At 64.7% G+C, this 766,262-nt stretch carries 644 protein-coding genes, 3 tRNA genes, 6 pseudogenes and 1 riboswitch; of the genes and pseudogenes, 300 read left to right on the forward strand and 353 right to left on the reverse strand.

All coding sequences use genetic code 11. From position 1 onward, the window contains the following. Window positions 1-170: 170 nt before the first annotated feature. Window positions 171-1,568 (reverse strand): IS1380 family transposase, encoded by a 1,398-nt coding sequence (locus FHG09_RS00005; RefSeq protein WP_152345664.1) that lies wholly within the window; start codon window positions 1,566-1,568, stop codon window positions 171-173. A 669-nt stretch (window positions 1,569-2,237) separates the two neighbouring features. On the opposite strand from FHG09_RS00005, the gene FHG09_RS00010 reads away from it, so the two are divergent. From FHG09_RS00010 to FHG09_RS00025, 4 genes are all read left to right on the forward strand, one after another. After that, on the forward strand, window positions 2,238-3,500 hold the full coding sequence (locus FHG09_RS00010; protein ID WP_152345665.1) for a nucleotide sugar dehydrogenase: 1,263 nt from the start codon (window positions 2,238-2,240) through the stop codon (window positions 3,498-3,500). A gap of 76 nt (window positions 3,501-3,576) precedes the next feature. Further along, on the forward strand, window positions 3,577-5,082 hold the full coding sequence (locus FHG09_RS00015; protein ID WP_152345666.1) for a glycosyltransferase: 1,506 nt from the start codon (window positions 3,577-3,579) through the stop codon (window positions 5,080-5,082). Window positions 5,083-5,166: 84 nt separating this feature from the next. Next, complete coding sequence (locus tag FHG09_RS00020; RefSeq protein WP_152345667.1) at window positions 5,167-7,620, forward strand: hypothetical protein; 2,454 nt, start codon at window positions 5,167-5,169, stop codon at window positions 7,618-7,620. Between the two features lie 420 nt (window positions 7,621-8,040). Continuing rightward, on the forward strand, window positions 8,041-8,559 hold the full coding sequence (locus FHG09_RS00025) for a hypothetical protein (RefSeq protein WP_152345668.1): 519 nt from the start codon (window positions 8,041-8,043) through the stop codon (window positions 8,557-8,559). 1,183 nt (window positions 8,560-9,742) lie between these two features. Here FHG09_RS00025 and FHG09_RS00030 read toward each other — a convergent pair. Further along, entirely contained in the window at window positions 9,743-11,065 is a 1,323-nt protein-coding gene (locus FHG09_RS00030; protein ID WP_152345669.1) for a class I SAM-dependent methyltransferase, read from the reverse strand. Beyond that, a complete protein-coding gene (locus FHG09_RS00035) occupies window positions 11,058-13,595 on the reverse strand; it encodes a glycosyltransferase family 2 protein (protein ID WP_152345670.1) in 2,538 nt (845 codons plus the stop codon). Before FHG09_RS00035 ends, FHG09_RS00030 begins: the two co-directional genes overlap by 8 nt. A 1,320-nt stretch (window positions 13,596-14,915) precedes the next feature. Between FHG09_RS00035 and FHG09_RS00040 the strand changes: the two genes are divergently transcribed. Then, window positions 14,916-16,622 carry a DUF6270 domain-containing protein gene (locus tag FHG09_RS00040; protein WP_152345671.1) on the forward strand — a complete coding sequence of 569 codons (1,707 nt, stop codon included), beginning with the start codon at window positions 14,916-14,918 and terminating at the stop codon, window positions 16,620-16,622. A gap of 535 nt (window positions 16,623-17,157) precedes the next feature. Here FHG09_RS00040 and FHG09_RS00045 read toward each other — a convergent pair. Genes FHG09_RS00045 through FHG09_RS00055 form a run of 3 tightly spaced genes read right to left on the reverse strand, consistent with a single transcriptional unit; the run spans window position 17,158 to window position 20,484 of the window. Beyond that, on the reverse strand, window positions 17,158-18,192 hold the full coding sequence (locus tag FHG09_RS00045) for a GSCFA domain-containing protein (RefSeq protein WP_227492514.1): 1,035 nt from the start codon (window positions 18,190-18,192) through the stop codon (window positions 17,158-17,160). A gap of 5 nt (window positions 18,193-18,197) precedes the next feature. After that, window positions 18,198-19,184, reverse strand: coding sequence for a hypothetical protein (locus FHG09_RS00050; RefSeq protein ID WP_152345673.1), 987 nt, complete (start codon window positions 19,182-19,184; stop codon window positions 18,198-18,200). Next, window positions 19,177-20,484, reverse strand: coding sequence for a glycosyltransferase family 4 protein (locus tag FHG09_RS00055; RefSeq protein WP_193627222.1), 1,308 nt, complete (start codon window positions 20,482-20,484; stop codon window positions 19,177-19,179). Before FHG09_RS00055 ends, FHG09_RS00050 begins: the two co-directional genes overlap by 8 nt. A gap of 589 nt (window positions 20,485-21,073) precedes the next feature. On the opposite strand from FHG09_RS00055, the gene FHG09_RS00060 reads away from it, so the two are divergent. Beyond that, on the forward strand, window positions 21,074-21,538 hold the full coding sequence (locus FHG09_RS00060; RefSeq protein ID WP_152345675.1) for a hypothetical protein: 465 nt from the start codon (window positions 21,074-21,076) through the stop codon (window positions 21,536-21,538). A gap of 67 nt (window positions 21,539-21,605) precedes the next feature. On the opposite strand, the gene FHG09_RS00065 is transcribed toward FHG09_RS00060, so the two are convergent. After that, the gene (locus tag FHG09_RS00065) at window positions 21,606-23,030 is read right to left on the reverse strand and encodes a hypothetical protein (RefSeq protein ID WP_152345676.1); all 1,425 of its coding nucleotides are present in this window, start codon (window positions 23,028-23,030) and stop codon (window positions 21,606-21,608) included. A gap of 621 nt (window positions 23,031-23,651) precedes the next feature. Between FHG09_RS00065 and FHG09_RS00070 the strand changes: the two genes are divergently transcribed. Further along, window positions 23,652-25,295, forward strand: a complete 1,644-nt coding sequence (locus FHG09_RS00070) for a glycosyltransferase (RefSeq protein WP_227492457.1) — start codon at window positions 23,652-23,654, stop codon at window positions 25,293-25,295. Here FHG09_RS00070 and wecB read toward each other — a convergent pair. After that, window positions 25,283-26,398: a non-hydrolyzing UDP-N-acetylglucosamine 2-epimerase gene (gene wecB / locus FHG09_RS00075; protein WP_152346221.1), complete on the reverse strand. Its 1,116-nt coding sequence runs from the start codon at window positions 26,396-26,398 to the stop codon at window positions 25,283-25,285. The genes FHG09_RS00070 and wecB overlap by 13 nt on opposite strands. 185 nt (window positions 26,399-26,583) lie before the next feature. Here wecB and wecC point away from each other — a divergent pair, with 185 nt between their 5' ends. After that, window positions 26,584-27,843 carry a UDP-N-acetyl-D-mannosamine dehydrogenase gene (wecC, locus tag FHG09_RS00080; protein WP_152345677.1) on the forward strand — a complete coding sequence of 420 codons (1,260 nt, stop codon included), beginning with the start codon at window positions 26,584-26,586 and terminating at the stop codon, window positions 27,841-27,843. Between the two features lie 193 nt (window positions 27,844-28,036). After that, window positions 28,037-30,025, forward strand: a complete 1,989-nt coding sequence (locus FHG09_RS00085; RefSeq protein ID WP_152345678.1) for an acetoacetate--CoA ligase — start codon at window positions 28,037-28,039, stop codon at window positions 30,023-30,025. Between the two features lie 99 nt (window positions 30,026-30,124). Here the strand turns inward: FHG09_RS00085 and FHG09_RS00090 are convergent, their stop codons facing one another. The 3 genes from FHG09_RS00090 to FHG09_RS00100 all read right to left on the reverse strand — a co-directional run bounded on the left by FHG09_RS00090 (window position 30,125) and on the right by FHG09_RS00100 (window position 33,673). After that, on the reverse strand, window positions 30,125-30,877 hold the full coding sequence (locus FHG09_RS00090) for an OBAP family protein (protein ID WP_152345679.1): 753 nt from the start codon (window positions 30,875-30,877) through the stop codon (window positions 30,125-30,127). Window positions 30,878-31,559: 682 nt separating this feature from the next. After that, window positions 31,560-32,180, reverse strand: a complete 621-nt coding sequence (locus FHG09_RS00095; protein WP_152345680.1) for a helix-turn-helix domain-containing protein — start codon at window positions 32,178-32,180, stop codon at window positions 31,560-31,562. Window positions 32,181-32,308: 128 nt separating this feature from the next. After that, window positions 32,309-33,673, reverse strand: coding sequence for an NAD-dependent succinate-semialdehyde dehydrogenase (locus tag FHG09_RS00100; RefSeq protein WP_152345681.1), 1,365 nt, complete (start codon window positions 33,671-33,673; stop codon window positions 32,309-32,311). 296 nt (window positions 33,674-33,969) lie between these two features. Between FHG09_RS00100 and FHG09_RS00105 the strand changes: the two genes are divergently transcribed. The 7 genes from FHG09_RS00105 to FHG09_RS00135 all read left to right on the forward strand — a co-directional run bounded on the left by FHG09_RS00105 (window position 33,970) and on the right by FHG09_RS00135 (window position 42,262). Further along, window positions 33,970-35,451, forward strand: coding sequence for an APC family permease (locus FHG09_RS00105; protein WP_152345682.1), 1,482 nt, complete (start codon window positions 33,970-33,972; stop codon window positions 35,449-35,451). Window positions 35,452-35,535: 84 nt separating this feature from the next. Beyond that, window positions 35,536-36,999 (forward strand): aspartate aminotransferase family protein, encoded by a 1,464-nt coding sequence (locus FHG09_RS00110; protein WP_227492458.1) that lies wholly within the window; start codon window positions 35,536-35,538, stop codon window positions 36,997-36,999. A gap of 713 nt (window positions 37,000-37,712) precedes the next feature. Next, window positions 37,713-38,537 carry an enoyl-CoA hydratase/isomerase family protein gene (locus FHG09_RS00115; RefSeq protein WP_152345683.1) on the forward strand — a complete coding sequence of 275 codons (825 nt, stop codon included), beginning with the start codon at window positions 37,713-37,715 and terminating at the stop codon, window positions 38,535-38,537. Between the two features lie 190 nt (window positions 38,538-38,727). Then, entirely contained in the window at window positions 38,728-39,276 is a 549-nt protein-coding gene (locus tag FHG09_RS00120) for a hypothetical protein (RefSeq protein WP_152345684.1), read from the forward strand. Window positions 39,277-39,334: 58 nt separating this feature from the next. Then, window positions 39,335-40,327, forward strand: coding sequence for an acryloyl-CoA reductase (locus FHG09_RS00125; protein WP_152345685.1), 993 nt, complete (start codon window positions 39,335-39,337; stop codon window positions 40,325-40,327). Between the two features lie 24 nt (window positions 40,328-40,351). Next, on the forward strand, window positions 40,352-41,224 hold the full coding sequence (locus FHG09_RS00130; RefSeq protein ID WP_152345686.1) for a LysR family transcriptional regulator: 873 nt from the start codon (window positions 40,352-40,354) through the stop codon (window positions 41,222-41,224). Between the two features lie 123 nt (window positions 41,225-41,347). Then, window positions 41,348-42,262: a helix-turn-helix transcriptional regulator gene (locus FHG09_RS00135; protein ID WP_152345687.1), complete on the forward strand. Its 915-nt coding sequence runs from the start codon at window positions 41,348-41,350 to the stop codon at window positions 42,260-42,262. A gap of 115 nt (window positions 42,263-42,377) precedes the next feature. On the opposite strand, the gene FHG09_RS00140 is transcribed toward FHG09_RS00135, so the two are convergent. The 4 genes and pseudogenes from FHG09_RS00140 to FHG09_RS20300 form a co-directional block, all read right to left on the reverse strand. After that, complete coding sequence (locus FHG09_RS00140) at window positions 42,378-42,794, reverse strand: zinc-binding dehydrogenase (protein WP_152345688.1); 417 nt, start codon at window positions 42,792-42,794, stop codon at window positions 42,378-42,380. After that, entirely contained in the window at window positions 42,772-43,365 is a 594-nt protein-coding gene (locus FHG09_RS00145) for an alcohol dehydrogenase catalytic domain-containing protein (protein ID WP_152345689.1), read from the reverse strand. The genes FHG09_RS00140 and FHG09_RS00145 overlap by 23 nt, the downstream gene beginning before the upstream one ends. Window positions 43,366-43,874: 509 nt before the next feature. Further along, complete coding sequence (locus FHG09_RS20295; RefSeq protein WP_413773134.1) at window positions 43,875-44,387, reverse strand: enoyl-CoA hydratase/isomerase family protein; 513 nt, start codon at window positions 44,385-44,387, stop codon at window positions 43,875-43,877. Next, window positions 44,353-44,580, reverse strand: a pseudogene (locus FHG09_RS20300) (enoyl-CoA hydratase/isomerase family protein); the annotation flags it as partial. The pseudogene FHG09_RS20300 and the gene FHG09_RS20295, both read right to left, overlap by 35 nt. Window positions 44,581-44,879: 299 nt before the next feature. Here FHG09_RS20300 and FHG09_RS00160 point away from each other — a divergent pair. Then, window positions 44,880-46,126: pseudogene (locus tag FHG09_RS00160) on the forward strand (IS110 family transposase). A gap of 17 nt (window positions 46,127-46,143) precedes the next feature. Here FHG09_RS00160 and FHG09_RS00165 read toward each other — a convergent pair. Beyond that, window positions 46,144-46,608, reverse strand: coding sequence for an enoyl-CoA hydratase/isomerase family protein (locus tag FHG09_RS00165; RefSeq protein ID WP_152345692.1), 465 nt, complete (start codon window positions 46,606-46,608; stop codon window positions 46,144-46,146). Between the two features lie 396 nt (window positions 46,609-47,004). On the opposite strand from FHG09_RS00165, the gene FHG09_RS00170 reads away from it, so the two are divergent. From FHG09_RS00170 to FHG09_RS00195, 6 genes are all read left to right on the forward strand, one after another. Further along, window positions 47,005-48,363 (forward strand): MFS transporter, encoded by a 1,359-nt coding sequence (locus FHG09_RS00170; protein WP_152345693.1) that lies wholly within the window; start codon window positions 47,005-47,007, stop codon window positions 48,361-48,363. Between the two features lie 122 nt (window positions 48,364-48,485). Further along, the gene (locus tag FHG09_RS00175; RefSeq protein ID WP_152346224.1) at window positions 48,486-50,075 is read left to right on the forward strand and encodes an AMP-binding protein; all 1,590 of its coding nucleotides are present in this window, start codon (window positions 48,486-48,488) and stop codon (window positions 50,073-50,075) included. Beyond that, complete coding sequence (locus tag FHG09_RS00180; protein ID WP_152345694.1) at window positions 50,068-50,886, forward strand: enoyl-CoA hydratase/isomerase family protein; 819 nt, start codon at window positions 50,068-50,070, stop codon at window positions 50,884-50,886. Before FHG09_RS00175 ends, FHG09_RS00180 begins: the two co-directional genes overlap by 8 nt. A gap of 27 nt (window positions 50,887-50,913) precedes the next feature. Next, a complete protein-coding gene (locus tag FHG09_RS00185) occupies window positions 50,914-51,687 on the forward strand; it encodes an enoyl-CoA hydratase-related protein (RefSeq protein WP_152345695.1) in 774 nt (257 codons plus the stop codon). A gap of 272 nt (window positions 51,688-51,959) precedes the next feature. Next, the gene (locus tag FHG09_RS00190) at window positions 51,960-52,754 is read left to right on the forward strand and encodes an acryloyl-CoA reductase (RefSeq protein WP_227492515.1); all 795 of its coding nucleotides are present in this window, start codon (window positions 51,960-51,962) and stop codon (window positions 52,752-52,754) included. 80 nt (window positions 52,755-52,834) lie between these two features. Continuing rightward, on the forward strand, window positions 52,835-53,392 hold the full coding sequence (locus FHG09_RS00195) for an OsmC family protein (protein ID WP_152345696.1): 558 nt from the start codon (window positions 52,835-52,837) through the stop codon (window positions 53,390-53,392). A 130-nt stretch (window positions 53,393-53,522) separates the two neighbouring features. On the opposite strand, the pseudogene FHG09_RS20305 reads toward FHG09_RS00195, so the two are convergent. The 12 genes and pseudogenes from FHG09_RS20305 to FHG09_RS19895 all read right to left on the reverse strand — a co-directional run. Further along, window positions 53,523-54,356 (reverse strand): annotated as a pseudogene (locus tag FHG09_RS20305) (amidase family protein); the annotation flags it as partial. Between the two features lie 70 nt (window positions 54,357-54,426). Continuing rightward, on the reverse strand, window positions 54,427-54,738 hold the full coding sequence (locus FHG09_RS20310) for an amidase family protein (protein ID WP_152345698.1): 312 nt from the start codon (window positions 54,736-54,738) through the stop codon (window positions 54,427-54,429). Between the two features lie 1,012 nt (window positions 54,739-55,750). Beyond that, window positions 55,751-57,379, reverse strand: coding sequence for an APC family permease (locus FHG09_RS00210; RefSeq protein WP_152345699.1), 1,629 nt, complete (start codon window positions 57,377-57,379; stop codon window positions 55,751-55,753). A 225-nt stretch (window positions 57,380-57,604) separates the two neighbouring features. Then, window positions 57,605-59,014, reverse strand: a complete 1,410-nt coding sequence (locus tag FHG09_RS00215; protein ID WP_193627225.1) for an FAD-dependent oxidoreductase — start codon at window positions 59,012-59,014, stop codon at window positions 57,605-57,607. A 12-nt stretch (window positions 59,015-59,026) separates the two neighbouring features. Beyond that, the gene (fdxA, locus tag FHG09_RS00220; RefSeq protein ID WP_152345700.1) at window positions 59,027-59,353 is read right to left on the reverse strand and encodes a ferredoxin; all 327 of its coding nucleotides are present in this window, start codon (window positions 59,351-59,353) and stop codon (window positions 59,027-59,029) included. Further along, window positions 59,350-60,162 carry a uroporphyrinogen-III C-methyltransferase gene (gene cobA / locus FHG09_RS00225; RefSeq protein ID WP_152345701.1) on the reverse strand — a complete coding sequence of 271 codons (813 nt, stop codon included), beginning with the start codon at window positions 60,160-60,162 and terminating at the stop codon, window positions 59,350-59,352. Before cobA ends, fdxA begins: the two co-directional genes overlap by 4 nt. Beyond that, complete coding sequence (locus FHG09_RS00230; protein WP_152345702.1) at window positions 60,159-61,562, reverse strand: sulfate adenylyltransferase subunit 1; 1,404 nt, start codon at window positions 61,560-61,562, stop codon at window positions 60,159-60,161. The genes cobA and FHG09_RS00230 overlap by 4 nt, the downstream gene beginning before the upstream one ends. After that, entirely contained in the window at window positions 61,562-62,506 is a 945-nt protein-coding gene (gene cysD / locus FHG09_RS00235) for a sulfate adenylyltransferase subunit CysD (protein ID WP_152345703.1), read from the reverse strand. The genes FHG09_RS00230 and cysD overlap by 1 nt, the downstream gene beginning before the upstream one ends. Beyond that, on the reverse strand, window positions 62,503-63,291 hold the full coding sequence (locus FHG09_RS00240; protein WP_152345704.1) for a phosphoadenylyl-sulfate reductase: 789 nt from the start codon (window positions 63,289-63,291) through the stop codon (window positions 62,503-62,505). Before FHG09_RS00240 ends, cysD begins: the two co-directional genes overlap by 4 nt. Continuing rightward, window positions 63,288-65,012 (reverse strand): nitrite/sulfite reductase, encoded by a 1,725-nt coding sequence (locus FHG09_RS00245; RefSeq protein ID WP_152345705.1) that lies wholly within the window; start codon window positions 65,010-65,012, stop codon window positions 63,288-63,290. Before FHG09_RS00245 ends, FHG09_RS00240 begins: the two co-directional genes overlap by 4 nt. A gap of 128 nt (window positions 65,013-65,140) precedes the next feature. After that, a complete protein-coding gene (locus FHG09_RS00250; protein ID WP_152345706.1) occupies window positions 65,141-66,088 on the reverse strand; it encodes a sirohydrochlorin chelatase in 948 nt (315 codons plus the stop codon). Beyond that, window positions 66,085-66,399, reverse strand: coding sequence for a hypothetical protein (locus FHG09_RS19895; RefSeq protein WP_227492459.1), 315 nt, complete (start codon window positions 66,397-66,399; stop codon window positions 66,085-66,087). Before FHG09_RS19895 ends, FHG09_RS00250 begins: the two co-directional genes overlap by 4 nt. A gap of 253 nt (window positions 66,400-66,652) precedes the next feature. Between FHG09_RS19895 and FHG09_RS00260 the strand changes: the two genes are divergently transcribed. Beyond that, window positions 66,653-67,573 (forward strand): sulfite exporter TauE/SafE family protein, encoded by a 921-nt coding sequence (locus FHG09_RS00260; protein WP_152346226.1) that lies wholly within the window; start codon window positions 66,653-66,655, stop codon window positions 67,571-67,573. A gap of 523 nt (window positions 67,574-68,096) precedes the next feature. Here the strand turns inward: FHG09_RS00260 and FHG09_RS00265 are convergent. The 4 genes from FHG09_RS00265 to FHG09_RS00280 all read right to left on the reverse strand — a co-directional run bounded on the left by FHG09_RS00265 (window position 68,097) and on the right by FHG09_RS00280 (window position 74,128). Next, window positions 68,097-69,368, reverse strand: a complete 1,272-nt coding sequence (locus tag FHG09_RS00265; protein WP_152345708.1) for an MFS transporter — start codon at window positions 69,366-69,368, stop codon at window positions 68,097-68,099. Window positions 69,369-69,720: 352 nt separating this feature from the next. Next, on the reverse strand, window positions 69,721-70,563 hold the full coding sequence (locus FHG09_RS00270) for a hypothetical protein (RefSeq protein ID WP_152345709.1): 843 nt from the start codon (window positions 70,561-70,563) through the stop codon (window positions 69,721-69,723). A 565-nt stretch (window positions 70,564-71,128) separates the two neighbouring features. Continuing rightward, on the reverse strand, window positions 71,129-73,270 hold the full coding sequence (locus FHG09_RS00275) for a DEAD/DEAH box helicase (protein WP_152345710.1): 2,142 nt from the start codon (window positions 73,268-73,270) through the stop codon (window positions 71,129-71,131). 9 nt (window positions 73,271-73,279) lie between these two features. Next, complete coding sequence (locus tag FHG09_RS00280; protein WP_193627226.1) at window positions 73,280-74,128, reverse strand: DUF1837 domain-containing protein; 849 nt, start codon at window positions 74,126-74,128, stop codon at window positions 73,280-73,282. A 311-nt stretch (window positions 74,129-74,439) separates the two neighbouring features. Between FHG09_RS00280 and FHG09_RS00285 the strand changes: the two genes are divergently transcribed. Next, on the forward strand, window positions 74,440-76,968 hold the full coding sequence (locus FHG09_RS00285) for an excinuclease ABC subunit UvrA (RefSeq protein WP_152345712.1): 2,529 nt from the start codon (window positions 74,440-74,442) through the stop codon (window positions 76,966-76,968). Window positions 76,969-77,048: 80 nt separating this feature from the next. On the opposite strand, the gene FHG09_RS00290 is transcribed toward FHG09_RS00285, so the two are convergent. The 5 genes from FHG09_RS00290 to FHG09_RS00310 all read right to left on the reverse strand — a co-directional run bounded on the left by FHG09_RS00290 (window position 77,049) and on the right by FHG09_RS00310 (window position 81,941). Then, window positions 77,049-77,393: a hypothetical protein gene (locus FHG09_RS00290; RefSeq protein ID WP_152345713.1), complete on the reverse strand. Its 345-nt coding sequence runs from the start codon at window positions 77,391-77,393 to the stop codon at window positions 77,049-77,051. 594 nt (window positions 77,394-77,987) lie between these two features. Next, a complete protein-coding gene (locus FHG09_RS20315) occupies window positions 77,988-78,734 on the reverse strand; it encodes a nucleotide-binding protein (protein WP_152345714.1) in 747 nt (248 codons plus the stop codon). A 129-nt stretch (window positions 78,735-78,863) separates the two neighbouring features. Next, on the reverse strand, window positions 78,864-79,694 hold the full coding sequence (locus tag FHG09_RS00300) for an ABC transporter ATP-binding protein (protein WP_152345715.1): 831 nt from the start codon (window positions 79,692-79,694) through the stop codon (window positions 78,864-78,866). Further along, window positions 79,687-80,544: an ABC transporter permease gene (locus tag FHG09_RS00305; RefSeq protein WP_152345716.1), complete on the reverse strand. Its 858-nt coding sequence runs from the start codon at window positions 80,542-80,544 to the stop codon at window positions 79,687-79,689. Before FHG09_RS00305 ends, FHG09_RS00300 begins: the two co-directional genes overlap by 8 nt. A gap of 71 nt (window positions 80,545-80,615) precedes the next feature. Continuing rightward, window positions 80,616-81,941: an FAD-dependent oxidoreductase gene (locus FHG09_RS00310; protein WP_152345717.1), complete on the reverse strand. Its 1,326-nt coding sequence runs from the start codon at window positions 81,939-81,941 to the stop codon at window positions 80,616-80,618. 124 nt (window positions 81,942-82,065) lie between these two features. On the opposite strand from FHG09_RS00310, the gene FHG09_RS00315 reads away from it, so the two are divergent. Continuing rightward, window positions 82,066-83,217 (forward strand): ImmA/IrrE family metallo-endopeptidase, encoded by a 1,152-nt coding sequence (locus FHG09_RS00315; protein WP_193627227.1) that lies wholly within the window; start codon window positions 82,066-82,068, stop codon window positions 83,215-83,217. A 2-nt stretch (window positions 83,218-83,219) separates the two neighbouring features. Then, window positions 83,220-83,720 (forward strand): DUF4411 family protein, encoded by a 501-nt coding sequence (locus tag FHG09_RS00320; RefSeq protein ID WP_152345719.1) that lies wholly within the window; start codon window positions 83,220-83,222, stop codon window positions 83,718-83,720. A 259-nt stretch (window positions 83,721-83,979) separates the two neighbouring features. Here FHG09_RS00320 and FHG09_RS19900 read toward each other — a convergent pair whose 3' ends face one another. Continuing rightward, window positions 83,980-85,092, reverse strand: coding sequence for a pyridoxamine 5'-phosphate oxidase family protein (locus tag FHG09_RS19900; protein WP_227492461.1), 1,113 nt, complete (start codon window positions 85,090-85,092; stop codon window positions 83,980-83,982). Between the two features lie 288 nt (window positions 85,093-85,380). Here FHG09_RS19900 and FHG09_RS00330 point away from each other — a divergent pair, with 288 nt between their 5' ends. Then, window positions 85,381-85,710, forward strand: a complete 330-nt coding sequence (locus FHG09_RS00330; protein WP_152345720.1) for a rhodanese-like domain-containing protein — start codon at window positions 85,381-85,383, stop codon at window positions 85,708-85,710. Window positions 85,711-85,865: 155 nt separating this feature from the next. Here FHG09_RS00330 and FHG09_RS00335 read toward each other — a convergent pair whose 3' ends face one another. The 3 genes from FHG09_RS00335 to glsA all read right to left on the reverse strand — a co-directional run bounded on the left by FHG09_RS00335 (window position 85,866) and on the right by glsA (window position 89,087). After that, window positions 85,866-86,114, reverse strand: coding sequence for a hypothetical protein (locus tag FHG09_RS00335; protein WP_152345721.1), 249 nt, complete (start codon window positions 86,112-86,114; stop codon window positions 85,866-85,868). A 310-nt stretch (window positions 86,115-86,424) separates the two neighbouring features. Further along, a complete protein-coding gene (locus FHG09_RS00340; RefSeq protein ID WP_227492462.1) occupies window positions 86,425-88,071 on the reverse strand; it encodes an MFS transporter in 1,647 nt (548 codons plus the stop codon). Further along, on the reverse strand, window positions 88,071-89,087 hold the full coding sequence (gene glsA, locus FHG09_RS00345) for a glutaminase A (protein ID WP_152345722.1): 1,017 nt from the start codon (window positions 89,085-89,087) through the stop codon (window positions 88,071-88,073). Before glsA ends, FHG09_RS00340 begins: the two co-directional genes overlap by 1 nt. Window positions 89,088-89,405: 318 nt before the next feature. Here glsA and FHG09_RS00350 point away from each other — a divergent pair, with 318 nt between their 5' ends. From FHG09_RS00350 to FHG09_RS00360, 3 genes are all read left to right on the forward strand, one after another. Beyond that, a complete protein-coding gene (locus tag FHG09_RS00350) occupies window positions 89,406-89,702 on the forward strand; it encodes a hypothetical protein (protein ID WP_152345723.1) in 297 nt (98 codons plus the stop codon). A 119-nt stretch (window positions 89,703-89,821) separates the two neighbouring features. Next, window positions 89,822-91,462 carry a phosphoglucomutase (alpha-D-glucose-1,6-bisphosphate-dependent) gene (gene pgm, locus FHG09_RS00355; protein ID WP_152345724.1) on the forward strand — a complete coding sequence of 547 codons (1,641 nt, stop codon included), beginning with the start codon at window positions 89,822-89,824 and terminating at the stop codon, window positions 91,460-91,462. 429 nt (window positions 91,463-91,891) lie between these two features. After that, complete coding sequence (locus FHG09_RS00360) at window positions 91,892-92,362, forward strand: hypothetical protein (RefSeq protein ID WP_152345725.1); 471 nt, start codon at window positions 91,892-91,894, stop codon at window positions 92,360-92,362. Window positions 92,363-92,600: 238 nt separating this feature from the next. On the opposite strand, the gene FHG09_RS00365 is transcribed toward FHG09_RS00360, so the two are convergent. Beyond that, window positions 92,601-93,644, reverse strand: coding sequence for an LCP family protein (locus tag FHG09_RS00365; RefSeq protein ID WP_152345726.1), 1,044 nt, complete (start codon window positions 93,642-93,644; stop codon window positions 92,601-92,603). A 191-nt stretch (window positions 93,645-93,835) separates the two neighbouring features. Between FHG09_RS00365 and FHG09_RS00370 the strand changes: the two genes are divergently transcribed. The 3 genes from FHG09_RS00370 (at window position 93,836) to FHG09_RS00380 (ending at window position 96,212) form a co-directional block, all read left to right on the forward strand. Then, the gene (locus FHG09_RS00370; RefSeq protein WP_152345727.1) at window positions 93,836-95,077 is read left to right on the forward strand and encodes an MFS transporter; all 1,242 of its coding nucleotides are present in this window, start codon (window positions 93,836-93,838) and stop codon (window positions 95,075-95,077) included. Window positions 95,078-95,427: 350 nt separating this feature from the next. After that, window positions 95,428-95,640, forward strand: coding sequence for a helix-turn-helix transcriptional regulator (locus FHG09_RS00375; RefSeq protein ID WP_025776737.1), 213 nt, complete (start codon window positions 95,428-95,430; stop codon window positions 95,638-95,640). After that, window positions 95,637-96,212, forward strand: coding sequence for a hypothetical protein (locus FHG09_RS00380; RefSeq protein ID WP_152345728.1), 576 nt, complete (start codon window positions 95,637-95,639; stop codon window positions 96,210-96,212). The genes FHG09_RS00375 and FHG09_RS00380 overlap by 4 nt, the downstream gene beginning before the upstream one ends. Window positions 96,213-96,453: 241 nt before the next feature. On the opposite strand, the gene dld is transcribed toward FHG09_RS00380, so the two are convergent. The 7 genes from dld to FHG09_RS00415 all read right to left on the reverse strand — a co-directional run bounded on the left by dld (window position 96,454) and on the right by FHG09_RS00415 (window position 106,299). Next, entirely contained in the window at window positions 96,454-98,160 is a 1,707-nt protein-coding gene (gene dld / locus FHG09_RS00385) for a D-lactate dehydrogenase (protein WP_152345729.1), read from the reverse strand. A gap of 95 nt (window positions 98,161-98,255) precedes the next feature. Further along, window positions 98,256-99,581, reverse strand: coding sequence for a replication-associated recombination protein A (locus FHG09_RS00390; protein WP_227492463.1), 1,326 nt, complete (start codon window positions 99,579-99,581; stop codon window positions 98,256-98,258). A 223-nt stretch (window positions 99,582-99,804) separates the two neighbouring features. Next, window positions 99,805-101,064 carry an MFS transporter gene (locus FHG09_RS00395; RefSeq protein ID WP_227492464.1) on the reverse strand — a complete coding sequence of 420 codons (1,260 nt, stop codon included), beginning with the start codon at window positions 101,062-101,064 and terminating at the stop codon, window positions 99,805-99,807. 8 nt (window positions 101,065-101,072) lie between these two features. Next, the gene (locus FHG09_RS00400) at window positions 101,073-101,744 is read right to left on the reverse strand and encodes a GntR family transcriptional regulator (RefSeq protein WP_227492465.1); all 672 of its coding nucleotides are present in this window, start codon (window positions 101,742-101,744) and stop codon (window positions 101,073-101,075) included. Between the two features lie 125 nt (window positions 101,745-101,869). Beyond that, entirely contained in the window at window positions 101,870-102,895 is a 1,026-nt protein-coding gene (locus FHG09_RS00405) for a CNNM domain-containing protein (RefSeq protein WP_152345730.1), read from the reverse strand. Continuing rightward, window positions 102,892-104,304, reverse strand: a complete 1,413-nt coding sequence (locus tag FHG09_RS00410) for a hemolysin family protein (RefSeq protein WP_152345731.1) — start codon at window positions 104,302-104,304, stop codon at window positions 102,892-102,894. Before FHG09_RS00410 ends, FHG09_RS00405 begins: the two co-directional genes overlap by 4 nt. Window positions 104,305-104,541: 237 nt before the next feature. Further along, window positions 104,542-106,299: an L-aspartate oxidase gene (locus tag FHG09_RS00415; protein WP_152345732.1), complete on the reverse strand. Its 1,758-nt coding sequence runs from the start codon at window positions 106,297-106,299 to the stop codon at window positions 104,542-104,544. 94 nt (window positions 106,300-106,393) lie between these two features. On the opposite strand from FHG09_RS00415, the gene FHG09_RS00420 reads away from it, so the two are divergent. Continuing rightward, a complete protein-coding gene (locus FHG09_RS00420; protein WP_152345733.1) occupies window positions 106,394-107,347 on the forward strand; it encodes a LysR family transcriptional regulator in 954 nt (317 codons plus the stop codon). Between the two features lie 81 nt (window positions 107,348-107,428). Here the strand turns inward: FHG09_RS00420 and FHG09_RS00425 are convergent, their stop codons facing one another. Next, window positions 107,429-108,415, reverse strand: coding sequence for an LLM class flavin-dependent oxidoreductase (locus FHG09_RS00425; RefSeq protein ID WP_152345734.1), 987 nt, complete (start codon window positions 108,413-108,415; stop codon window positions 107,429-107,431). Between the two features lie 153 nt (window positions 108,416-108,568). On the opposite strand from FHG09_RS00425, the gene FHG09_RS00430 reads away from it, so the two are divergent. Beyond that, the gene (locus FHG09_RS00430) at window positions 108,569-109,789 is read left to right on the forward strand and encodes a PQQ-dependent sugar dehydrogenase (protein ID WP_152345735.1); all 1,221 of its coding nucleotides are present in this window, start codon (window positions 108,569-108,571) and stop codon (window positions 109,787-109,789) included. A 292-nt stretch (window positions 109,790-110,081) separates the two neighbouring features. Here FHG09_RS00430 and FHG09_RS00435 read toward each other — a convergent pair whose 3' ends face one another. After that, complete coding sequence (locus FHG09_RS00435; RefSeq protein WP_227492466.1) at window positions 110,082-110,729, reverse strand: copper resistance protein CopC; 648 nt, start codon at window positions 110,727-110,729, stop codon at window positions 110,082-110,084. A 65-nt stretch (window positions 110,730-110,794) separates the two neighbouring features. Beyond that, window positions 110,795-111,373 carry a low molecular weight protein-tyrosine-phosphatase gene (locus FHG09_RS00440; RefSeq protein ID WP_152345736.1) on the reverse strand — a complete coding sequence of 193 codons (579 nt, stop codon included), beginning with the start codon at window positions 111,371-111,373 and terminating at the stop codon, window positions 110,795-110,797. Between the two features lie 85 nt (window positions 111,374-111,458). On the opposite strand from FHG09_RS00440, the gene FHG09_RS00445 reads away from it, so the two are divergent. Next, window positions 111,459-113,429 (forward strand): M13 family metallopeptidase, encoded by a 1,971-nt coding sequence (locus FHG09_RS00445; RefSeq protein ID WP_152345737.1) that lies wholly within the window; start codon window positions 111,459-111,461, stop codon window positions 113,427-113,429. Window positions 113,430-113,513: 84 nt separating this feature from the next. On the opposite strand, the gene FHG09_RS00450 is transcribed toward FHG09_RS00445, so the two are convergent. Next, complete coding sequence (locus tag FHG09_RS00450; protein WP_227492467.1) at window positions 113,514-115,160, reverse strand: DUF1684 domain-containing protein; 1,647 nt, start codon at window positions 115,158-115,160, stop codon at window positions 113,514-113,516. 134 nt (window positions 115,161-115,294) lie between these two features. Here FHG09_RS00450 and FHG09_RS00460 point away from each other — a divergent pair, with 134 nt between their 5' ends. The 3 genes from FHG09_RS00460 (at window position 115,295) to FHG09_RS00470 (ending at window position 119,346) form a co-directional block, all read left to right on the forward strand. Next, window positions 115,295-116,599: a M18 family aminopeptidase gene (locus FHG09_RS00460; protein ID WP_152345738.1), complete on the forward strand. Its 1,305-nt coding sequence runs from the start codon at window positions 115,295-115,297 to the stop codon at window positions 116,597-116,599. A 210-nt stretch (window positions 116,600-116,809) separates the two neighbouring features. Next, a complete protein-coding gene (locus FHG09_RS00465) occupies window positions 116,810-117,592 on the forward strand; it encodes an amidohydrolase family protein (protein ID WP_152345739.1) in 783 nt (260 codons plus the stop codon). Between the two features lie 35 nt (window positions 117,593-117,627). Then, the gene (locus tag FHG09_RS00470) at window positions 117,628-119,346 is read left to right on the forward strand and encodes an ABC-ATPase domain-containing protein (RefSeq protein WP_152345740.1); all 1,719 of its coding nucleotides are present in this window, start codon (window positions 117,628-117,630) and stop codon (window positions 119,344-119,346) included. A gap of 126 nt (window positions 119,347-119,472) precedes the next feature. Here the strand turns inward: FHG09_RS00470 and FHG09_RS00475 are convergent, their stop codons facing one another. The 4 genes from FHG09_RS00475 to FHG09_RS00490 are packed head-to-tail and all read right to left on the reverse strand — an operon-like array spanning window position 119,473 to window position 124,893. After that, complete coding sequence (locus FHG09_RS00475) at window positions 119,473-120,393, reverse strand: energy-coupling factor transporter transmembrane component T family protein (RefSeq protein WP_152345741.1); 921 nt, start codon at window positions 120,391-120,393, stop codon at window positions 119,473-119,475. Further along, window positions 120,390-122,150: an ABC transporter ATP-binding protein gene (locus FHG09_RS00480; RefSeq protein ID WP_152345742.1), complete on the reverse strand. Its 1,761-nt coding sequence runs from the start codon at window positions 122,148-122,150 to the stop codon at window positions 120,390-120,392. Before FHG09_RS00480 ends, FHG09_RS00475 begins: the two co-directional genes overlap by 4 nt. Beyond that, window positions 122,147-123,148 carry a cell division protein FtsQ gene (locus FHG09_RS00485; protein ID WP_152345743.1) on the reverse strand — a complete coding sequence of 334 codons (1,002 nt, stop codon included), beginning with the start codon at window positions 123,146-123,148 and terminating at the stop codon, window positions 122,147-122,149. Before FHG09_RS00485 ends, FHG09_RS00480 begins: the two co-directional genes overlap by 4 nt. Further along, window positions 123,145-124,893 (reverse strand): HAD family hydrolase, encoded by a 1,749-nt coding sequence (locus tag FHG09_RS00490; RefSeq protein ID WP_152345744.1) that lies wholly within the window; start codon window positions 124,891-124,893, stop codon window positions 123,145-123,147. The genes FHG09_RS00485 and FHG09_RS00490 overlap by 4 nt, the downstream gene beginning before the upstream one ends. A 137-nt stretch (window positions 124,894-125,030) precedes the next feature. On the opposite strand from FHG09_RS00490, the gene FHG09_RS00495 reads away from it, so the two are divergent. Beyond that, window positions 125,031-126,047 carry a LacI family DNA-binding transcriptional regulator gene (locus FHG09_RS00495; protein WP_152345745.1) on the forward strand — a complete coding sequence of 339 codons (1,017 nt, stop codon included), beginning with the start codon at window positions 125,031-125,033 and terminating at the stop codon, window positions 126,045-126,047. A gap of 19 nt (window positions 126,048-126,066) precedes the next feature. Here FHG09_RS00495 and FHG09_RS00500 read toward each other — a convergent pair whose 3' ends face one another. Beyond that, a complete protein-coding gene (locus tag FHG09_RS00500; protein ID WP_152345746.1) occupies window positions 126,067-128,526 on the reverse strand; it encodes a thioredoxin domain-containing protein in 2,460 nt (819 codons plus the stop codon). Window positions 128,527-128,616: 90 nt separating this feature from the next. On the opposite strand from FHG09_RS00500, the gene FHG09_RS00505 reads away from it, so the two are divergent. Both FHG09_RS00505 and FHG09_RS00510 read left to right on the forward strand, forming a co-directional pair. Further along, the gene (locus FHG09_RS00505; RefSeq protein ID WP_152345747.1) at window positions 128,617-129,615 is read left to right on the forward strand and encodes a hypothetical protein; all 999 of its coding nucleotides are present in this window, start codon (window positions 128,617-128,619) and stop codon (window positions 129,613-129,615) included. 190 nt (window positions 129,616-129,805) lie between these two features. Beyond that, window positions 129,806-130,258: a pyridoxamine 5'-phosphate oxidase family protein gene (locus FHG09_RS00510; protein WP_152345748.1), complete on the forward strand. Its 453-nt coding sequence runs from the start codon at window positions 129,806-129,808 to the stop codon at window positions 130,256-130,258. 46 nt (window positions 130,259-130,304) lie between these two features. On the opposite strand, the gene FHG09_RS00515 is transcribed toward FHG09_RS00510, so the two are convergent. Next, complete coding sequence (locus FHG09_RS00515) at window positions 130,305-131,159, reverse strand: glycerophosphodiester phosphodiesterase (protein WP_152345749.1); 855 nt, start codon at window positions 131,157-131,159, stop codon at window positions 130,305-130,307. Between the two features lie 320 nt (window positions 131,160-131,479). Here FHG09_RS00515 and FHG09_RS00520 point away from each other — a divergent pair, with 320 nt between their 5' ends. From FHG09_RS00520 to FHG09_RS00550, 7 genes are all read left to right on the forward strand, one after another. Further along, window positions 131,480-132,496: an Lrp/AsnC family transcriptional regulator gene (locus FHG09_RS00520; RefSeq protein WP_152345750.1), complete on the forward strand. Its 1,017-nt coding sequence runs from the start codon at window positions 131,480-131,482 to the stop codon at window positions 132,494-132,496. 143 nt (window positions 132,497-132,639) lie between these two features. Beyond that, the gene (locus tag FHG09_RS00525) at window positions 132,640-133,575 is read left to right on the forward strand and encodes a polysaccharide deacetylase family protein (RefSeq protein WP_227492516.1); all 936 of its coding nucleotides are present in this window, start codon (window positions 132,640-132,642) and stop codon (window positions 133,573-133,575) included. 60 nt (window positions 133,576-133,635) lie between these two features. Then, entirely contained in the window at window positions 133,636-134,943 is a 1,308-nt protein-coding gene (locus FHG09_RS00530; RefSeq protein ID WP_152345751.1) for an MFS transporter, read from the forward strand. Then, window positions 134,940-135,812 (forward strand): SDR family NAD(P)-dependent oxidoreductase, encoded by an 873-nt coding sequence (locus FHG09_RS00535; protein ID WP_152345752.1) that lies wholly within the window; start codon window positions 134,940-134,942, stop codon window positions 135,810-135,812. The genes FHG09_RS00530 and FHG09_RS00535 overlap by 4 nt, the downstream gene beginning before the upstream one ends. Continuing rightward, a complete protein-coding gene (locus FHG09_RS00540) occupies window positions 135,812-136,900 on the forward strand; it encodes a ketopantoate reductase family protein (RefSeq protein WP_152345753.1) in 1,089 nt (362 codons plus the stop codon). Before FHG09_RS00535 ends, FHG09_RS00540 begins: the two co-directional genes overlap by 1 nt. 284 nt (window positions 136,901-137,184) lie before the next feature. Further along, window positions 137,185-138,678 carry an alanine/glycine:cation symporter family protein gene (locus FHG09_RS00545; protein ID WP_152345754.1) on the forward strand — a complete coding sequence of 498 codons (1,494 nt, stop codon included), beginning with the start codon at window positions 137,185-137,187 and terminating at the stop codon, window positions 138,676-138,678. 97 nt (window positions 138,679-138,775) lie between these two features. After that, window positions 138,776-139,075 carry a hypothetical protein gene (locus FHG09_RS00550; RefSeq protein WP_152345755.1) on the forward strand — a complete coding sequence of 100 codons (300 nt, stop codon included), beginning with the start codon at window positions 138,776-138,778 and terminating at the stop codon, window positions 139,073-139,075. A 147-nt stretch (window positions 139,076-139,222) separates the two neighbouring features. Here FHG09_RS00550 and thpD read toward each other — a convergent pair whose 3' ends face one another. From thpD to FHG09_RS00620, 14 genes are all read right to left on the reverse strand, one after another. Next, on the reverse strand, window positions 139,223-140,131 hold the full coding sequence (thpD, locus tag FHG09_RS00555) for an ectoine hydroxylase (RefSeq protein WP_152345756.1): 909 nt from the start codon (window positions 140,129-140,131) through the stop codon (window positions 139,223-139,225). A 203-nt stretch (window positions 140,132-140,334) separates the two neighbouring features. Beyond that, on the reverse strand, window positions 140,335-140,922 hold the full coding sequence (locus tag FHG09_RS00560) for a hypothetical protein (RefSeq protein WP_152345757.1): 588 nt from the start codon (window positions 140,920-140,922) through the stop codon (window positions 140,335-140,337). 377 nt (window positions 140,923-141,299) lie between these two features. Beyond that, window positions 141,300-141,707 carry an ectoine synthase gene (locus FHG09_RS00565; protein ID WP_152345758.1) on the reverse strand — a complete coding sequence of 136 codons (408 nt, stop codon included), beginning with the start codon at window positions 141,705-141,707 and terminating at the stop codon, window positions 141,300-141,302. Between the two features lie 168 nt (window positions 141,708-141,875). Next, the gene (gene ectB, locus FHG09_RS00570) at window positions 141,876-143,180 is read right to left on the reverse strand and encodes a diaminobutyrate--2-oxoglutarate transaminase (protein ID WP_152345759.1); all 1,305 of its coding nucleotides are present in this window, start codon (window positions 143,178-143,180) and stop codon (window positions 141,876-141,878) included. A 162-nt stretch (window positions 143,181-143,342) separates the two neighbouring features. After that, the gene (ectA, locus tag FHG09_RS00575) at window positions 143,343-143,837 is read right to left on the reverse strand and encodes a diaminobutyrate acetyltransferase (RefSeq protein ID WP_152345760.1); all 495 of its coding nucleotides are present in this window, start codon (window positions 143,835-143,837) and stop codon (window positions 143,343-143,345) included. 397 nt (window positions 143,838-144,234) lie between these two features. After that, a complete protein-coding gene (locus FHG09_RS00580) occupies window positions 144,235-145,710 on the reverse strand; it encodes an L-serine ammonia-lyase (protein WP_152345761.1) in 1,476 nt (491 codons plus the stop codon). Window positions 145,711-145,801: 91 nt separating this feature from the next. Further along, on the reverse strand, window positions 145,802-146,200 hold the full coding sequence (gcvH, locus tag FHG09_RS00585) for a glycine cleavage system protein GcvH (RefSeq protein WP_193627228.1): 399 nt from the start codon (window positions 146,198-146,200) through the stop codon (window positions 145,802-145,804). 109 nt (window positions 146,201-146,309) lie between these two features. Beyond that, the gene (locus tag FHG09_RS00590; RefSeq protein ID WP_152345762.1) at window positions 146,310-147,572 is read right to left on the reverse strand and encodes a glycine cleavage system aminomethyltransferase GcvT; all 1,263 of its coding nucleotides are present in this window, start codon (window positions 147,570-147,572) and stop codon (window positions 146,310-146,312) included. Beyond that, on the reverse strand, window positions 147,572-150,505 hold the full coding sequence (gcvP, locus tag FHG09_RS00595; RefSeq protein WP_152345763.1) for an aminomethyl-transferring glycine dehydrogenase: 2,934 nt from the start codon (window positions 150,503-150,505) through the stop codon (window positions 147,572-147,574). The genes FHG09_RS00590 and gcvP overlap by 1 nt, the downstream gene beginning before the upstream one ends. A 557-nt stretch (window positions 150,506-151,062) precedes the next feature. After that, window positions 151,063-152,352 (reverse strand): MFS transporter, encoded by a 1,290-nt coding sequence (locus FHG09_RS00600; protein WP_152345764.1) that lies wholly within the window; start codon window positions 152,350-152,352, stop codon window positions 151,063-151,065. 153 nt (window positions 152,353-152,505) lie between these two features. Next, entirely contained in the window at window positions 152,506-153,588 is a 1,083-nt protein-coding gene (locus FHG09_RS00605) for a phosphotransferase family protein (RefSeq protein ID WP_152345765.1), read from the reverse strand. Continuing rightward, window positions 153,585-154,844, reverse strand: coding sequence for an acyl-CoA dehydrogenase family protein (locus FHG09_RS00610; RefSeq protein ID WP_152345766.1), 1,260 nt, complete (start codon window positions 154,842-154,844; stop codon window positions 153,585-153,587). Before FHG09_RS00610 ends, FHG09_RS00605 begins: the two co-directional genes overlap by 4 nt. Beyond that, on the reverse strand, window positions 154,841-155,620 hold the full coding sequence (locus FHG09_RS00615) for an SDR family oxidoreductase (RefSeq protein WP_152345767.1): 780 nt from the start codon (window positions 155,618-155,620) through the stop codon (window positions 154,841-154,843). Before FHG09_RS00615 ends, FHG09_RS00610 begins: the two co-directional genes overlap by 4 nt. Window positions 155,621-155,711: 91 nt before the next feature. Beyond that, window positions 155,712-157,505, reverse strand: coding sequence for a class I adenylate-forming enzyme family protein (locus FHG09_RS00620; RefSeq protein WP_152345768.1), 1,794 nt, complete (start codon window positions 157,503-157,505; stop codon window positions 155,712-155,714). 208 nt (window positions 157,506-157,713) lie between these two features. Here FHG09_RS00620 and FHG09_RS00625 point away from each other — a divergent pair, with 208 nt between their 5' ends. Next, window positions 157,714-158,328 carry a TetR/AcrR family transcriptional regulator gene (locus FHG09_RS00625; RefSeq protein WP_152345769.1) on the forward strand — a complete coding sequence of 205 codons (615 nt, stop codon included), beginning with the start codon at window positions 157,714-157,716 and terminating at the stop codon, window positions 158,326-158,328. Between the two features lie 222 nt (window positions 158,329-158,550). Here FHG09_RS00625 and FHG09_RS00630 read toward each other — a convergent pair whose 3' ends face one another. Next, window positions 158,551-159,369, reverse strand: a complete 819-nt coding sequence (locus FHG09_RS00630) for an SDR family oxidoreductase (RefSeq protein WP_152345770.1) — start codon at window positions 159,367-159,369, stop codon at window positions 158,551-158,553. A gap of 158 nt (window positions 159,370-159,527) precedes the next feature. Between FHG09_RS00630 and FHG09_RS00635 the strand changes: the two genes are divergently transcribed. Further along, window positions 159,528-160,826 carry a DUF1990 family protein gene (locus FHG09_RS00635; RefSeq protein WP_152345771.1) on the forward strand — a complete coding sequence of 433 codons (1,299 nt, stop codon included), beginning with the start codon at window positions 159,528-159,530 and terminating at the stop codon, window positions 160,824-160,826. A 141-nt stretch (window positions 160,827-160,967) separates the two neighbouring features. Here FHG09_RS00635 and FHG09_RS00640 read toward each other — a convergent pair whose 3' ends face one another. After that, window positions 160,968-161,864, reverse strand: a complete 897-nt coding sequence (locus tag FHG09_RS00640; protein WP_152345772.1) for a LysR substrate-binding domain-containing protein — start codon at window positions 161,862-161,864, stop codon at window positions 160,968-160,970. A gap of 184 nt (window positions 161,865-162,048) precedes the next feature. On the opposite strand from FHG09_RS00640, the gene FHG09_RS00645 reads away from it, so the two are divergent. The 3 genes from FHG09_RS00645 (at window position 162,049) to fabG (ending at window position 165,359) form a co-directional block, all read left to right on the forward strand. After that, complete coding sequence (locus FHG09_RS00645) at window positions 162,049-163,263, forward strand: CaiB/BaiF CoA transferase family protein (RefSeq protein WP_152345773.1); 1,215 nt, start codon at window positions 162,049-162,051, stop codon at window positions 163,261-163,263. A gap of 92 nt (window positions 163,264-163,355) precedes the next feature. After that, window positions 163,356-164,519 carry an acyl-CoA dehydrogenase family protein gene (locus FHG09_RS00650; protein ID WP_152345774.1) on the forward strand — a complete coding sequence of 388 codons (1,164 nt, stop codon included), beginning with the start codon at window positions 163,356-163,358 and terminating at the stop codon, window positions 164,517-164,519. Between the two features lie 30 nt (window positions 164,520-164,549). Next, window positions 164,550-165,359 carry a 3-oxoacyl-ACP reductase FabG gene (gene fabG, locus FHG09_RS00655; protein ID WP_152345775.1) on the forward strand — a complete coding sequence of 270 codons (810 nt, stop codon included), beginning with the start codon at window positions 164,550-164,552 and terminating at the stop codon, window positions 165,357-165,359. A 110-nt stretch (window positions 165,360-165,469) separates the two neighbouring features. Here the strand turns inward: fabG and FHG09_RS00660 are convergent, their stop codons facing one another. Both FHG09_RS00660 and FHG09_RS00665 read right to left on the reverse strand, forming a co-directional pair. After that, the gene (locus FHG09_RS00660) at window positions 165,470-166,783 is read right to left on the reverse strand and encodes an acyltransferase family protein (protein WP_152345776.1); all 1,314 of its coding nucleotides are present in this window, start codon (window positions 166,781-166,783) and stop codon (window positions 165,470-165,472) included. Window positions 166,784-166,876: 93 nt separating this feature from the next. After that, window positions 166,877-168,715, reverse strand: coding sequence for an amidohydrolase (locus FHG09_RS00665; protein WP_152345777.1), 1,839 nt, complete (start codon window positions 168,713-168,715; stop codon window positions 166,877-166,879). A 92-nt stretch (window positions 168,716-168,807) separates the two neighbouring features. On the opposite strand from FHG09_RS00665, the gene FHG09_RS00670 reads away from it, so the two are divergent. Next, window positions 168,808-169,305, forward strand: a complete 498-nt coding sequence (locus FHG09_RS00670) for a hypothetical protein (protein WP_152345778.1) — start codon at window positions 168,808-168,810, stop codon at window positions 169,303-169,305. Window positions 169,306-169,317: 12 nt separating this feature from the next. On the opposite strand, the gene FHG09_RS00675 is transcribed toward FHG09_RS00670, so the two are convergent. The 16 genes and pseudogenes from FHG09_RS00675 to FHG09_RS00750 form a co-directional block, all read right to left on the reverse strand. After that, complete coding sequence (locus tag FHG09_RS00675; protein ID WP_152345779.1) at window positions 169,318-169,935, reverse strand: ATP-binding cassette domain-containing protein; 618 nt, start codon at window positions 169,933-169,935, stop codon at window positions 169,318-169,320. After that, window positions 169,932-170,849 (reverse strand): ATP-binding cassette domain-containing protein, encoded by a 918-nt coding sequence (locus FHG09_RS00680; protein ID WP_152345780.1) that lies wholly within the window; start codon window positions 170,847-170,849, stop codon window positions 169,932-169,934. Before FHG09_RS00680 ends, FHG09_RS00675 begins: the two co-directional genes overlap by 4 nt. Next, window positions 170,846-171,628: an ABC transporter permease gene (locus tag FHG09_RS00685; RefSeq protein ID WP_152345781.1), complete on the reverse strand. Its 783-nt coding sequence runs from the start codon at window positions 171,626-171,628 to the stop codon at window positions 170,846-170,848. Before FHG09_RS00685 ends, FHG09_RS00680 begins: the two co-directional genes overlap by 4 nt. After that, complete coding sequence (locus FHG09_RS00690; protein ID WP_152345782.1) at window positions 171,625-172,575, reverse strand: ABC transporter permease subunit; 951 nt, start codon at window positions 172,573-172,575, stop codon at window positions 171,625-171,627. Before FHG09_RS00690 ends, FHG09_RS00685 begins: the two co-directional genes overlap by 4 nt. Before the next feature lie 44 nt (window positions 172,576-172,619). Then, window positions 172,620-174,212: an ABC transporter substrate-binding protein gene (locus FHG09_RS00695; RefSeq protein WP_152345783.1), complete on the reverse strand. Its 1,593-nt coding sequence runs from the start codon at window positions 174,210-174,212 to the stop codon at window positions 172,620-172,622. Between the two features lie 94 nt (window positions 174,213-174,306). Continuing rightward, window positions 174,307-175,059: pseudogene (gene ureG / locus FHG09_RS00700) on the reverse strand (urease accessory protein UreG); the annotation flags it as partial. 45 nt (window positions 175,060-175,104) lie between these two features. Beyond that, complete coding sequence (locus FHG09_RS00705) at window positions 175,105-175,986, reverse strand: urease accessory protein UreD (RefSeq protein WP_152345785.1); 882 nt, start codon at window positions 175,984-175,986, stop codon at window positions 175,105-175,107. Continuing rightward, a complete protein-coding gene (locus FHG09_RS00710) occupies window positions 175,964-176,701 on the reverse strand; it encodes an urease accessory protein UreF (protein ID WP_152345786.1) in 738 nt (245 codons plus the stop codon). The genes FHG09_RS00705 and FHG09_RS00710 overlap by 23 nt, the downstream gene beginning before the upstream one ends. Window positions 176,702-176,709: 8 nt before the next feature. Next, window positions 176,710-178,422, reverse strand: coding sequence for an urease subunit alpha (locus FHG09_RS00715; protein ID WP_152345787.1), 1,713 nt, complete (start codon window positions 178,420-178,422; stop codon window positions 176,710-176,712). Beyond that, window positions 178,415-178,723 carry an urease subunit beta gene (locus FHG09_RS20320; RefSeq protein ID WP_413773137.1) on the reverse strand — a complete coding sequence of 103 codons (309 nt, stop codon included), beginning with the start codon at window positions 178,721-178,723 and terminating at the stop codon, window positions 178,415-178,417. Before FHG09_RS20320 ends, FHG09_RS00715 begins: the two co-directional genes overlap by 8 nt. A 308-nt stretch (window positions 178,724-179,031) precedes the next feature. Next, window positions 179,032-179,334 carry an urease subunit gamma gene (locus FHG09_RS00725; RefSeq protein ID WP_152345789.1) on the reverse strand — a complete coding sequence of 101 codons (303 nt, stop codon included), beginning with the start codon at window positions 179,332-179,334 and terminating at the stop codon, window positions 179,032-179,034. Between the two features lie 289 nt (window positions 179,335-179,623). Further along, window positions 179,624-180,424: a gamma-glutamyl-gamma-aminobutyrate hydrolase family protein gene (locus FHG09_RS00730; RefSeq protein WP_227492468.1), complete on the reverse strand. Its 801-nt coding sequence runs from the start codon at window positions 180,422-180,424 to the stop codon at window positions 179,624-179,626. Between the two features lie 64 nt (window positions 180,425-180,488). Then, a complete protein-coding gene (locus FHG09_RS00735; RefSeq protein WP_152345790.1) occupies window positions 180,489-181,208 on the reverse strand; it encodes a gamma-glutamyl-gamma-aminobutyrate hydrolase family protein in 720 nt (239 codons plus the stop codon). Beyond that, window positions 181,205-181,984, reverse strand: a complete 780-nt coding sequence (locus FHG09_RS00740) for a substrate-binding periplasmic protein (protein ID WP_152345791.1) — start codon at window positions 181,982-181,984, stop codon at window positions 181,205-181,207. The genes FHG09_RS00735 and FHG09_RS00740 overlap by 4 nt, the downstream gene beginning before the upstream one ends. Before the next feature lie 38 nt (window positions 181,985-182,022). Then, window positions 182,023-183,501, reverse strand: coding sequence for a glutamine synthetase family protein (locus FHG09_RS00745; protein ID WP_152345792.1), 1,479 nt, complete (start codon window positions 183,499-183,501; stop codon window positions 182,023-182,025). 117 nt (window positions 183,502-183,618) lie between these two features. Beyond that, a complete protein-coding gene (locus tag FHG09_RS00750; protein ID WP_152345793.1) occupies window positions 183,619-184,827 on the reverse strand; it encodes a cytochrome P450 in 1,209 nt (402 codons plus the stop codon). A 398-nt stretch (window positions 184,828-185,225) separates the two neighbouring features. Here FHG09_RS00750 and FHG09_RS00755 point away from each other — a divergent pair, with 398 nt between their 5' ends. The 4 genes from FHG09_RS00755 (at window position 185,226) to FHG09_RS00770 (ending at window position 188,617) form a co-directional block, all read left to right on the forward strand. Then, complete coding sequence (locus FHG09_RS00755; protein ID WP_193627229.1) at window positions 185,226-186,566, forward strand: FAD-dependent oxidoreductase; 1,341 nt, start codon at window positions 185,226-185,228, stop codon at window positions 186,564-186,566. A gap of 2 nt (window positions 186,567-186,568) precedes the next feature. Continuing rightward, entirely contained in the window at window positions 186,569-187,021 is a 453-nt protein-coding gene (locus FHG09_RS00760) for a flavodoxin domain-containing protein (RefSeq protein ID WP_152345795.1), read from the forward strand. 103 nt (window positions 187,022-187,124) lie between these two features. Then, the gene (locus FHG09_RS00765; RefSeq protein WP_193627230.1) at window positions 187,125-187,889 is read left to right on the forward strand and encodes a FadR/GntR family transcriptional regulator; all 765 of its coding nucleotides are present in this window, start codon (window positions 187,125-187,127) and stop codon (window positions 187,887-187,889) included. A gap of 11 nt (window positions 187,890-187,900) precedes the next feature. Next, window positions 187,901-188,617, forward strand: a complete 717-nt coding sequence (locus FHG09_RS00770) for a cache domain-containing protein (protein ID WP_152345797.1) — start codon at window positions 187,901-187,903, stop codon at window positions 188,615-188,617. 154 nt (window positions 188,618-188,771) lie between these two features. On the opposite strand, the gene FHG09_RS00775 is transcribed toward FHG09_RS00770, so the two are convergent. The 7 genes from FHG09_RS00775 to FHG09_RS19670 all read right to left on the reverse strand — a co-directional run bounded on the left by FHG09_RS00775 (window position 188,772) and on the right by FHG09_RS19670 (window position 196,647). After that, complete coding sequence (locus FHG09_RS00775) at window positions 188,772-190,268, reverse strand: APC family permease (RefSeq protein ID WP_152345798.1); 1,497 nt, start codon at window positions 190,266-190,268, stop codon at window positions 188,772-188,774. 401 nt (window positions 190,269-190,669) lie between these two features. Beyond that, entirely contained in the window at window positions 190,670-191,425 is a 756-nt protein-coding gene (locus tag FHG09_RS00780; protein ID WP_152345799.1) for an ABC transporter ATP-binding protein, read from the reverse strand. After that, the gene (locus FHG09_RS00785) at window positions 191,422-192,441 is read right to left on the reverse strand and encodes an iron chelate uptake ABC transporter family permease subunit (RefSeq protein ID WP_227492469.1); all 1,020 of its coding nucleotides are present in this window, start codon (window positions 192,439-192,441) and stop codon (window positions 191,422-191,424) included. Before FHG09_RS00785 ends, FHG09_RS00780 begins: the two co-directional genes overlap by 4 nt. A 158-nt stretch (window positions 192,442-192,599) precedes the next feature. Next, complete coding sequence (locus FHG09_RS00790; protein ID WP_264674054.1) at window positions 192,600-193,757, reverse strand: ABC transporter permease; 1,158 nt, start codon at window positions 193,755-193,757, stop codon at window positions 192,600-192,602. Window positions 193,758-193,772: 15 nt separating this feature from the next. Next, complete coding sequence (locus tag FHG09_RS00795) at window positions 193,773-194,765, reverse strand: siderophore ABC transporter substrate-binding protein (RefSeq protein WP_152345800.1); 993 nt, start codon at window positions 194,763-194,765, stop codon at window positions 193,773-193,775. Between the two features lie 132 nt (window positions 194,766-194,897). Continuing rightward, on the reverse strand, window positions 194,898-195,920 hold the full coding sequence (locus FHG09_RS00800) for an inositol monophosphatase family protein (RefSeq protein ID WP_152345801.1): 1,023 nt from the start codon (window positions 195,918-195,920) through the stop codon (window positions 194,898-194,900). Between the two features lie 574 nt (window positions 195,921-196,494). Next, entirely contained in the window at window positions 196,495-196,647 is a 153-nt protein-coding gene (locus tag FHG09_RS19670) for a hypothetical protein (protein WP_166828092.1), read from the reverse strand. Between the two features lie 349 nt (window positions 196,648-196,996). On the opposite strand from FHG09_RS19670, the gene FHG09_RS00805 reads away from it, so the two are divergent. Continuing rightward, window positions 196,997-199,993 (forward strand): FAD-binding and (Fe-S)-binding domain-containing protein, encoded by a 2,997-nt coding sequence (locus FHG09_RS00805; protein ID WP_227492470.1) that lies wholly within the window; start codon window positions 196,997-196,999, stop codon window positions 199,991-199,993. Between the two features lie 30 nt (window positions 199,994-200,023). Here FHG09_RS00805 and FHG09_RS00810 read toward each other — a convergent pair whose 3' ends face one another. Next, entirely contained in the window at window positions 200,024-200,413 is a 390-nt protein-coding gene (locus tag FHG09_RS00810; RefSeq protein WP_152345802.1) for a universal stress protein, read from the reverse strand. Window positions 200,414-200,559: 146 nt separating this feature from the next. Then, entirely contained in the window at window positions 200,560-201,525 is a 966-nt protein-coding gene (locus FHG09_RS00815) for a helix-turn-helix transcriptional regulator (protein ID WP_152345803.1), read from the reverse strand. A 140-nt stretch (window positions 201,526-201,665) separates the two neighbouring features. Here FHG09_RS00815 and FHG09_RS00820 point away from each other — a divergent pair, with 140 nt between their 5' ends. Next, window positions 201,666-202,268, forward strand: a complete 603-nt coding sequence (locus FHG09_RS00820; protein WP_152345804.1) for a DUF664 domain-containing protein — start codon at window positions 201,666-201,668, stop codon at window positions 202,266-202,268. 85 nt (window positions 202,269-202,353) lie between these two features. On the opposite strand, the gene aceB is transcribed toward FHG09_RS00820, so the two are convergent. Continuing rightward, the gene (gene aceB / locus FHG09_RS00825; RefSeq protein WP_152345805.1) at window positions 202,354-203,961 is read right to left on the reverse strand and encodes a malate synthase A; all 1,608 of its coding nucleotides are present in this window, start codon (window positions 203,959-203,961) and stop codon (window positions 202,354-202,356) included. A 242-nt stretch (window positions 203,962-204,203) separates the two neighbouring features. After that, the gene (aceA, locus tag FHG09_RS00830) at window positions 204,204-205,514 is read right to left on the reverse strand and encodes an isocitrate lyase (protein WP_152345806.1); all 1,311 of its coding nucleotides are present in this window, start codon (window positions 205,512-205,514) and stop codon (window positions 204,204-204,206) included. Between the two features lie 277 nt (window positions 205,515-205,791). Between aceA and FHG09_RS00835 the strand changes: the two genes are divergently transcribed. Continuing rightward, window positions 205,792-207,147 (forward strand): ImmA/IrrE family metallo-endopeptidase, encoded by a 1,356-nt coding sequence (locus FHG09_RS00835; RefSeq protein ID WP_413773135.1) that lies wholly within the window; start codon window positions 205,792-205,794, stop codon window positions 207,145-207,147. Between the two features lie 92 nt (window positions 207,148-207,239). Here the strand turns inward: FHG09_RS00835 and FHG09_RS00840 are convergent, their stop codons facing one another. Together FHG09_RS00840 and FHG09_RS00845 are read right to left on the reverse strand one after the other, a co-directional pair. Then, window positions 207,240-208,496 (reverse strand): alpha/beta hydrolase, encoded by a 1,257-nt coding sequence (locus FHG09_RS00840; protein WP_193627231.1) that lies wholly within the window; start codon window positions 208,494-208,496, stop codon window positions 207,240-207,242. A gap of 120 nt (window positions 208,497-208,616) precedes the next feature. Continuing rightward, window positions 208,617-210,212, reverse strand: a complete 1,596-nt coding sequence (locus tag FHG09_RS00845) for an FAD-dependent oxidoreductase (RefSeq protein WP_227492472.1) — start codon at window positions 210,210-210,212, stop codon at window positions 208,617-208,619. Window positions 210,213-210,249: 37 nt separating this feature from the next. Here FHG09_RS00845 and FHG09_RS00850 point away from each other — a divergent pair, with 37 nt between their 5' ends. Beyond that, window positions 210,250-211,665 (forward strand): site-specific DNA-methyltransferase, encoded by a 1,416-nt coding sequence (locus tag FHG09_RS00850; RefSeq protein ID WP_152345808.1) that lies wholly within the window; start codon window positions 210,250-210,252, stop codon window positions 211,663-211,665. Between the two features lie 220 nt (window positions 211,666-211,885). Here the strand turns inward: FHG09_RS00850 and FHG09_RS00855 are convergent, their stop codons facing one another. Beyond that, entirely contained in the window at window positions 211,886-212,503 is a 618-nt protein-coding gene (locus FHG09_RS00855) for a TetR/AcrR family transcriptional regulator (RefSeq protein WP_152345809.1), read from the reverse strand. A gap of 43 nt (window positions 212,504-212,546) precedes the next feature. On the opposite strand from FHG09_RS00855, the gene FHG09_RS00860 reads away from it, so the two are divergent. The 4 genes from FHG09_RS00860 (at window position 212,547) to FHG09_RS00875 (ending at window position 216,693) form a co-directional block, all read left to right on the forward strand. Then, window positions 212,547-213,509 carry an ABC transporter ATP-binding protein gene (locus FHG09_RS00860; RefSeq protein ID WP_152345810.1) on the forward strand — a complete coding sequence of 321 codons (963 nt, stop codon included), beginning with the start codon at window positions 212,547-212,549 and terminating at the stop codon, window positions 213,507-213,509. Continuing rightward, the gene (locus FHG09_RS00865) at window positions 213,506-214,354 is read left to right on the forward strand and encodes a hypothetical protein (protein ID WP_152345811.1); all 849 of its coding nucleotides are present in this window, start codon (window positions 213,506-213,508) and stop codon (window positions 214,352-214,354) included. The genes FHG09_RS00860 and FHG09_RS00865 overlap by 4 nt, the downstream gene beginning before the upstream one ends. Window positions 214,355-214,462: 108 nt before the next feature. Beyond that, complete coding sequence (locus tag FHG09_RS00870; RefSeq protein ID WP_152345812.1) at window positions 214,463-214,759, forward strand: antibiotic biosynthesis monooxygenase family protein; 297 nt, start codon at window positions 214,463-214,465, stop codon at window positions 214,757-214,759. A 473-nt stretch (window positions 214,760-215,232) separates the two neighbouring features. Continuing rightward, window positions 215,233-216,693: an APC family permease gene (locus FHG09_RS00875; RefSeq protein ID WP_152345813.1), complete on the forward strand. Its 1,461-nt coding sequence runs from the start codon at window positions 215,233-215,235 to the stop codon at window positions 216,691-216,693. Between the two features lie 431 nt (window positions 216,694-217,124). On the opposite strand, the gene FHG09_RS00880 is transcribed toward FHG09_RS00875, so the two are convergent. Next, window positions 217,125-218,345, reverse strand: coding sequence for a glycine cleavage T C-terminal barrel domain-containing protein (locus tag FHG09_RS00880; RefSeq protein WP_208094710.1), 1,221 nt, complete (start codon window positions 218,343-218,345; stop codon window positions 217,125-217,127). 226 nt (window positions 218,346-218,571) lie between these two features. Between FHG09_RS00880 and FHG09_RS00885 the strand changes: the two genes are divergently transcribed. Beyond that, window positions 218,572-219,432, forward strand: coding sequence for a methylenetetrahydrofolate reductase (locus FHG09_RS00885; RefSeq protein ID WP_152345815.1), 861 nt, complete (start codon window positions 218,572-218,574; stop codon window positions 219,430-219,432). 84 nt (window positions 219,433-219,516) lie between these two features. On the opposite strand, the gene FHG09_RS00890 is transcribed toward FHG09_RS00885, so the two are convergent. Next, window positions 219,517-220,266: an IclR family transcriptional regulator gene (locus FHG09_RS00890; protein ID WP_152345816.1), complete on the reverse strand. Its 750-nt coding sequence runs from the start codon at window positions 220,264-220,266 to the stop codon at window positions 219,517-219,519. Window positions 220,267-220,384: 118 nt separating this feature from the next. On the opposite strand from FHG09_RS00890, the gene FHG09_RS00895 reads away from it, so the two are divergent. The 6 genes from FHG09_RS00895 to FHG09_RS00920 all read left to right on the forward strand — a co-directional run bounded on the left by FHG09_RS00895 (window position 220,385) and on the right by FHG09_RS00920 (window position 226,833). Next, window positions 220,385-221,161, forward strand: coding sequence for an IclR family transcriptional regulator (locus FHG09_RS00895; RefSeq protein ID WP_152345817.1), 777 nt, complete (start codon window positions 220,385-220,387; stop codon window positions 221,159-221,161). 198 nt (window positions 221,162-221,359) lie between these two features. Beyond that, window positions 221,360-223,873, forward strand: coding sequence for a GcvT family protein (locus FHG09_RS00900; protein WP_152345818.1), 2,514 nt, complete (start codon window positions 221,360-221,362; stop codon window positions 223,871-223,873). A gap of 1 nt (window position 223,874) precedes the next feature. After that, window positions 223,875-224,705: an electron transfer flavoprotein subunit beta/FixA family protein gene (locus FHG09_RS00905; protein ID WP_152345819.1), complete on the forward strand. Its 831-nt coding sequence runs from the start codon at window positions 223,875-223,877 to the stop codon at window positions 224,703-224,705. Beyond that, complete coding sequence (locus tag FHG09_RS00910; protein ID WP_152345820.1) at window positions 224,702-225,697, forward strand: electron transfer flavoprotein subunit alpha/FixB family protein; 996 nt, start codon at window positions 224,702-224,704, stop codon at window positions 225,695-225,697. The genes FHG09_RS00905 and FHG09_RS00910 overlap by 4 nt, the downstream gene beginning before the upstream one ends. 79 nt (window positions 225,698-225,776) lie before the next feature. Further along, window positions 225,777-226,172, forward strand: a complete 396-nt coding sequence (locus tag FHG09_RS00915; protein ID WP_152345821.1) for an acyl-CoA thioesterase — start codon at window positions 225,777-225,779, stop codon at window positions 226,170-226,172. A gap of 253 nt (window positions 226,173-226,425) precedes the next feature. Then, window positions 226,426-226,833 (forward strand): VOC family protein, encoded by a 408-nt coding sequence (locus FHG09_RS00920; RefSeq protein ID WP_152345822.1) that lies wholly within the window; start codon window positions 226,426-226,428, stop codon window positions 226,831-226,833. A 103-nt stretch (window positions 226,834-226,936) separates the two neighbouring features. Here FHG09_RS00920 and FHG09_RS00925 read toward each other — a convergent pair whose 3' ends face one another. After that, complete coding sequence (locus FHG09_RS00925; RefSeq protein ID WP_152345823.1) at window positions 226,937-227,638, reverse strand: helix-turn-helix domain-containing protein; 702 nt, start codon at window positions 227,636-227,638, stop codon at window positions 226,937-226,939. Between the two features lie 131 nt (window positions 227,639-227,769). Between FHG09_RS00925 and FHG09_RS00930 the strand changes: the two genes are divergently transcribed. The 7 genes and pseudogenes from FHG09_RS00930 to FHG09_RS00960 all read left to right on the forward strand — a co-directional run bounded on the left by FHG09_RS00930 (window position 227,770) and on the right by FHG09_RS00960 (window position 235,410). Continuing rightward, window positions 227,770-228,387, forward strand: coding sequence for an HAD domain-containing protein (locus FHG09_RS00930; RefSeq protein WP_152345824.1), 618 nt, complete (start codon window positions 227,770-227,772; stop codon window positions 228,385-228,387). Next, window positions 228,384-229,166, forward strand: a complete 783-nt coding sequence (locus FHG09_RS00935; RefSeq protein WP_152345825.1) for a glutamate racemase — start codon at window positions 228,384-228,386, stop codon at window positions 229,164-229,166. Before FHG09_RS00930 ends, FHG09_RS00935 begins: the two co-directional genes overlap by 4 nt. A 177-nt stretch (window positions 229,167-229,343) precedes the next feature. Continuing rightward, window positions 229,344-230,366, forward strand: a complete 1,023-nt coding sequence (locus FHG09_RS00940) for a slipin family protein (RefSeq protein ID WP_193627232.1) — start codon at window positions 229,344-229,346, stop codon at window positions 230,364-230,366. A gap of 80 nt (window positions 230,367-230,446) precedes the next feature. Next, entirely contained in the window at window positions 230,447-231,043 is a 597-nt protein-coding gene (locus FHG09_RS00945) for an HdeD family acid-resistance protein (RefSeq protein WP_152345826.1), read from the forward strand. 351 nt (window positions 231,044-231,394) lie between these two features. After that, complete coding sequence (locus FHG09_RS00950; RefSeq protein WP_152345827.1) at window positions 231,395-232,897, forward strand: inorganic phosphate transporter; 1,503 nt, start codon at window positions 231,395-231,397, stop codon at window positions 232,895-232,897. A gap of 529 nt (window positions 232,898-233,426) precedes the next feature. Then, window positions 233,427-234,158: pseudogene (gene erm / locus FHG09_RS00955) on the forward strand (23S ribosomal RNA methyltransferase Erm); the annotation flags it as partial. Window positions 234,159-234,733: 575 nt separating this feature from the next. Next, a riboswitch (SAM riboswitch) is annotated at window positions 234,734-234,844 on the forward strand. A gap of 32 nt (window positions 234,845-234,876) precedes the next feature. After that, on the forward strand, window positions 234,877-235,410 hold the full coding sequence (locus FHG09_RS00960) for a hypothetical protein (RefSeq protein ID WP_152345829.1): 534 nt from the start codon (window positions 234,877-234,879) through the stop codon (window positions 235,408-235,410). Between the two features lie 64 nt (window positions 235,411-235,474). On the opposite strand, the gene FHG09_RS00965 is transcribed toward FHG09_RS00960, so the two are convergent. Next, complete coding sequence (locus tag FHG09_RS00965) at window positions 235,475-236,146, reverse strand: metal-dependent transcriptional regulator (RefSeq protein WP_152345830.1); 672 nt, start codon at window positions 236,144-236,146, stop codon at window positions 235,475-235,477. 96 nt (window positions 236,147-236,242) lie between these two features. On the opposite strand from FHG09_RS00965, the gene FHG09_RS00970 reads away from it, so the two are divergent. From FHG09_RS00970 to FHG09_RS01000, 7 genes are all read left to right on the forward strand, one after another. Beyond that, window positions 236,243-236,770, forward strand: a complete 528-nt coding sequence (locus tag FHG09_RS00970; protein WP_152345831.1) for a hypothetical protein — start codon at window positions 236,243-236,245, stop codon at window positions 236,768-236,770. A gap of 154 nt (window positions 236,771-236,924) precedes the next feature. Continuing rightward, a complete protein-coding gene (betT, locus tag FHG09_RS00975) occupies window positions 236,925-239,183 on the forward strand; it encodes a choline BCCT transporter BetT (protein WP_152345832.1) in 2,259 nt (752 codons plus the stop codon). A gap of 68 nt (window positions 239,184-239,251) precedes the next feature. Next, complete coding sequence (locus FHG09_RS00980) at window positions 239,252-240,358, forward strand: hypothetical protein (protein ID WP_152345833.1); 1,107 nt, start codon at window positions 239,252-239,254, stop codon at window positions 240,356-240,358. A gap of 3 nt (window positions 240,359-240,361) precedes the next feature. Beyond that, window positions 240,362-241,987 (forward strand): lipase maturation factor family protein, encoded by a 1,626-nt coding sequence (locus FHG09_RS00985; RefSeq protein ID WP_152345834.1) that lies wholly within the window; start codon window positions 240,362-240,364, stop codon window positions 241,985-241,987. Window positions 241,988-242,269: 282 nt separating this feature from the next. Continuing rightward, the gene (locus tag FHG09_RS00990) at window positions 242,270-243,160 is read left to right on the forward strand and encodes a metal ABC transporter substrate-binding protein (RefSeq protein ID WP_152346243.1); all 891 of its coding nucleotides are present in this window, start codon (window positions 242,270-242,272) and stop codon (window positions 243,158-243,160) included. Next, window positions 243,157-244,014 (forward strand): metal ABC transporter ATP-binding protein, encoded by an 858-nt coding sequence (locus tag FHG09_RS00995; RefSeq protein ID WP_152345835.1) that lies wholly within the window; start codon window positions 243,157-243,159, stop codon window positions 244,012-244,014. The genes FHG09_RS00990 and FHG09_RS00995 overlap by 4 nt, the downstream gene beginning before the upstream one ends. Next, entirely contained in the window at window positions 244,011-244,955 is a 945-nt protein-coding gene (locus FHG09_RS01000; RefSeq protein WP_152345836.1) for a metal ABC transporter permease, read from the forward strand. The genes FHG09_RS00995 and FHG09_RS01000 overlap by 4 nt, the downstream gene beginning before the upstream one ends. Here FHG09_RS01000 and FHG09_RS01005 read toward each other — a convergent pair. Next, window positions 244,924-246,210: an Nramp family divalent metal transporter gene (locus FHG09_RS01005; protein WP_152345837.1), complete on the reverse strand. Its 1,287-nt coding sequence runs from the start codon at window positions 246,208-246,210 to the stop codon at window positions 244,924-244,926. The two genes, FHG09_RS01000 and FHG09_RS01005, sit on opposite strands and share 32 nt — an antisense overlap. Window positions 246,211-246,411: 201 nt before the next feature. Here FHG09_RS01005 and FHG09_RS01010 point away from each other — a divergent pair, with 201 nt between their 5' ends. The 5 genes from FHG09_RS01010 to FHG09_RS01030 all read left to right on the forward strand — a co-directional run bounded on the left by FHG09_RS01010 (window position 246,412) and on the right by FHG09_RS01030 (window position 250,951). Continuing rightward, entirely contained in the window at window positions 246,412-247,113 is a 702-nt protein-coding gene (locus FHG09_RS01010) for a TetR/AcrR family transcriptional regulator (protein WP_152345838.1), read from the forward strand. After that, the gene (locus tag FHG09_RS01015; protein WP_152345839.1) at window positions 247,110-247,469 is read left to right on the forward strand and encodes a DoxX family protein; all 360 of its coding nucleotides are present in this window, start codon (window positions 247,110-247,112) and stop codon (window positions 247,467-247,469) included. Before FHG09_RS01010 ends, FHG09_RS01015 begins: the two co-directional genes overlap by 4 nt. 212 nt (window positions 247,470-247,681) lie before the next feature. After that, on the forward strand, window positions 247,682-248,497 hold the full coding sequence (locus tag FHG09_RS01020) for a class I SAM-dependent methyltransferase (RefSeq protein ID WP_152345840.1): 816 nt from the start codon (window positions 247,682-247,684) through the stop codon (window positions 248,495-248,497). A 164-nt stretch (window positions 248,498-248,661) separates the two neighbouring features. Continuing rightward, window positions 248,662-249,177 carry a hypothetical protein gene (locus tag FHG09_RS01025; RefSeq protein WP_152345841.1) on the forward strand — a complete coding sequence of 172 codons (516 nt, stop codon included), beginning with the start codon at window positions 248,662-248,664 and terminating at the stop codon, window positions 249,175-249,177. A gap of 301 nt (window positions 249,178-249,478) precedes the next feature. Next, window positions 249,479-250,951, forward strand: coding sequence for a uracil-xanthine permease family protein (locus FHG09_RS01030; protein ID WP_152345842.1), 1,473 nt, complete (start codon window positions 249,479-249,481; stop codon window positions 250,949-250,951). Window positions 250,952-250,991: 40 nt separating this feature from the next. On the opposite strand, the gene FHG09_RS01035 is transcribed toward FHG09_RS01030, so the two are convergent. Genes FHG09_RS01035 through FHG09_RS01045 form a run of 3 tightly spaced genes read right to left on the reverse strand, consistent with a single transcriptional unit; the run spans window position 250,992 to window position 254,434 of the window. Beyond that, window positions 250,992-252,182, reverse strand: coding sequence for a LacI family DNA-binding transcriptional regulator (locus FHG09_RS01035; RefSeq protein ID WP_152345843.1), 1,191 nt, complete (start codon window positions 252,180-252,182; stop codon window positions 250,992-250,994). A gap of 33 nt (window positions 252,183-252,215) precedes the next feature. Then, window positions 252,216-252,926: a sulfite exporter TauE/SafE family protein gene (locus tag FHG09_RS01040; RefSeq protein WP_152345844.1), complete on the reverse strand. Its 711-nt coding sequence runs from the start codon at window positions 252,924-252,926 to the stop codon at window positions 252,216-252,218. Next, window positions 252,926-254,434 carry an amidohydrolase family protein gene (locus tag FHG09_RS01045; RefSeq protein WP_152345845.1) on the reverse strand — a complete coding sequence of 503 codons (1,509 nt, stop codon included), beginning with the start codon at window positions 254,432-254,434 and terminating at the stop codon, window positions 252,926-252,928. Before FHG09_RS01045 ends, FHG09_RS01040 begins: the two co-directional genes overlap by 1 nt. 115 nt (window positions 254,435-254,549) lie before the next feature. Between FHG09_RS01045 and FHG09_RS01050 the strand changes: the two genes are divergently transcribed. After that, a complete protein-coding gene (locus FHG09_RS01050; protein WP_193627233.1) occupies window positions 254,550-255,749 on the forward strand; it encodes a methyltransferase domain-containing protein in 1,200 nt (399 codons plus the stop codon). A gap of 194 nt (window positions 255,750-255,943) precedes the next feature. Then, window positions 255,944-257,680: a BCCT family transporter gene (locus FHG09_RS01055; RefSeq protein WP_227492473.1), complete on the forward strand. Its 1,737-nt coding sequence runs from the start codon at window positions 255,944-255,946 to the stop codon at window positions 257,678-257,680. A 67-nt stretch (window positions 257,681-257,747) separates the two neighbouring features. On the opposite strand, the gene FHG09_RS01060 is transcribed toward FHG09_RS01055, so the two are convergent. From FHG09_RS01060 to hutI, 5 genes are all read right to left on the reverse strand, one after another. Further along, window positions 257,748-258,491 carry an IclR family transcriptional regulator gene (locus FHG09_RS01060; RefSeq protein WP_152345846.1) on the reverse strand — a complete coding sequence of 248 codons (744 nt, stop codon included), beginning with the start codon at window positions 258,489-258,491 and terminating at the stop codon, window positions 257,748-257,750. 61 nt (window positions 258,492-258,552) lie between these two features. Further along, on the reverse strand, window positions 258,553-260,001 hold the full coding sequence (locus FHG09_RS01065; RefSeq protein WP_152345847.1) for an amidohydrolase family protein: 1,449 nt from the start codon (window positions 259,999-260,001) through the stop codon (window positions 258,553-258,555). Then, window positions 259,998-261,266: an allantoate amidohydrolase gene (locus FHG09_RS01070; RefSeq protein WP_152345848.1), complete on the reverse strand. Its 1,269-nt coding sequence runs from the start codon at window positions 261,264-261,266 to the stop codon at window positions 259,998-260,000. Before FHG09_RS01070 ends, FHG09_RS01065 begins: the two co-directional genes overlap by 4 nt. 173 nt (window positions 261,267-261,439) lie before the next feature. Beyond that, entirely contained in the window at window positions 261,440-263,116 is a 1,677-nt protein-coding gene (gene hutH, locus FHG09_RS01075; RefSeq protein ID WP_152345849.1) for a histidine ammonia-lyase, read from the reverse strand. A gap of 109 nt (window positions 263,117-263,225) precedes the next feature. Then, window positions 263,226-264,527, reverse strand: a complete 1,302-nt coding sequence (gene hutI / locus FHG09_RS01080) for an imidazolonepropionase (protein ID WP_193627234.1) — start codon at window positions 264,525-264,527, stop codon at window positions 263,226-263,228. 318 nt (window positions 264,528-264,845) lie between these two features. Between hutI and FHG09_RS01085 the strand changes: the two genes are divergently transcribed. Further along, the gene (locus tag FHG09_RS01085; protein WP_152345850.1) at window positions 264,846-265,739 is read left to right on the forward strand and encodes an SDR family oxidoreductase; all 894 of its coding nucleotides are present in this window, start codon (window positions 264,846-264,848) and stop codon (window positions 265,737-265,739) included. A 220-nt stretch (window positions 265,740-265,959) separates the two neighbouring features. Here the strand turns inward: FHG09_RS01085 and hutU are convergent, their stop codons facing one another. Continuing rightward, on the reverse strand, window positions 265,960-267,681 hold the full coding sequence (gene hutU, locus FHG09_RS01090) for a urocanate hydratase (protein WP_152345851.1): 1,722 nt from the start codon (window positions 267,679-267,681) through the stop codon (window positions 265,960-265,962). Window positions 267,682-268,113: 432 nt separating this feature from the next. Between hutU and FHG09_RS01095 the strand changes: the two genes are divergently transcribed. From FHG09_RS01095 to catA, 5 genes are all read left to right on the forward strand, one after another. After that, window positions 268,114-269,715, forward strand: a complete 1,602-nt coding sequence (locus tag FHG09_RS01095) for an AAA family ATPase (RefSeq protein ID WP_152345852.1) — start codon at window positions 268,114-268,116, stop codon at window positions 269,713-269,715. Further along, window positions 269,712-270,638 carry a LysR family transcriptional regulator gene (locus tag FHG09_RS01100; protein WP_152345853.1) on the forward strand — a complete coding sequence of 309 codons (927 nt, stop codon included), beginning with the start codon at window positions 269,712-269,714 and terminating at the stop codon, window positions 270,636-270,638. The genes FHG09_RS01095 and FHG09_RS01100 overlap by 4 nt, the downstream gene beginning before the upstream one ends. Continuing rightward, entirely contained in the window at window positions 270,635-271,738 is a 1,104-nt protein-coding gene (locus tag FHG09_RS01105) for a mandelate racemase/muconate lactonizing enzyme family protein (RefSeq protein ID WP_152345854.1), read from the forward strand. Before FHG09_RS01100 ends, FHG09_RS01105 begins: the two co-directional genes overlap by 4 nt. Window positions 271,739-271,797: 59 nt before the next feature. Beyond that, on the forward strand, window positions 271,798-272,073 hold the full coding sequence (catC, locus tag FHG09_RS01110; protein WP_152345855.1) for a muconolactone Delta-isomerase: 276 nt from the start codon (window positions 271,798-271,800) through the stop codon (window positions 272,071-272,073). 105 nt (window positions 272,074-272,178) lie between these two features. Further along, window positions 272,179-273,051 carry a catechol 1,2-dioxygenase gene (catA, locus tag FHG09_RS01115; protein WP_152345856.1) on the forward strand — a complete coding sequence of 291 codons (873 nt, stop codon included), beginning with the start codon at window positions 272,179-272,181 and terminating at the stop codon, window positions 273,049-273,051. 135 nt (window positions 273,052-273,186) lie between these two features. On the opposite strand, the gene FHG09_RS01120 is transcribed toward catA, so the two are convergent. From FHG09_RS01120 to FHG09_RS01130, 3 genes are read right to left on the reverse strand one after another with little or no spacing between them, the layout of a single operon-like run. Beyond that, window positions 273,187-273,540, reverse strand: a complete 354-nt coding sequence (locus FHG09_RS01120) for a helix-turn-helix domain-containing protein (protein WP_152345857.1) — start codon at window positions 273,538-273,540, stop codon at window positions 273,187-273,189. A gap of 41 nt (window positions 273,541-273,581) precedes the next feature. Further along, window positions 273,582-274,808 carry a CaiB/BaiF CoA transferase family protein gene (locus FHG09_RS01125; protein WP_152345858.1) on the reverse strand — a complete coding sequence of 409 codons (1,227 nt, stop codon included), beginning with the start codon at window positions 274,806-274,808 and terminating at the stop codon, window positions 273,582-273,584. Then, window positions 274,805-276,628: an acyl-CoA dehydrogenase family protein gene (locus FHG09_RS01130; protein WP_227492474.1), complete on the reverse strand. Its 1,824-nt coding sequence runs from the start codon at window positions 276,626-276,628 to the stop codon at window positions 274,805-274,807. Before FHG09_RS01130 ends, FHG09_RS01125 begins: the two co-directional genes overlap by 4 nt. An 89-nt stretch (window positions 276,629-276,717) precedes the next feature. On the opposite strand from FHG09_RS01130, the gene FHG09_RS01135 reads away from it, so the two are divergent. Together FHG09_RS01135 and FHG09_RS01140 are read left to right on the forward strand one after the other, a co-directional pair. Next, the gene (locus tag FHG09_RS01135) at window positions 276,718-277,620 is read left to right on the forward strand and encodes a LysR family transcriptional regulator (RefSeq protein WP_152345859.1); all 903 of its coding nucleotides are present in this window, start codon (window positions 276,718-276,720) and stop codon (window positions 277,618-277,620) included. A 458-nt stretch (window positions 277,621-278,078) separates the two neighbouring features. Continuing rightward, entirely contained in the window at window positions 278,079-279,485 is a 1,407-nt protein-coding gene (locus tag FHG09_RS01140) for an MFS transporter (RefSeq protein ID WP_152345860.1), read from the forward strand. A gap of 180 nt (window positions 279,486-279,665) precedes the next feature. Here the strand turns inward: FHG09_RS01140 and FHG09_RS01145 are convergent, their stop codons facing one another. Next, on the reverse strand, window positions 279,666-280,448 hold the full coding sequence (locus tag FHG09_RS01145; protein WP_152345861.1) for a CoA-transferase subunit beta: 783 nt from the start codon (window positions 280,446-280,448) through the stop codon (window positions 279,666-279,668). Then, window positions 280,445-281,389: a CoA transferase subunit A gene (locus tag FHG09_RS01150; RefSeq protein WP_152345862.1), complete on the reverse strand. Its 945-nt coding sequence runs from the start codon at window positions 281,387-281,389 to the stop codon at window positions 280,445-280,447. Before FHG09_RS01150 ends, FHG09_RS01145 begins: the two co-directional genes overlap by 4 nt. Window positions 281,390-281,501: 112 nt before the next feature. Here FHG09_RS01150 and FHG09_RS01155 point away from each other — a divergent pair, with 112 nt between their 5' ends. The 5 genes from FHG09_RS01155 (at window position 281,502) to FHG09_RS01175 (ending at window position 288,170) form a co-directional block, all read left to right on the forward strand. Next, window positions 281,502-282,395, forward strand: coding sequence for a LysR family transcriptional regulator (locus FHG09_RS01155; protein WP_152345863.1), 894 nt, complete (start codon window positions 281,502-281,504; stop codon window positions 282,393-282,395). A gap of 200 nt (window positions 282,396-282,595) precedes the next feature. Further along, a complete protein-coding gene (locus FHG09_RS01160; RefSeq protein WP_152345864.1) occupies window positions 282,596-283,819 on the forward strand; it encodes an acetyl-CoA C-acetyltransferase in 1,224 nt (407 codons plus the stop codon). A 235-nt stretch (window positions 283,820-284,054) separates the two neighbouring features. Next, entirely contained in the window at window positions 284,055-285,197 is a 1,143-nt protein-coding gene (locus tag FHG09_RS01165; RefSeq protein WP_152345865.1) for a CaiB/BaiF CoA transferase family protein, read from the forward strand. 116 nt (window positions 285,198-285,313) lie between these two features. Continuing rightward, window positions 285,314-286,453, forward strand: coding sequence for an acyl-CoA dehydrogenase family protein (locus tag FHG09_RS01170; RefSeq protein WP_152345866.1), 1,140 nt, complete (start codon window positions 285,314-285,316; stop codon window positions 286,451-286,453). 286 nt (window positions 286,454-286,739) lie between these two features. Further along, window positions 286,740-288,170 (forward strand): purine-cytosine permease family protein, encoded by a 1,431-nt coding sequence (locus FHG09_RS01175; protein ID WP_152345867.1) that lies wholly within the window; start codon window positions 286,740-286,742, stop codon window positions 288,168-288,170. Here FHG09_RS01175 and FHG09_RS19675 read toward each other — a convergent pair. After that, complete coding sequence (locus FHG09_RS19675; RefSeq protein ID WP_193627235.1) at window positions 288,137-288,307, reverse strand: hypothetical protein; 171 nt, start codon at window positions 288,305-288,307, stop codon at window positions 288,137-288,139. The genes FHG09_RS01175 and FHG09_RS19675 overlap by 34 nt on opposite strands. A gap of 227 nt (window positions 288,308-288,534) precedes the next feature. Between FHG09_RS19675 and FHG09_RS01180 the strand changes: the two genes are divergently transcribed. After that, window positions 288,535-290,001, forward strand: a complete 1,467-nt coding sequence (locus tag FHG09_RS01180; protein ID WP_152345868.1) for a lipase family protein — start codon at window positions 288,535-288,537, stop codon at window positions 289,999-290,001. A gap of 183 nt (window positions 290,002-290,184) precedes the next feature. On the opposite strand, the gene FHG09_RS01185 is transcribed toward FHG09_RS01180, so the two are convergent. The 5 genes from FHG09_RS01185 to FHG09_RS01205 all read right to left on the reverse strand — a co-directional run bounded on the left by FHG09_RS01185 (window position 290,185) and on the right by FHG09_RS01205 (window position 297,108). After that, window positions 290,185-291,513, reverse strand: coding sequence for an amidase (locus tag FHG09_RS01185; RefSeq protein ID WP_152345869.1), 1,329 nt, complete (start codon window positions 291,511-291,513; stop codon window positions 290,185-290,187). 70 nt (window positions 291,514-291,583) lie between these two features. After that, window positions 291,584-293,128 carry an amidase gene (locus FHG09_RS01190; protein ID WP_227492475.1) on the reverse strand — a complete coding sequence of 515 codons (1,545 nt, stop codon included), beginning with the start codon at window positions 293,126-293,128 and terminating at the stop codon, window positions 291,584-291,586. Continuing rightward, window positions 293,125-294,450 carry a M20 family metallo-hydrolase gene (locus tag FHG09_RS01195; protein WP_152345870.1) on the reverse strand — a complete coding sequence of 442 codons (1,326 nt, stop codon included), beginning with the start codon at window positions 294,448-294,450 and terminating at the stop codon, window positions 293,125-293,127. Before FHG09_RS01195 ends, FHG09_RS01190 begins: the two co-directional genes overlap by 4 nt. Before the next feature lie 69 nt (window positions 294,451-294,519). Beyond that, entirely contained in the window at window positions 294,520-295,845 is a 1,326-nt protein-coding gene (locus tag FHG09_RS01200) for an MFS transporter (RefSeq protein ID WP_227492476.1), read from the reverse strand. 342 nt (window positions 295,846-296,187) lie between these two features. Continuing rightward, a complete protein-coding gene (locus FHG09_RS01205; RefSeq protein ID WP_152345871.1) occupies window positions 296,188-297,108 on the reverse strand; it encodes a LysR family transcriptional regulator in 921 nt (306 codons plus the stop codon). A gap of 325 nt (window positions 297,109-297,433) precedes the next feature. Between FHG09_RS01205 and FHG09_RS01210 the strand changes: the two genes are divergently transcribed. After that, window positions 297,434-299,659, forward strand: coding sequence for an HNH endonuclease signature motif containing protein (locus FHG09_RS01210; RefSeq protein WP_152345872.1), 2,226 nt, complete (start codon window positions 297,434-297,436; stop codon window positions 299,657-299,659). Window positions 299,660-299,906: 247 nt separating this feature from the next. On the opposite strand, the gene FHG09_RS01215 is transcribed toward FHG09_RS01210, so the two are convergent. Next, window positions 299,907-300,314: a MarR family winged helix-turn-helix transcriptional regulator gene (locus FHG09_RS01215; protein WP_227492477.1), complete on the reverse strand. Its 408-nt coding sequence runs from the start codon at window positions 300,312-300,314 to the stop codon at window positions 299,907-299,909. Window positions 300,315-300,731: 417 nt separating this feature from the next. Between FHG09_RS01215 and FHG09_RS01220 the strand changes: the two genes are divergently transcribed. From FHG09_RS01220 to FHG09_RS01235, 5 genes are all read left to right on the forward strand, one after another. After that, complete coding sequence (locus FHG09_RS01220) at window positions 300,732-301,163, forward strand: maleylpyruvate isomerase family mycothiol-dependent enzyme (protein WP_227492478.1); 432 nt, start codon at window positions 300,732-300,734, stop codon at window positions 301,161-301,163. 3 nt (window positions 301,164-301,166) lie between these two features. After that, complete coding sequence (locus FHG09_RS19905; protein WP_227492479.1) at window positions 301,167-301,385, forward strand: hypothetical protein; 219 nt, start codon at window positions 301,167-301,169, stop codon at window positions 301,383-301,385. Next, on the forward strand, window positions 301,382-301,708 hold the full coding sequence (locus tag FHG09_RS01225) for a hypothetical protein (RefSeq protein WP_152345874.1): 327 nt from the start codon (window positions 301,382-301,384) through the stop codon (window positions 301,706-301,708). Before FHG09_RS19905 ends, FHG09_RS01225 begins: the two co-directional genes overlap by 4 nt. Before the next feature lie 34 nt (window positions 301,709-301,742). Continuing rightward, entirely contained in the window at window positions 301,743-302,669 is a 927-nt protein-coding gene (lgt, locus tag FHG09_RS01230; RefSeq protein ID WP_152345875.1) for a prolipoprotein diacylglyceryl transferase, read from the forward strand. A gap of 159 nt (window positions 302,670-302,828) precedes the next feature. Further along, window positions 302,829-303,371 (forward strand): acyl-CoA thioesterase, encoded by a 543-nt coding sequence (locus tag FHG09_RS01235; RefSeq protein ID WP_152345876.1) that lies wholly within the window; start codon window positions 302,829-302,831, stop codon window positions 303,369-303,371. Between the two features lie 111 nt (window positions 303,372-303,482). Here the strand turns inward: FHG09_RS01235 and FHG09_RS01240 are convergent, their stop codons facing one another. From FHG09_RS01240 to FHG09_RS01250, 3 genes are all read right to left on the reverse strand, one after another. Next, the gene (locus FHG09_RS01240; RefSeq protein ID WP_152345877.1) at window positions 303,483-304,682 is read right to left on the reverse strand and encodes a pyridoxal phosphate-dependent aminotransferase; all 1,200 of its coding nucleotides are present in this window, start codon (window positions 304,680-304,682) and stop codon (window positions 303,483-303,485) included. A gap of 212 nt (window positions 304,683-304,894) precedes the next feature. Next, window positions 304,895-305,452 (reverse strand): hypothetical protein, encoded by a 558-nt coding sequence (locus FHG09_RS01245; protein ID WP_152345878.1) that lies wholly within the window; start codon window positions 305,450-305,452, stop codon window positions 304,895-304,897. 80 nt (window positions 305,453-305,532) lie between these two features. Further along, entirely contained in the window at window positions 305,533-306,324 is a 792-nt protein-coding gene (locus tag FHG09_RS01250) for an SDR family oxidoreductase (protein ID WP_152345879.1), read from the reverse strand. Between the two features lie 297 nt (window positions 306,325-306,621). Here FHG09_RS01250 and FHG09_RS01255 point away from each other — a divergent pair, with 297 nt between their 5' ends. Then, entirely contained in the window at window positions 306,622-308,076 is a 1,455-nt protein-coding gene (locus FHG09_RS01255) for an NAD(P)/FAD-dependent oxidoreductase (protein ID WP_152345880.1), read from the forward strand. A gap of 243 nt (window positions 308,077-308,319) precedes the next feature. Beyond that, window positions 308,320-309,489, forward strand: coding sequence for a pyridoxal phosphate-dependent aminotransferase (locus FHG09_RS01260; RefSeq protein WP_152345881.1), 1,170 nt, complete (start codon window positions 308,320-308,322; stop codon window positions 309,487-309,489). A gap of 55 nt (window positions 309,490-309,544) precedes the next feature. Here the strand turns inward: FHG09_RS01260 and FHG09_RS01265 are convergent, their stop codons facing one another. The 5 genes from FHG09_RS01265 to FHG09_RS01285 form a co-directional block, all read right to left on the reverse strand. Further along, a complete protein-coding gene (locus FHG09_RS01265) occupies window positions 309,545-310,330 on the reverse strand; it encodes an alpha/beta fold hydrolase (protein ID WP_152345882.1) in 786 nt (261 codons plus the stop codon). Between the two features lie 81 nt (window positions 310,331-310,411). Beyond that, window positions 310,412-311,062 carry a homing endonuclease associated repeat-containing protein gene (locus tag FHG09_RS01270; RefSeq protein ID WP_227492480.1) on the reverse strand — a complete coding sequence of 217 codons (651 nt, stop codon included), beginning with the start codon at window positions 311,060-311,062 and terminating at the stop codon, window positions 310,412-310,414. A gap of 10 nt (window positions 311,063-311,072) precedes the next feature. After that, complete coding sequence (locus tag FHG09_RS01275) at window positions 311,073-311,519, reverse strand: hypothetical protein (RefSeq protein WP_152345884.1); 447 nt, start codon at window positions 311,517-311,519, stop codon at window positions 311,073-311,075. An 89-nt stretch (window positions 311,520-311,608) separates the two neighbouring features. Then, on the reverse strand, window positions 311,609-312,274 hold the full coding sequence (locus tag FHG09_RS01280) for a small multidrug efflux protein (protein ID WP_152345885.1): 666 nt from the start codon (window positions 312,272-312,274) through the stop codon (window positions 311,609-311,611). Window positions 312,275-312,412: 138 nt separating this feature from the next. Next, on the reverse strand, window positions 312,413-313,198 hold the full coding sequence (locus FHG09_RS01285) for a MerR family transcriptional regulator (protein ID WP_193627236.1): 786 nt from the start codon (window positions 313,196-313,198) through the stop codon (window positions 312,413-312,415). 126 nt (window positions 313,199-313,324) lie between these two features. Between FHG09_RS01285 and FHG09_RS01290 the strand changes: the two genes are divergently transcribed. Then, window positions 313,325-314,047 carry a haloacid dehalogenase type II gene (locus tag FHG09_RS01290; RefSeq protein WP_152345887.1) on the forward strand — a complete coding sequence of 241 codons (723 nt, stop codon included), beginning with the start codon at window positions 313,325-313,327 and terminating at the stop codon, window positions 314,045-314,047. A gap of 31 nt (window positions 314,048-314,078) precedes the next feature. On the opposite strand, the gene FHG09_RS01295 is transcribed toward FHG09_RS01290, so the two are convergent. Together FHG09_RS01295 and FHG09_RS01300 are read right to left on the reverse strand one after the other, a co-directional pair. Next, complete coding sequence (locus FHG09_RS01295; protein ID WP_152345888.1) at window positions 314,079-315,392, reverse strand: MFS transporter; 1,314 nt, start codon at window positions 315,390-315,392, stop codon at window positions 314,079-314,081. A 172-nt stretch (window positions 315,393-315,564) separates the two neighbouring features. Beyond that, a complete protein-coding gene (locus FHG09_RS01300) occupies window positions 315,565-316,845 on the reverse strand; it encodes an ArgE/DapE family deacylase (RefSeq protein WP_152345889.1) in 1,281 nt (426 codons plus the stop codon). 251 nt (window positions 316,846-317,096) lie between these two features. Between FHG09_RS01300 and FHG09_RS01305 the strand changes: the two genes are divergently transcribed. Further along, entirely contained in the window at window positions 317,097-317,561 is a 465-nt protein-coding gene (locus FHG09_RS01305; RefSeq protein ID WP_152345890.1) for an SRPBCC family protein, read from the forward strand. A gap of 61 nt (window positions 317,562-317,622) precedes the next feature. On the opposite strand, the gene FHG09_RS01310 is transcribed toward FHG09_RS01305, so the two are convergent. The 3 genes from FHG09_RS01310 to FHG09_RS01320 are packed head-to-tail and all read right to left on the reverse strand — an operon-like array spanning window position 317,623 to window position 318,745. Continuing rightward, a complete protein-coding gene (locus FHG09_RS01310) occupies window positions 317,623-317,922 on the reverse strand; it encodes a biopolymer transporter Tol (RefSeq protein WP_152345891.1) in 300 nt (99 codons plus the stop codon). Beyond that, window positions 317,919-318,380, reverse strand: coding sequence for a VOC family protein (locus FHG09_RS01315; RefSeq protein WP_227492481.1), 462 nt, complete (start codon window positions 318,378-318,380; stop codon window positions 317,919-317,921). Before FHG09_RS01315 ends, FHG09_RS01310 begins: the two co-directional genes overlap by 4 nt. Continuing rightward, complete coding sequence (locus FHG09_RS01320) at window positions 318,377-318,745, reverse strand: nuclear transport factor 2 family protein (RefSeq protein ID WP_152345892.1); 369 nt, start codon at window positions 318,743-318,745, stop codon at window positions 318,377-318,379. The genes FHG09_RS01315 and FHG09_RS01320 overlap by 4 nt, the downstream gene beginning before the upstream one ends. A gap of 72 nt (window positions 318,746-318,817) precedes the next feature. Here FHG09_RS01320 and FHG09_RS01325 point away from each other — a divergent pair, with 72 nt between their 5' ends. Further along, the gene (locus FHG09_RS01325; RefSeq protein WP_227492482.1) at window positions 318,818-321,823 is read left to right on the forward strand and encodes a DEAD/DEAH box helicase; all 3,006 of its coding nucleotides are present in this window, start codon (window positions 318,818-318,820) and stop codon (window positions 321,821-321,823) included. Window positions 321,824-321,832: 9 nt separating this feature from the next. Here FHG09_RS01325 and FHG09_RS01330 read toward each other — a convergent pair whose 3' ends face one another. Both FHG09_RS01330 and FHG09_RS01335 read right to left on the reverse strand, forming a co-directional pair. Further along, complete coding sequence (locus FHG09_RS01330) at window positions 321,833-323,002, reverse strand: DUF4041 domain-containing protein (protein ID WP_227492483.1); 1,170 nt, start codon at window positions 323,000-323,002, stop codon at window positions 321,833-321,835. Between the two features lie 233 nt (window positions 323,003-323,235). Continuing rightward, a complete protein-coding gene (locus FHG09_RS01335) occupies window positions 323,236-324,519 on the reverse strand; it encodes a hypothetical protein (RefSeq protein WP_227492484.1) in 1,284 nt (427 codons plus the stop codon). Window positions 324,520-324,898: 379 nt separating this feature from the next. Between FHG09_RS01335 and FHG09_RS01340 the strand changes: the two genes are divergently transcribed. Next, a complete protein-coding gene (locus tag FHG09_RS01340; protein ID WP_152345895.1) occupies window positions 324,899-327,451 on the forward strand; it encodes a DEAD/DEAH box helicase in 2,553 nt (850 codons plus the stop codon). 193 nt (window positions 327,452-327,644) lie between these two features. Next, a complete protein-coding gene (locus FHG09_RS01345; protein ID WP_152345896.1) occupies window positions 327,645-328,847 on the forward strand; it encodes a Fic family protein in 1,203 nt (400 codons plus the stop codon). Between the two features lie 85 nt (window positions 328,848-328,932). On the opposite strand, the gene FHG09_RS19910 is transcribed toward FHG09_RS01345, so the two are convergent. From FHG09_RS19910 to FHG09_RS01360, 3 genes are all read right to left on the reverse strand, one after another. Further along, window positions 328,933-329,328, reverse strand: a complete 396-nt coding sequence (locus FHG09_RS19910) for a HepT-like ribonuclease domain-containing protein (RefSeq protein ID WP_227492485.1) — start codon at window positions 329,326-329,328, stop codon at window positions 328,933-328,935. Further along, complete coding sequence (locus FHG09_RS01355; protein WP_152345897.1) at window positions 329,328-329,798, reverse strand: helix-turn-helix domain-containing protein; 471 nt, start codon at window positions 329,796-329,798, stop codon at window positions 329,328-329,330. The genes FHG09_RS19910 and FHG09_RS01355 overlap by 1 nt, the downstream gene beginning before the upstream one ends. 184 nt (window positions 329,799-329,982) lie before the next feature. Further along, complete coding sequence (locus tag FHG09_RS01360; protein ID WP_152346253.1) at window positions 329,983-330,240, reverse strand: metal-sensitive transcriptional regulator; 258 nt, start codon at window positions 330,238-330,240, stop codon at window positions 329,983-329,985. A gap of 189 nt (window positions 330,241-330,429) precedes the next feature. Between FHG09_RS01360 and FHG09_RS01365 the strand changes: the two genes are divergently transcribed. Beyond that, complete coding sequence (locus tag FHG09_RS01365; RefSeq protein WP_152345898.1) at window positions 330,430-330,615, forward strand: hypothetical protein; 186 nt, start codon at window positions 330,430-330,432, stop codon at window positions 330,613-330,615. 17 nt (window positions 330,616-330,632) lie between these two features. Here FHG09_RS01365 and FHG09_RS01370 read toward each other — a convergent pair whose 3' ends face one another. Further along, window positions 330,633-332,084: an SLC13 family permease gene (locus FHG09_RS01370; protein ID WP_152345899.1), complete on the reverse strand. Its 1,452-nt coding sequence runs from the start codon at window positions 332,082-332,084 to the stop codon at window positions 330,633-330,635. 408 nt (window positions 332,085-332,492) lie between these two features. Between FHG09_RS01370 and FHG09_RS01375 the strand changes: the two genes are divergently transcribed. From FHG09_RS01375 to FHG09_RS01390, 4 genes are read left to right on the forward strand one after another with little or no spacing between them, the layout of a single operon-like run. Continuing rightward, entirely contained in the window at window positions 332,493-333,656 is a 1,164-nt protein-coding gene (locus tag FHG09_RS01375) for a pyridoxal-phosphate-dependent aminotransferase family protein (RefSeq protein WP_152345900.1), read from the forward strand. A gap of 7 nt (window positions 333,657-333,663) precedes the next feature. Continuing rightward, entirely contained in the window at window positions 333,664-336,582 is a 2,919-nt protein-coding gene (locus tag FHG09_RS01380) for an FAD-binding and (Fe-S)-binding domain-containing protein (RefSeq protein WP_152345901.1), read from the forward strand. 54 nt (window positions 336,583-336,636) lie between these two features. After that, on the forward strand, window positions 336,637-337,848 hold the full coding sequence (locus FHG09_RS01385; RefSeq protein WP_152345902.1) for a CaiB/BaiF CoA transferase family protein: 1,212 nt from the start codon (window positions 336,637-336,639) through the stop codon (window positions 337,846-337,848). Continuing rightward, window positions 337,845-338,609, forward strand: coding sequence for an enoyl-CoA hydratase (locus tag FHG09_RS01390; RefSeq protein ID WP_152345903.1), 765 nt, complete (start codon window positions 337,845-337,847; stop codon window positions 338,607-338,609). Before FHG09_RS01385 ends, FHG09_RS01390 begins: the two co-directional genes overlap by 4 nt. A 45-nt stretch (window positions 338,610-338,654) precedes the next feature. Here the strand turns inward: FHG09_RS01390 and FHG09_RS01395 are convergent, their stop codons facing one another. Further along, window positions 338,655-340,034 (reverse strand): SLC13 family permease, encoded by a 1,380-nt coding sequence (locus tag FHG09_RS01395; protein ID WP_152345904.1) that lies wholly within the window; start codon window positions 340,032-340,034, stop codon window positions 338,655-338,657. 116 nt (window positions 340,035-340,150) lie between these two features. On the opposite strand from FHG09_RS01395, the gene FHG09_RS01400 reads away from it, so the two are divergent. After that, window positions 340,151-340,897: an IclR family transcriptional regulator gene (locus FHG09_RS01400; protein WP_152345905.1), complete on the forward strand. Its 747-nt coding sequence runs from the start codon at window positions 340,151-340,153 to the stop codon at window positions 340,895-340,897. A 246-nt stretch (window positions 340,898-341,143) separates the two neighbouring features. Here the strand turns inward: FHG09_RS01400 and FHG09_RS01405 are convergent, their stop codons facing one another. The 13 genes from FHG09_RS01405 to FHG09_RS01465 form a co-directional block, all read right to left on the reverse strand. Then, window positions 341,144-342,595, reverse strand: coding sequence for an aspartate ammonia-lyase (locus FHG09_RS01405; RefSeq protein WP_413773138.1), 1,452 nt, complete (start codon window positions 342,593-342,595; stop codon window positions 341,144-341,146). A 146-nt stretch (window positions 342,596-342,741) separates the two neighbouring features. Next, complete coding sequence (locus FHG09_RS01410) at window positions 342,742-343,929, reverse strand: NADP-dependent malic enzyme (RefSeq protein ID WP_152346254.1); 1,188 nt, start codon at window positions 343,927-343,929, stop codon at window positions 342,742-342,744. A gap of 207 nt (window positions 343,930-344,136) precedes the next feature. Then, window positions 344,137-344,586, reverse strand: coding sequence for a hypothetical protein (locus FHG09_RS01415; RefSeq protein WP_152345907.1), 450 nt, complete (start codon window positions 344,584-344,586; stop codon window positions 344,137-344,139). After that, a complete protein-coding gene (locus FHG09_RS01420) occupies window positions 344,583-346,022 on the reverse strand; it encodes a dihydroorotase (RefSeq protein WP_152345908.1) in 1,440 nt (479 codons plus the stop codon). Before FHG09_RS01420 ends, FHG09_RS01415 begins: the two co-directional genes overlap by 4 nt. Continuing rightward, on the reverse strand, window positions 346,019-346,924 hold the full coding sequence (locus tag FHG09_RS01425) for a dihydroorotate oxidase electron transfer subunit (RefSeq protein ID WP_227492486.1): 906 nt from the start codon (window positions 346,922-346,924) through the stop codon (window positions 346,019-346,021). Before FHG09_RS01425 ends, FHG09_RS01420 begins: the two co-directional genes overlap by 4 nt. Before the next feature lie 9 nt (window positions 346,925-346,933). Continuing rightward, window positions 346,934-348,208: a Zn-dependent hydrolase gene (locus FHG09_RS01430; RefSeq protein WP_152345909.1), complete on the reverse strand. Its 1,275-nt coding sequence runs from the start codon at window positions 348,206-348,208 to the stop codon at window positions 346,934-346,936. Continuing rightward, window positions 348,208-348,708, reverse strand: a complete 501-nt coding sequence (locus tag FHG09_RS01435; RefSeq protein WP_152345910.1) for a hypothetical protein — start codon at window positions 348,706-348,708, stop codon at window positions 348,208-348,210. Before FHG09_RS01435 ends, FHG09_RS01430 begins: the two co-directional genes overlap by 1 nt. Window positions 348,709-348,742: 34 nt before the next feature. Continuing rightward, on the reverse strand, window positions 348,743-350,044 hold the full coding sequence (locus FHG09_RS01440; protein ID WP_152345911.1) for an MFS transporter: 1,302 nt from the start codon (window positions 350,042-350,044) through the stop codon (window positions 348,743-348,745). Window positions 350,045-350,070: 26 nt separating this feature from the next. Further along, window positions 350,071-351,018, reverse strand: coding sequence for a dihydroorotate dehydrogenase (locus FHG09_RS01445; protein WP_152345912.1), 948 nt, complete (start codon window positions 351,016-351,018; stop codon window positions 350,071-350,073). Between the two features lie 187 nt (window positions 351,019-351,205). Beyond that, a complete protein-coding gene (locus FHG09_RS01450; RefSeq protein WP_152345913.1) occupies window positions 351,206-351,967 on the reverse strand; it encodes an IclR family transcriptional regulator in 762 nt (253 codons plus the stop codon). A gap of 122 nt (window positions 351,968-352,089) precedes the next feature. Continuing rightward, window positions 352,090-353,577, reverse strand: coding sequence for an aspartate ammonia-lyase (locus tag FHG09_RS01455; protein WP_152345914.1), 1,488 nt, complete (start codon window positions 353,575-353,577; stop codon window positions 352,090-352,092). After that, window positions 353,574-354,866, reverse strand: coding sequence for a flavin-containing monooxygenase (locus FHG09_RS01460; RefSeq protein ID WP_152345915.1), 1,293 nt, complete (start codon window positions 354,864-354,866; stop codon window positions 353,574-353,576). Before FHG09_RS01460 ends, FHG09_RS01455 begins: the two co-directional genes overlap by 4 nt. A gap of 199 nt (window positions 354,867-355,065) precedes the next feature. After that, entirely contained in the window at window positions 355,066-355,992 is a 927-nt protein-coding gene (locus FHG09_RS01465; protein WP_152345916.1) for a LysR substrate-binding domain-containing protein, read from the reverse strand. Between the two features lie 131 nt (window positions 355,993-356,123). Here FHG09_RS01465 and FHG09_RS01470 point away from each other — a divergent pair, with 131 nt between their 5' ends. From FHG09_RS01470 to FHG09_RS01500, 7 genes are all read left to right on the forward strand, one after another. Further along, window positions 356,124-356,576: a RidA family protein gene (locus FHG09_RS01470; RefSeq protein ID WP_152345917.1), complete on the forward strand. Its 453-nt coding sequence runs from the start codon at window positions 356,124-356,126 to the stop codon at window positions 356,574-356,576. Then, window positions 356,573-357,256, forward strand: a complete 684-nt coding sequence (locus tag FHG09_RS01475) for a DUF1028 domain-containing protein (protein WP_152345918.1) — start codon at window positions 356,573-356,575, stop codon at window positions 357,254-357,256. Before FHG09_RS01470 ends, FHG09_RS01475 begins: the two co-directional genes overlap by 4 nt. Next, complete coding sequence (locus FHG09_RS01480; RefSeq protein ID WP_152345919.1) at window positions 357,253-358,395, forward strand: M20 family metallopeptidase; 1,143 nt, start codon at window positions 357,253-357,255, stop codon at window positions 358,393-358,395. The genes FHG09_RS01475 and FHG09_RS01480 overlap by 4 nt, the downstream gene beginning before the upstream one ends. A gap of 44 nt (window positions 358,396-358,439) precedes the next feature. Continuing rightward, complete coding sequence (locus tag FHG09_RS01485; protein WP_152345920.1) at window positions 358,440-359,843, forward strand: MFS transporter; 1,404 nt, start codon at window positions 358,440-358,442, stop codon at window positions 359,841-359,843. 51 nt (window positions 359,844-359,894) lie between these two features. Continuing rightward, on the forward strand, window positions 359,895-361,415 hold the full coding sequence (locus FHG09_RS01490) for an aldehyde dehydrogenase family protein (RefSeq protein WP_152345921.1): 1,521 nt from the start codon (window positions 359,895-359,897) through the stop codon (window positions 361,413-361,415). A 111-nt stretch (window positions 361,416-361,526) separates the two neighbouring features. Then, window positions 361,527-363,005, forward strand: coding sequence for a purine-cytosine permease family protein (locus tag FHG09_RS01495; protein ID WP_152345922.1), 1,479 nt, complete (start codon window positions 361,527-361,529; stop codon window positions 363,003-363,005). A 28-nt stretch (window positions 363,006-363,033) separates the two neighbouring features. Further along, window positions 363,034-363,807 carry an SDR family NAD(P)-dependent oxidoreductase gene (locus FHG09_RS01500; protein ID WP_193627237.1) on the forward strand — a complete coding sequence of 258 codons (774 nt, stop codon included), beginning with the start codon at window positions 363,034-363,036 and terminating at the stop codon, window positions 363,805-363,807. A gap of 121 nt (window positions 363,808-363,928) precedes the next feature. Here FHG09_RS01500 and FHG09_RS01505 read toward each other — a convergent pair whose 3' ends face one another. Further along, window positions 363,929-364,543 (reverse strand): TetR/AcrR family transcriptional regulator, encoded by a 615-nt coding sequence (locus FHG09_RS01505; RefSeq protein WP_152345924.1) that lies wholly within the window; start codon window positions 364,541-364,543, stop codon window positions 363,929-363,931. Between the two features lie 137 nt (window positions 364,544-364,680). Between FHG09_RS01505 and FHG09_RS01510 the strand changes: the two genes are divergently transcribed. The 3 genes from FHG09_RS01510 to FHG09_RS01520 are packed head-to-tail and all read left to right on the forward strand — an operon-like array spanning window position 364,681 to window position 368,865. Beyond that, entirely contained in the window at window positions 364,681-366,237 is a 1,557-nt protein-coding gene (locus FHG09_RS01510) for an APC family permease (protein WP_152345925.1), read from the forward strand. A gap of 6 nt (window positions 366,238-366,243) precedes the next feature. After that, entirely contained in the window at window positions 366,244-368,205 is a 1,962-nt protein-coding gene (locus FHG09_RS01515; RefSeq protein ID WP_152345926.1) for a primary-amine oxidase, read from the forward strand. A 12-nt stretch (window positions 368,206-368,217) separates the two neighbouring features. Continuing rightward, window positions 368,218-368,865 carry a hypothetical protein gene (locus tag FHG09_RS01520; RefSeq protein WP_152345927.1) on the forward strand — a complete coding sequence of 216 codons (648 nt, stop codon included), beginning with the start codon at window positions 368,218-368,220 and terminating at the stop codon, window positions 368,863-368,865. 26 nt (window positions 368,866-368,891) lie between these two features. Here the strand turns inward: FHG09_RS01520 and FHG09_RS01525 are convergent, their stop codons facing one another. The 3 genes from FHG09_RS01525 to FHG09_RS01535 form a co-directional block, all read right to left on the reverse strand. Then, a complete protein-coding gene (locus FHG09_RS01525; RefSeq protein ID WP_152345928.1) occupies window positions 368,892-369,218 on the reverse strand; it encodes a CHY zinc finger protein in 327 nt (108 codons plus the stop codon). Between the two features lie 93 nt (window positions 369,219-369,311). Further along, complete coding sequence (locus FHG09_RS01530) at window positions 369,312-370,100, reverse strand: IclR family transcriptional regulator (RefSeq protein WP_152345929.1); 789 nt, start codon at window positions 370,098-370,100, stop codon at window positions 369,312-369,314. Further along, window positions 370,093-370,434, reverse strand: coding sequence for a universal stress protein (locus FHG09_RS01535; RefSeq protein ID WP_152345930.1), 342 nt, complete (start codon window positions 370,432-370,434; stop codon window positions 370,093-370,095). The genes FHG09_RS01530 and FHG09_RS01535 overlap by 8 nt, the downstream gene beginning before the upstream one ends. 144 nt (window positions 370,435-370,578) lie before the next feature. On the opposite strand from FHG09_RS01535, the gene FHG09_RS01540 reads away from it, so the two are divergent. From FHG09_RS01540 to FHG09_RS01560, 5 genes are read left to right on the forward strand one after another with little or no spacing between them, the layout of a single operon-like run. After that, entirely contained in the window at window positions 370,579-371,559 is a 981-nt protein-coding gene (locus FHG09_RS01540; RefSeq protein ID WP_152345931.1) for a Bug family tripartite tricarboxylate transporter substrate binding protein, read from the forward strand. Beyond that, window positions 371,556-372,116, forward strand: coding sequence for a tripartite tricarboxylate transporter TctB family protein (locus FHG09_RS01545; protein ID WP_193627238.1), 561 nt, complete (start codon window positions 371,556-371,558; stop codon window positions 372,114-372,116). The genes FHG09_RS01540 and FHG09_RS01545 overlap by 4 nt, the downstream gene beginning before the upstream one ends. A 1-nt stretch (window position 372,117) precedes the next feature. After that, the gene (locus FHG09_RS01550) at window positions 372,118-373,623 is read left to right on the forward strand and encodes a tripartite tricarboxylate transporter permease (protein WP_152345933.1); all 1,506 of its coding nucleotides are present in this window, start codon (window positions 372,118-372,120) and stop codon (window positions 373,621-373,623) included. Then, the gene (locus FHG09_RS01555) at window positions 373,623-374,834 is read left to right on the forward strand and encodes a CaiB/BaiF CoA transferase family protein (protein WP_152345934.1); all 1,212 of its coding nucleotides are present in this window, start codon (window positions 373,623-373,625) and stop codon (window positions 374,832-374,834) included. The genes FHG09_RS01550 and FHG09_RS01555 overlap by 1 nt, the downstream gene beginning before the upstream one ends. Beyond that, window positions 374,831-375,664 carry a citryl-CoA lyase gene (locus FHG09_RS01560; protein WP_152345935.1) on the forward strand — a complete coding sequence of 278 codons (834 nt, stop codon included), beginning with the start codon at window positions 374,831-374,833 and terminating at the stop codon, window positions 375,662-375,664. Before FHG09_RS01555 ends, FHG09_RS01560 begins: the two co-directional genes overlap by 4 nt. 148 nt (window positions 375,665-375,812) lie before the next feature. Here FHG09_RS01560 and FHG09_RS01565 read toward each other — a convergent pair whose 3' ends face one another. Both FHG09_RS01565 and FHG09_RS01570 read right to left on the reverse strand, forming a co-directional pair. Further along, the gene (locus FHG09_RS01565; protein WP_264674056.1) at window positions 375,813-377,369 is read right to left on the reverse strand and encodes an amidohydrolase; all 1,557 of its coding nucleotides are present in this window, start codon (window positions 377,367-377,369) and stop codon (window positions 375,813-375,815) included. Window positions 377,370-377,599: 230 nt separating this feature from the next. Next, entirely contained in the window at window positions 377,600-379,099 is a 1,500-nt protein-coding gene (locus FHG09_RS01570) for a peptide MFS transporter (RefSeq protein WP_152345937.1), read from the reverse strand. Between the two features lie 234 nt (window positions 379,100-379,333). Between FHG09_RS01570 and FHG09_RS01575 the strand changes: the two genes are divergently transcribed. The 3 genes from FHG09_RS01575 to FHG09_RS01585 all read left to right on the forward strand — a co-directional run bounded on the left by FHG09_RS01575 (window position 379,334) and on the right by FHG09_RS01585 (window position 381,819). Then, complete coding sequence (locus tag FHG09_RS01575; protein ID WP_152345938.1) at window positions 379,334-380,368, forward strand: DUF2891 family protein; 1,035 nt, start codon at window positions 379,334-379,336, stop codon at window positions 380,366-380,368. An 88-nt stretch (window positions 380,369-380,456) separates the two neighbouring features. After that, a complete protein-coding gene (locus tag FHG09_RS01580) occupies window positions 380,457-380,897 on the forward strand; it encodes a (deoxy)nucleoside triphosphate pyrophosphohydrolase (RefSeq protein ID WP_152345939.1) in 441 nt (146 codons plus the stop codon). Beyond that, complete coding sequence (locus FHG09_RS01585; RefSeq protein ID WP_152345940.1) at window positions 380,884-381,819, forward strand: HNH endonuclease; 936 nt, start codon at window positions 380,884-380,886, stop codon at window positions 381,817-381,819. The genes FHG09_RS01580 and FHG09_RS01585 overlap by 14 nt, the downstream gene beginning before the upstream one ends. Before the next feature lie 250 nt (window positions 381,820-382,069). Here the strand turns inward: FHG09_RS01585 and FHG09_RS01590 are convergent, their stop codons facing one another. Continuing rightward, window positions 382,070-382,897, reverse strand: coding sequence for a helix-turn-helix transcriptional regulator (locus FHG09_RS01590; RefSeq protein ID WP_152345941.1), 828 nt, complete (start codon window positions 382,895-382,897; stop codon window positions 382,070-382,072). 120 nt (window positions 382,898-383,017) lie between these two features. Here FHG09_RS01590 and FHG09_RS01595 point away from each other — a divergent pair, with 120 nt between their 5' ends. Together FHG09_RS01595 and FHG09_RS01600 are read left to right on the forward strand one after the other, a co-directional pair. After that, a complete protein-coding gene (locus tag FHG09_RS01595; RefSeq protein WP_152345942.1) occupies window positions 383,018-384,067 on the forward strand; it encodes an ABC transporter substrate-binding protein in 1,050 nt (349 codons plus the stop codon). Window positions 384,068-384,105: 38 nt separating this feature from the next. After that, entirely contained in the window at window positions 384,106-385,203 is a 1,098-nt protein-coding gene (locus FHG09_RS01600) for an alpha/beta hydrolase-fold protein (RefSeq protein WP_152345943.1), read from the forward strand. Window positions 385,204-385,385: 182 nt separating this feature from the next. Here the strand turns inward: FHG09_RS01600 and FHG09_RS01605 are convergent, their stop codons facing one another. The 6 genes from FHG09_RS01605 to FHG09_RS01630 all read right to left on the reverse strand — a co-directional run bounded on the left by FHG09_RS01605 (window position 385,386) and on the right by FHG09_RS01630 (window position 392,159). Beyond that, window positions 385,386-386,588 carry a CoA transferase gene (locus FHG09_RS01605; RefSeq protein WP_152345944.1) on the reverse strand — a complete coding sequence of 401 codons (1,203 nt, stop codon included), beginning with the start codon at window positions 386,586-386,588 and terminating at the stop codon, window positions 385,386-385,388. A 9-nt stretch (window positions 386,589-386,597) separates the two neighbouring features. Beyond that, complete coding sequence (locus tag FHG09_RS01610) at window positions 386,598-387,455, reverse strand: MaoC family dehydratase N-terminal domain-containing protein (RefSeq protein ID WP_152345945.1); 858 nt, start codon at window positions 387,453-387,455, stop codon at window positions 386,598-386,600. Window positions 387,456-387,560: 105 nt separating this feature from the next. Then, window positions 387,561-388,736 (reverse strand): acyl-CoA dehydrogenase family protein, encoded by a 1,176-nt coding sequence (locus tag FHG09_RS01615; protein ID WP_152345946.1) that lies wholly within the window; start codon window positions 388,734-388,736, stop codon window positions 387,561-387,563. Between the two features lie 42 nt (window positions 388,737-388,778). Continuing rightward, window positions 388,779-390,524 (reverse strand): AMP-binding protein, encoded by a 1,746-nt coding sequence (locus tag FHG09_RS01620; protein WP_152345947.1) that lies wholly within the window; start codon window positions 390,522-390,524, stop codon window positions 388,779-388,781. Next, entirely contained in the window at window positions 390,521-391,399 is an 879-nt protein-coding gene (locus FHG09_RS01625; RefSeq protein ID WP_152345948.1) for an alpha/beta fold hydrolase, read from the reverse strand. The genes FHG09_RS01620 and FHG09_RS01625 overlap by 4 nt, the downstream gene beginning before the upstream one ends. Before the next feature lies 1 nt (window position 391,400). Then, window positions 391,401-392,159 carry a hypothetical protein gene (locus tag FHG09_RS01630; protein ID WP_152345949.1) on the reverse strand — a complete coding sequence of 253 codons (759 nt, stop codon included), beginning with the start codon at window positions 392,157-392,159 and terminating at the stop codon, window positions 391,401-391,403. Window positions 392,160-392,200: 41 nt separating this feature from the next. Between FHG09_RS01630 and FHG09_RS01635 the strand changes: the two genes are divergently transcribed. Continuing rightward, a complete protein-coding gene (locus tag FHG09_RS01635) occupies window positions 392,201-392,839 on the forward strand; it encodes a TetR/AcrR family transcriptional regulator (RefSeq protein WP_152345950.1) in 639 nt (212 codons plus the stop codon). A gap of 2 nt (window positions 392,840-392,841) precedes the next feature. Here the strand turns inward: FHG09_RS01635 and FHG09_RS01640 are convergent, their stop codons facing one another. Continuing rightward, the gene (locus tag FHG09_RS01640) at window positions 392,842-393,351 is read right to left on the reverse strand and encodes a nuclear transport factor 2 family protein (protein ID WP_152345951.1); all 510 of its coding nucleotides are present in this window, start codon (window positions 393,349-393,351) and stop codon (window positions 392,842-392,844) included. Next, complete coding sequence (locus FHG09_RS01645; protein ID WP_152345952.1) at window positions 393,344-394,792, reverse strand: MFS transporter; 1,449 nt, start codon at window positions 394,790-394,792, stop codon at window positions 393,344-393,346. Before FHG09_RS01645 ends, FHG09_RS01640 begins: the two co-directional genes overlap by 8 nt. Before the next feature lie 114 nt (window positions 394,793-394,906). On the opposite strand from FHG09_RS01645, the gene FHG09_RS01650 reads away from it, so the two are divergent. After that, window positions 394,907-395,440, forward strand: a complete 534-nt coding sequence (locus FHG09_RS01650; RefSeq protein ID WP_152345953.1) for a MaoC/PaaZ C-terminal domain-containing protein — start codon at window positions 394,907-394,909, stop codon at window positions 395,438-395,440. Window positions 395,441-395,488: 48 nt separating this feature from the next. Here FHG09_RS01650 and FHG09_RS01655 read toward each other — a convergent pair whose 3' ends face one another. From FHG09_RS01655 to FHG09_RS01665, 3 genes are all read right to left on the reverse strand, one after another. Then, window positions 395,489-396,637, reverse strand: coding sequence for an acyl-CoA dehydrogenase family protein (locus tag FHG09_RS01655; protein ID WP_152345954.1), 1,149 nt, complete (start codon window positions 396,635-396,637; stop codon window positions 395,489-395,491). Between the two features lie 102 nt (window positions 396,638-396,739). Then, entirely contained in the window at window positions 396,740-398,458 is a 1,719-nt protein-coding gene (locus tag FHG09_RS01660; protein ID WP_152346256.1) for a FumA C-terminus/TtdB family hydratase beta subunit, read from the reverse strand. Window positions 398,459-398,496: 38 nt separating this feature from the next. Continuing rightward, a complete protein-coding gene (locus tag FHG09_RS01665; RefSeq protein WP_152345955.1) occupies window positions 398,497-399,738 on the reverse strand; it encodes a CaiB/BaiF CoA transferase family protein in 1,242 nt (413 codons plus the stop codon). A gap of 164 nt (window positions 399,739-399,902) precedes the next feature. On the opposite strand from FHG09_RS01665, the gene FHG09_RS01670 reads away from it, so the two are divergent. The 4 genes from FHG09_RS01670 to FHG09_RS01685 all read left to right on the forward strand — a co-directional run bounded on the left by FHG09_RS01670 (window position 399,903) and on the right by FHG09_RS01685 (window position 403,866). Next, a complete protein-coding gene (locus FHG09_RS01670; RefSeq protein WP_152345956.1) occupies window positions 399,903-400,583 on the forward strand; it encodes a GntR family transcriptional regulator in 681 nt (226 codons plus the stop codon). Between the two features lie 312 nt (window positions 400,584-400,895). After that, a complete protein-coding gene (locus FHG09_RS01675) occupies window positions 400,896-401,930 on the forward strand; it encodes a TRAP transporter substrate-binding protein (protein ID WP_193627239.1) in 1,035 nt (344 codons plus the stop codon). Between the two features lie 2 nt (window positions 401,931-401,932). Continuing rightward, complete coding sequence (locus tag FHG09_RS01680) at window positions 401,933-402,583, forward strand: TRAP transporter small permease (RefSeq protein ID WP_152345958.1); 651 nt, start codon at window positions 401,933-401,935, stop codon at window positions 402,581-402,583. Next, window positions 402,583-403,866 (forward strand): TRAP transporter large permease, encoded by a 1,284-nt coding sequence (locus FHG09_RS01685; RefSeq protein WP_152345959.1) that lies wholly within the window; start codon window positions 402,583-402,585, stop codon window positions 403,864-403,866. The genes FHG09_RS01680 and FHG09_RS01685 overlap by 1 nt, the downstream gene beginning before the upstream one ends. 138 nt (window positions 403,867-404,004) lie before the next feature. Here FHG09_RS01685 and FHG09_RS01690 read toward each other — a convergent pair whose 3' ends face one another. After that, window positions 404,005-404,568, reverse strand: a complete 564-nt coding sequence (locus tag FHG09_RS01690) for a dihydrofolate reductase family protein (RefSeq protein ID WP_152345960.1) — start codon at window positions 404,566-404,568, stop codon at window positions 404,005-404,007. Between the two features lie 84 nt (window positions 404,569-404,652). Here FHG09_RS01690 and FHG09_RS01695 point away from each other — a divergent pair, with 84 nt between their 5' ends. Further along, complete coding sequence (locus FHG09_RS01695; protein ID WP_152345961.1) at window positions 404,653-405,150, forward strand: GNAT family N-acetyltransferase; 498 nt, start codon at window positions 404,653-404,655, stop codon at window positions 405,148-405,150. Here FHG09_RS01695 and FHG09_RS01700 read toward each other — a convergent pair. Continuing rightward, entirely contained in the window at window positions 405,140-406,447 is a 1,308-nt protein-coding gene (locus tag FHG09_RS01700) for an Nramp family divalent metal transporter (RefSeq protein WP_152345962.1), read from the reverse strand. The genes FHG09_RS01695 and FHG09_RS01700 overlap by 11 nt on opposite strands. 227 nt (window positions 406,448-406,674) lie before the next feature. Between FHG09_RS01700 and arr the strand changes: the two genes are divergently transcribed. Next, a complete protein-coding gene (gene arr, locus FHG09_RS01705; protein ID WP_152345963.1) occupies window positions 406,675-407,088 on the forward strand; it encodes an NAD(+)--rifampin ADP-ribosyltransferase in 414 nt (137 codons plus the stop codon). A 21-nt stretch (window positions 407,089-407,109) separates the two neighbouring features. Here the strand turns inward: arr and FHG09_RS01710 are convergent, their stop codons facing one another. The 5 genes from FHG09_RS01710 to FHG09_RS01730 all read right to left on the reverse strand — a co-directional run bounded on the left by FHG09_RS01710 (window position 407,110) and on the right by FHG09_RS01730 (window position 410,545). Beyond that, the gene (locus FHG09_RS01710) at window positions 407,110-407,580 is read right to left on the reverse strand and encodes a carboxymuconolactone decarboxylase family protein (protein WP_152345964.1); all 471 of its coding nucleotides are present in this window, start codon (window positions 407,578-407,580) and stop codon (window positions 407,110-407,112) included. A gap of 8 nt (window positions 407,581-407,588) precedes the next feature. Next, window positions 407,589-407,963: a GNAT family N-acetyltransferase gene (locus FHG09_RS01715; protein WP_152345965.1), complete on the reverse strand. Its 375-nt coding sequence runs from the start codon at window positions 407,961-407,963 to the stop codon at window positions 407,589-407,591. Between the two features lie 80 nt (window positions 407,964-408,043). Next, a complete protein-coding gene (locus FHG09_RS01720) occupies window positions 408,044-409,099 on the reverse strand; it encodes a pirin family protein (RefSeq protein WP_152345966.1) in 1,056 nt (351 codons plus the stop codon). Beyond that, on the reverse strand, window positions 409,096-409,626 hold the full coding sequence (locus FHG09_RS01725) for a MarR family winged helix-turn-helix transcriptional regulator (protein WP_152345967.1): 531 nt from the start codon (window positions 409,624-409,626) through the stop codon (window positions 409,096-409,098). Before FHG09_RS01725 ends, FHG09_RS01720 begins: the two co-directional genes overlap by 4 nt. Window positions 409,627-409,903: 277 nt before the next feature. After that, window positions 409,904-410,545 (reverse strand): isochorismatase family protein, encoded by a 642-nt coding sequence (locus FHG09_RS01730; protein ID WP_152345968.1) that lies wholly within the window; start codon window positions 410,543-410,545, stop codon window positions 409,904-409,906. Between the two features lie 142 nt (window positions 410,546-410,687). Here FHG09_RS01730 and FHG09_RS01735 point away from each other — a divergent pair, with 142 nt between their 5' ends. Next, window positions 410,688-411,947 carry a glutaminase gene (locus FHG09_RS01735; protein WP_152345969.1) on the forward strand — a complete coding sequence of 420 codons (1,260 nt, stop codon included), beginning with the start codon at window positions 410,688-410,690 and terminating at the stop codon, window positions 411,945-411,947. 133 nt (window positions 411,948-412,080) lie between these two features. Here FHG09_RS01735 and FHG09_RS01740 read toward each other — a convergent pair whose 3' ends face one another. Next, the gene (locus tag FHG09_RS01740; RefSeq protein WP_152345970.1) at window positions 412,081-414,354 is read right to left on the reverse strand and encodes an MMPL family transporter; all 2,274 of its coding nucleotides are present in this window, start codon (window positions 414,352-414,354) and stop codon (window positions 412,081-412,083) included. 147 nt (window positions 414,355-414,501) lie between these two features. Between FHG09_RS01740 and FHG09_RS01745 the strand changes: the two genes are divergently transcribed. Next, entirely contained in the window at window positions 414,502-415,422 is a 921-nt protein-coding gene (locus FHG09_RS01745; protein ID WP_152345971.1) for a carbon-nitrogen hydrolase family protein, read from the forward strand. An 86-nt stretch (window positions 415,423-415,508) separates the two neighbouring features. On the opposite strand, the gene FHG09_RS01750 is transcribed toward FHG09_RS01745, so the two are convergent. Next, a complete protein-coding gene (locus FHG09_RS01750; RefSeq protein WP_152345972.1) occupies window positions 415,509-416,717 on the reverse strand; it encodes a PucR family transcriptional regulator in 1,209 nt (402 codons plus the stop codon). A 214-nt stretch (window positions 416,718-416,931) separates the two neighbouring features. Here FHG09_RS01750 and FHG09_RS01755 point away from each other — a divergent pair, with 214 nt between their 5' ends. Genes FHG09_RS01755 through FHG09_RS01765 form a run of 4 tightly spaced genes read left to right on the forward strand, consistent with a single transcriptional unit; the run spans window position 416,932 to window position 422,131 of the window. Next, window positions 416,932-418,551 (forward strand): hydantoinase/oxoprolinase family protein, encoded by a 1,620-nt coding sequence (locus FHG09_RS01755; RefSeq protein WP_319803238.1) that lies wholly within the window; start codon window positions 416,932-416,934, stop codon window positions 418,549-418,551. Window positions 418,552-418,566: 15 nt separating this feature from the next. After that, window positions 418,567-419,013, forward strand: a complete 447-nt coding sequence (locus FHG09_RS20230) for a hypothetical protein (RefSeq protein ID WP_319803239.1) — start codon at window positions 418,567-418,569, stop codon at window positions 419,011-419,013. A gap of 10 nt (window positions 419,014-419,023) precedes the next feature. After that, on the forward strand, window positions 419,024-421,000 hold the full coding sequence (locus tag FHG09_RS01760; RefSeq protein WP_152345973.1) for a hydantoinase B/oxoprolinase family protein: 1,977 nt from the start codon (window positions 419,024-419,026) through the stop codon (window positions 420,998-421,000). A 54-nt stretch (window positions 421,001-421,054) separates the two neighbouring features. Beyond that, entirely contained in the window at window positions 421,055-422,131 is a 1,077-nt protein-coding gene (locus FHG09_RS01765; protein ID WP_152345974.1) for a VanZ family protein, read from the forward strand. Window positions 422,132-422,211: 80 nt separating this feature from the next. Here FHG09_RS01765 and FHG09_RS01770 read toward each other — a convergent pair whose 3' ends face one another. From FHG09_RS01770 to FHG09_RS01780, 3 genes are read right to left on the reverse strand one after another with little or no spacing between them, the layout of a single operon-like run. After that, entirely contained in the window at window positions 422,212-423,252 is a 1,041-nt protein-coding gene (locus tag FHG09_RS01770) for a phosphotransferase (protein WP_152345975.1), read from the reverse strand. Further along, window positions 423,239-424,528, reverse strand: coding sequence for an aspartate aminotransferase family protein (locus FHG09_RS01775; RefSeq protein WP_152345976.1), 1,290 nt, complete (start codon window positions 424,526-424,528; stop codon window positions 423,239-423,241). Before FHG09_RS01775 ends, FHG09_RS01770 begins: the two co-directional genes overlap by 14 nt. 32 nt (window positions 424,529-424,560) lie before the next feature. Continuing rightward, window positions 424,561-425,028, reverse strand: a complete 468-nt coding sequence (locus tag FHG09_RS01780) for an Lrp/AsnC family transcriptional regulator (RefSeq protein WP_152345977.1) — start codon at window positions 425,026-425,028, stop codon at window positions 424,561-424,563. 119 nt (window positions 425,029-425,147) lie between these two features. Here FHG09_RS01780 and FHG09_RS01785 point away from each other — a divergent pair, with 119 nt between their 5' ends. From FHG09_RS01785 to FHG09_RS01795, 3 genes are all read left to right on the forward strand, one after another. Further along, window positions 425,148-426,317 (forward strand): amidohydrolase, encoded by a 1,170-nt coding sequence (locus FHG09_RS01785; RefSeq protein ID WP_152345978.1) that lies wholly within the window; start codon window positions 425,148-425,150, stop codon window positions 426,315-426,317. Further along, entirely contained in the window at window positions 426,314-427,441 is a 1,128-nt protein-coding gene (locus tag FHG09_RS01790; RefSeq protein ID WP_152345979.1) for a pyridoxal-phosphate dependent enzyme, read from the forward strand. The genes FHG09_RS01785 and FHG09_RS01790 overlap by 4 nt, the downstream gene beginning before the upstream one ends. A gap of 294 nt (window positions 427,442-427,735) precedes the next feature. Then, on the forward strand, window positions 427,736-429,133 hold the full coding sequence (locus FHG09_RS01795; RefSeq protein WP_152345980.1) for an alanine/glycine:cation symporter family protein: 1,398 nt from the start codon (window positions 427,736-427,738) through the stop codon (window positions 429,131-429,133). 80 nt (window positions 429,134-429,213) lie between these two features. Here FHG09_RS01795 and FHG09_RS01800 read toward each other — a convergent pair whose 3' ends face one another. Together FHG09_RS01800 and FHG09_RS01805 are read right to left on the reverse strand one after the other, a co-directional pair. Continuing rightward, the gene (locus FHG09_RS01800) at window positions 429,214-430,671 is read right to left on the reverse strand and encodes a PepSY-associated TM helix domain-containing protein (protein WP_152345981.1); all 1,458 of its coding nucleotides are present in this window, start codon (window positions 430,669-430,671) and stop codon (window positions 429,214-429,216) included. Window positions 430,672-430,761: 90 nt separating this feature from the next. Beyond that, window positions 430,762-431,448: a hypothetical protein gene (locus FHG09_RS01805; protein WP_152345982.1), complete on the reverse strand. Its 687-nt coding sequence runs from the start codon at window positions 431,446-431,448 to the stop codon at window positions 430,762-430,764. An 80-nt stretch (window positions 431,449-431,528) separates the two neighbouring features. Between FHG09_RS01805 and FHG09_RS19680 the strand changes: the two genes are divergently transcribed. Together FHG09_RS19680 and FHG09_RS19685 are read left to right on the forward strand one after the other, a co-directional pair. Beyond that, window positions 431,529-431,981, forward strand: a complete 453-nt coding sequence (locus FHG09_RS19680) for a hypothetical protein (RefSeq protein WP_193627240.1) — start codon at window positions 431,529-431,531, stop codon at window positions 431,979-431,981. A gap of 2 nt (window positions 431,982-431,983) precedes the next feature. Next, complete coding sequence (locus tag FHG09_RS19685; RefSeq protein ID WP_193627241.1) at window positions 431,984-432,337, forward strand: PadR family transcriptional regulator; 354 nt, start codon at window positions 431,984-431,986, stop codon at window positions 432,335-432,337. 100 nt (window positions 432,338-432,437) lie between these two features. Here FHG09_RS19685 and FHG09_RS01815 read toward each other — a convergent pair whose 3' ends face one another. Continuing rightward, window positions 432,438-433,388 carry a ketopantoate reductase family protein gene (locus tag FHG09_RS01815; protein ID WP_152345984.1) on the reverse strand — a complete coding sequence of 317 codons (951 nt, stop codon included), beginning with the start codon at window positions 433,386-433,388 and terminating at the stop codon, window positions 432,438-432,440. Between the two features lie 133 nt (window positions 433,389-433,521). On the opposite strand from FHG09_RS01815, the gene FHG09_RS01820 reads away from it, so the two are divergent. After that, entirely contained in the window at window positions 433,522-434,244 is a 723-nt protein-coding gene (locus FHG09_RS01820; RefSeq protein ID WP_152345985.1) for a TetR/AcrR family transcriptional regulator, read from the forward strand. Here FHG09_RS01820 and FHG09_RS01825 read toward each other — a convergent pair. The 3 genes from FHG09_RS01825 to FHG09_RS01835 form a co-directional block, all read right to left on the reverse strand. After that, on the reverse strand, window positions 434,222-437,695 hold the full coding sequence (locus FHG09_RS01825) for a DEAD/DEAH box helicase (RefSeq protein ID WP_152345986.1): 3,474 nt from the start codon (window positions 437,693-437,695) through the stop codon (window positions 434,222-434,224). The two genes, FHG09_RS01820 and FHG09_RS01825, sit on opposite strands and share 23 nt — an antisense overlap. A 245-nt stretch (window positions 437,696-437,940) precedes the next feature. Further along, window positions 437,941-439,344 carry an APC family permease gene (locus tag FHG09_RS01830; protein ID WP_152345987.1) on the reverse strand — a complete coding sequence of 468 codons (1,404 nt, stop codon included), beginning with the start codon at window positions 439,342-439,344 and terminating at the stop codon, window positions 437,941-437,943. 65 nt (window positions 439,345-439,409) lie between these two features. Next, window positions 439,410-440,642 carry a P1 family peptidase gene (locus FHG09_RS01835; RefSeq protein WP_152345988.1) on the reverse strand — a complete coding sequence of 411 codons (1,233 nt, stop codon included), beginning with the start codon at window positions 440,640-440,642 and terminating at the stop codon, window positions 439,410-439,412. Here FHG09_RS01835 and FHG09_RS01840 point away from each other — a divergent pair. After that, window positions 440,642-441,244, forward strand: coding sequence for a TetR/AcrR family transcriptional regulator (locus tag FHG09_RS01840; protein WP_152345989.1), 603 nt, complete (start codon window positions 440,642-440,644; stop codon window positions 441,242-441,244). The genes FHG09_RS01835 and FHG09_RS01840 overlap by 1 nt on opposite strands. A gap of 108 nt (window positions 441,245-441,352) precedes the next feature. On the opposite strand, the gene FHG09_RS01845 is transcribed toward FHG09_RS01840, so the two are convergent. Beyond that, window positions 441,353-442,213, reverse strand: coding sequence for an aldo/keto reductase (locus FHG09_RS01845; RefSeq protein ID WP_152345990.1), 861 nt, complete (start codon window positions 442,211-442,213; stop codon window positions 441,353-441,355). A 123-nt stretch (window positions 442,214-442,336) separates the two neighbouring features. Then, entirely contained in the window at window positions 442,337-442,732 is a 396-nt protein-coding gene (locus FHG09_RS01850) for an MmcQ/YjbR family DNA-binding protein (RefSeq protein ID WP_152345991.1), read from the reverse strand. A gap of 87 nt (window positions 442,733-442,819) precedes the next feature. Here FHG09_RS01850 and FHG09_RS01855 point away from each other — a divergent pair, with 87 nt between their 5' ends. Next, complete coding sequence (locus FHG09_RS01855) at window positions 442,820-444,013, forward strand: SLC13 family permease (RefSeq protein WP_227492487.1); 1,194 nt, start codon at window positions 442,820-442,822, stop codon at window positions 444,011-444,013. A 48-nt stretch (window positions 444,014-444,061) separates the two neighbouring features. Here the strand turns inward: FHG09_RS01855 and FHG09_RS01860 are convergent, their stop codons facing one another. Together FHG09_RS01860 and FHG09_RS01865 are read right to left on the reverse strand one after the other, a co-directional pair. Next, window positions 444,062-445,489, reverse strand: coding sequence for a dihydrolipoyl dehydrogenase family protein (locus FHG09_RS01860; RefSeq protein WP_152345992.1), 1,428 nt, complete (start codon window positions 445,487-445,489; stop codon window positions 444,062-444,064). Between the two features lie 214 nt (window positions 445,490-445,703). Further along, window positions 445,704-446,468, reverse strand: coding sequence for a GntR family transcriptional regulator (locus FHG09_RS01865; RefSeq protein ID WP_152345993.1), 765 nt, complete (start codon window positions 446,466-446,468; stop codon window positions 445,704-445,706). Between the two features lie 203 nt (window positions 446,469-446,671). Between FHG09_RS01865 and FHG09_RS01870 the strand changes: the two genes are divergently transcribed. The 9 genes from FHG09_RS01870 to FHG09_RS01910 all read left to right on the forward strand — a co-directional run bounded on the left by FHG09_RS01870 (window position 446,672) and on the right by FHG09_RS01910 (window position 457,738). Further along, a complete protein-coding gene (locus FHG09_RS01870; RefSeq protein ID WP_152345994.1) occupies window positions 446,672-447,787 on the forward strand; it encodes a TIGR03364 family FAD-dependent oxidoreductase in 1,116 nt (371 codons plus the stop codon). Between the two features lie 159 nt (window positions 447,788-447,946). Beyond that, complete coding sequence (locus tag FHG09_RS01875; protein WP_152345995.1) at window positions 447,947-448,891, forward strand: phosphate/phosphite/phosphonate ABC transporter substrate-binding protein; 945 nt, start codon at window positions 447,947-447,949, stop codon at window positions 448,889-448,891. Window positions 448,892-448,902: 11 nt separating this feature from the next. After that, window positions 448,903-449,808 carry a phosphonate ABC transporter ATP-binding protein gene (phnC, locus tag FHG09_RS01880; protein ID WP_152345996.1) on the forward strand — a complete coding sequence of 302 codons (906 nt, stop codon included), beginning with the start codon at window positions 448,903-448,905 and terminating at the stop codon, window positions 449,806-449,808. Next, on the forward strand, window positions 449,805-451,484 hold the full coding sequence (gene phnE, locus FHG09_RS01885) for a phosphonate ABC transporter, permease protein PhnE (RefSeq protein WP_152345997.1): 1,680 nt from the start codon (window positions 449,805-449,807) through the stop codon (window positions 451,482-451,484). The genes phnC and phnE overlap by 4 nt, the downstream gene beginning before the upstream one ends. Window positions 451,485-451,634: 150 nt before the next feature. Further along, a complete protein-coding gene (locus tag FHG09_RS01890; RefSeq protein WP_152345998.1) occupies window positions 451,635-452,327 on the forward strand; it encodes a phosphonatase-like hydrolase in 693 nt (230 codons plus the stop codon). Continuing rightward, complete coding sequence (locus FHG09_RS01895; protein ID WP_227492488.1) at window positions 452,324-453,394, forward strand: zinc-binding dehydrogenase; 1,071 nt, start codon at window positions 452,324-452,326, stop codon at window positions 453,392-453,394. The genes FHG09_RS01890 and FHG09_RS01895 overlap by 4 nt, the downstream gene beginning before the upstream one ends. 154 nt (window positions 453,395-453,548) lie before the next feature. Then, window positions 453,549-454,427, forward strand: a complete 879-nt coding sequence (locus FHG09_RS01900; protein ID WP_152345999.1) for a LysR family transcriptional regulator — start codon at window positions 453,549-453,551, stop codon at window positions 454,425-454,427. 106 nt (window positions 454,428-454,533) lie between these two features. Further along, window positions 454,534-455,481: a 5-dehydro-4-deoxyglucarate dehydratase gene (gene kdgD, locus FHG09_RS01905; RefSeq protein WP_152346000.1), complete on the forward strand. Its 948-nt coding sequence runs from the start codon at window positions 454,534-454,536 to the stop codon at window positions 455,479-455,481. Between the two features lie 109 nt (window positions 455,482-455,590). Continuing rightward, window positions 455,591-457,738 (forward strand): aldehyde dehydrogenase family protein, encoded by a 2,148-nt coding sequence (locus FHG09_RS01910; RefSeq protein ID WP_193627242.1) that lies wholly within the window; start codon window positions 455,591-455,593, stop codon window positions 457,736-457,738. Window positions 457,739-457,972: 234 nt separating this feature from the next. Here FHG09_RS01910 and FHG09_RS01915 read toward each other — a convergent pair whose 3' ends face one another. The 8 genes from FHG09_RS01915 to FHG09_RS01950 form a co-directional block, all read right to left on the reverse strand. After that, entirely contained in the window at window positions 457,973-459,622 is a 1,650-nt protein-coding gene (locus FHG09_RS01915; RefSeq protein ID WP_152346001.1) for a M24 family metallopeptidase, read from the reverse strand. A 119-nt stretch (window positions 459,623-459,741) separates the two neighbouring features. Beyond that, window positions 459,742-460,521: an ABC transporter ATP-binding protein gene (locus FHG09_RS01920; protein ID WP_152346002.1), complete on the reverse strand. Its 780-nt coding sequence runs from the start codon at window positions 460,519-460,521 to the stop codon at window positions 459,742-459,744. After that, window positions 460,511-461,563 carry an ABC transporter substrate-binding protein gene (locus FHG09_RS01925; protein ID WP_152346003.1) on the reverse strand — a complete coding sequence of 351 codons (1,053 nt, stop codon included), beginning with the start codon at window positions 461,561-461,563 and terminating at the stop codon, window positions 460,511-460,513. Before FHG09_RS01925 ends, FHG09_RS01920 begins: the two co-directional genes overlap by 11 nt. An 11-nt stretch (window positions 461,564-461,574) precedes the next feature. Next, window positions 461,575-462,423 carry an ABC transporter permease gene (locus FHG09_RS01930; RefSeq protein WP_152346004.1) on the reverse strand — a complete coding sequence of 283 codons (849 nt, stop codon included), beginning with the start codon at window positions 462,421-462,423 and terminating at the stop codon, window positions 461,575-461,577. Between the two features lie 350 nt (window positions 462,424-462,773). After that, window positions 462,774-463,532, reverse strand: coding sequence for an HpcH/HpaI aldolase family protein (locus FHG09_RS01935; RefSeq protein ID WP_193627243.1), 759 nt, complete (start codon window positions 463,530-463,532; stop codon window positions 462,774-462,776). A 163-nt stretch (window positions 463,533-463,695) separates the two neighbouring features. Then, window positions 463,696-464,256 carry a dihydrofolate reductase family protein gene (locus tag FHG09_RS01940; RefSeq protein ID WP_152346005.1) on the reverse strand — a complete coding sequence of 187 codons (561 nt, stop codon included), beginning with the start codon at window positions 464,254-464,256 and terminating at the stop codon, window positions 463,696-463,698. Window positions 464,257-464,435: 179 nt separating this feature from the next. Then, complete coding sequence (locus FHG09_RS01945) at window positions 464,436-466,037, reverse strand: GMC family oxidoreductase (RefSeq protein WP_152346260.1); 1,602 nt, start codon at window positions 466,035-466,037, stop codon at window positions 464,436-464,438. Continuing rightward, window positions 466,037-466,612 carry a hypothetical protein gene (locus FHG09_RS01950; protein WP_152346006.1) on the reverse strand — a complete coding sequence of 192 codons (576 nt, stop codon included), beginning with the start codon at window positions 466,610-466,612 and terminating at the stop codon, window positions 466,037-466,039. Before FHG09_RS01950 ends, FHG09_RS01945 begins: the two co-directional genes overlap by 1 nt. Before the next feature lie 267 nt (window positions 466,613-466,879). On the opposite strand from FHG09_RS01950, the gene FHG09_RS01955 reads away from it, so the two are divergent. From FHG09_RS01955 to FHG09_RS01965, 3 genes are all read left to right on the forward strand, one after another. Then, window positions 466,880-467,662: an IclR family transcriptional regulator gene (locus FHG09_RS01955; protein ID WP_193627244.1), complete on the forward strand. Its 783-nt coding sequence runs from the start codon at window positions 466,880-466,882 to the stop codon at window positions 467,660-467,662. Window positions 467,663-467,830: 168 nt separating this feature from the next. Beyond that, window positions 467,831-468,616, forward strand: a complete 786-nt coding sequence (locus FHG09_RS01960; protein ID WP_152346008.1) for an SDR family NAD(P)-dependent oxidoreductase — start codon at window positions 467,831-467,833, stop codon at window positions 468,614-468,616. Between the two features lie 79 nt (window positions 468,617-468,695). After that, entirely contained in the window at window positions 468,696-469,025 is a 330-nt protein-coding gene (locus FHG09_RS01965; RefSeq protein ID WP_152346009.1) for a putative quinol monooxygenase, read from the forward strand. Between the two features lie 185 nt (window positions 469,026-469,210). On the opposite strand, the gene FHG09_RS01970 is transcribed toward FHG09_RS01965, so the two are convergent. The 10 genes from FHG09_RS01970 to FHG09_RS02020 form a co-directional block, all read right to left on the reverse strand. After that, on the reverse strand, window positions 469,211-469,714 hold the full coding sequence (locus tag FHG09_RS01970) for an NADPH-dependent FMN reductase (RefSeq protein WP_152346010.1): 504 nt from the start codon (window positions 469,712-469,714) through the stop codon (window positions 469,211-469,213). Window positions 469,715-469,952: 238 nt separating this feature from the next. Next, entirely contained in the window at window positions 469,953-470,894 is a 942-nt protein-coding gene (locus tag FHG09_RS19690; protein WP_193627245.1) for a hypothetical protein, read from the reverse strand. 329 nt (window positions 470,895-471,223) lie between these two features. Then, window positions 471,224-471,937 (reverse strand): helix-turn-helix domain-containing protein, encoded by a 714-nt coding sequence (locus FHG09_RS01985; protein WP_227492489.1) that lies wholly within the window; start codon window positions 471,935-471,937, stop codon window positions 471,224-471,226. Next, on the reverse strand, window positions 471,934-473,448 hold the full coding sequence (locus FHG09_RS01990; protein WP_152346012.1) for a tripartite tricarboxylate transporter permease: 1,515 nt from the start codon (window positions 473,446-473,448) through the stop codon (window positions 471,934-471,936). Before FHG09_RS01990 ends, FHG09_RS01985 begins: the two co-directional genes overlap by 4 nt. 9 nt (window positions 473,449-473,457) lie before the next feature. Then, a complete protein-coding gene (locus FHG09_RS01995) occupies window positions 473,458-474,060 on the reverse strand; it encodes a tripartite tricarboxylate transporter TctB family protein (protein WP_152346013.1) in 603 nt (200 codons plus the stop codon). Continuing rightward, complete coding sequence (locus FHG09_RS02000) at window positions 474,057-475,121, reverse strand: Bug family tripartite tricarboxylate transporter substrate binding protein (protein ID WP_152346014.1); 1,065 nt, start codon at window positions 475,119-475,121, stop codon at window positions 474,057-474,059. Before FHG09_RS02000 ends, FHG09_RS01995 begins: the two co-directional genes overlap by 4 nt. A 119-nt stretch (window positions 475,122-475,240) precedes the next feature. After that, complete coding sequence (locus FHG09_RS02005) at window positions 475,241-476,482, reverse strand: CaiB/BaiF CoA transferase family protein (protein ID WP_152346015.1); 1,242 nt, start codon at window positions 476,480-476,482, stop codon at window positions 475,241-475,243. A 1-nt stretch (window position 476,483) separates the two neighbouring features. Then, a complete protein-coding gene (locus FHG09_RS02010; RefSeq protein ID WP_152346016.1) occupies window positions 476,484-477,431 on the reverse strand; it encodes a hydroxymethylglutaryl-CoA lyase in 948 nt (315 codons plus the stop codon). Between the two features lie 156 nt (window positions 477,432-477,587). Then, entirely contained in the window at window positions 477,588-478,148 is a 561-nt protein-coding gene (locus FHG09_RS02015) for a dihydrofolate reductase family protein (protein WP_152346017.1), read from the reverse strand. A 48-nt stretch (window positions 478,149-478,196) separates the two neighbouring features. Then, a complete protein-coding gene (locus FHG09_RS02020) occupies window positions 478,197-479,441 on the reverse strand; it encodes a CaiB/BaiF CoA transferase family protein (RefSeq protein WP_152346018.1) in 1,245 nt (414 codons plus the stop codon). Between the two features lie 206 nt (window positions 479,442-479,647). On the opposite strand from FHG09_RS02020, the gene FHG09_RS02025 reads away from it, so the two are divergent. Then, on the forward strand, window positions 479,648-481,432 hold the full coding sequence (locus tag FHG09_RS02025; RefSeq protein WP_152346019.1) for a hypothetical protein: 1,785 nt from the start codon (window positions 479,648-479,650) through the stop codon (window positions 481,430-481,432). A gap of 3 nt (window positions 481,433-481,435) precedes the next feature. Here FHG09_RS02025 and FHG09_RS02030 read toward each other — a convergent pair whose 3' ends face one another. The 3 genes from FHG09_RS02030 to FHG09_RS02040 all read right to left on the reverse strand — a co-directional run bounded on the left by FHG09_RS02030 (window position 481,436) and on the right by FHG09_RS02040 (window position 484,932). Further along, complete coding sequence (locus FHG09_RS02030; protein ID WP_152346020.1) at window positions 481,436-482,287, reverse strand: fumarylacetoacetate hydrolase family protein; 852 nt, start codon at window positions 482,285-482,287, stop codon at window positions 481,436-481,438. 270 nt (window positions 482,288-482,557) lie between these two features. Continuing rightward, the gene (locus FHG09_RS02035; protein WP_152346021.1) at window positions 482,558-483,475 is read right to left on the reverse strand and encodes a universal stress protein; all 918 of its coding nucleotides are present in this window, start codon (window positions 483,473-483,475) and stop codon (window positions 482,558-482,560) included. After that, window positions 483,472-484,932 carry an APC family permease gene (locus tag FHG09_RS02040; RefSeq protein ID WP_152346022.1) on the reverse strand — a complete coding sequence of 487 codons (1,461 nt, stop codon included), beginning with the start codon at window positions 484,930-484,932 and terminating at the stop codon, window positions 483,472-483,474. The genes FHG09_RS02035 and FHG09_RS02040 overlap by 4 nt, the downstream gene beginning before the upstream one ends. 333 nt (window positions 484,933-485,265) lie before the next feature. Between FHG09_RS02040 and FHG09_RS02045 the strand changes: the two genes are divergently transcribed. Continuing rightward, a complete protein-coding gene (locus FHG09_RS02045) occupies window positions 485,266-485,676 on the forward strand; it encodes an ArsR/SmtB family transcription factor (protein WP_152346023.1) in 411 nt (136 codons plus the stop codon). Window position 485,677: 1 nt separating this feature from the next. Then, window positions 485,678-486,175, forward strand: coding sequence for an SRPBCC family protein (locus FHG09_RS02050; protein ID WP_152346024.1), 498 nt, complete (start codon window positions 485,678-485,680; stop codon window positions 486,173-486,175). 51 nt (window positions 486,176-486,226) lie between these two features. Here the strand turns inward: FHG09_RS02050 and FHG09_RS02055 are convergent, their stop codons facing one another. The 6 genes from FHG09_RS02055 to FHG09_RS02080 are packed head-to-tail and all read right to left on the reverse strand — an operon-like array spanning window position 486,227 to window position 493,698. Further along, window positions 486,227-486,943, reverse strand: a complete 717-nt coding sequence (locus tag FHG09_RS02055) for a GntR family transcriptional regulator (RefSeq protein ID WP_152346025.1) — start codon at window positions 486,941-486,943, stop codon at window positions 486,227-486,229. Further along, complete coding sequence (locus FHG09_RS02060) at window positions 486,936-488,558, reverse strand: dipeptide ABC transporter ATP-binding protein (protein WP_152346026.1); 1,623 nt, start codon at window positions 488,556-488,558, stop codon at window positions 486,936-486,938. Before FHG09_RS02060 ends, FHG09_RS02055 begins: the two co-directional genes overlap by 8 nt. Before the next feature lie 5 nt (window positions 488,559-488,563). Further along, window positions 488,564-490,369, reverse strand: coding sequence for a gamma-glutamyltransferase family protein (locus FHG09_RS02065; protein ID WP_152346027.1), 1,806 nt, complete (start codon window positions 490,367-490,369; stop codon window positions 488,564-488,566). A 1-nt stretch (window position 490,370) separates the two neighbouring features. Continuing rightward, on the reverse strand, window positions 490,371-491,285 hold the full coding sequence (locus tag FHG09_RS02070; protein WP_152346028.1) for an ABC transporter permease: 915 nt from the start codon (window positions 491,283-491,285) through the stop codon (window positions 490,371-490,373). Next, the gene (locus FHG09_RS02075; RefSeq protein ID WP_152346029.1) at window positions 491,282-492,238 is read right to left on the reverse strand and encodes an ABC transporter permease; all 957 of its coding nucleotides are present in this window, start codon (window positions 492,236-492,238) and stop codon (window positions 491,282-491,284) included. Before FHG09_RS02075 ends, FHG09_RS02070 begins: the two co-directional genes overlap by 4 nt. Next, entirely contained in the window at window positions 492,238-493,698 is a 1,461-nt protein-coding gene (locus tag FHG09_RS02080; protein WP_227492490.1) for an ABC transporter substrate-binding protein, read from the reverse strand. Before FHG09_RS02080 ends, FHG09_RS02075 begins: the two co-directional genes overlap by 1 nt. Before the next feature lie 262 nt (window positions 493,699-493,960). On the opposite strand from FHG09_RS02080, the gene FHG09_RS02085 reads away from it, so the two are divergent. Then, entirely contained in the window at window positions 493,961-494,659 is a 699-nt protein-coding gene (locus FHG09_RS02085; RefSeq protein WP_152346031.1) for a YoaK family protein, read from the forward strand. Window positions 494,660-494,661: 2 nt separating this feature from the next. Here the strand turns inward: FHG09_RS02085 and FHG09_RS02090 are convergent, their stop codons facing one another. After that, complete coding sequence (locus FHG09_RS02090) at window positions 494,662-495,957, reverse strand: MFS transporter (RefSeq protein WP_152346032.1); 1,296 nt, start codon at window positions 495,955-495,957, stop codon at window positions 494,662-494,664. Between the two features lie 79 nt (window positions 495,958-496,036). After that, window positions 496,037-497,500, reverse strand: coding sequence for a M20/M25/M40 family metallo-hydrolase (locus FHG09_RS02095; protein ID WP_193627246.1), 1,464 nt, complete (start codon window positions 497,498-497,500; stop codon window positions 496,037-496,039). Between the two features lie 138 nt (window positions 497,501-497,638). Here FHG09_RS02095 and FHG09_RS02100 point away from each other — a divergent pair, with 138 nt between their 5' ends. Together FHG09_RS02100 and FHG09_RS02105 are read left to right on the forward strand one after the other, a co-directional pair. Then, window positions 497,639-498,538, forward strand: a complete 900-nt coding sequence (locus FHG09_RS02100; protein WP_166828615.1) for a LysR family transcriptional regulator — start codon at window positions 497,639-497,641, stop codon at window positions 498,536-498,538. Between the two features lie 82 nt (window positions 498,539-498,620). Beyond that, window positions 498,621-499,595, forward strand: a complete 975-nt coding sequence (locus tag FHG09_RS02105; protein ID WP_152346035.1) for a PCC domain-containing protein — start codon at window positions 498,621-498,623, stop codon at window positions 499,593-499,595. Window positions 499,596-499,668: 73 nt separating this feature from the next. Here FHG09_RS02105 and FHG09_RS02110 read toward each other — a convergent pair whose 3' ends face one another. Continuing rightward, window positions 499,669-501,111 (reverse strand): APC family permease, encoded by a 1,443-nt coding sequence (locus FHG09_RS02110; RefSeq protein ID WP_152346036.1) that lies wholly within the window; start codon window positions 501,109-501,111, stop codon window positions 499,669-499,671. A 129-nt stretch (window positions 501,112-501,240) separates the two neighbouring features. Between FHG09_RS02110 and FHG09_RS02115 the strand changes: the two genes are divergently transcribed. Then, window positions 501,241-502,203 carry a LysR family transcriptional regulator gene (locus FHG09_RS02115; RefSeq protein ID WP_152346037.1) on the forward strand — a complete coding sequence of 321 codons (963 nt, stop codon included), beginning with the start codon at window positions 501,241-501,243 and terminating at the stop codon, window positions 502,201-502,203. Here the strand turns inward: FHG09_RS02115 and hisD are convergent. The 12 genes from hisD to FHG09_RS02175 form a co-directional block, all read right to left on the reverse strand. Next, entirely contained in the window at window positions 502,185-503,504 is a 1,320-nt protein-coding gene (hisD, locus tag FHG09_RS02120) for a histidinol dehydrogenase (RefSeq protein ID WP_152346038.1), read from the reverse strand. The two genes, FHG09_RS02115 and hisD, sit on opposite strands and share 19 nt — an antisense overlap. 129 nt (window positions 503,505-503,633) lie before the next feature. Next, window positions 503,634-504,401 (reverse strand): SDR family NAD(P)-dependent oxidoreductase, encoded by a 768-nt coding sequence (locus tag FHG09_RS02125; protein ID WP_152346039.1) that lies wholly within the window; start codon window positions 504,399-504,401, stop codon window positions 503,634-503,636. Between the two features lie 98 nt (window positions 504,402-504,499). Then, on the reverse strand, window positions 504,500-506,038 hold the full coding sequence (locus FHG09_RS02130) for a TRAP transporter large permease (RefSeq protein WP_152346040.1): 1,539 nt from the start codon (window positions 506,036-506,038) through the stop codon (window positions 504,500-504,502). Then, complete coding sequence (locus FHG09_RS02135) at window positions 506,035-506,589, reverse strand: TRAP transporter small permease (protein ID WP_152346041.1); 555 nt, start codon at window positions 506,587-506,589, stop codon at window positions 506,035-506,037. The genes FHG09_RS02130 and FHG09_RS02135 overlap by 4 nt, the downstream gene beginning before the upstream one ends. A gap of 1 nt (window position 506,590) precedes the next feature. After that, the gene (locus FHG09_RS02140; protein ID WP_227492491.1) at window positions 506,591-507,631 is read right to left on the reverse strand and encodes a DctP family TRAP transporter solute-binding subunit; all 1,041 of its coding nucleotides are present in this window, start codon (window positions 507,629-507,631) and stop codon (window positions 506,591-506,593) included. A 48-nt stretch (window positions 507,632-507,679) separates the two neighbouring features. Then, window positions 507,680-507,832 (reverse strand): hypothetical protein, encoded by a 153-nt coding sequence (locus tag FHG09_RS19695; RefSeq protein WP_193627247.1) that lies wholly within the window; start codon window positions 507,830-507,832, stop codon window positions 507,680-507,682. Next, complete coding sequence (locus FHG09_RS02150; RefSeq protein WP_227492492.1) at window positions 507,829-508,734, reverse strand: SDR family NAD(P)-dependent oxidoreductase; 906 nt, start codon at window positions 508,732-508,734, stop codon at window positions 507,829-507,831. The genes FHG09_RS19695 and FHG09_RS02150 overlap by 4 nt, the downstream gene beginning before the upstream one ends. After that, complete coding sequence (locus tag FHG09_RS02155; RefSeq protein ID WP_152346042.1) at window positions 508,731-510,446, reverse strand: AMP-binding protein; 1,716 nt, start codon at window positions 510,444-510,446, stop codon at window positions 508,731-508,733. Before FHG09_RS02155 ends, FHG09_RS02150 begins: the two co-directional genes overlap by 4 nt. Beyond that, entirely contained in the window at window positions 510,446-511,609 is a 1,164-nt protein-coding gene (locus FHG09_RS02160) for a thiolase domain-containing protein (RefSeq protein WP_152346043.1), read from the reverse strand. Before FHG09_RS02160 ends, FHG09_RS02155 begins: the two co-directional genes overlap by 1 nt. 390 nt (window positions 511,610-511,999) lie before the next feature. After that, the gene (locus FHG09_RS02165; RefSeq protein ID WP_152346044.1) at window positions 512,000-514,558 is read right to left on the reverse strand and encodes a GcvT family protein; all 2,559 of its coding nucleotides are present in this window, start codon (window positions 514,556-514,558) and stop codon (window positions 512,000-512,002) included. A 69-nt stretch (window positions 514,559-514,627) separates the two neighbouring features. Further along, window positions 514,628-516,142 (reverse strand): flavin reductase family protein, encoded by a 1,515-nt coding sequence (locus FHG09_RS02170; RefSeq protein ID WP_152346045.1) that lies wholly within the window; start codon window positions 516,140-516,142, stop codon window positions 514,628-514,630. Continuing rightward, the gene (locus FHG09_RS02175) at window positions 516,139-517,359 is read right to left on the reverse strand and encodes an aromatic ring-hydroxylating oxygenase subunit alpha (RefSeq protein ID WP_227492521.1); all 1,221 of its coding nucleotides are present in this window, start codon (window positions 517,357-517,359) and stop codon (window positions 516,139-516,141) included. Before FHG09_RS02175 ends, FHG09_RS02170 begins: the two co-directional genes overlap by 4 nt. A 255-nt stretch (window positions 517,360-517,614) precedes the next feature. On the opposite strand from FHG09_RS02175, the gene FHG09_RS02180 reads away from it, so the two are divergent. Then, window positions 517,615-518,547: a LysR family transcriptional regulator gene (locus tag FHG09_RS02180; protein WP_152346047.1), complete on the forward strand. Its 933-nt coding sequence runs from the start codon at window positions 517,615-517,617 to the stop codon at window positions 518,545-518,547. A gap of 199 nt (window positions 518,548-518,746) precedes the next feature. Further along, window positions 518,747-519,961, forward strand: coding sequence for a formaldehyde dehydrogenase, glutathione-independent (gene fdhA, locus FHG09_RS02185; RefSeq protein ID WP_152346048.1), 1,215 nt, complete (start codon window positions 518,747-518,749; stop codon window positions 519,959-519,961). 212 nt (window positions 519,962-520,173) lie between these two features. Here the strand turns inward: fdhA and FHG09_RS02190 are convergent, their stop codons facing one another. Continuing rightward, on the reverse strand, window positions 520,174-521,370 hold the full coding sequence (locus tag FHG09_RS02190) for a M20 metallopeptidase family protein (RefSeq protein WP_152346049.1): 1,197 nt from the start codon (window positions 521,368-521,370) through the stop codon (window positions 520,174-520,176). 169 nt (window positions 521,371-521,539) lie between these two features. Between FHG09_RS02190 and FHG09_RS02195 the strand changes: the two genes are divergently transcribed. After that, window positions 521,540-522,097, forward strand: coding sequence for a dihydrofolate reductase family protein (locus tag FHG09_RS02195; protein ID WP_227492493.1), 558 nt, complete (start codon window positions 521,540-521,542; stop codon window positions 522,095-522,097). Between the two features lie 36 nt (window positions 522,098-522,133). On the opposite strand, the gene FHG09_RS02200 is transcribed toward FHG09_RS02195, so the two are convergent. Further along, a complete protein-coding gene (locus tag FHG09_RS02200) occupies window positions 522,134-522,490 on the reverse strand; it encodes a VOC family protein (protein WP_152346051.1) in 357 nt (118 codons plus the stop codon). A gap of 248 nt (window positions 522,491-522,738) precedes the next feature. On the opposite strand from FHG09_RS02200, the gene FHG09_RS02205 reads away from it, so the two are divergent. The 5 genes from FHG09_RS02205 (at window position 522,739) to FHG09_RS02220 (ending at window position 527,651) form a co-directional block, all read left to right on the forward strand. Next, window positions 522,739-523,524: a SurA N-terminal domain-containing protein gene (locus tag FHG09_RS02205; protein ID WP_227492494.1), complete on the forward strand. Its 786-nt coding sequence runs from the start codon at window positions 522,739-522,741 to the stop codon at window positions 523,522-523,524. A 243-nt stretch (window positions 523,525-523,767) separates the two neighbouring features. Further along, the gene (locus FHG09_RS02210; protein WP_152346052.1) at window positions 523,768-525,138 is read left to right on the forward strand and encodes an OFA family MFS transporter; all 1,371 of its coding nucleotides are present in this window, start codon (window positions 523,768-523,770) and stop codon (window positions 525,136-525,138) included. Window positions 525,139-525,153: 15 nt separating this feature from the next. Continuing rightward, window positions 525,154-525,324 (forward strand): hypothetical protein, encoded by a 171-nt coding sequence (locus FHG09_RS19700; protein WP_193627248.1) that lies wholly within the window; start codon window positions 525,154-525,156, stop codon window positions 525,322-525,324. Between the two features lie 215 nt (window positions 525,325-525,539). After that, window positions 525,540-526,838: a S1C family serine protease gene (locus tag FHG09_RS02215; protein WP_152346053.1), complete on the forward strand. Its 1,299-nt coding sequence runs from the start codon at window positions 525,540-525,542 to the stop codon at window positions 526,836-526,838. Window positions 526,839-526,883: 45 nt separating this feature from the next. Continuing rightward, a complete protein-coding gene (locus FHG09_RS02220; RefSeq protein WP_152346054.1) occupies window positions 526,884-527,651 on the forward strand; it encodes a TVP38/TMEM64 family protein in 768 nt (255 codons plus the stop codon). 2 nt (window positions 527,652-527,653) lie between these two features. Here the strand turns inward: FHG09_RS02220 and FHG09_RS02225 are convergent, their stop codons facing one another. The 9 genes from FHG09_RS02225 to paaA all read right to left on the reverse strand — a co-directional run bounded on the left by FHG09_RS02225 (window position 527,654) and on the right by paaA (window position 535,541). Continuing rightward, window positions 527,654-528,430, reverse strand: a complete 777-nt coding sequence (locus tag FHG09_RS02225; protein ID WP_152346055.1) for an enoyl-CoA hydratase/isomerase family protein — start codon at window positions 528,428-528,430, stop codon at window positions 527,654-527,656. 82 nt (window positions 528,431-528,512) lie between these two features. Then, on the reverse strand, window positions 528,513-529,382 hold the full coding sequence (locus FHG09_RS02230; protein ID WP_152346056.1) for a 3-hydroxyacyl-CoA dehydrogenase family protein: 870 nt from the start codon (window positions 529,380-529,382) through the stop codon (window positions 528,513-528,515). Beyond that, on the reverse strand, window positions 529,379-530,254 hold the full coding sequence (locus FHG09_RS02235; protein WP_152346057.1) for an enoyl-CoA hydratase/isomerase family protein: 876 nt from the start codon (window positions 530,252-530,254) through the stop codon (window positions 529,379-529,381). The genes FHG09_RS02230 and FHG09_RS02235 overlap by 4 nt, the downstream gene beginning before the upstream one ends. Beyond that, window positions 530,251-531,414, reverse strand: coding sequence for a thiolase family protein (locus FHG09_RS02240; protein ID WP_152346058.1), 1,164 nt, complete (start codon window positions 531,412-531,414; stop codon window positions 530,251-530,253). Before FHG09_RS02240 ends, FHG09_RS02235 begins: the two co-directional genes overlap by 4 nt. Window positions 531,415-531,505: 91 nt before the next feature. Further along, the gene (gene paaE, locus FHG09_RS02245; RefSeq protein WP_152346059.1) at window positions 531,506-532,624 is read right to left on the reverse strand and encodes a 1,2-phenylacetyl-CoA epoxidase subunit PaaE; all 1,119 of its coding nucleotides are present in this window, start codon (window positions 532,622-532,624) and stop codon (window positions 531,506-531,508) included. Next, window positions 532,624-533,175 (reverse strand): 1,2-phenylacetyl-CoA epoxidase subunit PaaD, encoded by a 552-nt coding sequence (paaD, locus tag FHG09_RS02250; RefSeq protein ID WP_152346265.1) that lies wholly within the window; start codon window positions 533,173-533,175, stop codon window positions 532,624-532,626. The genes paaE and paaD overlap by 1 nt, the downstream gene beginning before the upstream one ends. Window positions 533,176-533,180: 5 nt before the next feature. Continuing rightward, window positions 533,181-534,161 carry a 1,2-phenylacetyl-CoA epoxidase subunit PaaC gene (paaC, locus tag FHG09_RS02255; protein WP_152346060.1) on the reverse strand — a complete coding sequence of 327 codons (981 nt, stop codon included), beginning with the start codon at window positions 534,159-534,161 and terminating at the stop codon, window positions 533,181-533,183. 13 nt (window positions 534,162-534,174) lie between these two features. Then, the gene (paaB, locus tag FHG09_RS02260; protein WP_152346061.1) at window positions 534,175-534,519 is read right to left on the reverse strand and encodes a 1,2-phenylacetyl-CoA epoxidase subunit PaaB; all 345 of its coding nucleotides are present in this window, start codon (window positions 534,517-534,519) and stop codon (window positions 534,175-534,177) included. Beyond that, the gene (paaA, locus tag FHG09_RS02265) at window positions 534,516-535,541 is read right to left on the reverse strand and encodes a 1,2-phenylacetyl-CoA epoxidase subunit PaaA (protein WP_152346062.1); all 1,026 of its coding nucleotides are present in this window, start codon (window positions 535,539-535,541) and stop codon (window positions 534,516-534,518) included. Before paaA ends, paaB begins: the two co-directional genes overlap by 4 nt. Window positions 535,542-536,038: 497 nt before the next feature. Between paaA and paaI the strand changes: the two genes are divergently transcribed. From paaI to FHG09_RS02280, 3 genes are all read left to right on the forward strand, one after another. After that, on the forward strand, window positions 536,039-536,635 hold the full coding sequence (gene paaI / locus FHG09_RS02270) for a hydroxyphenylacetyl-CoA thioesterase PaaI (protein WP_152346063.1): 597 nt from the start codon (window positions 536,039-536,041) through the stop codon (window positions 536,633-536,635). Between the two features lie 147 nt (window positions 536,636-536,782). Then, the gene (locus FHG09_RS02275) at window positions 536,783-538,078 is read left to right on the forward strand and encodes an AMP-binding protein (protein ID WP_152346064.1); all 1,296 of its coding nucleotides are present in this window, start codon (window positions 536,783-536,785) and stop codon (window positions 538,076-538,078) included. 131 nt (window positions 538,079-538,209) lie between these two features. Beyond that, window positions 538,210-538,950, forward strand: a complete 741-nt coding sequence (locus FHG09_RS02280; protein WP_152346065.1) for a TetR/AcrR family transcriptional regulator — start codon at window positions 538,210-538,212, stop codon at window positions 538,948-538,950. Between the two features lie 15 nt (window positions 538,951-538,965). Here the strand turns inward: FHG09_RS02280 and FHG09_RS02285 are convergent, their stop codons facing one another. Beyond that, entirely contained in the window at window positions 538,966-539,607 is a 642-nt protein-coding gene (locus FHG09_RS02285) for a TetR/AcrR family transcriptional regulator (RefSeq protein WP_193627249.1), read from the reverse strand. A gap of 67 nt (window positions 539,608-539,674) precedes the next feature. On the opposite strand from FHG09_RS02285, the gene FHG09_RS02290 reads away from it, so the two are divergent. Genes FHG09_RS02290 through FHG09_RS02300 form a run of 3 tightly spaced genes read left to right on the forward strand, consistent with a single transcriptional unit; the run spans window position 539,675 to window position 543,839 of the window. Further along, a complete protein-coding gene (locus FHG09_RS02290) occupies window positions 539,675-541,231 on the forward strand; it encodes a glycerol-3-phosphate dehydrogenase/oxidase (RefSeq protein ID WP_152346067.1) in 1,557 nt (518 codons plus the stop codon). A gap of 5 nt (window positions 541,232-541,236) precedes the next feature. After that, window positions 541,237-542,889: an FAD-binding oxidoreductase gene (locus tag FHG09_RS02295; protein ID WP_152346068.1), complete on the forward strand. Its 1,653-nt coding sequence runs from the start codon at window positions 541,237-541,239 to the stop codon at window positions 542,887-542,889. Next, window positions 542,886-543,839, forward strand: coding sequence for a diacylglycerol/lipid kinase family protein (locus FHG09_RS02300; protein WP_193627250.1), 954 nt, complete (start codon window positions 542,886-542,888; stop codon window positions 543,837-543,839). The genes FHG09_RS02295 and FHG09_RS02300 overlap by 4 nt, the downstream gene beginning before the upstream one ends. Before the next feature lie 98 nt (window positions 543,840-543,937). On the opposite strand, the gene paaZ is transcribed toward FHG09_RS02300, so the two are convergent. The 3 genes from paaZ to FHG09_RS02310 all read right to left on the reverse strand — a co-directional run bounded on the left by paaZ (window position 543,938) and on the right by FHG09_RS02310 (window position 546,633). Then, window positions 543,938-545,974, reverse strand: a complete 2,037-nt coding sequence (gene paaZ / locus FHG09_RS02305; RefSeq protein WP_152346070.1) for a phenylacetic acid degradation bifunctional protein PaaZ — start codon at window positions 545,972-545,974, stop codon at window positions 543,938-543,940. A 187-nt stretch (window positions 545,975-546,161) separates the two neighbouring features. Next, a complete protein-coding gene (locus FHG09_RS19705) occupies window positions 546,162-546,335 on the reverse strand; it encodes a hypothetical protein (protein WP_166828723.1) in 174 nt (57 codons plus the stop codon). After that, on the reverse strand, window positions 546,328-546,633 hold the full coding sequence (locus tag FHG09_RS02310; RefSeq protein WP_152346071.1) for a YtxH domain-containing protein: 306 nt from the start codon (window positions 546,631-546,633) through the stop codon (window positions 546,328-546,330). Before FHG09_RS02310 ends, FHG09_RS19705 begins: the two co-directional genes overlap by 8 nt. 311 nt (window positions 546,634-546,944) lie before the next feature. Here FHG09_RS02310 and FHG09_RS02315 point away from each other — a divergent pair, with 311 nt between their 5' ends. Both FHG09_RS02315 and FHG09_RS02320 read left to right on the forward strand, forming a co-directional pair. Further along, window positions 546,945-548,309 carry an MFS transporter gene (locus FHG09_RS02315; protein ID WP_152346072.1) on the forward strand — a complete coding sequence of 455 codons (1,365 nt, stop codon included), beginning with the start codon at window positions 546,945-546,947 and terminating at the stop codon, window positions 548,307-548,309. Between the two features lie 146 nt (window positions 548,310-548,455). Next, window positions 548,456-549,475, forward strand: a complete 1,020-nt coding sequence (locus FHG09_RS02320) for a serine/threonine dehydratase (protein WP_152346073.1) — start codon at window positions 548,456-548,458, stop codon at window positions 549,473-549,475. A gap of 18 nt (window positions 549,476-549,493) precedes the next feature. Here FHG09_RS02320 and FHG09_RS02325 read toward each other — a convergent pair whose 3' ends face one another. The 3 genes from FHG09_RS02325 to FHG09_RS02335 all read right to left on the reverse strand — a co-directional run bounded on the left by FHG09_RS02325 (window position 549,494) and on the right by FHG09_RS02335 (window position 552,236). After that, a complete protein-coding gene (locus tag FHG09_RS02325; RefSeq protein WP_062860502.1) occupies window positions 549,494-549,685 on the reverse strand; it encodes a hypothetical protein in 192 nt (63 codons plus the stop codon). 63 nt (window positions 549,686-549,748) lie between these two features. Further along, window positions 549,749-550,564, reverse strand: a complete 816-nt coding sequence (locus FHG09_RS02330; RefSeq protein ID WP_152346074.1) for an ABC transporter ATP-binding protein — start codon at window positions 550,562-550,564, stop codon at window positions 549,749-549,751. A gap of 175 nt (window positions 550,565-550,739) precedes the next feature. Then, window positions 550,740-552,236, reverse strand: a complete 1,497-nt coding sequence (locus FHG09_RS02335; RefSeq protein WP_152346075.1) for a long-chain-fatty-acid--CoA ligase — start codon at window positions 552,234-552,236, stop codon at window positions 550,740-550,742. 241 nt (window positions 552,237-552,477) lie between these two features. Between FHG09_RS02335 and FHG09_RS02340 the strand changes: the two genes are divergently transcribed. Next, window positions 552,478-553,716: a PucR family transcriptional regulator gene (locus FHG09_RS02340; protein ID WP_152346076.1), complete on the forward strand. Its 1,239-nt coding sequence runs from the start codon at window positions 552,478-552,480 to the stop codon at window positions 553,714-553,716. 110 nt (window positions 553,717-553,826) lie between these two features. Here the strand turns inward: FHG09_RS02340 and FHG09_RS02345 are convergent, their stop codons facing one another. Both FHG09_RS02345 and FHG09_RS02350 read right to left on the reverse strand, forming a co-directional pair. Beyond that, window positions 553,827-555,353 carry an aldehyde dehydrogenase family protein gene (locus FHG09_RS02345; protein ID WP_152346077.1) on the reverse strand — a complete coding sequence of 509 codons (1,527 nt, stop codon included), beginning with the start codon at window positions 555,351-555,353 and terminating at the stop codon, window positions 553,827-553,829. Then, a complete protein-coding gene (locus tag FHG09_RS02350; protein WP_152346078.1) occupies window positions 555,350-556,978 on the reverse strand; it encodes a GMC family oxidoreductase in 1,629 nt (542 codons plus the stop codon). Before FHG09_RS02350 ends, FHG09_RS02345 begins: the two co-directional genes overlap by 4 nt. A 253-nt stretch (window positions 556,979-557,231) precedes the next feature. Between FHG09_RS02350 and FHG09_RS02355 the strand changes: the two genes are divergently transcribed. From FHG09_RS02355 to FHG09_RS02375, 5 genes are all read left to right on the forward strand, one after another. After that, on the forward strand, window positions 557,232-558,155 hold the full coding sequence (locus FHG09_RS02355) for an IclR family transcriptional regulator (protein WP_152346079.1): 924 nt from the start codon (window positions 557,232-557,234) through the stop codon (window positions 558,153-558,155). A 110-nt stretch (window positions 558,156-558,265) separates the two neighbouring features. Continuing rightward, on the forward strand, window positions 558,266-558,838 hold the full coding sequence (locus FHG09_RS02360) for a TetR/AcrR family transcriptional regulator (RefSeq protein WP_227492495.1): 573 nt from the start codon (window positions 558,266-558,268) through the stop codon (window positions 558,836-558,838). Further along, window positions 558,835-560,220: an MFS transporter gene (locus tag FHG09_RS02365; RefSeq protein ID WP_152346080.1), complete on the forward strand. Its 1,386-nt coding sequence runs from the start codon at window positions 558,835-558,837 to the stop codon at window positions 560,218-560,220. The genes FHG09_RS02360 and FHG09_RS02365 overlap by 4 nt, the downstream gene beginning before the upstream one ends. A 184-nt stretch (window positions 560,221-560,404) precedes the next feature. Next, complete coding sequence (locus tag FHG09_RS02370) at window positions 560,405-560,605, forward strand: hypothetical protein (RefSeq protein WP_152346081.1); 201 nt, start codon at window positions 560,405-560,407, stop codon at window positions 560,603-560,605. A gap of 72 nt (window positions 560,606-560,677) precedes the next feature. Continuing rightward, on the forward strand, window positions 560,678-561,658 hold the full coding sequence (locus tag FHG09_RS02375; protein WP_193627251.1) for an Ldh family oxidoreductase: 981 nt from the start codon (window positions 560,678-560,680) through the stop codon (window positions 561,656-561,658). Here the strand turns inward: FHG09_RS02375 and dapA are convergent. From dapA to FHG09_RS02400, 5 genes are all read right to left on the reverse strand, one after another. After that, complete coding sequence (dapA, locus tag FHG09_RS02380; protein WP_152346083.1) at window positions 561,612-562,532, reverse strand: 4-hydroxy-tetrahydrodipicolinate synthase; 921 nt, start codon at window positions 562,530-562,532, stop codon at window positions 561,612-561,614. The genes FHG09_RS02375 and dapA overlap by 47 nt on opposite strands. Next, window positions 562,529-563,998, reverse strand: coding sequence for a protoporphyrinogen/coproporphyrinogen oxidase (locus tag FHG09_RS02385; RefSeq protein ID WP_152346084.1), 1,470 nt, complete (start codon window positions 563,996-563,998; stop codon window positions 562,529-562,531). The genes dapA and FHG09_RS02385 overlap by 4 nt, the downstream gene beginning before the upstream one ends. Window positions 563,999-564,365: 367 nt before the next feature. Further along, window positions 564,366-565,034 carry a GntR family transcriptional regulator gene (locus FHG09_RS02390; RefSeq protein WP_193627252.1) on the reverse strand — a complete coding sequence of 223 codons (669 nt, stop codon included), beginning with the start codon at window positions 565,032-565,034 and terminating at the stop codon, window positions 564,366-564,368. A 45-nt stretch (window positions 565,035-565,079) separates the two neighbouring features. Further along, a complete protein-coding gene (locus FHG09_RS02395; RefSeq protein ID WP_152346085.1) occupies window positions 565,080-565,976 on the reverse strand; it encodes a universal stress protein in 897 nt (298 codons plus the stop codon). After that, entirely contained in the window at window positions 565,973-567,490 is a 1,518-nt protein-coding gene (locus FHG09_RS02400) for an alanine/glycine:cation symporter family protein (protein ID WP_152346086.1), read from the reverse strand. Before FHG09_RS02400 ends, FHG09_RS02395 begins: the two co-directional genes overlap by 4 nt. Before the next feature lie 179 nt (window positions 567,491-567,669). Between FHG09_RS02400 and FHG09_RS02405 the strand changes: the two genes are divergently transcribed. After that, the gene (locus FHG09_RS02405) at window positions 567,670-569,175 is read left to right on the forward strand and encodes an aldehyde dehydrogenase family protein (RefSeq protein ID WP_193627253.1); all 1,506 of its coding nucleotides are present in this window, start codon (window positions 567,670-567,672) and stop codon (window positions 569,173-569,175) included. 48 nt (window positions 569,176-569,223) lie between these two features. On the opposite strand, the gene purU is transcribed toward FHG09_RS02405, so the two are convergent. From purU to glyA, 7 genes are all read right to left on the reverse strand, one after another. Continuing rightward, a complete protein-coding gene (gene purU, locus FHG09_RS02410; protein WP_152346087.1) occupies window positions 569,224-570,078 on the reverse strand; it encodes a formyltetrahydrofolate deformylase in 855 nt (284 codons plus the stop codon). Window positions 570,079-570,227: 149 nt separating this feature from the next. Continuing rightward, window positions 570,228-571,682 (reverse strand): L-serine ammonia-lyase, encoded by a 1,455-nt coding sequence (locus FHG09_RS02415; RefSeq protein WP_152346088.1) that lies wholly within the window; start codon window positions 571,680-571,682, stop codon window positions 570,228-570,230. After that, window positions 571,682-572,389 (reverse strand): sarcosine oxidase subunit gamma, encoded by a 708-nt coding sequence (locus tag FHG09_RS02420; protein WP_152346089.1) that lies wholly within the window; start codon window positions 572,387-572,389, stop codon window positions 571,682-571,684. The genes FHG09_RS02415 and FHG09_RS02420 overlap by 1 nt, the downstream gene beginning before the upstream one ends. After that, on the reverse strand, window positions 572,382-575,291 hold the full coding sequence (locus tag FHG09_RS02425; RefSeq protein WP_152346090.1) for a 2Fe-2S iron-sulfur cluster-binding protein: 2,910 nt from the start codon (window positions 575,289-575,291) through the stop codon (window positions 572,382-572,384). Before FHG09_RS02425 ends, FHG09_RS02420 begins: the two co-directional genes overlap by 8 nt. Further along, window positions 575,288-575,578, reverse strand: a complete 291-nt coding sequence (locus tag FHG09_RS02430) for a sarcosine oxidase subunit delta (RefSeq protein ID WP_152346091.1) — start codon at window positions 575,576-575,578, stop codon at window positions 575,288-575,290. Before FHG09_RS02430 ends, FHG09_RS02425 begins: the two co-directional genes overlap by 4 nt. Window positions 575,579-575,610: 32 nt before the next feature. Next, a complete protein-coding gene (locus FHG09_RS02435; protein ID WP_152346092.1) occupies window positions 575,611-576,828 on the reverse strand; it encodes a sarcosine oxidase subunit beta family protein in 1,218 nt (405 codons plus the stop codon). Then, window positions 576,828-578,195 (reverse strand): serine hydroxymethyltransferase, encoded by a 1,368-nt coding sequence (glyA, locus tag FHG09_RS02440; protein WP_152346093.1) that lies wholly within the window; start codon window positions 578,193-578,195, stop codon window positions 576,828-576,830. Before glyA ends, FHG09_RS02435 begins: the two co-directional genes overlap by 1 nt. A 136-nt stretch (window positions 578,196-578,331) precedes the next feature. Between glyA and FHG09_RS02445 the strand changes: the two genes are divergently transcribed. Next, window positions 578,332-578,994, forward strand: a complete 663-nt coding sequence (locus FHG09_RS02445; protein ID WP_152346094.1) for a GntR family transcriptional regulator — start codon at window positions 578,332-578,334, stop codon at window positions 578,992-578,994. Window positions 578,995-579,155: 161 nt separating this feature from the next. After that, window positions 579,156-580,277, forward strand: coding sequence for a hypothetical protein (locus tag FHG09_RS02450; RefSeq protein WP_152346095.1), 1,122 nt, complete (start codon window positions 579,156-579,158; stop codon window positions 580,275-580,277). Window positions 580,278-580,382: 105 nt separating this feature from the next. On the opposite strand, the gene FHG09_RS02455 is transcribed toward FHG09_RS02450, so the two are convergent. From FHG09_RS02455 to FHG09_RS02465, 3 genes are read right to left on the reverse strand one after another with little or no spacing between them, the layout of a single operon-like run. Then, window positions 580,383-582,899: a cytochrome b/b6 domain-containing protein gene (locus FHG09_RS02455; protein WP_152346096.1), complete on the reverse strand. Its 2,517-nt coding sequence runs from the start codon at window positions 582,897-582,899 to the stop codon at window positions 580,383-580,385. A gap of 1 nt (window position 582,900) precedes the next feature. After that, a complete protein-coding gene (locus FHG09_RS02460) occupies window positions 582,901-583,878 on the reverse strand; it encodes an electron transfer flavoprotein subunit alpha/FixB family protein (protein ID WP_152346097.1) in 978 nt (325 codons plus the stop codon). 11 nt (window positions 583,879-583,889) lie between these two features. Further along, window positions 583,890-584,666: an electron transfer flavoprotein subunit beta/FixA family protein gene (locus FHG09_RS02465; protein WP_152346098.1), complete on the reverse strand. Its 777-nt coding sequence runs from the start codon at window positions 584,664-584,666 to the stop codon at window positions 583,890-583,892. A gap of 441 nt (window positions 584,667-585,107) precedes the next feature. Here FHG09_RS02465 and FHG09_RS02470 point away from each other — a divergent pair, with 441 nt between their 5' ends. After that, window positions 585,108-585,563, forward strand: coding sequence for an Lrp/AsnC family transcriptional regulator (locus FHG09_RS02470; protein WP_152346099.1), 456 nt, complete (start codon window positions 585,108-585,110; stop codon window positions 585,561-585,563). Between the two features lie 29 nt (window positions 585,564-585,592). Here the strand turns inward: FHG09_RS02470 and FHG09_RS02475 are convergent, their stop codons facing one another. The 4 genes from FHG09_RS02475 to FHG09_RS02490 form a co-directional block, all read right to left on the reverse strand. Beyond that, window positions 585,593-586,606: an ABC transporter substrate-binding protein gene (locus tag FHG09_RS02475; protein ID WP_152346100.1), complete on the reverse strand. Its 1,014-nt coding sequence runs from the start codon at window positions 586,604-586,606 to the stop codon at window positions 585,593-585,595. A gap of 80 nt (window positions 586,607-586,686) precedes the next feature. Next, window positions 586,687-588,600, reverse strand: a complete 1,914-nt coding sequence (locus tag FHG09_RS02480; protein ID WP_152346101.1) for a siderophore-interacting protein — start codon at window positions 588,598-588,600, stop codon at window positions 586,687-586,689. 222 nt (window positions 588,601-588,822) lie between these two features. Beyond that, entirely contained in the window at window positions 588,823-590,769 is a 1,947-nt protein-coding gene (locus FHG09_RS02485) for a hypothetical protein (RefSeq protein WP_152346102.1), read from the reverse strand. 172 nt (window positions 590,770-590,941) lie between these two features. After that, the gene (locus tag FHG09_RS02490) at window positions 590,942-591,586 is read right to left on the reverse strand and encodes a TetR/AcrR family transcriptional regulator (RefSeq protein WP_227492496.1); all 645 of its coding nucleotides are present in this window, start codon (window positions 591,584-591,586) and stop codon (window positions 590,942-590,944) included. A 109-nt stretch (window positions 591,587-591,695) separates the two neighbouring features. On the opposite strand from FHG09_RS02490, the gene FHG09_RS02495 reads away from it, so the two are divergent. After that, window positions 591,696-592,211 carry a hypothetical protein gene (locus tag FHG09_RS02495; RefSeq protein WP_152346270.1) on the forward strand — a complete coding sequence of 172 codons (516 nt, stop codon included), beginning with the start codon at window positions 591,696-591,698 and terminating at the stop codon, window positions 592,209-592,211. A 505-nt stretch (window positions 592,212-592,716) separates the two neighbouring features. Here the strand turns inward: FHG09_RS02495 and FHG09_RS02500 are convergent. Further along, the gene (locus FHG09_RS02500; RefSeq protein WP_062860487.1) at window positions 592,717-593,277 is read right to left on the reverse strand and encodes a hypothetical protein; all 561 of its coding nucleotides are present in this window, start codon (window positions 593,275-593,277) and stop codon (window positions 592,717-592,719) included. Window positions 593,278-594,650: 1,373 nt separating this feature from the next. Between FHG09_RS02500 and pdhA the strand changes: the two genes are divergently transcribed. From pdhA to FHG09_RS02525, 5 genes are all read left to right on the forward strand, one after another. Continuing rightward, complete coding sequence (pdhA, locus tag FHG09_RS02505) at window positions 594,651-595,757, forward strand: pyruvate dehydrogenase (acetyl-transferring) E1 component subunit alpha (protein ID WP_152346103.1); 1,107 nt, start codon at window positions 594,651-594,653, stop codon at window positions 595,755-595,757. Beyond that, window positions 595,754-596,836, forward strand: coding sequence for an alpha-ketoacid dehydrogenase subunit beta (locus tag FHG09_RS02510; protein ID WP_152346104.1), 1,083 nt, complete (start codon window positions 595,754-595,756; stop codon window positions 596,834-596,836). Before pdhA ends, FHG09_RS02510 begins: the two co-directional genes overlap by 4 nt. After that, window positions 596,836-598,449: a dihydrolipoamide acetyltransferase family protein gene (locus tag FHG09_RS02515; RefSeq protein WP_227492497.1), complete on the forward strand. Its 1,614-nt coding sequence runs from the start codon at window positions 596,836-596,838 to the stop codon at window positions 598,447-598,449. Before FHG09_RS02510 ends, FHG09_RS02515 begins: the two co-directional genes overlap by 1 nt. A 223-nt stretch (window positions 598,450-598,672) precedes the next feature. Next, a complete protein-coding gene (locus FHG09_RS02520) occupies window positions 598,673-599,035 on the forward strand; it encodes a DUF3311 domain-containing protein (protein WP_152346105.1) in 363 nt (120 codons plus the stop codon). Further along, window positions 599,032-600,534, forward strand: a complete 1,503-nt coding sequence (locus tag FHG09_RS02525) for a sodium:solute symporter family protein (RefSeq protein ID WP_152346106.1) — start codon at window positions 599,032-599,034, stop codon at window positions 600,532-600,534. Before FHG09_RS02520 ends, FHG09_RS02525 begins: the two co-directional genes overlap by 4 nt. A 69-nt stretch (window positions 600,535-600,603) precedes the next feature. On the opposite strand, the gene FHG09_RS02530 is transcribed toward FHG09_RS02525, so the two are convergent. From FHG09_RS02530 to FHG09_RS02540, 3 genes are read right to left on the reverse strand one after another with little or no spacing between them, the layout of a single operon-like run. Beyond that, entirely contained in the window at window positions 600,604-602,127 is a 1,524-nt protein-coding gene (locus FHG09_RS02530; protein WP_152346107.1) for a tripartite tricarboxylate transporter permease, read from the reverse strand. Further along, window positions 602,127-602,759 carry a tripartite tricarboxylate transporter TctB family protein gene (locus tag FHG09_RS02535; protein WP_193627254.1) on the reverse strand — a complete coding sequence of 211 codons (633 nt, stop codon included), beginning with the start codon at window positions 602,757-602,759 and terminating at the stop codon, window positions 602,127-602,129. Before FHG09_RS02535 ends, FHG09_RS02530 begins: the two co-directional genes overlap by 1 nt. Next, the gene (locus FHG09_RS02540; RefSeq protein ID WP_152346109.1) at window positions 602,759-603,742 is read right to left on the reverse strand and encodes a Bug family tripartite tricarboxylate transporter substrate binding protein; all 984 of its coding nucleotides are present in this window, start codon (window positions 603,740-603,742) and stop codon (window positions 602,759-602,761) included. Before FHG09_RS02540 ends, FHG09_RS02535 begins: the two co-directional genes overlap by 1 nt. A gap of 170 nt (window positions 603,743-603,912) precedes the next feature. On the opposite strand from FHG09_RS02540, the gene tcuA reads away from it, so the two are divergent. Together tcuA and FHG09_RS02550 are read left to right on the forward strand one after the other, a co-directional pair. After that, window positions 603,913-605,391 (forward strand): FAD-dependent tricarballylate dehydrogenase TcuA, encoded by a 1,479-nt coding sequence (tcuA, locus tag FHG09_RS02545; RefSeq protein WP_227492498.1) that lies wholly within the window; start codon window positions 603,913-603,915, stop codon window positions 605,389-605,391. A 211-nt stretch (window positions 605,392-605,602) separates the two neighbouring features. Next, the gene (locus FHG09_RS02550) at window positions 605,603-606,286 is read left to right on the forward strand and encodes a GntR family transcriptional regulator (protein ID WP_152346110.1); all 684 of its coding nucleotides are present in this window, start codon (window positions 605,603-605,605) and stop codon (window positions 606,284-606,286) included. On the opposite strand, the gene FHG09_RS02555 is transcribed toward FHG09_RS02550, so the two are convergent. The 4 genes from FHG09_RS02555 to FHG09_RS02570 all read right to left on the reverse strand — a co-directional run bounded on the left by FHG09_RS02555 (window position 606,283) and on the right by FHG09_RS02570 (window position 612,347). Further along, the gene (locus FHG09_RS02555; protein WP_193627255.1) at window positions 606,283-607,944 is read right to left on the reverse strand and encodes an amidohydrolase; all 1,662 of its coding nucleotides are present in this window, start codon (window positions 607,942-607,944) and stop codon (window positions 606,283-606,285) included. The two genes, FHG09_RS02550 and FHG09_RS02555, sit on opposite strands and share 4 nt — an antisense overlap. Window positions 607,945-608,152: 208 nt before the next feature. Further along, window positions 608,153-609,358 carry an acyl-CoA dehydrogenase family protein gene (locus FHG09_RS02560; protein WP_152346112.1) on the reverse strand — a complete coding sequence of 402 codons (1,206 nt, stop codon included), beginning with the start codon at window positions 609,356-609,358 and terminating at the stop codon, window positions 608,153-608,155. Next, window positions 609,355-610,767: a beta-ketoacyl-[acyl-carrier-protein] synthase family protein gene (locus FHG09_RS02565; protein ID WP_152346113.1), complete on the reverse strand. Its 1,413-nt coding sequence runs from the start codon at window positions 610,765-610,767 to the stop codon at window positions 609,355-609,357. The genes FHG09_RS02560 and FHG09_RS02565 overlap by 4 nt, the downstream gene beginning before the upstream one ends. Continuing rightward, window positions 610,764-612,347, reverse strand: coding sequence for a class I adenylate-forming enzyme family protein (locus FHG09_RS02570; protein WP_152346114.1), 1,584 nt, complete (start codon window positions 612,345-612,347; stop codon window positions 610,764-610,766). Before FHG09_RS02570 ends, FHG09_RS02565 begins: the two co-directional genes overlap by 4 nt. A gap of 191 nt (window positions 612,348-612,538) precedes the next feature. On the opposite strand from FHG09_RS02570, the gene FHG09_RS02575 reads away from it, so the two are divergent. The 4 genes from FHG09_RS02575 to FHG09_RS02590 all read left to right on the forward strand — a co-directional run bounded on the left by FHG09_RS02575 (window position 612,539) and on the right by FHG09_RS02590 (window position 614,731). After that, a complete protein-coding gene (locus tag FHG09_RS02575) occupies window positions 612,539-613,156 on the forward strand; it encodes a TetR/AcrR family transcriptional regulator (RefSeq protein ID WP_193627256.1) in 618 nt (205 codons plus the stop codon). After that, window positions 613,153-613,494 carry a DUF6204 family protein gene (locus FHG09_RS02580; protein ID WP_152346116.1) on the forward strand — a complete coding sequence of 114 codons (342 nt, stop codon included), beginning with the start codon at window positions 613,153-613,155 and terminating at the stop codon, window positions 613,492-613,494. The genes FHG09_RS02575 and FHG09_RS02580 overlap by 4 nt, the downstream gene beginning before the upstream one ends. After that, window positions 613,491-613,925, forward strand: a complete 435-nt coding sequence (locus tag FHG09_RS02585; protein WP_152346117.1) for a hypothetical protein — start codon at window positions 613,491-613,493, stop codon at window positions 613,923-613,925. The genes FHG09_RS02580 and FHG09_RS02585 overlap by 4 nt, the downstream gene beginning before the upstream one ends. 83 nt (window positions 613,926-614,008) lie before the next feature. Then, window positions 614,009-614,731: a DUF402 domain-containing protein gene (locus FHG09_RS02590; protein WP_152346118.1), complete on the forward strand. Its 723-nt coding sequence runs from the start codon at window positions 614,009-614,011 to the stop codon at window positions 614,729-614,731. 134 nt (window positions 614,732-614,865) lie between these two features. On the opposite strand, the gene FHG09_RS02595 is transcribed toward FHG09_RS02590, so the two are convergent. The 4 genes from FHG09_RS02595 to FHG09_RS02610 form a co-directional block, all read right to left on the reverse strand. Beyond that, window positions 614,866-616,260: an NAD-dependent succinate-semialdehyde dehydrogenase gene (locus FHG09_RS02595; protein ID WP_152346119.1), complete on the reverse strand. Its 1,395-nt coding sequence runs from the start codon at window positions 616,258-616,260 to the stop codon at window positions 614,866-614,868. 372 nt (window positions 616,261-616,632) lie between these two features. Next, on the reverse strand, window positions 616,633-618,111 hold the full coding sequence (locus FHG09_RS02600) for an alanine/glycine:cation symporter family protein (RefSeq protein WP_152346120.1): 1,479 nt from the start codon (window positions 618,109-618,111) through the stop codon (window positions 616,633-616,635). A 187-nt stretch (window positions 618,112-618,298) separates the two neighbouring features. Next, a complete protein-coding gene (locus tag FHG09_RS02605; protein ID WP_152346121.1) occupies window positions 618,299-620,722 on the reverse strand; it encodes a transketolase-like TK C-terminal-containing protein in 2,424 nt (807 codons plus the stop codon). A 2-nt stretch (window positions 620,723-620,724) separates the two neighbouring features. Continuing rightward, on the reverse strand, window positions 620,725-621,741 hold the full coding sequence (locus FHG09_RS02610; protein WP_152346122.1) for a 1-aminocyclopropane-1-carboxylate deaminase: 1,017 nt from the start codon (window positions 621,739-621,741) through the stop codon (window positions 620,725-620,727). Window positions 621,742-621,962: 221 nt separating this feature from the next. Between FHG09_RS02610 and FHG09_RS02615 the strand changes: the two genes are divergently transcribed. The 5 genes from FHG09_RS02615 to FHG09_RS02635 all read left to right on the forward strand — a co-directional run bounded on the left by FHG09_RS02615 (window position 621,963) and on the right by FHG09_RS02635 (window position 627,212). After that, window positions 621,963-622,622, forward strand: coding sequence for a GntR family transcriptional regulator (locus FHG09_RS02615; protein ID WP_152346123.1), 660 nt, complete (start codon window positions 621,963-621,965; stop codon window positions 622,620-622,622). A gap of 143 nt (window positions 622,623-622,765) precedes the next feature. After that, a complete protein-coding gene (locus FHG09_RS02620; protein ID WP_152346124.1) occupies window positions 622,766-623,821 on the forward strand; it encodes an alpha/beta hydrolase family esterase in 1,056 nt (351 codons plus the stop codon). 84 nt (window positions 623,822-623,905) lie between these two features. After that, window positions 623,906-624,655: a FadR/GntR family transcriptional regulator gene (locus tag FHG09_RS02625; protein ID WP_152346125.1), complete on the forward strand. Its 750-nt coding sequence runs from the start codon at window positions 623,906-623,908 to the stop codon at window positions 624,653-624,655. After that, window positions 624,652-625,482 (forward strand): creatininase family protein, encoded by an 831-nt coding sequence (locus FHG09_RS02630; protein ID WP_152346126.1) that lies wholly within the window; start codon window positions 624,652-624,654, stop codon window positions 625,480-625,482. The genes FHG09_RS02625 and FHG09_RS02630 overlap by 4 nt, the downstream gene beginning before the upstream one ends. Before the next feature lie 185 nt (window positions 625,483-625,667). Then, window positions 625,668-627,212, forward strand: a complete 1,545-nt coding sequence (locus tag FHG09_RS02635) for an AbgT family transporter (RefSeq protein ID WP_152346127.1) — start codon at window positions 625,668-625,670, stop codon at window positions 627,210-627,212. 51 nt (window positions 627,213-627,263) lie between these two features. On the opposite strand, the gene FHG09_RS02640 is transcribed toward FHG09_RS02635, so the two are convergent. Next, window positions 627,264-628,553 (reverse strand): M20 family metallo-hydrolase, encoded by a 1,290-nt coding sequence (locus tag FHG09_RS02640; protein WP_152346128.1) that lies wholly within the window; start codon window positions 628,551-628,553, stop codon window positions 627,264-627,266. A 134-nt stretch (window positions 628,554-628,687) separates the two neighbouring features. Here FHG09_RS02640 and FHG09_RS02645 point away from each other — a divergent pair, with 134 nt between their 5' ends. From FHG09_RS02645 to FHG09_RS02660, 4 genes are all read left to right on the forward strand, one after another. After that, entirely contained in the window at window positions 628,688-629,602 is a 915-nt protein-coding gene (locus tag FHG09_RS02645) for a LysR family transcriptional regulator (RefSeq protein WP_152346129.1), read from the forward strand. A 339-nt stretch (window positions 629,603-629,941) separates the two neighbouring features. Further along, a complete protein-coding gene (locus FHG09_RS02650; RefSeq protein WP_152346130.1) occupies window positions 629,942-630,556 on the forward strand; it encodes a DUF6230 family protein in 615 nt (204 codons plus the stop codon). Further along, window positions 630,556-631,170: a DUF6114 domain-containing protein gene (locus FHG09_RS19710; RefSeq protein ID WP_193627257.1), complete on the forward strand. Its 615-nt coding sequence runs from the start codon at window positions 630,556-630,558 to the stop codon at window positions 631,168-631,170. Before FHG09_RS02650 ends, FHG09_RS19710 begins: the two co-directional genes overlap by 1 nt. Further along, window positions 631,167-632,012, forward strand: a complete 846-nt coding sequence (locus FHG09_RS02660) for a hypothetical protein (RefSeq protein WP_152346131.1) — start codon at window positions 631,167-631,169, stop codon at window positions 632,010-632,012. The genes FHG09_RS19710 and FHG09_RS02660 overlap by 4 nt, the downstream gene beginning before the upstream one ends. A 104-nt stretch (window positions 632,013-632,116) precedes the next feature. Here FHG09_RS02660 and FHG09_RS02665 read toward each other — a convergent pair whose 3' ends face one another. Both FHG09_RS02665 and FHG09_RS02670 read right to left on the reverse strand, forming a co-directional pair. Beyond that, on the reverse strand, window positions 632,117-632,902 hold the full coding sequence (locus FHG09_RS02665; protein ID WP_152346132.1) for a type 1 glutamine amidotransferase: 786 nt from the start codon (window positions 632,900-632,902) through the stop codon (window positions 632,117-632,119). Window positions 632,903-633,003: 101 nt separating this feature from the next. Beyond that, the gene (locus FHG09_RS02670; RefSeq protein ID WP_152346133.1) at window positions 633,004-633,432 is read right to left on the reverse strand and encodes a DUF2871 domain-containing protein; all 429 of its coding nucleotides are present in this window, start codon (window positions 633,430-633,432) and stop codon (window positions 633,004-633,006) included. 145 nt (window positions 633,433-633,577) lie between these two features. Between FHG09_RS02670 and FHG09_RS02675 the strand changes: the two genes are divergently transcribed. Further along, window positions 633,578-634,063: a hypothetical protein gene (locus tag FHG09_RS02675; RefSeq protein WP_152346134.1), complete on the forward strand. Its 486-nt coding sequence runs from the start codon at window positions 633,578-633,580 to the stop codon at window positions 634,061-634,063. 112 nt (window positions 634,064-634,175) lie between these two features. Here the strand turns inward: FHG09_RS02675 and FHG09_RS02680 are convergent, their stop codons facing one another. After that, a complete protein-coding gene (locus tag FHG09_RS02680) occupies window positions 634,176-635,669 on the reverse strand; it encodes an 8-oxoguanine deaminase (protein WP_152346135.1) in 1,494 nt (497 codons plus the stop codon). 452 nt (window positions 635,670-636,121) lie between these two features. Between FHG09_RS02680 and FHG09_RS02685 the strand changes: the two genes are divergently transcribed. Further along, complete coding sequence (locus FHG09_RS02685; protein ID WP_152346136.1) at window positions 636,122-637,732, forward strand: nucleobase:cation symporter-2 family protein; 1,611 nt, start codon at window positions 636,122-636,124, stop codon at window positions 637,730-637,732. A gap of 72 nt (window positions 637,733-637,804) precedes the next feature. Here the strand turns inward: FHG09_RS02685 and FHG09_RS02690 are convergent, their stop codons facing one another. The 4 genes from FHG09_RS02690 to FHG09_RS02705 all read right to left on the reverse strand — a co-directional run bounded on the left by FHG09_RS02690 (window position 637,805) and on the right by FHG09_RS02705 (window position 643,178). Next, on the reverse strand, window positions 637,805-640,000 hold the full coding sequence (locus tag FHG09_RS02690; protein ID WP_193627258.1) for an HNH endonuclease signature motif containing protein: 2,196 nt from the start codon (window positions 639,998-640,000) through the stop codon (window positions 637,805-637,807). Window positions 640,001-640,412: 412 nt separating this feature from the next. Continuing rightward, window positions 640,413-641,090 carry an HAD family hydrolase gene (locus FHG09_RS02695; RefSeq protein WP_152346138.1) on the reverse strand — a complete coding sequence of 226 codons (678 nt, stop codon included), beginning with the start codon at window positions 641,088-641,090 and terminating at the stop codon, window positions 640,413-640,415. 158 nt (window positions 641,091-641,248) lie between these two features. Continuing rightward, window positions 641,249-641,998 carry a M50 family metallopeptidase gene (locus tag FHG09_RS02700; protein ID WP_152346139.1) on the reverse strand — a complete coding sequence of 250 codons (750 nt, stop codon included), beginning with the start codon at window positions 641,996-641,998 and terminating at the stop codon, window positions 641,249-641,251. A gap of 208 nt (window positions 641,999-642,206) precedes the next feature. Beyond that, window positions 642,207-643,178, reverse strand: coding sequence for a Gfo/Idh/MocA family oxidoreductase (locus tag FHG09_RS02705; protein WP_319803240.1), 972 nt, complete (start codon window positions 643,176-643,178; stop codon window positions 642,207-642,209). A gap of 260 nt (window positions 643,179-643,438) precedes the next feature. Between FHG09_RS02705 and FHG09_RS02710 the strand changes: the two genes are divergently transcribed. The 3 genes from FHG09_RS02710 to FHG09_RS02720 are packed head-to-tail and all read left to right on the forward strand — an operon-like array spanning window position 643,439 to window position 645,795. Beyond that, the gene (locus tag FHG09_RS02710) at window positions 643,439-644,350 is read left to right on the forward strand and encodes a PhzF family phenazine biosynthesis protein (protein WP_193627259.1); all 912 of its coding nucleotides are present in this window, start codon (window positions 643,439-643,441) and stop codon (window positions 644,348-644,350) included. Then, the gene (locus tag FHG09_RS02715; protein WP_152346141.1) at window positions 644,347-645,318 is read left to right on the forward strand and encodes a methyltransferase family protein; all 972 of its coding nucleotides are present in this window, start codon (window positions 644,347-644,349) and stop codon (window positions 645,316-645,318) included. Before FHG09_RS02710 ends, FHG09_RS02715 begins: the two co-directional genes overlap by 4 nt. 45 nt (window positions 645,319-645,363) lie before the next feature. Continuing rightward, complete coding sequence (locus tag FHG09_RS02720) at window positions 645,364-645,795, forward strand: YdeI/OmpD-associated family protein (RefSeq protein ID WP_152346142.1); 432 nt, start codon at window positions 645,364-645,366, stop codon at window positions 645,793-645,795. An 81-nt stretch (window positions 645,796-645,876) separates the two neighbouring features. On the opposite strand, the gene FHG09_RS02725 is transcribed toward FHG09_RS02720, so the two are convergent. From FHG09_RS02725 to FHG09_RS02740, 4 genes are all read right to left on the reverse strand, one after another. After that, entirely contained in the window at window positions 645,877-646,350 is a 474-nt protein-coding gene (locus FHG09_RS02725) for a VanZ family protein (protein WP_152346143.1), read from the reverse strand. 75 nt (window positions 646,351-646,425) lie between these two features. Further along, on the reverse strand, window positions 646,426-646,893 hold the full coding sequence (locus tag FHG09_RS02730; RefSeq protein ID WP_227492499.1) for a VanZ family protein: 468 nt from the start codon (window positions 646,891-646,893) through the stop codon (window positions 646,426-646,428). A gap of 198 nt (window positions 646,894-647,091) precedes the next feature. Next, window positions 647,092-648,168 (reverse strand): NAD(P)-dependent alcohol dehydrogenase, encoded by a 1,077-nt coding sequence (locus FHG09_RS02735; protein ID WP_152346144.1) that lies wholly within the window; start codon window positions 648,166-648,168, stop codon window positions 647,092-647,094. Between the two features lie 136 nt (window positions 648,169-648,304). Further along, window positions 648,305-650,161 carry a bifunctional 3'-5' exonuclease/DNA polymerase gene (locus tag FHG09_RS02740; protein ID WP_152346145.1) on the reverse strand — a complete coding sequence of 619 codons (1,857 nt, stop codon included), beginning with the start codon at window positions 650,159-650,161 and terminating at the stop codon, window positions 648,305-648,307. A gap of 174 nt (window positions 650,162-650,335) precedes the next feature. Between FHG09_RS02740 and FHG09_RS02745 the strand changes: the two genes are divergently transcribed. From FHG09_RS02745 to FHG09_RS19920, 9 genes are all read left to right on the forward strand, one after another. Further along, window positions 650,336-651,709, forward strand: coding sequence for an FAD-binding oxidoreductase (locus FHG09_RS02745; RefSeq protein ID WP_152346146.1), 1,374 nt, complete (start codon window positions 650,336-650,338; stop codon window positions 651,707-651,709). A gap of 202 nt (window positions 651,710-651,911) precedes the next feature. Further along, window positions 651,912-652,346: a YciI family protein gene (locus FHG09_RS02750; protein WP_152346147.1), complete on the forward strand. Its 435-nt coding sequence runs from the start codon at window positions 651,912-651,914 to the stop codon at window positions 652,344-652,346. A 10-nt stretch (window positions 652,347-652,356) separates the two neighbouring features. After that, entirely contained in the window at window positions 652,357-653,673 is a 1,317-nt protein-coding gene (locus tag FHG09_RS02755; protein WP_152346148.1) for an RNA polymerase sigma factor, read from the forward strand. Window positions 653,674-653,757: 84 nt separating this feature from the next. Next, window positions 653,758-654,729 carry a mevalonate kinase gene (gene mvk, locus FHG09_RS02760; RefSeq protein ID WP_193627260.1) on the forward strand — a complete coding sequence of 324 codons (972 nt, stop codon included), beginning with the start codon at window positions 653,758-653,760 and terminating at the stop codon, window positions 654,727-654,729. Further along, window positions 654,726-655,742 (forward strand): diphosphomevalonate decarboxylase, encoded by a 1,017-nt coding sequence (gene mvaD / locus FHG09_RS02765; protein WP_152346150.1) that lies wholly within the window; start codon window positions 654,726-654,728, stop codon window positions 655,740-655,742. The genes mvk and mvaD overlap by 4 nt, the downstream gene beginning before the upstream one ends. Then, window positions 655,739-656,830 carry a phosphomevalonate kinase gene (locus FHG09_RS02770; protein WP_152346151.1) on the forward strand — a complete coding sequence of 364 codons (1,092 nt, stop codon included), beginning with the start codon at window positions 655,739-655,741 and terminating at the stop codon, window positions 656,828-656,830. The genes mvaD and FHG09_RS02770 overlap by 4 nt, the downstream gene beginning before the upstream one ends. Continuing rightward, window positions 656,820-657,962 (forward strand): type 2 isopentenyl-diphosphate Delta-isomerase, encoded by a 1,143-nt coding sequence (fni, locus tag FHG09_RS02775; RefSeq protein WP_152346152.1) that lies wholly within the window; start codon window positions 656,820-656,822, stop codon window positions 657,960-657,962. Before FHG09_RS02770 ends, fni begins: the two co-directional genes overlap by 11 nt. Continuing rightward, window positions 657,959-659,062, forward strand: coding sequence for a hydroxymethylglutaryl-CoA reductase (locus FHG09_RS02780; protein WP_152346153.1), 1,104 nt, complete (start codon window positions 657,959-657,961; stop codon window positions 659,060-659,062). The genes fni and FHG09_RS02780 overlap by 4 nt, the downstream gene beginning before the upstream one ends. After that, window positions 659,059-660,450: a hydroxymethylglutaryl-CoA synthase gene (locus tag FHG09_RS19920; protein ID WP_227492500.1), complete on the forward strand. Its 1,392-nt coding sequence runs from the start codon at window positions 659,059-659,061 to the stop codon at window positions 660,448-660,450. Before FHG09_RS02780 ends, FHG09_RS19920 begins: the two co-directional genes overlap by 4 nt. Window positions 660,451-660,994: 544 nt before the next feature. Here FHG09_RS19920 and FHG09_RS02795 read toward each other — a convergent pair. After that, window positions 660,995-661,078: transfer RNA gene (locus FHG09_RS02795), tRNA-Leu, on the reverse strand. Window positions 661,079-661,602: 524 nt separating this feature from the next. Here FHG09_RS02795 and FHG09_RS02800 point away from each other — a divergent pair. The 7 genes from FHG09_RS02800 to pknB all read left to right on the forward strand — a co-directional run bounded on the left by FHG09_RS02800 (window position 661,603) and on the right by pknB (window position 671,378). Beyond that, a complete protein-coding gene (locus tag FHG09_RS02800) occupies window positions 661,603-662,469 on the forward strand; it encodes a DUF3662 and FHA domain-containing protein (RefSeq protein ID WP_152346154.1) in 867 nt (288 codons plus the stop codon). Then, window positions 662,466-662,975, forward strand: coding sequence for an FHA domain-containing protein (locus FHG09_RS02805; RefSeq protein ID WP_152346155.1), 510 nt, complete (start codon window positions 662,466-662,468; stop codon window positions 662,973-662,975). The genes FHG09_RS02800 and FHG09_RS02805 overlap by 4 nt, the downstream gene beginning before the upstream one ends. Beyond that, window positions 662,972-664,396 (forward strand): PP2C family protein-serine/threonine phosphatase, encoded by a 1,425-nt coding sequence (locus tag FHG09_RS02810; RefSeq protein WP_152346156.1) that lies wholly within the window; start codon window positions 662,972-662,974, stop codon window positions 664,394-664,396. Before FHG09_RS02805 ends, FHG09_RS02810 begins: the two co-directional genes overlap by 4 nt. Then, window positions 664,396-666,087, forward strand: coding sequence for an FtsW/RodA/SpoVE family cell cycle protein (locus FHG09_RS02815; protein WP_152346157.1), 1,692 nt, complete (start codon window positions 664,396-664,398; stop codon window positions 666,085-666,087). Before FHG09_RS02810 ends, FHG09_RS02815 begins: the two co-directional genes overlap by 1 nt. Then, complete coding sequence (locus FHG09_RS02820) at window positions 666,084-667,553, forward strand: peptidoglycan D,D-transpeptidase FtsI family protein (protein WP_152346158.1); 1,470 nt, start codon at window positions 666,084-666,086, stop codon at window positions 667,551-667,553. The genes FHG09_RS02815 and FHG09_RS02820 overlap by 4 nt, the downstream gene beginning before the upstream one ends. Next, window positions 667,550-669,376 carry a protein kinase domain-containing protein gene (locus tag FHG09_RS02825; protein ID WP_152346159.1) on the forward strand — a complete coding sequence of 609 codons (1,827 nt, stop codon included), beginning with the start codon at window positions 667,550-667,552 and terminating at the stop codon, window positions 669,374-669,376. The genes FHG09_RS02820 and FHG09_RS02825 overlap by 4 nt, the downstream gene beginning before the upstream one ends. Window positions 669,377-669,494: 118 nt before the next feature. Next, window positions 669,495-671,378, forward strand: a complete 1,884-nt coding sequence (pknB, locus tag FHG09_RS02830; protein WP_152346160.1) for a Stk1 family PASTA domain-containing Ser/Thr kinase — start codon at window positions 669,495-669,497, stop codon at window positions 671,376-671,378. A gap of 74 nt (window positions 671,379-671,452) precedes the next feature. Here pknB and FHG09_RS02835 read toward each other — a convergent pair whose 3' ends face one another. The 4 genes from FHG09_RS02835 to FHG09_RS02845 form a co-directional block, all read right to left on the reverse strand. Then, window positions 671,453-671,965 (reverse strand): GyrI-like domain-containing protein, encoded by a 513-nt coding sequence (locus FHG09_RS02835; RefSeq protein ID WP_152346161.1) that lies wholly within the window; start codon window positions 671,963-671,965, stop codon window positions 671,453-671,455. A gap of 158 nt (window positions 671,966-672,123) precedes the next feature. Beyond that, window positions 672,124-672,768 carry an anthranilate synthase component II gene (locus FHG09_RS02840; RefSeq protein ID WP_152346162.1) on the reverse strand — a complete coding sequence of 215 codons (645 nt, stop codon included), beginning with the start codon at window positions 672,766-672,768 and terminating at the stop codon, window positions 672,124-672,126. After that, entirely contained in the window at window positions 672,765-672,932 is a 168-nt protein-coding gene (locus FHG09_RS19715; RefSeq protein ID WP_193627261.1) for a hypothetical protein, read from the reverse strand. Before FHG09_RS19715 ends, FHG09_RS02840 begins: the two co-directional genes overlap by 4 nt. A 1-nt stretch (window position 672,933) precedes the next feature. Then, window positions 672,934-674,145 carry a class E sortase gene (locus tag FHG09_RS02845; protein ID WP_227492501.1) on the reverse strand — a complete coding sequence of 404 codons (1,212 nt, stop codon included), beginning with the start codon at window positions 674,143-674,145 and terminating at the stop codon, window positions 672,934-672,936. Between the two features lie 262 nt (window positions 674,146-674,407). Here FHG09_RS02845 and FHG09_RS02850 point away from each other — a divergent pair, with 262 nt between their 5' ends. After that, window positions 674,408-675,148, forward strand: coding sequence for a cell division protein CrgA (locus FHG09_RS02850; protein ID WP_152346163.1), 741 nt, complete (start codon window positions 674,408-674,410; stop codon window positions 675,146-675,148). Window positions 675,149-675,532: 384 nt separating this feature from the next. On the opposite strand, the gene FHG09_RS02855 is transcribed toward FHG09_RS02850, so the two are convergent. Together FHG09_RS02855 and FHG09_RS02860 are read right to left on the reverse strand one after the other, a co-directional pair. After that, complete coding sequence (locus FHG09_RS02855; protein ID WP_152346164.1) at window positions 675,533-676,228, reverse strand: rhomboid family intramembrane serine protease; 696 nt, start codon at window positions 676,226-676,228, stop codon at window positions 675,533-675,535. A gap of 59 nt (window positions 676,229-676,287) precedes the next feature. Beyond that, a complete protein-coding gene (locus FHG09_RS02860; RefSeq protein ID WP_152346165.1) occupies window positions 676,288-676,830 on the reverse strand; it encodes a peptidylprolyl isomerase in 543 nt (180 codons plus the stop codon). A gap of 176 nt (window positions 676,831-677,006) precedes the next feature. Here FHG09_RS02860 and FHG09_RS02865 point away from each other — a divergent pair, with 176 nt between their 5' ends. After that, entirely contained in the window at window positions 677,007-677,747 is a 741-nt protein-coding gene (locus tag FHG09_RS02865; RefSeq protein WP_227492502.1) for a hypothetical protein, read from the forward strand. A gap of 205 nt (window positions 677,748-677,952) precedes the next feature. On the opposite strand, the gene FHG09_RS02870 is transcribed toward FHG09_RS02865, so the two are convergent. Both FHG09_RS02870 and argS read right to left on the reverse strand, forming a co-directional pair. Beyond that, entirely contained in the window at window positions 677,953-679,212 is a 1,260-nt protein-coding gene (locus tag FHG09_RS02870) for a CynX/NimT family MFS transporter (protein WP_152346167.1), read from the reverse strand. A 29-nt stretch (window positions 679,213-679,241) separates the two neighbouring features. Beyond that, entirely contained in the window at window positions 679,242-680,981 is a 1,740-nt protein-coding gene (argS, locus tag FHG09_RS02875) for an arginine--tRNA ligase (RefSeq protein WP_152346168.1), read from the reverse strand. Between the two features lie 87 nt (window positions 680,982-681,068). Here argS and FHG09_RS02880 point away from each other — a divergent pair, with 87 nt between their 5' ends. Beyond that, window positions 681,069-684,404, forward strand: coding sequence for a S41 family peptidase (locus FHG09_RS02880; RefSeq protein ID WP_227492503.1), 3,336 nt, complete (start codon window positions 681,069-681,071; stop codon window positions 684,402-684,404). A gap of 153 nt (window positions 684,405-684,557) precedes the next feature. On the opposite strand, the gene FHG09_RS02885 is transcribed toward FHG09_RS02880, so the two are convergent. Beyond that, complete coding sequence (locus FHG09_RS02885; RefSeq protein ID WP_227492504.1) at window positions 684,558-685,223, reverse strand: hypothetical protein; 666 nt, start codon at window positions 685,221-685,223, stop codon at window positions 684,558-684,560. Between the two features lie 299 nt (window positions 685,224-685,522). Between FHG09_RS02885 and FHG09_RS02890 the strand changes: the two genes are divergently transcribed. The 5 genes from FHG09_RS02890 (at window position 685,523) to FHG09_RS02910 (ending at window position 690,851) form a co-directional block, all read left to right on the forward strand. Further along, the gene (locus tag FHG09_RS02890; protein ID WP_152346170.1) at window positions 685,523-686,356 is read left to right on the forward strand and encodes an enoyl-CoA hydratase-related protein; all 834 of its coding nucleotides are present in this window, start codon (window positions 685,523-685,525) and stop codon (window positions 686,354-686,356) included. A 44-nt stretch (window positions 686,357-686,400) separates the two neighbouring features. After that, entirely contained in the window at window positions 686,401-687,546 is a 1,146-nt protein-coding gene (locus FHG09_RS02895) for an acyl-CoA dehydrogenase family protein (protein ID WP_152346171.1), read from the forward strand. 95 nt (window positions 687,547-687,641) lie between these two features. Continuing rightward, the gene (locus tag FHG09_RS02900; RefSeq protein ID WP_152346172.1) at window positions 687,642-688,406 is read left to right on the forward strand and encodes an SDR family NAD(P)-dependent oxidoreductase; all 765 of its coding nucleotides are present in this window, start codon (window positions 687,642-687,644) and stop codon (window positions 688,404-688,406) included. Between the two features lie 122 nt (window positions 688,407-688,528). Continuing rightward, entirely contained in the window at window positions 688,529-690,223 is a 1,695-nt protein-coding gene (locus FHG09_RS02905) for an AMP-binding protein (protein ID WP_152346173.1), read from the forward strand. After that, window positions 690,213-690,851: a TetR/AcrR family transcriptional regulator gene (locus FHG09_RS02910; protein ID WP_152346174.1), complete on the forward strand. Its 639-nt coding sequence runs from the start codon at window positions 690,213-690,215 to the stop codon at window positions 690,849-690,851. The genes FHG09_RS02905 and FHG09_RS02910 overlap by 11 nt, the downstream gene beginning before the upstream one ends. 195 nt (window positions 690,852-691,046) lie before the next feature. On the opposite strand, the gene FHG09_RS02915 is transcribed toward FHG09_RS02910, so the two are convergent. Together FHG09_RS02915 and FHG09_RS19720 are read right to left on the reverse strand one after the other, a co-directional pair. Next, the gene (locus FHG09_RS02915) at window positions 691,047-691,982 is read right to left on the reverse strand and encodes a hypothetical protein (RefSeq protein ID WP_227492505.1); all 936 of its coding nucleotides are present in this window, start codon (window positions 691,980-691,982) and stop codon (window positions 691,047-691,049) included. A gap of 330 nt (window positions 691,983-692,312) precedes the next feature. Then, complete coding sequence (locus FHG09_RS19720; RefSeq protein ID WP_193627262.1) at window positions 692,313-692,450, reverse strand: hypothetical protein; 138 nt, start codon at window positions 692,448-692,450, stop codon at window positions 692,313-692,315. Window positions 692,451-692,564: 114 nt separating this feature from the next. Between FHG09_RS19720 and FHG09_RS02920 the strand changes: the two genes are divergently transcribed. The 6 genes from FHG09_RS02920 (at window position 692,565) to FHG09_RS02945 (ending at window position 697,385) form a co-directional block, all read left to right on the forward strand. Then, window positions 692,565-692,981: a DUF488 domain-containing protein gene (locus FHG09_RS02920; RefSeq protein WP_152346175.1), complete on the forward strand. Its 417-nt coding sequence runs from the start codon at window positions 692,565-692,567 to the stop codon at window positions 692,979-692,981. Continuing rightward, a complete protein-coding gene (locus FHG09_RS02925; RefSeq protein ID WP_152346176.1) occupies window positions 692,978-693,496 on the forward strand; it encodes a DinB family protein in 519 nt (172 codons plus the stop codon). The genes FHG09_RS02920 and FHG09_RS02925 overlap by 4 nt, the downstream gene beginning before the upstream one ends. A gap of 26 nt (window positions 693,497-693,522) precedes the next feature. Beyond that, window positions 693,523-693,867: a VOC family protein gene (locus tag FHG09_RS02930; RefSeq protein WP_152346177.1), complete on the forward strand. Its 345-nt coding sequence runs from the start codon at window positions 693,523-693,525 to the stop codon at window positions 693,865-693,867. A gap of 128 nt (window positions 693,868-693,995) precedes the next feature. Further along, a complete protein-coding gene (locus FHG09_RS02935; protein ID WP_152346178.1) occupies window positions 693,996-694,655 on the forward strand; it encodes a TetR/AcrR family transcriptional regulator in 660 nt (219 codons plus the stop codon). Then, window positions 694,652-695,923, forward strand: coding sequence for an MFS transporter (locus FHG09_RS02940; RefSeq protein WP_152346179.1), 1,272 nt, complete (start codon window positions 694,652-694,654; stop codon window positions 695,921-695,923). Before FHG09_RS02935 ends, FHG09_RS02940 begins: the two co-directional genes overlap by 4 nt. Window positions 695,924-696,011: 88 nt before the next feature. Continuing rightward, entirely contained in the window at window positions 696,012-697,385 is a 1,374-nt protein-coding gene (locus tag FHG09_RS02945) for an NAD-dependent succinate-semialdehyde dehydrogenase (RefSeq protein WP_152346180.1), read from the forward strand. A gap of 156 nt (window positions 697,386-697,541) precedes the next feature. Here FHG09_RS02945 and FHG09_RS02950 read toward each other — a convergent pair whose 3' ends face one another. The 4 genes from FHG09_RS02950 to FHG09_RS02965 all read right to left on the reverse strand — a co-directional run bounded on the left by FHG09_RS02950 (window position 697,542) and on the right by FHG09_RS02965 (window position 703,973). Further along, entirely contained in the window at window positions 697,542-698,216 is a 675-nt protein-coding gene (locus tag FHG09_RS02950; RefSeq protein ID WP_152346181.1) for a metal-dependent transcriptional regulator, read from the reverse strand. Window positions 698,217-698,226: 10 nt separating this feature from the next. Then, the gene (locus FHG09_RS02955; RefSeq protein WP_152346182.1) at window positions 698,227-699,624 is read right to left on the reverse strand and encodes a sodium:proton exchanger; all 1,398 of its coding nucleotides are present in this window, start codon (window positions 699,622-699,624) and stop codon (window positions 698,227-698,229) included. Window positions 699,625-699,780: 156 nt separating this feature from the next. Further along, a complete protein-coding gene (locus tag FHG09_RS02960) occupies window positions 699,781-702,393 on the reverse strand; it encodes an excinuclease ABC subunit UvrA (RefSeq protein WP_152346183.1) in 2,613 nt (870 codons plus the stop codon). A gap of 77 nt (window positions 702,394-702,470) precedes the next feature. Continuing rightward, entirely contained in the window at window positions 702,471-703,973 is a 1,503-nt protein-coding gene (locus tag FHG09_RS02965; protein WP_413773136.1) for an MDR family MFS transporter, read from the reverse strand. 373 nt (window positions 703,974-704,346) lie between these two features. On the opposite strand from FHG09_RS02965, the gene FHG09_RS02970 reads away from it, so the two are divergent. Then, entirely contained in the window at window positions 704,347-704,943 is a 597-nt protein-coding gene (locus FHG09_RS02970; RefSeq protein ID WP_152346184.1) for a CHAP domain-containing protein, read from the forward strand. Window positions 704,944-705,052: 109 nt separating this feature from the next. Here the strand turns inward: FHG09_RS02970 and FHG09_RS02975 are convergent. From FHG09_RS02975 to dnaA, 9 genes are all read right to left on the reverse strand, one after another. Beyond that, window positions 705,053-705,125 (reverse strand) — tRNA-Ala (locus FHG09_RS02975). 170 nt (window positions 705,126-705,295) lie between these two features. Continuing rightward, window positions 705,296-705,369, reverse strand: a tRNA-Ile gene (locus tag FHG09_RS02980). Window positions 705,370-705,527: 158 nt separating this feature from the next. Further along, window positions 705,528-706,385 (reverse strand): DUF3566 domain-containing protein, encoded by an 858-nt coding sequence (locus tag FHG09_RS19925; protein WP_227492506.1) that lies wholly within the window; start codon window positions 706,383-706,385, stop codon window positions 705,528-705,530. Continuing rightward, window positions 706,382-708,937, reverse strand: a complete 2,556-nt coding sequence (gene gyrA, locus FHG09_RS02990) for a DNA gyrase subunit A (RefSeq protein WP_152346185.1) — start codon at window positions 708,935-708,937, stop codon at window positions 706,382-706,384. The genes FHG09_RS19925 and gyrA overlap by 4 nt, the downstream gene beginning before the upstream one ends. 136 nt (window positions 708,938-709,073) lie before the next feature. Beyond that, on the reverse strand, window positions 709,074-711,071 hold the full coding sequence (gyrB, locus tag FHG09_RS02995; protein WP_152346186.1) for a DNA topoisomerase (ATP-hydrolyzing) subunit B: 1,998 nt from the start codon (window positions 711,069-711,071) through the stop codon (window positions 709,074-709,076). Between the two features lie 218 nt (window positions 711,072-711,289). Next, window positions 711,290-711,802, reverse strand: a complete 513-nt coding sequence (locus FHG09_RS03000) for a DUF721 domain-containing protein (protein ID WP_152346187.1) — start codon at window positions 711,800-711,802, stop codon at window positions 711,290-711,292. Beyond that, entirely contained in the window at window positions 711,799-712,935 is a 1,137-nt protein-coding gene (gene recF / locus FHG09_RS03005; protein ID WP_152346188.1) for a DNA replication/repair protein RecF, read from the reverse strand. Before recF ends, FHG09_RS03000 begins: the two co-directional genes overlap by 4 nt. Then, window positions 712,936-714,075: a DNA polymerase III subunit beta gene (gene dnaN / locus FHG09_RS03010; protein ID WP_193627263.1), complete on the reverse strand. Its 1,140-nt coding sequence runs from the start codon at window positions 714,073-714,075 to the stop codon at window positions 712,936-712,938. It lies immediately after the preceding gene. 546 nt (window positions 714,076-714,621) lie between these two features. Next, window positions 714,622-716,319: a chromosomal replication initiator protein DnaA gene (gene dnaA / locus FHG09_RS03015; RefSeq protein WP_152346189.1), complete on the reverse strand. Its 1,698-nt coding sequence runs from the start codon at window positions 716,317-716,319 to the stop codon at window positions 714,622-714,624. Window positions 716,320-716,735: 416 nt separating this feature from the next. Here dnaA and rpmH point away from each other — a divergent pair, with 416 nt between their 5' ends. The 7 genes from rpmH to FHG09_RS03050 all read left to right on the forward strand — a co-directional run bounded on the left by rpmH (window position 716,736) and on the right by FHG09_RS03050 (window position 720,858). Next, window positions 716,736-716,873 carry a 50S ribosomal protein L34 gene (rpmH, locus tag FHG09_RS03020; protein WP_039211706.1) on the forward strand — a complete coding sequence of 46 codons (138 nt, stop codon included), beginning with the start codon at window positions 716,736-716,738 and terminating at the stop codon, window positions 716,871-716,873. 2 nt (window positions 716,874-716,875) lie between these two features. After that, the gene (rnpA, locus tag FHG09_RS03025; RefSeq protein ID WP_152346190.1) at window positions 716,876-717,241 is read left to right on the forward strand and encodes a ribonuclease P protein component; all 366 of its coding nucleotides are present in this window, start codon (window positions 716,876-716,878) and stop codon (window positions 717,239-717,241) included. An 82-nt stretch (window positions 717,242-717,323) separates the two neighbouring features. Further along, window positions 717,324-717,581 (forward strand): membrane protein insertion efficiency factor YidD, encoded by a 258-nt coding sequence (yidD, locus tag FHG09_RS03030; protein ID WP_035320820.1) that lies wholly within the window; start codon window positions 717,324-717,326, stop codon window positions 717,579-717,581. Between the two features lie 132 nt (window positions 717,582-717,713). After that, window positions 717,714-718,667 carry a membrane protein insertase YidC gene (gene yidC, locus FHG09_RS03035; RefSeq protein WP_152346192.1) on the forward strand — a complete coding sequence of 318 codons (954 nt, stop codon included), beginning with the start codon at window positions 717,714-717,716 and terminating at the stop codon, window positions 718,665-718,667. An 8-nt stretch (window positions 718,668-718,675) separates the two neighbouring features. Continuing rightward, complete coding sequence (locus FHG09_RS03040; RefSeq protein WP_152346193.1) at window positions 718,676-719,221, forward strand: protein jag; 546 nt, start codon at window positions 718,676-718,678, stop codon at window positions 719,219-719,221. After that, entirely contained in the window at window positions 719,214-719,894 is a 681-nt protein-coding gene (rsmG, locus tag FHG09_RS03045; RefSeq protein WP_152346194.1) for a 16S rRNA (guanine(527)-N(7))-methyltransferase RsmG, read from the forward strand. Before FHG09_RS03040 ends, rsmG begins: the two co-directional genes overlap by 8 nt. Window positions 719,895-719,961: 67 nt before the next feature. After that, complete coding sequence (locus FHG09_RS03050; protein WP_152346195.1) at window positions 719,962-720,858, forward strand: ParA family protein; 897 nt, start codon at window positions 719,962-719,964, stop codon at window positions 720,856-720,858. Here the strand turns inward: FHG09_RS03050 and FHG09_RS19930 are convergent. Next, window positions 720,790-721,563 carry a hypothetical protein gene (locus tag FHG09_RS19930; RefSeq protein ID WP_227492507.1) on the reverse strand — a complete coding sequence of 258 codons (774 nt, stop codon included), beginning with the start codon at window positions 721,561-721,563 and terminating at the stop codon, window positions 720,790-720,792. The genes FHG09_RS03050 and FHG09_RS19930 overlap by 69 nt on opposite strands. A 136-nt stretch (window positions 721,564-721,699) precedes the next feature. On the opposite strand from FHG09_RS19930, the gene FHG09_RS19935 reads away from it, so the two are divergent. Then, window positions 721,700-722,794: a ParB/RepB/Spo0J family partition protein gene (locus FHG09_RS19935; RefSeq protein ID WP_227492508.1), complete on the forward strand. Its 1,095-nt coding sequence runs from the start codon at window positions 721,700-721,702 to the stop codon at window positions 722,792-722,794. Between the two features lie 2,804 nt (window positions 722,795-725,598). On the opposite strand, the gene FHG09_RS03060 is transcribed toward FHG09_RS19935, so the two are convergent. From FHG09_RS03060 to FHG09_RS03090, 7 genes are all read right to left on the reverse strand, one after another. Next, entirely contained in the window at window positions 725,599-726,687 is a 1,089-nt protein-coding gene (locus FHG09_RS03060; protein ID WP_227492509.1) for an N-acetylmuramoyl-L-alanine amidase, read from the reverse strand. A 152-nt stretch (window positions 726,688-726,839) separates the two neighbouring features. Then, window positions 726,840-727,157, reverse strand: coding sequence for a thioredoxin (trxA, locus tag FHG09_RS03065; RefSeq protein WP_039211718.1), 318 nt, complete (start codon window positions 727,155-727,157; stop codon window positions 726,840-726,842). Window positions 727,158-727,280: 123 nt separating this feature from the next. Next, the gene (trxB, locus tag FHG09_RS03070; RefSeq protein ID WP_152346196.1) at window positions 727,281-728,267 is read right to left on the reverse strand and encodes a thioredoxin-disulfide reductase; all 987 of its coding nucleotides are present in this window, start codon (window positions 728,265-728,267) and stop codon (window positions 727,281-727,283) included. Window positions 728,268-728,457: 190 nt separating this feature from the next. Further along, a complete protein-coding gene (locus tag FHG09_RS03075; RefSeq protein WP_152346197.1) occupies window positions 728,458-731,067 on the reverse strand; it encodes a virulence factor MviN in 2,610 nt (869 codons plus the stop codon). 22 nt (window positions 731,068-731,089) lie between these two features. Continuing rightward, window positions 731,090-732,709, reverse strand: a complete 1,620-nt coding sequence (gene murJ / locus FHG09_RS03080; RefSeq protein ID WP_152346198.1) for a murein biosynthesis integral membrane protein MurJ — start codon at window positions 732,707-732,709, stop codon at window positions 731,090-731,092. 3 nt (window positions 732,710-732,712) lie between these two features. Further along, the gene (locus FHG09_RS03085) at window positions 732,713-735,001 is read right to left on the reverse strand and encodes a DUF6049 family protein (RefSeq protein WP_227492510.1); all 2,289 of its coding nucleotides are present in this window, start codon (window positions 734,999-735,001) and stop codon (window positions 732,713-732,715) included. Continuing rightward, the gene (locus FHG09_RS03090; RefSeq protein ID WP_135808011.1) at window positions 734,998-735,486 is read right to left on the reverse strand and encodes an NUDIX domain-containing protein; all 489 of its coding nucleotides are present in this window, start codon (window positions 735,484-735,486) and stop codon (window positions 734,998-735,000) included. Before FHG09_RS03090 ends, FHG09_RS03085 begins: the two co-directional genes overlap by 4 nt. A gap of 139 nt (window positions 735,487-735,625) precedes the next feature. On the opposite strand from FHG09_RS03090, the gene FHG09_RS03095 reads away from it, so the two are divergent. The 8 genes from FHG09_RS03095 (at window position 735,626) to rplI (ending at window position 744,964) form a co-directional block, all read left to right on the forward strand. Next, on the forward strand, window positions 735,626-737,101 hold the full coding sequence (locus FHG09_RS03095; protein ID WP_152346199.1) for a CCA tRNA nucleotidyltransferase: 1,476 nt from the start codon (window positions 735,626-735,628) through the stop codon (window positions 737,099-737,101). A gap of 107 nt (window positions 737,102-737,208) precedes the next feature. Then, window positions 737,209-738,915 carry an AMP-binding protein gene (locus tag FHG09_RS03100; protein WP_152346200.1) on the forward strand — a complete coding sequence of 569 codons (1,707 nt, stop codon included), beginning with the start codon at window positions 737,209-737,211 and terminating at the stop codon, window positions 738,913-738,915. Window positions 738,916-739,321: 406 nt separating this feature from the next. Continuing rightward, a complete protein-coding gene (locus FHG09_RS03105) occupies window positions 739,322-741,736 on the forward strand; it encodes a transglycosylase domain-containing protein (RefSeq protein WP_227492511.1) in 2,415 nt (804 codons plus the stop codon). 12 nt (window positions 741,737-741,748) lie between these two features. Then, window positions 741,749-743,143 carry a hypothetical protein gene (locus FHG09_RS03110; RefSeq protein WP_193627265.1) on the forward strand — a complete coding sequence of 465 codons (1,395 nt, stop codon included), beginning with the start codon at window positions 741,749-741,751 and terminating at the stop codon, window positions 743,141-743,143. A gap of 109 nt (window positions 743,144-743,252) precedes the next feature. Next, a complete protein-coding gene (gene rpsF, locus FHG09_RS03115) occupies window positions 743,253-743,543 on the forward strand; it encodes a 30S ribosomal protein S6 (RefSeq protein ID WP_025779601.1) in 291 nt (96 codons plus the stop codon). A gap of 33 nt (window positions 743,544-743,576) precedes the next feature. Then, window positions 743,577-744,203: a single-stranded DNA-binding protein gene (locus FHG09_RS03120; protein ID WP_152346201.1), complete on the forward strand. Its 627-nt coding sequence runs from the start codon at window positions 743,577-743,579 to the stop codon at window positions 744,201-744,203. A gap of 46 nt (window positions 744,204-744,249) precedes the next feature. After that, a complete protein-coding gene (rpsR, locus tag FHG09_RS03125) occupies window positions 744,250-744,489 on the forward strand; it encodes a 30S ribosomal protein S18 (RefSeq protein WP_025779604.1) in 240 nt (79 codons plus the stop codon). Between the two features lie 16 nt (window positions 744,490-744,505). Next, complete coding sequence (gene rplI, locus FHG09_RS03130) at window positions 744,506-744,964, forward strand: 50S ribosomal protein L9 (protein WP_152346202.1); 459 nt, start codon at window positions 744,506-744,508, stop codon at window positions 744,962-744,964. 372 nt (window positions 744,965-745,336) lie between these two features. On the opposite strand, the gene FHG09_RS03135 is transcribed toward rplI, so the two are convergent. The 4 genes from FHG09_RS03135 to FHG09_RS03150 form a co-directional block, all read right to left on the reverse strand. Continuing rightward, entirely contained in the window at window positions 745,337-745,987 is a 651-nt protein-coding gene (locus tag FHG09_RS03135; protein ID WP_152346203.1) for a DUF488 family protein, read from the reverse strand. Continuing rightward, the gene (locus FHG09_RS03140; RefSeq protein WP_152346204.1) at window positions 745,984-746,202 is read right to left on the reverse strand and encodes a DUF2945 domain-containing protein; all 219 of its coding nucleotides are present in this window, start codon (window positions 746,200-746,202) and stop codon (window positions 745,984-745,986) included. Before FHG09_RS03140 ends, FHG09_RS03135 begins: the two co-directional genes overlap by 4 nt. Before the next feature lie 141 nt (window positions 746,203-746,343). Further along, complete coding sequence (gene argE, locus FHG09_RS03145; RefSeq protein WP_227492512.1) at window positions 746,344-747,522, reverse strand: acetylornithine deacetylase; 1,179 nt, start codon at window positions 747,520-747,522, stop codon at window positions 746,344-746,346. Between the two features lie 406 nt (window positions 747,523-747,928). After that, window positions 747,929-748,717, reverse strand: coding sequence for a class I SAM-dependent methyltransferase (locus tag FHG09_RS03150; RefSeq protein ID WP_152346206.1), 789 nt, complete (start codon window positions 748,715-748,717; stop codon window positions 747,929-747,931). 370 nt (window positions 748,718-749,087) lie between these two features. Between FHG09_RS03150 and FHG09_RS03155 the strand changes: the two genes are divergently transcribed. Continuing rightward, a complete protein-coding gene (locus tag FHG09_RS03155; RefSeq protein WP_152346207.1) occupies window positions 749,088-750,404 on the forward strand; it encodes a DUF445 domain-containing protein in 1,317 nt (438 codons plus the stop codon). 62 nt (window positions 750,405-750,466) lie between these two features. On the opposite strand, the gene FHG09_RS03160 is transcribed toward FHG09_RS03155, so the two are convergent. Next, window positions 750,467-752,350, reverse strand: coding sequence for an FAD-dependent monooxygenase (locus FHG09_RS03160; RefSeq protein ID WP_152346208.1), 1,884 nt, complete (start codon window positions 752,348-752,350; stop codon window positions 750,467-750,469). Window positions 752,351-752,578: 228 nt separating this feature from the next. Then, window positions 752,579-752,974, reverse strand: a pseudogene (locus FHG09_RS03165) (VOC family protein). Between the two features lie 172 nt (window positions 752,975-753,146). Between FHG09_RS03165 and FHG09_RS03170 the strand changes: the two are divergent. From FHG09_RS03170 to FHG09_RS03205, 8 genes are all read left to right on the forward strand, one after another. Then, the gene (locus tag FHG09_RS03170) at window positions 753,147-753,908 is read left to right on the forward strand and encodes an ABC transporter ATP-binding protein (protein ID WP_152346209.1); all 762 of its coding nucleotides are present in this window, start codon (window positions 753,147-753,149) and stop codon (window positions 753,906-753,908) included. Further along, complete coding sequence (locus FHG09_RS03175; RefSeq protein WP_152346210.1) at window positions 753,908-755,326, forward strand: FtsX-like permease family protein; 1,419 nt, start codon at window positions 753,908-753,910, stop codon at window positions 755,324-755,326. The genes FHG09_RS03170 and FHG09_RS03175 overlap by 1 nt, the downstream gene beginning before the upstream one ends. An 11-nt stretch (window positions 755,327-755,337) precedes the next feature. Continuing rightward, window positions 755,338-756,720, forward strand: coding sequence for an FtsX-like permease family protein (locus FHG09_RS03180; protein ID WP_152346211.1), 1,383 nt, complete (start codon window positions 755,338-755,340; stop codon window positions 756,718-756,720). 213 nt (window positions 756,721-756,933) lie between these two features. Next, window positions 756,934-758,271 (forward strand): replicative DNA helicase, encoded by a 1,338-nt coding sequence (gene dnaB, locus FHG09_RS03185; protein ID WP_152346212.1) that lies wholly within the window; start codon window positions 756,934-756,936, stop codon window positions 758,269-758,271. A 14-nt stretch (window positions 758,272-758,285) separates the two neighbouring features. Continuing rightward, window positions 758,286-758,957 carry a hypothetical protein gene (locus FHG09_RS03190; protein WP_152346213.1) on the forward strand — a complete coding sequence of 224 codons (672 nt, stop codon included), beginning with the start codon at window positions 758,286-758,288 and terminating at the stop codon, window positions 758,955-758,957. Between the two features lie 82 nt (window positions 758,958-759,039). Next, window positions 759,040-760,209: an MFS transporter gene (locus tag FHG09_RS03195; protein ID WP_152346214.1), complete on the forward strand. Its 1,170-nt coding sequence runs from the start codon at window positions 759,040-759,042 to the stop codon at window positions 760,207-760,209. A 90-nt stretch (window positions 760,210-760,299) separates the two neighbouring features. Continuing rightward, window positions 760,300-761,214, forward strand: coding sequence for a LysR family transcriptional regulator (locus tag FHG09_RS03200; protein WP_152346215.1), 915 nt, complete (start codon window positions 760,300-760,302; stop codon window positions 761,212-761,214). 87 nt (window positions 761,215-761,301) lie between these two features. Beyond that, window positions 761,302-762,174: a uroporphyrinogen-III synthase gene (locus tag FHG09_RS03205; protein WP_227492513.1), complete on the forward strand. Its 873-nt coding sequence runs from the start codon at window positions 761,302-761,304 to the stop codon at window positions 762,172-762,174. Between the two features lie 108 nt (window positions 762,175-762,282). Here FHG09_RS03205 and FHG09_RS03210 read toward each other — a convergent pair whose 3' ends face one another. Next, window positions 762,283-762,816, reverse strand: a complete 534-nt coding sequence (locus FHG09_RS03210) for a GNAT family N-acetyltransferase (protein ID WP_152346216.1) — start codon at window positions 762,814-762,816, stop codon at window positions 762,283-762,285. Between the two features lie 54 nt (window positions 762,817-762,870). On the opposite strand from FHG09_RS03210, the gene FHG09_RS03215 reads away from it, so the two are divergent. Further along, the gene (locus FHG09_RS03215) at window positions 762,871-763,371 is read left to right on the forward strand and encodes an SRPBCC family protein (protein ID WP_152346217.1); all 501 of its coding nucleotides are present in this window, start codon (window positions 762,871-762,873) and stop codon (window positions 763,369-763,371) included. 76 nt (window positions 763,372-763,447) lie between these two features. Here FHG09_RS03215 and FHG09_RS03220 read toward each other — a convergent pair whose 3' ends face one another. Then, a complete protein-coding gene (locus tag FHG09_RS03220; RefSeq protein WP_152346218.1) occupies window positions 763,448-764,671 on the reverse strand; it encodes an amidohydrolase in 1,224 nt (407 codons plus the stop codon). A 125-nt stretch (window positions 764,672-764,796) separates the two neighbouring features. Beyond that, window positions 764,797-765,462 carry an HAD family hydrolase gene (locus FHG09_RS03225; RefSeq protein ID WP_152346219.1) on the reverse strand — a complete coding sequence of 222 codons (666 nt, stop codon included), beginning with the start codon at window positions 765,460-765,462 and terminating at the stop codon, window positions 764,797-764,799. Window positions 765,463-765,587: 125 nt separating this feature from the next. Here FHG09_RS03225 and FHG09_RS03230 point away from each other — a divergent pair, with 125 nt between their 5' ends. Then, complete coding sequence (locus FHG09_RS03230; RefSeq protein WP_152346220.1) at window positions 765,588-766,232, forward strand: GNAT family N-acetyltransferase; 645 nt, start codon at window positions 765,588-765,590, stop codon at window positions 766,230-766,232. Window positions 766,233-766,262: the final 30 nt, after the last annotated feature.

The raw sequence follows: 766,262 nt of genomic DNA on the forward strand, positions 1-766,262 counted from the left end.
CCTCGATTTTTCACGGTGTGGCTCACGCCCATGATTCTCCCGCTATGGAGCGCATTCGTTCCTGATTTTGCCATTCGGGTAGGACGCGGTGACCGTGTCTCGCCACGGTTCGGCGGAGTTTCCACCTCAGCTGTTTTCCTCTACTCGAACGAACACGGGCACCAGGACGATTATCCCGGCGCGGGTCCTGGCAAGGCACGCAGTCGGTTCAGGCCGGCGACGATGTCTTGAGCGAACCGGGCGGTGTTCTTCATATGCACCACAATCCGGCGGGCGGTCCTGGCGATCGTGGCCGGCGCGGTGTAGATGTGCATGCGCAGTCGCTTCGGCTCCCACCGGCGTATCTCGTCATCGGCGAACGCTAACAAACCACTCCAGGCCTGCAGATCACCCGCGAGGGCGACGATGGCCAACCAGATCCGGTTCTGGTCGAAGCCCTTGAGCGGGAAATTCTGCAGCCCAGTGTCTTTGGCGATCCGGATCCGATCCTCACCTCTGGCCCGAGATCGGTGTCGGACTTCGAGATCGGCGAGTCGGCTGCCTTTCGTGTTCGTCGCGACCGCGGTCAGCCGGTACCCGTCGACATCGTCAAACCGCAGCTGCGCGCCCGGGTGGGGGCGCTCCCGGCGGACGATGACTCGCATCCCGTCTGGCCAGTCGTCGAGGTCGACGACGCCGGTGAGTTCGGCGACGTCGGCTCCTTCACGAGGTTGACCGTCGGTGTCATAGGCCGACTCCCATGCGTCGAGTTTCGTCAGCTGGTGGTAGAGGTCAGGCATCGTCGCAGGCAACATCCACCCAACCGAGTACGACAGCCGTCTCCTGGTGAGGAAGTTCAGGAAAGCATGGGTGCCGCCGGCGGTATCGGTACGGATGAGCACCGACTTGCCCGGACGCGCTTTTGCGCCGGGCAGACCGGCGAGAACATCCTTGACCAGCCGGATGTGATCGGCGGCGGTATTCGACCCGGCATTGCCTGGCCGCAGCAGCCCGGCGACGGGTTCGCCGCAACCTGGCCGTCCGTGGTCGATGAACGCCAGCAAGGGGTGGAACCCGAACCCTTTCTTGTAGGTGGGCCGCGCGTCTTCTTTCTCACTATGGGCAGTGACCAGGGTGGCATCGATATCAACGATCAGCGGAGTCTGGGCATCACTGTCATGGTTCGGTGCCTGAGCCCCGGAGAGTCCCCACACGCGGGCACGGGCGGCTGCCCGAGCAGTGTTGATCGCAGCCACCGCGTCGTCGGCGTTAGCGGCGAGAGTGCGGATGAGGCGTGTGATCGTCGGGTTCGATGCCACCGGCCCGTAGAGGTCGGGTTCGTCGCGGAGGACGGAACTATCGGACAGGGCATCGCCGCCGAGAGCCAAGGTGATTGCGACGTCGGTGAGGATCTTGGCCGGGTCGTGGGTGGCGAAGGGCTTCTTCCATCCCGCCAGGGCTTGCTTCAGGTGGTGGCCGAGGCTGCTGGTGTGCACGGTTTCGGTCAGCAGCATTCCTCCGGCTTGCCCGACGGCGTTGCTGGGCGCGGTATCGATGTGCAGGCAAGGGTAGGGGCGGGTAGGCTTCACTCTGAGAGTGCTCCTTTTCAGTGGACTGATGTTGTCTTCGCAAACACCATCATCCCTGGTCAGGAGCACTTTTCTCTTATCGGTCCGGCATCTGGCCCACACTAATCATGAAATCCCGAGGCTAACCACTGTCGAGGTAGGGCAACACTACCATTGGTTATAAGCGTAACCACTCCCACGTGTCAGGTGGGTACAGCCGACCCCCCAAGCAGCCATCTCAGCCAACCCACCAGTCCGGGTAATATGGGCGTGAGTTGAACGGTAAGCCGCATGGAGGATGGGATTGGCAGTAAGGTCTGTGCAGACGCTCGTGTCGTTGCTACGCATCGAGCCGACCGTGCCCTCGACATCCCTGACGGCACAAAGTCACTACGCGGGTAGACTCGAACGTCGGCGATTCGATCTCAGAGGACTAACGAGTCTCAGCTACCCCGCGAATGAGCGTCCCCCGCACGCCACTCACTGGCACCTGAATCGAAATGACATCGCAAACAGAGGGTCTCATCAGTTCACCCCCTGTTTCGGCGCTTTCGAAAGCTTCGTATCCTAACCTAACGATCAAGTACGACCGCAGTCCAAATTTTTACCCAGCAATCACGAACACCGCATACTAAGACAACGTTCAAGCTTAAAAAATTGTCTTTCCTCAATCCGAATTGGAGTTGAAGCATGGCTCAACAGACAGTCACCATCGTCGGGCAAGGTTACGTCGGCCTTCCTCTCGCCCAAGCGGCGTCGCGAACTGGATGGAAAGTACACGGCCTTGACGTGACGGAGTCCCTGGTCAACAGTCTGAACAACGGTCACTCACACGTTGACGATCTTGTCGACGCAGAAATCCAGGAAATGCTCGCTTCTGGGTACTCAGCGACCACAGACCCCTCAGTGATCACCGGTTCCGAGGTGGTTGTGATCTGTGTTCCGACCCCGCTTGCTGACGGCGGAAGTCCCGACCTCGGTGCAGTCAAAGGTGCGAGCCGCACCATCGGGGATAACTTAGCAGCGGGAACGACGGTGATTTTGGAATCGACCACCTATCCCGGCACCACGGATGACTTGGTCAGACCTATTCTGGAGTTGAACTCCGGACTGGTCGCTGGTGAAGACTTCCAGCTTGCTTATTCACCGGAACGTGTCGACCCGGGCTCCAAGAAGTTTGGTATCAAGAACACACCAAAACTGATGGGCGGCATCAACGATGCTTCGACGCAAGCTGCCGTTGCTTTCTATCGCACTTTCGTCGACGAACCAATCGCGATGAAGGGTATGCGCGAGGCTGAAACAGCGAAACTCCTGGAGAATACTTTTCGCCATGTGAACATCGCATTGGTCAACGAAATGACCAAGTTCTGCAAAGAACTGAACATCGACATCTGGGAAGTGATCCGTGGTGCCTCGACCAAACCTTTCGGATTTATGAAGTTCACACCAGGTCCGGGCGTCGGGGGTCATTGCATTCCGATCGATCCGAACTACCTTTCCTATGAGGTGAGAAATCAACTCGGGTACCCGTTCCGCTTCGTGGAGTTGGCGCAAGAAATTAACAACTCGATGCCTAAGTACGTGGTGGATCGCGTCTCTGAAATGCTGAATGAGCACCGGAAGCCACTGAACGGCTCGTCAGTTCTACTGTTAGGAGTGACATATAAGGCCGACATCGCAGACCAGCGCGAGTCTCCGGCAATCCCGGTCGCCGAGATCTTGCAGGAGAAGGGCGTTCAGGTTCGTTTCCACGATCCGCTGGTCGACTCTTGGAAGCTCGCGACCGGTGACCTCATCCGCGAGGACGACCTCGACAGGGCCGTAGAGGAGGCTGACGCCATCGTGGTACTGCAGGCTCACGACGCCTATGACCTCGACAGAATCGCATCAACAGCGCGCCTGATGCTTGATACGCGTGGTGTGGCAGCAGCTCCAGCAATTCGCTTGTGACACACCAAGATTTCAGTCCCGTCGCGGGTGGAGCTTCTCGAAAGCCGAACCGTGACCCACAGTTCGGCGGTGGCCAATGAAGAAATATCGCAAGGGCATACTCGTTGTCTTACTGGGTATCATCCTGGTGGCATTGGGGGGTGTGCCATTTCTTTTCGTCCAGGCGGACTCGGTGCTTTCCGCCGTTGGCGCGCTCACCGCAGTCTTGGGCTGGTGTTTGGTGTCGATAAGCGCAGTTAAACTGTGGCCGCTGCAGACCGAACTCCAACGACTTCGAACTGCGTTGCGTACTCATGAAGATCGAGAGCTCGAGCGAACGCGCCGTTTGGAACAGGCGATTGAGAACGAGCGCGCCAAAGAGTCAAAGCACGAATATCATATGCAGCAGTCCCTTAAACGGATAGAGTCTCGTATCGCGGATTTGGCCACTCATACAAGAATCAGCGGTCTTTCTACCATGACCCCGAGCCTCGAGGTTCTATTTGTCACGAGCAACGGGGCGGGCCTGGGGCATCTGTCCCGGCTATTAGCGATTGCTAAGAATCTGGATGACGGTATGCGCGCAGAATTTCTTACGATGTCGAAGGCCTACCGTACAATTGGTAACAGCGGGTATGTTGTCCACTACTTTCCGTCAGCGGACGCCGCCGAGATTCCAACGCCCCAGTGGAATCGCAAGTTCACTCATTACTTCACCGATCTGGTTCGAGACCGCATGCCGAGCATCGTGGTGTTCGACGGAACTTGGGTATACCACGGGCTCACTGAAGCGTGCAGAGCCCTGGGAATTCCATTGGTTTGGGTGCAACGAGGGAATTGGCGAACCGAAGTCGATCGGCGATCTATTCAACGGCATGATGCTGGTTCTGTGGCCGACGAAGTATTCCTGCCTGGCGATTTTGCTGTGCAAGAACACGTGGAAGTCGGAGACAATGTCCCCGCTGTGCGCGTCGGTCCCATCACTCTTGTCCGACGCGAACAGTTGTTCAGTCGTGAAGAAGCTCTGGACAAACTGGGTCTGGAACACTCTGGCAAGTACATTCTGGCCAATTTGGGCGGCGGGATCTTAGGGGATTTCGTGGACGTTCTCACCCTGCTTCGCGAAACTGTTGAAGAGCTTGGCGCACCGTGGAAACTAGTGACAGTGAAGTCACCGCTGTCGGCCCCTGGCGGATCCGCGCCCAGTTCGTCGCCAGAAGTCTCTGTGTACCCAGTTGCACAGTATGCCCATGCATTTGAGTTCGTCGTGTCTGCCGCGGGTTACAACTCAGTCCAGGAATCCATCTCGCTCGGCATTCCGAGCGTGTTCGTTCCCAACGAGGCGGCTGTGACTGATGATCAGGCTGCCCGTGCTCTCGGCGCTAGTGCTAAAGGCTGGGCACTTTCAGCCAGAGATGACAGTGAGCTGAGAAACGCCGTCTTAGAGCTGGCCGGGCCGAATCGACTGAACCAGGTGCGAGAGCAACTCGCTGCAGTCCAAGAAGCTTCGGGCGCGGCAGAGGCGGCAGAAGCGCTTTCATCGACGATTTCGCGCTCGAGATGGACTCTCACCGCCGACCGCATTGGGCCTCACGATGTCTGAACTACTGGCCACCGAGCTGTCTACGCGTCCCGGCCCGGTGAATCAGCGATTTGACAGAACCGTGCAATCTTCGGAGACAAACGCATGACTTCTCCCCAATTCTTCGACGTCGTCGTCGTAACGGACTCCCGACTTGTGGGCGGAGGCAACAAGTCCCTTGCTCAGGAAATCACTGCGCAAGCAGCGGCCGGGTATACAACTGGCCTGCTGTCACTGAGTGGACCCGCCCGCGGCGGCGGACGTCCAATCGACAGCAGTCTCCAAGCACTGATCGAATCCGGACAGCTCACGATGATTCGCCCCGATCAGGATACTGAGGCCAATCTCGTCATTGCTCGGGGTCCTTCGATGTTTGAAGTGGCACAGCCCTTCAAACCCCGCCTCCGTGCTCGACATTGGCTGCTCGTGGCTAATGCCTTCAACACGAGCCGCGAAGTATCGGGGATGCTCTACGACCCAATCGAGGTTGAGAACCGTGCAGCAGAGTTATTTGGGCACCAATGGACTTGGATTCCACTTTCAACCGTCGTCCGCCAGAACATGCTTCGCTCCTATCCCAAGCTGAATCTGTCTGCTCACACCTGGTCAAACGTCATTAACACGAGTGACTGGTGGATAGACCGACCGCAAACTCTGAAGCGACCCATCCGCCTCGGACGACATTCAAGAGATGCGCCTGGAAAATGGCCATCCGACGAGGCCGAATTACTCAGCGCGTACCCGTCAGATCCGGGCTTTGAGGTTTCAATCATGGGCGGAGCGCGAACTCCAACCGGAATTCTCGGCGCACTGCCCGACAACTGGAACGTGCTGCCCTTCGGCGCAATGAGTCCGAAGGACTTCCTTCGCGAAGTGGACATCTATCCGTACTTTCACCATCCGCTCCTCAAAGAAGCTTTCGGTCGGGCCGTCTTAGAAGCTGTTGCCACCGGTGCAATTGCCATACTCCCCCACTATTTCGAAGCCATATTCTATGAGGCAGCGATATACGCGGAGCCACGCGAGGTCGCCGATATCGCCGGCCGTCTCGCGGAATCACCGTCTTATCTCAAAGAGAGACGCGACGAAGCAAGGAATCTGCTTGAGGAACGGTTTAGTCACCGGTCGCACATCGAACGCATCCGTAGTCTCATCGGACCACCACGCGGCACAGTCATCCCCGCAGCACCTTCGGTACCGGTGCTGCGGGACATCTCACTGACGGACTCCGGCAAGACCACTGTGCTCTTCTACACCGACAACGGCCATGGTCTGGGCCATGTGAGTCGGTTGATGGCATATGCAAAACGACTCTCGCCGGCTTTTCAACCCTATTTCTTGACTATGTCGGAGGCTTACCACCTCGTCTTTGAGCAGGGATTTCCGGTCGAGTACTTCCCTTCCGCGAAGAAGATGGGGTTTCCGGCAAAGCAAAAACCCGATTGGGAGGAGATCTTCTATCTTCGAATGACGATGATGCTTGATCGCCTGAATCCTGCGGTCGTAATCGTCGATCATGTGAATCCTCCGGAGATCCTTCGCCTCCTGAAACAAGAATATCCCGCCATTCGATTCGTCTGGTCCAGGCGAGGACTTTGGCGTCAGCATCGGAAGCCTGCCGGACTGCGCATGGCTGATTCGTTTCATTATGTGATCGAACCGATGGATCTAGCTGCCGCAATCGACATGGGCTTCACCACTCGCCAATCACAAGGCACGGTATATGTTCCTCCCGTCTCTTTGGTGCAGAGAGACGAACTCATACCTCAGGCGGAGGCGCGCGCCGCCTTGGGCCTACCCGAAACAGGCACTGTTGTGCTCTTGAACCTCTCCGCAGATTCCACCTCCGACCTGGTGTCGATGATCCTCCGTATCAAGACGCTTCTGCTGAAGTACGCTGGCGAAGACGAAAATCTCACCATTTTCGCACCAAGACATGCCCTTCATTCGGCCGAGCTCGGGCAGATAGATGGGGTCGTTATGAAGCCTGTCTACCCTGTTGCGCTATACGCGCGCGCATTCGACGCTGCAATATCTACCGCCGGATACAACTCCTACCATGAGCTCGTGCATCTTGGGATCCCATCTGTGTTCGTCGCGCGTGCTACGCATACGCTCGATGATCAGAACCGCCGCGCATCGTTTGCTCCGATTGCGGGTTTTGGCAGATCAGCGCAACAAATCGACAGCCTCGAATTCGAGGAGGCGTTGAAAGCCGTCTTGGATCCGCAGCAGAGCAGCAGAATGCGTGCTGCCGCACTGGAGGCGTCGCCAGTCAACGGAGCGAATACCGCGGCTGCTGCAATTGAAATCATTGCTGATAACTCGAACCCGGAGTCCCTTGAATCTCTGCTTCAGGCTGCAACATTTGCCACAGGGGAACTCCGCTCGATTAATAACGACGAAATGTTCCAAGGAGAAAGCAACCCCGAGACGATGCAGTCTTCAGTCTCTGCTAGCGGCCGCACTGAGCAGCGGAACGTGGACGAACCGCCCCCCGTTGCCGGGTCAATGTCAGATACGACGCACGTCTATACTGACGGGGCGGAGGCGCAGTAATGCCAGCAAACCACCGCGGGGGTCATACCACGGCAGTGGAAAGAATGCCCTCGGGGATTTACCTTCCTCCCAACGCAGTCAGAACAGCGCTTCGAATTGTCGTCGATGCGACGACGTTGGACGACCACCAGATCGGTGAGTTGGTCGATGTATTTGCACGGCTCCAGCTGCACCATCCGTACGTGAAACCAATCTTTCTCGTCTCTGCGATGAAGCCGTCCGAACTTAGTGCCGCGGGATTCATGTATGAAACAGTCATCCCTGAAAGCTCCTGGCGATCACTGAAAATGAGTGCCCCGTATCGCGATTACGTCGAGCGACGGGTATTCGAGTTGATCAAGGTATATTCTGCACACAGATTCGGAGCGTATACCGCAGGAATGGACATTCCTCGATGGTTCTACGAGAGATAGGTTGTCAATGAGAAACGTACGTGTGCTGCTGGGCGGCGTCGTGGTGTTCGTTGCTGCGATCACGATCGCAGTAATGCTGTTATGGGGTTCGGGATGGGCCGTAGTTGCGGGAACGATCGGGTTGCTCGTTGCTTTAGTGGTGGCAACCTATATCTTGTTGAAGTCAATCCAGACCGCCCTTCAGCGGCTGAGTGGAATCGCAAATCGTCAGGCGACGATGCAGCAGTCACAACTCGAGCTGCACTCAGTCGTCAAAAGTCAGAAGATTATTGACAGTTCTGAGGGTCAGGTCGCTCTTTCGTTAGACGCACGCAGAGCGATTGAAGATCTCCAGCTCGCCTCACGGTCGTTGACTGTGCCTCAGGCACATTTCGAGCAGCTACTCAGGACCATCTCGGCCAACACGGTCCGGAACGAGACTGCCCTGGACCAAGCAACAGAAGTGCTGCTCAATGAGCTCCGGAGATCGCGCTCTGGCGAGCATAACGGCACCGATAATCAGAAAGAGCAATCCCGGTGTCAGTGACAGCCGCTCACACCAAATTCGAGTTAATGAACAGTCAGATGCCAGTTCCTCCGAGGATGATCCAGCCACGCTCGGATCACTTGAGCAAGATCGCTGAGCCCTTAGTCGTAAGGGACCGCTCGAAAACTGTGCCTCCGGCTCAAGCCGGAGTTCCACAATTTTAGTGCCCAGTAGCTCAGCCACTATTTCCCTTGCCGCCCCAGTGACCTCGCGATGGAACGTGATGTCCTACCGGCCCACACGATCCGTGCACTACCGCAGTGGACGCAACGTCGTGATGATCTACTTTAACGATTAACGACACACCAGTCGCTTCATGCATGAACCGTGCGATGTTGGCGAGAACACTAGTGAATTGGCCCTAGTGGCAAGAAAGTTTCATTGCTTGTTTGTAGGAGGCTTCATCCTACTCCTTGTCTTCATTCTCTGTGACCTTGGCTTGGCGAACCGGGCCTTCTTCGCCAGCGTCGCGCCCTCGATAATGCTCAACTCGCAGTTGCGCTGCCGATTCAAGATCTGCTCACGACGCACCGCTCGATTGCGCCGATACTTCCACTACTTCCACACCATTCGCCACGCATGCGGGTGTTCTCTCGTTGAGCAAACGAATCGATACTCTTCTTCACCCTGACCGCACCGAATCCTTCGCACCGCTGATGTCAATGACCGTGTTGCTGTCGGAGCCTGTGCCCCAGCACTACCGGCGTAATCCACGTTCACAGTGCGTGAGTCAGATCCCAGCAAGAGAATGTTCGTCTGATCTCCTTGCTCAACAACCGGTTGCTCACCGGGAAAGACGCCTCGTCCTGCAGTTGAACTACACCAAGGTCGAACGACCGCCACGATGCTTTGGACCAACCCTCGACAGCCGCAACGGCGATGAGTACGAGAACAACTAAGATCGGCACGATCTATGGGCCCCGACTCATGTGCTTGATCTGACGCCTGTTCTACGGGCTCGCGAAGGCTTCAACCGAAGTGCTACCCGACATCATGTCGCGCCCGGGCAATTATAGGCATCTGGTGTGTGACACCGTTTCCACCGCTTGATTGACGATTCGCTTCAGAACAGCCAATGCTGTCTCGCCCGCTACTACGGCAGACAGAGCCCGACTGGGTGACGTTACGTGCGGCAACGTTTCGCTTGCCTGCATTCCGGCCGTTCCGCCATTGGATCAGTTGTTCACCCCCGATTAAACTGCCCACTTGTTCGCCGAAGCACTGCCAGCCGGCTAAGACCCGACTGCACCCGCATCAATGGATACTCGGCGGTCCATGCGTCCAACGCATCCGCTTCGTCCGGCCGTGTTGAATCATCAAGGACCACCACGACGTCACGGGCCAAAGCACTCCATAGCATCGGTACCGCCGGATATCGAGCCCATCGATTCGTCGATCCTACCGGGCCGTCAACGAGAACAAGGTCTACATCCTCCACATCGCTGAGCGCACCAGCGGCGTACCAGTTGTAGTCCACATCTCCCAGCCTCAGCGGCTCCAACGGAGCTCGTTTGACTGTAACGACGTCGTTAAGTCCGTGGAGTCCCAGCAACTCATCAGTTCGGTCCGCGAATTCTTCGTCATGCTCAACCGAGACTATCTGCGCACCAAGACTCTCCGCGAGATACCCTAACCACACACTCGAAGTGCCGCTGCCCAACTCAAGTACCCGGGACGGTCTCTTGTCCTCGAAGACCTGAGCGAGATGAAGCATCGAGCGTGCATCAAGTGCCCAACGCCCCAACGGCGGAAGCAGCCATCGCGGGGAGATTTTGGGCAGCAATTGCAGAAGCGCCTCCGTCTGCTGTGTCTCCACGTACATCGCTTTGGTCAGTTCCGACGCCATCGAATCGAGTAATTCCTGTATCCTCGCACCGTCGTTTCCTCGTACCAGAGGGGCGGGAGTCTCTGAACCCGCAGTCGAATCGTCGATGTTGAGACCGCCCCGCAGTTCTTCCATTCCGAAAGCAATCCGGTCCAGCACGGTCCTGTCGGCGTCACGCCAAGCGGCTGAACGTCGAACTCCCAGGGCGAGCGCTTCAAGTATCGCAACCTGTGCGCGGTCGATCTCCGGCTGACCGGCACGCTTTGCCTCCTCCACTGCTAGCAATCGCGTGCTCACCTCGCCAATCGAACCTGCCAAAAGCTCAATTTGTGACTGGAGCGCGCGAATATCACTAGACAAAGTCTGCTCAAGGCGCCGCTCGGACGAAAGCAAGTCTGCTATCCCATGGCCAGCGTCAATGTCACCCTGAACCGCCTCTAAATCCTCAGACAAATGATCTACTCGCTCCAAGAGCGAGGCGCGCAACTGAGCCTGGTTCCGACGCTGAGTCGCGCCTTCAGATCTGATCGCCGAAACAGACATAATGACGACGACCGCAATCACTGCGCAGATCGCTCCGGCCAGAGCCGCTGCGAGAATGCGCCATTCGAACACCGCTGCCACAGCGAACGCGCCGCACAGAACGACGGTGCCCGCAATCATCCAGGTACGCTTACTCATGCGTCCCCCTCGCTTCCGGAAGACTATCGAGCACAAACGCTCTCATGTGTTGCCCAAATCGTCTCACTGAGAATCTAGTTGCCACAGCGGCGCTTGCCTTTCGCCGTTGTGCTTCGTAGAGCGCACTATCCTGGTGGTATGTGAACACAACCGTCGACACTTCACCTGCGCGAGCGTATAGCACCGCATCGCCAAAGATCCGCTTGTATAATGGGGGCGCGATCACGACGACTCCCGACGCCATCGCTTCGAGCATCTCGCTCAAACTATCAATCGGTTCTCTAGGGTCGCCCGTATGCACGTAGAAATCGAGGCTCGACAGGAAGTCCGCCCCAGGTAGAGCTTCAGACGGATACACGATCCACGCAGGCGGCGCGCTCGGCAGGTCGAGAAGCTGCATAGCCTCCGTGATCTTTCCGCGGAAACGAACGTCCAAACTTCCGTCCAGCGGATATGTGGCGATAAGAGCCGATCTGGACTCTGGCCAAATTCTTCCTGACCGTGGAACTGTGCTACCAACGACCGGGATAACACTCCTGCGACGCCGCGAGTGGGCATTCACCCATTCCGATGCGTCAATGCTCGGCAAAAGGTCATGGGGATGTATCCGATGCCTCTCGACGGCCTTATAAAGGAAGTCTCGGACGAAAGGCCCACGAGAGACCCAGATAGGATGGACATTGAATTTAGACACAGAATTCATGTTGCAATCATTCACTGAGTATCGGATATGCCGTCCTTCATGATCCGCTGGCGGGGCATCGGCGACGACTAGAACACGGTCAGCTGACACGCTGCTCTCTGCGTCCGGCATGAACTGCAGGATCGTCGGATCACGGATCAGGAGCAACGAAGCTGAAACTTCGTCGTCGTACAGAACCTCAGAAACCGTTCCGGCGTTGATCAGAGACTGGACGTCGGCGTCGAGCGGGTGAACAGTCGTTGTCATCCACTGCGGAGATTCCATATGAAGGACCGCCACAGACAGCCCGACGTCGATCAGCTCTTTGATCTCAGCAACCTTATGCACAGCTGATCCGCTGAAACCACGCAAGTCGTCGACCACGATGACGTCGAACGAGCCGTCATCAGTCCCCAATCGACTGCGGTACCGCCGAGGTACACTGAACGCTGGCTCCTCGTCGGGGGACATTGGCAGTTCCACGTTTCTGCTGCTTGAATGCCAATGACGGTACGCCGACTTCACCTGTCTCCGAGCCGGATGACTCCAACCGACCCTGAACTCACCGCGGGATAGACTGTTGCCTGCGATCCGCACAATCGTGAGCGGATCCGGCAGATCAATGACCGGTGAGCCCGTCAACATCCCGAGTCGCTCCGCAAACTCTGTATCTGCTGCTTTGCGCATCTCAACAAAGCCCCCCGTCGCCAAAAAATCACTGGTACGCATAAGCAACGACGAAGCGTTCCTCACAATAGATGGGTACCCCAGTCGAAGGCGTGACAAGTCTGAATCACAGGCGATCCCTCTGACACGGCATCCAGACTCGTCCGGGTTCGCCTCCATATACTCGATCTGCGCTTGCAAACGTTCAGGATGTGACCAATCATCGTGATCCTGGCCGGTCACGTACTTCCCGCGTGCCGAGCGGAAGCCTAGGTTACGGGCTGCGTATGCTCCACGATTCGAGGGAGTCTGCAAGACCCTCACACATGGATCGAGCGAGTGTACATCCTCAAAAAGTCCCGACCAGCGCGATCCGGATCCGTCGTCCACCACGATCACTTCGAGCGACTGAACCGACTGATCCACTAGCGAGCGAATTGACGTCAGGAGCTCATCACGTCCGGGACGATACGCGGCAACCACTACTGACACTAGGGGCACCACGTCACCGGGGGCCGTCGCTTCGTCTTGCGTCGTTGAGTGTTCTTCGCGATCTGCTGTCAGACGATCGAATAAAGCACTGTTGCCGTCGATAAGCGACACCGGAGCCCGGTCATAGGCTCGCAAAGTCGCATTGAAGTGGTCGAGCCAGAGCTCGTGCTCGACTGGGTCGCCAGTGCGCACAGGGTGATACAGCTCCCCGGTCAGGTAACCAAACTCGAGCGTGCGAATATCCTTCCAGCGACGCATTGAGCGCTGCGCAGCGGCCCTTTGCCCATGGAGAATGTAATAATGCACCAGGAGCAGTCGAAATCGTTTCGAACCTCCACCCCTCGGAAGTCGTGCAACAGCATCCTCCAGCATGAAGACAGCGAGCTCTTCATCTAACTTGTCCGCGGAGTCGAGAAGAAGGACCCTGCCTATCTCTGCCTGCGCGAGCGCATCTCGCGGTGACGCCCACTCGTTTACACCGGACATTTGACGGACGAGGCTATCCCTCAAATCTGCCCACGCGATTCCGACACCCGCACATTGTGATGCGAGAACGTCGAGGTACTGGGTCGACGCATGACGCATCACACACGCTGCGACTACACCCCTCTGCTTTCGCGTTCTGTCGGCATAATCTGACAAGAGATCACCTCTCGTCAGCATGAAACGGTCGCGTTCGGTACGACCCATGACGCCTCCTTACCATTGACTCGACATTTCACGGGGCGACGCTGTTGCCCACCCTGGCTCGGAGGTCCATCAAGCTCAGATAGTTGGGTTTGCGAATCTCGGCAAACGGGATTGGCTCCCTCGGTTTGCAGTCCGCTTCCACTAGCGGAATCGCGCCCGTTCAGAACCTCGACACTTTCTTGCGCGACCGCATCGTCCAGAGCCGCTCCTGTCCGCCTGCCGTTTGCGGATTCAGTCAACATCAACTGTTCGAAATGCGCCTGCGGCGCAGTGATCGACCGAGCCGTCAAAGAGAGGTCCTTTAGGGTGCGCTGAACCTCTTCCGTCAAGCAGTCCCTCGCGCTGAGAACCCACACTTCCTCCGGCAGCCGCGATCCCAGCACCCGTGTCTCATCAAGCTGCTTATGCATTCGGTCTTGCTGCTTCATAGAACTAACCTACCGCTGCGTGACGGTCTGGAGGTCATGGCCACTAGGTAGATTGACGCGCCTAGAACAGAGAGAACAACGATTTTGCTGTCGATCGAAGCCTCCATCGGTCCCCGCAATCTCGCCGACCGCAAACATCGCAGACTACCGTCGCCACCAGCCTTCCGACGACGTAACGCGTGTAAAACGCTGAGGACCCATCTCTCGTAGAACCAGCGGGTACGCCCACGAGTCTGGCGGCAACCAGCCCACTCTTGAGTCCGAGTATACCGTGATCATCATGCTTACTCTGCGTACGCCATACTCCCCATAGTTCGCATACTTCTCAGGTGTCGATCACCCCGTACGAGTCATCTCATCTCTGTAACGAAGAGGAACCGCGATTCAGTTGGCGCCCGAATCCGAGGAACCGCAGGATGATCAACAGTTAACAACGAGTGCCCCGTGTGCAATCACCACGCCTGTGTCGACCGCTTCCCCGTCCGGGCAAACCTTCACGAGTGCGCCACACTCGAGCAGACGCATCACTGTCCCACTGTCGATCAGTGTCGCGCCGCCACGCGCCGGGCCAGTAGGCGAAACCAGTACCGTACAGCCGACCCGGCTGGGCCACGTTCTCCCGGGCCAATGATTTGTTCCCACCACGCACTAGTCGTGCATTGTTCACGACGATAACGCCGAAGTAGCGACAGGGTATCTCCATCATTTCAACGTCACGCATGCGGCGCTAACCGCGTCATCTGTTATTGGTATCGCACTGACAGCCAATAGCCCGCTAGCGCTCGACCGTACTCGACCCGTCGCGCTACAGAGGGACCCGATACACGCGATCACAGCCTTGCCCCCTACGATTGGCATCTGACTCGTATGCGTATTGATCGGAGAGTGACTTATGCGCCGCCTACTCGACAATCGTTGGGGCAACACCTACGAATGGTCCGGCATCGACGAGTTCTTGAAAGCGACACGCATTCCCGACGGCGTGCACCGGATCAAGGTGGGGATCCACGCCGGCCGGTGGCAGGCACTGCACGTCATGGTCCGGCTGCTCCCCGGCCGCGCACTCACGGTCCACTTTTACGGCGCACAGACGCGACGTGGCGGATCCGACGCTCCGATCTTCCGGTCATTGCGTACCTCGGCCTCATTGAACGCATCGTTCGTCCTCGTGCATGACCCCTCGCTGGATCTTGACGACGAACTCGGAATCGCATGGTACGAGGGATATAGCGGGTTCGCCGCAGCCACCGTCATCCGTGCAGCTCTCAGTCACCTCTCCACCATCGCCGCCGCGCCGAGAACGGTGCTCTGGGGAGGATCCGCTGGCGGGTACGCGGCGTTGCGGCACGTCGGATCCATCCCGGACGCGGTCGCTTTCGTCTGGAATCCGCAGACATCGATTCCCCGGTACCTGAAGGCCCCAGTGACGCGATACGCCATGACCGCTTTCGGCTCACCTGAGTTGCCGCCGCCAGATTCTATTTCGGGAGATTTCGTCTTTGACTTGACAGAGCAGGCACGACCGAACTGGACCGACGCGCCCGTCGTCTACCTGCAGGAGGCAGACGATCGCCACGTACGGGAACACCTAGCACACCTGCTCGCACATCTCGACCCTCAGATGGGCAAAGAAGTCACCCTTCGTGACACTATGTTTGGGCACATCACTTCAAACTTCTACCTGCATCTCTCCCATTGGATGCCCGGACACACGCCTCCGCCGAAAGCAGCGGTCAAAGAATTCCTGAATCTTTTGGTGGACACCCGGCTCACTCTTGAGGAAACACTCGCAAATCTCGAAACCGCATCAAGATCGATGATTCGAATGACGGCGCCACCAGATCGGAAGCCGTCGAGCTTCGAGCTTGTCGCTCCGGTCCGGCAACCACCGCAGAATCTGCGAGCAATCCAGTGGGGAAGCAGACTCGGTCGAGAATCGGTCAGTGAGATGCGCGCCCATGTTCCGGTGACTGTAAGTAGGAGCATTCTCGGCCAGAGCGTCATCGCCGCCTTCCGCATGCGGGCGAAGTCCGAGCCGAAGACATACCTACGGCTGAAGGATGTACGGAGCCCCCAACACCGTAGAAGCATATTGGACGATCGTCGCGGATCGGCACGTGCTGCACTTCTGGCCGATCCAACCGTGGATGTTGCCGTTATTGACTTCCTCGAAGAGGTTCGTGGAATCGCCTACGCCGGCGCCGGGCTCACGCTGACAGAGCATCGAAACCTCACCCGTGCCGATGGACATGAGGTCACGAATTTAGCCTTCGGGTCTGCAAAGCACATCACTTTATGGAGGAAGAGGCTCGCACGCATGCGCGAGGACCTGGCGGCGATCAGCACACGCATCGTCGTCCTCGATATGAACGTATCTGCACTGAACCCGTCCGACTGGCAGTGGCTGGGGCTGAACACGCCACCTCGAGAAGTGATCGATGCGTGGGTCACGGTCATGGAGGAGGCCAGGACCGCGCTGCCCCATGCGGTGTGGATTCCGCTGGAAGAGACAAACCAACCATTGCCAGATCGCACAAAAGGCATCGGCCGTCGGATCGCCACAGAACTACTTAAACTCAACATCATGCCGAGGAACTAGACCAATACTACATTCGTCGCCCAAGAAGAATGAGCGTCACCTTGAGTTAAGTCGTCGGTAGAAAGCGTGCAATTGCCGAAGAGGACGAGTGAGTCTCCAGGAGTAGCTCCGCCGCATCTTCTCCAACTGTGCGCGATCGCTGGACCGCACGACCTCGAGGGCAGCGCACTCGGCCTGGAGCTCAACTATCCGCAAGTCCGCTTCCGACGCTTCTGCCTTCGCAGCCTGCAGTGCACGAAACCTCTTTACTGCCTTCTGCTTCCACTCACTGACGTCCTGGCTCAGCACGATGCGCTGTTCTTCTAGAAGCCGTTCATGCGCGACGCGCTGCTGTTCGAGAAGTTGCGTCAATGCCGCCGTCTCTTTGTAGCGCAGTGCATGCACATCGAGAAATGCCGACTTGTAATACTCCCCAAGGCTCCCCAACGAATCCGGGTCAGGGGCACCCGACGCTTCCGACCCACTGGTACCCGGTGACGTCGCAGGGTCACTCAATCCAGCGCTCACAACCGCTTGGGCCCCGGTGCTCATTTGCTCATACCGCCTGGCTCGTGTCGAGCTTACCCTCATCGCAGATCAGTTCACCATCGTCCGCGACCGGGGTCGTGTCACCGAAGACTTCGCCAATCGGGCCCGAAAAGAAGTGATCCATCACGACGTCCACCCCAAACTGATTCACGTTCCTCAGGTCCGGATCGTAGAACACCCCGTGCGTCGCCGGAGCAGTGATGATCTCATACGACGGGAAGTAGTAGATATCCTCTTCCTCGGTCGTGAGGTCACCCGCCACCGCGCGAAGCACAGATTTCGAATAAGTCGTGGCCACAAGCACATGCTCGCCGCTCGCAGTCGCCGCAAGAGGGACCGGTGACACGGTCAGCAACATTCGGGCCCCGGGGTTCACTTCCTTGAGCATCCGCCAAAACTCTCGCAGATCCTGCATCACCTGGCTGTAGCGGAGGTTTCGGAATCGATACTTCCGACGGTCGTACTGGCCAGCCGCTGTTCCGGGAGCGACAGGGTACATCGTGCCGTCCGAAACTGCCTCCCATCCTTCAGTGAGTCCAAGCGTAAAGACGAATACATCCAACTCACGGAACATCTTCCTCACCGCTGCCAGATGAGCTCGCCTCAACTCGATAACATCATCGGCGCTTTCCTGACCGATCGGGTCCACGGACGGACGCAACGCGTCGTAGAACCGACCATCTTTCTCCCAAACCACTTCGTCCGGCCGCCGCTCACCGTGTGCCTCCATAAACAGCTGTAGGAGCTGTCGAGAGGTGTAGATGTTGCCGTAGCGCGCGGAGAATACACCAAATCCCCACCGCCGCGCCTCATCTGCATCAGAGAAGGCAACAGGAGCAGCTTCGACGTCCATGTAGCTCGCCCCTCGCGCTTGCAGGTTGCGCCCGATGTGCTGTGCGAAGCAACTACCAGCGGTGGCGACCTCATCCTCGAGGCCAATAGGCAGGGGATCCCATAGATTGACTATGTCTGCGAAGTGGCGGCTACCAACAGAGGCACGCCAGAACGCCCTCTCTTCCAGTCCACGGTACGGGTGATGCATATCTGTCACAGCCTCTCTGCGTCCGGCTCGAACCGATTGAGCAGTCCATTCTTCACCAACTCAGTAAGCGACGAGTCTACCGCCGAGATCGGGTCATGTGCGCTCGACGATTTACCACGCGTCTTTTGAGGAGCCGAATCTTGTCGAAAGGTAGCTGATGTCTCGAGAAGATCTTCGAGGCCGGTGGACGGCGCCGATATGGCCGCGCGCAACCATGTGCTATACCCCTCCATCGGAACCGCCCCTCCGTGACCCGGCTTTCCCCAGTAATCCGATTGGACAATTAGTTTCTCTTGCTCCGGCTCCCCGGTGTTGTAGCAAGCGGACATGAACGGTGTCAGTTGCAACGCGGAATGCTTAAAGTCTCCCTGACTCTGCACGTACACTACGGTATTGTCGAAGCCCTTCTCGTAGAGGCTCGTTACGTCAGTGCATGCCACTTCCCCGACTTCTTCAAGCGACCTGCCAGACCAGCATTTCTCAAGGTACAAAGACACAGCCCGCGGTGCGAAATGACGCTGAAGATTGGTCTGGGGCACCATCACCAGCGCGACACTTCCTGGATCAAAGTACGAACAGTAGAGTGCGGCGAATCCTCCCGCGGAGCTCCCCAGATACACTACGCGCTTGGGCGCGAGTGCGGTGCGCAGACTTCCAATGAACTGCACCAGCGCGCCCTGTACATCCAACTCCTCGTGGCCGGCGTACCAGGCGCAAGAAAAACCCTCGCGAGCCATCATCGTCGGGTCGGAAATGCTGATCTGATGTGCACTGCTGTTGAACGACTTCAGATTGCCCTGGAACGCGGGCAACGATCTGAGATCCCTCTTAACTGCGCCATGGAATCGAATAACTAGTGGGGCATTATCAAATGGGGCGCGAATGAATTTGAAGTGAATATCAGCCCCATTAAGGGGGACGCATTCCTGAACCTCAATTCCAGGCTTCACGTCCAACAATTTGGTAATTTGATCCGTCACTGTATCAACCATCCAGAACTTTCATGTAGGGGAACACGGGGAGCGTGTTGACGCCCGTGAAAGACTCCACAGCGCCACGCGCCAATTCTTCGATCTGCTCGACGTGAGCCTCCACCCGATAGTGCTTGTGACGCTCAAAAGCGCAGACCGATGCTCGGTGCAGCCGCTCAGGTGTCAGCGCGTCAATGAGCGCGACGACGTTGGAACCCGTGAACTCGTCTAGAAGCCATCCCGAACGACCGTCCTCGATAATCTCGGCCGGTCCCGGAGCATAACTAGCCGCAATCACCGGGACCCCGAACGACATAGACTCGACGACAACATTGCCAAACGACTCTTTCTTAGACGGAACTACGAGCAACGCCAGATCCTGGTAGATCACTGTCTTGTCAGTCTCGTTGAGGACTATCTCGAACTGGTCCTCCAGGCCCTGCTCCTCGATCATTAACCTGAACCGCGAATAATCTGGAGAATTTCGACCGTCCGTGGTGTACACCCGGATAGGACCCCAGGATCGCTCGCGGAGCGATTGAGCGACGTCCAGCAGCTTCGCACAGTCCTTCGCGTGGAAGTCGATGCGCCCGACGTACCCGATGCGCACGTTTTTCGACACGTCGTACATGTTAAGCGCACGCTGCTTGACTGGTGCGAAACCTCTCACCTGACCATGGATGCCCAACTGCCGCTGAAAGTTGATATCGCCCTCGGAGAAGGACATGATCCTCATCGCGCGGAAGTCGCGCACATACTCGCGATCTTTGAGGACTTTCGAGTCCTGAAGCATAAAAGCCAGTTGTCCCGCGGAAATGTAGATGATCGGGAACTGCTGAATGCGCTCTCGAACGGCAATCGGGAACGATCGGATAGCGTTGTTCGAGATGACCATAGCGGTATCGGTTGGCAACCACGCGTTCAGAGCTCGTTCAAATTCGACAGGGTCGGTCGCGTAGCAGTATTCGCCAGCTTGCCTCCCACCGTTGGCCGATCTTGCCGTGATCGCGCAGTACTCGACGGACCGCGATTGCCCATGTGACAAGGTGGTGCGTGTCCTGGACGCCATTCCGCCAATCGTAGAGATATCAGGTACGACGAATATCAGTCGTCTCAGCGCACGGACATCGGGGACAGGCTTCCGCCCCATCATCTTTCCGTATTTCTGATAATGCTCATGCGGTTCCATACCGAGCGCTCTCACGTCCGGATACGCGCTCTGATACCACAAGGGGTCGAAATCCCGCTCAACAACTTCACTCGTCACAAGTTCTTCACATATCCTCACGGTTGCGCAAGCGGTGCTCTGCCAAGTTGCCATCGGAGCCAGTCTAAGCATCACCGACGCGTAACAGGATGTCAAACGTGGTACCGACTCGAACCTGGCGGACCAGTGTCGGCATGAACCGCGTCTTTCAGGGGGTGCTCCTATATTTATTTGTGGGCCCCGCAGGGGGTCTGGTCTCGGGTCCTGGCATGGCTGATTTTCCCTGTCTTTGATGATCCGGGAGGGAGGAGTTCGAATACCGGTTGATGATGTCGGTCTCGGCGCCCAGCTATGCCCCAGCACTCGCGGCGTAGTCATGGCGAGAGTGCTGAGGCATAGCTGAACCCCGCTCCTATCGACCGGTCATACCTGAGTTCCACAACTTTAGTTTCCCGGAAACCGGTCGGGCAGTAGCTCAGCCGCTATTTCCTTCGCCTCCCCAGTGATCTCGGGATCGAAGGTGATGTCCTGGCCACCAACGCGCCCGGTGAACTCCCGCAACGGCCGCAAGCTCGTAATGATCTTCTTCAACGACGCCCCAGTCGCGTCCTGCATATAAACTGCACTCGACCTGACTTCAGCGGAAGACGAAGGACACTGACTGACGGTCATGCGAGACCGCAGAGCATCTGCAAGCACCATATTGAATGAAGATACCGAGCGTGACTTCGTGGTCGTTGATCTCCTCGAGGAGATCTGCGGCACGGTGAACGCGGGCAGAGGCTTCTTTGTCACCTATCACGACCGACTTCGACGGAAGGATGGTGTCCCGCTCATTGAGCGATTAATCGGTTCTGAAGAACATCGATCACCAAGGCTGAGCACGCCGAATCAGCTCAGTTCTGCCATCGAAGCGTCGAGTGCCACCTTATTAGTTCTGGATATAGATGCAGCAAGACGTAAATCTAACGATTGGGACTGGCTGCGCATCCCTCAACCGACTGAGACGTTTTTATCGCAATGGCACCATCGGGTCCATGAAGCCTGTGACGTCCTGAAAAGCGCAATCTGGTTTGAGGAAACGGATCGTTTCAAATCGCTCGCTTCCACTATCGAACTCGCAGCAGGGGACCTCGCATCGGTAGTTGCCCAAAGTCAGAGGTGGTAGCGCCGACCAGAGCCTCGAAGGCAGATTCGACAACCAAATCAGATGCCTGTTCTCAGTCGCCTCCGTCCTAGTGCGCCGAGGACTCCGGCCACACCTTTGGATTAATGGGAAGTTTCAACAGTTCGGGAGCTGTCATCTGAATCATCCTATAAAAGATAGTCCCAGCTTCCCTATCAGCCGCGTTGAGTCCAAGCATCAACTCGAAGATTCTGCGGGAGTTGAACGGTATAAATGCTTCTGCGTAGAAGTCTCGTTCGTTCATAGCAGGCCCGTGCCACGTGCCCATTCGATGCTCCCAGTAGAAAAGGTCGAATGGATCAATCAGACCCAATGTCTGTTCGTAATCCGTGTCGACTACATACCGTCTGAAAGCGTCCTTAGCCACATGTGTCCAACTCTCGTCCCCGAAAGCAGCGATTCTGCGATTGGCCGAGGCACGCATTTTGCGCCGGTGGAGGGCCGCCATCGACTCTGCGTCAATAGGAGCCGACGCGCCGAGCCTCTCCAATTTCGCGTAGAAGCGTCGCCCGATCTCCAGGAGATTGCCTGTGACAGCAAATGATTCGTGACCGGGAAACCACTCCATAAGTCCTTGAACGACGTTTACGTGATGCGGTAAGTAGTGCGCACGAGCGAGCCTATGTTGCAGACCAGGCCCATTGCCAGGGTTTGGAATCATAGCGTGCGGAACGTCTGCCTGCTTCGCAAGATCACGGGCGAACGCACGATCCACCGCAGTGTCGCTCTTTGTCCCATAGGTGTATGTCTCTACAGACACTCCGGTGTGAAGGACCATCGCCAGCAGCACACGGGAGTCCAGCCCCGCGGTCAGCGCTAATCGCAGATTGTGCCCTTGTGCTGCTACTCGGATCGACCGTGTCACCTGTTCAATGACCCGTGCAGCGGCATCGTCGACATCTGCCTCCGGCACTGATCGGGACGGCCAAAAGCGGACTACGCAGGATCGCGCGAGGTCCAGATAGGTATTGGGGGTCAAGACTTTCGTGCGGGAGAATGGAGTCCGGTTTCCCGGAAAACCATGTTGTACTGGGAGCTTCGATCTGACGATCTGCTCCCCCAGTGACTCTTCCACTAGTAATGCATGTGAAGCGACAATCCCTCGTTCCGGAGCGTAGAACACCGATCGCATCGAGGTCGCATCGTTGACTATCTTCAGATGACCGACACTTCCGAATATCACAGCATATCTGCCGGCGAAGTCTGACAGGGCCTCGAGGAGCGCATCATCTTTCTGTTGCAATCGCCCAAGCAAATATTTCGGGACGCCCTCTATTGGCGGCTCAAACGTCGGGACACAAACACCAATGACAACGACGAGCAGCTTGCCTTCCCGCGCAACGTCAATTGAGGTCCACGGGTGTATCCAAAAATTGGGTAAGACGGGGCCAGGTTCGAAAGTACCTGGTGGCGTCACTATCGAAGTGGCAAGCAGGAATCCCCTGGGATAGTCGGGCTCATCATCCAACCGCATGGCAACTATGATAACTGGCTAGCGACTCATAGTCCGAGCAGTCGACAGCGTCAGATAGGACGCCTCTAGTTGCGGCAGAAACACAACTCAAATCATTAAGTAGGATGCACCAAACTTCCTCAAGCCATCGCAAGAGCCTTGGCGAACGGAGCTGATGGGCGAATGTCGACGATATTCACTGAAGCAGCGTTGAGTGCTCGAAGAAATTTGCACGAACTCTTCGAGCACCTTCAATCTCAATGTGGGCACCTGGGGGTCCTTACCGCTGTATCATAGTTATCGGCCCTCTCAGGGCAGACCAAGGTTAACGCAATACAGGCCCCGGCGAGTCTCAATCGGGATTCAGCAGGGGAGGAGATAAGGGATCCGAGTTTGACATCTTCGCAACTTCGAACCCTCAGGACCGCGATCTGGCATCTGCGTCACGGCGGCCTCTCGCAAGTCAGAACGTGGTACAGGCGCAGTTTCATCTCACAGAGAGTTGCCGAGGCTCCTACGACGATTTCCACCTCTTCACTAGAAGGCGTCGACCTCGCACAGATTTTCCCGCAACTTCCTGCCGCCAAACGAGACCCAGTCTTTTCCAGCCTGCGCGTAGGCGCCATCCTAGATGAATTTTCAATGGAGTCCTTCGGCTACGAGTGGAATCTCATCCCGCTGAATCGCAGAGCATGGCAGCAACAGTTGTACGACGTCGACTTCGTATTTCTAGAGTCAGCGTGGAACGGCAACTCGGGAGAGTGGAAGTACCAGCTGACAGGCGACTCGGGTCCGAAGAATGAAATCATCGCCCTGCTCGCAGCCTGCCGGAAGCGCGGTATTCCGATCGTGTTCTGGAATAAGGAAGATCCGCCTCATTTTGACGATTTCCTTCCTTTGGCGAAGCTCTGTGATGTCGCATTCACGAGCGATTCCAGGCTTGTGACTCGCTATCAGGCTGAACTCGGCCATTCCAGAGTGGCTACACTGCCTTTTGCCGCACAACCAGCCATCCACTCCCCTGCACGCCCGGCTCAGAACTTCGCAGTTCGAGACATCGCATTCGCAGGAATGTACTTCGCACACAAATTCCCCGAACGGCGAGAACAGATGGATATGCTCCTGGGGGCCGCTGCCGATGCGTCGGGACGGATGGAGTATGGTCTCGAAATATTCTCACGTTTCCTCGGCGACGATGAGCGATACCAGTTTCCGGGCCAGCTCGCCGAACACGTCATCGGTTCCCTCCCCTACCGCAATCTGCTCACTGCCTACAAGTACTACAAGGTGTTCCTCAATGTGAACTCCGTCGTCGACTCGCCAAGCATGTGCGCGCGGAGAATCTTCGAGATCATTGCAGCGGGAACGCCTGTCGTAACCACTCCCAGTGCCGCGACAAGTGAATTCTTCCCGCGGGACGAGTTGCCTCAGCCCGAGAGCAGACACGATGCTGAACTCGTTCTGCGCGCATTCGTCCGGAGCCGGGAACTTCGTGAGCGGACTGTGCACAAAGCTCAGCGACGGATCTGGCGCGAACACACCTACAGCCAGCGGGCAATGACTGTAATGGACAGCCTCAACATCGCCTACGAAAATCCGTTTCCACAATCCATTTCCACCGTAGTTTCGACTAATCGTCCAGACCATCTCGATAATGTCATCGCAACTCATGCCAGGCAGCTTCACGACGATCGCCAATTAGTGCTCGTCACTCATGGGTTCGAGGTGCCAGCTGACTTCGCCGGCCGCGCGAAGGATGCCGGAATCGGCGATTTCGTGATTGTTCACGTCCCTGGAGACCGAACCCTCGGTGAGTGCCTGAACGCCGGCGTCGCTGCAAGCAGCGGAGATGTGATTGCGAAAATGGACGATGATGACATCTATGGCGAACACTACCTCTCAGACCAGCTGGCTGCACTGAGATACTCGACGGCCGATCTTGTCGGAAAACAAGCCCACTACCTTCATCTGCGCGGGCGCAATATCGTCATGTGCAGATTCCCGGAACGCGAGCACAGATTCACGGACTTGGTCATGGGACCGACGCTGATCGGCCGCCGCGACCTTTTCGAACAGTTCCCCTTTGCCCACCGCACACTCGGCGAGGACACGGATTTCCAGCGCCGCCTCGTCGAGGCTGGCGCCAGCATCTACTCAGCGGATCGGTTCAATTTCGTTCAGGTCCGCGGGGATCACGCTCACACGTGGTCAGTTGATGACGATCTGCTTCTCGCAAACAGCAACGTCCATTCATACGGGTTCGCAGCCGACCACTACTGCTTCTGAGTTACGGAGAGCAGGTCGTTCATAATGTCGACGCTTCTTCCAGCGGAATGCCCGTCTCCATAGGGGTTCACAGCGTTTGCCATATCCCGGTAAGCTTTTTTGTCGTCAAGCAGGCGGGAAACCTCCGTGATGATCCTCTCCATGTCCGTGCCGATGAGCTTCACAGTACCGGCAACGACGGCTTCGGGCCGTTCCGTATTCTCCCGAAGGACAAGAACGGGCTTCCCCAGGCTCGGCGCTTCTTCCTGAATGCCGCCCGAGTCCGTGAGCACGATGTCGGACTTCGCAATGAGATGTGAGAACTCACCGTATTCAACCGGCTCGATGGGCACGACGTTGTCAAGATCTTCGATCTGCGGAGCAATCGATGCCCGAACCTTCGGGTTCTTATGGGCCGGCCACACGATGAGGAGATCCGGGTGCTTAAGTGCCAGGTGGCGCATCGCTCTGCCGATGTTGACCATGTTCTCACCGAGGTTCTCACGGCGGTGGGTCGTGACCAACAGGACTCGGCGCTCGTCCTTCTCAAGATCGGCAAGCCCTGGGATGGAATTCTTCGCCTGTCGCTCGACGGCCCAATGAAGAGCATCGATGACAGTGTTGCCGATGACGTGGATGTTCTCTTCGGGAACGCCGTCTGCCAGCAGGTTCGATCGCGAGACCATCGTCGGGGCAAGGTGGACACGGGCGATCTGAGAGACGATTTTGCGGTTGGCCTCTTCGGGGAACGGTGAACTGATGTCACCGCTGCGCAGTCCGGCTTCGAGGTGGACGACCGGGATCTCTCTGTTGAACGCAGCGATCGCAGCGCCCATCACGGTCGTCGTGTCCCCCTGGACGAGGACGGCATCAGGCCGGTGCTCCTCGAGGACCATGTCGATCTTGGTGATGACGCTGCCGGCGATCGCGTTGAGCGTCTGGTCGTGAGCCATGAGGTTGAGATCGACATCGGGGACGATGTCGAAGACTTCGTTCACCTGATCAAGCATTTCCCGATGTTGTGCAGTGACAACGACGATCGGCCTGAGCGTCGTGTCGCTCTCGAGCGCCTTTATCACGGGGGCGACCTTGATAGCCTCAGGGCGGGTTCCGTAGATCACCATGACTGAGGGGTTCGAGATCTCACTGACGATGCTCAAGAAGGCTCCTACTCGAAAGCGGCATGACCAAGCAAATCTAACACTGGTGCGCCTTAAGTCCGCAGTTCCGATAGTCGGACTCATTTCCTCTATTCAAAGAAACTTATTACCATCTCACATGACGTCATAAAATGTTTGGAGTCTCAGAAATGTCCCCCAGCCTTGCTGGCCAGCGCCCGTCAGTTGCCGTCATCGGACTCGGATATATAGGGTTGCCGACCGCTGCGGTGCTGGCAAGCTCGGGGGCTAACGTTATCGGTGTCGACATCAACTCCACCGCGGTGGAGACAATCAACGCCGGTCAGGTTCCGTTCATCGAACCCGACATGGTGACCACTGTGGCCGGCGTCGTCTCACAGGGGTATCTGCGAGCCACGACCGAGACCCCGCACGCGGACAACTACATCGTCGCTGTGCCGACACCATTCAAGGACCGGCACGAACCGGACCTGTCCTATATCGAGAACGCAGGCAAACAGATTGCTCCTCTGCTCGAAGGCAATGAGCTCATCATCCTCGAATCGACCTCGCCTCCCGGAGCAACCGAGTTCCTCGCTGAAACGATTCTGTCGCAGCGCCCTGATCTGACGCTCGAGGAGAACACGGCGAAGACGATCTACTTTGCTCACTGCCCTGAGCGCGTCCTGCCCGGCCGCATCATGATCGAGCTGCGGACAAACGACCGGATTATCGGTAACCTCAACGGCAACGCGGGCGAACGCGCTCGCGACCTCTACCAGCTGTTCTGTGAGGGCGAGTTCCTCATGACCGATGCTCGGACGGCAGAGCTGTCCAAGCTGACCGAGAACGCCTACCGCGACGTCAACATCGCCTTCGCCAATGAACTGTCGATGATCGCCGATGGTCTCGATATCAACGTCTGGGAACTCATCGAGTTGGCCAATCACCATCCTCGCGTCAATATCCTGCAGCCAGGCCCAGGAGTAGGCGGCCACTGCATCGCTGTGGATCCCTGGTTTATTGTCGCTACTGCTCCGGAGCAGTCTTCTCTCATCAAGACTGCGCGCAATGTCAACGATTCCAAGCCCGGGTTCGTCCTCGACAAACTCATCCCGCAGGCAAAGCGCATCAATGAGGTGAAGATCGCCACGCTCGGGTTGGCGTTCAAGCCAAATATCGATGACTTGCGCGAGAGCCCGGCACGTCAGATTGTCAATCGCCTGGCCGAAGAACTTCCTGAAGCGACGATTCTCGCTGTCGAGCCGAACATCGACGAGCTCCCGGCAGAGCTGGAGTCACGCGAGAACGTGACCCTCACCGAGACCGAAGCCGCGATCGAACAGGCAGACATCGTTCTTCTTCTCGTTGACCACTACGAGTTCATCAATCTGGACAGTTCGCTGCTCACGCAGAAGATCGTTCACGATACCCGCGGGGTGTGGGGCTGAGCCTGCAACCCACCACCCCTATCGACTGCGCCGCTGAGAATTCTCAGCGGCGCAGTTGCGTTCTGGATAGCTGGCAAAGGCTGCGGGGGTGGCGGCGTAAAGTGGACTCAACGTCTCCACGGCAGAACGAGTACACCTCGTTTCATCTGGTGGAGACCAAGCTTGTCGCCCGCCGCTGTGCTGAGGAGAAGAATTGACTGCTGAACCGATCTGGCTTCCCGACCCTGATCAGACCCCGCGTCCACAGATCGCCGACTTCACCGACTTCGCCAACCAGCGCACGGGCCAAACTATGGCTGGCTTTGACGATCTGTGGCAATGGTCGGTGGACGACCTCGACGGGTTCTGGGGTGCGGTCTGGGACTTCTTCGATGTCATCGCCGATGAGCCCTACTCCGAAGTCCTCGCCGATCGGTCCATGCCCGGTGCTACCTGGTTCCCCGGCACCCGCCTCAACTACGCCGAACACGCCCTGCGGGCCGGCCTCGACGACAATCTCGCCGACGAGCCCGCCATCATCACCCTCACAGAATCCGGTGAACGCACCGAGACCACCTGGCGCGAACTGCGCCGCCAGGTCGGATCCGTCGCCGCCTGGCTGCGCGACCAAGGAGTCGGAGAAGGCGACCGCGTCGTCGGCTACCTGCCGAACACCCACCACACCCTCATCTCCTTCCTCGCCTCCGCCTCAGTCGGAGCCATCTGGTCCGCCTGCGCCCAGGACTACGCCGCCGAAGGGGCGGCGACGAAGCTCGGCCAGCTCGAACCGACCGTGCTCTTCGCCGCCGACGGCTACCTGTGGAACGGTCAGGCCCTCGACCGACGCGACCAGGTCGCGGACCTGGCCAACCGGATGCCGAGCCTGCGGGCCATAGTCGGGGTGGGCAACCTCGGCGAGGAATTCATCGATGAGCACGGTCAGATCACGAACCTCACGTCCTGGGACGATATCGCCTCCGGGGACGCTGAGCCCGAGTTCGCGCGCGTCGATTTCGATACCCCGCTGTGGGTGCTGTACTCCTCGGGCACGACGGGGATTCCCAAGGGGATCGTGCACAGCCATGGCGGGGTCGTCATCGATCACCTGCGGCTGCTGGGTCTCCACCTCGACATACGGCCGGGTGACCGGTTCTTCTGGTACACGAATACGAACTGGATGATGTGGAACCTCGTCGCCTCGGCGCTGGTGGGCGGTGCGACCACGGTGTGCTTCGACGGCAGTCCCCTCTATCCGGGGCCCGGCCGACTGTGGGAGATCGCTGCGGAGGCGAAGGCGAATGTGCTCGGGGTCAGTCCCGGGATCTTCCTGGCTGGGATGAAGGCCGGGATTGAGCCCGGCAAGGAGCTCGACCTGTCTGCACTGCGGACGATCGGTGCCACCGGTGCCCCGGTGCCCGCCCACTGCTTCCCGTGGGTGCGCGATGCCGTCGGCGAGCGCGTGCAGCTGGCCTCGACGAGCGGCGGCACCGACGTCGTCAGCGGCTTCGCCGGGTCCGCCCCGAACTGTCCGATCTGGGCCGGTGAACTCTCACGTCCCGTCCTCGGCGTGGCTTTGGAGTCGTGGGACGACTCTGGGTGGACTTTGGTTGGCGAGGTCGGGGAGATGGTCATCACCGAACCGATGCCGTCGATGCCGGTGAAGTTCTGGAACGATCCCGACGGTGAGCGCTACCGTGACACATACTTCTCGATGTTCCCCGGAGTCTGGCGCCACGGCGACTGGATCACCATCACCGAGCACGGCAGCGTCATCATCTCCGGCCGCTCGGACGCCACCCTCAACCGGCTGGGTGTGCGCCTGGGCAGTGCCGACATCTACGATGTCGTCGATGGCATCCCCGAGGTGGCCGAATCCCTTGTCATCGGCGCCGAGCAGGCCGACGGCGGGTACTGGATGCCGTTGTTCGTCGTGTTGGCTTCGGGGGCAGTTTTGGATTCCGGGCTGCGGGAGCGGATCGCGCGGGAACTGCGTGAGAAGGCGTCGCCGCGGCATGTGCCCGATGACATCATCGCCGTGCCCGCGATTCCGCACACTCGCACGGGCAAGAAGCTCGAGGTGCCGGTGAAGCGGCTTATTCAGGGGCAGGCGTTGGATCTTGTGGCGAATCCGGATGCTGTGGATTCGTTCGAGGCGCTGGCGTACTTTGCGCGGTTTGCTCAAGGCGGGCGCGCCGGTGATTAAGCGACTGTCGTCGAGGGCTGCGGGCACCGAGTGGACATGACGCGCTTTCGCCACGGCTCCGAGTAACCGACCGCTCTCCGCCTCTGGCGCGTCTCGGTTCTACCGTTTGACGGGTGTTTCCTGCAGAGTCGTCTGCATCGTGCTTCCGCTCTCCCACGAGTTCGCACCCAAGGCGACCTCCGGCATCGGGATGTCTTCGCGGCGTTCGCGGTTGCGCTGCGTCGAAACGCCGACTTCGCGGTCGCGCTCTCGGACCAGCTCTTCGCGGACTTGCCCATCCTCGGTGAAGCCCATCATCAGCTGCGGGGCACCGTAGGGGAAGTCGTGAACGTCGTACTGCCAGGTGTGGAACGTCTTGCCGTAGGTCTTCACCAAGTCCTCGAAGTAGGCGTGTTCGGCGATCTCCGGAACGCCAGGGGCAGTGAGGATTCCGGACTTGATCTCATAATGATGGCTGTGCCAGAGCTTCTTCTCCTCTTCGGGCAGGGAGCGGAACCGGTCTTCACTGATGATGTACTCGATGCCGATCAGACGGGCGTCATGGGCGTTGCGATCGAAGATGACGCACTGGTGCAGGTCATGCTCCAAGTGGATGCAGAAGTGGGCAGCGTGCACCTGGCGTCCGGTGTCGTCGGCATAGATGTGCAGGCCGTCGAGGTACGTGCTCATCGCGCTCAGCGGATACTTTCGCTGCAGGAATGCGGAGCCCAGGTCCAACACTCGGTGCTTCCAGGGATGGCCTCTGCTGGTCTTGAGATTGTTCACGGCCCTGCGACCGGCAAGAGCCGCCGCGATGCCGCCGATGCCGAGGGTCAGTCCGGTGGTGAAGCTCTTCATGTGTGTCACTTCCATAATTCATCGTAAGGCGGATGGTGACACGTTTGAACCCCCTGCAGAAGGCCTGAGGGCTGGTCACCGTTGCCTAGTCCGTTGCACGGCCTCGAATATTGGACATGAGTGCAGGAGCTTGCGTGCCGTCCTTTCAGGGCTTGCCCCCAAGCTCTCTAGACGGTATGAAGTGACACCGCCGTCTCGGTTCAGGGGTTGCGGACCGGGGCCCGCCTCACAAAGAATCGTGGGTTACCGGACACGAAGCCCCGGGCCCGACCTGTCCAACATTTGTGAGAGACCGCAGTGTTCACCGAGCGTACAACCATTGGACTCGACGTGCACGCCCGAAGCGTCGTCGCCGCACCATCGAAACTGGTGGTGCATGTGAAAAACACGGTCCGCTGGCCGAAGACCATTGCGGGCGGACTCACCCGATTGCGGGGCCCGCCGGGATCCGTGTCTGGATAATAGTTCTGGTGTCCGTATTCATGATGAGTTGAGGAAAGCGCCTGGGGGTGGATCCCCGCCCAACCGTGGCGACACACGGCCACCGCGTCGTACCTCAATGGCACAATCACAGCCGAGTGCGAACTCGAGCCCGAGAAGCCTGGTCACAAGCCCACCCGCAAAAAATCGCGGCTAGTAGTCGGATCAGGGTGTCTATAGAATGAAAACGTCCCTTGTGAAACGGAGACACAGTGGTTCAGCTGGCGTGATGGGCGTGGTCGAGCATCGCGATGTAAGCGATGCAGGGCTGCGGTCCGGGATTGCGATAGGCGTGTTCACAATCGGCGGCGAAATAAATCGCGTCACCGGCGTCCAGTATGTGCTCCTCGCCGTCGAGGTTGATCGCCAGGCAGCCATGTTCCACGGCCACGTACTCGGCCCACCCTCCCAGATGCGGCGGGTAGACACCGGCGTCGACGAAAGGGTTGATCTCGATGCGCCCCATTTCGAATTCGACGCCTTCGATCACCGGCGAGGTGACTCGGCGGTGAAATCCGGCGGCCGCGTCCTCGCGAGTGCGATCGTCGACGACTTTTTGTTCCTGCCGGCGCAGAACCGAGACTCGGCTGACCGTCGTCGGCGAAAGCAGACGGGACACGCTAATACCCAGGGCGCCGGCGATCTGGTCGAGCACTAGTACCGTCGGCGACCTGTCACCGCGCTCGATCGCCGAGAGCATGCTCCGGCTCGTCCCGCTGCGCTCGGCCAGCATCGCCAGCGTGAGTTCCTGCCTAGTGCGCTCGGCGCGCATGCGTTGTCCGAGTTCCTCAAGAGAGACCCGAGGGGCACGTGTGTCGCTGGACGGCCGACTGTTCATTGCTCAAGGCTACACAAACCAAGCTGAGGCCGTGTCTGACCGGGCCAAAGTCGTGGTCGGCGGGAGCCTCGCCGGGCGAGATCATGCTGAGGAAGTAGCGCATCTCCGTCGACAGCCGTCAAGCGACGTCAATTGGCGATGCGGATCGTCTTTTTGTTCATGAACTCTTCGATGCCAAGCGGCCCCAACTCGCGGCCGATACCTGAGCGTTTGACTCCGCCGAAGGGCAGATCGGCCTGCGAGCCGCCAGCGGAGTTGATGAAGACCATGCCCACCTCCAACCGCTTTGCCACTCGTACTGCCCGTTCCCGGTCGGAGCTGAAGACGCTGCCGCCGAGACCGAACTTCGTGTCATTGGCCAAGGCGACAGCTTCGTCCTCGCTGCGAACTTTGAAGACGACGACGGCGGGACCGAAGATCTCATCGTCATAAGCCTGCATGCCCGGTTTCACGTCGGTGAGCAAAGCAGGAGAGACGAAGGCGCCTGCGCCATTGACCGGCTCGCCGCCTGAGTGCAGGGTCGCACCCCTGTCGACGGCGTCGTAGACCTGCGTGACGAATTCGTCGGCCGCAGCTTGAGACGACAGCGGGGCGAGCATCGTCTCCGGATCGCTGGGGTTGCCGGGGCGATAGTCCTCGATTCGGCGGGTGAGGGAAGCGATGAAGTCCTCATAGAGGTCGGCCATGATGATCATCCGCTTGGGCGCATTGCACGCTTGGCCGCAGTTGCTCAGACGCGCCGCGGCAGCGATGTCGACGACCTCGTCGAGGTTCTCGGTGTCGAGGACGATGAATGGATCAGATCCGCCGAGCTCGAGGACCACCTTCTTGAGGTTTCTCCCGGCGAGTTCGGCCACTGCCAATCCGGCTTTCTCACTGCCGGTCAGCGAGACACCCTGTAACCGATCATCGGTGAGGATCGCTGGCACCAAGAACGAGGGAGCGAAGAGGTTGATGTAGATGTCTTGAGGAACTCCGCAGCTGTGGATGATCTGCTCGATGGCCGCTGCCGCTCGGGGGCAGTTGCTGGCGTGCTTTAGAAGGATCGTATTGCCCAAGAGCAGATTCGGCGCAGCCAGCCTTGCCACCTGATAGTAAGGGTAGTTCCACGGCATGATGCCGAGGATCGGGCCGATGGGCTCTTTGCGAATATAGGCCTCGGCTCCGGCGACATTGAGCACTTCATCTTGCAAGAGTTCGGGACCACGAGAGGCATAGTACTCGAAGATATCGACGACGAGACTGAGCTCGGCGCGACTCTCCTCGATGCGTTTTCCCATCTCCTCGGTGATGATCATCGCCAACTCTTCGGTTCTTTCGCGAAACGCTTCGGCGATCGCGTGCATCGACTGCGCACGCTTGTCCAGCGGCTGGCTCGACCAGCCTTGGTAGGCCCGATGGGACCGAGCCACAGCATCGGCCACGTCGTCGGCCGAGGCAACAGGGTAGTCTTCGAGAAGCTCATTCGTGGCAGGATTGATCGTTTGGTACATGGGGTCCTCGGTCTCTTTGACTGGCCGGCGTCTTCGCCGAGCGCACTTCGATGGGCGTGAGCCGAATTCTTCCCGCCACCGGACGGTCCTGCAACGAGCTTTCCGGCACGGGCCTGCGCAATATTGCACATACGCAGGCCACCGGCTGTTTGCCGTCTCGGGTGCGAAATCGACCTATTGACACCGGTCACAACGTTGTTCATGATGATTGCAATCCGGCTACTATAGTGGATTTGCTTTCAGATCTGAGCGTACTCTTTACCTGCACGGCGGCCCAACGAAGGGAAAGACGCCCCATGAAGAACAACCCGCTTTCGACCAAGACTTCGGTTGCAGCGCAGCAGACCGGACACTACAAACGCATTCTCACCGTCCCGGCCCTCATCCTCTTCGGCCTGGCCTACATGGTCCCGTTGACCGTGTTCACCACTCTCGGCTATGTCAGCGAGATCAGTGAGGGGCATGTGGCCGCTTCCTATGTGGTCACACTCTCGGCGATGCTGTTCACCGCGCTGAGCTATGCCACGATGGTCCGCGCACAGCCCAGCTCCGGTTCCGCCTACGCCTACGTCCGCGGCAGCTTCGGGGCGAAGACCGGCTTCCTCGCCGGCTGGACCCTCATGCTCGACTACATTCTGCTGCCGATGATCTGCTACCTCTTCTTCGGCATCTACATGCACGAATACGCACCGAGTGTGCCGACCGCAGTGTGGATCATCGGATCCGTCGCCGTCGTCACCGTCCTCAACCTCCTCGGGATCAAGCTCGTTTCCCGAATGAACCTCATCCTCGTTGGCGTCCAACTCGTGTTCATCATCGTCTTCATCTCCGCCTCAATGCGCACAATGAGCGGTCAGGACATCCCCTCCCCCATCAGCCCTTTCATCTCTGAAGGGATGCCGGTCGCTGGCGTCATGGCCGGAGCGGCGATGCTGTGCCTGTCCTTCCTCGGCTTCGATGCCGTGTCCACCTTATCGGAGGAGGCGAAGAACCCGCGGCGCAGCATTCCCAAGGCGATAGTGCTGTGCACCCTCATCGGCGGCGGAATGTTCATCATCATCTCCTACACCGCCCAGATGGTCTTCCCCAGCCACACCTTCGCCAACGTCGATGCCGCCACCCTGGAGGTGATGAATCATGCGGGCGGACAATCGCTGTCAGCCTTCTTCACCGCCTGCTACTGCGCCGGTCTCTTCGCCTGCGCCATGGCCTCGCAGGCGAGTGTGTCAAGGATCATCTACGCGATGGGCCGTGACGGAGCTCTGCCAAAGAACTTCTTCGGCCGCCTCAGCAGCCGCTTCGGAACCCCGGTGAACGCGACCCTCGTCTCCGGCGCCTTCGGCCTCACCGCGCTCTTCATCGATGGCGACGTCGCAACTTCGGTCATCAGCTTCGGCGCTCTCACGGCGTTCACTTTCGTCAACCTCACCGTCATCAAACACCACATCATCGACAGGAAGATGCGCGCTCCGGGTGACTGGCTGCGTTTCGGTCTCCTGCCCACTATCGGTGTGGGACTCACCCTCTGGCTGTGGACCCACCTGTCCGGTCAGACTTTCCTCGTCGGCTTCGCCTGGATCCTAGTCGGCGCCGTGTGGCTGGCCGTGCTGACAAAGATGTTCACCCGGCCGATGCCCACTATCAGTCTCGACGAAGCCCCGGCCTGTGCAGGCCCGCCCGACGCCGCACTTGCCGAGGAGGATCGCTGGCCGCCCACGGGACCGACGAATATCACTGTCGAAGACATCAACGTCAAACCCCCAGAGCGACTTTCTTGAGCCGTTCTTCCATCACCGGTTCGGGCTTAGACCGTTCGTCTCAACCTCAAAACGCACACACCGCAACACCAGCGAAGGAGCTGAATGACCATGTCGACCGACACGATCCGTGAAACTCATACCCCACCCATGCCGACCAGCGCCGCAGCAGGCGAGGAATCTCCGCACGCCCAGCGCAGCGAGTTGCAGGCGATGGCCCAAGAACATCTGCTCATGCATTTCACCGGAGCTGCAGCTTACACCGAAGCACCTCCGGTGATCATGACTCATGGAGAGGGCTGCTGGATCGAAGACGAGACCGGCCACCGGTACTTCGACGCGCTCGCCGGCCTCTTCTGCGTCCAAGTCGGCTACAGCCATGGCGAAGAGATCGGCGAGGCTGTGAAATCGCAGATGATGCAGCTGCCCTACTACACGAACTGGGGCGTCGCCCATCCATCGGCAGTCCGCCTCGCCAGCCGTGTGGCCGACCTCGCCCCCGAGGGGCTTGACCGAGTTTTCTTCACCTCCGGCGGCGGGGAGAGCAACGAATCCGCGATCAAGCTCATCCGTCAGTACCATCAGGCCCGCGGCGAGGGGACACGGACGAAGTTCATCGCCCGTCGTGTCTCCTACCACGGGACGTCCTATGCGGCGCTGTCGATCAACGGGATGACGAACTTCCGCAAGCCGTTCGAACCGCTCATGCACGGGGTCAGGCATGTGTCGAACACTAAACGGTACATGCGACCAGCCGGTGAGACCGACGAACAGCTTACGGCGATCCTCATCGAGGAGATCGAATCCCTCATCCTCCAGGAGGGCGCCGACACGGTCGCCGGGATCTTCGTCGAACCTCTGCAGAACGCCGGCGGCTCCCTCGTGCCTCCGGCCGGCTACTGCCAGGAGCTGCGGCGTCTCAGCGACGAATACGGAGTCCTCCTCGTCGCCGACGAGGTCATCAGCGGCTTCGGCCGCCTCGGCGAATGGTTCGCCTCAACCCGGTTCGGTCTGCGCCCCGACATCGTCACCTTCGCTAAGGGCATCGCGTCGGCACATGTGCCTTTGGGTGGGATGATCGCGAGCAGCAAGGTTGTCGATACCGTACTCAACGGCCCAGCGAAGATGTACATGCATGGGCTGACCTACGGTGGAAGCCCGAGCGCCTGCGCTGCGGCCCTGGCGAACATCGAGATCATGGAACGCGAAGACGTGCTCGCCAACGTCCGCCGCAACGAGGAGCATTTCCGAACGCGGCTGGAGAGCCTCCTGGACTTCGACTTCGTCGGCGATGTCCGCGGGGCGGGTTATCACTTCAGCATCGAGCTCGTCACCGACACGGATACCGGCAGATGGACCGGTCCGATCGCAGCCGAGGACTTCGTCCACGACCATCTCACCCCCGCACTGCACCAAGCGGGAGTGCTCTGTCGAGTGGCCGTCGATCACGGCGGAACTCCGCTCGTGCAATTCTCGCCACCGCTGATCATGACGGCCGAGGAGATCGACTGGCTCGTCGAGCGTGTCCAGGAGGTCTTCACCGAGGTGGCCCCCCTTCTCACAGCGTGAGCAAGCGGCCTCCTGGCTGATGGTGTCTGTCATCTGCGAGGAACGAGCAGCTGCAGGCATAAGACAGAAAGGATCTGCGCAACCAGACGGTTGCGCAGATCCTGCGCGTCATGATGCCAGACCCGACCAGTGCAAATTTGCACAGCACTCTGCTCATTCCTCTCTTGCCGAACACAGTAAATGCACCGAATAATTGATTCCATATCCGAGATCCATCCTTTCTTGAGATTTACGAATATTTCGCAAACGAATTTGCACAGCAGATTTCGTTTCACCTTGTTCGTCGACATCGGCGTCGATAAGAAGTGACGAGAGGAAATTGTGGCAACGATGCCGAACACCAGCGCACCCATAAGTGTCAGCCGCGTCATCATTCTCAAGCCCGGAGCCAGCCATCCTCCAATGAGGTTCGAGCTGGGTGGGCCCGGCCTCTCATCGCTGCAGTTCGACTGCGAAAACGACGACGGTCTACAGGGCTTCCTCGCTGCCGAGGACAGTCCACGGCCTGGAGTCCACCCATTCTGCATTTCGCTCGATCCAGTGCACCTGCTTCAAGGCCACCATCATTGGCATCTGGGGCCAGGAAGACAACGCAACCGTCGCATGACACACCGCAGTAGCCACAGTAGAACGGATCCGCGGGTGGCCGGTCAAACCGTAGATCCGCCCACGCCTGAGAACCCCTAAGAAGAACACTTGCAAAGGAGAGCCCCATGGCCGCTACCACCGCCCTCGTGACTATCGAACACCGTGACGCCGTCGCGTGGGTCACGATGAATCGTCCGAAGAAGCTCAATGCCCTCTCCGTCGAACTCATGGGCGAGCTCTCGGCGGCTCTCAACGCTGCGGAGAACGATGACACGATCAAGGTTGTCGTCCTCAGAGGCACAAACTCGGTCTTCAGCGTCGGGTACGACATCGCTCAGGAAGTGGAGATGGGCGTGTCTACTGCCGAACAGTGGCATGCGGGCCTCGAGCACAACATCGGCTTGTCCATGCAGGTGTGGCGACTGAAGAAACCGGTCATCGCAGCCGTATCCGGCTGGGCTCTAGCTGGCGGATGCGAACTCGCCATGGCCTGCGACATGATCATCTCCGGTGAGGACGCGAAGTTCGGCGAGCCCGAGATCCGGTTCGGCTCGGGACCAGTCACTCTGCTCATGCCCTTCCTGATCGGACAGAAGGCGACGAACGAACTGCTCTATACCGGCGATGTCATCGACGCAGCACGTGCCGAGGAGCTGGGGATGATTAACCGCGTCGTGCCCGCTGCCGATCTCGACAACGCCGTTGAGCAGCTCGCACGCAAAATCGCCCTGACCCCCCTGTCCATCCTGCGCTACACAAAACGCGCAATTACACGCGCCTACGATGCCATGGGTCTGACACAAACAGTGGAATCGAACCTCGACATTGCCGCTGTACTTAACTCCGCTGACACACCTGAGAGAACCGAATTCACCAAGCTCGTCGCTACCGAGGGTCTCCGAGCTGCGCTGGAATGGCGGGATGAGCGTTACGGGCAGATCGATGTCTGAAACAGCGACATCTGCCCACCCGAGCCTACGGCCACGTGAGGTCCGCATCGAGCTGGACCACGTCCTACCTTGGCCAGAGAGTCGTCATCAGCGTGCAATAAGCGGGACGATTGGAGAGATTGGTACAGGGATCAGCCCGTGGCTATCAGGGCAACGAATCATTGGAGAACCCATATCCGAGCCGATCGGGATGCAGACCGTGCTCGACGTCGACGAGTCCTGCATGTTGCCGAGAGGAGTCGACCCTCGAACCGCACTGTCCTTCACCGATACTGTGCTTGAGTCATGGCATGCCCTCGTGATTCACGCCAATGTGCGCAAGACTGACTCCGTCTTCATCGATGACCCCAATGATGCGTTGGGCGCAGCCATGCTTGAGACTGCGATGATCATCGGCGCGCATGTATTGGCTCAGTCAACCACCGGGGCCGGAACCGATGAAATCTGCCCCGACGTCATCGTTGCCTCCTCCCCCGAGTCGGCGGAATCGCTTGCAGCCACGTTATCGGCCCCGAGGACCAGGATGATCGTGCTTCATTCAGCCGACGCAGACTGGTCGAGGATTCTGAGCATTGCCGCCGAATCAGAAGTGGTGGTCCTGCCCGTCAGCCGCCATCCGAAGGCTGCGGTCGCGCATCGGCACCGAGTGCTGGCACGCGCCCAAATGATACACGCAATGACCCAACAGCGACTGCACTCGAGGACAGTTCGACGAATGGCCGTTTGCGAGGGCACGTGAACCGAAGCACTCCGCCCGAGACTAGATAACAACCATCACTAATGAACGGAGTTCAACGATGACTATCCCGCAGAGCTTTTCAGCTTTTCTGACCGCCGAGGCGGACACCGGCGCCGGTGTCCAAGAGGTCTCTTCTGAGACTCTCGAAGCGGATGAACTACAGCTGCGCGTGCATTTCTCTTCAGTGAATTTCAAGGACGCGCTGGCTTCGCGACCTGACGGAAAGGTGGCGCGCAAGACCCCGCTCATCCCGGGCATCGACCTCGTGGGTGAGGTGCTTGCCGACGCCGGGGGTTTCTCCAAGGGCGAACTGGTCATCTCCCACGGCTATGACCTTGGTGTAGCTCACCACGGAGGGTTCGCTGAATACGCTCGCATCGATCCTGCTTGGGCGCTACCCCTGCCGCAGGGGCTTTCCCCTCGGGAGTCAATGATCTTTGGTACCGCGGGCTTCACAGCCGCGTTAAGCATCATGCAGCTCGAAGAGCGAGGCCTGACCCCCAAAGACGGCCCTGTGCTCGTCACTGGCGCAACTGGAGGAGTCGGCAGCGCCGCAGTGGCGATGCTCGCCGCTCGGGGATACACCGTGACCGCATCGACAGGAAAGAAGGAGACGGCGAAGGGCTGGCTGATGGCTCTCGGTGCAGCCGAAGTGATCGATCGCGTTGAAGTGCCGGAGAAGCCAAAGCCACTGAATTCCCAGAATTGGGCTGCCGCCGTCGACAGCGTCGGCGGCGCACAACTGGCTCAGGTTCTTTCCGAGATCAGCTACGGAGGTGCGGCCGCGATCAGCGGCGTCACCGCTGGCCCGAAGTTCCCTGGCAGCGTTTTTCCACATATCCTCCGCGGAGTAGCCATCCTCGGCACTGACAGCGTTCAATGCGACATCGCCCGCCGTCGCGAGGTGTGGGAGCAAGTGGCCGGCCGTCTGCGACCGGCGAAGATTGACGACCTCTGTGCCGACGAGATCAGCCTTGACGGGGTTTCGGAAGCGCTGGAGCAGATCTTTGCCGGACAGATGACAGGCCGCACAGTCGTGCGGCTGGCCTGAAAGAAGCGACGAGGACGAAATACGATGATCTCGGCCGATGATCTCCAGGTTTTCCTCGAAGTCTCTCGTCGAGGTCGTTTGACTGAAGCCGCGAAGATTCTGCACGTTAACCATACGACGGTCAGTCGCCACATCTCCCGACTCGAGAAAGCGACTGACCGTCGTCTCTTCGACCGCAGATACGACGGATGGACTCTCACCGAGGCAGGCCTACGGCTTCTCGTGCATGCCGAAACCGTGGAAGCGGCGCTATTGCAGGCCGAGGACGAGTGCGCGAGTCGGGACTCGTCTCTGTCCGGCCAGGTGCGGGTCATTGTTCCTGACGGACTGGGCTCCTATGTGGTGATCCCGCAACTGGGCCAGCTGCGCAGGCGCCATCCGCAACTTTGCATCGAAATCATCACCGCCAACAGGCATAACTCACTGGCTCCCCGCGAATTCGATCTGGCCGTGACCATCGAACGACCGCACGAGCGGGCGGTGGTCGTGCGCAAGCTCGTCGACTATTCGCTGCGTTTCTACGCCAGTAGGGACTATCTTGCCGAGCATCGGCCGATCAGCGAGGTCACCGACCTCTACGACCATCAACTCATCTGGTACCTCGAAGACGCTCTCGACGATGCCACGTACTCGCAGCTGTTCAGGATCGCTCCGGAGGCCCGACCGCACATTCAGACGAACAGCATCACCGGGCAGATCCTCGCTGCCTGTCGCGGAGCCGGCCTCTGTCTCATTCCCAGCTACATCGGCGATGAGACGACCGACCTGCAACGTATCGACGTCGCAGGCGCAGCAGTGCACAAAAGCTACTGGGTGTCGGCACCGAAAGACCTTGTGAAGATGTCGCGAGTGCGCACGATGCTCGACTATCTTCTCGCTGTGGCCTCGGACCTGTGAAACGCGCACTCGCATCCCGAACACGTTGTGTCCTCCGACTTCGAATTTCCGGTCTCCACTCCCTGTCGTCAAAGGGAATACAAATTTCAGCAAACCTCGTGAGTAACGGTTGGAAGGAGCGAAATGCCCACCAGCGAAGAAGCTTTTGTCCCATGGAACTTAAGAACAAACCCGGAAGGTCACCGCGCACATGTCAGCTCAAGACGTTTGGACAACGAAGTCAACATCACGACATTTCTTTTTCAGCGACGGTCCCGGCTGAGCCGCCGAATGATGGGGTTTCCCACCAGTCGCGAGTCTGGGGAGCATGGTTTACGCACGGACGAGATGGCATTAGCTATGGGAATCACCGAATCTAAGTATGTTGAGCTGGAGAGCGGACACGCGTGCGACTACTCGATTGAGGATCTGGACAATATCGCCACAGTGCTTCAGCTAAGCGACGACGAATATTCTCAGCTCCGAAGCGTCGTTCGGAGACCGCCCTTTCCCAAGGAAATCGAGTCCAACCCAGCAATGATTCGACTCTGTTGGCTGCCCGACCATGTTGAGCAATCATCCGTGCTCATTCTCGACAGTAGCTTCAACATCGTGGGCTGCAACAGGTTCGGAGGACTGCTGTTCGAGCCCATATTTTCAAGCAAAGTTGCGGTCGCCGGTGATGAGATTAATCTAGCTCGGTTCTTATTCCTCGATGGTGCAGCTCGTGAATTTTATGAGGACTGGACCATCGAAGCCTCCGCTATAGCGACCTCGTTGCGACTGTCTGTTGCCAAACAGCCGTTGGGCAACTCGGTTCGGCAGCTCCTCAGCCAGTTGTCGTGCTTCAGCGAGGAATTTCGAGCACGATGGTCTGGACATGATCGAGATGTACCCTCAGCAAGAAAAGTTCGTCTCAATCACCCTCGACTCGGGCCCTTAAATTTGAATCATCGAACAACCTATTTGAACAGCGGAGATCCTGATGAGCACCGATGGGATGCGGTGTACTCCTACTTACCGGAGCTCGACTCGTCGAGCAGTGGCGTATTCGACTGACTCCAAGACCGAACCACAGCTGATCCCACTTTGCAGAATTGAGGCCACAAATGTGCGCGGCTGTGCCGGTATAGGACGGTGGGCTAGGTCCCACAACGCACGTAGCTCTGGCTCCTCAGTTCTCGATTGCCGGGTTGGTCTCAATCAATCCTCGCCAACGGATGTCCCGGGCGCTGAGCGGCTCATACGCTAGTGCAGTTTCCGCGATCTGGAATCGGACGGTGATGAGCTTGCCTAGCTCGAGCTTACCCTGAGCTGCCAAGTCGATGGCTGCCGGCATTGCTTGGGATGCTGAGGCTCCGAAGGCGCCGAGAATTCTGAGTTTACGATAAACCACTTGGGTGATGTCGACGTCCATGGTGTCTCCGGCGGGTGCGATTCCTGCGAGCACGGCACGACCCCAATCGTCCAGGAGGTCGACGGCCAGTTTGACCGTTGATACCGACCCCAAGGCCTCGAAGTCAACGTCGATGCCACGCCCGAGTTCGTTCTTGACTGCCGCTACAGGATCAGCCTGTGACGAGTTGATCACCTGTGCCGCTGAGCTCTTTAGCTAGTGCCAGCTTCTCGTCTTCGATATCGATGGCAAATATCCATTCAGTACCGAAAGCCCGTGCCAGGTGAATGACACTCAAACCGATTCCGCCAGTAGCGACGACTGCCACTACCTCTCCCGCGCGCAACTCGGCCACCGATTTGGCGGCACCGAAAGCAGTGAAGAAACTGCAACCGAGAATTGCGGCCTCGTGGAGGGGGACTTGGTCCGGCAAACTGAATACTGCGCGCGAAGGGACGGCGCAGGAGGTGGAATGGCCTCCCATGGAGTACATTGCAACGTCCTCGCCGTTTTGCCGGTCGAATCGCGTCGTGCCGTCATACAGCTGGCCGTTGAGTCTGTTGAAGTTAAAGAAGTGTTCACAGATGTCCTCGCGACCGGATGAACAATGACGGCAGTAACCACGCGGCATGATGAAGCTGCAAACGACTCGATCTCCCGGACGGACACGGGTGACCTTCGAACCAATCGCTCGAACGACTCCGGAGACTTCGTGTCCGAGAACAGCTGGGGTGGGAAACTTCACTTCGTCTTTGATGGCGTGCAGACCGGTGTGTCAGACACCACATGCAGCTACTTCGAGGAGGACCTCCTCCGCAAGCGTTGAGTCAACTAGCAGAGTCTCTTCGATGAGTGGCTCGTGGGTGTCTTCAAGCACGAACGAGTTCGCCGACCTGGTGTTTTTAGATTGAGTGTTCACCCGATTCCTGTTCCTGAGTTAAAGGCATGACACGAGTGGTTGCGCAAAATACTGCATGATCAGACGTGGTGCACGTTCACTGGCGCCGCGCTGAGTTACGTTGAGCTTCTGAGCGCTCATGAGCTGGTGGTGCTAGCGGTTCGAAGAGAAGACCATCCAGGCTCGGGTGTATTGGTGGGTCTTGGTCCGTCCTGGATTTTCGTTGCTGTCAGATGTAGATGTCTGGTAGCAACAGGCTTGGGGAGCCATCGCCGGCACAGTCTGTGTCCATGCTCTGCTTCCGCACTGAAGAGAGGGTGGCCATTGACAATCTAAGATGCCTTAGACTCCTTTATGATCCAAACTGATATCTGTGCCTAACTCGTCTGTCGGGATGTCTCTTCAGAGCCTTCCGTTATAAGTTCGATGCGACTTTGAGTCTCTGATGAGGATAGTCCCTGCCGTTCGGCCTGTTTGTCCTTATCGACAAGCACGCCGCGGACACCTTCGAGGGAGTCGTGTGACTTTGTCACTGCCTTGGCGGGTCGGAGCTCCGAATCAAGACAGGACCTGAGGGAGCGCTCGGTGCCTCTGCCGAGTATCTCAAACGTGATGCGCAGGCTTTGCGGCGAACGCTCAGCGAGTTCCGACAGTACCTGGTCAGCCCAGTTGGTGTGTTCGTCCGACAGCCGTTGAACGACCTCGTCATAAGTCGGAGCAGAGAAGCAACGGTCTATTTCTCGCCTGTGCAATTCCAGATTGGCTGGTGTGTATGCCTCTCCCCTGCTGTAGTCGGCCTGGAGGGACTCGTTTGGCGCTGCTGGGGAAGTAGCAAGGCGTTGGCAATGCCTCAACCTGCGACGAATCGACGAAGTGAGTGGCCAATCCACAGTAGAGGGCGTCGCGATAGTCAATTGTGGTGCCGGTCAGGCCCAGGTACATGCCGATAGCTCCGGGCACGGGCAACCGCGGGTGGAAATAGCTGGATCCGACGTCAGGGAAAAATCCGATGACGGTCTCCGGCATTGCAAGCCTCGCACGTTCTGATACCACGCGAAAGCGTCCGTGCATGGAGATGCCCATGCCCCCGTTACCTTTTAAGCGAATCAGCGCCGCTGCGCGCCGTGGTGTTCGAAAGTCCCATTCAGGTTGCCTATACCTGAGGTCGAGACAAGCCGATCGGGTGCATCATAGATGTGCCTGCCGCGTCGACACCGGTCCCTACTTGGTGCGGGCCAGCCCGATTTTAAGCGTGGTGCGGAGGGTTCCACGGGAACCGTGGATTGTTGTTACGAGCACGAGTACTAGAGTCCTGATTTGATTCCACCCTCTACGCGGCAGGCGCCCTAACCGAATAGATGAACTCCACAGGGAGGTGTGTCATGGACCTCGTTCATGAACGCGCGGCAGGAATTGATATTTCCAAACGTGATGCGACGGTCGCTATCCATGTTCCAGGCAAACGTGCCGGGTCGTTCACCACTTCCGTGACGACGTGGGCGGCGACGACGAACCAGATCCTGGCCCTGCGTCAGATGCTCATCGATGAACGTGTCACGACCGTTGTGATGGAAGCCACCAGCGACTACTGGAAACCTTTCTACTACCTCTTCGAAGATGTGCTGCCAGTGATGTTGGTCAATGCGAAGGCAGCCAAGAACATTCCCGGTCGCAAGACAGACGTCTCCGATGCTTCTTGGCTGGCACAGTTGGCTGCACACGGTCTGCTGAGAGCCTGCTTTGTCCCGCCGGAACCAATCCGGGAATTGGGTGATCTGACCCGAGCGCGCACAATCGCGGCTCAAGACCGGACCCGAGAGACTCAACGGTTGGAGAAGTTCCTGGAGTCGACCGGCATCAAGCTCTCAGCATCTGTTTCTGATCTGATGGGGGCCTCCTCACGGGCCATGCTCGATGCACTCATCACCGGAGATCGTGACCCCGACTGCCTGGCCGGACTGGCCAAAGGCGCCATGCGCAATCGTATTCCCGAACTCGTCGAGGCGCTGACCGGCCGATTCACCGAACATCACGCGTTCATCTGCCGGATGCGTCTGGACCGGATTGACTCGATCACCGAGCGGGTCGAGCAACTCACCAACCGAATCGAGGAGACGATGGAACCGTTTCGTGCTGTCCGGGACCACTTGATCACGATTCCCGGGGTGTCGGTGAAGGTCGCCGATGTGATCGTGGCCGAAACCGGGGCGGATATGCCGCGGTTTGAGTCACCAGGTCGATTGGCATCATGGGCTGGAGTGTGTCCGGGTTCGACTGAATCGGCTGGTCGAGTGAAGTCCACCCGCACGAGACCGGGAAACCGGTACCTCAAGGGAGCGCTCGGCGTCGCGGCGCTTTCGACCGCCCGTCACGCGTCGGGCACGTATTTGCGTGTCCGCCACAAGCGGATCCTTGCGCGTCCGGGCAAATTGAAGGCCGTAGTTGCTACTGAGCATTCGATACTGACCGCGGTGTGTGGCACATGCTCGCAAACGGGGTCAGCTATGACGATCCCGGGGCCGACTTCTTTGCTGCCCGCAGGAATCCTGACCGTGAAAAGACCAATGCTCGTAATCGTTTGCGTTCGTTGGGCTACGACGTGACGTTGACACCGGTGGAGGCTGCCTGACCAACTCTACTTTCGTACTAGTAGCCCCAGCATCCGTCAGGATAGAAGGAGTCGCTGGCCTGAGGATCCCGGCATGATTCATGCCCCCGGTCACCAACGATCCGGGGGGGTGCCCCGAGGCACACTCCGTCGATCAAGGAGATGATCGGTGTCTCATGATCTGCGATAGCCGAATTCATTTGGTACTCGTGTGCAAAGAACGACTCGACGGCGTCGGCTCGTCCCTCCAGTGACATATGTTTGATCGCTTTTACATCGCCGCCTGCGCAAAAAATACTCGACCGTGACGAGCTGATGAAAACAGCACGCAGAGAGTGCTGGCGCCATTGCTGAAGGGCTTCGCGGATCGTTTTAACCATCATCTCATCTAACGAATTCAACGCCTTCGGTCGATTGAGGAAGATTTGTCCTACATTCGTGTCAACACAGGCCACTGTTGAGTCATTAGTGGAGGACTGCGGTATTTGAATGGAACGATTCATGCAACAAGCTTTATTCGATGAGAAATTTACTGCAATAGGCAACGTGGCACATGATTGTGCGGTCGTGCACAGTGGTTATCTCTCAGCACGGAGGATTTTGATCGGTCCATGACGCTGGAGCCGGTGTACTGGATGCTTCCCTATGCAACAGTTCCAATTCCAGTTCTAGTGCTCGGTGTTCGCCTTGTGTGCACATCTGCACCGAGCAGTGCTCATTTGGCTATTGCCCCACGCCGACCAGCGCATAAGAATGGGAGCACGCAAATAGCTAAATACTTGCTATCGCAAACCACAATTCAGCGTTTTCCCTACCGTACAGATCTTTATAAATGCGTAAAAGGGATCATGCTTGGGCAAAGTCAGAGTGGACTATCAGCCAGAGAGGTTTGAACGTTTATGCAATCTTCCAATTCAGCCGCGACCGAACCTAAAGTAAATGCGACACGATCTGCAATAGGCAGCCTAGTCGGAACATCTATTGAATGGTACGACTATTTTCTCTATGGGACAGCTGCAGCGGTCGTGTTCAGCCCTCTCTTCTTTCCCGACATTGATCCCATCATCGGCCTCATGGCGTCCTTCGGCACCTTCGCTGTTGGCTTCCTTGCACGTCCCGTGGGTGGCTTCGTCGCAGGACATGTGGGTGACAGAGTAGGTCGTAAAGCGATGCTCGTTGCCTCGCTGCTCATAATGGGCATCGGCACCACACTCATTGGCGCACTGCCGACATTCGCTCAGATCGGATACTGGGCGCCTGTCCTCCTGCTCCTGCTGAGAATTCTCCAAGGGTTCGGCGCTGGGGCTGAATGGGGTGGGGCAGCCCTCATGTCGGTGGAGCATGCGACGAAGAATCGGCGCGGTTTCTATGGCAGTTTCACCCAGGTTGGAGTTCCCGTTGGAATGCTCATGGCGACGGGGGCCTTCACCCTCACTCGAGCACTTTGCGGTTCGGAATCATTCCTGGCATGGGGCTGGCGTCTGCCCTTCCTCGCAAGCGCAATCCTCATCGTCATCGGCTTCATCATTCGGATTGCGTTGGAAGACCCACCCAAGTTCAAGGAGATGAAGGAGCAGAACGCCGTCTCCGAGAAACCGATCGTCGATGTGTATCGCAACGAGCAACGCAATCTCTGGCTGGCAACGGGTATGCGTGTATCCCAAAATGCCGTGTACTACCTTTACACCGTCTTCGCGATTTCCTATGTTGGGCGGTCGTTGGGCGATGACAGCAACGTCACGTTGGTCGCCGTCATGATCTCATCTGCTGTCGGTATCTTCTCAACTCCGCTGTGGGCGATCCTGTCCGACAAGATCGGACGTCGGAAGCTTTACTTGTTTGGAGCAATAGGCAGCGGAGTCTTCATGACACCATTCTTCTTGTTTGCGGACACCGGCAATCCTTTCTTGATCGTGATCGCGATGCTTGTCGGAGTCAACTTCTTCCACGACGCCATGTACGGGCCGCAGGCAGCGTACTTCTCGGAGTTGTTCAGCACTGGAGTTCGCTATAGCGGAGCATCAATCAGCTACTCGCTGGGATCAGTTTTCGGCGGAGGCTTCTCGCCCCTGATTGCGACTGCCCTCCTGGCCGCCGGCGGGGGAAGCCCGTGGCTGATCATTGGCTATTTCTGCCTACTCAGTGCCATTACTGCGATCTGCGCGTACTTGGCTCCCGAGACCAATCGAAGAGACATCGACGACGATACGAGTCTGAATCGATCCCCAGTCGGTTCGAGGACGAACTCAAGAGTCTGAGCAGTTCCTTCTGTCCGCATATGACATTGACGCAGGACGCAGACCCCTAAGTCGACAGTGCGAGGGCTTCTGCTGTCGCCTGCCCGATCAACGACAGCTTCGAACGAATTGAACGAGGAATGATGACAGCACAACTGACCATCGATCATCTGCTCTGGAGAATGCAGCATGTTCACCCAGAATCACACGTTGTGACAGTTTCTGGCTCCGGTCGCGACTACACAGCGGACAGGCATAGTTTCGCTGACATCGCAGGGAGAGTCCATGCGTTGGCGCGGGGATTGCGCGACAAGATCAACTTGCGTGAAGGCGACGTTATCACTGTCTTCGGGTGGAACGATCGGGAACACCTCGAGATGCTACTGGCGGTGCCGATCGCCGGCGGAATAGTCAACAGCATCAACCTACGTCTTGGCGCCGCGAACATGACACAACTGGTCTCTCACCCGAAGCCGAAAGCCATCGTCCTCAGCGACGAAATTGCAGAACACCCCACAGTCGGTCAGGAAGTACTCGCCGCAGCTGACGCAGCCCATAGCGAGGGAGTCCACATCATCAGAATCGGCGAGTCTGAGACAGACCAAATCGGCGGTTCCATCCGGTACGAGGAACTACTCAGCTATGAGCAACTTCGACCGTGGACGCCCGTTGTCACAGACGAGACCGTGACAGCGTATCTCTTCCATACCAGCGGCACCACAGGTGCACCGAAGACCTACGAAGTCAGCCACCGAGCGGCACTTCTTCACTGCCTCAGCCAAGCCAGCGCGGACGCGACTGGTCTGTCCAGCCGGGATCGTGTGTTGCCTCTCGCCCCGTTCTTCCACGTCAATGGCTGGGGCTTGCCGTTGACATGCGCGCTCACCGGAGCTTCTCTTGTCCTGACAGGTGGCAATCTCAAGCCCGCCCGGCTCGCCAAAGTGATGAACACAGAACGGGTGACTGTAGCAGCTGCAGTGCCGACTGTCTGGTACAGCGTCTGCGCCGCGATCAACAACGGAGAAGCCAGCGCGCCACGAGATCTTCGAGAAGTTCTCACCGGCGGAGACGCTCTGCCCGAGGGAGTATGGAGGAGCCTCAAATCCACTCTCGGTGTGCAAGTCGCCATTGCCTGGGGGATGACAGAAACCATGGCGTGCAGCACCTACGAGCGTGACCGCCCGCACGAACGAGCCGGTAAGCCGATCCCTCTCGTCGAACTGAGACTCCAGGATGACCACAGCCCCACCGAAGACACGATTCCGGGACGTCTTCAGGTACGAGGACCTTTCATCGTCAGTGGTGAGGTAGGCCCCGACGACTGGTTCAGCACAGGTGACGTTGCGACGATCGACGCTGATGGTGCGCTCACTCTTCGCGATCGTGAAAAAGACCTCATCAAGTCCGGTGGAGAATGGATCGCCTCTGCAGAGCTCGAGCACCACCTCAGCGCCCACCCCATCGTCGCGGCTGCAGCCGTGGTGCCGGTCAGTGACCCGCGCTGGATTCAGCGTCCTCGAGCGTACGTCGTCCTAACCGGAAACTCAGACCCCGACGACAATCTCTTCGCAGTGCTGACGGATCACTTGGCGGCAAAGTTTCCTCGTTGGTGGTTGCCCGATCAGATCGACATAGTCGAAGCCCTACCTATGACCACAGTAGGAAAGGTCAACAAGCGAGCTCTGCGGCAAATGGCAGAGACTACCGAAGAGAAAGGCCCAACCCTTGTCTAGAACCTTTATCGAACGCACTGACAGCGATGGAATCGCCTGGCTAACGATCAATCGCCCAGAAAAACTCAACGCCCTGTCGACAACACTGATGAGCCAGCTCTCCAAGAAGCTCACCGAAGTCGACCGTGATGATTCTGTGAAGGTCGTTGTACTGCGCGGCATCGACAAGGCCTTCAGTGTCGGCTACGACATTGCTGAAGAAGTCGAGCTCGGTGTGTCAACCGCTGAACAATGGCACAGCGGTCTAACCAACAACGTTGGGCTGACAATGCAAGTCTGGGGACTATCAAAACCGGTCGTCGGCGCAGTCACCGGATTCTGCCTAGCGGGCGGTTGCGAATTGGCTATGGCCTGCGACATCCTGATCGCCTCCGACGACGCCAAATTCGGTGAACCCGAAATCCGTTTCGGCTCCGGGCCAGTCACTCTGCTCATGCCCTTCCTCATCGGGCAGAAGAAGACAAACGAACTCCTCTACACCGGTGACACTGTCGATGCACAGACCGCGCTGAGCCTCGGTTTGATTAACCGCGTAGTCACGAGCGAAGAACTCACCGAAACAGTGGAAGCCATGGCTCGCAAGATCGCATTAACGCCCCTGACGATCCTCCGGTTCACGAAACGAGCACTTAATCGTGCATATGAGGCCATGGGACTCAAAGATACGGTGAACTCGAACCTCGACATCGCAGCGGTCCTCAACTCTGCCTACAGCGTAGAGAGAGAAGAATTTACTCGCCTGGTGGCGTCGAAGGGCCTCGGCGCTGCACTCGCCCGCCGCGACGAACGCTACAACTCCGTCGACAACTGATCATGCTCAAATCGAAGGAAACTAAACGTGAAATACTCAACTATCACCACTGACGTCCGCGATTCGGCTGGGCACATCATCCTCAACCGCCCCAAGGCACTGAACGCCCTCAACTTGGAGATGATGGACGAAGTCTGTCGAGCAGCTCATGAAATGGACGTGGACGAGGACGTCTCCGTAATCCTCATCCGAGGCTCCGAAAAGGCGTTCGCCGCGGGCGCTGATATCAAGGAAATGGCAGAGCTTTCATTCGCCGACGCCAACCGGATCGATCTTTTCACTGGCTGGGACTCGTTGACGCGGGTGCGCACTCCAATTGTGGCAGCTGTCTCAGGCTACGCTCTCGGGGGCGGCTGTGAGCTTGCGATGATGTGTGATGTCATCATCGCCACCGACACAGCGAAGTTCGGTCAACCCGAGATCAATCTCGGAATCATCCCCGGCATCGGCGGCACCCAACGCCTGACTCGCGCCATCGGCAAGGCGCAAGCTATGGACATGATTTTGACTGGACGCATGCTCTCTGCAGAAGAAGCCAAAGAATACGGGCTGGTAGCTCGTGTTGTTTCAGCAGAAGACTTCGACTCTGAAATCGAAAGCTTCGCCAGTGCCATCGCCTCGAAGTCGCAGATCGCTTGCCGGTTGGCTAAAGAGGCCGTTAACGCAGCATTCGAATCCAACCTCAGGGAAGGCCTGCATCTGGAGCGACGTCTTGTGCACTCGACCTTCGCTACCGACGACCAGAAAGAAGGAATGGCGGCTTTCGTGAAGAAACGAGAGCCGAGTTTTGCCAACCAATGACATGAGAAGACGAAGCGTTTGCGCCTGCAGGCCGGTTGCACGAGAAGAGGGGAGGTTGACATGCTCGCCGTTCCAGACCAGTACAGAGCCGTAGTCGCCGATCCCGACACTCACAGTTCAGAGGGCCTGGCCCGAGTCCTAAATACAGAGCCATTACCTGATGGTGACGTGACAATCGAAGTCGACTACTCGTCGATCAACTACAAGGACATGCTTGCATTTCAACCAGCGAGTAAAGTGGTCAGTCAGTATCCAATCGTCCAGGAATCGACCTGGCGGGGACCGTGGTGACATCAACAGCCGAATTCCCGGTCGGAACACCACTGCTTGCCCACGGTTATCGAATCGGCACTGGCCAAGACGGCGGGTTCGCAGAGTACGCAAAAGTGCCCTCCGATTGGCTCGTTCCCCTGACCCACTTATCCACGCAACAGGCCATGGCGATAGGAACGGCCGGATTCACAGCCGCGATGAGCGTCCTCGCCATTGAGGAAGCTGGCATTCGGCCGGGCGTTGGCCCAATTGTTGTCACGGGTGCGAGCGGTGGAATGGGGACTCGTTCCATCGACATGCTGTCATCACTTGGTTACGAAGTCGTAGCGTCAACAGGCAAGGAGGACACACATGAGCTCCTGAAGAAAATAGGAGCTACGAAGACTATCGGAAGACTCCCAGCGCCCGGCAACGGAAAGTTTCGACCGCTGAGCCCGTCAGCATGGTCTGGCGCAGTCGACACAGTCGGCGGAAAGACATTGGCTCACGTCCTGTCATCTCTTTCCTATGGAGGTGTGGTGGCGGCGAGCGGGAACGCAGGAGGAATTGAACTGCCGACCACGGTGCTGCCGTTTATTCTGCGCGGGATCAGCCTCAAAGGAATTGATTCAGTGATGATGTCCATCATCGACCGCAGAGCACTGTGGAGAAGGATCGAATCCGATCTCCTCCCCTCACGGCTATCCCTCACAACTGCTGAGATTGATATCAGCAATGTCGCTGAGGCCCTGGAATCTGTTCAGTCAGGCACACACGTCGGTCGCGCAGTAGTACGAGTCAAAGGTGGATTCTGACAACGGTCAAAGAGACCGCACCTGTCAATCACTGACTCGACAGCAGAATGTACGCAATCAGAACAACAAAGGATAATGACATGACTGAAACAATGGCTAATGGCGTGGACCTCGACGCGCTCAAGAACACGATCGAGGCAGTAGAAGAAGATCGGTCTCTGGGCGAAGTGACTTTCGCTGTTAATGGCGAGTGGACCGGCGGATTTCGCGTCGATTCGAAGACTGGCGCTCTGACCCAGGCGGGAGAAAGCGACGCAAGTCGAGACGGCAAATACACGATGTCCAGTGATGAGCCGGCCGCGCTCCTCGGAACCGATACTGCCGTGTCTCCCGCAGAATATGTTCTCCAGGCACTCGCCGGCTGCTACACAGTGACGCTAGCCGCGAATGCGGCATCTCGAGGCATTGATCTCAAGTCATACACGCTTCACCTTGAAGGAGACTTTGATCTCGCATCCTTCCTCGGGATTGCGCCGGAGGACCCTCCTGGTGCGAGCCAGATTCGCGTCGATGTCACCCTCGATGCGCCGGAGGCAACTCGTGAGGAACTCGAAGAATTGGTTGATATCGTCACGCAGCGATCGCCGATCCGCGACACACTCGTCCGCCCGGTCGATGTCGTAACTACACTCACATAACTTCGAACCCCATTTGAGACTGTCGAGGGCCCGACGCAAGATACGGCCCTCGACAGTCGATGGTTGAGCAATTGGGAAGTTTAACGACTCATCGTGATCGATCGTCTAGACTCGGCAGATACTCGAGAGTCTAGTCGTCCAGGAGAAAGTTGTTCGGCAAACTCGAGTAGGTCCAGATCCGTTCCAAGCTTGGCGACGATTTGGACGGAAGAGCAGACGCCCGCACCAAACGCACAGTGACTGCTGGCCAGCCCAGCGTACTGCTCGGTTGAGTGAAACGGACGCTGTCTGCAGCTACGTTGGCCGAAGGCAGATCTGACCATTTGAGTTCGGGACCTGCGACGCTTGGGATGATGAGGAAATCGGGACCGTCCCATAGTGTAAGAGCGTCGTGTCTCAAGATTTCCAGATCGTGTCGAGCCTGCTTATAAGCCTCAACATCGACTTCTGACCCGGCTCTAAGTTTCGCGCGAACACCGGGCTGGTATCTCTCTGCGGAAGTGACGAGATTGTCGCTGTGGATCTCGGCAGCTTCATAGCCGCGAATAATGGGAAACAGTTCTCGAGCGCGAGCAAAGAGGCCCCTCAGCCGGGTAGTATTCGGGCCCGTGTCTGGTGCAAGTCGCAGGGCAGAGTCCACAGCCTGAGGCAGAGGCGCCTCTGCTTCGTCGAAAAGCTGAGCCTCTATTCGCAGTGGGCTCTCCGAGACGATGTGTCGTTCTCGCGCATCGGGGGTCTCCTGCCCGAACAGAGTTTGAAGCGCGTATCGCATGACTTCAAAGGAAGAGGAGAATAGCCCGACTGTGTCGAAACTCGGCGCTAGCGGGAAAGTACCGTCTGTCGCCGCGATGCACAGCGTCGGTTTGAGGCCGATGACCTCGCAGCATGCGGCGAGAACTCGTGTGGATCCTGCAGTATCGGTACCTACAGCCAGGTAAACAGCGCCGGCTGCCACGAGGGCGGCAGAACCGGATGATTAACCGCCGGTGATTCTTCGCCGATCGCGTGGATTGAGGGTGCGGCCGAGGGCCGATTCATCTCTGAGAATCCCGTAGGCGTTGACAGTTCGTATTCGCGACGGTCACAGCGCCTGCGGTTTCGAGGGCTTCGACGACGGAAGCTGTCTGCAAGGCCGGGTTCGGGTCGTGGACTTGCGTTCCCATTGTGGTGACACTGCCGGCGACGTCGATGACATCTTTGACCGCGAGACTCACACCCTCGAGCTTTCGAGTGTTCCGACGCGCAGGTGAGGTCGAGTGGCTGTCGGACCCGAGGCGGCAAGCTCGGGCCTCAGTCAGCGATGTCACTGCGTTCAAGTCTTCGCCCACCTCGCGGACGCTTTCCAATAGGTGTCAATCTCTGTCTGTTTCATTATCGACCGACCGTCGTCGTGGCTGGCGGGGCCACGGCCTCGATACCGTACCAGCAACGCGGTGGGCCAAGCCGGTGGAATGCTGCTGAGCGAAACTGTCGCGATCAGGGCAGGAGGGGTCTGTGCCTCTTCACTCGCTGACGAGCGGCGAAACCCCCGGTCAGGACAGGACGAGGGTCGGGAGGTGCATCCTCTCAGCTGCGAGGCCCCAGTGGAGCGGGGACGGCACCCGGGAGGTGGAAGGTCGACGTGGCCCGATAACGAGCGAGAAGGTCAGTGCGGTGGGAATGACTCGCGGGGCAAGCACGGTCTTGGGAATTTATCGGTCGTCATCTTCAGAGTTCAGCATCAGCAGAGATGAAGTTTGTTCGGGCCGCTCGCCGTCTCGGCGGCTTCGGTGACTAGTTCAAAACGAATTCCCTCGGAGGAGGCTGAGGGAATGCTTGGCCTCCGATGCGATCCGCACGCTCACAGCGCATCAGCCCCACGGACTATCCCGTGAGCCAATTCTTCAAACGGCCCCGTCTCGGAACACTCTTCGAACTGCTCGTCCTCCGTCGGGTCAGTGTCAGCTTCCCCGGCTTCCGTCTTTTCCTTGTCTTCCCCCGTGTTCCGATCGTCAGGATGCTCCACGGTGTCCGGAACTGCTTCTTTTTCTTCCTCATCATCAACCTCCTCGAATCATTCCCCGAAGTAGAACCCTTCCGGTCTCAACTGGTCACCGAGCGGCGACTTGATTTCATCTTGGGCTCCAGGCCGAACACCGTCAATCCCCCAACCCGACTCAGACAACTGCTCGCGCCACCACGCGCTTCACCTCACTTGGGCAGCGTAGAGAAACCACCAATGAGCCGCTGTTCGAAATCTCTGTTTCGACCCGGTTCGCAGGTACAGAACGGGTCGGAGCCGAGCCGGGGCAACCATAGGTCATGGGCCGCAGCGTCAGTGAGACCCGACGCTGCGGCCCGTCTGGCTCGGACGACGAATCATTCCCCGTCGATGTGTTCGGCGCTTGTCTCCTTGGTGTTCTCGACGTTGGCGACGACTTCCTCCGACTTCAGGCGGGTCTTGATGCCGACGTAGAAGACGATGGCGGTGAATACAGTGCAGATCAGCTCGCCCCATCCGAACGTGAGCACGCCCATCGCGCCTTCACCGTAGTTGCTCAGCAGGCTGAGCACGGCCAGACCGCCGAGCCACAGGATCATCCACCAGCCGGACTTGAACTGCAGCGGCGGAATCTTGCTGCGGTCGCTGAAGGCGTAGTGCAGACCGAGGACCACGTAGCCGAGCACCATCGCCAGGAACAGCTTCCAGTTCGTGTCCCAGCCGGTCCAGAACACGATGAGGTTCGCGGCGAGGAATCCGAGGAACGGCAGTGTGTCTCCGCCGGGCAGGCGGAACGGACGCTCCTGATCGGGCAGCTGACGGCGCAGCGCCGCCACCGTGACCGGGCCGGATCCGAAGGAGATGACGGTGCCGGAGGTGATGAACCCGACCATCTTCGCCCACGACGGGAACGGGAAGAACAGGAAGCAGGCGACGATGAACGTCACCACCAGACCGAACCACGGAATGCCCTTCTTGTTCAGCTTCGTCATCGCACTCGGGGCATTGCCCACGCGGGCCTGCGAGTACGACAGGCGCGGGGTGAGCGCGGTGAAGATCAGGCCGGTGTCGGCCGGGGAGACGACGGCGTCGATGTAGAGGATGATCGCCAGCCACATCGCACCGAGCATGATCGCGATCTCTGCCCACGGTCCTGCCGAGTTCGAGAACGACAGTCCGCCCCAGCCGTCCTTGAGCAGGTCGGTGGGGATGGCTCCGATGAACGCGACCTGCAGGAGGATGTAGATGATGCCGGTGAGCACGATCGAACCGATGACGGCGAAGGGCACGTTCTTCTGCGGGTTCTTCGTCTCGCCGGCGAACTCCACACCCTGGCGGAACCCGAGGTAGGAGAAGACGATGCCCGCCGCGGGCAGGGCCGCGAAGATCGGGGCGATGCCGTTGGGGGCGAAACCGCCGAACTCGGGCATGTGGAAGTGACCGGGGTTGAAGGCCAGCAGCGCGAGTCCCACGAACACGAGGACGATGACGAGCAGCTTCCACCATACGAGCACGTTGTTGAACTGGGCGAAGAACTTCACTCCGAACATGTTGATGACGCAGAAGGCCGCGACCATCGCGATGCTCACGAGGATGCCCGGCACCGTGAGGACGAGGACGCCTTCCTTCGACTCCATCAGCCACGGCATATAGCTCGAGGCGTACTGCACGGCCGCAAGGACCTCGATGCCGACGGTTCCCGCCGCCGACAGCCACGTGATCCACCCGCTGGTGTAGCTCGCGAACGAACCGAACGCATAGTGCGGGTAGCGCACGACACCGCCGGCGACGGGGAACATGACGCCGAGTTCGGAGTAGTTGAGTGCGACGAATATGATGAGGATGGCGCCGATGGCCCAGGACAGGATCGCGGCCGGGCCGGCCATGCTCGCGGCGTCGAAGGCACCGAAGAGCCAACCGGAGCCGATGATCGAACCGACTCCGGTGAAGAGCAGGCCGGTCTTGCCGATATCGCGTTTGAGTCCTTTGTCGTGGACGACTGTCACGCTCGTATGCGAGCCCGATGACAGGGGACTGTGTGAGGGCACCTTTGCCTCCGAGGGGTAGACGGCTGTGTTTCCGCGGCTAGTTTTCTCCTGTGGCTACGTGATGTCAATTACATAGCCGAGTTATTTGTCGAGGTCATGGACGCAGACGACCCCGAACACGGCTTTTGCGTGTTCGGGGTCGAATGGTGGAACGTTTCGGGTCACTATGTGAGGTTTACGTCCTCAGCCTCCGGCCCCCGCCTCGGCGGTCAGGTGGGCCCGCGCCTCGGCGAGCATGGCCTCGCGGGTCGCGAGCTTCACGCGCTCACGTCCCTCGGCCTCACCGAGGGTCTTCTCTGCGGTCTCGAGCCGGTGGTAGCCCTCCCAATCCGTGAAGTCGACGCCCTTGGATTCGAGCAGCTCGACGATCGACTCCTCCCCCGGGTACACGGGTTCGGTCAGCGCACCGGCGTCCTGATCGGTGAGGATGTGCCCGATCGTCTCCAGGGCGTCACCCTTCGTGTGCCCGATGAGCCCGACGGGTCCGCGCTTGATCCACCCGGTCGCGTACACGCCGGGGATGACGTCCGCCTCGGCGGCCTGTGACTGATCGTCCGTGTCGACGACGCGGCCCTCGTGGTTGGGGATGACGCGTTTGGCCTCGTCGAAGGGCAGCTGCGCCAGCTGCGTGCCCGCATATCCGACCGCCCGGTAGACGGCGTCGATGTCCCAGTCGTGGAACTCCCCCGTCCCTGTGACCCCACCAGTTCCGTCCAGTTCCTGACGTTCCGTGCGCAGCCCGGTCACCCGATCCTCGCCGAGGATGGCCACCGGCGCGTGGAGGAAGTGCAGGTGCAGTCTCCGCTTCGCCCCGGTCTCCTCCCGCAGCGCGAAGTCCGTGAGCGTCTTCGTCACCTGCTTGACCTGGTTGCTCGAATCGATGGCCTCGAGCGAACCCTGGTCGAACTCAAAGTCCTCCGCATAGACGATGATGTCGACATCGGCGACCTGCCCGAGCTCGCGCAGCTCCAGTGGCGTGAACTTCGCCTGCGCGGGACCACGCCTGCCGAACACGTGCACATCGGTGACCTGCGAGGACTTCAGCCCCTCATAGACATGATCGGGGATCTCCGTGGTGTGCAGGTCATCGGCCTGCTTCGCGAGCACCCGGGCCACGTCGAGGGCGACATTGCCGTTGCCGAGCACGGCGACCTTCTCCGCCTCCAGCGGCCAGGTCTGCGGCACATCCGGATGCGAGTCGTACCAGTTGACGAAGTCCGCGGCACCATAGGAGCCGGGCAGGTCGATGCCCGGCAGATCGAGAGGGGCATCGACGAAGCAGCCGGTGGAGAAGATCACCGCATCGTAGCGGTCGGTGAGTTCGCCGAGGTTGATGTCGGCCCCGTATTCGACGTTGCCGAACAGGCGGATGTCCCCGCGGTCGAGGACCTTGATGAGCGCGTTGATGATGCCCTTGATCCGGGGATGGTCGGGGGCGACTCCGTAGCGGACGAGTCCGAAGGGTGAGGGCAGGCGTTCGAACAGGTCGATGCTCAAGTCGAGGTCGTGTTCGGCCTTCGTCAGCAGGTCGGCGGCGTAGATGCCGGCGGGTCCGGCGCCGATGATGGCGACGCGAAACGGTGTGGTGGTCATGGGTGTCCTCGTTCAGTCGTCGGTGTTCTGCGGGGGCAGGCCCGCAACGTAAGCATGGTCTTTGTCGATGACCCCGTGGGCGGCGGCCCCGCCCGGGGAGCCGATGTCGTCGAAGAATTCGACGTTCGCCTTGTAATACTCTTCCCACTCATCGGGGACATCGTCTTCGTAGAAGATCGCCTCGACGGGGCAGACAGGTTCGCAGGCTCCGCAGTCGACGCATTCGTCGGGGTGGATGTAGAGGGAGCGGGTGCCTTCGTAGATGCAGTCGACCGGGCATTCTTCGATGCAGGCACGGTCCTTCACGTCCACGCAGGGCTGCGCGATGATGTAGGTCATGGGTTCCTCAGCAGTTCGGCCGTGTGCGCGGCGGCGGGGTCGAGCGCCGAGGTGAACGCACCGTCGGCGTAGGGGCTCAAGGTTACGACATCGCCTGCGACGATGATCGCCGGTGACCGGACGCCTCGGCGGGCGGCATGGAAGGCGATCGTGCCCAGCGTCCCGATCGTCACCCGCTGCCGATCACCGAATCCGTCCTCGACGATCGCGACAGGGCAGTCGGTTCCGCGCTCACCTGCGGCGAGCACCCCGGCCGAGTGGATGAGGGTGCCCACGCCCATGAGGATGACGACCGTGTGGTCGCGTCCCCCGCCGATCTCGGCGAGCTGATCGTGACCGGTCGCGACCGTGTACGAGGTGGCCACGCCTCGGTGGGTGAGCGGGATTCCGGCGAGCGCGGTCACGGAGTTCGCGCTGGTCACCCCGGGTACGACGCGCACGTCGATGCCTGCGGCCCGGCAGTGGGCGATCTCCTCTCCCCCACGTCCGAAGACGAAGGGATCCCCGCCCTTGAGGCGGACGACCCGCAGACCCCGCCGGGCCTGTTCGACGAGGATGTCGTTGATCCGCTCCTGCGGCACCGGGTGATGACCCGGCTGCTTGCCGACATCGATGATCTCAGCATTCAGGGCCTCGCCGCGTTCGGCCTCGAGTTGGTCGATGACAGAGCGCGCGCCGAGGCGGTCGGCCACGATGACCTCGGCACCTTCCAGTGCGCGCAGACCGGCGACGGTGAGCAGCCCGAGGTCTCCGGGACCGGCCCCGATGAGCAGCACGCTGCCCGGGGTCTGCGGTGGGAAATGCGTCATGAGGCCGGCTCCTGTGCGTGGTCCTGGTTGTCTGCGGCTTCGCGTGCCTGCGGGTCGCCTGACTCGGGGGTGTGGATTCCCGCGGCGAGCGTGTTCCCCGACTGCGCGTCGATGATGACGAACGCTCCGGCCGAACCGTGCGCGCGGAAGTCCGGGATCGGCAGGGCCGCCGAGAGCTTCACCTCGGCCAAGCCGATGTCGTTGCCGGCGAGCGCCTCGGCGGGTTCGATCCGCGAGGTCTCGAGGTTGCGGCGGGCGGTGACGGTGACGATGGCCTTCACCGTCGTCGTACCCGTCTTCACGAGCACCCGTTGACCGGTGCGCAGTCCGTCGGCGGTGAAGGGGAACACCTCGGCGCGCAGCTCCCGTCGCGGTTCGGGCAGGGTCCCGGCGGCGGCGATGGCGCTGCCGCGTGCCGTGTCGACGTCGTCGGCCAGGCGCAGCGCGACCGACAGGGGTGCGCTTGCGGTCTCGAGGGGGCCGTCGGCGGTGTCGATGCCGATGACCGTGGACGTCACCCCGGCCGGGTGGATCTCGATCTCATCGCCGAGGCGAACCTGACCCGAGGTGATCTGACCGGCCACCGCCCGGTAGTCGCGGTAGTAGTCGGGGTCGAGTCCCGGGGCCAGTCCCCCTTGCGGGCGCAGCACCGTCTGCACGTCGAGGCGGAAGGGTTCGAAGTCCGCGGTGTCCGCGTCCGTGCTCGGCAGGGTCTCGAGCAGGTCGAGCAGCGACGGCCCCTGATACCACGGGGTGTTGTCCGAGATAGTGGCGATGTTGTCGCCGGCCAGGGCGGAGATCGGGATGAGGTGCGGAGCGTCGAGGCCGATCTCTCCGGCGAGGTCCTTCAGATCGTTTTCGACGCTGTCGATCGCCTGCTGGTCGAAGTCGAGCAGGTCGATCTTGTTGATCGCGATGATGACGTGACGGATGTTCAGCCGGGAGACGACGGTCAGGTGCCGGCGGGTCTGTTCGGTCGCGCCGGTGCGGGCGTCGATGAGGACGACGACGGCATCGGCGGTCGAGGCTCCCGTGACCATGTTCCGGGTGTACTGCACGTGCCCGGGGCAGTCGGCGAGGATGAACGAGCGTTTGTCCGTGGCGAAGTAGCGGTAGGCGACGTCGATCGTGATGCCCTGTTCGCGTTCGGCCCGCAGACCGTCGGTGAGCAGGGCGAAGTCGAACTCGCCTCCTAAGAATCCGCGTTCCCGGCTGGTGGCGGTGACAGCGGCGAGCTGGTCGGCCAGGATCGCCTTCGCATCGTGGAGGAGTCGGCCGACGAGTGTGGACTTGCCGTCGTCGACGGATCCGGCAGTGGCGAAGCGCAGCAGCGTCTTCGTCGTCGTGTCCACCGAGGCGGCTGTGTCGCTGGTCGTTGTGGTGGTGGGTGTGGTCGTCATCAGAAGTACCCGTCCTTCTTCCGGTCTTCCATCGCCGCGGCCGAGATCCGGTCGTCGGCGCGTGTGGCACCGCGCTCGGTCACAGTGGTGGCGGCCACCTCGGCGAGGATGGATTCGAGGTCGCCGGCGGCCGATTCCACGGCCCCGGTGCAGCTCATGTCTCCGACGGTGCGGTAGCGGACCGTCCTGCGGGTGAGCCTCTCGTCGTCGCGCGGGACGGAGAATTCGCCGGTCGCCCACCACATGCCATCGCGGTTGAAGACCTCGCGTTCGTGGGCGAAGTAGAGCTCGGGCAGGGCTATGTCCTCCCGGGCGATGTAGCTCCACACGTCGAGTTCGGTGAAGTTCGAGATCGGGAACACGCGCACGTGTTCGCCGGGCAGGTGGCGTCCGTTGTAGAGGTTCCACAGCTCGGGGCGTTGGCTGCTGGGGTTCCAGCCGCCGAATTCGTCGCGCAGCGACAGGATCCGCTCCTTCGCCCGGGCCTTGTCCTCGTCCCGGCGGGCCCCACCGAACACGGCGTCGAATCCGCCGTCGGTGATGGCGTCGAGCAGCGGTTGGGTCTGGAGGGTGTTGCGGGTGCCGTCGGGGCGTTCGCTCAGCCGGCCGTCGTCGAGGTAGTCCTGGACCTTGGCGACTGTGAGGTCGAGGCCGAATCGCTGGGCGGTCTCGTCGCGGAAGCGGATGATCTCGGGGAAGTTGTGTCCGGTGTCGACGTGGAGGAGCCCGAAGGGGATCTTCGCCGGCCAGAACGCCTTCGCTGCGAGGTGGAGGACGGTCACGGAGTCCTTGCCGCCGGAGAACAGCAGCACGGGGTTGTCGAACTCGGCGGCGACCTCACGGATGATGTGGATCGCCTCGGATTCGAGGATGTCGAGGGTGGACAGGGTGTCCGTGGGTGTCCCGGTGGTGGTCGAGGTGGTCAGTAAGGTGTCGATGCTCATGTGTGGAGTCCGCATTCTGTCTTGTTCGTGCCTGACCAGCGGCCGGCTCGGGGGTCTTCGCCTTCGGCGACGGGGCGGGTGCAGGGTTGGCAGCCGATCGACGGGTAGCCCTGCGACAGCAGAGGGTTGACCGGCACGTCGAAGGCACGGGCGTAGTCGGTGAGGTCATCGAAGGACCACGCGGCCAGAGGGTTGACCTTGACCAGGCCGTTCTTCTCATCGAAGGTGATCAGCGGCGTGTTGATCCGGGTCGGAGCCTCGTCGCGGCGGACCCCGGTGAACCAGAGTTCGTAGCCGTTCAGGGACTTCTTCAGGGGCGCGACCTTGCGGCGGGCGCAGCACAGGCCGGGGTCGCGGGCGAAGAGGTCCTTGCCGAACTCGGCATCCTGCTCTCCCACGGTCTGCTCCGGGAGGACGTCGACGATGTGGACATCGACCTTCCGGGCCACCTCGTCGCGGGTGTCATAGGTCTCACGAAAGTGGTAGCCGGTGTCGAGGAAGAGGACGTCGACGCCGGGCTGGTACTGGGCGACGTAGTGCGGCAGGGCGGCGTCGGCCATCGAGCAGGCCACGGCGCACGCGGCGGTGTCGAAGTTCCGGGACACCCAGCGGATGACGTGGGCGGGGTTGGCCTCGGGGACCCCGTTCTCCGGGTCACCGCCGAGTTCACGGGCTCCCGCCTCGGCGAGGGCTTTCAGTTCCTCGATGGGCCGCGGTTCGGGGCGCCGGCTCTGACCCGGGGTGTCTGCCCGGGTCGCGGTCGTGGTCGTGTCGGTGCTGCTCATGTCAGTTCCTCCTCGTCGACGCGGTGGGCCCATTCGGAGAATGTCTCGGTCTCTGATCGTCCGGCGAGGAATCGGCGGACGAGCTTCTCGACGTAGTCAGTGAGGTTCTCGGCGGTGACCTTGAGCCCGCGGACGGTGCGGCCGAGTCCGGCTTCGTCCCGGTCCTTCGAGGCCAGGCCGCCGCCGACGTGGACCTGGAAGCCGGGGACCTGCTCCCCGTCGTCGGTGGTGACGATCTGGCCCTTGAGCCCGATGTCGGCGGTCTGGATGCGGGCGCAGGAGTTCGGGCAGCCGTTGAGGTGAAGGCTGATCGGGTGGGGCAGGTCGATGCCGGCGAGGTGCTCTTCGAGCTTCTCGACGGCGTCGGCGGCGGTCTGCTTGGTCTCGACGATGGCGAGTTTGCAGAATTCGATGCCGGTGCATGCGATCGTCGAGCGGCGGAAGAGGTCCTTGCGGCTGGACAGGCCCAGGGCGTCGAGGCCCGCGACGACGTCATCGACATCGGCTTCGTCGATGTCGAGCAGCAGGACCTTCTGGTGCGGGGTGGTGCGCAGCCGGGTGGATCCGAACTTCTCGGCGAGGTCGACGAGCTGGCCGAGCAGGGTGCCCGAGGCGCGGCCGGCGATGAGGGTGACGCCGATGAAGTAGCGGCCGTCGGCCTGTTTGTGCACGCCGACGTGGTCGCCTGCCGTCAGGGGTTTGGCCGGTGCGGGACCGTCGGCGAGTCTATAGCCGAGGTATTCGGTCTCAAGGATCTCGCGGAGCTTCTCCGGTCCCCAGTCGGCGAGCAGGAACTTCATGCGGGCCTTGTTGCGCAGTCGACGGTAGCCGTAGTCGCGGAAGATCTGGGTGACGCCGAGCCACGTCTCGACGACTTGGTCGGGGGCGACCCAGGTGCCGAGGCGTTCGGCGAAGCGGGGGACGACGGACAGGGCGCCGCCGACCCACAGGTCGTAGCCGATGCCGTGCTCGGGGTGTTCGACGGCGACGAAGGAGCAGTCGTTGATCTCGTGGACGACGTCCTGGCTGGGGTGGCCGGTGATCGCGGTCTTGTATTTGCGCGGCAGGTTCGACAGCGACTCGTCGCCGATGTAGCGCCGCGAGATCTCTTCGATCGCCGGGGTGGGGTCGATGAGCTCGTCGGCGGCGATGCCGGCCACGGGTGAGCCGAGGATGACGCGGGGGACGTCGCCGCAGGCTTCGGTGGTCTGCAGGCCGACGGCTTCGAGGCGGCGCCAGATCTCTGGCATGCTCTCGATCTCGACCCAGTGGAGTTGGATGTTCTGCCGGTCGGTGAGGTCGGCGGTGCCGCGGGCGAACTCGTTGGAGATGTTCGCGATGACCCGCAGCTGTTCGGTGGAGAGTTTGCCGCCGTCGATGCGGATGCGGAGCATGAAGTATTCGTCTTCGAGCTCATGCGGTTCGAGTTTCGCGGTGCGGCCGCCGTCGATGCCGGGTTTGCGCTGTGTGTACAGGCCCCACCAGCGGAAGCGGCCGTGCAGGTCGTCAGGATCGATCGAGGAGAATCCGTGCTTGGCATAGGTCTCCTCGATGCGGGCGCGAACGTTGAGGCCGTTGTCTTCGGCCTTGTCGATCTCGTTTTTGTTCAACGGTTCATGGCCATCGATCTTCCACTGCCCATTGGACTTCTTCGGGCGCGCGGGCCGCTTGGCGGCTCGTTTACCTGCTGTTTCCTTGTTCTCTTCCACCTGAGTGGACATTGCTGTCTCCAAACGCTGCGGGGAACCAGTGATGAGTCACGCTACATGAATGCCGGATTGCTCAACAACTCTTCGAGGAAATTGTGTCATGGAGTGACATATGACGACACAGACCGCTGAGAGTGCGGTCAGGCGTTGAGCACTTGCGGGACGGGGTCGTGGGCTTGGGTGCGATTGTGAGCCTGGGCGCGATCGTGCGCGTCGCCTTCGGCATGGGCGTCGCCGAGGCTGCCGTCTTGCCCGCGGCCGCGGACGCCTTCGCAGACTCGGTCGTGGACACTTTCGCGCACTTCGTCGCGGACGTGGACGTCTTCGCGGACTCGGTCGCGGACGAGATCGACGAGCCGGGGCGGCACGGCGGCAGCACTGCTGCCATCGGTGAGCAGGGGCGGAGCAAGGACGCCCACCGGGCCACTGCCTGCAGCCCCGCTCCTCACGCCGCCACTCACACCGCCGCCCTCGACGAGTTTGCGTGCGAGGTCGTCAAAGAAGCCCGGGGCCAGCAGATAGTTCGCGAGCACGGGTCGGGCGCCGCGACTCCGACTCTCCTCGACGAGGTCTTTCAACGGCACTCCCGCGCCGGCGAGGAATCCGACCTCGACGGGACGCTCGAGCTCTGTGGCCAGCAGCCTGCCCATCTCGCGGCAGGACTCGTTCGCCCGCTCGTCGCTCGAGCCTGCCGCGGCGAGGATCACCTCATCACTTACGCGCAGCGGCGGGAGGCGGTCGGCAAGAACTTCCGCGAGCCGGAGGTCGGGCCCGAGGGTGGCAGCGAGCCGAACGTCGCGGCCGGCAGCTTCGGCACGACCAACCGCCTCGGCGAGGTCGACGTGGACGTGATACCCCGGCGAGAGCAGCAGCGGCACGAGCACGACCGGACGATCGTCGGGCAGACGGGCGATCACCTCGTCGACATCGGGGCTCTGGACGTCCACATGGCCGAGCATCACCTCGCCGGCGAGCCCACGGATGCGCAGATCCGTGGCGACCTCGGCCGCGAGCACCTCAATGAGGACCTGACCGGTGGGCGATGAGGTTCCGTGGGAGATCAGACCCACCGACGGCAGCCCCGTCATCGCCGACGCCCCTGGAGAATTCCCAGCGCCCGCTCTCCCGCGGGCACCGGGGCTACCGGGGCCGCCGAGGTCGCCGGGGTCGCCGGGGCTACCGGGGGCACCGAGGTCACCGGGGTCGCCGGGGCCACCGAGGTCGCCGGGGTCGCCGGGGCTACCGGGGGCACCGAGGTCACCGGGGTCGCCGGGGCCACCGAGGTCGCCGGGGCCACCGAGGTCGCCGGGGTCGCCGGGGCCACCGGGGCCACCGAGCAGGTCGATTGCTCAACGACTGAGCAGCCAGGGCGAGCAGTGATCGTCACGAGTGAATGCATTCGCATAGCGTAACCCATCCGCCTCGACACCGCACACAGCCTATTCATCTGCGAATTTTCGCCATTCTCCGTCATTTTTCGACACATCGCGACCGAGTTCGTAGGATTGCGCCTGTCTTTCCATTCTGCTCAACAGTTTCGCTAGTGTGTGCTGTCAGCACGCTTCTGCGTTTCTCACACCGTCCGCACCGTCGACGTCGTCCACATCGTCTGCGCCTCTACATCCTTCGCGTCATCCACGAAAGGCAAGCACATGCGTCAGCTCATCATCCTCGGAATAGTCGGCCTCATCGCGCAGCTCATCGACGGCTCCCTGGGCATGGCCTATGGGGTCACCTCAACCACGCTGCTGCTCGCGGCGGGCACGGCACCGGCGGCCGCCTCGGCGGCGGTGCACTTCTCCGAGCTGGGCACGACTCTGGTCTCGGGGATCTCCCATCACCGGTTCGGCAATGTCGATTGGCGGACGGTCGGGATCCTCGCCGGGCCCGGGTTCGTCGGGGCGATCGCCGGTTCGACGTTCCTCGCCAGCCTCGACGGGGAGGCGGTGACCCCGTGGATTTCGGGAATCCTGCTCGCGCTCGGGGTCTATGTCATCTGGCGGTTCCTCGCTCTGGGCGGCAGGCGTCCGGAGTTCCGGTCACGGCCCAGCGCGGGGATGCTCGTGCCGGTCGGGTTCGTCGGCGGGGCGCTCGATGCCATCGGCGGTGGCGGCTGGGGCCCGGTCGGGACGACGACGCTGCTGTCATCGGGACGCCTGGAGCCGCGGAAGGTCATCGGGTCGATCGATACGAGCGAGTTCGTCGTCGCCGTCGGCGGTTCGCTCGGGTTCCTCATCGCGCTCGGCTCGCAGGGCATCGAATGGCAGATCGTGGCGGCGCTGCTCGTCGGCGGTGTCATCGCCGCACCCTTCGCCGCGTGGCTGGTGAAGCTGCTGCCGGCGAAGGTGCTGGCCGTCGCCGCGGGAGGCATCATCATCCTCACGAACGTCCGCACCATCCTGCTCACCTTCGGGCTCGAGAGCTCATCGGTGTGGCTGGTGCTCGGAGTCTTGGCTCTCGTGTGGTTCGCGCTGCTCGCCCACGTCGTGCGGGTCGAGCGGACTGCGGCGAAGGCGCGGCGGGACGAGGACTCCGCAGCGGCGGCCGGGTCCGAAGCGCCCGTCGGCCGGTGAGGTCTCCGGCGGTGCGGCCCTCGGCCGGTGAGGCCTCCGGCGGTGCGGCCTTCTGCCGGTGAGCGGCCCTCACTCCGCCGCCGCGGCGCAGGCTCACCGCCTCCTCACCGCAGGCTCACTGCCTCGAGTCAGTTTCGCCCGGATTCCCCGCCGCCAAGCCACCCAACCGCCTCAGGTAACGCGAAACTCGAAAAACACGCCACCAGCGACGCGAAAAACGAGCTTCGCGTTACCTGACGCCGCTCCGGAACTTGGCTCGAGCTCGATCTCTCGGTGCCGACCTCTACGCCTTGATCACCGCTTTGCTCGAAATTCCTACTGCGCCAACCGCCGCGGGTAACGCGAAACTCGAAAACAACGCCGCCGGCGACGCGAAAAACGAGCATCGCGTTACCTGAGGCTGATTTGGAGCCGCGAAAGCGGCAACGGACCCGACTCTGCGAGCGTGCAGGGTCGGGTCCGTTGCATGACGGGACGGGCCCGCGGGGAGGATGGACCGCCTCGGCGAGGGTGAGCCGAACGATCAGCGCTGCCTGTAGAGCTTCCGAGCCATGATCACGCCGATGAGGGAGAGCAGGGACAGGGCGGCGTAGTAGAAGCCGGGCACGGTCAGCAGGCCCGTCGCGCCGAGCAACGCGGTGAGGATGAGCGGGGCGAAGCCGCCGAAGATCGCGACACCGAAGCTGTAGGCGATGGTCATGCCGGAGCTGCGCACCTTGACGGGGAACAGTTCGGACAGCAGGGCCGGCATCGGGCCGAAGTAGAAGACCATGAACAGGCCGACGATCGCCTCGCACAGGGTGAGGACTGGGATCGTGGGATTCGCGGCCAGGAGAATGAACATCGGCCACGCGACGATGATGCCCACAATCGCTGTCGGGATCATCACGGTCGTCGGGCCCACGCGGTCGGCCAGACGACCGGCGAACGGTGCTCCGATGAGGGTGATGAGGCCGGCGACGACGGCGCCGGGGAACGCCGCCCAGGCGTCGAGGCCGAGGTTGGTGACGGCGAACTGCGGCAGGTACGTGATGAGGTAGACCGAGATCGTGGCCATCGCGATGATGAGGAACGCTGAGAACAGGCGCCCGAAGTGCTCGCTGAGGAGAACGCGCAGCGGGTTGTCGGTCTTCTCGGCGGCCTTGAATTCGGGGGTGTCGTCCATCTTCGAACGGATGTACCAGCCGACGGGTCCGATCAGCAGACCGATGGCGAAGGCCACTCGCCATCCCCAGGAGTGCAGGGCCTCTTCGCTCAGGGTCGAGCTGAGGACCCATGAGATTCCGGCGGCGAGGAACATCGAGATGCCCTGGGTCGCGGTCTGGAATGAGGCGTAGTAGGCCTTGCCGCGCTTGGCGTTCTCGGTGAGGAAGGCGGTGGCCGATCCGAATTCGCCGCCGGCGGAGATTCCCTGGATGATGCGGGCGATGATGAGTCCGATTGAGGCCCAGATGCCGATCGTCGCCTCGCCGGGCAGGACGACGATGATGAACACGCCGAGGGTCATCAGACCGATCGTCAGCGACAGGGCAGATTTGCGTCCGTGCTTGTCGGCGTAGCGGCCGATGAGGATGGCGCCCAGCGGGCGGACGACGAAGGTGATGGCGAAGGTCGCCCAGGTCATCAGCTGCGCGGACAGGCCCTCGCCCGGGTAGAAGACCGCAGTGATCGAGGTGGCCATGAACCCGAAGAGGATGATGTCATACCACTCGAGGGCATTGCCCAGTCCGGCCGCGAGTACGGCTTTGCGGGCGCGGGACTTCTCTTCGCGGGACTCGACGGGTGTCTCAGTCATCGTGTGCCTCTTCTTGGTGGTGGGGTTACTGTCGTCCAGTCGGTCGGCGGGCGTGCCGGTAGGCTAGTCAGCGATGCAGGTTTTGTCGCGCTTCTTCTCGGGATGGCGCGGTTCTGTGGTCTCGACGGCAAAGTCGGTGGCCGCGTACTTGCCAGCAGATGAGTCTAGCCCTGTAGCGTCAGAGCACAACAGCGCGTCTCAGTAGGTGGCTAGGCTTCGTTTCTAACTAGGGCACCGCGCTTAGTACAAAAAATCACAACTGGCCAGAGCTATTACACTAAGGAGTACGCCTTGTTCATAGCAGCGACAGGGCCGCTAATCTGGTCACTTTGCCGACCTGTAGTGGCGGTGGCTAACTAGTCCGCAGTATGTTGCGAATACGTACACCGAGTTCGAGCTTAAGCTGTTTCAAACCGATGTCTGACGTCTCGTACTTCAGAGTTCGAAGATGCTTCAAGTCAAACGGTATCTCGTCAGTCGCTTGTGTGAGCGGAATACATTGTCGGCCGAGAGTGTGCGCGATTCCAGTTTCATAGAAAACGTTGGCATTGTGACTTGTGTAATCAGTGATGACAATTCTTGCGCGCCATAATAGCCCCACAATGTCATCCATGATTGCGTCTTCGGCCCAAATTGAATCGGCCCGATCACAGTTCAAGCCGACGTCGAATACTGTGTGCTGGATTGTCTCCCAGACTGGCTCGAATTCTCGACTGAATGGCATCATCACTACGACCAAGTTCTCGTCGGTCGGACCGTCGGGAAAATTGAGGTACTTGCGGCTGGGACAAACCGTTTCAGAAGACTGCCTTCGTTCAAGCAGGGTGCGATAGAGGTCGATGTCTTTAACTATGAGTCTGGTCCTGTGGAAACCCCAAGGCTGCTCGATGTCGAAAGCGTCCTGGTTAGCGAGAAGCTCGTTAACGGGGATTGGGGCAATGTTCACGTTAGGGGTGAACTGCAACATGTAGCTATTGCCGCTCGGCGAAATACGGCTCAGTGTTCCCACTCTAGCCACGTCGGATGATCCCTCTGGGGCCACTTCTGGCATGGCAAGGGTCGGTAGCTTAAGTAGCTCGGTGAAATCGCCGCTACCCAGTTTCAGACGATCGATGACGCGAGTCTCTGTACCTTCCAGAAGACGATCTTTAGAGAGCGCGCCGCCTTCCGGCAGACCTATGAGCATGTTGAACAAGGAGTCACCTCTCTTATGGCTTTCGTCAAGTTTGGGTCTATCTATATTTTCAATTCTAAACAGTGGTCCAAGCCGGAAACTCTAGAAGTACCGGCCCTCTTGGATTTCGAATACCGCTCGCCAGGTGTTCTCCTACTTCCAGAGTTATATAGGTTCAGTTCCCCGGCGCCGAGACCCGTTTCCACGAAGTCTCCAGAACATAGTTCATCGCCGCGGCCGCGGCTGACGACTTGTGCGTGAACGAATTATGCATGATCGACCACACTTTGAGTACGGATTGTGGCACCACACGTAACTCCATCTGCACGTCTCTTTCCTTCTCGAGGATGTGCTAGACCATCCCAGTCAAAGCACCCACCCCTTCGCGAAGCGCAAGGCACTCCTAAATTACCCCGAATACGCAGGAATGTCGGAACTCCGAGAGCCACACGGCTCCAAACGCGAACACGGCAGCTAGCGTTTTGAGCGCAATATTCCATAGACTCCCGCTGTTGCAATTCGGCCACCTGTGTCACAGCAAGGCCCTTGATAGAGCTATATTGCTATCCGCAAGTGGCCACGAACATCAATCCGCGTCCTGGGCCGAACTTGTGTTCATGCCAAGACCGGCCAGCACGTCATCCACAATCCATAACTCAACTGCCGACAAGCTCGACCGGACCGACTGTTGTTGGGCAAGCCGCACGAATGAATCCAACACTTCTGAGACTTCAGCGGCCTGCACCATTCCCAGCTGGGAAAAGCGAAGGGCCAGCGGTAGCGGCAGGCCATACTCATCTAGGTCCAAAAGGCTTGGGGCGAGAAACAAGCTCTCGATCTGCGAGAGGTAGTACTCGTAGTTACTACGCTGCTCGTTCGCTGAGGTGGCTACTTCGTTATAAATTCGTTGGCAGGCGCGTAGCAATGAGGGGATGGTAAACCCCATCCAATTGCGCTGGAACGCGAGAACAGTCGACACCACGTCGCTGCGGTCTTCATTCGGGAAGCGGTATTCGCTCTGCCGAGCAACCAACTCAAGGAGGTCACCTTGCGTATCACGTACAGCGCCGAGCATGCCCCACATACGGTTGACGTTCATCCCTCGGCGCTGTCTCGGCGCCAAAAGGTTCAGGAGCCCGAACTCCAACACGGAACGAGCCTGCTCATTGGTAGGGTATCCCGTCCACGCAAAATTGCTCCGCAATCCCTTATTTGCGCGCAGTAGTCGGGCTGCTTCGACTTGAATTTCAGGGTCATACCCTCGATTGGCTTTGATAGTATCCAACGATAGGTCCGATTGAGTCATCACATTGTCGAGGCGCCCTCTTGAATCACTATTAAGGCTCTCTTTAGGGAGCTGGACAATGGACGAGAGTGGAGCGCTCTCAGATTGCGAGTCGATGGGGATGTCTACCTCCATTTTCTCCACGTTCGGGGGCTCCATATAGCTGATCACGTTGCCAACGAAGTGGCTGGACATTCGTCCAGCTCGCCCCCGCACGTTACTGAATGTAAAGTAGTCGATGGGCCGACGATCGATCTTCTTATCGTAGACAATCACGTTCCTCGCCGTAGTGTTAACACCCTCGATCAACGTAGTTGTGCATACAAGCGAGCTGATTTTCCCTGATCCGAAGAGCCGGATCATGATTCGTTGCAGGCTTCGAGGCATTGGGCCGGTATGCGTACCGACGCCTCCCTTCAGCGCTTCGACAACACGCCATGAAGGATGGAAATTCTCAGCAAGCCAGTCCGCAACCTGGGTTGCGAAATTGTCCGTGGCTAAAGCGGGCTGAAACTGAGATATGGCAACTGCAACTCGCTCCGCGCGAGGTGGCGCAGACACGAACGTGAGCGTAGACCCTTCTAGCGCAGGCCAGTACTCCGCCATGTCGGCAAGGCGATCCTCATCAGGGATAAACGAGCGATCCTCAATATCCACGGCCACTGTCTTATAATCAGACACCAACAAACTTCCACGCAGGTCGGAGTCCAACGTCGTTGCAAGGCTGTCCACGTTTGGGCCGGTGAGATAATACTGCGCACCCGTAGATCGAAGACGACTCCAAGCTATATTGAGCATGCTCATGCGCTGGTCGTCCGGATTGCTGGAACCCAGTTTATAGAATTCGTCAATCATGAAGAGGCCGACCTCAGGTAGATCCGGCAATTCGAGAAAACGCTCTTGCGTGAGAACGTATATGTTGCGTTCGGCTGGCTTTTGACTGGGATGCGTCACGAGATTGTATTGGTTGGCGATCCTAACTAGTCGACGGCGCACCTCATCGATTAGTGCAATTGTCGGAACAATCACGACGATATTCCTCCACATCCCGGAAGCGACAAGAGCATCGAGTATGACCGATTTCCCGAACGAGGTTGGGGCTGAGAGAATGATGCTCTTACCATCCATCAATTGGTAGAAAATCTTGGACTGATCTGAATGGAAGAAGAAGTCATCGCCTCGAAGATCGACGTTCGGTCGGTGAAACTCGACCGCAAGTGCTTCAGCCGTCGATAGCGCTAGTTTGGATGGGCTCAAATAGGGATATAGCCCAAAATGGATACAAAGCGAGTCGACCACCGGGTCAACCGCCAAGGCTCCGGTATAAGAATCAAGAAACCGGATAAGTCGTTCCCGCCCCTCCTCATGGAGTTCCGGTTTCCTCGTGTATCGGGCGAGGTCCTTCAGCTCACTAAAGTACGGAGCATCGAGTTGCTCGGTCACGCACGTCTCCTATAGCGTCTGGTACTTCATGAGGGTCTCGTGGGCAATGTCGCGCACGGCTTTCGTGTCTTCCAGCGGAAGTACGATGAAGTGAATAGCCAAAGGAAAGTCGTATGGAAGTTTGTCCTTGAAATCCTGCCAAGCTTCCTTTGCCTCTACAATGAGGTCCGCAATGTACGGATCACAGACCTTGTCGTAGGTTCCGATGGTGGCGGATTGGTATGTTAGGAGCACTGGCATGACAAGTCGATCCACGATTACGTCAAGTGAGGTGTTGTCGTCAAGCAATTCTTTCAGCTTCTCTACATGCTCCCACCCGTCATCGAATTTGTTCGATATCGCTAGAAATTCCTTTCGCAGGAACTCGTTGCCCATGTGCTCATTGAGACTGGCGACAACAGCTGAGATGGCTGATTTCATGTCGACATAGAGCTTTGCCTCCCCGAGCCACAGGTCGAGCTCGCCAGTGTCGTTCACTACCACGTGGACAGCGTCGAAGCCCTTTGCAGTATCGTTAGGCGTGTCGAGGAAGTAGATCTTGCTTACGGCGGGTTCTGCACCATAGAAGTCTCGGAGAATGCCGTGGAGAAAGAGTTCGCCGAATTCTCCTCGCCGCTTGTAGTTATCGGTGGCATAGACCATCTTCGCCGACCGGGCAAGCGCCGCTGCAGCACTGTCACCGTCGATTTTTTTCCACTCGGAGAAGCTAAGAGCGAAGGAGTTTAGGTGCCGTCGGAAAAAATCACGGACTAGTTCGTGAGCTCGCCAGCGGGTTTGCTCATACCCAACACAGAAAACGCTGAATGTGGGCTCAATCGAATCGTCGCTGTCACGACACACTAGCAACGGCTTACTCACGTGACCCTCCCCTGTTTCCCTTTGGCCCCAGTGTATTGCAGACAGCTGGCGGTGAAGGCACTGACCATCTATGGCTAAGACCAAGAGCGCCCAGCGTCTTAATCGGCATTACGTCGCGTCTTAAAGAGCAACCGTGTCCTTACGCCGACTATGTTGTGATCGATAGACCGTCTCTCCTTTCAGAAATGCGCGAACTTGCCGGTCGAGGGCCGAACTGAACACTTTGCAGGTTTTGATTTGAACAGATTGCAGACGTTCAGGACGCCGGCCGAACCCACGTCCGTGTCACCCCCGCTTGCTACGATCACGATATGTCGACCGAAGCCCGGAATCCTGCCCCTGCCACAGCGGTCGAGGTCCGCGGTGCCCGCGTGCACAACCTGCGCAACATCGACATCGACGTGCCTTTGAATACCCTCGTCGCCATCGCCGGGGTCTCCGGGTCGGGCAAATCCTCGCTGGCCATGGGCGTCCTCTACGCCGAAGGCTCCCGCCGATACATCGAAGCACTGTCGACCTACACCCGCCGGCGCATGGCTCAAGCCGCCCGCGCCGATGTCGACACCGTCCGCCACATTCCCGCCGCCCTCGCCCTGCGGCAACGTCCCGGAGTCCCCGGGGTCCGCTCGACGTTCGGCACCTCGACCGAGCTGCTCAACGTCATCCGCCTGATGTTCTCCCGGCTGGCCTGCCACCTCTGCCCGAACGGACACCGACAGAAACCGACCCTCAACGTCGCCGCCGAGGAACCTTTCGACTGCCCCGAATGCGGTGAGACCGTCCAAGTCCCCGGCGCCGAGGAGCTCGCCTTCAATTCCGGTGGCGCCTGCCCTCGCTGCGAGGGCATCGGCACGATCAGAGAAGTCGATGACGACTCACTCATCCGCGACCCGAACATCTCGATCGACGACGGCACCGTCATCCCCTGGCAGATGTTCGGCTTCAACGTCCAACCGCAGATCGCCCGCGAATTCGGCGTCCGCACCGACGTGCCCTGGCGCGACCTGGAAGATTGGGAACGCGACATCGTCTTCAGCGGCCCCGAGGAGAAGAAGCACATCACGGTCACCTCGAAGAAGGGACTGCACGACCTCGACTTCACCTTCCGCAACGCCCGCCTGACGGTGACCGAAGAGCTCAAACGCGCCGACAATGAGAAGCGCTTCGCCAGAGTCAGCCGATTCCTCTCCGAACAGGTCTGCCCCGACTGCCACGGCACCCGCCTCTCCCCCGCCGCCAGGGCACCTCGCATCGGTGAACTCGGCCTCGCCGAGGCAACAGCGATGACCCTCGACGAACTCGTCGACTGGGCGGCAGATGTTCCTGCCGGGCTCCCGACGCCGATGCAGTCGATGGCCAGATCATTAGTGGACGCGCTGCTCGGGATGGCCCGCCGGCTGCTCGACCTCGGCCTCGGGTACCTCGGACTCGACCGGGCCGGGTCCTCACTGTCGACCGGTGAACGCCAACGCGTCCAGCTCTCCCGCGCGGTTCGCAACGAGACCACCGGAGTCCTCTACGTCCTCGACGAACCCTCGATCGGGCTCCACCCCTCGAACACCAAGGGCCTGCAAGGCGTCATCACCGATCTCCTCGACGAGGGCAACTCCGTGGTCATGGTCGACCACGATCCGCTCGTCCTCCGCGAAGCCGATCACCTCATCGAGATCGGTCCCGGGTCCGGCCGCGACGGCGGCACGGTCGTGGCCACCGGCACCGTCGCGGATCTCGACAGCCGCCGCCAATCCCGCATCGGCCCCTACCTCACCGGACGCGCCGAAACCCTCGTGCGCGCCCCCACGGCCGCCTCGGCGACGTTCGAGCACGGTCGGATCCGGCTGCGCACCGCACCGCTCCACACGGTCCACGCCCTCTACGCGGAGCTCCCCAGGCAGCGGCTGACCGTCGTCACGGGAGTGTCCGGATCGGGCAAGACCACCCTCGTCCTCGACAGCCTCGTCCCCGCACTCAAGGCCGCAGACGAGCGTTCGCGACCCGATCATGTGCGTGAGATCGACGCCGAGGGGATCGACCGCGTCAACGTCGTCGACGCCACCCCGATCGGCATCAACGTCCGCTCCACCGTGGCCACCTATTCCGGCGTCCTCGACGACCTCCGACGTGCGTATGCTCGCCTCGATTCGGCGAAGAACGCCGGGCTGACGGCCGGCGATTTCTCGTACAACACGGGCTCGCTGCGCTGCCCGAAATGCGAGGGAACCGGCGAAATCACCCTCGACGTGCAGTTCCTCCCCGACGTCGACATCCCCTGCCCCGATTGCGAGGGCCGACGGTTCAGTCCCGACGCGGATGAGTACTGCCGCGCATCGGATGCCGATGGCCAGCCGCTGTCGCTGCCGGATCTGCTGGCGATGACCGTCGCCGAGGCGCTCCCCCACCTCGGCGAGATGCGGAAAGTCCATGCCCGGCTGCAGGCACTGCAGGATGTGGGGCTCGGGTATCTCACCCTCCACGAGGCTACACCGGCACTGTCCGGCGGTGAGGCGCAGCGGCTCAAGCTCGCCACCGAGCTCGGGAAGTCTCAGCAGCACACGCTCTTCGTCTTCGACGAACCGACCGTGGGCCTGCACCCCGAGGACGTGCGTGTGCTCGTGAGCGTCTTCCAGCAGCTGCTCGATCAGGGAGGAACGGTCCTCGTCATCGAACACGACCTCGACATGATCGCCAATGCCGACTGGATCATCGACCTCGGCCCCGGCGGAGGTCAGGACGGCGGCCAGATCGTGGCGACCGGAACCCCGGGGCAGGTCGCGGACTCCGCACACAGCGTGACCGGCGAGTACCTCAGCGCCCACCTGAAGCCGAACTCTGCCGGATAGGGTCTGCCGAATAGGGTCTGCCGAATAGAGACAGAGCCGACCCGCGGTCCGAGCGCACGTCGCGGCTCACCTGAGCGGTTTCAGGCCCCGCTTGCGGCAGCGCCCACGCAGAGGACGAGTCCGACGAGCGAGGCAACGGCCATGCCGATCATTGCTCCGGCCATGACCCACAGACGCACTCGGCCTGGTCGAAAGACGAAGCGGGCAATGAGAAGGATCAGGTAAAGCACCGCCGCTATGACGATCGTCGTGATCGCTGTGGGCACCGCCGTGCTGCCAGAGACGATGATCGCCGTGAGCACGCCCGCGATGACGACGAGGAAGATCCCACCAGCCACGATCCAGATGGTGCCCGACGAGCTGCGCAGCGCAGGCTGATCACTGATGCGCCGCGACTCGATCGGTTCACGGGAACTGTTGTCCATGCGGTCGAATGTACCGAGCGAACCGTGCCTCGGCTAGGGGGTGCGGTGCCTCAGCCCGGCTCCTGCTCCACTTCCTTCGCCTTCTCGGCCTTCTCTGAGACGCCGCTCGTTCTAAGAATCCGTTTAAGCGAACGTTTCCAGTAGAGAGTTTCGCCTGATACACGCACAGCTGCCTCAAAGACTGAATGATGTATCGCCGACATATCTACATACTGCCATGGAACCGGCACTGGGCAAGATCTTCACCACGGGGTGCGAAAAGTTTCACGAGTCAATCCACTGCACCCAGGCGCATAGACCAGATGGCCGCAGAGACATGGGGGCGATTTTCCGAGTAGATTCTGGGTCGTTCCGGCCAGCACGGTCAAGAATGACAATGGCATACGTGTAAACTAGTTAAGTCGCGTTACAAGTTGCTGGATTCCCGCTCGGGTAGCGGAGAAGGCGCGATGCCTGAATCCGAACGCAGCTCAGGGACACGAACGAGGCACAGCGAGCCCCATCTGGGAGCCCTTGGTAGAGCCCGAGTTGGAGTGCCGTCGCCCCTTGTTTGACAACCGCAAAGGTAACCTTTCGAGGGGCGACACGCCTCATTCAGGAGAAGGGGGAGTCTTCGACTGGTCGCCTAATGCTCCTGTTGACTCTTAATCCCTCTGCGCGAAGCTTCGCAACGAACCTTCGCAGTTCATGGCGAGTCGATTCCTGACGCCCCTTAGTAAGTGTGAAGACCTGTCCCTTAGGCGATCTCAGTCGAAACGTAGTCGGACTGTCTGTCTTAACCCGCCATCCTTGCGCGGCTGCATTCCCACTCAAAGTCGATAGCTCTCGTTCCAATACAGTGACTCCTGAGCTCAACGCGCTTAATTGGCGATCACGAGCAACCGGCCCTAAGGCCCTAATTCGTTCTTCTATGCTCATGCCCGCTTCAGTGAGCGCGGCTCCGATGTTCCCATCACTACGCGAAGCATAGGGCAATCTGGTCACTCCAAGTATGTCGCTCGGAATCTTGATGTCCTCTGTCGCCAACATATAGACACGCTTTCGACCCAGAGCACCTGCGAACAAGCCATACTCAAAAACGATATTGTCGCGCATGGCAACAGACGTCTCGCCGCGGCTCTCGTTGATGTCGTCGGGTGTTGCGATCAACACAGCGAAATCAACTCGTTTGGTAACGTCGATCAAAGAGTCTAAAGCATTGCCTCCTGGCTCGAAGACTCCCTGATTCCAGCGAGTGACTAGACAGGCACGGCTTAACACCACCTGAAGATTACGAGCTACATCTTCTCCTTCGGAAGAAGACCCAATAAACAGCCCGACCTCAGAATCTAAACCATCCATGCCGACTATTCTATGTACTCAGCCGGACATTGATAGTTCGCGGGTATCTGACTGACGCCCAGCCATCTGCGAGCACTAAGCGATCCGAGTGACTCTCAAGCTCGAAGCTTCGGCGCTAAGCTCCTGACCTCAGCCCGGCTCCTGCTCCACTTCCTTCGCCTTCTCGGCCCTGGTGAAGGCCTGGTACTTCCGAATGACTTCGAGCGCCGGACCGTCGGCGAGCAGCTCGCCCTTCTCGATCCACAGCGCGCGGTTGCATGTGTCCTTGATCGTGCGCATCGAGTGCGAGACGAGGAAGACGGTACCGGCGTTCTCACGGATGGAGCGGATGCGACCTTCTGAACGGTCACGGAACTTCTTGTCACCGACGTTGAGGGCCTCATCGACGATGAGGATCTCATGCTGCACCGAGGTCGCGATCGCGAACTTCAGCCGCTGGGACATACCCGAGGAATACGTGCGCATCGGCAGGTCGATGAAGTCCTCGAGCCCGGTGAACTCGACGATGTCATCGAACTTTGCGTCGATCTCGGCTTGAGTGAGCCCCAGGGCGAGAGATCCGAGGATGATATTGCGGGCCCCCGAGAGATCGGGGATCAGCGCGGCACCGACACCGAGGAGGTTGGGCCGTGACGTCGCATAGATCGCCCCCTCCGAGGTCGGGGTCAGACCGGTGATCGATCGCATGAGCGTGGACTTGCCGGAGCCGTTGCTGCCGATGACACCGATGGATTCGTTCTTGTGGGCGACGAAGCTGACGCCTTTGAGGGCATGAACCTCTCTGAGCTCACGGCGCTTCGACATGACGTCTTTGCTGCCCAGCTTGAGCTTCTTGCCCGTGGCTAAGGTCTTATAGCGGACATGGACGTTGTCACAGACGACGACGGGCGGATTGTTCCGCGTCACCTCGGGGAGGCTGCCGGTGTAGATCGGGGTCTCTTCAGATGTCTCGTCACTCATCGCGACCGAACCTTTCCTCGGCCTGCCAGAAGAACACGAAGCCGATGATGAAGATGCCGAAGGCCCAGATGGCCAGGTGCCAGAAGTAGTCGTAGGGAATCACACCGTCCTTCATGAGGATGCCGCGAGCGATCGCCAGGACGTTATTCAGTGGCTGCCAGTCGGCGAAGGGCTGCAGCGCCGGGTTGATCTTCTCCACCATGACCTTGAGGTCGAAGAAGACTCCGGAGGTGTAGAAGATCATCCGAGAGATGAACGGGGTGACCTGGGACAGGTCCCGGAAATGGACGGTCGCGCGGGCGAAGATGAACGCCACTCCCTGGTTGAAGATCCAGAACAGTATCACCAAGGGGATGAAGAGGAACCATTCCCAGTTGGGGCGTGCACCCCACAACATGACGAGCAGCGCCATGAAGATGAAGGTGGGGATGAAATTGAGGAGGTTCTGGAACACCGTGGCGATCGGCAGCACGATGCGTGGGAACGGCAGCGATTGGACGAGAGACGCGTTGCCGATGATCGACTTCGCACCGCCGTTCATCGAGGTGTTGAAGAACTCGAGGACGAAGACGCCGATGATGACGAAGGGGGCGAAGTCATCGGGGCGCGCGGTGGCACCCTTCATGATGTAGCCGAAGACCGTGCCGTAGATGAGCGCTGAGAATGCCGGGCGCAGCAGCACCCAGAGCATACCGAGGCGGTTGCGTTCGTTCTCGGACTGCATCCGATACTTCGCGAGCGTGTACGTGAAGTCGCTGCGGCTGAGAAGCTGTTTGACGTATTGGGGCAAAGACGGCCGTCCACCCACTCTGTCGAGTCCGTGCTCGGCAGCAAGCCTGGCCATATCCATGAACAGAAAATTCTCTCGTCGGCGACTGGGGATAGAACAGAAAGAGTCTACGGGATGAGACTAGCGCAGACTCACAGTCGGCTGTGAGCCTTGAAGTCGAAGTCCGGGTCCTCCAGTTGGGCTCTCGTGGGGATGTGGTTACCTCCGAGTACCCGTCTGGCGGCGGCCTGCATGGGCGGCCAGTTGAAGGTCTCGACGCCGACGAGTTTCGACTCCGGATCGGGCCCGTCGAAGTGGAAGACCTGGAACTTCGCTCCGGTCGGGTCGTGTCTGATGATCGTGTCGTCGGCGTCGGGGCTGGTCAGACCCGCCGTGAACACTTTCTCCGGGCCTTGGAAGCTCCAGTGCCAGGGCACGTCCGACCAGATTTTCGGACCGGCACCCGAGGCACTCTCTGCACCGTCCTCGCGGCTGTCGGTGTGCGATTTCTCATCGACTTCCACGACGTCTGTCGGAGTATCAGCGAGGAGTTCGGCGAGGAATTTCCCGTGGCTTTCGGCCACCGGTTCGCATGCCCAGGGGTGATCGAGAGCATAGGGTCCGGCCGTGACGGTGGCGCAGTCGCCGGCGGCATAGACACCCGGATGTGATGTTGCCAAACTCTCATCCACGTCCCAGGCATAAGCAGGTCGGTGACCGTCGATCGGGATCAGCCGAGGACGAGCTCCGACGCTGGTGATGAACAGCTCGTGAACATCGGCGCGGATATCGTCCGGGCTCGCCGTGTGGGTGACGAATTCGACCCCCGCGGCCGCGTGTTTTTCGACCAGTGCCCTCCGCACGGGAGCGGAGAGCTGTCTGCGCAGCGGTTCGTCCCCACGCAGGTAGACCGTGGCCTGATGTCCGGCAGCGACCGCCGAGGTGGCCACCTCCATTCCGAGATAGCCGGAGCCCAGCACCCCGACGTTGAGCAGGTGGTCCGACTTCGCGACCTGGTCGAGGATCCATTCGGCATCGCCGAGGTCGTAGACCGGAAGCGCGTCCGGATAGTGCGGGATCTGCTCCCGATTGGCCTCCATCCCCGTGGCGAGGATGCAGTGGGTGAAGTCGATGGACTCCCCCGAGGCCAGGTGGATGGTCCCGGCTGTTGCGTGATGGTTCGACAGCGAGTGGGGGTGTCGCTGGGTCTCCGCGGTGTAGCGGGAGTCGGCGGCCGCCTCGGCGAGGGTGATCTCCTCTGCCCAGTCGCGGACGAAGGTGATGTGCTCTGTCGATTCGAGGTGGTAGGGCAGGTGATGGCGGGCACCGTCGAAGAGGTGCTTCGACAGCGGCGGCCGCTCGCAGGTCTCGCCGGCGCGCGGGTCGATGACGGTGACCGCCTGACCTCGGTCGCTCAGTTCCCGAGCCGCCGTGGTCCCGGCCAGGCCCCCACCGATGATGACGATCCGCTTGCTCATGTCTCCATGCTATGCCTCGCCGAGGCGGTTCGCCGAGAGGTGCGGGTGCCCGGCGCGAATCGTGCCGAGCGGCTCTACGTCAGTCCCTACCGATACACTGGATCCACGTTGGAAGGTGAGGACGATGGCTGTACGCGTACCCGTGGCGCCTGAGGTCGTGGAATGGGCGATGGACCGCTCGCATGACGCGGCTGGCATCTCCGAATCCATGCCCAAGGTCCGGGAGTGGATCGACGGTGTTTCGCGACCGACCTTGAATCAGCTGTCGAACTTTGCTGCGCGAACTGGCACTCCGTTCGGCTATCTGCTGCTGCCTCAGCCTCCGAGACTCGAACTGCCGATAGATGATTTTCGCGATGGCTTCGATGCCGACGCCTACCGTGAACCGTCCTCTGACTTGCTTGCGGTAATCAACCAGAGCATTCGTCGGCAGGACTGGTATCGCGACTATGCCAACGATCTAGATCTTCCTGAGGTTGAAGTCGTCGGACGCGCAGCCGATTGGGAGCCGACTCGAACGGCTGCTGACATGCGGAAGGAACTCGGCTACGAGGTTGCTCAGCGCAGCGGAACTCGGCGTGATCAGCGAAGGTATCTGCTCCAAGCGTTTGAAGACCTCGGCGGTCTGGCTGTGGCGACATCGATGGTTGAGAACAACAACCATCATCTGCTTGACATCGATGAGTTCCGGGGCTTTTCTCTTATCGATGAGACAGCACCCCTCATCTTCGTCAACACCGGACAGACGCTCAACGGGCAACTCTTTACCTTGGCACACGAGTTCGCTCATGTCTGGCGTGGCATCGGCGGGGTGGGGGTCGAGGACCCAGGTCGAACTCCGCAGAGCACGATCGAACGATGGTGCAACAGAGTGGCTTCTGAGTTCTTGGTACCGGAAGCGGATCTGCACAGACATTTTCACGATGTTCACGATGAAGAACTGGTTGCCCAACTCGAGGCCCTATCCCGGATATTCAAGTGCGGGACTCTGGTTGTTCTGCAGGCGATCGAGCGTGCAGGGCTCAGACGGTTCGACGACTTCCCAGCAGCCTACGAAGCCGAAGTCGCCAGGTTGAAAGGACTGAGTCCGCGGCAGAACAGCGGTGGAGACTTCTATGCCAATCAGCCATACAGGATCGGTGAGCGCTTGTCCCACGCGTTGATCGACGATGTTTTCGGTGGCCGCACCGCTGTTGCCGAAGCGATTAAGCTGATGTCGTTCAAGTCGCTGTCCACGTTCGACAAATACGCAAGGCACCTCGACCGAGAGGGCTGACGATGTATCTCCTGGATGCCAATGCGTTTATGGAAGCGAGCCGTCTCTACTACTCGTTTCAGATTGCGCCGGGCTTCTGGCAATGGCTTTCGGATTCGTTCAGGGCGGGCACGGTGGCATCGGTCACCGCCGTGCATGATGAGATTGCCGTCGGTGACGACGAGTTGGCGGACTGGGCCAAAGACTCCGAGCTGCGGCGGTTCTGGCTCCCGGATTCGGCAGAGTCTATTTCGGTTATGGCGGAGCTCGCGGTTTGGGCAAACAGTCCCGAACGAATCTACAAGCCGTCTGCCATATCCGAGTTCATGGGTTCAGCCGACCTTCGGCTGATTGCACAAGCGAAAGCAGTGGGAGCAACTGTTGTCACTCGTGAGACTTCGGAACCGCACAGCAGAAGGAAGATCAAGATTCCGGATGCCGCTCATTCGGTTGATGTCAGTTGTCTGCAGCCGTTCGCGGTGTACGAGTCCCGCGGCCTGCGACTCTCTCAGCAGGATGTATGAGGCGGGGCCTCGTCATTCGGCCTCAATGACGAAATCCTGAATGATCTCGGACCAAGCGTTGATGCACACATGCCCGGTAAGGAAGCCGCCGGGCGACCCTGCGCGACGTGCGTCGGGCCCGCCTAGAAGAGAGTCGGATCTCTTCGGCGGGCCCGTTCCACAGTTACGTGGTCCTGTGCAGACACTGCCACGGCGGGCGTCTCGGATACTTGTCGCACGCGTTCAGAGCGCTCAAGCGACGCACGAACGCCTCACCTGCTCAGAGTTCCGTGGTCTGAGTGCCTCCGGCCGGGCGGTCTCCGGTGATCTTTGACTTGACCATGCGGAAGAGGCCGGATGCCTTTCCGCCGGGCAGACCCCAGTGCTGGGCGGAGTGCGTGATGACCTTGATGAGCCCGAGATTCGGATCCCGGCGGTCATCGAACCATGCCTTGTCGGAATCCGACCACAGATCATCGACCTTGGCCTCATCGTCGACGAACTCGACGCGCCCGGCCACCGACAGCCAGTTGCCCGCCTCGGCGATGCTGATATTGACTTCAGGGTTCGTTCTCAGCGCCTTCGCCTGGTCGCCGTCGAGGGCGAGGAAGAACCAGACATCGGCGTCCTCAGTGACCTCCTGAGGTGCCATCGGGTGGGCGAGGATCTTGCCGTCGGCCAACGCAGTCGCGAGCATGACGGAATCGCCGCCGCGCAGGATCTTGACGACATCGGCCTGGTCGAGCTGATCCGTCGCCGCCTCGCCTGCGGGCTTCTGCCCGTCGCCGGCGGCCGAGACCTGGCCGGCTTCCGTGTCGTCGGTGGCGTTGGCTGACGCGTCGCCGGCAGAGGTGCTGCCGGTGGCGGACGCGGCAGCTGCCGTGCTCGCGGCACCGCCTTCCGCGGTGCTGCCGACCGCGTTGCCCATCCCCGGTACGCTGTCGACGTCATCGGGGTCGGAGGTGGTGCCGACCGACGCGCCCATGCCCGGCGCGACAGAGGGCTTGGAATTCCTGCGCGAGTCGTCACTGGCACCGGCCGTGCTTCCGACGGCGGCGCCGGCACCCGGGGCCGTGCTGGACGGAGCGCCGCCGGGAGCTGTGCTGCTCGCGACTCCGGAATCCTTGGAGCCGGAGCTCGGGGTCACCTCGGCGGCTTTCGATTCGTCGATCGCCGTGTGCGAGCCATCGGGATTGCGATGCAGTGTCACGCCTTCTTCCTCGGCGGCATTCTGGGCACGTGCCTCAACGTTCTGCTCGGTGTAGCCGACTTCGGCGTGAGATTCCATGTCCGAAGTCCCGGCCAGCGGCTCTGCCGTCTCGTCCAGTTTCGCTGCGACGTCACGGGCCTTCTCCTCGGCCGGTGACTCGTCACTCTTGTCTCTGTTGTTCATGACCATTTCCCTTCGCAGACGGTTCCTGGCGCTGCAGTCATTCACGCCAGCCGTGGTCCGTTCACGCGGACCGTGGTCGGCTGGCACATCAACGACTACACGGTCATTCTCACACGGCTCTCCGGTCGGCAACAGCCCCCTTGGAATTGGAGCCAAGACGCCTGAAATCCGGTCGTTCGGGCTTCGCGCAAGGGTATGGACACAGTCGCGAACCCGGTCGCGGGCGTGTGCGGATTCGGAGTCTTCGAGCAGGTGCGAGCACCTGGCTTGCGTGCCTACACTGAAGCCATGGATGAAGAAACGACCGTCACCGTCAACGACATCCCCGAAGGGGCCGCCATCATCGACGTCCGTGAGGACGACGAATGGGAGGCCGGGCACATCGAAGGCGCTGTCCACGTGCCGCTGGGCGAACTGCCCGGCCGCCTCGACGACCTTCCCCTCGATGACGACATGTACGTCATCTGCCGCACCGGCGGGCGCTCGAACCGCGCTGTGGCCTGGCTCAACCAGAACGGCTTCGACGCCTTCAACGTTCAAGGCGGCATGGGGTCATGGAACCTCGACAACGGCAAGCCGATCGTCTCCGAGACCGGCGAAGAGCCTTGGGTGAAGTGATCCTCGGACAACTTGAGACAGGGCAGGGCCGAACGGCGGGTCCGTCCGCTCTGCCCTGTCGATGCTCGTTGATCGATGTCGACCACGAATTCAAGCGTCTGGTAGGGATTCCTCACTGATCCGAACGTTCTACAGAATCTCTGCTCTATTCAATCTCAACGTTCCAGAGCGAACGTGCCGACCCAGACCAGTGCAGCCGGAACGGCGAACATGAGTAAGCTCCATTCGGGTCCGCCGCTGTTTGAGAACGTCACGAAGAAGATGATCGCGGTAACAGCAGCTACGAGGAAGCTGACGATCCTCACGGTGATGAGCAACGTGCCGACCGGGTTCACGGCCAATCGGATGATGAATACGAGCGCCAGCACAATCGCCAACACCACGAAGAACGCCAAAATCGGCATACAACCTCTCTTGAACAATAAATGTTGTCTGTTCGCAGAGACTACCGCATCACCGTTTGGCGGCGAGCTCGAATTCCACATCGACTTGTCGGCTGACAGTCGCCCTCTCTGCCAGAGTGCCCAACCGACCAACCGCACCGTAGGTGGCTGCGCTTAAGTTGGCTTCAACGAACTCGCCATTCCGACCCCATAGGACAGTCTCGCGATTTCGCAAGCGCGTCGACTTTCAGCGGTGGCTAGACAAGTTGGGCTACAAAGCACACGGATGAGATGCACCGTTTTCCGGCGTCGATCTCACGGAGCTCAGATCTCAGTCCTCCGCGGAAGGAATTCCCGCCTTGACCGGGTCGGGGATCTCGTCGGGCCGATACTTCGGCAGCCTTGAGGCCGGCACTGCCGCGACCAGGCTGACGCCGGCGAGGATGAGGAAGCCGAGCTTGAGCGTGCGCAGCCGCTGCTGAGAGTTGAGCTCGACGGCATGCTCGACCTGTTCCGGTGTCGCCGTCGTACCCGCGAGGACCTCGCGCAGTTCGTCGTTGCTCACGAAGTTCGCATTGTCGAGGTCGACCTGTTCGACGAGTTCCGGCGGCAGATCGGGATGATCATCGGCGGCAGACGCCAGCCCCGCCGAGAGCACAGTGACCAGCAGCGCCCCCATGACCGCGGTGCCGACCGCCGAGGCGAGGTTCTGCGCGGTGCCGCGGATCGACCCGACGTCACCGGCCAGATGCTTCGGAGCTGCGGTGACCAGCACATTGAACACCAGTGTCACGAGCGCACCCTGTCCGATGCCGAAGACGATGAGGCCGAGGATCGTCGGCAGAGTCTCCCAGTTGTTCGTTACGACGAACGCCAGCCAGACCAGCGCCGCGGTCGTCAGGCCGAAGGAGAACAGCGCGATCGTGCGCGGTGAGTAGCGCTTGTAGAAGCGGACGATGAGCGTGGCGGTGACGAAGACCGTGAGGTTGAACGGCAGCATCGCCAGCGACGTGTCGAAAGGGGTCCGACCCTGGACGACCTGGATGTAGGTGGGCACGGTGAAGTTCACGGCCGCCTCCATGGCGACGATGACGAACATCGCGTAGACCGCCGCCCGTTCGCTGGGCCGACCGAGCACGCTGATGTCGACGAGCGGCACCTTGCCTGCCGCCTTCCGCCGCTTCGTCCAGATGAAGAACAGCTGCCCGAGGACGACGCCGACGACGATGAACACCGGCGCCGGTGACAGCCCGGCGATCGAGAACGGTGCCCCATCCTCGGCGCGGATGATGCCCCACCCGTTGAGGTTGTTGAACCCCATCGTCAGCAGCACGACCGCAGCACCGATGAGTGCAGAGGCGACGAGGTCGATCCGGATCGCAGGGTCCCCCTTGTCCGACTTCAGCGTGAACGTCAGTGCGAAGACGATGACGGCCAGGCCCAGCGTGATGAAGAAGATCGGCCGCCACCCCACCAGCGTGCCCAGGGTGCCGCCGATGAGGAAGGCGCTCATCCCGGAGAAGGCACGTGCCGACCCGAGCGAGCCGACCGCGGCCGCCTGCTGCGCTCCGCGATAGTTCTCGGCGATGAGCGCGACCAGGGCGGGCACGATGATCGCTGCGGCGGCACCGGCGAGCAGCTGACCGGTGATCACCCAGGTCACGGTGCGGGAGAAGATCATGAGCAGCGAGGAGGCCGCGAAGACGACGAGGACGACGCGGAAGATGAGCACCCAGCCGATCCGCTGACCCAGCTTCGCGCCGGTCATCACGAGCGCGGCCACAGCAAGGCCGTAGACGACGATCGTCGACGAGGCGACCGTGGGCGGAACACCGAAGTCCTCGACCATTCCGCCGAGCGAGATCGGCAGTGCGGCGACGTTGAACGACATGAGGACCTGGGCGAGGAAGAGCCCGATCATCGGTGCCCAGGATCTGCGCTCCTCGGCGAGGTCGTTCGGTGCGGTTTCGGCGCTCATCATTGTCCTTTCCGTGGGCGTTCGACGGCTGCGTTCGAGGCGAAGAGATTCATACCCAGCACCCGGGAGATGTGGAAGCACGCGCGCTGCCCACGCACGCTGTTGCCCGCGGAGTCCAACCTCGGCGAGAAGGTGCCCAGCGCTCCCTTGCCCGGGGCGATGGCGACGATGCCGCCGGCGACCCCGGATTTGGCGGGCAGTCCGATCTCGAAGAGCCACTCGCCGCTGTTCTCGTACATTCCGCACGAGGCGAGCAGCGCGAGCGTGTCACGGGCCACCTCGGCGGAGACGACCTGCCGGCCGGTCAGCGGATTGATCCCACCGTCGGCGAGGGTCGCTCCCATCACCGCGAGGTCGTGCGCGGTGACCAGCAGCGAGCACTGCCGGGTATAGATGTCGACGGTGTCGAGCGGATCCGTGATGATCCGCCCATAGCTCTCGAGCAGCCGAGCCAGGGCCTTGTTGCGCTGATTCGTCTTCATCTCCGATTCGTACACGCGACCGTCGAGGCGAAGCGGCCGACCGGCGAAGCGGGAGAGCCCGGTACGGATGTTCTCCCATTTCTCCGCCGAGGTGGCCCCGGGCATGAGTGCGGTCGTGGCGATGGCACCGGCGTTGACCATCGAGTTCAGCGGTTTGCCGTCGTTGAGTTCGATCGCCATCACCGAGTTGAAGGCGAGCCCCGTGTTGTTGACGCCGACGCGTTCGTGGACGAGTTCGGAGCTGCGGGCCTGGCAGACGAGTGCGAAGACGAAGGCCTTGGAGATGGATTGGATGGAGAACTCGATGTCGACATCTCCGGCCTCGTGCACGGCCCCGGCCGATTCGATGAGGCTGAGTCCGAACCACCGGGGATCCGCCTCGGCGAGGATCGGGATGTAGTCGGCGACCTCACCGTCGTCGAGTCCGCCGTAGCGTGCGTGGATGTCGGCCAGGGTCGCGTCGATGAAGCTGTCGGAGGGCAGGCCGCCGGTGGAGGCTCGCTGTCTGACCGATACTTCGTCAGGCCCGACCATCTCTGATCCTCGTCTCGTTCGTGTGGGGCAGTCCTCGGTGCCCGTCCGCAGAGTGATTTCACTCTATCTCAGGGATATCCTCTTGCACAGGTTTCTGACCAGGGATGATCGCCGAGATTCTCGGTCGGCAGTCGTGGCACCCGGCTTCCGTGGTGAGCCGGTGGGCCGCGCCACGGATGAGCCGCGGAGACGAGCCCCCTTGCTCCGTTTCCACGATGGGTCTACCGTCAAGACCACGGATCACTCCCGCACCTCTTGTGATCCTCAATCCTCCGTCGAACGGCGTGAGCGTGTTCAACTCCGAAGGGAGCAGAAGTCATGAGTGACGAGAAGAAGAACCTGCCGGAGAACGCAGCAGAGCAGCAGACCGAAGACGAGCAGGAGGTCGAGAGCTCTGCCGTCGGAGTCGGCGCCGAGACAGACGCCGAAGGCAGTTCCCAGACTCCTGAAGAGAAGCTCGAGCGCATCGCCGCCGAGCACGATGTTCCGATCGATCGGGACCCTGAGGAAGCCCAGGCCAAAGCCGAAGGGTCCTCCTCCCCCGACAAAGACCGGGATATCAGCGGTGGAGACACGAAGGAAGAGGACGACGACTCCGTGGAGCCGCCGGACTGAGTCTGCGACGGCGAGGGCTTGGTCGTGGAATTCCGATCCGTCATGTCTGCCGAGTCCACGATGCAAGAACTCCGTGGACACAACTGTGACAGGTGGCCCGGATTTGGCAAGGTAGAAGAATGACTACTCGCGCCGGCCAGTTGGCCCAGGACAAGGATCTCGTGGACATCCCTGCCCTTCTCGATTCCTATCACGACCTGGTTCCCGACCCTTCGGTGCCTTCGCAAGCAGTGAGCTTCGGGACCTCGGGCCACCGCGGTTCGAGCTTCAACCGTTCCTTCAACGAGGCGCACATCGCTGCCATCACCGCAGCCATCGTCGACTTCCGCCGCGACAAGGGCATTCGCGGACCGGTCTTCCTCGGCCGGGACACCCACGCGCTGAGTGAGCCCGCATTCCTCACGGTCCTCGAGGTGCTCGCCGCCGCCGAGGTGCCGGCGCTCATCGACGAACGCGACGGCTTCACCCCGACCCCTGCCGTCTCCCATGCGATCCTCGGCTTCAATGCCGGGAAGTCGCGCGAGGATGCCCAGGCCGACGGCATCATCGTCACTCCCAGCCACAATCCGCCTGCCGACGGCGGCATCAAATACAACCCGCCGCACGGCGGGCCCGCCGGCACCGAGACGACGACATGGATCGCCGAACGCGCGAACAGCTACCTCCGCGAGGGGTGGGAGAAGATTCCGCGCACCCCCTTCCAGCGGGCCTTCCACCTGGAGAACACCGAGAACTTCGACTACGTGTCGAACTACGTCGACGACCTCGAATCCGTCATCGACCTCGACGTCATCCGCTCCTCCGGGCTGAAGATCGGCGCCGACCCGCTCGGCGGAGCCAGCGTCGACTACTGGGCGGCGATCGCCGAGGACTACGACCTCAACCTCGACGTCGTCCATCCGGACGTCGACCCCACCTGGTCGTTCATGACCCTGGATTGGGATGAGAACATCCGCATGGACTGCTCCTCTCCCTATGCGATGGCCGGTCTCATCGCCTCCCGCGGCGACTACGACATCGCCACCGGCAACGATGCCGACGCCGACCGCCACGGCATCGTCACCCCCGATGCCGGGCTGATGAACCCCAACCACTACCTGGCGGCGGCCATCGACTATCTCATCGACGCACGCACCGATTGGCCGGCCGGTGCCGGGATCGGCAAGACTCTGGTCACCTCGTCGATCATCGACCGCATCGTCGCCGCCCACGACCGGCCGCTGTTCGAAGTGCCCGTCGGCTTCAAGTGGTTCGTTCCCGGCCTGCTCGATTCGACGCTGGCCTTCGGCGGGGAGGAATCGGCCGGTGCGTCGTTCCTGCGTCGGGACGGCAAAGCCTGGTCGACGGACAAGGACGGCATCATCCTCGCCCTCCTTGCAGCGGAGATGACTGCGAAGACCGGGCAGACTCCCTCACAGCGATACGCAGGGCTGGCCGCGAACCACGGCATCAGCGCCTACGCCCGCCAGGACGCCCCGGCGACCCGCGAACAGAAGGCCCGCCTCGGTGCCCTTGACGCGTCGCAGGTGAGCGCGAAGTCCGTCGGCGGTGAATCCGTGACGGCGGTCCTGACCTCGGCACCGGGAAACAGCGCGCCGATCGGCGGGCTCAAGGTCACCACGGAGAACTCCTGGTTCGCGGTGCGTCCGTCGGGCACTGAAGACGTCTACAAGATCTACGCCGAATCCCTGCGCGACGAAGACCACCTGCGCCAGGTCCAGCACGACGCGCGGACCCTGGTCGACGGGGTGCTGAAGTAGGGCGCCTGGGTGCAGCCGTGCAGGGTGCTGCGTGCAATTGCGGGTCCGCGCGTGCGAGTGCGGATCACGATCGCGTATCGCTGCTCATGCAGAATCGTCGCAAATGCACACGTCATCAGCTGAACCGGCCAGCTGGCAACCACCGAGCCGAACCGGCAGGGTGAGCAGACTGCGGCGTCCACATTGAGCCGTGACCAACCGGTCCATCAGCAGAACATCGTGCCTTCAACGGCCGGGCTCGGACCGCGGACTCGTGACAATGAGTGCCGCACGACTGCAATACGCCCGTTTTCGGTCTGTGACCTGCTCCAAGTCGGTTCTCAGCGACCGTTGTCGCGTCTTCAGCCCGGGTCGCAATACTGATCCACGTCAAGGACATGCCGCCCTGCAGTGACAGACAGCGGCAGACACGACGAAGGGATAGACACAATGAAGTCCACCATTCGCAATCGCGCAGCAGCTCTGGGAATCGCGACCGTCGCCGGGCTCTCCGGCGTCGGGCTGGCAACAGGACCGGCCATGGCCGCCGATGCTTCTCTCGCGGACTCCTCGAGTCAGTCAGCCGCCTCGGACGTCGGCTCACAGTCCATCTACTATCCGATCGAAGCCGGCAAGTATGCAGATGAACTCGTCATCGCCTGGGGCCAGGACAGCACCGACCGAGTCGAAGCGTTTGCCACCGACGAAGTTGCCGAGAAGCTGGCAGACCACGGCGATGAGCACGGTTCTCATTGGAGGAACTCCGGGGCAGAAGGCGCCGCGGGAACCACGTACATCACCTACCGGAACACAGAGACCGGCGAGAAGATGACGCTCGGTGTCTCCAACCAGGCCATCGGCGACCAGGACGAATGGGGTGCAGCACCCCACGCGGTCTACAGGGTCGACTTCGACGGCTGAAGCGGATGAAGCACTGGACCGACAGTGAGACCGCCTCTACGAGGCGACCGATGAGAGGCGCTATCGGCCCGGATGCACCGAGCCCCGCTCCAGGAAGTTTCTGGAGCGGGGCTCGGTGTGTGACTCAGCGGAGCTGGACCGCAGCGATCGCGGCTGCGGCGAGCCGCCTCGGCGAGGGATGCCCGGGAAAGGGCCGCCTCGGCGAAGGTGTCAGCGCTTCGCCGCCTCGGCGAGGGTGTTACAGGTGGGCCTCCGGGGCGTTCTGCACATAGTCGGCCACGGTGTCGTTCTTGAACGCGTCGCGGACCTTCTTCAGCTCATCCTCGTCGACGTTGACGATCGACTGACCGTCCGGGGAGGTGCCGACGCCGGCGACGGGGGCGGTGAAGAACTCGATGTCGCCGGGGCGGACGTCGCGCATATTGAACGCGGTCGAGGAGATGTACTTCGCGTCCAGGCCCGAGTCGACGTACATGTACGGCGCGAAGTTCTTGACCATGTCCTGGATCTTCTTCGGGTTCGACAGCGTGTCGGCCGAGATCATCTCGTTCGTCAGCCCGCGGATGAACGCCTGCTGATTGCGCGCACGCTGGAAGTCGCCGTCCTTGAACTGCTTGCGCTCACGCACAAAGGTCAGCGCCTGATCGCCGTCGAGGACATTCTCGCCCTGAGTGAAGGAGTAGCCGTTCTTCTCGAACGCCTGCTCGGAGTTCACGGTCACCCCGCCGAGGCTGTCGGTCAGAGCCTTGAACCCCTCGAAGTCGATGATCGCCACGTGATCGAGGTCGGTGCCGATGAAGTCCGAAACCGTCGACACGGCCAGCGGCAGACCGCCGTAGGACAAGGCAGCGTTGATCTTCGACTTGCCGTGGCCGTCGATGTCGACATAGGTGTCGCGCGGGATCGACATGATCTGGACGTTGCCGCCGTCCTCGGGCAGGTGCATGACCATGATCGTGTCCGAGCGCAGCCCGCGCGAATCGTTGACGTCGACATCGCTCATCGGCTCGTCCGAGCCCAACAGCAGGATGTTCGTGCCGTCGCCTTCCTTGCCGCCGGCGCTGTCCTTGCCGAAGACCTGTTCATCGCTGAGCTGGTTCGCATTCTTGTCGAAGGACCGGCCGACGCTCCAGACGTAGAGCCCGATGCCGAGCACGCCGAGGATGACGATGATGAGCAGCGCGACGAGGACCTTGCGCCAGACGCGCTTCTTCTTGCGCGGTCGCTGCTGCTCGTCGGGCTGGTGGTCGAAGAGATCGTCGAAGGTGGTGTTGTCCGTCATCGGCACTCCGGGGTCATGTCGGTGCGGCACTCACGCCGACGGGAAGGAAAATGCAATCTCGGCAATTATATAGCTTTTGTTACAAACCCCAGGACACCTCGGCAGCACTGCCTCCCCGAGGTGAGGCGACTCACCGGTAATAGCGCAGGATTCGCCTGGCTGTCGCTCGGGACGCTCGGTAGACTTTCCTGGTGTTCAACAACTATCGGGAAATTCTGTCGCTTCCCGGTGCTCTCAAGTTCTCCTTGGCCGGTCTCGTCGCCCGGATGCCCATCGCAGTGCTGGGTCTGGGCATCGTCCTCTTCATCCAGGGCGTGACCGGGTCATATGGCATGGCGGGCATCGTCTCCGCCGTGTACATGATCGTCCAGGCACTTGCCGGCCCCGGGATCGCCCGCCTCGTCGACCGCCTCGGCCAGGCGAAGGTCATGGTGCCCATCGTCATCACCCACCTCATCGCGTTGGCGCTGCTCATCGTCTCCGTGTACGAGGACTGGTGGACGGGATTCGTCTTCGTCTTCGCCGGCATCGGCGGTGCCACCGTGGGCTCCGTCGGTTCGCTCGTGCGCTCGCGGTGGTCGCACATCGTCGACACGCCGAAGAAGCTGCAGACCGCGTTCTCGTGGGAATCGGTCGCCGATGAGCTGATGTTCGTCTCCGGGCCGGTGCTGGCCACGGTGCTGGCGACAGCCGTGTGGCCGCCGGCGGGAATCATCCTCTCGATGATCACCGTCGGCGTCGGTTCGCTGCTGCTCTACATCCAGAAGTCGACCGAACCCCCGCCGGTGGAGCGGACCACCGAAGCGAAGGGGCACGTGTTCTCGAACCCGGGCATCTTCGCGATCATCATCGTCAACATCTTCCTCGGCGTGAACTTCGGCGCCATCGACGTCATCGCCGTCGCCTTCGCCGACGAGCTCGGCGTGAAGTCCTCGGCCGGTGTGCTGCTGTCCTGCCTGGCGCTGGGGTCGCTGATCTCCGGGGCGCTGTACGGAGCAAGGAACTGGCAGGCCGCCGTCCATCATCGCTTCGGAGTGGCCGTATCGGCTTTGGCCGTGGGCGCCTGCCTGATGCTGCTGGCCAATTCGATGGTCACCTACGGCATCATCCTGATCGTCGTCGGATCGGCGATCGCACCGAGCCTCATCGGAGCGAACTCCGTCATCGAGCAGCTCGCTCCCCCGCGCAGGCTCACCGAGGCGTTCGCCTGGTTGGGCACCTCGCTGGGCTTCGGCGTCGCCTTCGGATCGGCGGTCGCCGGCAACATCATCGACGCCTTCGACGCGAAGACCGCGATGCTCCTGCCCGCCGGCTGCGCGGTGCTCGGAGCGATCATCGCACTGTCGCTGCTCAAGCTGCTCAATCCTTCCCGGTCGAGTCATGAAGCCCGCCTGGAGAAGGACCGTCGGCGCGAGAAGGTCGTGGAGTCGTAAGGGCCGCCGAGCTGCGGGCGCTGCGGGCGTTGCGGTCGCTGCGGTCGCTGCGGTCGCTGCGGCGAGCATCCGTCACTCTTAGCTCGAAAGCACCCTGTTGCGGCGGCCTCCCAGCCATCTGAGCATCCGTCACCATCAGCGGCACTCCGCACCAATGCGTGGGCACCCGTCACCGCTCGCGCGAAGACACCCCGTTGCAACGGGGTGTTTTTGTGTTACCGGTGAGGGATGGTGGGACGGTCGCGGATGGTGACGGCCGGCCGCCTCGGCGATGTCAAAGATCGTTGACATCACGATGTCAAACATGCTTTACTTTTAGATGTAAAGAGAAGTTGACATCAAGGAACGGTATGGAAGTTCAGACCTCGGACCTCAAGCAGGTTCGCAAGGCTGCCGGGCTGACGCAGGCGCAGCTGGCCCAGCTCACCGGAGTGTCGCGACAGACGATCATCGCGACCGAACGCGGCGACTACGCCCCCAGCGTGTATCTGGCGCTGCGCATCGCCCGAGCCTTGAACACGACAGTCGAAGAGATCTTCTCGCTCCAGGAGGAATCCCCATGAACAACGTCAGCGACAAGAAGAACCGTCCCAACGAACTGGCCGATAGGATCGCCGGTTTTGATGACCCGTCGATGGGAGACGAACGCGAACGCGACGTGATCCTGCGCGCCTACACTTTTGGTGCAGTCGTCTCTACGTATGTGTTCTTCGCACTCGGACTCATCTTCGCCGTCCTCGGCGCGGGATTGTGGAGTGTGTTGATCGTCCTCGGATCCATGGTGACCAGCGGTGTCATCTCGGGGTATTGCAAGCGCGAGAATGTGGACTTCTCCATGGCTATGGCCCGTGTTTCGCCGAGGCGGCTGATCGTCGGCAACATCGTCGGAGCGGTGTTCGCGATCGTGTGGGTCGGTGCGATCGTCTTCCACATGAGTGAGGGCTATCCGCTCATCGATGCCGGCATGGGAGCAAGCGCCACACTCGGCGCCTCAACCAGCACCTATGCCATCGTGGTCGGCGCGGCTTTCGGATTCATCATCACGATCACGATGATGACGATCTCTCGTACACGCAAAATCAAGCAGGCCCGCGCCGAGGCGGCCGCAGCGGCCTACATTGAGGACGAGGACTGATGCGGCTGGGCTGCCGACGGCGTCCGTCACCGCTACCGGGTTACCGCACCGCTGGTGACGCATCCGGCACCGTTAGCGGCACAACATCCCGTTGCAACGGGGTGTTGTGCTGCTGGCGGGGCGGGGTGCCGCCAAGGGGGTGTTGTGCCGCTCACGGTGTGGGGTGCCTGCTGGTGCGCGAGAAGTCGGCCGTGGCCAAGGCTCCGACAGGGAAATTACAGCCCCGCCTGAGATTCCAGGTTCAGACCCAGTCCTTCTTCGCAGAGGTCTCGCCGACCCCGGCGTTGAAGACGTTGTGCGGGTCGAGGTCCTTGAAGTGGGCTTCCATCTCCGGCGGCACAGGGTAGAGCCGACCATAGTTGTGCTCGGCGGGCACGGCGGCACCGCGGGCCTCGAGAAGCTCGGTCATCTGCTTCTTCAGCGCCACCGGGTCGACGCCCTTCTTCGCCACATGGTCCTGGTGGAAGACATGGCAGAAGAAGTGCCCATAGTAGGAGCTGATGTGCAGCTGATCGGCGATCTCGTCGGGCAGCACTTCGAGCCAGTCCTCGTCGTCGCGGCGCAGCGCGACGTCGAAGGTGATCATGTCCGAGGAGTCCTCGCGGTTGAGGTTGAAGTAACGGGTCGCCGCACTCGCTGCACCGAAACGATGCAGCATCGCGGACTGAGCCTCATCGCCGCTGCACACGAAATAATCACCGTCGTGGGCCGCCTCGGCGAAGAAATCGTCGAGGAATCGACCCATCCGCGCCTTCTCCCCGCCGCTGACGACGAGCAGCAGGTGGTGTTCGAACCGGTCGCGGTATTCGAGCATCCGCTCGGGCAGCTGCTGCGGCAACAGACCGAACGCGTTCTGCGCTATCGTGTCGGCGACGGTCTCGCCGAAGAACGGCAGCTTCGCGAACACGCCGTTGGCCCAGTTCTTCAGCGCGAAGAGCCTGATCTGCTCCCGGCTGCCGGCGTGCTTGATCGAGACGAACGTGTCCTTGCCGTACTTCTCGGCGAGGTCGAAGGAGGGTCGGCCCATGTATTCGCCCGAGATCGGCAGCGGCATGTCCGAGGTCAGAATCGCCCGCCGCAGGTCTTCGAGCTCGGTCGGGCTGTTCGTGCCGACGTAGAAGGTCGTCGCGTCGGTCTCCTTCGGGAAGGTGCGGGTGCGCACGGCGAAGACCATGAGCTTGCCGGCTGATCCGGAGGCTTCAAACAGGTAGTCGGAGTTCGCGTTGAACCGGGCCGGAGAGTCGACGATCTTTCGGACCTGGGTCCCGTATTCGGTCTCCGTCGTGTCCTCGGGCGGAGCGGTGACCTCGGCCGGGTCCCAGTCACCGCGCTGGAGTCTGTCGAGGAGATGCGCGGGGTCATCACCGAGTTCGACGCCGAGGTGGTTGACCAGTTGGAGTCGCCCCTCCTCGGTGACGCGGGCGAAGATGGCGTGCTTCGTGAACGCCGGGCCCTTGCGGATCTGGGATCCGCCGGAGTTGTTCGCGATCCCGCCGATGACCGAGGCCCCGATCGAGGATGAGCCGATGACCGAGTGCGGTTCGCGGCCGAACGGGGCGAGCGCCTCGTCGAGTTCGTACAGCGTCGATCCGGCCAAACAGATCGCTTCGCGGGCGTCGTTGATGAGGTAGATCTGGTTGACGCGCAGGGTCGAGATGATGACGATCTCGCGGTCGTAGTCCTGTGCGCCGGGGCCGGAGCCGCCGGTCAGGCCGGTGTTGGCCGACTGCGGGATGACGATGAGGTCGTTGTCGACGCAGACCTGCAGGGCCCGCCACATGTCGACGAGGCTGCCCGGGCGCAGCACGGCCAGCACATTGCCGCCGCCGAAGCGGTTGCCCTTCGTATAGGGGGCGGTCGCCCGCGTCGAGGTGAGCACGTGGCGTGGCCCCATGATGTCGATGAACGCATTGACGGCTGGTGACTGTTGGCGTGATGTGCCGGGCATGTGGTCGATCCTTAAAGGTCGGTGGTAGCTGGTGTCATCGTAGAACGTCGTCAGCGTGCGCGACGAGGTTGTCCGCAGGGCTCAGGGCTCAGGGTTCAATCCGGTTCGCCCTCCGGATCTGCCCGCGTCCGCTTCTCGGTGCGTTTCCGTTCCCACTCGGCGAGCTTGTCGGCGATGACTCTTTCGTAGCCGTTGCCTGTGGGCCGGTACAGCTTCTCAGGCTCCATGTCCTCGGGGAAGTAGTTCGCGCCTGAGAACCCTCCGGGCGTGTGCGGATCGTACTCGTAGCCTTCCCCGTAGCCGAGTTTCTTCATCAGCTTCGTCGGGGCGTTGAGGATATTCGCGGGCGGCATGAGGGACCCGGTCTTCTTTGCCAGCCGCGTCGCGGCGTTGAACGCCGAGTAGACTGCGACAGACTTCGGCGCGGTTGCGAGGTAGACGACCGCTTGGGCGATGGCGAGTTCTCCCTCGGGGGATCCGAGGCGCTCATACACGTCCCATGCTGCCAGAGCCTGGTGGACGGCCTGCGGGTCGGCGATGGCGATATCCTCATTCGCGAACCTGACCAGACGTCGGGCGATGTAGAGGGGGTCCTCTCCGCCGTCGAGCATTCGTGCCAGCCAGTACAGTGCGGCGTCGGGGTCGGAGCCGCGCATGGACTTATGCAGCGCGGAGATGAGGTTGTAATGCCCTTCCTGCCCCTTGTCATAGATCGGTGCTCGCTGCTGAACGAGATCGACCAGACCCGAGGTGTCCAGTGTCCCGGTGACGGTCTGGAGCTGTTCGATGAGGTTGAGCAGATACCGGCCATCGCCGTCTGCCATCGCCATCATCGCCTGCCGGGCCTGGTCGTCTACCGGCAGCGTCCTGCCCATGGCTTCTTCCGCACGTTCGATGAGTGTGGTCAGAGCCCGCTCGTCGAGGCGCTTGAGGACGAACACCTGACAGCGAGACAGCAGCGCAGAATTGAGTTCGAAGCTCGGATTCTCCGTCGTCGCGCCGACGAGCACGACCGTTCCGTCCTCCACGTAGGGCAGGAAGGAGTCCTGCTGAGCACGGTTGAAGCGGTGGATCTCATCAACGAACAGCATCGTGCCCTGTCCGACCTCGCGCCGTTTGGCAGCCGCCTGGAAGACCTTGCGAAGTTCAGCGACGCCCGAGAAAGTGGCCGACAGCGGCTCGAACGCCAGCCCGGTCTGATCCGCCAGCAGACGCGCGATTGTGGTCTTCCCACAGCCCGGCGGCCCCCACAGCACCATCGAGACCAGTCGACGTTCGTCGACCATCCGTCCGATCGGTGCGTCCGGACCGAGCAGGTGCTCCTGGCCCGCCACATCTTCGAGAGCCTTCGGACGCAGACGGTCGGCGAGGGGACGACTACCGTCATCGGGTTCGAACAGTGACGGTGGTTCCTGATTCACTGTGTCACCTCGACTCCTCCGGCCCTGCGACTGCGGTTTCCTGTGCTGTCACGGTCGCTCGACGGGTACCCGCTGCTGGTGCCCGACAGGTCGCTGGCAGCCTCCCGTGCCCTGCGTTGGATGTCCTGTCCGGTGGATGTCCTGCCCGCTGAGACTCACGTCTGCTCCTGTACGTATCGGCTTCTCCCAGAGTCGCAGAGTTTTCGACTCCCGGCCAGACCCGTCACCACGGTCGAGTGATGGCCCGTGCCACGACGCCGAGGCACCCCAGGCAGACGAGTGCCAGACCGATCAGGGACAGGCTGTAGGGCAGCACGGGCAGCAAGGCGGCGAGCACTGTGGGCAACAGGAACCCGGAGTAGGCGAGGCAGTAGTAGACCCCGGTGATGCCCGCCGACTCCTGTGGTGAGGCGATGGCCTGGACGATGATGAGTCCGGCGACGACGCAGATGCCGTAGGCCAGACCGAGCACGATCGCGACGATGCCGGCGAGGATCGGATTCGCAGTGACGGCGGCAACGACGCCCAAGCCCATTCCGAGCGTCATCAGTCCCAGCCCGACGATGAGTGCCCGGCCGCCCGTGGCGCGGTTGATGCCCGGCACGAGGTTCTGCACGAGGGCCCCGGCACCGAGAGTGACGACAGTGAGCACTGTGGCGTACAGCGTCGTCCACTCCCCCAGCTTCTCCTGTACGAGGGCGGGCATCACTGCATAGGCCACCCCGGCAGCACCGAAGACCCACGGGGCGGCCGGAACGATCAGCCGGATGAACGTCCGGTGTGCGATGAGCGGAGTCCTCAGCCCCTTCCACCAGTGCGTGCTCGACCGCTGCGAGACCGGCAGGGACTCGGGCGCACCCACCACGATGAGCAACGCGACGAGGTTGAGCAGGCCGTGGACGCCATAAGGAACCGCTTCGGGCAGCGGCCCCCACTGGGCCAGGCAACCGGTGGCTGCGGCGCCGACGGCGAAACCCAAGGTCAGGGTCAGGGCGGGGCGGCGTGCGCCGGCAGTGATGTTCGCCCGATCGTCGAAGGGCGGGGCCGAGAGCTCCTTGATCCAGCTCGTCCCCACAGACATGGCCACACCCACGCCGATGCCGGCGAGGACGCGCCCGAGGCACAGCATCGCGAAGTGGGTGAAACCGAGGCCCAAGAGGACGCTGCCGAGGATCGCTGAGATCGATCCGGCGATGAGGACCGGTTTGCGCCCGTGCCGATCCGACAGCGCCGAGGCGACCAGCAGTCCCGGAATGAGTCCGCCCACGTACATGCCCAGCAGCAGGTTCGCCTGCCAGACGGCGTACCCGCCGTCCTCCTCGTACATGTGCACGAGCGGAGTGAAATGATTGCCGCCCCACGCGAGCAGGAACATCGCCGGTGCCACCCGCAGCCACGTGCCGCCGACGTGGACAACGTCGGTGGGGGCCGCCTCGGTGGTGGTGTCGTTCGTGTTCGTGGAGGTCGAGGGGTGGGCGGTCATGGTCCTCCTCAGCGGGACTGCGGGAAGTGGGAACCGTCGATGTGGTCGCGGACGAGACGGGCGAAACCGGCGGGGTCGCCCGCCTCGGCGCGGTCAGTCAGCGACTCATGTTCCGTCAGGAGCGTCTCGAGGGTGTGCGGCTGTTCGATGGCGACCTGAAAGGTCAGGCGGGCCAGGCGCGGGCCCATGGTCGAAAGCATCTCGGTGACGATGGCGTTGCCGCCGCTGCGGATGAGCCGGGCGTGGAAGGCGTAGTCGGCGCTGGCGAAGCCGAGCGGATCGCCTGCCTCCAGGGCGTTCTTCTGCTGGCCGAGCAGGGTGCGCAGGTCGGCGGCCAGAAACGTGAGGTCGCCGCTGTCGGCCAAGGTCTGGACGGCGTCGATCTCGAACATCGAACGCACGGCGAGCAGGTCGCGGCGTTCCTTGGCCGTCACCGTGGTCACGAGCGCGCCCTTCTTCGGCACGAGGCGGACGAGGCGCCAGCGCTCGAGCTGAAGCATCGCCTCCCGGGCCGGGGTGCGGCTGGCGCTGTGTGCTTCGGCGAGGTCGGCCTCGATGAGCAGTTCCCCGGGTTCGTGCCGGCCTTCGATGATCTCCCGCGCCGTCGACGCGGCCATCCGCGAGGCGATCGGAGAGGAGTCGTCGGTGCGCTGCCAGGGCAGTGTCAGCAAGTCATTCACACCCCGACGATAACAGATGCATACATTGATAGATGCATCATTACTCTTCCCGGAACTACCCGACGGCGGCTCAGCAACCTCGCGCGAGGTTGCTGAGCCGCCGTCGGGTAGTCCTGGGAGGGTGGTCAGCTCGGTGAGGTCAGCTCGCCGGTGGTGAGCAGGTGGGTGAGCACATCGGTGACGGTGACGACCGCGTGGCTGCCGTCGTCTCTCTCGACCAGCGCCAGCTGCGTGCCCTCCTCCCGCATCGCCTCGAACGCCCGCACGACGGTCATCGTCCCCGGCAGGACGGTGACGGAGCGCGCCGCCTCGGTGATCGGATCCCCATCGGCGAGTCCGAGCACATCCCGGACATGCACCACGTGGCTCAGCGACCCGGCGGGTTCGGCGCGGACGAGGATGCGACGGTGACGGTCGCGGCGCGAGGCCTCCCTCACCGCACCCGCGGTCGCGTCCGGCCCGACGGCCGTCGGCTCCGGCCGACCCGCCACGAGTTCCCCGAGGCTGAGCTGGGTCAGTTCGAGGGCTCCGAGCAGCGCCGCCGATGACTCCTTCTCCAGGGTTCCGGCCCGCGCCGAGTGCTCCAGCAGCTGCTGCAGATCCTCGGGAGTGTGCGCCTGGTCGACCTCGTCGACGGGCTCGACCTTGACCATCCGCAGGCACGCGTTCGCCGCGTTGTTGAGCACATGCAGCAGCGGGCGGGTGAGGAACATGAACGCCCGCATCGGCAGCGCGAGCAGGATCGCCGACCGTTCAGGATGTGCCACCGCCCATGACTTCGGCGCCATCTCACCGACGACGAGGTGAAGGAACGTGACGACGATGAGCGCGAGGACGAAGCCGGTGAGATCGGCGATCCACAGCGGCAGGCCGAGCGTCTCGGCGACCGGAGTGATCCAGTGGTGGACGGCCGGTTTCGTGATCGCGCCGAGCGCCAGGGTGCAGGCCGTGATGCCCAGCTGGGATCCGGCCAGCAGCACCGACAGCTCGGTCGAGCTGCGCAGGGCGGCACGGGCCGACCGGCTGCCTGCGGCTTCGTCTTCGAGGCGGTGGCGCTTGGCGGCGATAAGCGCGAACTCGACGGCGACGAAGAAGGCGCTGAGTCCGATGATGGCGATCGTGATCGCGATGATGACCCAGGGATTGCTCATCGTGCCGCCTCGATTCCGATCCGCAGCGCCGAGGGCACGTGCGTGGCCACCTCGAGTACGTCGATGACGAGATGCTCGGGCTCCGGAGTGTCGGTTCCCGCGAGGTCGGCAGGGTCGAGCGGCAATTCGATCATGATCCGGTCACCGACCGCAGGGAATCCCTTCGCATGCTCGATCACGAGGCCTGACAGCGTCTGCGCCGAGGTGGCCGGCAGTTCGCGCTGGAGGACGCGGGCCACCTCGTCGAGGGGAATGATCCCCGGTGCCGTCCAGGCGCCGTCGCCGTCGTCGATGAGTTCTTCGACGGTGTGGTCGTGTTCGTCGGCGATGTCGCCGACGAGTTCCTCACCGAGGTCCTCCATCGTCAGGATTCCGGCGAAGCCGCCGTATTCGTCGACGACGCAGGCCATCTGCTCCCGGTGTTCGAACAGTGCCGCCACCGCGTCCGGCAGCGTGAGGGATGCGGGCACGAAGACCGGCGGACGCAGGAGGGCGCGCACCGTGGAGACGGTGGCCAGTCTCCCGGTGGCGGACTCTCCGGTGGCGGAAGCCTCGGTGCGTGACTGCGAGGTGCCCGGTGCCGCCTCGGCGAGGACGTCGAGGAGGTCGATCGTGCCGAGCACCTGATCGTCGGCGTCGATCACGGGGTACCGGGAGTGGCCGGTGCTCATGAGGTCGCGGACCACGGCCAGGGGCGTGTCGATGTCGATGGCGTCGACGCGTGAGCGCGGCACCGTGGCGTGGGCGACCGTCTGCTGCGGGAAGTCGAGGATGCGGTCGAGGATGAGGGAGTCGTCATCGGCGATCTCGCCGCCTTCCCGGGATTCGGCGACGATGTGCTTGAGGTCGCGCCGGGTGGCCGAGTGATCGACGTCGTGGACCGGTTCGATGCCGAGGATGCGCAGCAGGGCGTTCGAGGCCTTGTCGAAGATCGTGATGAGCCAGCCGAAGACGGCCAGGTAGATCGAGGTCGAGCGGGCGAGCCACGTGGCGAGTGCCTCGGGGCGGGCAATCGCCAGGTTCTTCGGGAACAGTTCGCCGAAGAGCATCTGGATGAGCGTCGAGACGAGCAGGGCGAGGACGGTGCCGATGAGGATGCCCGTGCCCTGTGGGATCGGGGTGCCGCCGAGGGCTTCGCCGACGGCAGCGCCGATGAGCGGTTCGGCCACGTAGCCGACGAGCAGTCCGGTGACGGTGATGCCCAATTGGGCGCCGGAGAGCATGAACGAGGTGCGGCGGGTGATCGACAGGGCCCGGTCGGCGGCGCGGTCACCGGCGGCGGAGCGGGCCGCGAGGCGGGACCGGTCGACGGCCATGTACGCGAACTCCTGCGCCACGAAGTAGCCGGTGGCCACCGTGATGAGAAGGACGACGAGGAGGCCGATGAGGAGCGAGAGCAGCCAGGTCAACGGCGACCACCTGCCCGCGCATTATGAAGTTGTCCAAAGGTGCTGAAGTTGATGTCCCAGCCGGGACTTCGATAGTCGTCCATGGTCCTTCCGAAAGTGATCAAGTGGGCGGCTTGTCACGATTATTCCGGCCCCGGCTGGCAGAACGCTGAACCCGCACCCCTTCCAGAGCTACCCGACGGCGGCCCAGCAACCTCGCGCAAGGTTGCTGGGCCGCCGTCGGGTAGTAATTGGGGGTTATTCGACGAGTTTGCCTTCCTGGCTGATTTCGCCGGTGTGCATGAGTTCAGCGACGTCGGCGGAGACGTCCGGGATCGATTCGCGCACGACTCCGGCGGCCGGGGACCAGACGAGGTTGACCTGCAGCTCGGGGTCCTTCTCGGGGTAGTCGCTGCGGTTGTGGCAGCCGCGGGTCTCCCGCCGCTCGAGCGCGCACTCGAGCGTCGCCCGGGCCGCGAGCACCGACGACTTGAGGTCGAAGGCGTGCGCGAGGTCGGAGAATCCGGCGATGTCCGGGTGGATGCCGACGAGTTCGAGACGCGCCTCGATCGCCGCGAGCTTCTCCAACCCGGCGAGCAGTCCGGCTTCGTCGCGGACGACTCCGGCGTGTTCGGTCATGAGGTTGCGGATCTCGCGCTGCAGGGCGCGGACGTTCTCCGTGCCGTCGGAGGCCAGCAGCTCGGCGATCTCGGTCCGCGCCTCGGCGACGGCGGCATGGGACCGCACCTGTGCCTCGAGCCCATCGGAGTACGCGACGGCGGCCTGGCCGACGATGCGGCCGAAGACGAGGAGTTCGATGAGCGAATTCCCGCCGAGGCGGTTGGCCCCGTGGAGCCCGGATGACGCCTCGCCGATGGCCCACAGTCCCTCGACGTCGGTGCTGTGGTCGACCGGGTCGACCCACACTCCGCCCATCGAGTAGTGCGCGGTCGGAGCGATCTCGATCGGCGAGCGCGTGATGTCGAGCATCTGCGTCTCCATGAGCGTCTGGAACACGCGCGGCAGCCGGTCCATGATCGTCTCGCGCGGCAGATGGGACACATCGAGCCAGACGCCGCCGTTTTCCGTCCCCCGGCCCTCGGCGATCTCCGTGTAGGCGGCCAACGCCACCCGGTCGCGGGTGGACAGTTCCATCCGCTGCGGATCATAGCGTTCCATGAACCGCTCCCCCAGACCGTTGCGCAGGATGCCGCCCTCACCGCGGGCCGCCTCGGAGACGAGGGTGCCGGCGGCGTTCTCGGGTTCGATGATGCCCGAGGGGTGGAACTGGACGAGTTCGGCATCACGCAGTCGGGCCCCGGCCTCGACGGCCAATCGGAAGGAGTCGCCGGTGTTCTCGTCCCGGCGCGAGGAGGTGCGTCGCCAAATCCGGTTGTGTCCTCCGGCGGCGAGGATGACGGCGTCGGCGTGGATGCGGTAGCCGGTGCCGTCGATCGTATCGAAGCCGTAGGCGCCGAAGATCCGTCCGTCGGCGACGAGCAGCTTCGTGATGTAGACGCGGTCGAGGATCGGGATGTTCAGGGATTCGGCGCGACGAATGAGGGTGCGCTGGATCTCCAGCCCCGTGTAGTCGCCGGCGAAAGCGGTGCGACGCCAGGTGTGGGCGCCGAAGAAGCGCTGAGAGATCCGACCGTCGTCCTCCTTCGCGAAGTCCATTCCATATCGCTCCAGGTCGGCGATGCCTTCGGCTGCTCCCTGGGTGACGATTTCGACGGTGCGGGGGTTGGCGAGGTCATAGGATTCCTTGATCGTGTCGGCTGCGTGCTGCTGCCACGTGTCCTCGGGGTCGACGGTGGCCAGGGCGGCGTTGATGCCGCCGGCGGCCAGCGATGTGTGCGCGTCCTCCTTCGGTCGTTTGCCGACGGCGAGGACGTCGGCGCCGGCTTCGGCGACCTCGATCGCGGCCCGCAGACCCGATCCGCCGGTTCCGATGACGAGCACCGAGGTGGAGATTGCGTGTTCTTTGCGGCGGGCGTTGCCCTGTGTGGTGTTCATGTTTTCCACGTTAGGTTCACCTAATGCATACGTCCAATGCATTGTTTGAGTCACAACAATAGCAATAGGCTATAACCATGAAAGCAAACCCGTCATGAATCTCGAACAGCTGAGAAGCTTCGCCGAGGTGGCCGCCACAGGTCACTTCACGAAGGCAGCCGCAACGCTCCACCTGGCGCAGCCGTCGCTGTCGAGGCAGATCTCGACGCTGGAGAAGGAGCTCGGGACCGAGCTCTTCCACCGCGCGCACGGTCACATCACGCTCACGGATGCCGGTGCGACGCTGCTGCCGAGCGCGAAACGCATGCTCGCCGACGCCGAGGCGATCCGCCGTGACATGGATGAGCTCGCCGGTCTGCGCCGCGGGCGGGTCCGGCTGGGGGCGACCCCGACGCTGTGCGTGAGCCTCGTCGCCGAGGCGATCAGCCGTTTCCACACCGCCCACCCCGGCATCGAGCTCGAGCTGGTGGAGAAGGGCTCACGGGAGCTCATCGAGGCCCTGGCCGGGGGCGAGCTCGACCTCGCGCTCATCACCCGCACCTTCGACCTCGCCCCGCAGATGCCGCGACTGAACCTGCGCAGCGTGCTGACCGAGGACCTCGTCGTCATCGCCGCCGCCGGCAGCGAGCTGCTCACCGCCGATCGGACGGAGAACGATCAGATCACCCTCGCCGAGGTGGCCGACCTTCCCCAGGTCCTGTTCCATCACGGCTACGACCTCCGGGAGGCGACCTCGGCGGCATTCGATGCGGCGGGACTGGCACCGAAGGTCGTCGTCGAGGGGGTGGAGATGGATGCGGCTCTGCGTTTCGTCGAGCGCGGACTCGGGGTCGCGATCGTCCCGGCCATGGTGCTCGTCGACCGCCCCCTGCTGGCCTCGCTGCCCTTGGTCGACCCGCGGCTGCCGCGGACGGTCAGCCTCGCCACGCGCGCGGACGTGCGGGCGACCAGGGCCGCCTCGGCGATGGAGTCGACCATCCTCGACACCGCACGCACTCTCACCGACCTCGAAGCGGGCTTGGCCGACTACGTCCGGGTGCTGGAATGAGCGGTGCCCGGTTCAGGACGCGGACATGTGACCGCAGTCAGCGGGCACGTGACCGCAGTCCGCGGGCGTCAGTGCCGAACCTCAGAACCACGCCTCGGCGAGCAGCCGCAGGGACTGCCGCTGCACCTCGGGGTCGAAGGCGTAGGTGACGGTGATGAGTTCGTCGGCGCCGGTGCGCTGAACGAACTCGGCCATCTGCGCGGTCGCCGTGTCCGGTGAGCCGACGGCGCTGATGGCCAGCATCGGGCTGGTCCCGCCCTGCGCGGCGATCTCGCTCGGGTCGACCGGAGCCTGCAGACTGCGACGACGACCGGTGCGCATGTCATTGAACATCTGCTGGACCGAGGTGAACTGACGGGCCGCCTCGGCGTCGGTGTCGGCGACCATGACGTTGATCCCGGCCATGACATAGGGCTCGTCGATCTGCGCGGTCGGCGCGTCCGTGGTGAACGAATCGCGGTAGGTCTTGATCGCGATGTCGATCTGGTCGGGTGCGAAGTGCGAGGCCAGGGAGAACGGCAGGCCCAGCTGACCGGCGATCGAGGCTCCGTTCATCGTCGATCCGAGCACCCAGATGGGCACGTCCATCCCCGCTGAGACCGCGGACTTGATCGGCATGGTGTGCGCCTGACCGCTGTCCCCGAACCATCCCTGCATGTCATAGATGTTCTGCGCGAAGTCCTGCGGTTCGGCCGAGGACCGGGCGAGCGCCTGCGCGGTCATCCCATCGGTGCCGGGCGCACGCCCGAGACCTAAGTCGATGCGATCGCCGTGGATGTTCGCGAGTGTTCCGTACTGTTCGGCGACCATGAGCGGGGCATGGTTGGGCAGCATGACGCCGCCGGATCCGACCCGGATCCTCTCCGTCACCGAGGCGGCCTGAGAGATCAGCAGGGCCGTGGCGCTGGCGGCCAGGCCCATCGTGTTGTGATGCTCGGCGAACCACAGACGCTTGAATCCCAGATCGTCGGCCACCTTCGCCGAGGCCATCGATTCGGCGATGGCCTCGCGGGCGGTGGACCCTTCCCGGATGGAGACGAGATCGAGGATATTCAACGGGACAGACAAAACGGAAGACTCCTCAGGCAGGTGGGCGACGCGAGCGCAGAACACGGTCGCAGACGGCAATCACTTCGGTGAACAGTCCGGACAGACGGTTCTATTCCTGGGGTGCTGGCGACTACGCTGAAGGAACCGGACTGCCCCTGAAGAGGAGCGAACATGCGAACCCCAGCACTGCGACGCACCGAACGGCTTCTCACCGGTGCCGCGATCTCCTGCGCTCTACTCCTCACCGCCTGCTCGGATTCGAACTCCGGCGAGGGCGACGACCAGGGCGCAGCCGAGTCTGGGACCGCCTCGGCGAGCGCGGATGCCGGATCGTCCTGCGACCGGACCGAGGCGTCATCCGCCCCAGCTGCGGACTCCCCCGAGGTCGTCGCCACCGGGCTCGAGTCCCCGTGGTCGATCGCCTTCCATGGACAGACCATGTTGGTCAGCGAACGCGATTCGGGTCGCATCCTCGAAGTCTCCACAGGTGGCGACGTCCGTGAGGTCGGCCGGATCGATGATGCCTCAGCCTCGGGCGAGGCCGGGCTCCACGGTCTCGCCGTCGACGATGACCGTCTCTATGCCTTCTTTGCCGCGGGGACGGAGAATCGGATCGTGCGGTTCGACCTCCTCGGCGAGGCCGAAGATCTGTCGCTGGGCGAGGAAAAGACGATCCTCGACGGACTGCCCACCGCGAATTTCCACAACGGCGGGCGTCTGGCCATCGGCCCCGACGGGATGCTCTATGCCACGCTCGGCGATACGGGCGATCGCGACAGTGCGCAGGATGAGAAGGCGCTGTCGGGAAAGATTCTGCGCATGACACCCGACGGTCAGGTGCCCGAGGACAATCCATTCGGCGATTCGCTCGTCTTCAGCATGGGTCACCGGAACCCGCAGGGCATCGGGTGGGACGACGAAGGCACGATGTATGCCTCGGAATTCGGGCAGGACACGTGGGACGAGCTCAACGTCATCGAGGCCGGCGGCAATTACGGCTGGCCCGAGGTCGAAGGCATCGCCGAGGATGGCGGTGACGGCAGCACAGATGGCGGCGGGGACGCAGGTAGCGGCGGCGACGCGGGCAACGGCGGTGCAGGCGGCGGCGATTTCATCGATCCGGTGCAGCAGTGGTCCCCCGACGAGGCGAGCCCCAGCGGACTGGCCGTCACCGACGGCAGCATCCTCGTCGCCGGGCTGCGTGGCGAACGCCTGCACCAGGTGCCGCTCGACGACCTCTCGAATTCCACGGAGCTGTGGGCCGGCGAACATGGGCGGCTGCGCGATGTGGTCCAGGCACCGGATGGGTCGTTGCTCGTGCTGACGAATAACACCGACGGCCGCGGAGAGCCCGGCCCCGACGACGACCGCCTCCTGCGCTTCACACCCTGACGGCGTCGGCCCCAGCCGCTGGCCCAGCCGCTGGCCCGATCAAGCGTGAGCGCACTTATCAGCCGGTGTACCTCGGCATATCCGCGCTATTGCTTGAACGGGCAACCACACCACGGCGGTCGAAGCTCATTCAAGCGGAAGCTAAGTTATCGCTGCGTAAACCGCCCGAAAACCGAGCGCAAGCTTGAATCACGGCCCGCGACCTGCCCGCCACGGTCCGAATACACCGGGGCCCCGAACGCTCATCGCGTTCGGGGCCTCGTGAATGGTGATGCTGCGTAGGCGTTCCCGCTCAGTCGTCCTTGGTCCCGGGCAGACCCTGGGACTTGCGACGCATGAGCAGGACGACGATGACGATGATCGCCAGGCCGCCCACGGACAGCAGCACGATCATCGGCGTCGACATCCCGGAATCGCTGCCGGTGGACTCACCGATCTCGCCGCGATCCTCGGTGTCCTTGCCCGGCTCATCGACGACTCCGCCGCCGAGCCCGGCCTTCGTCGACTCTTCGGATGATTCCTTGACGTCTCCGCCGGCGCCCTCTGAGTCCTTGATCGCGAACGAGTAGTCGCCGGAGATCGGGTGCCCGTCCTGGGAGACCACGCGCCAGGTGACCTTGTAGTCGCCGGGCTTGAGGTCATCGGGCAGGGCGACGCTGAGCTTCTTGCCCTCGACGGTGAGTTCACCGGCGGAGACGTCCTTGCCGTCGACGACGACGGTGACCTCGGAGCCGACTTCCTGGATCTCGCCGGAGAAGGTCATCTCGAGCCATTTGGGCTGCTGGTCGAGTTCGGCACCGTCCTCGGGATTCGACGACACCAGCTGGTCATGGGCGCTGGCGGCGGGAGCGAACGCGAACACGCTCATCGCAGCCACCAGCAGGGCGGCGAAGCCCAGCCTGAGAGCGGACCAGTTCTGTCGTGTCATGAGTCGAGTCATGAGAGTTTCTCCTTCGAGGCGTACCTGCGATATCGGTCGTGTCAGCAAGCTTGTGCCTACCAGTATCACTGAGTTTTCGCGGCCAGCGCGCGCAGACGATCCGTGATTCCCGGCACGGACACTTCAATTGTCTCAAGAGTTTCTTCGAAATGCTTGAATTCGCCGTACCAGGGGTCCGACACGTCGGGTGCCGGTGCACCGTCGGACCTCGCCGAGGCGGCCCGTCCGTCACCGCCGCCGTCCGCGGTCGCGTCCCCTCCCGCGCCATCATGGACCCCTGACACCCGCGGATCGAACTCGCGCAGCATCCGCAGCTCCGGGGCCGCCTCGGCGGGAAGACCTGAGATCATCCGTTCCAGGGCACGATAGTGGCGGGCGGTCATCGCCACCGCCAGATCGCGTTCGCCCAACCATTCGGGCGTGATCTGCCGGGCGACGTGATCGTCGGTGCGGTAGCCGGCATCGGCGAGCACACGCGCCTGACGTGGGTCGATGGGGTTGCCGGCCTCTTCGTCGCTGATTCCGGCGGAGTCGATGACCGCCTCGGCGCCGGTGCCGGCAAGGTGATGCTCGAGCACACGTTCGGCGGTGACGGACCGGCAGATGTTGCCGGTGCACACGAACACGACTGACGCCAGACTCATTCGCTGCTCCTCATTCCACTCATTCCACGACAGGCAGGTGCGCGACGACGATCGCCGCCGGCACTGATCACGATACTGTTGGGCCATGACTTCTGAAACCTCACAGACCTCGATCAGGCCTCAGGACGACCTGTACCAGCACATCAACGGCGAGTGGATCGACTCATTCACGATCCCCGACGACCGGGCAGGCGACGGAGCGATGCGTGAGCTCTTCGACAGCGCCGAGACCAAGGTCCGCGACATCATCACCTCCGTGACCGACACCCCGCAGGAGCCCGGTTCCGAGGGGCAGAAGGTCGCCGACCTGTTCACCTCATTCATGGACGTCGAGCGCATCGACGAACTCGGCGTCGCCCCGCTGAACTCGACGTTCGCGGCCATCGACGCCGCCGAGGACAAGTCCGAACTCGCCGCTCTGCTGGCCCGACTCGAGACCGAAGGCATCGGCGGAGTCCTCGGCGGGTACGTCACCGCCGATGCGAAAGACTCCGACGTCTACGCCCTCTACCTCGTCCAGGCCGGCATCTCCCTGCCCGACGAGGACTACTACTTCAACGACGACCACGCCGAGGTGCGCGCGAAGTTCCTCGCCCACGTGCAGAAGATCGCGGCCCTGGCCGGGATCGGTGAGAAGTCCGGGATCTCCGACACCGAGGTGGCCGCCAAGGTGATGGCGTTCGAGACCGAGCTCGCCCGCCACCATTGGGACCGGGTGGCCTGCCGCGATGCGGAGAAGACGTACAACAAGTATTCGATCTCCGACCTGCGTGACCTCGGCCCCGAGTTCGACTTCGACTCCTACTTAGGCATCCTCACCGCCGAGGCGGCCGATCTGAAGTACCTCGTGGTCTCCCAGCCCTCGTTCGTCACGGGCATGGCGAAGGTGTGGGCGGAGACCGACATCGAGACCATCAAGACCTGGCTGCGCTTCGTCGTCGTCTCCGACACCGCCTCGCTGCTCTCGGATGAGTTCGTCGAGGAGAACTTCGACTTCAACTCCCGCACCCTCTCGGGCACGCCGGCCCTGCGGGAGCGCTGGAAGCGCGGAGTCAGCCTCGTCGAGGGCTACCTCGGTGAGGCCGTGGGCAAACTCTACGTCGCCGCCGAATTCCCGCCATCTGCGAAGGACGCGATCGACCACCTGGTGGGCATGCTCATCAAGGCCTACGACAAGTCGATCCGCGAACTCGACTGGATGAGCGAGGAGACGAAGGAACGCGCCCTGGTCAAGCTCTCGAAGTTCACGCCGAAGGTCGGCTATCCGGAGGTGTGGCGGGAGTACCCGGCCGCGATCGATGCCGCCGACCTCGTGGGGAATGTGCGCCGCTGCTCGCAGGCCGAGCATGTGCGGCAGGTGAAGCGGATCGGCGGACCCATCGACCGCACGGAATGGCTGATGACCCCGCAGACGGTCAACGCCTACTACCACCCGGTGATGAACGAGATCGTCTTCCCCGCAGCGATCCTCCAGCCGCCGTTCTTCGACGCTTCGGGTGATGTGGCTGCGAACTTCGGGGCGATCGGCGCGGTCATCGGCCACGAGATCGGGCACGGCTTCGACGATCAGGGCTCGCGCTATGACGGGGACGGCAACCTCGTCGACTGGTGGACCGAATCGGATCGGACGCTGTTCGAGGAGCGCACGAACGCACTCATCGCCCAGTTTGAGGAGCTGGTTCCGACCGGTCTCGAGCCGAACCAGCACGTCAACGGGGCGCTGACGGTCGGCGAGAACATCGGCGACCTCGGTGGTCTGTCGATCGGGTGGAAGGCGCTCGAGCTCGAACTCGGCGAACGGGCGGGCACTCCAGGCGTGCCGGTGACGCCGAGCCCGGAACAGGCGAAGGCGTTCTTCGAAGCCTGGGCGAAGGCATGGCGGTCGAAGATGCGCACCGAGGAGCGTGTGCGCCGCCTCTCGATCGACCCGCACTCGCCGGAGGAGTTCCGCTGCAACCAGGTCGTGAAGAACATGACGGCTTTCCACAACACCTACGGCGTGAGCGAGGACGACGGCATGTACCTCGCCCCCGAATCACGAGTGACCATCTGGTAATTACTACCTGACGGCGGCTCAGCAACCTTGCGCGAGGTTGCTGAGCCGCCGTCAGGTAGTTCTGGGGGTGTGGGGCGGCTGGGCTCAGCGGTGGTGGCGGATGAGCGCGACCATGCGGTAGTCGAATTCCTGCCAGCTCGTGATCGAGCGCCCGGATTCCATCGCCGCCTGGAAGTCCTCGACCTCGGTGCGATCGGATTCGAGCGGAATGTCGAAGGGCATCTCCACGTAGATCAGCCCGCTGGCGTCGGTGTGGACGATGTCGAAACCGGCCTGCTTCGGGTCGAGCTCGTTGTTCATCACGATGAGCAGACGGTCCTCGGGGGCCGAGTATTCGGTCTCGATGCCATCGACATAGCCCTGCTGTGAGCGCAGCTCCCGCTGGGCCTGGATGACGAACGCGGAGTACGCGCCGATGCCGATGACCGGAATCCGCGAGGTCATTGCCTCGGTGGCGACGTCGATGAGCCGCGACCGGGCCTTGCGACCCAGCGGAGACAGATCCCCGCCGGACATGGCGACTCCGTCGAAGCCGACGAGGGAGACCCGCGCATCGTCGTGGGTCGGGTTGAGGATGGTGATGTCGAGGCCGAAGCGCGAGTACCAGGGGCGGGTCACCTCGGCGCTCTCCTCGTCCCACCACACGTAGAAGAGGAACGGCACGTTGATCCCGGCCTCCGAGTAGAAGAACGGAGGACGGCGCTCACCTGCGGTGACGTCGAAGGGCACGACGTTGCCCTCGATCGGGGCCGGGCAGGTGGCGAACGAGGTGAACGCGAACGGGTAGTTGACCGCACGGTTGAAGTCGATGACGAGCGACCCGTCCTGGTTCGGCACTCCGAGGTCGATGGTCCGCCACGCCGAGGTGGTGCTCCCATTCGTCGAATCGTGGAAGTCCAGCTGGAGCCCGGTCTTCGGGCACCCGGTGGCGAGCAGGCTGACCTCGCCGTGCTGGGTCTCGAAGGTGACGATTCCCGCCGCCTGCGTCTGCAGCTGCAGGTCCTCTTGAGCGGTTTCGATCGTATAGGTCCTGAATGGGTCGAATCGGGTGAACCGGGCGAGGAAGACGAAGTCCGGGTCCGGGTCGAAGACCGGGACCTCGAAGAACTTCCCGAGCAGCGGCGACTTCGAATTGCGCACACGCACACCGAGGCGGCCGCCCCGATCGATGAGTTCGTAGAGGACGTTGCCGACGGTGAACCAGTTCAGCGATCCGCCGGCCGGGAGCTTCGCACTGAACCCGTTCTCCTCGACGCGGACCTGAGGTCGGGCGGGCACGGCTTCGTGTCCGCCGGATCCAGCATCCGATCCGGCGACAGACTCGGCGGAAGAATCGGCATCTGCAGCGTCGGACCCAGCCGCGCTGCCCGCACCGGCATCGGCTTGGTCCGTCACCGTCGGCAGGGTCGAGGTGTCGCTGGGCACTGCCGGGCTGGTCGCCCGGGTCGGCCCTGCACCGTTGACCCCAGCACCGCCGAAGGTCCCGGCTCCGCTGTTGTCGACCTTGCTCAGCAGGTCGAACGTCTCGGCCGCGGGGCCGGCTTTGATTCCGGAATTCAACGACACAGTGACCCACCCGTCCTTGACGGTGAAGGTGCCGGGGGCGTCGGTCCAGGTCGATTCGGTGTCGAGCCAGTGCAGTCCGACGACGCTGAGCCAGCCGAACGGTTTCGCCAGTGCCGAGTTCCGTGAGTCGCGCCAGGTGTTCCACTCCGTCACGAACTGGTTCACGTCGAACACTCCTTGCCGTCGCTGGTGCGGTCGCAGGGTCGCTGCCCCCGCCTGTCTCTCAGACCCGGTGGCAACCCGAGTCTGAGACCTGATCTTCTTCCCCTCCAAACTACCGCAAACGATAGGCTGGGGAAATGAATGGATCACTCCCGAGACCGGACGCGGCCGCGACGACAGCGGCCGACCTCGGCGACTTCGTCAGCGCCTCCCCCAGCTCCTACCATGCCGTGGCCACCGCCGCGGAACGCCTGGAAGAGGCCGGATTCTCCCGCCTCGAGGAGTCCGTTCCCTGGGCGCTGACGCCCGGGACCGCGCACTACGTCATCCGGGACGGCGCGCTCATCGCGTGGATGAATCCCACCGTCACCGAGGCGGCTCCCCGGTTCCGGGTGTTCGGTTCCCACACCGATTCCCCGGCATTCAAACTCAAACCCGGTGGCGAGTACTCAGCGGAGGGTACCCGTCAGGTCGGGGTGGAGGTCTACGGCGGTCCGCTGCTGAATTCCTGGCTCGATCGCGAGCTCTCCTTCGCCGGTCGCCTCAGCCTCGCCGATGGCAGCGTCGTACTCGCCCGCACCGGGCCGATCGCCCGCATTCCGCAGCTCGCGATCCACCTCGACCGGCAGGTCAACGAGGGTCTGGCCCTGGACAAGCAGCGTCATACCGCTCCCGTCATCGGCCTGGCCGATCTCGCCGAGGCGGACATCATCGAGCTGCTCGCCGCATCTGCCGGTGTCGATGCCGAAACCATCGTCGGTCACGATGTCTACACCATTCCCACTCAGGAGCCGGCCCTCTTCGGCGCCGCCGAGGAGTTCTTCGCCTCGCCGAGGCTGGACAACCTGCTGTCCGTCCACGCGGGTGTCACCGCGCTCACCCATCTCGATGCCGACGGGCTCGACGGCATCCCCCTGTTCGCGGCCTTCGACCATGAGGAGATCGGGTCGAATTCGCGTTCGGGTGCGTGCGGTCCGTTCCTCGCCGATGTCACCGAGCGCATCATCGCCTCCTTGCTGCCGCAGTCGACGCGCAGCGACTATCTCGCGTCCATGGCCACCTCGGTGTGTGTCTCCTCCGATGCCGGGCACGCCGCCCACCCGAACTATCCGGAACGCCATGATCCGCATGTGCGGCCCCGCCTCGGCGGCGGGCCCCTGCTCAAACTCAACGCTCAGCAGCGCTACGCCACGGATGCGGTGGGCACGGCGGTGTGGTCGCAAGCGTGCGCGGCCGCCGGCGTCGAGTACCAGGATTTCGTGTCGAACAATGCGATGCCGTGCGGGTCGACGATCGGGCCATTGACTGCCACCCGTCTGGGCATGACCACTGTCGATGTGGGACCGGCCCTGTACTCGATGCACTCGGCCCGCGAGATGGTCGCGGTCTCCGATGTCGTCGCCCTCGGCGCCGCTGCGAAGGCGTTCCTCCAGGGTTCCTGAGCGGCCTCCGATGCACGCGTGCAGGCCATCCGCCGTGTCGCGTTCCGCCCTTCGCCTCGAAACGGCCCAGTTCAGGGTGGGCAGCCCAGGCTTGAAACTGGGCTGCCCACCCTGAACTGGGCCGAATTGCCTTTGCCTCATGCGGTCGGTCCTGCCTCACTCGACCAGATCCTGCCGCCTCACTCGTCTGGACCCGGGTAGATTGACGGTATGAGCAAGCTTCAGCGTGCCTTCGACGCGCATCTGCACATCGTCGATCCGAACCATCCGCTGATCGAGAACAACGGGTATCTGCCCGACCCGTTCATGGTCGCCGACTACCGGGCGCGGCTGCAGAGCCTGCCCGAGGTCGGAGTCGAGGTCGCCGGAGGTGCCGTCGTGTCCGGGTCCTTCCAGGGCTTCGACCAGGGGTACCTCATCGAGGCTCTGCGTGAACTCGGCCCGAACTATGTCGGCGTCACCCAACTGCCGACCGAGACCACCGATGATCAGATCCGGCGCCTCGACGAGGCAGGGATCAAGGCACTGCGGTTCAATATCGCCCGCGGCGGTTCGGCCACGCTGGATGCTCTCGACAGCTTCGCCCGGAGAGTCCATGACCTCGTCGGCTGGCATGCCGAGCTCTATATCGACGCCCGCACCATCGACGACGACCTCGCCGAACGCATCGCCTCACTGCCGGCGGTGAGCATCGACCATCTGGGCATGCATGAAGACGGCCTGCCCACCTTGCTGCGCCTCGTCGAGGCCGGGGTGAAGGTCAAGGCCACCGGTTTCGGTCGGGTGGAGCTCGACCCCGCCGAGGTGGTCCGCCGCATCGTCGACACCGATGCCAGTGCGCTGATGGTGGGCACGGATCTGCCGTCGACTCGGGCTCGCCGTCCCTTCGTCGACGCTGATTTCGCACTTCTTCGCCAGGTGCTCACTCCGGCCGAAGCGGATGCTGTGTTCTGGTCCAACGCGGCCGAGTTCTACGGCCTCGAGCCCAGCTGAGCAGGCAGTCATCTGTACCAAGTAGCATGTGTCCAATGAGTTCACACCAGTCGAATCTCGCCTCCACTCTGCACAATCTCGACGGTCGCAGCTACGGCAATCTCAAACAGATCCGCGGCCGCTACAGCTTCGGACCGGTCACCGTGTTCATCGACCGAGTCCAGGCCGACCCGTTCGCCTCCCCGTCGAAGGTCCGGGTCCGGATCGACCGCGCTGATGCGCAGTTCCCCCTGGATCTCACCACCGAGCGTACCGATCGCATCGCCGCGTCCGACTATCTGCTCCGTGCCGGAAACCAGGTGCTCGCGGAGCTCAAGCAGCGTGCTCTCATCCTCGGCCACCCCGGGCAGGAGATCCTCGAGAGGACGAACATCCTCATCGACGACGCCGGTTTCGAGGCACGGCTGCTGGTCAATCTGCCCGCCCGCGGTCGCCGCATCCTCGGCCACCAGGCAGCCGACATCCTCACCCGCGACCTGCCCGAGTTCGCCGAACGGCTCTTCCTCTTCGACCGCTGGTCCGACGCGGACGCGCACAACCCGACTGCCCACCGCCTCGCCGACCACGTCCGACTGCACCGGGATCAGCTGGAACTGCGCAGCCACCTCGGCGAGGTGGGACTCATCGGTTTTGTCGGAAACGGCGCGGTTCTGCCGCGGACGTCCGGGGATTCTGACCTGCCGATGAGATCCTCGGATGCGGTCGCCTTCACCTCCCCTCCCGAACTCGAACACACGGTCGATCTCTCAAGCGGCCGCAGCGTCACCGGTATGGGCATTCCTCGCGGAGTCACCGTCATCGTCGGCGGCGGCTATCACGGGAAGTCGACGATTCTGCGCGCGCTCGAACGCGGCGTCTACCCGCATATCGCAGGCGACGGGCGCGAATGGGTCATCAGCGACCCGACTGCCACCTCCATTCGTGCCGAGGACGGTCGTGCCGTGACCGGCGACGACATCTCGGCGTTCATCAACAACCTACCCTCGGGCACTGACACGAGATTCTTCTCGACAACGAATGCCAGCGGATCGACCTCGCAGGCGGCCAACCTCGTCGAGGCGCTTGAGACCGGGGCCCGGACGCTGCTCATCGACGAGGATACTTCGGCGACGAACTTCATGATCCGCGACGATCGGATGCGCGAGCTCATCCCCGCAGAACGCGAGCCGATCACGCCGTTCGTCTCCAAGGTGCGCCCGCTGCTGACCGAGCGCGGAGTCTCCACGGTCCTCGTCGCCGGCGGCTCGAGCGCCTTCTTCGAGGTCGCCGACCTCGTCATCGCCCTCGACGCCTATGTCCCCGATGACGTCACCGCCCGCGCCCACGAACTCGTGGGCGCCGAGGTCGGATCCGAGCACTTCGCCGATGCTTCGGGCGGCGTGTTCGCGACTGCCCCGGCACGCGTTCCCACTGCCGGATCGCTGCAGCCGTCGTCGAAGACGAAGTCGGCCAAGGCCAAGGGCCTGGATACGGTGCAGTTCGGCCGAAGCTTCATCGACCTCGCAGCGCTGTCCCAGCTCATCGACGGCCAGCAGACCGGTGCCATCGCCGAGGCGCTGGAATATCTGGCGGAGATCTTCGACGGCAAGACCCCCATCACCGAGGCACTGACCGAGATCGAGGCCATGCTCGATGCCCAGGGGATCGACGGACTCACCGGCCACCGTGCTCATCCCGGTCACCTCGCCCGCCCCAGGGCGCAGGAGATCGCCGCAGCGCTCAACCGCTTCCGCGGGCTCCGACTCGTCGACTGAGATCGCCGGCGTCTGGGAGACGGCCGGCATCGTCGGCGGTCATGGAGTCGGCGTTCCTCACTGGTGGCGTGCTTCTCACCGGTTTCGGAGATCATGCTGTCATCGCGGCCGTCCTCAGCCGCAGCGTCACGGCACCAGTGAGCCGAACCAGTAAGAGGCGACGATGAGAACCACCGTGCCGACCAGCAGTGCCGCATCGACTGCTGTGAAGCGCAGGTGGGCCAAGCGCAGGCTGCGCGTCGCGGCGGTCGCCGTTCCGAACCCGCGGGTCTCGAGGCCTTCGACGGTGGTCCGGGTCCGCCGAGCGGTGTTGAGCATCAGCGGATAGAAGGACTGCACGGCGATGCTTCCCAATCGGGCGAATGTGCGCCAGCCGAGGAAGCCATGCCCGCGAGGCGGTGCTCCGCGCAGACGATGACCATCGACGATCGTCTGGAACTCGGTGACCAGCAGCGGCACCATCCGGTACCCGTAGCTGACGCCGAACCCGACGACGGCGGGGACCCGCAGTGCCTGGAAGCCGTCGGAGAGCTTCTCCGGATCAAGCGAGACGAACGCAGCCATGCTCACCAGGGATACCGTGCCGAGTTTGAGGGAAGTCTGCAGCAGTCCGGTCAGCGCACCGACATCACCGCCGAGGATCAGCACGAGCACGAGCACATAGATGCCCTGGGTGATGAGGCCGACGACGAAGAGACCGAGCAGCAGCGGGCCGATCCTTGCGGACAGGGCCGCGACTGCGGCGAGCGCGAACAGGGTCGTGAGCACCGTGAGGTCGTAGGTCAGCCAGGGCGCGATTGCGCAGATCACGTACCAGACGATGACCGACCGGGGATCCCGGCGGGAGAGGAAACCGCCGCGCGAGGCATAGGCCACGCGCATGAGTTCGAGGGTGACCCATTCGACGGAGAGCCGACCCCGGTCCTTGCGCTTGCGGCCCGATCCCTTCTCCTTCCCGGTCGGTACGGCAGTGTTGTGGGAGGCATTGCCGTTCACGTCACGAACGAGTTCCTCCGGCGGGGTGGGGCTGGGGTGGACTGCGGTCATCTCACAACCTCCTCGGCGTGGGTCGTACGGGCGATCAGGTCCGGCAGGGACAGCGGGATCGGATCGAGGCCGAGCTGCTGACCCAGCTGCGTCACCTGCGGTGGGACCAAGCGAGCGCGATCGAGCAGTTCCCGATCGGCGAAGAGTCCGGTCGGATCGGTGTCAGCGATGATGCGACCGTGGTCGAGCACGATCACCCGGTCGGACCATTCGGCCACGAGGTGCATGTCGTGGGTGGCCACGACGCTGCAGAGGATGTGCTCGGCCAGGGCGTCGAGCATGTCGATAACATCATCGCGTGAGCGCAGGTCGAGGCTCGAGGTCGGTTCGTCGAGCAGCAGCAGGGTCGGACGCATCGCCAGCCCGATCGCCAGGGTCGCCCGCCGCTGCTGCCCGCCCGAGAGCAGACGCCCGTCGCGGTCGCCGACCTGGCTGAGTCCGACTCGATCGAGTACCTCCGCAGTGATCTCCGCGGCGTCGGGCAGCCCGCGCGAACGCGGGAACATGCCGATATCGGCGCTGATGGAGTCCTGGAGGAACATCTGATCGGGACGCTGGACGAGGTAGCACACGGTTCCGGCCAGTTCGGAGGGACTGAGCCTGCTCGTGTCGTGACCGTCGATGACCACGCTGCCGTACCGCGGCAGCTTCATCCCCGACAACGTCGACAGCAGAGTGGACTTGCCGGCCCCGTTCGAGCCGACCAGCGCCACCCTCTCACCGGCATGCAGCTGCAGGTCGAGATCGTCGATGACGGTGCTCCGATTTCCGCTGATCGTCTGGTAGCCGACGGTGATGCCACGGACCTCGGCCACGGTCCGGCCCGGGTCCTGAGCCGGACCGGCAGCGACCGTGTCCGGCGCCCCGGCAGCGACCGTCGGCAGATCAAGCCCGCTCGCGTCGGGGCCGCGAGCCTCTCTGACCGCCTCGGCGCACTCCTCAACCGTCAGCGGAGCGGCCCTGATCCCCCGAGCGACGTCTGGGACAAGGGCGCGGGCGGCCGCGACCACCTGAGGAGCAGGGATGTCGGCGGCTTCGAGATCGGCGGTGCGGGACAGTGCTTCAGCAACGGGAAGGCACCAGCTCACCTGCCCCTCGGACATGAGCACGACGGTTTTCGCGTACTTCGCTACGAGTTCGGCGTGATGCTCGATGACGATGACGGTGATGCCACGCTCGTTGAGCCGCGCGAGGTGGTCGTAGACGACGGAGGCCCGCAGCGGGTCGACCTCGGCGGCGGGTTCGTCGACGACGATGATGTCCGGGGCCAGGGCCAGAACACCGGCCAGAGCGGTCAGATGCTGCTGTCCGCCGGAGAGCTGCCAGGTCTGGGCGTCGGCGATATGGGCGATGCCGAGATCGGTCAGCACCGCCTCGGTGCGTTCCCACCAATCCTCGCAGCCGAAGTTGAGCGGGCCGAAGGAGATGTCGTCGCGCGGGGTCGGCCGCACGATCTGGTTGCCGAAGTCCTGGAACACGTAGCCGACCTCACGGGCGATCTCGCCGACGGTGCGATGGGCAGTGCTGCGACCATTGCACCGGACCGTGCCGGAGATGTCGCCGTTCCAAAAGTGCGGGATGAGCCCGTTGAACGACTTGCACAACGTCGTCTTACCCGAACCGTTGCCGCCGACGACGGCGACGAAGTCTCCCCGCTGAATGCGCAGATCGACCCCGCGCAGGGAGTCGACGGGGCTGCCCGGGTAGCGGAATCGCAGATCGCTGACTTCGATGGCAGGCGTCATCTCCCGGTTCATCGCTGCCCCTCGCTGTTGCGGGCCGCACGCCGGCGTCTGCTCGCGACTGCCAGCGCGACGAGGATGCCGAGAGCGATGACCACGGCACCGAAGACGGCCAACAAGCCGAAACCGGGCTGCCCGTCGGCACCGAGTTCGAAGCTGCCGATCGTTGACAGGCCCTGCTTGCCGACGAATTCCTCCCAGGCGGCCAGCAGGGCGATCGCGGCGGCAGCGACGACGGAGAACACGGCGACGAGCCAGAACCCGATCCCGGCCGGACCTCTCAGCCGCGGAGGGGCAGCCGGGTCACGGGGACGCAGGCCCATGATCGGTTCGATCTTGCCGTAGAGCCGCGGTGCGAGCCAGACAGCGGGCAGGATGCCGAACAGGACACCCGAGAACGCGACGGTGACGATGATGTCGAGGCCTTCGGCGATGACGAAGGCGGAGAAGAGCCCATCGGACTCCTCGAGCGTCTCGGGATCAATGCCGACGGCGACCTTGACGATGTCGATGATGCCGCCGCTGACCTTGTCGATGAGCACCATCGCCACGCAGGCCAGGGCAAGCTGCGCCCGACGACAGGGATCGCGGACGATCACACCGGCGACATAGATCGCCAGGGCCGTTTCGAGGTACCCCTCGAGTTCGCTGAGTCCGGCGAAGTCGCCGAGAAGCATATCGGAGAACACGAGCTCGCCGAGGGGAGCACCGAGTGCAACCCAGACCGGGTTGAGCAGCGCGGCGAGGACCACCGCGATGAAGGAGAAGTAGGAGACCCCGAGCTCGAGCGGTCCGACCGAGATCTCGGGCAGCACCGAGGCGACGATGTCGCCGACGCCGTAGAGGGTCATCGACAGGACGAGGATCATCAGCTTCTGCGAACTCGACAGACCGTCGCCGGATCGTCGCAGTTCGGCGGATTCGAAGGAATCGGGGGCGGGCGTGCGAGTGAGATCGCGGGGAGTTCTGGTGGATGCGGAGTCATCGGGTCGTGGCTGAACCGAGCGGATCATGATAGTCCTTTCGTCGACGTTGCAGTCGGCTGCGAATCGGGCTGAGATGAAGCGGCTGGAGGGAATACGAGCGGGAGCAGATCCTCGATCGAGTCGAGGAGGTGATCGGGACGAAGCGCCGGGTCGGAGGCCATGGTCTCCTCCAGCTCCTCGTCGCCGGTGGCACCGCCGCGCACGATCACGACGTTCCCGACTCCGCCGGCCCGGGCGGCGGGAACATCTCGGTGCGGTTTGTCGCCGACGAACCACGCCCGGAGTGGGTCTGCGTCGACGGCGGTGAGGACGTTCCTGACTCCCAATGGGTCAGGCTTGCGGCGGCCGACTTCGTCGGAGTAGGCATGAGCGGCGATGAGGTCGAGCAGTCCCTGGCTCTCGAGCAGGCTCCGGACCGCGCGTCCGGACACCGTGTTCGAGACGATGCCGACCGGGATGCCGAGGTCTCGTGCGGAGTGCAGCAGCTCCACGATGCCCGGTCGCAGCGTTCGTGCCGACTTCACTCGTGCAAAGTCGTACATCAGGCGGTGTGCTTCGGCGTGCAGCCAAGCGGCGACCGCGTCTGGATCGCCGGGCAGCCCGGGCCCGACGAGCTCGGCCCAGAACGTGATCGGGTCGATCTCGGGGACCGGGCCGCCGATGACGGACTCGTGTGCGTCCTTCCATTCCTTGTGCCGAATGCGCCCCGCGGCGAGCCCGGAGGCTGCCTGGTCGACGGTGGTGAGGTGACCTGCCGCGGTGAGTCCATCAGCCAGCCGCGCGGTGAAGGTCGCGAGGCCGAGCTCATCGGGCTCCGAGGTCGAGATCACTCCCCCGTGGTCGAGCAGCAGGGCCGAAGGCAGCCGAACACCCTCGTGCACAACCGCACGAACAGATCGGTCGGTGACCGCTTCGGCGAGGGTGGTGTCTGCAGACGAGGGCCGCACAGTCCTCCGCAGCGCTGGGACGATGCCGCGAGGATCGTCGACGACGAGGTCGGCGCGCTCGGCCACGGGGAACGGAGGGGAGTCGGTGTGGTGCGAACGGGTGACCATCACGGCCGCGACACCCGCCCGACGACCGGCCACGACATCTCGGTCGAGCGTATCGCCGACGTACCAGCACCGCCGGGCGCTGGTGGCCAGGGCTCGGGCGGCGAGGTCGATGATGCCCGGATGGGGTTTGCGGATGCCGACCTCGTCCGAATAGAGCTGAACAGCAAACTTCTCGCTCAGGCCGGCCTCCTCGACGATGGCCCGGTGGGCTCGGCCGGAGTGGGCGTTGGAGACGATGCCCACGGGCACACCGAGCTCGGCGGCGGTGTCGAGGAGCTCGATGAGACCAGGGCGCAGGGTGTGCTCGGAGCTGCGGGTGGTCAGTTCACGCTGGAGTTCACCGGCATGGCCGACGAGGACTTCGCGCTCGGCGACCGGAAGCGGCGAGGCGTAGAAGTCGCGCCAGATGGTGCGGTGGTCGAGCTCTGCCGGCTCCAGCAGACGCGATTGGCTGTTCTTCCAATCGCGCAGAGCGACTCCGCCACCGGCGAAGACGGACGCGAGTTCGTCCGGGCTGCGCAGATGGCCGGCTTTGGCCAGCAGCTCCGCGGCGATCCGGGCGACCTCAAGGCCGCCTCCCGGCCTCTTGTGAGTGGAGAAGACGACTCCGCCGAAATCGAGCAGCAGCGCTTCGGGGCGCAGGGTCGGAGTCGGGTAATCGTCCCTGGCCTCACCGGTGCGGCTGAGAGGGTTCTGGAGGGTTTCTGCAGTCGTCATAGTTGACGAGATTAGGGACGGCCGACGAATTCGGGGCGTCACCTCGACGGACTGCAGGTGAACGGAACGGGAATTCTGGAACGTTCCAGAAGAGGCATCGGCCATGGTCCGGACCGGGCTGAGGCAAGATGGTCGATATGCCTCACAGACCGACGATCAATGATGTGGCCGCACACGCCGGCGTCTCGAAGTCACTCGTGTCCCTGGCGCTGCGCGGAGACCCGGGAGTCGGCGAGGCCACCCGGACGCGGATCCTGGGCTCGGCGAATGCGCTGGGATATCGCTCGAACATCCTCGCGCGCAGCCTGCGTCAGGGCAGAACGATGACCATCGGCGTCGTCATCTCGAGCCTGACGAACCCGTACCACACCGAGGTCGCCGCCGCCGTCGAGGCAGCAGCGGAGGGTGAGGGACTGTCGGTTCTGCTCGCGCACGGCACGCACCGACGGGACCGGCTCGAGGCACGGATCGACCTGCTCCTCGACCTCAGCGTCGACGGTCTGGTCATCGTGTCCTCTTGGCTCGGTGCCGAAGCCCTCGAGCGGGCCGGACGCAGAGCTCCGGTGGTCATGGTCGGCCGCACCGAGGAGAACGTGCCCGGCGTCGACAGCGTGAACAACGATGACGAACACGGTGCGAACCTGGCGATCGATCACTTCCTCGCCGCCGGCCACACCCGCATCGCCCATGTCAGCGCTTCGTCCCGTCCGTCGGGCTCGGCTCGCCGCCGCGGATACCTCCAAGCCATGGACACAGCCGGGCTGGACCGGTATGCGCGGATCATCGATCGGTCCACCGACGCCGAGGCGCTCCCCACTCAGCTGTCCCGCGCCCTGGCCGATGGCTACGACGCGTTCTTCGCCCGCAACGACGTCGAAGCCCTCGACGTCATGGAAGTCGCCGCCGATCTGGGGTACGGGGTGCCCGAGTCGGTCGGCATCATCGGCTACGACGATTCGGCACTGGCACGCCGGGCCCGACCCGGTCTGACCTCGGTCCAGCAGCACGCCGAGGTGCTCGGTGCCCGTGCCGTCGAACTGCTGAGAGGCCGAATCGGCGGGCGCAGGAATGACATCCACGACGTCGTCGAACCTCGTCTGCGCGTGCGCGCTTCGACGCGCAGCCCGGCGACGGCTGCCGACGACGCCGACTGAGACCGCAGGCCCAAGCAGGTCAGTGTGCCAGCAGCTCCTCCAGCTCCGCAGGTGTGCCCACCGGCAGTGAGCACGAGGTGCCTCGGCACACGATCGCCGTCCCCGCGGGGACTTCGACCTCACGGCCGTCCGGTCCCGGCACCCCGGTCGAGGTCGTGAGCAGAGTCAGCGACGGATGCGTGGCGGCGATGTCCCGCAGCGCATCGTCGGCGGTGGCGACTCGCACAGGCGACAGGGCTCGCTCGGCCTGCCACAGAGCGTGGCCGCACCCGCGCGGAGCCTGTCCGGCGAGGGCCCGGTAGACCCCGAGCAGGCGATCCCGGACCTCCATCAGCCGCCCGGTATCCAGCGCGGCGCACTGACCCGATCGCTCTGCCCCACCGGGTTCCGAATCACCGGTTGCCGCCGCTTCGACGCCGAGTTCGGCGAGCAGCAGCACCGCCTCGGCGGCCGCCGATCGTCCCGACGGCACGGTGTTGTCGACGGGGTCCGCGGACTTCACATCGATGATGCCGTCACCGAGCGAATCGACCGCCTCGAAGACCCCGTCCTCCTTTTCGGAGGTGAAGAGGTTCAGCATCGTCGCACCGAGGTCGACGAGGTCCTCCACCGTCACCGAGGCGGCCTCGCCCGACAGCTGCCGGACCGTGATCCCAGCGGTGATGAGTTGCGCCCAATCGGCGAGCCCGCCCCGCCCGGGCCCCGGCTCTCCGTCGGTGAAGCTGCGCCGCACCTCGAATCCGGCTGCGTCGGCCGAATCGGCGGCCCCCGCCGAATCCGGTGTCGCAGCATCCTCGAACCGGTCATGCATCGCCGTCCAGAACCGCACCGCGGTCCTCCCCCACGCTGCCCCCGTGGCGTTGCCCACCGTCGACTGTGCAGCGTCGTCCGGATCCGCGGCGTCTTCCGCCGCTCTGGCGACATCATCCGCACCACTGGATTCCTCTGCTTCGGCACCCTTGTACAGGGCCGCCTCGGCGAGGGCGGTGATGGCCAGGGAATTCCATTCGGTGATGATCTTGTCATCCCTGGCCGGCTGCGGACGGCGAGCGCGAACGGAGTCGAGCACCTCGCGTTGCCGCCGTGTCTCCTCGATGGCCCAGGGCGCGGGATGGTCGGCGTCGAATGGCACGTCCTCCATGCCGAGCCAGTCGATGATGCGCACGGCCGCGACCACCTGGCCGGACAGCTCGCCTCCGGCCGGCGAATCGACGAGCCCGAGCAGGCCCGCCTGCCCCGCCTCGGCGAATTCCTCGGGGGTGAAGACGTAGGCCGCGCCCTCTTCGGAGACTCCCGAAGAGTTGAGCGAATCCGCGTCGAGAGCGGCGATGAACCCGTCATCGGTCGACAGGTCACTGATCAGGAAGTTCGCAGTATCGGCGATCTCGCGTTCGGCCAGGGCCAGCCATTTCGAGCCCGGGTCGAGAGCGCGTTCCACCTTCGCCCACGCGACGACGGCGCGCAGATAGAGGGCGTTGTCGTAGAGCATCTTCTCGAAGTGCGGCACGAACCACTGGCGGTCGACGCTGTAGCGGGCGATCCCGCCGCGCACCTGGTCGCGCATGCCGCCGCTGGCGATCCGCGCCAGCGTGCTGCGCACCGCGATGAGGCAGTCGAGAACGAGGTCGCCGGTCAGGTGGCCGTCGGCGCCGAGCCAGCCGAGCCGCCCCTCCGCCCGGACCCGATCCACCGGGTGTTCGTCGCCCGATGCCTCATTCGCCGAGGCGGCTCCACCGGTTCCCGAGCTCGCCGAGGCGGCGTTGCCCGCTCCCTTGTTCGCCGAGGTGGTCCCGCCCAAGCGCACGAACGCGGCCAGAAGCTGGAGGACGTTCATCATCGGCGGGAACTTCGGGGCACCGCCGAATCCGCCCCACGCCGGATCATAGGAATCGAGGAGGGCAGCGGCGGCGGAATCGAGCTCATCGGGGCTCAGGGACTCCGCGGCCGCCTCGGCGGGGAGGGCGCTGGTCACGGCATCGGCCATCTCGGCCAATCCGCGGTCCATGCGCGCGGTCATCTGGTCGACTTCGTCGCGGCGGTCGGTCCACGTAGCGGACACGGCCGAGAGCACCTGCGTGAACGCGGGCAGGTTCCCCCGCGGTGCGGGCGGGAAGTAGGTGCCGGCATAGAAGGGACTGCCGCTCGGGGTGGCGAAGATCGTCATCGGCCATCCGCCCTGACCGGTCATCGCCTGCAGCGCGTTCATGTAGTAGGCGTCGATGTCCGGCAGCTCCTCCCGGTCGATCTTCACCGGAACGAAGCGGTCGTTCATCAGCGCCGCGACTGCTTCGTCTGCGAAGGATTCGTGCGCCATGACGTGGCACCAGTGGCAGGTGGAGTACCCGATCGAGATGAGGAGGGGGACGTCACGGCGGGCCGCCTCGGCGAGGGTCTCCTGTGACCACATCCGCCAGTCCACGGGATTGTCGGCGTGCGCGCGCAGGTAGGGGCTGGTCGAGGTGGCGAGTTCATTCGGCATGCTCCCAGCGTCTCACTTCGCGCGACGACGTGCGAGGGCTACCGCAGCCAGAACAACAAGGCAGCTGGTTTTTATGGAAGTATAGGGGCCATGAGTTCGACCCCGAAAGAGCCTTCTGATACCGCCGCTGCGCAGGGTTCTCAGGCCGCACCCGCGCCACAGCCAGCACCCGCACCTATGGATGACAAGGGCCTGAACCTCACGGTCGCCGCCTTCGTCGTATTCATCGTGACGTGGGTCGGCGCGAGGTCGGCAGGCGCAGCCGAGTCGTCTGCGGATCTCACCGGACCCGATCTCGGCCTTCTGCAGGTCGTGCTCATCCTCGTGGCCGGCGCAGCCGCTGTCGCCGTCGGTCGGAGCCTGAAGTCGATTTCGCGCGGCGTCTTCATCGTCATCACGGTCGTCTACTTCACGCTCGCGGCTCTCACGTCGATCTTCACCGACGAGTTCACGAGCCTCGACATCGAATCACGGTTCTTCGCGATCCTCCGGCTCGTCCTCTATATCGCCGACGTGGTCTACCCGCTCGTCATCGCCCAGGTTCTCGCCGTCACGGTCTCACGAGTCGTGACTCCACCCGGAGACTCGGACGACGCCGTTGCCGGACTCGCCGCGAGGACGGCCCGCCGCGGCAAAACTGCCGCAATCGTCCTGTTCGCGGCGGTCGCCGTCGTCATCGTCGCCTGGATTCTGCGGCTGCCGATCACGACGGCACCGCTGCTCATGAACTTCGGTGAGATCCTCTTCGCCATCGCCGCAGCCATCGGCTCGGTCGCAGCGGTCTATGCTCTTCGAGCGGTCGCGGTCGCACGTTCGCTGCCGGCCCCGGCACCAGCGGTCGGGCCGGACCCACATCGCCGCCGCCCCCGGCTGGCCCACGTCCTCACGTTCCTCGCCATTGCCGGCGGCCTCTGGTTCTGCCTGCAGTACACCCTCGTCGCGGTCGAGTTCGGGGCCGCGCTCGACCTCGCATACCCGTCCGGTCCTGCAGGCATGCTCCTGTTCACCATCGGAAGCTTCGTCCTGGCGATCGTCACCGTCGATGCCGTGGCCTCCCGACGATCGAAGCCCGGCAGACGCCCGGCATGACCTTTCCACCCTCTCCGGCTGCGCAACGATGAGCACATGGCGGCGTCAGTGCTCATCGCTGCCCGACGAGACTGCATCGCCCGCCCTGCGGTCCCTCTTCCCCCGCGCCCGAGATTCTTCTACACTATGTAGAACTCAGCGGGGAGGGAACCGATCCCGGTGACCGCCGCTGCGGGACAGGAGAACGACAATGAGCGCCGAACCATCATGGACTCTCGATGCCAAGGACTGCTGGGAGCTCCTGCGGTCCACCTCTGTCGGCCGCCTGGCCGTCATCGGCGTCGAGGGCCCGGAGATCTTCCCGGTGAACTTCACCATCGAACATTCCGCACTCGTCATCCGCACCGGAGACGGCACCAAGATCGACGCCATCCGCAACCATCCACGCGTCGCCTTCGAGATCGACGGCGTCGGGGATGAGACCGCGTTCAGCGTCGTCGTCAAGGGCGACGCGAAGGAGATCAACGCTCCTGACGAGCTGCGCGACACCGTCTCCCTCGGCGTCTCCCCGCTGCAACCCGGAACGAAGAATCACTTCGTCCGAATCCTCGCCGAGGAGGTCACCGGCCGCCGCTTCCCCGTGACCGATCCCTCAACCTGGAGGTCAGCACTCAGCGACGCATCACGCGCCCCGCACGAGTGACCGGTGCTGCCGGTTCACGGTCGGCAGGGAGACTCACACTCGGCCGTCAGAGGGCTTCGACGACCTCGACGAGGCGGTCGGGGGCGTTGGTGATGATGCCGTCGGCGCCGACGTCGATCGCCCGTTCCATCTCGCCGAGGTCGTCGACGGTCCACACCAGACTCGTCATTCCGAGCTCGTGGATGGCGGTGAGGAAGTCCTCGTCGGCGGCGCAGAATTCGGGGTTGACCTGGTCGACCCAATCGGCGAAGTCCTGGAGTTCGTCCGGGCAGGGGCGGCCGAGCACGCCGACCGGGATCTCCGGAGCGAGCGCGTGGAACTCGGCGATGAACGCCCAGTTCGCGGACTGGACCACGAGCATGCCCGCGGCCAAAGCCCGGTCGAGATAATTCGGCACGGCACGCAGGGCGGCCACGATCGCCTCGGCGATTCCGGGATACATTTCGGGATGTTTGACCTCGAGCAGCAGACCCGTGCGGGTGTCGTGGGCGAGGGTGAGCACCTCGGCGAGGCGGGGCACGCCGATGCCCGCGAATTCCTCGCCCTTCCACCTCCCCGCGTCGAGCGTGGCGATCTGGGCGGCATTCATGCCCGCGATGCTGCGGCCTTCGCGGTTCGGGTACAGGGCGCGGGCGTCGGTGGTGCGATCGACGGTGGGGTCGTGCATGATCACGAGCTCGCCGTCGGCGCTCATGTGGACGTCGGTTTCGATCATGTCCGCGCCCTGGTCGATGCCGGCGATGAACGCAGGGATCGTGTTCTCCGGCCAATCGGCCGACGCACCACGGTGTGCGATGACCAGAGGCGGGACCCGGACTCGGGCAGGATCGATGACATTGTCGACGGCGCCGAGGTCGCGGGGTGAGGGATCGGAAGTGGGGGTGGCGAGGGTGATGGGCATTTCAGAACTCCTCCACGGAGACTGCGGGTGGCGTTGCTCAGCTGCTGCTTAGGCGACCGAGCGATGAGTACTAGGGCGCCCAGATTAGGCGGCCTGTGCAAGTTCCGGGTGATGCGCGGGTAGACGGGACGTGAATCCTGGCGGTGTCCGCGCTGAGACTGCGATCATCCAGTGCAAGGAACGGCGCAGATTCATGAAGCTCGCATTAGGGTAACCCCAGTAGGTCTCGCTTACCGTCATCAGAATTATCTCTCTTGAAGCAAATGAGCACTTGAATTAAATATTTTGACGGATATGATCATCTTGTGAACCAACGCACAATGACGTCGACATTTCTCGATCCCATCGACCGCACGATCATCGACATCCTCCACCGGGACGGTCGAGCACCGTGGTCCAGAGTCGCCGAGCAGCTGGACGTTTCCGCCGCTACGGTCCGCCGCCGATACGAAGCAATGCATTCGACAGGCACCATTCGCGTCGTCGGGGCCACCGATGTTGCCCGACTCGGAATGGGGATGCCCGTCTTTCTGCGGTTGTCGAATACCCGCGCGGACCTCCCGGAGCTCGTCTCACGCCTCCGCACTCGGCCAGAGGTGCGCTTCTTCGCGACGCTCCTCGGAAGCGTCGACATCACCGCGGAGATGGTGTTGCCCGAGGGGACGGACTATGGCCGGCTAGTCGGCGAGATCACCGAAGGCACTTCTGCGACTGCTGAAAGCCTCCTCATCACTCATGCCTTCGCTTCGGGCCAAGATTGGGCTCCTCCGCGTGAATCTGCCGACCCCACACGTCTGGCTCCGATCGAAACCGAGCCGGCGCCCCACATCGACCTGACGGATTCCGAGGCCAAGGTGCTCGGGATGCTCATGCATGACGGCCGGACTGGCCTCGGCGCTCTGGCCACTGCGATCAGCAAGTCAGAGAACACCGCCGCTCGCATCATCGACCAACTGCAAAGGTCCGGGGTTCTCGACTTCCGTATCCTCGTCGAACCGGTTCACTATGGCTTCACTACCGAGTTCTTTCTGTGGCTGGAAGTCGAACCACGCTTCCTCATGGAAACTGCATCAACTCTCGCCGAACACCCTGCGACGAAGTACCTCACCGCCACCACGGGGCGGTCAAACCTGGTCGGTCAGTTCATCGTCCGCGATCGAGCCGAGCTTTTCCGGTTCTCCACACAGGTACTCGCCTCAATGCCAGGCATTCGCACGGCAGACATCTGCGTCCAGACAGCAGTGCACAAACGGGTCTGGACAACGCTCGAGAACGGCCGGTACGCAACCGATGGACAACCGCTCGACCCCCTTGAGTATCTCCAACCCCGTCGGTGAGAGATGGGGCCTGCAGTCGCGGGAAAATGCGCCGAGCCTCAGCGCTGCCACAGCGCCATCCATTGGCACCCGCCTCAAACAGCTGCGAAGCACAACCAAACAATAAACCAGAGGAGACGGAAATGACCTCACTACCTACTGATATGACAACGACAGCGCCCTGGCAATGGCCTGAAGAGACTTGGCGGAGAGAGGTCAACCGTGTTCGCGCAGGACGCAAGCTCGTCCACGGCGATCCTGCTCGACGTTGGCCGAACGCTGCGAAGTGCGCCGTGCTCATCTCTTATGACTCTGACCACGAAACTCCATACCTTCGCGACGGCCAGACCTCACCGGGTTCGTTAGCACAGGGAGAGTATGGCAGCCGCTCGGCAGTGCCGCGAATACTGGAAATGCTCGCGCGCCACGAGGTGCCGACAAGCTTCTACGTACCCGCCGTCTCCGCCCTGCTGCACCCTCAAGACATCGACGCCTACGTGGCAGGCGGACACGAGGTCGCCGTACACGGATGGATTCACGAGCGCAATACACAGTTGCCCTATGAGGCAGAGCTCGACCTCATGGGGCGAGCAGCTGACACACTCGAGAAGCTCAGTGGCACTCGGCCGATCGGCATCCGCACCCCGTCCTGGGACTTCTCACATTCGACGCTCCATGTCATCAAGGAACTCGACCTCGTCTATGACTCCTCTCTTATGGCCGATGATGAACCTTACGAACTCGACGCCGACGGCACACCGACCGGAATCATCGAGATCCCCGTCGAGTGGGTCAGAGATGATGCACCCTACTTCATGATGGATCGCTTCGGGGGCCTTCGACCCCATCTGTCGCCCTACGAAGTCGAGCGGATCTGGATAGACGAATTCGAAGCCGCCTATACCGCCGGCAGCATGTTCGAACTCACTCTGCATCCGCATATCAGCGGTCATCGTTCAAGGTTAGCGATGGTCGACCGGCTTCTCAGCCACATCCGGTCCTTCGACAACATTTGGTTCGGTACCCACGCTGACCTCGCCCAACACATCATCGACATGACTCCTGGTTCCACCACAGATCTGCCGTCTGGTCGATCCTGACTTCTGTCCCCGACGGCATCAACGACGTGCCGTCACTTTCGCGAAAGCATAGGCCCAGAAATGTCCACTGCACCCCAGACCAATCAACCACACGAGACAAAACTGTCCCCAAAGGGCCGCAAAGCGCTGCTCGCTGGAGCCGTCGGCAACACTGTCGAGTGGGTCGATTGGGCAATCTATACGACCTTCTCGTCCGTCTTCGCCGTGCACTTCTTCCCGGCCGGCGACCCAGCGGTCGCTCTCCTGTCTACCCTGGCGGTCTTCGCTGTCGGCTTCATCATGCGGCCGATCGGAGCTGCGGTTCTCGGCAACTTCGCCGACCGACACGGTCGAAAGAAGGGAATGGCACTGACCATCGGCCTCATGGCGGGCGCCTCGGCCATCATCGCCATCACCCCCGACTACTCGATGATCGGCATCTTCGCACCGATCATCCTCGTGCTCGCTCGTATGCTCCAAGGGTTCTCCGCCGGAGGCGAATTCGGTGCTTCCTCGGCTTTCATGGTCGAGGCCGCTGCACCTCAACGCCGTGCATTCGCTGGTTCATGGCAGCAGGTTTCCGTGGGGGCGGGCAGCCTCTTGGCCGCCGGAATCGGAGCGGTCATCACTTCGGCGCTCGATTCTGAGGCCCTCGACTCTTGGGGATGGCGTCTCGCTTTCGCCCTCGGTGCGCTACTGGGCTTGTTCGGCCTCTGGCTGAGGTCCAATGTGGCCGAGTCAGAGTCTTTCGAAGCGGTCAAAGCCGAGAAGTCGACAGATGAGCCGAAGCGCTCATACCTAGCGATGTTCACGCAACACCCCGGTGCTGTCGCACGCGTCTTCGGAATCACGATCGCCGGCACGCTGCTCTACTACATCTGGGTCTCCTACCTGCCTACCTACGCGCATGTCGCGACAGGGTTGCCGCTCAATCAGGCGCTGACCGCGAATTTCATTGCCATCGCCTATTTCATCTGCGCGCTTCCTTTCGTCGGTCTCCTTTCGGACAAAGTCGGTCGGAAACCGACGATGTCGGCTTTCGCTGCTGGATTCCTTGTTTTGGCGTTTCCCTTGCTCAATTTCCTCGACAACAATTTCTGGATCTTCCTTGTTGTCGAACTCATCGGTATGACGCTGCTGCTCGGATATTCCGCCAACTGCGCCGTGATCATGGCGGAACAGTTCCCACCCGAGGTCCGAGCCACCGGTATCGGCCTCCCCTACGCCCTCGCAGTAGCTATCTTCGGAGGCACCGCTCCATACATCATCACGTGGATGAACGACATCGGAGCTGGGGACAAGGTATGGATCTACTGTGCTGTCGCCGCTGCCATCGGCCTCGCTGTCTATCTCACAATGCCTGAGACAAAGGGAAAGAAGCTCGTATGACACCGTTCGCACCACATGTTCTGATCACCGGTGCCGCCAGCGGCATCGGCCGGGAGATCGCCCGCACCTACGCCACTCGTGGGTCTCGCCTCGCCCTCGTCGACTTCGATGAGGCTGCCCTGAGAGCATTCTGTGACGAGCTTCGCCGAGGAGGCACAGAAGCCACCCCGATCATTGCAGATCTGCGCGACCCATCTGCCCTCACCTCGGTGGTGGAAACTTCGTTCGCGATCGCTCCGGTACATGTACTCGTCAACTCCGCAGGTGTCTATCCTGCAGTTCCGTTTCTCGACATCACCGCCGAAGTATGGGACGCCGTGCAGGCGATCAACGTTCGCGCTCCTCAACTGCTGACTGTCGAGTTCGCCAAACAGGTACGCCGTCTCGACCAGGAGATGCCTCCCGGTCTTCCTGCCGTCATCAATATCTCCTCTGGAGCGGCACTGCGTGCACGTCCTGGAGCCGCACCGTACTCGACGTCGAAGGCGGCCGTCGAGATGGTCACCCGAGCAAGTGCTCTCGAACTCGGTGAGTTCGGCATTCGCGTCAATGCCGTCGCTCCCGGCTTCGTCGTCGTCGACAGCGAACTCAACAGACTCACCGACGACTATGTCGCCGCAGTATCCATCAACCCACTGGGGCGTAAGGGACGGGCTGATGACATCGCGCGAGCTGTACTCTGGCTCGCGTCCGCAGACGCCAGCTGGGTGACCGGAGAGATAGTGCGCGTCGATGGCGGATCTGCAGCCGGCGCACTCAATCTCCCTCTGCACTGGCCTGAGCCCCGCACGGAGATCGAGCCCGAATTGCACACAGCGAATATCTCCCACTTCGGTGGCAGTGATAATGAGAAAGAGGACTGCAACTAGTGACCACAGAAACACCAGCGCCATCGGACATCTACACAGTCGTCGGCGGCGGCGCGATTGGCGGTACGCTCGCTGCACACATCGCCTTGGCCGGTCATCCGGTGCAAATAGTCGACGCGGACACCGAACACGTTGCTGCAATCCGCAGCGCGGGACTGAAGATCGAAGGGCCAGAGGAATCTCTGAGTGTCGACCTTCCTGCGTTCGACCCCGTCGATGCGCCCGAGGAACTCGGTCCGGTTCTGCTGGCCGTGAAATCCCAGGCAACTTCTTCGGCAATGGAGTGGATTGCGCCTCGACTGCGAGAAGACGGCTACGTCGCTTCACTGCAGAACGGCCTCAACGAGGCTGCCATCGCCGAGCGCATCGGGATCGAACGCACTGTCATCGCCTTTGTCGACCTTTTCGCCGATGTCCTCCAGCCCGGCGTGATCAAGGACGGTGGTATCGGAACCATCGCTCTCGGGGAGTTCTCCGCGGAGTGCGCCGATAGGGAATGCAGTTCGCGTACTCCAGAGAGAGCTGAAGCGAACCTCCGAGCAGACGGAGTCATTCGGCCGAGGGTCGAAAAACTCGCTGCCGACCTTGCACATTGGGGCAGGCCGATTGTCAGCGGCAACGTCTCCGGCTTCCTCTGGTCCAAGCTCGCCTTCGGGGCGATGCTCACCGCAACTTCGCTCGTCGACGAAGACATGGCTTCGGTCGTGGATTCGAATCGTGCCACGATGCTCGGTCTGGCACGTGAAGTGTATGCAATCTCCGACGAGCTCGGCATCCGGCTCGAGAGCTTCGACGCCTTCGCCCCCGACGACTACCGGGATGGAAGGCCCGAGCGAGTCGTCGAATCGGCGTTCGACTCTCTCTGTCGATGGCTTGAGGGACAGACAAAGACACGCTCGGGGATCTGGCGCGATATAAATGTCCGCAAACGCCCGACCGAGGTGCCGTCGCAGTACGAACCGGTCATCGCGATCGCGTCAGAGCAGGGAGTTCTTACCCCGCGGCTGAGAGCGTTGGTCGATGTCATCGGGGAACTCGAACGCGGCGAGGTGCTTATGGGCCCCGAGCTGCTCAAACGGATCTCCTAGGCTCAGACACGAACCGCTTCCAGTCAACCGAACTGCAGAAGATATCGGTGGTCGCGGAACCGAGGGCCTCGCCCTATCGGTTGCGCGGCCACCGCTTTGCGCTTCTTTCGCAAGAACGCGGGTTTACAAAGGGCCCGGCCTTTCGGCACCTCTGGTCGCCTGAACAGACCCCACACTCCCACTGCTCGATGCCAGGTGGCAGACTGGGCTCAACCACGGACGGAGTTCTCGCGTTCCGCGCCTCCGATCCTCTCCAGCACGATTGCCGAAGGAGGCGCAGTTCTATGGAGATGCTCCAGGGTGCATTCGACAGTGTCAGCACCGTATCGTCATACATCCTCGTGGCTGTTCTCATCCCCACTGGTCTGTATTTCACCATCCGCACGGGAGTGGTGCAGGTCCGCCTGCTGCCCGAGATGTTCCGCACCCTGACGGAGCCGGGCGGACGGGATTCCGAGGGCAACCGGAACATCTCACCGTTCCGTGCCTTCTCGATCTCCGCGGCCTCGCGGGTGGGAACGGCGAACATCGCCGGTGTCGCCCTGGCGATCTCGCTCGGCGGTCCGGGAGCGATGTTCTGGATGTGGCTGACGGCCATCGTCGGCGGCGCCACGGCCTTCGCCGAGTCCGCTCTCGGCCAGCTGTACAAGCTCAAGGACGGCCCGAACTTCCGCGGCGGCCCGGCCTATTACATCAAGCACGGGCTGAACATGAAGTGGCTCGGGCTGGTCTTCGCGGTCATCGTCGCCATCACCTACGGCATCATCTTCAACTCCGTGCAGTCGAACTCCATCGTCGACGCGGTCGGTGCCTCCTTCGGAGTCGACAGTTCGGACGGCACCTTCGCCGCGATCGCCGGTGCGATCATCGCCGTCGCCGCATTTGCGATCTTCGCCGGCGGCGCCAAGCGCATCTCGAACATCTCCGCTTATCTGGTGCCGTTCATGGCCGGTCTCTACCTCATCGTCGGCATCATCGTCGTGGTGATGAACATCGGCGCCGTGCCGTCGATGATCGCCACGATCTTCTCCGATGCGTTCAGCATGAATTCGATCGCCGGCGGAACGCTGGGTTCGATCATGCTCATCGGTGTTCAGCGTGGTCTCTTCTCCAACGAGGCCGGCATCGGTTCGGTGCCCAACGCAGCTGCCACGGCATCGGCGTCGCACCCGGCCAAGCAGGGCTTCGTGCAGGCACTGGGCGTCTACTTCGATACGATCCTCGTCTGCTCGATCACCGCGTTCATCATCTTGCTGTCGAACCCGAAGTACGGCAGCTCTGCCGAGGGCATCCAACTCACGCAGACTGCGCTGAGCGGTCAGCTCGGCCAGTGGGCGATCCACTTCCTCACTCTGGCGATCTTCCTCTTCGCATTCTCCTCGATCCTCGGCAACTACTATTACGGGGAAGCGAATATCGAGCACTTGACGACGAAGAAGAGCGCCCTGCTCATCTACCAGGTCATCGTCATGGTCTCGGTGTTCATCGGCGCGATCGCGGCCCTCGACCTGGTCTGGACCGCGGCAGACATCTTCATGGCGATCATGGCGCTCATCAACCTCTTCGCCCTGCTGATGCTCTCGCCGCTGGTGTTCGCGCTGCTGAAGAACTATCAGAAGCAGCGCCGAGCAGGCCACGAGCCGATCTTCCGTCGCGGAGACCTTCCGACGTTCAAGCGCATCAACACCGAAGTCGACGCCTGGGACGGCACCGACGAGGTGACCACCGCAGAGTTCTGGCGCGACCGCGGCAAGCAGGTTCGCTCCGACAGCGAGTGATGCCGCGAGCATTCTGATTCCGCACACACACATCGGGCGCCCCTTCCCAGGAGCGCCCGATATGTTTTCGATGCTTCATATACAGCAAGAGGTTCCCATGACTGTCGACCGCTCGGAACTGGCGGACATCCTCGCCGAGGCGACCGGATGGTCGGTCACGGCCGACCCCCACCGGTTCACGCTGACCAATGATGATCCCCCGCAGGTCGTCATCTGGACGGTGACCGACGGCGAACTCGCCCAGCTCCGCTATGGTGCGAACGTCCGAGCGAAATCGTTTGGCGGACGCAGATCGGCCGACCTCGGTGTGCTGTGCCTGCCCGTGATGGAGACCATCGGGCCGTTCGAAGGATCCCGCGGGGTGATGCGTGGGACTGACCTGAGGATCATCGAGTAGCCGCGACCCGTCGAGGTCTGCGGGGAGGCGAAGGGGCCCGGCACCGGGACTGCGGCACCGGTCCCCCACTGTGCAGATGTGCTCATTCCACGAGGAGTGTCAGGCATGGGCGAGGCATCAGCGGCCGGACCAATTGCGCATGAGGCGTCACTGACCGGCTGGAGTGACGTCCGTGCTGCCGACGAACTCCGGACGCGGCTTCGGCGCTGCGAAGGGTTCCACACAGGTATTCTCCACCGAGTTGTACACGATGAAGATATTCGAGCGCGAGAACGGAGTGACGTTGCCGTTCGACGCATGCATGCAGTTGGAGTCGAACATGATCGCTCCGCCGGCCGCTCCTTCGAGCACGTCGATGCCGTATTCGTCGGCGAAGTCGCTGAGAGTCTGACGATCCGGGGTGCCTGCACCCTGCATGATGAGGGACTTCCGATAGTTGTCCTCGGGAGTGCCTCCCACACAGCTGATGTAGCGCTTGTGCGAGCCGGGCATGATCATCAGCGGACCGTTGAACGAGTAGTTGTCCGTCAGCGACAGCGAAAGGCTCACCGCACGCGGAGCGGGCATTCCGTCCTCAGCGTGCCAGGTCTCGAAGTCCGAATGCCAGGAGAACTCCTTGCCCACGAATCCCGGCTTGTAGTTGATCCGGCTCTGATGGATATAGACATCGGTTCCGAGGATCTGCCGTGCGCGGTCGACGAGACGCGGATCGTTCGCGATCTTTCTGAAGATCTCATTGGTGCGATGGATATCGAATATCGACCGGACCTCGTCGGACTCGGCTTCGACGACGGTGCGCTCATCGGCCTTCACCTCCGGGTCGCGCGAAAGCCTTTGGAGCTCGTCGGTGAAGAGTTTGAGCTCTTCGGGTGTGATGAGCTGATCGATCGTCAGATAGCCCGTGTCCTCGAAGTGCTTGAGCTCCGCCGCTTCGAGGGGGCCGTCTTCGGGAGAACCGAAGACGATCGGACCCGTGCGCGGGAGAACCTCAGTGGTCTCACCGGAGCGAGTCGGATAGAGATCTGTGGTTGCGGTCGCAGCTGACATTGCTGTCATCATTTCTCCTTCCTTCGCTATGTGCCGTCTGCCGGGGCGGTGGCGCTACTGCTCATCGCCCCCGCAGATCAGGTTGTGCGGCCACCGTAACAGGAGGACATCGTCCCCGGTACCCCGGTTAGAGACAGAACAGAGAGACCGGCACGTTCGAGGCGATCCCTAGAGATGAATCGCCCCGAACGTGCCGGTCATTCATTGGACGGTCAGCGTTTGACCGACTTCGACGTGGCCCCGGTCGCCCAGCTGACCTGGCTGAAGGTGACACGGTAGGCCTTCTTGCTCTTCGACTTCACCTTGTACGTGGCCTTGCCCTTCTTCGCGGTGACCGTCTTCAGCGTCTTCCACTTGCTGCCTGACTTGACCTGGAACTTCACCTTCGGGTTGTACTTGATCTTGCCGTAGTGCTCTGGGTGGTAGACCTTCGTCGACGAAGTCAGAGTGACGGTGCTGCCTTTCCGCTTCGAGGACAGCGAAGCGTAGGTCTTGCCACGGACGTAGAAGTAGCCCTTGGTGTAGTCAGTGCGGGCGTACCAATACGAGTTGTATTCAGCGTCGTCGTAGTCAGCGTCGATCTCGGACGGACCCATTCTGTATTTCCCGAGACCGTCGAGGCTCGGACAGACCATTGCGCGATCTTTATTACTGGGGCTCGTGTAATTGCCGAAGTAGGCTTCAGTGGCACTTCCGTGCCGCCCCGCAATGTCCGCGTCCACCGTCCACGAATCGACGTTCTTCTTCTTGTACTTGAGATAGACGTTGAAGTACTTGCAGTTCGAATTCGATATCACCATGTTGCTTGCGGACAACTTGGTCACGTCGAATGACATTGTGGCAGCCTCGGCCGAAACTGCCGGACCGACAGAGAGGGCAAGTGCAGCGATTGACGCCACGAGGGCGCGCTTGAGGAACTTCATGGAGACTCCAACTGAAGAAGGGGATGAACGATATGCCTAAGTTGGAGTCAACGAGAGTGCAGTCGGCAGCGTCAGGTGGCGAACATTGAAAGTTGTATGACCGAACAATACCACGCGTGAAGTTTACTCGGAGCAGCGCCAACCCAGGGTCTCCCACCGGTGACCCCACCAGAGCCCACACACCACCCCGGCTCTACCACCACAAAGGCGGCCCGAGCGAAAACGCTCGGGCCGCCTCGGCGAGGGGAACTGAATCAGTTCGCGGGTGCCGCCTCATCTTCGAGGATGAGCGGGTACACGCCGTTCTCGTCGTGGACCTCACGACCGGTGACCGGCGGATTGAACACGCAGGCCATGCGCAGCTCTTCCTCGGCGACAACGGTGTGCTTCTCGTGTCCGTCGAGGAGGTACATGACGCCGTCGTGGAGGGGGTATTCCTTCCCGGTCTCCTGATCGGTCAGCGTGCCCTTGCCCTGCACGCAGTACACGGCTTCGACGTGGTTCTGGTAGTGGAACGTCGAGGTGGTTCCGGCGTAGATCACGGTGTCGTGGAACGAGAATCCGACGCGCTCCTTGCCGAGCACCATGCGGCGGCTGCGCCAGGTCTCCGACTTGATATCGCGGTCGGTGTCGTTGAGGTCATCGCGGTTGACTACGTACATTTGTGGTCCTTTCGATCAAGGTCGTGGAAAGTTTCGGGGGTGGGCGGCGGACTTCCGCTGTAAACCAACGGCGTCCGTCAGCCCGGGTGGGCGATCGAACAGGTGTCGATTCCGCCCAAAGCTCGGGCCGGCGCCACTCATTGCGACGCCGGCCCGGCAGAGGTGGGATCAGGCCAGTGCGGCCTCAGCGGCGGCAGGAGCGAACTTGAGCACTCCGGCCTCGATGATGTCCAGACCGGCCTGCAGATCGCGCGAGTCGATCGTCAGCGGCGGCATGATCTTGATGACTTCGTCATCGGCGCCCGAGGTCTCGAGCAGGAGGCCGTTCTCGAACGCATAGGCGGCGACCTTCTCGGCCACCTCGATGTCTTCGAAGCAGAGTCCGGCCAGCAGGCCGCGTCCGCGGATCGATGCGCCCTCAGCCTTCTCGACGATCGTGTCGAGACGCTGGTGGAGTTCGGCGATGGTGTCGGCGAGCTGGTTCTGGAACTCGTTGTCGGCCCAGAAGTTCTTTATGGCGGCGGTCGCGGTCACGAATGCGGGGTTGTTCCCGCGGAAGGTGCCGTTGTGCTCGCCGGGCTCCCAGACGTCGAGCTCGGGACGGAACAGGGTCAGTGCCAGCGGCAGGCCCGAGCCGGAGATCGACTTCGACAGGCAGACGATGTCAGGCTCGATGCCGGCCTCTTCGAAGCTGAAGAACGAACCGGTGCGGCCACAGCCGGCCTGCACGTCATCGACGATGAGAAGGATGTCGTGCTTCTTCGTCAGCTCCGACAGGGCGCGCAGCCATTCGGCGCGAGCGGCACGCAGTCCGCCCTCACCCTGCACAGTCTCGACGATGACGGCGGCAGGCTTGTCGACGCCCGAACCGGAGTCTGCGAGGACCCTCTCCAGCCACAGGAAGTCCGGGATCTCACCATCGAAGTAGTCGTCGTAGGGAATCTTCGAGCTGTTGGTCAGCGGGATGCCTGCGCCTTCGCGCTTCATCGAGTTGCCGGTCACCGACAGCGATCCCAGCGTCATGCCGTGGAAGGCATTGGTGAACGAGAGCATGTGCTGACGTCCGGTCACCTTGCGGGCGAGCTTGAGGGCCGCCTCGACGGTGTTGGTTCCCGTCGGTCCGGGGAACATCACGGAGTAGTCGAGTCCGCGCGGCTTGAGGATGAGATCCTGGAAGGTCTGGAGGAACTCGCGCTTGGCCGGGGTCTTCATGTCCATCGAGTGCAGCACGGCACCCGACTGCAGATATTCGATGAGCGGACCCATCACGGCCGGGTTGTTGTGGCCGTAGTTGAGCGCACCGGCACCGGAGAAGAAGTCGAGGTACTCGTTGCCGTCCTCATCCCACTGCTTGGCGCCCTGCGAACGGGCGAAGGTGGTGGGCCAGGAGCGGCAGTAGCTGCGCACAGCAGATTCGCGAGTTTCGAAGATGTCGGGCTTGTCAGATGGTGCGGGCTTAGAGCTTTCAGTCATGACTTGAGTCCTTTCGACTTCTTGAGTTGCGCGCCTGCATCGGATGCAGGCGCCGAGGCGGTGGCCGCTGCCGCTCATTGCGGGCGATCTCTTCTGCCTCCTGGCACCTGGCGCGTCCACTCCCTTGAATCAGGGGTACACGCGGTGCCGGGGTGGGGCTCGTTACAGGGGTGCGATCTCGTAGAGGTACTCGGTGTCGTGGCCGTCCGGGTACATCTCCGGAGTGAACAGCGGGCGACGGTCGTAACCGGCCCCGCGCTGGTCCGCAAATGCCTGGAACAGACGGTTGGACGCCGCGTTGTCATCGGTGATCGTCGTCTCCATGCGGAGAGCGCCGGTGCGATCGGCCAGCTCGTGGAGCATGGTCGAGGCGAGTCCGTGACCACGGAACTTCTCGTCGACGGCGACCTGCCAGATCATCAGGGTGTCCGGATTCTCCGGACGGGTATACCCGGTGATGAAGCCGGCGGGCTCTCCGCCGATACGCGCAATCACCGAGGTGTCCGCGAAGTCGCGGCACCACAGCAGATAGGAGTACGACGAGTTCAGATCGAGCACGGCTGTATCTTTCGCGAGCCGCCATAGATGTTGTCCGTCCTCCAGCTCGGGAGTACGGACGTCGGTTTGCGTCTTCGGTTCAGCGAGTGCGTTTCTCACGCCATTAAACCTAACGGGATGAGAATGAGCGTCAACCCCGAAACCGTCGATTTCGGGGCACTTCCGCAACCCTCACCCCGACCTACTGACATGTAACAGACCCGGCCTTGCCCATGGCATCGTTGGGATGTGACGGGGCGCTCCTTCGCGCTCATCCCGCGCCGGAGGTTCGTTATCGTTTCGTTACATTAGGGCGCAGTTGGAACAAGGGTTCCACGTGTTCCATGTCACTTCACGTGAATTGAGACAGCAAGGATGCCTGTTGCCGGGCGTCGCCTCCTGAGGCTCAGTGAGCGGCTTCGAGGCGATTGCGGGGCTACGGACGAAAGTGCGCCGCGTCGACTTCGGAGCTCGACGACGTGGATCGGCCAGAGAATCCGCCCCCGGCGCACCTGCCTCAGCACTCGACGACGTTGACGGCGAGGCCGCCCATCGCCGTCTCCTTGTACTTCGAGGACATGTCCGCGCCGGTCTGGCGCATCGTCTCGATCACCTCGTCGAGGCTGACCCGGTGCTGCCCGTCGCCCCACAGCGCCATGCGGGAGGCATTGATGGCCTTACCGGCGGCGATCGCGTTGCGCTCGATGCACGGCACCTGCACGAGACCGGAGATCGGGTCGCAGGTCAGGCCGAGGTTGTGTTCCATGGCGATCTCGGCGGCGTTCTCCACCTGCTCGGGCGTCCCGCCCATCACGGCGGCCAGTCCCCCGGCAGCCATCGACGAGGCGGATCCGACCTCACCCTGGCAGCCCACCTCGGCGCCGGAGATCGAGGCCCGCTCCTTGTACAGGACTCCGATGGCCGCCGCGGTGAGCAGGAAATCGACGATGGCCCGATGCTTAGCGGGTTCTCCGCCCTCCGCCACTGCGGGAACGTAGTTGAGCGCATAGTGCAGCACGGCAGGGATGATGCCGGCCGCCCCGTTCGTGGGTGCGGTGACGACGCGGCCGCCCGAAGCGTTCTCCTCATTCACGGCCATCGCGATGAGGTTGACCCACTCGAGGTAGTAGCCGGGATCCCGGTTCGGGTCCTCGGCCTTGAGCTTGAGGTACCAGTCGTGGGCACGGCGACGCACCTTGAGTCCGCCGGGCAGATAGCCCGAGCGGTCCAGGGATGCCGAAGCGCACTCCTCCATCACCGAGTAGATGTGCAGCAGGCCGTGCCGGATCTCGTCGTCGTCTCGCATCGACAGTTCGTTGGCGTGCATGATCTCGGCGATCGACAGGTCGTTCTCGCGGCAGCGCTGAAGCAGCTCGCCGCCCGAGTGGAACGGATAGGGCAGCTCCTCGTCATACGACTCGAGCTCGGCGTCGACGACGGAATCCGCGACCGCGAACTCGGCGTCTCCGCTGTCGTCTGCGACGTCCGCCTCGGCGGTCTTCTCCTTGTCGAGGAATTCGGTCTCCGAGGTCACGAATCCGCCGCCCACGGAGTAGTAGGTCTCCTCGGCGAGGGTCCCTCCGGAGGCGTCATAGGCGGTCACGGTCATGGCGTTGGTGTGGCGCGGGAGGACGGTCAGCGGTCGTTTGACCATGTCATCCTCGGTGAACGCGAGTTCGACGCCGTTGCCGGTGGAATCGCCGAGGATGATCTTCCCGGTCTCGGACATCCGTGTCCGCCGGGCGGTGAGTTCGTTGGCTTCGATGAGGTCGGGGCGGCAGCCTTCGAGGCCGATGAGGATGGCGTCGAAGGTCCCGTGACCGGCGCCGGTGGCGGCCAGGGAACCGAATACGTCGACGCGCAGATCCGCCACGGATCCCAGCGCATCGCCGAGGAGGTCGATGAAGCTCGCGCCGGCACGCATCGGCCCGACCGTGTGGGAACTCGAGGGTCCGATGCCGACCGTGAAGAGGTCGAAGACACTCAAGGGCATGGCAATCACTTCGTTTCTGTGGATATGCACAGCGGGGCCGACGAGAGACCGGCTCGGCCTTCTGTCGGCCCCGCTGCGGGGAGGGAGAGCGTCAGAGAGAGTTCGCCTCGGCGTAGCCGGCGGCGTCCATGACCTCGCCGACCTCGGTCACGGCGACTTCGAACAGCCAACCCTCGCCGTAGGGGTCGGAGTTGAGCAGTCCGGGTGAGTCCACGGCAGCCTCGTTGATGGTGATGATCTCACCGGTCACCGGGGTGTAGAGGTCGGACACGGACTTCGTGGATTCGACCTCACCACAGGTCTCACCAGCGGTGATAGTGTCGCCGACCTCGGGCAGGTCGACGTAGACGACCTCGCCTAGGGCATCGGAGGCGACGGCGGTGATGCCGACCTTGACGGTCTTGCCGACGAGCTCATCGGCCTGGCCGTCGACCCATTCGTGTTCGGCGGAGTAGGTGAAGTTCTGCGGGAGCGGGGGCAGCTGTGCCATATGTCTTCCTTACTGTGACCCCACCGGAAGCGGCGGTCACGACGTTGTTGGGCCAGGTGGGACCAGTGTACGAGTCACCGGTCCCACCTGGATGAACTTTGGGTGGGTCTCAGTGGGCCGGGCGCTTGTAGAACGGCAGTTCGGCGACGGTGAAGTCGTGCGCCTTGCCGCGGATGTCCACGGTCACCGCGGTGCCCGCCTCGGCGTGATCCCGGTCGATGTAGGCCAAGGCGATCGGGTGGCCGAGGGTCGGTGAGGGCTGGCCGGAGGTGACGATGCCGACCTCGGCGTCGTCGACGGACACGGCGGCTCCGGAGCGAGCGGCTCGGCGTCCCTCCGAGGTCAGGCCGACGAGCACGCGCGGCGGTTCGGTCTCTCCCAGCTTCGCGAGGGCCTCGCGGGCGAAGAAGTTCTCCTTCGTGGTGAACCCGATCATCCGGCCCAGCCCCGCATCGTACGGGGTGGTGTTCTGGTCGAGTTCGTTGCCGTAGAGCGGCATTCCGGCTTCCAGGCGCAGCGAATCGCGTGCGGCCAGTCCGCAGGGCACGAGTCCGTAGTCGACGCCCGAGGTCACCAGGGTCTCCCACAAGCGGGTGGCGCCGATGTTCGGCGCGTAGAGTTCGAATCCGTCCTCTCCGGTGTATCCGGTGCGGGCGAGCATGAGGTCGATCCCGGCGATCGTCAGCGGCATCCACGCGTAGTACTTGAGCTCGCGCACTGCCTGACCGATGGTGATGGTGTCATCCCCCGCCGAGGTGGCTCCCCCGTTGGCATCATCCGTGGCCTGGGCCTTCGCGTGGTCTCCGGCGCCCGTGCGGGGCCCGAATTCGCCGTGGCCGGCTTCGTCGAGAGCGCGCAGGATGATCGCTTCGGAGTTCGGCCCCTGCACGGCGATGAGCGCGGTGGCATCGGATTCGTCGGTCAGGCGCACATCGGAACCGGGGGCGACCTCCTGGACGAAGTGCTGCACCCGGTCCTTCAGCGCCGCGACCACGACGGGCGTGTTCGAGGCGTTGGGGACGATGAGGAACTCTTCGTCGCCGATGCGGTAGGTGATGAGGTCGTCGAGGAGGCCTCCGGCCTCATTGACGATGACTCCGTACTTCGCCTTGCCGATCTTCATCTTCGAGTACTTCGCGACCAGCGCGTAGTCGAGGAAGGCGGCGGCGTCGGTGCCGCTGATGCGCACCTCGCCCATATGGGAGAGGTCGAAGAGGCCTGCGGCCTCACGCACGGCCCGGTGTTCGGCCAGTTCGGAGCCGTACTTCAGCGGCATGTCCCAGCCGCCGAAGTCGGTGAACGAGGCACCGAGCTCGGCGTGGATGCTGTGCAGCGGGGTCTCTTTGGGCGTGTTCGCAGTCGGGTCGCTCATCATTTGTCCTCTTCCTCGAACTCTTCGAAGGCCTCTGGCGGCGGGCAGGAGCACACCAGGTTGCGGTCGCCGTATGCTCCGTCGATGCGGCTGACCGGCGGGAAGTACTTCGTGAAGCGCAGGCCGGGAACCGGGAACACAGCGGTCTCGCGGCTGTACTTGCCGTCCCAGTCGTCCATCACCACTGTCGCCGGGTGCGGCGCGATGGCCAGCGGCGACTCTTCGTAGGAGTACGACGTGCCGATCTCGTCGATCTCGGCACGGATGGTGCGCATGGCTTCGATGAAGCGGTCGAGCTCGCCCTTGTCCTCGGACTCGGTCGGTTCGACCATGAGGGTCCCGGGCACCGGGAAGGCCAGGGTCGGAGCGTGGAAGCCGAAGTCGATGAGGCGCTTGGCGACATCTTCGGCGGTGACTCCCGTCGCCGAGGTGATCGCACGCAGATCGAGGATCGTTTCGTGGCCGACGAGTCCGTTCTCACCCGAGTAGAGGACGGGAAAGACGTCGCCGAGCTTCTTCGCCAGGTAGTTCGCACCCAGCAGGGCCGAACGCGAGGCCTCGCGCAGTCCTTCGGCGCCCATGAGCTCGAGGTAGGCGAAGCTGATGGGCAGGACGCCGGCGGAGCCGAACATCGATCCGGAGATCGGCGGGGTCACGGCGTGATCGGCGTCGGCGACCATCTTCGGGTCGGTGGCGTCACCAGGCAGGTACGGGGCGAGGTGTTCGCGGACCGCGACAGGGCCGACTCCGGGGCCGCCGCCTCCGTGGGGGATGCAGAAGGTCTTGTGCAGGTTGAGGTGGGAGACGTCGCCGCCGAATTCGCCGGGCTTGGCCAGGCCGACCATGGCGTTGAGGTTCGCACCGTCGACGTAGACCTGGCCGCCGGCGGCGTGGACCTTGTCACAGACCTCGCGTACCTGCGATTCGAAGACGCCGTGGGTCGAGGGGTAGGTGATCATGATGCCGGCGATCTTGCCCTCGTGCTTGGCGATCTTCGCATCGAGGTCGTTCATGTCCACGGAGCCGTCGTCGGCGGTGCCGACGACCTGGACCTGGAGTCCGGCGAGCACCGCGGAGGCGGCGTTCGTGCCGTGGGCCGACTGCGGGATGAGGACGACGGTGCGTCCCTCCTCGCCGCCCGACACATGGTAGCTGCGGATGGCCAGCAGTCCGGCCAGCTCACCCTGGGAGCCGGCGTTGGGCTGCAGGGATACGCGATCGTAGCCGGTGACCTCGACGAGCGAGTCCTCGAGGCGGCCGATGAGCGCGCGCCAGCCCTCGGTCTGCTCGGCCGGGGCGAAGGGGTGGATGGAGGCGAATTCCGGCCAGGTGATGGGTTCCATCTCGGCGGCGGCGTTGAGCTTCATCGTGCACGAGCCCAGCGGGATCATCGTCCGGTCCAGCGCAAGGTCCCGGTCGGCCAGGGTGCGCAGGTAGCGCATCATCGAGGTCTCGGAGCCGTGGGCGCTGAACACGGGGTGGGTGAGGAATTCGGTATCCCGGTGGAACTTCGCATCGAATGCGGGTTCCGGCACGGCGTTGGCCCCGAAGGTCCCCGCCGAGGCTGCTTCGAATTCGTCTGCGTCGACACGGGCGTAGATGCCGAGGGCTTCGAGCAGACCATTGGCATCGGCGACCGTGTGGGGTTCGCCGAAGGAGACGCCGATGGTCGAGTCGTCGATGACGCGGATGTTGAATCCGGCCTGGTCGGCGACGAAGCGGGCGGCTTCGGCATCGGCCACACGCACGGCGACGGTGTCGAAGAACTCCCAGGTGGCCACCTCGGCGCCGGGGGCGGTGTCCGCGGCACCTGCGAACGCGTGGGCCAGGCGGTGGACGCGGGAGGCGATGCGGGTCAGGCCGACCGGGCCGTGGTAGACGGCGTACATCGAGGCGACGTTGGCGAGCAGAGCCTGGGCGGTGCAGATGTTGCTCGTCGCCTTCTGGCGGCGGATGTGCTGTTCGCGGGTCTGCAGAGCCAGGCGGTAGCCGGGCTTGCCCTGGGCGTCCTTGGACACACCGACGAGGCGGCCGGGCAGCTGGCGCTGGAGTCCGGATTTCACGGCCATGAAGCCGGCGTGGGGGCCGCCGAAGAACAGGGGCACTCCGAAGCGCTGGGCCGAGCCGACGGCGATGTCCGCGCCTTGGGAGGCGCAGTCCTTGAGCAGGGTCAGTGCGAGCAGGTCGGCGTCGAAGGTCACGAGTGCGCCGCGATCGTGGGCTCCGTCGACGGCCTCGGTGAAGTCGCGGATGGCGCCGCTGGTGCCGGGCTGGGCGCAGACGATGCCGAAGATGTCTTCGCCGACGAGGCCTTCGGCGAGGTCGGCGACGGTGACGCGGAAGTCCATAGCGCGGGCCCGTGCGCGGACGACGGCGATGGTCTGCGGGTGGAGTTCGGAGTCGAGGACGACGGTCGTCCCCTTCTTCACGGCGCGACGCATGAGCAGGACCGCCTCGGCGACGGCGGTGGACTCATCGAGGAGGGAGGCATTGGCGATGTCGAGACCGGTGAGGTCCTGGACGACCTGCTGGAAGTTCAGCAGCGCTTCGAGCCGGCCCTGGGAGATCTCGGGCTGGTACGGGGTGTAGGCGGTGTACCAGGCGGGGTTCTCGACCAGGTTGCGGCGGATGACGGCCGGGGTGATCGTGTCGTAGTAGCCCTGGCCGATGAGCTGGGTGCGCATGACGTTCTGGGAGGCGAGGTCGCGCAGGTCGGCCAGGACGTCGAATTCGGAGCGGCCGGTCGGCAGGTTGAGCTCTTCGTTCTGGATGGATTCCGGGACGGCGGCACTCGAGAGTGCTTCCAGGGAGTCATAGCCGAGTTCGGCGAGCATGGCCGTGACGTCGTCGGCGCGGGGGCCGATGTGGCGGTCGGAGAAGGGGCGCGCGGTGTCCCCTGTTGCCTGCGTCGTATGGGCGAGTGAACTGGTCAATTGCCGTCCTAGGGTCGGTGTCGCGTCCACCGATAGGAGGACGCAGCGATCGCTGAGAGTCCTCCCCGATCTGTCGGAGCTGCGGCCTGCCCGGCGTCCGGCTCGTGCGCACGTGGGCTCGATTTCGGTTGCGGTCGGGACTCGCTGTCCTTCAGATATGCCTGCAATCGGTGGTACTGGGCCTGAGAGTTTCCCGGGGAGGGAATTGCACCTACGGCGCTGCTCGGAGTCTTGTGCTTCTGCGTCAGCCGATGCTCCAGCGATGGCTGGTGCTCGTCCGTGCGTGCAGTCGCGGCTGCCCGGCAGCTCTCCCACGTCTTGTCTTAGCGGCGTATGAAGTTGTGTGCAGAACCGCGTGGAACTGCGCCTCTGATTCTAGTGAAAGAAATCACCTCCGACAAACCTCGAGGCCAGGTGCAGGTCGGCGCCCCTGCCACGGTCCTCGGTGGTCGAAATGGTCACGCAGTTCCGCGCAGAACGTGACCATTTCTCCCACCTAAGCGGCGTTCCACTCAAGCAACCCTCGCCGAGGCGGCTCTTCCAACCCGCCCTGATGCTCAGATCGCGTTGAGGTCCTTGCCCTTGGTTTCGGACAGTTTGACCACGGCGACGATCGTCGCCAGGCAGAGCAGGACCACCCAGCCGCTGGAGAGCCAGCTGAGGTCGAGCGAGTTGAACAGTCCGTTGAGGTACGGTGCCGTTCCTCCGAAAACGGCCACGGAGACCGAGTAGGCGAAGCCGATTCCCTGGGTGCGGACCTTCGTCGGGAATGCCTCGGACAGGACTGCCGACAGCAGGGCTCCTGCCATCGAGACGACGAGCAGAGCCAACGTCGATGCGACGAAGAGCGTCCAGCCGGTGTCCGTGATCATGCCCATGAGCGGATACTGCAGGATCGCCATGAGCACACCGAAGCCGATGAGCACCGGGCGACGACCGATCCGATCTGAGAGGAATCCCCAGAACGGCAGCGATACCAGAGCGATGCTCTGCGCACCGACGGTCGCCCAGTAGGCGGTCTGCGCATCCATGCCGCGCTCGGTGATCGCCAGGGTCGACGCATACGACGTCCAGGTGTAGTGAGCTGCGGTGATGCCCGAGGTCATGAGCACGACGAGGACGATCGCACGAGCCACTCGGCCGCGATCCAGCGGAGTCGGGTCGACGACTTTCTCAGCTTCGTCGGCTTCGAAGACATCGCTTTCGACCATTCCGCGGCGCATCCACAGCGCGACCAGCGCGAGCAGACCGCCGAGCGCGAACGGGATCCTCCACGCCCATTCGGCAACCGCTGCCTCGGAGAAGACGTTCGTGATCACACCCCCGATCGTGTAGGCGACGACCGAACCGCCGAAGATGGCGACGAAGACGATGGAACCCCAGAATCCGCGGCGGTGGGCCGGAGCGATCTCGGCGATATAGGAGTTCGCCGTTGCCGACTCACCACCATGGGCGAAGCCCTGCGCAACTCGGATGAGGAGGAGGACCAGTGAGGCGAAGACCCCGATTTGACCGTAGGTCGGCAGGACAGCGATGAGGAACGAACCGCCGGCCATGATGAGCATCGTGACGATGAGGACGAACTTGCGTCCCTTCACGTCGGCGATCTTGCCGAACACGATGCCGCCCAGAGGTCTCATGAGGAACCCGACGGCGAAGACGCCGAGGGTCGCGAGGACGGATGAGACCTTGTCCTCGCTGTTGAACATGGCCGCGGCAATGAACGGAGTGAACACCGCGTAGGCGCTCCACTCGTACCATTCGAGGATATTTCCGATGGTGCTCGCGACGACGGATCGCCGTTTCAGCTGCAAAGGCACCTTTGTCTCTGCGATCGTATCGGTCATAGCTTCCTTTCCACTGCTTCATTGGATGTGGTGGTGCTGCGCATCTCTGGGGTGGTGCTGGCTCGGCTCGTCGCCCGGCCGAAAGGTGTTCGCAATCGGATACTCTTCGCGTCTGGAGATGTCCGATTGCGACCGCCTCTCGGTCGCTCGCCCTCAGACGACGGTGGCGGCGATGGCTTCGGCGGCCTCGATGAGTTCGGGCACTCCGGTCTCGAGGCTGCCGGTGAAATCACCGGCCGACGTGGCTTCTCCGTTGAGCCATCTCGTGTAGATGGCTTCGCTGAAGATCGCCGCCTTCCACAACGCGAATGCCTCGTACCAGGGCAGCGCGGAGAGGTCGAGCCCCGTCTTCGTCTGGTAGCGCTCGGCGAGTTCGGAACGGGTGAGGAATCCCTCCCCTGCCGTGACTGGGGTGAGATCCATGACCGTATGCGGGTGCTCGTCGTCGGTGTAGGTGACGAGGAAATAGCCGAGGTCGGCGAGCGGATCACCGAGTGTCGACATCTCCCAGTCGAGGATCGCGGCGACTTCGACTGGCCTCGACGAAGCGATCATCGCGTTGCCCGCCCGGTAGTCACCATGGACGACCGCATGCCGCTGAGTGGTCGGAATGTTCGCCGCCAACCACTCGCCGAGGCGGCTGACCTGGGGCAGCGAACGCTGAGTGTTCTTCTCCCAGAGGACGGAGAACAGCTTGACCTGACGCCGCAGGTACCCGTCCGGGCGGCCGAGAGCTGCCACCTCGGGAACGGTGACATCGACGGAGTGGAGGTCGACGAGGCAGTCGACGAGGGCTTCGCTGAGAGCGCGACGGTCGGCCGCCTCGGCGAGGAAATGGGGCAGGGTGTCGGTGACGACGGTGCCCAGCACGAAATCCATGATGTAGAACGGGACGCCGAGGACCGATTCGTCCTCGCAGACATGGAGGATGTTCGGCACGGCCACGCCCTGGGCGCCGAGGACCTTCTGGATCTTCGCCTCCCGGACCATGTCATGGGTCGATTTCGGAATCGGGGGACGCGGTCCGCGGCGCAGCACGACGTCGAGGTCATCGCGGCGGATGCGGAACGTCACATTCGACTGGCCTTCGCCGATGCGGTCCCAGCGGACCGGGCCAGAACCGATGCCCTGCCTGTCGAGGTAGTCGGTGAGAACGTCGACGATGAGCAGCGGCGGAGCGGTGAGAGCGCGCGCCTCGGCGGCGGTGTCGACGACGTCGATGAGCTTCTCGGTCAACGCGCCTCCCTCACGATGTCGAGGCGGGGGGCTCCCGCAGCGACTTCCTTGCGGCGCTTCGACGAGGCTCGGCGGGAGATCGCGAACTTGTGCGTCTCGGTGGCGCCGTCGTAGATGCGGAAAGGACGGACGTCGTTGAGGTACTGGACGAGTGGCAGCTGGTCGGAGACGCCGTCGCCGCCGGTGAGCTGGATGGCCCGATCGATGACACGGTAGACGGCTTCGGAGCAGCAGACCTTCGCGATCGAGGACCGCGAGTTCGCTTCTTTCGCATCGGTGGCGAGCACCTCGGAGGTCTTCGTGATCATCGCGTCAGAGGTTTCGATGTCGATGACCGACTGCGCGATGAGCTCCTGTGCGAGGCCCTGACGTGCGAGGACGTCGCCGAATGCCTCGCGGTGGTCGGCACGGTCGAGAGCTGTGTCCAGCGCCCGGCGGGCCAGTCCCAGCCACCGCATGCAGTGCGTGAGGCGGGCGGGTGCCAGACGCACCTGGGCGTAGGCGAAGCCCTTGCCGGATTCGCCGAGGATCGCCGAGGCGGGGACGCGAACATCGTCGAAGTGGACGTAGGGATGGCCGCCGGCGATCGTGCGGTCGACTGTGTGGATCGGCCGTCCGACGCTGACACCCGGGGTGTCCTTGGGCACGAGGAACATCGTGGCCGCCTGGCCCTTCTTCGCCTGCGCGGAGCCCGAGCCCTCGGTCGCAGCGGCCGACTCCTCGGCGTCGGTGGCGGCCATGACGATGAAGAAGCTGCACAGCTCAGCCCCGGAGATGAAGCGCTTGTCACCGGTGATGACCCACTCGTCGCCGTCCTTGACCGCGCGGGTCGCCAGCGCCGACGGGTCGGAGCCGGTGCCCGGATGTGGTTCGGTCATGGCGAAGGAGGAGCGGACGTCGCCGGCGGCCAGCGGGGCGAGGAACCGCTCCTTCTGCTCCTGCGTGGCGATCTGGGCGAGCATGTGCATATTGCCCTCATCGGGTGCCATGCAGTTGAGAACGGCGGGCCCGATCGGCGAGTATCCTGCCTCCTGGAACACCGGGGACCAGAATTCGATCGGCACGCCCTGGCCGCCCCATTCTGCGGGCACATGCGGGGCGAAGACTCCGGCGGCCTTGGCCTTGGCTTTGAGATCGGCGAGCACCACCTCGTCGAGGTAGTCCCCGGGACGAGGTTCGGCGGGCATGACGACTTCGCGGACGAAGGTGCGAGTGCGCTGGCGCAGCTCTTCGACGTCGGCGGGGATGTGGCTCACGCTGTGCCTCCTGCTGTGATGAGTCCGCCGTCGGCGGTGAGGATCTGAGCGGTGATCCAGTCGGAGTCGGCCGAGGTGAGGTATGCGGCGGCTGCGCCGATGTCCTCGGGGGTGCCGAGGCGGCCGGCCGGATAGGCGGCGGTGACTTCGTCTTCCTTGCCTTCGTAGAGGGCAGTGGCGAAGCGGGTCTTGACGACGGCCGGAGCGATTCCGTTGACGCGGACATCTGGCCCGAGTTCGACGGCGAGGGTCTTCACGAGGTGGGAGACGGCGGCCTTCGAGACGCCGTAGAGGCCGATGCCTTCGCTCGGATTCTGGCCGGCGACCGAGGAGATGGACAGGATCCGGCCTTTGTTCTCACGGAAGCGCAGTCCCTCGTGGTGGACCGCGCCCTGGACCCAGGCCAATGTGCCGAGCACGTTGACCTCGAGGATCTTCCGCGCGGCGTCGAGCTCGATGTCGACGGTCTGACCGTAGACGGGGTTGATGCCGACGTTCGTGACCAGGGCGTCGAGACGGCCGAACTTCTGGGCGATCGTGTCGAAGACTTCGTCGCGGTGTGCCGGATCATCGGCCTTGCCGGCGATGCCGATCGCAGTGCCGTCGGGGAATTCGGCGACGGTCTCGGCCAGCGGTTCGGGCTTGCGGGCGGTGAGGACGACGGTCGCTCCTTCGGCCTGCAGCCGCCTCGCGATGCCGAGGCCGATGCCGCGGCTCGATCCCGTGACGAGGGCGACCTGGCCCTCGAAACGGCGTCCGAACGATGATTCGCTCATTGCTTCTCCTGTGTTGCGGGTTCTCTGTCTATGGGGCCGGTCAGGGACTGTGCCTGTCCTCGGTAGGGCCGCCTCGGTGACGGCACGATCGTCAGTTCTCAGCGGTGGTCTCGCGGCCGGAGTCGCGCAGCAGTCGGCGTTGGATCTTTCCTGTGTGCGTCTTCGGCAGATCGGACATGACATGGACGATGCGGGGGTATTTGTAGGCGGCAAGCCGTTCCTTCGCGAATGCGATGAGCTCATCGGCGCTCGCGCTCTGCCCAGCGCGCAGAGAGACGTAGGCGACGACGGTCTCACCGCGGTAGTCGTCGGGCTGGCCGACGACGGCGGCTTCGAGCACGGCCGGGTGCTCATAGAGGACGTCCTCGACCTCGCGCGGCCACACCTTATAGCCCGAGGCGTTGATCTGGTCCTTGATCCGGTCGACGAGGTAGATCCAGCCGGCGTCGTCCATGACTCCGACATCGCCGGTGCGCAACCAGCCGTCGTCGAAGGCCGCCTCATCGGCTTCGGGTCTGCCGAGGTAGCCGGGCGTGATCTGCGGTCCGCGCAGCTCGAGTTCGCCGGCCGTGGCATCGGTGACGACGGTTCCGTCGGCGACGTCGACGATGCGGGCCTCGAGTCCGGGGAACGGCACGCCGACGGCCAGGGTGTCGGTGGCCGGGTCGACGGGTGCCTCGGTGTTCGGCGGGACTCCGATGACCGCCGAGGCGGTTTCGGTCATTCCGTAGATGTTGTGGATGTAGTGTCCGAACCGGTTCCGGAAGCGCTCCACGGTGGCCGGCGGCACGGGGGCTCCGCCGGAGTAGAGGCAGCGGATGCTCATCAGGTCATCGGAGGTCGCCGTCTCGTGTTCGAGCAGGGCGTTGTATACGGTGATCGAGCCGATGGTCACGGTCACCTTGTCATCGCGGATCGCAGTCACGATCTTGTTCGCGTTGACGCGGCCGATGAAGTCGAGTGTGATCGGGAAGATCAGGGAGGTCGCCGCGCATGCGACGGCACCGGTGATGTGGAAGAGCGGGGCGATGGCGAGCATGACGTCGCCTTCGCCGAGGTTCATCCACGCTCCGTACGACCGTGCTACTGCAAGGACGTTGCGGTGGGTGCCGACGGCACCCTTGGCCGGACCGGTGGTCCCGGAGGTGTAGGTGAGCAGTGCGGCGTCGTCGAGGCCGGGCAACAGGTCCGTGCGGTGGTTGGGCGCATCGGCGCGGCCGGCGAACGCCTCGGTGCGGTGGGCGGCGAGGAAGCCGCCCCACGAATCGACGGTGATGCCCGCATCGTGGGCGGCCGCCTGGGTGAGGGTGTTTCCAGGGTGGGCGGCGGCTGCGGCTTGGGTGTTGCCGCTGAGGTCGGCGGTCTGAATGTTGCCGGTGAAATCGGCGGGGTCGCGGTCGTACTCGTCGTCATCGGTCGTGAGCACCCAGGTCAGGGAGCTGCCGGTGAGGGTCTCGCGGACCTGGTCGAGGTCGGCTTCGTCGCAGATGATCGCCGATGCGGCCGAATCGTCGACGAGTGCGCGCAGTTCGCGACCGCGGTACATGGGGTTGAGGACGAGGGGGACGACTCCGATCTTCCACGCCGCCAGCAGTGCCACGGCGAACTGCGGGACGTTCTGGAGGTAGACGCCGACGATGCTCGATTTCTGCAGGCCGCGGGCGAGGAATCCGGTGGCGAGCGCTTCGGCTTCGCGGTCGATGTCGGTGGTGGTGAATGTGCGACCGCGGTAGGTCACGGCGGTCTGGTCGGGGTAGGCCTCGACGCGATCATTCCACGCATGGGCGGTGGACTCGTCGTGGATCGCCGACGCCTCGCCGACTCCGGCGGGGTAGAGCCGCGTCCACACGTGCTGCGTGGGAGTAGGAGTGTCTTCGGCTGCCATCTGACTGTCGTCCTTCATCGTGTCGGCTGGACCTTTTCTTTGTGACCGACCGAGCGCTCGCTCGGTTAGTTCTGTATCGTAGGTCACATGATGGTCGGGCGCAAGGGCGCGCGGCGGGATGCCTCGGCGGTCGAATGGAACCGCCGGACCGGGTTGGCCGTAGATTAGGGATGACGAAACAGTGAGACGGATCAGGCAAGGACACCCCGTGAGCAACACACCCAAGACCGACTGGCGAGACTACGACGCGCCACTGCTGACGCCGATCCTCCAGTCCGCGCTCGACAGCTTCGTCAAAGGCGGCTTCCACGGCACGAGCATTCGCCAACTCGCCGGTGCCGCTGGCCTGTCAGTGCCCGGTCTCTATCATCACTTCGCCTCGAAGCACGCGATCCTCGCCGAGATCGATCGCCTGGCGATGGAGGATCTGTGGCAGCGCAGCGTCGCCGCACTCTCCGACGGAGGGCAGGAGCCGACCGCGCGGTTCGATCGGCTCATCGAATGCCTGCTGCTCTTCCACGCTCACCAGTCGGATCTCGCCTTCATCGCGTTCAGCGAGATCCGGGCCCTGCAGGATCAGCACCGGGACGCCCATATCGCCGCGCGTGACCGGCAGCAGAAACTCCTCGACGAGGTGGTCGAGGAGTGTGTTGCCGACGGCAGTTTCAGCACGGAGTTCCCGCGTGATGCCTCACGTGCGATCACGACGATCTGCACAGGTGTCTCACAGTGGTACAGGGCCGGCGGCGAGCTGACACCAGCGGACTTGGCCGACCGCTACGGACTCATCTGCGCCCACGCTGCCGGCCTCCCGGTGAAGTAGCGACCGGCGCTCAGGCGCTGCCGCTTGCCCGCACGCGGCCCGCGAACACCTTCTGCACTGGATTCTTGGGTCGATCCACGGTGATTTCCATGCCTGAAACACCGTGGATCGACCCAACAATGCGCCTCAGAAAGGTACTGCAAAGAACTTAGGTCGCCATCGGATGCTTTCCGTCAAGAGAAGTATCCGATGGCGACCTGAAATCGGGCCGCAGGCTCAGTCTCAGGCGCTGCCGCCGGCGGTGACGACTCCCCCATCGGCGGTGAGCACCTGGGCGGTGATCCAGTCGGCGTCGTCGGAGGCGAGATAGGCGACGGCACCGGCGATGTCCTCGGGAGTGCCGAGGCGCTTGACCGGGTACGCGGAGGCGACCTCCTCTTCCCTGCCCTCGTAGAGCGCGGTCGCGAACTTCGTCTTCACGACCGCCGGGGCGACGGCATTGACGCGGATGTCGGGACCGAGCTCGACTGCGAGCGTCTTCGTCAGATGCGAGACCGCAGCCTTCGAAACACCGTAGAAACCGATCCCCTCGCTCGGGACCTGTCCGGCGACCGACGACAGGGTCACGACGCGGCCTCTGTTCTCTCGGAAGTTCAGGCCCGGGTGGTGGACAGCGTCCTGCACCCAGGACAGCGTGCCGAGGACGTTGACGTCGAAGATCTTCCGCGCGGCATCGAGGTCCATGTCCACAAGCGGCCCGTAGACGGGGTTGATCCCGGCGTTGGCCACGAGCACATCGAGGCGGCCGAATCTCTGCGCGACCGTGTCGAACACCTCTGCCCGGTGAGCCGGGTCATCGGCCTTGCCGGCGATGGCGAGCGCCGTGCCGTCGGGGAACTCGGCGGCCGCTTCGTTCAGCGCCTCGGGCTTGCGTGCGGTGAGGACGACAGTGGCCCCCTCCGCGTTGAGCCGCCGAGCGATTCCGAGCCCGATGCCACGGCTGGCACCCGTGATGACGGCGACCTGCCCTTCGAATCGGCGACCGGATTTCGGAGCCGCCGAGGCGGCGGACGGCTGAGTGGCTGAGGTGCTGTCTGACATAGATGAACTCCAGTGTTCGTGCGGTGACATGAGCATTCGGTGCTGAGCTGGCGAAACACTGTGAAGCGAGCGTTCGTTCAGCGGTCAGTTCTCATCGTAGGCATGGGCACCGAAGGAAGACAAGGACAGCGGCATTGAGTTGGGACGAGAATGAAGACATGAATCACCTCGAGTTCCATCTCGACCTCGGCCCGGCCGACCGGTTCCCGCTCGCTCGGGAGGCCGTCTTCTCGTGGACTCTCCAGGAGCTCGCGGGCGTCGTCGTCCGCCCCGCCCGGCGCGTGAGTGCAGGCCAGGTCGTCGATCTCCACCTCAATCCCGTATGGCCGAACTCGCCGAGGCGGCTCCGAGGTCGGGATCTGCTCGTGCCGGTCGGTTCGTGCGTCGTCACCAGGGTCGTCGACGAGGAGGACCGGGCCGGGTTCACCTATCGGACTCTGCCGGGGCATCTCGAGGACGGGGAGGAGACCTTCCTCGTGTCCATCGGGTCCGGCGGCCGCCTCGGAGTGACCATCAGCGCCGATTCCGTTCCTGCTCATCCGCTGCTTCGCCTGGCCGCTCCGGTGACGGTGGCCGCGCAGGAGATGATGGCCGGGCGCTATGCCGAAGGGCTGAAGCGGCAGCTCAGAACCGCCGACGACAGTCGTCTCGCACGCGCCCTCGCTTCGGCCTCGGCCTTGCTCGGGCGGCAGCTGAGCTTCGTCGAAGCCCTTGCCGGCGGTCAGCACGCGGTGACAGCGGCGGCCCGAGACGGAGACGAGGAGCTCGTCATCCGCCTGTTCCCCGTCGGCCACGACGCAGCGATCCGGGAGGCCGCTGTGCTGGATCGGCTGGCCCCTCTCGGTGATCTCGTCCCCCACCTCGTCGCACACAGCACAGACCTGCACGACCCGGTCATCGTCACGAACCGCGTGCCGGGCTCAGCACCGGATCCGGCGACGCCACTGACCACCATCGCCCGCGAGATGGCAGCAGCCCTGATTCGCATCCACGCGCTCGACGGGACCGGCCTGCCTCCGACGCCGCAGTCCCCGCCGAACGGAGACTCAGCCCTCGCCGTTCGGGCACAACAGGAGTGGGTGAGCCTCGACATGACCGATCCCGTCCTCACACATACGGACTTCTGGACCGGCAATGCCCTCTGGACACATGGACGCCTCACCGGAATCGTCGATTGGTCGGGCGCGAGCCGCGGACCGCGCGGCGTCGACCTCGCCTGGTGCCGCCAGGATCTCGTGCTGCTTGGCTCCCCCGAGGCGGCGGCCGTCCTCCTCGACGAATACGAACGTCTCCTGGGCCGCCGCATCTCCGACATCGGCGCGTGGGACGTCCAAGCCGCGGCACGTGCCCACGAACGCGTCGAGACCTGGCTGCCCAACTATCACGGGATCGGTCTCACGGACATGACCGCCGAGGATCTTCGCCACCGCCTCGACACATGGAACGCGCGGCTGTGAGCACCGCCTCGACACATGGAACGCGCGGCTGTGAGCACCGCCTCGACACATGGAACGCGCGGCTGCGAGCACCGTCGGACGGCACCTGTGAGCACCATCGGACAGCAGGGCTGACACCGCGCCCAGCCGGCGGTCGGTGCCTCATTCGACGGTCGGCAGGACCGCCTCGGCGAGGGTGAGCACTGCCTCCACGGATGCCTTTCCGTGGTCGGTGCGGTGGGCGAGGTAGAGCTTCGTGGGCTCGTCGGGGATGTCGAGCGGCACGGCGACGGTGCCGGACTCACGCGTGGCGGCGGACACCGAGTCGAAGGTGATCGAGATGCCGACCCCGGCCGCGACCAGAGCCCCGATCGTCTGCGAATCCGGCGCGCTCTGGACCAGCCGCGGCGAGAATCCCGCTTCGTGGCACAGCCGCAGCGTCGTCTCGCGCAGCGTCGAGCTCGGGTGCTCGGGCAGAGCGATGAAATCCTCGTCGGCGAGCTCACCCACCCGCACCGAGGCGCGTCCCGCCAGTCGATGCCCCACCGGCAGTGCGGCCGAGAGCCGCTCGACCATCACCGCCCGGCCCGTGACCCCGGGCGGCTGCTTCGCCCACCTCACGAGGGCGAGGTCGAGCGAGCCGTCGACGAGGCGGGTGATCCCCTCCTCGGCGTAGACATCGGACTCGAGCCCGAAGCTGATCCCCGGTCTGTGCTCAGTCGATGCGGCCACGAGCGCGGCGGCCAGCCTGCGCGAGGACGAGCGGGCGAATCCGAATTCGATGCGCCCCGTCTCTCCGTCGGCCGCCCGGCGCACCGCCTCGGCGGCCAATGATCGGTACTCGACCATCTTCCGCGCCGGCTCCAGCATCGCCTCGCCCGCCGCGGTCAGCGCCACATTGCGGGTCGTGCGCCGGAACAGATCGACGCCGAGGTGGTCCTCGAGCGCACGGATCGTGCGGCTCAGCGGCGGCTGCAGCATCCCGAGCCGCTCGGCCGCGCGACCGAAGTGCAGCTCCTCGGCGACGGCGAGGAACGCCTTGACCTGCTGAATCTCCATCGAACGCCCTTCTTCCCATTCCGCGCCGATATCCGTCTTGATAATAATGCATGTACATTATTGCCGGTTTTGTTATATGGTGGGACGGACCACGCGCCGACCGCGCAGGCTCGAGCCTCGAATGCCGAGCCCGACAGCGCGCAGCAGCGCCGCCGGACCACGACAGACAGGAAGACTTTCGACGATGAAGCAGTCGACCACTTCTGAGCACGACCACCGCCGGTCGCCTGCCCACGACCGCCTCGAGGAGTTCCTCCCCCGCGCCGGCTCGGGTCCGCTGTCGGGACAGGTCGTCGTCGACTTCTCCCGCGTCCTCGCCGGACCGTATTCGACGATGATGCTCGCCGACCTCGGCGCCACCGTCATCAAAGTCGAAGGACCCAAGGGCGATGACACCCGGCATTGGGCTCCGCCGGTGCGCGACGAGGATGCCACCTACTATCTGTCGATCAACCGCAACAAGTACGACATCGTCCTCGACTTCACCGACCCCGACGACCTCGCCACCGCGCAGAAGCTCGCGGCCGAGGCCGATATCGTCGTCGAGAACTTCAAGCCGGGCGGGCTGAAGAAGTTCGGCCTCGACTTCGACAGCGTCTCCGCGACCAACCCGACGGTCGTCTATGCTTCGGTGACCGGTTTCGGGCGTGAGAATCCGCTGCCCGGATACGACCTCCTCATGCAGGCGCTGTCCGGTTTCATGTCGGTCACCGGCAGCCCCGACGGTTCGCCGTACCGCGCCGGTGTCGCCGTCTTCGACGTCATGACCGGCCTGCACACGACGATCGGCGTCCTCGCCGCCGTCCAGCACCGCACCCTGACCGGCGAGGGCCAGCTCGTCGAAACCAACCTCATGTCCTCGGCCATGTCCGGCCTGGCCAACCAGTCCGGCGCCTACGCGGCCGCGGGCGTCAATCCCACCCGGATGGGCAACGCCCACCCGAGCCTCTACCCCTACCAGCCGATGGCCACGAAGTCCGGCGAGATCATCGTCGCCGCGGCCAATGACGGCCAGTTCCGGATCCTCGCCGAGGTGGTCGGCCGCCCCGATTGGTGCGACGACGAACGATTCGCCGCCGCGAAGAACCGCAACGCCAACCGCGACGCCCTCGAGCCCGAACTTCTCGAGGCCCTCCAGGCACACACCGCACAGGAATGGTTCGACAAACTCTCGGCCGCGGGCCTGCCCTGTGCCCCGATCAACACGATCGCCGAAGGCGTCGAACACGCCAAGACCCTCGGCTTGGAGCCGGTCGTGGACACCGGCAGCGGCGGACGCGTCGTCCCGACCGTCCGCAATCCGATCACCCTGTCGAAATCGCAGGTCTCCTACGACCTCGCACCGCCGGAACTCGGCGCCGACTCCGATCGGGTCCGCGCCTGGCTCGACAGCCTCTAGACCGCACCAGTTCGCACTCATCCAATCAGAACCTCAACCCCGACGCCTGGCCGCAGACACCTGCACAGCGTCCGTCCGAAGGAGACACAGCAATGGACAACTCGGAACTCGACGACATCCTCGCAGCCGTGCGCGAATTCGTGCGCGAGAAGGTCGTCCCCCTTGAGACCCAGGTCGAGGACGAGGACGCCTTCCCCGAGTCGATCATCAAGGAATCCGCCGAGATGGGGCTCTTCGGCTGGGCCCTGCCCGAGGAATACGGCGGCCTGGGCCTGAACGCCGAACAGGACGCGCTCCTGGCCATGGAACTCGGCTACACGACCCCCTCCTTCCGCTCCCTGTTCGGCACGAACAACGGCATCGCCGGGCAGGTGCTCGTCAACTACGGCACCGAAGAGCAGAAGTCCGAGTGGCTGCCCCGTCTGGCCTCCGGCGACGTCGTCGCCTCCTTCGCCCTCACCGAGTCCGAAGCCGGCTCCGACCCCTCGGGCCTGCGCACGAAGGCCACCCGCGTTGGCGATGACTACATCATCAACGGCTCGAAACGCTTCATCACCAATGCCGAGACCTCCGATGTGCTCATGGTCTTCGCTCGCACCGACCCGAACGCCACCGGGTCGAAGGGCATCTCCGTCTTCCTTGTGCCCACGAAGTCCGCAGGCGTGACCGTCGGCCCGCACGATCACAAGATGGGTCAGGCCGGAGCCTGGACCTCGGAGATCTTCTTCGACGACGTCCGCGTGCCCGCCGCCAACCTCATCGGCGGTGAGGAGGAGAAGGGCTTCTACGCAGCCATGGCCTCTCTGAACAAGGGTCGCCTGCACATCGCTGCGATCTGCGTGGGCCAGTCCATCCGCATCCTCGACGAATCCGTGCGCTTCGCCGCCGAGGCGAAACAGGGTGGAGAGCCGATCGCCCGGTTCCAACTCGTCCAGGCGATGCTCGCCGACATCTACACCGAGGTGGCTGCCGCCAAATCGCTCGTGCTCTCTGCCGCGCAGCGCTGGGACGACGAGACCGATCGCAAGCTCGGCCCCTCCTCGGCGAAGCTCTTCGCCTCCGAGGCACTCGCCCGCATCGCCGACAAGGGCGTGCAGATCCAGGGCGGAATGGGCTATATGCGCGAATCCGCGGTCGAACGCTTCTACCGTCACGCTCGCCTGTTCCGCATCTACGAAGGCACCTCCGAGGTCCAGCGCGTCGTCGTCGCCCGCCAGCTCCTCAAAGGCGCACACAAGCCGCAGTTCAACCTCTGAGAACAACCAACCACGTAAGAAAGGCATCACATGACTGAATCCACGACCGCGAACTCCGGCATCACCATCACCGAAACCGGCGGAGTCACCGCCGTCCCCGGCCTGCTCAGCGGCAAGGTCGCCGTCGTCACCGGCGGCGGACAGGGCCTCGGCCTGGCGATGGCCCGCAGCCTCGTCGACTCCGGCGCGAAGGTCGTCCTCGCCGATATGAACGAGGAGAGCCTGCAGGCGGCCGTGGTCGAACTCGGCGGGGACGGCGTCGCCACCGGCGCCGTGTGCAATGTGGCCGACCTCGCCGCCGTCGAGAAGCTCGCCGAGGCGGCCACGACCGCTTTCGGCGGCGTCGACATCTGGGTCAACAACGCCGGCATCACCCGCGATGCGACGATCCGGAAGATGACCGAGCAGCAGTTCGACGACGTCATCTCCGTGCACCTGCGCGGCACCTGGAACGGGCTCAAGGTCGCCACCGCGCTCATGCGCGAACAGGATCGCGGCGGCTCGATCGTCAACGTGTCCTCGATCAGCGGCAAGGTCGGCAACCCCGGACAGTCGAACTACTCCGCGGCGAAGGCGGGCATCGTCGGTATGACGAAGGCCGTGGCCAAGGAGGTCGCGTTCAAGAACATCCGCATCAACGCGATCCAGCCCGGCTTCATCAACACTGCGATGACCGCGGCCATGCCCCAGCACGCCATCGATTCGAAGCTCGCCGAGATCCCGCTCGGCCGTCCGGGCGAACCCGAAGAGGTCGCATCCGTCGTACTGTTCCTCGCCTCCGGCCTGTCGAGCTACCTCACCGGCACCGTCACCGAGATCTCCGGCGGCCGCAACATCTGATCCGGCGCACGTCGATTCGGAGGGAGAAGAATGGTGAATTCGGGCAGGGATTTCAACACTTCTCTCCCTCCGAATTCCTCCTGCAGCGGACGACGCCGCCTCGGCGGTGGTCAGCTCCTGGCGGGCCGCCTCAGCGAGGGAAGGCGGACGACACCGAAGGCGACCATGCCGATGAGCGGCAGCAGCGGCCAGATCCAGGTGACGCCGTCGTCGACCATCCCGGTGTCGGCCATGATGGCCAGGCCCGCACAGGTGGTCGCCGAGGCGGCGATCGGCATCCACGTGGGAGGGGCAGGCCGGTCGTCGGGCGCGGGTGTTTCGAACCGGCCGAAGATCACGACGAGCACACCGGTGATTGCGAGCAGGACGAGAGCCCACAGCGGGCGGGTCAGCCACCAGGTCCCGGTCAGCGGAGTCGGCAGCAGGGCATCGGCGTCGAGGGCGACGAGCACATTGGCCAGGGCCGTCAGCGCGGTCAGGTGCCAGAGGAACCAGGTCATGATGCGCTGGTTGACGAGCACCGTGAGGAGCCAGAGTCCGGGGCTGCGCAGGAGCTTCGCCAGCGGACGCTGGAGCATGAGCACGATTCCGGCTTGGGCCATGCCGAGGAAGGCCATGGTCACTCGGGTCGGGGCGGAATTCGAGATCGTATCGGTGCCTGCGGTGATCATCGAGACCGGGTAGGGGCCGAAGCCGACGAGGAGTCCGAGGCCGACGGCTCCGATGACGAAGAGCAGCAGGCAGCGTTTTAAGCTGGTCAGCCGGTCGTCGAGCCAGGCGTAGCCGAACTGGTGGAAGCTCGCCCAGACGAGCAGGTAGTTCGGGTAGCCGGCGAGCCTGCTCTCGGTGACGATGCTGATGAGGTCGATGAGGCCGGCTAGGCCGATCCCGACGATGATCGACCACCAGCCCCATCTCTCCCACAGGATCAGACACGGCGGGGCGACGATGACGACGAGCAGGTACGCGGCGAGGAACCAGGTCGGCACGAGTGCCATCTGGGACGCCAGCTGCACCGAGGCGGGTTCGGCGCCGGCGGCCAGGGCGATGACGCAGGTGGCCAGCCAGGTCAGCAGCAGCGGGATGAGTGGGAGACCGAGCCTGCGCAGGCGGGCCCGCAGCCATTCGGCGTAGCCGGTCTGCCGCCGGCGTGCCGAACGCCAGGACAGAGCATTGGAGTAGCCGCCGACGAGGAAGAAGATCGGCATCACCTGGAACACCCAGGTCAGAGGGTGCGTCCACCGGGCCTGGTCGAGCAGTCCGTGCGGGTCGATTCCGCCGTCGACGCTGACGGCGATGATCGTCCAGTGGCCGAGCACGACGACGGTGATCGCCGCGGCCCGGAGGAAGTCGACCTCGCGGCTGCGGGTGTCCGGGGTCGCCTCGTCGACCTTGCGGGCCTGGGCCAGGAACGAGCGGGGCATGCGGGGATGTCCTTGTCGGTTGATGTTGAGGGGGTGACGCTTGGGGCTGGGGGCTGCGGCTGAGGTTGGGGCTTTTGCTGAGGGGGCCGCAGGTCAGGCCCGGTATCTGATTTCGCCGCCGACGACGGTGAGCGCGACTCGGGTGTCACGGATCGCCTCGGCGTGGGCGAACAGGGCTTCCTCGGAATCGTAGCCGAGGAGACCGTCGGGTCCGGCGGCAGCCGCATCAGGGTTGAGTCCTTCGGCCACGCATGGATCGGTGTCGACGAGGATGAAGTCGGCGTCCATGCCCGGAGCCAGGTATCCGCGTCGGTCCTCGAGTCCGGCGGCGAAAGCGGAGCCCTGAGTGTGCAGGCGGATGGCCTCGACCGCACCCAGGCGTCGGTGCGCCTGGAAGGTCGTGGACGCATCACCGGAGATATCGGCCCTGGTCATCGCCGCATAGATCGCGGCGAAGGGGTTGGCGGGTTCGACGGGGCCGTCGGAGCCGAAGACGACGTGCGCACCCGCGTCGAGCAGGTCCGGCCAGGCGTAGGCGGCCAGCTGCGCGGATTCGTCGATGAGGTGGAGTAAGTGCAGGTCGGAGATGCAGTGACGCGGCTGCATGGACGCAAGCACTCCGAGCTCGGCGAACCGGGTGACGTCGGTCGGCTGGATGAACTGGGCGTGTTCGACGCGGTGGCGTATGGGCCGGTCGAACTTCTCTTCCGCGGCCTGCGTAATGTCGCGCAGCCGCTCGTAGACGGCGAGCACATGGTGGTTCGCCTGGTCGCCGATGGCGTGGATGGCCACGGAGATCCCTGCCTCGGTGGCGATGTGCGCCTGGTCGAAGAGTTCGTCCTCGGTCATCTGCGCGATGCCGAAGTTCCCGGTCTCACCTTCGGAGTCGGGAAACGGTGAGGACATGTGGGAGGTGTGTGAGCCGAGCGCCCCGTCGGAGAACAGCTTCAGTCCCCCGCATTGCAGCCAGTCGTCTCCGTCGCCGGTGTGCCACCCGGTCTCGATCGCCCACGACACCTCCGGTGAGCGCAGGAACAGCGTGACCCGCATGTCCTGTCGACCGGCTTCGTGCAGGTCGCTCCACCCCAATGTCGCGGCGATGCCGTCGAAGTCGTGGATCCCGGTCAGTCCCTGGGACAGGAAGAGCTCCTGGGTGGTGGCAAGGCGTTCGACCTGTTCCTCGCGGCTGGGTTCGGGGATGAAGCGGGCGACGAGGTCGGTGGCGTCCTCGCGCACCAGACCGGTGAGCTGCCCATCGTCGTCGCGGACGAAGCTGCCGCCCGAGGGATCGGGGGTCGCCGCGTCGATTCCGGCGATCTCGAGAGCGTGGGCGTTGGCCCACAGGGTGTGCAGGTCGAGTGACCACATCGCCACGGGATGGTCGGGGACCTCGGCGTCGAGCAGCGTTCGGTCCGGATAATCGGGCACGTCCCATTTGTTGAGGTCCCACCCAGAGCCGACCACCCAGGAGCCCACGGGGAGGGAATCGGCGCGTTCGCGGATGGCTGCGACCGCCTCGGTCAGCGATTTCGTCTGGGACAGGTCGAGGTCTGTCAGGGAGTCGGCGTACATGACCGAGTGGATGTGGCCGTCGACGAATCCGGGCAGGATGACCTGACCGCTGCAGTCGATCTCGTCGATCTCGAGGCCGGGGATGACCGTGGTCGCGCCGACCCCACCCGCCGAGGCGAGCGCCGCCGTCGTCGAAGACTGCGCGGCGGCGATGTCGAGGAGTTCGGCCCGGGTGCCGACGGCGACGATGGTCTCCCCGTCGACGAGGATCGCATCGGGGGCGGGCCGGGTGAGGTCGAAAGTCGCAGCGACGGGGGTGTCTGCGTTCGTTGCGCTCCGGTCGGAGGCGGTCGAGGCAGGGGTGTTCGAGGCGGTCCGGGGCGCGAAAGTGCGCACGACGGCGTTGGAGAACAGACGCATGGACACCAGTCTAGAGCGGGTGCGGCGGTGAGGCTGGTCGGGCGCGGATCGGACGCGGCAGACATTCTTCTACGAGGGGTAGAATCGGGATCATGACTCACTTCTTCAGCACCGATGACTCGCGACTGGCGGCGGGCGCTCGGATCATCCTGCCTGCCGTCTGGCTCGGGCTCATCATCGGCATCTCGCTCATCGAGGCGCCGCTGAAGTTCACGGCCCCGGGCATCACGATCCCGCTGGGGTTGGGCATCGGCCGATTGGTGTTCGGCGTGATGAACTGGGTCGAGCTGGTCATCGCCGTGATCCTGCTGTGGGCGCTGCTCAAGTCGGGAGTCGACCGGGCCTACCGGAGCGTGACCTGCGGGCTCATCGCGGTGCTCATCATCAAGGTCATCGTCATCCGACCGCTGCTCAACCAGCGCACCGATGCTGTGCTCGCCGGCGTCGACGAGGGCGGGTCATCGCTGCACCTGCTCTACATCGCCGCAGACGGGCTGCTCATCGTCGGACTCATCGCAGCACTCATCCTCGCGGTGCGCCGGTGGGTGACGATCCGACCGGCGGTGAGAGCAGATTCCGCGGCTGAGTGACGTGAGCCGCGATCAGAGCGTGACGAAGGAATAGCCCACGTCGGTGGCGGCGACGAGGTCTCGGTCGTGGGTCGCCCAGACGATCGTCTTCCCCGCCTCGGCGAGGTCGTTGATGAGCCAGGCGATCCGTGCGGCATTCGACGAGTCGAGCGCCGCCGTCGGCTCGTCGCAGACGATGGTGTCGATGCCGCTGGCCAGCGCACGGGCGATGCACACGCGTGCCGCCTGACCGCCCGAGAGCTCGCCGCAGCCGTGGTGAGCCAGCTCCGGGCTGAGCAGCGCCCGATCGAGCAGGGCCGGCAAGCCGAGGCTGTTCCCGGCACCACCGGAGGCAACACGGTCCCGTCGAGCACCACCGGCACCACGCGCGGCGCGGGTGTGTTCGATGACCTCGGCGACGGTCAGGCGCGGGTTGAGCCATTCGCGCGGGTTCTGTGGAACGAGCACCCCGAGGTCCCCCTCGATCTGCCCGCTGCTGGGTGTGAGGAAGCCCGTCATCGCCAGGCACACGCTGGTCTTTCCGCTGCCCGACGCGCCTTGGAGCACCGTCACCGTCCCCGCGGGGACGTCCGCGTCGACCGGTCCGACGCGGGTCGAACCGTAGTCGATGACCACGTCTGTCAGCCTCATTTGGGCCCTCCCCCGACGACCGCGCCCTCGCCGAGGCGGCGCAGCTCGTCCCCGTCCCTGTACACCCACGGCTTCGGTCGAGGCCCGTCGGCCAGCGGCAGCGGGTGCGCCCCTGCCGCAGGTGCGGCCGCGGCCAACGCCCGGACATAGGCGTTCGCGGCGCGACCGGCGAAGAAGTCCGCGACCGAGCCGTTCTCGACGATATGTCCGTTGAAGACCACGGCCACTCGATCGCCGGGACGGGCATTGCGCTGCAGACCCGACAGGTCGTGAGTCACCGCGAGCACGGCGCGGCTGCCGGCCGCTGCCTGTTCATTGAGCACGCCCACCACGGCGTCGGCCTGCTCGGGGTCGAGGCCCGCAGTCGGCTCATCGCAGACGAGCAGCCGCGGGGACTTCGCCACCGCCGCCGCCAAGGAGATGCGCGAGATCTGTCCTCCGGAGACCTGATGCGGCAGCCTGCGAAGGATCGAGTTCTCCAATCCAAACGGTGCCAGGTCGGGACTCTCGAGCCCCGCCCGAGCGAACCACTCGGCCAGGCGCATCGCCGGCGGGAAGGTGTCCATGGCATTCTGCGGAGCCCAGGCGATCGCCCCGCCACGTCGCATCTTCGCCATCGCGCGGCGCCCTGGCCCGGTGCCGAGGTCGATCCGACCGTCTCCGGGGACAGCCGCCTCGGCGAGGCCGTGCCCACCACGGTCGCCGACGATCTCACTGAGATCCAGCACCCCGCTGACCTTCGCATCGACGGGACTGAGGCCGGCGAGCAGATTGCACAGCGTGGACTTTCCGGCCCCCGATTCGCCGACGAGCCAGGTGATGCCCCCGGCCGGCATCTCGAGGTCGAGTGCGGACAGCACCTCGCCGGTGCCGGGAAGGCTCAGCGTGGCGTCACGGAGATGAAGAGCAGTCACAGCGATCGGGGCCTCTCTCCGAGGCGGCGGGCCAGGATCGTCGGCGGCAGAAGCAGCAGCATGAGCGCACACGTCGGCACGACCAGCGTCCACCACGCCCCGACCGTCATATCCGACTGCCCCCACGCGATCAGCGGCCCCAGCGACACCGCGGCCGGATCGACACCGATTCCCAGAAACGCGGTCGTCGCCTCGTGCACGACCGCCGACGGGAAGATCACGGCCATGGCCGCCGCCACCCGTCCCCCGGCCGCCGGCAGCACGTGCCACCGAAGGATCTGGACTCGACCGGCACCGAGGCGCTGATCGAACCGCACCCATCCGGAGGCCCATTCCTCCCGCACCTTCGGTCCGATGAGCTGAGCCGCCAGCGGCCAATGCGTCAGTGCCACGGTCACCATGATCGCCGTGCGACCACCGCCGAGGATGCCGACGACGATGAAGGTGAACAGCATCGACGGCACGACCAAGGTGGCGATGAGCAGTCCCGTCGACACCTTCGACAGACCGTGAGACAGGGTCGAGACCACACCGATGCCGGCACCGATCGCGGTGGTCACGGCCGCGGTGATGAGCGCAGCCAGAGCCGAACCGCCCGCGGCATCCCACACGGTCACGGCCACGCTGCGACCGAAATGGTCGGTCCCCAGCAGCCCGCCGACGCCCGGCGGCAGGAGTGCGCGCGAGAAGTCGGTGCCCTCTCCCGGCATGAACCGTCCGCAGATGAGCAGGATGAGCACGATCCCGAGGACGATGGTGCCCCACATCCGTCGGTTCATGCGTACCCCTTCCCGAGCACACCGGCACCCGCACCGGCGGCGAGGAATCGGTCGTCACCGCCGGCGCCGAACGAGCGCACACCGAGCACCAGTCCGGTCGTGACGGCCGCGGCGATCGCCGTGACCGTGGCCAGCAGCGGCAGGTCGGCACCGGCCGCCGCCTCGACGAGGGCATTGCCCAGCCCCGGATAGGACAGGACCGCTTCGACGGCGGCCTCACCGAGCACGACGACGGGAACATAGATGACAGCCGGAGCCCGCACCGCGGCCACGACCGACGGCAGCACGGTGCGCACCCGTGCCGTCGAGGAGAAGCCGCGGCCGATGAGGGCGCGCGCCCACGGCGTCGACCACACTTCGGCGGCCGCGGATCGGGCGGCGGCGATGAGCATCGCCGACCACGCCAGAGCGATCGTGATCGCCACTGGAGGAATGAGGGTGATGGGGGCGCTCGTCGCCGGGTTCGGCAGCTGACGTCCGAAGGCCACGACGATGATGAGCGCGATGAGGAACGACGGCACGGCCAGCCAGGCGCCGATGAGCCCCGAGGTGGCCGAATTGTGGGCGAGCCCGGGGAACCTGGCCAGCAGCACGGAGGCGATGAGCACGATGACTGCGGTGATCACCACGGCGGACAGGGTGGCGGCCATGGTGTTGAGTCCGCGGCCGAGGACCACCTCGGCCACATCAGTGTGCAGCAGCCGCGAATACCCGAGGTCACCGGTCGTGACCGTGGTCAGCAGCCACTGCCACCACGCACCCGGCCAGCCTCCGCTGTCATAGGCGGCGGCGAGGTTCTCCCGTGCCTCCGCGGAGGCGAATTCCCACCCGGCCACGGTGTGGGCCAAGGGGTTCGACGGAGAGGCCGCGGACAGGGCGAACACCCCTGCCCCGCCGGCCAAGCCGGCAAGGATCATCCCGCCGAGGACGATTCCGCCTCTGGCCACGATGTGCCGGATCCGGGATGACCTGGAACCGGTCGGGTGGGATGTCAGTTCTTCTTCCAGTCGGCCAGGTTCCACCACGGTCCCCAATCGGAGCCGTGGACGTGCGGTTCGAACGTCGTGTCGGGAATGTTCCAGCCTTCGGTGTCGGCGACGTAGGTGTGTTCGAGGAAGGCGACGATGAGGTAGCTCGGCGCCTCCATGTACGTCGACTGCACTTCGCGGTAGTCGGCATCGGCCTCGGCCCGGTCGGTTTCGACGGCGGCATGGTCGAGCAGCTCATCGGCTCCGGGGACCGCCATGTTCGCGGGGTTGTCGAAGACCCCGGAGGTCTTCGTCTGCGTGTGCAGTGAGGCTCTGATCTGGTGGTCGATGTTGAAGGGCTGCTCACCGCCGGCGTAGACGATGGCCTGCCCGGCCAGGTCCTTCTCGATGTCGTCCCATTCCTGGCCCTTGATCTCGAGCTTCACGCCCAGCTGCTCCAGCTGGGCGGAGATCTCGGCGGCGATGTCACCGCGCACCGTGTCTCCGGCCGGGTAGGTGACATCGATGACGGCTTTCTTCCCGCCCTTGGCTCGCACTCCATCGGAGCCGGCCTTCCACCCGGCCCCGTCGAGCAGCGTCTTCGCCTCATCGAGGTCGAAATCGAACTCGGCACCAGAGTCATAGGCGTCGCCGTAGAATTCGCCGACCGGCGTCGAGGCGGGTGTGCCATGGCCGCCGAGCACCTCGTCGACCAGCTTCTGACGGTCGATGGCGAGGTTGAGTGCCTTGCGCACCTCGGGATCCTGCGTGAACGGGTTGTCGCTGGGCAGAGTGAGCCCGCGCCAGTCGGCGGTGCGAGCGGTATAGATCTCCTGCCCATTGCCCTTGATCTGGTCGACCGAGCGCGGGGGCACGGCGGCGCCGGAGACCTTGCCTTCCTTGACCGCTGCGGCCAGCGCGGAGGTGTCGGCATAGGCCTGCAGGGTCACGGACTTCAGCTCCGGCGTCGTCCGCCAGTAGTCGTCGCGGGCCTTGAGCACCGCGGTGTCTTCGGTGAGCGAGTCGAGGGTATAGGCACCGGTGCCCACGGGTTCGGAGTTGACCTTCCAGTCCGCGGCCGGCGTGCCCTCTTCGATGGCTTCGGACGGCAGGATGCCGACGGCCAGGCGCGAGGTGAAGGTGGGGGACGGTTCGTCGAGTTCGAAGACGACAGTGTGATCGTCGGGCGTCTTCACCGAGGCGATCATGCGGAAGGCGTCGACGGATTCGGACGCCACCTCGGGGTCGACGATCGCCTCATACGTTGCGGCCACGTCCGCGGCATCGAAGTCCGATCCGTCGGAGAAGGTCACATCGTCGCGCAGCTTCACCGTCCACTCCGTCGAGTCGTCGTTCGCCTGCGGCTCCTCTGCGGCCAGTGCCGGTGCGAGTTCCGGCATTTCCCCTGATCCGGAGTCCTCCTGCAGCCGCAGCAGCCCGTCGTAGAAGGGTGAGTTCCCATCGACGGAGTAGCCGTTGACGGGGTTGTACCCGCCGAGGTTCTCCGTGCCGATGACCAGCTCCGAATCTCCCCCACTGGGGGCTTCGCAGCCGCTGAGCAGGAGCGCGAGTGCCCCCACACCGGCCGTCCAGGCCGTCGCCTTCCGTCTGTTCATCCGTCGTTCGACCGCCTGGGCGGCTGTCCTTCCTGTTCGTGTCTGCGCACCGAGGCGGGCGTCGGGTCCGACCCCCACCTCGGTGACGGTGTCATCAGTGGCTGTGCGCGGCTTCGCCTTCGTCGTGGGTGTGCATGTATCCGCCGCCGTCGGCGTCTTCGTCGGCGTGGAAGTGCGGGGCCATCGGGCCCGGATCCACCGGGGTGTGGTCGCCCTTGACGAAGCGGGCGTGGACCTCGCGGACCCAGTCGGCCAGGGCCTCGACGGTCTCGGGGATCTTCCGGGACACCCCGAGCACGGGGTGGCCCTCACGGGCCTCCTTCGCATCGGCGAGCATCTGTTCGACGTCGACGTCGACGTGCTCGCCTAAGTCGATCTTGTTGATCACGAGCAGGTCGGCGCGGCCGATTCCCGGTCCGCCCTTGCGTGCCACGTCGCCGCCGCCGGCGACGTCGAGGACGAACAGCTGTGCATCCACAAGTGCCGGGGAGAAAGTGGCGGTGAGGTTGTCGCCGCCGGATTCGACGAGGACGATGTCGAGCGGGTCGAAGTCCTCTTCGAGAGCCTCGACGGCGAGCAGGTTCATGCTCACGTCATCGCGGATCGCGGTGTGCGGGCAGGCACCTGTCTCGACGGCGCGGATGCGCTCCTCGGGCAGGACGCCTGCGGCCTTGAGGAAGCGGGCATCCTCGTCGGTGTAGATGTCGTTGGTGATGACGCCGATGCGGAACTCATCGGCCAGGGCCGTGCAGATGTTCGCGATCGACGAGGACTTGCCGGTCCCGACGGGTCCGGCGATTCCCAGGCGCAGTGCGCGCTTTCCGTTGCTCATGGTCTCCTCCAATGTGCGTTGCGGTTGATGTGATGGTCTTCAGGATCTCGCCGAGGCGGCTCACCGGGGCACCGCCGACCAGCCGGTCTCCCGGCCCCAGGGTTCGCCGAGTTCGGTCAGGGCCGCGTCGAGGCGTCTGCGCAGAGCCAGCCCGTCGTCGCCGAGCGAGTTGACCTGCACGCAGGTCTCGTCGATGGGCAGCAGGGCCGACCTCGGATCGGCGATGACGGTCGTGGTCGGCAGTCCCCCATCGGGTTCGACGATGACGACCGAGCCGACGCCGAGGGATCCTCCGACCACGGACGGGGTGTCGAAGCCCTTCCCGGCGGGGCCGAGATCGAAGCGTTGGATGCTCAGGGGGCGGCCGCCTCGGCGGACGTTGAGTCGGGAGCTGAGGTTCCCGGGATCCTCACCGTGGCGACCCAGCAGCAGCTCTTCGCGGAAGAACAGGCGAGCATCCTCGGCGAGGTCGATGTCGACGCGGTGCGTGTGGTGGCAGCCTTGGGCGGCGATGACGGGTTCGGGCACCCAGATCAGGGTGCCGCCCGATTCGACGGTGACTCGGCAGTGCATGAGCGAGGGATCGCCGTGGGCTCCGGGCAGGACCAGGGTCGCCGAGACCTCGCGCAGCAGCAGGGTCGAGCCGGCGCCGACGTGGACGTCGAAGATGTAATTGTCCCCGCCGAGCGGACCGGCCGCCGCAGTTGTCAGCGCCACCCGGGCGATGTCGGGGTCGCCGTCGACGAAGGGTTCGAAGCCGCTGGCTCCGGTGGGGCGTGGGACGAGTGGGGCCTGGCGGCGCAGTCCGTCGATACGGGAGCGGGTGCGGCCGTTGGGGCCGGTGCCGTCCGTGGTAGTGGCGATCGAGGCCCGGCAGGTCATCCCGCTGGCCGAGCCCTGCGGGTTGAGCGCCCAGGTCTCAGGAAGCGAAGAGTCGGACATTGTCCCCCTCGTGCAGTTCGGCGGCGAAGTCCGACAGCGGCGCGCTGAGCGCCGGAATCTCGGCCGGATCGCCGCGACCGAAGTCCGCGGCGCGTTCGGCCGCTTCGTCGAGGTCGGCGGCGAGGTCGATGATCGCACCGTGGGCTTGGAACGGATCGATGTGCATGAGCTTGACCGCAGCCGTGGCGGGACCTGTGACCGCCTCGTGGAGGATGGTCGCGGCCGTGTCGGCATCGCTCAAGCCGAGCACTCGACCGACCGCACCATAGACGAGCGGCTGCTGCAGGCCCTTCGGGAAGTCATCGAGCAGCGGGTGCGGATGGATGCTGCGCAGGGATCGGAGCATGAGCGTGCCCAGCCATGACCCGATCCGGCGCAGGGCCGGGGACGGGGTCCGAGCGATGAGCTCGGCGTCGAGATCGCGCAGGGCCGTCTCGGGGAAGGCGCCGGTCTCCGGGGTCGGCTCTGCGGTCGACGCGGAAGTGGGGGCAGCCTCGGCGAGGGCGCCCACATCCAGGGCATTCCACGCGGCCACGGCGAAGGCCGCGTTCATCAGTCCCGTCGTGTGCAGGCGACCGCGCAGGAAATCGCGCAGCCCGTCGATGTCGTTCACCCACCCCTGACGGATGGCCTGCTCGAGCCCCGCGGAATGGGCATACCCGCCGGTCGGCAGGCGCCCGTCGGCGAGGACGAGCAGTGCGGAGCGTGATCTCAAGCGCTGCCTCAGAACAGGAAGTAGCGCTGGGACATGGGCACGAACTCCGCGGGCCGGTGCTCGACGAGTTCCCCGTCGATCTTCACCGCATAGGTGTCCGTGTTGACCTCGATGTCCGGGCGGGCCGAGTTTTCGATCATGTCGTCCTTCGTGACCTTCCGCGTCGAGGTGATCGGCACGAAGTCACGCTGGACACGGTCGAGCTTGCCCGCGATGTCGTCGTCGATGGCCTGCTCGGACACGAACGCGAGGCTCGTGGCCGCCGCCGAGGCGGACCGGTAGTTGAAACCGAGTCGCTCGGACACCGGCTGCGGGGTCGGGATCGAGGCGTTCGGGTCGCCGAGAGCGGCGACCGCGGCCATTCCGCCCTTGAACACGGTGTGCGGACGGACGGCGAACATGGAGGGCTGCCAGAGCACGAAGTCGGCGAGCTTGCCCGGTTCGATCGAACCGACATAGGAGTCGATTCCGTGGGCGATGGCCGGGTTGACCGTGTACTTCGCGATATAGCGCCGTGCTCGGTTGTTGTCGGCCCGGTCGTCCCCGGCCAAGGGTCCGCGCAGCTTCTTCATCTGATGTGCGGTCTGCCAGGTGCGCATGGCGACCTCACCGATGCGGCCCATCGCCTGCGCGTCCGAGGACATGATCGACAGGGCTCCGAGGTCCTGGAGCACGTCCTCGGCCTCGATGGTGCCGGCGCGCACGCGTGATTCGGCGAAGGCGAGGTCGTTGGGCACCTGCGGGTTGAGGTGGTGGGCGACCATGACCATGTCGAGATGCTCGTCGACGGTGTTGACCGTGAACGGACGGGTCGGGTTCGTCGAGGCCGGGAGCACGTTGAGCTCCGAGGCGATCTTGATGATGTCCGGGGCGTGACCGCCGCCGGCACCCTCGGTGTGGAAGGAGTGGAAGGTCCGGCCGGCGACCGCGGCGAGCATGTCTTCGACGAATCCGGCCTCGTTGAGCGTATCCGAGTGGATGGCGACCTGGACTCCAGTGTCATCGGCCACGGACAGGGCCTTGTCGATGACGGCCGGGGTCGCCCCCCAGTCCTCGTGGATCTTGAAACCGGCGGCTCCGCCGCGCAGCTGCTCGTACATGGCCTCTTCGTTCATCGTGTTGCCGCGGCCGAGGAACAGGACGTTGACCGGCCACGGGTCCATGGACTCGAACATCCGGCCCAGCCACCAGGGGCCGGGGGTGGCCAGGGTGGCCTTCGACCCCTCGGTGGGTCCGGTGCCGCCGCCGACCATCGTCGTGGTGCCGGCCATGAGGCCGACCTCGAACTGGTCGGGGCCGACGAAGTGGATGTGGGTGTCGATGGTGCCAGGGGTCATGATCAGACCATTGCCGCTGGCCACCTCGGTGTTGGGACCGACGACGAGGTCCGGGTGGACACCATTCATCGTATCCGGGTTGCCGGATTTGCCGATGGCTGTGAACTTGCCGTCGCGGATGCCCACATCGGCCTTCACGACTCCCCAGTGGTCGAGGATGATCGCTCCGGTGATGATGAGGTCAGGGGTGCCCTCGGCGCGGGTGCGCGAGGACTGGGCCATCGATTCGCGGGCGGACTTGCCGCCGCCGAAGACGACCTCGTCGCCGCCGGCGCAGTAGTCCTTCTCGATCTCGATGACGATGTCGGTGTCGGCCAGGCGCACCCGGTCACCGACCGTCGGTCCGAACGACGCGACGTATTCCGAACGCGAAATCTCAGCCATCCAACTCTCCTCTGCAGTCTCCGCGGAATCCCAGGGCGATGCGCGCACCCTGGATCGGGATCAGTTCGACTTCTTCATCGGCTCCGGGTTCGAAGCGCATGGCACCGCCGGAGAGCACGTTGAGGCGCTTGCCCCAGGCGCGGGCGCGGTCGAACTCGAGGCCGGGGTTGACCTCGGCGAAGTGGAAGTGGGATCCGATCTGGATCGGACGGTCCGAGGTGTTGGCCACGTGCAGGGACGTCACGGCCAGTCCGGCATTGATCTCGACCGGTTCATCCTTGAGGAAGATCTCGCCGGGGATGACACGGTCGGCCGAGGTGACCGGTCTGTCGTGTTCCTGCCGGGGCGCCTGCCGTGTGCCGGAGCCGGGACGGCGGGGGCTCGACGGGCTGCTCTCACCCGAGGACGGATGGCGTTCGCGGTCGTCGTCGATGCCGGGTTCGTCGATGACGGTGGTCTCGGCCTCGTCGTAGCTGCGGCCGGGGTCGTCGGTGGCGTGTTCGGCCTCGAGGTGGCGGTCCTCGGGCTGGAGCTCTTCGTTTTCGAACGGGTTGTCGTCGAGAGACTTGTTGTCGTCGTTCTGCTCGCCGGGGGCGTTCTCGTTGCTCATCATTGCAGCGGCCCCGTCACCGTGACGAGCTTCGTTCCGTCGGGGAACGTCGCCTCGACCTGAACCTGTGTGAGCATTTCGGGAACCCCTTCCATGACGTCGTCTTTGGCCAGCACGTGGCGGCCGGATTCCATGAGGTCGGCGACGGATTTGCCGTCGCGCGCTCCTTCGAGCAGGTACGAGGTGATGATCGCCGTCGCCTCGGGCAGGTTGAGTTTGAGGCCACGGTCTTTGCGCTCGAGCGCAAGCTTTCCGGCGGTGTAGATCATCAACCGCTCTTGTTCATACAGACTGAGAAACACTGCTACTCCCGGTGAAGTCGGCTGGACAGCGTCGATTCGCTCGGATGATCTGGACTGCCTGCGTCGCCCCGGGTGGTTCCGACCCGATTCGCAACCGGCATCGCCTATGCCGGAATTCGGCCTCTCACCCGCGAGAATGCGCTCATGCTCGCTACTCTACCCACCGGCCGGGGCCAGTCAAGCCCGGAGAGCGGGTCGGTTTCGATCGGTGACGGACACCACCGGAAGGGCGGCCGGGACGGTGACGGACACCACCGGGTCGGGGCCGGCTCGGTGGCGCCGGCCGGGCTCAGACCGTGAGCGCGGCCGCCCTCCGCGACCTCACCTGGTCGAGGAAGGCGGTGAAGAGGATCTGTCGGTCCTGCTCGTCGGCACCTTGCTCCTCCGGGTGCCACTGCACGCCGAGGATCCAGGAGTTCTCGATCCGTTCGGTGGCCTCGACGACCCCGTCGGCAGCAAGTGCGCCCACGCGCAGGCCCTCCCCCACACGTTCGACTGCCTGGTGGTGGCCGTTGCGCACCGTGAGTTCGTCCTGTCCGTAGAGGTCGTGGACGATGGTGCCGGGCATCAGCGACACGGTCTCATCGATGAACAGCGGCTGCCCGGGAGCGCCCTTGTGCAGGTCGAAGGGGTCGAGGTCGGGGATGAGCGATCCCCCGCAGGCGACGTTGAGCAGCTGTGAGCCTCGGCAGAGCGCGAGGAGAATCGCATCATCCGCCATCGCCGATCGGATGATCGCGATCTCGCGATCATCGGCCCGCCGATCTCTGCCGTATTCGTTCGGCACCGGTCCGGTGTGCCCGTACAGCTGCGAGTCGACGTCGCCTCCGCCGAGCACGAGGATGCCGTCGGCTCGCGTGATGGCATCCTCATCGGGTGCGGCGTCCGCTCCGACGTCGTGGATTGAGACCCGCGCACCGAGGCGGTGCAGATCGTCGACGGCCGTGACGGTCAGAGCCCGTTGCAGGGCGACCGAATCTTCGGTCTGTCCAGGCATATTCAGCTGCACGACCACCGCGATCTCGACATCCGCCGTATCAGCGGGTGCCGTCCGCAGCACGTCGTCGTGCGTGAGAACATTCCGGTTCACTTCACTCCTTGAAAGTCGATTCGTCCGTTGACGATATGCGCCGCGCTCGGATCGAGGCGGCGGTTCAGACTGCTGCCCCGAGGCGGCTGCGCATGCGCTCTCTCGCCTGAGCGACCACCCAGGCGAAGAGAGCGCTGTCGACGGCTTCGGTCTCCGCGCGATCCTCGGGATGCCATTGCACAGCGACGATCGCGTGGTTCGGATCCTCGACGGCTTCGATGCACCCGTCGGCTGCGCGGGCTGTGACCTGCAGGCCCTCACCGAGGCGGTCGATGGCCTGGTGATGGTAGCTGGAGACATCTGCCGCACCGGAAAGGCCGAGGGCCTCGGACAGCCGGGAGCACTGTGCCACCTCGATCGGGTGGACGGCGCCGACGTGCGCGACCTCGGCTTCGGGCCAATGCTGGTACAGACTGCCACCGCGTTCGACATTCCACAGCTGCAGTCCGCGACAGATGAGCAGAGTGGGGAGGCCCTGCTCTTCAGCCGCTGCGATGGCCCGCGAATCGGCCTGGTCCTGGTCATCGAAGTCGGTGCCGGCATACGTCTCGTCGGGTTCCTGTCCGTAGCGTCGCGGATCGATGTCCGAGCCGCCCGGAAGCACGATGCCGTCGACGTGCGACAGCAGTCCGCTGTCGAGGACCGGGGGAATGACGATCGGCTCTCCTCCGGCCAGCGCGATGGCACGGAGCACGGCGTCCGCCACGACGCTGCCGGAATGACGAAGGCCATTCACCTTCGCCGAGGACATCGCGGGGACTCCGATGAACGGCCGCTCCCTCATACCGCGGCTCCTTCGGCATCGTCGGCAGCTGACGTCGTCGCCAGTCCGGCTTCGAGGGTCTCGGCGGGGAACGGAAGATGAGGCATCCATTCCGACCACGCCCGTTCGAGCGAACCGTCCTCAATGACCTGTCGGATCCCGGCGTCGAGTCGTTCGAGCAGCTCTGGTCGGTCCTTGGACACGCCGACGCCCCAGGGGTTCCGGGTCTGAGCTGTGAAGGCCAGGTCGAATTCGGGCTCGTCTCCGAGGGGAACAGTGACCACATCGTCGTCGACCATGGCGTCGACGGTGCGGTCCCTGACCGCCTGGATCATATCGCCGAAGACATCGTCGGTGGGTCCGAACGGAACGAGCTCGGCTCCGGGGAACGTCTCGGCCAGGGCCATGTTCGCACTGCCTTCGATCGCCGCCACCTTGTAGCCGCGCAGATCCTCCGGCCCGCAAGCCGGGTCGTCGGCCCGCACCAGCACTGATTCGTTGAACACGGCGTAGGGGCGAGTGAAGTCGAGCTGTGCCACGCGGGACGGGATGATCCCCTGCCCACACCACACACCGTCGGCCTCACCACGCTGGACCGACGGAATCATGTCGTCCCACGCCACAACGTGCCATTCGAGCCTGAGCCCGAGGGCGTCAGCAACCAGCGCAGCGGCGTCGGGTTCGTAGCCGGTGCGGGTCACTCCGCCGTCGGCCGATTTGTCGAACAGGGGTGCGGCAGCCGAATCGATGCACGCCAAGCGGAGAACGCCTCCGGACGCGTCGCCGGATTCTGACACGTCAGGATTCGCGGCCCGTTCTGCATTGTCCACGCCGCTCACGGGATGGCCTGCCAGTACTGGTCGAACTCCCACTGCGTGAGCGCACCGCAGTACTGCGCCCACTCGTTCTCCTTCATCTCGAGATAGGTATCAGCGAGTTGCGGTGGCAGTGCCGTGCGGATGAAGTGGTTGTCGCGGAATGCCTCGACGGCGTCACCGAGTGTGCGCGGCAGGTCGACTCCCTGCGCTCCCGCTGCCGGCGGCTCTACCTGGTTGCCGATTCCGTCGGCGGCGGCTGCAGCCAGCAGTGAATGGGAGAGATAGGGGTTGACCGAGGCGTCGGGGACCCTGACCTCGGCGCGTCCGTTCGAGGAGATCCGGATCATCGATGCACGATCATCGAGTCCCCAGTCGGCGGTTGCCGGCGCGAACTGGCCCGGGTCCCAGAAACGCTTGTACGAGTTCACCGTCGAGGCGAAGATGAGCATCATGGCGGGAGCATTCTTGATGATGCCGCCGACGACCCACCGTCCGATCTGTGAGAGGTGGAGGTCCTTTACTCCCGCATCTTCGAAGGTGTTGCGGCCGCTTTCGTCCCACAGGGAGATGTTGTGGTGGCATCCGGCGCCCATCTCACCGATGAAGGGCTTGGGCATGAATGAGGCTTCGACGTCGAATTCGCGAGCGACCTGCGAGCAGATCTGCCGATAGGTGACCAATCGGTCCGCGGTCCTCTCGATCTCGTCGAAGTTCCAGTTGAGCTCGATCTGTCCCTTGTCCTCGTAGTCGCCTTCGATCATGTCGAAGCCGAGGGCATTGGCGTATTCATGGACTCGCTTGTAGATGGGGCGCATGCCTTCGAGGTATTCGACCTGATAGGCAGGGTTGTAGCCCGGAATCGTCTTCGGCTTGATCGATTCGCCGACCCAGACCATCTCCGGTTCGGTTCCGGATTTCATGGTCAGCCCGAAATGATCCTTGAGCAGCTGGTGCGTGCGCTTCATGTGGGCGCGGGAATCGTGGAAGTTCGGTCGGCCGGCGATCTCGCCGAGGTGATCCGGTTCGTAGGTCGAGCAGAAGATCCGCCCGATCGACTTGTCCCAGGGGAGCTGATTGAACGAGTCGGGCTCGGGCATCGCGACGAATTCCTTCGATCGGATGTCGGCGCCGATGGGGTTTCCGAACACGTCGTTCTGGAAGTCCATGAGTGCGTTGCGTGTGAAGTTCACACCTTTGTCCAGGTTGCGCACGATGTGCTTGGCCGGAACCATCTTCGCGACGGTGCGCGAACGCAGCGTCGGGACCATGTAATAGAGATATTCGACGCCGGAGCGCTCGATCTTCTCTTTGATCTCTTCGACGGTGTCATTGTCCATATTCGCCGAATGGTGGCGCTCGAGGGCGCTGTTGTCGAGGAGATCGTCCTGGATCGAGGATTTGAAGGCCTCGGCGAGGTTCGTGTCGGCCGAGTCCCTCCGGCGCAGGAGTTCCTGCATGCACGGATCCTCGGTGGTGAGCGGAGTTGTGATGGTCATGTCTTCCTCTTCTCGCGGACCGGCGACGATGCCGGGTTCTGAGTTCGGCGGGTGCCGAAGTTGTGTGCGGTCGGTGATGAGGTGCGGTTGTCTGGTGAAGTGCTGACGCGTCAGCGCTCAGCTGCGAACGTCGAACGTCAGCGGCAGGCCGATCGGTCCTGTGTTGCCTGAGTCAGGAAGCCACGTGTCGCCTCCTGGACAGGCGAGGTTGGTGATCTTGGCAGCCAGGAGCGGCAGCGCCTGGCTCATATCGGCTCTGGCGATGTAGTGGCCCAGGCAGTGATGGATTCCGCCGCCGAAGGTGAAGTGGGGCTTCCGGTCTTCTGCCGTGATGTCGATATCGGGGTCGGGGTAGGCTCGTTCATCTGTTCCCGAACTGTGGGTGAACAGGTGGACGGTGGTGCCGGCTTCGAAGTGCACTCCCTGGAAGTCGAAGTCCTCGATGACTTCCCGTGTCACCCACCTGGTCGTCGGATTGACGCGCAGCACTTCTTCGAGCGCCGGCTTGGCCAATTCGGGCCGCTGCGCCAGGATCTCCCATTGTTCGGGGTTTCGGATGAACGTCTGGATTGCCAGACCGAGCTGGTTGCGGGTGGTGTCCATACCGCCGAAGAGCATGAGCACCAGTGCATTGCGCAGCTCTTCGGCATCCAGCTTGTCTCCGGACTCGCTGAAATGGACCAGTCGCGACACGACGTCCTGACCGGGGTCGGCACGTCGTTCCTCGATGAGGTCTTCGACGAATGCGTACAGCTCCCTGACTGCCTGGTCGACTTCGTCGATCTTCTCTTTGACCTCGACCGACAGCGCATAGCCGACAGTGTTCGCGCGGGAGGCGATGAACGGCCAGTGCTTGTGGTCGAGGCCCATCATCGCGCACAGCGCCCGAGTCGCGAACGGTTCGGCGAAGTCACGCACGAAATCGCATTCGCCCTTGTCGGCGAAGTCGGCGATGAGCTCTTCGGCGATCTCTGCGAACTCCGGTTCGAGTTTGCGTGCCATCGATGGTGAGAACGCGGGGTTGAGGAGTCGGCGGATGCGGTGGTGCTCGTCGCTTTCGAGGACGAGCAGATTCCTGCTCCACCAATCGTGGAAGGCGCCCGAATGGACTCCGTGATGATCGGGCCAGCGTGCGCTGCCCTGCGACAGCTTCTGGTCCTTGAGCAGGGCGGCGACCTCGTCGTAGCGCAGGACCGCAAAGCCGTAGTTGGTCGTGGCGATCCATGACTGCTCACGTACGTCTCTGACCTGCTCGGATGCCATGGCGAAATCCGGATCTGAGATGTCGAGATACGGAATCTCTGCTGTATCGACCGTGGTGGTCATCGTGTTCACACTCCCGCGAGTCCTCGTTGATCTACGCTTGAACTAAACATTCACTTATGAATGAATGATCTCAATGAATCAAATCACAGCCATCCCGGCAGCGCAAGACCTCTGCGGTGATTTCCGAACTGGTCGACGTCTTCGATTCGCCGTCAATATCCCGTCAGGTCAGTCTCCGCGGCGTCCTCGAGAGCCGTCGGGCAGCGCCGAGACGATGTAAGGGCTTGCCGAATTCCCGTCGATCCGCAATGATTGAAAAACAGATGTTATTGATTTCTGTCCCCGATCGCTGTCGGAAGTCTCGACTCTGCCGTCCCTGAGGGACCCAGCGATCACGACGACCGGTGGTCGATCACCGGGGTTCAATGGAGAAATCGTCGACCGATGGAGGCCGAACAATGAATGCCCAGACACCTCGCCGCGTTGCCGTCATCGGCAGCGGGCCGGGAGGATGCTTCACGGCGCAGGCGCTGAGACGACACTGGAAAGATGCAGAGATCACGATTTTCGATCGTCTCGCCGCGCCGTACGGACTGATCCGCTACGGAGTCGCCGCCGACCACCAGCACACGAAGGCCGTGACTCGGCAGTTCGATCGCAACTTCCTCTCCGAGGACTTCCGCTTCGCCGGAAACGTCGAGGTCGGCAGCGACATCGGCTTGGCCGACCTCAGAGCCGCCTTCGACATCGTCGTCCTTGCGACAGGGCGCTGGCGTGATCGCGCCCTGACGGTGCCGGGATCTCATCTGAATGGTGTGCTGGTCTCCGGAGACATCGTCAATGCGCTCAACACCGTTCCCCGACCGAATCTGCCGATGCCGTCCATCGGCGAACGAGTCGTGGTCGTGGGAGCCGGCAATGTCGCGCTCGACATGGTGCGCTTCCTCATCAAGACCGCTTCCGACTACGTCGACAGCGATGTCAGCCCGGAAGCGCTCGGAACCTATCTGTCACGACCGGCACGCGAGATCACGGTGCTCAGCCGCTCTCCGATCGCTTCAGCCAAGGCAGATGTCGCGATGGTTCGCGAGCTCGGGAAGATCTCAGGAATCGCCTTCTCCGTCGCCAACTCGTCTTCTGCCGCAGAGGACAACACGCTCGGACTCAAACGGGAGGCGGCCTTCGCCGAGCTCGCGGCTGTCACACCTGATGAGCCACGCGCGGAAGTGCGCTTCGTCTTCGGGGCCACCCCCTCACGCATCCGCGGCACCGACCACGTCGAGTCCGTCCACCTCTCAGAGGCACCCGCAGGAGAAGCCGGCGTCATTCCTGCCGATACCGTCATCTCGGCGATCGGCTTCGATGTCAACGCACCGGGCCATTGGCACTACGCGGAAGAGTACGACTTCGCTCCCTCCGACGGACCGGGGAGACTCGAATGCGGCCTCTACCGAGCGGGCTGGCTCAAGCGCGGACCGGTCGGGGCGATCCCTGCCAACCGGGCCGATGCCCACCAGGTCGCGAAGGAGATCATCGCCGACGTCGAGTCCGGCAGATGCCCCGTCGGAGACGACCCCGGCGGCTTCGAGGCACTTCCGGAGACTCTGCGCAGTCAGGCCGTGAGCTTCTCCGACTGGCAGCACATCGATGCCGCCGAAGTGGCCAACGCAGAATCATCGCGGATCCGGACGAAGTTCAGAACTCATGACGAAATGCTCGATACGGTCGGGAGCCTCAGAGCGAACGACTCAGCCGCCGGCCCGCATCCCACCCTGTCACGCCCTTTGGTGAAAGGATAACCATGAACATCGTCGTCCTCTACGGAACCGAGTCGGGAAATTCCGAGCTCATCGCTCAGGACCTCTCTGACAGAATCAACGCCGAAGACCGGTCCGCCGAAGTCTTCGATCTTCAGGACTTCGAACCCGAGTCCATCACAGCCGAGAACTTCTACATCATCGTGTGCTCAACACACGGCGACGGAGAACTGCCCAACACCGCCCAGGGCTTCTTCGAGAAGTTCTCCGAATTCGAGGGCGATCTGACCGGCGTCCGCTATGCGATGTTCGGTCTGGGCGACAGCTTCTACGAGGAGACCTACTCCCAAGGCAGCGAGCACATCGATCGTCGCTTCGCCGAGCTCGGCGCAGAACGGGTCGGTGAGTACGGCCGCCACGACGCCTCTTCCTGGGATCTGCCGAGCGATGTCGCGCTCGAGTGGCTGCCCGCGGTCGTCTCCGCAGCTGACGCCTGAGCGGTCAGCGGCTGCGTTCCTGGGGCGACCGCACCCGTCAGGACAGTCACGTCCAGACGGTAGGATCGAGCAAGGCGATGCGACCCCAGGAGGTGCAGGACTGTTGAGCCAGGCATTCAGGTACGTGCTTGCTTCTCACGGATCGAGCGGACCATTCGGCTACGGTGACGCCCTCGCCGATCAGATCGTCTCTGCGATATCTCTGGGATCGATCTCGGTCGGCGAACGCCTGCCGGCCGAAGTCGAACTGGCGGAGGAGTTCAATGTCGCCGTGGCGACTCTGCGGAAGAGTCTTGCGCTGCTGCGGGACCAGGGCATCGTCGAAACCCGTCGGGGTCGCGGCGGCGGAACCTTCATCGTCAAGGTCCCTTTTCCCTCCGACGAACAGATCAGCACCTATCTCGCCAGTCTGTCCATCGTGGCCTACCGCGACTACGGCGATGAGCACACGGCTGTCGCCACCGGCATCGTCCGCTTGGCGTGTCAGCGCGCCCATTCCCAGGCCATCGGCGAGCTCCGCCATGCCGCAGAGAGACTCGAGGACGCGACGACTCTCGCAGAATGTTCGGCCGCCGATTCCCGATTCCACACCCAGCTGGGCGTCGTCTCCCAATCGCCGAGGCTGCTGCGCGCATCCATGCGCCTGCAGAGTGAGATACTGGCGCTGAAATGGTCACCCGCCGGTGCAGCCGTTCAGAAGAACGAGGTTCTTGCGGACAACACCGAGATCGTCGAAGCTGTCGCCGCTCACGACATCGAACGCGCCGAGCGTGCGGTCGAGGCGAATATCAGGAAGACTGTCTACAGTCTCATCGACGTCAAGCTGACCATCGAATCGATCGGCGCTGACCAGTCGGCCATGCAGTGAGGAGGAGCGACATGACCAATTCGGCGGTACATGACGTTGCACGGGAACTCTCGGCCTGGGCCGACGGCCTGTTTCTCGGACTCGAGGACCTCGAACGCAGACTCAGTGCCCATCTCACCGCTGATTTCGCGGGAGAACCACCGTTCGAGGTCGGCCGGAAGGCTCGTGCGGCGCTGGGAGCCGATGTCTCGGACTTCCTCGGCGCACATTCCGGATTCGACGGAGCCGGGCTCATCTTCAAACTCGATGTGCTCGAGCCGTCCACGGCCCGCCTCGAGTGGTGGATCACCGACGGCGATGATGTCGCACGCAGAGACTTCGTCCTCGATCGCAGCTCGGACCGGTTCTACGACTACGAATACCTCGAATGGTTCGAAGGCGGCTTCAACGCCGGGACTCGGACCTTGGCCGGTCCCTATATCGACCATCTCGGTGTCGATGACTACATCGTCACCCTCACTGTTCCGTGCCACGTCAACGGCCGCAGGGTCGGGGTCGCCGGAATCGATATCCTCATGAACGACGCCGAGTCACAGCTGCTGCGGATGCTCGCACCGCTCGGCCATGGCGCGGCCCTGCTCAGCAGGCATAATCAGGTGCTCGTCGGAAACTCGGGAGAGCTGAGCACCGGGGTGCGGATTGCGGTGATGCCGCCGGGGTATTCGCGCCTGCCTCTGGACGTGACAGGTGTGGATCTCAGTCTGCTCTACCGCGACGACGAGAGCTGAGCCGGCACCACGGTTCCCAGACGTCAGGCTGATTCCTGAGCGGGAAGAGCGGCCCCTGTCCTATCGGCAGGGGCCGCTCTTTCGCGCCGGGTCTTCCGCGCGCTGATTCCGTGCGACGCCGGGTCGGCTCTGCAGCCGACCCGGCGAACCGATCTCAGTCGAGCTTCGTCAGTTCGGGCACCGCATGTGCGAACGACGTCGCATCTCCGCCCTCTCGCCCACGGCGCTCAGGATGGGAGATGAACAGATACACTGCGCCGACTCCCACGACGACCAGTGACATGAGCCCCACGATCCATGCGTCGTACCAGGGCACGTCCGGAACCGGCCACACGACGATGACCATGGCGAAGATCTGATAGACCAGAGCCGAGATCGAGATCAGCCAGCCCCACTTGCCCATGGTGAACTCGCCGCTGGGCTTCCAACCCTTCACTCGTGCCCTGATCGAGGCGAACACCACCGAGGCGAATGCCAGGTAGATGCCGAACGAGGCGAAGGAGATGATGGCCAGGAGTGCGTTCTCGCTCAGCAGCGAGATGAGGATGACAGCCGAAGGGATCGCGCCGGCGACGATGAGCGCATACGGAGGAACCGCACGAGTCCGACTGAACTTTGCGAGCAGGTGCGAGAACGGGAGCTGATTGTCGCGACCCATCGAGTACATCAGGCGCGATGCGGCCGCCTGCAGAGAGATCGTGCAGGACAGGAACGACACCAGGACGACCGCCATCACCAGCTTGAAGCCGACCGGCCCGAAGGCCTCGAGGAAGACGACGGTGATCGGGTCCGGAATCGTGCCGTTGATGATGTCCTCGAAGCTGCCCACCGACAGGATCAGTCCGAGCGCGATGAACATCGAGGCGAGACCGCCGACGTAGATCGTCATCCGCATCGCCTTGGGGATGACACGACCGGGGTTGCGCACCTCCTCGGCGACGTCACCGTTGGCTTCGAAGCCGTAGTAGAGGTAGATGCCCATGATCGCAGCACCGATGAAGGCGAGTGCGAATGGGGTCTGTTCCTGCAGATCAGCCGGTCGGAAGTCCTGAAACAGCACCGACAGGTCGTGCTTGCGCACCGTGACCAGCAGCCATACGCCGATCGCCGCTGTCGCGAAGATCTCGACGACGAAGCCGACGAATGCAACATTGGCCAGGAACTTCGTCCCGCACAGATTGGCGATGGTGGCGAGGAAGATGATGAACAGCGCCAAGACCACGTTGGCGATCGGGGACATTTCGATACCGAGGAGGGCACCGAGGAACGGGCCGGCACCGTAGGCCACCGAGGCGATGGTGACGTTGATGGCGATCATGTAGATCCAGCCGCTCATCCAGCCCCACTTCTTCCCCCAGAGATGCTTGTTCCAGGGGTAGATTCCGCCGGCGATCGGATACTGGGAGACCACTTCGCCGAAGACGGTGGCCACGAGGAGCTGTCCGGCTCCGGCGAGGATCAGCATCCAGAAAGCCGGCGGTCCGGCCAGCGCCATCGACGCGGCGAAGGTCGCATAGACGCCGACGACCGGGGACAGATAGGTGAATCCGAGGGCGAGGTTGCCCCAGAACCCCATGTCCCGTTTGAAGTCTCCGCCCTCGTCGTGAGCATCGCTGCTCGCAATGGGATTGAGTGATGATTGAGTGTCCATGCTCCCGATTCCTTCTTTGGAGTCGAAGCTCGCCCTCCACGCAGCCTTCGGTCCCACAGCAGTCTGTTCGAACCACATATACGACGTGGTCGGCTCTGACGGTGCGAAGTGCCGGCATGGCAAGGTTCGCTGAACTAAAACCTATGTAAATGTTTCTTTAAACGGCCCCGGCGCCTAATCGCTCGGACCAGGAGCCGAAGCGCTTTGCCCCCGAACAGCCTGAATTTGAACTTCTCCCCCTTGAAATGTCACGGCTTCGAGGTCTCTCTGAGCAGACAGATCATCAATGGTCTGCCTTGCGGGTCACCAGAATACTATCAACTCTAGATGTTTAAGCAAGAGATTTTTCGCAACAGTTGTGACACAGGTCTCTTCATACCCGGTCAGCGAGCCCGAACGCGTCAGTAGTACACGGCCAGCGGGCCGCGCGGGCCGTCGACGACGTCGACCGGGGTGTCGAAGACTCGTGTGAGCACCTCGGCGGTCATGATCTCTTCGGGCGGGCCGAACTCGACGACCTTCCCCTGCTTCACCGCGCATATGTGGTCGGCGTAGTGACCGGCGAAGTTGATGTCGTGGAGGACGATGACGATGGTCCGATCCATCTCGGCCGCGGCCCGTCGCAGGTGCTGCATCATCTGCACGGAGTGCTTCATGTCGAGGTTGTTGAGCGGCTCGTCGAGGAGCACGTAATCGGTGTCCTGGGCGAGCACCATCGCCACATACGCCCGCTGCCGCTGTCCGCCGGAGAGCTCGTCGATGAACCGGTTCTCCAGGTCACCGAGCTCGAGGAAATCGACAGCCTGAGAGATGATCTCCTCGTCAGCTGCGGTCAGTCGCCCCTTGGAATAGGGGAAGCGGCCGAATCCGACGAGCTGCCGGATCGTCAGCCGGGTGATGAAGTGGTTCTCCTGCCGCAGGATCGACACGACCTTGGCCAGGTCCTTCGACTTCGTCGAACTCACGTCATAACCGGCCACTGCGATGGCTCCGGAGTCGAGCCCGAGCAGCCTGCCGACCATCGTCAGCAGAGTAGACTTTCCCGCACCGTTGGGACCGACCAGCGCGGTCACCCCGCCGGTCGGGATCTGCAGATCGACGGGTCCGATCTCGATCTCGTCGCTGTAGGTTTTGCGGACATCGCTCAGTGTGATCACAGGCGTCCCTTTCTCATGATGACGACGAGGAATGCCACGCCGCCGACGACCTCGACGATGATCGAGACGACGCCCTGGGCGTAGAAGATGTTCTTCATGACGAAGTACGCCCCGCCGAGGACCGTGAACGCGATGAGGGCCGCCATCGGCAGGATGTACTTGTGGTCATAGGTGTCGGAGAACTGGTAGGCGAGCATTGCGACGAGGAATCCGAGGAAGACCATCGGTCCGATCATCGACACGGACACGGCCATGAGGACGGAGACGAAGAAGAGGATCTTCATCATCTCGAATTTGTGGTTGAGACCGAGGCTGCTCGTCGTGTCCCGGCCCAGCGCGAGGACGTTGAGCCTCCCGGAGCTGACATAGATCGCGAAGCAGGCGAGCACGCACAGCGGGATCGCGAGCGGCAGATAGGCCGAGTCCGAGTTCGCGATCGATCCGAAGAGTCGGGCGGAGAGGATGTCGAACTCGCTCGGCGTCAGGGTCCGCTGCATGAAGGTCGCGATCGAGCCGAGCCCACCGCCGATGACGACTCCGATGAGCAGCATGATCGCCACGCTGCCGTGCCTGCCGGAGAGCAGCCAGCCATACAGCGCCAAGGACAGGCCGATCATGACCACCAGCTGGATGGCGAACGGCGTCAGTCCCTTGAGATCGACGATCGCGGTGACGCCGAAGAAGTACATCGCCCCGGTCTGGATCGCCACATAGAGAGATTCGAAGCCCATGATCGACGGGGTGATGATGCGGTTGTTCGTCACCGTCTGGAAGGCGACGGTGGCGAAGGCCTGACTGAGCGCGACGATCGCGAGGACGACGAGGTTCTTCACTCGCAGCTGGGCGATGAGCCAGAATCCGTCGTCGGTGATGGGCATCGGATTGTCCCAGGCCAGGAGGCCGAGCGCGACCGCCGCCGAGACGATGACGAGTCCGGCCATGATCACCCAGTACCGGCGGCGTGCCCGCGAGGTGGGCAGCGAAGCCGCCGACCGCTGCGGTGGACGAGGAGCCACCCCCGATTCCGACCCGGAAGTCGCCCGCTTCACTTCGCGGGAAGCCGTGCGCGAAGGCTCCACCCCCTCCACTCGCCGAGGTGGTGGTGCGGCCTCGGTGGGACGCGAGTCAGTCGTGGTGGGACGCGAGTCAGTCGTGGGTGTCGTTTCGTGCATCTTCACCCCTTCCTCCGTGCGCGCAGGAGGAGAGCGACGAACACTGCGGCTCCGACGACCCCGAGGATGAGGGATACCGGCACTTCGAACGGCATGACGACGGTGCGGCCGATGAGATCGCAGATCGTGACGATCGCAATGCCGAGCAGGAACACCCAAGGCAGGTTGCTGCGTAGGTCGTCTCCGCGCAGCATCGAGACGATGTTGGGCACGATGAGTCCGAGGAACGGCAGGTTGCCGACGACGACGGTGACGATGCCCGTGGCGATGGCCACGAGGATCGTGCCGATGAGGATGATCCGGTTGTAGTTGAGCCCGACGTTCGTCGCGATCTCCTTGCCCAGACCCGCGACGGTGAAGCGATCGGCCGTCACGAAGACGGCGGCGACGACGAGGACGACGATCCACAGCAGTTCGTACTGTCCGCGCAGAATGGAGGTGAAGCTGCCGGCGAACCAGATGCCCAGGCTCTGGAGCATGTCCGTCTGGACGGCGACGAAGGTCGAGATCGCCCCGACCACGGCCCCGAGCATGATGCCGATGATCGGCACGATGAGCGAGGACTTCAGCGAGACGCGGCGCAGGAACAGGAAGAAGATGAGTGTGCCGAGGAATGCGGCGATGATCGCGCCGACCATCCGCGCGAGGATCGAGGCATCGGGATAGACGATGACGGTGAGCATGAGTCCGAGGCCGGCCCATTCCGTCGTGCCCGTCGTCGTCGGTTCGACGAATCGGTTCTGGGTGAGCAGCTGCATGACGAGCCCGCACATCGCCATCGCCGCCCCCGAGAGGACGAGGGCGATGGTGCGCGGAACGCGGGTGATCTGGAACATCTCCGCCCCGCCGTCGCCGCCGAAGATGTCGTAGACGCCGGTGAGCAGGGACGCGGCGAGAAGCGCCAGAACTCCGAGGACGCTGAGCAGGAACTTCCAGTTCAGCAGCTGTCCCACCAGCGCCGAGGCGGTTTCCCCGGAGCCGCCTTTCCCCGTCGCGGGAGCAGCCGCGGTCAGAACGGAACGGTCGGCCGCCTCGGTGCGGGGAGAGCGGGATTCGGAACCGGAGATGGGAGCCGAAGGATCGGCCGCCTCGGTGATGGTCATGCGACTGCCGACACCGGAGTCACCGGTGCCGGCAGTGCTGCGCGGGGCTCGTGTCATGCGCGGGAGCGGGCCTTACTTGTCTTCGAGCTTGTCGGCGAAGTCGTTGAAGAACTCGGTGTAGGTCTGGATTCCCTCATTGAGGTAGGTGTCCTCGGGGAAGTAGACGATCTTGTCATCCTTGATCGCGGGGACGTCCTTGAGGGCTTCGGAGTCCTCGAGAGCCTCGGCCGCGGGTGCCGACCCTTCGTCACGTTCCTCGGGGGCGAAAGAAGCGTCTCGGTCCATGACGACCATGAGATCGGGGTTCGAGTCGGCGATGGCCTCGACGGAGACGTCGTCTCCCTGGTGGTCCTCGCTGCTCTGCTCGACCTCGAGGGCCGGGGTGAGGTCGAGGATGTCGAAGACGGGTCCGACCGTGCGGCCGACCGATGGGGCCCCATAGCCGATGTCGCCGGCCGAGGTGATCAGACCCATGGCCTTATCATTCCCGTCGTAGGCTCCCTTCGCACGCTCGATGGAGGCATCGAAGTCATCGACGAGCGCCTTCGCTTCATCCTGATTGCCGAAGACCTCGCCGAGGACGGTGGTCTGGCGCTTGAGCTCTTCGCCGAAGTCCTCGTCGTCGCGGGGGTCGAGCTCGAGGATGGTCGCGTCCGGGGCGAGCTTGGCCAGATCATCGTGGTACTGGGAGAAGCGCTGGCCGTTGACGATGAGGTCGGGCTTGGCCTCGACGACCTTCTCGAGGTCGGGCTCGCGGTGGCTGCCGAGATCGAGGATCGAATCGTCCTTCGTGTAGTCGAGGTCCTCGCTCATCAGAGACACGGCTCCGGCGCTGAGGTCGATGTCCCAGTCGGCAAGCGTTTCGAAGGTGCGGTTGTCGGTGGCGACGACGGACTGCGGAGGCGAGGCGACGGTCTGCTTGCCGTTGTTGTCCTCGACCTCGATCGTGCCGCCGGAGCCCTCGGCGTCGGCCTGTGCCGAATCGGAGTCTGCAGAGCCGCAGCCGGCCAGAGCGAGAGCGACAACGCCTGCCAGGGCGCTCAGTTGAAGGCGAGTCGAAACCATGGGGGTCCCACTTTCAAGAATGAACGTATAAGAAAAGCGTGTGCGCACACTGAAAGTAAGCTTAGCCTATGCTTTGAGAATAAGGGCAGAAAAACGTGTTGTTAACTGCATCACATCTGAAGTGGACTGGGCTCAGATGGCTGCGACGAGGCGGTCGACCTCTTCCTGTGAGTCGGCGGCGACGGTGGGCCCGCCGGACCCTCCGCGACTGACCTTGAGTCCGGCCTCTTCGACGATGACGGCCCCGCCGGCGTAGTCGTAGATGCCCAGGCCGCGTTCGGCGTATCCGTTGACCCGGCCTTCGGCGACCATGCACAGGTCGAGTGCGGCCGAGCCGCACCGGCGGATGTCGTCGTAGCCGGTCATCAGATCGTCGAGCTTGGCCAGCTGGGCTCCGCGATTGCTCAGCGCGTAGGCGAACCCGGTGGCCAGGAGCCTGCCGGACAGCCCGGGCGGAGTCCCGCGCAGGCGTCGCGCCGGAATGGCGGAACCGTCCTCGCGGCAGTCGGACAAGCGCCCGTCGATCCGAAAGGCGCCGCGGCCCGCGGCCGCCAACCAGGTGGCACCCAGTCCGGGTGAGGCGACGAGTCCGATCCGCCAGTCTCCGAGCCCGAGGCCCGCCTCGCGTCCATCTGCTGCCTCGCAGACACCGACGGAGAATGCGTGGTGTTCGATATTGCGGACATAGTTGACGGTTCCGTCGATCGGGTCGACATGCCACTCCAGACGCGGTCCGCTGTCCTGTTCCCCGACGTCCGGCCCTGCGGCGCCGGACACTCCGGCATGTTCTCCTGCTTCGCCGAGTTCGACGAGTCCGCCGGCTTCCGAGTCGAAGGCGTGGAGCTTGAGCAGGAGGTCCGGCGGGAAGAACTCGACCGGGTCGAGCGCTTCCGCCCCCTCTTCGCCGACCATGAGGTCGTGTGGCCTGACTCGATTGAGGTATCCGCGAACGAGTGCTTCGATCTGCGCGTCGGCGCGAGTGACGAGGTCATTCGGTGAGGTCTTCGTGTCGACGACACTGGCATCGAGGCTCGCGCCGAGCAGCGGCCGCCAGGCGACCATCTGCTCCCACGCCATGAGTGAGAGATCGGAGGCGATGCGCATCAGAGGAAGGCCGACGATCTCAGCGGGCAGCGATTCGAGCTCGGAGTTCATACGGCCACTTTAGACAACCCGCTCCGGGCCTCGCCCGAGTGTCCGCAGACGGATACCTGCTCGCCCGCACACAGCCACTCCGCCTTATAGCCGCTGTGCGCTCACTGCGTGTTCACCCAGCCATCTGCGAGCACCGCAGATGCGCACTCTGTGTAACAAGACTGCAATACAGCGACGAATATGTACTTCTTGTATCTAAGCTCCCTCAGGCGGAAGAGAGGTCCGGGGCCACGGTCATTCCCACCCATTCGAAACGCATCTGCGGTTGCCGATACGACGCCTCCGCCGCAGTCATTTCACAAAGCGGCGAAGAGTCAAATCCGGAACGTTTTCCACACGCTGAAGAGAAAACGCTTCGGAGATTTGCCCCCTCATCGGCTCCGTTGTCCCCAGAGTGAGAATTCCGGTTGCCGACCGGCCCGATGATCCGGTCACGGAACCGTCAGAAAACGTCCATGAATCGCACAAGGGCGGTGATCCGTATCGTGTATGGATCACCGCCCTGGTCTCTGCGCGGGAAGTCTGAGCACACAGGCGACCGGCGAATGCCGTTTGGCCCCTGCAGCTCCAGGAATCAAGCGGGGTCGGCCACTCCGGGCTTCGGCTCGCTGCGCTTGACCGGTCCGTGCCTGCGCACGATCTCCTGAACGGCCTGCGAGGAGGTGCCGGCCGCCTCGGCGATCGCACCGAAGGTCGCACCTTCTTCACGGGCGCGCAGAATCGCCATCACATAGTCGGTGTTGATTTTCGAACGCTGTCGTGCGACCTTTCGGACGACTCCGACTAATGCAGTCTGATCAACTGTCAATTCACGAGCTCGACGAGACATGGTTTCTTCCCTTGCATTCATGTAGTGGCCCGTTGCCACGAATTGGTGTAGTCCCATTAGATACCACGAATATGTCAAGACGCCAAGAATTCCCGGATATAGGAACTCAGGCTACCGAGTAGCACCGTTCTGAGCATGTGAGATAACGAACGCATAACGTTTATCGGAGTGGATGATGACCGGCTCCCACGACTCCCGGGCGTGGAAGGGATCGATATTCCGGCAATCCAAGTGGCAGAATGCGGACATGACGACTATGGCCCATCCCACTGGAGCGAATCGGGCGACCGTCGACGAAGACGAGTCCCAGACGGCGCTTCCCACCACACTCGCCGAGAGGTTCCGCATCGCCGGCATCCGCGATTTCAGCATCGACGACACCGACCGTGCAGCGTACTCCTCCGATGCCTCGCTCTTCCGGCTCGTCCCCGCCGCCATCGTCTTCCCCCACGACGAAGAAGAGGTGGCAGGCGTCCTCTCCATTGCGCGCCGCCTCGGTGTGCCCATCACCAGCCGTGGTGCGGGCACCTCGATCGCCGGCAACGCCATCGGCCGCGGCATCGTCTTCGACTTCTCCCGCCATATGAACGAGGTCATCGAACTCGCCCCGGAGGAGCAGTCGGCTTGGGTGCAGTCCGGTTGCATCCACGCCCACCTGCAGAAACAGGCGAAACCGCACGGTCTGCGCTTCGGCCCCGACCCCTCCACCCACACCCGGTGCACGATCGGCGGGATGATCGGCAACAACGCCTGCGGCCCCAGGGCACTGGGCTACGGTCGCACGGGCGACAACATCCTGGCGCTGAAGATCATGCTCATCGACGGCACCGTCGTGACCCTCGACGACTCGGACGCCTCCACGACCTTCCCGCGACTGCACGAACTGATCGCTGCGAATCTCGGCACCATCCGCACGAACTTCGGCACGTTCTCCCGCCAGGTCTCCGGCTACGGACTCGAGGCACTCCTGCCGGAGAACGGCTTCGATGTGCGCCGAGCCTTCGCCGGCACCGAAGGCACCTGGGGTGTCATCCTCGCCGCGAAGGTGCGCCTGGTCAAGGATCCGAGCTTCACCTCGGCGGTGGTGCTCGGCTATGAGGATATGGTCGCCGCCGCCCACGATGCACCGCTGCTGGGGGACTTCCCCGTCGCCGCCTGCGAGGGCCTCGATTCGCGCATGCTTGCCCGGGTCATCGACACCAAGGGCGCCGAGGCGGTCCCGCCGCTGCCCGAGGGCGCGGGCTGGCTCGTCGTCGAACTCACCGGCGAGGACGAAGCCGCATTGGAGAAGGAGACTCAGCGTCTCATCGCCGAATCGAAGTCGCTCGATTCCGCGGTCCTCGGCCCTCAGGCGGCCGCAGAGGTATGGGCGATCCGCGCCGATGGTGCCGGTCTGGTCTCACGCACCCCCGATGGGCGCGACGCCCATGCGGGGTGGGAGGATTCCGCGGTTCCGGTGGACCACCTCGGCGATTATCTGCATGACCTCATGGAGCTGCTCGAGGAACACGGGCTGTGGGCCATACCCTATGGGCACTTCGGTGACGGCTGCCTGCACATGCGCGTGGATTTCCCGCTCGCGGACCCGAACGGTGGGCAGGTGATGCGCGATTTCATGGTCGCGGCCACCAAGCTCGTCGCCCGCTACGGCGGTTCGGTCTCCGGTGAGCATGGGGACGGTCGGGCGCGTTCCGAGCTGCTGCGCCTCATGTACACGCCGGCAGCTCTCGATCTGTTTTCCCAGGTGAAACGGCTCTTCGACCCTCGGCATCTGCTCAATCCCGGTGTCATCGTCGACCCGGATGCCCTCGACGAATCGGTCCGGCTGACCCAGCTGCCGCTGCGTCAGGAGCTGCCCGGGACCTTGGCGATGGCGTACGCAGGCGAATCCGCGGGCTTCGCCTCGGCGGTTCACCGGTGCACCGGAGTCGGCAAGTGTCGTGCGGACTCGGCGGCCGGCGGTGACATCATGTGCCCGTCGTATCAGGCCACCCGGGATGAGAGGCATTCGACGCGGGGACGCGCACGGGTGCTGCAGGAGATGGTGTCGGGGGATCTGCTCGAGCCGCGGTGGGACTCCCCCGAGGTGCACGAAGCCCTCGACCTGTGCCTGTCGTGCAAGGCCTGCGGCACCGAGTGCCCGACCGGCACGGACATGTCCACGTACAAGGCCGAAGTCCTCCACCAGACCTATAAGGGCAGGCTGCGGCCGATGAAGCACTATTCGCTCGGTTTCCTCCCGCAGCTCGCCCGCCTCGTCACCCCGGTGGCGCCGGTGCTCAACCGGGTGTCGGGCCTGCCGGGGCTGACGACGCTGGCGAAGAAGATGGCAGGGATCGACGTCCGCCGGTCGATCCCGCAGTTCGCGGCCACGACGTTCAGGAAATGGTGGAACACCACCGCCGAGGCGGCACCCCCGTCACGTCCGACCGCCGAGGTGGTGCTGTTCGCCGATTCCTGGTCGAACCATTTCGCCCCGCGCATCCTCGCCGCGGCCGTCGCCGTGCTCGAGCATGCCGGTGTGCACGTGCGGGTGATCGATCAGACCGTGTGCTGCGGACTGCCGCTCATCTCCACCGGTCAACTCGATGCGGCGAAGGCGAATCTGTCGGAGACGATCACCGCTCTCGATGCCACCTGCGATGTGCCGATCATCGGCGTCGAGCCCTCATGCCTGGCCACGCTCAAGGACGATTCACCCAAGCTCGTCGCCGATGAGGCGTCGAACCGAGTGGCCGGACGAGTGCAGACTCTCGCCCAGTACCTGCTGAGCATCGGCGCCGAACTGCCGGACCTGTCCGGAGTCGAGGCGCTCGTGCAGCCGCACTGTCACCAGTCGGCGATCTTCGGCACCGCCGCGGACAGGGAACTGCTGGCCAGGACCGGAGCGAGCACCGAGTTCCTGGGCGGCTGCTGCGGTCTGGCCGGGAACTTCGGCGTCGAAGAAGGACACTTCGAGACCTCGGTCGCCGTCGCCGAGGTGGCCCTGCTGCCCGCGTTGCGCAATCGAAGGAAGCCATCGGGGTCAGAGTCGGCACTCGATTCCGATGCAGACTCCTCGCCGGCTGGCACGGCAGATGCTCCGCCGACCGGTTCGACGGAACCGGGCACGGCCGACCGGCTGCAGATCGTGCTGGCCGACGGGTATTCGTGCCGCACGCAGATCACGGATCTCAGTGACGCCGACGGCGTGTCGCTGGCCGAACTCCTCGCATGGGGATGGGAGCTGGAACCGCGGCGATAGGACCGGGGCCGGGGCCGCCTCGGCGGGGTGTCAGGCCTTTGCGGTCAGCACCGGGACCTCGGCCTCGAGGAGGATGCGCTGTGCCTGCGAGCCGAGGATGAACTTCCCGATCGCCGAGCGTTTGCGCAGGCCGATGACGATGAGCTGGGCCTTGTACTCCTCGGCGAGGTCGTTGAGCGTGCCGGGCAGATCGTCTTCGTGATCGGGCTGGAGCACCTCGACGTCGATGTCCGACTCCTTGCCGAGGTCGACGATCCGTTTGATCTCGTCCTCACCGATCTCGGTCGGAGTCCCACTGGCACCTCGTCGCTGTGAGTTGATCACGACGGCAGCGCTCGACCGCAGCTTGGCTTCTGCGAAACCTGCACGCAGAGCGGCCTCACCCTCGGGAGCGGGTAGGTAGCCAATGAGAATCGTCATGGCCCCCAGTATATGGACTCATCCAAGATTCGTTCACTTCGGGATCACGCTGCGGTCAGGTGGGCGCAACCCCCATTGCCTCCCGATTGCTACCCGACGGGGGCTCAGCAACCTCGCGAGGTTGCTGAGCCGCCGTCGGGTAGCAATTAGGGCGTTGAGGCGTCGACTACTGCTTGCGCTCTCGCCGCGTGGTCGCGCAGGGAGTCGATGAGCTCCGGCGGGTGGAGCACCTCGATCTCGGCAGGGATGCCGGTCAGGGTGGCCGCGACCCATCTGAGGTCCCAGAATCCGCAGGTGATGCGTGCACCGTCGGCCGCCTCGGTGATGGTGGCACTCCGGGTGGGGAACCATTCCTTCGCTTCCTCCGCCGAGGCGGCCGTGCGCAGAACGACGGTGTGCGGATACGCGGTGGTGGTGACGGCGGCGGAGACGGCCGCCTCGGCGTCGGGGTGCTCCCGCGGGGTGACGGTCAGCGTCGTCGCGTGGACCTGGCTCATCCGGTCGAGGCGGAAGACCCGGTGGTCATCGCGGTCGAGGTCGAAGGCGTAGAGATACCAGTGCGCGCCGAAGACGACGAGGCGGATCGGTTCCACCCGGCGGGGGGACGAGGTGTGGTCGTCGGCCTCAGTTCGTCGCATCTTCCGGTAGTCGAAGGTCGCGATCGTCGAAGCATTGATCGCCGAGGCGAGGGCGATGAGCGCGCCGATGTCGACCCCGGGGACATTTCCTTCGGACACGGACACGGCCGCCGCGATATCCGCGACGGTCGCCCGCATCGCAGCCGGGAGCATCGCCTGCAGCTTCGTCGTCGCCGAATTCGCATATTCGGTGTCCAGACCGGCCCCGCGCAGCAGGGCCAGGCCGACCGCGGTGGCCAGCGCCTCCCCCGCCTCGAGCTGCAGCGGCGGCAGCACTGTCCGCGATTCGGCGCGGTAGCCCCCGGCGAGACCGGGAATCGACGAGATGATGTAGCCGAGCTCGCGCAGCGCGGCGATATCGCGGCGGACAGTTCGCGGGGTGACGTCGAAGCGAGCGGCGAGTTCGGCGGCGGTGTACGCACGGCCGGAGGCGAACAGGCTGAGCAGGCTCAAGAGCCTCGTCTCCGACCGCATGGCACCTCCACGTGGAATCCATTCACTCTGACTTCTTGATGCGGACAGTATATGTCCGCAGATGATCAGAGGATGGGATCACCGACGCGGCGATCCGACTGCGTCGACCGTGCCAAGCGGAGACCTCATAAGGAGAGATCATGCCGTTCTTCACCCCGACCGTCACGACCGAAGCCGATTCCGCATTCACCTTCATGGCCCAGCAGTGCACTCAGCTGCGCCTGACCGCCCGCGGCCTGAGCAATGAGCAGGCCCGGTCCGCACCGACAGCGAGCCCGCTGAGCATCGCGGGGCTCATCGCCCATGTCGCACAGGTCCTCAACGGCTGGTTGCAGATGGCCAAGGAACCCGATCAGAAGCTCAGCGTCGACGACTTTCCCGCCATCAATGCCCGGATCGGCCTGACGGAGATGTACGACGGGTCGACTCTGCCCGATCTCGACATCGCCGATGTGCTGACCGCCTTCGATCGCGCCGTGGACGAGCTCGAAGACACCCGTCGAGTCGTCGCCGAGAAGAAGACCGACCTCGGTGCCGAGGTGGCCGAGCTCGACAATCCGTGGATGCCCGACGACTTCGACATGAACGTGCGCTGGATCCTCTGGCACCTAGCTACGGAGATCGCCCGGCACGCCGGCCACGCGGACATCATCCGTGAGTCGATCGACGGTGCGATCGCCTACCAGCTCAACGCCGAGGCCGATGGTGAACCATGGCCGCCCGAGGGCATGGACTGGAGCTGAGTCCCCACAGACTCCCTCCAGAACTACCCGACGGCGGCCCAGCAACCTCGCGCGAGGTTGCTGGGCCGCCGTCGGGTAGTGGTTGTTAGGCTACGAAGGCTTCGCTGGCCTTCGACACCCGGTCGACCAGGTGATCGGTGTAGGCCGGCATGGTCAGGAACTCGGCGAACTCCTCGCCCAGCGCCGTCGCGCGGAAGATCTCCACGGCCTCGTCGAAGTGGTCGTCGGCGCGACGCTCCATGCCCGCCAGCTCCTCGCCGAGGTAGCGTTCCACCAGACGCGAGGTGAGCTGCTGACCGTTGTCCAGGGCCACCTCGTGGCGGAGCCACTGCCAGATCTGCGAGCGGCAGATCTCGGCCGTCGACACGTCTTCGAGCTGGTTCTCCAGAGCCACGTGCCCATTGCCGCCGAGCCATTCGTTCATGTATCCGATGGCCACGCGGATGTTCACCCGCACACCCTCTTCGGTCACGATCGGTTCGAGGCCGGTGATGTCGAGGATGTTCTCGCTGGTCACCTGCACATCGGGGCGCTTGTTCTCCAGTTGGTGCGGCTGCGATCCCAGAGCGGCGTCGAACACGGCCAGAGCCGCCGGAACCAGAGCCGGATCGGCCACCCAGGTGCCGTCGAAGCCCTGCCAGGCCTCGCGGGCCTTGTCCTCACGCATGCGCTCGAATTCGGCGGCCACGAACTCCTGGTCCGGGTGGTCGGCCATGAGGTTGGACATGGTGCCGATCGCGTGGGCTCCGCGGCGGTGGCAGGTGGCCACGAGGCGATCAGTGAAGGCCTTCATCAGCGGCAGGTCCATCGTCAGACGCTCGCGGTCGGGCAGAACGTAGTCGGTGGTGTTGCGCAGGTTCTTCACCACGGAGAACAGGTAGTCCCAGCCGGCGGCTTCGAGGCCGGCGCAGTGGTCACGCAGCTCGAAGAGGATCTCTTCCATCTGGAACACAGCGGTGATCGTCTCGATGTGCGCGGTGGCCCGGATGGTGCCCTGCTCGATGCCGAGCATGTTCTGTGCGCTGACGAAGACCTTGTTCCACAGGCGTGCTTCCTGCGAGGACTCGAGCTTCGGCAGGTAGAAGTACGGGCCGGAACCGTTGTCGATGAGGTGGCGGGCATTGTGGAAGAAGTACAGGCCGAAGTCGACCAGCGCCCCGGAGGTCGAGAACTCGTCTCCGTTGTCGTCGACGTAGATCAGGTGCTTCTCGGGCAGGTGCCAACCGCGGGGACGCAGCCCGATGGTCGGCTGGTTGTCGTTGTTGACTCCGGGCAGCTGCCCGCGGATGGCGCGGAAGAGATTGACCTGTCCGCCGATGATGTTGGCCCAGGTGGGGCTCGTAGCGTCTTCGAGGTCGGCCAGCCACACCTTCGCCTGCGAGTTCAGTGCCGCCACGACTTCGTCTTCGGTGACCGGACCGGTGAGCTCCACGCGGCGGTCTTCGAGGCCGGGGGCGCCGGCGGATCCGGCGACCGACCAGGAGCGGTCGGCGCGGATGCGGGCGGTCTCGGGCTTGAAACGGGGGAGGGTGCCGCCGTTCATCTCGGCCGCGCGGACCCGGCGCGTGCGCAGCAGGTCGCTGATGGTGCCGGCGAACTCGTCGTGGAGCTTGGCGATGAACGTCAGGGCAGGCTCCGAAAGGACGGTGCCGAAGCCGGTTTCGAGCGGCGCGTTGATCTTGATGTAAGACATGGGCTTCTCCTCACCCGTCGTAGTGTGTGCCTGGAATGTGCGGCTTGGGTCTGTGGGTGATCCTCGCCGAGGCGGCTCTGCGTGATCGTGAGCGTCCCGGTGGGATCGTGGCGGGGTTCGACGTCATCTGTGGTGTGACGGAGCGGATCGACAATGCAAACCCCGTGAAAACATTGCCGATCCGCCCCGGGTTCCTGGTGGGTTCATCCCCGCCGGTCGGCGGGACGTGGACCCGGTGCGGCTCAGCTGAACTGAGCGGTTTCGGTCGAGCCCTTCAGCGCTGTGGTCGAGGACTCCGGGTTGAGCGCGGTCGAGACCAGGTCGAAGTAGCCGGTGCCGACCTCGCGCTGGTGGCGGGTCGCGGTGTAGCCGCGCTCTTCGGCCGCGAACTCGCGTTCCTGCAGCTCGACGTAGGCCTTCATCTGCTCGCGGGCGTAGCCATGGGCCAGATCGAACATCGAGTAGTTCAGGGCGTGGAAGCCGGCCAGGGTGATGAACTGGAACTTGTAGCCCATGGCTCCGAGCTCGCGCTGGAACTTCGCGATGGTGGCATCGTCGAGGTGCTTCCTCCAGTTGAACGACGGCGAGCAGTTGTAGGCCAGCATCTGGTCCGGGTACTCCGCGTGGATCGCGTCGGCGAACTCCTTCGCTGCTCCGAGGTCAGGCGTGGAGGTCTCCATCCACAGCATGTCCGCGTAGGGAGCGAAGGACAGGCCGCGGGCGATGCCCGCTTCGATGCCGTTGCGGATCTTGTAGAAGCCTTCGGAGGTGCGCTCACCGGTGACGAACTGCTGATCGCGCTCGTCGATGTCCGAGGTCATCAGCGTGGCTGCCTCGGCGTCGGTGCGAGCGATGACGAGGCTGGGCACGTTCTCGACGTCGGCAGCCAGGCGCGCTGCGTTCAGCGTGCGGATGTGCTGCGAGGTCGGAACGAGGACCTTGCCGCCGAGGTGGCCGCACTTCTTCTCGGAACCGAGCTGATCCTCGAAGTGCACACCGGCAGCGCCGGCGGCGATCATCGAACGCATGAGCTCGTAGACGTTGATCGAACCGCCGAAGCCTGCTTCCGCGTCGGCCACGATCGGAGCGAACCAGTCATCGACCTGCTTGTTGCCTTCCGAGGTCTCGATCTGGTCGGCGCGCATCAGCGCGTTGTTGATGCGGCGGACGACCTGCGGCACCGAGTTGGCCGGGTAGATCGACTGGTCGGGGTAGGTCTGTCCGGCGGCGTTCGCGTCGGCGGCGACCTGCCAACCGGAGAGGTAGATGGCGTTGAGGCCGGCCTTGACCTGTTCGACGGCCTGGTTGCCGGTCAGCGCACCGAGTGCGTTGACGTATTCGCCGGACTTGATGTCGCTCGAGCTGATCTGCTTCCAGAGGCGCTCGGCACCGTGACGAGCCAGCGTGTGCTCCTCGATCAGGGAACCGCGCAGTTTGACGACATCCTCGGGCTCGTAGTCGCGAGCGATTCCCGACCAGCGGGCGTTGGTGGCCCAGTCGCGGCGGATGGCTTCAGCATCGTGCAAGCTGTTCTGCGTGGTGTTCTCAGTCATTGTCCTTCTCTTTCCGGATCTGTCGGGGTCGTTGATGTATCCAGTCTGCGGGGGCCGCAAGGGCTCTCGCATTGAATTTTCAGATGAATAATTGCGATATTTCCGGTTTCAGAAATTTCGCGGTTCTGTCATAATGATTTTCAATCGTGTGAACCAGCACACAGCAGCGAAGGGAGCCGCCTTGGTCAGCGTTGGCGTGGAAGTTGAGAGCGAAGAACAGCAGACCGACCCGCTCAGCATCGGCAGAAGAATCCGATTTTTTCGCAAGAAGCGTGGATTGACCCTCAACGAGCTGGGGCAGGAAGTGGGCCGCGCGGCCTCTCAGATCTCCACGATCGAGAACGGCAAGCGAGAAACTTCTGTCACCCTCTTGGCCGCGATCGCTAAGGCGCTGAAGACGGATGTCTCCGAGCTCATCGACCCCGCACCGATCGACGAACGCCAAGCCCTCGAGCTCGAGGCAGAACGCAATCAGGCCTCCCCCATGTATTCCTCTCTGGGGCTGCCGCAGGTGCGGATCAAGTCGCTGCCGGCCGACGCCCTCGAGGCGATCGTCGGTCTCCAGCGGCAGCTCGGCGAGGTCCTCGAACGTCGCGCGGCCACCCCTGAGGAGGCTCGGCGGGCGAACCGCGAGCTGCGCGATCGGATGAAGGAGAAGAACAACTACTTCGCCGATCTCGAGGCCACCGCTGCCGAGTTGCTCGACCTCGTCGGCTACGAATCCGGAACGGTGTCACAGCGGCAGACGGCGCTCATCGCCGAGAAGCTCGGCTTCAGCCTCCACTACGTCTCCGACCTGCCCGAATCGACTCGGTCGATCTCGGACACCGCGAACAAGCGGCTGTATCTGCCCAATGCCGATGCCGCTTTCGACCCTCGCTCGCACCTGCTCATGAGCTTGGCTCCGCATGTGCTCGGCTATGACTCTCCGAAGGACTTCCACGAGTTCCTCCAGCAGCGCGTCGAGGCCAACTATCTGGCTGCGGCGATCCTGCTGCCCGAGTCCGCGGCCGTGCCGATGCTCGAGGAGGAGAAGAAGAAACGAGTGCTCTCGGTCGAGCATCTGCGCGACATGTTCGGCGTCGGCTACGAGATGGCGGCCCACCGGTTCACGAACCTCGCCACCGAGCACCTCGGACTGCCCGTCCACTTCATGAAGGTCCACAATTCCGGCACGATCCACAAGGCGTACTCGAACGACGGGCTGCCGTTCCCCACCGATCCCCTCGGCGCCATCGAGGGCCAGTTCGCGTGCAAGCGCTTCACCTCACGCACCGTCTTCCGCGTCGCCGACCGGTTCAGCCCGTACTACCAGTACACCGACACCCCGCAGGGATCGTATTGGTGCACCGCCCGCGTGCTGCCCGGCGGCGACTTCGCCATCAGCGTCGGCGTCCCGTTCTCCCACGTCCGCTGGTTCGAGGGGCGGGAATCGCCGATCCGTTCGCAGTCGGCATGCCCGGATCCGTCCTGCTGCCGACAGGCACCGGAAGACCTCGCGGAGAAATGGGAGGATCAGGCGCTGCCGTCGGCGCGGATGCACGCGTCCCTGCTGGCCGCGGTTCCGCCCGGTGCGGTGCCCGGCGTCGACGACACCGAAGTCTACGAGTTCCTCGAGCGCCACTCCGACTGATCGTCGACACCGATCGACGGTGCAGAAGATCCTCGCCGAGGCGGCTCCCCCCACTTCGGGTGCGCCCTGACCGACGCTGACGAGCGTTCGGATCATTCCGCCAGGACTTCGGCCAGGCGGACGAGCATGAGTTCGCGCCACCACAGGTATTCGTGCCCGCCCACGAACGGCCGAGGAGCGAAGTCGATGCCGCGAGCAGCGAATTCTTCGGTCGCTTCGGCGACGGAATCTGCGATGGTGGCCTCGAGGATCCCGTGGTCGACGCAGAACGTCGGACGTGCGGCGGTAGCCGTCCGGGTTTCCACCGTCCGAGACTCCGGCTCCCCCGCGAGCCCGCCCGGCTCACCGTCGGCTCTGCTCGGCGAGAGATCCCAGATCCTGCGCCCCCGATCGTCGGATTCCCAGAACGACGGCGAAAGGCAGATTCCGCGGAACGCCTCCGGATGCCGCAGGGAGAAGAACGCCGCGGCCAGTCCGCCGTATGAGGCGCCCGCAACGATCGTGCGGACCGAGAACTCCGGCGCGGTCCGACAGACGAACGCGAGGACGTCGTCGCAGAACCTCGGGTTCATTACGAGGTCGTCCGCGCGCTGACCGACAGCCGCGTCCTCATCAGGACCACCCTCCCCGACGGGTGCGTGGTCGACGGCGATGACCACTGACGGAGGAGACACAAGCTCATCGATCGCCTCGAGGAGCCCCCCGCAGATGAACCGCAACCCGTCGAAGACGACGAGCACCGGCGCCGAGGCGGGACCTCGCTGCGGTCGGTGGGTCCAGATCCGCCTCGGCGCGGAACCGAGGATGACCACCTGTTCGTCGACGTCGGACCGACCTTCACCTGCCCCCAGGAATGCATTCGAGGTCGAAGCGTCCCCACCCGTCCAGATCAGGGGCCGGGCATCGGGCGCGGCAAGCCCGAGGACCTGCTTCCTGCGCATGTCCGTGACCGTGAGCAGGCCATGGTGACCGGCGGGGACGAATCCCCGTTCGAGGACATCGAGCCAGGTCGGACGGTCGGCGACCTGGAGCCCTCGCGGCACGGGCAGGAACTGGAGGGACCCACGGTAGCCTCTGGGAGCCGTGAGCTCGATCGAATATCTCTCCGCGTCGGCACAGTCGACACCGTCGCCACCCTCGTCCCGGACTGAGTGCCGAGCCATGATTCCCCCGGGCACATTCCGCCGGTCCGTGACTCCGTTGAGGTCGACGAAGATCTCCTGCTCGTCACCGGGAGCCGCCTCGGCGGGGATGGTTGAGGCCGGAAGATCCACCTGCAGCGCCCAGCTCTCGTCCGGACCGTTTTCGATCCATGTGCACAGCGCGGGGACCAGTCGAGTTGTGCTCATGGACACCATCACCTTCATCATCAGTTTGGTTAGCCTCAGCTAAGTTATCACGGTCCATGCGCACAGATCACCAGGGATCTCCGACCTCGACAGCGGTGACGGTCGTCCGGCGAGGGGCCCTCAGCGGACCGCGTTCTCGAAGGCCCGATCGACGATCGATTCGGCGATCGCCAGCGCCGAGGCGGCCGCCCACTTCGGCACGGACCTGACCACGGTCAGCCTTCCGCGCCTGGTCATGGTGAGTTCGTCGATGAGTTCGCCTTCGGCCGTCATCGCCTGTGCTCGGACTCCGCGACTCCCGGGCGCCACGGCGTTCGGATCGAGCTCCGGGACGAAGCGGCGGATTCCGTCGACGAAAGCGGTCTTGCTCACCAGGGGTTTGGCTCCTCGAGCAGCTGTCTTCGCTGTCTGCGCGGCGAACTTCCAGAACCCTTTGGATCTGGCGGTCGAGGTGATATCGGCGAGGTCGAATCCGTGCCGATCGTAGGATTCGCGGCCGAGGGCGACGAAGGTGTTCGGTCCGAGGATGAGTCCGTCGTCGAGTCCGCGCACGATCGAGGTTTCGGCAAAAGGGGCCTGCGGGTCGGGGACGGACCCGATGATGCCGCGGACCACCTCGGTGTCGGTGGCGGGGATCCGGTAGAAGTCGCTGGTGAAGGGCACGATCCGCGGTTCGGCGTCGAGTCCGGCGGCGGCCGCGAGGCGATCGGCCTGGAGACCGGCGCAGACGATGACGATGTCGAAGGTGCCGAGCACCTCCTCGGCGGCAGCGTCTCTGCGGGAACTGCTGCCGGGCGTTCCACCAGTGCGTGAGCCAGAGTCGCCTATGCGCGAGCCGTCGCGATTCGCCCACGCGTCGGAGACCTTCTGTGTCCACTCGCCGATCGTCGTTGCGGCCTGTTTGAACCAGTCCTGCTGTCCGAAGCGATCGCGCAGCTCGTCGCCGATGCCGATAACGGGTTCGCGACCCTCCTCACCGCGATATGTCCGCGGCCGGTCGTGGACCTGGTCGTCGCGGCTGCCACGGTCGTCGACGGCGTCCTTGCCCGAGTCGCCCCGTTCGCCGGCCGTGTTCGCACCACGGTCGTCCTCATCGGACCCTCCGTTTGCGACCCCATCCCCCGCCGACGAGTCATCTGCCGGAACGGATCGCCCGCGCAGTCGGACTTCGCTGCTCATGGTGTCGAATCCGGTGACCTCGGTGCCGAAGCGGAATGTCCCTCCCGCGGCGCTCACATCGGAGGCGAGCGCTTCGGTGAGTGCCGAGAAGTCGGCGATGGCCGCGTGGGGTGAGAAGAGTCCGAGGACGCCTCTGACTGCTGGTTCGACGGCTCCGATCTCGTGGCGTTCGAGCAGTCTCGCGCCGGGGACCTCATTGTCTTTGGCGCGGGCGAAGATCTCTTCGAGCCGTTCCGCTTCGTCGGTGTTCTGGGCGATGAGCAGCTGTCCGCATTCGCGGTAGGGCACTCCGGCCTCGGCCATATAGGGGATGAGCAGCTGGAGGCCTCGCCGGGTGAGCTTCGCTTCCGCCGACCCGGGCCTCTGGTCGAGCCCGGAGTCGACGATTCCGGAGGTGTGGCCGCTCTGATGTGCGGCGACGGCGTCGGCCTTGTCGAAGACGGTGACTTCGGCGTCGGGGTGCCTCATGGTGACTTCGCGGGCGGCGGCGACACCGAGGATGCCGGCGCCGACGACGGCCACTCGTGAAATACTCATACAGCAATCTTGGCACCGTTCGGGGTGAAGGAGAAGGATGACGACCGTCTTGGAGTGGCCGGGCAAGGCCGCCGCCTTCGCCCTCGGTCGCCGCCTGGCCGCGGAATCCGGAACCGGGCCCTGCCTCGGTGCGGGTGAACGGGAGCCCATGCGCCGCCTCGGGGACGGTGTCTCCGAACGGGAGGGTCGCCTCGGTGGGGGTCGTCCGCACCTGCGGGATGCCGACGGCTCCTCTCATGTTCCCGATCCGCGCGAGAATCTGCTCATCGTCGGGGACAATCTGCCCGCGCTGACGGCGCTGCTGGCCACGCATCGCCGACGGGTCAAGGTCGTCTACATCGATCCGCCGTACAACACGGGCAATGCGCATACGTACAAGGACCACGGGCACGATCACGCCAGCTGGCTGTCGTTCATGACGCCGCGGCTGCTGCTGGCGCGCGAGCTCATGCGCGACGATGGGGTGCTGTTCCTCCATCTCGATGACAAGGAGAGCGCGTGGGCGCAGCTGCTCGGGCACGAGATCTTCGGTGAGGACAATTCGCTGGGCACGCTCATCCATCAGCGGGCGAAGGGCGGGGGCAATGCGCGCTCGTTCGTGCGCGGACACGATTATGTGCACGTGTGGGCCCGCGATGCGAGCCGGGTCGGGCCGTTCCTCACGGAGAAGAAGTCACCGGCGAAGCTCGAGGTCATCGACGGGCGCCGCATGCTCGTGGAGACCGACGTGCTGCGTGCCGGATTCGGTCGGTATGCGCGCGGGTCGGAGCGGCGCCTGATGTATGAGGACATCTTCGCGGTCAAGGGCGAGACGAAACTCGCCGAGGTGGACGCGAAGCTCGCGACCGGCGAGTACATCCTGCGGCCCTGGGGCTCGGAGGGCAAGCACGCGGTGGTGCGGGTGACGCCGGCGGAGAAGGCGAGTTCGAAGATGTACTCGATCGTCAAGGCTCTCGGCGGGCAGAACGACCTCGAGCCGCTGGGGCTGGCCGGGGTGTTCAGCTATCCGAAGCCGGTCGAGCTGGTCAAGGCGCTCGTGGCCTCGCAGACATTCTTCGATCCCGATGCCATCGTGCTCGATTTCTTCGCGGGGTCCGGGACCACGGCGCAGGCCGTGATGGCCGCGAACGAACGGGACCAGGGGTCGCGGTCGTTCGTCCTCGTGCAGACTCCGGAGCCGCTGCGGTCGAAGACGGCCCGGGACGTGGTGGCTGCGAGCGATGGAGTCGGTGCGGGCGGCATCGGTGTCGACGTTTCCGAGGCCGGCGGTTCGGAAGCCGGTGGCTCGGAAGCCGGCGGTTCGGAAACCGGCGCGCCAGACTCAAATGCCGGTGGCGGGTTCCCGACGATCAGCGAGCTCACCGCCGAACGCATCCGCCGCGCCGCCGACATCCACTCCCCCGGCCTGGCGTTCACGCAGCTCGAGGTCACCGAGCTCGGCCGCACCGAGTAGAGCTGCGCGAGCTCCGCACTGGAGCCGTCCTCGAGTCGCCCGGGAGAATCGACGCCCTTGGAGAGCTCGCCCTCCGGTCGGCCGCGCACGTTTCAGCCGCGCTCGTTACGTGGATTGTCTGGTCGATCCGGGGCGGTCTCACGCGGCGCAGAACGCCGTGGATCGACCTGACAATCGCTTCCGAATGGGCTTCGGCCCACCCCGCCCGTCGAGCGCGGGGTCAGTGAGGGGCCAGTGGTGCGAGTTCCGCCTCGAGGATCTCCTTCGCCGAGGCGGCGTCGCGCTCATCGAGCATGACCTCCTGAGCCAGCCCCTTGCCCAAGGCGATCATCCGCATCGCCCACGCGCGAGCAGCATCGTCGCCGCTTGAATCGTCAGAGCCTGCATCGGTGCCGACGGCTGCCTGATACAGCCGGATTCCGAGCGTGAGAGTCGCACGGTCGCTGGCGCGGATGATCTCGGCGATCTGCTCGTCCATCACTGCCCGGGCGACGTACGTGTACCACACGGACGCACCGATGCGCATGGCCTCACCTGCGGGAACGAACGCGAAACAGAACTCACGGAGCGCGCTCAGCGCACGCACGGAACCGGGATCGGAAGCCGCATCCGCAGTCTCCGGATCGGCCACCTCGGCGCCTTGGACGATCTGTCGGCACCCCTCGAGGATGAGCTCACTGCGCGAGGGGAAGTAATGCTGTACGCGGCCGACGGAGATTCCGGCCGCCTCGGCGACGGAACGGAATGACACCCCGTCGATCCCCTTGAGGTAGATGACCTGCCACAGGGCATGAACGATCTCGGTGCGGCGCTGGGCATGGTCGACGATCTTCGGCATCCTCCCACTTTACAATACGATCGACTTGCATCATTATTGCAGTATGAGTGTATTGCCATCGAATGATGAAGGCATATCGGTGCGCGGGCTGACGAAGAGCTACGGCGACCATCGAGTCGTCGACGATCTCAGCTTCGATGTCACGCCGGGTCAGGTGACGGGGTTCCTCGGTCCCAACGGCGCCGGAAAATCAACGACGCTGCAGATGATCCTCGGCCTCGCCTCGCCGGACTCCGGCACCGCGAGCATCCACGGCCGCCGTCTGCCCGAACACGCAGAACCCGGACGCATCGTCGGAGCGTTCCTCGGCGCCGAACACATGCTGTCGGGGCTCACCGTGCGGGGGCACCTCGACTGGATCGCCACTGCGACGGGAACTGCGCCTGCCCGGATCGACGAGATGCTCGAACTCGTCGACCTCACCCGTGCACGTTCCCTCCGCATCTCCCAACTGTCATTGGGCATGAGGCAGCGGCTCGGGATCGCCGCCGCACTGCTCACCGACCCCGAAGTGCTCATCCTCGACGAACCGCTCAACGGACTCGATCCTGCCGGAATCTCCTGGCTGAGGGCGCTGCTCACGGATTTTGCGAGCACGGGCAGGACGGTTCTGCTGTCGAGCCACCTGCTCCGGGAGATGGAGCTCGTCGCCCATCACGTCATCATCATCCGCGACGGCCTCCTCATCGCCGACCGCTCCCTCGACGAACTGCGGCGGGAGTCCTCGATACGGGTGCGCGTTCAGGGCGCGGACCTCGCACCGCTGCTCGATCATCTGCGGGCAGAGGGCATTTCGGTCGAGCCCGATGACTGGGGCACTCATGCCACGGTCTCCGGGCGCGAACCCGGCGAGATCTTCGGACTCTGTGTCCGCCTCGGAGTGGAACTCACGGGGCTCGCCGCCGAGGAACGCGGCCTCGAAGACACTTTCCTCGGCCTCACCGACGCCCCCGACGATCGGCACGGACACCCTCCTCGACACCCGAGACAGGGAGCGACGGCATGACCACGACTCCACCGACCGCATCGATCTCCACAACCGCACCGTCCTCGCCGATCATCGCTCGGCCACGATGGACAAGGGCCGAATGGGCGAAGTTCCGTGACCTGCGACGGCCGCGGCAGCTGCTCATCGTCACGCTCGTGCTGGGCGTGGTCTCGGCCGTCCTGCTCGTGCTCACCATCCCCGCTACCCGCGGTACCCCATTGTCGGAGACCAGCACCGAGGATGTGCTCTCGGCCAGCGTCCTCGGAGTGGATGCCGCCGCGGCCGTTCTCGTCGTCCTCGCGGCCTGGTTCGCCGGGGTCGAATTCCGCACCGGCGCAATCACCGATGCCCTGTTGCGCGCCCGCGGCCGATCGAGCATGGTCACGGCGAAGGCCTTCGTCATCGCCGCAGCAGCAGCCGTCACCGCGGTCGTCACGGCCGTGGCGGTCACGATCGCCGGCAGTCTCCTTGCGAGGACTGCCGCCGGTGCGGACTGGACGGCGGTCCTTGCCGTTGCCGGCAGCCTCGATCATCTGCGGCTGGTGTTCGGCAGCACGCTCCTCCCCATGGTCTGTTCGATCCTCGCAGTCTTCGGTGCGATCGTCTTCCGTTCGGTCACCGGCGGGGTGCTCACACCGCTGGCCCTGCTGGCCGGTTCCATGCTCGCCGGCTGGCTGCCGGAAGGTATCGCTTCCGTGCTTCGACCGTCCCTGCCCTTGGGTGGTGTGCACAATATCAGCGGGGTCGCCGAGGCGGGAGGAACCGAATACATCGGTGCCCTCCCGGCTCTCGTGGTCCTCGTCGCGTGGGTGGCCGGTGGAGCGCTGCTCGCGGCTTGGCGTCTGCGCCGACAGGATTTCTGAGACAGGTTCTGAGACTCCGAGTGCGAACAGGCGGACTCCTCAGACAGCACTCGGCTCGGCGTCGTAGGGTCGAGGTGACTCAGCTGCACAATCCGAGAAGGAGCAACCATGTCCGTCGTCGCCATCAACACCCTCACCGTCCCCGAACCGGCCCGCGCCGAACTCGAGAAGCGCTTCGCCGAGCGCAAGCACTCCGTCGACGGCGCCCCCGGGTTCGAAGGATTCCAGCTGCTCCGCCCCGTCGCCGGCGGCGACCAGTACTTCGTCTACACGCAGTGGGCGACTCATGAGGACTTCGAGAACTGGCGCGCCAACCGCTCCTCGGCGCACGAGACCAGCGGCAAGAAGCCCGTGTCCGAGCAGGCGAATCTCCTCGAATTCGAGGTCGTCGACCTCGGCGAGTGAGGGCAGCACCCGCGGATCGGGCGCACCCGAACCTGGGCTGCCTCGGCGAGAGGTCGTCGAGAACTCAACGGCCCGCCTCGGCGAGGCAATACCCATACCCAGGGACGTCGACCTACGGGCCGGCGTCCTTGTCCGTTCCACTCAACTCCTGGACTTTCCTGAACTCCTCGACTTCACCGGCCACGAAGATCTCATCGTCGGCGCACAACGTCACGTCGCGGTCGGCGATGTCCCGGTGCGAGCGATCTCGGCGCGTGAAGGCGCACCTCGGAGATGCGGCACCATCGCAACGGTTCGCCCCTGCACGCAGACAACTCATCGGTAACGATCAGAATCCTGCTACTCTGCTTTATCGGAACTGCCGTGCCACATCGGAACTGCCATGCGTTTTCGGAACTGCCGTGATTCGGCTCGTGCCCGCGGCACAGCCCTGCATCTGTTCATCCATCCACAGAGAAGTGTCGAGGAAACTCATGAGTCAACCTGAAACACAGACGGTCACCGGAGATCGGGGGCACGGCTTCGTCCGGGCCCTCGGCACGGTCGACGCACTCTTCATCGGCTTCGGTGCCATGATCGGCTTCGGCTGGGTCGTGCTCACCGGAGAATGGCTCAACGGTGCGGGCACACTCGGTGCCATCATCGCCTTCGCCGTCGGCGGTATCATCATGTGCTTCGTCGGCACCGTGTATTCGGAGATGGTCGCGGCGATGCCGCACGCCGGCGGTGAGCACAACTACCTCATCAGGGCGATGGGCCCGCGGGTGTCCCTGTTCGGCTCGTGGGCGATCACCGGCGGCTACATCAGCGTCGTGATGTTCGAGGCCGTATCGGTGCCGAAGACCGCCGTCTACCTGTTCCCGAACCTCGAGCAGATCAAGCTCTGGAATATCGCCGGCTTCGACGTCTATCTCACCTGGGCTCTCGTCGGTACGATCACTGCGATCATCATCGCCCTCGTCAACATCCGCGGCGTCAAGGTCGCCTCCCTGGTCCAGACATTCGTCGTGTGGTTCCTCATCATCGTCGGTCTCATGCTGCTCACCGGCGGGTTCGTCGGCGGCAGCCTCGAGAACACCGAACCGCTGTTCACCGGCGGTGGCGCCGGGTTCATCGGCGTCATGGCGGTCGTGCCGTTCCTCTTCGTCGGCTTCGACGTCATCCCGCAGTCCGCCGAGGAGGTCAAGCTGCCACCGGCGAAGATCGGCAAGCTCGTCGTACTCTCGGTCGTCATGGCCATCGTCTTCTACATCATCATCATCGGCACCACCTCGATGGCGATGCCCGCCGATCAGCTGGGCACTCATGATCTCGTCACCGCAGACGCACTGTCGATCATGTTCGACTCGGACATCTGGGGCAAGATCGTCATCGCCGGCGGACTCGCAGGCATCATCACGTCTTGGAATGCCTTCCTCATGGGCTCGTCCCGTCTCATGTGGGCGATGGCCGCGGCCGGCATGATTCCGAAGTGGTTCGGCAAGCTCCATCCGAAGTACCGCACCCCGTCGAATGCCATCATCTTCATCGGCATACTCTCGGCGATCGCTCCCTTCTTCGGCACTGCGGCGCTCGGCTGGATCGTCGACGCCGGCTCGCCTGCCATCGTCATCGCCTACTTCCTCGTCAGCGTCGGCTTCCTCATCCTGCGCAAGCGCGAACCGAACATGGAGCGCCCGCTGCGCATCGGCGGGGATCGCAATGGAGGGGTGGTCATCGGCGTGATTTCGGCTGTGCTCACGCTCATCCTCTTCATCCTCTACATCCCGATCACCCCGGTCTCTGCACAGCTGGCGTGGCAGTCGTGGGTCGGATTCGCCGTCTGGCTGCTCGTCGGCATCTGGTTCATGTTCCGCCTGCCCACCGGCATCAAGGCCGGCCCGAACGCCGAGAACGAACTGCTCGCGAAGGTCAAGGCACTCCGCGGGAAGTGATCGCGCCGCCGCGCCGCACGGTTGGCCCGCTTGTTCGGCGAGGAGGCCCGCCCACCGAGGTGGGGCACCCCGATTCCACCGCGCCGCACGCTCACGCATCCCGCGCCGTCAGTCGCACCCCGCACCGTTGCGAGCATCCGTCACCCTTAGCGGCTCATCACCCCTTTGCAACAGGGTGATGAGCCGCTAGCGGTGAGGGGTGTTTTGCTACCTGTAGGAGAAGCCGCTCGGGGTGAGGGATACCTGCGTTCCCGACGGGAGGATTTGGCGCTGACGGTGCGTGGTGCCGACGCTCTGCGAAGACAATCGCGGCCGGGCATCCAAGCGGCCGGACATCCAAGCGGCCGGACTTCCCAGCGTGCCGGGCATGCGAGCGCGGCCGCCGGCTCGAAGCAACGGCGACCGCGCTCGGTCTCGGGGCGGGAGCGGTCTCAGACGGCGGCGTCGAGGCCGCGCATCTTCAGACGCTCACGCTGGTTGGGGTTCACACTCGGGCGGAACGGCATCTCGACCACCTCGGCGCGAACCGGGACTCCGGGGGTATCTGCGAACGGCTCAGGCAGGTGCACCCAGTATTCGGTGCCGATCTCGGTTGCCGACACCGGCACGTGCGCCATGGCGATATTCGCTTCGAGTTCCGGTGAATACCACGGCGAGGTCACGTATCCGACCGCCTCGCCATCAGGAGCGGCGGAGACGAGCCAGAAATCCGGGGCGTAGTCCGTGATCGGTCTGCCGCCGACCAGCAGACCCACCAGCTGCGTGCGATACGGCGGAGTTCCGGCTTCGATCAGCCCGCGCACCTCTTCGAGCCTGGCCTTGCCGATATAGTCGGCCTCCTTCTTCCGCGGCACCTGGTAGGACAGGTTGACCTGGAACGGGAGTGTCTCGAAGTCCATGTCCTGGCCCCACGAGAGGATGCCGGCGGCGATCCTGCGGTGATGGCTGGGGGCGACGACCTTGAGGTTGTACGGCTCGCCGGCGGCCAGGACGGCGTTCCACATGTCCTCCGCGTACTTCGTCGCATCCTTGAGATAGATCTCGTAGCCCTTCTCACCGGTGAATCCGGTCTGGGAGATGATGACGTCGCGACCGCCGACCTGGGCCTCCATGAGTCCGAAGCTCGGCAGTGTGCGTCCCTCCTCCCCGACGAGGTCGGCGATGACGTCGACGGACTTCGGCCCCTGGACCTGCACGGGAGCGACATCGATCTCGCCGATCGTGACGTCGAACCTGCCGCCGACGTTGACTCCCTGCAGCCAGAGCATGAGGTCGGTGTCGGAGAGGCTGAACCAGAACTCGTCGATGCCGACCCGCAGCAGGATCGGATCGTTGAGGATGCCGCCCGCCTCGTTGCACAGGATGACGTAGCGGGCCCGCATGACCGGGATCTTCGTCGCGTCACGGGTGATGACGAAGTTGACGAACGCCTCGGCGTCGGGCCCCTTGACCTGGATCTGCCGCTCGACGGCGACGTTCCACAGGGTGACGTCGTTGACGAGGGGCTGGTACTCGGCCATCATCCCGCCCTCGTCGCGGGGAATGTAGCCGCGCGGGTGATACATGCGGTTGTAGATCGACGCCCGCCAGCAGCCCTGCTGCATGGACAGCTCCCAATAGGGCGACTTGCGGACACGGGTGTCGATGAGCATTTCCACCGGGGTGGGGCCGGATTGACGAAGGTTGATCGGGACTTCTCTGTCGCTTTGATCCACTGACGGGACATTGTTGTCCATGGTGTTCCCCCTGCTCGAACAGTTTTATATTATGGAACTTGATTCCCATATCATGGGTATAATGAGTGTAGGATCGGACACACCGGGACGCAAGGGACTCGAACTCCGAGTTTCATGAATCGACCCCACAAGGGAGACGAGGATGTCACAGGCAACGCTGCGCACGCTCCTGACCACCGCCCGCTACGAGGTTCTGCCCACGGCCGGAATCGTCGAACGCATCGAGGAGTACGTGGCGCCCGGCCGTGAGATCACGGTGACCGCGTCGACGGGGCTGACCCTCGAGGCGACCCTGTCCACGGCCGAGCAGCTCCAAGCCCTGGGCTTCCGCGCCGTGCCCCACCTCGCGGCACGGATGATCCACGGCAGACCCGAACTCACGGAGATCGTCGATCGCCTCGCCGAGGCGGCCGTGGACCGGATCTTCGTCCCCGCCGGCGACGCCACTCCCCCTGCCGGCGGTTATGTGGGTGCGCACGACCTCCTCGTCGATCTCTCGAGCATGGCCGCACCGTTCCGACACATCGGCGTCAGCGCCTACCCGGAATCGCACCCGCTCATCCCCGACGACGTGACGATCCAGTCCATGTGGGACAAACGCGACTACGCCACACACCTGGTCTCGAACCTGTGCTTCGATCCCTCCGTCATCGCGTCCTGGGTGCCCAGGGTGCGCGCACGCGGCGTCGAACTCCCGCTCGTACTCGGCATCGCAGGCAAGGTGGAGCTGACGAAGCTCGCCCGAGTCGCGACGAAGATCGGGGTGGGCGAGTCCACGCGGTTCCTGCGCAAGAACACAACGACGTTCACGCGGATGGCCAAGCCCGGCGGCTACAACCCGCGGAAGTTCCTCGACAAGATCGGCCCGGTCCTCGATGACCCGAGCATGGGCGTCGCCGGTCTGCACATCTATACGTTCAACCAGATCAAAGACACCGAGGTGTGGCGCCGCAGACAGCTCGCAGCGCTCGGCGGCGCCGAAGAGGTCTCGACGGCGTGGTGAGCCGCCACCGCACTCAGAAAATAGGTCGCAACCGGATATTTTCACCGCCGGGAAGTATCCGTTAGTGACCTATTTTCGGCTCGTCTACCGGTGGGTGACCTTGCGTTTGAGAGTGCGCGAGAGCAAGCCCGCCTCATCGACCAGCAGCGCACCGAGGCGGTCATGGTGTTCGGCGATGCGCATCGTCGGTCCGGAGATTCCCACGGCCGCGACGACGTCACCGTCGATGCCGAACACCGGTGCGGCCAGAGCGTCGAGGCCGATCTCGAACTCTTCGTGGACGATGGCGTATCCGCGTTCGCGCACCGTGGCGAGGTCGTCGGTGAGTTCCCTGCGTGAGCCCAAGGTCTTCTCGGTGCGACGCTCGAGCCGACCTGTCGGCAGCGGAATGACGTCATAGGCGAACATGACTTTGCCGAGAGCCGAGCAGTGCGGCGGAACCTCGACATCGGCCCAGTTCGTGGCGCCGAGGACGAAGGTCGAGTCGACCTGAGCGACCTGCACGACGCCCTTGGGCCCCGGCATGGCGAGGTTGACCGTCTCGCCGGTCTCCTCGCTCAGGCGCTGCAGGGTCGGGTCGGCCGCGGAGACGAGATTCTCCACGCGGTCGAAGCGAGAGGCATAGGTCGCGAACAGCGATCCGCCGCGGTAGAGACCGTCGCCGTCGCGTTCGACCAGACCGTTGCGCTCGAGAGCGGAGAGCAGGCGCGAGACCGTCGACCGAGCCAAGGCAGTCTCTTCGACCACCTCGGTGTAGGAGATCGGGGCGTCGGATCTGACGACCAACGACAGTATCTCTGCCGCCCGGTCGATCGACTGGGTCCCATTGCTCATCGTGCTCAGCTCCGTCGGGGAAAGGGGGCCGGCGGAATCGAGGTCCACCGACCGCACTCACCCTACCCCACGCCCTCAGCCTCTGGTCGGGTTGCGCGTCGTGAGTTACAGTTTCGAAATGAGCAACAGCGAAGTGGGCTCGGGCGGCGTCCAATCCGTGGATCGGGCGGTGACGATCCTTGAGATCATCGCCCGCACGGGGCTTGCCGGGATCACCGAGATCGCCGGTGAGCTCGGGGTGCACAAATCGACGGCTTCGCGCATCGTCTCCACTCTCGAAGCTCGCGGCCTCGTCGAACAGGACCAGCATCGCGGCAGGTACCGGCTCGGCCTGGCCGTCCTCCGCCTGGCCGGAGCGACCACGGCACGTCTCGACATCGTCCAGGAGGCCCGACCGATCGCCAAGATGCTCGCCGAGGCGACCGGTGAGACCATCAACGTCGCCGTCCTCTCCGACGGCGCCGCCCTCTACCTCGACCAGGCGGCGTCGACCGCCTCGGTGCAGAGCCACAACTGGGTCGGTCAGCGCATTCCGCTGCATGCGACCTCCAACGGCAAGGTCCTGCTCTCCGGCCTGAGTGAGGCGAGCATCCGTGAGACTCTGGGCACGAAGCTGACCCGATACACCCCGCACACCGTGACCTCGGTTCCGCAGCTGCTGACCCAGATCGCCGAGGTGGCCGCCACCGGATTCTCGCTCGTCATCGATGAGCTCGAGGTCGGGCTCACCGCTGTGTCCGCTCCCGTGCTCAACGCCCACGGGGACGTCATCGCCTCGATCTCGGCCTCGGGACCGAGCTTCCGCTTCACCGCGGACGAGGTCACCTCGGCGAGGGGCCTGCTCATTCAGGCGGCCGCCGACATCTCCGCCCGCCTCGGTTGGCGCGAACACTGAACAGCGTCGATGTCCCCGAGCGCTGAACCAGCTCGGCCGGCGCGACCGCTGACCCCGCGGGTACGGCGCGGAAGAACCTCTTGACACACCCGCCTCGGCGGAGGACGATCATCGTACGCAGTTCCACATAGCGCGCACCGTTGCCTAGTTCGCAACAACGCCGGTGAAGGTGATGATGCCTTCAGAGAGGAGCCGCTCATGGCTTCCGTCCCCGCCCAGGCCAGCGTCGTCGTTGTCGGAGCCGGCATCGTCGGCAACAGCCTCGTCCATCACCTCGCCGAGCTCGGCTGGACCGACATCGTCCAGGTCGACAAGGGTCCGCTGCCGAATCCGGGCGGCTCGACCGGGCATGCCTCGAACTTCATCTTCCCCGTCGACCACTCGCGTGAGATCACCGACCTCACCCTCGACAGCATGCGCCAGTACAAGGAACTCGGCGTCTTCACCGAATCCGGCGGCTACGAGGTCGCCCGCACCGAAGAGCGCATGCAGGAGCTGCGCAGGCGCATGGCCTCCGCACGCGCCTGGGGCATCGACTCCTCCCTCGTCACCCCCGCCGAGGTCGCAGAGAAGGTGCCGTTCCTCGATCCCGAGGTCATCCTCGGCGCCCTCTGGACCCCGACCGTCGGAGTCGTCGATTCGGTGCGGGCGGGCACGATGATGCGCGAATCCGCCGAGGCGAAGGGTGCGCTCACGGTCTCCCCCAACACCGAGGTGATCGACGTCGACGTCGATCGCGGGCAGGTCGTGCGCGTGCACACGACGAAAGGTGAGATCGCGACGAACCGGATCCTCATCGCCTGCGGAGTCTGGTCCCCGCGCATCGCCGCCATGGCCGGTGCCGCGATCCCCCTGACCCCGGCCGTGCACCAGATGATCAGCGTCGGGCCCGTCCCGCAGCTGGCCGAACGACCCGGTGAGATCTCGTTCCCGATCGTGCGCGATATGGACACCTTCTGCTACGAACGTCAGCACGGATCGGACATGGAGATCGGCTCCTATGCGCACCGGCCGATCCTCCACGACCCGGATGAGATCCCCTCGATCGAGGCCGCGAAGCTCTCCCCCACGGAGATGCCGTTCACGGACGAGGACTTCGACCCGCAGCTCGAACAAGCCGTCGAACTCATGCCCGAGGTGCTGTCGAACCCGGACGTCGAGATCCGCTACGCCATCAACGGCCTGCTCTCGCTGACCCCGGACGGCCCGCCCATCCTCGGCGAATCACCGCAGGTCACGGGCCTGTGGTCGGCGGCGGCAGTATGGGTGAAGGAAGGGCCGGGAGTCGGTCGTGCCGTGGCCGAATGGATGACGAACGGGCTGCCCGAGATCGACGTCCAGGGCGCGGACATCGCTCGCTTCCACTCCCATCAGCGCACCCGCACCCACGTCAAGGCGCGCACCTCAGAAGCCTTCAACAAGACCTACGGCATCGTCCACCCGGCCGAGCAGTGGAACTCCGATCGCAACGTCCGCCGCTCACCGATGTGGCAGCGTGAGTCCGAGCTCGGTGCGGAGTTCTTCGAAGCCGGCGGGTGGGAGCGCCCGCAGTGGTTTGAGTCGAATGCCGGTCTGCTCGCGGAATTCGGAGACTCCGTTATGGACCGCAGCGCCGAATGGGACTCCCGCTGGTGGTCCCCGATCATCAACGCCGAACACCTCGCCATGCGACAGCGCGCCGGACTCGTCGATCTCTCCAGCTTCGTCATCTTCGACGTCTTCGGGCCCGCCGCCCTCGACGCGGTCCAGCGCATCGCCCTGGCGCAGATGGATGTGGCCGTCGGTCGCGTCGTCTACACTCCGATCCTCGATGAGGGCGGAGGGTTCCGTTCGGACCTGACGATCATGCGTCTGGCCCACGATAGGTTCCGTGTCGTCACGGGCGCCGCCCACGGCATGGTCGACGTCAAATGGTTCGCCGACCGACTGCCCGATACGGGTGCGCAGATCGCCGACCTCACGAGCTCGTGGACGACGATCGGTCTGTGGGGACCGCGAGCCCGCGACATCCTCGGCGGTCTCACCAGTGCCGATGTCTCCCATGAGGGGTTCAAGTTCGGCACAGCCCGCACGATCGAAATCGGTTCGCTCGAGGTTCTCGCCTCTCGGATCTCCTATGTCGGCGACCTCGGATGGGAGCTCTACGTGCCGATGGAATCCGGGCTGCGACTCTGGGATGCGCTCTACGAGGCCGGCCAGGAGCACGGGCTGATCCCCGTCGGTCTCGGCGTCTACAGCACCACAGGGCGGATCGAAAAGGGCTACCGGGCCTTCGGAGCGGAGCTCGATTCCGAACGCAGCGTCGTCGAGACCGGCATGAGCCGACCGAAGGTGAAGGCCCAGGACTTCATCGGCAAGGCCGCTCACCTGCGCCACCGGGAGGAAGAGCCGAAGACGGTGCTGTGCTCGCTCACGGTCGATGACCACACGAGTTCCAGCGGTGAGGCACGGTACATGCTCGGCGGGGAACCCATCGTGGCTGCCAACGGCGAACCGCTGATCGACGGGCACGGGCGCCATGCTTATGTCACCTCGGCGGGGTCGGCTCCGAGCCTCGGCAAGCATGTGCTCATGGCGTTCCTCCCACCAGCCGAGGCGGTGCTCGGCAACCGATTGCAGGTCGTGTACATGGAGGAGTTCTTTCCCGTCACGGTGGCGTCGATCGATTCGACACCGCTGTTCGATCCCGACAACGAGTGCATCAGGAGATGAGATGAACATCCTCGTCTGCATCAAACGCGTCCCCGATATCGCCGGTTCCGTCGTCCTCGATGACACCGGGACAGGGATCGACGAATCCGGGCTCGGTCACACCATGTCCTCTCATGAGGAGTGCGCGGTCGAGCTCGCGATCCAGACCTCCGCCGCGACCGGTGGGACGGTCACGGTGCTCACGGTCGGCCCCTCCGAGGCGGTCGAACAGCTGAGAGCGGCCGTGGCCGTGGGCGCGAACGACGGAATCCTCGTCGAGGCCGCCGACTCGTCCGTGTTCGCTCCCGAGGACACTGCGCAGGTCATCGGTGACGTCGTCCGCGATCGCGCCGAGGCGGGACAGACCTTCGATCTCGTCCTCACCGGTGATGATGCCGCCGACACCGGTGATTTCCAGGTCGGGATCCGGCTGGCATACGACCTCGGATACCCCGTGCTCACGAACATTCAGACGATCGGTGCCGCCGACGGTGACAACGGCACGGGCGGCTCGGGTCCGGCTCCGGGAGGCGGCGAGCGCAGCTCCGGGCGCATCGAAGCCCGCGGGATCGGACCGGCCGGCACCGAGATCTTCGCACTCGACCTGCCCGCTGTCATCGCCGTCCACGAGGGAGGGGTCGATCCGCGCTATCCCTCCATCACGGGGCGGATGAAGGCGAAGAAGGCGACGATCGTCGAGTACGACGCTCCCGACCCCGGGACGGGCAATCCGCGCATCCGCCTCGAACTGCCCGAAGTGAAGGTCAGTTCGGTGACCATCCTCGGTGAGGGCCCCGAGGCGGCCCCCGCCCTGGTCGATGTGCTCGAAGAGATCGGAGTGATGAGGCCATGACCGTCGTCTACGTCGAAACGGACCCCGCCGGCGAGGTGACTCTCACCTCCGCCGAAGCCATCACCTTCGCCCGCCAATTACTACCCGACGGCGGCCCAGATACCTCGCGCGAGGTTGCTGCGCCCCCGTCAGGTAGTCCTGAGGGGGTGGTGATCGGGGAACTCAGCGATTCCGCCGTCGCAGAGCTGGGGCGGCTCGGGGTGAGTGTCATCCACCATCTCGAGCATCCGGACCTCGCGGAGTACTCCGCTGCGGCTTGGGCGCAGGCGATCGTCGACATCACCCCGGAGTCCAGCACTCTGCTGGCCTCGGGCACCCCGCGCGGCATGGAGCTCATGGCCCACGTCGCCCTCCGCACCGGTCAGCGCATGGCCGCCAACGTCATCGGTGCCGACGAGGAGGGTCTGCTGCGACAGGTCCACGGCGGCACCGCCTTCGAACGTCTCCGCCTCGACGGTGAGCTGCACGTGCTCACGATCGCCGGCCACGCCTGCAATCCGGAGGAGACGACCCCGGTGACCCCGGAGGTCTATGACTACGAGCTCGACGTCGCCGAGGCGGACCTGGCCACCCGTGTGCAGCGCACCGAGGCGGAGGCCGCCGATGATGCGTCCGGACTGACCTCGGCCAGGGCCGTGGTCGGTGCCGGCCGCGGGGTCGGTTCGGAGAACGGCTTCTCCGAGGTCCTCGAACTCGTCGACCACCTCGGCGGAGCCTTGGGCGTCTCCCGTGTGGTCACGGGACTGGGTTGGCGCCCGCACGCCGAGCAGGTCGGCCAGACCGGCAGCCGCATCTCCCCCGACGTCTACATCGCCTGCGGCATCTCCGGAGCGATCCAGCACATGGCCGGAATCGAGGGCGCGAAGACGCTCGTGGCGATCAACTCCGACGAGGAGTCCACGATGGTCCAGCGTGCCGACTATGCGATCATCGGCGACCTCCATGAGGTGGTCGGAGCCGTCAACGAGGAGATCGTCCGACGGAAGCAGTGATTTCCGTGGCCGCCCGCAAACTGATTAACTATGGAACGATCGTTCAGACGTTGTTCCCAATCAGCTCCAGGAGGCAGTCATGGCCACATTCGAACTCTCACCCGAGGTGCGCTGGTCGGACCAGGACATGCTCGGCCACGTCAACAATGCGCGGCTGATCACCCTCGTCGAGGAGTGCCGGATCCGCTGGATGCATGAGATCCGGGCCGGACACATCACCGGCGGCGGGCTGCTCGTCGCCCGCCAGGCTATCGACTATCTTCTCCCCGTCATGTACGGTCCCGAACTGACGATGACCGTGACGGTGAAGAAGCTCGGCAACTCCTCGTTCACCGTCAACACCCGCGGTGACCAGGACGGACGTCAGGTCATCGACCACGACTGCGTCCTCGTCCACATCGACCGCGAGTCCGCAAAGCCGACCCCGCTGACACCCGAGCTGCGCGCAGTCTTCGAACCCTACCTGCAGGGCTGAGGCGCGAACCGGGCGACCTGCCTCAGGTCCCGCCGGCCATTTGAGCCTGCGCGCCCGGCGACCGGTTGCCCAAGCGCAGTCCGCACGCTTAAGTGGGATAAACAGTCACGAAAACCCGCGGCGGGCGTGACCATTCTGCCCACCTAGTGTGACCGTTTCGACAGCCCAAGGGCAGCGAGAACGTCCAGAGGGCCGCAAGATCATGGCCGATTCATTCAAGCCGACGCCCCGCCCGTCCGCATAGTCTGAAGCCATGAAACTCGACGCGATCTCCATCATCACCTCAGACATGCCCGCCGCCATCACCTTCTACTCCGCGCTCGGCCTCGAGCTCGTCGACGGCGGCCCGGATGCCCCGCACACGGAGTTCACCTCCGGCGCCGTGCGCATCCTCCTCGACACCGAGGCGGTCGTTCTCAGTATCGACCCCGAATGGACCCGACCGACGGGCGGAAACACGATGTCCCTGGCCTTCGACTGCACCGCCGCCGAGGCGGTCGACCAGGCTTTCGCCCAGCTCACCGGGCCCGGCGACGGGGGAAGCGATCCTGTGGCCAAAATCGTCCACGAACCCTGGGACGCGTTCTGGGGACAGCGCTACGCCGTGGTCTCCGACCCTGACGGCAACACGGTCGACCTCTTCGCCTCCCTCAACTCCTAACTGCTACCCGACGGCGGCTCAGCAACCTGGCGCCAGGTTGCTGGGCCGCCGTCGGGTAGTTCTAGGCGGGGGCGAACTTACGGAACGAACGCCGAGAGTGCCATCATCCGATGAGTGAGCGTTCGTCCCGGCGCAGGTGAGCGGCATCGGCATACCCGACCTCGGCTGCGACCGCGGTGCGTGACCGTCCCGCATCGATGAGGTCTCGCGCGGCCTGCCAACGCAGGATCTTCGCCAAGTGCTTGGGCCCGTAGCCGAACCATTCGGCACTCAGCCGACGCAGCTGCCGCGGTGAGTACGCGAACTGGGCAGCCGCCTCGGTGACGGTCTGCGCCGACGATCCCGAGCGCACATCCAAGCGTTCGGCCAGCGCCATCGGCCGCGGATCTAGCAACGCCCGGTCCGACAGGCCGCGGGCCTTGTCAAGCAGGGCCCGCACAGATCCCGTCACCGAGGCAGCCCCTTCCTCACCGTCATCCGGTGCCACCGAATGACGGCCGCCGATCACCCCGTCGAGGGGCGTGACCCGGTCGGCCAGCTCACCCGCCGAGGTGGTCAGAAGCTGCGGAAGCACGCCCGAGTCGAAACGCAGGCCCACGGTCGGTACGGCCGAACCGTGAAACGTCCGGGCCATGGAATCGGCGCCGGCGATGACGATCTGCCCGCCGATGACGATGAGGTCCATGCACCCGTCGGGGAGGATGAGCGAGGCACCGGGCCCCGCCTCGGCGAGGGAATCTGACTCAACGGGAGCCGAGACCCACAGGCTCGCCCGCAGGCGCGGGATGCGGGTCTGTCGATACATTGGCTCGGCCTCTTGACGCTCTCGGCGGTAAACTCGTCTGTGTTCATCTGGTGCGGGCGGCGCGATCTGCCCTCAGAATAACGCGTGGACGGCCCGGTCGGGCCGAATGCCTGAGCTCACGGGAAGGAATGATGGCTGCAGCACCCTCGGCGCCGGTGTCGGCGCGCAGGCAGGCTCGCCATGTCACGGTCTTCCTCGATGTCGATGGTGTCCTCAACTCCTACCCGGTGCCCAGGCTCCGCGGCATGGCCGAGGGCCGGAAGAAGCTGCATGCGTGGCACTACGAACTCCACTACCGGCCTTCCGTCGTCGAATTCTTCGACCGCATCGTCGAGACCCATGAGGTCGACGTCGTGTGGCTGTCGACCTGGTCTCAGCGATGCAAATCCGAGCTCGAACCGAAGTTCGGTCTGCGCAACTCCTTCGACGTCATCGAAATGCCTGACCAGACGCACAATCACTTCGCCCACGATCCGCAGCAGTGGTGGAAGGCCCGTGCCATAGAGGACTGGCTGGCCACGCACGAACACGGGCGTGCGATCTGGATCGACGACGACCTGGCCTGGCCGGCCACCCGCGAATACTTCCTCGAACACTACTCGCCCAACCGCCTCAAACTCATCGCCCCCGACTTCGCCCACGGTCTGACGAAGGCTCACCTCAGGGAGATCCGGGAGTTCGCCTACCCGAAGACCGGCGATCCGACGACCGGCGATTCGACGACATCCGATCCGAAGGGAACTTCATGACGCGCATCGGCCTGCTCGATTCCGGACTCGGACTCCTCGGCACCGCCGACGCGCTGTTCAATCTCGCCCCCGACGCGGACCTCGTCCTCGCGATGGATCCGGACTACACACCGTACGGCAGTCTGAGCATCGACACCCTCCAACAGCGGGCCCTGCATTCTGCCGGCGTGCTCGCCGAATGGGACCCCGACGCCATCGTCGTCGCCTGCAACACCGCCTCGGTGCAGGCACTCGAAGCCGTGCGCGCCCGCTACGAACCCGCCATTCCCGTCATCGGCACCGTTCCGGCAGTGAAGATGGCCGCCGGCACCGGCCAGGACTTCGCGATCTGGGCGACCCCGGCGACCACGGGCAGCGACTATCAGCAGAACCTCATCGACTCCTTCGCCTCCGACCTGCACGTGGCCAAGGTCGCCTGTCCGGGGCTGGCCGAGGCCATCAACGTGGCCGATCTGGACAAGATCGATACCGCTATCGAGGATGCCTTCACCCAGATGGGGCCCGGAATGGAGACCGTGGTGCTCGGCTGCACCCACTACGGACTCGTCGCCGACCGCATCATGGCCGCCCGCGCCGGCGCCCTCACCGTCTTCGACTCTCCCATGCCGGTGGCCAAGCAGACGCTGCGCCGCATCGGCCTCGAACCCGCCGGAGTCGGCGATGACCAACCGGGCACCGGACGGGTGCTGGCGACCTTCGCCTCCAGCAGACGCGTGAACCTGCCGGAATCACTGGCCGCCTACCCGGCGGGCAAGCGATTGCTGACGCGGGAAGCCTGAGCAGCCCCCTGGAAGCGTGAGCGGCCGCCTGGAGGCGTGAGCGGCCGCCGAGAAGAGCATCCGCACGCGGGGAGTGAACGGACGGCCGCCTCAGTGTTCCCTCTGAACCCCGGGCTTTCCGCACCCCGAAAGAGTAGAATAGAGCGGACAGTCAATCGTCAAAGGAGGCGATTCGGCATGTTGGTACTCAGCATCCTCGCCGCACTCGTCGCGCTCGGAGCCATCACGCTGGGAAACAGCCTGAAGATCGTCAAACAGTATGAGCGCGGGGTGGTCTTCCGCCTCGGCAGAGTCAACGCCGAGCCCAAGGCCCCGGGGATGACAGCGATCGTCCCCTTCGTTGACAAGCTCGAGAAGGTCAACCTCCAGATCGTGACGATGCCGATCCCCGCTCAGGAGGGCATCACCCGCGACAACGTCACCGTCCGCGTCGACGCGGTCATCTATTTCAAGGTCGTTGACCCGCGCAAGGCCGTCGTCGACGTCGAGGACTACCAGCTCGCCGTCGGCCAGGTCGCCCAGACCTCGCTGCGCTCCATCATCGGCCAGAGCGAACTCGACGATCTGCTCACCAACCGCGAACGCCTCAACCAGGGCTTGGCGATCATGATCGACAACCCCGCCGTGGACTGGGGGATCCACATCGACCGCGTCGAGATCAAGGACGTGGCCCTGCCGGAGACGATGAAACGGTCTATGTCGCGCCAGGCCGAGGCCGAACGCGAACGTCGGTCCCGGGTCATCATCGCCGATGGTGAGCTGCAGGCATCGAACAAGCTCGCCCAGGCCTCCGAGGCCATGGCCCACACCCCGTCCGCCCTGCAGCTGCGCCTGCTGCAGACCATCGTCGAAGTCGCCGCCGAGAGGAATTCGACCCTCGTTCTGCCCTTCCCCGTCGAGTTGCTGCGCTTCCTCGAGAACAACACCCCCGCCGCTCCTCCCACCGCCGAGGCGAAGGCCGAGCCCACGACGGACACCCCCACCGAGGCGGCCGACCGGTCCGCCGCGGACGCGACGTCGAGCGCCCCGACCGACCTCGATGCAATCGTCCAGGCGATGTCCGAGTCGCTCAAGCTCACCGGGCTGATGCCCGAGCAGGAGCGTGTCACCTCGGACATGCCGGAGCAGGAGCGGACCACGTCGGATTCGGCCGAACAGTCCGACTCAGCCGAACAGGAGGAGCACCTCGGGCATGCCTGAAGGGCAAGCGTCCCGCTCATTCACCGACCCCGTCTCGCAGTCTTCAGCGTCTGTCCAATCCAGAGGACTAGGCTGAGCGCATGGACCTCAAGCGCACTGGAAGATCAGTCATCGTCAACGGCGTCATCGCCCTCGTGATGGGTGCGCTGATGATGGTCTGGCCCGGCACCTCCGCCGAGGTGGTTGTGCGGATCTTCGCCTGCTGGCTCGCCGTCATCGCCATCTCCTCCCTCGTGTTCGCGCCGCGGGGAGGCCGCACCGGCAGCTTGGTCACACGCGCGGTTCTGCTCATCCTCCTCGGTGTGCTCATCTTCCTCACCCCGATGCTGTTCGCATCCATGGTCACGGTCCTCACCGGTTTCGCGATCATCTTCTTCAGCTTCCTCGCACTCACCGTGTCCCTCTTCATCCGCCGCATGGGTGTCAGGTCCTGGTGGGTGCTCACCGTCATCGGCGTCCTCGGCATCATCCTCGGCGCTTTCTTCCTCTTCGCCCCGGGCGCCGGGGTGACCGCGCTGATCTTCACTCTCGCCGGATTCATCATCCTCGTCGGAATCGCCCTCATCGCGCTCGGCCGTCGCCTGCGCAGAGTAGATCGGCAGATGAAGTCCGATCCGCACCGGAACCGTCCCGACGACGGTGGCGGCGACGTCATCCGCGGCGAGATCATCGACTGAATCAGGCCGCCTCGGCGAGCTCTTCCCAATTCGGCTGAGCCCGGATCCGCAGATGCGCGGATCCGGGCTCGTTCGTGCTCCCGTTTCGGGCCGAAGTGGTCATTGTCACAACATGACTTTTCGCGCATGCAACCTCCACCCGCTCCTCCCGCGAGGACCCGATCATTTAGCACCTGACCTGGAACATTGCGTGAACGGACGGCGAAAAGCACCGATTGTGCATGAGCATTTCGCGGATGCCGTCATGCGAGTTAACCGTCCATTCACTTTCCTCGTAACCTGGCGGTCATTCGGCCTGCGAATCATGGAGGCAGACACCGCCTCATCGACTGAATCTCGCTAGGAGTACAAATGACCCAGGTTCTGGCACCGGAGCGCCACACTCCGCCGCCTGCCGTCGGCCGCAGCAACGACCGTCTCTGGCATCTGGCCTTCGGTGGCCTGCTGGCGATCACCCTCATCGCCTTCACCCTGTGGTCCTTCGACTTCGTGGGCCGGGACGCACCCCGCATGGTGCTCATCACCACGGTCATCTTCGGCGCCTTCATGGCCTTCAACATCGGCGGCAACGACGTCGCCAACGCCTTCGGCACCTCAGTCGGCGCCGGCACTCTGACGATGAAGCAGGCACTGCTCATCGCCGCGATCTTCGAGGTCAGCGGCGCGCTCCTCGCCGGCGGAGACGTCACCGACACGGTCAAGAGCGGAATCGTCGACCTCAGCGGGGCCGACATCAACCCGATGGACTTCGCGTTCATCATGATGGCGGCCCTCCTCGGCGCCGCGGTGTGGCTGCTCCTGGCGACTCGGATGGGTTGGCCGGTGTCGACGACGCACGCCATCATCGGCGGCATCATCGGCGCCTCCCTGACGATCGGCTTCGTCACCGGCACCGGCGGATTCGCCATGGTGCAGTGGTCGGAGGTCGGTCAGATCGCGATCTCCTGGGTCCTCTCCCCGGCTCTCGGCGGACTCGCCGCGTTCATCATCTACGGGCTGATCAAGAAGTACGTGCTCGGCAAGACGCTGTCGCACACGCTGAAGCCGCACATGCTCGCCCCGGTCTCTGCGGCCGAGGGATCCGTCGACGCACAGATCGACTCCGCCGCCGAGGAGGCCCCCACCGGCGAAGGATCGATCGGCACGCACTCGGCACTGCAGCGGTGGGTCCCCCTCATCGCCTCTGCGGGCGCGGTCATCATCACCGCAATGCTGCTGTTCAAGGGTCTGAAGAACCTCGACATGAGCGTGACCACCGTCGGAGGCCTGCTCATCATGGCGATGATCGGCGCGGCCGTGTGGCTGGCCGTGTTCGTCTTCGCCAAGACTCTGCGCAAGCAGACGGTTCCCCGTGCCACGTACATTCTGTTCTCCTGGATGCAGGTGTTCACCGCCTCAGCCTTCGCCTTCAGCCACGGTTCGAATGACATCGCCAACGCCGTCGGCCCCTTCGCCGCCGTCCTCGATGTGCTCCGCACCGACAGCATCAGCTCCGAGACGACCGTGCCGTTTGCGGCCATGCTCACCTGCGGTATCGCCCTCATCGTCGGTCTCTGGTTCATCGGCCGCAAGGTCATCGCGACCGTCGGAACGAACCTCACCGAGATCCACCCGGCCTCCGGATTCGCAGCGGAGCTCGCTGCCGCGGGAATCGTCATGGCCGCCTCGGTGAGTGGTCTTCCGGTGTCGTCGACGCACATCCTCATCGGCGCGATCATCGGTGTCGGCCTGGTCAACCGCTCGGCGAACTGGAAGCTCATGAAGCCGATCGCGCTGGCTTGGATCATCACCCTTCCGGCCGCCGCGGCCATCGGTTCGATCGGCGTCATCACCCTGCGCACCATTATGGGATGACCCACTGACACGAACGCCCCACAGGTGTTCGCCGGGACCCAGTCGAGACATCAGTTCGACCGGATCCGATCTCCCACCCCGCCGACTTCCACACGAAGTCGGCGGGGTGTTTTTCGTCCGCACCCTGGTGGAGGCAAAGCCCCCTGTGCTATCTTGTTCGGCATGGGAACATTGAACAGCAGCGCAATGACTGCGCCTTGCTTCTACATTCGTCACCGCAGCGCCTGACAGCGCGCCAGACGAATTCTTCTGTGATCGGCTGACCGACGACGGTCACCCTGATCTCCTCTGCAAGCGCGTTGTCCTCCCGGAGAGCCCTCGGCATCCGGGCGATGCGGCAATCGGCTGAATCCCTTCCGGCCCTGTGACCACCTCGATCGTCAATGGTCGACCAGGTCATCGCGGACCGATCTGACTCACCATCATTGCGCTGCCTCGGGTGCCTCCATCTTCTTGACTGGAGCACATCCCATTGCGACCCCAATCGCCACGAAACCGTTCGACACATCCGCGTTCGACTTCACGGTCGATGCACGGCGGCCGGCATGAACTCGGCCAGAACTTCCTCCGCTCACACACCACCATCACAACGATTGCGAGCCTGGCTCGCTCCACCTCCGGACCGATCATGGAGATCGGCCCGGGCGACGGGGCAGTCACCGCCGAGCTCTACCGGCTCGGGCGAGAGCTCACACTCGTCGAACTCGACGAAACGAGGTTGGATCACCTTGAAGACACGTACCCTCGGGCCGAAGTCCGGCACGCCGACGTACTGACCACCCGGCTCGACCGGCCGGTCATCGTCGGCAATCTGCCGTTCCATCTCACCACTCCCATCCTCCGCAAGCTGCTGCGCTCCGGGCGCTGGCAGCAGGCGATCCTGCTCACTCAATGGGAGGTCGCTCGCAAGCGCGCAGGAGTCGGCGGGTCGACCATGATGACCGCCCAGTGGGCCCCGTGGTTCGACTTCCGCCTCGTCACTCGCGTCCCCGCAGACGCGTTCACCCCGAAGCCCAGCGTCGATGGCGGCATCCTCACCATCGATCGCTGTCCCACCGGATCGATCCCAGCCGGTGCTCGATCCGATTATCAACAGTTCGTCCGTTCGGTCTTCACCGGCCGCGGGCGAGGAATGAAAGGAATCCTCTCGAAGATGAGCATCACCGATCACCGCACGCTGCAATCGACCATGGACCGCAATGACATCAGAGGAGACACTTTGCCCAAAGACCTCACCCCCGACCAGTGGACCGGACTGTTCACCGAACTCGCCGCCGAACCGAGCCCGAAGAACACCGGTGACCGACAGAAATCCGCGAAGACCGCGAAGCAACAGAAGACTGCGAAGAAGGGAAAGACCGTGCGCAACGACAGAGGACCCAAGAAGAACCCCATCACCGAGGCGGCCCCGGAGAAGCCGTTGATCACCGGGGAGCTGCCCATCGTCGGCGCCAAACCGGCGACCGAGAAGCTGCAGGCCCCCATCCCGGGTGCCGATCCGAAGGCGAAGAGCCATGACAAAGGTCATCTGCAGGCCGAACGCGGTTTCATGAATCAGCATCAGAAACCGCAGCAGCCCCAGCCGAGGTGGAACCTGCCCCGCAGGTGAGTCTCCAGCGCCTCGGCCCGGCGTTCCCCGTCGGGCCGAGGCGCTGACAGGCCAGTGTGCTGACGGATCAGGACACCGCAGCTCCGTCATCTTCTCCGGAAGTTCATCTTCACCGGCGGCCGGCGCCGATGAAGAAGGGCTCGTCTAGCCTTCTCCGCGGCGAGATCATAGGACTCGTCCGGCCTCCCACACAGTCGCGTCAGTCGCTCCGTCTACACTGAAATCACGTTCGCGAGCTGTGGCCATCGGTACCTGGCCGGCCACACGGCAACCCGTCATCGACCGGGTGCCCCAGGGGAAGAACGGGCCCGTGCCGACCGCTCGGGCAAGCTTCGATCCGGGCCGATGCGCCCGAGAAGGACGGTTTGCCATGTCCGCAGACTTCCATGACAACGCAGACTTCCACGACGATTCCGCGCCCGACGGTTCAGCCGATCGCCGCGATGCCGAAAACCGCCGCAGGGCGGCTGAACAGTGGCCTGGTTTCGAGCCCGAGGAGGCGCTGCACTGGTCGAAGGTGCTCCTGCATCACTCCCCCGACCCACAGCGGGCCGGCATCAAAGCTCAGATGAGTTCAGCGATCGCCCGTGGAATTCCGATCGCCGGCCCCGATTGGGTGCCCACCGCCGACTCTGCCCGCGCAGACGGCTTCAACCCGGTGCTCTACCAGGCGCTGTTCGAGAGCCTGCGCACGATCCCGAAAACGGCATTCCGATCCCATCCTGGACACCGGCAGTCGACATTCAAGACCTATCTGCCCGGCCCACCGTATGAATCCGAACTCTGGTGCGATTGGCCGAAGCTCTTCCTCGCCGAAGGCTTCGATGCCCGCACTGCCACGGCCCTGACGCTGCTGCGCGCCGAGCCGAAGTTCCCGCGGCGGCGCACCGACGGCCGAGGCTAGAGTCCCCGACCTCGCCCAACCCAACTGCCCCAGCAGGTCGGATCAACCGGACCGACCCGGTCGATCAGTCTGTCGCCGCGGCCGCGCGCAGATACACCGCCGCGGCGAGCGCGGCAGCGATCGTCTGCCGCTTCCCCCCGATGTCCACGGTGACCTCGTCATCGGTGCGGTCGACGACCTCGAGCGCGACATCGGGGAGCACCCCCGCCTCGGCGAGCTTCCCGAGAACAACAGGATCGGCGTCGGAGACCCTCAGCACCGCATAGGGCCCGGCAGCCGCCTCGGCGAGGAGGGTCGGGGTATGGGAATCGACGGCACCGTCGGCACCCGGGATGGGATCGCCGTGCGGGTCGGACGTCGGGTGGCCGAGGAACGCGTCGATGCGGTCGATGAGCCGATCAGAGGCAGCGTGTTCGAGGATCTCGGCCTCATCGTGGACCTCGTCCCAGCCGTAGCCGAGCGACTCGACGAGGAACGTCTCGATGAGCCGGTGCCTGCGCACCATCGACAGGGCGATCGCCTTGCCCTGCTCGGTGAGCACCGGCGGGCGGTAGGGCACCCGGGTGATGAGGTCGAGCTCGTCGAGACGTTTGAGCACCTCGGAGACGTTGGCCTTCGTCGTCCCGAACCGGTTCGCAAGCTCGGTGGCCGTCATCGGGTCCCCGCCCCATTCCTGGGCCGACCAGATGGCCTTGAGGTAGTCCTGGCTGACCTCGGAGACTTCACCTGCACGCATGTCTTCAGTATCCCATGGACGAACCGGCACAGATGTTGCGAAACGATTACCTGCGATCCGGCCCGACACCGAGGCGGCCCTGCCAGAATCACAGACATGACCTCCCATTCCCTCCCCTCCGATCCCGTTCCCCCAGACAACGCCGACCGGCCGAAATCGGCCCGACCCGAGATCCCCGACGGTCCCTCCCCCGCTGACGTGGGGTCGCCGCTGCGCGTGTTCCGCCGCTGGTGGCGAACCCGCAGGACGGCATCAGCAGCCCGTCGAAGGCCGAGCAGCCCACGGACGCGATCAGAGTCGATCGACGCGACCGGCCAGTTCCGCCCCGGTGAGATCGAATACCAGCGGCTGCAGAGTCTGCCGCCGTTCGACACCGATCTGCTCATCCTCACCGACCTGCGGATCATGCGGGTGCGCACCGATGCCCAGGGCTCCGTCGCCCAGCTCTCCCAGGCGACTCCGCGGCAGATCGGCGCAATCCGAGCAGAAGAGTTCCGTGGACGTGCGACCGTCACCGTCGAACTGCACGTCGGATCGTCGATGCGGCTCGAGGAGACCACTCCCGCAGAGGCGCAGCGTTTCGTCGACACCGTCACCGAGGTGGCAGCCCGCTCCCGGACATGACCACGCCCGCTCCCGGGCCTGAACTGGACAACCCTGCGGCTTAGTCCGTTTCCTGAAAACAGGGGGCGATGAATTTGTGAGAAACCTCCACCCGTAGAATGGATCGGGCCCAATTTCGGGCCCTGTCCCTTTTTTGTCTACCGGAGGTCGATGCGTGCAGGATCCGAACGAAGAGAAGTTGAAGCGCCCAGTCGTCGAACGAGAACGATTCGGCGGCACCGACCGGGCGACGAGAATCAGCAGGGACGTCGACCCCGAGAAGCGCGCTCCGATCGACAGCACGGAGATGAGCAAGGGCCCGGAGGAGCTCTCCGACGAACGCGGCTCCCGAGTCAATTGGCGAGTCTTCATCGTCGCCTCCCTCATCATCCTCGCCTTCTCCGTATGGGCGATGATGATGCCGGACTCGGCTCAGTCGACGATGAAGACCGCCGTGGACTGGATCGCAGAGAACCTCGGCTGGTTCTATGTCGTCACCGTCACCGTCGTCATCGGCTTCGTCCTCTGGGTGGCACTGTCCAAGGAAGGCAGCGTCAGGCTCGGCCCGGACCATTCCCGCCCGCAGTACAACCTCTTCACTTGGGTCGCGATGCTCTTCGCCGCCGGCGTGGGCATCGATATGCTCTTCTACTCGGTGACCGGACCGATCACCCAGTACCTCCACCCCGTCAATGCCTCCCCGGAATCAGCAGCTGCCGCCCAGGACTCGGTCGTGTGGACGATGTTCCACTACGGCATCGCCGGCTGGTCGATGTACTCGCTGCTGGGCATGGCGATGGGCTACTTCGCGTACCGCTGGGGCATGCCCCTGTCGATCCGTGCGGTCCTCTACCCGCTGCTGGGCAAGCGCGTGCGCGGCACCACCGGTGACGTCATCGACATCTTCGCGCTCGTCGGCACCGTCTTCGGTGTGGCCACCTCGATGGGCATCGGCGTGGTCCTGCTCAACGTCGGATTCGCCACCCTCTTCGGCCTCGAAACCGGATTGGCCCTGCAGATCGCCCTGGTCCTCGTAGCCGTCGTCATGACCGTCGCCGCCTGCACCTCGGGCGTGGACAAGGGCATTCGCCTCGTCTCCGAACTCAACCTCTGGTCGTGCGCGGCGATGATGCTCTACATCCTCGTCACCGGCAAGACCGCCTTCCTGCTCAACGCCATGGTCGAGAACATCGGCCGCTTCATCTTCACCCTTCCCGAACGCACCCTGTCGACCTTCGCCTATGTCGACGGCGGCTCCGAATGGATGGGCGGCTGGACCCTCTTCTTCTGGGCCTTCTGGCTCGCCTGGGGTCCCTTCGTCGGCCTGTTCCTGGCCCGCATCTCCCGCGGCCGCACCTTGCGTGAGTTCGTCATCGCCGCAATCACCGCTCCCGTCATCTGCGACTTCATCATCGTCACGATCTTCGGCAATTCGGCCCTGTCCGAGGTCTTCAACGGCAACGACGAGTTCGCGCAGACGGCCATCGCCTCCCCGGAACAGGGCTGGTACGACCTGCTCGAGATGTTCCCGGGATCGACGTTCCTCATCGGCCTGGCAACCCTGTCGGGACTTCTGTTCTACCTCACGAGTGCGAACTCCGGCGCCATGGTGATGTCGAACTTCTCGTCGTCGATCCCCAACCCGGAAGAGGACGGCAAGAAGTGGCTGCGCATCTTCTGGGCCCTGGTCACTGCCGTGCTCACGATCGCCATGCTCGTCGCCGGCGGGGTGACGACGATGGAGTACGCGACCCTGATCTTCGCGCTGCCGGTCACGATCATCGCCTACCTCGTCATGGCCTCGTTCTCGAAGGTGCTGCGCATGGAGAGAGCCGAACGCGAGGGCCGGATCCGTCGTCGCCGCACCACTGCCACCCACGGCGGTCGCACTCCGGAGAAGACCTGGCGTCAGCGCCTGGCGACCCTGCGGTCCTACCCGACGAAGAAGTCCGTCGAACGCTTCGTCGCCGAGGTGGTCGGACCGTCCCTGGAAGCCGTGTCCAAGGAGTTCCGCGAACTCGGCTACACCGTCGAACACCTCCAGACCCTCGACGAGGACACCGAGATCACGACGAACACGCTCAACGTCGACATGGGCGAACAGCGCGACTTCCACTATGAGGCCGCGGCCATCGAGGCGAATGTGCCGTCGTTCGGTGCCCGCAATGCCCCGCGTGGTGACGACAAGTACCTCCGCATCGAGGTCTTCACGCAGACCGGCTCGGAGGGCTATGACCTCATGGGCCTGAGCGCTCAGCAGATCATCGATGACGTGCTCGACCGGTACGAGAACCACCTGTCGTTCCTGGCCTACTCGCACGAGCATTCGTATCAGTCGGTCGTCACCCCGCCGACTCCGCCGACCACGGACTCGATTCCGGCGGTGCCCAAGGATGCCGACGAGGTCGAGGATCTCGAAGAGCCGAAGCACTGAATTCTGACGCAACGGATCCGGAACAACTCCGCGCCCTACGTCTGCGCGGTTCTTGCGATGATGGAGGTATGAAAAGGGACAAACGCTCCGCAGGCACTGCGCTCGTGTTCGGGATCGGGTTCGCTGTCTTCGCCTCGTTGCCATTCTTCCTCGCCAATGCCGGCATCAACCCGCTCAGCAATCATCGGTTGAGGGCAATCAACCCAGATCAGGCACCTGGTCTCGGAATAGGGACATTGTTCCTCCTGTCTGCTGTTGCGGCTTTCGCCTTCTACGAGGACAAACCGCCCGCTGACAGCAGCCGCGCCCGCGCGCAGCAGGCCGCCGATCCCTTTTCCGTGAAACGCAGGCAGCCGCCCACTGCGTTCGTCCGGACCCCGTGGCCTCGGGTGTTCGCCGTCGGGCCGGTGTGGGCCGTCTGCGGAGTCATCGCCGCCTTCATCTGGCACGCCTTCGCGAAGGACACCGGCATGCCCGGCACCGTCTGGGGCGACTTCACCGTGTCCCCGGTGCCGGCCTTCGCCCTGGTGTGCGGACTGTGGGCGGCAGCGAACTTCAGTCTCGCGCTCGGGGCGATCGCTGACGCCTTCCACCGCACACTCTGGGTGATCTTCCTCATCGTCTCGGTGCTCATCGTAATTCTGGCCATCACCACCAGTGTCGTGGCCTCGAACATCCTCACGATGTCACCGTCGGCGGGTCTGGCAGTGACCGCCGTCTGCCTCATCATCACCACGGTCGCGTTGATCCCGGCCCGTCTGTTCGCTGTCGCGCGAGCACGTGTCACCAACCAGATCGATGCGACCCACGAGGCTCGGCTGCAGTCACTGCTGGCGACGCTCGGCCCGGGTGAGAACCTCATACTCCACTTCGCCGACAGGGAGAACCCTGCCGGACAGATACTCGCTGCCACGAATCGGCGACTACTGCTGGCCGCACCCACCGGAACCAGGGCCGCCCGGCCCAGGCAGATCCACATCCTCGACCGGGCCCATCCCGGACAGCTGCGTGGAGCCAGCACAGCGTTCCGACCGACCGGGCACACCACCTCGGTGCATTTCCGGAACCGCCCGGACATGGAACTCGTCGGCGGAGACCCGAGCGCCGCAGATACATTCGCTGCAGCACTGACTTCTCTGGCCACGACCGGCCGTCTGCCGCAGGAGGAGGCATAAGCCATGGAACTCAGCCAGCTGATCGCTCTGCTCACCGCAGGCGACTACACGATCTCCCGCGAGATCATCCAACGCGGCTTCGGTGTGCTCTTCCTCATCGCCTTCGCGTCCGCGTTCAACCAGTTTCCGACCCTCCTCGGCGAACGCGGGCTGACCCCCGCCCCACGGTTCATCGCCCTGACCACGGCCCGGCAGGCTCCGAGCCTCTTCCGGTGGAAGCGGTTTTCGTATTCGGACCGACGGCTGCGCCTGGTCTGCGTGATCGGAATGGTCCTGGCCGCCTCGGCGATCATCGGCCTGCCGCAGGCGGGCCCTGCGTGGGTGCCGATCCCGGTGTTCCTGGCGATGTGGGCGATGTACTTCTCGATCGTGTCGATCGGGCAGCGCTTCTACGGCTTCGGCTGGGAATCGCTGCTCCTCGAGGCGGGATTCCTCATCGGTTTCCTCGGCTCCCACGAGGTGGTCCCGGCCCTGCCGATGATCCTGCTGCTGCGGTGGTTCGTCATCCGCGTCGAATTCGGTGCCGGAATGATCAAGATGCGCGGGGACTCATCCTGGCGCGACCTCACCGCGATGGACTATCACCATCAGACTCAGCCGATGCCGAACCCGGCCTCCCGTCTGGCCCACCTCATGCCCGGCTGGTGGCACAAGGGCGAGACCCTGGGCAGCCACATCGTCCAGCTCGTCGCCCCGTGGCTGCTGTTCGCACCGCAGCCGATCGCCTCCTTCGCAGCCTCAGCCATCATCATCACCCAGCTCGCACTCGTGATCAGCGGCAACTACGCGTGGCTGAACTGGGCGACGATCCTGCTCGCCTGCTCCGGAATCAGCGACACCTTCTTCCGGTGGATCGTCGGCGGCCCGTTCCCCGGGTGGGGGTGGACTGTGTTCACCGATTCCACCGGCGCCGAGGTGGCCGGCCCTGCCGCCGACACCTATCCGGTCGAGGCCCTGCCCCTCTGGTGGCTGATCGTCGTCCTCGTGTTCGTCGCGTGGCAGGTGTGGCTGAATGTGCCGGCTCTCCGGAACCTGTTCTCCCCGAATCAGCTGATGAATGCAAGCTTCAATCGGCTCGGTCTCGGCAATGCCTACGGGGCGTTCGGGTCGATGACCGAGACCCGCAACGAGATCATCATCGAAGGGTGGATCGGCGACGGCGACGCTGGGGGCGCAGCCATCGACAGCGGAGACGCCGGCGGTACCGGCGCTGACGCCGGCGGCGTCGGCGCTGACGATCCGAGCCGCGATGACCCAGACGCCGGTTGGCGAGAGTATCGGTTCAAAGGCAAGCCCGGGGATGTTCTTCGCCGCGGCCCCGTCGTCGCGCCCTATCATCTGCGGCTCGACTGGCTCATGTGGTTCGCCGCGCTCGGTGACTATCGGCAGACCTGGTTCTCCGAGCTCGTGCGCAGGATCGGCTCCGGGGACGACCAGATCCGCCGTCTCATGGGATCCGACCCCTTCGACGGCGTGGCACCGGACCTCATCCGCGTCCGCGTCTTCACCTACCGTTATGCCACCCGCGCCGAACGCCGCGCGGCGAAGTCCGCGGGCGAGCCGCGCCCTTGGTGGGTGCGTTCGGATCCGCGCATCCTCGTCCGCCCGATCGATCTGCGGGAGGACTGACCGATCTTGAGCGAACGCTGACGAGGCCACTCCCCCGCCCTCGCCCGCTCGAAGATCCTCCCCGCCTGAAGAGACGCCTCGGTGACGAGGTGCGACTTGGCTTTCCCCCAGTCAGACTCTAAAGTTAACGTACCTTAACTTTTATTCGGGACCCCCGACGACAAGGAGCCCCTCGTGTCTGACCACAGCAGTTCCACCACCTCCGCCGAGAGACCATCCGCCCCCGGCGACGTTCCCGCAGAGCAGTGTGATCGCCGCGCCCACCGCGCAGCCGCTGCAGCCCTGGCCACGGCCCTGCCCCTCGGGCTGGCCGCCTGCGGCGGCACCGCGACCGCCGAGGACGCCGGCGACAGACCGGTCGTGCTCACGACGTTCACGGTGCTCGCCGACATCGCAGACAATGTCGCGGGCGAGCACCTCGAAGTCGAGTCGATCACGAAGGCCGGAGCCGAGATCCACGGCTACGAACCCACCCCCGGCGACATCCGCAAGGCCGCGAAGGCCGACCTCGTGCTCGACAACGGACTCAACCTCGAACAGTGGTTCTCCCAGTTCGTCGACGAGATCGACGTCCCCCACGCCGTCGTCAGCGAGGGTGTCGACGAACTCTCGATCACCGAGGATGCCTACGCCGGCAAACCCAACCCGCACGCCTGGATGAGCCCGCTCAACGTCCAGATCTACGCCGAGAACATGGCCCGCGCCTTCGCCGACCTCGACCCGGACCACGCCGAGGACTTCACCGCCAATGCGAAGGACTACAGCCAGCAGCTGCAGACGGTCCAGGACGACCTCGTCGACGACCTCTCCACGCTGCCGAAGTCCCAGCGTGCGCTGGTCACCTGTGAAGGAGCGTTCTCCTACCTCGCACGCGATGCCGGATTGAGCGAGAAGTACATCTGGCCCGTCAATGCCGAATCGCAGGCGACACCGGGCCAGATCACCTCGGCGATCGACTTCGTCGAAGACAACGAGGTGCCAGCGGTGTTCTGCGAATCCACGGTCTCCCAAGCGCCGATGGATCGAGTCGTCGAGGCCACGGAGGCCGAATTCGGCGGCACACTCTACGTCGATTCGCTGTCCGAGGCCGACGGTCCGGTGCCCACCTACCTCGACCTCATCCGCCACGACGCATCGGTCATCTCCGAGGCGCTGACCGGGAGCGAATCGTGAGTTCCGCAGCCACCGCTTCCGCGACCGGGCCCGTCGGGCCAGCCGGCGAGGCACCACCGGCGATCACCGTCGACGAGGTGACCGTGCACTATGGGGACACGCTCGCTCTCGATCGCGCCTCCCTGACTCTGGGGAGCGGACGCATCTGCGGACTGATCGGGATGAACGGCTCGGGCAAGTCGACTCTGTTCAAAACGATCATGGGCATCGTCGACCCCGACTCCGGGCGAGTGAGCATCGACGGCGGCCCGACTCGGCAGGCCCGACGGGCCGGCGCCCTCGGCTATGTCCCCCAGAGCGAGGACGTCGACTGGGACTTCCCGCTGTCGGTGCGAGATGTGGTGACGATGGGCCGCTATGGGCGGATGGGCCCGCTGCGGCTGAGCCGGAGAGCCGACCGCGAGGCCGTCGACAGTGCGCTGGCCCGCGTCGAACTCACCGAGTACGCCGACCGGCAGATCGGTCAGCTCTCGGGCGGGCAGAAGAAGCGGGCCTTCGTCGCCCGCGGACTCGCGCAGGGGGCGACGATCCTGCTCCTCGACGAGCCCTTCGCCGGCGTCGACAAACGCAGCGAGGCGACGATCACCGGCCTGCTGAAGGAACTCGCCGAGGCGGGGGCGACGGTGCTCGTGTCCACTCACGACCTCAATGCGCTGCCCGCACTCGCCGACGAGGCGATCCTCCTGATGCGCCGGGTCCTACTCCACGGCTCCCCCGCCGAGGTGCTCCGTCCGGAGAATCTCGCGCTGGCCTTCGGCCTCGATCCGGCCCCGCCCGGGGCGAGCGAGGCTCCCCGGGAAGAGGTACGTCCCCGCACAGACCACGATGACCGAATCGAGATCGAGACGCCATGACCCTCATCGAATTCCTGCTCGAGCCCTTCGGCTTCGACTTCATGCTCCGTGCCTTGGCAACGACTCTCACCGCCTCGGTCGTATGCGCCGTCCTCTCCTGTTGGCTGGTGCTCATCGGCTGGTCGCTCATGGGCGATGCCGTCTCCCATGCGGTGCTGCCCGGAGTCGTCCTCGCCTATGTCATCGGCGCGCCGTTCGCCCTCGGCGCCGTGGTCTTCGGCTTCCTCGCGGTCGGACTCATCGGAGCCGTCCGCGACACCAGCCGGATCAAGGAGGATGCGGCGATCGGCATCGTCTTCACCTCGCTCTTCGCCCTCGGTCTCGTCCTCATCTCGGTCACCCCATCGCACGTCGACCTCAATCACATCATCTTCGGCAACCTCCTCGGCGTCTCGAGGTCCGAGCTGTTCCAGGTGGCGATCCTCGGGGTGATCACCCTGCTCGTGCTCGTGGCCAAGAACCGCGACTTCACGCTCTATGCCTTCGACCCGACTCATGCGCATGCGCTGGGGATCAATCCGCGCCTGCTCGGTGCCGCCCTGCTCGGACTGCTCGCGCTGACCTCCGTGGTCGCATTGCAGGCGGTCGGGGTCGTGCTCGTCGTGGCGATGCTCATCGTGCCCGGCTCATGCGCCTATCTGCTCACCGACAGGTTCCAGCGGATGCTGCTCATCGCCCCGGCAATCTCCATTCTGTGCGCGGTGATCGGCCTCTACTCGAGCTACTACCTCGACACCGCATCCGGAGGGATGGTGGTGCTCTCGCAGGGCGCGGTCTTCGCACTCGTCTACCTCTTCGCCCCTCGGCACGGGCTCATCGGCCGCCGCGCGGCAGCGATGCGGCGACGGCGCGCGAATGCACAGGTCCGACCGACGTCGACCGAAGCCGGCCGCCCCACCTCGGCGAAGGTCAGTCGACGTCGAGAACGAGCAGGACGATGAGGACGACGTTGAGGACGATGATGAGCGCCGAGGCGGCCGCCGCGATGAGCGTGATCCATCGTGCGTTCGCGAATTCGCCCATCACCCGGCGGCTGCTCGTGAGCCTGACCAGGGGGATCATCGCAAACGGGATGCCGAGGCTGAGCACGACCTGACTGAGCACGAGCGCCCAGGTCGGGTCGACGCCGAGGCCCAAGACGATGAGCGCGGGGATCATCGTGACCGCGCGCTGCCACACGATCGAAATGTTCACGCGCAGCAGGCCCTGCATGATCGACGCACCCGCATAGGACCCGACGGCACTCGACGCCAGCCCCGAGGCGAGGAGTCCGATGCCGAAGAAGAGGCCGACGATCTCGCCGAGGTTGGCCGTGACGACCGCGTGCGCACCTTCGATGGTGTCGGTGCCGGTCTGGCCGCGCAGGGAGGCGGCGGCCAGGAGCAGCATGGCGATGTTCACGGATCCGGCGACGACGAGGGAGAGCACGACGTCCCAGCGGCTTGCACGCAGCAGCTGTCCGGTCGAGGCGGTCGCATTGTCGCGGTGACGGTCGACCGAGAGCGCCGAGTGGAGGTAGATCGCGTGGGGCATGACAGTGGCGCCGAGCATGCTCGCGGCCAGGACCACGGAGTTCGTGCCTTCGAGGCGGGGCACGATTCCACCTGCGGCTTGCCCCCAATTCACATCCCCGACGAACAGGCCTGCTAGAAAGCCGATGGCGATGATGACCAGGAATCCGATGATGACGAACTCGAAGGGACGCTGACCGCGGGTGGATTGGATCGAGAGCAGGAACAGCGACACCACTCCGACGATGACCCCGCCCAGCAGGAGCGGCAGGTCGAAGAGGATCTTCAGGGCGATCGCACCGCCGATGACTTCGGCGAGGTCGGTGGCGATGGCGACGACCTCGGCCTGTCCCCAGTACGCGAGGCGGGTTCGCCTGCGGAGGCGATCACCTAGGAGGCTCGGCAGAGACTGCCCGGAGACCAGCCCGAGCTTCGAGGACAGGTATTGGACGAGAACGGCGATGAGATTCGCAGCCACGAGCACCCAGACGAGGAGGTATCCGTACTCCGCGCCGGCGGTGAGATTGGCCGCGACGTTTCCCGGATCGACATACGCGATGGCAGCGACGAAGGCCGGGCCGAGGAGGACGGCGGTGGAGCCCTTCTTCCGGCCGTGCTTCTTCCGGCTGTGCTTCTTCCGCCCGCGCCCGCCGGCGTGTACAGCGACAGAGGGATCGACGTTCATGAAGTTAAGGTACATTGACTTTGCCGATTCGGGCAACACGGCGGGCGCGGCGGGCGAGCGCGGCTGGCACAACCGGCGAGTGCGGCGGGCGAAGCCGGCGGGCACGGGCTGCGCGGCATGGAACCGGGCCGGCTGCACTGCGTTGAACGGATGAGGCTGCGCGGTATGGAAACTGAACACGGAAGGACCTAGGCTTCGAGCATGGTTGGTGAACGCGTTCAATTCCGCTCCGAGAAGTGGCGGCAGACGGAGGCCCGGATCATCCGCGCCGCTGCCGATCTGTTCCTCGAGCACGGATTCAGGGCCACGACCGTGCGCGCCGTCGCCAGGGCCGCCGAGGTGTCCGTCGGCCGGGTGATGTCGGTCGGCGACAAGGACGCGATCCTCGTCGCCTGCTTCGACAGGTGGATCGGCCAGCTCCAGGACGGGACATATTCGCCGCCGCCTCGGCGGGCGAGCCTGTCGAAGCGGGGAGCCGGAACCGCGCCGCGAGCATCCGCGGGGACCGGAGTGACAGCGAATGCCATCTATGCGGCCGCGCCCGGGCCTCCCAGGGCCACCTCGGCGGTGCAGCGTCATCTGCTCGAGCTCTTTCTGCCGTTCCTCGAATTCTTCGCCGCGCATGAGGACCTGTCGCGGGACTATGCAGCGGCGATGATGCGGGTCAAGGCTGAGCCCGAGGTGTTCAACGCTCTCGCGCTGGATCTGCAGGGCCGCCTCAGCGAGTCCTTGATCTCGATCGGAATCGACGACGGCCATGCGCGCGCCAGCGCTTCGGCACTCTACGACTCCTACCTGGGGATTCTCTTCCGCTGGGCCGCGACGACGATGACGCTGTCCGAGGCGAGTGACGCGCTGCTCGCCACGATCGCCTTCCACACGCGTGCACGGGGGCCGCTGTGACTCTGCTGCCCGACCCGGTCTGGCCGGCCGTCGTCCTTGCCGTCATCGCCTTCGGGGACTGTCTGCTCACCTTCCGTCCGCCGCGGGCGATCGTCGACTGCCTCGACGGGGTCGGATTTCCGCGCGACTGGTGGTGGGTGCTCGCGGTCGTGAAATTCCTCGCTGCGGCGGGGCTGGTGGCCGGGATCTGGGTTCCCGGTCTCGGCGTGGCAGCCGCGGTGGGCCTCGTCGTCTATTTCCTCTGTGCCGCTGCCGCGCACCTGCGCGCCCGATATGTCGGGCGGGATTTCTGGCTCAACTGTCTGGGGATGCTCATCGTCTGCCTGGCGGTCCTCGTCTTCAGCTTCCTCGGATAGGGGCCGGCCCCGGAGCCGGCGCCTAGGTCTCAGTACGGAGCCGGCGCCTAAGTCTCAGTACGGAGAATTCTTCTCCCACATCCTGCACGTCGGCCGCGTTTTGCCCTAGAGTCGAAGTACGGCACCGGCGCCGCCGAGGTGCTGAGCCGACCGGCAGCATCGCTGAACTGCCCGGCAGTGCGGCCGGGCCACCCCGGCAGAGGAGTGTAGACATGCCCGAATATGCCGACAGCAGTCGCACCCGCGACGAGACTCCCCACGAACGCCATGAGCGGTGGGCCTGGATCCATGAGACTGCGTCGATGACGGGGTGGGATTTCTCCCCGCTGTCCGGCCGCCTCATCGCCGATGATCCGCCTTGGGACTTCGATCAGATCTGCCTCGACGCGATGGCCGAGTCGAGCAGCTGCCTCGATATGGGCACGGGAGGCGGCGAGCGCCTCAGCGAACTCATCGATCGCCTCAACGAGGCCCGGCCTCCCGGCGAATCTTCACCGACGATCTCCGCGACCGAGGGGTGGGAGCCGAACGTTCCCTTGGCCACCTCGATGCTGGAGGACTACGGCGTCGAGGTCACCCGCTACGACAGCGATCATCACCCGGAGATGCCGTGGGGCGACGGGGAGTTCGACCTCGTGATGAACCGCCACGAGAGCTATGACCTCGCCGAGGTGGCCCGCGTGCTCTCCCCGGGCGGGCTGTTCCTCACCCAGCAGGTCGACGGCACGGAGGCGCAGGAGTTCCGCGACCTCTTCGGCGGCGGGGTGGGCGATCTGCATCAGCAGCTCGAACCCTGCATCAGCGATGCCGAGAGTCAGGGCCTGTCGATCGAGGCGGCTCGCAAATGGCAGGGGACGATGCGCTTCACCGACGTCGAGGCGGTCATCGAGTACCTCGCCTATATTCCGTGGGACGTGCCCGGGTTCACCGTCAGGTCCAATCTCGACGTCCTCAGACGCCTGGCCGAGTCGAGTGAGCCGATCTCGGTCACGCAGAAGAGGTTCCTCATCGTCGCCCGCAAGCCCTGAACCCCGAACATAGGTCACAAACGGATGTTTCCCGCTCGAAAGCATCCGTTGGTGACCTATGTTTGCGGCGACTGGTCGGGCAGTGACCGGAGGGAGGTTTTCCCGACCCCAAACTTGGGATAGCAGGATGGGACGCCGATGGTCCGCGTCGATAGCGTCGAAGCATGACTTCGACGGACTTCTCGTACCCCCAGCCCACCGATGATGAGCTCGCGGCACAGCAGCCCCGGGTCCCCACCCCTCCCACCCAGCCGATCTATGCCTCTCCGCACCCCGACGACCTGGACCATACGCACGATGCTGGCGCGACGGCTCGAATAGATGGTGACGCCTCGGCGAAGTCGCCGACGCTGGGCAAGGCGGCGTTGACCCTCTCGATCGTCGCCATGGTTCTCAGCCTGGCCGCCTCGGTGATTCTGGGAGCCACCGTCGGGCCCTCCGAGGCGGCGTCCGGCTACTACTTCACCGACACGCCGGACTGGTATCAGACCCTGGCGACCGTGCTCGTCGGGGTCCAGGGCCTGTGCACCTGCGTGGGCATCACGGGCATCGTGCTCGGCATCGTCTCCACGGTCACCGGGCGGGGCCGGACACCCGGCATCATCGCCATCGCAGTTGCAGCGATCGCCCCGTTCGTCTCCTTCGGCACCTTCGTCGCGCTCAGCTTCATCTTCGCCTGACACCGCTCTCGCCCCGTCACTGCAGCCTGAGTCTGAGCACGGCAGAGTTTCGAGAGCACTCGGGTCGCCCGCAGACCCTGAACCCCAAATTCCGGTCGCAAACGGACACTTATGAGCCGCCCCGAAAGTATCCGCTTGCGACCTATGTTTGAGGCGGCTGGCGACCTGGCGGCGTCCACGCGCCTGCCGTCCGAATTCCGAACCACTCATTGACACCGCCTCTCGCGCGATGCACGATTGAACAAATCGATTTGGCCGTTGGATTTCAGGCCGATCACGATGTGCCTCGAGGAGCAGTGCCATGCCCGCAACACCCGATCCGGACAAATCCGACAGCACCGCCGGCAACGACGCCGACACCGCCGTCGAGGCAGACAGAATCCCTTCCGCGGGCACCGACGCATCCGGCACGGCCGTCCACCCCGTCGATCAGCTGCGTCCGATCCGCAATCTCATCCCGTTCGCCATTCAGCACGTGCTGGTCATGGTGGCGACCCCGATCTCGTCGGTGTTCCTCATCGCCACCGCGCTGGGGCTGGATGCGCGGACCACCTCGGCGGTGCTGTCGGCGGTCTTCGTCCTCTCCGGTCTCGGGTCGATCCTGCAGTCGGTGGGCGTGTGGAAGATCGGAGTGCGGCTGCCGTTCGTGATGCTCCCGGGCGGGGCCGCAACGATCCTGTTCATCACGATCGCGCAGGGCACCGACGTCGAGACCGCGGTCGGCGCGGTCCTGCTCACGGGTGTCTTCTACATCCTCGCGGTGACGCTGTTCGTCAAGGTGCTCAAGTTCTTCCCGCCGCTGGTCATCGGGATCATGGTCATCGTCATCGGCATCAACCTCGTCCAGGTCACCGGCAAACTCATGGTCGGCGAGCCTGATTCGCCGGACTTCGGCGACCCGCAGAACCTGCTCCTCGGCCTCATCACAATCGTCATCACCGTGCTGTGCTTCCGGTTCTTCCGTGGGATGCTCGGCAAGCTCTCTGTGGCGGTCGGACTCGTCGGCGGCACCATCGTCGGCGCGCTTATGGGTGCCACCGACTTCTCCGGCCAGACCGACGGCCCGCTGTTCGCCGTCCCGACACTCTTCCCGTTCGGCTCGCCGAAGTTCGACCTCATCGCCGCGATCCCCATGCTGCTGTGGGCGCTCGCATCGATGGCTGAGGCGACCGGACAGACGATCATCAACGGAGAGATCGTCGGCAAGAAGGTCGAACCCCACCGCGCGGTGCCCCGCCTCATCCGCTCAGACGGCATCATCACCATCCTCGGCGGCCTCTTCGGCACCCCGGCGATGGTCACCAGCGGCGAGAACGTCGGAATCGTGCGTGCTTCCGGTGTGCGCAGCCGGTACGTGACCGCAATCGCCGGAATCCTCCTCATCCTCATCGGGCTCAGCCCCGTCGCACGCATCCTCAACGGTGTGCCCTCGGCCGTCGTCGGCGGCACCGCCGTGGTCGTCTTCGCGATCATCGCCGTTCTCGGCATCCAGATGCTCGCGAAGATCGATTTCAATCAGACGGGCAACCTCATCACGGCCACCGTCGGCCTGGCCGCAGGACTCATGCCGGTGCTCATTCCCGGCATGTACTCACAGCTGCCGCAGAGCGCATCGTCCCTGTTGGGAAGCGGTGTTGCCATGGCTGCGTTCGTCTCCGTGCTGCTCAACCTGCTGTTCCACCACACCGGCAAGCGCAATCGGCACCCGAAGGCCAGGACTCCGATCGCCGATCCGAGCAAACTCGACCAGAGACCCGGTGACTACCGGATCTGAGGTTCGGCCAGGAACCGAATTCCCAGCCCGAGTATCCAGCTCAGTCCCTGCGCCCGTCCGGCGATACGCCGGCCGTCGATTCCCTGACGACAAGGGCAGGACCAGATGAACCCGCCGCGGCGGCCGACCCGGAATCGTCCGCCGCGCCGGGCTCCGCGTCGTCACCGACAAGGGCCGCTCCCGCATTCGACGCGTGATCTCCATCGAGAACGGTCACCAGCATCTCGACCGCCGCACTCGAGATCGCCTCGAGCCCGAGGTCGACGGCGGTCAGCGGCGGATTGCTCGTCCGGGCGCGCAGACCGTCGTAGCGGGTGGCGACGAGCAGATCGTCACCGACCGTCCGGCCGGAGTCCAGGGCGGCCCTCACCGCGCCGGAGGCGAAGGTGTCGATGGGGGCGAGCACCGCGTCGATGTCCGGGTGCTCGGCCAACAGCTTCTTCGTGGCGGCGAAGGCTCCGTCTTCTCCGGAGGTCTCATCCGCCTCGGCGATCAGCGGTGTGAAACCGCGGGCTGCAACGGTCTCTGCGTAGACTTCGCGGGCGGCTGTCTGGGCACCGCGCAGGCCGCGGCTGACCAACAGCGCCGGCTGTGCGGCGCCCTGCTCGATGAGGTGGTCGAGCAGCAGTCCGGCTGTCGCCCGGTGGTGCAGGTCGATGCTCCACTTGCTGCCGGACCCTGCCTCGGCATCTCCGGCCTGCTCGGGTGGCCGCCCGCCACCCGCGCTCGGACCGACTCCCGCCCCTGGCCCGCCACCCCCGCTCGGTCCGTCGATCGTGACGTAGGGGATGCCACGGTCACGCAGCGCCTCGGCGAGGGGGTCGTCGACGGTCGGCTCCAGGAGGATCGCCCCATCGATGTCGAGCAGGTCGACGGGATTGGTCTCTTCATTCGGCGGAGCGAGGACGAACACATAGCCCTCGAGCAGCGCGGTTCGCGCACACCCCATGGCCAGTTCGGTGAAGAAGCCGAGCTGGGAAGGCCCCGCGGATACGGCTGCCGGCATCGACGACAGGAGGGCCAGGGTCTGCGACTTACCCGACCGGAGGCTCTGGGCTCGGACGCTGGGTCGATAGTTCAGCCGGTCGGCGACCTCTTTGACCTTGGCACGGGTGGCGGCGTTGACCTTCCCCTGACCGCTGAGCGCATGCGAGACCGTCGTCCGCGAGACACCGGCCTCACGCGCCACATCGGCGATCGTGACGCGGTGCGCGCGTGGGAAGTCAGACATGGAATCAGCCTACTTCACGCCTGGCAACCGTCCTCACGCCTGGACGATGACGATGATGCCGGAGACGATGGCGAAGCCGAGCACGATATAGCGCAGCACCGGCCCGTCGAGGCGGTGGTGGACGTAGCGGGAGAGGAACGATCCGACGGCGAGGAACGGCAGCATCCATGCCGTCGTGATCATCGTCTCCGTCGACACCTGCCCGCTGAAGGCCAGCACGATGAGCGAGATGACCTCACCGACGAGGAAACACACCGCCACCGTCGACCGCAGCTCCGGCCCCGGGCGGTGCTGATAGGCCAGCGCATAGGGCGGCCCGCCGATGCCCGTCGAAGTCTCGGTGACTCCGGTGACGAGCCCGACCGTCGCGAGCACCGGCTTGTTCGGCGTGAACTTCGGCGCCAGCAGCGCGACGACCGCGGCGATGAGCGTCGACCAGCCGATGAGCAGCGCGAGCTGGTGGAGATTGACGATGACGAGGATCCACAGACCGGCGAATGTGCCCGCAAAACGCCCGACACTGATCCATTTCACCCCGGTCCAGTCGATATGCTCCCGCTCCCGCGCGGCGATGTAGAGGTTGAGCGGGATCATGAGCACGAGCAGCATCACCGGGATGAGACTCGGGTCGATGAACGTCACGACCGGGGCGAGGATCATCGCGAACCCCATCCCCGTCGATCCCTGCACGAACGCGGAGATGAGGACGACCGCGGCGATGATCGCGAACGCGAGCATCGACATCAGAAGTCATCCCTCGCCGAGGCGGCCCCACCGTGCGGTTCCGACGTCGGCTCGTGCTCGGCCATCCATTTCGCTCTGTGCTCGGTCGCGCTCGGGTCGATGCGCGTGATCGGTGAGTTCTCTACGACGCGGCGGGAGACGTCTTTCGCCCGCTCGAGGAATGCCCTGCCGTCCCAGTCGACCGGCCAACCGTGTTCGAGGCGCAGCTTGCCGTCGACGATGACCGCTTCGATCTGGTCGCGATTGGCCAGGCGCACGAGTTCCCACGGCACATCCCACGAGGGTATGAACTCCGGGGTGTCGATGTTGAGAACGAGCAGGTCGGCACGGGCGCCGGGCGAGATCTCTCCGATCTGCCCGCCCAGTCCCACGGCGTCGGCACCGCCGCGCAGGCCCTGTTCGAGCCAGGTCCAACCGCCGCCGGCGGAGGAGTCGATGACGTCCATTCCGCCGGTGAGGCGCTGGGCGGTCTCGGCGGCGTCGAGGAGGCGGAAGGCATCCGAACGGGTGCCGTCGGTGCCGAGGCCGATGCGCATACCGAGCTCGTGCATGAGCAGAGCCGGCGCCACTGCGTTGCCCTTCCACGAACTCGCGACCGGGTTGTAGGCGATCGCGCCGCCGGAGTCGCGCAGCAGTCGGATCTCGCGCGGGGTGAGCAGCGTGGCATGGGCCGCCAGCAGTTCGGGGCCCAGAGCCCCGAGGCGGGCCAAGCGTTCGAGCGGGCGTTCACCGCTGGAGATGAGGGAGCGCTCGACGGCGACGATGTGTTCGTTGAGGTGGGTCTGGAAGGGCACCTCCGCGCCTCGGGCCATCTGCGTGATCTCCACGAGCGCCTCGTCGGAGGCGACCTCGGGGATGGACACAGCCAGGGAGGGGTGGACGAGGGAGGCGTCGTCCCACCTGTTCAGGTGACTGTCGGCGGCACCGACCACCTCGGCGACGGTCGAGGTGCGCACTCCCCCGCCGAGGTCGTTGCAGATGACGCCGAGCACGCAGCGCAGGCCGACGCCCGCTGTGACGTCGGAGATCGCGGAGACGTCGACGCTCGAGCGGGTGCCGGCGTCGGCGACGGTGGTGAAGCCGCCGCGCAGGGACTCCCAGGCGGCCAGCCGGGTGGCGACGTCGATGGCTTCGGCGTCCATGTTCGACTCCATCGGCACCCATACGCGCTGGAAGATCTCGGAGGGCTCGCCGAAGACGAGGGACTTGCCGAAGGTCTGGGTCAGGTGGTGGTGGGCGTCGATGAAGCCGGGCATGAGCAGGCGTCCGGGCAGGTCGATGCGAACAGGTTCGGTGGCTGCCCGGTCGGCCTTGGGATTCGGATCGGCGGCGTCGGCATCGATGAGCAGCGATTCGGCCTGGGCGGCCACCTCGGCGAGGGGACCGACGGCAAGGATCCGACCGTCGTCGACGAGCACCGCATGGCCGGTCTGCGCGCCTTCGGGCAGGAGGACCTTCTCCGGGACGAGCAGGGTCGGGGATTCGTGGAGGCCGCGCAGCTGAGTCATGGGGTCCTTTGCGCTCGAGGGTAGAGCCAAATCGATTTGGCCAGGTCTAGTCTACGGCGGCCCGTGGGCAGGGTCAACGGAATCTCCCGGGAGGATCGCCGATTAGAATGAGGGGATGACGACCCTGCCGCTCACCCCCGCCTCGGCGGATCATGGGCACCTGCATTGCGGCTATTTCGAGCGCGGGGAATGCCGTTCCTGTGCGCTCCTCGAGACCTCTTACGGGCAGCAGATCACGGACAAGGAGACCTGGTGTCGGGAAATCCTCGCCGAGGCGGCCCCGCGGGAATGGCTGCCGACCTTCGCCGGCGGAGTGCGGGACTTCAGGAATCGGGCGAAGCTCGCCGTCGGAGGTTCGGCTGGGCAGGTGACCTTGGGCATCCTCGATCAGGAGTTTCACGGCGTCGACCTGCGCGAATGCGGGATTCAGGCTCCGGCGATCCGAGCTGTCATTCCGGTGCTCGCGGACTTCCTCGATGCCACCGGACTCGAGCCCTACGATGTCTCTGCTCGTCGCGGCGAGTCGAAGTTCGTCCATGTCACGGCGGCCCCATCGGGTGAGTTGATGATCCGGTTCGTCGTGCGCACTCAGCATGGTCTGGACGTGCTGAGGTCGCGGCGCGCGCAGTTGATCGAACGTGTGCCGGATGCCTCGGTGGTGTCGGTGAATCTGCTGCCCGAGCACAAGGCGGTCCTCGAGGGCAGTCGCGAGGAGATGCTTCGCGGCGAGTCGCTGCGGATGAACCTCGATCGGGTCGATCTGCATCTGCGGCCGCAGAGCTTCTTCCAGACGAACACGCACGTGGCTATCGGCTTGTACAACCAGGTGGCTGAGTGGGTGGACGCGGTCGAGTCGGCGAATCTGTGGGATCTCTACTGCGGTGTCGGTGGATTTGCGCTGCACTGCGCGAGTCCGTCCCGTCGGGTCACCGGCGTCGAGGTCAGCGAGCAGGCGATCGAGTCGGCGAAGATCAGCGCTGGTGAGCTCGGTGTCGATGCCCGGTTCCTCGCCGGCGATGCGACGGAGTTCGCCGAGGCGAACTTGGTCACTTCGGCCGATGCGACCGGCCCTGCCGGCGTCGAACGTCCGGACTGCATGATCGTCAACCCGCCTCGGCGAGGGATCGGTGCACGGCTGTCGGCCGCGCTGGAGAGCTCCGGTCTCGAGCACATCGTCTACTCGAGCTGCAATCCCGTGTCGCTGGCCAAGGACCTCGCACGGATGCCCAGCTATCAGGTGGCCCAGGCGCGGATCTTCGACATGTTCCCGCACACGAAGCACCTCGAGGTCGCGGTGCTGCTCGAGCGGCGGTGAGACCGGTCCGCGAGGGACGGCAACGTCGGTGCTCCACCGCGAGAAGACTCACACTCTGCTGTTTCCGCACTCAAGCATGTGGTGATTCGGCGACAAGCGCATAGACTCGTCAGTCGCACGGCCCCACGAACGACCCAGTTCGCGGGGCCTGTTGTGCAATCTGCCGATCCCACCCACTGAACCGAAGATGGCTCATGCCTGCCGCCGAGGCGACCATGAGTCCGGAGACCACGATGACGACGCTGAACTCACCCGCCCCCGAACCCGCAAGCGGCACTGCAGGCGGTTCCGACCGCTCAACCGCGTCCGCTTCCTCGAGCGGGTCAGACGACCCTCCCCCTGCCGGCGGGGCCGAATCCGGACCTGATCCGGGCGACGCCCCGACGGCATTCGACGGGGCTCCACGCTCCAACCGAGTGGGGAAAGTGTTCGTATGCTCGGTCGCCATCGTCATCGCCTTCATGGTGTGGGCGACGATTGCGCCCGATGCGCTCTCTGACATCATGACGCGGGCGATGACGACGGTGTCCACCGGTTTCGGCTGGATCTACCTCGTCGTTCCCTTCGCGGCGATCGCGATGCTGGTGTGGTTCGCTGCCAGTCGATTCGGTCGCCTCCGCCTCGGCTCTCAGGACTCACGTCCCGAATACCGCACAATCACCTGGTTGGCGATGATCCTCGCGGCAGTGATGGGCATCGGCCTGGTCAGCTACGGGGTAGCCGAACCGATGTCGCACTTCATGACCCCGCCCCACGGTCTGGCCGAGCCTGAGACCATGGACGCGGCGATTCGCGCGATGCAGTTCTCCTACCTCGACTGGGGCTTCCAGGCCTGGGCGATCTTCGGCGTCTTCGGGCTGGCGATCGGCTATTCCACTCACCGATTGGGTCGGCCGGCACTCGTGTCGACGATGCTGCGCCCCGTCCTCGGCCGTTTGGTCGACGGCTGGGTCGGCAGCTTCATCGACATCCTCACCATCATCGCCACACTCTTCGGGACGACGACGTCCCTGGGGCTCGGCGCCTCGCAGATCGGCGAGGGACTCAACACCGTCCTCGGAGTCGATTCCACCATCGTCATGCAGATCATCGTCATCACCGTTCTCACCCTCCTCTTCACCGGTTCGGCACTGACCGGTGTGAGCCGCGGCATCAAGTACATCTCGCAGATCACGCTGACCATGGCGACACTGCTGGGGCTCTTCGTCTTCATCACCGGACCCAGCGGCTTCGTCTCCAACCTGTTCGTCCGGTCTGTCGGCGCCTTCGCCGGGGACTTCATCGAACTGAGCTTCATGACACCCACGAACGCTGAGGACAGCGAATGGATGCTCGGCTGGACCTATTTCATGATGGCGTGGTGGCTGTCGTGGAGCGCCTTCGTCGGCATCTTCCTGGCCAAGATCTCGAAGGGCCGGACCATCCGGGAATTCGTCGCCGGAGTCCTTCTCGTTCCCAGCGCCGTCTTCTTCATCTGGTTCACTGTGATGGGCGGTTCGGCGATCAAGTTCGACAGTGATGGGGCAGGAATCGGTGAGGCCACTCAGGACAACTTGGACACAGCTTTCTTCAGCCTCCTCGACCAGCTGCCGCTGTCCATGCTCTCCTCGGTGTTCACGATCATCATGGTGATCCTGTTCTTCGTCTCCTCAGCGGACTCGAACACCTTCGTCCTCAGCTCGCTGTCCTCGCGAGGGTCCTTCACTCCCCACCGTCCGGTGATCGCCACCTGGGGCTTCCTCACCGGAGGCTGCGCGGCGGTCCTGCTCCTCGTGGGCGGGCTGCAGGCCCTGCAGCAGGCGGCGATGCTCTCGGCGGTTCCGTTCACCGTCATCGTGGTCGTCCTCGCCATCTCCCTGGTCAAGGAGCTGCGCAGCGATCACCAGATCGTCGAGGAGGTCGCGCGCGAACGGCGAGTCCTCGAATTCTGACACTCCGTCGGCAAGGACTTTCAGCTGCGGCAGCCGAAGCCGGTGGCGTGACCAGAGCTGAATACCCTCACCGCAGCTTGGCGGTCACCTCGGCGGCGGCGGTTCTGACCCGCTCGATCAGAGATTCGGTGTCCTCGGGCAGGGTCTCGGTGACGAACGAGAGTCCGATGGCCGCGATCGGGCGACCGAGCACGTCGAAGACCGGAGCCGCGATCGTCGAGATTCCGGGGGTGACTTCCCCGTGTTCGATCGCACTGCCGGTCCGTCGTTCCTGGGCGAGGACCGCGTTGAGCGCCTTCACCGAGTTCGGGCCTTTGCCAGTTCGAGTGACGAACTCGGTCTCGGACTGCAGCATCGCGAGCACCTCGGACTTCGGCAGCTGCGCGAGGATCGCCCGTCCGGTCGCCGTGAGGTAGCTGGGCATGCGCACCCCGGTGGCGGTGATGAGTGCGACGGATTTGAGCGACTGCTCCTTGAGCACGTACTCCGTCTCCCAGCCGCGGATGACGGCGAGCTGTGCGGTCGTGGCCGTATCCTCGGCGAGCTGACGGACGGTCGGCTGCGCCAACCGCTGCAGGGGGTTCGTCCGCAGGTAGGACGACCCGAGCTCGTGCACTCCGGCCCCCAGCACATACCCGGATTCGGTGCGCGCCACGAGCCCGAGCTCCTCGAGCACGGCGAGGATGTCGTACGCACTCGACCGGGGAATCTCGAGCGACCTGACCAGCGCACCGGCCGTGATCGACCGATTCGACGAGGCCATATGCCGCAGGATCGCGATCGCCCGCCGCAATGCGGGAACCTCAGCCACGATGTGCACCTCCCATCCCGGCACACCCGAGTGCGCACGCTCCGACGACCTCAGCCACGACTCAGCCCTCCATCTCCAAGGCTGCGAAGGCCTGCGCGTGGAGTTCGGAGATATCGCCGAGGTCGGTGTGCACTCCGTCGCGCACGCGGACCCGGCCTCCGCTGACGGTCAGATGCACATCCGCCGAGGTGGCCGTGAGGATGATCTGTTCGTCCAGTGATCCCATGGTGCGCATGCTGTCGCTGCGCAGGGCCACGAAGTCACACGCCTTCCCGACCTCGAGCGAGCCGACGGGAAGGTCGAGGCTGTGCGCCCCGCCTTCGGTCAGCGCCGTGATGAGTTCGGCTGGGGAGAAGCGTCCGCGCTGTCCGGAGCGCAGGCGTTCGCCGGCCTCGAGCCCCTGGGCCTCCCGCAGGGCGTCGAGGACGACGTGCTGGTCGGAGCCGAGCGAGATCACGGCTCCGGCGTCGGCGAGTTCCCGCGCCGGTCCGATACCGTCGGCGAGGTCCGCCTCGGTGCACGGGCACATGACGATCGTCGAGCGTGAGCCTCCGAGGAGCGCGATGTCCTCATCGCTGAGGTGGGTGGCGTGAACGGCCGAAAGCCGGTCGTCGACGGCTCCGGAGCGGGCGAGCACCTCGGTCGGGGTGGCACCGTACGCGGCCTGGCAGGCTTCGTTCTCCGCCGGCTGTTCGGACAGGTGCACATGCACGGGCCCGGTCAGTTCGGTGAACCTCGGAAGGTTCGCGGCGGGCACGGCGCGGATCGAGTGAATGGCCGCCCCCACGTGCACGAAGCTCTCACCTGGAGCGTTGACGGGAAATTCCTGAGCGAAGGATTCGGCGAGGGCAGAGTGCCGGTCCATATAGCCGTCGATCGTGCCGTCGCCGAATCGGGCCTGTTCGGCCGAGAGTTCGGCGTCGATGGCGCCGGTGAGGTAGCAGGTGTCGAGGAGTCGGATTCGGATCCCCGCCGAGGCGGCCGCCCGTGCCAGCGCCCGTTCCATCGCGTGGGCTCGAGGCCCGGCACCGGCGTCCGCGTCCCCGCGGGGACGTTCGGTGTGTTCGGCGGCCTCGGTGACCGGATCCGCGCCGTCCCCGCGGGCACGGTCGATTCCGTACGGCGTCCCGTCCTGGGCATGGTGGATGTAGTGGAATTCGCCCACCGAGGTGTATCCGCCGGCGAGCATCTCGGCGAAGACGGCGCGGGCCACCGTCTCGTAGGACTGCGGGTCGAGTTTCGCGGCGACGGAGTACATGACCTCGCGCCAGGTCCAGAAGGTGCCGCCGTCACCGTGGGTGCGGCCGCGCAGCATCCGGTGGAAGGCATGCGAATGCGCGTTGACTCCGCCGGGCAGAACGAACCCGTGCACCGCCTCGGCGTCGGAGGGTGCGGTATCGATCCCGGTTTCGACGGCGGTCAGCGTTCCGGTGTCATCGGCGCTCAGCAGGACTCCGCGGGTGACGGCTCCGTCGACCCAGGCGGATTCGCACCAGTAGCGGGTGCTCATTGCGCACCTCCTGTCGTCGGGCCTCCGGCGGCACCGTCGGCGAGTGCGTCTTCGACCCCGAGTTCGCGGGCGAGCACCTTGACGAGTGCATCGACTCCGGCTCGCTGATCGTCGACCTCGCAGGCCTCTTCGGGAGCGTGGGAGACACCGGTCGGGTTGCGGACGTAGAGCATCGCCGAGGGCACATGGGCTGCAAGAATTCCGGCGTCGTGCCCGGCACCTGAGGGCAGCAGCGGCGCATCCGGCAGCACCGAGGTCAGGCGCGAGTTGAGGTCGGCGGTGAAGTGGGTCGTCGGCGAGTACGACTCCTGCGAGATGCTCACCTCGACCCCGCCGTCGGAGGCGTGCTGGCGGGCCCGGCGGCTGATGGCCTCGAGCACCTGCTCGACGACGGCGTCGTCGGGGTGGCGGATGTCGAGCCAGAAGCTCATGGCCGAGGCGATGACATTCGTTCCGCCCGGATGGATGAGCGTACGGCCGACGGTTGCCACGGCGCTCGCGTCAGTGGCGGCCGCTAGGGTCGGGATATCCCCGATCGATCGGGAGGCCGCGACCACCGGGTCGGCGCGATGACTCATCGGCGTCGTGCCGGCATGGTTGCCCTGACCAGAGAAGGAGAAGTGCCACCGCCCATGGCCGATGATCGAGGAGCCGATGGCGACGGCCTGCTCGGTGCCCACCAGACCGACGCCCTGTTCGACATGGAGTTCGATGAAGGAACCGATTCCGGCCAGCCGAGACTGGTCACGCCCGATCCGATCCGGTTCGAGGCCATAGCCACGGGCGACGTCGGCGAAGGTGTCGCCGGCTGCGTCCTTGAGACCGAGTGCCCGGTCGGCGTCGATGGCACCGGTGAGCAGTCGCGAACCGAGGCAGGCGACACCGAAGCGTGAGCCTTCCTCCTCGGGGAACACGGCGAGCGCGAGGGGCCGGGTGGACCGTTCGAGTGCACCGGAGGCCTTGAGCACGTCGAACGCCGCCAGCGCCGAGGCGACGCCGAGGGGTCCGTCGAACTCGCCGCCGCCGGGGACGGAGTCGAGGTGGGATCCGGTGACGACGGCATTCGCGCCCTGCGGGGTCGCCCAGGCCCAGGTGATGCCGTTGGCGTCGATCTCCGTGTCGAGGCCGCGGCGGGCCGCCTCGGCGAGGAACCACTCACGCAGCTCCCGTTCGGTGGCCGAGAACCCGGGCCGCTGGTAACCCGGGCCGCGGGTGTCGCGGCCGGTGTCCTCGATCTGGCTCAGCAGCGAGACGACATCGCTCATTGGCAGTTCACTCCGTTCGAAATCAGTCGGATCCGGTGATGCGTCGGTCCCATAGTCGGCTGGCCTCGGCAGCAGGGCCCGGATGGGAGGGACCGGTCATGCACCGATCCGATAGTCGGGGCCGCTCGACGATCGCCCGGACTCGGGGTCTCGACGATCGCCCGGGCCCTGGGTCAGTCCTGGTGGGTGGTGGCGGCGTCCGTTCCCGATGCTTCGGCTGCGGCTTCGAGATTGCCCAGCGCCGTGAACTCGGGGTCGTTGACGGCCGGTCCGCCGCCGACCGGCTGCCAGGTTCCGGCAGCGGAGGTGACGGTGTGGTTCAACGGTGACACCGACTCCGCGGCGGCGACCAGCGTCCCGTCCTTGACCTTCGCGATGGTCTCGGCGAGTTCGGGCGAGAGGAACCGGTCGGGGCCGGGTCCGGGCACGGTCTCGCGGATCGCTGCGATCACGGCTCCGGTCACCGGCGCCGGTGCTGCTTCCCGCATATCGCAGGCTCGGGATGCGGCATAGAGTTCGATGCCGACGACGGAGGTGAGGTTGTCGACGACCTTGCGCAGCTTGCGTGCGGCCGACCAGCCCATGGACACGTGGTCTTCCTGCATCGCCGAGGACGGGATCGAGTCGACCGAGGCCGGTGTCGCGCCCCGTTTGGCCTCGGAGACCATGGCTGCCTGCGTGTAGTGGGCGATCATCAGGCCAGAGTCGACTCCGGCATCATCGGCGAGGAACGGGGTGAGGTTCTGGTTGCGGGCGACATCCATCATCCGGTCGGTGCGACGCTCGGACATCGAGGCGACGTCGGCGGCGACGATGGCGAGGAAGTCCAGTGCGTGGGCCAGGGGTGCGCCGTGGAAGTTGCCGTTCGAGGACACCATTCCGTTGGTGAGCACGACCGGGTTGTCGATGGCTGCGCGCAGTTCGCGCTCGGCCACTTGCATGGCGAAGGCGACGGCATCGCGGGCGGCACCGTTGACCTGCGGGGCGCAGCGCATCGAGTACGCATCTTGGACGAGGTGGGTGGAGTCGCGGTGGCTGGCGGTGATGCCCGAGTCGGCCAGCGAGGCGAGCATGTTCGCGGCCGAGGCGGCCTGACCGTCGTGCGGGCGCAGCGCGTAGTGGAGTTCGGGGGCGAAGACGGCGTCGGTGCCGAAGAGTCCTTCGATGCTCATGGCCGCGGAGACGTCGACGGCGGTGAGCAGGTTCTCCAGGTCGGTCAGGGCCATGATGAGCATGCCGAGCATGCCGTCGGTGCCGTTGACGAGCGCGAGGCCCTCCTTCTCGGCCAGCGTCACCGGGGTGATGCCGGCGGCAGCGAGAATCTCATCGGCGGGGCCTGCCACTCCGTCGGGTCCTTCGGCCACGCCTTCGCCCATGACGACGAGCGCGCAGGCCGACAGTGGCGCGAGGTCGCCCGAGCAGCCGAGCGATCCGTATTCGTGGACGACCGGGGTGATGCCGGCGTTGAGCAGGTCGACGTAGGTCTGGAGGACCTCGGCGCGGACGCCTGCCCGACCGGTGGCGAGCGTCCGGGCGCGCAGCAGCATCAGCGCCCGCACGACTTCGCGTTCGACGGGTTCGCCGACGCCGGCGGCGTGGGAGCGGATGAGGGATTTCTGCAGCTGAGTGCGCAGTTCGGCGGGGATGTGCCGCTGGGCGAGTGCCCCGAATCCGGTGGAGACACCGTAGACGGGCTTCTCGGCCTGGGCGAGGGCGTCGATGGCCTCGCGGTACTTGTTCACTCGGGCCAGTGTGGCCTCACTCAGGGAGACCTTCGCGTCGTGGCGGGCGACCTCGACGACCTGGGCGAATGTGAGGGTGTCGGGGTCGAGATCGATGAAGACTGACATCTGGGACCTTTCGGTTGCTTGAGTGAAACGTTCGTGTGTTGCTGTTATGCGCTTCGTGTGGTGGCTTCAGCCGGTGAAAGCGCGGAAGTGCCCACGGCGTCTGTGCGTCTCAGACCTGTGGGCGGTTGTCGACGATGAGCTCGCCGCCGGAGTAGACGCGTTCGACCAGTTGGACACCGGGCCGGTAGGCCAGGTGCCGGCAGCTCGGCGCGTCGAGGACGGCGAGGTCCGCACGGGCTCCCACACCGAGGTGGCCGACGTCGGTCCGCTGCAGAGCGTTGGCTCCGCCGGCGGTCGCCGCCCACACCGCCTGTTCGACAGTGAAGTGCATATCGCGGACGCCGATGGCGATGACGAACGGCATGCTGTTGGAGAACCCGGAGCCGGGATTGCAGTCGGTGGCGATGGCCAGCGCGACTCCGGCGTCGACGTAGCGGCGGGCGTCGGGGTAGGGCTGGCGGGTGGAGAACTCGATGCTCGGCAGCAGGGTGACGACGGTGCCTGCCTCGGCGAGGACGGCGAGGTCCTCATCGGTCGCGAAGGTGGCGTGGTCGACGGACGCGCAGCCGAGTTCGGCCCCGAGCTTGAGCGCCCCACCCTCGGTGAGCTGATTGGCGTGCAACCGAGGTTTCATTCCGACGGTCTTGCCGGCGTCGATGATCCGCCGCGTCTGATCCTCGGTGAAGGCCCCGGTTTCGCAGAACACGTCGACCCACTTCGCCTTGCCTTCGGCTGCCGGGATGATCTCGTCGACGACGAGGTCGACGTAGCGTTCCGGATCGTCCTTGAACTCGGGCGGGACGACGTGGGCGGCGATGAGCGTCGATTCCTCGGTGTGCCGGTTGATGATGTCGAGGGCCTGGATCTCATCGGCAACGGTCAGTCCGTAGCCGGATTTGATCTCGAAGGTCGTCGTTCCCTGCCGCCTCGCCTGGTCGAGGAGGTGGACGAGGTTGGCTTCGAGTTCGGCCTCGGTGGCGGCGCGGGTGGCGGCCACAGTGGTGGCGATTCCCCCGGCCGAGTACTTCTGCCCGGCCATCCGGGCGGCGAATTCCTCGGACCTGTCACCGGCGAAGATGAGGTGATTGTGGCTGTCGACGAAGCCGGGGATGACGGCCTTGCCGCCGAGGTCGATGGTTTCGACTTCGGCCAACCCACCAACCGAGGTGACTTCCCCATTGACGATGTCATCGTCGTTGACCGTGGCCACATCGGCCCGCGGGGATGCTGGAGCATTCGCATTGGCATCGATGAAGTGCTCCTGCAGCGCTGTGTCCGCCTCAGCGGACGGTCCGGACCAGACGACTCGACCGTCGTCGATGAGCAGGGCGGCATCGGTGATGACGCCGAGTTCTCCGAGTGCGTCGAGGTCGTTGACGACCAATTCGCTGATCCCGGTGATGAGCTGCATGACGGTCGGCCCTTTCCGATCGAGAGTGGTTCCCTCTCAGTATGGACCGCCCGATGGCGGGGCAGAACCGCTCTCGCCGATAATTGTCCGATATTTCGGACAATCGGTGGTCGTGCCCGTGCGGGTGGTCCGGGCACGGACAGGATTGATTTGCCCGTGAGCCATGGGAACAGGCCAGGCCCCCGTCGGAGATGACCCCTCGACAGCGGGTGTGACGGCCTGGGCACACGCCCCGGCGACGAGTAGCCTGGCAGCATACCGACGACGTCCACCGATTCACGGACACGATCGTGGTTCCACCGACAGAGGAGACGGACGATGACCACTGACAACAACCTCGGCGCTGGAGGAGAGTCCGGTCGTTCGCTGGCCGGTCGAACGATGATCATGAGCGGCGGCAGCCGTGGGATCGGTCTGGCGATCGCTCTGCGCGCGGCCCAGGACGGGGCGAATATCGCACTGCTGGCGAAGACCGCCGAACCGCATCCGAAGCTCGAGGGCACGATCTATACCGCGGCCGAGCAGATCGAAGCGGCCGGCGGCAAGGCCCTGCCGATCGTCGGCGATGTCCGCAGCGAGGAATCCGTCGCCGAGGCGGTCGAGCAGACCGCGGAGACCTTCGGTGGGATCGACGTCGTCGTCAACAACGCCAGCGCCATCGACCTCTCCTCGACCGAGGACCTGCCGATGAAGAAGTTCGATCTCATGAACTCGATCAACTCGCGCGGCTCATTCCTGCTGGCCAAGACCGCCATCCCACACCTGAAGGTCTCGGATGCCGCACATGTGCTCACGCTGTCTCCGCCGCTCAACCTCAATCCGGCGTGGGCAGGCAGGCACTTGGGCTACACGATGGCGAAGTACGGGATGTCGCTGGTCACGCTCGGGCTGGCCGAAGAGCTGCGCGGGTCGGGAGTCGCGGCCAACAGCCTGTGGCCGCGGACGACGATCGCGACGGCCGCTGTGAACAACCTCCTCGGTGGCGAGCAGCTCATGGCACGCAGCCGCAAGCCCGAGATCATGGCCGAGTCCGCATGGGCGATCCTCACCTCCGATCCGCGCGAGGTCACGGGCAACTTCTTCATCGACGACGAGGTGCTGCAGGCTCGGGGCGTCACGGATCTGTCCGTCTATGCACACGATCCGTCACGGCCCGGCTCTGTCGGTCACGGCCCCGACGACCTCGAACTCGACCTCTTCCTCGACGAATAGGGGTGGGCGGCGGCCGATGACTCGCGGTCGGCAACTCCCCGCGACACACAAAAAGTCGAGCAGCACAGTTTCAAACCTGTGCTGCTCGACTTTTTCCGAGCTATTCAGCGGGTTCGTACTGTGGATTCCACGTTGGTACACCTTTCTCTGAAATGCCCCCGAGGAACGTGAGCATTTCGCAACAGCGTGTACCAAAGAGCCTGCTTGGACCGCAGGCCGCTTACTGTGCGGCGGATTCCTCGTCGCGTCGATCGAGCTCGGGGATCATCGGCACGCGCTGGCCGCGTTCTTCGGCCACCTCGGCGGCGCGGTCGTAGCCGGCGTCGACGTGGCGGATGACGCCCATGCCCGGGTCGTTCGTGAGCAGGCGCGCCAGTTTCTGGGCGGCCAGTTCGGTGCCGTCGGCCACGGAGACCTGTCCGGCGTGGATGGAGCGGCCGATGCCGACGCCGCCGCCGTGGTGGATCGACACCCAGGTAGCACCCGAGGAGGTGTTGACCAGGGCATTGAGCAGCGGCCAGTCGGCCACGGCGTCGGTGCCGTCGAGCATGGATTCGGTCTCACGGTAGGGGCTGGCCACCGATCCGGAGTCGAGGTGGTCACGGCCGATGACGATCGGGGCCGAGATCTTGCCTTCGGCGACGAGCCGGTTGAACAGGAGTCCCGCCTGGTGGCGTTCCTTGTAGCCGAGCCAGCAGATGCGGGCCGGGAGACCCTCGAACTCGACGTACTCGTTGGCAGCGTCGAGCCACGTAGCCAGGTGTTCGTTCTCCGGGAAGAGTTCCTTCAGCGCCTGGTCGGTGACCTCGATGTCCTTCGGATCGCCGGACAGCGCGACCCAGCGGAACGGTCCCAGTCCCTCGCAGAAGAGGGGACGGATGTAGGCGGGGACGAAGCCGGGGAATTCGAAGGCACGGTCGTAGCCGGCCTTGCGGGCCTCGTCGCGGATCGAGTTACCGTAGTCGAAGACCTCGGCGCCGCGGTCCTGGAATTCGACCATGGCCTTGACGTGCTTGGCCATGGACTCCTCGGCGCGGATGGTGAACTTCTCCGCATCCTGTTCGGCCTCGTCGTGCCAGTCGTCGACGCTCACTCCGACGGGCAGGTAGGACAGCGGGTCGTGGGCCGACGTCTGGTCGGTGACGATGTCGACTTCGGCGGCCTCAGGGCGGTCGAGGATGAGCGGGAGGATCTCGGCGGCGTTGCCGACGAGCCCGACCGACAGGGCCTGCTTGTTCTTCTTGGCTTCGATGACCTTGGCCAGTGCGGTGTCGAGGTCCGTTTCGACCTCGTCGAGGTAGCGCTTGCCTTTGCGGCGGTCGAGGCGGGTCTTGTCGACGTCGATGATGAGGCAGGCGCCGCCGTTGAGCGTCACGGACAGCGGCTGGGCTCCGCCCATGCCGCCGCAGCCGGCGGTGATGGTCAGGGTGCCGGCCAGCGTTCCGTCGAAGCGCTTGCGGGCGATGGCGCCGAAGGTCTCATAGGTGCCCTGGAGGATGCCCTGGGTGGCGATGTAGATCCAGGAGCCGGCGGTCATCTGGCCGTACATCATCAGGCCCTCGGCCTCGAGCTCGCGGAAGTGCTCCCAGTTGGCCCAGTCGCCGACGAGGTTGGAGTTCGCAATGAGCACGCGCGGGGCCCATTCGTGGGTGCGCATGACACCGACGGGCTTGCCGGACTGGATGAGGAGGGTCTCGTCGTCCTCGAGGTCATCAAGGGTGCGCACGATCGCGTCATAGGCTTCCCAGGACCGGGCGGCACGGCCGGTGCCGCCGTAGACGACGAGGTCTTCGGGGCGTTCGGCGACCTCGGGGTCGAGGTTGTTCATGAGCATGCGCTTGGGCGCTTCGGTCTGCCACGACTTCGCGGTGATCTCGGTTCCGCGGTCGGCGCGGATCACGCGGGACGGGTCGTGTTGGGTGAACGACGGCTTGGTGGTCATGGGATTCTCCTTGTCGCTGTGTCCGACGAGGCGGATGCTTGGCTGCCGCTTCGCCGTCGCGCCGAGGTGTGGGCTCCCCTGCGCTGTCGGCTCTGACTACACCATCCATTCTGACGACTGGAGCAGAATGCGGAAGTGGCCCGGATCAAGTTCCGTCCGATATCTCGGACATAAGCGAAACCGGTCAGCAACCGACCGCATCCGGCCGCCCGATCCATCCAGCTGCCTGATCCATCCAGCTGCCCGATCCCTTCGGTCACCCCGCCCCTTCGACCGGCCCCACCTCGATTCATTACACCTACTTCTCAATCAAGACGTTTTCGATCCTTTAAATCAAGATGCGAACCGCATAAGGTCATGGGCAATACCTCACCCCGGACGACCCATCCCCCACGATCACGCTCCACCCACACCTTCGAAAGAGGAACAACGATGTTCATCGCACCCACCGCCGTCGTAGCCGCCACCGAGTCCGACGCCCTGCTGACGACCCGCACCAGGGCGCAGAACTGGCGGTCGAAGGACATCGGGATCCCGGACCGGGAGCTCACCGACGCGGCACTGGAGGAACTGGCGCAGAGGGCGAACATCCTCGGCGAGGAATCATTCGAGCGCACCGTCGCAGCCGTGCGCTCCAGTCGCAGCGGCGAATGCCCGGTCATCCCGGACATCGCCTCGGCAGCTGAGATCTTCCGCGAATTTCTGCGGGCCGCCCGCATCGACGGCTGGCTCTATCTGCGCGAGTCCGACGGCTATGTCCACCCGTATCTCGTCGTGAGCATCGACGTCGAGCACGGAGACAAGACGCGCGGCCCCCGCGTGAAGCTCACGCTCGAAGCCGACAATCCCACGGTCAAACGACCCTCCCGAGCACCGCGGATCCTCTATTTCGAGGAGACCGAAATCGTCGGCAAGACCCCGGAAGAGGCGCTCACCGCGGCCGGAGCCTTCCGCGAATCCCCCGAGCTCAAGGACGAATACGCCCGACGCCGCGCGGATTTCCAGGAGATCATCGACCACGGATTCGGCCGCCAGTACATGTTCACCGGCCGCGCCATCCGCACCGACGACCACCGTGCGGCCAACCGGCGCAGCGGCCGCAAGGTCGTCAACGACGTCGCCCCCGACGAGATCGCCGGTCTGCGCGGAGTCAGCGCCTCGGTGCTCTTCGACGCCGGCGAATACGGACCGATCCCCGTCCTCACCGCGGTGCGCGTGTTCGACCTCGCGGCCCAGGACTATCTCGATGTCAACACCGGGGACCTGCGTGCCTACGAATACGACCCCACGCTCCAGGACAAGCTCGTCCTGCCGCCCGAGCAGCGGGAGCTGCTGACCATCCTGACCACGGACATCGAGGTCTTCACGGGCGACATCATCGAAGGCAAGTCCGCCGGCAACGTCATCCTCGCCAAAGGCCGCCCCGGAGTCGGCAAGACCCTGACCGCGGAGGTCTATGCCGAAGTCATCGGCAAACCCCTCTACTCCATTCACTCCGGCTCACTGGGCATCACGCCGGAGGCGGTGCGGAAGAACCTCGAGATCATCTTCGATCGGGCGAAGCGCTGGAGTGCCGTGCTGCTGCTCGACGAGGCCGACGTCTTCGTCCTCGAACGCGGCTTCGACCTCACGCAGAACGCCATCGTCGCGGAGTTCCTCCGCACTCTCGAATACTTCGACGGGCTCCTGTTCCTCACGACCAACCGCACGAACGGCGTCGACGAGGCGATCCTGGCCCGCTGCGCGGCCGTCATCGACTACCAGGCCCCGTCCGCCGAGGATGCCCGCCAGATCTGGCAGATCATGGCCGCCGGCAACGAGGTGGAGCTCGGCGACGATCTCCTCGACCGACTCGTCGCGGAGTTCCCCGACATCACCGCCCGTGACATCAAGATGGTGCTGCGCCTGGCGCTGCGCATCTCCGCCCACCGAGGAGAACGCCTCGACCTCGACGACTTCGCCCATGCCGCACGCTTCCGGGGCATCCGGATGGCCAGTGCCGCGGAGGCGACCGAACTGGTCGGCACCCGATGAAACTCGAGACACGGCAGTTGGAGTACTTCTCCATGGTCGCGCGCGAGCGGCACTTCGGGCGGGCCGCCGAACGCCTCAATCTCGCACAGCCGTACCTGTCGCAGCAGATCCGCAAGCTCGAGAGGCAGCTGGGCACCACTCTGCTCAACCGCACCACCCGCTCCGTGACGCTCACCGACGCCGGAGCTCACCTGCTCGAGGAGGCCGATCGCGTGCTCGCCCACCTCGACGCCCTCGGCAAGGAAGTCCAGCTCATCGGCGCGGGGCTGACCGGTCCGCTGCGACTGGGCTTCACCGGGTCAACGACGTACGGGATCATGCCGCAGATCGTGCGACGCACGGCGAGCGCCGCACCGAAGCTGCAGCTCAACGTCAGCGGAGAGATGGTCACTCCCCGGCTCGTCGACCGCCTGCTCGACCGCAGCATCGACATCGCTCTGCTGCGCGGCGACACCCAGGCGAAGGGGCTGAGCAGCAGCGTCATCGGCAGCGAACCCTCCATCCTCGCGGTGCCCTCGGATTCCGCCCTCGATGCGCCCGAATCGATCACCGCCGACGAACTCGGCGAGCACGCCCTCGTGGGATACCCCGAGAATTCGACGCTGTCGAAGATGACCGCGGAATTCCTCGGCCGACACGGCTCGCGCCCCGACTACTCCGTCCGGGCCTCGGAGACATCGACGCTGATGTCGCTCGTCGCCGCAGGTCTCGGCGCCGCGATCGTCCCCCACACCGCCACCGCCCTCGGCATCCCCGGGGTCCGCTTCCGCACCATCGACGAGGCGCCGCGCACCGACCTGACCGTCGTCTGGCGTACCGACGAGGAGACCCGCACCATCACCCGGATGATCGAGATCATCACCGAAGTCGTCGGCGAGAACATCGACGACCCCACCGCCGATGAGAAGGAGCAGCCAGCGTGAAGATCACTGGCGTCGAAGCCGTCCCGTACCGCATTCCCATGCGCAAACCGCTCAGGTTCGCCAGCGGCGAGGTCCACCACATCGAGCACGTGCTGCTGCGGATCACGACCGATGAGGGCCTCGTCGGCTGCGCGGACATCCCACCGCGTCCCTACACCTACGGGGAGACAAAAGAATCCGTCGTCGGCATCGTGAACGGAGTGTTCTCGGAGGCGCTGCTCGGCGCCGATCCGCTCGACCGTGCCCTCATCCATTCCCGGCTGCACCGCACCATCGGCAACCAGACGGCCAAGGGCGGGGTCGACATCGCCCTGTGGGACCTCATCGGCAAGTCGCTGGACACCCCCGTCCACCGTCTCCTCGGCGGGTTCGCCGATTCGCTCGAGGTCTCCCATATGCTCGGATTCTCCCCCACCGAGGCGGTCGTCGAGGAGGCGCAGAAGTTCACCGAGACGTACGGAGTGCGGTCGTTCAAGATCAAGGTCGGCAGGCGTCCGGTCTCCCTCGACGTCGAACTCGTCGCCGCTCTGAGAGAAGAGCTCGGCGACGATGTGCTGCTCTATCTCGACGCCAACCGCGGATGGACCGCCACCGAGGCCGCGCAGGTGCTCGAAGCCACGTCCGGCCTCGACCTGCGGTTCTTCGAAGAGCCCGACGATGCCGACGAGATCCTCGGACGACGCCGCCTCGTCGCGGCCTCCCCCATTCCCATCGTCGCCGACGAATCGGCACCGAACCTCGGCGCCGCGGCCCGCGAGATCCATACGGGCGGAGCCAGCGCGCTGTCGATCAAGACCGCCCGGACCGGGTTCACCGAATCCCAGAAGATCCTGTCCTACGCCGAGGCGCTCGGCCTCGACGTCCTCATGGGCAATCAGATCGACACCCAGCTCGGCAGCACTGCGACGGTGACCTTCGGTGCGGCCTTCGAACACTCCTCACGGTGGCCCGCCGAACTCTCGAACTTCCTCGACATGGCCGATGACCTGATCGCTTCCCCGATCGAGATCACCGACGGACGGGTCCATGCCCCGACCGTGCCCGGCGTCGGCACGATCATCGACGAGGACAAGCTCGCCCGATACCGCATCGACCGATAACCCGAACCGCCCCCTCACCCCGACCACCCGGCCCCGACCTCAACCTCGAAGGAGAGAACATGCTCTACCTCGTCAGAATGGACGTCACGCTGCCGCAGCATCTGTCGGCAGACGACACCGCCGAGCTGCTGGCCCGTGAGAAGAACTATTCGCAGGAGATCCAACGCGACGGCAGGTGGAAGGAGATCTGGCGAGTCGCCGGCGAATATGCGAACTACTCGGTCTTCGACGTCGCTGATCACGACGAACTCCACACCATCCTCAGCGGTCTGCCGCTCTTCCCCCATATGAAGATCGCCGTCACCCCGCTGGCCGCCCATCCATCTCATATCTGAGGCAGGCAGCCGGCGCTCGCCGCGCCGCTGACGGCCGACAGAGCCCCGTTCACCAGAAAATCTCGACGCCGGAACCGATCCGGCACTGTATCAAAGGAGAGACACATGTCAGAGAACAGCTTCACCGCCGAGGTCGACGCCAAGGCCGCCGATTCCGGCGCCAATGCCTCCGCCCAGTTCCGTGAGCGTCAGGCTCGCGCCGGCTCCGGCGGAGTCGTCGACCACGAGCGGGTCGCCCTGCTGGCCGGGAAGGCGATCAAAGCCCTCAACGATCTCGTCTTCGAAGAGCAGGTCAGCTACGAGGAGTACAACGCGCTCAAGGCGTGGCTGATCAAGGTCGGTGAGGACGGCGAATGGCCGCTGTTCCTCGACGTCTGGCTCGAACACTCCGTCGAAGAGGTCGCCAACGAAGACCGCGAGGGTTCGAAGGGCACCATCGAGGGCCCCTACTATGTCTCGGACTCCCCCGAGTTCGCCTGGAACGACACGATCCCGATGCGCTCCGACGAGCCGGGCACTCCGTTCGTCTTCAAGGGACAGGTCACGTCCGTCAGCGGGGAGCCGCTGCCAGGGGCCAAGCTCGAGCTCTGGCACGCCGACAACTTCGGCTTCTATTCCCAGTTCGCGCCCGGACTGCCCGAGTGGAACCTGCGCGGCACCTTCGTGGCCAATGAGGCCGGCGAATACGAGATCCACACGATCCGGCCCGCGCCCTACCAGATCCCCACCGAGGGTGCCTGCGGTCAGCTCATCGAGGCGGCCGGCTGGCACGCCTGGCGTCCGGCGCACATGCACTTCAAGGTGTATGCGCCCGATCACCAGCTCATCACCTCGCAGCTGTACTTCCCCGGCGATCCGCACAACGACGACGACATCGCCTCGGCCGTCAAGCCCGAGCTGATGCTCGATCCGCAGCCCAATCCGGACGCCGAGGGTGAGATGGTCACCTACAACTTCGTTCTCGACCCCCAGCGCTGATCCACAGCGGGCCGAGACGCGGCCCGACAGTTCCGAAGCGAAATGGCACACCTTTCTCTGGAATCATCACTGAAGAACGTGAGCGATTCAGAGCAGGGTGTGCCGTTTCGGTGTCCATCCAGGACGACCGGACCGTCACAGCTCGGGGATGCCGTCGCCGAGGTGGACCGCCGCCAACTCCGTGCGCGACCGGATCCCGAACTTCTCGTAGATGTGCGTGAGATGGTACTGCACCGTCTTCTCCGCGATGAAGAGTCGGCGCGAGTGTTCTCCTCGAAGATCGGCGGCGACCGAGCGTGCCAGACGGGCCGGAACCTGCATCGCCAGATAGTCGCTGAGGATGGCGCCGTGTCCGGCTCGGCTCATCACTTCGTCGACGGGACGTCCCTGCCAGAGCCTGATCTCGGCTGCCGTCCACTGCGGCAGCTGAGCCAGCAGCGGAATGTTCGCGTCATCGCAGATGCGCAGTCCCGTCTCCGCGGTCTGCATCGCTTCGTCCCATTCGCCGAGGAAGTACTGGACTCGTGACCTCAGGCGGACGCATTTCGGCTTGTCGAGAATGCGTGCTGCTCAGCATCCAATTGATCGCCGACACCTGCCGACTCGACGTCGACAGAATCTGCGTCGACCCGGGAGTCGCCGCCAGAGCCCCCCGCGACCCCCTGCACCGGTGAGATCCGGTAGCTGGCCGGGGTTCGGGCGAGTTTGATCGGCGAGGCCACCCCGCGGCAGCCGTCGTCGAACTCCACGACCATCTCACGGTGCGCGGTATGCGGGTGCTCGACCACCTCGGCGGCATCGAGGATCGGTCCGGCGGGCACGCCGATGCCCATGAGCTCCTCGGCCAGCTTCTCCGCGGAGGTTTCCGCCATGAGCGCTTCGAGCTCGGTCCGCAGCGCGTCCCGGTTGCCCAGGCGCGCGGCATTGTCGACGAAGCGCGGATCCTCAGCCAGGCCCGGAGCGCCGAGGTGGTCGACGAGCCTGGCGAACTGTCCGTCGTTTCCGGCCGTGATGAACACCTGCCCGGAACCGGTCGCGAACGCCGAGTACGGAGCGATGTTCGGATGGTCGTTGCCGGTCGGCTTCGGCACCGACCCGCCGCCGAAGAAGTTCGGCAGGTGCGGGTGCATGACGGAGATCCCGCAGTCGAAGAGCGTCGTCTCGACCCGCTGACCGCGCCCGCTGGTCACCCGTTCCTGCAGCGCCATGAGCACTCCGATGGCTGCGTTGAGTCCGGTGACCATGTCGACGGCGGGCATGCCGATGCGCATCGGCCCTGTCGATGAGTCTCCGTTGACCGACATCAGTCCCGACATCGCCTGGATGATCGCGTCGTAGCCGGGCCGCCCGCCCAGCGGGCCGTCATCGCCGAAGCCGGTGATCGAGGCGTGCACAAGGTGCGGGTAGCGGTGAGGTATGTCCTCGACGGGGTCGAGGCCCCATTTCGCCAGGGTCCCGGTCTTGAAGTTCTCGACGAGGACATCGGCACCGGCCAGCAGCCCGTGCAGTGCGTCCTGTCCCTCCTCGGTGCGCAGATCGAGGGCCATCATCCGCTTGTTGCGGTTGATCCCGGCGAAGTAGCTCGAGACCTCGGGTGCCACGAACGGCGGCCCCCAGCTGCGCGTATCATCGCCGGCCGGCGGCTCGACCTTGATGACGTCGGCGCCGTGATCGGCCAGGATCTGTGTGCAGTAGGGCCCGCCGAGGATGCGCGAGAGATCGACGACGGTGATCCCGGCGAGCGCTCCCGCGCTCATTCGGCACTCCCGCCGCGGCGCGCAGTCCCCTCGTGGTCGGGTCGATCGAAGCCGCCCTCGCCGAGGATGTCCTCCACAGCCGCGAACGCCTCGTCCCGACTCAGGCCGACATCGTCGATGAGGGCATCGAGGACGGCATCGTCTTCGACGACGGGCACCAGCGGGTTCTGCGGCATCAGCTTGTGCCGCAGGACCAGGGAGGCGGTGACGAGGCGCGACCAATCGCCGCGATCGGCACCGACCCGGGTGCCCTCCCAGGCCATGATGACCGCGGTGACGAGGTTGTAGGCGGCGGTGGCCAGCTGACGCACGCGCGCCTGATCTGCACCTTCGGGCGTGGATTCGATCCCGTGCAGCAGCTCCGAACTCAGCGCGCTCACCTGCTCACGGAACACGGCCGGGAGGTCGGCCGCCTCGGCGAGGAGATTCTCCAGGTGGAGGAACAGCGGCTTCAGCGCACCCGAGCGGTGGGCGGCGCGGATGACGTCGAGGGCGACGATGTTCGAGGTGCCCTCCCAGATCGACCCGAGCTGGGCATCGCGGAAGATGCGGGCGTCGCCGTACTCCTCGATGTAGCCGACCCCGCCGCGGATCTCCATCGCATCGGCGGTGACCTTGCGGGCGTCGCGGGTGGCGCGGAACTTCATGAGCGGGGTGAGGATGCGCAGCACCGAGGCGGCCTCGGCATCCCCCGCATCCGCGCGGGCGAAGACGACGGACGTGTGCAGCGCGATCGACAGCGCCTGCTCCGTGGTCGTCATGATCTTCGCGAGCTGGCGACGCTGCAGGGGCAGCTTGGCCAAGGTGGTGCCGAAGGCTTCGCGATTGCGGCAGATGAACTTCGACTCCCCGAAGGCACGGCGCATGAGTCCGGCGGCGCGCACGCCGTTGGACAGGCGTGAGGAGTTGATCATGTCGGCCATCTGCACGAACCCCTGTCCGACATCGCCGACGAGGTAGGCGGTCGCGCCCTGCAGGCTGATCTCACCGCTGGGCATCGACCGCGTGCCGAGTTTGTCCTTGAGGCGGACGATGCGCATCGCGTTCTGCGAACCGTCGGGCAGGGTGCGGGGCAGGAGGAAGAGGCCGATTCCCTTGATGCCGGGCTTCGCGCCCTCGGGGCGGGCGAGGACCATGGCGAGTTCGGCATCGGCGTTCGAGCAGAACCACTTCTCGCCGGTCAGCGCCCAGGTGCCGTCACCGTTGTCGACGGCTGTGGTCGCGGCCCGACCGACGTCGGAACCGGCGTCCTGTTCGGTCATGAACATTGCGCCCTGCGTCAGGTTGTCGAGATCCGTGCTGGTCAGACCGGACAGATAGCGGTCTATGAGGTCGGGCGAACCGAACTTGCGCAGGGTGCGAGTGAGCGCATCGGTCATGGACACGGGGCATTCGAGGCCGAATTCGGCCTGTGCGAAGAGGTAGAAGAAGAGGTACTTCGCCACCGGTGGTAGCGGCGCCTCCCAGCCGAAGACGCCGGGCCGGTGGCTCATCGCGGCCATCCCGAGTTCACCGAAGGCCACTTCCTGCAGGCGACGATAGGCCGGGTGGATCTCGATCGACTGCCGATCGGCACCGCTGCGGATGCGGTGCTGGAGGATCGGAGGATTGACGTCGGCATCGTGGGCGAGGTCGTCGAGTTCGCCGCCGAGGCGGGGTCCGAGGTCCTCGAACACCGGCCGCAGGTGCGCGAGCAGCTTCTCCTCGAGGTAGAGCGGCAGCAGGTCCTTAAGCGACTTGTCGTCGGCGAAGCGGTCGATGCCGCGGCTGTCCGGCACGGGGGTCATGGTCGTGTCGGGCGTCGGGACAGTCTCACGCAAGATAATCTCCTTTGATAGCTGCTTCGACGCTACGCCCGCAGTTCTGCGGCTGGCAAAGACATTTCTCTTATCCCTGATAATCTCCAGTTATGGCTGAACCGAGTCTCAAGCGTCTCCAGTACTTCATCGCGCTGGCCGAGCACGGCAAATTCCAGGCCGCCGCCGACGCCGTGAACATCTCCCAGCCGGCGCTGAGCGCCGAACTCAGAAGACTCGAGGACTTCGTCGGCAAACCGCTGTTCCACCGCAGCCCCGTGACGAAGCTGACCGCGGCAGGCGAGGCGCTGCTGCCGTATGCGAAGTCCGCCGTGGGTGCGGCGCACCGGTTCAACGAGTTCGCGGCGGCGGTGGACACCGGGGCACCGACGTCGATCTCGATCGGCACCGTGGCCACATTCCTCCACCGCGGCCTGCCGCAGACGATCACGGACTTCTCCGCTGCGCATCCGGACATCCTCGTCACCACCGAGGAGGCGACCTCGGCGGCGCAGTCGGACATGCTGCTCGGCCACGACATCGACATCGCCTGCGGTCACATGCCCCTCCAGCATCCCGGCGTCGTGTGCACTCCGGCGGCCCGGGAGTCCTTCTGGCTGTGCGCCCCGGCGGATTCCCAGGTCACCACCATCGCCGAGGCGGTCGATTCCCCGTTCGTCATCTTCCGCAAGAGCGCCTCCCCGATCTATCACGACACCGTCGTGGGCATCTGCCGCACGCACGGATTCGAACCGCAGATCCACCACCGGACGGCCAGCTGGTCGGCGGCCGTGGAGATGGTCGCCCACGGACTCGGCGTCTCCCTCGTCCCCTCGCCCGTGGCGCGCAGCTACCACGGCGATGAGCGGCTGGTCTTCACGCGGGTCGGCACCCGCCCGAACGCCCCGCAGGCGTGGATCACCGTCCGCCGGGAAGACCAGTCCACGCTCGTCGGCGACCTCGCCCTCGACCTCGTCATCGCCTCGGAATCACTGGCCGACCCTGTCGGCGAGTGAGCGTCCGCCACTCGACAGCTGAACGTCCGCGGTCACCCTGTCCCGGGATTCGTGCGCCCGCTCCTCGACACTTGAACCACCGCGGTCATCCTGCCCCGGGATTCGTGCTCCCGCGTCGTGCGCTGCGGACATCCCGGACCCCGGGCGGTACCGGGCGCTCATGCTCTGCCAGGGCCGCCTCGGCGATGTCGAATCATTCCTCTGATACTCAGCGCGCAACAATGAGCTGTGCGGCCATCGGAGCTGGTATCAGCGAAAATTCCCACGGCCGACTCTACGGCCCGGTAGGCCACAGAACACCAGGGAACTCAGCTCCATCATCACTTCGGGTTATGCCATCATAACCAGAATATGTTTGCGCGGACCTGGTGGGCAACTTACGGTGAACGAGCACCGATACCTCGTCTTCGACCCCTGGCATCGGTAGGCGCAATGACGCTCCACCTGAGAGGAATCGCATGTCTGATTCGGTCAACACCGCGAAACGCGCTCGCAAAGCCGGAATCGCATCATTCGTCGGAACCACCATCGAGTGGTACGACTTCTACATCTACGGGACCGCCTCGGCGCTGGTGTTCGGGCACGTCTTCTTCCCCGACACTCTGCCCGCCGGCGTCGGCACGCTGCTCTCCTTCGTCACACTGTGGGCGGGCTTCCTCGCTCGCCCGCTCGGCGGAATCATCTTCGGCCACTTCGGCGACAAGTACGGGCGGAAGAAGACACTCGTTGTCACCCTCGTCATGATGGGCGCGGCCTCGTTCCTCGTCGGCCTGCTGCCGGGATATGCGACCATCGGCATCGCCGCTCCGATCATCCTCACCTGTCTGCGCATCCTGCAGGGCATCGCTGTCGGAGGCGAATGGGGCGGCTCCGTGCTCATCGCCAGTGAGAACGCCCCGAAGGGCAAGGGAGTCCTCTACTCGGCCTTCGCTCAGCAGGGTTCGCCGGCGGGAAACCTCATCTCCTCGGGCATGTTCTTCGTCCTCGCGCTCCTGCCGACCCCGCAGTTCCTCCTCTTCGGCTGGAGGATCGCATTCCTCGCGTCGATCTTCCTCATCGTCATCGGTCTCGTCATCCGCCTCAGACTCGAAGAGCCGGAGAACATGAAGGCCGCGAAGAAGAAGGACGCCGTCGTCAAGGTCCCTGCCGTCGAGGCGATCAAGAAGCACTGGGCGCTCATCCTCCTCGGCGCCGGTGCGCTGCCGCTCATCCAGGTCACCTATCTCAAGACGACCTTCGCCACTGCGTGGGCCACGGACACCTCTCACTCTTGGGCCTACAGCTCGTCGACGTTCCTCGCCGTCGTCACCCTCGCACTCGTCGTGCAGTTCATCGTCCAGCCCTTCGGCGCGATCATCCTCGACCGGGTCAAGGACATGCGCAAGGCGATCTTCTGGATCATCCTGCCGGAGTTCGTCCTCATGCCGCTCATGTTCTTCGCGATCGAGCTGGGCCATCCCGGGATCGCCCTCGCAGCCATGGCCGCCGCGACCGTTCCGCATTCGCTGTTCTACGCCGGAATCGGCGGAATCATCGCACGGGCATTCCCCACGAGGGTCCGATACACCGGCATCTCCCTGGCCTACCAGCTGTGCTCGATGACCGTGGGCGGAGGCACCGCTGCGGCCGCGCAGTGGATGTACACGAGCTCGGGATCCATCGTTCCGGTGGCGATCCTCAGCGCCGGCTATGCGCTGGTCTCCCTCGTCTGCACCCTCATCCTGCTCAACAAGACCGGCTGGACGGCAAGCGAGAACTCGAAGGCCGAAGCCGCCGACGAAGCGGAGTTCGCCGCGGCTCTCGCAGCAGAGGAAGCCGACTCGGACTCCGAACCTGGTCCGGTGCGCGCTCCGGTCACTCCCTGAGGCCCGCCCTCTACGACGATGCGGCCCCGAGTCCATGGTGGGCTCGGGGCCGCATCACGCTGCGTGGTCAAGGTACACCTCTCTCTGAACTGCTCACGTTCCTCGGTGAGCAGTTCAGAGAAGGCAGTACCGAATCACAATCGACAACTCTGAGCGCGCAGAATCCGCCCCGCACGCACCTCACCGCAGGTAGAGGCGGACCGTATCGATCTCGTCGCGGAGCAGCCGAATCTCCTCAGGCGTCGGCGCCTGGGTCTGCGTGACATCCTCGGCGACGGCCAGATCCCAGCCGGTCGCGGCCCGGACCTGCTCGACGGTGACTCCGGGATGGACCTCGGTGAGCTCGAGTTCGCCGAGGCGCTCGCGCCGCCGCAGGATCCCCAGCGGCGTGATGACGGTGGAGACGCCGAATCCGCGCGGCTGGAGGAAGTCGGGATGCTCGGCCGCACGCACCGGCGAAGCCGAGGTGACGAAGTCGAGGTCGGCCGGGAAGGCGGCAGGATCGTGGCGGCGGACGATGACGAAGACCTCGCCGGCATTGGCCATGATGTCGGCGGCTCCCCCGGATCCGGGCAGGCGCACTTTCGGCGAATCCCAGTCGCCGATGACTGTGGTGTTGAGCGAACCGTGCCGGTCCACCTGCGCCGCTCCGAGGAAGCCGACGTCGACGTTCCCACCCTGGAGCACGTAGCCGAAGAGGGCATGCATGTTCACGACCGCCTCGGCGCCGGAGACGACGACGGAGTCCGCGATGCCTTCGGCCATCGACTCGGGGTGCGCGCCGGCGACCCCGGATTCGTAGATGAGCTCGATGTCCGGGTTGAGCGTGCGGTGAGCGAGGTCGACGGCCAGCGTAGGCAGCCCGACCCCAGCGAAGACGGTTCGGCTGCGGGCGAGCATCTTCGCGGCCGCGCAGACGATGAGTTCGGTTTCGGTGAATTCCCTCGCCGAGGCGGTGCTCATCTCAGGCTCCCTTCGCTCGGCTGGGTACGGCGTCCGTAATCGACCACGCCCGAGGGGCGCGGGTCCACGAGCAGACCCCGGAGGCGATCATGGCCGATCGACTCGAGGTATTCGGCATGATCGCGGGTGCCGCGCACGTGGACATCGAGCCATTCCTGCAGCCGCTCGGGATCCTTCGAGATCGCGGTCCATTCCCGGTAGAAGGCGTTGTCGCGGTCGTACGAGCCCTGCACATAGGACGGGTGTGCGCCGGTCGGAACTGCGCAGACGGCATCGACGGCATGGGCAAGGATGATGGTGCGGTTCGGGTCCGAGCGGACCACCTCGTCGTCGACGATCTCTTCGACGGTGACGATGACGTGCTCGGCGGCGAAGACCGCTTCCTGCTGGGTGCCCGTGATGCCCCAGATCTGGACGTTCCCGCGCCGGTCGGCACGCTGGGCGTGGATGATCGTGACGCCGGGGTTGAGAGGAGGCACGACATGGATGCGCCTGCCCGAATACGGATCGACGACGGAGCGGATGTCCGGATTGATGCCCGGCATATCGGATCCGACGAACGAGTTCAGCGGCGCGAACGGCAGTCTGGCCGCGCCCGCGTGGTAGCGCAGCGTCATCGCGTGGTGCGAGTACTCCTCGACGGCCAGCGGTCTGGGATCAGCAGCTTCGATCCGGCGCCGCACCTCGTAGAGGCTGCCGGCCGAACCGGAGGCGAAGAACGAACAGACGAGGCGGTCGACGCAGTCGGCTGCGATCATCATGTCGCTGAGCAGGTCGGGGGTCAGCCGGCAGAAGGTGAGCCCGGAAATGCCCTGGCGGATGATCTCGTGCCCGGCGGCGAACGGGATAAGGTGGGAGAACCCCTCGAGCGCCACGGTGGCTCCGTCCCTGACATACCGCTCGATGGCCTGCGGCAAGCTGACGACTGTGTCACTGTCCATGGTTCGCAGGTTATAGCAATTACCCAAAACTGCAAAACACTTCTGTGATTATTGCCATTTCATGCAATAATGAAGACATCCGCCCAGCGGTCGCCTGACACAGGAGAACACTATGGAGCTGCAGCAGATCCGCGCCTTCGTCGCCGTCGCCGAGGAACTCCACTTCGGCCGTGCCGCCGAACGCCTCGGCATGGCCCAACCGCCGCTGAGCAGGACGATCCGCACCCTCGAGGCCGAGCTCGGGGCCTCGCTGTTCCAGCGCACCACCCGCTCGGTCAGCCTCTCCCCCGCCGGCGAGGCCCTGCTCGAACCGGCCAAGCACATGCTCGCCACCCAGCAGGCCGCCATCGAATCCGTCCACCGCTCCTCCAGCGGCGAAGTCGGCCGCGTGAGATTCGGCTACTCGCATCCGTCCTCCCGCGACCTCGCCGCATCGCTTGTCACCGCCTCGCACGAGCGCAGTCCGGGAATCGCCTTCCATCTCGAATCGACCGTCTATGCCGACGAGGGACTCGAACGGATCATGGACGGCACGCTCGACCTCGCGCTCGTCCGCTGGCGGCGGCGCCCGCCGCTCATCGCCGGGCGCCCCGTGGCGATCGAACGCCCCTGCGCGGCGATGCCGGCCGCCCACCGCCTGGCCGGACGGAAGACCATCGACGTCAGCGAGCTCGCCGACGAGCCCTTCGTGATGCTGCCGGCCCGACCGAATTCGAACCTGCGCGAGACCGCCATGCGCCTGTGCCTCGACGCCGGATTCAACCCGCGCATCGTCCAGGAGGCCCCGGACTCACAGTCGATCTCGGCGCTCGTCGCCGCCGGAATGGGCATCACGATCACCTACGACTCCGTTGCCGCGGGCTTCGATTCGCGGATCTCGGGCGTACCGCTCGACGTGCCCCAGGAGGCGTCACAGCTCTACCTGGCCTACCGCCTCGATCACCAGGACGCAGCGCTCGACACCGTCCTCGACGTCGCCGAGGCGGTCCTGCCGACCGTCCGGTGAGTTCAGCTGACCCTGTCGACCGCCCACCGAGCCCGTCGGTTCGCCGCCCATTCATTGAGACGCCCCCTTGTCAGTCTCAATCCATTCGGATATGTTCATAAATCAGAACGTATTGATATCAGCATCGACAGTGATGCCGAATATGTCGGTGCCGCGGCTGACGCAGTCGGACGGCTCGACCACAACTCGAGGGAGATCCTGTGTCCGAAGACATCGTCATCTGTGAGCCCCTCCGCTCCCCCGTGGGCGGATTCGGCGGACAGTTCAAGAACGTTCCGCATGAGGAGCTCGGCCGGCAGGTGCTCACCGCACTGCTCGAGAAGACCTCCCTGCCCGGTGAGGTCATCGATGACGTCGTCCTCGGCAACTGCTATCCGCACATGGAGACCCCGGCGATCGGCCGCGTCGTCGCCCTCAACGCGGGACTGCCGATCACCGTTCCGGGCCGCCAGGTCGACCGCCGCTGCGGTTCCGGCCTGCAGGCGATCGCCGACGCCCATGCGATGATCTCGGCCGGTTTCGCCGATGTCGTCATCGCCGGAGGCACCGAGTCGATGAGCCGCGCACCGTTCTTCAACGAGGAGATCCGCTGGGGCGTCAAGGGCGGCAACATCGAACTCAAGGACGGCCTCGTCCGCGGCCGCCTCACCGCCGGCGGCGATGACTACCCCGTGCCGGGCGGAATGATCGAAACCGCGGAGAACCTGCGTCGTGACTACGGCATCTCCCGGGAGGACCAGGACGCCTATGCGGTGGAATCGCACCGTCGGGCCGCCGCGGCGACGGAGGAGGGGAAGTTCGCCGAGGAGATCGTGCCGATCACGCTGCCGGCCACCCGCAAGACCCCCGAACAGGTCATCACGACCGACGAGCACATCCGCCCGGGATCGACGGTGGAGAAACTTGCGAAGCTCACGCCCCTGCGCGCGAAGTTCGACGATGAGGCCACGGTGACCGCAGGCAACGCCTCGGGCCAGAACGACGGCGCGGCGATGTCCATCGTGACCACCGCGTCGAAGGCCGCCGAGCTGGGGCTGCGGGCCTTCGCCCGGATGCGCAGCTGGGCCGTGGCCGGGGTGCCGCCGAAGACGATGGGCATCGGCCCGGTGCCGGCCGTGGCCAAGGCGCTCGAACGCGCGGAGCTCGGCCTGGGCGACATCGACCTCATCGAACTCAACGAGGCCTTCGCCGCGCAGGTCCTGGCGTGCACGAGCGAATGGAAGCTCACGGAATCCGACTTCGCCGAACGGCTCAACGTCAACGGCTCCGGCATCTCGCTCGGACACCCCGTCGGCGCCACCGGCGGCCGGATTCTCGCCACCCTGCTGCGAGAGATGGACCGACGCGGTTCGCGCTACGGCATCGAGACCATGTGCATCGGCGGCGGTCAGGGCATGGCCGCGGTCTTCGAGTCCGTCGCCTGATCAGCCGCCGGCCCGGCGATGCCGGGCTGGCCCTCTGGGTCGACCCGCGCCCCACCCGGAAGACTCACGAAGGCCCGTCCGCCCATGCGCGGACGGGCCTTCTCGCGTTCTCAGCCCGCGTTCCGCCAGGTTCCCGACTGACGCCTGTCCAACGCACTCCACGCGTCCGACACCTCGGACGATATCCCTACTGACCCCGTTGTCTTCACGCAGGTCAGAGCCGAGGATGAGGATCATGAACGCAACGAAGCAGCTCCTCGCCGGAGTCCGAATCGCCGATTTCTCCCGCGTCCTCGCCGGTCCCTACGCCACGGCGATGCTCGCCGATCAGGGTGCCGAGGTGATCAAGATAGAGATGCCCGGCCACGGCGACGATTCCCGACATCTCGGACCCTTCACCGATTCCGGGTCGACGTACTTCACCGGACTCAACCGCGGCAAGCGCTCGATCGAGGCCGATCTCAAGGACCCCGAGCACCATGCACGCCTGCTCGAGCTCATCGCCGACTGCGATGTCGTCGTCGAGAACTTCCGTCCCGGCGTCGCCGCGAAGCTCGGACTCTCCTTCGACGACGTCAAAGCCGTGAAACCCGATATCGTCTACGCGTCGATCTCCGGTTTCGGCCAGGCCGGCAATCAGGCCGGACGTCCTGCCTACGACACGGTCATCCAGGCCCTGAGCGGGCTCATGGCCTCGACCGGCTTCCCCGACGGCTCCCCCACCCGGGTCGGGGAATCCATCGCCGACGTCTCCGCCGGCGTCTTCGCCGCCTTCGGCATCTCCTCGGCGCTCTTCCACCGCCAGATGACCGGCGAAGGCGCCCATATCGACATACCGATGCTCGACGTCATGCTCGCCATGCAGCCGACGAACGCCTCCATCCACGCCGCCGGCACCAGCCCGACCCGAGTCGGCAACCGCCACCCGGTCTCGGCCCCTTTCGACACCTACCGCGCCGCCGACGGACTCCTCGTCATCGCCGTGGCCAACGACCGGCTCTTCGGCACTCTCGCCCGCACCCTCGGCAAGCCCGGACTCGCCGCCGACCCGCGGTTCGCCACGGACGGGCAGCGCTCGGCCAACGACGAGTCACTGCGCACCGAGATCGAGGACTTCACCATCGGCCGCACCGTCGCCGAGCTGTGCGAGCTCTTCGATGACGCGGGAATCCCGAACTCCCCCGTCCTCGATTTCGCCGAGGCGGTCGACGGACCGCTCGGCACCGCCCGGGGGCTGACCGCCGCCGATGCCCGCACCGGACACGCCTATCTCGGCCATCCGCTCCTCGTCGATGGCACCCGCCCTGCGTCAACGCTTCCGGCACCCCGCCTCGGCGAGCACAATGCCGACTTCGCCGAGGTGGAACCCACGGACTGAGCGCCTGACCGCAAGGCTCGGCCCCCACCCCACGACCGGCCACAGCCCACGAGCGGCCCCGCCTCGGCGATCCGATCGGCCTCACCCCACATCCACGACACCTCCAAGGAGCACTCATGGCCTTTGACATCACTGCCGACGAACAGGAATTCGTCGACGCCGTCGCCCAGATCAGCAAGGACGTCCTCATCCCCCAGGCGGCGGCCGCCGATGCGAACGAACGCGTCTCCGATGAGACGTTGCAGACCCTCGCCGAGGTGGGAGTCATGGGACTGAACCTGCCCGAGGAGTTCGGCGGACCGGGAGTCGGTTCGGTGGCGATGAGCCAGATGGTCGCCTCCGTGACAGAGGCGTGCGCCTCCACCGCGTCGATCGTCACCGCGCAGTTCCTCGCCACCGACTCGATCCTCCTCGGCGGCACCGACGCTCAGCGCGAAGCCTGGCTGCCGCGGGCCGCCGCCGGTGAGGTCATCGGCTCCTTCGGCCTGACCGAACCCGGAGCCGGATCGAACCCCGCGGAGATGTCGACGAAGGCCACCCGCGTCGAGGGCGGATGGCACATCAAGGGCACGAAGTGCTTCATCACGAACGCCGGGTTCGCGGACTTCATCGTCGTCTACGCGAAGACCGACGTCGACGCCGGCCACAAGGGAATCAGCGCATTCATCGTCGACACCAAGGCCGCCTCGTCGGGGTTGGACTTCAATCCCCCGGAGAAGACGATGGGTCTGCGCGGAAGCCCCGTCTACGAATTCGTCATCGACACGGTCGTGCCCGAGGACGCCCTCCTCGGCATCGAGGGTGAGGGCTTCACCACGGCCATGCGGGTGCTCGACCGCGGCCGCATCGAGGTGGCGGCGATGAGTCTGGGGATCGGCAAGGCCGCCCTCGACGCGGCCGTGGATTGGGCGGGCGAGCGCACGATCAGCGGCAAGCCGCTCAACCGCCTGCAGGGCATCGCGTTCAAGCTCGCGGACATGTACACGAAGTACCGGTCGGCGTGGCTGCTGACGATGGACGCCGCCGAACAGCGCGACGCGGAGGTGGACTTCACCCGGTCGTCGGCGACGGCGAAGCTCGCCGCCTCCGAGGCCGCTGCGTTCATCGCCGACGAAGCACTGCAGATCCACGGCGGCTATGGCTTCACCCGCGACTTCCCGCTCGAGCGCTACGTCCGCGACGCCCGGATCTACCGTATCTACGAAGGTTCCTCGGAGATCCAGCGCACGATCATTGCGCGCAGCCTGTCGCGCTGAGAGGCAGATGCCGAGGACAACGGCGCCGAGGCCTCGGACTGCCTCGGCGGCATGTCGACGACTCACGATTCTGCGGGAACTGACTGTTGAATTCCGACGCCACAATCGACACTCTTCTCCCGCGGAATCTTCAACCCTCCGCGTACGGCCCGAAGATCATGGCGTCCTCCAGGCACCAGCGCCCCAATTCCGATATTTCGGACAGAAAGTGTGATCCGGGCCTCGTCCAGGGTTGCGCAGCGGTGCCACACTGAACCAGGTTCATCAGTTCAAAGGAGAAGAGATCATGGCTGGTACGACCAATTCGGGGATCGAGAAGCGGTCCATCGAGATGGTGCCTGACGCCGAGCGTCACGGAACGCCACGTTCCCAGTTCACCCTGTGGTTCGGCGCCAACACTCAGATCACCGCCATCGTCGACGGCGCCCTGGCTGTCGTCTTCGGCGCCGATGCCCTGTGGGCCATCGTCGGCCTGCTCATCGGCAACATCATCGGCGGCATCGTCATGGCGCTGCACTCGGCACAGGGCCCGCAGCTGGGTCTGCCGCAGATGATCTCCTCGCGTGCCCAGTTCGGCATCATCGGCGCGATCATCCCACTCGTGCTCGTCGTGCTCATGTACATCGGCTTCGCCTCGACCGGAGCGGTGCTGTCCGGTCAGGCCGTCAACCTCATCATCGGCGTCGAGACCCCGTGGATCGGCATCGTCATCTTCGGTGCGCTCACCGCGCTGGTGGCCCTGCTGGGATACAAGTACATCCACGTGCTCGGCCGGATCTCCTCGGTGACGGGTCTGCTCGGGTTCCTCTTCATCACCTACTGCGTGCTCACGCAGGTCGACGTGCCCGGACTGATCTCGAACTCGTCATTCGCCTTCCCGGCCTTCCTGTCCGCAATCGCACTGTCAGTGGGCTGGCAGCTGACCTATGGGCCGTATGTCGCCGACTATTCGCGATACCTGCCGCGGTCGACCCCGTCGTCGAAGACCTTCTGGTTCACCTTCGGCGGATCGGTCATCGGTTCGCAGTGGTCGATGACCCTCGGTGCGCTCATCGGCGCCGCCGCCATGACGGAGTCGGGCAACCTGTTCGTCGAGAACCAGGTCGCCTATGTCGGCGACATCGTCGGCGGGGGCGTGTTCGCACTCCTCATCTTCATCGTCATCCTGCTGGGCAAGCTCACCGTCAACACGCTCAACGCCTACGGCGCGTTCATGTGCACGCTGACGATCCTCACCTCCTTCGGCAACCGGGCGACGATCCGCCGCTGGACCCGTGCGGTCTTCGTCGTCGGCATCGTCACCCTCACCGTGCTCGTGGCGCTGCTGGCCTCGGCGGACTTCCTCGCGAACTTCAAGAATTTCGTCCTTGCACTGCTCATGGTCTTCACGCCGTGGAGCGTCATCAACCTCACCGACTACTACCTGATCTCGAAGGACCGGTTCGACATCCCCGCGTTCTACGATCGGGCCGGCCGCTACGGCGCATGGAACTGGCGTGCGCTGGTGGCCTACGGAATCGGCGTCGTCATCCAGATCCCGTTCCTCGCGCAGTCCTTCTACACCGGCCCGCTGGTCGCGAAGCTCGGCGGCGCTGACATCTCGTGGCTCGTGGGCATCGTGGTCACTTTCGGCCTGTACTACGTCCTCATTCGCAATCACGGGGTCGCTCCGAAGGAGACGATCTACCCGAGCCTCGAGGAGCTCGAGCGGAAGTAGAGACCCTGCAGCTCGTCATATGCGGACGGGCTGGCGATTCGGCCGTCGGCCGGCAGCGCACCACGCTGTCGACCGGCGGCCTTCTTCATGTCGAGGATCTCAGTGGCGATCATGATCGCCACGGCCAGCATTCCCACTTCGCCTGAACAGTCGCCAGCTTCACCAGCGCCTGAATCGACGCAGGACAGAGTTCGCCCCTTAACTACCGTTCGGTTCTACTATCCAGTAATGTGGGTGACGCCCGTCACAGATCGGGCACCGCACTTCGGGTGGCTTCGACGACGACACCCCTGTCCCGAGGCTCAACTCCGCTCAACCGTACGACCTCAACGCAGAGTTCCACGACTGAACAGGACAACCGCCTATGCGCACAACCGCCCATGCATCCGCACTCACTCACGAGGGCGCACTGCGACGCCGCAGACGTCTGACCGCCGTGGTCGGAGCCGCAACGCTGACCAGCCTCGCACTCGCCCTGGGCGCCCCCGCGACTCCCGCGAATGCCGCCGACCTGGTCCCGCAGACCGAGTCCGAAGCCGAACAGCTCATCGAAGACCGCGCAGCTGAGGCCCCGAGCTCACTCGACCGCAGCAGCGTTCCCGAAGGCGTCAGCGTCGAACGGGCGCAGAAGGCCGTCGAGAAGTCCGATGAGCTCACCACAGCCGACGTCGAATACGCCGCCGCACAGGAGGACCTGCCCGCGTCCGGAGTCCCCGAGGACTTCTATCAGACTCCGAACTCGCTGCCGAGCGAAGACGGCGCAGTGCTCAAGCAGGCCGATTCGGAGTTCTACCTCGATCCCGTCAAACTCATCAAGCATGACGCGAAATCGACGGTCTTCATGTACAAGACCACCGATGAGAAGGGCCAGGCCCGAGCCGCCACCGCCACCCTGCTCACTCCGAAGGGCGCGAGCGGCCACGCCGACGATGCCGTCGTCCTCTCGCCCGGCACCCAGGGGATTGCCGATAAGTGCGCTCCCAGCCGTCAGATGGGCATGGGCACCGAGTATGAGGGCATCTCCATCGCCTCGGCCTTGGCCGCGAAGCATCCTGTTGTCGTCGTCGACTACATGGGCCTCGGCACCGAAGGCACCCACCACTTCGTCAATCGTGTCGAAGAGGGACGTTCGGTCCTTGATGCGGCACGCGCCGTCCAGCAGGTCGACGATAGCGACGTCGACGAGGAGACTCAGCTCCAGCTGCGCGGATACTCGCAGGGCGGCCACGCCACGACCGCGGCCCTGGAACTGCAGAAGGAATGGGCACCCGAGCTCAACATCGCCTCCGCCTCGGCGGGCGCCGTTCCCACGGACCTGTACAAGACCGTATCCGGGCTCTCGAGCGTCTACACGGCGTTCGCCCTGTACGGTGTCGCCGGGTTCGCCGATCAGGCCGACATCGATCTGTCCGAATTCCTCAACGAGAAGGGGCAGAAGACGGTGGCCGAAACGTCGAATAAGTGCACCGTCGAGGCGCTGCTCTCGACTGCGTTCACGGATTCGCAGTCGCTGACGAAGGACGGCAGGACCCTCCAGGAGATCATCGATGAGCGGTTCCTGGACATCGCGGACAGGCAGCGCTTGGGCGAGGCTCCCGTGCCCGATGTCCCGCTGCTGGTCAACCACAGCCGCCTCGATGACGTCATTCCGTTCGAACAGGGCAAGGAGCTCGCCGCGACCTGGTGCCGCGCCGGTCACAAGGTGGCGTTCGAGGACAATCTCGGCCCCACTCACATCGGCGGCTACATCGCTGCGCTGCCTCGCGTCGAAACCTTCACCAGTCGCACCTTCGCCGGCAAGGCTCCGCTCGACAGCTGCTGGAGACTGTGACCTCCCACCTCGCCGAGGCGGCCCACCCCACTGAGGCGGTCCGACCTCACCGAGGTGGTCCATCCCACCGGGGGTGGGCCGCCTCGGCGACATTCACCTCACGTTCGCGCAGCCCACAGCACGTACGACTGGATCATCGACACGAGCGTGGCGATGATAAGAGCTCGGTCTCGTCGAGGTCGCTCAGCCCAGCCGAGAGGCGAAGGCGAGGAGTTCGCGGTCACCGCCGGGACGCCCGACCAGCTGCACGGCCCGCGGCCTTTCCGACGTTCCGACCCCGGGCAGCGGGATCGTCAGCGCCGGCCAGCCGAGGACGTTGAACGGCATCGAATAGCGCATGAACTTCGCAGCCGAATCCGCGGCGAGCTCGTCCCAGCGGATCACGGGTCCGTCGATGGCTGGAGTGAGCAGGAAATCGGCGGCGCCGAAGACCGTGAGCGCCCGTTCCCGCAGTTCGGCGAGCGCCTTCAGCTGCATCCGATATTCGGCCTCGCCGAGGCCCCGGCCGGCTTCGAGCTTCTTCGCCACCCCGGGCTGATAGTTCGCGGCGTGCTCGGCGAAGAGGTCCCGATGCACATCGAATGCCTCGTAGAGGCGGATGAAGTCGTAGATCGGTGCAAGGTCGTCGAGGAGTTCGACCAGGCCCGGCCCGTTCGCCGAGGTGATCGTGAGGTCCGGGACCGTCATGAGCAGGTCTCTCGCCCGGTCGTCATCATCGGCGAAGAGACTGACATCGATCGTCCGTTCGCCGCTGCCCGCGGGGAAGAACGCCGCACTCGAACCGGTGGCCTCGCCGGAATCGTCTTCCCTGATCACCTCGAACGCCGTGGTCAGCAGGCCGAGGTCGGAAGCAAACAGTCCGACGGTGTCGAAGGCAGGCGAAAGCGGGAACACCCCGTTGACGGGCACGACGCCGAAGCTTGGTTTGAATCCGAACACGCCTTGACAGGCGGCGGGGACACGCACGGATCCGGCCGTGTCCGTGCCCAGCGCCAACGGCACAGCGCCGGCAGCGACGAGTGCGGCCGAACCCGAGCTCGACCCGGCGGTGCACAGCGCCGGGTCGACGGTATTGACGACGCGGCCGAATGCGGATTCGTCACCGAGGATCCCGTACGAGTACTCCTGGCAGTTCGTCTTCGCGACCGGGATCGCACCCGCTTCCTCGAGTCGGGTCACGACCGTCGCCGAGGCGGCCGCCGGCTCCTCGCTGCGCACGTCCGATCCCATCGTCGTCGGGTATCCGACGAGGTCGATGACGTCCTTGATCGCGAACGGGATCCCTTCGAGCCGCCGAGGCGGCTGGCCGGAGTCCCGACGCTCGGACGACTCGGCGTCGAGTGCTTCGGCTCGGTCAACGGTCATCGCTGTGACGGCGTTGAACTGCGCACCGGCACGCTCCACCTCGGCGAGGGTGTGCGCATCCATCCGATGAGCCTGTCGGCCCGTCGGCTGGAACTGTCCATCCGTCGGTTGCGACTGCCCGTCGATCATCTGCGTGCTCCTTCTCATTTGGCTATGGAACGATTTCTGTCGTCGAAGAAGACAAAGACTCCTGCCAACAGATCAGCCGCAACCATCGTCACTCAGGCGCGAGCCCCGTCCACGGATGCAGCGCCTCGATCGCGGCGGCGACGTCGAAAGCAGTGCCGTCGTCAAACGGGTGGGCGATGACCTGGACGCCGGTGGGGATGCCGCAGTCGGCCATCCCGGAGGGCACATTGACGATCGGCACCCGGTTGCAGATGTTGAACGGCATCGTCATATGCGCCTGCCAGTAGTGATCGAGGCGCACACCGGCCGTCCCACCAGTGGCAGCGACTGCACCGTCACCTGCGCCCTCGCGACCGACTCCGTCGGCGTCGACCGTGATCCCGTCGAGGTAGCTGGCTCCGGCTTCCAATCCCGCCACCGCCGAGGTGGGGGCCAGGAGCACATCGAACCCGTCCATCGCTGCGGCGAGCTCCGCCTGGATCTGCGCTTCCATGGCGAGACCGTCATAGAAGGAACGACGGGAGGCGACCGCCTCGGTGTCGGCCATGAACCGCAGCGTGTAGTCGGCCAGAGTGTCCTCGTGACCGCGGGTGGCCGCGCGCATGGCGGGGGCGAGCAGGTTCCCGAAGTGCGTGAACGCGGTCTCGAAGATCCGCTCGTATGTCCACGGCAGTTCGATCTCCTCGACTTCCGCGCCCGCCGATTCCAGCGCCGAGGCGATCGCGCGGGTGTTCGCTTCGATGTCCTTCCCGACGGGGAAGTCTCCCAAGCGCACGCACAGCGCGACCCTGCGTCCGCGGAGCCGGTCGGCCGCCTCGGCGGGGTCGAAGCCATCGAGGAATCCGGGCGAGGCGATCGTAGCGTGATCGCTCGGATCAGGGCCGACCATCACCCGGGCGAGCAGGGCGGTGTCGGCGACGGAGCGGGCCATCGGCCCATCGCCGCGGTACCAGTCCGCGGCCAGGGGCTGGACGCCGGGAATGCGGCCGTAGGGTGCCTTGAACCCGACGGTTCCGGTGAAGGCTGCGGGCAGCCGCGTCGAGCCGGCGATGTCCGAGGCGGTGGCCAGGGGCGCGAATCCGGCAGCGAGCGCGGCACCCGATCCGCCCGAGGACCCGCCCGGTGAGAGCTCGAGGTTCCACGGGTTGCGGGTGACTCCCCACATCGGCGAATGCGTGATCGTCGCGCAGCTGAACTCCGGAGAGGTCGCTCTGGCATGGACGTATCCGCCGGCGGCGCGGATGCGTCCGATGATCGCGGCGTCGGCTGTCGCGACGGTGTCGCGTTCGTGGAGGAGACCCTGGGTCAGCCCGCGCCCGGCCAGGGCGTGCTTCTCCTTGGCGATCACGGGAAGTCCGAGCAGGGGCCGGGCGGCGGCCGCCTCGGCGAGGTCGTCATCGGTGGCGTTGACGTAGAACGTCTCCGCCTCCCGCGCCGAGGTGACCGCCTCCTCGACGACTTCGGTGACCGCATTGATGCGCTCATCTTCCGCGGTGATGCGGCCGATGAGCGAGGTCAGGTAGTCGACCGGGGACAGCTCCTTGGACCGGAAGGCGGCGAGCGCCTCGGTGGCGGTGAGCGTCCAGGGTTCGGTGGGCATCGGGGACGCTGTGCGGGTCTCGTCGCGGGTCATGCGCGCGCCTCGGCGACAGAGGAACCGATCCACACGGCGCCCTCGCGGACGTCGGCGAGTTCACCGCGGACGAGCTCGCCGACCACCGAGGTGAGCACGCGGACGCCGCGGACCATGTCCTCATCGGTGGTGAATTCGCGTTCGCAGTGGGAGACGCCGTCGACGCTGGGCACGAACATCATCACGGCGGGCACGCGGTGGTTCATCGCCACGGAATCGTGGCCGGCCATGGTCTCGAGGCGGCGGATGCTCAGGCCTTCGTTGGCCACGGCCTTCTCGGCGAGCTCGACGCCTTCGGTCGGGAAGCGGCGCTTGTCGCGGATGTCGAAGTCCTCGACGTTGATGGTGATGTCGTGGGCGCGGGCGATCTCGGCGATCTGCTTCTTGAGGGAGTCGCGGGCGGTCTGCACGACGGCCGGATCTGAGGAGCGGAGGTCGGCGACCATGTGCACGCGGCGGGGGACGACGATCGGCGAGTTCGGTTCGACGACGTGTTGGCCGACCGAGGACACGAGAGCTTCGTCCTCGAACTCGTTCACCACCTCGGCGACGGCGAGGACGACCTTCGCGGCCGCGACGAGCGCATCGTGACGATCGGCCATGGCTGTGGCGCCGGTGTGGGACTGTTCGCCGAGGACGTCGATGTCGAGCTTCTGCGTGTACCAGCTGGATTCGACGACACCGATGTCCGTGGCTTCACGCTCGAGGATGCGGCCCTGTTCGATGTGGATCTCGGCGTAGGAGATCGCCTCGGGCGGGGTGTCGGTGCCGGCGTAGCCGATGGCGTCTAGCGCCTCGGCGACGGAGGTGTCTTCGAGGTCGGTGACGGCGAGCATCTCGTCGAGGTCGAAGAGTCCGGCGTAGACGGAGCTGCCCATGATCGACGGGGCGAAACGGCCGCCCTCTTCGTTGAACCAGTTGACGACGGCGAGGTTGAAGGTGGGTGGGAGCCCGGATTCTGCGAGGTCCTCTTTCACACGCAGGGCCGCGAAGAGGGCGGCGATGACGCCGTAGGCGCCGTCGAAGCGGCCGCCGAGCGGCTGTGAATCGAGGTGGGAGCCAATGAGGACGTAAGGGGCATCGGGAACGAACTCGAGGCACGCGAACATATTCCCGATGGCGTCCACGCGCACGTCGAAGCCCTTGTCGGTCGCCCAGCCGCGCATCCAGTCACGCGTCTGTTTGTCCTCCGCCGTCAGTGCCTGACGGTCGACGCCGTTGCTGTCCGTGGCGCCGATGGTGGCGACGAAGTGGAAGTCGGTGAGGAAGGCTGCGTCGGAAGACGGGGCTGCGTCGGAGGACGGGGCTGCCTGATGGTTCATTGCTGATCGCTTCTCTCTGGTGGGTTGGGTGTGGATGGGCTGGCGGCGGCCTCTGCTGTCATCGCGCACTCACCCCAGCCTGCCGCGGGTCTCGGGCAGACGGGTGACGAAGATGAGGACGAGGCACACGGCTGCGGCCGCGGCCATGTAGTAGCCGGGTGCGGTGTTGACGCCGGTGATGTCGACGAGCCACGTGCCCACGAACGGCGCGGTTCCGCCGAGCACCGCGTAGGAGATGTTGTAGCTGATGGCCGCCGAGGTGAATCGCGTCTTCGTCGAAAAGCGCTCACAGAAGAAGGTGTAGCAGCCGCCGCCGTAGCAACAGAGCGCGAGGACGAAGATCGTCTGCCCGAGGAATGCCAGCCCCATGTGTCCGCTGGTCACAAGCCCGAATGCCGGCACCGAGGTGACCGCGAGCAGAATCGCACCCGCGATGAGCATGGGCCGACGTCCGAACCGGTCACCGAGGTGGCCGGCGATGGGCAGGAAGATCGTGTAGCTGGCCATGGCGATCGCGTTGGTCAGCAGCGACTGTTCGCGGCTGAGGTCGCCGGTGGTCTGGATGTAGGTGACGAAGTAGGCCGAGAGCATGTAGAAGCCGAGCGCGGTGACGCCGAGGACGAAGAAGACCTGGAGCATGCCGACCCAGTTCTCGCGGAAGGAGTCGCGGATCGGGCTGAATTCCTTGGGCCGTTCGGCGGCTGTCTTCTTGAACAGCTCGGATTCGTCGGTCTTCGTCCGGATCCACAGACCGACCGCCGACAGCGGCAGGGCCAGAAGGAACGGCACTCGCCAGCCCCAAGAGTCGAAGGCAGCGTCGCTCATCACGGTCGACAGCAGGAGGATGAGGCCGCCGGCGAACACCGAGGGCAGAGCCGTCGCGGCCAGAGTGATGTTGATCCACAGTCCGCGCTTGGTCACGGGGGCGTGTTCGTAGACGAATGAGGGCCCGCCCACGGATTCGCCGCCTGCGGAGAAGCCCTGGCCGAGTCGGGCGAGGATGAGCAGGATCGGGGCGAACCAGCCGATCGTGTCGAACCCGGGGAGGATGCCGATGAGTGCGGTGCAGGCTCCGACGAGGAAGATCGTGATGGTCAGAGTCTGGCGTCTGCCCACTTTGTCGCCGAGTGCTCCGAAGAACAGACCGCCGAGGGGGCGCATGACGAAGGCGACGCCGAAGGTCGCGAAGATGACCAGCAGACCGGTGATCCGATCGCCGTCGGGGAAGAAGTATTCGGACAGGATGACGGCCGAGAGCCCGTAGAGCGTGAAGTCGTAGAACTCGACGAACTGGCCGATGCTGCCGCCGAGAAGCACCTTCCGCTGCATCTTCGTCGATCGGCCGTGACCGTCGGTTGCCGGCGCGTGGTCCTGGCCGGTGATGGGAGTGGACATCAAAGCTCCTTTGCTCTGTCACCCTGTCGGGGCTGTCACCCTGGTGGGCGTGTCACCCTGGGGGACTGTCACCCTGGTGGCGGATGCATCACTGTCTGTCCCAGTGATGCCTGCCATTCATTCTCATCAGCGAATCGGGATCGGTCCAACAGATACTTTCTAACATTGTCATCAAATGAATCAATGGCAGAGGCTCAGGCTGTCTTCCGCTCCGCGTCTGCCGCTCAGGTCGGCCTCCGCCCCGCCCCCGCCGGTCAGGCCGACCTCAGCCACGCGCCTGCCGCTCAGACAACCCGCGCCTACCGCTTCGACGGACCGCACATGCAGGTCAATTCCGAGGCATCACCCTTTCGAAGCAGCACCCAACACCTCTCTGCTGACTTCGCAGAAGGCTTTCCCGCGCCGGCTCAAACGGACGCCATTGGGCCAGATCACGGCAAGATCGATGCTCGGGAAGTCGTCGAGCAGGGGAACATCGACCGTCTGCAGACCGATATAGGTACCCGATGACACGCTTTGGCTCAGCAGCGAGTACCCGTGCCCCATCGCCACGAACGACCGCAACGTCTCATAGCCGGAGAACGAGTGCCGAATCTTCGGCACAACCCCGGCGATGCGGAACAGCTCGTCGTAGTACTGCCTGGTGAACGGCAGATCGAGCTGAATGTAGTCTTCTGCGGCAAGCTCACGCAGGTGCACCGGCTTCGGCTTCCCACCCCTGGCAAAGCGATGATTGCGGGACACCAGAACGTGGGGTACGACGACGTCGAGAAGGAAGGTGTCGAATCGCCCCGTCGGACCGAGCATGTACGTCAGCGCCAGATCGCAATCGCCTGCCGTGACGGCTTTCTGCAGGTCCTCCAGATCGGCCTCGAGGTACGTCACCTGCACGTCGGGGAACCGCTTCGCGAACTCGTCGTGGATCAGCGGCAGCCGAGTCGGCGCAATCGGCGAGAACACGCCGACGGTCAGACTCCCACTCAGCGACCGGGACAGCCCCTGCGCGGTCTCGCCGAGCGCTTCAGAGGCCTCGAGGAAGCCGGTCACTTCGGCAAGGAAGCGCTTCCCTGCCGGGGAGAGCACGACAGACCGGTTCTTCTGCCGGATGGACAGGTCCAGTCCGATCGACCGCTCGAGCTGAGCCATCGCCGTCGAAATCGCCGACTGGGTGACGTTGAGCTGCTTCGCCGCCTCGGTCATGTTTTCCCGCCGGGCGACCTCCTGGAAGTACCGCAGCTGCACGAGTGTGAAATCGAGTCCCATAGCCCCTCATCTTCCCACCCACAATTGCCCTGCCTGCAGACGCAATCCCGCCGAGGCGGTCCCGCCGAGACGAGGAGGCCCTACCGGGGCCGCTCCGCCGCAGAGAATCCGCTCTCCGGCTCAATCGGCACCGATCCATGTCAGTGCCGACGAGTAGAGTCGAGGTCAAATCAACCCTGAAACAAGCATTCGCCGCCGGCAACATCTCAAACACCGACTATGCCAGTTCAAATCGAATTATTTTCGAAGTTTCTATTGTTTTATCCAGATTGACTGTCTACAATACGAATAAGAGACCTTCAACGACGAACGGAACTCGACAGCGATGACCTTCACCCCCGACCGCAAGCGACGCAAGTCAGGAAAGCGCGACCGTCGTGCCGCCGCTGACTCGCGCAGCGGAGCGAGCAGAAGGCCGCCGATCAATTCGAACCCTGCGGATCTCCCCGACCTCCTGCCGCGCGCTGCTCAAGAATCCGCGGACAATGCATCCGGGCAGCCCGAAGTCGAGTCACCGCACCCTGCATCTCTGGCGGAACAGCTCAAGGCAGCCGGACTCGACCTCAGCGGCCACTACCTCGCCGAGATGTTCGACGCCCTTGACCCTGTGTCGACCGACGATTCTGCGTCGACCGACGATCCTGTATCGACCGACGGACCCCTGCCGACCGACGGCAAAGAATCGCGCGAAGATACGTCGGCTCCCGCCGCCGAACAACCAACCGAAGCCGTCGAACCAGCGATTTCCGCCGAGGCTGAACCGAACGCACAGACGGATTCGACTGCACAGTTCGAATCGAATGAGCAGACCAGCACAACCACTCAGCCCGAAACCGTCGGGCCCGCGAACCCGACCACCGCAGGCGGCCACAGCACAGTTCCCGTTGCTGCTCAGCCCGAGGCTGGAGGCGATTCTCGGCGACCCGCCTCGCAGCACCCGATCCTCACCGACGCGGCTTGGAACGACCTTGCCGCCAGCGCTCCCGAGATCACTGATTCGATCGCTTCGCTGAACGGACTGGTCGGAGCGCTTCGGGCATTCGACCGGCCGATGGGGCCGAGCGAGGCCCTGCAGGTCATCGATGGTGCGGAGGCTCTGCGTCGGCTCAGCGAATCCCTGTCCACTTTGGCGCTGGCCGTCTACGAACGCGTCGGCACGCCCACAGACAGTGGCGCCAAGTCGACCAAGGCGCTCATCCAGGAACGCCTCAATCTCTCGGGGCGAGAAGCGAATCGCCGGGCAAGGCTCGCAGAGAATCTCGGTGGACGTGTCGCACTCGATGGCCAACCGCTCGAGCCCGAACACCCGCTCGTTGCCGAGCAGCTCCACCTCGGCACCCTGCCGGCCGAGCATCTCACTGTCATCGAAGACTGCCTCAAGGCGCTGCCCGCATGGGTGGACCAGGAGACGAAATCCCGGGCGGAAGCCGACCTCGTGAAGTACGCGGCGTCGGTGACCGTCAGCGAGCTCCGCGACATCTTCCGTCAGATGCTCGCTCTCATCGACCCCGACGGTGTGGAGCCGCTCGACCCCAGCGATCGCTCCGCCTACTTCGTCACCGCCCGCCCCAAACGCAACGGCGATTGGAGGCTGGAGGGCGTCCTCGATCCCGTAGCGGGATCCGAGCTTCATGGGCTGCTGACATCGCGGATTCAATCCGCCAAAGACAACACATCGAACACAGCGGGAGCAGAGCCCACGAACGCCGAGGCGGCCTCCGCCGACGGCGAAGACGTTCCAGCAATCGTCCCGAACGCCGGACCCGGTCAGGCTCCCGGCGAGGAACGGTTCGAACCGATCGACGCTGTACTCACCGGAGACCGTTTCGACGCACCCCCGTGGGCCGTCGTCGAGGCTGCCGGTGAGACCGAGGCCGATACCGCAGATTCCCCGGCCGACCGCTCCATTCCTGCCGGTCACGGTGTCCGCGCCGACGGTGCGACCGTTGATCTCATGAGCGAGCAGCCCGGGGCGAGGGTCTGGATCTACGAACGTTTTGCCACCCTCATCTCGCGCATCAGCATGAAAGAAGCCGCCAAGGGTTCGCCTTATGCTCTCGTCGTCACAGCCAAGGCGTCTGATATCGCCGACGGCACCGGCGAAGCCACCACAGGTTCCGGCGACCGCTTCCCGATGAGCGACATCACCCGTCGCGGCCTCAACGGCACGGTCTTCTTCCACTTGATGGACGAAAAGGCTCGCACGGTGGAAGTCCGCACGGATCAGCGTTTCGCCAACAAGAAGCAGACCGCGATCGTCACCGCCCGAGATCGCGGATGCGTGTTCCCCGGCTGCGACGCACCAGCGGGATGGTGCGACGTGAACCATGTCGCGCCGCACGCCAGGGGCGGTGAGACCGATATCAACAACATGTGCCTGCTCTGCAGCTTCCACCACCACCTCATGGACCGCTCCGACTGGGAAGTCCGCATGCTCGCTGATGGACGGCCGGCCTGGCGACCGCCGGAGAGCATCGACCCCGCTCGCGCTCTCATCCTGCACTCACGGTTCATCACCGACGACATCATCGACGGTCTCTTCGGCACGTAGCTCTGCTCGGTCGCTCAATGGCACCGTTGTGTCTTCATCCCGGCGTGAGCGCGCAGGGCACAATCCGCGCCCACACCCATAATCGGCGTCCGCACCGCAGTCTGACTCCACGACCGCCGCCCTGCCGACCACATTTGATCCATGTTTCAGGACGCGAGCAGATGCACGAGACGCGAAATGACGCAGACGCGCACGAAGCCTGTGCGAAATATGGCCAGTCGGCCTCACAACGCGAGCCCGCACACCGTCACCGAAAAGGATCCGTGATTTCGCGCAGTTCGATGAGCAGCCGGCGCAGCGTGTCGAATGATTCGTCCCCGAGGTGGTTCGACCATTCTTCCTCGACCTCGGCCTCCGACCGACGGGCGACAGCGATGACCTCATATCCTCGGTCGGTGATGGTGATGAGCTTGGCGCGGCCGTCCTCGGGGTCACGCGAACGCCGCAGGTAGCCTGCCGCGATGAGTTCGTCGACGAGGTAGGCAGCACTCTGTTTCGTCAGCTGCGCGGACTCGGCGAGTTCGGTCAGTCGTGAGCCTTCCGGGTTCACTCGCTCGAACAACCTCGCCTGCGACAGGGTGATGGTGTGCCCGGCGGCTTCGACGGCGGCCATCGACCGCATCTCCACCTGCCGGTAGGCGAGGAAGGCGAGCATCCCGAGGCCCGGCTGCCCGCTCGGACGCGACTGCCCACTCTGATGTGGCTGTCCGCTCGGACGCGACAGCGCACTTGAACCCGATTGCGCGCTCTTCCCATCCATCAGCATTCCCCCACCGCTCGAAATAGCTCTTGTGCCGCTTCACTGCGGCTCCTATAATAGTCAGACTATCTGACTATTATTGTTCGTTCCACCGCCCTCACCGATCACGAATAACTACTCGAAATCCGAAACGGGCCGTCCCCGCAGACGGGCGTTCCGGCGCAGACTCGGCGTCCCACACCGACGCGCTGTCCCACACAGACGCGTCGCCCCACACAGACCGGCCATCCCGCACCGACACGCCATCTCACACAGACGCGTCAACCCGCACAGAAGAACAGAAGTAACGCTCTTCACAGAGGAGAAAGCATCATGGACGATGCACTGTGGTCCACTGTCGAAGCCGAACGCCTCAGCCTGGCCGAGACACTCGACCCACTCACACCCGAGCAGTGGGCGACTCAGTCCCTGTGCTCCGAATGGAGCGTCCGGGACGTGGCAGCACACTTGGCCATGACACCGACCGCTCCTACATTGGGACAGATCGCCGTCGGCCTCCTGCGCTCCCGCGGCGACCTCTGGGCCTTCGGCCGAGACATCGCCCGAGACTACGCCCAACGAGCGACCGACAAGATCGTCGCCGAACTCCGCCGCACCGCCGCCTCCCGACACCTGCCGCCGCTGACCGATCCGGACAACGCCCTCCTCGACATCATCGTCCACGGACAGGACATCACACGGCCGCTGGGAATCGACCGTCCAATCCCCACCAGCGCGGGCCTCACCGCCCTCGACCGCGCCTAGTCGATGGGCTGGCCCTTCCACGCACAGCGACGCCTGCGCGGAATCCGGCTCACCGCCACGGACGCGGAGCTCGCCGTCGGATCGGGAGCACCGGTCGAGGGCCGCCTCGGCGATCTGCTCCTGCTCGTCACCGGTCGCACCGAGGCCGCGCTGCCGCACCTGTCCGGACCGGGAATCTCTCTGCTCAACTCACCACCTATCCCAAGGAAATGTTCATCATGATCGCCATCGTCACCGTGCTCGGGGCCTTCGGGCTCGGTTACCTGCTCCGCTCGCGGCTGGCCGCCCACCTCAGCTATGCCGTCGCCTACCTCTGGGCATTCGTCTTCCAGACTCTGTACCTGCTTCTGGCCAGTTTCGATGAAGCCGATGACCCGGTCTTCGCCCCGGGATCGTTCCCTCTGGAGTACGGGCTGGTCACCCTCGGGATCCTCATCATCGGCTTCGCACTGATCGAGGTCGGCCACCGGCTGCGGGCCCGACTGCGCCACCGCCGGAGCATCCGCGCGGAAGAGACGACTGACGGCGGACTGGCGGCTGCATAAGGGATTCTCAGGCGGGTGCAAATAGACTGGCCTCATGCCTGCAGTTCCCACGAGCGCGCTCCTCGCCGAGACCACCCTTCCGCACGACATCTCGGCGACGATCCCCAGCCCATCCGTTTCGAGCTTCCAACTCGGACCGCTGACGATCCACTTCTACGCGCTGTGCATCCTCGTGGGCATCATCATCGCGATCGTACTGACCAACCGCCGCCTGACCAAGCGCGGCGTCGAGGACTGGCAGGTCCTCGACATCGCGACCCTGGCCGTGCCGATGGCCATCGTCTTCGCCCGCATCTACCACGTCATCACGCATTACACCGACTACTTCGGCCCCGGCCGCAACCCTTGGAATCCGTTCGAACCCGGATCCGTGTGGGCGATCTGGGAGGGCGGCATCGCCATCTTCGGCTCCCTCATCGGCGGCACCCTCGGCGCGTGGATCATGTGCCGCAGACTCGGCCTCAGACTCACCACCCTGCTCGACGCACTGGCGCCGGGCCTCATCCTCGCCCAAGCCTGCGGCCGCTTCGGCAACTGGTTCAACCAGGAGCTGTTCGGCCTGCCCACCACCCTGCCCTGGGGGCTTGAGATCGATCCCGGCAATCCGGCCATTCCGCTGGGCACTCCTCCCGGCACCCTGTTCCACCCGACGTTCCTCTACGAGGTCATCTGGAACAGTCTCGGCGCTCTCGTCCTGCTCTACCTCGGCCGGCACATCTTCTTCCAGTGGGGACGCCTGTTCGCCGTCTACCTCATGTGGTACGGCGCCGGTCGCATCGTGTGGGAATCCATCCGAGTCGACCCGAGCTTCGTCATCCTCGGCCTGCGCACGAACGTGTGGGGCGCGATCGGCGCCGTCGCCCTCGGAGTGGCGATCATGCTCATCCAGTGGAAACGCCACCCCGAACCCGAGGAATCACCGTTCATCCCCGGCCGCGAACCCCAGCCCGCGAAGGACTGAACGAACCCCTCGCCGAGGCGGCTCTCCCCTTCGCGCAATCGTTCACTCCCAGCCGAGGCGGCTCCCCCGCTCGCGGAAGCATTCACCCCCAACCGTGAAAACTCTCTCCCACCCGGGATGCGTTTCCATGTAAATCTACTGTCAAGTAACATAGTTCGCATGCACTTCCTACGCATGCTCCTGCACCTGCTCAGATCCCGGCGACGTTCTGCACGCGACATCTGGGACACGTATTCCCTCCCCATGCGCGTTCACCTGGGCGAGATCGACATCTTCATGCATCTCAACAACGGCAAGTACTTCTCGATCATGGATCTGGGGCGACTCGACATGATGGTGCGCAGCGGAGCATGGCAGGCGATGCGGGACCGCGGATGGACCGGCGTCGTCAGCGCCGAGACCATCAGCTTCCGCAAGTCGCTGAAACTCTGGCAGAGCTACAGCCTCGAGACCAAGGTCTGCGGGGTCGACGAGCGCACAGTGTTCTTCGAACAGCGCATGGTCGTCGACGGAGACATCTTTGCCCGGGCCTTCGTCGCCACACGCCTGATCTCCGAGAACGGCCCGCTCACCAGGGACGACCTCGTGGATGCATTCGGGATGCCGGAGAACGAACCCGAACTTCCTGACTGGATCCACGACTGGCGCCGTCACAACTCGCTGCCGAGCACTCGGCGACCTGCGTGGCACAGCTGGTCATAGCCGAGCCAGAGGCCAGGCTCGGCTGGGCTCTGTCGGCCATGCCCGGGCTCCCGTCCCCCGCGGTGCCCGGCTGGATACGGGTCCGGATCGGACAGAGGCCCGCCACACGAGCTACTCGCCCACAGCGATCCACTCCTTGAGGCGGCCGAGCCCGGTCGTGATCGCGGCTTCGTCGATGCCCGAATAGGCCAGACGAATATAGGAGCGGTCCTCCCCCGACTGCGGTGAACCGAAGTGCTCACGCGTGCAGAATGAGACTCCCGTATTGTGCAGGGCTTCGGTGGAGAAGTCGGCCAGGGTCGCGATCCCCTTCGCTTCCATCGCCTCGGTGACATCGGGGAAGACATAGAACGTCGACCCGGGAGTCGCCACGCTCATCCCGGGAATCTCATTGATGAGACGGCAGGTGGCATCGCGACGTTTGCGCAGCACCTCCAACATCTGGCCGACCGGTCCCTGCGGTCCGCGCAGCGCAGCGATCCCCGCCCACTGCACATACTGGTTCGTGCAGGATTCGTCGTTCGTGTTCATGGTCGAGATCGCTTCGGCGACCTCTTTCGGCGCCACCGCACAGCCGAGCCGCGAACCGGTCATCGCGTACTTCTTCGAGAACGTGTAGAGGATGACGGTGCGCTCGCGCATACCCGGCAGAGCGGCGATCGACTGAGAACGGCCCTTATAGCGCATCTCGAAGTACGCTTCGTCGGAGAGCACCCACAGGTCGAATTCCTGCGCGATCGCGGCAATGGCCTCACGCTCGCCCGGAGTGGATTCGGCGGAGATCGGGTTCTGCAGATCGTTGTAGATGATGGCCGTGGTGTTCTCATCGATCGACGCCCGCAAGTGATCGAGGTCGATGGCGAAGCCGTCAGAGGTCGGCACATACCGGTACGGCAGCGCCGTGCCGCCGAGGTACTCGATCTGGGACTCGTAGATCGGAAATCCCGGGTTCGGGTAGAGCACGCCTTCACCGGGGTTCATCACCGCTTGGAGGAATTTCGTGATCACGGGTTTGCCTCCGGTGGTCACGACCACCTCGGCGGGATCGATCGTCATTCCGCGCCGGTAGCCGATGTCATCGGCGAGCGCCTCCCGCAGTTCAGGGATGCCCGGTCCGGGGCAGTAGCCGGTCTTGCCGTCGGCGATGGCCTGCTCGAGCGCTTCGACGATATGACCGCCCATGGGGAAGTTGAGGTCGCCGAGGTGGAACGGGAACACCTCGTTGCCCTGTGCCTTCCACTCGGCGGCGGCTTGGGCCACACGGAACGCGGTCTCGGTGCCGAGGTTGTCCAGGCGGTGAGCAGTCTTCATTTCGGCTCCTTCATATAGGCGGTCGCGATGCCAGTACTCGGCCCGACTCGTCACGGTTCACTCACGATAGAACACCAGGACTGGAAATGTCAGTGGCTTCGGCGTCCCGGACCCGGCCCCAGCCCCGGCCGAGACGGTGCCGGAGCCGTGGCGGCCACGGGCGTCCCAGCCCGTGCGGGACGGCACCGGGCCTTCGCACGTCGACCGCTGCCTCAGCCGGCTGCCGACGCACTGCGTCCGGCCAGCAGACACCACAGGCCGATGACGAGGAATACCGGAGCGCCGAGGATCCCGCACCAGAAGCTCGGCGCGGCAGTCTCGCGCGGCAGGACGAAGGCCAGGACTGCGATGAGCGTCAGCAGCACTCCCGCCAAGTGGAGGACGGGCTGCCCGAACACAACGGCGAGCGCGAAGAAGTGGACGCCGACGATCGCGAGGATGAGCGGGGCGACGATCTCGGCCTGTCCGGTGCGAATGAGGAAGAAGCTCGCCACCGCCCCGATGATGACCTCCGCCCAGAACACGATGAGGTAGAGCGTGAACGCTGAACTCCCGGTGGTGAGGGCACTCGAGTCCGACCAGCTCCCGATGACTGTCAGGATGCTCGGGATCATCAGGCACAGGCCCGCGACGGTGAGACCGGCGAGAACGAGGCGGAAGATGAGGCCCTTCGGCGGAGCTTCCTGCGCCCAACCGGCCCAGGCGAAAGCGGCGAGACCGAAGATCGCTCCGATCATCAGGAGGTCGCGGGGGTGAGCCAGGTCGATCATCGGAGTTCCTCTTCATCAAGGACGGGTCACCTGCAAGCCTATCCCGGTTCGCGATCTCGGCCGGCGAGCGGACTATCGGCTCAGGCAGTGCCCCAGATGTCATCGCCGCGGCTGAGGGCGTCGAAACCGCCGTCGACGAAGATGATCTGCCCCGTCATCCGCGAATTCGCCGCGGAGACGAGGAACGCGTGCACCGCCGCGATGTCCTCGGCGTCGGCGGGGCCGTTGAAGGGCGTGGGCATGGCTGTCGCAGCCTGCTTCCGTCCCTCCTCGGAGGCGAAGAGCTCCTTCGTCATCGCGGTGCGCACCTGACCGGGCCCGACCCCGTTGATGCCGATGCCCAGCCCGGCGTAGTCGTCGGTGGGCGCGACTCGGCGGATCCACCGCGAGATCGCCCGCTTCGAACTCGAGTAGTTCGCATAGCCGGCCTCGGGTCCCTGCTCGGCCAGTTCGGCACCGCGGGCCAGGGCCGCCTCGACGTCTCCGTCCAGCAGAAGGTCGACGAGCTTCTCGTCGTTTCCCTGCAGCGTCGCCGCCGAGGTGGTCACGCTGATCCGCGGCGCCCCGGATTCGACGAGCAGCGGACGCAGGGCTTCGATGAGCCGGACCGTGCCGATGTAGTTGATCTTCGGCGACAGCGGGGTCGGCGAAGAGACGCCGGCATTGGCCACGAGGCCGTCGATGCGACCGCCGCTGATGTCGGCGATCTTCTGTGCGACCTGTGCGATGGAGTCCCGGTCCCCCAGGTCACCGGTGACGTCTCCCTTCTCGAGGTCGACGCGGAGCACGGTGTCTCCCTGACGTTCGAGGATGTCGGCGGTCGCCTCCCCGATTCCCGATGCTGCTCCGGTGACGACGATTGTCCGTGCCACGATGCCTCCTTCAATCTCCGCAATGGCTTGAATCTCCGCAATGGCTTTGTCTGCCGGGCGTTTGGCCCTCAGCCCAGTCTAGGGATGATGCGGCTGAACCGGCACCGTCGACGACAGGTGAGCTGGGGATGCTCGCTGGTCGGCCGCCAACCTGAGCAGTCAGAGGATTCAGCATGAAGCCAGGACGATATCAACAGTCGATACATTCGGGCGCAACCATTTACTTCGCCTTGGACGTGAGATAGAACTGTTTCCGTAGGTAACCGACTGGTCCGCCTCGAGTTCAGGAGTTGATCCGTGTCCTACTTCAATGGTGAAGCCTCGCACTGGCTGGCGGCCTCCCCCGCCGAAGACATCGTCCCCGCCCCGCTGCCGCGCGAGAAACAGGATCTCGTCATCGTCGGCGGCGGGCTGACCGGCCTGTGGTCGGCGTATTACGCCAGACAGGCCCATCCCGATTGGTCGATCACGATCATCGAGGCCCGCCACATCGGCTACGGCGCCTCCGGCCGCAACGGCGGATGGCTGTCGACCCTGATGCCGGGCAACAGGGCCAAGTTCGCCGAGGCGGTCGACCGTGCCCGCCGCGACGATCCCACCGGGCCGGTCGGGTCCGCAGGGCTCGACGGGGTGGCGAGTGTGCGGGCCTTCCAGTCGGCTCTCTTCGACTCCATCGACGAGGTGCTCGAAGTGTGCGAGACCGAGGGCATCGACGCCCACCAGGTGGGCGGTGGCCATATCGACATCGCCCAATCGGAGGCCGGTCTGTCCCGGCTGCGCGAGCTGTTCGAGGGGAACGAGAAGTTCGGTTACGGGCCCGAGGACATGCAGTTCCTCGATGCCGAAGCCACCCGCGCACACATCGACGTCGACGGTGCTCTCGGCAGCATCTTCTTCCCCGGCACCGCCGCGATCGATCCGGCGCTGCTCACTCAGGGTCTGGCCCGGACCCTGAGGGAATCGGGCGTGACCATCTGCGAAGCCACCTCGGCGAGGCATATCCGCAAAGATTCGGTCGCCACGGACCGCGGGCCCGTGTACGCGGACACGATCTTCGTGTGCCTCGAAGGTTATTCGGACACGGTCGGCGGCGAGCTTCCGGGGCTGAGCGGTCGGCAGGTCATCCCGGTGTTCTCGTCGATGATCGCGACCGAACCGCTGTCAGCCGAGGCGTGGGAGTCGATCGGCTGGGAGGGGCGAGAATGCCTCGGCGATACCGCGCACACCTTCATCTATGCCCAGCGCACCGCCGATGATCGGATCGCGCTCGGCGGCCGCGGGGCACCGTATGCCTATCGGTCGGGACTGCCCGGTGACGGCAAGGTTCCCGCCGAGGTGGTCGACCTCCTGGCCCGACGCCTGTCCTCGCTGTTCCCGGACCTCGATTTCGAGGTCGCGCACGCCTGGCGCGGGGCGCTCGGAGTGACACGGGATTGGTGCGCCGGGATCTTCTTCGATCGGCAGCAGCGGATCGGCGTGGCCCGCGGCTATGCCGGGCACGGAGTGACGGCCACGCATCTGGCCGCGAAGACACTGCTCGATCGGGCCTCCGGGGCCTCGACCCCACTGACCGGGCTGCCGTGGAACGATCACTTCTCCGGTCAATGGGAGCCCGAGCCGATCCGCTGGCTGGGCATCCGATCGATGTACAGGATCTTCGGCACCGCCGACTCCTGGGAGTCCGCAATCGGGGCGAAGAAGACGAGCCTGCTCGCCCGCTTCGGCTCCCGCCTGGCCGGGCTGCACGAGTGACGGGATGGCTTCGACGTCAGCGTCCACCAGGCGAGCCGACGTGCGGGGCTCTCCGGCAATCCGCGCTACCAGTTTGGTAGACCGACAACAGCTTGGCCCAGGGACCGAGTTGCTGTCGGTCCACCAAGCTGAAGTGCAGTATCGGCCCAGAAATCCGGCTGGCGAAACTGCTCACCTGCAGTCGCGGTCTTACGCTGTGACCGACCTCTGTCGCACCTGCAGAATCGGGTGCAGACTGAGGCCATGACGAGTTCGCACAGCCGCATCTCCCCCATGGCCGCCTCCTCCCCCGCCTCGAGCATCCGCAAGATGTTCAACCTCGCGCTCGATTTCCCCGACGCCGTGAAGCTCACAGTCGGCGAGCCGGACTTCAACACCCCTGAGCACATCAAGGCCGCCGGAATCCGCGCCATCGAGAATGACAACACCCGCTATGTCGCCAACGCCGGCATCCCCGAACTGCGTCAGGCGATCGCCCGGAAGTACTCGGCGCGGTGGAATCGCAGCATCACGTCCGAGAACGTCATGGTCTCCTTCGGCGCGATGGAGGCACTGACGTTCGCCCTCGACATCACCGTCTCCCCTGGCCAGGAAGTCATCATCCCCGACCCGAGCTTCCCGAACTACATGGGTCAGGTGCACCGCCTCGGCGGGGTGGCCGTGTCCGTCCCCGTGACTGAGGACAACGACTTCAAACTCCGCGCCGAGGATGTTCGCGCCGCGATCACGGACAAGACCGCAGCGATCATCATCAACAGCCCCTCGAACCCTCTGGGCTCGGTGATGGACCGCGCCGACATCGAACAGATCGCCGAGCTGGCCGATGAGCACGGTTTCACCGTCATCTCCGATGAGGTCTATGACGAGATGGTCTTCGACGACGCTGTCTTCACCTCCATCGCCGAGGTGCGCCCCGACTTCGACCGGTTCCTCGCCGTCGGCAGCTTCTCGAAGACCTATGCGATGACAGGCTGGCGGTGCGGTTTCGTCATCGGTGCGACCGACTTCATTGCCCCGATGGCGCTGCTGCAGGAGGGGCTGACCTCGAGCCTGCCCGGTTTCGTCCAGAAGGCAGCGCTCGCAGCGATCGAGGGACCGCAGACCGCGGTCGAGGAGATGGTCGCCTCATATGCGCGGCGGCGGGAGCTCATGGTCGAACGCATCAATGCCATCGACGGTTTGAGCCTGCTGCGTCCCGCGGCGACGTTCTACGCGTGGGTGAACGTGTCCGAATGGGGCTTGGACTCTTGGGAGCTCGCCACTCGACTGCTCGAGGAGCACAATCTCGCGACGATTCCCGGTTCGGCCTTCGGCCCTGCCGGCGAAGGCTACCTGCGCCTGACCTTCGCGGTGTCCGAGGAGACCATCAACACGGCGTGCGACCGGCTGGAGGCATTCGCCGCCGGGCGGTGAGGTCTCAGGTGCGCGGGTCAGTCATCGGCGCAGCTGACTTCGACGCGCCCACCGGTCAGCGGTGAAGTTTGAGGAATTCCTCCAGCCGGGCGGCAAGAACTGCGGGATCGACGTCATGGGCCTGGCCGTCGAGGGTGTCGAACCGTCCCTGGCTCACCGCCCGGGCAAGTTCCTCGGCACCCCACCGCAGAGAGTCAGTCGAGTCTCCTCCGGCAAGCGCCAGAGTGGGCGCGGACACTTCGGAGGCAGACTCCGGAATCGCCCCGTCCGCCATGATCTCGTTGTCATAGGCCAGAGTCGGCGCAATGGCCGTGAAGGTCTCCCATTCCGGCGACTGCTGCATTCCCTCGATCATCGGCAGGGGCATACCGATTTGGTTCATAAAGGCTGCGACCGCTCCGCTGTGATCGTCGGCTTCGAGACACGCGGCCACCTTCTCCGCCTGCTCCACGGTGTTGGAATCGGCGGGTTCTGCCGAAAAGGGAGGCTCGTAGACGAGCAGGTGAGTCACCGCTGAGCCGACCTTCGCCGCGGCCCGAACAGCCAGAGCACCGCCCGACGACATCCCGAACAGAGCTGCTCGCCCGCCCACTTCCTCGATGAGAGCCTCGACATCCTCGACTTCTCGGGCGGGCGCATAGGGAAGGGTGTCACCGCTCTCGCCACGGCCGCGCCTGTCGTACAGACACACGGTGTGAGTGCCTTGCAGCTGGTCGGAAATCGCGCGCATCGGTCCTGCCTCGCGGTAGCACATCGCCCCGTCGACGAGGATGACGGGCGGACCCTCGCCCAGGAGTTCGTAGGCGATGGACGTACCGTCCGCGGAAGCTGCTGTGCTCATGATCTCGTTCCTCTCTGATTCAGGATCAGTTCTCTCAATCGGGCGAGCGCGGCGGAAAAGCCCTGTTCGACATCTCGCCCCTCACCGCACAGCGGCGAGTGCTGCGTTCCACGAGCCATAGAACTTACGCACGGCTGCAGCTGAGGGCACCTCGCCCTTGTGCTCGGCAGCGTACTCCGTATAGGACTTGTAGGTGGCTCCGACACCGCGCGATTCGCAGTCGGCGACGAAGGCGGCGATCGCCTTGTCGTAGGCGACCGAGTCAAACCGCAGCTGCCCCTTGGCACGGCCGACCTTGTTCGTCGCCAGTCCTGCCGCCTTGAGTGCTTCGTTCCAGGACCCGAACCGCTGCACCGCGGTCTGACTGGTCGGCGGCCAGATGGTCGCGCCCTTCGCTGAGGTCGTTCCCAAACTGTCGAGCACCGTTGTGCGGACCTTGTCATACCTGCTGGCGGTGAGACTCGGGACCTCCGCCCTGCCACGGACGTACGCTACCGCCGCGGCCACCTCGGCGAGAATTGACGTCACGGACGTCGCTGAGTCCTCGAGTTGGACGGTCAGCGCGGACTCCACCTCGGCGAGGGTCTCCCGGTCGGAGGGGCTGAGCTTCGCAGGGTCGGCACTCGCGGGGATCCCCGGCGCGCCGGCGGAATCGAGGCTGCGGGCGGTGATGAACAGCAGCGCACCGAGCACGGCCAGCGACGAGGTGTGGGTTCTCCCGGTATCAGACATCCATTCCATCTTACGATCTCAGGCGTCGGCGCGCGCCTAAGACGGGAAATACATGTGCCCGACCGCGGATGCTCAGGTCGATCATCGTGCTCAGCACGAAGATCACTGCGCTGACGACTGCCGCGATGAGGACGGACAGCGGCACCGAATCGATGATGAGCAGGTAACCGCCGCCGAGGAGGAGCAGGGACGCTGCTGCAGAGATGGCTCGGCCGGTGAGCGTTCCGCTGATCGCGCTGCCGTCGAGGATGACGTCGATCGTTCGGGAGACGACGAACCAGGCGCTGAAGACTCCGAGTGTGGCCAGCATCGACTCGGCGAAGTTCAGTCGCATCGGCAGCTGCATCGTCCACCCGATGATCGTCGCCGAGAACGGAAGGACGATCGGCAGACCCAGCGCGACGATGACGAGCGCGGAGAGAGTCAGTGGGCTCCGGTGTCGGTGGGCGATGGTCATGGGACGTCCTTTCTCGTACGGACTCGGTGATGGGTGGGAGGTGGTACCGGGTCGATCGGCGGTGGTGCTGGAGCTGTGAGCGCTCGGCCTCAGCCCGCCAGCAGGGCGAGCGAGCCGGTGGCGATGAGCGTGGTCAGGGTCGTCCAGGCGATGATCGCGATGCCTTGCCAGAGCAGGATCCACGAGGTCTTCACACCGGCGCTGACTAGGATCGTCGACGTGATCTGAGTGGGAATCGCGAGCGGTCCGAGCAGGCTCGCACCGGGAACCCCGAAGCGGGTGAGGAACTTCTTGAACTTGACCCGCCCCTTGGATTCGGGCTTCCCACCCTCACCGAGGCGACCCTCCGTGACGTTTTCACCTGCAGTGATATCGGCGGGAGTGTCAATCGTCGAATGGTCGACGGGACCGTCGATTCCTGACAGATCGGCTGCGGCCTTCGACGGTGCAGACATCATTGGAGGCGCTGCAGGGGCGGCACCGACGGCGGCGAGTTCACGTTTCTCGTTCTGACGAGCCACGACGGCACGGCGGGCCCTGGCGCCGAGGAGCACGATGACGGTGACGCAGATGAAGTTGCCTATAGCTCCTGCAATACCGGCAAGGACGGGGTTCATCCCCGCCCAGACGCCGATGATCGACGAGACCTCACCCTCGATGAAGGGGATGGCGCCGGCGGCCGCGATGATGAAGGGCTGCAGCAGATCGGGGACCTGGGCGGCGAGGCCTTGGAAGAATTCGATGATGGGGTTCATGGGCGTCCTCCTGAACGTGTTCGGCAGAGCCGGCCCCGATGGACCGGATCTGATGGTCGATACGTTCAGTACAGACCGTGTTCTCGGAACAGGGTCAAGCCCTCATCGGCGAACCCAGCGAATCCTCAGCTCTCTGCCTCAGTTTCCTTCATCCGCCGCCATCTGTTTGATGAAGGCGATGAATCGTTCGCGATCGTCGTCCGGAATGTCGAGAGTCGGGAAGACGGAGATGAAGGCTCGTTGGATGACGTCGATCTGGGCTTCGTTGTACAGCTCGCTGATCGTGCCGATGATGGCGGCCTGGCCCATCTTCACGTCCCCGGTCATCCGTTCGGTGGGTGCGAGCATCCAGGGTTTGGCCTCAAGATGACGCTTCATCGTCGGGGCGATCTGCTCGGCCAGTCGCGCACGGGTGGCTTCATCGGCATCCTCGGCGAGTTCGTCGACCTCCTGGTCATAGGGCGCGGTCTCGGACATGATGCTTCTCATCTCCGCCAACGCCGAGTCTTCGTAGAGGCTCGAGTAGATGTTCATCAGACTGCGGTCGGCGCTCGACATCCTCGTGGCAATGTCGATGAAGCTGGAGGCCGTATCGATCGGCGCGCCGTGTTCGAGGAGTTGGGCCACCTCGGAGCGGGCCTTCTCCAAGGCCGCGATCTGGTCGCCGAGGTCGCTCTCGAGCTGTTTGAGCGCAAGCTGCTGCTGTTCGTGGTCGTCCGCGACCGAACCGATGTCGGACAGCGGAATCCCCAGTTCACGCATCCGCCGGATCTGGTTGAGCCGCAGCAGGTGGGACGCCCCGTACTGCTTGTAGCCGTTGCTCATCCGTTCGGGCTCGGTGAGCAGGCCGAGCTTGTGATAGTGCCGAATGGTGTTGACCGTCGTGGCGGTCAGGCGCGCCAATTCGCTCGTGCTCCATCCCACGGTCAGGTCCTTCCGCCGATGCCGTGTGGTTCCGTGTCGATTGGTTCCGTGTCGGTTCCCGATGGGGTCAGTCTATGCGTACGGACTGACATGGACGGTCAGATGCGCTCGGACTACCGTGAAGCCATGAACGCAGGATTCGATTCGGTCGAGGCCCTCGTCTTCGACATGTTCGGCACCGTCGTCGACTGGCGTGAGAGCGTAGCCGTCGAGGTGGCCGTGCACTTGCGCGGCCACGTTCCCGACCTCGTGCCGCGGGAGTTCGCCGATCGCTGGCGAGCGGAGTACCAGCCGTCCATGGAGCGGATTCGCAGCGGTGAGCGAGAATTCGCCCGACTCGATGTGCTCCATCGGGAGAATCTCGAGGCGGTGCTCGAGGGCCTCGGCGTGATTCCTTCCTCGATCCCGGCCGAAGTGCTCGACGAAACCAATCTTGCCTGGCACCGACTCGATCCGTGGCCGGATGCAGTTCCCGGACTGACCAGGCTCAAGAGGCGTTTCATCATCGCGCCGCTGTCGAATGCGAACCTTCGCCTGGCCCTCGACGTCGCCAAACGTGCGGGCCTGCCGTGGGATGCGATCCTCGGCGCCGAGGTGGCCAGAGCCTACAAACCCGATCCCGACGCGTACCTGCGCACCGTCGACATCCTCGGCCTCGAACCGCATCAGGTCGCCATGGTCGCCGCACACAACAGCGACCTCGACGCGGCGCAGGCTCTCGGGCTGCGCACTGCCTTCGTCCGTCGCCCCACCGAGCACGGCCCTGAACAAACGACGGATCTCAATCCGTCAGGTGCCTGGGACGTCGTCGCCGACGACTTCGAGGACCTGGCTGACCAGATCGGGTGACGCATCGAACTGGTGCTGTGCCGGAGTCTCTTCAGGATGTCAGCGAGTCGTTATGGGCAGCGCGACCGGCGAGGATGCCGCCCAATGCGGTGATGAGCATGCTCAGTACCAGCAGAACTGCGGTGGCCCAGATCGTCCCGCCGAACACGGTCACCGAAGCCAAGGCGACCGAAGGCGCGAAGCCGCCGATGGCTCCCGAGACATTGTAGGAGACAGCAACAGCGGTGTAGCGAGACCGATCGGGGAACATGTCCGCCATCATCGAGCCCAGCGCCCCGTATGGCAGGCCGAGCAATCCGATGCCGACACCGATTCCGATGATCACCAGCGGCGGTGAGGCCGTGCCGACCAGAGCCATCAGCGGGAAGGCAAGGACCACAGAGAGCAGCGCCGTCATTCCTACGGCTTTCCAAGGAGTGAACTGATCGCCGAGCTGACCGCCGAAGAAGATGGCGATGCCTTCGAGGACGGCGCCGAGCATCGTTCCCGTCAGCAGTATGCCGGCGGCCAGATGGAGTGTTTCGGTGCCGAAGTTGACGATGAAAGTCGTCAGCAGATAGAAGGGCGCGCTTCCGACGAGGCTGGCACAGACGCCGATGAGCACCCGACGCCAGCTGGTTCGGAGCACATGGAACAGGGGGACCTTGACCGTTCGGTCCTCCTGAACGATCTTCCGGAATTCCGGTGTTTCGTCGACCTTGAAGCGGATGTAGAGCGCAATGCCCATGAGGAGGAAGGACAGGAGGAACGGGACGCGCCAGCCCCATGCGATGAATTGGTCGTGGGGAAGCAGCGTCACCAAAGCGACGATTCCGCTCGAGCCCAGATTGCCGATCGGTGACCCGTACTGTGGCATCGCGCCGTAGAACGCACGTTTCTCGGGTGGGGCGTGCTCGACGACCATCAGCACGGCACCGCCCCACTCACCGCCGACGGACATCCCCTCGATGATGCGCAGCACAACGAGCATTATGGGAGCCCACACCCCGATCGTGTTGTACGTCGGCAGCAGACCGATGGCGCCTGAGCTGATGCCCATGACGAGGACTGTGGCGATGAGTGTGTTCCGGCGCCCGATCTTGTCGCCGAGATGACCGAAGACGATCGACCCCACGGGACGGGCCAAGAAGCCGATGGCAAATGACAGAAACGCCACGATAGTGCCTACGGCGGGGTCGAACGTGGGAAAGAAGAGCTCGTTGAAGGCCAGAGCGGCGATGAGGCCGTAGATGAAATAGTCGTACCACTCGATGGCGGTGCCGATGAGGGACCCCGCCGAGACTCGCCGCAGCTGCGCTGAGTCGATATGCGTTGATCGGAAGCTGTCTGCTTCGTCTGCAGTCATTCGACGTCATCCCCATTGAAGTCGGTCTTTCATCCGGTCGAACTCGACGGACTCGTTGGGTGCTCCCACGGCTCCGGGGGTTCTCCCTGACGCAGTCAGGTAGGTCGTCATTCTACGCGCGCTCACAGTTGGATGACCAGGTTGGAACGGTCGGCTGGTCCCCTCGGCGGTTCTATTTCAGTGGCTCCAACCCGCACCACTCGGCGATGAAGAGCGCGATGGTCTTCGTGATGTTGCGGACGGACTCGATGTGGACCCGCTCGTCGAAGGCGTGGATGTCGAGAGATCGTGGCCCGTAGGTCAGCGTCGGCATCGACCCGTAGTTCGTGTAGACCCGACCGTCGAGGTAACCCGGCGTGGTGAACGACTGCAGGGGCTGACCGAACACATCCCGGTGGACCGAGCCGAGGACGGCCTCTGCTTCTCCGCCTTCCTCAAGTCGATATCCTGCGGCGAAGAAGCCGGTTCGCTCCAGGCGCGGCAGGCGACTGTCCTGACCGCGCCGGGCAATGCTCGCGTGCCGGACGTGCTCCTGGATCTCTTCCCACGCCTGCTCCGGGTCGATCCCCGGATAGATGGCGGCACGCACGGAGATCTCACACCATGACGGGACGCTGGAAGGCCAGTCTCCACCCGAGATCTCTCCGACATTGAAGTTGATGGGATGATCGACATCCTCGAAGCCCGGGTACCGGTCCTTCTGAGCATTCCAATCCGCCTCGAGTGTGCGCAGGTCGGCGATCACTTCATTGGTCGCGTCGAAGGCGTTGAAGCCCTGGCTCATCTCCCGGACATGACTCGGTTTCCCCTCGACGCGAACGGTGAACCAGATGACTCCGACGTTGGTTCGCACCAGAGCGTTCTCTTCTGGTTCCGGAATGAGCACGGCGTCGCCGGTGTACCCGCGCAGAAGTGCTGACAGCGCACCGTTGCCGGTGCTTTCCTCCCCCACCACGGACTGGAAGTGGATAAGGGCTGCAGGAGAGAATCCGGCAGCGGTGATCGCGTCGAAGGCGAAGAGGTTGGCAGCGAGCCCGGCTTTCATGTCCCCGGCACCACGTCCATAAAGCCAACCGTCCTCGACTCGAGGCTCGAAGGGCGGGGTGGTCCAATTCTCCAGGGGCCCGGTCGGCACGACATCCACATGACCTTGCAGGATCAGGGATCGGCCCTGTGAGACTGCCGGCCGATAGCTGCCGACGATGTTGAAGTCTTCGGTATAGGGCACGGTCATCGGTCCGAAGCCCACATGATCCTCGATGTCCTCTTCGTCGATGCGCCAGCGGTCGATCTCCAATCCTCTGTCGGCGAATTCCTGTTCCATGCGGACCTGGATCGCCGCCTCACTGCCACGGACGGAAGGACAGCGGATCAGAGCACCGGTGAACTCAAGCTGACGGTCGAACGCGTTGTCGACGGCGTCGGTGATGGCCTGGGCGACTTCTCGATTCATGCTTCGCTCTTCCAGATTCTCGGGTTGACGGTGGACGGACATACGGATGGCAAGTGAGCTCTGTCGGCTATGTGAGATATGTGAGCTATTCTGCATCCCTCGACGAGCTTCCGGAAGAGCATCCTGCGTCCGCTGAGACCGATTGCGCTCCCCCTCCCCTCATTCGGAATGAGGGTATAGCGTGGTCGGACAGGGACGGGTCGACCGACCCGTACTCGAGCACACGTACCACCTGACGAAAGGTGACAAGCATGAGTGACACGAGTATCAGCGCTTCACGGACGATCGATGCCCCTGCGGAGGACATCTTCCACGTCCTCTCCAATCCCGAGCGTCATGCGGAGATCGACGGCTCGGGGATGGTCCAGTCGGATGACAAGACCGATCGCATCACCGAGACCGGCCAAGTGTTCACGATGAACATGAACTGGGACAAGATGGGCGGCGACTACAAGACCGACAACTACGTCAACGGCTATCAGGAGAACAAGCTTCTCGCCTGGAAGACGGCTCCGGCCGGTGAAGAGCCCCCGGGCTGGGAGTGGGTCTGGGAGCTCACTTCCCAGGGGCATGACTTGACCGAAGTCTCCGTGACCTATGACTGGAGCGCGGTCACTGACAAGGACGTGCTCAAGCAGATCAGCTTCCCTGCCGTCAGCGAAGAGGACCTCGAGTCGTCCCTCGGCAACTTGGCAGCAGCGGTGTCCGGGGTCTGACGCCCCGCGGCAGCTCCTTCGGACGGACTGCCCGCACCTGGCAAGGCGGCCCTGAACGAGCTCACCGCAGTTCGTTCAGGGCCGCCTCCGCGCGCCGGCGGCGGTCTTCGACCATCATCTCCCACCAATATTCGCCGCGTTCGCCGAGACCGTGCTTCGCGACATTCACCCGCTGCCTCGCCTCCGAGAGATCGTTCTCATCGTCCCGCTTCTTCGCTTGCTTGACGGCGTTCCTCGCGGCGCCGAGGTGGCTCTTGAGTTCCTCGATGACGCTCGGTTCCAGTGCTGGGTCGGTTCGTCGCCAACGGCGCCCTTTGACGATCAGCCACCGATCGTCATCATTGTCGCTGTTCTCGCTCATGCGACGAAGATGCAGAAGGGGTGGCCGGAGGGATCGGCGAAGACGTAGATTGGCTCATCCTCGTCGTCGGTGCGGTCGACGAGCAGTTCGGCACCCAGGTCTTCGGCTCGCTGCCGCTGTCGTTCCAGCATGGTCCTGTTCGGCACGGTGAGATCGAGATGCATCTGCATCGGCACGTCTGTCGTCGGCCAGGTCGTCGGTTCGAGGTGCTCGACTTTCTGAAACGCCAGCTTCCGGTGGCCCAGCGAGTCGGTGAGCACCAGCCAGTCCTTTTCGTCGACCTTGCCTGTCGACGGCTCGTCACCCGGGCGATAGACGTAGCCGAGCAGGCGCCGGTAGAACTCGGCCAGTTTCCTCGGCTCGGTGGTGTCGATGACGGTGTGCAGCAGCTCAGGGTGACCGGACGTGCCCGCCTCGCCCGTCACCTGCGAGTCCCTCTCGCCCGATTGCCCCGTCACCCGAGCTCCAAAGGTGTCAGCACGGCGTTCTTCCAACCCGCATCAGTACGCACCAACTGATACATGTTCCTCTCATCGGGCGCTCCTCCCTGATACTTCCAGGTGACATCGGCCCAGATGCTGTGCCCGGTCGACGCGGCTACGGTGACGACGACGTCGACGTCCGTGACCTTTTCGTACTGCTCGAAGGCACTTTCGAAGAAGCTCTTCGTCTGTTCCGCGTCGGTGACGAGCATCCGCTGTCCAGGGAACTCAATGAGCGCCGGCACCGCATAGTGATCGGTGATCGCCGCGGCGTCCCGATCGAGCAGCGCACGGGCATAGGCGTCGAAGAATTGTGTGTGAACCTCGCTGTTCTCATCCATGCGCCGACTGTACCGCTCTCCCCTGACACAGCGCCCTCCACTGGTGTCACCGGCAGATGAGAAGATGGCCTGGTGCCTGACAACCGTGCCGCCCTTCCCGCCGATTGGCGTGAGGCCCTCGCCCCACTCGCCGAGGCGGCTTCGCACTCATACACGCCCGTGGCCCTGGGATTCGAGCTCGTCGAGGTCATCCCCCGCAGCTGGTTCGAAGCCCAGCACACCGTGCAGCTGGAACACGACGCCGTCACACCGGGGGTCAACCCGAGCCTGGCGATCCGACCACTCATGCTCAGCGAATCCGGCAACTGGGTGAAGAAGTCCCTGACCTGGCGCACCGTCGACCGGATGGCCCGGCAGTTCGACATCGATCCCGCCCACCAAGAGTGGTTCGCTCAGCTCGCAGGGCTGCGGACCCGCGGCAAAACCGACTTCACGCCCGATGGTGCGCCTTACCACCTCGGCGACTTCCACACTCCCCTGCTGTGGGAGCACTTCACACAAGGGAAGAACCTCGGCATCGAATTCGTCGGCATCAATCCCGACATGGCCATCCGCATCGGGCACAGCGCCAAGGCCGCCATCGACATCCGCCGGACACAGGGCCGCCTGCGCGTCCAAGCCCGCGCGGGCATCGACGAACGCGAATTCGCCCCCGGGCTCGTCAAACCGATCTGGACGCACGGTTTCTTCGGCGTCGACGTCACCTCCGGGTTCACCGTCACCCTCGCCCCGGCCGCAACCCCGACGAAGGAATCAGCCCTACCCGTCCTCCGCTCCCCCGGCCCGATCACCATCCCGGAGACAGAGGCCGAGGAGTTCTTCGAGGAGTACTACCCGCAGCTGCGCACCAGCGCCGAGGTCATCAGCAGCGACGACACCGTCACCTTCCCGCAGTACCGAGCGCCCCACCTCGTCGCGTTCGCCACCTTCGGCGCCGGCGACAAACTCAGCTTGCGCTGGTACTGGGAATACTCGGGACCCCGCCGGTCCTACCCGGTCATCGACCGAGACAGACTCGGCGCCGCCTCGGCGAAGGACCTTGCCCAGGCCCGCGACCTCGACCACGAAGACGCGGTCGTCGCCGAGGTCAAGAAGCTCCTCGCCGACACGCATGAGACGGGATCCGCGCTGCGGACCATCACGGACACCGAGCTCGACGACGCGGACACCGCGGATTTCGTCGTCAACGTCCTGCCCGGGCTCGAGGAGATCGAGCACGTCAAGGTCATCACGCGGGGGAAGAAGCAGCCCTACCGGGAGCTCGGCGGGGAACCGAACGTGAAGATCACCGCGGTCGAATCCGAGAAGAACGACTGGTTCGACCTCGGCTTCCAGATCAGCGTCGACGGCCACCCGGTCCCCTTCGTCAAGCTGTACAAGGCGCTGGCGCGCGGGACGAAGAAGATCAAGCTCGCCGACGATTCGTTCCTGTCGCTGAACAAACCGATCTTCGACCGGCTCAAAGCCCTGCTCGCCGAGGCGGACCTCATCCCCGAATGGGAACCCGCAGCGCCGAAGATCTCCCGTATGCACGTGGGCCTGTGGTCGGATTTCGAGGACCTCGCCGACGAGGCGGAACCCGCCGTGACCTGGCGGGAGTCCGCTCGCGCGCTGGCCGACCTCGAGCACCTGCCCGCCACCGAGGTGCCCGACCTGAACGGCGCCAAGCTGCGGCCGTACCAGGTCCAAGGCTTCCGCTGGCTGGCGCTGCTCTACCGGTGTCGCCTCGGCGGGATCCTCGCCGATGACATGGGCTTGGGCAAGACCCTGCAGACGCTCGCGCTCATCAAGCATGCGCAGGCGGACAACCCGTTCCTCGTCGTGGCGCCGACGTCGGTGGTCCCGAATTGGGTGAAGGAAGCGACCGCGTTCACCCCTGACCTCGATGTTCGTGTGGTCGCAGAGTCGACGCGGGCGCGTGGGATCGACCTCGCCGAGGTGGCCGACGGTGCCGATGTCATCGTCATGTCGTATGCGATGCTTCGTCTCGAGGAGGGCCCGATCTCGCGGATGGAGTGGGCGGGGCTCGTCCTCGATGAGGCGCAGTTCGTGAAGAATTCGTCGGCGCAGACCCATTTGGCTGCGAAGGAAGTGCGTGCTTCGTTCCGTCTGGCGCTGACGGGCACGCCTTTGGAGAATTCGCTGACGGACGTGTGGTCGCTGTTCTCGATCACCGCGCCGGGTCTGTTCCCGAGTGCGCACCGCTTCGATGACGAGTATGTCCGCCCGATCGAATCGGGTGAGAACCCGGGCCGGATGCAGCGACTGCAGCGGCGGATCCGCCCGTTCATGATGCGGCGGACGAAGGATCTCGTGGCCGCGGACCTGCCGGAGAAGCAGGAACAGGTCATCACGGTCGAACTGAATCCGGCGCATCGGAAGCTCTACGATCGGGTGTTGCAGAAGGAGCGGAAGAAGATCCTCGGCTTCATCGACAGCGAGTACGACAAGCAGCGGTTCATCGTCTTCCGGTCCCTGACGCTGCTGCGCATGCTCGCACTCGATCCCTCCATCGTCGACGCCGAGCATGCCGAGGTGCCGTCGTCGAAGTTGACCGCCCTCATGGAGCGGCTCGACGATGTCATCGCCGAGGGGCACCGGTCGATCGTGTTCAGCCAGTTCACCTCGTTCTTGGCCCATGTCGCCGCCAAACTCGAGGCCCGCGGGATTCCCTATGTCCTCCTCGACGGGTCGACGCGGAACCGTGGAGCCGTGGTCGATGCGTTCCGTTCCGGTGAGGCGCCGGTGTTCCTCATCAGCCTAAAAGCCGGTGGTTTCGGTCTCAACCTCACCGAGGCGGACTACGTCTTCCTCATGGACCCGTGGTGGAACCCCGCTTCGGAGAATCAGGCAATCGACCGGGCGCATCGGATCGGGCAGACGAAGAACATCATGGTCTACCGCTACGTCGCCGAGGGCACGATCGAGCAGAAGGTGCTCGCCCTGCAGAAGCGCAAGGCCGAGCTCTTCGACGACCTCATGTCCGATGCCGGCACGTACGAGGGCCGCGGCCCCGGCGGTCAGGCATTCAGCCAGACCGTGACGGCCGCCGATATCAAGGGGCTGCTCGAGGGGTAGAGTGAGTGCCTATTCCCTCAGCTCGCGCGGACGTGCTGGCCATTTGGACCAAGACTGCCGAAATTCTGCGGCCTCCGCCGTGTCGGTGAATTCCAGGATATTCCCGACTCGTTCCATCAGAACCTGTCGCACTTCTGCAGGAGTCGCAAAGAAGAACTCCTTCCTGAGGTTCGCCTGATTTAAAGCACGATCGGCAAAATGTCTATGAAGTTCATTTTCAAGGGTGACCGCGTCTTCCGAGAAGAACAGGGTGTGTGTATCAAAGCGGAACGGAACAGAAGCGCCGCTCAATTCAGAAATTCGTTCAGACGGCTCAAGCCTCCGCGTCAGACCAATCTTCACTACTCCTCGACCGAACGCGCCCTCATTCGAGATCACATAGATATACCCGGCTCTGATATTCGCCGCCCGGAAATCATTGTGCTCGATTGCTTCGTCGATATCTGCCAGACGTTCAACCAAGGCATCGTCAGCCTGCCCCCGCTCCTGAAGAATACGCAGAGTATTCGTCAGATGAGCTCTCTCCTTATCGAGACGCTTGCGCTCTTCTTCGAGTTCTTGTTGAACCTTCCGCTCTTCGCGCAGTCGCTGTCGTTCCTCCCGAGCCGCTTCGCGCTCTTCCTGCTTTTTCATCAACCAGTCAGCCGTCAGTTCAACCTCTTGCACTCGAAGGTCGTGGTACTGGTCCCCGATCTGCATCTCCATCAAAGCGCCTAGTTTTGCGATGGCGTTTCGCGTCGCTTCCAGCCTCCGCAACGCCGTTCGAAGATTTCCCGCTCTCAACGATCGAATCACGTTGTCAGCTTCGGCGTTGTAGGCTCGCAGCATGAGCCGTCCCAGATCGCTAGAGAGCTTTCTCCCCTGAGCCAAAGAGTTGTTGAAGGTAAACAGCTCGGAACGAACTATCGCTTCTTTGTTCTTGATCAGGTCAGCAACCTGGCTCTCAATTTCTTGAAGCCTGTCCTTGTAGGCGGCCGCTGATTCAAGTGGGTGATGGTATCGATAGATGCCAACATCCTGAAGCACCTCTTGATCATTCAGTTCAACTAGTTCAGACGACGGCGAACTCAATTGATTCTTAAGATTCGTGTTCTCGATCTCAAGAGCTTCCAATTTTGCCTGCAGGTCTGGCATCGAGACAGGTGGATTGCTAGGGCGCGGCGGAAGATGTTCAGTCACCGCTTCCGCCTCAGGTGGTCCTATCTTCTCAGTATTTCGAAAGCCCCTAGCTGTTCCCGCCCCATTGGGGTCAGACTCACTCAAGACTTTCTGGTCTTCGGTAATCCACAGTTGCCAGTCTGGAGGAGGCGGTGGCCACGCGGGATCCGGAGCCCACGAAGCAGGTGGGCGCCAACCTTTTGGCGGCTTAGGCCAGCCCGGAGGGGGATTAAAGATCAATCCACCGTCTTCTGTCATTTGGCTGCTCTTATACCTTCGAGATCGACTGGAACTAGGCCCGTCGGATTCTTAGAAACCGAAGCGCCAAGGTATTCCAGGGTCGCCGCAGGTACAACCGCCGACAGTTCCAGAGAGTTGAAGGCCTTACGCCCAGCTGCGACCGCGACCAGCGGCACGAACTCGTTTCGCCCAGTCGCGGGGTTCAGTGTGTCGGTTGCCACCACAAGAGAAATGGCTTGGATCAGCTCTCGCCGGTCACCTTCGAACACTTCATGCAAGGTACGCAATGCCACCGAATGGACAACGCTTGCGTACCGATCTTTGATGGCCTTCTGCGACAGAGATGTCGAAGTGATCTCATCCGAGGTTTTCACATATCGGTAGTTCTTGACATTTTGAATCTCTGACGGTCCAGGAACAAGCACCTGCATGGTCAGCTCAGCAGTACTTGGGTCAAACTTGGACGAATGTTCGACGTTGAACCCTTCCGGATAAGACGAGTTTGTCAGCACGAGCGAAATGTACTCTTCAACTCGTTCGGGCACGCCGTAGCTGAGTTCTGAAATAAACTCATCCAGCTCAGCGTTGAGTTTGTCGACTTCGTCTTGCCGGCCCTCACACTCCTGCCTATACAGCTGCAAAGCAGTTTCCAGCCGTGCAACTCTTGTTGCCTCAGCTTCCGCGTACTCTCGCTCTTGCGCTTCCCTGCGCGCCGGCAAATTCGCAACTTCGCGCTGCCACCGATCAAAATCGGCCGAATACTGTATTTCCACATCCATTTGAGCTTTGGCAAGCTTCTTCTTGCGACCAAACAATCCTTTGGGCTTCGGTACTGCAGCCCTCACCGGCCACGCGGGATCTGGAATTGGTGCAGGCCGTTCCAGCGGCTTGCGCAGATCCTCTCGCTCAAACGGAGGATGCTCTACTCTTACCCGGAAGACTTCAAGATCGATGTAATCATCGACCGGCAATGTTGCAGCCAGGAGCCCGTCGAGTTCCTCGTATGTAGCGAGCAGTTCGTCATTGATCTTTTCTACCTCAGCTTGACGTGATGCTACATAAGCCGCCGCTGCTTCGCGCTCCAGTCGCTTCTTTTCAGCTGCGGTAGCCTTTGCCGCTGCAACCCTGGCGCGCTCTTGTTCTCGCTGCGCCTGTTCTATTCGTCTATTCGCAGCAGCGCGTTCACGTTCCCGTGCGCGCTGCCGCTGATTCTCTTGCTGTGCTTGAATGCGCATCTGTCGCTGAACCTCAGCAACAAAACCTCTGCGTCGGGCCATAGCCAATTCCTCCTGCGTCAAGAACCTCAGACTATCCAACTAGTCAGATTTCAAGAAATAGTCTCTAACAAAGAGACTTACGTACGGCTTGCCGCACCAGGAACGCAAGAAGCAGATTCCCGAAATGTCAGATTCGCAACCACGGAAGCGCACCCCAGTCGCGTTAGGTGGGCTGCGGGGTCCTTCTGGCGACGAAATGCAATGGCATCTCGGCAGTAGTGACACAAACAGCCGCGCCTTCAGCCAGATCGTGACTGCCTCGGACATCAAGGGCTGCTCGAGGGGCTGGAGGCGCGCCCCGGTATCGGCACGAACTCAACGGCCACCCATTGCTGTCGGTCCCGGCGTCATACCCTGACTCATCTATGCGCTCTTGTGCGCAGCTTCTACACTGATATCCATGGGCGGGCCCACCACAGACGATGACGGTCGAATGCAGCTGATCCATCGCATCGAGTATTTGGAAGCAGAACTGACTCACGCTCGCAAAGAGCTTGCGGCGCTGAGCGACGGGTCGCAGGACAGAGCTACCTCAGTGCGGCGTGACGTCGTTGGGAAGAAGCCGCAGGTCAGTCCGGCCAAGTCAGATTCTCCACAACTTCACGGCAAGCCGGTACAAGTCGAACACGATCCGGTCAGCCATTCATCGTCGCTGGACGCGAAGCTCGAGCTATTCATGTCGCGCTTCTGCGGACGCACTGACGTATATGCCCGCCGCTGGGAGAGCGCCAAGACAGGTAGACGAGGCTGGAGTCCTGCCACGCGATCTGGATTCTACGATGCCAAGAAGGTTCGGGCTGAGGACTATGAGCCTCTGACCAAGTCGCTCGTGGCGCGGCACCTCTCTGGGGTACGCAATGCGAGGCCAGATGACACTCGCAAGCCTCTCCACATCGGCTTGTACCCCTTGCGGAAAGACGACACTTGCCACTTGCTCGCCTGCGACTTCGACGACGAAGACTGGCGCTCAGCTGCAGCGGCTTTCGCAGACGAATGCGCCGCTGCGGGCATCGACGTGCTGGGCGAGATCTCCAGCTCCGGCAATGGAGCTCACGTTTGGCTGTTCTTCGAATCAGCGGTGCCGGCCGCGACTGCGCGCCGAGCTGGAATGACCCTATTGCGTCGCGCGATGGACAAGGACCGATCGATCGCATTCTCCAGCTACGATCGACTGTTTCCCTCTCAAGACAAACTGCCGATCAATTCGACTGGACGCGGGTCGTTCGGCAATCTCATAGCGCTGCCGCTGCAAGGCGACATGCGGAGCAAAGGAACAACTGTCTTCGCCAATCCGCATAATTGGGAACCATTCGACGATCAGTTCGCTGCCCTGAGTACGACTCGACTCGTTTCCGTTCCAGAGGTCGAAAAGATCGCCGAGGATTCAGTCGCGGACCGGCTCGGGCCCGACGATGCTCAGGTGGCTGAGGCTCGCGCACTGAACTCCAGGTGGCGGTCGAAGCCTCGTCGAGAGGAGATTCGTGCCCTGCGGTCACAGCTCAGCGGCACCGAAATCACTCTCCGCCGGGATACTCAGCTTCACGTCCCCACCGGGGGAATGCCCAGCGTACTTCTGTCGGATCTCAAACACCTGTCCTCGCTGGCCAACCCAGAGTTCTACCGCAAACAGGCAATGCGAATGAGTACTTTTGGTGAGCCTCGAGTAGTCGTCCGATTCGATGAGGACGACACAGAGCTGAGAATGCCGCGCGGACTCTTCGACGATGTTCGCTCCCGTCTGGAGTCAGCTGGCTACACGGTCAGGAGGAGATCATCTCGGCGCAAGAGAGAATCAATCGACGTCCCGTTCACCGGCAAACTTCGACCCGATCAGCAGACAGCGGTTTCAGAGGTGGTCAGCCACGACCTGGGAGTGCTCGTCGCGCCGCCGGGATCAGGAAAGACAGTAATGGCATGCGCTCTGATCGCAGAACGCCGCGTTGCCACGGCCGTCATCGTCCCGAATCGCGAGCTTCTGCTCCAGTGGCGAGAACGGCTGGGACAGTTCCTCTCACTCGACGACAAAGAGATCGGCCAGCTCGGTGGCGGCAAGCGCAAGACGACGGGCATCGTCGACCTCATCATGATGCGCTCAATCTCGCACAGGAACGCCGACCCCACTCTGCTCAACCGATACGGTCAGATCATCATCGACGAATGCCATGGCGTGGCCGCACCTGCCGCAGAAGCAGCACTCAACCAAGTGGATGCTCCGAGGTGGTTGGGGCTGACTGCAACCCCTTACAGAGCAGATCAGCTCAATGGACTGATCCCGATGCAGTGCGGACCGATTCGATACGACATGGCGAAGCCAGAATCAGTCGACGAACCACCCGCGAAAGCGGAAGGCAATCAGAAATCGACAGCACCGAAGCGTACATTCCACGTTCACAGGACCGATTTCACGACAGACGAGCCCGGCGCAGGTGGTCCCTCAATGCCTGATCTCTACGCAGAGCTCGCGAGTGACGAAAGCCGCAACTCACTGATCATTCCGGAGATAGTTGCGGCAGCAGAGAAGGGGCGCCATGTACTGGTTCTGACGAACAGGATCGATCACCTCCGCACCCTCGCGGAAGGGATAAGAGAGAAGATTCCTGACAAGCCTCCAGTGTTTCAGCTGCACGGACGGCTGAAGCCGGACGAACGCCAGCGCCAACGCGAAAGACTGAGAAAATCGGCTGGCTCCGGTGACAGCTTCGTCTTGGTGGCAATCGACAAGGTCGCCGGCGAAGGCTTCGACCTCCCGGCCCTTGACACCCTCTTCCTGACCATGCCGATTTCGTTCAAGGGACGAGTCGTACAGAATCTTGGCCGTGTGACGCGTGGTGATCTCACCGTCGACGAGGTCACCGTGCACGACTTTCACGACAGTGAAGTCCCTGTCCTCGATCGCATGTTCCACAAACGCCGACGCGCTATCAAGTCCGAGGGGTTCGGAATAGCGAAATGAGCAGACTGTGCGCTCGAAGCGGATGGCCACCGACTCATCTCTAGGCCTTCAGCGACTGACGGTCACTCAATGGTTGCTGACGTCCCAAGGTGCCTCTAACCTCACACAACTCGCTAGAATATTTACTTTAGATACCTTAAAGTAAATATTCTACGCTTGACCTCAGACGTACTCAGGAGAGGCGGTCGATGCAATGCCCTACACCGTCGAACAGCACTGGACCCCGCCCAATCCAGCAGGGCTGAGCAGGAAAGATCGAGCATCAGGGACGTACTCGGCTTTCGTTCCGGACGAACTTCCGCTCAACCTCCCCCGCCTCGGCGAGGAAGCGACAGCGGTCGCCTCAGATGCCGCGGTCACTCTTGCCAGACTGGACGAACGAGTGCGCGCCTCCGAGAGCCTCTACCTCAACCATCTGCTCATCCGTTCGGAGAGCATCTCCTCGTCGTGGATCGAGGGCAATCGGCTCAGCCCGAAGAAGCTGGCAATTGCGGAACACCTCAGGCATGGTAACCGTGTTGCCCTGGATGTCATCGCCAATGTTCGCGCCACGGAGAAGTCCGTCGATGAGATTTCGGACCCCGACAGGCCGCTCACCGTATCCGACATCGAGGATCTGCAACATTCCATCGAGCCTCGGCTCGAGATCGGGCTGAGAACGGAACAGAACTGGGTCGGAGGTCCGGGAAACAGCCCGCTGCGTGCCGAATTCGTCCCTCCCCCGCCAGCCGAGGTGCCCCGTCTGGTCGCGAATCTCGCCGAGTTCGTCTCTCGCACTGATGGGAACCCGGTCATTCGGGCCGCCATCGCCCACGCCCAGTTCGAGACGATCCACCCGTTCACAGACGGCAACGGTCGGACAGGCAGGGCCCTCGTGCACACGGTCCTCAAGCGAGCAGGAGTGTTACGAACAGTGCTGGTCCCCATCAGCACAGTCTTCGCCGCGAACACGAAAGCTTACATCGGGGGGCTGACCGCGTTCCGCCGCGACCCCTCTGACATCAATGGGTGGACGATCTCATTCGCCGAGGCGGTCGAGCAAGCCGCGTCATCCGCCGTCCTCCTCGGAGAAGAAATCAACGCGTTGGACCAGACGATTCGGTCCGACCTCGTCGAGTATCGCCGCTCGATCGGAAAGTCGCCGACACAGCCGAGGTCCGGCTCCGTCATACTTAAAATCCTCGAGCGGCTTGCCCAAGAACCGGTCGTGACTATCGACTCGGTGTCTGCTGAACATGGGGTGACTCGAGCGGCGGCTCATCGAGCCCTCGTCGAACTCGCCGATGCAGGAATTCTGCGGAAGACCAAGAACCACAAGGGAAAGATCGTCTGCTATTCGGCCGACCGGCATCTCGACTACGTGGAGCTGGTCGAATCCCGCCACCGGAGACGTTGACGTTTCACCGTGCATCATCGGGCAGTTTTGGCGCAACTCGTTTGGTTGACGCGCAGTCGAACGGGTGCCCGAGAGCGCTGATGTTTCACTCTCCGTAGTTGAGCAGCCTCTCGACAAGTTCCGGTACATTCCTTGTCACTGTTTCCCAGAAAATGTCATCGTTCATCGACGCATAACCGGCGTGAGCGACGATATTCCTCATCGTTCGGATCGCGTTGATCTCGTCATCGGTCAGCATTGCCGCCCACGGCCCGAACTCAGGTCGTTCGGTGAGCGAGGCCAGACGAATGATCAGCATGCTCGCAACGTCGTAGGCATCCGTGCCGTCAGCGAACTCGGCACGTGATCTCGACGCGACCGACCGGGCGCGAAGGAGAATCTGCGACAGTTCACGCCGAATGTTCTCCTCATAATGCCCCCGAGAACGCTTCACCCGTCGAGGCCGGAGGGGATACGGATTGTCCGTGAGCTCGAAGTTCATCAGACGAGCACCGCTTCTTCCAACGCGGTCCAGTGTGGCGGGAAGGTTCCAGTGTCGACGATGACGTCGGCCGGAAAGCCAGTGATCCGACGGACGTCATCGCTGAAGTTGGCGATATCGAACATCGTTACCCCTTCGTCCGGCGTGACGAGAAGGTCGATATCGCTGCCAAACCCGTCCTCACCACGTGCGACCGAGCCGAATACCCTGACATTTCGGAGCCCGCGATTCGCCGCGGCCCTCCTGACCAAATGGAACGAGCGAGCGAGCGCGAGATTCGGCCGATAGTCCGCCGCTTTCAATACACGTTCGAGCATGTCAGAGGAGACATTCCGATTGCCCGACTCCATCTGCGCCAGGCTCGACTGGCTCAAACCCGCGCGCCGCGCCAACTCGGTCTGAGTGACTCCCAGATCGAGACGCGCCTCGCGAATGAGTTCGCCCGGATTGTCCGAATGGAACCGCCCCATACACACTATTATAGCACCGTGCAATGGAGACGGCAGGGAATTCTGCGAAAGACCAAGAACCACAAGGGGAAGATCGTCTGCTTAACGGCTGACCAACACCTCACCTACGTGGAGCTCTCCGAAGCCCGACACCGCAGACATTGACCCTCATTCGGGGATATCCGGCCGGATCGACCCGACCCTTTCAGGCCATCGAGAGGAAGAGCTTCTCGAGCTCTTCGGTGCGCACTTCGTCCTCGTCATCTTCGAGGCACTCCCGCAGAGCCGTCGAAATGATGAGGAATCCCGCCCGGTCGAGGGCCTTCGACACCGCCGAGAGCTGATGGATGACGTCGCGGCAGTGGCTCCCGTCCTCCACCGCGGTGATCACCGCACCGAGCTGCCCCTGCGCCCGGCGCAGCCGATTGAGGATCTTCTTCTGCGCGTCAGGGTCAGCGAGCATGCGCTCTCCCGGGTCAGCATCAGCGCCTTTCGGCTCAACCCGGGCCGCGTCGCGTTCGCTCATCGTTGTCCTTTCACATCCTGAATTTTGACATCCAGCATACCCCTGCGGGTATATTTGGTCTATACCCCCGTGGGTATTCGGAAGCAACGATGAATAGTCCAGCAATGGCCGAAGAAGGAGACAGACATGTGTCGAGCAGCGACGTGCCGAGTATGCGGAAAGACCACGTGGGCAGGATGCGGACAGCATGTCCAGTCGGTGAAGAGTACGGTTCCGGCCGGCCAGTGGTGCAACGGCAAGCACACCCCGGCCGAAGAGGACGCGGCCCGAGCGGCCAAACCCGGATTCCTCGCCCGCCTCTTCGGCCGCTGACCGCGGCGCACGGCCCGTCAGCCCCAGCCGGGGACGACGAAGATCAGCCAAGTGACGATAGGAGCGATGACGACCATCGAGAAGCCCCACACCATCAGCTGCTTGAACACCTTGTCCCGCTGATCCTCCGGAGAGTTGGCGACGACGAGCGCACCCGAGGTCGAGAACGGTGACGAATCGACAACCGAGGACGAGATCGCCAGAGCGATGATCAGACCGATCTCCCCGACACTGCCGGTGAGCAGGAAAGGCACCGCCAACGGGATGAGGGCACCGAGGATGCCCGTCGTCGACGCGAACGCCGAAACCACTGCTCCGATGAAGCAGATGATGAGCGCGGCGAAGAGAGGCGCACCCATTCCGGCGACCTGATCGCCGAGCCAGTCGATCGTGCCCAGACGCTCCATGAGCTCGACGTAGGTGACGATGCCGCAGATGAGCAGGACGGTGGGCCAGGCGATTTTGCTGACCGCGCCCTTGCTGATCCGGGGCGAGAAGAACGAGATGATCACGGCGATGCTGATCGCGGTGAACCCGACGTCCTGATTGAGCGGCGGGACGACCATGACCGCCAGGACGACGAGTCCGATGAGGGTGACAATTCTGTTCCTGTCAAGGCTGGTCACGGTGATGTCGTCGTCGCTGTCCTTGACCATCGTCGTCTGCACCGACCGGCGGGCAGCCCGTCGTTCGGGATCGTGATAGGGAGCAGGCGACCCGCCTCGGGGACTGTCGCCGCCCTCCCGCGGCTGGCCGGATCCGCCCGACAGTTCGTCACTCGATGCCGCGCCTGAATCAGCTGCCGCACCGCCTTCGACCCCCGCACCGCCTTTGTCCTCGAGGCCGTGCCCGCGGTCTCGCTTGCCCAGCAGCTCGCGTCCGCCGAAGAGGAAGAAGCAGATGAAGCCGAGAATGACGTTGAAGACGAAGGATGCGAGGAAGAGCAGAACCGGGCTTCCCGGCAGATCATTGCGCTCAACCACCTGATTGGTGATCGTGCCGAAGATGCTCAGCGGAGAGAAACCGCCTGCGGTCGCACCGTTGATGACCATCAGGCCCATGAGAAGTGGTCGGATACCGTACCGCCGCGAGAAGCCCATGCCCATCGGAGCGATGATCGCAATGGCGGCCGGCACGACCGAGCCGAAGCCCGAAAGCAGCGCTGTGACGACGAAGAACACCCACGGAATGAGCGCAATTCGCCCACCGACGGCCTTGACGAGTATGTGGACGATCCAATCGACCGTCCCGTTGTCCTTCGCCAAGGCGAAGAGATAGGTGACTCCGACGAGGATGAGGAAGAGATCGGCGGGGAATCCCGACAGCAGGGTGTCAACGTCCTCCCCCAGCACGAAGGTGCCGAACAGGAAGGTCGCCATAAGAGCGAGCGCACCCATATGGACCGAAGCGAAGGTGGCGATGACGAACAAAGCCACAAGGACGAGTATCGAAGCTATTTCCAATGACACAATTCGCTCCTATGCGATGTGTTGATCAGTCGGAATCGACCTCATTGCCGCCTCCGACATTCCACAATGTGGAAATCCAGCCGCACTTTAATGAAAGTCTGCCCCGAGAGATAAATGACCGTCAAGACCCCGTCCCCACTTTCCCGAAGAATAGGAATATGCATACCGAGAATCGCGCTCGCATCGAAGAAGTCGACCACTGATATCTAGATCTTCCCAGGTCAACCATGTCAGAATAGTGGAATACCGCGAGGCGAAAACGCGAACCGGACCTCTCTCGGTCAAGTCGCCGACCGCCGAATAATCTCCATTCCGATATCTGGAAAGACCATTCTCCAAGCGAATTCCCTGTGGTAGCGTAAAAATGAAATCGATGTACCGCATCGTGGAATCAGAGAGGATTCTTCAATGAGCAGCAGCGGACGGCATTTTCTTCAGATCCCGGGACCGAGCAACGTCCCCGACAGCGTTCTCCACGCGATTTCCATGCCCACGATCGACCATCGCGGACCGGCATTCAAAGATCTCTTCAACCATGTCCTCGCCGGCATAGCCGAGGTCTTCGGAACCACCAACCAGGTCGTCATCTATCCGGCGACCGGAACCGGAGCCTGGGAAGCAGCTCTCGTCAACACGCTGAGCCCGGGCGACGAGATCCTCTGCTACGAGACCGGACACTTCTCGTCCCTGTGGAAGTCGATGGCCGAGAAGTGGGGACTCGAACCGACCGTCATCTCCGGCGACTGGCGCACCGGCGCGGATCCGCAGAAGATCGGCGAAGCCCTCGCCGCCGACCGCGACCATCGGTTCAAAGCCGTCTGCGTCGTTCACAACGAGACCTCGACCGGTGTCACCAGTCGGATCCCCGAGATCCGGAAGGCCATCGATGACGTCGACCACCCGGCGCTGCTCCTCGTCGACACGATCTCCTCACTCGGCTCGGTCGACTACCGTCACGACGAGTGGCGCGTCGACGTCACGGTCTCCGGTTCGCAGAAGGGCCTCATGCTCCCACCGGGACTGTCCTTCAACGCCGTCAGCGACAAAGCCCTCACCGCTCACGAAGCATCGACGATGCCGAAGTCCGTGTGGAACTGGTCGGAGATGCTCGCCGCCGGCAGAAACGGGATGACCCCGTACACCCCGAGCACGAACCTCCTCTACGGACTCAAGGAGTCTCTGCGACTGCTCAACGAGGAGGGGCTGCACAACGTCTTCGACAGACACGAACGCTTCGGGCGGGCGACCCGAGCCGCAGTCGAGACCTGGGGGCTCGAAGTGCTGTGCACGAACGAGTCCGAGTACTCCCCCGTCCTCACGGCCGTCCTCATGCCCGACGGATACGACGCCGACGAACTGCGCGCGATCATCCTCGACCGTTTCGATATGTCGCTGGGCGCGGGCCTGTCCAAGCTGCAGGGAAAGGTCTTCCGGATCGGCCACCTCGGCGATCTCAATGATCTCACCCTCGCCGGCACCCTCGCCGGCGTCCAGATGGGACTCCAGCTGGCTGGGGTGAAGATCGACCCCGCCGGACTCGGCGCCGCCCTCGACGTCCTCCGCGACAGCTGAGCCGATCATGAGCGACGTCATCGCCGACCTCACCCGCAGCATCGAAGGAACCGTCGACGCCTCGGCGAGGCGTCTGGCGGAATACGCCGTCGATGCCTCGAACTACCGAGTGGTGCCGCAGGTCGTGGCCTTCCCGAAGACCACGGCCGATGTCGACACGATCCTCGACGTGGCCAGGTCCCACCGCGTTCCGATCACCTCCCGCGGAGGCGGCACCTCGCAGGCGGGGAACTCGATCGGGCCCGGAATCGTCATCGACTTCTCCCGCCACCTGAACAGGATCCTCGACATCGATCCGATGGAGAAGACCGCTCGCGTTGAGCCCGGGGTGCTCATGAGCGAGCTGCAGAAAGCCGGGAAACCGCTCGGGCTGACCTTCGGACCCGACCCTTCGACGAAGAACCGGGCCACGCTCGCGGGCATGATCGGCAACAACTCCTGCGGCCCACACGCGATCTCGGCCGGCCGCACGGTCGACAACATCGTCGAGATGACGGCCATCGACGGAACCGGGCGGTCCTTTCTCGCCGGAGCCGGACTCGGTCCCGTGCCCGGACTCGCCGAGGTGGCCGGCCGTCATCTCGGAGTCATCCGCACCGAATTCGGCCGGTTCAGCCGTCAGGCCTCGGCATACGCCCTCGAACACCTGCTGCCGGAGAACGGTCCGAATCTCGCGAAGTTCCTCGTCGGCAGCGAAGGCACTCTGACGACGATCACGGAGGCGGTCGTCAGCCTCGGCGATCTTCCGAATTCACCGACGGTGCTGGCTCTGGGCTATCCGGACATGTTCGATGCCGCCGATGCCGTCCCCCGGGTCCTGCCGCACGGTCCCCTCGCCGTCGAGGGCATCGATTCGCGGCTCATGGACATGGTCCGGGCGAACAAAGGCAAGAACGCGGTCCCCGAACTGCCGGAGGGGAGAGGCTGGCTGCTCATCGAGGTCGCCGGTGACACTCCCGCCGAGGCGGTCGCCAATGCCCAGATCATCGCCGACGATTCCGGCACCGACCACTACCGCATCATCCCCGCGGGCAAGGAGGCGAGCACGCTGTGGGGCATCCGCGCTGATGCCGGCGGGCTGGCCGGACGCACCGAGGACGGTGAACCGGCCTGGACGGGGTGGGAGGACGCCGCCGTCCCTCCCGAAGTGCTCGGAGATTACCTGCGCGACCAAGAGGAACTCATGAGCTCCTACGGAGTGCGCGGTCTGCCCTACGGTCACTTCGGCGACGGCTGCGTGCATATGCGCACGGATTTCCCGTTCGACCGGCCCGACGGCACCCAGGTCTTCCACGACTTCGTCATGGAGGCCGGTCGCCTCGTCACGAAGTACGGCGGTTCGGCCTCCGGTGAGCACGGCGACGGGCGCGCCCGCTCCGAGCTGCTCGGCATCCAGCACTCGGAGGAGGCGATCGCTGCCCTCGGTGAGGTCAAACGGCTCTTCGATCCGCAGAATCTCCTCAATCCCGGCATCATCGTCGATCCGCTGCCGATCACCTCCGATCTGCGTCGCCCGCAGGCGATCTCGATCGGAACCGCCGGAGGCTTCTCCTTCGCTCACGACAAGGGCAGCTTCACCGATGCTGTCCATCGCTGTGTGGGCGTCGGCAAGTGCCGGGCCGACACCTCCGGGTCCGGCGGGTTCATGTGCCCGTCGTACCTGGCGACGAAGGACGAGAAGGATTCCACTCGTGGTCGCGCCCGGGTGCTCCAGGAGGTGACCAACGGGGGACTCTTCAACACCTGGGACAGCGCCGAGGTGGCCGAATCCCTCGACCTCTGCCTGAGCTGCAAGGCCTGTTCGTCCGATTGTCCGGCCGGGGTCGACATGGCCCAGTACAAGTCCGAGGTCCTCCACCGCACCTACCGCGGACGGCTGCGTCCGGTCTCTCACTATTCGCTCGGCTGGCTGCCGACTTGGGGCCGTCTCCTCACCGCGATCCCCGGCGTCAGCACCCTGGCGAACGCGGCACTGGAATTCCGTCCCCTGGCCAAACTGGTGCTCGCCGGCGGTGGGATGGACGCCCGACGGAAGATGGTCCGCTTCAACGAGCAGCGGTTCTCCCGATGGGCGAAATCCCGCGTCTCCCCCGCCGAGGCACGTGATGCCTCGGCCGCAGATCGTGATGCTCTCGTCGCCGACGAGTACCTCAGCTGTTCGCGGGAAGGCAGGAAGCAGGTGCTGCTGTGGGCGGACTCCTTCACCGAATACCTCTCCGATGCCGGAGCCAGGACGGCCGTCGACCTGCTGGAGAAGGCCGGGTTCGAAATCGTGCTGCCGGACCGGCAGGCCTGCTGCGGGCTCACACTCATCTCGACCGGTCAGCTCGATGCGGCTCGGAAGAAGCTCGAGTCGACGATGGAGATCCTCGAGCCCTATGCCCGCAAGGGCATCCCGATCGTCGGCATCGAACCCAGCTGCACCGCCGTTCTGCGCAGCGACCTCGGCGATCTCTTCCCCGACGACGAACGCGCCCGGCTCATCGCGGCCGCGACCTCGACGCTGGCCGAGGTCCTCGTCGACGCCGAGTTCGACGTCCCCGACCTCACCGGCCGCACCATCGTCGTCCAACCGCACTGCCACCAGCATTCGGTGATGGGATTCGCCGCGGACCGGAAGCTCATCGAACGCACCGGAGCCACGGTGCGCGAGCTCGCCGGCTGCTGCGGCCTGGCCGGCAACTTCGGCATGGAGGCCGGCCACTTTGAGACTTCGGTGGCGGTGGCCGAGAACGCGCTGCTGCCGGCCCTGCGCGACGCCCCAGCGGATTCGATCTATCTGGCCGACGGCTTCTCGTGCCGGACCCAGGCCGCAGACCTCGCCGAGGTGCACGGCATGACTCTGCCCCAGCTGCTCACGGGGACGGCATCGACATCCGGCCACTCGGCCCGCGCGCATCGACTGCCTGAGGCCGTCGATGCGTGAACCGGTCCGATCTGTGAGCACAGATAGGCGAACCACGACAGCAGTGAGGAAACGATGACCGAGGACAGAACCGCAGGGCCGCTGTCGGGCGTCACAGTGCTCGAGCTCGGCGTATTCATCGCCGGCCCCTATGCGACGATGCAGCTGGCCGACATGGGTGCCCGCGTCATCAAGATCGAACCGCCGGGCGGCGACCCGATGCGCGCCTCGGGGCCGTTCGTCGACGGCGAGTCGAGCCCGTTCATTCGGCTCAACCGGAACAAGGAGTCGATCGTCCTCGATCTCAAGTCCGAGGTCGGCAGGACAGGACTGCACACTCTGCTGAAAGAGGCCGACGTTCTCGTGGAGAACATGCGGCCCGGAGCGCTGAAGAAGATGGGGTTCGGTTACGAGGACCTGCGCAGCGAGCATCCCGGGCTCGTCTACGCGTCTGCCTCCGGGTGGGGTCAGGACGGGCCCCTGTCGCCCTTGGCAGGACTCGACATCATGGCCCAGGCCAGGTCGGGACTGATGAGCATCACCGGGTTTCCGGATCAGCCGCCGGCGAAGGTCGGGGTCCCGATCTCTGATCTGTCGACCGCCCTCTATGTGGCTCTCGGCATCGTCTCGGCGCTTTATGAGCGCAGGGAGTCAGGGATGGGTCAATACCTCGACGTCTCCCTGTTCGAGTCCGCGGTGTCGTTGGCGGTGTGGGAGGCCGGCGGCTACTTCGGGGCCGGGGCCGTGAGCGGTCCCAACGGTTCGGCGCATCAGGCGCAGGCCCCCTATCAGGCGATCGAGGTCGGGGACGGCTTCGTCACCATCGGTGCGAACACCCCGGCCACGTGGACCAGGTTCTGTTCGGCTTTCGACCTCGCCGATCTCGAGAACCATCCGAAGTATGCCGAACCCGCGCTCCGGTTCGCCAACCGCGAGGCGCTCATCGCCGTCATCGAGGATCGGCTGCGCCACCGCACCATCGCCGAGGTGGTCGAGGAGATGAATCGAGTGGGCGTCCCCGCCGCTCCGATCAACGACTACGAACAGGTCTTCACCGACGATCATCTGCAGCAGCGAAACTTCTTCTGGACTTCGCGCCACCCCCGCCTCGGCGAGGTCACGCAACTGGGCAATCCGATGCGGTTCTCGCGCTCGCGAATGACAGAAGGACCGGCCGGACCATCATTGGGTGCGGACACGGAACGGGTGCTCGCCGAGTTCGCTGACTCCGCAGACGCCGAGGCCGGTCCCGAGACCGACGCCACCGCAAAGGAGGGACAGGCATGAGCGATGAGGTGCTCACCGAGGTGATCGGACGCAGTCTCCGGGTGACCTTCAACCGCCCGGAGGCGCGGAACGCGATGACGTTCGAGATGTACAGGAAACTCGCCGAGGCGGCTGCCCAGGTCGATGCCGATGACGAGTTGCGCGCCTTAGTGCTGCGCGGAGCCGGAGGTCGGGCCTTCGTCGCCGGCACCGACATCGCGCAGTTCCGCGGCTTCACCGGTGAGGACGGAGTCGCGTACGAGCAGCGCATCGACGAGGTGCTCGGAGCGCTGGCAGCGGTGCACAAACCGGTCATCGCCGTCATCGACGGGCACTGCGTGGGAGGCGGACTCGGCATCGCCTGCTGCGCCGATGTCCGCATCGGCTCGGCCACCTCGTCGTTCTCCGTCCCCATCGCCCGCACCTTGGGCAACACGCTGTCGGCAAATACTCTGCGGAGGCTGGTGCGCGCCTTCGGCGAACCGCGGACGGCGTCGATGCTTATGACAGCTCGGAAAGTCGATGCTCAGGAGGCACTGGACTCCGGGTTCCTCACCTCGGTCGCCGAGGATCTCGACGCCGAGGCGGAGGCCCTCATCGACAGGGTCGTGACCGGGGCACCGCTGACGCAGTGGGCGATCAAGGAGAACCTGCGCCGGCTGAGCGCAGGAGAACCCGTCGACGATTCCGACGTCGTCTCCACTGTCTACGGCAGTCGGGACTTCGCAGCCGCCGTCGAGGGCTTCCTCACGAAGACCCCCGTTGAGTGGACCGGGGAGTAGGCGGTTTCAGTGCGCGGCCGAGCGCCTACCGAGGCACTTCGGCGATCAGAAGAGACTCGGCACGACGAGGGCACCGATAGTAAGCGCCGGACCGATCACTACCATCGACAGCCCCCATTTGGTGAGGATGGCCGCAGTCCGAGGCCGCTCAGCCTCGTCGACAGTGGACACCACGGTGGCACCGACGGTCGAGAAGGGCGAGACGTCGACGATGGACGAGCATACGCCCAGGGCCGCGATCACAGCCCACCCGGCGATGTCTCCCCCGCTGACCAGAGGAATGGCCAGGGGCACCAGCGCCGCAAGCATCCCAGTCGTCGACGCAAACGCTGAGACCAGACCTCCGATGACGCAGATGACGAACGCGGCGATGAGCGGAGTGCCGACTTGGCTGGCGGCGACTCCGAGCATGTCGACGGCTCCCATGTGCTGGAGGACGCCGACGAAGGTGATGATGCCGCCGACCATGAGGATGGTCGACCAGTCGATCTTCGCCACGGCATTGCGTCCGGTCTTGGGGTCGACGAGGGTGAGGACGGTTGCGAAGACGAAGCAGAGAACGCCGATGTCCGGATCCATGCCGATCGCGGCGAGAGTGATGACGCTGGCGACGAGGCCGATCATGCACAGCACGGTGACGACCTGAACAACGGACATCTTCGAGGTGGTCGCAGGCTCATCGACCATGACATCGCCACGCTGAGCCTGGGCGGCCGACTGCGACCACGCGGAGTACTTCTGACGTTCGAAGGGGTGCCCGGGCAGCGGCGGCTCGGATTCGAGATCGACGTGCAGAGCCGATGCCGAATCGAAACGGGCCGAGTTCTTGAGCAGACGGGGCCCGCCGAACAGGAAGAAAGCGACGATCAGGAGAAGGAGATTGACGCAGAGGGCGATTGCGAACAGCACCATCGGGTTGAGCGCAATGCCCACCGAATGCGCGGTGCCATAGGTGACGATTCCGAAGAGGCTGGTCGGCGCGAAGCCGCCGGCGCTGATGCCCGAGCCCACGGCCAGGCCCATGAGCACCCGATCGATGTCGTACTTCTTGGCCAGGGGCATGGCGATCGGCATCATCACCAGGCCTGCCAGCGGCGCGCCCATGGCAGCGATGCCTGTGGTGAGCGCGAAGAGTGCGAACGGCAGGACCACCGCACGGTCGCCGATCCGTTTGATCACGGAATCGATGATCCGATCGACCGTACCGTTGGCTTGGGCGATGGCGAAGAAATAGGTGACGCCCGCCAGCAGCACGAGCAGCGAGATGGGGAAGCCGGCGATGATGTCGTCCATCGTCATCCCGCCCAGCCACAGTCCGACACCTGCGGCGGCAGCGAACATGATCACACCAAGGTGGATGTTGCGCAAGGTCGCGAGCACGAAGATTCCCACGAATATGGCTATCGCCAAAACCTGCAGTTCCATGAAACCTCCTCATTGTGGTTCACTAGACAAACCGATGGTTTATTTTCGGATATGCGTAATCTTAGTCACAACGTCGTCACCGTCAATTCGCGAAGAGCAAGAAGGAATCCGTACCCATGACCACCCGGAGCGTCTCCGCCGCGTTGTCCCTGATGGATCTGCTCGCCGAGAGCGGACCGACCGGCCTGTCCGAGCTCGCTCGCCGTCTCGATCTGTCGAAGGCAACGGCGCTGCGTCTGCTGCGAACCCTCGATGAGCACGGCTGGGTGACACAGTCGCCGGCTCCTTCGTACGCGTGGGCACTGTCCACTCACCTGTCCCGCATCGGACGCACGGCTACATCGGACACGACATTGAGGGAGACGGCGCTCGAATCGATGAACCAGCTGCAGCTCCAAACGCAGGAGACCGTCCACCTCGCAGCGCTCGAGCGCGACCACCTCGTACTCATCGAACGTCTTGACTCCTCCCACGAGCTGCGAGCGTTCTTCGCCCTCGGAAGTCTCATACCCTTCCATGCCGCTGCGACGGGCATCGCCTACCTCTCCGCACTGAATGACACCGAGATCGCCGAGGTGCTCACGACGACGCTCACGCCCCGGACCGATGAGACCATGACCGATCGCGGCGAAGTCCTCGACGCAGTCAACGATGCCAGGGTGCGCGGTTTCTCCGTGAACAGCAGCGGGTTCGCCAGCGGCATCGCCTCGGTGGGGGCGCCACTGATCGGGCAGGCTCGCACACCGGTCGGGGCACTGTCGATCTCGGGTCCAGCCAGCAGACTGACCCCGGAGAAGCAGTTGGAGTTCGGTCCGCTTGTCACCAATGCAGCCCAGACCGTCAGCCGACGTCTGTCGGCCTGATTCGTCGCCTACGCAGCTGCCTTCCGGCGACGGCGCCCCCTCTCAGAGGGCAGCCGGCTCGGACGCCGGTTCCACTCTTCGCAAGGCGGGGCAGCTCGTCACTCGCGCTCGGATGGTTCGTGGCGATCGTGCGCAGGCGATCTGGGGCGGATAGTGAAAATCGCAGAGGCGGCCCGGCGGCGTGCCTTTGCCCGGGCCTGAGGCACTGGACGAAGCCACGCCGCAGAGCCCTTCGCTCTGCGTGTGTCACCCTTCCTGGATGGGCACTTCGTCGAGCTCACCGGTCATCTCGTCGCGGGGAACCGCCTCGGCGGAGTCCGGATCCGTCGTCACGCTGTCATCAGCGGGCATTCCCGTCAGCCTCTCGGGCCGGAGGATCTCGCCGAGCTGGTCACGCTCGAGCAGACCGTGTTCGACGACGAGGTCCGAGATCGATTCGTTCCTCGCCAGCGCCTCCTTGGCCAGCTTCGCCGCGGCCGCGTAGCCGATGACCGGAGCCAGCGCGGTGATGACGGTGACCGAGCGGTCCACCATGTCCTCGAGCCGATCCTCATTGGCCGTGATCCCGGTGACGCAGTTGACGCGGAAGGTCTGGCAGGCGCGCTCGAGCCACGTGATCGACTGGAACAGCGAATGGGCGACGATCGGTTCGAAGGCGTTCAGCTGCAGCTGCCCGGCCTCGACGGCCATCGACACCGTGACGTCGGCACCGGCCACCGAGTACGCGACCTGGGAGACCGCCTCGGGGATGACCGGATTGACCTTGCCGGGCATGATCGACGACCCCGCCTGACGGGCGGGCAGATTGATCTCGCCGAGGCCGGCCTGCGGTCCCGACGACAGCAGACGCAGATCGTTGGCGATCTTCGACAGCTTGAGCGCACTGCGCTTGAGCGCGCCCGAGAACGTGATGAAGACCCCCGTGTCCGAGGTCGATTCGACGAGGTCGCCGGCCGTGACCAGGTCAAGCCCGGTGATCTTGCGCAGATGCTCGATCACCGCTTCCTTGTACCCGACCGGGGCGTTGATCGACGTGCCGATCGCCGTGGCACCCATGTTCACCTCGCCGAGGAGAGCCACCGCCTCCTCGAGCCGCTGCACGTCCTCGCGCAGGGTCACCGCGAAGGCGGTGAACTCCTGGCCGAGCGTCATCGGCACCGCGTCCTGCAGCTGGGTGCGTCCGACCTTGACGATGTGCGAGAACTCCCGGCCCTTAGCCGCGAAGGCATCGGCGAGCAGGGTGAGCTCGCCCAGCATGTTCTTCAGCGAGAACGCCAGTGCGATCTTGATCGCCGTCGGGTAGGTGTCGTTCGTCGACTGGCTGTGGTTCGTGTGGTCGTTCGGGTTGAGGAAGGCGTAGTCGCCTTTGGGCCGACCGGCGATCTCGAGGGCACGGTTCGTGATGACCTCGTTGGCATTCATGTTCGTCGACGTCCCCGCCCCTCCCTGGACGACGCCGACGGTGAACTGGTCGTGGAGCTTGCCGGCCTTGATCTCCTCGCAGGCGGAGTCGATGAGGTTCGCCCGCTGCTCGTCGAGGGCCCCGATCTCCGCGTTCGCCCTGGCCGCCGCCTGCTTGACGCAGGCGAAAGCACGGATGAAATCGGGGTAGACGTTGATCGGGCGACGGGTGATCGGGAAGTTCTCATTCGCCCGCGCGGTGTGCACACCCCAATAGGCGGTGTCGGGGATCTCCATGCTGCCGATCGAGTCCGTCTCGGTGCGGGTCGGCACGGTCTGCGGGTTCTGCGAGGTCAGGGGAATCGAAGCGGTCTGCGGTGAGGATGAAGTCGACTCAGTCATAGTGGTTTCACAGTCTCATCTCTGTCGTGGGAAAGGAAATCTCAGGATCGCTTCTGCACCGTGCGTTCGACTGCGGCGGCCACAGCGGGCGCGACCCTCTCATCGAGGGCACCCGGCACGATATAGCCCGGTGCCAGATCGTCACCGACGAGGTCGGCGATCGCCTGCGCAGCGGCGAGCTTCATCGCGTCCGTGATGTCCGTGGCTCCCGCGTCGAGGGCCCCGCGGAATATTCCGGGAAACGCGAGGACGTTGTTGATCTGGTTCGGGAAGTCGCTGCGCCCGGTCGCCACCACGCTTGCGTACTTCGCCGCGGCGTCGGGCACCACCTCCGGGTTCGGGTTGGACAGGGCGAAGATGATCGCATCCTCGGCCATGTTCTCCAGATGAGCCTCGTCGATCGTGCCTCCGGAGACGCCGATGAACGCATCGGCACCGTCAAGTGCCGCGTCGATGCCACCGGCGATGCCGCGCGGGTTCGTCTCCGCAGCGAGCATCTGCTTGGTCTCCGTGAGGTCGACTCGGCCGGCTTCCACGATGCCCTTCGAGTCGAGGACGACCACGTCGCCGACTCCGGCATCATGCAGGATCTTCACCACGGCCACACCGGCGGCTCCGGCCCCGGAGACGACGACCTTGATTGACTCGAAGCTCTTGTCCACGACGCGCAGTGCGTTCGTCAGGGCGGCGAGGACGACGATGGCGGTGCCGTGCTGGTCATCGTGCATGACAGGAATGTCGAGGGCTTCCTTGACGCGGTCCTCGATCTCGAAGCACCGCGGTGCCGAGATGTCCTCGAGGTTGATCGCACCGAACGTCGGAGCCATGCGGACGATGGTCTCGACGATCTCATCGGTGTCATTGGTGTCGAGGACGATCGGAATGGCGTTGAGCCCGGAGAAGGATTTGAACAGCGCACACTTGCCCTCCATGACCGGAAGCGAGGCCTTCGCACCGATATCGCCGAGTCCCAGTACGGCCGAGCCGTCGGAGATGACCGCGACGAGGCGGCCCGTCCAGGTATGAGTCCGAGCCAGTCCCGGCTCGTCCCTGATCGCAGTGCACACCTTGGCCACGCCCGGGGTATAGGCGATCGAGAGATCCCGTTGGGTCTCGAGCGGGCGGGTGAGTTCAGCGGAGAGTTTGCCGCCTTCGTGGGCGGCGAAGATCTCCGCATCGAGGATGGGAGTGTGGTTCTCTGTCTGGGAGGTTTCGGTCGGAATCGACATCATCAGTCCTCATTGTCTGGTCGATGGAGGTGGTCTGCGGCGACATTCGGTCTGCGCGCAGGGAGTTTTCGGGCGCACTCGACCGGACGGATCCCGTCTCGGGTCCGCCGGCGGTCGGTGGCCGAATTTGGCGATCGGTGGCTGAATCTGGCGGCCGATGGCCGTAGCTGGTGGCCGAATCTGGTGGCCGGTGGCTGGTGGAGGTGGTCAGCCTCGGTGGAATTCGAAGTGGAGACCTTCACCGCTGTCGATCTTCGCGATCCCGACAACGCTGTGGTTCTCATTGCCGAGCACAGTGCGCATCGCTTCCTCGGTCCGGATCTCGCTGAACGAGGATACGGATCCGACGATGAGGATCCTGCTGTTCGGCGTCAGGTTCGGTTCGATCGTCAGGATGCCCATGTCTTCGTCGACGACGGCGCGGGAGGCACCGAGCTTGTCGGCGATGACGTGGGCGACCACTGTGTCCTCGGCGTTGAACCAGCTGACGATCACGTCGGTCGGGATCCCCGACAGCTCTGCAATGACCGCATCAGCCAGAACATCGACCTGATGTGGTGTCCGGTACATGGCGGGCAGAGTGGAGGCAGAGCTGCGACCGGAGGTCGCAGGTGTTGAGGAAACCTCTTCTGCGTTGTGTGCGGCTGAACTGTTCATCGGCTGTGAGCTCCTTCGGCTGTCGAGGGTGTGATCATATGGGTGTTCTCACTGCGATGCAAGGACGACACCATCCGGTCGCCGACACCGAGGCCGCCGTCGACGTCGACATGGGTGAAGACCCCGACGCAGACGGTCCCGACGACTTTGTGGCTGAACTCGAAGCTGGGGAACGGAGTGTTCGAGGAACGGCTGAACCCTCGGCTCGTCTCCGGTGACCAACTGTGACCGCTGTCGACGAGAGCGAAGTTCGCCGGTTCGCCGACAGCCAGCGGCCGACCGGCGAAATCGGCGATGCGCCCGATGCGAGCGGGAGTGGTCGAGGTCAGCTCGGCGAAGCGCCGCCAGTCCAGTCCACCGCAGGCTGCGAGGACGTAAGCGACCACGGCCGCCGCGGTCTCCAAGCCGATCATTCCGAACGGCGCATCGCACCAATGGTTGTCCTTGCTCGCCGCCGTATGCGGGGCATGGTCTGTGGCCACTGCGTCGATGGTTCCGTCGAGGAGAGCCTCTCGCAGAGCCAGGACGTCGTCATCGGAGCGCAGCGGCGGATTCACCTTGTACCGCGGATCGGCGAGGGCGGCGATCTCATCGGTGAGGAGCAGATGGTGCGGGGTGACTTCGGCAGTCACGGGCCACCCCTGACTCTTGGCCCAGCGCACGATGTCGACCGATCCGCGCGTCGACAGATGGCAGATGTGCAGGTGGGCACCGAACTCCGCAGCCAGCAGGGCATCTCGGGCGATGATGATGTGTTCGGCGACCGACGGCCACGGCGGCAGCCCCGTGGACTCGGCCACGGCACCGGCGTTGACCTGACCGTCACCGGCGATCGGACCGTCCTGAGCGTGCTGGGCGATGGTCACGTCGTGCTCCGCTGCCACGCGGAAGGCCCGGCGCATCACCGCCGAGTCGTTGACGCATTTGCCGTCGTCGGAGAAGACCCGCGCTCCGGCCTCAGCCATGTCCTCCACCGGGGCCAGCTCGGCGCCCTGGAGCCCGCGGGTGATCGCTCCCACGGGGTGGACGCGGGCGAAGGCCTGCTCCCGGGATCGCTTCTCGACGTCCCGGATTCGGTCGGGGTCGTCGGTGACCGGGTGGGTGTTGGCCATGGCGAACACATCCGTGAACCCGCCAGCGGCCGCGGCACGGGCCCCGGTCGCGATCGTCTCGGACTCTTCGCCGCCCGGTTCGCGCAGATGCGTGTGCAGGTCGACGAGTCCCGGCAGGAGGATGAGGTCGCGGGCATCGATGACTGTCTCTGTCGGCGCTGCGGTGTCGCCGTCCGCCCGATCTGCCGCCGGTTCCATCGCCGCGATCCGCCCGGCCCGGATGGTTACATCTGTGCGGTGACCGCCATAGGGTCGCACGCCCGCGAGGACGCAGTCCCCGGTCAGGTCGCCGAAGTCCGGTCTCGCACCGGTGTCCGCGCTCATGCGTTGCCGCCCGGCAGCTGCTCCCATGCGAAAACGGGTCCGTCATTGCAGATCAGCGGGCTCTCGGCGCCTTCGCTGCGAGCACCGGACGCGCAGCCGTGGCAGTAGCCGATCCCGCAGGCCATATGTGCCTCCACCGACACCTGGATCGCACAGTTCCAGCGTGCGGCCAAGGTCTCCGACAGTGTGACCAGGCGGTTCGAGCCGCACGTGAGGATCACGTCCGGCGGTGCGGAATCGAGCTCGAGGGTGAGAGCGGTGTGGAGGCTTTCGGGGCTGCTGGTCCCGTCGGCGTCCGTGACCTCGAACACCGTCCGGGCGCCGTGGCGCCGGTAGAAGTCGGCTCCGATGAGCGACTCCGGTCGGCGTCCGCTGGTCACCGCGGTGATGTCCACGCTGCCGGCGTACTGCTGGGCCACGGTGGTCAGTGAGCAGGTGCCGATCCCTCGGCCGAGGAGAAGCGCCGAGCGTGTCCCCTCCCCGAGGTCGAACGACTGCCCGAGGGGACCGATGAGGTGGATCTGTTCGCCTTCGTCGAAGCCCGCGAGGGTGCGAGTTCCATCGCCGACGACTCCGTAGAGGATCTCCACGGTGCCGGCTTCGACGTCGACCGAGTAGATCGCCATCGGCCGGGGCAGCGCCGGCACGGTTCGGTTCTTCCTCGCCACGGTGAGCATGACGAACTGTCCGGGCAGCGCCGTGCTCGCGATCTCCGGTGCCACGACGGTCATGGCACGGTAGTGCTCGGTCAGCGGTCGGTGTTCGATGACCTCGGCGTCGAGGCTGCGGATGCGAGGACGTGAGGCGCGCTGCAGGCCGACGAGGCCCCAGCTCTTCGCTGTCACGGGTGCGGTCTCCTTCGCCGGGACGGGCGGAGCCGCTGGTGGGGTCATGGTGGTCATGGAATGTCCTTAGATTGCCGAGTCGAGGCGTCGCAGGCCGGCGATGAGCACATCGATGCCGCGAACGATATCCGTGGTGTGAGTGAGTTCTTCCGGAGCATGGCTGATGCCGTGGTTCTGGCTGGGGACGAACAGCATGCCCACCGGGCAGACATGGCTGATCATCTGTGTGTCGTGGCTCGCCCCGCTCGGCATGACTCGGTAGGAGCAGCCGGCCTCCTGAGCGGCAGACGTCAGCTGCCGCTGGACGCTCAGCGGCAGAATCGCCGGTGAGGCGTCGGCCACGACCTGCACATCGATGTCGACGCCGCGTTCGGCCGCGAGCCTTTCGGCTCGGCCGATGAGTTCGAGCGCGGTCTCGCGCTGACGGCGGTCGTCGGTGTCGCGGATGTCGACGTCGAGTCGGCACAGGCCGGGGATGGTCGTCATCGATCCGGGTTCGACGTCGATCGTGCCCACCGTGATTCGCGTCCCGCGGTGTCGCGGGTCCGTGGCCAGGGTCTCTCCGGCTGTGATGAGTTCGGCCGCAGCGGCCAGGGCGTCTGCGCGCAGGTGCATGGGCGTGCCTCCCGTGTGAGAGGCCCGTCCTCGGAGTTCGACGTGCAGGCGGGTGCTGCCGGAGATCGTATCGACCACGCCGATCTGCGTGTTCGCGTCGGTGAGCACGCTTCCCTGTTCGATGTGGAGTTCGACGAAGCCGGCCCAATCGTCCGGACTCCACCGAGCCTCGCCCGCCCGTTCGGGGTCGAGTCCGACCGCGCGGAAGGCCTCGGCCATGCTCGTTCCCGCCGCGTCGTGGAGCTGGTCGAGATCGGCCGATTCGGTGAGCCCTGCGGCCAGACGGCTGCCGGTGCAGGCCTGACCGAACCGGGCTCCCTCCTCGGCGGCGAAGGCGACGAATCGCAGAGGATGGTCGAAGGCTTCCTGCTCGGCCAGCTGTCGTGCCGCGACCATGGCGGCGATGACTCCGGCGATGCCGTCATAGGCGCCTGCGTTCGGGACGCTGTCCAGATGGGAGCCGGTGCCGATGGCAGGTCCGGGCCGACGTCCGGCCAGCTCAGCGATGGTGTTGCCGGCCTGGTCGGTCCAGACGGTGAGTCCCAGATCGGTCATGAACTCCGTGAAGACCGCATGAGCCTCACGTTCAAGGGGCGTATAGGCCAGTCGTGTCACTCCCGGCCCGTGGCCGTTCTCGCTCAGGCGCGAGAACCGGTGGAGCAGTTCGTCGACGAGGGTCTCCGTCGGCGTCTGCGACGGCAGCGGTGCTTCGGTGATCGTCGTCATCAGCGTGCCTCCTCGCCGGTCTCGTCGGGTAGCCCCGGCGCGGTCACCGCCGAGGTCGGCGTGGCATGGTCGCTCGGGAGGTCGATCGCGTGCAGGTGGCCGAGCACTGCGGCTCCGCGTTCGGCGATCTGCGCTGCCAGGCTCTGCGCCTCGGCGTCGGCTGCGAACAGGGAGACGGTGACGATCCGTTCGCCCGGGTGGATCTCCCCGCTGACGGATCCGTCGGCGGTGATGACGGCCAGTGTCACCCCGGTGTGCACAGACACTGCGGTCGCCAGCTGTGCATCTGGACCGGTGCGGGCCATGATCCGATCGGTCTCGGGTCCGATGGACGTCGCGATGCCGGCGGCCAGGCGGCGCAGGATCGAGGGTCGGCCCACGAGGATCGGCGAGTCAGCGGTGGGGTCCGAGCTCAGTACGGCGCGCAGGTCCGCGTTCAGCTGTTCTTGCGCCTCGGCCGGTGTTGGGAGGGGCCGGTGTGCGGCGGTCATGGTTGTCATCGGTGGTCACCTTTTCTGTCAGCGGTCGGGCCGGTCATTCGAGTTCTGCGCCTGTGCGTTCCGGGATGAAGAACATCGCGACGAAGGCCAGCAGGTAGATGACCGGCAGCAGCCCCAGCGCGAACGCGAACCCATGGTTCTCTGCGATCAGGGCGATGATGATCGGAGCGAATCCGGCGATGCCGCGGCCGAAGTTGAACAGAACGTTCTGAGCGGTTGCACGCGCCTCCGTCGGGTAGTGCTCGGAGATCAGGGCACCGAGGAGGCCGAGCATGCCGTTGGCGAAGAAGCCCATGACGAATCCGCCGGCGAGCAGCAGCACGGGGCTGTCGATGAGGCTGTAGGCGAGCACCGAGGCTGCGGCCCCGATCTGGATGATCCAGAAGGTCTTGCGGCGTCCGATCCGGTCGCCGAGCTGGCCGAAGACCACGATTCCGAGCATCATTCCCAGCACCGTCACTGCGGTCCACAGCGACGAGCCTGTGACATCGAGTCCGATCTGCGTACTCAGGTAGTTCGGCAGCCAGGTGATGATTCCGAAGTACCCGAAGTTCTGCACGGTCGTCAGCACGGCGATCGCGATCGTGGTCCGGCGTCGGACGGGCGAGTCGAAGAGCGCCCGCAGCGAGGACTTCTGAGGTTCGGCCAGTTCGCGTGCCGCTTCCTGATGGGCGACGAACTTCGGGGGTTCGTGGAGGCGTTTTCGGATGATTACGGCGATGACGGCAGGCAGGATTCCGACGACGAAGAGCCCGCGCCATCCGAAGGCGGCGATGATCGGGGCAGAGCCCAGTGCTGCGGCGAGGACGCCGAACTGGAAGCCCAGGGCCACCCATGAGGTCGCCCGGGCGCGCTTGGAGGCCGATACCGCCTCGGAGGCCAGCGTCATGCCGATGCCGAACTCACCGCCGATGCCGATGCCGGCGATGAACCGGTAGGCAGCGAGGTCCCAATAGCCGAAGGCGACGGCGCTAAGCCCGGTGAATATGGAGAAGAGGATGACCGAATAGGTCAGCACCCGGACGCGGCCGAGGCGGTCGCTGAGCATGCCGAAGACGATTCCGCCCAGGACTGCACCCAGCAGCGTCAGGGTGGTCAGCGATCCTGCCTGGACATTCGTCAGCCCGAAGGTGGCGATGATGCCCGACAGGGCGAAGCTGAGGATGAGCAGGTCGAATCCGTCGAGGCCGTAGCCGATCGCTGAGGCGAAGACGGCTTTGCGGCCGTACTTCTGCTCCTCGGCTGTTTCCGGTGGCTCCGTTGCCGGCCCGCCTTCCGCTGCGGTGCTGCGGCTGGTCGCTGCTCGTGCTGTGGGTGTTCCGTTGTCTGTGTCCATGGTCCTTCTCCTTCGAAGTGGATGGTTCAGTGAGGCATTTCGAGGCTGCCGATGACCTCGTCGAGTGCGGTGATTCCGTATCGTTCGCAAACCGTCGGCAGCTTGCTGATGATGTTGTTCATGGCAGTCGGGCGGGTGAAGGTCGCCGTTCCGACCTGAACCGCGCCGGCACCGGCGATGAGGAATTCGAGCACGTCCTCCGCGGTGCCGATCCCACCGCAGCCGATGACGGGGATGGACACGGCTGCGGCGGCATCGTGGACGAGCTTGAGGGCCAAGGGTTTGACGGCGGGTCCGGTGTAGCCGCCTGCGCCGTTGCCCAGCACGCTCGTGCGGGAGGCGATGTCGATCGCGAGTCCCGGGTAGCTGTTGGACACGACGACCGCGTCGGCTCCGGCATCCTCGCAGGCCGCTGCGATCTCTGCGATCGAGGCGACGGTGGGGGTGAGCTTGATGAAGAGGGGCTTGTCCAAGATCGCCTTGACGCCGGTGATGACCTCGTGGGCCCGCTCCGGTGAGGCGCCGATGGGCAGTCCGTCGTGTTCGAGGTTGGGGCAGGAGATGTTGAGTTCGAACGCGTCGACGGTCTCGTCGGCGAGTGCGCCGGCGATGTCGTAGTACTCATCGGTGTAGAGCCCTCCGATGCTGACGATGAGTCGAGTTCCAAAGGTCTGGTAGTCACGCAGCAGCCCGCTGCGGAACCCGGCAGAGCCCGGACTAGGGATTCCCACGCTGTTGAGCATGCCGTGCGCCGTCTCCGTCAGCCTGTGTGCGGGGTTGCCTGCCCGCTGTTGGTCGAACACCGTCTTCGTCACCATCGCGCCGAGGCCGTCGACGTCGATCACGCCGGCAAGTTCGGGTCCGAAGCAGCCGGAGGCCGGCATGACGGGATTCCTAAGGTGCACTCCGCCGAGGTCGACACCGAGGTCGACGACCGGTGCGGGAGGAGCTGAGACTGCTGTTGCCGACATCATCGTCCAATCTGAAAATGCGATTTCCACTTTTGGTATGTCGACATTTCTAGTCGGGCGCTTTTCAGAGTGTCAAGCAGATCACGGAACTCGCTTTCAGATTTCCGCGACGTGAATGCGAATGCTCAGAACAGCACCGCCAGGCGGTCATCGCGCGTTACCGGTGAAGTCCGTCAGCACCGACCGGAGACTACGTCTCGGAAGGGGTGTATCCGAGGTCACCGGACATCTCCGAAGCGGTGTCTCTGACCGTGGAGATCGCCCAGGATTTCGCTTCCTCGGTGCCCATCCGGTGGAAGGGAGCGGCCAGGGTGACGGAGGCGACGACGTCGCCGGTCGAAGAGCGGATGGGAGCCGCGACGGCCCAGACGTTGTCGTCAAGCTCGGAGTCGCAGATGTCGTAGCCGCGGGAGCGGATGAGCTGGAGGTGGGAGAACACCTCGGCGACCGATACCGGTGTGCCGTGCATGTAGCGCAGCAGCGCCGACCTGGACAGCACCTGCCGCACCTCTTCCGGATCGCGCCAGGCCAGGAGGACTCGCGCCGAGGCGGCGGCGTTCAGCGGCATGGTCTGACCGACCCGGACGAACAGTCGCAGCGGTCGAGTCGACTCCGTCATCGCGATGCAGACGACGGCGGCACCTGTGAACTCGCAGAGGAAGATCGTCTCTCCGCTGACGCGTCCGGCCTCGACCACGGCCGGGTGGGCGGTCACCAGCGGAGATTGGTGCTGCCGACCGGCTTCGGCGAGCTCTCGGCTGGCCGGGCCGATGAAGTAGCGCCGGTTCGTCGTCGAGCGCGTGACGAAGCCTTCGGATTCCAGCGTTCCCATCAGCCGGTGCGCCGAGGACACGGGGATGCCGATCCGGTCGGAGAGTTCGGCGAGGCTCAGGCCGCCGGCGCTGTGGGCCAGGGTTCGCAGAATGCTCAGAGAGCGAACGATCACCTGCACACGGCCTCCTCCGGATAGTTGGTGTGAGTCTACGAGCATTGCGGCTCGTCAGTCCATCCGGATCACCGTCGCTGCCGGACGGCCCTCGCACCCTCGTTCCGCTCCCCGCACGGCTCTGTCTTCTACTCTCTCCCCTGTCCGACCTCAGGGTCGGCCGGTATCCCGGTCAGCCGCGACGGCTTGAGGACTTCGTCGAGCTCCTCGGAGTCGAGCAGCCCCTGCTTCCTCACGAGGTCGACGATCTTCTCACCGGTGGCCAGAGCCTCTTTCGCCAACTTCGCGGCCGGGGCATACCCGATGACCGGGGCAAGTGCAGTGATCACGGTGACGGAGCGCGCTACGGTGTCGTCGAGCGTGTCGGTGTTCGCGGTGATTCCCTCGACGCAGTTGATCCGCAGGGTCCGGCAGGCGCGTTCGAGCCATGTGACCGATTGGAACAGTGAGTGCGCGATGATCGGTTCGAAGGCGTTGAGTTGGAGTTGACCCGCCTCGACGGCCATCGACACTGTGACGTCGGCGCCGGCGATCGAGTACGCGACCTGGGAGACCGATTCGGGGATGACGGGATTGACCTTGCCCGGCATGATCGACGACCCCGCTTGCCGGGCGGGCAGATTGATTTCGCCGAGTCCGGCCTGCGGCCCCGACGACAGCAGGCGCAGATCGTTCGAGATCTTCGACAGCTTCAGCGCACTGCGCTTGAGCGCGCCGGAGAAGGTCACGAACACGCCTGTGTCGCTCGTCGATTCGACCAGGTCACCGGCGCTGACGAGGTCGAGCCCGGTGATCTCCCGCAGATGCCTGACGACCGCCTCCTGGTATCCGACCGGGGCGTTGATGCCTGTGCCGATGGCCGTGGCCCCCATGTTCACCTCGCCGAGGAGGGGGATCGTCTCGTGGAGACGATCGACGTCCTCGAGGAGGGTCACGGAGAAGGCTGTGAACTCCTGTCCCAATGTCATCGGCACCGCATCCTGCAACTGGGTCCGGCCGACTTTGACGATGTCGGCGAATTCGCGGCCTTTGGCGGCGAAGGATTCGGCCAGCAGGCGCAGCTCAGCCAGCAGGTTGTCCAGCGAGAAGGCGAGCGCGATCTTGATCGCCGTGGGGTAGGTGTCGTTCGTCGACTGGCTGTGGTTCGTGTGGTCGTTGGGGTTGATGAACGCGTAGTCGCCCTTGGGTCGACCGGCCAGTTCGAGCGCCCGATTCGTCACGACCTCGTTGACGTTCATATTCGTCGAGGTGCCTGCACCGCCTTGGACGACTCCGACTCTGAATTGATCGTCGAGCGCTCCGGTCCTGATCTCTTCGCAGGCTCTGCTGATGAGTGCGGCTCGCTGTCCGTCAAGTGCCCCGATCTCCAGGTTGGCCAGCGCAGCGGCCTGCTTGACGCAGGCGAAGGCGCGGACGAAGTTCGGATAGACCGAGATCGGGCGCCGAGCGATGGGGAAGTTCTCGTTCGCCCGTGCGGTGTGGACTCCCCAGTATGCGGTTTCGGGGATGTCCATGCTTCCGATGGAGTCGGTTTCGACGCGGGTGCGCGCAGCCGCAGTGCGGGCGGGCGCGGCTGCGGTCTGGCTGGGCGCAGCTGCGGTGCTCGTCGGCGTCATGAGACGGCGCGGGCGAGGAGTTCGCTGCGGCTCGGCGTGTAGTCGCGGTACATCCGCTGGATGCCGATCTGGTCGGCTAGGTACTTCGCGTCGTGCCACACGCCCCAGATGAAGCTCGACCCGCGTCGGGACAGCCAGGGCAGTCCGAGGAAGTACATCCCGGGCACAGGGCTGACGCCGCGCTTCTGAACCGGGTATCCGCGTTCGTCGAGGACGCCGGCGACATCGAGCCAGGAGTAGTCGACCCCGAATCCGGTCGCCCAGATCACGGTCCGGATGCCCGCGGCGGCGAGGTCGAGTTCGCGGATCGGGGTGCTGACACAGTCCGGTTCGGGGCCGAGGATGTGCGCCTCGGGCTCGGGCGGCAGGTCGAGGCCGTTGCGTTCGATGTACTCATCGGCCTCACGCAGCAGCGACAGGTAGTTCTCGTCGCCGCGGGCGATGTTGCGCTGCAGGTCGTCACCGATGTGCAGGACGCCGTCGGCATAGGAATTCGCTCGGCCGAGCAGGGTGATGCCCGAGTCCGCGAGGTCGCGGAAGTCGACGGTGTGCCCGCCCTGGGCTCCGCTGACGGCGATCGTGACATGCTCGGCTCCGGCCGGCGGTGTGGCCATGTCCCATTTGCCCAGCACGCCGAGCCACCAGCAGAAATCGCGGCTGCGGTAGGCGCGCGGCGGACGGTCGTGGGGGCCGACGGCGAGGTGGACCGGTCGACCCGAGCGCTGGATCTCGGCGGCGATCTGCACGCCGGACGACCCGGCGCCGACGACGAGGACGCCGCCGTCGTCGAGCTGTTCGGGGTTCTTGTAGTCGTTCGAGTGGATCTGTGTCAGTCCTGCCTCGGCGGGGATGATCTCAGGGATCCGCGGGGTCTGGAACGGACCTGTGGCGGCGACGACGTAGTCGGCGTCGATGACTCCGGCGTCGGTGGTCACACGGAATCCGCGGGATCCCGCGTTCTCCGTCACCGAGGTGGCGCTGACCCCGGTGCGCACCGGCAGGTCCTTGGCCTCGACGAGGGTCTGGAAGTATTCGGCGACCTGCCCCTTCGTGGCGAAACCGTCGGGATCGGTGTCCGCGAACTCCTGTGTGGGGAAGCGATCGTGCCAGGCGGGTCCGTTGGCGACGAGGGAGTCCCACCGGCGGGAGCGCCAGGCCTCGGCGACCCGGTCGCGTTCGAGGACGACATGGGCCACTCCCCGCTCGCTGAGATGCTCGCTCATCGCGATCCCGGCCTGGCCGCCGCCGATGACGACGACCTCGGTGGTTTCTGCGGCTGTGTTCGACATGGACACCCTTCCGTCGGTGCCGCGCTGCGGCGGCATCTGCTTCATTGCTGGCGGGCACAACTTCGATGTTGCCCTGACGCCTTCCAGCAAACCGCAGGTGGAAGCGGCAATGCCAATAGTTCTTCACGGTCCACTGCATCTTATGAATAGATGCAGTGACCATTTGTCGATCACTTGGGGGTATCTAACGGAGACGCTTTCAGCCTGACTCGGGAGCCACCTCGGCGAGGATCTCGCGGACGACGTCGGCCACGGCAGCGGCCTTCGCCGTCTGCCCGGATCGAGCCAGGGTGGACACGGCCACGTGCAGGGTGGGGACGGGATCGGAGATCTCGAGGATCGTCGTCCGCTCCCCCGTGTAGGTCTGCCGGATGCGCGGCCGCTGGTTGAGGATGGAGAACCCGAGGCCCATGGCGACCATCGAGCGCACGGTCTCGTAGCTCGAGCTCCGGTAGCGCAGATGCGGGGTGATGCCGGCCAGGCGGAGCATGTTGAGGAAGTACTCGCGACTGTCGGGAAGGTCGAGGACGACGAAATCGTCCTCAGCGAGCTCGCTCAGCGAGACCTTCTTCCGACGGGCGAGACGATGGTCGGTGCCGACGATGACGTGCGGCCGGGCCTCGCCGACGATCTCGGCGCGGATGCCGTCGGATTCGGTGAGGTCGTAGTTGAGCGCGAGTTCGACGCGACCGCTGCGCAGTGCGTCGATGCTCTCCTCATGGTCTCCCTCGACGACCTCGACGGTCAGGTCGGGGTGACGCTCGCCCAATCGCTGGAGCAGCTGCGGCAGCAGAAACGGTGCGATCGTCTGGAAGCAGGCGATGACGATGGTTCCGCGCACCTCACGCTGGCCGGCCTGGATCGAGTCGACGGCGTCGGTGATCCGACCGAAGATCTCCCGGGTCTCATGGAGCAGGCTCTCGCCGGCCGAGGTCAGCACGAGGCCCTTCGAGTGCTGACGCACGAACAGCGGAGCCCCGAGGGCCTTCTCCAGCTGGTTGATCGCCGTCGACACAGCCGACTGGGCGATGTGCAGCTCCTGGCTGGCCTCGGTCATATTGAGCGTCTTCGCGCATTCGGCGAAGTACGACAGCTGGGTGAGCGTGATCGCGAATCTCTGCACCATTGCGGCTCCCTGCGATGAAGAATCTGTTTTGTAGATGCTCTGACTAAATTATAACTATTTCACAGATGAATGGAATGTCCCGAGAATGGGTGGCAGACAACGACCGCTTCACTCGACGAGGAGACGCCGCTATGGCAGAGCCGACGCACACACGACTGAGAATGTTCAACACCAAGGACACCTATCCGGAGCAGAATCTCGACAACGATCTCTGCCAGGCCGTCGTCGCCGGCGGTGTCGTCTACCTGCGCGGACAGATCGGCCAGGACCTCGAGACCCGGGAGTCGGTGGGCATCGGCGATGTCACCGCGCAGGCGGAGAAGGCGATGGCGAACATCGCGATGCTCCTCGAGGAGGCCGGCAGCAGCCTCGCCGACATCGTCAAGGTCACCGTCTACATCATCGACCCCCGCTACCGCGAGGACGTCTACCGCACTATGGGCAAGTGGCTGAAGGGCGTCTTCCCCGTCTCGACGGGCATCGTCGTCCAGGCCCTGGCACGCCCCGAATGGCTCGTCGAGATCGACGCCACCGCCGTCATCAGCGACACCGCCGAGGCGGGACGGACCGAGGTGGCCCAGTGACCTTCTCGCTCCTCCTCCACGATCCCGAGACCGGGGAGTTCGGCTCCGCGATCTCCTCGTCCTCACCGGCCGTCGCCGCACGCTGCATCAATCTGGCCGACGGCGTCGGCGGCGTGAACTCGCAGAACATCACCGACCCTCGCCTCGGTCCGGCAATCCTCGACGAGATGGCCGCCGGCAAGAATGCGCAGGCGGCTCTCGACGCGGTCGTCGCCGCTGCCGATCCGACCGCGATCGACTTTCGGCAGCTGCTCGTCATCGACGCGGCCGGCAGCACCGCCGCACATTCCGGCGCACAGGCACTCGGCATCTTCGGTGCCCGCACCGAGACCAACGCGGTGGCCGGAGGCAATATGCTCGCGGACCTGACAGTCCTCGATACCTTCGTCGAGACTGCGCTGTCATCCACCGGACGTCTCGAGGAGCGCCTCTTCGCGGCCTTCGAAGCCGCCATGGCTGCCGGAGGGGAGGCCGGTCCCGTCCACTCGGCGGGCCTGTCCGTGGTCAACGGCTCCGGCTGGAGGGTCACCGATCTGCGCGTCGACTGGGCCGATGAGGATCCGATCGGGCAGCTGGGCCGCCTCCTCGAGATCTGGATGCCCCAGCGGGACGACTACATCACCCGCGGCCTCGACCCGGCCGCCTCACCGTCCTACGGCGTGCCCGGTGACGATCGATGAACGACGCACCAACCGCAGTCAAGGATCGAGTCGCCGCCCGGATCACCGAGGTCGCGCCGAAGCTCATCGCACTGTCGAACTCCCTCCACGACGATCCGGAGCTCGGCTGGCAGGAGTTCCGCTCCTCGGCCGCCGTCGCCGGAGTCCTGGCCGAGCACGGCTTCACCGTCGAACGGCCCTATCTCGGGCTCGACACCGCCTTCCGCGCCACGTTCGGATCGGGTGATTTCACCATCGGCTTCCTCGCCGAATACGATGCTCTGCCCGGACTCGGCCACGCCTGCGGCCACAACCTCATCGCTGCGATGAGCGTCGGCGGGGCGATCGGCCTCGCCGAGGCGGCTGCGGAACTCGGCATCACCGTCGAGGTCATCGGCACTCCCGCCGAAGAGGGCGGTGGGGGCAAGATCGAGCTGCTCGACCGCGGAGCCTTCACCGATCTCGACTTCGCGCTCATGGCCCATCCCGCACCCGTCGACGTCGCCGAGGCCGAACCCTTCGCCGTCACCCACTGGCACGTCGAGTACACCGGGCGCGCCGCCCATGCCGCCGCATACCCGGAACGCGGCATCAATGCCAACGACGCGTTCCTCATCGCCCAGGTCGCCCTCGGCCTGCTGCGCCAGCAGCTGCCGACGACCGCACGCGTCCATGGGGTGATGACGAACGGCGGCGAGGCCCCCAACGCGATTCCGGCCAAGACGGAGGGCCGCTGGTACGTGCGCGCCGAGACGACGGAGGAACTGCTGGCCCTCGAGAAGAAGGTCATCAACTGCTTCGAGGCAGGAGCCCTGGCCACTGGGGCGCAGCTGTCGATCACTCCGGAAAGCCGCCGGTATTCGGAGATGCGCACCGATGAAGCCGCGCTCGAGGCCTACCGGGCCAATGCTCTCGCACTCGGCCGAGACTTCGACGTCGACCCCGTCGCCGCAACGATGAACCGCGCGTCGACGGACATGGGCAACGTCTCCCAGATCGTCGACGCCATCCACCCCTATATCGGGGTCGGCGGCGAGGCGAGCAATCATCAGGCCGCCTTCGCCGAGTCCTGCGTCGGCAACCGGGCCGAGAGCACACTCATCGACGGCGCCACCGCGCTGGCCTGGACGGCCGCCGACGTCAGCGCCCAACGGGCCTGAGCGAACTCACTCAGCGCACCACGATTCCAAAGGAGGATTCGGACATGTCAGGTGACACCCAGGCCGCCGCGGGGCTGGCCTATCAGAAAGGTCTGCGCAAGAGCGTGGTCGCCGGCTCCATCGGCGTTCTCGTCCACTGGTTCGACTGGGCCGTCTATGCCTATATGGCCACGACGATCGCGGCGATCTTCTTCCCCGAGGAGGACAGCACCGCAGGACTGCTTGCCACCTTCGCGGTCTTCGCCGTCTCCTTCCTCGTCCGGCCGATCGGCGCGATCATCTTCGGCCGCCTCGGCGACAAGCTCGGACGCAAGCACACCCTGTCGCTGGTCATCCTCGCCATGGCCCTGTCGACGCTCGCACTCGGAGTGCTGCCGACCTACGGGACCATCGGTGTGCTCGCTCCGATCCTCCTCATCGTCACCCGCATCGTCCAGGGGCTGGCCGCCGGTGGCGAATTCGGCAGCGCGGCGGCCTTCCTCGGCGAATTCTCACCGCCGAAGCGCCGCGGCTTCGGCTGCAGCTGGCTCGAGGTGGGGTCCCTGGCCGGATTCCTCTTGGCCTCCTTCGTCGTCTTCCTCCTCAACCAGGCGCTGACGCCCGACCAGGTGAGCGCCTGGGGCTGGCGGATCCCGTTCCTCATCACCGTGCCCTTGGGCTTCATCGGCCTCTACATCCGTCGGAAGATCGAGGACACCCCGGAGTTCTCGGCCCTGCAGAAGATGGAGACCGTCGCCGAGGCGCCCCTGCGTGAGGTGTTCAAACGCAATCCCAAACAGTTCCTCCAGACCTGCGGGATGGAGACGTTCATGAACGTCACCTTCTATGTCGTCCTCGTCTACCTGCTCACCTATCAGGAGACCGCCGTCGGCATCGAACCCGGTCGGGCGGCGCTGCTGTCGACCCTGGCCTCGGCGCTCGGTCTCGTCATCGTCCCGCTGGCGGGCCTTGCCTCGGACAGGTTCGGACGCAAGCCTGTGCTCATGACCGCTGCGATCGCACTCACGGTGCTCTCGGTTCCGCTGTTCCTCCTCATGGGCGCCGACTACCCCTGGGCGTCGTTCGTCTCGACCTTCGGCCTGGCGTTCATCCTCGCGATCATCCTCGGCACCCACGCTGCCGCCGTCGTCGAGCTCTTCCCGACCCGGACGAGGCAGACGGGACTGTCCATCGCCTATGCCCTGACCGCCGCACTCTTCGCCGGCACGGCGCCGTACATCCTCACCTGGCTCATCGATTCCACCGGCAGCACGCTCAGCCCCGGCTGGTTCCTCGCCGTCGTCGGCGTCATCGGCATCGTCACCGTCGCCTCCCTGCCCGAGACCCGCGGCATCGATCTGCTGCGCTCCGACGACCTCGAGGAGTCATCGGCAACCTCGGTCGCCGAGGCGGCCGCCCCGGCCGAGTGCCCCAGCCCCTCGGCCGTCGAGCCCTCTAGCGACCGCTGATCGCCGCCACTGCCCACTCACGTTCCGCACCACACTCGAAGGAGACCTTCCATGACCGCGACCCTGACCGACACCACGACCCGACCGGCCACCCTGGCCGAGTGGCGGGCCGCAGCGGCGGCTCTGACCATCGACGGACGCCCAGTCGTCGACGGGCGACGTGTCGATGCACGCTCGGGGCAGACCTATGCGAAGACGAACCCGGCCACCGGTGAGGTGATCTCGCAGCTCCACCTCGGTGACGGATCCGATGTCGATGCGGCCGTGGCGAGCGCTCGCGCCGCCTTCGACGCCGGCGAGTGGTCGCGCGCCTCGGCGACGCATCGGCGTGAGGTGCTGCTGCGTCTGGCCGAGCTCATCGAAGCGCGGTCGGACGAATTCGCCCTCCTCGACACGCTCGACATGGGCAAGCCGATCGGTGAGTCCTCGACGATCGACGCCCCGGGGTCCGCGGCCCTGTTCCGCTTCTACGGAGAGGCGATCGAGAAGCTCAGTGACGAGATCCCGGTGACCCCGGCCGGGTCGACGGCGCTCGTCACCCGCGAACCGCTGGGCGTCATCGGGGTCATCGTGCCGTGGAACTATCCGCTGGAGATCGCGACGTGGAAGATCGCGCCCGCGCTGGCGGCTGGCAATGCGCTGGTCGTCAAACCGCCGGTCGAGGCCTCGCATTCGGTTCTGCTGCTGGCCGAGATCGCCGCCGAGGCGGGGCTGCCCGCGGGCATCCTCAACGTCGTTCCCGGTCGCGGGTCGGTCGTCGGTACGGCACTGGGACGGCACATGGATGTGGACATGCTCGGCTTCACCGGGTCCACCGAGGTCGCCAAGCAGCTCCAGGTCTACGCCGGGGAGTCCAATATGAAGCGTCTGGCGCTCGAAGCCGGGGGCAAGAGCGCGAATGTCATCTTCGCCGACACCGATGACCTCGCTGCCGCGGCACGGAAGGCGGCGTTCGGCATCTTCTACAACCAGGGAGAGGTCTGTTCGGCCACCTCGCGGATCTTCGTCGAACGCTCTGTGTACGAGGAGTTCGTCCATCTGCTCGAGGACGCGGCAGAGGACTTCCAGCCTGGAGACCCGCTCGATCCCGAGAGCGCGATCGGCTGTCTCGTGTCTGAGAAGCACGCCGGTGAGGTGTGGGAATGCATCGAACAGGCTCGCGCGGACGGCACCATCGTCCAGGGCGGCAACCGTCCGGAGATCAACGGCCGCCGCACGTTCATCGAGCCCACGATCGTCACCGACCTGCCGGCCGATCACCGTCTGCACCGCCACGAGATCTTCGGACCGGTCGCCCTCGTCACCCCCTTCGACACCGAGGAGGAGGCGGTCACGAAGGCGAATGAGACGCCGTACGGACTGGCAGCGGCCCTGTGGACGGGCAGCATGGCCCGGGCACATCGTGTGTCTGCTCGCCTGGTGGCCGGCACTGTCTCGGTCAACACCGTCGACGCACTGGGCTTCACCACGCCCTTCGGCGGGTTCAAGCAGTCCGGCTTCGGTCGCGACCTGTCCGTCCACGCTCTGGAGAACTACTCGGACTTCAAGACGACCTGGCTGCAGTGGGGGTGAAGCTCCACTTGGCCCTCCGCGTCTCATCTTTCCCGTATACGCGAAAGGTGAAACGCGGACAGACAGCTCCATAAGCAATCTCAAAAGAGACCACAAAGAAGTGAGCAGAACATGAGTGCAAAACTCCCGGAACTCCGATCAGTCGAATTTGTTCCACACAACGAGCGGCATGGACATCCCGCCAGCCAGTTTCCCCTCTGGTTCAGCGTCAACATGATGGTGTTGACCACCCTGACTGGAGGTATTGGGGTTCTCTCTGGACTCAACATGTTCTGGAGCGTCGTCGCAATCATTTGCGGCAATTTCCTTGGTGCCTTCTTTGTCGCCGGTCACTCTGTACAGGGCCCGGTTCTCGGAATCCCCCAGATGATTCAGAGCCGCGCGCAGTTCGGAGTCTTCGGCGCAGCCATCCCTTTGTTCGCAGTACTCATCATGTACATCGGCTATTTCGCAAGCAATTCAGTTATAGCTGGAGACGCCATCGACGCGGGCACACCAATAGGAAAGAATTGGGGCATCGTCATCTCAGGCCTGGTGATTCTCGTAATCACCTTCTACGGTCACGACCTCATTCACAAGATCGAACGCTGGTTCGCCATCATTCTCGGAGCAGGGTTCCTGGCTGTGACAGTAGTGGTGATACAGCACGGTCTTCCGTCAAGCTCTTGGAATGCTGGCAATTTCAACGGCACCGCGTTCCTCCTGCTCATTGCTGCGACAGCAACCTGGCAATTGACGTTTGCCCCGTACGTTGCGGACTATTCGCGATACCTGCCAAGCAGCACCAGCGGAAAACAGACATTCATTTTCACTTATCTGGGCCTTGTGGTCAGCACCACATGGCTGATGACGCTCGGCGCCATGTTGACGACGATTTTCCCCGAGTACGGCTCCCAGCCCAGTCAGACTATTGCGGGGCTCTTCCCAAGCGCGCTAGCTCCCGCGGTCTATATATTCATCGTGATAGGCGTCATTGCTACAAACGTATTCAACTTGTATGGCGCATTCATGTCGCTGACCACAATCGTTGACACCTTCAGACGAGTCAAGACAACCTTGTCTGCTCGAGCGGTTCTGTTCCTCATCGTCTTTGCCGTCGCCACTTTGGTGGCCGTATTGGCGAGCAGCGACTTCATGGCCTTCTTCGAGAACCTACTGCTTGTTCTCGGCTACATGTTGTTCCCGTGGACCACCATCAACCTCGTCGATTTCTTCTTCGTCCGAAGGGGTCGATACGTCGTCGGCGACATCTTCGATCCCAATGGGCGATACGGTCGATTCAATTCGCGTGCACTGATCGCCTACGGGGCGACAATCCTGGTTGAGATCCCGTTCATGAGCACTGCGTTCTTCACCGGATTCCTCTTCGAAGCAGTCGGCGGAATCGATTACGCCTGGATCATCGCCCTGACCTTGCCGGGAATCATCTATTTCGTGCTCATGCGCCGAACGCGACGCATGGCTGATCGCCTGGAGTCGGACACCACCGTCGACGAGATGAGCTCACCACTGGAATCCCTCACCGACATAGATGAGAACTCACCAAGTATCCCTTCCGTCAATCGTCCAGAAAACAATGAGCCGGTCTGAACTGGCTGCAACCAAAAGGAGAGAATCAATGGCACGTTTTGAAAACTCGATCTTCATCGTCACTGGCGGTGGATCCGGTTTGGGCAGAGCAACCAGCCTGCGCTTGGCCTCTGAAGGAGCTCGCATCGGCGTATTGGACCTGCAGCTCAAATCGGCAGAGACGGTGGCGGAAGAAATCAATGCCGTCGCTGAAGGTCATGCCATAGCGTTGGAAGCCGACGTCACCGAGGCCGACGCGGTCGAATCTGCAGTCGCCCAGGCCACTACTGAGTTCGGTGGGCTCCACGGCGTTGTCAACTGTGCGGGGATTGCTCTGGGGGAGGGAGGAGTGGTGGACTGCACTGAGAAAGCGTGGGACACGATGATGAATGTCAACGTCAAGAGCATCTTCCTCACCGGCAAATACGCGATTCCAGAGATCGTCAAGTCTGGGGGCGGCTCGATCGTCAACATCGCTTCGGTTTTCGGCTTCGTCGTCAACAAGGACGAGTGCGCCTACGCTGCTTCAAAGGGCGCAGTCGTCAACCTCACTCGTCAGATGGCATTGCAGCACGCTTCAGACAAGATTCGCGTCAATGCCGTCTGCCCTGCAGATGCAGACACTCCGCTCATTGATGGGCTCATCGGTAAGACCGGTGCTGAACTAGAAGCTGAAAAGGCTGAGCTCGCCGCCCCGATCCCCATGGGACACCTGACGAAACCAGATGACGTGGCCGCCGCAATCAGCTTCCTCCTGTCTTCTGACTCAGAGTTCATCACAGGTGTTTCACTCCCAGTCGATGGCGGGTTCCTCGTTCAGTAGTCCCCCGCTATTAGGTGCAATCGCCCACCGCAATGCGCTTCTCGGCGCCAGCTCCGTCACGAGCTGGCGTCGAACTGCATTCACAGGAGGTCAGAATGCGCAGAAATGAGGTGCAATCCAGTCACCCTAATGTCGTCTCGACCAGCCGGCACCCGGTCAGCACCTCGGCGTTGGCCGCGATGAGCCGGAAGATGTCATCGGCGTCGAGCGGCGTTCCGCCCATGAAGTGCAGTCCGTAGGCGTCTTCGAGTGCCACGAGGTTGCTCGCCGCCGTCCCCATGGGCAGCGTCATCGTGAAGGCTCCGGAATCGACACCCTCGGTGAGCACCGCGGTGTAGAGGGAGACCTCGAGTCGGTAGAGCTCGGCCATGAGCCCCGCGTGGAAATTGTCTCTGAACGCATGGGTGTGCAGCTCGTTGAGCACCTGGAAGTCGATGTCGTCCGAGGACACGGGGATGCCGCTGCGGATCACGTGAGCCAGCTTGGTCTCCGGCGTCTCACCTGCGATCCCCTGCTCGCGCCGGTTCCAATAGAAGCGTGATACCGCGTCCTCGTGCACCTCGCGCACCAGATCGCCGAGGTCGGGATAGTAGTACGCCACGGATCCGGCCCCGACCTCGGAGTGCGCGGCCACGTCGATGGTGCGCAGACCGTTGAGTCCGCGCTCTGCGATCGCCTTCTTCGCCGCCTGCACCAGCTGTGCCCGACGGCCCTCCTGATTCTTCGGTCTCGCCATGGGCCCATTATCTCCTGAAGTGATGCAGGCAAACGCGGATCGGTATGGCCGCACCTCTGTCAATCGGCGACCGTCCGTGCAATTCTTTACGGTGTAGCTCAAAGAACTCTATCGGACGCCCACTCACAAGGAGGTGGATGGTGTCTTCCCTCGAACGCACGACCGCATACGCGGACGAACAGAAGCAGCATCTGAAGAAGACGCTCGGCCGATTCGACATCGTGCTCATCGTCATGTCGGCGGTCTTGAGCATCGAAGTCCTCGCCGAGACCGCGGGATTCGGAGCGGAGACCTTCACCTGGACACTCGTCCTCGCGATCTTCTTCCTCGTGCCCTACGCGCTCGTCTTCGCCGAGACCGGCAGCACCTTCGTCGGCGAGGGCGGAGCCTATATCTGGGTTCGCCAGGCCTTCGGACGCCCCGCGGGTGCGATCGCCTCGATACTGAGCTGGGTCACTCAGCCGGTATGGGTGGGCGGTTCGATGGCTTTCCTCGCCACCGGCACCTGGAACCAATTCATCAGCCCGATCGAGACCGGATCGATGGGCGACTGGATCTTCAAGATCGTCTTCATCTGGATCACGGTGATCGCGGCGATTCTGTCGCTGGCGAAGGCGAAGTGGCTGCCGACGCTCGGGGGTGTGCTCAAGGTCATCTTCATCGCGTTCTTCCTCTTCACCACAATCATCTACGCTGCCCAGCACGGAGTTCAGCCCCTCCGCCTCTCGGACTTCAGCCCCAGCCTCGGCGGCTTCCTCGGGCTTGTGCCGCTCCTGCTTTTCTCCTACCTCGGATTCGAGGCCTCGAACAGCGCCTCGGACGAGATGAAGAACCCGAAGAAGGACATCCCCGTCGCCATCGCACGTTCCGGTTTCATCTCCGCGCTCTGCTATCTCCTACCGGTCCTCGCCATGCTGCTCGTGTTGCCGACCGAGACGATCACCGGCATCGGCGGGCTCCTCGACGCCGTGCAGACGGTGTTCACCGTCTACGGCCCCGCTGCCGAGATCATGGTCGTACTCGCAGCCCTGATGTTCGTCATCATCCTCGCCTCTCAAGGCGCGGCGTGGATGATCATGAGCGATCGGATGCAGGCACTGACCGCGGCCGACGGCGCCTTCTTCGGAGGCTTCTTCGGCAAGATCTCGCGCACCCTCGGCACCCCGGTCAACGTCAACCTGCTCTCGGGCACCGTCGCCACGGTCTTCCTCATCGCGGCCATGCAGCTCAGCGGTGATGCCGGTGCACTGTTCGGGGTCGTTCTCTCGATCTCCATCTCGACGTTCCTGCTCAGCTATTTGCTCATCATTCCCGCGGCCATCAAGTTGCGCTGGAAGCATCCCGGCATCGAACGCCCCTTCCGGGTGCCCGTCGGCAATGTCGGGTTCACCATCCTCGGCGGCATCGCCTTCCTCTGGATCCTGCTCGGATCCTGGGTCGCGATCTTCCCCGGTACGCTCGATCGGCTCTTCGGGCAGGAGTACAACTTCCTCGACGAATGGGGCGTCGATCAGGGACCGTTCACGGCCCTCACTCTCGGCACCCTCGGCGCCCTCGCCGCGCTGGCTCTCGTCGGATACGTCCGCGGACACCGGGTCCGCGTCTTCCGCCCTACCCCGACCGATCCTCAGGATCTGCTCGATGACCTCGACCCCGATCTCAACAACAAACTCGATACACAGAAAGGCATGTGAAGACCCATGACTGCAATAACACCGACTGCCACCGGCAGTGCGACCACCCACCCCCTCGATCGCCTGACCTCCGAAGAGATCGAACTCAACCGAGCGATCATCGTCGATGCCGGCCACGTGAGCGAACAGACGCTGTTCGCCCTCGTCAGCCTCGTCGAACCGGATAAGCGCGAGGTCATCGCAGGCGCCACCGACCTCGACCGCCGGGTGCGCTCGCTCATCATCGACCGCAGCACGGGGGAGCAGACGGAGCTTCTCGTCTCCCTGCCCGAACGCAAGGTGCTGTTCGCCCGTGTGCTCGATGTCGCGGCCGAGGGTCAGGCCCCGATCACCATGACCGAGTACGAAGAGGCCGAGCAGATGATTCGCAACGACGCGACGTGGCGGGCGGCTGTCGAGGCTCACGGCATCACCGATGTCGAGACCGTGCGCATCTGCGCGCTCTCCGCCGGATGCTTCGGCATTCCCGGAGAGGCTGGCCGCCGCCTCGTGCGCGGTTCGTCCTTCATCCAGTCGGACCCGCAGGACAATGCGTGGGCGCATCCGCTCGAAGGGCTCGTGGCCTATCTCGACCTCAACACAGGTGAGGTGGTCGAGGTCGTCGACACCGATATCATCCCTGTGCCCCAGGAGCGCTTCGACTACCATCTCGATTCCTGGCTGCCCGAACCGCGGACGACGCAGAAGCCGATCGAGATCTCCCAGCCCGAGGGCGCAAGCTTCACTCTCGACGGCGACGTCCTCGACTGGGAGAAGTGGCAGGTCCGACTCGGCTTCGACCCCGTCGAAGGGCTGGTCCTCCACCAGATCAGCTTCGAAGACGAGGGCGAGCGCCGCCCCATCGTCTACCGCGCCTCGGTGGCGGAGATGGTCGTGCCTTACGGCGATCCCAGCCCGGTGCGCTTCTGGCAGAACTACTTCGACGCCGGCGAGTATTCGATGGGCAAGAACACGAATTCGCTCGAGCTCGGGTGCGACTGCCTCGGCGAGATCCACTACTCGGACGCCGTGCTCGCCGACGATCAGGGGCATGCGCACACGATCACGAATGCCATCTGCGTCCACGAGGAGGATGCCGGGATCCTGTTCAAGCACACCGATGAGTTCACCGGCGCCGTCGATGTGCGCCGCAACCGCCGCCTCGTCATCTCCTTCTTCATCACCGTCGGCAACTACGACTACGGCTTCTACTGGTACCTCTACCTCGACGGCACGATCGAGCTCGAGTGCAAAGCCACCGGCATCGTCTACACGGCCGCATACGGTGACGAGGCTCAGCGTCAGCGCTGGTCGTCACCGCTCGGCGACGAGGGATTGGGCATGCCGTTCCACCAGCACATGTTCTGCGCCCGTCTCGACATGCAGATCGACGGCATCGCTAACGCTGTCGATGAGCAGGAGGCCGTGCGCGTCCCCTTCGGTGAGGACAATCCCTACGGCAACGCCTTCACTCGCAAGCTCACTCGGCTCACCGCCGAGGGTGGTAGGACAGCCGATGGTGAGGCCGGTCGGGTGTGGCATATCGTCAATCCGGACAAGACCAACCGGCACGGGTTCCCCGTCGGCTATGAGCTGCGTGTGCCCGATGAGCCGACGATGATGGCGGCCGAGGGGTCATCGATCTCGAAGCGTGCTGGTTTCGGGTCGAAGCACATGTGGCTGACGCACTTCGATGCGGACGAACGGTTCCCCTCAGGGACGTATCCGAATCAGAACCCGGGGGCCGGGACCATTACGCAGTGGGTCGAGCAGCAGCGACCTGTCGATGGTGACGACATCGTCGTGTGGGCGTCGTTCGCGATGACGCACTTCCCTCGTCCCGAGGACTGGCCGATCATGCCGGTCGACAAGCTCGGGTTCACAATGAAGCCCTATGGCTTCTTCGACAGGAATCCCGCGCTCGACGTGCCGCGCCCGAAATCGGGTCACTGTGGCACCGAGACCGGTCACTCCTGCGAGTGCGACTGACAGACCCGAACGATGAGCAGCCTCGCATCCTTCCTCATGGTCGCCTCGGGGATCCTGTGCCTGACCGGTGCCGTCGCTGCGAGGGGGAGGCCGGCCATTGTCGCCGCAGCGGTGATGGTCCTCGCCATGGTCGACCTCGCCTATACCGCCGTGGTTCCGCCGGTGATCTGGTCTGGCGCGCTGCTCATCGTCGGGCTCTGCCTGGCCGTCTTCCTGCGATCGCCGTCAAGGATTCCCTCGCCGAGGCGGTCCCCCGCTCTCGTCATGAGTGGCGCGGACGACCTGTCGGGATCCGAGGACAACCGGGATGTTCGGTCATCGACCGCGCCTGACCGCTGCGTATCACGGGCGGATTCTCACTCGGGCCCGACGGCTGCGGTCCTCTCCGCCATCACCTATCCGGTCATGGCGTGGCAGGTCCTCAACCATGGGACACATATGAGCGGTTCGACGCATGCCGGCGGCCATGCAGCTGGCGGCCATGGGCATCATGCCGGTGACATGTCGCTCATCAGCACGTTCCTCACAGTGGGCGTCGTCGTCCTAGCTGTGCTCTTGGTGATCTGTGCCGTCCACGACATCGCCCGCAGGCGCCCTCTGGTCTCACTCGACTGTTGGGGAATGGCCGCGATGATCGTGGTGATGCAGTTCCTTCACTGAGCGGATCTTTCAGTGACGGGATTTCTTCAGTGGTCGGCGAAGTAGAGATCCGAATGCGCCGCGCAGCGTGGATTGAAGGGTGCGGTGCATTCCGGGCATTTATCGACGCTCTTGTACGTCTCGATCGTCAGTTCAGTCCAGCAGTTCCCACACAGGATCGCCAGCTGGTCCCACTGTTCGCGCGGCCACTGCTGCGCAGGGTGGTCGGCTGTCTCGGAGTGGCACAGGTGGCAGGGAAAGTAGCGGTCGCAGCAATGGAAGCGGATGGCGATGATGTCGAGTTCGGTCGCGTAGTGCACGCACCGAGTGTGCTCGTCGACCGTCTTGCCGAAGACTTCAGGATACCGATTCACCGCTCGCCTGCCTTTCGTGGGTCGGACCGGTAGGAGCCCGGCACAGCAGACGCGCTCCGACACCGCATAGACGATCCGACCGACCGGAGTAATCTACCTGGGGAGCTTTGTCCATTGCGTTGATGCGTACCGGCGGGTGTCGAGCTGTGCTCCGATGATCGGAGCTATCTGCCGGAGCTCCTCGACCAGTCCGGGCGCTTCTGTTTCCGTGATCCGGGAGGTCGGGCCTCCGATAGTGAGCGCTCCGAAGAGGGCACCATCGGGCAACTCGAGTCGGATACTCACCCCGGCGACGCCTGCCTCACGCTCGCCGCGACTCGTCGCATGACCCTGATTGAGGCTGCGGGTGATTCGCTCGCGGGCGGTGAACCCCGAGCTGCGCTCTCGCAGGAGGCGTTCGATGCGCTCGACGATCTCTGGCGGAGCCTCCTGGAGGAGGATCCACGAAGATGCGCCAGCCAACAGCGGCATGGCCTCACCAACTGAGATGACGTGCCGCAGCGATCGATTCCCGGGAATGTGGGCGATGGCGACGCGGGAGTCTCCCGATCGCACATAGATGCTCAGGGATTCGCCGAGGCGGTGTGCCGTCGAGCGCATCAGCTCCGTCACCGACACGGGAACTCCCCATCGGTGGCCGGCGATCTGAGTCCAATGGAGGAACCCGAGCCCGGGCGAATAGGTGTGAGTGAGTGGATCGCGATCAATCATCCCCTCCGCGCGAAGCGCCCCGAGGATCCGCACGGCCGTGCTCTTGGGCAGCTCGGCACGGGCGGCGAGTTCCTGGAGGGAAAGAGAATCGACCCCGGGCGAGAAACAGCGGATGAGTGCGAAGGCCCGTGAGATGCTGCGGATCGTCGCCCCTTCCTCTGCCTCAGTCACGATGCGACTCCTTCGTGGTCAGCACCGGGATCTCTGCTTCGAGGATGAGCCGTTGCGCGGAACTGCCCAACAGGAACTTGCCCACGGGTGAGCGTCGCCTGATCCCGACGACGAGCAGCAAGGCGTTCCGGGCGACGGCGAGGTCGAGGATCGCGTCGGCTTCGTCCTGATTCTCTGGGAGCGTGACCGTGTTCTCCGCAGAGACGAAGTCGGGAACGGAGTTCGGACTGATCGCGACGACGACATCGGTGCCGATGGCTGCGGCCGCAGCACGCGCGGTCTCGAGGACCCTTCGGCCGAGTTCGTCATTGTGGGAGATGCAGAGGACGGTCATGACTGCTCCTTCAGCGTTCCATTGTACGGAATCTTTTGATTGTTCTGCGGAACGCGTGATCCACTGTATCCGTTGCCATTGCCGATCGGCAATCACCCTCCACCAGCTGATGGAGCAGAGTCGCTCAAGAAGAAGGGAAGTCACATGGCAATCACCAGGCGCCAAATGCTCGCCGTCGGGATAGGAGTGCCGCTCACTCTGGCCGCTGGCACACAGGCCGTGGTCAGCGGTTCCGCTTCAGGTGCACGAACCGCTCTCACCCTGTTGGTCGGAGCGGCCCCGGGCGGAGGCTGGGACACAGTCGCTCGCGAACTCCAGGTCGCCATGAGGGACAACGGCATCGTCGCCAATCCTCAGGTCGTCAATGTGCCCGGCGCCGCGGGAACGATCTCGCTTGAGCAGCTCCACCAGATGCAGGGGCAAAGCGATGTCCTCATGATCACCGGAACCGTCATGCTCGGCGGCATCGTCGTCAACGACTCGCTCCACGACCTCACGGACACCACACCGATCGCTCACCTCGCTGATGACTACGAAGCGATCGTCGTGCCGGCCGACTCAGAGCTCGAGACCCTCGATGATCTCGCGAACGCGCTGAAAGCCGATCCCGGTTCTGTCTCATTCGGCGGCGGATCTCTCGGCGGCACCGATCACCTCCTCGCCGCGATGTTCGCCGATGAGATCGGCATCGACACCGCCGCCGTCAATTACATTCCGTTCGCGGGAGGCGGCGAAGCGGTATCGGCGCTGCTCTCGCACAGTGTCACTGCGGGAGTGAGCGGTTACAACGAGTTCGCCGACCAGATCACTGCCGGCAACCTCCGGTGTCTGGGCATCGCATCTCCCGAACCCATGCCGGACGTCGACGGGCCGACCTTCGCCGAAGCCGGGTACGAGACCTACCTGCCCAACTGGCGCGGGGTGGTGGCCCCACCAGGGCTCTCCGCCGAGGAGTCTGCCGAGCTGACCGCCATCATCTCCGAAACCGTGCAGACAGCCGAGTGGAAGGACGCGCTGGTTCGGAACAAATGGATCGACGCCTATCAGGACGACCAGGAGTTCGCCGACTTCGTCTCGACCGAGACGGATCGGGTCACCGAGATCATCGAAGGGCTGGGACTATGAACGAGCAGAGACTTACCGGGGCATCCTTTCCGCTCACCATCCTCGTGCTTGGCGTGGCGGCCTATCTCACCGTCGGCCTGGTCGCTATGGACGTTCCCGATACGGCATCATTCCCGGGACCGCGCTTCTTCCCCACGATCATCACCGTGCTCGCTTACCTCGTGACTGCACTGCTGGCGGTGCAGAGCACGCGCCAGTTCATCAGCGACCGACGCCGGAGGTCGGCGGCCGAGGCTGCGGTCCCGACCGGCGATGATGAGCCCGCCGGCTCGGCCGTCGCCGGGGAGACAGCCATGGGTCCCGCCGAGGACACGACGATGAACTGGCGGATGATCGCGATCGTCGTCGGCAGCTTCATCGCCTTCATCCTGCTGCTCGACGTCATCGGATGGCTGCTCAGCGCAGCGATCCTCGTCTTCGGCGTCGCCACAGGTCTCGGTGCACGCAGCATGTTCACCTCGGCATTCGTCGCACTGTCGATGTCAGCCATCGTGCAACTCGCCTTCGTCGGCGGCCTCGGGCTGCCGCTTCCCTCCGGATTCCTCGGGAGCTTCTGATATGGACATCATCAACAACCTCCTCGGCGGCTTCGAAACGGCGCTGGCGCCGATCAACCTCCTCTGGGTACTCATCGGCGCTCTGCTCGGCACTGCCGTCGGCGTCCTGCCCGGACTCGGCTCCGCGATGGCCGTCGCCCTGCTGCTGCCGATCACTTTCACCCTCGATCCGACCGGAGCATTCATCATGTTCGCCGGGGTCTACTACGGCGGCCTGTTCGGCGACTCGATCTCCGGCATCCTGCTCAACACCCCCGGCAACTCTTCGGCGATCGCCGCGACCTTCGAAGGTCACAAGATGGCGCTGGCGGGACGGGCACCCCAAGCACTGGCCACCTCGGCGATCGGAGCCTTCACAGGCGGACTCATCGCGACCACACTGGTCGCCTTCCTCGCACCCGGGATGGCGGTCCTCGCAACCTACTTCGGTCCGGCCGAGTTCTTCGCCCTCGCGGTCTTCGCCTTCGTCGCAACGTCCGCGGTCGTGGCCGACTCCTTCATCAAGGGTCTCGCCGCACTTGTGCTCGGTCTCGCCTTCGCCGTCGTCGGCATCGACTCCCAGTCGGGGGCCTCCCGGTTCACCTTCGGAGTGCCGCAGCTCTTCGACGGGATCCACATCATCGTCATCACAGTCGGCCTGCTCGCCGTCGCTGAGGTGCTCTTTGTGGCCTCTCGCGGCGGACGGGGGCATTCCTCCGGCACCGTCGAGGCGGGCAGGCGGCCGTTCCTGTCGATCACAGAATTCAGAAAGGCCCTTCCTGCATGGCTGCGCGGCACCGCCTTCGGCCTTCCCTTCGGAGTCATCCCCGTCGGCGGATCCGAGATCCCTACCTTCCTCGCCTACGGCAACGAACGTCGCATCGACCGGAAGTCCAAGGCTCCCGAGTTCGGCCGTGGTGCCATCCGCGGGGTCGCGGCCCCCGAGGCCGCCGGAAACGCAACCTCGGGCACGGCCATGGGTGCGCTGCTCACTCTCGGACTTCCCACCTCGGCGACGGCGGCGATCATGATGGCCGCGTTCCAGCAGTACGGAATGCAGCCGGGCCCGCTCCTGTTCGAACGCAACGGCGATCTCACCTGGGCGCTGCTCGCTTCGCTGTTCATCGGACTTGTGGTCCTGCTCATCCTCAATCTCCCGTTCGCACCGCTGTGGGCCAAACTGCTGCTCATTCCCCGCCCATACCTCTACGCAGGCATCGCGATGTTCTGTGCCCTGGGCGTCTACTCCACCAGCGCCTCCGTCGTCGATGTCGCCCTCATGCTCGGCGTCGGCCTCATCGGTCTGCTCATGCGTCGCTACGACGTGCCCGTGGCACCGGTGCTCATCGCCGTCATCCTCGGTCCGCTGGCCGAAACCGAGCTGCGACGCACTCTGGCTGTCAGCGAGGGCCAGGTCGGAGCACTGTTCGACAGCGGAATCTCCATCACGCTCTACGTCGTCCTGACTCTGGCGGTCATCGTGACGGTCATCTCGAAGCTACGTCAAAGGAAAGGTGCTGATCTCTGATGCCCAACCACGGTCCGCTGACCGGAATCCGGGTCCTCGACATGACGAATGTCCTGGCGGGTCCCTTCGCCGCATATCAACTCAGTCTCTCCGGCGCCGACGTCATCAAGGTCGAAGTGCCCGGCGGAGGCGACCTGGCCCGATCTCTCGGTGCCGATCCAGAGCTCAATTCGGCGAAGCTCGGCGCGTCATTCATCGCTCAGAACAGCGGCAAGCGCTCGATCGCCATCAACCTGAAGACGGAATCCGGCCGCGCAGCGTTCTCCGCTCTGCTGAGGGAATCCGATGTGCTGTTGGAGAATTTCCGCCCGGGAGTGCTCGCACGCCTGGGCTTCGGCGAGGAGGAGCTGCACGCACTCAATCCCGGTCTCGTCTACTGCGCGATCAGCGGTTTCGGCCAGTCCGGCCCACTCCGAGACCGACCGGCCTATGACCAGATCATCCAGGGGCTGTCCGGAATGATGAGCTCCTCGGGCACCGCTGACACCGGGCCGCTGCGAGCCGGATATCCGGTCGCTGACACCCTCGGGGGCATGGCCGCCTCGTTCGCGATCTCGGCAGCTCTCCTCGATCGGGAGCGCACAGGTTCAGGCAGCGTCATCGATGTGTCCATGCTCGAGACTGCGATCACGGCGATGGGCTGGGTCGTGTCGAACTACCTCGTCGCCGGCCGGGAACCCGTGCCGATGGGCAATGAGAATTTCACGGCCGCACCGTCGGGCATGTTCATGACCGGCGATGGTCGCATCAACATCTCGGCCAACAAACAGGAACAGTTCGAAGACCTGGCGAGATACATCGGCCGAGAGGACCTCATCGGCGATCCGCGATTCGCCGAACGCGAAGCGCGGAAGACGAACCGGCATGAGCTGAGAGGCGAGATCGAGCAAGCACTGGCTCACCGCTCCGCGGCTGAATGGGAGGAGGGTCTCGCCGACATCGGCGTTCCTGCAGGTCGCGTGCTCGACATCGGGGACGTCCTCACTCTTCCGCAGGTACGAGAACGGGCCCTGGTGCATGAGGTCGCCAATCCATCGGATGAGAACGCCGCCCTGTCGGTGCTGGGCAATGGGATCCGGATCAATGGGGCCCCGAGTTCACCGCAGGCGGGCCCGCCGCTGCTGGGCGAACACACCGACGCAATCCTGCTCGAGGCCGGACTCGACCAGAAGACCATCAACGAACTGCGCGCCGCTGGAGGCATCTCGTGACCGAACCACGGAAGAACACCGACGGAGCATCAATCGACCAAGTCGTCGATTGGTGGGCTACCTCCGTCAGCCGGATCGAACCGAATATCATCGAGTACCGAGGCATCCCGATCGCAGATCTCATCGCAGACTCGTCGTTCGTCAAGGTGATCTGGCTGTTGGTCACCGGGGGTGACCTCTCGGCGTCTGAGGAGCGCCTGCTCAATGCAGCCCTGCTCTCGGCCGCCGATCATGGTCCGCAGGCTCCCTCGATCGCCAGCGCCCGGATGGCAGTCACCTGCGGCATCGGGCTCAACAGCGCGATGGCGAACGGAGTCAACACACTCGGAGACGTCCACGGCGGTGCCGGTCAGCAATGCGTTGCCATCATCGACGAGATGCGCTCACGCATAGCAGACGGCAAGGGCGATGCGCTGACTGTGGCTCGTGACGTCGTCGCCGATCACCGCAGCACGAAATCCTTCGTGCCTGGATTCGGACACCGATTCCACACCGTGGATCCGCGTCGGGACTCACTTCTCGAGCTCGTCGAGGAAGCGGTGGAGGACGGCACAGTCGCCCGTGATGCTTTGAACTGCGGATTGGCCCTCGAACAGGCCCTGTCGGAGGGCCGAGACAAGCCAGTGCCCATGAACATCGACGGCGCGACCGCGATCATCTATGCCTCGCTCGGCTGCCCGCCGGAACTGGCACGCGGGCTCTTCGTTCTCAGCCGGTCAGTGGGCATCCTCGCCCACGCCTGGGAGGAGCGCCAGTCCGGGCGCCGCATCAAGGGGCCGATCCCGCCTCCGCTGACGGCGCCCTACGTCAGCGATCGAATGGCGACGTGATTTCGCTTCGGAGAAGACCGCATGCCTTGGTACCGCTTGCCGGTCGGAATGGCATAGGCCCGGCGCAGCTAACTCAAGCCACCCTGTGGCTGGGCAGCTCCGTTGCGAGCCGACACTAAGGAACCGTCGAAAGGAGACGCAGCGTGCGTTACCCTGCAACAGAATGCCCAGCTTCGGAAGTTCGCCCGCGCTGATACACCACTTCTCCTGCCGAGATCGTTGTCTCGACTCTGATGTCACCCAGCTGTCGTCGCTCAACTTCAAAGGGATCGGAGTCAAGAATGACGAAGTCCGCCGATTTTCCGACTTCAATGCTCCCGGAGACGTCCTCGTAGCTGTTGGCACGAGCGGCTTCGAAGGTATAAGCACGAAGCGCTTCTTCGACTGTGATCTCCTCGCCCGGCAGCAGCGGTTCGTTCTGAGCGACCTCGTCCTGCCCATGCGGGTCGGCCGGCGGAGCCGTTCTGTTCACCGCGACGTGGATTCCCCAGATCGGATCGGGACTCGAAACCGGCCAGTCACTCCCGAACGCAAGCCGGACGCCGGCGTCTCTCATCGTTGCGAATGTGAAGTGGTGGGCTTGCTGGTCATCGTGAAGAAGCGGGAGTTTGGTCTCAACGAGGACAGAATCTCGACGGGCCCAAAGCGGCTGGACGTTGGCGATCAGTTCGCTGGACGCCATTCTGGCGAGATCCTCGGGATCCGCAATGTCCAGATGCGCGATCTGATGGCGGCGCCCGGTGGCAGGACCCTCTTCCTGAGTCAGCGCGTCAACCGCGAGCTTGAGAGCCTGATCGCCCACAGCATGGATGTGGATGTCGAAGCCATGCCGCTCGACTCCCCGAGTGATCTCGTTGAGTTCGTCGGCCGTGAACATGAGCAGCCCGTGTTCATGATCATGGCCACGATAGGAGCGCTTGAGGGCTCCAGTGAGGTTCTCACACACTCCGTCGAGCATGATCTTCACAACGGTGACCTGTACACCGCCAACGCTACGGTCGCTCTCGACCCGTCGGATCACGTCTCGACGCTCCTTGAGCGTCTGGATCTGCTCGGCGTAGGGCACGTCCCGATCCCACCAGAGCGCGGCGGTGACTTTGCTGTTGAACGCGCCCGCTTCCGCCATGGACAAATAGGGAGGGTAAGTGTCGACCGGCGATCCGGTGAGCACTCCGACGCCCGCGTCCTGCCATCCGACGATCCCCAGAGAGTGGAAGTACTCCTGGGCACTGGCCAGCGCCTGCTCCACGTCGCTCGATGTGGTCACCGGCAACAGGTTCTTGACGAGGTCCGCAGCGGTCTCAAAGAGCAGACCAGTGGGTTCGCCGGATTCATCCCTGACGATCCGACCGCCGTCGGGGTCCGGAGTTTCACGGTCAATACCGGCAGCTTCGAGTGCTCGTGTGTTCACCCAGCAGCCGTGAGCATCGTGGCTGTCGAAGACCGCGGGCCGGTCTGAGATCACGGAATCGAGGTCGTGCCGGTGGGGAAAACCTCCTTCGAAGACGTCGCCGTACCAACCGGCGCCGATGACCCATTCGTCCTTTGGATGGTTGTGCACGTACTCGGCGATGCGTTCAAGGTAAGCCCGATATCCGTGGATATCGTCGAGGTTGCAGTGGACGAGGTTGATGCCGCCGAGTACCGGGTGAGCATGCGCGTCGTGGAAGGCAGGTATCAGCGTCCGACCCGACAGGTCGACCACCTCGGTGTCGGAGCCAGCCACGCTGTCGCAGTCCGCGGTGCCGAGGGCGATGATCTGCCCATCGGCAATCGCTACGGCGTCGGTAGTCGGATTTGCGGAATCAACCGTGTGGATGGTCCCGCCTCTGTAGATGCGATCGGCACTCGGCACAGGCGCTCCTTCGTTTTCGCTGTCGATTGGTGAGGTCAGGTATGTTTGTGCGCTGGGTGATACTGGTGACATACAGCGATTCACTTCAGCCCGAGCGCGCGCAACGGGCGACGCAGACTGTAGAGGACGAGGCCAGTAGCGAGGCTTATTCCAGCCATGAGTGAGAAGAACGCGACTTCACTCATACCTCCGTAGAGTTGGCCCATGAATCCTGAGAGACTGGCGCCTGCGGCAGTCGTCAGTCCCCACAATGCCATCATCTGGGCATTGAACGTCTGAGGAGAGAGCTGGGATGCTGCCGATAATCCGATCGGGGCGTACATCACCTCGGTGACGCCCATGACGATCATGCCGATGATGACGGGGATGAGCGGAATTCTGCCGTCGAAAATCATCGGATAGAGGGCGAAGAGGGCGAAGGTCAGCGTCATCATGAGGAAGCCGAGGCCGAGTTTCGAGCAGGTGCTGGGCACAGCGCGGTTCGGACGGCCTGCGACCTTCTGCCCGTAGGCAGCAATGAGCGGACCGGCGATGATTCCAGCGATGACCTCGAAGGTGCTGATATAGGCGGCTGGCATGGAGTAGCCGCCGATCGTCAGTGTGACTCTGGTATCTGCGTAGACGGCGAAAGTGGTGAAGAGCTGAAGGATCATCGTCCAGAATACGGTGCCTGTGATGAAGAGTGGGACGAAGGCTTTGACCCGCTTATGTTCCTCGGGGGTCACTTTCTTCGAGCGCAGCATAACGAGGAAGTACATGATGCTGACGATGCAGATCGTCGCCAAAACGTAGTTGTTGAGGTTGCCGGTGGTCAGCACCCCCGTACCCACCAGGACAGCGATGAGGGCCAAGAGTGAGATACCGGCTCCGGCAGCCTTCCACTTCCCAGACGAAGCGATCGGATTGGGAACCACGCGTGCTTCTTGCGGCACGGTATTGCGGCCGAAGAAATAAGTAGTGAGGCCGATGAGCATGCCGACAGCAGCGGCGCCGAATCCGTAGTGGAAGCCGAGTTCGGTCTGCAGGAAACCTGTGGCGAGAGGCCCGACGAGCGCCCCGACGAGAATGCCGGTGTAGAAGATTGCGTAGCCTGAGTCTCGCCGAGGCGAGTGCTCCTTATAGAGGCGGCCGACCATCGTATACACGTTGGGAGTCAGGGCCCCAGTCCCGATTGTGATCAGGGCGAGTCCGATGATGAGCCCTGCCAGACCGGGTACGGTCGCCAAAGTGATGTGACCGGCCATGATGATGATTCCACCGGCCATGACCATGGTCCGTGCAGGGACGAGACGGTCGGCGAACCATGCGCCGATGGGCTGTCCCAGGTAGACGGCACCGCCGTAGGCTCCGGTGATGGCGAGGGCTTCACCTTCCGAAAGCCCCAATCCTCCGTCGCCCGCTGTGTAGTAGATGTAGTAGGCGAGGATAACCTGAAGGCCGTAGAAGCTGAAGCGCTCCCACATCTCGATGGAGGACAGCGTGAATAGGCCGATCGGCTGCTTGCGCTCAGGTCTGGATGCGGGGCTCATCTCGGCAGAATCTGTCGGTTCTGCTGAGTCGGCGATCTGAGAATTGGACATGACTTCCTCGGCATGTTGAGTGCTCTGTCGAGCATGAGAATCTGTGCAGATCGGCAAGGCGAATCATAGGCTTGCCGATCTGCTCTGAAGAGGCAGTTCGAGCCTAATGAGCGCGCTTCGACAGTTCCAATAGTCGTTGTGGATGCTCTCTGTCTGATTTTCAGATGACCAGTTCCCCAGGCTGGGCGGGACTCAATTGCGAGTAATGTGGAGACCCCGAGCCGATGAGGATCTATGTCGCAGATTGACGATTACGTCCACCCGTACGCCGAGGTGGCCCTGAGCAACATCACCCGTGAATATCCGTACGCGGCCCATCATCTCGTTCATGGCCTGGCTGATATCGTGCCCGCGGTGGAGAAGCACCCGGCGTTCGCGAATTCCTTCGACTGGCACTCAAGCGTGCACATGCACTACCTGCTCGCGTCGCTCCTCGAGACTGACGAGGCACAGACCGCGAGTTGGCGCGATCGAGCGCTCGAGGTCCTGACCGCGCATCTGAGCGAAGAGAATATGCTCGCCGAGGCGGCCTTCCTCCGTGACAATCCCTCGTGGGAGCGTCCGTACGGTTGGGCTTGGGCGGTCGAACTGAACCGAGTACTCAATGCCAGTGACGTTCCGGAGCTGCGGGAATTGGGGTCGAACACGCAGGTGCTCGCCGAGACCGTCTTCGACCTCGTGATCGCCTGGTTGCCGAAAGTTGCCGAGCCGGTCAGGCACGGGGTTCATTCCAATACGGCGTTCGGTTTGCGTCGGATTCTCATCGGTGCGCGAGTGGCTGGCCGACACGATGCCGTCGATGTCATCGCAGGTGCGGCTCGTCGATTATTCGCCGAGGATGTCACCTGGAACTTCGCTCAGGAGCGCAGCGGTCACGACTTCCTCTCCCCAGGGTTGTGCGAAGCGGACCTCATGGCAGAGGTTCTCACCGAGGACGAGTTGGCGACGTGGTTGCCTGGGTTTTTATCCGAACTTTCTCCGGAATCACCAGCTCTCACCCCTGTCAAAGTGCTCGACCCGACCGACGGTCAGCAAAGCCACCTCTATGGACTGGGACTTTCGGTCGCTGCGTCTGTGATGAGGCTGGCACCGAAACTCGAGCTCATTACGGAGAATGCGGGTGACAACGAGCTCGCAGATCATGCCAAGGGCATGCTCACCCGTGTCGATTCGCTGATGGCACCGGGTCTCGAGGCAGCGGTATCCGACGAGTACATGTCCTCACATTGGGTTGCGACGTTTGCGTGGGAGGCTCTTCGTCTCAATTGACCCTGCCTCGAGTCGCCGAGTAGTTAACTCCGATAATGCAATCCTGATCAGGAACGACATTCGTTGACCGTTGACATAACCTAAGAACATGGTGAAAGTCATCCGAGTCGTCGGCGCTGTGATTGAGCACCAAGGCAGGATTCTCGCTTGCCGGCGCCACCCAGACAAGGCCCAAGGTGGCAAGTGGGAATTTCCTGGCGGAAAAGTAGAACCGGGCGAAACTCCTCAGCAAGCGTTGTCCCGAGAATTATCCGAAGAACTAGACATACACGATGCAAAGGTCCGCGATCTCGTCACGCGAGCCACCACCCAGAGCGGCGACATCCGACTCGATCTGGCGTGCTACCACGTCGAGGTGACCATACTTCCAAGCTCCAGCACCGATCACGACTCGATGAAGTGGTGCACTCGAGAACAGCTCTCCACTCTCAATTGGGCGAGGGCGGATTTGCCAACTGTGGAAAAACTCACCACTTGCGCAGCAACACATGAAATCCACACAGACAGGAGCAAAGATGCCCACCGGTGAACCCGACGGATTGCGCGAAGCTGCGATCGACTGGCTAGAGATGAGAACTGACAGCGGGCGAGAACCACTCACTCGTGAGGATCTCAGCGATTTCCATTTTGCAAAAAACGAAACGCGCCTAATCGCACCAGTGCAGGGCATTTGGAAGCCCGGCAACTACTCGGCCGCATTGTCTTTTCGCACGTCGTACACGGCACCGGGTGAAACGCCTCCCTACGAAGACTCGACCGGCGTTGACGGTCGATTTAGGTACAAGTGGCGAGGCACAGATCCCAATCACCCCGAAAATGTTGGACTGCGGGAGGCCCTGAACAACCACCTCCCATTGATCTGGTTCCGCGGAGTTGCACAAAGCCCTGCCCGCTACCAAGTCATTGCTCCGGTTTTCATCGTTGATGAGGAACCTGAGCAACAACAATTCGTGTTTGTCGCCGCTGAGGATGCGCAGGCCGCATTTGAGCTCAGCGGTTCAGCACACGAAACAGTCGCTCGGCGCTATCTCAATAGAATGGCAAAAGTACGAGTGCACCAACCCGTTTTCCGATCCATGGTGCTTTCTGCCTACGAGAACAGATGCACTGTCTGCATGTTGGCCCACCCCAGTCTTCTTGATGCCGCTCACATCGTGCCCGATAACGCTGAGCGTGGCGTCGCCTCAGTCGTCAACGGATTGGCCATGTGCAAGATTCACCATGCAGCCTTCGACTGGTATTTCCTCGGAATCCGTCCAGACTATGTCATCGAAATCCGCCATGATCTATTGGAAGAGGTCGATGGACCGATGCTTAAACACGGCCTTCAAGAACTCCACGGCAATAGCTTGATGACAGTCCCCAAGAGTCGGCGGCAGCGCCCCGAAAGAGACTTGCTTGAGCACAAATACGAGCGGTTCCGGAACGCGACCAGGAACGACGTCGCTTAGGCCCACCTTCCGTATTCTTCCGAACTTGGCGTTTCACTGACATCCTGTTGCGGCGAAATATACCTCCGAAGACTGATTCCTTTACTCTCTCACGCGTACTTCTGGACACAGCGACTATCCCGCTGGACGATCCCGGAAGCTGACAACTCACCGAGAGACTTGGTATCGCCTGAGGCACTCATCACCATGGTCGTCCAGTGCTTGAGCATCACAGCTTCTATCGCGTCGGCGACCGTATTCGCCGTCAGGTTCAGAACTCCGCCGCCGCATTCGCCTTCCGAAACCGCCCTGGAGTGACCCCAAAGTAGTTCCTGAACGCCGGGACGAAGCTCGATGCACCGGAGAACCCGACGGCCCGGGCCACCTCGTCGAGCGAGCCCCCTCCACGAAGGAGGTCGAGCGACTCCGTCAGCCTGGCCGCCATCGACCACTGCTGGAAGCTCCTCCCCGTCTCTGCCAGGAAGATTCGGCGGATCGTCCGCGGAGATATTCCGTGGGACGCCGCAGTTGCCGCCAGTGTTTCTCGGCGGGCAGGATTGCTGACGATCGCCTCGGCGATGGCACGCGCCGCCGGATGCGTCGGAAACGACACGGGCGGCACTGCCGCGCTCGAGGCCTCGATCGCATCGAGCAGCACACCCCGTGAGCGCAGGCCGGCATCGGTGCCAATGTCACCCGAGAGATGCCTCAGCAGGCCACGCAGCAGGTCTGTCATCTCCACCTGCCGGGGGACGGTGAAGTCCGAGCGCTCGAGGCCCATCCGCAGATAGGCGCAGTACATTGTCCCCGGTCCCAGTGCGGCGATGTCATGCACTGTCCCCGCGGGGATCCACATCGCCTGGGTCGGAGGGATCAACGAGAACTCCTGATCTGCGAAGACTCCGAGCATCGACCCCTCGAACCAGGTGAGTTGGTGGATGTCGGATTCGACATGCACTCCGAAGCTGCCCTCACGATCGACGCTGTACTTCACCAGCCGCAGTCCATCCGGAGTTCCCGTCCGGTAGTGACGCGAGACGAAGCGGAAGTCTCGGTCCTCGACGAGCTGGTCGAACGACCACGACGATTCATCGAGCAACGTGTCCCCTTTCCGCAATTCTGTCCGTTCTCAGCAATTCTGCGCCACGACATAAGGATAGGCTAAGTTTCGCCTCTACGGGCGCGAGTGCGCCCGGCCCTTCTGACCTTGAGAGACCACATGCGAACCTCTTCCATCCTCCGACCGCTGCGAGCCAAGCAGACAGCTGCCGTTCTCACCACCGTCGCCCTCATCGTCTCGCTCGCCGGCTGCGGCAGCTCCGAGGCGTCCTCGGAAGAGGAGTCGACGCAGACGGCCGGAACGACCGCGTACCCCCTCACACTCGAGACCCCCTACGGCTCAACCACACTCGAAGAAGCCCCCGAGCGCGTCGTCGCCATCGGCGACCTCGATGACGCACTCGCCCTGGGGGTCGTCCCTGTGGGCTCGTTCAAGCCCGCCGGCGATGCCGATGAGCTCTACGACTACGAGCAGGAAGCCTTGGAGGAGGCGAAGTCGACGAGCCCGATCAAAGAGATCGACAAGCTCTTCGACCCCTACGCCGAGCTCGACTACGAGGCGATCGCCGCGCTGGACCCCGATGTCATCCTCGCTGCGAGCTACTGGGACCTCGAGAAGAGCTATGACACGCTTTCCGAGATCGCCCCGGTCGTCGCTCTCCCCAAAGGAACAGACTCGACGTGGGAGAACCGGCACGAGGTCGTCGCCAAGGCGCTCGACCGCGAGCAGCGGGGCAAGGACAACATCGCCGCCGTCGAGGATGCTTTCAGCAAGGCTCGGGAGGACAACCCCGAATTCGCCGATGTCACCCTCAACTATGCGGTCGTCTACCCGACCCAGGTGACCTACATGTCGGTGCCCGACACCGAAGCCTCGTGGTTCTTCACCCAGCTCGGCTTCCAACCGGGCCCTGAGCATGGGAAGTTCGGCAAGGAGTACCCGAAGGACGTCGTCAGCGAGGAGCAGACCTCGCTGCTCGACGCCGATATCGTCGTCATCGGCTACCACTCCCTGCTCGAGGACGGACAGCGCGAGAAGTTCGAAGACTCATCTCTGTTCCAATCGCTGCCGGCAGTCGAGAACGGGACCTACATTCCACTGCCTGAGGGACATGATTCCTCGATTCCGCAGCCGGGTGTGCTCAGCTCCCTCGACGACCTGGAAGCGGTCCTGCCCCTCCTCGAGGAGACCGCCCCGAAGGCGTCGTGACCTCGACACGCCCGCACCGTCGGCATCGGAGCCGGTGAATGCACACGATCGCGCATTCACCGGGTTCGTCGACGATGTCGGTGACCTTCACCGTCGATGAACCCGATCCCCGCACCGAGGTAATCCTCGACATCGATTTCCTCCTCCATGCCTCGTGGCCCGACCTTGATCACCTCGTCCTGCGCCCGGCAGGCGAGGTGATCTCCCCACGATCGCTCACGGTCGAGCTCCCCTCGGATGTCGAGATCACTTACCGCTTCCTCCGCCGACCCTTCCTCGACCCAACGGTGAGCGTCCCCGCTCCAACGTTGGATCACCTCCGCGCGCTCTGCACCAGCGGTCGCCCCGATCCGGATGCGCTCGAGCACATCCACAATCCATTCGGCTCCGAGGTCACTTCTTCGGTGCTCAGAGGTCCTGACGCCACAGATGGTCATCCCGTGTGGAATCAGGGTGAGCCATCGTCGTCCGCGGTCACCGTGGGCAGACTCCGCACACCCCGCGGGAGGCTCGTGACTATCGTCCACGTTTCCGCCAAACCCATCGACGAGCTCGTCATCGTACTCGACGGCGACGTGTGGATGGACAGCCTCGAGCTGCCCTTCGCGCTCGCGAGGTGGGACAGACCCACCACGGCGTTTGCCCTCGTTTCCACCCCGGACCGCGAGAACCTCGTCGACCGTCGCTTCATGTCCGCCCTCCTCACCGAGGAAGTCCTGCCAATCGTGGATGACCACCTCAGCGCGGGGGCGAGAACAGCGGTGACGATCGTCGGGCACAGCTACGGCGGTCTTGCCGCCGCCGGGCTCGCGTGCGATCACCCGGACCGATTCGGCAGCGCGATCATCGGCTCCGGGTCCTTCTGGTATCGCGACAGCCACGACGCCCGGGATGACGTCGAGCCGGGGGACCTCACGGTGGGCCTGCGTACTGCACCGAGCACGGTGCTGGCCGGCTCGCGCTTCCTTCTCCACGTGGGCCGTGAGGAAGGCGGAATGATCGATCAGTCGCAGATGTTCGCCGACGCAGTGGCAGCGGCCGGCGCCGAGGCGGAGCTGCGGCTCTACTCGGGCGGCCACGATTACGCGTGGTATCGGCACGCGCTCTTCGATGCACTGGATGCGCTGAACCGCTGACCCCGCTGAGTCGATACCCTGAACCGCTCAACCGCTGAGCGACGGGCCGAGCTCCTCGTGAGACTGAGCGGACAAGGAAGCAGACCGAAGTCGGTCGAGTCAGACTCTCGTCGGTTCACAGCACAGTCAGTTGACCACCTCGGCGCCGACGTAGTCGACCGGACCAGTCGGGGCCGGCATGGTCAGTCGATGGTGCTCGAACCCCGGAGTCCTGTTACCTCATCAGCGTTCAAACCGAGCACGTCGGCCAGCACCGCCTCGGTGTCGCCGCCCAACGGCGATGCCGGTACGGCATCGGCGACGGGTGTCCGGCCAAAGCGCAGCGGCACTCGGGGCGCAAGGACCCGGCCGACACCCGCCTGATCGATCTCGGTCAGCAGCGGATTCTGCACCGTACAGCGCGGGTCGTCGTTCACGAGTTCCTCGAACGTCTGGAAGCCACCGACGAGTACACCGGCGTCCTTGAGCGCAGCTTCCGCATCGGCGAGAGTATGCGCAGCGAACCACGGCCGCACCACCGCATCGATGGCCTCCCGTGCCTCGAACCGGCCACCCTCAGTGGTCAGGTCAACATCAAGCAGCGGCCCGATCATTTCCAACTTCTCTGACAGTCCAGTTGCCTTGCCCAGGCCGCGCCAATGTTTGTTTGAGATGACGGCGACCATGAGCTGTCGGCCGTCCGCGGTCTCGAATGACTGCCCGTACGCACCGTAGAGGCCATTGCCCAAAGCGCCACGGGTCTTGCCCGTCGCCTGAACCTCGGCGATGTAGCCGAGATTGCCGACGGTCGCGAGCATGACGTCCGAGAGCGCCAAGGTGATCTCCTGGCCTTTGCCCGAGGAGCGGCGGTCGAGTTCGGCAGCCATGATCCCGTTGGCGATATAGAGCCCCGCAGCGACATCCCACGCCGGCACCGCGTTGTTCACCGGGCGCTCATCATCACCGGTAATGATCGGGAATCCGCTGGCCGCATTGACCGTGTAATCGACCGCCGGCGAACCGTCGTGCCATCCGCCCAGGCGGAGCATGACGAGATCCTCACGATACTGCTTGAGATTCTCATAGCTCAACCATCCACGGGCCGGAAGGTTCGTAATGAGCGTTCCCGCCTCGGCGATGAGGTCGGTCGCGATCTTCTGCCCTTCTTCTGATTTGAGGTCAAGCGTGACCGAGCGCTTGCCCTTGTTCAGGGAGGCCCAATAGATTGATGTGCCGTCGTCGCTGATCGGCCACCGGTTCGCGTCGATGTTGCCGCCGATCGGGTCGATGCGGATGACATCGGCTCCCAACTGGGCCAGCGTCATTCCACCTAAGGGTGCGGCGACGAATGCGGAGATCTCGACGACCTTGAGTCCGGACAGGGGTGCGGGACGGGTTTCAGCCAACGTCTCTCCTCAGTTCTCGATGGTTGCGGTTGCGACGATTGCGGGCTTCCCGCCCGGGGCGATCGCCTGCAGTTCGTGTTCCCCGTTTTCGATCTCACGACCGACAAGGTGGATCTGCTCGTTCGCGAACAGCGGCGACTTAGCGGTGAAGTTGTATCCGGTCACGCGGGTGCCTGGATGCTCGGCGGTGAAGGCGTCGAGCAGCAGCGTCGCTGTCAGTGGACCGTGGGTGACAAGACCCGGGTAGCCTTCGACCTCGGTGACGTACGGGTGGTCGTAGTGGATGCGGTGCGAGTTGAACGTCAGCGCCGAGTAGCGGAAGAGCATGACCTCGTTCGGCCGGACCGAGCGCGTCCAGTCCCAACCGTCCGGGACTGGCGAGTCCTCACGTGGGGGCTTCGCCGCCGATCCCTCCGGCACCTCGGTGGCCTCCCGGTACACGATCGTGTGCCGATCCGTCGTGGCAGGCTTCCCGTCCGCGGTGAGCTCGTGGCGGAGCACGACGAAGCACAGGGGCCCGGTGCTGCCGGTCTTCTCCGTGATCGACTCGATCGTCGTCGTCCGCTCGATCGTCTGCCCGGGCAGGATGGGTGCGTGGAAGTCGAGCTTGCTGCCGGCCCACATCCGACGGGGCAAGGGCACCGGCGGCATGAACCCACCAAGCGCAGCATGCCCGTCTGCTCCGAGCTCACTCATCGGCACATCGTCTTCGGAGAAATGCAGCCAATGCCCCAATGGGAACAGCGTCGCCGCGACGTCCCCATCGCGGCCGAGCAGTGTCGCCAGCCGTGCGGCCCGCTCGCCGTCGGCCGTCTCGGTCAAGGTCGAGGTCCGCCCGACCCAGTCTTGGAGGTTCGTCTCAGTCATCGCAGTCAAATTCCTATCAGTAGTTCGTGACGTACGCCCCAATTGCTACGTGACGGCGGCGCAGATACCTGGCGCCAGGTTGCTGGGCCGCCGTCGGGTAGTAATTCAGCGGCCTAAAAGTTCGTCGGAGATGATGCGCATCTGAATCTCCGACGAGCCCTCGAAGATCTTCGTCAACCGGGCATCCCTCCAGTGGCGTTCGACCGCGAAGTCCTTCGTGTACCCGGCACCACCGTGGATCTGCACCGCCTCCGAGGTGACCTTCTCACTCATCTCCCCGGCGAGGTACTTCACCATCGCCGCTTCCTTGTCACAGCGGCGACCCGAATCGATGTCCGTGCACACCGAATACATCAGCTGCCGGCACGCCTCGATCTGGGCGGCCATGTCCGCGACCTTGAACCGCAGATGCTGGAAATCAGCGAGCGGGTGGCCGAACTGCTCGCGTTCCTTCAGGTACTTCACCGAGTCCTCGAGCGCCGCCTGCGCCAGACCGATCGACCGCGCCGCCGTATGGGCGCGGCCCACTTCGAGACCGGACACTGCCTGGTAGAAACCGCGTCCCTCCTCACCGAGGAGGGAATCAGCAGGCAGAACGAAGTTATCGAACGACAGCTCCCACGTCTTCCACCCGTGGTAGCCGATCTTCTTCGCCGGTGCCCCGGAAATACCTTCGGGGAAGGTGCCGCGTTCCTTCTCGACGAGGAACACCGAGATCCCTCGATGCCGCTTCTCCTCTGTCGAGGTGCGGGCGAAGAGGATGATGTAGTCGGCCTGATCGGCGTACGTGCACCACATCTTCGTTCCGTTGATGACCCAGTCACCATCGGCATTGCGCTCGGCCTTGCAGCGCAGGTTCGCCACATCGGACCCGGCTTCGGCCTCCGACAAAGCGAAGGCACCGAGGTATTCGCCGGAGGCGACCTTCGGCAGCAGGCGGGCTTCCTGCTCGGGAGAGAAGCCTCCTCCCATGCCGTTGCCGCGAGCGAGCAGTCCGGCCACCGACATCCAGGCACGGGAGAGCTCCTCGGCGACGAGGCAGTACTCGAACACACCGAGGCCCAGGCCCCCGTACTCTTCGGGGATGAGGATGCCGAAGAATCCCATGTCCGCCATCTGCTTGACCATCGAATCGGGGAACTGTCCCTCGACGGGGTCGAGGTCATTGGCGATCGGCAGGACGACATCGCGGGCGAACTCGCGGGCGAGCGCCTGGATCTCGAGGCGCTCCTCGGTCATCATGTGCGGAGTGTCCGGACGCGGACGCGGCTTATGAGTCATCTTCTGCCCTTTCTGGGGTCTTCGTGTCTGCTTCGATTCGTATCACTGTCCGACCGCTTCCGGCTGAGCCGCCCATTCGCGGAGGACAGCGGTCTTGATCTTCGAGCCGTTCGTTCCTGCGGTCACGGGCATGGTCTCGACCAGTCGGACCTCGGTCGGCACCTTGAAGCTGGCGAGCTGCTGCCGGCAGTACTGCCGGATCTCCTCTGGTTCGGGAGTAGCCCCGGGTGTCGGTTGGACGAAGGCGACGACTTCGGGCTCACCGACCTCACTGCTGCGACCGACGACCTTGACCAGGTCGATCTCCGGGTGGGTGATGAGGTGGAGTTCGATCTCGGCCGGGTCGACGAGGAACCCGCGGAGTCGGATGACATCGCCCATGCGGCAGACGTATTCGAATGCCTCGGGTCCCTGCGCTCGTGCGAGGTCTCCTGTCTGGAACCATCCGTCGGAGGTGAAGTTCTTCGCCCCTTCTCCCCGATCGCCGAGGTAACGGTCGACGACGTTGGGTCCGCGCAGCTGGACTTCGCCTTCCGAGCCGTCCGGGACAGGTTGGTCGGTGACCGGGTCGGCGATGCGGTACTCGTAGCGGGGATCGACGAGGCGCCCGCCGCCCGAGTAGCGCAACTCCTCAGGGGTCTCATTCGGCCAGAAGGAGGTGAGAGCGAAGACCTCGGAGGACCCGTAGACGCCGACGGTGCGCGTGCCGAATTCCTCGGCCGCCCATTTCGCGATGTCCGCGGACATTCCCTGGAAGTCGGCGACCCCGGCCCAGCGCCAGGAGTCGAGTCTGGTGCCTGTCTCTTCGCAGGCGCGCCGTACGCGGGAGAGCATATCGTCGGCACCGACGAAGTGTGAACCTCCGAACCGGCTCCAGGCTTGGACGAGCTCGCGTTCGTCGAAGACCGGGTGCAGCAGCACGGCTGCTCGTCCGAACAGTGCTCCCATTCCTGCCGAGTACCCGAAGACTCCCGAATACGGGAGGGGCTCGACGAGGACGTCGCCCGGAGCAAAGTCTGCCCGCTCGGCGACCTGCTGCGAGTGGGAGATGACGGCGGCCTCGCGGTGTGCTGCGAGCTTCGGCATTCCGGTGGATCCTGAGGTCGTGAAGGCGACGGAGAGTCGTGAGTCCTCCGGGGCTGCCTCGGCGAAGCGAGGATTCTGCTCGGCAACGGAGGGCTGTGCCTCACTTTCGCCTGAGGGTTCGGTTGAGGGCCCTGCATCGGTTGAGATCCCCGACGGGACGAGCACCGCTCCGGCGCCGAGGTCGTAGTCCTCGACGGTGGGAGCGTCCTTCGCTCCCGGCACCGCCCAGACGAAGGCCCGGGGCGGAGTGAAGGGCACGTGGTCCGTGCTCTCCTGCGCCGCCTCGGCGACGGCCTTCCGCGCAGTGCTGAGGAAGTCGAGGCTGCGGAACCCGTGGGCCATGATGAGCGCCCGCGGACGTGCCTTGGTCAGCACATGTCCCACCTCGGCGACGTTGTAGCGGGTGTTCACGCCGATGACGTGGGCCCCGAGGGCCGATGCCGCGAACTGCCAGGCGTAGGCATCGGACCAGCTGGGCAGCCACACGGCCACACAGTCGTCGGCTTCGATGCCGTTCTCGGCGAGCAGCGCCGCGAATTCGTCGGTGCGGGCCAGCAGGTCGGTGACGCTGAGGCGCACATGCCCGAATTCAGTTCCCTCCTGCCGGGCGTCGGCGGGCATCGGGTCGATGAGCGCCGGACGCTGCGGGTCGGTTTCAACCCAGGACCGGAGGTGGCTGTAGAGAGTCGCAGGTGCGGTCATGACAGAGCAGCCTCCGTTTCTTCAATCTGCAGATCAGCGTCTCGGACCCAGGCGTCGACGGTCTCGGCGAAGTCTGTCATCTCCTCCATCGGATAATGCCCGATACCCGGCAAGAGGACGAAAGTGCCACGGGGGATGGCCTCGGCATCGCGGCGGATGGCATCGGCGTCGATCCACAGATCGTCCTCTCCGGCGACGAGAACGGTCGGGCAGGTGACGCCCGGCAGTCCATCGGTGACATCGTGGCTGCCCCAGCCGATGAGGTCCGAGTTGGACACGATGGGGTCTTCCCGGCAGTGCATCCGCGCGATGAGGTCGCGCTGGTCGTCATCGATTGCGGAGCCGACCACGGCACGCGTGCCCCAGTAGGTGCGATCGCCGCGGGAAGGGGTCGAGATGTCGACGAGTTCACGTCGCAAGCCCCGCAGCGACACGTGGCCTGGACGGGACCCGGCGGCCATGGCGATGGCTGCGATGATGCGGTCGCCTGCGCGGACGGCCAGGTCGATCGTGATCTTCCCGCCGATCGAGCAGCCGACGGCGACGAATCGGTCGATGCCGAGCTGGTCGAGCACCGTGAGCGCGAACTGCGCGTATTCGCCGAGGTCGGTCACCGGGCCGTCCTTCGCGGGCTCGGTGCGGCCGTGCCCGGGGAGGTCGGGGACGATGACGCGGTAGCCGCGGGCGGCCAGGTCGGCTGCGACGTGTCGGTACTGGACTCCGGACTGGCCGGCGGTGTGGATCGCGAGCAGCGGCGTCGCGTCGATGTCTCCCCAGTCCTCGACGAAGACGATGCGCTCATCGATGATCAGTTGGTGAGCGCGGAGGGTCTTCGCCGCGGTCTGGGAGGCGTGGGTGTGGGTCAGCGTTGTCATCTCAGGCCACCTGCAGTTTCTCGTCGGAGGGCGTCTGGGTGTATCCCGCGGATGCGGCGATGGCTCGGCAGTGATCGATGAGGCGCATGAGCGCGCTGGTCATCCGCAGGTATTCGTATCCGGATCCGGAGGAGCGCATCTGTCCGCTCATCGCGGACTCCATGAAGCGGTTGCGGGCTCCGCTCATGAGGTCGATGAAGACGTCGCCGGGGATGGCGAGCACGAAGTCGGCGCCGAGTACCGACCGGGGGACGACTTCGAGCACGTGGCCGCGGTAGCAGCGGATGTGCACGGGACGACCGCCGATGGAGATGCCGATCGTTCCGTCGTAGGCCTCGATGAGCTGGGAGAACTCGGCGTCGTCGCGCAGACGGGCGAGCAGTTCGCCGTTCCACCCCTTGCTGCCCGGGCAGAGGAGTTCGGACACCGCGGTGCCGTTGTCGACCGTCGCGGTGAACGCGAACCGCACCGAGGCGGTGAACGAGTCGGTGCCGACGAGGTGCGCGGTCACCTCGGTGCGCACGGCATTGCCGCGTTCGGCCAGGACGGCTGTGACCGTGGCCGAAGGGGTGAGGAGTTCGCTGTCGCTGGTCTCGTCTGCACCGTTCGTCTCCAGCTCGGCGGACACGACTCGAGCCGCGCCTCCGAGCTCGTCGCTGATCGCCTCGGCGAGAGTATCGGCCAGTTTCAGCGGGCTTGTCGCGGACAGCGGGGACGCATCGGCGAGCAGGCGCCGGCCGGGGGTGAGCGGCGGAGTCATGCGAGTTCCTTCCTGTTGTGCTTGTGAGAGGATGGGTGCCCATGGAGGGCAAGCGAGCTGAGTCGGACAGGCGGAGAGCAGCACCGAGATTCATCGACCGTGCGACCGTTGTCGCGGCAGCGCTTGAGGTCTTCTCCCAGCTGGGCTTCCATGGGGCATCGACGCGGCAGATCGCCAAGGCTGCGGGAACCTCGTTGTCGAACCTCTACAACTACTTCGGATCCAAGAGTGAGATCCTCGCCTTCGTGCTCGAAGAGACGGCGCGCACTCTTGCGGATTCCCTCGAGGCGGCGGTTGCCACAGCGGGGAAGGGTCCGTTGGGGAGGCTTGAGGCCGCGGTTCGCGCGTACGTGGATTTCATCGTCGCCCAGCCGCGCGCCTCGGTGGTGGGCATCACCGAGTTCCGCTACCTCGAGGGTGAGGGCCGCGCCGAGGTGGTCACCCAAAGAGACCGGACAGAAGCGGTGTTCCGGGACGCGATCAGCGACGGCGCGGATGCCGGAGACTGCGAGGTGCGCAATCTCGGGTCGGCGGTGCGCGGCGTCGTCACTCTCTGCAACTCGATGTCCACGTGGTACCGGCCCGATGGCGAACTCTCGCCCGTCGAACTCGCCGACCTGCAGGTCGACCTCGTCTTCGGTCTCGTCCGCGCCGCGCAGCGGCCCGGATCTGTCGGCTGACATCATCCGAGCCTTTCCACGGTCCGCGCGTCGGCCGCATCGGCTGCGGGCGGGAACGAGAACCGGGCTGCGTCCCAGCCGGACTCGAGGGATGACCAGAAGAAGAATGAGACTCGCCGCTCCGTGAATCGCCACCCTTGCGGCGTCCGGACCATCGTGTCCTCGTAGCGGCCGGCGGCGATCTGGGATTCGCCATCGACGACGCAGGGCTGGAGCAGCCAGGTCGTCCCGGTCGCGGTGTCGCCGTCCAGTTCGACCGTCTCGTTCGAGCTGAAGTGCCACCACGATGTCACTGTCGACGCGTTGAGCTGAGGGAAGAATTCGAGCATCTCCTCTCGCCCGCGGGCCGTGGAGAGACCGACAAACGCGCCGTCGTCGGTGAATGTGTCGGCGAGATCATCCCACCGGCCGTCGTCGAGCGCCTGACAGTAGCGGGCACGGAGCTGACCGATCTCGTGGAGGTCTTCGAGGCGGGTGATTCGCTCTTCGAGGGTCAGGGGCGTCTCAGGCATGTTCGGCCTCCTCGGTGGTTGTGGGCTTTGCCGTGTCATCGAGGCGGCCGGTTTCGCGTAGTTCGCGTTCCTCGATGTCTGCAGCGGTCTCATGCAGGTTCGCCTGGAAGCGTTCCCTGATGGAGTAGACGGCCACGAAGGTGATGATGGCCATCGCAATGATGTAGAGCGACACGCTCGCCGAGGTGCCGGTCGCCTCGATGAGCGAGACCATGAGCATCGGTGCCAGACCGCCGGCGAAGACACTGGCCAGCTGGAATCCGAGGGAGGCTCCGAAGTAGCGCACGTCTGCGGGGAACATCTCGGCGAAAAGTGCCGCCTGGGGCCCGAACATCATCGCGTGCAGCGTAAGTCCGACGATGATGGCGACGGCGACGAGGACCGGATTGCCGGTGTCGACGAGCCAGAAGAACGGGAACGCCCACACGGCCATGAGAACGGTGCCCAGCAGGAAGATCTTGCGTCGGCCGTGACGGTCGGACCAGGCCCCGAAGTAGGGGATCGTGAAGATCTGAGTGGCGACGGCGAGGCAGACGATCATGATCATCGTCGTCTGCGAGAGTCCGACATTCGCCGTTCCGTAGGACAGCATTCCGGAGATCATGATGTAGAAGGTGCCGTTGACGACGAAGAACGCACCGGCGGCCTGCAGGATCTGCTTCCAGTACAACCGCAGGGCACGGAGGAAGGACACTCGGGGCATCTTCGTGCCGGCTGTTGCGGCCTCCGCCTTGGCCTGCATCGACTTGAAGACGGGGGTCTCTTCGATCTTCATCTGCACGAAGATTCCGACTGCGACGAGGAGGATGCCGGACAGGAACGGCACGCGCCAGCCCCAGGAGATGAAGGCATCCTCGTCGACGAAGAGCAGGATGCAGAGGAAGAACGCATTGCCGATGATGATTCCGGCGACAGTTCCCAGCTGAACCAATGATCCGTAGTAACCGCGACGCTTTACCGGGGAGTGCTCGGTCAGCAGCAGTGTTGCTCCGCCCCATTGTGCGCCGACGCCGAGTCCTTGGACGAGTCGCGCGGTCACGAGGAGAATCGGGGCCCAGATGCCGATGGTCTCGTAGCTGGGCAGCAGACCGATCGATGTCGTGGCGAGTCCCATGACGATCATCGAGGCCACGAGGGGGCCCTTGCGCCCGAACTTGTCGCCGAGTGCTCCGGCGATGATTCCGCCGACGGGCCGGGCGATGAAGCCGACGGCGAGTGTGCCGAAGGAGGCGATGGTGCCCAATGCTCCCTCGAGCGAGGGGAAGAAGATGTGGCCGAAGACGAGAGCCGAAGCGGTCGAATAGATGAGGAAGTCGAACCATTCGAGCGCGGTGGCGATGACGGAGGCCCCTGCGAGCCGGGTCATCTTCTTCTCATCGGGGGTCTCGAGCGCGGGCGCGGTTGTATTGGGATCGGCATGTGGGCCGGTTGTTGATTCCATGTCACTCCTCGTTGAGCAGGGAAGAACGTTCGTTCTTGTACGATGAGTATGACAGACGAGACTCGGTCCGAGCAATAGCTTGCTGGGATACGGCGCTGGATTGAGGAGGAGCCCATGACAGACGGGAACACCGAGGGCCGGACGGCGATTCGGCCGAGCGAGCGCACGGAATTGGCGGAACGTCAGTTCGTCTCGACCGACCACAGCCTCTACTTCGAGGACCTCACGGTCGGCCAGATCTTTCGGTCGCCTTCCCGCACACTCTCGGAAGCGGATCTCACCATGTTCTCGATGCTCTCGGGCGACTGGAACCAGGTGCATGCCGATGCCGAGCACATGCATGATCAGGGCGGACGGCTGCTCCACGGCGCCCTCGGCATCGCCGTCATCACCGGACTCATGGACAGGGCCGGATGGTTCGCGAAGTCGGCGATCGCCATGACGAGCCTCGACGACTGGAAGTTCCTCGCACCGCTGCGGATCGGAGATACCGTCACGACTGATATGGAGATCCTGGCTGCACGGAAGGTCTCGGCCGGAGACAAGGGCTTCATCGACCGCAGGTTCACCCTTCACAACCAGCACGGCGAGAAGGTCCAGGAGGGACGATCCGGCTTCCTCATCAAACTGGCCGACCCCTCCCGATGACCGCCGAGCGCAGAGACCACTCACACCTACTCAACCGGCCTCGACCGCTCAGGACCTGTTGCGGCCGATGAGCTGCTTGGCGATGACGTTCATCTGGATCTCGTTCGTGCCCTCGCCGACGATCATCAGCGGGGCATCCCGGTAGTAGCGTTCGACGTCGTATTCGGTGGAATATCCGTAACCGCCGTGGACGCGGATGGCGTCGAGGGCCACCTCGGCGGCCATCTCCGAGGCGTAGAGCTTCGCCATTCCGGCCTCCATGTCCACACGCGCCCCCGAGTCATACGTGCGGGCGGCGTGGAGGACGAGCTGTCGGGCGGCCTCGAGCTTCGTGGCCATCATGGCAAGTTTGTTGCCCACCGCCTGGTGCTTCCAGATCGGCTTGCCCATCGACTCGCGCTCCTGCGAATACTTCACGGCATCTTCGAGGGCGGCCTGAGCGACGCCGAGCGACCGGGACGCGACCTGGATGCGGCCGATCTCGAGTCCCTTCATCATCTGCTTGAACCCGACGCCCTCGGTCTGGCCGAGCAGCTGCGACTGCGGCTGCCGGAGCCCGTCGAAGGACAGCTCGCAGGTCTCGACGCCCTTGTACCCGAGCTTCGAGAGATCCTGGGAGACGGTGAAGCCCTCACCCTTCTCAACGAGGATGATCGAGATGCCCTTGTGCCGAGGTTCCGCCTCGGCGTCGGTCTTGCACAGCAGAGCGATGAGGTCGGACTTCCGGGCGTTCGTGATCCATGTCTTCGAGCCGTTGATGACGTAGTCGTCACCGTCCTTGACCGCGGTGGTGCGCATGGCCTGCAGGTCGGATCCGCCGCCGGGTTCAGTCAGCGCCATCGTCGCCCGCAGCTCGCCGGTGGCCATCCGCGGCAGGTACTGATCCTTCTGCTCGTCGGTGCCGTACTCCTGGATGAGTTTCGCGACGACGGTGTGCCCGCCCATGGCACCTGCCAGCGACATCCACCCGCGGGCGAGCTCCTGGGTGATGAGTGCGTAGGTCTCGGTCGAGACCTTGCCCATCCCCCAGGGTTCGTCGATGGCGAGGCCGTAGATGCCCATGTCCTTCATCGTCTGGATCCACGCCTCGGGGTATTCGTTGGCGTGCTCGACCTTGTTGACGCTGGGCTTGACCTGCTCGTCGATGAACTCGGCGACCAGGTCGATCATCATCTGCTCTTCATTGCTCACTGCCATGGTGAAATCCTCTGCTCCTTGATTCTGCGTGTTCGTCTGTGTGTCGTCGCCCCTCGCCGAGGCGGCCCTGCCCGACCGTCGCCCGATCAGTGATCGTTCGGTTCAGTCCAGGCGGCTGCCGTCGCGGACCGTGCGGGTGCGGCCGAGCCCGAGTGTCGGCGGTCCGGTGCTGTCGAAGAAGTCGTTGCCTTTGTCATCGGTGATGATGAAGGCGGGGAAGTCCTCGACCCGGATTCGCCACACGGCTTCCATTCCGAGCTCTTCCATATCGAGGACGTCGACCGAGGTGATGCAGTCCTGCGCCAATCGGGCGGCCGGTCCGCCGATCGAGCCGAGGTAGAAGCCGCCGAATTCGGCGCAGGAGCTCTTGACCTGCGCGGACCGGTTGCCCTTGCCGAGCATGATCATCGATCCGCCGGCTTCCTGGAACTGCCGCACGTAGCTGTCCATCCGCGACGAGGTGGTCGGGCCGAAGGATCCCGAAGCCATCCCTTCGGGCGTCTTCGCCGGCCCCGCATAGTAGATGGGGTGGTCCTTGAAGTACCCGGGCAGCTCTCCACCGGCGTCGAGGCGATCCCGGAGGTTCGCGTGCACGATGTCACGAGCAACGACGACCGTTCCCGTCAGCGACACCCGGTCGCCGACCGACAGTTCGGACAGCTGCGCCTGCAGGGCAGGCATCGGTCGGTCGAGATCGATGGCAGTGACATTGCCGGATTCGATCTCCTCGACGCGGCCCATCGCGGGCAGGAACCGGGCCGGATCGTGTTCGAGCTCTTCGATGAATACGCCGTCTGCATTGATGCGGGCGATGATCTGCCGGTCGGCCGAACAGCTCACGGCAATCGCGATCGGCAGGGAGCCGTTGTGGCGGGGCAGGCGGACGATGCGAACGTCGTGGCAGAAGTACTTGCCCCCGAACTGGGCGCCGAAGCCGAGGTTCTGGGTGAGTTCGAAGACGGTCTTCTCGAAGTCCCGATCCCGGAATCCGTGGCCCAAGTCGGCGTCGCCTGTTTCGGGCAGGTCGTCGAGGTAGTGAGCGCTCGCGAGCTTCGCGGTCTTGAGCGTGAACTCGGCCGAGGGCCCGCCGATGACGACGGCCAGATGATAGGGCGGGCAGGCCGCGGTGCCCAGTGTGGAGATCTTCTCGGCGAGGAACTCGAGCATCGCGGATTCGTTGAGAACGGCCTTCGTCTCCTGGAAGAGGAAGGACTTGTTCGCGCTGCCTCCGCCCTTGGCCATGAACAGCAGCTCGTAGTCATCGGCTGGGCTCAAAGCCACTTCGATCTGGGCGGGCAGATTCGTGCCGGTGTTCGTCTCCTCGAACAGGCTCATCGGCGCCAACTGCGAATAGCGGAGGTTGAGGTCTTCGTAGGCACGCCCGATTCCGCGGGACAGGTGCTTCGCGTCTTCTCCATCGGTGAGCACGTTCGGGCCGCGCTTGGCCGAGACGATCGCGGTACCCGTGTCCTGGCACATCGGCAGGATCTCGCCGGCCGAGACCGCGGCGTTCTGCAGCAGGTCGAGGGCGACGAACACGTCGTTGTCGCTGGCCTCCGGGTCGTCGATGATCGCTCTCAGGCTGGCCAGGTGGTCGGTGCGCAGGTAGTGCGAGATCTCCTTGAAGGCCACCTCGGCGAGGTCGGACAGGGTCTCCGGTGCCACGGTGAGGAACGTCCGAGAGGCCCCGGCCACCTCGGCGGTGGTCGTCTCCACTCCCCCGATGTCGAGCCTGCGCATCCGCGGGCCCTCCCCGTCGGTGGGCAGCAGAGGTGAGTACGCGAAATCGGGCAGCGCGTCGCCCCTCGCCGAGGCGGTCATACCGTCGGTCGTTCCAGCGGGTTCTTCGCCCATCGCTTTCAGATCACCCCGTTGTGGCGCAGTTCGCCGATCGCCTCGGCAGCCATTCCCATTTCGCCGAGGATGGACTCCGAATTCTGCCCGACCGCGGGGACCGGGTCCATACGTGGGCCCACCCCGGACATGTCGACCGGGGGTGCGAGCATGGAGATCGGACCGGCCGGGGTCTCGACGTCGTGCCAACGGTGACGTTCGGTCAGCTGCGGATGGTCGGCGATCTCGGACATATCACGTTGCCTCGAGTGAGCGACCGCGGCCGCCTCGAGCAGGGCATCGCAGGCTTCTCCGGTGAGTGCGGAGAAGGTTCCGTCGATGATCTCTTGGAGTTCGTGCCGGTGGGCGTAGCGATGGGCGGCTCGGTCGAAGCGTTCGTCGGTGACCATATCGGGACGGTCGAGAACCTGGGTGGCGAAGCGTTCCCATTCGCGTTCGTTCTGGATGGCGAGCATGATCTGGGTTCCGTCGCCGCAGGTGAAGGCCCCGTAAGGGGCGATGGCGGCGTGCGAGGTGCCGGCGCGGGTGGGGCGGGTGCCGCCGTAGCGAGTGAAGTAGAGCGGGTAGCCCATCCATTCGACGAGGGAGTCGAAGAGGCTCGTCGACAGGGTGGCGCCGGCTCCGGTGCGTTCGCGGTTGAACAGGGCGGTGAGAATGCCGGAGTAGGTGTACATTCCGGCGGCGATGTCCGCCGTCGAGATTCCCGTCTTCGCGGGGAAATCCTCTGTTCCGGTCACGGACACCAAACCTGCTTCGGCCTGCACAAGGGCATCGTAGGCCTTTGCGTCCTTGTACGGACCGTCCGTTCCATATCCGGAGATCGAAGCATGGATGAGTCGAGGGTTGACCGACCGCAGTTCGTCGGCGCCGAGGCCGAGTCTCTCCGCGGCCCCGGGGGCGAAGTTCTGGATGAAGACATCAGCCGAGGCGATGAGTTCATGGAGGATCCGCCGACCTTCGGGGTTCTTGAGGTCGAGGGCCAGACTCTCCTTGTTCCGGTTGATCCACACGAAGTGGCTCGACAGGCCGTTGACCGTCGTGTCGTATCCGCGGGCGAAGTCTCCGCCACCAGGACGTTCGATCTTGATGACTCGCGCCCCGAGATCGGCCAACTGGCGTGAGGCGAATGGGGCGGCGACGGCCTGCTCGCAGCTGATGACGGTGATGCCGGCCAGCGGCAGATTCTGGTCGGTCGTGTCGTCCTGCCCCGCAGGGCTCGGTGCGGATATCGGTGCTGCAGTGGCCATCGGCCCTCCACGACGAGGTGTGAAACGTTGACGCCCACATCATACATATGTTTACCGATAATGCATTATCCGATCTCAGATGACGGTCGGACCTGTAGACTTAGCCCATCGGAACATGAACGGGCGCCCCACGAGTGGGTCGGGTATGAACGAAAGGCCATCAGGTGGATCAGGAGTCGGCATCGACGAAACGGGACGTCATCGTCCTCGGCCTGCGGCGCAAGATCCTCTCCCGCGAACTCGATCGGGGCGCACGACTGCGGCAGGATCAGGTCGCCGAATGGTTCAATGCCTCGATCACCCCGGTCCGCGAGGCTCTGCGGATCCTCGAAGCCGAAGGGCTCGTCACCTCCGAGGCTCACCGCGGGGTCCGTGTCGCAGGCGTCGACGTCGACCGCCTGAAGTCGCTGTTCGTCACCCGCCGACTCACCGAGACCTTCGCCATCGCCCGCGCGACCACGCGGATCTCCCGGCACGAGCTGCGGCAGGCCGAGCGTCTGCTCGATGCCCTCGACGAAGCGAGCGCCGGCGGCGACTCGCTGGGGCGCAACACTCGCAACGAGGAGTTCCACTTCTTCTTCTACGACCGCTGCGGCATGCCCGCACTGCGCGATGACATCGCTGCCCGCTGGCGGGCCTTCCCGTGGGACCTCACCCTCGACAGCCCGGAGAGGCTCGACCAGGTGCACGCCGAACATCAGTCGATCGTCGATGCCGTCCGCGACGTCGATCCGGATCGGGCGGCCCGCCACCTCGGCGATCACATCACGAACGGCTTTCTCCGCCTGGCCGAGTCAACGACGGGCCAGGCAGTGTCCGATCCCTTCGATTTCGACACGGACTGACGACTTCGACGCGGACTGACGACGCCGCCCCTCCCTTGGAATCGGCGGCTCGCGCCCGCACTATCGCTTGCAGACTCACCATCGAACTCGCATGCGAACTCACTTTCCAACAAATAATGCATTATTTCGCAGATCATATTGGAAATCGGCGAAAAGTCCTCTAGGCTCGTGAACGGTCGATCGAGAACATGACTCGGCGCGAGCGCGCCACCCGGCAATGACCGGCCGTCCTCTTGGGGCGGGCTCGTCCGCACACACGTTCCCGATCGGCATCGCCCCTGGCCAACCAGACTGGAGCTGACGATGACGTCAATGAGACGACCGAGGTGGAAGCCGCTGATCGCGGGCCTCTCGATAAGCGTCCTGCTGCTGAGCGGATGCAATCCCGCACGCAGCGGAGATCAACAGAAATTCGAACTGCGCTTCGCGCATGTCACCTCGGTGGGCACACCGAAAGGACTGGCAGCCGATTTCTTCGCGGAACAGGTCGAGGAGAAGTCCGATGGCCGCATCGAGGTCGAGGTCTTCCCGAACTCGGAACTCTACGGCGACAAGGACGAGATGCAGGCCATCCAGTCCAATGCCGTCCAGATGCTGGCCCCGGCGAGCGCGAAGTTCACGACGATCGCCCCGAGCCTGCAGGTCCTCGATCTGCCCTTCATCTTCGATGAGCCGGACGAGATCCCCGAGGTCGCCAGCCCCGATACGGAGATCGGCAAGGCCATCTACGCGAACCCGGACCTCGAGGCCAACGGGCTCAAGGTCCTCGGTCTGTGGGACTCGGGAATGAAGCAGATCCATTCGAACAACAAGACGCTCAAGCCCGAGGACATGAAGGGCAAGAAGTACCGCATCCAGCCCTCGGACGTGCTGCGTACGCAGTTCGAGACCTGGGGTGGGATTCCGACTCCGCTGGCTTTCGCCGAGGTCTACAGCGGACTGCAGCAGGGGCTCATCAACGGTGGTGAGAACACCTACTCGAACATCCAGTCGCAGAACATGCACACGGTTCAGAAGTACGTGACCGAACTCGATCACGGTTACATCGGCTACATCCTCACGGTGAACAAGCGCTGGTACGACGAACTGCCCGACCACCTTCAGTCCGTCGTCGACGACGCCGCCGATGAGGCCAGTGAGTTCAATCGCAAAGAGGCACAGAAGGTCAACGCAGAGTCGAAGAAGACCATCGAGGAATCCGGCGGCACGGAGATCGTCATCCCGAGCAAGGAGGAACGCCAAGCCTTCAAGGACATGGTCGTGCCGTCGGAGTATGAGAAGTACCGCGAGGTCATCGGCCCCGAAGTCGTCGACGAGCTCCTCGAACGCAACGAAGAGAGAGGCTGAGGATGGAGACCATCGACAAGTATCTCAGCCGGCTCGAGAACTTCCTTGCCGGCGGCTGCCTCATCGCGGCCACCGCGTTGGCAGTCTTCGCCGTGCTCCTGCGCAACATCACCGGTGACGTCATCTTCTGGTCCGAAGAGGCGGTCATCTACCTCATCATCTTCTCGACGTTCTTCGGCGCGGTGGTCACCCTGCGCCACAACGAGCACGTGGCCGTCGACATCATGCCGACGCTGCTCAGGGGCAAGGCGAAGAAGTTCTTCGTCGTCCTCGGCGGTCTGGCCACCCTGGTCTATGCCGGCTTCATCGCGTACCTGTCCTGGGCGCTCATCACCGAACCGTTCTCGCGGACGACGATCACCCCGGCGCTCAAGCTGCCGCTGTGGGTCGTCGAACTCTCGCTGGCCGTGGGCATGACGCTGTTCTTCATCCGCGCGGTGGAGATGACCGTCCGAGCCCTGCGCACGTCTGCGGCCGACCTCGACAAGGATGTCCTCGCCGAGGAGGCTGCCGCCGTCGGCATCGATGTCGATGACATCGCGATCGTTGAGGACGGCAACCCCGGAAGTGGCCGCGCGAACCGCGCGGACAGTGATCCAGGGAGTGACCGCCTCGGCGATGGCGGGACCGACGAGAAAGGAGGCGATCGCTGATGTTCGAAGCCACCATCGTCCTCGTCGTCGTCCTCGTCGCGCTGCTGCTCACCTCGGCGCCGATTGCGGTCGCCTTGGGTCTGACCAGCCTCGTCTACTTCTACTACTTCACTCTCATTCCGATGACCCAGGTCTCGGAGCGTCTGTTCAACGCTCTGAACTCGTTCCCGCTCATGGCGATACCGTTCTTCATCCTCGCCGCCAACATCATGTCTCGCGGCGGGATCTCGAGGCGGCTGACCGACTTCGGTGCGGCCATGGTCGGGCACCTGCGCGGCGGCATGGCGATCACCACCGTGCTGGCGTGCATGTTCTTCGCTGCGGTCTCCGGGTCCTCCCCGGCCACGGTCGTCGCGGTCGGTGCGCTGATGATTCCGGCGATGGTGAAGAACGGGTACCCCAAGGAGTTCTCCACGGGCCTCGTGGCCACCTCGGGGTCGTTGGGAATCCTCATCCCGCCGTCGATTCCGCTCATCGTCTTCGGCATCGCCACCGAGCAGAACATCGGCGATCTCTTCTTGGCCGGGGTTCTGCCCGGCATCCTCGCCGGTGTGATGCTGCTGGGCATGGCTGTGTTCGTCGCGTGGAAGAAGGGCTACGGTCACGCCGGGGTCGGGTTCCGGATGTCGAACAAGGACAAGTTGAAGGCCTTCCGTGATGCGATCCTCGCCCTGGCCCTGCCCTTCCTCGTCCTCGGCGGCATCTACTCCGGATGGTTCACTCCCACCGAGGCGGCCGCCGTCGCCGTGGCCTATTCGCTCGTTGTGTCGCTGCTCATCTACCGCGAGATCAAGGTCTCGCAGCTGTGGGAGGTCACGATCGCGTCGGTGAAGACCTCGGCGATGGTCATGTTCATCATCGCCAACGGCATCCTCTTCACCTTCGTGCTCGCCAGCGAGCGGATCCCCGGGTCCATCTCGTCGACGATCGCCGCGTGGGATCTGCAGCCCTGGCAGTTCCTCATCCTCGTCAACATCCTGCTGCTGTTCGTCGGCTGTGTGATGGAAACGTCCTCGGCGATCCTCATCCTCGCGCCGATCCTGCTGCCGATCGCGATGGAGCTGGGCATCGACCCGATCCACTTCGGCATCATCGTGGTGATGAACCTTGAGATCGGCATGATCACACCGCCGCTGGGTCTCAACCTGTTCGTCGCCTCCGGCATGTCGGGCATGAGCGTCGTCGGTGTGGCGAAGGCCGCTTTGCCGAGTGCGCTGGTGCTGTTGGCGGCGCTCGGGCTGGTCACGTTCGTGCCGTTCTTCGCCACGGCGTTCGTGGGGTGAGCATGTAGATCAGAGCGAGCCGCGCGACTCGAATACGACCGCGGGCCAGGTCGGAGCACGTTGAGTGCAGCTGACCTGGCCCGCGGTTCTCCGTCTCCGGAGCAGGCCACTGTGAGCAGACGCCCCGCCGAGGACGGCCTATGCGGAGGCCTGTGGAGTCGGCCCATCCACAACACGGTAGGTGGTCTGCACCATTCCGCCGTCGAGGACATCAGTCCGCACGTGCTCCAGGTCGACATCGCCGCCGAGAGGCCCGAACAGCGAGGGCCCATCACCGATCAGCACAGGCACTTGAGACAGCGTGATCTCATCGACGAGCTTCGCGGCAAGGAACCAGCGGACGGTCTCCCCACCATCGACGTAGACCCTCCGACGACCATCTCGCTGCAGTGCGTCGACGGCGGCTTCGGCCGTGCGATGCACGGTGATTCGAGAGTCGGCATCCGCCGCGAGGGTCGTGCTGATCACATGGATCGGACGATCGAGGTAGGGCCAGTCTTCGTAGGATGCGATGGCTTCGTAGGTCTTCCGGCCCATCACCACAGCATCAACCGACTCGAGGAACGGAGTGAACCCCGCGTCTCCGGCGGCCTCACCTCGGCTGGTCAGCCACTCCAAGTCTCCGTCCGGCCGGGCTATTCGCCCGTCGACGCTCAACCCGAGGAAGACGGCGGCGCGGAGGGACTGCTGTGATCCGCACATGAGGCTAAGCCTCTCAACGACGAGCAGCGACATTCAATAGAATCCGGCAGCGCATGTTCGCCTCCCGTCTGCGACACTGTGTTCATGGATGCTGCACCGCAGATCGTCGCATACCGGCCGTCGCATCGTGACGCACTGCTGGATCTGTCGATTCGCGCGTGGGAGCCGATCTTCCCACTGCTCGAGACCGACGTTCCCGGCTTCGTCTACGAATCGTTCTACCCGCGAGGTTGGCGGGAACGTCAGCATGACGATCTCGCCAAGACGCTTGACGACGAACCGCAGCACATCGACGTTGCGCTGGTGGCCGAGGCACCTGCGGGATGGGTCTGCACTCGATTGCATCCGGAGGATCGCATGGGCGAGGTCCATGTGCTCGCGGTTGATCCTCGATACCAACGCCAGGGTGTCGGTAATGCACTCCTTGAGCATTCGTTCGAGCGCATCCGGCGTGCCGGCATGAACATGGTCATGGTCGAGACCGGTGATGATCGGGGTCATGCCCCGGCGCGGTCAGCTTATGAGTCAGCCGGCTTCGAACGCTGGCCAGTAGCCCGATACTTCAAGAATCTCACCCCATGAATCCCATCACCGACTCCCGCACCTGCAGGGCGGCGAGGAACCCGAACAGGGCCAGACAGATGCCCAGCAACACGTTCGACCACTTCGTGTTGCGCAGCTGCGCCGGCACGGTCGACCGGTTGAGGATGACGAGCAGCGCGAGCGCGAGCACCGGCAGGATGAAGGCGCTGATCGCCGCGTAGACGAGCACCAAAGTGACCGGTTTGCCGAGGCTCATGATGACCAGTGTGGCGATCGAGAGGTAGACCAGTGCCCCGCGGAACTCGACCGACTTCGCCGACATCTCGTGAGCTGGTTCGTCCTGATGCGGGTAGCGGCGCAGCACGCGCAGGCAGTCGGCGGTGACGTAAGCGATGCCGGAGAACCCGCCGAGCACGCTCGTGTACACCACGGCGAGGAAGCTGATGAGGAACACAAGGCGGCCAGTCTGACCGATCCGTCCGACGAGGTCATCGGCGATCGCGAACAGGGCGTCATTGTCCGAAATCGTAAAACCCTGCCCATAGAGGATGAAGGCACCCACGGCGCTCATCGCTACGGCGAAGACGAAGACGAGTCCGTAGCTGATGACCAGGTCGAGGCGCACGACGGGCTTCCAGTCGGGGGTGCGCCAGGCCTTCTCTCGGATCCAGAACGAGTAGGCGAGGATGCCGGTCGCTCCCCCGACCCCGCCGATGAGTGACATCACCGTGATGATCGAGGCGTTCGGGAACGTCGGCGCGATCGTCGCCGCGGCCACGTCCTGAGCATCCTGGCCCTGGAACACGGAGATCGCCAGCGCCAAGATGCCGAAGAACATAATGATTCCGAAGCCCATCATCGCCTTCTCGACGATCCCGTACCGGCCGATGCCCACAAGCACCGCGGCGGAGAGAAGCACAACGATCGCGGTCGGCCAGAACGGCAGGACGGGGAAGATCGCCTGCAGGATCATCGTTGTCACCGCGATGACCCCGGCTCCGAAGAACAGCCCGACCAGCAGCTCGGCGATGAGGAAGAGGATCGGGAACGTTCGTCCGCCGAACCGGGTGAGGTGGGAGATCAGAGAGCGGTCCCCGCTCATCTGCAGCCGGGAAACCGCCTCGGAGAGGACGAACTTGAGGAGGATGCCGACCGTGAACACCCAGATCAGCGCGAGCCCGTACTCGGCGCCGGAGTTCATCGTCGTGATCATGTCCGAAGCCCCGACGCTGGCCAAGGCCAAGACGATGCCCGGCCCGATGAGCCGCAGCCGTCCGGTCAGTGATTTCGGCGCCGAGGCGGCGTTCTTCGTCTGCGACGTCATATCGGCGGACATAGGCGGGTGAGGCTCCTTCACGTGGGTGGGTCGACGACGCCACCGGAATCGTTCACTCGGGGCATCGTTCGCTCAGGAGAGTATGGCCGAGGTTGCCGCATCTCGGGACGGAAGTCTCAACACCCGGGAAGCACCTCCGTCGCAGCGCTCCTCACCAACCGCTCAAGACCCATTGTAGTCGCCGATTCTGAAGCCGATCCGCAGTCTTCAAGCGTATATTCGACGCCATGACCGAAGCACTCGATGAGGGCCCCTTCTTCCACGGCACCCGTGCCGAACTCGCGCCTGGGGACCTGCTCACCGCAGGTTACGCGTCGAACTACCGGCCGGAAGTGACGATGAACCACATCTACTTCACCGCCCTGCCCGATGGGGCAGGATTAGCCGCCGAGGTGGCCGCCATCAACTCCGGATCACCGCACGTCTACGAGGTCGAGCCCCTCGGCGAGTTCGTCGACGACCCGAACGTCACGGACAAGAAATTCCCGGGCAACCCCACCCGTTCCTACCGCAGCGCCGAACCGCTGCGCATCGTCCGTGAGGTCGCCGAATGGAAGCGACTGAGTCCGCAGGAACTGCAGATGTGGGGCGAGCGCCTCGCCGCCATCCGCGAGGACGACGACAAGGAGATCATCAACTGAGACCCCTCGGGCCGGGAGGAATCAGTCCTGCTTGGCTCCGAACACGGGATGGTCGCTGGCGATCGAGATGCGATTGAACGCGTTGATGAGGATGGTCGACCACTCGATCGCCGAGATCTGCTCCGTCGTCAGGTGCTGAGCCACCTCGGCGGCGATCGCGTCGCGGTCCTCTGTCTTGTCCAACACGGTCAGGGACTCGGCCAGGGTGAGTGCGGCGAACTCCTGATCAGTGAAGATCTCGGCCTCGTGCCAGCTCGGGAGCACGTCGAGCTTGAGCTGAGTGATCCCGGCCTTCCTGGCGGCCGGAGCATGGATGCTCAGGCAGGTCCGGCAGCCGTTGATCTGTGAGACCCGCGTGTTGACGAGCTCGATGAGCCCGTCATCGAGGCCTGCGGCACGTGAGGCCTTCCGCGAACTCGCGGCCGCTTGGGCCAGCGCCTTGTAGTTCTCGGGGTGGATCTTGTCGATGAATGGTCGGCTTGCGTTGCTCATTCCCTCACTCACACCTGCCGCTTGACGATGTCGATGTCGGCACCGGTGGCGTTGCGGAACTTCCCGCCCTGCGCGGCATAGTCATCGCCGGTCTCCTTCAGCTTCTTGACGAAGAGCGGGCAGACAGGAACGACGGTGATCCCGCGCTGACGTGAGTCCTCGAGCGCCTCGGCGACGAGGATCTTCGACAGTCCGCGACCGCCGAAGTCCTCATCGACGACCGTGTGATGGAAGATGCGTTCGGTCTCGGCGTCGGGGCCGGGCAGGAAATAGGCATGGCCGGCGACGGTCCCGTCGGCCACGGTGATCTGGTAGGACTGTGTCGATTCGCTGAGATCGACGGCCACTTCGGCGCCGGTTTTGTCCTGGAATGTCTTCGCCATGTTCACAGACTCCTTCGGTAAGGACCGGTTGCCCGGTCATCGAGTACGACAGATCTCGGTGCGGGCTTATTCCCCGGTGATCATTCCTCGGGTCCGCCTTGGACCCGCGGCGGCGGATTCTTCCGCGCTTTGATGGTCACGTCGGGCAGCCTCGGTGCGGGGAGCCTGTCCATGCCATCGGCATTGCGTCCGGGACCGCCCTTGCCGAAGTAGCCGTCGACGGCACCGAAACGGTCCCCTTCGGCCTGCCATTCCTCCCGGTAGGCCGCGATCTCCTCGTGGGTGCGACCGACGAAATTCCACCACATGACGATCTCCTCGGGGAAGGGTTCCCCGCCGAGGAGGATGAGCCGGGCGGGTTCGTCACCGCGGTTGGCGATGCGCAGTTCGTCGACCCCGACCCCGGTGTAGCCGATCGCCGCGACGGGCAGGTCGACGTTCTCCAAGGTGATGTCGCCGGAGTCGACGAGGAGGCCGTGCTCGAAGCGCGGATCGACGGGCAGGTCGATGCTCGCACCGGGATCGAGGCGGATCTCCGCGCCGAGCAGCGGCGAATGCGTCTGCACCGTTGAGGCCGTTCCCCACAGCTGCCCGAGGAAGACGAGCAGCTGCCCGCCGTCGAAGGCCACAGGAGCCGGCTCATAGTGCTCGAATTCGCGTTCGGGCCGGTGGCGGGAGGCCTCGGGCAGGGCCAGCCACAGCTGCACACCATGGAGGTTCGTCGTGTCCTCGGTCGAGACTTCGGAGTGGCAGATGCCGGCGCCGGCGGTCATGAGGTTGACCTCGCCGGGCAGGACGAGGCCGGCATTGCCGCCGGAGTCGATGTGCTGGATGGCGCCGTCGAAGAGCCAGCTCACGGTCTGAAGACCAGTGTGCGGGTGAGGTGCGACGTCCATCCCGCCGGTGGCCGAGACATCGGCCGGGCCGTAGTGGTCGACGAAGCACCACGGCCCGATGAGAGAGCGCTGCCGCTGCGGCAGGGTGCGACGCACGGTCATCGCGCGGGGTCCGCCCAGGGGCACTTCGCGGGAGGTGATGATCTCGACGGGGGACCGCCCCTGCTGGTCACAGTTGGGACCGGGAAGTCCGCCGGGCTTGCAGACGACTTGCTGCGGATGGGTTTCGACGTTGCTCATGCCGGTAGCGTACCCCCGTGTGCGGCAGCCGCCTCGGATGCGGTCTGCGATTCGCCTCGACCCTGCGGTCGACGTGGATTGATCTTCGAGACCAGTTCGAACAGCTGCTCCGATTCCCCCTCGCCCAGGCCGGCGAAGGCGGAGAGGATGATCTCGCCGTTCGTCTGCTCGGCCGCGCCGCGCACGGACGCTCCGTCCTTGGTCAGGCTGACGCACACCCCGCGCTGATCATCGTAATCGGCCGACTGCTCGACCAGTCCCCGTGCTTCGAGACGACCGAGAAGACGGCTCAGAGCACTGCGGCTGACCACCATGTTCCTCAGCAGGTCGCGGTGGCGCATCCGCTGCCCGGGCGGGATGTTGATGATCGCATCGAACTCATTGAGAGTCAGTCCGTGTCGCTCGCGGAACGCCCGTTCGAACTCCGCTAACAGGGCCGAGTGTTTCTCGAGCATCAACCTCCACGCGGCGATCTCGATCGGTCCGAGACGTCGGAGGATGGTGCTGACCGGAGGCGCTTCGCTCATGCTTCGCCTCCGACCCGACGAGAGGAGGTGGACAGGGATGAAATGCGCGATGAAATCACGGACGAATCCTCACAATTTGTTGCTCCGACAACATTTTCATAGTATGAATGATCATACCCGGAGACTCCTCTGCACTCCGGGCGCCCCTTGAGGCCCGGATGCAACCGCGCATCATCCCCGCCGAACCGGCGATGCGGCATCCACGGGCGGACAGCGATGTCCGCCCGGCTCGGGGTCTCGATCGACCCGACGCTCAGGGACCCTGAGGTACCGGCCTCTACTTCCCCGCCTTGTCGAGTTCGGCTTTGAGAGGGAAGTACCAATTCATGATCTCCCGGAGATTGTCGGAGTCCGGACGTGCCCAATTGCGCATGAGCTCGCTGGCGAACGAGATCGCCGTGATCGGCCTCGCGCCGGCAGCCGACATCCGCTCGAGCGCCCATCGGTGGGAGTCAGGACTGATTCCGCCGACGGCGTCCGCGACCGGGTAGACCTCAAAGCCCTCGGCGAGCATGTCGAGGGTCGGAAAGGCCAGGCAGACCTCGGTCCACAGTCCGGCCATGACGATCTTGCGTCGGCCCGTGGCGCGCACGGCGGCGCGGAAGTCGGGGTCCTCCCACGAGTTCACTCCGGTGCGGTCGATCTCCTCGACTCCCGGCAGCTCCTTCCGGATCTCCTCGGCGGTTCCGGTGTTGACTCCGAGGTCGACGCCGACGGTCGAGAGGACAACGGGCACCTCGTACTTCGTCGCGGCCTTGCACAGCGCGATGACATTGAGGTCGATGCGTTCCTTCGTCGTCGACTGCACGGTCCGATACTGCTCCGGCTGGTAGTCGATGATGGCCACAGCGCAGTTCTGCGGCGTGAGCAGACGGTCGGACTCGGGATCGCGAATCGGTTCAGGCTGTGTCTTGGACATTGTCGGCGCTCCTTGGGAGATGGGATCGACACCTGCTTTGTTGCACCAACAACAATTCCATAGTTGGATGGACGTGTCCATAGGTTGCCGCGGATGCCGCCCGCCATCCTCACGGACCACGAGACCCGAGGAGAGCGACCCCATGCGCACCCCGATCCCCGACTATCTCACAGAGATCCACGATTCCCTGCGCGACGACGACCAGGGGGCGGTCGCCGACTACATCCCCGCCCTCGCCGAGGCGGACACTGACCTCTTCGCGATCGCTCTGACCACGGTCGCCGGCCGCACTTACACCGCCGGAGACTGCGACGTGGAGTTCTCCATCCAGTCGATGTCGAAGCCCTTCGCCTATGCGGCGGCGCTGACGGACCGGGGCGAGGAGTTCGTCGGCGGACGGGTCGGGGTCGAACCCTCGGGCGAGGCCTTCAACGAGCTGTCCCTCGAATCCGACTCCCACCGTCCGAAGAATCCGATGATCAACGCCGGTGCGATCACGACCCACCAGCTGCTCGTCGGCTCGGGAGCGAGTGCCGCTGAACGCGTCGAGCGGGCACTCGATCTCTTCTCCGCCCTGGCCGGCCGGAGGCTTGCCATCGACGAAGCGGTTCGAGACTCCGAGCTGGCGACCGCCGACCGCAACCTCGCGATCGCCCACATGCTGCGCAACTACGGCATTCTCGAGGACGATCCGCACGAGGTCGTCGCCGGCTACACCGCGCAGTGTTCGATCAGGGTCAGCGTCCGTGACATCGCGGTCATGGCCGCGACTCTGGCCGCCGGCGGGATCCAGCCGGTGACCGGCGAGCAGGTCCTCGACCGGGCTACGGCCCGGCAGACTCTGTCAGTGATGGCCTCGGCCGGTATGTACGACGCGGCGGGGTCCTGGTTCAACGACGTCGGGATCCCCGCGAAGAGCGGCGTCGCCGGCGGCCTCCTCGGCGCCCTTCCCGGTCAGGTGGGGATCGGGTCGTTCTCTCCGCGCCTCGACGCGCACGGCAACAGCGTCCGCGGGATCGAGGTCTTCCGGCGACTCTCGACCGATATGGGCCTGCACCTCATGGACACGGAGTCCTTCGGCTCTCACGCGCTGCGCGACATCCGAGTCGATGCGGGCACCACGTACCTCAGTCTGCAGGGGATCATCGACTTCAATGGCGCCGAGGTCATCCTCCATCGGCTCGACGAAGCGCCGCCGTCAACGTCGACGGTCATCGTCGATGCCGGCCGGGTCGAGCGTTTCAGCGACGTGGGGCGCCGCATGGTCCTCGAGGGGATGCGGCGCCTCAGCCTCGACGGCATTGCCGTCGGCCTCGCTGATCCCGAGGTACGGCTGCCGGACCCCGACCTCGGCGACGGGACCCTGCCGTTCATCGTCGAGGCCCAGCGCACCGAGTCCTAAAGCACCGAGGCGCAGAACTTCGAAGCACAGAACTCCGAGGCACAACGCCTCGAGGTACAGGACCCGTCCCCCGCCTGACCGACAGTCCCAGACCGAGGGGCGACGTCTGACAGACAGACCCCCGACCGGCACTTCAGTCCTTCGGGATCTTCCCCCGCCACGGCCACCACACGGCCCGCCCGACGTCGTGGACCAACGCCGGCACCACGAGCGAGCGTACGAGGATCGCGTCGAGCAGCACGCCGAAGGTGACGATGAAGGCGAGCTGGAAGAGGAACATGATCGGAATGACCGCCAACGCCGCGAAGGTCGCCGCGAGCACGACCCCCGCCGAGGTGATCACCCCGCCCGTGGCCACCAGCCCCTTGAGCACGCCGGCCCGAGTCCCCAGGTGAAGGGATTCCTCCCGCACCCGCGACATGAGGAAGATGTTGTAGTCGATGCCCAGCGCCACGAGGAAGACGAAAGCGTAGAGCGGCACCGACGGGTCCGCACCGTCGAAGCCGATTACGTGGTTGAACACGAGCGCCGAGACCCCGAGTGCCGTGCCGAAGGACAGCACGGTCAGGGCCACGAGCAGCAGCGGCGCCAGCAGCGACCTCAAGAGCAGGACGAGGATGACCGTGATGACGAGGAGGATGAGCGGGATCGCCAAGGTCCGGTCCGCCTCGGCGGTGGTGTTCGTGTCGAGATCGACCGCGGTCTCTCCGCCGACGAGGGCGTCGGCGTCGAGTGGGTGGACGGCGTCTCGGATGTCGGTGACGGTCTCCTCGGCGGCCAGGGAATCCGCGGCGTCGGACAGGGTGACTTCGAGCAGCACCTGACCGTCGACCGTCGTGGGAGCCGGAGTCGAGGGCGCGTCCCCCATCGGTGGGCCCTGCGACGGCGCGGCTTCGATCTCGCCCTCGGCAGTCACGGTCGCCGTTCCGCTCGGGGAGTCCTCGGTCGTGACCGCCATCGACTCGACACCGCCGAGGCGCCCGATCGCCTTCGCGGCATCGTCGAGTTCGTTCTCCCCGACGACGACCTGGGTCGGTGAGCCCGACCCGCCGGGGAAGTGCGCGGACAGGACGTCCTGACCGTCGCGGGCCTCGGACTCGCCGAGGACGAATTCGGACTGGGCGACGCCGGAGGCCTTGAACTGCGGTGCGGCCAGCAGCGGCAGGGCGAGGATGATGACGAGCCCGATCCAGATCATCCGCGGGCGCTTCGCGACGAACCCGGCGATGCGAGCCCACACGCCCTTCCGCTCGGCCGCCGCCGAGGCGGGGCGGGATTTCGGCTGGAAGGGCCAGAACACGGCACGACCGATGACCATGAGGGCCGCCGGGAGGAAGGTCAGGGCGGCGAGGATCGCCATGACGATGCCGATCGCCGCGACCGGACCGAGAGCACGCGTCGACGCGAGGTCGGTGAGCAGAAGGACGAGGAGACTGGCGATGACGGTCCCGCCGGAGGCGAGGATCGGCTCGAGCACGCCCTTGAGTGCGCTCAGTCCCGCCCGCACGCGATCGGGTTGGTGGAGCAGGGCGTCGCGGAAGCGGGCGACGACGAGAAGCGAGTAATCGGTGGTGGCGCCGACGACCAGGATGAAGAGGATGCCCTGGACCTGACCGTTGACGAGGAGGATCTGCGCATCGGCGAGGTGCCAGACGACGAAGATCGATGCCGCGAGCGCCGCCACCGAGGTGAAGAGGACGATGATCGGCAGCAGTGGGGAACGGTAGACGATGACGAGGATGACGAAGACCGCGATGAGGGCGACGAGCAGCAGGATCCCGTCGATGCCGGCGAAGGCCTCGCTGAGGTCGGCGGCGAAGCCGGCGGGACCGGTGACGTGGACGGTCACAGCGGTCCCGCTGTCGTCGGTGCCGCTCGGGAAGACATCGGCGATGGCGGTGCGGATGCTCTCAACATCCTCGGCGGTGGCATCCGAGGACACGGGCAGAATGAGCTCCAGGGCCTGACCGTCCCCGGAGGGGATGGTCGGTGAGGCGTCTGCGGCGAGGACGCCGTCGTCGTCGAGTGAGGCTGCGAGGTCCTTGAACGTCTCCGCGTCGTCGTCGGTGATGCCGTCGGAGTTCTCGAGCACGACGATCGCGGGTACGGAGTCGTCATCGCTGAACCGGTCGATGGCCTCCTGGGCGCGAGTCGATTCCGCCGATTCCGGCAGGAAGCTCGAGCGGTCGTTCGTGGCGACATCGGTGATCTTGCCGAAGTAGGGGCCGCCGACTCCGGCAATGCCGACCCAGGCGACGAGGAGGACTGCGAAGAGGGCGAGAAGCGCCTTCCGACCGCGGACGGGGGCTCCGGCACCGCTGCCGGCCTCGCCGGCTGAGCGTTCCGCGTCCCGATCGTCGTCGGGGTGAGAGGGCTGCGGGGTGCGGGTCAGCAGAAAGTGCGGCATGACCTCAGCCTACGCGGAAGGTCGGTCCCGAGGCGCAGCGAGGCGGAAGCGATATTCGAGTACGATGCTCGCGCGAGTTGACTGCTGCGATCGGTCGGCCGACAGTGAGAGCGGAGAGTGTTCCGCAGAGCGAGGAAGGTCAGCAGCATGCCCACAGCAGCAGTCGTCCAAGCAGGGTCGATTCCCTTCGACGCCGGAGCTTCCGTCGACAAGGCGATTCGCCTGATGAGAGAAGCCCGCGACAACGGCGCCGAGATCGCCGTCTTCCCCGAAGCGTTCATCGGCGGCTACCCGAAGGGCAGCACGTTCGGTGCTCCGGTGGGTCTGCGCACGGACGACGGCCGCAGGCAGTACGAACGCTACAGCTCCGGAGCGGTCTCGCTCGACGGTGCGGAAGTCGAACGATTGGTCGAAGCAGCCAGCGAGCTCAACCTCTTCGTCGTCATCGGGATCATCGAACGCCTCGGCAACACCCTCTACTGCACTGCCCTCATGCTCGATCCCGGTTCCGGTATCGCCGGTGCGCACAGAAAACTCATGCCCACCGGTTCGGAACGGCTCGTCTGGGGTTTCGGCGACGGGTCGACACTCGACACCATGGACACACCGCTCGGTCGGGTCGGTTCGGTCATCTGCTGGGAGAACTATATGCCGCTGCTGCGACAGGCGATGTACGCCAAGGGCGTGGAGCTCTACTGCGCTCCGACGGTCGATGACCGCCCGACGTGGTCCGCGACGATGACGCACATCGCTCTCGAGGGGCGCACACATGTGCTCTCGGCCTGCCAGTTCATCACCAAGGACGCCTATCCGGACGACCACCCGTTCGAGGCCGACCTGCCCTATAGCAACACGGCCATCCGCGGCGGCAGCATCATCATCGCACCCTCCGGAGAGGTCCTCGCCGGGCCGGTCTATGACGAGGAGACGATCCTCTACGCCGACATCGACCCTGCCGCGAAGACCCGCTCCCACCTCGACTTCGACGTCGTCGGCCACTACTCCCGCCCGGATGTCTTCGAACTCACGGTCCACTCCGAGACACGCAGCTCGGTGAGTTTCGACTGAGCGCGGGCCGCAGGAAAGCGCGTCGCGGGAGCGCAGACGTCGGCGGAGCGGAACTCCCGGCGCCGCCGTCCCGGCACTCGCGTCATTCAAGCCCCGTTGCCCATCCGCCGACATTCGAGGGCGACCACGACATCGGCCACAGCTCGAGGGTCGGTCAGGCGTGCGCCGAGTGCGTTCTCGATCTGACCGAGCCGGTAGCGCACGGTGTTCTCATGCACGTTCAGGGCACGGGCCGCCTCGGCGATGTTCCCGGCGCAGCCGAGGTAGGTCGTCAGCGTCGGCCACGCATCCGTTCCCTGCGCAAGGTGTTCGAGGAATCGGCGGGCGATCTGCTGGTCGAAGCGCGAACTCATCCTCGCCGCGGCCCACTCGACCGGGCGCATTTGCTCGACGTGGATGATCATGCCCGATTCCGCTGCTGCGAGGGCGACGTCGGCCGATCGCAGCATCTCGGGGACCTGACTGAGCGCGGTGAAGGATTCCGAGACCCCCGCTCCGCTCATGCCGTCGGTGAGGAACTCCTCGATCGCGAAGTCCTCCGCGCACAAGGCGGTCATCTCATCCAGCGAGGAATGTGCTCCCGAATCGCTGAGAACGACGCCCTTCATCGCCGTCAACGGTTGGTCGCCGGCCGCGAAGTCCGTGCCTCGGCGCGACCGCGCGCCAGGTGCCGAGGGGATCGCAGCCGAACGAGTCCGTACGACACGGACGGGGGCATAGGCTTCGAACCCGAAGTTCTCCAGCGTTCGCCATTTGGCCGGCTCACGCCCCGGTGCGATGCCGGCTTCGAGCTCACGCATCAGTCGTGCCGATTCCTCCCTGCGAGTACTCATCGAGAACGACTCGAAACCCTCGAAGGCTTGGAGGATCTTCACCGCAGTGTCGAGCACGAGCGCCACGTGCTCGCTGCCAGGGCGCATCTCTCCCTCGGCTCGACCACGGGCGCCGGTGCCCTCGTGCACGGCGATGACGATCGTATGCACACGCTGGCGTATGCGCACGACTCGAGACGAGACATTCCACCTGCCGATCTGGCCCTGTCGTGCCTCTGACTCCGGCCCCGAGTCCCTGTGAGACTCGTTTGCGACCGACCCGGCGGAGACTTGTGCAAGGACCCAATCGGAGACGAGATGCGCCGGTGCGGCTCCCACCGCTCGGAGCGTCTCGCCCAACTCATTGACGACCATCGCTGAACCGCGGCAGATCCGGGCCGCCTGCGCGACGACGGACCCGAGCGGGTCCCCGGCACCGAGGGACCCCAACAGCGTCTCGAAAACCTGCTCACGGCTGTTCATTCACGACCTCCTCGCCTCTGCGGCGCCGCCTCTTCGTTCTCAGGAAGCTCCCCGAATCGCGAGGGAGGGAGAGATCGACAACGCCCACCAGCAGTTTCTCCCAGAGTTTGTGGATTCCACAAGCGATGGACCAGTGATCCTTTGGATCCTCCATTGACCGCGCTCGGCGGACGGGCCACGATGAGGGGCAGATCACACAATCGAAGGAGATAACGTGGCCAATCTGCGCGTCGCCGTCGACGTCGGCGGCACATTCACCGACATCTGTATTTTCGACGAGTCCACCCAGTCCATGCGAGTGACCAAGGTTCCGTCCACACCGGACAATCCGATGACCGCCGTGCTCAACGGCGTCAGGAGAGCGGACATCGATCTCAGCGATGTCGAGCTCTTCTCGCATGGGACCACCGTCGCTACCAATGCGCTCATCACTCGTAGATTCCCCAAAGCGGCCATGGTGACTACCAAAGGATTCCGCGATGTGATTGAGATCCGCGATGGCACGAAAGACGATCTCTGGGATGCTTACTCCGATGTCTCGGAACCCTACATCCGCCGCCGTGATCGCTTCGAGGTCCCCGAACGCATCGACTTTTCCGGCAATGTCGTCAGCCCGCTCGACGAGGATACCGCCCGCGACCTCGGTCGCCTGCTGCGCAAGCGTGAAGTCGACACCATCGCCGTGTGCTTCATCAACTCCTATGCGAACCCCACGCACGAGCTCCGCATGCGCGAGATACTCGCCGAAGAGCTGCCGGAAGCGAGCATCTCGACCTCGGCGGAGATCCTCCCGGAGATCTTCGAGCTGGGCCGCTTCAACACCACCGTGGCCAACGCCGTCCTCGGCCCCCTGGTCTCGGGGTACGTCGAGAACCTCGACAGGAGCCTCACTGCCGACGGCTACACCGGAGAACTGCTCCTGCTGCATTCGGGCGGCGGATCGATGACCTCCGAAGTGGTCAAACGCTTCCCAGTCCGCCTCGCCGCCTCAGGCATCGCAGCCGGGGCGATCGCTGCTCAGCACGTCGCCGAACAGTGCGGATTCACAAATGCCGTCGGACTCGACATGGGCGGGACCTCGACTGATATCTCCCTCATCGCCGATGGCGAACTGCGCGAGACCAATGAATGGCAGGTCGAGTACGGTCATCCCATCGTCTTCCCCAGCATCGAGGTGCTCACCATCGGCGCCGGCGGCGGTTCGCTGGCGCACATCGACATCGCCGGCTCTCTGCGCAACGGTCCGCAGTCGGCCGGCGCCGACCCCGGACCAGCCTGCTACCGCCGCGGCGGCACCGAGCCGACGAACACCGATGCCAACCTCTGGCTCGGACGGCTCGGCACTGACCTCGCCGACGGCGAGATGACCCTCGACCGGACGAGCTCGAAGGCGGCGATCGAATCGACGATCGCGACTCCGCTCGGCCTCGACACAGACACGGCGGCCGATTCCATCATCAAGGTCGCGAATGCGAACATGGCTGACGCCGTCCGCCTCGTCTCGATCCGGCGGGGCCTCGACCCCCGCGACTTCGCGCTCATCGCCTTCGGCGGTGCGGGAGCGCTGCACGGTGCGGACGTCGCGAAAGAACTCGACATCCCCACCGTCATCGTGCCGCCGAACCCCGGCGTCACCTCGGCGCTGGGGTGCCTCCTGGTCGACATCCAGCACGACCTCTCGCAGATGTATACGGGTGCGGCAGACGCTGCCGACGCCGATGCCGTCGAAGAGCACTTCCGGGAACTCGAGCTCGAGGGCCGAGAGCGCCTCCGCCATGAGAAGGTCGTCGAGGAGGACTCAGTGTTCCAGCGCGGCATCTCCATGCGCTACTAAGGACAGTGGCGCTCGTTGCAGGTCAAGATGGGAAGCGGCCCGCACGCTCTGAAGGAAGCCGTGCAGCTCTTCCACGAGGAACATGAGAAGCAATATGCGTTCCGACAGGACGAGACGCCGGTCGAGATCTACCAGCTCCACCTCAAGGCACTCGGCAAGACACCGAAACCCAGCTTCAAACCCTCCCCGGTGAGCTCGGGCGACCCCGGTGAGCCGATCGAGATCCGCGACGTCCACTTCGAAGGAAGCTGGCACCGGACTCCGGTCTACCAGCGGGAGAACCTGCCCTCCGGCGCGGCATTCATCGGACCGGCGATTCTCAATCAGATCGATTCGACGACCGTGATCCCGCCCGGGGCCTCAGCCGTCATCGACGAATGGTTCAACATCAGGATCAGCCTGCCCACAGCCACCAGCGAAGAGACCGCCGCAGTCGGCAACTCGACGCAGAACGCAGTTTGAGGAGAGTCCCATGACCGCGACAACACCAGCAGAGAAGACCTCAACCCTCGACCCAGTCACCTTCGAAGTGCTCAAGAACGCCTTCGCCACCAGTGTCGATCTCATGAGCGAACAGATCCTGCGCACCTGCTACTCGTTCGTCATCTACTCCCGTGACTTCTCGTCGGCCCTGTGCGACAGGTACGGCAACACGGTGATGCAGGGCAGCGCGGACATCGCCGTGCACGTCGGAACCCTCCACTTCCAGTGCAAGGCCGTGATGGAGGAGTTCGGCGACGACATCAGCCCCGGCGACGTCTTCCTCATCAACGATCCCTACAGAGGCGGCACCCATTTCAACGATGTCAGCTTCGTCCGGCCGATCTTCTCGGAGGGCGAGATCATCGGCTTCGCACAGAACAAGGGCCATTGGGCCGACATCGGCGGCTCCGTACCGGGTTCTTTCGACGTCTCTGCCTCCGAGCACTTCGGTGAGGGGCTGAGGATCACCCCGCTGCGAGTCTGGCACAAGGGCCGGTTCCTGCATGATGTCGCGCAGCTGCTCGTGTCGAACACACGCGCTCCCGCTCAGGCTCTCGGCGACCTCAATGCGCAGGCAGAGGCAACGGCTGTGTGCGAACGCGAAGTCCTGCGTCTCGTCGACAAATATTCGAAAGACACCGTTCTCGACGCGATGCAGGAGACCCAGGACTATGTTTGCCGCACGGTGCTCGCCAGTCTCGGCGATCTGCCCCGCGGGGAATGGGAGACCGTCGACTACCTTGACGGAGACCCGGCCAAGGGCGAATGGCTGGCCCCCATCCGGGTCAAGCTCACCCTTGACGGCTCCGGCATCCACTACGATCTCACAGGTTCCGCCGAAGCAGTCTCGACCTTCCTCAACTCGGGCTACGGGACTACGTTCTCCGCAATCTACGCGGGAACGAAGACCTTCTTCCCGGAGGTGCCACTCAACTCCGGGTTCTATGAGGCGGTGACGGCCGAGATCGGCGAGGAAGGCACCGTCGTCAACGCCGGCTGGCCACACGCGGTGACCGGCTTCTGTTCGGGACCGTATGAAAAGGTGATGAACGCGATCTTCGAGCTGTGGTCGCACATCATGCCTGAGCGGGCGATGGCCTGCGCGTTCAATCTCGAATATCTCCTTGTGGGTGGTCATGATGCGCGGGTCAGATCCAGCCCCTACTTCATGTGGTACGACTGGATGGCCGGAGGCTGGGGAGGACGGTCGACGAAGGACGGGTCCTCGGCGACTTCGCCGGTCTTCGGCACTGGACTCGCCGTGCAGCCAGTCGAAGGCCAGGAGCGGCTGACGCCGGTGCTGACCACCCAGCATTCGATCAACACCGATTCCGGCGGACCGGGCCGGTTCCGCGGCGGCTGCGGGGTCAACAAGGGCGGCATCCTCACGGATGCCTCGGGCGCGGTGATGAGCTACTGCTGCGATCGCGGCCGCTCGACGACCTGGGGCATCAACGGCGGGCTGCCTTCGATCCCGCACGGAGTCTGGCTCAATCCGGCGGCCGAAGACCGTACCTACCTCGGCGCGACTTTCTCCAACGTTGCGATCTCTCCTGGCGACACCTTCGAGCGGCCCAGCGCGGGCGGCGGCGGATTCGGCGATCCGCTCGATCGGACCACCGACGAAGTCCTCGAGGACGTCATCGACGGCTACGTCTCCATCGACCGCGCCGCCAAGGACTACGGAGTCGTCATCACCGAGATCGATGCCGAACTCGACGAATACGAGGTCGATGAGGCGGCGACGACACGCGAGCGCGCTCGGGTCCGGTCCGAACGCGCCTCCTGGCTCGATGCCGACGCCGCCGAAGTGGCCCGCCGATACAGGGAGGGCGAGATCACCGTCCACGACGTGATCCGTCGGCACGGAGTCGTCCTGGACTGGGGCACCGGCGAACTCCTCGAGAAGTCCACGGGACAGTTTCGGGAGAGCATGCGCGCCCGTTCGGCATCGCACTGGAGCTGAGCTCTCTCGACGCTCAGCCGCCGCTGACCTGGGCGGACACGTAGGATTACGAGAATGAGCACCTTCGTCATTCCCGCCTTCGTGGCCGTCCTCGTCGGCTGCGGCATCGCCGTTTTGGCCTTCGTGCCGTTCGTCGCGATCAGCTATCGCCGCCGAGGCGGACTGACGTTCTGGCGCACGCTGGTATGGCTGGCTGCCGCGATCTACGCGATGGCGCTGTGGACGTACACGCTGCTGCCGGTCCCTCCGGCCGATGAAATCACCTGTGCGGCAGTGCAGCTGCGACCCTTCCAGTTCTTCGCCGACATCCTCAGCTTCGATACCGGCAGCGTCCGTGCGCTGATGACCAACCCTGCGGTCCTGCAGGTGGCCCTCAACGTCATCCTCTTCGTCCCGCTCGGCTGGTTCGTCAGGCAGCTCGCCGGACGAGGCATCGTCGTGGCGACGATGACGGGGCTGGCCGCCTCGGCGCTCATCGAGATCACCCAGATCACCGGGATCTGGGGCCTCTACTCCTGCGCCTACCGAGTCTTCGACGTCGACGATCTCATGATGAACACCTTCGGCGCGGTCCTCGGCTCTCTCGCGAGCCTGCTCCTCCTGCGCAGGCGTGAGGGCCTGCAGGAGGTCGACGCGCCACGCCCGCTCACGGTGACTCGTCGGCTGACCGGCATCCTCTGCGATCTGCTCATCTGGGGGCTGTTCGGGTGGACCGTCGCCCTCGCCGTCGGAGTCATCGCGGCCGTCCTCGACGACGGGAGGATCAGCGAACCGGGGCAGATCGTCACGTTCATCGGCTTCGCCCTGCCCTTCGCCGCCCAGCTGCTCTCGGTGCTTGGCAGAGGCGTGACCCTCGGCGAACGGCTCGTCCTCATCGCGGCCGTGCAGGTGAGGCGCCCCGCGGGGCTCAGCCGGATCCTGCGGTTCCTGTTCGGCATCGGCGGATACATGCTCCTGACCCAATGGACTTTCCCGCTCTCCGGGCTGCTCCTCTTCCTCCTCGTCGCGGTCTCCGCCGTCATGGTGTTCACAACCCGCCGTCACCGCGGCCTGGCATGCGTGGTGTCGGGAACCGAAATCGACGACATCAGGGCGAGGGCCCAGGCAGCGCCGGATTCGGTCGACGACTGAACGCTCCGTGGCCGATCGCAGTCAACCCCCACTTCGACGAGGTGGCTCCGGCCCCGGCCCCGGCGGGGGACTATTCTGCCTCAGTGAGGTGGCCCCGCCTCGGCGAGGTGGGCGATGAGGGGCCAGGTGTGCGCGGACCGCTGGAGGGCGTACTCGCTGTCGGCGGCATCGACGGCGCGTGCCTGCCATTGGGCCCAGTTCATGCACAGCCGCATCAGCGCCATCTCACCGACGATCTCGAGTTCGGCTGGCTCGGGTTCGAGCACGCTGCGATAGCCGTCGACGACGGCACGGAACGCGGTTTCCGGATCGCTTCGGCGCAGCATCGCATATGCTCCTGAGATCGCGAGGTCCGAGATCCGCGGGGCGCACACGGCATCATTGAAGTCGATGACTCCGCCCACGGCCGTCCCGGTCTCGTCGAGGACGACGTTCGCGTCGTGCAGGTCGTGGTGGATGACCGACCGTGGAAGGTCACCGAGTCGCGGAAGCACCCACTCGGCGAAATGTTCGGTGATGCCCCGCACGACCGACACCTGCCCTCCCCGCTTTGTCCCGGCCAGGTCTCCCCGATCTTGCTCAAGCCGGTCGAGCGCGCGTCCGACGACGAGGGGGCCGCGCTCGATCATCCAGTCGTGACCAGGGACGTCCGCCGGCATCTCGACTGCGGCCAGCGCCAGAGTCAGCCGCGCCGAGGCCTGCCCGAGCGAATGCAGCAGCTCGGCCCCGGCGCCGTCGACGCTCGGATTCTCGTTCCACAGCCGCCCGGGAATCCACGTGACCACCCGCACGAGGTGCGTTCCGATGCGCACGTGCCCACGCCCGTCGAGTGCCGACAGAATCGTCGGGGTCGGGAACGTCACTTCCGGGCTCGCCGCCGCAGCCTCGAGCACCGTCTCCTGCCAGCGAAGCATCCCCTCGCCGAGGCTGTCCGCACTCACTTTCGCCAGCAGCATCCCGTGAGTGGGATCAGCGAACCGAACATTGACGTCGAACTCGCCCTTGAACAGCTTCGGCTGCTCCACCCGCACCCCATAGAGGTCGCCGAGTTCGGCCATGATCGCAGTGAGATCGGGTGGCAGCGTGTCCTCGGTCGAGGGCACGGGCTCACTCGCCTGCATTTGCGGCTTCCGCTTCGCCTCGGGCGAGTACGCGGGCGAACCCGCCGGCGAGCTCACGCAGTTCGTCGTCGGTGATGACCAGCGGAGGCCGGATCTTGAGCACCGAACCCGCCCGTCCGGTCGTGCTCACGAGGATCCGCTCGGCATACAGGCGCTCGACCATCTCCTTCGCCCGCTCGGCCGCCGCCTCTGCGGTGATGCCCCCGGTCTCGAAGTCGATGCCGACCATGAGCCCGCTGCGGCGCACCAGCGCGGGTGTGCCCGAGGCCTCGATCGCCTCGGTGAGCAGATTCTCGAGCAGTCGACCGCCCTCCCGTGCCCGTGCGGCCAGGTCGCCGGATTCGAGGGCGGTCAGCACCACCTCGGCGGCGGCGACGGGAACGGCGGTGCCAGCGAACGTGTTGAAGTAGCGCTGCTCGGCACCGAAGTCGTCGAAGATCTCCCGTGGTCCGAGCACCGCAGAGATCGGCAGTCCGTTGCCCATCGGTTTGCCCGAGGTGACGAGGTCGGGGATGACGTCGAGACGCTGGAAGCCCCAATCGGCACCCGTGCGACCGAATCCGGACTGCACCTCGTCGGCGATCCAGAGTCCCCCGTGGTCGCGCACGGTCCCTGCCGTGACTGCGAGCGAGCGAGGTTCGAGGATTCCGTCGCTGGTCACGGTCGAGTCGAGGATGAAGGCTCCGAGGGGATGCCCGCGTGCCTCGAGTCGCCGGGCGGCTCCGGCGATCGCCTCGGCGAGCAGGTCGTCGAAGTCCGCGGCGTCCCAGGCGGGCAGGTCGATCGGTTCGACGTGCTCGCCGACCTCGGCGCCGGCGAGGCTCGGGGAGATCGCGGCGACCGCCGAGGTGGTCCCGTGGTAGGCATGGCGGGTGACGATGACACCGTCGCGGCCGGTGGCATGGGCGGCCAACCGCAGCGCGAGGTCATTGGCCTCCGAACCGCTGCAGGCGAAGACGACGGCTTCGAGTCGTGCGGGGAAACGGTCGACGAGGCGTCGCGCATAGTCGATGACTCCCTCGTCGAGGTAGCGGGTGTGCGAGTTCGCGCGACCGAGCTCCACGGCGACGGCGGAGCGCACGGTCGGTGAGGAATGGCCGAGGACCGGCACATTGTTGTAGGCGTCGAGGTAGTCCTCGCCGTTGACATCGGTGATGGTGCAGCCGTGGGCGGAGGCGACGGTGAGCGGTTCGGAGTAGAAGGTCCGATAGGTCCCGCCGAGCACGCGTGAGCGGTCTTTCGCCAACGTGGTTGCCGGTGCTGACTCGTCTGCCATGGTCGACTCTCCTCTTCGAAACGTCTGTGAGCTTACCTCAGTGGCACCGTCAGGCCGACCTTCGCGGCGTCCATGACGACCTGGGTGCTGAAGCGTCGAATATTGTCGTCGCCGAAGAAGAGCTGCCTGGTCAGCTCCGTGTACTCGGCCATGTCCCGGACCAGCATGATGAGCACGAAGTCCCATTCGCCGGCCACGTAGTAGCACTGCTGGACCTCCGGACGTTCGACGAGCGAGGCACGGACCGCATCGAGCTTGTCCAGCTGTTCGCTCTCGACGGCGAGCTGGGCGATGACCCGCACCGGGCGGCCGAGGAGTTCAGGGGCCAGACTCAGAGTGCTGCCGAGGATGACGCCGGCTTCGGTCAGTCGCTTGAGTCGCCGATTGACCGCGGCCGTTGAGAGTCCGACGCGTGCGCCAAGCGCGGATTGAGGCAGGCGCGCATCGGCCTGCAGCGCTTCGAGCAGTCTCAGGTCGATGTCGTCGAGAGTCGTATCCACGCCTCAAGTCTCAACGATTCACCATCGGCGCGCAAAGATATTGCGTCTGGCCCTACATAAACCGATCACTTTGTCAGTTGCAATTGAATGTCTTCGCGCCAGTGCAGGAGTCTGAGGGTATGACAGCAGACCACATCGACCTGGCCACCCGGTGGCGCAGGCACCTTCACCAGATCCCGGGCACTGGATTCGACGTCGGCGAGGCCGCCGATTTCGTCGCCCGCACCTGCACCGACCTCGGTTGGGAGGTGACGACAGGGATCGGCGGCAGCGGTGTCGTCGCCTCCCTCACCCGCGGGACGAGCTCGCGGGCGATCGCCCTGCGAGCCGACATGGACGGGCTGCCCATCGAGGAACGCACCGGCGTTGCATACGCGTCGAAGAACCACGGCACCATGCACGCCTGCGGACACGATGGGCACATGGCGATGGTGCTCGGAGCCGCCTCGGCGCTGGCGAAGGACATCGCCTTCGACGGAACCGTCCGTCTGTTCTTCCAACCGGCGGAGGAGCCGGGCACCGGCGCCGAGGCGATGATCGCCGATGGACTGTTCGACCGGTTCCCCACCGACGAGGTCTACGGACTGCACAACATCCCGGGCCTGCCGGCCGGCGAGATCCACACCCGCCCCGGATCGCTCATGGCCGCCGAGGACAACTTCGAGATCCGCATCACCGGCCGCGGCGGGCATGCCTCGGCTCCGCAGCACGTCATCGACCCTATGGTCATCGGCGCCGAGATCGTCCTGTCGCTGCAGACCATCGTCGCCCGCAGCATCGACCCGCTCGACTCGGTCGTCGTCTCGTGCACGGAGCTGATCACCGACGGCGCCCGCAACGCCATCCCCGATCAAGTGGTCATCCGCGGCGACGCGAGGACGTTTACCGATGCCGACAGCGCTCTCGTCGAAACCCGCATCCGGGAGATCACCGAGGGTGCCGCACTGGCTCATCGCGCCTCGAGCGAGGTTGTCTACACCCGTGTGTTCCGCCCGACGATCAACGATGCCGACTGCGTCGCCCATGCCGCCGCAGCAGCTCGGCGCGCGGTGGGAGCCGACAGGGTCGACGCGTCCTGCCGGCCGATCACCGCCAGCGAGGACTTCGCCGCCTATGCCCGCGCGGTCCCGGCCTGCTTCGCCTTCCTCGGCGCCGGCGAGATCACCGAAGGCGGCACGGCACCGCTGCACAGTCGCGACTTCGACTTCAACGACGCGATCCTCGGTGCGGGGATCGGCTTCTATACCTCACTCGCCACCGCCCGCTTGCCCGAAGGGAACCGCTCATGACCACGGCAGACACAACCGAGACTCACTGGACCGCCAACGACCGTGACCGCAACTGGTCGAGTCCCGATCAGGACGATGCGGCCCTGAATTTCCATCGTTCCCTCCCAGGTTACGAGCCCACTGCGCTCGTCGCACTGCCGGAGCTCGCCCGTGAGCTCGGCGTCGCCGCGGTCTTCGCCAAGGACGAGTCGACACGGCTGGGCCTGCCCGCGTTCAAGGCCCTCGGCGCCTCGTGGGCCGTCCACCGTGCACTGGAGGCGGCGCAGGCGGACACCGACGCCGAGGTGGTTACCGCCACCGATGGCAACCACGGTCGCGCCGTGGCCCGGTTCGCCCGGGAGGCGGGGCATCCGGCCCGCATCTTCGTGCCGGCCGGTGGCATCCACCCGAGCGCCGTCGCCGCCATCCGCGGTGAAAGTGCCGAAGTCGTCGAGCTTGAGGCCAATTACGATCAGACCGTTGAGGCAGCAGCCGACTATGCGGCCGCCGACGGCGGGGTGCTCGTCCAGGACACCGCGTGGGACGGTTACGAAGAGGTTCCCGGATGGATCGTCGACGGGTACTCGACCCTGTTCCGTGAGATCGACGCTCAACTGAGCGACTCCGGCCATCACGCTCCTGACCTCATCACCGTTCCGACCGGCGTCGGGTCTCTGCTGCAGGCCGCACTCGCGCACTACCGCCGAGCCGGAGCTATGGCCGACGGCGGGAGTGCAGTCGACAGCGCCCACGACACGGCGGTCGTGTCGGTCGAGCCGGACACTGCGGCGTGCATGGGCCCCAGCCTCGCCGCCGACCGACCCGTCACCGTGGAGACCGGGCAGACGATCATGTCGGGGCTCAACTGCGGAACCCCCTCTTCACTGGTCTGGCCGCTGGTGCGCAATGGCCTCGACGCCGCAGTGACGGTGAGCGAGAGCGCCGCCGTCGCCGCCGCGCACCGGCTCGCCGAACTCGGAGTCGCGGCCGGACCGTGCGGAGCCGCCTCGCTGGCAGGAGCCATAGAGGCGCTCACCGGTTCGGACAAGGACTCCCGTCGCCGGCACCTGGGCGTCGACGCCGACAGCGTCGTCGTCCTGACCATCACCGAGGGTGCTGAGGCCAACCCGGTGCCCGACGTCTGAGGCGCTTGAAGCACCTGAGGCAACTCGGCGCCTGAGACACCTTCGCATCTGAGCCGATGAGGCTCTGACAACACGCAGCACCTGAAGCCCCTGCCGCGGATCATCCGCATCGTCTTACGGCGAAGATCCGCGGCAGCTGCCCACCGAACGCGCCCGAAAACACCGGCTCAGCACGAGCCTGCGCACCGACGCGCACCTTGGCCGTCGACCGCGCGTCTCTTACTCGCAACAGCGCTGATCCGCGCATATGCGACCGCACTTTCACATTCGACACTGCAGATACGAGGAATCCCAATGGAGTTGATTACCGCGATCAGTGATTTCCTGTGGGGGAACATCATCGGCTACGTGCTTCTGGCACTGGGCCTGGTCTATTCGATCGGCCTCTTCTTCCCACAAGTGAGATATTTCGGCCATGCTCTCTCCGTCATGAGATCAAGCCTCAAAGGAGGCGACGGGAGGATCTCCGGCTTCTCGACGTTGATGGCGTCGGTCGGCAGCCAGGTCGGGACCGGCAGTCTCGTCGGCGTCTCCAGCGCACTGGCAGCCGGTGGACCCGGCGCGATCTTCTGGATGTGGGTCACCGCAGCCTTCGGAATGGTCATCACATTCGGCGAGACCGTGCTCGGTCAGGTATACCGCGAACGCCAGGAGGACGGCACCTACCGCGGGGGAACCGCCTACTACATCGAGAAGGGGCTGGGAAGCCGCCCGCTGGCGATCGTGATCGCAGTCCTCTACATCTTGGGAATCGGCATCGCGATCGCCTCGATCCAGACGAACTCCATCGCCAACGCGGTCACCGGAGTCGTCGAGATCAATCCCCTGATCCCCGGAGTCGTCGTCATCGCCCTGGTCGGACTCGTCACCGTGGGCGGAGTCAAACGACTGGCCGACATCTCGAACCTCATCGTCCCGTTCATGGCGCTGGGCTACCTCGCGATCGTCATCTTCATCATGGTCGCCAATGCGGCCGCACTCCCCGAGGCGGTCACGACCATCATTCAGGCCGCATTCCATCCCTCTGCCGCAGTGGGCGGAGTAGGCGGATACACGATCATGGAAGCATTCCGTCACGGCACGGCCAGGGGCCTGTTCTCCAATGACGCCGGCAACGGATCGGCCGCGATGATGCACGCGACGGCCGATGTGAAACACCCGGTGCAGCAGGCGATGCTCGGCATGCTCGGCACGTTCATCGCGACGATCCTGATCTGTTCGGCGACGGCATTCGCGATTCTGTCCACCGGGGCGCTCGCGGGCGGACATGATGGGATCAATCTGCTCCAGGATGCGTTCTCCACCGGCGTCGGCGACGCCGGCAGGTGGGTGGTGCTCGCTGCCATGTTCCTCTTCGGGTTCACGACGCTGCTGGCCAATGTCTTCTATGGCGAGACGAATCTGCGCTTCATATTCCGCAGCAAGGCCGGTGGCCCGATATGGGTCTATAGGATCATTGCCGTCGTCCTCCTCGCAGTCTCGAGCATCACGCCGTTGAGCTCGATCTGGGCGTTCGTGGACTTCTTCATGGCACTCATCGTCTTCGTCAACCTCGTCGCGCTTCTCATTCTGTTCCGGCATGTGCGAGGTGCCCTCCAGGACTACGTGCGGCAGCGCCGGGCCGGAGTCGATCAACCGGTGTGGCCGGGTCGCGAAACCGAGGCGGATTCTGAGGCGGTTCGCAGCAGCTGAGATCCACAGCGGTGTCTTCGGGCTGCGCGCCGGCACCTCGGCACGCAGCCCGAAATCTATCGGATGAGCTGTTCCCCTGATCAGCTCACGAGGGCCTCAGCAACCTGCCGTCTCCGGCTCCGATGCCGAGCCAGCACCCCCAGCACCACATCGAAGATGACGAACACGACGAGGCTGATCCCCACCATCGGGAGGAGCCACCCGATACCGACGGCGGCGAGGACGACCACGGCGAGGTCCCACCTCGGTGCTTTCGCAAGCGCACCTCGCGCGGGAACGACTCCGAACCTCTTCGACGGCTCGTGCTTCGGACGCCGCTGCCACCACATGCGGTAGCCCCACACCACCATCGAGGCGATGCCGACGGCGAGGACGAAGAGCACGATCTGGTTGGCCAGGCCGAACATCGAGCCCATGTGCAGGTCGATGCCCCAGCGCGCGAGCTTCGCGGGCACGCTGTAGTCGGCGAAGTCGACCCGATCGGTGACCTCCATCGTCTCGGGGTCGAAGGCGACGGCGTCGACCTTCGTGGGGAAGCTGCGCTGGATCTCCTGGACCACCCACGCCGAGTGGTCGTCGGCAGGCGGTAGGATCTCGACGAGCCCGGTGTCGATATTGACGTCTTGTCCCATCGACAGCATCATGTCGAAGTCGGCAGGATCGATTGCGGCGTGGTTGTCGGCGCTGCCGGCCTCCTCGGCGGAGGAGCTGTCACCGTGGTGATGGGCATGCACACCCGTCGCCGAGGCTCCGCCGAGTTCCGTCGAAACGGCCGGCGTCTCCCAGCTCAGCGCCGCGCGAAGCTTCGTGACATTGTCCCCGCCGAGCTGCGACCAGGTGATCCCGGTCGCCGACAGGAACAGCATGCCGATCGCCGCCCACACGCCCACCGAGGAATGCCAGGAGAAGGTGCGCCGCAGTCCCTGATGCTTCCGGCTCGGTCGAAGCATCGCGGTGGGCTTCTTCGTCCTGCGGGCCCGAAGGATCCAGAGCACGAGACCCGCGGCCGCGACGATTCCCAGCCACGAGGCGGCGAGTTCGCTGTAGAGCCGGCCGACGTCGCCGAGGTGGAGGCTGCGGTGCATCTGGTCGATCCACGTGCGCAGCGGCAGGGCACCTGAGGTTCCGTAGACGGTGAGGTCGCCGACCACCTCGGCGGTTCCGGGATCGACGAAGATCGCCCGGGATTCGCTCTCCCCCAGGCTCGGATCGGAATACATCACCCGGGTCGTGTTTCCCGGTCCCGGCGCCGGTCGCACTGCGGACGGCGTCGCCGCATCGCCGATGACGGCGTTCGCCGCCTCGACCTGGCTGGCCAACGGCAGAGGGTGATCGGTGGGTGGGGCGTACAGCTGCTCGGCATAGACCGCCTTCTCCAGCTGCGGGCTGATTGCGTAGAGCGCCCCGCTGAGCGCGGCGATGAGGATGAACGGGCCGACGAGGATGCCGGCGTAGAAGTGGAGGCGGCGCAGGAGCTCGCCGAACCACGGGGCGGAGTGCCTCCGGTTTTCGGGCACGGTTGCAGAGGGTGTTGTCATGATGATGCTTTCTCTCGGTTTCGCTGACTCAGCTGTGGTCAGCACGGACCGCACCGGCTCAGTGGAGCCGATGTGCGGGTGTGGTGAGTGTCAGAAAGCAGGCTGCGGAGGTCCCCGCCGCAACACCGGGGACCGGAGCACGCCGAGGCTGCGCGGCACCACCGGCTCGACGCCGATCTGGCGCCGCGGTCCGGCGATGAGCGGGCGAAGGACGACGAGCCTTGGGATGGCTGCCCGGATGATGAGGCGAGCGAACTCGCCGAGCATGACCGGCAGCCGCTCTGCCCAGTAGATCATCGCGATCGTCACGATCCCCGCGATGCAGTGGGCCACAAGCATCGCCGGTGAGGCATGGGAATGCATCGCGTGCCCAGCGGCCATGGTTCCGTCCGGGGACGGGTGCACATTCGGAGCGGAATGCATCGCGTGCGCCCCGGCCGCCCCGTAACCCACGCTGTGGCTTGCGGTGCTGTGGGCCGAGTGGCTGCCGAGCAGTCCGGTCAGTCCGCCGGCCGCGGCCGAACCGGTGGGGGTGAACAGGGAGAAGAGAAGATGGAACAGCGCCTGGCTGACACCGACCGAGATCGTCAGCCGCGGCAGCGACAGTCGGCGCCCGGCGAGCAGAACGCAGACGAGGCTCGACAGCGCCAGCGGCACGATGACACCCATCGCCGTCGGAAGGGCACCACCACCGAGGATGTGCGAGGTCAGTGCGACGAAAGTCGCCGCCGCCGCGGCGAGGCTGCCGCGCAGAGCGCGCCGGTGCCTGACTCTCATCTCCACGGATCCATTCTCACACAGCGAACTGCGAGAGACTGCTCTTGCCGAATGCAGTGAACCTTAGGTACAGTACCAATATGTCTACAACGCCGCAGACAACATCGCCCGCCAATTCCCGCACTCTTCTGCTTCCGTACACGCTCGGCCTCATCATCGCCATGGCCATCGTGCAGAGCGTCATCGCTGCCACCGGCGGCGAGGTCACGGTCCTCGCCGGAATCCTCACCGCCGTCGTCGCCTTCGGCATCGTCGTATGGCTGTGGCGGAATCTGCGCGTGCTCAAACGCGTGCGCTTCGGGGTCGCCATCGCCCATGTCATCGCGTTCGTCACCGTGACGACCTCGTACAACCTCCATGCGATCGTCCGCCTCATGGCCGCAGGCGCCGTCGACAGGACTGCTTCGGACATCGCTCAGGCCGCCCTCGGCGGTTCGTGGTTCGGAGTCACTGTCGTCATGAGTGCGCTGTGGGGGCTCGGCCTGCTCATCCACCTCATCGGCAGCGTCCTCGGTCGCGGCTGGGAGGACTGAGTGTGGCGGCCGAGACTCCGGAAGAGCGGGAGTGGCTGGATCACCGCGTCGATTCCTGGGTCGAGACGTACAAGAAGTCGATGCTCACCCCCGTCGCGCTCTCGCTGGTCGCCACTCATCAGCCGGCTGAGATCTCGACCATTGCCGAGGCGGTCACCGCCGCCACCGGCTGGCAGATCACCGAACGCGGCCTCTACCGCACGATCAAGCGCCTGCAGGACTCCGGGCTCCTGGTCAGCGCGGCCGTCGATGCCCCGCGGACCGGCGCGAAACGCAAGCTGCTGTCCCTGACCCCGCTGGGCGCGAGCTATCTGTCGGAGATCCGGGGCCACCTCGTCGAGGTGCCGGGTCGATAGTCTCGTTCTCCGTGACACTCTCAGCCTGTGGGCTGAGCACGCTCAAGCCGCCGCTTCGACGCTCATCGGGCCGGATCGGCCGGAGTGCAGCCGTCGGAACCTACTTGAAAGCCGGCTCGTTCGCTTCGAGCCTGGGAACCGAGACTCCCAGGCGTCTGGCGTCGGCGAGGACATCTCGCGGGTAGATGGCCTTCGCCTCATAGTCGATGTGACCGGTGTCCTGGGCCTGTCTCATGACGACAGCGGAGATGGTGTCACCAGCCAGCAGCTTCTCAAGCACGAACGCGAGGACACCTGCGGGAACATGCTTCACTGCCGTCGCACCGAGTCTCGCCGTGCCTCCTTTCGCCGTGAGCACGGGGATCATCTCACGCACGAGTCGGACGACCTCGCGCAGAGCAGGCCGGGATCGGACGAGAGTGTCGAAACTTCCGGTCCGCAGCCATCCGACCATGATGGCGGCATCGAGGATGACATGGAACCACAGCCAGCTCCGGAAATCTGCCACGTGCGAGATCGAGAAACCGGCGGCCTCGAAGAGCTCGGTGACCTCACGATGCCGGGTGGTGCGACTCGACCCGTCGATGTCGCCGAAGAAGACGGCCTTGACGAATCCGCCTCGCAGAGTATTGCCTGAGAATCCCCCTCCCCCGCCGGGGAAGCCCCACACGACCTGGTCGCGGGGCAGCGACTTCACCGCGGCTGCGGGTTCGGCCCAGACATTGTTGAAGATGAGCACAGTGGCATTGCCGACCCGGGTGCTGAGGAAGTCGGTCACGGTCTCCAGCTGGTCATGGTTGACGCTGACGACGATGAGATCGTAGTCGTGATCGGCTTCGAGATCCTCACGCAGCGTGACGGGCCACAACCCTGTCACCGGTGTCCCCTTCAATGCCTTCGTCCTGCCGTCTCTCATGTCCAGATCGACCGACGGTCCGAAATCGGCGGCACGTCCGGGGCGAACGTAGAAGTCGACGTCGTTCTCCGCCTTGTCCAGGGCCCATCCGTACAGCGTCGAAATGACCCCACGGCCGAACATCAGTATCTTCATCTCAGCAACTCTTCTCTGCGCCTTCGGGCGCTTCGCACTGCTCCACAGCATGTGGAATGCAGTTTCCACTTACGTCTAAGCTAAGCGGAGGACCCATCGCTGCATTCCGAATCCGGCGGAAGTGAGAGAAGAAATGACGGAGCCGACTCAGTTCGACGCGCAGAACACCGACGGCTTCGCTCCCCCACGCCCGAGGCTGCGGGCGGATGCCGCCCACAACCGGGCTCGGATCGTCGCCGCGGCCAGACAACTCTTCGCGGACCGAGGCATCGACGTCCCCATGACAGCGATCGCCAGGCGGGCAGGGGTCGGTGCGGCCACCCTGTTCCGCCGGTTCCCAGATCGCAGGTCACTCATCGACGAGGTGCTCTCGACTCAGATCACACATTGCGAATCGGTCCTCGACGGTGCCGCCACGGACCCAGATCCGTGGCGCGGTTTCTGCACCTTCGTCGAAGAACTCGGCCGGATGCAGGTCGAGGACCGTGGATTCACCGAGGCCTTCCTCACGACGATCGCCGAGGACTCGGCCGCTGTCGAGAAGAGCAATCACGCGGAGTCGACGTTTGCGAAGCTCGTCTGCCGGGCCCAGGAGTCCGGCCGACTGCGCCGCGACTTCGACCCCAGCGATCTGCTGCTGATCTTCCTCGCGAACAGCGGTGTCAGTGCGGCTCCGCCCGAGCACGCCCACGATCTCTCAAGGCGGCTCATCGCCTATCTGCTGCAGAGCTTCGAGGCGAAGGGGCGCGGCGGCGGGCAGCGACTGCCCCAACCCAGACGCATGGCGCTCAAGGATGTCTTTCACTCTGCCGGGCCGACAGATCGTCGGCCGCTCACCCCTCCAGCAGGCCCTTGATGTCCGCGGCCGAGATCACCTCGCTGAACGCACTGCCCTCGTCCATGAGCGCGGTGAACAGTTCGGCCTTCTTCGTCTGCAGCGTCAATACCTTCTCTTCGATCGTGTTCTCGGCGACGAGTCGGTAGACCATCACACTGCGGGTCTGCCCGATGCGATGTGTCCGGTCGACGGCCTGATTCTCGGCGGCGGGGTTCCACCACGGGTCGAGCAGGAACACGTAGTCCGCCTCGGTGAGGGTGAGTCCGAATCCGCCGGCCTTGAGGCTGATGAGGAACACAGGCGCGCTGCCCTTGCGGAAGGACCCGATGACCTTCGTCCGATCCTTCGTCGACCCGTCGAGGTAGACATAGTCGATCCCGTTGGCCTCGAGCTCGACGGCCACCGCACGCAGATAGCTCGTGAACTGGCTGAATACCAGGGCCCGATGGTCTTCATTCCGGACCTCACCGAGGTGGCTCATCAGCACACCGAGTTTGCTCGAGGTGATCCCCGAATCCGCGTATTCGGTCACGATCCCAGGATCGAGGGCGAGCATCCGCAGCAGAGTCAGCGACCGGAAGATCGCGAACCGGTTCTTCTCGAACTCGCCGAGGAGGCCGAGCACCTGCTTGCGCTCGCGCTGCAGAACCGTGTCGTAGAGTCGCCGATGCGCCGGTTCGAGTTCGACCGTGAGCACCTGCTCCTGTTTCTCCGGCAGATCCGCTGCGACGAGGTCTTTCGTCCGCCGCAGCATGAACGGGCGCAGCCGCGACCGCAGCCGATCCATCCGCTCCGGCGCCTCACCCGATTCGATCGGCCGGACGTAGTCCTCCTTGAACCTCTTCGCATCCGGGAACAGCCCGGGTGAGGTGATCGCGGCCAGCGACCACACGTCGGTCAGCGAATTCTCCATCGGTGTGCCCGTGATCGCCAGCCGGAAAGGAGCCTCGAGGCGCCGGGCCGCGCGGTGCGTCTTCGCCTGATTGTTCTTCATGAACTGGGCCTCGTCGAAGACGACTCCCGCCCAATCGACGCCGGCGAATTCGTCGATGTCCAAACGCATCACCGCGTACGAGGTGACGACGATGTCGGCACCGGTGACCGCCTCGGCGACGGGGCGTTTCCGCTTCTTCGCCGTCTCCCCCACTGCGGTCACGTTCAGATGCGGGGTGAACTTCCGCGCCTCGAGCACCCAGTTCGCCACCACCGAGGTGGGGGCGACGACGAGGAACGGCGGTCGGTGATCGGTCGGCCGCAGTGTCCGATCGTGGTCGATGAGGGCAAGCGTCTGCAGGGTCTTGCCCAGTCCCATATCGTCGGCGAGGATCCCGCCGAGGTGGTGCTCACGGAGGAACGCCAGCCACCGGAATCCTTCGGCTTGGTAAGGCCGCAGCTGCGCGTTCACGGTCTCGGGCACGGCCACCTCGGCGATGGTGTCGAGACCCCGCAGCCCGTCTATGAGTGCGGTCCAGCGCGGATCGTCCGCGACGTCGTCGGCGAGGTCCTCGAGTTCATCGTAGAGAGCGGTCTGGTAGCGGCTGATCTGCGGATTCTCCGGTGAGAAGCCATCGAGGGCGTTCGCCTCGGCGAGGAGGTCGCGCAGTCGGTCGAAGGCGGGGTTCTCCAGTGAGAAGAACGAACCGTCGTCGAGGATGAGGTGCGACTGCTCTTGGGCCAGAGCGGTGAAGAGCTCGACGAAGGGGATGTCGCGGCCGTCGACGGTGACGTCGATGCCGAGGTCGAACCAGTCCGAGTCATCGGTGGCCGACGTGCGGATGCTCACCTGCGGAGTCGCCTCGAGTTCGCGGAAGTCAGGGGCAGCATCGGCGTCGGCGACAGTGACCTCGACGTCGTCCAGTTCCCGGATCCGGGGCAGGGTCCGGGTGCTGTAGGTGGCGGCGTCGATGCCGGTCAGCGTGGTCGATTCCGCTCGAGCGGCGTCGGGGTCGATGGCGCGCAGGCGGCGGAGCACGGCGTGTTCGAACTTCTGGTCGCGTCCGCGCACCTGGTCGGACAGTTCGCTGTGATGCGGCACCAAGGAGCAGGCCCGCTGCGGCGAATAGTAGGTCCATGACCAGGCCAGACGCATCGTCGGGGTGGTCGCTTCCTTCCCGCGGTTGCGTGTCCCGGGAGTTTCGTAGCGGATCTGCAGGTTGAGGTGGGGAGACTTCTCGACGGGCAGGTCGACCGATCCGTCACTGCTGATGAGCCGCTCACCGTCGGCGCGGGCACGGCCTGGCCGGTTCGGGGGTGTCCGCAGGAGCGGGAGGATGCGGTCGAAGAAGTCCTCGTGCGCCGTGGCGGGGATTCTGGTCACGGCGGCATCGTTGAGGATGGTGCGCTGCGGTGGAGTCAGAGGTTCATTCAGCGGCGCAAGGGTGATCGCGGCCTTCGCTTTGCCGACCATCTCCAGACTGTATATGCCGCTGCGACCGATGGGCCGCACATCGCGGGCCGACACCGATCGACCGTCGATGGCGAGATCGGCGCTGAGGAGGAGGTCAGCGTCGTCGCGCGTGACGTCGAGGTGGAATTCGGCCTGCCGACCCAGGCGGATCTCGATCTGCTTGTCGGCACTGACGAGAGGAATGTCGAGGTCAGCGGCCTGGCTGAGCAGTTCCCAGAGGAAGGGCGAGCCGAAGTCGTCGAGTGAGATCATCGAGCTCGCGGTCGAATAGCCGGGACGGCCGAGGCCGTCGTCGAGGGTGACCAGTCGGTAGAACCATTCGAACTGGTCGGCGTCGAAACGAGAGGAGTTGAGTCGTGATGTGAACCAGTGCCATCCCGCCTGCCCTTTGATCCAGTTGCCCTTCGCCCCGGGCACGAGCGGCCGCACGTACAGCTGCGGCTCGGGTTCGTCGGGGAGCTCGGAGACCTTGAGCTTGGACGGAGCCCTGTTGAAGTAGCTGCGCTGCGGAGGACGATGAAGTTCGAAGCCGAGGGCCACAGTCTCGGTTCTCGGGCTCGACCGGCGCGAGGCCTCGACGATGCGGTCGAGTCGCTGCCGCCACTCGGGTTTCTGCGCGCGTCGAGGCGGCGACCATCCTCCCCAACGACTCGTCGACTGCCCGCCCGGATCGGCGATTGCGGTCGAACTGCCGACGGTCGGGTCGGCTTCGCCCGACCGGCGAATGGAACCGGCGTCCAGGATCGCCGATGTCCGCAGCTCCAGCATCTGCTGGTTGTTGACGATGAGCACGGCCACACAGTGTTTGCAGTAGCCGCCGACCGGGCAGGTGCAGTCGGTGCCCAGGATCTCGCAGGGCTCTTCTTCGTCGTCGAAGACGATGGTGGTCTGATAGAGCCCACCGGATCCGGCGACATCGGCGACGAGCTGCCGCTCTGCTTCGTGCCAGGCCACCCGCAGCACCTGGCCGATCCTCGCGTAGTCGCTGCCGCGCGCGAAGGTGCCGGGATCGGCGAGGCTTCTCAGCTCCTCCGTCGGCACGATTGTCATGGCTCGATCCATGACACCAGTCTTTCATCCGCCGCTGACACGGGGCTGCCCGTGCTCATGCCGGGCAGATCGACTGCCCCGCCGATTCGCTGAGCCTTCTGCTCTTACAACCCCGCCGGGGCAACCCTCATCGCCTTTGACCGGTCGGGTCTGGAAGGGATCATTTCGCGGCCACTTGGTTGAAAGCCCAGAGGGGCGTCCAGATTCGGGCTACGCCTCTCGAAATAGCGGCGTCGGTCTCACCGCGCTAACGCGAATCATCGGTCACGACTGATGAAACAGCCGACGAAGAACGCCACGAAGGGAACCACCGCCAATCCAGTGCTCAGTCCCACGCTGCCGCTGGTGACCAGCGTGAAGTTCGACAGCACGAGGACCATTCCTCCTATCAATCCCACCGTAGCGATCACGGGAATTATGAGCGTCCGCAGCCTGCGTCCTGCTCGCGCCTCAGAGTCGCGTGAGAAGAAGACGATGACTGCCAGCGAAGTCGTCAGCATGAGAATGATCATGCCGACCGTCGCCACTCCCGCCATGGAGCCGAAGACGCCCACGAGCGGATCGACGCCGAACGCGGCGAATATCACCACGAGGACTATAGCTGTGCATGTCTGCACGATCGAAGAGAATGACGGCGAATGATGTTTCGGGTGCACTGCAGCCAAACGCTGTGGGAGCACACGCATTCCCGCCAACACGAACTGGTATCTGGCGATGACATTGTGAAAGGACAGCACGCATGCGAAAAGGCTCGTCAGCAACAGGACGTTGACGATATCGCGCCCGATTCCGCCCAGTTGATCATGTGTCGTGTCGAGCAGCATATTCGCGTTTCCGTCCAAGGTCTGCTGGGCTACATTGGCGATGGCGTCGGGACCGATAGCTACGACGAAAGCCCAACAGGTGAACGCATAGAAGCCGCCGATGAGCAAAACCGCCGTGTAAGTGGCCCTGGGAACGGTCTTCTCAGGTCGATGCGCTTCATCACGGAACACCGCAGTCGATTCGAAGCCAATGAAGCCGGTCAGCGCGAACAGCACGGCCACTCCGATCGCACCGTCGGCAAACGTCCCGGGATCGAACGACTCCATGGTGACGCCCGACGGCCCAGGATTCACGAGAATGGCGGCATCGAGGACGAGGACGATACCGATCTCTGCCACAAGTGCCACTCCCAGCACCTTGGCGCTGAGATCGATGTGGCGATAGCCGAGGAACGCTACGATGACGAGAATGAACAGAGAGTATATGGGCCACGGGACGGACGGCCCGCCATAGAAGCGGACAGTGTCGTCGATGGCCCAGCCGATGTAACCGTATATCCCGGCCTGGATCGCTGTGTAGGCGACGAGTGCGACCGCGGCGATTCCCATGCCCGCTCGCTTCCCCAGTCCGAGGGTCACGTAGGAGAAGAATGCACCCGCTTCATGCACATGGGGTGTCATGGCGACGAAGCCGACGGAGAAGAGCAACAGGATAGTCGCGGCGATGAGAAATCCGACCGGTGCGCCTGCGCCATTGCCCATTCCGAGAGCGAGCGGCATGTTTCCGCCGATGACCGTCAACGGCGCAGCCGCCGCAACGACCATGAAGACGATTCCGATGGTCCCGAGCCGCCCGGTCAGGCGAGCAGGTTTCTCTACGGTCCTTGTCGTGCTCATGACGTCCTCCTTGACGTTCACAGTTGAAGGGGTTCTCAGCAGTGCGCCGAAAAGCGGTCTCGATCTCACTCGAGACTCATAGCAGCCTTAAGCAGTTCATGATCGATGGCATGGGCGGTGACACCGGTCGGACCGGTCAAGGTCGAGGCGGCAATCATGCAGTTGAGGATCGCTTCCTCGGTCGACTCAACGACCAGGTCGAAGAACGAGGTCATGAGCTGAGGAGCCATCATCGACACATCGACTGTCGCCCGCTCGACCTGCGGGTCTTCGTCCCATTGGTAGGGAGGGATACCTCGATTGCCAGTGGAGAAGGCAAGCATGAGGTCACCGCTGTACTGCTCACCAGTACCGCCCATGCGCCCAACTCCGAGGGCTGCCCTCTGAGCAATACGCTCGCACTGATGCGGCAGGAAAGGGGCGTCGGTCGCAACGATCACGACGATCGAGCCCGAACCTCGTTCAAACTCTCGCGGAAGTTCGGGAACCGGAACAGCGTCAGCGTCAATCTTCGTCCCGACAGGTACGCCTTCGACGCTCAGTCTCTGGCGTCGTCCATGATTGGCTTGGACGAACACACCTACAGTGAAACGCCCTGCGGCTGTGTCGATCACCCGCGAGGACGTTCCCGATCCCCCCTTGAACTCGTGGCAGATCATCCCCGTGCCTCCACCGACGTTGCCCTCGGCCGGAGCGTTCGTCGATGCCGCACGCAGCGCCTCGGACACATGCTGTCGAGTCACATGATGACCGTTGATGTCGTTGAGTAGACCGTCATAAGTTTCGGCGACGACCGGCAGGCACCAGTACTGCCCAGGCCCCCGACGAGCGACCTGTTCAGCGACCAGAGCATCCCGAACCACGCCGAGGCTGTGCGTATTCGTCAGCCCGATGGGTGAAGTCAGCTCCCCCGCCTCGCGTATCCACTCAAGACCAGTCATCTCTCCACTTCCGTTGAGACGGTGCGCACCGGCGAAGACCGGCTCAGTCCAAATGTCATCGTGAGGGACGATCATCGTCACACCGGTGTTCGCCGATGAGTCGGCAGCCGCTGTGCTGCCACCGATGGTCGAGTAGCCGACCCGGACGCCGGGAACATCGGTGATGGCGTTGAGCCGGCCAGTCCTATGGCTACCGATATCGATGCCGAGATCTCGTGCTCTCACAGTTCTCCTTGAGTTTTTTTCCTGTTGTGAAAATAATGATCCATTACCCACGGAAATACAAGGCCTGCTTCGTTGAATCCCGCGAAGTCGGTAGTCTTGACACGAGCATCCGAACCAAGCGGAAGAGATCATTGGCGCGACCGAACACGCAGGCTCAACGCCGCGAAGACATCCTCCAGGCGGCCATTTCGCTGGTTGAAGAAGCCGACTTAGCTGTGTTGACGATCCCTCAGATCGCCGACAAGCTCGGCAAGACCTCGAATGCGATTCGGTATTACTATCCCGATGTCGAGAGCCTCATTGCAGAACTCGCCCGCCGCTCAGACCTTCGCTTCTTCGAGAACAGACGCACGCTCACCGCCACAATCCCGGATCTCACCGATCGCCTCGGCGCCATGATGGCCGCAGGGCTTCCGACGGGGCCCGACGACGCGGAGTGGCGGGTGATCTGGATGGCCGTCCTCGACGCCGGATTTGACCTGCACAATCGTGAAGACGTGCGGTCCATCTATCACCGGCAGGTCGACCTCTACGAATCGCTGCTACGCGACGGAGCACAAGCAGGCACCTTTGCGCTGCAACAGGAGGCTCGGGATATCGCTATGACTCTGATGTCGATGGAGGACTACCTCGGCTATCGCATCGTGGCTCGGGACCCCCAGATGTCCCGTGAAATCGCATTGCGGCTAATGAAAGGCTACGCGGCTGTGGCGACACAGGCTAAGAGTCTTTAACGGCATGAAATGATGCTACGCACCAAACAGCCAAGTTATCGGACGCGCTACCTGTCCCCGCAGCAGATCCATCCCCACGTCGGCGTCGACCTGGCCTGGGCCCGAACCTCACATCTCTTCGTGGGTGAGAGGATCCCGGTCCTTCATCCGACCGCGCTCGAGTCCGGAGATCGCCGCCACCTCGGCGGGGGTGAGGGCGAAGTCGAAGACGTCGGCATTGCGGCGCTGGCGGTCGAAGTTCGCCGATTTCGGGATCGGGATGGAACCGACCTCGATATGCCAGCGCAGGACGACCTGGGCAGGGGTCACATCGTGGGCGGCGGCCGCCTTGGCGATGGGGGTTTCGTCGAACAGTCCCTGGTCACGGTAGAGCGGGGACCAGCTCTCGGTCTGCACGCCGATCGAGCGGTGGAAGGCGATGAGCTTCTCCTGCGGGAAGTACGGGTGGAGTTCGACCTGGTTGACGGCCGGGGTGACCCCGGTCTTCTCGACGAGCTCGGCGAGCATCGCCTCGGTGAAGTTCGAGACGCCGATGGACTTCACGAGTCCGCGTTCGCGCAGCTCGATGAGGCCGCGCCAGGTGTCGACGTACTTGCCGACGCTGGGATTGGGCCAGTGGATGAGGTGGAGGTCGAGGTAGTCGAGGCCGAGCCGGGCCAGGGATTCCTCGGTGCTGGCGATGGCCTCGTCGAAGCCGTGGTGGCGACCGGGGATCTTGCTCGTGACGAACAGGTCCTCGCGTGGGGCGCCGGTGTTCACGATGGCCTCGCCGACCTCGCGCTCGTTCTCGTAGTTGACCGCCGTGTCGAGGAGGCAGTAGCCGTTGTCGATGCCCGATTCGATCGCGTCGATGCCGTCCTCGCCCGTCATCGCGTAGATGCCGAGCCCGAGCTGCGGGATCGCGCGACCGTCGTTGAGGTCGAGGGTGGGGATGATGGCTGGGGTGGTGTAGTCAGGTGAGTTGGCCATGCTCCCACCCTATGTCCGTCGAGGTGGGGCTGGCCAGGGTGGTCGTCAGCGGGGTTTGAGTCAGCGTTGGAGCATGAAGACGAAAGCGCGAACCGTGGCGCGGGGTCCGTTCTGCCTGATTGCTCATTTGTGAGCGTCAAGCGCCTTGATCAACCTCGCCGAGGCGGTGTTCCGGTGGGAATCGACGAGCAGCTCTCGGATCTCTCCGTCGTCGAGGTCGGCGAATTCGAGGCCGACCCAACCGGAGGGTCCGAGGTACATGGGGACGAAGCTTCCGGGACGTTCGAGGAGCACCTCGGCGTCGAGGGGGTCGGGTTTGATGATCATCGCGTGGGGCCGTTGCTCCATCTCCTTCGGGCCGATCTTCAGTGTTCCGCCGAAGATGGCGAAGGTCTTCTTCGTGAAGAAGGTGGGCCGTCCGTGGGAGATCTTTTCGGCGGCTTCCGGCAGTGTCAGCGCGATCGTGCGGAACCGCTGCAGCAGCGGATCGTCGTCTTCGAACATCTGCGGGTGCGCCATAGATCCACGGTACTGCCTGTCTCACCTCCGCGGAACCGCACACCTTCGGTGCGCGGATTGCCTCACCCACGGCGTACTGTGCATTCTGTGAGTGAAACGTCATCCCTCCGACTGCGTCAGCGCGGGGTCCGCGCGGTGACCCTGGTCCTCGCGATCGCGGCTGTCATCGTCGTGGCCGCAGGGGGCCTGACATGGGCTGAACTCGACGAGCTGTCGACGACCACGGTGCCGGTGCTCGCGTTCGTCCTGGCGATGACCATCGTGGCGGAGCTGGCGAGCGTCGCGGGCGTCTTCACGGTCCTGGCCGGACATCTCGCGCTGTGGGGTCGCGGACGCGTAACAGTGCTGTGGGCCCTCGTCCTCGTCATGATCGTGCTCATCACTGCGTTCATGTCCTTGGACACGACCGCCGTGCTCGTGACTCCGATCATCGTCGTCCTGGCCCGGCGGATCGGCCTGTCCCCGCTGCCGTTCGCCCTGGCCACCGTGTGGTTGGCGAACACGGGCTCACTGTTCCTGCCGGTGTCGAATCTGACGAACCTCATCGCCGGCGACACCTTCGGGGCCGCGCCGGCCGACTTCATCGGATTCCTCTGGGCCCCGGCCCTGGCGTCCGTCCTCATCACGATCGGCATGCTCACGATCGTCTACCGACGGTCGCTGACGGGCCGGTACCGACTCGACACCCCCGCCGAGGCGCCCGACCGCCTCCTGCTCATCATCGCCATGGTGGTCGTCGGCCTGCTCGTCCCTCTGCTCGTGTCCGGAATCGATGTCGCCGTCGTCGCCGGCGGGGCCGCCGCGGTGCTGTTCATCGCGTTTGCGATCCGCAATCGCGGCGCACTGAGTTTCGGACTCGTTCCCTGGCGGACTCTGGGATTCGCCGCGAGCCTCTTCGTCCTCGTCCAGGCAGCACATTCGCACGGATTGGCGGCGGTCGCGACTGCCGCCGCGGGGACAGGCGATGATGTCGTCGGTCTGCTGCAGGTGGCTGCCGTCGGGGCGCTCGGCGCGAACGCGGTCAATAACCTTCCCGCGTTCATGGCGCTCGCTCCAGTCGCAGAGTCTCCCCTGCGGATGGGAGCTCTGCTCATCGGAGTGAACCTGGCACCTCTGGTCTCACCGTGGGCGTCCCTGGCGACCCTGCTGTGGCATCAGCGTCTGAAGAGCTTGGGCGTGGAGATCTCCTGGCGCCGATATGCCCTGCTCGGAGCAGTTCTCGCCGTCGTGCTGGTGCCGATCACGGTTGTCGCGCTCTGGGCTGCCGGGACGGGCGGTTGACTCGGCGGCGGTGAAGAACTCCGTCCGATTCGTTGCCGGTCGCCTTCATCACTTGAGGGCACCGAGCACCTCGTTGAGCGCTTCGGTGGCCGAGGGGTGGGTGTAGATCGTGTCGCGCAGCTCGGTCGCGGTCACGTCGTGGCGCATGGCCAGCGCGACGGTGTTGATGACCTCCTGCGAGTGCACGTGGACGAGGGCCGCGCCGAGGATGTGGTCGGTCTTCGCGTCGACGACGAACTTGACGATGCCGCGCGGGTCGCCTTCGATCTTCGCCCGGGGCGCCGCGGCGATATCGGCCATGAGCTTCGCGCCGACCTTGATCTCATGCCCTTCGTCCCGGGCGGCCCTCTCGGTCAGGCCGACGCGGGCGACGGGCGGGGTGAGGAACATCGTGTACGGCACGCTGTCGCGGTCCGTCGTCGACCTCTTGCCCTCGCCGAGGAGCTGATCGGCGAGGATCCTGTTGTCGTCGAGGGAGATGTAGGTGAACATCGGTCCGCCGTTGACGTCGCCGAACGCGTACACGCCCTCGGCGGAGGTGCGCAGGTACTCATCGGTGGTGATGAAGCCGCGGTCATCGGTGTCGATGCCGGCCTTCTCGAGACCGAGGTCCGCGGTGGCGGGTTTGCGTCCGACGGCGAGGAGGACCGCCTCGGCGTCGATGGTCTTCTCTTCGTCTCCGACCGTGTAGGTCACTGTCGCGGAGTCTGCAGCGTCGTTGACCGCGGTCACGGACGCGTCGTTGACGATGGTGACCCCGTCGTCGGTCAGAGCCTGGGCGACCACCTCGGCGACGTCGTCGTCCTCATTCGCCAGCGGACGCGGGCCGCGGTCGAGGACGGTGACCTGGGAGCCGAAGTGGGCGAACATCGATCCGAACTCGAGGCCGATGTAGCCGCCGCCGACGATGACGAGGCGCTGGGGGAAGGGATCGACGTGCTGCAGGGATTCGGAGTCGTGGATGCGGCCGCCGAGCCGGGCGCCGTCGATCGGCGGGATGTTGGCGAGGGAACCGGTGTTGACGACGACGGTGTCGGCGGTGATCGTCATGGTGTCGGCACCGCCGGTGACGCGGACTTCGCGTTCGCCGGAGAACTCGGCGCGACCGTTGACAAGCAGAACCGAGTCGAGGTCGGCGAGCATCGAGTGGTTCTTCTTCCGCATCGCCCCGGTCAGTGTGTCGCGACGTTTGACAGCCTCGGCGAAGTATTCGTCGGTGTCATCGTCCGCCCGTTTGTTCTCGGCATCGTGGACGAGGATCTTCGTGGGGATGCAGGCGATGTTGATGCAGGCGCCGCCGATCATCATCTCCGACTGTTCGACGACGGCGACTCTCTTGCCTGCCCTGGCCATGGTGCCGGCGAGGGTCTTGCCGCCCTTGCCCCAGCCGATGACGAGGAGGTCGACATGCTCGGTGTGGTCGGCGCCGGTGGTCTCGGTCGAGGTGCTCTGCTGTGTCACTGTGTCTGTGGTCATGCTGGTCCTCTCGAGTCGGTGTCTGTCACTCTACTCCGCGGCGGAAAGATGTCGCCGGGCTTCACGACTGTCTGCACAAAGTCCAACGAATCGCCTCGCCGCATATTCCTGGCACCTGCGCAATCGAGACCACCCTCACCCCTAATTGCTACGTGACGGCGGCACAGCAACCTAGCGCCAGGTTGCTGAGCCGCCGTCGGGTAGTAATTCGGGATCAGTCGCCGGAGATGAGGGACATCGAGCTCGGGTTTCCGCGGGTGGAGTTCATCGTGAAGCTCGCCTTCCACGGCAGGTACCGATCGTCGGAGGATTCGATGACCGCGCCGGCGGTGGTGAAGGCCCGTCGGCGCACTCGCAGAAGCGGGGTCCCCACGGGGACCTCGAGGAGCTGGGCGTCATCCTCGTTCGCACCGACCGCGTCGATGGTCCGCGAGGCGCGGTTGATGTCGACGCCCTGGTCGATGAGCTCCTGATAGATCGACCCGGAGTCGGTATCGAAAGCCAACACGTGCCGACCGAACTCGAGGGGATAGTTCAGCCGCTCGACCATGGCCGGCACCTCGTCCATGAGCCGCAGCCGGAACACCGAGACCACCGGGTCGCCGTCGGAGACCCGCAGGCTCGCCGCAAGCGATTTCTCGGCCGGTTCCCGCGCCACCCGCTGTGTGACCTGGCCGGGCACGATGTCTGAGGCGTGACACCACTGGGAGAAGGAGATGACGTCGTCGAAGGACTGCGTGAGGACGTTGTCGAGCACCACCGTGCGCCTCCCCCGCCCCGAGGAGATCAGCCCCTCCCCGCGCAGAGCGGACATCGCCTGTCGCACCGGTCCGCGCGAACTCGCGAACTTCCGCGTCAGCTCCGCCTCGGAGGGCAGCTCATCGCCGGGCTGGAACGAGCCTTCACGGATCGCCGTGCGCAGGTAGTGCGCGATCTCGTCATGCTGCTGACGAGTGCGTTGCCTCGGGCCAGTGGTCATGACTTCTCCTTCGACGGTGCTCGTTCGGTGGCACAGAGGACAGCGTCGGCTGCACAGGTGCCGGTGATCCGTGGTCTCGGACGTGCCGCCTCGGTGAACTCGGTGTGGCTCGCTGGGGTCGCAATGTCACATTCAGGTGAACAGACATCAAACTTGTACATACATATCTTCATCTTAGCCGACAACCGCACGAACATGAGGGAATGCCGACAACAGATCTCATCATCACCGGCTCAGGCATCCTCGGCCTGGCCACCGCATTCCTCGCCCACCGACAGGGCCGCAGCGTCCGCATCATCGACCGCTCCGACCGCCCCGTGGGCTCGTCCATCCAGAACTTCGGCCACGCCTGCTTCACCGGCCAGGCCGATTCCGCACAGCCGATCGCCGCGAAGTCCCGTGAAGGCTGGCTCGACGCCGCAGCCGCCACAGGACTCTGGGCCGCCGAGTCGGGGACCTTCATCCCGGCGATGACCGAGGCCGAACTCACCGTCCTCGAGCAGTTCGCCGCCCATCGCGGTCCCGAGCAGGCCCGACTGCTCGATCAGGCAGCGATCGCCGAGGCGGTCGGCAATCCCGGACTCGCGACCGTCGGCGGCGCCCATCTGCCGTTGGACATGCGCGTCGACCCCCGACAGGCGGCTCCACGGATCGCTGCCTGGCTGGCCGAGCAGGGCGTGGAGTTCACCTGGAGCACCCAGGTCACCGCGGTGGCCGACGGCACGGTGTCGACGACGCGCGGCGACTTCCATGCCGAGGAGGTCGTCGTCTGTCCCGGATATCAGCTGACCAGCCTCTTCCCCGAGATCGCCGAAGCCCATGAGATCCGCATCTGCTCGCTCGTGATGGCCCTCATCGAGGCCCCGCAGAGCTTTCCGACGGGCTTCGCGATGCTCACCGGAACATCGCTGGCCCGCTACGACGGCTTCGCGGCGATGCCTGGCGCCGAGGCGCTGCGCCACGACCTCGACGAACGGGAACCGGAGCTGCGCGGCTGCATCGCGAACCTCATGGTCACCGACATCCCGCAGGGCCTGCTCATCGGCGATTCGCACGCCTACGACCGCAGTCCGGAACCGTTCATCGACGAGAGGATCGGCGCGCTGCTGCTCGATCGCGCCACCTCGGTGCTCGGCATCGATCGCCCCACGGTGTTGCAGCGATGGCTGGGCATGTACGCCGACAGCCCGACGACGAACCTCGTCCTCGAACGCCCGGACGAGCGCACCACCGTCGCCGTCGTCGCCTCGGGGATCGGCATGACCATGTCATTCGGCATCGCCGATCTCATCCTCTCCGGAGGCACTGCCGATATCTGAGGCGACGCCCACCCGACTCCGAACCGATCATGAAGTTGTCATGGCCAGTCGGTGAACTACCCCAACTTGTATAGACATTCTTCTTTGGCCTCGGCAGGATGAATGCGAACGATCACCTCAGCGCTTCTGTCGCACTGCTCTTCGAAAGGCCACTCCGCCATGACCATGACCACCCTCTTCCGCTCGAAAGCGGTCCGGACCCTGACCGCCGGTCTCCTCGCCCTGCCTCTGCTCGCCGCGTGCGGCAGCTCCGGAGGAAACGGCGACGACACGATCACCTTCGCCGCCGTGCCGGCCGAATCCTCCTCGACGCTCGAGTCCTCCTTAGAGAACGTCACGAAGCTGCTCGAAGAAGAGACCGGCAAAAAGGTCGAGTTCCAGAACGCCTCGGACTACGCCGCGGTCATCGAAGGCATGCGCGCCGGCCAGATCGACGCCGCCTCATTCGGCCCCTTCGCCTATGTCATCGCGAAGGACTCGGGCATCAACATCGAACCGGCCGCGGCACCGACGAACGACGAGGCAAAGGATCCCGCCTACACGTCGCTGGCCTATGTGAAGAAGGGCTCGGACATCAAGGACATGAAGGACCTCAAGGGCAAGAAGGTCTGCTTCGTCGATGCCGCCTCGACCTCGGGCTACCTCGTGCCGATGAAGGGACTCCAGGACGAAGGCATCGACATGGACAAGGACCTCGAACCGGTGATGTCCGGCGGCCACGACGCCTCGCTGCTGTCGCTGAACTCCGGTGACTGCGATGTCGCCTTCGCCCACGACGCCATGCTCACCACCCTCGAGAAGTCCGGCCAGGTCGAGACGGGCAGCCTCGAGCCCGTCTGGGAATCCGACCCGATCACCGAAGACCCGATCGCCGTGAACAACGACTCCCTCGACGCCGACACGGCCACGAAGATCACCAACATCCTGCGCGAGAAAGCCAATGTCCCGGCCATGGTCGAGGCCGGAATCTGCAGCTCGGAAGACGACTGCGTCCTGCCCGAGGAGATCACCTACGGCTACAAGGAAGTCTCCGACTCTGACTTCGATTCGATCCGCGACATCTGCGACGCCACCCAGGCCGACGCCTGCAAGAACATCGGCTGAGAAGGATGACAATGACTGAATCACACCTCACATCCCATCCGACCACGCCGGAACTCCAAAGGGAGATCGACTCCATCTATTCCGTCCAGCTCGACCATGTGACGAAGGACTTCGGCGGCGGAGTGCTCGGCCTCGACGACGGCAACCTCGGGTTCCGCACCGGCGGAATCAGCGTCCTCCTCGGCCTCTCCGGCTCGGGCAAATCCACCCTGCTGCGCCACATCAACGGCCTGCACACCCCCACCTCGGGGAGGGTGCGCGTCCTCGGTCAGGACATGGACCGGCTGACCCGATCGGAACTGAAGGCCGTGCGCCGTGACATCGGCGTCATCTTCCAGTCCTTCAACCTCGTCGGCCCGATGTCCGTGCTCGAGAACGTCTGCGCTGGCGCCTTGGGATCGCTGCGCGGACCGCGCATCACCCTGATGATGTACCCGAAGGCCATCCGCCGGGAGGCTCTCGAGAAACTCGATCGCGTCGGCCTGGCCGACCGGGCCTACCAGCGGGCCGACACGCTGTCCGGCGGTCAGCAGCAGCGGGTCGCGATCGCCCGCGCCCTCATGCAGCACCCGAAGGTTCTGCTCGCCGACGAGCCGGTCGCCTCCCTCGACCCGGTCTCCGCGCGCGACGTCATCGACCTGCTGCGCCAGATCTCCGCCGAGGATGAACTCACCGTCGTCGCCTCCCTGCACCAGGTGCAGCTGGCTATCGAATTCGCCGACCGGATAATCGGCCTGCGCACCGGCCAGGTCGTGCTCGACCGTGAAACCGCCGGGCTCAGCGCCGAGGAGGCCTCCCAGATCTACTCGAGCGTGTCCGGAATGGACACCGCCACCGAGGCGGGCGACAGCACCGCCGAATCGCACATCGCGAAAACCCGCGCCGAGGCGGCTGCCCGGGTGGGAGCTACCCGATGAGTCTCCTCCTCGACCGTGAGGCTCCCGCCGTCGCCGAACCTCGGCGTCCGCGTCCGTCGGGGAACTCCGTCGTGGCTGTCATCGTGCTTATCGGTCTCGCCGTCGCCGGTGCCTGGTCGGTGTGGTCGCTGGGCATCGACCTGGCCACGATCGCCTCATCGTTCGACAATGCCCTCGGCTTCTTCTCCCGCGTCGTCCCGCTCGACTTCCCTGCCTTCGGTGAGACGGTCTCGCTTGTCGTCGAGACCCTGGCGATCGTGTTCTTGGCGACCGTGCTCTCGGTCGTGCTCTCGATCCCCGTGGCACTCTTCGCCGCCCGCCCGACCCGGATGGGTCGCGGTTCGCAGTGGACGGCACGGACCCTCATCGTCCTCGCCCGGGCGATCCCGGATCTCGTGCTCGCCATCGTGTTCCTGCGGATGTTCGGCCTCGGGGCGACGGCAGGCATCATCGCCATGGGCATCCATTCGGTGGGGATGATCGGCAAGCTCTACGCCGATGCCATCGAAGAGCTCGACGACGGGCCGCGCGAATCGATCGAGGCCCTCGGCGGCAGCCGGTCCCAGCAGATCCTCACCGCGATTCCGCAGACGCTCATGCCGCAGCTCATCGCCACGGCCCTGCACCGCTTCGACATCAACCTGCGCACCTCGGTGCTGCTCGGCTACGTCGGCGTCGGCGGCATCGGTCTGGCCATCGCGGACTCGCTGCGCACGCTGGACTACCAGCGCGGGATGGCGCTGGCGGTCATCGTGCTTCTCCTGTGCATCGTCATCGAACTCGTCTCCGGCTCCATTCGGGCCGCACTCATGGCCTCGACGGGAGCCCGGATCACCGGCGGCACGTGGGTCGACAAGTTGTTCAATCGGGGACGGGTCACAGGTGTCGGTGATCTGAGCCTCACCCCACCGTGGAGCGTGGCACGCTTCCGTCGTTTCGCCTCGGCGGCGGTGCTCATCGTCCTCACGTTCGCCGCCCTGTGGCGGGTGGACATCTCATGGTCGGGCCTGGTCGCTGGTCTGCTCGACCTGCCGCAGACCGTGAGCCTGTTCTTCCCGCCGTCGACCGGGGGAACGTTCGCCAACCTCGTCGAACAGCTGCTCGTCACCATCCAGATCTCGCTGGCGGCGACATTCATCGGGGCGATCCTGGCCGTGCCCATCGGCATCCTCGCCGCCCGCAATGTCGTGGCGAACCGAGCCGTGCACAAGACGTTCCGGGTCCTCATCGTCATCGTCCGCGGGATCCCCGAACTCATCCTCGCGATCGTCTTCGTCGTCATCTCCGGACTCGGCGAGGTGGCCGGAACCCTGGCCCTGTCCATCGGGGCCATCGGGCTGCTCTCGAAGCTCATCGCCGACTCCGTCGAGGAGACGGACCTCCAAGTTCAGGAGGCGGTGCGGGCCACCGGAGCCGGCGAGGCGCAGGTGTTCTTCTCGGCGACCCTGCGGCAGGCGGCACCGGCGTTCGTCGCCCACACCATGTACCTGCTCGACACGAACATCCGCTCGGCCACGCTGCTCGGCGTCGTCGGCGCCGGAGGCATCGGATTCCTGCTGCTCAACGCCTCGCGGGTCAACCAGTTCGACGTCGTGACGATGGTGCTCATCCTCATGGTCGCCGTCGTCCTCGCAGTCGAAGCCCTGTCCATGTGGCTGCGCCGAGCCGTGCGGTGAGCCGGCGGATCGCTCGCCGACTCGACAGATCATCCGCACGCAATCATCTCCACTCACCGAAACGGTGACCCGAACCTCTCCCGCCGTATGGGCGGGCAGCACCCCATCCGCCGCACAGGCGGGCATCACCGCAACAGAAAGAGAATCGACATGACTGAACTTGCCGTCTTCGACATGGCCGGAACCACCATCGACGAACGTGACGAGGTCTACCGCGTGCTGCGTGAGGCCACCGAACGTGAGGGCGCGGACTACTCCGATGAGGTCTTCCAGAAGTGGATGGGCACGGAGAAGCACTGGGCGATCGAAAATCTGCTCCGCCTCGGCGGGGTCGAGGTCACCGAGGAGGTCCACGAGCGGGCCTGGCAGTGGTTCCGTGCCGAACTGCGCGAGACCTACACCAAGAATCCGCCGCGTCCGCTGCCCGGAATCGAGGAAGCCCTGTCGACTCTGCGGGAACGCGGGATCAAAGTGGGCCTGACCACCGGGTTCTCCCGCGAGATCGCCGACCTCATCTTCTCCACCATGGGGTGGGCACCGGGTGAGACCTTCGACGTCGCGGTCACCGGGGACGAAGTGTCCGCCGGTCGTCCGGCGCCGGACCTGATCAACGCGGTTATGGAAACGGTCGGAGTCACCGACCGCGCGGCCGTCGTCAGTGTGGGAGACACCTCGGCGGATGTGGAATCGGCACTCAACGCCGAGGTCACGGCGGTGGGCGTGCTCACCGGGCACCTGAGCCGGGAGGATTTCGCTGCCGAGGGCGCGCATCTCGTCCTCGATTCCGTGGCAGATCTGCCCGCGGTCCTCGCCGAGCAGGAAACAGCGGTGGTCGCGAAGTGACGGTTCAGGCTCATTCGACGATGACCGACGCCGAGGCGGCCGGTCGTGGCCGCGCGACCGCTCAGCCGTTTGCCCAGGTGTGGACCGGAGGCTCGGAATTCGAGCTCCGCACGTTCGACCGGCCGCAGCTGGCACCGGGCGAAAGCCTCATCCGACTGACCGCGGCCACGGTGTGCGGGTCCGACCGGCACACCGTCAGCGGACGTCGTCCGGGGGCGTGCCCCTCGGTCCTCGGCCACGAGGGCGTCGGCATCGTCGAGGAGACGCGCGGGGATGTGCCCGTCGGCACTCGCGTGGTCTTCTCGGTCACCTCGGTGTGCGGTGAGTGCCGGAACTGTCGGCGCGGGCTGAGCGCGAAATGCACCTCGGTGCGCAAGGTCGGCCACGAATCGGCCGAGTCGGAGTGGGCGCTGTCGGGCACCTACGCCACCCATATTCATCTGCCGGCCGGGGTGGCCGTGGTCCCGGTGCCGGACTCGCTGCCCGATGGGGTGGCTGCGACTGCGGGATGCGCGGTGGCCACGGTGATGGCGATGTGTGAGGCCGCCGGTGACCTGCAAGGACACCGGGTGTTCGTCAACGGCATCGGAATGCTCGGACTCATCGCGGTCGGGGCGGCACTAGCCCGCGGAGCCGCCGAGGTCATCGCCGCCGATCCGCACGCCGACCGCCGCGACCTGGCCGACCGCGCGGGGGCGACGGAGACGATCGAACCGGGAACGGAACTGAGCGATATCGACGTCGCGCTCGAACTCTCCGGCGCCGAGGCGGGAGTGCGTTCGTGCATCGGCTCACTGGGCATCGGCGGGACTGCGGTGCTCGCAGGCAGCGTGACACCGGGACCGACGGTGTCCATCGACCCCGAGCAGATGGTGCGCGGATGGCGGACGATCACCGGAGTCCACAATTTCGAACCCCACCATCTGGCCGAGGCCGTGGAGTTCTTGGCGGCCGACGGCGCGGCCCTGCCTTGGGAGGACATCCTCGGCGGCCCGATCCCTTTGACGGATCTGACGCAGGAGTTCGCTCACCCGACAAGGGGCCTCCGGACAATAGTCACCCCCTGATTGCTACGTGACGGCGGCCCAGCAACGTGGCGCCAGGTTGCTGGGCCGCCGTCGGGTAGTACGGAAGGGTGCCGACAACTGACATCGAGGCGCCGCGCGCCCGATACACTGCTGAACAGCACAGGCCGTGGCCCCAGAAGAAAATGAGCGAGCGATGCAGTTCACCTTGGCACAGATCACCGGATTCATCGCGGTGGCCGAAAACCTTCACTTCGGGCGCGCCGCTGAAGAACTGAATATGACTCAACCACCGCTGAGCCGGCAAATTCAGAAGCTGGAGAAAGCGATCGGTGTCCACCTTTTCGAACGCAACAATCGCACCGTCACACTGACGCCGGCAGGTGAGGCCTTCCTCTCTGAGGCATATGGGCTACTCGCCTCCGTCGAACGAGCTCCGCGTCGAGCACAGAAGATCGCCGAGGGCTCGTGGGGTCAGATCACCATCGGGTGCACCGCGGTATCGACGTTCGGCGTCCTAGGCGGTCTAGTCTCGACCCTGGCAGAACAGCTGCCGGGCATAAGCGTCGAGATCGCCGAGATGGTCACGGCAGAACAGATCAAGGCCCTGTCTGAGGGCAAGATCGACATCGGCCTGGGGCGGGTGGGTCGCATCCCCGAGACCATCGACGCTGCCCTAGTTCTATCCGAGCAGCTAGTTCTGGCCGTACCTTCGGACCATGCCTTCGCCGCACGTGACTCTGTGGGATCAAAGGAGATTTCCGGTCAGCGACTGCTCATGCACGATGCCACGAAGGCTCGATACTTCTACGATCTCACCGTTCGCTACATCGACGTCGAAGCCAACGAGGTAGCCCATTCGCTGAGCCAGATCCTGACCATCGTCAATCTCGTCGCTGCTGGTCGCGGCATCGCCGTCGTCTCAGAATCAGCCGCTCGCCTCGGCGTCGACGGTGTGACCTATGTGCCGCTTCACGACGCTCCACACGATGTCGTCGAACTTCATGCGATCTGGAGTCCGGAGTCCCGCAACCCGGCACTCAAGGAAGTCCTCACAGTAATTCGCAGAAGGTGAAGACAATACCTTCCGGGCATCAATGCATATATAAATAATCTTGGACAGGAATTATTCCTCGTTCTTACAGTGGGATCACTATCCCGACTAACAAGGACGTCATTCCGTGGCCAATTACCAACCTCAAGAACTCGCCGACCACCTCAAGGACGGCCTCCTTTCCTTCCCCGCGACAGCATTCAACGCAGACCTGTCCCTTGATGCCGACTCCTATTCCGATCACATCGCCTGGCAGTCGAGCTTCGACGTCGCAGGACTCTTCGCCGCTGGCGGAACCGGCGAGGGGTTCAGCCTCACTCCCCCGGAAGCGAAGCAGGTCGTGGGCTTGGCAGTTTCAAACTCACGTACTGAAGTGCCGGTCCTTGCTTCGGCAGGGGGCGCCACTGCACACGCTGTGCAGAATGCGATCGACGCCGAGGAAGCCGGAGCAGAGGGCCTTCTGGTCCTTCCTCCCTATCTCACTGAATGCAGCCAAGACGGCCTCTTCGAGCACGTATCCGCCATCTGCAAAGCAACGAAGATCGGCATCATCGTCTACAACCGCGGAAATGCGATCTACACACCCGAGACCGTTGAACGCCTCGCCGACACCCATGAGAATTTCATCGGCTTCAAGGATGCCCTCGGCGACATCGAGCAACTGACGAAGGTCTACGCTCGCACCGGCGACCGCCTCTTCTACCTCGGCGGGCTTCCGACCGCCGAAGTCTATGCGCTGCCACTGCTGCAGCTGGGAATGAGCACGTACTCATCCGCCATGTTCAACTTCGCACCCGAGTTCGCCCTCGACTTCTACGATGCGGTGCGCAAACAGGACCGCGCCACCGTGACAGAGAAGCTCAACTCCTTCGTCCTGCCCTATTCGAAGATCCGCGAACGAGTTGCCGGCTACGGCGTCTCAATCGTCAAGGGCGGCCTCAAAGTCATCGGCCGCGACTGTGGGCCGGTCCGGCCACCCTTGCAGAACCTCACCGAGGCAGACCTGCAGGATCTCGAACAAGTTATGTCCGCTGCCGGCATCCGACTCGACCGCACCGCGTCCGCGGTCGCCTGAACGGTCAGGACGCCACGAATCCGCGGCTGAGACAGCCACACCCACAGATCGGCGCCGATCGGCTTGAGCCGGTCGGCGCCGACATCGATATCAGGAATAGAGGTCACTCATGACGACGCAGCTCACTAACGCGACGACCGACTCGGACGTCGACACATCACTTTCCGGCACATCAATTGTCGCCGGTACGAAGACGCAGGGACAGGGGGAGACCAGCCGCGCAATCAATCCGGCGACGGGCGAGACCTTAGATCCCGAATACACGCTGCTCACCGAGGAGCAGGTATCCGCAGCCATCGCCGAGGCCCACGATGCCTTCCCTTCGTACCGCGGCACTTCGCCGGAGATCCGCGCAACCTTCCTCGAGAGCATCGCAGCCAACATCGAGTCCGATGCGCAGCGCATCGTCGACCGGGCCGCTCGGGAGACCGGCCTTCCAACGGGACGTCTGAACGGCGAGATCACCAGAACCTCCAATCAGCTGCGCCTGTTCGCATCGGTCGTCCGGCTCGGTGACGCCCACGGCGTGCGTATTGATCCCGCGCTCCCTGACCGCGCACCGCTGCCGCGCCCCGATATTCGTCAGCGCAAGGTGCCTCTGGGTCCCGTCGCTGTCTTCGGCGCGAGCAACTTTCCCCTCGCTTTCTCGACGGCAGGCGGTGACACCGCTTCGGCACTTGCTGCCGGATGCCCAGTCATCGTCAAAGCCCATAATGCCCATCCCGGGACCAACGAACTGGTCGGTGCCGCCATCACGCGCGCCGTTCGCGACAGCGGACTCCACCCGGGTGTCTTTTCACTCGTCTATGGGGCTGGCGCCGAGGTCGGGCAGCAGCTTGCCACGGATCGGCGAATCACGGCCGTAGGATTCACCGGTTCCAGGACGGCCGGACTGGCGTTGTCGGCCGCCGCTGCGGCTCGCCCCACACCGATCCCCGTCTATGCCGAGATGAGTTCAATCAATCCCGTGTTCGTCCTGCCGGGGGCCATTGCCGGTGACGTCACCGAGGTGGCCCAGGGCTTTTTCGGGGCAGTGACCGGTTCCTCCGGTCAGTTGTGCACCTCCCCTGGAATTCTCTTCGTTCCGAACGGCGACCGAGGAGATGCTCTGACGGCTCGCATCGCAGAGGAATTCAACTCGGCGAAAGGCCAAACGATGCTCACTCCCTCCATAGCCGCAGCCTGGCAGAGAGGAGTCGACCAGCTTTCAGCACAGCCGGAAGTCTCCTCTCTGGCACAGGGGCCAGATGGAGAGACGCTCAATGCGCCCGGACCCTGCGTGTTCACGACCTCGATCCAGAACTTCGCGTCGAACAGGGAGCTGCAGAATGAGATCTTCGGGTCCGCAGCACTCGTCGTGCGCTATGACTCGACCGATGAACTGGAGCCTGTCGTGGCAGAGCTCGAAGGACAGCTGACTGCGACACTGCAGATGGGCGAACAGGACACCGAGGTGGCAGACGAGCTGGTGCACGCGCTGGAAATCACCGTCGGTCGGATCATTGTCAACGGTTGGCCGACCGGGGTCGACGTCGGCCACGCGATGATCCACGGAGGACCGTTTCCGGCGACGTCAGCTCCGCAGACCACCTCGGTGGGTGCAACCGCGATCGACCGCTTCCTCCGCCCTGTCGCCTACCAGAACGTCCCTCAGGCCATCCTGCATCCGGTTCTCCAGGAAGCCAATCCTTGGGCAGTGGCCCGGGTGCTCGACGGTCGATACTCCGCGGCACAGCGTGGCGGCGCCTCAGATGCAACCTCCGCGGCCGCCTCGACGAATTCCTTCGCAGACGGCGTGCGTCACCGTCTCAACGCACTCGGGTTCGACCTTCCCGAAGCCAACCCTGCCAGCTACAGCTACGAGACGGTGACCGTCGCCGGCGAATTGGCCTTCGTGTCCGGGCAGATCGCCAAACAGGGCGGAGAAGTACCGGTCCAGGGAGTCGTCGGTGAAGATCTGAGCATAGAGGACGGAATTGCGGCAGCTCAGCTGTGCGCGGTGAATCTCATTGCTCAGTTGGAGACGAACCTCGGTCTCGACAATGTCGAGAGCATCGCCAAGCTCAACGTCTATGTGGCCAGTCCGGCTGCCTTCAGCAAGCACCCCATCGTCGCTGAAGGAGCCTCCAAACTCCTTATCGATGCTCTGGGAGACGCTGGTAGTCATGCACGCACTGCTCTGGGAGTTCCCCGCCTGCCGGCGAACTCACCGGTTGAGATCGAAGCAGTGATCAAGCTCAAGAGCCCAGGGGAATAACGCCCAGCTGATCAGCTGCGAAGCTGACAGCGCAAACGCAGAGCGGTCCGGTCGATGCAACGACCGGACCGCTTCTCATATCCCTGCGGACCCGAAGACCACTTCACCTCACACTTCTGTTGTCTTCAACCAACTCAACGGGGCGGACACTCCCTTGTGGGAATGTCCGCCCCGTTCAACCGGCAGGGGGCTGAGCGTCCTGCAGGAAACTCGCAGAAGTGGAGATGTCCTGCCTCAGCGCTTTGAGAGGATATAGGTCCGGTCCGCTCCGATGTACCAGAGATCCTCGGTGCCGATCGCCACATCACCGTACCGCCACGGGATCTCCGCGGCGCCGAAGGAACCGACGTCCAAGACATGCTTGTAGCCGGGGCGCAGCTCATTGGCGAATGACTCCTGCTTGCCCATGAGGTGCCCGACATTGCGCTTGCGGTATTCCGTATTGAAGTCCACCTCTTCCCCGAGCATACCGATCTCGATCATCCTTTCGAGGTGGGGCGTCAAATAGTCCAAGGTCCCCTCGTGGACGTCCTCGCACACAACTCCGGGGCGCAGCTGGCCGATGATTCCCTCACGGACCACGTCGAAGAAGAACTCATAGGCCAGTTTGGCGCCGGCGGTACGCGGAAGCGAGCGTGCCATGTCGGAAGTCGCCACAGTGATCCCGTCGAAGGTGATCCGCACACCGGCGTCGAGTTGGATGCACTTCGTGTCGTCGTTGATCGGGAAGTCGACGGGAGGCCCGGGGAACAGCATTCTGTTCGAGGAGTGCAGGTTGGTGAAGTAGGGTTCGATCGCGAAAGGAATCACGTTGTCGGTACGAAACTCGACGATCTTGTCCACGTAGCGCGCGTAGATGTCGAGCTCGGTGAGCTCAAGTCCCGCAGCCAAGGACTCCTCGGCCCACTTCAGAGCCTCTTCGATGGCGAAGACGCTGCACCTGGCAGCGACGATCTGGAACCCGAGGTCCTCGTGGTCACGAATGTCGCGCCAGTGGCCGAGAGCGGTGGACAGCTCGTTGAGAATGGCACCTTCTGCTTCGAGCTCGAGGGCCAGACCGGTTGTGATCCATTCTTCCTCGACACCGATTTGATTACCATGAGCCAACGCCACCGCTGCCGCACCGAATCCGGCGAAGCGGCCGATGGGAGTGCCGGACACGCCGTGTGCGGTCTCCGGGGCGAGAATATAGAGTTTCTCGTCCTGTGCGGACCAAACCGCCAGCTGATCTTCGTTCTGCTGAGTCCCGACGACCTCGCTGAAGTTCGGCGGGGCGGAGATGAGGACAGCATCGAGCCCGCTGTCCTTCGCCAGGGCCTGCAGCGCCGAATAGCGTGTATCGGTCTGCGACTGGATCTCTTTATCCAGTCCGTCAAGGTGTTCGACCTCAACGATGAGCCGCGTCGCCGTCTCGGCTCCGAGCTCACGCCAGCGGGAGAAACGGTCAAGAACCGCGGCGGTGTCGATCTCATAGGCGACGACCGGAGTCGCCGGCTGCTTGTCTGCGACGACATCGAGGCTCTTCGACAACGTCGAGTAGTGCTTCATGACGACATCGGAGTCGAGACCGACCTGGCCCCCTTCTGCGAGCTCCTCAACCAATGTCGAGAGTGATGCTGAGGCCGGTGTGTCGGCAACAATTCGAGGATCGATCGTCACCCAAGGTGCATAGAACCGCATCCGCTCCTTCGGCACCCCAGCGGACAGCGCGTTTCCCTGCTCCTGCTGGCGCACGAGCAGCACCTCGCCGGCAGTCGTGTCGGCGACGATCGATGCAACCAGGGGGCTCGAATCAAGGCGAATCGCCGAAAACAGAAGACTCTTCTGGGCATCTAGTCCGAAGGATTCTGCCAGACGCGTCTTATCTGTTGTCAGTTTGATCATTGCGTTTCCAACTCCATATCTTCCTTGAGACGTGCTCGCCTCGTGCGGTGTGAATTGCGTCGAAGGATCCCGGCCGGCCATCCATGTCGTACCTTCGTCGGGTCGAACGGTCGGACCACTCAGCTGATTCCGGCGGTGACTCCGATGTGGGATTCGATCTCCGCCACGTAGCTGGCGAAGTTCTCCGAGAACTTGTGCTCTTTCGCGCGGGGACGTTCGATGTCCACTTTGACGTCGGCGACGATCCGACCTGGGCGATCGCCGACGACAACGACCCGATCTGCCAGCCATACGGCTTCGGAGATGCTGTGGGTGACGAAGAGGACGCTGCAGCCCGTGCGACGCCAGATTCGCTGGATCTCGAAGTTCATCGAATCGCGCGTCATCGCGTCGAGTGCGCCGAAGGGCTCATCCATGAGGAGGATTTCCGGACGTGAAACCAACGCGCGGCAGATGGCGACACGCTGTTGCATCCCACCGCTGAGTTCGTAGGAGTACCGGGTCGCCTTCTCTCCGAGTCCGACCATGTGCAGCAGCTCCATGGCGTGATCCTTGGATTCCGGTGTGACGGCGTCACGAAATTCCAAGGGCAGGAGAACATTGTCGAGATTGTTCCGCCAGGGCAGGAGGACCGGGCTCTGGAACACCATTCCGATGTCCTTGAGAGCGGCGCTGATCTCGCGTCCGCGGATGAGGATCTCACCTTCAGAGGCTTCCTGCAGGCCGGAGATCGTGTTGAGCAGTGTGGTCTTTCCGCTGCCGGACTGGCCGACGATCGAGACGAACTCCCCCGGATTGACGTGAAAATCGAGCCCCTTGAGGACGACGTTCTCCTGCCCGTCTCGCGAGGTGTATGTCTTGCCGACGTTGTTGACTGAGATCGCATAGTCAGTGGTCATGGTCGTACTCCATTCGCTTTGTGGGGGCCGCAACGTCTTCGTCATGGCGAATCGGGTCGATGTAGTCGTTGGTATAGATGTCGTCGACAGTGAGGTCGGTCGAGTTCTCGAGACCGAGGAAGTCGGTGGCCACAGTCAGCATCTGCCCAACTCCGTCGTCAGTCATCACACCGAACTGGTCGTCTGACTTTCCGGTGGCCCAGTTCAATTCGCACTGCGACTTGAGCGCATAAGTTACGGTCTCCGGTTCGTACCCTTGGACTTCCTTCGTGAAGTCCTTTGCAGTCTGCTCCGGGTTGTCGCAGGCCCAGAGAAAGCCCTTCTGCATAGCGCGGTTGAATCGCTCAATCCTCTCGGGATCATTTTTCAGGGCCTCATCTGAGACAACGATGCCGTTGCCGTAGAGGTCGATGCCGACGTCAGACCATTTGAGGATGTTCGCCTTCTCGCCGAGCGCCATCAGAGCCGGCTCGTCGGAGACGTAGAGCGCGAGGTTCGCATCCCAACGATCGGCCAGCAGGCCCGGAATCTTCGATTCGCCAGTGGCGTGGACGACGTTGACATCATCCTGCTTGAGACCGCTGCGTTCGAGCGCGAGCGGCCACATCGCCGTCATGGCTCCGGCTCCTTCGGTGGCCACTGTCTTGCCTTTCATGTCCTCCCAGGTCTTGATGCCCGAACTTTCGAGAGCGATAGTCGCATACGCCGATCGGGCCTGGAGCAGGTTCACCTGCTTGACGTGAGCCCCCTTCCCCTGGCTGAGGATGGTGGCACCGAAATCGGCCCATCCGGCGTCGACTCTCCCGGTTTCAACGGAGGTCACGGTGTTCGTCGAACCGGACCCAGGCATCAGAGAGACATCGAACCCCTCTTCTTCGAAAAAGCCCTGAGCCTCTGCAGCGAAGAACGGTGCGTGCTTCGGCAGATAAGCGACGTCGACCATGAGATTGAAGTCGTCGAGTCCGTCCTTGGGTGTACACCCTGCCAGCGCGACGACTGACAGCAGGAGCGGCGCGACAAGCAGTTTCTTCAGGATGTGCATGGTTCCGCCTCTCACTTCGTGTAGTTCTTCCACGGCAGCAGCTTCTTTGAGATGAGGTCGATGATGAAAAAGAGAAGCAATGCGATGGCCGCGAGCACGATGAATGCGGCGAACATCGAGGGGAGGTCGACCTGTGAGTTCGCGAGAAGGATGACGTATCCGAGACCCTTGGACCCAGCGATGAACTCACCGACCACGGCGCCGCCGACGGCCAGCGAGATCGAGATCTTCGCACCTGTGAAGATCGAAGGGAGCGCATAGATGAAGTCGATCTTCATCATCTTCTTCAGTTTCGAGGCACGATTGATGCGCGCGAGGTCCTGCAGTTCGTGCGGCACGGAGTTGAGTCCGTCGAACGTGTTGATGACGAGTGGGAAGAATGCGATGGCCATTGCCACGAAGGCCTTCGACTCGAAGCCGAAGCCGAACCAGACGATGAACAGCGGTGCCAGTGCGACCTTCGGAATCGTATCGATGGCGATGAGCGCCGGGTAGAGGAAGGGGCGAAGGAAGGAAGCGTAATAGAGGAGCGCACCGCACAGAACGCCCAAGGCTGTGCCTAGGGCAAATCCTGCGAGACCTTCCTGCAGGGTGGTGAGAGCGTTGACGGCGAAGTAGCCCGGGTTCGTGAACAACTCCTCGAACGCTGAGATCGGGCCGACAAGAAGATACTTCGGGAAGTCGAAGATGAAAACAACGAACTCCCAGATCGCGAACAATCCGACGAGCCCGACGACAGCTTTGATTCCCGCGGTGAATGACTCAGGCTTGAGCCGAGATGCAGTCGGCGGAGCGGGCGGCAATGGGCCGGGCTCCACGGGTCGAACTGCATCGGTATCGATGCGTGGTGCTGTTGTCATCGGCGATCCCTCCGTTGGGTTCTGGTCCATGAGCAGGTGTGGCAGTGCATTTGTGACGTGGAACAACTGTTATGCGTTCCAGTATTCGCGACCCAACGATGCCTGTCCAAGATTGTTTTCGCATGTGTCGATACCCTGAGGGAATTGCATCTATGAATATGTGCAAGCAGGAAAACTCGTGAGTTGAATAGAGAAACGTCAGGATACTCGGCTTTCTCAAGAACACCCTGGCGCCCCATGGCAACGCCGCATACAAAGCGAACCCCCATCCCCTCCCCCAACTACCTGACGGCGGCCCAGCAACCTGGCGCCAGGTTGCTGGGCCGCCGTCGGGCAGCAATTGGGGAGGGTCAGGAGCGGGCGGTGGTCAGGTCCTCGCGGAAGGCGCGGCCTGCGGCGCCGAGGTCGCCGGCCGAGGTGATGAAGCGGAATCCCTGTTCCTTGCGCAGCCTGGCCTCCTCGCCGTCGCCGCAGTGGATTCCCGGGACCACCCCGGCGGCGTCGGCGGCCGTGCAGATCCGCACGAGCGCCTCGGCGTGGGCCTCATTCGGCTGCCCCGGCAGCGCGCCGACGGCGAACGCGAGATCGGCCGGACCGACGTAGACCCCGTCGATTCCCGGCACGGCGCAGATATCCTCGACCGCAGCCAGGCCCTCCTCGTTCTCGATCATGACGAACAGCAGCGGCCGCTCATCCCGAGTGTCCTGCACGGCGCCGTGCATGATCTCGGCTGTCGGTCCCCACGAACGATCCCCGCCCCGCGAGGGATAGTCGAGCGCGGCCACCGCGGCCTGTGCCTCATCGACCGAGGACACGAGCGGGACGATGATCGCCTCGACTCCGGCGTCGGCGAGCGCCCCGATCTCGGTGAATCGATTCGCCGCCACCCGCGCGGTCACGAGCGCATCCCCGCTGGCCCGCACGGCGTCCGTCAGCCGCAGCACATCGGTGGGCCGCACCAGCCCGTGCTGCAGATCGAGGCAGACATAGTCGAACCCGGCCGCCGACCCGGTCTTCGCCAGCTCCGGACTCGTCGACATCATCCACAGTCCGTTGAAGGTCTCCCCCGCGCGCAGGCGGGCCCGATGGTTCTCAATCGCAGCAGTCATGGAAGCATCGAATCACGGAACTGACAGCCGGCACCAGAGGTGCCCGATATTCGGATGGACCTCGCCGAGGCGACCCATCGTTGCGCACGAAGTGTCGATATCCTCGCCGAGGCGGCCCTGTCCGTGCGTACGCAGCGTCGGGCCGCCTCGGCGAGGGGAATCATCACTCAGTTGAGCTGTCTTCGAGGAGGGGACCGATCACCCGGTGACGCGCGATGACGAACGGGGCGCTGTGCCCGACGTCGATGAGCTCGAGGTCGAGTCGGCGCGGCAGCAGCGGGCGTCCCTTGCCGAGGACGACGGGAGCCGTGAAGGTGATGATCTCGTCGAGGAGCCCCTCGTCGGCGAACTGGCCGGCGAGGTCGCCGCCGCCCATCACCCACAGGTCACGGTCGCCTGTGGCGGTGCACATTTCGAAGTAGTGGTCGGAGACCGATCCCTTTGCGAATCGGATGTCGGGAGTCTTCCCGTCCTTCCCGGTTTCGGGCGGGGAGAGTCTGCGGTGGGTCATCACCCAGGCAGGAACCTCGTAGGGCCAGGGTCCGTCGAGGTTCCGCAGCACCCACTCGTACGTCGTCGCACCCATGACCATCGCTCCGACACCGTCGATGAACCCGTCATCCGGCGGTTCTCCGGTCTGGCGCAGCAGCCATTCGAGCGAGTCATTCGGGTCGGCGATGAACCCGTCGAGCGTGGTCGCGGTGTAGTAGACGGTGCGTGGCACGGGCAGTCTCCTCCTGAGTCGGTCTCTCTTTCATCCTATTGCGCCGAAAGGACCTGCTGGCCGATCAGTGGGCAGTTTTGTGCCGGGATGAGTTTCCCCAGCAGCTCGATGAACCTGCAGCAGCTCGGCCCATGGACCAAGCTGCTGCAGGTTCACCAAGCTGAAGACCGACCGCGTCCTCAGACCTCCCCGGTCCGCAGCGCCTCGGCGATGTAGTCGGCCTGCCGGATCGCCAGTGCCACGATCGTCAGTGTCGGGTTCGCCGCGGCACCGGAGGTGAAGACCGAGCCGTCTGAGATGAAGAGGTTCTTCACGTCGTGGGTCCGGCCCCACTTGTCGACGACCCCGTCCTCGGGCCGTTCGCTCATCCGCGCGGTGCCGAGGTTGTGCGTCGACGGGTACGGCGGAGTGTGATGCGAAGTCGTCGCCCCGACCGCCTCGTAGACTCTCTGCCCTGCGGCGTAGGCGTGTTCGCGCATCGCCAGATCATTGGCGTGGTCGTCGTAGTGGACGTTGGGCACGGGCAGACCGTTCGTGTCCTTGACTGTCGTATTCAGCGTCACCCGGTTCGACTCCTGCGGCATGTCCTCGCCGACGATCCACATTCCTGCGGTGTTGAGGTACCGGTCGAGCAGGGCCGCGAAGTCCGGTCCCCATCCGCCGGGTTCGACGAAGGAGGCCATGAAAGCCGGCCCCAACGAGATCGTCTCCATGTAGTAGCCGCCGGAGAACCCGCGGTCGGAATCATGGATCGACTCGTCGGCGATGACTCCGGCCATCGTCTCTCCCCTGTACATCCGCACGGGTTTGTCGAAGTGTCCCCACACCGTGCCGGTCAGGTGGCGCATATAGTTCCGCCCCACATGACCCGAGGAGTTCGCCATCCCGTCGGGGAAGGACGGTGTGCCGGAGAGGAGGAGCAGCCTCGGCGTCTCGATCGAGTTGCCGGCCACGCACACGATCTTCGCCGCCTGACGGTGGAGGTTGCCGTCCTTGTCGAGGTAGAGCACGGCGTCGGCACGACCGTCGGCGTCGTGGGTGATCTGCACGGCCTGCGATTCCGGGCGCAGGTCGAGCAGTCCCGTGTCGGCGGCCCTGGGCAGCTCTCTGACCAGGGTCGACCATTTGGACTTGTTCTTATCTCCTTGGAAGTTGAAGCCGTCCTGGATGGAGGCGGGTCGGCCGTCGTACTCTTCGGCGTTCGTGGCATACGGACCGGTGGCGTAGAACTTGTAGCCGACCTCCTTCGCCCCTCCGGCGAAGACCTTGTAGTTGTTGTTCGCCGGCAGCGGCGGGCGGCCGTGGACATGCGTCGAGCCCATCGCCTTCTCCGCGCGGTCATAGTAGGGGGCCATCTCCTCGAGGGTGATCGGCCAGTCGAGGAGGTTGGCTCCGTCGATGCGGCCATAGACGCTGCGGGCCTTGAACTCGTGTTCCTTGAAGCGTGGGGTCGCGCCCGACCAGTGGGTCGTCGTTCCGCCCACGGCCTTGACGATCCAGGCCGGCAGGTTCGGGAAGTCGCGGGCGATCCGCCAGGAACCCGTCGTGGTCCTCGGGTCGAGCCAGGCCATCTGGTTGAAGGCCTCCCACTCGTTGTTGACGTAGTCCTCGTTGCGCAGATACGGCCCTGCCTCGAGGACGACGACGGGGATGCCCTTCGCGGTGAGCTCGTAGGCCAGTGTTCCGCCGCCGGCACCGGAGCCGACGATGACGACAGCCTCCTCGTCCGGGTCGACGCTGTATCCGGTCACGCTGCGACCCGCGTTCTGGTTCTGTGCCATCATTTCTTCACCTCACCCATCTCGACGCTCTGAGGCGCGGGCTGATTGGTCGAATCGTCACCTGCGGCACTGCCGCTGCGGACACCCTTGGCCCCGGCGCCGAGCTCGGGCAGCGGCTCGTCTTCGGGGTAGACGATCCGCGGTTCGGGCAGCCAATCGAGATCGGCGAAACCGCGGTTGATGTAGCCGCCCTTGTCGAACGACGGCCCTTCGTAGCCGAGCCTCTCCCACACCTCGGCGTCGTCGTAGAGGTTGAGCACGGCGGTGCGGCGGACGAAGCCGAAGAATTCGGTGGACTCGACCCGGCGCAGCACCTTGAGAGCGGAATCGTCGTCGAGTCCGCAGAAGTCACCGTCGGCGAGCTGGTCGAGGGAGAGCAGCCCTTGGATGAGTGCCACCCGGAACCAGGTCTCCTCATCGGCGGCGACGAGGATCGTGTCCGCGGTGCGCTCATAGGGACCGTCGGGGAAGTCTGCGTGCGGAAACGCCACACGCAATACGCGGATGAGGGTCTGCTTCGCCTCATCGGTCATCTCCATCGCATTCAGCGATGGGTACTTTGCAGGGAATGCCATCGGATGCTCCTTTGCTCCACTCCGGGCGGCGGCATCGACGCACGCCCGCCACTGACCTGACACGAGCAACCTATGTGATCCGCAGCACCATGGACTATCCTCATTCTCACCAGATGAAAAAGTCGATCGCCGAGGCGGCTCCCCCGTCCCGCATCCGTGACCGTTCCCGTCCGGCCGGACCTGACAGTCCCAGCCGGGGCAGTCCCAACCCGGCCGGGTCCGGCTCGGGCGTTCACCGCCGGAGCGATCGCACAGACAGGAGACCGCGTGTCCAACAGTGCCGTGATCCAACGAACCTTCGCCGTTTTAGAAGCCGTCGCAGCATCGGGCTGTGCAGCCGCGAAGACCGTGGCCGCCCGCCTCGAGATCCCTCTGCCCACCGTCTATCGGCTCCTCAACGAACTCGCCGATTCCGGGTATCTCGTCTATCTCAAAGACTCCAAACGCTTCGAGCTCGGCCCCAAATGCTTCGAACTCGGGCTGTCGTTCCAGCAGCGCCTCGTCGCTCCGCATCCGATCCGCCAGATCACCGATCAGCTCCACCGGGCGCTGGGCACCGCCGCCTATTTCGCGATCTACCGCGGCTCGGACATCATCCTCACCTACTGCTCTGACTGCGAGAAACACCCGCGACTGCGGCCTCTGCGCTTCGGTTTCCACGAGGCGGCGCACGCCACCGCGTTCGGCAAGATCCTCTTGGCCGGAATGCCCGAACCTCAGCGCACCGACTACCTCGAGGCGCGCGGAATGAAAGTGCTCACCCCGCAGACGATGATCAGTCGGGAAGCCCTCAACCCTCACCTCGCCGAGGTGGCCACCCGCGGAATCGCGTGGGAGCACGAGGAGTTCCTGCCCCGCCAGACCTGCGCGGCCGTGCCGGTGCGCAATGGCACGGGGATGCAGGTCGGGGCGATGGCGATGAGCACTCCCTCGTCGAAGATGGCGGGGCGGATGAAGGAGATCGAATCCACCCTGCGTGAGCATGCGGGCCTGGCGTCGAGCTACCTGCGCGGAGGTTCGGTCACCGTCCCCGTCGCCGAGCACGCCTGAGCCTCGCACTCCCCGAGCTCGACCACGTCTGAGTCGCGCGCTCTCCGAACTCGACCACGCCTGAGGCGCAGCCGCTTTATCGCCACATGAGAAGACCCGTGTCCTCCCGCCGCCGACTCTGCAGAGAATGATCGTGCTCGCTCACAGTCGAGAACTCAAGGAGGAGAAATGGGCACGAACAACAGCGTCGCAGTCGTGACGGGATCCGCACGGGGAATCGGACAGGGCATCGCCCAGAGGCTCGGAGCCGATGGCCACCATGTCATCGTCGCCGACCTGCCGAGCATGCAGGACGGGGTGACAGCGACCGTCGAGGCGATCGAAAGTGCAGGTGGGAAGGCTACCGGCACCAAGGTCGACGTCACGGACGAGGATTCGCTGAGCCGCCTCGTCGAGGTTGCCGTCGACGCGGGAGGCAAACTCGACGTCTTCGTTGCGAACGCCGGGATCGCACAGGTGGAGCCCCTCATCGACTACTCGAAGGCCGATTTCGAGAAGATCGTCGACGTCAACCTCACCGGCGTCTTCCTGTCCTATCAGGCCGCGGCGAAGCAGATGATCGAGCAGGGCAACGGCGGCAAGATCATCGGCGCCGCCTCGATCGTCGCCTTCCGCCCCTTCGCACTGCTGTCGCCGTACTCGGCGACGAAATGGGCGGTGCGCGGGCTGACGCAGGGAGCCGCGATGGAGTGGGCCAAGCACGGCATCACCGTCAACGCCTACGGGCCCGGAATCGTCGGCACCGCGATGTGGGATCTCATCGATGAGAAGCTCGCCGCCGAGGAGGGACTGGCCAAGGGTGAGGCGATCAGGAAATACGCCGGTGACATCCTCATGGGCCGGGTGTCCGTCCCCGAGGACGTGGCCAATCTCGTGTCGTTCCTCGCCGGCGAGGACTCCGATTACGTCACCGGACAGACCATGCTCGTCGACGGCGGCATGCAGTTCTCGTAACGTCGTCGCTGAGGACGAAACCGCCAACGTCACCCACATTTCCACACAAGAGATCACCCACAGAGAGAAGGAAGAAGACATGATCTTCATCGTCGTGAAGTTCCCCGTCAAACCCGAAATGGCCGAACAGTGGCCCGAGCTGACCCGTGAATTCACCGAGGCGACCCGCGCCGAACCGGGCAACAAATGGTTCGACTGGTCGCGCAGCCTCGATGACCCGAACGAGTACGTCCTCGTCGAAGCCTTCGACGACGATGCCGCCGAGGCGCACGTGAAGTCCGACCATTTCCAGGCCGCGACCGCCGCGGGCGGTCCCATGCACTCCGCGCTGGCCGCGACCCCGAAGATCATCTCCCGGCAGATCGACGGAGACGGCTGGGACGCCATGGGCGAGCTGCAGATCGACTGACCCCTCCCCGAGGAGGCCCTCCCTCTCAACGAAACGCCCCCCCTCAGGCGGCGCGGGTCCGCTGATGCGTTCAGCGGGCCCGCGCTCTGCGTTCCCGCAACCTGCCGGCCCACCAGCTTGGTGAACCTGCAGCAGCTTGGCCCCTGGACCGAGCTGCTGCAGTTTCACCAAGCTGAAGAGTGTCCTCAGCCGTGCTGCGGCAGGTACGCCTTCTGGCTCTCGACCCATTCGTCGAGCACACTCGAGCGGTCGTCGAACTTCGCTGTCGGGAACGCCAGACCCTTCGTCGGCACGCTGGCCCCGAGTTCGACGAGCAGCGGTCGCAGTGTCGTTTCCACCGCGAGGGTGTGCGCCGGGGACCCGATGGTGAAGACGGGGATCGCAGTCAGCCCGTGCAGACCGTCCGCATCGTACCGGTCGAGGAAGGCTTTGAGCAGTCCGGTGTAGCTGGCCTTGTAGGTCGGAGTGGCGATGACGGCGAAGTCGGCAGTGGCCAGACGTTCGGTGAGCTTGTCGAGGCGGTCGGACTTCCATTCGAAGATCTCATCAGTCACCTCGGCGAGCTCGATCGTTTCGTCGATCTCGGATCCGGTGACTTCGGCGATCTTAGCTGCGAGGTCTTCGGCCACTTGGCGGGTTCGCGATTTGGGGCTCGGGTTGCCGACGACGACGGCGATGCGTGTGGTCATAGGGGATCCTCCCGTTGTGCGGTGTACGCGATTGTCCGGGTCGTTGCACCCGGGTACCCACACTAGAAGAGGCCGGCCGCAGCGAAACCGTCACCGTTCATCTAGCGTCATCGCGGCGATGCCCGTGGTCCCACACTGCGTTCCCCGATTCAGCGGGAACAGATTGTTGGTTTCAAGGTCGGGAATCTACAGTCTGCTCCCGCGAAATCGGATTCGCTCGGCACCGGCGGACCATCTGCTATCTGCCACCGCCGCCGGCTCTCCGCTCGAGGTGGTACCGAATCTTCCGCTCGAGCAGCGCCCTGCTCATCTGGCTGGTCACCCTCAGCACCTCCCAGCCTTCGTGCCGCAGCGCCTCGTCCCTGGCGATGTCACTGGCCCATTGCATTTTGGACAGCAGATGGTGCTCACCGTCGTACTCGAGCGCCAACCTCGCGTGCGGATAGCCCAAGTCCGGCTCGACTGTGCGATTGATCAGCCGGCAGTAGACCCGTGGATGGACCACCGGCTCCGGCAGTCCACGGCTCATTGCCCACAGCCGAAGATCCGTCTCCTGCGGCGAATCGACGTCCTCACGAATCAATGACAGCGCTGCTCCGACCCGAACACGCTGGCGCAGGTACTTCCGCTGCGCGATCTTCGTCCTCAGGAACTCGAGGCTGCACAGCGGCGGTCCGTGCCACCCGCCGACGATCGAGTCACCGAGCACAACGAGTTCGTCACGTGTCAGCTCGGCACTCAGATCGAGAAAGACGCCGACGGGTGAGTGCATCGGCAGCTCAAGCCAATACCCGGCTTCCTCACGAGAGTGACGTCGTACGCTCATGCCCTTCCGTGCCACCTTCCGACCCGAATCGAACGTGACCAGGTGCAGGTGATCGTCGACCAGCCTGTGCGGCAGAGGCAAGCCGAACAGTCGAGCTGCCGAGGCGCCTCCTGCGGCGATCCTGGGAACGACCATCGTCACCGCCCTGAGCCGGAGGCTCTCCTCCATCCAGGTCTCCTCAGCCCAGCTGGGAGTCGGGTGCTCGACACGTCTCACCTCATCTCGGTGGATGCCGGCCGTGACAGCGCTGAAGCGCGGATCGTATCTCAGATGGTGCTGGCTGATTCCCCTTTCCTCGGCTTCTCCGGTTCTGAAGAGCGACGGATAGCTGCGATGCTCGATGCGGAGGTCCATGACCAACAAGAGTGTCGGATACGCCTCGGTCCGCAAGGCACCAGTTGCCACCCTGTGGACGCAGCTGATGTCTCCACAGGGTGTCCGCGCGCGAGTCCGATTCCATCCACAACCACTCGACACACGAGTGGCCCCATATGCCCTTCCTCGCCAGAACCACGTCGCTGGCCGGGCCCTGCGGAGTTTCGCGGGAAAGAAAAGTAGAAATCCCGAGCCGAAATCTACATTCTTCTCCCGCCGATTCCCATGCTCAGACCGACGAAGCATGCTCGGCCCACAGGCGCCGGTGCACGAGTGAGCAGCCGCCATCTCGGGCCGGCTCGCAGCCCCTACTCCCCCGCCTGCTTGCGTGCGCCGAGGGCCAAACGGGCGATATCGCGCAGCACTTCGAGCTCCTCGCTGCCGTCGAGCAGCGCCCGCAGTTCGATGGCTGCCCGGCTGAGCAGGCTGCGATAGGCGCCGGCGACGTTGTCCGGCTCCCGGGTCAGCGGATAGGACACACAGAGGGCGAACACGACCGCGCCGACCGTGAACGCCACACTCGCCGAGGCGGTGCCGGCCACACGTGCCTGCTTCGTCGCGTAGAACTCCGCCGGGTTGCCCGGCCCGCACAGCGCCAGGGCCGCCGAGCCGCCGTCGACGAGTGAGAGCACTGTCCCGACTCCGCGAGAGACGCGCAGCTCATGATCGGCTTCGACATTGCGCACGCACACGCGGTCCTCACCCACTCGGACCCACAGCTGCACGGATTCCCCGGTCATCGACCGCAGATGCTCGAGCACTGAATTGGTCGTGGCGATGTTGCGCCGTCCGGGGAAGGGCCCTAACCGCAGCAGTCCCGAGGAATCGCGGACGATGAACTTGTGCGCCCGCAGGTCTGTCAGCAGCCGGTACGTCGTCGACTTCGAATAGCCGAGCCGGCGGCACACCTCCGCAGCCGTCATCGGCGAGTCCTGGAGACACGCGAGGATGGCCGCACTGCGGTCGATGACACCGATCTCCGGCAGTGGATTGTCAGCACGAGCCTTCATACTGCCGTTCACGACACCGCCACATCGGCGAGCAGCTTCCGCCGGGATACCCACCACCGGAAGATGATGGGCCCGATGATGCCCAGGACCATGAGGATGATGATCGACAGCGACACCGGCCTGGTGACCAGAGGCGCGAACGATCCGCCGGAGATCTGCAGCATGCGCCGGAAGTTGTCCTCGAGCAGCGGCACGAGCACGAGTGCCAGGATCGCCGGAGCCAGCGGGATCCCTCCCTTCTCCATGAGGTAGCCGATGACTCCGAAGATGCCGAGCATCATCAGCCCGAACAGGCTGAATTCGATGGCATAGGCGCCGATGACCACAAGCACGAGGATCGACGAGAAGAGGATCTCCTTGGGCATCTTCAACAGCTTCACGAAGACCCCGACCAGCGGCAGGTTGAGGATGATGAGAGCGATGTTGCCGATGTACATGCTCGCGATGATCGTCCAGATCAGACCGGTGTCGTCCCGGAAGATCAGCGGCCCCGGCTGCAGACCGTACATCGTGAACACGAAGAGCAGCAGCGCCGTCGTCGCCGAACCCGGGATGCCGAGGCTGAACAGCGGGATCATGGCTCCGCCGACGCCGGCGTTGTTCGCCGCCTCCGGACCGGCCACTCCTTCGATGGCGCCGTGGCCGAATTCGTCCTTCCGCTTCGAGATCCGCTTCTCCATGATGTAGGACATGAACGAGGCCAGGGAGGGGCCGACGCCTGGCAGGATGCCGATGATGAATCCGACCACCGAGCCGCGGGCCCACGGTCCGGCCGACCGCTGCCAGTCCTGCTTCGTCATCCATCTGTCGTCACCGAAGCTCTGGATCACATCCTTCGCCCCGCGTCCGAGCGCCAGGTTGCGGATCGCCTCGGGGATGGCGAAGAGCGCCATTGCGAAGATCGTGAAGTCGATCCCGTCGGAGAGCAGATCGACACCGAACGTCTGCCTGGGCAGTCCGGTCTGGAAGTCGAGACCGATGAGCCCCACGGCCAGGCCGATGAAGATCGACACGAGCGCCTTGGCCCGCGAACCCGCCGACATCGTCGACGCGAGCAGCAGGGCAGTGGCCATGAGCATGAAGTATTCGGTGGCACCGAAGACGTTCGCAAGCTTGACGAGGACGGGTGAGAGGAACGTCAGTCCGATGATCGCCAGGGTGCCCGCGAGGAACGATCCGATCGCCGCGGTCGCCAGAGCCGCCTTGCCCCGACCTCGGCGGGCCATCTCGTAGCCCTCGATCGCTGTCACCGCGCTGGCCACCTCACCAGGGGTTTTGATGAGCGTGGCGGTGATCGAACCGCCGTACATCGACCCGTAGTAGATTCCGCACAGCAGGATGAGGCCGTGGACCGGCTCCATGCCGAAGGAGACCGGGATGAGGATCGCGATCGCCGAAATCGGTCCGATTCCCGGCAGCACGCCGACGACGGTGCCCAACAGCACGCCGAGGAGGGCGAAGGCGAGGCTGACCGGCTCCAGCGCCGAGGCGAAGCCGCCTCCCAGATCGATGAGAGTGTCCATGTCCGCCCCCTATCCCAGGATTCCGACCGGCAGGTACACGGCGAGTCCGTAGACGAACGCCGCGTAGACCACGACTGCGAAGACGACGGAGAAGATGAGGTTGCGGATCCACTTCTCCGGCGCGTAGATGCTGGTCAGCCCCATCAGGAACGCCGCCGTGGACAGCAGGAACCCGACCGGGATGAGAATCGCCAGATAGACGAAGAAGAGCGCGAACTGGAACACGACCTTCCGCACCTGCGGCTCCGGCGGGGCTTCGAGGACGACCCCGCCGGTCGCCTCATCCGTGCCGGTCGCCTCATCGGCTCCGACCGACTCCGGTGAGGACTTTCCCGCCGAGGCGGCCGGCCCGTCGCCGGGCCCCGCACCCGCCGCAACGGACCCGGAAGACCCGGGCGCCGCCTCGGCGAGGGTGTCCTTCCGGTGCCGGACGACGGCTTGGCCGGCGAGGAAGAGGCCGAGCACGATGAGTCCGATCCCGACGATGGCGGGGAAGGTGCGCGGGGTGACGATGTTCGCCGTCTCCTGGATGGAGAACGTCGCGATGTAGTACACCGCTCCGATGACGGCGATGGCGCCGCCGGTGATGAGGTCGGTGCGGAAAGCGGTCATTTGCTGTTGCCCAGGTCGGTCTCCTTGACGCCTTCGGCGACCGTCTTCGCCGCGTCATCGACGTAGGCCTGGGCGTCGTCACCAGTGTGGAACTCGGTGGCCCACTGGTTGTTCTTCAGCGTCTCCTGCCAGGCGTCGGATTTGCTCACGTCTTCGAGCGCCTTGGCCCAGAAGTCCACGGCTTCCTGCGGCATCTCGGCGGGGCCGTAGACTCCGCGCCAGTTGCCCAGGGTCACGTCGTAGCCGGAGTCCTTCGCGGTGGGCACCTTGTCGAAGGGCGCTGCCAGCGGTTCTTGGGCGAAGGTGACGAGCGGTTCGATGTCACCGGCTTCGATGACGGAGCGGAATTCGCTCATGCCGGCGATGGCGACCTTCGCATCCCCGTTGAGCATGGCGGTCGTCTGCTCTCCGCCGCCGTCGTAGTTGACGAAGTTGATGTCGGCCGGGTCGACGCCGGCTTCCTTCGCGAACAGGGCGAAGGGCAGAGTGTCGTCTCCGGCGGCCGCGACGGTGACCTTCTGCGGGTCGTCCTTGAGCGCCTTGACCAGGGCGTCGAGATCCTTGAAGTCCCCGTCCTTCGGAGTCACGACCATGAAGTCCTCGACGTAGAGGGTGGCGATGAGAGTGGCATCCTCGGGGCCGTATTCGCAGAGGTTGCGGGCCTTCATCGTCTGGCTGGCCAGGGAGGTGATGGCGATCTGATCGTCCTTGCCCTTCTCCTGCTGCATCATCGACGTCAGCCAGGAGCAGCCGGTGCCGCCGGGCTTGTTCTGCACGGGCAGCGGTGTCGAGACGATGTCGTCCTTCTGCAGCGCCTCGACGAGCGCGCGTGCCGTGGTGTCCCAGCCCGATCCGGGTTCGGCCGGGGCGGTGACCGTGACTGGCCCCTTCGGGTAGTCCCCGCCCTCGCCCGGGGGCTGCGCTTTGTTTCCGCAGGCGGTGGCGACGAGGGCGACCGATGCGAGCACGGCACCGATCGTCGCCGCGCGCTTGCGGGCGCTCTTCGCTGTCTCCCTCGCCGAGGCGGCCGTCCGTGTGCGTGTGATCGTCGTTGATCGCATGAGCTGTCCCCTTGTGTGTTCGGTTCTCGATAGTGGTCGGTGTTTTGGTGATGGGTGCTTCGGTGCTGGATGTTCCGGTGCTCACCGGTCCGCGGCCGGTGATGTCGACAGCCGGGCCGTCAGTCCAGACGGTTCTCGTCGGGCTGAGGCCCGTCGACCGGTGGGCCCGTCGGCACTGCGGGGCCGTCCCTGTAGTGGCCGTTGTGGCGGCCCGGTTCGGGCACGTCGCTGCGCAGACCGAGCCGGCTCCCGTCGAAGGTCAGCGGCAGCAGCGGCACATCGACGCCGGCTCCACTCGGCAACCTGGTGTGGGCGAGCGCTCCGGAGGCGACGAGGTGCGGGTCGGCGGTGAGGTCGGCCGGGGTGTTGACCGGAGCGACGGGCAGGCCGCGGCGGGTGCACTTGTCTTCGATTTCGGCCAGGCTCAGCTGGGACAGCGCCTCCTGGAGTTCGCGGTGGATGCGTTCGCGCTGGTCGACTCGTCCCTGGTTGGTCAGCATGTCCGGGTCGGCGGCGAGGCCGGCCAGTCCGAATTCGTCGCAGAGGTCGCGCCACTGCCCGTCGGAGACGGCGGCGACGAAGACCTGGTTGTCATCGGCATCGCGGAAGATGTCGTAGACGGCCCATGTGGCCTGCCGGGTCGGCATCGGGCGGGGTGGTTCGCCGCTGATCTGGGCCTGCGCCATATGGGTGCCGACGAGGAACGCGTTGTTCTCGAACAGCGCGGAGTTGATGAGTTTGCCGCGGCCCGTGGTTTCGCGCACCCGCAGTGCGGACTGGATACCGATGACTCCGAACATCCCGCCCATGATGTCGTTGACGCTGGCGCCGGCACGCAGCGGCTGACCGGGCGGACCGGTCATATAGGCCAATCCGCCGAGCATCTGCACGACCTCGTCGAGCGCCGCCCGGTTCCCGTAGGGGCCGGACAGGAATCCCTTGAGGGAGCAGTAGATGAGTCCGGGATTGCGGGCGGTCAGTTCCTCGTATCCGAATCCGATCGATTCCATCTTCCCGACGCGGAAGTTCTCGAGGAGGACATCGGCGGAGTCGATGAGGTCGAGGACGCGGTCACGGTCGGCCGCCTCGGCGATATCGAGTTGGACGCTGTGCTTGTTGCGGTTGAATGCGGGGAACAGCCCGGATCCGGACCCGGGCAGGTAGCGGGTCTTGTCGCCGGCTCCGCGGGGTTCGACCTTGATGACCTCGGCGCCGAGGTCGGCGAGGATCATCCCGCAGCTGGGGCCCATGACCATATGGGAGAACTCGATGACGCGGATGCCTTCGAGCGGGAGGGGCTCGGCGGTCGGCTGGGTTTGGGTCGTGTCGGCAGACGCGGTGCGGGTCGCCTCGGTGCTCATATCAATCCCTCGCCGAGGCGGTCGCGAACCTGCCGTCGAAGACCGCGGGGGTGGCCGGAATGTCGGACAGGCTCGAGGTCAGCTCGTGCCCGACGGCGGCGATGAGGGGGTCGCGGACCTCGGTGAGGGCGTCGACGTCGACGCCGGTGGCCACACCCTCGCGGTGGAGGAGGTGGACGAGGTCGTCGCTGCCGATGTTGCCGGCCGCTCCCGGTGCGAAAGGGCAGCCGCCGAGTCCGCCCATGGCCGCGTCGAAGTGCGCGATGCCCAGATCGAGGGCGGCGATGACGTTAGCCATGCCGAAGTTATAGGTGTCGTGGAGATGGAGGTTGACCGGCTTGTCCGGGAAGGCCTCGAGGACCGCCGAGGTGTTGCGGCGCACCAATGATGGGTTGGCGTTGCCGATCGTGTCGGCCACCCCGACGCCGTGGGCTCCGGCGTCGACGAAGGGACGGAGCACTTCGACGAGGTGGCCCGCCTCGGTGATTCCGTCGAAGGGGCAGATGAAGCTCACGGCGGTCGTGATGTCGAAGCGCAGCCCCTGGTCACGGGCGAAGTTCGCGGCGTCCATGAGGCGGTCGGACGCCTCGGCGATGGAGGCATCGGAGTTCGCCTTCGAGTGTCCTTCAGAGGCCGAGAGCACGAGTTTGATGTTCTTCGCCCCGGCATCGACGGCACGCTGGGCACCCTTGAGGTTGAAGACGAGAGTATAGAACTCGACACCGTCGGCCTCATGAGGAGCCAGCCGGCGCAGCAGCTCGTCGGTGTCGGCCATCTGCGGGACCTTCTTCGGGTTGACGAAGGACCCGACCTCGATGTGCTTGAGCCCTGAGATGATGAGCTTCTCTGCCAGCGCAACCTTGATATCGGTGGGCACGATCGTCTTTTCGATCTGCAGCCCGTCGCGCAGAGTGGTGTCGAGGATGTCGACGGAGGTGGGCCGGACCATGGGACTCCTTCACGCATGCTCCCGCTGAACGGGAAACGATTCGTCGCCGCGCTCCAGTGTGCGGCGTCACTTTCGTTATACATGGCGCTCAGTGCGCAGGACAGAGAGTGTTCGGCATGTGAGAGCGCAGCGTGAATTGCCTGTGCCTGGTCCCGTTTATCGGGAAGCCGAGGTAGTGGGCCGATACGTCAGGATGGCGTGCCCGGCTTCGAGTTCGTCGCGACCGACGAGTTCGAGATCGACCACCTTGCTCAGTCCGGCGAAGAGGTACGGTCCGTGGCCGGCGATGCAGGGGTGGACGACGAACTCGAATTCGTCGATGAGACCGAGTTCGGCCAGAGCCAACGGCAACGTCACTCCTCCGACGGCGAGTCCTGTCACGGACTGTTCCTTGAGCTCGCGGACCGCGGTGTCGAGATCGCCGGCGATGAGTTCGGAGTTCCAGTCGACGCGGTCCAAGGTGCTCGAGACGACATACTTGCGGGCCGGGTCGATGGCCGCGACGAATGGGTCGAGGTCCGCATCCGGGGTCGTGTCACCGGCGGGTCGGCGCCAGGCGTCTTCCATCATCTGATAGGTGACGCGGCCGAAGATCAGCCCATCGGCACGCTTGAGATTCTCGGCATGATGACGATGGAATTCTTCGCTGATGACTCCCACGCGATGATCGCAGCAGCCGTCGACGGTGACGTTGATCGAGTACCTCAGCTCGCCCATGGCATAAGAATAGACCTGGGCGGTCGCCGCCGGAAGAGGCCTGAGCGCTCAGTCCTCCTGGCCGCTCAGCCCCAGCCATGACAGCACTTCGTCGGTGTGCTCGCCCAGATCGGGCCCGAGGTGGTCGATCGCGATCGATTCGCCGCCGATGACCGGGGTGATGCCGGGGAAGGCAACGTCTTCGAGGACTTCTTCGCCGGTGGAGACGTCGAGGTTCTGGATCATCCCGCGAGCGGCCAGCTGCTCATCGGCGACGAGGTCTTCGGCCGTGTAGATGGGTCCGGCCGGAACGCCCACTTCTTCCAGGATCTCGACGACGTCGTCGACCGAACGCTGCGCGCACCACGCACCGATGGCTTCGTCGAGTTCGTCGCGTCGCTGCCAACGGCCGGCATTCGTCTGCAGGTCGGCATCCTCGGCGAGATCGGGACGCTCGATCGCCGTCATCAGCCGCGGGAAGATTCCATCCCCGTTGCCGGCGATGACCACGGATTTCCCTCCCGCGCACAGGTAGCCGTTCGAGGGCGCGATGCCCTCCATCCGACCGCCGGTGCGGGTGCGGATCTCGCCGAATGCGGAGTAGTCGGGGACGAGGGATTCCATCACGGAGAACATCGCCTCATTGAGCGCGACGTCAACGGTCCGCTCCGACAGCGGCCCCTTGCCTTCGAAGCTGTGCGCGGATCCGACGACCGCCTCGGCGGCTCCGGCGATCTTCTGCCGCTGTCGGTCGAAGAGCATCATCACGGCACCGAACGCCGCCTGCATCCCGGCGATTGAATCGCCGATCGAGATGCCCACGCGCACCGGCGGGCGGTCGGGGTCGCCGACGAGCTCGCGGAAGCCCGAGTAGCCTTCGGCCACGGCGGCGAACCCGGGTCGCGACGACATCGGTCCGGACTGGCCGAACGCGGAGATGCGCACGAAGACGAGGTCGGGGTTGGCTTCTTCGAGCACGTCGGGGCCGAGCCCCCATTTCTCGAGTGTGCCGGGACGGAAGTTCTCGAGCAGGATGTCGCTGCGGCGGACGAGTTCGAGCACGGCCTCGCGTCCCTCGTCGCTGCGCAGGTCGAGCACGACCGACTTCTTGTTGCGGTTGATCGTGCGGTAGAGCATCGACGTGTCGCCGGCCTTGAGCCGCCAGTTGCGCAGTTCGTCGCCGGTTCCGGGGCGTTCGACCTTGATCACCTCGGCACCGAAGTCCGCAAGCATCCGCCCGGCGGTGGGTGCGGCGATGTAATTGCCGAGTTCGAGGACTCGCACACCGGTGAGGGGAAGTCGGTGCGTGCTCATGACGATGCTCCTAGTCGTGCGTGGTTCGGTTCTCCCATGGTGCCAGGTGTCGACGCGATCGGCGCGGATATCCGCCTCAGGGAATCTCGAACGAGTGGCGTCGCAGACCAGTCAATGATCCCGTCGCTGTCCACCAGGTCAGTACATCGCCGACTACCAGGCCAGGCCATTGTCCACCAGAACCGATCCCCAGTAGCGTAGAGCTCATGACTCCGCCTTCTGGTCCGTTCGATCCCTCTCGCGCTGACGAGCCCGAGCTTCTCGACCTGCTCGACAATGCCTCCCACAGCGAGAGCCCGCTGATGCTGCTCGACATGGCGAGCAGCATGCTGGCCTCCATCGACGCACCCGAAACTGACGACACGGACCCGACGGAAATTCCACCGATTCGCGAACTCGCCGCGAACATGCTCGAAGCAACACCGGTTGAGACCGAACCATTAGTGAGGATCTGGGCACAGATGCTCGACGATGAACTCTTCGGCCGCCGCGTCGCCAGAATGCTGCCGACCCCGAACTCCAAACGCCTGCCCGAATGGATCCGCCGCGCCGAAGAGATCAAGCCCTTCCGCGCGGCAGCCTTGGTTTCGCCGGTGAAGATCGAGGAGACGATCCTGCTCGAGATCTCCACGGCCGGCAGGTCGGTCACTCTGGCTGTCGCCGTGGACCGCAGCGGCTCGCCCTACCTCGAGGACGCCTATCTTTCCGACGGCCCCCTGTCGGCTGTCGTCGAGTTCAGCCGAACCGAGCTGGAACTCCCCGTCGACGTCGTCGCCCTCAGCCTCGCCGATGCCGGGGCCAGGCTGCGTGAGGCCCTCGAGATGAGCACACACATGTTTCCCCCGATCGAGACCGAGAGCTGGCCGGGCACCCGACCGATGCTCGAATGGATGCTGCGGAAGCTTCCCAACAGCGGCACCGGCTACGAGATCAGAATGTGGGAACCGGAGGAGATTGATGAACTCGTCGAAGACTTCCGCGCTTCGCCTTTTGCCGCTGGGCTGACCGAGGACGAGATCAGCCATGCCCATCTGCTCTTCGAGTTCCAGTGCAACTACGGCAACAACGATCCGCTGAGGTGGTCGGGCACTTTCGTTGAGCGCGTCATGCGCGACCTCTACCCGCGCAAGGTGATGTCGCCCGAAGACGATCTGCTCCTCATGCCCACCGCCCTGGCCGCGATCGTCCTCTATGCCAACGATCGCAGCGGAGTCGATCCTGTCTTCACGGAGAACGCTCTTGCCGCGATTGAGGACAACCGGGAGGAATACACGGCACGAGTCCGCGGTGACGACCCCGGCGGCGAAAGCACGGCGGACCTCTTCGCACGGCTTCTCACCGGCGTTGATGACGACGATGACTCAATGTTCTCGTCGGATTTCGATGACGAGTCCGCCGACGAGTCCTTCCTCGGCGATCAGGCTTCGTACGTGGCCGAGATCTTTATCGGAAGTGGCGCCGAGGCGGTCGGCGGCATCGATGCACTGCAGTCACTGACCGATGAACCTCTGCCCACCGAAGACCTCGACACCACGGGCGTGGCCGATGACGTCGTCGACCGGCTCACCTCGCTGGTTCCTGAGATCCGACGGGTCGCGGTCGAGGTCTTCGAAGAGCCGGAGCTCGCCACGGCCGCGTTGCGGCTCTTAGTGGAGATCGGACGAGGTGACGCTGCGATCTTCCGTCGTCGTATTGCTGATCGGACTCTGCTCGCAGCACTGTTCTGGATCGTCGGGAAGAACAACAATCTCTTCTCCGGCCAATGGGGCGCCGAAGGAGAGCTGACCATCGGGGAACTGCAGTGCCACCTCGGCGTTTCGACGTCACCGAAGCCGACGGCCGAGAAGTTGCTGCTTGCCGCCGGTCACGAACTCCACTACGCCGAGGTCGTCCTCGGCGATCCGCGTTACCTCATCTCGCGGCGGCGGCAGCGCATCATCGAAAACCGGGACGCGTACTGGGACGACCTGCCGGAGGACTGGGAGTACTGACCCTCACTCCGTAACGGTCACGACCTGTCGGTGCCGGCCGAGACCCTCGAGTTCGAGCTCGACGACGTCCCCGTCGGCCAGGTACGGGTACTGTCCGGACATTGCCACGCCCTGCGGGGTACCGGTGAGGATGACGTCTCCCGGTTCGAAGGCCATCGCCTGGCTGAGCTGATGGATGATCTCTCCGACGGAGAAGATGAGGTCACTCGTCGTCGAATCCTGCCGGTCTTCGCCGTTGACCCAGCTGCGCAGTCGCAGATCACCGGGGTCCACCTCGGCGGCGGGGCGGATCCACGGGCCGAGCGGGGTGAACCCGGGCAGATTCTTCCCCTTCGACCACTGACCGCCGGATTCCTCGATCTGCAGGCGACGTTCGGACAGATCGTTCGCCAACACGTACCCGGCAACATGGTCGAGTCCTTCCTCCGCCGAGGCGGCTCTGAAGGTTCGCGTACCGATGACCACTCCCAGCTCGACCTCCCAGTCGGCCTTCGTCGCATACGGCGGCAGCTCGATCGGGTCGGTGGGTCCGGCGATGGTCGAGGGCATCTTGAAGAAGATGACGGGGTGGTCGGGAGGCTCGGCACCGGCCTCTCTGGCGTGCGCGGCATAGTTCATACCCACGCACACAATGGAAGAGGGCCTGGTCAGCGGCGCACCGATGCGCATCTCATCAGCATCTTCGAGTGGGCTGAGCTCCCCGGCGGCGAGCGCATTTCGGACGCGTTCGATTCCGCCAGCGGCGAAGAAGTTCGGGTCGATGTCATCGGTCAGCGGACGGAGGTCGAAGCAGACTCCGTCGTGGCGGGCTGCCGGAATCTCGTGTCCGATCGGTCCCAGTCGCAGCAGTTCCATGCGGTTCCTCTCTACTAGCTCTCGGCCACGTCGTTGTGACCTGACCTCAGGCTAGCGAAGCCATTACGCTTAGATTGGAACTGTTCAAGTATTGGACACTACCGGCCGCGCTCTGCGCTCACACTCACCGCCATCAGCACCGGACCATCTATCACCATTCGCGGCACACCACCCCACCGCGCGATCATCACTCACCCGTCACGACACACCGCCCCGCTCCTGCAGGAGGTTATGGCACGAAAGGTGAGGGATGCTCAGAAAGCCCGGCCGTCACACTGTCTCCTGGCGGATGTAATCGGCTTTCGCTCGCCGAGGCACGACGACGACCGGAACCGGAGAGTGCTGCAGGATCCGCATCGCGTGGCTGCCCAGAGACACTCGCTTGAGCGCCCCCAGCCCGGAGGATCCGAGCATCATCACCTCTGGATGCTTCCACTCGACAGCGGTCAGCGCCGCGGCCCAATCGGCGCCCGTTCCCACGACCACATCCGTCTCGCCGGGCTTGATGTGCAGCTGTTCGATCGAGCATAGGATCTTGTCCGTGTCACGCTGGACGACCTTCGTCCACTCGTCGACGACCTTCGACTCCATATCGAAGGGGACGTTCGCGGATGCGACCACCCGTGAGCGCGGGGCGAACGAGGCGATGCGGAACGGCACGTCCGACTGCGCAGAGACCATCGCAGCACCCAGAATGAGATCCGCCGAGGTGGACGACCCCGAATACGCGGCCGTGATCCGCTCCAGCCGCGCACCCTCCGACGCCCGGAATCCGGCCGGGGCCAATGCCACCGGCAGCCGTGCGCTGTGCAGCAGACCGTTCGACACCGACCCGAGTGCGATCTTGCCCGGCTTCCCTTCCGACGAGGGCCCGACGACAAGCCGGTAGGCATCGGTCTTCTCACACATCTCGAGCAGACCGCGCCGAGACGACCGCGAGGAGTGGAGGACGCATTCGGACTCGATATCGCTGGGAATGAGCGCACGCGCTTCGTCGAGAGCCGCCTCGGCGACGGTGCGGAAGCTCTTCTCATACTGCCTCTCGAAGTGCACGGGCGCCATCGGGAACGCTGCGGAGTCAACGGCCGTCGCGACGATCCGGCGCCGATAGGTGCGAGCGAGGACGATACCCAGCTCGACAGCGGCTCGGTTGTCCTGACCCGGGGCAAGACCGACGACGATGCTCATTTGTCTCCTCCTGAGGAGTCCGTTCCGGCGGAATCGGGATTGGCGGGCCCAGCCTCGGCGAGTTGCCGACCGAGGACGGAGGACTTGCGACCGAAGATGAAGTACAAGCCCAGAATAAGGGCGGTCCAGATGACGAAGACGACGATCGTGACCAACTGCAGGCTCGAGATGATCCAGAAGCAGCCGATGATCGACAGCACCGGCAGGACGGGATAGAACGGGACCTTGAAGCCGCGTTCGAGGTTCGGTTCGCGCATGCGCAGGATGATCACCGCCAGGGACACGACGACGAAGGCGACGAGGGTGCCGATCGAGGTCATCTCGGCGAGGAAGTTCAGCGGGATGAACCCGGCGAGGATCGCGATGACGACGGAGACGACGATCGTGCCCTTGACCGGGGTGAGCGTGCGGGGATTGACCTCGCGGAAGAGCTTGGGCATCATTCCGTCGCCGGCCATCGTGAACAGGATCCGGGACTGGCCGTAGATGGAGACCAGGGTGACGGAGAAGATCGAGATCACCGCGCCGGCGGCCACGACCGTGCCGGGCCACTGTGAGCCGACGATGTTCTCGAGGATGGCGGACAGTCCGGCGGTCTGTCCGTCGAACTCCTCCCACGGCTGGGCGGACAGGGCGGCGACAGCGACGAGCACGTAGACGGAGGTGACGATGATGAGAGCGGCGATGAGGGCTCTGGGCATCGTCTTCTTCGGGTTCTTCGTCTCATCGCCGGCGGTGGCGACGGCGTCCATACCGACGTAGCTGAAGAAGATCAGACCCGATCCTGCGACGACTCCGGAGATGCCGAAGGGGGCGAAGTCGGCGAAGTTGTTCGAGTCCCAGCCGGTGACGCCGACGCAGACGAAGAAGATGAGCACGCCGACCTTCAGGCAGACCATGATCGCGTTGACGACGATGGATTCGCCGGTGCCGCGGACAAGCAGGAAGCAGCACATCGCCAGCAGGAGGATGGCCGGCAGGTTGACGATTCCGCCTTCTTCGGGCGCGTAGGCCAGGGCGTGCGGGATCTCGAATCCGAACAGGTTGAACAGCAGCTGGTTGACGTACTGCGACCAGCCGACGGCGACGGCGGCACCAGCGACTCCGTATTCGAGGAGGAGACAGGCGGCCACACCCATCGCCGGCAGTTCGCCGAGCGTCGCATAGGCATAGGAGTAGGAGGATCCGGACACGGGGACGGACCCGGCGAGCTCGGCGTAGCAGATGACTGCGAGGCCTGCGACGGCTCCGGCGATGACGAACGACCAGATCACGGCGGGGCCTGCCACGGGCACGGACTCGGCGAGGATGAAGAAGATGCCGGTGCCGATGGTCGAGCCGACGCCGACCATCGTCAGCGAGAACAGGCCGATCGTGCGTTTGAGATCGGTCTCGACGTCTTCCTTCTGCCGCGGAACCGGCTTGATTCGGAACAGCTGCTGTCGCAGTGTGGGCATCTACTTCTCCAGACTTCTTCGTCTCTCGCTTATCTGAGCATCCGCATCCGGTCGGTTGTTCACCCGGGCCATCATCGGCCCCGGTCGCGGCACTCGAACGCTCAGCTCTTCTTTCGACAATACGACAGAGCTGCCTTTCCGAGGCGATGATGAGGGAAGTTTGTCGGTGCGGATTCCGTGGAGAAGCTTGTGAGCCGTTGGCTACGCCGCACATACCTGCAGGTCAGGTGGGCGAATGCGGACTGCGAAATCTTTATTCAACCAAACGGTTGACTTTGATTCAGAGGCAAGCGTATCTTGTAATCAACCATCGAGTTGAATGCAGGAGGTGCTGTGGCCGATCAGCTCTCGAAGGTCTTCGCGGCCCTGTCCGATCCGACCAGGCGGGACATGGTGGCTCGACTCAGTCTCGCGGATGCGACGGTGAACGAGCTCGCCGAACCCTACGACGTCAGCGTCCAGGCCGTGTCGAAACATCTCAAGGTGTTAGAGGACTCCGGACTGGTCTCCCGCACCCGCGACGCCCAGCGCAGACCGGTCCACCTCGAAGACAATGTGTTCGATCTGATGACGAAATGGATCGAGAGATACCGACAGCAGGCGGAGGAACGCTACCAACGCCTCGACGCCGTCCTCGAACAGATGAACGAGGACGAGGCAACGCACAGCACGGACCCGAGCGCCACCTCGGCGAACGGATCCGATAGCACTTCAACCCACAGAAGATCACGCAAAGGAGCATGACATGACCACCACCGACACCGCAGCCGACTATTCGACGCTCAAGCTCGACGTCCCCGAGGGCGTTCAGACTGTGTCGATCACCCGCGACTTCGCGGCCACTCCGGACAAGGTCTTCCGGGCCCACATCGACCCCGAGCTCTTCGTCAAATGGTGCGGGCCCGACACGATCACGAACACGATCCGCGAATGGAACCCGACCACCGGCGGGAACTGGAGCTACGTCTCGAGCGATGATCACGGCGAGTATGGATTCTTCGGATCCTTCCACGAGGTGCGCGAGAACGAACGCATCGTCCAGACCTTCACCTTCGAAGGCTTCCCGGACGCGGTCAATCTCGAGATCCTCACGCTCACCGACCTTGGCGACGGACGGACCAGGCTGACCTCGACCTCGGTCTTCGATTCGCTCGAGTCCCGCGACGGCATGGTCTCCTCGGGCATGGAGCACGGCATCGTCGAGGGCTACAACAAGCTCGACCGCCTCCTCACCACTCCCTAATTACTATCCGACGGCGGCCCAGCAACGTGGCGCCAGGTTGCTGGGCCGCCATCAGGTAGTGCGGGGAGCTTCGGGGGCGGAGGCGGACATCATCGCGAAGTATGAGTCGCGGCTGCGTCGGACATGCCGGGCCATCACTTCGGCAGCCTTCGCCTCCTGGCCGGCATCGATGGCCGCGATGATCTCGCGGTGCTCGGGCCAGGCCTGGGGTCCGCGACGGGTAACGTTGAGCGAGTACAGCCATTCGATCTTGCCGGAGATCTGCCTCAGCAGGCTGATGAAGGACACGCTGCCGCTGAGTTCGGCGACCGCGAAATGGAAGCGCATGTTGAGCACCGCGAGGTCTTCGAAGCGCTCCTGCCCGATGACGATATCCCCGGCGTCGAGGATGTCGCTGACCTCCTTGCGAAGCTCCCGCCACTTGAGGTCAGGTGTGTCGCTGGCGTTGAGTTCGGCCGCACGCTTGGCCGCGCGCTTGGCGGTCGCCGACTCGAGTACGATGCGGATCTCGAAGAGGTCCTCGGCATCTTCGACGGGTGAGGGCGCGACGATCGAGCCGCTGTACTTCCGCGATTCGACGAGCCCTTCGGTCTCGAGGGATCGCAAAGCCTCGCGGATCGGAATCCGCGAGACATCGTACTGTTCGGCCAGCGCGACTTCCCGCAGCTTGGTGCCGGGAGCATGGGCTCCGGTGATGATGTCGGCACGGATCCGCGCACCGACGCCCCCACTGCCCGAGGGGCCTGAAGGCTGTGCAGTGTCAGACATTGAGGAGACCGGAACCGGGTACGGCCGCCAAAAGCTTCTGGGTGTATTCGGCTGTCGGGTGGTCGATGACCTCCCTGGTCGCGCCAGCCTCGACGATCTCTCCGCTCTTCATCACTACAACATCGTCGGCTAAGTTCGCCACGACTGCAAGATCGTGGGTGATGAACAGACAGCTCACACCCAGATCCGACTGCAGGTTCCGCAGCAGGTCGAGGATCTGTTCCTGCACGAGGACGTCGAGAGCCGAGACGGCTTCGTCGCAGATGAGGAGCTCAGGCTCACTGATGAGCGCCCGAGCGATCGCGATCCTCTGTCGCTGCCCACCGGACAAGTCGGCGGGGCGGCGGTCGCTCATCGACGTGGGCATCGCCACGTGGTCGAGCACCTCGGCGACCTTCTTCGCCCGTTCCGCGCGGGTGCCGATCTTGAAGACGTCGAGCGGTTCACGGACGATCCTCTCGATGCTCCACGTCGGATTGAGCGAGGAGAAGGGGTCCTGGAACACGGGCTGGCTGAAGCGCCGCAGGATGCTGCGCTCCGACTTCGAGGCCGCATCGACGTTGCGCCCACCCGCGAGGACCGTTCCGCTGGTGGCCTTCTCCAGTCCGAGAACGATCTTCGCGATCGTCGACTTTCCCGATCCGGACTCACCGATGATCGCGGTCGTCTTTCCCCGCTCGGCAGTGAGGCTGACGCCCTTGAGGGCGTGCACCTCCCGGCCCCGCCCACGCAGCCGGTACACCTTGTGGAGGTCGTCGATCTCGAGCACATTCGCCGAGGCGATCGCAGCGTCGGACACGCCGGCACCGTCGGGCTCTTGGCCTCCGTTTCGATCGACGACGATGCTCGGCGCGGCCTTGACCAGCGCCTGAGTGTACTCGTCATGAGGGTCGCCGAGCACCTGCTCGGGCGCACCGCGCTCGACGACGCGTCCTTCATTCATCACGAGGACGGTGTCGGTCCTCTCCCCCGCCACGCCGAGGTCGTGGGTGACGAACAGCAGAGAGGTGCCACGTTCGGTCACGAGTTCCTGGAGATGGTCGAGGATCTGCTTCTGCACCGTGACGTCAAGCGCGGACGTCGGTTCGTCGGCGATGATGAGGTCGGGATCGCCGGAGAGTGCGATCGCGATGAGCACGCGTTGCCTCATCCCGCCGGAGAACTCGTGCGGATAGGACCGCCGCCGCATCTCCGCGTCGGGGATGCCGGCCTCGGTCATCAGCCGTACCACAGTTCGAGTCACCTCGCGGGAATCCGACATTCCATAGGTGCGCAGAGCGTCGGCGATCTGATCGCCCACACGCATGCTCGGATTGAGGCTGGCCATCGGATCCTGCGGCACCAGCGCGATCGACCGGCCGCGCAGCGACTGCAGGCGAACACGGTCAGCATCGACGAGTTCTTCTCCGCGATAGCGCACCGATCCCGCGCTGACCCTGCCGGAACCCGGCAGCAGACCGAGGATCGCGCCGATCGTCGTCGATTTCCCCGAACCGGATTGCCCGACGAGGGCCAGTCTCTCCCCCGGTGCCAGCGTGAAGTTCACGTCATGGAGGACGGGAGCCCCGTAGGAGACTTCGAGGCCGGAGACCTCAAGGACGAATTCGTCGCTCATCGTTCTCACCTTCCTGCCGCGTACCCTTGGGCCCCGCGGGGATTCGCTCCGGCCGTGAGACGACCGGTGTCCGGATCCCGGGTGACGCAGGAGAGTCGACCGAGGTCCCAGGAACCGGCACGGGTCACCGTATGTCCGCGGGCGATGAGCCCGTCGATGACATCCTCGCCGAGGCGGTCTTCGACGACCGCACCACCGGGCACCCAGGTGCGTGGCCAGAACGATCCGGCCAAGGCTGTCGTATGCAGCGCCGGAGCATCGATGGCCTGCTGAGCGGTGTAACCTCCGACGAGGAGACGGAGGATGAGCAGCAGCTGCCACTGTTCCTGCTGGTCTCCGCCGGGCGATCCGAGAGCGATGACAGGAGTCCCGTCCTTCGAGATCAGCGTCGGTGTCAGCGTGGTCCGCGGGCGCTTGCCTGGGGTGAGCGCCGACGGTGAGGTCTCATCGAGCCACATCATCTGCAACCGGGTGCCGAGGCAGAACCCGAGTTCCGGGACCGTCGGAGATGACTGCAGCCACCCTCCCGACGGTGTTGCCGAGATGATGTTGCCCCACCGGTCAACGACGTCGATATGGCAGGTGTCGCCGTTGTTCGTGCCGTTCTTCTGCACGGTCGGCTCGCCGATCCCGGCCTTGATGAGCTCATCCTTGTCCGCCCCCTCGGGCACGAGCGGCGGCTGGAAGGCGGGCTCGGCACCGTCGCGACCGGCACCTGGTCGGAAGTCGTGCGAGGCGTTGTCGGTGATGAGCGCACGGCGGCTCGCGGCATAGTCGTCGCTGAGCAGCCAGTCGAGGTCGACGTCTCCGTCACCGTAGTAGGTGTCGCGGTCTGCCATGGCGAGTTTGAGTGCTTCGAGGATCGTATGTGCACCGATTTCGCTTGAGGGATCAAGCCGCTCGTCGTCGAATCCCTCAAGGATCTTCAGGGTCTGCAGCAGCGCTGGCCCCTGACCCCAGGCACCGATCTTCGCGATCTGGTATCCACGGAAGTCGATCGTCACGGGCGTCTCGAAGTGGGCATCGAATCCGGCGATGTCCGCCCGCGTCATGACACCGGCGTGATCACTTCCGGTGGCATGCCGGTGCGGGGTGGTGACGAAGCGGGCGATCGCCTCGGCGACGAATCCAGACTTCCATTCATGGCGCGCGGCCTGGATGCGGGCCTCGCGGGTCTCGGCACCGTCGCCGGCGGCGATGAGCCGACGCAGCACCTCGGCGTATGGACGGTTGAAAACGAGGTCTCCGGCCCGAGGAATCTCTCCCTTGGGCATCCACTGCTCCGCCGAGCTCGGCCAGTGATCGGTGAAGAGTTCGCGGACGCGCTCGATCGTCCCGACCACGCGGTCGAGTACCGGGTGGCCGTTCTCTGCATAGTCGATCGCGAAGTCGAGCACGTCTGCGAGTTCCCAGGTGCCGTGATGATCGAGCAGGTTGAGCCAGGAGTCAACCGCGCCAGGGACAGCAGCAGCGAGCGCCCCCGCACCGGGAACCATGTCGAGTTCTTCACCGCGGTAGTGCTCGATCGTCGCTGCTGCGGGCGCGGGACCCTGCCCCATCATCACCTGTGGATGTGCGGGGTCATCGGCGGTCGCGAAGATACCGGTCATGTCACCGCCCGGGCCGTTGAGGTGAGGTTCGACGACGTGGAGGAGGAACGCACCGGCGACCGCTGCGTCGAAGGCGTTGCCGCCGCGCTCGAGAACAGCTTGGGAGGCCGCGGTGGCCAACCAGTGCGTCGAGGCGGCCATCCCGAAGTGCCCTTCGAGCGTTGGACGGGTGGTGAAGACGGCGGGTGGAGTGTACGACACGTCAGTGTCCTTTCTTGGAGTTCGGATCGAGGGCGTCGCGCAGAGCGTCGCCGAAGAGGTTGAAGGCCAGGCAGATGAACAGGATGGCCAGACCGGGGAACAGCGCAGTCGAGGGCGCGCGGAAGATGTACTGCTGCGCGTCGGAGAGCATGATTCCGAGACTCGGAGAGGGCGGCTGGATACCGAGTCCGAGGAAGGAGAGCATCGATTCTCCGATCACTGCGGTCGGCAGGATCACCGTCGCCTGGACGATGATCGCCGAGGCGGCATTGGGCAGGATGTGCATGCCCAGGAGACGAGTCTTCGAGGCGTCGGTCGCGATTGCGGCCTTGACGAAGTCCGCGGATTTCAGCCGCATCGTCTCGCCCCTGACAACGCGGATCATCGTGGGCACCTGCGAGATGCCCAGGGCGATCGCGGCATTGCTCAGGCTGGGTCCTGAAATTGCTGCCAGACCGACGGCGATGATGAGGAACGGGAACGCCAGAGTCACATCTGTCAGCCGTGAGATGACAGAGTCGAGTCCGCGGAAATAGCCGGCCAGCAGGCCAAGAGGTGTGCCGACGACGACCGCGAGTGCCACCGCCAGCAGCCCCACCTGGAGGGAGGCCCGGACACCGAAGGCGAGTCGCGAGAGGATGTCACGGCCCAGGTCGTCTGTGCCGAATGCATAGCCGATGGTCCCCGGAACCTGGAACGGGACCTCGAAATTGGTCTGGGCGAATCCGTAGGGGGCGATGAGCGGAGCGAAGAGCCCGATGAGGAGGACGATGACGACCATGACCGAGCCGATGATGCCCAACGGGGTCGACAGGATCGACCGCAGGAGCCACAGTGCCCGATTGCTCGAAGCGTGGAACTCGGGGTCGAGTCCTTGGGTGTTCTTGTCTGTGTTGGTGACGATGGGTGTGCTCATGAGGCATCCTCGCTGACGCGGATCTGGGGGTTGATGACCGAGTAGAGGATGTCGACGGCCAGATTGATGAGAATGTAGGAAGCGGTGATGACGAGGACGACAGCCTGGATGACCGGGTAGTCGCGGGAGAAGACCGCATCGAGGGTGAGTTTGCCGATGCCCGGCAGAGCGAAGATCCGCTCTGTGACGACCGCGCCGGAGATCAGCCCGCCCAATTGGAGGCCGACGATGGTGACGAGGACGATGAGCGAATTGCGCAAGCCGTAGCGGAAGAGCACTCTCGGTCGCGAGAGTCCTTTGGCTCTGGCCATCCGCACATAGTCGGTCCCCATGGTCTCGATCATCGAGGCTCTCGTCTGCCGGGTGATCACCGCGGCAAGACTGGTACCGAGGATCACCGCCGGCAGGGTGAGGTAGTAGATCCCGCGAATCGGATCGGAGAGCACATCGACATAGCCCGAGGCGGGGAACCAGCCCAGGCTCACCGCCAGGGCGAGGATCGCTAAGAGACCGAGCCAGAAGTTCGGCACAGAGAGTCCCAGCAGCGCGATGAAGTTGCTCCCGATCTCCGGCCACTTCCCGCGATAGCGTTCGGCGAGCATGCCCAGCGCGATGCCGACGACCGTAGCGACGACGATGGCGTAGAGGGCCAGCCATAGAGTCACCGGCAGTGTGGTCGCGATCATCGAAGTGACCGGGAGTCCCGTACGGGTGGAATCGCCGAGGTCGCCGGTGACGATCGAGCCGAGGAACTTGAGGAACTGAACGAGGAGCGGCTGGTCGAGTCCGAGGTCGACACGGATCGCATCGAGCCGTTCGGGGGTCGCCTCTTCGCCGGCCATGGCCAGAGCGGGATCGCCGGGAAGGAGACGCACGCCGAAGAAGATGACGATTCCCGAGAGAACGAAGGTGATGATCGCGTGAAAGATCTTGGTGAGCACGAACCGGGTCATCACTGACCTCCGTTCTTGAGGAAGCCTGCTTCCGAAAGATGCACGACACCGTCGGAGTAGACGTCGATTCCCGCGACATTCTCGGTGTAGGCGGTGAGGTTCTTCTGGCGATAGAGATAGATGATCGAGTTGATCTCACCTATCCGCTCGGAAGCCTGGCCATAGAGTTCGGCGCGTTCGCCTTCGTCGGTGACTTCACTGGCCTGGGTGAGCAGGTCGCTGAGTTCGTCATCGTCGACCCCGGTGACGTTGTTGGCAGCCCCCGGGTAGTGGAAGGTGTAGAGGTTGCCGTGCGGGTCGACGCGGCCCGACCAGCCGAGTTGAAGCAGTTCGTAGTCACCGCGGTCCTGAGCATCGAGGAGGGCGGTGTACTCCATCGGCTGCACTTTGATGTCGAAGCCGGCTTCCTTGGTCGCCGCCTGTACCGCCTGGGCGAAACGAAGGGTGTCCTGGGTGTTCGAGACCTTCATGTTGACCTTCAGCGGCAGCTCGACCCCAGCATCCTCGAGGAGCTTCTTCGCTCCTTCGGGATCGTAGTCGACGCAGTCGTTGCTCGCATCCGTTGCGAAGGGGCTGTCGGGGGCGATACCGGAACAGGCCGGTGAGAACCATCCGTTGAAGACGGTGTTGACCAGGGCCTTGCGATCAATGGCCATCGACAATGCTCGACGTACCTCAGGGTCCTGCCCCAACGGTGTCTTGAAGTTCTCGGGGTTGTCTCCGAAGCCCATGTTGACCGTGAGCCCTTGGTAGCCGAGCGAATTCGACTGCAGGAGGCCGATACCAGTCTCCTCGTCGAGGGCATCGACATCCTGCGGAGAGATCGTGTCGGCGACCTGAACGTCTCCCGACCGAATGTTCGCGGCACGGATATTGGCGTCCGTCATGATCTGATAGGTGATCGAGTCGAGGTGGATCTTGTCTGCGTCGTAGTAGTTGGGGTCTTTGACCACCTTGATCGAAGTCTGGGCGATGCGCTTCTCGAACTTGAAGGGGCCCACGCACACGGGGTTGTCACCGAAGTCGTCGCCCTCGTTCTCCAGGGCTTTCGGCGACATGATCATTCCGGCGCGATCGGCCAGCGCTGCGGTGAAAGGAGCGAAGGGTTTCTCGAAGGTGACTTCGAGAGTGTGGTCGCCCAGTGCGGTGACGTCGTCGATGGGTCCGAGCTCGGCAGCTCGAGAAGACTCTTCGAGATTGAGTCCGCGTTCGATGGTCGTTTTGACCGCCTCGGCGTCGAAGTCAGTGCCGTCGGCGAACTTCACACCGTCCTTAAGCGGAATCCGAACAGTCTTGCCGTCCTTGGAGATCGCCGGGAGCTCGGTCGCGAGCATAGGGGTGATCTCGCCGTTCTCGTCGATGTCGTAGAGCTTCTGGCACATCGTCTGCATGACGTAGCGGGTGTAGAGCGACGAAGAGGTCGTCGGGTCGAGACGATCCGGCTCCGAGGAGAGAGCCATGACGAGGTCACCTCCCTCCCTGAAATCTCCCGACTCCGCGCCGACAGACTTAACGTCGGTGCGGTCGGGCGGATCTTCCAAGGGTTGGACCGGAACGCATCCGACCAGAAGAACGGCACCGGCAAGCGCTGCAACCATCCGTATTTTCACACGCACTCCCATGAGGGCAACAGATCAATCAGGAATATTTGCATACAATCTATACGCTGTTTAGAGTTTTGTATACAAGTGCTGTGGAATTTCTGAACGAGGGGATACCTCCATGACTCGTCGCCTCGACCTGGCCATGCTGCTGTTGCTGACCTTCTCGACCGGCATGGTCGACGCCATCGGCTATCTCGGCTTCGACAAGGTCTTCACCGGCAATATGACCGGCAACGTCGTCATCCTCGGCATGGGTCTCGCCGGTGCCGACGACGTCCCCGTCCTCCGCCCCGCCCTGGCGCTCGTGTTCTTCATGGTCGGCGCCGCACTGTCCGGTCGCATCCTCGGCGACATCGGGGAGAACTGGCACCACCGGACGACCGCAATCTTCTCCAGCGTCGCCGTCGGCTGTGCCGCATTGTCTCTCTACGTGGCACTCGTGCCCGACCCGGAGATCGGCCTCGCCGGCACGATCTTCACCTCCGCGCTCTCGGCCCTCATGGGCGCCCAGGCGGCCGCCGCACGGAAGATGAAGATCGCCGACGTCACCACTGTGGTCGTGACGTCGACGATCGTCGGGCTGGCCTCGGATTCCCGATTGGCCGGCGGCGACAGCATCCGCTGGGTCCGACGCCTGCTCGCCGTCGTCCTCATCCTCATCGGCGCGCTGGCCGGAGCCGCGACCCTCATGCTCAACCAGTGGATCGGCATCGCCGTCGTCGCTGTGATGATCGCCGCCGCAGCCGTGATCGGCCACCTCGGTGAGAAGAAGCGGACCCGCGCCGAGGCGGCCGCAGCCGTTACGTCGAACGCCTGACCTCACCGCACGCCGAGTTTCCTCCACACCACGAGGATCGCCGTCACGCTCAGCGCCCCGGCGAGGAGCACCCAGTAGGCCGGGGCCTTCGCATCACCGGTGATGCCGATGAGCCAGGCGGCCACCAGCGGAGTCAGTCCTCCGAAGATTGCGACGCCGACGTTGTAGCCCAGGGACAGTCCGGTCCCGCGCACCTCGGTCGGGAAGATGTCGCCCATGACGCTGGCCAGAGGCCCGTAGTAGGCGGCCTTCAAGAGTGAGAAGATGACGACCACGACGATGAGCACCGACAGCGCATTCGCAGCGACGACCCAGGTGAAGAGCACCCAGGTGAGCACCATGACGGCGAGCGCCGCGGGAATCATGAAGGTCAGCCGTCCGACCTTGTCGCAGAAATAGCCGGCGACCGGAGTGCACAATAGCAGCACGAGTCCGGAGACGAGAGTCGCCCAGAATCCTGCCGAACTCGTCATCCCCAGGTTGTCCACGGCGTAGGTCGGTACATACGTGATGAAGTAGTTGAGGCAGGTCGAGACCGCGATCGCACCGATCGCCAGCACCACCGCCAGTTTGTGATGGCGCAGCACTCCGCCGATGGCCGCGGCTTCCTTCGGCTTCTCAGCCTGGGCAGCGGCGAACTCAGGAGATTCGGGGACATGCCGGCGAATGTAGAGCCCGACCGGTCCGACGAGGAGGCCCACGATGAACGGCAGGCGGAAGCCCCACGTCTCGAGCTGATCTTGAGTCAGCGTCGTCGTCACGGCCACGCCGATGACGGAGGCGAGGATCGTCGACATCGCCTGCGAAGTGAACTGCCAGCTGGCGGCGAATCCCCGACGATCAGGCAGGTGCTCGACCATGAGCGAGGTCGCCGAACCGAATTCTCCTCCGGCGGCGAAGCCCTGGATGAGCCTGGCCAGCAGGATCAGCAGCGGTGCGGCCAATCCGATGACGTGCGCCGGCGGCATGAGCACGATCATCAGAGTGCCTGCGAACATCAACCAGATCGTCAGCGTCAGGGCCGGTTTGCGTCCCCGACGGTCGGCGAAGCTGCCGAGCACGATCGCTCCGACCGGACGAATGAAGAACGACAGAGCGAAAGTGCCCAAGGCGAGCATCACCGAGACCGCATGACTCTCGGAGGGGAAGAACGCCACCGAGATGTAGACGGAGAAGTACGCATAGACCGAGATGTCGTACCACTCGAGGGCGTTGCCGACCGAGGCCGCGGTGATGACCTTCCACGATTTCACCGGCTTGTTCTCAGCAGCATTCTGCGCGGACAGCTGTTCTGTCATCGTTGGGCTCCTTTGCCTGCAGTGTGATGTTGGGACGAATTGGTTTTCGGCGTCACGGTGTTCCGGACAGTCGGTGGGGTCATTTCGAGGTGAACCAGTCGTCCGGGTTCGCTCGCATATCCCAGAACATTCCCGTCATGATCTCCGCGCCCTGCTCGAGGATCGATACCAGTGCATGTTCATCGGGTGCGTGCTGGTTGCAGCCCGGGTAGGAATGCGGCACCCATACGGTCGGCAGCCCGAGCACCTCGGCGAAGACGTCGTTCGGGATCGTTCCCCCGAGGTTCGGTTCGACGGCGACTTCGAGTCCGGTCGTCTCGCGGATCGATTCCACCGCCGCCGTGACGACTCGTGCTCCCGGGTCCAGGCGCGTGGCCGGCATGCAGTGTTCGAACTCGACCGCGACCCCGTGGATTCCTTGTTCCTCAAGGAAGGCCCGGACTCGGTTCTCGAAATCGCTGACATCGGTGCCGACGACGTATCGCAGCTGCATGCTCGCCGAGGCGGCGCCGGGGATCGCGTTGACGACCTGAGCCGGATCGCCCGCGGCGAGGGCGAGGACCTCGAGGACGTTGAATGCGAAGACCCGTTCGGCAGGGCTGAGCCCGGGCTCGCCCCAGTCCGGGTCGGTCTCGGGGGCTCCGTCTTCGACGACGTCGGGCAGCTTGGCCACCGCGTCGAGCACCGAGGCGGGAGGGGCGTCCGGACGCAGAGCGGGAATCTGGATGACTCCGTTGCCGTCGACCAGAGCGTTGATGGCAGCGGCGATGACCGTGGCCGGATTGCGCAGGCGACCGCCCCAGTTTCCCGAATGGTGGTTGCCGTCGCATTCATGGGCGATGAGTCGGAAGTTCAGAGCCCCGCGGGAGCCGAGGAACAGTGTGGGCACCTCGGCGGCGATCCGCGGACCATCGGAGGCGAGGAAGAGATCGGCTGCGAGGTCATCGGCGTGTGCGGCAGCGAAGGTTCGCAGCCCCTTGGACCCGGCTTCCTCGGCAGTTTCCATGAGGATCGTGACGTTGTATCCGAGCCTCGCCTCGGCGGCGCGTCCCTTGGAACCGAGGCCCTCGATCACGGTTCGCAATGCCACGGTGTTCACGCTGTGCTGTCCCTTGTTGTCGGCGGTGCCGCGACCGTACAGGCGGTCACCGTCACGGGTGAGCACCCAGGGGTCGAGGCCTTCGGCCCACTGCGCGTCGTGCGCGAACTGCACATCGGCGTGACCGTAGAGCAGCACCGTCGGCAGGTCCGGGTCCTCGACGCGCTTGGCGATGAGCAGAGGGTGTTCGTCGGATTCCGGGTTGTCGTGGATGGTCGAAGCGAAGCCGAGCTCATCGAGCTCCGGAACGATCTCTTCGCTGAGGTAGGTCAGCGCTGCCGGCCCGCCCCCGGGAGCTTGGCTTTCGGTGCGTCGCGCGACCCGCCTGGAGAGTCGGTCGATGAAGTCGGTGCTGCGGACGAATTCGCCTGCAGTTCGGGCCAGCTCGGCTCGGGTTTCGGGGGAATCTGCCGCAACCCTGCGGCCGGTGTTCTCTGGGTTCATGACTGTCAGCATCGCCCAGGCGCAGGCTCAGTGACACCCGGATCCGTCCACTCCCGGGTGCATTTCCTGCACCGAGGTGGTGCGTTCGGTGCACCACCGCCGTAGCCTGGAATCGCCCCCAACCGAAGGATGACCACGATGACCGATCTGCGCAGTCTCAAGACCTTGCTCGCCGTCGTCGAATACGGGTCGATCCATCTTGCGGCACGGTCGATTTACATCTCCCATTCCACGGCCAGTCGGCAGATCAGAAGTATGGAGGAGCATTACGGCACACAGCTCTTCGAACGGTCGAGCTCGGGAGTCTCTCCCACGCCTCAGTGCCTTGCCGTCGCTGATTTCGCACGCCGGACCATCGCCGAGTCGGAGCTGCTGGCCGACTCCTTCGGTGAGTACTCGGGCGCCGTCGAAACGGTCTCGATCGTGACAAGCACCGGTTTGGGCCAGACCGTCGTCGCCGATGCCGTCAACCGCCTGATGCGCACGACCGACAGAGTCCAGATCAGCATCATCGACCGCGGCTCTGTCGAGGCTCTGCAGGTGCTGCGGAATCGGCAGGCCGATCTCTGCGTGAACTTCTCGGTCTCCAGCCAGGAATTCGGCACTCTGCCCGGAGTGCGCAGAGTCGCCGAAGTCGAGGCGGCGAACTTCGCGATACTCGACGAACAGCACCCGCTGGCGGGGCGTTCCAGTCTCTTCATCAGAGACATGATCGACTATCCTGTCGGCACTCTGCCGGCGGGAAACACAGCGAGGATGCGCATCGAACAGGCAGTTCGGGCCCAAGGGCAGGTCTTCTCACCGTCGCTTGAGGCCACGTGTCCTGTTCTCATGGTGCGCTCGCTGACAGGAACGTCGATGATCGCCATGATGGCCGGTCGGACCATTCCGACGAACCTCAATGCGGTCGGCTGCAAGGCGATTCCGATCATCGATCCGGATATCGAATCACGCTACATCCAGGTCCTTGAAGCAGATCCGCGCCGCGAATCCCACGGCCTCGACCTCGTAGTGGAGGCTCTGCAGAACAGCCTCTGATTCCTAGCGAGGTTTGGAACCTCACGTTCCACCACTTGGATCTTCGGCGACAACGACGCCAGCCTCCAACGATAATCGAGACATGAGCAATGGAGCCGAGACGACAGCACTGACGCAGCCGACCTTCCCATTCAAGGCACCGGGAACTGCGGTCGTCCACGCGGGTCCGCGACACAGTTCCCGCATCGTCTCCGTCCCGACCCGAAGCTCTGAGCACCTCGTCGAACTCTCGGAGGGCGCGGACCTGTTCGCCGCTCTCGAGCAGTGTCTGACGGACTTCGCTGTTCCCGGCATCATGGCCGACTTCGTCTCCGGGCAGTTCGGCCGCATCGACTATGTCCACCCGGCTTACGGTCCCGACGCCGAGCACCCGATGTCGTTCACCGAGGCGTTCATCGTCGACGACCCCACTCAGCTGCGCCACGCATCTGCGACGATCGGCTTCCGCGAAGGCACACCGTTCTGCCACATCCACGGCTCGTGGACCGGCGCCGACGGCGAAACCAAGGGCGGACACCTGCTGCCGGGCACTTCGGCAGGACCGGCCGGGCTGAGGATTCGGCTCTTCGCTCTGTCCGATGCCCGGCTGATCAGCGAGGTCGACCCCGAGACTGGGTTCTCGGCCTTCGCTCCAGCTCCCGCCCGCACAATCCCGTCAGCGCTGGCCGAGCGTGCTGTGGAGCCTCCGCAGTCCACGACGAGCGCGGTGCCCACGCCGCCCCCACCCGATGCCGTCGTCTCCCGCGTCCGTCCCGGTGAGATCCTCGACGAGGCGGTGCTCGCCGTCTGCCGAAACGCCGGATTCGACTCCGCCGAGGTGACCGCGAGCCTCGGCAGTACGACCGGAGCCGTTTTCGTAAACGGCAGCGCCCCGTGGCCAGCCGTCGAGTTCACGCACCTGAGCGGCACCGTAACTGGAGCGCAGAGAGCGTCCCCTCAAGTGATTCTCTCCGGCGAGGTCGTCGACGTCGCCGGAGAGGTCAACTCGGGTGCCCTCGCAAATGGTGCCAACCCGGTGGCGGTAACCTTCGAACTCTTCGTCCGCCGAATCAGCTGAGCGAACCAATCCGTGATGTGCGCGCTTCACAGTTCCCGTTGTCTCAAAAGACTTCCGACCGCCCGGTCAGCGTTCACCTCCCGCTTCTGCGAGAGATCTCCTGCAGCAGACGTTGCTCTGCGTCCTCACCGGCAGTGATCCCACGGGGTATGCGCAACACGAAGAATGCACCGAGGGCCCACCAGAGACCGAACAGGATATACGACATCGGGCTGATCGATGCCGGCATTCCCGGAATGTAGAGGGCAACGAGCCCGACACAGAAGATCACTGCCACGATCCCAAGTGGTATTCCGCCTTTTCGTCCACCAGCGAGGAACGGCCGATTCATCTGGGGCTCGGTAAACCGCAGTTTCACGAATACGATGCTGACCAGTAGATAGGTGATGACAATGCTTGGTGAACCCGAGTCCACGAGCCAGCCGAGCATTCCCTCACCAAAGAATGGGGCGATGAACGATAGGGCACCAACGAACATGAGTGAGTTGGATGGTGTCTTGAACTTAGGATGGATCCGCCCAAACCATGCGGGAATCATCCCCGACTGCCCCATTGCAAGAAGCAGGCGAGAAGCCCCCAGAAGCAGCGCGATCCAAGAAGTGAGGATGCCCGCAATTCCTCCCGCGATGAGCACATTGGACATGATCCGGCTGTCGAATAATGCGCCCATCGCGTCAGCACTTGCCAGGTCGGATTCGACCAGCTCCTCGATGGGGAGCGCCGAGGAAGTCGTGAGAATCGTCATTACATACCAGGCCGTGGCAATGAGGACCGAAGTGACGATGAGGAAGCCGATCCGGCGAGGCGGCATTCGGAGTTCTTCGGAGGCTTGCGGAATGACATCAAATCCGACGAAGAGAAACGGGACAACTATCAGAACCGTAAACAGACCGCTCGCATCCGTGAACAGAGGCTGCATGTTCTCCACGGTCCCGCGGCTCGACGAACCGAATACCATCAGCAGGCCCACAGCCACGAGAAACACGACGACGAATGTTTGCACGATCCCTGCAGAGCGCACACCGATGATGTTCACCCCGGTGATGACGACTGCGGCAATGGAACCGACAAGCGCCCAGGTCAAATAGACTTCCGATCCGAACACTTCCCACAGATGAATGTGGTCGAGCGTGGGCACAATATATTCGACTGTGCGAGGAAGCGCCACCGCTTCAAAGGCGACGATTGTGATGTATCCACCCGTAATTCCCCATGATCCGAGGAATGACCATCGCGCTCCCATGCCACGCATCAGGTAGTGGTGTTCACCGCCGACCTTCGGCATAGCAGCGGTCAATTCGGCGTATACCAATCCGACCACTGCCATGATGAGCCCACCGGCGATCATGGCGATGACAGCGCCCAAGGTGCCGCCTCCGGCTATCCATCCACTGGTGAGTACCACCCACCCGAAGCCGATCATTGCACCGAAGCCTAGGGCATAGGAATCGAAGATTCCCAATGCCTTTTTGAGAACTGGTCTTTCTGTTGGACTTTCGACGGTCGTTTCGGTCATTGTTCCTCCGATGCTCACATCATTGGTCGCGGAATCCGGCAATTGGCCGATTGGCTAGTTGTCGATGGTATTGTGATCCGCATCAAAGGACAACCCTGGACAATCTGTTGAGTAGCAAAGGTTTCACCTATGACACTAAGCCAACTGCGTGCTTTTCTAGCCGCGTGGGAATTCGGAACGTTCACCGCAGCCGCTGAAGAATTGGAGGTGTCTCAAGCTTCAGTATCTGAACTCGTAGTACGTCTCGAAACTGAGCTTGGAGTACAGCTGTTTGTCCGCGGATCGAGGCGCCTGAAACCGACCAGCGCCGCGACCGAGTTGCGAACACACGCTGAAAGCGCATTGGGCGCAGTCGAGGCGGCGACACATTCAATGCGGTCACTCAACTCACTGGAGTCCGGAGAAGCAACATTCGGCGTCCCCCGGAATGCCAATCATTACGGCCTATCGGACCTTGTCCTCACGTTCCATACCCGGCATCCAGGTGTGCGCATTCGAATGGTCGGGCTCAACTCCGAGGAAGTAGCACGTATGGTCAGAGACGGGCAGATTGAGGCCGGCCTGGTCGTCCTTCCGATTCGAGATACCGAGCTCGATGTGGAACCGCTCTTCGCCGACCGGGTGCTCTACGCGACGACGCGGCGAGAGAAGAATGCAGGCCCTGTAGAGATCGATGACATCATCGCCGATGACCTCGTTCTCTACGATGCCCACAGCGGATGGGATGACCCTACCCGACGCCAGCTTTGGGATCGCGCTCAAGGCGAGGGGGTCCGCCCTCAGCCCACGATCGAAGTAGAACATGTCGAGTCGGCGCTGAGCCTCGTCGCCGCAGGAGTCGGTGGAACACTCGTCAGCGCCTCGCTCGTACGCAACCGTCGCCTCCCTAAGGGAGTTCGAACCTTTGAGTTCGCCGAACCGTTTGAAGAGACGCTGGCCCTGATCAAGCGAGAAGGGTCCGGCTTATCCCTAGCCACAAAGACCATCGTCGAACTGGTCAGAGAAACGATTGCCCCACCGACCGGAGCCAAACGAATTCGGTCCGGATCGATGGGGCAATCGGCCTCGACTGTTCAGACAGAGGCGCGATAACGCTCCACGCGGTACGCTGCGGTACGCGAATGCGCCTCCATGCCTTCCGAGTCCGAGATGACCTGCACCGCTTCTGCGACCAGCGGAGTCGCGGGCTTCTCGACACGTTGGTACGTCAACGGCTTCACGAATCGGGAGACAGACAATCCCGCACTGTGTTTCGCTCCGCCGGCCGTTGGCAACGTATGGTTCGTCCCAGCCATACCCTTGTCCGAGTATGCAACGGTGCTCCATTCTCCGATGAAGATCGAACCGTAGTTGGTCAACCGGGCATGATACCAGTCGTCGTCCTTGGTGAGCAGTTCGAGATGCTCGGGAGCAAGATCGTCCATCATAGCAGCGGCCGTTTCGCAGTTGTCCGCGACGAGTATTGAGCCGTAGTCGCGCCATGCTGCCCCAGCAATCTCTGCCGTCGACAAAGTCGACAATTGATCGTCGATCGCCTTGCTGACCTCATCGGCCAGACGGTTGGATGTCGTAATCAAGGCCGCCGGGGAATTCGGTCCGTGCTCCGCCTGCCCCAACAAGTCGGCAGCGACAATCTCTGGATCAGCCGAGTCATCCGCAATGACCGCCACCTCTGAAGGACCGGCAGGAAGATCGATAGCCACTCTTCCGAAAAGCTGCCGCTTCGCTTCAGCGACGAAAGCGTTCCCTGCACCGACGATCATGTTTGCCGGTTCATCATCCAGCAACCCGAAGGCGAGGGTCGCCAAAGCCTGGACTCCTCCCACAACAAAAGTGCGATCGACGCCCGAGCAGTGGGCCGCATACAGAACCGCACTGTTGGGCTTCCCATCCGGCTGAGGAGGGGTCGCGGCCGACACATGAGGAACACCGGCCGCCTTCGCCACTCCGACGGACATGAACGCACTGGCCGTCAGAGGAAAACGGCCCGCCGGTAGATAAGCGCCTACGTGACCGATCGGCACATACTTCACGCCACAGGTCACACCGGGAGCAGTCTCGAATGAGAAATCAGTGAGATGCCGCCTGCTCTCTGCGGCAAAGGCTCGAGTGCGCTCAGAACCCAGCTCTATGGCTTCGCGCAGGTCATTCGGCAGTGAACGACCGCTCGAAGCGAGAGCCTCAGCAGTGACTTCAAGGTCACCGTCATAGTTGTCGAGCTTCTGGCTGTATTTGCGGACCGCATCCAACCCACGGCGTTCGATCTCCAAGAGCATAGAACTCACCGTCTCGGCGACCTTCGGATCGTACTGAGCAGAGGGGGTGTGACTTGGCTCCTTCCGAAACGCAATCGAGTGAGCATAAGTGTCTAGCGCATGTTGTGTATATCTCATGCCTAAACTTTAGGAATTCATCAATCATCGCTCAACCCTATACTGACCGTGATTTCGTACAGGATTTCCTTTTACCACGGTCGTGAGGTCGGACATAACGAATCTACGGCGGTACGCGAACTGCCGCCCTCACGACATCACGGCCCCGCCGTCGACCCGGAGGATCTGTCCCGTCGTGAACGCGGCACCGTCGGTGGCGAGGTAGGCGACCGCCTCGGCGATCTCATCCGGCCGTCCCATCCGATCGAGCGCCTGACCTGAGGTGTCGTAGGTCTGTCCGACGGTGAGCGCGGATTCGACCGGCCCCGGCGCCACCGAATTGCAGCGGACGCCCTGCCGTCCGTACTCCTTGGCCACCCACTTCGTCAGCGCGATGATCCCGCCCTTGCTCGCCGCATAGGCCGGTCCCGACCGAGCTCCGGCCTCCCCGTCGGAGACCGCTCCGCCGTTGATGCCCGAGATCGACGAGATGTTGATGATCGAACCGGTGCCCGCATCAGACATGTGCGGGTGGACGGCGGCCTTGATGAAGTTGAACGTCCCGCCGAGGTTGGTCTCGATGTCACGCTGCCACTGCTCGGCGGTGATCTCGTCGATGCCGATGCGCGCGGCCGTGCCCGCATTGTTGACGAGGATGTCGAGTCCCCCGAACGTCGAGACGAACGATCCGACCGCAGCCGTCACTTCCTCGGCATCGCGGACGTCGAGTGAGAACGCGGCGAACCGCTGATCCGGGTACTCCGAGGCCAGACGGGCGGCCGCCTCCTCGGCGCCCTTGAGGTCGACGATCCCGACCGAGGCGCCCCGTTTGGCCAGTGCCGATGCGATGGCCAGACCGATGCCCTGCGCGGCACCGGTGACCAGCGCGGTCTTGTTCGTGAGCAGATACGGTTCCATGTTTCTCCTTGACGAAAGATTGAGTGAAGCGCCGTCCGGCGACAGGTCGAACTCACCCGGCACCGGCAAAGGCGCCGATGCCGCGACAACGGCCCCGACTACCCGACCCCGAGCAGGTCGGGCAGCCAGTTCGAGATCGCCGGGATGTAGGTGATGAGCAGCAGGGCGATGATCGCGCAGATGAGGAACGGCACGACTCCGCGCACGACCTCCTCGAGTTTGATCTTCCCGATGCCCGCACCCACGTAGAGGTTGAGGCCGACCGGTGGGGTGAACAGTCCGATCGCGAGGTTGACGGTCATGAACACGCCGATCGTCGTCATGTCCACGCCCACCCCGATGAGGATCGGCACGAGGATCGGGATGAACAGGTAGAACGCGCTGATCGCGTCGACGAAGGCGCCGACGATGAGCAGGATGATCGTGATCGCCGCGAGGATGAGGTACTTGTTGTCCGTCACGCCCAGCACTGCCGTCGAGATCCGATCGGCCACCCCTTCGACGGTGATGACATAGGAGAAGAGGCTGGCGACGCCGACGATGAACATGATGACCGCGGTCGAGACCCCGGATTGGAGGAACACCTTCGGCATGTCCTTCCAGGTCAGCTCCCGGTAGACGAACACCCCGACGATGAGCGCGTACACGGATGCGACGGCTCCCGCCTCGGTGGGGGTGAAGATTCCGCCGTAGATCCCGCCGAGGATGATCACCGGGATGAGCAGGCCGGGGATCGCCTTGACCAGCGCGGTCATGATCTCGCCGAACCCGCCTTCGACGTCGACCGTGACCGTCGGATCCACAGATCCGACGCCCGAACCGGTGGATCCGGAACTCGCCGAGGCGGTCCTCCCCTTCGTCGTGAGCAGCTGAGTCCTGCCCCCTGCCGCACCGTCACCCGAACCACCGTTCCCAGCGGAATCGTTCGCGACCGAACCGGCACCGACCGAACCGGACGCAGACGTCACCGTCGCTGCGGACCCTGCGGCCGCCTCGGTGCCGGGCTTGGCCTTCACCGGCAGACCGGCCAGCTCACGCACCCGCGGGACGAACAGGGCGGCGATGAAGAATGCTGCGGCCATGATGATGCCGGGCACGATGCCGGCGATGAAGAGTCGGGAGATCGAGATCGACCCGAACTCGGCGGCGACGACGGCGAAGATGATGAACGCGATCGAGGGCGGGACGACGATGCCCATCGACCCGGAGGCCGCGACGAGGGAGACGGCGTGCTTCTTCTGATATCCGTTGCGCACGAGCGCGGGGATGAGGATCGCACCGATCGCGGCCACGGTGGCCGGGCCGGATCCGGAGATCGCGGAGAAGAAGAACGCGGAGATGATCGTCACCGCGGCCAGACCGTGGCTGAACCGACCGAAGATGAGGAACGCGAGGTCGACGAGTCGCTGCGAGATGCCGGTGTACTGCATGACGATGCCGGCGAGGATGAAGAACGGGATCGCCAGCAGCGTGCCCGAACTCATCGACGGGAACATCACCGAGGGCACGACGTCGAGGACCTGCACACCGTCGGTGGTGATCAGTGTGACGACGGCGGACAGGCCGAGGGCGAAGGCGACGGGGATCCCGAGGCCGAGGAAGAGGAAGAAGCTGCCGAAGAGCAGTAGCGCGATCATTTGCGGCCTCCTTCGAATTCGGACGAGAATTCGTCGGCGTCGATGGTCGGTGCGGCTTCGCTGGCGAGTCTCTCCATTACCGCCTCGGCGGAGGTGTCCTCATGCAGAGCCGTCCGCAGGGCCTGGATGCTGCGGAAGATTCCGAGCAGGCCGGCCAGGGGGATGGACAGGGTGAACAGCCATTGCGGGATGCCCAGCGACGGGGTCGCCCGGCCGCGCAGTCCCTGCGCGATCGTCATCTCGCCGCCCCAGATGAGGAGGACTGCGAGGAAGAGAACGATGAGAGTGGTCCCGGTGATGAGCAGGACGCGGCGGGTCCGGCCCTTCGCGTTCTCGACGAGGTAGGTGAAGCCGAGATGCGCGCCGAGGCGGATCCCGACGACGGCTCCCATCATCGTGAGCACGACGAGGAGGTTGATGGTGATCTCTTCGGAGAAGGCCAGCGAGGCCTTGAAGATGTAGCGGGAGAGGACGTTGACGAAGGTGACGAGCACGATCGCCATGAACGAGGCGATGATGACCCAGTCCTCGAAGAATCTGATGGCTCTCATCTCACAGTCCTTTCGGGATGAACGCCTGGGCCATGTCCGGTCCCCAGACCTTGCGGTATTCGTCGTAGATCGGTGCCAGCTTCTCCCGGAAGGCGTCCTTCTCCTCGTCGCTGAGTTCGTTGACCTCCATGCCGGAGTCCTCGAGTTCGGCGATGAGCTTCTCTTCGCCGTCGCGGTTCTTCTGGATCTGGAATTCGTTGGCATCTGCGGCCAGACGGCTCACGAGCTTCTGGTCCTCGGGAGTCAGGGAGTCATAGAGGTCCTTGTTGATGCCGAGGATGAGCGGGTCGTAGGAGTAGTTCCACAGCGTCAGATACGGCTGGACCTCCTGCAGGTTCGAGGAGTAGATGACGTCGATCGGGTTCTCCTGACCGTCGATCGCGCCCTGCTGCAGGGCGGTGAAGACCTCGCCGAAGGGCATCGTCGTCGGGTTCGCGCCGATCTGCCGGTAGAGGTCGGTGTACATGCCGAAGCCGGGGATGCGGAACTTCAGGCCCCGCATGTCATCGGGGGTGTGGATGGGCCGGTGCGTGTTCGTCAGCTGCCGCATCCCGGATTCGCCGAAGCCGAGCAGGTGCACTCCGCGTTCGGCGAGGTAGTCGCCGTAGACGTCTCCGCCGGCTCCGGCGAGCGCCTTCTGCCCGTCCTCGACGGAGTCGAAGACGAAGGGGGCGGTGACGGCGCCGAAGCGCGGATCGACGCCGGCGTAGATGATCGGCGAGTTATAGGAGAAGTCCTTCGCCCCGTCCATGAGCTGTTCGACTCCGGCCGTGGCCTCGCCCGCGGACAGGCGTTCGCTGCCGAAGACCTTCATCGTGATCCGGCCGTCGGTCTGCTCGTCGAGGTCCTCGGCGAACTTCTCCGCCGCAAGGTACCAGGTGCTCGTCGAGCCCGTGGTCACCGTCATCTTCCACCGGTAGCGCTGCTTGCCGTCGTCGGTGGTGCCGAAGTTCGTTCCGCACCCCGCCAGCAGCAGGGCGCACACCATCAGTACGGCGGGCCAGACGAGCATGGTCCTCGTCGTCCGTGTTCTCGGCACCATTGCCTCCTTCGTTTCCGTTATTTCACTGTCGTGTCGTGGTCGGCGGGGTCATACCTTCGCCGAGGCGGCCCGGTCGTTCACATTTACGTGCCCGACCGCGGCGGTCGAAGTCTCCCCCGCCGAGGCGGTGCTCGCCTCGGCGTTCACGTGCCCAACCGTCGCGGTCGGGGTCTCCGTCGCCGAGGCGGCCCATCCCGTCATCGTTTCGGCATCCCCGCATAGTGGGTCAGGCCCCCGTCGACGGGGATGAGCGTGGAGTTGATGTAGGCCGATTCGTCCGAGGCGAGGAACACCGCGAGATCCGCGACGTCTTCGGGCCGGCCCATCCTCCCCGTCGGCGACTGGGCGTGGCGAGCCGCGAGCATGTCGTCGACCGAGTCATAGTGGCCCGAGATCGAACGATGGATGAGCGGGGTCTCGATGAGACCCGGGGCGATCGAGTTCGCGCGGATACCTTCGGAGGCGTACTGCGCGCCGACGACCTTCGTCAGTTCGATGAGTCCCGCCTTCGACGCCGCATACGCCGGGTAGTCATAACCCATGTAGCGCATTCCGCCGACCGAGGACACCGTGATGATCGACCCATGACCGGCTGCGCGCATATGCGGCAGGGCATGTTTGATCGCGGCGAACGCCCCGGTGAGGTTGATGTCGAGGGCGCGCCTGAAGCCGTCGGTGTCGAGGGTGTCGACTCCCCCGTTGACGACGATGCCGACGTTGTAATGGAGCACGGTCGGTCCGCCGAGGTGGCCGGCGCAGTGGGCGAATGCCGCCGCCAGAGAGTCTTCGTCGCCGACATCGGCGACGACCGTGGTCAGCTGGGCGTCGAGATCAACCCCACCGAGGTGGCCCCGCTCAATCGTGACCGCGCCGTTCGAGTCGGTCTGGGCAGCCGCCTCGGCGAGGGCCCGTGTCGCTTCGTCAAGCGCCTTCGGGTCGCGGTCGACGATGCAGACTTTCGCTCCCTCGCGCAGGAATCCGATCGCAGCGGCGAAGCCGTTGTTCACCGCCCCGTCCGGGGTGCCGCAGCCGATGGCCATGATCGTCGTGCCGACCAACCTACCCGTCGGCTCTGACACGGCTGCCGTCTCTGTCGTGTTCATCGTGCGCTGCCCCGTCCTTGCGAGTATTCGGCCTTGAGTTCCTTGCGGGCGAGTTTGCCGTAGGCGGTCACCGGCATGGTCTCGACAAAGTGGATCTCCTTGGGCACCTTGTATTTCGCCAGTCCCGACTTGCACAGCGCGGTCAGCCGTTCGGTCAGGTCACCGATGCTGCTCGCACCCGCGGCACCTCCCCCGTCCCCGTCGCTCTCTTCGCCGCCGGCGCCGAACTCCGCATCGCCACCGGCGGAGATCTCCGCACGTTCGATGACGGCCACGCCGATCTCGCCCCACTGCGGGTCGGGAACGCCGACGACGACGGCCTGGGCCACCTCGGTGTCGGTGAGGAGGAGTTCCTCGATCTCGCGGGGGTAGACGTTCGAACCGCCGGAGATGTACATATCGGACTTCCGGCCGGTAAGGAACAGGTACCCGCGGTCGTCGAGGTAGCCGACGTCGCCGGTGTGGAAGAGTCCTCCGGCGAAGGATTCGGCGTTCGCATCGGGGCGTCCGAGGTAGCCGGCGCACACGGTCGGTCCGGCCACGCAGACTTCGCCCTGAACGCCTGCGGGCAGCTGCGTGCCGGTTTCGTCGACGATGACGATCTCGACTCCGGTGCGGGCGCGGCCGCAGGTGCCGATTCCGGCGTCGTCGACGGGGATGGCTCCGTGATCCTCGGGGCGGAGGATCGTGATCGCTCCGGTCACCTCGGCGAGTCCGAAGTACTGGACGAGGCAGGGTCCGAGTCGGTCGAGGGCCCGGGCTTGGTCGGCGGCGAGCATCGGGGCTCCGGCGTAGATGACGCGCTCAAGGGTGTGGTCCTCGGGCCCCCGGCCGGTCGGGTAGCCGGCGGCGATGCGGTTGAGAATCGTCGGGACGGTGAAGGCGTTGGTGATTCCGTAGGCATCGATGGCCGGCCACAGGGACTCCACGCTGGGTTTGCCACCGGGGTGGATGATCGACGGAGTGCCGCCGAAGACCTGCCCGAGCATGTGGATGCCCGCCCCGTGCGACAGCGGCGCGAGCACGAGGGAGGCTCCGGTCTCATCCTCATTGGGGAAGAGGTCGCAGCGGTGGTTCATCAGCACCGCGCCGAGGTGGCGGTGCGTGAACGTCGCGGCCTTGGGTCGGCCGGTCGACCCGGAGGTGAAGAAGTACCAGCAGGGGTCGTCCTCCTCGACCGCCGAGTCGACGGGGATCACGGGAGCTCCCTCGGTTCCGGCCGACTCGGTGGAATCGACCGCCTCGATGCCGCTGGGCAGCTCCCCGACCCACAGGACGAGGCCGGTGAAGCCGGTGTCCTTGAGCGCCGTGACGAAGTCTGAATGGGAACGGTCGGCGATGACGGCGGCGGGGGCCACCTCGGCGCTGATGCCGAGCAGCTCCTCGGTCGACAGGGCCGCATTCGGTGGGGCGATGACGCCGCCAGAGCGCAGAATCCCCCAGAAGGACTGGACCACCTCGGCGTGGTTGGCCGAGACGAGGAGGACGGTGTCGCGGCGGCCGACGCCACCGGCCTGCAGGGCGGCGGCGAGCGCCTCGGCGCGGGCGTCGAGTTCGGCCCAGGTCCAGCGCTGCCCGTGATCGTCGTCGACGACGGCGAGCCGGTCGGGCAGACGCCGGGCGGTCTGGGTGAGGAAGTGAGAGACGTTGACCCCGCGCCGATGCGTGGGCGTGAAATCCTTCGCCGGGGAGGTCTGGGAGATGGCGCGCATCAGCGGACGCGTTCGAGGACGGAGGCGAAGTTCGACACGGCCGCACCACCCATGTTGAAGACGCCGGCGAGTTCCGGGGCCTCGATCTGGATGCCGGGTGAGCGGCCGGTCAGCTGGGCTGCGGCGAGGGCGTGCATGGACACACCGGTGGCACCGATGGGGTGGCCCTTGGCTTTGAGTCCGCCGGAGGGGTTGACCGGCAGCCGGCCGCCGACGTCGGTGGCGCCGTCGTCGAGCAGGGTGTGGCCGTGGCCGGGGGCGGCGAGTCCGAAGGCTTCGTATTCGAGGAGTTCGGCGATCGTGAAGCAGTCGTGGGTCTCGAGGAAGTCGAGCTCGTCGATGCCGATGCCGGCGGTACTCAGTGCCTGTTCCATGGCGGCTCGGGCGCCGGCCATCTCCAGGGGGTCGCGCTGGGACAGCGGCAGGACGTCGTTGGCGTTGCCCATGCCTCGCCAGGACACGGCCTGCGGGGCTGAGGCGGCGACATCCTCGGCGGCCAGGACCAGTGCCACGGCTCCGTCGGAGACCATCGAGCAGTCGGTGCGGCGCAGGGGTTCGGCGACGTACGGGTTCTTCTCGCTCATGGTGTTGCAGAACTCGAACCCGAGGTCCTTCTGCATGTGCGCCAGCGGGTTCTGCGATCCGTTGGCGTGGTTCTTCGCGGCGATCTTCGCCAGCGCCTCCGAGTGGTCGCCGTAGCGGTCGAAGTACTGGCGGGCGATCTCGCCGAAGACTCCGGCGAAAGACTTGAAGTGCTCCTCCTCTTCCCGGAAGCTGGCACTGAGCAGCACTTCGTTGACGTCGTGGCCGGAGGCCTGGGTCATCCGCTCGGCGCCGATGACCAGGGCAGTCTTGTGGCGGCCGGCGGCGATGGAGTCGTGGGCGGCGAAGATGGCTGCGGAGCCGGTGGCGCAGGCGTTCTCGTGCCGGTGGGCAGGTGTGCGGGCGAGTTCGGGGAACACGGTGCCCGGCAGGGCGGCTTCGAAGCCTTGGCGGGAGAGTCCATTGTTGAAGACGCCGACGTGGATGACGTCGATGTCGGCCGGTCCCAGTCCCGCCTCGGCGATGGCGTCGCGGGCGACGTCGGCCATCATCTGGGGCAGCGGTGATTCGGACCGGCCGAACTTGCCGTGGGACCAACCGATGATTGCAGGTGAGGACATGGACACTCCTTCGGGTACCGGGCTCGCGGGGTGCCTGGGACCGGTGTTCGCAACTCCTTGTCCAAGGCGAGCGCTCTGCACGAGCACTGTCCCCTCATACTTTCCCGGTCCCATCAGTCGGTCAACAAAAATCCACCATATGGAACATCGGTGTCATGGCTGGCCGTCCATTTCCCACTCGCAGCCGCGACTCGGAACCTGCCGCTCCGGCAAACGCCCCTCCTCTTTGAATGAGGTCACTCCGCCGAGGCGATTTCGCTGAATCAGCGGTTTCGCCTCGGCGGAGTGACCTCAAACACTGCCTCTGCCCGCATCCCTCCCGGCCGTCCCGAGCTCGGCCATCGTCGCCGTTGCCGCACGGGCTGCAGCTGCCCACTGGCGCTTCCCCGCTTACCCCTTGAGGCGCGTCATCTCGGGGTCGAAGAGCGGCTCCGCGGTCACCGTGGCCGGCAGGCGACGGCCGAGGTACTCGATCTCCACGGCGTCACCGACCGACAGAGTGTTCGGCAGCCAGGCGTAGGCGATCGACTTCCCGATCGTGTATCCGTACGCCGCCGAGGTGATGTAGCCGTCCGCGACACCCGTCCCGACCGCTCCGTCCGACTTCGCCGAGGCGGTCCCGCCGTCCGCGACACCCGACCCACCGACCACGTACACCGGTTCCATGCCGAGTACGACATCGGACGGTACGTCAAGCGTCAGGCAGGTCAGCTTCGTGGCCGCGGCCGCCGCCCGCTCGGCCAACGCAGTCTTGCCGATGAAGTCGTCGGTCTTCGAGGCCTTCACAGCGAACCCGAGTCCAGCCTGGACCGGTTCGTGTTCGCTGGTCATATCGGTGCCGAAGGACCGGAACCCCTTCTCCAGGCGCATCGAGTTGAAGGCTTCGCGTCCGCCGGCGATGATGCCGAACTCCTCTCCGGCTTCCCACAGCACGTCCCACAGCCGCGAACCGAGGTCGGCCGAGGTGTAGATCTCCCAGCCGAGCTCACCGACATAGGACAGGCGCATCGCCGTGACGGGCACGCCTCCGAGCACTGCGGGCTTCGTGCGGAAGTATTTGAGCCCGGCGTCGCTGAAGTCCTCGTCGGTGACCTTCGCGATGACGTCCCTGGCCAGGGGGCCCCACAGCCCGATGCAGCAGGTTCCCGGGGTCGTCTCGCGTACGGTCACCCACTTCGACGGGTCGACGGCCGACTGGTGCTTTGCCGCCCGAGAGATGGCGGCGAGGTCGATGTTCGAGTTCGCTCCCACCTGATAGGTCTCCTCGTCGAGGATCGCGACCGTGATGTCGCTCGTGATGCCGCCGGCCTCATCGAGCAGCAGCGTGTAGCTGACCGCTCCCGGTTTGCGCAGCATCGACGAGGTGGTCATCCCGTGCAGCAGTTCACCGGCACCGGGGCCGGTGACCTCGAAGCGTTTGAGCTGGGTCATATCGAACATCGCCACCGAGGTGCGCGTCTTCCACGCCTCGGCCGCGGCGATGGGCGAATGGAACTGATCCGCCCAGGCGTCCCGCTCCGGCGCCGCCCATTCCGCGGGCATTTCCTCGAGCAGGGCAGCATTCGAGTCGAACCAGTGCGGCCGCTCCCAACCGGAGGTCTCGAGGAAGAACGCACCGAGCTCCTCCTGCTGCCTCCGGAACGGGCTCGAGCGCAGGTCACGCGGGGAGACCCGTGGCTGCAGAGGGTGGATGATGTCGTAGATCTCGACGAAGTTCTGCTGCGAGGTCTCGCTGACGTAGTCCGGTGTCGTCTGCACATCCTCGAAACGGTTGAGATCGATGCCTGACAGGTCGGTCTTCGACCGTCCTTCGGCGATGAGCTCGGCCACGGCGCGGGCGATGCCCGCACCATGAGTCACCCACACCGCCTCGGCGACGAAGAATCCGTCGACCTGACGGGACTGTCCGACCAGCGAACCGCCGTCAGGGGTGAACGAGAAGATGCCGTTGAAGCCGCGCTGGATCTGCGTCTGAGCGAGTTCGGGCAGCAGAGTCTTCGTCGCCTCCCACTCGGGGGCGAAGTCGTCCGGAGTGAACTCGAGGCTCGACGGCATCCGTTCGCTGGTGATCTCGTCGGGATCGTAGGTCGGCAGGGTGTCCAGATCGACGGGCATCGGGCGATGAGCATAGGAGCCGATGCCGATCCGCTCTCCCCATTCGCGGTAGTACAGGTCCTTGTCCTGGTAGCGCAGGATCGGGGCCTGCGCACCGGCCGGCTTCTCGTTCTTGCCGATGAGCGAGGGCACCTCTGTGGTCCAGGCGAACTGATGCCCCAGCGGCAGCAGCGGGATCGGGGTGCCGACCATCTCACCGATCTTCGGCCCCCAGAATCCGGCGCAGGAGACGACGATGTCGGCGGGGATCCGGTCGTCACCGGCGATGACGGCGCTGACCCTGCCCCCGGTCGTCTCGATGTCGGTGACGGTGGTCCGGTCGCGGAATTCGACTCCGGCGGCACGGGCGCGTTCGATGACGAGCTGGGTGCCTTTCGCGGCCAGCGCGAGCCCGTCGCCGGGGGTGAGCAGCCCGCCGTGGACCATGTCCCGGTCGAGCATGGGAAAGAGCTTTGCGCACTCGTCGGCGTCGATGACGTCGGCTTCGACCCCGTAGGACCGGTTCCAGCCGGCCCGTCGGTGCAGGTCCTGCAGCCGGTCGGAGTTCGTCGCGATCTCGAGTCCGCCGACGGGCAGGAACGAGCCGCGACCGTCGGGTCCGGTCAGCGAGGTGAGCTTGTCGATCGTGTACTGCGCGAACTCGGTCATCGACTTCGATGGGTTCGAGGAGAAGACGAGCCCCGGTGCGTGCGAGGTCGACCCGCCGGGGATGTCGAGCGGGCCCTGCTCGATGACGAGCGTGTTGGTCCAGCCCAGCTGCGCGAGTTCGTCGGCGAGGTTGGCGCCGACGATGCCGGCTCCGATGATGACGACTCGAGGTGATGAGTTCGGCACTGAGTACTCCTTAGTGGTGAAGATTGTGGGGGCTGATATCGCATCGGACGGCCGGGCCGTGACCGCGGCTCAGGCGTCGATGACGAGGTCGGACTTCGCCGTCGAGCAGCAGGGCAGGAATTTGCCCGCCTCGATCTCGCGGGCGCGGATACCGCCCTGGTGGTTCATGTCGACTTCGCCGTCGAGCTTGACGACCTTGCAGGACCCGCACATGCCCTCCTGACAGTTCGCGGGGATCTTCACCCCCGCTTTCCGCGCGGCATGGAGGACCGTCTCGTCCTCCCCGACGCATACGTTGAGGCCGGTGCGCACGAACGACATCGTGTGCTCTCCCTGACCCACAGTAGGCAGTGCGGCCGGGTCGACGACGGCGATTTCGTCATCTTCGCCCGACTCCCCCGCCGAGGCGGCCGCCCCGTCCCCAGCCGGGACCGCGGACCCAGCGTCGGTCGCTGAATCGGACCCCGGCTCGGCGGGGTTCTCATCGGTGACGCCGACGACCTCGATCTCGACCTCGTCCTCGACGGGCACGACCGCCTGGGCGTCGACCGCTTCGGTCGGCGCTCCGACGGCCTCGACCGGACCGGCGGCGTCGTATTCGGGTTCGTACATGTCCAGCGCTACCGGCTGGGACTCGAAGTACTCCTCGGTCGAGGCCGCGATCTCCTCGGCGATCTCGCCGGCGATGGCGACTTCCTCGGCGTATTCGGCGCGGATCTCGCGGTCGCCGGAGAAGAATTCCATGAACACCGAGGTGTCGTCGACGCCGACGTCGCGCAGCAGGTCGGTCGCGGAATTGAGGTACCCTTCCGGGCCGCAGGCGAAGACCTGCCGACCGTTGGCGTCGGGGACGAGCTCGTCGAGCAGCGACGCCGACAGTCGTCCGGTCCGTCCTTCCCATTCCTCGCCGCATTTCCGATCGCCGAGGCAGTAGATGACCTTGATCCGGAAGTCCACGTTCGCGAGGAAGTCGAGTTCCTCGGAGAAGGCGAAGGAATCAGGGGCCGCACCGTGGTACAGGAGGACGACATCGGCCTGTCCGGGCAGCGAGTGGACGGTCCGGACCATCGACATCAGCGGGGTGATCCCGGCTCCTGCCGCGAGCAGCAGGAATCGGGCCCGCCGATCGTAGTCGGCCAGGTGGAAGGCGCCGACCGGGCCGAGCATGTCCAGGGTCGTGCCGGGGCGGATGTTGTCGTGTACCCAGGGCGAGACCCTGCCCTCGGGGTCGCGTTTGATGGTGATCGAGAACGTCCAGGGTTCGGTCGGGGCCGACGAGATCGAATAGCTGCGGGACACCGGTTCGGCGCCCGGACCGTCGATGGGGAAGTCGATGTTGATGTACTGGCCCGAGCGGAAGGCCAAGGGCGCCCCGTCCATGCGACGGAAGACGAAGACCATCATTCCTCCCGCCTCGGGGATGGTCTCCACACATTCGGCGGCGAACTCCTGCGGGTGCCAGGGACCGAGCGCGGTGGCGGCTCCGGCCGGACCCGTGGCGCTCGAGAGCACCCGGTTCCACGGCATCTCCAGTCCGCGCACCCGCTGGGCCAGCGGCAGCGCGGGCACGGCGGAGGACCTCATCCCACGTGCTCCCGCATCCGCTGCACGTACCAGCTGATGAAGGCCTCGACCTGGTATTCGCTCTTCATGTACGGACCCTGCTCGTAGAACGGACTCGCCGCTCCCTTCTGGCAGAGTTCGACGAAGTTCTTGTCCTGCAGGTTCGTCTGCTTCCAGGTGTGCGTGAGCGATTCGAGGTCGTAGTCGACGCCTTCGACGGCGTCGTCGGCGACGAGCCAAGTGGTGCGCACGAGCGTCTTGGTCGCACTGATCGGGAACGCCGCGAAGGTGATGACGTGATCGCCGAGGAGGTGGAACCAGGAGTTCGGCTGCAGGTGCATCGAGCAGCGCCCGAGGCGGAAATCCGGCAGATCGCCGAGCAGCTTCTTCGACAGCCGGCGCCCGTCGGCAGAGAACGACTCACCGGCGCCGTCGAGCGATTCGCGAGAGATGCGGATGCCGCCGACGCGGGTGTCGAGCTCTTCGACGACCTCGTAGGGCAGACCGTAGCGGCGGCAGCGGTACTCGAGGGAGGCCTGGGCCTGCTGATTGCGGTCCCAGACGTCTTCGAGGTGCGGCGGGATGGTCTCGTCGGTCAGGCCCCAGGTCGGGAACAGCGAGCAGGCGAGTTCGGGGTGGCCGTCGCAGTGGTAGCACTCGCGGTTGTTCTCCATCACGAGCTTCCAGTTGCCCTCTTCGACGATGTTCTGCTGGTAGGCGACCTTCGTCTTCTCCAGCTCGTGCGGGGCGACATAGGGTTCGAAGATCTTCGCCGTCTCGTGGAAGTCCGTCGGCGGTTCTTCGGCCAGGCAGATGAACACGAGTCCGGCGGCGATCTTGCCGTGGGCGCGCTTGAGCGAATAGCAGGACTTGTCGAAGGTCATCTCTCCCGGCGCCGAGGCGTGGATGAGGTCGCCCTCGGGAGAATAGGTCCACGAGTGGTAGCCGCAGACGAGGTTGCCCGTCGTTCCCTGCGACTCCGTGAGTACGCGAGCGCCGCGATGCCGGCACACATTGTGGATGACGTTGACGCCGCCGTCGTCGTTGCGGAGGACGATGATCGAGTACGGCCCGTAGTCGAGGGTGACGTAGTCGCCGGGCTCGGGGATCTCGGCGACGCTGCAGGCGAAGACCCAGTGCTGGCCGAAGACGCCCTGCATGTCGAGGTTGAACAGGTTCGGGTCCGTGTAGAACGGCGCTTCGAGCGAGAAGCCGGTCCGACGGGTGTCGAGCCGGATACGGGCCTCATCGAGTCTGTCCTCGGTGAATCCGGCGGGGAAGCCCTTCTTCGTCGGTGCCAGATTGGTAGCGGTCAATTCTCATCTCCCTTGATGTCTGCCGATCGTGGTCTCACGACGCTGCCTACGCCCCTTCGACCACTGTCCTCGAACCCGGTGAGCTCGATCACGGATGACACATTAGCGAGCTTCACCCTGCAGGAAAAGCGCGAGATTCTGTTTCATACCGTGCGGAATCAATGCATAATCGTGACCATGATCGATCCGCGGCTGACCACCCTGCGCACCTTCGCCGAATGCGGCACCATCGCCGCCACCGCCGAACTCACCGGATACTCTCCCTCGGCGGTGTCCGGGCAGCTTCGAGACCTGCAGCATTCCTTGGGCATGACGCTCTTGGTCAAGGACGGGCGCAGCCTGCGGCTGACGTCGACCGGCCGCTACCTGGTACGCCGTTCGGATGCTCTCGCAGCGGTGTGGGAGGACATCCGCGCCGGTGCCCTGAGTGCCGGAGACCAGGCCCCGAGGCACTTCGGCATCGGGGGATTCTCGACCGCTTCGTCGAACCTCCTCGCACCCCTGGCCGCGAAGCTGCGCACCAGCCGACCCGAGGTCCGCGTCCATGTGGTCGAAGCCAGCCCGACCCGCTGCTTCGAACTCCTCGTCGCCGAGCGCATCGACCTGGCCGTCATCGTGTCCATGCAGGGCCATGTGCAGGTCGAAGAGGATACGCGCTTCGAAAGCGTCGACCTCCTCGACGACCCGCTCGACGTCATGGTCCCCTCCGACCACCCGGTGGCACGGCGGGAGTCGGTGACACTGGGCGAGCTCGCCGGGGAGGAATGGATCACGGCCGGCCCGGGCTCGCCCTATCACTCACTCTTCGTCGCAGCGTTCACGGCAGCGGGAGTGACGCCGTCGGTGGCGCACGAGTCGGCCGAATGGGAGACCTCGGCCGCCCTCGTCGGCGCCGGCATCGGGGTCAGCCTGCTGCCGCGACTCGCCAGCCTCGCCGGCGAGGACAACGTCAGTCGCGTCCGCCTGACCGGATCCGGTCGACTGAGCCGGAAGATCATCGCCGCCATGCGCGCCGGCAGCCGCCGGTCGCCGCTCATCCGGGATTCCCTGCAGCATCTGCGTACGACCTCCCAGTACATCCTCTCCACGCGCCTGCGCGACGACGCCTGACGAGGATCGCGCCCGGCGGAGGTGACGAATTCGCCGGCCTCGAATGAACTTCGGCCCGGGGCTTGACAGAGTCCGATCTGGACGGCGAGACTGCTTCTAAGTCTGATGTCAGACTGATATTTCAGTGAGATCGATGGACTCCCGTCCGTCACACTCACATGTCGAACTCCCACGCATTCGCACTCATGGAGGCTCAACGATGAGCAATAGGGCAATCAGCTACGCCGGTCCCGGGAAGGTCGAAGTCGTCGACACCGACTACCCGGAATTCGTCCTCAAGGACGGGCCCGGGGTCAACCCGGCGAACGTCGGCCGCAAGGTCGATCACGGCGTCATCCTCAAGACAGTGGCCACGAACATCTGCGGCTCCGACCAGCACATGGTCCGGGGCCGCACGACTGCTCCGGAGGGCCTCGTGCTCGGGCACGAGATCACCGGGGAGGTCGTCGAGGTCGGCCGCGACGTCGAGTTCGTCAAGGTCGGTGACCTCGTCTCCGTTCCTTTCAACATCTCCTGCGGTCGCTGCCGCAACTGCAAGGAGGGCAAGACCGGAATCTGCCTCAACGTCAACCCCGACCGTCCGGGTTCGGCCTACGGCTATGTCGACATGGGCGGATGGGTCGGCGGACAGGCCGAATATGTGCTCGTGCCCTATGCCGACTGGAATGTCCTGAAGTTCCCGGACAAGGACCAGGCGATGGAGAAGATCCTCGACCTCACAATGCTCTCGGACATCTTCCCCACCGGTTTCCACGGTGCCGTCAGCGCCGGCGTCGGTGTGGGTTCGACGGTCTACGTCGCCGGTGCCGGTCCGGTCGGAATCGCCGCAGCCACCTCGGCGCATCTGCTCGGTGCCGCATGCGTCATAGTCGGCGATCTCAACGAAGACCGTCTGGCCCAAGCCCGCGGATTCGGCTGCGAGACGGTCGACGTGTCCAAGGGTGACCCGAAGGACCAGATCGAGCAGATCCTCGGCGAGCCCGAGGTCGACTGCGGAATCGACGCCGTCGGCTTCGAGGCCCGCGGGCACGGCAAGGACGCCAGCCACGAGGCGCCGGCGACGGTGCTCAACTCGCTCATGGACATCACGCGGGCCGGCGGCAGCCTCGGCATCCCCGGTCTCTATGTCACTGGCGACCCGGGAGCTCCGGACGAGGCGGCCAAGGAAGGGTCGCTGTCGATGCGCTTCGGCCTCGGCTTCGCAAAGTCGCATGTGTTCGTCACCGGCCAGTGCCCGGTGATGAAGTACAACCGGGGACTGATGCAGGCGATCCTGCACGACAAGGTCTCGATCGCGAAGAACGTCAACGCAACACCGATCCGCCTCGAGGATGCCCCGCAGGGCTACGCGGACTTCGATTCGGGCGTGGCGAAGAAGTTCGTCCTCGACCCACACGGCCTCATCTCCGCCTGAGTTACGTTTCACGGGCTCTAGGTGGTCATTCTGGTCACAGAATTTCGAATCGACCGTGACCAGAATGACCACCGAGGCCGCAGCCCACGGGCTACTCTGCGAAAAGTGGTCGCTTTCGGATAGTGCGCGCCGAAATATAGGTCGTAACCGGATACTCAGGAGGCTCTGAAAGTATCCGGTTACGACCTATATTTGGCTTCCGCAACTGGCCCTCAGCCCCGCTCATCCTCCAGCCGCGCGAACGCCAAGTGAGCGAGCGCCGCGGCCTGGTCGCCGAGCAGACCGTCGTCGAACTGCACGCGCGGCGAGTGGTTCGTCTCCGCGTCGGGGTCGATGCCTTCGGGCGTCGCGCCGAGGAAGACGAACGTGCCGGGCACTCTCTGCAGCACGAAGGAGAAGTCCTCGGACCCCATTCGCGGATGCTCCATCTCGACGACCCGCTCGGCTCCGAAGACCGAGCCCAAGCGTTCGAGCGCGACCGCTGACTCGGCGGGATTGTTCACGGTCACGGGGAATCCCACCTGGAAGTCCGCCTCGGCGGTGCAGCGATGTGCTCTGGCGATGTTCTCGGCGATCTCGGTCACCCGCTCCTGCATCAGTCCCAGAGATTCGGCCGAGAGGAAGCGGATGGAGGCGGTGAGCTTCGCCGAGTCCGGGATGACGTTGCTCGCCTGCGCGGCTTCGAGCTGGGTGACCGAGACGACGACGGGGTCGAAGATGTCGAAGGACCGGCCGGTCATCGTATTCAGCGCCAGCACCACCTCGGCGAGGACGGGCACGGGATCTCGGGTCGCCTGCGGTTGGCTGCTGTGCCCGCCGGCGCCGTGGATGGTGACGGTGAGATCGGCGAATCCGGCCATGAGCGGGCCGCCCTTCGTCGTGAAACGACCCCGCACATCGGCTTCGACGTGGATCCCGTAGGCCGCGACGACGGGGACGCCGGCGGCCTCGAGCACGCCCTCGGCGATCATCGGTTCGGCCCCGCCCTCGACCTCCTCGGCGGGTTGGAACATGAAGATGATCGAGCCGGGCAGCTCCTCCCGGTGAGCGGCGAGCAGGCGGGCGGCGCCGACGAGGCCGGCCGTGTGCAGGTCGTGCCCGCACGCGTGCATGTTCCCGTTCGTCGACGCGAAGTCCAGCCCGGTGTCCTCGGCGACGGGCAGGGCGTCCATGTCTCCGCGCAGCAGCACCGCGGGCCCGGGCTTGCCGCCCTTGAGGACGGCCACCACCGAGGTGAGCGACTGGCCAGTGGTGATCTCAAGTCCCAGCCCGGCGAGTTCGTTGAGCACCGTGCGCTGCGTGAAGGGAAGATCGTAGCCGAGTTCGGGATTCGCGTGGAGCTTTCGGCGCAGGGAAATGAGTTCGCCGAGGTGGCCCTGAGCTTCGGTGCGGAAATCGGGGGTGGTCATGGGGCTCCTCATTGTCGGGGCGGGTGGTGGACGGCTCGCTTCGATGCGGGCGGCTCCAGCCGGATGCTGATACCAATCTATGCTCGCTTCGGCGTGTGCGCACCCTTGTTGCCGGTCACTGCCGGCAAGTAAAGTTGATCACCCGCGCCACTCGATGAGGAGACCGACCGTGCGCATCATCATCACTCAGAACACCACCCTCGACGGCCGCGTAGAGATGCTCGACGACTGGTTCGACCCGCAGGCCCAGGACGAGGAGCTCACGGCCGAACTCATGCGGCAGTCCGCGAACGAGGACGTGCTGCTGCTCGGTCGGCAGACCTTCGAGGACTTCCGCAGCTATTGGCCGCTGGTCACGGATGACACAACCGGGGTTGCGGCCCAACTGGACCAGGTCGACAAACGCGTCGTGTCATCGACGCTGACGGAACCCGGCTGGCAGAACACGCAGATCATCAGCGAAGATCCGATGCGGGCGGTCGCGCACCTGCGCGAGCAACCGGGCCGCGACATCATCGTCACCGGCAGCATCACTCTCGCCCACGAACTCATCTCGGAGGGCCTCGTCGACGAGTATCGGATGTTCACCTACCCCGTATGGCAGGGCCGCGGACGCGGATACTTCCACGACGGAGCACACTCGGCCAGGCCGCCTCGGCTCACGCTCATCGACTCGAAGGCTTTCCCGAGCGGCGTCACCTACTCGGCCTACGAGCCGAGCGCGTGAGGGACGCCCTGCAGCCATGACCGACCCGACCACCCCTCACGCCGTACCGAACATGACCTTCCGACCATCGGGGTCCTCGACGGTGACGACGACCTCGTCGACCTCGATGAGCGGCACACCCGTTCCCTTGATCCGTTCGAGGAACTCCGCCTGATCGGGGATTCGGAAGTACAGATGGGTGAGATTCGACTCGGCCACGGGCGGGAACGCGTAGTCGGCGAACGCCTCCGCCCCGTGGAGAGCGATCTGGATTCCCTCGGCATCGATGACGAAGTACGTGTAGTCCTCATCGCCTGCCGTCTCGAGTGGAAGATCGGCGATCTCGCGGTAGAAGGCGGCGGTCGCCTCGGGGTCGGTGCAGGTGAGGAACACCCCGCGAAACGTCGATTCCATGGCCGTCTCCCTTCGCTGCGGATGGCACGGACCGTGCTCCGTGCGATTCCGGTAGCCGCAGTGTACCCGCCGAGGCGGCCGACCGTCAGTTCCCGACCGACGAATCCCCGTCGAACAGAAGGTGCCCGGAACCTCCGCGCTCGTACCGCCGCCGATCGCCCTTGCCAAGTGACGCACATACTCCACACATTCTTCGGGGAGTCCGCCCTGTTAGCCTGGCAGGCTGAAACCGATGAGCAGGAGTGAATGTGCGAACGAACCGGTGGCTGCTGGGCCTGGCCATGTCCGTGACCGTAGTGGGGCTGGCCGCCTGCGGAAGTCAGGGCGACGACGCGAAACCGCAGGAGTCCTCGGCCGCAGCCGAACAGTCCCCCGGCGCCGACTCCGCTCAGGACCAACAGGGTCAGCAGGGCAAGCCGAACACGAAGGACATCCCCGAGGTGGTCGCCGAGGTCAACGGGGAGAAGATCGTCAAGGACGACTTCGTCCCCCTCTTCGAGACCCAGTACCAGCAGATGCAGATGCAGGCTCAGCAGTCCGGCCAGCCGGTCGACGAGAAGGACCTGAAGAAGCAGACCGCTGAGAACCTCGTCAGCACCGAAGTGCTCGTCCAGGAAGCCGATAAGCGCGACATCTCGGTGACGGACAAGGACATCGACAAGGGGCTCAAGGAATCAGCCAAGTCGGGTCAGATGAGCGAGAAGGACTTCCTCAAGGCCATGAAGGACCAGGGCATGGATGAGGAGAAGGTCCGCTCGGAGCTGAAGAACCAGCTGAAGATCGAAGGCCTCGTCGAGGACGAGTACGGCGAGTTCAAGGTCAGCGGCGAGGAGATCGGACAGGCCTACGAACAGGCGAAGGCCCAGCAGGAGCAGATGGCTCAGCAGGGCGGCCAGGGCCAGCAGGAGATGCCGCCGATCGAGGAGATGCGTCCCCAGCTCAAGGAACAGGTGAAGAACCAGAAGTCCACCGAGGCGACGCAGAAGTACGCGAAGAAGCTGCGCAAGCAGGCCGACGTCACGATCCACCTCTGAGTTCTCCGGGTTTCCGGTCGGGCCGGCCCCGGCGGCCCTCACCCCTCAACCACGGATTCCGTCCCACTTGGCAAGAAAGTGCCGCCTTTTCTCAAGAAAACACTGAGTGTTCCTCGCATTTCTCTTGTGTGGAACTTACCCTGATGTGGACTATTCGATCGGTCGGATCACTGCCGGTCGTACGCTCCGTCCGCTGACCGGTGTCGACGGTGACACGAGTCTCACTGCAGAAAAGGACTTCCCGTGGCTTCCATTCTCACGCGCTCCGCGATCGTCGCGCCGAAGAACTTCAACCGGTGGCTGATCCCACCGGCGGCTCTGGCCATCCACCTGTGCATCGGCCAGGTCTACGCATTCAGCGTCTTCAAGATCCCGTTCATGACGCATTTCGACGCGGGCGAGGTCTCGATCGGCTGGATCTTCTCGATCGCGATCCTCATGCTCGGCATCTCCTCGGCCGTCTTCGGTCCCTGGGTGGAGAAGAACGGTCCGCGCGCCTCCATGGTCGCAGCCGGAACCTGCTGGGTCGTCGGCTTCTTCATCGCCTCGCTTGGCATCGTGACCGGTCAGCTGTGGCTGGTCTACCTCGGCTACGGAGTCATCGGCGGAATCGGCCTGGGCATCGGCTATATCTCCCCGGTCTCGACCCTGATGAAATGGTTCCCGGACCGTCCCGGCCTGGCCACGGGCCTGGCCATCATGGGCTTCGGCGGCGGCGCCCTCATCGCCAGCCCGATGTCGAACCAGCTCATGGCCTTCTTCGGCGGCGGTGCCGATCCTGAGCACCTCGTCGCCGGTCTGACCCCGACCTTCGTCACCCTCGGCATCGTCTATGCCGTCGTCATCGCCGCCGGTGCCTTCGTGATCCGCGTCCCCCACCCCGAATGGACCCCGAAGGGCTTCGACCCGTCGAAGGTCGCAGCGAAGCCGATGCAGACGAAGGGCAACGTCTCGGTGCGCAACGCCATCCGCACACCGCAGTTCTGGCTTCTGTGGGTCGTCCTGTTCCTCAACGTCACCGCGGGCATCGGCATCCTCGAGAACGCCGCCCCGATGATCCAGGCCTACTTCGGCATCACCGCCGCCGCGGCCGCCGGCTTCGTCGGACTGCTCTCGATCGGCAATATGGGCGGCCGGTTCATCTGGTCGACGACGTCCGACTACCTCGGCCGGAAGAACAACTACATGATGTACCTCGGCGTCGGTGCGATCCTCTACCTCCTCGTCGCGCTCTTCGGCGGCGGTTCGATCATCCTCTTCGTGCTGGCCACCCTCATCATCATCTCCTTCTACGGCGGCGGATTCTCCACCGTTCCCGCCTACCTCAAGGACCTCTTCGGCGTCTACCAGGTCGGCGCTATCCACGGCGCGCTGCTCACGGCGTGGTCGGCGGCCGGCGTGGCCGGTCCGCTCATCGTCAACTCCGTCGTCGAAGCCGGGGAGGCGGCCGGAAAGTCCGGCCCCGCCCTCTACACTCCCGGCATGTTCATCATGGTCGGTGCGCTGGTCGTCGGCTTCATCGCCAATGCGCTCGTCCGCCCGGTCAGCGAGAAGTACTTCGAACGCGAAGAGGACGTCGCCGCCAAGCAGGCCGCCGCCCTCGAAGAGAACTGAAGGAAGGGTCCGATCATGAACGATTCCACCCCCGTCGCCCACGTCCCCGACTCCGGTTCACCGCAGTCGCCCGTCGGCGGCGCCTACAAAGCCGTCGGCTCCGTCCTCACCGTCGTCGTGGTCGGCGGCCTCGTCTGGGGCCTGTCCCTGACCGTGGTCAAGGCCGTCGCGATCTTCACCGGCTGACACCCTCGCCGAGGCGGCCCGCCCCCTCCGCGTGTGCCGATCCCCGGCAGAACCCCACCAGGTTCTGCCGGGGATCGGCATATTCAAGAACCGTTCTCGGCTCGCAGTTCACAAAGTCGAAGCCTCGCTCCAGTTGCGCCACAGCCTGGCCACAGCGTCCGGGTGCTGAATAGGAGTCATCAAGCACTCCCCCACAGCTGAGAAAGGCACAGACCATGAACGAGTCGAGGCGCACGAGGACGGCATACGCACAGAAGGGCATGCACAAGCGCCGCCTGGCGCTGGCGGTCACGGGTGCCGCCGCCGCGCTGGCGCTGACCGCCGGCGGCCTCACCGGAGTTCCCGCCTCGGCGGCATCGAATTCCGCTGTGGCTGCCGGCTCGGGCACGGAGATGCCCTTCACCGGTCAGCCCACCGACAACGGCAGCAGCATGTCTCCGGGCGTAGGCGGCAGCGCGTCTCCTGGCAGCGGCAGCAGCATGTCTCCGGGCACGGGAGGCAGCACGAGCCAGGAGGACGCCACCCCGGCGAGCGCGAAGGAGTCCACCGGCGTCGTCCTCATCGACACCCGGCTCGGCTATGAGAACGCCGAGGCGGCCGGCACCGGCATGGTGCTCAGCCAGGACGGACTCATCCTCACGAACAACCATGTCATCTCCGGTTCGACGAAGATCGCGGTCACCGTGGCCACGACGGGCAAGACCTATGAGGCCTCCGTCGTCGGCTCGGACTCGACGAAGGACGTGGCCGTGCTCAAGCTCAAGGACGCCTCGAACCTGCAGACGGCGACGATCGACGACGACTCCGTCTCGGTCGGCGACGATGTCACCGCCGTCGGCAACTCCGAGGGCGGCGGACAGCTGCAGGCCGCCGACGGACCGGTCACCGACCTCGGCGCTTCCGTCACCACGACAGCGCAGGCCACCGAGGATTCGGAGACGCTGGATGACATGATCGAGGTCCAAGCCGATATCGTCTCCGGTGATTCGGGCGGTGCACTGCTCGATGACGAGGGCGAGGTCGTCGGCATGAACACGGCCGCATCATCCGGCGCCCCAGTCGTCACCGGCTATGCCATCCCCATCGAGACCGCGCTGACGACTGCGGAGTCGATCATCGACGGTCAGCAGACGAGCACGAACACACTCGGCTATCCGGCGTTCCTCGGCATCGGCGTCGGCCAGTCCGATGACTCGGGACAGCAGGGTCAGTCCGGTCAGCAGGGCCAGTACGGCAGCGACGCGGACGGCCGATACGGGCAGTCCGGTGCTTCCTCGCAGACTGATGGCGCAGTCGTCGCCGGGGTCTACGAGGACACTCCCGCCGCCGAGGCGGGGCTCACCGCCGGTGACACGATCACCGCGATCGGCTCGACGCAGATCACCGACGGCACCGCCCTGTCCGAGGCCATCGCCGAGCACAAGCCCGGAGACACCGTGCCCCTGACTTGGACGGACGCCGACGGCCAGTCCCACACCTCGAATGTGACACTGGCCGAGGGCCCCGCAGCCTGAGGGGAAGATTGCCCAACCACCCCGGGCGAGACGTAAGATCGGGCCATGCCCGGACACGAAGACGCCTCGCCCGCGGAGTGGTCGCCCCGCACCCGGCACAACCGAGGGCGCCTCGACTGGTCGACGATCCTGCGCAACATCGCCCTGGCCCTGGCGCTGCTGGCCGCGGTGTGGGCGATCTTCAACGTCCGCCTGCCCTCGATCGACGTCTTGCAGGCCGATATCGCGGCCGCCGGCTTCTGGGGCTTCGGCGTCTTCATCCTCATCTACGCGGTCGTCGCCGCTACCCCCATCCCGGTGACGATCATGGCGACCGCCGGTGGTCTGATCTTCGGTCTGGCCTTCGGCACTCTGCTGTCGATGATCGGGGTCGTGCTCGGCTGCTGGGGCGGGTACTGGATCGCTCGGGCGCTCGGCCGGGAGACGGTGATGCGTCTGCTCGGTTCGCATGCCGAATCCGTCGAGTCCCGACTCACCGGCGGCGGGTTCTACGCAGTGTGCACCCTGCGCCTCATGCCCGGCTTCCCATACTGGCCGGTGAACTACGGCAGCGGGGCATTGGGAATCGACAGCCGCACGTTCCTCACCGCCACCATCATCTCGTCCCTGCCGGGGCAGCTCTCGCTGGTGGCCGTCGGCGCCTTCATCGGGGAACCGAATGTCCTGGGCGGCGTCGCCGTGGGAATCTCCTGGGCCCTGGTCATCACGCTCACGATCATCACGATGCGCCGATGGAAGCGCACTCGTGAGGCCTCGGCGGCGGAGGAGTCAGGGACGCAGGCGCCCGAGGATCGGACACCCGAGACCGACTGAACTCAGCCGAAGTTCGGTTTCCGCCTCTCTTGGAAGGCCCTGAACCCTTCGGCATAGTCCGGGGTCTGACGCGCCGATTCCTGCAGAACCGCCTCTTGGGCGAGCACCTCGACGAGGCTCGGCCGCTCGTCGGCGAGTTTCTGCACGAACCCCTTCTCCATGGCAAAGGCCTCGGCTGGTCCGGTGACGATCTTCTCCAGCTTCGATTCGACGAAGTCCGACAGCTCCGCGGCCGGGACCGCGCGGGAGACGACCCCGGTGGCGGCCGCCTCGGCGCCGGACATGAAATCACCGGTGACGATGAGGTCCATGGTCCGGTGGTAGCCGACCCGATCGAGGAACACGTGGTGGGCACCGGAATCGAGCATCGCGCCGATCGCGGCGAACGGGGACCCGAGCTTCGCATCATCGGCGGCGAAGATGATGTCAGCGGCCGCGGCGACACCGTACCCGAGCCCGAGCGCCGCCCCCTGAACCTGTGAGATCACGGGGATCGGCAGAGCCCGGATCGCTTGGAAGACGGGTGCGAAGATGTCGGCGAGGAAGGCGTGAGCATCATCGGTCTCGACGTCGACGTTCGCGATATCGCGGCCGGAGCAGAAGATCTTGCCCTCCCCGCGGATGAGGAGGACGCGCACGTTCGGGACCGCCTCGGCGACCTTGGCCACGGCGGCGGCGATATCGCGGAGGTTGTCCGCGTCGAGGGCGTTGCGGGTCTCCGGTCCGTCGAGGACGATCTCGGCGATCGGGCCCCGGTTCTTCAGCTGGATCTCGGTCATGGATGCTCCTTTGCGTGTCCTTGCGGTGGCGGCGCCTGCGGTGACGGACGCAGTCGCGCCCGTCACCAGGGGGCGCCGGGTGTCACCAGGTGTAGAAACCCTGCCCGGTCTTGCGGCCGAGTTCACCGGCGGCGACCTTGTCCTTCAGTATCTGCGGGGGTGTGAACCGCTCGCCGATCTCGGCGGCGAGGTGCTCGGCGATTCCCAAGCGCACATCGAGACCGACGATGTCCGTCGTCTGCAACGGTCCGGCCGGATGCCGGTAGCCCAGAGTCATGGCACGATCGATATCCTCGGCACTGGCGACGCCGTCTTCGACCATCCGCATCGCTTCCAGCGCCAAGGCCACACCGAGGCGGGAGGAGGCGAATCCGGGCGAATCCTTCACCGTGATCGCCGTCTTCCCCAGTGCCGTCACCCATTCCCTGGCGACCTCGACGAGCTTGGGATCGGTGTGGGTGCCGACGACGACCTCGACGAGTTCGGACACGGGCACCGGGTTGAAGAAGTGCAGCCCGATGAGCGCCTGCGGGCGCGGCAGGGCGGCGGCGAGCTCGTCGATCGACAGCGCCGAGGTGTTCGTGCCGATGCTGGCGGCCGGAGCGTGCTTCGCGACAGCGGCGAGCACCTCCTGCTTGAGTCCGACGATCTCGGGCACGGCCTCGACGACGAGGAGGGCCTCGTCGAGCAGGGTCGGGTCGCGGTCGACGACGACGGTTCCGGGCACATCGATGCCCTTGGACTGCGACTTCTCGATCGATGCGTCGATGCGCTGTCTGGCAGCGGCCACGGTGTCGTCGGTGTTCTCGATGACGATGACGCGAGCGCCGGCGGTGGCGAAGGCATGCGCGATCCCCGCACCCATCCGACCGCCGCCGAAGACACCGACGACGTCGGGGACGCGGGCGGTGGTGGGGGCCACCTCGGTGGGGGTGTCTGTGGTGTCGCTCATGCGTTGTCGCCTTCTTCTCGGGTGCGCGAATCGCGCTGCTGGTCGATCGCTTCGGTGGCAACGGCTTCGGCGCGTGCGCGCTCGGCCGCTTCCTGTTCGGCTGCCTTCTTCGCCTTCTTGGCCTCGCGTTTGGACAGGAATGCGTCCATCCGCGCGAACTTCTCTTGCGATTCGAACAGCACGGCCTGAGCCACATTGTCGATGAGCGGATGCGCCTCACGCGGTGCGTGGAACGCCGATTTGCTCAGCCGCACGGCCAGGGGTGCGAAGCTCGCAATCCGATCAGCAAGCGCCTGACCGGCCAATTCGAGATCCTCGGGGTCGACGACGTCATTGAGCAGACCGATCGCCTTGGCCTCATCGGCCTGCAGAGTGCGACTGGCGAGCAGGATCTCCTTGGCGCGGGGTTCGCCGACGAGTTCGCGCAGACGCCAGGCGGCTCCGGCGGCGGCGAGGATGCCCAGTCCGGTCTCCGGGTTGCCGATCTTCGTCGAGGGGGTGCCGATGCGGAAGTCCGCGGCGAAAGCGAGCTCGGCACCACCGCCGAGGGCGAATCCCTCGACGAGGGCGATGACCGGCATCGGCAGCTCCTGGATGCGGGTGAAGATCTTCGAGTTGATGCCGGCCAGGGCATCGTCACGGCGACGATTCCGCAGCTGGGCGATGTCCGCACCGGCGGCGAAGACTCCCGAGGTGCCGGTGAGGATCGCGACCTTCGGTTCGGCCTCGAGTTCGGCGCATACGGTGTGGAGGGCATCGACCATCGATTGGTCGATGGCGTTGCGCACCTCTGGCCGGTTGAGCCGGATGATCATCCGATCCTCGTAGCGCTCGATGATCACCGGCGAGGCGCTGTCTGCCCCCGCGCTCATGCACGCTCCAGCAGCAGCGCCGAACCCTGTCCGACGCCCACGCACATCGTCGCCAGGCCCTTCTTCGCCCCGACCTGTTCGAGACGGTTGAGCAGGGTCAGGGTGATGCGGGTGCCCGAACAGCCGAGCGGATGGCCGAGCGCGATCGCTCCGCCGAAGCCGTTGACGGTCTCCGGGTCGAGGCCGAGGTCGCCCATGCATGCCAGCGACTGCGAGGCGAAGGCTTCATTGAGTTCGACGGCCTCGAGGTCGTCGACGCTCCACCCCGCGCGCTCGAGCACCTTCCGGGTGGCGGGCACAGGCCCGATGCCCATGATCTCCGGGGACACTCCGGCGTTGGCGCCGGCGACGACGCGGGCGCGCGGGTTGAGTCCGTGCTTGTTCGCATAGTCCTCGGACACGAGTACGACGACGGCGGCTCCGTCATTGAGTGACGACGAGTTTCCGGCGGTGATGACCCCGCCGGGGCCGTGGATGGGACGCAGCTTGCCGAGCTTCTCCAGGGTCGAGTCGCGCGGTCCCTCGTCGGCGGTGACCTCACCGATGGGCAGGATCTCCGGATCGAAGCTGCCTGCCTTCTGCGCGGCCAGAGCCGACTGATGCGACCGATAGGCGAATTCGTCGAGGGCCTCGCGGGTCAGCTTCCACTTCTCGGCGACGCGCTCGGCCGTCTGCGGCATCGACAGGGTCGTGTCCTCACCGAAGACGGGGTTCGTGAACCGCCATCCGATCGAGGTGTCCCAACTCCGACCCGGCTTCGACCAGGCGCGCGAGGGCTTCTCGCTCACCCAGGGGGCGCGGGTCATCGATTCGACTCCTCCGGCCACGACCACCTCGGCGTCTCCGGCGGCGATCATCGCCCGCGCCGTCGTGATCGCGGTCATTCCCGAGGCGCACAGGCGGTTGACGGTGAATCCGGGCACGGATTCGGGCAGCCCGGCGAGCAGCACGGCCATGCGGGCGATGTTCCGATTGTCCTCACCGGCCTGATTCGCCGATCCGAGGATGACCTCGTCGATGTCGGAGGCGTCGATGCCGGAGCGTTCGATGACGGTCTTGAGCGTTGTGGCCACGAGGTCATCGGGTCGCTGGTCGGCCAGAACTCCTCCGTAGCGTCCGATGGGGGTGCGCAGTCCGTCCAGAATGAATGCCTCGGGCATGGGTCTCCTCGCTGAAGAGTTCGGGTAGGTGACATGGTACGGGCTTGCGCCCGAAGGAGTGCGGGCACGCGCCCGCTCGGGTTCGGGTCGCTCAGGAGTCGAAGTCGACGAGGACTTCGTCGCTGACGGGGAACGTCTGGCAGGTGAGGACGAAGTTCGCCTCGACCTCGGCGTCTTCGAGTGCGTAGTTGCGGACCATGTTGACCTCGCCGCCGCAGATCTTCGCACGGCAGGTTCCGCACACGCCGCCCTTGCAGGCGAACGGCAGATCGGACCGGGATTCCTGCGCGGAATCGAGGATGGTCTTGCCCTGCGACATCGCCGAGGTGGAGCGTTTGCCGTCGAGGACGACCGTGACCTCGCTCGTCGCACCTTCGACCACCTTGTCGGCGTGGACGACCTCCGGCGGCGGTTCGTCGACGTAGAAGAGCTCGAAGTGGATCTTCTCCTTCGGCACGTCGAACTCGGCGAGCACCTTGCGCGCATCTTCGAGCATGCCGAAGGGTCCGCACAGCCACACATGGTCCATGCTGCCGATCGGGACGATGGCGGTCAGCAGATCCCTCAGCTTCTCCTCGTCGAGGCGGCCGGAGAAGAGCTCGACATCGCGGGGTTCGCGGGAGAGCACGTGGACGAGGTCGAGCTGCTGGTTGCGGGCGTCCTTGAGGTCGGCGAGCTCCTCGGCGAACATCACGGTGTTCGTGTGCCGATTGCCGTAGAGGAGAGTCACCGAGGCTTCGGGATTGCTCAGTACGGTCGAGGCGATGGAGAGCATCGGGGTGATTCCCGAACCTGCGGCGATGCACAGGTGCCTGCCGCCGGCGGAGGCGTCGGCGCGGAAGCTGCCCGAGGGCGGCTGCACCTCGATCGTGTCGCCGGCTCGGACCTCGTTGACCAGCCACAGGGAGAAGAGCCCCTCGGGGACTTCGCGCACGCCGATGCGCGGAGCGGTTCCGGCCGGGGCGCAGATCGAGTAGCTGCGACGGTGCTCGGCGCCGTCGATGACGCGGCGCAGCGTCAGGGACTGTCCTGCCGCGAAGTCGAAGAGCTCGGAGTACTCGCCCGGCACGTCGAAGGTCACGGCGGCCGAATCCTCGGTGAGGTGGTCGACGGAGCTCACGGTCAGCGGGTAGAAGGCCGACCGGGAGAGTCCGTCGGCGGGCTCGGTGGCGGGGGCCGCCTCGGCGGTCTGATCGATCGTGTCGGTCATCAGATCTCCTTCACATGGTCGAACGGTTCGAGGCAGTCGTTGCACTGGTACATCGCCTTGCATGCGGTCGCGCCGAATTCGGAGGACAGCCTGACATCGTCCGATCCGCACAGCACACAGGTCACTGCCCGGCGGGTGGGCATGAGCGTCAGCGCCACCGGGCCCTGCCGGGCGGGTGCGGCTCCGGGTGGGGAGATTCCGGCATCCTTGAGCGCCTTCTTCCCGCGCTCGGTGATCCAATCGCTCGTCCAGGCAGGTGTCAGGGACACGCGCACCTCGGCGTCGGGGAATCCGGCGTCGAGGAGTTCGCGCTGCAGGTCATCGCGCATCGTCGCCATCGCCGGGCATCCCGAATAGGTGGGTGTGATGGTGGTGACGACGTGGTCGTTCTCGATCGTGACGTCGCGCAGGACGCCGAGGTCGAGCAGAGTGAGCATCGGCATCTCGGGGTCGGTCACACGTTCGGCGGCGGCCCAGGCACGGTCGATCGCCTCGGCGTCGTCGGCCGGGGTGTGAGCTGCACCGGCGGCGGTCGGGTAAGTCTCGAGCATGGCGGTCACCACTGCCCCTCCGGGTGCTCCCGGGCGACGACCTGCATCTCGGCGAGCAGCTTCGACAGGGCTTCCGTGTGGAGTCCGTCGCGGCCCTTGCCGCCGTGGACGCCGACCCCGGCCAGACCGCCTCGCTCGGGCCGGTCGATTCCGGCCGCGGCGAACACCTGGTCGATGATCACGGATGCTTCGTCGGCCACCTCGGCGGGGTCGACACCGATTCCGGCTTCGGCCACGGCGGCTTCGACCGGGTGGGTCTCGAAGAGTTCGGACCACAGCGGCCACAGACCAATCAGCGCAGTGACCAGGCGGGACTTCGACTCTTCGGTGCCGCGGGCCAGGGTGAGCACCCAGCGTCCGGCGAAGTCGCGGTGGTAGGACATCTCCTTCACGCCCTTGGCCGCGATGGCCGCGAGCACGGTGTCGCGGCTGCCGGTGAGGCGTTCGAAGATCGACAGGCGCCAGGTGGAGTAGATGAGGATCTTCGCGACCGCCTCGGCGAAGTCGCCGTTGGGGACCTCGGCCAGGCGGACGTTGCGGAAGGCGAGGTCGTTGCGGAAGTACGCGAGTCGGTCCTCATCGGGCACCGGGGAGCCTGCGGGCAGTTCGGGCACGAGCTCCGGATCGGCGGCTGCGGCGCGGGCGAGCAGGAGACGCGCCTGGCCGAGGAGGTCGAGGGCGATGTTCGCCAGCGCGATGTCCTCTTCGAGATCCGGGGCCATCGAACACCACTCGGAGATCCGCTGGCTGAAGACGAGCGCGTCATCGCCGAGCATCAGGCAGTAGGCGCCAAGGCCCTTGGGGTCGACGCCGTCGGGCACGGTCGTGTCGACACCGGCCAGGGGGTCTTCGAAGTCGGTGCCGAAGGCCCAGTTCGCGTCATTGACGAGCAGTCCGGAGTACGCGTTGTCGTGCGTATCGTGGTCGACGTTCGTGCCGGCTTCGTCGTGTTCGACGTGGATGGTGGGTTCGTTGTTCGCAGTCATCGGCTCGTCCTCCTCACATATGGGGGACATCGGAGGGGATGTCGTAGAAGGTGGGGTGGCGGTAGACCTTGTCGCCGCTGGGGGCGAACATCGGGTCCTTCTCGTCCGGGCTCGAGGCCGTGATATCGGCTGCGCGGACGACCCAGATGCTCACGCCTTCGTTGCGTCGGGTGTAGACGTCGCGGGCGTGGTGCAGTGCCATCTGATCATCGGCGGCGTGCAGGGATCCGACGTGGACGTGGTTGAGTCCGCGCTTGCCGCGGACGAAGACCTCGTAGAGCGGCCATTCGCCGCGGGGTGCCTTCGCCGAGGCGGCGTTGTCTTTCGCCGAGGCTGGGCCGGGGTTGGTCTCGGTCACTTCGCTGTCTCCTCGGGTGTGGTGGTGTCGACTCCGGCTGCGGGGGACGACGTTTTGGGGGCGGCCGCCTCGGCGGTCTGGTTCTCGGCGAAGGCGAGCGCGGCTTCGCGCACCCAGGCTCCTTCGTCCCACGCGCGCCTGCGGTGGGCCAGGCGCTGTTCGTTGCAGGGGCCGTTGCCCTTGACGACGTCCCAGAATTCGTCCCAGTTCGGGGTGGAGAAGTCGAAGTGTCCGCGCTCTTCGTTCCACTTGAGGTTCTCATCGGGGAACGTCACGCCGAGGGCCTCGGCCTGCGGGACGGACATGTCGACGAACTTCTGGCGCAGCTCGTCGTTGGTGTGGGTCTTGATGCCCCAGGCCATCGACTGCTCGGTGTTCGGCGAGTTGTCGTCGGGCGGTCCGAACATCATCAGCGCCGGCCACCAGAAGCGGTTGACCGATTCCTGGACCATCTCACGCTGGGCCTCGGTGCCGCGCATCATCGTCATCAGCAGTTCGTAGCCCTGGCGCTGGTGGAAGGACTCTTCCTTGCAGATGCGGATCATCGCGCGGCCGTAGGGGCCGAAGGAGGTCCGGCACAGCGGCACCTGGTTGCAGATGGCCGCCCCGTCGACGAGCCAGCCGATCGTGCCGACATCCGTGTAGGACAGGGTCGGGTAGTTGAAGATCGAGGAGTACTTCTGCTTGCCGGCCACAAGCTTCTCGGTGAGCTCGTTGCGCGTGGCCCCGAGGGTCTCGGCGGCCGAGTAGAGGTAGAGGCCGTGCCCGGCTTCGTCCTGGACCTTCGCCAGCAGGATCGCCTTGCGCCGCAGGGAGGGTGCGCGCGAGATCCAGTTGCCTTCGGGCTGCATGCCGATGATCTCCGAGTGCGCGTGCTGCGCGACCTGGCGGATGAGCGTCTTGCGGTAGGCCTCGGGCATCCAGTCCCGGGGTTCGATCCGATCCTTGGCCTCGATCGTGGCGTCGAACTGCTCCTGCAGCTGTGCCTCGTCGTGGCGGTTGTCGTTCACTTGAGTTGTCATGACCACTCCACCCTTGGATGTGCCCTTGTCAGGACCTGCCTCGGTCAGCGGCTGCCAACCTCGAATCGGTCCGACCATCGTAAGACCTTCGGCCCGGGGCATCCATTTACTGACCATTTGTTCTGTATTGTTGCCACAAGTGTCGCACACCCCGCGCCCGGGTGCAATGCCGCCCACGACGGAGTCGTCCCGCCGCGCCGCCGTGCCGTTCAGTGGATTGCTGGGTCGATCCACGGCGTCATCGGTGCCGAAACCACCGTGCATCGACCCAACAATCCGATTTCTGCCGCCGAGCAGCACTCTGGCACGACCGATTGACACCGCAGGACTTGACAGCGTCGGCGATCGGAACGATATTTATTGACCAGATGGTCGTTTATTCTCCGACGGGCTGACCGTCCGGGATCACGGGGAACTCTCACCGTCGTCCACACGCAGCGGCGCAGGCACTCCTCGTGCACCGGCGCCAGAACCCGCGACTCGAGGAGGAGCCGACTATGGGCCAGCCCGCCCACGATACGACGACCGCGGAGTCGGAGACCCCAAGCGACCCCTCCCCCACCGAGGCGGCTCCCGAATCTCGCACCGAGGCGGCCACTCCGCCCCCCGCAGATTCCCTCACCGAGGCGGGCCCAGAGACCGAGGGGGCCCACGGAACCAGTGCGTCCCCCGCAGATTCCACCACCGAGGCCGCGCCCGAGCTCACCGGTGCGGCCGCGATGTTCGCCAATGACCGGGCTTCACAGCATCTGGGCATCAGCGTCGATGACCACGGACCCGGCTGGGCCCAGTGCTCGATGACGGTCAGCGAGATCATGACCAACGGCCACGACATCACCCACGGCGGCTACGTCTTCCTCTTCGCCGACACGACCTTCGCGATGGCCTGCAACTACCCGGGCTCGATCACGGTCGCCTCGGGAGGGGACATCGACTTCCTCAAACCCTCGCACCTCGGAGACAGGCTCGTCGCCCGCGGCCGCGAAGTCGTCAGGCAGGGCCGCTCGGGCATCTACGACGTCACGGTCACCCGCGGCGACGACATCATCGCCACCTACCGCGGCCGCTCCCGCACACTGCCCGCTCGCAGGTAGACCCCGCCGCTCACCCGAACCGACGACCGGCACCCCGCCGAACGAACCCCACCGCACCACCCGTCGACGACCGGACACCGAAGCACGGTGGACCACCTCGGCGGTCTTTGGATCTGACACACAGAAGCTATTCGCAAGGAGACGACGATGACTGAGACCGACCTCGACGCCGGCGAACGGATGAGCCTGGACGAGCTGCGCGCCGACCAGCTGAAGAACCTCAAGACCTCGGTGACCACCGTGTACGAGAAGGTCCCCTTCTACCGGAAGGCCTTCGACGAACTCGGCGTCACCCCCGCAGACATCACGAGCCTCGAGGACATCGCGAAGCTGCCATTCACGACCAAGCAGGACCTGCGCGACAACTACCCGTTCGGACTCTTCGCCGTCCCGCAGGAGCAGGTCGCCCGCATCCACGCCTCCTCGGGCACCACCGGCCTGCCGACGGTCGTCGGATACACGATGGGCGATCTCGATCGGTGGGGCAGCCTCATCGCCCGGTCCATCCTCGGTGCCGGCGGCAAGCGCGGACAGATGATGCACAACGCCTACGGCTACGGCCTGTTCACCGGCGGACTCGGCGTCCACGGGGCGGAGCGTCACGGCTTCACCGTCGTGCCGATCTCCGGCGGTCAGACCCCGCGCCAGGTGCAGCTGATCCAGGACTTCAAGCCCGATATCATCACGGCCACCCCGACCTACCTGCTCACGATCCTCGACGAATTCCACAAGCAGGGCATCGATCCGACCTCGACGAGCCTGAAGACAGCGATCTGCGGCGCGGAGCCGTGGACGGACGAGATGCGCACGGAGATCGAGAACTCCTTCGACATCAACGCCGTCGACATCTACGGCCTCTCCGAGGTCATGGGCCCCGGCGTGGCCTGCGAATCCGCGGTGACGAAGGACGGCCCGACGATCTGGGAGGACCACTTCTATCCGGAGATCGTCGATCCCTTCACCGGCGAGGCGCTGCCCGACGGCCAGGAGGGCGAACTCGTCTTCACCTCGCTGACGAAGGAAGCGCTGCCGATCATCCGCTACCGCACGCACGATCTGGCGACGCTGCTGCCCGGCACCGCACGCCCGAACTTCCGCCGCATCTCGCGCATCACCGGCCGCTCCGATGACCTCATGATCATCCGCGGAGTCAACGTCTACCCCGCGAACGTCGAGACCGTGCTCTTCGAGTTCGCACCCCTGAGCCCGCACTTCCAGCTCGTCCTCACCCGTCCGGGTCGGATGGATGAGATGACCGTCGAGGTCGAGGCCCGAGAAGGCGTAGGCGCCGTCGAGATCGACGGTCTCGACAAGCTCGTGGCCGCCCGGATCAAGGAGCGCCTCGGCGTCTCCTGCACCATCGACATCAAGCTGCCCGGCGACCTGCCGCGCTCGGTCGGCAAGATGAAGCGCATCATCGACCGCCGCGAAGGCGTGCGCTGAGATGAGGCGCTGGGCATGCGCTGAGATCAGTCCTGCTGTGAGTGCTGAGGTCAGCCCTGCAGCGAGTCCTGCCGTGAGTGCTGTGACCTGCGTCGCGACACTCGCCGAGGTGGCCGATTAGACTGATGCGCATGCCCGAATCGTCCTCACCCGCGTCGACATCGCCCGGATCGACGTCGCCGACGTCTGCATCGAACGCTTCTTCTTCGACCACCCCCGCCGAGGCGACCGCCGCCGCGTCTGCCGCCTCCACCGGGGCGACCGCCCCCACCGAGGCGACCGCCAAGCGTTCGCGCCGCGGCCGTCCCGGCTACGACCGGGAGACGCTGATCAACAAGGCCACGGAGGTCTTCGTCTCCCGTGGCTACGACGGCACCTCCATGGACACGGTCGCCCGTGAGCTCGGCATCACGAAGTCAGCGATCTACCACCATGTGAAGTCGAAGGAAGAGCTGCTGCATCTGGCGATCAGCCGCGGGATCCGCGCGCTCGACTCGGCAGTCGAGACCGAGAGCCTGCGTGAGAACCTCACCGCGCTCGAGCGCCTGCAGCTGGCCGTGCGCGCCAGCGTGGTCATCCTCATCGAGTACCACCATTCGGTGACCCTGCTGCTGCGCGTGCGCGGCAACTCACCCCTCGAGCGCGACGCCCTCGAGGCTCGCCGCAACATCGATGCGAAGGTCCGTGCGCTCGTCGAAAGCGCCATCGCCGAGGGCGGTCTGCGCTCGGACTTCACCCCGGGTCTCATCACGCGCCTGCTCTTCGGCATGGTCAACTCGATCACCGAGTGGTATCGACCCGGCTATCCCGTCGACCCCGACACCATCGCCGAGGCGGTCACGACGATGGCCTTCCAGGGCCTGGAGAGCTGATCGCCTCCTCGGCTCTCAGCCGAGGTCGAAGCCGAGCGCCGACATCCCGGCGGCGACGACCCACTCCACCGTCCCGTCCATCTCGGCCAGCAGCTCCTCGCGCAGCGGCTCGTAACCGCTGATCACCCAATCGACGACGAGCTGGATTCCCGCTCCGACGAGCACATCGCCGAGGATGCGCCGCTTTTCGTCCGTGGCCATCAGCCCGGGGACCGACGCGGCCAGACGGTCGACCAGTTCGCCGCCGATCGACCTCCCATGTCGGCGATAGAGCTCGTCGACCCGCGCGCTGACCCCGAGCACTTCGAAGAGATGCACGCGTGCCCTCACCGGATCGGCCTGAGCCCAGTGGAGGAAGGCGGCGATGAAGCCGCGCAGCACCTCGGGGGCGCTGTTCCCGCCTCCGGCGAGCACAGTCGCGCGCAGATCGGCGACGACCTGCTCGTAGACCGCGCAGAGGAGGTCTTCGAGGGTGGAGAACGATTCGTAGAAATAGCGCTTGTTGAGGCCCGCGGACTCACAGACCGCCCCGACTGTCGTCGCCCGATACCCCTGGGTGCCGAAGAGGGAGAGGCCGGCCGCGATGATCTGCTCGCGACGAGCGCTGGTGCGCTCTGCGGCGCTGCTGCCGGCGTACTGTCGTCCCTCATCACTCACACTGTGATCTTGACAACATCGGCGAACGATTGCAAACTGGTACGCACTCGTACCAGAAAGGACGCCGATGAAGTCCACCTTTCCAGGAGACTCCGCACTCAATGCCGATCGCCGAGCTCGGGACCTCGCCTCCGTCACCGAAGGCGAGGTCGACCTCGTCGTCATCGGCGGCGGATTCACCGGCGTCGGGGTCGCCCTCGATGCGGCGGCCCGTGGGCTCAGCGTCGCCCTCGTCGAACGCGGCGACCTCGCCTCGGGCACCAGCAGCTGGAGCTCCAAACTCGCCCACGGCGGACTGCGCTACCTGGCCAAGGCCGACATCGGGATTGCATGGGAATCAGCCGTCGAACGCGGCCGGCTGATGAACACCATCGCCCCGCACCTCATCCGGCCGCTGCCGATGATCTTCCCGCTGCACCCGGGGATCGGCCGCGTCGAGGCCGCCGTGACGAGCGCCGGCTTCCACGCCGGCGACGCCCTGCGGATGCTCGCGCGCACCCCGAAGGAACTGCTCCCCCACCCCCGCCGGGTCTCGGCCGCCGCAGTCCGGCGGCTCGCCCCGACCACCGACGCCGCTGGTCTGCGCGGCGGACTGCTCAGCTGGGACGGCCAGCTCATCGACGACGTCAGGCTCGTCGTCGCCCTGGCCCGCACGGCCGCAGACCATGGTGCACGCATCATCACCTACGCCGAGGCGACCGACATCGAACCCGGCCGCGTGCACGTCAGGGACCGCCTCACCGGGGACGAGCACACCATCGGCGCCAAGCAGATCGTCAACGCCGCAGGAGTCTGGTCCGATACGCTCTCCGACGAGGTCGAACTGGCCCCCAGCAAGGGTTCGCACATCCTCGTGCAGGCCGCTCGCCTGGGCCACCCGGAGGCCGCGATCACCGCACCGGTGCCCGGTCACTTCGGCCGCTACGTCTTCGCTGTGCCGTGGCACAACGGTCTGGTCATGATCGGCCTCACCGACGATCCGCATCATGGACCGATCCCGGAGCGCGCCCACCCCGACGGCGACGAAGAGACGTTCCTCCTCGACACGATCAACGCCGTCCTCGGCGACAAGCTCACGCCCGAGGACATCGTCGGCAGCTACGCAGGCTTCCGCCCGCTGATCAAGAGCACGGGAGCGTCAGCCAGCGCCGACCTCTCGCGCAGGCACGCCCTGCTGCGCGACTCGCGGACCGGTGCGCTGACCATCGTCGGCGGCAAACTCACCGCCTACCGACGCATGGCCGAAGACGCCGTCGACGCCGTGGTCGAAGCCGGCGGCCTGTCGGCCGGACCGTGCCGAACCGCCGAACTCGGGCTCGTCGGCAAGGGCACCCCCGCCCCCGGCCTGCCCGAACGCCTGGTCGCCGTCTTCGGAACCGAGGCCGCGAAGGTCGCCGCCTACGGTGACGCCGACCCCGGCCTCAACGAACCGGTGAGAGAGGGGATCCCGCTGACCGGGGCGGAAGTCCGCTTCGCCGTCGAGCACGAACTCGCCCTCACGGTCGAGGACGTCATCGACCGGCGGTCCCGTTGGGGTCTCGTCGACGCCGATCGCACCGACCTCTATGACGCTGTGGTCCGGCTCGCTCCGGAACTCATCGCCGAATCACGACACGAAGGATGACGAACATGGACAACACTCGACCGCGCATGCGCTGGTGGGGCTGGGGCGAGGACGGCAACGACGGCCCCGTCAAGCCCGGCGCGAAGAAGATCCTCAGCAAGCACTGCGGCTGGCCGACCGGGGTCGATCACCCGCCGGTGGCACTCGAGGACGTCGCGCTGCCCGAATCGACGCTCACCGATGAGGTGCGCGTCCGCCTCGCCGAGACCGTGGGCGAGGACTTCGTCCGCGACGATCGTGCCGTCCGCGTCTCCCATGCGGCCGGGCGCAGCCTGCCCGACCTCATCCGTCTGCGCAGCGGAGCGCTGACCTACGCTCCCGATGCGGTGGTCTACCCCGCGTCCGACGCCGAGGTGGACGCCCTGCTGGCCGTGTGCAGCGAAGAATCCGTTGCGGTCGTTCCGTTCGGCGGCGGCACGAGCGTCGTCGGTGGCATCACCGCCGCCCGTGCGCAGTTCTCGGCATGCGTGAGCATCAGCCTGGCCCGTCTCGACAAGATCGTCGACGTCGACGCAGAATCGCTGACGGCCACGGTCCAAGCCGGAGTCTTCGGACCCGATCTGGAGGAGGCGCTGCAGGCTCGCGGCTTCACGCTCGCCCACTACCCCCAGTCCTTCGAATTCAGCACCGTCGGCGGCTGGGTCGCCACCCGCTCCGCCGGTCAGCAGTCGACCGGATACGGGCGCATCGACGAGAACGTGTACGGCCTGCGCTGTTCGACTCCGAACGGTCCGATCGAGCTGCGCACCACCCCGGCCACCGCGGCCGGCCCGAATCCGCGCCAGCTGTTGGTCGGCTCGGAAGGGACGCTGGGCATCATCACCGAGGTGACGCTGCGGATCCGCCGCACACCGCAGTCGAGCCTGGCCGACTCCTGGTTCTTCCCCGATTTCGCCTCGGGCACCGCGGCGCTGCGTGATATGGAGCAGTCGGGACTCCGCCTTGACATCGCGCGGCTCTCGGATGTCAACGAGACCGCGTTCGGGCTCTCTCAGCTCGGCAGCGAACTGCAGCGTAAGGGCATCCTCGCCTATCTGCGCGCTCGCGGAGTCTCGACTCCCTGCCTGCTCGTCGTCCGCTTCGACGGCCGCCCGGCCGAGAATCGCTCACGCCGGTCCGAGGCGCGGTCGATCGCCCGGAAGCACAAGGGCGTCAACCTCGGCGCGGTTCCGGAGACGACATGGGAGAAGCACCGCTTCTCGACCCCGTACCTGCGCGATCAGCTGCTGCGGGAGGGGATGATCGTCGAGACGTTGGAGACCTCGGCACCATGGTCGACGGTCGAACAGCTCCACGACACGATCAGCGTCGCCGTCGAGAAAGCCCTGGCCGATCGCGGGACACCCGCGTTCGTGCTCTGCCACGTCTCGCACCTCTACGCCTCGGGCTGTTCGCTGTACTACACGATCTTCGCCAAGCAGCAGATCGGTGCGGAGATCGCCCAGTGGAAGGCGCTGAAATCCGCGGCCGGCGACGCCATCATCGCAGGCGGCGGCACGATCACCCACCACCACGCCGTGGGCACCGACCACGCCCCCTGGATGACAGCAGAGACCGGTGGGCTGTGGCTGCGGATGCTGCGGGCGGCCAAGGCCGAGGTCGACCCCGCAGGCATCATGAATCCGGACAAGCTCATGAACGGACCTGCAAGGCTGTGAGCGGCGACCCCGAAGACAAGGACTCCACGGTCAGGGGACCCGCAGGCCCGACCGCCGACCGCTCGACCGTGCCCGTGATCCTCAATCCCACCGCCCGCAGAGGCGCCGTGCTCAAACGCATCGATCCGCTGGTCGAGGCCTTTGCCGCCCACGGTCTCGAGGCGCGGCTCGTGAGGAGCATGAGCGAGGAGCATGCGAAGGAGCTGGCCGCCGGATTCGCCGCAGATGGCGCACGGGTCGTGGGCGCACTCGGCGGTGACGGGATGGCGCGTTCGGTCGCGGCCGGCCTCGTGGATACGGATACATCTCTGGGCGTCATCGCCGGCGGTCGCGGCAACGACCTCATCGGCAAGCTCGGCATCCCCAAGGACACCGAGGGGGCCGTGGCGAACATCGCCGCCGGCCGCGATCAGATCGTCGATGTCCTCGACCTCGATGGGAAGGTCAGTCTCAGCAATGTCTGCCTCGGTCTCGACTCGACCGTCCAGCGCCACGCGAACTCGGCCAGGTACGTCAAGGGACGGTGGGTGTATCTGTACGGGGTCCTGCGTGCGATCCTGCCGCCGAAGAGCATCGAGCTGGAGCTGACCGTCGACGGTAGGCGCGTCGATTTCCGGGGCCTGACCGCAGGCTTCGCGAACTCGGGTCGCTATGGGGGCGGGCTCAAGCTCTCCCCCGAGGCGGAGCTCGATGACGGGCTCATCGACGTCGTCCTGCTCAAGAACGCGTTCCTGCCCAGACTCGCCGTCGAACTCGTCGCGTTCATGTCGGGCAGGCACGACCGTCACCCGCATATCCACTACGGCCATGCTCGCGAGATCCGCATCGACACCCCGGCCGGCGCAGCTCCGGTCGCCATCGTCGCCGATGGCGACGAGATCGGCCAGACCCCGGCCAGCGTGACAATACGTCCGTCGTCACTGAAGGTCCGCGTCCCCCGAGGCCGGTGACGATGGCCCGCCGGTGACACGACTGAGCGCCCGCCCTCACGGGTCGACGCTCAATCCTTGACCTCCAGCGGTGCCTGGCCCTCAGTCTTCCTCGAGCCTCAGCACTCCTTGGCCACGAGCGTGAGCACGTCGTAGTTCGCGACGGGTTCGTCGTTCTGGTTCACGACCTGCGCGTCCCAGCGGACCTCACCGTACTCGTCGGTCTCTCGCGGGGTGATGCGCTTGGCCGTGAGCGTGACCTTGAGCTTGTCACCCGGGGAGACGGGCGTGATGAAGTTGAGCCCCTCGAGGCCGTAGTTCGCGAGCACCGGCCCCGGGTCCGGCTGGACGAAGAGTCCGGCGGCGAAGGACACGATGAGGTAGCCGTGGGCCACGCGTCCCGGGAAGAACGGGTTCGCGGCGGCCGCCTCTTCGTTCATATGAGCGTAGAAGGTGTCGCCGGTGAAGTTCGCAAAGTGCTCGATGTCGTCGAGCGTGACTTCCCGCCACTCCGAATCGAGGGTGTCGCCGAGGCGCAGATCGGCCAGCGACTTCGTGAACGGATGCTCGCTGAGGCGGCGCTGCGAACCGTTGACCCATTCCCCTCCGATCGCGGTGAGCATATCCGGGGAGGCCTGGATCGCGGTGCGCTGCATGAAGTGTTCGACGCCGCGCAGTCCGCCCATCTCCTCGCCGCCGCCGGCCCGACCGGGGCCGCCGTGGATGAGGTTCGGCAGGGGCGAACCGTGACCGGTCGACTCTTCGGCATCGTCGCGGTCGAGGACGAGGACCCGGCCATGCCAGGGAGCGATCCTGCGGACGAATTCGGTGGCGAAATCGCGGTCGTGGGTGACGACGGAGCCGACCAGGGAGCCGCGGCCACGGGCGGCCAGGCGGACGGCTTCCTCGGTGTCTGAATAGGTGATGATCGAGGTCACGGGACCGAAGGCCTCGATGTCGTGGACGGCGTCGGCCCAGGGGTCATCGGCCTGGAGGACGGTGCCTGCGACATAGGCCCCGCCGTGCTCGGCGGCGAGCCTGTCCGACTCCTCACGTCCGCCGGCGAGCAGGTGCGCTCCCCCGGCGATGATCCGGTCGACCGCGTCGAGGACGTCGGTGCGCTGCTTGTCGGAGACGACGGGGCCCAGGCGGGTGGACTTCTCGCGCGGATCGCCGACGCCTTGGGTGGCGAGCTTGGCGATGATGGCTTCGCTGACCGCCTCGGCGTGGGCCTCGGGGACGAAGGTGCGGCGGATCGCGGTGCACTTCTGACCGGCCTTGACGGTCATCTCGGCGACGACGCCGGAGACGAAGAGGTCGAATTCTTGCGTGCCGGGTGCGGCGTCGGGGCCGAGCAGGGAGAAGTTGAGCGAATCCGCCTCGGCGAAGAAGCGCGTGCCGCGCTGGGTCACGCAGTCGAGCCCGGAGAGCGTGCGGGCGGTGTTCGCGGAGCCGGTGAAGGCGATCGCGTCCTGTTCGGCAAGGTGGTCGAACAGCGGGGTGACATCACCGCTGACCAACTGGATCGCACCGGCGGGAAGCAGGCCGGACTCCATCATATCCGCGACGACCGCGCGGGTCAGGTGGGCGGTGTCGGTGGCGGGCTTGACGACGACGGGGATGCCGGCGACGAACATCGGCCCGAACTTCTCGAGCATGCCCCAGACGGGGAAGTTGAAGGCGTTGATCTGCAGCGCCAGGCCCTGTCGGGAAGTGAGGATGTGGCGGCCGACGAAGGTGCCGTTCTTCGACAGGCGCTCGACCCCGCCGTCGAGGTGGACGGTCGAGTTCGGCATCTGTCGGCGGGCGACGCCGGAGTAGGTGAAGAGGGTGCCGATGCCGCCCTCGATGTCGACGAAGGCGTCGCGCTTCGTGGTGCCGGTGGAGAACGAGATCTCGTGGTAGCTCTTCGTGCGCTCCATGAGATAGGTCGCGAGCTTCTTGAGGATCACACCGCGCTGGTGGAAGGTCAGATTCTGCAGCGCCTCGATGCCGGTCGTCCGAGCGTGGTCGGCGACGGCGGCGAAGTCGACTCCGGCCGAACTCACCGAGTGCAGGAGCTCTCCGGTGCCGGCGTCACGGACGGGTCGGGCGGACTCGGTCGCCCCGGGCGTGTGCCAGGATCCGGCCACATAGGAACTGAGGATTTCGGTCATGCTTTGCTCTCCCTGGTGAAACGACGTCTCCCGGTCCACGGCGGCCGCTGTCGGCACCGCTGCCGATTCCTAGAAATATACTAACCAATCGGTCGGTAATTGTCATAGGGCGCCGTCAGGGCGCACAGAGACCGACACAGGGTGAGCGCGGCATAGGGCGAGGTCACCCGCCCCGCAGCGAGATCGGTCAGAGGCGGTCGAGCAGCTCTCGCTCGGCGTCGGGATGGATCTCGCCCGTGTCCTTGTCCACCACCGGCTCGATGCGACCCTGCTGCTCCCACTGGGCGGCGATGACGCCGAGCTCGGCCTCGATGGCCTTTCGGCTGGCCCCGAAGTGCGCGGTATCGGAGATCTCAGCCATGGCTGTCCTCCGTCGGGTCCTCAGTCGAGTCGCCGGAGATCTTCGACTTCATCTCACCGCCGACTCTCTTCGATTTCTCGCCGGCGCTCTTCAGCGCCTGCTCGGCTTTGTCCTGCACGACCGGAGCCTTCTCCCTGACTGTGTCCTCGATGTCGGACACGCGGTCTTGGACCTTGGGGTCGCTCCACAGATCCTGCGCATATCCCTTCAGCGTTTCGTAGCTCTGCCGGCCGGCGCGGGAGCCGAGGACGAACCCCACTCCGATTCCTGCCGCGAGTAGAAGTCTGCCTTTCATCATGCCCCTCTCTCTGCTGTTCCGGCCACGATAACGGCACCGAGCAACGGCGCGGAACCGGGCCGCTGACTCACCGATGACCGCCGCGAACGGGCGCAGCCGGCGGCGAGGGGACCGCGCCCGGCCCTCATGCAGGTGACATCGGCCACCATCTGCAATATAGTCAGAGGCAATTACTGACCAAGCAGTCAGCCGTGGCGGGCGGCCACCCGTCACGCGCCCCACCGACGGCACCGGCGATCACTCAGAGTCGAGGACCACCGCCGTCGGCAACGGCACCAGGCAATGTCGCCCAGCAACCGAAAGATCCTGTCATGTCCACCACAGCCCCCGGCCCGGCCGCATCACAGCCGACCGAGCCCCATTCGATCACCCGCGAAGAGCGCAAGGTCCTCGCCGGCACTCTCGTCGGCACCACCATCGAGTGGTACGACTTCTTCATCTACGCCCAGGCCGCCGGCCTCGTGCTCTCCGCCCAGTACTTCGGCCCGCTGGCCTCGGACAATCCGGCGCTCGGGCAGATCATGGCGTGGGCGTCCCTGGGCATCTCGTTCCTCTTCCGGCCGTTGGGCGCGATCATCGCCGGCCACCTCGGCGACCGCATCGGGCGGAAGAAGATGCTCGTGCTCACGCTCATCCTCATGGGGGCCGCGACCTCGCTCATCGGTCTGCTGCCGAACTACGCGATGATCGGAATCGGCGCTCCGATCCTGCTCACTCTGCTGCGGATCCTCCAGGGATTCTCCGCCGGCGGCGAATGGGGCGGAGCAGCACTCCTGTCCGTCGAGCACGCCCCGATCTCCAAGCGCGGCATCTTCGGCGCCTATCCGCAGATCGGTGTGCCGGTCGGCATGATTCTGGCCACCGGCGTGATCTGGGTCCTCACCACCGTGCTCACCCCTGAACAGTTCGCGAGCTTCGGCTGGCGCATTCCGTTCCTCTTCTCCGTCGTCCTCGTCCTCGTCGGCTACTACATCCGCCGCCAGGTCGAAGAGAGCCCGGTCTTCGCCGAGCTCGCCGAACGCAAGGCCGAGTCCTCGGCCCCGCTGGGCACCCTGTTCAAGAAGAACACGAAGGAAGTCGTCCTCTCCGCGCTCATCTTCATCGGCAACAACGCCGTCGGCTACATGATCATCGCGTTCTTCGCCGCCTACGCCTCTCGCCCGCTGGCCGAGGGCGGATCCGTCGGCCTCGACCGGGCACCCGTGCTGCTGGCGACGACGCTGGCGAGCTTCGGATGGCTGGTCTTCACGATGTGGGGCGGCGCGCTCTCGGACAAGCTCGGACGCGTGCGCACCTTCCAGATCGGCTACATCCTGCTCATCGTGTGGCTCATCCCGACGTTCCTCATGATCGACATGGCCAACATCTGGATGTACGGCATCGGCATCTTCGTCCTCACCGTCGGCATGGGCCTGTCCTATGGCCCGATGTCGGCGATGTATGCGGAGATGTTCCCCGCCCAGGTCCGCTACTCGGGTGTGTCGATCGGCTACGCGCTCGGCGCGATCCTCGGCGGTGCCTTCGCCCCGACCATCGCCGAGACCCTGCTCGCCGAGACCGGTTCGTCCATCTCGATTGCGATCTACATGATCATCGTGTGCATCATCTCGCTCATCGGCGTCAGCCTCGTCAAGGAGACGAAGGGCGTCGACCTCGGCCTGACCAAGCACCACTGAGGCCGAGCTCAGCCCCCCGGCTCTTCTACTGCCACCTGATTTCCTCGTCGATCCGAGGCGATTTGCGTGCCTGAATCACCTTGGAACGACCAGACAATTCGCCGAGGAGACGAGACCCCTCAGCAGCTCTCGCATAGGGTGATGACATGACTGAGCTGACGTATCCCGACATCGAAGCCGCCGCAGCCCGGATCGCCGGACGAGTCCGACCGGTCACCGTCGCGTCCGCGCAGCCCGGGAACCTCGCCGAGGCGGCCTCCCCCACCGCGGCTGCGTGGAGTTCCGGCCCTGCCGAGGACCCGAGCGCATCCGGCCTGCTCTTCGCCCTCGAGTTCATGCAGTACACGGGCACTTTCAAGGCCCGCGGTGCGCAGAACTTCATCCGGGCCCATCTCGAGGAGGGCACCTTCCCCGAGGCGGGAGTGACGATCGCCTCGGGCGGGAACGCAGGGCTCGCCTGCGCCTGGGCGGCCCGTGCCGCCGGTGTGCCCGCGACCGTCTTCCTACCCGCGAATGCGCCGGAGGTCAAGGTCGATCGTCTGCGCTCCTACGGCGCCGAGGTGGTGCTGAAGGGCAGCGAATACGCCGAGGCGGCCGCGGCCTGCCGTGACTTCGTCGACTCCTCGGGGGCGTTGGCTTCGCACGCCTACGACCATCCGCTCATCGCCGCCGGCGCGGGCACGCTGATGACCGAGATTCTCACGCAGGTGCCCGACCTCGACACGGTCGTCGTCTCCGTCGGAGGCGGCGGGCTGTTCGCCGGAGTCGCGACAGCCGCGACTTATCACGGGGTGCGCACGGTGGCGGTCGAACCGGAGAACTGTCGCGCGCTGGGTGCCGCACTGGAAGCGGGCGAGCCGGTCGACGTCACGGTCGATTCGGTGGCGGCGGATTCGCTCGGTGCCCGTCGGGCCACACCGCTGGCACTGGACGCGGCACGGTCGGATCTGGTCACCTCGGTGCTGGTCAGCGATGAGGCGATCATCGACACCCGGCAGCATCTGTGGGGCGATCACCGGCTGGCGGTCGAACATGCGGCGGCCACAGCTCTGGCGGGGATCAGCGGCGCCGACGAGTCGAAGACGACCGGCGGCTATGTTCCGGCTGCGGGAGAGAAGGTGTGCGTCGTCCTCTGCGGGGCGAACACCGGCCTCGGCGATCTCTGAGATCTCTGACGCAGGCGGTCAGCGCGTTCGGTCACGGTCCTTCGACTTGAGGGAGGCCTTGATGAGACCGAAGATCGCGAGCGCGACGACGACAGTGATGATGGCCTTGACGAGGAACCAGGCGATGGAGAACGCGACGTTGACCACCCACCACGCGATGATGACGGCGATGATCGCGCCGATGATGCTCCACACGGTACTCATCTTCATGCCTCAAGCCTAGGCCCGAGTCCACGGCGGTGCAACGCACGCGGTGACTGTCCCAGACGATCTTCAGCCGACGGACGCGACAGACGCGCTGGTCGTACGGACCGCACGGGCGGACCAGCGGCGGTCGGCGAAACCCACCTCGATCGGATGGTCGAAGGCGGCGGAGACCTGCTCGGAGGTGAGCGCCTCGGCGATGGGACCTGCGGCGGTCAGACGCCCGTCGGAGATGAGCGCGGCGTGCGTGGTGGTCTCCGAAATCTCCTCGAGATGGTGCGTGACCAGCAGCGTCGACAGCTCCGGCGAGCGCAGCGACAGGGCGTCGATGGTCTCGAGCAGCTGTTCGCGGGCGGCGACGTCGAGGCCGGTGGTCGGTTCGTCGAAGAGCAGCAGCTGCGGGTCGGCGATGAGCGACCGGGCGACGAGGGCACGCCCGCGCTCCCCCTGGGACAGCACCTTCCACCCGGCGTCGGCACGCGACGTCAGACCCACCTCGGCGATCTGAGCATCGGCCTTCGCCACCTCGTCCGATTCGGGCTCCCACCGCATGGGACGATCGATCGTGCCGGTCAGGCCCGTGAGGACGACTTCTCGGACGGTGAGGTTCGAGCGCAGCGGGTGTCGCGGGTTGACGTGTCCGATGAGCCGGCGCAGGGCCGCGAGTTCGACCCGGCCCATCCGAGAACCGAGGATGTCGACGGTGCCCGAGGTCGGGAACACCTGCGCCGAGGCGAAGCTCAGCAGCGTGGACTTCCCCGCCCCGTTGGGGCCGATGAGCACCCAGTGCTCGCCGGCGTCGATGCGCAGGTCGATGCCGTGGAGGATCTGCGTGTGCCCACGCCGGAATGTCACATCAGCGATGTCGAGGACGGTCTCGGCCACGTCTCACTCACCTCTCGGAACGTCGACCCCACCGATTCGTCGGGCCGGTTCGATTCTAGGCCGTCCCTCGCCGAGGTGGCCGCCGAGTTGAGATACGAAGGTTCCACATCTTGGACCTGAGTTCGGGAGGCCGCCCGCGCGGTCGCACGCGTCCTCAGCTCAGTGCGTCCTCAGCTCAGCGCTTCGCCGGTGCGGAGATCTCACGGCGCAGGATCTTGCCGGTCGGTCCCTTGGGCAGCTCGTCGACGATCCACACGTTGCGGGGGTATTTGTACGCGGCGACGCGGTCCTTCGCGAAGTCGCGCAGCGCCTCGGCGTCGACGCTGCTGCCGGCCTTGAGCGCCACAGCCGCACCGATCTCCTCACCGAGGTCGTCGTTCGCGATGCCGATCACGGCCGCCTCGGCGACGGCCTCGTGCTCGTAGAGCGCCTCCTCGACCTCGCGCGGATAGACGTTGTAGCCGCCTCGGATGATGAGGTCCTTCTTCCGGTCGACGATCGTGTAATAGCCGTCGGCGTCCTGTTCTGCCAGGTCGCCGGAGTGGAACCATCCGTCGCGGATGGCCACCTGCGTCGCTTCCGGCCGACCCCAGTACCCCTTCATCACGGGTTCGCCCTTGATCGCGATCTCGCCGATCTCACCGACGGGAACGTCATCGTCGTCATCGTCGACGAGCTTCATCTCGACTCCGCGGACGGGCACGCCGATAGTGCCGGTCTTGCGCTCCATTCCCGGCTGGTTGAAGCAGGCAACCGGTGAGGTCTCGGACAGGCCGTACCCTTCGAGGATGATGCAGTCGAAAGCGGACTCGAAGTTCTTCATAACCTCGACCGGCATCGCCGATCCACCGGAGATGCACGAGCGCAGACTGGACACGTCGAACGACTCGCGCCCCTCAGCATGGAGCATGCGGGCGTACATCGTCGGCACACCGATGAACACGGTGACCTTCGCATCCTGGATGGTCTCGAGGGCCTCGATCGGGTCGAAACGCGGGATGAGGGCCAGGCAGGAGCCGCTGAGCACGGAGGCGTTGAGTCCGCAGGTCAGGCCGAAGCAGTGGAACAGCGGCAGGCAGCCCATGACCATGTCATCCTCTGTGAGGTCGATGAGCGTCTCGGCGGTGACTGCCGCGTTGGTCATCATATTGAAATGGGTGAGTTCCGCGCCCTTCGGCTGGCCGGTGGTGCCGGAGGTGTAGAGGAGCACGACGGTGTCGTCGTCGGCTCGGGACACCACCTCAGGTGTAGGGTCGAAGGCGGACAGCTGATCGGCGAAGTCCGCGGGGTCGACGCTAACGCATTCGATGCCGACCGCGGTTGCCGCCTTTCCAGCCTCGCCTGCCATGTCCTTCCACGCGAAGACGAGCGCGGCCCCGGAATCCTCGAGGTAGTACTGCACCTCACGCTCCTTGAGCAGCGGGTTCATCGGCACGACGATCGCGCCGACGGACAGCGCCCCGTAGAAGAGGACGGGGAATTCGAGGACGTTGGGCAGAACGAGTCCGACGCGGTCGCCGGGCCCGATTCCCCTCTCCGTGAGCATCGTCGCGACCCGCTGCGCTCGGTCCTGCAGCTGCGTATACGTCAGCACCGTGTCGCCGAGGCGGACGGCAGGTCGGTCTCCGTGCCGGCTAGCGGTGGTGGTGAGATTGTCGGCGAGGTTGGTCATGGCATCCTCCAGGCTTGATTCGTTCGTCTTTGATCGGCTCGGTGCTGGTGCTGTCGGGACCACCACCGGTTGTGGCCCCAGCACAGGAGAAGAGTCGGCTCCTCGGCCGGATTCGACTCCCGCCGTCCGGCCCTATGGTGGCCACTCTGCCGCTGCAAGCGGCTTCGGACAACGGGATGTGCAACAGAAACGCGGCTCGCTGGTTGTAGTCGGACAACAACGATGCCCGTATGCTTCTGCCATGGTCGCCAATCCACTCGTCCTGCGCATCATCGACCGAGTCCGAGCATCGCTGCCGGCGACGGTCCAGCGCTCGGTCAGCCGCACCTGGCGGGAAGTGCCCGCGTACCCCGCCAGCCCGGACAAGAACCTCGCCGAGGATCTCACCGCCCACACGTACACCGTGTTCGAAGCCGCCCTCACCCCCTTGGAGGAGGGGCGCCGCGCCACCGCCGAGGACTTCCCGATCACCGCTTCCCAAGCCCGGCGCCGGCTGCGGCAGGGCGTGACCCTGCCGGACTTCCTCACTGGTTTCCGGATCGGGCAGGAGACTCTGTGGGAGGCGATCGTCGATGCCTCGGACTCCGAACAGGAGACTCGCGATGAGGCCCTGCACATCGCCATCCACGTCATGAGCGTCATCGAGGTCGGCAGCTCCGTCGGGGCCGTCGCCTACCTCGAGACCCAGCAGCTCGACATGGCCGAGGGCGACCGGGTCCGCCGTGACCTCGTCGACGATCTGCTGTCGGGTCGACGCCTGGCGCCGGGGCCGAGTGCGGACCTCGCCGAGGTGTCCGACCTCCGCCCGGATTCGCGCGTGCTCGTCGCCACGGCCACCTCGCAGACGCCGCTGCGTGATGATCGAGGCATGCGCGAGGTCATCACAGCCCTGCGTTCGGTCTTCGATGTCGGCCGTCGCGGCATCGCCGTGGTCCTCCAGGATCAGATCGTCGGGATCACCCCGGTGACCTCCGACGGCACGACCACCCTGGACGATCTCGAACGGGTCCACCGGGAGCTGTCCCGCCACGGCACCGACCTGTGCGTGGGCACCTCCACCGTCCACGAGGGCCTGGACCGTGTGCCCGAGGCGTACCGCGAGGCTGTGCTCGCGCAGGAGAGTCTCAACGGTATGCCGGGAGTGAGGTCGCTGCATGCCCTCACTCCGCTCGACTACCTCGTCACCCTCGACGACGACGTGGCCCACCGCCTCATCCGCCCCGAACTGCGCCGTTTCGTCGAGGACGATCTCGCCGCCGGCGGTGTCCTCATCGAGACATTGCTCGAGTACGCGGCCTGTGACCTCAACGCCAAACTCGCCGCCGAGCGACTCCACGTGCACGTCAACACCGCCTACTACCGCCTCGACGCTGCCGCAGAACGCACCGGCCACAACGTCCGCAGCTTCACGGATCTGCAGGAGACGATCATCGCCATCCGCATGCTCACCGCGCGCGGAAACGTCCCGACCTCGAATTGAACGATCCCCGCGCCGAGGCGGCTCTTCCCCGGATCGGGAGGTCATCCTCGGCGCGGGGATCGGTGACTTCTCGAACCGAGGTCGGATCGTCAGGGCCCGACGTCGGATGGTCAGGTCGGAACCGGGACCTCGGCCGGCGCCGGCAGCACGAGGGCGTAGCCGTGTTTGGCCCAGTCAGTGTCGAGGCTTTCCTGGACGGCTTTGACCTGGGTGTATTCGGCCAGGGCGTCGGGGCCGAGCTCGCGGCCGATGCCGCTCTGCTTGTACCCGCCGAACGGGTTGAACGGGAAGCCCGCGTGCCAGTCGTTGACCCACACCGTGCCGGCTTCGAGTGCGTTCGCGACAGCACAGGCGCGCTCGGATGAACCCCAGACTCCGGCGGAGAGTCCGTATTCGCTGTCGTTGGCGATCGCGATCGCCTCGGCTTCGTCGTCGTACCCGATGACGACGAGGACGGGACCGAACACCTCCTCGCGGGCGATGCGCATGTCGTTGGTGACATCGGTGAACACGATCGGCGGCACCCAGGCCCCGGTCTCGAACATCTCCCCGTCGGGAAGTTCACCACGGTAGGCCAGCGTCGCCCCCTCCTCGGCGGCGATCGCCAGGTAGCGTTCGACCCGGACCTTCTGATCCTGGGAGGCGACCGGGCCCATGTCCGAGGCGGGATCGGTCGGATCGCCGATCGTCACATCCTGCAAGCGGGTGATGAGGCGGTCGACGATCTCGTCCTTGCGGGAGTTGGGCACGAGCAGTCGGGTGCCGGATTCGCACACCTGACCGGAGTACATGAGGAAGGCGAAGATCGATCCGTCGATCGCGGCATCGAGGTCCGCGTCATCGAGGATGATGTTCGGGCCCTTGCCGCCGAGTTCGAGGGTCACCTTCTTGAGGTTGTCGGCGGCTGCGCGCTGGACGCTCTTGCCGACCTCGGTGGATCCGGTGAAGCCGATCTTGCGGACGTCCGGGTGTTCGGCGAGCCGGGCGCCGACAGTCTCGCCGGGGCCGGTGATGATGTTGAGCACTCCGGGCGGCAGGCCCGCCTCTTCGGCGGAGCGGGCGAGTTCGAGCAGGGTCAGCGGAGTGTTCTCGTCGGCTTTGAGCACAAAGGTGTTGCCTGCTGCCAGGGCCGGCCCCAGCTTCCATCCGGCGAGGACGAGGGGGAAATTGAAGGGCACGATGCCCGCGCACACGCCGATGGGTTCGCGGCGGATGGTCGCTCGCGAATCCGGTGACTCGGCGGCCAGCGGATTGTCCTGTTCGGGGGTGAAGCCGCGGGCCATGCCCGCGAAGACCCGCAGGTTCGCCACGCCGAGGCCGATATGGAAGGCGCCGGCGGTGCGCACGGTGACCCCGTTCTCGGCGGTCGCCAGGGCGGACAGCCGCTCGGCCTTGGCCTCCATGCTCGCGGCGATCCGGTCGAGGATGTCCGCGCGCTGGTCGGGCGTCATATTCCGCCAGGTGCCCTCTTCGTGAGCGGCAACGGCAGCGGCGACCGCGGCATCGGCATGTTCGACTCCGCCGAAGGCAACACGGGCAGCAGTCTGGCCTGTGGCCGGTGAGGTGATTGCGTGAGCCTCAGCGGTGTCGACCCACTGGCCGTCGATGAACATTCGGTAGGTGGGGATCTCGGTCATGCCGGAACCTCCTCTTTCTGTGTGATGGGGGTGGCCGCCTCGGTGGCGGTGGTGGGCTTCGCGGTGCGAGTGTCGGTGGTGCGGGATTCGGCGATGAGGTCGGCGGCCTTCTCGCCGATTATGATCGTCGGGGCGTTCGTATTGCCGCGCACGACGGTCGGCATCACCGAGGCGTCGGCAACGCGCAGACCGTCGACGCCGATGACCTTGAGCTCGGGGTCGACGACGTGGCCGATCGAGCAGGTCGAGGTCGGATGGTAGAGCGTCTGCCCGACCTGGCGGGCGAATTCGAGCAGCTCCTCGTCGCTCGTTCCCTCCGGCACGATGTGGTCACCGGAGATGACCTTCTGCATCGCCGGCTGGGAGGCGATGTCCAGCGCGATGCGCAGTCCGGCGAGGATGCTCTGCTTGTCCTCTTCAGTTCCGAGGTAGTTGTGGAGGATCCGGGGTGCGACTTTCGGGTCGGGCGAGCGCAGGGTGAGCGTTCCGGTGCTCGTGGGTTTGAAGACGCAGGGACCGGCGGCCAGTCCTTGGACCGTCTGGGCGCCGAGCCCCTCCTCGGCGAAGAGGCAGGGGGTGGAGTGGAACTGCACATCGGGGCCGTTCAGCCCTTCTCGGGTTTCGAAGAAGCCTCCGGCTTCGCCGATGTTCGAGGTCAGCGGGCCGCGGCCGGCGGTCTGCAGCAGTTCGGCGTTGGCCGGGGAGACTGCGGTCTTGAGAGTTTCGAGGTCGGTCGTGTAGTTGAGCATGACCATGTAGTGGTCCTGCATGCGCTCACCGACGGGCAGGTCGGCGACCTTCTCGATGCCGAAGGCGTCGAGCTGGGCGGCCGGGCCTACGCCGGAGAGCAGGAGGAGATGGGCAGAGCCGTAGGCGCCGGCCGAGAGCACGACCTCACGGTTCGCGCGGATCTGCTCGATCTCGCCGTAGCGTTCAATCTCGACTCCGACGGCACGGCTGCCCTCGATGAGCACCTTGCGGGCGTGGGCGTCGGTGATGACGGTGAGGTTCTTCCGCTCCGCCACAGGGTGGAGGTAGGCCACAGCCGTGCTGCAGCGCATTCCATCACGTTGGGTGACCTGGAATCGGCCGACTCCGAGTTGTTCACCGGAGTTGAAGTCCTCATTGTGGTCGAATCCGGCCTCGACGGCACCGTCGACCCAGGCGTCGCACAGCGGGTTCATCGACCGGGATTCGGAGACGGTCAGCGGACCGTCGGCTCCGTGGAAGTCGTCTGCCCCGCGCTCATTGGACTCGGCCTTCCGGAAGTAGGGAAGCACCTCGTCATAGGACCAGCCGGTGGCGCCGTCGGCGGCCCACTGGTCGTAGTCGGCGCGGTTGCCGCGGATGTAGATCATCGCGTTCATCGAGCTCGATCCGCCGAGCATCTTGCCGCGGGGAAGGTAGGCGCGGCGGCGGTGGAGTTCGGGTTCCGGTTCGGTGTCGAGGTCCCAGTCCCACTGGCTCTTGAACAGGGTGCTGAATGCGGCTGGGATGTGGATCTCGTCGGCGGTGTCGGCGGCTCCGGCTTCGATGAGCGCGACGTTGACGTCGGGATCTTCGCTCAGACGAGCGGCCAGCACACATCCGGCCGATCCTGCGCCTACCACGATGTAGTCGTACATGATGTCCTCACTGTTGCGTCATTGCTTCGGGGTGCAGTTCGAGTGTGGTGCAGGCCACAGTGAGGATGCTTCGTGAGTCGGCCCAGACTTCACGGTCGTCGATTGTGAGTCGACCACAAGTGAGGCCAGAACTCCGGGTACGTTTTCCGGGGAAGGAGGATCGCTCCAGGTCAGCTCGCCGAGGCGACCCACCGTTGGCCAGTTCCGCTGCGTCTGCGGTCGTGCCCCGACAGGCACGGGCCATAATGGAGGCATGCACAACGGCGCCGATTCGAATGAGGACCTCCGCGAGGAATATCGCATCAAGATGCGCGGTCGGCTTCTGCGCCGGTCCGCTTCGTTCAATGTCGCCCACGCCGTCGACAGCCTCGAACCGGGCACCGGTGCCCAGAGCATCCAACGCGCACTGACGCTGCTCAACCTCGTCGGTCTCATCGCCGGTGAGAGACGGGAAGGCGCGAGCCTGTCCGAGCTGGCCTCGATCAGCGGACGCCCGAAGGCCAGCGTCCACCGCATGCTCCAGGCGCTGATCGCCATGGGCTACGTCGAACGGCTCGAAGAGGGCGGATATCGGCTGGGCGTGCAGTCCCAGATCCTCGGGCAGCTCGCCCAGAAGTCAGTCGATCCTCTGGTCACCGAGTCCGAGTCGAGCCTGCTGCGCCTGGCCGAGCTCAGCCAGGACACCGTGTTCCTCACCCTGCGCACCGGCAGCTATTCGATCTGCGCCCGCCGCGAGGAGGGCTTCGGTGAGATCTTCAACAACGCCCTGTCCGTGGGCGACCGTCATCCGCTGGGCATCGGAGCCGGATCCTTGGCGATCCTCTCCGAGCTCTCCCCCGCCGAGGTGGACGCCCAGTTCGAGGCCAACGCCGAGATCCTGGCCGAACGGTATCCGAAGGTCTCGGTCCCGCACCTGCGCGACATCATCGATCAGGCCCGCATCGACGGCTTCGTCCACAATCCCGGGCTCTTCGCCAAGGGGTCGTGGGCCGTGGCGGTGCCGCTGCGCATCCGCGGCTCCCGCCCGCGCGCGGCCCTGTCGATCGCCTCGATCGCCGACCGTGTCACCGGCTCCAGGGTCGAGCGCCTCGTCGCACTGCTGCGTCGGGAGGCGAAGGCCATCGCCGAGGCGCTGAGTTCGCAGACCGATCCCACCCCGGATTCCGGAGACCTCTGACTCGCCCTCTGCTCCCCACCCGCAGGAAGCACCCCCACCGCGAAAGCGACCATCTCGCAACTTCGTGGCAAGGACTTTAGTTACTAGTCACTAACTGGTAATTTATGTCTATGGCACAGAGGATGAGCGGCGCAGATCGCCGCAGACAGGTTCTCGAACTCGCCGCGAGGGAATTCGCCGAACACGGTCTGCACGGCGCGTCGACAGACGCGATCGCCCGGGAGGCAGGCATCACGCAGGCGTACATCTTCCGCATGTTCGGCACGAAGAAGGCACTGTTCCTCGAACTCGTCGCCCAGTCCTTCGACCGGGTCAGCGAGGCCATGCTCGCAGCCGCTGAGGGGAAGACCGGTCGACAGGCTCTCGAGGTCATGGGCTCCCAGTACTATGATCTGCTCACCGATCGGCATTCGCTGCTTCTCCAGCTGCAGGGACTCGCGGCCTGCGGAGACGCCGAGGTCAAGACGGCAGTCCGCGAGAGATTCGCTCACATGTGGCAGGTCGTCGCCGACAGCACCGAGCTCGATCCGGTAACCGTCAAATCCTTCCTTGCCTTCGGAATGCTGCTCAACGTCGGAGCGGCCCTGGACATCAATGAGGTCGACGAAGACTGGGCCAGCGGCATCCGCACTCTGATTCGCCCCGGTCTATTCGACCACATCGATGACCAGACGAACCGATGACCACCCCGAACAGCAACCCCACCGAACGCACACTTTCGCGAACCATCATCGCCATCGCCCTCCTCGGCGCTGTCATCGGCGGAGTCGGTGCCCCGCTCATCACCTCGGCTGCGGTCGATCTCGACATGCCGCTCGAGATGGCGCAATGGACACTGACGATCACCCTCTTCACCGGCGCGGTCACCGCACCGGTGCTCGGCCGCCTCGGCGCTGGTCGACACCGTCGAACGACGGTACTCATCGCCTTGGGACTCGTCGCCCTCGGCGGTCTGCTGACCGCAGTTCCCGCTCATTTCGCCGTGCTCATCATCGGTCGCGGACTTCAGGGACTCGGTCTCGGAGTCACCCCACTTCTCATGAGCATTGCGCGCGATCATCTGAGTGCCGCTCGTGCCGAATCAACGATCGCGACGGTGTCAGTCGCATCCACAGTGGGCATCGGCGTGGCGTACCCATTGATGGGCTTCGTCGACGAAGCGGCAGGCCTGCGCATCGCCTATGGTCTCGGTTTCCTGCTGTCCCTGACCGCCTTCGTCCTCGCTTGGCTCGCTCTCCCGAGCAGCGATTCGCGGCAGAGGGTCCACATCGATTCTGCGGGTGCACTGCTCTTGGCCGTCGGCATCCTCGGCGTGCTCATGGTCGTGGCTCAGCCTTCGGTGTGGCAACAGCCGTGGATCGGCGCTCTGATACTCATCGTATCCGTAGCCGCATTCGCCGGCTGGGCGGCGGTCGAGCGCAGCACGACGTCACCGCTCGTCGACCTGCGACTCTTCCTCACAGGCAATGTGCTGCGCGCCAACATCGCCATGCTCGCCTCCGCGGTCGCGATGTATCTGCTGTTCTCGCTGTTCACCCGCTACGTGCAGACTCCGGCCGACTCGGGATACGGCTTCGGTCTCACCGGAGCCGGTGCCGGAGCTGCGCTCATTCCCTTCTCCGTACTCGGATTCGTCGCGGGACGGGCCACCCCGTCGCTGGCGGCGATGACATCGGCACGGTGGACGTTCACGATCCATTCGGCAACTGTCATCGCGGGGATGGCCGTATTCGCCCTCTCTTCGGACTCCCTCATCTTCACTCTGATTGCGATGAGCCTGCTTGGCTTCGGCGTCGGCGGCGTCTCGGCGATTATGCCGCGGCTCATCCTCGACGGTGTGCCGAAATCCGAGACCTCCAGTGTCCTCTCAATCAATCAGATCGTTCGTGCCAGCGGGTTCAGCTTCGGAAGCGCTCTCGCCGGGCTGCTGTTGGCGACCGCCACGCCTGCTGACTCACTGGTTCCAACCGAGTTCGGATATACGGCCGCTGGACTCGTAGCTATTCCGCTCGTTGCGCTGGGCATCGCCGTTGTCGCGATTCGACGGTGCCCGGCGAGCAGATGACGCACATCGTTCTCGGTGGCGGACGCGGGCCTCGGTGGCGGGTGCTGAGCTGATGGACGATTCTGTCAACTGCGTGCGTCCTCTGGGAGCTCGCGCTGCTCTTCACGGCAGCCCCGCCTCATACTATTGCCATAGTGAAACCTGCCGTGGCAGCGGAGGTCACGGACGGGAGAGGAGGAAAGCCATGAAATTCGGTCTGCGAACCCCATCTGTGAAGCGTTCGCTGAAGGTACGGACCACCGGACGCGCCAAGCGTATGGTCAAGAAGGCGGTAGTCCCAGGCTATGGTCAGCGCGGAATGGGCGTGGTGAAGAACCCGAAACGAGCCGCCCGAAACGCGGTGTACAAACGCACGACGTTCAGCATCTGGGACCTGTTCAAATAGACGTCTCGATCAGCTGGACCGCGCCGCTCCCCGCGCCTCGGCGCCGGCCCGACCTCCGGTAGCGTGATGGGCATGCCGGAGACTTCTGATTCCTCAACCGTGTCCCTGACGATCGCCGAACTGCGGGACCTGTGCATCGCGGCGATCACCGCGGCCGGCGGCTCTCCCGCGCTGGCGCAGTCCCTGGCGGACGCGACAGTGGCCGCCGAGCGACGGGGCAAGACCCAGGTCGGCACGGCGCACCTCGTCGACTACCTCGACGGGCTCGAAGCCGGCCGCATCAACGGGCAGGCGCATCCGCGAGTGACGAATCGCCTGCCCGCAGCGCACCATGTCGATGCCGACCGCGGCACCGCGCAGCTCGCCTTCGACGCAGCTTTCGATGACTTCGTTTCGTCTGTCGCGACGCTCGGCATCTCCGTCCTCAGCATCGCCAACGCCTTCACTGCCGGGGAGCTCGGCTACTTTACGACGCGGCTTGCCGAACGAGGCCTGCTGGCGTTCGCGGGAGCCAACTCACCGGCGCTCATGTCACTGTTCGGCTCACCGGGCTCGGCGACCGGAACGAACCCCTTCTCATTCGCCGTTCCCCATGCCGATGGCCCGCGGATGTTCGACCAGGCGACCAGTGCGACCGCGTGGGTCAACATCCGCGACGCCGCCGATCGGGCAGAGACGATCCCCGAAGGCTGGGCACAGGACCCGAACGGGGCGGCCACGGTCGACGCCGAGGCCGCCCTCGCCGGCTCCCTGCTCCCGTTCGGCGGGGTCAAGGGCAGCAATGTCGCGCTCATGGTCGAACTGCTCGCCGTCCACGGCGGGGGCCGCTTCTCCGTCGACGCGCCCGCGTTCGATACCGGCGGAGACAGTCCGGGCACCGGCCTGTTCATCATCGCGATTGCGGCAGATGCCTTCGACCCCGCCTATTCGACGCGGGTCGCCGATCACTTCGAGCGTCTGCACACTCGATTCGGCATCGACTTCGGTCGCAAACGCCGCGTCGAGGTCATCGAGCTGCCCCGCGAACTCCACTCAGCACTCCTTCGCCGCTGAGGGTCGTCAGGGCTTCTTTGATCCTCTCCCTGGCGTCGGGATCGGTGTCGGCCAGCGGCCGCCTCGGCGAACCGACGGGGACGCCGCGCAGCTCGAGCCCGGTCTTGACGGCTTGGATGAACGGTTCGGAGATCATCGCGTCGATGACCGGGTAGAGCCGCGCCCACTCAGCACGCGCCCCGTGGAGGTCGCCGTCGGCGATCTTGGTCGACACCGACACGATCTCGGCAGGGAGGACGTTCGCAGCGCCGGCGACCATTCCGGCCGCACCTTCGACGAGGCCGGAGTAGATGTAGCTGTCCCAGCCGATGAAGGTGGAGATGACGTCGCTGTGGTGGTGGATGAGCTTGAGCGCCTGTTCCCAGTCCGCGCTCGAGTCCTTGATATGACGGATGTTCGCGACTTCCTCGGCGAGGGTGCGGACGGTGTCCGGGTCGAGGTTGACGCCGGTGGCGGCCGGGATGTTGTAGAGCATGACGTCGATGTCGACGGCAGCGGCTGCGGTCTTGATGTAGTCCACGGTCTCGGCCAGCGTCAGGGGCTCGTAGTAAGGGGTGACGATCATGAGCACATCGGCGCCGGCCGCCTGCGCGGCTCGGGAATGGCGAATGGCTTCCCGCGTCGAGGTGGCTCCGGTCTGGGCGACGATCGGCACCCGTCCGGCGGTGCGCTCGATGACGAATTCGAGCATCTGCTGCCGCTCGTCCCCGCTCATCGTTGCGAATTCTGCGGTCGAGCCGCCGACGACGAGACCGTCGACTCCGCCGTCGATCGACCGGTCGACGATGCGGCCCAGCGCCTCATAGTCGATGTTCTCCTCGGCGTCGAAGGGAGTGGTGAGTGCGGTGAGGACTCCGCGCAGCTGAGTGGTCATGATGTCTCCGTAAGGGTCTGAGATGCAGTGGTTGCCTGAGAGGCAGTGGTCTGGGTGTTCGCCTCGTGTCGAGGCGGTTCGTTCTCGTTGGGGTGCTGGACGGGGTGGTGCCGGCGGGTCTGCCTGGCGGTGACGAGGATGTTCGCGGCCTCCTGGGCTGCGGTGAAGCCGGAGCTGATGGCGGTCTCCGTGTACAGGGTGCCCATGTAGTCACCGGCGAGGAAGACCCTGCCGGAGAGCGCGTTGAGTGTCGGTTGGAGCTTCCCGCGACCCGGGAAGCAGTAGGGCGCGCCCGTGCGCCAGCGCTGGACCTGGGCCTCTTCGACGATGCCGGCGAAACCGGGCAGCACCTCGTCGAGGTCGCCGATATAGGTGTCGAGGATGTCCTCGTCATCCTGGTCGAGCAGCTTCTTCGCGAGGCTCGCCGGAGAGAAGGTCATGATGCTCCCTCCGGGCTGTCGCTCGGATTCAGTGCCGCGGACGATGTTGCCCTGGTTCATCACCACGTTGAAGGAGCGCTTCGGCGTGGCGATCCCGTAGGCCTGGTCCCAAGGCTGGGGTTCGGTCTCATTGGTGAGGAAGGCCGCGGAGACGTAGGGTCCGTAGACGATCTTCGACAGCGCCTCCCGCTTGGCCTCCTGCAGGTCGACGGCGATCTTGTGCGCCACGGTCGCCGGGGTGGCGAGCACGACCGACAGCGCTTCGATCTCATGATCGATGTCGTCCTGCCGGTAGCGGACGACTACATGATCCTTCTTGTGGACGATCTCAAAGACCTTCGCGTCGAGCTGGATGTCCTCCTGCAGCGGGGCGGCGATCGACTCGATGAGGTTCGACGGTCCCCCGCCGATGCTGCGGTTGAGCCCCTGGCCGATGTTCCACACGAGGCTGAAGTAGCCGATCCCGGCACCGGCTGCGAGTTCGTCGGGGTCGGCGGCCGAGCGGGTGATCGTCGGGCGGAACATCGCCTCGGCGTCTTCGGACAGTTCTCCGATGTAGTCGGCGAAAGACCGGTCGTTCTCGAAATCGTAGATCCTCTGCTGGCGCATCTCCGAGCTCTCGTTCGGACGCAGACGCACGGCGTTGGCATAGCGCAGGACGTCGGCGGAGACCTTGACCCCGGCCCTGATCATCGAGGCCCGGTCCTTCAACGACATCGGGATCCGGAACGGATAGGACTGGACGGGCCCGTCGATGAGCAGCTTGCCATTCATCGACACCGCAGACAGCGATCCGGGGATCTCCGTCGATCGGGTCTGCGTCTCGGTGATGAGGGCGTTCGTCGCAGTCTTGCCCCCGGCGAACATGTGTCCGCCCCAGTTGAGGAAATAGCGTCCGCGGTTCTCCGATCGGATCCGCCCGCCGACTCGGGAACCCGATTCCAGCAGCGTCACATCCCAATTGCGCAGTCGCCATGCTGCTGACAGTCCGGCGAGTCCGCCGCCGACGATGACGGCATCTTTCATGGGGAGCACCCCCTCTCTGCTCTGAGCGCCCGCGCACCTTCACGCGGAACATCTGCACACAGAATAGGATGTGATCACATTTCTTTGCAAGTGTTTGATCACATCTGATTTTGAGAGACCTGGCGCGGGTGAATTCCCTCGGTCGCCGACTTCCGAAATCAGCCGTTCAAATCAGCCATGCACGCATGGCTGGCCCTGCGCCGGTCCGGAAAACACCCGGCCCGACGAATACAGGTCACGATCGGATAGTTTCCGGCGCGGAAAGTATCCGATCCCGACCCATATTTGATGGGAACGTCTCCGAAAGTGACCACTAGTCGCCGGCCTGGTCCCCAGCCCCGAGCGGACTGTCCTCGACGGTCGGCCCTCAGGCCCCCAGCCCGGCGCGGATACGGCGGACGGCGTCATCGAAGGACTCTTCGGTCACCTCGGCGGCGACCCCAGGGTCGCCGGCGTCGACGGCGTCCATGAGTCGGCGTTGGTGCTTGAGCAGCGGCACCTTGGCCTCGGCTGCGATCTCCCGTCTGGCGCCGACGAGTTTGTAGGCCCGGCAGCGCAGCCACAGGGTCCGGATCGTCTCGACGAGGACGGGGTTGCCCGAGGCGGAGTAGATCGTCGCAAGCAGCTCTTCGTCGTGATCGAGGTAATCCGTTGCATCGCCGGAGTCGAGAGCCGCCTCCATCGCAGCGAACTCCTCGTCCAGCTGCGCCCGGCCGGCCTCGTCGAGCTTCTGCGCACCCTGGACCGTCGCTTCGACCTCGAGGATGCGTCGCACCGAATAGATCTGCAGCAGCTCCTCGGCGGTGAAATCCTTGACCACGGCCCCGCGGTGCGGACTGGTCTCGACGAGTCCGACCTCCTCGAGCCGGGCCAGCGATTCGCGTACGGGCATGACGCTCGTGCCCAGCGACGCTGCGAGCTGGCGGATCCGCAATCGATCCCCGCTGCGATATTCGCCGGAGAGGATGCTCGCCTGCAGCGCCTCGAACACCTGGTCGCCGATGCGTGGGCCGATCTCGGTCTGGGTCTCGCTCATATTCGACAGTCTATCCACGCCGAGGCGGCTTGCCCGTTCTCCCGATCACTTCAGCCAGGGCATGACGATGACCGGAACCTGAGAGTGCCGAATGATGCGGGCCGCATTCGTTCCGAGGAAGACACGAGAGCGCCGTCCCGCCGAGGACGACCCGACGACGAGGAGTTCACCGGCTTCCCACTCGATCGCCGCCAGAGCCGCCTTCCAGTCCTTGCCGATGCCGACCGCGTCGGCAACTGACTCCCCTGCAGCACCCTCCCCTCGTTCGGTCTCGTCAAGGCCGCCGATCGCCTCGGCCTGCACCGTCTTCAGTTCGGCGACGAGCGCCTTGCGCGCCGATTCCTCTTCGACGGACTCGGGCGGGACTGTCCGGCCGCTGACACCGAAGGTCGCGATGCGCAGACGTCCGCAGGTGGCGCCCGCGAACTCGGCGGTCGCCGCGAGCACAGCGTGTGCTCCCGTGTCGGGGCGGAACGAACAGGTCACGCGCGTGAGTCGCTCCGGAGCGACGAATCCCTTGGGCGCAAGCGCCACCGGGACCGGGGAGGAATGCAGGAGCCGGTCGGAGGTCGAGCTCACGCGGATACGTCCGCGGGTCCCCTCGGTGCCCGACCCGAGGACGATCATCGTGGCCTGGTGGGCGGCCGCCTCGGCGAGGATGCCCTTCGCCCGGGAACGGTTCTCCACGGCCACCGCCTCGGTGCTCAGATCGGGACAGATCTGGGCCGCCGCCTGCTCGGCCTCGCGGACCGCCTGGCGAGCGCGTTTCTTCGCCCACGCAGCGAACTGCAGGTCGCTGCCCGAGGGGATCGAGCCCCGCCCGGCTTCGGGGACGACGCTGACGATGCGCAGATCCTCGCCCTGAGATCGGGCGATGAACGCGGCCAGGTGGAGCGCGGAACGATCTCTCTTTCCGTGCGGGAATGCGGCGATGATCGTCATGGTGTGCCATCCTTCGGATCGGTGTCGGACACTGTCGTGGTCCCGGACGGATCGGTGGTGCGGGAAGTCGGGGCCGCCTCGGCGCGCATCTCCTCCCAGAAGTTCGCATGCCTGATTCCCAGCTTCACGGGGTCGAAGACTGGGTTGAGTCCCTGCCTGCGCTGGGTGTCGAAGTCCTTCAGGGTCTTCAGCGCGATTCCGGAGAGCGCGATGAGGGCGAGGAAGTTGATGACGCCCAGGGTCGCATACCCCATGTCGCCGACGGCCCAGACGGCGCCGGCGTCGACGACGCAGCTGATGAAGTACACGGCCAGCAGGGCGCATTCGAGAATGCGGATGTAGATCCGATTGCCCTCGCCGACGATGAAGGACAGGTTCGTGTCGGCGATGAAGTAGAAGGCGACGATGGTCGTGATCGCGAACATCGCCACCGAGATCGCGATGAACGGTGAGCCGAATCCGGTGGCCACGGTGTCGACGGCGGCCTGGGTGAAGTTCGTGCCGGGCTCGATGCCGGGGAGGTTGACGAGCAGCTCGCGGCCGTCCTCGGTGATGACGTTGTACTGGCCGGTCACGACCATCATCAGTCCGGTGAGCATGCAGACGGTCAGGGTGTCGATGTAGATCGAGAAGGTCTGGACGAGCCCCTGTTTGGCGGGGTGGCTGACCTCGGCGGCTCCGGCGGCGTAGGTGCCTTCGCCGACGCCGGCGACATTGGAGAACAGGGCGCGGCGCACGCCCCAGGAGATTGCGGCTCCGACGATGCCGCCGAAGACCTGGTCGGCGCCGAAGGCCGAGGAGATGATGAGCCCGATGGCGCCGGGCAGTTCGGTGACGTTGACGAGCAGGACGACGATCGCCCCGCCGATATAGCCCACGGCCATGATCGGGACGATGACGTTGACGACGCGCACGATGCGTTCGCGCCCGCCCCAGATGATGATTCCGAGCACTGCGGTGACGACGATGCCGGTGACCCAGCCGGGGATGCCGAAGGCGTACTCGACGCTCACGGCGATGCTGTTGGACTGGATGCCGGGCGCCAGGAGAGTGTAGAGGATGAGCGCGATGACCGCGGCGATCATGCCCAGCCACCGCTTCTGGAACACCTTGTACAGGTAGTAGGGCACGCCGCCCTTGAGTTCGCTGTCGATGCGCTCCTTATAGATCTGGGCGAGCGTCGACTCGACGAACGCGGTCGCCCCTCCGCAGAAGGCCATCACCCCCATCCAGAACAGTGCACCGGGTCCGCCCCAGCCCACAGCGGTTGCGACGCCGGCTATGTTGCCGACGCCGACGCGGTTGCCGATGGTCAGGGCGAGCGCCTGGAAGGGGGTGAGTCCGCCGGGGGCGGTGCTGCCGTCGCCCTTGAGCTCGCGCAGCATCTGCGGGAAGAGGCGGATCTGGAGAACTCTGGTGCGGATCGTGAAGTAGAGACCCATGACGATGGCGAGACCGATGACCGGCATCCACATCGCATTGGCGATCTCCTGCAATCGAGTGGTGAAGTCCATGAGCACAGCTCCGTGTTCGTGGTCGTTTGTGAGCGCTGACGCTTGCGGCGCCCGGCGACGACGGCTGGTTTCTCCGCCGATGTGATTGCATGTTACACGAATCACGTAATAATGTGATCACATCCGATTGATAGTGCGAGTGGATCATCACCTGCTGAACCGAAGAAGCGGAGGCTCCTATGCCCGTCCCACCCACCGACCACATTGTCCGCAGCACCTCACAGGCTCCTCTCGTCGCCGAGTCCGAGCTGCCCCCGCTCACCCACCACATCGACGGAGCGTTCATCGATGCCGGGACGACATCCGCGACGACGATCCTGGTCAACCCGGCCGACGAGACGACCATCGCCGAGGTGGCCGAAGGCTCGGCCGCCGACGTCGATTCCGCGGTGGCTGCCGCACGTCGTGCGCTCGAGGGCTGGAGAGCCCTGACCCCGAAATCCCGCGCCGACGTCCTGCTGGCCATCGCTGATCGCATCGAGGCGAACGCCGATGTTCTCATCCGACTCGAGTCTCTCAACGCCGGCAAGCCGCATGCGGTCGCCGAGGACGACATCTCGATGGCCGCGGACACGTTCCGCTTCGCCGCGGGTGCTTCTCGGGCCTTCACCGAACTCGGGTCAGGCGACTACGTCGAGGACCACACCTCGATCATCCTGCGCGAACCGGTCGGGGTCGTCGGGGTGGTCGTGCCCTGGAACTATCCGCTGCTCATGGCCGCGTGGAAGATCGGTCCGGTGCTGGCCGCCGGGAACACGATGGTGCTCAAACCCTCGGAGCAGACCCCGCTGACGGCTCTCAAGCTCGTCGAAATCATCGCCGATCTCCTGCCCGCCGGTGTCCTCAACATCGTCCTCGGTCTCGGACCCAGCGTCGGAGCGCGGCTCTCTGATCACCCCGATATCGACCTCGTGGCGCTGACCGGCAGCGTCGGCAGCGGGAAGGCCGTGGCCACGAGTGCCGGAGAGAGCCTCAAGCGCGTTCACCTCGAACTCGGCGGCAAGGCCCCGGTCATCGTCTTCGCGGATGCCGATCTGCAGGCCGCCGCCGAAGGTGTGCGCACCGCGGGGTTCTGGAATTCCGGGCAGGAGTGCGGTGCCGGAACTCGAGTCCTCGTCGACGCCTCGGTGGCCGAGGAGTTCACACGGCTCCTCGCCAAGGAGGTTTCGACCTATGTCGTCGGCGATCCCCGAGGAGGTGCCGAGGTCGAGCTCGGACCGCTGGTCTCGCGAGCGCACTTCGAGCGGGTGACAGGCTTCCTCGAGCGGGCGACCGCCGAGGGTGCCCGACCGGTCGTCGGCGGTGGGCCGATCGAGGGCCCGGGATTCTTCGTCGCCCCGACCGTGCTCGCCGATGTGGCAGCCGGCTCAGAGGCCTCGCAGGAGGAGATCTTCGGCCCTGTCGTGACGATCGAGACCTTCGAGTCAGAGGACGAGGCGATCACCCGGGCGAACGAGGTTCCCTACGGTCTGGCCGCCTCGGTGTGGACGAAGGATGCAGCGCGCAGCCTCGATGCGCCGCGCCACCTCGACTTCGGCACCGTATGGGTCAACTCCCATCTCGCACTCGCCGCCGAAGTGCCATGGGGCGGCTTCAAGGGCTCGGGCTACGGCCGCGACCTGTCGATCTACGCCCTCAACGACTTCTCCCGAACCAAACACGTCCAGATCAACCACGCCCGGTGAGACCTGGTGCCGGCGGAGCCGGTCCGCCGGCACCATCTCTGCGCCAGCTCACCGCAGGACGACGGTCCTCTTGCCCGAGAGGAACACGCGGCCGTCGCAGTGCCATTTCACGGCATTGGACAGGGCTTTGCATTCGGCGTCGCGACCGGCGGCGACGAGGTCTTCGGGACCGAAGGAATGGTCGACTTCCACGAGCTGCTGGGCGATGATGGGGCCCTCGTCGAGTTCGCTGTTGACGAAGTGCGCGGTCGCCCCGACGGTCTTGACTCCGCGCTCCCACGCCTGGTGGTAGGGCTTGGCACCTTTGAAGGACGGCAGGAACGAGTGGTGGATGTTGATGGCGCGGCCCGTGAGCTCGCGGGCGAGGTCGTCGGAGAGGATCTGCATATAACGGGCGAGGACGACGAGGTCGACCTCGAAGCGGTCGACGAGCTCGAGCAGCTTCGCTTCGGCCTCGGGCTTCGTCTCCTTCGTCACGGGGATCCGGAAGAAGGGGATGTGATGCCATTCGACGAGCTCCCGATGGTCGGGGTGGTTCGACACGACGGCCGCGATCTCGATCGGCAACTCGCCGACGCGGGCCCGGAAGAGCAGATCGTTGAGGCAGTGCTCGAACTTCGAGACCATGATGAGCACCCGCCGCCTCTCCCCCTGCGGCCACAGCTGCCAGGTCGCTCCGAACTCCTCTCCGATCGCCTCGAAGTCGGTCCGCAGCGCCTCTATCCCGTTGCCGGATTCTGCAGAGACGCTGAAATCGATGCGCAGGAACAGGCGCTCGGTGTACTGGTCGTCGAACTGCTTGAGTTCCTTGATGTCGCCGCCGTGGGTGAGCAGGGCGCCGGTCACCGAGTGGAGGATGCCGGGACGCTCGTCGCATTCGAGGGTGAAGATGAAATCCTGCATGTGCTTGTCTTTCTGTTCGGTCGTGCCGGATCTGGGGTGGTCCAGCAGCTGTGGTGGTGCAGCAGCTGGTGTGGTGCGAAATCAGGGGCGGTGTCCGACACGGGCCGGCTGCGGCGGTGCGCCGAGGCCGGCCCGTGATCTCGTGCTGTTCAGCACTCGATGACGTTGACGGCGAGGCCGCCGCGCGAGGTCTCCTTGTACTTCGATTTCATATCGGCTCCAGTCTGCCGCATCGTCTCGATCGCCTGGTCGAGGCTCACCCGATGCGAGCCGTCGCCGTGCATCGCCAGCCGGGCCGCGTTGATCGCCTTCACCGAGGCGATCGCATTGCGTTCGATGCAGGGAACCTGCACGAGCCCGCCGACCGGGTCACACGTGAGCCCGAGGTTGTGCTCGAGACCGATCTCCGCGGCGTTCTCGACCTGCTCTGGAGTCCCACCGAGCACGGCGCACAGTCCTGCGGCAGCCATCGCACAGGCCGATCCGACTTCTCCCTGGCAGCCCACCTCGGCGCCGGAGATCGAGGCATTGCGCTTGAACAGGATCCCGATCGCCCCGGCCGTCAGCAGGAATTTTACGACGGCATCGTCGGACATCTCTGCGTCGGTGACGAAGCGGTCCATGTAATGGAGCACCGCGGGAATGATGCCCGCTGCCCCGTTCGTCGGGGCCGTGACGATCCGCCCGCCCGAGGCGTTCTCCTCGTTGACGGCCAAGGCGTAGAGGTTGACCCATTCGAGGGCGTCGAGCGAACCGGATGCCTTGTACTCGGCGTCCTCGAGCTTCGCCCGCAGATCGGGGGCACGCCGGCGCACCTTGAGCCCGCCGGGCAGCGTCGTCTCCTCACGCGTGCACCCGTTGTGCACGCATTCGCGCATCACCGCCCAGATCGCCAACAGCTTCTCCCGCAGCTGCGCATCCGTGCGAGCAGCGCGTTCGTTGACGGCCATGAGCTCGGCGATGCTCAGCCCGTGCTCACGGCAGGCGGCGAGGAGCTCATCGGCCGTGGCGAACTCGATCGCCTGCCCGGCTTCCCCCTGCCCCGCCGTCGCCGAGGCGGCTTCCTGCCCAGCCGCCTGCTGGCCTGCTGATTCGGCACTTCCGATCGCCTCGGCGGCGTCCTTCTCGGCCAAGAGTTCCTCGGCGGTGACGACGAATCCCCCGCCGACCGAGTAGTACTCGCGCTCGATGACCTCACCGCCCGCCTCGGCGCGGATGAGCATCCCGTTGGGATGGCCGGGCAGGTTCTTCCGCAGGTGGAGGACGAGATCCGTCTCCGGTTCGAATTCGATGACCAATCGCCCGCCGAGGTGGAGCTTCCGTTGCGTCTTCACCTCCTCGACCAGCGGGCCCACCTGGTCGGGGTCGAGCGTTTCGGGATCGAAACCGCTTAAGCCGATGAGCACCGCCGAGTCCGATCCGTGCCCGATTCCGGTCGCGGCCAGCGAACCGTAGAGTCCGACCCGGACCCGACGGGCCCGGTGGAGGACCCCCTGCCCATCGAGTTCATCGACGAATCGGAGTGCGGCCCGCATCGGCCCCACCGTGTGGGAGGAGGAGGGGCCGATGCCGATCGAGAAGAGATCGAGGACCCCGAGTGCCATCAGCCGACGTCCTCTTCGCGCGCCGAGGCACGGCCGGCATCGCTCGCCCCGACCTCGGCGCTCTCGCCGTCGTCGAGGAACTCGTCCATTCCGTCGAGCAGCCAGCGGACGGTGAAGTCCGCGAAGCTCGCTCGCGGGTAGACGCGATATTCGAGCACCGAGGAGTGGTGGAGGATGACCGGCACGGGGCCCAGCGCAGTGACGATCGCGGTGCCGACGCCGAAGGCGCGGGGGTGAAGGTCGGCGCGGCAGCTCTTCTCGAGCACCTCCCGGGCCTTCGAGCCCGAAAGCTGGAGGATCGTGCGGTTGGCCGAGAGGTCGACGGCCTGTCCGGGCAGTCCTTCGAGACCCGCCTCGGCGACGAGCGTCTCGCCCGGCTGCTGGTGCCGGGAGACGTCGACGGCGAGGAACTCGTCGGGGCTCAGCCACAGGATGTGCAGTCCTGCACCGTCGCCGGTGACCTCACCGACCCGACGCGGCAGCGGCAGGCCGAAGACGTCTTCGAGCGCCCGGCCAGAGCCCGAATCCGGCTGTCCCCGCAGACCGAGCTGGACGGAGAACGGCAGCTCGCGCAGAGCGACCCGGCGCCCGCCGGCGGCACTCGCATCGGCCATCGCCTCGGCCAGATGCGCGGCCGGGGAGACCCGGAGGTCCTCGAGGGATTCGGGTGTGACGAGGGTGTCAGTGGAATAGGTGGTGTCAGCCATCGCGGCGGTTCCCTTCAGGATCGTAGAAGACGGGCGAGGTGATCTCGACGTCGACCAGGGTGTCCCCGAGCGGGGACTGGACGACCTCACCAGTCCGGTTGCGGCCGTTCTCGACGAGCGCGAGCCCGATGGGCCGGTCGAGTGAGGGCGAGATGTAGGACGAGGTGACGTGACCGATCATCGGCACCGGTCCCGCCTCGGGAGTGACGGGGGTGCCCGAGGTGATGAGCTGGGCGCCTTCGGCCAGACGGGTGGTCCCATCGACCGGGAGCACGCCCACGAGATGCTTGCGGTCCTCCCGAGACGTATCGACCCGTGAGTACGAGCGCTTGCCGATGAAGTCCTTGAGCTTCGAGACGATCCACTCCATGCCCGCATCCTGTGGGGTCACGGTGCCGTCGGTGTCCTGGCCGACGATGATGAAGCCCTTTTCGGCACGCAGCACGTGCATGACTTCGGTGCCGTACGGGGTGATGTCGTACTCGGCACCTGCCTCGGCGACGGCCTCCCAGACAGTCAGCCCATAGAAGGTGTCGACGTTGATCTCGAAGGCGAGCTCACCGGAGAACGAGATCCGGCAGATCCGTGCGGGAATGCCGTTGGCCAGCGTGGTCTCTCGGAAGCCCATGAACTCGAAGGCCTCGTTGGACACGTCGAGGTTCGGGGCGAGCTTCGCGATGACGTCGCGCGACCGGGGCCCGGCCACGGCGACGGTCGACCACTGTTCGGTCACCGAGGTGAAGACGACGTCGAGTTCGGGCCATTCGGTCTGGTGCCATTCCTCGAGCCATTCGAGGACGGTTGCCGCCCCGCCGGTCGTCGTCGTCATATAGTAGCGGTCCTCGGCCACGCGCAGGGTCACGCCGTCGTCGAAGATCATTCCGTCGGGCTTGCACATCAGTCCGTAGCGGCCCTTGCCGACTTTCAGCTTCTTGAAGCCGTTCGTGTAGATCTGGCCGAGGAACTCTCCGGCGTCCTGCCCGCGGATCTCGATCTTGCCCAGGGTCGAGGCGTCCTGGAAGCCGACGGATTCGCGCACGGCCTTGCCCTCGCGCAGCACCGCCGCGTCCATGTCCTCGCCCGGCTGCGGGTAGTACCAAGGACGCTTCCACTGGCCGACGTCTTCGAACTCGGCGCCGTGGGCGACGTGCCAGGGGTGGATCGAGGTGACCCGGGCCGGGTCGAAGAGTTCGCCCTTGCGCCGTCCGGCCAGTGCCGCGAACGGGACCGGGGCGAAGGGTGCGCGGAAGGTCGTGTGACCGACCTGACCGAGGTCGTCGGCCTCCCCCAGCACCGAGGCGATCGCGCCGATCGCGTTGACCGCCGAGGTCTTGCCCTGATCGTTGGCCGTCGAGATCGACGTGTAGCGCTTGATGTGTTCGACCGAACGCATGCCTGCGTTCATCGCCCGCTGCACGTCGGCGACGGTCTGATCTCGCTGGAAGTCGATGAAGTGCGTGGTCAACGCGTCGTGGTCATCCTCGGCCGAGGTGACCAGCCACAGCGGGCGCGCCGGGGCATAGGCCATCGGGGAGGCCGCGGGGACGGCGACGGCGGCGGGGAACCCGGTCCGGTTCGCTGCGGCATTGCCCGCCTCGGCACCCTGACGCAGTGCCGATTCGAGCGAGTAGTCTCCGGTGACGGAGCCTGCCGTGAACTGGTCGCGGACGGGGGCCGTGGGCACGAAGGCCGCGATGTCGACGTTCCAGTGGATCTTGCCCTTGCGCTGACCGTGCAGGTGGATGACCGGCGAGTGTCCGCCGGAGACGGCAAGCAGGTCGACGGCGATCTCGTCGCTCTCACCTGCGGCAACGCCGTCATCGTCGAGTCCGGCAACTGTGATCGCGCTGATCCGTCCGGCGGGTCCCTCACCGGCGGTGCCGGTGACGGCCGAGCCGAGGATGAGACGGGTGCCCGTGGCCCCGGTGACGGCTTCTGCCACCGCCGAGGCGGTCGGGCGGGAGTCGATGACCGCGGGGACGGTGATGCCTGCCGCGTGCAGGTCGGCCACGAGATCGTAGGCGGAGTCGTTCGTCGTCGCCACGGCCACGCTCACGCCTGCGGCGACGCCAAAGCGGCCGAGGTAGGTGCGCACGGCCGAGGCCAGCATGATGCCCGGGCGGTCGTTGTCGGCGAAGACGATCGGACGGTCGTGGGCGCCGGTGGCAAGCACGACCTGCCCGGCGCGGATGTGCCAGACTCTCTGGCGCACCCCGCGACCACCGGCAGCGGCGACGGCTTCGGTGCGGTCTTCGAGGGCGACGAAGTAGTTCGAGTCGTAGCTGCCGAAGACCGTGGTGTTCTTCACGTACGTGACTTCTTCGTGCTCGGCGAAACCGGCGACGGTTGACTCGACCCAGGCGGTGGCGTCCTGTCCGTCGATGGTCTCGGCCGTGGCCGGCCCTGCCGAGAGCAGGGAACCGCCGGGCAGGGACTGGTCATCGAGCAGCAGCGTGCGGGCACCGGACTTGCCGGCCTCCCGTGCGGCGGCGAGTCCGGCGGGCCCGGCGCCGACGATGAGGACGTCGGTGTGGATGTGCTTGTGCTCGTACGTCAGTTCGTCCTGGCCGGGGTCGAGGATCCCGAGCCCTGCGAGGTAGTCGGCCTCGAGTCCTTCGGCGATGGCTACGCGGGTGGCGGGCAGCATCGATTCGGAGACGTCTCCGGGGAACCGGGAGTGCACGCGGACCAGCGCATTGGACTCCTCGACGCCGGCGCCGAGGATGCCGCGAGCTCGACCCAGATAGGTCGAGTTGCCGCAGTCGATGCGGCCTGAGGCGATGAGGGCGCTGGCGATCGTGTCACCGGCGAAGCCCGAGTAGGTCTGTCCGTCGACGGTGAAGTCGATCGGTCGGGTGGTGTCGATGCCGGTGGCACCGGGCAGACGGGTGGTGTTCGTCATCGAACCTCTCCTTGCGTGTCGGGACGGGGCGAGCCGATCGGGTAGATCGCGGTGAAGTCGTAGGTGGCCGTGTCGCGGACGGCGTTGAACCACTTCCGGCATCCGGCGCTGTGGCTCCACATCTCGGCAAAGGCACCGCGACTGTTCTCACGGTAGAAGAGGTACTCGCCCCATTCCCTGTCGGTCAGAGCGTACGGGTCTTCGGGGTAGGGAACGTGCGCCTGTCCGCCGTAGTGGAATTCGGTTTCGTCCCTCGGCCCGCAGTTCGGGCAGTGGATGAGCAGCATGTCGGTCCTTTCAGTCCGGAGCGTCGACTCGCTCAGTGCGCCACGGCGGCGGCGCCGTGTTCGTCGATGAGATGGCCGGTTTCGAAGCGGTCGAGGGCGAACGGGGCGTTGAGCGGGTGGGGTTCGTCGTTCGCGATGGTGTGGGCGTAGGTGAAGCCCGCCGCAGGGGTCCCCTTGAAGCCGCCGGTGCCCCAGCCGCAGTTGGCGTAGAGTCCCTCGACTTCGGTCTTCGACACGATCGGTGAGGCGTCGAGGGTGACGTCCACGTTGCCGCCCCAGGTGCGCAGCACATGAGCGCGGGCGAAGATCGGGAAGAGCTCGACCGCGGCGGCCAGCTGCTCCTCGATGACGTGGAAGCCGCCTCTTTGACCGTAGCCGTTGTACGAGTCGACGCCGGCGCCCATGACGAGTTCGCCCTTGTGCGCCTGGGAGGCGTAGACGTGGACGTGGTTGGACATGACCACGGTCGGGTGCACGGGTTCGAAGAGTTCGGAGACCAACGCCTGCAACGGATGGGTCTGGATCGGCAGACGGATCCCGGCCATGTCGGCGAGCACCGAGGAGTCGCCGGCCACGGCCAGGGCGACCTTCTCGGTGGCGATCGGTCCGCGGTTCGTCTGCACGCCGACGACCTTGTCGCCGATGCGATCGATGCCGGTGACCTCGCAGTTCTGGATGATGTCGACACCCATCTCATCGGCCTTGCGGGCGAAGGCCCAGGCCACGTGGTCGTGCTTGGCGATGCCGGCGCGCGGCTGATAGGTCCCGCCCATCACGGGGTAACGGAGGTCGTCGCCGATGTTGATGATCGGGCAGACTTCCTTGACCTGCTTGGGGTCGAGCCATTCGGCGTCGACGCCGTTGAGCCTGTTCGCATTCACACGGCGCTGGGATTCGCGCACGTCCTGGAGTGTGTGGGCGAGGTTGAGCACGCCGCGCTGGGAGAAGAGGAAGTCGTAGTCGAGTTCGGCCGGCAGCTGCTCCCAGAGCTTGAGTGACTTCTCGTAGATCGCGGCGGACTCGTCCCACAGGTAGTTCGAGCGGATGATCGTCGTGTTCCGGGCCATGTTGCCCCCGGCCAGCCAGCCGCGTTCGAGAATGGCGATGTTCGTCATTCCGTGGTTCTTCGCGAGGTAGTAGGCGGTGGCGAGCCCGTGGCCGCCGCCGCCGATGATGACGGCTTCGTAGGACTTCTTCGGCTCCGGGTTGCGCCACAGGAAGTCGGGGTGTTCGGGAAGCTGGTCTGCCATCAGCGTGCTCCGATCTCGGTGAGGGTGGGGTACAGGGGGTGGTCGTTCGCGAGCCGGGTGACCCGGTCGCTCAGTTCGGCGATGGTCTCGGGGCTCGCTCCGTTCTCATTCGTGCCGGCCTTGAGCACCTCGGCGATGATGTCGGCCGCCTCGGCGAAGGCATCGCTGCCGAATCCGCGGCTGGCCAGGGCCGGGGTGCCGATCCGCAGCCCGGAGGTGACCATCGGCGGCCGGGGGTCGTCGGGTACGGCGTTGCGGTTGACGGTGATGCCGATCTGGGCGAGCAGATCTTCGGCTTGTGCCCCGTCGAGGTTCGAGTTGCGCAGATCGACGAGGACGAGGTGGACGTCGGTGCCTCCGGTGAGGATCGAGATGCCGCGGTCGGCGACATCGGATTCGGTCAGGCGGCGCGCGAGTTCGGCCGCACCGGCCAGGGTCCGCTTCTGCTTGTCGACGAAGGCGTCGGTGGCGGCCAGACCGAAGGCCACGGCCTTTCCGGCGATGACGTGTTCGAGGGGTCCGCCCTGTTGACCGGGGAAGACAGCGGAATTGATCTTCTTTGCGATGTCCGCGTCGCCTGAGAGGATGATGCCTCCGCGGGGACCGCCGAGGGTCTTGTGCGTCGTCGAGGACACGACGTGGGCGTGCGGTACGGGTGAGGGGTGGAGGCCCGCGGCGACGAGCCCGGCGAAGTGGGCCATGTCGACCATGAGGTAGGCACCGACGGAGTCGGCGATGCGGCGGAACTCGGCGAAGTCGAGCTGCCGGGTGTAGGCCGACCAACCGGCGACGATGAGCTTCGGCTGGTGCTCCTCGGCGAGGCGTTCGGCCTCGGCCATGTCGACGCGACCGGTCTCGGCATCGAGGCCGTAGGGGACGATGTTGTAGAGGCGGCCGGAGTAATTGATCTTCATTCCGTGGGTGAGGTGGCCGCCGTGGGCGAGGTTGAGTCCGAGGACGGTGTCGCCGGGGCGGATGAGGGCGTGCATGACCGAGGCGTTGGCCTGGGCGCCGGAGTGCGGCTGGACGTTCGCGTACTCGGCGCCGAAGAGGGCCTTGACGCGGTCGATGGCGATGCGTTCGATCTCGTCGACATTTTCGCAGCCGCCGTAGTAGCGGCGACCGGGGTAGCCCTCGGCGTACTTGTTCGTGAGCACCGACCCCTGTGCTTCCATGACTGCCGCGGCGGTGTGGTTCTCCGAGGCGATCATCTCCAGGCCCTCGCGCTGCCGGGCCAGTTCGGCGTCGATGAAGCCGGCGACCTGCGGATCGAGTTCGGCGATCGGGGTGCTCAGCTCGACGGGTTCGCGACTGGGGAAGGCTTCGGTCGTGCCGGCTTCGGCGGGGTTTGCGAGTTGCTCTGTCATGGATCTCCTTTGACCTGTCGCAATCAGCCGTCCTCGACTGATCAGCAACTAATATATCAGATGCGTTCCTGTAGTGTAGGCAGAGAAATCCAGTCGACGCAATACATTGTCAGCAGAGTTTTCCAGGAGTCTTCTCATGAGCGCATCCGCCGACGCGACGTCACCGACGACGTCCCTGGCGAATCACGCCTATGAGATCCTGCGGCACCGGCTCATCATGCTCGACATCGCTCCGGGCGATCCGATCAACGAGGCTGCCCTGAGCGCCGAACTCAAGGTCGGCCGCACACCGATCCGCGAGGCACTCAAACGCCTCGAGCGCGATCACCTCGTCGTGTCCTATCCGCGGCGCGGAACCTTCGCCACCAATGTCGACCTCACCGATCTGTCGACGATCTCGGAGATGAGGGAAGCTCTCGAGCCGATCGCCGCCCGTCGCGCGGCCCGCAGCCTCACATCCGAGCGGCGCATGGATTTCACGGCCGCGATCGCCGGCCTCAAGGCGCTCGAGTCGACCGACGATCAGCGCACGCTCATGGAGCGCGACCTCGAGGTCCACCGACTCATCTACGGGTCTGCGGACAATCCGCACCTGTCGGAGACGCTCATCCGCCTCGACGACCTGGCCACCCGCATCTGGTGCCTCGTCATCCCGGGGATCCCGGATCTCGTCACTCACATCCGCGAGCACATCGATCTGCTCGAGGCGATCCTCGACGGCGATGAGGAGACCGTCGCCGCCCGCGCCGCCGAGCACGTGCGAGAGTTCGACAAGACCGTCCGTTCCACCCTGCACTGAGGCTCCCCTCCACCTGGCACCGAGAGCCCACTCCGCCCTGTACCCGACCTCGGCCCCCGTTGACGTGATCACAAACACACAGTAACGTCCATTGATGTGATATATCAGTTGTCGACCTGAATTGGTCGATGACCACATTCCCTCAACGACGAAGGACCTCCATGACTGACACCTCCACCGCCGCTCATCTGGCTTCAACCGAGAAGACCAGCATCCTCCGGGTCATCACATACGCCGGAGCGATCATCGCGTTCCTCATCGGCTCGGGCTTCGCGACCGGCCAGGAAATCCTCCAGTACTACGCGTCCTACGGTTTCTGGGGCGTCTTCGGCACCGGTCTTCTGGTGCTCGTGCTCATCTCCTATGTGGCCGTCGAGCTCTTCCTCACGGGCCGACGGGAGCAGTTCGAGAAGCCGTCGCGTGTCTTCTACTACTACGGCGGGAAGTACCTCGGCACGTTCTTCGACTACTTCTCGATCCTCTTCGTCTTCCTCTCCTTCACCGTGATGATCTCCGGCGCCGGAGCCGTATTCGAGGAGCATTACGGACTGTCGAAGTTCATCGGCGGGACCGCTCTGGCCGCGGCTGTCTGCCTCACCGTGTGGTTCGGGCTGACCAGCCTCGTCGACGTCATCGGCAAGATCGGCCCGATCATCGTCGTCGTCGCGATCGCCCTCGGCGTCTATGGAATCATGCGCGACCCGGAAGGCATCTCCTCCGGCGCGGAGATCCTGCCGAGTCTCGACGTCACGCAGACATCGTCGAACTGGTTCCTCTCCGGACTGTCCTATGTCGGGTTCTGCATGCTCTGGCTCGCGGCGTTCCTCGCGGCTCTCGGCAAGACCGTGAAGAACCGACGTGAGGCCACGGCCGGCGGCCTCGTCGGAGGCGTCGCCTTCTCTCTGGCCTGCATGGTCGTCAGTCTCGGGCTGCTCGCCAATATCGCCGAGGTCTTCGACGCCGAGATCCCGATGCTCGTCCTGGCCAGCAGCCTCGGACCGTGGATCGGTGCGCTCATCTGCGTGATGATCCTCGCCGGGATCTACACGACGGCTATTCCGCTGCTGTGGACGGTGTCCTCGCGCTTCTTCGACGACAAGACGAAGAAGTTCAAGTACGTCACGATCGGCCTCGCCGTGCTCGGGACGATCATCGGCCTCGCCCTGCCATTCTCGCAGATGGTCAACATCGTCTACGTCATCAACGGCTACGTCGGCATCGTCCTCCTGGTGCTGATGATCATCCGCACGATCCGCCACGTGGCCACTCGCACCAAGAAATAGAACCTCGCCGAGGCGGCCCGATCAGCCCATGAGAAGGGCCCTGCCGGACTGAGTGTCCGACAGGGCCCTTCGCCTGCCAATCGCCGCGCGTCTGCGCTGAACTCGCTACCTACTCGACACGCGTCCGAACAGGTTCGCGATCGGAGCCAACAGCAGCGGCCTGGCCGCGAACCAACCGGCCACGACCACGACCATCGCAACGAGGAACCAGATGAGCCCGGCCCAACCCAGCATGTTCGTCCCGGCGAACATGTAACCGAGGTTCTGCCGCAGTCCGGTCGTGAACACGAGGAACACGTGGACGAGAATGAAGAACACGAAGAACAGCATCGTCGGGAAGTGGATCGCCCGAGCCAGCGGCGCCGGGTAGATCTTGTTCAGCTTCGCAGCGTCCTTCGGCCACCATTCGCTCATCCGCACACCCGTGATCGCAGCCACCGGGGCGGCGATGAACACGATGATGAAGTACATGAGCTGCTGGAGCGCGTTGTAGTTGACCCACGCATCCTCCACCGGCCATTCCATCGTCGCGTACTGCAGCGCCGCCGACAACGCGTTCGGGAAGACTTCCCAACTGGTCGGCACGATGCGTGCCCAGTGTCCGGAGACGAAGAGCAGCACGACGAAGACGACACCATTGGCCAGCCACAGCAGGTCGAGACCCGTGTGCAGCCAGAGGTTGATGCTGACCTTCTTCCCGCCCTTCTTCGGGGTGTAGAACGCCGGCGGCTTCTGCTGGTGTCGCACCTGCAGACCCGAACGGATGATGAGCACCATGAAGAAGATGTTGAGGAAGTGCGTCCATCGCACCCAGCCCGGGAAGCCGGGATCGACGAACTCCGGGATGTGATATTCGCCCGGGTAGCGTTCGAGGAACTCCGGCACGCCCGGCAGGGTCGTGACACCGCGTGCGGCGAGGATGAGGATCCCGGCCACGACGATGAGTCCGCCGAGTCCCAGCCCGACGAGCTTGGACCACTGTCCCAGCGACTTCGAACCGATCATGACCGGTTCCTTCTTCGCTGCAGGCTTCGCCGAGGTGGTGCTGCCCGAACCGGACGACGCGGCCTTCGCAGCCGGTGCCGTCTTCGCGGCCGGCTTGTCCGCGGTGCGTGCCGCGGACTGCTCCGTCGACTTCGCGGCGGGCTTGGCCATCGGTTTGCGCTGAGCGGGCTTGTCCGTGGTCTTCGCCGCAGGCTTCGCCATCGGCTTGCGCTGAGCGGGCTTCTTCTCGGCTTCGTCAGATTTCTTCTCTGACGCCGAGGCGGCCCCCGCAGCGGCCGCACCTGCACCGGCGGCGGCTCCCGCGCCAGCGGCTGCCGCACCGACGCCGCCGATTCCGGTGCGCCGGCCCTGGGGCTTCTTCTCACCAGATTCGTCAGCGGCAGCCGGCTTCGATTCCTGTTTCGCGGCTTCGCCGGACTGTGCGTGTTCGGCTGGCTTGCCTGCCTCGGTAGATGCGGCATCGGTCGACGTGGCGTCGGCGGCCTTCTCTTCAGCCGGAGCCGAAGCGGCGGCCGAGCCCGCGGCAGGTTTGGCAGCGTGTGCGGGTGCGAAGCCTTCCGGCGGCCAGGGGTCTCCCCCGGGCGTACGGGGAAGTCCCCGGCGCAGCGGTACATCGGAGAGTTCTCCGGAGCCCTCACCGCTCGCGGCTGCTCCAGCCACGCCGGCACCTGCGGCACCGGCACCCGCTGCCGCAGCAGCAGACGACGATTCAGAAGCAGTGTCCTCTGAGGTCTCAGCGGCAGCAGTTTCGGCAGAGTCAGGCTGAGCAGCCGGTTCTTCTGCAGCCTCGCCCGTAGGCGCAGCCTCTGCCGGAGCAGCAGCGCCGGCGGATCCACCTGCGGCCTTGACTCCGGCAGGTGCGAAACCTTCCGGCGGCCAAGGATCTCCACCGGCGACCCGCGGCAGACCACGGCGCAGTGGAACCTCGGCGGCAGGGGCGGATTCGGCAGCGGGAGCATCGGTGGCGGCAGGTTCTGCCGCAGCCGACTCATCATCGGAAGCCGAGGCCGCGACAGCAGCACCTGCCGCTGCCCCGGCTCCAGCCGTCGCGGCAGCTGCAGCCGGGGCAGCCGAGGGCTGTTCGTCCGATTCAGCGGACGCCGCATCCTCGGTCGAATCCTCAACAGCGACATCCTCTTCGAATGGAGGCTCTTCCGGAGCCGACGATTCAGCAGAAGCCGAAGGAGCAGCAGAAGCACCGGTGGCCTTCACTCCGGCCGGAGCAAGACCTTCCGGCGGCCAGGGCTCTCCGCCCTCGACGCGCGGCAGACCGCGACGCAAGGGCACTTCGGCCGAAGTAACTGCCTCTGCTGGTTCCTCGACGGAATCTCCAACGGGCTCCTCGACCGAATCCTCAACGGGCTCTTCGGCTTCGGCGGAAGCCACGGTCTCCGTCGATTCCTCACCCGACTCGGCGTCAGAAGGCTGCGCGTCGGTCACATCGGGCTCGACCGCCTCGGCGGGGGAACCTTCATCCAGTTCCTCCGTCTCGGCAGTCTCCGGCAGCCACGACGCGCCCTCTTCCAAGGGTTCGCCGATGGTGCCCTCCGGGGGCCAGGGATCTCCGCCTTCGACCCGGGGCAGACCCGAGCGCAGCGAACTGGAATAGGTTGCCATATCAGGACTTGTTCTCGCTCAGTGATTCGATGGCCTGGGGAACGACCTTGAACAGGTCACCGACGACGCCGAAGTCGGCGATGTCGAAGATCGGGGCTTCAGCGTCCTTGTTGACCGCAACGATGGTCTTCGAGGTCTGCATTCCGGCCTTGTGCTGGATCGCACCGGAGATGCCCAGCGCCACGTAGAGCTGCGGGGACACGGACACACCGGTCTGGCCGACCTGGTGCGACTGCGCGATGTAGCCGGCGTCGACGGCCGCACGGGAGGCACCGAGCGCGGCACCGAGAGTGTCGGCGAATCGGCCGACGAGTTCGAAGGACTCTTCCGAACCGACGCCGCGACCACCGGAGACGACCTTCTGCGCACCACGCAGCTCGGGCCGCGACGAGGTTTCGACAACGGCTTCGAACGAATCGATCGAGGCCGCACGCTTACCGGAATCGGCGACCTCGAGGGCCTGTGTGTTCGCGGACTGCGCTTCGGCGCGGGCTTCGATCGAGCCCAGCCGCACGGTGACGATCGGGGCGCCGAAGGTCGGTGCCGACGACGCGGTGTAGCCGCCGCCGTAGACGGAATGGTTGACCACGATGCCCTCGGAGTCGCGCTCGAGTCCGACGGCGTCGACGGACACAGCCGATCCGCTGCGCACGGCAAAGCGACCGGCGATGTCACGACCGTCGAGAGTGTTGGGCACGAGGACGGCGTCGGGAGCGGTGAGCTCGGCGGCTGCGGCCACGGCATCGACGGCCGCAGTGCCGAGGTTGCCCTCGACGGCTGCGGCGGTCAGGGTCGCCACGGCGCCGAGTTCGGCGGCCTTCTCGGCAGCGGCGTCGGTGCCTCCGGCGGCGAGCACGAGGGCCACGGGCGAGCCGATCTCAGCCGCGCCGCCGAGCAGTTCGGCGGCCGGCTTCTCCAACTGGCCCTCGGCATCGGCGGTGAGGACGACGAGAATGGAATCCTGCGGGAATTCTGACATGACGATTCTCCTTAGGCCAGACGGTTCTTGGTGAGGTATTCGGCGAGTTCGACTCCGCCATTGCCTTCGTCGACGACCTTCTCACCGGCTTCGCGCGGCGGCTTCTCGGCGACGGTGACCATGATGGAACGGGCCACGGACTGGTCCTCGGCGTCGATGCCGAGATCGGACAGGCTGATGACTTCGAAGGGCTTCTTCTTCGCGGCCATGATGCCCTTGAAGTTCGGGAAGCGGGCCTCAGGAAGCGCCTCGGTGATGGAGATGACGGCGGGCAGTTCGGCCGAGACCTGCTGCTGGCCGCCCTCGACGCCGCGGGTGCCCGACACCTTGCCATCGGTCAGCTCCACGGTCGACAGGCCGGTCACGTGCGGGTAGTCGAGGTGCTCGGCGAGCATCGCCGGCATCATGCCGCCGTTGCCGTCGGTGGAGACGTTTCCGGTGACGACGAGGTCGAATTCACCGCGGCGCAGAGCGGCGGCAAGCACCTCGGCGGTCAGTCCCAGATCGGCCCCGGTCAGCGACTCATCGGCCACGTGTACAGCGTCGTCGGCGCCCATCGCCAGACCCTTGCGGATCGTGGCGGTCGCGGTATCCGGTGCCATCGAGATGACGGTCACCTCGGTGTCGCCGTCACTGTCTTTCTGGGTCAGCGCAACCTCGAGGGCACGCTCACCGATCTCATCGAGGACGGCTTCCGAGGCGCCGCGATCGGCGAGCCCGGTTTCCAAGTTCAGTTTGCGGTCGCCGTAGGTATCCGGGACCTCTTTGACCAACACCGCGATCTTCAAGGATGACTCCTTAGGTTCGTGAAGCAGTTCCAGCTGCAATGAGACTTTCATCTCATAATCTACAGGTGGCTGATTTCCGTCCGTTGACCGGGTCCAGTCGGAACCGATCATATATCCATGATCCATGGTACGTGGCGGGAACCACAGACGTGCTCGTTACTGTACGAACGATCGACAGAATTTGTCCAATGCCGGAAGCGGGTTCCGCGCCGAGGCGGGAGGGCCCCGCGTTGAGGCGGCAGTGTGCCCTCGTCGAGGCGGCGACACCTCGTGCACCGAGGCAGGAAACGGTTCCGCGCCGAGGCGGCGACGCTTCCTGCGCCGAGGCGGGCTCTAGAATGGGGTCAGACCGTGAGCATGCGGTCAGACCGACCTTTCCCGACCGGTGCCGCTTCGGTTCGGGCGGGCAGGACGCGAACATCAACGGTGAAGGAGCGCCCCGTGGCTTTCGACCTCGATGACATCGACCGCAGCATCATCGCCGCCCTCGTCGAGGATTCGCGCCTGAGCGTGCGCCAGCTGGCCGAACGCGTCCACATCTCCCGCTCCGCCGCGCATAAGCGCTTCACCACCCTCATCGAGTCGGGTGCGATCAGGAAATTCACCGCCGAGGTGGACCGCGAAGCCCTCGGCATGACCGTGACCGCGGTCGTCGTCGTCAAGATCGGCGAGCGCCCGTGGCCGCAGGTCCGCGATGAACTGGCCGCTCTGCCCTTCGTCGAGAAGGTGCAGGCCGTCAGCGGGGACATCGACGCCCTGGTCACTGTCAACGCTCCGGACAACACTGCACTTTCGCAGGTCATCCTGCGCAGAATCCACGAAGTCCACGGCGTCGTGTCCTCTCGATCGCTGCTCATCCTCGACGAAGCCGAGGGGCACAGGCCGGGCGCCGGCTGAGTCTCGCGACTCAGTCTGAGTGTCGCGACTCAGTCCTTCTGGTATTCGGTGATGGCCTTCTCGGCCAGGTCGAGACCGTAGTCCGCGTCGGCATAGCCGGCGATCGTGGCCTTGCCGATCGGATAGACATGTCCGGCCTTGACGGCTGGGAGGTCCTTGAATACGGCGGAGTCCATGAGCGCCTTCGTCAGTGAATCGTAGTCGCCGCGCAGATCCGAGTTGACGAAGATGACGTCGGCGTCGGACAGGCTCCGGTCGAGGACCTCAAGCGAGATCTGAGCCTCGGGCTCGACGGTTCCGGACTTATTGCCTCCCTGTTCGGCTTTGCCGTACTTCTTCACCATGGCGTCCTCGTCGGCCGACCAGTCGAAGCCGAGCGGGGACAGTATCGTGCCGAGCATGTTCTCGCTGCCCCACAGGTAGGCCGAGTTCTCCTCGAAGGAGGACACGACTCCGATCGTCGTACCCTCGGTGACCTCGGAGTACTTCTCGCCGAGCTTCTTCTGCCGAGCCTGGAACTCGCTGTCGAGCTCGTCGAGCTCATCGGTCCTGTTCACGGCGTCAGCGACCTCTTCGACCCGCTGCTGCCAATTCGCGCGGTCGCCGCCGCGCAGGGTGAACTGGTAGACCGGTGCGATCTCCTCGAGCTGCTCGATCATGTCCGGTTCGAAGATGTTCGGGGACAGGATGAGGTCGGGTTCGGTCTCGGCGAGCTTCTCGAGGTCGGGCTCCTGCTGGCTGACGGTGGGTATTGCCTCGAGCTCATCGAGCCATTCCTCGGGCACGGCCGGGTCCTGGTACTCGCCTTGGGCGACGGGAGGCGCGTCGAGGTCCATGAGGGTTTCGGTGGCGGCATAGTGCAGTGTAGCGACGGCCTGCGGGTCAGTGGGCACCTCGACCTTCGCGCCGGTCGCGTCGGTGACGGTGCGAGTCTCGGACGCGTTGTCCGGGCTCGCTTCCTCACTGCCGCCTGTGCATCCGGCGAGGAGCGCGAGGCCGGCGGTTCCGGCGATGACAGCAGAGGTCAGGCGTGTCAATGACATGGGTTGTCCTTATTCTTATCTGGTCTATTCAGTTCTGGATGAGCGTTCGGGTGGGGCGGCCGGGCGGTGGCGGGGCCGGTTCAGGAGCGTGTGGCGATCACGGCCGATCGGAAGCGGCCGAATCCCCATCCGATGTCTTTCACCTCGACGTGTGCGGCACCGAGCGCGTGCAGGTCCTTGATGAGACCGTCGCTGGTCAGCGACGGGTTCCCGGTGGTGGCCAGGGTCGTGATGAGCTCCTCGGCCTGATGGTCATCGGCCTCGGCCTCGTCGGTGAAGGGTTCGACGATGATCAGGGTCCTGCTCGCTGCGAGCATCCGGTCCAGCAGCGCTGTCACCTCTGCTCGGGAACGCCCTGTCAGTCCGGCGATCACGAGGGTGCAGTCGACGTCCGGCCAGGATCGTCGGCCGGACAGGCTCTCTGCGCCGGGGGTGTGGATCGTCTGCCCGGAGTGCGGGGCCTTCCGCGTCAGGGCGTCGGCCGCCTCGGCGTCGACATCACCGACGACGGCGAGGCTCCCGGCTGCGGCCACGGGTTCGAGGTCGAGGATGAGATCGAGGACGTATTGAAGGTGGTCGAGGCTGCGGCGCCGATGGGCGGCGTCGAGCCCGGGATCGGCGGCACGCTGGTCATGCCAGGTGGGAGCCTCAGTCGCCGAGGCACGGGAAGTGCGGGAGGCGAATCCGCCTCTGAGCACGTCGACGAGATCGACGAGGGAGAACAGGTCGAGCATCGCCGGATCGCTCAGGTCGAGTCCGTCGGAGGCGCCTTCGCCGGTGAGGACCGCTCCGGTCGGGGTGTTGCGGTAGGCCTCGCCCTCTCGCGCGAGGAGTCCGAGGGAGCACATGGCCGTCAGCACCGGCCGCACGCGGTCGGCGGCGATGCCGAGTTCGGCGGCGATCGCCTCGGCGGTGGCGACTCCACCGGCTATGAGGTCGTTGATGCCGAGGGTGACGGCTGTCCGGGTGATGATCGCGGGGAGCAGTTCGGTCATTTCGTGGACCTGGTGGAGGACCTCGAGAGTGCTGTCCGGTGCGGCGCGGCCCTCACTCCCGGTCGCGGCGGGCCCGGCCGAATCCGGGGACCCCGCTGCGCCGGAGCCGGCCGACGCGGACACGGCGGCTGATCCCTCGAGCGTGGACCCGGCCTCCGAGTCGACCGCCGCACCGGCCTCGGCGGGACGAGTCGGCATCTTCCGCCAGTAGCCGACGACCTCGACGTCCTCTTTGGGAAGGCCGATCTCCCGGCGCAGGTAGCGGCGGATGGGGGCGATGGTCAGCGTCTCGCCCGCGCACCAGGCGAAAGTGCGTCCTTCGGGCAGATCGAGATTCTTCACGGCGTCGAACATCAGGCGCGATTCGCCCGGTGCGGTGGATCCGCGGATGAGCCAGTCGATTTCGACATCGGCTTCGGTGGGGATGTCTTGAATGTCGTCGGAGGTGGGTACTTCGATGATGATGTGACCGCGGGTGCCAGCAGGTGCCTCTTCGAGCCAGCGCCCGACAGCGGGCAGCGCCGTCTCGTCGGCGACGAGGAGGTGGAAATCGATGTCGTCGGCCAGCCCGGCGCAGGTCTTCGGTCCGGCGAAGCTGATCCGATCACCGACCGCGACGCCGAAAGCCCAGTCAGAGGCCAGTCCGGAGTCATGGCGCACGATGTCGATGCTGAAGGAGTTCGTCTCGTGGTCGACGCTGCGAACGGTGTAGTCGCGGGCACGGTTGAGCGCTTCCCGATTCCAGTTGAAGCGGAACTCCTCCTGCTCGCCGATATCGAGGGATGAGCCGTCGGGCGGGGGAATGACGAGTTTCACGTGATCGTCGAAACCCTCGGAGCGGAATGCAGGCCGTGCAGCCTCGCCGACCCCACCGGCCGCCAATTGATCGCCTGCCACTGTCAGGCGTCGCATGTTCGGGGTGATGTCGACGATGCCGGTGACTTCCACTTCTCGCAGGATGATCGGCAGCACCTGCAGAGGCCTGGAAGTACGCGGCATGTATTCAGCTCCGAGGGTTCTTGACGTATGAAACAGCGAGAAACAGAGAAGCCGGACCCACAACTTCAAGCAGGTGTGTCAACTGCCTTAGGCAAGACCGATGTTCCCTATATCTCATAGGTGAGCCTAACCTGGGATCGCAGCAGGTGCAACCACTTATTTTCAACACCGACCAGAGGCCGCCACCTCAGTTCGCTCCGACACCCCTGGTCTCGCCTCGTCTTATTCGCGCGGTCCCGACAGCAGCATGAGCGCGGCACCGGCGACGATGCGCTTGTACACCGGCTCGACTGACAGCGTGTCTCCGTCGGCCGTGAGGAGCCCGAGCTCGGTGAGCTCCTGCAGTTCGTCCTCCAAGAGCGTGGAGAGCCGTTCGCTGCGCACCTCGCCGAGGTCGAGTTCGGGGCGTTCCGGTGCCGAGTCGGGAGTGAGGATCTCGATGAGGCGCTGGGCGATCATGATCGCCGGGGCAGCGTAGTCGTCGCCGGGGACGAGGTTGACCACGTCGAGGAGCCGTTCGTGAATGAACGCGCCGATGACCGGCAGTGCGGTATCCGCGCTCACCTCGCCCTTCTTCCACTCGTCGGCGGCGCTTCCCGGGCGGATCTTGGTGCCGGTGATCTCGGTGATCTCAGCACTCTGCATCACGGCCCACATCGCTTCGAGGACGGGCACCTCATCGGCGCTGCGCGCATAGTTCACACCGTCTTCGTACCGGGCGTTCGAGGCTACCCCGACGGCGTCGATGCCGAACTTGCCGGCCGCCTCGGCGATATCGGCTCGCTTCACGCGTCCCGTTCCGGTCAGCGGTCGGGAGTCGCCGATCCAAGCGAGGATTCCGGTGATGCCGGCGACGAGGCGGTTCTGCGGCATGGGCTGGGCGAGCTGCTCCTCGCTCAGTGCATTGGCTTCGATGGCGGCCATCAGGGCCGAGGGCAGCGGGTCGGTGCGCATGCTCGCGGCCTCGGCTCGGGCGCGAGCGGAGTTCCAGCGTTCGGGGGTCTCGTCGGTGTCCATGCGGAAGCGGAGATAGTTGTCGAGAGCTTCGAGGCTGTCGAGGAAGATCACCGTCGAAGGCGATTCGCCGTCGGCCTTCTCGGCGTCCTCCTGCCCGTCGACCGCGAAGCTCTCAAGGACGTCGAGGAGGTCGTCGACTCCCTCCGGCTCGTCGATATCTGCGCGGGAGGATACGGCGATGCAGAACAGGAGGTGGGCGATGTCGAAGACCTCCGAGTCCTCGTCGATATCATCGTAGGTCTCGGCCAGCCAGTCGCGGAAGCGCTGGTAGAGCGGCATCTCGTAGACGGTCTTCTCGACCTCGTCCATTCGTTCGTCGATGCCCGACGGGTCACCGGCCGCACCGGCTGCATCATCGGCAGCGTTCGAACCGCCGAGCCACTCCGGCAGATCCTGTTCTGCAGCAGGCCCGTCCTGGGCTTTCTGGACGTCTTGGATCACGCGGCCGGTGGAGCCGTAGGTGCCTGCAACCGGTTCCGGATAACCGTCGAGTGGCATGAGTTCGTCGACGACGTCCTGCGCCGAAGCTTTGTCTCGCTTGGTCAGACGCACGAGCGCAGCGGCCACGGCGAGCATGGAACCCTCGAGGACGGGAAGTCCGCTGTTGCTGGTGATGAGGCGGTCGAGGCTATCGACGACGCGCCCCTTGTGGGCCAGGGCCAGGATGTCGCGGGCCACGGCACGGGACTTCTTCGCCGACCACTTCGGTGCCATCACACCGCCGAGCTTTGCTCCGAGCGCGTCATCGGTGAACCATTCGTCGACGAGACCCATCGCCGCCCCGGTCACCTGTGCCACGCTCGGTCTGAAGTCCTCGGGATCCGAGGGCAGGGAGGCCACAACAGCCTCGGCGCGCTTGATATCGCCTTCGGCGAAGGCAAGGGAAAAGGAGCGCAGCTTCCCCAGAGCCAGTCCGCGGTGGGCACCGACCGGAGTGAACAGGCGACGGTTGTACTCCCCCTGTGCCTTCTCCATGGCTGCATGGAATTCGGCTTCGGTGAAGTCCGCATTCGGATCGTCGATGTCGACGCCTTCGGCTTTGAGGTACGGTGCCAGCTCCCGCATCATCCGATCACCCATGCCGGGGTCGTGGCTGATACTGCCGCCCGTTGCCATACCGTGGAATTCGGGACTGTCGAAGAAAGAAGACACGCACTGCTCCTGCCGAGGATGAACTGAAGCAATAACGGTAACAAGCCCGACCTCTTCCGCCACACAACCGACCCGGCATGGCCCCGCGGCTTCACCGAGATCACATTTCGGGAGTCGGCGGTACCGCACACAGCTCTGCGGGCCCGGTCGGTGTTCACGCCCTGGTCAGCGCTCAGCCTCCCGGAGAAGCGAGGGTCTTCCGCACCGCCCTGATGGTCAGCTCGAGAGACTGGGCGCGTGCGGTCGGATCGTCGACGCCGACGCTCACGCTGTAGAGGTGTCCGGAGCCGATGGTGAGGTAGACGAACGCCGCCGCCCATCCGATCGGCACACTTTCATCGATGGAGCCGTCCGCCTGCCCCCTCGCGATGACGACCTCGAGAGGATCATCCTCGGCATCCGCAGATTCAGCGCACGTGCTGGACTCAGCGCCTGACCGGGACTCGGCGGCCGCACGGGACTCGGCGGCCGCCGCGGCGAAGGATTCATCGGTGATGATCGGGTTGTCGGCGAAGAGCAGGGTGAGCACATCGGGCAACGTGAACAGCTCCGCACAGATCCGCTCGAGCGCCGCCAGACCGGCGCCCGCTTCGGGACGCGCCTTCATGACCGCCTCACCGAATCGCCGGGCACCGAGCAGGGCCGCCGCGCCGACGAGCGCCTCCCGATCACCGAAATGTCGGTAAAGAGTGGTGCGACCGACGCCGATCGACTGTGAAAGTTCGATCATCGACGCCTGCGGGTTCGCGGCAAGGTGGGTCAGTGCCTCGCTGACCAGCGCCTCTCGGCCCAATCGACGCATTCCCTGCACCGGCACAACCCCTCCCTGACTCTGCGAACGATACAGAGCAGTCTACTTGTGGAACAGCGTTGTTCCACTTTGGTATCATTGAGTACCGACAATGCCTTCGAGGATCGAGCACGTGATGGATCAGCCCCAGCAGAAGAACGACTTCGCAACCCAGCAGCCCCACGCCCCCGCGACGTTCGCGCTCAGTCGGAGCGACGTCGTCGTCATCGGCCTCGTCTGCATCGGCATCGGGGTGGCGCTCGGCTTCTTCCTTCCAGCCCTCGGCTCGATTGCCGCGACTTTCCCCATCCCTTTCGGTGACGTCATCGAGAAGCTCAGCCGCTTCGACCAGGCGTGGGTCGTCATCGCCCGACCGATCATCGGCGGGTTGCTCGGACTCATCGCCGCCTTCTTCATCGCCGCCTCGACGACTCCCCTGGTCGTCGATGAACACGGAATCACCATCGGCCGAGACGACGACCACCCGCTGCGCATCTCCCGCGCCTCGTTTTCGACCGCATACTTCGCCGACGGCAAGCTCGTCGTCGTCACCGAAGGCGGGCACCAGGCCTTCAAAGGAGATGTCGAAGGCAAAAAGACCGCGACTGCCGAGGCCTTCACCTCCCGCGGATATCGCTGGGGCGAGATCTGAGGGCTGCGGCGCCGAAGGTTGGGACGGCGTACATCGCCCCGCTCGGAGAGGACTTCTCACCGAGAGCTGATGCGATCGACGGGAGGAAGTAATCCAGAAGTGACGAGCTGGCGAGGGCGATATCGATAAGGCTTTTCAACGTCCTCGATGCCAACCCTGCGGTCGTCGTCCACAACCGCGACAACGAAGAATGCCGAGCCAAGCCGACACCGCTGCTCTCTCGTCGGCACGCATGAGAATCGGCCCCGAAATATAGTTCTCCGAGGCCGATTAACAATGTGGGAACGCAGGCAACCACGCGGCAAAAAACGCAATCTCTCATACGCGTCCACATGCTTGCTAGACGCAACGTCCCGGTTTCAGACTTATCCGCGAACCAGGGTAGAGACCCCGAAAGCATCTAGCGCTGAGAACGTTCCCAAATACAACGCGCATAATTCGATGCCGAAAGCTGAATAGTCCATGGCTTCAGCTGTGTTTAGTGTGACAGTTGCGTTTCTTTCTTTTACTGCCGTTTTAGCCCAGTCACTGTAACGGCTTTCGTCAGTTGCACGGCCCGGTTCTTCGGGTGCCAGCCCTGCCACTTTCCTCCATATCGAACTGCACCCTGCTTATTGCCGGTGTGGAACCACTTGATGCTCTTCCACTTCCCGGACAGAGAGCCAGTTCCTTTGAACCCGTAGTAATTAGAGCCCCTCATACAGAAATATCCGCTCGCCGCCGAACACCCAGGGCCGACAATTGATATCTTGTGGGCCGAGATTGTGGTTTCCAGTTTTGCTGCGACGATCTTCCCGTTGTCAGGATCGACCACTACAGTTGCCGGAGCTCCCGACTCGTCAATCTCTTTGACCTTGTCAGGGTCGGTGGTCGCACCGGGTACAAGCTCCAGCGGGTCTGCTTCGGCACCGTCTTTCAGTAGCGAATCAACTCGAGCGTCTTCATCTGCAGGCGAAGACGCTACCGGCTGGATGTCTTCACTCAACACTGCCGATGCTGGTCCCGCGGCGAACGTTGAACCGGCGACCAGGGCAAGCCCACCAACAATTGAGACAAGCTTCTTCATAATTATCCGTTCTATCCAGTGTGGCCGGAGTCCAATCATCGTATTCGACTCGACCCATCTATGTTCGTTCCCTATCTGCGTGTCTGAAGTATTGACACTTGGGGCATAGTCAGCTCTGCAGCTGGCCTTGATCCCCTTTTTGTTTAGTCTTCCGAATCTGGCTCGCTACCAGTCTTCCCACCAGCATTCCCACTACAATCCCGACCCATCCGATTACGACCGTCGCTGAGTTGAACTGTGCTCTGCCCAGCGGGATAACCATGTACTGGACAAGTTCGACAGCAAGCGACAGTAACGCTGCAATGGAAGCGGCCCTGACAATGTGGCGGAACCGAAGGAACAGTCCACTAGCTACCCCTAATGGCGCAAAAAGCAACAGGTTCATCGACTGCCAATTGACCGAGAATAGCGCCCCTGGGGCCGGGAACGACCACGCCCAGACTCGGGTCGTCGTCAAACCGTCGTTCAATCCCGGCGCGTGCCCTGACGGTGTCACTGTCGCAGCGATCACAAAGGACACGCTCGCCATCCAGAAGAACACGATTACTGGATGCTCTCGAAGCCGTCGGCCAACAGGCTTTGCGATTACTGCTGCAACGATCGCACCAACTGCCGCGACCGGAAGTGCGTAGGGCAGTGCAGTTAGATATCTAAGCATTTACAGTCCTGTACAGAACGGCGTTCTCGTGTAGTAGTTCTTGCCCGAAATCGTGTCTTTCATCAGAGCACGAGCGCATGGCCGTTTGCTGCTCAACGACGCAGAGCCCGAGAACGTCGCTGTCTTTGTTTGCTTCGACTTCATCTTGTAGGTTCCGGACCACGACACCGGGCCTTGAGCTCCGCCCTTCTTGTTGACCGCCTGGAATCCGAACTTAACCGAAACCCCCGAACCTTTCGTCTTCTTGTACGTGACTTTGGCCTTCGAGACACGGTTGCCATTGGAGTAGACCTGGGCGTTGAGAGAGCCGTTCTGCACGTCGTTATATCCCGCGTTATACCAGGTGTAGCTTGCTGCTTCAGCGTTGGTTGAAACCCCCCAGCGTCAGGGCCGCTGCCGCTACCCCTGCAATGAGCATCTTCTTCACATGATTCCTCTCTGCTGGAACTCCGGTAGTTCTCAGCCGGTATAGAGGTTATGTTCATACTCGGCCTCCGCACATCCCCCAAAAAGATGAAATTGCACAAGAAATGTTGATCTACTGCGCTGGACTTGCACGCACGGCTGTGTGAAAGAGCCCTCACCGCCCAGCCAAACGTCCACTCGGCCTGCCGGAACCGGTCCCTTCGTCCCGAGTTCGCGACACGTTTGGCCGCCCGTCCTCACCTGCACGTCAGCCATGGAATCGTGACTGCGCTCACGCCACCATGGGGCCATGACCATTGACGTTCCCACCACAGGCCGCTCACTGCCCCAGCTGCAGCCGATCAGCTTCATCGGCGCAGATGGCCGGCTCACCGACACTCCGACCGAAGGGCTGCGGATCCCCAGCGATGCCACCCTCACCGGTCTCTACCGGCAGATGGTCCTCGTCCGCCGGTTCGAAGCGCAGGTCACTCACCTGACCCGGCAGGGTCGGCTCGCGACCTATCCCTCTGCGGCAGGTCAGGAGGCCGCCGAGGTGGGGGCCACCACCGCGCTGGCCCCGAACGATTGGCTCTTCCCCACCTACCGCGATTCGGCAGCGCTGCTGACCCGCGGTGTGCCCGTCGCCGAGATCCTCGCCGCCTTCCGCGGGGACTGGCACTGCGGTTTCGACCCGCACGAATATCACGCCTCACCTGCGGCGACACCGCTGGCAACGCAGACCCTTCATGCCACGGGATTCGCGATGGCCGCGAAGCTCAGGGGAACGGACGCCGCGACTCTGACCTTCCTCGGCGATGGCGCCAGCAGCGAAGGCGACACCCACGAAGCCTTCAACTTCGCCTCCGTGTGGCAGACCCCGACGGTCTTCGTCCTGCAGAACAACCAGTATGCGATCTCCACTCCCCTGCGGGAGCAGACGAACGCGACGATGCTCGCCGACCGGGCCGCCGGCTACGGAATGCCGGGCCTGCGCGTCGACGGCAATGACGTCGCCGCCGTATTCGCCGCTGTCTCCGCCGCCCTCGAGCGCGGTCGCAACGGAGATGGTCCGACCCTCATCGAGTGCCTCACCTACCGGATGGAGTCGCACACGAACTCCGACGATCCGACGAAGTACCGCGACGCCGAGGAGGTCGAGCACTGGAAGCAGTTCGATCCCATCGACCGCCTCGAGAAGTACCTGCGACAGACAGGGGCTCTTGACGATGCGAAAGTCGCAGAGGTCGCCGAGGCGGCCGAGGCCTTGGCCGCGTCCGTCCGCGATGCGATGAACAGCGAGGCCGAGATCGACCCGCGCGAACTCTTCGCCCACGTCTACGCAACCCCGCGCACGGCCCTTGCCGAACAGCAGCAGGTCCTCGAAGCCGAACTCGCGGCGGCAGGCCACGCATGAGCGTCGAGACGGGAACCGATCCGACCACCGATCCGACCGCGGTGAACGACGAAACAGCCACGGCCGCCTCGGCGAGCACCGAACCGACGACAACGGCCGCCCCGTCATCGGTGACGATGACGAAGGCACTCAACCACGCGCTGCGCGACAGTCTGGCCGACGACGACACCGTCCTCGTCTTCGGTGAGGATGTCGGCCGCCTCGGCGGGGTCTTCCGTGTCACCGAAGGACTGCGGGCCGAATTCGGGTCGAACCGGGTGTGGGATTCCCCGCTTGCGGAGTCCGGCATCATCGGCACCGCGATCGGCATGGCGATGAACGGGATGCGTCCGGTCGTCGAGATGCAGTTCGACGCCTACGCCTACCCCGCGTTCGAGCAGATCGTGTCCCATGTGGCGAAGATACGGAACCGGACGAAGGGCCGGGTCAGCCTGCCGATCACGATCCGGATTCCCTATGCCGGCGACATCGGCGGAGTCGAGCACCACTCGGATTCCTCGGAAGTCTATTGGACGTCGACGCCGGGTCTGACCGTCGTCACGCCGTCGAATCCGGCCGATGCGTATTCGCTGCTGCGCGAGTCGATCGCCTCCGACGACCCGGTCGTGTTCATGGAGCCGAAGTCGCGGTACTGGATGAAGGAGACGCTGAGCCTGCCCGTGACGACGGCACCGATGAATCGGGCGCAGGTCATCCGCGAGGGCACCGACGTCACCCTGCTCGCCTATGGTCCGACCGTGCGCACGGCGCTCGAAACTGCTGAGGCCGGAGCCGAACACGGACTGTCCATCGAGGTCATCGACCTGCGCACGCTCTCACCATTCGATGACGAGACGGTATCCGCCTCGGTGCGCAAGACCTCGCGGGCGGCTATCATCCACGAGGCCGCGCAGTTCGGCGGCTACGGCGCCGAGGTGGCCGCCCGCCTCACCGAACGCAACTTCACCTTTCTGTCGGCCCCGATCCTGCGGGTCACCGGGTTCGATGTGCCCTATCCGTCACCGAAGCTCGAGGAGTTCTACTTGCCGACCGTCGAACGCGTGCTCGATGCGCTCGAGTCCTGGGATTGGGAGCTGTGATGAGTGCTGATCTGAATACGGGCCGGAGTGCCGGGATTCGCGAGGCAGGGATGCGCGAGTTCATCCTCCCCGACCTCGGCGAAGGCCTCACCGAGGCGGAGCTGATCTCCTGGAAGGTCGAGATCGGGGACGAGGTCCACGTCGATCAGATGGTCGTCGAGGTCGAATCCGCGAAGTCCGTCGTCGAGCTCCCCTGCCCGTACGCCGGGCGGATCGTCAGCCTCCACGCGAACGCCGGAGACACCGTCAGTGCAGGTCAGCCCCTGCTCTCCGTCGCCGAGGCGGGGGTTGAGACAGGCGCGGGCGCTGAGTCGACAGACGACGGCGGCGAGACTGGCGCCGGCGAATCAAGTGGCGCGAACCTCATCGGCTACGGCACCTCGGAGCCGAAGACCCGATCGACGAAGAAACGCTCGTTCGGCGGCAAGCACGCGGCCACACCGGTTGCGACATCTACCGCCGCACCGACTGCGGCTCCCGCTGTTCCGACAGTCATCCCGGATGCCCCATCGCAGCCGCCGACCGAGGCGCACGCACCCACTGATGGCTCGTCACCGTCCTCCACGGTCGACTCGTCGGTGTCCGCCACCGACGAATCATCGAGGGATGCGGACAGTCACGTCTCCCCCGTGTCGTCTCCCCTCGTGCGCAAGCTCGCGAAGGATCACGGCCTCAGCGCCAAGCACCTGCCCGGCACCGGCCCAGGCGGGGTCGTGACCAGGGCCGATGTGCAATCAGCGATCGGGTCCGGGGCAGGTGCCGCTGCCCACGTCCCCGCGGGGAAGCCACCAGCGAACCAACCACACGTGGGCACGGAACGGGGAGCCGCCTCAGCGAGCGTTTCCGCATCCGGAACACCCGCCTCGGCGAAGGTGCCCGCCTTCCCCGGCGATGCCGCAGCAGCGAGTTCCCATCGGACCGACCGCGATACCCGCACCCCGATCAGGGGGCTGCGGAAGGTCGTGTCCGAACGCCTCACGAAGTCGCGGCAGGAAATCCCCGAGGCGACGATCTGGCTCGATGTCGACGCCACCGAGCTGCTCAACACGAAGCGCGCACTCGAGTCGAGAACGGGTGAGAAGTATTCGCTGCTGTCGCTCGTCGCTCGCTTCGTCGTGGCCGGGCTGAAGAAGTACCCGATCCTCAACTCCTCGATCGACACGGCCGCCGAAGAGATCGTCACCCACGGCGACATCAACCTCGGCCTGGCCGCGCAGACTCCGCGTGGGCTCATGGTTCCCGTCGTCCACAGAGCCGGCGAAATGAGTCTGAGGCAGCTGCGCGACTCCGTGTCCGAGACCGTTGGAAAGGCTGCCTCGGGCAGGTTCGATCCCGCGGAACTCTCCGGCGGCACGTTCACGCTGAACAACTACGGGGTGTTCGGCGTCGACGGTTCGGCCCCGATCATCAACCTCCCCGAGGCGGCCATGCTCGGCCTCGGCCGGATCAAGGACCGGCCGTGGGTCGTCGACGGCGAACTGACCGTGCGGAAGGTGATGTACCTGTCCTTCGTCTTCGACCACCGAGCCTGCGACGGTCAGGAGCCGAGTCAGTTCCTCACCTTCGTCGCCGACTGCATCGAGAACCCGATCTCGCTGCTGCCCGAGCTCTGAGGGCCGCCGGGCCAGGACAGCTTCGGCGTCGTTCAAGCGTCAGCGCACTTATCGAGAGGCACACGTCTCGGTAAGTGCGCTGACGCTTGAACGACGCTTCCCGCGCCGCACGTCATCGACGCGATTCCACGATTCGGACCCTTCTCCGTCGCTCATGGCCCGCACCACTAGCCTTGCCGGGTCATCTTGCCGAAGACGTCAGATTTGGTGAAAGGGCGAGCGCATGTCCCGGACTCACGATTCACAACCGCCGTCGGGGCCACCTCGGCGGCGGTTCTCCCTATTCCTGCTCATCATTCCGGTCATCGGCTATGTCCTCACCCCGCTCGTCGCGAACACGGTCGAGCCACGTATCTTCGGCCTGCCGTTCATCGTCTCCTACACGATCATCGTCACGATCCTGACCTGGCTGTGCGTGTGGATGGCCGCACGCGGGGACCGCTTCTACCGCGGTGACCTTCCCGAACACGTCCCCTCAGACGTCGCCTTCGGCGAGGACCATCCGATCGACGAGGGCACAACCGCCGGCACCGGCTCCTCGGCACCCGGCGACGATACCTCTGACGGATCGGAGGCCGGGAAATGAGCTCCTCCGCAATCATCGCCTGCGTCATCTTCGGCCTCGCCATGCTCGCGACCATCGGCATCGGCATCTGGTCCGGCCGCGGTCGCGAGAAATCACTCGACGAATGGTCGGTGTCCGGGCGCGGCCTCGGCGTCGTCTTCATCCTCCTGCTCATGGCCGGTGAGACGTACACGTCGTTCTCGTTCCTCGGCACCGCCGGCTGGTCGTATTCCTACGGCGTGCCGATCCTCTACCTCATCGGCTACCTGAGCATCGGCCTCGTCGTCGCCTACCTCGTCGGCCCGCTGTTCTGGACGTATGCGGCCCGGCACAAGCTCGTCAGCCTCTCCGACATCGTCGAGCACCGCTTCCGCTCACGCGGGCTCGCGATCCTCGTCGCCGTGCTCGCGACCGTGTTCATCGTTCCCTACATCCAGCTGCAGATCCAGGGCATGGGCGCCGTCGTCAACGCCATGAGCTACGGGGCGATCGACCTCAAGGTCGCGGCCGTCATCTCCTTCATCGTCGCCGAGGCGTTCATCCTCTTCTCCGGTCTGCGCGGTTCCGCGTGGGTGAGCGCGCTCAAGGACGGCTTAGTCATCCTCGCCGTCGCATTCCTCGCGGTCTACGTCCCTCTCCACTATTTCGACGGGCTGGCGCCGCTGCTCGATCGCCTTGTGGTGGAGAAGTCCCAGTGGCTGACCTTCCCCGGTGCTGGTGAGGGCATCTACGGAGGCGCATGGTTCATCTCGACGATCATCCTCAACGGCATCACCATCACCGTGTTCCCGACCTCGATCGCCGGATACCTGTCGGGCACTTCGGCGAATGCACTGCGCCGGAACTCGATCCTCCTGCCGTGGTACCAGCTGCTGCTGTTGGTGCCGATGATGGTCGGCGTTGCCGCACTCTTCGTCGTCCCGGCCCTCAAGGATGCCGATCTCGCGCTGTTCTCCGTGGTCATCGATTCCCTGCCGGCACCGCTCGTGGCGATCATCGGCGTCGCCGGTGCCCTGTCCGCCATCGTGCCGATGAGCGTGTACATGCTCTCGATCGGATCGATGTGGGGTCGGACTGTGTTGGGCGGCGGTTTGGCAGGGCCGAAGAACGCCGCCTCGATGACCTCCGAACAGCTTGCCGCCCGTGGTCTGCGTCAGAAGATGCTGTCGCAGTGGGTGTGCCTGGCCGTCGGTGTGATCGCCCTTGTGATGAGCCTGCTCATGCCCGATGCGCTCGTCGAGCTCTCGGTGCTTAGCTATGAAGGACTCGCGCAGGTCGTGCCGGCCGCGCTGCTGTCCCTGTACTGGTCGCGGATGTCGAAGCAGGCGGCCGCCGCGGGTCTCCTCGTAGGTTCGGTGACCATGGCGGCCCTCCACTACACGGGACTCGATCCGCTGATCGGCATCAACGGCGGCCTGTGGGCGGTCGCGGCGAACCTCGTCGTTGTCGTTGCGGTCACATTGGTGAAGCCGGACCCACGCTGGGTGTCGACCGCCGAGCGCGTCGAGGTGAGGGCCTGAGACGGGGCCTGAGCGCGCCCGACGCCGAGGTGTGGCGAAATAGCTCGTCCGCCTCGGCAAGGACGATCCTCAGGCAGGTTCCGTCTGCCTCTTCGCTGACCGCGAATGCCTGAAGTGCTGCACCGATGTGAACAACACCGCGATCACGAGGATGGCATAGATTCCTACCGTCACAGGGCTGCTCACCAGCACGGACGCATCGCCGTCGGAGACCGCCAGCGCACGCCGCAGCTCTGTCTCCGCAAGGGGACCGAGAATCACTCCGATGAGTAGTGGTGCGACCGGCATCGCATAGCGGCGCATGAGCAGGCCGAGAAATCCGAGGACGATGAGAATGATCAGATCGACCAGTGATGCGGAAATTGCGTAGGCACCGAACATCGCGATGATCGTGATCCCGGCATAGAGATAGTGCTGCGGAACGCGGAGCAGCCGCGCCCAGGCTGGCGCAGCCAGCAGGTTGATCACAAGCAGAACCACGAGGCCGATGAAAAGTGAGGCCAGCAGAGTCCAGACGAGATCGCCGGAGCGTTCGAACAGCAGCGGGCCGGGCTGCAGACCGTACTGCTGGAAGGCTGCCAGCATGATGGCTGCCGTGGCTGAGACCGGCAGACCGAGTGCCAGCATCGTCCCCATCGCCGTTCCAGCAGTGGCATTTCCGGCGGCTTCGGGGGCGGCCAATCCTTTCACCGAGCCGACGGTTCCGAACTCCTTGTCGCCCCGCACCGCGGCAAGTCGCTTCTCAGTTCCGTATGCAAGGAAGGTAGGGACCTCTGCGCCCCCTGCAGGAATGAGTCCGAAGGGAGCACCGAAGGCTGAGCCGCGCAGCCATGCGGGAAGCGCAGCACGAAAGTCCCTGCGGCTCAATCGTGCGATTCCCTTCGAAGGCACCTTGAGTGACTCGGGATCGCGATGGATCCTTGAGGCAACATGGAAGACCTCGCCGAGGGCGAGCAGCCCGATGGTGATCACGACGATGTCGATGCCGTCGAAGAGCTGCGGAACGTCGAAAGTGAAGCGCGATGTTCCCGACGGTCCATCGATGCCTACAAACGCCAGCGATACGCCGATGCCCAACGACGCCAGTCCGCGAGTCACGGATTCCGAAACCACCGAGCTCACTGCGATGAAGGCGAAGACTGCCAGTGCGAAGTACTCGGCAGGTCCGAACATCGTCGCCATTTTGACCAGGAAGGGCGAGAAGAACACGACGATCGTCGTGGAAATCAGACCCCCGATGAATGCGCCGATGGCGGCGGTGGCGAGCGCCGCGGCCGCTCTGCCGTTCTTGGCCATCCGGTGGCCTTCGAAAGTCGAGGCGATTGCCGACGATTGGCCTGGTGTATTGAGCAGGATTCCTGCGGTCGAGTCACCGAAGAGGCCGCCGAAATAGACACCGGCGAACATGATGAAGGCACCCGTTGGATCCAACGAGAAGGTGATCGGCAGGAGAAGAGCGACCGCCATCGAAGACCCGAGCCCCGGAAGCACCCCCACTGCCGTACCCAAGACTGCTCCGATGAAGACGAAGAGGAGGTTGGCAGGCGTCAGGGCCGCGCCGAATCCTCCGAGAAGAAGTTGGATCTGTTCCATCACAGTCCTCCGATGATTCCGGCAGGCAGCGGCAGTCCCAGGAGTCCGCCGAATATCAGTTGGATTATCGATGACAGGAATACCGCTACCCAGATGTCCATGATCGGATGCACAGATCCCAATGCGCGTGCAATCACCCAGAACAGTGCTGCTGCGGATAGAATCCACCCCACTGGTTCCAACAGGGCAACGAATCCGATGCACGCAACTAGGACGATGCCGATGGTCTTCCAGTCGCTGTGCATCCGCTTCTCATCGGGGTTGCCTCTGTCGCCGACCCGGCGCACTGAATCCTCTGCATCCTCCATCTGCCCGAGGTCGTGGAGCATGTCGGTGGAGAAGTTCGCCCGGTCCGGTACACCTGAGGCCTGTTCGGGCTCGGGCCTCCGATACACGTCGATGGCAAGAACCAGCGCATTGGCGATAAGCAGAATGCCCAAGATCCTGGGAACGAATTCCGGCCCGGGAACCGAATTCCCGAGTATGTCCATGGTCAGCGACCCCACGATCAGGGTGGTGCCGACGGCCAGCAAAATGCCGACGATGACGAATTCGCTGCGCTGCCAGAAGAATCTGTCTGCGGTGGGTGAGGCTTTCGGCGGTCTGTTTCTGGTCTCGGTCTTCGCGTTCATCACATTCCCAGTTCGTCGACGGTGCGTTCGGCAGTTTCGGTCTCGTCCGCGATGAAGCGATCGAGCTCGTCTCCGACCATGTACGAGTCGGTCCAGTTGTTTCGCTTCAACGTCTTCTCCCATTCCGGGCTCGAATGCAGCTCTTCGACGATGTCGAGGTATTCGGCCTCTGTCTCTGAAGAGATTCCGGGAGGCGCGACGAACCCACGCCAGTTCGCCATCGACACATCAGCGCCCAGCTCCTTGAAGGTCGGAACATCGACTCCCGGGATCCTCTCCTCAGAGGAGATGGCAATTGCACGCAGAGTTCCCGCCTCGATCTGGTCGGCAACCTCGTTGTAACCCGATACTCCGACAGTGGTCGAGTGCGACAGCAGGGAATTGAGGGCTTCGCCACCGCCGGAGTACGCGATGTAGTTGACCTGCGCCGGGTCGATGCCGACCTCTTTCGCCAGCAAGCCTGAGAGCAAATGGTCGATAGAGCCGAGAGAGCCGCCCGAGATCGAGAGTCCGTGCGGATCCTTCTTCCACTGCTCAGCGAAGTCATCAAGTGTACGGATGTCCGAATCAGCGGGAACGACCAGAGCGGAGTAGTCATCGGCCATCCGGGCGATCGGCGTGACGTCACCGAGGTCGTACTCGCTGTCATTGAGCGCGATCGCCCCGACCATCACCCCGCCGCTGGTCATCAGTGTGTCATCGCTGCCTTCCTGCTGAACGAACTGACTCAGTCCGATCGTCCCGCCGGCACCGGGGATGTTGACAACCTGAACGTTGTTGACGATGTCTTCGGAGCGAAGCACCTGCTGTGACTCGCGGGTGAATCCGTCCCATCCTCCTCCGGTTGCAGCTGGAACGATCGCAGTCAGCTTGTTTCTCACCGACGCCTCTCCCGCAGTGGCCGCCGCGTTGACGCCTGCCGCTGTGGTGGCCACGACGGCGACTGCCGCGAACCCCGCTTGTACCCATCGTGTTCTGATCATGCGTGCAGAACCTCCTCGTTCCATCACTGGTCCTCCGTACGATGCTGTCCGCGCCGTCGAAGTTATTGCATACAGCACACAGTATTTAAGTACACTAGGCTACTGCAAGTATTTTCTACTAGATCATTGTATCTACATTGGGTCATTCGAATACACCTAGGAGGTTCGTTATGAACATGGATAATCGAGAACTCGATGCTGAGGTGATCGTTGTCGGTGCAGGCAATGCCGGCTTCTCAGCAGCTCACGCCGCACGTGAAAGGGGTCGGACCGTCATCCTCCTCGAGGCGGGAAGCGAGGAAACCGCCGGCGGCAACAGCTTCTACACCGCAGGTGCGACTCGGATCGTTCACGACGGGCTTAAGGACCTGTCCGACCTCGTGGAGGCCGATGAGCGTCACTCTGTCAGCGAAGTGCCGCCCTACTCGAAGGACGAGTACATCGCCGACCTCCTCCGGGTCACCGAAGGGCGCACCGATCTCGAACTCGCCGATATCCTCGCCGAAGAATCCCATTCGGCACTCTCATGGCTGAAGTCCTTGGGCCTGAAGTACCGACTGATGTACGAACGCCAGGCCTACGAACGCCCAGACGGTTCGTACCTGTTCTGGGGTGGACTGCACGTGGGAAACGTCGATGGCGGTCAGGGCCTCATCGCCGATCACACCGCTGTCGCCAAGAAGATGGGCACCGACATCCGGTACGAACATCGCGCGACCGGCCTGCTCGTCGAGGATGGCCGAGTCCGCGGCGTCATCGTCGACACGCCTGACGGGACGGTGACGCTTCGCGCTGAATCCCTCGTCCTCACTGCCGGCGGATTCGAAGCCAACCCTGAGATGAGAGCCGACCACCTGGGCGAGCGCTGGGCAAATGCCAAGGTCCGCGGCACTCCGCACAACCAGGGGGACATGCTGAATGCCGCACTGGATGTGGGAGCTTCGAGAGGAGGCGACTGGGAAACATGCCACAGCGTGCAATGGGACGCGTTCACCCCGCAGAATGAATCAAACCGGGAACTGACGAATCGATTGACCCGCCAGTCCTACCACCTCGGCGTTCTCGTCAACAATCAGGGCCGGCGCTTCCTCGACGAAGGTGCCGACTTCCGCAATTACACCTACGCGAAATACGGCAAGGTGATCCTGGAACAGCCGGACTCCATCGCCTACCAGATCTTCGATCGCAATATTCGGCCGATGCTTCGCACCGAAGAATACGACATGCCACAGATCTCAGAAGAGGTTGCCGATACGCTGCCTGAGCTGGCAGAGAAGCTGAACATCGATTCAGACGCGTTCGCCGCAACCATCGGAGAGTACAACTCAGGAGTGCTTCGCGACGTCGACTTCGACCCGACCATCAAGGACGGCAGACGTTCCGATGTGACTCCGGTCAAGAGCAACTGGGCGCTGCCGATCGAATCAGGTCCGTTCTACGCCTACCCAGTCACCTGTGGAATCACCTTCACCTTCGGTGGGTTGAAGTCCGATGTCGAAGGACGTGTGCTCGACGAATCGCATCAGCCGATTCCCGGGCTACTGGTCGCCGGAGAGATGTTGGGCGGTCTTTTCAGCCTCAACTACCCCGGAGGGTCGGGACTGGCCGCTGGATGCGTGTTCGGCCGACGTGTCGGCACCATCGCCTGAGCTGGTCACCTCGCCCGCCTCAAGACCTTCACCCGGCTCGGCACGTTCATCGCACCTGCTCTGGTGGTGAGTTGCCTGCTCCGGTCTTGAGCGCCCAGCATGTCATGGTCTCCGTTCGCGCCGCAGCGAGGTTGCGACGGGGACCATGGCGTACTGTATACATGGAACCTGACTCTGATACAACACAGGCCCGGAAGGGAACTGAAATCGAATGACGAACTCCGCTGCCGCTCAGCAAACGGATCGCGAATCGATCTTCGAGACAGTCAGAATGGACATTCTTGATGGAACCATCAAACCCGGGACTGCGCTGAAAGAGGTCGCGCTGGCCGAACGGTTCGGCGTGTCCCGCACCCCGATTCGAGAAGTGCTGAGCCGCCTCGAAGAAGCCAGCCTCGTCTCTCGCAAGGCGCGCGGCTTAGAAGTCGCAGCCATCGACACCGAGAAGATCGTTCAAGTCTACGATGCACGTATCCTGCTGGAAGAGGAAGTGGCCGGGCAATCTGCAATGGAACGGTCGATCCGAGACGTGTTCCAGCTTCAGGCTCTGCTGGAGAGGGATCGGGGACTGGAAAACCCCACCGATCGGACCCTGATCCGCAGCAATCTCGAATTCCACGCCGCAGTGTGGTCCGCTGCTCACAATCCCGTGTTGGAAGATCTGCTCACCCGGCTGACGACCCACCTCGTGCATGCCCCACAGTCCACCCTGTCCGTCGGCAATCGTTGGGCAGAATCACTCGACGAGCACGAAGCCCTGATAGAGGCCATCGAGAAACGCGACTCCGCACGAGCCCGCGACATCGCTCGAGCCCATTTCACCACGGCGCGTTCTCTTCGTCTGGATCTATTGCGACGGATGGTGGCCGAACAGCAGATCTCGCCGCTCGCCTAGGCGCCGAATACCGCGTCACCGCCGACATAAGTCGCGCGCACGTCGATGTCGGCGATTCCCTGCGGGTCGATCGTCAGCGGATTGGCGCCGAGGACGGTGAAATCGGCGATGTGACCTGACGTCAGTCTCCCCTTGAGGGACTCCTCCCCCGACGCTTCGGCGGATCCGAGGGTGAAGATCGACAGTGCCTCTGCGGCGCTGACCCTCTGCGCGGCCCCGACGGTGACTCCGTCATCAACACCGGTGCGGGTGACGAGCGACTGCAGTCCGAACAGCGGCTGGTACGGTCCGCACGGATAGTCCGAGGAACCGGCGACCGTGATCCCGGCGTCGAGGAATGACCGGTGGGCGAACATGCGCCCCATCCGCTCCTCGCCGTACCAAGAGTTCAGCGCCCCTCCGTGATAGCCGGCGTACCCGGCGAAGGGGACCGCGATGGTGCCGAGGCGGTGCATCCGATCGATGATGTCCTCGTCGACGAGGCTGCAGTGTTCGATCCGATGACGCAGTCCTGGCCGGGAGATGCGGCGGGAGACGTCTTCGTAGGCGTCGAGGACGAGGCGGATCGCCGCGTCACCATTAGCATGAACGCCGACGCGATTCCCATCGGCGTGGACACGTTCGATATCGGCCAGCAGCTCCTGGGTCGACGTGGTCTGCACTCCCTGATAGTTCGGGTCGGTGAAGGGTTCGGAGAGCAGACAGGTGCGTCCGCCGATCGCCCCGTCGAGGAACGCTTTGACGCCGATGAGCTTGAGCCGGTCGTCACCGAAGCCGCTGCCTACGCCCAGTTCGACCGCCTTGTCGTAGTGGTCGATGGACAGCAGCATGCCTACCCGCAGCCCCAGGTCGCCGGCCTCGCGCACGGCCGAGAGGATGCCGATGTCCTGCGGGCTGATGAGCGCATCACAGATCGAGGTCAGGCCCGCAGCGTTCCACTTCGCGATCGTCTTCGCAGCTCCGCGCTGCAGGTCATCGACCGTGTCGCCGGGGATGAACCGGTTCCCACGGGCCGTGGCCGGCATGAGCACGTTCATCAGCGCCCTCTCGACCAGTTTCCCGTTGAGTTGCCCGTCCGCGTAACGCTCATAGCGGCCGCCGTCCGGGTCCGGAGTGGACTCGTCGATGCCCAACCATCGCAAGCCCGCCGAGTTGACCACACCCCAGTGCCCCGCGACGTGGTTGACGAGCACCGGAACCTCGGGAGCGATGCGGTCGAGATCGTTCCTGAGGACGGCCCCGGTCTTCTCGTCGTCGTAGCGACTGCCCTTGATCCACTCCCCCGCCGAGGCGGCACCCGCCTCGGCGGCGATCGTGTCGAGGAGCGCCGGGATCGTCCCCACCGCCTCGTGGGAGAGGTCGAGGTGCAGGGCATCGCCTGCGGTCAGAGCGAGGTGGATGTGAGCATCATTGAGGCCGGGGATGATGGTGGAGTCGCCGAAGTCGACCACCTCGGCGCGGGGGAACCTGTCTCGCAGCTCTGCCAGGGTGCCGGTGGACGTGATGGTCTCCCCGGTGACCGCAAGAGCCTCGGGTTCCGGCATGAGAGTGCGGTCGTCCCCGGGCACAGTTCCATGGCGCATCCCTGTGCCGCCGGGAGCCCCCGCCTGAGCGACGATCGCGTCCGCCCGAAAGATCGTCGGTGTTCTCTCGTCCATGACATGCTCCATCTCTGCAGCTGGTGATCTAACCGCCATCGTCCCATGTTCGAACCGAACGCGCCCGCACGATCATCCAGCCGAGGCTGCAGCTCTGCAGGCACGAACGCCCTCGGGTCACGCGAACGTCGAAAGAGTCGTCGCCGGCGGCGCCTTTTTCGAGTTTCGCGTGACCTGAGCGAGGCCAGCGGCAGCTGCCCGCTCCTCCCTACCCGTCGAGCAGGGCGGCCGCGTACATCGGACGGGCTGCGTCGGCGCTCGGCGGATGGAAGAGACTGGCCGTGGCATCCCGGAAGAGTCGGGAGAGTTCGTGCTTGTTGCCGAACCCGCTGCCGCTGGTGCACATGAGTGCGGTCTCGGTGGTGCGGCGGGCCGCCTCGGCGGACTTGATCCTCGCCCCCACCAAGCGCAGCGGCCAGCCGGCACCGTGGTCGACCAGGTCGTCGAAGTCCCGGGCGTATGCGTCGATCATCGCCGTCACGGGCATGAAGTCGAGGTGCGCATCGGCCAGGCGAGTCCGGGTCTCGGGCACCTCGGCGAAGGAGACTCCCGCCTTCGCCGACTTCCGCCTGTGCAGTCCGGCCGCACCCAGCTCGAGCGCGCGAGCCGCGACTCCGGCGTAGACGGCGGCGATGAGCAGCTGGAAGTTGCTCGTGATCGCGAAGGTGAGCATGTCGGGGTGCTTGCCGGCGGGGATGACGCGCGAGACCCGCTCCGGTTTCATCGGCACGTGGTCGAGGATCGTCGCCCGCGACTGTGAGGCCCGCATACCCAGCACATCCCACTCATCGGAGACCGTGATGCCCGGCGCGTCCCGTTCGATGAACCCGTAGACGAGCTGACCCTCAGCCGACTCGTCCGCATCGGGACCGGCGATCCCGTCGTCATCGGAGGCCACGGCACCGTGGACGATGAGCCGCGTCCACACGGGCGAGAGCGAGGTGAAGATCTTCACCCCGGTCAGTTCGTACCCGCCGTCGGCAGTCGGCACCGCCTCGGTGTTCGATCCCTGCAGCACCCAATCGTTCGAGGGCTCCGAGATGCCGAACGCGAAGATCTCACCGGCCATGACATCGTCGAACACCCAATTCAGCGAGTCGTCGCCGCGGTCGGCCAGCGCCTTGACCACTCCGGTCGTCATGAGGTGCATATTGATCGCCAGAGCGGTGCCGGGTGCCGCCGAGGCCAACCGCTGCTGCAGTCGAGATACCTCGAACAGGCTCAGCCCCGGTCCGCCGTGGGAGGCCGGGACGAAGAGAGTGAGGTAGCCGAGGTCCTTGAGGTCGGCGAGATCCTCGTCGAAGAAGCGGTTCTCCCGGTCGTAGACATCGGCTCGTTCGCGGAAGCGATCACACACGTCATCGGGCAGATAGTGCGCGGCGAGTTCGCTCACGCGCGCCTCACGGTCGGTCATCGTCTCTCCTTCGTCGCGGGGTCGGTCGTCGCGGGGTCGGTCGTCGACGCGTCGGTCGTCGACGGGCCGGTCGCATCGGTGGCGGGTGTCGCGGGCTCCGCGGTCCGACGCAGAATGATCGCGCCGTTGTGTCCGCCGAAGCCGAACGACGTCGACAGCACGGTGTCCACAGCTGCCTCGGCGCGGTCCGATCCCCCACCCATTTCACGGGCGTGAACTGCAACGATGTCCCATTCTGGGAATTCATTGTCGCCGAGGTTGAGCGTCGGGGGCAGCGTCTGATCCCGCATCGTCATGGTGGCGATGATCGCCTCGACGACTCCAGATGCGCCGAGCAGGTGCCCCGTCGTCGATTTCGTCGCCGAGATCGGGATCGTCCGCCCGACCTCGCCCAGCGCTGAGTCGAAGGCGGCGAGTTCGGCTCGGTCACCGGCCGGTGTGCCCGTCGCGTGGGCGTTGATATGGTCGATTTCGCCCGGTTCCAGTCCGGCGTCGTTCACTGCCTGGGCCACCGCCGAGGCTGCTCCCCGTCCCTGCGGATGCGGGTTCGTCGGGTGGTGGGCGTCGCTGGCGGCGCCGAATCCTGCCAGTTCGGCCAGCGGCATCGCCCCACGTGAGGCCGCCGAGTCGGCGGATTCGAGGAGGACCGCGGCCGCCCCCTGGCTCATGACGAAGCCGTTGCGGTTCCGGTCGAAGGGGCGGCTGGCCGCGGTCGGATCGTCTTCGAATCCGGCGGCGAGGGCCCGCATGTTCGCATTCGAGGCGAGATTGACCGGGCCGAGGCAGTCTTCCATGCCGACGACGAGCACGGCATCGGCGTAGCCGTGGCGGATGCGGCGCATCGCCTCGCCGAGGCCGATCGCCCCGGAGGCGCAGGTCGCCGAGACCCCCTGGCCGGGTCCGCGGAGATCGAAACGCTGGCTGATGAGGGCGGCCGCGGAGTCCGGTGCCCCGTGGATGGACAGGGTCAGCGGCACGGATCGGGGTCCGCCGGCGTCGAGGCTGCGCGTCGCCTCCTGCATGGCGTCGACCGGTCCCGAGCCGGTGGCCGCGATGACGGCCGTGCGGTCGCGATCCCAGGGCAGATCCTCGGCCGCAGACTCGACTCCGCTCGAGCGCAGCGCTTGTTCGGCGGCGGCGATGGCCCAGTGCTGGACGGGGCTGAGACGACGAGCGAGCGCCCGGGGCAGGAGCGCCTCGGCATCGAAGCCCGTGATCTGTCCGCCGATCCGCACCGCGAGGTTGTCGAACTGCTCACCTGCGAGGACGTCGATCGCGCTGGTGCCGTGGCGCACAGAGGTCCACAGGCCTTCCGGGGTCTGCCCGTTGGGCGTGATGGCGCCGAGTCCGGTGATGACGACGTCGCGCACGCTGTCCGTGCGGTGCTGACTGCCCCTGGAAGCATTCACAGTCTCTGCGCCTTTCCGCTCATGACCACGTCAACGGTTTCGCTGCGCCGAATCTTCCCGCCGACGGTCCGCGGCAGCCGATCGAGCAGATAGAACCGTCTCGGCACGAACTGCGGGGCCAGTTCAGCCCGGGCATGGGCGAGCAGCGCGGCCTTGTCCGGCGCACCCGAGTTCAGCGGTCCGTCCTCGGAGCCGGGTTCTGCCGAGCCCGGTTCGATGACGAGTGCGACGATGCTGCCGAGGCGCTCATCAGGCAGCGCGATCGCGCAGACCTCGCCGAGGCGGTCCCGCCCCGAGTGCGGATCCCCGCGGTCGAATTCCTCGAAGGCCCGTTCGACCTCGGGCAGGGACACCTTGTGCCCTCCGGTGATCGTGATATCGCCGGCCCGTCCGGCGAGCTGGAGAAGTCCGTTGTCGATCCGTCCCTGATCACCGACCGTGGCCCAGCCGTCGGGACGACGCAGCTGCGCGTCCGTGGTGCCGGTGACATAGCCGTCGGAGCAGGCGGCGGCCCTGATCCAGACCGTGCCGATGACTCCGTCGGTCAGGCGGGCACCGGATTCGTCGCGGATCTCGACGCCGATGGTGTCGTAGATCGAGATCCAGGTGCCGTCGCCGTCGCGGCTGTCGCCGATGAAGCCGATCTCGGCGGCGCCGTAGTAGCTGATGAGTCGGGTGTCGGGCAGGACGTCGGCGAGTGCCGAGCGGATGGAAGCCGGCAGGTTCGCTCCTCCGGTGACGACGAGAGCGAGGCCGCGGAAGTGATCGGGTGTTCGGCGGGCCGCCTCGGCGAGGGCCTTGACCACGGCGGGCACGGCGACGACGCGGGTGATGGCTTCGGTCGCGATGCGTGGGCCCATGGTGAAGGGGTCGAAGTCGTCGGCGACGTGGACGCTGCCGCCGGTGGCGAGGCTTTCGATGACGGCGTAGAGGGTGAGGCTGTACGACACGGGGCCGGGGGCCAGCGTGGCCACGCCGGGCAAGGGCTCGAGGTGGGCCGATGACACGGCCACGTTGTCGCGGTACTGTCGGCGGGTCTTGATGAAGGCCTTCGGGTTGCTCGTCGTGCCCGAGGAGAAGAGCATGAGGAACGGTTCGGACGACTCGCGAACGCTCGGCGGTGCGGTGTCGGCCGGGTCGATCGCGGTTTCGCGGGCATGGAAGTCGGCCGCGGTGATGACGGTTCCGGTCCAGCCGGCGGCGGCGAGCGCCTCGGCGAGGTCGGTCGAATCGCTGATGACGACGCCGATGCCGGTGGTCGTGATGACCCCGACCTGGTGCTCGAGCGGCCAGCGGGGGTCGATCGTGGCCGAGACCGCGCGGAAGCCGGCGAGACCCGCGATGATGCGGGAGGTCTCGAACGCCGAGGTGAGGCTCACTGCCGTGATCGGGATGCCGTGAGTTTCGGGAGCAGGTGTCGGCGGATCGGTCTGTTCGGCGTGGAGGGAGGAGGCGGAGGCGAACATCGTGCGCGAATCGTCGACGAGCTGCGCGTAGCTGAGCCGAGCCTCGGCCCCCACGATCGCGGGCTGATCGGGGCGTTCGAGTGCCACATCGAGGATCGTCGCAGTGATCGGCAAATCGGACCTCCCAGGTTCCCAGCATTCCTTCGGAGCCGGCGGCGCAGCACCGTGGTCACCCTGCCGGTGCCGAGTCGGCACATCGACGCACCGCACCGGCCGTTCCCACAGTACAACGTGGCCGAGACCGCCTCACTACACCCCATTGAGATACTTTGAAGTATTCGGATACTGTCATGTATTCTGATCGCATGATCGACTCACCCACACCTCGACTGACGCGCCGAGAGAGCCAGGAACTCACTCGGCGGCGCCTCATCGAATCGGCGGCGACGCTCTTCGCCGACCACGGGGTGCGCTCCACCTCTCTCATCGCGGTCGCGGAGAACGCCGGATTCAGCCGCGGCGCGGTCCATGGGAACTTCTCCGACAAGGACGAGCTCGCCGCCGCGGTCGTGCAGTTCGTCGTCGAGGATCTCGGTCCCGAACTCGTCCGGGCGCTCAATTCGCCGGGGTCGGCCAATGACCGGCTCGCGGCCTATGTCTCCACCCACATCGATTACTGTCGTCGCGAACCGACTCGGGCCGCGGCCATCATCGCCGCCGTGGGCTACCTCAGCAGAGCCGCCGCGGCGGCCTCCCACGGTCAGCCCTATGGTCAGCGCTCCGCCGATTCCGTCGCCGATCTCGTTACCCTCTTCGAGGACGGACAGCGCCGCGGCGAGATGCGCGACTTCGACCCGATCACGATGGCCCTGTCGCTGCGCTCCGTCCTCGACACGGCGGTTCCCGCTCATCCCCGCATCGAGGCAGACGAGATCATCGCCCTGTTCGACCACGCCACCCGAGCCGAGGAGGCCCCACAATGACCTGGAATTTCCGCATCACCGTTCGCGGCCGCTTCGCCGGGCTCGACGAGGAACAGCGCCGCAGCCTCCGTTCGGCACAGGACGATCACGATATGCTCTCCGCGAGCTTCTCTCCCGAGGGGACGTTCCTCTACACGCCCGAACTCGTGAACTATCAGCACCGATTCCTCGTCACCAGCGACGAGGCGGACCGCGATGACGCCGAAACGCTGGCGAACATCCGAGCCGAGGAGCTCTCCGTCGCCGACCTCGCCGCACGCGGCCTGGGCGGCAGGACCACGAGCGTCTCCGCCGTCTGCGTCGAAGACATCAAGGTGCGCCCGAGGACACGGTCATGAGCGGGGAGACGACAGTCGACTCCGCGTCCGAACCGAGCCTCGAGGCCGCATTGGTCCTGGCCTCGGCGACGAGTTCCCTGGACACCGCGATCGGCACCGCGCTCTCGCGCGTGGGGCTCAGCTTCACAGACCTCCGCCGGCTGCGCATCATCGGTGCGCAGTCGCAGGGACTGACCAGGGAGGCTCTGGCCGAGGCGATGGGTGAGACCCGGTCGCAGACCATCCGCTCCAGCGGCCCCCTCGTCAAACTCGGCTGGCTCTCCCGTGCGGAGTCCGGTGAGTTCGCCCTCACCGACAGCGGGTGCCACCTCGTCGATCAGGCCGAAGGCATCGCCGAGAAGGCGGCCGACCGCTGGTTCACCGACTCCGGGATCAGTCCGACAGAGGTGGTCGCGAGCGTGGGACCGACCCGGCCGCCGTCGTCGCGGTGACAGGGACACTCGGAACCTGACCCCTCTGCCGCTGCAGCGGTCAGGGACGCCACACACCCACACCGGTCCGGGACAATGAGAGTATGAGCGGAACAGGGAACCGAGGCGCAGCAGACGAACCACGTTGGCGCCGCGGCGACCAGATCCTGTGGACCTACACGAATCCGGCACATCCGGGCCTGTACGATCAGCGCCCCGTCACGGTCATCGCCGATGACGAGAAGCACCTGGCAGTGTGGTTGGAGTCGGGGACGAGGATGCTCCATCATGTGCTCGCCGACGGGTCCGGCATCCGCACCGCAGACGGTCCCGCCCGGTTCGGTGCCCCGCGGGCGCAGGGACTCAAACGGTGGCAGGGGCCGGGCATCGTCGCCGTGTTCCGGCCGGGAGCCGACTATTCGGTGTGGTTCTTCGTGAACCGCGCGTCACGGACCACAGATGCCGAGGCGGCCTCCTCCGGGTCGCCCGCCGTCCCTGTCCGTCGGGATTCCTTCTACGTCAACCTCGAAGAGCCCTTCACCCGCTTCGACCGCGGAATCCTCACCTCCGACCACGTCCTCGACATCGTCGTCGACGCCGACGGCACCTACCGGCTCAAGGACGAAGACGAACTCGAATTCGCGCGCGGGGCCGGGATGTTCTCCGACGACAAAGTCGCACGCATCCGGGCCGCCGCCGATTCCGCCATCGACGACATCCGCGCCTGGGTCTTCCCCTTCGACTCGGACTATCCGGACTTCCGACCGGATCCGGACTGGCCGATGCCGGACCTCCCCGCCGAGGCGACCTGGGACTTCGAGAGCTGAGCAGCCTCCCCGGACAGCGAAGAACGGGCTGAGTGCCGAGACAGACGTGCGTTCACACGTTTCTCGACGCTCAACCCGTTCATCGACGAAGACAGGGGGCGAATCCCCGTCAGATCAGCACGTCAGCGGCCGGATCAGTCAGCCACGTAGTACATGCGCTTGTTGACGAACTCGTCCATGCCGTAGGGGCCGAGCTCGCGGCCGAAGCCCGAGCGCTTGGTGCCGCCGAACGGGATCTCCGCGCCCTCACCGGCCGGGGTGTTCACGTTCGACATGCCGACGTCGAGGCGCTGAGCGAGCTTCGCGGCACGCTCCTCGTCCTTGGCGAACACGGCGCCGCCGAGGCCGAAGCGCGTGTCATTGGCCAGTTTGAGAGCCTCGTCGTCGCTGGTCACCTTGTAGACGGTGGCGACGGGACCGAAGAGCTCTTCACGGTAGGCGTCCATCTCCGAGGTGATCCCGGTGAGCACGGCCGGTGAGACATAGGCCGAACCGTCGGTCGCGAGTTCGCCGCCGACGAGCGTCGCACCCTGCTCGACGGCGCGATCAAGCTGCTTGCGCAGGTTCTCGGCGGCACCGCGCGAGGACAGGGGCGAGTACTTGCCGTCGCCCGCCTCGGCGGGGGTGCCCTTCTCCCAGGACTGTGCGCGCTCCGTCAGCCCGGCCACGAAGTCGTCGTAGATGTCGTCCATGACGATCATCCGCTTGTTCGCGTTGCAGACCTGGCCGGTGTTGTACAGGCGGGTGCCCCAGGCGGTGTCGACGGCCTCGTTCATGTCATCGGTGTCGAGGACGATGTAGGGGTCGGAGCCGCCGAGCTCGAGCACGGCCTTCTTCAGGTTCTTGCCCGCGGTCGCGGCCACGGCCGAGCCGGCGCGCTCGGAACCGGTCAGGGACACGCCTTCGAGGCGGTCGTCGGCGATGATCGTCTCGATCTGCTCATGAGTGGCGTAGACGTTGTTGTACACGCCGTCGGGAATGCCGGCTTCCTTCATGATCTCGGCGATCTTCGCCGAGGAGCGGGGGCAGATCTCCGCGTGCTTGAGGATGATCGTGTTGCCGAGCACGAGGTTCGGCGCGGCGAAACGGGCGACCTGGTAGTACGGGAAGTTCCAGGGCATGATGCCCAGCAGCGGACCGACGGGGCGACGCTGGATGAAGGCCTTGCCGCCCGACATCGATTCGATCGGCTCATCGGCGGCGAACTTCGGACCGTTGTCGGCGTAGTAGTTGAAGATCGCTTCGCAGAACTCGGCTTCTTCCTCACCTTCGGCGGTGGGCTTGCCCATCTCCTCGGCGATGATCTTCGCGAGCTCTTCCTTGCGCTCACCGAAGAGGGCGGCGACCTTGTTGACGATCGCGGCGCGCTCCTCGATGGTCTTCTCACGCCAGCTCAGGTAGCCCTTGTGCGCGGATTCGAGGACCTGCTGGACCTCTTCGTCGGTGGCATTGTCGAACTTCTCGACGACTTCACCGGTGGCCGGGTTCTCGACACGGTAGCCGCCCGCAGCACTGCCTACGTTGCTCATTCCAGACTCCTTTGACTTATGCGCCTGTCGGCGCCGCTCAAGCAATTGCATACCTGTTCGCCGTCCGAATCGACGGAATGCGTATGCCTGCCACCCACGCTATCAATACGTGACCCGCGCAACAAGTGCCGAAACCTGGGGGATTCATCAGTTCCGAACGCCAGGGTCCGCCATCGCCGAGGCGGTGCGGATTCCGAATCGGATTCGACGGAATCCGTACGCTCGACTCGACCCCGGAAACCCAGCCGAGAAGCGGAACGGCCGCCCCACGAAGGAACGGCCGAACCGACGAGGACACAGGCGACCGGAACACGGTCGGCCGCCTCGGCGAAGGGATCAGTCGAGGCGTCTCGATGAGTCGAAGAGTCTTGATCAGTCGAAGCGACGGGAGGAGCCGATGACGTCGCCGGCCTTCCAGTCCGCCCAACCGGGCTGATCGATCATGAACGATTCGATCGTATCCCTGTCCGCCCGCAGCTGCGGGTCGTGCTTGAGGTAGAACTTCGTCTCTCGGGCGATGAGTCCGGAGAGGATGAGGATGCCGAGCAGGTTCGGCAGCGCCATGAGCCCGTTCATCACGTCCGAGAAGTTCCAGACCGGTTCGAGTTCGGTCGTGCAGCCGATGAAGACGACGAGGGAGAAGAAGATCCGGAACGGCAGCACTCCCCGCCGGCCGACGAGACGTTCGACGTTGCGGTCGCCGTAGTAGGACCAGCCGAGCAGCGTGGAGAACGCGAAGAGGACGATGCCGATGGTGACCACCCAATGGCCCCACTGTCCGGGCAGTCCGTGCGAGAACGCCTCGCCGGTCATGAGCGCCGCGCTGATCTGCTCGCCGGTCTCCGGGTCGACCTCGTCCCAGGTGCCGGTGGCGATGATGGTCAGTCCGGTGAAGCTGACGACGATGATCGTGTCGATGAAGGTCTGCGTCATCGACACGAGGCCCTGGCGAACCGGGTGCGAGGTCTGGGCGGCGGCCGCGGCGATCGGGGCCGAGCCGAGTCCCGACTCGTTCGAGAACAGACCGCGGGCGACACCCATCTGCACGACGATGATGATCGCCGATCCCGCGAAGCCGCCGGCCGCGGAGGTGCCGGTGAAGGCATCGGTGAAGATCTGCGCGAAGGCCGCGGGCAGCTCTCCGATGTTCGCGATGAGGATGAAGACGGCGCCGAGGACGTAGAAGACGATCATGATCGGCACGAGGCCGGCCGTGACGCGGCCGATGGACTTGATTCCGCCGACGAGGACGACGAGGGTGAGGACGGTGAGCACGGCACCGGTGATCCAAGCGGGCACCGACCAGCTGGATTCGACGTTCGCGGCGATCGAGTTGCCCTGAGTCATGTTGCCGATGCCGAAGCAGGCGAGCACGGCGAAGATCGCGAACATGAGGCCGAGCACCTTGCCCAGCGGGCCCTTGATTCCGTGTTCGAGGTAGAACTGCGGGCCGCCGGACTTCTCACCGGCTTCGTCGGTGCGGCGGAAGCGCACGGCGAGGAATCCCTCCGCATACTTCGTGACCATGCCCAGCAGGCCGGTCATCCACATCCAGAACAGGGCACCGGGTCCGCCGATGCCGATGGCCGTGGCGACGCCGACGATGTTGCCTGTGCCGACGGTGGCCGCCAGAGCCGTCGTCAGGGCCTGGAACTGGGAGATGTCTCCCTCGGATCCGGCGTCCTTGCGCTTGAGGATGCCCAGGGACAGCGCCGGCAGCAGCTTCGTGAACTGCAGCCCGCCGAGGCGGATGGTCAGGTACAGCCCCGTGCCGAGCAGGAGCGGGATGAGCAGGAACGGGCCCCAGACGAAGCCGCTGATCGAGGCCAAGAGTTCGGTGAGAGCGTCCATCAGGGTCACATCACTTTCCAACGTCGATCGACGACGTGACTCAAGTCATAAGCAGTACGTTTTCTGACTGTACCCCATGAATCAGCTGTAAAGATTCCGCAAGGTTGCGATCCCATATCGTTCGTGGATTCACCGATTTCGTTCGCGAAATCACCGCCCACGAGGTCAAGCGCCGCTGCGGGCGGAATCACCGCCCCACAAGGTCGAGCGCCGCCGCGGCGATCGAGGCCGTGTCGATGCCGTGGATCTCGTAGGCCTCGCTCACCGAGGAGGCCTGACCGAATTCCGTGACCCCGAGGTTGCGTGTGCGGTCCCCTCGCACCCCGGCCAGGAACGCCAGAGTGTGGGGGTGTCCGTCGAGGACGGTGACGAGGGGTGCCGGGTGCGCGACGGGGAACAGCTCATCGGCGATGGCCGAGCGGTGACTGGCACGGACCTGCGAACGCTCCTGGACCGACCGGAACACCTTCGACGGTGAGGTGAGGCAGACGACACCGGCGCGGACACCCATCGATTCGAGGCGATGCGCGGCCGCAACCACCTCGGTCATGATGGCCCCGGCCCCGACGAGCGTGACCTCGTCCTCTGCGGCCGGCCGGGCGGTCAGCCGGTACCCGCCGGCGATGACCTGCTCCCGGCGGCGGGCCCGCAGCAGCGGATCCTCGGGAACTGCCGCCAACTCCTGGGCCACGGGCCTCGTCGACAGGCGGAAGTACGCGGAGTCGCCGTCCGGGTCGGCGAGTTCGCGCATGGCCTCGAGCAGGGTCCACTCGAGGTCCGGGGCGAAGGCCGGTTCCCAGCTGGTCAGGCCCGGGATCTCCAAGGTCACCGAGGGCGTGTTGAACGACTGGTGCGCCCCGCCTTCCGGGGCGAGCGAGACGCCCGAGGGCGTGCCGACCATGATCGAGCGCCCGCCTGCGTAGAGGCCGAAGGTCCACGGCTCCAGGGCCCGGTTGATGAAGGGATCGTAGATCGTCGCGATCGGCAGCAGCGGCTGGCCCCAGCGCTGCCCAGTCGCCCCGAGCTCCCCGGCCAGTGAGACGAGCTTGACCTCGGCGATGCCGAGTTCGATGTGCTGACCGCCCGTTCCCTCCTGCCAGCGCAGCACCCGTTCCCGGTCGTCGGCGAACCAGTCGTGGCGGCCCGCCGGGGACCAGATCCCGGTCTTGTTGATCCATCCGCCGAGGTTCGTCGAGGTCGCGACGTCCGGCGACAGGGTGACGACCCTCCGGGCCACCTCGGGGGCGACGTGCTTGAGGTCGGAGAGGAACCGACCCAGTGCCGCCTGGGTGGAGACCTGGGGCCTGGGGGCGAAGCCGAGCTCGGCGGGCACCTCGGCGACGGCGTGCGTCTCGATCGGGTTCCGGGCCAGACGCTGCGCCGTCGTCGCGCAGAGGCGACCGGCGGGAGTGTCCGGGTCGAAGGCGACCCACGGATCGTCGAGGCCCATCCCCGAGGCGGTCGCGAGATCGCGCATCTGCGCCTCGGTCAGCTGGGCGGCGTGGTTGCCGGGGTGGCCCTCCGTGGCCAGCCCCTTGCCCTTGATCGTATAGGCGAAGACGACGGTCGGACGGTCGTCGTCGATGGCGTCGAAGGTGGAGATGAGCTGACCGAGGTCATGACCGCCGAGGTCACGGATGAGTGAGGCGAGACCGTCGCCGTCGAATCCGTCGATGACCGTGGAGAGTCCGGCCGCCTCGGTGTCGGTGAGACCCGAGAGCAGTCGGTCGCGGACCTCGGACGGATGGGCCCGCAGCAGCCGCTGGTATTCGGGATTGGACATCGTCACGAGCCGGTCTTTGAGCGCCTGCCCGCCGGGGGCCGCGAACACGGCTTCTAATCGGCGTCCCCACGGGCAGGTGAGCACCTGCCAGCCCGCGGCGTCGAACATGCCCTGCAGCCGGCGGATCTGGACGTCGGGGATGACCCGGTCCAGGGACTGACGGTTGAGGTCGACGATCCACACGAGTTCGCCGAGGCCGCGCACCTCCGGGTCGATGATCGCCTCCCACACCGCCCCTTCGTCCATCTCCGCGTCGCCGAGCAGGGAGTAGAAGCGGCCGGCTTCCGGGGTCTCGGGAAAGTGGTCGGAGACGTAGCGGTGCGACAGCGCCGACCAGATCGGGGCGGTCGCGCCGATGCCCACGGACCCGGTGGAGAAGTCCACCGTGTCCGGGTCCTTCGTCCGTGAGGGATAGGGCTGGAGTCCTCCGCGGCTGCGCAGGGTGTCCAGATGTTCCTCGCCGAGGTCGCCGATGAGATAGCTGATCGCGTGCAGGACCGGTGAGGCGTGAGGTTTGACCGAGACCCGGTCGATCGAGCGCAGCTGGGTGAACCACAGCGCCGTCATGATCCCGGTCATCGACGCCGAGGAGGACTGGTGCCCGCCGACCTTGACCCCGTCGGGGTTCGTCCGCCCCCGGTTGGCGCGGTCGATGATCGATGTCGCCAGCCACAGCACTCTCTGGGCGATCTCGTCGAGGATCTCCTCGTCGCCGGAGGCCGAGGCCCGCAGCGGACGGTCGTTCGTCCCCGGCGGGCTGACCTGCAGCGAGGTCTCGAACTGGTGGCGTTCTGTTTCCTGCGGGGCCGGTTCCTGCGCGGTCGTCATCGTCAGAAGATCGAGGAGTAGGCGTTGAGGGCGAGCTGTCCGCCGAGGTGGGCGTAGAGGACGGTCGAGTCCGATCCGATGGTGCCGTCGCCGACGAGGTCGAGGAGTCCGGCCATCGACTTGCCCTCGTAGACGGGATCGAGGATGACGCCTTCGAGCCGCGCGGTGGTGCGGATCGCGCCCACGGTCGACTCGTCGGGGATGCCGTAGGCGGGACCTTCCCAGCCGGTGCGGACGTCGACCTCGTCGTCGGTGATCTCGCGGCCGAGTCCGATGAGGTCGGCGGTGGTGTTCGCGATGCGCTGCACCTGGTCGCGAGTCTTGTCGATCGTGGCGGAGGCATCGATGCCGATGACCTTGCGGGGGCGGCCGCCGGCGGCTTCGAGGGCGTCGAATCCGGCGATCATTCCCGCGTGCGTCGAGCCGGTCACGGTGCACACGACGATGGTGTCGAAGAAGACGCCGAGTTCCTTCTCCTGCTCGGCGACCTCATAGGCCCAGTTCGCGAAGCCGAGTCCGCCGAACTTGTGCTCGGAGGCACCCGCCGGGATCGGGTAGGGCTTTCCGCCGGCCTCTTCGACCTCGGCCAGGGCGTTCTCCCAGCTCGAACGGATGCCGATATCGAATCCGGCCGAGTCGAGACGCACATCGGCACCCATGATGCGCGAGAGTTCGATATTGCCGACTTTGTCGTTGCCCGGATCCTCCCAGTCGACCCAGCGCTCCTGCACGAGTCGGGCCTTCAGTCCCAGGTGAGCGGCGACGGCGGCGACCTGGCGGGTGTGGTTGGACTGGTAGCCGCCGATCGAGACGAGGGTGTCCGCGCCGGAGGCCAGGATGTCGGGGACGATGTACTCGAGCTTGCGGGTCTTGTTGCCGCCGAAGGCGAGTCCGGAGTTGACGTCCTCGCGCTTGGCCCAGACGCGGGCCCCGCCGAGGTGGTCGCTCAGTCGCGGGAGCTCGTGGACCGGGCTCGGGCCGAAGGTCAGTGGGTGGCGTTCGAAGTCGGTGATGGCCATGGTGTCCTCTGTTCTCTGGGCGTTCGCTTCGGGGCGATCGCTCTCTCGTGCGATGTGTCCTGGATCGCATCCAGTGATATGCAATATATTGCATTCTGCTGGTGGTTACAATGAGTCAGAGTTCGAGTCCCATCCCGCAGGACGAAACCTGCCCGATCAGCGGCCCCGACCAGCGAATTCCATTCAGAGACGATTTCCACTCAGAGACAAGGTGACAGAACGTGCCGATCCCCACGGACAGCCCGGTGCCGCACCGCACCCTGCTGCGCGACGACGTCTACCGGTCGATCCGCGACGCCATCGTCCGCGGTCAGCTCGCCCCCGGCGAACAGCTGCGCGATCAGGAGCTCGGCGCCTGGCTCCAGGTCTCCAGAACGCCCGTGCGCGAGGCGCTCCAACGATTGGCGCAGGCCGGACTCGTCGTGGCGGAGCCGGGCCGGATGACGCGCGTGGCCCCCGAGGATCCGGAACTCATCCTCGCGGCCCGGCAGATCGCCGCCGAACTCCACGGCCTGGCGATCGACCTCGCCTTCCCGGCTCTCGACGAGGCTGCGCTGGCTGAGATGGAGCAGGCGAACGGGCGATTGAGCGCGGCCCTCGCCGCCGGCGACGCCGAGGCGGCGATCGCCGCCGATGATGCCTTCCATGAAGTGGCCCTCACTCGATCCGGCAACCCCCTCATTCCCGATCATCTCGAGGTCGTCACCGCCACTCTGCGCCGCGCGGAGTTCCTGCACTTCGAATCGGTGAAGGGATCGGCCTCACCGGAGCAGCACACCGAGATCATCGCCGCCGTCCGCGCCGGTGAGCATGCGCATGCCGTTGCGCTGACGAAGGCGAACTGGTCGACCATCGAAGGGGATTCACCTCAGAGGGCCTGAGTCGAACACCGTCCAGCTGCGGATTCGGGATGGGCGACACCACTGCCAGCTCGATGACGCCACTGTCATCGCCAATTCTTCTAGTCATCTGATGACTTGTGCTAGAGTCCTCACCACGATCACCGACGATCAAAGGACTGACGATGTCATCGACGACGAAACGCATCACGGCCACTCTGCTCGCGGCCGCCGCGAGCCTTGCCCTGCTGACGGGCACCGCAGGACCAGCCACAGTCGTTCCCGCGACTGCAGCAACGGCCGATACTGCACAAACCACCGGCAAGAATGCAACGACGATGCCGGCTGCCCCATCGGCCGGCTGCGGCACAGAGCAGAAGCCGGGCAACGACGAGAAGACCATCACCACGGCAGACAGCGAGCGCAGCTTTCGGATCAACATCCCACGCGACTACGACGCATCAACCCCGCTGCCGCTGATCATGGGCTTCCACGGCAACGGCTCCGACGGCGCCGAGTTCCAGAATTACACCGGCCTGCCGCAGCTGCCGGCGATCACGGTCTTCCCCGACGGCGTGCTCAAAGACGACGGCAAGCGCTCCTGGCAGGGGGCGCCCTACGCCAGCGACGCCGACGACGTCGCGTTCGTGGACGACCTGCTCGATGAGGTCGAATCCGAGCACTGCATCGACCTCAATCGGATCTTCGCCACCGGCAAGTCCAACGGCGGCGGAATGGTCTCCGTGCTCGCCTGCCATCTGCGCGATCGCTTCTCCGCCTTCGCCCCCGTCGCCGGTGCCTACTACCCGCAATCGACCGAGGGGTGTGACTACTCGACCCCGACGCCGATGCTCGCCATCCACGGCACAGGCGATGCCACGATGCACTACGACGGCGGCCACCGCCAGGGCGAGGACTACCCGGGTGTGCGCGATTGGATCCAGCCCTGGGCAGACGCCTCCGACTGCGAGAAGGAGACCGAACGCCAGGTCGGCCGCAAGGGCGAAGACGTGGTGCGCACCCAGTGGACGCAGTGCGGAGCGGGAAGCCACTCGGCCGTAAAGCCCGGCAGATCCGCCGCCGTCGAGCTCTACTCCGTCGCCGACGGCGGCCACGTCTGGCCGGGCGAACTCGTCTACAGCGGCGGCGGGTACGCCACGAAGGACTTCTCGGCCACGGACACGATCTGGAACTTCTTCCTCAGCCATCCGGGCGCGACGCAGGGACCGGACCAGAAGTGACCGGACAGGGTCCGGTCAAGAGTGACCGTTGACACACCCATGATCAAAGTGATTAGATGACTTAAACACTTGAAGGAGAGCACCATGACGTCCACTGTCGGACTCGTCGAACGGCTCACGCGTGAGATCGTCGAAACCATTCGCACCGAAAACCTCCAGCCCGGGCAGACTCTGCCCTCGGCGAAGGAGCTCGCCTCCCGCTTCGAGGTCACCGTGCCCACCGTCCGGGAGGCCCTGCGCCGGCTCGAAGCCACGGGGTCGGTCGAACTCAAGCACGGCTCGGGCACCTACGTCCGCGAAGCGATCAATCGCCGCATCCTCGACAACCCGCACTATGTGCCCGTCGACCTCGCCGCCGCCATCGAGCTCCTCGACGCCCGCATCGCCATCGAACCCGGCATCGCCGAACTCGCCGCCGACGTACAGGACGCCGATGCCGTGGACTCGATGGAGTCCGCGCTCGACAATGCCCTCCAGGTCACGACCGCGGTGCCGGCCGGTCACTTCCACGTCGAACTCGCCCGCGCCTCGGGCAACCGTGCCCTGCACGAGATGCTCGTGTCCCTGCTGGCCATCCATTCCCGCACCCAGCAAGCGGCACGCACGAGCTACGACCGCCTGCGCGATCATGACGAACACGCCGACATCCTCGACGCCATCCGCCGCGGCGACGGATTCGAAGCCTCCCACCGCACCCGCAAGCACCTCGAGGCGATCAAGGCCGCCGTCCTCGCAGACTGGGCCGACGGCACGACCACGGCCGACGACACGGTCCGGGCAGACGACGCCGCCCACACCGGCGACACCGGCCACACGGAAGGATCACGACGATGACCCGGCCGACGATCACCGAGATCCGTTCGCATATCCGCGACTACGCCGACCTCACCTCACTCGAGGTCGAGCGTGCGAAGGAACGCCGCAGCCTGCTCGTCCTTCCCGTCGGCGCCTGCGAACAGCACGGTGACGGACTTCCTCTGGGCACCGACAACGTCCGTGCCGCTCACGTCGCCCGCGCAGTCGTCGACGCGCTCACCGATGGCGACTCACTCACCGACGGCGCCCGGGGACGGGCCGGCAGTGCCTTCGTTCTGCCGAGCATCGACTACGGCGTCTCCCCGCATCACCGGTTCCTGCCGGGCACGATCAACATCGGCCCCCGGCTTTTCATCGACCTCGTCACTTCGATCGTGCATGAACTCGCCGATGCCGGGTTCGACAGACTCCTCGTCATCACCGGCCACGGCGGCAACCTCGCCGCGCTCGGTGTGGTCCAGCAGTCTCTGCTCGCCACCCGCCCCGACTTCGTCTTCGCCTATGCCCCGGTCTCGGCGCTGGCCAGTGAGACGACCAAAGCCCTGCCGCGCACCGAGGTCAGCGGCCACTGCGGGGAGTCCGAAACGTCCCAGATGCTCGCCATCGACGCCGACCTCGTCGACACCGACCATCTCAACCCCGGCGCCACCCGGCTCGATGATCTCGAGCCGCGCGCCCGACTCTCGCGAACGAAGTCACCGTCGACAGCGGTGACGTTCGACCGCTACGCCGACAACGGCGTGCTCGGCGATCCGCGGACCGCCACGGTCGCGGCCGGGGAGGGCATCCTCGGCGAGGTCGTCGACCGACTCGTCGCCTACTGTCGGGAGCTGCAGAGACTGTGACAGCCGCTTCTCACTGACCGGCCGCCCCGGCCGAACACCCCACCCCGTCATCACCCGATTCCAGCGCCGGAGTCACCGGGCCCTGGCGGCCCCTGCCCGAAAACACTGCCCGAAACCTCCGTCCGACCGTCCTCATCCGACCGGATTCCATCCGGATCCATCCGCCTGGACTCTCAGGAGCTCACATGAAACCGACCCAGACCACCGACACCGCGCAGACGTCCGAGCAGGAGAAGCTGCCGCTGGTCATCCGCGCCCTCAACGTCATCGAAGTCGTCGGCAACAAGCTGCCGAACCCCTTCTGGCTGTTCTGGATCCTCGCGGCGATCCTCGCCGTGTTCAGCCTCGTCCTCTCTTTCGCCGGCGCAGGAGTCGAGGATCCCGGCACCGGGGAATGGACCCCGGTGAACAATCTGCTCAGCGGCAAGGGTGTTGCCATGGCCGTGAGCACCGCGCTCGACGCCTATGAGACGTTTCCGCCGCTGATCACGATCATGGTCGTCATCATGGGTGTGGCCCTGGCCGAGCGCACGGGCCTGCTGTCGACGGCGATGAAGGTCTCGATCGCCCGCGTCCCGGCCGGGCTGATCGTGTTCACGGTCGCGTTCATGGGCACGGTCTCACACGTCGCCTCGGCGGCGGCCTACGTCATCCTCGTGCCGCTCGGCGGAATGGTGTTCAAGGCCGTGGGTCGCTCCCCCGTCCTCGGCGTCATCGTCGCCTACACCTCGATCGCCTCCGGCTACGATGCCAGCCCGATCCCGACACCCAATGATGCGATCTTCGCGGGCATCACGACGGCCGCGGCGAACATCATCGATCCCGACTACATCGTCACTCCGATCGGCAACTGGTACTTCAACATCGCCAGCTCCATCCTGCTGGCCGTCGTCATCACCATCGTCACCGAGCTCGTGCTCATGAAGCGCGACAACCTCGAGGCCGACGAGGATGCCGAGCACGAAGATCTCGTGATCTCCGACAAGGAGCGCTCGGCTCTGCGCCTGGCCATGTTCGCCGTCATCGCCGCGGTCATCGCCATCGTCGTCCTCGTCGTCCCCGAAGGGGCTCCCCTGCGCGGCGACGGGCCCTTCGGCGAGTCCCCATTCCTCACCGGAATCGCCTTCCTCATCGCCCTGCTCTTCGGCATCGGCGGCATCGTCTACGGCTTCCGCGAGGGCACGATCGAGACCTTCTCCGACGTCCCGAAGCTCATGGGCCAGGGACTGGCGTCGATCTCCGGGGTCCTCGTCCTCTTCTTCGCCATCGCACAGTTCCTCGAGTACTTCGAGTGGACGAACATCGGCATGCTCGTCTCGGTGTCCGTGTCCGAACTCTTCACCGGTCTCGGTCTGCCGACCTGGGTGGTGTTCATCCTCGTCCTGCTCGTCCTCTCGGTCGTCAACGTGCTCATCACCTCCGGTTCGGCGATGTGGGCGATCATGGCTCCGGTCATCGTGCCGCTGCTCATGCTCCTCGAGGTGCCGCCGGAGACCTCGCAGGCGATCTTCCGCATCGCAGATTCCGGTTCGACGGCGATCACCCCGATGAGCCCGTACTTCATCCTCGCGCTCGGGTTCATGCAGAAGTATCAGAAGAGTGCCGGCATCGGCACGCTCGCCTCGCACACCCTGCCGCTGGCGGTGTGCATGACGATCAGCTGGAGCCTGCTGTTCTTCCTGTGGTGGGGTCTGGGCATTCCGCTCGGTCCCGATGCGCCGGTGCGCTGACCATGCCCGTGACATTCATCGGCAAGCAGCAGCCACGGAGTCCGGCGCCGCTCAGACACTGAGGTCCTGCACTGCCGAGGCGAGGACTTCGACGCCGGCGCGGCAGTCCTCGGGTGTCGAGTATTCCCGGGGGTTGTGGCTGATCCCCTGGTATCGGCCGCGGACGAAGACCATGGCGGCCGGGGCGATCGCCGCCATCTCCTGCGCGTCGTGACCGGCCCCGGACATCAGTCGCATCGAATCGTATCCGCGTTCCTTCGCGGCGGACTCGAGGACGTCCTGGACCTCCTCGGCGAAGGGGACCGCCTTCGTCCGGGCCATCTGTGCGGTCTCGACGCGCAGCCCCGGCTGGCTGTCGGGAAGTGTGTCGAGGAAGGCGGCGAGATCCGCCTCGGCCCGGGCCATGTCCTCATCATCGGGATTGCGCAGGTCGACGGTGATCTCGGCCCGGTCGGGCACGACGCTCGGCAGCCCGGGCGAGGTTGTGACGTGCCCGACCGTCGCGCGCAGCCGCCCGTACCGCCCGGAGTCGACCATGCGGCGGACCTCGATGATGATCTGTGCGGCGGCCAGGCCGGCGTCGATGCGCAGTTCGGTCGGTGTGGTTCCCGCATGGGCGGCACGCCCGTGGAGGGTCACCTTCTGCCAGGAGATCGACTGGACTCCGGTGACGATGCCGATGGGACGATCCTCCTGAGCCAGCACCGGACCCTGTTCGATATGGCATTCGAGGTAGGCATGCGGCGGCTCGAGGCGGGCCGGACGCTCTCCCCTGAAGCCGATGCGCATCAGCTCGTCCCCGAGCCTGGCACCCGCGGCATCGGTGAGTGAGTAGGCGTACTCGAGGCTCAGCCTCCCCGCCGCGACGGCGGATCCGAGCATATCCGTGCCGAAGCGCACCCCCTCTTCTTCGGTCCACGCGGCTACGACGATGGGACGGCGGGGACGCAGCCCCGCCTCGGCGAAGGAACGGAGAACGGCCAGTCCGCCGAGCACTCCGAGGCAGCCGTCGAAGGCACCGGCGGTGGCCACGGTGTCGATATGCGAGCCGATGAGCACCGGTGCGAGCTCGGGTTCCCGACCTTCGCGGCGCCCGAAGATCGTGCCCATCTCGTCGATTGTGATCTCGAGCCCCAGCTCCTCCATCCAGGAGATGAGCAGTTCACGGCCCGCCCGGTCCTCGTCGGTCAGCGACTGCCGGTCGACTCCGACGAGGCCGGTCGCCTCGTCATCGAAGGCGCCGATCGCCGCGAGTTCCATGAGGTCGGCCCACAGTCGGTCTCCGTCGATGCGGAGGTCTGCACTGTCCTTGTGGCCTGTGGTCGCGGTGGTGGAGGTCATTGAGCGTCCTTTCTCGAGTCTCTGCTGTCGAGCCTACGAACACATACCCATGAAATCGATAGACTTACTCTCACCATCACACATGAACTTCTCTCATGAGATTCTCTCTTGATCTGCACCGCGCTGGAGGCACGATGTTCAGTCTCAGACGGCTCCGCTTGCTGCGGGAGGTCGCAGCGCGCGGCAGCCTGGCCGCCGCCGCTGCCGCTCTGGGCCAGGACCCGTCCTCGGTGTCCCATCAGCTCAAGATCCTCGAAACCGAGGCCGGCGCCGTGCTGCTCGAGCGCGTGGGGCGCGGAGTCCGCCTGACCGAGGAAGCACAGATCCTCGTCACCCGCACCGAGGCGGTCCTGCGTGAACTCGAAGCCGCAGAGGCCGAGATCGCCGAGGTTCGGCATCGAGTGGGCGGGACTGTCCGTATCGCCGCCTTCCAGACGGCCCTGCACACGATCGTGCCCGGCGCTCTCGCCCGACTGGCCGGCGACCATCCCGACCTCACCGTCATCACGACGCATATCCGCACCGAGGATGCCGTCCCGGCGCTGCTCGCCCGGGATTTCGACCTCGTCCTCCAAGAGGACTATCCGTCGCGGCCCGCCCGCCGTGACGAGGGAGTCGAGACCGAGGTGCTCGGCGACGACGAACTCTGCCTCATCACTCCCCGCACCATCGACGCCGAGGCTCCGCCGAGCCTCGCCGACTGCGCCCACCACGCCTGGGCCATGGAACCGGCCGACACCCGTGCCGGGCACTGGTCGCGTGCCGAATGCCGGAGAGCAGGCTTCGAACCCGCGGTGCACACGGAATCCTCCGATATCGTCCTGCTCGTCCGACTCGTCTCCCTCGGCCTCGCTTCGGCGCTGGTTCCGCGCCTGTCGCTGCAGGCTGCCGCGGCGAGCACTGGCACCGATTCCGGGACGATCACGACGAGCCGACTGCCCGAACCTGCGAGCAGGAGGCTCTCGACGGCGATCCGTCGCGGCAGTGCTCGGGCTCCGCGGATCATCGCCCTGCGTGCGGCTCTCGCCGACGAGTTCGCCGGGCTCTGAGCGTGGGGGTGTCGCTGAGTTTTGAAAGTTTTGTTCACGAACGGCGTCCGCTCGGATTCTGTCATCTCCGCCGGAGCAGCCGGGGCGTCGAGGGCGGGCCAAGTCGCGCCCCCGAACGCTCCGACTGCACCGCCTGACCTGGAATGATGGCGAACGACCGGATTCGACAGGGAAGCTTTTGGCCTGGTCTCACAGGCGCGCGAGCGCTCACCCTTGAGCTCGACGGCGGCAAAACCTGTTGACGCTCAAACTTCACCCGCGATACTGTCTGGTAACACCCCGTAGTAACTTACGTCACATGCCGATGCCGACCATGCCGTCGGTGGTCAAGGAGGATCAATGAAGTTCCGCAATCCCAGCCTGATCCGCAGGCTCGTCTCATCTCACGCCGGTCGCATCGCGATGGTCGCGATCCCCACCGGCGTCGTCTCGGCCATGCTCATGGGCGGGGTGGCCCAGGGAGCGGTCCCGGTCTCGTTCGCCATCTCCGGCACTCAGTTCAAGATCACCTCGTCGCAGCTCGAGGGAACCGGCTTCTCCCAGTACAGCGGAGTCGCCAAGGACGCCGAGGGCGGCGAGCACGCCGTCGTCACCGCGAACATCAAGGACGCGACACTGGAGAACCTCTGCCAGTCGGCTGTCCAGGAGACTCCTCTGGGCAAGGTCGGCATCCTCATCAAGGCCGGTGGAAAGGGCACCCCCGCCTCGGCGAAGGACCTGCAGATCGGCATGACCGGACTCGAGGGCGATGCAGAGTTCAAGAACATCCGGATCGGCGTCGACGCCTCCGACGTCAACACGAAGGCCAAGGGAAGCAAGGGCGACTTCTCCCAGGACGCCGACACCGTCTCGATCAAGGACCTCAAGCAGGACTCATGGTCGACCACGGCTTCGGTCTTCACGCTCAAAGACATGTCGCTGAAGCTCACCGACGGATCTGAGACGTGCGACTGATGAAGGACTCAGCAGCCAACGGGCAGCCGACCGATGAACGGGAGGCCGCCGAACAGGAAGCCACCGTGCAGAAGACGAGCCTGCTTGCGCTGTCCCGGCGGAGTCGACTCGCCGATGAGCGGAGTGACCACCTCGAATCCGTCGTCGAGACGGCGGAATTCGCCGTCCCGACGCCGGAGGCGGGGGATGCTGAGCGCAGCGAGGGGGCCGAGATGACCGAAAGCGCCGAGAAACGCCGAGGGTTCAAGCATTGGCGTCGGCAGCGTCCCTTCATCGGGGGTGTGCTTGCAGTGCTCGGAGGAATCGAACTGTTCTTCTCCGGCCAGCTGGACCTCGGCAATATGCAGATCCAATTCGGCATCGAGGGTCTGCAGGCGACGGTCATCCCGATCGTCATCGTCGTGCTCGCCCTGCTGTCGATCTTCCGGCCCACGCACCATGTCTTCTACGGGATCATCGGCCTCGTCCTCGCAGTCTATTCGCTCATCGGAGTGAACCTCGGCGGGTTCATCATCGGCATGCTGCTGTCCACCATCGGCGCGATCCTCGTGATCGCATGGATGGGACCGCGCGGGCCGAAGGAATCCGAGGCCGCTGAGGGGGAGACTGCATGAGGGCACCCAGCCGCCGCACGGCCTCGATCCTGGCGGCAGCTGTCCTGATCCTCCCGACGACTCTCGGGGCGGGATCGGTTGCAGCCGCCCACTCGTCACCGCTGTGCTCGCTCGTAGGCACGTGCGATGACGACGATTCCGCCAAGTCCCAGGACCCCGCACCGGCGGGAAGCCTGTCGCCCGGAATGCCCGTGAAACCAAGCGATCCGCCCACGTCGGGCCCCTCGCTGCCCGCACCGGGCCCCACGGATGAACCGAGCGAGGAGCCGACGGAGGAACCATCGGAGGAGCCCACGGACCCGGGGGGCCTGGGACTCGACGAGCCCAGCGACGACCCGACCGAGGACGAGGATTCGGACGAGGATTCGGAGGAAGAGGGCAACGGCGAGTTCCCGTCCGAGGCACAGATGGATGAGAACGCGCCGGTCTTCACGAAGACTCCGGCCGCTATGGGCTCGGAAGGACTGTCATTCAAGGGCCTCAAGGGAATTTCGTTCGTCTCCGTGCCCACCGCAGACGGCGGAAGCATCGTGACGCTGAAGCTGCAGGCCGACGAGATCTCAATCGACGGGTTCTCACTGACCGTGAAGCCGCCTGACGAGGATCACGGGCTGGTGACGAAGGCCGACACGATGACGCTGAAAGGCGATGTCACCGTGTACATCGGCTCGATCACCGCCACGACGAAGGACGGGAAGTCGCTGACCCTGGGTCCGGAGACGCCGCCGCCCATGGACGACGTCGAACCGGGATTGCTGCGAGTGACCATGGGGCTCGTCGGCTCGACCGCCGATGGGATCTACTACTCCAACACCGATCAGAAGCTCAAGAAGGCCGACTGACCCGTTGAGGGGAGACAGTGACCCCTCACCGAGGCGGCACCGCCCATCGAGGCAGACAGGCACGAAGGCCGCGGACTCAGTCCGCGGCCTTCGTGCATTCCTGCCTAGCGCCGGCCCTCCAGAAATCCGACGAAGGCACGAGCCAATCGCCGACCGTTGTCGACGAGTGCGGAATCGTGAGCCTCGACCTCGGCGATGATCGAGTCCTCGGTCTTGCCTGCCGGCAGGGCGAGATCGTTGCCGCTCAGCCAGCGAGCGATCTGACCGGCGCCGGTTTCCGGGTGGAACTGAGTGCCCCACGCACTCTCGCCGAGGCGGAAGGCCTGGACCGGCGCGTCGGAGCCGGTGATGAGGAGTTCTGCCCCTGTCGGCAGCGCCATCTCCTCCTGATGGAAGAGCACGGACGGCAGGGGCCCGGGGGCCAGCGCCCCGAAGACGGGGTCGGACTCGCCCGCCGAGGTGGCTCGCAGTTCGCAGATCCCGATCTGCGGGTGCATCCGCCGAGTGATCGGAGCGTGGCCTGCGACGGCGAGCATCTCCCCGCCGAGGCAGATATTCAGGCTCGGGAACTCTCCGGCGATCGAGCGCCCGAGCAGCCGTCGGACCTCGGGAAACCAGGGATTCTCGGCATCTTCGAGGGGTCCGGCGGACCCGCCGAGGACGACGAGGGCGTCGAAAGAACCGGCCGGACCGGCCGCGGAAGCATTCGGATCGCGGTCAGACGCCTCGGCGGGGAGCGCCTCGGCGGGGATCACTTCGCCGAGATACGGTCGGGTCACCACCACCTCGGCGCCGGCTTCGGCCAGCCAATCGCCGAACCGTTCCGGCCCGGTGCCACGTTCGTGCTCGATGGCGAGGATGCGCACCCTGCGCGGGAAATCACTGCTCATGCCACCATTGTGGCCTTTCACAGAGGCTTTGGGGCGAAACGCGTCTGTCGAACGGTGCACGGTTCGACAGACGCTCGCCGCCTTGGACGACGGCGGCAATCCTACTCGGCGGTCACGGCCCGACCGTTCACGACCTTCTTGCGCAGAGCGAGGAAGAACAGGACGAGGCTGACGGACAGGGCGATGTGGCCGAGTCCGGCGATGCCGGCGATCATGGCGTTCGACTCCTCGCCGAGGACGGTGAGTGAGCCGTGCCAGATCATCATGCCGACCGTGAGGACGATTCCGACGTTGTAGAGCCAGAAGAACCACGAGAACAGCCTCGACCCGGACAGCCCGAACAGCTTGTCCAGCGCGAGGACGAGGAGCATGACGATGAAGCCGAGCGTGAGCAGGTGGGTGTGGACCACCGCGAGCTGCGTGAACTCGCCTTCGGGGAAGTCGTTGGCCTTGGTGAATTCGCGGTAGAACAGTCCCGCGAGGACTCCGATGATCATGTACGTGAATGCTGCAGAGAATGATTTCTTCATGCTTCCACTCCATCAGGATCCGCGCGCGGAAACCTGACCCGCACGATTGAACTGCATCCCCAACTTTCGATTGATGTTCCATCACACAGGCATCCGAAGCCGCGGATCGCGGGTGCGGAGCCCGTGGCACGGCTAGCCTGGTGGCATGGCCATGGAGACCCTGTTCGCGAAGATCGACCGCATCGCCGGCGGCAAGCAGGCCGGCATCCTCGTGCCGTCGAAAGGTCTGGAGCTGCCGAAGACGAAGCGCGCCTTCGCGTGGATCACCTGGCTGCTGCTCTTCGAGCTCGTCCTCGGTTTAGGGGCCGTGGTCTACGCGATCATCATCGCCCGCGCGGGCGAGCCGGTTCCCTTTGCCGTGTGGATGCGCACGGTCGTCGTCCTCGGCATGACCGTGACCCTCTTCTACTTCTTCTGGCGCGCGACCAAGGGCTTCTACTGGGGCTACCAGCGCCTGCGCCTGTTCACGCAGATCTTCCCCGTCATCACCCTTGTCATGGCCGCGATCCCCGGCCTCTACCCGGTGTGGATGATCACCGAGCAGATCGTGTTCAGCCTCGTCATGATCGGCGTCGGCGATTTCCTCACCGGCGACCACCTGCGCGAGGTGTTCCGCAGACCCGAGGACTGAGAACCCCCTTTGCCCGCCCGATATCTCTCAGGTCAGCCCGACGTCTCTCAGCTCAGCCCGACGTCTCTCAGTTCGGCCCGACATCCCTCAGCTCATCCCGCCGCCCCAATCCTCACCCGGCAACGAGGCGGCGCGCCTCCTCCTGGTGAGCCGCGATGAGCGCCTCCTTGTCGAGTTCGACTCCGTCCGCGCCGATGGCGCGGCCGTCGATGACCCGCCACTGTCCGCCGACCATGACCCGGTCGGCCTTCTCCGCTCCGCAGAGGACGAGCGCGGGGATCGGGTCGTGCGATCCGGAGAACGCGAGGCCGTCGAGGCGGAACATCGCGAGGTCGGCTTGCCTGCCGACTTCGATGGTGCCGATATCGTCGCGGCCGAGCGCGGCCGCCGATCCCTTCGTCGCCCAGTCGAGGACACGGTCGCAGGTGACCGCCTCGGCGCCGTAGCGCAGGCGTTGGATGTAGAGGGCCTGGCGAACCTCGCGGATGAGGTTCGAAGCATCATTCGATGCGGATCCGTCGACGCCGAGTCCGATAGCGACTCCGGCGTCCTCGAGTTCGACGGCGCGGGCGATGCCCGAGGCCAGCCGCATGTTCGAGGTCGGGCAGTGGGCGACGGAGACCCCGGCGGCACCGAGGCGACCGATCTCCGAATCGTCGAAGTGCACACCGTGCGCCAGCCAGGTCCGTTCCCCCAGCCATCCGACGGATTCGAGGTAGTCCACAGTGCGCAGTCCGAAGGTTTCGCGGCAGAAGTCCTCTTCGTCGATGGTCTCGGCCAGGTGGGTGTGGAGGCGGACATCGAGCTCCGCGGCGAGTGCGGCGCTGTCGCGCATGAGTTCGGTGGTCACGGAGAACGGGGAGCACGGGGCGAAGCCGATCTGGATCTGGGCGCCGGGCCCTCTTTGGTGGAAGGTCTCGACGAGGCGGCGGGAGTCGTCGAGGATGACATCCGAATCCTGGACGGTCTGCTGCGGCGGCAGCCCTCCGTCCTCCTCGCCCAGGGACATCGACCCGCGGGTGAGCATGGCGCGCATGCCGAGTCTCCGGACGACGTCGACCTGAATGTCGATGGCCTCGTCCATGCCGGTCGGAAACAGGTAGTGGTGGTCGGCGGCGGTCGTGCATCCGGATTCGAGCAGCTCAGCCATCGCCACGGTCGTGGCCAGTTCGAGAGCGCGCGGGGTCAGTCTGGCCCACACCGGGTAGAGGTTCAGCAGCCACCTGAACAGCGACCGGTCCGCGACCGGTGCCCACGCCCGGGTCAGCGTCTGATAGAAGTGATGATGCGTGTTGATCAGCCCGGGAGTGATCACGTGCGCAGAGGCATCGACGACCTCGAGGGCCTCGTCGGCCCCGGTGGCCCCGTCGGCCCCGCCCGATGAGGGCTCGCCGCCTGCGGGGACGAGTTCGACGATGGTCCCGGTGGCCCGGTCGATGACGATTCCGCGCGCCGCCTGGTCCTGATCGACACCGGCACCGAGGTGGACGGCCAGCGGATCGCGCAGCCAGAGTCTCGCTGCCGGACGGATCCCTGATGCTTGGGAGTTCTCTGGTCCTGGGCGGTTCCCCGCAGTCGGTGTGTTCGTTTCGTTGCTGTCGATCATCGTGTCGCCTTTCAGCTCTTGAACCGTACGCGTCGAGCGCGCACTATTGGTCTGTGGCGACAGAACTGGGGCCGACGCCACCAGCTCAGGTTTTCCGGCGTCTGCTGCTCCGCCGTTCGGTGTCTCATCGGTGATCCCCGACTGTACCCACTGGTCGGTGGGACGGTACGATGATCCAAAACCATCGAACTGAGCGAACGATCAGTAGATTGCCGAGGTATGAGTACACGACTCCCGTGGACTCTAGCATGTGCCGCGAGTCACAAAAACGGCTTGCGAGCCAAATGGTATTCCTTTAGAGTTTTGCGATAAGGAATATTCCTTTCGCATAACGGAATTATGCAACCGATCCCTCGGTCGAACTGATGCCCGCTCGCATGCCAAACCGGCCACTGAGGTCGGCAAGTCACAGCGAGGTCTTCACACCGAGGACGTACTCAATGGAGAGATAGATGTCGGTATCCCATCAATCACCCAGCAGCGACCGCAGCTCAGCGGTCGGAAGCAAGCCGGCCCGGCCGGAGGACGAACGGCTTCCAGTCGGCAGCTCCTTCGCCTACGGGCTGCAGCATGTGCTCACTATGTACGGCGGAATCATCGCGGTTCCCCTCATCATCGGCAATGCCGCCGGCCTCGACGGCAACGGCATCAGCCTCCTCATCGCCTCCTGTCTCTTCATGGGCGGTCTGGCGACGATCCTGCAGTCGGTCGGTGTGCCGTTCTTCGGCTCCCAGCTGCCTCTGGTCCAGGGCGTCTCATTCGCCGGTGTCGCGACGATGACGTCCATCCTGGCCGGCGGCGATGGCCTGCCTGCGGTCTTCGGATCGGTGCTGGTCGCCTCGGTGATCGGCCTGATCGTCGCGCCGGCGTTCGCACTCATCGTGAAGTTCTTCCCGCCGGTGGTCACCGGCACGGTGATCACGACGATCGGGCTCTCACTCATGCCTGTGGCCGCAGGCTGGGCCATGGGCGGCGACGCCGAGGCCGCCGATTACGGCAGCATGCGCAATATCCTCATCGCCGTGGTCACCCTGGCCATCGTGCTCATCCTCAGCCGGATTCCCGTCGCCGTGATCTCCCGACTGTCGATCCTCTTGGCCATCGTCATCGGCACCATCGGCTGTCTCATCTTCGGCTGGGCCGATTTCTCCCATGTGCTCGACCGCGGCATCTTCGCGTTCCCCGAGCCGTTCGCCTTTGGTATGCCGACCTTCTCGGCTGCGGCGATCATCTCGATGTTCATCGTCATCATCGTCACCTTCGCCGAGACCACTGCGGACATCATCGCCGTCGGCGAGATCGTCGACACGAAGGTCGATTCCAAACGCATCGCTTCGGGACTGCGTGCTGACATGCTGTCGTCGGCCGTCTCCCCGCTCTTCAACTCGTTCACTCAGTCGGCTTTCGCACAGAACGTCGGCCTGGTGGCGATCACCGGTGTGAAGTCGCGGTTCGTCGTCACTGCCGGTGGTGCGATCCTCGTGGTTCTCGGCCTGCTGCCGGTGATGGGCGGAGTCGTTGCTGCGGTGCCGACGCCGGTTCTCGGCGGCGCGGGCATCGTCCTGTTCGGTACGGTCGCCGCTTCGGGCATCCGCACACTGTCCAAGGTCGAATACGAGGGCAACCTCAACATGATCATCGTGGCGGTCTCGCTGGCCTTCGGCATCATCCCGGTCGTTGAGCCCGACTTCTACAACGCATTCCCGGACTGGGTCGGCATCATCCTCCACTCGGGCATCTCCTCGGCCACGCTCATGGCGGTGCTGCTCAACCTCGTCTTCAACCACATCGGTGCGCGGACGAAGGACCGTTCGGACCGTTCGGTCTTCGTGGCAGGCACCGGTCGAGTCATCCGCAAGGAAGAGCTGCAGCGACTCATCGACAACGAGGCCATCCTCACCGAGGGCGACACCGTCAAGAACGGGAAGATCGTCGACTGCAACGGAGAAGAGGTTCCCGTCGTCACCGAGAAGCAGCACGAGAAGGTCATCGACGCCACCGAAAAGGGTGAGGTCCGCTGCCAGGACGACGTCCGCCGCCTCATCGCCGCGGACGAGGACTAGAACGACCGCTCGAGCCCCGGCCGCCGTCTGGAGGGACGATCGGCCGGGGTAACGTGCAGAATTGGGCTGCCGTCAGAACGGAGGCGGTTTCTCTGGTTTCCAATAGGCATCCCAGCTCGATTCCTGGGCGGCCCTCGCCCATTGCGGCCGGCGAGAGTTCTCTTTCTCTTCGGCCGGGGTGAGCTCGGCCTCCGAGGTCCAGCGCAGCGCCGGGTCTTCGGGCGCTGAGTCACTGGGCGATGGGGCGCCGGGCGCTGAGTCACTGGGCGTCGCATCGCGCGCCGCGGAGTTCAGGATGCCCTTGCTCCCAGCAGTCGGGACACACTCGTCCCCTCGTTCGGAATTGCGGGATGGATCCGTGGTTTCGAGACGACCCGCGGGTCTCGGATACCCGTTGTCGTGAACCGGTGCTGCGTCGCCAGGCTTCCCCTCGTCAAGCAGATTCGGCAGGTGGGCATAGTTCTCCATCTGCCGAGCATGCTCGGCGTTGATCGGGTTGTCCGGCGGGTACATTCTTGCGACGACGCCCCGCGTGAAGGCATACTCCACCGCCCCGTCATCGGTCTTCCGGATCGAGAACCTGCGGTCGGTCTTCGCCTGGTGGTCAGGTGCGCACAGCGGGTGGAGGTTCTCGAACGTCGTCTGTCCGCCTCGTGCCGGATCCGCATGGTCGAAGGGGATGATGTGGTCGACTTCGGAGGTCTCTGCCCGGCGGGTGCAGCCCGGGGCAGAACAGGACTGCCATTTGCCGCTCAGAGGAGCGCGCACGTAGGCAGGGATGTAGTAGCTGCGAGAGCGGGCATCAATCGGCGTCCCGGTCGCGGGATCGGTGAGGATCCGGTGCCAAGTGGGGCTCTCTCCTGCGAGAGCCCGTGCCGCGGCCGGCGGCACCGGAGTGCCGTCCGAGAACGTTCCGGGCAGCTCTGACTTGCCCACTGCGGTGAGATACGGAACCGTCACCATCATCTTCGCCTGCTCCCGCACCCATTGTCCGTGGGTGGGCATGACGAGCTTGATGGTGGTCTTCACGTCGACGCCGGTGCTGGCGGCCGCTTCCGCTTCTCGTTGCGCTGCGTGCGCGGTGCGATCGACGGCTGCTGCGGTGATGGGAGCCGTGGGGTCGGCTTGGTCAGCAGCTTCGAGAGCGATCTCGTTGGTGGAGGTCTCTCCGGTCGTGGTGTCGTGCGTCGTCACGGCGATGGCCATCTGCGGGGTTGCTCGTGTGGCGATGTCGAACATGAGGGCGGCGATGCTGTCCTGATCGGCGACCTCGAGACCGGCGGTGTTCTCCTCGGTGAGTGCCGAGATGTTGCCGTTGCGAATCGCCCGAGCGAACGCCTCGATCCGCAGGTAGAAGGCGTTGAGTTCCACGGCAGGTCCCGACAGGGTCACCGAGGCGGTCCCGTCAGGGTAGGTCATGATGTCGACCCGCCGACGCCTCTCGGCCAGTTCGACCCGGTCATCGACGGGTACGAGCGCCGCGATCTTCAGATTCAGCGACTTCTTGAAAGTCTCCAGGGTGATATCAGCGCGGCGGTCACCGAGGTAGGCATCAAGCCGGGGCAGATATTCGAAGGCGACGTCCTTGATAGCCCGAGTAGCTGCGAGCACATGCTCGATCGTGAACTCACCGGCGAGGCACCGCTGCAAGAACTTCGGCAGTCCGAATGCCAGGGTGACCGCGCTGGTGATCTCGTTGTAGGCACCGTCGCTCGTCGAACCGAGGACCGTGGTCAGCTCGGCGATCTCTTCGCGCGTGGCGAGGTCGTGGACCCAGCTGTTGAATGATTTGTGCAGTCCGAACTTGGGGAAATTCGGAAGCGGCTTCGCCGGCGCCTGCTCAGGAGCACTGGCACAGGTGACCGTGTCAATGGCGTCTTCCGTTTCACCATCGACTTCGCCGGAAGCGTCTTCAGGGAGGGCTTCCTCATCTGAATCGGCTTCCCCATTGGGAGTGGAAGTGTCCTCAGGCTCGACAGCGTCCGCGCGGTCAGCGTCCTCGGCAGTTTCATCGAGGTCGGCATCGTCACCGGACGCATCGAGAGCGCGGTCGTCGAAGACGAAGCCGGTGGATGCCCAGGGGTCGACGAAGTCGTCCTTTTCGGGGAGCAGACCGTCTCGTGCCGTGATGAAGCGACCGGCCGTTTCGGTGAAAGTTGCGTGGTAGTAGACCGCGTCGCCCTCGGCGTAGCGAAGCTTCTCGATGGCATCGGACAGAAACAGACCGGCGACGGCCTGGAATTCTGCCAGGCGAACGCCCGTACTCAAGCGTGTAAGGCTGACGACAACGGCCATCGGCGAATCGGGGTCGACGTCGAGATGACGGGGTGAGTCGGGGCCGACGAGTAGCGCCGGAGGCGAAGAGGCGGAGCCGGTCGAGGGCGCGGGGGAGCTGGAGACTGATTCATTCGAGGCAGGCTCGAGACCACTGTTGCCCGGATCCTGAGGATCCTTCATCGGTCTCGCCGCCTTTCACGTCGATGTGAATGCCTTGGTTTTATTCTACTTCAGAATGGCTTCAATGAACATCACAATTCGATTACAAACAGAGCTTGACCGATTTTCTATGATGTTTGATGTGCTTTGATGTTCACAGTTTTGCGCCGCCATCGAACATCGTCCACTCGGTCCGCCATGTTCCCAAGATCGCCTTACCCTCGGTTCCCACAGGAATCGTCACCTATTCTGTGAGCAGACCAGGTATCTGCTCCATCAGGGTGAAGGTCTCGGCCGCACCCGCCGCCAACAGCGTCTCCGCGCTCTGATGCACCGGCGAATCCGGACAGAACCCGAGCACATGGGACCCGGCCGCAACACCGGCGATCACCCCGGTGGGGGAATCTTCGATCACGGCCGCCTCGGCGGGGTCGACGCCCAAGGAATCAGCCGCCGCGAGATAGACGTCTGGGGCGGGCTTCGAATTCGGCTGCTCCATACCGGAGAAGATCCTGCCCTCGAACGCGTCGAAGAGGCCGATCTTGCGCAGCTGCAGTTCGATCTTCGGGCGATCCGCACCCGATGCACAGGCGATCCTGCCCGGGTAGATCTCGGCGATGCGATGAACCGCGGCCACGACTCCCGGAATCGCCTGGAGGGAGGCCGCGAGCTGGTCATTGCGGCGACGACGGAACTCCGTCATCCACTCCGCGTCGATGCGGTACCCGGTGTGCTCCTCGATGACATCGGCCTCGTCCCGGAGCATCTTGCCGACGAATCGCGCAATGCACTCCTCGGCGCTCAGCTGCCAGCCGAGCTCCTGCAGCATCTGGTGGAGGACACCGTTCGTGATGCTTTCGGAGTCGACGAGGACCCCATCACAGTCGAAGAGGACAGCGGAGAATTTCGGAAGTGTGACCATGCCCCGATTCTGCCACCCGCCACAGACGCGGAATCACGGGCATCCATCCCGCACCACGGCCCCACCGTCGACATCCGCGCCGCCTTACGGCCCCACCGACGACATCCACGCCGACTCACCGCCCCGCCCTCCGGCTCAGGAGCCTGAGAGGACCGCGGTCACACCGCGCCGACCGACACCGCCGTATACAGCACTCGTGCGGTGGCGAGCGCGCAGACGATGATGACCAGCGCAAACAAAGTCAGCCAGGCCCCTGCGGGCAGCGGCGAACCCTGGGCGAGGATATACGCATCGGACTGCTGCACCCGGCGCCTCCGCGTGTGGACGCGGATGACCTTGACGAGATCCTTGAGCGACCCGATCGTCAGCGCTGTGCCGAGTGCGGCGACGAAGACCGAGATCCATTCCAGAGGCAGGAACACGACGACGAGCTGGGCCGCGATCGCTGTGATCACAGCGATGACCGCACCAGCGAAGTTCCGGATGAAGATGAGCGCGACCAACAGGATCAGCGCCCCCACCGACAGCGCCAAGGGGGCCCAACCGAAGACCGCCGAGGTGGCCAGGACGAGTCCGAGCACGCCCGGTGCCGGATATCCCCAGAATCCAGCCCAGGCGGCGGAGAACCCCACACGGCCGAATGAGTTCATCTGACCCGAATGGTCGAAGTTCAGCGAGATCCCCTTGATCACGCGTCCGGTCATGAGGGCGGCGAAAGCGTGGCCGAGTTCGTGGACGAAGGTCACGAACATTCCGAAGAACCGCCAGATTCCCGGAGTCAAGGTCACGACCAGGGGCACCCCGATGACGAGGACGAGTCCGAGGACGTCGAGTTCGAGTCCGTCCTGTCGCCCGAATCCCGAGGTGATGGCGTCCCACCACGTCGCCGTTGCCTGCTTGAAGTCCATAGCGGCCCAGTGTACGAACCGCCCCTGAGCGGGATCCTCAGGAGCTCCTCAGCGATTCGGGAGGTCGGGGCTCCTAGACAGCCAGCGCCTCGACATCAACCCAGGATCGTTCCTTCACGGATCGCAGCACGGCCTCCGTCACGAGCACGGCACGCATCCCGTCTCGAAGCGTCGGCAGACCTTCGGGTCGGTCGCCGGCAAAGAGCGCTTAGGAGTCGGCGACGAAGGCATTGAATGCGTCCTGATATCCCTGCGGATGACCGGCCGGAACCTTGCACAGGCGGGCGGCGTCAGCAGACAGCGAGTCGGGATCGCGGACGAGGAGGCGGCTGTCGGCACGTTTGCCGACCCACAGCTGCTCCGGCCGTTCCTGCTCGAATCGCATGCTCGCCTCGGTGCCGGCGATCTCCACGGTCAGTCCGTTCTTGCGTCCGGGAGCCAGCTGGGACACCAGCAGCGATCCGATCGCACCGCCGGAGAACTCGACGGTGACGGCCACGGTGTCCTCCGTGGTCACTGCGGTGCCACCTCGGCGAGGGTGGATGGTTCTCGTCGTCGCCACCAGGGACGATATCCGGTCGCCGACGATGAATTCGATGAGGTCGACGAGGTGGGAGCCGATATCGGCAAATGCCCGCGAGGGTCCGCCGCGATCGGATTCGACGCGCCAGTTCTCATCGCCGGAGCCGAGCAGCCAGTCCTGCAGGTAGCCTGCGTCGACGGTCAGCAGCGTCCCTGCCTGACCCTCGCGAAATCGAGCGCGGGCCTCGCGCACCATCGGGTGGTAGCGGTAGACGAACGGAACGGTCCCCTGCAGCCCCGCCTCTTCGGCTCTGGCGAGCACGGCACGCGCGTCCGTCGAATTCGTGGCCAGGGGCTTCTCGCAGATGATGTTCGACCCTGCGTCCAGCGCCTGCAGGGACTGTGCCGCGTGGAGGTCGTTGGTTGTGCAGATATGGATGGCGTCGAAAGTTCGCCCAAGCAGTTCGTCGGCGGAGGCGGAGGTCTCGAAGCCCAGCTCGGCCGCCGCCTGCACCGATCTCTCGGGCCGAGACGATGCGACCGAGTCGAGCACGGCGCCGGCCGACCGTGCGGCACGGCTGTGGACACGGCCCATGAACCCGCCGCCGAGCATTCCGATGCGGAGATCTCGTCCCCGTGCAGTGTCACCTGAGAGCATGCCTCATTATGCAGTCACCGTCCGCGTCGAGTCGACCGAATCACACCATCCGCGCACCGCCCGCGCACCATTGCTGCACCGCCCACGCACCCCCGTCGGGCCCCCACGCGCACCACCGCCGGGCCCCGCACCCCCGAAGCTGACACCCCCGGGCCGATGCGAGGCAATCCACCGACGCTCCGGCCTGGGCCTTTACACTGTGAGAAGCGGCCGCGCAATCCCCGCTCGCAGCGTGCGCCGTATCTTGCGAAGGAGTGTCATTGTCACAACACCGCCGATTCGCCCAGGTCGATGTCTTCTCTGCCGTGCCCTTCCGAGGCAACCCCGTCGCAGTCATCGTCGATGCCGATGGCCTCGATGAGACGCAGATGGCCCGCATCGCGAACTGGACGAACCTGTCCGAGACCACCTTCGTCCTCCCAGCCGAGGATCCCGCCGCCGACTACCGCCTGCGCATCTTCACCCCGCACCGGGAGCTGCCCTTCGCCGGCCACCCCACCCTCGGTTCGGCTGCAGCCTGGCTCGACGCCGGCGGCGCCCCGAAGCATGAGGACCGCATCGTCCAAGAGTGCGGTGCCGGCCTCGTCGACATCCGCAGAATCCCTCGCCGAGGCGGCCCGACCGCGGCAACCGTCGATTCCTCCGAATCCCCCACCCAGGTTACGGACGACTCCTCCGAAACCCTCGCCTTCGCCGCACCCGACCGCCTGCGCACAGGAGCACTCGACGAGTCCTATGTCGCCGAGATCGCGACCGCTCTCGGCGTCGAACGCGCCGATATCCTCGGTCATCAGTGGGCCGACAACGGTCCGGGCTGGGCGGCGGTGCGGCTGGCCGGCGCCGAACAGGTGCTCGCACTGCACCCGGACTTCTCGGCGATTCCCGATGCGAAGCTCGGCGTCCTCGGCGCCCACCCGGAAGGCGCGGACCACGAGTACGAGATCCGCGCCTTCGTGCCCGGAGTCGGCGTCGCCGAGGATCCGGTGACCGGCAGCCTCAACGCCTCCGTCGCCCAATGGCTCATCGGTGAGGGCCTTGCCCCGAACAGCTACACCGCGACTCAGGGAACCGCGCTCGGCCGTTCCGGAGTCGTCTCCATCACGGCCGAGGACGACGAGATCTGGGTCGGCGGGGCCACGTCCATCTGCATCCGCGGGACGGTGCACACATGAATCGACATCTGACTGAAGTGAACAGACCGAAGAAGCGACTGCGCATCTTCCACGGTCGCATGTACTTCGCCCTCCAGGCCCTCGCCGGAGCGGCGTGGTGGCTGAGTACCGCGACGATTCCCGGTGTGGCGGCCGTAACGTTAGGCGGCATCGATCCGCTGCTCATCGCGATCGTCGACGTCCCGCTCTTCGTCATCGGCTCGGCCCTGGCCGCGCTGAACTTCCGCTGGGCCGTGTGGATCGCCACCGGCTGGACCGTGCTCGTGGCCCTGGGCATGGTCATCTATGCCACCGCCACCACCGAGGCGGGGCTCGGTGCCGTCCTCATGATCCTCGCCGCACTCGGCAGCCTCCTTGCCGGTGTGCTCATGATCCTCGGCCGCATCCCGTCCGAGAAGCTCCTCGTCGGGCCCTTCGCGTTTAACAGTTCGCACACCCGCATCCGGTCCCGCCTGCAGGTGCGGACCACAATCCAGATCGTCGTCTTCTGGGGCGTCTTCCTCATCATCATCCCGGTCATCATCAATGCCTTCGAAGACCGGTGGAACCTCGCCTTCAAGTTCCCGATCCTCCTCGCCGTCTTAGGCTTCGCCCTGCTCGCCTTCTCCAGCGTCATCGGCGTGTGGTCGGCGCGGGCGATCGCGAACTTCGGATCCGGCACTCCGCTGCCCTCTCAGATGGCCCATCATCTCGTCGCCCGCGGACCCTACGCCTTCGTCCGCAACCCGATGGCCATCGCCGGCATCGGCCAGGGTGTGGCGATGGGTCTGCTCATCGGTTCGTGGCTCGTGATCGTGTACGCGCTCATCGGCTCGCTGCTGTGGAACTGGCTCATCCGCCCCCTTGAGGAGGCGGACCTGTGTGATCGCTTCGGTGACGAATACCGCGACTACGCCGAGCGGGTGCGCTGCTGGTGGCCGAGTTTCTCGACCACCGAAACCGCTCCCGACCTTGTCGACGAGGACTGATCGGCCTACGCTCGGCTGAGAACGACCACTCACCGAGGAGGCCCCATGGTCACGTTCACCACCGAACTTCTCACCCTGGGCAACAATGTCGGCATCGAGGTCCCCGAGGACATCGTGCTCGGCTTCGGCGTGGGCAAGCGGGTCCCGGTCATCGTCACGATCGAAGGCTATTCCTATCCGTCGACGACCGCGGTGATGGGCGGGAAGTACCTGCTCCCGCTGGCCAAGGAACATCGGGAGGAGATCGGCGTCGCCGGCGGTGAGATCCACGAGGTGACACTGACTCACGACACCTCGAACCGGGAGACCCCGGTTCCTGATTTCCTCGCCGAGGCTCTCGCCGCCGCCGGTGTGCGTGCCGCATTCGATGCGCTCGCTCCGTCGAAGCGCAAGGAGCATGTGCGGCAGGTGACCTCGGCGAAGGCCGAGGAGACCCGCGATCGCCGGATCAAGAAGATCGTCGACTCGCTCAGCTGAGGCGCGGGTGGAAAGCTGCGAGGCGTAAGGCTGACGGGAGAACCGGAATCGGCATGCCGCCCGAGACCGCCGGCACGCCATCTAGACGGCCGCGAGTTCCTCGCGTGCGTCGCTCCTCGACCTCCGTATCGGCCATACGGCCATGCAGCACAGGCCGAGGAGCGCGCCGATTCCGGCGCCGAGCGTGTTCGTGACGAGGTCGCTGAGCGTGGCGAATCGGGTCTGTGTGAGCACGGTGCCTTGGAAGATCTCGATGGCGGCGCTGAAACTCGCACCGAACGCGAACCCGAGCCACCAGCGCTTGCGCCCGAAGTGGAGGGCCGCGAGGAAGCCGAAGGGAATGAACATCGCCACATTGCCGAGCTTCTCGACCCGTTCATAGGTCAGCCAGGCCGTCTCACGGTGAGCGGCGAAGAGGTCGAGGGCGTGCCCGATGAGCGTGTCCGGACCGGTGCCCATCTGCTGCGGGGTCAGCGTGATGGCGGCGATGAAGAGAGTGTAGAGAACGAGAAGGGCCAGCGGCGCACCGACAGTGCGCTGATCACGATCTGTCATCACCGTCAAACATACGACCGATTCCTTGGCACATCCTCAACCGCGGGTGCGAATCCGATCAGGGAACCGCCCCATTCACCGGACCTCGTGATCGACGGGGACCCCGTCCATCCTCGGCGGCCAGATGGTCATCACGATGAGCCCCGCCACCGCTCCGATCCCCGCGCCGAGGCTGTTCGTCACGAGGTCGCTGATCGTGGCGAAGCGAGTGGGTGAGAGCAGAGTCGCCTGCGTGCCCTCGATGAGGCAGGTGAAGGCGATCCCCGTGACCCAGCCGACCCACCAGCGGCTGGGCCCGCACTGCAGGGCCATGAGCAGACCGAAGGGGATGAACATCCCCACGTTCGCGAGCTTCTCGAGGATGTCGTAGTCGATCCATGCGGTCACCTTGTGGGAGGCGAGGAATTCGAGCAGCCCTGCGATGAACGACCCCGGCCCGGTGTCGAGCTGGTTGGGTGTGAGCGTGACGAGACCGATGAAGATCGTGTAGAGGATGAGCAGCGCCAAGGGCACCGTCCGCAGCCGTCGCCTCACGCCCGTCATCGCTCCCCTGATCGTTCGGAACCGTTCCCGGTGAGGACTCGGCTCGGACTCACTTCGCCCGGTCTCATTGTGCCCGTCTGCGGCATGGGGGTCGAGGGATTCCCGCAGGGATTGCGGGAATCACCCCCGACGATTGCGGTCTCACACCCGAGCTTCGGCGGAGCTGACTCAGACGGACTCGACTCAGACGGTCTCGACTCAGACCACCTCGACGTCGTCGAAGCTCGCGGTGTCGATGACGACGCGGAACTGCACGTCTCCGGCCACGACCCGGTCGTAGGCGGCGTCCGCCTCGGTGACGGGGATCGTCTCGATCTTCGCGGCGATGCCGTGTTCGGCGCAGAAGTCCAGCATCTCCTGGGTCTCGGCGATGCCGCCGATGTTCGATCCGGCGATCGCCTTGGCTCCTCCGATGACGGCGCCGAAGGAGAACTGCTGCTTCTCGGGCGGCAGGCCGACGACGGCCATGACCCCGCGGGGCTTCAGCAGGCGCAGGTAGCGGTTGACGGGGATGTCGGCGCTGATCGTGTTGAGGATGAGGTCGAATTCGCCGGTGTGGTCGGAGAAGAAGTTGTCCTCTGTGGTGGCGAGCATCCGCTTCGCCCCGAGTTCCAGCGCCGCGCCTTCTTTCTTCAGCGTGCGCGAGAGCACGGTCACCTCGGCGCCCATAGCCGCGGCGATCTGCACGCCCATATGACCGAGTCCGCCGAGCCCGAGCACGGCGACCTGCTTACGCGCGCCGTTCTTCTTCTCACCGGCGCCCCAGCGGGCAAGCGGAGCGTAGGTGGTGATGCCCGCGCACAGCAGCGGGGCGGCGACGTCGAAGTCGAGGGCGTCGGGGATCCGGCAGACGAAGCGTTCGTTGACGACGACCTTCTGGGCGTATCCGCCCTGGGTGATCGTGCCGTCGACGTCTTCGACGTTGTAGGTGCCGACGCTGCCGTTCAGGCAGTTCTGCTCCTGACCGGCCAGGCACTCCTCGCATTCTCCGCAGGAGTTGACCATGCAGCCCACACCTACCCGGTCGCCGATCTTCCAGTCGGTGACGTTCTCACCGACTGCCTCGACGACGCCGGCGATCTCGTGGCCGACGGTGAGCGGGAAGTGCGCCTCGCCCCATTCGTTGCGGATGGTGTGGATGTCGCTGTGGCAGATGCCGGCGGCCCTGATGTCGATGACGACGTCACCGGGTCGGGGATCCCGGCGTTCGATCGCGGCCACGCGGAACGGCTGGTCCGGTCCGGTCTTCTGCAGTGCCTTGACGCTGATGCTCATGTGATCTCCTTGGATTCCGTGTCCGTTGCTGGGCCACATCGTCCAGCGCCTGCGGCCGGCAGTCTATTCCATGCGTCTGCGCTTATCTTTCAGAGCCCGTTCAGCCGCACGGGGATCAGCTCTGCCCCGTTCGCGCTCACTCCTTGAGCGCCCGCTCACCGATGCTCAGATCGAGGGGGAAATCGACGGGAGCATCCCCGAACAGCAGCCGGCCCGCCGAGGCGGCCGCCGCCCTGATCTCCTCGGCCGCCTGATCGGCCTGTTCGGCCGGGGCATGGACGATGACCTCGTCGTGGAGGAAGAAGACGAGGTGGGCACGGCGTGAGAACACCGACCCCGAGGCGGCCGCCGGGCGGGTGCCGGACCGGCCCTCCTCATCGGTCCCGCCTGCCGTCGCATCGTCACCGTCGATCTCCGGCAGCCTGGCCAGACGCAGCCGCAGATCGGCCAGCCAGGCCAGCGCCCATTCGGCCGCGGTGCCCTGGACGACGAAGTTGCGGGTGAATCGTCCCTGGTCACCGGCCGCCCGCCGGGCCCTCTGCTCATCGGCACCGGTGGCGTCGAAGCGGTTCGCCGCCTTCTGCAGCCTCTGCCACCCCTCGCCCGGAGGTGGGGAGGTCCGACCCAGCCAGGTGGACACGACTCCTCCCGCTCGTCCCGCCTCGGCGGCGGAATCGACGAGATTCATCGCGGCGGGGAAGTTCTCCCGCAGTCGCGGCACCAAGGCCCCGGCCTCCCCGGTCGTGGACCCGTACATCGCACCGAGGACGGCGATCTTCGCCTCCTGCCGAGTGGTCACGACGCCGGCATCGACGAGCCCGGAGTAGAGGTCCCTGCCGAACCCGGCCGCGGCCATCGCCCGATCCCCGGACATCGCGGCGAGCGCGCGGGGTTCGAGCTGGGCGACATCGGCGGAGACGAGCCGCCACCCCTCATCGGCGCGCAGCGCCGGACGCAGCTGACGGGGGATCTGCAGGGCCCCTCCCCCGCTGGCCGCCCACCGTCCGGTGACGACCCCGCCGGGCACATAGACCGGTCGGTAGCGACCGGACTCGACCCATTCATCACACCAGTGCCAGCCATTGGCGGACAGCAGCCGAGCCATCTTCTTGTACTCGAGCAGCGGAGCGATCGCCGGATGTTCGCTGTCCGCCAGCTCCCATTTCGAGGTCGAGGCGACGTTGATCCCGGCGTTGCGCAGTGAGGACAGCAGCCGGTTCGGCGAGTCGAGGTTGGCCCGCGGGTCCTCGAGCGCGGCGCGGACCTCCTCGGCCTTGGCCAGCATCTTCTGAGGCTTCCCGTCGCGGATCGGCCTGGGGCCGAGCAGTTCGGTCAGTATCCGGTCGTGTTCGGCCTCGTCCCAGGGCACTCCGGCCGCACGCATCTCTGCGGCGACGAGCCCTCCCGCCGATTCCGCGGCCAGCAGCAGGCGCAGCCTGCCCGGATCACTCGCGGTCGCGATCGCTGCTGTCTGCCTGGTGTGCTCGACCAGGGCCGCCTCGAGGTCGTGCGGGACCTGCGGGGTGAATCCGCGCCCGGCATCGACGTCGAAGAGAGCGGCCGCCTGCTCCGGTGCCGCCGCCTCCGCGGGTACCGCATCCCAGTCCTCGGCGGCACGCAGCGGACCCGGGTCGGTGACGAGCTCGGAGCGGGCGAGGATCGCATGGGTCAATCGCAGATCGTGGCAGCGCTCGAGGCTCACCCCGGCGGCCAACAGCGGCGGATACCACTTCGGGGTGTCGCTGAAGATCCACCGCGTCGGAGGCGCTGGAGCGCGGCCCCCACTCCCACCCGTTTCCGTCGGACCTCCCCCGACTCCGTTCTCACGGTCACGGGCGAAGCCGGGGAGGGCCTCCTCGGCGAGTTCGATCCGATTGATCTCCCGACCCGCGCGATCCAGATCGACGATGCCGATCCGTCGGCCCTCGAAACCGGTGCCGGGCAGCGTCCCGAGCACGCAGGCGGCGGGCGGCTGATCGGGGTCGTCGGTCATGGGCTCAGCCTACGCCGCGGCGACCGGCGGCACGGCCCGCGCCGAAGCCGTGCGGCACCCGCCGAACCTGCCCTGTCCACACCCTGACCTGCGCACCGGCGGCGAACGTGATCCTGGTAACGTCGGAAGCGAATTCCGGGTGCCGAACTCCGCTCGAAAGGCCAGATACGCAACATGGACGTTGTCTCCTCGCTCACCTCCGCTCTGCCGGACTCGGCAGTCATCACCGATCCCGATTCGATGGACGCCTACCGCTGGGACCGCGCGAACGACCCCGACGCCGGAGTGCCGCTGGCCGTGGTCCGGGCGAGAACCACCGAGGAGGTGCAGACGGTGGTGCGCATCGCCGCCGAGGCGAAGGTCCCGATCGTGCCCCGCGGCGCCGGATCCGGCCTGTCCGGCGGCAGCTCCGCCGTCGACGGCGGAATCGTGCTCTCCCTGGACCAGATGCGCGAGATCAGCATCGACCCCGTCACGCGCATGGCCGTCGTCCAGCCGGGTGCCTTCAACGCCGAGGTCAAGGCCGCCGCGGCCGAGCACGGCCTGTGGTATCCGCCGGACCCGTCGTCATTCGAGTTCTGCTCCATCGGCGGCAACATCGCCACGAACGCCGGCGGTCTCTGCTGCGTGAAATACGGTGTGACCACGGACTATGTCCTCGGCATGACCGTCGTCCTCGCCGACGGTCGGGCCGTGAAGCTCGGCGGACCCCGGCTCAAGGACGTCGCCGGTCTGCCCCTGACGAAGCTGTTCGTCGGCTCGGAAGGGACGCTGGGCGTCATCACCGAGGTGACCCTGCGTCTCATCCCCGCCCAGCTGCCCCCGACGACCGTCGTCGCGATGTTCGGCAAGCTCGCCGACGCCACACAGGCCGTGCTCGACATCGCCCGAGCAATGCGCCCCTCGATGCTCGAGTTCATGGACAAGCCGTCGATCAACGCCGTCGAAGACGAGCTGAAGATGGGCCTCGACCGTGAGGCCGAGGGCATGCTCGTCGTCCAGTCCGACGAACCCGGCGAGCACTGCGCAGCGCAGGCGGCGATCATCGAAGAGATCTGCAATGCCAACGCCGCCTCCGAGTGCTATCTCACCACCGACCCCGAGGAGAGCGAAGCCTTCGTCACGGCCCGCCGGATCGCGATCCCGGCAGTGGAGAAGAAGGGTGCGCTGCTGCTCGAGGACGTCGGAGTTCCGCTGCCGAAGCTCGGCGATCTGGTGCTCGGCATCGAGAGGATCGCGGCCGAGCGCGACGTGACGATCGCCGTCATCGCCCACGCCGGCGACGGCAACACCCACCCGCTGCTCGTCCTCGATCCCAAGGATGAGGAGCAGCAGAGGCGAGCGCAGATCGCCTACGGCGAAGTCATGGATTTGGCCACCGGGCTCGGCGGGACGATCACCGGTGAGCACGGCGTCGGCCGGCTCAAGGCCCCATGGCTCGCGCCCTACCTCGGCGAGGACGTCATGGAGCTCAACCATCGGATCAAGCAGGCCCTCGATCCGGACAACATCTTCAACCCGGGATCGGTCTACACCGGGCTCGTGTGAGGGGGTGCGGCGGGTCGGGCGGAGTCCTGCGGTTCACGGCGGAACCGCCTCCTGCCCTCCGTTTGTGGTCACAGCGCCGAGCCAACTCCGCGAAAGGGATTCCGTGGAAGAATTCTGAGCACGGTGTCGAATCGACGTCGATTCGATCGTCTTCTCTGTGAGCGACCGAAATCCGGCCGCCGCACACAGAACGGAGCGAACCATGCGCTGCTCACTGATCTTCCACGCACCCGAGCCCGGAGCCGACGGCCCCGCCCCCACCGAAGAGGACTTCCAGGAGATGATGCGCCTCATGGACGACTTCGGCCAGGCGCTGACCTCGGCCGGAGTCTTCGTCGCCTGGGAGATGCTCGCACCCCACACCGAAACGAAGACCGTGACCCGGCGGACCGGAGAGGTCGTCATCGAGGATGGGCCCTTCGCAGCGGCGAAGGAGGCCCTGGCCGGGGTCGTCGTCATCGACGTTCCCGACATCGAGGCAGCCCTGGCCTGGGCCGAGAAGTTCCCCGGCACGAGCTACGGCACCATCGAGGTCCGACCCGCGGCGACCTCGTTCGTCGACGGTGCCTGGACCCGACGGGGTGACGGTCCGACCCGACCCGGCGACTGCCCGTCCCGCCCGGATCGTTCCTCCTGATCGCTCGCCGATGACCGAATCCGCAGAGCAGGCCGATCCTGCCGATCGCGCGATGATCCTGTCCCAGGACGGCTGGGGCAGGATCATCGCGCTCATCGCGGCCGCCGACGGTGATATCTCCGGCGCCGAGGATGCGCTGTCCACCGCGCTCGAACGCGCCGTGACCGCGTGGCGGGCCAAAGATCCGCCTTCCAACCCCGAGGGCTGGCTCTACCGCGTGGCGCTCAATGCCCGCCGGGACGTGTGGAAATCGGCGGCGGCACGGACCTCGACGGCCCTCGACGAGGAGACGATCGACTGCATCGAAAGCCGCTCCGGCACTGATTATGGTTCCAGCCCCGGCTCCAGTCCGGGCTCCGTTTTCGGCACCGGTCCCGGTTTCGGTTCCGACCCCGCCCATCACGACCCCGACGCTCTGCCCGACCGCCGGATCGAACTCCTCGCCGCCTGCGCCCATCCGGACATCGATCCTCCCGCCCGGCCGCTGCTCATGCTCTCGGCAGTGATGGGGATGACGGCGAAGCAGGTCGCGGCGGCCATGGCCCTGCCCGCCGCCACGGTCTCCGCCCGCCTGACCAGGGCGAAGAAGCGCGTCGCCGGTCTCGGCGTCGCCTTCGGCAGCCCCGACCGACTCGACCTCGAGTCCCGTCTGCCCGATGTGCACGAGACGATCTACGGGGCTTTCGCCATCGAATGGGCTCATGCGGCGAGACAGCCACGAGAAGGCATGATCGGTGAGGCACTGTATCTGTCCCGCCTCGTGGCCGAACTCTGCCCCGGTGACGGCGAATCCCACGGACTGACTGCCCTCATCCATCTCTCCGCCGCCCGCTTCCCCGCTCGCCGAGGTCGGGACGGGGAATTCGTGCCCCTTGCCGACCAGGACCCCGACCTCTGGGACCGCGCGCTGAGCGAGAACGGCGAGAGCCACCTCGCCTGGGTCCATCGCTGCGGGCAGGTCGGGCGCTTCGGCCTCGAAGCCGCGATTCAGCTGCTCCACATGGCCGGAATCCGCACCGGATCCACGGATTGGCCGATGCTGCTGCGCCTCCACGACGACCTCGAGCAGATCGCGCCGAGCATCGGCGGATCGGTCTCCCGGGCCGCCGTCCTCGCCGAGGTCGAGGGACCCGATGCGGGACTGACGGTGCTGGAGGAGCTGAGCCGCAGCGAAGCTCGTCTGGCCGCCTTCCAACCGGCCTGGGTGCTGCGGGCTCACCTACTTTCCCGCCTCGGCCGCAGCGACGAGGCGGACGCGGCCCGCCGCCGTGCCCTCGACCTCACCACCGACCCCGCAGAGCGCGCCCACCTCGCCGGGCCCACCTGAGACGGAGGTCACCTCGTCTTCGGGATGGGCGGGGGTACGGCATATGATGGTGACATCAATCCACACATCCCGAAATCCTCCTGCATGCACAATTCCTCTCTGACCGAACCGACACCGGCCTCGGCGGGCACCTCCCAGGGCTTCGCTCATGCCAAGGCGATCCTGTTCGGCGAACACGCGGTCGTCTACGGCTCTCCGGCCGTCGCCGTGCCGCTGCACGGGCTCGGCGTGCAGGCCGACATCCGCCGGTCCCCGAACCAGGAGACCCGGATCGAGAGCCAGCTGTTCTCCGGAAACGCGCAGACGGCTCCGGAGCCGATGGGACCCGTCGTCGCCGGTCTGACGGCCGCTCTCGATGCCGCAGGTGATCCCGCCGCCGAGGTGGAGCTGCTCATCCGTTCCGCGATCCCCCACAGCCGCGGATTGGGTTCGAGTGCCGCCGTGGCCACCTCCGTGGCCCGCGCCGTCGCGAATCTCCACTCCACCGTCTTCGACGAGGACACGCTCCACGAGATCGTGCAGGCGGCCGAGACCGTCGCCCACGGCCGGCCCAGCGGCATCGACGCCTGGGCCGTGGCGAAGCCCGCACCGATCCGCTTCCAGACCGGGTGCGCCGAGACCATCGACGTCGGTCAGCGCCTCGTCTTCGTCCTCGCGGACTCCGGGCATCACGGGTCCACCGCCGAGGCGGTCGGAGGAGTCCGTGCCCGCCGTGACGCCGATCCCCTGCGCATCGGCGGGATGATCGACCGTCTGGCTGAGCTCAGCGACGCCGCCGTCGACGACATCCGCTCCGGTGATCGGGCCACGATCGGCCACCGCATGCTCGAAGCCCACGAACTGCTGGGCGGCATCGGCGTGTCGACCCCGACCCTGGACTCCCTCGTCAGCGCCGCCACCACGGCCGGAGCCCGGGGAGCCAAACTCACCGGCGGCGGCCTCGGCGGCTGCGTTCTGGCCCTGGCCGATGGGGACGACGAGGCCGAGGAGCTGGCGGATGCGCTGCGCAGGGCGGGAGCGCCGCGCACCTGGACGACGGAGGTCAGACCGACATGAGAACGACGACGGCGCGGGCCTACCCGAACATCGCCCTGGTCAAATACTGGGGCAAGGCCGATGAGGAGCTCATCCTGCCCGCTGCGGGCAGCCTGTCACTGACCCTCGACCACTTCGAGACCACGACCACCGTGGTGCCCGCCCCTGACGCCTCCTCCGACGTCCTCGAACTCGACGGCGCACTCGCCGACGCCGGGCAGACCTCGCGCATCTCCGTCTTCCTCGACCATGTCCGCGAACTCGCCGGACGGGACGACCGCGTCCTCGTCCGGTCCCGCAACTCCGTGCCCACGGGTGCCGGTCTGGCCTCCTCGGCGTCGGGGTTCGCAGCACTGGCCACAGCCGCGGCCGCAGCCTTCGACCTCGACCTCGAACCCTCAGAACTCAGCCGTCTGGCCCGCCGCGGTTCGGGTTCGGCCTGCCGCTCGATTCCTCACGGCATCGCCGTCTGGCATGCCGGCGACGACGAATCCTCCTTCGCCGAAACCGTCCCCGCCCCGGACATGCGGATGATCATCGTCACCGTCGACCGGGCCAGGAAGGCCGTGTCCTCCCGCGAAGCGATGCGCCTGACCGCCGCCACCTCACCCTTCTACTCCGGTTGGGTGTCCTCGACCGAGGACTACCTGACGCAGATGGTCGCGGCCTGCGCCGCCGGGGACTTCACCCGCATCGGTGAGATCACGGAATCCCACGCTCTGCGCATGCACGGACTCATCCAGTCCACCGTTCCGCCGATCCGGTTCCTCAACCCGACCAGCCACGCGATCTTCGACGCCGTGGCCGAAGCCCGCGAGAACGGGATCGAAGCCTATTCGACCGCCGATGCCGGCCCGAACGTCGCCGTCATCGTCCGTCCACATGAGGCCGAGGCGCTGACCGAGAAGCTCTCCGGATTCGGCGACGTTCGCGTCGTCGGTCCCGGCCCGGGAGCCCACCTGCTCACCGCCGCCGACGCAGTCCCACCCGCCGACGGAACGACCCCGGCTGCGGGTGAAGGCAGCCGGGCATGATCGTGACCCGGGCGCCCGGCAAACTCTTCATCGCCGGCGAGTACGCCGTCGTCGAGCCCGGACAGCCCGCCGTGCTCATCGCCGTCGATCGATGCATCACCGTGCGCCTGACCGAGAGCCAGGGCGCCGGCCGCATCCATTCGAGCGAATACGGTCAGGTTCCCGTCGTGTGGCGGCGCGAGGACGATGGCGAGCACATCATCGTCGATGAGCGTCCCTTCGACTACGTGCTCTCGGCGATCTCCACCGTCGAGGAGCTGCGCTCCGGCCGCGGGGCCAGCCCCCGCTACTTCGATCTCGAGATCTCCAGCGAACTCAATGACGCCGACGGCCGGAAGTTCGGCCTCGGCTCCTCGGCCGCTGTCACCGTCGCGACGATCGCCGCTCTCGATGAGTTCTACGGCCTCGGCCTCACCCCGACCGAACGCTTCAAGCTCGCTCTCCTGGCGACCATCGCGATCTCCACGAAGGCCTCCGGCGGGGACCTTGCCGCCAGCACGTTCGGCGGCTGGATCCGCTACTCCTCCCCCGACCGTGCGGCCCTGCACGCTCATCGCGAAGCCCACGGAGTCGTCTCCGCGATGAGCTGCGCAGAATGGGCCGGCTCCTCGGCCAGGCGGATCACCCCGCCGAACTCGCTCGACCTCCTCGTCGGCTGGACCGGATCACCGGCCTCGACCGAACACCTCGTCAAACGCGTCCACACCCCGGCACCGCAGAGGCCTCGCCCGCTGACGTCCTTCGCCGCCGAGTCCCACACCCTCGTCGACGATCTCGTGGCGGCCTTCGATGCCGACGATGCCGAGGCCAGCCTGACCACGATCCGCTCCGTGCGCGCACTGCTGCAGCGGCTGAGCGACTCCACGGGCAGCCTCATCGAGACCGTAGCCCTGCACGATCTATGCGAGATCGCCGAAGCCCACGGTGCCGCCGCGAAGCCTTCGGGCGCCGGCGGCGGCGACTGCGGAATCGCACTCGCCCACTCCCACACGGAAGCGCAGACCATTCTCAGCGGCTGGGAAGCCGCCGGCATCCGACCACTGGACCTCGACATCCACCGAGAGGAAGGCGAGATCGATGAGTTCTGAGTCCCCTGAAACCAAGGCCTCACGGGCCTCCCGCAAGGACGACCACGTTCGCCTCGCCTCGGCGCAGCAGACCGAAGGCCCCCGCCGCACCGACTTCGACGACCTCGAATTCGTCCACCATGCCCTGTCGGGAACGAGCCCCGACCGCGTCGACCTGTCCGTCGACCTCGGCGACTGGACGTGGCCGACTCCCTTCTATGTCAACGGCATGACCGGCGGCACGGAGACCACGGCGAAGATCAACCGGAATCTCGCCATCGCCGCGGCCGAGACCGGTCTGCCCATGGCCTGCGGATCGATGAGCGTGGCGCTCGACGACGCCGAGGCTGCAAAGGGCTTCACCGTCATCCGCGAGGAGAACCCGGACGGCTTCGTCATGGGCAACCTCGGTGCCGGCCGCAGCGCCGAGGATGCCCGCCGTGCCGTCGACCTGCTGCGCGCCGATGCCCTCCAGCTGCACATCAACCCCGTGCAGGAGACCGCGATGCCCGAAGGCACCCGCGACTTCTCCACCTGGCTGAGCGGCCTCGAGGACATCGTCGCCGCCTGCCCCGTGCCCGTCGTCGCCAAGGAGGTCGGATTCGGCCTCAGCCGCCGGACCCTGAAGCTGCTGGCTGGCATCGGCGTGCAGTTCGCCGATGTCTCCGGGGCCGGAGGCACGGATTTCCTCCGCATCGAGAACGATCGTGCAGGGGCCGATGACTTCTCCATGCTCACCGGCTTCGGTCAGTCGGCCCTGGCCTGTCTGCTCGACGCCCCACCCGAGTGGACCACCGAGCCGACGATGGTCGACGGTGTCTCGAACCGTGTGCTGCTGGCCTCCGGCGGGGTGCGCAACCCCTATGATGTCGTGAAAGCGCTGGCCTGCGGTGCCCGTGCCGTCGGCGTCGCCGGCACCTTCCTGCAGACCGTGCTCGACCGCGGACCGGGGGGACTGGTCGAACTCGTGCGCACCTGGCAGACTCAGACCTCGGCTCTGTTCGCGCTGCTCGGGGCCGAACGATCCACGGATCTCACGGGCACGGACCTGCTCACGCGGGGCCGCCTCGGCGAGTTCGCCCGTCTGCGCGGTATCGACGTCACCGCGCTCTCGCACCGAACTGACGTCCATTCGAGGAGGAATCAGCTGTGAATCAGCAGACCACGATCACCGGGATCCCCACCACGTGGGTCGGTCCCCTGCGGGTCAGCGGCGAAGCGCTGGCTCCGAACGGCACCCACACCGAGGTGGCCGTGCCCCTGGCAACGTACGAGACCCCGCTGTGGCCCTCCGTCGGGCGCGGGGCGTCGATCTCGCGTGAGATCGAGGGCGGGATCCGCACCGTCATCGTCGACGAGCGGATGACCCGGTCCGTGCTGTTCGTGGCCGAATCCGCGATCGGTGCCGAGGCGGCCGCGCAGGCCATCCGTCACCGGCTGCCCGAACTCGAGGCCGTCGTCGAAGCCGGCAGCAGCCACTGCCGACTCATCGAGATCCACCCCGAGATCGTCGGGAACCTGCTCTTCGTGCGCTTCGCCTTCCGCACCAACGACGCCTCCGGCCACAATATGGTCACCCAGGCCTCGGATTCGCTCATGGACACCATCCTGTCCTGGCAGCTGGGCCTCGGCTACGGCTCGGTGTCCGGCAACTACTGCTCGGACAAGAAGGCCACCGCGGTCAACGGCGTCCTCGGTCGTGGTCGCAATGTCGTCGCCGAGATCGTCCTGCCTCATGAGGTCGTTCAGCGTCGCCTGCGCACGAGCGCGGAGAAGATGGTCGAACTCGTCGTGCGCAAGAACCTCGTCGGGTCGACGATCGCCGGTGCTCTGCGCTCGGCGAACGCCCACTATGCGAATATGCTGCTCGCCTTCTACCTGGCCACCGGTCAGGATGCGGCGAACATCGTCGAAGGTTCGCAGGGCATCACCTATGCGGAGAACCGGGCCGAGGGACTGTACTTCTCGACGACGCTGCCGCACCTCATCGTGGGCACCGTGGGCAACGGCAAGGATCTGCCGCATGTCGATGAGGCTCTGACACGCCTCAGGTGCCGTGAGGATCGTGAGCCGGGAGCGAATTCGCGTCGACTGGCCGCGCTCATGGCCGCGACGGTGCTCTGCGGTGAGCTCTCCCTGCTCGCCGCCCAGACCAATCCGGGGGAGCTCATGGACACCCACCGTCAGATGGAACGCAAGGCTGAGGCGGAACTCGGTTCCGAGGCTCAGCGAGAGGACGGCGAGGCCGCATGACTTCAGACACTGCTGCGGGCACTGCACCGATCGGCATCGACGACATCGAACTGGCCACGAGCCATCATGTCGTCCGCCTCGACGACTTCGCCCGGGCGAACGAAACCGATCCGGCCAAGTTCCGCCTCGGCCTCGGCCAGGACGAGTTCAGCTTCCCGGCTCCTGATGAGGACGTCGTCACCATGGCCGCCGCGGCCGTCGCGCGCATCATCGAGCGCAGCGGCACCGAGGGCATCCGGACGATGCTGTTCGCCACGGAGTCGGGCACGGACCAGTCGAAGGCAGCGGGCATGGCGGTGCACTCACTGCTCGACCTGCCGTCGCGGATGCGCATCGTCGAGGTCAAAGAGGCCTGCTATTCCGCGACCGCCGCCCTGCAGGCCGCCGTCGGCATCGTCACGCGTTCGCCCGAACAGCGCGTGCTCGTCATCGCCTCGGATGTCGCCCGCTATGAGCTCGACACCGCCGGTGAGCCCACTCAGGGCGCCGGCGCCGTGGCGATGCTCGTCTCTGCGGATCCGAAGCTGCTGGAGATCGAACCGGTCTCGGGCCTGAACTCGGCCGATGTCGATGACTTCTGGCGCCCGAACGATTCGACGACCGCGATCGTCGATGGTGCCCTGTCGGTGACGGCGTACCTCGATGCGCTCACCGGGGCATGGACCGATCTGGCCGCGCAGGGCGGACCGACGATGGCCGAGATCGACCGCGTGCTCTACCACCAGCCGTTCACGAAGATGGCGAAGAAGGCGCAGGTCCACCTCGCCGGACTCACCGGTGAGGATCTCGATACGGAGATCGTCGCCGGAGCCGGGGTTGCCGGTTCCGGCGCGGGGACGACGTCCGCAGCTTCGGACGCTGCCGGTGCTGTGCCTTCCGGCGCCGCCGCTGACGGTGCGGTGCCTTCCGGCTCCGCCGCGGTCGGTCCCGCCGACGCCGCTTCCGCCGAGGCTGCTCCCGCCGCGTTCGCCTCCGCCGCCTCGGATTCGGGCCCCACTGTCCCGCGAGATACCGGGCTGGCCACGAGCACTCTGTACAACCGCCGCCTCGGCAATTCGTACACGGCCTCACTCTACGCGGGACTGTGTTCTCTGCTCGACCACGATGAGGATCTCGCGGGCAAGCGCATCGGGCTGTTCAGCTACGGATCGGGCAGCGTCGGAGAGTTCTTCACCGCTCGCGTCGTCCCCGGCTACGAGCGGCATTCGCGCCGGCGGGCCGTGACCGCCGCCCTCGATGCTCGGGTGCCGCTGTCCATAGATGCCTATCGTGCGCTGCACTCTGCCGAGCTGCCCAGCGCCGAGGACGTCTCGACTCCGAAGGTGACCACAGGACCGTTTCGCTTCGCCGGCATCAAGGGCCGCGCCCGCGTCTACGAGCGCGCCTGAGCCTGCTCCCCGGCACCTGACGCTCGCCTGTCGCCGGCCCGACGCCGGCCTCAGCCTGGGTCTGTCTGGCGCCCACCTCACGCGCTCACCCTGGTCTGGCGCACCGGCCCGACGCGCGCCTCACCCTGGCCTCACCCTGGTCTGACTCCGGCCCGACGCCGGAAATGGTGCTGGTTTCTCTCAGCTGCTCACTTTCTTCTGTGGGCAGTTGAGAGCAACCAGTACCATTTCGCGAACTGCGACCTTCGAACTGCAGACAGCTGCCTGTGGACGCGGGACTTGGGCCGCGCCGCGGACTGCGGACTGGCAGATGCGCCTCACGCCCCGCGCCTCCACCGCATTCAGCCCAGTCCGAGGTGAACAGCCCACATTTGAACCTGGGCTATCCACCTCAGACGGGGCTTTTCGCGGCCTGCGGGCGACTTCCGCTTTCCTGCCGACGACTTCCGCCTACGCCCGAACACGACTTCGGCTTTCCTGCGGGCACGAAGAAGCCCCTCACCGGACCTTCTGCAGATCCCGGTGAGGGGCTTCTCGTTCGCTGTGCGCGAGGGGGGACTTGAACCCCCACGACCTTGCGGCCACTGGCACCTGAAGCCAGCGCGTCTACCAATTCCGCCACTCGCGCGAACAAGGTAAAACTCTAGCATCGGAGACGGCGAAACATAAAACCGAGGGAGCCGAAACGGCCCAAACGTGTCCACCTTCACATTTACCCTGGTCACGACCACCGTGATTCACGCGGTCACGACCACAACGGTTCATCCGGCGTCGAAGCACCGATTCATCCCCCGTCGAAGCTTTACGCACCCCTCGTCGGAGCATTGCGCACACCGCGACGACGGCGTCCGCTCCACCGCGGAGAGGGCCCGACTGCCGCTGCGAAGAGGGCCCTACACCCACCGCGACTGCTGCTGTGACTCGCTCCCGAACCCGGCCCCGCCGACCTTCACACTTCCCTGGACACACGCAGGGAATCCCGGCACAGCTTCGCCCCGTGAACAAGCGTGACGTGAGTTGAGAGCCTCACCGCGTTAGGATTGGGTGTTGATGTGCCCAGAGTGCACTCGGTCAGGACCACCTGGTCAGAGCGCTCAAATACGCTTGGCGAAGATTTCGTCCGGCCACGGCAACACCTGATGAGGAGGTGCCATGGGGTTACTCGATCGCTTCGAGAAGGGGCTGGAGAACGTCGTCAACGGCGCCTTCGCGAAGGCTTTCCGATCCCAGGTCGAGCCCGTCGAACTCGCCGGAGCCCTGCGCCGTGAGGCCGACAACAAGGCCGCCGTGGTCTCCCGCGGCCGCACTCTGACGGCCAACCACTACGTCATCGAGCTCTCGCAGACCGACCACGACCGGCTCTCCGGTCTCGAGTCGGAGCTGCGCTCGGACCTGCGCCAGGTCATCGGCGACCACGCCGTCGAACAGGCCTACAGCTTCGTCGGTCCCGTCTCCGTCGAATTCGCCCTCGCCGATGACCTCGACACGGGAATGTACCGCGTCGTGTCCTCGACCCAGCGCCCCGACGGGTCCCCCGCCGCTCAGCCGGCCAACCGCGGCGGCTACGACCCGATCTCCCGCGCGAATCCGATCGTCGGCGAGTCCCCGAACTCCGGTTCCCGGCCCGTGACCCCGCGCCGTGCCCCCGAACCTTCCCGTGCGGCCCCGGCCGCGGCCCCGCGCCAGAACCCTGCCGCCCGTCCCGCGCCGGCTCCTGCACCCGCTCGCGCCATCGAAGCCAGTGTGACCATCGACGGTCGCACGCAGATGCTGCGCCAGGGCACGAACACCTTCGGCCGTTCCTCGTCGAGCTCGGACTTCGTCATCGACGATCCCGGCGTCTCACGCCGACACTTCGAGATCGTCGTCGAGGGCGACCGTGCCGTGGCCAATGACCTCGGTTCGACGAACGGCACACTGCTGCATGGACGCAAACTGACATCGGCGACCCTGTCCGACGGCGATGTCCTCCTCGCCGGAGAGGCCGAGGTCCACTACAACGAGCGGGACGCCCAGTGAGCGAATTCACCGTCACCGTCTTCCGGTTGGCATTCTTCGTCATCCTCTGGCTCTTCGTCCTCGGAGTCGCCGGAGTCCTCCGCCGCGACATCTTCGGCCCCCGGCGGGCCCGCGCCGGAAGGAAATCTCGCCGAGGCGGCTCCAAGTCCGCCCCACCGCCACCGTCCCGTCCGGCTCCCGCACCTCGCCCGGCTGCCGCCCCGGTCGCCCATGCTCATCCGGGCACCATCCGCATCACCGACGGCCCGCTGGCCGGGCAGACGCTCATGCTCTCGGGGGCACCTGTGACCTTCGGTCGGGCGCCCGACAACACGATCATCATCAATGACGACTTCGCCTCCAGCCATCACGCTCGGATCTCCGCGAAGAACGGCGCATGGATGCTCGAGGACCTCGGATCGACCAACGGCACCATCGTCGACGGCTCACGCATGACCGGCCCCATTCAGCTGGCCATCGGCACCCGGATCACCATCGGACATACGACCCTGGAGACCCAATCGTGACGACCGACGGTACCATCACTCTCCGTTCGGCAGCCCGGTCTCACACCGGGCTGGTGCGTAAGAACAACCAGGACTCCGGCTATGCGGGTCCGAACTTCCTGCTCATCGCCGATGGAATGGGCGGCCACGCCGGCGGAGACGTCGCCTCGGCGATCACCGTCTCCCGCCTGGCCGAACTCGACCATGAGCCCGGAGGCGAGGACGCTCTCGAACTCCTGCGCACCTCGATCCTCGAAGCCAATGACCGCATCTGCCGCGGCGTCGGCGAACAGCCCGAACTCGCCGGAATGGGCACCACCGTCACCGCCGTGCTGCGCGCCCCCGGAAACCGCCTCGCCCTCGCCCATATCGGCGATTCCCGCGGTTATGTGCTCCGCGACGACAGACTCCAGCCGATCACCCACGACCACACGTTCGTGCAGATGCTCGTCGATGAGGGCCGGATCACCGCCGAGGAGGCCGAGACCCACCCGCAGCGCTCGGTCGTGATGAAGGTCCTCGGCGACGTCGGGGCCTCCCCCGATCTCGATCTGTCCCTGCGCGAAGCCCAGGTCGGCGACCGGTGGATGCTGTGCTCGGACGGTCTGACCGGCTTCGCCGATATCGACGACATCACCCGCGTGCTCAAAGAGGTGGCCGACCCCGATGAGGCCTGCCGCCAGCTCATCGACCTGGCCCTGGCCGGCGGCGGAGCCGACAACGTCACCGTCGTCGTCGGCGATGTCCTCGAGGGCGACGTCGAGACCACCGAGGGCGTATCCGTCGGATCCGTCCACCTCAACCCCCGCTACGCCGCGATCGGTGCGAGCCCCGACACCGAAGCGTCCGTGGACACCGAAGCCCATGGGGCCCTCGCCGAGGCGGACGTGTCCGCCGACACCGCACCGATCCACGCCGTGGACGGGCAGGACGTCGAAGCTCGGGACGGCACCACTCAGCAGCTGCGGACCGATACCGCTGCGGAGGAGGAGGCCGACCTCGATGACGAGGTCGAGAAAAGGTCCTATCTCGGGTGGATCATCACCGCCATCGTGATCGTTGCGCTGGCCGTCGGCGGTTTCTTCGCCTACAACTACGTCAGTCACCAGTACTACGTCGCCAACGACGACGGCAAGGTCTCGCTCTACCGCGGCCTCGACACGACGCTCGGGCCCATCGAACTCAGCCGCCTCGTCGACACCACGGAGATCGAGGTCGGCAGCCTCAACAGCTACTCCCAGGATCGGCTCCGCGGATCGATTCCTGCCGGTTCACGCGATGAGGCCGATCGCATAATCGACAATCTGCGCAAGGAATCCGATCGCTCCTCCGGCATGTCCGGCGACGTCGAGGACTCGACGAGCCCGACCGACCCGGCCCCCTCGCCTCCGGATTCGAAGTCCGCAGACCCCAGTGACGCCATCACCCGGGAGTCGCAGTGATGAACCAGGCTCCCTCGCAGACCGCGCGCCCCAGAACCTACCGTCTGGCCGAGCTCGGTCTCCTGATCCTGGCCATCGCCGTCGCCACCAGCGCTTATGCCTTGGTCGGCCTCGGTGTCGAAGACACCGTCCCGGCCAATGTCTACGGCTACGCCGCATGGCTGGCGGCCCTGGGCGTCATCCTCCACATCATCGTGTGGATCAAGGCGAAGTACGCCGATCCCGTGCTCGTGCCGATCGCGGTGCTGCTCAACGGGCTCGGACTGGCCATGATCTACCGCGTCGATCTCGGCCGCGACGAATACGTCGGTTCGGCGATGACCCAGCTGGTGTGGATGACACTCGGCGTGGGCCTGGCCATCGCCGTGATCTTCGTCATCCGCGATCACCGCTGGCTGCGCCGCTACACCTATGTCTCCGGCTTCGCCGCCCTCGTCTTCCTCATGCTTCCGCTCATCCCCGGCATCGGCAAGACCATCAACGGCGCCCGCATCTGGATCGGTGTCGGTCCCCTGTCCTTCCAGCCCGGTGAGATCGCGAAGATCCTGCTCGCCGTCTTCTTCGCCGGCTACCTCGTCACCTACAAAGACCAGCTCGTCGCCGCCGGACCGAAGATCCTCGGCATCCGCTTCCCCCGTCTGCGCGACTTCGGACCCATCGTCGTCGCCTGGGTCGCCAGCGTCGGCGTCCTCGTCTTCGAACGCGACCTCGGCACGTCGCTGCTCTTCTTCGGACTCTTCGTCGCCATGCTCTACGTGGCCACCTCGAAGGTCTCGTGGATCATCCTCGGCCTCGGTTTCTTCTCCGCGGGCGCGGTCGCGGCCACGTTCCTCTTCTCCCATGTGGGCCAGCGTGTGTCCGGTTGGCTCAATGCTCTGACCGCCGAGGAGTACAACAAGACTCCCGGTGGTTCCTACCAGCTCGTGCAGGGCCTGTTCGGCATGTCCAACGGCGGACTCATCGGCACCGGCTTCGGTGAGGGTCGACCGAATATGGTCCCCTACGCCGAATCAGACTTCATCTATGCCAGCTTCGGTGAGGAGATCGGCCTGGCCGGACTCTTCGTCATCCTGCTCTGCTACCTCTTCATCTTCCAGCGCGGCATCCGCACCGCCCAGCAGCTGCGCGACGGCTTCGGCACCCTGCTGGCCACCGGGCTGTCGTTCACGATCGCTCTGCAGGTCTTCGTCGTCGTCGGCGGCGTCACCCGCCTCATTCCGCTCACGGGTCTGACCACGCCGTTCCTCGCCCAGGGCGGATCCTCGCTCATCGCGAACTGGATGATCATCGCCCTGCTGCTGCGGATCTCGGACAACGCCAGGCGCCCCGTGGAGGAGTTCCACACCGGAGTGCTCACCATCACCGAGGATCCGCAGCCCGTTCCCGCGGGTGCCCCCGCGGCGGAAGCGGACTCAGCGGACGCGGAAGGAAGCGTCCCTGCCCAGGGCACGGCCGCCTCGGCGCGCACCGTCGACGAGGATGCCCCCACGACGAACCTGCCGCCGGCAGACTCCCGTGCGTTCGACGGCGAAGCCCCGACGACGAACCTGCCGCCGGCAGACTCCCGTGCGTTCGACGGCGAAGCCCCGACGACGAACCTGCCGCCCACTGACGACCGCGCACGGTCCCGCGGCCGGACACCGGACGACACCGATGCCACCGACCAACGACCCACCGGAGGTGAACGATGAAGAAGCCATTGACGCATATCGCCGTCGTCGGATTCGTCATGTTCGCGCTCCTGTTCGGGTCGACGAGCTGGGTGCAGTACGTGACCGCGGATTCGCTGAACAACAATCCGCTGAACAACCGGCGGATCCTCGACCAGCTGGCCCGCGATCGCGGTCCGATCCTCGTCGACGGCACCCCGATCGCGTATTCGGAGCCTGTGGACGACAAGTACAAGTTCCAGCGCAAATACGGCTCGGACAACCTCGATCCGCGCGCCTACGCCTCGCTGACCGGCTACTACTCCGTCGTGTCCGGGGCCTCGGGCATGGAACGCGCCGCCGGTGACTACCTCTCCGGTGACTCCGACGCCCTGTTCTACGACAAGGTCGGCAGCTTCTTCACCGGTGAGCAGCCCCGCGGCGCCGCGGTCGAGCTGACGATCGACCCGAAGGTCCAGCAGGCGGCTTGGGACGGGCTGGGCAACCAGAACGGTGCAGCCGTGGCGCTCGACCCGAAGACCGGGAAGATCCTGGCCATGGCCTCGACCCCTGGCTGGGATCCCAACGCCCTGGCCAGCCACGACTCGACCGAAGCCAGCCAGGCCTTCAAGAACCTCGAAGCCGCCGACGGCAAGCCCGCCTACAACCGTGCGATCGGCGGCAACCTGTACCCGCCCGGATCGACGTTCAAGGTCCTCGTCGCAGCGGCCGCCCTGGAATCCGGTGACTACGAGCCAGATTCGCAGCTCAACGGACCGGCAACGCTCGATCTGCCGCAGACGACGGCGACGATCGGCAACTCGCATCCCGGTGCCTGCCGCAACGGGGGCAAGCCGACCCTGGCCGATTCGCTCGCCGAATCCTGCAACACCTCGTTCGCCTCCCTGGGCATGGACCTCGGGGAGGACGCGGTTGCGAAGCAGGCCGAGAAGTTCGGCTTCGGCGAGGATCTCGAGATCCCTCTCAACGTCACCCCGTCCTCGTTCCCGTCCGACCTCAACCCGCCGCAGCTGGCTCAGTCCTCGCTCGGCCAGTACGAGGTCAGGTCGACTCCGATGCAGATGGCGATGATGACCGCGGGAATCGCCAACGGCGGAAAGATGATGACGCCTCAGCTCGTCGACAGAGTGCTCAATGCGAACACCCTCGAACCGATCTCCGAGACCCGTCCGAAGCAGATGTCCCGTCCCGTGTCCGGAGATACGGCCGACAAGCTCACCGACATGATGACGGGTGTGGTCGAGAACGGCACCGCCTCGGTGGCGAAGATGGGCGATACGAAGGTCGCGGCGAAGACCGGCACCGCCCAGCACGCCAAGGGCGCGGCACCCCATGCCTGGTTCATCTCCTTCGCCCCGGCCGATGACCCTCAGGTCGCGGTCGCGGTCGTGGTCGAGAACGGCGGAAACGCAGGCAATGAAGCTTATGGTGCGACGGTCGCAGGACCGATCGCGAAGAACATGATGGAAGCGGTGGTCGAGAAATGAGACCCGTCGAAGGCACCCTGTTGGGCAACCGGTACAAACTCACCTCCCGCATCGCCGTCGGCGGCATGGGCGAGGTCTGGAAGGGTGTGGACTCCGTGCTCGGCCGTGAGGTCGCGGCGAAGATCCTCAAAGACGAGTTTCTTTCCGAATCCACGTTCCTCGCCCGGTTCCGTGCCGAGGCGCAGAACATGGGTCGCGTCTCCGACCCGGGAATCGCCGGCGTCTACGACTACGGGGACGAACAGGGCTCGCCCTACCTCGTCATGGAATACGTTCCCGGTGAAGCCCTGTCTGCCATCATCGAACGCAGCGCCCCCCTGTCCGAGACCGACACCCTGAGCATCGTCACCCAGGCCGCTCAGGCCCTCGGTGCCGCGCACAAGGTCGGCGTCATCCACCGCGACATCAAGCCCGGAAACATCCTCATGACCCCGGACTTCCGGGTCAAGATCACGGACTTCGGTATCGCCCGCGTCACCGACCAGGCCCCGCTGACGAAGACCGGGCAGGTCATGGGCACCGCCCAGTATCTGGCCCCCGAACAGGCCACGGGCAAGGGATCGGGGCCGGGCTCCGATCTCTATGCACTCGGCATCATCGCCTATGAGGCCCTGGCCGGCCAGCGTCCCTTCACCGGGGATTCGCAGGTGGCCATCGCCATCGCCCAGGTCAATCAGCAGCATCCGCCGCTGCCGGACACGGTCTCCGAACCGCTGCGCCGCTTCGTCGACTGCCTGCTGGAGAAGAAGCCCGAACGCCGGCCCTCCGATGCCTTCAAGGTCGCCAAGGCCGCCGAAGCGCTCTCGGCCGGGGACATCGCCGGAGCCGAGGAGCTCGTGCCGCAGATGCGTCACGGTGCCGCCGCGTCCGAAGCGCTGACTCAGGTCTTCAACAATCCGGAACCGGTGGCCACGACGAAGGCCATTCCCGTCACCTCCTCGTATGACGCCACCCAGGTGTACCCCAACGGAGCCGCGGCCGGACTCGCCGGTGCGGGGGCCGCCGGTGCGGGGGCCGCCTCTGCGAACACGGGTCAATTCGATCCCGACGATCCGCAGAATCAGGACCTGGAGAAGGACAAGCAGTCGAACAAGGGCCGCGTCCTCATCTGGATCCTCGCGATCGTCGCGCTCCTGGCCGTCGGGTCCCTGCTGTGGTTCTTCCTCGGCGGAGGCAATGCCGAACCCGAACCGGAGCCGTCCACGTCGGCGCCCACCTCGGAGGCGGCGAAGACGATCGAGATCGATAAGAACGATTACATCGGACTCACGGAATCCTCGGCGACGCAGAACCTCGAGAACAAGGGTCTGGAGGTCGACACCACCGAGATCAACTCGGATCGTGCCGCCGGAACCGTCGCCGATGTCGGCGAGGGCGACAACGGGTACACCTTCGAAGAAGGCGATACCGTGACCCTCTACATCTCCGCCGGTCCCGCCGAACAGCCGCAGGAGCCGGCCTCGGATTCCGGTTCCGATCCTGGTCTGGGCAACGATTCGGAGACGAGCTCGGACTCCGGTTCCTCGTCGGATTCGCAGGATCAGGGTTCGGATTCGGGATCCGACTCCGGCGGCAGCGACACCGGTTCGGATTCCGGGAGCTCGTCGAATTCGTCCTCGGACTCCGAGTCCTCGAGCGGATCGGGCTCCGAAGGTTCCTCGGAGACATCCGGCGAGTCGGACTCGTCTGGTTCCGGTGATTCCGCCGATTCCTCCGGAGGATCGAACCCGGACAACGGCACTGACGGGTCAGGCGACAATCCGGGCTCTGCGAGCAGCTCGGATGCGAGCGGCAACCCGGGCGGGAACAACGGCAATGACTAGACATTGAACGATGCAGAGCAGCGATCACGAGAAACGACGAGTCTGAGATACTGAGAACTCGACCCGGTTCGGGTGAGAATGAACCCTTAAGACCGGGTGAGACAAGCGGAGGACATACATGAGTGAACCCAAGGTGCTGTCGGGGCGTTACGAAGTTCGTGCGCTCCTCGGCCGTGGGGGCATGGCAGAAGTGCATGAGGGCGTCGACAACCGTCTCGGACGGCGCGTGGCCATCAAACTTCTGCGCTCCGATCTCGCCCGCGATCCTTCGTTCCATACTCGGCTCAAGCGCGAGGCCCAGTCCGCGGCCGGTCTCAACCATCCCGGAATCGTGTCCGTCTATGATTCGGGCGAAGAGGAGTTCGTCGAGTCCGGCGGCTCGTCCGTGTCCGTGCCCTTCATCGTCATGGAATACGTCGAGGGTCAGACCCTGCGCGAGGTGCTCAACGAGCACGGCACCCTCACCGTCGACGAGGCACTCAACGTCATCGCCGGGGTTCTCGCCCCGCTCGAGTACTCACACCGCAACGGCATCGTCCACCGCGACATCAAACCCGCAAACGTCATGCTCACCCCCGAGGGTGACATCAAGGTCATGGACTTCGGCATCGCCCGAGCGCTGAAGGACAATTCGGGGCTGACACAGACCCAGTCGGTGGTCGGCACCGCCCAGTACCTCTCCCCCGAGCAGGCCCGCGGCGAGGTCGTCGACGCCCGCTCCGACCTGTACTCGACCGCCTGCCTGCTCTATGAGCTGCTGGCCGGCCGTCCCCCGTTCGTCGGGGATTCGCAGCTGGCCGTGGCCTACCAGCATGTCGGTGAGACCCCACAGCCGCCGAGCTTCTTTAACCCGAACGTCCCGCCGGCCGTCGACCGACTGCTCCTCCACGCTCTGCTCAAGGACCGCGACGCCCGCTACCAGGACGCCTACACCTTCCGTGAGGACGTGCTCGCCTCCCGCGACGGCCGTCCCATGAGCTTCGAGGACGACGCCGAGGCCACTCAGGCGTATCCGATGATGGCTCCGCCCATGACCGCACCGATGGCTCATGCCGCCGACGCCGAGGCGGCTCCCGAGACCGGTCCCGTGTCTACGATCATGACCAACCAGGAGGAGCGGCCGCCGCAGAAGCGGTCCCGCGCCTGGATCTGGATCGGCAGCATCTTCGTCCTCCTCGCCCTGGCCGCCGTGGCCCTGTGGGTGTACGAGATCAACAAGCCCGAACCGATCGTCCAGGTCGAGGTCACGAGTGTGGAGGGCATGGACGCCGATGAGGCCGAAACGGCGCTCATCCAGCAGGGTCTGCGCGTGGATACGGACGAGAAGTACAGTTCCGAGGTCGCCGAGGGCAAGGCCATCGAGACCGATCCTCCGGGCGGTCAGAAGGTCGACAAGGACAGCATCGTCAAGCTCATCGTCTCCTCCGGCCCCGAGTCGGTCAAGGTCCCGGACGTCTCCGGCAAGACCGAGGAGGACGCCCGGAAGGTCATCAACGATGCGAAGCTGCAGGCCGGCACCCATATCTCCCAGAACTCCCCGGATGTGGAGAAGGGCGTGGTCATCGAGACCAAGCCCGGCGACGGTCAGGAAGTCGATGTCGATTCGAATGTCGATCTCGTCGTCTCCTCGGGCATGGTCGAGGTCCCCGATGTCACCGGCCAGACCGCCGAGGAGGCCTGCAAGACCCTCGAGGGCGACGAGTACCAGCTCACGTGCAAGACCGAAGAGGTCGAGACCGACGAACACGATGAGAAGAAGGTCTTCGAACAGTCAGCGACCGGCGGCAGCGAGGTCAAGCAGGGTTCGGAGATCACCGTGAAGGTGGCCAAGAAGCCGCCGGAGCCGTCGCCGTCCGTGCCCTCGATCCCCGGTGGCATCCCGACCTCTCCCGGCGACGATGACGGCGGAGACGAAGACGACAAGGACAAAGACAAAAAGGACAAGGATTCGATGGGCGGAGGTCTCTTCGACAACTGGTCCGAAGGCATCATCGGCAACTGAGCCGCACAGTCTCAGGACGCACAGCGGCCGGGTCAGTCATCGACTGGCCCGGCCGCTGTCGTCTTCGGAGGGTTTCAGTCCAGGGTGAGGAACAGGTCGGTGCGCATATCGGCAGGATCCGCCTGGGGGCTGGGTTCGGTGACATAGAGTTCGATGAACGGCAGTCCCGGACGGTGCCCGGCCGCCACCGCCTCCTTGAGCAGCTGCGCCCAGGATTCCCCGAGCCCGTCATATCCGCCGAGGTGGCTGCGCACGGCCATGGAACCGCCGGGCAGCTCCGCGGGGATGACGATCCGGCCGCCGGGGATCGGCTGCGCATTCGTCAGCCCCGCCGAGGTGGGGATCCCCACCTGCAGATCGACCGTTTCGCTCGGCTGCCGGGTGTAGAGGGCGAAGGCCGGGCCCGCGGGTTCGAGTCCCGCCTCGGAGAGGACGGGGAAGAGTCCCGAGAAGGTGGAATCGAAGAGTTCCGGCAGGTCGGCCATGTGCACTTCGCGGGCCTCGACGACCGCTGCCGGTGTGGCTGGGACTTCGATGACGGTGAGTTCGGTGAACGGTTCGTCGCGCAGATAGGTCGGTTCTGACATCGTCGCTGTCTCCTGATCGTCGGTCGTGCACAGCTCACTGAGCGTGCACGGATCACGGTGCGCATTCGGATCGCCTGCGCACAGGGATCACTGTGCTCACGATCATAACGATCGGCCGCCTCGGCGAGAACCCTGAGAACAGGGATCGGCGGGAATTCTCAGGCGATCGCGGTCGCCAACGGCGACATTCCGGCCGCCGCCTGGGCGGCACCCTCGAGGCCGCACACCTCGAGCCAGTTGCCGAGCATGAGGTATCCGCATTCGGTGAGCACGGATTCGGGGTGGAACTGGACGCCGAACAGGGGCTTCTCCCGGTGTTCGATGGCCATGACGATGCCGTCGTCGGTGCGGGCGGTGACGGCGAACTTCTCGAGGTCGAGGGTCTCGTCGACGATCGCCAGGGAATGGTAGCGGGTGACGGTCAGCGGGCTCGGGCAGCCGAAGAAGATGCCTTCGCCGTCATGGGTGATGACCGAGGTCTTGCCGTGCATGAGCACGGGAGAGCGGGTCACCTCGGCGCCGAACACCTCGCCGAGGGCCTGATGGCCCAGGCACACGCCGAACACAGGCATACCCGATGTCTCCGCCCAGGACAGCAGGGGCGGGCAGACCCCGGATTCGGCGGGTACGCCGGGGCCCGGGGACAGGAGGACGCCGTCGTAGGCGGTCACGGTCTCCGCGATCGCGGCAGGCGCGATGTCGTCGTTGCGGACGACATCGACGTCCGCGCCGAGCTCACGCAGATAGGACACGAGCGTGTAGACGAAGCTGTCGTAGTTGTCGATGACGAGGATCTTGGTCATTGTCCGCCTTCGGTCACGGTGGCGTTGTTGAAGGGCATGTACGGGGCGATCACGGGGAAGACGTACTGCATGAGCAGCAGCACGACCGCCGCGATGAGGATGAGGGCGAAGATGAGTTTGACGACCCAGTTGCCGGGGAGGATCCGCCAGATGAATGCGTACATATCAGGCACCGCCGTTCTTGCTGACCTTCTCAAAGGCCTTCGAGTCCTTGATGTTCTCGGGTGCTCCATCGCCGGCCGGCGTCCAGTCGGTGAGTTCGGCGTAGGCGACGTAGCGTTCCCGGGCGGAGAACATCGGGTTGCACGCCGTCATCGTCAGGATCCGGTCCTTGCCCTTGAAGTCCGGTTCGTCCGGCACGGGTGAGAGCACTTCGACGGCGTCGGGAAGGATGATGTCGAAGTTGCGGAAGGTGTAGGTGTAGAAGCCGTCCTTCGTCTGGACGATGATCTCATCGCCCGGGCGCAGGTTCGCGATCTGGTTGAGCGGCTTGCCGTAGGTCACGCGGTGACCGGCGATGGAGAAGTTCCCGACCTCGCCCGGCATGGCCGAGTTCGGGTAGCGGCCGACGCCCATCCGGTTGAGCACGGGTTCGAGGTCGACGCCCTCGGCGACGGTGCGGTAGTAGTCGTCTCCGAAGCGCGGGATGTAGAAGATGCCGAAGGCCTCGTTCTTGCCCACGGGTTCGGCGACCACGGGTTCGTCCGGATCGTCGGGCAGTTCGTTCGGGTCCTGGTTCGCCCAGTCCTGGGTGAGTTCGTCGGCGAGCACTTCGTTGTCGCGGTTGGCCTGGATGTCCGTCCACCACAGCTGCCAGACGACGAAGAGGATGAGGACGAGACCCGCCGTGATGCACAGTTCGCCGAAGGTGCGCACGGTGCCGCGGATCGGACCGAGCGGTTCCCGCTGCGCGGGATGCTGACGCCGCTGACGTCGGGTTCGGCCTTGAGGTCGATCCTCGCCGGGGCGGCCGTGCGTGGAGTCCCCACCGTGCGGGGGTGCGCCCGCATAGTCGTTGCCGGCTGCGTATCCGTTGCCGGCGGTGGATCCGCTGCCGGCCGCGGCGGGAGTGTTCTGCGGGACCGCGGGCATGGCCTGAGTGGCCTGTCCGTGCGGCTGAGCCTCGTGCGGGGTCTGCGGGTGTCCCTGATAGACGGGTGGGGCATCGGAGTAGACGGCGGTCGGCTCACCCTGGGCCGCGGCGGCTTCTGCTTCCCTGCGCCGCAGCTCGCGTCGACTGGGCAGCGGCTGGTCTCCGGCGGCAGCGGGGCCTCCCGCAGATTGGCCGGCGGAGTGCCCGACATGCTGATCGGCGGAGTGGGAGGAGGGAATCCGTCTCTGAGCAGGACGGATGGTGGGTCGCGAGGGCGGATTCACGCCCGGCTCGTTACCCGAGGAGGAACTATTCACCACTTCTGCTCCGTGACTGTCACTGCATTGTCGGGGGCCGTCCAGAAGACAGGCGGGACACCCCTATGCACTTTATCCTATGGGAATCGTCGTTCGGGGCGTGCTCGGTGCGCTTTCAGGGTAGTCGGAGTTTTTCACTGTGACCCCCGCCGCGAGTAGACTGGTCTGCGATCGTCCCCAACCATTCATTCGGCGGCCCCACCGGCGGTCGGCCGACAAAGGAGTACTTGTGGCCAAGTCCAAAGGACGCCCCCAGCGCACTTCTCGCACTTCGTCGGCGGCCGAGGCGAAGAAGGCCGAGTCCGCTGAAGCGGTCGAGGCGACCGAGGTCGACGAGCTCGAGACCGAATCGCTCGACACCGACGTCGCCGATGCGGAAGACGCCGACATCGCCGAAGGTGCGAACGAAGAATCGGGTGCGGCAGACTCTGCAGTGGACGAACTGAAGGACGATTCCGCGGACGAGGTTTCGGACGAGACGGCCTCAGTTGAGTCTTCCGAGACGGCCCCCGAGACCGCAGCTGCCGAGAAGAAGGCCACGGCGTCGAAGGACGAGAAGTCCGAGTCGACCAAGGACGGGAAGACAGCCGAGGACGCGAAGTCGTCGAAGACGTCGGCTGCCAAAGCTTCCGACTCCAAGACCTCCGGCTCGAAGACGTCGGCTGCCAAGGCCGCCGGGGCGAAGGGGTCGGCCGCCAAGCGCACCTCGCGTTCGGGCAATCCGGCCAAACGCCCACAGGGGCGCAAGACCGCGAACTACACCTCGACCTCGGGTCAGCAGACGATCAAGCCGAACCCGAGCTGGTTCCTGCCGGTCCTCATCGGCCTGCTGCTCGTCGGCCTGGTCTGGCTCGTCACCTTCTACATCACCCAGGGCGCTTTCCCCGTCGAAGCATGGGGCAACTGGAACATCCTCATCGGCTTCGCCTTCTTCGTGGCGGGTCTGATCATGTCCACACGCTGGCGATAGTCGGTCCCGGCCGCAATCACCTCGATTGTCTGGTCGATCCGCGGCGATTCTGAGTTCGAAATCACCGCGGATCGACCAGACAATCTGCATTCACCGGGTTTCCCACTCTCCCCAGCAGTCTCGGCCCAGCGCCGACAATCCACAAGCGCCAAGTTATACCCAAGCCGGGTGCGTCGCTTGTGGAAAACTATTTTTAGACTTCTGACCAGCCTAAACACACCTGTGTAAGTTATCCACGTTGTGGATAGAGCTTGTGGACAGAGAATTCTCCACCGCAGAGTGCACACAAATCGGCGTCTTTCTGGTAAAAGCCTGGCAGCGTCGGGACGTCACTCCGTGGCCATCGAAAGCCGCCGCATTCAGAGGCCGAACGCAGAGGCCCGCTCAGAGGCCGAGGCCTGCCATCTTCCAGGCCCCTCCGGCCAGCATGAGCACCACCAAGCCGACCGACGTCGCCGTGAACACCAGTGTCCGCGACTGCCGGGGCCCCAGCAGGCCTGCACAGCCGAGGACGAACCCGGTGATCAGACCGCCGAGGTGGGACTCCCAGGACACGCCCGCGACGAGGAACCCGTAGCCGAAGTTGAGCGCGACGAACACGAGAACCCCGGCGATGTTCCGGTCGAGCCGTCGGGTGGGGGCCAAGAGCACGCCGACGATCGCGAACACCGCGCCCGAGGCTCCGATGTGGTTCGTCACCCAATCGGTGCTGAAGGGGTCGGCCAGCAGGAGCACCATGGCCGAACCGCCAGCGGTGCCGACGATGTAGACGGCGAGGAACTTCCAATGGCCCAGCGCCCGCTCGACGAAGGACCCGAAGAAGAACAGTCCGATCATGTTCGCCAGCAGGTGGAACGGTGAGGGCTGCTCGTGGACGAGGGCGACCGTGAGCACCCGCCACGGCTGTTCAAGGGTGAGTGCCGGAACGAAGCTCAGCCGTCGCAGCAGGTCGAGGCCGGGAATCAGCTCCGCCAGGAACGCCACCGTGGTGACGATGAGGAGCGTGCGGGTGACCAGCGGCGGGGATGCAGAGAGGGCCCGGCCGGTTTCCCGTGCCGAGCCCTCTTCAGGTGTGTCCATCACACCATGGTACTCAGTGGCCCCTCAAGGAGGCTCAGTGGTCCCTCAAGGACGGTGACTCACTTCTTGGTGATGTCGACCTTCTCGATGACGACCGGCTCGACCGGCTTGTCCATCGCAGCGGTGGGCACACTCTCGATCTCGTCGACGACCCGCTGCGAGGCTTCGTCGGCGACCTCACCGAAGATGGTGTGCTTGCCGTTGAGCCACGGGGTCTCGGCGGTGCTGATGAAGAACTGCGAGCCGTTGGTGCCGCGTCCCATCTGCTTGCCGGCGTTGGCCATGGCCAGCAGGTACTTGCGGTCGAACTGCAGCTCGGGGTGGATCTCGTCGTCGAAGGTGTAGCCGGGTCCGCCGGTGCCGGTGCCCAGCGGGCAGCCGCCCTGGATCATGAAGTTCGAGATGATGCGGTGGAAGCCGAGGCCGTCGTAGAAGGGGCGCTTGGTCGGCTCACCGGTCGAGGGATCGGTGAATTCCCGCTCACCCTGGGCGAGTTCGACGAAGTTGGCCACGGTCTTCGGAGCATGGTTGCCGAAGAGATCGATGGTGATGTCACCGTGGTTGGTGTGCAGGACTGCGGTATGCGTTGAGGCTGTAGTCATGACCTCATTCTTCCACGGCGAGCCGGCGAATGCAGTTCCGCACCAGGTCCATTGCCCAACCTGTCAGGCGATCCGCAGACAATTCGATGACATCCGCTGTCCACAGTCTTGCCCCTAGGCCGTAGACTGGTCAGTGATCACCTTGACCACCGACATCTAAGGATTGGGAACTGTTTATGTCGAAGAAGCCCACCCGAGATCAGCTCACTTCGAAGCTCGATTCCGCGAAGCAGACGTCACTCCGAGTCCTGGCAGATGCCAGCGAGAACGCAGCCCCGAAGCTGCGCGATGCCGCTGACAAGGCTCGCCCTCAGGTCGAGGCGCTGGCCGGCAAGGCCGAAGAGTTCGCTGAGAAGGCACGTCCGCAGGTCGAAGCCCTGGCCGACAAGGCCAATGACCAGGTCCACTCCTGGGCCGACAAGCTCGAGGCCTACCGCCCCGAAGCCACCGAACGCGCCGGCAAATTCGCCTCGAACGCCGCGACTTCGCTGTCCGGTGTCGAGACCCCGAAGCTCATCGATGATCTGGCCGTCCGCCTCACCGGCGACAAGAAGGCCATGAAGAAGGCTCGCAAGGCTCTCGCCAACGCCGGAAAGCGCATCGAGAAGGACACCGCCCGCAAGTCCGGTGGCGGAAAGGCCGCTCTCGTGTGGACCCTCGTCATCGGTTCGGCCGCAGGAATCGGCTACTACGTGTGGAAGAAGGCCCAGCCGGTCGAGGATCCCTGGTCGACCCCGCTGCCGAACAACCGTCCCGCCGATGCCCGTCCGGTCGGTTCGACCCCGGCTTCGCGCGAGGCAGCTGCCACCGAGGTTTCGCAGACCGCCGTGCCCTCCACCAAGGCAGAGGCCACGGACGAGGTCCCCGCTCCGAAGCCGGCCGTCAAGCCCGCCGAGGATACCGACGCCAAGCATTGAGTCACTCCGGGCTGATCAGTCACCCTGTTCGGCCGCGCAGGCGAATCCAAGGATTCGCTTGACCGTCACCGAGGCGGCCCACCGATGAGGTGGGCCGCCTCGGTGTTTCTGTGGGCGTTGACTCCTTCTTGCTACCCGACGGCGGCCCAGCAACCTCGCGCCAGGTTGCTGGGCCGCCGTCGGGTAGCAAGAAGGGAGGGCGAGCCTATTCGGGGTCGAGGACCTCGCGTGATCCGGGGCCGCCGCGGGGGAAGCCTCCGGCCCTGCGGGCGGCCAAGAGACCTGTGATCGTGAACGCGAGGGTGGCGGCGAGGATGAGCAGCAGCGGCGCCGTCCAGCCGGCTGTGGCCGTGTTGAGCCAACCGGCGAACGGCGGGGCCAAGGTCGCGGCGAGGTAGCCGCCGAACTGCACGCGCGCCGAAGCGGACGCGGTCTGGGCGTCGCTGCCGGCGGTGCGGGCGATGATCGAGAAGATCGCCGTGAACCCGCCGCCTTGGGCGATTCCGCCGGTCGTCGCCCACAGCCAGTAGGCGCCGGGGGCCGCCAGCAGACCCACGGGCAGGGACAGCCAGAGCACGGCGACGATCGCCACGGGCACCCACGGCTTCGTCTTCACGGCCAGCAGCGGCACCCCGAACGCACCGAGGATCGCAGCGATCTGGAACAGGGACGCCGTGCCTCCGGCGGCGGTCGGGGCGAGCCCGATGGTGTCTCCGAGGTAGCTCGGCAGCCAGGTCGTCGTCACGTAGTAGGCGGTCGACTGGCCGGAGAACGTGATGATGAGCAGGGCGATGATCATCCGGAAGGAAGCGGGAGCTTCGGCCCACGACTGCTTCGCGGCGGGGGCGACCGCCTCGGCGGCGGAAGGGTTCTCGGCGGATTCGGCCGCGGCAGCGCGGGCGGCCTCCCCCTCGCGGCGCACGCGCGTCCGGATGAGCACCATCCAGAAGCCGAGGCCGATGAAGGCGAGACCGCCCCATGCGGCCAGTGCCCAGCGCCAACCGAAGGCCTCGGCCAGCGGGCCCGTGCCGATGAGAGTGGCCATCGAACCGACGTTCATCATCGCCGAGTACAGGCCGGTGACCATCGACACCTGTTCCCACGGGACCTCGCGTCGGATGATGACGGGCACGACGATATTGCCCAAGGTGATCGCCAGACCGATGATGCCGGTGCCCACGAGCACGAGCCAGGACGGGCCGACCGAACGCAGAACGGTGCCCAGCAGGACACCGGTCAGGCACGCGAGAACCGTGGCTTCGGCGCCGAGGCGGGTGATGAACTTCCCCGCCAGCGGCGTGGCCAGCGCAAACAGCAGAACCGGCAGACCCGTGAGCAGACCGAGCCCGGCCGCGCTGAACCCCGTGCCCTCCTGAATGGCAGGCAGGATCGCGGTCGGCGCGATGATCGGGGTGCGCAGGTTGAGGGCGAGGATGACGATGCCCAGAACGATCCAGGGCAGCATCCTCTTGGCAGAAGGCCGCTGAGGCGAACTCACATCCGCTCGGGAACGCGGATGCCGAGCACCCCGAGACCGGCCTGGAGGACCTCGAGCACGATCGCCGAGAGACGCAGACGGGAGTCGCGCAGCTCTTCGGTCTCGGCGATGAGCACCGGGCACTGCTCGTAGAACGAGGTGAAGGCCTGGGCGAGATCGAACAGGTAGGTGCACAGGCGGTGGGGTGCGGACCCGGCGGCCGCCTCGGTGAGCACATCGGCGAAGCCGAGGAGGATAAGCGCGAGCTCACGTTCGGCCGTCTCACCGAGGCTGATCGCAGCATTCGCGACCTGGGAGGAGTTGATGCCTTCGGCCTCGGCCCTGCGGCCGATGGAGCGGATGCGGGCACCGGCGTACTGCAGGTACGGGGCGGTGTTGCCGATGGGGGCGAGCATCCGGTCGAGGTCGAAGGTGTACGAGGTGTCGTGGGCGACGGACAGGTCGGCGTACTTCACCGCGCCGATGCCGACGATGCGGGCGACCTCGTCGGCCTCCTCGGCGCCGAAGTCCACGTGTGATTCGGCCAGGGTCGTCTTCGCCCGGGTCACGGCCTCTTCGAGGAGTTCGGCCAGGCGCAGCGGGGCACCGGAGCGGGTGCGCAGGATCTTGCCGTCGGAGCCGAGCACATTGCCGATCTTCACGTGTTCGGGGCTGAAGGTCTCCGGCAGCCAGCCCGCCTCGCGGGCGACGGTGAAGACCATGTCGAAGTGCATGGCCTGCGGGGTGCCGACGACGTAGAGGGCCCGGTTCACCCCGAGGTTGACCGCCCGGTTGCGCACGGCGGCGAGGTCTGTCGTGGCGTAGCCGTAGCCGCCGTCGGACTTGCGGATGATGAGCGGCAGGGGTTCGCCTTCACGACCGGTGAAGCCTTCAGGGAACACGCACAGCGCACCGTCGGAGATCGTCGCCAGCCCCTTGGCCTCGAGCTCGTCGCAGACTTCGGCCAGGACGTCGTTGTAGGTGGACTCGCCGGCGAGGTCGGCATCGGTGAGGGTGACATCGAGGAGGGAGTAGATGCGGTTGAAGTATTCGCGGGAGTAGCCGACGAGTCTCGTCCACAGTCCCAGGGTCTCTTCGTCACCGCCCTGGAGCTTGACGACGCGGGCGCGGGAGCGGGTGGCGAAGGCCTCGTCGGAGTCGAACTTCGCCCGGGCCGCCTGGTAGAAGGCGTTCGGGTTCTCGGACACTTCGGAGGCTTCGTCGGAGTCCACCCCGACGTCGAGGAGGTGCTCGATGAGCATCCCGAACGGCGTGCCCCAGTCGCCGATGTGGTTCTGGCGGATGACGGTGTTGCCGAGGAACTCATGGGTGCGGGCCAGGGCGTCGCCGACGACGGTGGTGCGCAGGTGGCCGACATGCATCTCCTTGGCCACGTTCGGCGCCGAGTAGTCGATGGCGATGGTCTGCGGATCCGTGTTCTCCGGGGCCGCTGCGGCCTGACCTGACTGGAGGGTGGAGGCGAGGAAGTCGGGGGTGAATGTGAGATTGATGAACCCGGGTCCCGAGATCTCCGGGGTCTCACAGATGCCGTCGAGGTCGAGGTTTTGAACGATCTGTGCGGCGATGTCGCGCGGCTTCGACTTCAGTTCCTTGGCCAGCGGCAGGGCCACATTGGCCTGGAAGTCTGCGAACTGGCTGCCGCGGATGACGGGATCGCGCCCGGCGAAGTCCTCACCGAAGGCCTGGGTGAGGGCGGCGGCGAAACGGTCCGTGAGCACAGAAGTCAGAGATGGCATGTGCCCATTCTATTGCCGGGTGCAAGTTGCCTGGGCATCGGTTCCGGCCCGCGGGCGCGGTCCGGCGGAGCTTGTAATGTGGGTCACGTGACTTATCTTCGCTATCCCCATATCCAGTCCGATCTCATCACCTTCACCGCCGACGACGATGTCTGGCTCGTTCCGTCCGCAGGCGGCCGCGCCTGGCGGCTGACCTCCGATCATGCGCCCGTCCGGTCACCGAGGATCTCGCCCGATGGGGCGCACGTCGCGTTCGTGTCCTTCCGCACCGGCCAACCGGAGCTCATGGTCGCCGAGGTGGCCACCGGTGCCCTGCGTCGGCTCACCTGGTTGGGGTCGACGGCGATGACGATGCTCGGGTGGTCCGATTCCACCCATGTCCTCGTCGGCGCGAACGCCGGGGAGTTCGAGGTCCGCAACCATGTGGTGAAGTCCGTGAGCCTCGACGGTGAGGTCGACCGGCTGTCGTTCGGTCGCGCTTCGGGTCTGGCCCGGCACCATTCGGGCGTGACCGCTCTGTCGACGCCGTTCTCCCGTCCGCCCGCGCATTGGAAGCGCTACCGGGGAGGCACCGCACCGAGGCTGTGGCTCGACCGGGTCGGCAACACGAATGCCGCCGGCATCGGCGACGGTTCCGGGGCCCGGTGGCAGCGACTGCTGCGAGGGGACGAGGCGTCCCTGACGGATCCGCTGTGGGTCGGCGATTCTCTCGTCTTCACCTCGGACCGGGCCGCGACCTTCCCTCACCACGCCGATGAGCAGGCGAACCTGTGGATCATCGACGGTCTCGCCACCTCGGCGAATGCGGATGGGTCCGGCGACGCCGCGGTCGAACCGCGCCAGCTCACTCAGCAGACCGAGGCCGAGGGCTATGTCCGTGACGCCGCGACCGACGGCACCCGCATCGTCTGGCACTCCCGTGGGGAGATCAAGATCCTCGACAGCCTCGACGCGGAGGTCCGCACCCTCGCGGTGACTCTGCCGGGTACTCAGGTGCAGCCGCTGAGCCTCGACCCGAAGACCGGACTCAACCACATCAGCCCTGACAGGCAGGGAAACGCCTCGGTGGTCGAGTGGCGCGGCAAGACCTTCTGGCTCGCCCACCGCGAGGGCCCGGCCCGGGCGCTGTGCGCGGACTCGTCGATTCGCACCCGCGAACCCCTCGTCCTCGGGGACAGCGGTCTGGCCGCGTTCATCACCGATGTGGACGGGGAGGACGCGATCGAGGTCGCGTCCGTGACGGGGGACAAGCCGCCTCGGCGAATCGGGGCCGGAGCCCTGGGCCGGGTTCTTGACCTGCAGGCGGACGCGGCGGGGAAGATGCTCGCCACGATCTCCCACGACGGGTCGATTCGGACCGTCGAGGTGGGCAACGGACGGACGCGGCTGGTCGGGCATTCGGGCCATGGCGAGGCGCGCGATCCGCGCTTCTCAGCCGATGGGAAGTACCTCGTGTGGTCGCAGCCGACTCAGGGTGAGGAGCTGCTGGCGCAGCTGATGATCGTCGAGGTGAAGTCGGACCGGGAGGCGCAGCCGCTGACCCGCGGAAAGTTCAACGACTTCTCTCCGACGTTCACCCGCGACGGGAAGTTCGTCGCGTTCCTCTCCGATCGCACCTTCGATCCCTCGTACAACCAGCACTCCTTCGACCTGTCGTTCAACGGCGTCACCCGACCGTGGCTGTTGCCCTTGGCCGCCGATGAGCCCGCACCGTTCGGGCCGAGCGCCGGCGGGTGGCCGATCAGCGAGGTCACCGAGGAGTCGAAGTCCGAGCGAGCTCGCGGGGACAAGCCCGCCGCCACCGTCGAGGTCGAACTCGAGGGGGCGGAGGAGCGCATCGTGCCGTTCCCCGTCGCCTCGGGGGTCTTCCGGGATCTCGAATCCGCCGAGGGCGGTCTGGTGTGGCTGCGCACCGGCGATGTCGAGGCCGGCGAGCTCGGCACTCAGCGGGCCGGCGACGCCGGGGAGAAGCCCGCCGAGGTGATCCAGTTCTTCGACTTCGCCAAGCGCAAGGTCACCACCGTCGTCGACAAGGCCGACGAGTATGCGATCTCCGGAGACGGCAGGCTGCTCGTCGTGCGCAGCGATGATGCGATCAGCATCGTCCCGGCGAACCGGAAGGTCGAGTCCGACGATGACGAGAACATCTCCGTCGACGTCTCACGCCTGCGGTTCGAACTCGACCGTCGGGCCGAATGGCTGCAGATGTTCGAGGAGAACTCCCGGATCATGCGCGACCACTATTGGCGCGAGGACATGAACGGGGTGGACTGGGAATCGGTGACCCTGCGCTGGCGTGCCGTGGCAGCGAAGGCGCTGACTCATGACGACCTCGTCGACGTCCTGTGGGAGACCGTGGGCGAGCTCAACACCTCGCATGCCTATGTCAGCCCGCCGGCCGCGTCGGATGCCGCATCGAAGAAGCTCGGCTTCCTCGGCGCGGACCTGGTCAAGACCTCCGAGGGGTGGACGATTCATCGCATCCTTCCCGGTGAGAGCAGTGAACCGGATGCCAGGTCGCCGCTGCGGCAGGCCGGAGTCGGCGCACAGGAAGGCGATGTCATCGTCGCCGTGAACGGGCAGCCCGTCGACGAGGCGGCCGGTCCCGCCGCTCATCTGCAGGGAGCCGCGGACACGATCGTCGAACTCACCCTGCGTCGCGGCCGCAGGGACCGCACGGTCGCGGTCATTCCGCTGGCCGGTGAGGAGAAGCTGCGCTATCAGGACTGGGTGCGCTCCCGCCGGGAGTATGTGGCCGAGAAGTCCGCGGGTCGCATCGGCTATGTGCATGTTCCCGATATGACCTCGTACGGCTGGGCTCAGCTGCACCGGGACCTGCGGCAGGCCATGGGCTGTGAGGGCGTCATCGCCGATGTGCGGTTCAACCGCGGCGGGCACACGAGCGCGCTCGTGGCCGAACGCTTCGCCGACACGGTCGTGGCCTGGAATCAGGCCCGCAGCTACGACGAGATGGGCCGTGACCCCGAGGACGCTCCGCGCGGGCCCGTGGTCTTCGTGGCCAATGAGTTCTCCGGCTCCGACGGCGACATCATCAACGCACGCGTGCAGGCCAAGGGCATCGGCCCGGTCGTCGGCGTGCGCACCTGGGGCGGAGTCGTCGGCATCGACGGCCGCTACGACCTCGTCGACGGCACCGGCGTGACTCAGCCGCGCTATGCCTTCTGGATCGAAGGCAAGGGCTGGGAGGTGGAGAACTTCGGCGTCGAACCCGATATCGAGGTCGAGCACGATCCCGGTCAGCTCTTCGCCGACGACGATCCGCAGCTCGACCGCGCCATCGCCGAGGTGTTCGCCGGTCTGGAGGAACGTCCCGCCGCCCAGGCTCCCGAGTTCCCGCCCCCGCGCGTGCAGCCGCTGAAGAAGGACGGTCCTGGGGCACGCACCCCCGGGCCCGGGGAGTGACCGGCCGGTGGGCTCGGGTAGTGAGGGCGGGCCGGGCGCCTGCTGCTCCCCTTAGGTGGTCGAAATGGTCCCGCTAGGTGGTCGAAATGGTCGCAGAGAATCGCCCGCGGCCCGACCATTTCGTCCACCTAATGCGCGGCCCGCGGGCACTTGCTAGTCGACCGGGACGAGGGCCCACACGGCGAAGGCGAGCAGCACGAAGCCCGAGATGACTCCGCTGATGACCGGGATGAACGCCGGTGCCGCGGCGAAGAAGGCAATGAACCCGCCGATGCCGCAGAGCGTGACCACGGTGGCCAGAACGTGGAAGCGGTCAAGCCCGAACACGCGACCCAGCGCATAGAAGTGGGTACCGACGACCACGGCCACCCACGCCACTCCGAGTTCCGGATGACCGAGACTCGACAGCAGGCGGGCTCCGGCGAACAGCAGGACCGCCTCGATGAGCACGATGATCCAATACGCGCGGCCGAACGGAGGTTCGCGGCGAGCGCGCTCGGACGCGGCCGTGGGAGCTGCTCCGGGCACATCTGAGAATCCGGTCGAGCCTGAGGACGCGTCCCCACGCGAGCGGATGAGTCCACGTACCGCGAAGACCGCGACGCCTGCGAAGGCGAGGACTCCGACGGCGATGACGAGAGTGCGGCCCAGGGTCGAGAACTGGGAGCTGTTGATGATGAGGAACAGCAGTCCGAAACCGGCGCCGATGAGCGCTCCGATCTCGGCACCGGCAGCCGTCTGGGAATTCGGCCGAGACCTCGATGGGCGGGCGGACGACGGTTGCGGTGTCGTCGGCTCGGGTTCTTCAGCAGTCATCATCGTCCGTTTCTCATCGTCGTCGGGAGCCATGGCCTGCGGGCAGGTGTGAACCGTTCCTGCTGACCGCCGCACCCGGCCCGGTCGACCGGCAAGCCTGTCCCTGCAAGGGATCTCCGCCTCGAACGGGCCGATGCCGTCGTCGAGGACATTGTCGCACCGGCTCGCTGCCCTGCCGATGAAAGCCGGTGAAACTCGGCGAACTCACATGATTCTTCCCGACCGGCGACTCTTGACCTCCTTCGTGAACTGATGTTCACTAGGTGTGAACATTTATTCACTCTCCACTCGAGGAGGCAACGATGCCCACATCCACCAGCCGGACCCAGCAGGCCGCGAGCACGGATTTCGACGACATCCTCTATGACGTCGAGGAGTCCTTCGCGGTCATCACGATCAACCGACCCGAGTCCTTCAACTCCTTCCGCTCGCAGACCGTCGACGAGCTCATCGAAGCCTTCACCCTCGCCTGGGGCGACAACCGGGTCCGCTCGATCATCCTCACGGGCTCCGGCCAGAAGTCCTTCTGCGCCGGCGGTGACGTCAAGCAGAAGGCGCAGACGGGGGACTACGGCCCCAGCCGCTACGGCATGTTCCGCATCTCCGAACTCCACAAGGTCATCCGGTCGGTGCCGAAACCCGTGATCTCCGCGGTCAACGGCGTCGCGATCGGCGGCGGCAATGTGCTCACCACTCTCTGCGACATCACGATCGCGGCCTCCCACGCGCGCTTCGGTCAGGCCGGCCCCAAGGTCGGATCCTTCGACGCCGGCTACGGCTCGGCGTTCCTCGCCCGCGTCATCGGTGAGAAGCGTGCCCGTGAGATGTGGTACTTCTGCGAGCTCATCGACGCGGACAAGGCCGAATCCTGGGGACTGGCCAACGAGGTCGTCGACGCCGATGAGCTCCTGCCCCGCGCCAAGGAACGCGCCCGGGCCCTCGGGCTCAAGGCACCGACCGCGCTGCGCTTCCTCAAGCAGTCCTTCAACGCCGATTCCGAGATGCAGACCGGCTTCACGAACCTCGCCATGAGCGCCCTCGACCTCTACGCCCACTCGCCCGAGTCACACGAGGGTGCGGCCGCCTTCGCCGAGAAGCGCGACCCGGACTTCAGCCGCTTCGACGGCGCGTACTGACAACCGGCGCCTACTGACCCGCCCAACCAGCACAGAGGATTCCCGTGGACACGACTCTCGCCCCCGACACCCAGACCCTCATCGAGGCGGCAGCCGGATTCGAGGAGCGGCTCATCAGCGAGGCCCGCGACCGCGAGGCCGCCGGCCGCATCGGCGCCGATCTCACCCGGGAGATGGGCCGCGCCGGCCTCATCGCCCCCGAACTGCCGACCCACCTCGGCGGGGCCGGCCTGACCAAGGTCACGGCGGGGCTCATCACCGAGGCCATCGCCCGCGGCGACCTCACCGTCGCCTATGTCCAGGTCGTCGGCTCCCTCATCGGGCAGGTCATCGCCCGCAATGCCGACGCCGAGGTGGCCGCCCACTACTGCCGTCTCATCACGTCCGGTGACGAAACCGTGGCCATCGGGCTGTCAGAGCCCGAGGCCGGCTCGGATGCCGGAAACCCCTCGACCACGGCACGCCGCGACGGGGATGACTGGATCATCAACGGCAAGAAATCGATGTCGCTGGCCATGACCTCGACGGCCACGGTGATCTTCGCCCGAACCGACCTCGAGGCCGGGCGAGGGAAGGGCATCTCGGCATTCCTCGTCGACCTCGACGCCCCCGGGGTGGCCCGAAACCCCATCATCGACATGGGCCAGGCCGCGGTGGCCCGCGGCAGCGTGGACTTCACCGACGTCCGCGTGCCGGCCGACCACCTCCTCGGCGAGGTCGGCGGAGCATTCACCCAGGTCATGCAGGGCTTCGACTTCTCCCGCGCCCTCATCGGACTGCAGTGCACGGGGACTGCGACTCGCGCGATCGAGGACGCATGGACATACGTCACCAAGCGGCAGGCCTTCGACCAGCCGCTGTCGAAATTCCAAGGGGTCTCGTTCCCGCTGGCCGAAGCGGAGACGAAGATGACGGCGGCACGGCTGCTGTGCCTGGACACCCTGCGGCTCGGCGACGAGGGACTGCCGCACACCTCGCAGGCGGCGATGTGCAAGTGGTGGGCCCCGCTCGAGGCCTATCACGCCATCCACCAGTGCCTGCTTCTGCACGGTCAGAACGGCTACAAACAGGACCGCGACGTGGAGAAACGGCTGCGTGACGTGCTCGGCATGCAGATCGGCGACGGCACCGCACAGATCATGAAACTCATCATCGCCCGCAGCTCCGCCGGCCGCGAATTCGCCCCCTGACAGAGGACATCAGCCCCTCCGTCCCCCACCAACGCACATCTCGCACTCCGCTCGAACCTCCACACCGGCAGACTCAGACCAGGAAGGACACCACCATGTCAGCAGCGACTCAGACCGCACCTCTGACCGATCGCATCATCATCGTCACCGGAGCAGCCTCCGGCATCGGCAAGGGGATCGCGAACCGCCTCGCCGCCGACGGCGCCACCGTCGTCGTCGCCGACCTCGACGCACAGAAGGCCGCGGACACCGCCTCGGCGCTGGGAAATGATTCGATCGGACTCGCCGCCGACGTCACCGACCGGGCCGCGGTTGACGCCATGGTCGCGGAGGTGGTCGAACGTTTCGGTCGCATCGACGTCCTCGTCAACAACGCCGGCTGGGACAAGGTCGAACCCTTCATGGATTCGACGCCGGAGACCTGGCAGCGGGTCATCGCGATCAACCTCCTCGGCACGCTCAACTGCACTCAGTCGACGGCCGAGCACATGATCGCAGCCGGATCCGGTGCCGTGATCAGCATCGGATCGGACGCCGGCCGTGTCGGGTCGAGCGGCGAAGCCGTGTACTCGGCGGCCAAGGGCGGGATCATCTCGTTCACGAAGACCTTCGCTCGTGAGGTCGCCCGACACGGAATCACCGCGAACTGCGTGTGCCCGGGCCCGGCCGACACCCCGCTGTTCGCCGAGATCTCCGCGGACAATCCGAAGCTGCGCACCGCGCTGGAGAAGTCGATCCCGATGCGCCGTCTCGCCCACCCCGAGGATCTCGCGAACGCCGTGGCCTTCTTCGCCCGCCCCGATTCCGCCTATGTCACCGGCCAGACCCTATCCGTCTCCGGCGGACTGACCATGGCCTGATCGGCAACTGATCACACCACCTGACCGCTCCTGTCCGGCACCGCCCGGCACCACCGCGCAGCACCAGAGACATCAGCACCACCCGAGTCACAGGTACGACACCAGAGCAAAGGAGCCCTGCAATGCCAACCCGATTCGAGACCACCCTGACCGACGCTCTCATCGAGAAGTTCACATCAACCGGGGACTGGAGGAATCAGACCCTGCTCGACCACCTCGAGCACTGGACCGCAGCGCGACCGGACGCGATCGTCACCCGCGATCCCTACGGTGCGCACACCTACGCCGAGCTCAGTTCGGATGTCGAAACCTGTGCCCGGTCACTCGTCGACCTCGGAGTCGAACCCGGGGACGTGGTGGGCATCCAACTGCCGAACTGGTACGAATGGCTGGTCATCCACCTCGGCGCGATCAGAGCCGGTGCCGTGACCAACGGGCTCATCCCGATCTATCGGGACCGCGAGATCGGGTACATGGCCAAAAAGGCCGACGTCTCGGTGCTCTTCGTCCCGAATCGGTTCCGGAAGTTCGACTATGCGGACATGGTCGATCGGCTGCGACCGAACCTGCCGGAGCTGGGGCACACGATCGTCCTCGACACCCCCGGGGAAGCGCGGTTCGCCGGTCGGGACGGCTTCGAGAAGTGGGCCGACTTCCTCGCTCGCGGACAGCAGGACTCAGCGTCGGACGGCTCGCGGTCGGCCGCCTCGGCGATCGAATCCATCGATTGGGACGACCGCCGACCCGATCCCGATGATGTCGGGCTCATCCTCTTCACCTCGGGGACGACGGGCAACCCCAAGGGTGTGATGCACACGCACAACAACGTGCTCGCGGCCTCGCTTCCCTGGCCCGATCACCTCGGCTTGGACGAGGAATCGGTCATCCACATGGCCTCGACCTTCGGCCACCTCACCGGCTTCATGTACGGAGTGTGCCTGCCCCTGCTCATCGGCGGCTCGGGAGTGTTCCAGGACGTGTGGAACGGTGAGGAATTCGCCCGGCTCGTCGACGAACACGGCATCCAGCACACCTCGGGGGCGACTCCGTTCCTGCACGATCTGCTCGAGGCGGCGAAGACGACGCAGCACGATCTGTCCTCCCTCAAGCACTTCTGCTGCATGGGCGCCCCGATTCCGCGCGTCATGGTCGATGAGGCACGCACGCTGCTGCCGGACCTCAGCGTCTTCGGCGGGTGGGGACAGACGGAATGCGGGCTGGTCACGATGACGGCCCCCGGCGACTCGGAGGAGAAGGTCACCAGCACCGACGGGCGTGCCCTGGGCTCCATGAAGGTCCGGGTCGTCGATCCTCTCGGCGAGCCCGTCGCCGCAGGCGTGGAAGGAAAAGTGCAGGTCACAGGCCCATTCCTGTTCGTCGGATACCTCGGTGAACCGGAGCAGACGGCGGAGGCCTTCGCGGGCGTTTGGCTCGATACGGGAGACCTCGCCGAAATGGATGACGAGGGCTTCATCCGGATCGCCGGACGGTCGAAGGACATCATCATCCGCGGCGGCGAGAACATCCCCGTGGCCTATATCGAGAACGTCCTCTACGAACATCCCGCGGTCTCCCAGGTCGCCGTCGTCGCGGTGCCGCATCCCCGGCTGCAGGAGATCGCGTGCGCGGTCGTGACCCTGAACGAGGGTCACAGCCTGTCGATGGACGAGCTGCGGGAGTTCTTCGACACGAAGGGAGTGGCGAAGAACTACTGGCCCGAGGCGCTTCAGTGTCTCGACGAGTTCCCTCGCACGCCAAGCGGTAAGATTCAGAAGTTCAAGCTCAGAGAGGAAGTCACCGCCGAGCATGTCAGCTGAATCCGAAGACCTCAACGCGATCGTCCGGGGCGCCCGCGCGGAATTCCGGGAGCGGCAGATCGTCGATGCCGCCGTGGCCCTGATGCAGGAGAAGGGCACCCATTCGGTGTCCATGCAGGCGATCGCGAAGTCCGGTGGGGTCAGTGTCGGACTGCTGTACAAGTACTTCTCGGACAAGGAGCAGATCGTGCTCGCCGCGATCACCCGCGTCCTCGAGGAGTTCCGTCTGCGTGTCCCCTCCGCCATCGCCGAGGCGGGTGACCCCGTGGGCAGGGTCATCGCCGCGTTCTCAGAGTTCTGCCGCGTCGTCGGGGAACAGCGGCATGCGGTCGTGCTCACCTACCAGGTCTCGCGGGCCCTGTCGAAGGATGGTCTGAAATCGATCCAGGACCAGGAGCTCGAAACCCTGCAGCCGCTCGTCGATGTCGTCGCCGCCGCGGTCGAGGCAGGGGATCTGCGTGATGTCGATGCCCAGACCCTCGGTCATGACCTCATGTCGACGGCGCACATGTGGGCGCTCAAGCACTGGTACTTCCAGAGGATCGGGCTCGACCTCGACACGTACATCGACCGGCAGGTGCGCACACTCGTGCTGAGCAACCTCGGCGAGGCGGCTCGGACGAAATAGGTGGAGTGGGGCTCGGACGAGGTACGGGATGTCCGGCGCACATGGGTCCCGCCCGCCGCAGTGGTGAGCTGTCTCCACTAGGTGGTCGAAATGATCACGGAATACTGCGGCGGACGTGACCATTTATCCCACTCAAGCGCCCGGCAATGCGCTCAGAAGCGAGCAACTTTACTCATTCCCGTCCAGTTCCTGCAGTTACAGCTGCTGCAGTCCCAACTTCTTCCGGATCTTCGCTTCCAGCTGCCTGTAGTCGGTCTTCCGGGTCACTTTCAGGACGGTCCATCCGGCATCGACAAGCGCTTCGTCGCGTTCGATGTCGCGCGTCCATTGCTTTGCCGACTCACGATGCAGCTCACTGTCGTATTCGAGAGCGAGCCTCGCATCCTCATATCCCAGGTCCGGCTCGATGATTCCTCTGGCGAGGTCGCTTTCGATCTGGGGATGGACCGTCGGCTCGGGCAAACCCACCCTCACGGCCCACAGGCGAAGGCCCGTCTCCTGCGGAGAATCAACACCTGGACGGATCAAGCTCACCGCTTTCACCAGATTCTGCCGTCCCATCAGCCGAGAATGGGACTCAAGAGCAGCTGCGAGGTCGTCGATTGTCGTCTGCGGCGGCCCATGCCAATTGCCGATCGCCGCATCACCCACCTGCACAAGCTCAGCCACATCGAGATGAGCGCCGAGCCTGATGAAGACCTCCGCCGGGACGAGGACGGGCAAGTCGAGCCAGTGGGCGGGAGTCAGATGCTGCGTGCGGCGCAGAGTCACCTTCGCCATCCGAATCCGCAGATTTCTGTCGGCAGCACACAGGTACAGACGGTCATTCATCAACCTCGGGGGCAACGGCCATCCGAAGATTCGAGCCGCAGTGGCATCATCAGCCATCACGTGCGGAAACTTCAGGACAGCGGCGCGCAGCCTCAGCGAATCCCAGATCCAACTGTCATCAGCCCATTCTGGGGCGCGCAGTGATTCTGTGTTGCTGTGATCCATGCGGACTCCGGGCAGAACGATCGGGCACCGCTCCTCATCCAGCATGCGACGCCGTGAGATGCCGATCTTCTCGGCCTGCCCTACGCGAAACAGACGCGGAAAGTCACGTCTCTGCCACTTACGGCTGTTGTACATACCAGCAATGCTGGCGCATCATCCAGGAGAACAGGGAGAGCCGCGAATCTGCCTGTGGACAGACATTCTCGATCCACAGGAATCGGCGCTCGAGTCATTGCAGAAGAGCGCGCCGAAATCGCAGAGAGCACGCTCCTAGGTGGTCGAAATGGTCACGAAATCCTGCGGCGGACGTTACCATTTCTCCCACCCAAGCGCCTGGCCCAGGACGGTGCAGCGCCCGCACTGCGGCTGCGGTGCCCACTGCGGCTTGCGCGGCGGCTCACCGCGAGCCTCAAGCCACCGCGAGTTCCGGCTCAGCGTAAGTCTCAGCCCGCCGCGAGTTCCGCCTCACCGCGAGTCTCCGTTCGACCAGAGCCGCGCTCCGGAGTGCAGGGGGGCCCTGGACTCGTCGGTGAGGGCGAGGAATCCGAACGTCTCCTGCAGGTAGAGGTCGAGCTCTGCCCCGAAGACACCGATCACTGCCACCGCCGACCCCCGCGTTCCTGACCTCGGAGAATCGAGTCATCGGCAGATGTCCGCCCCATGAGTCCGCCTCTCGTCCTACACTGGGAGCCAGGCAAGCGGAGGGAGTGAACGACCATGACCGCCTCGAAGGACGGATCGAAGAACCGGTCGACATCCGCGCATGACGATCCTCGGATCCGGGTGCGCCGCATCTACGACGACCCCGAACCGTCGGACGGAGCCAGGGTGCTCGTCGACCGCGTATGGCCGCGCGGAGTGAGCAAGGACCACGCCCACCTCGACGAATGGCTCAAAGACGTCGCACCCTCCAACGAGCTGCGCCAGTGGTACGGGCACGACCCGGACAAGTACGCGGAGTTCGCGCGTCGCTATCGCGAAGAGCTCAAGGACGACACCCGAGCCGAAGCGTTCGACCAGCTCAAGGAGCTTGCGGAGAAGGGCACGCTCACGCTGCTCACCGCGTCGAAGCGCGACGACATCAGTCAGGCAGCGGTGCTCAAGAAGTCCCTCGACAGCGGCAGGCACGGATGAGTCCGATCGAACCGGACACGAAGGATTGGGCCGAGGTCCTCGACACCGGCTGTGCCGAGTGCGGCTTCACCGGGCGCGAGGACGTCCTCGAACTGAGCGGTCCCATCGCCGAGGCGGCCGCCTCCTTCGCGCCAGCGCTCACTCGTGCGGACGCCGCCGACCGTCCCCGCGACGACCGGTGGTCGAGCGTCGAATACGCCGCCCACCTCCGTGACGTCCTCACCGAGTTCCGCGCTCGCACCCTCCTCATGCTCGATGAGCGGGCCCCGACTCTGCCGAACTTCGACGGCGATGCGGTGGCGCTCGAGTCCGACTACCGTCACCAGACCGCCGCCGAGGTGCTCGACGGACTGAACACGGCAGCAGCCGCTTACGCAGACACGCTCTCCGGACTCGAAGACGGGCAGTGGCAGCGCAAGGGACTGCGCGCCGACGGTCGGGAGTTCACGATCGCCTCGCTCACCCGCTACGGCTGGCACGAAGTCCGCCACCACCTCGGCGACGTCGGAATATGAGGCCCTGACCATCGGAAGGTGAGGCCATGTCATTGGAATGGGAGCAGATCGTCATCGATTCGCCCGACCCGTTCACGCTCGGGCGCTGGTGGGCACGGGCGCTCGGCTGGGTGATCGTCGACGAGAACGACACGGAGATCGAGATCCGGCAGACGCCCGATCGTCTGCCGGGCATCATCATCGGCATCGACCGTGAAGAGAAGGTCGTGAAGAACCGGCTCCACCTCGATTTCCGTCCCGATGATCAGGCCGCCGAGGTGGCCCGCCTCCTCGCTCTCGGAGCCCGCCGTGTCGACGTGGGCCAGACCGGGGACGAACCCTGGGTCGTCCTCGCCGACCCCGAGGGCAACGAATTCTGCGTCCTCGGCTGAGGAGATCGTCCTCCTCGGCTGAAAGATGCTCCCCGCATCGGTCGTTCCACCCCGCCCAACACACGACAACGACCCCGTCGCTATTCCAATACTGGACAGATCTGTCCAAAATAATCTACGCTCGCAGCATGGGCCGGAAGAAGAGCTTCGACGAGCAGACGGTGATCGACGCCGCGATCTCCGTGTTCAGCGAGCACGGCTACGCCGGAACCGATGTCGGACTCGTCTGCGATCGCGCCGGCATCGGACGCTCGAGCTTCTACAACACCTTCGACAGCCTCGATGCTGTGTTCCTGCGCGCCCTGCGCGACTATACGGCCACCGGTATCCCGCTCAGGGAGGAGCTCGACCACAGTGCCGAGCCCGCCCCCGTCCTGCTCATGCACCGCCTCGGCGGCGAGCTGGAGAAACAGTGCGAAGACGAGAACCGGACCGGGTGCCTGTCGGCGAACACGGCAGCCGAGCTCGGCCGCGAGGTCGATTCCGTGTGCTCGATCCTCGACCCCGACCGCGATGCCTGGCTGAGCACCTATGCCGGCATCATCGAGCGAGGTCAGACTTCCGGCCATATCCTCGACGACCTCGACCCCCGAATCCATGCCCAGCTCATTCACAGCGTGCTCGCCGGACTGCGCACCGCCGCCCGCGTCATGACCACAGAGAACGTTCTCGCTCAGGCCCGGGCCTTCGTCACAGGGCTCTGCACTCCGGCCGGCAGGGCCACACTCAACCACCCAGGTGCCCCCGGGAGCGCAGGCGCCTCGACGAAAGGCAGCCCCACTCGATGAACTCCTCAGCACCGCCTTCCCTCAGGCCCCGCGTCCCCGGACAGGTCTACCTGTTGGCCGCCGTGATCTTCTGCCTCGGCACCAGCGAGTTCATGATCGCCGGAATCCTCGAACCTCTGAGCGCGGATCTGGGTGTGACCATCCCGCAGGCGGGCCTGCTCATCAGCGGTTTCGCCGTCGGCATGATCGTCGGAGCACCAGCCATGACGCTGTTGACGCTGACCCTGCCCAGGAGGGCGACGATGATCGCCATGATCGTCGGCTTCTCCGCCCTCCACATCATTGCGGCGCTGTCACCGAGCTACGGACTGCTCATGGTCTCCCGGGTGCTGTCGGCCTTCGCCTGCGGTGGATTCTGGGCCGTCGCCGCCGTCCACACCTCGGCCATCGCGCCCGCCGCCGTACAGGGCCGAGCACTCGCCAGTCTCGTCGGCGGACTCACTGTGGCCAACCTCCTCGGAGTGCCGATGGGCACGTGGATCGGCACCCAGTTCGGGTGGCGTCTGACCTTCTGGGCCGTCGCCTTCGTCACTGCGCTGGCCGCCGTCCTCATCGCCGTGACCACCCGGTCGGACGTCAAGCCCACCGACCCCGACAAAGCAGAATCGCCTACACCCACCGAGGCAGCCCCCAGCCTGCGGGCCCTGCTGACTGCCGAGATCGCCGCCTTCAAGGGGCCTCGAATCTGGTTGGCCCTGGGCACGACGGCTCTGTTCCAGGCTTCGGTGTTCGCGTCCTTCTCCTATTTCTCTCCCCTGCTCACACGGGTCGCGGGCCTGTCAGCGGACCTCGTTCCTACGGTGCTCGCCGCCTTCGGCGTGGGTGCTTTCGTCGGTGTCGTCATCGGCGGGCGCTTGGCCGATAGGAACATCTTCGGCAATATCGTCGGCAGCCTCGCGGCTCTGGTGCTCAGCCTCGGTGCCCTGTGGCTGGTCGCGGACGATGCGATCCTCGCCGTCATCATGATCGTCCTCGTCGGTGCCAGCGGATTCTCCATCGCCGGGGCGCTCAATTCCCGGGTCTTCCAGATCGCGACTCAGGCTCCGACCCTGGCCGCGAGCGCGAATACCTCGGCCTTCAACGTCGGCAATGCGCTTGGCCCGGCCGTCGGCGCCTGGGTCATCGCGGCCGGCTTCGGCTTCCCCGCCACGGTCGTCGCCGCCATCGTCCTTGCGCTTGCTGCGCTCGTCGTGGTGGCCGTGGCGATCCGCGTCGAACGGACGTGGGTACGGCAGACGGAATCCACCCTCGCCGAGGCGGTCTGCTAGTCCCAAGGATGGACTCAAGTGTCGCGGAATGGCGGGAGACTGTAGTTTGTTACAGGGCACAGATCGTCAATCCGTGAAAGGACGTTCCATGAGCAAATTCGCTGTCACCAATGCCAACACCGGCGAGGTCGAGGAGGAGTTCGCCTCCGTACCCGTCGAAGAGATCCCTGACTACATCGATCGTGCCCATGAGGCACATCTGGCGTGGAAGGAGACACCGCTTCATGAGCGCGCGGCGATCCTGCGCAAGTTCGCCGATCTCGTCGATGAGAACGCCGATGAGATGACCGACATCATCGGTCGTGAGATGGGCAAGATCAAGAAGCAGGGCCTCGGCGAGGTCGACAAGGTCGCCCGCACCGCCCGCTGGATGGCCGACAACGCCGCCACCCATCTGTCCACCACACACCTGGCCGCCGCCGGGGCTGCCTCCAGCTATGTCGAGCACCAGCCCCTGGGCGTGCTGCTGGGCATCATGCCGTGGAACTTCCCGTACAACCAGATCGCCCGCTTCGTGCTGCCGAACCTCATGGTCGGCAACTCGATCATGATGAAGCAGGCCTCGATCTGCCCGAAGTCCTCGCAGTACTTCGAGGATCTGCTCACCGAGGCGGGACTGCCGAAGGGCGTCTACCAGAACATCTACCTCGACTCCTCCCACGCCGAGGAGGTCCTCAAGGACTTCCGCGTCAAGGGCTTCTCGCTCACCGGCTCCGAGGGTGCCGGTGCCTCGGTGGCCGCGATCGCCGCGAAGTACTACAAGCGCGCCGTGCTCGAGCTCGGCGGAAACGACCCGGCCGTCGTCCTCGACTCGAAGGATGTGCCGTCAGTGGCGCAGAAGCTCGTCGGACTGCGTCTGGCGAATGCCGGTCAGGTCTGCACCTCGCCCAAGCGCATGATCGTCGTCGATGAGCTCTACGACGAATTCGTCGCAGAGGCCGTCAAGGCCACTGAGGCGATGAAGATCTCCGACTTCGACGACCCCGAGGTCGGCATGGGTCCCGTGTCCTCCGAAGGTGCCCGCGACGAGATCGTCGAGATGATCGACAAGGCCGTGGCCGATGGTGCGACCCTGCTCACCGGCGGCAAGAAGCTCGACCGTCCGGGCTGGTTCATGTCCCCGGCCGTGATCACCGACATCGACCCGCGCTCGGACCTCGGCTGCAACGAGCTCTTCGGACCGGCCGTGATGATCTACCGGGCCAAGGACGAAGAGGACGCCCTGCGTCTGGCCAATGACACCGAGTACGGCCTCATGTCCTCGGTATGGACCGATGACCTTGAGAAGGGTCAGGAGTTCGGCAAGAAGATCAACGCCGGAATGACGCTCATCAACGCCCACATGGAGTCGGGCCCCGAATACCCGTTCGGCGGCATCAACCGCTCCGGCTACGGCCGTGAGAACGCTCAGTGGGCGTTCCAGGCCTTCACCAACGAGCACCTCATCCGCGTGCACAACTGATCCGTGCGCTGCCGGGGTCTGAGGCCTCGGAGCGATGGGAGACGCCCGGTCGGCTGCGAATGACTCGCAGCCGACCGGGCGTTGTCGTGTGTATCGCTTGTGTTGGAGGTCGTTCCACCGGCAATGAGCTGTTCGCGTTCGCGCGGCGCAGCAGCCTCAGCCGAGGCTGGGGTCGACGCGGATCGCCTCCGCGGCGTCGAGGGCGAGTTCGATGTGCTCTCCGTCGATGTCGATGGCGATCGATGAGGCGGCCGAGCTGACGGACGTCACCGTCAGGTGCGTGCCGATGACGATCCCCCGCTCGGTGAGGTAGCGCAGCAGTTCCGGCGAACGGTCCGAAACGCGCACCACTTCGACCTCGACACCGGGTGTCGTCTCCTCCAGCCGACGGCTCGGCACCGGAGACGTATGACCCTGAGTGTCCGGGATGGGGTCGCCGTGCGGGTCCCGCTCCGGGTGGCCGAGCACGGCGTTCATCCGTTCGAGCACGAGATCTGACACGGCATGTTCCAGCCGGTCGGCCTCGTCATGGACCTGATCCCAGCTCAGCCCGAGGGCCTCGACGAGGTAGGTCTCGACGATTCGGTGGCGGCGGACGATGGCCACGGCGATCTCACGGCCGGTCTCGGTGAGGACGATGCTGCCGTAGGGTTCGTAGTCGATATAGCCGTCGCGGGCGAGCTTCTTGAGGTTCGCCGACACCGTCGAGGCGGTGACTCCCAGCTGCTCGGCCATCTCGGTGGTGGCGGGACGACCGCCGGGCCATTCGTAGGCCTTCCAGATGAGGGTGACGTAGTCCTCGACCATGCGAGTGACACTGGGGCGCGGCATGGTCCTCATTCTACGCATCGGCCTTCGCATGACCGGTTTCGCTCGCGGACTCAGCCTGCGGACCACGATGTGGGACTCGGTCGGCGGGAGCCGCCTCGGCGAGGGGATCGTCCCCGCTCTCATCTGCAGACCCACGCGGCGGACGGCGGAAGGGAGCCGCGAGGGTGGGGAGAATGTCACCCCGGTGGAGGATGAGGAAGACGATGGCCAGCCCCGCCTGGATCGCGGAGAGGACGTAGCGTCCGGACGTGTCCGTGACGAAGAACTGCAGCCCGAACAGACCCGCCAACCCGAGTGCCGGTGTCCAGTGGAAACGCAGGGCCAGGATGATCGCCACACCGAGGACGGTCTGCGTGGCCGTGAGCGTGAACTCCTCGATCTGGCGACCGCCGAGGGGCAGCCCGAGACCGCCGCCGCCGGCGAAGTGGGCGATCGGCAGGGACCCGACCAGCAGGCTCCACTGGTTGACCTTCGAGGCGATGAGCGTGCCGATCGCTGCGGCACCCATACCACGCAGGGCGAACATCGCGGCGATGATGAACTCCGGTGACTCCGAGGCCAGCGGGGCCAGCCACTGGACGAGGAAGTAACTGTCGATGCCGAGGCTCTCACCTGAGGCCACGAGCGCCTCGGCGAAGGGTTCGGCGCTGAGCATGATGATGGCCGCAGAGACGGCGAAGAGCGCGAACACGGTCGCCCGGCGGGCTCTCTTCGGCATTTCCGCGATGAGTGCGGCCGCACCGACGAACTCCTCTCCTTCGTTCGCGGCGGACTGGCCGGCCCGCCACAGGTAGAAGGCGAAGATGAGCACGAGGCCGATGCCGAACCACATCGGGATGCTGCCCATGAGCGGGATGGCGAACGCAAGAACACCGAGGATGACGAGGAATCCGATGTCCATCCGAGCGCCCGAGTCGAGTCGCAGCGAACGCGGAGCACGCAGCTGATCAGCCCGCCCCGGGGCGTGAACCGCCGATTCCGACTCCGGGCCGGTCGCCGACACGCTGGGGGCGCTGCGCTCGGTCGTGCGGCGGGCGACGAGGAGGGCGACGATGACGACGAGCGGCCAACCGAAGCCGAGCAGCAGTCGGTTCGACCCGGTCATGTTCGCGGCCGCGAAATGCAGGTAGTCGGGATCCGTTCCCGACCGGAACGCATAGTAGAGGTCCACAGCGTATTCGGGCAGGACGGCGATGAGCGCAAGCAGCGCGATCGCGAGGGCTCCCGAGATGTCCTTCTGCGCCGCCTCGGCGGCCCAGGCCAGGAGGAAGGCAGCCGCAACGACCGCGGTGCCGAAGACGAAGAGCTCGAGGACCGGGGCCGCCTCGGTGCCGGTGATGCGCAGCACCACGGCGGGTGCGGCGAGGACCAGGCAGACGGCGATGCGGCGAATGAGTGCGGTGGGCATGTCTTCCAGACTTCCCGGCGCGGATCGGGTGTGTCTACGGACAACTGAGACTTAGACGTCTCCAACAATCGCACCGACCCGCGCGATCCGCTCTGCTCAGCGGATTGCGCGGGTCGGGCTGGAGGGCGCGTGTGGCTCACATCACCGCCCCCGGCATCATTCCCTCAGTGCTGCGGCCAGGTATTTCGCCGACGGGCCCGCACCGGCGGCGACGACGTCGGCGGGTGTGCCGGTTGCCACGACCCGGCCTCCGCTGTCACCGGCACCCGGGCCGAGTTCGATGATGTGGTCGGCGACGGCGACGACTCGCATATCGAGTTCGACCATGACGACGGTGTTGCCGGCATCGACGAGTGACTGCAGGTGAGCGACGAGGCGGTCGGCATCGGCGCAGTGCAGACCCGAGGTCGGTTCGTCGAGGACGTAGAGGGTGTCGCCCCGCCCAGAGCGCTGCAGTTCGCTGGCGAGTTTGACCCGCTGCGCTTCACCTCCGGAGAGTTCGGTGGCGGGCTGCCCGAGGCGCAGATAGCCGAGCCCGACGTCGATGAGCGCGGTCAGGGAGCGGATGATGTCGAATTCGCCGGTGAAGAACTCGTGGGCCTCTTCGACGCTCATAGCGAGGATCTCGGCGACATTGCGTCCGCGCCAGAGGACTTCGAGCGTGCTCGACTGGAAGCGGGTGCCGTGGCAGTCCGGGCATTCGGTGTAGACCGAGGGCAGGAAGAGCAGTTCGACCATGACGAAGCCTTCGCCTTCGCAGGTCGGGCACCGTCCGCCGGTGACGTTGAAGGAGAATCGGCCGGGCCTAAACCCGCGTTCCCTGGCTTCGGGAGTCTCGGCGAAGCGTCGGCGGACATGATCGAACAGACCGGTGTAGGTCGCGACATTCGAGCGCGGGGTGCGACCGATGGGCTTCTGATCGATGCTCACGACCCGACGGATGCCCGTGAGGTCGCCGGTCACGGTGCCGCGCAGCTCCTCGGATTCGTCGACGAGCAGCAGATCGTCGCCCTCGGGTTCGGGGTCGGCCGCCTCGGAGGGCGAACCGAGCCGGTCACCGACGAGCACGGGCAGCACCTGGCTGACCAGGCTGGACTTCCCGGAACCCGAGACACCGGTGACCGCGGTCAGCGCGCCCAACGGCACCTCGACGCTGACGTCGACGAGGTTGTTGCGGCGGATGTCCTCCAGGCGCAGCCACCCCTGGGGATCGCGGAGTTCGTGGCGTTCCAGTCCGCGGCTGCCGAAGACATACCCGCGCGTCACGGACTCTTCGACCTCGGCGAGGCCGGCGGTGGGGCCGCTGAAGAGGACCTCTCCGCCGCGTTCGCCGGCACCGGGCCCGATGTCGACGAGCCAGTCGGCTTCCCGCATGATGTCGACGGAGTGTTCGACGACGAAGAGACTGTTGCCGCGCGCCTTCAAGCCGTCGAGGATGCCCATCAGCGCATCGACGTCCTGCGGGTGGAGGCCGGCCGAGGGTTCGTCGAGAACATAGACGACACCGAAGAGCTCCGAGGTCAGTTGGGTTGCCAGCCGCAGTCTCTGGAGCTCTCCGCCGGACAGCGTCGGGGTGGTCCGATCGAGCGAGAGGTAGCCGAGTCCGAGATCGTTGATGGGCCGCAGACGATCGATGAGTCCTTCGCCGAGGCGGACGAACGCGGCGAGCTTCTCTATGGACGGATGTTCACCGGCGGATGAGCCGTCAGCGGAGGAGAGGTGCTCACCGGGTGAATCGTCGTCACCGTCAGCGTCCAGGGATGTTCCGGCCTCTGCGACGGCGTCGTGGAGGATGGTCATGAGTTCGTGCAGCGGCAGGGCGGAGAACTCGGCGATGTCGAGGCCGGCGATCGTCACGGACAGGGCCTCGGGCTTGAGTTTCTTGCCGTGGCAGACCGGGCAGGACCCGGCGGCGAGGAACTCGGCGACCCGCCGCTTCATCGCGGTGCTCTTCGTGTTCGCGAAGGTGTCGAGCACGTACTTCCGGGCGCCGACGAACGTTCCCGAATAGGTCGGTTCGGCACCTGCGGCGATCGCTTCGCGCGCCTCGGCGAGGGTGAGCCGGGAGTGGACGGGCAGGTGCGGAGTCTCCTCGGTGTAGAGGATCCAGTCGCGGTGTTCGCGCGGCAGGTCCTGCCAGGCGACGTCGACGTCGTAGCCGAGCGCCACGAGCACATCGCGCAGCTGGTGGCCGTGCCATGCCTTCGGCCAGGAGGCGATCGCCCGCTCTCGGATGCTCAGCGTGGGATCCGGGACCATCCGCTCCTCGGGCACCTCGTAGACGCGGCCGATGCCGTGGCATTCGGGGCAGGCCCCTTCGACGGTGTTCGTCGAGAACTCTTCGGCCAGCAGCATCGGCTGATCGTCGGGGTAGTGCCCTGCGCGGGAGTAGAGCATGCGCACGAGGCTGGAGACGGTCGTGATGCTGCCGACGCTCGAGCGGGCGCTGCGGCCGCCTCGCTGCTGCTGCAGGGCCACGGCCGGCGGCATCCCGGTGATCGAATCGACGTCCGGGACCCCGGCCTGGTCGATGAGCCTGCGCGCGTAGGGGGCCACGGATTCGAGATACCGGCGTTGGGATTCGGCGTAGAGGGTGCCGAACGCCAGGGAGGACTTGCCCGATCCGGACACTCCCGTGAACACGACGAGTGCGTCCCTGGGCACGGAGAGATCGATATTGCGCAGGTTGTGCTCCCTGGCCCCGCGGACCCGCACGTCCGGCTGGATCTCGGGTGAGGACGTCGGATCCGAGGGCAGAGAGGAGGTCATGTGGTCACCGTACCAAGGAGAGACCTCGAATCACCGAGGCGGCCGACGGGCGTATCAGTCGGTCGACGAAGCGCCGGTCATTCGGCGGGAGCGTCGGCCGGCTCGACCACCTCGGCGGGGTGGTCGTCCTGATCCTCGGGCTTGCGAATGAAGAACGCGAGGACGACGGGAACGATCGCGATGACCGTCGCCAGCAGGAACGCGGCGTGGCCGCCGGGGGCACCCGCCTCGGGGATGGACTTGCCCTCCGCCTGACCCGAGTGCAGGGCCGCGGAGTAGATCGAGATGAGCAGTGCGGTGCCCGCGGCTCCCGCGACCTGCTGCAGGGTGTTCAGCGCGGCCGAACCATGCGAGTACAGGTGGCGCTCCAACGATCCCAACGAGGCGGAGAACAGCGGGGTGAACGATCCGGCGAGGCCCAGCGACATGACGATCTGGACGATGATGAGCAGCCAGATCGGCGTGCCCACCCCGGCCGTCGAATACGCGAACATCGACACGGCGATCATGATCGTGCCGGGCACGAGCAGCGTCTTCGGCCCCCGCGCGTCGTAGATGCGACCCATCACCGGCCCGAGCAGACCCATGATCACCGAACCCGGCAGGAGGACGAGGCCGGACTGAGTGGCGCCGAGCCCGACGACGCTCTGCAGGTACAGCGGCAGCAGGGAGAACGTGCCGAACATCGACAGTGCGACGACGGCCATAATGATGACCGAAAAGACATAGTTGCGGGAACTGAACACGCGGAGGTCGAGCAGGGCACGATCGTCCTTCTGCAGGACGAGCTGGCGCCAGACGAAGAGGGCGAGGAAGACCACTCCGCCGCCGATCGTCGCCCAGGCCAGTGTGCTCTGGGATCCGCCGCCGGCTTCACCGCCGCCGAACTGGCTGAGTCCGTAGACGATGCCGCCGAAGGCGAATACCGACAGGATGATGGAGACGACGTCGATCGGGGCGTGGGTCGACTCGCCGAGGTTGGTCATCCATTTCGCGCCGAGTGCCAGCGCGATGAGCGCGATGGGCAGGATGATGCCGAAGAGCCAGCGCCAGCCCAGCGAATCGAGCACGATGCCCGACATCGTCGGTCCGATGGCCGGGGCCAGCGAGATGACGAGGCCGACTCGACCCATCATCCGACCTCGCGAGTGTGCGGGGACCACGTTCATCATCGTCGTCATCAGCAGCGGCATCATGATGCCGGTGCCTGCGGCTTGGACGATCCGTCCGATGAGGAGCAGGATGAATCCCTGCGAGACCAGGCAGATGAGCGTGCCCGCGGAGAACAGGATCATCGCGGCCAAGAAGATCTGGCGCGTGGTGAATCGCTGGAGGAGGAAGCCGGTCGTCGGAATGACGACGGCCATGGTGAGCATGAAAGCACTGGTCAGCCATTGACCGAGCTCGGGCGGGATGCCGAGGGCCTTATTGAGTTCGGGGATGGCGATGGCCATCGTCGTCTCGTTGAGGATGGCCACGAAGGCGGCCACCAGCAGCAGCCAGATGACCTTCATGCCTGCGGGGTCGATGGTCTCGGGCTGATGTGTCTGCGCGTGTGCGGATGAGCTGTCGCTGGACAAGACGGTGCTCCGTTCGGATGTATCTGTTGGGCCCCGGATGTGGGCGGAGGTCGCACGCAGATGCCGAGTCGACGCGCAGACGAAAGTAGGAACAGCAACTCAGACTAACGTATTCCCGTTTCCGGCCGACAGTGGGGAGAACCCGAAATCTCAGCGATCTTCGTCACGGCGGGCATCGGTGACGCCGGGCCGCCTCGGCGAGGTCAATGGGATATTCGATGGCGAGCGAGTTCACCGTCTCTTCGATTCGACGTATCGGATGTTCATTCCGGCGCTGTTAGCGTCGGCAGAGGCGGCGATTCGTCCCAGAGACGATCCGTCTCCTGGAAACACCAGTACCAGTCACACAGTCAAGCGGAACGAACGGATGAGAATGACTCTGAAGAACGTCACCACGAAGACCATGACAGCTGCGATGATCGCCGGAGCAGCCGTGCTCGGCACCGGCACGATCGCCTCGGCCGCCGAGCCGGCGGCACCGCCCGCCTTTACCGCGGGGGCTGAGAACTCGGTTCCGGCCGCAGACTCCGGCACCGCCTCGGCGCCCGCCTCCGCCGGTGCAGAAGCGGAGAAGAAGTTCTCGAGCATCGGAGACTTCCTCAAGCATTACGAGGGCCAGTCGCTGGCGAACTCGCAGGGCGGGTATCAGGGAGAATGCGTCAGCCTCATCTCCCGGGCCCTCGAAGAGGTCCACGGCGTCGACCACGGAGCGTGGGGCAACGCCGTCGACTACCAAGCAGGCGGCTCCGGCGGGGCGAAGATGAAGGCGAACGGCTTCACCTGGCACACCGACCAGAAGTTCGAGAACGGCGACATCCTGGTCTGGGGCGACGGGGACAACACCTCTGCCTACGGCCATATCGGCATCTACTACGAGGGTCAGGTGTGGCACCAGAACTTCAACGGCGACCGCAGCCTGCACACCTATGACGGCCTCATCGACGGTTACCTCGGGTACTGGCGCGCCTGAGGAGATCTCGACCTGAGGGCCTGGCCCGAGGCCCCAGCGGACGACGAAGGCTCCGAACCGATCGGTTCGGAGCCTTCGTTCTACGAGTGCTGTCTCAAAACTACTCGAGTGGAGGTAAGGGGACTCGAACCCCTAACCCTCTGCTTGCAAAGCAGATGCGCTACCAATTGCGCCATACCCCCGGGCGGGTTCACACCCTCACACCGAGTCGGTGTGTTCGGACCATTCGGCCTGGGCACTCTGATTCTGGTGCCGCCACCCGAAGAACACTCCCAGTCCCACTAAAGTGAGACCGCTGAGAATCCATCTTCTCATGATCCTCCTCGAAAGGAAATCCTGTTGTGACAGGACGTGGGCCTACCTGGACTTGAACCAGGGACCTCTTCGTTATCAGCGAAGCGCTCTAACCGCCTGAGCTATAGGCCCTCATCGGGTGAACCCGAAGTAAAACAATACCCATCCAGGGCAGACAAACACAAATCGGCACTCAGTGACCCCTCTCACACCCTCCCAGAACTACCTGACGGCGGCTGAGCAACCTCGCGAGGTTGCTCAGCCGCCGTCAGGTAGTAATTGAGGAGGGGTCAGTCGTCGGTGAGGGTGAGGCTGAATCCGCCGGCGATGAGGGAGCCGATGTTGTAGATGAAGGCCGCCAAGGTCGACAGCGCCGTCATCAGCACGATGTTGATGACCGCGATGATGAAGCCGGCTGCGACGACCCGGCCGAATCCGAAGATCCCGATGATCCGCTCGGCCGACTCCGCGCCGGCGAGCTCACTCATCGTCGATTCGAGGCCGCTCATCACACCGGTCGCCTGCAGCACGACCCACAGCACGATGAAGGCGACGATGGTCGCGATGCCGATAGCCACTGACATGAGGAACGACATCTTCATGACCGACCACGGGTCGACCGCAGAGACGGTGAGGCGGACGGTGCGAGGGCCCTTCTTCTTCTTGCCCTTCCCACTGTCGACCATGTTCTTCACGCCCATCTTCACGCCGCCGGAGCTGGCGCGGACGGTGTTCGCGGCATTTCCCATCACCGAGGTGGCGCTGCGGCCGCCGCCCGATCCTTGGGAGCCCGATCCCTGCGAACCGGAAGCCGGTGCACCTGTTCCCTGTGAGCCGGTCTGTCCACCTGATCCCTGCGAACCGGTGTGTGCCGATGGCGTCGAACCGGCCGAGGGAGCCCGGTTGGGCTTCGGAGAGGCCTTCGGTGCGGGAGGGGCGACGACAGTGGCGTTCTGGCTGTTCGGTCCAGAGGAACCGCGACCGGAGCCGGATCCCTGCTTGGTGCCCGAACCGGACCCGGAGTTCGAGCCCGAACCGGCGGCGTCAGCCGGCTTCTCGTCCGACTTCGACGATCCGGCCGTCAGACGGGTCGAGCCGCTCGACGTGCGTATGATCTTGCCTGAGCCTGGCTGTTTGCTATCGCTCACTCTTCCACATCCTCGTTGCCGGCCTGAGGCTCTGCGACCTCACCTTCCGGGACTTCGGCATCGTCTTCGTCTTCGACCTCGGCTTCGGGCCCACGGGTCACTGCGATAATACGATCTTTCTTGTCCGGTTTCGCGAACACCACACCCATGGTGTTGCGTCCCTTCGCCGGAACTTCATCGATGCTCGATCGAACGATCTTACCGCGCTCCATGACCACGAGGACCTCCTCACCGTCTTCGACGATGAGTCCGCCTACCAAGTCTCCGCGCTGTTCGGTGATCTTCGCAACCCGGATTCCCAGGCCGCCGCGGCCCTGGAGACGGTACTCGTCGACGGGGGTGCGCTTGGCGTATCCGGCCTCGGTGACGACGAAGACATAGGTGTCGGGCTGAACGACGTCCATCGTCAGCAGCTCGTCGTCGTCCTTGAACTTCATACCGGTCACGCCCCCGGTGACCCGGCCCAGGGGACGGATCGACTCGTCGTCGGCGGCGAAGCGGATCGACATGCCCTTGCGCGAGATCAGCAGCAGATGGTCATCGGCGCCGACGATGCGGGCCGAGACCAGTTCATCGGGCTGACCCTTGTATTCGCGCAGGTTGATGGCGATGACGCCGCCGGTGCGGTTCGAGTCGTACTCGCTCAGACGGGTCTTCTTCACCACACCGGAACGGGTGGCGAGGATGAGGAAGTCGGCTACCTCGTAATCACGGATCGACAGCACCTGTGCGATCGACTCGCCCGGCTGGAGGGCGAGCAGGTTCGCCACATGCTGGCCCTTGGCATCGCGTGAGCCCTCGGGCAGCTCATAGGCCTTCGCCCGGTACACGCGTCCGGTGTTCGTGAAGAACAGCAGCCAGTTGTGGGTGGAGGTGACGAAGAACTGTTCGACGACGTCGTCGCCGCGCAGCGCGGCACCCTTGATGCCCTTGCCGCCTCGGTGCTGGGCACGGTAGAGGTGCGTCTGGGTCCGCTTCGCGTAGCCGCCGCGAGTGATCGTGACGACGACCTCTTCCTCGGGGATGAGGTCCTCCATGGAGACGTCTCCGTCGAAGCCGGCGAGGATCTTCGTGCGGCGGTCATCACCGTAGCGTTCGACGATCTCGTCGAGTTCCTCGGACACGATCTCACGTTGGCGAGACGGGGTTTCGAGGATGTGCTTGTATTCGGCGATCTGCGCCTCGATCTTCTCGGCCTCTTCCTGGATCTTCAGACGTTCCAGGGCGGCCAGACGACGCAGCTGGAGATCGAGGATCGCATTCGCCTGGATCTCGTCGACCTCGAGCAGCTCCATCAGACCGGTCCGTGCCTCGTCCGAGGACGGGGAGCGGCGGATCAGGGCGATGACCTCGTCGAGGGCGTCGAGGGCCTTGAGGTAGCCGCGCAGGATATGGGCGCGCTCCTCGGCCTTGCGCAGACGGAACTGCGTGCGGCGGACGATGACTTCGATCTGGTGCTTGACCCACAGGCGCAGGAACGAGTCGATGCTCAGCGTGCGCGGCACGCTGTCGACGAGGGCCAGCATGTTCGCGGAGAAGTTCTCCTGCAGCGAGGTGTGCTTGTACAGGTTGTTGAGCACGACCTTGGCCACGGCATCGCGCTTGAGCACGATGACCAGGCGCTGACCGGTGCGTCCCGAGGACTCGTCGCGCAGATCCGCGATGCCGGCGACCTTGCCGTCCTTGACGTAGGAGGCGATCTTCGCGGCCAGAGTGTCCGGGTTGACCATGTACGGCAGCTGGGTGACGACGAGGCAGGTCCGCCCCTGGATCTCTTCGACCTCGACGACGGCACGCTGGGTGATCGATCCGCGGCCGGTGCGGTAGGTGTCCTCGATGCCCTTGCGGCCGAGGACCGTCGCGCCCATCGGGAAGTCCGGTCCCTTGATGAGGCCGAGAAGGGCTTCGAGTGCCTCTTCCTTGCTCGCCTCCGGGTGGGACAGCAGCCACTGCGCGCCCGAGGCGACTTCGCGGAGGTTGTGCGGAGGTATGTTCGTGGCCATGCCCACAGCAATTCCTGCTGAGCCGTTGACCAGGAGGTTCGGGAACCTGGAGGGCAGAACCATGGGTTCCTGGTTGCGCCCGTCATAGTTGTCCTGGAAGTCGACGGTGCCTTCTTCGATGTCCCGGACCATCTCCATGGCCAGGGGCGCCATCTTGCACTCGGTATAACGGGGGGCGGCCGCACCGTCGTCGCCCGGGGACCCGAAGTTGCCCTGACCGGACACGAGAGGGTAGCGCATCGTCCACGGCTGCACGAGGCGGACCATGGCGTCGTAGATCGCCGTGTCGCCGTGCGGGTGGTACTGGCCCATGACGTCGCCGACGACGCGGGAGCACTTGGAGAAGTTCCGGTCGGGACGGTAGCCGCCGTCGAACATCGCGTAGAGGACGCGACGGTGGACGGGCTTGAGACCGTCGCGGACGTCCGGCAGGGCACGTCCGACGATCACGCTCATCGCGTAGTCGAGGTAGGACCTCTGCATTTCGAGGTTGAGATCAACCTGTTCGATCCGGTTGATGTCTGTTCCGATATCGTTCTCGTCGGCCAATGTGGGCTCTTCCCTTGTGTTCGAACCGTGTCCGGTTGGATCTCAACCGTGTGCGGCGGCGATTGGTGAGTTCAAAGATTGGGGCGTGACTGCGAACCCACCCTCACCGAAGCGGCTGCCCGGTGAGGGTGGATGCTCAGATGTCGAGGAAGCGGACGTCCTTCGCGTTCTCCTGGATGAAGCGACGACGCGAATCCACGTCATCGCCCATGAGGACGGTGAAGATCTCGTCGGCGACGATCGCATCGTCGAGGGACACCTGCTTGAGCAGTCGGTGGTCGGGATCCATCGTCGTCTCCCACAGCTCCTCGTAGTTCATCTCGCCCAGACCCTTGTAGCGCTGGATCGCGAGGTCCTTGGGCAGTCGCTTGCCTGCGGCCCGCCCGGTTTCGAGCAGTCCGTCGCGTTCCTTGTCCGTGTACGCGAACTGGTGTGGAGCGTTCGACCATTTGAGGCGGTAGAGCGGCGGGGTGGCGAGGTAGACGTAGCCGTGCTCGATGAGCGGCTTCATGTAGCGGAAGATCAGCGTCAGCAGCAGGGTCGTGATGTGCTGACCGTCGACGTCGGCATCGGCCATGAGGACGATCTTGTGGTAGCGCAGCTTCTCGAGATCGAATTCCTCACCGATGCCGGTGCCGAAGGCGGTGATCATCGCCTGGACTTCGTTGTTGCCCAGTGCCCGGTCGAGTCGTGCCTTCTCGACGTTGAGGATCTTTCCGCGCAGCGGCAGGATCGCCTGAGTGTTCGGGTTGCGGCCCTGAGTCGCCGAGCCGCCGGCCGAATCGCCCTCGACGATGAAGACCTCAGAGATCGTCGGGTCCTTCGACTGGCAGTCCTTGAGCTTGCCGGGCATGCCTGAGGACTCGAGCAGCCCCTTGCGCCGGGTGGCTTCGCGGGCCTTGCGGGCGGCCATCCGCGCTTGGGAGGCCTGCAGGGCCTTGCGCACGACGTCCTTCGCCTGTGCCGGGTTCGACTCGAACCAGTGTCCGAGTTCGTCACGGACCACGCGCTGGACGAAGCCCTTGACCTCGGAGTTGCCGAGTTTCGTCTTCGTCTGACCTTCGAACTGCGGATCGCCGAGCTTGACGGAGATGACGGCGGTCAGACCTTCGCGGATGTCGTCGCCGGTGAGGTTGGGATCCTTGTCGCGCAGCAGCTTCTGTTCCTTCGCATACGCGTTGACCAGCGAGGTCAGCGCGGTGCGGAAGCCCTCTTCGTGAGTGCCGCCCTCGTGGGTGTTGATGACGTTGGCGTAGGTGTGCACGGACTCGTTGTACGACGTCGTCCACTGCATCGCGATCTCGAGCGACAGAGTCTGTTCGCCCTCTTCGGCTTCGAAGACGATGACATCGGGGTGGACGAGATCGGCCTTCTTCGTCGAGTTGAGGTACTCGACGTAGTCGAGCAGACCATGCTCGTATTCGTAGGTGGCGGTGCGCGGCTTCCACTCACTCGCCTCGTCCTCATCGATCTGGACCTCATCGTCATCGACCTCGTTGTGGCGCTCATCGGTGAGGCTGATCTTCAGGCCCTTGTTGAGGAAGGCCATCTGCTGGAAGCGCGCACGCAGGTATTCGTAGGAGAAGTCCGTGGTCTCGAAGATCGATCCGTCCGGCCAGAAGGTCACGGTCGTGCCGGTCTCCTCGGTCGCCTCACCGCGCTGCAGTTCGCCTGTGGGCACACCGCGGACGAAGTCCATCGTCCACACATGGCCGTCACGCTTGACCTCGACTTCGAGGCGTTCGGACAGCGCGTTGACCACGGTCGAACCCACACCGTGGAGACCGCCGGCCACGGCATATCCGCCGCCGCCGAACTTACCGCCGGCGTGGAGGATCGTGAGGATCACCTCAACGGTCGGCTTGTTCTCCGTCGGGTGCATGGCCACGGGCATTCCACGTCCGTCGTCGGAGACGCGGACGCCGCCGTCGGCGAGGATGGTGACCTCGATATGATCGCAATAGCCGGCCATCGCCTCATCGACGGAGTTGTCGACGATCTCCTGGACGAGGTGGTGGAGACCGCGTTCCGAGGTCGAACCGATGTACATGCCGGGTCGTTTCCGGACTGCCTCGAGACCCTCGAGTACAGTGATGTCGCCGGCATCATAATGAGGCTGATCCTCGGTCGTCATATGACTCCTTGTTCGGATGGTCGCTATCAGCTCCCCATTCTACCGCGCCCGACGCTGAAATGCCCGTAAGCGGCCTGTGAAGGCGTATTTCCCGAATTTTCGTGCCGCAGATGTACCCCCGGACAGGTGAGGGAGCGGCTATGGCCGTTTGAGGCCTTCTGTGTTCTTTCTGAAAATCCAGGGCGACTTCCCCGAATTTCGCCGAGGCGGCCCGGACCTCAGCCGAATGTGTCCCGGGGTCCACGGCCGGCCACAGATCGTCGGCCCCGCTTGAAGCTGCGCCCCTGCGGCCCCTTGATCTCGATCTCGGTGATCGTCGCCGAGCCGAGTCCTTCCTCGAGCTTGCGCAGGATCGTCGGTTTGAGCACTCGCAGCTGGGTCGCCCAGGTCGTCGAGTCCGCGGCGATGACGAGCAGCGGAGGAGAGAAGTCGACGGGCGTCGCATGCTGGGCCACCTGGGGCCCGACGAGATCCGGCCACCGGCCGAGGACCTTGCCGATGTCGAGTGAGGACGACCAGCCGCGGTCGGAGATGAGCGAACCGAGGACTGATGACACCGTCTTCGGGTCGCGGCAGTCTCTGCCCGATCCGGAGTAGACGACTTCTCCGCGCAGGCGGGAGCGTCGACGGCTGCGGACGAACTTCGCTTCGGTGACCTCCATGCGCCGCACTCGGTCGAGGGCTTCGAGGGAGGCGACGGGAGTAGAGAAGTCGCGGGCGATGCCGCTCATGATGCGCTGCTCTGCACGAGTCGGGACTCATCGATCCGAGTGCCTTCCAGACCATCGGGCAGATCGGAGTCGACAGCGGCGGTGATGAAGACCTGTTCGGCCGAGGCCACTCGTGAGGCCAGCCGCTGTCGCCGACCGGAGTCGAGTTCGGCGAAGACGTCGTCGAGGACGAGGATCGGCTGTTCGGCGGCGCTTCCGGCATCCGCGGAGAGCAGGTCCCAGCCGGCCAGCTGCATGGCCAGTGCCAGTGACCAGGTCTCTCCGTGTGAGGCGTAGCCCTTGGCCGGATGGTCTCCGACCATCAGAGAGAGGTCATCGCGTCCGGGTCCGTGCAGGGTCAGTCCACGCTCGATCTCCGTCGTGCGGCGGCGATCGAGGGCTGCGAGCAGCAGCTCCCTGCATTCGGCAGCGGATTCGGCCTGCGAGTAGTCGATGCGCGAGTCGTAGGCGATATGGGCGCCCTGCCGCTCGAGCCGTGCGTCGGCGGCGATATAGGCGAAGTTCGTCTGCAGCGGCTCGACGATGTCTGCGAGGATGCGCTGCCGACCGAAGACGAGCTCGGCTGCGGAGTCCGCGTAGGCCATGTTCCAGATGTCGAGAGTCGACTCGAGACCGGGATCGCGGTCGTCGCGGAGGCGTTTGAGCAGAGCGTTGCGTTGTTTGAGTGCACGCTCGAAGTCCGTGATGATCGAGGCGAAGCGGGGATTGCGCGCTACTACGAGGGTGTCGATCCAGGACCGGCGTTCGGCCGGTTCACCGCGCACCAGGCTGAGGTCCTCGGGAGCGAAGACGACGCAGGAGACGAGGCCGAGGATGTCCTTGAGCTTGACCGCGTTGCGATTCACCCGAGCGCGGTTGGCACCCTTGGCCTGGATGGTCACCTCGACGGTGGCGTGCCGCTGATCCCGGTTGACCAGAGCGGACACGGTCGCGGCCGGCCTGCCGTCGCGGACCAACGGGGCGTCGAAGGCGACCCGATGGGAGCGCTGATGAGCGAGGTACCCGATCGCCTCGACGATATTGGTCTTCCCGGTCCCGTTGTCGGCCACGAATGTGGTGACTCCGGGTGAGAACTCGAGGTCGAGTTCCGGATACGACCGATAGTCACGCAGGGAGAGTCGGGATATCCACATTCAGATGCGCGTGGGCATGAGCAGGTAGCGGTACGACTCGTCGGCGGAAGCGTCGAGTTCCTTCTGACCGGAGATGATGACCGGTTTCATCGGCTGAGTGAAGGAGAAGTTCACGTACGGGCTCTCGACCGCGGCGAGGCCCTCGGCGATGTAGTGCGGGTTGAAGCCGACGGTGATCTCTTCGCCCTGCAGGGTCGCTTCGACGGCTTCGGACGCCTGAGCGTCGTCGCCGGTTCCGGCGTGGAGTGTGAGCATGCCGTCGGTGACCTCGAAGCGCAGCGGGGTGTTGCGCTCGGCCACGAGCGAGACACGGCGCACGGCTTCACGCAGCACAGCGGTTTCGACGATGGCATGGATCGGCACCGAGTCCGGGAACAGCGACCGCACCTTCGGGTATTCGCCTTCGATGAGCAGCGACGTGGTGACTCGGCCGGCCGAGGTGAAGGAGATCAGGTCCTTGCCGGCATCGGTGCTCAGACCGATGGTGACATCGCCGCCGAGTGACTTCGAGACATCGGAGAGCGTGCGTCCGCGCAACAGGGCCACAGCAGAGACGTCGGGGCGTCCCGGGTTCCAGGTGAATTCGCGAACGGCCAGACGATAGCGGTCGGTGGCGAGCATTGTGACCTTCTCGCCTTCGATCTCGACCCGGACGCTGGTGAGGATCGGCAGGGTGTCGTCCTTCGAGGTCGCGATCGTGACCTGGGAGACGGCGTTCTGGAACTCACCAGCCGAAACGGTGCCGGAGTCGTCGGGGATCTGCGGCAATGCGGGGTATTCGCTCACGGGCATCGTCATCAGCGAGAAGCGTGAGGATCCGCAGGTGACGTCGACCTTCGCATCGATCTGTTCGAGGGTGACCTCTTGGTTCGGCAGCGCCTTGGAGATGTCGGCGAGCAGGCGACCGGAGACGAGGACGGTTCCGGCGGAGGCGACATCGGCGACGATCTCGACGCGTGAGGAGACTTCGTAGTCGAACACGGCCAGGCGCACTGTGCCACCGGTTTCGGCGGTGATGAGGATGCCGGTGAGGACCGGAGCGGAAGGACGGCTGGGCAGAGTCTTGGTCGCCCAGGCAACAGCGTCAGCGAGCACGTCGCGATTGACTTTGAACTTCAAGGGGGATGCTTCCGCGTTCACTTTACTCCTTCGGGGTGGCCACCCGACCTGCACTGGGCATCTGGCACAAGATTCCGGGTTGCGAGTCACAGGCTCGATACTGCTCGGAAAACTTTACACAGCCTATCCGATTTGTGCCCACCTCAGGAGTGCCGGGCGAAAAGGGTGATCAGAGTGCGGATCTCGCATTCGAGAATCATCCGAGACCCTATGTTCGAATAGTTTCGCTCGCTGGATCCGTGTCGAGCTCGCGGTCGCGAGCTCGATGTCGACCCACCGCAGCAGTCGGTGGCGGTCGCCCTCTTGAGAGTTGAATTCACTTGGTAGAAGTATCAGCACCTGTGGAGATTGTGGATAAGTGCTGCCTACCCCAGAGTAATCAAGGGTCTCAGTCGATCATGAGCTTGTGGATGCCATGTGCACCGCGACGGAAGCGTCGGTGGGCGCCTGGGTAAACACAAGCATGTAGTTCACATCTTTCCACTCGTGCAGCGGTTCTGTCCACCGCTCTGTCCCCAGCTGTGAGCAATTTTCCCCAGGGTTATCCACAGATGTGTATGGCGTCTTCTATAGGCGGTGCTGTTGTTTAATGCGGTTTGTGAGTTCGGTGACCTGTGTGTAGACGGCCCGTCGTTCGGCCATCTGAGTTCGAATCTTCTTGTTCGCGTGCATCACAGTGGTGTGATCGCGTCCACCGAATGCTTGGCCGATCTTCGGCAGGGAGAGATCGGTGAGCTCACGGCACAGGTACATGGCGATCTGTCTGGCCGTGGTCAGCGTCCGTGATCGGGAGGTTCCGCACAGGTCGTCGAGGGTGAGGCTGAAGTAGGCGGCCGTCTGGCCCATGATGTCTGCGGCCGAGACAGCGGGGGTGTCGTCGGGGGTGATGAAGTCCTTGAGGACGGTCTCGGCCAAGGAGACGTCGATCTGCTGATCGTTGAGGTTGGCGAAAGCGGTGACGCGGATGAGGGCGCCTTCGAGCTCCCGGATGTTCGAGGACACACGGGAGGCGATGTATTCGAGGACATCGTCGGGGACATCGAGCTGTTCGGCTGCGGCCTTGCGACGCAGAATCGCGAACCGGGTCTCCATATCCGGCGGCTGGACGTCGGTGAGCAGACCCCATTCGAACCTGGAGCGCAGCCGCTCCTCGAAGCCCTTGAGCATCTTCGGCGGCTGATCGGAGGTGATGACGACCTGTTTGGCCTCGTTGTGCAGGGCGTTGAAGGTATGGAAGAACTCCTCGACGGTCGCATCCTTGCCCTGCAGGAACTGGATGTCGTCGATCATGAGGATGTCGACTTCACGGTAGCGGCGCTGAAAGGCCGGACGCAGCGCGTTCGAGGTCTTCGACGAGCCGATCGTATTGATGAAGTCGTTGACGAACTCTTCGCTGGAGACGTACTTCACGCGGATCTCGGGGAACAGCTGCGTCGCGTAGTAGCCGATCGCATGGAGCAGATGGGTCTTGCCCAGTCCCGAGTCCCCATAGATGAACAGAGGGTTATAGGCCTTGGCCGGGGCCTCGGCGACGGCGAAGGCCGCGGCGTGGGCGAATCGGTTCGAGGCACCGATGACGAAGGTGTCGAAGGTGTACTTCGGGTTGAGCTGAGCGACACCGGGTGCATCGACAGGAGGGCCCATCGGGGCGGCGGTCGCCTCGGCGATCTTCATCTCACGGTCAGTCATCCCCGATTCGGCCGGAGACTGAGGCTGCTGCGGGGCCGACATCGGCATCGCGGGTGCCTGGGGGGCCGACGTCTGGGCATTCGGCATCTGCGCACTCTGAGGCTGCGCGGCCGGCTGCTGACTCTGCTGCGGTTGGGCGAACCCGGGCGCTGAATGCTCGGCGGGGCTCGGACGCACGGGTTCGGTCGCCTCGGCGGGGGCGGTTTCAGGCGATCCCGTCGCCGAGGTGGACGTGACCGGATCGATGGGAACCTGCGGTCCCGGGGTCGGCTCTCCGATGAGATCTTCGAAGCGGATCGGCACGTCGAGTTCGGGATCGACGACGAAGCCGAAGGTCACCTCGAAACCGAGGACCTTGGAGAATTCTCTGGTCAGCGGTCCGAGCAGTCGGGTCTCAATTGTGCGGCGCGTGTGTTCGTCGCGTACGGCGAGAAGGACGAGGGCATTGTCGACGAGGGCCTTGGGCACGGCGAGGGAGAGGAATCCCCTCTGGTGGGCCGTGAGTTCAGGGTCCTGATCCAGGGTAGAGACCACCGTGCGCCAGCGGCTGATGAGCTCATTCTTGGAATTCGACACCGTCACATTTCCTCAGCTTTCAAAAAGATTCGTTCTGGCGTGATCCACACCTGTGCATGACTTCCACATAGTTTTCCACAGAATGTGGACTCTTGCCGACTCTGCCCAGTGAATCTCCACACTGGTGGATAAGCTTGTGGAAAACTACATGGGTGTGACTTGTGGACGAACTCTGGTGACGGGGACGCGAACGGGGATGAATTCCGGACGAGCGTGACGTGAAACATGCGGATCCCGTTTGACCGCTCGGATGCCGCCTCGCTAAGATGGAGTGTCCTGTGTACCGGGCTTCATCCGATTATCCTGATTATCTTTTGGCTCTTATGCACAGGAGTGCTCGGCGGTCGAGACTCGCACCGCCGTTTTTTGTGAGAACGCACCGGCGTTCACCCGCAACCTAGAAATCGGAGACTGAAGTGAGCAAGCGTACATTCCAGCCCAATAACCGTAAGCGCGCCAAGAAGCACGGCTTCCGTCTGCGTATGCGCACCCGCGCGGGCCGCTCGATCCTGGCTGCACGTCGTCGCAAGGGACGTTCCGACATTTCGGCCTGAGCATGCTTGACGCGGCACATCGGATCCGCAGCGGCGAAGACTTCAGACGAATCTTCAGGGCCGGGGTCCGGGTGCGCTCAGAGCATCTCATGGCGCACAGCCTGAGAGACACCGATGATACCCACGCTGCGCGCGTGGGTTTCATCGTATCCAAGGCCGTCGGAAACGCAGTGGTGCGCAACCGCACCAAACGTCGCCTGCGGGAGATCATGCGGGCCCGCCTCGGTGACCTGAGAGCGGGAGACCTGTTCGTCATCCGAGCGCTGCCGCATGCCGGGCAGGCCGACTTCGCTGTTCTGTCAGCCGAGGTCGATGAACTGCTGGCCAAGGCAGAGAAGAAGCTGGAACGTCGTGGACGCCGAGCATGATCTGAGACATGTCTCCGAGGTGCCCCGCCGGCCCGTCGGATTCTGGCCCACACTGGGCTGGATCGTCCTGGTCGGTCCGAGGATGCCGTTCGTCTGGTTCATCCGGGCCTACCGAATCGTGATCTCACCTCTCTACGGCCAAGTCTGCCGCTACTACCCCAGCTGCTCCATGTACGGTCTCGAGGCTTTCGAGATACACGGAGTTCTCAAGGGCGTGGTGTTAACTGGGTGGCGCGTACTGCGTTGCAATCCGTGGTCGCACGGCGGTGTCGACCATGTGCCGGGCTCAGCGCGGGAGGCCAGGTCCAAGACTATCCACCGCGGTCAGGCACACAGCTGAACAGAACGAACTCGCAGCCCGCTTGCGGGCGCGAACAAGGGGACTGCCTCGGGGCACACGTCGTGTCGCGCAGACCTGTGAACAATGGCAAAATGAACTTCGCGCAAGAATCGGTGTAACGAGGAGAACTGAATGGACTGGATGGACAAGCTGCTCTACCCGCTGCAGTGGGTAGTTGCTTGGATCCTCGCGATCTTCCACGAGATCTTCACCGCGATCGGCCTGCCTGCCGACAGCGGTTGGACGTGGGTGCTCTCGATCGCCGGACTGACCGTGGTCATCCGCGCTCTCCTCATCCCTCTCTTCGTCTACCAGATCAAGTCGCAGCGCAAGATGCAGCTGCTGCAGCCGGAGATCCAGCGCCTGCAGGCGAAGTACAAGGGCAAGAAGGACCAGTACTCGCGCCAGGCAATGGCCGAAGAGCAGATGTCGCTGTTCCGCGACAACAAAACCAGCCCCTGGGCCTCGTGTCTGCCGCTGCTCGTGCAGATGCCGATCTTCTTCTCGCTCTTCCGCGTCATCCACAACATGCCGAAGGTCGCCGATGGCTCTGTCGGCGCGATCGGCGGTTTCACGCAGCAGCTGGCGATTCAGGCCGAGAACTCTTCGATCTTCGGCATCAGCCTTTCTGCGGTCTTCACCGACCCGGGCTTCGCAGTCAAGCTGCTCACCGGCGTCCTCATCGTCGTCATGGCCGCCACCATGTTCATCACGCAGAAGCAGATGATGGCGAAGAACATGTCGGAGTCGGCCATGGCCAACCCGATGATGCAGTCGCAGAAGATGCTGCTCTACGTGATGCCGCTCGTCTTCGGCATCGGCGGCATCTACTTCCCGCTCGGTGTCCTCATCTACTGGCTCGTCTCGAACACCTGGACGATGGCCCAGCAGCACATGGTCATCCGCAATATGCCCGCTCCCGGCTCGAAGGCCGAGAAGGAGATGCTTGAGCGCAAGGCTCGCAAGGGCAAGACCGTGAAGCAGGATGAGCTAAAGGGATCGACCGTCACCGAGGAGGCCCCGAAGAAGAGCGGCCAGCGGCAGCAGCCTGTGAGCAAGAACCGTAAGAAGAACAAGAAGCGCTGAGGACAGACATGACCGAAGAGAAGATCGACGAGACCTCCGAACAGACTTCGGAGGAGACCTCGACGAAGCCGAGCCGTGCCGAACTCCTCGAAGAAGAGGGCGAGATCGCCGCAGACTACCTCGAAGAGCTGCTGGATCTGGCCGATATCGACGGCGACATCGACATCGACGTCGCCGATGGCCGTGCCCAGCTGTCCATCGTCTGCGAAGACGACGAGGACTCGAACCTGGCCACTCTGGTCGGCCGTGAGGGACGCACCCTCGGGGCGCTGCAGGAACTCAGCCGTCTGGCTGTGCAGACGCAGACCGGTCAGCGTTCCTGGCTGATGCTCGATATCGACGGCTTCCGCAGCAGCCGTCGCGAAGAGCTCATCAGAACGGCCAAGCGTGCCATCGACGAAGTCAAGGACGGCGGCGACGAGTTCGCCTTCAAGCCGATGAACAGCTTCGAGCGCAAGATCATCCACGACCAGGCGGCCCGCGCCGGTCTGGTGTCGGAGTCCGACGGTGAGGGCGACGGTCGTCATGTCGTCATCCGGCTCGCCGATGACTGACCAGCCCGATAACGACGCCGAGCTCTCGAACGAGTCGACGACGGCGGAGATCGAAACGCCTCCGACCGGCACCGAAGAGTACTTCGGTGCGGCGTATCCTGCCGCGCAGCGGTACGCCGAGCATCTGGCCACGACCGGAATCGAGTGGGGCCTGATCGGTCCACGCGAAGTCGATCGTCTTTGGACCCGGCATATCCTCAACTGCGCCGTCGTCGCCGAGCACATCGATGAGAACGATGTCGTCGGGGATGTCGGCAGCGGGGCCGGCCTGCCCGGCATTCCGATCGCACTGATGCGCCCCGAGGCGAAGGTCGTCCTCATCGAGCCGATGGAGCGCCGCGTCGAATGGCTGGGCATGGTGGTCGATGATCTGGGACTGAGCAATGTGAGAATCGTCCGGGCACGCGTCGAGGAACTCGTCGACGAGGAGATGTTCACGGTCGTCACTGCACGGGCGGTCAAAGCGATGACGACTCTCATCGAATGGACCCGCGAGGTCATGAGCCCCGGAGGCCGGATGCTCGCGCTCAAGGGAGCCTCGGTCGAAGGTGAGCTGGTCAAGGCGAAGAAGCTGATCAAGCGATACCGACTGTCACAGCCGAAGGTCCATGTCGTCGATGGCGGCGGCCTCCTCGAAGTCCCGAGTCGTGTCGTCGAGATCGTCAAGAAATAGTACGAAGTAGAGTGGGTCTAGGCTGGACCAGAGCCTTGTGAAACCGATGGATGATGGAGTGCGCCCTATGCCGATCATGGATGAGTCGTCTCCCATTGGTGCCGCGATTGCACGGGACAACCGGCGTGCGGATCGACTGTCGCAGACAACCTTTCCACGGCCGGACTCGACCCGTATCTTCACGATCGCGAACCAGAAGGGTGGCGTCGGAAAGACCACGACGGCGGTGAACATCGCAGCCGCCCTGGCCAACCAGGGGCTCAACGTCCTGCTCGTTGACATCGATCCGCAGGGCAATGCGAGCACCGCCCTGGGCATCGACCACTATTCCGAGGTCACGAGCATCTACGACGTCCTCATCGACGATGTGCCGATGCGGGAGGCAGTGGCTCAGTGTCCTGACTTCGAAACGCTGAAGTGTGTGCCGGCCACCATCGATCTGGCCGGTGCGGAGATCGAGCTCGTATCCCTCGTTGCGCGGGAACAGCGACTCCAGCGTGCCTTGGGCATCTATCTCAGAGAAGAGGAGGCAGCCGGAGACCGCGTCGACTACATCATCATCGACTGCCCGCCCAGCCTGGGCCTGCTGACCGTCAACGCCTTCGTGGCCGCTCGCGAAGTCCTCATCCCGATCCAGTGCGAATACTATGCCCTCGAGGGGCTCAGTCAGCTGCTGAAGAACATTCAGCTCATTCAGAAGCATCTCAATCCCGAACTGGCGATTTCGACCATTCTGCTGACGATGTATGACGGACGCACGAATCTCAGCGCTCAGGTCGCCGAGGATGTGCGCACTCATTTCCCGGAACAGGTGCTGGGCACGGCGATTCCCCGATCGGTGAGGATCTCCGAAGCCCCGAGCTACGGGCAGACCGTGATCTCATATGACCCACACTCAAGCGGCGCCCTGTCGTATCGGGAAGCAGCTGAAGAAATTGCGAATCGAGGAGTAAGTCGTGGTTGAACGAAAGAAGAGAGGCCTGGGCCGCGGGCTCGGAGCATTGATCCCCGACGCGAACTCCAATGATCGTCCGGTTGATGTCTTCTTCTCCGGTGGCAACACGGAAGAGGGCAAGAGTGAGGGCGAGGCGAAGACCTCGCGTACCGCCCGTACCGACCCGGCTGCATCGATGCAGTCATCTCGGCGTCGGAAGCCGAAGGCGGCAGGTACGACGAAATCGACGACTACGGCATCCGAGAAGGCTGCAGAGGCGAACACCGCCGGTTCGAAGACTGCTGCGAAGACGACCCCATCGAAGTCGGCAACGTCGAAGGCAGGAACTTCCAACGCAAAGCAGTCCAAGGCGGCCGAGTCGAACTCGACATCCTCGAAGTCGGCAGCTTCCAAGTCCTCGGCTGCCCAGACATCTGCGTCAGACTCCTCGCGGCCGAAGACGACCGCGTCCAAGACCACGACCATCAAGCCGACGACATCCAAGACGGCGGCGTCCAAGACGACGACGTCGTCGAAGTCGTCGACGGCGAAGTCGGGTGCATCGAAGAATAAGGCCGGCTCTTCCACCGCCTCGTCCACTGCTGAGCAGACAGAGAAGGCCTCTGCAGCGACGAAGACCCGTACCCGGAAGACACCCCCGGCTCCAGCTTCAGACTCCGCGGTAGGCGGATCCGATGACAAGACGACTGCTTCTGCTTCATCTGCAGAATCCAAGGCCGGTCAAGCCGCCGCCGATGAGTCGGCTGACGTCACCGCAGATCAAGATGCAGACACGCAGGCGGCGGAGTCAGCATCGACCGCTTCGGCGACGAGATCGGCGGACGAAGAAGTTCATGAAACTCATCCGGGTGTGTACACCTCCTCCGATCGTCACGAGGACCACGACAAGGCGGAAGAACTCCGGGCCAAGGAAGAGAATGACACTACTGATGTAGTCTCGTTGACCTCGGTGGCCGAGGAAGACGAGGTCCAGACGGCGGCAACCTCGTCTGCTGCAAGTCAGACCTCCGCCGTTGCCGATTCCGCGGAAGAAGACCGGTCGTCCTCCGCAACTGACGACGCAAGCGACGATCACAAGTCGCAGGCCTCCGGCGATGGTGACCTCGAGGACTACGACGGCGTCGAGTCGATCCCAGACACAGAATTCGGGGAGATCGACGTCGACCTCATCGACGCGAACCCCAGGCAGCCTCGTACCGTCTTCGATGAAGACCTGCTCGCCGAGTTGGTCCACAGCATCCGTGAGATCGGTGTCCTTCAGCCCGTCGTGGTCAGGCAGAAGCCGAGCGACCGCTCCCGCTTCGAACTCATTATGGGTGAGCGGCGTCTCCGTGCCACGAAGGATGCCGGGCTATCCACGATTCCGGCGATCATTCGGTATGTCGAAGATACTGATCTTCTGCGGGATGCACTGTTGGAGAATCTCCACCGTGCGGAGCTCAATCCCCTTGAAGAGGCAGCGGCATATGGGCAGCTGCTCGAGGACTTCGGGTGCACGCAGGAAGAGCTGTCAGAGCGTATCGGCCGTTCTCGTCCCCAGATCTCCAACACCTTGCGGCTGCTTCGCCTTCCCCCTCTGGTGCAGCGCCGAGTTGCTGCCGGCGTCATCTCCGCCGGCCACGCTCGGGCCATTCTGGGATTGCGCGATCCTGAGCACATGGAAGTGCTTGCGCAGCGAATCGTTGCAGAAGGACTGTCTGTACGCGCTTCCGAAGAGGCCGTCGTCCTGCTCAACCGTGGGGATTCGATCAACGTTTCACGTGCAACAACGAAGGTGGCCCCGGAGTTCCTGGCTGTGGCGGAGCGATTGGGCGACCGGCTCGATACCAAAGTGAATATCTCCGTCGGTAAGAAGAAAGGTAAGCTCAGCGTGGAGTTCGCCAACCACGAGGATCTTGACCGTATCCTCAGCTTGCTGGGGATCTCGAATGAGGATGCACTCTGAGCAGATCGCAATAGAATACGAAGGGCCCCGCGATTTTCATCGCGGGGCCCAGCTGCATTCAGGGCGACTGGAAGCAGCCGTGTTCAGGACAAGGACTGTAGATAGGTCCGTAGGTATGTCAGCAGCCCGGATTTCACCGGTAGAGGCTCCTTTGGTTTCGGCTGTTCAGTCGGCGTTTCACGTGAAACGCGTTCGTAGGCTTCGGACAGTGCTCTTGGAAGAAGGCAGTGACTGCTTCCGCGAATGGGTCTACGACAACGCCTCCGCGTGATCGGCGGCTACAGATTGCTGATCAGCCCTTTGCCTTCTTGGAGTCTATTGATTACTTCAATCACCTTCTCGGCGATAGCTATAGATAGGTGGCCATTAAGTACCCATTCTTCGTGGAGCTGAAACCGACTGCTGGGGAGCTGACAAGCTACTATTGTGATTGCGTTTCACGTGAAACTAACGTGCTTCTTCGGTCGACAGGTACTATGTCGTTGCCGGTGCTCGTCTCTGCCTATTTGTCGTGCTCGTTTTCGGGTGGTGTTTCACGTGAAACCTCACGGCGAATTTAGATGGTGTTTAGGTCTCTGATCTTGCATCTGACGGTTGAATCACGGATACGCACCTGGCCCCGAATAGAGTTTATACAAAGCACTGGTGGCGGATTGGCACTTCGGATCAACGTAAACGCTTACAAACCCAGGCATCCCATTTCAGGGAGATGCTGGAAGTCAGAGAGTTCAGAATGGGCAGTATCCCGAGTGTTGCGGATACGATAGCGCTACGGGATGCTCGTTGGCCTCCTCGCACTGGGGTTAGGGCTGGCACCGAGATGATTGCATCAACCGGAATGACCGGTACACCGACGCTTGCGGACGCCTTAGCGCTGCAGACCATCGTATACCAGCTAAGTTCATTACAGGCCCCGTTTCACGTGAAACAATAGGGAATTGGCCGCGAGATTCTAGCTCTCAACTTTGAGCTCTGAACTCTGCGACGGTGGCAGGATCGACCCGACCGGCATTGGGCGATTCTCATTGGGCGTTATAGGCGAACAGATAGTTACTGCGTTCGGTCGATGGACTGGGGGTGTGTCTGAGCTACTCCGTACAACTTCCAGAACTGGCAGATGCTGATTGAGGTCCACGCCCTTCAGAAATACCCAGGATATTGGTTGTTTCACGTGAAACGCGTCCATTTGTACGTTGTCCAAGAGACAAAGCGCTGGGCGGCCCCGCGGAAGCTGGTATATTCGGCTTAACGCCCGCTATCCTCGGCCCATCCTGTTCGATGATCTATGAGGTTCTTTCGGATGACCCCAGTTGTGCCTAGATAGGCTCCTGTCACGGCACTCGGCCGACCACGGGGTCTGCTCAATTGTGGGTCGGTCGTTTGGTCCGGATCGGTCGGGTCGCCGTCAACGGTGATGTCTGCGGGCGGCTGACACTCTGCTGGTCTTCGGCTGTGCTGTACAGAACTCGCAGCCGCACCAATCCCCGTATCGAGATCTATTGGGACATCTCTATCTGAGGGGAACTATCGACGTCGGTTATGTAAGCGGGATCTAATGCTCGAACCTGGGTACGCTCGCCTAGCGTGACCATCCGGAGCTGCAGTTACGGACATGTGAACTGGCGTTTCACGTGAAACGACGGTGTCATCGCTTTGGAAAGCGGTTGTTTGCCTTTGGATCCTTGGCCGCCGGCGACGGTCGAACACCGTGTGAAGAGTACTCAGAAGACCGTTTCTAGCGTGTAACCTGTTTCCATTTGACGCCGGGTCTGTTCCACGTGAAACGTAACGCGAACGTTGGGTCAGAATTCGTCGCTTCTTTGCACCGGTCAGAGCAGCTTCTGGTTCCCAGACTGTGTAGTACCGATCTGCTGTGGTGGGAGCTCGTGGCTCACTATGAGGCTTATGCATTCGCGATGTGGGCTTATGCATTCGCGAGCGTTCCTCGACTTAAGGTAGCGAATCGGCGTCTGTTATGGCGTCTTACTAGGCATGACGGAGCACCATTAGCCGGGGTCCCTGTGGCGGGATTGTAGAATTCTAGTCTGAAGCCGTCCTCTAGCTTCACGTGAAACGCCATTCTGCGGTCGCAGACGACTTCAGGATGGCCGTATTCGAGAGAGCACCATTTCTCGCCGTTACGCACGGTTTGAGAAGCGCCATTTCAGCGGGAGGACAATGCTCGGTCATTCCGGGGGTTCTTAGAGTTCGTCAATTGGGCCGTTAATTGCCTAGAGCTCGGTAGGCCGGGACAAAACGGTATCAGGATTATGTTTCACGTGAAACGGCGATGTTTACCGCCGCGGGGTTTGAGTATCCTACCGATCTAGAGGCTCGAAACCCCAGGCACTCGAGGTTTCACGTGAAACATTGTGCCTGCGGGCAAGCTCCTGCACGTGCATTCAGACCGACAAGTAGAAGCTATCGTTTGGGGATGCTGGATCGAAATATGTTGCTTTCAAGAAGTCAACTCCTTAAAAGCTGAGCCTCGTTGGAAGATGACAGTGGGCGAAGAACGTTTCACATGAAACATCAGGACTCGTTACATGCTATCGGTCGCGATGCATCTACCATCTTCTAGTCGGCTTGGATATGCGCGCCTCTGCTTCACCCGCTCTACGACGAGGGAAAGGCATGACCACCGAGCACAATAGCCGTAGCTGTGGGTTCGGCGAGCGTCCTTCAGGCTGGCCCAGTCGATATTTAGAGGGAATCGGGTCGTAGCCAAAGCGAATCAAGATAACAATGCCGTGCTCCACTGACGGAGCACGGCATTGAGGCGCTATTTCAGACTAGTGGGGAAATCAGCTCAGAGCTTTGATGGCATCGAGACTGAGCGTGCCGGTCTGCGGATCTTTGTCTTCCAGGATGTAGACGCGTTGCAATGCGGCCGCGATGCCATCAGCGATTGAATCACGCACATGGGGATCTTGCAGGCTTTCCAGATCCTCTGGATTCGTCAGGTATCCGCTGACGACATGGACCTTGGGAGTCTTGAGACGTTTGAGTGACGACCACGTGCGAGCGTGTGTGCGACAGTCCAGCATCCCGGTGCGAGCGACGACTTCACCTTGAATGAGCTCCGCGAGCTTCTGTCCTGTCGGTGAGTTGAGATCTGACTGACGTTCGTGCCCGAAGAAGAAGGTTGCAATGCCGTTGGCGTCCTTGGATTTGCTGACGTCAGCGGTCACCGTTATGACAGCGGATGCCCCTAGCGAATCCGCCCGATTGACCTCAACCGCATCGCCTTCCAAGAGCAGCGCTCCGGCCCCGATGGCTTCCAACCGTCCTACAAGGCGGCTTGAAATATCGAGAGTGATCTGACGTTCGAGAGCTGACTGCTCATCAGTCATCGGCAGCGTCTGGAAATCTACAACTGTAGTTGCTGCCTCGATGACAAACGTCCGGCCGACCAACGAGGTTCCCGATGCTGCCACTCGTGCTCGCTCTTGGAGCGCAAAGAGATTGCCGGTGTCCTGATTGCGGTCGATCGCATCGAGCCCGCGCAGAGTCTGGGGTCCTGTCACTCCATCGACCTTCGTACCCAGACTCATCTGCAGTTCTTTGACAGCTGCCTCGGTGCGAGCAGCATACTCGGAATCGATGCGTCCCGGATAGAAGCCGAGACCGGCGAGCTTGGTCTGGAGGTTGACCACATCGTCGCCTGTAAGGACCCTGACGGGGTCGAATCGGAGTACCCGGTCGCCCAGCTGATATCGGGCCTGTTCGAGTTCTGAGAACGTCTCGGGGCCGAGCACACCGTCGCACAGGATTCCACGGTCTTGCTGGAACTGCCTGACACCCAGCTCGAAGGCGCGATCGAAATCCGCGGTCTCGGTATCGCCGACATTGAGTCCCAGCCGCGCCATCTGAGCCTTGATATTGGGCAGCATCTCAGAAATGTCGCCACGCGAATAGCGCGGTAGGTTCGTGTTCGTCAATGCGGTGCCAATCTTCGGTGATGCGGTTCGAGGGTCAGTGTCCAGTGGCGCTCAGATATGCCTAAGGCGCCCGTTGATAGTACAACAGGCGCCTTAGAACTCGATCAGATGAAGTCGGAGAGCTCATCCTCGAGAGCAGGCTTCGGACGCGCGCCGATGATGGTCTTGGCGACCTCGCCGTCCTTGAAGACGTAGAGTGCGGGAATCGAGGTGATTCCATAGGTGCTCGCGGTCTCGAGGTTCTCGTCGGTGTTGACCTTGACCACGTTGAGCTTGTCTCCGTGCTCTTCTGCGATCTGGTCAACGATCGGGCTGACCATACGGCAGGGGCCGCACCAAGGAGCCCAGAAATCGACGAGCACGGGCTTGTCGGACTTCAAGACGTTCTCTTCGAATGTTGCGTCAGTGACTTCTGTCGACATGAGTAACCTTCCTTCACAACGAATGTCTCTAGCAGAACAGTGGAGCTGGGTCTTTCATTCCCTTACCGACCCGCGCCTCCCGTCCAATGCGGGAGAACGGAGCCGGACACAGCAGAGTGGTGATCAGGAAGCGACGGTTGCTTCCGCCACGGCTGCTTCCACCAGGGCGGGCTTGGAAGCAGCGTCGAGATCACCGAGGTAGTGTTCGGCGTCGAGTGCCGCCGAACATCCCGAACCGGCGGCAGTGATCGCCTGTCGGTATACGGAGTCGATGACATCGCCGGCAGCGAAAACGCCTTCGACAGACGTCTTCGAGGTGCGACCATCGACGCTGAGATATCCATCGGCGCGCATCTCGAGCTGATCGGCGAAGAGGCTTGTTCGTGGATCAGAACCGATGGCCACGAACATTCCGGTCACGGGCAACTCTGAGGTCTCCCCGGTGACGGTGCTGCGGATGGTCAGGCCGGTGAGCGAGTCCTCACCATGGACTTCGGCGACTTCGGAGTCGAGGAGGAACTCGAGCTTCTCATCGGCGTTCGCACGATCCTGCAGGGCCTGCGAAGCACGCAGCTCCTGCCGACGGTGAACCAGGGTGACTTTGGACGCGAAACGGGTCAGGAAGGTCGCTTCCTCGAGAGCGGAGTCGCCTCCGCCGATGACAGCGATGTGCTGATCGCGGAAGAAGAATCCGTCACAGGTGGCACACCAGCTGACTCCGTGACCGGAGAGCTTCTTCTCATTGGGCAGTCCCAGCTCGCGGTAGGCCGAACCGGTTGCGAGGATCACAGCCTTGGCCGTGTAGCGCGCGCCCAGAGCGGTCTCGATCTCGTGGGCGCCGGGATTGAGCTTGAGAGTCTCGACATCGTCGTAGATGACCTCGGCACCGAACTTCTCAGCCTGTTCACGCATGCTCTCCATGAGCTCGGGTCCCTGAACGCCGGCGGGGAATCCGGGGAAGTTCTCGACATCGGTGGTGTTCATGAGCTCACCTCCGGCGGTCACCGAACCTGCGATGACGACCGGTGAGAGGTTCGCACGGGCCGCATAGACGGCTGCGGTGTAGCCGGCTGGACCCGATCCGATGATCACCAGTTGAGTATCAGTCATGTGAAAAGTTCCCTGCTTCTATCTGCTCTGCTCCTCGCGCCACGGACTGCCGCGCGAAATGACGTTCGTATCTATAACGGTACGGTGCCGAGGACTATTCCGCACCTGCATCTGGGCAGGCATCCTGCCCAGGTCGCTGCGGTGAGGCACCGGATGATGCCGGACGAGGGTGTGAAACCTGTCTGTGCGCTCAGGAGAACTTCACGGAGCTGATGGTGGCCTTATAGCCGCCGTCGGTCTGCGGCAGTTCAGTGATCCAGAGGATGAGCTTGTCGGTCTCGACCTTCTCGTCGAACTCCACGGTGACCGCGCCATCGGCATCGAAGACGCCTTCGCCGATCACCTTCGCATCTTCGGGATCGTCGCCGTCGCGGATTTCGAACTTGCCGCCAGAGTTCCCCGACGCCACCTTCACCTCGCTGATGGTGGTCTCATCCTCGAACTCGAAGAGCAGACCGACACCCGATTTGAGATTGCCGAAGCTCGCGGAGTTGTACCTGTCGGTGTTCCATGACCCCTCGGTCTTGGGAATCACGTTCTCGGTTTCACTGTCGTGTTCCTCTCCATCGCCCTCGGGGTCGAGAGATTCGACGGTATCGATCTTCGGCGGATCGGCCTTCGGAGTCTTCTTCTCTTCATCTTTCGTCGGCTGTTCGCTCGGCGCCGAGGTCTCTGTGACCGGGGTGGATTCCTCGTCCCCAGCGTTGAAGCCGATGATGACGATTCCGAGCACGATGGCGGCAACGACAGCAAGGCCGAGAACCAGCCACAGGAAGGGCTTCCGGGTGGCCGCTGGATCACGCTCGTCGGAACGGGAACCACCCGAACCGCTGCCTGCGCCGCCCGAAGCAGCGCTGGCCCCACCGGCGCCAGCACCTGAACCGGCATTCCCTGCCCCGGCCGAGGCACCAGCCGCTGCGGAACTCGCGCCCGTTGAGCCGCCGGATCTGTTGGAACCGGTGCCTGCCCCGGCCGAGCCGCCGGATCTGTTCGCATCGGCTTTCGCCCCCGGACCCGCTGCTGCGGCACCGGCCGCGGCAGCACCGGCAAAACCGGCGGCCCCCGCAGCTCCGGCTGCCTTCATTCGGTTCTGCGCAGACGATGCCTGGGCTGCACCGGTCGAATCGCTGTGCTGCTGGCGTGGTTTCCCGGCCTTGCGCTCGGCCGGCCGGACAGGTGAGGAGCTCGCGGCTGCCTCGGCGCCGCGCTCATCAGCGGCGCCGCGGTCACCAGTGGCGCTCTGATCATCAACGTCGCTGTGATCATCAACGGTGTCCGGTGACAGCCGACGCATCTCCTTCGGAGGCGCGGCAGCGCTGGCTTCCTGCTGACGGGCAGCCGAGCTCGCCTCGAAGGCGGCAAGACGCCTGCGCGCCTCGTCCTCCTTGGCCTTCGCGATCCGACGTTCGCGCTCATACTCACGTCGCTGATGCTCGCGCTGCTGTTCATGGGTTTCGAACATGCCGCCGAGGAACCAGGAACCGTCGTCCTCATCCTCGTCGTTGTCCATGATCACGCGAGTATCGTTCTCATCGCCTTCGTCTTCGGGGACGATCTCGAGTGCCTGAGTATCGGGATCCGAATCGTCATCCCGGCTCATGATCGGGCTCGTGAGGTTCTCGTCGTATTCGTGCTCTGCGTACTCCGAGTACTCCGAGTACGTCTGCTCCGGCTGCCATTCCTCCCAGTCCTGGGCGGCGCTGTCGAGCTGTTCCTTGGCGATGGGGAAGCTCGAGGCCTCCCGCATCTGCATCCGGTCGGCATATCGGCCCGTGGTATGTCCGACCACTCCGGCAGCCAGTCCCCGCGTCCCCGGACGCGTGATGCCGATGCGCACGAGAGCTGCCTGCACCTGATCTTCACTGGCACTGGCCGAACCGCCGGGGCCGGGGCCGATGGTCTTCGAACGGGATGCGGGAAGACTGGTGGCTTCGTCGAAGCTGCGGGGCGACTGCTCGAACAGGTGCTCGTTCTCCGCCACAGGAGCACGATTGACGTAGCGCAGCAGTTCGGGATCCCAGGTGTCGATGTAGCCGAGGACCTCGGCGACCGAACCCGGACCGGGATCCGAACCCGTGATGATTCCGCTGACGAAATCATCGAGTCTGTCCGGGACGTCGGGGTTGAGAGCCTGGGCCCGGGCTATCCGGGCATTCTCCTTCTCCGCAGGCGGAATGCCGTCGAAGGTCTCAGCTCCCGGCCAGAACCCGGTCAGAGCCGTGTAGAAGAGCTGGACGAGAGCCAGGGCGTCTCGGCGTGAAGCCTTCGTCGGCGTGTAGTCCTTCTGCTCGACGAGCCCGGTATCCAGCGCCAATGCCGCATCGATGCCGATGCCTGCGATGACCACCCCACCCTTCGAGGTCAGACCGACAACGCTCGGCCGCAGGAACATGTGGAACAGTCCCCGCCTGGCCGAGGTCACGAGCGCTGAACCGACCTCGCCGATGAGGGCGCACGCGGCGTCGACGGGCAGCGGCGAACGCGGCAGGATCTGGTTGAACGGCGTCACTGCGATGCGCTTGATGACGATGTAGTCCAGTCCATTGGAATGTCCGACGTCGAGCGTCGGGGCGATACGAGGGTCACCGAGGATCGATACGCGACGGGCGGCTTCGAGAACATCGTTGGAACCATCGGCATCAGCGACGAGGATGAGCACGGGTTCGTCGAGGATCGCATCGAGGCCAGTGCAGACGGCACCGACTTCAGGCTTCTCGGGCAGCCACCGACGGTCGACGGTCGATACGACATAACGGCCGGCCACCACCATGCCGGGTTCGATATCGATCAGGGCGACCACCTCCGGTGGGGATTGACAGGGCTCAGGCTGTTTTTCTTAGTTTTCCAGCTACTACGCCAATTATCGAATGCAACTCTCTGACTCTGAGCAAATAACAAGCTCCGATGAAGAACAGCAGCATCACGGTGCCGACGATGGCCGTGGAGGCGAAGGCCTGCCAGCGTCCTGCCAAGGCGAAGTCCGGGAAGAAGTAGAGCAGACCGAACCCTGCCCCACCGGCGATAATCGCCGCGAGGAGGAACTTCAGATGCGAAATGAGGATCTCACGCAGATCGATGGCGCCGAGGCGCTTCTTCAGGACCGCGAACGAGATGATCATCGCCATCAGATAGCCGAGGCTCATGATCAGACCGATGATCGCCACCGTCACCGACTTCGGGAAGATCGTCGCCGAGACCACCGCCAGGGACTGGAAGACGATCTGCGGCAGCTGGATGAGGAACGGAGTCTTGGCATCCTCATAGGCATAGAAGACCCGCTGCGCGAGATAGTTCGCGCTGAAGGGAATGAGACCGAAGACCATCGTGATGATGACGAGACCGATGGCTGTGGCCTGCTCCCGTCCCTCACCGGCGATGATCATCGCAACCGGGGTGGCGAGGACGATGAATGCGATGGTGGCGAAGGAATTGATGAAGCCGACCATTCGCACGCCCATGGAGAAATCGCTGACGACGGCCTCGGTGTCATTGTTCGCCGCATCCTTGGCCAAGGAGGTGAACAGGGCCGTGGCCAGAGAGACCGCGATAAGCGAATGCGGAAGCATGAACACGAGGTAGGCGGTCGTATATGCGGCGTTCGATGCGTTGCCGTCGCCGGGGATCGATGCACCCGAGGCGACACGGGAGATGACGAGGAAGCCGATCTGGCCGATGAGCATCGCGGAGAACGTCCAGAAAGCGACCTTGCCGGCCGAGCCGAGTCCGACCCCGCGGAACCCGAAGGTCGGCTTGAATTTGAAGCCGATCCGCTTGAGCGGCCAGATGAGGATGAGTGCCTGAGCTACGACACCGAGGGTTGCCGACCCGGCGATGAGGGCGATCTTGTCCGGAGTCCACGTGTCGAGTCCGTGCGGTGAGGCGTTGTTCGTGCCGAAGATGAGGATGAAGGCGGCGAGCCCGGCGATCGCCACGACGTTGTTGAGCACAGGTGCCCACATGTAGGGACCGAATGATGATTTCGCATTGAGCACTTGGCCGAGCAGCGTGTAGAGGCCGTAGAAGAACAGCTGCGGCAGACACCAGAAGGCGAAGGCGGTGGCCAGCGCCATCTGCTCATCGCTCCACCCCGATGAGTAGAGCCAGACGAGCAGCGGGGCCGCAGCGGTCGCGATGATGCTCACACCTGCAAGGAGCAGGAATGACAGCGTCAGCAGGCGGTTCGTGAAGTCCGTACCGCCGTCCTCACGCTTCGAGGCGCGGACGATCTGCGGGACGAGCACGGCATTGACCACACCGCCGGCCAGCAGCATGTAGAGGGTGTTGGGCACCTTGTTCGCGATATCGAAGGCATCGGCCTGGACTGCAGTCACACCGATCGCGGTGGCCAGCATCGAGGCCTTGACGAAGCCGAGCACACGCGATGTCATGGTGCCTGCGGTCATGATCGCCGAGGACCGGGCCAGGGATGAGAAGCTGGACAAGCGCTACCTCTTTTCGGGGTCGTCGGTCTTGGCGCGGGCCATCGCATCGGCCAGCTGCTGTTCGGGGATCTTCGGGCGTCCGCGTGCGATCGTCTTGACCAAGCCGATCACGAACACTGCGGCCAGGGCCAATCCGACCACAGCGGTGCCGATGTTCTCCCAATCAGCGCGGACCCGGACCATGAGCGATTCGTGTTTGGGCAGGGTCACCTCGTCGGCGGTGACCATTTCGATCGTCGTCGGCACATCGGCGTTGGCAAGGCCCTCGACGGGCACGTCCACGCGCATCGTCTCCGCGGCGGGCACCTTCACGGTCTCCGTCTCCTGCGCCCGCAGCTGCGGGGTCGCCGGTCTCATCCGGATCCGCAGAGTCGCCTCGGCGGGGGAATCGTTGACGATCGTGACCGGAATCGTCGTCTTCTCGCCGGTGACGAGGAGGACGGACGATCCCTTGCGCAGGTGCAGGCTGTCCATGAGCTTCTCGCTCTGTGTGCGGGCCTGGTCGGCGCAGATGTTCGCGTTCCGGCCCAGCGTCCAGGCCGCCGAGGTGCAGGTGAGCAGCTCGCGGTCGAGCCGGATATCGGCGCTGTCCGGGTCGCTGAAGACGCTGTTGAAGTCCTCTTGGTTCGCCCGGGTCTCGGCCAGGGATTCCACGGCCTTCTTCCGGATGTGCGGGGCGTCGGAATCCGTGCGCAGCAGTCCGCGCGCCTCGGAGGGTGAGTCGAGGATCTCGTCGGCGCCGGTGGGGGCGATCCACGGTGCCGAGCTCAGCTCCTCGACGGTCTGTTCCCAATTCGCCGAGGCGGCCGCCCGCGGGAGCGGAACGAACAGGCTGCGAGTGCGATAGGGAGCCTCGGATTGGATCACCGCGGACTCTGCGACGAGTTCGGACAGCGGCCCGGCAGGGTTCTCCTCAGCGATCACCTCGGCGCTCATATCCGTGAGCTTCGAATCGGAGATGAGAGTGTCGATCGTCGACTCCCCGTCATCGGTGATCGTCGTGTGCGAATGCGCGTCATCGTGGATGCCGGTGATCGAGGGCTGCTGGCCATCGCTGACGATCGCGGTGGAATTGCCGGACTTCTTCAGCGCACGCAGCCCGTTCTTCGTCGCACTTCCGGCCACCGGCCAAGCGATATCCGTCCGAGCATCAGGGAAGACGTCCTTGACCACCTCACGCTGCTTCTGAGCGAAGGTGCTCAACCGGTCGATCTTCGTTCCGCGCAGAGCACTGAGGTCGGGATCGCCGTAGGGCAGAGCGACGATCGTATGCTTCTGCGCCGCTCCCACGAAGTCCTGATACCAGGAGTCGAGGCGTCTGCGCTGGTCTTCGGCGGCTTCGAGCTCGGCGGCGCTGGAATCGGCCTCATCGTTCTCGGGCGCCCCGACCGGCGGTGACTGAGTCTCTTCACCCTTCTCATCGCCGGGCTCTTCGGTCTCCTCCGGGGCGTCGGCGGGGGGCGGTTCGGCGATCGCGGCTTCGAAGGAGGCGATGATTCGCGGGTCGATCGCCAAAGCGAGCTCTTTGTGTCGAAGCAGCTTCGCGATCGTATCCAGCGAGCCGCCTTCGGCGATGGCTGCATCGAGCCGGTCGGAAGGAATGAGCCCGCCCTCGGAATGACCGGGCAGGGTGACGGGAGCGAGCAGACTGATCTTCGTCTGATCGAACTCCGGGTCCGGGTACCACGTGGTGAAGCCGAGAGCAGAGGCACGCAGACCGGTGTCATCGCCGATCTGGACCGCCAATCCCCGTGGGCCCCAGGAACTCACGGGTGAGGACGTGCTCAGGTCGAGGTCGTCGGCAGGCACACGGAAGGTGAACTCCGCGGTGGCCCCGGGATCGATGGTGTCATCGAAGGAGGTGTCGAGGGTGGTTCCCGATGAGTCGCCGGAATCGTCGTCCTTGTCCTTCTTCGCCTTCTCTCTGGCTTCGGTCCCATCGTGTTCGAGGTCGGCGACGGTGCGGTGCTGGGCCTGTCCCTGCTTCCAGGAACTCAGGCGGGATTCGGAATCGAGTTTGCGGGTCGACATCTGCAGACTCAGGCTCGGCTTCTCGATCGCCTTCTTCGTCGTGTTCGAGATCTTTCCGCGCACGGTAAGTGTGCCTTTGTCATCGATCCAGGGAGTCACCTCGTCGAGGGTGATCGAGACCTCGTCCTTGTCCGCATCGGTGCTGGCGGCGGCGGGGGCGGCCGTCAGCAGCGGGTATGCGAAAACCGGCCCTGCGAGCAGCAGGAGCGTGCTCAGCAGGGCGGTGAGGAATCGCAGTCGGCGGATGGGAATGGGTTTCACTGCTCCAGTCGGGACACCATCGGTCGGGCGGCGGCGACGATTCGGCGCTCATTGGCGAACGAGAGTCGCGAACGCAGGTCATTGAAGGGCACCCACGCCGCATCGATCGCTTCTTGGTCAGGATCATTATCCACGGTCAGAGTCCCCGACTGTGCACGCAGCAGGAAATGGTGGACGAGTTTGTGGATCCGGATTCCGGTCACGGTGAACCAGTAGTCGACGGTTCCCAGCGGGCAGATGATCTGCCCCGCGATCCCGGTCTCCTCTTCGACCTCACGGCGGGCCGCCTCGGCGGGGGTCTCCGTTCCTTCGAGATGCCCCTTCGGAAGGCACCATTCGATCCGACCGGCGCGATTGATGCGGGCGATGACGGCCACAGCCAGCAACGGATGGGAGAAGTCGACAACGATGCCACCGGCGGAGATCTCCTCCACTGTGGTGCGGCGGGACGTGCGGGGTCCCGGCTTGGGCATCGGTGTGGTCATTCTCCTACCTTAGTAGGCGAAGCTTGGAAGTTTCGTGTCATCGGCTCCCGGTAGGCTTATGGAGACCGGAACTCGCGCCCTGACGCGGGAGGCGAGTTCCCCTGGGTAAGAGCAGAAATCACAGAATCGAAGGAGCTCGGTGGATCCGCAGACCGCGCACAACCGACTGCACGACAAGCTCGATGAGCTCGAGCACATCCTCGGCCCGCTGGGTCAGAGGTTCTCCTCAGCCGGTTTCGAACTCGCCCTGGTCGGCGGTTCCGTCCGTGATGCGCTGCTCGGCCGCCCTATGCCCGACCTCGACTTCACCACCGATGCCCACCCCGACGCCATCCTCGGACTGATCGCCGACTGGGTCGACACGCACTGGGACATCGGACGCGAATTCGGCACCATCGGGGCCGTGAAGTCCGGCGTGCAGATCGAGATCACGACCTACCGAGCCGAAGCCTATGAAGAGGACTCGCGCAAACCGATGGTTGCCTTCGGCACGGACCTCGACGCCGACCTCGTCCGCCGTGATTTCACGATCGGGGCGATGGCGATCCGTCTGCCCTCGAAGACCTTCGTCGATCCGCATCAGGGTTTCGACGACCTCATCGCCGGACGCATCCGCACCCCAGGCAGAGCCGCGGACTCGTTCTCCGATGATCCGCTGCGGATGATGCGCGCAGCTCGGTTCACTTCCCAGCTCGGGCTCGATCCCGTCGCCGAGGTGGAAGAGGCGATGACGGCGATGGCCGATCGGATCGAGATCATCTCCGCCGAACGCGTCCAGGTCGAACTCGTCAAACTCATCACCGGCATCGATCCCGTCGCCGGAATCGACCTGCTGGTGCGCACCGGCATCGCCGACCATGTTCTGCCCGAGGTGTCCGGACTCCAGCTCGAGACGGACGAGCATCATCGGCACAAGGACGTCTACCAGCATTCTCTGACCGTGCTGCGTCAGGCCGTCGAACTCGAGAGCGGGTATGCCGCGGCTCAGGAGGAAGCCGGAATGGCCGACGACGACCCGCAGCGCCTGCGCGTGCCGGACTTCGTCGTCCGTTTCGCGGCGCTGATGCATGATGTCGGCAAACCCGCCACTCGCCGATTCCAGCCCGGTGGCGCAGTGACCTTCTACCACCACGATGCGGTGGGTGCGAAGCTCACCGCCAAGCGGATGAAGGCGCTGCGCTTCGACAAGGACACGACGAAGGCGGTCGGCCGCCTCGTCGAACTGCATCTGCGCTTCTACGGCTACGGCGATGCCGGGTGGACGGATTCTGCGGTGCGTCGCTATGTCACGGACGCCGGACGGCTGCTCTCGCGTCTGCACATCCTCACGCGCGCCGATGTGACCACTCGCAACAGACGCAAAGCCGACCGGCTGGCGTTCGCCTATGACGACTTGGAAGCGCGCATCGAGGCCCTGGCGAAGCAGGAGGAACTCGATTCGATCCGTCCGGATCTCGACGGTCGGCAGATCATGGCGATCCTCGATATCGAACCATCGCCGCTGGTGGGCAAGGCGTACAAACATCTGCTCGAGCTGCGGATGGAGCACGGGCCTCTTGGACGGGAGCGCGCCGAAGCGGAACTGCGCTCCTGGTGGGAGACCCACGGTCAGTGACCGACCCCGCTTAACCACCGAACGATCAGTGCTGATAGCTTCGTAATCGTTTAGATTTGTGTTTGACGTCACAGGCTGTGACGGTGGCGAGAGGTGAGGAGACCACAATGACAGTGACCGAGGAATTCCGCGCGGCCCGCGATAAGCTGATCGAACTCCGCAGCGACTACGAGGCCGCCCGCGAACAGTTCGAATGGCCGCGTCTCACACACTTCAACTTCGCACTCGACTGGTTCGACAAGATCGCCGAGAACAACGACAAGCCGGCTCTGTGGATCGTCGAACAGGACGGTTCCGAGGGCAAGTGGAGCTTCGCGGAGCTCTCCGCCCGTTCGAACCAGGTGGCGAACCATTTCCGCCGGGCCGGGATCAAGCGCGGGGACCATGTCATGGTCATGCTCAACAACCAGGTCGAGCTGTGGGAGACGATGCTCGCCGGCATCAAGCTCGGTGCCGTGCTCATGCCCGCAACCACGCAGCTGGGCCCCATCGACCTCACCGACCGTGCCGAGCGTGGGCACGCCGAGTTCGTCGTCGCCGGCGTCGAGGATGCCGCGAAGTTCGATGACGTCGAGGTCGATGTCGTCCGCATCGTCGTCGGCGGGGAGCCCACCCGCCAGCAGGACTACAGCTACTCCGACGCCGATGATGAGAGCACCGAATTCGACCCGCAGGGCACGTCGCGCGCCGATGATCTGATGCTGCTCTACTTCACTTCGGGCACCACCTCGAAGGCGAAGATGGTCGCCCACACCCATGTCTCCTACCCTGTCGGCCATCTCTCGACGATGTACTGGATGGGGCTGACACCCGGCGACGTCCACCTCAACGTCGCCTCGCCCGGTTGGGCCAAGCACGCTTGGTCGAACATCTTCACCCCGTGGATCGCCGAAGCCTGCGTCTTCCTCTACAACTACTCGCGCTTCGACGCCAACGCCCTGATGGAGACCATGGATCGAGTGGGAGTGACGAGCTTCTGCGCCCCGCCGACCGTATGGCGCATGCTCATCCAGGCCGACCTGGGCCACCTGAAGAATCCCCCGACGAAGGCCCTCGGCGCCGGTGAACCGCTCAATCCCGAGATCATCGACCGCGTTCACAGCGAATGGGGTGTGCTCATCCGCGACGGCTTCGGCCAGACCGAGTCGACCCTCCAGATCGGCAACTCACCTGATCAGGAGCTCAAGTACGGTTCGATGGGCAAGGCGCTGCCCGGATTCGACGTCGTCCTCATCGACCCGGCGACCGGTGAGGAGGGCAACGAGGGCGAGATCTGCCTGCGCCTCGATCCTCGTCCCATCGGCCTGACCACCGGCTACTGGAGCAACGCGGAGAAGACCGCAGAGGCCTTCGAAGGCGGTGTCTACCACACCGGTGACGTGGCCTCTCGTGATGAGGACGGATACATCACCTATGTCGGTCGCGCCGACGATGTGTTCAAGGCCAGCGACTACCGACTCTCCCCCTTCGAACTCGAAAGCGTGCTCATCGAACACGAGGCCGTCGCCGAGGCGGCCGTTGTGCCCTCGCCGGATCCTGTGCGACTGGCTGTGCCCAAGGCCTACGTCGTCGTGTCGAGCAGGTTCGAGGCCGATGCCGAGACCGCGCGTTCGATCCTCGCCTACTGCCGGGAGCACCTGGCACCGTACAAGCGCATCCGCCGGCTCGAGTTCGCCGAGCTGCCGAAGACGATCTCCGGAAAGATCCGTCGTGTCGAGCTGCGGGCCCGCGAAGACCAGCTGCACCCATTCAGCGGCGAACCCGCCGTCGAGGGCAACGAGTACGCCGATACGGACTTCGATCTCAAGAGCTGAGGGTGCAGCGGCGCTCGTTCAAGCGGGCTCCCGCTTTTCGACCGTTACCCGGGCCGAAAAGTGGGCTCCCGCTTGACTGAGGCCCGGACTGGTAGTGGGAGCCGAAAAGTGAGCTCCCACTTGATCGGGGCGCGGACTGGCGGTTCATGGGGTCAGCAGCTGAATGTGAGCAAACACGCACCCGTCATGGTTGATTCTTCGCCCGTGAATTAAAATGCCTGGTGAGACGCCGAATTCCAGGTTACTCACAGAACTGTTCGGTAACCCCGTGCCTCTGCAGCGTGTCAGGCTCAGCACTTTTTCACCCTCTACTAAAGAAGGCGTGCGAGACTGATTGGCGTCTTTGACCTTTTTCGGACCTCGTCGCCACGCATCGCGGCAGGCTGACTGACCTGGAGGACCTTGGGTGGCTAAGGGACAACACACAGCCAAAAATATCGGCAGGAATACGAAGAACCTGCTCAACTACCCCAGAGCGGGTGTGAGCGGATGGACCCGTTTCCTGCCGAGCATCCGCGTGCTCGTCGTCGGCGGGCTCAGCCTCGTCATCGCCCTGTGCGTGGCGTTCGCCGTCGGGTATGCCGCCACCGACATCCCTGAGCCGAACCTCGAGGCGACCGGTCAGACCTCGACGATCTACTACAGCGATGGCAAGACGCCCATCGGTCAATACAAGGTCGAGGACCGCAAGTCCGTGGAGATCGATGAGATCTCCGAACCGATGCAGAAGGCCGCGATCGCCGCCGAGGACACCTCCTTCTATGAGAACCGCGGCATCTCGATCAAGGGTCTCTCCCGCGCCGTCGTCGGCGTGGCTACGAACAAGTACGCGGGTGGCGGTTCGACGATCACCCAGCAGTACGTGAAGAACTTCTACCTCACGAACGAGCACTCGCTTGATCGCAAGGTCAAGGAGATGTTCATCTCGCTCAAGATCGACCAGCAGCAGTCGAAGGACGAGATCCTCGCAAACTACCTCAACACCATCTACCTCGGCCGTCGCTCCTACGGCGTCGAGGTGGCAGCACAGAACTACTTCGACAAGCCGGCCTCGGAACTCAATGTCAGCGAGTCCGCTCTGCTGGCCGCGATGATCCAGCGCCCCGGTGCCGCCGACCCCTCGGACAACCCCGAGGCCTATGAAGACCGCTTCAACTATGTGGTCAAGAATATGGTCGACGAAGGCTTCCTCACCGAGGAGCAGGCCGCAAAGGTCGAGCTGCCGGACGTGAGGAAGCAGAATAAGGAGTCCTCACTGTCGGGTCAGAAGGGCTACATGTGGGACTTCGTCCGCCGTGAGGCGTTGAAGAAGCTCGACATCGACGAAGCACAGCTCGATCGCGGCGGATACAACATCGTCACCACCTTCGACAAGGATCGGATGAAGGCCGCCGAGCAGGCCATCAAGACGCTCCCGCAGGACCAGCCCGAAGGCATGCAGGCCGGACTCGTCTCGATCGACCCGGACGACGGCGGTATCGAAGCCTTCTACGGCGGCAAGAACTATCTCGACCAGGCGTTCAACGCCTCGACACAGAGCCATGTGCAGGCGGGTTCGACGTTCAAGCCCTTCGCCCTCGTCGCAGGGCTCGAGAACGGTGTGCGGCTGACTGACACGTATCCCGGATCCAGCCCGACCTCGATCGACAACAACGGCAAGCCGTGGCTGGTGAACAACTTCGGCGGCTCGAGCTACGGACCGGTGAGCCTGCTCAAGGCGACGCAGTCCTCGATCAACACCGCCTATGCCGCGCTCAATGTGCAGGTGGGTACGGACAAGACGATCGACGCTGCCACTCGAGCGGGAGTCGGTCCTGCTTGCACCGAAAAGGAGGTGAAGGCAGGCAACACCGGCGGCTGCACACTAGACATGGATGCGGCGAATCCGTCCACCGTGCTCGGTACCCCGAGTGTCAAGCCCCTCGATATGGCCTCGGCATATGCGACCTTCGCAGCCAATGGTGTTCACCACGAGACCCACTCGATCAAGAAGGTCACGAAGGGTGCCGAGGACAAGGAAGTGTACAAGGGCGAGACCAAGGGCAAGCGCGTCTTCGACAAGGCTGTTGGTGCCGAGACCTCGTACGCTCTGAGTCAGGTGGTCAACGGCGGTTCGGGCAGCTACGCCCAGAACCTCGGCCGGCCAGCTGCCGGCAAGACCGGTACGACGACGGGCAATACTGCGGCCTGGTTCTCCGGCTACACCCCGAATCTCGCGACCTCGGTCGTGCTCTACCGTGAGGTCGACGGCAAGCAGATGTCGATAGGTGCCTACGGCGGTCGCGGTGAGGTCACCGGTGGATCGTTCCCGGTCCAGGTGTGGACCGACTACATGCAGAAGGCTCTCCAGGGTGAGAAGGTCGAACAGTTCCCGGCCCGCGGTGAACTGCCCGAAAAGCCTAAGCCGAAGAACACGAATGAGCCGGCCGCTCCGAAGCCCGAACCCAAGGCGCCGTCGGGCAGCAACGACGGCAGCGACGGCGGTTCCGGCAGCTCCGATGGCTCCGGAGGCTCCGATGAGGACTCGGATGCCGATAAGAACAAGGACGAGGACAAGAACACGGACTCCGATTCCAAGGACGACAACGGCAACGACGACTCGAAGGACGAGGACGGCCGCGAGGACAACAGTTCCTCGAACGACGAGGGCGATGAAGGGTCTGATAACGGGTCCGGCAGCGACAATAATGGTTCCGAGAATTCTGATCCAGACGGTAATGACGGCGAGGGAGGCTCCGAGGACAACAACGAGCCTCCAGACGAGGGGCCGTCGGGCGGGCTACCCATTGAGCCGCCGAAGTCCCCGGGAGGCAATGACTAGTAACCTCGAGTAATGCCCTCGAAGCCCAGCACCCGGATCGCCGAGCCTCTGCTCGGCGGTCCGGTCGGCATTCACCTCGGTGTTGCCGGTCGGCGGTTCCGCAGCTCCCAGGCCTATGTGCTGGCTGCAGTCCTCGGCGTCACCACCTTCCTCGCCCTGGCTCTGCAGGGTCCGTGCCTGAGCTCGGGATACGAACAGCCGGCCGCCTCGGCGAGGATGTGTGCAGGGCCCCTGTCCACGGCCTTCGTCGGTGAGGTCAACCCCGAGGTGCTCGGACGCGCCCACGGCGGGGCGGCGGCACTGGCGCCTCTCGAAGCCCGCCTGGCCGGCCTGTTCCACCTGTTCACGAACGACGTCTCCCTGTTCATGGTCGTCGTGCTCCTGCTCAACACCGCAGGGATCGCGGCCCTCGGTGCGGGACTCCTCGTCCTCGCCCGCCACAGGGGGTGGCTGGTCGCGGTCTTCGCCTCCCCGCTCATCCTCTTCACTCTCGGATCGACTCTCGATCCGCTCGCCTTGGCGCTGGCCGTGTGGGCGACGGTCCTCTTCTTCAGGCCCCCACCGCTGCGCCCGCGAGGCTGGCTGGCCGGAGTGCTGCTGGGCATCGCAGCGTTCATCAACCCGCTCGCCCTCCTCGTTCTCCTGGCCCTGACCCTGGCCGGGCCGAATCCGGCGCGGGGACTGAAGCCGCGGAATCCGCGGATGATGCTCGCCGCGGCCACGATCACCTCGGCGCTGCTGCTCGTCCTCGACCCGACCGCGATCGACCGGATCATCCACTGGTATTCCGATGCCGTCGACGGCGGATCCTTCGCCTCGATCCTGCTCATGGCCGAACTCGGCGACGTCTCCGTCTGGGCGCCGCTGTGGATCATCGCCAGCGGCGGAGTCATCCTCGCCGTCGCCATCAGCCTCTACATGGTCCGACGCACAGGCCTTGACCCGGCGGCGGCAGCCTGCCTGCTCATCGGGGGCTGTCTGCTGCTCGCACCGGGACTCATGCCCTGGGACAGCCTGTGGCTGCTGCCCTTCATCGCGCTGTCCATCCGCCGCTGGTGGGTTCTCATCGTCTGGACCCTCGCCGAGGCGGTCTTCGCCATCGCCGTCCAACTCGGCGATGTCTCCGGCTTCGAGGCGGACAAGGGACTCGACTCCACCTTCGTCGCCCTGTTCACCCTGCTGCGGCTCCTCGCGCTCGTCCTCGTCGTGATCATGGCCGGGGAGAATCTCTACCGGCGACGGATCCGCGGTGGCACGGTCACGGCAGGGCCGCCTCGGCGAGGGGAAGAACCCGGGGCCACGCCTGCGGACGCTTCCGATGGAGCGGACGGGGATCATCACGATGGGAAGCGTAAGGAAGAGCACGAATCCGGACATGACAGCCTGCGCACCAGTCGATTAGACTAGTGAGGTCTGTTCCCATTTCGTGACCAGCACGGGATCGGGGACGGACAGGCATATACCCTCCTGCCATGGACCGACCATGGCCGCAAAGACCAGAGGAGGTGGGTGACATATGCGCAAGTACGAGCTCATGCTCATTCTTGATAACGACCTCGAAGAGCGGACGCTGGCTGACACCGTGAACAACCTGATCAAGGTTGTTCCGGCTGAGAACGGCACCGTCGACAACGTGGACATCTGGGGACGTCGTCGCTTCGCGTACGAGATCCAGAAGAAGTCCGAGGGCTACTACGTCGTGGTCGATTTCCACGCCGAGCCTGCAACGACCAAGGAACTCGATCGTCAGCTCGGACTCAACGAGTCCGTTCTGCGCACGAAGATCCTCCGCCCGGACGCCAAGTAAGGCGACTCAGCTACCTCGCTTCAAGGAGATTCAATGGCAGGCGAAACAGTCATCACGGTCGTCGGGAACCTCACCAGCGATCCCGAGCTGCGCTTCACACCTAACGGTGCGGCTGTCGCAAACTTCACCGTGGCCTCGACGCCGCGCATCTTCGACCGTCAGGCCAACGAGTTCAAGGACGGGGAGACTCTCTTCCTGCGCTGCTCGGTGTGGCGTGAAATGGGAGAGAACGTCGCCGAATCTCTGCAGCGCGGTACACGGGTCGTCGTTCAGGGCCGACTGAAGTCCCGGTCCTTCGAAACCAAGGAAGGCGAGAAGCGCACGGTCATGGAGCTGGACGTCGACGAAGTCGGCCCCAGCCTGCGACGCGCCACCGCCCAGGTGACGAAGAACAACCCCAGCGGCGGAGGAAACTTCGGCGGCGGCGGTGGCGGCTTCGGTGGAGGCGGCCAGGGCGGAGGCGGCCAGCAGGGCGGCTTCGGCAACCAGCAGTCCTCCGGATGGGGAAACAACCCCCAGCAGGGCGGCCAGCAGGGTGGGCAGCGCCAGGGCTACGGCCAGGGCAGCAACGGTCCCGCCAACGACCCGTGGGCATCATCGAACCCGCAGAGCGGCAACGGCGGCTGGGGCAACCCCGGCGCCGACGAACCCCCGTTCTGATCCACGTCTGAAGACATTTCGAGACATTCGTTAACAGGAGATACTCATGGCAAAGCCAGAGATCCGGAAGCCTATCAAGAAGAAGGCTAATCCGCTCAAGAAGGGCGAAGCGGCGAACATCCACTACAAGGACACCGCTACGCTCCGTAAGTTCATTTCCGACCGCGGCAAGATCCGTGCACGTCGCGTCACCGGTGTGACCGTGCAGGAACAGCGCGTCATCGCAAAGGCTGTCAAGAACGCCCGCGAGATGGCACTTCTGCCCTACTCGAGCTCAGCTCGCTGATCGGAGGGAGACAGATATGCCTAACCGCAAAGTGATTCTGAACCAGGAAGTCGACGGCCTCGGTGCCGCCGGCGATGTCGTCGAGGTTCGTGCCGGATACGCACGCAACCTGCTTCTGCCTCGTGGCTGGGCTTCGGCCTGGTCCGCCGGCGCTGAGAAGCACATCGAGTCTCTGCGCAAGGCCCGCCGGGCCAAGCAGATCGCCGATCACGACGAAGCCATCAAGGTCAAGGGCGAACTCGAGTCGACCACGGCTCGCATCGACATGAAGGCCGGCAAGAACGGTCGCCTCTTCGGCGCCGTCACCCCTGCCCTCGTGGCCGAGGCCCTGCAGACCGCGACCGGACGCGACTTCGATCGCCGTCAGATCGCGCTGACCGGTCACGTCAAGACCCCCGGCAGCTACAACGCTGTTGTGCGCGTCGGCGACGAGATCACCGCGAAGATCAAGTTCGAGGTCATCGGCAAGGCCTGATCCAGGCCCTGTCCGGATGATCCGGACGTGGTGAGTCGGTCTCGGGTTCTGCCCCGATCCTTCGGGATCGCTGATCGACACCACCACACCACCGCCGAGGCGGCACCTGAGTCCAGGTGCCGCCTCGGCGTTTTTCGTGGGATGGGCTGGATTGGGCGCGCAACCGATCGTGCCCGCACCAGACGGTGCCCGCACCAGACGGCACCTGAAGTCGACGGTGCCCGCAACCGACGGTGGAGGATCCCTACGCGTTTTTGACACGACGTTGTGATGCTCTCAGATCATCGCGAGGGCGACATCTCCTCTCGTTGCATCGGTGGAGTGTGCCGGTACCGGTGAGGGATGCCCAGGAGTCCGGGCGATTCGGACCAGTCAGCTGTCGGCCGGGTAGGTGAGGATGCCGACCGCCGAGTTGGCGGCACCGGGGACTCGTTCGGTGTCGAGGCGGGCACCTTCGCTCATTTTCGCCGCATCGACATGCCCTTCGCCGAGGATGTGTGCGACGGGGAGGTCTCGGGCGAGCAGCTGATCGGCGATGATCCTGCGATGGCAGCGCCACCACACGGCTTCTGAGCACATGAGCGCACAACGCCTGCCGTCGCTCCAGCCGATGAGGGTCTCGAGGTCGGTGCGGAACTCCTCGGAGAGGCAGTGGTCGGCGTAGTTGTGGAAGCTTCTGTTCTGCCACCAAGCGTTGACGTCGAAGGGCACCGTGCGGCTGACCGGTCGCCGGCCTGTCAGTCCCTCGAGGCGCCGCAGCTCGATCCCCACCTCGGCGAGGTCGGTCTCAAGGGTGTCGGCGTTGAACTGGGGATTCCGGTTCGATCCTGGGAGTTTGCGGACGTCGACGACCACCTCGGTGCCGGTGTTCGTGAGGAGTCCGATGAACTCGTTCAGTTCACGATTCGAATGCCCGACGGTCAGCAGGTGCGGCAGGTTCTTCGTGTCTTCCGATTCCGTGTCGGTCCAGGCCTTCGGAGCGATGTCCGTCTTCCGCCTCGACGAACTGACCTGTTCCGTCATTCGTCGTCGACGAGGTGGAGGGCGCTGCCTTTGTGAGCGGCGATGTGATCGGTCTTGTCGCTCTTGATCTCGTACTGCGGTTCATCGTCCGAGGCGCGGCGGTTATGGCCCTTGTACTCGAAGTCCGAGGTGTGGACTTTGGTGACCGTCCCGGAGACCTCTCCGGCCTCTGAGTTCCACGCCACATGATCGCCGACGGAGAATTCGGACCCCATGGTGCCTCCCTGCTGCTGAGGATCGCTGTCGACTCCATCCAAACACGAACCGCCGTGGAGGGGAACCCGGTGCAGATCCGGGAGGCCGCTGCACTTTCGGGCCCCGAACAGCCCGGAGGCACGGAAGCGCCGGAAGTTGTCCTAGGAGCGGTCCGAGAGATCGGAGATGAGGGCGTCGACGAAGAACTCACAGGCTGCGATCTGGTCGAGCTCGATGAACTCGTCCGGTGCGTGGGCCTGGGCAATGTCCCCGGGGCCGCAGACGACGGTGGGGATGCCGGCTTCGGAGAACAGTCCCGCCTCGGTGCCGTAGGTGACCTTGTCGTCGGTGGCGATGCCGCCCCAGTTCGCGGCGAGCGAGACGATGTCCGCATCGGCAGGGGTCTCGCAGCCGGGTGCCTCGGCCTCGATCATGAAGTCGACCCCCGCGATCTTGTTCTCGGCGGCCATGGCCCGGCCCAAGCGTTCGGCCTCGGAGCGGAACCGCGCGATGAGCCCTTCGCGATCGACAGCCCCGAGCGAGCGGAATTCGAACTGCACGGTCGCCTCGGCGGGGATCGTGTTGATGGCGATGCCGCCGTTGAACGTGTTCGCCGTGACCGAGGTGAAGGGCACGACATAAGCGTCGTCGAAGGGACCTTCGGTGCGGAATTCGGCAGCGACGGCGTGGACGAAGGCGACGAACTCCGAGGCGTAGGCGATGGCGTTGACGCCTTCGGGAGTGAGTGACGAGTGGGCGGCGACGCCGTGGAAGTCGACGCGGAAGACATTCATCGATTTGTGGCCGCGGATGACGCGCATGCTCGAGGGCTCGCCGACGACGCAGCCGCGGGGAGCGAGCCCCGCCTCGGTGATGGCCTCGACGAGGGAGATGGCGCCCACGCAGCCGATCTCCTCGTCATAGGAGAAGGCGAGGTGGACGGGTTCTCGCAGCTTCGCGGCCTTGAGCGCTTCGAGGCGGGAGAGGATGACACCGACGAAGGACTTCATGTCCGCGCTGCCCCGGGCGAAGTACTTTCCGTCGCGGATCTCAGGCGTGAACGGATCCGAGGACCAATCCTGGCCGTCGACGGGGACGACATCGGTGTGGCCGGAGAGGACGATGCCGCCCGTGGTGGTGCCGTCGGCTGCGGGAATGGTCGCGAGCAGGTTCGCTTTCGTGCCCTCCGGGTTCGGGATCCGGCGGGAGTCGATGCCGGCGGACGCGAGACGGGCTTCGACGTGCTCGATGAGCGGCAGGTTCGTGTCCCGGCTCGTCGTATCGAAGGTGATGAGATTCGTGATCTCGGTGATGGTGGCGTCGGCGGGTGTCGCTGGCACGACTGCTCCTGACTCTCGGATGCTGTTGGCGTCGATGTGGTCGTCTCGCGTCGGCTGCGGCGACGGGGCCGTGGTGGGCCCCAGAGGGCCGTGTCCCCGTGCAGCCTTGCGTGACCGGACACTCCTCACTCTACGGGTCAGTTTCATGCCGCGCGGAACCGGCCCGGTCGGTGGGCGCAGGTGCGGTGCGAAGCGGTGTGGTGGTCGCAGCTTCGGTTCGGCGTCGGTTGCGGGCGCGGTGCTCTTAGAGTGTGCGGCGCATCCCGCACCCTTGGCGCCACATCCTCTCGCCGGCCGCACAACGCCTGGGCGGCCGCATAACCTCCCGTTGCATCGGTGCAAAGTCGTATTGACGGGGCGGCGCGGCAGAAACGGTGACAGATGCCCGGCTGCGGACAGGGCCTCTTCAGGCGTGCGCGAGCACGAGAAGAGCGTCATTTCGTGCCTCGAGGCCGTTGTTCGGGATGACTTTCGACATCTCTTCGCGCATGACCGCCCTCTTCACCGGGTCCATTGTCAGCTGAGCCGAGTAGGTGAAGACCATCGAGAGCCAATCGTGCCTCGAAAAGCGGAGGTCATCGGTGAAAGTGGCCTCGTTCGGGGTGAATCCGGCACTGCGAAGCTGTGTGAGAGCCGGATGTTCGACGTGTGCGAAGTTGTCCTCGGCTCCCGCAGTGCCCAGACTCGCAGCTGATCCCTCGGCGTGGAAGCGTGCCGTGATCGCATCGAGCCGGGTCTTCAGTTCGCCCTTCGGTTCGATGTCGTTCCAGGCAAGGGCCAGACTCCCACCGGCCTTGAGCGCGGAGCGGATCTTCGGCAGGGCAATGATCGGGTCGACCCAATGGAAGGACTGTCCGAAGCAGACAAGGTCGAAGGTGCGGCCCTGCGGATCCCATTCCTCGAACACCGACACGTCCACTTTGAGGCCCTTGGCTCGCGCGATGGCGGCCATCTCGGAGTCGGGCTCGACCGCGAGGATCTCGGCACCCGCATCCTTCAGCTGGGAAGCGAGGAGACCGGTGCCGGAACCGACGTCGAGGATGCGCGGGGCGCCTGAACCCGAGCCGGCCCCCGCCTCGGCGGCCTGCATCACGGTCGAGATGAGCGCGGCAGGGTATTTCGGACGGTAGGCGTCGTAGTCCGCGGCCACCTCGCCGAAGGATTCCGCGCGTTCACGATTCTCGAAATACTCCATCTACCGAGCTTATCGCCCACGAAGGATCTCGCGGCGCTTCCGCAGGCGGCCATCCCCTGTCACACGATGATCGACGCGGGCTCGGGGAACTCCGCGAATTCGACAGACCCAGGGCCCGCCGCGTCGGCCTCGGGACAGGAGGTCTTCTCCTACGGGCAGCCGCATAACCAACCGATGCACCGGGGCGTTAAGTCGCGAACGGTGCATAGTGTGGGCAGCGGGTAGGTGTGATGCCAACGGTGTTGGATGCCTGATCGCGGTTCCGCTGAACTCCGGCTCGGACTGCACGCCGAATTCTCAGCTGTGAACCCGGCTGAGGATGCGGGTCGAGGGCGCTGGTTTCGCTAAAGTCGTGGAGCAGGGGGTAACGATGTCGATCGAGAAGACACCATCCGTGCCGCGCTTCGGCGCCGGAAGCGGAACCGGCGGGCCGGCAGAGCTCACGCCGGAGGATCAAGAGCGCGCTCGCGGGCTGAAGAAGATGCGCACTCTCGCGCTCTCGCTGCTCATTCTCGCCACGCTCATCTTCCTCTCCACTCATATCTTCACCGACAACACGGGCGTCTGGGGATTCGTCTCCCGAGCCTCGGAGGCGGCGATGATCGGCGCGATCGCCGACTGGTTCGCCGTCACCGCGCTCTTCCGTCATCCCCTCGGACTGCCGATCCCGCACACCGCGATCATCCCGCGCAAGAAAGACACCCTCGGTGCGAGTCTGTCGGCCTTCGTCGCCGCGAATTTCCTCCACGCCGAGGCGGTGTCCACGAAGATCCGATCCGCCGAGATCTCCCATCGAGCCGGACAGTGGCTGGCCAAGCCCGGCAACCGCGACATCGTCGTCGACCGTGCCGCGGGAGGCCTCGAATATGTGCTCGCGCGCATCGATGACGACTCCATCAAGGCGCTGACCCGGAACGTCATCATCCCCCGGCTCGTGGCCACAAGGAAGACACCAGTGCTGGCGCAGCTGCTGCGCCAGATCGTGCTCGACGGCGCCCACCACAAACTCGTCGATCTCATCGTCGCCGAAGCCTACTCCTGGCTGCGTGACAATCCGCAGGTCATCGACGAGATCGTCCACAACCGGGCACCGTCCTGGGTGCCCGATTTCGTCAACGAACAGCTCGCGAACCGTCTGCAGCGCGAAGTGCTCGGCTGGGTCGCCGACGTCCGCGACAACGAGTACCACAAGGCCCGCCAGGCGCTTGATGCGTGGCTCGTCGACCTCTCCGACGACCTCGAATCCGATTCATCGCTGTCCCAGCGGGCCGAGGAGATCATCGACGACCTGCTCAGCCAGGACGGGGTCGTCGACTCCGTGCTCGAGATCTGGACGTCGCTCAAGCAGCTGCTTCGCGAGGCGATCATCGACGAAGGCGGAGAAGTCCGTGCCCGCATCTGGCAGCTCATCGGCGAATTCGCCGAGCGTCTGCAGACCGACTCGGAATTCTCCCGCCGCATCGACGACCGGATCGCCACGACCGCCGGTGATCTGGCAGAGAGCTTCGGGCCCGAGATCGCCAGCGTCATCTCCGACACCATCGAACGGTGGGACGCGAAGGAAGCCGCCGAGCGCATCGAACTCTACGTCGGCCGCGACCTCCAGTACATCCGCATCAACGGCACCGTCATCGGCGCCCTCGTCGGACTCGCGATCCACACCGTCATCGTGCTGCTGCCGGGGTGAGGGGCCGACTGCATCGCCTCACCCCGGCAGCCCGAGAGTTCGCATCCGCACCGCACCGGTGATCAGGCTGGGGTGAGAACCCTGTCCCTCACCATGGACTGAGCGAAGAACTCGGTGATCTCGTTCCGGGCGCTCAGCGGCAGAACGTGAGCCACATACATGTCCGGACGGACGATGACGAGGGCACCTGAGCGGTTGATGCCGCGGGCTTCGAAGATGTCATCGTCCGGGATCGCCGCATAGACCTTCTCCCAATCCATCACCTGTAGGCGTCCGACCTTCGGCAGGAACAGACTGGGGGCATGGGGCAGGTCGACATCGTGATAGCTCTGCTGATAGATCACCTTGGCATCGAAGACGCTGTCGATATCGGTGTTCTCCGGTGTGAAGAGTCTGACCGGGGACTCGTCCGATTCCTCCAACCAGGAGGCAAGATCAATGACAGCGGAACCATCGGCGTCGGCGAACGCGTACAGGCGCCAGCGACCGTCGGCTCGGAAATGATGACCGACCTGGACCGTGGTCGTGTCGGCGACCCTGGACACGGGAGCGGATTTGAAGCGCATGCCCAACGGGAAACCCTGGGCCAGTTCCTGCCGTGCACCGGTTCCGATGATCGGTGACGTCGTGTACTTCGTATCGAACCCGCCGGGGAAGTTCGCAGTGTCGGTGAAGAAGTCGACGATCTCCTGGGGGCTCTCCATCTCTTCGGGACGTCTCGACATCATCGACGACCATTCCTTGTCGTAGTCGATGAGCTTCTGAGCCACGTCCTGACGCTCGTCGTTGTACGTCCTCAGCAGAGATTCGTCGCTGCGTCCGACGAGAACCTGGCCGAGCTTCCACGCGAGATTCCAGCCGTCCTGAATGGAGACATTCATCCCCTGACCGGCCTTGGCGCTGTGAGTGTGGCACGCATCGCCGGCGATGAAGACCCGCGGATTCAGATCAGGATCATTCTTCGCGGCGACATCATCGAAACTCTGTGCCACGGTATGGCGGACCTCGTAGATGCTGAACCATGTGACTTCTCGGACGTCGACCGAGTAGGGGTTGAGAATGCGGTTGGCCCGTTCGATCGCCTCCTCGGCCGTTGTGGCCAGGATGCGGTTGCGAGTCTCCGGCGTCGGATCTTCGAGCGAAACGTAGAACCGGGTGAGGAATCCGCCTTCGCGCGGAATGAGCAGAATCGACCCGTCCTTGTCCGACTGGATGCCGCTTCTCGTGCGGAAGTCCGGGAAGTCCGTATTGGCGAGGATGTCGATGACTGCCCACGCCTGAGTAGTCGAGTCGGAGGTCAGTTCGACATCGATGCAGTCACGGACCTTGCTGCGGGCACCATCGCAGCCAGTCACATACTTCGTCCACACTGTGCGGCGGACACCGTGCTCATCTGCTAAGCGGACTTCCACCGGGTACTCTCCGGTGTCGTGGACGGTGAGGTCGAGGAATTCATAACCGTAGTTGACGTTGATCTTGGCGGGACCATCGGCTGCACGTTCGGCGAAGTAGTCGATGACCCGGGCCTGGTTCACCGTCAGGATGGGAAACTCGCTCACATACGACGGAGGATCGGCGGCACGTGCTCCGCGTGCTATTTCGGCAGGGTGTTCGGGATGCGGCCCCCAGAAGCTCATCTCCCGCATATGGCTGGCCTCTTGAGCAATCGCGTCATAGAACTCGAACGCCTGGAACGTCTCACAGCTGCGAGGGAAGAGACCGTCTGCTCGACCGGCTGCGAGGCGACCTGGACGCCGTTCGATGATTCGAGTATGCACATCGGGATACTCGGTGAGCTGCGCGGCCTGTACTATGCCCGCCGGTCCCGCGCCGACGATGAGGACGTCCATCGTGTCAGGGAGGTCCTCGACACGATCAACTCCTGTGCCTTCCGCATCTCTGATTCGAGGGTCGTGACCGACATATCCGTTGTGGTGATACTGCATCCGATTAGCTCCTTCGCTAAGTGAGTCGTTTCTCAGGCGGAATCAGACTCGGGAGAGTCACCCTGTGGCTTCCCCTTGCAATCCGATCCCACTCTCCTCATTCACAGTGACCTGAGACACATGTGGTGCCGTTGCCATCCTGAGTGGGAGTCGCCTGAAACGCCATCCGATGCTTCCGCCCAATGGAAATGATCTGCCGGTGGTACCGCTTCGAAGGCAGGCTCGGCCTTAAGCGCCGTCGGCCTGATGGACGAGTTGGATGAGGTTGCCGACCGTATCGTCGAGGACGGCAGTGGTGATCGGCCCCATCGTCGTGGGCTCCTGAGTGAAGGTGACTCCGAGATCCTTCAACCGCTCGTACTCGGCCTGAACATCATCGACGGCGAACTGATTCATCGGGATCCCGTCGGCCACGAGCGCCTCGGTGAAGGGAACCACCGCGGGATGAGAATCGGGTTCGAGGACGATCTCGACTCCGTCGGGATCCTCCGGTGAGACGACCGTCAGCCAGCGTGGGCCTCCCATGTCGATATCGTGCTTGGGCAGGAATCCGAGTTTGTCCGTCTAGAAGTCCAGGGCTTTCTGCTGATCGTTGACGAAGATGGAAGTCCAGTTGATCTTCATGATGGCTCCTTGGTTTCCGGCCGTGCGCCGGTTCGGTCGATGTCGCGGTGTCTGGAGACTATCAAGCACCGTGCCAGATTTCGGCTTTCCATCAACAGGGGTTGGGTTTTCCTTCCCCCACTCGTGGGCTGACTTCATGGTCGGCGCAGAAGCCGCGAGAAATGATGGAGACATGACTTCTTCACCGAACGCCGCACAACAGCCTACGCAGCAGACCGTCAACCAGCACCCTGCCATCATCACCGCCGGCAACGTCACGAAACACTTCAACCAGACCTACGCTCTCGCCGGAGTCGACCTCACGATCGGCCTCGGCGAATCTCTGGCCATCATGGGACCGTCCGGTTCCGGTAAGACCACCCTCCTGCACTGCCTGGCCGGGATCATCAGCCCCGACGGCGGCCGGATCCGCCTCTCGCCGACCGACCGCAGCGCCGCCGCCGAGATCACCTCACTCAAAGAGTCCGGTCGCACCGCTCTGCGACGCGAAGTCTTCGGCTTCGTCTTCCAACAGGGACTGCTGCTGCCCGAGCTCACGGCCGTGGACAATGTCGCGCTCGCCGCCATGCTCGCGGGAATGAACCGCTCGGACGCCACCGCGCACGCCCGGGCCTGGCTCGACCGCCTCGGCCTGAGCGAACATGTGAACAAGCGGATCGGACAGCTCTCCGGGGGCCAGGCCCAAAGAGTGGCGATCGCCCGTGCTCAGGTCACCCAGCCCGTCGTCACCTTCGCCGACGAACCGACCGGCGCCCTCGACTCGCGCACCTCCTCCGAAGTCCTCACCGAGCTGCTGGGCTCCACTGTCGGCCGTGGCTCCACCCTCGTCGTCGTCACCCATGACGAGAACGTCGCCGCCCGCTGCTCCCGTGTCGTGAGACTCGCCGACGGGCGCATCGTCGCCGACTCGGCGATGCAGGAAGCCGCACAGTGATGAATATCCTTCCCATCCTCCTGTCCCGACAGTCCCTGACCTCGACGACGGCGCGGCTCGTCGGGATCGCCTTTTTCTCCTGCTCGACGATCTTCCTCACCGTCGCCGCCGGCGTCTGGGCGTTCACCGACCGCCCCGAGGTCACCGGATACGCCGAGGTGGCCGGGCTCTACCAGCTCCTCGCGGTCCTCGCCACGGTCTTCCTCGTCGTTCCCGCGACCAGCCTCGGAGTCGCCTCGGCGAAGCTCAGCGCCCGTCGCCAGGACGAACGTCTCTCGACGCTGTCCCTGCTCGGCGCGAAACGCAGCATGATCCGCCTCGTCGCCGTCGCCGAACCCTTCATCCCCGCCTCGCTGGGCATCCTCGTCGGAATCGGCGGCTACCTGCTTATCGCCTGGCCGCTCAGCTTCATCACCTTCGTCGGTGAACCGCTGGGCTACCAGGCCCTGCTGATGCCGGTCTGGCTGCTCGCCGCGGTCGTCGCGGGCCTCCTGGCCGTCTGCCTGCTCGCCTCGCTCATCGGCCTGCGCAAGATCACGATCTCCCCGCTGGGCGTGCGCACCCGGTCCCTGGCACGGGAGTTCCCCCTGGCCCGCGTCATCGCGACCATCCTGCTCGTCCTCGTCGTGGCCATCGCCACCTACGTCTCCACTCAGATGCAGCTGTCGACGACGGCCACCATCATCTACAGCATCGCCACGATCGGCATCGCGCTCCTGCTCATCAGCGTCCTCGGCGTCCTGTGCATCCGCATCCACGCCGGCATCTCGGCACGGATCGCCCGCGGTCCCGCCTCGGTGATTGCCGCCGGAATGATCGCCGACGCCCCCGGACAGTACTGGCGCCGGGTCGCCGGACTGGCGATGATCACCTTCATCGCCGTCGTCGGCGGGGCGGGAACGGCGATGATGCGCGGCGGTCAGGAGGACTTCACCGCCGAGGATCGGGCCGTCATGGGCCCCTACCAGCACCTCGGCGACGACATCTTCACCGGGCTCATCCTCACCCTCGTCATCGCCTTCGTCCTCGTCATCGTCTCGGCCACGATCAACCAGGCCGCTGACATCCTCGACCGCGCCACGACCTACCGCGAGCTCCACGCCGCCGGAATGACCCAGCAGATGATGCACCGGGTGACTGTGAATGCCGTGATGTCGCCGATCCTCCTCGTCACCGTCGGCTCCCTGTTCCTCGGTGGGATCCTCGCCTGGCTCATGGCCTCGGTGAGCGACCTCGGCGATCCGTTCACCATCGGAGTCGTCACCGCCGTCCTCGTGGCCGGGGTGGCGATGGTGTGGCTGGGACTGCAGGCCACCCGCCCGCTCGTCCGCCGGGTCACCGAGGTCGACCCCGACAACCGCACCCTCGCCGAGGCGGCCCCCGAGAACCGGGGCAACGCCGTGGCGGCGGTGGCTTGAGAGGAGACACGATGTCCACATCCTTCGCAGCAGTTCCCCTCGTCCTCGGACGGAGATCGCTGACCTCGGCGAGCTCCGTGCTCGTGGCCGCGGCGTTCTTCGCCTGCGCCACGCTGTTCCTGACCGTGGCGGCCGGGGCCTGGATGTTCTTCCAGATCCCGCCGAGCTCCGATCCCGCGGACCAGGGGCTCGACATCATGTACAAGACCCTGGCCGGACTGGCCACGGCGCTGCTGATCATCCCCGCCTCCACACTGGCCTCGGCCTCGGCGACCCTGTCGGCCCGCAGGCAGGACGAACGGCTCTCGACGATGTCGCTGCTCGGGGCCCGGCGCTCACAGATCACCGCGCTCGCCGTGGCCGAACCGCTGATTCCGGCTCTGGCCGGGATCGTCCTCGGCGTTGTGGGCTATCTGGGGCTCGCGCTGCCGGTCAGCCTCATCCACTTCATGGGCCGACCCATCGGGTACCAGAATCTGCTCATGCCGGCCTGGCTGCTCGTCATCGTGGTCGTCCTCCTGGTCCTCGTCTGCGCGGGTTCGGCGCTGCTCGGTCTGCGCAAGGTCGCGGTCTCCCCGCTGGGGGTGCGCACGAAGAGCATGGAGCGGAAGTTCCCCGTGGCCAAGGTCCTCGTCACGGTGCTCGTGATCTGCCTGCTGCCGATCGTGTATGCGCTCACGCAGGCCGGCGGGCTGGGTATGGGAGTCGTCCTGGCCGCGATGGTCGGATTCTTCGTCCTCGGCCTCGTCGTCGTCGACCTCGTCGGCGGGCTCCTCGTCCGCTGGTTCGCCCACCTCAGCGGACGTCGGGCGGCCACCGCCGATCGGCTCATCGCCGCCCGTCTGGTCTCCGATGAGCCGAAGCGGTTCTGGCGTCGCGTCTCCGGTCTGGCGATGGCGTCCTTTACCGCGGCCGTGTGCGGGTCCGGGGTGGCGCTCATGCAGCTCGGACTCGACGCCGCCGAGGACGACCCGCAGTCGATGAGTGCCTCCGAGCTCCATCTTTTCCATGACCTGTTCACCGGGGTGCTGCTCGTCATGGGCATCGCGATCGTGCTCATCGCCGTCTCGGCGCTGATCAACCAGGTCGCCGACATCCACGACCGAGCCGACACGTTCGCCGACCTCTATGCCGCCGGCGCCGACCCCCAGCTCATGCACCGGGCGCTCGTGCGAGCGGTCATGGCACCGGCGATCTGGGTGTCGCTGCTGGCTGGAGGGCTCGGGCTCATGCTCGTCCTGCCCTTGGCCGGGGCCGCCCTCGTGTTCGAACCGGTCACGTTCCTCACGATCCTCCTCACCATCGTCGTGGGCATCGGAATCATCCGTGCCGGGCTGCAGCTGACGAAGCCGATCCTGCGCTCGGTGGCCACGGCAGGGCGAGCGCGGGACTGAGGATCCCCCACCGTCACCGAGGCGGCTCACCCGTTCACGGTGGGCCGCCTCGGTGACGTGCTGCGACGGAGTCGGAGGGGTCTCTGCGATGTCAGTGCCGCGTCCTACGATGGCAGGTGTCGGGTCGATGGGACCCTCCACGGGTCTCCGGGTACAGTTGGAGCGCACCACATGAGGGTGGGCGATCCGAGGCTGTGAGGAAGAGGAACTTAAGTGAGCAACGACCAGGGCTATGACGGTCTGAGGACCCCGCCGCAGGACGTCGAGGCCGAGCAGAGCGTGCTCGGTGCGATGCTTCTGTCGAAGGACGCCATCGCCGACTGCGTCGAGACGATGAACGGTGACGACTTCTACAAGCCCGCTCACGAGACCATCTACGAGGCGGTCCTCGACCTCTACTCCCGCGGTGAGCCCGCGGACTCCGTGACGGTGGCGAACTATCTGACGAAGACCGGCGACCTCGCCCGCATCGGCGGTGCCGCCTACCTCCACACCCTCATCTCCTCCGTCCCGACCGCTGCCAACGCCGGCTACTACGCCGCGATCGTCAGCGAACAGGCCGTGCTGCGTCGCCTCGTCGAGGCAGGCACCCGCATCGTGCAGATGGGCTACGACGCCGAAGGCGACACCGATGACGTCGTCAACTCCGCGCAGGCGGAGATCTACAAGGTCACCGAACGCCATACGACAGAGGATTACGTCATCCTCTCCGACATCCTCGGCGAGGTGGCCCAGGAGATCGAACGCAACGGCAACACCGACGGTCAGACCGCGGGTGTGCCCACCGGCTTCACCGAGTTCGACAACCTCACCAACGGTCTGCATCCGGGCACGATGATCGTCATCGCCGCCCGTCCCGGTGTCGGCAAGTCCACCCTTGCTCTCGACATCATCCGCTCGGCCGCGATCCACAACGATGCCGCCGCCGTGTTCTTCTCGCTCGAGATGGGCAAGAACGAACTCGTCATGCGTCTGCTTTCGGCCGAGTCGGAGATCCCGCTGCAGAACCTCCGCCGCGGTGAGCTCAGCCCGCACGATTGGACGACCTTGGCCGCGACCGAGGCGCGGATCAACAGTGCGCCGCTGTTCGTCGACGATTCGCCGAACATGGCTCTGACCGAGATCCGCGCGAAGTGTCGGCGGCTCAAGCAGCAGCACAATCTGCAGATGGTCTGCGTCGACTACCTGCAGCTGATGTCCTCGGGCAAACGGGTCGAATCCCGACAGCAGGAGGTCTCGGAGTTCTCCCGTTCGCTCAAGCTGCTGGCCAAGGAGCTCGAGGTCCCGGTCATCGCTTTGTCCCAGCTCAACCGCGGCAGCGAGCAGCGCACGGACAAGCGGCCGATGATCTCCGACCTGCGTGAGTCCGGGTCGATCGAGCAGGACGCGGACATGGTCCTCCTCATCCACCGTGAGGACATGTACGACAAGGAACACGAACGCGCCGGTGAGGCCGACATCATCGTCGCCAAGCACCGTGCTGGTCCGACGATGGACATCCCCGTGGCGTTCCAGGGCGCGAAATCCCGGTTCGTCAACATGCCGCAGTGATGAGCGGTGCCGGGATGTACGAGAGTGGGAGGGACCGCCGTTGGAATCAGGGCGGCCGGAACCCGCTGAGCATCGTCATCACCGGTGTCGTCTTCCTCTTCGGCATCGGCGTGGTCTTCGCGATCGGGTACCTGTTCCCGTCCGTGCTGCTGGTGACCATCATCCTCGGATGCTTGGTGTTCGTCGGCGTCACCCTGGCGATGCGCCGGTTCATGGGGACGGCTTGGGCGTATTGGTACACCGGTCCGTTCGTCGCCATTGCGCTCATCGGCACGGTGATGCTCGCCGAGGATGTGGCACTGTCCCAGGCGGGCGAGCTCACCGAAGTGGTCGTCGTCGACCACGAGGTCGACGTGACGACCCAGCACAATCCGAACGGCAGGCACGCTCGGAAGGTCTACACGCACACCTACTCTCTCGAACGCACCGATGGGACTCCGGTCGCCGAACCGATGATCTACCGCGGCAAGGACGGATTCGACGACTTCGACGAAGGCGATACGGTCTCCGTCCTCATCGACCCGGAGGGGAATGCGCCGACCGAACCGGCCGATGACGTCGACCTACCGGCCGACATCGGTGTCCTCGTCACCGGGCTGGTCACCTCGGGGATCGTGTTCTTCATCTGCGGAATCGTCGTTCTGCTGCGATGGACGCGCTCGCCCTCACCACACAGGGTCCGCTGAGGACTGAGCGGGATCGTTCCCGCGCGATCGTTCGATGAACGGGAACGTTTCGATCTGAGGAACGGGCGTAGGGTGAAAGGCTGTGAGTGAGACTCCAGCCGACCCGCCAGCGACCAAGCCTCCGTCGTCGATAGCCGCGGCGGCCTTCGTCTCGAGCTTCGACCGGTTCGCGGTCAGCCCGCTGCTCGTCCTCATCGCCACCGACCTCGGCGCTTCACTCACGCAGAGCCTCGCCGTCGCCAGCCTCTATTACCTCGCCTATGGTTTCAGCCAACCGGTCTGGGGAGTTCTGTCCGACCGGTTCGGACGTGTCCGTCTCATGCGTCTGACCCTCATCGCCGCAGCGATCGCAGGACTCGCCTCGGCGCTGGCTCCGGGACTGATCACACTCATCATCGCGCGTGCCTTCGCCGGGGCTTTCTACGGGGCGATCGTTCCGACCTCGCTGACCTATGTCGGCGACACGGTCGCCGAGAAGCATCGCCAACCGGCTCTGGCCGATCTCATGGCCGCCATCGCCATCGGCACCGCCCTGGCCACGGCGGCCTCGGGGCTCATCGCCGACTGGCTCGACTGGCGGATCGTCTTCGCGGTCCCTGCCGTGCTAGCCGTGGTCTGCTGCTTCGGACTCAACGGACTGCGTGAGACCCGCAGCGACGGCGGCGGTATGCTTCGCACTCTGTGGTCGGCCATCAGCCACCGCTGGGTTCTGCTCGTCGTGGGCCTGGCCTTCGTCGAGGGCGCAGCAGTGCTCGGTGTGCTCACACTCATGGCACCGGCGCTGCAGGCACAGGGCGTCGGCGCCGGACCAGCAGGTCTGGCGACGGCCGCCTATGGTCTCGGGGTCATCGTCACCAGCCGCATGGTCAGGTTCCTGTCCACACGACTGACGATGCCGCGCCTCATGGCTCTCGGCGGGTCGACGACCGTCATCGGCTACGCAGTGGTCGCCGTCCACGTTTCGATTCCGACGGTCTTCATTGCCGCCGCGCTGCTCGGAGCCACCTGGTCATTTCTGCATTCCTCCCTGCAGACGTGGTCGACCTCGGTGCTGCCGCAGGCCAGAGGCACAGTGGTCTCGCTCTTCGCCGGGTGCCTCTTCGGCGGCAGCGCACTGGGTGCCGCCGCAGGTGGTGCTGTCGGCGCGGCAGCCCAGTGGACTGTGCTCTTCGCCTCGACTGCCGCGGTCATGCTCGTCCTCACGGTCATCACCGTTCTCAGCCGACGCGCCTACGAACGCCGGTCCGGCTGAGATCTGGGCGGTCGCGCTCCGGGGCGATCAGGGACCCGGCTGAGCGCTGAGAACAGGACCAGCCGTGACGGTATGCCTACTATGGCAGACATGGACACCACGCCCAACGACCTGCTCGTGTTGTTGGCCGTCTCTCGCACTGCGAAGTTCACGACGGCGGCACACAACCTCGGGCTCACCCATTCGACGGTCTCCCGACGCATCACCGCCTTGGAGAAATCCTTGGGCGGACGTGTGCTGGCCCGTTCCGATGACGGGTGGGAGCTGACCGACCTCGGGGAGCGAGCCGTCGCGGTGGCCGAACAGATGGAGACCGCGGTTGCCGAACTCGGGAACACGGGCCAGGGCCCTGACACGGTCACAGGAGTCGTTCGCATGACAGCCACCGACGGGTTCAGCGCCTATATCGCCTCCCCGGCGGTGGCGAAGCTGCGGCACCGACACCCGGGGCTGAGCGTCGAAATCGTCACCGTCACCCGCCAAGCCCTGCAGCAGCGTTCGGGGCTCGACATCGAGGTCGTCGTCGGCGAGCCGCGCGTGCACCGAGCCGAGGCCATGAAGCTCGGCGACTACGAACTCGGTCTCTATGCCTCGAGCGACTATCTGGCCGCCCGAGGAACTCCCGCCTCGGTGGACGAACTGAGCGACCACCGACTCGTCTACTTCGTCGATTCCATGCTCCAGGTCGACGATCTCGACGCGCCGAGGCGACTCTTCCCTTCCATGAAAGATGCCCTCACCTCGACGAACGTCTTCGTTCACGTCGAAGCCACGCGAGCGGGTGCGGGTATCGGCTTCCTGCCGTGCTTCATGGCCGATCGTCACCCGGACCTCGTGCGCCTCTTCCCCGACACGGCGGCCGAACGTCTGCCCTACTGGCTGGTGCTGCGGCCCGATTCGCTGCGTCGTCCGGCCATCGCCGCACTTGTGCAGGCGCTCAAGGATCAGATGCTCTCCTACCGCGGCGCCCTGGAGGGCCGGGGCGGAACCAATCGGCAGAACTGAGCTGCGCCCGGCGAGGGACCCACTGGCGGAAGGAGCGCGTTGCTGTTCCTCTCAGGAGTTGCCCCGGTGGAATCGGGAGAAGAGGATATGAGTATGGTCCAGTCCCGTACCGATGTCGGCAATGAACTGTCCGGACGTCGCATCGTGCTCACAGCTCAGCGGCGCGCAGAACAGCTCGCATCCGCTCTCGGAAGGCACGGCGCGGAGATCGTGCATGCACCGACCCTGTCCGTCATCCCGCACAGCGACGACCCCGAACTCGTCGCGCGCACCCGTGAGCTCATCGAACTCCGACCTGACACCGTCGTGGTCACGACCGGCATCGGATTCACCGGCTGGGGCGAAGTGGCCGAGACCGCGGGACTGCACGAGGAGTGGCACGCGATGCTCGCAGGAGCACGGATCGTTGCCCGCGGCCCCAAAGCGCGCGGGGCGATTCAGGCCGCCGGACTGACTGCCGACTGGGTCGCCGACTCCGAGACCAGCGCAGAGATCGAAGAGGTGCTCCTCGGTGAGGGCGTGGATGGGCTGCGAATCGCCGTGCAGCACCACGGTGTCGGCGCCGACGGGCTCGACGAGGCCTTCGCCGCGGCAGGAGCCGACGTCCGCTCGCTCATCTTCTACCGCTGGGGTCCGGCCCCCGATCCGGACGCCGTGATCGACGCGGTTCGCGAGGTTGCGCAGCGCGGATGCGACGCCGTGGCCTTCACATCGGCACCCGGTGCCGCAGCGTTCCTTGCGGTGGCTGAAGAACAGGGCCTGCTGCCCGCTGTGGTCGAAGCGTTCAACGATGCACACGGTGTGGTGGCGGCTGCGGTCGGCGACGTCACCGCAGCTCCGCTGCATGAACAGGGGATCAGAACCGTGATCCCTGAGCGATTCCGGCTCGGAGCTCTGGCCCGCACTCTGGTCAGTGAACTCGCTGGTTCGGGGCGTGGCGAAGTCGATCCTCGCAAGTGATCCGAGCGCTCGGCAGCCTTCGGACTCGACCCATTCGTGCCGCGGCCGCGCTGAGATGGTGGGAGGCGAGGCGAAAGGCGATGACCTCGTCATCGGAGACCCGGACCGTCATTCGTCCCGGCCCGCTTCGGTCGGCGACGTCGATGACAGGACCAGCGAGTACACCTCGTGGATCGGTGAGGTGTGCCGCAGTGACGGGTCTCGTCGCATGCCGAGCTTCTCGGCGACCCGCTGAGACGCTCGGTTCGCCTGGTGGATGATTGCGACGAGGTGCTGAGCGACCCCGAGGTCGCGTGCATGGTCACGGCAGGCCAGGGCCGCCTCGGTGGCAAAGCCCTTCCCCTGAGCCGCGACCCTCACGTGAAACCCGACCTCAAGATGAGGGGCCCCGTTCACCGTCTGCCAGGAGAGACCGCAGTCGCCGATGAACTCGCCGTCATAGGTCTCCGCAATCCACAGTCCGAAACCGTGCTCCGCGTAGTTGCGCATATTCCAGTCGATCCATGCCGCCGCCTCGTCGCGATTCTTGGGGGCCGGATAGAACTCCATGACCGTGGAATCGCCGAGCAGTGCGGCCATGTCGTCGAGGTCGGCCATCGACATCTCGCGCAGTCTCAGACGAGACGTCCGGGGAGGGTGCATAGACGTCAGGCTACCCCGTGCCCCTAGGGTGGGACGAGAGACGAAGGGACAGTGATGACACGAACGATGCAGGTCAGCGACAGCGTGATGATCAAAGCGGATGCCGCCGCGCTGTGGGAGCAGATCGCCGATCCGACGCAGATGCCCCGATGGAGTCCGGAGAACACCGGAGCGACCACGCTCTCATCCTCCGGTCCTCTGCAAGCCGGCGATGTGTTCGATGGCACGAACCGTCGCGGGCCGACGACGTGGGTAACCGAATGCGTCGTCACCGACTCTGTGCCCGGCAAGCGGTTCGCCTTCACCGTGCGCCGGATCGGCCCCCGCACTCCGAGCATCGCAGGAGCGAACGCGAGCTGGGCCTACGAGTTCGAGGACCTCGGAGGGATGACACGAGTGACCGAGTCGTGGACGGATGATCGCCGTGGGTGGCCAGACTGGCTGGCCTGGGTCTTCGATCACATCGTCACGCGTGGGAGGAGCTTCGCGGATTTCCAGCGTCTGAATATCCGGCGGACGCTCACGGCGCTGAAGGATGATTTCGAAGCTCGGTGAGGAGAGACGAGGCTGAGTTCCGCGGTCGACACAGGCCGCGGGCTGCGAAGGCCTCTGCCGACCGCGTGATCATGATTCAGCCGCCGAGGTAGGCCAAAGCTCCGACCACCTGCGCCTTCGTCGCGATCTCGAGGGTCGGCTCGAGTTCGGGGGCGAAGAACGGCGAATGATTGGCCGGAACATCCGTGAGCACCGTCCCCGCCTCCTCGGCCGCCTTGTACTTCTCGGCGTCGAAGGATCCGACGAACCAGTAGGCATAAGGGATGCCGAAGGCATTCGGCAGTTCGCTGAAGTCCTCCGACGCGGTCGCCGGGTCGGCCTCCTGCACCGCCTCGGCGCCGAAGAACTCGGTGAGCGCCTCGGTGACGGTGTCGTTGACGGTCTCACTGTTGTCCGTCAGCGGAAACTGGTCGAAGTACTCGAACGTCGGTTCCTTCGGGGACCCGGCTGCTTCGCATTCGCCGCGGACGATCCGCTCGATCGACGCGATGACCCTCTTCCGCACCGCGGTGTCGTAGGTGCGGACATTGAGCAGCAGCTCGGCCCGGTCAGGGATGATGTTCGACTTCGATCCCGCGTTCGAGGCCCCGACGGTGACGACAGCGAACTCACCCGGCTCGGTTTCCCGAGACACGATCGTCTGCAGGCGCAGGACGATCGAGGCGGCAATCACCACGGGATCGACGGACAGGTGCGGCATCGACCCGTGAGCGCCCCGGCCGAAGACCGTGATCTTCACCGAATCCCCGGCCGACATCACCGGGCCCGCAGCGGTATAGATCGTGCCGGCCGGCAACGGCATGACGTGCTGGGCCAAGGCCACATCGGGTGTCGGAACCTTCGACGTCAGTCCGTCGTCGATCATCGCCTTCGCTCCTGCCGCGTTCTCCTCTGCCGGTTGGAACAAGGCGATATAGGTGCCTGACCAGGCATCACGATTCTCATTGAGCAGGCGCACCGCGCCGAGGAGGGCGGCCGCGTGCATATCGTGACCGCAGGCGTGCATGACCCCGTCAACGGTGGACGCGTAGTCGAGACCGGTGTCCTCGGCGACGGGGAGAGCATCGATATCGGCTCGCGCGAGGACGGTGGGCCCGGTGCCGTTGTCGATGACGGCCACCAGACCGGTGGCAGAGATCCGAATGACCTCGAGGCCGAGTTCACCCAATTCCGAAGCTATGCGATCGGCGGTCTTATGCTCGTCGAGGCTGACTTCGGGGTGGCGGTGGAGGTCTTTGTAGACCTCACGCTGCCAGTCCAGCTGGGTGTCGATGGAGTCGAGGAATGCGGGTGTCGTCATCGTGTCTCCTGTGATCAGGTCGCGGGTGGACTCTCCAGGCGCGGACGATTCTCACAGTATCAGCGGGGTCCCCGCGCGGGTGCTCGAGGCCGATTGCGGGTGCGTGATACCCAAAGGGGATGCTGTTATGAGCAGAGCAGTCCGAGATCGGACAGATCCTCTCGCAGCGAGGCGGCGCCTGAGAAGACATGGCCGACGAAGCCGAGTCGTTCGGCCGCCTCCACATTGGCAGGCAGATCATCGACGAAGACGGTGCGGTCCGGGTCGAGACCGAAACGGTCGCGGGTCAGCTCGAAGATCGCCGGATCGGGTTTGACCAGCCCGACTCGACCCGAGACGACGATGTCCTCGAGTTCGCTGATCGCAGGGGCGACGACGGGTGCGTGATGAATGGTCTCAGCCGACCAGTTCGACAGTCCGAGCAGGCGGACGCCGGAGTCGCGCAGCTCGGCGACGATCTCGGCCATGCCGTCGATGGGACCGGTCAAGGACTTTGCGAAGTTCTCGTAATAGCCGGTGACGATCTCACCGTGGTAGGGGTCCGCCTCGGCGGCGCGGGCGATGACCTCGGTGATCGGAACCCCGGAGTCCGCTGCGGTATTGAGCGTGGGGAAGTCGGCCGCCTCGGCGAAGGACTGCCACTCCTCGGCACTCATGCGATCAGCCAACGGCCCTGTCTGGTCCCAGCCGATGAGCACATTGCCGAGGTCGAAGACGACGGCCGTCGGGGTCGGACGATCGGCCGAATTCGTGTGCGAGTCGGACTGAGCGGGTGAAACTGATCGGGCCATGGGGCCACCACCTGTGGTCGGCTTCGTTCGGACTGTTCCCAGGCTACCGGGCGATTGCGAAACCGGGTCCCATGCGCGGTCGGCAAGCCATTGTGGATTCGGTCCCGCTGGCTTAGGTTGGTCTCATGATCGGCTACCCGCCACTGCAGATCCGGGTGAAGACGCCCCGACTCGAGCTCGTCGGTGCCGACGACGAGAAGCTCGCGGCGCTCGCGCCACTCGTGCGAGAGGGCAAGGTCTTCGCCGAACCCGCCCCCTACGACGACCCGATGTCCTTCTACGAATCCGACCCGGACGTGCGGGTGAGCAAATGGCTGCAGAGCGTGTGGCGCGGACGCGGGCGATTCGGGCCCGCGGAGTTCCGTTTGGGATTCGCCGTCCTCGTCGACGGTCAAGCGGTGGGCATGCAGGACCTCATCGCGGAGAAGTTCGACACCTGCGGGACGGTCCTCTCGTTCTCCTGGCTGTCGACGGACGTACGCGGACGCGGCCTCGGCACGGAGATGCGCAGCGCGATGCTCCACCTGGCCTTCGCCGGACTCGACGCCAGGGAGGCCGGCTCCGACGCCTTCATCGACAACATCGGATCCAATCGAGTATCCGAAGCGTTGGGATATGCCCGCAATGGTGTCGAGTGGGACATCCGCCGCGGCGAGCCCGGGCTTCTGCAGCGATGGCGACTGACTCGTGAGGCCTGGGAGGCCGGTCGGCGCGACGACATCGAACTCACCGGAGTCGAGGACTTCGTCGCCCTGCTAGCCCACCACTGACCCCACTTGCTACCCGACGGCGGCCCAGCA

Source organism: Brevibacterium sp. CFH 10365, assembly GCF_009299785.1.
GTDB lineage: Bacteria > Actinomycetota > Actinomycetes > Actinomycetales > Brevibacteriaceae > Brevibacterium > Brevibacterium limosum.

Coding starts and splice junctions, on each gene's coding strand:
- FHG09_RS00010 (WP_152345665.1), top strand. CDS start 2,238: ATGGCTCAACAGACAGTCACCATCGTCGGGCAAGGTTACGTCGGCCTT.
- FHG09_RS00015 (WP_152345666.1), top strand. CDS start 3,577: ATGAAGAAATATCGCAAGGGCATACTCGTTGTCTTACTGGGTATCATC.
- FHG09_RS00020 (WP_152345667.1), top strand. CDS start 5,167: ATGACTTCTCCCCAATTCTTCGACGTCGTCGTCGTAACGGACTCCCGA.
- FHG09_RS00025 (WP_152345668.1), top strand. CDS start 8,041: ATGAGAAACGTACGTGTGCTGCTGGGCGGCGTCGTGGTGTTCGTTGCT.
- FHG09_RS00030 (WP_152345669.1), bottom strand. CDS start 11,065: ATGAGTAAGCGTACCTGGATGATTGCGGGCACCGTCGTTCTGTGCGGC.
- FHG09_RS00035 (WP_152345670.1), bottom strand. CDS start 13,595: ATGGGTCGTACCGAACGCGACCGTTTCATGCTGACGAGAGGTGATCTC.
- FHG09_RS00040 (WP_152345671.1), top strand. CDS start 14,916: ATGCGCCGCCTACTCGACAATCGTTGGGGCAACACCTACGAATGGTCC.
- FHG09_RS00045 (WP_227492514.1), bottom strand. CDS start 18,192: ATGCATCACCCGTACCGTGGACTGGAAGAGAGGGCGTTCTGGCGTGCC.
- FHG09_RS00050 (WP_152345673.1), bottom strand. CDS start 19,184: ATGGTTGATACAGTGACGGATCAAATTACCAAATTGTTGGACGTGAAG.
- FHG09_RS00055 (WP_193627222.1), bottom strand. CDS start 20,484: ATGGCAACTTGGCAGAGCACCGCTTGCGCAACCGTGAGGATATGTGAA.
- FHG09_RS00065 (WP_152345676.1), bottom strand. CDS start 23,030: ATGCGGTTGGATGATGAGCCCGACTATCCCAGGGGATTCCTGCTTGCC.
- FHG09_RS00070 (WP_227492457.1), top strand. CDS start 23,652: ATGGAGTCCTTCGGCTACGAGTGGAATCTCATCCCGCTGAATCGCAGA.
- wecB (WP_152346221.1), bottom strand. CDS start 26,398: ATGGTGATCTACGGAACCCGCCCTGAGGCTATCAAGGTCGCCCCCGTG.
- wecC (WP_152345677.1), top strand. CDS start 26,584: ATGTCCCCCAGCCTTGCTGGCCAGCGCCCGTCAGTTGCCGTCATCGGA.
- FHG09_RS00090 (WP_152345679.1), bottom strand. CDS start 30,877: ATGGAAGTGACACACATGAAGAGCTTCACCACCGGACTGACCCTCGGC.
- FHG09_RS00095 (WP_152345680.1), bottom strand. CDS start 32,180: ATGAACAGTCGGCCGTCCAGCGACACACGTGCCCCTCGGGTCTCTCTT.
- FHG09_RS00100 (WP_152345681.1), bottom strand. CDS start 33,673: ATGTACCAAACGATCAATCCTGCCACGAATGAGCTTCTCGAAGACTAC.
- FHG09_RS00105 (WP_152345682.1), top strand. CDS start 33,970: ATGAAGAACAACCCGCTTTCGACCAAGACTTCGGTTGCAGCGCAGCAG.
- FHG09_RS00110 (WP_227492458.1), top strand. CDS start 35,536: ATGACCATGTCGACCGACACGATCCGTGAAACTCATACCCCACCCATG.
- FHG09_RS00115 (WP_152345683.1), top strand. CDS start 37,713: ATGGCCGCTACCACCGCCCTCGTGACTATCGAACACCGTGACGCCGTC.
- FHG09_RS00120 (WP_152345684.1), top strand. CDS start 38,728: ATGCAGACCGTGCTCGACGTCGACGAGTCCTGCATGTTGCCGAGAGGA.
- FHG09_RS00125 (WP_152345685.1), top strand. CDS start 39,335: ATGACTATCCCGCAGAGCTTTTCAGCTTTTCTGACCGCCGAGGCGGAC.
- FHG09_RS00130 (WP_152345686.1), top strand. CDS start 40,352: ATGATCTCGGCCGATGATCTCCAGGTTTTCCTCGAAGTCTCTCGTCGA.
- FHG09_RS00135 (WP_152345687.1), top strand. CDS start 41,348: ATGCCCACCAGCGAAGAAGCTTTTGTCCCATGGAACTTAAGAACAAAC.
- FHG09_RS00165 (WP_152345692.1), bottom strand. CDS start 46,608: ATGAATCGTTCCATTCAAATACCGCAGTCCTCCACTAATGACTCAACA.
- FHG09_RS00170 (WP_152345693.1), top strand. CDS start 47,005: ATGCAATCTTCCAATTCAGCCGCGACCGAACCTAAAGTAAATGCGACA.
- FHG09_RS00175 (WP_152346224.1), top strand. CDS start 48,486: ATGACAGCACAACTGACCATCGATCATCTGCTCTGGAGAATGCAGCAT.
- FHG09_RS00195 (WP_152345696.1), top strand. CDS start 52,835: ATGACTGAAACAATGGCTAATGGCGTGGACCTCGACGCGCTCAAGAAC.
- FHG09_RS00215 (WP_193627225.1), bottom strand. CDS start 59,014: ATGACCACCACACCGTTTCGCGTCGCCATCATCGGCGCCGGACCCGCC.
- fdxA (WP_152345700.1), bottom strand. CDS start 59,353: ATGACCTACATCATCGCGCAGCCCTGCGTGGACGTGAAGGACCGTGCC.
- cobA (WP_152345701.1), bottom strand. CDS start 60,162: ATGACGCATTTCCCACCGCAGACCCCGGGCAGCGTGCTGCTCATCGGG.
- FHG09_RS00230 (WP_152345702.1), bottom strand. CDS start 61,562: ATGACGACCACACCCACCACCACAACGACCAGCGACACAGCCGCCTCG.
- cysD (WP_152345703.1), bottom strand. CDS start 62,506: ATGAGCATCGACACCTTACTGACCACCTCGACCACCACCGGGACACCC.
- FHG09_RS00240 (WP_152345704.1), bottom strand. CDS start 63,291: ATGAGCAGCACCGACACGACCACGACCGCGACCCGGGCAGACACCCCG.
- FHG09_RS00245 (WP_152345705.1), bottom strand. CDS start 65,012: ATGTCCACTCAGGTGGAAGAGAACAAGGAAACAGCAGGTAAACGAGCC.
- FHG09_RS00250 (WP_152345706.1), bottom strand. CDS start 66,088: ATGACGGGGCTGCCGTCGGTGGGTCTGATCTCCCACGGAACCTCATCG.
- FHG09_RS19895 (WP_227492459.1), bottom strand. CDS start 66,399: ATGCATTCACTCGTGACGATCACTGCTCGCCCTGGCTGCTCAGTCGTT.
- FHG09_RS00260 (WP_152346226.1), top strand. CDS start 66,653: ATGCGTCAGCTCATCATCCTCGGAATAGTCGGCCTCATCGCGCAGCTC.
- FHG09_RS00265 (WP_152345708.1), bottom strand. CDS start 69,368: ATGACTGAGACACCCGTCGAGTCCCGCGAAGAGAAGTCCCGCGCCCGC.
- FHG09_RS00285 (WP_152345712.1), top strand. CDS start 74,440: ATGTCGACCGAAGCCCGGAATCCTGCCCCTGCCACAGCGGTCGAGGTC.
- FHG09_RS00290 (WP_152345713.1), bottom strand. CDS start 77,393: ATGGACAACAGTTCCCGTGAACCGATCGAGTCGCGGCGCATCAGTGAT.
- FHG09_RS20315 (WP_152345714.1), bottom strand. CDS start 78,734: ATGGATGGTTTAGATTCTGAGGTCGGGCTGTTTATTGGGTCTTCTTCC.
- FHG09_RS00300 (WP_152345715.1), bottom strand. CDS start 79,694: ATGAGTGACGAGACATCTGAAGAGACCCCGATCTACACCGGCAGCCTC.
- FHG09_RS00305 (WP_152345716.1), bottom strand. CDS start 80,544: ATGGATATGGCCAGGCTTGCTGCCGAGCACGGACTCGACAGAGTGGGT.
- FHG09_RS00310 (WP_152345717.1), bottom strand. CDS start 81,941: ATGAGCAAGCGGATCGTCATCATCGGTGGGGGCCTGGCCGGGACCACG.
- FHG09_RS00315 (WP_193627227.1), top strand. CDS start 82,066: ATGGCTGTACGCGTACCCGTGGCGCCTGAGGTCGTGGAATGGGCGATG.
- FHG09_RS00320 (WP_152345719.1), top strand. CDS start 83,220: ATGTATCTCCTGGATGCCAATGCGTTTATGGAAGCGAGCCGTCTCTAC.
- FHG09_RS19900 (WP_227492461.1), bottom strand. CDS start 85,092: ATGAACAACAGAGACAAGAGTGACGAGTCACCGGCCGAGGAGAAGGCC.
- FHG09_RS00330 (WP_152345720.1), top strand. CDS start 85,381: ATGGATGAAGAAACGACCGTCACCGTCAACGACATCCCCGAAGGGGCC.
- FHG09_RS00335 (WP_152345721.1), bottom strand. CDS start 86,114: ATGCCGATTTTGGCGTTCTTCGTGGTGTTGGCGATTGTGCTGGCGCTC.
- FHG09_RS00340 (WP_227492462.1), bottom strand. CDS start 88,071: ATGAGCGCCGAAACCGCACCGAACGACCTCGCCGAGGAGCGCAGATCC.
- glsA (WP_152345722.1), bottom strand. CDS start 89,087: ATGGTCGGGCCTGACGAAGTATCGGTCAGACAGCGAGCCTCCACCGGC.
- FHG09_RS00350 (WP_152345723.1), top strand. CDS start 89,406: ATGAGTGACGAGAAGAAGAACCTGCCGGAGAACGCAGCAGAGCAGCAG.
- pgm (WP_152345724.1), top strand. CDS start 89,822: ATGACTACTCGCGCCGGCCAGTTGGCCCAGGACAAGGATCTCGTGGAC.
- FHG09_RS00360 (WP_152345725.1), top strand. CDS start 91,892: ATGAAGTCCACCATTCGCAATCGCGCAGCAGCTCTGGGAATCGCGACC.
- FHG09_RS00365 (WP_152345726.1), bottom strand. CDS start 93,644: ATGACGGACAACACCACCTTCGACGATCTCTTCGACCACCAGCCCGAC.
- FHG09_RS00375 (WP_025776737.1), top strand. CDS start 95,428: ATGGAAGTTCAGACCTCGGACCTCAAGCAGGTTCGCAAGGCTGCCGGG.
- FHG09_RS00380 (WP_152345728.1), top strand. CDS start 95,637: ATGAACAACGTCAGCGACAAGAAGAACCGTCCCAACGAACTGGCCGAT.
- dld (WP_152345729.1), bottom strand. CDS start 98,160: ATGCCCGGCACATCACGCCAACAGTCACCAGCCGTCAATGCGTTCATC.
- FHG09_RS00395 (WP_227492464.1), bottom strand. CDS start 101,064: ATGACCGCCCACCCCTCGACCTCCACGAACACGAACGACACCACCACC.
- FHG09_RS00405 (WP_152345730.1), bottom strand. CDS start 102,895: ATGAGCAATCCCTGGGTCATCATCGCGATCACGATCGCCATCATCGGA.
- FHG09_RS00415 (WP_152345732.1), bottom strand. CDS start 106,299: ATGAACACCACACAGGGCAACGCCCGCCGCAAAGAACACGCAATCTCC.
- FHG09_RS00420 (WP_152345733.1), top strand. CDS start 106,394: ATGAATCTCGAACAGCTGAGAAGCTTCGCCGAGGTGGCCGCCACAGGT.
- FHG09_RS00430 (WP_152345735.1), top strand. CDS start 108,569: ATGCGAACCCCAGCACTGCGACGCACCGAACGGCTTCTCACCGGTGCC.
- FHG09_RS00435 (WP_227492466.1), bottom strand. CDS start 110,729: ATGACTCGACTCATGACACGACAGAACTGGTCCGCTCTCAGGCTGGGC.
- FHG09_RS00440 (WP_152345736.1), bottom strand. CDS start 111,373: ATGAGTCTGGCGTCAGTCGTGTTCGTGTGCACCGGCAACATCTGCCGG.
- FHG09_RS00445 (WP_152345737.1), top strand. CDS start 111,459: ATGACTTCTGAAACCTCACAGACCTCGATCAGGCCTCAGGACGACCTG.
- FHG09_RS00460 (WP_152345738.1), top strand. CDS start 115,295: ATGAATGGATCACTCCCGAGACCGGACGCGGCCGCGACGACAGCGGCC.
- FHG09_RS00465 (WP_152345739.1), top strand. CDS start 116,810: ATGAGCAAGCTTCAGCGTGCCTTCGACGCGCATCTGCACATCGTCGAT.
- FHG09_RS00470 (WP_152345740.1), top strand. CDS start 117,628: ATGAGTTCACACCAGTCGAATCTCGCCTCCACTCTGCACAATCTCGAC.
- FHG09_RS00475 (WP_152345741.1), bottom strand. CDS start 120,393: ATGACCGCAGTCCACCCCAGCCCCACCCCGCCGGAGGAACTCGTTCGT.
- FHG09_RS00480 (WP_152345742.1), bottom strand. CDS start 122,150: ATGAACCGGGAGATGACGCCTGCCATCGAAGTCAGCGATCTGCGATTC.
- FHG09_RS00485 (WP_152345743.1), bottom strand. CDS start 123,148: ATGATCCGCTCGGTTCAGCCACGACCCGATGACTCCGCATCCACCAGA.
- FHG09_RS00490 (WP_152345744.1), bottom strand. CDS start 124,893: ATGACGACTGCAGAAACCCTCCAGAACCCTCTCAGCCGCACCGGTGAG.
- FHG09_RS00495 (WP_152345745.1), top strand. CDS start 125,031: ATGCCTCACAGACCGACGATCAATGATGTGGCCGCACACGCCGGCGTC.
- FHG09_RS00500 (WP_152345746.1), bottom strand. CDS start 128,526: ATGCCGAATGAACTCGCCACCTCGACCAGCCCCTACCTGCGCGCGCAC.
- FHG09_RS00505 (WP_152345747.1), top strand. CDS start 128,617: ATGAGTTCGACCCCGAAAGAGCCTTCTGATACCGCCGCTGCGCAGGGT.
- FHG09_RS00510 (WP_152345748.1), top strand. CDS start 129,806: ATGAGCGCCGAACCATCATGGACTCTCGATGCCAAGGACTGCTGGGAG.
- FHG09_RS00515 (WP_152345749.1), bottom strand. CDS start 131,159: ATGCCCATCACCCTCGCCACCCCCACTTCCGATCCCTCACCCCGCGAC.
- FHG09_RS00520 (WP_152345750.1), top strand. CDS start 131,480: ATGACGTCGACATTTCTCGATCCCATCGACCGCACGATCATCGACATC.
- FHG09_RS00525 (WP_227492516.1), top strand. CDS start 132,640: ATGACAACGACAGCGCCCTGGCAATGGCCTGAAGAGACTTGGCGGAGA.
- FHG09_RS00530 (WP_152345751.1), top strand. CDS start 133,636: ATGTCCACTGCACCCCAGACCAATCAACCACACGAGACAAAACTGTCC.
- FHG09_RS00535 (WP_152345752.1), top strand. CDS start 134,940: ATGACACCGTTCGCACCACATGTTCTGATCACCGGTGCCGCCAGCGGC.
- FHG09_RS00545 (WP_152345754.1), top strand. CDS start 137,185: ATGGAGATGCTCCAGGGTGCATTCGACAGTGTCAGCACCGTATCGTCA.
- FHG09_RS00550 (WP_152345755.1), top strand. CDS start 138,776: ATGACTGTCGACCGCTCGGAACTGGCGGACATCCTCGCCGAGGCGACC.
- thpD (WP_152345756.1), bottom strand. CDS start 140,131: ATGACAGCAATGTCAGCTGCGACCGCAACCACAGATCTCTATCCGACT.
- FHG09_RS00560 (WP_152345757.1), bottom strand. CDS start 140,922: ATGGTGATATCGAATTCGAACTGCAAGTACTTCAACGTCTATCTCAAG.
- FHG09_RS00565 (WP_152345758.1), bottom strand. CDS start 141,707: ATGTACGTAGTCAACCGCGATGACCTCAACGACACCGACCGCGATATC.
- ectB (WP_152345759.1), bottom strand. CDS start 143,180: ATGACTGAAAGCTCTAAGCCCGCACCATCTGACAAGCCCGACATCTTC.
- FHG09_RS00580 (WP_152345761.1), bottom strand. CDS start 145,710: ATGCCCTTGAGTGTCTTCGACCTCTTCACGGTCGGCATCGGACCCTCG.
- gcvH (WP_193627228.1), bottom strand. CDS start 146,200: ATGGCACAGCTGCCCCCGCTCCCGCAGAACTTCACCTACTCCGCCGAA.
- FHG09_RS00590 (WP_152345762.1), bottom strand. CDS start 147,572: ATGAGCGACCCGACTGCGAACACGCCCAAAGAGACCCCGCTGCACAGC.
- FHG09_RS00600 (WP_152345764.1), bottom strand. CDS start 152,352: ATGACCGATACGATCGCAGAGACAAAGGTGCCTTTGCAGCTGAAACGG.
- FHG09_RS00615 (WP_152345767.1), bottom strand. CDS start 155,620: ATGAGCGAATCATCGTTCGGACGCCGTTTCGAGGGCCAGGTCGCCCTC.
- FHG09_RS00620 (WP_152345768.1), bottom strand. CDS start 157,505: ATGGCAGCCGAAGACACTCCTACTCCCACGCAGCACGTGTGGACGCGG.
- FHG09_RS00630 (WP_152345770.1), bottom strand. CDS start 159,369: ATGTCAGACAGCACCTCAGCCACTCAGCCGTCCGCCGCCTCGGCGGCT.
- FHG09_RS00635 (WP_152345771.1), top strand. CDS start 159,528: ATGAATCACCTCGAGTTCCATCTCGACCTCGGCCCGGCCGACCGGTTC.
- FHG09_RS00640 (WP_152345772.1), bottom strand. CDS start 161,864: ATGGAGATTCAGCAGGTCAAGGCGTTCCTCGCCGTCGCCGAGGAGCTG.
- FHG09_RS00645 (WP_152345773.1), top strand. CDS start 162,049: ATGAAGCAGTCGACCACTTCTGAGCACGACCACCGCCGGTCGCCTGCC.
- FHG09_RS00650 (WP_152345774.1), top strand. CDS start 163,356: ATGGACAACTCGGAACTCGACGACATCCTCGCAGCCGTGCGCGAATTC.
- fabG (WP_152345775.1), top strand. CDS start 164,550: ATGACTGAATCCACGACCGCGAACTCCGGCATCACCATCACCGAAACC.
- FHG09_RS00660 (WP_152345776.1), bottom strand. CDS start 166,783: ATGCCCCGCTCGTTCCTGGCCCAGGCCCGCAAGGTCGACGAGGCGACC.
- FHG09_RS00665 (WP_152345777.1), bottom strand. CDS start 168,715: ATGCGTCTGTTCTCCAACGCCGTCGTGCGCACTTTCGCGCCCCGGACC.
- FHG09_RS00670 (WP_152345778.1), top strand. CDS start 168,808: ATGACTCACTTCTTCAGCACCGATGACTCGCGACTGGCGGCGGGCGCT.
- FHG09_RS00675 (WP_152345779.1), bottom strand. CDS start 169,935: ATGAGGCTGACAGACGTGGTCATCGACTACGGTTCGACCCGCGTCGGA.
- FHG09_RS00685 (WP_152345781.1), bottom strand. CDS start 171,628: ATGAACCGACGGATGTGGGGCACCATCGTCCTCGGGATCGTGCTCATC.
- FHG09_RS00695 (WP_152345783.1), bottom strand. CDS start 174,212: ATGAACAGACGGAAGGCGACGGCCTGGACGGCCGGTGTGGGGGCACTC.
- FHG09_RS00705 (WP_152345785.1), bottom strand. CDS start 175,986: ATGTCCGACTCTTCGCTTCCTGAGACCTGGGCGCTCAACCCGCAGGGC.
- FHG09_RS00715 (WP_152345787.1), bottom strand. CDS start 178,422: ATGGCTGAGATTTCGCGTTCGGAATACGTCGCGTCGTTCGGACCGACG.
- FHG09_RS00735 (WP_152345790.1), bottom strand. CDS start 181,208: ATGAGGGAGCGGCCGTTCATCGGAGTCCCCGCGATGTCCTCGGCGAAG.
- FHG09_RS00745 (WP_152345792.1), bottom strand. CDS start 183,501: ATGACCATCACAACTCCGCTCACCACCGAGGATCCGTGCATGCAGGAA.
- FHG09_RS00750 (WP_152345793.1), bottom strand. CDS start 184,827: ATGACCACCACGGTCGATACAGCAGAGATTCCGTATCTCGACATCTCA.
- FHG09_RS00755 (WP_193627229.1), top strand. CDS start 185,226: ATGAATGCCCAGACACCTCGCCGCGTTGCCGTCATCGGCAGCGGGCCG.
- FHG09_RS00760 (WP_152345795.1), top strand. CDS start 186,569: ATGAACATCGTCGTCCTCTACGGAACCGAGTCGGGAAATTCCGAGCTC.
- FHG09_RS00770 (WP_152345797.1), top strand. CDS start 187,901: ATGACCAATTCGGCGGTACATGACGTTGCACGGGAACTCTCGGCCTGG.
- FHG09_RS00775 (WP_152345798.1), bottom strand. CDS start 190,268: ATGGACACTCAATCATCACTCAATCCCATTGCGAGCAGCGATGCTCAC.
- FHG09_RS00790 (WP_264674054.1), bottom strand. CDS start 193,757: ATGACACGAGCCCCGCGCAGCACTGCCGGCACCGGTGACTCCGGTGTC.
- FHG09_RS00795 (WP_152345800.1), bottom strand. CDS start 194,765: ATGGTTTCGACTCGCCTTCAACTGAGCGCCCTGGCAGGCGTTGTCGCT.
- FHG09_RS00800 (WP_152345801.1), bottom strand. CDS start 195,920: ATGAACTCCGAGCTCGAATCGCTGCCCGCTGAGATCGTCGGCCTTCCT.
- FHG09_RS19670 (WP_166828092.1), bottom strand. CDS start 196,647: ATGGCGATTCTGCGCGCCCGTGAAGAAGGTGCGACCTTCGGTGCGATC.
- FHG09_RS00805 (WP_227492470.1), top strand. CDS start 196,997: ATGACGACTATGGCCCATCCCACTGGAGCGAATCGGGCGACCGTCGAC.
- FHG09_RS00810 (WP_152345802.1), bottom strand. CDS start 200,413: ATGACGATTCTCATTGGCTACCTACCCGCTCCCGAGGGTGAGGCCGCT.
- FHG09_RS00815 (WP_152345803.1), bottom strand. CDS start 201,525: ATGCGGTCGGAGACGAGGCTCTTGAGCCTGCTCAGCCTGTTCGCCTCC.
- FHG09_RS00820 (WP_152345804.1), top strand. CDS start 201,666: ATGCCGTTCTTCACCCCGACCGTCACGACCGAAGCCGATTCCGCATTC.
- aceB (WP_152345805.1), bottom strand. CDS start 203,961: ATGTCTTACATCAAGATCAACGCGCCGCTCGAAACCGGCTTCGGCACC.
- aceA (WP_152345806.1), bottom strand. CDS start 205,514: ATGACTGAGAACACCACGCAGAACAGCTTGCACGATGCTGAAGCCATC.
- FHG09_RS00840 (WP_193627231.1), bottom strand. CDS start 208,496: ATGAGCACAACTCGACTGGTCCCCGCGCTGTGCACATGGATCGAAAAC.
- FHG09_RS00845 (WP_227492472.1), bottom strand. CDS start 210,212: ATGAGTATTTCACGAGTGGCCGTCGTCGGCGCCGGCATCCTCGGTGTC.
- FHG09_RS00850 (WP_152345808.1), top strand. CDS start 210,250: ATGACGACCGTCTTGGAGTGGCCGGGCAAGGCCGCCGCCTTCGCCCTC.
- FHG09_RS00855 (WP_152345809.1), bottom strand. CDS start 212,503: ATGCCGAAGATCGTCGACCATGCCCAGCGCCGCACCGAGATCGTTCAT.
- FHG09_RS00860 (WP_152345810.1), top strand. CDS start 212,547: ATGAGTGTATTGCCATCGAATGATGAAGGCATATCGGTGCGCGGGCTG.
- FHG09_RS00865 (WP_152345811.1), top strand. CDS start 213,506: ATGACCACGACTCCACCGACCGCATCGATCTCCACAACCGCACCGTCC.
- FHG09_RS00870 (WP_152345812.1), top strand. CDS start 214,463: ATGTCCGTCGTCGCCATCAACACCCTCACCGTCCCCGAACCGGCCCGC.
- FHG09_RS00875 (WP_152345813.1), top strand. CDS start 215,233: ATGAGTCAACCTGAAACACAGACGGTCACCGGAGATCGGGGGCACGGC.
- FHG09_RS00880 (WP_208094710.1), bottom strand. CDS start 218,345: ATGCTCATCGACACCCGTGTCCGCAAGTCGCCCTATTGGGAGCTGTCC.
- FHG09_RS00885 (WP_152345815.1), top strand. CDS start 218,572: ATGTCACAGGCAACGCTGCGCACGCTCCTGACCACCGCCCGCTACGAG.
- FHG09_RS00890 (WP_152345816.1), bottom strand. CDS start 220,266: ATGAGCAATGGGACCCAGTCGATCGACCGGGCGGCAGAGATACTGTCG.
- FHG09_RS00895 (WP_152345817.1), top strand. CDS start 220,385: ATGAGCAACAGCGAAGTGGGCTCGGGCGGCGTCCAATCCGTGGATCGG.
- FHG09_RS00900 (WP_152345818.1), top strand. CDS start 221,360: ATGGCTTCCGTCCCCGCCCAGGCCAGCGTCGTCGTTGTCGGAGCCGGC.
- FHG09_RS00905 (WP_152345819.1), top strand. CDS start 223,875: ATGAACATCCTCGTCTGCATCAAACGCGTCCCCGATATCGCCGGTTCC.
- FHG09_RS00910 (WP_152345820.1), top strand. CDS start 224,702: ATGACCGTCGTCTACGTCGAAACGGACCCCGCCGGCGAGGTGACTCTC.
- FHG09_RS00915 (WP_152345821.1), top strand. CDS start 225,777: ATGGCCACATTCGAACTCTCACCCGAGGTGCGCTGGTCGGACCAGGAC.
- FHG09_RS00920 (WP_152345822.1), top strand. CDS start 226,426: ATGAAACTCGACGCGATCTCCATCATCACCTCAGACATGCCCGCCGCC.
- FHG09_RS00925 (WP_152345823.1), bottom strand. CDS start 227,638: ATGTATCGACAGACCCGCATCCCGCGCCTGCGGGCGAGCCTGTGGGTC.
- FHG09_RS00930 (WP_152345824.1), top strand. CDS start 227,770: ATGGCTGCAGCACCCTCGGCGCCGGTGTCGGCGCGCAGGCAGGCTCGC.
- FHG09_RS00935 (WP_152345825.1), top strand. CDS start 228,384: ATGACGCGCATCGGCCTGCTCGATTCCGGACTCGGACTCCTCGGCACC.
- FHG09_RS00940 (WP_193627232.1), top strand. CDS start 229,344: ATGTTGGTACTCAGCATCCTCGCCGCACTCGTCGCGCTCGGAGCCATC.
- FHG09_RS00945 (WP_152345826.1), top strand. CDS start 230,447: ATGGACCTCAAGCGCACTGGAAGATCAGTCATCGTCAACGGCGTCATC.
- FHG09_RS00950 (WP_152345827.1), top strand. CDS start 231,395: ATGACCCAGGTTCTGGCACCGGAGCGCCACACTCCGCCGCCTGCCGTC.
- FHG09_RS00960 (WP_152345829.1), top strand. CDS start 234,877: ATGTCCGCAGACTTCCATGACAACGCAGACTTCCACGACGATTCCGCG.
- FHG09_RS00965 (WP_152345830.1), bottom strand. CDS start 236,146: ATGCGTGCAGGTGAAGTCTCCGAGGTCAGCCAGGACTACCTCAAGGCC.
- FHG09_RS00970 (WP_152345831.1), top strand. CDS start 236,243: ATGACCTCCCATTCCCTCCCCTCCGATCCCGTTCCCCCAGACAACGCC.
- FHG09_RS00980 (WP_152345833.1), top strand. CDS start 239,252: ATGAAAAGGGACAAACGCTCCGCAGGCACTGCGCTCGTGTTCGGGATC.
- FHG09_RS00985 (WP_152345834.1), top strand. CDS start 240,362: ATGGAACTCAGCCAGCTGATCGCTCTGCTCACCGCAGGCGACTACACG.
- FHG09_RS01000 (WP_152345836.1), top strand. CDS start 244,011: ATGACCCTCATCGAATTCCTGCTCGAGCCCTTCGGCTTCGACTTCATG.
- FHG09_RS01005 (WP_152345837.1), bottom strand. CDS start 246,210: ATGAACGTCGATCCCTCTGTCGCTGTACACGCCGGCGGGCGCGGGCGG.
- FHG09_RS01010 (WP_152345838.1), top strand. CDS start 246,412: ATGGTTGGTGAACGCGTTCAATTCCGCTCCGAGAAGTGGCGGCAGACG.
- FHG09_RS01020 (WP_152345840.1), top strand. CDS start 247,682: ATGCCCGAATATGCCGACAGCAGTCGCACCCGCGACGAGACTCCCCAC.
- FHG09_RS01025 (WP_152345841.1), top strand. CDS start 248,662: ATGACTTCGACGGACTTCTCGTACCCCCAGCCCACCGATGATGAGCTC.
- FHG09_RS01030 (WP_152345842.1), top strand. CDS start 249,479: ATGCCCGCAACACCCGATCCGGACAAATCCGACAGCACCGCCGGCAAC.
- FHG09_RS01035 (WP_152345843.1), bottom strand. CDS start 252,182: ATGTCTGACTTCCCACGCGCGCACCGCGTCACGATCGCCGATGTGGCG.
- FHG09_RS01040 (WP_152345844.1), bottom strand. CDS start 252,926: ATGTCGATGCTCGCGTTCGCGATCATCGCCGCGGTCGTCCTCATCTCC.
- FHG09_RS01045 (WP_152345845.1), bottom strand. CDS start 254,434: ATGACTCAGCTGCGCGGCCTCCACGAATCCCCGACCCTGCTCGTCCCG.
- FHG09_RS01050 (WP_193627233.1), top strand. CDS start 254,550: ATGACGACCCTGCCGCTCACCCCCGCCTCGGCGGATCATGGGCACCTG.
- FHG09_RS01055 (WP_227492473.1), top strand. CDS start 255,944: ATGCCTGCCGCCGAGGCGACCATGAGTCCGGAGACCACGATGACGACG.
- FHG09_RS01065 (WP_152345847.1), bottom strand. CDS start 260,001: ATGAGCACCCGCTACTGGTGCGAATCCGCCTGGGTCGACGGAGCCGTC.
- FHG09_RS01070 (WP_152345848.1), bottom strand. CDS start 261,266: ATGAGCGATGTCGTCTCGCTGCTGAGCCAGATCGAGGACACCGGCCGC.
- hutH (WP_152345849.1), bottom strand. CDS start 263,116: ATGTCAGTCTTCATCGATCTCGACCCCGACACCCTCACATTCGCCCAG.
- hutI (WP_193627234.1), bottom strand. CDS start 264,527: ATGCAGCTCATCACCGGGATCAGCGAATTGGTCGTCAACGACCTCGAC.
- FHG09_RS01085 (WP_152345850.1), top strand. CDS start 264,846: ATGACCACTGACAACAACCTCGGCGCTGGAGGAGAGTCCGGTCGTTCG.
- hutU (WP_152345851.1), bottom strand. CDS start 267,681: ATGACCACCAAGCCGTCGTTCACCCAACACGACCCGTCCCGCGTGATC.
- FHG09_RS01095 (WP_152345852.1), top strand. CDS start 268,114: ATGTTCATCGCACCCACCGCCGTCGTAGCCGCCACCGAGTCCGACGCC.
- FHG09_RS01100 (WP_152345853.1), top strand. CDS start 269,712: ATGAAACTCGAGACACGGCAGTTGGAGTACTTCTCCATGGTCGCGCGC.
- catC (WP_152345855.1), top strand. CDS start 271,798: ATGCTCTACCTCGTCAGAATGGACGTCACGCTGCCGCAGCATCTGTCG.
- catA (WP_152345856.1), top strand. CDS start 272,179: ATGTCAGAGAACAGCTTCACCGCCGAGGTCGACGCCAAGGCCGCCGAT.
- FHG09_RS01120 (WP_152345857.1), bottom strand. CDS start 273,540: ATGCAGACCGCGGAGACGGGACTGCGCATCTGCGATGACGCGAACATT.
- FHG09_RS01125 (WP_152345858.1), bottom strand. CDS start 274,808: ATGAGCGCGGGAGCGCTCGCCGGGATCACCGTCGTCGATCTCTCGCGC.
- FHG09_RS01135 (WP_152345859.1), top strand. CDS start 276,718: ATGGCTGAACCGAGTCTCAAGCGTCTCCAGTACTTCATCGCGCTGGCC.
- FHG09_RS01140 (WP_152345860.1), top strand. CDS start 278,079: ATGTCTGATTCGGTCAACACCGCGAAACGCGCTCGCAAAGCCGGAATC.
- FHG09_RS01145 (WP_152345861.1), bottom strand. CDS start 280,448: ATGAGCACCGCCTCGGCGAGGGAATTCACCGAAACCGAACTCATCGTC.
- FHG09_RS01150 (WP_152345862.1), bottom strand. CDS start 281,389: ATGGACAGTGACACAGTCGTCAGCTTGCCGCAGGCCATCGAGCGGTAT.
- FHG09_RS01155 (WP_152345863.1), top strand. CDS start 281,502: ATGGAGCTGCAGCAGATCCGCGCCTTCGTCGCCGTCGCCGAGGAACTC.
- FHG09_RS01165 (WP_152345865.1), top strand. CDS start 284,055: ATGAACGCAACGAAGCAGCTCCTCGCCGGAGTCCGAATCGCCGATTTC.
- FHG09_RS01170 (WP_152345866.1), top strand. CDS start 285,314: ATGGCCTTTGACATCACTGCCGACGAACAGGAATTCGTCGACGCCGTC.
- FHG09_RS01175 (WP_152345867.1), top strand. CDS start 286,740: ATGGCTGGTACGACCAATTCGGGGATCGAGAAGCGGTCCATCGAGATG.
- FHG09_RS01180 (WP_152345868.1), top strand. CDS start 288,535: ATGCGCACAACCGCCCATGCATCCGCACTCACTCACGAGGGCGCACTG.
- FHG09_RS01185 (WP_152345869.1), bottom strand. CDS start 291,513: ATGAGAAGGAGCACGCAGATGATCGACGGGCAGTCGCAACCGACGGAT.
- FHG09_RS01190 (WP_227492475.1), bottom strand. CDS start 293,128: ATGACCCGCGACGAGACCCGCACAGCGTCCCCGATGCCCACCGAACCC.
- FHG09_RS01195 (WP_152345870.1), bottom strand. CDS start 294,450: ATGAACCATCAGGCAGCCCCGTCCTCCGACGCAGCCCCGTCTTCCGAC.
- FHG09_RS01200 (WP_227492476.1), bottom strand. CDS start 295,845: ATGTCCACTCCCATCACCGGCCAGGACCACGCGCCGGCAACCGACGGT.
- FHG09_RS01205 (WP_152345871.1), bottom strand. CDS start 297,108: ATGGGACTCGATTTCACACTCGTGCAGCTGCGGTACTTCCAGGAGGTC.
- FHG09_RS01210 (WP_152345872.1), top strand. CDS start 297,434: ATGACCTTCACCCCCGACCGCAAGCGACGCAAGTCAGGAAAGCGCGAC.
- FHG09_RS01215 (WP_227492477.1), bottom strand. CDS start 300,314: ATGCTCGCCTTCCTCGCCTACCGGCAGGTGGAGATGCGGTCGATGGCC.
- FHG09_RS01220 (WP_227492478.1), top strand. CDS start 300,732: ATGGACGATGCACTGTGGTCCACTGTCGAAGCCGAACGCCTCAGCCTG.
- FHG09_RS19905 (WP_227492479.1), top strand. CDS start 301,167: ATGGGCTGGCCCTTCCACGCACAGCGACGCCTGCGCGGAATCCGGCTC.
- FHG09_RS01225 (WP_152345874.1), top strand. CDS start 301,382: ATGATCGCCATCGTCACCGTGCTCGGGGCCTTCGGGCTCGGTTACCTG.
- lgt (WP_152345875.1), top strand. CDS start 301,743: ATGCCTGCAGTTCCCACGAGCGCGCTCCTCGCCGAGACCACCCTTCCG.
- FHG09_RS01235 (WP_152345876.1), top strand. CDS start 302,829: ATGCACTTCCTACGCATGCTCCTGCACCTGCTCAGATCCCGGCGACGT.
- FHG09_RS01240 (WP_152345877.1), bottom strand. CDS start 304,682: ATGAAGACTGCTCACCGCCTGGACAACCTCGGCACCGAGACCGCGTTC.
- FHG09_RS01245 (WP_152345878.1), bottom strand. CDS start 305,452: ATGATCGACCTGGCTCACCCCCGCGACCTCCTGATGATCGGAGCGATC.
- FHG09_RS01260 (WP_152345881.1), top strand. CDS start 308,320: ATGACGAGTTCGCACAGCCGCATCTCCCCCATGGCCGCCTCCTCCCCC.
- FHG09_RS01265 (WP_152345882.1), bottom strand. CDS start 310,330: ATGAGCACAGCAGCTTCCGCGGACGGTACGTCCATCGCCTACGAACTC.
- FHG09_RS01270 (WP_227492480.1), bottom strand. CDS start 311,062: ATGTCTGATACCGGGAGAACCCACACCTCGTCGCTGGCCGTGCTCGGT.
- FHG09_RS01275 (WP_152345884.1), bottom strand. CDS start 311,519: ATGACCATCGCCCACCGACACCGGAGCCCACTGACTCTCTCCGCGCTC.
- FHG09_RS01280 (WP_152345885.1), bottom strand. CDS start 312,274: ATGAACCCCATCATCGAATTCTTCCAAGGCCTCGCCGCCCAGGTCCCC.
- FHG09_RS01290 (WP_152345887.1), top strand. CDS start 313,325: ATGAACGCAGGATTCGATTCGGTCGAGGCCCTCGTCTTCGACATGTTC.
- FHG09_RS01295 (WP_152345888.1), bottom strand. CDS start 315,392: ATGACTGCAGACGAAGCAGACAGCTTCCGATCAACGCATATCGACTCA.
- FHG09_RS01300 (WP_152345889.1), bottom strand. CDS start 316,845: ATGAATCGAGAAGTCGCCCAGGCCATCACCGACGCCGTCGACAACGCG.
- FHG09_RS01305 (WP_152345890.1), top strand. CDS start 317,097: ATGAGTGACACGAGTATCAGCGCTTCACGGACGATCGATGCCCCTGCG.
- FHG09_RS01310 (WP_152345891.1), bottom strand. CDS start 317,922: ATGAGCGAGAACAGCGACAATGATGACGATCGGTGGCTGATCGTCAAA.
- FHG09_RS01320 (WP_152345892.1), bottom strand. CDS start 318,745: ATGGATGAGAACAGCGAGGTTCACACACAATTCTTCGACGCCTATGCC.
- FHG09_RS01340 (WP_152345895.1), top strand. CDS start 324,899: ATGGGCGGGCCCACCACAGACGATGACGGTCGAATGCAGCTGATCCAT.
- FHG09_RS01345 (WP_152345896.1), top strand. CDS start 327,645: ATGCCCTACACCGTCGAACAGCACTGGACCCCGCCCAATCCAGCAGGG.
- FHG09_RS19910 (WP_227492485.1), bottom strand. CDS start 329,328: ATGAACTTCGAGCTCACGGACAATCCGTATCCCCTCCGGCCTCGACGG.
- FHG09_RS01355 (WP_152345897.1), bottom strand. CDS start 329,798: ATGGGGCGGTTCCATTCGGACAATCCGGGCGAACTCATTCGCGAGGCG.
- FHG09_RS01360 (WP_152346253.1), bottom strand. CDS start 330,240: ATGCTCGCTGACCCTGACGCGCAGAAGAAGATCCTCAATCGGCTGCGC.
- FHG09_RS01365 (WP_152345898.1), top strand. CDS start 330,430: ATGTGTCGAGCAGCGACGTGCCGAGTATGCGGAAAGACCACGTGGGCA.
- FHG09_RS01375 (WP_152345900.1), top strand. CDS start 332,493: ATGAGCAGCAGCGGACGGCATTTTCTTCAGATCCCGGGACCGAGCAAC.
- FHG09_RS01380 (WP_152345901.1), top strand. CDS start 333,664: ATGAGCGACGTCATCGCCGACCTCACCCGCAGCATCGAAGGAACCGTC.
- FHG09_RS01385 (WP_152345902.1), top strand. CDS start 336,637: ATGACCGAGGACAGAACCGCAGGGCCGCTGTCGGGCGTCACAGTGCTC.
- FHG09_RS01390 (WP_152345903.1), top strand. CDS start 337,845: ATGAGCGATGAGGTGCTCACCGAGGTGATCGGACGCAGTCTCCGGGTG.
- FHG09_RS01395 (WP_152345904.1), bottom strand. CDS start 340,034: ATGGAACTGCAGGTTTTGGCGATAGCCATATTCGTGGGAATCTTCGTG.
- FHG09_RS01400 (WP_152345905.1), top strand. CDS start 340,151: ATGACCACCCGGAGCGTCTCCGCCGCGTTGTCCCTGATGGATCTGCTC.
- FHG09_RS01405 (WP_413773138.1), bottom strand. CDS start 342,595: ATGGAGATCCCCGACACCGCCTATTGGGGTGTGCACACCGCGCGGGCG.
- FHG09_RS01410 (WP_152346254.1), bottom strand. CDS start 343,929: ATGTCGATTCCGACCGAAACCTCCCAGACAGAGAACCACACTCCCATC.
- FHG09_RS01415 (WP_152345907.1), bottom strand. CDS start 344,586: ATGAACAGTTCAGCCGCACACAACGCAGAAGAGGTTTCCTCAACACCT.
- FHG09_RS01420 (WP_152345908.1), bottom strand. CDS start 346,022: ATGAGCGCGGACACCGGTGCGAGACCGGACTTCGGCGACCTGACCGGG.
- FHG09_RS01425 (WP_227492486.1), bottom strand. CDS start 346,924: ATGACCACCATGACCCCACCAGCGGCTCCGCCCGTCCCGGCGAAGGAG.
- FHG09_RS01430 (WP_152345909.1), bottom strand. CDS start 348,208: ATGACGACGATCACCGAAGCACCGCTGCCGTCGCAGACGCCGACGGAG.
- FHG09_RS01435 (WP_152345910.1), bottom strand. CDS start 348,708: ATGACAACCATGACCGCCGCACACCGGCCCCTCCCAACACCGGCCGAG.
- FHG09_RS01440 (WP_152345911.1), bottom strand. CDS start 350,044: ATGGACACAGACAACGGAACACCCACAGCACGAGCAGCGACCAGCCGC.
- FHG09_RS01445 (WP_152345912.1), bottom strand. CDS start 351,018: ATGATGTCGGCAACAGCAGTCTCAGCTCCTCCCGCACCGGTCGTCGAC.
- FHG09_RS01455 (WP_152345914.1), bottom strand. CDS start 353,577: ATGACGCCGACGAGCACCGCAGCTGCGCCCAGCCAGACCGCAGCCGCG.
- FHG09_RS01460 (WP_152345915.1), bottom strand. CDS start 354,866: ATGTCGAACACAGCCGCAGAAACCACCGAGGTCGTCGTCATCGGCGGC.
- FHG09_RS01465 (WP_152345916.1), bottom strand. CDS start 355,992: ATGGTGCAGAGATTCGCGATCACGCTCACCCAGCTGTCGTACTTCGCC.
- FHG09_RS01470 (WP_152345917.1), top strand. CDS start 356,124: ATGGCAGAGCCGACGCACACACGACTGAGAATGTTCAACACCAAGGAC.
- FHG09_RS01480 (WP_152345919.1), top strand. CDS start 357,253: ATGAACGACGCACCAACCGCAGTCAAGGATCGAGTCGCCGCCCGGATC.
- FHG09_RS01485 (WP_152345920.1), top strand. CDS start 358,440: ATGTCAGGTGACACCCAGGCCGCCGCGGGGCTGGCCTATCAGAAAGGT.
- FHG09_RS01490 (WP_152345921.1), top strand. CDS start 359,895: ATGACCGCGACCCTGACCGACACCACGACCCGACCGGCCACCCTGGCC.
- FHG09_RS01495 (WP_152345922.1), top strand. CDS start 361,527: ATGAGTGCAAAACTCCCGGAACTCCGATCAGTCGAATTTGTTCCACAC.
- FHG09_RS01500 (WP_193627237.1), top strand. CDS start 363,034: ATGGCACGTTTTGAAAACTCGATCTTCATCGTCACTGGCGGTGGATCC.
- FHG09_RS01505 (WP_152345924.1), bottom strand. CDS start 364,543: ATGGCGAGACCGAAGAATCAGGAGGGCCGTCGGGCACAGCTGGTGCAG.
- FHG09_RS01510 (WP_152345925.1), top strand. CDS start 364,681: ATGGTGTCTTCCCTCGAACGCACGACCGCATACGCGGACGAACAGAAG.
- FHG09_RS01515 (WP_152345926.1), top strand. CDS start 366,244: ATGACTGCAATAACACCGACTGCCACCGGCAGTGCGACCACCCACCCC.
- FHG09_RS01520 (WP_152345927.1), top strand. CDS start 368,218: ATGAGCAGCCTCGCATCCTTCCTCATGGTCGCCTCGGGGATCCTGTGC.
- FHG09_RS01535 (WP_152345930.1), bottom strand. CDS start 370,434: ATGACCGTCCTCTGCATCTCCCACAATGACGAACTCGGCCGAAGGGTC.
- FHG09_RS01540 (WP_152345931.1), top strand. CDS start 370,579: ATGGCAATCACCAGGCGCCAAATGCTCGCCGTCGGGATAGGAGTGCCG.
- FHG09_RS01545 (WP_193627238.1), top strand. CDS start 371,556: ATGAACGAGCAGAGACTTACCGGGGCATCCTTTCCGCTCACCATCCTC.
- FHG09_RS01550 (WP_152345933.1), top strand. CDS start 372,118: ATGGACATCATCAACAACCTCCTCGGCGGCTTCGAAACGGCGCTGGCG.
- FHG09_RS01555 (WP_152345934.1), top strand. CDS start 373,623: ATGCCCAACCACGGTCCGCTGACCGGAATCCGGGTCCTCGACATGACG.
- FHG09_RS01570 (WP_152345937.1), bottom strand. CDS start 379,099: ATGTCCAATTCTCAGATCGCCGACTCAGCAGAACCGACAGATTCTGCC.
- FHG09_RS01575 (WP_152345938.1), top strand. CDS start 379,334: ATGTCGCAGATTGACGATTACGTCCACCCGTACGCCGAGGTGGCCCTG.
- FHG09_RS01580 (WP_152345939.1), top strand. CDS start 380,457: ATGGTGAAAGTCATCCGAGTCGTCGGCGCTGTGATTGAGCACCAAGGC.
- FHG09_RS01585 (WP_152345940.1), top strand. CDS start 380,884: ATGCCCACCGGTGAACCCGACGGATTGCGCGAAGCTGCGATCGACTGG.
- FHG09_RS01595 (WP_152345942.1), top strand. CDS start 383,018: ATGCGAACCTCTTCCATCCTCCGACCGCTGCGAGCCAAGCAGACAGCT.
- FHG09_RS01600 (WP_152345943.1), top strand. CDS start 384,106: ATGCACACGATCGCGCATTCACCGGGTTCGTCGACGATGTCGGTGACC.
- FHG09_RS01610 (WP_152345945.1), bottom strand. CDS start 387,455: ATGACTGAGACGAACCTCCAAGACTGGGTCGGGCGGACCTCGACCTTG.
- FHG09_RS01615 (WP_152345946.1), bottom strand. CDS start 388,736: ATGACTCATAAGCCGCGTCCGCGTCCGGACACTCCGCACATGATGACC.
- FHG09_RS01620 (WP_152345947.1), bottom strand. CDS start 390,524: ATGACCGCACCTGCGACTCTCTACAGCCACCTCCGGTCCTGGGTTGAA.
- FHG09_RS01625 (WP_152345948.1), bottom strand. CDS start 391,399: ATGACAACGCTGACCCACACCCACGCCTCCCAGACCGCGGCGAAGACC.
- FHG09_RS01630 (WP_152345949.1), bottom strand. CDS start 392,159: ATGACTCCGCCGCTCACCCCCGGCCGGCGCCTGCTCGCCGATGCGTCC.
- FHG09_RS01635 (WP_152345950.1), top strand. CDS start 392,201: ATGGAGGGCAAGCGAGCTGAGTCGGACAGGCGGAGAGCAGCACCGAGA.
- FHG09_RS01640 (WP_152345951.1), bottom strand. CDS start 393,351: ATGCCTGAGACGCCCCTGACCCTCGAAGAGCGAATCACCCGCCTCGAA.
- FHG09_RS01645 (WP_152345952.1), bottom strand. CDS start 394,792: ATGGAATCAACAACCGGCCCACATGCCGATCCCAATACAACCGCGCCC.
- FHG09_RS01650 (WP_152345953.1), top strand. CDS start 394,907: ATGACAGACGGGAACACCGAGGGCCGGACGGCGATTCGGCCGAGCGAG.
- FHG09_RS01655 (WP_152345954.1), bottom strand. CDS start 396,637: ATGGCAGTGAGCAATGAAGAGCAGATGATGATCGACCTGGTCGCCGAG.
- FHG09_RS01660 (WP_152346256.1), bottom strand. CDS start 398,458: ATGACCGCCTCGGCGAGGGGCGACGCGCTGCCCGATTTCGCGTACTCA.
- FHG09_RS01665 (WP_152345955.1), bottom strand. CDS start 399,738: ATGGCCACTGCAGCACCGATATCCGCACCGAGCCCTGCGGGGCAGGAC.
- FHG09_RS01675 (WP_193627239.1), top strand. CDS start 400,896: ATGAGACGACCGAGGTGGAAGCCGCTGATCGCGGGCCTCTCGATAAGC.
- FHG09_RS01680 (WP_152345958.1), top strand. CDS start 401,933: ATGGAGACCATCGACAAGTATCTCAGCCGGCTCGAGAACTTCCTTGCC.
- FHG09_RS01685 (WP_152345959.1), top strand. CDS start 402,583: ATGTTCGAAGCCACCATCGTCCTCGTCGTCGTCCTCGTCGCGCTGCTG.
- FHG09_RS01690 (WP_152345960.1), bottom strand. CDS start 404,568: ATGTGCGGATCACAGCAGTCCCTCCGCGCCGCCGTCTTCCTCGGGTTG.
- FHG09_RS01695 (WP_152345961.1), top strand. CDS start 404,653: ATGGATGCTGCACCGCAGATCGTCGCATACCGGCCGTCGCATCGTGAC.
- FHG09_RS01700 (WP_152345962.1), bottom strand. CDS start 406,447: ATGTCCGCCGATATGACGTCGCAGACGAAGAACGCCGCCTCGGCGCCG.
- arr (WP_152345963.1), top strand. CDS start 406,675: ATGACCGAAGCACTCGATGAGGGCCCCTTCTTCCACGGCACCCGTGCC.
- FHG09_RS01710 (WP_152345964.1), bottom strand. CDS start 407,580: ATGAGCAACGCAAGCCGACCATTCATCGACAAGATCCACCCCGAGAAC.
- FHG09_RS01715 (WP_152345965.1), bottom strand. CDS start 407,963: ATGGCGAAGACATTCCAGGACAAAACCGGCGCCGAAGTGGCCGTCGAT.
- FHG09_RS01720 (WP_152345966.1), bottom strand. CDS start 409,099: ATGAGCAACGTCGAAACCCATCCGCAGCAAGTCGTCTGCAAGCCCGGC.
- FHG09_RS01725 (WP_152345967.1), bottom strand. CDS start 409,626: ATGAGCGAAGCGCCTCCGGTCAGCACCATCCTCCGACGTCTCGGACCG.
- FHG09_RS01730 (WP_152345968.1), bottom strand. CDS start 410,545: ATGTCCAAGACACAGCCTGAACCGATTCGCGATCCCGAGTCCGACCGT.
- FHG09_RS01735 (WP_152345969.1), top strand. CDS start 410,688: ATGCGCACCCCGATCCCCGACTATCTCACAGAGATCCACGATTCCCTG.
- FHG09_RS01740 (WP_152345970.1), bottom strand. CDS start 414,354: ATGCCGCACTTTCTGCTGACCCGCACCCCGCAGCCCTCTCACCCCGAC.
- FHG09_RS01745 (WP_152345971.1), top strand. CDS start 414,502: ATGCCCACAGCAGCAGTCGTCCAAGCAGGGTCGATTCCCTTCGACGCC.
- FHG09_RS01750 (WP_152345972.1), bottom strand. CDS start 416,717: ATGAACAGCCGTGAGCAGGTTTTCGAGACGCTGTTGGGGTCCCTCGGT.
- FHG09_RS01760 (WP_152345973.1), top strand. CDS start 419,024: ATGACCGCGACAACACCAGCAGAGAAGACCTCAACCCTCGACCCAGTC.
- FHG09_RS01765 (WP_152345974.1), top strand. CDS start 421,055: ATGAGCACCTTCGTCATTCCCGCCTTCGTGGCCGTCCTCGTCGGCTGC.
- FHG09_RS01770 (WP_152345975.1), bottom strand. CDS start 423,252: ATGCAGGCGAGTGAGCCCGTGCCCTCGACCGAGGACACGCTGCCACCC.
- FHG09_RS01775 (WP_152345976.1), bottom strand. CDS start 424,528: ATGGCAGACGAGTCAGCACCGGCAACCACGTTGGCGAAAGACCGCTCA.
- FHG09_RS01785 (WP_152345978.1), top strand. CDS start 425,148: ATGACAGCAGACCACATCGACCTGGCCACCCGGTGGCGCAGGCACCTT.
- FHG09_RS01790 (WP_152345979.1), top strand. CDS start 426,314: ATGACCACGGCAGACACAACCGAGACTCACTGGACCGCCAACGACCGT.
- FHG09_RS01795 (WP_152345980.1), top strand. CDS start 427,736: ATGGAGTTGATTACCGCGATCAGTGATTTCCTGTGGGGGAACATCATC.
- FHG09_RS01800 (WP_152345981.1), bottom strand. CDS start 430,671: ATGACAACACCCTCTGCAACCGTGCCCGAAAACCGGAGGCACTCCGCC.
- FHG09_RS01805 (WP_152345982.1), bottom strand. CDS start 431,448: ATGAGAGTCAGGCACCGGCGCGCTCTGCGCGGCAGCCTCGCCGCGGCG.
- FHG09_RS19680 (WP_193627240.1), top strand. CDS start 431,529: ATGTCTACAACGCCGCAGACAACATCGCCCGCCAATTCCCGCACTCTT.
- FHG09_RS01815 (WP_152345984.1), bottom strand. CDS start 433,388: ATGAAGATACTGATGTTCGGCCGTGGGGTCATTTCGACGCTGTACGGA.
- FHG09_RS01820 (WP_152345985.1), top strand. CDS start 433,522: ATGACGGAGCCGACTCAGTTCGACGCGCAGAACACCGACGGCTTCGCT.
- FHG09_RS01825 (WP_152345986.1), bottom strand. CDS start 437,695: ATGGATCGAGCCATGACAATCGTGCCGACGGAGGAGCTGAGAAGCCTC.
- FHG09_RS01830 (WP_152345987.1), bottom strand. CDS start 439,344: ATGAGCACGACAAGGACCGTAGAGAAACCTGCTCGCCTGACCGGGCGG.
- FHG09_RS01835 (WP_152345988.1), bottom strand. CDS start 440,642: ATGATCTCTTCCGCTTGGTTCGGATGCTCGTGTCAAGACTACCGACTT.
- FHG09_RS01845 (WP_152345990.1), bottom strand. CDS start 442,213: ATGGCCAACTCACCTGACTACACCACCCCAGCCATCATCCCCACCCTC.
- FHG09_RS01850 (WP_152345991.1), bottom strand. CDS start 442,732: ATGGCGCACCCGCAGATGTTCGAAGACGACGATCCGCTGCTGCAGCGG.
- FHG09_RS01860 (WP_152345992.1), bottom strand. CDS start 445,489: ATGACCACAGACACAGTGACACAGCAGAGCACCTCGACCGAGACCACC.
- FHG09_RS01865 (WP_152345993.1), bottom strand. CDS start 446,468: ATGACCACTGGCCCGAGGCAACGCACTCGTCAGCAGCATGACGAGATC.
- FHG09_RS01870 (WP_152345994.1), top strand. CDS start 446,672: ATGCCGACAACAGATCTCATCATCACCGGCTCAGGCATCCTCGGCCTG.
- FHG09_RS01875 (WP_152345995.1), top strand. CDS start 447,947: ATGACCATGACCACCCTCTTCCGCTCGAAAGCGGTCCGGACCCTGACC.
- phnC (WP_152345996.1), top strand. CDS start 448,903: ATGACTGAATCACACCTCACATCCCATCCGACCACGCCGGAACTCCAA.
- phnE (WP_152345997.1), top strand. CDS start 449,805: ATGAGTCTCCTCCTCGACCGTGAGGCTCCCGCCGTCGCCGAACCTCGG.
- FHG09_RS01890 (WP_152345998.1), top strand. CDS start 451,635: ATGACTGAACTTGCCGTCTTCGACATGGCCGGAACCACCATCGACGAA.
- FHG09_RS01900 (WP_152345999.1), top strand. CDS start 453,549: ATGCAGTTCACCTTGGCACAGATCACCGGATTCATCGCGGTGGCCGAA.
- FHG09_RS01910 (WP_193627242.1), top strand. CDS start 455,591: ATGACGACGCAGCTCACTAACGCGACGACCGACTCGGACGTCGACACA.
- FHG09_RS01915 (WP_152346001.1), bottom strand. CDS start 459,622: ATGATCAAACTGACAACAGATAAGACGCGTCTGGCAGAATCCTTCGGA.
- FHG09_RS01920 (WP_152346002.1), bottom strand. CDS start 460,521: ATGACCACTGACTATGCGATCTCAGTCAACAACGTCGGCAAGACATAC.
- FHG09_RS01925 (WP_152346003.1), bottom strand. CDS start 461,563: ATGCACATCCTGAAGAAACTGCTTGTCGCGCCGCTCCTGCTGTCAGTC.
- FHG09_RS01930 (WP_152346004.1), bottom strand. CDS start 462,423: ATGACAACAGCACCACGCATCGATACCGATGCAGTTCGACCCGTGGAG.
- FHG09_RS01935 (WP_193627243.1), bottom strand. CDS start 463,532: ATGACTGCTGCGATTGAGAACCATCGGGCCCGCCTGCGCGCGGGGGAG.
- FHG09_RS01945 (WP_152346260.1), bottom strand. CDS start 466,037: ATGGCACAGAACCAGAACGCGGGTCGCAGCGTGACCGGATACAGCGTC.
- FHG09_RS01950 (WP_152346006.1), bottom strand. CDS start 466,612: ATGGCATTCCCTGCAAAGTACCCATCGCTGAATGCGATGGAGATGACC.
- FHG09_RS01960 (WP_152346008.1), top strand. CDS start 467,831: ATGGGCACGAACAACAGCGTCGCAGTCGTGACGGGATCCGCACGGGGA.
- FHG09_RS01965 (WP_152346009.1), top strand. CDS start 468,696: ATGATCTTCATCGTCGTGAAGTTCCCCGTCAAACCCGAAATGGCCGAA.
- FHG09_RS01970 (WP_152346010.1), bottom strand. CDS start 469,714: ATGACCACACGCATCGCCGTCGTCGTCGGCAACCCGAGCCCCAAATCG.
- FHG09_RS19690 (WP_193627245.1), bottom strand. CDS start 470,894: ATGGACCTCCGCATCGAGCATCGCAGCTATCCGTCGCTCTTCAGAACC.
- FHG09_RS01990 (WP_152346012.1), bottom strand. CDS start 473,448: ATGGACACTCTCATCGATCTGGGAGGCGGCTTCGCCTCGGCGCTGGAG.
- FHG09_RS01995 (WP_152346013.1), bottom strand. CDS start 474,060: ATGACCGCTTTCCGCACCGACCTCATCACCGGCGGCGCCATCGCCGTC.
- FHG09_RS02000 (WP_152346014.1), bottom strand. CDS start 475,121: ATGCGATCAACGACGATCACACGCACACGGACGGCCGCCTCGGCGAGG.
- FHG09_RS02005 (WP_152346015.1), bottom strand. CDS start 476,482: ATGAGCACCGAGGCGACCCGCACCGCGTCTGCCGACACGACCCAAACC.
- FHG09_RS02010 (WP_152346016.1), bottom strand. CDS start 477,431: ATGGTCCGGCCCACCTCCGTCGACATCCTCGACACCACTCTGCGCGAC.
- FHG09_RS02015 (WP_152346017.1), bottom strand. CDS start 478,148: ATGGGCGAGCTGAGGTACTCGATCAACGTCACCGTCGACGGCTGCTGC.
- FHG09_RS02020 (WP_152346018.1), bottom strand. CDS start 479,441: ATGAGCACGCACCGACTTCCCCTCACCGGTGTGCGAGTCCTCGAACTC.
- FHG09_RS02025 (WP_152346019.1), top strand. CDS start 479,648: ATGACTCCGCCTTCTGGTCCGTTCGATCCCTCTCGCGCTGACGAGCCC.
- FHG09_RS02030 (WP_152346020.1), bottom strand. CDS start 482,287: ATGGAACTGCTGCGACTGGGACCGATCGGACACGAGATTCCGGCAGCC.
- FHG09_RS02035 (WP_152346021.1), bottom strand. CDS start 483,475: ATGAGCATCGTCGTCGGTCTTGCCCCGGGTCAGGACAACCGAGCCGCT.
- FHG09_RS02040 (WP_152346022.1), bottom strand. CDS start 484,932: ATGCCCACACTGCGACAGCAGCTGTTCCGAATCAAGCCGGTTCCGCGG.
- FHG09_RS02050 (WP_152346024.1), top strand. CDS start 485,678: ATGACCACCACCGACACCGCAGCCGACTATTCGACGCTCAAGCTCGAC.
- FHG09_RS02055 (WP_152346025.1), bottom strand. CDS start 486,943: ATGTCTGACACTGCACAGCCTTCAGGCCCCTCGGGCAGTGGGGGCGTC.
- FHG09_RS02060 (WP_152346026.1), bottom strand. CDS start 488,558: ATGAGCGACGAATTCGTCCTTGAGGTCTCCGGCCTCGAAGTCTCCTAC.
- FHG09_RS02070 (WP_152346028.1), bottom strand. CDS start 491,285: ATGAGCACACCCATCGTCACCAACACAGACAAGAACACCCAAGGACTC.
- FHG09_RS02075 (WP_152346029.1), bottom strand. CDS start 492,238: ATGACCCGGTTCGTGCTCACCAAGATCTTTCACGCGATCATCACCTTC.
- FHG09_RS02080 (WP_227492490.1), bottom strand. CDS start 493,698: ATGGCTCTCTCCTCGGAGCCGGATCGTCTCGACCCGACGACCTCTTCG.
- FHG09_RS02085 (WP_152346031.1), top strand. CDS start 493,961: ATGACTCGTCGCCTCGACCTGGCCATGCTGCTGTTGCTGACCTTCTCG.
- FHG09_RS02090 (WP_152346032.1), bottom strand. CDS start 495,957: ATGACAGAACAGCTGTCCGCGCAGAATGCTGCTGAGAACAAGCCGGTG.
- FHG09_RS02095 (WP_193627246.1), bottom strand. CDS start 497,500: ATGAACCCAGAGAACACCGGCCGCAGGGTTGCGGCAGATTCCCCCGAA.
- FHG09_RS02100 (WP_166828615.1), top strand. CDS start 497,639: ATGACCGATCTGCGCAGTCTCAAGACCTTGCTCGCCGTCGTCGAATAC.
- FHG09_RS02105 (WP_152346035.1), top strand. CDS start 498,621: ATGAGCAATGGAGCCGAGACGACAGCACTGACGCAGCCGACCTTCCCA.
- FHG09_RS02110 (WP_152346036.1), bottom strand. CDS start 501,111: ATGACCGAAACGACCGTCGAAAGTCCAACAGAAAGACCAGTTCTCAAA.
- FHG09_RS02115 (WP_152346037.1), top strand. CDS start 501,241: ATGACACTAAGCCAACTGCGTGCTTTTCTAGCCGCGTGGGAATTCGGA.
- hisD (WP_152346038.1), bottom strand. CDS start 503,504: ATGAGATATACACAACATGCGCTAGACACTTATGCTCACTCGATTGCG.
- FHG09_RS02125 (WP_152346039.1), bottom strand. CDS start 504,401: ATGGAACCGTATCTGCTCACGAACAAGACCGCGCTGGTCACCGGTGCC.
- FHG09_RS02130 (WP_152346040.1), bottom strand. CDS start 506,038: ATGATCGCGCTACTGCTCTTCGGCAGCTTCTTCCTCTTCCTCGGCCTC.
- FHG09_RS02135 (WP_152346041.1), bottom strand. CDS start 506,589: ATGAGAGCCATCAGATTCTTCGAGGACTGGGTCATCATCGCCTCGTTC.
- FHG09_RS02140 (WP_227492491.1), bottom strand. CDS start 507,631: ATGGTGCCGAGAACACGGACGACGAGGACCATGCTCGTCTGGCCCGCC.
- FHG09_RS19695 (WP_193627247.1), bottom strand. CDS start 507,832: ATGACGGGATGGGCCGCCTCGGCGACGGAGACCCCGACCGCGACGGTT.
- FHG09_RS02150 (WP_227492492.1), bottom strand. CDS start 508,734: ATGAACACGACAGAGACGGCAGCCGTGTCAGAGCCGACGGGTAGGTTG.
- FHG09_RS02155 (WP_152346042.1), bottom strand. CDS start 510,446: ATGCGCGCCATCTCCCAGACCTCCCCGGCGAAGGATTTCACGCCCACG.
- FHG09_RS02160 (WP_152346043.1), bottom strand. CDS start 511,609: ATGTCCTCACCTGCAATCATCGGTTGGTCCCACGGCAAGTTCGGCCGG.
- FHG09_RS02170 (WP_152346045.1), bottom strand. CDS start 516,142: ATGAGGTCCTCCGCCGTGCCCGCGCTGCCGCTGGCCCAGCGGGTGCGC.
- FHG09_RS02180 (WP_152346047.1), top strand. CDS start 517,615: ATGATCGATCCGCGGCTGACCACCCTGCGCACCTTCGCCGAATGCGGC.
- fdhA (WP_152346048.1), top strand. CDS start 518,747: ATGAGCAATAGGGCAATCAGCTACGCCGGTCCCGGGAAGGTCGAAGTC.
- FHG09_RS02190 (WP_152346049.1), bottom strand. CDS start 521,370: ATGACCACCCCCGATTTCCGCACCGAAGCTCAGGGCCACCTCGGCGAA.
- FHG09_RS02200 (WP_152346051.1), bottom strand. CDS start 522,490: ATGGAATCGACGTTTCGCGGGGTGTTCCTCACCTGCACCGACCCCGAG.
- FHG09_RS19700 (WP_193627248.1), top strand. CDS start 525,154: ATGAACGATTCCACCCCCGTCGCCCACGTCCCCGACTCCGGTTCACCG.
- FHG09_RS02215 (WP_152346053.1), top strand. CDS start 525,540: ATGAACGAGTCGAGGCGCACGAGGACGGCATACGCACAGAAGGGCATG.
- FHG09_RS02220 (WP_152346054.1), top strand. CDS start 526,884: ATGCCCGGACACGAAGACGCCTCGCCCGCGGAGTGGTCGCCCCGCACC.
- FHG09_RS02225 (WP_152346055.1), bottom strand. CDS start 528,430: ATGACCGAGATCCAGCTGAAGAACCGGGGCCCGATCGCCGAGATCGTC.
- FHG09_RS02230 (WP_152346056.1), bottom strand. CDS start 529,382: ATGAGCGACACCACAGACACCCCCACCGAGGTGGCCCCCACCACCGCC.
- FHG09_RS02235 (WP_152346057.1), bottom strand. CDS start 530,254: ATGAGCGCGGGGGCAGACAGCGCCTCGCCGGTGATCATCGAGCGCTAC.
- FHG09_RS02240 (WP_152346058.1), bottom strand. CDS start 531,414: ATGCCCGAGGCATTCATTCTGGACGGACTGCGCACCCCCATCGGACGC.
- paaE (WP_152346059.1), bottom strand. CDS start 532,624: ATGACCGACACGATCGATCAGACCGCCGAGGCGGCCCCCGCCACCGAG.
- paaD (WP_152346265.1), bottom strand. CDS start 533,175: ATGCTCGAGACTTACCCGACCGCCGCCGGTGCAGCTCACACCCCGGCC.
- paaC (WP_152346060.1), bottom strand. CDS start 534,161: ATGACTGCGAACAACGAACCCACCATCCACGTCGAACACGACGAAGCC.
- paaA (WP_152346062.1), bottom strand. CDS start 535,541: ATGACAACTCAAGTGAACGACAACCGCCACGACGAGGCACAGCTGCAG.
- paaI (WP_152346063.1), top strand. CDS start 536,039: ATGGGCCAGCCCGCCCACGATACGACGACCGCGGAGTCGGAGACCCCA.
- FHG09_RS02275 (WP_152346064.1), top strand. CDS start 536,783: ATGACTGAGACCGACCTCGACGCCGGCGAACGGATGAGCCTGGACGAG.
- FHG09_RS02280 (WP_152346065.1), top strand. CDS start 538,210: ATGCCCGAATCGTCCTCACCCGCGTCGACATCGCCCGGATCGACGTCG.
- FHG09_RS02290 (WP_152346067.1), top strand. CDS start 539,675: ATGAAGTCCACCTTTCCAGGAGACTCCGCACTCAATGCCGATCGCCGA.
- FHG09_RS02295 (WP_152346068.1), top strand. CDS start 541,237: ATGGACAACACTCGACCGCGCATGCGCTGGTGGGGCTGGGGCGAGGAC.
- paaZ (WP_152346070.1), bottom strand. CDS start 545,974: ATGACCGAAATCCTCAGTTCCTATGTGGCCGGATCCTGGCACACGCCC.
- FHG09_RS19705 (WP_166828723.1), bottom strand. CDS start 546,335: ATGGCTGAGATCTCCGATACCGCGCACTTCGGGGCCAGCCGAAAGGCC.
- FHG09_RS02310 (WP_152346071.1), bottom strand. CDS start 546,633: ATGATGAAAGGCAGACTTCTACTCGCGGCAGGAATCGGAGTGGGGTTC.
- FHG09_RS02315 (WP_152346072.1), top strand. CDS start 546,945: ATGTCCACCACAGCCCCCGGCCCGGCCGCATCACAGCCGACCGAGCCC.
- FHG09_RS02320 (WP_152346073.1), top strand. CDS start 548,456: ATGACTGAGCTGACGTATCCCGACATCGAAGCCGCCGCAGCCCGGATC.
- FHG09_RS02325 (WP_062860502.1), bottom strand. CDS start 549,685: ATGAAGATGAGTACCGTGTGGAGCATCATCGGCGCGATCATCGCCGTC.
- FHG09_RS02335 (WP_152346075.1), bottom strand. CDS start 552,236: ATGACCAACCTCGCCGACAATCTCACCACCACCGCTAGCCGGCACGGA.
- FHG09_RS02340 (WP_152346076.1), top strand. CDS start 552,478: ATGGTCGCCAATCCACTCGTCCTGCGCATCATCGACCGAGTCCGAGCA.
- FHG09_RS02345 (WP_152346077.1), bottom strand. CDS start 555,353: ATGACCGAGATCCCCACCTACCGAATGTTCATCGACGGCCAGTGGGTC.
- FHG09_RS02350 (WP_152346078.1), bottom strand. CDS start 556,978: ATGTACGACTACATCGTGGTAGGCGCAGGATCGGCCGGATGTGTGCTG.
- FHG09_RS02355 (WP_152346079.1), top strand. CDS start 557,232: ATGCACAACGGCGCCGATTCGAATGAGGACCTCCGCGAGGAATATCGC.
- FHG09_RS02360 (WP_227492495.1), top strand. CDS start 558,266: ATGGCACAGAGGATGAGCGGCGCAGATCGCCGCAGACAGGTTCTCGAA.
- FHG09_RS02365 (WP_152346080.1), top strand. CDS start 558,835: ATGACCACCCCGAACAGCAACCCCACCGAACGCACACTTTCGCGAACC.
- FHG09_RS02370 (WP_152346081.1), top strand. CDS start 560,405: ATGAAATTCGGTCTGCGAACCCCATCTGTGAAGCGTTCGCTGAAGGTA.
- FHG09_RS02375 (WP_193627251.1), top strand. CDS start 560,678: ATGCCGGAGACTTCTGATTCCTCAACCGTGTCCCTGACGATCGCCGAA.
- dapA (WP_152346083.1), bottom strand. CDS start 562,532: ATGACCACTCAGCTGCGCGGAGTCCTCACCGCACTCACCACTCCCTTC.
- FHG09_RS02385 (WP_152346084.1), bottom strand. CDS start 563,998: ATGAAAGATGCCGTCATCGTCGGCGGCGGACTCGCCGGACTGTCAGCA.
- FHG09_RS02390 (WP_193627252.1), bottom strand. CDS start 565,034: ATGAGCGAGACCCAGACCGAGATCGGCCCACGCATCGGCGACCAGGTG.
- FHG09_RS02395 (WP_152346085.1), bottom strand. CDS start 565,976: ATGACGATCATCGCCGCATTCCCGCACGGAAAGAGAGATCGTTCCGCG.
- FHG09_RS02400 (WP_152346086.1), bottom strand. CDS start 567,490: ATGGACTTCACCACTCGATTGCAGGAGATCGCCAATGCGATGTGGATG.
- FHG09_RS02405 (WP_193627253.1), top strand. CDS start 567,670: ATGCCCGTCCCACCCACCGACCACATTGTCCGCAGCACCTCACAGGCT.
- purU (WP_152346087.1), bottom strand. CDS start 570,078: ATGCAGGATTTCATCTTCACCCTCGAATGCGACGAGCGTCCCGGCATC.
- FHG09_RS02415 (WP_152346088.1), bottom strand. CDS start 571,682: ATGGCACTCGGGGTCCTCGATCTCTTCTCGATCGGCATCGGCCCCTCC.
- FHG09_RS02420 (WP_152346089.1), bottom strand. CDS start 572,389: ATGGCTGACACCACCTATTCCACTGACACCCTCGTCACACCCGAATCC.
- FHG09_RS02425 (WP_152346090.1), bottom strand. CDS start 575,291: ATGACGAACACCACCCGTCTGCCCGGTGCCACCGGCATCGACACCACC.
- FHG09_RS02430 (WP_152346091.1), bottom strand. CDS start 575,578: ATGCTGCTCATCCACTGCCCGAACTGCGGGCCGAGGGACGAAACCGAA.
- FHG09_RS02435 (WP_152346092.1), bottom strand. CDS start 576,828: ATGGCAGACCAGCTTCCCGAACACCCCGACTTCCTGTGGCGCAACCCG.
- glyA (WP_152346093.1), bottom strand. CDS start 578,195: ATGACAGAGCAACTCGCAAACCCCGCCGAAGCCGGCACGACCGAAGCC.
- FHG09_RS02445 (WP_152346094.1), top strand. CDS start 578,332: ATGAGCGCATCCGCCGACGCGACGTCACCGACGACGTCCCTGGCGAAT.
- FHG09_RS02450 (WP_152346095.1), top strand. CDS start 579,156: ATGACTGACACCTCCACCGCCGCTCATCTGGCTTCAACCGAGAAGACC.
- FHG09_RS02455 (WP_152346096.1), bottom strand. CDS start 582,899: ATGGCAACCTATTCCAGTTCGCTGCGCTCGGGTCTGCCCCGGGTCGAA.
- FHG09_RS02460 (WP_152346097.1), bottom strand. CDS start 583,878: ATGTCAGAATTCCCGCAGGATTCCATTCTCGTCGTCCTCACCGCCGAT.
- FHG09_RS02475 (WP_152346100.1), bottom strand. CDS start 586,606: ATGTCATTGACACGCCTGACCTCTGCTGTCATCGCCGGAACCGCCGGC.
- FHG09_RS02480 (WP_152346101.1), bottom strand. CDS start 588,600: ATGCCGCGTACTTCCAGGCCTCTGCAGGTGCTGCCGATCATCCTGCGA.
- FHG09_RS02495 (WP_152346270.1), top strand. CDS start 591,696: ATGGATCAGCCCCAGCAGAAGAACGACTTCGCAACCCAGCAGCCCCAC.
- FHG09_RS02500 (WP_062860487.1), bottom strand. CDS start 593,277: ATGAAGAAGCTTGTCTCAATTGTTGGTGGGCTTGCCCTGGTCGCCGGT.
- pdhA (WP_152346103.1), top strand. CDS start 594,651: ATGACCATTGACGTTCCCACCACAGGCCGCTCACTGCCCCAGCTGCAG.
- FHG09_RS02510 (WP_152346104.1), top strand. CDS start 595,754: ATGAGCGTCGAGACGGGAACCGATCCGACCACCGATCCGACCGCGGTG.
- FHG09_RS02515 (WP_227492497.1), top strand. CDS start 596,836: ATGAGTGCTGATCTGAATACGGGCCGGAGTGCCGGGATTCGCGAGGCA.
- FHG09_RS02520 (WP_152346105.1), top strand. CDS start 598,673: ATGTCCCGGACTCACGATTCACAACCGCCGTCGGGGCCACCTCGGCGG.
- FHG09_RS02525 (WP_152346106.1), top strand. CDS start 599,032: ATGAGCTCCTCCGCAATCATCGCCTGCGTCATCTTCGGCCTCGCCATG.
- FHG09_RS02530 (WP_152346107.1), bottom strand. CDS start 602,127: ATGGAACAGATCCAACTTCTTCTCGGAGGATTCGGCGCGGCCCTGACG.
- FHG09_RS02535 (WP_193627254.1), bottom strand. CDS start 602,759: ATGAACGCGAAGACCGAGACCAGAAACAGACCGCCGAAAGCCTCACCC.
- FHG09_RS02540 (WP_152346109.1), bottom strand. CDS start 603,742: ATGATCAGAACACGATGGGTACAAGCGGGGTTCGCGGCAGTCGCCGTC.
- tcuA (WP_227492498.1), top strand. CDS start 603,913: ATGAACATGGATAATCGAGAACTCGATGCTGAGGTGATCGTTGTCGGT.
- FHG09_RS02550 (WP_152346110.1), top strand. CDS start 605,603: ATGACGAACTCCGCTGCCGCTCAGCAAACGGATCGCGAATCGATCTTC.
- FHG09_RS02555 (WP_193627255.1), bottom strand. CDS start 607,944: ATGGACGAGAGAACACCGACGATCTTTCGGGCGGACGCGATCGTCGCT.
- FHG09_RS02560 (WP_152346112.1), bottom strand. CDS start 609,358: ATGACCGACCGTGAGGCGCGCGTGAGCGAACTCGCCGCGCACTATCTG.
- FHG09_RS02575 (WP_193627256.1), top strand. CDS start 612,539: ATGATCGACTCACCCACACCTCGACTGACGCGCCGAGAGAGCCAGGAA.
- FHG09_RS02580 (WP_152346116.1), top strand. CDS start 613,153: ATGACCTGGAATTTCCGCATCACCGTTCGCGGCCGCTTCGCCGGGCTC.
- FHG09_RS02585 (WP_152346117.1), top strand. CDS start 613,491: ATGAGCGGGGAGACGACAGTCGACTCCGCGTCCGAACCGAGCCTCGAG.
- FHG09_RS02590 (WP_152346118.1), top strand. CDS start 614,009: ATGAGCGGAACAGGGAACCGAGGCGCAGCAGACGAACCACGTTGGCGC.
- FHG09_RS02595 (WP_152346119.1), bottom strand. CDS start 616,260: ATGAGCAACGTAGGCAGTGCTGCGGGCGGCTACCGTGTCGAGAACCCG.
- FHG09_RS02600 (WP_152346120.1), bottom strand. CDS start 618,111: ATGGACGCTCTCACCGAACTCTTGGCCTCGATCAGCGGCTTCGTCTGG.
- FHG09_RS02605 (WP_152346121.1), bottom strand. CDS start 620,722: ATGACGACCGCGCAGGAACCGGCCCCGCAGGAAACAGAACGCCACCAG.
- FHG09_RS02610 (WP_152346122.1), bottom strand. CDS start 621,741: ATGGCCATCACCGACTTCGAACGCCACCCACTGACCTTCGGCCCGAGC.
- FHG09_RS02620 (WP_152346124.1), top strand. CDS start 622,766: ATGTCATCGACGACGAAACGCATCACGGCCACTCTGCTCGCGGCCGCC.
- FHG09_RS02625 (WP_152346125.1), top strand. CDS start 623,906: ATGACGTCCACTGTCGGACTCGTCGAACGGCTCACGCGTGAGATCGTC.
- FHG09_RS02630 (WP_152346126.1), top strand. CDS start 624,652: ATGACCCGGCCGACGATCACCGAGATCCGTTCGCATATCCGCGACTAC.
- FHG09_RS02635 (WP_152346127.1), top strand. CDS start 625,668: ATGAAACCGACCCAGACCACCGACACCGCGCAGACGTCCGAGCAGGAG.
- FHG09_RS02640 (WP_152346128.1), bottom strand. CDS start 628,553: ATGACCTCCACCACCGCGACCACAGGCCACAAGGACAGTGCAGACCTC.
- FHG09_RS02645 (WP_152346129.1), top strand. CDS start 628,688: ATGTTCAGTCTCAGACGGCTCCGCTTGCTGCGGGAGGTCGCAGCGCGC.
- FHG09_RS02650 (WP_152346130.1), top strand. CDS start 629,942: ATGAAGTTCCGCAATCCCAGCCTGATCCGCAGGCTCGTCTCATCTCAC.
- FHG09_RS19710 (WP_193627257.1), top strand. CDS start 630,556: ATGAAGGACTCAGCAGCCAACGGGCAGCCGACCGATGAACGGGAGGCC.
- FHG09_RS02660 (WP_152346131.1), top strand. CDS start 631,167: ATGAGGGCACCCAGCCGCCGCACGGCCTCGATCCTGGCGGCAGCTGTC.
- FHG09_RS02665 (WP_152346132.1), bottom strand. CDS start 632,902: ATGAGCAGTGATTTCCCGCGCAGGGTGCGCATCCTCGCCATCGAGCAC.
- FHG09_RS02670 (WP_152346133.1), bottom strand. CDS start 633,432: ATGAAGAAATCATTCTCTGCAGCATTCACGTACATGATCATCGGAGTC.
- FHG09_RS02675 (WP_152346134.1), top strand. CDS start 633,578: ATGGCCATGGAGACCCTGTTCGCGAAGATCGACCGCATCGCCGGCGGC.
- FHG09_RS02680 (WP_152346135.1), bottom strand. CDS start 635,669: ATGATCGACAGCAACGAAACGAACACACCGACTGCGGGGAACCGCCCA.
- FHG09_RS02685 (WP_152346136.1), top strand. CDS start 636,122: ATGTCGGTATCCCATCAATCACCCAGCAGCGACCGCAGCTCAGCGGTC.
- FHG09_RS02695 (WP_152346138.1), bottom strand. CDS start 641,090: ATGGTCACACTTCCGAAATTCTCCGCTGTCCTCTTCGACTGTGATGGG.
- FHG09_RS02700 (WP_152346139.1), bottom strand. CDS start 641,998: ATGGACTTCAAGCAGGCAACGGCGACGTGGTGGGACGCCATCACCTCG.
- FHG09_RS02705 (WP_319803240.1), bottom strand. CDS start 643,178: ATGCTCTCAGGTGACACTGCACGGGGACGAGATCTCCGCATCGGAATG.
- FHG09_RS02715 (WP_152346141.1), top strand. CDS start 644,347: ATGAATCGACATCTGACTGAAGTGAACAGACCGAAGAAGCGACTGCGC.
- FHG09_RS02720 (WP_152346142.1), top strand. CDS start 645,364: ATGGTCACGTTCACCACCGAACTTCTCACCCTGGGCAACAATGTCGGC.
- FHG09_RS02725 (WP_152346143.1), bottom strand. CDS start 646,350: ATGACAGATCGTGATCAGCGCACTGTCGGTGCGCCGCTGGCCCTTCTC.
- FHG09_RS02730 (WP_227492499.1), bottom strand. CDS start 646,893: ATGACGGGCGTGAGGCGACGGCTGCGGACGGTGCCCTTGGCGCTGCTC.
- FHG09_RS02735 (WP_152346144.1), bottom strand. CDS start 648,168: ATGAGCATCAGCGTCAAGGCACTGCAGAAGACCGGACCGGACCAGCCG.
- FHG09_RS02740 (WP_152346145.1), bottom strand. CDS start 650,161: ATGACCGACGACCCCGATCAGCCGCCCGCCGCCTGCGTGCTCGGGACG.
- FHG09_RS02745 (WP_152346146.1), top strand. CDS start 650,336: ATGGACGTTGTCTCCTCGCTCACCTCCGCTCTGCCGGACTCGGCAGTC.
- FHG09_RS02750 (WP_152346147.1), top strand. CDS start 651,912: ATGCGCTGCTCACTGATCTTCCACGCACCCGAGCCCGGAGCCGACGGC.
- FHG09_RS02755 (WP_152346148.1), top strand. CDS start 652,357: ATGACCGAATCCGCAGAGCAGGCCGATCCTGCCGATCGCGCGATGATC.
- mvk (WP_193627260.1), top strand. CDS start 653,758: ATGCACAATTCCTCTCTGACCGAACCGACACCGGCCTCGGCGGGCACC.
- mvaD (WP_152346150.1), top strand. CDS start 654,726: ATGAGAACGACGACGGCGCGGGCCTACCCGAACATCGCCCTGGTCAAA.
- FHG09_RS02770 (WP_152346151.1), top strand. CDS start 655,739: ATGATCGTGACCCGGGCGCCCGGCAAACTCTTCATCGCCGGCGAGTAC.
- fni (WP_152346152.1), top strand. CDS start 656,820: ATGAGTTCTGAGTCCCCTGAAACCAAGGCCTCACGGGCCTCCCGCAAG.
- FHG09_RS19920 (WP_227492500.1), top strand. CDS start 659,059: ATGACTTCAGACACTGCTGCGGGCACTGCACCGATCGGCATCGACGAC.
- FHG09_RS02800 (WP_152346154.1), top strand. CDS start 661,603: ATGGGGTTACTCGATCGCTTCGAGAAGGGGCTGGAGAACGTCGTCAAC.
- FHG09_RS02815 (WP_152346157.1), top strand. CDS start 664,396: ATGAACCAGGCTCCCTCGCAGACCGCGCGCCCCAGAACCTACCGTCTG.
- FHG09_RS02820 (WP_152346158.1), top strand. CDS start 666,084: ATGAAGAAGCCATTGACGCATATCGCCGTCGTCGGATTCGTCATGTTC.
- FHG09_RS02825 (WP_152346159.1), top strand. CDS start 667,550: ATGAGACCCGTCGAAGGCACCCTGTTGGGCAACCGGTACAAACTCACC.
- pknB (WP_152346160.1), top strand. CDS start 669,495: ATGAGTGAACCCAAGGTGCTGTCGGGGCGTTACGAAGTTCGTGCGCTC.
- FHG09_RS02835 (WP_152346161.1), bottom strand. CDS start 671,965: ATGTCAGAACCGACCTATCTGCGCGACGAACCGTTCACCGAACTCACC.
- FHG09_RS02840 (WP_152346162.1), bottom strand. CDS start 672,768: ATGACCAAGATCCTCGTCATCGACAACTACGACAGCTTCGTCTACACG.
- FHG09_RS19715 (WP_193627261.1), bottom strand. CDS start 672,932: ATGTACGCATTCATCTGGCGGATCCTCCCCGGCAACTGGGTCGTCAAA.
- FHG09_RS02855 (WP_152346164.1), bottom strand. CDS start 676,228: ATGGACACACCTGAAGAGGGCTCGGCACGGGAAACCGGCCGGGCCCTC.
- FHG09_RS02860 (WP_152346165.1), bottom strand. CDS start 676,830: ATGACTACAGCCTCAACGCATACCGCAGTCCTGCACACCAACCACGGT.
- FHG09_RS02865 (WP_227492502.1), top strand. CDS start 677,007: ATGTCGAAGAAGCCCACCCGAGATCAGCTCACTTCGAAGCTCGATTCC.
- FHG09_RS02870 (WP_152346167.1), bottom strand. CDS start 679,212: ATGCTGCCCTGGATCGTTCTGGGCATCGTCATCCTCGCCCTCAACCTG.
- argS (WP_152346168.1), bottom strand. CDS start 680,981: ATGCCATCTCTGACTTCTGTGCTCACGGACCGTTTCGCCGCCGCCCTC.
- FHG09_RS02885 (WP_227492504.1), bottom strand. CDS start 685,223: ATGATGACTGCTGAAGAACCCGAGCCGACGACACCGCAACCGTCGTCC.
- FHG09_RS02890 (WP_152346170.1), top strand. CDS start 685,523: ATGCCCACATCCACCAGCCGGACCCAGCAGGCCGCGAGCACGGATTTC.
- FHG09_RS02900 (WP_152346172.1), top strand. CDS start 687,642: ATGTCAGCAGCGACTCAGACCGCACCTCTGACCGATCGCATCATCATC.
- FHG09_RS02905 (WP_152346173.1), top strand. CDS start 688,529: ATGCCAACCCGATTCGAGACCACCCTGACCGACGCTCTCATCGAGAAG.
- FHG09_RS02910 (WP_152346174.1), top strand. CDS start 690,213: ATGTCAGCTGAATCCGAAGACCTCAACGCGATCGTCCGGGGCGCCCGC.
- FHG09_RS02915 (WP_227492505.1), bottom strand. CDS start 691,982: ATGTACAACAGCCGTAAGTGGCAGAGACGTGACTTTCCGCGTCTGTTT.
- FHG09_RS02920 (WP_152346175.1), top strand. CDS start 692,565: ATGACCGCCTCGAAGGACGGATCGAAGAACCGGTCGACATCCGCGCAT.
- FHG09_RS02925 (WP_152346176.1), top strand. CDS start 692,978: ATGAGTCCGATCGAACCGGACACGAAGGATTGGGCCGAGGTCCTCGAC.
- FHG09_RS02930 (WP_152346177.1), top strand. CDS start 693,523: ATGTCATTGGAATGGGAGCAGATCGTCATCGATTCGCCCGACCCGTTC.
- FHG09_RS02935 (WP_152346178.1), top strand. CDS start 693,996: ATGGGCCGGAAGAAGAGCTTCGACGAGCAGACGGTGATCGACGCCGCG.
- FHG09_RS02940 (WP_152346179.1), top strand. CDS start 694,652: ATGAACTCCTCAGCACCGCCTTCCCTCAGGCCCCGCGTCCCCGGACAG.
- FHG09_RS02945 (WP_152346180.1), top strand. CDS start 696,012: ATGAGCAAATTCGCTGTCACCAATGCCAACACCGGCGAGGTCGAGGAG.
- FHG09_RS02950 (WP_152346181.1), bottom strand. CDS start 698,216: ATGCCGCGCCCCAGTGTCACTCGCATGGTCGAGGACTACGTCACCCTC.
- FHG09_RS02955 (WP_152346182.1), bottom strand. CDS start 699,624: ATGCCCACCGCACTCATTCGCCGCATCGCCGTCTGCCTGGTCCTCGCC.
- FHG09_RS02960 (WP_152346183.1), bottom strand. CDS start 702,393: ATGACCTCCTCTCTGCCCTCGGATCCGACGTCCTCACCCGAGATCCAG.
- FHG09_RS02970 (WP_152346184.1), top strand. CDS start 704,347: ATGACTCTGAAGAACGTCACCACGAAGACCATGACAGCTGCGATGATC.
- gyrB (WP_152346186.1), bottom strand. CDS start 711,071: ATGACGACCGAGGATCAGCCTCATTATGATGCCGGCGACATCACTGTA.
- FHG09_RS03000 (WP_152346187.1), bottom strand. CDS start 711,802: ATGAGCGGCATCGCCCGCGACTTCTCTACTCCCGTCGCCTCCCTCGAA.
- recF (WP_152346188.1), bottom strand. CDS start 712,935: ATGTGGATATCCCGACTCTCCCTGCGTGACTATCGGTCGTATCCGGAA.
- rnpA (WP_152346190.1), top strand. CDS start 716,876: ATGCTTGACGCGGCACATCGGATCCGCAGCGGCGAAGACTTCAGACGA.
- yidD (WP_035320820.1), top strand. CDS start 717,324: ATGCCGTTCGTCTGGTTCATCCGGGCCTACCGAATCGTGATCTCACCT.
- yidC (WP_152346192.1), top strand. CDS start 717,714: ATGGACTGGATGGACAAGCTGCTCTACCCGCTGCAGTGGGTAGTTGCT.
- FHG09_RS03040 (WP_152346193.1), top strand. CDS start 718,676: ATGACCGAAGAGAAGATCGACGAGACCTCCGAACAGACTTCGGAGGAG.
- rsmG (WP_152346194.1), top strand. CDS start 719,214: ATGACTGACCAGCCCGATAACGACGCCGAGCTCTCGAACGAGTCGACG.
- FHG09_RS03050 (WP_152346195.1), top strand. CDS start 719,962: ATGCCGATCATGGATGAGTCGTCTCCCATTGGTGCCGCGATTGCACGG.
- FHG09_RS03060 (WP_227492509.1), bottom strand. CDS start 726,687: ATGCTGCCCAATATCAAGGCTCAGATGGCGCGGCTGGGACTCAATGTC.
- trxA (WP_039211718.1), bottom strand. CDS start 727,157: ATGTCGACAGAAGTCACTGACGCAACATTCGAAGAGAACGTCTTGAAG.
- trxB (WP_152346196.1), bottom strand. CDS start 728,267: ATGACTGATACTCAACTGGTGATCATCGGATCGGGTCCAGCCGGCTAC.
- FHG09_RS03090 (WP_135808011.1), bottom strand. CDS start 735,486: ATGACCACACCGATGCCCAAGCCGGGACCCCGCACGTCCCGCCGCACC.
- FHG09_RS03100 (WP_152346200.1), top strand. CDS start 737,209: ATGACAGTGACCGAGGAATTCCGCGCGGCCCGCGATAAGCTGATCGAA.
- FHG09_RS03110 (WP_193627265.1), top strand. CDS start 741,749: ATGCCCTCGAAGCCCAGCACCCGGATCGCCGAGCCTCTGCTCGGCGGT.
- rpsF (WP_025779601.1), top strand. CDS start 743,253: ATGCGCAAGTACGAGCTCATGCTCATTCTTGATAACGACCTCGAAGAG.
- FHG09_RS03120 (WP_152346201.1), top strand. CDS start 743,577: ATGGCAGGCGAAACAGTCATCACGGTCGTCGGGAACCTCACCAGCGAT.
- rpsR (WP_025779604.1), top strand. CDS start 744,250: ATGGCAAAGCCAGAGATCCGGAAGCCTATCAAGAAGAAGGCTAATCCG.
- rplI (WP_152346202.1), top strand. CDS start 744,506: ATGCCTAACCGCAAAGTGATTCTGAACCAGGAAGTCGACGGCCTCGGT.
- FHG09_RS03135 (WP_152346203.1), bottom strand. CDS start 745,987: ATGACGGAACAGGTCAGTTCGTCGAGGCGGAAGACGGACATCGCTCCG.
- FHG09_RS03140 (WP_152346204.1), bottom strand. CDS start 746,202: ATGGGGTCCGAATTCTCCGTCGGCGATCATGTGGCGTGGAACTCAGAG.
- FHG09_RS03150 (WP_152346206.1), bottom strand. CDS start 748,717: ATGGAGTATTTCGAGAATCGTGAACGCGCGGAATCCTTCGGCGAGGTG.
- FHG09_RS03155 (WP_152346207.1), top strand. CDS start 749,088: ATGTCGATCGAGAAGACACCATCCGTGCCGCGCTTCGGCGCCGGAAGC.
- FHG09_RS03160 (WP_152346208.1), bottom strand. CDS start 752,350: ATGCAGTATCACCACAACGGATATGTCGGTCACGACCCTCGAATCAGA.
- FHG09_RS03170 (WP_152346209.1), top strand. CDS start 753,147: ATGACTTCTTCACCGAACGCCGCACAACAGCCTACGCAGCAGACCGTC.
- FHG09_RS03175 (WP_152346210.1), top strand. CDS start 753,908: ATGAATATCCTTCCCATCCTCCTGTCCCGACAGTCCCTGACCTCGACG.
- FHG09_RS03180 (WP_152346211.1), top strand. CDS start 755,338: ATGTCCACATCCTTCGCAGCAGTTCCCCTCGTCCTCGGACGGAGATCG.
- FHG09_RS03190 (WP_152346213.1), top strand. CDS start 758,286: ATGTACGAGAGTGGGAGGGACCGCCGTTGGAATCAGGGCGGCCGGAAC.
- FHG09_RS03200 (WP_152346215.1), top strand. CDS start 760,300: ATGGACACCACGCCCAACGACCTGCTCGTGTTGTTGGCCGTCTCTCGC.
- FHG09_RS03205 (WP_227492513.1), top strand. CDS start 761,302: ATGAGTATGGTCCAGTCCCGTACCGATGTCGGCAATGAACTGTCCGGA.
- FHG09_RS03210 (WP_152346216.1), bottom strand. CDS start 762,816: ATGCACCCTCCCCGGACGTCTCGTCTGAGACTGCGCGAGATGTCGATG.
- FHG09_RS03215 (WP_152346217.1), top strand. CDS start 762,871: ATGACACGAACGATGCAGGTCAGCGACAGCGTGATGATCAAAGCGGAT.
- FHG09_RS03220 (WP_152346218.1), bottom strand. CDS start 764,671: ATGACGACACCCGCATTCCTCGACTCCATCGACACCCAGCTGGACTGG.
- FHG09_RS03225 (WP_152346219.1), bottom strand. CDS start 765,462: ATGGCCCGATCAGTTTCACCCGCTCAGTCCGACTCGCACACGAATTCG.
- FHG09_RS03230 (WP_152346220.1), top strand. CDS start 765,588: ATGATCGGCTACCCGCCACTGCAGATCCGGGTGAAGACGCCCCGACTC.